833 protein-coding genes, 3 tRNA genes, 2 other RNA genes, 11 pseudogenes and 1 riboswitch (2 of these 850 running past the window's edge) are annotated in these 922,746 nt (G+C 64.5%); of the genes and pseudogenes, 499 read left to right on the forward strand and 350 right to left on the reverse strand.

The genetic code is table 11. The features are described 5' to 3' along the window. From QX034_RS18625 to QX034_RS18635, 3 genes are all read left to right on the forward strand, one after another. Positions 1-816 carry the 3' portion of an SMP-30/gluconolactonase/LRE family protein gene (locus QX034_RS18625; protein ID WP_315701058.1) on the forward strand. Its footprint begins 111 nt before the window's first position, so only the last 816 of its 927 coding nucleotides appear in the window; its start codon lies beyond the left edge, outside the window; it ends in the stop codon at positions 814-816. Positions 817-931: 115 nt separating this feature from the next. Next, positions 932-1,525, forward strand: a complete 594-nt coding sequence (locus QX034_RS18630) for a GNAT family protein (RefSeq protein ID WP_315701057.1) — start codon at positions 932-934, stop codon at positions 1,523-1,525. A gap of 69 nt (positions 1,526-1,594) precedes the next feature. Next, on the forward strand, positions 1,595-3,229 hold the full coding sequence (locus QX034_RS18635; RefSeq protein WP_315701056.1) for a GMC family oxidoreductase: 1,635 nt from the start codon (positions 1,595-1,597) through the stop codon (positions 3,227-3,229). A 25-nt stretch (positions 3,230-3,254) separates the two neighbouring features. On the opposite strand, the gene QX034_RS18640 is transcribed toward QX034_RS18635, so the two are convergent. Further along, positions 3,255-4,937, reverse strand: a complete 1,683-nt coding sequence (locus tag QX034_RS18640) for a PAS domain-containing methyl-accepting chemotaxis protein (RefSeq protein WP_315728520.1) — start codon at positions 4,935-4,937, stop codon at positions 3,255-3,257. Between the two features lie 212 nt (positions 4,938-5,149). Here QX034_RS18640 and QX034_RS18645 point away from each other — a divergent pair, with 212 nt between their 5' ends. The 8 genes from QX034_RS18645 (at position 5,150) to argC (ending at position 15,410) form a co-directional block, all read left to right on the forward strand. Further along, the gene (locus QX034_RS18645; RefSeq protein WP_315701054.1) at positions 5,150-6,355 is read left to right on the forward strand and encodes a PAS domain S-box protein; all 1,206 of its coding nucleotides are present in this window, start codon (positions 5,150-5,152) and stop codon (positions 6,353-6,355) included. Between the two features lie 223 nt (positions 6,356-6,578). After that, positions 6,579-8,705: a phosphocholine-specific phospholipase C gene (locus tag QX034_RS18650; RefSeq protein WP_315728518.1), complete on the forward strand. Its 2,127-nt coding sequence runs from the start codon at positions 6,579-6,581 to the stop codon at positions 8,703-8,705. A gap of 397 nt (positions 8,706-9,102) precedes the next feature. After that, positions 9,103-10,335 (forward strand): branched-chain amino acid ABC transporter substrate-binding protein, encoded by a 1,233-nt coding sequence (locus QX034_RS18655; RefSeq protein WP_316195664.1) that lies wholly within the window; start codon positions 9,103-9,105, stop codon positions 10,333-10,335. A gap of 136 nt (positions 10,336-10,471) precedes the next feature. Beyond that, positions 10,472-11,419 (forward strand): branched-chain amino acid ABC transporter permease, encoded by a 948-nt coding sequence (locus QX034_RS18660; RefSeq protein WP_315701050.1) that lies wholly within the window; start codon positions 10,472-10,474, stop codon positions 11,417-11,419. Further along, positions 11,416-12,720, forward strand: coding sequence for a branched-chain amino acid ABC transporter permease (locus QX034_RS18665; protein ID WP_315701049.1), 1,305 nt, complete (start codon positions 11,416-11,418; stop codon positions 12,718-12,720). The genes QX034_RS18660 and QX034_RS18665 overlap by 4 nt, the downstream gene beginning before the upstream one ends. Further along, the gene (locus QX034_RS18670; RefSeq protein WP_315728516.1) at positions 12,717-13,466 is read left to right on the forward strand and encodes an ABC transporter ATP-binding protein; all 750 of its coding nucleotides are present in this window, start codon (positions 12,717-12,719) and stop codon (positions 13,464-13,466) included. The genes QX034_RS18665 and QX034_RS18670 overlap by 4 nt, the downstream gene beginning before the upstream one ends. Then, a complete protein-coding gene (locus QX034_RS18675; RefSeq protein ID WP_315701047.1) occupies positions 13,466-14,161 on the forward strand; it encodes an ABC transporter ATP-binding protein in 696 nt (231 codons plus the stop codon). Before QX034_RS18670 ends, QX034_RS18675 begins: the two co-directional genes overlap by 1 nt. A 271-nt stretch (positions 14,162-14,432) precedes the next feature. Then, the gene (gene argC, locus QX034_RS18680; protein ID WP_315728512.1) at positions 14,433-15,410 is read left to right on the forward strand and encodes an N-acetyl-gamma-glutamyl-phosphate reductase; all 978 of its coding nucleotides are present in this window, start codon (positions 14,433-14,435) and stop codon (positions 15,408-15,410) included. A gap of 160 nt (positions 15,411-15,570) precedes the next feature. Here the strand turns inward: argC and QX034_RS18685 are convergent, their stop codons facing one another. Together QX034_RS18685 and QX034_RS18690 are read right to left on the reverse strand one after the other, a co-directional pair. Then, positions 15,571-17,076: an ATP-binding protein gene (locus QX034_RS18685; RefSeq protein ID WP_316165849.1), complete on the reverse strand. Its 1,506-nt coding sequence runs from the start codon at positions 17,074-17,076 to the stop codon at positions 15,571-15,573. 137 nt (positions 17,077-17,213) lie between these two features. Beyond that, positions 17,214-18,683 (reverse strand): annotated as a pseudogene (locus QX034_RS18690) (chloride channel protein); the annotation flags it as partial. Between the two features lie 249 nt (positions 18,684-18,932). Between QX034_RS18690 and QX034_RS18695 the strand changes: the two are divergent. The 3 genes and pseudogenes from QX034_RS18695 to QX034_RS18705 form a co-directional block, all read left to right on the forward strand. Next, positions 18,933-19,127 (forward strand): annotated as a pseudogene (locus QX034_RS18695) (ATP-dependent Clp protease adaptor ClpS); the annotation flags it as partial. A 318-nt stretch (positions 19,128-19,445) separates the two neighbouring features. After that, positions 19,446-20,696, forward strand: coding sequence for an ATP-binding protein (locus QX034_RS18700; protein ID WP_316196093.1), 1,251 nt, complete (start codon positions 19,446-19,448; stop codon positions 20,694-20,696). 12 nt (positions 20,697-20,708) lie between these two features. Next, positions 20,709-21,869: an AAA family ATPase gene (locus QX034_RS18705; RefSeq protein ID WP_315762820.1), complete on the forward strand. Its 1,161-nt coding sequence runs from the start codon at positions 20,709-20,711 to the stop codon at positions 21,867-21,869. Between the two features lie 382 nt (positions 21,870-22,251). Here QX034_RS18705 and QX034_RS18710 read toward each other — a convergent pair whose 3' ends face one another. Beyond that, positions 22,252-23,028, reverse strand: coding sequence for a hypothetical protein (locus QX034_RS18710; RefSeq protein ID WP_315762818.1), 777 nt, complete (start codon positions 23,026-23,028; stop codon positions 22,252-22,254). Between the two features lie 960 nt (positions 23,029-23,988). Then, positions 23,989-24,567, reverse strand: a complete 579-nt coding sequence (locus QX034_RS18715; RefSeq protein WP_315701042.1) for a TetR/AcrR family transcriptional regulator — start codon at positions 24,565-24,567, stop codon at positions 23,989-23,991. Between the two features lie 118 nt (positions 24,568-24,685). On the opposite strand from QX034_RS18715, the gene QX034_RS18720 reads away from it, so the two are divergent. After that, positions 24,686-25,915: an MFS transporter gene (locus tag QX034_RS18720; protein ID WP_315742771.1), complete on the forward strand. Its 1,230-nt coding sequence runs from the start codon at positions 24,686-24,688 to the stop codon at positions 25,913-25,915. 242 nt (positions 25,916-26,157) lie between these two features. Here the strand turns inward: QX034_RS18720 and QX034_RS18725 are convergent, their stop codons facing one another. Together QX034_RS18725 and QX034_RS18730 are read right to left on the reverse strand one after the other, a co-directional pair. Further along, entirely contained in the window at positions 26,158-27,000 is an 843-nt protein-coding gene (locus QX034_RS18725; RefSeq protein ID WP_315701040.1) for a MoxR family ATPase, read from the reverse strand. Between the two features lie 97 nt (positions 27,001-27,097). Continuing rightward, on the reverse strand, positions 27,098-27,343 hold the full coding sequence (locus tag QX034_RS18730; protein ID WP_315701039.1) for a GlsB/YeaQ/YmgE family stress response membrane protein: 246 nt from the start codon (positions 27,341-27,343) through the stop codon (positions 27,098-27,100). Positions 27,344-27,460: 117 nt separating this feature from the next. Here QX034_RS18730 and QX034_RS18735 point away from each other — a divergent pair, with 117 nt between their 5' ends. The 3 genes from QX034_RS18735 to sseA all read left to right on the forward strand — a co-directional run bounded on the left by QX034_RS18735 (position 27,461) and on the right by sseA (position 30,144). Continuing rightward, positions 27,461-28,636: a VWA domain-containing protein gene (locus tag QX034_RS18735; protein WP_316196095.1), complete on the forward strand. Its 1,176-nt coding sequence runs from the start codon at positions 27,461-27,463 to the stop codon at positions 28,634-28,636. 128 nt (positions 28,637-28,764) lie between these two features. Continuing rightward, positions 28,765-29,178 carry a rhodanese-like domain-containing protein gene (locus tag QX034_RS18740; RefSeq protein WP_315701038.1) on the forward strand — a complete coding sequence of 138 codons (414 nt, stop codon included), beginning with the start codon at positions 28,765-28,767 and terminating at the stop codon, positions 29,176-29,178. Positions 29,179-29,286: 108 nt separating this feature from the next. Beyond that, positions 29,287-30,144, forward strand: a complete 858-nt coding sequence (sseA, locus tag QX034_RS18745; protein ID WP_316195666.1) for a 3-mercaptopyruvate sulfurtransferase — start codon at positions 29,287-29,289, stop codon at positions 30,142-30,144. 12 nt (positions 30,145-30,156) lie between these two features. On the opposite strand, the gene QX034_RS18750 is transcribed toward sseA, so the two are convergent. After that, complete coding sequence (locus QX034_RS18750; RefSeq protein ID WP_315762814.1) at positions 30,157-31,359, reverse strand: hypothetical protein; 1,203 nt, start codon at positions 31,357-31,359, stop codon at positions 30,157-30,159. A 228-nt stretch (positions 31,360-31,587) separates the two neighbouring features. On the opposite strand from QX034_RS18750, the gene QX034_RS18755 reads away from it, so the two are divergent. After that, on the forward strand, positions 31,588-32,832 hold the full coding sequence (locus QX034_RS18755) for a L,D-transpeptidase (RefSeq protein ID WP_315730078.1): 1,245 nt from the start codon (positions 31,588-31,590) through the stop codon (positions 32,830-32,832). Positions 32,833-32,897: 65 nt separating this feature from the next. On the opposite strand, the gene QX034_RS18760 is transcribed toward QX034_RS18755, so the two are convergent. Together QX034_RS18760 and QX034_RS18765 are read right to left on the reverse strand one after the other, a co-directional pair. Then, complete coding sequence (locus tag QX034_RS18760; RefSeq protein ID WP_315701034.1) at positions 32,898-33,860, reverse strand: D-2-hydroxyacid dehydrogenase family protein; 963 nt, start codon at positions 33,858-33,860, stop codon at positions 32,898-32,900. Between the two features lie 126 nt (positions 33,861-33,986). Beyond that, positions 33,987-34,205, reverse strand: coding sequence for a hypothetical protein (locus QX034_RS18765; protein WP_315701033.1), 219 nt, complete (start codon positions 34,203-34,205; stop codon positions 33,987-33,989). Positions 34,206-34,493: 288 nt separating this feature from the next. Between QX034_RS18765 and ettA the strand changes: the two genes are divergently transcribed. After that, complete coding sequence (gene ettA / locus QX034_RS18770) at positions 34,494-36,146, forward strand: energy-dependent translational throttle protein EttA (protein ID WP_315701032.1); 1,653 nt, start codon at positions 34,494-34,496, stop codon at positions 36,144-36,146. A gap of 8 nt (positions 36,147-36,154) precedes the next feature. Next, positions 36,155-37,381, forward strand: a complete 1,227-nt coding sequence (locus QX034_RS18775) for a lytic murein transglycosylase (RefSeq protein WP_315703083.1) — start codon at positions 36,155-36,157, stop codon at positions 37,379-37,381. A 73-nt stretch (positions 37,382-37,454) separates the two neighbouring features. On the opposite strand, the gene QX034_RS18780 is transcribed toward QX034_RS18775, so the two are convergent. Continuing rightward, on the reverse strand, positions 37,455-37,739 hold the full coding sequence (locus QX034_RS18780) for a hypothetical protein (protein WP_315701031.1): 285 nt from the start codon (positions 37,737-37,739) through the stop codon (positions 37,455-37,457). Between the two features lie 219 nt (positions 37,740-37,958). Beyond that, a complete protein-coding gene (locus QX034_RS18785; RefSeq protein WP_315701030.1) occupies positions 37,959-38,285 on the reverse strand; it encodes a hypothetical protein in 327 nt (108 codons plus the stop codon). Positions 38,286-38,917: 632 nt separating this feature from the next. Here QX034_RS18785 and QX034_RS18790 point away from each other — a divergent pair. Beyond that, positions 38,918-39,196 carry a bacterioferritin-associated ferredoxin gene (locus QX034_RS18790; protein ID WP_315701029.1) on the forward strand — a complete coding sequence of 93 codons (279 nt, stop codon included), beginning with the start codon at positions 38,918-38,920 and terminating at the stop codon, positions 39,194-39,196. Between the two features lie 118 nt (positions 39,197-39,314). Further along, positions 39,315-39,797 (forward strand): bacterioferritin, encoded by a 483-nt coding sequence (bfr, locus tag QX034_RS18795; protein WP_315701028.1) that lies wholly within the window; start codon positions 39,315-39,317, stop codon positions 39,795-39,797. A 155-nt stretch (positions 39,798-39,952) separates the two neighbouring features. On the opposite strand, the gene QX034_RS18800 is transcribed toward bfr, so the two are convergent. The 3 genes and pseudogenes from QX034_RS18800 to QX034_RS18810 form a co-directional block, all read right to left on the reverse strand. Then, positions 39,953-40,306 carry a hypothetical protein gene (locus QX034_RS18800; protein WP_409977735.1) on the reverse strand — a complete coding sequence of 118 codons (354 nt, stop codon included), beginning with the start codon at positions 40,304-40,306 and terminating at the stop codon, positions 39,953-39,955. A 20-nt stretch (positions 40,307-40,326) separates the two neighbouring features. Further along, complete coding sequence (locus QX034_RS18805) at positions 40,327-41,388, reverse strand: alpha/beta fold hydrolase (RefSeq protein ID WP_315701027.1); 1,062 nt, start codon at positions 41,386-41,388, stop codon at positions 40,327-40,329. An 85-nt stretch (positions 41,389-41,473) separates the two neighbouring features. Continuing rightward, positions 41,474-41,721, reverse strand: a pseudogene (locus QX034_RS18810) (DUF2188 domain-containing protein). 119 nt (positions 41,722-41,840) lie between these two features. On the opposite strand from QX034_RS18810, the gene QX034_RS18815 reads away from it, so the two are divergent. Next, entirely contained in the window at positions 41,841-42,113 is a 273-nt protein-coding gene (locus QX034_RS18815) for a DUF2277 domain-containing protein (protein WP_315762806.1), read from the forward strand. Positions 42,114-42,146: 33 nt separating this feature from the next. On the opposite strand, the gene QX034_RS18820 is transcribed toward QX034_RS18815, so the two are convergent. Continuing rightward, entirely contained in the window at positions 42,147-42,671 is a 525-nt protein-coding gene (locus QX034_RS18820; protein WP_315701025.1) for a collagen-like protein, read from the reverse strand. Positions 42,672-42,796: 125 nt separating this feature from the next. Then, positions 42,797-43,072: a helix-turn-helix domain-containing protein gene (locus QX034_RS18825; RefSeq protein ID WP_315701024.1), complete on the reverse strand. Its 276-nt coding sequence runs from the start codon at positions 43,070-43,072 to the stop codon at positions 42,797-42,799. A 265-nt stretch (positions 43,073-43,337) separates the two neighbouring features. Between QX034_RS18825 and QX034_RS18830 the strand changes: the two genes are divergently transcribed. Both QX034_RS18830 and QX034_RS18835 read left to right on the forward strand, forming a co-directional pair. Next, complete coding sequence (locus tag QX034_RS18830) at positions 43,338-43,823, forward strand: J domain-containing protein (RefSeq protein WP_316195669.1); 486 nt, start codon at positions 43,338-43,340, stop codon at positions 43,821-43,823. A gap of 148 nt (positions 43,824-43,971) precedes the next feature. Continuing rightward, positions 43,972-44,412 (forward strand): hypothetical protein, encoded by a 441-nt coding sequence (locus QX034_RS18835; protein WP_315701022.1) that lies wholly within the window; start codon positions 43,972-43,974, stop codon positions 44,410-44,412. 647 nt (positions 44,413-45,059) lie between these two features. Here QX034_RS18835 and QX034_RS18840 read toward each other — a convergent pair. From QX034_RS18840 to QX034_RS18905, 14 genes are all read right to left on the reverse strand, one after another. Next, positions 45,060-45,275: a hypothetical protein gene (locus QX034_RS18840; protein WP_315762800.1), complete on the reverse strand. Its 216-nt coding sequence runs from the start codon at positions 45,273-45,275 to the stop codon at positions 45,060-45,062. 43 nt (positions 45,276-45,318) lie between these two features. Beyond that, positions 45,319-45,855, reverse strand: coding sequence for a mismatch-specific DNA-glycosylase (locus tag QX034_RS18845; RefSeq protein WP_315750977.1), 537 nt, complete (start codon positions 45,853-45,855; stop codon positions 45,319-45,321). Beyond that, positions 45,852-46,370, reverse strand: a complete 519-nt coding sequence (locus QX034_RS18850) for an IS1096 element passenger TnpR family protein (RefSeq protein WP_316195671.1) — start codon at positions 46,368-46,370, stop codon at positions 45,852-45,854. The genes QX034_RS18845 and QX034_RS18850 overlap by 4 nt, the downstream gene beginning before the upstream one ends. A gap of 203 nt (positions 46,371-46,573) precedes the next feature. After that, positions 46,574-46,849, reverse strand: a complete 276-nt coding sequence (locus tag QX034_RS18855; RefSeq protein ID WP_315701018.1) for a hypothetical protein — start codon at positions 46,847-46,849, stop codon at positions 46,574-46,576. 261 nt (positions 46,850-47,110) lie between these two features. After that, positions 47,111-47,410 (reverse strand): hypothetical protein, encoded by a 300-nt coding sequence (locus QX034_RS18860; protein WP_315701017.1) that lies wholly within the window; start codon positions 47,408-47,410, stop codon positions 47,111-47,113. Positions 47,411-47,541: 131 nt separating this feature from the next. Continuing rightward, complete coding sequence (locus QX034_RS18865) at positions 47,542-47,766, reverse strand: hypothetical protein (protein ID WP_315742753.1); 225 nt, start codon at positions 47,764-47,766, stop codon at positions 47,542-47,544. 138 nt (positions 47,767-47,904) lie between these two features. After that, positions 47,905-48,288: a RidA family protein gene (locus QX034_RS18870; RefSeq protein ID WP_316195672.1), complete on the reverse strand. Its 384-nt coding sequence runs from the start codon at positions 48,286-48,288 to the stop codon at positions 47,905-47,907. Between the two features lie 136 nt (positions 48,289-48,424). Next, complete coding sequence (locus QX034_RS18875) at positions 48,425-50,800, reverse strand: SIR2 family protein (protein WP_316195674.1); 2,376 nt, start codon at positions 50,798-50,800, stop codon at positions 48,425-48,427. A 385-nt stretch (positions 50,801-51,185) separates the two neighbouring features. Beyond that, positions 51,186-53,084, reverse strand: a complete 1,899-nt coding sequence (gene thiC, locus QX034_RS18880; RefSeq protein ID WP_316195675.1) for a phosphomethylpyrimidine synthase ThiC — start codon at positions 53,082-53,084, stop codon at positions 51,186-51,188. Positions 53,085-53,425: 341 nt separating this feature from the next. Then, entirely contained in the window at positions 53,426-54,034 is a 609-nt protein-coding gene (locus QX034_RS18885) for a thiamine phosphate synthase (protein ID WP_315742747.1), read from the reverse strand. Further along, positions 54,021-54,803, reverse strand: a complete 783-nt coding sequence (locus tag QX034_RS18890) for a thiazole synthase (protein ID WP_315742745.1) — start codon at positions 54,801-54,803, stop codon at positions 54,021-54,023. Before QX034_RS18890 ends, QX034_RS18885 begins: the two co-directional genes overlap by 14 nt. Before the next feature lie 328 nt (positions 54,804-55,131). Beyond that, positions 55,132-55,329: a sulfur carrier protein ThiS gene (thiS, locus tag QX034_RS18895; protein WP_315701008.1), complete on the reverse strand. Its 198-nt coding sequence runs from the start codon at positions 55,327-55,329 to the stop codon at positions 55,132-55,134. Beyond that, entirely contained in the window at positions 55,320-56,336 is a 1,017-nt protein-coding gene (locus QX034_RS18900; protein ID WP_315742744.1) for an FAD-dependent oxidoreductase, read from the reverse strand. Before QX034_RS18900 ends, thiS begins: the two co-directional genes overlap by 10 nt. Continuing rightward, a riboswitch (TPP riboswitch) is annotated at positions 56,324-56,435 on the reverse strand. (Overlaps the previous gene by 13 nt.) Before the next feature lie 71 nt (positions 56,436-56,506). After that, a complete protein-coding gene (locus QX034_RS18905; protein WP_315742743.1) occupies positions 56,507-57,439 on the reverse strand; it encodes a lytic transglycosylase domain-containing protein in 933 nt (310 codons plus the stop codon). Positions 57,440-58,082: 643 nt separating this feature from the next. On the opposite strand from QX034_RS18905, the gene QX034_RS18910 reads away from it, so the two are divergent. After that, positions 58,083-58,331, forward strand: coding sequence for a hypothetical protein (locus QX034_RS18910; RefSeq protein ID WP_315701005.1), 249 nt, complete (start codon positions 58,083-58,085; stop codon positions 58,329-58,331). A 156-nt stretch (positions 58,332-58,487) separates the two neighbouring features. Continuing rightward, complete coding sequence (locus tag QX034_RS18915) at positions 58,488-59,021, forward strand: PRC-barrel domain-containing protein (RefSeq protein WP_315728503.1); 534 nt, start codon at positions 58,488-58,490, stop codon at positions 59,019-59,021. 65 nt (positions 59,022-59,086) lie between these two features. Here QX034_RS18915 and QX034_RS18920 read toward each other — a convergent pair whose 3' ends face one another. Both QX034_RS18920 and QX034_RS18925 read right to left on the reverse strand, forming a co-directional pair. After that, positions 59,087-60,415, reverse strand: coding sequence for an ATP-binding protein (locus QX034_RS18920; RefSeq protein ID WP_316173308.1), 1,329 nt, complete (start codon positions 60,413-60,415; stop codon positions 59,087-59,089). 43 nt (positions 60,416-60,458) lie between these two features. Then, positions 60,459-61,202, reverse strand: a complete 744-nt coding sequence (locus tag QX034_RS18925) for a response regulator (protein WP_315701002.1) — start codon at positions 61,200-61,202, stop codon at positions 60,459-60,461. 284 nt (positions 61,203-61,486) lie between these two features. On the opposite strand from QX034_RS18925, the gene QX034_RS18930 reads away from it, so the two are divergent. Together QX034_RS18930 and QX034_RS18935 are read left to right on the forward strand one after the other, a co-directional pair. Next, positions 61,487-61,888, forward strand: a complete 402-nt coding sequence (locus QX034_RS18930; RefSeq protein WP_315742740.1) for a hypothetical protein — start codon at positions 61,487-61,489, stop codon at positions 61,886-61,888. A gap of 56 nt (positions 61,889-61,944) precedes the next feature. Continuing rightward, positions 61,945-62,097: a hypothetical protein gene (locus QX034_RS18935; RefSeq protein ID WP_315730110.1), complete on the forward strand. Its 153-nt coding sequence runs from the start codon at positions 61,945-61,947 to the stop codon at positions 62,095-62,097. A gap of 193 nt (positions 62,098-62,290) precedes the next feature. Here the strand turns inward: QX034_RS18935 and QX034_RS18940 are convergent, their stop codons facing one another. After that, positions 62,291-63,508, reverse strand: coding sequence for an ABC transporter substrate-binding protein (locus QX034_RS18940; protein ID WP_315701000.1), 1,218 nt, complete (start codon positions 63,506-63,508; stop codon positions 62,291-62,293). A gap of 714 nt (positions 63,509-64,222) precedes the next feature. Between QX034_RS18940 and QX034_RS18945 the strand changes: the two genes are divergently transcribed. Next, entirely contained in the window at positions 64,223-65,719 is a 1,497-nt protein-coding gene (locus QX034_RS18945) for a porin (protein WP_316195678.1), read from the forward strand. Positions 65,720-65,898: 179 nt separating this feature from the next. Here QX034_RS18945 and QX034_RS18950 read toward each other — a convergent pair whose 3' ends face one another. Beyond that, positions 65,899-67,533, reverse strand: coding sequence for a DUF4403 family protein (locus tag QX034_RS18950; RefSeq protein ID WP_315700998.1), 1,635 nt, complete (start codon positions 67,531-67,533; stop codon positions 65,899-65,901). 616 nt (positions 67,534-68,149) lie between these two features. On the opposite strand from QX034_RS18950, the gene QX034_RS18955 reads away from it, so the two are divergent. The 3 genes from QX034_RS18955 to QX034_RS18965 all read left to right on the forward strand — a co-directional run bounded on the left by QX034_RS18955 (position 68,150) and on the right by QX034_RS18965 (position 70,725). Next, positions 68,150-69,205: a glycosyltransferase family 1 protein gene (locus QX034_RS18955; protein WP_315728495.1), complete on the forward strand. Its 1,056-nt coding sequence runs from the start codon at positions 68,150-68,152 to the stop codon at positions 69,203-69,205. Between the two features lie 48 nt (positions 69,206-69,253). Further along, positions 69,254-69,943, forward strand: a complete 690-nt coding sequence (locus tag QX034_RS18960; protein WP_315700996.1) for a class I SAM-dependent methyltransferase — start codon at positions 69,254-69,256, stop codon at positions 69,941-69,943. Positions 69,944-70,089: 146 nt separating this feature from the next. Further along, the gene (locus QX034_RS18965) at positions 70,090-70,725 is read left to right on the forward strand and encodes a hypothetical protein (RefSeq protein WP_315700994.1); all 636 of its coding nucleotides are present in this window, start codon (positions 70,090-70,092) and stop codon (positions 70,723-70,725) included. A gap of 317 nt (positions 70,726-71,042) precedes the next feature. Here the strand turns inward: QX034_RS18965 and QX034_RS18970 are convergent, their stop codons facing one another. Then, entirely contained in the window at positions 71,043-72,707 is a 1,665-nt protein-coding gene (locus tag QX034_RS18970) for an aminotransferase class III-fold pyridoxal phosphate-dependent enzyme (RefSeq protein ID WP_315700993.1), read from the reverse strand. A 35-nt stretch (positions 72,708-72,742) separates the two neighbouring features. On the opposite strand from QX034_RS18970, the gene asd reads away from it, so the two are divergent. The 3 genes and pseudogenes from asd to QX034_RS18985 form a co-directional block, all read left to right on the forward strand. Next, positions 72,743-73,609: an archaetidylserine decarboxylase gene (gene asd / locus QX034_RS18975; protein WP_315742736.1), complete on the forward strand. Its 867-nt coding sequence runs from the start codon at positions 72,743-72,745 to the stop codon at positions 73,607-73,609. A gap of 136 nt (positions 73,610-73,745) precedes the next feature. Then, positions 73,746-74,744: an NUDIX hydrolase gene (locus tag QX034_RS18980; protein ID WP_315700991.1), complete on the forward strand. Its 999-nt coding sequence runs from the start codon at positions 73,746-73,748 to the stop codon at positions 74,742-74,744. Positions 74,745-74,965: 221 nt separating this feature from the next. Further along, positions 74,966-75,477, forward strand: a pseudogene (locus tag QX034_RS18985) (molybdopterin cofactor-binding domain-containing protein); the annotation flags it as partial. Positions 75,478-75,502: 25 nt separating this feature from the next. On the opposite strand, the gene QX034_RS18990 reads toward QX034_RS18985, so the two are convergent. Beyond that, positions 75,503-76,984 (reverse strand): type II and III secretion system protein family protein, encoded by a 1,482-nt coding sequence (locus tag QX034_RS18990; RefSeq protein WP_315700990.1) that lies wholly within the window; start codon positions 76,982-76,984, stop codon positions 75,503-75,505. Positions 76,985-77,361: 377 nt separating this feature from the next. Between QX034_RS18990 and QX034_RS18995 the strand changes: the two genes are divergently transcribed. The 4 genes and pseudogenes from QX034_RS18995 (at position 77,362) to QX034_RS19010 (ending at position 80,323) form a co-directional block, all read left to right on the forward strand. Beyond that, complete coding sequence (locus tag QX034_RS18995) at positions 77,362-78,288, forward strand: DUF3313 domain-containing protein (RefSeq protein WP_315767268.1); 927 nt, start codon at positions 77,362-77,364, stop codon at positions 78,286-78,288. Between the two features lie 68 nt (positions 78,289-78,356). After that, entirely contained in the window at positions 78,357-78,917 is a 561-nt protein-coding gene (locus QX034_RS19000) for a DMT family transporter (RefSeq protein ID WP_315742733.1), read from the forward strand. Then, positions 78,910-79,194, forward strand: a pseudogene (locus QX034_RS19005) (ester cyclase); the annotation flags it as partial. The gene QX034_RS19000 and the pseudogene QX034_RS19005, both read left to right, overlap by 8 nt. Positions 79,195-79,402: 208 nt before the next feature. Further along, positions 79,403-80,323, forward strand: a complete 921-nt coding sequence (locus QX034_RS19010; protein ID WP_315742732.1) for a DUF3313 domain-containing protein — start codon at positions 79,403-79,405, stop codon at positions 80,321-80,323. A 146-nt stretch (positions 80,324-80,469) separates the two neighbouring features. Here the strand turns inward: QX034_RS19010 and QX034_RS19015 are convergent, their stop codons facing one another. The 3 genes from QX034_RS19015 to QX034_RS19025 are packed head-to-tail and all read right to left on the reverse strand — an operon-like array spanning position 80,470 to position 85,260. Next, positions 80,470-82,452 carry a MacB family efflux pump subunit gene (locus QX034_RS19015; protein ID WP_316195680.1) on the reverse strand — a complete coding sequence of 661 codons (1,983 nt, stop codon included), beginning with the start codon at positions 82,450-82,452 and terminating at the stop codon, positions 80,470-80,472. A gap of 2 nt (positions 82,453-82,454) precedes the next feature. After that, positions 82,455-83,768, reverse strand: coding sequence for an efflux RND transporter periplasmic adaptor subunit (locus QX034_RS19020; protein ID WP_316195682.1), 1,314 nt, complete (start codon positions 83,766-83,768; stop codon positions 82,455-82,457). Positions 83,769-83,793: 25 nt separating this feature from the next. Further along, positions 83,794-85,260, reverse strand: coding sequence for an efflux transporter outer membrane subunit (locus QX034_RS19025; protein ID WP_315700983.1), 1,467 nt, complete (start codon positions 85,258-85,260; stop codon positions 83,794-83,796). Between the two features lie 230 nt (positions 85,261-85,490). Here QX034_RS19025 and QX034_RS19030 point away from each other — a divergent pair, with 230 nt between their 5' ends. After that, entirely contained in the window at positions 85,491-86,267 is a 777-nt protein-coding gene (locus QX034_RS19030) for a response regulator transcription factor (RefSeq protein WP_315700982.1), read from the forward strand. Next, positions 86,254-87,636 (forward strand): ATP-binding protein, encoded by a 1,383-nt coding sequence (locus tag QX034_RS19035; protein WP_315700981.1) that lies wholly within the window; start codon positions 86,254-86,256, stop codon positions 87,634-87,636. The genes QX034_RS19030 and QX034_RS19035 overlap by 14 nt, the downstream gene beginning before the upstream one ends. A 52-nt stretch (positions 87,637-87,688) precedes the next feature. Here QX034_RS19035 and QX034_RS19040 read toward each other — a convergent pair whose 3' ends face one another. After that, the gene (locus QX034_RS19040; protein WP_409977738.1) at positions 87,689-88,999 is read right to left on the reverse strand and encodes a FecR domain-containing protein; all 1,311 of its coding nucleotides are present in this window, start codon (positions 88,997-88,999) and stop codon (positions 87,689-87,691) included. Positions 89,000-89,120: 121 nt separating this feature from the next. Beyond that, positions 89,121-89,858, reverse strand: a complete 738-nt coding sequence (locus QX034_RS19045; protein WP_315700980.1) for a DUF2147 domain-containing protein — start codon at positions 89,856-89,858, stop codon at positions 89,121-89,123. Positions 89,859-90,218: 360 nt separating this feature from the next. Between QX034_RS19045 and QX034_RS19050 the strand changes: the two genes are divergently transcribed. Together QX034_RS19050 and QX034_RS19055 are read left to right on the forward strand one after the other, a co-directional pair. Continuing rightward, a complete protein-coding gene (locus QX034_RS19050) occupies positions 90,219-91,472 on the forward strand; it encodes an extensin family protein (protein WP_315700979.1) in 1,254 nt (417 codons plus the stop codon). Between the two features lie 200 nt (positions 91,473-91,672). Next, positions 91,673-91,915 (forward strand): hypothetical protein, encoded by a 243-nt coding sequence (locus tag QX034_RS19055; RefSeq protein ID WP_315728486.1) that lies wholly within the window; start codon positions 91,673-91,675, stop codon positions 91,913-91,915. A 24-nt stretch (positions 91,916-91,939) separates the two neighbouring features. On the opposite strand, the gene QX034_RS19060 is transcribed toward QX034_RS19055, so the two are convergent. Continuing rightward, complete coding sequence (locus tag QX034_RS19060) at positions 91,940-92,554, reverse strand: class I SAM-dependent methyltransferase (RefSeq protein WP_315700977.1); 615 nt, start codon at positions 92,552-92,554, stop codon at positions 91,940-91,942. A 42-nt stretch (positions 92,555-92,596) separates the two neighbouring features. After that, positions 92,597-94,942: a TonB-dependent receptor gene (locus tag QX034_RS19065; RefSeq protein ID WP_315700976.1), complete on the reverse strand. Its 2,346-nt coding sequence runs from the start codon at positions 94,940-94,942 to the stop codon at positions 92,597-92,599. A gap of 201 nt (positions 94,943-95,143) precedes the next feature. Between QX034_RS19065 and nikR the strand changes: the two genes are divergently transcribed. From nikR to QX034_RS19100, 7 genes are all read left to right on the forward strand, one after another. Next, positions 95,144-95,629: a nickel-responsive transcriptional regulator NikR gene (nikR, locus tag QX034_RS19070; RefSeq protein ID WP_315700975.1), complete on the forward strand. Its 486-nt coding sequence runs from the start codon at positions 95,144-95,146 to the stop codon at positions 95,627-95,629. A 378-nt stretch (positions 95,630-96,007) separates the two neighbouring features. Continuing rightward, positions 96,008-96,925 (forward strand): HlyD family secretion protein, encoded by a 918-nt coding sequence (locus QX034_RS19075; protein ID WP_315700974.1) that lies wholly within the window; start codon positions 96,008-96,010, stop codon positions 96,923-96,925. Beyond that, complete coding sequence (rbbA, locus tag QX034_RS19080) at positions 96,922-99,657, forward strand: ribosome-associated ATPase/putative transporter RbbA (protein WP_316191085.1); 2,736 nt, start codon at positions 96,922-96,924, stop codon at positions 99,655-99,657. Before QX034_RS19075 ends, rbbA begins: the two co-directional genes overlap by 4 nt. Before the next feature lies 1 nt (position 99,658). Continuing rightward, entirely contained in the window at positions 99,659-100,843 is a 1,185-nt protein-coding gene (locus QX034_RS19085) for an ABC transporter permease (protein ID WP_315700972.1), read from the forward strand. A gap of 62 nt (positions 100,844-100,905) precedes the next feature. Continuing rightward, a complete protein-coding gene (ppk2, locus tag QX034_RS19090) occupies positions 100,906-101,718 on the forward strand; it encodes a polyphosphate kinase 2 (protein ID WP_315700971.1) in 813 nt (270 codons plus the stop codon). 391 nt (positions 101,719-102,109) lie between these two features. Further along, positions 102,110-103,048 (forward strand): hypothetical protein, encoded by a 939-nt coding sequence (locus QX034_RS19095; RefSeq protein ID WP_315700970.1) that lies wholly within the window; start codon positions 102,110-102,112, stop codon positions 103,046-103,048. Between the two features lie 322 nt (positions 103,049-103,370). Next, a complete protein-coding gene (locus tag QX034_RS19100; protein WP_315700969.1) occupies positions 103,371-104,048 on the forward strand; it encodes an HAD hydrolase-like protein in 678 nt (225 codons plus the stop codon). Positions 104,049-105,792: 1,744 nt separating this feature from the next. Here the strand turns inward: QX034_RS19100 and QX034_RS19105 are convergent. Further along, positions 105,793-106,425 carry a TetR/AcrR family transcriptional regulator gene (locus QX034_RS19105; protein ID WP_315700968.1) on the reverse strand — a complete coding sequence of 211 codons (633 nt, stop codon included), beginning with the start codon at positions 106,423-106,425 and terminating at the stop codon, positions 105,793-105,795. Positions 106,426-106,612: 187 nt separating this feature from the next. On the opposite strand from QX034_RS19105, the gene QX034_RS19110 reads away from it, so the two are divergent. The 3 genes from QX034_RS19110 (at position 106,613) to QX034_RS19120 (ending at position 111,930) form a co-directional block, all read left to right on the forward strand. Further along, entirely contained in the window at positions 106,613-107,944 is a 1,332-nt protein-coding gene (locus QX034_RS19110) for an HlyD family secretion protein (protein WP_315700967.1), read from the forward strand. Positions 107,945-108,209: 265 nt separating this feature from the next. Beyond that, entirely contained in the window at positions 108,210-109,802 is a 1,593-nt protein-coding gene (locus tag QX034_RS19115) for a DHA2 family efflux MFS transporter permease subunit (RefSeq protein ID WP_315762763.1), read from the forward strand. 310 nt (positions 109,803-110,112) lie between these two features. Continuing rightward, positions 110,113-111,930: an ABC transporter ATP-binding protein gene (locus QX034_RS19120; RefSeq protein WP_315767044.1), complete on the forward strand. Its 1,818-nt coding sequence runs from the start codon at positions 110,113-110,115 to the stop codon at positions 111,928-111,930. A gap of 70 nt (positions 111,931-112,000) precedes the next feature. Here the strand turns inward: QX034_RS19120 and rnpB are convergent. Further along, an RNA gene (gene rnpB / locus QX034_RS19125) (RNase P RNA component class A) lies at positions 112,001-112,435 on the reverse strand. 137 nt (positions 112,436-112,572) lie between these two features. On the opposite strand from rnpB, the gene QX034_RS19130 reads away from it, so the two are divergent. Then, entirely contained in the window at positions 112,573-112,923 is a 351-nt protein-coding gene (locus tag QX034_RS19130) for a YciI family protein (RefSeq protein WP_315700964.1), read from the forward strand. A gap of 130 nt (positions 112,924-113,053) precedes the next feature. Continuing rightward, on the forward strand, positions 113,054-114,301 hold the full coding sequence (locus tag QX034_RS19135) for an RNA polymerase sigma factor (protein ID WP_315767046.1): 1,248 nt from the start codon (positions 113,054-113,056) through the stop codon (positions 114,299-114,301). Between the two features lie 4 nt (positions 114,302-114,305). On the opposite strand, the gene QX034_RS19140 is transcribed toward QX034_RS19135, so the two are convergent. Next, positions 114,306-115,148: an N-acetylmuramoyl-L-alanine amidase gene (locus QX034_RS19140; protein WP_315700963.1), complete on the reverse strand. Its 843-nt coding sequence runs from the start codon at positions 115,146-115,148 to the stop codon at positions 114,306-114,308. Positions 115,149-115,670: 522 nt separating this feature from the next. Between QX034_RS19140 and rsmH the strand changes: the two genes are divergently transcribed. From rsmH to murD, 7 genes are all read left to right on the forward strand, one after another. Then, entirely contained in the window at positions 115,671-116,666 is a 996-nt protein-coding gene (gene rsmH, locus QX034_RS19145; RefSeq protein WP_315762759.1) for a 16S rRNA (cytosine(1402)-N(4))-methyltransferase RsmH, read from the forward strand. A gap of 3 nt (positions 116,667-116,669) precedes the next feature. Further along, positions 116,670-117,065, forward strand: a complete 396-nt coding sequence (locus QX034_RS19150) for a hypothetical protein (RefSeq protein ID WP_315700961.1) — start codon at positions 116,670-116,672, stop codon at positions 117,063-117,065. Beyond that, a complete protein-coding gene (locus QX034_RS19155; protein WP_315700960.1) occupies positions 117,062-118,837 on the forward strand; it encodes a penicillin-binding protein 2 in 1,776 nt (591 codons plus the stop codon). The genes QX034_RS19150 and QX034_RS19155 overlap by 4 nt, the downstream gene beginning before the upstream one ends. A 48-nt stretch (positions 118,838-118,885) precedes the next feature. Then, positions 118,886-120,364 carry a UDP-N-acetylmuramoyl-L-alanyl-D-glutamate--2,6-diaminopimelate ligase gene (locus QX034_RS19160; RefSeq protein ID WP_315767047.1) on the forward strand — a complete coding sequence of 493 codons (1,479 nt, stop codon included), beginning with the start codon at positions 118,886-118,888 and terminating at the stop codon, positions 120,362-120,364. Next, the gene (gene murF / locus QX034_RS19165) at positions 120,361-121,740 is read left to right on the forward strand and encodes a UDP-N-acetylmuramoyl-tripeptide--D-alanyl-D-alanine ligase (protein WP_316195684.1); all 1,380 of its coding nucleotides are present in this window, start codon (positions 120,361-120,363) and stop codon (positions 121,738-121,740) included. Before QX034_RS19160 ends, murF begins: the two co-directional genes overlap by 4 nt. A 209-nt stretch (positions 121,741-121,949) precedes the next feature. Further along, positions 121,950-123,056 (forward strand): phospho-N-acetylmuramoyl-pentapeptide-transferase, encoded by a 1,107-nt coding sequence (mraY, locus tag QX034_RS19170; RefSeq protein WP_315700958.1) that lies wholly within the window; start codon positions 121,950-121,952, stop codon positions 123,054-123,056. A 1-nt stretch (position 123,057) separates the two neighbouring features. Beyond that, complete coding sequence (gene murD / locus QX034_RS19175) at positions 123,058-124,458, forward strand: UDP-N-acetylmuramoyl-L-alanine--D-glutamate ligase (protein WP_315700957.1); 1,401 nt, start codon at positions 123,058-123,060, stop codon at positions 124,456-124,458. Positions 124,459-124,711: 253 nt separating this feature from the next. On the opposite strand, the gene QX034_RS19180 is transcribed toward murD, so the two are convergent. The 4 genes from QX034_RS19180 to QX034_RS19195 form a co-directional block, all read right to left on the reverse strand. Further along, positions 124,712-125,245, reverse strand: coding sequence for a DedA family protein (locus QX034_RS19180; protein ID WP_315700956.1), 534 nt, complete (start codon positions 125,243-125,245; stop codon positions 124,712-124,714). A gap of 71 nt (positions 125,246-125,316) precedes the next feature. After that, the gene (locus QX034_RS19185) at positions 125,317-125,898 is read right to left on the reverse strand and encodes an SAM-dependent methyltransferase (RefSeq protein ID WP_315703078.1); all 582 of its coding nucleotides are present in this window, start codon (positions 125,896-125,898) and stop codon (positions 125,317-125,319) included. Between the two features lie 526 nt (positions 125,899-126,424). Then, on the reverse strand, positions 126,425-127,453 hold the full coding sequence (locus QX034_RS19190) for a glycosyltransferase family 1 protein (protein WP_316195685.1): 1,029 nt from the start codon (positions 127,451-127,453) through the stop codon (positions 126,425-126,427). 85 nt (positions 127,454-127,538) lie between these two features. Beyond that, positions 127,539-128,264: a phosphatase PAP2 family protein gene (locus QX034_RS19195; RefSeq protein ID WP_315700954.1), complete on the reverse strand. Its 726-nt coding sequence runs from the start codon at positions 128,262-128,264 to the stop codon at positions 127,539-127,541. Positions 128,265-128,521: 257 nt separating this feature from the next. Here QX034_RS19195 and QX034_RS19200 point away from each other — a divergent pair, with 257 nt between their 5' ends. The 13 genes from QX034_RS19200 to recN all read left to right on the forward strand — a co-directional run bounded on the left by QX034_RS19200 (position 128,522) and on the right by recN (position 145,797). Next, positions 128,522-129,196 carry a response regulator transcription factor gene (locus QX034_RS19200; protein ID WP_315700953.1) on the forward strand — a complete coding sequence of 225 codons (675 nt, stop codon included), beginning with the start codon at positions 128,522-128,524 and terminating at the stop codon, positions 129,194-129,196. Next, entirely contained in the window at positions 129,193-130,581 is a 1,389-nt protein-coding gene (locus tag QX034_RS19205; protein WP_316165783.1) for a HAMP domain-containing sensor histidine kinase, read from the forward strand. The genes QX034_RS19200 and QX034_RS19205 overlap by 4 nt, the downstream gene beginning before the upstream one ends. A 108-nt stretch (positions 130,582-130,689) precedes the next feature. Then, the gene (gene ftsW / locus QX034_RS19210) at positions 130,690-131,841 is read left to right on the forward strand and encodes a putative lipid II flippase FtsW (RefSeq protein ID WP_315700951.1); all 1,152 of its coding nucleotides are present in this window, start codon (positions 130,690-130,692) and stop codon (positions 131,839-131,841) included. A gap of 105 nt (positions 131,842-131,946) precedes the next feature. After that, on the forward strand, positions 131,947-133,050 hold the full coding sequence (gene murG / locus QX034_RS19215; protein ID WP_315703077.1) for an undecaprenyldiphospho-muramoylpentapeptide beta-N-acetylglucosaminyltransferase: 1,104 nt from the start codon (positions 131,947-131,949) through the stop codon (positions 133,048-133,050). Positions 133,051-133,209: 159 nt separating this feature from the next. Further along, complete coding sequence (murC, locus tag QX034_RS19220; protein ID WP_316195687.1) at positions 133,210-134,613, forward strand: UDP-N-acetylmuramate--L-alanine ligase; 1,404 nt, start codon at positions 133,210-133,212, stop codon at positions 134,611-134,613. 209 nt (positions 134,614-134,822) lie between these two features. After that, complete coding sequence (murB, locus tag QX034_RS19225; RefSeq protein WP_316189982.1) at positions 134,823-135,746, forward strand: UDP-N-acetylmuramate dehydrogenase; 924 nt, start codon at positions 134,823-134,825, stop codon at positions 135,744-135,746. Between the two features lie 67 nt (positions 135,747-135,813). Further along, on the forward strand, positions 135,814-136,803 hold the full coding sequence (locus QX034_RS19230; RefSeq protein WP_315700948.1) for a D-alanine--D-alanine ligase: 990 nt from the start codon (positions 135,814-135,816) through the stop codon (positions 136,801-136,803). A gap of 310 nt (positions 136,804-137,113) precedes the next feature. After that, positions 137,114-138,145, forward strand: a complete 1,032-nt coding sequence (locus tag QX034_RS19235) for a cell division protein FtsQ/DivIB (protein ID WP_315700947.1) — start codon at positions 137,114-137,116, stop codon at positions 138,143-138,145. Continuing rightward, a complete protein-coding gene (ftsA, locus tag QX034_RS19240) occupies positions 138,142-139,461 on the forward strand; it encodes a cell division protein FtsA (protein ID WP_315700946.1) in 1,320 nt (439 codons plus the stop codon). Before QX034_RS19235 ends, ftsA begins: the two co-directional genes overlap by 4 nt. Before the next feature lie 87 nt (positions 139,462-139,548). Further along, complete coding sequence (ftsZ, locus tag QX034_RS19245) at positions 139,549-141,372, forward strand: cell division protein FtsZ (protein ID WP_315700945.1); 1,824 nt, start codon at positions 139,549-139,551, stop codon at positions 141,370-141,372. Between the two features lie 346 nt (positions 141,373-141,718). Then, complete coding sequence (gene lpxC / locus QX034_RS19250) at positions 141,719-142,684, forward strand: UDP-3-O-acyl-N-acetylglucosamine deacetylase (RefSeq protein ID WP_315700944.1); 966 nt, start codon at positions 141,719-141,721, stop codon at positions 142,682-142,684. Positions 142,685-143,058: 374 nt separating this feature from the next. Beyond that, positions 143,059-143,943 (forward strand): outer membrane protein assembly factor BamD, encoded by an 885-nt coding sequence (locus tag QX034_RS19255; protein WP_315700943.1) that lies wholly within the window; start codon positions 143,059-143,061, stop codon positions 143,941-143,943. 183 nt (positions 143,944-144,126) lie between these two features. Further along, entirely contained in the window at positions 144,127-145,797 is a 1,671-nt protein-coding gene (gene recN / locus QX034_RS19260) for a DNA repair protein RecN (protein ID WP_315700942.1), read from the forward strand. 117 nt (positions 145,798-145,914) lie between these two features. Here the strand turns inward: recN and QX034_RS19265 are convergent, their stop codons facing one another. Further along, on the reverse strand, positions 145,915-146,202 hold the full coding sequence (locus QX034_RS19265) for a GIY-YIG nuclease family protein (protein WP_315700941.1): 288 nt from the start codon (positions 146,200-146,202) through the stop codon (positions 145,915-145,917). Between the two features lie 75 nt (positions 146,203-146,277). Between QX034_RS19265 and ligA (QX034_RS19270) the strand changes: the two genes are divergently transcribed. Continuing rightward, on the forward strand, positions 146,278-148,431 hold the full coding sequence (gene ligA / locus QX034_RS19270; protein WP_315700940.1) for an NAD-dependent DNA ligase LigA: 2,154 nt from the start codon (positions 146,278-146,280) through the stop codon (positions 148,429-148,431). 195 nt (positions 148,432-148,626) lie between these two features. On the opposite strand, the gene QX034_RS19275 is transcribed toward ligA (QX034_RS19270), so the two are convergent. From QX034_RS19275 to QX034_RS19285, 3 genes are all read right to left on the reverse strand, one after another. Continuing rightward, positions 148,627-149,907, reverse strand: coding sequence for a multidrug effflux MFS transporter (locus QX034_RS19275; RefSeq protein WP_315700939.1), 1,281 nt, complete (start codon positions 149,905-149,907; stop codon positions 148,627-148,629). 243 nt (positions 149,908-150,150) lie between these two features. Beyond that, positions 150,151-151,974, reverse strand: a complete 1,824-nt coding sequence (locus QX034_RS19280; protein ID WP_315700938.1) for an aminopeptidase P family protein — start codon at positions 151,972-151,974, stop codon at positions 150,151-150,153. 432 nt (positions 151,975-152,406) lie between these two features. Then, positions 152,407-153,321, reverse strand: coding sequence for a 50S ribosomal protein L11 methyltransferase (locus tag QX034_RS19285; protein WP_315700937.1), 915 nt, complete (start codon positions 153,319-153,321; stop codon positions 152,407-152,409). Positions 153,322-153,629: 308 nt separating this feature from the next. On the opposite strand from QX034_RS19285, the gene QX034_RS19290 reads away from it, so the two are divergent. After that, a complete protein-coding gene (locus QX034_RS19290) occupies positions 153,630-153,794 on the forward strand; it encodes a Flp family type IVb pilin (RefSeq protein WP_315700936.1) in 165 nt (54 codons plus the stop codon). A gap of 176 nt (positions 153,795-153,970) precedes the next feature. Here the strand turns inward: QX034_RS19290 and QX034_RS19295 are convergent, their stop codons facing one another. Next, positions 153,971-155,578 (reverse strand): NAD(P)/FAD-dependent oxidoreductase, encoded by a 1,608-nt coding sequence (locus QX034_RS19295; RefSeq protein ID WP_315700935.1) that lies wholly within the window; start codon positions 155,576-155,578, stop codon positions 153,971-153,973. Between the two features lie 213 nt (positions 155,579-155,791). Here QX034_RS19295 and QX034_RS19300 point away from each other — a divergent pair, with 213 nt between their 5' ends. Next, on the forward strand, positions 155,792-158,071 hold the full coding sequence (locus tag QX034_RS19300; RefSeq protein WP_315700934.1) for a fused MFS/spermidine synthase: 2,280 nt from the start codon (positions 155,792-155,794) through the stop codon (positions 158,069-158,071). A gap of 123 nt (positions 158,072-158,194) precedes the next feature. Here the strand turns inward: QX034_RS19300 and QX034_RS19305 are convergent, their stop codons facing one another. Then, positions 158,195-158,974 (reverse strand): L,D-transpeptidase, encoded by a 780-nt coding sequence (locus QX034_RS19305; RefSeq protein WP_315700933.1) that lies wholly within the window; start codon positions 158,972-158,974, stop codon positions 158,195-158,197. 276 nt (positions 158,975-159,250) lie between these two features. Here QX034_RS19305 and QX034_RS19310 point away from each other — a divergent pair, with 276 nt between their 5' ends. Continuing rightward, the gene (locus QX034_RS19310; protein WP_315700932.1) at positions 159,251-159,601 is read left to right on the forward strand and encodes a hypothetical protein; all 351 of its coding nucleotides are present in this window, start codon (positions 159,251-159,253) and stop codon (positions 159,599-159,601) included. 17 nt (positions 159,602-159,618) lie between these two features. On the opposite strand, the gene QX034_RS19315 is transcribed toward QX034_RS19310, so the two are convergent. Further along, entirely contained in the window at positions 159,619-160,380 is a 762-nt protein-coding gene (locus QX034_RS19315) for an ABC transporter permease (protein WP_315700931.1), read from the reverse strand. Further along, complete coding sequence (locus QX034_RS19320; protein ID WP_315700930.1) at positions 160,377-161,297, reverse strand: ABC transporter ATP-binding protein; 921 nt, start codon at positions 161,295-161,297, stop codon at positions 160,377-160,379. Before QX034_RS19320 ends, QX034_RS19315 begins: the two co-directional genes overlap by 4 nt. 294 nt (positions 161,298-161,591) lie before the next feature. On the opposite strand from QX034_RS19320, the gene QX034_RS19325 reads away from it, so the two are divergent. Together QX034_RS19325 and QX034_RS19330 are read left to right on the forward strand one after the other, a co-directional pair. Continuing rightward, positions 161,592-162,320, forward strand: a complete 729-nt coding sequence (locus QX034_RS19325; protein ID WP_315700929.1) for a hypothetical protein — start codon at positions 161,592-161,594, stop codon at positions 162,318-162,320. 126 nt (positions 162,321-162,446) lie between these two features. After that, a complete protein-coding gene (locus QX034_RS19330; protein WP_315700928.1) occupies positions 162,447-163,529 on the forward strand; it encodes a LysM peptidoglycan-binding domain-containing protein in 1,083 nt (360 codons plus the stop codon). Here the strand turns inward: QX034_RS19330 and QX034_RS19335 are convergent. The 6 genes from QX034_RS19335 to QX034_RS19360 all read right to left on the reverse strand — a co-directional run bounded on the left by QX034_RS19335 (position 163,481) and on the right by QX034_RS19360 (position 169,990). Beyond that, positions 163,481-164,104 (reverse strand): isoprenylcysteine carboxylmethyltransferase family protein, encoded by a 624-nt coding sequence (locus tag QX034_RS19335; RefSeq protein ID WP_315700927.1) that lies wholly within the window; start codon positions 164,102-164,104, stop codon positions 163,481-163,483. The two genes, QX034_RS19330 and QX034_RS19335, sit on opposite strands and share 49 nt — an antisense overlap. 42 nt (positions 164,105-164,146) lie before the next feature. Next, a complete protein-coding gene (locus tag QX034_RS19340; RefSeq protein ID WP_315700926.1) occupies positions 164,147-165,172 on the reverse strand; it encodes an NAD-dependent epimerase/dehydratase family protein in 1,026 nt (341 codons plus the stop codon). Then, entirely contained in the window at positions 165,173-165,724 is a 552-nt protein-coding gene (locus QX034_RS19345) for a DUF962 domain-containing protein (RefSeq protein ID WP_315700925.1), read from the reverse strand. 441 nt (positions 165,725-166,165) lie between these two features. Beyond that, positions 166,166-166,873 carry an OmpA family protein gene (locus QX034_RS19350; protein WP_315700924.1) on the reverse strand — a complete coding sequence of 236 codons (708 nt, stop codon included), beginning with the start codon at positions 166,871-166,873 and terminating at the stop codon, positions 166,166-166,168. After that, entirely contained in the window at positions 166,873-167,286 is a 414-nt protein-coding gene (locus tag QX034_RS19355) for a hypothetical protein (protein ID WP_315700923.1), read from the reverse strand. Before QX034_RS19355 ends, QX034_RS19350 begins: the two co-directional genes overlap by 1 nt. A 94-nt stretch (positions 167,287-167,380) precedes the next feature. Beyond that, positions 167,381-169,990 (reverse strand): ATP-dependent helicase, encoded by a 2,610-nt coding sequence (locus tag QX034_RS19360; protein ID WP_315700922.1) that lies wholly within the window; start codon positions 169,988-169,990, stop codon positions 167,381-167,383. A 290-nt stretch (positions 169,991-170,280) separates the two neighbouring features. Here QX034_RS19360 and QX034_RS19365 point away from each other — a divergent pair, with 290 nt between their 5' ends. After that, positions 170,281-170,454, forward strand: coding sequence for a DUF1328 domain-containing protein (locus QX034_RS19365; protein WP_315700921.1), 174 nt, complete (start codon positions 170,281-170,283; stop codon positions 170,452-170,454). Positions 170,455-170,584: 130 nt separating this feature from the next. Here QX034_RS19365 and QX034_RS19370 read toward each other — a convergent pair whose 3' ends face one another. From QX034_RS19370 to QX034_RS19385, 4 genes are all read right to left on the reverse strand, one after another. After that, complete coding sequence (locus QX034_RS19370) at positions 170,585-171,226, reverse strand: hypothetical protein (RefSeq protein ID WP_315700920.1); 642 nt, start codon at positions 171,224-171,226, stop codon at positions 170,585-170,587. Then, the gene (locus tag QX034_RS19375; protein ID WP_315700919.1) at positions 171,223-172,074 is read right to left on the reverse strand and encodes an OmpA family protein; all 852 of its coding nucleotides are present in this window, start codon (positions 172,072-172,074) and stop codon (positions 171,223-171,225) included. Before QX034_RS19375 ends, QX034_RS19370 begins: the two co-directional genes overlap by 4 nt. A 2-nt stretch (positions 172,075-172,076) precedes the next feature. Then, complete coding sequence (locus tag QX034_RS19380; RefSeq protein ID WP_315700918.1) at positions 172,077-172,838, reverse strand: MBL fold metallo-hydrolase; 762 nt, start codon at positions 172,836-172,838, stop codon at positions 172,077-172,079. A gap of 64 nt (positions 172,839-172,902) precedes the next feature. Continuing rightward, positions 172,903-173,700 carry a roadblock/LC7 domain-containing protein gene (locus QX034_RS19385; protein WP_315700917.1) on the reverse strand — a complete coding sequence of 266 codons (798 nt, stop codon included), beginning with the start codon at positions 173,698-173,700 and terminating at the stop codon, positions 172,903-172,905. A gap of 342 nt (positions 173,701-174,042) precedes the next feature. Here QX034_RS19385 and QX034_RS19390 point away from each other — a divergent pair. After that, positions 174,043-175,542 (forward strand): annotated as a pseudogene (locus QX034_RS19390) (amidase). Between the two features lie 2 nt (positions 175,543-175,544). Here the strand turns inward: QX034_RS19390 and QX034_RS19395 are convergent. Beyond that, positions 175,545-176,054, reverse strand: a complete 510-nt coding sequence (locus QX034_RS19395; protein WP_315700915.1) for a thioesterase family protein — start codon at positions 176,052-176,054, stop codon at positions 175,545-175,547. 73 nt (positions 176,055-176,127) lie between these two features. Between QX034_RS19395 and QX034_RS19400 the strand changes: the two genes are divergently transcribed. Beyond that, complete coding sequence (locus tag QX034_RS19400; RefSeq protein WP_315700914.1) at positions 176,128-177,549, forward strand: FAD-binding oxidoreductase; 1,422 nt, start codon at positions 176,128-176,130, stop codon at positions 177,547-177,549. 1 nt (position 177,550) lies between these two features. On the opposite strand, the gene QX034_RS19405 is transcribed toward QX034_RS19400, so the two are convergent. Further along, complete coding sequence (locus QX034_RS19405; RefSeq protein WP_316195689.1) at positions 177,551-179,242, reverse strand: SulP family inorganic anion transporter; 1,692 nt, start codon at positions 179,240-179,242, stop codon at positions 177,551-177,553. Between the two features lie 40 nt (positions 179,243-179,282). Further along, positions 179,283-180,200 carry a LysR family transcriptional regulator gene (locus QX034_RS19410; RefSeq protein WP_315700912.1) on the reverse strand — a complete coding sequence of 306 codons (918 nt, stop codon included), beginning with the start codon at positions 180,198-180,200 and terminating at the stop codon, positions 179,283-179,285. A gap of 102 nt (positions 180,201-180,302) precedes the next feature. Here QX034_RS19410 and QX034_RS19415 point away from each other — a divergent pair, with 102 nt between their 5' ends. Both QX034_RS19415 and QX034_RS19420 read left to right on the forward strand, forming a co-directional pair. Then, positions 180,303-180,737, forward strand: a complete 435-nt coding sequence (locus tag QX034_RS19415) for a DoxX family protein (protein ID WP_315700911.1) — start codon at positions 180,303-180,305, stop codon at positions 180,735-180,737. 37 nt (positions 180,738-180,774) lie between these two features. Further along, positions 180,775-181,587 (forward strand): class III extradiol ring-cleavage dioxygenase, encoded by an 813-nt coding sequence (locus tag QX034_RS19420; RefSeq protein WP_315700910.1) that lies wholly within the window; start codon positions 180,775-180,777, stop codon positions 181,585-181,587. Between the two features lie 90 nt (positions 181,588-181,677). Here QX034_RS19420 and QX034_RS19425 read toward each other — a convergent pair whose 3' ends face one another. After that, positions 181,678-182,172, reverse strand: coding sequence for a cytochrome family protein (locus tag QX034_RS19425; protein ID WP_315700909.1), 495 nt, complete (start codon positions 182,170-182,172; stop codon positions 181,678-181,680). A 107-nt stretch (positions 182,173-182,279) separates the two neighbouring features. Here QX034_RS19425 and QX034_RS19430 point away from each other — a divergent pair, with 107 nt between their 5' ends. From QX034_RS19430 to QX034_RS19485, 12 genes are all read left to right on the forward strand, one after another. Continuing rightward, positions 182,280-183,200, forward strand: coding sequence for a LysR substrate-binding domain-containing protein (locus tag QX034_RS19430; RefSeq protein WP_315700908.1), 921 nt, complete (start codon positions 182,280-182,282; stop codon positions 183,198-183,200). A 769-nt stretch (positions 183,201-183,969) separates the two neighbouring features. Continuing rightward, on the forward strand, positions 183,970-185,271 hold the full coding sequence (locus QX034_RS19435) for an MFS transporter (RefSeq protein ID WP_315700907.1): 1,302 nt from the start codon (positions 183,970-183,972) through the stop codon (positions 185,269-185,271). A gap of 87 nt (positions 185,272-185,358) precedes the next feature. After that, on the forward strand, positions 185,359-186,606 hold the full coding sequence (locus QX034_RS19440) for a cytochrome P450 (RefSeq protein WP_315700906.1): 1,248 nt from the start codon (positions 185,359-185,361) through the stop codon (positions 186,604-186,606). A 172-nt stretch (positions 186,607-186,778) separates the two neighbouring features. Next, positions 186,779-190,525: an AsmA family protein gene (locus QX034_RS19445; RefSeq protein ID WP_315700905.1), complete on the forward strand. Its 3,747-nt coding sequence runs from the start codon at positions 186,779-186,781 to the stop codon at positions 190,523-190,525. Between the two features lie 31 nt (positions 190,526-190,556). After that, positions 190,557-191,495, forward strand: a complete 939-nt coding sequence (locus tag QX034_RS19450) for a LysR family transcriptional regulator (RefSeq protein ID WP_315700904.1) — start codon at positions 190,557-190,559, stop codon at positions 191,493-191,495. A 122-nt stretch (positions 191,496-191,617) separates the two neighbouring features. Further along, the gene (locus tag QX034_RS19455) at positions 191,618-192,499 is read left to right on the forward strand and encodes a shikimate dehydrogenase (protein WP_315700903.1); all 882 of its coding nucleotides are present in this window, start codon (positions 191,618-191,620) and stop codon (positions 192,497-192,499) included. Positions 192,500-192,571: 72 nt separating this feature from the next. Beyond that, positions 192,572-193,711, forward strand: a complete 1,140-nt coding sequence (locus QX034_RS19460; protein WP_315700902.1) for an ABC transporter substrate-binding protein — start codon at positions 192,572-192,574, stop codon at positions 193,709-193,711. 70 nt (positions 193,712-193,781) lie between these two features. Then, complete coding sequence (locus QX034_RS19465) at positions 193,782-194,657, forward strand: branched-chain amino acid ABC transporter permease (protein WP_315700901.1); 876 nt, start codon at positions 193,782-193,784, stop codon at positions 194,655-194,657. Continuing rightward, a complete protein-coding gene (locus QX034_RS19470) occupies positions 194,654-195,652 on the forward strand; it encodes a branched-chain amino acid ABC transporter permease (RefSeq protein WP_315700900.1) in 999 nt (332 codons plus the stop codon). Before QX034_RS19465 ends, QX034_RS19470 begins: the two co-directional genes overlap by 4 nt. After that, complete coding sequence (locus QX034_RS19475) at positions 195,649-196,392, forward strand: ABC transporter ATP-binding protein (RefSeq protein ID WP_315700899.1); 744 nt, start codon at positions 195,649-195,651, stop codon at positions 196,390-196,392. Before QX034_RS19470 ends, QX034_RS19475 begins: the two co-directional genes overlap by 4 nt. 11 nt (positions 196,393-196,403) lie before the next feature. Beyond that, complete coding sequence (locus tag QX034_RS19480) at positions 196,404-197,141, forward strand: ABC transporter ATP-binding protein (RefSeq protein ID WP_315700898.1); 738 nt, start codon at positions 196,404-196,406, stop codon at positions 197,139-197,141. Then, positions 197,138-199,009 carry a bifunctional sugar phosphate isomerase/epimerase/4-hydroxyphenylpyruvate dioxygenase family protein gene (locus QX034_RS19485; protein WP_315700897.1) on the forward strand — a complete coding sequence of 624 codons (1,872 nt, stop codon included), beginning with the start codon at positions 197,138-197,140 and terminating at the stop codon, positions 199,007-199,009. The genes QX034_RS19480 and QX034_RS19485 overlap by 4 nt, the downstream gene beginning before the upstream one ends. A 2-nt stretch (positions 199,010-199,011) precedes the next feature. Here the strand turns inward: QX034_RS19485 and QX034_RS19490 are convergent, their stop codons facing one another. Continuing rightward, on the reverse strand, positions 199,012-199,935 hold the full coding sequence (locus QX034_RS19490; RefSeq protein WP_315700896.1) for a LysR family transcriptional regulator: 924 nt from the start codon (positions 199,933-199,935) through the stop codon (positions 199,012-199,014). A gap of 91 nt (positions 199,936-200,026) precedes the next feature. Between QX034_RS19490 and QX034_RS19495 the strand changes: the two genes are divergently transcribed. After that, entirely contained in the window at positions 200,027-200,818 is a 792-nt protein-coding gene (locus QX034_RS19495) for an NAD(P)H-dependent oxidoreductase (protein WP_315700895.1), read from the forward strand. Positions 200,819-200,838: 20 nt separating this feature from the next. Here the strand turns inward: QX034_RS19495 and feoB are convergent, their stop codons facing one another. The 7 genes from feoB to ssrA form a co-directional block, all read right to left on the reverse strand. Further along, positions 200,839-202,710 (reverse strand): ferrous iron transport protein B, encoded by a 1,872-nt coding sequence (feoB, locus tag QX034_RS19500; protein WP_315700894.1) that lies wholly within the window; start codon positions 202,708-202,710, stop codon positions 200,839-200,841. 18 nt (positions 202,711-202,728) lie between these two features. Further along, positions 202,729-203,004 (reverse strand): ferrous iron transport protein A, encoded by a 276-nt coding sequence (locus QX034_RS19505; protein ID WP_315700893.1) that lies wholly within the window; start codon positions 203,002-203,004, stop codon positions 202,729-202,731. Positions 203,005-203,111: 107 nt separating this feature from the next. Continuing rightward, complete coding sequence (locus tag QX034_RS19510) at positions 203,112-203,399, reverse strand: ribbon-helix-helix domain-containing protein (protein WP_315700892.1); 288 nt, start codon at positions 203,397-203,399, stop codon at positions 203,112-203,114. After that, positions 203,399-203,584: a DUF4169 family protein gene (locus QX034_RS19515; RefSeq protein ID WP_315700891.1), complete on the reverse strand. Its 186-nt coding sequence runs from the start codon at positions 203,582-203,584 to the stop codon at positions 203,399-203,401. The genes QX034_RS19510 and QX034_RS19515 overlap by 1 nt, the downstream gene beginning before the upstream one ends. 257 nt (positions 203,585-203,841) lie before the next feature. Beyond that, the gene (fumC, locus tag QX034_RS19520; protein ID WP_315700890.1) at positions 203,842-205,266 is read right to left on the reverse strand and encodes a class II fumarate hydratase; all 1,425 of its coding nucleotides are present in this window, start codon (positions 205,264-205,266) and stop codon (positions 203,842-203,844) included. A gap of 101 nt (positions 205,267-205,367) precedes the next feature. After that, positions 205,368-205,883 (reverse strand): SspB family protein, encoded by a 516-nt coding sequence (locus QX034_RS19525; protein WP_315700889.1) that lies wholly within the window; start codon positions 205,881-205,883, stop codon positions 205,368-205,370. Between the two features lie 186 nt (positions 205,884-206,069). Beyond that, positions 206,070-206,426, reverse strand: a transfer-messenger RNA (tmRNA) gene (ssrA, locus tag QX034_RS19530). Between the two features lie 95 nt (positions 206,427-206,521). Between ssrA and QX034_RS19535 the strand changes: the two genes are divergently transcribed. The 12 genes from QX034_RS19535 (at position 206,522) to QX034_RS19590 (ending at position 217,043) form a co-directional block, all read left to right on the forward strand. Beyond that, positions 206,522-207,118, forward strand: coding sequence for a chromate transporter (locus QX034_RS19535; RefSeq protein ID WP_315700888.1), 597 nt, complete (start codon positions 206,522-206,524; stop codon positions 207,116-207,118). Next, the gene (locus tag QX034_RS19540) at positions 207,115-207,648 is read left to right on the forward strand and encodes a chromate transporter (RefSeq protein WP_315700887.1); all 534 of its coding nucleotides are present in this window, start codon (positions 207,115-207,117) and stop codon (positions 207,646-207,648) included. Before QX034_RS19535 ends, QX034_RS19540 begins: the two co-directional genes overlap by 4 nt. A gap of 99 nt (positions 207,649-207,747) precedes the next feature. Then, positions 207,748-208,527, forward strand: a complete 780-nt coding sequence (locus tag QX034_RS19545) for a tripartite tricarboxylate transporter TctB family protein (protein WP_315700886.1) — start codon at positions 207,748-207,750, stop codon at positions 208,525-208,527. Between the two features lie 8 nt (positions 208,528-208,535). Further along, positions 208,536-210,047, forward strand: coding sequence for a tripartite tricarboxylate transporter permease (locus tag QX034_RS19550; RefSeq protein ID WP_315700885.1), 1,512 nt, complete (start codon positions 208,536-208,538; stop codon positions 210,045-210,047). 150 nt (positions 210,048-210,197) lie between these two features. After that, on the forward strand, positions 210,198-210,992 hold the full coding sequence (locus QX034_RS19555) for a thymidylate synthase (protein WP_315700884.1): 795 nt from the start codon (positions 210,198-210,200) through the stop codon (positions 210,990-210,992). 4 nt (positions 210,993-210,996) lie between these two features. Beyond that, complete coding sequence (locus QX034_RS19560; RefSeq protein ID WP_315700883.1) at positions 210,997-211,482, forward strand: GNAT family N-acetyltransferase; 486 nt, start codon at positions 210,997-210,999, stop codon at positions 211,480-211,482. After that, complete coding sequence (locus QX034_RS19565) at positions 211,479-211,991, forward strand: dihydrofolate reductase (protein ID WP_315700882.1); 513 nt, start codon at positions 211,479-211,481, stop codon at positions 211,989-211,991. The genes QX034_RS19560 and QX034_RS19565 overlap by 4 nt, the downstream gene beginning before the upstream one ends. A gap of 256 nt (positions 211,992-212,247) precedes the next feature. After that, entirely contained in the window at positions 212,248-213,402 is a 1,155-nt protein-coding gene (gene hflK / locus QX034_RS19570) for an FtsH protease activity modulator HflK (RefSeq protein ID WP_315700881.1), read from the forward strand. Beyond that, positions 213,399-214,325, forward strand: a complete 927-nt coding sequence (gene hflC, locus QX034_RS19575; protein ID WP_315700880.1) for a protease modulator HflC — start codon at positions 213,399-213,401, stop codon at positions 214,323-214,325. The genes hflK and hflC overlap by 4 nt, the downstream gene beginning before the upstream one ends. A gap of 122 nt (positions 214,326-214,447) precedes the next feature. Continuing rightward, positions 214,448-214,654 (forward strand): DUF2065 domain-containing protein, encoded by a 207-nt coding sequence (locus tag QX034_RS19580; RefSeq protein ID WP_315700879.1) that lies wholly within the window; start codon positions 214,448-214,450, stop codon positions 214,652-214,654. A gap of 193 nt (positions 214,655-214,847) precedes the next feature. Next, positions 214,848-216,344: a Do family serine endopeptidase gene (locus QX034_RS19585; RefSeq protein ID WP_315700878.1), complete on the forward strand. Its 1,497-nt coding sequence runs from the start codon at positions 214,848-214,850 to the stop codon at positions 216,342-216,344. Between the two features lie 489 nt (positions 216,345-216,833). Next, on the forward strand, positions 216,834-217,043 hold the full coding sequence (locus tag QX034_RS19590; RefSeq protein ID WP_315743728.1) for a hypothetical protein: 210 nt from the start codon (positions 216,834-216,836) through the stop codon (positions 217,041-217,043). A gap of 139 nt (positions 217,044-217,182) precedes the next feature. Here the strand turns inward: QX034_RS19590 and arsH are convergent, their stop codons facing one another. The 4 genes from arsH to QX034_RS19610 form a co-directional block, all read right to left on the reverse strand. Next, complete coding sequence (arsH, locus tag QX034_RS19595) at positions 217,183-217,896, reverse strand: arsenical resistance protein ArsH (protein ID WP_409977616.1); 714 nt, start codon at positions 217,894-217,896, stop codon at positions 217,183-217,185. Positions 217,897-218,072: 176 nt separating this feature from the next. Further along, positions 218,073-218,309, reverse strand: a complete 237-nt coding sequence (locus QX034_RS19600; RefSeq protein ID WP_315767298.1) for a thioredoxin family protein — start codon at positions 218,307-218,309, stop codon at positions 218,073-218,075. A gap of 12 nt (positions 218,310-218,321) precedes the next feature. Beyond that, positions 218,322-219,377 carry a permease gene (locus QX034_RS19605; protein WP_316195692.1) on the reverse strand — a complete coding sequence of 352 codons (1,056 nt, stop codon included), beginning with the start codon at positions 219,375-219,377 and terminating at the stop codon, positions 218,322-218,324. Then, positions 219,374-219,670, reverse strand: coding sequence for a metalloregulator ArsR/SmtB family transcription factor (locus QX034_RS19610; protein WP_315700875.1), 297 nt, complete (start codon positions 219,668-219,670; stop codon positions 219,374-219,376). Before QX034_RS19610 ends, QX034_RS19605 begins: the two co-directional genes overlap by 4 nt. Before the next feature lie 102 nt (positions 219,671-219,772). On the opposite strand from QX034_RS19610, the gene QX034_RS19615 reads away from it, so the two are divergent. Together QX034_RS19615 and fabF are read left to right on the forward strand one after the other, a co-directional pair. Continuing rightward, complete coding sequence (locus tag QX034_RS19615) at positions 219,773-220,303, forward strand: helix-turn-helix domain-containing protein (RefSeq protein ID WP_316195694.1); 531 nt, start codon at positions 219,773-219,775, stop codon at positions 220,301-220,303. A 12-nt stretch (positions 220,304-220,315) separates the two neighbouring features. Then, positions 220,316-221,578: a beta-ketoacyl-ACP synthase II gene (gene fabF / locus QX034_RS19620; protein WP_315743723.1), complete on the forward strand. Its 1,263-nt coding sequence runs from the start codon at positions 220,316-220,318 to the stop codon at positions 221,576-221,578. A gap of 89 nt (positions 221,579-221,667) precedes the next feature. On the opposite strand, the gene QX034_RS19625 is transcribed toward fabF, so the two are convergent. The 3 genes from QX034_RS19625 to serB form a co-directional block, all read right to left on the reverse strand. Then, positions 221,668-221,955 carry a hypothetical protein gene (locus QX034_RS19625; RefSeq protein ID WP_315700872.1) on the reverse strand — a complete coding sequence of 96 codons (288 nt, stop codon included), beginning with the start codon at positions 221,953-221,955 and terminating at the stop codon, positions 221,668-221,670. A 263-nt stretch (positions 221,956-222,218) separates the two neighbouring features. Further along, positions 222,219-222,653 carry a GNAT family N-acetyltransferase gene (locus QX034_RS19630; RefSeq protein WP_315743721.1) on the reverse strand — a complete coding sequence of 145 codons (435 nt, stop codon included), beginning with the start codon at positions 222,651-222,653 and terminating at the stop codon, positions 222,219-222,221. Positions 222,654-222,723: 70 nt separating this feature from the next. Further along, positions 222,724-223,614: a phosphoserine phosphatase SerB gene (gene serB, locus QX034_RS19635; RefSeq protein WP_315700870.1), complete on the reverse strand. Its 891-nt coding sequence runs from the start codon at positions 223,612-223,614 to the stop codon at positions 222,724-222,726. Between the two features lie 16 nt (positions 223,615-223,630). On the opposite strand from serB, the gene miaA reads away from it, so the two are divergent. The 9 genes from miaA (at position 223,631) to QX034_RS19680 (ending at position 231,572) form a co-directional block, all read left to right on the forward strand. Continuing rightward, the gene (gene miaA, locus QX034_RS19640) at positions 223,631-224,557 is read left to right on the forward strand and encodes a tRNA (adenosine(37)-N6)-dimethylallyltransferase MiaA (RefSeq protein ID WP_315700869.1); all 927 of its coding nucleotides are present in this window, start codon (positions 223,631-223,633) and stop codon (positions 224,555-224,557) included. A gap of 31 nt (positions 224,558-224,588) precedes the next feature. Beyond that, a complete protein-coding gene (locus QX034_RS19645) occupies positions 224,589-224,846 on the forward strand; it encodes a FitA-like ribbon-helix-helix domain-containing protein (RefSeq protein WP_315700868.1) in 258 nt (85 codons plus the stop codon). After that, a complete protein-coding gene (locus tag QX034_RS19650) occupies positions 224,843-225,268 on the forward strand; it encodes a PIN domain-containing protein (protein ID WP_315700867.1) in 426 nt (141 codons plus the stop codon). Before QX034_RS19645 ends, QX034_RS19650 begins: the two co-directional genes overlap by 4 nt. Before the next feature lie 496 nt (positions 225,269-225,764). Then, positions 225,765-227,534, forward strand: coding sequence for an acetolactate synthase 3 large subunit (locus QX034_RS19655; RefSeq protein WP_315700866.1), 1,770 nt, complete (start codon positions 225,765-225,767; stop codon positions 227,532-227,534). A 151-nt stretch (positions 227,535-227,685) separates the two neighbouring features. Continuing rightward, entirely contained in the window at positions 227,686-228,228 is a 543-nt protein-coding gene (gene ilvN / locus QX034_RS19660; RefSeq protein ID WP_315700865.1) for an acetolactate synthase small subunit, read from the forward strand. A gap of 3 nt (positions 228,229-228,231) precedes the next feature. Further along, positions 228,232-228,921 carry a class I SAM-dependent methyltransferase gene (locus QX034_RS19665; protein ID WP_316188633.1) on the forward strand — a complete coding sequence of 230 codons (690 nt, stop codon included), beginning with the start codon at positions 228,232-228,234 and terminating at the stop codon, positions 228,919-228,921. Positions 228,922-228,926: 5 nt separating this feature from the next. Beyond that, on the forward strand, positions 228,927-229,529 hold the full coding sequence (locus QX034_RS19670; protein ID WP_315700863.1) for a LysE family translocator: 603 nt from the start codon (positions 228,927-228,929) through the stop codon (positions 229,527-229,529). Positions 229,530-229,679: 150 nt separating this feature from the next. Continuing rightward, complete coding sequence (gene ilvC, locus QX034_RS19675; RefSeq protein WP_315700862.1) at positions 229,680-230,699, forward strand: ketol-acid reductoisomerase; 1,020 nt, start codon at positions 229,680-229,682, stop codon at positions 230,697-230,699. Between the two features lie 603 nt (positions 230,700-231,302). After that, a complete protein-coding gene (locus QX034_RS19680; protein WP_315700861.1) occupies positions 231,303-231,572 on the forward strand; it encodes a hypothetical protein in 270 nt (89 codons plus the stop codon). 23 nt (positions 231,573-231,595) lie between these two features. Here QX034_RS19680 and QX034_RS19685 read toward each other — a convergent pair whose 3' ends face one another. The 7 genes from QX034_RS19685 to QX034_RS19715 form a co-directional block, all read right to left on the reverse strand. After that, complete coding sequence (locus tag QX034_RS19685) at positions 231,596-232,864, reverse strand: MFS transporter (protein WP_316188632.1); 1,269 nt, start codon at positions 232,862-232,864, stop codon at positions 231,596-231,598. Further along, the gene (locus QX034_RS19690) at positions 232,861-233,190 is read right to left on the reverse strand and encodes a hypothetical protein (protein WP_315762695.1); all 330 of its coding nucleotides are present in this window, start codon (positions 233,188-233,190) and stop codon (positions 232,861-232,863) included. The genes QX034_RS19685 and QX034_RS19690 overlap by 4 nt, the downstream gene beginning before the upstream one ends. A gap of 1 nt (position 233,191) precedes the next feature. Then, entirely contained in the window at positions 233,192-233,755 is a 564-nt protein-coding gene (locus QX034_RS19695; protein ID WP_316188631.1) for an isochorismatase family protein, read from the reverse strand. Positions 233,756-233,799: 44 nt separating this feature from the next. Next, positions 233,800-234,255 carry a MarR family winged helix-turn-helix transcriptional regulator gene (locus QX034_RS19700; protein ID WP_315743716.1) on the reverse strand — a complete coding sequence of 152 codons (456 nt, stop codon included), beginning with the start codon at positions 234,253-234,255 and terminating at the stop codon, positions 233,800-233,802. Between the two features lie 406 nt (positions 234,256-234,661). Continuing rightward, entirely contained in the window at positions 234,662-235,897 is a 1,236-nt protein-coding gene (locus QX034_RS19705; protein WP_315700856.1) for an ABC transporter substrate-binding protein, read from the reverse strand. Positions 235,898-235,966: 69 nt separating this feature from the next. Beyond that, entirely contained in the window at positions 235,967-236,503 is a 537-nt protein-coding gene (locus QX034_RS19710) for an MFS transporter (protein WP_315762689.1), read from the reverse strand. A gap of 31 nt (positions 236,504-236,534) precedes the next feature. Continuing rightward, positions 236,535-237,413, reverse strand: coding sequence for an IclR family transcriptional regulator (locus QX034_RS19715; RefSeq protein WP_316188630.1), 879 nt, complete (start codon positions 237,411-237,413; stop codon positions 236,535-236,537). A gap of 147 nt (positions 237,414-237,560) precedes the next feature. On the opposite strand from QX034_RS19715, the gene QX034_RS19720 reads away from it, so the two are divergent. Next, on the forward strand, positions 237,561-237,956 hold the full coding sequence (locus QX034_RS19720) for a rhodanese-like domain-containing protein (RefSeq protein WP_315762685.1): 396 nt from the start codon (positions 237,561-237,563) through the stop codon (positions 237,954-237,956). Positions 237,957-237,973: 17 nt separating this feature from the next. On the opposite strand, the gene QX034_RS19725 is transcribed toward QX034_RS19720, so the two are convergent. Together QX034_RS19725 and QX034_RS19730 are read right to left on the reverse strand one after the other, a co-directional pair. Further along, positions 237,974-238,633 carry a response regulator transcription factor gene (locus QX034_RS19725; RefSeq protein WP_315762683.1) on the reverse strand — a complete coding sequence of 220 codons (660 nt, stop codon included), beginning with the start codon at positions 238,631-238,633 and terminating at the stop codon, positions 237,974-237,976. Further along, positions 238,630-240,039: a HAMP domain-containing sensor histidine kinase gene (locus tag QX034_RS19730; protein ID WP_316195699.1), complete on the reverse strand. Its 1,410-nt coding sequence runs from the start codon at positions 240,037-240,039 to the stop codon at positions 238,630-238,632. The genes QX034_RS19725 and QX034_RS19730 overlap by 4 nt, the downstream gene beginning before the upstream one ends. 224 nt (positions 240,040-240,263) lie before the next feature. Here QX034_RS19730 and QX034_RS19735 point away from each other — a divergent pair, with 224 nt between their 5' ends. Continuing rightward, positions 240,264-241,211: a DUF2380 domain-containing protein gene (locus QX034_RS19735; protein ID WP_315700850.1), complete on the forward strand. Its 948-nt coding sequence runs from the start codon at positions 240,264-240,266 to the stop codon at positions 241,209-241,211. A gap of 23 nt (positions 241,212-241,234) precedes the next feature. On the opposite strand, the gene QX034_RS19740 is transcribed toward QX034_RS19735, so the two are convergent. Continuing rightward, positions 241,235-242,797 (reverse strand): ABC transporter permease/substrate-binding protein, encoded by a 1,563-nt coding sequence (locus QX034_RS19740; protein ID WP_315700849.1) that lies wholly within the window; start codon positions 242,795-242,797, stop codon positions 241,235-241,237. After that, the gene (locus tag QX034_RS19745; protein WP_315703075.1) at positions 242,794-243,588 is read right to left on the reverse strand and encodes an ATP-binding cassette domain-containing protein; all 795 of its coding nucleotides are present in this window, start codon (positions 243,586-243,588) and stop codon (positions 242,794-242,796) included. Before QX034_RS19745 ends, QX034_RS19740 begins: the two co-directional genes overlap by 4 nt. A 167-nt stretch (positions 243,589-243,755) precedes the next feature. On the opposite strand from QX034_RS19745, the gene QX034_RS19750 reads away from it, so the two are divergent. From QX034_RS19750 to QX034_RS19770, 5 genes are all read left to right on the forward strand, one after another. Continuing rightward, positions 243,756-244,568, forward strand: a complete 813-nt coding sequence (locus QX034_RS19750; RefSeq protein ID WP_315700848.1) for an ABC transporter ATP-binding protein — start codon at positions 243,756-243,758, stop codon at positions 244,566-244,568. A 172-nt stretch (positions 244,569-244,740) separates the two neighbouring features. Next, the gene (locus tag QX034_RS19755; protein ID WP_315700847.1) at positions 244,741-245,526 is read left to right on the forward strand and encodes an ABC transporter permease; all 786 of its coding nucleotides are present in this window, start codon (positions 244,741-244,743) and stop codon (positions 245,524-245,526) included. 219 nt (positions 245,527-245,745) lie between these two features. Then, a complete protein-coding gene (locus QX034_RS19760; RefSeq protein WP_315700846.1) occupies positions 245,746-246,774 on the forward strand; it encodes an ABC transporter substrate-binding protein in 1,029 nt (342 codons plus the stop codon). Positions 246,775-246,789: 15 nt separating this feature from the next. Further along, complete coding sequence (locus QX034_RS19765; RefSeq protein WP_315728475.1) at positions 246,790-247,506, forward strand: NUDIX hydrolase; 717 nt, start codon at positions 246,790-246,792, stop codon at positions 247,504-247,506. Then, positions 247,503-248,414, forward strand: coding sequence for a polyphosphate kinase 2 family protein (locus tag QX034_RS19770; RefSeq protein WP_315700844.1), 912 nt, complete (start codon positions 247,503-247,505; stop codon positions 248,412-248,414). Before QX034_RS19765 ends, QX034_RS19770 begins: the two co-directional genes overlap by 4 nt. 122 nt (positions 248,415-248,536) lie before the next feature. Here QX034_RS19770 and QX034_RS19775 read toward each other — a convergent pair whose 3' ends face one another. Together QX034_RS19775 and QX034_RS19780 are read right to left on the reverse strand one after the other, a co-directional pair. Continuing rightward, the gene (locus QX034_RS19775; protein WP_315728473.1) at positions 248,537-251,299 is read right to left on the reverse strand and encodes an EAL domain-containing protein; all 2,763 of its coding nucleotides are present in this window, start codon (positions 251,297-251,299) and stop codon (positions 248,537-248,539) included. Between the two features lie 38 nt (positions 251,300-251,337). Continuing rightward, positions 251,338-252,651: a FecR family protein gene (locus tag QX034_RS19780; protein WP_315700842.1), complete on the reverse strand. Its 1,314-nt coding sequence runs from the start codon at positions 252,649-252,651 to the stop codon at positions 251,338-251,340. Between the two features lie 128 nt (positions 252,652-252,779). Here QX034_RS19780 and QX034_RS19785 point away from each other — a divergent pair, with 128 nt between their 5' ends. After that, on the forward strand, positions 252,780-254,582 hold the full coding sequence (locus QX034_RS19785; protein ID WP_409997636.1) for a ShlB/FhaC/HecB family hemolysin secretion/activation protein: 1,803 nt from the start codon (positions 252,780-252,782) through the stop codon (positions 254,580-254,582). 7 nt (positions 254,583-254,589) lie between these two features. Here QX034_RS19785 and QX034_RS19790 read toward each other — a convergent pair whose 3' ends face one another. Continuing rightward, positions 254,590-255,840 (reverse strand): multidrug effflux MFS transporter, encoded by a 1,251-nt coding sequence (locus QX034_RS19790; RefSeq protein ID WP_315703074.1) that lies wholly within the window; start codon positions 255,838-255,840, stop codon positions 254,590-254,592. A gap of 210 nt (positions 255,841-256,050) precedes the next feature. Here QX034_RS19790 and QX034_RS19795 point away from each other — a divergent pair, with 210 nt between their 5' ends. The 4 genes and pseudogenes from QX034_RS19795 to QX034_RS19810 all read left to right on the forward strand — a co-directional run bounded on the left by QX034_RS19795 (position 256,051) and on the right by QX034_RS19810 (position 261,122). Continuing rightward, positions 256,051-256,371, forward strand: coding sequence for a YqfO family protein (locus QX034_RS19795; RefSeq protein WP_315700840.1), 321 nt, complete (start codon positions 256,051-256,053; stop codon positions 256,369-256,371). 604 nt (positions 256,372-256,975) lie between these two features. Beyond that, positions 256,976-258,964, forward strand: coding sequence for a TonB-dependent siderophore receptor (locus QX034_RS19800; RefSeq protein WP_315703073.1), 1,989 nt, complete (start codon positions 256,976-256,978; stop codon positions 258,962-258,964). Positions 258,965-258,981: 17 nt separating this feature from the next. After that, positions 258,982-260,106: pseudogene (locus tag QX034_RS19805) on the forward strand (PepSY-associated TM helix domain-containing protein); the annotation flags it as partial. A gap of 371 nt (positions 260,107-260,477) precedes the next feature. Beyond that, positions 260,478-261,122 (forward strand): CAP domain-containing protein, encoded by a 645-nt coding sequence (locus QX034_RS19810; protein ID WP_409997637.1) that lies wholly within the window; start codon positions 260,478-260,480, stop codon positions 261,120-261,122. 45 nt (positions 261,123-261,167) lie between these two features. On the opposite strand, the pseudogene QX034_RS19815 reads toward QX034_RS19810, so the two are convergent. The 5 genes and pseudogenes from QX034_RS19815 to QX034_RS19835 all read right to left on the reverse strand — a co-directional run. Continuing rightward, positions 261,168-261,323, reverse strand: a pseudogene (locus tag QX034_RS19815) (Crp/Fnr family transcriptional regulator); the annotation flags it as partial. Between the two features lie 85 nt (positions 261,324-261,408). After that, entirely contained in the window at positions 261,409-262,485 is a 1,077-nt protein-coding gene (locus tag QX034_RS19820) for a HAMP domain-containing sensor histidine kinase (RefSeq protein ID WP_315751003.1), read from the reverse strand. Then, a complete protein-coding gene (locus QX034_RS19825; RefSeq protein WP_315751005.1) occupies positions 262,472-263,164 on the reverse strand; it encodes a response regulator transcription factor in 693 nt (230 codons plus the stop codon). The genes QX034_RS19820 and QX034_RS19825 overlap by 14 nt, the downstream gene beginning before the upstream one ends. Before the next feature lie 114 nt (positions 263,165-263,278). After that, entirely contained in the window at positions 263,279-263,752 is a 474-nt protein-coding gene (locus tag QX034_RS19830) for a hypothetical protein (RefSeq protein ID WP_315700836.1), read from the reverse strand. Positions 263,753-263,920: 168 nt separating this feature from the next. Next, positions 263,921-265,378 carry a hypothetical protein gene (locus tag QX034_RS19835; RefSeq protein ID WP_315751007.1) on the reverse strand — a complete coding sequence of 486 codons (1,458 nt, stop codon included), beginning with the start codon at positions 265,376-265,378 and terminating at the stop codon, positions 263,921-263,923. Positions 265,379-265,714: 336 nt separating this feature from the next. On the opposite strand from QX034_RS19835, the gene QX034_RS19840 reads away from it, so the two are divergent. The 7 genes from QX034_RS19840 to QX034_RS19870 all read left to right on the forward strand — a co-directional run bounded on the left by QX034_RS19840 (position 265,715) and on the right by QX034_RS19870 (position 273,061). Next, a complete protein-coding gene (locus QX034_RS19840; RefSeq protein ID WP_315743694.1) occupies positions 265,715-265,915 on the forward strand; it encodes a DUF2905 domain-containing protein in 201 nt (66 codons plus the stop codon). Positions 265,916-267,145: 1,230 nt separating this feature from the next. Beyond that, complete coding sequence (locus tag QX034_RS19845) at positions 267,146-268,720, forward strand: 2-isopropylmalate synthase (RefSeq protein WP_315751009.1); 1,575 nt, start codon at positions 267,146-267,148, stop codon at positions 268,718-268,720. Between the two features lie 388 nt (positions 268,721-269,108). Further along, a complete protein-coding gene (locus QX034_RS19850) occupies positions 269,109-270,071 on the forward strand; it encodes a TRAP transporter substrate-binding protein (RefSeq protein ID WP_315751031.1) in 963 nt (320 codons plus the stop codon). 92 nt (positions 270,072-270,163) lie between these two features. Then, positions 270,164-270,736 (forward strand): TRAP transporter small permease, encoded by a 573-nt coding sequence (locus QX034_RS19855; protein ID WP_315700832.1) that lies wholly within the window; start codon positions 270,164-270,166, stop codon positions 270,734-270,736. Beyond that, entirely contained in the window at positions 270,736-272,019 is a 1,284-nt protein-coding gene (locus tag QX034_RS19860; RefSeq protein WP_315700831.1) for a TRAP transporter large permease subunit, read from the forward strand. The genes QX034_RS19855 and QX034_RS19860 overlap by 1 nt, the downstream gene beginning before the upstream one ends. A 153-nt stretch (positions 272,020-272,172) precedes the next feature. Continuing rightward, positions 272,173-272,808: a Spy/CpxP family protein refolding chaperone gene (locus tag QX034_RS19865; protein ID WP_315700830.1), complete on the forward strand. Its 636-nt coding sequence runs from the start codon at positions 272,173-272,175 to the stop codon at positions 272,806-272,808. Positions 272,809-272,985: 177 nt separating this feature from the next. Next, positions 272,986-273,061 (forward strand) — tRNA-Lys (locus tag QX034_RS19870). Between the two features lie 455 nt (positions 273,062-273,516). Here the strand turns inward: QX034_RS19870 and QX034_RS19875 are convergent. Beyond that, on the reverse strand, positions 273,517-273,888 hold the full coding sequence (locus tag QX034_RS19875; protein ID WP_315700829.1) for a c-type cytochrome: 372 nt from the start codon (positions 273,886-273,888) through the stop codon (positions 273,517-273,519). A gap of 187 nt (positions 273,889-274,075) precedes the next feature. Between QX034_RS19875 and QX034_RS19880 the strand changes: the two genes are divergently transcribed. Beyond that, positions 274,076-275,248, forward strand: coding sequence for an FIST N-terminal domain-containing protein (locus QX034_RS19880; protein ID WP_315700828.1), 1,173 nt, complete (start codon positions 274,076-274,078; stop codon positions 275,246-275,248). Next, on the forward strand, positions 275,245-276,588 hold the full coding sequence (locus tag QX034_RS19885; protein WP_315700827.1) for a hybrid sensor histidine kinase/response regulator: 1,344 nt from the start codon (positions 275,245-275,247) through the stop codon (positions 276,586-276,588). Before QX034_RS19880 ends, QX034_RS19885 begins: the two co-directional genes overlap by 4 nt. Here the strand turns inward: QX034_RS19885 and QX034_RS19890 are convergent. The 4 genes from QX034_RS19890 to QX034_RS19905 all read right to left on the reverse strand — a co-directional run bounded on the left by QX034_RS19890 (position 276,542) and on the right by QX034_RS19905 (position 281,283). After that, positions 276,542-277,291 (reverse strand): response regulator transcription factor, encoded by a 750-nt coding sequence (locus tag QX034_RS19890; RefSeq protein ID WP_315700826.1) that lies wholly within the window; start codon positions 277,289-277,291, stop codon positions 276,542-276,544. The two genes, QX034_RS19885 and QX034_RS19890, sit on opposite strands and share 47 nt — an antisense overlap. Positions 277,292-277,479: 188 nt before the next feature. Then, the gene (locus tag QX034_RS19895; protein ID WP_315700825.1) at positions 277,480-278,169 is read right to left on the reverse strand and encodes a response regulator transcription factor; all 690 of its coding nucleotides are present in this window, start codon (positions 278,167-278,169) and stop codon (positions 277,480-277,482) included. Positions 278,170-278,226: 57 nt separating this feature from the next. Continuing rightward, positions 278,227-279,438, reverse strand: coding sequence for a c-type cytochrome (locus QX034_RS19900; protein WP_315700824.1), 1,212 nt, complete (start codon positions 279,436-279,438; stop codon positions 278,227-278,229). A gap of 153 nt (positions 279,439-279,591) precedes the next feature. Continuing rightward, positions 279,592-281,283 (reverse strand): PQQ-dependent methanol/ethanol family dehydrogenase, encoded by a 1,692-nt coding sequence (locus QX034_RS19905; protein WP_315703071.1) that lies wholly within the window; start codon positions 281,281-281,283, stop codon positions 279,592-279,594. Between the two features lie 1,066 nt (positions 281,284-282,349). Here QX034_RS19905 and QX034_RS19910 point away from each other — a divergent pair. Next, the gene (locus QX034_RS19910) at positions 282,350-283,048 is read left to right on the forward strand and encodes an AraC family transcriptional regulator (protein WP_315762655.1); all 699 of its coding nucleotides are present in this window, start codon (positions 282,350-282,352) and stop codon (positions 283,046-283,048) included. Between the two features lie 66 nt (positions 283,049-283,114). Here the strand turns inward: QX034_RS19910 and nadC are convergent, their stop codons facing one another. The 5 genes from nadC to QX034_RS19935 all read right to left on the reverse strand — a co-directional run bounded on the left by nadC (position 283,115) and on the right by QX034_RS19935 (position 288,235). Continuing rightward, entirely contained in the window at positions 283,115-283,963 is an 849-nt protein-coding gene (gene nadC, locus QX034_RS19915; protein WP_316195702.1) for a carboxylating nicotinate-nucleotide diphosphorylase, read from the reverse strand. Next, the gene (locus tag QX034_RS19920; protein WP_316188619.1) at positions 283,960-285,501 is read right to left on the reverse strand and encodes an L-aspartate oxidase; all 1,542 of its coding nucleotides are present in this window, start codon (positions 285,499-285,501) and stop codon (positions 283,960-283,962) included. The genes nadC and QX034_RS19920 overlap by 4 nt, the downstream gene beginning before the upstream one ends. Beyond that, positions 285,498-286,484 (reverse strand): quinolinate synthase NadA, encoded by a 987-nt coding sequence (nadA, locus tag QX034_RS19925; RefSeq protein ID WP_316195704.1) that lies wholly within the window; start codon positions 286,482-286,484, stop codon positions 285,498-285,500. The genes QX034_RS19920 and nadA overlap by 4 nt, the downstream gene beginning before the upstream one ends. A gap of 54 nt (positions 286,485-286,538) precedes the next feature. Continuing rightward, positions 286,539-287,489: an NrtR DNA-binding winged helix domain-containing protein gene (locus QX034_RS19930; protein ID WP_315728466.1), complete on the reverse strand. Its 951-nt coding sequence runs from the start codon at positions 287,487-287,489 to the stop codon at positions 286,539-286,541. A 326-nt stretch (positions 287,490-287,815) separates the two neighbouring features. After that, a complete protein-coding gene (locus QX034_RS19935) occupies positions 287,816-288,235 on the reverse strand; it encodes an NUDIX hydrolase (RefSeq protein ID WP_315700817.1) in 420 nt (139 codons plus the stop codon). A 513-nt stretch (positions 288,236-288,748) separates the two neighbouring features. On the opposite strand from QX034_RS19935, the gene QX034_RS19940 reads away from it, so the two are divergent. Beyond that, positions 288,749-289,027: a hypothetical protein gene (locus tag QX034_RS19940; RefSeq protein ID WP_316195706.1), complete on the forward strand. Its 279-nt coding sequence runs from the start codon at positions 288,749-288,751 to the stop codon at positions 289,025-289,027. A gap of 557 nt (positions 289,028-289,584) precedes the next feature. On the opposite strand, the gene QX034_RS19945 is transcribed toward QX034_RS19940, so the two are convergent. Both QX034_RS19945 and QX034_RS19950 read right to left on the reverse strand, forming a co-directional pair. Further along, positions 289,585-290,139 carry a DUF4142 domain-containing protein gene (locus tag QX034_RS19945; RefSeq protein WP_315700815.1) on the reverse strand — a complete coding sequence of 185 codons (555 nt, stop codon included), beginning with the start codon at positions 290,137-290,139 and terminating at the stop codon, positions 289,585-289,587. An 848-nt stretch (positions 290,140-290,987) separates the two neighbouring features. Further along, on the reverse strand, positions 290,988-291,674 hold the full coding sequence (locus tag QX034_RS19950; RefSeq protein ID WP_316195707.1) for a Crp/Fnr family transcriptional regulator: 687 nt from the start codon (positions 291,672-291,674) through the stop codon (positions 290,988-290,990). Positions 291,675-291,946: 272 nt separating this feature from the next. Here QX034_RS19950 and QX034_RS19955 point away from each other — a divergent pair, with 272 nt between their 5' ends. The 23 genes from QX034_RS19955 (at position 291,947) to QX034_RS20065 (ending at position 315,673) form a co-directional block, all read left to right on the forward strand. Next, on the forward strand, positions 291,947-292,150 hold the full coding sequence (locus tag QX034_RS19955; protein ID WP_315700813.1) for a hypothetical protein: 204 nt from the start codon (positions 291,947-291,949) through the stop codon (positions 292,148-292,150). A gap of 453 nt (positions 292,151-292,603) precedes the next feature. Next, a complete protein-coding gene (locus QX034_RS19960; RefSeq protein ID WP_410050916.1) occupies positions 292,604-293,638 on the forward strand; it encodes a HoxN/HupN/NixA family nickel/cobalt transporter in 1,035 nt (344 codons plus the stop codon). 108 nt (positions 293,639-293,746) lie between these two features. Further along, a complete protein-coding gene (locus QX034_RS19965) occupies positions 293,747-296,083 on the forward strand; it encodes a DUF1565 domain-containing protein (protein ID WP_316195709.1) in 2,337 nt (778 codons plus the stop codon). Positions 296,084-296,268: 185 nt separating this feature from the next. Then, positions 296,269-297,282, forward strand: a complete 1,014-nt coding sequence (locus QX034_RS19970; RefSeq protein ID WP_315700810.1) for a HupU protein — start codon at positions 296,269-296,271, stop codon at positions 297,280-297,282. Further along, positions 297,279-298,715 (forward strand): nickel-dependent hydrogenase large subunit, encoded by a 1,437-nt coding sequence (locus QX034_RS19975; protein ID WP_315700809.1) that lies wholly within the window; start codon positions 297,279-297,281, stop codon positions 298,713-298,715. The genes QX034_RS19970 and QX034_RS19975 overlap by 4 nt, the downstream gene beginning before the upstream one ends. Before the next feature lie 245 nt (positions 298,716-298,960). Then, the gene (locus QX034_RS19980) at positions 298,961-300,064 is read left to right on the forward strand and encodes a hydrogenase small subunit (RefSeq protein WP_315762642.1); all 1,104 of its coding nucleotides are present in this window, start codon (positions 298,961-298,963) and stop codon (positions 300,062-300,064) included. A gap of 21 nt (positions 300,065-300,085) precedes the next feature. Further along, complete coding sequence (locus QX034_RS19985) at positions 300,086-301,876, forward strand: nickel-dependent hydrogenase large subunit (RefSeq protein WP_315700807.1); 1,791 nt, start codon at positions 300,086-300,088, stop codon at positions 301,874-301,876. 15 nt (positions 301,877-301,891) lie between these two features. After that, complete coding sequence (gene cybH / locus QX034_RS19990) at positions 301,892-302,635, forward strand: Ni/Fe-hydrogenase, b-type cytochrome subunit (RefSeq protein WP_315700806.1); 744 nt, start codon at positions 301,892-301,894, stop codon at positions 302,633-302,635. Between the two features lie 10 nt (positions 302,636-302,645). Continuing rightward, positions 302,646-303,227, forward strand: a complete 582-nt coding sequence (locus QX034_RS19995; protein ID WP_315700805.1) for a HyaD/HybD family hydrogenase maturation endopeptidase — start codon at positions 302,646-302,648, stop codon at positions 303,225-303,227. 26 nt (positions 303,228-303,253) lie between these two features. Then, complete coding sequence (locus QX034_RS20000; protein WP_315700804.1) at positions 303,254-303,544, forward strand: HypC/HybG/HupF family hydrogenase formation chaperone; 291 nt, start codon at positions 303,254-303,256, stop codon at positions 303,542-303,544. 216 nt (positions 303,545-303,760) lie between these two features. Continuing rightward, positions 303,761-304,222, forward strand: a complete 462-nt coding sequence (locus QX034_RS20005) for a hydrogenase accessory protein (RefSeq protein ID WP_315700803.1) — start codon at positions 303,761-303,763, stop codon at positions 304,220-304,222. Further along, positions 304,219-305,082: a hydrogenase expression/formation protein gene (locus QX034_RS20010; RefSeq protein ID WP_315700802.1), complete on the forward strand. Its 864-nt coding sequence runs from the start codon at positions 304,219-304,221 to the stop codon at positions 305,080-305,082. Before QX034_RS20005 ends, QX034_RS20010 begins: the two co-directional genes overlap by 4 nt. After that, the gene (locus QX034_RS20015) at positions 305,079-305,288 is read left to right on the forward strand and encodes a rubredoxin (RefSeq protein ID WP_315700801.1); all 210 of its coding nucleotides are present in this window, start codon (positions 305,079-305,081) and stop codon (positions 305,286-305,288) included. Before QX034_RS20010 ends, QX034_RS20015 begins: the two co-directional genes overlap by 4 nt. Then, entirely contained in the window at positions 305,285-305,803 is a 519-nt protein-coding gene (gene hybE, locus QX034_RS20020) for a [NiFe]-hydrogenase assembly chaperone HybE (protein WP_315700800.1), read from the forward strand. The genes QX034_RS20015 and hybE overlap by 4 nt, the downstream gene beginning before the upstream one ends. Continuing rightward, positions 305,800-306,885, forward strand: coding sequence for a hydrogenase assembly protein HupF (locus QX034_RS20025; protein WP_315700799.1), 1,086 nt, complete (start codon positions 305,800-305,802; stop codon positions 306,883-306,885). Before hybE ends, QX034_RS20025 begins: the two co-directional genes overlap by 4 nt. Continuing rightward, positions 306,878-307,219: a hydrogenase maturation nickel metallochaperone HypA gene (gene hypA / locus QX034_RS20030; RefSeq protein ID WP_315700798.1), complete on the forward strand. Its 342-nt coding sequence runs from the start codon at positions 306,878-306,880 to the stop codon at positions 307,217-307,219. Before QX034_RS20025 ends, hypA begins: the two co-directional genes overlap by 8 nt. Further along, positions 307,219-308,205, forward strand: coding sequence for a hydrogenase nickel incorporation protein HypB (gene hypB, locus QX034_RS20035; protein ID WP_315700797.1), 987 nt, complete (start codon positions 307,219-307,221; stop codon positions 308,203-308,205). Before hypA ends, hypB begins: the two co-directional genes overlap by 1 nt. Before the next feature lie 2 nt (positions 308,206-308,207). Further along, on the forward strand, positions 308,208-310,463 hold the full coding sequence (gene hypF, locus QX034_RS20040; RefSeq protein WP_315700796.1) for a carbamoyltransferase HypF: 2,256 nt from the start codon (positions 308,208-308,210) through the stop codon (positions 310,461-310,463). Then, positions 310,463-310,696, forward strand: coding sequence for a HypC/HybG/HupF family hydrogenase formation chaperone (locus QX034_RS20045; RefSeq protein WP_315700795.1), 234 nt, complete (start codon positions 310,463-310,465; stop codon positions 310,694-310,696). The genes hypF and QX034_RS20045 overlap by 1 nt, the downstream gene beginning before the upstream one ends. After that, positions 310,693-311,820 carry a hydrogenase formation protein HypD gene (hypD, locus tag QX034_RS20050; protein ID WP_315700794.1) on the forward strand — a complete coding sequence of 376 codons (1,128 nt, stop codon included), beginning with the start codon at positions 310,693-310,695 and terminating at the stop codon, positions 311,818-311,820. Before QX034_RS20045 ends, hypD begins: the two co-directional genes overlap by 4 nt. Next, entirely contained in the window at positions 311,817-312,857 is a 1,041-nt protein-coding gene (gene hypE, locus QX034_RS20055) for a hydrogenase expression/formation protein HypE (RefSeq protein ID WP_315700793.1), read from the forward strand. Before hypD ends, hypE begins: the two co-directional genes overlap by 4 nt. 19 nt (positions 312,858-312,876) lie before the next feature. Then, a complete protein-coding gene (locus QX034_RS20060; RefSeq protein ID WP_315700792.1) occupies positions 312,877-314,331 on the forward strand; it encodes a sigma-54 dependent transcriptional regulator in 1,455 nt (484 codons plus the stop codon). Continuing rightward, the gene (locus QX034_RS20065) at positions 314,306-315,673 is read left to right on the forward strand and encodes an ATP-binding protein (RefSeq protein ID WP_315700791.1); all 1,368 of its coding nucleotides are present in this window, start codon (positions 314,306-314,308) and stop codon (positions 315,671-315,673) included. Before QX034_RS20060 ends, QX034_RS20065 begins: the two co-directional genes overlap by 26 nt. Before the next feature lie 15 nt (positions 315,674-315,688). Here QX034_RS20065 and QX034_RS20070 read toward each other — a convergent pair whose 3' ends face one another. Further along, positions 315,689-316,996: an MFS transporter gene (locus tag QX034_RS20070; RefSeq protein WP_315700790.1), complete on the reverse strand. Its 1,308-nt coding sequence runs from the start codon at positions 316,994-316,996 to the stop codon at positions 315,689-315,691. A gap of 163 nt (positions 316,997-317,159) precedes the next feature. Between QX034_RS20070 and cyoA the strand changes: the two genes are divergently transcribed. The 14 genes from cyoA (at position 317,160) to QX034_RS20140 (ending at position 333,851) form a co-directional block, all read left to right on the forward strand. Then, on the forward strand, positions 317,160-318,332 hold the full coding sequence (gene cyoA, locus QX034_RS20075) for a ubiquinol oxidase subunit II (protein ID WP_315700789.1): 1,173 nt from the start codon (positions 317,160-317,162) through the stop codon (positions 318,330-318,332). Between the two features lie 9 nt (positions 318,333-318,341). After that, positions 318,342-320,351: a cytochrome o ubiquinol oxidase subunit I gene (cyoB, locus tag QX034_RS20080; protein WP_315700788.1), complete on the forward strand. Its 2,010-nt coding sequence runs from the start codon at positions 318,342-318,344 to the stop codon at positions 320,349-320,351. Beyond that, positions 320,348-320,977 carry a cytochrome o ubiquinol oxidase subunit III gene (gene cyoC / locus QX034_RS20085; RefSeq protein ID WP_315700787.1) on the forward strand — a complete coding sequence of 210 codons (630 nt, stop codon included), beginning with the start codon at positions 320,348-320,350 and terminating at the stop codon, positions 320,975-320,977. The genes cyoB and cyoC (QX034_RS20085) overlap by 4 nt, the downstream gene beginning before the upstream one ends. Further along, positions 320,974-321,351, forward strand: coding sequence for a cytochrome o ubiquinol oxidase subunit IV (gene cyoD, locus QX034_RS20090; protein ID WP_315700786.1), 378 nt, complete (start codon positions 320,974-320,976; stop codon positions 321,349-321,351). Before cyoC (QX034_RS20085) ends, cyoD (QX034_RS20090) begins: the two co-directional genes overlap by 4 nt. Before the next feature lie 35 nt (positions 321,352-321,386). Then, on the forward strand, positions 321,387-322,145 hold the full coding sequence (locus QX034_RS20095; protein WP_409977544.1) for an SURF1 family protein: 759 nt from the start codon (positions 321,387-321,389) through the stop codon (positions 322,143-322,145). 92 nt (positions 322,146-322,237) lie between these two features. Next, positions 322,238-323,581 (forward strand): ATP-binding protein, encoded by a 1,344-nt coding sequence (locus QX034_RS20100; RefSeq protein WP_315700785.1) that lies wholly within the window; start codon positions 322,238-322,240, stop codon positions 323,579-323,581. Next, entirely contained in the window at positions 323,571-324,104 is a 534-nt protein-coding gene (locus QX034_RS20105) for a response regulator transcription factor (RefSeq protein WP_315700784.1), read from the forward strand. The genes QX034_RS20100 and QX034_RS20105 overlap by 11 nt, the downstream gene beginning before the upstream one ends. 299 nt (positions 324,105-324,403) lie before the next feature. Further along, complete coding sequence (locus tag QX034_RS20110; RefSeq protein ID WP_315700783.1) at positions 324,404-325,558, forward strand: glycosyltransferase; 1,155 nt, start codon at positions 324,404-324,406, stop codon at positions 325,556-325,558. 27 nt (positions 325,559-325,585) lie between these two features. Then, a complete protein-coding gene (locus QX034_RS20115) occupies positions 325,586-327,865 on the forward strand; it encodes an exopolysaccharide transport family protein (RefSeq protein ID WP_315700782.1) in 2,280 nt (759 codons plus the stop codon). Beyond that, the gene (locus QX034_RS20120; protein WP_315700781.1) at positions 327,862-329,019 is read left to right on the forward strand and encodes a glycosyltransferase family 4 protein; all 1,158 of its coding nucleotides are present in this window, start codon (positions 327,862-327,864) and stop codon (positions 329,017-329,019) included. The genes QX034_RS20115 and QX034_RS20120 overlap by 4 nt, the downstream gene beginning before the upstream one ends. After that, on the forward strand, positions 329,016-330,536 hold the full coding sequence (locus QX034_RS20125) for a lipid II flippase MurJ (RefSeq protein WP_315700780.1): 1,521 nt from the start codon (positions 329,016-329,018) through the stop codon (positions 330,534-330,536). The genes QX034_RS20120 and QX034_RS20125 overlap by 4 nt, the downstream gene beginning before the upstream one ends. Beyond that, positions 330,533-331,555, forward strand: a complete 1,023-nt coding sequence (locus QX034_RS20130; RefSeq protein WP_315700779.1) for a polysaccharide deacetylase family protein — start codon at positions 330,533-330,535, stop codon at positions 331,553-331,555. Before QX034_RS20125 ends, QX034_RS20130 begins: the two co-directional genes overlap by 4 nt. Further along, positions 331,548-332,732: a glycosyltransferase gene (locus QX034_RS20135; protein WP_315700778.1), complete on the forward strand. Its 1,185-nt coding sequence runs from the start codon at positions 331,548-331,550 to the stop codon at positions 332,730-332,732. Before QX034_RS20130 ends, QX034_RS20135 begins: the two co-directional genes overlap by 8 nt. 207 nt (positions 332,733-332,939) lie before the next feature. Further along, complete coding sequence (locus tag QX034_RS20140; RefSeq protein ID WP_315700777.1) at positions 332,940-333,851, forward strand: acyl-CoA acyltransferase; 912 nt, start codon at positions 332,940-332,942, stop codon at positions 333,849-333,851. Positions 333,852-333,916: 65 nt separating this feature from the next. Here the strand turns inward: QX034_RS20140 and QX034_RS20145 are convergent, their stop codons facing one another. Further along, positions 333,917-334,915: an adenylate/guanylate cyclase domain-containing protein gene (locus QX034_RS20145; protein WP_316195711.1), complete on the reverse strand. Its 999-nt coding sequence runs from the start codon at positions 334,913-334,915 to the stop codon at positions 333,917-333,919. Positions 334,916-335,251: 336 nt separating this feature from the next. After that, positions 335,252-336,526, reverse strand: a complete 1,275-nt coding sequence (locus QX034_RS20150) for a DUF2130 domain-containing protein (RefSeq protein WP_316195713.1) — start codon at positions 336,524-336,526, stop codon at positions 335,252-335,254. Between the two features lie 228 nt (positions 336,527-336,754). Here QX034_RS20150 and QX034_RS20155 point away from each other — a divergent pair, with 228 nt between their 5' ends. The 5 genes from QX034_RS20155 (at position 336,755) to QX034_RS20175 (ending at position 341,116) form a co-directional block, all read left to right on the forward strand. After that, the gene (locus QX034_RS20155) at positions 336,755-337,015 is read left to right on the forward strand and encodes a hypothetical protein (RefSeq protein ID WP_316184097.1); all 261 of its coding nucleotides are present in this window, start codon (positions 336,755-336,757) and stop codon (positions 337,013-337,015) included. Between the two features lie 636 nt (positions 337,016-337,651). Further along, positions 337,652-338,392 (forward strand): secretin and TonB N-terminal domain-containing protein, encoded by a 741-nt coding sequence (locus QX034_RS20160; RefSeq protein WP_316173388.1) that lies wholly within the window; start codon positions 337,652-337,654, stop codon positions 338,390-338,392. Further along, entirely contained in the window at positions 338,389-339,120 is a 732-nt protein-coding gene (locus tag QX034_RS20165) for a TonB family protein (RefSeq protein WP_315700772.1), read from the forward strand. The genes QX034_RS20160 and QX034_RS20165 overlap by 4 nt, the downstream gene beginning before the upstream one ends. 176 nt (positions 339,121-339,296) lie before the next feature. Next, the gene (locus tag QX034_RS20170; protein WP_315700771.1) at positions 339,297-339,839 is read left to right on the forward strand and encodes an RNA polymerase sigma factor; all 543 of its coding nucleotides are present in this window, start codon (positions 339,297-339,299) and stop codon (positions 339,837-339,839) included. A 278-nt stretch (positions 339,840-340,117) separates the two neighbouring features. Beyond that, on the forward strand, positions 340,118-341,116 hold the full coding sequence (locus QX034_RS20175) for a FecR family protein (protein WP_315766635.1): 999 nt from the start codon (positions 340,118-340,120) through the stop codon (positions 341,114-341,116). A 34-nt stretch (positions 341,117-341,150) separates the two neighbouring features. Here the strand turns inward: QX034_RS20175 and QX034_RS20180 are convergent, their stop codons facing one another. From QX034_RS20180 to QX034_RS20190, 3 genes are read right to left on the reverse strand one after another with little or no spacing between them, the layout of a single operon-like run. Further along, positions 341,151-341,798: an ATP-dependent Clp protease proteolytic subunit gene (locus QX034_RS20180; RefSeq protein WP_315700769.1), complete on the reverse strand. Its 648-nt coding sequence runs from the start codon at positions 341,796-341,798 to the stop codon at positions 341,151-341,153. 32 nt (positions 341,799-341,830) lie between these two features. Further along, positions 341,831-344,191, reverse strand: coding sequence for a type II secretion system secretin GspD (gspD, locus tag QX034_RS20185; protein ID WP_315700768.1), 2,361 nt, complete (start codon positions 344,189-344,191; stop codon positions 341,831-341,833). Positions 344,192-344,237: 46 nt separating this feature from the next. Continuing rightward, positions 344,238-346,241 carry a hypothetical protein gene (locus QX034_RS20190; RefSeq protein WP_315728452.1) on the reverse strand — a complete coding sequence of 668 codons (2,004 nt, stop codon included), beginning with the start codon at positions 346,239-346,241 and terminating at the stop codon, positions 344,238-344,240. A gap of 482 nt (positions 346,242-346,723) precedes the next feature. Here QX034_RS20190 and QX034_RS20195 point away from each other — a divergent pair, with 482 nt between their 5' ends. Both QX034_RS20195 and QX034_RS20200 read left to right on the forward strand, forming a co-directional pair. Continuing rightward, entirely contained in the window at positions 346,724-347,248 is a 525-nt protein-coding gene (locus QX034_RS20195) for a hypothetical protein (protein WP_315728450.1), read from the forward strand. Positions 347,249-347,680: 432 nt separating this feature from the next. After that, a complete protein-coding gene (locus QX034_RS20200) occupies positions 347,681-359,743 on the forward strand; it encodes a filamentous hemagglutinin N-terminal domain-containing protein (RefSeq protein ID WP_316195714.1) in 12,063 nt (4,020 codons plus the stop codon). A gap of 552 nt (positions 359,744-360,295) precedes the next feature. On the opposite strand, the gene QX034_RS20205 is transcribed toward QX034_RS20200, so the two are convergent. Beyond that, positions 360,296-362,131, reverse strand: coding sequence for a substrate-binding domain-containing protein (locus QX034_RS20205; protein ID WP_316195716.1), 1,836 nt, complete (start codon positions 362,129-362,131; stop codon positions 360,296-360,298). A 367-nt stretch (positions 362,132-362,498) separates the two neighbouring features. Here QX034_RS20205 and QX034_RS20210 point away from each other — a divergent pair, with 367 nt between their 5' ends. The 11 genes from QX034_RS20210 (at position 362,499) to gspM (ending at position 374,337) form a co-directional block, all read left to right on the forward strand. Continuing rightward, on the forward strand, positions 362,499-364,694 hold the full coding sequence (locus QX034_RS20210; protein ID WP_316195718.1) for a tetratricopeptide repeat protein: 2,196 nt from the start codon (positions 362,499-362,501) through the stop codon (positions 364,692-364,694). A 77-nt stretch (positions 364,695-364,771) separates the two neighbouring features. Beyond that, on the forward strand, positions 364,772-366,226 hold the full coding sequence (locus QX034_RS20215; RefSeq protein WP_316195720.1) for a tetratricopeptide repeat protein: 1,455 nt from the start codon (positions 364,772-364,774) through the stop codon (positions 366,224-366,226). A gap of 263 nt (positions 366,227-366,489) precedes the next feature. Then, positions 366,490-367,128, forward strand: a complete 639-nt coding sequence (locus QX034_RS20220) for an RNA polymerase sigma factor (RefSeq protein ID WP_315700761.1) — start codon at positions 366,490-366,492, stop codon at positions 367,126-367,128. Between the two features lie 88 nt (positions 367,129-367,216). Further along, a complete protein-coding gene (locus QX034_RS20225; protein WP_315765887.1) occupies positions 367,217-368,935 on the forward strand; it encodes a GspE/PulE family protein in 1,719 nt (572 codons plus the stop codon). 5 nt (positions 368,936-368,940) lie between these two features. Continuing rightward, complete coding sequence (locus tag QX034_RS20230) at positions 368,941-370,146, forward strand: type II secretion system F family protein (RefSeq protein ID WP_315767339.1); 1,206 nt, start codon at positions 368,941-368,943, stop codon at positions 370,144-370,146. Next, complete coding sequence (locus QX034_RS20235; protein ID WP_316195722.1) at positions 370,143-370,592, forward strand: type II secretion system protein; 450 nt, start codon at positions 370,143-370,145, stop codon at positions 370,590-370,592. The genes QX034_RS20230 and QX034_RS20235 overlap by 4 nt, the downstream gene beginning before the upstream one ends. After that, positions 370,549-371,034, forward strand: a complete 486-nt coding sequence (locus QX034_RS20240) for a type II secretion system protein (RefSeq protein ID WP_315765894.1) — start codon at positions 370,549-370,551, stop codon at positions 371,032-371,034. Before QX034_RS20235 ends, QX034_RS20240 begins: the two co-directional genes overlap by 44 nt. Further along, positions 371,031-371,783 carry a prepilin-type N-terminal cleavage/methylation domain-containing protein gene (locus QX034_RS20245; RefSeq protein WP_315765896.1) on the forward strand — a complete coding sequence of 251 codons (753 nt, stop codon included), beginning with the start codon at positions 371,031-371,033 and terminating at the stop codon, positions 371,781-371,783. Before QX034_RS20240 ends, QX034_RS20245 begins: the two co-directional genes overlap by 4 nt. After that, a complete protein-coding gene (locus tag QX034_RS20250) occupies positions 371,780-372,718 on the forward strand; it encodes a type II secretion system protein GspK (protein WP_316195724.1) in 939 nt (312 codons plus the stop codon). The genes QX034_RS20245 and QX034_RS20250 overlap by 4 nt, the downstream gene beginning before the upstream one ends. Continuing rightward, positions 372,708-373,763 (forward strand): PilN domain-containing protein, encoded by a 1,056-nt coding sequence (locus QX034_RS20255; protein ID WP_316195726.1) that lies wholly within the window; start codon positions 372,708-372,710, stop codon positions 373,761-373,763. The genes QX034_RS20250 and QX034_RS20255 overlap by 11 nt, the downstream gene beginning before the upstream one ends. Position 373,764: 1 nt before the next feature. Next, a complete protein-coding gene (gene gspM / locus QX034_RS20260) occupies positions 373,765-374,337 on the forward strand; it encodes a type II secretion system protein GspM (RefSeq protein ID WP_316195728.1) in 573 nt (190 codons plus the stop codon). Positions 374,338-374,360: 23 nt separating this feature from the next. On the opposite strand, the gene QX034_RS20265 is transcribed toward gspM, so the two are convergent. The 5 genes from QX034_RS20265 to QX034_RS20285 form a co-directional block, all read right to left on the reverse strand. Next, positions 374,361-375,317 (reverse strand): UDP-glucuronic acid decarboxylase family protein, encoded by a 957-nt coding sequence (locus QX034_RS20265; RefSeq protein ID WP_316195729.1) that lies wholly within the window; start codon positions 375,315-375,317, stop codon positions 374,361-374,363. Between the two features lies 1 nt (position 375,318). Next, positions 375,319-375,774, reverse strand: coding sequence for a hypothetical protein (locus QX034_RS20270; protein ID WP_316188603.1), 456 nt, complete (start codon positions 375,772-375,774; stop codon positions 375,319-375,321). A gap of 147 nt (positions 375,775-375,921) precedes the next feature. Then, positions 375,922-376,305, reverse strand: a complete 384-nt coding sequence (locus tag QX034_RS20275) for a VOC family protein (protein WP_315700750.1) — start codon at positions 376,303-376,305, stop codon at positions 375,922-375,924. A gap of 12 nt (positions 376,306-376,317) precedes the next feature. Further along, entirely contained in the window at positions 376,318-377,457 is a 1,140-nt protein-coding gene (locus QX034_RS20280) for an MFS transporter (protein ID WP_316184080.1), read from the reverse strand. 109 nt (positions 377,458-377,566) lie between these two features. Continuing rightward, on the reverse strand, positions 377,567-378,343 hold the full coding sequence (locus QX034_RS20285) for a DeoR/GlpR family DNA-binding transcription regulator (RefSeq protein ID WP_316195731.1): 777 nt from the start codon (positions 378,341-378,343) through the stop codon (positions 377,567-377,569). A 630-nt stretch (positions 378,344-378,973) separates the two neighbouring features. Between QX034_RS20285 and QX034_RS20290 the strand changes: the two genes are divergently transcribed. From QX034_RS20290 to QX034_RS20325, 8 genes are all read left to right on the forward strand, one after another. After that, entirely contained in the window at positions 378,974-380,074 is a 1,101-nt protein-coding gene (locus tag QX034_RS20290; RefSeq protein WP_315701243.1) for an IS4 family transposase, read from the forward strand. A gap of 401 nt (positions 380,075-380,475) precedes the next feature. Continuing rightward, complete coding sequence (locus QX034_RS20295) at positions 380,476-381,408, forward strand: 2-dehydro-3-deoxygalactonokinase (protein ID WP_316195733.1); 933 nt, start codon at positions 380,476-380,478, stop codon at positions 381,406-381,408. 2 nt (positions 381,409-381,410) lie between these two features. Then, entirely contained in the window at positions 381,411-382,046 is a 636-nt protein-coding gene (locus QX034_RS20300) for a 2-dehydro-3-deoxy-6-phosphogalactonate aldolase (protein WP_315700746.1), read from the forward strand. Positions 382,047-382,147: 101 nt separating this feature from the next. Beyond that, positions 382,148-382,819 carry a phosphatase PAP2 family protein gene (locus QX034_RS20305; RefSeq protein ID WP_316195735.1) on the forward strand — a complete coding sequence of 224 codons (672 nt, stop codon included), beginning with the start codon at positions 382,148-382,150 and terminating at the stop codon, positions 382,817-382,819. After that, a complete protein-coding gene (locus QX034_RS20310) occupies positions 382,816-383,163 on the forward strand; it encodes a DUF3147 family protein (protein ID WP_316195736.1) in 348 nt (115 codons plus the stop codon). The genes QX034_RS20305 and QX034_RS20310 overlap by 4 nt, the downstream gene beginning before the upstream one ends. Beyond that, the gene (locus QX034_RS20315; protein WP_316195738.1) at positions 383,163-383,735 is read left to right on the forward strand and encodes a hypothetical protein; all 573 of its coding nucleotides are present in this window, start codon (positions 383,163-383,165) and stop codon (positions 383,733-383,735) included. Before QX034_RS20310 ends, QX034_RS20315 begins: the two co-directional genes overlap by 1 nt. A 53-nt stretch (positions 383,736-383,788) precedes the next feature. After that, a complete protein-coding gene (locus QX034_RS20320; protein WP_315744749.1) occupies positions 383,789-384,241 on the forward strand; it encodes a MarR family winged helix-turn-helix transcriptional regulator in 453 nt (150 codons plus the stop codon). Then, the gene (locus QX034_RS20325) at positions 384,238-386,133 is read left to right on the forward strand and encodes an FUSC family protein (protein ID WP_315700741.1); all 1,896 of its coding nucleotides are present in this window, start codon (positions 384,238-384,240) and stop codon (positions 386,131-386,133) included. Before QX034_RS20320 ends, QX034_RS20325 begins: the two co-directional genes overlap by 4 nt. Here the strand turns inward: QX034_RS20325 and QX034_RS20330 are convergent. Continuing rightward, a complete protein-coding gene (locus QX034_RS20330; RefSeq protein ID WP_315700740.1) occupies positions 386,130-388,790 on the reverse strand; it encodes a flavin-containing monooxygenase in 2,661 nt (886 codons plus the stop codon). The genes QX034_RS20325 and QX034_RS20330 overlap by 4 nt on opposite strands. Positions 388,791-389,065: 275 nt before the next feature. Here QX034_RS20330 and serA point away from each other — a divergent pair, with 275 nt between their 5' ends. Further along, complete coding sequence (gene serA, locus QX034_RS20335) at positions 389,066-390,313, forward strand: phosphoglycerate dehydrogenase (RefSeq protein WP_315700739.1); 1,248 nt, start codon at positions 389,066-389,068, stop codon at positions 390,311-390,313. A 6-nt stretch (positions 390,314-390,319) separates the two neighbouring features. On the opposite strand, the gene QX034_RS20340 is transcribed toward serA, so the two are convergent. The 3 genes from QX034_RS20340 to QX034_RS20350 are packed head-to-tail and all read right to left on the reverse strand — an operon-like array spanning position 390,320 to position 392,856. Next, on the reverse strand, positions 390,320-391,081 hold the full coding sequence (locus QX034_RS20340; RefSeq protein WP_315700738.1) for an ABC transporter ATP-binding protein: 762 nt from the start codon (positions 391,079-391,081) through the stop codon (positions 390,320-390,322). Positions 391,082-391,084: 3 nt separating this feature from the next. Next, positions 391,085-391,852 (reverse strand): ABC transporter permease, encoded by a 768-nt coding sequence (locus tag QX034_RS20345; protein ID WP_315700737.1) that lies wholly within the window; start codon positions 391,850-391,852, stop codon positions 391,085-391,087. Further along, positions 391,849-392,856 carry an ABC transporter substrate-binding protein gene (locus QX034_RS20350; protein WP_315700736.1) on the reverse strand — a complete coding sequence of 336 codons (1,008 nt, stop codon included), beginning with the start codon at positions 392,854-392,856 and terminating at the stop codon, positions 391,849-391,851. Before QX034_RS20350 ends, QX034_RS20345 begins: the two co-directional genes overlap by 4 nt. A 278-nt stretch (positions 392,857-393,134) precedes the next feature. Between QX034_RS20350 and QX034_RS20355 the strand changes: the two genes are divergently transcribed. Beyond that, positions 393,135-393,614, forward strand: coding sequence for a TOBE domain-containing protein (locus QX034_RS20355; RefSeq protein ID WP_315700735.1), 480 nt, complete (start codon positions 393,135-393,137; stop codon positions 393,612-393,614). On the opposite strand, the gene QX034_RS20360 is transcribed toward QX034_RS20355, so the two are convergent. The 7 genes from QX034_RS20360 to QX034_RS20390 form a co-directional block, all read right to left on the reverse strand. After that, positions 393,523-393,945, reverse strand: a complete 423-nt coding sequence (locus QX034_RS20360; RefSeq protein WP_315700734.1) for a winged helix-turn-helix domain-containing protein — start codon at positions 393,943-393,945, stop codon at positions 393,523-393,525. The genes QX034_RS20355 and QX034_RS20360 overlap by 92 nt on opposite strands. Continuing rightward, positions 393,942-394,532: a DUF2478 domain-containing protein gene (locus QX034_RS20365; protein ID WP_315700733.1), complete on the reverse strand. Its 591-nt coding sequence runs from the start codon at positions 394,530-394,532 to the stop codon at positions 393,942-393,944. Before QX034_RS20365 ends, QX034_RS20360 begins: the two co-directional genes overlap by 4 nt. A gap of 11 nt (positions 394,533-394,543) precedes the next feature. Next, positions 394,544-395,407: a xanthine dehydrogenase gene (locus QX034_RS20370; RefSeq protein WP_315700732.1), complete on the reverse strand. Its 864-nt coding sequence runs from the start codon at positions 395,405-395,407 to the stop codon at positions 394,544-394,546. A 200-nt stretch (positions 395,408-395,607) separates the two neighbouring features. Further along, positions 395,608-396,711 (reverse strand): molybdenum ABC transporter ATP-binding protein, encoded by a 1,104-nt coding sequence (gene modC, locus QX034_RS20375; RefSeq protein ID WP_315700731.1) that lies wholly within the window; start codon positions 396,709-396,711, stop codon positions 395,608-395,610. After that, complete coding sequence (gene modB, locus QX034_RS20380; protein ID WP_315700730.1) at positions 396,708-397,391, reverse strand: molybdate ABC transporter permease subunit; 684 nt, start codon at positions 397,389-397,391, stop codon at positions 396,708-396,710. The genes modC and modB overlap by 4 nt, the downstream gene beginning before the upstream one ends. 90 nt (positions 397,392-397,481) lie before the next feature. Further along, the gene (modA, locus tag QX034_RS20385) at positions 397,482-398,252 is read right to left on the reverse strand and encodes a molybdate ABC transporter substrate-binding protein (protein WP_315728445.1); all 771 of its coding nucleotides are present in this window, start codon (positions 398,250-398,252) and stop codon (positions 397,482-397,484) included. A gap of 333 nt (positions 398,253-398,585) precedes the next feature. Further along, complete coding sequence (locus QX034_RS20390; protein ID WP_315700728.1) at positions 398,586-399,518, reverse strand: LysR family transcriptional regulator; 933 nt, start codon at positions 399,516-399,518, stop codon at positions 398,586-398,588. A 151-nt stretch (positions 399,519-399,669) separates the two neighbouring features. Between QX034_RS20390 and QX034_RS20395 the strand changes: the two genes are divergently transcribed. From QX034_RS20395 to QX034_RS20430, 8 genes are read left to right on the forward strand one after another with little or no spacing between them, the layout of a single operon-like run. Beyond that, on the forward strand, positions 399,670-400,695 hold the full coding sequence (locus tag QX034_RS20395) for a class 1 fructose-bisphosphatase (protein WP_315700727.1): 1,026 nt from the start codon (positions 399,670-399,672) through the stop codon (positions 400,693-400,695). Between the two features lie 9 nt (positions 400,696-400,704). Continuing rightward, positions 400,705-401,580: a phosphoribulokinase gene (locus QX034_RS20400; protein ID WP_315700726.1), complete on the forward strand. Its 876-nt coding sequence runs from the start codon at positions 400,705-400,707 to the stop codon at positions 401,578-401,580. Continuing rightward, entirely contained in the window at positions 401,577-403,604 is a 2,028-nt protein-coding gene (gene tkt, locus QX034_RS20405) for a transketolase (RefSeq protein ID WP_315728443.1), read from the forward strand. The genes QX034_RS20400 and tkt overlap by 4 nt, the downstream gene beginning before the upstream one ends. Positions 403,605-403,634: 30 nt before the next feature. Beyond that, the gene (gene fba, locus QX034_RS20410; protein WP_315700724.1) at positions 403,635-404,717 is read left to right on the forward strand and encodes a class II fructose-bisphosphate aldolase; all 1,083 of its coding nucleotides are present in this window, start codon (positions 403,635-403,637) and stop codon (positions 404,715-404,717) included. Between the two features lie 37 nt (positions 404,718-404,754). Then, positions 404,755-406,215, forward strand: a complete 1,461-nt coding sequence (locus QX034_RS20415) for a form I ribulose bisphosphate carboxylase large subunit (protein ID WP_315700723.1) — start codon at positions 404,755-404,757, stop codon at positions 406,213-406,215. Between the two features lie 12 nt (positions 406,216-406,227). Next, entirely contained in the window at positions 406,228-406,647 is a 420-nt protein-coding gene (locus QX034_RS20420; protein ID WP_315700722.1) for a ribulose bisphosphate carboxylase small subunit, read from the forward strand. Then, positions 406,647-407,567: a CbbX protein gene (gene cbbX, locus QX034_RS20425; RefSeq protein ID WP_315703069.1), complete on the forward strand. Its 921-nt coding sequence runs from the start codon at positions 406,647-406,649 to the stop codon at positions 407,565-407,567. The genes QX034_RS20420 and cbbX overlap by 1 nt, the downstream gene beginning before the upstream one ends. After that, the gene (locus tag QX034_RS20430) at positions 407,564-408,289 is read left to right on the forward strand and encodes an HAD-IA family hydrolase (protein ID WP_315700721.1); all 726 of its coding nucleotides are present in this window, start codon (positions 407,564-407,566) and stop codon (positions 408,287-408,289) included. The genes cbbX and QX034_RS20430 overlap by 4 nt, the downstream gene beginning before the upstream one ends. 8 nt (positions 408,290-408,297) lie before the next feature. On the opposite strand, the gene QX034_RS20435 is transcribed toward QX034_RS20430, so the two are convergent. Both QX034_RS20435 and QX034_RS20440 read right to left on the reverse strand, forming a co-directional pair. Next, positions 408,298-409,614, reverse strand: a complete 1,317-nt coding sequence (locus tag QX034_RS20435) for a DUF3422 domain-containing protein (RefSeq protein WP_315700720.1) — start codon at positions 409,612-409,614, stop codon at positions 408,298-408,300. A gap of 211 nt (positions 409,615-409,825) precedes the next feature. Next, on the reverse strand, positions 409,826-411,244 hold the full coding sequence (locus tag QX034_RS20440) for a M20 family metallopeptidase (protein ID WP_315700719.1): 1,419 nt from the start codon (positions 411,242-411,244) through the stop codon (positions 409,826-409,828). 408 nt (positions 411,245-411,652) lie between these two features. Between QX034_RS20440 and QX034_RS20445 the strand changes: the two genes are divergently transcribed. Together QX034_RS20445 and QX034_RS20450 are read left to right on the forward strand one after the other, a co-directional pair. Next, the gene (locus QX034_RS20445; RefSeq protein ID WP_315728441.1) at positions 411,653-412,435 is read left to right on the forward strand and encodes a creatininase family protein; all 783 of its coding nucleotides are present in this window, start codon (positions 411,653-411,655) and stop codon (positions 412,433-412,435) included. 108 nt (positions 412,436-412,543) lie between these two features. After that, a complete protein-coding gene (locus QX034_RS20450; protein ID WP_315700717.1) occupies positions 412,544-412,789 on the forward strand; it encodes a hypothetical protein in 246 nt (81 codons plus the stop codon). 43 nt (positions 412,790-412,832) lie between these two features. Here the strand turns inward: QX034_RS20450 and QX034_RS20455 are convergent, their stop codons facing one another. After that, positions 412,833-413,021: a hypothetical protein gene (locus QX034_RS20455; protein WP_315700716.1), complete on the reverse strand. Its 189-nt coding sequence runs from the start codon at positions 413,019-413,021 to the stop codon at positions 412,833-412,835. Positions 413,022-413,588: 567 nt separating this feature from the next. Then, on the reverse strand, positions 413,589-413,744 hold the full coding sequence (locus QX034_RS20460) for a hypothetical protein (RefSeq protein ID WP_315700715.1): 156 nt from the start codon (positions 413,742-413,744) through the stop codon (positions 413,589-413,591). A gap of 176 nt (positions 413,745-413,920) precedes the next feature. On the opposite strand from QX034_RS20460, the gene QX034_RS20465 reads away from it, so the two are divergent. From QX034_RS20465 to QX034_RS20495, 7 genes are all read left to right on the forward strand, one after another. Beyond that, positions 413,921-414,496, forward strand: coding sequence for a cytochrome c oxidase subunit 3 (locus tag QX034_RS20465; protein ID WP_315700714.1), 576 nt, complete (start codon positions 413,921-413,923; stop codon positions 414,494-414,496). 3 nt (positions 414,497-414,499) lie between these two features. Beyond that, positions 414,500-414,775 (forward strand): cytochrome C oxidase subunit IV family protein, encoded by a 276-nt coding sequence (locus tag QX034_RS20470; RefSeq protein ID WP_315700713.1) that lies wholly within the window; start codon positions 414,500-414,502, stop codon positions 414,773-414,775. A gap of 124 nt (positions 414,776-414,899) precedes the next feature. Then, positions 414,900-415,352, forward strand: coding sequence for a cytochrome c (locus tag QX034_RS20475; protein ID WP_315700712.1), 453 nt, complete (start codon positions 414,900-414,902; stop codon positions 415,350-415,352). 39 nt (positions 415,353-415,391) lie between these two features. Further along, on the forward strand, positions 415,392-416,738 hold the full coding sequence (locus tag QX034_RS20480) for a cbb3-type cytochrome c oxidase subunit I (RefSeq protein WP_315700711.1): 1,347 nt from the start codon (positions 415,392-415,394) through the stop codon (positions 416,736-416,738). A 59-nt stretch (positions 416,739-416,797) separates the two neighbouring features. Continuing rightward, entirely contained in the window at positions 416,798-417,610 is an 813-nt protein-coding gene (locus tag QX034_RS20485; protein ID WP_315700710.1) for a CbbQ/NirQ/NorQ/GpvN family protein, read from the forward strand. Positions 417,611-417,613: 3 nt separating this feature from the next. Beyond that, the gene (locus QX034_RS20490; RefSeq protein WP_315700709.1) at positions 417,614-419,527 is read left to right on the forward strand and encodes a nitric oxide reductase activation protein NorD; all 1,914 of its coding nucleotides are present in this window, start codon (positions 417,614-417,616) and stop codon (positions 419,525-419,527) included. A gap of 250 nt (positions 419,528-419,777) precedes the next feature. Further along, positions 419,778-419,966, forward strand: coding sequence for a hypothetical protein (locus QX034_RS20495; protein WP_315700708.1), 189 nt, complete (start codon positions 419,778-419,780; stop codon positions 419,964-419,966). Between the two features lie 6 nt (positions 419,967-419,972). Here the strand turns inward: QX034_RS20495 and QX034_RS20500 are convergent, their stop codons facing one another. Then, positions 419,973-420,923, reverse strand: coding sequence for a LysR family transcriptional regulator (locus QX034_RS20500; RefSeq protein ID WP_315700707.1), 951 nt, complete (start codon positions 420,921-420,923; stop codon positions 419,973-419,975). A gap of 173 nt (positions 420,924-421,096) precedes the next feature. Between QX034_RS20500 and QX034_RS20505 the strand changes: the two genes are divergently transcribed. From QX034_RS20505 to QX034_RS20540, 8 genes are all read left to right on the forward strand, one after another. Beyond that, the gene (locus tag QX034_RS20505) at positions 421,097-422,041 is read left to right on the forward strand and encodes an N-carbamoyl-D-amino-acid hydrolase (RefSeq protein ID WP_315741782.1); all 945 of its coding nucleotides are present in this window, start codon (positions 421,097-421,099) and stop codon (positions 422,039-422,041) included. Between the two features lie 22 nt (positions 422,042-422,063). After that, positions 422,064-422,885, forward strand: a complete 822-nt coding sequence (locus QX034_RS20510; protein ID WP_315741781.1) for an ABC transporter substrate-binding protein — start codon at positions 422,064-422,066, stop codon at positions 422,883-422,885. Continuing rightward, positions 422,882-423,739 carry an amino acid ABC transporter permease gene (locus tag QX034_RS20515; protein WP_315700705.1) on the forward strand — a complete coding sequence of 286 codons (858 nt, stop codon included), beginning with the start codon at positions 422,882-422,884 and terminating at the stop codon, positions 423,737-423,739. Before QX034_RS20510 ends, QX034_RS20515 begins: the two co-directional genes overlap by 4 nt. After that, positions 423,736-424,500, forward strand: a complete 765-nt coding sequence (locus QX034_RS20520; RefSeq protein WP_315700704.1) for an amino acid ABC transporter ATP-binding protein — start codon at positions 423,736-423,738, stop codon at positions 424,498-424,500. Before QX034_RS20515 ends, QX034_RS20520 begins: the two co-directional genes overlap by 4 nt. Before the next feature lie 10 nt (positions 424,501-424,510). After that, positions 424,511-425,329: an ABC transporter substrate-binding protein gene (locus QX034_RS20525; protein WP_315700703.1), complete on the forward strand. Its 819-nt coding sequence runs from the start codon at positions 424,511-424,513 to the stop codon at positions 425,327-425,329. Then, positions 425,316-426,203 (forward strand): polysaccharide deacetylase, encoded by an 888-nt coding sequence (locus QX034_RS20530; RefSeq protein ID WP_315700702.1) that lies wholly within the window; start codon positions 425,316-425,318, stop codon positions 426,201-426,203. The genes QX034_RS20525 and QX034_RS20530 overlap by 14 nt, the downstream gene beginning before the upstream one ends. 146 nt (positions 426,204-426,349) lie before the next feature. Next, positions 426,350-427,933 carry an ABC transporter substrate-binding protein gene (locus QX034_RS20535; protein ID WP_316195740.1) on the forward strand — a complete coding sequence of 528 codons (1,584 nt, stop codon included), beginning with the start codon at positions 426,350-426,352 and terminating at the stop codon, positions 427,931-427,933. Then, positions 427,930-429,300 (forward strand): amidohydrolase family protein, encoded by a 1,371-nt coding sequence (locus QX034_RS20540; RefSeq protein WP_315767354.1) that lies wholly within the window; start codon positions 427,930-427,932, stop codon positions 429,298-429,300. The genes QX034_RS20535 and QX034_RS20540 overlap by 4 nt, the downstream gene beginning before the upstream one ends. 49 nt (positions 429,301-429,349) lie before the next feature. Here QX034_RS20540 and upp read toward each other — a convergent pair whose 3' ends face one another. The 3 genes from upp to QX034_RS20555 all read right to left on the reverse strand — a co-directional run bounded on the left by upp (position 429,350) and on the right by QX034_RS20555 (position 432,553). Beyond that, complete coding sequence (upp, locus tag QX034_RS20545; RefSeq protein WP_315700699.1) at positions 429,350-429,979, reverse strand: uracil phosphoribosyltransferase; 630 nt, start codon at positions 429,977-429,979, stop codon at positions 429,350-429,352. An 83-nt stretch (positions 429,980-430,062) separates the two neighbouring features. Next, entirely contained in the window at positions 430,063-431,286 is a 1,224-nt protein-coding gene (locus tag QX034_RS20550) for a URC4/urg3 family protein (RefSeq protein ID WP_315741778.1), read from the reverse strand. 10 nt (positions 431,287-431,296) lie between these two features. Beyond that, positions 431,297-432,553, reverse strand: a complete 1,257-nt coding sequence (locus tag QX034_RS20555) for a GTP cyclohydrolase II (protein WP_315700697.1) — start codon at positions 432,551-432,553, stop codon at positions 431,297-431,299. A 316-nt stretch (positions 432,554-432,869) separates the two neighbouring features. Here QX034_RS20555 and QX034_RS20560 point away from each other — a divergent pair, with 316 nt between their 5' ends. Together QX034_RS20560 and QX034_RS20565 are read left to right on the forward strand one after the other, a co-directional pair. Continuing rightward, entirely contained in the window at positions 432,870-434,099 is a 1,230-nt protein-coding gene (locus QX034_RS20560) for an amidohydrolase family protein (RefSeq protein WP_316195741.1), read from the forward strand. Positions 434,100-434,479: 380 nt separating this feature from the next. Then, positions 434,480-435,409, forward strand: coding sequence for an N-carbamoyl-D-amino-acid hydrolase (locus QX034_RS20565; RefSeq protein WP_315700695.1), 930 nt, complete (start codon positions 434,480-434,482; stop codon positions 435,407-435,409). A 3-nt stretch (positions 435,410-435,412) separates the two neighbouring features. Here QX034_RS20565 and QX034_RS20570 read toward each other — a convergent pair whose 3' ends face one another. After that, entirely contained in the window at positions 435,413-436,072 is a 660-nt protein-coding gene (locus QX034_RS20570) for an aspartate/glutamate racemase family protein (protein WP_315741776.1), read from the reverse strand. Between the two features lie 145 nt (positions 436,073-436,217). On the opposite strand from QX034_RS20570, the gene hydA reads away from it, so the two are divergent. The 8 genes from hydA (at position 436,218) to nikE (ending at position 446,329) form a co-directional block, all read left to right on the forward strand. Further along, positions 436,218-437,687, forward strand: a complete 1,470-nt coding sequence (gene hydA, locus QX034_RS20575; protein WP_315700693.1) for a dihydropyrimidinase — start codon at positions 436,218-436,220, stop codon at positions 437,685-437,687. Positions 437,688-437,702: 15 nt separating this feature from the next. Further along, positions 437,703-438,674: an NAD(P)-dependent oxidoreductase gene (locus tag QX034_RS20580; RefSeq protein WP_316166743.1), complete on the forward strand. Its 972-nt coding sequence runs from the start codon at positions 437,703-437,705 to the stop codon at positions 438,672-438,674. Between the two features lies 1 nt (position 438,675). Continuing rightward, entirely contained in the window at positions 438,676-439,437 is a 762-nt protein-coding gene (locus tag QX034_RS20585; protein ID WP_315700691.1) for an SDR family oxidoreductase, read from the forward strand. A gap of 163 nt (positions 439,438-439,600) precedes the next feature. Next, positions 439,601-441,049 carry an NAD(P)/FAD-dependent oxidoreductase gene (locus QX034_RS20590; protein ID WP_316166949.1) on the forward strand — a complete coding sequence of 483 codons (1,449 nt, stop codon included), beginning with the start codon at positions 439,601-439,603 and terminating at the stop codon, positions 441,047-441,049. 79 nt (positions 441,050-441,128) lie between these two features. Then, positions 441,129-442,748 carry an ABC transporter substrate-binding protein gene (locus QX034_RS20595; protein ID WP_315767460.1) on the forward strand — a complete coding sequence of 540 codons (1,620 nt, stop codon included), beginning with the start codon at positions 441,129-441,131 and terminating at the stop codon, positions 442,746-442,748. Between the two features lie 22 nt (positions 442,749-442,770). Next, entirely contained in the window at positions 442,771-443,802 is a 1,032-nt protein-coding gene (locus QX034_RS20600) for an ABC transporter permease (protein ID WP_315765397.1), read from the forward strand. Continuing rightward, entirely contained in the window at positions 443,799-444,659 is an 861-nt protein-coding gene (locus QX034_RS20605) for an ABC transporter permease (protein WP_315700689.1), read from the forward strand. The genes QX034_RS20600 and QX034_RS20605 overlap by 4 nt, the downstream gene beginning before the upstream one ends. A gap of 23 nt (positions 444,660-444,682) precedes the next feature. Then, positions 444,683-446,329, forward strand: coding sequence for a nickel ABC transporter ATP-binding protein NikE (nikE, locus tag QX034_RS20610; protein ID WP_409977834.1), 1,647 nt, complete (start codon positions 444,683-444,685; stop codon positions 446,327-446,329). A gap of 122 nt (positions 446,330-446,451) precedes the next feature. Here the strand turns inward: nikE and QX034_RS20615 are convergent, their stop codons facing one another. Beyond that, complete coding sequence (locus QX034_RS20615; RefSeq protein WP_316195743.1) at positions 446,452-446,970, reverse strand: energy transducer TonB; 519 nt, start codon at positions 446,968-446,970, stop codon at positions 446,452-446,454. A 3-nt stretch (positions 446,971-446,973) separates the two neighbouring features. On the opposite strand from QX034_RS20615, the gene QX034_RS20620 reads away from it, so the two are divergent. Beyond that, positions 446,974-447,920, forward strand: a protein-coding gene (locus QX034_RS20620; protein WP_315707381.1) for an IS630 family transposase whose coding sequence is annotated in 2 segments (ribosomal slippage) — positions 446,974-447,313 and positions 447,313-447,920 — 948 coding nt in all. Because the reading frame shifts where the segments join, the coding sequence is not laid out codon by codon here. Here QX034_RS20620 and QX034_RS20625 read toward each other — a convergent pair. The 3 genes from QX034_RS20625 to QX034_RS20635 all read right to left on the reverse strand — a co-directional run bounded on the left by QX034_RS20625 (position 447,892) and on the right by QX034_RS20635 (position 450,650). Continuing rightward, the gene (locus QX034_RS20625; RefSeq protein ID WP_316195744.1) at positions 447,892-448,230 is read right to left on the reverse strand and encodes an energy transducer TonB; all 339 of its coding nucleotides are present in this window, start codon (positions 448,228-448,230) and stop codon (positions 447,892-447,894) included. The two genes, QX034_RS20620 and QX034_RS20625, sit on opposite strands and share 29 nt — an antisense overlap. 258 nt (positions 448,231-448,488) lie before the next feature. Continuing rightward, positions 448,489-449,862, reverse strand: a complete 1,374-nt coding sequence (locus QX034_RS20630) for an MFS transporter (RefSeq protein WP_315741772.1) — start codon at positions 449,860-449,862, stop codon at positions 448,489-448,491. A gap of 35 nt (positions 449,863-449,897) precedes the next feature. Further along, positions 449,898-450,650: a GntR family transcriptional regulator gene (locus QX034_RS20635; RefSeq protein WP_315700685.1), complete on the reverse strand. Its 753-nt coding sequence runs from the start codon at positions 450,648-450,650 to the stop codon at positions 449,898-449,900. A 152-nt stretch (positions 450,651-450,802) separates the two neighbouring features. Here QX034_RS20635 and QX034_RS20640 point away from each other — a divergent pair, with 152 nt between their 5' ends. Then, positions 450,803-451,999 (forward strand): mandelate racemase/muconate lactonizing enzyme family protein, encoded by a 1,197-nt coding sequence (locus QX034_RS20640; protein WP_315700684.1) that lies wholly within the window; start codon positions 450,803-450,805, stop codon positions 451,997-451,999. Positions 452,000-452,009: 10 nt separating this feature from the next. Here QX034_RS20640 and QX034_RS20645 read toward each other — a convergent pair whose 3' ends face one another. Together QX034_RS20645 and QX034_RS20650 are read right to left on the reverse strand one after the other, a co-directional pair. Then, positions 452,010-453,491 (reverse strand): mannitol dehydrogenase family protein, encoded by a 1,482-nt coding sequence (locus QX034_RS20645; protein ID WP_315700683.1) that lies wholly within the window; start codon positions 453,489-453,491, stop codon positions 452,010-452,012. 8 nt (positions 453,492-453,499) lie between these two features. After that, on the reverse strand, positions 453,500-454,510 hold the full coding sequence (locus tag QX034_RS20650) for a Zn-dependent oxidoreductase (protein WP_315700682.1): 1,011 nt from the start codon (positions 454,508-454,510) through the stop codon (positions 453,500-453,502). 176 nt (positions 454,511-454,686) lie between these two features. On the opposite strand from QX034_RS20650, the gene QX034_RS20655 reads away from it, so the two are divergent. The 23 genes from QX034_RS20655 to QX034_RS20765 all read left to right on the forward strand — a co-directional run bounded on the left by QX034_RS20655 (position 454,687) and on the right by QX034_RS20765 (position 480,311). Beyond that, positions 454,687-455,691 (forward strand): TRAP transporter substrate-binding protein, encoded by a 1,005-nt coding sequence (locus QX034_RS20655; RefSeq protein WP_315700681.1) that lies wholly within the window; start codon positions 454,687-454,689, stop codon positions 455,689-455,691. A gap of 48 nt (positions 455,692-455,739) precedes the next feature. Further along, complete coding sequence (locus tag QX034_RS20660; RefSeq protein WP_315700680.1) at positions 455,740-457,602, forward strand: TRAP transporter large permease subunit; 1,863 nt, start codon at positions 455,740-455,742, stop codon at positions 457,600-457,602. Between the two features lie 18 nt (positions 457,603-457,620). Next, entirely contained in the window at positions 457,621-458,346 is a 726-nt protein-coding gene (locus QX034_RS20665) for a GntR family transcriptional regulator (RefSeq protein ID WP_315700679.1), read from the forward strand. Between the two features lie 62 nt (positions 458,347-458,408). Next, positions 458,409-459,605 carry a mannonate dehydratase gene (gene uxuA, locus QX034_RS20670; RefSeq protein WP_315700678.1) on the forward strand — a complete coding sequence of 399 codons (1,197 nt, stop codon included), beginning with the start codon at positions 458,409-458,411 and terminating at the stop codon, positions 459,603-459,605. 92 nt (positions 459,606-459,697) lie between these two features. Further along, the gene (locus tag QX034_RS20675; RefSeq protein WP_315700677.1) at positions 459,698-460,465 is read left to right on the forward strand and encodes a glucose 1-dehydrogenase; all 768 of its coding nucleotides are present in this window, start codon (positions 459,698-459,700) and stop codon (positions 460,463-460,465) included. Positions 460,466-460,486: 21 nt separating this feature from the next. Continuing rightward, a complete protein-coding gene (locus QX034_RS20680) occupies positions 460,487-461,518 on the forward strand; it encodes an L-idonate 5-dehydrogenase (RefSeq protein ID WP_315700676.1) in 1,032 nt (343 codons plus the stop codon). Between the two features lie 11 nt (positions 461,519-461,529). Then, the gene (locus QX034_RS20685; RefSeq protein ID WP_315700675.1) at positions 461,530-462,453 is read left to right on the forward strand and encodes a sugar kinase; all 924 of its coding nucleotides are present in this window, start codon (positions 461,530-461,532) and stop codon (positions 462,451-462,453) included. After that, complete coding sequence (gene eda, locus QX034_RS20690) at positions 462,450-463,094, forward strand: bifunctional 4-hydroxy-2-oxoglutarate aldolase/2-dehydro-3-deoxy-phosphogluconate aldolase (RefSeq protein WP_315700674.1); 645 nt, start codon at positions 462,450-462,452, stop codon at positions 463,092-463,094. The genes QX034_RS20685 and eda overlap by 4 nt, the downstream gene beginning before the upstream one ends. Before the next feature lie 284 nt (positions 463,095-463,378). After that, the gene (ytfQ, locus tag QX034_RS20695; RefSeq protein ID WP_315700673.1) at positions 463,379-464,347 is read left to right on the forward strand and encodes a galactofuranose ABC transporter, galactofuranose-binding protein YtfQ; all 969 of its coding nucleotides are present in this window, start codon (positions 463,379-463,381) and stop codon (positions 464,345-464,347) included. 201 nt (positions 464,348-464,548) lie between these two features. Beyond that, positions 464,549-466,090, forward strand: coding sequence for a sugar ABC transporter ATP-binding protein (locus QX034_RS20700; RefSeq protein WP_315700672.1), 1,542 nt, complete (start codon positions 464,549-464,551; stop codon positions 466,088-466,090). Continuing rightward, complete coding sequence (locus QX034_RS20705; RefSeq protein ID WP_315700671.1) at positions 466,087-467,079, forward strand: ABC transporter permease; 993 nt, start codon at positions 466,087-466,089, stop codon at positions 467,077-467,079. Before QX034_RS20700 ends, QX034_RS20705 begins: the two co-directional genes overlap by 4 nt. Next, complete coding sequence (yjfF, locus tag QX034_RS20710; RefSeq protein WP_315700670.1) at positions 467,076-468,056, forward strand: galactofuranose ABC transporter, permease protein YjfF; 981 nt, start codon at positions 467,076-467,078, stop codon at positions 468,054-468,056. The genes QX034_RS20705 and yjfF overlap by 4 nt, the downstream gene beginning before the upstream one ends. Beyond that, positions 468,053-468,793, forward strand: a complete 741-nt coding sequence (locus tag QX034_RS20715; RefSeq protein ID WP_315700669.1) for a FadR/GntR family transcriptional regulator — start codon at positions 468,053-468,055, stop codon at positions 468,791-468,793. Before yjfF ends, QX034_RS20715 begins: the two co-directional genes overlap by 4 nt. Further along, positions 468,790-470,526, forward strand: coding sequence for an IlvD/Edd family dehydratase (locus QX034_RS20720; RefSeq protein WP_315728435.1), 1,737 nt, complete (start codon positions 468,790-468,792; stop codon positions 470,524-470,526). The genes QX034_RS20715 and QX034_RS20720 overlap by 4 nt, the downstream gene beginning before the upstream one ends. Before the next feature lie 9 nt (positions 470,527-470,535). After that, positions 470,536-471,465, forward strand: a complete 930-nt coding sequence (locus tag QX034_RS20725; RefSeq protein WP_315728433.1) for a dihydrodipicolinate synthase family protein — start codon at positions 470,536-470,538, stop codon at positions 471,463-471,465. Between the two features lie 2 nt (positions 471,466-471,467). Beyond that, positions 471,468-472,394, forward strand: coding sequence for a Gfo/Idh/MocA family oxidoreductase (locus QX034_RS20730; RefSeq protein WP_315728431.1), 927 nt, complete (start codon positions 471,468-471,470; stop codon positions 472,392-472,394). Positions 472,395-472,398: 4 nt separating this feature from the next. After that, positions 472,399-473,478 (forward strand): aldose epimerase family protein, encoded by a 1,080-nt coding sequence (locus QX034_RS20735; RefSeq protein ID WP_316195746.1) that lies wholly within the window; start codon positions 472,399-472,401, stop codon positions 473,476-473,478. Further along, positions 473,478-474,359 carry an SMP-30/gluconolactonase/LRE family protein gene (locus QX034_RS20740; protein WP_315728533.1) on the forward strand — a complete coding sequence of 294 codons (882 nt, stop codon included), beginning with the start codon at positions 473,478-473,480 and terminating at the stop codon, positions 474,357-474,359. Before QX034_RS20735 ends, QX034_RS20740 begins: the two co-directional genes overlap by 1 nt. 109 nt (positions 474,360-474,468) lie before the next feature. After that, a complete protein-coding gene (gene chvE, locus QX034_RS20745; RefSeq protein ID WP_315728427.1) occupies positions 474,469-475,539 on the forward strand; it encodes a multiple monosaccharide ABC transporter substrate-binding protein in 1,071 nt (356 codons plus the stop codon). Between the two features lie 152 nt (positions 475,540-475,691). Beyond that, positions 475,692-477,263: a multiple monosaccharide ABC transporter ATP-binding protein gene (gene mmsA, locus QX034_RS20750; protein ID WP_316195748.1), complete on the forward strand. Its 1,572-nt coding sequence runs from the start codon at positions 475,692-475,694 to the stop codon at positions 477,261-477,263. A gap of 5 nt (positions 477,264-477,268) precedes the next feature. Next, entirely contained in the window at positions 477,269-478,459 is a 1,191-nt protein-coding gene (mmsB, locus tag QX034_RS20755; RefSeq protein WP_315700662.1) for a multiple monosaccharide ABC transporter permease, read from the forward strand. Positions 478,460-478,682: 223 nt separating this feature from the next. Further along, positions 478,683-480,140, forward strand: coding sequence for a putative sulfate exporter family transporter (locus tag QX034_RS20760; RefSeq protein ID WP_315700661.1), 1,458 nt, complete (start codon positions 478,683-478,685; stop codon positions 480,138-480,140). Between the two features lie 18 nt (positions 480,141-480,158). Continuing rightward, a complete protein-coding gene (locus tag QX034_RS20765) occupies positions 480,159-480,311 on the forward strand; it encodes a hypothetical protein (RefSeq protein WP_315728425.1) in 153 nt (50 codons plus the stop codon). Between the two features lie 243 nt (positions 480,312-480,554). Here QX034_RS20765 and QX034_RS20770 read toward each other — a convergent pair whose 3' ends face one another. From QX034_RS20770 to QX034_RS20795, 6 genes are all read right to left on the reverse strand, one after another. Next, positions 480,555-482,171 carry a rhodanese-like domain-containing protein gene (locus QX034_RS20770; RefSeq protein ID WP_316195750.1) on the reverse strand — a complete coding sequence of 539 codons (1,617 nt, stop codon included), beginning with the start codon at positions 482,169-482,171 and terminating at the stop codon, positions 480,555-480,557. Beyond that, positions 482,131-482,718, reverse strand: a complete 588-nt coding sequence (locus QX034_RS20775; RefSeq protein ID WP_315700658.1) for a cysteine dioxygenase — start codon at positions 482,716-482,718, stop codon at positions 482,131-482,133. The genes QX034_RS20770 and QX034_RS20775 overlap by 41 nt, the downstream gene beginning before the upstream one ends. A 66-nt stretch (positions 482,719-482,784) precedes the next feature. Then, on the reverse strand, positions 482,785-482,937 hold the full coding sequence (locus QX034_RS20780) for a hypothetical protein (protein WP_315700657.1): 153 nt from the start codon (positions 482,935-482,937) through the stop codon (positions 482,785-482,787). 96 nt (positions 482,938-483,033) lie between these two features. Further along, the gene (locus QX034_RS20785) at positions 483,034-483,552 is read right to left on the reverse strand and encodes a hypothetical protein (RefSeq protein ID WP_316195752.1); all 519 of its coding nucleotides are present in this window, start codon (positions 483,550-483,552) and stop codon (positions 483,034-483,036) included. 2 nt (positions 483,553-483,554) lie between these two features. Beyond that, positions 483,555-483,962, reverse strand: a complete 408-nt coding sequence (locus QX034_RS20790; protein WP_315700655.1) for a hypothetical protein — start codon at positions 483,960-483,962, stop codon at positions 483,555-483,557. A 150-nt stretch (positions 483,963-484,112) separates the two neighbouring features. Beyond that, positions 484,113-484,523 (reverse strand): nuclear transport factor 2 family protein, encoded by a 411-nt coding sequence (locus QX034_RS20795; protein ID WP_315703064.1) that lies wholly within the window; start codon positions 484,521-484,523, stop codon positions 484,113-484,115. Positions 484,524-484,644: 121 nt separating this feature from the next. On the opposite strand from QX034_RS20795, the gene QX034_RS20800 reads away from it, so the two are divergent. Continuing rightward, on the forward strand, positions 484,645-486,267 hold the full coding sequence (locus tag QX034_RS20800; RefSeq protein ID WP_315700654.1) for a flavin monoamine oxidase family protein: 1,623 nt from the start codon (positions 484,645-484,647) through the stop codon (positions 486,265-486,267). A 31-nt stretch (positions 486,268-486,298) separates the two neighbouring features. Further along, the gene (locus QX034_RS20805) at positions 486,299-488,011 is read left to right on the forward strand and encodes an ATP-binding protein (RefSeq protein WP_315700653.1); all 1,713 of its coding nucleotides are present in this window, start codon (positions 486,299-486,301) and stop codon (positions 488,009-488,011) included. A gap of 7 nt (positions 488,012-488,018) precedes the next feature. Here the strand turns inward: QX034_RS20805 and QX034_RS20810 are convergent, their stop codons facing one another. Beyond that, the gene (locus tag QX034_RS20810) at positions 488,019-488,657 is read right to left on the reverse strand and encodes a glutathione S-transferase family protein (protein ID WP_315703063.1); all 639 of its coding nucleotides are present in this window, start codon (positions 488,655-488,657) and stop codon (positions 488,019-488,021) included. Positions 488,658-488,769: 112 nt separating this feature from the next. On the opposite strand from QX034_RS20810, the gene QX034_RS20815 reads away from it, so the two are divergent. Next, positions 488,770-489,219 (forward strand): Rieske (2Fe-2S) protein, encoded by a 450-nt coding sequence (locus QX034_RS20815; RefSeq protein WP_315700652.1) that lies wholly within the window; start codon positions 488,770-488,772, stop codon positions 489,217-489,219. Positions 489,220-489,447: 228 nt separating this feature from the next. On the opposite strand, the gene QX034_RS20820 is transcribed toward QX034_RS20815, so the two are convergent. From QX034_RS20820 to QX034_RS20850, 7 genes are all read right to left on the reverse strand, one after another. Beyond that, the gene (locus tag QX034_RS20820) at positions 489,448-489,693 is read right to left on the reverse strand and encodes a hypothetical protein (protein ID WP_315700651.1); all 246 of its coding nucleotides are present in this window, start codon (positions 489,691-489,693) and stop codon (positions 489,448-489,450) included. Positions 489,694-489,721: 28 nt separating this feature from the next. Beyond that, positions 489,722-490,036: a hypothetical protein gene (locus QX034_RS20825; protein WP_315700650.1), complete on the reverse strand. Its 315-nt coding sequence runs from the start codon at positions 490,034-490,036 to the stop codon at positions 489,722-489,724. Beyond that, a complete protein-coding gene (locus QX034_RS20830) occupies positions 490,033-490,767 on the reverse strand; it encodes an ankyrin repeat domain-containing protein (RefSeq protein ID WP_315703062.1) in 735 nt (244 codons plus the stop codon). Before QX034_RS20830 ends, QX034_RS20825 begins: the two co-directional genes overlap by 4 nt. A 65-nt stretch (positions 490,768-490,832) precedes the next feature. After that, positions 490,833-492,467 carry a SagB/ThcOx family dehydrogenase gene (locus QX034_RS20835; protein ID WP_315700649.1) on the reverse strand — a complete coding sequence of 545 codons (1,635 nt, stop codon included), beginning with the start codon at positions 492,465-492,467 and terminating at the stop codon, positions 490,833-490,835. 210 nt (positions 492,468-492,677) lie between these two features. Continuing rightward, positions 492,678-492,881: a hypothetical protein gene (locus QX034_RS20840; RefSeq protein WP_315700648.1), complete on the reverse strand. Its 204-nt coding sequence runs from the start codon at positions 492,879-492,881 to the stop codon at positions 492,678-492,680. 25 nt (positions 492,882-492,906) lie between these two features. Next, positions 492,907-493,869, reverse strand: a complete 963-nt coding sequence (locus QX034_RS20845) for a PDR/VanB family oxidoreductase (RefSeq protein ID WP_315700647.1) — start codon at positions 493,867-493,869, stop codon at positions 492,907-492,909. A 154-nt stretch (positions 493,870-494,023) separates the two neighbouring features. Further along, positions 494,024-495,154: a sensor histidine kinase gene (locus QX034_RS20850; RefSeq protein ID WP_315700646.1), complete on the reverse strand. Its 1,131-nt coding sequence runs from the start codon at positions 495,152-495,154 to the stop codon at positions 494,024-494,026. 337 nt (positions 495,155-495,491) lie between these two features. Between QX034_RS20850 and QX034_RS20855 the strand changes: the two genes are divergently transcribed. After that, the gene (locus QX034_RS20855; RefSeq protein WP_315700645.1) at positions 495,492-495,956 is read left to right on the forward strand and encodes a GNAT family N-acetyltransferase; all 465 of its coding nucleotides are present in this window, start codon (positions 495,492-495,494) and stop codon (positions 495,954-495,956) included. 70 nt (positions 495,957-496,026) lie between these two features. Here QX034_RS20855 and QX034_RS20860 read toward each other — a convergent pair whose 3' ends face one another. Beyond that, a complete protein-coding gene (locus tag QX034_RS20860) occupies positions 496,027-498,375 on the reverse strand; it encodes a phosphocholine-specific phospholipase C (RefSeq protein ID WP_315700644.1) in 2,349 nt (782 codons plus the stop codon). 432 nt (positions 498,376-498,807) lie between these two features. On the opposite strand from QX034_RS20860, the gene QX034_RS20865 reads away from it, so the two are divergent. Next, entirely contained in the window at positions 498,808-499,650 is an 843-nt protein-coding gene (locus QX034_RS20865) for a MurR/RpiR family transcriptional regulator (RefSeq protein ID WP_315700643.1), read from the forward strand. A gap of 19 nt (positions 499,651-499,669) precedes the next feature. Here the strand turns inward: QX034_RS20865 and QX034_RS20870 are convergent, their stop codons facing one another. The 5 genes from QX034_RS20870 to QX034_RS20890 form a co-directional block, all read right to left on the reverse strand. Then, positions 499,670-500,542, reverse strand: coding sequence for a DUF1259 domain-containing protein (locus QX034_RS20870; RefSeq protein ID WP_315806214.1), 873 nt, complete (start codon positions 500,540-500,542; stop codon positions 499,670-499,672). 50 nt (positions 500,543-500,592) lie between these two features. Next, positions 500,593-501,984, reverse strand: a complete 1,392-nt coding sequence (gene chrA / locus QX034_RS20875; protein WP_315700641.1) for a chromate efflux transporter — start codon at positions 501,982-501,984, stop codon at positions 500,593-500,595. Next, positions 501,981-502,802 carry a sulfurtransferase/chromate resistance protein gene (locus tag QX034_RS20880; protein WP_315700640.1) on the reverse strand — a complete coding sequence of 274 codons (822 nt, stop codon included), beginning with the start codon at positions 502,800-502,802 and terminating at the stop codon, positions 501,981-501,983. Before QX034_RS20880 ends, chrA begins: the two co-directional genes overlap by 4 nt. A gap of 363 nt (positions 502,803-503,165) precedes the next feature. Further along, the gene (locus QX034_RS20885; RefSeq protein ID WP_315700639.1) at positions 503,166-503,564 is read right to left on the reverse strand and encodes an EF-hand domain-containing protein; all 399 of its coding nucleotides are present in this window, start codon (positions 503,562-503,564) and stop codon (positions 503,166-503,168) included. A 200-nt stretch (positions 503,565-503,764) separates the two neighbouring features. Then, the gene (locus tag QX034_RS20890) at positions 503,765-504,493 is read right to left on the reverse strand and encodes an SDR family oxidoreductase (protein WP_315700638.1); all 729 of its coding nucleotides are present in this window, start codon (positions 504,491-504,493) and stop codon (positions 503,765-503,767) included. Between the two features lie 224 nt (positions 504,494-504,717). Between QX034_RS20890 and QX034_RS20895 the strand changes: the two genes are divergently transcribed. The 11 genes from QX034_RS20895 (at position 504,718) to QX034_RS20945 (ending at position 513,767) form a co-directional block, all read left to right on the forward strand. Further along, positions 504,718-505,065 carry a DUF2282 domain-containing protein gene (locus tag QX034_RS20895; RefSeq protein ID WP_315700637.1) on the forward strand — a complete coding sequence of 116 codons (348 nt, stop codon included), beginning with the start codon at positions 504,718-504,720 and terminating at the stop codon, positions 505,063-505,065. Between the two features lie 55 nt (positions 505,066-505,120). Beyond that, complete coding sequence (locus tag QX034_RS20900; RefSeq protein ID WP_315700636.1) at positions 505,121-506,008, forward strand: DUF692 domain-containing protein; 888 nt, start codon at positions 505,121-505,123, stop codon at positions 506,006-506,008. Continuing rightward, positions 505,992-506,780 carry a DNA-binding domain-containing protein gene (locus QX034_RS20905; protein ID WP_315700635.1) on the forward strand — a complete coding sequence of 263 codons (789 nt, stop codon included), beginning with the start codon at positions 505,992-505,994 and terminating at the stop codon, positions 506,778-506,780. The genes QX034_RS20900 and QX034_RS20905 overlap by 17 nt, the downstream gene beginning before the upstream one ends. Beyond that, positions 506,777-507,283 carry a DoxX family protein gene (locus tag QX034_RS20910; protein ID WP_315700634.1) on the forward strand — a complete coding sequence of 169 codons (507 nt, stop codon included), beginning with the start codon at positions 506,777-506,779 and terminating at the stop codon, positions 507,281-507,283. The genes QX034_RS20905 and QX034_RS20910 overlap by 4 nt, the downstream gene beginning before the upstream one ends. Further along, positions 507,273-507,905, forward strand: coding sequence for a sigma-70 family RNA polymerase sigma factor (locus QX034_RS20915; protein WP_316195754.1), 633 nt, complete (start codon positions 507,273-507,275; stop codon positions 507,903-507,905). The genes QX034_RS20910 and QX034_RS20915 overlap by 11 nt, the downstream gene beginning before the upstream one ends. Further along, complete coding sequence (locus tag QX034_RS20920; protein WP_315700632.1) at positions 507,902-508,570, forward strand: DUF1109 domain-containing protein; 669 nt, start codon at positions 507,902-507,904, stop codon at positions 508,568-508,570. The genes QX034_RS20915 and QX034_RS20920 overlap by 4 nt, the downstream gene beginning before the upstream one ends. A 154-nt stretch (positions 508,571-508,724) precedes the next feature. Next, positions 508,725-509,393, forward strand: coding sequence for a hypothetical protein (locus QX034_RS20925; RefSeq protein ID WP_315700631.1), 669 nt, complete (start codon positions 508,725-508,727; stop codon positions 509,391-509,393). Positions 509,394-510,192: 799 nt separating this feature from the next. Then, positions 510,193-510,801, forward strand: coding sequence for a nuclear transport factor 2 family protein (locus QX034_RS20930; RefSeq protein WP_315700630.1), 609 nt, complete (start codon positions 510,193-510,195; stop codon positions 510,799-510,801). A 168-nt stretch (positions 510,802-510,969) separates the two neighbouring features. After that, positions 510,970-512,013: an aromatic ring-hydroxylating dioxygenase subunit alpha gene (locus QX034_RS20935; RefSeq protein WP_315700629.1), complete on the forward strand. Its 1,044-nt coding sequence runs from the start codon at positions 510,970-510,972 to the stop codon at positions 512,011-512,013. Positions 512,014-512,018: 5 nt separating this feature from the next. After that, entirely contained in the window at positions 512,019-512,774 is a 756-nt protein-coding gene (locus QX034_RS20940; RefSeq protein WP_315700628.1) for a GntR family transcriptional regulator, read from the forward strand. A 12-nt stretch (positions 512,775-512,786) separates the two neighbouring features. Next, complete coding sequence (locus QX034_RS20945; protein WP_315700627.1) at positions 512,787-513,767, forward strand: PDR/VanB family oxidoreductase; 981 nt, start codon at positions 512,787-512,789, stop codon at positions 513,765-513,767. Between the two features lie 12 nt (positions 513,768-513,779). Here QX034_RS20945 and QX034_RS20950 read toward each other — a convergent pair whose 3' ends face one another. Further along, complete coding sequence (locus QX034_RS20950; protein WP_315700626.1) at positions 513,780-514,388, reverse strand: cupin domain-containing protein; 609 nt, start codon at positions 514,386-514,388, stop codon at positions 513,780-513,782. 170 nt (positions 514,389-514,558) lie between these two features. Between QX034_RS20950 and QX034_RS20955 the strand changes: the two genes are divergently transcribed. The 4 genes from QX034_RS20955 to QX034_RS20970 are packed head-to-tail and all read left to right on the forward strand — an operon-like array spanning position 514,559 to position 518,020. Then, entirely contained in the window at positions 514,559-515,335 is a 777-nt protein-coding gene (locus QX034_RS20955; protein WP_315700625.1) for an ABC transporter substrate-binding protein, read from the forward strand. Continuing rightward, positions 515,335-515,988, forward strand: coding sequence for an amino acid ABC transporter permease (locus QX034_RS20960; protein ID WP_315700624.1), 654 nt, complete (start codon positions 515,335-515,337; stop codon positions 515,986-515,988). The genes QX034_RS20955 and QX034_RS20960 overlap by 1 nt, the downstream gene beginning before the upstream one ends. After that, positions 515,985-516,716, forward strand: a complete 732-nt coding sequence (locus QX034_RS20965) for an amino acid ABC transporter ATP-binding protein (protein ID WP_315741741.1) — start codon at positions 515,985-515,987, stop codon at positions 516,714-516,716. Before QX034_RS20960 ends, QX034_RS20965 begins: the two co-directional genes overlap by 4 nt. 11 nt (positions 516,717-516,727) lie before the next feature. After that, a complete protein-coding gene (locus QX034_RS20970) occupies positions 516,728-518,020 on the forward strand; it encodes an FAD-binding oxidoreductase (RefSeq protein ID WP_315700623.1) in 1,293 nt (430 codons plus the stop codon). 35 nt (positions 518,021-518,055) lie between these two features. Here QX034_RS20970 and QX034_RS20975 read toward each other — a convergent pair whose 3' ends face one another. Beyond that, positions 518,056-518,910: a LysR family transcriptional regulator gene (locus QX034_RS20975; protein WP_315747796.1), complete on the reverse strand. Its 855-nt coding sequence runs from the start codon at positions 518,908-518,910 to the stop codon at positions 518,056-518,058. 105 nt (positions 518,911-519,015) lie between these two features. Between QX034_RS20975 and QX034_RS20980 the strand changes: the two genes are divergently transcribed. The 5 genes from QX034_RS20980 to hemC all read left to right on the forward strand — a co-directional run bounded on the left by QX034_RS20980 (position 519,016) and on the right by hemC (position 525,079). Then, positions 519,016-519,408, forward strand: a complete 393-nt coding sequence (locus QX034_RS20980; protein WP_315700621.1) for a tautomerase family protein — start codon at positions 519,016-519,018, stop codon at positions 519,406-519,408. A 363-nt stretch (positions 519,409-519,771) separates the two neighbouring features. After that, on the forward strand, positions 519,772-521,178 hold the full coding sequence (locus QX034_RS20985) for a bifunctional enoyl-CoA hydratase/phosphate acetyltransferase (RefSeq protein ID WP_315700620.1): 1,407 nt from the start codon (positions 519,772-519,774) through the stop codon (positions 521,176-521,178). Then, complete coding sequence (locus tag QX034_RS20990) at positions 521,178-522,359, forward strand: acetate kinase (RefSeq protein WP_315747795.1); 1,182 nt, start codon at positions 521,178-521,180, stop codon at positions 522,357-522,359. Before QX034_RS20985 ends, QX034_RS20990 begins: the two co-directional genes overlap by 1 nt. 101 nt (positions 522,360-522,460) lie before the next feature. Next, positions 522,461-524,086: a choline dehydrogenase gene (locus QX034_RS20995; protein ID WP_315700618.1), complete on the forward strand. Its 1,626-nt coding sequence runs from the start codon at positions 522,461-522,463 to the stop codon at positions 524,084-524,086. Between the two features lie 15 nt (positions 524,087-524,101). Next, complete coding sequence (hemC, locus tag QX034_RS21000; RefSeq protein ID WP_315700617.1) at positions 524,102-525,079, forward strand: hydroxymethylbilane synthase; 978 nt, start codon at positions 524,102-524,104, stop codon at positions 525,077-525,079. Positions 525,080-525,082: 3 nt separating this feature from the next. Here the strand turns inward: hemC and hemE are convergent, their stop codons facing one another. Continuing rightward, on the reverse strand, positions 525,083-526,129 hold the full coding sequence (hemE, locus tag QX034_RS21005; RefSeq protein ID WP_315700616.1) for a uroporphyrinogen decarboxylase: 1,047 nt from the start codon (positions 526,127-526,129) through the stop codon (positions 525,083-525,085). 212 nt (positions 526,130-526,341) lie between these two features. On the opposite strand from hemE, the gene QX034_RS21010 reads away from it, so the two are divergent. Both QX034_RS21010 and QX034_RS21015 read left to right on the forward strand, forming a co-directional pair. Beyond that, positions 526,342-526,590 carry a hypothetical protein gene (locus tag QX034_RS21010; RefSeq protein WP_315700615.1) on the forward strand — a complete coding sequence of 83 codons (249 nt, stop codon included), beginning with the start codon at positions 526,342-526,344 and terminating at the stop codon, positions 526,588-526,590. A gap of 192 nt (positions 526,591-526,782) precedes the next feature. Then, on the forward strand, positions 526,783-528,726 hold the full coding sequence (locus tag QX034_RS21015) for a diguanylate cyclase (protein WP_315741736.1): 1,944 nt from the start codon (positions 526,783-526,785) through the stop codon (positions 528,724-528,726). On the opposite strand, the gene QX034_RS21020 is transcribed toward QX034_RS21015, so the two are convergent. Together QX034_RS21020 and QX034_RS21025 are read right to left on the reverse strand one after the other, a co-directional pair. Continuing rightward, positions 528,723-528,956 carry a SlyX family protein gene (locus QX034_RS21020; RefSeq protein ID WP_315706836.1) on the reverse strand — a complete coding sequence of 78 codons (234 nt, stop codon included), beginning with the start codon at positions 528,954-528,956 and terminating at the stop codon, positions 528,723-528,725. The genes QX034_RS21015 and QX034_RS21020 overlap by 4 nt on opposite strands. Next, positions 528,949-529,713: a rhodanese-related sulfurtransferase gene (locus tag QX034_RS21025; protein ID WP_315765439.1), complete on the reverse strand. Its 765-nt coding sequence runs from the start codon at positions 529,711-529,713 to the stop codon at positions 528,949-528,951. The genes QX034_RS21020 and QX034_RS21025 overlap by 8 nt, the downstream gene beginning before the upstream one ends. Positions 529,714-529,844: 131 nt before the next feature. Here QX034_RS21025 and ggt point away from each other — a divergent pair, with 131 nt between their 5' ends. Together ggt and QX034_RS21035 are read left to right on the forward strand one after the other, a co-directional pair. Next, positions 529,845-531,431: a gamma-glutamyltransferase gene (gene ggt / locus QX034_RS21030; protein ID WP_315706835.1), complete on the forward strand. Its 1,587-nt coding sequence runs from the start codon at positions 529,845-529,847 to the stop codon at positions 531,429-531,431. Positions 531,432-531,594: 163 nt separating this feature from the next. After that, positions 531,595-532,068 (forward strand): FKBP-type peptidyl-prolyl cis-trans isomerase, encoded by a 474-nt coding sequence (locus tag QX034_RS21035; RefSeq protein WP_315706834.1) that lies wholly within the window; start codon positions 531,595-531,597, stop codon positions 532,066-532,068. Between the two features lie 96 nt (positions 532,069-532,164). Here QX034_RS21035 and QX034_RS21040 read toward each other — a convergent pair whose 3' ends face one another. Further along, positions 532,165-532,395, reverse strand: coding sequence for a hypothetical protein (locus tag QX034_RS21040; RefSeq protein ID WP_315706833.1), 231 nt, complete (start codon positions 532,393-532,395; stop codon positions 532,165-532,167). A 384-nt stretch (positions 532,396-532,779) separates the two neighbouring features. On the opposite strand from QX034_RS21040, the gene QX034_RS21045 reads away from it, so the two are divergent. Beyond that, positions 532,780-533,436 carry an OmpA family protein gene (locus tag QX034_RS21045; protein WP_316195757.1) on the forward strand — a complete coding sequence of 219 codons (657 nt, stop codon included), beginning with the start codon at positions 532,780-532,782 and terminating at the stop codon, positions 533,434-533,436. A 45-nt stretch (positions 533,437-533,481) separates the two neighbouring features. On the opposite strand, the gene QX034_RS21050 is transcribed toward QX034_RS21045, so the two are convergent. After that, complete coding sequence (locus QX034_RS21050) at positions 533,482-534,825, reverse strand: phospholipid carrier-dependent glycosyltransferase (RefSeq protein WP_315730106.1); 1,344 nt, start codon at positions 534,823-534,825, stop codon at positions 533,482-533,484. 153 nt (positions 534,826-534,978) lie between these two features. Between QX034_RS21050 and QX034_RS21055 the strand changes: the two genes are divergently transcribed. From QX034_RS21055 to QX034_RS21065, 3 genes are all read left to right on the forward strand, one after another. Beyond that, complete coding sequence (locus QX034_RS21055) at positions 534,979-535,656, forward strand: FecR domain-containing protein (protein WP_315728530.1); 678 nt, start codon at positions 534,979-534,981, stop codon at positions 535,654-535,656. Between the two features lie 2 nt (positions 535,657-535,658). Continuing rightward, a complete protein-coding gene (locus tag QX034_RS21060) occupies positions 535,659-536,792 on the forward strand; it encodes a hypothetical protein (protein WP_316190041.1) in 1,134 nt (377 codons plus the stop codon). A 109-nt stretch (positions 536,793-536,901) separates the two neighbouring features. Further along, on the forward strand, positions 536,902-538,344 hold the full coding sequence (locus QX034_RS21065; RefSeq protein ID WP_315728410.1) for an MATE family efflux transporter: 1,443 nt from the start codon (positions 536,902-536,904) through the stop codon (positions 538,342-538,344). Here the strand turns inward: QX034_RS21065 and QX034_RS21070 are convergent. Further along, the gene (locus QX034_RS21070) at positions 538,331-538,819 is read right to left on the reverse strand and encodes a VOC family protein (RefSeq protein ID WP_315706829.1); all 489 of its coding nucleotides are present in this window, start codon (positions 538,817-538,819) and stop codon (positions 538,331-538,333) included. The two genes, QX034_RS21065 and QX034_RS21070, sit on opposite strands and share 14 nt — an antisense overlap. 241 nt (positions 538,820-539,060) lie before the next feature. Between QX034_RS21070 and zigA the strand changes: the two genes are divergently transcribed. Continuing rightward, positions 539,061-540,266, forward strand: a complete 1,206-nt coding sequence (gene zigA / locus QX034_RS21075) for a zinc metallochaperone GTPase ZigA (RefSeq protein ID WP_315728409.1) — start codon at positions 539,061-539,063, stop codon at positions 540,264-540,266. Between the two features lie 149 nt (positions 540,267-540,415). Here zigA and QX034_RS21080 read toward each other — a convergent pair whose 3' ends face one another. Continuing rightward, positions 540,416-540,937 carry a cupin domain-containing protein gene (locus tag QX034_RS21080; protein WP_315706827.1) on the reverse strand — a complete coding sequence of 174 codons (522 nt, stop codon included), beginning with the start codon at positions 540,935-540,937 and terminating at the stop codon, positions 540,416-540,418. A gap of 134 nt (positions 540,938-541,071) precedes the next feature. On the opposite strand from QX034_RS21080, the gene QX034_RS21085 reads away from it, so the two are divergent. Together QX034_RS21085 and QX034_RS21090 are read left to right on the forward strand one after the other, a co-directional pair. Continuing rightward, positions 541,072-541,287, forward strand: a complete 216-nt coding sequence (locus QX034_RS21085) for a CsbD family protein (RefSeq protein ID WP_315706826.1) — start codon at positions 541,072-541,074, stop codon at positions 541,285-541,287. Between the two features lie 160 nt (positions 541,288-541,447). Next, positions 541,448-542,617, forward strand: a complete 1,170-nt coding sequence (locus tag QX034_RS21090) for a winged helix-turn-helix domain-containing protein (protein ID WP_315706825.1) — start codon at positions 541,448-541,450, stop codon at positions 542,615-542,617. 17 nt (positions 542,618-542,634) lie between these two features. Here QX034_RS21090 and QX034_RS21095 read toward each other — a convergent pair whose 3' ends face one another. Beyond that, positions 542,635-543,072 (reverse strand): DUF2809 domain-containing protein, encoded by a 438-nt coding sequence (locus QX034_RS21095; RefSeq protein WP_315706824.1) that lies wholly within the window; start codon positions 543,070-543,072, stop codon positions 542,635-542,637. A gap of 126 nt (positions 543,073-543,198) precedes the next feature. Here QX034_RS21095 and QX034_RS21100 point away from each other — a divergent pair, with 126 nt between their 5' ends. The 20 genes from QX034_RS21100 to QX034_RS21195 all read left to right on the forward strand — a co-directional run bounded on the left by QX034_RS21100 (position 543,199) and on the right by QX034_RS21195 (position 568,213). Next, the gene (locus tag QX034_RS21100; RefSeq protein ID WP_315706823.1) at positions 543,199-544,533 is read left to right on the forward strand and encodes an MFS transporter; all 1,335 of its coding nucleotides are present in this window, start codon (positions 543,199-543,201) and stop codon (positions 544,531-544,533) included. Positions 544,534-544,784: 251 nt separating this feature from the next. Then, positions 544,785-545,891 (forward strand): efflux RND transporter periplasmic adaptor subunit, encoded by a 1,107-nt coding sequence (locus QX034_RS21105; protein WP_315706822.1) that lies wholly within the window; start codon positions 544,785-544,787, stop codon positions 545,889-545,891. A gap of 240 nt (positions 545,892-546,131) precedes the next feature. Further along, positions 546,132-549,272 carry an efflux RND transporter permease subunit gene (locus QX034_RS21110; protein WP_315706821.1) on the forward strand — a complete coding sequence of 1,047 codons (3,141 nt, stop codon included), beginning with the start codon at positions 546,132-546,134 and terminating at the stop codon, positions 549,270-549,272. 58 nt (positions 549,273-549,330) lie between these two features. Then, positions 549,331-549,939: a TetR/AcrR family transcriptional regulator gene (locus QX034_RS21115; RefSeq protein ID WP_315706820.1), complete on the forward strand. Its 609-nt coding sequence runs from the start codon at positions 549,331-549,333 to the stop codon at positions 549,937-549,939. 100 nt (positions 549,940-550,039) lie between these two features. Beyond that, positions 550,040-550,663 (forward strand): flavin reductase family protein, encoded by a 624-nt coding sequence (locus QX034_RS21120; protein ID WP_315706819.1) that lies wholly within the window; start codon positions 550,040-550,042, stop codon positions 550,661-550,663. A 217-nt stretch (positions 550,664-550,880) separates the two neighbouring features. Further along, positions 550,881-553,157, forward strand: coding sequence for an acyl-CoA dehydrogenase (locus QX034_RS21125; RefSeq protein WP_315728407.1), 2,277 nt, complete (start codon positions 550,881-550,883; stop codon positions 553,155-553,157). Beyond that, positions 553,157-554,440: an acetyl-CoA C-acetyltransferase gene (locus QX034_RS21130; RefSeq protein ID WP_315706817.1), complete on the forward strand. Its 1,284-nt coding sequence runs from the start codon at positions 553,157-553,159 to the stop codon at positions 554,438-554,440. Before QX034_RS21125 ends, QX034_RS21130 begins: the two co-directional genes overlap by 1 nt. Before the next feature lie 2 nt (positions 554,441-554,442). Continuing rightward, the gene (locus tag QX034_RS21135) at positions 554,443-556,539 is read left to right on the forward strand and encodes a 3-hydroxyacyl-CoA dehydrogenase NAD-binding domain-containing protein (RefSeq protein WP_315706816.1); all 2,097 of its coding nucleotides are present in this window, start codon (positions 554,443-554,445) and stop codon (positions 556,537-556,539) included. Then, positions 556,536-556,967: an acyl-CoA thioesterase gene (locus QX034_RS21140; protein WP_315706815.1), complete on the forward strand. Its 432-nt coding sequence runs from the start codon at positions 556,536-556,538 to the stop codon at positions 556,965-556,967. Before QX034_RS21135 ends, QX034_RS21140 begins: the two co-directional genes overlap by 4 nt. A gap of 498 nt (positions 556,968-557,465) precedes the next feature. Further along, positions 557,466-557,708, forward strand: a complete 243-nt coding sequence (locus tag QX034_RS21145; protein ID WP_315706814.1) for a hypothetical protein — start codon at positions 557,466-557,468, stop codon at positions 557,706-557,708. 294 nt (positions 557,709-558,002) lie between these two features. Beyond that, positions 558,003-558,194 (forward strand): hypothetical protein, encoded by a 192-nt coding sequence (locus tag QX034_RS21150; protein WP_315706848.1) that lies wholly within the window; start codon positions 558,003-558,005, stop codon positions 558,192-558,194. Between the two features lie 137 nt (positions 558,195-558,331). After that, entirely contained in the window at positions 558,332-559,165 is an 834-nt protein-coding gene (locus QX034_RS21155) for a DeoR/GlpR family DNA-binding transcription regulator (protein ID WP_315706813.1), read from the forward strand. A 141-nt stretch (positions 559,166-559,306) separates the two neighbouring features. Then, positions 559,307-560,851, forward strand: coding sequence for a glycerol-3-phosphate dehydrogenase (glpD, locus tag QX034_RS21160; protein ID WP_315706812.1), 1,545 nt, complete (start codon positions 559,307-559,309; stop codon positions 560,849-560,851). After that, the gene (locus tag QX034_RS21165; RefSeq protein WP_315706811.1) at positions 560,848-561,930 is read left to right on the forward strand and encodes an ABC transporter ATP-binding protein; all 1,083 of its coding nucleotides are present in this window, start codon (positions 560,848-560,850) and stop codon (positions 561,928-561,930) included. Before glpD ends, QX034_RS21165 begins: the two co-directional genes overlap by 4 nt. Positions 561,931-561,942: 12 nt before the next feature. After that, on the forward strand, positions 561,943-563,028 hold the full coding sequence (locus tag QX034_RS21170; RefSeq protein ID WP_315706810.1) for an ABC transporter ATP-binding protein: 1,086 nt from the start codon (positions 561,943-561,945) through the stop codon (positions 563,026-563,028). Next, positions 563,028-563,933 (forward strand): sugar ABC transporter permease, encoded by a 906-nt coding sequence (locus QX034_RS21175; protein WP_315706809.1) that lies wholly within the window; start codon positions 563,028-563,030, stop codon positions 563,931-563,933. Before QX034_RS21170 ends, QX034_RS21175 begins: the two co-directional genes overlap by 1 nt. Further along, a complete protein-coding gene (locus QX034_RS21180; RefSeq protein WP_315706808.1) occupies positions 563,933-564,739 on the forward strand; it encodes a carbohydrate ABC transporter permease in 807 nt (268 codons plus the stop codon). Before QX034_RS21175 ends, QX034_RS21180 begins: the two co-directional genes overlap by 1 nt. A gap of 125 nt (positions 564,740-564,864) precedes the next feature. Next, entirely contained in the window at positions 564,865-565,194 is a 330-nt protein-coding gene (locus QX034_RS21185) for a DUF2160 domain-containing protein (RefSeq protein WP_315706807.1), read from the forward strand. Between the two features lie 141 nt (positions 565,195-565,335). Further along, complete coding sequence (locus tag QX034_RS21190; RefSeq protein WP_315706847.1) at positions 565,336-567,078, forward strand: ABC transporter substrate-binding protein; 1,743 nt, start codon at positions 565,336-565,338, stop codon at positions 567,076-567,078. 424 nt (positions 567,079-567,502) lie between these two features. Continuing rightward, positions 567,503-568,213, forward strand: coding sequence for a hypothetical protein (locus QX034_RS21195; RefSeq protein WP_315706806.1), 711 nt, complete (start codon positions 567,503-567,505; stop codon positions 568,211-568,213). On the opposite strand, the gene QX034_RS21200 is transcribed toward QX034_RS21195, so the two are convergent. Both QX034_RS21200 and QX034_RS21205 read right to left on the reverse strand, forming a co-directional pair. Further along, positions 568,210-569,019 (reverse strand): tetratricopeptide repeat protein, encoded by an 810-nt coding sequence (locus tag QX034_RS21200; RefSeq protein ID WP_315706805.1) that lies wholly within the window; start codon positions 569,017-569,019, stop codon positions 568,210-568,212. The genes QX034_RS21195 and QX034_RS21200 overlap by 4 nt on opposite strands. Before the next feature lie 126 nt (positions 569,020-569,145). Next, positions 569,146-569,538 (reverse strand): hypothetical protein, encoded by a 393-nt coding sequence (locus QX034_RS21205; protein ID WP_315706846.1) that lies wholly within the window; start codon positions 569,536-569,538, stop codon positions 569,146-569,148. Between the two features lie 847 nt (positions 569,539-570,385). Between QX034_RS21205 and exbB the strand changes: the two genes are divergently transcribed. From exbB to QX034_RS21220, 3 genes are read left to right on the forward strand one after another with little or no spacing between them, the layout of a single operon-like run. Then, positions 570,386-571,126 carry a tonB-system energizer ExbB gene (exbB, locus tag QX034_RS21210; protein ID WP_315706845.1) on the forward strand — a complete coding sequence of 247 codons (741 nt, stop codon included), beginning with the start codon at positions 570,386-570,388 and terminating at the stop codon, positions 571,124-571,126. A gap of 3 nt (positions 571,127-571,129) precedes the next feature. Then, a complete protein-coding gene (exbD, locus tag QX034_RS21215; RefSeq protein WP_315706804.1) occupies positions 571,130-571,555 on the forward strand; it encodes a TonB system transport protein ExbD in 426 nt (141 codons plus the stop codon). Then, on the forward strand, positions 571,552-572,472 hold the full coding sequence (locus QX034_RS21220; RefSeq protein WP_316195760.1) for a TonB family protein: 921 nt from the start codon (positions 571,552-571,554) through the stop codon (positions 572,470-572,472). Before exbD ends, QX034_RS21220 begins: the two co-directional genes overlap by 4 nt. Before the next feature lie 40 nt (positions 572,473-572,512). Here the strand turns inward: QX034_RS21220 and QX034_RS21225 are convergent, their stop codons facing one another. Then, positions 572,513-572,854: a hypothetical protein gene (locus tag QX034_RS21225; RefSeq protein ID WP_315706802.1), complete on the reverse strand. Its 342-nt coding sequence runs from the start codon at positions 572,852-572,854 to the stop codon at positions 572,513-572,515. Positions 572,855-572,919: 65 nt separating this feature from the next. Then, positions 572,920-573,819: a hypothetical protein gene (locus QX034_RS21230; RefSeq protein WP_315706801.1), complete on the reverse strand. Its 900-nt coding sequence runs from the start codon at positions 573,817-573,819 to the stop codon at positions 572,920-572,922. A gap of 840 nt (positions 573,820-574,659) precedes the next feature. On the opposite strand from QX034_RS21230, the gene QX034_RS21235 reads away from it, so the two are divergent. Continuing rightward, complete coding sequence (locus QX034_RS21235) at positions 574,660-575,055, forward strand: EF-hand domain-containing protein (protein ID WP_315706800.1); 396 nt, start codon at positions 574,660-574,662, stop codon at positions 575,053-575,055. 119 nt (positions 575,056-575,174) lie between these two features. Here the strand turns inward: QX034_RS21235 and QX034_RS21240 are convergent, their stop codons facing one another. Further along, positions 575,175-575,813 (reverse strand): response regulator transcription factor, encoded by a 639-nt coding sequence (locus QX034_RS21240; RefSeq protein ID WP_315706799.1) that lies wholly within the window; start codon positions 575,811-575,813, stop codon positions 575,175-575,177. Positions 575,814-576,104: 291 nt separating this feature from the next. Between QX034_RS21240 and QX034_RS21245 the strand changes: the two genes are divergently transcribed. Next, positions 576,105-578,486, forward strand: coding sequence for a TonB-dependent receptor (locus QX034_RS21245; protein WP_315706798.1), 2,382 nt, complete (start codon positions 576,105-576,107; stop codon positions 578,484-578,486). Positions 578,487-578,660: 174 nt separating this feature from the next. Here QX034_RS21245 and QX034_RS21250 read toward each other — a convergent pair whose 3' ends face one another. After that, complete coding sequence (locus QX034_RS21250) at positions 578,661-579,758, reverse strand: alkene reductase (RefSeq protein WP_315706797.1); 1,098 nt, start codon at positions 579,756-579,758, stop codon at positions 578,661-578,663. 124 nt (positions 579,759-579,882) lie between these two features. Then, on the reverse strand, positions 579,883-580,386 hold the full coding sequence (locus QX034_RS21255; protein WP_315706796.1) for a DUF1993 domain-containing protein: 504 nt from the start codon (positions 580,384-580,386) through the stop codon (positions 579,883-579,885). 324 nt (positions 580,387-580,710) lie between these two features. On the opposite strand from QX034_RS21255, the gene QX034_RS21260 reads away from it, so the two are divergent. The 5 genes from QX034_RS21260 (at position 580,711) to QX034_RS21280 (ending at position 585,595) form a co-directional block, all read left to right on the forward strand. Beyond that, a complete protein-coding gene (locus tag QX034_RS21260) occupies positions 580,711-581,733 on the forward strand; it encodes an ABC transporter substrate-binding protein (RefSeq protein WP_315706795.1) in 1,023 nt (340 codons plus the stop codon). Positions 581,734-581,772: 39 nt separating this feature from the next. Beyond that, the gene (locus QX034_RS21265; RefSeq protein ID WP_315706794.1) at positions 581,773-583,242 is read left to right on the forward strand and encodes a sugar ABC transporter ATP-binding protein; all 1,470 of its coding nucleotides are present in this window, start codon (positions 581,773-581,775) and stop codon (positions 583,240-583,242) included. A 4-nt stretch (positions 583,243-583,246) separates the two neighbouring features. Further along, positions 583,247-584,230, forward strand: a complete 984-nt coding sequence (locus QX034_RS21270; RefSeq protein WP_315706793.1) for an ABC transporter permease — start codon at positions 583,247-583,249, stop codon at positions 584,228-584,230. Then, positions 584,227-585,177, forward strand: a complete 951-nt coding sequence (locus QX034_RS21275) for an ABC transporter permease (protein WP_315706792.1) — start codon at positions 584,227-584,229, stop codon at positions 585,175-585,177. Before QX034_RS21270 ends, QX034_RS21275 begins: the two co-directional genes overlap by 4 nt. 124 nt (positions 585,178-585,301) lie before the next feature. Next, on the forward strand, positions 585,302-585,595 hold the full coding sequence (locus QX034_RS21280) for a hypothetical protein (protein ID WP_315706791.1): 294 nt from the start codon (positions 585,302-585,304) through the stop codon (positions 585,593-585,595). Between the two features lie 247 nt (positions 585,596-585,842). On the opposite strand, the gene QX034_RS21285 is transcribed toward QX034_RS21280, so the two are convergent. From QX034_RS21285 to QX034_RS21310, 6 genes are all read right to left on the reverse strand, one after another. After that, complete coding sequence (locus QX034_RS21285; protein WP_316195762.1) at positions 585,843-586,880, reverse strand: oligopeptide/dipeptide ABC transporter ATP-binding protein; 1,038 nt, start codon at positions 586,878-586,880, stop codon at positions 585,843-585,845. After that, complete coding sequence (locus QX034_RS21290) at positions 586,873-587,853, reverse strand: ABC transporter ATP-binding protein (protein WP_316195764.1); 981 nt, start codon at positions 587,851-587,853, stop codon at positions 586,873-586,875. The genes QX034_RS21285 and QX034_RS21290 overlap by 8 nt, the downstream gene beginning before the upstream one ends. Beyond that, positions 587,850-588,671, reverse strand: coding sequence for an ABC transporter permease (locus QX034_RS21295; RefSeq protein ID WP_315741715.1), 822 nt, complete (start codon positions 588,669-588,671; stop codon positions 587,850-587,852). The genes QX034_RS21290 and QX034_RS21295 overlap by 4 nt, the downstream gene beginning before the upstream one ends. Beyond that, positions 588,668-589,591: an ABC transporter permease gene (locus QX034_RS21300; protein WP_315741811.1), complete on the reverse strand. Its 924-nt coding sequence runs from the start codon at positions 589,589-589,591 to the stop codon at positions 588,668-588,670. The genes QX034_RS21295 and QX034_RS21300 overlap by 4 nt, the downstream gene beginning before the upstream one ends. Positions 589,592-589,651: 60 nt before the next feature. Next, positions 589,652-591,241: an ABC transporter substrate-binding protein gene (locus tag QX034_RS21305; protein ID WP_316195766.1), complete on the reverse strand. Its 1,590-nt coding sequence runs from the start codon at positions 591,239-591,241 to the stop codon at positions 589,652-589,654. 388 nt (positions 591,242-591,629) lie between these two features. After that, a complete protein-coding gene (locus tag QX034_RS21310; protein WP_315706843.1) occupies positions 591,630-591,818 on the reverse strand; it encodes a peptidoglycan-binding domain-containing protein in 189 nt (62 codons plus the stop codon). A 252-nt stretch (positions 591,819-592,070) separates the two neighbouring features. Here QX034_RS21310 and QX034_RS21315 point away from each other — a divergent pair, with 252 nt between their 5' ends. Together QX034_RS21315 and QX034_RS21320 are read left to right on the forward strand one after the other, a co-directional pair. Further along, a complete protein-coding gene (locus QX034_RS21315) occupies positions 592,071-592,814 on the forward strand; it encodes a hypothetical protein (RefSeq protein WP_315767397.1) in 744 nt (247 codons plus the stop codon). Continuing rightward, positions 592,762-594,135: a hypothetical protein gene (locus QX034_RS21320; RefSeq protein ID WP_316195768.1), complete on the forward strand. Its 1,374-nt coding sequence runs from the start codon at positions 592,762-592,764 to the stop codon at positions 594,133-594,135. The genes QX034_RS21315 and QX034_RS21320 overlap by 53 nt, the downstream gene beginning before the upstream one ends. Before the next feature lie 96 nt (positions 594,136-594,231). Here QX034_RS21320 and QX034_RS21325 read toward each other — a convergent pair whose 3' ends face one another. From QX034_RS21325 to pgm, 3 genes are all read right to left on the reverse strand, one after another. Beyond that, on the reverse strand, positions 594,232-595,563 hold the full coding sequence (locus QX034_RS21325) for a lytic murein transglycosylase (protein ID WP_410050909.1): 1,332 nt from the start codon (positions 595,561-595,563) through the stop codon (positions 594,232-594,234). Positions 595,564-595,715: 152 nt separating this feature from the next. Then, a complete protein-coding gene (locus QX034_RS21330; protein ID WP_315706784.1) occupies positions 595,716-597,005 on the reverse strand; it encodes an MFS transporter in 1,290 nt (429 codons plus the stop codon). 155 nt (positions 597,006-597,160) lie between these two features. Beyond that, complete coding sequence (pgm, locus tag QX034_RS21335) at positions 597,161-598,801, reverse strand: phosphoglucomutase (alpha-D-glucose-1,6-bisphosphate-dependent) (protein ID WP_316195770.1); 1,641 nt, start codon at positions 598,799-598,801, stop codon at positions 597,161-597,163. A gap of 327 nt (positions 598,802-599,128) precedes the next feature. Here pgm and QX034_RS21340 point away from each other — a divergent pair, with 327 nt between their 5' ends. Then, positions 599,129-599,980 (forward strand): hypothetical protein, encoded by an 852-nt coding sequence (locus QX034_RS21340; protein ID WP_316195772.1) that lies wholly within the window; start codon positions 599,129-599,131, stop codon positions 599,978-599,980. 180 nt (positions 599,981-600,160) lie between these two features. Here the strand turns inward: QX034_RS21340 and QX034_RS21345 are convergent, their stop codons facing one another. From QX034_RS21345 to QX034_RS21355, 3 genes are all read right to left on the reverse strand, one after another. After that, positions 600,161-600,592, reverse strand: coding sequence for a hypothetical protein (locus tag QX034_RS21345; RefSeq protein WP_315741711.1), 432 nt, complete (start codon positions 600,590-600,592; stop codon positions 600,161-600,163). Between the two features lie 612 nt (positions 600,593-601,204). Continuing rightward, on the reverse strand, positions 601,205-601,342 hold the full coding sequence (locus QX034_RS21350; protein ID WP_315706780.1) for a hypothetical protein: 138 nt from the start codon (positions 601,340-601,342) through the stop codon (positions 601,205-601,207). A gap of 1,102 nt (positions 601,343-602,444) precedes the next feature. Then, a complete protein-coding gene (locus tag QX034_RS21355) occupies positions 602,445-603,893 on the reverse strand; it encodes a short-chain fatty acyl-CoA regulator family protein (protein WP_315706779.1) in 1,449 nt (482 codons plus the stop codon). 215 nt (positions 603,894-604,108) lie between these two features. Between QX034_RS21355 and QX034_RS21360 the strand changes: the two genes are divergently transcribed. From QX034_RS21360 to QX034_RS21370, 3 genes are all read left to right on the forward strand, one after another. After that, positions 604,109-605,746, forward strand: coding sequence for an isocitrate lyase (locus QX034_RS21360; RefSeq protein ID WP_315706778.1), 1,638 nt, complete (start codon positions 604,109-604,111; stop codon positions 605,744-605,746). Between the two features lie 28 nt (positions 605,747-605,774). Continuing rightward, positions 605,775-605,987: a hypothetical protein gene (locus tag QX034_RS21365; RefSeq protein ID WP_315706777.1), complete on the forward strand. Its 213-nt coding sequence runs from the start codon at positions 605,775-605,777 to the stop codon at positions 605,985-605,987. Between the two features lie 191 nt (positions 605,988-606,178). Further along, on the forward strand, positions 606,179-606,724 hold the full coding sequence (locus QX034_RS21370; protein ID WP_315765292.1) for a hypothetical protein: 546 nt from the start codon (positions 606,179-606,181) through the stop codon (positions 606,722-606,724). Between the two features lie 5 nt (positions 606,725-606,729). Here QX034_RS21370 and QX034_RS21375 read toward each other — a convergent pair whose 3' ends face one another. After that, positions 606,730-607,620, reverse strand: coding sequence for a metallophosphoesterase (locus QX034_RS21375; RefSeq protein ID WP_316195773.1), 891 nt, complete (start codon positions 607,618-607,620; stop codon positions 606,730-606,732). A gap of 128 nt (positions 607,621-607,748) precedes the next feature. On the opposite strand from QX034_RS21375, the gene QX034_RS21380 reads away from it, so the two are divergent. The 3 genes from QX034_RS21380 to QX034_RS21390 all read left to right on the forward strand — a co-directional run bounded on the left by QX034_RS21380 (position 607,749) and on the right by QX034_RS21390 (position 610,538). Further along, positions 607,749-608,243 carry an NUDIX domain-containing protein gene (locus QX034_RS21380; protein WP_315706774.1) on the forward strand — a complete coding sequence of 165 codons (495 nt, stop codon included), beginning with the start codon at positions 607,749-607,751 and terminating at the stop codon, positions 608,241-608,243. A 76-nt stretch (positions 608,244-608,319) separates the two neighbouring features. Next, positions 608,320-609,252 carry a glycosyltransferase gene (locus QX034_RS21385; protein ID WP_315706773.1) on the forward strand — a complete coding sequence of 311 codons (933 nt, stop codon included), beginning with the start codon at positions 608,320-608,322 and terminating at the stop codon, positions 609,250-609,252. A 113-nt stretch (positions 609,253-609,365) separates the two neighbouring features. Then, positions 609,366-610,538, forward strand: a complete 1,173-nt coding sequence (locus tag QX034_RS21390) for a M20 aminoacylase family protein (protein ID WP_315706772.1) — start codon at positions 609,366-609,368, stop codon at positions 610,536-610,538. Positions 610,539-610,601: 63 nt separating this feature from the next. Here the strand turns inward: QX034_RS21390 and QX034_RS21395 are convergent, their stop codons facing one another. The 4 genes from QX034_RS21395 to QX034_RS21410 all read right to left on the reverse strand — a co-directional run bounded on the left by QX034_RS21395 (position 610,602) and on the right by QX034_RS21410 (position 615,452). After that, positions 610,602-611,678 carry an AraC family transcriptional regulator gene (locus tag QX034_RS21395; protein WP_315706771.1) on the reverse strand — a complete coding sequence of 359 codons (1,077 nt, stop codon included), beginning with the start codon at positions 611,676-611,678 and terminating at the stop codon, positions 610,602-610,604. Positions 611,679-611,839: 161 nt separating this feature from the next. Next, on the reverse strand, positions 611,840-613,246 hold the full coding sequence (gene eat, locus QX034_RS21400; RefSeq protein ID WP_315706770.1) for an ethanolamine permease: 1,407 nt from the start codon (positions 613,244-613,246) through the stop codon (positions 611,840-611,842). Then, positions 613,243-614,055 (reverse strand): ethanolamine ammonia-lyase subunit EutC, encoded by an 813-nt coding sequence (eutC, locus tag QX034_RS21405; protein WP_315706769.1) that lies wholly within the window; start codon positions 614,053-614,055, stop codon positions 613,243-613,245. Before eutC ends, eat begins: the two co-directional genes overlap by 4 nt. Next, positions 614,052-615,452: an ethanolamine ammonia-lyase subunit EutB gene (locus QX034_RS21410; protein WP_315706768.1), complete on the reverse strand. Its 1,401-nt coding sequence runs from the start codon at positions 615,450-615,452 to the stop codon at positions 614,052-614,054. Before QX034_RS21410 ends, eutC begins: the two co-directional genes overlap by 4 nt. Positions 615,453-615,852: 400 nt before the next feature. Here QX034_RS21410 and QX034_RS21415 point away from each other — a divergent pair, with 400 nt between their 5' ends. Then, positions 615,853-616,365, forward strand: a complete 513-nt coding sequence (locus QX034_RS21415; RefSeq protein WP_315706767.1) for an N-acetyltransferase — start codon at positions 615,853-615,855, stop codon at positions 616,363-616,365. Positions 616,366-616,506: 141 nt separating this feature from the next. Here QX034_RS21415 and QX034_RS21420 read toward each other — a convergent pair whose 3' ends face one another. The 6 genes from QX034_RS21420 to QX034_RS21445 all read right to left on the reverse strand — a co-directional run bounded on the left by QX034_RS21420 (position 616,507) and on the right by QX034_RS21445 (position 626,476). Next, positions 616,507-618,834 (reverse strand): TonB-dependent receptor, encoded by a 2,328-nt coding sequence (locus QX034_RS21420; RefSeq protein WP_315706841.1) that lies wholly within the window; start codon positions 618,832-618,834, stop codon positions 616,507-616,509. Between the two features lie 168 nt (positions 618,835-619,002). Next, positions 619,003-619,404 carry a hypothetical protein gene (locus QX034_RS21425; RefSeq protein WP_315706766.1) on the reverse strand — a complete coding sequence of 134 codons (402 nt, stop codon included), beginning with the start codon at positions 619,402-619,404 and terminating at the stop codon, positions 619,003-619,005. 201 nt (positions 619,405-619,605) lie between these two features. Continuing rightward, positions 619,606-621,669, reverse strand: coding sequence for a hypothetical protein (locus QX034_RS21430; protein WP_315706765.1), 2,064 nt, complete (start codon positions 621,667-621,669; stop codon positions 619,606-619,608). Between the two features lie 9 nt (positions 621,670-621,678). Then, positions 621,679-624,495: a DUF4159 domain-containing protein gene (locus tag QX034_RS21435; RefSeq protein ID WP_315706764.1), complete on the reverse strand. Its 2,817-nt coding sequence runs from the start codon at positions 624,493-624,495 to the stop codon at positions 621,679-621,681. Beyond that, positions 624,492-625,478, reverse strand: coding sequence for a DUF58 domain-containing protein (locus QX034_RS21440; RefSeq protein WP_315706763.1), 987 nt, complete (start codon positions 625,476-625,478; stop codon positions 624,492-624,494). The genes QX034_RS21435 and QX034_RS21440 overlap by 4 nt, the downstream gene beginning before the upstream one ends. After that, positions 625,478-626,476, reverse strand: coding sequence for a MoxR family ATPase (locus tag QX034_RS21445; protein ID WP_315706762.1), 999 nt, complete (start codon positions 626,474-626,476; stop codon positions 625,478-625,480). Before QX034_RS21445 ends, QX034_RS21440 begins: the two co-directional genes overlap by 1 nt. 297 nt (positions 626,477-626,773) lie before the next feature. Between QX034_RS21445 and QX034_RS21450 the strand changes: the two genes are divergently transcribed. The 5 genes from QX034_RS21450 (at position 626,774) to QX034_RS21470 (ending at position 630,784) form a co-directional block, all read left to right on the forward strand. After that, positions 626,774-627,385, forward strand: a complete 612-nt coding sequence (locus tag QX034_RS21450) for a DUF1285 domain-containing protein (RefSeq protein WP_315706761.1) — start codon at positions 626,774-626,776, stop codon at positions 627,383-627,385. Between the two features lie 8 nt (positions 627,386-627,393). Next, entirely contained in the window at positions 627,394-628,053 is a 660-nt protein-coding gene (locus QX034_RS21455; RefSeq protein WP_409977542.1) for a CoA pyrophosphatase, read from the forward strand. Further along, positions 628,050-628,313, forward strand: coding sequence for a DUF6111 family protein (locus QX034_RS21460; RefSeq protein ID WP_315706759.1), 264 nt, complete (start codon positions 628,050-628,052; stop codon positions 628,311-628,313). Before QX034_RS21455 ends, QX034_RS21460 begins: the two co-directional genes overlap by 4 nt. Beyond that, a complete protein-coding gene (locus QX034_RS21465) occupies positions 628,310-629,563 on the forward strand; it encodes a CCA tRNA nucleotidyltransferase (protein ID WP_315706758.1) in 1,254 nt (417 codons plus the stop codon). The genes QX034_RS21460 and QX034_RS21465 overlap by 4 nt, the downstream gene beginning before the upstream one ends. Positions 629,564-629,923: 360 nt before the next feature. Continuing rightward, the gene (locus QX034_RS21470) at positions 629,924-630,784 is read left to right on the forward strand and encodes an alpha/beta hydrolase (protein ID WP_315706757.1); all 861 of its coding nucleotides are present in this window, start codon (positions 629,924-629,926) and stop codon (positions 630,782-630,784) included. A gap of 137 nt (positions 630,785-630,921) precedes the next feature. On the opposite strand, the gene QX034_RS21475 is transcribed toward QX034_RS21470, so the two are convergent. The 5 genes from QX034_RS21475 to QX034_RS21495 all read right to left on the reverse strand — a co-directional run bounded on the left by QX034_RS21475 (position 630,922) and on the right by QX034_RS21495 (position 634,156). Beyond that, positions 630,922-631,653: an HAD family hydrolase gene (locus QX034_RS21475; RefSeq protein WP_315706756.1), complete on the reverse strand. Its 732-nt coding sequence runs from the start codon at positions 631,651-631,653 to the stop codon at positions 630,922-630,924. Between the two features lie 5 nt (positions 631,654-631,658). Next, positions 631,659-632,546 (reverse strand): oxygen-dependent coproporphyrinogen oxidase, encoded by an 888-nt coding sequence (hemF, locus tag QX034_RS21480; protein ID WP_315706755.1) that lies wholly within the window; start codon positions 632,544-632,546, stop codon positions 631,659-631,661. 14 nt (positions 632,547-632,560) lie between these two features. Next, entirely contained in the window at positions 632,561-632,929 is a 369-nt protein-coding gene (locus tag QX034_RS21485) for a 6-carboxytetrahydropterin synthase (RefSeq protein WP_315706754.1), read from the reverse strand. A gap of 18 nt (positions 632,930-632,947) precedes the next feature. Then, entirely contained in the window at positions 632,948-633,580 is a 633-nt protein-coding gene (gene queE, locus QX034_RS21490) for a 7-carboxy-7-deazaguanine synthase (protein ID WP_315706840.1), read from the reverse strand. Between the two features lie 108 nt (positions 633,581-633,688). Continuing rightward, positions 633,689-634,156: a tRNA (cytidine(34)-2'-O)-methyltransferase gene (locus QX034_RS21495; protein ID WP_315706839.1), complete on the reverse strand. Its 468-nt coding sequence runs from the start codon at positions 634,154-634,156 to the stop codon at positions 633,689-633,691. A 276-nt stretch (positions 634,157-634,432) separates the two neighbouring features. Between QX034_RS21495 and petA the strand changes: the two genes are divergently transcribed. The 4 genes from petA to QX034_RS21515 all read left to right on the forward strand — a co-directional run bounded on the left by petA (position 634,433) and on the right by QX034_RS21515 (position 640,279). After that, positions 634,433-634,963 (forward strand): ubiquinol-cytochrome c reductase iron-sulfur subunit, encoded by a 531-nt coding sequence (gene petA, locus QX034_RS21500; RefSeq protein ID WP_315706838.1) that lies wholly within the window; start codon positions 634,433-634,435, stop codon positions 634,961-634,963. Positions 634,964-635,028: 65 nt separating this feature from the next. Then, a complete protein-coding gene (locus QX034_RS21505; RefSeq protein WP_315706753.1) occupies positions 635,029-637,092 on the forward strand; it encodes a cytochrome c1 in 2,064 nt (687 codons plus the stop codon). 158 nt (positions 637,093-637,250) lie between these two features. Further along, complete coding sequence (locus QX034_RS21510; protein WP_315706752.1) at positions 637,251-639,449, forward strand: tetratricopeptide repeat protein; 2,199 nt, start codon at positions 637,251-637,253, stop codon at positions 639,447-639,449. 155 nt (positions 639,450-639,604) lie between these two features. After that, complete coding sequence (locus QX034_RS21515) at positions 639,605-640,279, forward strand: dienelactone hydrolase family protein (protein ID WP_315706751.1); 675 nt, start codon at positions 639,605-639,607, stop codon at positions 640,277-640,279. A gap of 189 nt (positions 640,280-640,468) precedes the next feature. Here the strand turns inward: QX034_RS21515 and QX034_RS21520 are convergent, their stop codons facing one another. Next, on the reverse strand, positions 640,469-641,722 hold the full coding sequence (locus tag QX034_RS21520) for an MFS transporter (RefSeq protein ID WP_315751020.1): 1,254 nt from the start codon (positions 641,720-641,722) through the stop codon (positions 640,469-640,471). A 928-nt stretch (positions 641,723-642,650) separates the two neighbouring features. On the opposite strand from QX034_RS21520, the gene QX034_RS21525 reads away from it, so the two are divergent. Further along, positions 642,651-643,703: a hypothetical protein gene (locus QX034_RS21525; protein ID WP_315751024.1), complete on the forward strand. Its 1,053-nt coding sequence runs from the start codon at positions 642,651-642,653 to the stop codon at positions 643,701-643,703. A gap of 58 nt (positions 643,704-643,761) precedes the next feature. On the opposite strand, the gene QX034_RS21530 is transcribed toward QX034_RS21525, so the two are convergent. Both QX034_RS21530 and QX034_RS21535 read right to left on the reverse strand, forming a co-directional pair. Further along, positions 643,762-644,955 carry a tetratricopeptide repeat protein gene (locus QX034_RS21530; protein WP_315706748.1) on the reverse strand — a complete coding sequence of 398 codons (1,194 nt, stop codon included), beginning with the start codon at positions 644,953-644,955 and terminating at the stop codon, positions 643,762-643,764. 736 nt (positions 644,956-645,691) lie between these two features. Further along, entirely contained in the window at positions 645,692-646,792 is a 1,101-nt protein-coding gene (locus QX034_RS21535; protein WP_315701243.1) for an IS4 family transposase, read from the reverse strand. Between the two features lie 770 nt (positions 646,793-647,562). Between QX034_RS21535 and QX034_RS21540 the strand changes: the two genes are divergently transcribed. Then, positions 647,563-649,728, forward strand: coding sequence for an anthranilate synthase component I (locus QX034_RS21540; RefSeq protein WP_315741692.1), 2,166 nt, complete (start codon positions 647,563-647,565; stop codon positions 649,726-649,728). 117 nt (positions 649,729-649,845) lie between these two features. Continuing rightward, on the forward strand, positions 649,846-650,385 hold the full coding sequence (locus QX034_RS21545; RefSeq protein ID WP_315706746.1) for an adenine phosphoribosyltransferase: 540 nt from the start codon (positions 649,846-649,848) through the stop codon (positions 650,383-650,385). 72 nt (positions 650,386-650,457) lie between these two features. Here the strand turns inward: QX034_RS21545 and QX034_RS21550 are convergent, their stop codons facing one another. From QX034_RS21550 to QX034_RS21590, 9 genes are all read right to left on the reverse strand, one after another. Next, on the reverse strand, positions 650,458-651,126 hold the full coding sequence (locus tag QX034_RS21550) for a hypothetical protein (RefSeq protein ID WP_315706745.1): 669 nt from the start codon (positions 651,124-651,126) through the stop codon (positions 650,458-650,460). A 56-nt stretch (positions 651,127-651,182) separates the two neighbouring features. Next, positions 651,183-651,947: a hypothetical protein gene (locus QX034_RS21555; protein ID WP_315706744.1), complete on the reverse strand. Its 765-nt coding sequence runs from the start codon at positions 651,945-651,947 to the stop codon at positions 651,183-651,185. Between the two features lie 260 nt (positions 651,948-652,207). Beyond that, positions 652,208-653,425, reverse strand: a complete 1,218-nt coding sequence (locus QX034_RS21560; RefSeq protein WP_315706743.1) for a M48 family metallopeptidase — start codon at positions 653,423-653,425, stop codon at positions 652,208-652,210. Between the two features lie 33 nt (positions 653,426-653,458). Then, positions 653,459-654,016, reverse strand: a complete 558-nt coding sequence (locus tag QX034_RS21565; protein WP_315706742.1) for a LemA family protein — start codon at positions 654,014-654,016, stop codon at positions 653,459-653,461. A gap of 206 nt (positions 654,017-654,222) precedes the next feature. Beyond that, complete coding sequence (locus tag QX034_RS21570; RefSeq protein ID WP_315706741.1) at positions 654,223-654,648, reverse strand: hypothetical protein; 426 nt, start codon at positions 654,646-654,648, stop codon at positions 654,223-654,225. A 136-nt stretch (positions 654,649-654,784) separates the two neighbouring features. Further along, positions 654,785-655,786 (reverse strand): small ribosomal subunit Rsm22 family protein, encoded by a 1,002-nt coding sequence (locus QX034_RS21575; RefSeq protein WP_315706740.1) that lies wholly within the window; start codon positions 655,784-655,786, stop codon positions 654,785-654,787. Next, entirely contained in the window at positions 655,783-659,247 is a 3,465-nt protein-coding gene (gene smc, locus QX034_RS21580) for a chromosome segregation protein SMC (protein WP_315706739.1), read from the reverse strand. Before smc ends, QX034_RS21575 begins: the two co-directional genes overlap by 4 nt. Before the next feature lie 284 nt (positions 659,248-659,531). Continuing rightward, complete coding sequence (locus QX034_RS21585) at positions 659,532-660,188, reverse strand: DsbA family protein (protein WP_315706738.1); 657 nt, start codon at positions 660,186-660,188, stop codon at positions 659,532-659,534. Positions 660,189-660,308: 120 nt separating this feature from the next. Then, a complete protein-coding gene (locus QX034_RS21590; RefSeq protein ID WP_315706737.1) occupies positions 660,309-660,788 on the reverse strand; it encodes a DUF721 domain-containing protein in 480 nt (159 codons plus the stop codon). Positions 660,789-660,913: 125 nt separating this feature from the next. Between QX034_RS21590 and QX034_RS21595 the strand changes: the two genes are divergently transcribed. The 3 genes from QX034_RS21595 (at position 660,914) to QX034_RS21605 (ending at position 663,268) form a co-directional block, all read left to right on the forward strand. Continuing rightward, positions 660,914-662,053 carry an A/G-specific adenine glycosylase gene (locus tag QX034_RS21595; protein ID WP_315706736.1) on the forward strand — a complete coding sequence of 380 codons (1,140 nt, stop codon included), beginning with the start codon at positions 660,914-660,916 and terminating at the stop codon, positions 662,051-662,053. 81 nt (positions 662,054-662,134) lie between these two features. After that, positions 662,135-662,554 carry a PaaI family thioesterase gene (locus QX034_RS21600; RefSeq protein ID WP_315706735.1) on the forward strand — a complete coding sequence of 140 codons (420 nt, stop codon included), beginning with the start codon at positions 662,135-662,137 and terminating at the stop codon, positions 662,552-662,554. A 96-nt stretch (positions 662,555-662,650) separates the two neighbouring features. Then, positions 662,651-663,268, forward strand: coding sequence for a glutathione S-transferase family protein (locus QX034_RS21605; RefSeq protein ID WP_315706734.1), 618 nt, complete (start codon positions 662,651-662,653; stop codon positions 663,266-663,268). Here the strand turns inward: QX034_RS21605 and QX034_RS21610 are convergent. After that, positions 663,265-664,188, reverse strand: coding sequence for a LysR family transcriptional regulator (locus tag QX034_RS21610; protein WP_315706733.1), 924 nt, complete (start codon positions 664,186-664,188; stop codon positions 663,265-663,267). The genes QX034_RS21605 and QX034_RS21610 overlap by 4 nt on opposite strands. Positions 664,189-664,276: 88 nt before the next feature. Between QX034_RS21610 and QX034_RS21615 the strand changes: the two genes are divergently transcribed. Next, on the forward strand, positions 664,277-664,699 hold the full coding sequence (locus QX034_RS21615; protein WP_315706732.1) for a nuclear transport factor 2 family protein: 423 nt from the start codon (positions 664,277-664,279) through the stop codon (positions 664,697-664,699). Between the two features lie 20 nt (positions 664,700-664,719). Continuing rightward, a complete protein-coding gene (locus QX034_RS21620) occupies positions 664,720-665,172 on the forward strand; it encodes a nuclear transport factor 2 family protein (protein WP_315706731.1) in 453 nt (150 codons plus the stop codon). 13 nt (positions 665,173-665,185) lie between these two features. On the opposite strand, the gene QX034_RS21625 is transcribed toward QX034_RS21620, so the two are convergent. Further along, positions 665,186-665,878 (reverse strand): glutathione S-transferase family protein, encoded by a 693-nt coding sequence (locus QX034_RS21625; protein WP_315706730.1) that lies wholly within the window; start codon positions 665,876-665,878, stop codon positions 665,186-665,188. Between the two features lie 434 nt (positions 665,879-666,312). Here QX034_RS21625 and QX034_RS21630 point away from each other — a divergent pair, with 434 nt between their 5' ends. After that, the gene (locus tag QX034_RS21630) at positions 666,313-667,311 is read left to right on the forward strand and encodes a hypothetical protein (RefSeq protein ID WP_315706729.1); all 999 of its coding nucleotides are present in this window, start codon (positions 666,313-666,315) and stop codon (positions 667,309-667,311) included. Between the two features lie 5 nt (positions 667,312-667,316). Here QX034_RS21630 and QX034_RS21635 read toward each other — a convergent pair whose 3' ends face one another. Beyond that, positions 667,317-668,450: a site-specific DNA-methyltransferase gene (locus QX034_RS21635; protein ID WP_315706728.1), complete on the reverse strand. Its 1,134-nt coding sequence runs from the start codon at positions 668,448-668,450 to the stop codon at positions 667,317-667,319. Positions 668,451-668,834: 384 nt separating this feature from the next. Here QX034_RS21635 and QX034_RS21640 point away from each other — a divergent pair, with 384 nt between their 5' ends. Further along, positions 668,835-669,749: a neutral zinc metallopeptidase gene (locus QX034_RS21640; protein WP_315706727.1), complete on the forward strand. Its 915-nt coding sequence runs from the start codon at positions 668,835-668,837 to the stop codon at positions 669,747-669,749. A gap of 37 nt (positions 669,750-669,786) precedes the next feature. After that, a complete protein-coding gene (moaB, locus tag QX034_RS21645; protein WP_315706726.1) occupies positions 669,787-670,350 on the forward strand; it encodes a molybdenum cofactor biosynthesis protein B in 564 nt (187 codons plus the stop codon). Positions 670,351-670,365: 15 nt separating this feature from the next. Here moaB and QX034_RS21650 read toward each other — a convergent pair whose 3' ends face one another. The 5 genes from QX034_RS21650 to QX034_RS21670 all read right to left on the reverse strand — a co-directional run bounded on the left by QX034_RS21650 (position 670,366) and on the right by QX034_RS21670 (position 678,132). Then, positions 670,366-671,310 (reverse strand): helix-turn-helix domain-containing GNAT family N-acetyltransferase, encoded by a 945-nt coding sequence (locus QX034_RS21650; protein WP_315706725.1) that lies wholly within the window; start codon positions 671,308-671,310, stop codon positions 670,366-670,368. Between the two features lie 66 nt (positions 671,311-671,376). Further along, positions 671,377-671,946 (reverse strand): glycosyl transferase, encoded by a 570-nt coding sequence (locus QX034_RS21655; protein WP_316195775.1) that lies wholly within the window; start codon positions 671,944-671,946, stop codon positions 671,377-671,379. A 123-nt stretch (positions 671,947-672,069) separates the two neighbouring features. Next, complete coding sequence (locus tag QX034_RS21660) at positions 672,070-673,674, reverse strand: PEP/pyruvate-binding domain-containing protein (RefSeq protein ID WP_315706723.1); 1,605 nt, start codon at positions 673,672-673,674, stop codon at positions 672,070-672,072. Between the two features lie 10 nt (positions 673,675-673,684). Next, a complete protein-coding gene (locus QX034_RS21665; protein WP_315706722.1) occupies positions 673,685-675,610 on the reverse strand; it encodes a hypothetical protein in 1,926 nt (641 codons plus the stop codon). Between the two features lie 104 nt (positions 675,611-675,714). Then, complete coding sequence (locus QX034_RS21670) at positions 675,715-678,132, reverse strand: phosphoketolase family protein (protein ID WP_315706721.1); 2,418 nt, start codon at positions 678,130-678,132, stop codon at positions 675,715-675,717. A gap of 200 nt (positions 678,133-678,332) precedes the next feature. Between QX034_RS21670 and QX034_RS21675 the strand changes: the two genes are divergently transcribed. From QX034_RS21675 to QX034_RS21690, 4 genes are all read left to right on the forward strand, one after another. After that, positions 678,333-679,505, forward strand: a complete 1,173-nt coding sequence (locus tag QX034_RS21675) for a PA0069 family radical SAM protein (RefSeq protein WP_315706720.1) — start codon at positions 678,333-678,335, stop codon at positions 679,503-679,505. Positions 679,506-679,531: 26 nt separating this feature from the next. Continuing rightward, positions 679,532-679,987, forward strand: coding sequence for a VOC family protein (locus tag QX034_RS21680; protein ID WP_315706719.1), 456 nt, complete (start codon positions 679,532-679,534; stop codon positions 679,985-679,987). Between the two features lie 73 nt (positions 679,988-680,060). After that, a complete protein-coding gene (locus QX034_RS21685) occupies positions 680,061-680,888 on the forward strand; it encodes a ribonuclease HII (RefSeq protein ID WP_315706718.1) in 828 nt (275 codons plus the stop codon). A gap of 171 nt (positions 680,889-681,059) precedes the next feature. Continuing rightward, complete coding sequence (locus QX034_RS21690; protein WP_315706717.1) at positions 681,060-682,568, forward strand: glycosyltransferase family 39 protein; 1,509 nt, start codon at positions 681,060-681,062, stop codon at positions 682,566-682,568. 30 nt (positions 682,569-682,598) lie between these two features. Here the strand turns inward: QX034_RS21690 and QX034_RS21695 are convergent, their stop codons facing one another. Continuing rightward, entirely contained in the window at positions 682,599-683,417 is an 819-nt protein-coding gene (locus QX034_RS21695; RefSeq protein WP_315706716.1) for a uracil-DNA glycosylase, read from the reverse strand. 153 nt (positions 683,418-683,570) lie between these two features. Between QX034_RS21695 and QX034_RS21700 the strand changes: the two genes are divergently transcribed. From QX034_RS21700 to QX034_RS21710, 3 genes are all read left to right on the forward strand, one after another. Then, entirely contained in the window at positions 683,571-685,229 is a 1,659-nt protein-coding gene (locus QX034_RS21700) for an electron transfer flavoprotein-ubiquinone oxidoreductase (RefSeq protein ID WP_315706715.1), read from the forward strand. A gap of 235 nt (positions 685,230-685,464) precedes the next feature. After that, a complete protein-coding gene (locus QX034_RS21705; protein WP_315728403.1) occupies positions 685,465-687,276 on the forward strand; it encodes a tetratricopeptide repeat protein in 1,812 nt (603 codons plus the stop codon). A 27-nt stretch (positions 687,277-687,303) separates the two neighbouring features. Continuing rightward, positions 687,304-688,215 (forward strand): 4-(cytidine 5'-diphospho)-2-C-methyl-D-erythritol kinase, encoded by a 912-nt coding sequence (locus QX034_RS21710; protein ID WP_315706713.1) that lies wholly within the window; start codon positions 687,304-687,306, stop codon positions 688,213-688,215. 97 nt (positions 688,216-688,312) lie between these two features. Here QX034_RS21710 and QX034_RS21715 read toward each other — a convergent pair whose 3' ends face one another. Next, positions 688,313-689,323 carry a polyprenyl synthetase family protein gene (locus QX034_RS21715; RefSeq protein ID WP_315706712.1) on the reverse strand — a complete coding sequence of 337 codons (1,011 nt, stop codon included), beginning with the start codon at positions 689,321-689,323 and terminating at the stop codon, positions 688,313-688,315. Between the two features lie 174 nt (positions 689,324-689,497). Here QX034_RS21715 and QX034_RS21720 point away from each other — a divergent pair, with 174 nt between their 5' ends. From QX034_RS21720 to QX034_RS21755, 8 genes and pseudogenes are all read left to right on the forward strand, one after another. Beyond that, positions 689,498-689,725 (forward strand): DUF2007 domain-containing protein, encoded by a 228-nt coding sequence (locus tag QX034_RS21720; protein ID WP_315706711.1) that lies wholly within the window; start codon positions 689,498-689,500, stop codon positions 689,723-689,725. Continuing rightward, positions 689,718-690,500: a tRNA1(Val) (adenine(37)-N6)-methyltransferase gene (locus QX034_RS21725; protein ID WP_315706710.1), complete on the forward strand. Its 783-nt coding sequence runs from the start codon at positions 689,718-689,720 to the stop codon at positions 690,498-690,500. Before QX034_RS21720 ends, QX034_RS21725 begins: the two co-directional genes overlap by 8 nt. A gap of 219 nt (positions 690,501-690,719) precedes the next feature. Continuing rightward, on the forward strand, positions 690,720-691,631 hold the full coding sequence (locus QX034_RS21730) for a S49 family peptidase (RefSeq protein WP_409977541.1): 912 nt from the start codon (positions 690,720-690,722) through the stop codon (positions 691,629-691,631). A 111-nt stretch (positions 691,632-691,742) separates the two neighbouring features. After that, positions 691,743-691,934, forward strand: a complete 192-nt coding sequence (locus tag QX034_RS21735) for a hypothetical protein (RefSeq protein WP_315706709.1) — start codon at positions 691,743-691,745, stop codon at positions 691,932-691,934. Between the two features lie 131 nt (positions 691,935-692,065). Continuing rightward, complete coding sequence (locus QX034_RS21740; RefSeq protein ID WP_315706708.1) at positions 692,066-693,016, forward strand: glycine--tRNA ligase subunit alpha; 951 nt, start codon at positions 692,066-692,068, stop codon at positions 693,014-693,016. A gap of 84 nt (positions 693,017-693,100) precedes the next feature. Then, positions 693,101-693,533, forward strand: a pseudogene (locus tag QX034_RS21745) (endonuclease domain-containing protein). A 3-nt stretch (positions 693,534-693,536) separates the two neighbouring features. Further along, a complete protein-coding gene (gene glyS / locus QX034_RS21750; protein ID WP_315706707.1) occupies positions 693,537-695,642 on the forward strand; it encodes a glycine--tRNA ligase subunit beta in 2,106 nt (701 codons plus the stop codon). 2 nt (positions 695,643-695,644) lie between these two features. Beyond that, positions 695,645-696,241: a class I SAM-dependent methyltransferase gene (locus tag QX034_RS21755; RefSeq protein ID WP_315706706.1), complete on the forward strand. Its 597-nt coding sequence runs from the start codon at positions 695,645-695,647 to the stop codon at positions 696,239-696,241. Between the two features lie 199 nt (positions 696,242-696,440). Here QX034_RS21755 and QX034_RS21760 read toward each other — a convergent pair whose 3' ends face one another. Beyond that, the gene (locus QX034_RS21760; RefSeq protein WP_315706705.1) at positions 696,441-696,776 is read right to left on the reverse strand and encodes a DUF1236 domain-containing protein; all 336 of its coding nucleotides are present in this window, start codon (positions 696,774-696,776) and stop codon (positions 696,441-696,443) included. Between the two features lie 237 nt (positions 696,777-697,013). Here QX034_RS21760 and QX034_RS21765 point away from each other — a divergent pair, with 237 nt between their 5' ends. The 3 genes from QX034_RS21765 (at position 697,014) to QX034_RS21775 (ending at position 702,279) form a co-directional block, all read left to right on the forward strand. Then, positions 697,014-697,169, forward strand: coding sequence for a DUF3096 domain-containing protein (locus QX034_RS21765; RefSeq protein ID WP_315706704.1), 156 nt, complete (start codon positions 697,014-697,016; stop codon positions 697,167-697,169). A 104-nt stretch (positions 697,170-697,273) separates the two neighbouring features. Next, positions 697,274-700,288, forward strand: coding sequence for a pyruvate, phosphate dikinase (gene ppdK, locus QX034_RS21770; protein WP_316195777.1), 3,015 nt, complete (start codon positions 697,274-697,276; stop codon positions 700,286-700,288). Positions 700,289-700,818: 530 nt separating this feature from the next. After that, entirely contained in the window at positions 700,819-702,279 is a 1,461-nt protein-coding gene (locus QX034_RS21775; protein WP_315706853.1) for a cell wall hydrolase, read from the forward strand. A gap of 91 nt (positions 702,280-702,370) precedes the next feature. Here the strand turns inward: QX034_RS21775 and QX034_RS21780 are convergent, their stop codons facing one another. Next, positions 702,371-704,719 carry an ABC transporter substrate-binding protein gene (locus QX034_RS21780; protein WP_315741675.1) on the reverse strand — a complete coding sequence of 783 codons (2,349 nt, stop codon included), beginning with the start codon at positions 704,717-704,719 and terminating at the stop codon, positions 702,371-702,373. A 151-nt stretch (positions 704,720-704,870) separates the two neighbouring features. Continuing rightward, positions 704,871-705,779, reverse strand: a complete 909-nt coding sequence (locus QX034_RS21785) for a hypothetical protein (RefSeq protein WP_316195779.1) — start codon at positions 705,777-705,779, stop codon at positions 704,871-704,873. 794 nt (positions 705,780-706,573) lie between these two features. On the opposite strand from QX034_RS21785, the pseudogene QX034_RS21790 reads away from it, so the two are divergent. After that, a pseudogene (locus tag QX034_RS21790) lies at positions 706,574-707,251 on the forward strand (cell wall hydrolase); the annotation flags it as partial. Positions 707,252-707,266: 15 nt separating this feature from the next. Here the strand turns inward: QX034_RS21790 and QX034_RS21795 are convergent. Continuing rightward, entirely contained in the window at positions 707,267-708,871 is a 1,605-nt protein-coding gene (locus QX034_RS21795) for an L-aspartate oxidase (RefSeq protein ID WP_315741673.1), read from the reverse strand. A 361-nt stretch (positions 708,872-709,232) separates the two neighbouring features. On the opposite strand from QX034_RS21795, the gene QX034_RS21800 reads away from it, so the two are divergent. The 5 genes from QX034_RS21800 to QX034_RS21820 all read left to right on the forward strand — a co-directional run bounded on the left by QX034_RS21800 (position 709,233) and on the right by QX034_RS21820 (position 714,665). Continuing rightward, complete coding sequence (locus QX034_RS21800) at positions 709,233-710,480, forward strand: MFS transporter (protein WP_315706857.1); 1,248 nt, start codon at positions 709,233-709,235, stop codon at positions 710,478-710,480. 63 nt (positions 710,481-710,543) lie between these two features. Beyond that, complete coding sequence (locus QX034_RS21805; protein WP_315706858.1) at positions 710,544-711,530, forward strand: MDR family oxidoreductase; 987 nt, start codon at positions 710,544-710,546, stop codon at positions 711,528-711,530. 114 nt (positions 711,531-711,644) lie between these two features. Next, positions 711,645-712,268: a hypothetical protein gene (locus QX034_RS21810; protein ID WP_315706859.1), complete on the forward strand. Its 624-nt coding sequence runs from the start codon at positions 711,645-711,647 to the stop codon at positions 712,266-712,268. Positions 712,269-712,470: 202 nt separating this feature from the next. Next, complete coding sequence (locus QX034_RS21815) at positions 712,471-712,704, forward strand: DUF6894 family protein (RefSeq protein ID WP_315706860.1); 234 nt, start codon at positions 712,471-712,473, stop codon at positions 712,702-712,704. 272 nt (positions 712,705-712,976) lie between these two features. Next, positions 712,977-714,665 carry a methyl-accepting chemotaxis protein gene (locus QX034_RS21820; protein ID WP_315706861.1) on the forward strand — a complete coding sequence of 563 codons (1,689 nt, stop codon included), beginning with the start codon at positions 712,977-712,979 and terminating at the stop codon, positions 714,663-714,665. A gap of 3 nt (positions 714,666-714,668) precedes the next feature. Here the strand turns inward: QX034_RS21820 and QX034_RS21825 are convergent, their stop codons facing one another. From QX034_RS21825 to QX034_RS21855, 7 genes are all read right to left on the reverse strand, one after another. After that, positions 714,669-717,374: a DUF2339 domain-containing protein gene (locus tag QX034_RS21825; protein WP_315706862.1), complete on the reverse strand. Its 2,706-nt coding sequence runs from the start codon at positions 717,372-717,374 to the stop codon at positions 714,669-714,671. 161 nt (positions 717,375-717,535) lie between these two features. Then, the gene (locus QX034_RS21830) at positions 717,536-718,042 is read right to left on the reverse strand and encodes a protein tyrosine phosphatase (RefSeq protein ID WP_316184006.1); all 507 of its coding nucleotides are present in this window, start codon (positions 718,040-718,042) and stop codon (positions 717,536-717,538) included. Between the two features lie 18 nt (positions 718,043-718,060). Then, on the reverse strand, positions 718,061-718,303 hold the full coding sequence (locus QX034_RS21835; RefSeq protein ID WP_315706864.1) for a hypothetical protein: 243 nt from the start codon (positions 718,301-718,303) through the stop codon (positions 718,061-718,063). Continuing rightward, on the reverse strand, positions 718,300-718,539 hold the full coding sequence (locus QX034_RS21840; protein ID WP_315706865.1) for a hypothetical protein: 240 nt from the start codon (positions 718,537-718,539) through the stop codon (positions 718,300-718,302). Before QX034_RS21840 ends, QX034_RS21835 begins: the two co-directional genes overlap by 4 nt. A 4-nt stretch (positions 718,540-718,543) precedes the next feature. Next, on the reverse strand, positions 718,544-719,158 hold the full coding sequence (locus QX034_RS21845) for an HD family hydrolase (protein WP_315765223.1): 615 nt from the start codon (positions 719,156-719,158) through the stop codon (positions 718,544-718,546). Beyond that, positions 719,155-719,796, reverse strand: a complete 642-nt coding sequence (locus tag QX034_RS21850; RefSeq protein WP_315765220.1) for a DNA-3-methyladenine glycosylase I — start codon at positions 719,794-719,796, stop codon at positions 719,155-719,157. The genes QX034_RS21845 and QX034_RS21850 overlap by 4 nt, the downstream gene beginning before the upstream one ends. Then, positions 719,793-720,674 carry a folate-binding protein gene (locus QX034_RS21855; RefSeq protein WP_315706868.1) on the reverse strand — a complete coding sequence of 294 codons (882 nt, stop codon included), beginning with the start codon at positions 720,672-720,674 and terminating at the stop codon, positions 719,793-719,795. Before QX034_RS21855 ends, QX034_RS21850 begins: the two co-directional genes overlap by 4 nt. A gap of 200 nt (positions 720,675-720,874) precedes the next feature. Between QX034_RS21855 and QX034_RS21860 the strand changes: the two genes are divergently transcribed. Beyond that, on the forward strand, positions 720,875-722,209 hold the full coding sequence (locus tag QX034_RS21860) for a dihydroorotase (protein WP_315767423.1): 1,335 nt from the start codon (positions 720,875-720,877) through the stop codon (positions 722,207-722,209). 185 nt (positions 722,210-722,394) lie between these two features. Here QX034_RS21860 and QX034_RS21865 read toward each other — a convergent pair whose 3' ends face one another. The 4 genes from QX034_RS21865 to QX034_RS21880 all read right to left on the reverse strand — a co-directional run bounded on the left by QX034_RS21865 (position 722,395) and on the right by QX034_RS21880 (position 724,324). Further along, complete coding sequence (locus tag QX034_RS21865; RefSeq protein ID WP_315706870.1) at positions 722,395-722,661, reverse strand: hypothetical protein; 267 nt, start codon at positions 722,659-722,661, stop codon at positions 722,395-722,397. Positions 722,662-722,846: 185 nt separating this feature from the next. Then, positions 722,847-723,224: a TIGR02301 family protein gene (locus QX034_RS21870; RefSeq protein WP_315706871.1), complete on the reverse strand. Its 378-nt coding sequence runs from the start codon at positions 723,222-723,224 to the stop codon at positions 722,847-722,849. Positions 723,225-723,285: 61 nt separating this feature from the next. Continuing rightward, positions 723,286-723,705 carry an NUDIX hydrolase gene (locus tag QX034_RS21875; RefSeq protein ID WP_315706872.1) on the reverse strand — a complete coding sequence of 140 codons (420 nt, stop codon included), beginning with the start codon at positions 723,703-723,705 and terminating at the stop codon, positions 723,286-723,288. 70 nt (positions 723,706-723,775) lie between these two features. After that, positions 723,776-724,324 (reverse strand): hypothetical protein, encoded by a 549-nt coding sequence (locus QX034_RS21880; protein WP_315706873.1) that lies wholly within the window; start codon positions 724,322-724,324, stop codon positions 723,776-723,778. Between the two features lie 63 nt (positions 724,325-724,387). On the opposite strand from QX034_RS21880, the gene QX034_RS21885 reads away from it, so the two are divergent. After that, on the forward strand, positions 724,388-725,158 hold the full coding sequence (locus QX034_RS21885) for an SOS response-associated peptidase (RefSeq protein ID WP_315706874.1): 771 nt from the start codon (positions 724,388-724,390) through the stop codon (positions 725,156-725,158). A gap of 101 nt (positions 725,159-725,259) precedes the next feature. Here the strand turns inward: QX034_RS21885 and QX034_RS21890 are convergent, their stop codons facing one another. The 5 genes from QX034_RS21890 to QX034_RS21910 form a co-directional block, all read right to left on the reverse strand. Continuing rightward, positions 725,260-725,841 (reverse strand): NUDIX domain-containing protein, encoded by a 582-nt coding sequence (locus QX034_RS21890; RefSeq protein ID WP_316166875.1) that lies wholly within the window; start codon positions 725,839-725,841, stop codon positions 725,260-725,262. 15 nt (positions 725,842-725,856) lie between these two features. After that, positions 725,857-726,333, reverse strand: coding sequence for a GNAT family acetyltransferase (locus QX034_RS21895; RefSeq protein WP_316188543.1), 477 nt, complete (start codon positions 726,331-726,333; stop codon positions 725,857-725,859). Between the two features lie 131 nt (positions 726,334-726,464). Next, the gene (locus QX034_RS21900; protein ID WP_316188542.1) at positions 726,465-726,893 is read right to left on the reverse strand and encodes a hypothetical protein; all 429 of its coding nucleotides are present in this window, start codon (positions 726,891-726,893) and stop codon (positions 726,465-726,467) included. A 172-nt stretch (positions 726,894-727,065) separates the two neighbouring features. Continuing rightward, positions 727,066-728,493 (reverse strand): FAD-binding oxidoreductase, encoded by a 1,428-nt coding sequence (locus QX034_RS21905; protein ID WP_315728398.1) that lies wholly within the window; start codon positions 728,491-728,493, stop codon positions 727,066-727,068. 18 nt (positions 728,494-728,511) lie between these two features. Then, positions 728,512-729,501: an L-threonylcarbamoyladenylate synthase gene (locus QX034_RS21910; protein WP_316195781.1), complete on the reverse strand. Its 990-nt coding sequence runs from the start codon at positions 729,499-729,501 to the stop codon at positions 728,512-728,514. A gap of 283 nt (positions 729,502-729,784) precedes the next feature. On the opposite strand from QX034_RS21910, the gene QX034_RS21915 reads away from it, so the two are divergent. The 3 genes from QX034_RS21915 (at position 729,785) to QX034_RS21925 (ending at position 732,248) form a co-directional block, all read left to right on the forward strand. Next, positions 729,785-729,861, forward strand: a tRNA-Pro gene (locus QX034_RS21915). A gap of 179 nt (positions 729,862-730,040) precedes the next feature. Continuing rightward, complete coding sequence (locus tag QX034_RS21920) at positions 730,041-730,505, forward strand: MarR family winged helix-turn-helix transcriptional regulator (protein ID WP_315728394.1); 465 nt, start codon at positions 730,041-730,043, stop codon at positions 730,503-730,505. Positions 730,506-730,571: 66 nt separating this feature from the next. Beyond that, positions 730,572-732,248 carry an FAD-dependent oxidoreductase gene (locus tag QX034_RS21925; RefSeq protein WP_315728392.1) on the forward strand — a complete coding sequence of 559 codons (1,677 nt, stop codon included), beginning with the start codon at positions 730,572-730,574 and terminating at the stop codon, positions 732,246-732,248. Positions 732,249-732,993: 745 nt separating this feature from the next. On the opposite strand, the gene QX034_RS21930 is transcribed toward QX034_RS21925, so the two are convergent. Continuing rightward, entirely contained in the window at positions 732,994-734,007 is a 1,014-nt protein-coding gene (locus tag QX034_RS21930; protein WP_315731443.1) for a sensor histidine kinase, read from the reverse strand. Positions 734,008-734,293: 286 nt separating this feature from the next. Between QX034_RS21930 and QX034_RS21935 the strand changes: the two genes are divergently transcribed. Genes QX034_RS21935 through QX034_RS21950 form a run of 4 tightly spaced genes read left to right on the forward strand, consistent with a single transcriptional unit; the run spans position 734,294 to position 737,850 of the window. Then, on the forward strand, positions 734,294-735,571 hold the full coding sequence (locus QX034_RS21935) for an MFS transporter (RefSeq protein WP_315728388.1): 1,278 nt from the start codon (positions 734,294-734,296) through the stop codon (positions 735,569-735,571). A gap of 11 nt (positions 735,572-735,582) precedes the next feature. Then, on the forward strand, positions 735,583-736,284 hold the full coding sequence (locus QX034_RS21940) for a dihydrofolate reductase family protein (protein ID WP_315728386.1): 702 nt from the start codon (positions 735,583-735,585) through the stop codon (positions 736,282-736,284). Between the two features lie 5 nt (positions 736,285-736,289). Next, a complete protein-coding gene (locus tag QX034_RS21945; RefSeq protein WP_315728385.1) occupies positions 736,290-737,585 on the forward strand; it encodes an NAD(P)/FAD-dependent oxidoreductase in 1,296 nt (431 codons plus the stop codon). Next, complete coding sequence (locus tag QX034_RS21950) at positions 737,578-737,850, forward strand: hypothetical protein (RefSeq protein WP_315728382.1); 273 nt, start codon at positions 737,578-737,580, stop codon at positions 737,848-737,850. The genes QX034_RS21945 and QX034_RS21950 overlap by 8 nt, the downstream gene beginning before the upstream one ends. Before the next feature lie 110 nt (positions 737,851-737,960). On the opposite strand, the gene QX034_RS21955 is transcribed toward QX034_RS21950, so the two are convergent. Both QX034_RS21955 and QX034_RS21960 read right to left on the reverse strand, forming a co-directional pair. Beyond that, the gene (locus QX034_RS21955) at positions 737,961-738,845 is read right to left on the reverse strand and encodes a hypothetical protein (protein WP_316195784.1); all 885 of its coding nucleotides are present in this window, start codon (positions 738,843-738,845) and stop codon (positions 737,961-737,963) included. 321 nt (positions 738,846-739,166) lie between these two features. After that, on the reverse strand, positions 739,167-739,622 hold the full coding sequence (locus QX034_RS21960; RefSeq protein WP_316195785.1) for a hypothetical protein: 456 nt from the start codon (positions 739,620-739,622) through the stop codon (positions 739,167-739,169). 291 nt (positions 739,623-739,913) lie between these two features. On the opposite strand from QX034_RS21960, the gene QX034_RS21965 reads away from it, so the two are divergent. Continuing rightward, complete coding sequence (locus tag QX034_RS21965) at positions 739,914-740,660, forward strand: hypothetical protein (RefSeq protein WP_315706889.1); 747 nt, start codon at positions 739,914-739,916, stop codon at positions 740,658-740,660. 595 nt (positions 740,661-741,255) lie between these two features. Here QX034_RS21965 and QX034_RS21970 read toward each other — a convergent pair. Next, positions 741,256-742,452: a PepSY-associated TM helix domain-containing protein gene (locus QX034_RS21970; protein WP_315706890.1), complete on the reverse strand. Its 1,197-nt coding sequence runs from the start codon at positions 742,450-742,452 to the stop codon at positions 741,256-741,258. 174 nt (positions 742,453-742,626) lie between these two features. Next, positions 742,627-744,711, reverse strand: a complete 2,085-nt coding sequence (locus QX034_RS21975; protein WP_315706891.1) for a TonB-dependent siderophore receptor — start codon at positions 744,709-744,711, stop codon at positions 742,627-742,629. Between the two features lie 489 nt (positions 744,712-745,200). Between QX034_RS21975 and QX034_RS21980 the strand changes: the two genes are divergently transcribed. Continuing rightward, a complete protein-coding gene (locus QX034_RS21980; protein ID WP_315706892.1) occupies positions 745,201-745,761 on the forward strand; it encodes a carboxymuconolactone decarboxylase family protein in 561 nt (186 codons plus the stop codon). Between the two features lie 24 nt (positions 745,762-745,785). Here QX034_RS21980 and QX034_RS21985 read toward each other — a convergent pair whose 3' ends face one another. Further along, on the reverse strand, positions 745,786-746,037 hold the full coding sequence (locus QX034_RS21985) for a DUF3551 domain-containing protein (RefSeq protein WP_315706893.1): 252 nt from the start codon (positions 746,035-746,037) through the stop codon (positions 745,786-745,788). A 316-nt stretch (positions 746,038-746,353) separates the two neighbouring features. Between QX034_RS21985 and QX034_RS21990 the strand changes: the two are divergent. Together QX034_RS21990 and QX034_RS21995 are read left to right on the forward strand one after the other, a co-directional pair. After that, a pseudogene (locus QX034_RS21990) lies at positions 746,354-747,492 on the forward strand (YihY/virulence factor BrkB family protein). A gap of 354 nt (positions 747,493-747,846) precedes the next feature. After that, positions 747,847-749,397, forward strand: a complete 1,551-nt coding sequence (locus tag QX034_RS21995) for an aldehyde dehydrogenase family protein (protein WP_315706895.1) — start codon at positions 747,847-747,849, stop codon at positions 749,395-749,397. Between the two features lie 54 nt (positions 749,398-749,451). Here QX034_RS21995 and QX034_RS22000 read toward each other — a convergent pair whose 3' ends face one another. The 7 genes from QX034_RS22000 to QX034_RS22030 all read right to left on the reverse strand — a co-directional run bounded on the left by QX034_RS22000 (position 749,452) and on the right by QX034_RS22030 (position 754,545). After that, positions 749,452-750,588, reverse strand: coding sequence for a hydrolase (locus QX034_RS22000; protein ID WP_315706896.1), 1,137 nt, complete (start codon positions 750,586-750,588; stop codon positions 749,452-749,454). A 238-nt stretch (positions 750,589-750,826) separates the two neighbouring features. Continuing rightward, positions 750,827-751,018, reverse strand: a complete 192-nt coding sequence (locus QX034_RS22005; protein WP_315706897.1) for a hypothetical protein — start codon at positions 751,016-751,018, stop codon at positions 750,827-750,829. Positions 751,019-751,174: 156 nt separating this feature from the next. Then, entirely contained in the window at positions 751,175-751,414 is a 240-nt protein-coding gene (locus tag QX034_RS22010; RefSeq protein WP_315706898.1) for a hypothetical protein, read from the reverse strand. A 134-nt stretch (positions 751,415-751,548) separates the two neighbouring features. Then, positions 751,549-752,169, reverse strand: a complete 621-nt coding sequence (locus tag QX034_RS22015) for a HupE/UreJ family protein (RefSeq protein WP_315706899.1) — start codon at positions 752,167-752,169, stop codon at positions 751,549-751,551. Next, positions 752,166-752,771: a HupE/UreJ family protein gene (locus QX034_RS22020; protein ID WP_315706900.1), complete on the reverse strand. Its 606-nt coding sequence runs from the start codon at positions 752,769-752,771 to the stop codon at positions 752,166-752,168. The genes QX034_RS22015 and QX034_RS22020 overlap by 4 nt, the downstream gene beginning before the upstream one ends. A gap of 14 nt (positions 752,772-752,785) precedes the next feature. After that, positions 752,786-753,760 (reverse strand): HupE/UreJ family protein, encoded by a 975-nt coding sequence (locus tag QX034_RS22025; RefSeq protein WP_409977612.1) that lies wholly within the window; start codon positions 753,758-753,760, stop codon positions 752,786-752,788. Next, positions 753,760-754,545: a peptidyl-prolyl cis-trans isomerase gene (locus QX034_RS22030; protein ID WP_409977611.1), complete on the reverse strand. Its 786-nt coding sequence runs from the start codon at positions 754,543-754,545 to the stop codon at positions 753,760-753,762. The genes QX034_RS22025 and QX034_RS22030 overlap by 1 nt, the downstream gene beginning before the upstream one ends. A 392-nt stretch (positions 754,546-754,937) precedes the next feature. On the opposite strand from QX034_RS22030, the gene QX034_RS22035 reads away from it, so the two are divergent. The 3 genes from QX034_RS22035 to QX034_RS22045 all read left to right on the forward strand — a co-directional run bounded on the left by QX034_RS22035 (position 754,938) and on the right by QX034_RS22045 (position 758,162). Further along, entirely contained in the window at positions 754,938-756,986 is a 2,049-nt protein-coding gene (locus tag QX034_RS22035; protein WP_315706903.1) for a hypothetical protein, read from the forward strand. A 161-nt stretch (positions 756,987-757,147) separates the two neighbouring features. Continuing rightward, on the forward strand, positions 757,148-757,438 hold the full coding sequence (locus QX034_RS22040) for a hypothetical protein (RefSeq protein ID WP_315706904.1): 291 nt from the start codon (positions 757,148-757,150) through the stop codon (positions 757,436-757,438). A 100-nt stretch (positions 757,439-757,538) separates the two neighbouring features. Next, the gene (locus tag QX034_RS22045; RefSeq protein WP_315706905.1) at positions 757,539-758,162 is read left to right on the forward strand and encodes a 2OG-Fe(II) oxygenase family protein; all 624 of its coding nucleotides are present in this window, start codon (positions 757,539-757,541) and stop codon (positions 758,160-758,162) included. Between the two features lie 12 nt (positions 758,163-758,174). Here the strand turns inward: QX034_RS22045 and QX034_RS22050 are convergent, their stop codons facing one another. Then, positions 758,175-760,805: a spermidine synthase gene (locus QX034_RS22050; protein ID WP_315706906.1), complete on the reverse strand. Its 2,631-nt coding sequence runs from the start codon at positions 760,803-760,805 to the stop codon at positions 758,175-758,177. Between the two features lie 169 nt (positions 760,806-760,974). On the opposite strand from QX034_RS22050, the gene pncA reads away from it, so the two are divergent. Continuing rightward, positions 760,975-761,598 carry a bifunctional nicotinamidase/pyrazinamidase gene (pncA, locus tag QX034_RS22055; protein WP_315706907.1) on the forward strand — a complete coding sequence of 208 codons (624 nt, stop codon included), beginning with the start codon at positions 760,975-760,977 and terminating at the stop codon, positions 761,596-761,598. A 15-nt stretch (positions 761,599-761,613) separates the two neighbouring features. Here pncA and QX034_RS22060 read toward each other — a convergent pair whose 3' ends face one another. From QX034_RS22060 to QX034_RS22105, 10 genes are all read right to left on the reverse strand, one after another. Beyond that, entirely contained in the window at positions 761,614-763,167 is a 1,554-nt protein-coding gene (locus QX034_RS22060) for a hydantoinase/oxoprolinase family protein (RefSeq protein WP_315706908.1), read from the reverse strand. A 3-nt stretch (positions 763,168-763,170) separates the two neighbouring features. Beyond that, a complete protein-coding gene (locus QX034_RS22065) occupies positions 763,171-764,271 on the reverse strand; it encodes a DUF917 domain-containing protein (RefSeq protein ID WP_315706909.1) in 1,101 nt (366 codons plus the stop codon). Then, positions 764,268-764,954, reverse strand: a complete 687-nt coding sequence (locus QX034_RS22070) for an AroM family protein (RefSeq protein ID WP_315706910.1) — start codon at positions 764,952-764,954, stop codon at positions 764,268-764,270. The genes QX034_RS22065 and QX034_RS22070 overlap by 4 nt, the downstream gene beginning before the upstream one ends. An 8-nt stretch (positions 764,955-764,962) precedes the next feature. Then, entirely contained in the window at positions 764,963-766,048 is a 1,086-nt protein-coding gene (locus QX034_RS22075; protein ID WP_315706911.1) for an ABC transporter ATP-binding protein, read from the reverse strand. Continuing rightward, positions 766,045-767,106 carry an extracellular solute-binding protein gene (locus QX034_RS22080; RefSeq protein WP_315706912.1) on the reverse strand — a complete coding sequence of 354 codons (1,062 nt, stop codon included), beginning with the start codon at positions 767,104-767,106 and terminating at the stop codon, positions 766,045-766,047. The genes QX034_RS22075 and QX034_RS22080 overlap by 4 nt, the downstream gene beginning before the upstream one ends. A 14-nt stretch (positions 767,107-767,120) precedes the next feature. Beyond that, positions 767,121-768,005 (reverse strand): ABC transporter permease, encoded by an 885-nt coding sequence (locus QX034_RS22085; RefSeq protein WP_315706913.1) that lies wholly within the window; start codon positions 768,003-768,005, stop codon positions 767,121-767,123. Positions 768,006-768,016: 11 nt separating this feature from the next. Continuing rightward, positions 768,017-768,892, reverse strand: a complete 876-nt coding sequence (locus QX034_RS22090) for an ABC transporter permease (protein WP_315706914.1) — start codon at positions 768,890-768,892, stop codon at positions 768,017-768,019. Beyond that, a complete protein-coding gene (locus QX034_RS22095) occupies positions 768,892-769,674 on the reverse strand; it encodes an IclR family transcriptional regulator (RefSeq protein ID WP_315728380.1) in 783 nt (260 codons plus the stop codon). The genes QX034_RS22090 and QX034_RS22095 overlap by 1 nt, the downstream gene beginning before the upstream one ends. A gap of 151 nt (positions 769,675-769,825) precedes the next feature. Further along, on the reverse strand, positions 769,826-773,374 hold the full coding sequence (locus QX034_RS22100; RefSeq protein WP_315728378.1) for a molybdopterin cofactor-binding domain-containing protein: 3,549 nt from the start codon (positions 773,372-773,374) through the stop codon (positions 769,826-769,828). After that, entirely contained in the window at positions 773,371-773,856 is a 486-nt protein-coding gene (locus tag QX034_RS22105; RefSeq protein WP_316195787.1) for a (2Fe-2S)-binding protein, read from the reverse strand. Before QX034_RS22105 ends, QX034_RS22100 begins: the two co-directional genes overlap by 4 nt. Before the next feature lie 303 nt (positions 773,857-774,159). On the opposite strand from QX034_RS22105, the gene QX034_RS22110 reads away from it, so the two are divergent. From QX034_RS22110 to QX034_RS22145, 8 genes are all read left to right on the forward strand, one after another. Then, positions 774,160-775,611, forward strand: a complete 1,452-nt coding sequence (locus QX034_RS22110) for a 6-hydroxynicotinate reductase (protein WP_315706918.1) — start codon at positions 774,160-774,162, stop codon at positions 775,609-775,611. Next, positions 775,608-776,498, forward strand: a complete 891-nt coding sequence (locus tag QX034_RS22115) for a UPF0280 family protein (protein ID WP_316195788.1) — start codon at positions 775,608-775,610, stop codon at positions 776,496-776,498. The genes QX034_RS22110 and QX034_RS22115 overlap by 4 nt, the downstream gene beginning before the upstream one ends. A gap of 39 nt (positions 776,499-776,537) precedes the next feature. After that, positions 776,538-777,122: an amino acid synthesis family protein gene (locus QX034_RS22120; protein ID WP_315706920.1), complete on the forward strand. Its 585-nt coding sequence runs from the start codon at positions 776,538-776,540 to the stop codon at positions 777,120-777,122. Between the two features lie 29 nt (positions 777,123-777,151). Continuing rightward, on the forward strand, positions 777,152-778,354 hold the full coding sequence (locus QX034_RS22125) for an ABC transporter substrate-binding protein (RefSeq protein ID WP_315706921.1): 1,203 nt from the start codon (positions 777,152-777,154) through the stop codon (positions 778,352-778,354). Positions 778,355-778,536: 182 nt separating this feature from the next. Next, entirely contained in the window at positions 778,537-780,423 is a 1,887-nt protein-coding gene (locus QX034_RS22130; RefSeq protein ID WP_316195790.1) for an ABC transporter permease, read from the forward strand. Continuing rightward, positions 780,420-781,211, forward strand: a complete 792-nt coding sequence (locus QX034_RS22135) for an ABC transporter ATP-binding protein (protein WP_315706923.1) — start codon at positions 780,420-780,422, stop codon at positions 781,209-781,211. The genes QX034_RS22130 and QX034_RS22135 overlap by 4 nt, the downstream gene beginning before the upstream one ends. Next, positions 781,208-781,912, forward strand: a complete 705-nt coding sequence (locus QX034_RS22140) for an ABC transporter ATP-binding protein (protein ID WP_315706924.1) — start codon at positions 781,208-781,210, stop codon at positions 781,910-781,912. Before QX034_RS22135 ends, QX034_RS22140 begins: the two co-directional genes overlap by 4 nt. 13 nt (positions 781,913-781,925) lie before the next feature. Beyond that, positions 781,926-782,417 (forward strand): MarR family winged helix-turn-helix transcriptional regulator, encoded by a 492-nt coding sequence (locus QX034_RS22145; protein ID WP_315706925.1) that lies wholly within the window; start codon positions 781,926-781,928, stop codon positions 782,415-782,417. 152 nt (positions 782,418-782,569) lie between these two features. Here QX034_RS22145 and QX034_RS22150 read toward each other — a convergent pair whose 3' ends face one another. After that, entirely contained in the window at positions 782,570-783,766 is a 1,197-nt protein-coding gene (locus tag QX034_RS22150) for an amidohydrolase family protein (protein ID WP_315741649.1), read from the reverse strand. A gap of 236 nt (positions 783,767-784,002) precedes the next feature. On the opposite strand from QX034_RS22150, the gene QX034_RS22155 reads away from it, so the two are divergent. The 3 genes from QX034_RS22155 (at position 784,003) to QX034_RS22165 (ending at position 786,632) form a co-directional block, all read left to right on the forward strand. After that, positions 784,003-784,884 carry an aldose 1-epimerase family protein gene (locus tag QX034_RS22155; protein WP_315766819.1) on the forward strand — a complete coding sequence of 294 codons (882 nt, stop codon included), beginning with the start codon at positions 784,003-784,005 and terminating at the stop codon, positions 784,882-784,884. A 264-nt stretch (positions 784,885-785,148) separates the two neighbouring features. After that, on the forward strand, positions 785,149-785,613 hold the full coding sequence (locus QX034_RS22160) for a hypothetical protein (protein ID WP_315706928.1): 465 nt from the start codon (positions 785,149-785,151) through the stop codon (positions 785,611-785,613). Between the two features lie 200 nt (positions 785,614-785,813). Continuing rightward, positions 785,814-786,632 carry an aldo/keto reductase gene (locus QX034_RS22165; RefSeq protein WP_315706929.1) on the forward strand — a complete coding sequence of 273 codons (819 nt, stop codon included), beginning with the start codon at positions 785,814-785,816 and terminating at the stop codon, positions 786,630-786,632. Positions 786,633-786,706: 74 nt separating this feature from the next. On the opposite strand, the gene QX034_RS22170 is transcribed toward QX034_RS22165, so the two are convergent. From QX034_RS22170 to QX034_RS22180, 3 genes are all read right to left on the reverse strand, one after another. Further along, positions 786,707-786,919 (reverse strand): hypothetical protein, encoded by a 213-nt coding sequence (locus QX034_RS22170; protein ID WP_315706930.1) that lies wholly within the window; start codon positions 786,917-786,919, stop codon positions 786,707-786,709. Between the two features lie 150 nt (positions 786,920-787,069). Continuing rightward, entirely contained in the window at positions 787,070-787,513 is a 444-nt protein-coding gene (locus QX034_RS22175; RefSeq protein ID WP_315765090.1) for a hypothetical protein, read from the reverse strand. 133 nt (positions 787,514-787,646) lie between these two features. Further along, positions 787,647-788,879, reverse strand: coding sequence for a PLP-dependent aminotransferase family protein (locus QX034_RS22180; RefSeq protein WP_315728370.1), 1,233 nt, complete (start codon positions 788,877-788,879; stop codon positions 787,647-787,649). Between the two features lie 170 nt (positions 788,880-789,049). Between QX034_RS22180 and ribB the strand changes: the two genes are divergently transcribed. The 3 genes from ribB to QX034_RS22195 all read left to right on the forward strand — a co-directional run bounded on the left by ribB (position 789,050) and on the right by QX034_RS22195 (position 792,514). Further along, positions 789,050-790,126, forward strand: a complete 1,077-nt coding sequence (gene ribB / locus QX034_RS22185) for a 3,4-dihydroxy-2-butanone-4-phosphate synthase (RefSeq protein ID WP_315706933.1) — start codon at positions 789,050-789,052, stop codon at positions 790,124-790,126. A gap of 75 nt (positions 790,127-790,201) precedes the next feature. Then, on the forward strand, positions 790,202-791,416 hold the full coding sequence (locus tag QX034_RS22190) for an acyl-CoA dehydrogenase (RefSeq protein WP_315706934.1): 1,215 nt from the start codon (positions 790,202-790,204) through the stop codon (positions 791,414-791,416). Positions 791,417-791,593: 177 nt separating this feature from the next. Further along, positions 791,594-792,514: an MBL fold metallo-hydrolase gene (locus tag QX034_RS22195; RefSeq protein ID WP_315728368.1), complete on the forward strand. Its 921-nt coding sequence runs from the start codon at positions 791,594-791,596 to the stop codon at positions 792,512-792,514. A 4-nt stretch (positions 792,515-792,518) separates the two neighbouring features. On the opposite strand, the gene QX034_RS22200 is transcribed toward QX034_RS22195, so the two are convergent. From QX034_RS22200 to QX034_RS22215, 4 genes are all read right to left on the reverse strand, one after another. Then, positions 792,519-793,376, reverse strand: coding sequence for a DUF1499 domain-containing protein (locus QX034_RS22200; protein ID WP_315706936.1), 858 nt, complete (start codon positions 793,374-793,376; stop codon positions 792,519-792,521). A gap of 129 nt (positions 793,377-793,505) precedes the next feature. Beyond that, positions 793,506-794,720: an MFS transporter gene (locus QX034_RS22205; RefSeq protein WP_315706937.1), complete on the reverse strand. Its 1,215-nt coding sequence runs from the start codon at positions 794,718-794,720 to the stop codon at positions 793,506-793,508. A gap of 148 nt (positions 794,721-794,868) precedes the next feature. Further along, the gene (locus tag QX034_RS22210; protein ID WP_315706938.1) at positions 794,869-796,071 is read right to left on the reverse strand and encodes an ABC transporter substrate-binding protein; all 1,203 of its coding nucleotides are present in this window, start codon (positions 796,069-796,071) and stop codon (positions 794,869-794,871) included. Positions 796,072-796,274: 203 nt separating this feature from the next. Next, positions 796,275-797,903 (reverse strand): fatty-acid--CoA ligase, encoded by a 1,629-nt coding sequence (locus QX034_RS22215; RefSeq protein WP_315741643.1) that lies wholly within the window; start codon positions 797,901-797,903, stop codon positions 796,275-796,277. Between the two features lie 126 nt (positions 797,904-798,029). Here QX034_RS22215 and QX034_RS22220 point away from each other — a divergent pair, with 126 nt between their 5' ends. Continuing rightward, positions 798,030-799,391, forward strand: coding sequence for an extensin family protein (locus QX034_RS22220; protein ID WP_316195793.1), 1,362 nt, complete (start codon positions 798,030-798,032; stop codon positions 799,389-799,391). A gap of 182 nt (positions 799,392-799,573) precedes the next feature. On the opposite strand, the gene QX034_RS22225 is transcribed toward QX034_RS22220, so the two are convergent. Further along, complete coding sequence (locus tag QX034_RS22225) at positions 799,574-800,254, reverse strand: L,D-transpeptidase (RefSeq protein WP_315706941.1); 681 nt, start codon at positions 800,252-800,254, stop codon at positions 799,574-799,576. Positions 800,255-800,607: 353 nt separating this feature from the next. On the opposite strand from QX034_RS22225, the gene QX034_RS22230 reads away from it, so the two are divergent. From QX034_RS22230 to QX034_RS22240, 3 genes are all read left to right on the forward strand, one after another. Further along, on the forward strand, positions 800,608-801,585 hold the full coding sequence (locus QX034_RS22230; protein ID WP_315706942.1) for a magnesium transporter CorA family protein: 978 nt from the start codon (positions 800,608-800,610) through the stop codon (positions 801,583-801,585). Between the two features lie 364 nt (positions 801,586-801,949). Further along, positions 801,950-802,186, forward strand: a complete 237-nt coding sequence (locus tag QX034_RS22235) for a hypothetical protein (protein WP_315706943.1) — start codon at positions 801,950-801,952, stop codon at positions 802,184-802,186. A 498-nt stretch (positions 802,187-802,684) separates the two neighbouring features. Then, a complete protein-coding gene (locus tag QX034_RS22240) occupies positions 802,685-803,020 on the forward strand; it encodes a hypothetical protein (RefSeq protein WP_315706944.1) in 336 nt (111 codons plus the stop codon). 139 nt (positions 803,021-803,159) lie between these two features. Here the strand turns inward: QX034_RS22240 and QX034_RS22245 are convergent, their stop codons facing one another. Together QX034_RS22245 and pdxH are read right to left on the reverse strand one after the other, a co-directional pair. Beyond that, positions 803,160-803,912, reverse strand: coding sequence for an SDR family oxidoreductase (locus QX034_RS22245; protein ID WP_315706945.1), 753 nt, complete (start codon positions 803,910-803,912; stop codon positions 803,160-803,162). A gap of 163 nt (positions 803,913-804,075) precedes the next feature. Then, positions 804,076-804,726: a pyridoxamine 5'-phosphate oxidase gene (gene pdxH, locus QX034_RS22250; protein ID WP_315706994.1), complete on the reverse strand. Its 651-nt coding sequence runs from the start codon at positions 804,724-804,726 to the stop codon at positions 804,076-804,078. Positions 804,727-804,890: 164 nt separating this feature from the next. On the opposite strand from pdxH, the gene QX034_RS22255 reads away from it, so the two are divergent. Both QX034_RS22255 and QX034_RS22260 read left to right on the forward strand, forming a co-directional pair. After that, positions 804,891-805,253: an RT0821/Lpp0805 family surface protein gene (locus QX034_RS22255; RefSeq protein WP_315706946.1), complete on the forward strand. Its 363-nt coding sequence runs from the start codon at positions 804,891-804,893 to the stop codon at positions 805,251-805,253. Positions 805,254-805,363: 110 nt separating this feature from the next. Next, entirely contained in the window at positions 805,364-806,311 is a 948-nt protein-coding gene (locus QX034_RS22260) for a DnaJ C-terminal domain-containing protein (RefSeq protein WP_315706947.1), read from the forward strand. Positions 806,312-806,775: 464 nt separating this feature from the next. Here QX034_RS22260 and QX034_RS22265 read toward each other — a convergent pair whose 3' ends face one another. After that, complete coding sequence (locus QX034_RS22265) at positions 806,776-807,546, reverse strand: anti-sigma factor (protein WP_315706948.1); 771 nt, start codon at positions 807,544-807,546, stop codon at positions 806,776-806,778. A 103-nt stretch (positions 807,547-807,649) separates the two neighbouring features. Next, complete coding sequence (locus QX034_RS22270; RefSeq protein WP_315706949.1) at positions 807,650-808,138, reverse strand: sigma-70 family RNA polymerase sigma factor; 489 nt, start codon at positions 808,136-808,138, stop codon at positions 807,650-807,652. Positions 808,139-808,336: 198 nt separating this feature from the next. Between QX034_RS22270 and fabI the strand changes: the two genes are divergently transcribed. The 4 genes from fabI (at position 808,337) to QX034_RS22290 (ending at position 812,203) form a co-directional block, all read left to right on the forward strand. After that, entirely contained in the window at positions 808,337-809,155 is an 819-nt protein-coding gene (gene fabI, locus QX034_RS22275; RefSeq protein WP_315706950.1) for an enoyl-ACP reductase FabI, read from the forward strand. 12 nt (positions 809,156-809,167) lie between these two features. Then, a complete protein-coding gene (locus tag QX034_RS22280) occupies positions 809,168-809,767 on the forward strand; it encodes a histidine phosphatase family protein (protein ID WP_315706951.1) in 600 nt (199 codons plus the stop codon). Between the two features lie 110 nt (positions 809,768-809,877). Continuing rightward, positions 809,878-810,963: a chorismate synthase gene (gene aroC / locus QX034_RS22285; protein ID WP_315741640.1), complete on the forward strand. Its 1,086-nt coding sequence runs from the start codon at positions 809,878-809,880 to the stop codon at positions 810,961-810,963. A 58-nt stretch (positions 810,964-811,021) separates the two neighbouring features. Beyond that, positions 811,022-812,203, forward strand: coding sequence for an adenylate/guanylate cyclase domain-containing protein (locus QX034_RS22290; RefSeq protein WP_315706953.1), 1,182 nt, complete (start codon positions 811,022-811,024; stop codon positions 812,201-812,203). A 3-nt stretch (positions 812,204-812,206) separates the two neighbouring features. On the opposite strand, the gene clpS is transcribed toward QX034_RS22290, so the two are convergent. Beyond that, a complete protein-coding gene (gene clpS / locus QX034_RS22295; RefSeq protein ID WP_315765078.1) occupies positions 812,207-812,524 on the reverse strand; it encodes an ATP-dependent Clp protease adapter ClpS in 318 nt (105 codons plus the stop codon). Between the two features lie 213 nt (positions 812,525-812,737). Between clpS and QX034_RS22300 the strand changes: the two genes are divergently transcribed. Further along, complete coding sequence (locus tag QX034_RS22300; protein WP_315706955.1) at positions 812,738-813,598, forward strand: DUF1194 domain-containing protein; 861 nt, start codon at positions 812,738-812,740, stop codon at positions 813,596-813,598. 352 nt (positions 813,599-813,950) lie between these two features. Here QX034_RS22300 and QX034_RS22305 read toward each other — a convergent pair whose 3' ends face one another. Continuing rightward, positions 813,951-814,106 (reverse strand): hypothetical protein, encoded by a 156-nt coding sequence (locus QX034_RS22305; protein WP_315751265.1) that lies wholly within the window; start codon positions 814,104-814,106, stop codon positions 813,951-813,953. Between the two features lie 51 nt (positions 814,107-814,157). Between QX034_RS22305 and QX034_RS22310 the strand changes: the two genes are divergently transcribed. After that, positions 814,158-814,535: a septal ring lytic transglycosylase RlpA family protein gene (locus tag QX034_RS22310; protein WP_315706956.1), complete on the forward strand. Its 378-nt coding sequence runs from the start codon at positions 814,158-814,160 to the stop codon at positions 814,533-814,535. A 27-nt stretch (positions 814,536-814,562) separates the two neighbouring features. On the opposite strand, the gene QX034_RS22315 is transcribed toward QX034_RS22310, so the two are convergent. The 8 genes from QX034_RS22315 to QX034_RS22350 form a co-directional block, all read right to left on the reverse strand. Continuing rightward, a complete protein-coding gene (locus QX034_RS22315) occupies positions 814,563-815,801 on the reverse strand; it encodes a class I SAM-dependent RNA methyltransferase (protein WP_315767441.1) in 1,239 nt (412 codons plus the stop codon). Then, positions 815,794-816,531, reverse strand: coding sequence for a TlyA family RNA methyltransferase (locus QX034_RS22320; protein ID WP_315741636.1), 738 nt, complete (start codon positions 816,529-816,531; stop codon positions 815,794-815,796). The genes QX034_RS22315 and QX034_RS22320 overlap by 8 nt, the downstream gene beginning before the upstream one ends. Before the next feature lie 315 nt (positions 816,532-816,846). Continuing rightward, positions 816,847-817,407 (reverse strand): nucleoside 2-deoxyribosyltransferase, encoded by a 561-nt coding sequence (locus QX034_RS22325; protein WP_315706959.1) that lies wholly within the window; start codon positions 817,405-817,407, stop codon positions 816,847-816,849. A 30-nt stretch (positions 817,408-817,437) separates the two neighbouring features. Beyond that, a complete protein-coding gene (gene dxs / locus QX034_RS22330; protein ID WP_315706960.1) occupies positions 817,438-819,363 on the reverse strand; it encodes a 1-deoxy-D-xylulose-5-phosphate synthase in 1,926 nt (641 codons plus the stop codon). A 379-nt stretch (positions 819,364-819,742) separates the two neighbouring features. Beyond that, positions 819,743-821,050 (reverse strand): hypothetical protein, encoded by a 1,308-nt coding sequence (locus tag QX034_RS22335; RefSeq protein ID WP_315766827.1) that lies wholly within the window; start codon positions 821,048-821,050, stop codon positions 819,743-819,745. Positions 821,051-821,368: 318 nt separating this feature from the next. Next, positions 821,369-821,620, reverse strand: a complete 252-nt coding sequence (locus QX034_RS22340) for an exodeoxyribonuclease VII small subunit (RefSeq protein WP_315706962.1) — start codon at positions 821,618-821,620, stop codon at positions 821,369-821,371. 124 nt (positions 821,621-821,744) lie between these two features. Further along, positions 821,745-822,674, reverse strand: coding sequence for a histone deacetylase family protein (locus tag QX034_RS22345; RefSeq protein ID WP_315706963.1), 930 nt, complete (start codon positions 822,672-822,674; stop codon positions 821,745-821,747). A 98-nt stretch (positions 822,675-822,772) separates the two neighbouring features. Then, positions 822,773-824,434, reverse strand: coding sequence for a bifunctional metallophosphatase/5'-nucleotidase (locus tag QX034_RS22350; RefSeq protein ID WP_316195796.1), 1,662 nt, complete (start codon positions 824,432-824,434; stop codon positions 822,773-822,775). Positions 824,435-824,547: 113 nt separating this feature from the next. On the opposite strand from QX034_RS22350, the gene bla reads away from it, so the two are divergent. Continuing rightward, complete coding sequence (gene bla / locus QX034_RS22355) at positions 824,548-825,432, forward strand: subclass B3 metallo-beta-lactamase (RefSeq protein ID WP_315706965.1); 885 nt, start codon at positions 824,548-824,550, stop codon at positions 825,430-825,432. 54 nt (positions 825,433-825,486) lie between these two features. Here bla and QX034_RS22360 read toward each other — a convergent pair whose 3' ends face one another. Both QX034_RS22360 and QX034_RS22365 read right to left on the reverse strand, forming a co-directional pair. Next, a complete protein-coding gene (locus QX034_RS22360) occupies positions 825,487-826,248 on the reverse strand; it encodes a crotonase/enoyl-CoA hydratase family protein (protein WP_315706966.1) in 762 nt (253 codons plus the stop codon). Positions 826,249-826,435: 187 nt separating this feature from the next. Further along, entirely contained in the window at positions 826,436-826,915 is a 480-nt protein-coding gene (locus QX034_RS22365) for a hypothetical protein (protein WP_315706967.1), read from the reverse strand. Positions 826,916-827,116: 201 nt separating this feature from the next. Between QX034_RS22365 and QX034_RS22370 the strand changes: the two genes are divergently transcribed. Beyond that, complete coding sequence (locus QX034_RS22370) at positions 827,117-827,896, forward strand: thioredoxin family protein (RefSeq protein WP_315741631.1); 780 nt, start codon at positions 827,117-827,119, stop codon at positions 827,894-827,896. Positions 827,897-828,094: 198 nt separating this feature from the next. Here the strand turns inward: QX034_RS22370 and QX034_RS22375 are convergent, their stop codons facing one another. Further along, positions 828,095-828,316: a hypothetical protein gene (locus QX034_RS22375; protein WP_316168301.1), complete on the reverse strand. Its 222-nt coding sequence runs from the start codon at positions 828,314-828,316 to the stop codon at positions 828,095-828,097. On the opposite strand from QX034_RS22375, the gene QX034_RS22380 reads away from it, so the two are divergent. Both QX034_RS22380 and QX034_RS22385 read left to right on the forward strand, forming a co-directional pair. After that, on the forward strand, positions 828,291-828,434 hold the full coding sequence (locus tag QX034_RS22380; RefSeq protein WP_315741629.1) for a hypothetical protein: 144 nt from the start codon (positions 828,291-828,293) through the stop codon (positions 828,432-828,434). The two genes, QX034_RS22375 and QX034_RS22380, sit on opposite strands and share 26 nt — an antisense overlap. Before the next feature lie 12 nt (positions 828,435-828,446). Further along, on the forward strand, positions 828,447-828,569 hold the full coding sequence (locus tag QX034_RS22385; protein WP_315741628.1) for a hypothetical protein: 123 nt from the start codon (positions 828,447-828,449) through the stop codon (positions 828,567-828,569). Between the two features lie 194 nt (positions 828,570-828,763). Here QX034_RS22385 and QX034_RS22390 read toward each other — a convergent pair whose 3' ends face one another. Next, the gene (locus QX034_RS22390; RefSeq protein ID WP_316195797.1) at positions 828,764-829,201 is read right to left on the reverse strand and encodes a hypothetical protein; all 438 of its coding nucleotides are present in this window, start codon (positions 829,199-829,201) and stop codon (positions 828,764-828,766) included. Positions 829,202-829,205: 4 nt separating this feature from the next. After that, entirely contained in the window at positions 829,206-829,529 is a 324-nt protein-coding gene (locus QX034_RS22395; RefSeq protein WP_316173512.1) for a DUF2147 domain-containing protein, read from the reverse strand. 28 nt (positions 829,530-829,557) lie between these two features. Between QX034_RS22395 and QX034_RS22400 the strand changes: the two genes are divergently transcribed. Further along, on the forward strand, positions 829,558-830,319 hold the full coding sequence (locus QX034_RS22400) for a TetR/AcrR family transcriptional regulator (RefSeq protein ID WP_316195798.1): 762 nt from the start codon (positions 829,558-829,560) through the stop codon (positions 830,317-830,319). A gap of 89 nt (positions 830,320-830,408) precedes the next feature. Here the strand turns inward: QX034_RS22400 and QX034_RS22405 are convergent, their stop codons facing one another. Continuing rightward, positions 830,409-831,089: a spermidine synthase gene (locus QX034_RS22405; protein ID WP_315706974.1), complete on the reverse strand. Its 681-nt coding sequence runs from the start codon at positions 831,087-831,089 to the stop codon at positions 830,409-830,411. A gap of 432 nt (positions 831,090-831,521) precedes the next feature. On the opposite strand from QX034_RS22405, the gene QX034_RS22410 reads away from it, so the two are divergent. After that, the gene (locus QX034_RS22410; protein ID WP_316195799.1) at positions 831,522-831,926 is read left to right on the forward strand and encodes a nuclear transport factor 2 family protein; all 405 of its coding nucleotides are present in this window, start codon (positions 831,522-831,524) and stop codon (positions 831,924-831,926) included. Positions 831,927-832,033: 107 nt separating this feature from the next. Continuing rightward, positions 832,034-832,252 (forward strand): hypothetical protein, encoded by a 219-nt coding sequence (locus tag QX034_RS22415; RefSeq protein WP_316195801.1) that lies wholly within the window; start codon positions 832,034-832,036, stop codon positions 832,250-832,252. A 190-nt stretch (positions 832,253-832,442) separates the two neighbouring features. On the opposite strand, the gene QX034_RS22420 is transcribed toward QX034_RS22415, so the two are convergent. Then, a complete protein-coding gene (locus tag QX034_RS22420) occupies positions 832,443-833,018 on the reverse strand; it encodes a hypothetical protein (RefSeq protein ID WP_316195803.1) in 576 nt (191 codons plus the stop codon). Between the two features lie 137 nt (positions 833,019-833,155). Between QX034_RS22420 and QX034_RS22425 the strand changes: the two genes are divergently transcribed. Further along, positions 833,156-833,389 carry a hypothetical protein gene (locus QX034_RS22425; RefSeq protein WP_316195805.1) on the forward strand — a complete coding sequence of 78 codons (234 nt, stop codon included), beginning with the start codon at positions 833,156-833,158 and terminating at the stop codon, positions 833,387-833,389. Between the two features lie 169 nt (positions 833,390-833,558). On the opposite strand, the gene QX034_RS22430 is transcribed toward QX034_RS22425, so the two are convergent. After that, positions 833,559-834,053 carry a hypothetical protein gene (locus tag QX034_RS22430; RefSeq protein ID WP_316195806.1) on the reverse strand — a complete coding sequence of 165 codons (495 nt, stop codon included), beginning with the start codon at positions 834,051-834,053 and terminating at the stop codon, positions 833,559-833,561. 942 nt (positions 834,054-834,995) lie between these two features. On the opposite strand from QX034_RS22430, the gene QX034_RS22435 reads away from it, so the two are divergent. From QX034_RS22435 to QX034_RS22450, 4 genes are read left to right on the forward strand one after another with little or no spacing between them, the layout of a single operon-like run. Then, positions 834,996-835,601, forward strand: a complete 606-nt coding sequence (locus QX034_RS22435) for a hypothetical protein (RefSeq protein ID WP_316195808.1) — start codon at positions 834,996-834,998, stop codon at positions 835,599-835,601. Then, positions 835,598-835,831, forward strand: coding sequence for a type II toxin-antitoxin system HicB family antitoxin (locus tag QX034_RS22440; protein ID WP_316195809.1), 234 nt, complete (start codon positions 835,598-835,600; stop codon positions 835,829-835,831). The genes QX034_RS22435 and QX034_RS22440 overlap by 4 nt, the downstream gene beginning before the upstream one ends. A 49-nt stretch (positions 835,832-835,880) precedes the next feature. Further along, entirely contained in the window at positions 835,881-836,075 is a 195-nt protein-coding gene (locus QX034_RS22445) for a hypothetical protein (RefSeq protein ID WP_315741617.1), read from the forward strand. Positions 836,076-836,120: 45 nt separating this feature from the next. Beyond that, on the forward strand, positions 836,121-836,429 hold the full coding sequence (locus tag QX034_RS22450; RefSeq protein ID WP_316195811.1) for a hypothetical protein: 309 nt from the start codon (positions 836,121-836,123) through the stop codon (positions 836,427-836,429). Positions 836,430-837,193: 764 nt separating this feature from the next. On the opposite strand, the gene QX034_RS22455 is transcribed toward QX034_RS22450, so the two are convergent. Beyond that, a complete protein-coding gene (locus QX034_RS22455) occupies positions 837,194-838,972 on the reverse strand; it encodes an acyl-CoA dehydrogenase (protein ID WP_316195813.1) in 1,779 nt (592 codons plus the stop codon). A gap of 283 nt (positions 838,973-839,255) precedes the next feature. Here QX034_RS22455 and QX034_RS22460 point away from each other — a divergent pair. The 6 genes from QX034_RS22460 to QX034_RS22485 all read left to right on the forward strand — a co-directional run bounded on the left by QX034_RS22460 (position 839,256) and on the right by QX034_RS22485 (position 845,144). Continuing rightward, a tRNA-Gln gene (locus tag QX034_RS22460) sits at positions 839,256-839,330 on the forward strand. 48 nt (positions 839,331-839,378) lie between these two features. After that, entirely contained in the window at positions 839,379-839,624 is a 246-nt protein-coding gene (locus QX034_RS22465) for a hypothetical protein (protein ID WP_315765057.1), read from the forward strand. 149 nt (positions 839,625-839,773) lie between these two features. Continuing rightward, complete coding sequence (locus QX034_RS22470; RefSeq protein ID WP_315706983.1) at positions 839,774-840,535, forward strand: SDR family oxidoreductase; 762 nt, start codon at positions 839,774-839,776, stop codon at positions 840,533-840,535. Between the two features lie 35 nt (positions 840,536-840,570). Further along, entirely contained in the window at positions 840,571-841,407 is an 837-nt protein-coding gene (locus tag QX034_RS22475; RefSeq protein ID WP_315706984.1) for an enoyl-CoA hydratase family protein, read from the forward strand. A gap of 87 nt (positions 841,408-841,494) precedes the next feature. Further along, positions 841,495-843,843: a bifunctional salicylyl-CoA 5-hydroxylase/oxidoreductase gene (locus QX034_RS22480; protein WP_316167835.1), complete on the forward strand. Its 2,349-nt coding sequence runs from the start codon at positions 841,495-841,497 to the stop codon at positions 843,841-843,843. 53 nt (positions 843,844-843,896) lie between these two features. Continuing rightward, positions 843,897-845,144 carry a flavin-dependent oxidoreductase gene (locus tag QX034_RS22485; protein WP_315741613.1) on the forward strand — a complete coding sequence of 416 codons (1,248 nt, stop codon included), beginning with the start codon at positions 843,897-843,899 and terminating at the stop codon, positions 845,142-845,144. A gap of 9 nt (positions 845,145-845,153) precedes the next feature. Here QX034_RS22485 and QX034_RS22490 read toward each other — a convergent pair whose 3' ends face one another. Together QX034_RS22490 and QX034_RS22495 are read right to left on the reverse strand one after the other, a co-directional pair. Further along, the gene (locus QX034_RS22490) at positions 845,154-845,609 is read right to left on the reverse strand and encodes a cupin domain-containing protein (protein ID WP_315741612.1); all 456 of its coding nucleotides are present in this window, start codon (positions 845,607-845,609) and stop codon (positions 845,154-845,156) included. A 17-nt stretch (positions 845,610-845,626) separates the two neighbouring features. Beyond that, on the reverse strand, positions 845,627-846,799 hold the full coding sequence (locus QX034_RS22495; RefSeq protein ID WP_315706988.1) for an ABC transporter substrate-binding protein: 1,173 nt from the start codon (positions 846,797-846,799) through the stop codon (positions 845,627-845,629). A 291-nt stretch (positions 846,800-847,090) separates the two neighbouring features. Between QX034_RS22495 and QX034_RS22500 the strand changes: the two genes are divergently transcribed. The 5 genes from QX034_RS22500 (at position 847,091) to QX034_RS22520 (ending at position 850,973) form a co-directional block, all read left to right on the forward strand. Then, complete coding sequence (locus QX034_RS22500) at positions 847,091-847,585, forward strand: MarR family transcriptional regulator (RefSeq protein WP_315706989.1); 495 nt, start codon at positions 847,091-847,093, stop codon at positions 847,583-847,585. 1 nt (position 847,586) lies between these two features. Continuing rightward, a complete protein-coding gene (locus QX034_RS22505) occupies positions 847,587-848,411 on the forward strand; it encodes an alpha/beta hydrolase (RefSeq protein WP_315706990.1) in 825 nt (274 codons plus the stop codon). 117 nt (positions 848,412-848,528) lie between these two features. Further along, positions 848,529-850,226 (forward strand): benzoate-CoA ligase family protein, encoded by a 1,698-nt coding sequence (locus QX034_RS22510; RefSeq protein WP_315741610.1) that lies wholly within the window; start codon positions 848,529-848,531, stop codon positions 850,224-850,226. A gap of 15 nt (positions 850,227-850,241) precedes the next feature. After that, entirely contained in the window at positions 850,242-850,688 is a 447-nt protein-coding gene (locus QX034_RS22515) for a RidA family protein (protein ID WP_315706992.1), read from the forward strand. Positions 850,689-850,733: 45 nt separating this feature from the next. After that, the gene (locus QX034_RS22520) at positions 850,734-850,973 is read left to right on the forward strand and encodes a hypothetical protein (protein WP_315706993.1); all 240 of its coding nucleotides are present in this window, start codon (positions 850,734-850,736) and stop codon (positions 850,971-850,973) included. Between the two features lie 1,014 nt (positions 850,974-851,987). On the opposite strand, the gene QX034_RS22525 is transcribed toward QX034_RS22520, so the two are convergent. Beyond that, positions 851,988-853,349 carry a vWA domain-containing protein gene (locus QX034_RS22525; RefSeq protein WP_315741609.1) on the reverse strand — a complete coding sequence of 454 codons (1,362 nt, stop codon included), beginning with the start codon at positions 853,347-853,349 and terminating at the stop codon, positions 851,988-851,990. A 6-nt stretch (positions 853,350-853,355) separates the two neighbouring features. Continuing rightward, on the reverse strand, positions 853,356-854,324 hold the full coding sequence (locus QX034_RS22530; protein WP_410050908.1) for an AAA family ATPase: 969 nt from the start codon (positions 854,322-854,324) through the stop codon (positions 853,356-853,358). Between the two features lie 253 nt (positions 854,325-854,577). Between QX034_RS22530 and QX034_RS22535 the strand changes: the two genes are divergently transcribed. The 11 genes from QX034_RS22535 to QX034_RS22585 all read left to right on the forward strand — a co-directional run bounded on the left by QX034_RS22535 (position 854,578) and on the right by QX034_RS22585 (position 865,152). Then, a complete protein-coding gene (locus QX034_RS22535; RefSeq protein ID WP_315707102.1) occupies positions 854,578-854,997 on the forward strand; it encodes a TspO/MBR family protein in 420 nt (139 codons plus the stop codon). A 310-nt stretch (positions 854,998-855,307) separates the two neighbouring features. Continuing rightward, complete coding sequence (locus QX034_RS22540; RefSeq protein WP_315764982.1) at positions 855,308-856,207, forward strand: LysR substrate-binding domain-containing protein; 900 nt, start codon at positions 855,308-855,310, stop codon at positions 856,205-856,207. 326 nt (positions 856,208-856,533) lie between these two features. Beyond that, positions 856,534-857,907: an MFS transporter gene (locus tag QX034_RS22545; protein WP_315707091.1), complete on the forward strand. Its 1,374-nt coding sequence runs from the start codon at positions 856,534-856,536 to the stop codon at positions 857,905-857,907. A gap of 44 nt (positions 857,908-857,951) precedes the next feature. Next, on the forward strand, positions 857,952-858,977 hold the full coding sequence (locus QX034_RS22550; RefSeq protein ID WP_315707090.1) for an amidohydrolase family protein: 1,026 nt from the start codon (positions 857,952-857,954) through the stop codon (positions 858,975-858,977). Positions 858,978-858,993: 16 nt separating this feature from the next. Beyond that, on the forward strand, positions 858,994-859,689 hold the full coding sequence (gene ligK / locus QX034_RS22555; RefSeq protein WP_315707089.1) for a 4-carboxy-4-hydroxy-2-oxoadipate aldolase/oxaloacetate decarboxylase: 696 nt from the start codon (positions 858,994-858,996) through the stop codon (positions 859,687-859,689). A gap of 5 nt (positions 859,690-859,694) precedes the next feature. Next, positions 859,695-860,633 (forward strand): DUF1932 domain-containing protein, encoded by a 939-nt coding sequence (locus QX034_RS22560; protein ID WP_315707088.1) that lies wholly within the window; start codon positions 859,695-859,697, stop codon positions 860,631-860,633. Between the two features lie 8 nt (positions 860,634-860,641). Beyond that, positions 860,642-861,556: an amidohydrolase family protein gene (locus tag QX034_RS22565; protein WP_315707087.1), complete on the forward strand. Its 915-nt coding sequence runs from the start codon at positions 860,642-860,644 to the stop codon at positions 861,554-861,556. A gap of 29 nt (positions 861,557-861,585) precedes the next feature. Further along, complete coding sequence (ligA, locus tag QX034_RS22570; RefSeq protein ID WP_315707086.1) at positions 861,586-861,975, forward strand: protocatechuate 4,5-dioxygenase subunit alpha; 390 nt, start codon at positions 861,586-861,588, stop codon at positions 861,973-861,975. Further along, positions 861,975-862,838, forward strand: a complete 864-nt coding sequence (locus QX034_RS22575; protein ID WP_315707085.1) for a class III extradiol dioxygenase subunit beta — start codon at positions 861,975-861,977, stop codon at positions 862,836-862,838. The genes ligA (QX034_RS22570) and QX034_RS22575 overlap by 1 nt, the downstream gene beginning before the upstream one ends. Before the next feature lies 1 nt (position 862,839). Next, on the forward strand, positions 862,840-863,799 hold the full coding sequence (locus tag QX034_RS22580; protein ID WP_315707084.1) for a Gfo/Idh/MocA family oxidoreductase: 960 nt from the start codon (positions 862,840-862,842) through the stop codon (positions 863,797-863,799). A 444-nt stretch (positions 863,800-864,243) separates the two neighbouring features. Beyond that, positions 864,244-865,152 carry an MBL fold metallo-hydrolase gene (locus QX034_RS22585; RefSeq protein ID WP_315707083.1) on the forward strand — a complete coding sequence of 303 codons (909 nt, stop codon included), beginning with the start codon at positions 864,244-864,246 and terminating at the stop codon, positions 865,150-865,152. Between the two features lie 241 nt (positions 865,153-865,393). Here the strand turns inward: QX034_RS22585 and QX034_RS22590 are convergent, their stop codons facing one another. Then, entirely contained in the window at positions 865,394-865,774 is a 381-nt protein-coding gene (locus tag QX034_RS22590) for a helix-turn-helix domain-containing protein (RefSeq protein ID WP_315707101.1), read from the reverse strand. A gap of 105 nt (positions 865,775-865,879) precedes the next feature. Here QX034_RS22590 and QX034_RS22595 point away from each other — a divergent pair, with 105 nt between their 5' ends. Then, positions 865,880-866,998, forward strand: coding sequence for an NADH:flavin oxidoreductase (locus tag QX034_RS22595; RefSeq protein ID WP_315707082.1), 1,119 nt, complete (start codon positions 865,880-865,882; stop codon positions 866,996-866,998). 118 nt (positions 866,999-867,116) lie between these two features. Here QX034_RS22595 and QX034_RS22600 read toward each other — a convergent pair whose 3' ends face one another. Then, positions 867,117-868,022 carry a helix-turn-helix domain-containing protein gene (locus QX034_RS22600; RefSeq protein WP_315707081.1) on the reverse strand — a complete coding sequence of 302 codons (906 nt, stop codon included), beginning with the start codon at positions 868,020-868,022 and terminating at the stop codon, positions 867,117-867,119. Between the two features lie 62 nt (positions 868,023-868,084). On the opposite strand from QX034_RS22600, the gene pobA reads away from it, so the two are divergent. The 8 genes from pobA to QX034_RS22640 all read left to right on the forward strand — a co-directional run bounded on the left by pobA (position 868,085) and on the right by QX034_RS22640 (position 878,178). After that, positions 868,085-869,257, forward strand: coding sequence for a 4-hydroxybenzoate 3-monooxygenase (pobA, locus tag QX034_RS22605; protein WP_315707080.1), 1,173 nt, complete (start codon positions 868,085-868,087; stop codon positions 869,255-869,257). Positions 869,258-869,527: 270 nt separating this feature from the next. Then, positions 869,528-871,147: a tannase/feruloyl esterase family alpha/beta hydrolase gene (locus QX034_RS22610; RefSeq protein WP_409977540.1), complete on the forward strand. Its 1,620-nt coding sequence runs from the start codon at positions 869,528-869,530 to the stop codon at positions 871,145-871,147. Between the two features lie 166 nt (positions 871,148-871,313). Then, a complete protein-coding gene (locus QX034_RS22615) occupies positions 871,314-872,342 on the forward strand; it encodes a LacI family DNA-binding transcriptional regulator (RefSeq protein WP_315707079.1) in 1,029 nt (342 codons plus the stop codon). 129 nt (positions 872,343-872,471) lie between these two features. Next, complete coding sequence (gene xylB, locus QX034_RS22620; RefSeq protein WP_315707078.1) at positions 872,472-873,929, forward strand: xylulokinase; 1,458 nt, start codon at positions 872,472-872,474, stop codon at positions 873,927-873,929. Continuing rightward, positions 873,926-875,248, forward strand: coding sequence for a xylose isomerase (gene xylA, locus QX034_RS22625; protein ID WP_315741600.1), 1,323 nt, complete (start codon positions 873,926-873,928; stop codon positions 875,246-875,248). Before xylB ends, xylA begins: the two co-directional genes overlap by 4 nt. Before the next feature lie 69 nt (positions 875,249-875,317). Next, positions 875,318-876,079 carry an ATP-binding cassette domain-containing protein gene (locus QX034_RS22630; protein ID WP_315707076.1) on the forward strand — a complete coding sequence of 254 codons (762 nt, stop codon included), beginning with the start codon at positions 875,318-875,320 and terminating at the stop codon, positions 876,077-876,079. Then, the gene (locus tag QX034_RS22635) at positions 876,079-877,161 is read left to right on the forward strand and encodes an ABC transporter permease (protein ID WP_315707075.1); all 1,083 of its coding nucleotides are present in this window, start codon (positions 876,079-876,081) and stop codon (positions 877,159-877,161) included. Before QX034_RS22630 ends, QX034_RS22635 begins: the two co-directional genes overlap by 1 nt. 81 nt (positions 877,162-877,242) lie before the next feature. Next, complete coding sequence (locus QX034_RS22640) at positions 877,243-878,178, forward strand: sugar-binding protein (RefSeq protein ID WP_315707074.1); 936 nt, start codon at positions 877,243-877,245, stop codon at positions 878,176-878,178. 218 nt (positions 878,179-878,396) lie between these two features. Here QX034_RS22640 and QX034_RS22645 read toward each other — a convergent pair whose 3' ends face one another. Further along, positions 878,397-879,077: a hypothetical protein gene (locus QX034_RS22645; RefSeq protein ID WP_316195816.1), complete on the reverse strand. Its 681-nt coding sequence runs from the start codon at positions 879,075-879,077 to the stop codon at positions 878,397-878,399. Positions 879,078-879,384: 307 nt separating this feature from the next. On the opposite strand from QX034_RS22645, the gene QX034_RS22650 reads away from it, so the two are divergent. Continuing rightward, a complete protein-coding gene (locus QX034_RS22650) occupies positions 879,385-880,302 on the forward strand; it encodes a PaaI family thioesterase (protein WP_315741597.1) in 918 nt (305 codons plus the stop codon). A gap of 55 nt (positions 880,303-880,357) precedes the next feature. Here QX034_RS22650 and QX034_RS22655 read toward each other — a convergent pair whose 3' ends face one another. Further along, positions 880,358-881,788: an amidohydrolase gene (locus QX034_RS22655; protein WP_316195817.1), complete on the reverse strand. Its 1,431-nt coding sequence runs from the start codon at positions 881,786-881,788 to the stop codon at positions 880,358-880,360. Between the two features lie 6 nt (positions 881,789-881,794). On the opposite strand from QX034_RS22655, the gene QX034_RS22660 reads away from it, so the two are divergent. The 4 genes from QX034_RS22660 to QX034_RS22675 all read left to right on the forward strand — a co-directional run bounded on the left by QX034_RS22660 (position 881,795) and on the right by QX034_RS22675 (position 885,062). Beyond that, positions 881,795-881,926: a hypothetical protein gene (locus QX034_RS22660; RefSeq protein ID WP_316195819.1), complete on the forward strand. Its 132-nt coding sequence runs from the start codon at positions 881,795-881,797 to the stop codon at positions 881,924-881,926. Between the two features lie 752 nt (positions 881,927-882,678). Continuing rightward, positions 882,679-883,137 carry a hypothetical protein gene (locus QX034_RS22665; RefSeq protein ID WP_315769274.1) on the forward strand — a complete coding sequence of 153 codons (459 nt, stop codon included), beginning with the start codon at positions 882,679-882,681 and terminating at the stop codon, positions 883,135-883,137. 17 nt (positions 883,138-883,154) lie between these two features. Next, a complete protein-coding gene (locus QX034_RS22670; RefSeq protein ID WP_315769272.1) occupies positions 883,155-884,267 on the forward strand; it encodes an alpha/beta hydrolase family protein in 1,113 nt (370 codons plus the stop codon). 417 nt (positions 884,268-884,684) lie between these two features. After that, the gene (locus tag QX034_RS22675; protein WP_315769271.1) at positions 884,685-885,062 is read left to right on the forward strand and encodes a tautomerase family protein; all 378 of its coding nucleotides are present in this window, start codon (positions 884,685-884,687) and stop codon (positions 885,060-885,062) included. Positions 885,063-885,081: 19 nt separating this feature from the next. On the opposite strand, the gene QX034_RS22680 is transcribed toward QX034_RS22675, so the two are convergent. Continuing rightward, positions 885,082-886,014 carry a LysR family transcriptional regulator gene (locus QX034_RS22680; RefSeq protein ID WP_315741593.1) on the reverse strand — a complete coding sequence of 311 codons (933 nt, stop codon included), beginning with the start codon at positions 886,012-886,014 and terminating at the stop codon, positions 885,082-885,084. Positions 886,015-886,137: 123 nt separating this feature from the next. Here QX034_RS22680 and QX034_RS22685 point away from each other — a divergent pair, with 123 nt between their 5' ends. Together QX034_RS22685 and QX034_RS22690 are read left to right on the forward strand one after the other, a co-directional pair. Next, the gene (locus QX034_RS22685; RefSeq protein WP_315765451.1) at positions 886,138-886,491 is read left to right on the forward strand and encodes a protocatechuate 4,5-dioxygenase subunit alpha; all 354 of its coding nucleotides are present in this window, start codon (positions 886,138-886,140) and stop codon (positions 886,489-886,491) included. 9 nt (positions 886,492-886,500) lie between these two features. Then, positions 886,501-887,337 (forward strand): class III extradiol dioxygenase family protein, encoded by an 837-nt coding sequence (locus tag QX034_RS22690; RefSeq protein WP_315765452.1) that lies wholly within the window; start codon positions 886,501-886,503, stop codon positions 887,335-887,337. Positions 887,338-887,520: 183 nt separating this feature from the next. Here the strand turns inward: QX034_RS22690 and QX034_RS22695 are convergent, their stop codons facing one another. The 4 genes from QX034_RS22695 to QX034_RS22710 form a co-directional block, all read right to left on the reverse strand. Next, a complete protein-coding gene (locus QX034_RS22695; RefSeq protein ID WP_316195821.1) occupies positions 887,521-888,228 on the reverse strand; it encodes a PadR family transcriptional regulator in 708 nt (235 codons plus the stop codon). A 180-nt stretch (positions 888,229-888,408) separates the two neighbouring features. Further along, a complete protein-coding gene (locus tag QX034_RS22700; protein ID WP_316167875.1) occupies positions 888,409-891,486 on the reverse strand; it encodes an efflux RND transporter permease subunit in 3,078 nt (1,025 codons plus the stop codon). A 42-nt stretch (positions 891,487-891,528) separates the two neighbouring features. Then, positions 891,529-892,644 carry an efflux RND transporter periplasmic adaptor subunit gene (locus QX034_RS22705; protein WP_315707062.1) on the reverse strand — a complete coding sequence of 372 codons (1,116 nt, stop codon included), beginning with the start codon at positions 892,642-892,644 and terminating at the stop codon, positions 891,529-891,531. Next, positions 892,641-894,173 (reverse strand): efflux transporter outer membrane subunit, encoded by a 1,533-nt coding sequence (locus tag QX034_RS22710; RefSeq protein ID WP_315707061.1) that lies wholly within the window; start codon positions 894,171-894,173, stop codon positions 892,641-892,643. The genes QX034_RS22705 and QX034_RS22710 overlap by 4 nt, the downstream gene beginning before the upstream one ends. Positions 894,174-894,300: 127 nt before the next feature. On the opposite strand from QX034_RS22710, the gene QX034_RS22715 reads away from it, so the two are divergent. Then, entirely contained in the window at positions 894,301-895,008 is a 708-nt protein-coding gene (locus QX034_RS22715) for a TetR/AcrR family transcriptional regulator (protein WP_315707060.1), read from the forward strand. Between the two features lie 70 nt (positions 895,009-895,078). Here the strand turns inward: QX034_RS22715 and QX034_RS22720 are convergent, their stop codons facing one another. Together QX034_RS22720 and dctA are read right to left on the reverse strand one after the other, a co-directional pair. Then, complete coding sequence (locus QX034_RS22720; protein ID WP_315707059.1) at positions 895,079-895,996, reverse strand: PepSY-associated TM helix domain-containing protein; 918 nt, start codon at positions 895,994-895,996, stop codon at positions 895,079-895,081. A 268-nt stretch (positions 895,997-896,264) separates the two neighbouring features. Beyond that, positions 896,265-897,578, reverse strand: coding sequence for a C4-dicarboxylate transporter DctA (dctA, locus tag QX034_RS22725; protein ID WP_315707058.1), 1,314 nt, complete (start codon positions 897,576-897,578; stop codon positions 896,265-896,267). Between the two features lie 497 nt (positions 897,579-898,075). On the opposite strand from dctA, the gene QX034_RS22730 reads away from it, so the two are divergent. Both QX034_RS22730 and QX034_RS22735 read left to right on the forward strand, forming a co-directional pair. After that, positions 898,076-899,863, forward strand: a complete 1,788-nt coding sequence (locus QX034_RS22730) for a chloride channel protein (protein WP_315707057.1) — start codon at positions 898,076-898,078, stop codon at positions 899,861-899,863. A gap of 86 nt (positions 899,864-899,949) precedes the next feature. Beyond that, positions 899,950-901,281: a sorbosone dehydrogenase family protein gene (locus tag QX034_RS22735; protein ID WP_315707099.1), complete on the forward strand. Its 1,332-nt coding sequence runs from the start codon at positions 899,950-899,952 to the stop codon at positions 901,279-901,281. 12 nt (positions 901,282-901,293) lie between these two features. On the opposite strand, the gene QX034_RS22740 is transcribed toward QX034_RS22735, so the two are convergent. From QX034_RS22740 to QX034_RS22755, 4 genes are read right to left on the reverse strand one after another with little or no spacing between them, the layout of a single operon-like run. Continuing rightward, complete coding sequence (locus QX034_RS22740) at positions 901,294-902,067, reverse strand: anti-sigma factor (protein WP_315707056.1); 774 nt, start codon at positions 902,065-902,067, stop codon at positions 901,294-901,296. Beyond that, positions 902,064-902,588, reverse strand: coding sequence for a sigma-70 family RNA polymerase sigma factor (locus tag QX034_RS22745; protein ID WP_315707055.1), 525 nt, complete (start codon positions 902,586-902,588; stop codon positions 902,064-902,066). The genes QX034_RS22740 and QX034_RS22745 overlap by 4 nt, the downstream gene beginning before the upstream one ends. 28 nt (positions 902,589-902,616) lie before the next feature. Next, entirely contained in the window at positions 902,617-904,071 is a 1,455-nt protein-coding gene (locus QX034_RS22750) for a YncE family protein (protein ID WP_315806661.1), read from the reverse strand. Between the two features lie 9 nt (positions 904,072-904,080). Next, entirely contained in the window at positions 904,081-904,572 is a 492-nt protein-coding gene (locus QX034_RS22755) for a DUF305 domain-containing protein (protein WP_315741586.1), read from the reverse strand. Positions 904,573-904,916: 344 nt separating this feature from the next. Here QX034_RS22755 and QX034_RS22760 point away from each other — a divergent pair, with 344 nt between their 5' ends. The 4 genes from QX034_RS22760 to cyoD (QX034_RS22775) all read left to right on the forward strand — a co-directional run bounded on the left by QX034_RS22760 (position 904,917) and on the right by cyoD (QX034_RS22775) (position 906,855). After that, a complete protein-coding gene (locus tag QX034_RS22760; RefSeq protein WP_315806662.1) occupies positions 904,917-905,297 on the forward strand; it encodes a hypothetical protein in 381 nt (126 codons plus the stop codon). After that, positions 905,249-905,746, forward strand: coding sequence for a cytochrome ubiquinol oxidase subunit II (locus QX034_RS22765; protein WP_315707051.1), 498 nt, complete (start codon positions 905,249-905,251; stop codon positions 905,744-905,746). Before QX034_RS22760 ends, QX034_RS22765 begins: the two co-directional genes overlap by 49 nt. Before the next feature lie 66 nt (positions 905,747-905,812). Continuing rightward, the gene (cyoC, locus tag QX034_RS22770; RefSeq protein WP_315707050.1) at positions 905,813-906,460 is read left to right on the forward strand and encodes a cytochrome o ubiquinol oxidase subunit III; all 648 of its coding nucleotides are present in this window, start codon (positions 905,813-905,815) and stop codon (positions 906,458-906,460) included. Continuing rightward, positions 906,457-906,855: a cytochrome o ubiquinol oxidase subunit IV gene (gene cyoD / locus QX034_RS22775; protein ID WP_315741583.1), complete on the forward strand. Its 399-nt coding sequence runs from the start codon at positions 906,457-906,459 to the stop codon at positions 906,853-906,855. Before cyoC (QX034_RS22770) ends, cyoD (QX034_RS22775) begins: the two co-directional genes overlap by 4 nt. A 9-nt stretch (positions 906,856-906,864) precedes the next feature. On the opposite strand, the gene QX034_RS22780 is transcribed toward cyoD (QX034_RS22775), so the two are convergent. Continuing rightward, on the reverse strand, positions 906,865-907,632 hold the full coding sequence (locus tag QX034_RS22780; RefSeq protein WP_315764947.1) for a thermonuclease family protein: 768 nt from the start codon (positions 907,630-907,632) through the stop codon (positions 906,865-906,867). A 344-nt stretch (positions 907,633-907,976) separates the two neighbouring features. Here QX034_RS22780 and QX034_RS22785 point away from each other — a divergent pair, with 344 nt between their 5' ends. From QX034_RS22785 to QX034_RS22795, 3 genes are read left to right on the forward strand one after another with little or no spacing between them, the layout of a single operon-like run. After that, positions 907,977-908,744: a gluconate 2-dehydrogenase subunit 3 family protein gene (locus QX034_RS22785; protein ID WP_315707047.1), complete on the forward strand. Its 768-nt coding sequence runs from the start codon at positions 907,977-907,979 to the stop codon at positions 908,742-908,744. A gap of 1 nt (position 908,745) precedes the next feature. Continuing rightward, positions 908,746-910,506 carry a GMC family oxidoreductase gene (locus QX034_RS22790; protein ID WP_315741581.1) on the forward strand — a complete coding sequence of 587 codons (1,761 nt, stop codon included), beginning with the start codon at positions 908,746-908,748 and terminating at the stop codon, positions 910,504-910,506. Positions 910,507-910,521: 15 nt separating this feature from the next. Continuing rightward, a complete protein-coding gene (locus QX034_RS22795) occupies positions 910,522-911,775 on the forward strand; it encodes a cytochrome c (protein ID WP_315764941.1) in 1,254 nt (417 codons plus the stop codon). Between the two features lie 89 nt (positions 911,776-911,864). Here the strand turns inward: QX034_RS22795 and QX034_RS22800 are convergent, their stop codons facing one another. Beyond that, positions 911,865-912,437, reverse strand: a complete 573-nt coding sequence (locus tag QX034_RS22800) for a hydrolase (RefSeq protein WP_315764938.1) — start codon at positions 912,435-912,437, stop codon at positions 911,865-911,867. 96 nt (positions 912,438-912,533) lie between these two features. Here QX034_RS22800 and QX034_RS22805 point away from each other — a divergent pair, with 96 nt between their 5' ends. From QX034_RS22805 to QX034_RS22815, 3 genes are all read left to right on the forward strand, one after another. Further along, positions 912,534-913,145, forward strand: coding sequence for a helix-turn-helix domain-containing protein (locus QX034_RS22805; protein WP_315707043.1), 612 nt, complete (start codon positions 912,534-912,536; stop codon positions 913,143-913,145). A 64-nt stretch (positions 913,146-913,209) separates the two neighbouring features. Next, on the forward strand, positions 913,210-914,262 hold the full coding sequence (locus QX034_RS22810) for a S1C family serine protease (RefSeq protein ID WP_315707042.1): 1,053 nt from the start codon (positions 913,210-913,212) through the stop codon (positions 914,260-914,262). 94 nt (positions 914,263-914,356) lie between these two features. Beyond that, positions 914,357-915,046, forward strand: coding sequence for an isochorismatase family cysteine hydrolase (locus QX034_RS22815; protein ID WP_316195824.1), 690 nt, complete (start codon positions 914,357-914,359; stop codon positions 915,044-915,046). Between the two features lie 25 nt (positions 915,047-915,071). Here QX034_RS22815 and QX034_RS22820 read toward each other — a convergent pair whose 3' ends face one another. The 3 genes from QX034_RS22820 to QX034_RS22830 all read right to left on the reverse strand — a co-directional run bounded on the left by QX034_RS22820 (position 915,072) and on the right by QX034_RS22830 (position 916,759). After that, complete coding sequence (locus QX034_RS22820) at positions 915,072-915,686, reverse strand: TlpA family protein disulfide reductase (protein ID WP_315707040.1); 615 nt, start codon at positions 915,684-915,686, stop codon at positions 915,072-915,074. Then, positions 915,679-916,152, reverse strand: a complete 474-nt coding sequence (locus QX034_RS22825) for a DsrE family protein (protein WP_316195825.1) — start codon at positions 916,150-916,152, stop codon at positions 915,679-915,681. The genes QX034_RS22820 and QX034_RS22825 overlap by 8 nt, the downstream gene beginning before the upstream one ends. Positions 916,153-916,324: 172 nt before the next feature. After that, positions 916,325-916,759 carry a DoxX family protein gene (locus QX034_RS22830; protein ID WP_316167897.1) on the reverse strand — a complete coding sequence of 145 codons (435 nt, stop codon included), beginning with the start codon at positions 916,757-916,759 and terminating at the stop codon, positions 916,325-916,327. A 107-nt stretch (positions 916,760-916,866) separates the two neighbouring features. Between QX034_RS22830 and QX034_RS22835 the strand changes: the two genes are divergently transcribed. Beyond that, positions 916,867-917,841 (forward strand): LysR family transcriptional regulator, encoded by a 975-nt coding sequence (locus QX034_RS22835; RefSeq protein WP_315769254.1) that lies wholly within the window; start codon positions 916,867-916,869, stop codon positions 917,839-917,841. 3 nt (positions 917,842-917,844) lie between these two features. Here QX034_RS22835 and soxA read toward each other — a convergent pair whose 3' ends face one another. The 6 genes in view from soxA to QX034_RS22865 are tightly spaced (at most 54 nt apart) and all read right to left on the reverse strand, a layout consistent with a single transcriptional unit that may run on beyond the window. Beyond that, complete coding sequence (soxA, locus tag QX034_RS22840; protein WP_410050907.1) at positions 917,845-918,624, reverse strand: sulfur oxidation c-type cytochrome SoxA; 780 nt, start codon at positions 918,622-918,624, stop codon at positions 917,845-917,847. Next, on the reverse strand, positions 918,621-918,938 hold the full coding sequence (soxZ, locus tag QX034_RS22845; protein WP_315707036.1) for a thiosulfate oxidation carrier complex protein SoxZ: 318 nt from the start codon (positions 918,936-918,938) through the stop codon (positions 918,621-918,623). The genes soxA and soxZ overlap by 4 nt, the downstream gene beginning before the upstream one ends. After that, positions 918,938-919,426 carry a SoxY-related AACIE arm protein gene (locus QX034_RS22850; protein ID WP_316195827.1) on the reverse strand — a complete coding sequence of 163 codons (489 nt, stop codon included), beginning with the start codon at positions 919,424-919,426 and terminating at the stop codon, positions 918,938-918,940. Before QX034_RS22850 ends, soxZ begins: the two co-directional genes overlap by 1 nt. Positions 919,427-919,432: 6 nt before the next feature. Further along, positions 919,433-919,825 carry a sulfur oxidation c-type cytochrome SoxX gene (soxX, locus tag QX034_RS22855; protein WP_315707097.1) on the reverse strand — a complete coding sequence of 131 codons (393 nt, stop codon included), beginning with the start codon at positions 919,823-919,825 and terminating at the stop codon, positions 919,433-919,435. A 43-nt stretch (positions 919,826-919,868) separates the two neighbouring features. After that, positions 919,869-921,152 carry an NAD(P)/FAD-dependent oxidoreductase gene (locus tag QX034_RS22860; RefSeq protein WP_315707034.1) on the reverse strand — a complete coding sequence of 428 codons (1,284 nt, stop codon included), beginning with the start codon at positions 921,150-921,152 and terminating at the stop codon, positions 919,869-919,871. Positions 921,153-921,206: 54 nt separating this feature from the next. Beyond that, positions 921,207-922,746: the 3' portion of a xanthine dehydrogenase family protein molybdopterin-binding subunit gene (locus QX034_RS22865; RefSeq protein WP_315707033.1), read on the reverse strand. It continues 644 nt past the right edge of the window; 1,540 of the gene's 2,184 nt are visible here — the last part of the coding sequence; its start codon lies beyond the right edge, outside the window — the gene reads right to left on this strand; its stop codon occupies positions 921,207-921,209.

Consider the following 922,746-nt stretch of genomic DNA (forward strand, 5'->3'; position numbering starts at 1 on the left):
GTTTGGCCCGACGGCCGCAAGGAGGTGGTGGCGCAGATTCCCGGCGGTCCGAACGGCGCTGCGCTCGGTCCCGATGGCAAGATCTATATCTGCAACAATGGCGGCTTCTCCTGGATTCCGACGCGCAATACCGTCATGCCCGGGCCACAGCCGGAGGATTATCTCGGCGGCTCGATCCAGCGCGTCGACCTGCAGAGCGGCACGATCGAGACCGTCGTCACCAGATGCGGCGAGCATGCGTTGCGCGGGCCGAACGACCTGGTGTTCGACCGGCATGGCGGCTTGTGGTTCTCCGATCTCGGCAAGCGTCGCGCGCGCGACATGGATCTCGGCGCCGTCTACTATCTCAAGCCGGGGATGACCGAGATCGTCGAGGTGGTGCACGGCATGCTGCCGGCCAACGGCATCGGCCTGTCCCCGGACGAAAACACGGTCTATGTCGCGGAGACGCCGACCGCGCGGCTCTGGGCGTATGAGCTCTCCGAGCCGGGCACGCTGAAGCCGCGCGACGTGATCTACCGCGGCGAACGCGGCAAGCCGATCGCGGGACTGGGCGGCTATCAGATGTTCGATTCGCTCGCGGTGGAGGCGTGCGGCAATGTCTGCGTCGCGACTCTGGTGAGCGGCTGCATCAGCGTGATCGCGCCGGACGGCACCATCGTCGAGCAGGTGCCGACCGGCGATCGTGTCACGACCAACATCGCCTTTGGCGGGCCGGGACTGAAGACGGCCTATATCACGCTGTCCGGCAAGGGCGAGCTCGTCGCCATGGACTGGTCGAGGCCCGGATTGCCGCTGAATTTTTTGAACAAGTGACGAGGGCGTGGTAGTCCCGCCGTCATTGCGAGCGAAGCGAAGCAATCCAGCGCCCGAGCAGGATGGCACCGGATTGCTTCGTCGCTTGCGCTCCTCGCAATGACGGAAGTCAGCAATGCCGTTCCTCAATCCCATCACCCTCCGCGGCCAACACGCCAGCCTCCAACCGCTCTCGCCCGCGCATCACGACGCGCTCGTCGAGGCGGTGAAGGACGGCGAGCTGTGGAAGCTTTGGTACACGTCGGTGCCATCGCCCGAGACCATGGCCAAGGAGATCGAGCGCCGGCTGGGCCTGCAGGCGGCAGGCACCATGCTGCCCTTCACCGTATTCGACGCCGAGGGCCGCATCTCGGGTATGACCACCTACATGAATGTCGATGCGACCAATCGCCGGGTCGAGATCGGCTCGACCTGGTATGCGAAGCGTGTGCAGCGCAGCGCGCTGAATACGCAGTGCAAACGCCTGCTTCTCGCACATGCATTCGAGGCGCTCGATTGCATCGCGGTGGAGTTCCGCACCCATTTCTTCAACCACCAGAGCCGGCGCGCGATCGAGCGGCTCGGCGCCAAGCAGGACGGCGTCCTGCGCAGCCATCAGGTTGCGCCGAACGGCACGTTGCGCGATACCGTGGTCTTCAGCATCATCGCCTCCGAATGGCCGACCGTGAAAGCCCATCTCGACCATCAGCTGCATGACAAGCTGCGCTGATCGCGCTAAGGCGCGAGGTGCGCGCATGATGTGTTCGTGCGGCAGATGATGAGTGAACAGAAGATCAAGATGGATACATTCGACTATGTGATCGTGGGCGCCGGATCGGCCGGCTGCGTGCTCGCCAATCGTCTGAGCGAGGATCCGTCGGTAACGGTGTGTGTGCTGGAGGCGGGGCCACGCGACTGGCACCCTTACATTCATGTGCCGGCCGGCTTCATCAAGACCTTCTACATGAAGAGCATCAATTGGGGCTATCAGCAGGAGCCCGGGCCCTATACCGCCGGTCGCAGCATCTACGCTCCGCGCGGCAAGACGCTGGGCGGCTCCTCCTCGATCAACGGCCATATCTATAATCGCGGCCAGCACCAGGACTTCGACACCTGGGCGCAGATGGGCAATCGCGGCTGGAGCTATGCCGACGTGCTGCCTTACTTCAAACGCATGGAGCGGCGGATCGGGGTCGGCGAAGCCGAATATCGCGGCCGTGACGGCAACCTGACGGTCACCACCATGGAGTGGAAAGACCGATTGTGCGAGGCCTTCATGGATGGCGCGGTCTCGCTCGGCATTCCGCGCAACCCCGATTACAACGGCGCCATCCAGGAGGGCGTCTCCTACGTCCAGCGCACGATCCAGAACGGCCGCCGCGTGTCGTCGGCGACCGCGTTCCTGCGTCCGGCCAGCCGCCGGCCGAATGTCGAGATCCGCACGCATGCGCATGCGACCGGCGTCATCCTCGAAGGTAAGCGCGCCGCCGGCGTGCGTTACAGTCGCGGTGGTCGCGGCGGCGTGCCAATGGAGGTGCGCGCGCGCAAAGAGGTGATCCTCTCCGGCGGCGCCTACAACTCGCCGCAACTGCTGCAGCTGTCCGGCATCGGCGCACCGGATTTGTTGCGTGAGCGCGGCATCGAAGTCCGCCACGCGCTTTCAAGCGTCGGCGAAGGCCTGCAGGACCATTACGCGCCGCGCACGGTGGCGCGGGTCAAGAACATCAAGACCATCAACGAACTGGCGCGCGGTCTCAACCTCTGGGGCGAGGCGCTGAAATGGGCGGTGACACGGCGCGGCATCCTGTCGCTGTCTCCGACCATGGTCTACTGCTTCTGGCACTCAGGCGAGACCGCCGAGAGCTCCGACCTGCAACTGACCTTCACGCCCGCAAGCTACAAGGAGGGCGTGCAGGGTCAGCTGGAGGACGAGCCGGGCATGACGGTTGCCTCCTGGCAGCAGCGCCCCGAGAGCCGGGGCTATGTGCGGTTGCGCTCGGCCGATCCGTTCGATCCGCCGGTCATTCAGACCAATTATCTCGCGGCCGAGCTCGATCGCCGCGTCGTCGTCGCGGGCATGAAGCTCGCGCGACGGCTGCTGGCGTCGGCGCCGCTTGCGCCGTATTTTGCTTATGAGGATTTCCCCGGCCCCAAGGTGCAGAGCGACGACGAGTTTCTCGCCGCCGCCACGCAGCGCGCCACCACGACGTTCCATCCTGGCTGCAGCTGCCGGATGGGACCGGCCGACTCGACCTGGGCCGTGGTCGACGATCGCCTGCGCGTGCACGGGCTCGATGGTCTGCGCGTGGTCGATGCCTCGGTGATGCCGCGCATGATCTCGGCCAACCTCAATGCCTCGACCATGATGATAGCCGACAAGGCCGGCGATCTGATCCTGGGCAAGGGCACTGTCGCCGCGGAGCTTGGCGCTTAACGACGCCGGCAGGCAGGCTTGGTCCTTACGCGTTGGCGCGTGCGGCGATTGCCTGGGCTTCCGCAGCGGCTCTTTGCATGCTGGACGACATCTCGCCGGTCACCGTGCTCTGCTCTTCGATCGCGGCCGCCGTCGAGGTGACGTATTCGCTGACGTTCTGGATTTCCGTCTTGATCGCGTTCAAGGCGCTCACGACCTCGCTCGAGATCCCGGTCAGGCCGCCGATCTCCGCACCGATCTTGTCGGTGGCCGCCTTGGCCTGATTGGCCAGGTTCTTGACCTCCGAGGCCACCACGGCAAAGCCGCGTCCGGCATCGCCGGCGCGCGCCGATTCGATCGTGGCGTTGAGCGCCAGCAGGTTGATCTGTCCGGTGATGTCGCTGATGATCTCGACGATCCCGCTCATCGCCTGTGCAGCGTCGCTCAGGCGCTTGGCCTGCGAGTCGGCCGATGCAACGCGCTCCACCGCACCCATCGCGGTCTCGCGCGACTTCGTCATAGCTTCGGAGATCTCGCGGACGGAGGCGTTCAGCTCCTCGGCGCCTGCTGCGACCGATTCCATCATGCCGCGGACGCGCTCATTGCCCATCCGCACCAGCACCTGCTTGGTGACGTCGCTCGCGTATTTCACCACCTTGAACGGCTTGCCGTTGAGATCGAGGATCGGGTTATAGGACGCCTGAATCCAGACCTCGCGCCCGCCCTTGCCGATGCGCTTGTACTCGTTGGCCTGATATTCGCCGCGGTTCAGCGAGGCCCAGAACTCGCGATAGGCGGCGCTGCCGCGCTCGTCCGGATCGACGAACATCGAGTGGTGGCGGCCCTTGATCTCGGCGAGTGTGTAGCCGAGCGCGTGAAGGAAATTATCGTTGGCCGTGATGATGGTGCCGTCGAGATTGAATTCGATCACGGCCTGCGACTTGCTGATCGCCGCGATCTGACCGGCGAGATCGGCATTGCGGAGCTTCTGCTCGGTCACTTCGGTCGCGAACTTGACCACCTTGAAGGGCTGGTTCTGCTCGTTGAAGATCGGATTATAGGAGGCCTGGATCCATACTTCTTTACCGCCTTTGCCGATGCGCTTGTATTCGGCCGCCTGGTATTCGCCGCGGTTCAGCGCCGCCCAGAACTCGCGATAGGCGGCGCTGTCGCGCTCGCGCGGATCGACGAACATGCTGTGATGCTTGCCCTGGATCTCGGGCAGGGTGTAGCCGAGCGCTTTCAGGAAGTTGTCGTTGGCGGTCACGACGGTACCGTCGAGATTGAATTCGATCACCGCCTGCGACCGGCCGATCGCCGCCACCTGCGCCGCATAATCGAGGTTCTGCAGGCGAACGCTGGCATCGGACCACTCGACCACCGTCCCGGCGCGGGTTCCGTCCGGATGCTTCAGCGGCGTCGCGACGAGGTCAAAGACCCGGTTGCCGATCTTGATCGTTGCGCGGTGCTCGGAATTGAGCGCCTGGAGCATGCGCCTTTGGCGTGCCGGCTCCTTGTGGAAACCGTCGATGTTGGTTCCGATCAGTCTGTCGACGCTGAAATTCGGCAACTGCTTCTGCAGGTCAGCTTCGGCTTCGCGCAACAGCGTCTTCACCGCCTCGTTCATGTAGACGATGTTGAGCTTGTCGTCTGCGACCATGACCTTGGCACTGATCGCGCTCGCGGCCAGGGAGGCCAGCACCTCGCTTTGGTTCTTGCGGCCAAACATGAATATCTCCAATCGACCGAGTTCGAAAATACCGGCGGTCTGAGTCGTCCACATCTCCGCGAGATCGCATTGCTGGCGGTCCGGAGATGCAGGGAACGCTTCGTCGCGCGCGTTCGAACTTTCAAAATATCCGGGAAATTCCGGGGTTATCTCAATCTATCAGCTCGGCAGTAAGATTTGGTTAGGCAGTTTTCTGCAGCTCGGTTGGAATTGTGCACGGATGCCCGGCGTCGGAGATCCGACAATCACTCGGAATCGTACTAGCTTGTGTTGAATCAAATTTTCAGCGATTGCGCGCGTTAAATTGCGCGGCCAATCCAGGAGCGCCTCCGTCTCACTCCATGCCAGAGAAAGATCTTGCCGAAATCATCCAGATGCCGAGGGTGTTTCTCGACAGCCTAGGCATCGGCATTTCCGTGACGGATGTCGAGGAAGGCCGTATTCGCTTCGCCAACGCGGAGTATTGTCGCATCGTCGGCTATACGTTCGATCAGTTGAGGACGGACCGGATCTGCTTTCTCGAACTGACCCATCCCGATGATCGGGAGCGGAACCGCCTCCAGCATGCCCGCCTTCTCGCCGGCGAGATCGATCTGTACCAGATCGACGAGCGCTACCTTCGCAAGGATGGAAGCCTGGTATGGGCCCGCGTGACCGCCAGTCCGATACGCGACGTCGACGGCAGCATCCGATGGTATTGCGCTGTCGTCGAAGACATCACGGAAAAGAAGATCCTGGAAGGCCAGCTTGCGGCGGCCGAAAAACTGGCCGGCCTCGAGACGTTCAACCTCGTCGTCGAGGCCGAAGGGCGATCGCCCGGGGCTTCGATGTCGTCATCTCCAAGTCTGGCGGATATGATGCGACACGTTCACCCGGACGACAGGGACGCGCTGGAGAAGGTGCTTCGTCGGGCGATCGTGAAGCGGACCGGCTACACGCAGGAATACCGGATTGTCGCCGATAGCGGTGCCATCCGCTGGGTTCGCGCCATCGGGACGTGCGTCTACAGCCCGTCGGAAGCATGCACGCACCTCGTCGGCTCGACGATCGACATCACCGAAACCAGGGCAGGCGGCGAAGCGAACACGCCGGAGCCGATCCGCAAGATCCTGGATCACATCGAGAAGCACTGGAACCAGAAGATTTCGATCGAGCAGCTCGCAGCTCAGTACGGGATCAGCCCGCGCGCGGTTTATCAATATTTTTCCGCGCACGGCGCCTCCCTGGGAGAGAAGATCAAGCAGAACCGGATGCAGCATGCGCGCCGCATGCTCTGCAATCCCGATCCGGGCGAAACGGTGACATCGATCGCGCTGAAGTGCGGGTTCAACAATCCCGGTCATTTCGCCAAGGAGTACCGGAAGATGTTTGGCGAGACACCGTCGGAAACGCTGCGACCATTGCCGCCGCTCCAATAGCGACCGCGAACATCATCCCAGGGCGGCCTCTCGTGACGCAAGCGGCCAACTGTCTGCAGCCTCGTTCAGGGCGCGGGGCTCGCGTGCTGTTGCGCGTGCGGTCAATCGACGCGCCTCTGCTCGACCAGTTCGCGCTCCCGCCACACATCTTTAATCGTTCGGTCACGCAGCTGTTACCGGGCGCCCCTAATCGAGCCGACGCATCACTTTGGGGAGTGAATAGATGTCGAATGACAAGCGTCATGATCGTCGTGAATTCTTGCGCCTGCTGGGCGCGTCGGCCGCTACGGCCGCGCTGACTCAGAGCATCGAGCGGGCGCATGCGATTCCGGCCTTCAACCGTCAAGGCACCATCGAGGACGTCAAGCACATCGTGGTTCTCATGCAGGAGAACCGGGCGTTCGATCATTATTTCGGCAGCATGCGCGGCGTCCGCGGCTTCAACGATCCGCGTGCGGTGAAGCTGCCGAACGGCAATCCGGTCTGGCAGCAGCCGAACGGCAACACCAGCGTGATGCCGTTCCGCGTCGACAATGCGGCCAACACTTACGTCGAAGACGTGGCCCACGGCTGGAACGACGGCCAGAGGGCCTGGAATCACGGCAACTATGACCAGTGGCTCCCGAACAAGGGGACCACGACCATGACCTATATGAACCGTCAGGATCTGCCCTGGCACTACGCGCTGGCTGATGCCTTCACCGTCTGCGATTCGTATTTCTGCTCGGTGATGGGGCCGACCGATCCGAACCGCTATTACATGTGGACCGGCTGGGACGGCAATGACGGCAAGAACGGCGGCCCGGTCATCACCAACGCGGAAGCCGGCTACGATTGGTCGACCTTCCCTGAACTGTTGGAAAAGGCTGGGATCTCCTGGAAGATCTATCAGGATATCGGCGTCGGCCTGACCGCTTCCGGCTATTGGGGCTGGACCGAAAATCCCTGGATCGGCAATTACGGCGACAACTCGCTGCTCTATTTCCACCAGTACCAGAACTCGCAGCCCGGCAGCCCGCTCTATGAGAAGGCGCTGCGCGGCACCAACATCGCCAATGGCGGCAACTTCGAGAACCTGTTCGACATTCTGCGCAACGATGTCAGGAACGGCACGCTGCCGCAGGTGTCGTGGATCGCGGCGCCGGAGGCCTTCAGCGAGCACCCGAACTGGCTGCCCGGCCCCGGGGCCTGGTACGTATCGAAGGTGCTGGACATCCTGACCTCCAATCCGGAGCTCTGGAGCAAAACCGTTCTGCTGATCAATTATGACGAGGGCGGCGGTTTCTTCGACCACGTGGTCGGGCCTTATCCGGCGCCGTCCAAGGCGTATGGCCAGTCGACGGTGGACACCAGCACCGATCTGTTCGCCGGCGACGGCAGTCATGTCCCGGGTCCGTACGGGCTTGGCGTCCGCGTGCCGATGCTGGCCGTCTCGCCTTGGTCGCGCGGCGGCTTCGTCTGCTCGCAAGTGTTCGACCACACTTCGGTGATCCAGTTCATCGAGAAACGCTTCCATCGCACGGCGCCCGGCCTGTTCGAGAAGAACGTCCCGGCATGGCGTCGCGCGGTCTGCGGCGACCTCACCTCGGCCTTCAACTTCCGTTCGCCGAACGAAGGTTTGCCGCCGCTGCCGCCGACGGTTGCGCCGCCCGCCAGCGACGTCACCACCGGCACCCGCTATGATAACTATCATCCGGTCCCGCCGGCCAAGCAGGTGATGCCGGTGCAGGAGCAGGGCGTCCGTCCCGCCCGGCCGCTGCCCTATAATCTTCAGGTCGACGGCTCTGCCAATCTCGCGCAGAAGAGGTTCGCGATCCGCTTCGCCAATCCGGGCGATGCCGGCGTCTGCTTCCACGTGCGTTCGGGTAACAGCAATCTGGGTCCGTGGAGCTACACGGTCGAGCAGGACAAATCGCTGAACGATGTCTGGGATCTTGCCGGCACTGCCGGTCAGTATGATCTCTCGGTCTACGGGCCGAACGGCTTCTTCCGCAGCTTCAAGGGCGGCGGTTTGGGGGCCAATGTCGCCAACGTCGACATCGATTCGTTGGATTTCTCCAATGAGGACGCCGACAACGACGTGTACGGTCTCGGTCTGATCCTGACCAACAAGGGCGCGATCTGCACCGTGACGCTCGTCGATAACTACACCGGCAGGAGCCGGACGCACCGGCTGCGCCATGGCGAGAAGTTTGAGACCATGGTCCATGTGCACAACAACAACGGCTGGTACGACCTGACGGTGACGACCGATACCGATGCCGGCTTCAGGTGGCAGCTCGCCGGTCACGTCGAGAACGGCCGGAGCACGACCAGCGATCCCGCGATGGGCAAGATCGCGGCGACCTGACATTTGGTTCGGCAGCCATCGAGGAACGCCCGGGCGGAAGTCCGGGCGTTCCGCTTTTTGAAACTGACGCTGCCGATCCTACCCGGCAATCGTCCGCGTCCAGCATGCGGACGCGTTCGGTTGGCGCGGCAGGTGCCGGATCGCAGTTGCCTGTCGTGTGCGGCTCACGGAATTTCCAGCACGCGAGATAACGGCGCCATCGGCCGAGGCGACAGTGGCCGAGAGGCAGCGGCTCTCGCGCTTCGCCGTTAAATATCGCGAGACATTCTGAAGCAGGCGCACAGCTTGCGTCGCAGCAGGACTTGTCAACGCGGTTTCGTTCCCGCAGTATGACCGCAATTGTGCCGTGCGAGAGGCACCAATGCCAAGCGATCATGTCAGTGAGGAAACGAAGAAGATGCTGAAGATGACGAGGGTCATCGCCTTGACCCTGCCGATGCTGTGTGGAACCGCCTACGCGGAGGATACGGTCAAGATCGGCTATATCGATCCGCTCTCCGGTGGCGGTGCCAGCGTTGGCGAAGGCGGACTGAAGACGTTCCAGTTTCTCGCCGACGAGATCAACGCCAAGGGCGGCATTCTCGGCCGCAAGGTCGAGATCCTGCCGCTCGACAACAAGACCAACCCACAGGAAAGCCTGGCCCAGGCGCAGAAGGCGATCGACGCCGGTGCCCACTACATCACCCAGGGCAACGGCTCCTCGGTCGGCGCGGCGCTGGAGGATTTCGTCGCCAAGAACAACACGCGAAATCCCGGCAAGGAAGTGCTCTACTTCAACTATGCCGCGGTCGATCCGAGCATGACCAACGAGAAGTGCAGCTTCTGGCATTTCCGTTGGGATGCGAACTCCGACATCAAGATGGAAGCGCTCACCAACTACATGAAGGGCATTCCGTCCATCAAGAAGGTCTATTTGATCAACCAGGACTATTCGTTCGGTCAGTCGGTCCGCACCGAGGCGCGCAAGATGTTGGCCGCCAAGCGCCCCGACGTCCAGATCGTCGGCGACGAGCTGCATCCGCTGCTCAAGATCACCGACTTTTCGCCCTACATCGCCAAGATCAAGGCGTCCGGCGCCGACAGCGTCGTGTCCGGCAATTGGGGCCAGGACATCGCGCTGCTGCTCAAGGCCGCGGCCGATGCGGGCCTCAAGGTCAACTGGTACACCTACTATGCCGGCGGCGCCGGCGGCCCGACCGCGATCAAGCAGACGGGGCTCGACCATCAGGTGTTCCAAATCACCGAGGGCTTTGCGAACTCGGGCGATCAGGCCGCGATGGATTTCGAAAAGGCGTTCCGCGCCAAGACCGGCCTGTCGCTGTGGTATCCGCGCGCAGTCAACGAGATGCGCATGTTCAAGGCTGCGGCCGAAAAGGCCAATTCGCTCGACCCGGTGAAGGTCGCGGCCGCGCTCGAGGACATGAAGTTCGACGTTCTCGATGGCGGCAGCGGCGTGATGCGCAAGGACGACCATCAGTTCTTCCAGCCGATCTACATCTCCTCCTTCGGCAGCCGCAGCGAGAAGGAGCCGTTCGACGAGGAGAATACCGGCTGGGGCTGGCGCCTAGTGGCGAAGGTCGACACGCCGCAGACGATGTTGCCCACCACCTGCAAGATGGCGCGGCCCTGATGCGTGCCCGGCGCCTGTTCCGGATGGCCGGAGCAGGCGCCGAGATTTGCGCCGCCGTCCTGCCCGCGGGGCCGGGCGGGGCCGCTTTCAATTCTGCTGCTCCGCGCTTAGCGGAGCGAATGCTTATGGATGAATCGTGCTCGAGTTGATCGTGATTTCGACGCTCAACGGCGTCCTGTTTGGGATGCTGTTGTTCCTGTTGTCCAGCGGGCTGACTGTGATCTTCAGCATGATGGGCGTCTTGAACTTCGCCCATGCCAGCTTCTACATGCTGGGCGCATTCTTCGGTTATCAGCTCACGGTCTGGATCGGCTTCTGGCCGGCCCTGGTGCTCGCGCCTTTGCTGGTGGGCGCGGTCGGCATGGCGGTCGAGCGCTACGGCCTGCGCAACGCCCATAAGCATGGCCACGTCGCGGAATTGCTGCTGACCTTCGGTCTTGCCTTCGCCATCGAGGAAATCGTCTCGATGATCTGGGGCAAGAGTCCGGTGGATTATCGCGTGCCGGCGGCGCTGGATTTCCCGGCGTTTACGATCTTCTCCACCAACTATCCCGCCTACAAGCTCTTCATGCTCGCGGTCTCGATCGCGATCTTCGTCGCACTCCTGGTCGTGCTCAAGCGCACCCGGGTCGGGCTGATCGTGCAGGCGGCGCTGACGCATCCCCACATGGTCGGGCATCTCGGCCACAATGTCGGGCGTGTCTTCATGCTGGTGTTCGGGGTCGGCAGCGCATTGGCCGGGCTGGCCGGCGTCATTGCCGGGCCGGCGCTGGTGACGCAATCGGACATGGCGGCCTTGCTGGGGCCGATCCTGTTCGTCGTCATCGTGTTCGGCGGCCTCGGCTCGCTGCCCGGCGCCTTCATCGCCTCGCTCTTCATCGGGCTGGTGCAGACCTTTGCGGTCGCGCTCAACGGCTCGCTCTCGAGCGCGTTCGGGCCGCTCGATCCGGGCGTCGGCCCCTCGGTCCTCACCGACATCTGGAATGTCACGATCGCTCAGATCGCCCCGGTCCTGCCCTATGTGCTGTTGGTGGTGATCCTGATCGTGCGTCCCATGGGCCTGCTCGGAACCCGCGAAACATGACCTCGACCGTGACCTCAGCTCCGCCCATCGCCGCAACCCCATCCACCCAGAGCCTGCGCTTCTATGGCATCTGGGTGATCGGCGGCCTCGCGCTCGTCGTGCTGCCGCTGATCTTCTCCTCGGGCGGCTCGCTCACCTCCTTCAGCCTGATCGGCATCGCGATCATCTTCGCGCTGTCCTACAACATCCTGCTCGGCGAGACCGGGCTGTTGTCGTTCGGCCATGCCGTGCATTACGGGCTCGGCGCCTTCGCTGCCGTCCACGTCATGAATGCGGTCACCAGCTATGGCTGGCCGATCCCGCTGCCGCTGATTCCGCTGGCCGGCGGGCTTGGCGGGCTCTGCTTTGCGCTTCTGATCGGCTGGGTGATGACGCGGCGCGCCGGCACCGTGTTTGCGATGATCTCGCTCGGCATCGGCGAATTGGTCGCATCGTCCTCGCTGATTCTGCGCAGCGTGTTCGGGGGCGAATCCGGCATCACCACTGATCGCACGGCGCTGCCGCATGTGTTCGGCTGGAGTTTCGGGCCGCAGATCCAGGTCTACTATCTCATCGCCGCCTGGCTGTTGATCTCGGCGATCGCGATGTATGCGCTGACGCGCACGCCGCTCGGCCGCATCTGCAATGCGGTGCGCGACAATCCCGGCCGCGTCGAGTTCATCGGCTACGATCCGCACGTCGTGCGCTATCTCGCCTTCGGCTTTGCCGGGTTCTTCGCCGGCATTGCCGGTAGCCTTGCCGCCATCAATTTCGAGATCGCGAACTCCGCCTATCTCGGCGCGGTGCAGTCGGGCCTGGTGCTGTTTGCGACCTTCATCGGCGGCACCTCCTATTTCTTCGGTCCGATCGTCGGCGCCATTCTCGTGACCTACCTGCAGCTTGGGCTGACCAACCTCACCAGCGTGTGGCAGCTCTATTTCGGCATCATCTTCATCGGCATCGTGATGTTCGCGCCGAACGGCATCGCCGGCCTCCTGATGATGCACCGGCCGCTGATCCGGGCGCGGTCGCTTGGGCTGGTGATCCCGTCCTACCTGGTCGCGGCGCTGCCGACCCTGGCGCTCGCCTGCGGCGTCATCCTCTCGATCGAGACGGTGGCCCGCTATAGTGCGACCGCAAGCGAGGGCAGCATCATCAACCTGTTCGGCATCGCTTTCGATGCGACCAAGCCCGCGACCTGGGCGGTGGCTGCCGTCCTGGTCGTCGGCGGCGGCATCGCGGCGCGCATCACCTGGCGGCGGATTGCGGAAGCCTGGGACCGTGCCACCACTGTTGCCCGTGACCGGGGGGTTCTCGCGTGACCGCAGCCATCGAAGTCCGTGCCGTCGAAAAGCGCTTCGGCAATGTCAGCATCATCCACGACCTCAATCTGAGCGTCGCGCAAGGCGAGCGGCACGCCATCATCGGCCCCAACGGCGCCGGCAAGTCCACGACGTTCAACCTGATCAGCGGCTACATCAAGCCGACCTCGGGCGAGATCCGGCTGAACGGCGACCTCATCTCCGGCCTGCGGCCGTTCGAGATCAACCGGCGCGGCCTGTCGCGTTCGTTCCAGGTCACCAACGTCTTCGCGCGCATGAGCGTGTGGGAGAACGTCCGCTGCGCCGTGCTGTGGGCCACCGGCCATCGCTATGCCTTCTGGAAGAATGTCGACGATCTGCCGGAGGTGCGCCAGCGAACCGCCGAGATCCTGGAGGACATTCATCTGAGCCATCGCCGCGACGTGCCGGCGGGCCTTTTGACCTATGCCGAGCAGCGCGAACTGGAGATCGGCATCACCATCGCCGGCGGCGCCAATGTCATCATCCTGGACGAGCCGACCGCGGGCATGAGCCATGCCGAGACCGAGCGCGCGGTGGCGCTGATCCGCCGGCTCACGGAAGGGCGCACGCTCGTCATCGTCGAGCACGACATGAGCGTGGTGTTCGGCCTGGCCGACCGCATCTCGGTCCTGGTCTATGGCCGCATCATCGCCTCCGGCACGCCGGAGGAGATCCGCGGCAATCCCAAGGTCAAGGAAGCCTATCTCGGGCAGGAGGCGAACTGATGCTCGAGGTCAGGGACCTGCACGCCTATTACGGCAAGAGCCACATCCTGCAGGGCGTCGACATGTCGATTGCGGCCGGCGAGGTCGTGAGCCTGCTCGGCCGCAACGGCGTCGGCCGCTCCACCACGGTGAAGGCGATCATGGGCGAGGTGCCGCCGCAGGGCGCCATCCGCTTCAAGGGCAAGGATATCGCGGGCCTGCCGAGCTACAAGATCGCGCGGCTCGGGCTCGGCTACGTGCCGGAGCATCGCGACATCTTCCCCGGGCTCACGGTGCGGCAGAATCTCCTGCTCGGCATCAAGGACACCCGCCGTCCCGGCAAGTGGCGGTTGGAGCAGATGCTGGAGATGTTTCCCAATCTCGCGGCGCGCGCCGACACTGCGGCCGGCGTGTTGTCCGGCGGCGAAAAGCAGATGCTGACGACCTGCCGGACGCTGATGGGCGACCCCGACCTGATCATGATCGACGAGCCGACCGAAGGCTTGGCGCCGCTGATCGTGCAGCAGGTCGGCGATCTGATCGCGCATATCGCCAAGGCAGGCGTGGCGATCCTCCTGGTCGAGCAGAAGCTGTCGATCGCGCTGCGGATCTCGCACCGGGTCTACATCATGGGCCACGGCCGCATCGTGTTCGAAGGCACGCCCGAGGCGCTCCGCGCCAACGACGCCGTCCGCAAGGAGTGGCTGGAGGTCTAGCAGGCTGCTGAGAAACTCTCGCTGCTGCGCAAGCTGCCGCTGCAATCACCTCCACCCGATCCGCTCGGACCGGCAACTGACGGAGCAATCCGCTGGTTTGTCAGCCTGGCGATGGATGTGCCGTTCAGCAAGAATCGCGACCGGTTCGCTTGACATGCCCGGCGACCCGCGCAACTGGCTGGTGTTCGTGGAACGCCAGCCTGGCCTGAGCCACCCTGCCGGCTGCGCGAGTTCGCTAAACTTGTCGCTCACTCAGCAGTAGGACACCACCATGAGCATTCGCGTCGGCATTGTCGGGATCAGCGGTTTTGGCGGCGGCGAGGCGATGCGCTTGGTCGCGAGCCATCCGTCTTTCGAGCTGATCTACGCCGCGGGCGAGGGCAGCGCCGGCAGCCGGTTGGTGGACCGCTTCCCCGGTGTGCCGGCCAAGCTGGCCGAGCTGGTGATCGAGAAGTGGGACCCTGCGAGCCTGCCGAAGCTCGACGTGCTGTTCGCGTCGCTGCCCACGGGCGCCTCGGCCGAGGCGCTGGCGCGCGTCCCGAAGGACGTGAAGATCGTCGACATCGGCGGCGACCACCGCTACGTCGAGGGTTGGGCGTACGGCCTGGCCGACGTCTGGCCAGCCCAGATCGAGGGCCAGATCCGCGTTGCCAACCCCGGCTGCTTCCCCGCGGCGACGCTGAACGCGCTGGCGCCGCTGCTGGTCAACAAGCTGATCGAGCCTGGCAACATCGTGATCGACGTCAAGACCGGCATCTCCGGTGCCGGTCGGGGTGGTGCCGACAGCAAGTTCGGCTACGCCGAGAGCAACGAGAACTTGCAGCCCTACGGTTTGCTCAAGCACGTCCACATGCCCGAGATTGCCAAGACGATCGAGCGGCTGAGCGGTGGCAGCGCGGCCGGGCTGGTGTTCACGCCACACTTGGTGCCGATGACCCGCGGCGTACTCGCCACCATTTACTGCCGCGGCAGCGCCACCACGGGCCAGTGCCTGGACGCGGCTAGGGGCTTCTACGCCGGGCGGGCGTTCGTCCGCGTGACCGACAAGCCGCCGCAGACCAAATGGGCTACCGGCTCGAACCTCGCCTTCGTCAGCTATGCGGCGGATCCAGAGCGCAACTTGGTGATCGCGATGGGCGTGGTCGACAATCTCGGCAAGGGAGCGGCCGGTCAGGCGGTGCAGAATGCGAACCTGATCTGCGGCCTGCCAGAAACCGCGGGACTGGACGGCGCACCTGTTTGGCCATGAAATTTTGCGCTCATGAAGCGCCTCGCTTCACCCACGCCTGTAGCGCCTGGCGTCACATGTGAAAGCATGGTCCGCCGCAAATTTGCGGCGGCTATCTTATGGCGGCTTGTTGCGCCTCTGAAAGAGATGAGATGATGCGATTCCTTCCTCGCATCATGATCTAAGAGCCGCAGCCTTGCTCGGCCGGCATCTCCTCGGCGTTGGGATCGGCCGGCGCGGTGGCCCAGGCGAGCTCGACCAGCGTCACGGTGCGCCGTCCGGCGCCGTCGAGCTGGCAGACGATGAGGCCCTGGTCCTCCATGTAGGTCAGCAGGCGCTGCGCGCGGCGCAGCGAATGCGAGCCATAGGCCCGTGCGATCGCGGCATCGCTCGGGCACGGCCGGCCTTCCTTCGCCGCACGCGCGATCATCATGAACACGCCCTGCATGTCCTCCGGCAGCAGCGAGGCGCGTAGCGAGACATCCTGCCAGGCCTCGTCCTCCGCCACATCGGCGCCGAGGCCGGCGCGGGCGCGCGCCAGCATGCGGCGGAAGTCGCTCAAGTCGGGCACGTCGGTGCCGAGACCCTCGATGCGGCAGCGGACCACGAATTCCTGATACAGCACGCCGACGGCGCGAAAGCCCGCCTCGGGCTCCGCGAGCAGCGCGACCAGGACGCGGTCGACGCGCGCGCGCCGCTCGGCGATCTCCTCGGCGCTGAGCGGCTGAATGGCCGGCTCAGGCGCCGCCTCCAGCGCGGCGGATTTCGCCGCCATCAGCTGCTCCAGCAGGTCGGGCGCCGGCGTGCGGCGCTGCGGCCGGGTGGTGTCCGGCGGCGGCGCGGCCAGGATGATGGCGCGTGCGTCTTCGAGGCTCGCTTCCGGCAGCGGCAACAGCCGCGGCGTCGCATTGCGCGGCTTGGTCTCGGTCGCACCGATGCGCAGGGCCAGCGGCCGGCGCGAGAGGGCAGGGCCGAGCGCCATGAAGTGCCCGCGCTCGAGGTCGCGAAAGGCCTCCGCCTGCCGCCGCTCCATGCCGAGCAGATCGGCCGCGCGCGCCATGTCGATGTCGAGGAAGGTGCGCCCCATCAGGAAGTTCGAGGCTTCCGCAGCGACGTTCTTGGCGAGCTTCGCCAGCCGCTGCGTGGCGATCACGCCGGCGAGCCCGCGCTTGCGGCCGCGGCACATCAGGTTGGTCATCGCCGACAGCGACTGTTTGCGCGCTTCGTCCGAGACTTCGCCGGCCACCGCCGGGGCGAACAGCTGCGCCTCGTCCACCACCACCAGCATCGGATACCAATGGTCGCGCCCGACATCGAACAGCCCGTTCAGGAACGCAGCCGCGCGCCGCATCTGGTTCTCGGCGTCCAGCCCTTCGAGATTGAGCACGGTGGAGACGCGATGGATGCGCGCGCGTTCGCCCGCGACTTCCAGGCCGCGCTCGGTCTGCTCCTCGCCATCGATGACGAGATGGCCGAACCGTTCCGCCAGCGTGACGAAATCGCCCTCGGGATCGATGATCGTCTGCTGCACCCAGGGTGCGCTCTGCTCCAACAGGCGCCGCAGCAGATGCGACTTGCCGGAGCCCGAATTGCCTTGCACCAGCAGGCGCGTCGCCAGCAGTTCCTCGAGGTCGACAGACGCAGGGCCCCCTGCCATCGTCTGCCCCATCTCGATCGCTACCGTCATGTGCCCCGACTCAAGACCAGCCTCGAAGAGAGAGGCGGTTAGCAAGCCGCAGCCGCCGCGTCGAGCGGCGAGGGCGGGTTGTCCCGCGTTCCACATGCGGGTGTGGATTCTTTGATCGATCGGGACGGCGCGCCCGATCACTCCACCGCGGCCGGGCGGGCGAACGAGGTGAAATAGGCCACCCTTGTCTCCTCCGCGGCCCGCCAGGTGCGGCGGATGTGCAGCAGGTCCTTGCGCGCAACCAGCCCGACGAGCTGCATCGTGGCGGGATCGACGATCGGCACCCGGCCGACGCCTTCGGCTGCCATGCGATCGGCGAGCTGGGACACGGTCTCGTCGGCATATCCCAAGATCATGGCATCGCCCGACAAGCGATCGGCGAGGGTGACCTCGCCGGCGGGCGCTTCCGTGCGCCAGCGCAGGATGTCGGCCCGGCTCACCATGCCGACGATGCGGCCGTCCTCGGTCCGGATCGGATAGGATTTGTGGCGCGGCTCCTCGGTCGAGAAGAAATCGATCGCCTCTTCCAGGCGCATCTCGGCCGGAAGCGTGTCGACATCGCGCACCATGACGTCGCCGGCGCGCAGCAGCTCGAACGGATCGATGGCGTATTCACGCACGATGTGCTGGCCGCGCCGCGCGATCTTCTCGGTCAGGATCGATCGCTTGAGCATCAGGACGGTGATGGCGTAGCTCGTGCCGATCGCGATCAGCAACGGCATGAGCAAAGAGAGATTGCCGGTCAGCTCGACCGCGAACAGCACGCCGGTCAAGGGCGAGCGCATGGTGCCGCCCATCATGGCGGCCATGCCGACCAGCGCCCAGGCGCTGGCATCGCCGGGCAGGTATTGCCCTTCGAGCCAGCCCAGGCATCCGCCGAAGATGAGCAGGGGCGCCAATACGCCACCGGAGGTGCCGGAGGCCAGCGCGACGATCCAGATCGTCGATTTGACGATGAGGATGAGCGCGACCTCCTTGGCCGTCACATGGTTTGCGAGCAGGTCGCCGATCACGTCATAGCCGACCGCCAGCGCCCTCGGCTCGATCAGACCGCCGAGCCCGACGGCAAGCCCGCCGAGCGCCGGCCACCACATCCAGTGGATCGGCAGCGCGCCGAACAGATCCTCGGCCTTGTAGAGCAGCCCGGTCAGCAGGCCCGATTGCAGTCCAGCGACGAGACCCACGCCGACGCAGATCAGCGGGACCCAGCCTGAGAGGTTCAGACTCCCGGAAAATGCGAACAACGGCCCGGAGCCGAGCACGTAAGGACGCAACACGGCCGAGAGTGCGCATGCCGTGAGCACCGGAATCAGGCTGCGCGGCTTCCATTCGAACAGCAGCAGCTCCACCGCCAGCAGCACGGCGGCGATCGGCGTGCCGAAAATCGCGGTCATGCCGGCGGTCGCGCCGGCCACCAGCAAGGTCTTGCGTTCGTTGGCGCTGAGGCTGAAGCACTGTGCAAACAGCGAGCCGATGGCGCCGCCCGTCATGATAATCGGCCCCTCGGCGCCGAACGGCCCGCCCGAGCCGATCGAGATGGCGGAGGAGAGCGGCTTCAGGACGGCCACCTTCGGCGACATGCGGCTCTCGCCGATCAGGATCGCTTCGCCCCGTCATGGTGCTGTGAGTTCGCGAACGGGTGTGTCTGCTGTTCGGAGCATCGTTCACGGCTAGCCGAAGTAACGCCGATGCAGGTGCGACAAAGCAACGCAAGCTGCAGTGTGACGCGGAGGGGACTAACCCGCGCGTTGATCGCTGCAATCCCTGAGCTCCCTGCGCGGGCTCTCTTGCAGTCGTGCGCGAGGGCGCGTAATCAGAACATTTGAGGTTGCAATTTCAATCACGGATTTTTTTTGATGCGTGATAGTCCGGTCGGGATCAGCGATCTGCAGATCATTTTCCACGATGACGACGAGACTCCGTTCGAGTTCGTCGTCGATCTCCTTCGTTCCGTCTTTGGGCGCTCGGAGATCGAGGCTGCTGCTTTTGCAGCGAGCGTCGGTCAGCTCGGCAGAGCGGTATGCGGCACCTATCCCACGGCTGTCGCCGAAGCGATGCTGCAGGCGGCCCGGCAGCGAATTGAGGCGGCACGCCATCCGTTGCTGGTGACCACGATGGCTTTCGGCGCAACGGCTGAAGATGGCGAGCCTCGCTGCGCGCTGTGTGGCGGCAGCGGTGAGGCGCAGCAGGATTCCTTCAAGGGAGAGCGTGGTTTCATTTGTGCGCCGTGCGCTCTGGCTGCCAGCACGCATCTGTCCCATGCCTTGCCGAGCGGGAAGTTCAAATATGCTCACGAAGCGATCGCCTGGCATTTTGCCGGACGGCAGCAGGATGAGATCGTCACGACATCGCGACAGTTTCCAGGGCATATGCGCGCCGACGTCCAGATCGCGTTCGACAAACTGTTTTCGGCGTCGCGGCTGCGCTTCTTCGGGCTCTATGACCAGTATCGCTATGAGACGCTCGGCTACGCGACCTTGATGAAGGAGAACCAGTATCCGGTCGCGATCGCGGCGGCGCAATTTCAGGAGGTCGATGTCGGCGAGGATGCGCCGATCAGGTGCCTCAACAATGGCTTGTGGTTGGGCCGCGAGGACGATTGCCCCTACGCGGTCGTGCTGTCGTTCCACCGCGAATACAGCCGGGAGCTCGGCATCTGCGTCGAAATCGCCGTTCCGGTCGGAGAGGACGGCCTCGATCTGGTGCAACGTTGTTTCGCAGAGCTGGAGGCGGCGATTGCGGCGGCGCGATCGTATCGTGGCAAGGTGCTGTCGCTCGAAGCCGAGGCCAACTACCGCGGCCGTGCCAAGGGCATCCTGGTTCACCGGCTGCCGCAGGTCCGGCGCGAAGAGGTGGTTCTGCCCACGCAGACATTAGATCTGCTCGATCGCAACGTAATCAGCTTCGTCGAGAGCCGGGACGCACTGCGAAAGCTCGGGCAGTCGACGCGCAAGGGCATTCTGCTGTATGGACCGCCGGGCACCGGCAAGACGCATACGATCCGCTACCTTGCGGCCAACCTTCCCGGTCACACGACGCTGATCATCACGGCCGATCAGATGGGGCTGCTGTCGCACTACATGGCGTTGGCGCGTCTGTTGCAGCCGGCCATGGTGGTGATCGAGGACGTGGATCTGATTGCGCGCAATCGCGAGTCCCTGGATGGCGGTTGCGAGGAACCCCTGCTCAATGCCCTGCTCAACGAGATGGATGGGCTCAAGGACAATGCGGACATCCTGTTCGTGCTGACGACCAATCGGCCCGAGCAGCTCGAAGCCGCGCTTGCCGGGCGACCCGGCCGGATCGACCAGGCCATAGAAGTGCCGCTACCTGACGAGATCGGTCGCGAGAGGCTGGTGCGCCTCTATGGCGGTGGACTGACGCTGGCGAACACCATTGTGGCGGAGGCCGTCGCCCGCACCGCGGGGACCAGCGCCGCCTTCATCAAAGAGCTGATGCGCCGGACCGCGCAATCGAGCGTCACGCGCTGCGACGGCGGTGTCGTGGCCTCGGAGGACCTTTCGGAGGCGCTGGACGATATGCTGTTCACGGGCGGCCGGCTGAATGCGACGCTGCTCGGGGGAGCGGGCGGCAGGCCGCGAGCTTCGCGCGAGGCTTAGGACGACCCCGTCATGCCGCTCTCAGCCGTGCATATCGAGAACTACCGCTCGGTGCGTCATCTCTGGCTGCCGGTCGAGCAGCTGACCATCTTCGTCGGTGCCAACGGCGTCGGTAAGACCAACCTGTACAAGGCGCTGGCGCTGCTGCGTGCCGCCGCCGAGGGCAATATCACGCGTGCCATTGCTGAGGAGGGCGGCCTCGAATCCGTGCTCTGGGCCGGCCGGCGCAGGCATGGCAAGCCGATGCGGCTGGTGCTCAAGGCGCAGTTCGACGAACTCGAATATGGCCTCGAAATCGGGCTGCCGCATTCCTATGAGATCGAACTCGGCCTGTCGCAGCCCACCGAGGCAGCGTTCGGGCTGGAGCCACTGGTCAAGACCGAGCGCGTCGTCGTTCGCCATGGCCGCCGCGACGCCGTGATGATGGAGCGCAAGGGGCCGATGGTCATGCTGCGCAACGACAACGGCGAACGGGAAACTCACAAATCCGCGGTGCTGGCGTCGGAAACCGCGCTCGCCTCCTTCCGCGACGCGGCCCGCTATCCGGAACTCGAAGCGATCAGGCGCGAGATGCTGGAATGGCGACTCTATCACGATTTCCGCACCGACGCCGCCTCGCTGATCCGCCAGCCGTGCCATGCCATCACCACGCCGACGCTTTCAGCCGATGGACGTGATCTCGCGGCGGTGCTGGCGACCTTGTCGGTCATTCGCCAGGACACGACCGACCTCGATGCCGCGATCGATGATGCCTTCCCTAGGGCGAGGCTTCGTGCATGGGCCAAAGGCAGCTGGTGCCGGTTCAGCCTGACCTTCCCGGACATGCCGCGGCCGTTCCAGGCTCATGAATTGTCGGACGGGACACTCAAATATCTCTGCCTGCTCGGTGCGCTGATGGGTTATCGGCTGCCGCCGCTGATCGCGCTGAACGAGCCGGAGGCGAGCCTGCACCCCTCGCTGCTCGCGCCGCTCGCCCGCCTGATCGCGCGCGCTGCAGGCCGCGCACGCATCTGGATCGTCACGCATTCCGAAGATCTCGCGCGTCATCTGCAGGAGGAGACCGGCAAGCAGGCTCGCCGCGTCATCAAGTCCACGGGCGCTACGGGGATCGAGGGGCTGAAGCTCTCGGGCGAATATACCGACGACGAGGAGGAGGAAGGGGAAGAAGAATGACCGCCCCTGCGTTCAGCCCGGCTGGTCCGCCGCCTCCTTCGGGGCAGCTGAGCTCTCCCGGATTCACTTCGAGGAGCTCGGCAGCATCGGCGCAGCGCTGACCGAGATGCTGCAGCACTTCCGCGGCGCCGGGCGGAGCTGAATGCGGATCATGGCCCGGGTGCGGACGGTCCGTATGCAAGCCGAGCCCTGATGCTGGAGATGCCTCTGCTGTCGCTCGCGTTGGGAGCCCGAAGCAAGGGGCAGGGAGCGTCCCGCGCGTCCCTCGACAGAGTCTGCAAATGACCCGAGCGGACGTCCGGCAGATTTTCCATTACGAAAATTTCACGACAGCCTCATTCTCGAAACGTTGCAATGGGCGTTTCGCCGGGAATGATGGCGACTACTCGCCGACTCCTCCCTCCCGCTCATTGAAGGATCTAATCAAATCGGCGTCGGGGAAGTGCGGCAGCTTATGAAGCTCTTTACGCTCCCGCTGTAGTTTCATGAGCCGCTCGACATGGTGGGGGATGATATTCGCCTTCAAATAATTGTCGTCGAACGGCTTAAAAACGCGCGTCTCCTGATCCATCTGCCCAGGCCGCTGCGCATCGGTTACCATGCGGAACAATAAATCGACTTCCCGCACCTCATCCAACAACGAACACATGATCTTGTAGAGCGTGGTCAGCGCGTCGAGAGACACCAAAATCTGATAGCTCTTTTTCGCGTCATCGACGAACGTACCTATGCCCTGTGCATGGTCGTAAATGTAGTGATGGATGATAGCATTTCGGTAAGCTCGGCATTGCAGAACTTCCGCGAAAGAATCGTTGATGCAGCTTTTGGCTTTGTCATCCAGCAAGGTCGAGCGTTCCATACACTCGCGCAGCAAGGCAAGTTTTGCCTTCAGGCTCAAAGCGTTGTTGGTTGCGATTTGCAGCCAGAACGGTGTTTTAGAAAACAGGATGTGAGAGCCGATAAAATCGATCTGCGCTTCAATTTGATTCGACCTCAAAGCGATTGCGCCAATTTCAGCTAATTGCTCGGGCGAATAAGCCTTCTTCGGGTCGAACTCGAATTTTTGCGGCCGCAAACCGAGTTCGGTCGGCGGTATACGTTTCATGCGCTCCTGGCCGGTTGGAAGGGCCTTTTTCCTTAATTTCTTTTTCTGCGCCATGTCACGCACCCTAGCGCGGCTTGGATTCCGGATCCTGCGCCGCAGCATTGAGGTTGCTCATAATGGTGTTGAGTTGATGAGTAAGGAATGCAACGCCGTCGATCTTCAATGATCCTAACGGAAACCAGAATGCATGCAAGGAACGCCCACTTGCCTACGTGAAGTAATAATGACAGCGACGATCACCTGCTTGGCCTGCCGGCTTATAGCCCAAGGCAGAATGATGCGCTCGTCGCTCGGGATTTAGATTGTTGCGGGAGCATGGAGCGGGAAAGTCAGGTCGACATGCCGCACGCGTGAAGCGAGAAAAGCCTCTTGCAAGGCGTGCTCCAAAACAAGAAGTTCGCCAGCGATTTCAACCTGACTCGGCCTGTCCAGTCCTTCTGCGAAAAATTTTTCTGTTTCGTTTTTTCAGAAATTGTGGTTCTCTATGTGCATCCCGCCTCGAGCAAGGGGCGCTTCGCGATCGTCACGAACGTTGGGTGCGGGATGCGGTGGGCGTGTCGGGCTGCAGCGTGTTCATTCACGCCGACGAACAGCGCGATACGCACGGTCAAGCCGCGTGGTCCTGGCGCCCCGGTGCTGGCGCTAAGTTCGCGATGATGCGTTTGGCGCGTCACGGACGACAGGGGCAAGAAAGCCGGTCCCTGGGGAGAGCGCGGAGTAAGCCGTAAAGCCATCGCGCAGGGAAGGCCGGGATGTTTCGGCCAAACCTGTGGTGACTGCCGCCTGCTTTTCTTTCTGCAGGCGGGCCATGGGGGCGGCGAGCTCCCGGCCTTCCCTGCTCCCTCTCGATTTCGAAAGGGGCAAACTGGCAGCATCACTCGGGCACAACGTGCCGCGAGAACGAGATGGCATGTTTGGAACGGTCGTCCAACAAGCTCACCATCATTCGGGGGACGCGTTCGGTGCGCCGGAATGGCAACGGAGAGAGCTTCTCGACGTCGGCGCAGGCCCAGGTCAGTCAGCGGGCTTGGCTGCCGCGGGCAGCGACCGCAGCCGCGCCAGCAGTTGACGGCAATAGGCCGGCGTCAGCGCGCAGTCGTCAAACAGGATGTGATAGACGATCGGGGCCACCACGTGGTCGATCACCTCTTCGATGTCGAACGGCTGTTCGCCGCGCGCCTTCGCCCGTGCCACGATGGTTGCGAGATGCGCGCGCGTGAAGCTGCAGCATTGCGCGGGAAAGCTTTCGCCCGAGGCCGACAGCACGTCGCGCAACAGGGATTGTCCGACCGGCGAGGACATTTCCTCCGCATATTGCTCGATGAAGGCGCGCAGGTCGGTCGCGACCGCGCCGGTGTCCTCGGGATCGCAGGCCGGACGCAGCCGTTCGACCGCGACGTCCGCCAGCAAGGCGGGCAGGTCGCCCCAGCGCCGGTAGATGGTCGATGGGGTCACGCCGGCCTCGGTGGCGATCTGCGGCACCGTCAGCGCCTCGCGGTCGGTCGTCGCGCTCAGGCGCTTCACCGCCTCGTGCACGGCCGCTTGGATGCGCGCGCTGCGGCCGCCAACCCGGACACGTTCTTTGACCGCCACCATCCTGCTCCGTGCAGCCTTGCCATGCGAAAAGCGAAGCCGATCTTAAAGCAAATAATTTGCTTTAGCGTACGGGTTCACCTATCCTTAAAGCAATATATTGGCTTTAGGAGGTCCCATGCAAGGTGGTCCGGCCCCAGCGGTGGCTCCAGCAGTGGAGGTATCCGCGACGCTCAAACCTGCGGCCCGGGCGTTTTCGCTGGCCGCGATGACCCCATACAGCTTTGCCGGCGCGATGCTGATCGGGGCCAGCAGCAGCGCGGTGACGCCGCTGTACCGGCTCTATCAGCAATCGATGCAGCTGACGCCGTTCTGGATCACGGTCGTCTTCGCAAGCTATGTCGTGAGTCTGCTCGCCGCGCTGCTGACCGTCGGCGGGCTGTCCGACTATGTCGGGCGACGGCCGGTCATTTTCGTGGCGCTGCTCCTGAACGCCGCGGCGATGCTGATCTTCGCCGAGGCCGGCGGCCTGTGGCAGCTTATTGCGGCGCGCATGGTCCAGGGGCTGTCGGTCGGCATCGGCACCACGGCGTTTGGCGCGGCCATCCTCGATACCAGCCGGATGCGCGGTCCGTTGCTGAACAGCGTCACCGCCTTTCTGGGTCTGACGGCCGGAGCACTCGGGACGGTGGCACTGATGATGTTCGTTCCCGATCCGCTGCATGCCGTCTATTACGTGCTGCTGGGCCTTACGCTGCTCCTGCTCCTGCTGCTCCGGTTCATGCCGGAGAGTTGCTCGCCCAAGGACGGCGCGCTGGCCTCGCTGCGTCCGCATGTGGCCGTCCCCCCGCAGTCGAAGCCGGTTCTTGCGCGGTTGACGCCGGCCAATGTGGCGGCTTGGTCGCTCGGCGGGTTCTATCTGTCGCTGATGCCGACCGTGGTCGCGACGGCGATGCACGTCAACGCGCCCTGGGTCGGCGGCCTCGTGGTCTCAGCATTGATGCTGACGGCAGCCGTTGCGGTCGCGGCGTTCCGGAACTGGCCGGCGCGCCGGCTGATCCTGAGCGGCACCAGCATGGTCCCCGTCGGAGTCGCGGTCTCGATGCTTGGGATTGGGCAGCAGCAGGTGGCGGCGCTGTTCGCCGGCACCATGATCGCGGGTGTAGGCTTCGGTGCGACGTTCTCTGGGACGCTCCGCACATTGCTGCCGACGGCTCACGCCCACGAGCGCGCCGGGCTGCTCTCGGCGTTCTACCTGCAGTCCTATCTGGCGTTTGCCATCCCCGCTGTTGCCGCCGGGCTCGCGGTGCCGTGGATCGGGCTGTCGATGGTGGCCTATGTCTATGGTGCCGTCATCATCGTGCTGACGGTGATCTCGTGGGTGGCGTCACTGCTTGTGGAGCGCTGAAGATTGGCGATGGTGGTGTAGGATGGGTTGAGCGAAGCGATACCCACCTCCATCGTGCAGATCTATCGGTGGGTTTCGCTACGCTCAACCCACCCTGCGGACCTACGATCTACGGACCTGCGATCCCTGCGTTCGTTATTGCGAGCAAAGCGAAGCAATCCAGAGTCGCAAGGAAAGTCTGGATTGCTTCGTCGCCTTCGGCGACTCGCGATGACGGCCGTAGTTGTCGCCCCGTCGAGGTCTCACACTTCTCGCCGGCTGAGGAACGCCAGCCGCTCGAACAGATGCACGTCCTGCTCGTTCTTGAGCAGTGCACCGTGCAGTGGCGGGATCAGCTTGCGTGGGTCGCGCTCGCGCAGCTGCTCCGGGCCGATGTCCTCGTTGAGAAGCAGCTTCAACCAGTCCAGCAGCTCGGAGGTCGAAGGCTTCTTCTTCAGGCCGGGAACGTCACGCACCTCGAAGAAGATGCGCAGGGCTTCCTCGACCAGGCGCTTCTTGATGTTGGGGAAGTGCACGTCGACGATGCGCTCCATCGTGGGCGCATCGGGGAACTTGATGTAGTGGAAGAAGCAGCGGCGCAGGAAGGCGTCGGGCAGCTCCTTCTCGTTGTTCGAGGTGATGATGACGATCGGGCGCAGCTTCGCCTTGATCGTCTCGCCGGTCTCGTAGACGAAGAACTCCATCCGGTCGAGCTCGAGCAGCAGGTCGTTGGGGAATTCGATGTCGGCCTTGTCGACCTCGTCGATCAGGAGGACAGGGCGTTTCTCCGCGGTGAAGGCTTCCCACAGCTTGCCGCGCTTGATGTAGTTCTTGATGTCGGAGACGCGGCTGTCGCCGAGCTGGCTGTCGCGCAGCCGCGACACCGCGTCATATTCGTAAAGGCCCTGCTGCGCCTTGGTGGTCGACTTGATATGCCAGGTGAGCAGCGGCGCACCGATCGCTTTCGCCACTTCCTCGGCCAGCACGGTCTTTCCGGTGCCCGGCTCGCCCTTCACCAGCAGCGGCCGTTCGAGCACGATCGCCGCGTTGACGGCCACTTTCAGGTCATCGGTGGCGACGTAATCCTGGGTACCGGTAAATTTCATCGAGCGTTGCCTGTCTTGTTACTTGCGTTGAGTGGCTACGCGACCGTTCCGCCGCGCGCTGTGCTGGCGGTATCGCTGCCATTGCTGACCGATTTAATCAAGCGCGCCGGATCAGCGAGAGGATCACGAGCACGATCACGGCGCCGATCGTGGCGTCGAGGATGGCCCCGAGCGTGCCGCTGGCGAGCGCAATATGCAGCGCCGGCAGCAGGTAGCTTGCGACCAGGGCGCCGATGATGCCGATCACGATATTGCCGATCAGCCCGAAGCCGGCGCCGCGCACGATCAGGCCGGCCAGCCAGCCGGCGATGGCGCCGATGATGATTGCCGCGATAAGACTCATAGGAAGCCCCCATTCAGAACTCTGTTCCAGCGATTGTAGAGCAAAAAGGCGACCGGTCCAGTGCTGCAGGTTTCCGCAGCCCTTGACGTGTCAGCGGAGGCGGGCAATCTAAGAGCCATGTTCCTGCAATTCTTCACAGCACTGCGCGAGGCGCAGGTCCCGGTCTCCTTGCGTGAATATCTCACGCTGATGGAGGCGATCGACGCCGATCTGGCCGAGCAGTCGGTCGAGAATTTTTATTACTTGTCGCGCGCCGCGCTGGTGAAGGACGAGCGCAATCTCGACAAGTTCGACCGCGTGTTCGGCACCGTGTTCAAAGGTTTGGAGAGCCTTCTGGATGCGATGGAGAAGGCCGAAATCCCCGAGGAATGGCTGAAGAAGCTCGCCGAGAAATACCTCACCGAAGAGGAGAAGCAGCAGATCGAGGCCATGGGCTGGGACAAGCTCATGGAAACCTTGCGCAAGCGTCTCGAGGAGCAGAAGGAGCGGCATCAGGGCGGCAGCAAGTGGATCGGCACCGCCGGGACCTCGCCGTTCGGTGCGTATGGCTATAACCCCGAAGGGGTCCGGATCGGCCAGGAAAAGAACCGCAACAATCGCGCCGTGAAGGTGTGGGATCGCCGCGAGTTCAAGGACCTCGACGGCAATGTCGAGCTCGGCATCCGCAACATCAAGGTGGCGCTGCGCCGCTTGCGCAAATTCGCCCGCACCGGTGCGCCGGACGAGCTCGATCTCGACACCACCATTCGCGAGACCGCGAACCACGGCTATCTCGACGTGCATATGCGGCCCGAGCGCCGCAACGCCGTGAAGGTCCTGGTGTTCTTCGATATCGGCGGTTCGATGGACTCTCACGTCGAGCAGGTCGAGGAGCTGTTCTCCGCGGCGAAGAGCGAATTCAAGCACATGGAATATTTCTACTTCCACAACTGCCTTTACGAGGGCGTATGGAAGCAGAACAGGCGGCGCTTCACCGATCGCACGCCGACCTGGGACGTGCTGCACAAATATCCGCACGACTACAAGGTCGTGTTCGTCGGCGATGCCTCGATGTCGCCTTACGAGATCATGGTGCCCGGCGGCTCGGTCGAGCATGTCAACGAGGAGCCGGGCTCGGTGTGGCTCGATCGCATCGTCCGCACCTATCCGCATGCGGTCTGGCTCAATCCGGTGGCGCAGAAGCATTGGGACTATTCGGAATCCACCACGCTCATCCGCCGCATCTTCTCCGACCGGATGTATCCGATCACGATCGAAGGGCTGGAGGCGGCGATGAGGGAGCTGGTGCGCTAATTCAATCCGGTCATTCCGGGGCGCGGCGAAGCCGCGAACCCGGAATCTCGAGATTGTTTCATTAGCTCCAGATTCCGGGTTCGGTCCTGGCGGACCGCCCCGGAACGACGGAGCAGGGAGGTCCAAGAATGGCCCAGAGCATCACCCGCGGCATCAAGGCGCTACTCGATGAGGCCAATGCCGAGATCAAGACGCTGTCGGCTGCGGAGGCGATCGAGGCCGCCACGCGCGACGACGTCGTGATCGTCGACATCAGGGATCCGCGCGAGATCGAGCGCGAGGGGCGCATCCCCGGCGCCTTCTCCTGCACGCGCGGCATGCTGGAATTCTGGATCGATCCGCAGAGCCCTTACGCCAAGCCGATCTTTCAGCAGGACAAGACCTTCATCTTCCACTGCGCCGGTGGCTTACGTTCCGCGCTGGCGGCCAAGACCGCGCAGGATATGGGGCTGAAGCCGGTCGCCCATATCGGCGGCGGCTTCGCCGCATGGCGCGAGGCGGGCGGGCCGGTGGAGAGATGGGAGCCGAAGAAGAAGGATTGATGACATCTGTCACACGCGGGCTTGACCTGCGTGTCCATCATTTTCACAGGATGGACGGCCGGATCGGATCCGGTCATGACGATCGAAAGCGATGCTGGAGTCTCGCAAATGACCACACCCGACGATCCTCTCGTCTCAACGGAATGGCTTGCCGCGCATCTCGGCGATCCCAAGGTGAAAGTCCTCGACTCCACCTTCAAGATGCCGGGCGTGCTGCCGCTGCCGAAGGACGATTACCTGAAGGCGCATATCCCGGGCGCGGTGTTTTTCGATGTCGACGAGGTCGCCGATCATTCGAGCTCGCTGCCGCATATGTTTCCGAGTGCCGAGCAGTTCGGCCGCGACGTCGGTCGTCTTGGAATCAGCAATGACGACACGGTCGTGATCTATGATGCCGGTGGTTGGGTTGCGGGCCCGCGCGCCTGGTGGATGTTCCTGTCGTTCGGCCACCGCGATGTGCGCGTGCTCGACGGCGGCCTGAAGAAGTGGCTGGCGGAGGGCCGTCCGGTCGAGAGCGGTGCGGTCACGCCGAAGCCTGAGAGCTTCACCGCGACGTTCGATCAGGCTCGCGTGCGCAAGATCGAGCAGATGGTGGCAAACCTCGCAAGCCAGGCCGAGCAAGTGATCGACGCCCGGCAGGCGCCGCGTTTTGCAGGAGCAGTGCCTGAGCCGCGGCCGGGCCTGCGTTCGGGTCACATCCCCGGCAGCCGCAATCTGCCCTATGCCGAATTGTTCGATGCCGCGACCGGCATGATGAAGCCGCTCGATCAGCTGCGCCAGGCATTCGCCACGGCCGGTGTCGATCTGGCGAAGCCGATCGTCACCTCCTGCGGCTCGGGCGTGTCGGCGGCGGTGCTGACGCTCGCGCTGTACCGGCTCGGTCTCCGCGACACCGCGCTCTATGACGGCTCATGGTCGGAATGGGGGCTCGACGCCGGCCCGCCGGTCGCGACCGGACCGGCCTGATGCAAGCGCCTGCTATCGCCTTCGTGGCATGGCGGGCTGTTGCCCAAACCCAGGCTGTTGCCCAAAGGCGGCTTGCTGACCAAAGGCGGCTTGCTGACCAAAGGCGGCTTGTTGACCAAAGGTCGCCTGCGGGCCGAACGGATTGGCAGCTTGCTGCTGCTGGGCAATCGCGGCCTCCTGCGCCGCGCGCGCCCGCTGCGCGAGGCGGCGCTGCTGTTGGACGCGCCGTGCCGCCAGCCGCTCCCGTTCCTTGGCGATCCGTCTCTTCGCGACGCTGCGGCGCAACTGCACGCTCGCGACCTTCACCGATGCCTTCTTCTCGCTATCCGCCGCGTGCCTGTCGCTGGGTGTGGACTGCTCCGCGAGTGCCGCGAGCTTCAGTGCGATCGGATCCGACGTCTTCCTCTCGGGCTCTGCCGCGGCAGATACAGGTGATGTCGCCGTCGCGCTGCTTGCCGGCTCGGCGCTCGCAGCCGGTTGGGCGGCGGGTGACGTTGCGTCGGGCTGAGAGCGGACGGCCTCGGTTACGATTGGTGTTGCGTCGGCGCTCTGCGCGGCCGGTACAACGGCGGATTTGGCAGTTTCCGGCGGGGCCGGATCGGGAACCGTCGGGACGCTGCGGGTGGCCTCGGAAGCACTGGTTTCGACGCTCGCGATGTCGGCCCGAGCCTCAGCTGGCGGAGATGCCGGCTGGTCGGCGGTCGCCGCTACCGTCTCCGGAGGTGTTGTGACCGGAGCGGCGTCGGTGGCCTGCTTGGGCGAGTTGCTGGGATCGGCAGCAGCGGGGCGGTTGGCGGGTGCCACAACGCCGACGGTATCTTCTGCCGACTTGGGTGCCAGTTCGGTCACCGTCGTCGGGGCAGCCATCGGATCGGCCGGTTTCGGCTCGACCTGCAACATGGCCAGAACCGGCGGATCTGGCTGCGGCAGCAAGGTGCCGAAGCCTGTCGCAGGTGCCGCCCGCCATGTCGCATTGCTGGCGAATTGCTCGTGGGCCGCCCGCAGCAGCGCGGCGGCGCCGAGGCCGAAGACGAGAAGCGACAGCGAGCAGATGATCGCGGCGAGCAGAAAACGAAAGCCGGGAAGCATGGATGACGAACTCTCGCCTCGGCAATCGGGCCGATGCCATCGAGTCAGCGGGAACGCGGTGATCACAGGGATGGCCGCGTTCGCGATCGGGCAGCCATTGCTGCCGGGTCGCGAATCAGGCTGCAATCAGATTACCGCAGGCGACTTGTTTGGCTTGTTAATTCGAAGGCCCAGAATGCCATCGTAGGCGCTGGAAGCGATTTTTTGGCGGCGTGAGACTTCCGTGCAACGACGGAAACCGATCACAAATTGCCGAAATGGGGCAGGGTTGGTCGAAATTGTCTTGAATGCGCCGCTATCTTCGGCCATTTGGCGGATAACAATCCCGGTCGGCTTGGGGATTTTGCAAGGGCAATGATGATCAGACAGATCCTGACGATTTGCGCTGTCGCGGCGGCGGCGGGCGCGACGGCGGTTTCGCATGCCGAGGCACAGCAGGTCTATCAGACCGCACCCGGCGCCTACTCTCCGGCCCCAACTCCCTATCCGGTGGACGCGCGCGGCGCGGGGCCTGATTTCGATGCGACCGACGACGAAGCCAATGCGAACGGAGCTGCATTGCCGCCGCCTGGACCGGTGCTGTCGCCGGACGATCCGCGATATGGCCGACCGGCGAATGCGCCCGCCTATAGCAACGTCCCGACCGGACCGATTCTTTCCCCCGATGATCCGCGCTACGGCCGCCCTGCCAACGCGCCGGTCTATGGCGCTGCGCCCACCGGTCCGGTGATGTCGCCTGACGATCCGCGCTATGGCCGGCCGGCCGGACCTCCGCCCGTGATCTATGCCGACCGTCCGGCGTCTCCGCAGCCCTATGGTGGCGTGTATGGCAACAGTGCGCCCAATGGCGACGGCTCTGCACCGCGGCCGCCCGAGGGTGTCGGTGCCGCCGTCACTGGTGCTACGCAGCCGCCCGCCGGCGCAACGCCAGACAATCGCCCGATGACCGTCGCGGCCCTGCCGCCTGAGGAGCAGCCGGACGCGGCTCCCGCCGAGCTGCCGCCGAACCTGCGTCGGCAGGAGGTCGATTTCGTCACCAAGGAGCCGCCGGGCACCATCGTCGTCGATACGCCGCACACTTACCTCTACCTGGTCCTCGGCAATGGGCGGGCGATGCGCTACGGCGTCCGCGTCGGTCGTGACGGTTTCACCTGGACCGGCGTGCAAAAGATCTCGCGCAAGAAGGAATGGCCGGATTGGTATCCGCCGAGCGAGATGATCGAACGCCAGCCTTATCTTCCGCGCTTCATGGCTGGCGGTCCGGGTAATCCGCTTGGCGCACGTGCGATGTATCTCGGCTCGACCGTTTATCGCATCCACGGCACCAACCAGCCGTCGACCATCGGTAAGTTCGTTTCCTCCGGCTGCATCGGCATGCTGAACGACGACGTTTCCGACCTGTTCGACCGCGTCAAGGTCGGCACCCGCGTGGTCGTGCTGCCGGGCGGTCCGCCGCCGGGCGGAGCCAACACGGCGACCGCCTCGGCCGCGCCGGTGCCGGGCTCTACGGCCGCCACTCCTGTGCAGGCCCAGGCGGCTGTTCCCGGCACGCAGCCAGCCACGATGCAGCCGCTGCCCCCGGCAGTGACGATTCGCTGAGCCAAACTCTCCTGAAATAAAAACAGCCTCCCGGTCGGGAGGCTGTTTTTATTTGTGGGAGCGGTTCACGCCAGCCGGCGCGGCGGCTCGCCGCCCTTGAGCCAGGTATCGATGCAGTCGACCATCTGGCCATAATGAGCCCGGAAGCTTTCCTCGGTCACGTAGCCGAGATGCGGTGTCAGCACCACGTTGTCGAGCTTGCGGAGCGGGTGCTCGACCGGCAGCGGCTCGACAGAGAAGGTGTCGAGCGCGGCTCCCGCGATCCTCTTTTGCTGCAAGGCCTGGAGCAACGCGGTTTCATCCACGATCGGCCCGCGCGCACTGTTGACGAGATAGGCGGTCGGTTTCATCCGCGCGATATCGGCAGCGCTCAACAGCCCGCGCGAGCGCTCGCTCAGGACCACATGGATGGTAATGATGTCGGCCGTGGCAAAGAGCTCGTCCTTGCTCGCGTAGCCGACCCCGGCTTCGGCGCAGCGCTCGGGCGTCAGGTTCGGACTCCAGGCGATCACCTTCATCCCGAATGCCTTGGCGAGGCTTGCCACCTTGGTGCCGAGCTTGCCGAGCCCGATCACGCCCAGCGTCTTACCTTCGATCTCGGTGCCGCCGAGCTTCTGCCAGGGCTCCCCGGCATGCATGCGCGCATTCTCCTGCCCGATCTTGCGCGTCAGCTCCAGGATCAGACCCATGGTCAATGGCGCGGTCGGATCGCGGCCATATTGGGTACCGCAGACGATCACGCCGCGCGCTTTCGCGGCGTCCATGTTGATGGCTGCATTGCGCATCCCTGAGGTAATCAGGAGTTTCAGTTTCGGCAGAGCCTCGATCAGCGGACGGGGAAAGGGCGTCCGCTCCCGCATCGCGCAGACGACGTCGACGTCCGCGAGCGCACTGGCCGCCGCCTGTTCGGAGGCGAAAGGATGTACGAAGGTGGTTACGTCGAGGCGGTCGCCGAGTTTTGGCCAGTCAGCCAGGGACAGGGCTGTATCGTAATAGTCATCAAGGATCGCACAGCGCAGCCGCGTCATCGGCAAAGGTCCATTCATGGCGTGGAACAGCGACGGGAAACGTCGCGGGATGGACGCGATGGTCGCGCGCGGAGGAACGCTGCGCAAGGACCCCAGCTTCAAAAGCCGGTGCGGGACGACGGGAAATCAGTCCAGATCGGCCTTCAGGCGGAAGGCTGCGGTGTTGCCGTATTTCGCGTGCCACGCTGGCCCCGGCCCGCGCATATAGTGCAGTTCCGGCCGATAGGGGCTGAAAGCCTGGGCGAAAAAGGCGCGCCAGAAGCTCTTGATCTCGGCGACTATGCCGGATGGTTCAACGGGTTTGACCCGCCCAGAGGGCAGGGAGGTTGACGTAAGGGTCGCCATGACGGGCTCTCGCTGTTGTCACTCTCGGCTTTTCGCCGTTGGACGCGCATTAGCGCGCCGGAAGCGAGTTTCCCGCCCAGTTGATTAAAAGATGGTTTCAATTGTCGTGATCGACCGCACACATGGTTATGATCCCGTAGTCATCCGTGGTGCGCGGAGGCTTGGCGCTGGCATTCTCCGATCTTTGCCCGGTCCGAACACCGGCTCGCCGGGTTGCCCTTTGGGTGCGGCGCAGTTACATCAGCGGCAACAATTTTCCGTAAATCCGGTGGTTTCCAAGGACACGCGATGGCGCGCCAATTCGTCTATTTCATGCAGGGTCTGTCCAAGACCTATCCGGGCAACCGCAAGGTGCTCGATAACATCCACCTGTCATTCTACCCGGATGCCAAGATTGGCGTGCTCGGCGTCAACGGCGCCGGCAAGTCGACCCTGCTGCGGATCATGGCCGGCATCGACAAGGATTATACGGGTGAAGCCTGGGTCGCCGAAGGTGCGCGCGTCGGCTATCTCGAGCAGGAGCCGCAGCTCGATCCGAAGTTGAGCGTCCGCGAGAATGTGATGCGGGGCGTCGCCAAGCAGAAAGCGATCCTCGACCGTTACAACGAACTCGCGGTCAATTATTCGGACGAGACCGCCGACGAGATGACCAAGCTTCAGGACGAGATCGAGGCCCATGGCCTGTGGGATCTCGACAGCAAGGTCGACCAGGCCATGGACGCGTTGCGTTGTCCGCCGGACGATGCCGACGTCACAAAGCTCTCCGGCGGCGAGCGCCGTCGCGTCGCGCTCTGCCGACTGCTGCTCGATCAGCCTGAACTGCTGCTGCTGGACGAGCCGACCAACCATCTCGATGCGGAGTCCGTGTCCTGGCTCGAAGGGCATCTGCGCAACTACCCGGGTGCGATCCTGATCGTCACCCACGATCGCTACTTCCTCGACAACGTCACCAGCTGGATCCTGGAGCTCGACCGCGGCAAGGGCATCCCCTACGAGGGAAATTATTCGTCCTGGCTGGTGCAGAAGCAGAAGCGGCTGGAGCAGGAGGGCCGCGAGGAAGCGGCGCATCAGCGCACGCTGGCGCGCGAGCAGGAGTGGATCGCGGCTTCGCCGAAGGCTCGTCAGGCCAAATCCAAGGCCCGCTATCAGCGCTACGAGGACCTGCTGAAGAAGGCGAGCGAGAAACAAAGCCAGACTGCGCAGATCATCATTCCCGTCGCGGAGCGACTGGGCAACAACGTCATCGATTTTGAAGGCTTGACCAAGAGTTTCGGCGATCGGCTCCTGATCGACAATCTCACCTTCAAGCTGCCGCCCGGCGGCATCGTCGGTGTGATCGGACCTAACGGTGCCGGCAAGACCACGCTGTTCCGGATGATTACCGGACAGGAGAAGCCCGATGCGGGCACGATCACGATCGGCGAATCCGTGCATCTCGGCTATGTCGACCAGTCGCGCGATGCGCTCGACGGCAGCAAGACCGTCTGGGAAGAGATCTCCGGCGGCAATGAGCTGATCCTGCTCGGCAAGCGCGAAGTCAATTCGCGCGGCTATTGTTCGGCGTTCAACTTCAAAGGGGCGGACCAGCAGAAGAAGGTCGGCTCGCTATCGGGCGGTGAGCGCAACCGTGTGCACCTTGCCAAGATGCTGAAGTCAGGCGCCAACGTGCTGCTGCTCGACGAGCCCACGAACGATCTCGATGTCGACACGCTGCGAGCGCTCGAAGAAGCGCTGGAGGATTTCGCCGGCTGCGCCGTGATCATCAGCCACGATCGCTGGTTCCTCGACCGTATCGCCACGCACATGTTGGCGTTCGAAGGCGACAGTCACGTCGAATGGTTCGAAGGCAACTTCCAGGACTATGAGAAGGACAAGATGCGCCGGCTGGGCCAGGACAGCGTCATCCCGCATCGGCTGAAGTACAAGAAGTTGACGCGGTGACGGATCTCATGAGGGGCGTGGCGCTCGTTGCGATAGCCATCGCCGCCTTATGTTGTGCGCCACCATCACGCGCCGCCGATGCGGCCTTCACACAATTCGTTGCCTTGCTGTGGCCGGAAGCCAAAGAGCAGGGCGTCTCCCGCGCGACCTTCGAGGCCGAGACGCGCGGGCTTGAGCCCGACTACAAGCTGCCGGATCTGCTGCTGCCTGGTCGTCCGGCGACGGGCGCTCCAGCCCAGGCCGAGTTCGTGCAGGTCCCGGCCGACTATATCAAGGAAGCTGGGATCGCACGGCTTGCGGCGTATGGCCAAAAGCTGATGCAACAATATCGTCCGGCGCTGTCCGAAATCGAACGGCGCTTCGGCGTGCCGGCGCCGTTCGTTCTGGCGATCTGGGGCCGGGAGACCGATTTCGGCCGGTACAAGTTGCCCTATGACGCGCTGCGCGTGCTGGCGACGCAGGCCTATGTCGGTCGCCGCAAGGACCAGTATCGCACCGAATTCATCCTGGCGCTGAAGATGCTCAGCGATCATGTCGTGACGCGCCAGGATTTGCGGGCATCCTGGGGCGGTGCCGTCGGCCTCACGCAGTTCCTGCCATCGGAATATTTCAAGCATGGCGTCGATCTCGACGGTGACGGCAAGGTCGATCTCTGGCACTCGGTACCCGACGCGCTTGCGTCGGCAGCGCAGCAGCTTGTCAACAAGGGCTGGCAGAGCGGGTTGCGCTGGGCCTATGAGGTGAAAGCGCCGGCCAATGTCGACTGTACGATGGGCGTGCCTGAGGTGAAGAAGCCAATCGGCGAGTGGCTGCGCGCCGGCTTCGTCCCCGTGCGCGGGCAGAGGCTCAGCACGGCTGAGAAGGCGCAGCCAGCCTCATTGTTGCAGCCTGAAGGCATCTATGGCCCGGCCTTCCTGACCACGGCGAACTACTTCGTGATCAAGGAGTATAACTTCTCCGATCTGTACGTGCTGTTCGTCGGCCATCTCGCCGACCGCATGACGAGCCCGCTGCCATTTGCGACGCCTTGGGCGGCCTCCGAACAATTGCGCACGAAGGATGTCGAGGCCATGCAGAAGGGCCTGACTCGGGTGGGTCTCTACAAAGACAAGCTCGACGGTAAGGCGGGCATGCAGACCCGCGCCGCGCTCGGCGCGTTTCAGAAATCTGCAGGTCTGAAAGTGGACTGCTGGCCGAGTGAAGCAGTGCTGCAGGCGATCGATGCGGCTCGCTGAGCGCAGATAGCAGCAGATAGCAAAAGCCCGGCCGTCGAGGCCGGGCTTTGCGTGTTATCGAACAGAATAGCGATCAGTAGCAGACGCGAACCGGGCGGACCACCCAGCCGTAACCGTCCCAATAGCGCTCACGGCGCCAATAGCACGGCGGGGGAGCCGGGGGCGGGGCTTCTTCGACGTAGACCGGGCCGCCATAGGCCGGGCGGCTTGAGGCGATCGCACCGCCGAGCAGCGCACCGCCGATCAGGCCGGCCGCAACGCCCGCACCGACGTCGCCAGCCTTGGCGGCGGGTGCAGACACGGCCATCGAGCCTGCGATTGTGGCAACCGCCACCAGGGCGGTCAGGATCTTCTTCATCTTCCGCGATCTCCTCGAGGAGGCGCCCGATCCGGACGCCGGGTTAGGGTGACAGACACACGATCAGGGGCGGCAGCTCGCAAGGAAACACGCGAATCTGTCAACCCTCCGTAAACTTTGTCCGTTCAGGTGCGCTGGAAAAGCGGTTTTTTCTGGTCATCCCGCGCGCCGAAGGCCGAAGTTCCAGTGGACCTTCAGCGATTTAATGAAGGTGAACCGCTATTCGCACACCCTGACGCGACGGACCCGCCAGCCATAGCCGTCCCAGAACCGCTGCCGCTGCCAGTAGCAGGCATAGCCGGGATCCGCGACATAGGCCGGGCCGCCGTAATAATAGGGGCCTGGCGCGTAATAATAGCCGGGGCCGTAGCCGTACCCATAGTAGGGACCGCCGCCAGCAATGGCGCCGCCGATCAGGGCACCACCAATAAGGCCGGCGGCGACGCCTGCAGCAACCCGACCGCCCCCCGCTTCGGCTGGGGCAGGTGCCATGGCCGATGCGGCCAGCGCGGCGGTGGCGACGAGGGCCGTGAGTGTCTTCTTCATGACCGTACCTTTCTCACAGGGTCTTCGCGGCGAAAAGACCTTTCGGCGCGAAAAATTTCACACTCCGCTTGAATATTCAATGAACGGGCAGCCTCCATAGGACGACTCGACAGGAGAAATGGTTCGATTTTCGTATCGCAAATGACCCGGAATGAAGCATGACCAGCGCCATAGGCCTGATTGTCGCAGTCGGAATGACCTCGGTGTTCTTCTACCTGCTCCTGACGACCCCGGCGGATCGGCAAGGATTCCGAGGACGATCGAGAGGCGATACTTCCGGCCCAGACGGAGGCAGTTCCTCCGATCATCGCGACAGCTTCAACTCGGCAGGTTGGTCGGGTCATTCCGCGACCGACAGCATGGGTAATCCGCTCGATAGCGGGGGCTCGGACGGCGGTAGCGATGGCGGCGGGGGAGATGGCGGCGGTGGCGGTGATTGAAGGCCCGCCCTTCCGAGGGCTACCGGGCCATGTCTTCACTGACCGGGTTTGATCTGCAGCAACAGGTCTCACTTGGATTCGTTCTAGGTTGAACAGGCAGTTTGGAATCGCTTCAAAAGACCTGTTTTGCCTTTGCGCCGCCCGGCGCGGATCACTATCGATGATGGAGCATCTCGGAAGGCTAGACGGTTCATGATTGTCTGCTCCTGCAACGTCCTCAGCGACCACGACATCCGCCAGGCGGTGGAAACGGCGGAGGAACTGCCACGCAACCCCAAGCAGCTTTACGGCTGTCTCGGATGCAGCGCGGAGTGCGGCCGGTGTGCCCGTACGATCAAGACCATCATCGACGACGCGTTGGGCCCCTGCGCACGTGCCTGCCAGGCTGGCTGCCTGCACCGCCAGGATCATGCCCACGCCGAGACTCCCGCCGAAGACGTCCAGAGCCGGTTTGCGCTGGCTGCCTGCTAACCCCCCCTCACCCAAGCATCCGTCGTGGTTGTCCCTGGCGGAGGCATGATCGGAGTCGTCTCGGCTCGGCGAACCTGTTATTGACCGAGCCGCGGTGTCTAATTTTCGGAGCACATCAATGCAGGGCGACCCCAAGGTCATCGAATATCTCAACAAGGGACTGCGGAGCGAGCTGACGGCCATCAATCAATATTGGCTGCATTACCGTTTGTTGCAGAACTGGGGTCTGCTCGAGATGGCCAAGGTGTGGCGCAAGGAATCGATCGAGGAGATGAACCACGCGGACCGCTTCACCGACCGCATCATCTTTCTGGATGGCTTTCCGAACATGCAGGTGCTGGACCCGTTGCGGATCGGCCAGAACGTCAAAGAGATCATCGAGTGCGATCTCGCGGCCGAAGTTTCGGCGCGCTTGCTTTATCAGGAAGCCGCAACGTATTGCCATGGCGTCAAGGACTACGTCACGCGCGACCTGTTCGAAGACCTGATGAAGGACGAAGAACACCACATCGACTTCCTCGAGACGCAGCTCGACCTGATCAATCGGATCGGCCTCGAGCTTTACACGCAGAAACACGTCGGCGGTCTCGAATCTTCGTAGTCCTGCTCGTGCTCCGCGTCCGAAGTTCGCATTTAAATCGAGGCACTCTCGCTGGCGAACTTCGGATCGTAGAGAGCACCAGCAAGTGATTGAAAGCCGGCTCCGGACAGATCGCCGTGCCGGCTCGTTACGTGATGGTGCTGCGCTCGGCCCTCTTACACGGCGTCGGCCGGAACGAAGCAGCTGATGACGATGCTGCCGCGGTGGTGGACGTACCACACCACGGCCTCACCGACGGGATTGCCGCGGTCGCGGATGACGGCATGCGCGGGAACCTGCATCCATTGCCCCTCGATCGGAACCCAATAGCTGCCGTCGCGCACTTGGTAGTCCGTCCGATGGCCATCGGAGATGTCGCAGCAGGGGACACCATTCGGCGCGATCACGCTCTTGAACCATGCGCGGATATCCGGCGGCACGTTCTCGAACTGGCCGTTGTCGAAAGCGAAGGCTGCCGTTGCGAAGGCCGCCAGACATGTCAGCATCGCGACCTGCGGGAGTCTTGGCATGGCAGCCTCCGTGGAACACGTCACTCCGCCCGCCGCGGCGCCGTCGCGAGCAGCTCGCGCAGCGGCTCGAGATAGAATTTCGCCGAGCCCGTCGTCAGATGGCCTCGCGTCTCCGTGGAAGCCGGGATCAGGTAGACCCTGCCGTTCTTGACCCGCTTCATAGCCTCAGCGGTGACGCCGGTCTCCGGCGGATTGCGCTCGTCATCGGCTGAGTTGATCAGGAGTACGCGCGCCTCGATCTTCTCGAGGTCCGCCGACGGATTGTAGTCGTGCGAGGACTCCCACTGGTAGATGAAGTCGTTGGCATCGGCCGGCATCGGCGCGGCAAGGCGCGCATCGACCATCTTGTCGGCCTTGGCGGCGGTCGGAGCCTGCGCCTGATAGGCCAGCGTGCCGCCGGCCGACGCGATGCCGTAGGCCACGACGGCGTATTTCATCATGCGCGGCTGGCTCGTGTAGTTGCCGCCATTGTAGTCCGGATCGTTACGGATCGTGTCCAGCATGATCCGGCGCAGCATCCAGTTGCGCGCCGCCATCTCGGTCGGCTGTGAAGCCATCGGCGCCAGCGCATCCATGAAATCAGGGTAGCGCGTGCCCCAGATCCAGCTGTGCATGCCGCCCATCGAATTGCCGATCACGAGCCTGAGATGCTTGATGCCCAGTCCTTCGGTCACCAGCCGGTATTGCGCGTCGACCATGTCGGCATAGTCGTAAGCGGGGAACTTTGTCTTCAGCCCGTCGGACGGCTTGGACGATTTGCCGTGGCCGATGCTGTCGGGAAGAATGATGTAGTATTTTGTGGCGTCGAGCGGCTGGTCCTTGCCGAACAGCTCGCCGGCAAAGGCAGGTGACAGCATGCTTGCCGCCGAGCCGCCGGTGCCATGCAACACCAGCACCGGTTGGCCGCTGGGCTCGCCGACGGTCACATAATGTAGCCGCAGCTCCGGCAGGCGCTCGCCGGTGTGGAACTTGAAATCCTTGACGACGAAGTCGCCTTGCTTGGGTGCCGGATAGTCGCTCGCCAGTGCCGCTATCGAGCTCAGCAGCAGCGCCGCAATAGCGGCGATGACTGATCGTGTCATGTTCGTCTCCCCCGGATGGACGCGCTCTGATGGCGGGCCTTGGTCGCAGATTAGCACGGAACCATCCGGCAGCCGAAAGGGCGATTCACGGCTTGTCCTCGATCTCGGTCTCGGGGCGATCGCCGCCGGAGGCCGTCTCGGTGTGCCATTTTCCATCGGCCGTCTCGTATTCGATCGCCTCGGTACGGCCCGGCGTGCGCTGTTCCTCAGCGGCGCGCTTGTGGCGGCGGCGAGCGCTTCGGCATGGGACGGAAAACTCTCCGAAAAAGCGCCGTCCACCGTGTAGGCCCAACCGCCATCATGCTGAACGATCCGATAGGTCACGTGTGTCATTCATGCCTCGCTTTGTCGACGTCGATTGCCGCAGGTGAAACGGCCGTCATTCTAGGCCAAGATAAGCGCGAGGCGATGTCTTTCGAGACCGGGAACCCCTATCCGAGCGGAGAAACGGGATGTGCCGCAACATCAAGACGCTGTTCAATTTCGAGCCGCCGGCGACGGAGGATGAGATCCACGCCTCCGCGCTGCAATTCGTGCGTAAGCTGTCCGGCTTCAACAAGCCGTCGCAGGCCAACGAAGCGGCGTTCGAACGGGCGGTGCAGGAGGTCTCCGAGGCGGCGCGGCGGCTGCTTACCTCGCTGCACACCCAGGCGCCGACGCGCGATCGCACGATCGAAGCGGCCAAGGCCAAGGAGCGCTCGCGGGCGAGATTTGCCGGCCGCTGAAACAGCACGATCGGCGCGCGGCGTGCGACAGCGTCAGAACGCCTCGTCGGGCTTATGCTTCTTGTGCTTCTTCTTTTTCTTGTCTTTTTTCTTCTTGTGATGGTGCGCGTCGTCGAGATGCGGATCGTCGTCCTCGAAGGCGTCGTCCAGCGCATCGTCGTGTTCGACGGCGGCAAAGATGTCGCGCACCGCAAGCTGGGTGGCGTCGCGCTCATGCGCCTCGCGCTCGCGCGTCCGCTTGTACTCTTCATACGCCTCGAAGAGCTGATGCAGCCAGGGCATGATCTGATCGATCGTCGGCAGGGTGCCGGGCGGACCCTGCTCGCCGCGGGGCCCTTGCGGACCCGGGGCGCCGGCCGGACCCTGCGGACCGATCGGGCCCGGTTTGCCGGCTTCTCCCCGCGGTCCTTGCGGCCCCGGCTTGCCCTGTGGACCGGGCTTGCCGTCCGGCCCCGGCTTGCCGCGCTGGCCGTCCGCTCCGCGTCGTCCCGGCTGCCCCTGTGGTCCTCGCGGACCCGCAGGTCCCTGATGCCCTCGACTCGCCGGATTTCGCGCCACGCGTACAACTCCTGATTCGCACGCGAATCTAGCAGACGCGCGACGAGACCAGCAATTATACGCGCCGGCCTTGCCCGATCGATCAACATCAAACGATGGCCGGCGCCGCGCTGTAAGCCCTGTGCTTACGTCCCATAGGCCGGCACGTCGACGCCATCAGCCGCATAGATCCGGATCTTGTTGCGCAAGGTGCGGACCGGCATCCCAAGCAGCCTGGCAGCATGGGTCCGGTTGCCGTGGCAGCGCGCGAGCGTCTGCACGATCAGCTCGCGCTCGACCTCCGAGAGCGGCATTCCGATCAGGAGCGGAACGACCTCGTTGGCGGGGCGCGCCGCCGCCGCGATCGAGCCAGGCTCGATGATGAATGGGCTTGCGGCATAGGGTGTGAACTCGCGTGACATGTAAACCTCCGGATTGAAGTCCCGCCTAAGTTGTATGTGGAGTCGAGACTCAACTAGCACCTGCCCGTAAACAAACTGGTCCGACAAAGTTAACGAGACCTTAACGAGGACTACCATTGCGGGTATTGGCGTGGGAAATCGCCAAAATGCCATTCTTTCGCGAGATCTCCGACCCATTTCGGCGCGGAATGTGGCGAAATGCAAAATTAACGGCCGCGCCAGCCGATGCTTGGCAGCCCGGCAACCGCGCGCCAGTGTGGCCGCCATGGCCGCGACCACCACGATATCCGCCGCATCGCTCAGAGCCGGGCTCGAACGGCTGCTGCAAGCGCCCGAGATCGATTGGCAAGAGGCGGCCGAGCTCGTCTCCGAGATTGCGCGGGACAGCTCCGAACTGGCCTTGCGCCAGGCGGCTGGCCAGGCGCTGTCGATCGTGCGCGCGGCGGCGATGTCCCTCGCTGACCATGCCACGCAAGAGGCGGCGCGCCGGCGCCTGCTCGTCGTGCTCGACGTGCTGGTCGAATTGACCACGCCGCGGTTCGGCCGGCGCGGCACCCAGCCGAAGCCGCTCAGCCCCGACCAGCGCGCCCGCAAGCTGTTGGGCCTGCCGATCGACGGCCCGCTGTCCAGCGCCGAGATCCGCGGCGCCTTTCGCCGTGCCGCCAAGCTGATGCATCCGGATACAGGCGGCAGCGCGGAGGCGTTTCGCGAGCTCGCGGCCGCGCAGGATGCGCTGATGAAAGCTCGCTGAGGTTGTATTTTGCCTCGCGGTCTCCGTCATGGGCGTCTACGCCAGGCGCCACATGTACTTCGCCGTGCCAGGAGCTAAATTCGGCCCTACCGATTCGATTGGTCTCACCGCGGCATCTCCCGTTCGACACCCACTGGAGCGTTTTTCAATGACCATTGCGTCCTTCCTTCGCACTGCGCTGGTGGCACTCACGACTGCCGCCGCCGCCGTGCTGCCCACCACGGCGCATGCGGATGGCGGCTTCATCACGCTGACCATCTACAAGGCCGGATGGATCATCGGCGGCTCCGGCGGCAGCGGCGTTCTGAACTTCCACGGCCGCGCCTATCCGCTTTCGACCGGCGGCCTCGACTACGGCCTGGTGTTCGGCGGCTCGCGCACCGTGCTGCGTGGTCGCGTCAGCAACATCTACCGTCCGTCGGACGTCGAGGGTGTCTATGGCGCGGCCGGCGCCGGCCTTGCGGTCGGCCGCGGCGTGCGCGGCATCGTGCTCACCAACCAGAAGGGCGCGGTGCTGGAGCTCTCCGGCGAGCAGGTCGGCCTGCTGGCCAATGTCGATCTGTCGGGGCTTGCGATTACGCTGCGGTAGACGGCGGGTCTTTCGACCGAACAAGCTGTCGTCACCCGCGAAAGCGGGTGATCCAGCATTCCAGAGACGCTTGTCGTCATCCAAGTCGTCTCGGCGTACGGGATCGGCGGGCAAGGTGGGCGCTGACAGCTGAGGGGCCGGCTTGCGGCCTGCCACGTGCTCCGTCGTGTCGAGCGAAGCGACATCGCTCACGCCGGTGCATGACACGTCTGGCGACATCCCGAACTCCCCCTCCAAACAGCCTGGCGCGGCTTCGCAGTCTCGCGGCGCATGACGCCCGAGTGATGCGGCAGTCAGTCCCTCCTGAAAATCGAGAGGGCGCAGGGAAGGCCGGATGCTTGGCCAGCACCCATGGCCCGCCTGCGAAAAAAATGCAGGCGGCAGGTACCACAGGTACGGCCGAACAACCGGCCTTCCCTGCGCGAAGGCTTTACGGCTTATACGTGATCTCCTCGGGGACCGGCTTTCTTGCCCCCGTTGCGACAATGCGCGGAGCGCGCATTGCGCTGGCATCAGCACCGGGATGCCAGGACCACACGACTTCACCGTCCGCGAAACGCCGGCGTTCGTCCAACGCGGCGCTCACGGCCATCGCAGCCCGCCTCCGCGTATCGTGACGACGCGTACGCCCTCTGCATGGAGGTGGGTCAGGCGTAGGAAAGCACAATTTCTGAAAAACGGAAGTAGAATATTTTTTGCCCGGCGGCTTTACATCGCGCGACGCGTTGAAAGTGCGGACGAAATTCGCCTGTCGGCGCGAGGATTTTCGGTGCGATTTTCCGGCTTTCCGCGAGGCCGTCGTGAGGCCATCGCGCATCGATTTGCCCGGCGGGCACAGGACCTGCCCAATCCATCGCCGTCATTGCGCGCGCGCTCGCTGTGCGTCCCGGAACGAGAGGAGAGCAGCTAAGCGCTCGCCACATGCGCCGCCAGTTCCAGCCACGGCTGAAGCGTCCAGGCGCCCGACGCGGCGCCGGAGGGGGAGGCAAGCACGAAGATGTCGGGGAAGTCAGCCGCCGGCGGCTGCCGGCCGAGTGCGATCCGGGTCGTCGGCCGGCCATAGAACAGGCTTGCAGCCTTCTTGCTGGTGAAGGCGAGCGTGCGCGGCCGATAGCGCCGCATCTTCTCGATCAGACCGGCGACATCGACGCCGGCCTGCAGCGCGACATGGTCCATGCCGGCGCCGTGCTTGCAGAGATCGGTGAAGCCGATGCCGAGCTTCAGTAGCTCGGGAAACTCATGCGGCTGATACAGCCGCGGCGTCAGCCCTGTCGCGTGCAGGGTGCGCCAAAAGCGGTTGCCGGGATGCGCGTAATAATGGCCAGTCGCGGCCGACCGCTCGCTCGCCGCCGTGCCGACGAAGACGAGGCGCAGGTTCGGTGCGAGCTGGTCGGGCAGGCGGTGCCGCCTGTCCGCGCCGGCATGCCCAGGCGCTTCTTTCAAGATTTTCCGATCTTGATGATTTCGCCGGTGCGCGGATTGATCGCACGGGGCGGCCCATCCTCGTCGTCATCATCCTCGTCCGGCCCGGGATATTGCTCGGGCGCCTTGCCCTTGGCCGCAACCACGCGCGGATAGCGCAGCTTCGGCTGCTTCGTCCCGGTGGCCTTCAGCGTGATCCGGAACAGCCAGTCGTCGCCATAATCGAACAGGAACAGCAGCGTATGGCCGATCTCCGGGAAAGCCTGCGCGATCCGCGTCTTCTCGACGCCGAGCACTCCGGCGGCGGCCTCGCCGATATCGGCAAACAGCTCATATTGCGGATGGACGACCTTGATCTTCGACAGCGTCAATCCGGTGTAGAAGCCGAAGGCGTGGTCGAAGTCGAAACCGAACGCCTGCACGATCGCTTCGGCCAGCCTATACAGCGACTTGGTCGGATCGATTTCGATGTCCCGATAGACCGAGCGCCCGCCGTCGAGCGCGGCGCGGAGGATGAACGTCTCGGTCTGAGCCATGCCGGTCTCCCCGGGCGAGCGGCAGCAGCACGCCCGCGACCAGCATATACGGCCGCGACCGTCCAAGCGAGGCCGGGAGCCGGCGTCGAACGCGATTGTCCCCCGTCACATGGCCCGCGGCAGAACTGTCAGCGCTCCGCCCATGGATCGGCGACCGCCATGTGGCGGCCGCCGTGGCACGGAGGCATACGCCGGGCCGGACCTTACAGGGTGCAGCGGCGCTCGTCGCGCAGCTTGAGCTGGATGGCGTTGGCTTCGCCGAAGGTCGCAACCGGCTGGCTCACGACCTTGTAGGTCGACGGCCATTCGACCGGCTTGGACTGCAAGTTGGTATTCCAGATCTGGCAGATGCCGGTGTTATCCCAGCGGATCACGTAATAGCCGGCCACGGGCGCAGCATGCCGAGGCGCGGCGAGTGCGGGCACGACGGAAGCGGCAGCAATACCGGTGGCGGCAACGAGAGCGGTCAAGCGACGCATCGGAAATCTCCCCTAACGAACAGAACCCCAGCCGCCACGGCCGACAACGCGCGCGACGACGCCGATCCGCGCCTGCGGATGGGCGATGGACTCCTGCGACAAAAGCGCGCTGCTGGCAAGGTGGCAGCGTGACCGCTCACAGCGATGTCAGGGGAGGGGCAGTGCGGCGACGCCGCAATGTGGGGCAAGATCAGAGGCGTGCTTCTCGGTCGTGCCAGATGCGCGTGATCAGGATGTCCTGCATTGAACCGATCCTTAGTCTCACTCGGGGTCGTCGTAGCAGATGTCGTGGGTCGTGATCCACTGCGTGCAGTTGCCGTTCGCGTCCCAGCCAATGCATTCCTTTCGGAAGTTGCACGGATGGATGTTGAAGCCCTGGCCGAACTGGCCCTTCTCCAGCACGGCAACTGGATCGATCTCGACCCCTCCGCCGATCGTCGCGGTCATCGGGCCGAAGGATCGGACCCGTTCAACGAATTGTCGCACGGGTTTGCCGGTGGCATCGAGCAGGAACCGTCCGTCGGGTGAGATGGTCAGGGTTTCGCGCTTTTGATTCGACATCCGTTAGTCTCCGGCTGGGAGGAACTGTCTGGCACCAGGACTGTCGTGCGTCGGGCCTATGGAGTGCTGACTGGTCCGGTTCGCAGGCGGGCCATACGAGCACGTCTCGTGACGTTCAGACGATGAAGGCCTCAACACGTTATCGACGGCGAAGACCCCGTGCAGTCGCAGGTCGGTGACGGCGGCTCGCCGTCGGGGTATGTGCAGGTCTTGCTGACGCAGCCCATGCCCTCACAGCAGCAGGTGACCGTGTAGCTGCCCTTGCCGCGCAAGCGGTGGATCAGCATGTAGCCGTGAGATGTCGGGCGGACGTCGATCTCGACTTCGATCCCCTGGCCCAGCGAGCGAACCTCCATCCCATCCTCCCACGGTTTGTCAGATTGGGAAAAAGGCTACCACAGCCTGTGGATGTCGTTGCGTTGACATGTATCAAATCTAAGAGAACGTCGGCGCCCTCAGCCGCTGCCGGGTCGTTCGCCGTGACACCGGAGCTATCATTTCCGAAGCGCGGCGATGCCCTCGATCTCGATCAGCATCTTCGGATCGGGCAGCGCGGCGACGACGCAGGTGGTGCGTGCCGGATAGGGCGCCGGGCCGAACGCCTCGGCATAGAGCCTGTTCATGGTCGCGACGTCGGCGGCGCGGGTCAGCAGCACGTTGACCTTGACGAGCCCGCGCATCGTGGCGCCGCCTTCGCTGAGCACGCGGGTGAAGTTGGTCACGACATTGGCGAACTGCGCCTCGAAGCCGTCGGGCAGGTTGCCATCAGCGTCGAAGCCGGGAATGCCGGAGATGAAGAGGAGATCGCCGATCCGGGTGCCGAACGACAGCGGCGGGGCTTTGATGTGGAGTGGAGCGGCGATGTGGTGGACGGGCATATCTGGTCCTTCCATCGAGGGAGGTAGCTCGACGTCTATGCGCGGATGTCATAGCCCATTATGAGCTCGTACTTAAGTAAGCGCGAAAGCTAGCGGTCCCTCAGGGTGGCCACTGCGGGTGAATTCTTGGTCGCTATTATGATCTCGGAACGCTCCGCAGTGGCTTCGATCTAGCCGAAATATGTCCCTGAATTTCGTTGGCAAGTATCATCAAGCTGCTGTCGTGTGAAAAGAAATGTCGCGATGTTTCAATGAGCTTATTCAGCTTATCGATCTGCTTTCTATCAAAAGTACCGCCATTTCTGACGTAGTATTGGACGCCACCGAATAGCGTCATGTAGGGATGGATCACGATACGATTCATGCCGCCTTCTTTAGCGATCGCCTCGGTGAGTACCGTGAACGCTTCATCGAAGCCTGTTTTGAATCTGGTTGGATTGTGTTTCATCTCCTCAAAGAGGATTTTGCCGAGTGTTGTGAGTGGAAGTGGGTGCCGTTCGACTTGTACGGCATGCTTAGCGTGCGAGATAGCTTGGTTCAGTAACTTTGAAGGATCGGAATCGGTTGCCGTTAAGAATCGATCCAGCTTCATCAGTGCGAATTGTTCCCAGTAACGAGAATTCCAGCTCCAGAATCTCTTCATCGCCAGAAAGAAGGCTTCTGATTGTGTCGGAAGAAATTGAGAGAGTACTTCGTCGTAGTCGAACAGACGTCCCGCTAGGCGAGCTTCGGGGGTTCGTTTCATGATGGTGCTGCGGTTAACGTACGCGACTAGCTGGGCTCCTATGGCACTGTAAATTTCCAACATCAGCCCTTCGTCCAGGCTACACATTTGCCTAAGGATGCGTTGTCCTAGTATCGGATTGACGGGGACAACATAGTCCTTTGTGTGGTGATCGAAAAATGTCAGAGGGAGAATATCTCGCACGCTAAGTTGGTTCTGTAATTCTTGGGCGGGAAATGAAGCGTTCAGCACTTGATAGGCTAGGCCTGGTTTGTAGCAGTAGCTGGCCAGCGCGCATGCAAGATATCGTTGCAGTCGGTTGTTGTCGGCCCCAGTAATCAAAGACTCGACGATGCGCTCAACTGGCCGAAAGTCGTTCATTATTCGACATACGGCTATCGCAATAGAATCGTTTGTCAATTCATTCGCTAGAGCATCTAGGTTTTTGGGGTCATAACTCGAGCTTGTTAGGCCGTAATCGTGCATTTTGACGATAAGCGCCCGAGCCTCAGCTGAGTCGAATGGAGCGAATTCCATTTGGAATACGCCATTTCCAGCAAGTATTTGACGTACGTGCTGCATTCGGTATGAGCGTTCCGTTGCAACAATTAAGAAGTCACTTCTGTGTATCTGCCGGTAAAGTTCGACTATTGCTGAAGCGTGGTCGGCGAAATTGTCACAAGAAATTACGAACGGAGAGGTGAAGCTGTTGAATACTTTTGCGCTTAGAGAAATATCGGGCGTCGATAGATTGTGGTAGTCGAATATGTGGATACCTTGTCCTGCGAGATCGTAGAGGCACCTAGCCAATATTGTAGTCTTGCCTCCACCGGCGTTGTCGCTGGCGACTAGGAAATTTACGGACCAATCTTTGGCATCGATCCGTTGCCGAATTTCGCTCTTAAGTCTGGTGGTGCTTGAGCGCGAGATGTCGCGTGCCAGCGCAATATCTGAAAAGCTGGGCTCGCGTCCCACATAAAACCCGAGATCGGCGTTCTCTTGCGCTTGATGAGCGATGACGTATGAGAAGTCTCGCGAAAATAGCGCGAGGTCCTTCCTGCTAACGGCGCCGCCGAAATGCTCTGTTGTCAAGCTGAATGTTGCGCCAGCAGGGAGTGGGCGTGATGGAAAGGCCTCCTCCAGCTCTTTTAAGAATTCTTGGAGTGAGCCGGGGTAGAGGTTGAGCCCGTGGCGGTCACAGTCACGCAGGGTGCCGTCGTCGGGGTATGGTTCGATCAGGAATGAAGGGCCCCGATCTCGCCTAACGCTATTCTTGCTGCGTCCCGCCAAAAAGTATTCGAGATCTGGTTCTTCAAGACTTGTTCCTGCGATGATGAAGGGCTGAGTTGCTATTGTTTGGGCTAGTACATTTATCCAAGCGCTTCCAGGCCCCATGCTGTTGGCGTAGTCAGCCAAAGAGAAGACATATCCATCGCCGGGCTTTCTTGCCCATCCGTGGACGTGAATAATTTTGAGCAAGTTGACATCGTCGGAATTCACGTAGGGAGATTTGTGCGTCAGTGATTCGATAATTTGTTGGGAACCGTTTACTGTGTAAGCATTCTCAAGTGCGTCGTCGATATTTAGAGTGTAGATTCGACTCCAGATGAATGTGGTCAGCCTCTTGCAGGTCTCGCCTGCCGTGCAGTTCGAGAATCTTTCAGTTAGTTTTTCTTCAATTTCATCTTCGCTCAGTTGGGCGTAGGCGCGGGCTAGTGATGAACTCGCGCGCAAATTCTTCATTTTAACTAATTCTTTTCGAAGTGTGTCGCCGCCAGGTAGATCCATGCCAAATCTATCCTGGCTATCCAGGCTGACTCCTGCTCCCAAAAAAAGCGAATATTTCCCTTGAAGTAGAGTCTCTCGGACGCTTGGGAGTAGTTTAGAATCGAGGGGCGTGGTCGGGCGTCCTTCATCCCGGCTGGGCGGATTGGTGTGTCGGTAGTTTTAAGGCCGTTGTGCAAGTAGATGTGGGAGCAATCCCAATGATGATAATCTACGGATTGCGAATGTGCTTTGATGTGAGGCGCAAGACTTTAATACGTTGGCTCGCAATTAGTTTGGGTTGATGCTACTATAGATCGAAACGATGTAAAGAGTTCTCCAGGAAGAAAGGCCGGGCAATCGGCCCGGCCTCTTGCTGGATGTGCTTGTCCTCTCAAATGGCAAACCCTTACAACGCCTTGTTGCTCTCCTTCACCTTGTCCGCGTCGAGGTAGACGCTCGACCCCATTTCCTTGAACTTGGCGCTCATCTGCGCCATGCCGTCTTCGATGGTGCCTGAGATGCTCAGACCCACGCTCGCCGGATCGTTCAAGGTCGCCGCATAGTCGCGCACGTCCTGGGTGATCTTCATCGAGCAGAATTTCGGCCCGCACATCGAGCAGAAATGCGCGACCTTGTGGGCTTCCTTGGGCAGGGTCTCGTCGTGGAAGCTTTTGGCGGTGTCGGGATCGAGGCCGAGGTTGAACTGGTCGGTCCAGCGGAATTCGAACCGGGCGCGGGACAGCGCGTCGTCGCGGAGCTGCGCGGCCGGGTGGCCCTTGGCGAGATCGGCGGCGTGGGCGGCGATCTTGTAGGTGATGACGCCGGTCTTGACGTCGTTGCGGTCGGGCAGGCCGAGATGCTCCTTCGGCGTGACGTAGCAGAGCATCGCGCAGCCGAACCAGCCGATCATGGCGGCGCCGATGCCGGAGGTGATGTGGTCGTAGCCCGGCGCGATGTCCGTGGTCAGCGGCCCGAGCGTATAGAACGGCGCCTCGCCGCATTCCTTGAGCTGCTTGTCCATGTTGATCTTGATCTTGTGCATCGGCACGTGGCCGGGGCCCTCGATCATGACCTGGCAGCCCTTGTCCCAGGCGATCTTGGTGAGCTCGCCAAGCGTCTCCAGCTCCGCGAACTGCGCGCGGTCGTTGGCGTCCGCGATCGAGCCCGGACGCAGGCCGTCGCCGAGCGAGAACGAGACGTCATACTTGCGCATGAGGTCGCAGATCTCGTCGAAATGGGTGTAGAGGAAGCTCTCCTTGTGATGCGCCAGGCACCACTTAGCCATGATCGAGCCGCCGCGGCTGACGATGCCGGTGACACGGCTGGCGGTGAGGTGGATGTATTGCAGGCGCACGCCGGCATGGATGGTGAAGTAGTCGACGCCCTGCTCGCACTGCTCGATCAGGGTGTCCTTGTAGAGCTCCCAGGTCAGCTTCACCGGATCGCCTTCGCACTTCTCCAGCGCCTGGTAGATCGGCACGGTGCCGATCGGCACCGGCGCGTTGCGCAGGATCCATTCGCGGGTGGTGTGGATGTTGCGGCCCGTCGAGAGGTCCATCACGGTGTCTGCGCCCCAGCGGATCGCCCACACCATCTTGTCCACTTCCTCTTCCACGGACGAAGTCACCGCCGAGTTGCCGATATTGGCGTTGATCTTAGTGAGGAAGTTGCGGCCGATGATCATCGGCTCCAGCTCGGCGTGGTTGATGTTGCAGGGGATGATGGCGCGGCCGCGCGCGATCTCGTCGCGGACGAATTCCGGGGTGATGAAGGCGGGCACGGAGGCGCCGAAGCTCTCGCCGTCGGCGAGCGCGGCCTCGGCGCGCTCGAGCTGCTGCTTGCGGCCGAGATTCTCGCGCTCGGCGACGTAGATCATCTCCTTGGTGATGATGCCGGCGCGGGCGAATTCGAGCTGCGTCACCTTGTGGCCGGGAAGGCCGCGCAGCGGCTTGTGATAGGCGGAGAAGGCTTTCGCTGCATGCGTGGCGCCGACATTGCCGTTGTCCTCCGGCTTGATGACGCGGCCCTCATATTCCTCGACGCCGCCGCGCTCGCGCACCCAGGCCTGGCGGTTGCGCGGCAGGCCCGCGTTGACGTCGATGGTGACGTTGGGATCGGTGTAGGGACCGGAGGTGTCGTAGACCGGCAGGTTCGGCTCGGCGGCGGCATCGGAGAGGATGATCTCGCGCAGCGGCACCCGCAGCTCGGGCGCCGTATCAGGCGTCGCATAGATCTTGCGCGAGGAGGGCAGGGGACCGGTGGTGACGGCGGGAACGGTCGTATCGGGGTTGGAGCGGACGTTCATGGAGTCCTCCTTCTCTCAATTGTTGTTGTTCCGGGGCGCGAAGACGCGAGTCCGGAATCCAGAGGTGTTGATGGATTGAAGCGAGATGTCAGCGCGAAATGCGGTGCGCCCCCCTCCCCCTTGCGGGGAGGGGTTGGGGGTGGGGGTATCAGGAAGGCGGTGCCTACGATTGAGCGCTCTTCTGGAATGCAAAGTGCCGAGGGGTTTGGTCGCAACACCGACAGTTTTTGCGTGGACCCCCACCCCCGCCCCCTCCCCGCAAGGGGGAGGGGAGGACACCGTGTTCGCGGCTGGCTGCCGCCAGCACTCACTCTCAGACGCATTCGCAATATCAGCGCGCATCATGCCAGCTCCGCGGTGGCTTCGAGCCAGGCGCGCACGCGCGCATCTGGATCGGCGTTCTGCGTGACGTCACTGACGACGGCGATGGAATCGGCACCGGCGGCGAAGATATCTGCGGCCTGCTCCAGCTTGATGCCGCCGATCGCGACCAGCGGAATGCTGCCGGCGCGCTGTTTCCATTCGGTGATCTTCGGGATGCCCTGCGGCGCGAAGCGCATCGCCTTCAAGGTGGTCGGGAAGATCGGGCCGAGCGCGATGTAGTCCGGCTTGGCGGCGAGCGCGGTCGCAAGCTCCGCATCGTCATGGGTGGAGAGGCCGAGCGTCAGCCCGGCCTCCTTGATCGCCGCGACATCGGCATCGACCAGATCCTCCTGGCCGAGATGGACATGCGCAGCGCCGGCGACGATCGCGGCGCGCCAGTAGTCGTTAACCACGAGCTTGGTGTTGCTGCCCTTGGTGATGGCGAGCGCGTCGGTGACGATCTGCAGCGCCTCGCCGTCGTTGAGGTCCTTGGCGCGCAGCTGCACCGTGCCGACGCCCAATTGGGTCAGGCGCTCGACCCAGGCGAGCGAGTCGACGACCGGATAGAATTTATCAGGATACGGCATGCCAGAACGGGGTCCCAACGACAGGGGTGGAGGGCGAGGCGAAATCGCGGGCGTCCATCAGCCCGGCCTCGTAGGCGGTGCGGCCGGCCTCGCAGCCGAGCCTGAAGGCGCGCGCCATCGCGATCGGATCGGCGGCCTTGGCGACCGCGGTGTTGAGCAGCACGGCGTCATAGCCGAGCTCGAGCGCGTGCGCCGCGTGGCTCGGTGCGCCCAGCCCGGCATCGACCACCAGCGTGATGTCGGGCAGGCGGTCGCGCATGAGTTTCAGGGCGTCGCGGTTGATGATGCCTTTCGCGCTGCCGATCGGCGCCGCCCACGGCATCACCACCTTGCAGCCGGCATCGACCAGCCGCATCGCGACGGAGAGGTCCTCGGTGCAATAGGGGAAGACCTCGAAGCCCTCCTTGACCAGGATGTTCGCCGCTTCGACCAGGCCGACCACGTCGGGCTGCAAGGTGTCGTTATCGGCGATCACCTCGAGCTTGATCCAGGAGGTGCCGAACAATTCGCGCGCCAGCTTGGCCGTGGTCACCGCCTCGCGCACGCTGCGGCAGCCGGCGGTGTTCGGCAGCACCGTCACATTCAACTCGCGGATCAGCTTCCAGAACGCATCGCCCGACTTGCCGCCGGCGGATTCACGCCGCAGCGACACCGTGACGATCTCGGCGCCGGAGGCGCGGATCGCCTCCTGCATGATCGCCGGCGAGGGATACAGCGCGGTGCCGATCAGGAGGCGCGAGGCGAAGGTCTTGTCGTAGAAACTGGGCATCAGCGGTCTCTGTCATTCCAGACTGTGTTCGCAACGGAAGCCGTCATCCCTGCGAAGGCGGGGATCCAGTATTCCAGAGACGGTTCGGTCAAATCGATCGGCCGCGGCGTACTGGATCGCCTGGTCAAGCCGAGCGACGACGATAGAGCGGGTGGCGCGTTCTTTCTCTCCATGTCGTCCCGGCGCAGGCCGGGACCCATACCGCGTGATTTCGCGATCGGGCAGAGTGGCAGATATCGAGCGCTCCTACGACGGCCGGTGGCTATGGGTCCCCGCTTTCGCGGGGACGACAGTGAAGTATGTGGCGTGAGCGAGCGACACATGATGATCACCCTCCCTGCCGCGGCGTGATGATCTCGATCTCGTCGCCGGCCTTCACAGGCGTCTCCGCCCAGCGGCTCTTCGGCACGACGTCGTAGTTCAGCGCGATCGCGAAATGCGTGCCTTCGTAGTCGAGCTCGGAGAGCAGCGCGGCGACCGAGGTCGAGGAGATGTCGCGCGCCTCGCCGTTGACGGTCACGCGCATCGCATCACCTCATTGTCGATCTGGCCGCGCGCGACATAATTGAGCGTGAGTTCGGCCAGCGCCGGCGCGATCAGGAAGCCGTGGCGATAGAGCCCGTTGACGCGGATCTCGTGCTCGCCCTTCACCGTGATGCGCGGCAGATTGTCCGGATAGGCGGGACGCAGGCCCGAGCCGAATTCCAGGATGCGCGCTTCGCCGAAAGCGGGGTGCACCGAATAGGCGGCGCCGAGCAGCTCCAGCGCCGAGCGTAAGCTGACGCCGGTGTCCTCGGCTTCCAGCGAGGTCGCGCCCAGCATGAACAGATTGTCGGCGCGCGGGATCAGGTACAGCGGCCAGCGCGGATGCATCAGCCTGATCGGGCGGGCGAGTTGCACCTCCGAGGTCTCGATCAGGATCATCTCGCCCTTGACGCCGCGCAGCTCCGGCTCGGTGTCGCGGGCTTCGAGGCCGCGGCAGTCGATCACCAAGCCATCGAGGTCGTCGGCGGTGACGTCGCTGTTGAACAGAATCGTGCCGCCGGCCGCGATGATGCGCTCGTGCAGCTTCGGCAATACGCGGCGCGGCTCGACATGGCCTTCGGTGGGATAGAACAGGCCCTCGCGGAAGCGGCCTTCCAGCGACGGTTCGAGTTCGGCGAGCTGCGCGGCATCGAGCCGCCGATAGCCGGAAGTGCGGCGGGCGAAGCGCTCATAGTCGGAGCGGTCGCGCGGATGGGCGATCACCAGCGAGCCGTTGAACGGGGTGTCCGGCAGTTCGCGCCGCCACAGCTCCAGCGAGGCGAGCCCGAGGCGGCTGATCACCGGCTCTGAAATCTCGCTCTCGCAATAGGGCGCCAGCATGCCGCCGGCCCAATGGCTGGTGGAGAGCATCAAATCGGCGTCGCTGCGCTCATGCAGGGTGACGGCATGGCCGGCCTTGGCGAAGAGCAAAGCCTGCCAGGCACCGGCAATGCCCGCGCCGATGATGGATACGGGGGACTCCCCGCGTGGAGATTTGGTCTGCTGCATCCCTGTCCCTTCGCCGGCATGACCCGGATCAGGTTCAAAGGGTCACCGCATCTCGCTGCGGTATCTCAGCTCCCCCTCGGAGCTCCCCTCGGAACGGCGCTAATGTAGACCGATCGCCGCGTCTGTCAACGGACTGTCATGCTCGCGGGAACCGGCTATGCCCGGCGAGGCTATCTCGCCGCGGTCCCGGCGTGCTTGGCCAGTTTGGCCGGCATGGCCTGGGCGACATGCTTCAGGCCCGCGAGCTTCGGGGTGATATCGAGCGGCGCGTGGACGCGCTCGGGCCTGCCGATGGCGGACGCCTCGGCGAAGCGTTGGCGCTTGGCCACCTCGTAGTAGCCCTTGGCGAAATAATGCACGGCGCGGTCGTGATCGCCATTGGCGGCGCGATAGGCGCCGGCCAGGTATTTCACGCCATAGGTCAGGTTGGTGTTGGGATCGTGCAGGCCCTGCGCATCGCCGGCGTAGCCGAGCCCGCGCGCGGTGCCGAGCTTGATCTGCATCAGCCCGATGCAGCCGCAGCTGCCGACCAGATCCTTCCGGTATTTGCTCTCGCGCACGATCACCCGATGCACCAGCGCTTCCGGCACATTGTTGGCCTTGGCGTGGATCGCGACCAGCGCGTCGATCTGCGGATGGCCGGTGTTCATGTGCTTCGGCTCTGCCTCGGCCGCCTTTTTGTCGGCATCCGGGCTCGCGGCGGCATCGTCAGGTCGTTCGGTGGCGCTGGCGTCCGCCGTTTGCGGCTGGCTGCTCGCCTCGGAGGCTGGCGCGTCGGCCGTCTCGGTTGCGCTCGCCAGCGGCACGGATGAAGGGTCGGTGGTGCTGACGGCCTCGATGGCTTCCGCCTCCCGCGCCGTCTTGGTCACCGCGGTCGGCATTTTGCGCAGCGCGGCGGCGGACGTCTTGCTCTGAGCCTTGCCGGTCTTGGTCTGAGTTTTGGCACCGGCCAGCTTCGCCGCGGCCGAGCTGCCGGTCTTTCCCGCGTCACTGTTGCCCGGCTTGGCGGCGGCTTCGGTGGAGGCATCTTCAGCCGCGGTGACCGGCGCAGCGCCCGCGAGCACAAGGCCTGCGAGCCAGGCCGACAGCACGAGACGTTTCATCGTTTCAGGATCCCCCGGGAACCAGGCGTGCGAAGCAACCCCCGCCCGCGCGCATACATGATTTACGCACCGTAAATGGCGCGTTCGCCGGGCAAGAATATGGCGAAAATCGGACTTACATTGCCGTGGCAGGCATGCATGGGTGGCCATTTACCCGAATTCTCGCCGGCGATGGGTTGGTGGACGCCGTCCAGGGACCTGCACGCGATGACGCCGTTCGTCGCCTACGCTGAGACTGCCGCTCACCCCGCAGGCGGCCTATTGCCGCTCTGGGTCGGGCGGGGCCTCTACGCGCTGCTCCTGGTCTTGCCGCATCTGCTCGCGCAGCCACCTGTGTTGGGCCGTTCCCGCTGCTGGTGGCGCTGTGGGCCGATCTGCACGGCGGCTTCGTCTTCGGCCTGCTCGTCGCCGATTTCGGCGCGAAACCATTCCAAACTGTTAGTTGAGGAAATTAGTTCCGCTACAGATCAGTTCCATCAAATAAAGTCGATCAGGCGAGGCGAGGTGTCGCACGCGTGCCGAAACGTCGTGAAAAAGCCGCGGTCCGGCCGTATGCTTCATGACAAGCAGATGAGTTGGACAGCCAAGCTTACTCACTCGAGCTTACTCATCAAAAAATCTTGAAACCGAGAGGGAGCGCGCCATGGCCCGCATGTCATCCGCCGATCTGTCGAATGGCTTTCTCCGCTCAACTCTTGCCGCGTTTGTCGCGGAGCTGCCGCATAACAACCCCTGCGCCCAATGTGGCAAGCCGATCGCTCTGCCCGAATGGGTGGAGAGCAGGGAGAACGGTACGGCCTATCTTTGGTACTGCAGCGCATGTGATTACCACTTCGAGGCGTTCGCATTTTCTCCCGATGCTGATTACGGCCACGGCGCGCTTGCGGCCTGATACGACCGGCGTGCGGTGCTCATTCCGATTGCGGCGTTCGCGCCATATCGCGGTGCACGATGGACGGCGCCGCCAATTGCGAAATCGTGGTTCCCGCGGAACGCTGACAGGCTCTTGCAGTTCTCTCGTCACCATTCACCGAGAGGGAGACATCCGATGGTGACGAAGACTGTTTTGACCGGCCTTGCCGGCTCACTGCTGCTTGCAAGCGCAGCATTCGCTGCAGAGACCTCAACCACCAGCACGACAACGACGGTTCGCGGCGATACCACCGCAGCGTCTTACAAGGGCGACTGGCGTGCCTCGAAGCTCTCTGGCGTCAAGGTCTACAACAACAACAACGAGAATATCGGTTCGATCGATGATCTGCTGACCGACAAGAACGGGCAGATCAAGGCGGTCGTCATCGGCGTCGGCGGCTTCCTCGGCATGGGCGAGCACCTCGTTGCGATCCCGTTCGACCAGGTGAAGTTCTCCGAGCAGCCGGTCGCCGCGAATACGGCCTCCAATGCACCGGCTTCGGGCTCCAACTCGGCAGCCCCGCCGGCTTCGACCACCACGACGGGCGCCGCCACGGGCTCTTCGTCTTCGAGCACCTCGCGCGCGAGCCGCTGGTATCCGGACCACGCGATGGTCAACGCGACCAAGGATCAGCTCAAGCAGATGCCCCAGTTCAAGTACTCGGAGTAAGCGGGTCCGGGTGATCTCGGCTGTGTCATGACAAGAGCGCGCTCGGCCTGTCCGGGCGCGCTTTACTATGCCGCGGGACGCAGCCGCGGCGCCTGGCGGAGGGGGAGGCGAATGCGGGCGATCAGCCCGTGCGGCTCGCGATCGTGCAATGATAGGTCCCCGCCATGCGCCGCAACGATCGATTTTGCGATCGACAGCCCCAATCCGAAGCCGGTGGCCTCATCCATGTTGCGGGCCTGGTCGCCGCGCACGAACGGCTCCAGCATCTGCGGCTTATGCGCATCCGAAATGCCGGGGCCGTCGTCCTCGACATCGATGGTCAAGACATCCGGCGCGACCGTGAGGCGGATGACGGTCTCGGTTCCGAACTTGACCGCATTGTCGACCAGGTTGGTGACGGTGCGCAGCAAATCGTCGGGCCGTACGGTTGCCATCGCATGCGCGGGACCGACATAGCAGACCTTGTGTCCCATGTCGGTGAATTGATCGGCCACGAGCTGCAGGATGCTGGCGACCTCGACCAGGGTCATCGGTTCGAGCTTGCGGCCGTGACGCAGGAACGACAGCACCGAACCGAGCATCGCATGCATCTGGTTGAGATCGGCGAGCATGCGGCCGCGCTGGATCTCGTCCTCGACGAATTCGCAGCGCAGCCGCATGCGCGTCAGCGGCGTGCGCAGATCGTGACTGATGGCGGCCAGCATCTTGGTGCGATCGTCGATCAGGGTGGTGATGCGCTCGCGCATGCGATTGAGGGCGCGCGCCAGGGAGCGGATCTCCTCCGGCCCGCGCTCGGGCAACAGCGGCGCGTCGCCGTCGAGGCTGAAGCTTTCGGCCGCCCTCGCAAACGAGGTCAGAGGGGCGGTCAACGCACGCGCCGCCCACAGGCCGAGCATGGTGATGCTGATCAGCGCGAACATCACCGTGGTGAACCACGGACCGCCCCAGAACGGTGGGCGGTGCGAACGGTTGCCGAATCTTGCGGAGATCATGCTGCCGTCGGGAAAGACGACGATCTCGCCCGGCCTCTCGCCCTCTGGCGGCAATGGGAAAAACTGGTAGCTCGGCCCGAGCGCCCGAAACCCGTGGTACACTGGCCGCGGCGCTTCGCCGCTCGGCAGCGGCCCTGAATAGCTCTTGATGTCGAAGTCCGGAAAGGCCCGGGTGATGTCGGCCATGACCCTCGGCCGGTCGGATGCGGGCGCGTGAGCGAGAATCCGAACCACGGTGGTGAGCTGCGACGGTCCGAATTCGCTGTCCGGCTCACGCTGCTCCGCGCGGTGGAACACGAAGACGGCGGTGATGATGACGTGCAGCGCGATGATCGAGGCCGCCACCAGTGCCGTGATTTGGCTGCGGATTCCTACGAGCCTGAGAGAGCGAAACAACCTCATCGCGCGCGTTTGCCGGTTGCCGTCATCCGCACTCCTGCGAAGGTCAGTGGCTCTGTGTGGTCGTTGTCAGCACCTCGACCACGGGAGTGAACATGTAGCCGCCGGAGCGCACGGTCTTGATCATGGTCGCTTCCTGCGGGTCCGGCTCGATCTTGCGGCGGATGCGGCTGACCAGCACGTCGATCGACCGCTCGAACGAACCTGCGCTGCGGCCTTGCGTCAGGTCGAGGAGGCTGTCGCGCGACAGCACCCGGCCGGGCCGCTCGCAGAAGGTGCGCAACAGGTCGAACTCGGCGCTGGTCATCGCGACGCGGGCGCCTTCGGGGTTGCGCAATTCACGCAGGCGGAAGTCGATCTTCCAGCCGAGGAAGGTCAGCGCGCTTGCGCCTTCCGTCGTGCTCGCGGTCATCGCCGCCGCCTGACGGCGCAGCACCGCGTTAATGCGGGCCAGCAGTTCGCGCGGATTGAAGGGCTTGGGCAGATAGTCGTCGGCGCCCATCTCCAGGCCGAGGATGCGGTCGACGTCCTCGCCGCGTGCGGTCAGCATGATGATCGGCACCTGCGATTCCGCACGCAGCTTGCGGCACAGCGTCAAGCCGTCTTCGCCCGGCAGCATCACATCGAGGATCAGCAGATCGACGCGGTGGTCGCCCATGATCTTCGTCATCTCGCGGCCGTCGGTCGCGGTGGTCACGTTGCAGGAGTTGTTGCGCAGATATTTCGCGATCAGCGTCCGCGTCTCGCGGTCGTCCTCGACGACAAGGATATGGGGTGGTGTCTGGGCCATAAGCTCAGCATTGACCTAAGATTGGGACGGTTTGCGAAGAATTTTGTTTCGGAATATTTCCATCCAGTGCACTGAAACAGCAGGACAATCCCTGCACATCAGCTGGCAGATGAGGCGGCGCGCGTCAATCCGACCGTGGTGGAGATCCGGAAGGCACGTTCACACTCAGACATGATGGTTAGCGGCCATCCTGGGCGAGCGCAGCCCCTCCACCTGCATGATGCTACCGACGGCACGTCGAAACGCCGATTATAGAGGCTCGCTGCAGGCAATCGGACCTCGTCATGCCGACAATCCGGCCGCTTCACGCCGATGATCTCGATGCGCTCTACCGCATCTCGCTTGCGACCGGCTTGGCAGGCCAGGATGCCTCGCAGCTCTATGCCGATCCGAGGCTGATGGGTCACATCTATTCCGCTCACTATGCGGTGCTTGAGCCGCGGCTTGCCCTGGTCGTTGAAGATCCGGACGGCGTCGCCGGTTTCGCAGTCGGCACGGCCGATACGATCGAGTGGGAAGACAGGCTCGAAACGCTCTGGTGGCCCGCGCTCCGCAAGCAATACGCATTCCCCGTTGAAGAGGATCCGGCGCGCTGGAGCCATGATCAGCAACGGATCGTCATGATTCACCACCTACACCTGCGCTCGCCTCGGTCGCCGCCAATTTCCCCGCGCATCTGCATCTGAACCTGCTGCCGCGGCTGCGGGGACGCGGTCTCGGCAAGAAGCTCTTTGATCAATGGCTGACTACCCTCGATGGCCAGCGAGCGGCGGCAACGCATGTCGCGGTGAATGGCGCCAACTCCGGCGCACTGCGCTTCTGGGAGAAAATGGGTTTTCGCGGCCTGCCACTCGGCGAGCCGGCGGGGCGCACCATCTGGATGGGGCGGTCGTAGTTCGGAGGGAGTCCGCCGATGCGCTGGTCCCGCTCATCGAACAGTTCTGCTGTTCGCTGAGCGGCATGACGCGGGACGATTGAAGCCGGATCGCCGGCCGCCCGCCGGAGGCGGGCGTCCAAAGCTCACCGAGACGAGGCTGCCAGATGTTGGGATCTGGCAGCTCAAGGTTAGGCTGGCGGAGCCGACCCCGTCAGTTCGTCTTCACCAGCGGACAGCCGCCCTTGTCGAGCGGGCGGAAGGCCTCGTCGCCGGGCACGGTCGCGATCAGCTTGTAGAGATCCCACTCGCTCTTGGACTCCGAGGGCTTCTTGACCTCGAACAGATACATGTCGTGCACCATGCGGCCGTCGATGCGGATCTTGCCGTTCTTGGCGAAGAAGTCGTTGACCGGGGTCGCCCGCATCTGCGCCATCACCTTGGGCGCCTCGTCGGTGCCGATCGCCTCGATCGCCTTGAGATAATGCATCGTCGCCGAATACAGCCCGGCCTGGATCATGGTCGGCATATGCCCGACGCGTTCGTTGAAGCGCTTGGAGAAGGCTCGGGTCTCGTCGTTCATGTCCCAATAGAAGCCGTCGGTGACGATGAGCCCCTGGGTGGCATTGATGCCGAGCGAATGGGTGTCGGTGATCTCCTGCAGCAGCGCGATCATCTTCTGGCCGCCTTGCGTGAGCCCGAACTCGGAAGCCTGTTTCAGCGCATTGGTGGTATCGCCGCCGGCATTGGCGAGCGCGACCACCTTGGCTTTCGACGCTTGCGCCTGCAGCAGGAAGGAGGAGAAATCGGAATTGTTGAGGGGATGGCGGACATCGCCGAGCACCGTGCCGCCGTTCTCCTTGACGACGTTGGCCGCGTCCCGCTGCAGCGCCTGGCCGAAGGCGTAGTCCGCGGTGATGAAAAACCAGGTGTCCTCGCCACGCTTGACCATCGCCTTGCCGGCGACGTTCGAGAGCGCATAAGTGTCGTAGGTCCAATGCACCGTGTTGGGCGAGCACTGCTTGCCGGTGATGTCGGAGGAGCCGCCGCCGGAATTGATGTTGATCTTGTTCTTCTCACGCGTGAGCGCCGAGATCGGCAGCGCGACCGAGGAGGTCGGCACATCGAAGATGGCGTCCACTTTTTCGTTGTCATACCAGTTGCGGGCGATGTTGACGCCGACGTCCGGCTTGTTCTGGTGGTCGGCGGCGACCACGACGATCGGCTTGCCTCTGACCTTGGCGCCGTAATCCTCCACCGCCATCTGCACCGCCGCGAGCGAGCCCTTGCCGGTGGCATCGGCATAAAGGCTCGACATGTCCGTGAGCACGCCGATCTTGACGACATCGTCGGAAATGGTCTGCGCCGTGGCAGGCGCGCACAAGGCTGCAAGCGCAAGAATAGCGATGACGGCTTGGGCCGCGGATTTCATGCTTCTCTCCCTGATGTGCTCTTCTTGAACGTTTTGGCGAGCGCATGGAGTTTTACCCGGCCTTCAGGCTCTGTGCAAAGCCAAATGGCCCGCGACACGCTGGCTATCCGCCTGAAAACGGCGATGGCATTGGCCGGACTACCCTGTCCTTCCCGCCAGAGGAGAGCAGCCGAGAGTCCCGCCGCGTACGGGGGGCGTTCGCGATGCGTACACGCCCGAGCGCTTCTCGGGGGCGTGCGCCGGCTGAGCGTTCGTTGTGTGACGGCGTGTTCGCGAATGCCTCGGGTGCCCCGATCGCACGCACTCGTCCGCGAATCTGACACGGTCCGGTTGCGGACGATATCGTTTGTCTACAAATGAATTGTCATCTTTTTTAGTTCTGTGATTTTATAAGTGTTATTAGTTGACGAATTGCTCGCGTGATTTGCGAGTTCATGTGCCGACCTTCCATCAGCGGTAGTGAAGCATGCGCGTTCGCATGTCCTTCTTGCGTGGAGTGCGTGCATGTTTCCGTTTTCGCGATTTGTTGATCGCCATGTTTCAGACGTAACCGGTTCGTCATTTTATATGATGACCGTCATCGGATACTACGACGACATTTCGCGCGGGTGTCGTCCGAAACCAAGTGGAGGGCAGGCGCGAAAATTTCGCTGAGCAAGAGGCTGCCGCGCGGGGGTTCGCGCGCGCCGCCGGTCAAGTTGGAGATTTTCTCAAATGAAAACGATTCGGGGCCTGCTTCTCGGTTCGGGAGCAGTGATGATGGCGTCCGTGGGGGCTCACGCCGCCGATCTTCCGTTGAAGGCCAAGGCGGTCGAATATGTGAAGGTTTGTTCGCTTTACGGTGCGGGGTTCTATTACATTCCCGGCACCGACACCTGCATCAAGCTGGGCGGTTACCTGCGCGCCGAAACCGCGTTTTGGACCAACAGCAATTATGGCGGCGCCTATAATGGCGTGGCCGGCGCCGACAACCGCCTGAGCAACCGTTACCAGGCTCGTTCGCGCGAAGACTTCAACATCGACACCCGGACCGCGACGGAATACGGCGTCGTTCGGACGTATTTCGATGCCGTGCTCACCTGGACTTCAGGCACCACCAGCGGTGCGGGCGGCGGTGCGACCTCCTACAGCGGCGACGCCATCTCTGGCGGCACGCTCGGCGTCTACTACGCCTTCATCCAGTTCGCCGGATTCACGATGGGTAAGGCGGTGTCGCAGTTCGACGCGCCCTGGACCAACTATCCCGGCAACAATTTCGACGGTCTGGTGGGCGGCGGCGGCACCGTCAATGGCGTCAACCAGTTCACCTATACCGCCGATTTCGGCCAGGGCATCACGGCTGCGATCTCGCTGGAGGACCAGGCTCAGTTCTCCACCAGCAACCTCTGGAACACTGCCGGCATCACCGCCGCCGGGGTCCTGAGCGGAACGTACGGGACGAGCAGCTTCGGCGGCAATGTGGCGCCGGACATCATCGGCATGGTGCGGGTCGACCAGGCCTGGGGCCTGTTTCAGGCCTCGTTCGCGGCGCATGACAACCACGCCGCTTACAATGGTGCGACCGAGGTCACGGGGCACCCCGAGGACAAATGGGGGTGGGCCGCACAGCTGGCGCTGTCGATCAAGAACATCCCGACCGGCCCCGGCGACACTGTGAACATCCAGGGCGTCTATACCGATGGCGCAAGCCGTTACAACTTCCAGAGCCTCGCCGCGACCTCCTATGCGATGTATGGCGGCACCGGCATGGCCAATGCCTATCAGAGCATCGGCTTCGCCGGCGTTGCGGATGCGGTGTTCGCGCCTGGACGCGGTCTCTCCACGGTGCAGACCTGGGGCATGCGCGGCGCCTATAGCCACAATTGGGATCCGCACTGGAATACGGCGCTTTACGGCGCTTATGCCCAGGTGCGTTATGGCAGCACCGGCTCTGCTCTGATCTGCGCCGGCATTGCCGCGAGCGGCGTGTTGTCCGCCGGTTCGACCTGCAACCCGGACTTCAACCTGGCTCAGATCGGCTTGATCACGCGCTGGACCCCGGTCAAGAACCTGACCTTCTCGGCCGACGTGACCTACAGCCGTCTCGACCAGAAGTATTCGGGTACGGCGATCGCACCGACGGTGGCGAGCGTTGCCAAGCCGGCGGCCACCTATGAGCTCAAGGACCAGGACACCGTGAGCTTGCTGCTCCGCGCTCAGCGGAATTGGTGAAGTTGATCTGTTAAACCTCCAACACACCACGGACCTCCGGCGATGCCCCGCCGGAGGTTTGTGTTTTTGGGGCCTCGCGTTGCAGCGGCCGATCGCGACTCTTTCCTTGGTGATCGAATTCCTGCGTGATCAACGCAAGTCGCGGCTTGCACATGATGAGAGGCGATGCTGTCGCGGGCCTATAGCGCCGGCAGCGCGTTGACGCGAACGGTCATCGTACCCTCCGCCGAGGCGATGACGCGAAGCACGGTCGCGTCGAAGGCAATGTCGGTCAAAGCAAGATTGTTGATGTCGGTATCGATCCGGATACCGTTATCGTTCTTCTGGAACTCGGCGATCGATGCGCCGATCCGCTCGCGCAGATTGTCCGCGAAGGGCTTCAAGTCGATCACGGATTTCTGCAGCAGCGCGTCCTGGAGATATGGCACCGCGGCGCGGGCGGCCGCGCCCAGCAGCCCGAATGCGGCATCCGATTCGACGGCGAGCTGCAGGTCGGCCAACTGCAAGGTCTGCCGCGCCTGGTTGACGAGCGGGCGGCCCCAGATATGCAGGGTGGCGTCGGCACCGAGGCCGAAGAAGCTCGTCTTCTCCTTGGCCCGGACCTGCAGCGAGATCAGCAGCCGATTGCCGGACGGGATCACGCTCGCATGCTTGACCGTGACGGCGACCTGACCCGAGCCGTCCTCGGGAAAGGTGCGGCCCGACAGCTGGCTGTCGACCAGCTTGGTCAGTTCGGTGAAGGGTACGTCGATCGGCACCGCGACGTTGACGCCGCCCGATGTCGGCGGGATCACGGTGAGCTTGTCCGGGAAGGGGCAGTCGGGCCTGGTCTCGGTCGGCGTCACGCGCGTTTCAGCCTCGATGCCGATCACGGTGGTCACCGTATTGGCGTCGATCGCAGGCTGCGCCGCCAGCGCCCGCGTCGGCTTGATCTCCAGCCAGACCGTGGGCAGCCCGACGGCAGAGCCCTGCAGCGGCACCGAGCGGCAGGCCCTGGTCCATTGCGCCTGTGCGCTGCGCATCAGGGTCTGATCCTTGCGGATGCGCTCGCCGAGCTGGTTGAGCTGCTCACCAACGGTCTTGTCGATCACCGGCTTGACCTGGGCCGGAACGTTGACGCGGGCGCCGGCGACCGACAGCGTGGTGTCGCCGAGGTTGACCTGGGCGCCGAAATTCGGCTCCAGGAACCATGCCGCCGCGAGCCGCGGCCGCATCGTGATGATGACATTGCCCTTGATCTCGGCCGTCGCGTTGAGATTCTTGATGTTGATGGCGCCGACCTTGCTGGCGGCGTCGGCGCCGAGCAGGCTGCCGATGGCGTCGGTGACCGCGCCGGTCGCTTTCCCCGACAGCGTTCCCGTCACATTGAGTTTGCCGGTCAAAGGCGTCGCCAGCGACAGCGTGTCCTGCGCGCCGGCTACGGCGATCGCCCCGCGTGATGCGGTCCAACCGATGTCGGCATTCTGCAGCAGTTGAGACGCCGGATTGTCGGCTTTGCCGGCGAAGCTGCGCGGGGTGGCCTTTTCCGCGACGTCGCGGATCGCGCTCAAGGAGATCGACACCGGCGCCATGATGATCGAACTCTTCGTCATCGGCGGCAGCGGCGGCAGCGCGACGATCGGTGGCGTCGGCGTCGTGCCGCCCCCCGAAATCAGCTCGATGGCGATGACGCCGAGCAGAACCAGCGCAGTGGCCGCCGCCGTGCCGATCAGGATGAGGTTCAGCCGGCCTGGGCCGCGCGGCGGCCGCGGCGATTTCGGCGCGAGCGGATGCGGCTTGGCCTGCCAATCGGGGCGCGACGTCGGAAGCTTCATGTCGGTCTCAACACTTAACGAGAAATCATGATCGGCCCCGATCGGGCTGCCGGCGCCGCATCGTGCGGAACCGGCGGCGAGGTCATCGGCCGAACCAGCAAGTCTATAGGGGAGGGGACCGCGGCGCCAGATCGGCCAAAAATGCCGTGGGGCGGTCGGCCATGAAGGGCAGGCCTTCCGAACATGTCGACACATATGGCAACAGATGACGAGAGCGCCGGATCGAGGCGTGCGTCACGACCGCCATTGCGCTGGTATCACTCTTCGGGTCGGCGGGGGGCTACGCGGGGATCGCTCGAGCTAACAACTAACAGGAAGATACGAGCATCGGGGCCATGAATGAATTGGTCATAGGAGGCCGTCGAAGTTCATCGCCCACGCGTCGTGCGGATTGCCGGGACTCTGGCCATTTAGCGCGGCAGAGAGGATTGGAGCGGGATCGTCGCCGGTCGCGCGCTCCAGTCCGGCCATTTGGTCTTTATGACGGTTTCGCGACGCGTCGCGTCGCGTTGGACCGCAAAAAGAATCTTCAACAGTTCGATGACGTCACACGTTTGAAATATCAATGTCGGATTTTGCAGCCGTTAAGAATCGATGCAGCTTATCCGGATCGCTCATGCGGATTTTAATCGCGACCGATGCCTGGCACCCGCAGGTGAACGGTGTCGTACGGACCTTGACGTCGCTGGCCCGCGCGGCAAGCGGGCTTGGTGCCGAGATCACGTTCCTGACACCGGAGGGGTTCCCGTCGTTCCAGGTGCCGACCTATCCGGGCTTGCGGCTCGCCATCACCAACCGCCGCGAGATCGCCAGGCGGATCGAACAGGCCGCGCCCGAGGCGATCCACATCGCCACCGAAGGCACGATCGGCTGGGCCGTGCGCAGCTACTGCCTGCGCAACAAGCTCGCCTTCACCACCTCCTACACGACGCGCTTTCCCGAATATGTCTCGGTGCGCACCGGCATTCCCGATGCAGTCGGCTATTGGGTGATGCGCCGCTTCCACGATGCGGCGGCGATGACCATGGTCGCGACCAACTCGCTGAAGCAGGATCTGGCCGCGCGCGGCTTCAAGCGGCTCGGCTTCTGGACCCGCGGCGTCGACACCAACCTGTTCAATCCGGATGAGCCGGCCAAGCTCGATCTGCCGCGCCCGGTGTTCATGACCGTCGGACGCGTCGCGGTCGAAAAGAACCTCGAGGCGTTCCTGTCGCTCGATCTGCCGGGCTCGAAGGTCGTGATCGGCAACGGCCCGCAGAAGGACGAGCTGGCACGCCGTTTCCCGGCGGCACATTTCCTCGGCGAGAAGACCGGCAAGGATCTCACCTCGCATATGGCGGCCGCCGACGTCTTCGTGTTCCCGAGCCTCACCGATACCTTCGGCGTGGTGCAATTGGAGTCGCTCGCCTGCGGCACGCCGGTGGCGGCCTTTCCGGTGACCGGTCCGCTGGACGTGATCGCGGACAACCCGATCGGCGCCATCGACAACGATCTGCACGCCGCGTGCATGCGTGCGCTGACCATGTCGCGGCAGACCTGCCGGGCGTTCGCGCTCGAACGCTCCTGGGAAAACAGCGCGCGCCAATTCATCGGCAATCTGGCCGTGCTGCAGCCGAACCGGGCGCCGCGGCCGGCGCCCGTCGTCGCGGCACAGAGCGCGGTGCGCGGCTGACAGAACTTCGCGTCCACAAACCACGTCTAAAGTAAGCGAGATCTAACGATGGCAGAAACCATGAAGCTTGACGGTGCACGGGAGCTGGACTTCGACCGCCAGTCGGTCGAACAGGCCTATGACCGCTGGGCTCCGATCTACGACCTCGTGTTCGGGGGGGTGTTCGAGAAGGGCCGCAAAGCCGCGATATCAGCCACCAACAAGATGGGCGGCCGCGTGCTGGAAGTCGGTGTCGGCACCGGCATCTCGCTGCCGCTCTACGCGCCCAATGTCCGCGTCTTCGGTACCGATATCTCGGAAGCCATGCTGGCCAAGGCCAAGCGCCGCGTCGCCGAGCAGCGGCTGAAGACCGTCGAGGGGCTGGCGGTGATGGATGCCGAGCATCTCGAATTCCCCGACAACTCCTTCGACGTTGTGATGGCGCAATATGTCGTCACCGCCGTGCCGAACCCGGAAGCCGCACTGGACGAGTTCGCCCGCGTGCTCCGCCCCGGCGGCGAGCTGGTCATCCTGACCCGCGTCAGCGCCGACGACGGCCTGCGCCGCGTCATCGAGCAGGCGCTGCAGCCGGTGGTGCGCCGGCTCGGCTTCCGCACCGCCGAGTTCGCCTGGTCGCGCTATACCAAGTGGCTGTCGGGCGCGAAGGACATGGAGCTCGTCGAGCGTCGCCTGATCCCGCCGCTCGGGCACTTCTCGCTGGTGCGCTTCCGCAAGGTCGAGCTCGCTGCCGCCGCGTAACCGCGCGGCAGCTCCCCCCTCAGGGCGCTTTTGCCTCCCTTTTCCCTCGCGTGTTGTTGCGTCTGGCTATGTGACATTATGATGATGTCACATGATTTACACCGAATCTCTGTATTGGACGTGCAACTCACTCTTAGGAGCCACCGATGATCAAGAATTTCCTGGAGCAGCTGCGGATCCAGCGCTGGGATGACCACCGCTACTATCATCACAGCCGCATCAACCAGAGTCTGCACTTCGTCAGCGCCATCAGCTTCATGGTTGCTTACGTCATGATGTGGTTCGATCCGCTGGTGTCGGCCCTGATCGGCTGGCTCGTCTCCATGACCTCGCGCCAGGCCGGGCATTTCTTCTTCGAGCCGAAGGGCTATGACCACGTCAACCAGGCGACCCACGAGCACAAGGAAGAGATCAAGGTCGGCTACAACCTGCAGCGCAAGGTGGTGCTGATGTCGATCTGGGCCGCGGCGCCGGTCGTGCTCTACCTGCAGCCGAGCTTTTTCGGCCTGCTCTCGCCCTGGACCTCGGCGATCGACTTCGCCCGCGAGACCGGCAAGCTGTGGCTTGTGATCGGCATCGGCGGCCTGCTGTTCCGCACCGTGCATCTGTTCTTCATCCGCGATGTCGAGACCGGCCTCGTCTGGATGACCAAGATCATCACCGATCCCTTCAACGACTTCATGCTCTATCACAAGGCGCCGCTGGCGCTGCTCCGCGGCGAGCTGATCGATCCCGGCGTGCACCTGATGGAAGAGCATGGCCTCGAGGAACAGCACGCCTGAGCGGCTTCCGGTTCTGGATTAAGATGATGCCCGGGCTGGTCCCGGGCATTGTCGCTTTTGGTACTCGCCTTGATCCGGTGTCGTTGCCCCAGCGCAAGTGCGCTCCCTCCCCCCTTGCGGGGAGGGTTGGGGTGGGTGTCCTCAACGGCAGTCCTTGGGGGCTCCTCCCACCCCCGACCCCTCAGAGCGAGCTTCGCTCGTCTCGACCCCGCAAGGGGGGGAGCAGAGCGCAGGGCGCCGAAGCGACGAACTTCTTAAACGCAGACGGCCGGGACGAGACCCGGCCGCAAGACGACGATGACGTGAGAGGAGCGCCCTTACCGCCCGAAGGCGTGGCCGAGCATCTCTCTCAGGATCTTGCGCTTGATCGCTTTGTTGGTCAGCGAGCCGTCGTTCCACCACCATTGGTCCTGCTTCATCTTCTCCGCCGCGGCGACGAAGCGTTTGGAAACTTCGGCAAAGTCGGCGTCGGTGTAGTTGAGGCTGAAGATGAAGCGGCCGGTGCCGACCCAGCTCAGGGCCAGGCCCTCGGCGCGGAGGTAATATTGCAGCATCCAGTTGTAACGCGAGGGGGTCGTGTACTCCACCATCCAGATCGACTGCAAATTGGAGACGTGGACCGGCAGGTCGCGCGCCTTCAGCATGTCGTTGAGCTGTTTGGCGCGACCGTTCCAGGTCTCGTCGAGGCCGTTGTAGATCGCCGAGAAGTTCGGGCTTTTCAGCCGGCTCAGGAACTCGTCCATCGCCGTCATGACGTAAGGATGCGAGTTGAAGGTGCCGCGGGCAAAGCAGATGTCGGCCGGTGCGTCGTCGCGGAAGCGCCGCATGAACCTGGACTTGCCGCAGACGACACCGATCGGCAGGCCGCCGCCGAGGCTCTTGCCGTAGGTGACCATGTCGGCGGGGACGCCGAAATATTCCTGGCAGCCGCCCGGCGCGAGCCGGAAGCCCAGAAACACCTCGTCGAAGATCAAGATGATACCGCGCTCGGTGCAGACCTCGCGCAGCTTCTTCAGCCATTCGGTGTAGGCCTCGCGGTCGAAGCCGCCCTTGCGCGAGGAATCGACCAGCGCGGAATCGCCGGGCGCGTTGCCGTTCGGATGCAGCCCCTGCAGCGGATTGACCAGCACGCAGGCGATGTCGCGCCGCGTCCGCAGCACATGCAGCGTCCGCTCCGACATCTCCGCCAGCGTATAGGTCTCATGCGGCGCGATCGGATTGCCGACGCCGGGCTGCACATCGCCCCACCAGCCGTGATAGGCACCGGCGAAGCGCACCAGATGCGTCCGGCCGGTGTGATAGCGGGCGAGCCGCACCGCCTGCATCACGGCTTCGGTCCCGGACATGTGGAACGAGACCTCGTCCATGCCGGACAGTTCGAGCAGCCGCTTCACATTCTCGGCCACGACCGGGTGATAGAAGCCGAGCACCGGACCCAAGGTCTGCGCGCGCTTGTCGGCGTTGGCGATGCATTCCTTGTAGAAATCATAGCCGAAGATGTTGACGCCGTAGGACCCGGCCAGATCGTAGAAGACATTGCCATCGAGGTCGGTCAAAGTGACGCCCGACGAAGCCTGCATGAAGGAGCCGGCGCCGAGATGTTCCTTGACCAGCCGGCTGTATTGGAACGGCACCCGGTAGACTTGCGTGAACTGCAGGTCGGAGATGCCGGCGGCCGCCTCGGACGTCAGGGCCCGGCTCTTGGCGAATTTTTCCTGGAACTGGGCGCCGAGCCGGAAGAATCCGTCCTGCCGCCTGGTCGCGACATCGCCCGGCGCGCCGTCCGAACGGAAGAAATCGTCGATCTCGAATTCGTAGCGCGGGATCAGTTTCGAGATCCGGCGCGACATCTTGGAATGCCCGGCGAGCGAGCGGTGCTTGGCCCGTGATAATTCGATGCGGGCCTTGACCTTCGGGGCGACAGCGGCTGTGACAGCAACCGCGCCGGCCGCGAGCGACAACAGAGGAATCGAGTTTTCCATGTCCACAAGCGCTACCCAGTCCTGCTGACAGATTCATGACAGTCAAGAGCCTGATCTCCACCTTCACCCAGCAGGAAGACCTCAACTTCCTGCTGACCAATCGCGTCCCGCGGGCGGCGCTGACCCGCTTCATGGGCTGGTTCAGCAAGATCGAGAACCCGCTGGTTGCGGATGCCTCGATCGCCCTGTGGAAGCTGTTCTCCGATCTCGACCTCTCGGAGGCCAGGCAGACGCAGTTCAAGAGCCTGCACGACTGTTTCACCCGGGAGTTGAAGCCTGGTCTGCGGCCGTTCGATCCGGATCCCGCCATCGTGACGAGCCCTTCCGACGGCATCATCGGCGCCCATGGCACGATCGAGGACGGGCAACTGTATCAGATCAAGGGCGCGCCGTATTCGCTGGCCGAGCTTGTCGCCGATCCCGCGGTGGTTGAAACCCACCGCAACGGCCGCTTCGTGACCCTGCGGCTGACCTCGAGCATGTATCACCGCTTTCATGCGCCCTACGACATGACGCTCGAGCACGTCAGCCTGATCCACGGCGACACCTGGAATGTCAATCCGATCGCCTTGAAGCGGGTCGAGCGGCTGTTCTGCAAGAACGAGCGCGCCGTCATCCGCACCCATCTCGCCACCGGCGAGCCGTTCACCATCGTGCCCGTCGCGGCGATCCTGGTCGCGAGCATCCGCCTGCATGCGCTGGGACGCGTCCTGAATGCGCAGACCGAACGTCCGCTGACATATTCCTGCGCCACGTCCGTGCGTAAAGGCGACGAACTCGGCTGGTTCGAGCACGGCTCGACCATCATCCTGCTCGCGCCGCAGGATTTCGAATTCTGCGGCGAGGTGCAGGAAGGGGCGCGGATCAAGGCCGGCGAGAAGCTGTGGCGCCGGCGCGCCTGAGAGCGGCGAATGCAAACGGTGCGGCGGCAAAACCTCGATTTCGCCGTTCACCGTCGCTATATCGTTTGCCTTAATCGACGAATCGCAGCGGGCGTTCCAAACCTGCGGATGCGAAACTGAAGATCTGGGAGACGCGATGGCGAGAGCGCCGGTCATGGCGGCGGGCGGCATTGTGCTGCGGCGGGAGCAACCGCCGCGGATCGCGGTCGTACGCCTGCGCAAGCGCGACGAATGGGTTTTGCCGAAGGGCAAGCTCGATGAGGGCGAGACTCCGCGCGAGGCTGCCAAGCGCGAGGTGCTGGAAGAAACCGGCCACAATGTCACGGTGCACGAGTTCCTCGGCACCTTGGTTTACGACACCGGCGCGCGCGCCAAGATCGTGCATTACTGGCGCATGGAAGCGAGCGGCGCACCGGCCCGCGCGTTGATGGACGATGTCCGCGCGGTCGATTGGCTGCCGCTCGACGCCGCGGTGGAGCGGCTGTCGCGTGACCATGAGAAGACGTTTCTGGAGAATGTCGGTCCGTATGCGCTGGCAGGGCTGATCCGCAAGACCAAGGACAAGGTCGCCGCCACGAGCAAGCCTGCGGCGGCCGTGGCCAAGCCGGCCGCGAAGGCTGCGCCGGCGAGCAAGCCCGTTGCAACACGCAAGCGCCGCGGCCGGGTCGCTGAGGAGCCGGCACAGCCGCTGCCGGAAGTTGCGGCTGCCCCTGCGGAGCCACCGAGTTTGCTGGCCGCTGATGCGGCCTTCGCGCAGATCGCCGCTGACATCATCGAAGCCGGGCGCTCGGCGGTCGCGGAGGAGGCTCCGATGGCGAGCGCCGAAGCAACACCGGCTGCGACGGCAGATGCAGGAGCCGAGCCGCCAGAAACCGCGACGTCCATGCTGGACGATGTCGATCGGGTCGAGGCCGTGGCTGCCGAGATCAAGTCGATGATCCCCGACGTAAGGCCGTCATCAAGGCCGTCGAACGATGCCATCGATCCAGGATTCCCGGAGCAGGATAGGGGGTCTGCCGGCGGCCAATCCGATGATGGTGCGGGTGATGACTCCGACGATCCGCGCGATCCCGACGATCCGCCACGCCCGACCTTGGCGCAGAAGATGCGTGCCTGGCTCGGACGCGCGGCCTGAGACGAGGCCGCTCGTTTTTTCCAAAGTGCGCTGCATTTTTCCAAATGGCACGCCTGCGCCAGGCTGTTGCCAGTTGGCGAAGAACTTCCTCTCTCTCATCCCTGGTTAAGGTGAGCTGTCGTTTTGCGGCGGTCGAGACATGCCCGGAGAGGCACCGGTCTGCCGCCGCCACTCCGGAGAGATGTGGATGAGCTCGCCTCCGCCGCCCCCCATGCTGCACCATCGTTGCGATCGCGGATCGCAACCGCAGCTTGGCCATGGCGGACGTGATGCGGCACGGCGGGCTGGAGCGCATCGAGAAGGAGCGCGGCTCGGATTTCGAACGGGTCCATAAGCACGCCCACAACGCCCACTCGGCGGTATTCGCGGAAGTGAAGGTCGCCGAGGAGCTCGGCGTCATCAGGGTGACGCGGGTGGTGAGCGCGGTCGCGGCCGGATGCATCATCAACACCAAGAGCGCGGCGAGCTAGATCATGGGCGGCGTAGTTTGGGGCATCGGCATGGCCCTGCACGAAGAGGCGTCGATCGACCACCGCTTCGGCCGCGTCATGAATGCCACATCAAGGTGATCTTCGTCGACGAGCCCGATAGCGCCATCAACCGGATGGGCATCAAGGGCGTCGGCGAGATCGGCATCGTCGGCGTGGCAGCGGCGATCGCGAACGCGGTCTACCACGCGACGGGAAAGCGCGTGCGCGACCTGCCGATCACGCTGGATAAGCTCGCGGGCTGATCGTGCGCGGATTCCGGCACGCGGATCAGTCGATGATGAAACCGATGGCGCTGCCGCGGGATTCGCTTGGAGGCGGGCTGCCCTTGGTGCCGTAAATGCGGTTAATGGCGCCAATGAGATTGGCGTTTGAATCGCGTTCCGTAACGAAGCCGTCGTCGGGCCGCGAGAGGTCTCGCGGGGCCACCGCGCGGACGATATAGGGGGTCACAAGAACCATCAGCTCGGTTTCGTTGTTGACGAAGTCTTGGCTTCGAAACAGCGCGCCGAGAACAGGCACCTGCGCCAGTCCAGGCAGGCCGTTGACGGCTCGCTTGGTCTGATTCTGTATCAGTCCGGCGATGGCCATCGCGCCGCCGGAAGGAATCTCGAGTGTGCTTTCGGCCCGGCGCGTCTTGATGGACGGGACAGTCAGCGAGTTGGTCGTCGTCGAGCTTACCGCTTGGGAGAGCGTTATCGCGTTGTCATTCGAGGTCTCTGAGACCTCGGTCATGAGATGCATGCTGATGCGTCCTCCTGACAGGACCACCGGCGTGAAATTCAGCGAGATCCCAAACTTCTTGTAGCTGATCTGGGTCGTGCAGACATGCGTGGTCGGGTCGCATGAATAGCCGGCCGGAACCGGGAACTCGCCGCCGGAAGTGAAGGTCGCCGACTCTCCCGATATCGCCGTGAGCGTCGGCTCTGCCAGGGTGCGCACGACTCCGGTGCTTTCCATCGCCCTCAAGGTCGCGGTCGTTCCTCCCGCGGAAAGCGTCACGTTGTTGCCCGACACCAGGTTTTGTCCGTATGCGGTGAACGGATTCGAGTTGGTGAGGCTCACGGCGGTCGTGCCTGAACTCAGGCTCGAGCTGAGATCGATTCCAAGCTGTTTGACGATCGACCGCGAGACCTCCGCGACCGTGACCTTCAAGGTGACCTGATCACGGCCTTGGACGGCGATGGAATTCATGACTTTGTCCGACGAGCCCACGAGGCGAGCGGCAATGTCGTTTGCTTGTTGCGCTTCGATCGGGCTTGCAACCACACCGGTCAGGACGACGCCGTCGCCGAGACCGTCGATTTGGATATTGGAATGGGGCAAGAGCTGTCTCAGGGCCGCACGAGCACCGTTCAGGTCACGCTTCACGGCGATGTCGTAGGCGACCATCTGGTCGCCGCTCGCGTCGAAAAACACCACGCTGGTTTGGCCGATCGTCGCGCCGATGATGTAGGCGCGCCTTGCCGAGCGCACCACCGCATTCGCGATCTTGGGATCGGCGACCAGGACATCCTTGGCGTCGCGCGGCAGATCCACCACGATCGATTGACCGACGCCGAGTGATAGGAAACGCGGGTTGGATTGATGCGCCGCCGGCCCAGCCTGCGCGGGGGGCGAATGATCGGCTCCTGCCATGGCCTCTCCAAGGCGCGAGAGGACGACCGAGACAAGGAGGATTGAGAGCCATCGACGCAATGGTCGTGGCGAGAACCGTCCGACGCTGTTCACCGGGTATCCTTTCGACGCCATTCCGAAAACTCAACGGATCAACGCAGGCATTGCGCGACGCGTGCTTGAACGGGAGAGCGCATCGGGTCTGGCGCGGGAAAAAGGAAACGAAACAAATCTGGCACTCACGGGAGGGTCCGGAAACGGAAATCCGCCTCCCGTTACTTGCCGATGCTCCAACGAACTAAGTGAAAAGAATGGGAATAATAGGCGCCTGTCGTTATGGCTGCGCCTGCAAGCTGCGATGGCGCCGCATCGGTGGCGGCGAGCTGGCTGCAATAATTCATTACGCTTCGTAATATTTCTTAATCTCGTCGCTCCCATGTATTCACTATTGCTCACATAGATGTCGTGCGTCCGCGTGTCACGCGCGCAACGATGAGAGTGGGGGTAGCCGGATGCGTGGGGAAGACGTCGTGTCGCAGCCGGCGGCCGCGGTCGGCATTTGCGTGGCTGCCCGTCTGGCGCGCATTGCGACGCATGGCGCGGGCTTCATCGGTCTCGGCCTTGCGATCATGTTGTGCGGCTGCGCAACAGCGCCGATCACCCAGAGCGGCGCGCTTGCCTCCTATCAGGATCTCGCGCCGTCAAACGGCGTGCTGGCGAAGTCGTTGCTCCGCATTGACAAGGACGCCGTGCTGGCCGCGAAGACGGTCCGCATCTCGCCTGCCGCATTCTCGCCGACCGCCGCACCTGCGTTGTCGGACGAGCAGCGCAAGCTGGTCGCCAACGCGGTGAACCGGGCGCTTTGCATGGACTTGAGCGAACGTTTCAAGATCGTGGGGCCGGGTGAGCCGGCCGATCTGACGACGCGTGCCGTTGTCACGCAGGCATCGCCGACCGACAAGGTGGCTGCCGGCGCCTCGAAGGTGGTTTCGGTGGTCCCGAGTGTGCTCGGTGTGCCGGCGCCGGTGCCGAGGCTGCCGATCGGGCTCGGCAGCCTCACGATCGAGGCCGAGGCGCTGGACCAGACCGGCCGGCAGCAGGCTGCGATGGTCTGGGCGCGCGGCGCCGATTCCTTCACCAACTCGCCGACCGTATCGAGTGCCGGCGACGCTTACGAGCTCGCGGTCGCGTTCGGCGGCGACTTCGGTCAGCTGCTGGTGACGGGCGAGACGCCGTTCGGCAAGCCGCCGAAATTGCCGTCATTCGATAAGATGGGCTCCTCGCTCGGCGGCAAGCCGAAATATGCCGCCTGCGAGATGTTCGGTCGTGATCCCGGCCTCGTCGGCCTGGTGGCCAACCGGCTTGGCGCGCCGCCGGAATGGTCCGACAAGGGCGCGCCTCCCGAGCAGCAAGCAACCGAGACCGCATCACGACAATAAAGCAGTTTAATCGTAAGCTCGGCTCATTGGACGCGTAACATCGTCCGGTCGGGAATGGGCTTTCATTCGTGCTGTACGATCTGGCGGCGTTCGCCGCTGCGTTCAGTATTGCGCTGAGCAATTTGATTGCTCCCAGCGCCGTACGTCATCTCGGTCCCGTCGTCTTCAACGGCTGTCGGCTTGCGGCGGCGTTGGCCGTCGTACTTGGCCTCGTTGCGATCCGTGGCCGCTGGGTCTGGCCGCCGGCGGACCAGATCGTGCTGCTCGCTGCCTCCGGCACGCTCGGCATCGTGATCGCGGATTCCTGCTTTTATGCCGCGCTGGCGCGGCTGGGCCCGCGGCGGAGCGCGGTGGTCTACACCAGCTGGGCGGCCTTCGCGACGATTCTGGGTTACCTCGTGCTCGGCGAGAGAGTGTCGCTCATCAAGGCTGGCGGCATGGGCCTTGTCGTGGGCGGGATCGTGCTGGCCGTCATGTATCGACAGTCTGCCGCAGCGGATGCGGCTGACGGCAGCAAGGGAATCTCAATCTCAGGCGTGTTGTTCGGGCTGGCCGCAGCGCTGTGCGCGGCCGGCGCCGTCCTGATCGCGCGACCGGTCATGGCCGCCAGCGTCGATCCGCCACAATGACCGGCTGATCGGGCTGTCAGGCTATCGCGAAATGCTGGAGCAGGATTTTCGCGAGATACCCGACCTTCATTTCAATATCGATCTGTTGATCTCGGATCGGCCTCATATCGCGAGCCGGCTGCGGTTCGAATGCGCGCCGAAAGGAGAATTCTTAGGCCTTCCGGTCGACGGAAAGAAAGTCTCGTTCGCCGAAAATGTATTCTATCTGTTTCGTGAGGCCAGGATCTGGCGGGTCTGGTCGGTCGTCGACAAAGCAGCAATCGAGGCTCAGTTGTAGCAAAAGCGTGTTCAAAGCGGAAAAAGCGCGCAACGCGCCGGCAGAGTGACGGCGACGGCGCGGCAGGAGGAGAAGCGAACTAAGCGCCTCAACACTTCGTTACGCCGCGCAATATTCTTAATCACGCCGCTCCCATGTACTCACTATTTTTCACACAGAGATCGCGCGCTTGCGTGTAAGACGCGCAATGTGATGTTGGGGCAGCCGGATGCGTGATGAAGACGTCGAGCGGCAGTCTGCCACCGCAGTCGGTATTGGCAAGGCCTCCGCTTCGGTACGCAACAGGGGGTGTCTCGTCAGTTTCGCTCTCGCCCTCATATTATGCGGCTGCGCAACTGCTCCGATGACGCAGAGCGGCACGCTCGCCTCCTATCAGGAGCTGGCGCCGTCGAACGGCGTGCTCGCGAAGTCGCTGCTCCATGTCAACAAGGATAGCGTGCTCGCCGCGAAAACCATCCGCGTGTCGCGGGCGATCTTTCCGCAAAACGCAGCGCCCGCATTGTCGGACGAGCAGCGCAGGCTCGTTGCCAATGCCGTCGACCGCGCGCTGTGCGTTGATTTGAGCGAACGTTTCGTCGTGGTGGCGCACGGCGAGCCGGCCGATCTGACCACCCACGCCGTGATCACGCAGGCGACCCCGACGGACAGGATAGCGGCGGGAGCATCGAAAGTGGTTTCGGTGGTGCCCGCGGCGCTCGGTGTCGCGGCGCCCGTCCCGGTGCCGCGGTTGCCGATCGGACTCGGTAGCCTGACCATCGAGGCCGAAGCGCTCGATCACGCCGGCAAGCAGCAGGCCGCGATGGTCTGGGCGCGCGGCGCCAACTCCTTCACCAACTCCCCGACGCTGTCGACCGCCGGCGATGCCTACGAACTCGCCGTCGCCTTTGGCGACGATTTCGGCCAGATGCTGGTGACGGGCACGACGCCGTTCGGCAAGCTGCCGCAGCTGCCGTCGCTGGACAAGATCGGATCGTCACTCGGCGGCAAGCCGAAATACGCAGCCTGCGACGCGTTCGGTCGCGATCCCGGCGTCATCGGACTGGTGGCCAACCGCCTGGGCGCGCCACCGGAATGGGCCGACAAGGGCGCGCCGGCCGACCAGCAGGTCACGGAGACCGCGTCGCGGTGATGCCGCCGCAGACAAGTCGCTCCCGGAGCTTTGCAAGTCGCATCAACATCGTCATTGCGAGGAGCCGGAGGCGACGAAGCAATCCAGACCATCAAGGTCCGCGGATTTCTGAGCTCTTGAAGGACATCATCCTGCTCTCGCCGCAACTACTCTCTTGCCAATGCGGTCGCCGGATCGAGCTGCGAGGCGCTGCGGGCCGGCATGTAGCCGAAGCCGATCCCGATCGCCATCGAGCTCGCGGCTGCGCCGACCATGGCGAGCGGCGAATAGATCAGGCGGAAGCCGACATCGAAGGCGTTGAAGACCGTGCCGAAGAGCAGCGCGGCGGCGATGCCGAGCGAGCCGCCGAGCAGGCAGATCAACACCGCCTCGATCAGGAACTGCATCAGGATGTCGCTGCGGCGGGCGCCGACCGCCATGCGCACGCCGATCTCGCCGACGCGCTCGGAGACCGAAACCAGCATGATGTTCATCACGCCGATGCCGCCGACCAGAAGCGAGATCACGGCGATGGCGGCGACCAGGAGCGTCAGCACCTGCGCGGTGCTCTGAATGGTCTGGCGGATGTCGTCGGTGTTGAGGATGAAGAAGTCCTTGGTGTTGTGGCGCGCCGTCAGCAGCGAGGTGACGGCGCGCTCGGCAGCGTCCATCGGCGTGGTTTCGGCGACGCGAATGCTGATCGAGCGCAAGATCTGATTGCCGAGGAAGCGCGCCTCCACCGTGGTATAGGGCAGGTAGACGGTCGGGTTGGCGCTGGAGCCGAAGCCACCCTGCTGCTGCTTGGTGACGCCGACCACCCGGCAGGGCACCTTGCCGATCAGGATCACGCTGCCGAGCGGACTGACGTCGGGATCAGGAAACAGCGCCTTGCGTGCATTGTCGTCGATGACGGCATCCTGGGCGTAGGAGCGCACGGTATCATGATCGAAGAAGCTGCCGTCAGCGAGCTTGGTGCCCTTGACTTGAAAATAATCTTCGCTGACGCCGCTGACCTGCGCGCTGACCTCAATCGCGCCGAAGCGCAGCGTGCTGGTGGTCGAGACCGTCGGCGAGATCGCGTCGACATAGGTCTCTTGCGCGAGCACACGCGCATCCGCCAGCACCAAGGTCCTGATCTTGCCGGAGCGGGTGTCGCCGAAATCCTTGCCCGGAAACACCTCGAGCGTGTTGGTGCCGAGGCTGTTGATGTTTTCCAGCACGCGTTCCTGCGAGCCGAGCCCGAGCGCCAGCACGCAAACCACCGAGGCGACACCGATGATGATGCCGAGCATGGTCAGGAAGGCGCGCAGCCGGTGCGCGTTCATCGCCAGCAGCGCCATTCGCGCGGCTTCGCGGAAGCGGTCGAGCCGGGCGTGCCAGGAACCTGACGTCGCATCGCCTGATGCGGCGGTCTCCTGCGCGGCTATGTCGGACGCGCGCGAGACAGCCATCCCTGTGCGTTCCGTATTGGCGCGATCGGACAGGATGCGGCCGTCCTGAAGCTCGATGATGCGGCGGGCGCGACGGGCGACGCCCGGATCATGCGTCACGATGATCACGGTGCGGCCGGTGGCGCTGATCTCGTCGAGGATCCGCAGGACCTCCTCGCCGCTGCTGCTGTCGAGCGCGCCGGTCGGCTCATCCGCCAGGATGACGTCGGGGTCGTTGACCAGCGCGCGCGCGATCGAGACGCGCTGCTGCTGGCCGCCGGAGAGCTGGCCCGGCCGGTGTTCGACCCGGCCGCCCATGCCGAGCCGCTCGAGCAGCCCCACCGCCTTGCGGCGACGGGCGCTCGGCGACAGTCCGGCATAGACCGCAGGCACCTCGGCATTGTCGGCGGCCGTGAGCTCGCCGAGCAGATGGTAGCGCTGGAAAATGAAGCCGAAATGCTCGCGGCGCAGCTCCGCCAGTTCGTCCGGATCGAGCGAGTTCATCTCGCGTCCTGCGATCCGGTAGCTGCCCGAACTCGGCCGGTCGAGACAGCCGAGGATGTTCATCAAGGTCGATTTGCCGGAGCCGGAAGCGCCGATGATCGCCACCATCTCGCCGCGCGAGATGGTGATGTCGATCTCGCGCAGGGCATAGACCGTGTTCTCGCCGGAGGCATAGACACGGCTGACCTTCTCGATCGCGATGAGAGGCTCGGCCATGCCTATGGCCCTCCCGGCGGGGGCATGGTCGTCTTCTTCGGCGTCGTGTCCTCGACCGCGCCGGTCACGACGCGCTCGCCCTCACGCAGGCCCGACTGCACCTCGGCCGTGATCTTGTTGTTGAGGCCGATTCTGACCGCGCGCTTCTCGACATTGCCGTTGTTGCCGACGACGCGGACGGAATAGCTGCCGTCCGGACCGGCACGGCCGAGCGCGGATGCGGGCATAGTCAGTACGCGATGCGCTTCGCCGAGCAGGATGTGCACCTCGGCCGTCATGTAGGTCATCAGCTTGCCGTCGGTATTTCCGATGTCGAAGACGCCGATGTAGTAGATCGCCGACGAGCTGGTTGACGATGAGGAGGAGGACGAGGAGCTGCTGCTCGAGGATGTCGTGGTGCTCGACGACGAGAAGCTCGAGTCGCTCTTGATCGATTCCGGGGCCGGCTCGATATGGTGGAGTGTTGCCTCGAAGCGGTGATCGGGATCGCCGAGGATGGTGAAGTAGACCTTCTGTCCCGGCTTCACCTTGACGACGTCGGCTTCGGAAATCTCGGTCCGTACGGTCATGGTGTCGACCTGGCCGAGGACCACGATGGTCGGCGCCGACTGCACCGCGTTGACGGTCTGTCCCTCCTGGGTCACGATCGCCAGCACGGTGCCGTCGATCGGCGCGGTGATGCGGGTGTAGCCGAGATTGACCTTCGCCGTCTCGATCGCGACCTCGGCCTCGACGATCTGCGCATCGAGCTGCGCGATCTGGGCTTCGGTCTGCTTCTTGGTCGCCTCGGCGGAATCATAATCGGCGCGGGACGAAGCCTTCTGCGCCAGCGTGGTCTGCTGTCGCACCAGGTTGGCTTCGGCGAGCGCCAATGTCGCCACCTTCTCATCGCGCTGGGCGCGGACGTTGCGCAGGGCGGCCTCATTGGTGCGCAGCGTGTATTGCTGGGTCAGCGAGTCGATCTGGCCGATCAGGTCGCCGGCCTTGACGCTCTGGCCGAGCTGGACGTTCAGCTTCACCAGCCGGCCGGAGGCTTGGGCGCCGACGGCGACCAGCTTCACGGGCTTCAACGTGCCGGTCGCAAGCACCGTCTGCTCGACATTCCCGATCGTGACCGACGCGGTGGTAAGCTTGGAGGCGGTGTTGTCCGGCCATCTGGCGCGGGCAAACAGGCCGGCAGAGGCGACCGCGCCGGCAACGAGGACCCATAACAGCCAGCGGCGCGGCTGACGCGGCTTTGGCTGCGACGGCTTGCCGGGATCTTGCGGCTGCGCCGCCTCGATCGGACGCGGCGGATTGGCAAAGGGAGCGTTCATGCGGTCAGCCTCTCACAGCGGCTCATCAGCGGCTCTGACTCAGATGCGGGCCGGTGCCGACATCGACGACCTCCGGCTTGCGGACGTCGATCTCACCGTCCCAGCCGCCGCCAAGCGCCTTGGCGAGCGCGACATAATACTTCGCGACGTTGGCGCGGCTGGCGAGCAGGCTGTCTTCGGCGGAGAATTGCGAGCGCTCGGCATCGAGCACGTCGAGAAAGGTGTTCGATCCGGTCTCGTAGAGCGCGCGGGACAATCGCGCCGCCTCGCCATAGCGCTTGGCCGAATCGGCGAGGCTTACAATGCGCCGCCGTTCCTGGCTCAGATTCACGATCGCGTTCTCGACGTCTTCGAGGGCGCTCAACACCGCGCTGCGCCAGGCGACGTGATACTCATCGCGCTGGGCTTGCGCGATCTCGACCGCGGCCTGCAGCTTGCCGCCGTTGAAAATAGGAACGCTCACGCTCGGCCCGATCGACCAGCCGATGGTCGACGTCTTGCCGAGGTCGCCGAGCTTCAGCGCCGTGGTGGAGACCGAGCCGCTCAGGCTGACATCGGGATAGAGCGCGGCCTCGGCCTGGCCGATCTTGGCGGTGTATTGCGCGAGCTGGCGCTCGGCCTTGCGCACGTCGGGGCGCAGCGTCAGCACGTCGGCGGGGATGCCCTTCGGCAGCGGCAGGGTTGGCGCGGGGATCGGCGCGGTTTTGGCGAGCGACGCCGCGAGCGCGGTCGGGTCGCGCCCGAGCAGTACGCCGAGCCGATGCACCTGCTGCTGATAGGAGGCCTCATAGGTCGGGATCGTAGCTTCGGTGCTGGCGGCGAGCGCGTTGGCCTTCTCGCTGTCGACCGCGGAGGCCGAGCCGGCGGCGAGCTTGCGCTCGGTCAGCGCCGCGGTTTGCCGCTGCGAGGCGGCGGTCCGGCGCGCAAGCGCCGCGCGGGCCTGATAGCCGCGCGCGTCGATGTAATAGGACGCGACGTCGCCGACCAAGGTGAGCAGCGTCGCGCGCAGATCGTCGTCGGCGGCATCGACGCCGTACGTTGCCGCTTCGACGGCGCGACGGTTGGCGCCGAACAGATCGAGCTCCCAGCTCGCATCGAAGCCGGCCTGGTATTGGCCATAAGTCGCCGGACTGACGTCGAAGCCGCCGGTCGAACTCGCTGCCGTGCGGTTCTCGGTCGCAGAGCCGGAGCCCGTGATGGTCGGAAACAGCGCGCCCACGGCTTGCTGCCGCGTCGCGCGCGCCTCGCGGATGCGGGCCTTCGCCGCAGCGACATCGAGATTGCCGTTGACGGCTTCCGCGATCAGGTCGTCCAGCAACGGGTCCTTCAGATTGCGCCACCAACGCGCCAGCGCCGCCGGTTTCGGCCGCGTGTGGCGATCGCCGCTCCAGGCGGTCGGCAGCGTGAGCGCAGGCGTTACATAATCGGGACCAACGGCGCAGCCGGCGAGCGGCAGGGTGGCGAAACACAACAGGAGGAGAGGAGCCTTCACGTTCGACAATTTTGCTGCGCTTTTCGAAGATGGCCGCGCCGGCCAATCAGCCTTGCTGCGAAGACATCCCTGTGATCGGTTCGATGAGGCCGCACGATAGGCGCAGTGCCGATTGCGCTGGATTAAGAGGTGTCAAGAAATGTTTCCGCGTTAACAATTCAACTTGTTTTCGCCATGTTTGGCTGGGCTTCGCACTATTCTTTGCGACGGAAATCGACCATGTTACGCCCATGATGTCGTCACATAACGCGACCGCGGCTGCTGCGGATGTGGCCCTGCCGGGCAGTGCGCGCATCCTCTGCGTGGAGGACGATCGGGAGATCGCCAGCCTTCTGACCGAGGTGCTGCAGGATCACGGTTTCTCGCCACGCTTCGTCACTTCCGCCGCTGCGATGAGCGACGTCCTGCAGCGGGAGCCGGTCGATCTCATCATGCTCGACCTGATGCTGCCCGACGAGGACGGCATGAGCATTTGTCGGCGATTGCGCCAGACCTCGCGCGTTCCGATCATCATGGTCACCGCCAAGGGCGAGGACATCGACCGCATCCTCGGGCTCGAGCTCGGTGCCGACGACTATGTCGTCAAGCCATTCAATCCGCGTGAGCTGGTGGCGCGCATTCGCGCGCTGCTGCGCCGCGCCCAGGGCTATCCCGGCGCGGCAGGCGCACGCCGCTTGCCGCCGATGTCGTTCGACGGCTGGCGCATCGAGCCGGTGGCGCGCTCGCTGGTGGACCCCGACGGCGTCAAGATCACGCTGACCAGCGCGGAGTTCGACATCCTGCTCGCGTTTTGTCGCAATGCCGGGCGGGTGATGTCGCGCGAGCAGCTGATCGAGCTGGCGCATGGCGGCCAGGCCGGGCCGGTCGAGCGCAGCATCGACGTGCATATCAGCCGCATCCGGCAGAAGATGGAGCCGGGCGCGAAGAGCTGGACCATGATCAAGACCGTCCGACTGGGCGGTTATGTCTTCACGCCACGAGTCGAGACGATCGATGATGGAATTTAAACGGTTGCGATTGCCGTTCGGCATCACCACCCAGATCGTCGCGCTCGCCTCGCTGTCGGTGCTGCTCGGCGTGGCGCTGGTGATCGCGGCGGTGATGCTGATCTTCGATCCGCCGGACGAGCAGGAATCGCCGGCCTATGGCATCGTCCGCGTCGCCGACATTACCCATTTCATTCGGGCGGCGAAGGATGCGGGTGCCGTCGAGAGCGTGCTCTCGGGGGCGCGCGCCTCCGGGATCAACGTCTCGCTCGCGCCGTTGGCCGCGCTCACGCCGGTCGGGCGCGGCGATAAGCAAGGACCCTGGACCTCGCAGCTGGCGCGGCGCCAGCTTGCCGCGCAGCGTGACATCGGCGTCCTCAGCGGCGTGCGCTATGCCGACGGACCGCCGACGCAGGTCGTCGTCCAGGTCGACGCGGAGCGGGCGCTGGTGTTCGAGGACATTCCCCGCCCGCGCATCTGGCCGCTGCTCCTGAAGCCCACGGTGGGGGCTCTGATCATCACCGTGTTGATGGCGCTGTTGCTCTCGATCTATGTGGCGCGGGCGATCATCCAGCCGTTGTCGGCGGTGGCCGGCGCGGCCGCAGCCTTCGGCCGTTCGCCGGATGCGCATGTGCGCCTCACCGACCGCGGGCCGCGCGAGATCGTGCAGGTCAGCGAGGCCCTGAACGAGATGCGGGCGCGCATCCGCGCCCTGCTGGACGATCGGACGCGGATGCTGGCTGCGATCAGCCACGATCTGCGCACGCCGCTGACCCGGCTCCGGCTGCGCTCCGAACGCATCGCTCAGCTCGAGCTGCGCAACGCGATGTTACGCGACATCGATCAGGTCAGCCGCATGCTGGACGAGACGCTCGATTACCTGCGCGACGATTCCAAGGCCGAGCAGCTGTCGCGGATCGAGCTATCAAGCCTGCTCGAAACGATCTGCTGCGACTTCTCCGACGTCGGCCATGCCGTATCCTATGGCGGACCGGATCGGCTGGTCTGTGAATGCCGGCCGCGGGCGCTGGCGCGCGCGGTGACCAATGTGGTCGAGAACGCCGTGAAACACGGGACCGAAGTCGTCGTCAGTCTGGCCGCGTCGGCTGATGGCGTGATTGCGATCGAGGTCGCCGATGACGGCCCGGGCATTCCGCCGGCGTTGCAGGCGCGGGCGCTGGAGCCGTTCGTCAAGCTCGATCAGGCGCGCTCCGCCAGTGGCAGCGGCTTCGGCCTGGGCCTCTCGATCGCGCACGAGATCCTGAAGAAGCACGACGGCAGCATCGCGCTGATGCCGAACGAGCCGAGGGGATTGCGGGTCCGGCTGTCCCTGCCGTTGCGCGTGGCTGCACCCGTTGCGGCAGCCGACCGACCGGCAAAGGTCGCTTGATCCGAAAATTCGAACCGGCGCGGCCGAGATCGGATGCTCCGGTCCTGCAGTCTCATCGCGGCTCCAGCTGACGGCCGTCCTTCGGCGCCGGACGCCGGCGCTGTTGTGCCGGCCGCGGTGGCAAAGCCGGCCGCTGCAGCCGCGGTGCGAGCCGTTGCGCGGCCCCGGGCCGCACTTGCGCAGGAGGCGGAGGCAAGGTGGTCGCGGCCGGGCGTGCCACATCATTTGGATTTGGCTGCTGCGGCTGACGCTGGCCCTGCCGGCCCGGCAGCGTCGGCGGTTGCGGTTGAGCTGGCTGCTGATGCTGCCCGCCTTGTGGATGATCCAGCCGGCCGCCGCGGCGATCGGGCTGCGGCAGCTGCTTCTGCTGCGGCTGGCCCTGTCGGCTGTTCGGCGCGACGGGCGGCTGTCCACCCGGACGGTTGTTGTTCTGGCCGGGCGTTGGAGTCGGCCGCTGCGGTGCTTGCGGCGCGTTGCGGTTCGGCGCGAGGCCGGGATTGGCTCTGCGGAAGGCGCGCTGTTCGGTCACGATCTGGCGGCCGACGCTTTGCGTCGTATGCACCTGCCGTACGATGCCTTGGTCGCGCTGGATCTCGCGCGCGGCGATCACCATCGGCACAGCGGCAAAGCGCGCGCCGGCCGCGCCAGGCCGGATCGAGAAGCCGCTCGCCGCCGTCGTCAGCGCGCCCAGCCGTGCGCCGTTACGGTCGTTCACCTCGATGTGCCCGACGCGTCCATCCGCGTCCGGATAGAGCTTGATCGCGACGTTGTTAGCGGCCCCGCTTGCGGCCGAGATGGTTTTGGGCACGTCGACCACGCCGGTGGTGCCGCGAATGCCGAGCGTTGCGGTCGGTGTGTCGATCTTCATGTCGCCGGTCCTCGCCACCGCGGCGGCGACGAAGGCGACCGTGCCGCGGCCGATATTGAATACGGCGCTATTCTGCTTGCCGCCGTCCTTATAGACGTAGTTGTCGATCGCGATCTTGGCATTGGCCGACAGGTGAAACGTGGTGCCATCGTCGAAGGTGATGCCGAGCGAGGAGGAGGCCGAGGTCTGCACGACGTCGTTGAGGAAGATGTCGTCGCGCAGCTTGAGTGGCCGCGAATCCTTGTTGCGGATCACCGTGACGGTGCCGGTGAGCGCGGCGACATTGCCGATCGGCTCGGAGATGGCGGGCGCTGCCGCGCTATCAGCGGATGGCGGCGTCACCGGCTGTTGTGCCGGCTGCGCCTGTGCGATCTGCGTGCCGCCCGGTGCTGTCGCGCTTGCCGCCGGTGGCAGCGACGGGGCCGCACCAGCGGGGGCGCCGATCAGCACGGCGGCGACCAGCCAGGTTGCGAAGGCAAGCCGAAAAACGATCACGATCAAGTCCGCGGGAGGAGGTGAAGGGAGACTCGCGCGGATTTCAGCGGCACATGGCTGAATGCGTGATGAATGCGAAAGGCCCGGCAGTCCGGCGCCTTCTCCTAATGGCGAAGATCGCTTAGCTGATGCGCTTCCAGGTCTGGCCGCCGCAGAACAGGCCGCCGAACGCGCAGCCCTGGACCCTCAGCGTATTCGGCCCCTTCAGCGCGATGGTCGAGTCGTAATTGCCGCCGCCGTCGGGATCATGGATGCGGCCGACCCATTTGTTCTCCTTTGGCTTCATGTTGATGAGAACCTTCTCGCCGCTCTTCTCGGCGAAGCCGCAGAGATTGGCGCCGCAGGGCTCGATCCGCACATTGCCTTTGTTGTCCTCGGTCGCCCATAGGCCGGTCGGAGAGTTCTGCCCAGGCGAAAGCGCGGCGGCTGAAGCAGCCGGCGCGGTGACCGCGGGCGCGACAGGTGCCGCGGTGCTGGTTGCGACCGGGGCCGATGTCGAGGCGGCCGTCGCGGGCGTAACGGCCGGAGGGACCGCAGTCGCTGCGACCGGCGCGGGCGTCGCCGGAGCAGGGGCGGTGGCCGGTGGATTCATCGGAGCGGCCGGAGCGGTAAGCGTGGCCGCTGCGCTCGGTGCAGAGGCAGGAGTCGTGCGCGGCGCATCGTCGTCATCGGCGCTCCTGCCGCCGGATGTCAGGCCCTGCAGATCGATTCCGGAAATCTGCAGGCAGGACAGTGACTGACAGTTGCGCGGCGCGGTGACGCGGATCGTGTGGCCGTCAACATCGAAGGCGATCGAACTGCCGGCATGAGCGGCCTGGCTGGCCAGCACGAGCACAGCGGCAATACAGACGGATTTCATGGAGGGCTCCTCGGCGGCATCGACAAGCCGACCCTAGGCGCCCGCAGGAGCATGCTCTGTGACGGGCGTCACAGCAGCTCTGCGAAGCTGAAACAGATCAAGTTTTCTTGTTCAGAGCAGGCCGAGCACGATGGCGGCGACGAATGCAAACGCGAAATAGGCGGCGACCATGCTCAGCCGACCGGCTACGGTCATCGGAATGGCTCCGTTTTCGCGATCAACTCTGCGAGCACCGGATCATAGCGGATCAGAGGCGGCAAAAAGGACAGCCGCATTGCCACTTCCGTCGCTGTGCGGGGCACGCGGTATCAATGCACGGCATTGACAAGTCCTTAAGCAAATTGCCGCAAATCTCTGCGTATGACGCGCGGAGTTCGTTTGTATCTCGTCGGCTCCATCGTCCTTGTCACGCTTGCGGGTTGCGGCCGTGGATTTTTCCAGGAGCGCGAACCGTGGCGTGCCGAGGCCGAGATCGCCTGCCTGAAATCCGGTGCGGTGAAGGAAAGCGCCGAGATCGTGCGCATCGAGCCGATCTCCGGGCCCGGGATTTGTGGCGCGGACTATCCGCTGAAGGTGGCCGCGCTCGGCGACAGCGCGAGCTCATACGGCTTTGCCGACGAGGATTTGCGTCCGCCGGCTCCGATCGGCAATCAGCCGCGCTGGCCGATCAATCAGCAACAGAGCTCGCCGCCGCCGACCTATTCGCCGTCGTCCTATCCGGCGCCGCAGCCCTATCCCGCGCGGCCGCCTTATCCGCAGCAGTCGTCATATCCGCAGTCGTCCTATCAACCGCCGGCCGCCTATCCAGCCGACACAGTGCGGCAACCCTCTTACGCGGCGCCGAGCGGCCCGCTGTCGCTCAACCCGCCCGGCACGGCGCCCGGTGAGGACGACATCAATTTGCCGCCGGAAGGCACGCCGGGCGGATCCTATCCGCCGTCTGCGGCCGCGCCGCTGCGGCCCTATGGCCAGCAGTCCGATGCGCCGCCCCGGCTCGGGCCATCGCGCGGCGATCCTGTCGCGGCGGTCGGACCCGTCGCGGTGAAGCCGACCGCGACCTTGGCGTGCCCGATCGTCTCGGTGCTCGACCGCTGGATTGCCGAGACGGTGCAGCCGGCGGCGATGCGCTGGTTCGGCAATCGCGTCGTCGAGATCAAGCAGATCTCTGCCTATTCCTGCCGTGGCATGAACGGCAATTCGCACGCCCATATCTCCGAGCATGCCTTCGGCAATGCGCTCGACATCGCCGCGTTCACGCTCGCCGACGGCCGGCGGATCACGGTGAAGGACGGCTGGCATGGCTTGCCGGAGGAGCAGGGCTTTCTGCGCGATGTGCAGGGCGGCGCCTGCCGGGAATTCACCACCGTGCTCGCGCCGGGATCGAACGTCTATCATTACGATCACATCCATGTCGATCTGATGCGCCGTGCCAGCCGCCGTCTGATTTGCGAGCCTGCAGCGATCTCGGGCGAAGTGGTCGCCGCGCGCGCCCAGCAGCGCCGCTTTGGCTATGGGGTGCGCGATCCCGATCTCACGAGCTCCATCTCGAGCCGCAAGGAGGCGCGCTCGAAGCGGGAGAGGATCAACGAGGAAGACGAATTCCGGGACGAATGAGCCGCGAGGATTGAGCCGCTGTCGCACAGGCGCGATCCCACCCGCACGACGTCCTGGTTTGAGGCAGAGCGCTGCGGTTCGGCGAGCCTGCTAACCACTCGTTTACCAGATCAGAGGTCCGCCTTTGGCCGACACTAGACCTGCCACAGTCGCCAGGAACAAGGCGCGCGGGATCGTGTTGCCGGGGGTTGGAGGCGCATATGGCAGTGTATCGCATCGAGGCGCTGGGCTCGGGCTTCGCGGTCGGCGGCGAGGAGGGCGCCGTCTTGCTGTGCAGGACCATGAGGGCCGCGCGTCGGATCGTGGCCGACGCCGTGCGCCTGGAGCGAACACCGCGGCGTCCGATTCCTTCGCGCGCATCGCCCGCCTGCGACGAGGCTGGCGCCGAATTCGTCGACGTTGCCGAGCTGGATGATGCGGACCTGATGTGGCGTACCGCGTGAGGAACGGCGTCTTTTGCTGCGAGCTTACTTCAGCCGAAAGCGGCTGAACTGGAACTGCTGGACCGCGCCCCATGGCGTGTGATGTGCCTCGCTGCAGCTGTCGAGCAGCTCGAAAGCCGGCCCGAGCGTGCCGGCGAGACTGGCAGCGTCATAGCGCTGCACCGGAAGCCCGCTGCATTTCTCCGGACCATCAAGTGCAAAGGTGCCGATGACGATCTGTCCGCCAGGCATCACCGCTCGGCGCAGGTTCTCGATATAGGCGCGGCGATCGCGCTCCTCGGTGAGAAAATGAAACGCCGCGCGGTCGTGCCAGATGTCGTACTGCCGCTGCGGCGTCCATGTGGTGACGTCGGCCGCGATCCAGTCCACCTCCGCGGCGCGCTCGCCGATCCGCGCCCGCGCCACCTCGAGCGCCGCGGCGGAAATGTCGAGCACTGTCACTGCGCGGAACCCGGCGGCGAGCAGCGCGTCGACCAGCCGCGAAGCGCCACCCCCGATATCGATGATACGCGAAGCCGGCGTCGCGTTCGCATCGTGGATCAGGCGCAGCGATGTCGCAGGGTCATCCTGATACCAGCTGACGTCGGTCTCGGCCTTTGTGGTGTAGACGTTCTGCCAATGTGATGTGCGGTCGGACATGGGCTGCGTCAGGTTGAGGGGCGAGGTGCAGAGTAGCACGCTTCAAAACGTCCCCGCCACGGTCACCCGAAACGCCAGCGGCTCGACCGGATGCAGCACCCGGTCCATGACCCCGTTCTGGCACACCGCTGTGGGCACAGTGCTCGTCGGCGCCCCGTAGCAGGCCTTGTAGAGCTGGTCGGTCGGGAGCAGCGAGCCGTAACCGTAGGAGATCTGGTTGGCCTTGCTGTTCAACAGATTCAGCACGTCGAGCTGGATGCGCCAGCCATTGGCGTCGCGAAAGCCGATGCGGCCGTTGAAGATGCTGGTCGCGGTCGAGCGGAAGTAATTGTCCTCGGTCAGCGGCGTGGAGCCGAGATAGCGCCAGCGCAAGGTGCCGAACCAGCCGGTCTTCTCGCCGAGCGTGATGCCGGCGGAAGCCACCATCGCCGGCGCGTTCGGGATGTAGTTGCCGGGCGCGTTGCCGAGCTGGGCTTCCGGGTAACCGGCGAGCGAAGCATAGGTCGCAGCCTGCGCGCTGTCATAACCGACGAACCGGGCATGGGTCATGGCGAGATCGGCGTCGACATCGATCCAGGAGGCCGGGCGGTAATGGTTGGTGAGCTCGAAGCCATAGCGCCGGCTCGGCCGGCTGGCCTCGGTATCTCCGGCATCGCCCGAGAACAGGATCTCGGAATCCTGGTCGAGCATGAACAGGCTCAGCGACGAATCGAGCCCCGGGATGACCCGTGTGCGGACGCCGACCTCCGCGCCCTTGGTGCGGACCAGCAGCGGCGAGGAGGCGAGCTTGTTGGTCGGATCGGCCGGATCCTCGGTCGTGGTGGCGCCGCGCGCGTCGTTGCTATGCATGCCATAGCCTGCACCGACGAAGAACTCGGTCTTGTTGAAGGGTCCGATGGTCATGCGGAATTTCGGGCTGCCGATCCCGGCGCCGGCATTCCCGGTGTTGTTGCCGTTGAACAGCGAATAGACGTGTGCCTGGTAGGCGTCGCCGCGATAACCGACAGTGGTGCGCAGCCAATCGGTCCATTTGACCGTGTTCTCGACATAGATCCCGATCGAGCCTTCGCCGACCTTGTCGCTGCGGACGTTCGAGAGGAACGCGCGCTGGGCCGTGTAGCTGAGGGCGAGCGCGATATCGTCGTAACGCGTCTGTACGCCGAATGTGGTCTGCATCGGCAATCCATTGAGGCTGCCGTCGAGCGTGCGCGAGGCGTTGGCGCCGAGCATGAGCCGGTCGTCGTGCTGGTGGAACTGGTCGCCGGCCTGCTGATCGCGAAGATAGTAGGTGAAGTTGTTGTAGAGATCGAGCTGGCTCTTCACGGCGTAGGCGTTCGCCTTCCACGAGCCAGCATCGTCGGTCCCTGCCATGCGGGTCGACAGCGCGAAGCGGTTGGTCTTGCCGCCGTCGGTCGGGTCTCCCGAATCGTAGCGGCCGAGCAGGCCAGAGGTGATCGCACGTTCCGGCACCTGGTCGGTCGAGGTCCAGCGGTTGGCATAGGCCATGCCGGTGATCGAGAGGCCATCGGTCGCCGTGCCCTGGGTGTAGCGCACCAGGCTGTTGAGCTTCTGCATGTCGTCGGGCGTCGTCCACGGCCCGTCGTAATGCGCCGCTTCGCCCGCGATCAGAAGATTGCCGTTGCCGACCTTGGTCGAATCCATGCCGAAGAAGCGGCGATAGTCGAAGCTGCCGGCCGTGACCTGCGCGATCGCCTTCGGCACGCTGTCGATCAGGCCGATATGCACGCTGCCGGCGGACGCGAAATCGCCCTCGTCGGCGTAATAGGGGCCCTTGCGCACGTCGATCCGGCCGATCGTCTCCGGCATCAGCCAATTGAGGTCGGCATAGCCCTGGCCGTGCGCGTGGGTGCGCATGTTGACCGGCACGTCGTCGACATAGAGGGCGAGGTCGGTGCCATGGTCCAGATTATAGCCGCGCAAAAAATACTGATTGGCTTTGCCTTCGCCGGAATGCTGGGTCACGATCAGTCCGGGCACGGCTTCCAGCACTTCGCCCGGCCGCGACACAGGGCGCGCATTGATCTCCTCGCCTGAGATCACCACCTCGCTCGCCATGCTCTGCACAGGGGTAGGGCCTGAAGCGACGTTGGGCGCACCGGAGGGACCGCCGGCCGTCGGCTGCGGCGTGGGTGCCGTCGCCGCGGTGCTGCGGGTGCCGCTGGATTGCAGTCGCCGCGCCTCGCGCTTGATCTGGGGTTTCGGCCTGGCACTGTGCGCAGGCGCCTCGACATTCACCGCCGGCAGCGTGGCTGCAGCGGCTGACGGCTTGTCGGCCGTTGGCACCGTCGCCGTTTGTGCACATGCCACTCCGACCTGCTGGGCGATTGACAATGCCAGCAGACCGGCCCCCATCCCACGCAAACGCATTCCGTAACCGAGCCCCACCGTCCGATGCGGGCATGCATCGTCATTCGCCGCAGACGTTTGACTGGCCTGCGGCGAGGTCGCTTGGATCGCCCGCTTGTCGAATGTTAAACAACGCTAAGGTGACGCTGGTATGATGTCAACGTGGAAAGATCATACTCAGGCGGGTGGAAAACGCGCTTCAGTGCGCCCGGGAGACGATGCATGCAACGCCTGACGATCACGATCGACCACGACCTCTTGGCCGAAGTCGACGACTTCATGGCGCAGCGTGGCTATGCCAACCGGTCGGAAGCGTTCCGCGACCTGTTGCGCGGTGGGCTGGAGCGCGCCAACACCGAGAGCAGCGACAGCCGCAACTGCATCGCCACCTTGAGCTATGTCTATGATCACGCGGCGCGCGAACTGCCGAAGCGGCTGACGCAGGAGGCGCACGATCACTCCGGCCTCGCCCAGGCGACCTTGCACGTGCATATCGATCACGAGAGCTGCCTCGAAGTGACGGTGCTGAAAGGCAAGAGCACCGAAGTGAAGGCCTTCGCCGATCACGTCATCGCCGAGCGCGGCGTGCGCCACGGCCATGTCGCGATGATGCCGATCGAGGCTTCGCATTCTCATCCTCACGGGCACGGCCACGCGCATGAGCATGGCCACAGCCACGCCCATGGCGGGAAGGGCGGCAGGAAGTAGCACGCCTCAGCTCAGTCTCTATCGCAATGAGGAACTTGGACGCCGGCTGATCCGGCGCCAACATCTGCGCGTGCGTCGGCCGGAGCGACTGCCAGACCGGTCCGGTTTTGATCCAGCGCAACAACGCCGGGATCAATAGCTTCCATAGTTTCAACAATTGGATTTTCGGCCGGATCGTATCGGCCAGCGATATTCGACCTCGTTTCGTGAGAAGGTTTTCGCATTCGGAAGAGGCTCATAATGCGTTCTCGTCTATGCGGCACGCTGTTGGCGGCTTTCGTGAGCGCCGCGGTCCTATCGCTTGCACCATCTACGACCTGCTGTTCGGGAGTTGACTGGTTCGCCTCTGCCGCAGCGCGCCCCCAGCCGGTACGCAACATGATCGCACGGCTCCGCGGCAAGAAGATGCCGGCCGGCATCGTGCAGACCAACGGACGCATCGAGGCGACCCAGGTCGATGTCTCTGCCAAATACGCGGGGCGGCTGGCCGATGTCACCGTCGAGGAAGGCTCCAGCGTCAAGGCGGGGCAGGTCGTCGGGCGTGTTTCGTCTCCGGAAGTCGAGGCCCAGCTGAAGGCGGCGCTATCCGACGTTGACCGGGCCAAGCAGACCTTGACCCAGGCCGAGGCGGAGATCGCTTCGCGCCAGAGTTCGCTGGACTATGCCAAGACCGAGTTCGACCGCGGCGGCGAATTGATCAAGACCGGCGCCATCACCCAGAAGGACCTGGATCAGCGCCGTCGCAACTATGAATCGGCGGACGCATCGCTCAAGGCGATGCTCGCGCAACGGGACCAGGCGCTGTCTGCCATCCGCAAGGCGCAAGCCGAGGTCGAACGTATCCAGTCGATACTGCAGGACCTTGTGCTCGTCTCTCCGCGGATCGGACGGGTGCAGTATCTGCTCTTGCGCAGCGGTGAAATGGTCGCCGCCGGCGCCCCGGTCCTCACCGTCCTCGATTTGACCGACGTCTATATGACGATCTTCCTGCCGGCCGACGCGGCCGCCAAACTCGAGCTGGGAGGCGAAGCCCGCATCATCCTGGACGCCGCTCCACAGTTCGTGATTCCCGCGACGGTGAGCTTCGTTGCCGCCGACGCGCAGTTCACGCCGAAAACCGTCGAGACCAAGGACGAGCGCGAAAAGCTGATGTTCCGCGTCAAGCTGAAGATCGATCCGAAGATGCTGCTGGAGCATATCAGCAAGGTGAAGACCGGTGTGCGCGGCATGGGCATCGTGCGCACGGATAGCGAGACGCCCTGGCCGGCAGATCTTCAGGTCTCGCGGCCCAAATGACCGAGGCCGTCGCCAGACTCGTGAACGTATCGCACCGATACGGCGCCACGATCGCGGTGAACGACATCACCGTCGCGATCCCCCAGCGCGCGATGGTCGGACTCATCGGCCCTGACGGCGTCGGCAAATCGACCCTGCTGGCCCTCATTTCCGGCGTGCGCAGGATCCAGTCCGGCGCAGTCTCGGTGTTCGGCGGCGACATGGCCGACCAGCGGCATCTCACCAGCATACGGCAACGCATCGCCTATATGCCGCAGGGGCTCGGTCGCAATCTGTACCCCACCCTCAGCGTGTTCGAGAACATCGATTTCTTCGGACGCCTGTTCGGACAAAGCGAGCCTGAGCGGCGGGCGCGCATCACCGAACTGCTCGGCGCCACGGGCATGAGCCCCTTCGAGGCGCGTCCTGCCGGCAAGCTGTCAGGGGGCATGAAGCAGAAGCTCAGCCTCTGCTGCGCGCTGGTCAACGATCCCGATCTGCTCATTCTCGATGAGCCGACCACCGGCGTCGATCCGCTGTCCCGCGGCCAGTTCTGGGATCTCATCAACACCATCCGCGGGCGGCGACCGCAGATGAGCGTCGTCGTGGCGACCGCGTATATGGACGAGGCGCAGGGCTTCGATTGGCTGGTGGCGATGGACGACGGCAGGATCATCGCCGAAGACACTCCGCAGCAGCTGCTCGCCAGGGCCGGCGAGAGCAGCCTCGACGACGCCTTCATCCGCCTGCTGCCGGAAGCCAAGCGCGTCGGATACGAGAAGGTCGTGGTGCGTCCGCGCGTCGCGCCGCTGGACGAGACCCCGGCGATCGAGGCCGAAGGACTGACGCGGCGGTTCGGCGACTTCGTCGCGGTCGATCATGTCGACTTCCGCATCGGCCGCGGCGAGATCTTCGGCTTCCTCGGCTCGAACGGGTGCGGCAAGTCGACGACGATGAAGATGCTGACCGGCCTGTTGCCGGCATCGGAAGGCCGCGCGACGCTGTTCGGCAGCCCGATGGGCGCCAACGACATGGAGATGCGGCGTAATGTCGGCTACATGTCGCAGGCGTTCTCGCTCTACGGTGAGCTCACCGTCCGGCAGAATCTCGAACTGCACGCGCAACTCTACCGTCTGCCGGCTGACAAGGCCGCGGCTCGGATCGCGCTGCTGCTGGAGCGCTATGATCTTCGCGGCGTCGCCGACAGCAGGCCCGAGAGCCTGCCGCTCGGCCTGAAGCAGCGGTTGCAGCTCGCCGTCGCCGTGCTGCACGAGCCGCCGCTGCTCATTCTGGACGAGCCGACCTCGGGCGTCGATCCGATCGCGCGCGACGCCTTCTGGCGGACGCTGATCGATCTCTCGCGCGATGACGGCGTGACGATCTTCCTGTCGACGCATTTCTCGAACGAGGCCGAGCGCTGCGACCGCATCTCGCTGATGCATGCAGGCAAGGTGTTGGCGGTCGGCACACCGAAGGAACTGGTTGCCGCGCGCGGCAGCAGCTCGATCGAGGACGCCTTCGTCGGCTACCTCGCCGATGCCGCTGGTATCGACCGTTCCAAGAAGGTCGAGCCTCCGCAGCAGAGCGCGACGGCGGCTGCGGCCGGCCCGCCGACGCCGATGCACGCCTTCAATCCCGGCCGGCTCTGGGCCTATGCGCGGCGTGAGACGCTGGAATTGCTCCGCGATCCGATCCGCCTTGCGTTCGCGGTGCTGGGTCCGGTCCTGCTCATGCTGGCGTTCGGCTACGGCATTTCCTTCGACATCGAAAACCTGCAGATGGCGGCGTTCGACCAGGACGACACGCCGCAGAGCCGGCAGTTGCTCGACGGCTTCAACGGCTCGCGCTATTTCTCGGTTCAGCCGCCGATCCGATCTGCCGAGGAGGCCGACCAGCGCCTGCGCAGCGGCAACACGCAAATCGTGGTCGAAGTGCCCGCGGGGTTCGGGCGCGACCTCTTGAACAAGCGGCAACCCGAAGTCGACGCCCGCATCGACGGCGCCATGACGTTCCGCGGCCAGACCGCGGTGAACTACGTCAACGGCGTCATCCGCAAGGAAGGGGATGAGCTGACCTCCAGACGCGCGGCCAAGACCACGGCCTGGAGCGATGACAACATCGAATTGCGCTTCCGCTACAATCAGGCGTTCCTCAGCGTCAACGCCATGGTGCCGGGCGTCCTGATGCTGCTGCTGTGCCTGATCCCGGCGATCATGTCGGCGATCGCCGTGGTGCGCGAGAAGGAGACCGGTTCGATCGCCAATTTCCGCTCGACGCCCATCACGCGGCTCGAATTCCTGCTCGGCAAGCAGCTTCCCTACGTGGCGATCTCGCTCGTGAGCTTCGTCGCGCTGATGTTGCTGGCGGTGTTCGTCTTCGACGTGCCGCCGAAGGGGCCGCTCCTCGTCCTGCTGCTCAGCACGGTCATCTATGTGATCGCGACCACCGGATTTGGGCAGCTGGTGTCGTCATTCACGCAGACGCAGGTCGCGGCGGTGTTCGCCACCGCGATCCTGTCGATGGTGCCGGCCGTCAACCTGTCCGGCCTGCTCGCCCCGGTGTCGTCGTTGTCGGGAACGGCCAAGCTGATGGGCCTTACCTTTCCTTCCGCATGGTACCAGCCGATCGCGGTCGGCGTGTTCGCGAAAGATCTCGGCATGGCGGATCTGTGGCCCGATATCGTCGCCATCACCGTCATCGCGGTCGCGTTCCTGCTGCTGTCGCTGCTGTTCCTTCGCAAGCAGGAGGCGTGATATGGCCGCATCCTCCGACACGCCAGCCTCGCCCCTCGTCAAAGCCAAGCCGCTAACGCTCGTCGATCATGTCGTCAACACCCTCAGGCTGGTGGTGAAGGAGCTTCGCAGCATCCGCGCCGACCCGACCATGCTGGTGCTCGTGGTCTACGCCTTCAGCATCTCGGTGAACACGGTCGCGACCGGCGCCGTGACCGATGCCACTCACATGTCGGTCGGCATCGTCGACGAGGACGGCTCCTCGCTTTCGCGCCAGATCGCCGAGGCGTTGCTGCCGCCGACCTTCCAGCCCGCGGTCCAGATCCGCGCCACCGAGATCGACGCCAAGATGAATCATGGTGACCTCCTCTTCGTGGTCGAGATCCCCCCGAACTTCGAGGCGGATCTTCGGGCGCAGCACAAGACGTCGCTGCAGATCAACATCGACGCCACGGTGGTGGCGCAGGCCGGCAACGGCGCCAACTACCTCAAGACCGCGATCAGCAACGAGATCCGGAGCTTTCTCTCAGGGCGTCCGGGCGCGAAGTCGGCGCCGATCAATCTCGTCGTACGGACCGATTTCAACCCCAATCTCATCACCTCGTGGTTCTCGGCCATGACCCAGGTGATCAATCAGATCACGCTGCTTACGGTCATTCTCACCGGCGCCGCACTCATTCGCGAACGCGAGCAGGGCACGGTGGAGCATCTTCTCGTGATGCCGGTGGTGCCGGCCGAGATCATGCTCGCCAAGATGCTCGCCAACGGTCTCGTCATCCTGGTCGCCGCGATGCTGTCGCTGCAGTTCGTGGTCCATTGGTGGATCGGCTCGCCGATCGCGGGGTCGCGGTTGCTGTTTCTGCTCGGCGCGGCGGAATACGCGCTGGTGGTTGCGGCGCTGGGCATCCTGCTCGGCACGCTCGCGACCACGATGGGACAGTTCGGTCTGCTCGCGATGCCGGTCCTGATGGTCACGCAGCTGTTGTCCGGCAGCAGCACGCCCATGGAGAGCATGCCGGTCTGGCTGCAATACCTGGTGCAGACGGTCAGCCCGACGCCTCATTTCGTCGCTTTCGGGCAGGCGGTTCTGTTTCGGGGCGCCGATCTTTCCCTGGTGTGGCAGCCGCTGGTGGCGATGCTCCTGATCGGCAGCGTCTATTTCGTATTCGCTCTCAGTCGTTTCCGCCGCGTCATTTTCGGAAGCTGAAAGGCCCGACGCGTCGCGACGAAAGGAAGACAGGTCCGGCGACAATTTTCGGAGAGATGGCGATGGCAAGACGGCAGACGGACATCCAGGCGCCGACGAAGATGAAGCGGAAGGCCTATGAAACGGCGCTGCGCAAGCTTCAGATCGAGCTGTGCTATCTGCAGGATTGGATCAAGCTCAAGGGGCTGCGCGTCATCATCGTGTTCGAGGGCCGCGACGCCGCCGGCAAGGGCGGTGCCATCAAGGCGATCACGGAGCGTGTCAGTCCGCGGGTGTTTCGGGTCGTCGCGCTTCCGGCCCCATCGGACCGGGAGAAGACGCAGCTGTTCATGCAACGTTACATCGAGCACTTTCCCGCCGCCGGCGAGATCGTGATCTTCGACCGCAGCTGGTATAACCGCGCCGGCGTGGAGTACGTCATGGGCTTCTGCACGTCCACGGAGCACGACCGGTTTCTCGCGCTCTGCCCCGCAGTGGAGAAGTACATCACCGACGGCGGCATCATTCTCATCAAGCTGTGGCTCGAGGTTGGCATGAGGGAGCAGGAGCGCCGCTTCATGGCCCGGATCGACGATCCGTTGCGGCAGTGGAAGCTGAGCCCGATGGACCTCGAATCGTACCGGCGATGGTATGACTATTCGCGGGCGCGCGACCAGATGCTCAAGGCCACGCATTCGATGCATGCGCCGTGGCACGTCGTCCACTCCGACGACAAGAAGAGCGCACGCCTCAATTGCATTTCACATATCCTGAATTCGATTCCGTTCAGTCGCGTGAAGCACGACAAGGTCAAGCTGCCGAAGCGCACGACCAAGGGCCGGTACGACGATCAGGCGTCCCTGCGCGATCTGGGGTTCGGTGCCGAGCCCGGCTGAAAGCCGGACACCGTCACGCGCAGAGACGCCAACGTTGTGCGCATCATGATGCGGATGAGCGCGCCGATTCCAGGGCATCGACCTTTCATCCGGCGCAGGATGAGAGCCCAACCGGAGCCCGAGCCGTCACGAGCCAGATCGCTGCATTCGGCTTCACTCCATCAGCTCTCCATCGTACGCCACCCAGACGCGTGATTTGCATATCTCACGATGGAAGGATCTATTAACTACGTCTTGCGGTATCATGATAGAACACACGTAAAGATTGCTTTTCTCCTCCATTTTTGAGTATCACCGTACCGGTTAGAAAGAGCGAGATTGCGCGCGCTCTCCGGAGCGTGATTGCGCAGAATATCAATTTTAACGTGTTTAGTTAAATAGAAGCAACCAGATGAATGTGCCTGCCCTCGTGATTGCAGCAGGCGTCGGCGCAGCGTTCTTCGCTGCGGGCTGCAGGTGGTACTACCAGCCCGACGTGATCAACCCGGCTGTTCTGAAGAGCACCTTCTCGACAGAACACATGAGAGCTCGCGCGGCGGTTCGACGGGTGCTGATCGATCCGGATTCTGCGCAATTCAACGGATTGCGTTCGGTCGAGGCGGATGCTGCGAAATACGTTTGTGGTGCGGTCAAAGCACGCGACAAAGACGGAAGCTTCGCCGATGTCGCCTTTGCCTATGCCGTGTCGCTCGACTTTGCCTACATCGACGATGACGGACGGCTGACGCACCAGCGCTCTTCGTTCAGACCCTGCCCGGCGACCGCGGAGGAAAAGGCAGGCAAGCCGGATGTGGCGATATCACCCGGAGCGATGTCGATGGTGAAGGCCGTCCAGAAGATCACTCCTCCCAAGGCTGATCCTTCGACGCTATCGACCCTGGCAACGCTGGCCCCCTCAGCCGGCGGCACGTCGAGTGGCGATACCATGGAGCAGCAGATCGGCCAGCTGGCTGGACGGACGGCAATGGCCGCGGACCAGGTGACTGGGCAGCAGCCGCATTCGACCGAGCAGGCCGGCGGCGGCAACGCCGTTGACTGGCGAGTCGATCAGCCTCCGCTCGCTTGGCCCACTTTCCCGTCGGCCCATCCTTTGGCCAAGCCGACCCGGAAGCGGACCACGTCCGAGGCACTGGCTTTGGCGGAAGATGTCGAGGATCGCTGGCACCGATCGGAGGCCGCCAGAGATACGACCAAGCGGCCTTCAGCGGAAGAAATCCATGAAGCCTGCAGAGCCTTGCTTACGATCGATACCTTGGACACGGAATATCGAAAGGCATGGGCGTCCTTTGTGCGACTTCAAGGAATGCATCGACAGATAGCCGCGAATTGAATCCGCACTCCCGCCATCCTGGCCCAAAACAACTAGGGAAGCGCGGGGGGCACTCTCATCGCCCACAGGCTCGGAATGTCGAGCCAGCCTGGGAGGAGCCCGGACGCTTCCGACGCCAGCTTGCAGTTGCGTCGACTGCCGCATCGGCCACCGAGATGGTAGCTTGTAGCCCTCATGAGCGAAGCGACATGCGGGGGCAGAGTCCCGGATCTTGCTTCCTTCATCAGGGCTACGCCGCTGGTCCAAAACGGACACTTTCCCCCGACGCCGGCGCGGATCAAATAGCCGTTTACCGGTCTCTGGCTGATCGCTATCTTCGGTCATGTCCGCGACCCACGCCGTTCTTCTAGACCTCGACGGTACTCTGATCGATTCGCAGCCCGGCATTGTCGCAAGCTGCCTGGCTGCGCTGCGCGCGCTCGGCCACGAGCCGGACGAAGCGCTCGATGTGAAGCGCTTCATTGGACCGCCGCTTCAGGACGTCATGCAGGTCTTGCTGCAGTCCTATGGAGATGATCGGGTTGACGAGGCGGTGCTCGCCTTTCGTCAGCACTACGGCGAAAGCGGTCTGCTCGGCAGCGAGTCGTATCCGGGAATTGGCCGTGCCCTTCAGCAATTGCGAGAAGTCGGATTGCGTCTCCTTCTGGCGACGTCAAAGCGCGAAGCTTTCGCGCGTCGCATCCTGCAGCACCTGGAATTGGCTGCATGCTTCGACGGCATCTACGGCTCGGTGCCGAGCGGAGAGCTGGATCATAAGCCGGAGCTGCTCGCGCACATCCTATCCGAACAGAGGATTCCGGCCTCGCGCTGCCTGATGATCGGAGACCGCCGCTACGACATCGCCGGCGCTCATGCAGTCGGGATGCGCAGCCTCGGTGTGCTTTGGGGGTATGGCAGCCGAGACGAGCTTGAAACCGCCGGAGCGGACCGGCTGGTGGAACAGGCCTCGGATCTGCCTTCCGCCGTTCTGTCAATGCTGACTAAGCATAGCCCTGGCTAAGGCCGGTTCTGACCTGCTGAATGACGACGAGCATCGATGCTCAGCGGCGTGACCATGGAATTTGGCGGCTGGCTTCCACGTCTCCCCCTGGAAAGCCGAAGGTGTTTGACGAGGTCTCACTGTTCACAGGCCGCCCTGATCGACGTGAACAGCGAGTAGCCCGCATGAGCGCAGCGACATGCGAGGTCAAAGTCCCGGATATCGCTTCGCTCATCCAGGCTACACGGCTGAGCAAGCCTCATGACCGATAGCCGGGGCATGTCGAAGCGGTTTTGCTGCGCGAGGTGCTTGGCGCCTAACCTAAGCTGATACGATTTTTGAGGTCCGGCTTCCGGACGAGAAGGGGTATCAGCCACGATACACATCGCTGCGCGGCGTCTAGTGCGTCAATTGATGAAGCGTAGGTCGCATCGGAATAGAACTGAACGGGCGTCCATCGGCCGCCATCTTCAACGTCCCGTCTGAATTCCTCAAATCCGTAGCTGCGGTCTGCCCTGCAGAAGAAATCCACGCACCTGTCGTGCTCCGAATTCTCGACGCTGACGAAGACCGTCCACGAGCTATCGATACGTCTCGACATCGGCTTCTCTCGTCTTTTTCCAAACCCGCCGCTGCGCGCCTCATAGGCCGCCCAACAGGTGAGATCAACCGCCGGCTTTGTAGTCTTTCATCTGTAGACGGACGAGAACCATGTGAAGTGACCGCAAATGTCTCCCTGCCGAAGACGCCCGCGACGTGAGAGCGATAGGTCCGCAATCACCGATGGTGGGTCGGATGGCCCTCGACAGCGGATAGCCCCGCGGCCCCCGGTGCGCACCTTCGAGGAGATGGCGGTCGAGCAGAGCGTCGATCCCGCCAGCCGAAATCGCGCGAAGGCCGCAGAGTCGCGTCCCAAAACGCGTGCGCCGAAACGCGAAGTTCGCCAGCAGTTTCAACGCGACTCCGCCTGTCCAGTCCTTCCGCTAAAAATATTCATATTTCTCTTTTTCAGAAATTGTGCTTGTCTATGGCCATCCCGCCTCATGCAAGGGGCGTACGCGCGGTCGTCACGATACGTGGAGTGCGGGAATGCGGTGGACGTCTCGAGCTGCAGCGTGATCTTTCACGCCGACGAACGGCCCGATGCGTACGGTCAAGTCGTGTGGTCCTGGCATCCCGGTGCTGATGCCTGCGCAATGCGCTTCGCGCATTGTCGCGACGCGATGATGCTTCGCATCACGCGGACAGGGGCAAGAAAGCCGGTCCCTGAGGAGAGCACGAAGCAGCCGTTAAGACCATCGCGCGGGGAAGGCCGGGATGTCTCGGCCGATCCTGTGGTGACTGCCGCCTGCTTTTCTTTCTGCAGGCGGGCCATGGGGGCGGCGAGCTCCCGGCCTTCCCTGCACCCTCTGCCTTTTCGAGGGTGATCGATCTGCAAGGCTCGGGCGCATGAGCGTCGCGAGAAGGAGAGCGCGTGTCTGTTGACGTCCACGATGCCCGTGGCGCAATCCCCGGCGTCATTGTCCGCCGCAGGGTCTCGCCTTCGGCTTACCCGAGGGCAGGCTCCAGCGGACGGTCTCGTACTCCGCGCTCCGCCGGCTCAATCACTGCGGTCCCTAGAGTACGTCGTCGTCCGGTCACGTCTTCGCCAAGGCCTCGACGAGGCTACAGGTTCATGGCACGCCGAAGCGTCAGCGAAGGCGGCAAGCCGAACGACGACAGCGAGGTAACCGAGCGGCAGCGCCCACGCCGCTCTGTCCGGCCGCTACCCTTTCACTCCATACGCCGCCAGGAACATCCTGACGGCGCTGGCGACCACTTCGCGGATGCGTTCGGAGGAGGGCGCCGGCGCGGCCTGGAAGATGAAGGGCAGGAACAGGGTGGCCTGGCACATCAGCTGGAATTGCGAGGCGGCAAGCTGGCAGTCGTCAATGGCGAGCTCGCCGGCTTTCACACGGCCGTCGAGATAGGCGGCGAGGCGGTTGATGGTGCCCTCCAGCACGCGGTCGTAATAGCGCCGGCCGACATCCGGCATCCGCTCGGCGATCGCCATCACCGTGCGGATGGCCGAGCCGCCGCCGGGGCGGCAGATCAGCGCGAGGTACGCCTCGCCGAAGCCGGCGAGATTGGCGGAAACGTCGCGCGAAAGGTCGAACCTGAACAAAAGAGAGGTGCGCGTCTCCTCCTCGACGATGGCCTGGAACAGCGCGTATTTGTCGGTGAAATAGACATAGAGCGTGCCCTTGGACACGCCGGCGGAACGCGCGATCTCCCCCATGCTGGCGCCGTCGAACCCGAGATCCATGAACACCTTGCGGGCGCCTTCGAGGATCTGGCGCCGCTTCGAGGTCTCTTCCTCGCCATGGGCCTGGACGGTGTCTGGGTGGGCTTCAATCATTGGTTCAGCGTCTTGGCAAAGATTCTGTCGGACGAAAAGGTCAGGGAAGGATGTGACCGCCTAGTTTGCACGTGCGAATGGATATATTGACCGAACCGTTCGGTCAATGCTATTGATTGGCAACGGGCCGGATGCCGGCCCAGGTGATGGTTTCGTGATCGCTCATGCGATCGTTCAGGGGTGTCTTATGGCCGTAGCGAGAGATCAGGCCGCACGAGTGCGCCGTCCGGAGCCGGAGGAGGCGACGGGCTCGGCCGCGCGCGAGAGCGCCGGGCTGGGTGAACAGCTGCGCGGCCATGTCGGTGACGAGGCCAAGCGCCGCGGACTGGAGACCTCGAACGAGGCGCCCGCCGGCACCCCGCCGGCAGCCACTCCGCCCGCCGACGAGCCGCCCGCAGCCACGGAAGCCGCCGCATCGGCGCCGCCGAAATCCGGCAAGCGCAAGCGGGTGATGATGGGCGTCGGCCTTCTGCTCGCGCTGGCGGCCGCCGGATATGGCGTGCATTATTATCTGGTCGGCCGCTTCTTTGTTTCGACCGACGACGCCTATGTCCGCGCCAACAACACCATGCTGGGAGCGCGCGTGTCCGGCCACATCGTCGAGATCCTGCCGCGCGACAACGCGGTGGTGAGGAAGGGCGACGTGATCTTCCGGATCGATGACGGCGATTACCGGATCGCCGTCGATGCCGCCCGTACCAAGATCGGAACGCAGGAGGCGACGATCGCCCGCATCGGCCGCCAGGTCGCGGCCCAGCAGAGCGCGGTCGAGCAGGCGCAGGCCAATCTTGCCTCGGCGGAAGCCGGGCAGAAGCGGGCCGATCTCGACTATGATCGCCAGCAGGCGCTGAGCACCAAGGGTTTCGCCTCGCACGCGGTCTTCGAACAGTCCGAGGCCGCCCGCGCCCAGGGTGTGGCGGCAGTGAAGGCGGCAGTGGCCGCCTACGATGCCGCGCGCGACAATGTCGAGGTGACCAAGGCACAGCAGGTCGAGGCGCAGGCGCAGCTTGCGGAATTGAAGACGTCGCTGGCGAAAGCCGAGCGCGATCTCGATTTCGCGACTGTGCGCGCGCCGGTCGACGGCACCTTCTCCAACCGTCTGGTCAACACCGGTGATTTCGTCGCGGTCGGCCAGCGGCTCGGCAATGTCGTGCCGCTCGAGGACGTCTATATCGACGCCAATTTCAAGGAGACGCAGCTAAGGCGCATCCGTCCCGGCCAGCCGGTGACGATCAAGGTCGATGCCTACGGCTCGCGCAAGTTCAAGGGCACGGTCGACAGCATCTCGCCGGCCGCCGGCTCGGTGTTCACGCTGCTGCCGCCGGACAATGCGACCGGCAATTTCACCAAGATCGTGCAGCGGCTGCCGGTGCGCATCCGCGTGCCGAAGGCGGTGGCGCGGCAGAATCTCCTGCGCGCGGGCATGTCTGTCTACGTCACCGTCGACAGCACGGATGGAGCCAAGGATGCCGACAGCGAGGAGGACCTGGACTCGCCGATGATGATCCATCCGCAGTGACGCGGCCGCTTTCGACTCATGGTCACGACGCGTTCGAACGCGCATGACTGATTTCTTGTGAGATGCTGCAGCATCGGAAGTGAGCTCCCTCCCCCCTTTGCGGGGGAGGGTTGGGAAGGGGGGTACTCCAAGCGAGACTGCAGTTGTGGACCCCCACCCCCGACCCCTCAGAGCGAGCTTTGCTCGTCTTGGCCCCGCAAGGGGGAGGGGAGCAGAGCGGAAGATGCGGCGGCGTTGAGGTTCCTCTCGACAACCGAACACACCCATGGCCAACGCGACGACAGCCAACCCAACCATGATCGAAGCGCCGGGCGCCGCGTCCGACTACGTGGCGCCGCGACGGTTGTTCGCGTTCCTGATCATGGTGTTCGGGATGTTCATGTCGATCCTGGACATCCAGATCGTCTCGGCTTCGCTGACGGAGATCCAGGCCGGGCTGTCTGCGAGCTCGAGCGAAGTCTCCTGGGTGCAGACCGCCTATCTGATCGCGGAAGTGATCGCGATTCCGCTGTCCGGCTTCTTGTCGCGCGCGTTCGGCACGCGGCTGCTGTTTGCGATCTCGGCGGCCGGCTTCACCCTGTCGAGCTTTTTGTGCGGCTTCGCCTCCAGCATCGAAGAGATGATCCTGTGGCGTGCGCTGCAGGGCTTCCTCGGCGCCGGCATGATCCCGACCGTGTTCGCCTCGGCCTATACGGTGTTTCCGCGTTCGAAATTCTACATCGTCGGTCCCATCATCGGCCTGGTCGCGACCTTGGCGCCGACCATAGGTCCGACCATCGGCGGTTACATCACCGATGCGATGTCCTGGCATTGGCTGTTCTTCATCAACATCCCGCCGGGCATCCTCATCACAATCGGCGTCCTGGCGCTGGTCGATTTCGACGAGCCGCATTTCGAGTTGCTCGACCATTTCGACTGGTGGGGCCTCTTGTTCATGGGCGGCTTCCTCGGCTCGCTCGAATATGTGCTGGAGGAGGGGCCGCAATATGAATGGATCCAGGACACCAGTGTCGCCGTCTGCGCCGCGATCTGTATCGTCTCGGCAGTGGCGTTTTTCTGGCGCGTGCTGACGGCGCGGGTGCCGATCGTCGACCTCTACGCGTTCGGCAATCGCAATTTCGCGGTCGGCTGCCTGCTGCAGTTCTGCATCGGCATCGGGCTCTATGGGCTCACCTACATCTATCCGCGCTATCTCGCGGAAGTGCGCGGCTACAGCGCGATGATGATCGGCGAGACGATGTTCGTCTCCGGCGTCACCATGTTCCTGATGGCGCCGATCGTGGGGCGGCTGATGCAGCGCTTCGACATGCGCTACATCATCGCCTTCGGCCTCGTCGTGTTCGCGATGGGCTCCTATCAGATGACCGGCATCACCCGCGACTACGATTTCTGGGAGCTGTTCCTGCCGCAGGTCTTGCGCGGCATCGGCATGATGTGCGCGATGGTGCCGACCAACAATATTGCGCTCGGCACGCTGCCGCCGGAGCGCGTCAAGAACGCCTCCGGCCTGTTCAACCTGATGCGCAATCTCGGCGGCGCGGTCGGGCTCGCCGTCATCAACGAGGTGCTGAACGACCGCACCGACCTGCACATCAGCCGGCTGCATGACCGCGTCACCTGGGGCAATGCCGCCGCGGTCGAGACCTTGAACATGCTGCAGCAGCGGCTGCAGGGCATGGGCGATTCCACCGTGATGGCGATGAAGCAGCTGTCGCAGATCGTGCATCGCCAGGCCGTGGTGATGGGCTATGGCGATGCGTTTTTCATGCTGACCCTGTTCTATATCGGCCTCAGCCTGACCGTGATGCTGTTGAACAAGCCGAGCTCGCCGATGGCCGCTGTGGGCGGGGATCACTGACTGCGCACGCGCATGTGATGCATGCGTGTTGCCAAATCATACCGCCGCGTATATAGAACGATCATTGTCGCTCGAACCGGGGAGATTTGCATGGATATGTCGCATCTGCAGATCACATGCCCGCGTCCGAAGCTTGCGCCGGGGTCCCGCTCTTTTCGTTGAGCGCTGCCGACACCCGCTACGACTGCTAGCGCGGTCGCCGCACTTCCCACTAAGTCACTGATATTACGCCTGACGCTTGCGCGGCCTGCCGCGCGCGCTGGCATTGAACTGGAGCCGATCCGCGCGACACGCGTGGCCGGATGATGCCATGACCATTGAAGTCACTAAGTCGAAAGCCAAGGAGCGACCCGCCGCCATCCGCGTCGTGATGCCGTTCGTATTCCGGCACTGGCTGAAGCAGCCAGGCATGACGCTCGGCATCGGCGCGGCTTTGCTCGCCGCCACCGTCGCCGACCTGTTCATGCCGGTGTTCTCCGGCAAGCTGGTCGACGCACTGACGCTCGGCCCGGCCGATGCGGCCGCGCGCGATGCCGCGCTGACGGCGTTCGGCGCGATCGTCGCACTCGGCTTCGTGTCGATCGTGCTGCGGCTTGCCGGGCTGCAGCTGATCGTGCCCTTCACCTTGCGCCTCATGTCGGATGTGGCGCGCGACGCCTTCGTGCGCGTGCAGCGCTTCTCGACCGATTGGCACGCCAACAGCTTCGCCGGCTCGACCGTGCGCAAGATCACCCGCGGCATGTGGGCGCTCGATCTCTACAACGACACCATCCTGCTGGCGCTGTTGCCGTCGCTCGCGGTGCTGCTGGGTTCGATGGTGCTGCTCGGCCTGCATTGGACGTCGCTGGGGGCGGTGATCGCGCTTGGCGCCGTGCTGTATGTCACGATGACGGTCGTGTTCTCGACCCGCTACATCGCGCCGGCTGCGCGCGTCTCCAACGCCTGGGACACCAAGGTCGGCGGCACGTTGGCCGATGCGATCAGCTGCAACGCGGTGGTGAAGTCGTTCGGCGCCGAAGCGCGAGAGGATGTCAGGCTGGCCCGGGTGATCAGCCGCTGGCGCAAGCGCGTCAATCGCACCTGGCTGCGCTACAACACCACGGCTGCCGTGCAGCTGTTCGTGCTGCTGTGCTTGCGTGCCTCGGTGATCGGCGGCTCGGTGCTGCTGTGGATCGCGGGCCACGCCTCGCCGGGCGACGTCACCTACGTGCTCACCAGCTACTACGTGATCCACGCTTACCTGCGCGATGTCGGAATGCACATCAACAACCTGCAGCGCGCGGTCAACGACATGGACGAGCTGGTGGCGATTCATGACGAGCCGATCGGCATCGTCGATGCCGCGGCTGCCAGGCCGATCCGGGTCACGGGCGGGCATATCGTGTTCGACGAGGTCACGTTCCACTATGGCGGCCATCGTGCGCCGCTGTATGAGCGGCTGTCGGTCGACATTCGTCCCGGCGAGCGTGTCGGGCTGGTCGGCCGGTCTGGCTCCGGCAAGACCACTTTCGTCAAGCTGCTGCAGCGACTGTACGACGTCAGCGGCGGGCGGATCCTGATCGATGGTCAGGATATCGCACTCGCGACGCAGGAGTCGCTGCGCAGCCAGATCGCGATCGTGCAGCAGGAGCCGATCCTGTTTCACCGCTCGCTGGCCGAGAACATCGCCTATGCCCGTCCCGGGGCGAGCCAAGCGGCGATCGAGCAGGCGGCGAAGCTCGCCAACGCGCATGACTTTATCATGCGGCTGCCCAAGGATTACGGCACCCTGGTCGGCGAGCGCGGCGTGAAACTGTCCGGCGGCGAGCGGCAGCGCGTGGCGCTGGCGCGCGCCTTCCTGGCGGACGCGCCGGTCTTGATCCTGGACGAGGCGACCTCGAGCCTGGATTCGGAATCGGAGGCGCTGATCCAGGAAGCGATGGAACGGCTGATGAAGGGACGAACCGCGATCGTGATCGCGCACCGGCTTGCCACCGTGCGCAGCCTTGATCGGATCCTGGTGTTCGACCGCGGCAGGATCGTCGAGCAGGGCAATCATGCTGCGCTGGTCGGACGGCCGGACGGGCTCTATCGCGGACTGTTCGAGCGGCAGGCCATCGAGATCGGCAAGCTCGAAGCGGCTGTATGAGAGGCGGCTATATGAACAGATTGGAAATGGCGAGGGGTCCGGCGCTTATCGCGCCGAACCCCTCATTGAACATATCAGCCGGCCTGTAAGCCGGGTTTTGTAGGGCACCGTCGCATTTGCATGCGGCGATACGTGACGGCCATTCCTCTGGGATCGCGCTTGCGCGCGACCTCGGGCAACCTACCCGGACGGCGAGCCTGACATCGCTCCCACGGGCGTTATCGCTTGCGCGAAGGGCCCGCGTTGCCGTCCCTATTCGGTCTTGCTCCCGGTGGGGTTTACCATGCCGGTTCCGTTACCGGACCCGCGGTGCGCTCTTACCGCACCTTTTCACCCTTACCGCGCCGAAGCCCGGATGGGCGAAGGCGAGGCGGTTCGTTCTCTGTGGCACTGTCCCTGGGGTCGCCCCCGCCGGACGTTATCCGGCACCGCATGTCGATGGAGCCCGGACTTTCCTCCCCGGCGGCCTTTCGGCACCTGCCGGAGCGGCCGTCCGGCCGACTGACCCGCTCTGCATGGGGGTTTGCGCGCCGCCCGTCAAGTCGCCAGCTTTCGTCCAGAATATTTTATCCTGCGTTGTCGTTTCCAGCGTTGGCCGTTCGACAGGATGTCGGCAATCCAGCCGATCACAAGGAGCAAGCCATGCAGTATCTGCTGATGATCTATCAGAACGAGGTCGAATATGCGAAGCGGGATCCGGCCGAAGCCGAGAAGACGCTCGCCGAATATCAGGCCTTCACCCAGTCCATCATCCAGAACGGCAACTTCAAGGCCGGTGACCGGCTGCGGCCGACGACGACCGCGACCACCGTGCGCGTTCGCGATGGCAAGATCCTGACCACCGACGGTCCGTTTGCCGAGACCCGCGAGCAGCTCGGCGGCTACTACCTGATCGAGGCCAAGGATCTCGATGAGGCAATCGGCATCGCCGCTCGGATTCCCAGTGCGCGTTTCGGTTCGATCGAGGTCCGGCCGATCTGGGTGTATAATTAGCCAGCTCTCTCCGTCGTCATTCCGGCTGCGCCGTTAGCTGCAGACCCGGAATCCATGCTCCCGATCGTGGTTATGGGTTCCAGGCTCGTCCTTTGGACGCCGGAATGACGAATGCTGAAGGCGTACGCGTATGACTCCAGCAGCTTTTGAAAAGATATTCCGCGACGAGTCCGGCCGTGCGCTCGCGACGCTGATCCGGCTGGTCGGCGATTTCGATCTCGCCGAGGACGCCTTGCAGGATGCATTCGCCGCGGCGATCGAGAATTGGCGCGGCGGCGAACTGCCAGCCAATCCGCGGGCATGGCTGGTCAATGTCGGCCGCAACAAGGCGATCGATCGCATCCGTCGCAGAAACGTCTTCCGCGACAAGCAGCAGCAATTGGTGCTCGCGATTGAGCTCGATGCGGCAGCAGTCGAGGAGCTGGCCGATCCGCAGCAGATCGACGACGACATGCTGCGACTGATCTTCACCTGCTGCCACCCGTCTTTCGCGCCCGAAGTCCAGATCGCGCTCACCCTACGCACGGTCTGTGGGCTGACGACCGGCGAGGTCGCGCGGGCGTTCCTGGTCGGCGAGGAGGCGATGGCGCAGCGGCTGGTCCGTGCCAAGCAGAAGATCCGGCTGGCCGGCATTCCCTATGAGGTGCCTGGGCGCGAGGCGCTGGAGGAGCGCCTCAACGGCGTGCTCGCCGTCATCTATCTCGTGTTCACCGAAGGATATGTTGCGACCTCGGGTGACGATTTGATGCGGCCCAGTCTCGCGCGCGAGGCGATCCGGCTCGCAGGTCTGCTCGATTGTCTGTTGCCGGCGAGGGGCGAGATCAAGGGGCTGTTGGCCTTGATGCTGTTGCATGATGCGCGCCGGGCGGGGCGTGCGACCTCGTCGGGCGATATCGTGTTGCTGGAGGAACAAGATCGGAGCCTTTGGGATCGCGGGCAGATCGAGGAGGGCTTGCAGCTGGTCGATGAGGCTCTCAATATCAAGGGCCGGCCACATGCCTATCTCGTACAGGCTGCGATTGCCGCGCTTCACGCCCGCGCGCCCAGTTACGACGCGACGGATTGGCCGCAGATCGCAGGCCTCTACGAGGTGTTGCTGCGCATCGCGCCGTCGCCGGTCGTCGAGCTCAACCATGCGGCGGCGGTTTCGATGGTCGACGGACCGGCGCGAGCGCTGGCGCTGGTCGACGCTCTCGCCGCGCGCGGTGGATTGAAGGATTACGACCTTGTGCCCGCCGTTCGCGCCGACTTGTTGCGTCGCCTGAACCGGCGGGACGAGGCGCGCGGCGCTTATCTCGCCGCGTCCGCCGCCACGCAACTTGCGCCGCTCAAGCGGCTTTATGCGCGCCGGCTCGCCGAGCTGAGTGCAGAGGATTGATTCGTCACCGCGCCACGACCTCGGTCGGCAGGCTCGTCAGCAGGGCGCCCAGGGTCAGCAATGTCGAATGGTCGGCGATGCCATCGACACGTTCGGGACGGAAATGGCGTTGGAACGCCGTCACCACTTCCAGGGTCGGGCCGTCGAACTTGCCGCTGATCGGCACGCCGTAGCCATATTTGGCGAGGGCCTTCTGCAGGTCGCGCACGTCGTCGCCGATGCTCCCGAGCTTGAGCGATGCGCCGCGCGTGATCGGTGCCGGCTGCACCCAGTGCCCGACGCCGGAATTGGCCAGCGAATGCCATGGGAATTTCTCGCCGGGGTCCTTCTTCCGCGCAGGCGCGACGTCGGAATGGCCAAGCACGCGATGCGGCGGAATGTTCCGGCGCAGCATGATGCCGCGGCAAAGCGCGATCACGGCCGCGATCTGCCGTGACGGAAAATCCGGGTAGCCCCATTCATGGCCGCGGTTGGCGATCTCGATGCCGATCGAGCAGGAATTGATATCCTCCTCGCCGGCCCAGGACGCGACGCCAGCGTGCCAGGCACGCTTGGCTTCCGGCACGGACTGGATGATCCGGCCGTCTTCCAGCACGATGTAATGTGCGGAAACGTCGGTGCCGGCCGTGCACAGTTTGGTGATCGCAGCCTCCACATCGGGCATCCCGGTGTAGTGCAACAGGATCATATCGGGTTGGCGGATGTCGTTGCGCTCGCCAAAATTAGGCGAGGGGACGACATCGGAGGCAATCGACGAATCCGGCGTGAACGGTTCCACACCTTCGCTGCCCTTTGGAATCGGCAGTGCCGGCTTTGAATCGGACTTGTCGGGTGGGGCAGGCGGCATGGAGCGACTCAAAGCAAGATTTCGGCGGACGGCCATAGCTCAAATCCGATGGAGCCTGCCACTATTCCTTTGCATGCACCACTCGCGATCGAACTTGCATGCATGGCCTGCGCCAAGCCGGCAATGCCGTCCGCGCATTGACAATCGGCATTGACAATCCCGTGGCTCGATGCAGTCCGCCTCAAATCCGCCCGAGATCGTCAACGGTTTCTTAACGCTAACGGTCGTTACTCAGGGGTGATGGGCCGATCAGGTCGAAAGGTCGGCAAGTGGCAATGATTGACGTTCCTGCACGCGAAGGAAGGATAGTTCGAGGTGTGGGGAACACCGGATTCCGGGCGATTGGACCTCATTCGCGCGTGCGTGGCCTTTCGAAGGTCGCAGGCGTGGCGGGGATGCCGCTCGGTGCACGGCGCTGCCTGGCAGCTTGACGCGTGGACTTGGCGCGAGGATCGAGGGCGCGATGAACTCGCTGCCGACCAATGGCTGTATGTCTCGCCGCTTCCTGACCGGAGCCGGCCGATGAGCGCGGCTGGCCAGCGCCATATCTCCGTGCTCGGGCCCGAGGCGGTCGAGATGCTGTCGCCGCGCGAGGGGGGCGTCTATGTCGACGCCACCTTCGGGGCCGGTGGCTACAGCCGGCTGCTTTTGTCGGTGGCGGGAACCGAAGTGATCGGCATCGATCGCGACCGTACCGCGATTGCCGGTGGTGCTGCGCTGGTCGGAGAAGCCGCGGGGCGGCTGACGCTGGTCGAAGGCCGCTTTTCGCAGCTCGCCGAGATCTGTGCGGCGCAAGGGCGCGATGCCGTTGACGGCATCGTCATGGATGTCGGCGTCTCCTCGATGCAGCTCGATGAGGCGGGGCGCGGCTTCTCGTTCCGGTCCGATGGCCCACTCGACATGCGCATGGGCAGTGACGGGCCGACTGCGGCGGATGTCGTCGCGCGCGGCTCGGAGCGCGACCTCGCAGACGTCATCTACATCTTCGGCGAGGAGCGGCATTCGCGCGCCGTGGCCCGTGCCATCGTGGCCGCGCGCAAGGACCAGCCGATCACGACGACCCGGCAGCTCGCCGACATTGTCGCGCGCGTGGTGCGCAGCAAGCCCGGCGAGATTCATCCGGCGACGCGAACCTTTCAGGCGCTTCGTATCTTGGTCAATGAGGAGCTCGACGAACTGCAGCTCGCGCTGTCGGCTGCCGAGCGCGTGCTGAAGCCTGGCGGCCGGCTTGCCGTGGTCTCGTTCCATTCGCTGGAAGACCGGATCGTCAAGACTTTCCTGGCCGAGCGCAGCAAGACCGGCGGCGGCTCGCGGCATCTGCCGGAAGTCGCGCAGATCGCGCCGAGCTTTCACCTGCTCACGCGCCGCCCCATGACGCCGGGGGACGCCGAGATCTCCGCCAATCCGCGGGCGCGCTCGGCGAAGCTGCGCGCCGCCGAGCGCACCGCTGCGCCCGCCCATCGCGCGGCGGATCTGCCGTCTTGGCCGCGGCTCGCCGACGTGATGAGGGGAGGCTGAGCCATGCGTCTCATCCACCTGCTCGTGATCGGCGCGCTGATCTTCGCTGCGGCCTATGTCTACCGGATCAAGATGGATTCGACGGCGCGGGTCGAACGCGTGCTGCAGCTGCGCGCCGAGATCCGCGAGCAGCGCGAGGCCATCGCGGTGCTGCGGGCCGAATGGGCCAAGCTCGATGCGCCGCTTCGGCTGCAAGGGCTGGTCGAGCGGCATCTGCCGCTCAAGCCGCTCAACGCGAACCAATATGACAACCTGAAAAACCTTCCCGAGCGGCCGCCGAGGTTCGCCCGGCCGAACAATCCGGACCCGATCGGCTCCATGATCGATGCGATCGACTCCGCCAATCAGGACGACCCCGCCGTGACGAGTTCGGTGCCTCATCCGGAGGACCAGCAATGACCAATCCAGCAAACCGTGCTCTGGTGCCGCAGGGGCGGGTCAACAAGGAGCGGACGAAGGAGCCCTGGCATCAGCGGCTGGTGCGCACGCTGCTTTACGGACGCAATGTCGATCGCGCGGCGAAGGCCCGCGCACGCGTTGGTCTTGCCATGATCGCCTTCGCCGCGGTCTATGCTATCATCGGCGGACGACTCGTGATGTTTGCGCTCGGTGCCGATGGTCCGAATTCGCGCCGCGCCGCGCAGCAGGACGCAGTCGCCACCGCGAGGCCCGACATTGTCGACCGCAACGGCGAGGTGCTGGCGACCGACGTCAAGACGCCGAGCCTGTTCGGCGAGCCGCGTCGGCTGATCGACAAGGACGAGGCGATCGAGCTTCTGACCGCGACCTTGCCCGATCTCGACACCGCCGAGGTGCGCGACCGGCTGTCGTCCAAGAAGGGGTTTGTCTGGCTCAAGCGCGAGATCACGCCCCAGCAGCAATTCGAGATTCACAAGCTGGGCATTCCCGGCATCGGCTTCCTGCGCGAGAACAAGCGCGTCTATCCGACCGGCAACGAGGTCGCCCATGTGATCGGCCTCGTCAACATCGACAATCAGGGCATCGCCGGAATGGAGAAATGGCTGGACAATCAGGGCCTGGCCGACCTTCATCGCGCGGGCTTCGCGACCGACCGGCTGCAGCGTCCGATCGAATTGTCCGTCGATCTGCGCGTCGAGCACGCGTTGCGCGATGAGTTGCTCAAGGCGAAGGACAAGTTCCATGCCAAGGCAGCCTCCGGCATTGTCGCCAACGTGAACACCGGCGAGATCGTCGCGATGGTGTCGCTGCCGGATTTCGATCCGAATAGTCCGAAGGAGGCGCACGACCCAGACCGCATCAACCGCCTGACCACCGGCGTCTATGAAATGGGCTCGACTTTCAAGGCCTTTACGCTGGCGATGGCGCTCGATACCGGAAAATACGGCCTGGATTCGATGTGGGATGCGCGCGGGCCGCTGCATTACGGCAAGTTCACGATCCATGACGACGAGCCGAAGGGTCGCTTCCTCAGCATGAAGGAGGTGTTCTATTTCTCCTCCAACGTCGGTGCGGCGCGCATCGCGCTGTCGCAAGGCGTGGACGCGCATAAGGCGTTCCTGCGCAAGATGGGACAGCTCGACCGCCTGCGCACCGAGCTGCCCGAGAGCGCGTCGCCGCTCGTTCCAAAGCGCTGGGGCGACTTGAACACGATCACGATCGCCTTCGGTCACGGTATGGCGGTGGCGCCGTTGCAGGCCGTGATGGGCGTGAGTGCGCTCGCCAATGGCGGGCTGCTGATTCCGCCGACCTTCCTGAAGCGCAGCGAGGAAGAGGCGCGCGCGATCGCCAAGCGCGTGATCAAGCCGGAGACCTCGGAGAAGATGCGCTACCTGATGCGCCTGAACGCCGAGGTGGGCACCGCGCGCAAGGCCGACGTCAAGGGCTATTATATCGGCGGCAAGACCGGCACCGCGGAGAAGGTCATCAACGGCCGCTATGCCAAGAAAAAGGTGCTGACCGCCTTCACCGCCATCATCCCGGCCGACAAGCCGCGCTATCAGCTTTTGATCATGCTCGACGAGCCGCAGCCGCTGAAGGAGACTTACGGCTTCATCACCTCCGGCTGGAACGCGGTGCCGACGGCCGGCAACGTGATTTCCCGGATCGGGCCGCTGCTCGGCATCGAGCCGCGGTTCGATCTGCCGCCGTCCGACCGTCAAATTCTTGCGGCATCGCGGCTGACGCAGTAAGCCTGACTTGAAGGCGCCGCAGGTTCCGCGGCGCTGCATGGGATGACGATGAAACTTGGCGACCTCCTGGGTGACGAGACGCGGCTCGATCCGCGCGTCGCTGCGACCGATGTCACCGGGCTTGCCGTCGACAGCCGCGTGGTCAAGCCGGGAAATCTGTTTTTCGCGCTGGCCGGCGCCAAGACGGATGGTGCGCGCTTCGTCGACGCGGCCGTCGCTGCCGGCGCCGTCGCTGTCGCGGGCGAGCATGCGCCCTCCGGCGAGCTTGCCGTTCCGTTTGTCGTGCTGCCGAATGCGCGGCGTGCGCTGGCGCTGGCCGCCGCGCGCTTCTTTCCCGCGCAACCGTCCACGATCGCAGCTGTCACCGGCACCAGCGGCAAGACCTCGGTTGCCGCCTTCACGCGGCAGATCTGGCAGCGGCTCGGCCATTCCTCAGCGAGTATCGGCACCATCGGCCTCGTCTCGGACAAACGTACGGTCTATGGCTCGTTGACGACGCCCGATCCGATCGCACTGCATCGTCAGCTCGATGAGATCGCGCACGGTGGTGTCACCCATCTCGCTTTCGAGGCGTCGTCGCACGGGCTCGATCAATATCGGCTCGACGGCGTGCGCATCGCGGCCGGCGGCTTCACCAACCTGTCCCGCGATCATATGGACTACCATCCTGACGTCGCGCATTACCTCAATGCCAAGCTCCGCCTGTTCCGGGATCTGATTCCGACCGGCGGCGCCGCGGTGATCTCGGCCGACCACGACTGCTCGCAACAGGTGATCGACGCGGCGAAAGCCCGTGGTCTGCGCGTGATGACGGTGGGCGCCAAGGGCGACGGGGCGGGCGAGGGCATCCGGCTGGTGAGTGCTGCGATCGAAGGTTTCGCGCAAGCACTTGCGATCGAGCATCGCGGCCGCATTCATAACATCCGCCTTCCGCTGGTCGGCGCTTTCCAGATCGAGAATGCGCTGGTTGCCGCCGGGCTTGCGATCGGCACTGGCAGTGATGCTGATGCCGTGTTCGACGCGCTCACCACTCTTGAAGGCGCCAAAGGCCGGCTCGAACTGGTCGGCGAACGTAACGGCGCGCCGATTTTCATCGACTATGCGCACAAGCCCGACGCGCTGGCGAAGGCGCTGCAGGCGCTGCGGCCCTACGCGAAGCGCAGGCTGGTCGTCGTATTCGGCGCCGGCGGCGACCGCGATACTGGCAAGCGGCCATTGATGGGCGCGATCGCGACCGAGAATGCTGACAGCATCATCGTCACCGACGACAATCCGCGCAGCGAAGATCCCGCGGCAATCCGCGCGGCGATCCTGGCGAAAGCTACGGAAGCGCGCGAGATCGGCGATCGTGCCGAGGCAATCCGCGTGGCGGTCGACGGACTTGAACAGGGTGATGCGCTCGTCGTCGCCGGCAAGGGCCACGAGACCGGCCAGATCATCGGCGACAAGGTTCTGCACTTCAGCGATCACGAAGCGGTCGCCGAAGCGTTGGCAAGCCTCGGAACCCAAGCATCGAGGACGATATGACGAAGGCGCCGTTGTGGACCGTGGCCGAAGTGGCGCGCGCGCTGAATCTGGCCGGCGATTTCCCGGATACGCCGATCGATTTCGTCACCCAGGACAGCCGCGCCGTGAAGCCCGGCAGCCTGTTCGTGGCCTTGAGCGGCACGCCGAGCGGCGGCTTCATCTCGAGCTTTGCCTCGAGCCGCGACGGCTGGGAGTTTGCGGCGAATGCGCAACAGGCCGGTGCCGTCGCGATGATCGTGCCGCACGCCATCGACGGCATCAGCGTGCCGCAGCTGATCGTATCAGACACATTGATCGATGGATTGTGGCGGCTCGCACGCGCTGCGCGTGCCCGCTTTTCTGGACCGGTGATCGGGCTGACCGGCAGCGCCGGCAAGACCTCGACCAAGGAATTCATCGCCGCCTATCCGAACGCGTCGGCAAGTCCGTCCAGCTTCAATAATTTCTGGGGCGTGCCGCTGACGCTTTGCAACGCCGATCCGAGTGCGTCGGTGTGGGTGGTCGAGATGGGCATGAACCAGCGGGACGAGATCGCGCGGCTGACCGAGCTGACCCGGCCGACCGTCGCGCTCGTCGTCAATGTCCAGCCGGTGCATCTGGAGAAACTCGGCAGCCTGGAGGCGATCCGCAAGGAGAAGGTCTCGATTGCGCGCGGCCTTTCTGACGACGGGATTTTGGTGCTGCCCGCGCAGCTGTCCGCGCCGGAATGGAGCGGCAAGATGGTCCGCTTCGGCAAGGGCGGCGAGGTGCGTGAACTCTCGCATGCCCCGCGGGGCGAGAGTTGGGACGTCAGTGCAGAGGTGTGCGGCCGCAATGTTCAATTCACGCTCACCCCAGGTGCGCCGCATCGGGTGCAGAATGCCTTGGCCGCGCTTGCGTCAGTTGCGGCCGCCGGCCTCGACCCGGCGCGGCTTGCCGAAGAGCTCGGTGATGTCGGCATCATGACCGGGCGCGGCGTCGAGCAGACTGCCGGCGGCGTGGTGCTGATCGACGACAGTTTCAACGGCAATCCGGCGAGCATGGCCGCGGCATTGGACAGCCTGCAGGCGCGTCCCGTCGGTGGACGGCGGATCGCGGTGATCGGCGACATGCTGGAACTTGGCGCGGAAGCCCGGGCCTATCACGAAGGGCTGCTCCGCCATCTCACCGGCATCGACGGAGTCTACTGTGTGGGCCCTCTCATGCGCCACCTGTTCGAGATCCTGCCGGAGGACAAGCGGTTCGGCTGCCATGATGACCCGGTGACGCTCGATCCTGCGTCGGTTGCGGCGCTTCTGAAGCGCGGCGACGTCGTTGTCATCAAGGGCAGCAAGAAGATATTCTGGGTGAACAAGTTCGTTCCACGGCTTGCCGCGGCATTGCAAGCATCAGTCTGAGATCGGAGGGACTCGAAATAGGGCGAGATCGCGGCGCGTGCGCGTTGCTCTTCCCTTGCGTGAGCGGGGCAGGTATGCCCGCACAGGCACGAGCTGATTGCGACGATTCGCACGGAGGCCTCGTTCGTGGTTAAAGATTCCCCCAAACGTGGATTCGCGATAAGCGCCGCGGACCGGGCGGCCTCGGCGGGACGGCACAGGCGGACTGTATGTTTTACTGGTTGATCGACCTCACCAACACTTTCCCGAGCCTCGGGATGTTCCGCACCGCCCTGAACGTCTTCCGGTACATCACTTTCCGGACCGGCGGCGCGGTTGTGACCGGTGCACTGTTCGTGTTCCTGTTCGGACCCTGGATCATCGACCATCTCAGGCTGCGACAGGGCAAGGGCCAGCCGATCCGCACCGACGGTCCGCAGTCGCACATCATTTCCAAGAAGGGCACGCCCACCATGGGCGGGCTGATGATCCTGTCGGGGCTCGTGGTCTCGACGGTATTATGGGCCAACCCGCTCAACCCCTATGTCTGGATCGTGCTGGCGGTCACGCTCGGTTTCGGCTTCGTCGGTTTCTATGACGATTATCTGAAGGTGACCAAGCAGTCGCATTCGGGCTTCGCCGGCCGTTTCCGATTGTTGATCGAGGGGGCCATCGCGCTGGTAGCCTGCTATGCGCTGGTCCGGCTCGGTCGCGATCCGTCCTCAACCGGGCTCGCCATTCCCTTCTTCAAGGATCTAGTCATCAAGTTCGGCTGGTTCTACGTGCTCTTCGGCGCCTTCGTCATCGTGGGCGCCGGCAACTCGGTGAACCTCACTGACGGGCTCGATGGTCTTGCCATCGTGCCGGTGATGATCGCATCCGCCAGCTTCGGCCTGATCGCCTATCTCGCCGGCAATGCCGTGTTTTCCGAATATCTGCAGATCCATTATGTCGCCGGCACCGGCGAGCTCGCGGTGCTCTGCGGTGCGGTGCTCGGCGCGGGCCTGGGATTTCTCTGGTTCAACGCGCCGCCGGCCTCGATCTTCATGGGCGATACCGGCTCGCTTGCGCTGGGCGGGATGCTCGGGGCGGTCGCGGTCGCGGTGAAGCACGAGATCGTGCTGGCGGTGATCGGTGGGCTTTTCGTCCTGGAGGCGGTGTCGGTGATCGTGCAGGTGGTCTCGTTCAAGCTGACCGGCAAGCGCGTGTTCAAGATGGCGCCCATCCATCATCATTTCGAGCAGCTTGGCTGGACCGAGCCGCAGGTCGTGATCCGCTTCTGGATCATCTCGGTAATGCTGGCGCTCGTCGGCCTGTCCACGCTGAAGCTGCGCTAACATGATCCCCGTCACTTCCTTCGCCGGAAAAACGGTCGCCGTGTTCGGTCTCGGCGGCTCCGGGCTTGCGTCCTGTCACGCGCTGCGCGCCGGCGGCGCCGAAGTGATCGCTGGCGATGACGGCGCGGACCGGCTCGCAGAGGCCGCCAAAGCGGGCTTCGCCACCGCCGATTTGCGCAGCGTCTCCTGGGCGAATTTCGCCGCGCTGGTGCTCGCACCCGGTATCCCGCTCACCCATCCGGCGCCGCATTGGAGCGTGCTGAAAGCGCGTGAAGCCGGCATCGAGGTGATCGGCGATATCGAGCTGTTCTGCCGCGAGCGCAAGCGCCATGCGCCGGATGCGCCGTTCGTCGCCATCACCGGTACCAACGGCAAATCGACCACGACGGCGCTGATCGCGCATCTGATGCGGGTTGCCGGCTACGACACGCAGATGGGCGGCAATATCGGCACTGCCATCCTGTCGCTGGAGCCGCCCCGGATGGGCCGCGTGCATGTCATCGAGATGTCGTCCTATCAGATCGACCTGACGCCCTCGCTCGACCCGACCGTCGGTATTCTCATCAATGTCAGTGAGGATCACATCGACCGTCACGGCACGATCGAGAACTACGCCGCGGTGAAGGAGCGCCTGGTTGCGGGAGTGACATCGCAGGGCACAGCGATCGTCGGCGTGGATGACGGTTTCTCGCGCGCTGTCGCGGACCGGCTCGATCAGGCCGGCAAGCGCGTCGTGCGTGTCTCCGTGAAGAACCCGCTGCCTGACGGCATCTATGTCGAACGCGAGACAATCCTGCGCGCCGCGGGCGGTGCCCGCAACGAGGTCGCGCGGATCGGCGGCATCGGCTCGCTGCGGGGCCTGCACAACGCGCAGAATGCCGCTTGCGCAGCGGCCTGCGCACTCGCGCTCGGCGTGCGCGAGGATGTGTTGCAACAGGGCCTGCGCAGCTTCCCGGGCCTTGCGCATCGCATGGAGCAGGTCGGGCGTCGCGGTAATGTGCTGTTCGTCAACGACTCCAAGGGCACCAATGCCGATGCGGCCGCGCATGCGCTCTCGTCCTTCGCCGACATCTTCTGGATCGCCGGCGGCAAGCCCAAGGCTGGCGGCATCACCAGCCTCACCGGTTTGTTCCCGCGCATCCGAAAAGCCTATCTGATCGGGGAGGCCGCCGAGGAGTTCGCGAAGACACTTGGCCACGAGGTGCCGCATGCGATGTCCGGCACACTCGATGTTGCGGTGGCGCAGGCCGCCGCCGATGCCGAAGCCTCTGGGCTCAGGGATGCCGTGGTATTGCTGTCGCCGGCCTGCGCCTCGTTCGATCAGTTCCGCAATTTCGAGATCCGCGGGGCCAAGTTCCGCGAGCTGGTCCAGGCGCTGCCGGGCGTCACACCGGTGGTGTGAGGCCGCGGATACACTTTTCCACTGCATTTGCCCGTAACGACGGTCCATTGAGCAATTGGACTGCGATTCGACGGGGGCGCTCTTCGGTCTATGGGAGGCCAGCCGACTTCGGTGGCGGACCAGCCTTTGCGAGGAGCCGTGAATGACTGAACAGGGATCGTTGCTTGCGTATGCCCCTGAATCTCAGGGGGCAGGCCGGTCCTGCCACACTGCTCATGACGAATAGAGGTCAATGTCGTTGAGGCACTGCATTTCACTTGGTCATACTTCTGTGGAGCCGCAATCCCAAGAGGATCGTCATCTCAAGTCCGATGAGGGCGATCGAAGCCCAAAAGCCGACATTGACCGGATCATGATTGCTGCCGCGCAGGGCGTATCCGAGCGTCAGGAATGGCGTATTCCACAACAGGATGCCGAGGGCGGTCGCTGCGGTGAAGGAAGCAGGCCGGAGCTTCAGCACGCCGGCCGGCAACGCGAGATAGACACGTGCCACGGGTACGGTCTGCCCCATCAGAGTGACCCAGAACCGGTTTCGGCGATAAGCGCAGGCGAGGCGTCCATAGGCGCGCGAGCTGAGAAAGGCATACTTTCCAAATCGCGCGACAGCCGCCTCGACGCGTTCCTCTCCCAGGACGCGGCCAATCCCGTACCAGCCGATGGAGCTGACAAGAGAGCCGGTCGCCGTGGCCAGGATTGTCATGACGAGGCAGGCTCCGTCGGACGCCGTCATGCCAAGCAGCATTAGCGTGACATAGGATGGGATCATCGGCGCGAATTTTTCTGCCATGGCGATGCAGAACGCCCCCAGGAGCCCGGAGTTTAGGAAGAGCGCGACGGCGTATGAGTCTTGCATCCATATCAACCCGTCGTGACCTGGCGACGCACGATCCGATAAACGGATGCCGGAGGAAAGTTTCGGAATGTCGTGCCGATACAGGTCGCATGAAGGCCCAGCTCGTCGAGGGTAGCGTCTGATACCGAGCAGCGCGGACCGTAAGTGAAGAGAAAGAACGCTCCCTCCGGCCGTAGATAGCCGAACGCTCCCTTGAGGATTGCCGCGATCTTTTGCTGCGGCATGTTCAGGAATCCCAGTCCGCTCACGATCGCGCCGACTGGCGCCCCCTCATATAGCGGCTGCTTGTCCAGCCATGCGGCATCCATCCACAGGACACGTGCGTGGGGAAACCGCATCTGGAGCATACGTGCGAAATCAGAGCCGTATTCGACCAGCGTCAGGTCCCCTTGCCGGACGCCGCGCTCCAGCAGCACATAAGTGAAGGCCCCGGTTCCTGGACCAAGCTCGAGAACGGGACCGGTCTTTGCCGAGATTTCCCTTGTGATCAGCAATGCGAGGGCGCGACCTGAGGGAGCGACGGCCGCGACGCTCCGCGGATTGCGAAGCCACTCTCGAAAGAACGGAAACACGTCAGCGATCGACATGCGCAATCCCCATGGCCATGACGTGTGATACGGCGTGAGTGCCGCACATTATTTTTGAGAGCATTGCGAAAACCCGAGTTGTGGTGAAAATCAAAGTACGGCGCCCGGTCCATGCTTGTGGGGGCGCCGTTTGAGCAATGTCTCATGCGTGCATGTCGGCGGTCTGTCGTGCGCCGATCTTCAAGCGTTTTTTCCCATTCGTAGAATTCTCTGCATGGCTGTTGCCGTGAAGAAATCTTCGTAGGGATTCCCGGATGCCGCGCGAAGTCCGGTGGAGCACGAAGTTCGCCGATGCATATGACGGATAGGAAGACATGGCCGAGACGGTGCCGCACGAACGCACACGTCCTGATAAGGCCGCGCAACAGGCCGCGGTCCTGGCTCGTCGGATTTAAGAGCGGTAATTGAATCGCGGGTTTGTTGGTACTCGTAGGTTTCCTTAGCTTGTGAAAGCTGCTTGCTGAGATGGTGCTCGGACTTCGGATTGCCGGGACTATCGGCGCTATACAGTTCGCGACAGCGGCAGTTAGTCTGTGATGCTACGGAATTCTTCTTTCTGCGATGCGGCCAGGTTGTCGAGGAACTGGCGGGCGCTCTCGCGCCAACGGAAAGTTTCTGCATGCGCCCGCGCTTTCCATCGGGGAATCTCCAAGGCCGATAGACAAGCGCGCCTGAGATCCTGATCGAGCACGCCGGCGCCGGATGTGCCGACGACATCGTGCGGGCCGGCCACCGGAAAGGCCGCCACTGGGAGTCCGCTGGACATTGCTTCGAGCAGCACGAGGCCGAAGGTGTCGGTGAGGCTCGGGAAAACGAAGACGTCGGCGCCTGCATAGACACGTGCCAGGTCGTTGCCGGACCGGCGACCTAGGAAGATCGCGTGGGGATAGGCGACCTCGAGCGCGCGCCGGGCCGGCCCGTCGCCGACCACCACTTTCGTTCCCGGAAGGTCGAGGCCCAGGAAGGCGGGCAGGTTCTTTTCGATCGCGAGCCGGCCTACGTAAAGGAAAACGGGGCCAGGCAACCCGAGACACGCACCCGGTCGTTGACGAAACTGATCGTGGTCGACCCCGCGCGACCATAGCATTAGCCGTTCAAATCCGCGGCACCTCAGATCGTTTTCGATGGATCTCGTTGCCACGAACGTGGCGGCGCCCGCATTGTGAAAGCGCCGTAGCAGAGCGTACGTCCAGCGGGGTGGGATGCGAGTCCGTTTGGCCACGTAGGCCGGGAAGTTGGTATGATAGCTTGTCGTGAAGGGGATGCCCCCCCGAAGACAATGAAGACGCACCGCGAGGCCAAGGGGGCCTTCGGTCGCCAGATGTACAAAGTCGAATGGCTCTGCCTCGACCAGCCGACCTGCCGTCGAGGCTCCGACCAGGGAAAGTCGGATCTCGGGATAAATAGGAAGGCCGATTGTTCTGAAGTTCTGCGGCGTCAAGAAGCGGAACGATGCACCGAACGCTGACGCCGCCGATGCCAGATTTTCCAACGTGCGGACTACGCCGTTGATTTGCGGGTGCCAAGCATCCGTCGCCACCACGACCTTGGTCATGACGCTCTCCGCTCCGCCCCTGCTGTCACATCCGGAGAATCTCGGCCGGTTGGACGATGTCCGAAGCATCGGTCAACGCGAGTCATCATTGCCCGAACCAAATGACGGTCAGCGGATAGCCGGTTACAAAAGCAAAGAACGCGCCGGCAATGACGTCGGTTGGATAGTGGTGGCCCGAGGCGACCCGAGCCCAGGCCATGGCCACCAGCACTCCCGCGCCATAGGCGGCCGAGCCTGGATCGACGTAGAAGGTCGGTACGAGAGTCGCCGTAAGTGTCATGATGTGGCCACTCGGGAAGGAGTGCTCGTCGAGCACGTCCAGTAGAGACGGCACATTGCGGTCGATCTTATAGGGGCGCTGACGGCCGACCCGTCGCTTGAAAGACGGATAGAACGCATGCAGCGTGGCAACGGTGCAGATCGCGATGGCGATAACGTGGAGCGCGCCTTTCCCGAGCCGCGCGAAGACAAAGATCAGAACGATGACATAGATACCGCCGTTCCCCAAGCGACTGAAAGTGATCGCTGAGAATCGAATCGGGCTCGGTCGGGCGCAGATGGAGACCAGCCGAACGAGCGCGAGGTCGATCTGAGCCAATCGGGCAAGGCCCGCCTCGGCGATGTGATGGACGGTCTCATTAGGTCTGGATGTCCATCTTTTTGGGCTCGTTGCTGTCGTTGTCAGGACGGCTTGGCCCCGCGGTTGCGGCTCGTCGACCGGCAGATCAAGGCCGCCAACCGCCCCCGTCTGCCGAATATCCACGGTTGTCGTGTGCTCGACGTTGGGACTGCACGTTTCTTTGGAGAACATTGTGAAAGCCCAATTCTCGGAAAACCCACTACTCGGGAAAGACCCATCGCGCGCGGCGCCTGATTGATTGGCTGTTTGCAACCGCTGTATTGAGCCGTGTATCGTGCGTGCATGTCGGCAGTCTGTCGTGTGTCCATCCACCGGGTATTTCTGGAGAAATCGCGTTTGCGGAGGTTCTTGCAAGGTTGACGCCATGAAGGTGCTCTAGAAAGGCTCCGCGTGAGGCGACCGGGCTTTGAGGTTTAGGAAATTCCCTGATGCGGGTGCTGTTGGTCGAGGATGAGCCCGAGATGGTGTCGGCGCTACGCGCCGCTCTCATGCGCCATGACATGATCGTGGATCACGCCCCCAGCCTCTTTGAGGCCGAGGAGATCGCCGCAGCGTGCAGTTATGACGTCTTGGTTCTGGACCGTCAGTTGCCGGATGGAGATGGCCTGACGTTGATCCCGAAGTTGCGCGCCCAGGGTAACGTTGTGCCAGTGCTTGTCCTCACGGTTCGAGGTGATCTTGCTGACCGTGTCGCAGGGCTCGACCGGGGGGCGGACGATTATCTGGCCAAGCCGTTCGCCTTCGAGGAGTTCCTGGCCCGACTTCGTGCGCTCCTGCGTCGGCCTGCGAACGTGCAATCCGATGTCTTTCGGGTCGGACGCCTGTCGTTTGATTTCATGAACCGTGAGGCCAGCATCGAGGGCCGCGTCATCGACCTGACGCGGCGCGAAATCCTGGTTCTGGAAGCGCTGCTCCGCCGCATGGGACGCATGGTGCCGCGATCATCGTTGATGGACGCTGTGTTCGCGCTGGACGACGAGGTTCAACCCAATGCGCTCGATACCCAGGTGTCGCGACTACGCCGCAAGCTTGCGGATGCTGACAGTGGCGTGATCATCAACGGAGTGCGCGGCGTCGGCTATCTCTTGCGGGAGATGTCATGAACTGGTGGCATCCCCGTTCGCTGAAATGGCAGCTTGTCGTGCGCCTTGCCGTGATGCAGGCGGCGATGCTGGGACTACTTGGCGTGCTCGTTCTCGTCGTCCTCGGCGCGATGTGGCGAAGCGGGGTCCTGGGGGACGACTATGAAGGTACCGCGATCGACGTCCTCACCGAGGCCGTGGGACGCAACGCCGATGGTGAATTGGTCCTGCGCCCGACGTCCGATCTCGCCCGTCTACGGTCGGAGAATGCCGATCTCTGGTTTATCGTGCGCGACGGTCAGGGGCATCGGCTGTCGGAAGGAATCGTGCCGGCAGACTTGGCCCAGATCGCCAATGCACTCGATCAGATCGGTGAAGCTCGCCTGGGGCAGGGGCGCGGAGAGGCCGTTCCGCCGGCGGCTATCGTGAGATGGGTTGATACGGCCGCAGGCAAGGTCCAGATGCTGACGGCGGCGAAGGGCCGCGTTTCGGTGCGCAAGGTCATCGCCACCGCGCAGCCCTTGTTTCTCAACGTCGTCTTGCCGATCATCGGGCTTATGACGCTTGCGACTCTCCTCGTAACCCCGTTCGTGGTCCGACGCGCCATGGCTGGATTGGGGCGAGCGGCCGACGAGGCGAAACGAATCGATATCGATCGCAGCGGCGTGCGATTAACCATGGATGACGTCCCGATCGAGGTCGTCTCCCTCGTGAGAGCTGTCAATGATGCCCTCGGTCGTCTCGACAAGGGATATGAGGGGCATAAGCGCTTCCTTGCTGACGCTGCCCATGAGCTTCGAACCCCGATTGCGATCCTGACGGCGCGCGTATCCTCGCTTCCGCCCGGCCCCGAGAAGATACGCCTGCTTGAAGACACTACCCGGCTCACCGTCTTGACCGGGCAACTCCTCGACCTTCAGCGCCTCGATCAACAAGGCCTGCAGTCTGCCCCGGTGGATCTCGTCGGTGTCGCTGAGCGTGTCGTCCTCGACTTGGCGCCGCTCGCCTTCGCTGCCGGCTATGAGATGACCTTTGAAGCGGAGATCGAGCATGTCATGGTCGAGGGAGACCAGACCGCGCTGGACCGGGCCCTGACCAACCTCGTGCAGAACGCCATCGACCACGGGGGCCGGGGTGGCACGATCACGGTCCGTGTGGCTCGTGCTGGATGGATCGAGGTTTGCGACGAAGGAAATGGCATTCCTTCTACCGATCACCATCAGGTCTTCGAGCCGTTTTACCGCCTCAGACAAGGTGGCCGCGGTGCAGGCCTCGGTCTCGATCTCGTCCAAAAGATCATGCGCCTCCATGGCGGTCATGCCGAAATTGTCGTCGGGCCGTCCAAGGGTGCTTGTCTGAGAATGGTGTTTCCGTGGGCCGATGCCGCACTCAACGCTGGGACATAGAGGGAGGGCGACGCGCCTGCTTGCCACCCGACGTAAGGAATTTCCTTAACCTTTCGGAAACCATCATGGGCGACCAATGAGGGCCGCCTTTGGCCGAAGGGACCACCCATGCTCTCCCGTGAAGAACGCAATCCGCTGTCGGACTGGTGGTGGACGGTGGATCGACCGCTGCTCGGTGCGATCATCGGGCTGATGCTGTGCGGGGTCATCCTGTCGCTGGCCGCAAGTCCTCCGGTCGCGACCCGCATCGGGCTCGATCCGTTCCATTTCTTCAATCGGCACGTGCTGTTCCTGCTGCCGTCCTTCGTCGTGCTGATCGGCGTCTCCTTCCTGTCGCCGCGGCAGATCCGGCGCAGCGCGCTGGTCATCCTGCTGATCAGCCTTGCGCTGATCGTGGTGACGCTGGCGATCGGACCCGAAGTGAAGGGATCGCGCCGATGGATCACGCTGCTCGGCGTCAACATCCAGGCCTCCGAAGCGGCCAAGCCGGCCTTCGTCGTGGTCGCGGCCTGGCTGTTCTCGGAATCGGCGCGGCGGCCGGATATGCCGGCCACCTCGATCGCGCTGGTGCTGCTGCTGACGCTGGTTTCACTTTTGGTCATGGAGCCGGACTTCGGCCAGACCATGCTGGTCCTGATGGTGTGGGGCGCACTGTTCTTCATCGCGGGCATGCGGATGATCTGGGTCGCCGGCCTTGCCGGCGCCGCCGCCGCCGGGCTGTTCGGCGCTTATCTGTTCGTCCCGCATGTCGCCGGCCGCATCAAGCGCTTCATGAACCCGGCTTCCGGCGACACCTTCCAGGTCGACACCGCAATGGAAGCATTTTCGAACGGCGGCTGGTTCGGGCTTGGGCCGGGTGAAGGCATCGCCAAGCGCAGCCTGCCCGACAGTCATACCGACTTCGTGTTCGCGGTCGCGGCCGAGGAGTTCGGCATCGTGCTGTGCCTCGCCCTGGTCGCATTGTTCGCATTCATTGTCATTCGCACGCTGTCGCGCGCCTATGCGACCGAGGATGGCTTTGCGCGCTTTGGCGCCTCGGGGCTTGCGATCCTGATGGGCGTGCAGGCGGCGATCAACATCTCGGTCAATCTGCAACTGATTCCGGCCAAGGGCATGACCCTGCCGTTCATTTCTTATGGCGGCTCGTCGATGGTCTCGCTGGCCTATGGGGTCGGCATGATGCTGGCGCTGACGCGACAGCGGCCGCGCATGGAGATCGAGGCCACCGACGCCGCCGGGGCTGCGCGCAGCTACGCCTAGCCGGCGCCCTGCGAGCGAAGCCATGCAGTGCAAGCCCTGAGCTCCCGGATTTGCTTCGTCGCTCCGCGCCTCGCAATGGCGACTCTTTGTGTGTAAAGAGGGGCCATCATGACCACTGCGCCTCTCATCCTGCTGGCCGCCGGCGGCACCGGCGGCCATCTGTTTCCCGCCGAAGCGCTCGGCGTCGAATTGATCAAGCGCGGCCTTCGCGTCCGCCTCGTCACCGACATGCGCGCGCAGCGCTATAGCGGCCTGTTCACCAAGGACATGATCGACGTGGTGCCGAGCGAGACGGTGCGCGGCCGCTCGCCGCTGGCGTTGGCGCGCACCGCGTTGATGCTGGGGACCGGAACGCTCGCGGCGTTCAGGCTGATGCGCCGCCTGAAGCCAGTGGCCGTGGTGGGCTTCGGCGGTTATCCGACGGTGCCGCCGCTCGTCGCGGCACGGCTCGCCGGGGTGCCCGGCATCATCCACGACGCCAATGCGGTGCTCGGCCGCGCCAACCGCCTGCTGTCCTCTTACGTCAAAGCGATCGCAACCTCGCTGCCCGGCGTGCTCGATCGCGATCCGGCACTTGCGCCCAAGACCACCACCGTCGGCACGCCGATGCGGCCGGCGATCCTGGAAGCGGCGGCAGTCGGCTACACCGCGCCGGCGGCATCCGGACCGTTTCGGCTGCTCGTCGTCGGCGGCAGCCAGGGCGCGCGGGTGATGAGCGACATCGTCCCCGGCGCGATCGAGCGGCTGGAGCCGGCGCTCTGGGGACGGCTGGTGCTGACCCAGCAGGTCCGGCCGGAGGATATGGCGCGGGTGCGGGCGGTCTATGACAGGCTTAAGATCCAAGCCGAACTCGCGCCGTTCTTCACCGATCTGCCGGCGCGGCTCGCTGCCAATCACCTGGTGATCTCGCGCTCGGGCGCCGGCACCGTGGCCGAGCTCGCCGCTATCGGCCGGCCTGCGATCCTGGTGCCGTTGCCCGGCGCGATCGATCAGGACCAGTTCGCCAATGCCGGGGTGTTGTCGCAGGCGGGGGGCGCGATGCGTATCGTGCAGACCGAGTTCACGCCGGACCGCCTGGCCTCGGAAATCTCGGCGCTCGCAGCCGAGCCGGCGCGCTTGGCTGCCATGGCGCAGGCGGCGCGCGGGGCCGGACGGCTCGATGCGGCGGAACGGCTGGCCGATCTGGTGGTCAAAATCGCCGGAATTTAGGCCCGCGGCACTGAAATATTCCCTTGTCACGCCCCGCGAAGGCGGGGCATCCAGTGTTTCGACGTGGCTGATTTGGTCTGCTTGGCAGACCGCCGCCCGGACATTCAATCGTCCGCCGGTGCGGCGATGACGCAAGGACGATGACGCAAGGACTTGGCCATGAGACTGCCGCGCGAGATCGGACCCATTCACTTCGTCGGGATCGGCGGCATCGGCATGAGCGGCATCGCCGAGGTGCTCTGCAATCTCGGCTATACGGTGCAGGGCTCGGATGCGGCCGACAACGCCAATGTCGCGCGGCTGCGGGAGAAGGGCATCACCGTCAACGTCGGCCACAAGGCGGAGAACATCGCCGGCGCTGACGTGGTCGTGGTTTCGACCGCGATCAAGCGCGACAATCCGGAATTGATGGCGGCGCGCGCACAGCGCATCCCGGTGGTACGGCGCGCGGAAATGCTGGCGGAACTGATGCGGCTGAAGAGCTGCGTCGCGATCGCCGGCACCCACGGCAAGACCACGACCACCTCGATGGTCGCGGCGCTGCTCGATGCCGGCGGCCTCGATCCGACCGTGATCAATGGCGGCATCATCAACGCCTACGGCACCAATGCGCGACTTGGCGCGGGCGACTGGATGGTGGTCGAGGCCGACGAAAGCGACGGCACCTTCCTGAAGCTGCCCGCCGATGTCGCGATCGTCACCAATGTCGATCCTGAGCATCTCGATCACTTCAAGACCTTCGACGCGGTGCAGGACGCGTTCCGCGCCTTCGTCGAGAACGTGCCGTTCTATGGCTTTGCGGTGATGTGCATCGATCATCCGGTGGTGCAGGCTCTCGTCGGCAAGATCGAGGACCGCCGCATCATCACCTACGGCCAGAACCCGCAGGCCGATGCGCGGCTGGTCGATCTGACGCCGGCAAGCGGCGGCTCGCGATTCACGGTCGTCTTCCGCGATCGCAAGACCGGGGCGACCCACGAAATCTCCGACATCGAGCTGCCGATGCCGGGCCGTCACAACGCCTCGAACGCGACCGCCGCGATCGCAGTCGCCCATCAGCTCGGCATCTCCGATGAAGCCATCCGCAAGGCGATCGCCGGCTTCGGCGGCGTCAAGCGCCGTTTTACCCGGACCGGCGAGTGGAACGGTGTCACCGTCATTGACGATTACGGCCATCATCCGGTGGAGATCGCCGCGGTACTCAAGGCGGCGCGCGAATCCACCAGCGGCCGGATCATCGCGGTGGTGCAGCCGCACCGCTACACCCGCCTGCAATCGCTGTTCGAGGAGTTCTGCACCTGCTTCAACGACGCCGATGCCGTCGTGGTCGCCGAGGTCTATCCGGCCGGCGAGGCGCCGATCGAGGGCATCAACCGCGATCACTTCGTGCTCGGCCTGCGCGCACATGGCCATCGCGATGTGGTGCCGCTGCCGAAGCCCGCCGATCTCGCCGGCATCGTCAAGAGCTTGGCGAAGACAGGCGATCTCGTCGTCTGCTTGGGAGCCGGCAACATCACGCAGTGGGCCTACGCGCTGCCCGGCGAATTGAAGGCTCTGGGGTAAATAAATATGAGCGTGGTGAGCTCCGAACTCACGGCAAGGCAAACTACTCTGTTCTCTCCCCCCTTGTGGGGGAGAGCTAGAGAGGGGGGTGTCACAAACGCAGGTGCTTGTGGCTTACCCCCCTCCCTGACCCTCCCCCACAAGGGGGGAGGGAACGGAGAGAGCGTGCCGGGCCTGACCCGATCGGGTTGCGTACTAAGAGGCGGGCATTGACCCTTCCCGACATCACGCCCGAGCTGAAAGCCGCCATGCCGCAGCTCCGCGGCCGGCTGCTCGCCAACGAGCCGCTGGCGCCGCTCACCTGGTTTCGTGTCGGCGGACCGGCGCAGGTGCTGTTCACGCCGGCCGACGCCGGCGACCTCGCCTACTTTCTGAAACACCTGCCGGCCGAGCTGCCTGTCTATGTGATCGGCGTCGGCTCCAACCTGATCGTACGCGACGGCGGCGTCCCCGGGGTGGTGATCCGGCTCGCAGCCCGCGCGTTCGGAGATGTCAAAACCGAGGGCGACATCGTCACCGCGGGCACGGCAGCGCTGGACAAGCGTGTTGCCGAGGCGGCGGCCGCCGCCAATCTGTCCGGGCTCGAGTTCCTGTTCGGCATTCCCGGCACGATCGGCGGCGCGCTACGCATGAATGCCGGCGCCAATGGCGGCGAGACCAAGGACGTTTTGGTCGAGGCGACGGCGCTGGACCGCCAGGGCAACGCCCATCGCTTCAGCAATGCCGACATGAAGTTCAGCTATCGGTCGAGCGGCACGGATCCGGCGCTGATCTTCACGTCGGCGCGCTTCCGCGGCAAGCCTGCCGCGCCCGAGGCGATCCGCGCCCGGATGGCGGAGGTGCAGGCCCATCGCGAGACCGCGCAGCCGATCCGCGAGAAGACCGGCGGCTCGACCTTCAAGAATCCACCCGGCCACAGCGCCTGGAAGCTGATCGATGCGGCCGGCTGCCGAGGCCTCAAGGTCGGCGGCGCGCAGGTCTCCGAAATGCACTGCAACTTCCTGATCAATACCGGCACCGCAACCGGCCACGATATCGAGGCGCTCGGCGAGACCGTGCGTGAGCGGGTGAAGGCGAGTTCGGGAATTGAATTGCAGTGGGAGATCAAGCGCATTGGAATCAACGCGAGCTAATTCGCCTGCTTGAAGAATTGTCATGGCGTCTGAGAGCCCAGCCTGAGATCAACCCGGGAACGTATTGATGCGCATCACGATTCTGTTCGGCGGCTCCAACAAGGAGCGGCTCGTCTCGGTGGCGAGCGCGCAGGCGCTGCACGTAGCGCTCCCCGAGGCTGATCTCTGGTTCTGGGACGCCGACGATACGGTGCATGAGGCCAGTAGCAAGGCGCTGACCTTCCACACCAAGCCGTTCGAAGAGCCGTTCAAGGCCGATGGCGGGAAACTCGGCGGCCTCGCCGAGGCGCTCGACCGCGCCAAGGCCGAAGATCGCGTGCTGGTGCTCGGTCTACATGGCGGTCGCGCCGAGAACGGCGAGCTTCAAGTCATGTGCGAGATGCGGGGTATCCCGTTTACGGGCTCGGGCTCGGCGTCATCGCATCTCGCCTTCGACAAGATCGCGGCCAAACGCTTCGCCGTGCTCGGCGGCGTCCGCGCCGCGGAAGGCGTGGTGCTCGACGATGCGGAAGCTGCGCTGGCGAGGTATGGCAGGCTGATCGCCAAACCGGTGAAGGACGGCTCGAGCTATGGGTTGATCTTCGTCAACGCGAAGCAGGATCTCGTCGCGGTCCGCACCGCGGCCGAAGCCGAGGATTATCTGATCGAGCCATTCGTCTCCGGTGCCGAAGCAACCTGCGCCGTGCTCGAGCAGCTCGACGGCTCGCTGATCGCGCTGCCGCCGATCGAGATCGTGCCGGCGGAAGGTGCCTTCAATTATTTTGCGAAATACCTCGCCAAGACCACGCAGGAGATCTGTCCAGGCCGTTTCAGTCCCGATGTCACGGCGGCGATCCAGGCCGAGGCGATCAAGGCGCACCGCGCATTGTCCTGCGGGGGATATTCGCGGACCGACTTCATCGTCTCGGCCGATGGCCCGGTCTATCTCGAGACCAATACCTTGCCGGGGCTCACCGCCGCCTCGCTCTATCCGAAAGCGCTGAACGCGCAGGGGATTGCCTTCGTGGAATTCCTGCATCAGCAGATTGCGCTCGCCGAGCGTCGCGTCCGCAAGTAGCGGCGGTCGTTTGACCGGGGGAACCCGCCCGGGTTCCGGCCCGCGAGTTCCAACGGTCCGTAAAATACTTAAGAATCCGGCTCAAGGTGCTCATAAATCGGAGAAAAAATACGTCTCCCCGGATCGGCTTTACCTTTTGTTTACCAGGACGTCCGAAGGTTAACGCTGGCGATCCAGCGGTGCTCGGCCGCCGGTCCGCGCTGTCGTGACGATCTGCATGGCGATCGAGATCAGCGCTCCGGCCGGTTCGAGCCGCGAGGGTCGGGGCCCGCAACGTATCTGTGGGCATAACAGTTGATGAGCTCGTGCAATGGATGGTGCAGGACGCCTCGCTCGATCGCAGAGGCCTCAAGCTGACCTGAAGGCCGCTGCCCTTGGCGCGGCGATCTTGCTGCGCGAGTATCTGTCCGCCCAGTTCATCCGCCTCAAATCTGCGCGCCGGTCCGCGCACATTGCTGCCAACTCAGCGAGGCCCGTTCCGCTCGCGCCGCTGGTCGAGCGCGAGGCGCCGCCGCGCATCGTGGAGCTGGTCGAACGCTATCTGCCCCGCCGTGTCGGTTCCACCATGACGGTGGCGTTGCTGTTCGGCAGCGTCTGGCTCGGCATCGTCAAGGGCGGACACGCCGAGGAGTTCAGCACCGCCTTCAGCGATGCGCGCAACGCGCTCGCCAATTCGGTCGGCTTCCGCATCACCGCGGTCGCGATCAACGGCCGCAAGCAATTGACCCAGGACGAGGTGCTCGCGGTGGGCGGCGTGACCGGCCGTTCCTCGCTGTTGTTCCTGGATGCCGCCGCCGTGCGTGACCGGCTCAAGTCCAATCCCTGGATCGCCGATGCGACCGTGCAGAAATTCTTTCCGAACCAGCTGCGGATCGACATCGTCGAGCGCAAGGCGTTCGCCTTGTGGCAGGAGAACGGGCGGCTGTCCGTCATCGCCGATGACGGCGCCGTGCTCGAACCCTATGTGTCGCGCCCGTTCCTGACCCTGCCGCTCGTGGTCGGCAAGGGCGCCGAGAGTCATGCCCGCGATTTCCTGGCGCTGCTTGCGCGCTACCCGCAGGTGCGCGCGGTGACCAAGGCGGCCGTCTTCGTCGGCGAGCGCCGCTGGAACCTGCGCACCAAGGACGGGCTCGACATCCGCCTGCCGGAGTACGACGTCGGCAATGCGCTGGCCGCGCTCTCCCAGCTGGATCAGGAGGATCATCTGTTCTCGCGCGATATCGTCGCGATCGACATGCGCCTGCCGGACCGGCTCATGGTGCAATTGTCCGATGATGCGGCGAAGGCGCGCGAAGAGCTGTTCAAGGACAAGAAGTCCAAGAAGAAAGCCGGTGACGCATGACCGGCTTCGATCGCCAGACCCCGAAGACCCGTCCGATGTCGCAGAAGCGGACTGCGCTGGTGGCCTCGCTCGACGTCGGCACCAGCAAGATCGCCTGCATGATCGCACGGCTCAGGCCGGCGCCGCCGAGCGACGCGCTGCGGGGCCGCAGTCATGCGGTGGAACTGATCGGCTACAGCCAGATCCAGTCCCGCGGCGTCAAGGCGGGCGCCGTCGTCGATCCGGTCGCGTGCGAGCAGGCGGTGCGTCAGGCGGTGGCGCTTGCCGAACGCATGGCGAAGGTGAGAGTCGAATCCGTGTTGTTGCCGGTGGCGGGTGGCCGGCTCATGGGGCACCTGATCGAAGCGACGTCCGACATTCGCGGCGGCGCCGTGACCCAGGCCGATGTCAGCCGGGTGACCTCGACCGGCATGCATCATGCGACGGGCGAGGGCCGTGCAGTGCTGCACGCGCTGCCCGTCGGCTACACGCTGGATGGCGTGAAGGGCATCCGTGATCCCAGGGGCATGCTGGCGCGCCAGTTCGGCGTCGACATGAATGTCGTGACCAGCGATGCCACGGTCGCCAAGAACCTGATGCTGGTTGTCGAGCGCTGCCATCTCAATGTCGAGGCCATGGCTGCGAGCCCGTATGTTGCCGGATTGTCGGTCTTGACCGATGACGAGGCCGATCTCGGCGCGGCCGTGGTCGAAATGGGCGCGGGCACCACGACGATCGCGATCTTTTCCGGCGGTCGATTCATCCACGCCTCCGGATTTGCGCTCGGCGGGTACCACGTGACCATGGATCTTGCGCGCGGACTATCAGCGTGCATTGCGGATGCCGAGCGAATCAAGACGTTATATGGCACGGTGCTGACCGGCGGGTCTGACGCGCGTGAGTTGATGTCTGTTCCGACGGCCGGGGACAATGAGCGGGATCTCCCGCAGATCGTGTCCCGCGCCACCATCGCGAATATTGTCAGGCACCGCGCCGAGGAGATTTTTGAAATGGTCCGGGACCGGCTGAAGGATTCTCCCTTTGCGGCAGAGCCCAAGGCCCGTGTCGTTCTGAGCGGCGGGGCTTCGCAACTGACCGGCCTTGTCGAACTCGGCAGTCGGATTCTCGGCCGCCCCGTGCGGGTCGGCCGTCCGCTCGGCTTTGGCCGCCTGCCGAACGAAGCCAAGAACGCCGCCTTTGCTGTGCCCACCGGGCTCCTGGTCTATCCGCAATACGCGCACCTCGAACATGTCGAACCGCGGCATACGCGGCAGCTTGGAACAGGGACCGACGGCTATTTCGGAAAGGTCGGACGATGGCTACGCGAGGGCTTCTGATGAATTTTTTCCGCCCCATGCGATTTTCACCAACACCCGCGGCCGGCGGCCGTGGCGAACCCACGCGCGCGTGATCGAGAGGCAACCATGGCACTCACTATTACACCTCCTGATATCCATGAGCTGAAGCCGCGGATTACTGTGTTCGGCGTCGGTGGCGCGGGCGGCAACGCCGTCAACAACATGATCACCGCAGGCCTGCAGGGTGTCGACTTCGTCGTCGCCAACACCGATGCCCAGGCACTGACGATGTCGAAGGCGCAGCGCATCATCCAGATGGGCACGCAGGTGACGCAAGGGTTGGGCGCCGGTTCGCAGCCCGATGTCGGCGCGGCTGCCGCACAAGAGGTGATCGACGAGATCCGCGACCACCTTTCTGGCGCCAACATGGTGTTCGTCACCGCCGGCATGGGGGGCGGAACGGGCACCGGCGCAGCACCGGTGATCGCCAAGACCGCGCGCGAAATGGGCATCCTCACCGTGGGCGTCGTCACCAAGCCGTTCCACTTCGAAGGCCAGCGCCGCATGCGCACGGCGGAATCGGGCATCGGGGAACTGCACAAGGTCGTCGATACGCTGCTGATCATCCCGAACCAGAATCTGTTCCGGGTGGCCAACGAGAAGACCACCTTCGCCGACGCCTTCGCGATGGCCGACCAGGTGCTCTATTCGGGCGTGGCCTGCATCACCGACCTGATGGTCAAGGAAGGCCTGATCAACCTCGACTTCGCCGACGTCAGAGCGGTGATGAGGGAGATGGGCAAGGCGATGATGGGCACTGGCGAAGCCTCCGGCGAGAAGCGCGCGCTCACCGCCGCCGAAGCTGCGATCGCCAACCCCTTGATCGACGATTCCTCGATGAAGGGCGCCAGGGGGCTCTTGATCTCGATCACCGGCGGCAAGGACCTCACCTTGTTCGAGGTGGACGAGGCCGCGACCCGCATCCGCGAGGAGGTTGACCAGGACGCCAACATCATCGTCGGCGCCACCTTCGACGAATCGCTCGACGGGCTGATTCGGGTCTCCGTGGTCGCGACCGGCATCGAGCAGGCGCAGTTCAACCGCGGCGTGGCGCCGCCTTCTGCGCCGGTGCAGCCAGCCGTCGCGCCGGCTCCGTCGGTTGCGATGGGCGCCCCGGAGAGCCGGCTCGCCGATCTCACGGCGCGGTTGCGCGCCGACAATCAGCGCCTCGCCGATCGCGCGGCCAAGCTCGAAGCCCAGGCGGCGCAGATGGCGCCCGCAGCCCCGGCACCGGTCGCGCCGGCGCCTCGCCCGGCACCGAATCTCGAACGCGATACGCTGGCGGCCGTTGCCGCGGCGATGGCGAGCGAGCCCGCCGCCGCGGCTCCTGTACATCCGGCCTCCTACGGTGACGTGACCGTGCGTCCGATCGCTCAGAAGCCGTCGCTATTCCCGGAGCCCGAGACCATGCGCGCCGCACCGGTGGAACCGGCGGCGCCTCCGGAGACCTTCATCCCGCAGGCCGCCGAACGGTTGCCGGTCCGGGCCCCGCGGATGCCGAAATTCGAGGACCTGCCGATGCCGGCCCAGGCCGAGATTCGCCAGGCGCGGGGTGACGAGGCCGACGAGCATCCGCAGAAGTCCCGGATGTCGCTGTTGCAGCGGCTGGCCAATGTCGGTCTCGGCCGTCGCGATGAGGAGAGCGAGGCTCCGGTCGCTGGCCGTGGGGCAGGACCGGCCATGCCGGTGATGCCGCCGCTGCCCGAGCGCAAGCCGCAGCAGCGCACGGTGGCCCAGCAGGTCGCAGCCCACGAGCCGGTTTCGGAATATGCTCGTCGTCCGGCGCCGCAAGGTCTGGACATTCACGGCCGCCCCGCACCTGTGTCGCCGGCGCCACAGGGCGACGATCATTTGGATATCCCGGCCTTCCTCCGCCGGCAGGCAACCTGAGAATTGTTACAGCCCTGGCTGTGGAAAAGAGGCCCGGCTCGCAAGAGCCGGGCCTCTTCGCTTGGAGGGACCGAACACTCGGCGTCGTTCAAGCGGCTGATTTTAAATGATTAATTATTCTTTCGGTGCTGTGATAGGGGCCATGGAGGGTAAAGGGCGCGTTCCAATTTGGTTAAGCCTTGGCGCGAATACGGCGGAGATAGGGTAACAATCCGTAAAGAAGCGTGAGTTGGCGCCCTTCGGAGCCCGTGATTAAGGTTTGGCGTGACTTGGGGAATACCTGACATTGAGTCGGCGCGAAGTAGCTGCCAGCCCGGTGTTAAGGTGGGGTCTTGGGCGATAGTCGATGAAATTCAGCCGGCAAACCACGCTTCGTTCGCAGGCCACCGTCACCGGTGTTGGTGTCCATTCCGGGGCGCCCGTGAGCTTGACTGTTGGGCCTGCGCCGATCGATGCAGGCCTTGTTTTTGTCCGCACCGGTCTCGATGGCGCCGACCGAGAGGTGAGGGCCACCGCTGGCTCGGTGATCGCCACCGAATTTGCAACGGTCCTCGGCGACTCCGAAGGTCCGCTGGTTTCCACCGCTGAACATGTGCTGGCCGCGCTGCGCGGCATGGGCGTCGACAACGCCACCATCGAGATCGACGGTCCCGAAGTTCCGATCATGGACGGCTCGGCAGCGCCCTTCGTTGCGGCGATCGAGCAGGCGGGCGTTGTTTCGCAGTCGGCGGCACGCCGCTTCATCCAGGTCCTCAAGCCGGTGCAGGTCGCGATCGGCGCTTGTTCCGGCGAGCTCCGTCCGAATGCGACCGGATTCCGGGTCGAGGTTGAGATCGACTTCACCAATCCGGTGATCGGCCGCCAAGCCTACCAATTCGATCTCAATCCGGAGCGTTTCCGCCGCGAGATCGCCCGCGCCCGCACCTTCGGCTGCATGAGCGACGTAGCGAAGCTCTGGAGCGCCGGCTTCGCGCTGGGGTCGTCCTTCGAGAACACCGTCGTGTTCGATGAGGAGCGGCTCCTGAACCCAGAAGGGCTGCGCTACGCCGATGAATGCGCCCGTCACAAGGTGCTGGATGCCCTCGGCGACCTCGCACTCGCTGGCCTGCCGCTGCTTGGGACTTACCGTTCGGTGCGCGGGGGCCATAAGCTCAATCACGCGGTGCTGACCGCGCTGCTTGCCGACCGCACGGCCTGGCGGGTGGTCGAAGGCGAGCCGGCGGTGCGGCGTCCGCGCGTTGCGACCGAGGTCGCGGTGGGTGGAATGGTCGGCGGCATGATCGCTCCGGCTTACGGCCCGGACGTGTCCTGACGGGACGCCTCGATTCGCGGCTTGGCAGAGCCGGCTCACCCGAGTGAGTCTCTGATGACTGCTCGTTTCGCCCGGCGAGTCCTCCACGGGATTTTCGTTGCCGATGATTGCCGGGCGCGAGCGGGCTGCCGGGAGCGCCAAACTTCATAGGCTTTCCAGGGCTTTGCCAGGTAACCATGTGGACGGGTGCGTCCCGATGCCGCCTTAATCCGGGCGAAATGCCTGCCTATGCGGTTGGTTAACAAGGGCGTTTCGGCTAAAGAGGCGATGGCTGCACGGCAGGCGCCTGGACAAGCCCTGACCGGCGTTCATGATCGTAAAGTTCATGACGCGCGGCACACACCGGATCACAGGCGTCAGGTTCTGAGAAGCTCATGTCGACACAGCGTCTTCCGCACGAACTCTGCACCCCATTAGCCGGCCGCATCAGGCTGGCTGCATCGCTGATTGTGCTCGCACTGCCCTTGAGCGGATGCGGCACCGGCGGACTGTGGGACAAGTTCCTGGCCAAGGACGACACCTTCGTCGATGAGCCGGCGGACAAGCTCTATAATCAGGGCTTGTACATGATGAACGAGAAGAAGGATCCCAAGGGCGCGGTCAAGAAGTTCGAGGAAGTCGACCGTGAGCATCCTTATTCCGACTGGGCCCGCAAATCGCTTTTGATGTCCGCCTATGCCTCGTATCAGGCCGGCGATTATGATGGCTGCATCGGTTCGGCGACGCGCTACGTAACGCTGCATCCGGGCAGCCCGGACGCGGCCTATGCGCAATATCTGATCGCGGCCTCGCATTACGACCAGATCCCGGACATCAGCCGAGATCAGGGGCGCACCGAAAAGGCGATCGCAGCGCTGGACGAGGTGGTTCGCAAATATCCGACCTCCGAATATGCGGTCAGCGCCAAGGCCAAGCTGGAGGGCGCGCGTGACCAGCTCGCCGGCAAGGAAATGGATATCGGCCGCTACTATATGCAAAAGCGCGACTACACGGCGGCCATCAACCGGTTCAAGACCGTGGTTACGCAATATCAGACCACCCGTCACGTCGAGGAAGCGCTGTTTCGGCTGACCGAGGCCTACATGGCGATCGGCATCGTCGGCGAGGCGCAGACCGCGGCTGCCGTGCTCGGGCACAATTTTCCGGACAGCAAATGGTACAAAGACGCCTATGATCTCGTGAAGAACGGCGGCGTGGAGCCGGAAGAGAACAAAGGCTCCTACATCTCCAAGGCCTTCAAGAAGCTGGGCCTGGGCTGAACCCGGCGCGTCTCGATCGAGACGCTGCGTATTGGGCGCCCCTCCGGCCGCTCGCGGGCGAGGCTGAATGCGAGAGCGCCGTCCGGCCTCCGCGGAGGTGTGTTCTTGTTTTGTTCTACGAATCCTGCTAGCATTTGAGTCGATCGCTTCAGGGCTCTCGCCCTCAACGAGGACTCAACTGCCATGCTGGCGCGTTTGTCGATCCGTGACATTGTTCTGATCGAGCGGCTTGATATCGAGTTTTCGCAAGGGCTTGCGGTGCTGACCGGAGAGACCGGCGCCGGCAAGTCGATCCTGCTCGACGCCTTTGCGCTGGCGCTGGGTGGTCGAGGCGATGCGAGCCTCGTCCGCCAGGGCGCCGAACAGGGCCAGGTGACGGCCGTGTTCGAGGTGGCCAAGAACCATCCTGCAGCGAAGATATTGGCGGATAACGGCCTTGAGGACGACGGCGAGATGATCCTGCGCCGCGTCCAGTTCGGTGACGGCCGGACCCGGGCCTTCATCAACGACCAGTCCGTCAGCGTGCAGACCCTGAAGGCGGTCGGCGCGGCGCTGGTCGAGATCCATGGCCAGCACGACGAGCGGGCGCTGGTCGATGCCGCCACCCACCGCCGCCTGCTCGACGCCTTTGCAGGGCTGGAGAAAGACGTCGCGGCGGTCGAACTGCTTTGGGCGGCCCGGCGCAGCGCGGGCGCGGCGCTGGAGGCACATCGCGCCGGCATGGAGCGTGCCGCCCGCGAGGCCGATTATCTGCGCCATGCCTCGGACGAACTGAGGGCGTTGGCGCCAAAAGACGGCGAGGAGACCCAGCTTGCCGCGCGCCGCACCGCGATGATGCAGGGCGAGAAGATCGCTTCCGATCTGCGCGACGCCCAGGAAGCTGTCGGTGGCAACCAGTCGCCGATCGCCAGTCTTTCGGCTGCCGTGCGGCGCTTGGAGCGGCGGGCCGGCAGCTCGCCGGCCCTGATCGAGCCGGCCGTGAAGGCCATCGATGCCGCAATCAACGCGCTGGAGGAGGCTGACCAGCATCTGACGGCTGCGCTTGCCGCGACGGACTTCGATCCGCTGGAGCTGGAGCGCATCGAAGAGCGGCTGTTCGCGCTGCGTGCGGCTTCGCGCAAATACTCCACGCCGGTCGATGGTCTTGCGGCGCTCGCGGCGAAATATGCCGCCGACGTCGTGCTGATCGATGCCGGCGCCGAGCAGCTGAAGAAGCTGGAAGCCGCAGCCGCCGATGCCGGTTCGCGCTACGCCGCAGCGGCTGCAAAACTCTCGGCGGCGCGCAGCAAGGTTGCCGAGAAGCTCAATAGGGCCGTCAACGCCGAGCTCGCGCCGCTCAAGCTCGAACGCGCCAAGTTCATGACCCAGGTCGAGGCCGATGCCGAGATGCCGGGACCGCAGGGGATCGATCGCGTCGAGTTCTGGGTGCAAACCAATCCGGGCACCAGGCCAGGGCCGATGATGAAAGTGGCATCGGGCGGCGAGCTGTCGCGGTTCCTGCTGGCGTTGAAGGTGGTGCTGTCCGATCGCGGCTCGGCGCCGACCCTGGTGTTCGACGAGATCGATACCGGAGTGGGCGGCGCGGTGGCCGATGCGATCGGCGCCCGCCTGGCGCGGCTGGCCGGCCAAGTCCAGGTGATGGCGGTGACCCACGCGCCGCAGGTCGCAGCCCGTGCCGACCAGCATCTGTTGATCTCCAAAGCTGCGCTCGACAAGGGCAAGCGCGTTGCCACGCGCGTCAATGCCCTGCCGGCCGAGCACCGCCGCGAGGAGATCGCGCGCATGCTCGCCGGCGCCGAGATTACCGCCGAGGCCCGCGCCGCGGCGGCACGGTTGCTCGAGATGGCGGCTTAATTGCTGCTCAGTCGATGGTGCGACTTGCTACGTCATTCCGGGGCGATGCGAAGCATCGAACCCGGAATCTCGAGATTCCGGATTCGGTCCTGCGAACCGCTCCGGAATGACGGTTCTTTAACGGCAGATCGTCTCGTATAGGTCTTTCCACTCCGGATTGCCGGCCTCGATCAACTTCACCTTCCAGTCCCGCTTCCACTTCTTCAGCTCTTTCTCCCTGGCAATCGTGGAGATCGGATCCTCGTAGATCTCGAACCAAACGAGCCGTGTGATATTGTACCTAGACGTAAATCCCGGTACGGCCTTCTGCTGGTGTTCATAAACTCTGCGCACAAGGTCGTTGGTGACGCCGACATAGATTGCCCCATCCTTTCGGCTCGCGAAAATGTACACAGAGTAGGCCATAGGATCATGCCCATCATCTCTAGATTCCGGGTTCGATGCTTCGCATCGCCCCGGAATGACGGACTGTAGTAAGCAATGGCCAGAGCAGCAAAAGCAAGGAAGCCCGTCGACGTCGCCGATCTCACCAAGGCGCAGGCCAAGGTGGAATGGAAGCGGCTCGCGCTGGAGCTCGCGACCCACGACCGGCTCTACTATCAGGAAGACGCGCCGAAGATCTCGGATGCCGAGTATGACGCGCTGCGTCAGCGCTTCAACGCGATCGAAAAGCGTTTCCCGGAATTCGTTACGCCCGAATCGCCGTCGCAGAAGGTCGGCGCCGCGCCGTCCGGCCGCTTCAAGAAGGTGCGTCATGCGGTGCCGATGCTGTCGCTCGACAACGCCTTTGCCGAGGAGGACGTGCGCGACTTCGTCGGCCGCATCGTTCGCTTTCTGAAGCTCGCGGACGACAAGATCGACTTCTCCGCCGAGCCGAAGATCGATGGCCTCTCGATGTCCCTGCGCTATGAGGGCGGCGAACTCGTCACTGCGGCGACACGCGGCGATGGTGCGGAAGGCGAGGACGTCACCGCCAACATCCGCACACTCAAGGATGTGCCGCACAAGCTGCATGGCCGAAAGATCCCCGAGATCTGCGAGGTGCGCGGCGAGGTCTACATGACCAAGCAGGCGTTCCTGGCGCTGAACGAGCGGCAGAAGGCGGCAGGCGACACGGTGTTCGCCAATCCGCGCAATTCGGCCGCTGGGTCATTGCGGCAGAAAGACCCTGCCATCACGGCGTCGCGCCCCTTGGGGTTCTTCGCCTATGCCTGGGGCGAGATGAGCGCGGGCGCAATGCCTGCGGACACGCAGAGCGGCATGATCAAATGGTTCGAGCATTGCGGCTTTACGACCAATCCGCTGACACGGCTGTGTCATTCGGTCGAGGAACTGCTCGCGTTCCATCGTTCGATCGAGGAGCAGCGCGCTGAGCTCGACTACGACATCGACGGCGTGGTCTACAAGGTTGACCGCATCGATTGGCAGGAGCGGCTCGGCTTCGTGTCGCGCACGCCGCGCTGGGGCATCGCGCACAAGTTTCCGGCCGAACGCGCCATGACGGTGCTGAAGGACATCGAGATCCAGGTCGGCCGCACCGGCTCGTTCACGCCGGTCGGCAAGCTGGAGCCGGTCGGGGTCGGTGGCGTCATCGTGCAGAACGTCACCCTGCACAATGAGGACTACATCAAGGGCATCGGCAACAAGGGCGAGGTGTTGCGCGAGGGGCGCGATATCAGGATCGGCGACACGGTCGTGATCCAGCGCGCCGGCGACGTCATCCCGCAGGTGGTGGACGTCATCATCGACAAACGCCCGAAGGACGCCAAGGAATTCCATTTCCCGAAGAAGTGCCCGTGTCCCTTGCATACCGATGTGGTGCGCGAGGAGACTGCGACTGGTGAAGAAGGTTCGCGCGCGCGCTGCACCGGCGAGTTCGCCTGTCCGTTCCAGAAGATCCAGCATCTGCTGCTGTTCGTCTCGCGGCGCGCCTTCGACATCGACGGCCTCGGCGAGAAGCAGATCGAGTATTTCTTCGCGCAAGGCTGGGTGAAGGAGCCGGCCGAGATTTTCACCCTTGCCGCCCGCAACGCGAAACTGAAGCTGGAAGAGATCGAGGGGTACGGCGAGACCTCGGTGCGCAATCTGTTCAACGCGATCGAGGCGCGCCGCAACATCCCGCTCGAGCGCTTCATCTACGCGCTCGGCATGCGCCATGTCGGCGAGACCACGGCTTTGGCGCTGGCCCGCGGCTATGGCTCGTGGGAGGCCTTCCACGAAGCCTGCCTGAAGGTCGCTCACGGCGACGAGGAGGCGATCGCCGAGATGGATGCGCTGGACCAGATCGGCGATACCGTGATCAAGAGCATCGCCGCCTATTTCGGCGAGAGTCACAACCGCGGCATCGTCGAGCGCCTGACCGGGCAGGTCACGATCCAGGATGCGGAGAAGCCGAAGCGCAATTCGGCGATCGCCGGCAAGACCGTGGTGTTCACCGGCTCGCTGGAGAAGATGACGCGCGACGAGGCCAAAGCCACAGCCGAGCGACTTGGTGCGAAGGCGGCAAGCTCGGTGTCGAAGAAGACCGACTATGTGGTGGCGGGGCCCGGCGCCGGCTCGAAGCTCGCGGAAGCCGAGAAGCACGGCGTGCGGGTCTTGACCGAGGACGAGTGGCTGAAGCTGATCGGGGAGTAGCGTTTGTTGCTTTCGCCATCGTGGCCGACCCACGTTCCACGCTCCGCTGTCGTTACCCGCGAAGGCGGGTGACCCAGTATCCCAGAGCCAGTGATTGTTCAACTGATAGACCGCGGCGTACTGGATGCCCCGCCTGCGCGGGGCATGCCGACCTTGTGCTCGGGCGTGCAGCTTCGCTCGGATGACGAAGCGCCCTCACATCACGCCGGCCTCATCCTCTTCTGCTTCCTTGATCATCTCCTCGCTCACGGTCGCGTTGCCGCGCGGCACCAGGAAGATCATGCTGCCGGCGCAGGCGAACGACATCGCAAGGATGGCGGATGTCAGCGGTCGGGTCGTGGTGAAATGTCCGCCGAGATAGGCGCCAAACTGCGACACCAAGGCGCCGATTCCCATCTGCAGAAACCCCATGGCGCCCGATGCGGTGCCGGCCGCGCTCGGGCGCACGCTGATCGCGCCCGCCGCCGAGTTGGCCATGACCATCGCATTCGCAAACATCACCAGCATCTGGGTGCCGAACAGCATGACGGGGACCTGATTGAGGCCGAGCAGGCTCCAGCACACATTCAAGGAGCTGCCCGCAAGCTGTAGCGCTAGTCCGAACCAGATCAGCCTGTCGAGCGAATGTCGCGGCGAGAAGCGGACGCAGAACAGGTTGCCGACGAAATACGCAAAGCCGGTGGTCGCAAACCAGGCGCCATATTCGGCGCTCGAGCGTCCCATCTGGATCTCGACGATGTAGGGGCCGCCGCCGGCGAAGGTGAAGATGATCTGCGATGCCAGCACTTGGCACAGCATATAGCCGACGAAAGCGCGGCTCTTGAGCAGCACGACAACGTCGCCGCGGAAGCTGGCTCCTTCGGTGCGGGTCCGCCGGGTTTCCGGCAGCGCCAGCGTCACCGCGACCGCGATCGCGACCGACAGCGCCGCCACGACGTAGAAGATGGCGTGCCAGCCTAGCGCCGTCTCGATCAGGCCGCCGGTCAGCGGCGAGAGCATCTGCGCGATCATCATGACCGCGACGACCAGGCTGATCATGGCGCCGATGCGCTCGCGCGGATAGAGGTCGCGGATGATGGCGCGGCTGATCACCATGCCGCTCGCTCCGCCCAGGGCCTGCAGGAAGCGGGCGACGATCAGTTGCGGCAGGGTTTGCGCGAGGATGCAGCCGAGGCTTGCGACGATCGACAGCGCAAGGCCGGCCAACATCACCGGGCGGCGGCCGTAGCGGTCCGACAGCGGTCCTAACAGCAGCTGTGATAGCGCGATACCGACCATGTAGCAGGATACGGTCATCTGCACCACGGAGGCATCGCGGCCGAAGGTGGTGGCCAGCATTGGCAGCGCCGGAACCAGCAGATATAGCGAGATCGGCGCGAGCCCGGTCATCACGACCAACAGGACCAGCAGCAGGCGCGAATTCGCGACGCCGGCTTGCGCCGCAGCCTCGGCCGGCTTGCTGATCATTCCGTGCATTGCGGTGGCGCTCAGGTCGTTGCGAACGCGGCCGACTGTAGCGAGCTGCCACTTCGCCGAAATGGCTGTTTCGGCATACGCCTATGCCGCCAGCGGGACTGTTATCATCGCACGCGCAAGGATGTTGCAGGCGGTGATGCAAAACACGGCAGCTACAACCTCATCATTCCGGGTTCGAGACCTTTGGCCTCGTCCCGGAATGAGGGCGTGCTGATGCGCGTCCCGAAAGGACATCCCTTGCGGCTACAGCGCCGCGGTGACCGCATCGATCCAGCGCTGATCGGCCTCGTCCAACGCGTCGCGGACGGCGTTTCTGACCCGCGCATGATACGCATCGAGCCAAGCGCGCTCGTCCTCGCTCAACATCGCGGTGTCGATCAGGCGCCGATCGATCGGCGCGAGCGTCAGCGCCTCGAAGCCGTTCATCGGCTTCTCGGCTCCGGCAATGTCCTTTGCGACGACCAGCTCCAGATTCTCGATCCGGATGCCGAAGCCGTCGGTCTTGTAGTATCCGGGCTCGTTGGAGAGGATCATGCCGCGCTTCAGCGCGGTCGTGCCGAGCTTGGAGATCCGCGCCGGCCCCTCATGCACCGAGAGATAGCTGCCGACCCCATGGCCGGTGCCGTGCTCGAAATCGAGCCCGGCCTGCCAGAGGAACTGCCGCGCCAGACTGTCGAGCTGCGCGCCGGTGGCGCCATCGGGAAAGATCGCGCGGGCGATCGCGAGATGCCCGCGCAGCACGCGGGTGAAGCGGTCGCGCATTTCGTCGGTCGGGATGCCGATCGCGATGGTGCGGGTGACGTCGGTGGTGCCGTCCTGATATTGCGCGCCGGAATCGATCAGCAGCAGATCGCCGGGCATGATGCGCCGGTTGGTCTTGCGGGTGACGCGGTAATGCACGATCGCGCCGTTCGGACCGGTGCCGGCGATGGTCGGAAACGAGACGTCCTTGAGCGCACCGGTGTCGCGGCGAAACGTCTCCAGCGCTTCCACTGCGTCGATCTCGGTCAGGCTGCCCTTGGGGGCCTCGCGGTCGATCCAGGCCAGGAAGCGGGCCAGCGCGATCGCATCGCGACGGTGAGCGCGCCTTGTTCCCTCGATCTCGGTCGCGTTCTTGGCGGCCTTGAGCAGGCTGACGGGATCGGGACCTCGCACCGGCTTGCCGCCGGCGGTCTGGATCAGCCGGGTGAGCGCGTCGGCCGCGGTCGCGCTGTCCAGCGCAATCGTGGCACCGGATTGGGCGAGCTTGGTCAGGCTCGGCCCCAGGGCATCGGGCTCGACGACATCGGCGGACTGTTCGAGATGGTCGCGGGTGAGGTTGGAGAGTTTGCGGTGGTCGATGAAGATCGTCGGCCGGCCGGTCTTCGGCACCAGCGCATAGGACAACGGCAGCGGCGTATGCGCTACGTCGGCGCCACGGATGTTGAGGGCCCAGGCGACGTTGTGCGCGTCCGAGAGCACCAGCGCCTCGACGCCGAGCTTGTCGATCTCCTGGCGGATCCGCGCGAGCTTGCCGGCCTCGCTCTCGCCGGAAAATTCCGCTGCATGGATCGCGACCGGCGCCAACGGCGGCTGCGGCCGCTCGGTCCAGATCGTATCGACCGGATTGCTGTCGACCGCGACCAGTTCGGCTCCGGCCTTGGCGCAGGCCGCCGCCAGCCGTTCTGCCGCAGCGCTTGTGTGCAGCCAGGGATCGAAGCCGAACCGGTCGCCCGGCTGCAAATGGGCGGAAAGCCAGGTCTCCAGCGGTGGCTCGATCAGCGGTTCGACGGTCCACGCCTTGCCGTCGACCTGCTTGGCGGCCTGCAAGGTGTAGCGGCCGTCGACGAAAACCGCCGCCTTATGTGGCAGCACGACTGCCGCACCTGCCGATCCGGTGAAGCCGGTTAGCCAAGCCAGCCGCTCCTCGGAGCCCGGAACATATTCGTTCTGCTGCTGGTCGGCGCGCGGAACGATGAAGCCCGTCAGCTTGCGCTTGGCGAGTTCCTCGCGCAGCGCGGACAGGCGTGCGGTGAGAGCGACCCCGGCTTCGGGGTCCTCGAATGTCTGGAAGTGAGCTTCGAACATCGTCCGTCAGTCTACGGTCGCGCACGCGCATCCGCAATCAACCTTCCCCACCCGTCGTGTGCAGCGCATGAAGAATCTCCTTGCATTCGCCTGTGCAAAACGATTTGCTGTCTTACGCTAGTCATCCGAAAGAGATGCTGCGGGGAAACATAAAGACGTTGCGACGAAGGTCGAATGACCACGCTGTAGCGCCTTCAAGGAGTGCCTCAACTCAGCGGCGAGGGGACGCACGATGCCTGCCTTTACCTTCGAGAAGTTATCGACTCCCGCACCGGGAGGACCGGTAGAAGCGCCCGCCGAGAAGCAACGCAGTACGCTGGTTCAGCTGGTCAATCGTTTGGTGGCGCCACGCGTCAGACGCGATCAGCCAGCAAGAGATGAATCTTCCACTCGTCCGATCTCGAAGTAGTCGCCGCGCCGGCCGGCTCCGGCTCATCCCCGATCAGGCGTTTCCCCGACATATCGCAGCAGCAAGCTGCTCCAGCCTTCGATACGCCATTCGCGCACCGGCACCAGTCCGCGTGCGCGATAGGCTGCGACCACCCCGCGCGCCTGCGGGGTCAACAGGCCGGATAGGATGACGTGGGCGGAGGGCGCCAGGTGGCGCCGCATCGGACCTGCCAGCTGCCGCAGCGGGTTGGCGAGGATGTTCGCCATCACCAGGTCGAAAGGGCCCCGGCGGCCGAAGTCGGGTGCGGAGAAGCCCGTGGCGCCGATGACCTGCACCAGCGGTGCCACACCGTTGATCCGGGCATTGTCACGGGCGACCGCAACCGAGGCCGGGTCGATATCGCTGGCCAGGATGGCTTGGCGGCGCGCCTTGGCCGCGGCGATCGCGAGCACGCCAGTCCCGGTGCCAAGGTCGAGCACACGGCGGGGCTGATACGACTTCAACAGATGATCGAGCAGCAGCAGGCAGCCGCGGGTCGTGCCGTGATGGCCGGTACCGAAGGCGAGCGCCGCCTCGATCTCGATCCCGAGCTTGTTCGGCGGTACCCGGGCGCGGTCATGGCTGCCATGGACGATGAAGCGGCCAGCAGGCACCGGCACCAGATCGTCGAGGCTGGCCTTGACCCAATCCTTGGCCTCCACCACGTCGAAAGCGACGGTTTGGGCAATGTGCTGGCCAGCCGCTGCCGCGATGAGCTCGCGAACCAGCTCGCGATCCGGCTCTTCGGCGAAATGCACCGCGACATCCCAGTGTCCGTCCGGCCGCTCGAAAGAGGCCACGGCGGCATCGCTTTCGAAGAATATCTCGGTCAGGACGTCGACGGCACGACGGCCCGCACTCTCGTCGGGCAAGGTGAAGCTGGCGCGATAAGTGGCTGGGGTGGGAGATAGGGGCATCACGGGATCCGCAGGCAATTGGCCGCCGTGGTGAAGCGTTTTGGGCACCAAAGCAAGCGGGATCGGAAGCCGCATACGGAGTGGCTTCGGTTGCGAACTTCGGAATCCTGGAGCACCCGCCAATTTCCCGCACGGCTCACGACGGCGGAGCGCGGGCCGCTCGGCATGGTCGGAAATCACCGGGAAATTGCGTGGAATGTTCGGGAAAGTTGGATGATCCCCGTTTAAGCGATTTTAGCTTCCTGCGGGTATTGTTCCATCACGATCCCGACCAGCTCTGATCCAACGACAGGGGGAGTAAGGTGAGCATGAAATCAATGATTTTTAAGTTTTTGCGCAACGAATCCGGTGCCACTGCCATCGAATATGGCCTGATCGCGGCTGGCATCTCGCTCGCGATCATCGCGGCCGTCAATGGGCTCGGCACGTCGCTGGGCAGCAAGTTCGACTCGATCAACACGTCGCTGAAATAATCTTTTCGGCGCGGAATGCTTGGGCCGGGCGCTTGCGCTCGGCCTTTTTGTTTGTCACCGCGCGCAAGCGGGATCGCGGGGCGAACCTGTCCACCGCAGAAGCAGGCCTTTTCCACGACCTATCCCCAGACTTGTCCAACGCTCATCCACAGCCTCGTTCACGAGCTATTAGCCACTTACCCCCAGGCGAACAGCGCCCGATGGTCGGCCAGGATGGCCTGCGCGGCGTTGTGGCCGGGCGCACCGGTTACGCCGCCGCCAGGGTGGCTGCCGGAGCCGCAGTGATAGAGCCCCTTGAGCGGAGAGCGGTAATCGGCATGGCCAAGCATGGGCCGGGCCGAGAACAGCTGGTTGAGGCTGAGCGCGCCGTGGAAGATGTCGCCGCCGAGCAGCCCGAACTGCCGTTCCAGATCGAGCGGCGAGAGAATCTGGCGCCCGAGCACGGTCGAGGCGAAGCCGGGCGCGTAGCGGTCGACGGTCGCGATCATGAGATCGGCAACCTCGTCGCGATGATCATCCCAGGAACGGCCCTCCGGCAGCTCCGGGGCGACATGCTGGCAGAACAGGCTCGCCACGTGCTGGCCGGTCGGCGCCAGGCTGTCGTCGAGCGTGGAGGGGATCAGCATCTCGACCACCGGCTCGCGGCTCCAGCCATGCTCGCGCGCATCGCGATAGGCCCGGTCCATATAGGCGAGGCTCGGAGCGAGGATGATGCCGGCCGAAAGGTGGTCGCCATCGCCGGGGAGCACTGTGAAAGAGGGCAGGCGGCTCAGCGCCAGATTCATGCGGAAGGTGCCGGATCCGTTGCGCCAGTGCTTGATGCGCGCAAGGAAGTCGTCGGGCAGCGCATCGGCGGGGACCAGCTGCGTGTAGAGCAGCTTGGGGTTCACATTCGCGACGACATATTTGGCGCGGATGGTCCTGCCATCCTCCAGCACCACGCCCACGGCACGGTCGCGCTCGACGATGACTTCGCGCACGCCGGTATCGAGTTCGATCAGCGCGCCAAGGTCGCGCAACGCACGCGCCATGGCTTGCGTGATCGCGCCCATGCCGCCGATCGCGTGGCCCCATGCGCCCTTCTTGCCGTTCACTTCGCCAAAGGCATGATGCAGCATGACATAGGCCGAGCCTGCCGCGTACGGGCTTGCGTAATTGCCGACGATGGCGTCGAAGCCGAACAGCGCCTTTACCAGGTCATTCTCGAAGACCTCGTCGAGCATCTCGCCCGCCGAGCGGGTGAAGAGATCGAGCAGGTCGCGCTGCTGCTCCAGCGTCAGCGCGCGCAGCGCGTTGGCCGTAGTCAGCGCATTGACGGTCTCGCGCATGGCGGCGAGGCCAAGGCCTTCCACCAGGTTCGGCGGAGCGCGCAGCACGAAGGCGCGCAGGACGTCCGCGATCGCCTCGAGCCTGTACGAAAACGAGCCGATCGCCTCAGCATCATGCGCGCTCAACTTGGCAACCGAGGCGAGCGTGCGGCCCTCTCCCGTCAACAGATAGCGGCCATCGGGGGCGGGGAGGAAATTCTGCGCCCGCCGCTCGACGATCTTGAGCCCCCGCTCGTGCAGCTTGAGATCGGCGATGACGCGCGGATTGAGCAGGCTTACCGTGTAGGCGGCGACCGAATTGCGAAAGCCCGGGTGAAATTCCTCGGTCACGGCGGCCCCGCCGACAACCTTGCGCCGCTCCACGACATGCACCCGCAAGCCCGCCATCGCGAGATAGGCGGCGCAGGTCAGGCCGTTATGGCCGGCCCCGATGACGACGACGTCGGTTTCGTTCATGTCCGCTTCAAAAAGCCCTGATTAAAGAAGCACGGTTACGGCGACCGGAACCGGTTGTCCGGGACCGTGCTCTCGCGCCGCTGCGGCATGCCGTCAAGCGAAAGTGTGCTGCCGGCGCTGTCGCCTTACTGGCCTTCCATCCGCTATGTGTTGCCGGGACGTTGCGGACGGGCCATCCGCACCGACCTTGGCCGGATCACCGCCGGAGTTTCCATGACCTCAGTCGCGTCGTCCGTCGCCCATCAGCCCTCTGCCGCGCGGAATAGCCTGATCCTGGTGGTCTATACCGCCGCGATCTTCGTCAGCGCGCTGCTGTTATTCTCGGTGCAGCCGCTGTTCACCAAGATGGTGTTGCCGCGGCTCGGCGGCTCGCCTGCGGTGTGGTCGGTCGCCATGGTGTTCTTCCAGGCGCTGCTGCTCGCCGGCTATGCCTATGCGCATTTCCTGATGCAGCTTCGCAGCCGGGTGGTGCCGGTGGTCGTGCATCTCGTGCTGCTCATGGTGGCGATCCTGACCCTGCCGCTGTCGATCGCAAGCAGCTGGGGCGATCCGCCGACCTCGGGCTACGCGCTGTGGCTGCTCGGGCTGTTCGTGGTCTCGATCGGATTGCCGTTCTTCGCGCTGGCGGCCAACAACCCGCTGTTGCAAGCCTGGTTCGTGCGAACAGGCCATCCGGCCGCGCCCGACCCCTATTTTCTCTACGCGTCGTCTAACATCGGCAGCTTCCTGGCGCTGTTGTCCTATCCGTTCGTGATCGAGCCGATCTTCACCTTGCGCACGCAGAACCTGATCTGGACGGCCGGCTATGGCGTGCTGATCGTGCTGATTGCCGCGTGCGGGGCCTTGCTGTTGCGCGCGCCGGTGCAGACCGCCGTCCAGCTGGAGGCGGAGGGGAGCGATCTGCCGCCGCCGAGCTGGCTGTTGCGCGGGCGCTGGATCTTCCTGGCCGCGGTACCCTCAGGCCTTCTGATTGCGGTCACCGCGCATATCTCGACCGACGTCGCGGCGGCGCCGCTGCTCTGGGTGCTGCCGCTGTCGCTCTATCTGCTGACCTGGGTGCTGGTGTTCCAGTCGCGCCCGCTGCTGCCGCACAAATGGATGCTGGCGCTGCAGCCGCTGGCGATCGCCGGCGTCGTCGTGCTGCTGGCGGTCGGCGGCGAGCAGAACCTGTTGCTGACGCTCGGCGGTCATCAGCTCTGCTTCTTCCTGATCGCGATGGCCTGTCATGGCGAGCTGGCACGCACGCGCCCCGCGGCGAAATATCTGACCGGCTTCTATGTGGCGCTGTCGTTCGGCGGCATGGTCGGCGGTCTGTTCGCCGGGCTCATCGCGCCGTTCACATTCTCCTGGGTCGCCGAATACCCGATCCTGCTCGCGCTCGCGGCGCTATGCCGGCCGGCGGAGAAGGGCGAGCGACTCCCGCTCGTGACCCGCTGGTACTGGCTGGTGTTGGCGGTGCTTGCACTGGCGCTGATGGTGCCGGCGGAGATGACGAGCAAGGTCACGGGCTATCTGGAGGAGCATCGCGTTTGGGTGGTGGGATCGGTCGGGGTGCTGGCGGCGCTGCTCGCGATTTTGCTCAATGCCGACCGCTGGAAGATCTTTGCGACCGTGGTCGCTGCGCTGGTGCTGATCCGGCTTTATCCGGCGGATGACGGGCGGATCGAGACTGTCCGCAGCTTCTTCGGTGTGCACAAGATCGTGGTCACGGCGAACGGCCAATATCACGTGCTGATGCACGGCACGACCATTCACGGCGCGCAGAAATATCAGAACGACGACGGCTCGCCGGTCGCCGGACGCCCCGAGCCGATCACCTACTATCACAAGGACGGTGGCATCGGCCGCGCCATCACCGCCATTCGTGAACGCAAGGGTGCGCCGCTCAGGGTTGCCGTCATTGGGGTTGGCGCCGGCACGCTGACTTGCGCGGCCGAGCCCGGCGAGAGCTGGAAATTCTTCGAGATCGACCAGACCATGGTGGATACGGCGAGCGACCCGAAATATTTCAGCTATGTCAGGAATTGCGCGCCCGACTTCAAGCCGGTGATCGGCGATGCCAGGCTGACCTTCGCCAAGGAACCGGACGGCATCTATGACCTCATCATCGTGGACGCCTATTCATCGGATGCGATCCCGATTCACCTTGCGACCGAAGAGGCAATGGCGATCTACAAGGCGAAGCTCGCGCCGCAGGGCGCTGTCGTCATGCACGTGTCGAACCGCCACCTCGAACTCGAAAGCGTCGTCGTCGGCATTGCCGATGCCAACGATCTGAAGAGCTGGGTCTATGACGAGGATTCCGGCCGCGACGACGAATACATCTTCCCCACCGATGTCGTGGTGTCGGCGCGGGAGGAGGCCGATGTGGGCAAGCTCGCCTCGTCGGACAAGTGGACCGAGACCGAGCCGACCGAGGGCGAGCGGGTGTGGACTGACGACTATTCGAACATTCTCGGCGCGGTCTACCGCCGGCTCAGGGATGGCGACTAGCCGCGGAGCGTCGGCGTCGTCGCGTTTCCGCTCCTTCGCCGATCGAACCTTCTTTTTAGTGGGCTAAAAAACATGAACGGCGGGCTTTAGGGCCGCCTTTCATGTGTCGATGTCAGGACCAGCTCAGTCCCGATATGTGCCGCCGTAGTAGTAGTCCCGCGGCTGATAATAACGCTGGGGCTGCTGATAAGCCGGAGCGTTGTTGCCGTAATACTGGGGCTGCGGCTGCGGATAAGCCTGCGCATCGTAGACCCGACGGGTTACCCCACGCGGCGCGGGATAGCGCGCACCGTGGTCGCTGCCGTCGGCCGGGTAGATGTAGCCGTCGTCGGGCCGCTGCTGCGGCACGATCTGGCGACCTGGAAGCAATTGCGGCTGCGGCGTCAGCACCACCGGCTGGCCGGCGTCCTCATATTGTTGCGTGTCGCGGCGCGCCAGCGCAGTGCCTCGGTGCGGATTGCGCGCCAGCGCCACCGCAGCGGAGCCGGTCAAGGTCACGGTGGTGTTGAGGACGCCGTCCCTTTGGACGAGATCGTAGAGCGTGGTGGCATTGGCCTTCGACAGTCGCACGCAGCCATGCGAAGCAGGCGTGCCGAGGCGGCCTTCCGAATCCGTGCCATGGATCGCGTGCCCGATCTTGGTGAAGAAGATCGAGTGCGGCATCGGCGCGTCGTCGAATTCCTTGGAGTAGTGGTCCTCTTCCATGCGGAAGGCGCGGAAGGTGCCGCTCGGCGTTTCGCGCGAGGGAATGCCGGTCGAGACCGGCCAGTGATAGCGCTCCACGCCGTCGACCGCGACCGTCATCATCTGGTTGTTCTTATCGACGGTGATGTCGACCTTTGCCAACGCAGGCGTGCCGGTCAGCAGAATCAATCCGGCAAGCGCAAAAAGGGTGGTACGCATGTGACCTCTGGCCTCCGGGCCTTTGCAGTTCTAGTCCCCACCGAGCTCGTGTCCCTCGGCCTGCAATATGTCGGAAATTGCATATTTGTTCCAGCCTCAGGACCCTCTCATCCTTAATGGCCCGCGCGGCGCAAGCAAGTCGTGGGCGCGGCGGCGCGAGTGACATTTTCGCGAGTCGGCGTTCACCAGCACTGCGGCCGTCATATGCCTGCAACCATTTGGCCGGATCTGCGTTATATTGATCCTTCCCCGTCCACCTTCCGAAGCAGGATGACAATGCAAAAAGACAGAGCCAGGACGGCGACGGTCCGCGACCGCTCGCCGCAACGTCTGACGGGTGCCCTCGCGGCGCTCGCTCTTGCCGCCCTTGCAGCTGCGTGGCTGTCGTTGCCACCCCTCGCCCATGCCCAGGGCATCGTGGGCGGAGCGCGGGAGGGTTCCTACGAAGGCAATCGGATCGGCGGCCCGGTGGGCGGCGTCGTCGGCGGCGCGGTCGGCGCCGGTGTAGGCGGGGCGGTTGGTGCGGTCGAGGGCGTGTTCGGCGTCCCACACCGCTCCTATTACCACCGGCACTACCGCTGCCGCGGTTATCGCGACCGTTATGGCCGCTTCCACTGCTATCGCTGAGATCGGGCTGTCGCGGCTCAGCGCTTGAGCCGGTAACCGGTCTTGAAGATCCACCACACCAGCGCCATGCAGATGGCGAGGAAGGTCAGCGTCATGACGATGCTGACGACGACGTTGACGTCGGCGATCTCGTAGAAGCTCCAGCGGAAGCCGGAGATCAGATAGACCACCGGATTGAGCAGGGCGATCGAGCGCCAGGTCGGCGGCAGCATGTTGACGGAGTAGAAGCTGCCGCCGAGGAAGGTCAGCGGCGTCACCACCAGCATCGGGATCATCTGCAGCTTCTCGAAGCCATCCGCCCAGATGCCGATAATGAAGCCGAACAGGCTGAAGGTGACGGCGGTCAGCACCAGGAAGATCAGCATCCACACCGGATGATGAATCTGCAGCGGTACGAACAGGGCGGCGGTCGCCAGGATGATCAGGCCGAGAATGATCGATTTGGTGGCGGCCGCGCCGACATAGCCGAGCACGATCTCGAAATGGGAGATCGGCGCGGAGAGGATCTCATAGATCGTGCCGATGAATTTCGGGAAGTAGATCCCGAACGAGGCATTGGCGATGCTCTGCGTCAGCACCGACAGCATCACCAGCCCTGGCACGATGAAGGTGCCATAGCTCACGCCTTCGACATGGCTGATGCGCGAGCCGATCGCAGCCCCGAACACCACGAAATAGAGCGAGGTGGATACCACCGGCGAGACGATGCTCTGCAGGAGCGTGCGCCAGGTGCGCGCCATCTCGAACTTGTAGATCGCGCCGATTGCCCGGAAATTCATTGCCGCACCAAACTGACGAAAATGTCCTCGAGCGACGATTGCTCGGTCTCGAGATCGACGAAACGGATGCCGGCGGTCCTGAGATCGCCGAGCAGGCTGGTGATGCCGGTGCGCTCGCCCTTCGCATCGTAATCATAGCTCAAGCGCCAGCCGTCGTCGGACAGCGCGAGCTGGTAGGCGCTCAAAGCGTTCGGCACGGCATCGATCTTGTGCTGCAGATACAGCGTCAGGCGCTTCTGGCCGAGCTTCTGCATCAGATCGGCCTTGTCCTCGACCAGGATGATCTCGCCCTTGTTGATGACGCCGACGCGGTCCGCCATCTCCTCGGCTTCCTCGATGTAATGCGTGGTCAGGATGATGGTGACGCCGTTGGCGCGGAGTTCGCGCACGACATCCCACATGCCCTTGCGCAGCTCGACGTCGACGCCTGCGGTCGGCTCGTCCAGGAACAGCACCTGCGGCTCGTGCGCGAGCGCCTTGGCGATCATCACGCGCCGCTTCATCCCGCCCGACAGCGTGATGATCTTGGAGTCCTTCTTGTCCCACAGCGAGAGGTCCTTCAGGATCTTCTCGACCAGCGCCGGATCCTTCGGCTTGCCGAACAGGCCGCGGCTGAAGCTGACGGTTCCCCAAACGCTCTCGAACGAATCGGTGTGCAACTCCTGCGGCACCAGCCCGATCTGCGAACGGGCGGCCCGATAATCGCTGATGATATCGTGGCCGCCGACCGTGACCTTGCCGGCGCTCGGATTGGCGATGCCGCAGATGATGCTGATCAGCGTGGTCTTGCCCGCCCCGTTGGGGCCGAGCAGCGCAAAGATTTCGCCGCGCTGGATCTCGAGATCGATCTTCTTCAGCGCGGTGAAGCCGGATGCGTAGGTCTTCGTCAGACCTGAAACGGAAATGACAGGGGCCATAAGATGGGGCTGGATTGGGAGGGGACGGCAGGCAAACGGGCGGCGGTCGGGCAACTGCCGAAGGGCAGGCGACAGATAGGAAGGCAGCGGGTCGCACGCAATCGCGAGCCGCCGCGCAATTCGGTCGCTTTCGGGGTTTTTTAAAGGCTGAAAGCGATGATGTGTTGCAAGTGCGACACGATTCGGCGGTAACATGGCTTGGCAGGTTCGTCCGTGTTGCGTCTGCGAGCGTTGCGGGACTACGGTCGCGCCGTCGCGACATTTTATTCGCCTTATTCGCCGCGGAGGCCATCGATGACGCTACGAAGCCGCACCATGGGAACGGGTGCTGGGATTGTTCCGGTTGTCCGCTGGTTGAGCGCGGGTGCGCTTGCGTTGCTGTTGCTGCTGCCGCTCGGCGGCGTCTCGGCGCGGGCTGCGCCGACGGCGCCCGTGAATCCGGCCAGCACGACCCACGTCTATCTGCTGCGCGGCGTGCTCAACATCTTCTCGCTCGGGCTCGACGACATCGCCGCCAAGCTGGAATCCCAGGGCATCCCCGTGACCGTCGCCAATTTCGTGTCCTGGTCCTCGCTGGCCGACGAGGCGGCGGCGGGTTACCGTTCCGGCCGGATCAAGACGGTCATCCTGGTCGGGCACTCCTCAGGTGCCACGGCGCTGCCGGACATGATCGCCAAGCTTGGCCAGCTCGGCGTGCCGGTGAAGCTGGCGATCGGGCTAGATTCGGTATTCAAGACCAAGCTGGCCGCGGGCAATGCCGAGCGGTACATCAACTTCTACATCGCCAATGGTGCCGGCGAGCCGGTCCGCCGTGACGATGGTTTCCGGGGCAAGCTGGAAAATGTCGACGTCGAAGCGGTGCCTGGCGTCGGCCACATCACGATCGATAAGAACCTGATCATGCAGCAGAAGGTGATCGGGGCGATCGATTCGGTGGTGTTCAGCGGCAAGGGTGGGCGGCCCCAGCCCACGACCGTCGGTCGTCCGCAGCGCGCGGCGAGCGCGGTCGGCGCCCGCAACTGAGGTATTGGGCTGTTCCGTTCGGGCCTGGGGCCCGGGCGCGCCTCAAATTGTGCTGATTCCAGGGCGACAAGCGGCGGCGCAAGGCGATACCATTCGCCCTGCGTTTAATGTTGCAGGACGGCGCCCATGATCGGTCTGGGACGACCAACTTCCAAGAATTCCGTGAAGCTTCGCGCCTGCAAGGCGGCCATTTGGCTGGTCGGGGCATTGCTGCTCGCCGATGTCGCAGCGCTCACGCCGACGGCATGCCTCGCCGGTCCGGCCTCTCCCGTGGCGACCGGCGGCAAGCCGGCCGCACGCGCGGCCGTTGCGGCGGCACCTGCGGCCGTCGTCCCCGCCGACACCGCGCCGGCGGCCCCGCAATTCCCGCCGAAGGTCTATCTGTTTCGCGGCGCCCTGGGGCCGATCTTCTCCACCGGCATGGATCGTCTGGCCGAAAAGATCGAAAAGGCCGGCTTCTGGGCCAGCGTCTACGAATTCACGCTGTGCGATTTCATCGCTCTTCAGGTCGCCAAGAGCTACCGTGCCGAGCCCGCCCCGATCGTCCTGATCGGCCACTCGATGGGCGGCCTGTGCAGCGTGCGGATCGCGATCGCACTGCAGGAGGAGCATATTCCGGTCAGCCTGGTGGTGACGATCGATCCCGCGCATGCGACCAAGGACGTGCCGCCCAACGTGGAGCGCTTCTTCAACATCTTCCTGTCGGACAATGTGCTGGGTGGCGGCGATGTGAAGCCGCAGTCGGGCTATCACGGCCATTATGCGAGCTACGACATGAAGGATCATGACGAGGTCACGCATATCAACATCGACAAGATGAATGATGTCCACGCGCAGCTGGTCAACATGATCAGCCAGCTCAATCAGATCTCGGCGACGGCGGACCCCGATCCCGTGCCGCTGCGCTACCTGGTGCCGCCCAGCGTGTCGGTGGAGCTATGGGATAGCGGCACTCCGCTGACGGTACGGCCGGGCGACACGTTGGAGCAGATTGCGACGAATTATGGTCTGCCGCTGTGGGCAGTGCAGCAGGCCAATCCCGGAGCGGGCGGCACGCCGCTGGTTCCGGGCGAGCGCATCGTGATCCCGCGGCATCTTTTGCCGACCCCAATCAGTGCGGCGCAGGGCCAGCAGGGCGCCGACGCGGCGCCCGCTCCGGCTCAGCCGGCCGGCAAGAATGGGATGATCATCGGCACCCGGCGGCGATAGGCCGTGTAATCCGGGCCGAGCTCGGCGGAGAGGAAGACCTCTTCCATCTTGGCCTTCAGGCTCATGCCGAGCGAGATCAGGATCGCCCCCAGGATCGCGGAGATCGTGCCGACCGCGATACCCGTCGCCAGCATGCCGAGGATGAGCCCGGTATAGATCGGGTGGCGTACCATGCCGTAAGGCCCGGTATCGATGACCTTATGGCCTTCCTTGTGGGTGATCGCGTTCGACCAGAAGCGGCCGAGATGGATCCGCGCCCACCAGGTGAAGGCGATCCCTGCCAAGGTGACGATTGTCAGCAGGTAGACGCCCGTCGTGCCGGGGTTCCAGATCGGCTTCTCGCCGAGCACGCGCGACGTCCACGGCGTGAACAGGATGCCGCCGGCCACGATCAGGATGTGGTAGCGGCTCGCATGCAGCGTGGCGACATGCTTACGGGTCTGGCCCGACCAGAACGAGGCACCGACCCAGCTCGCCAGCCAGATCAGCCAGATGGTGGCAAGCAGGGAGGTCGGCCAAGTGGTGGTCCACCCGCTGAACGCGAACGTAATGACGTGGCTGAACTCGCCGGACATGTCCTGAAACCGTTATTTCGATTTAGATGCGGCCGCTCTTACCTATTCGGCCGCCGTACGAAAAGGGTGTTGTTTGACCTCGAGTCCGCTGCCTTGTTCGGCGGCGAGCAGGAAGGCGATGGTCTCCCGCAAGGTCGGTTCGATCGGGCGGGGCGTATAGCCGAGTTCCCGCCGGGCGCGGTCGATCGACAGGTCCGAGGCATAAAGCGCGATCCGTACGCCTTCGGCGGTGCCGGAGGGGGCGCGCCGCGTCACCTGATCGGAGATGAATTCCAGCAGCCATGCGGAGACTTCGGCGAGCTTGCCCGGCACCGGGATCGCCAGATGCTTGCGACCGCTGATCGCCGCGACCAGGTCGAGAATCCGGCTGAGCCGCAGGCTTTCGCCGCCGAACACGTAGCGGCCGCCGATCCTGCCGCGTTCCATCGCCAGGATCAGGCCTGCGGCGACGTCGCGGACATCGACCAGATTGACGATGAAGTCGAGATAGAGCTGGACCCGGCTGTCGAGGAAATGGCGCAGCATCTGCGAGGGCGGGGTCAGGTTGCTGTCATGCGGTCCGATCGGCATGGTCGGCGTGCCGATCACGACCGGGAATCCCTCGGCTGCGGCCTGCATCGCGCGCTGTTCGGCGAGCGCCTTGGAGCGCGTATAGGCGCCCGGCATGGCCGCGGCGGGCGGCGCGGTCAGGGCGGTCGCGGCGCCCTGGGTGCCCGGATAGTCGAACAGGATCGATTCGGTCGAGCAGTGCAGGAACCGCCGCACATTGGCATTGCGCGCGGCCGCCAGCACGGTTTCCGTGCCGATACAGTTGACGCGGTGGAAATCCTCGCGATCGGGCATCCACATCCCGGGCAGGCCGGCGAGGTGGTAAACCTGATCGACGCCGTTGACGGCCTCGCGCACGGCGGCCGCATCGAGCACCGAGCCCTCGAGATACTGGACTTCGGCGGTCATATGCGTGGGGCAACGGATATCGAGCACGCGCACGTCCACGTTCCGCGCGACGAGGGCGGAGACGAGGTGGTGTCCGATGAAGCCGCTACCGCCGGTGACGAGGACTTTCATTTAGGAATGTGAGTGCTGATCGCCTTGAAGCCGGTCCGATGCGCTCTGATCCGCTGACCAGGTGGGCGCGATGAGGTCTGCCACGGAAGGTCGGAAACCAAACGCCATGTACAATTTCGCCATCACAAACATCGGTCCGAGAAACAGATGGGCCGGGTGGTCCAGCAGCGAAGGATTGTTCCGCTCGAAGACCTTGTGACCGACCGTCTGGGACACGAAACCAAGGATCACAAGTCCGGCAAACAGGATCCATAGGGCCGTTCCGTGGACGTGATCCGCAATCATCATGGCCACAGCAAGGAGCAGGACCGCGAAGGCGAGAATGCCGGCGCCGAGCGCAGCATCGAGCAGGAGCCAGTAGGCGAAAACCGGCAGCGCCAGCACGGCGCCGAGGCTGATTCTCAAGCCCAACACATCGAAATGCCACAGGCTGAGTGGCAGGACGGCACCCGTGAACAGGAGAAGGATGCCGCAGACATGCATCAGGGCGTTGCGGGGATCTCGGTGGTACTCGACGTAATCGATCATCTGGCGTCGGAACAAGGCGTTCATGTCGGACTCGCTCGTCAATGATGACATCGATGCCGCGCAATCGACGGCCGCAAAGATGGGCCTATACCATCAAGAGGCAACATCGACAAACCGCGAATCGCCGCTCCTCAACCGGCTATTTTGTCGCGCTGGCCTCTGGTGCAGACCGGCGAATGCGGGTTCCAGGTCCGGTGCGGCATGTCTGAGGCTGAAGGACATGCCGAGTCCCGGCTCCAGTGCATGCTCCGGCCAACGCAGAGATGGTAGCAAATCCCTGATTTCAGTACGATTTTGAAGCTGCGGATTCGGGAGCCGGACTCCTGCTGCGGGCGGGAAACCCGGGTCCACCGCGACATGAACACGGCATTTTACCGATGGTCTTGTTTCAACTGCGTTTCAATTCTCGCATCGCACAGAAATCGTCGCGCAGTCCGTGTGCCAGCTTCAAGAGCGCGTCGCGAATTATCTGCGATGGCTTCGCAGCCCGTCAGTCTTGGCGCTCTTTCCAGCCTTGGTGCCGCCCTTCGCATCATTCTTGGGCTCGGCAGGGACCGCCGGCGCTGTGTTTTCTTCAGCCTTGGCGATCGTGATGATCTGGATCTGCTGGTTGACCGGCGCGGTCGGACGCGTCGGATCGAGCAACTGCTCCTCGCCGAGCCCGATCGATTGCAGTCGCTTGGCGGAAATCTTGAAGGTGTTGACGAGGATGTCGCGAATGGCGTCTGCCCGGCGCTGGCTCAAGATCACGTTGGCCTCGCGCTTGCCGTTCGCCTCGACGTGGCCGACGATCAGGAAGTTGTAGGGCAGCAGCGAGGAATGCACCATCGCGTCCGCAATGCGCCCCACGGTCTGGTAGGATTCCGGCTTCACGATCGGCGTGTCGACGTCGAAGGCGATATCCACATTGAACGTCGGCAGGTTCATCAATTCAGGCGCGATCGGCGGCCGCTTTTGTGGCGGCGGCTCGTTGCGGCCGCGCGATTTCGAGCGGTCCTGGGTCTGCTGCTTGAGGGCGGGCAGGTCCAGTGTCGGGGCCGCGTCCAGATGATCGAGCTGGCCGATGATGGCGTCGCGCGTCGCCTCCTGCGCGCGTGCAGGCAGGCTCCACGCCGCGCAGATCAGCAGCAGGATCACGACCGCGCCGAACGCAGCTTTCGCGGTCTGACGCATCAGCGATACCCCGCGTCCCCGATGGCCTGCTGACAGCGGGCGTTGACGCCGTTGCTGGTCACCAGACAGGGAACAGACTTGCTGGTTTCCTTGGTCGAGCCCCCGCACAGCTTGACGATTTCGCGTTGGCAGGCATTGGCGACGGCCACCCGTGCGCCGATCCGCTTTTGAATGGCGTCGAAGGCGCTCGGATAGGTCGCGCTGCATTGGGCAGAGAGGACGTCGCGGTTGCGCGACAGGCACTCCTTCAGACGCGAGGCATCGAGGTTGACGCCTCGGCAATTGGTGGTGATGTCGGCCGCGCAGTTCGCCGCGATCATTGCGGCTGCATCGCCAAAGCTCATCGTCTCGGCCGCCGCAAGCGACGGCACGACGAGTGCTGCGATGAGTGGAATGATGCCTCCCCGGACCATGGCCGCATCTCATACGATGGCGGCCGCCACGGTCAAGGCCCAACAAGGGCGAAGTTGTGCGTCCATGCGGCAGGACGCTGCACAATGTGTCTCGTCACGCCCGCTGCACGAAACTGTCGACGACCTTCTTCTCGCCGGCCTTGTCGAAGGCGATGGTCAGCTTGTTGCCGTCGATCTTCACCACATGGCCATAGCCGAATTTCTGGTGGAAGACGCGGTCGTCCAGGGCGAATTCCGAGGTCGTGCCCGTGGATTTCGCCACCAGTTCGCCCTCGATCGTCAGCGGACCGCGCCGGTTGCGTGACGAGAAGCCGCCGCCGAACGGATCGCGGCCGCCGAAGGGGGACTGGCTTTCCTCGAAGCCGCCGCGCTCCTGACTTTGCGCCTGACCCGGGCCGCGTCCGCTTGGGCCGCGATTGCGGGCCTGGGCGCGCTGCCAGCCCGGCGTCGCATAGGTCGAGCCGAACGCCTCGACATTGTCGAAGCGCGACGGCCCGTAGCCGCCGGCGCCGCCCCAGCCCGAGCCGCCCTTCGATTCGGTGATCTCGACGCTCGCCGCCGGCAGTTCGTCGAGGAAGCGCGAGGGGATGGTCGTGGTCCAGGTGCCGTGGATGCGGCGGTTGGTGGCGAAATAGATCTTGGCGCGGCGGCGCGCGCGCGTCAGCCCGACATGGGCGAGGCGGCGCTCCTCTTCCAGGCCGGCGCGGCCCTGTTCGTCGAGCGTGCGCTGGCTCGGAAACAGCCCTTCCTCCCAGCCCGGCAGGAAGACGTTCTCGAATTCCAGCCCCTTGGCCGAATGCAGCGTCATCAGCGACACCGCTTGTTCGTCGGCGGCACCCTCGCGGTCCATCACCAGCGAGATGTGCTCGAGGAAGCCGTGCAGGTTCTCGAACTCCTCCATCGAGCGGACGAGTTCTTTCAAGTTGTCGAGCCGCCCTGCGGCATCGGCCGAACGGTCCTTCTGCCACATCTCGGTATAGCCGCTCTCGTCGAGCACGATCTCGGCGAGCTGGGTGTGCGGCGTGACCTCGCTCTGCTTGCGCCAGCGGTCGAACTGCAGGAGGAGCCCACGTAAGCTTCCGCGCGCTTTCGGCTTCAGCTCGTCGGTCTCGACCACGGCGCGCGCTGCCTCGAACAGCGGGATGCGGCGCTTGCGCGCATGGTCGTGCAGCATCTGCACGGTGGCATCGCCGAGCCCGCGCTTCGGCACGTTGACGATGCGTTCGAAGGCGAGGTCGTCGGCGGGCGAATTGATCACGCGCAGGTAAGCCAACGCGTCGCGGATTTCGGAACGTTCGTAGAAGCGCGGGCCGCCGATCACCCGATAGGGCAGGCCGAGGGTGACGAAGCGGTCTTCGAACTCGCGCATTTGATAGGAGGCGCGGACCAGGATGGCGATCTCGTTGAGATGCTCGCCCTTGCGCTGCAGATCCTCGATCTCCTCGCCGATCGCGCGGGCCTCCTCTTCGGAGTCCCAGGCGCCGGTGACCGTCACCTTCTCGCCCTCGGCATCTTCGGTGCGCAGGGTCTTGCCGAGCCGGCCTTCATTATGGGTGATCAGATGCGAAGCGGCGGCGAGGATATGGCCGGTCGAGCGATAGTTGCGCTCCAGCCGAATGACCTTCGCACCGGGGAAATCGTGATCGAAGCGCAGGATGTTGTCGACCTCGGCGCCACGCCAGCCATAGATCGACTGATCGTCGTCGCCGACGCAGCAGATGTTCTTGGGGGGCGTGGGAGACTGCGCGGCATCGTCATTCCGGGGCGCGCCGCCAGGTGCGAACCCGGAATCTCGAGATGAGTCCCCATCAGTTCGAGATTCCGGGCTCGGCTCTTCGAGCCGCCCCGGAATGACGGAGGATGGGGTGACTGCGCGTGACTGACTCGGCGCCTGCGCCAGCAGCCGCAGCCAGAGATATTGCGCGACGTTGGTGTCCTGATATTCGTCGACCAGGATGAACTTGAAGCGGGTCTGATACTGCCGCAGCACGTCCGGGTTCTCGCGAAACAGCCGGATGTTCTCGAGCAGCAGATCGCCGAAATCGGCGGCGTTGAGGATCTTCAGCCGCTCCTGATAGCTCGCATACAGCTTGCCGCCCTTGCCGTTGCCGAACACGGCGGCCTCGCCGGAGGGCACCTGCGACGGCATCAGGCCGCGGTTCTTCCAGCCGTCGATCAGGCCGGCCAGCATGCGCGCGGGCCAGCGCTTGTCGTCGATGTTCTCGGCCTGCAACAGCTGCTTCAACAGCCGGATCTGGTCATCGACATCGAGCACGGTGAAATTGGATTTCAGCTGCACCAGTTCCGCATGGCTGCGCAGGATGCGGCCGGCGATCGAGTGGAAGGTGCCGAGCCAGGGCATGCCTTCGACCGCCTGGCCGAGCATGTCAGCAAGGCGCGCCTTCATCTCGCGCGCCGCCTTGTTGGTGAAGGTCACGGAGAGGATTTCGCTCGGACGCGCCCGGCCCTGACTCAGGATATGCGCGATGCGCGTGGTGAGGACGCGCGTCTTTCCGGTGCCCGCTCCGGCGAGCACCAGCACCGGCCCGTCCAGCGTCTCCACCGCCTCGCGCTGCTCCGGATTGAGCCCTGCGAGATAGCGCGGGCCGCCGGTTGCAGCCGCACGGGCGCGCGCCGCGATGCCGCCGGCGAGCGGCTGGTGGTCGGGCGCGGGAAAATGGCTCAGCTTATTCGGCTCGGTCATCAGCGAATCAATCTCATCTCCACGATGGCACCGCGGAGCGTCAAAGGGGAGCCTCATAGCAGGGATTGATGGCCATATGGGGCCGCCTGTCCCCGTTTTACAGACCTAAATGCGCCCGCCGATGCGGGGATTGCGCCTGCTACCGCCGATTCGTTCCAGTGACCGGCGAATTTTAGCCGTTTCCGGGCCCGGAACCATTGTTCCAGGGGCGGATTGTCCTGGCAACGCCACAGCGTCGGAGCGCTCCGGCCGCAATTGGAAAGACAGCTTCGAGAGATAGAGGTCGCGTCATGTTAGGCTGGGTTGTCACCTTCCTGGTCATCGCATTGATCGCTGGCATTCTCGGCTTTGGCGGCGTCGCCGGAGCGTCGATCGAGATCGCCAAGATCATCTTCTTCATCGCCGTCGTGCTGTTCCTGGTGTCCGCCGTGGTCGGCGTGGCCCGCGGACGCAGCCGCGTGTAGTCCGGCCTCATCCCTGACAGTGAGGTCGCGTCAAGGGCGCAGTGCCTCGGCGGAGGTGCTGCGCTCTTTGCTTTGAGTTGATGACGTGGTCCCGTTCGCTCGCGCTGCGCGCAAGCGCTGCTGGCGAACCTCAGGCGGGCATGAGTGCCAGCTCGATCTTCGTCACCGCCGGATCGAGCGCCACCGAGGCGAGCCGCGAATCGTTTGACAGGGCGGTCAGCGTCAGCTTCTGGTCCTGCACGCGGAAAATCCGGCACAGCGTCGTGGCATCGGAGGAATCGCGCAGCATGACCGAGAGCGGCGCGGCGCCATGCGCCTCTGCGATCTTCTCCGCCACCAGCGCCATCCGTGTCGCCGCGGCCGCGAGCCGCTCCTGGTGACGTGCGGCGGAATTGGCCGCGAGCGGCAATCCCTCCTCATTGGTCAGCAGGACCGTCTCGAAACGTCCGACCTCGGCGATCTTGTCGAGCAGCGGCACCAGCTCGCGACGCTCGCCGGCTTCGCTCGCAAGCTGCGCCAAGTCTAGCGAGATGCGCTCACGTTCGACCAGCGGGGCCAGCACGTCCTGGATCGTATTTCGCAGATTTGCATCCTGCTCCGTCACCTTCTGCCGGCTCTGCTCGCGCAGCTGGTCGAGGCTGGCGGCCTGAAGCTGCACCTGCCGGCGCAGAAGGTCGCGCGCCGTTGCACCCTTGCGGGCGCCGAACAGATAGCCCGCGCTCAGTAATAGAATAGCGGCGCCGAGGCCGCTCGCGATGGCAAAGATCGTCATGGTTTTTTCGCTGCCGCCTCAGGTCGGCCGCACTCCTCAACCCCGGCCATGCGCAGGATGGCGCTGCGCTCGCTTGCAGAGCCCGTGCCGCGGCCGCTCGGGGCTTCGCCCGCTCCGGCGGCACGAACCGCGATCTGTTTGGCCGGAACTCCGACGCGCTTGAGCTCGCCCGCGATCGCCTTGGCACGGGCATAGCTGAGCAGCAGATTGTAGTCCTCGGTGCCGGTCGTGTCGGAATGGCCTTCGATCAGCACCGTCGCCTCACCATGCCGCGGCAGCCAGCGGTGCAGCACCTCCAGCGATCGCCGCATGTCGCTCGGGTCCGGCCGGCTACTGTTGCGATCGAAGGCGATCGTCAGCGGCTGGAAACATTCCGTCGGCGTCGGCTTCGGGGCAGGCGGCTCGGTCACACTGAGCGTCGTCTTTGCCTCCGGCACGACAACCGGCGCTGGAGGCGTTTCTGGCGCAACCTGAGCGGCCACCGTCGCAGGTGCGGGACGCGCTTCCGCCGGTTGCGGCGGCCGAGGCGGCTCCGGAGGTCGAATGTCCTGCTGCGCGACCGGCTGGCGTTCAGCCGGCGGATTGACCCGCGGCCGCGGCGGCTCGGCCGGCACTGTTGCCACGGTGGCTGTGCGGAGCTGCGCGCTGAAGCTCTGCAGCGAGAGCTCTGCCGACGCCATCGCGATCATCGTGCCGGCGATCGCAAAGGCGATTGCGAGCCAGGCGGGGGCGTCCTCGCCGGCGACCGCACACGGATCGATGCCGCCGGCGTCGTGCCGGGGAAACGGCACGCGCTGGGTCAGCCTTTCAGGTGGTGGCGGGCCGGCAATGGAAGGCGGAGCCAGCATCTTCAGCCAACAGGAATCTTGAATTTCGGCGTGATCAGGTCGATGCCGCATTCGAGCTGCGCACACCAGTCGATGAACTGCCGGCTCATCGCTGCGGTGGGGAACAGCGCGCCGTGCTGCGGGGCGATGATCTCGATATCGAGCGGCCGGACCATGTCTGCCCAGGCCTTCATCACCTTGTTGGACGCGATGAAGCGCCGATGGAATCCTTCCATGTACTGCACATGCGCCTGGAAATCGCGGACCACCCTGTAGTCCGTTCCCAAGGAGGCGCCGAGGTCGCCGGAGTAGAGGATCTTCGAGATCGGATCGTAGAGCTGGAAGTTGCCTTCGCTGTGCAGGAAATGCGCGGGCAGCGCATACAGCTTGCTGCCGGCGAGATCGAACACCATGCCCTCGTCCGGGATCGGCTTCATCCGGTCGAGGACCATGTGGTCGAAGCAGAAATGCGAAACGAACCGGGTCCAGATCGAGGAGATATAGGCGTCGGCATCGGTGGTCATCAGCCAGCCGTTGATCGCCGCGACGATGTCCGGGTCCTGGTGCGACAGGAACAGATATTTCAGCTTGCCGCCGGAGAGCTGGCTGAAAGTCTCCGACAACACCTTGGCGTAGACCTTGTGGCCGCCGGGATCGAGAATCATGCCGACCCCGTCGTGAATGATCAGATGCTGGTTGGTCTGCACCGCGAGATCGCCCGCGGCGAAGTCTTCCAGCAGGATGTTCTTGTGAACGCCGTCGTCGTACAGGACGGTATTGGGCATGAACGCGTACTCCGCGCCGGTGCCGCCATGTGAAGCACGCGCCGGCCTGACTGATGTGACCGGCTTAGAGCACCTTCTGCAGCGAGCGGACTGCCTCGCGCATGTCGAAGAAGGTGAGCCCCAGTTTGCTGTTCTCGTTGGTCAATGCCAGCAGCAGGGCGCCGCGGCCGGCACTGACGAGAACGGCATAGCCGGACTCGCCGCGGATGATCACCTCCTGCAGATGGCTGCGGCCGAGCTCCATCGAAGCGCGTCCGCCAAGGCTGAGAAGCGTCGCGGTCATGCCGGCGACGCGGCTCTCTTCCATGTCGGCTGCGAGCACGCTGGCGATCATCAATCCATCTTCCGAGATCAGCGCGCACGCCTCGACCCCGAAGGAGTCGCTTTGCAGCTTGCGCAGAACGCGGTTGATTTCATCGAGCCGTGACATCGGCTTCTCCTCGACAATACGGGGGGAAAACATGGATTGAAATTGACTCTTGGCCATATCGTCGTGCTCGATTGTTGGCGTGGAATTGTCCGGAGCTGTGGCTGCCGGCAGCGGCGCTGCTGTGTCGTCGGCGTCCGATCGGGGGCCGTCGCTTGCGGCGGCGCGCGCCTCGATGGTCTCGACCGCGTCATCGAGGGCGCGCTGTTCGGCCTTGATCCGGGCCTTCGAGACCGGAGGCGTCATTGAATTGAGCTGGGAGATCAACGCGGCCCGCGCCGATTGATAGAACTCGGCCCGGCGCGCGGGATTGGCGTCCGGCAAGCTGTCCATCGCGCGCGACAATAGGATGAAGTAGTCGGCCGTCGTCACGCGATTGACGAACGGTTCCTCTTCCGAGCCTTGCGACCTCCGTAAGAGGTTTGCGATGCCCACAGCTACTCTCATCCTACTCAACGCAACACAACTGATCGGCAGCGTAACTTGTGTCTCACCTCGGCCCGAATGATCTGAATCAAATCACAATAAGATCACAATCTTCCCGGGATACCCTCCGTGGTAAGAGTTCACCGATTTGCGGGAGGAGTCGTCGCAGGTGATTTGCAGGTGCGACTCAAACCGGTCCGGTGATACGACGGACTGCAGGCAATCTTCGCAAAGTACGCATCGCATCGCCGCGTCTGTGCCGCTGCCGCGGCTGCCCCATGGGCAGCGGCCGCAATGTTAGCCGACGCTGGCGGGGACGACGAACCAAGACGATGATGAGGGGGAGGCCACGTGAAGTTCACGGAATATGTGCAGCGCGATGCCGTCGCGCTCGCCGAATGCGTCGACCGCGGCGAAACCTCGGCGGCAGAACTTCTGCAGATCGCATTGGCGCAGAGCGAGCGGGCGCAGCCGCGAACGAACGCGATTTGCCTGATGATGGCGGGCTAGGCGCGAGCCCAGTTCGCAAATCCGTCCAAGGGACCGTTTACGGGCGTTCCCTTTCTGATCAAGGATGCCGCGCAGGATTATGCGGGCCTGCCGACCAGCTATGGCAGCAAGGCGCTGTCGGGCCTCGTCGCCGCCGAGCATGCCCATGTGGTCCGGCGCTATCTCGAAGCGGGCTTCGTGATCTTCGGCAAGACCAACCTGCCGGAGCTGGCGCTGAAGGGCGTATCGGATAGCCGCCTGTTCGGGCGGACCTGCAATCCCTGGAATGGCGATCACACGCCGGGCGGCTCCAGCGGTGGCGCCGCGGCGGCGGTCGCCTCCGGCGTGGTGCCGATGGCGGCCGGCAGCGATGGCGGCGGCTCGATCCGCATTCCCGCCGCCTGCTGCGGCCTGTTCGGCCTGAAGCCGTCGCGCGGCTTGGTCTCGGCCGGGCCGGCGTTCGGCGAATATTGGTATGGTGCGGCAAGCGAAGGCGTGATCTCGCGCAGCGTGCGCGACACCGCGGCGGCGCTCGACGTCATCGCCGGAGCCGAGCCCGGCGATCCGTTTCTCGTCGCAGAGCCCGGCGTCGTCTTCGCACAGGCGATGAGCCGCGAGCCCGGCCGCCTGCGCATCGGCTTCACGGCGGCCTCGCCGATCGGCACCGCGGTTCACGCGGAGGCGAAGGCGGCGGTCGAGAATGCAGCGAAGCTCCTGAGCAATCTCGGCCACGAGGTCGAAGAAGCCTCGCCCGATATCGATGGCGCAGCGCTCGCGAAATCCTTCCTGCACATCTACTTCGGCCAGGTCGCAGCCCTCGTGGCCGATGCGCGCGCCAAAGGCGCAAAGCGTCAGGATTTCGAGCTGCTGACGCGGGTGCTGGCCACGCTCGGCGGCGCGATTTCCGCCGGCGCGCTGACCACGCAGCTGTTGAAGTGGAACGAGTTCGCGCGGGCGCTGGCGCGCTTCCATCAGCGTTACGACCTGTTGTTGACGCCGACGCTCGCGCATCCGCCGGTCCGGCACGGCCAGGGCGATCCGAGCGCGGCAGAGCAGACGCTGCTCGATTGGCTCGATCGCATCGGGCTGCTCGGATTGCTCGGCCGCGCCGGCCTGCTCGACGGCACCATCGACAAGATCGCGCGCGACAGCCTGCAATATGTGCCGTTCACGCAGCTCGCCAATCTCACCGGCACGCCGGCGATGAGCGTGCCCCTGCACTGGACGGCCGATGGCCTGCCGCTCGGCGTGCAGTTCGTCGGCCGGCTCGGCGACGAGACACGGCTGCTGCAGCTCGCGCATCAGCTCGAACAGGCGCAGCCCTGGTTCGACAAGCTGCCGGCCTGGGTCACGCAGGCATAGCGCTATGTCTTGACCGGCATGCCGATGGCGCGGCCGAGCCCGTCAGGGCGCGGCAGCGCCGCGTGCTGGCGTGCCACCTCCTGGATGCGCGCCTGGATGTCGTCGGGAAACGGCGCGACCTTGCGCTTGCTCATGTCGATATGGACGGACATGTTCTCCGAGGTGGCTGAGAGCCAGCCTTCGCCGGCGTGGCGCAGCTCTTCGAAGGTGTGCAGGCGCTTTTCGTCGGCGGCGATCAGCCACACCGCGATCTGCACGGGATCGCCCAGGTGGATCTCGCGCAAATAGCGCACGTGGCATTCCGCGGTGAAGGTCGAGCCCTGCCGGTCGTTCATATAGGCCGGGCCGATGCCGAGCGCAGCCCAGAGTTGATCGATGGCGCGGTCGAACATCACGTTGTAATAGGCCATGTTGAGATGGCCGTTGTAGTCGATCCATTGCGGCTCGATCTGCATCACCGAGGACAGGAACGGCCCGGTCCCTCGCGTGGTGGGCACTGCATTATCGCTCATCGGCTCTTCCGTTTGCTCCCTTGACCCCTGTGTCGTCCTTTGTCACGGTCCGCCGCAAATCGCGGAGGAAACAGTGGCGACGACGATCCCCCATCACGACCTGAAACGGCCCGAGCCGCAAGCGCTGAAGAACGCGCTGGACGCTCTTGCCGCGCGCTTCGGCAACCGCCTCATCACCTCGCAGGCCGTGCGCGAGCAGCATGGCCATACCACGACCTGGCTGCCGACGCAGCCGCCGGACGGCGTGGTGCTGGCGCAGGAGACCGCCGACATCCAGGACGTGGTGCGGATTTGCGCAAGCCATGGCGTGCCGATCATCCCGTTCGGCACCGGCACCTCGCTCGAGGGCCAGGTCAATGCACCTGCGGGGGGCATCTGCATCGATCTGCGCGACATGAACAAGGTGCTGGAGGTCCATGCCGAGGATCTCGACTGCGTGATCCAACCCGGCGTCACCCGCAAGGCGCTGAACGAATATTTGCGCGACCAGGGCCTGTTCTTTCCGATCGATCCCGGCGCCGATGCCTCGCTCGGCGGCATGGCCTCCACGCGCGCGTCGGGCACCAATGCGGTGCGCTACGGCACCATCCGCGAGAACGTGCTGGCGCTGAAAGTGGTGCGCGGCGACGGCGAGATCATCAAGACCGGCACGCGCGCCAAGAAATCCGCCGCCGGCTACGATCTGACTCACCTCTTCATCGGCGCCGAAGGCACCCTCGGCATCATCGCCGAGCTGACCATTCGCCTGCGCGGAATTCCGGAGACGATCGCGGCCGCGGCTTGCTCCTTCGAGACCGTGCGCGGCGCCTGCCAGGCCACGATCCTGGCGATCCAGACCGGCATTCCGGTGGCACGCATCGAACTTCTGAACGCCGCGCAGGTGAAGGCCTGCAACGCCTATTCGAAGCTGAGCCTGCCGGAAACGCCGCTCTTGCTGCTCGAATTCCACGGCAGCGAGGCCGAGGTGGCGGAGCAGTCGCGGAATTTCGGCGAGATCGCGCGCGAATGCGGTGGCGGCGAGTTCACCTGGACCACCAGGCCGGAGGATCGCACCAGGCTGTGGCAGGCGCGGCACGACGCCTATTGGTCGGTGAAGGCGATCCGGCCCGGCGCCGGCGTGGTGGCGACCGACGTCTGCGTGCCGATCTCGCGGCTGGCCGACTGCGTCACCGAGACCGAAGAGGATCTCAAGCGCCTCAATTTGACCTCGCCGATCGTCGGCCATGTCGGCGACGGCAATTTCCACTGCTCCTTGATGTGCGATGTCGACGACGCCGAGGAGATGGCGCGCGGCGAGGAGTTCATGCATCGCCTGGTGGAGCGCGCGCAAGGCATGGGCGGCACCTGCACAGGCGAGCACGGCATCGGCCAAGGCAAGCAGAAATATCTGGAGGCCGAGCTCGGGCCCGAGGCGCTGGACACGATGCGCGCGCTGAAGCAGGCGCTCGATCCGCAGAACATCTTCAACCCCGGCAAGATCATGCCGGCGGCATAGATCAGCCGCCCGGCGGCGCGAGCGCGCGCACGGCTTCATCGACGCTGTGGAACATGTGATCGCGCGGCAGCACGTCGTACAGGCCGAAGCGTTCGAACGCGTCCTGGGCGCGCAACGATTCCAGCCGCGCCACCGCGAAGCTGACGCCCTGTCGGTTGCACAGCTTGATCAGCTCCAGCAGCGCCTGTGCCGCCGTGAAGTCGATCTCGGGAATGCTGCTCGCTTCCAGCACCAGCAGCCGCGGCTGTTGGTTCTGCAGCAGATGCTGAACACCGGCGCGGAACGTCGTCGCATTCAGGAAGCTGAGCGGCGCCTGGAAGCCAACCACCGCTACGTCGGCCGACCTTTCGCCCTTGATGCTCGGATGCGCCGGCCACCAGATCGTCGTGCCCGGGACGCGTTCGAACCGGACGAGGTGCGCGCGCGTCGTGCTCCAGATGCCGTGCAACAGCGACAAGCCGATGCCGAGCGCCACGCCCTGTTCGATCGGCAGCACGACGATGGCAGCCGCGGTCGCGAGGATCAGCAGGAACTCGCCTTTCGACTGCCGGTAGATGCGCAGGATCTGCGACAGGCGGATGATGCGCAGCGCGATGAACAGGAGCACGCCGCCGAGCGCAGCCTCGGGCACATGGGCGAGCAGCCGCGCACCGAAGCCGATCAGCGCCAGCACGAGCGCGGCTGCGACCAGGCCGGACAATTGCGAGCGGCCGCCGGTTTCGGCGACGATGCCGGTGCGCGGTGGGCTTGCATTGACGGGAAAGGCGCCGATCAGGCCGGCCAGCAGGCTGCCCGCGGCGGCGCCGATGAAATCGCGATCGATGTCGGCCGGCTGGTCTGAGTCGGACGGAAACGCGCGCGAGGTCGCCGCGGACTGCACCATCACGACAATGGTGATCAGAAAGCTAAGCGGCACCAGCTTCGCCCATTGCTCGGGAGCGATCTCCGGAATTTTCGGCGTTGGCAGATTGCCGGACAGCGCGCCGACCACGTGCACGCCCTTGTCCTCCAGATGCGCCACGATCACCAGCAGGGTGGCGGCCATCAGCGCGATCAGCGCGCCGGGAATCCGCACGCTGATCATCTCCGATGTCGTGACGATGGCGACCACCCCGAAGCCGATCGTCATCGTGAACGGGTTGGCGTCCGTGACGTGCCGGGCCAGCACGGCGATGCGTTCGAGCGTCGGCCCGGCGGGCGAGGGGACGCCGAGCACCCCGGGCAGCTGCGAGACGATGATGTGGATCGCGATGCCCGCGAGAAAGCCGACGGTGACCGGCACGGAGAGCAGATCGGCGATGCCGCCGAGCTTGAACGCGCCGGCGCAGGCCAGCATCAGCCCGACCAGCAGCGCGAGCGCAGCCGCCAGCGCGAAATAATCCAGCGTGCCGCTCGTTGCGAGCAGCGCAAGGCCGCCGGCGAAGATCGGCGTGATGGTGGAATCCGCGCCGCACGACAGATAGCGGTTGGCGCCGAACAATGCGAAGCCGAGCGATCCTGCGATGAAGGCGAAGAAGCCGATCTCGGGCGCGAAGCCGCCGAGCCGGCTGGTCGCCATCTGCTCGGGGATCGCGATCGCCGCCAGGGTGAGCCCGGCGACGAGGTCGGCGGGCAGGGCGCTCAAGCTCCAGCCCCGCAGCGAGCGCAGCAGCGGCCAGCGTTTGTTGCCTGCGTTCGATGTTTGTCGGATCACGGTCACCTCCTGTCGTGCCACACAAGAGCGATTCATCGGGTCAGGCAAGCCCGTGATCCCATGGCGGCTCCGGCGCGAAGGCGGCGGCGATGAAGTCGATAAAGGCGCGGACCTTGGCCGAGGGCGAGCGATCCGGCAGGTACACGGCATAGACCGCAAGCAGATCGGAGGCCGGCAGCTCCAGCGTGATCGGCACCAGCCGTCCCTCACGGAGCGCGTCGGCGACGATGAAGGTCGGCTGATAGATGATGCCCTGGCCGGCGAGCGCGGCCGCCAGCAGCGCATCGCCATTGTTGGCGCGCAGATTGCCGGTGATGGAGATGTCGACACTCCTGGAGGTGCCCATGCGCCAGCGTCCTGCGCCTGCCTGCGCCAGGGTGTAGCCGAGGCAGTTGTGACCTGCGAGCTCCGCGGTCGTGCGCGGGGTCCCATGGGCTGCGAGATAGGATGGCGCGGCGCAGACCTCCATGCGGCAGGGCGCCAGCCGCCGCGCGACCAGGCTGGAATCGCGCAAGGTCCCGATGCGGATCGCCAGATCCCAGCCCTCCTCGGTGAGGTCGACCAGGCGGTCGTTAAGACCGAGTTCGACCGTGACGCCGGGATAGTGCCGGGCGAATTCGGCGAGCCGCGGCGCGATCTGACGGATACCGAAGGCGAGCGGCACGTTGAGGCGGAGCAGCCCGCGCGGCTCGATCCGATCGGCCGAGACCGCCGCCTCGGCCGCCTCGAAATCGCCGAGCACGCGTTCGGCGAGCTCCAGATAGCGCCGGCCATCATCGGTGATGGCGAGCCGGCGCGTGGTGCGATGAAACAGCTTGGTGCCGAGCCGGCTTTCCAGCGCCGCCAGATGCTTGGTCACCATGGTCTGCGACATCCCGAGCGCCCGGGCGGCGGCCGAGAGGCTGCCGCTCCCGGCGATCTTGGACATCACTTCGAGCCCGGTCAGGCGGTCGAGCATTCACTTCACTCTATTGGTGTGAACTATCTTTCCCGGATACCAGATTATCGCCCCTCGGGAAATGATCCATATCTTTGCGAGCGATTCCTACTGGAGGCTGAGATGATCGATTCCCGCACCGCACCCTATGCCGCGCTTCTGCTTCGCCTGACCCTGGGCGGACTGTTCCTGGCCCACGCCAGCCTGAAACTGTTCGTGTTCACCCCGGCCGGGACGGCCAAATTCTTCGGCAGCATCGGCCTGCCGGCGGAGCTCGCTTACCTCGTCATCGCCGCCGAGATCCTGGCCGGCATCGCGCTCATTCTCGGTCTCTACACCCGCTGGGCGGCGCTCGCCGCGGTGCCGATCCTGCTCGGCGCCATCTTCACCGTGCATGGCGCGGCCGGTTTCTTCTTCAACAATCCGAGGGGCGGCTGGGAATATCCGGCGTTCTGGGCCGTGGCGCTGATCGTGCAGGCGCTGCTCGGTGATGGTGCCTTCGCGTTGCGTGCGCCGCGCGCGAACCTTGCCAGCGGCGCGCTGCGCAGCGCACATTGACGGCTTGCGAGCCCGCTCCATTAGCCGAGGGTTGAACATGACACTGCCGAGCCTGTTCGTGTCGCACGGGTCGCCGATGCTGCCGCTGACAGACGCGCCAGCGCGGCAGTTTCTGATCGATCTGGGCCGCAGCCTGCCGCGGCCCAAGGCCATCCTGGTGATCTCGGCACATTGGGAGACGGCCGAGCCCGAGGTGAACGCGGTCGCCGTGAACGACACCATCTACGACTTCTACGGCTTCCCGCGTGCGCTCTATGAGCTGCGCTATCCCGCGCCCGGCGCGCCGGAGCTCGCACAAGACATCGCGGCACGGCTCAAGAGCGCCGGCTTCGCGGCATCGATCGACCGCAGCCGCGGTCTCGATCACGGCGCCTGGGTGCCGCTGCTTCTGATGTATCCGGAGGCCGATATTCCGGTGCTGCAGCTCTCGATCCAGACCGAGCGCGGGCCGCAGCACCATCTCGCGCTCGGCCGGGCGCTGGCGCCGCTCAGTGAGCAGGGCGTACTGATCATCGGCAGCGGCAGCTTCACCCACAATCTCGCCGAGTTCCGGATACGGCGGCCCGAGCTGAACGCTCCGGCGCTGCCCTGGGTCGATGCCTTCGCCGATTGGGTGCATGAGGCGGCGATCGCCGGTCGCATCGCGGATCTGCTCGACTATCGCCAGCTCGCGCCATATGCCCGCAACAACCATCCGACCGAGGAGCACTTCCTGCCGCTGTTTGCCGCGCTCGGGGCGGCCGGCGAGGGGGCGCGCGTCGAGCGGCTGCACAACAGTGCCAATTACGGCGTGCTGCGCATGGACGTGTACGCGTTCCATGCGGCGAATGAGACTGCCGCGGCCGCGTGATCGGGCCTGCAGGGGGCACGCTCCGCTCTGCCCAACCCTGCGCGTCTTGTACGAAAGCTCGCAGGTCAGGCGGTCACGATTCCGATCGAGTCACTGTGACCTCGGACCGAAATCCTGGTCGTCCAGGGCCGCATCCTGCGGGACCTTGATTGCGACGACGCCACGATTGAGGGCCTGGTGGCAGGAGTTGCAGCCAGAGGTCAGGTCGGCATAGGCCTTGTCGAATGCGGCCATGTCTTTCGCCTTCACCGCCGCTGCAAGTTCGGCGAACGGCTGCTGCGTGACAGCACTGACCATGTCGGGAAGCGAATTGTTCTCGACGGTCGGATGGGCGCGCCCCAGGCGATTGAAGGCGCCCCTGAGGTTGCCGAGCTCATAGGCGCCGAACTCCCAATTTCCCTCGTGAGCCGCGATCCATAGCCTGATGTGACGCGGCTGGATGGTCGCGATCATGAGATCGCTGACGCTCGGAACGTACGATACCGGCTCGTCCGCCGCGCCGGCCCGCAAGTCCAGCGCCGTTCCGAGATACACGAGCGTAGCGACGCTTGCCGCACCGGCGGAGGCAAGGACGCGAAAAACCATCGACCGTCTGCGCATGAGTGATGTCTCCAGATCTGACCGGAACCTACAGACGATTGATGATCAGCTCCAATCGTAGTATTTTTTGGACATAATAAGGAATTCTGATCATGAATATCTCCCTCAAGCAGCTGCGTTATTTCGATGCGGTCGCGCGTTTGTCGCATTTCGGCAGGGCTGCCGAACGGTGCGCGGTGACACAGCCGGCGCTCTCGATGCAGATCCAGGAGCTGGAGCAGACGCTCGGCGTGCAGCTTCTGGAGCGCAGCCGGAAGGGCGTGATCCTGACCGAGGCGGGCCGCGAGATCGCCGCGCGCGCCGAACGCGTGCTCGCCAGTGTGCGCGACATCATCGACACCGCGCACTGTCACCGCGGCGTGCTCGCCGGCACGCTGCATCTCGGTGTCATCCCGACGCTCGCGCCTTACGTGCTGCCGGTCGCACTGCCCTTGATCCGCAGAAGCTTTCCCGATCTGGACCTGCATTTGCGCGAGACCCAGACACAAACCCTGATCGCGCAGTTGCTCGACGGCGGGCTCGATCTGTTGCTGCTGGCGCTGCCGGTCGATCACCCCGATATCGAAACCATTCGCCTGTTTACCGATCGCTTCCTGCTGGCGCTGCCGAAATCGCGGGAGATTTCGACCAATCGCGTGCGCGCGACGCCCGAGCTGTTGCAGCAGGACCGGCTGCTGCTGTTGGAGGAGGGGCACTGTCTGCGCGACCAGGCGCTGTCGTTCTGCAACCTGCGCCGCGTCGACAACATCGACACCTTCGGCGCCTCGAATCTCTCGACCATCGTGCAGATGGTCTCGAACGGGCTCGGCATGACCTTGCTGCCCGAGCTCTCGGTCGACGTCGAATGCCGCCGCGGCGACATCAAGCTGATGCGCTTCTCCGATCCGGAGCCGAAGCGCGTGGTCGGACTCGCCTTCCGCAAGACCTCACCGCGCAAGGAGGACTTTGCCGCGCTCGGCAAGCTGATCGCGCAGGCCGCCACACGTCAGATCCGCGAGATGGCGGCGGTGTGAGTGATGTGTGACTGCCCGTCGTGCCAACGTGTCGCGGCCAATTTCGCTTGCGGCGTCGGGCAAATCACAACGATGATCCGTGCGTCCTGCACTCGATAAGAGGGCGTTTCGCGATCGTCACGAACGTTGAGCGCGGGATGCGGTGGACGTGATGTCATTGCAGCGCATCTCATGCGCGGACGAACGATGTCATCACGTACGGTCAAGTCGCGCGGTCCTGATACCCCGACGCTGGTATCCCGCGCAACGCGCGAAAGCGCGTTGTCGCGGTCGCGACGAGGCTTCGCCTCGCGCGGTTACGGTGGCCAAAAAGCCCGGTGCACCGAGGAGAACGCGAAGCAGCCGTTAAAGCCATCGCGCAGGGAAGGCCGGATCATCCGGCTGAGCCTGTGGTTCCTGCCCCGTGCATTTTTATCGCACGGGGGCCGCGGGTATCAGTCGATGCCCGGCCTTCCCTGCACCCTCTTTCTTGAAGAGGGTCACCGAATGAGCAAAGCTCGGACGCAAATCGCGCCGCGGGACTATGAACGCATGCCGCTTCCGTCATTGCGAGCGAAGCGAAGCAATCCAGAACCCAGTGAAGATTTTGGCGACGATTCTGGATTCCTTCGGAGCTCACGCTCATCGCAATGACGCCGCGAGCGCGTTGCAAACAAACATGGCCGTCTTGACCTCCGACGTAAGTGACATCAGCCGCTCCAACCCACAAAGTCCTTGACCCGTTCGCGCACAAATGATGCGAAGAGTGACCAGGGAGAGAAACGACACAATGCGACTGCCCTTCTTCTATGGCTGGGTCGTCGTCGCCGTGACCTTCGTCACGATGGCGATCGGCGTCAATGCACGAACCGCCTTCTCGCTGTTCTTCCCGCCGATCCTGTCCGAATTCGGCTGGGAGCGCGGTATCACCGCCGGCGCGTTCTCCTTCGGTTTCGTGATATCGGGAATCGTCAGTCCCTTGATCGGCCGGCTGATGGACCGCACCGGCCCGCGCGCGGTGATGGAGCTGGGCGTGGCGCTGATGGCCGGCGGGCTGTTGCTGGCCCCACTGACGTCGCAGCCCTGGCATCTCTACGTCACCATAGGCGTCATGGTCGGCGCCGGCAGCGTCTGCCTCGGTTATTCCGGGCAATCGCTGTTCCTGCCGAACTGGTTCATCCGCCGGCGCGGCCTTGCGATCGGCGTTGCCTTTGCAGGCGTCGGCATCGGCTCGGTCACGCTGCTCCCCTGGGTGCAGCATATGATTGCCGAAACCGGCTGGCGCACCGCCTGCACCGCCATGGGCCTCCTCGTGCTGATCGTGCTCGCGCCGATCAATCTGCTCCTGCGCAAAAAGCCGGACGAGCTCGGCCTGCGGCCCGATGGCGATGCCGTCCCATTGGCTTCGGCGGCGAAGCCGGTCTCCAACATCGTCGATCCTGCCTGGGCCGCCGTCGATTGGACCTTGCCGCGCGCGCTGCGCACGATGAGGTTCTGGTGGCTTGCGATCGGCTATTTCTTTGGCCTGTACATCTGGTACGCGGTCCAGGTCCACCAGACCAAATATCTGCTCGAGATCGGCTTCAGCCCGAACGTCGCGGTGTGGGCGCTCGGTGCGGTCAGCCTGCTCGGCATTCCCGGCCAGATCGCACTCGGTCATGTGTCGGATCGGATCGGGCGCGAGGCCGTCTGGGTCTTGAGCTGTGTCGGCTTTGCCATCTGCTTCGCCGCCCTGATCGCGCTCAAGGCTTCGCCGACCCTGCTGCTGGTCTATGTCATGGTGGCGAGCCAGGGCGTGCTCGGCTACGGCATCACCTCGGTGATGGGCGCCGTGGTCCTGGAGATCTTTCAAGGACCGCATTTCGGGGCGATCTTCGGCACGATCATGCTGATCGGCCTGTGCGGCGGCGCGGCAGGCCCCTGGGTCACCGGCGTGCTCTACGATCTCACGGCGAGCTACACGGCCGGTTTTGCGATCGCGATCGCTGCGTGTCTCGTCTCGGCGGTCGCAGTGTGGTGTGCCGCGCCGCGGAAAGTCCGCGCGGTCGCCGGCCAATTGCACCGGCTGAAGCCGGCCACCGAGGTCCCATGATGGATTTAGGTGATCAGGATTTCGCTTGCCATGCCCCTCTCCAGATGAGCTAATCGGCCAAAACGAAAAATCAGGAGAGGAACGACCATGAACGAGCATGTCCAGGCCGAGACTGTCCAGGCGAAGCCGGCCGCGCCGCTGTTCAATCCGTTGTCGCCGCAGTTCATCCGCGATCCCTATCCTTTCTATCAGCAGCTGCGCGAAACTGACCCGATGCATGTGACGCCGTTCGGCGCCTTCCTCGCGAGCCGCCATGCGGAATCGAGCCTCGTCCTGCGCGACAAGCGTTTCGGCAAGGACTTCGTCCCCCGCAGCATCCGCCGCTACGGCCCGAAGATCATGGACGAGCCGATTTTCCGCAGTATGAGCCTGTGGATGCTGCAGCAGGATCCGCCCGATCACACGCGCCTGCGCAACCTCGTCGTGAAAGCGTTCACGGCGCGGCGGGTGGAGGACATGCGCCCGCGGATCCAGCAGATCGTCGACCAGACGCTCGACGAGGTGATCCCGCGCGGGAACATGGACCTGATCGAGGATTTCGCGTTCCGCCTTCCGGTGACCGTGATCTGCGAGATGCTCGGAATTCCGGAGGAGCACTGCGAAGCTTTCTATAAGAGTTCGCGCGAAGGCGGACGCCTGCTCGATCCGGTGCCGCTCTCGCCGGCCGAGATCGCGGAGGGCAATGCCGGCAACGCGGTCTCGAAGGCCTATTTCCAGCAGCTGTTCGAGTTGCGGCGACGCCAGCCCGGCGACGATCTGACAACGCAGCTGCTGCAGGCCGAGGAAGACGGCGCCAAGCTCAGCCATGAGGAACTGACCGCGAATATCATCCTGTTGTTCGGCGCCGGACATGAGACCACCGTCAACCTGATCGGCAATGGCCTGCTCGCGCTCTATCGCAATCCGGATCAGCTGGCGCTGTTGAAGGCGCGCCCGGAGCTGATCACCAATGCGATCGAGGAGTTCCTGCGCTACGACTCCTCGGTGCAACTGACCGGCCGCGTCGCGCTGGAGGATATCGAGGATCTCGGCGGCAAGCGCATCCCCAAGGGCGAGACCGTGCTGTGCCTGCTCGGCTCAGCCAATCGCGACCCGGCCGTCTATCCCGACCGCCCGGAACAACTCGATATCGCCCGGCCCAATGTGAAACCCTTGTCGTTCGGCGGCGGCATCCATCATTGCCTCGGCGCGCAGCTCGCCCGCATCGAAGCGGAGGTGGCGATCGGAACGCTGCTGCGCCGGCTGCCGGAGCTGAAGCTGGACGATCCGGACAATCCGGATTGGCGGCCGACCTTCGTGCTGCGCGGCCTGAAACGGCTGCCGGCCCATTGGTAACCATTTCGCTAACGGCGGTTGTGCGGCGCAGGCCATTTATCGCATGATGCTGTGACTTCGCCGCACTTCGTCCTATATGATGTGGCGCTCCGGCATCGATATCTGGTGGGGCGGCGCCGCACCGCGGGTTTGAGGGTTAGGCGCCGGAGCGTTGTCCTTTGAGGGAGACCCCGTGCAGACGACCCTGCTCGGATTGGCGATTGCCTTCATCCTTGCGCTCCTGGCTGCGCTGATTGGGCCTTATTTCGTCGATTGGAACCAGTTCCGGCCGCAGTTCGAGGCCGAAGCCAGTCAGGTGATCGGGGTGCCTGTGCGGGTCGCGGGCGCGCTCGATGCGCGCCTGTTGCCGACGCCGACCTTGCGGCTGCGCCAGGTTACGTTCGGCGGGGCGAATGATCTCGGCAAGCTGCGCGCCGACAAGCTCGATGTCGAGTTCAGCCTCGGCGACCTGATGCGGGGAGAATGGCGCGCCAATGAGCTCACGGTCAGCGGCATGGCCGCCGATCTCGGGCTCGATCCGAAGGGCCGCGTCGATCTGGCGGGCGGAGGCGGCCGGTTCAATCTGGCTGCGCTGTCGATCGATCGTCTGAACCTGACCGGCCGCGTCGCGCTGCATGACGCGGTCAGCCACTCGACGCTCGAGCTCACCGACATCGTGTTTTCCGGCGATGTCCGCTCGCTTGCCGGCTCGCTGCGCGGCGACGGCGCGGTTTCGGTTCTCGGCGTGCGCTATCCGTTCCGCGTGTCCTCTAGCCAGGACAAGGATTCCAGCGGCCTGCGCGTGCATCTCAACATCGATCCGGGCGAGCGTCCGGTGGCCGCCGATGTCGAGGGCCTGATCAGCTTTGCCAACCGCTCGCCGCGCTTTGCCGGTGCGCTGACCTTGTCCTCGCCGCCGCCCAAAGGACAGTCCAAGGAACAAGGCAAGGCCAAGCCGGTCGATGCCAAGGACCAAGCCATCGGCGATGCGCCCTGGCGGATGACGGCCAAGGTGGCAGCCGATTCTTCGGTCGCCAAACTGGACCAGATCGAGTTCAGCTTCGGCCGGGAGGAGCGGGCGCTGAAATTTGCCGGCAACGGCGATGTGCGCTTTGGCGCGGCACCGCTGCTGCGCGCCGCATTATCGGCGCGCCGGCTCGATGCCGACCGGTTGCTTGGCATCGACGGCAATACGGATCGCAAGGCGACCGTTCCGGCACAGGCGCTGCCGGAGCTGCGCAACTGGCTGGCGCGGCTGCCGACCTTGCCGCTGCCTGCGGACATCCAGATTTCGACCGAACAGATCACACTCGCCGGACGTCCGGTGCAGGATTTTTCAGCGAGGCTGCACAACGAGCCTGCGTCATGGAGCCTGGAACAGGTCGATCTCAAGGCGCCCGGCGCAACCCATCTGACGTTCAGGACAGCGGGGGCGTCGGCCGCTTCGACGTCGAGTGTTTCTGGCGCACTCGATCTCGATTCGGCTGATCCCGACGCGCTGGTCGCCTGGCTGCAGGGCCGCACCGAGACCAGCTATCGCAGCCAACGGCCGCTACGCTTGCGTGGCAATGTCAATATCGGGTCCGACCGTGTCGCTATCGAAAGTCTGAAGGCCGAGATGGACAGCGGGGCGGTCGAGGGCCGGATGGCACTGATCACCCCGTCCAGCGGCGCAGGATCGCGCTTCGAGGCGGCGTTGAAGGGCGAGCGGCTCGACGTCGATGCCGCCACGGCGCTGGCCCGCTCGCTCGCCGGATCATCGGGGCAGTGGCCTGACGAAGCGAGCATCGCGATCGACGTTGGACGCGCGACATGGAGCGGCCAGGACTTTCGTCCGTTCACAGCCAAAGCGTCGTACGGGCCGAAGAGCATCACGGTCGATCAGGTCAAGTTCAGCCAGGGAGGGGTGACCAGCGAGGGATCGGGCCGGTTCGACCGCACGGACGCAACCGGACGGCTCAGCCTGACCACGAACGCGGCGTCGCTCCACGACATCACGGCTCTGCTGCAGCCATTTGCGCCGAACCTGGCTGCGCAACTCGAGAAGGCCGCGGTTCAACCAGGGCCGGCGCGGTTCAAGCTTGCGCTTGATCTTGCCAGGGATCCGGCGAGCGCCGATCGCGCGCAGGCCAAAGCCGTGCTCGACCTTGAAGCTCCGCAAATCAAAGGGACGACGACGCTGACCGCAAAGCCGGCGGCCTCGGCGCTGCGCAATTTCGATCTAGATGCGATCAGCCGCACCGATGTCGGGTTGGATGCGAAGATCTCGGCGGAGCAGGGCAACCTGTTGCTCGCTTTGCTTGGCGTGAATCGCATCGCCGCGGCGGGCAGCGGCCCGGCCGTGCTCGATGCCGACATCAAGGGCAATTGGCGCGCGCCCTTGCGCGTCACCGCGAAGATCGCAGGCGTGGGTCTCGACGGGGATGTGCAGGGCACGCTCGAGACCACGTCCGGGTCCTGGTCCTTGCCCGCGGCCGATTTGCTCAAGGCTAATCTGAACCTGCGGGTCCGTAATGCGAACCTGGCGCCGCTCGCCGGATTCGGCGCGCAGGCTGCGGCGGCGCAGAACGCGCGGCTGTTCGCTCGCGTCGGTTTGGTCGCTGGCCGGCTCAGCCTGGACGACATCGATGGCCTCATCGGCGGAGCACGGCTGCGCGGGCGCCTCGCGCTCACGCTCGACGACGACAGGCAGATCGACGGCGAGCTTGGGCTGGACGCGCTGAACCTGCCGCAGATGTTCGCGCTTGTGGTCGGTGCGACCGGCCATGATGCCGCCGAGCCGCTCGGTCCGGGGTTCTTGAAGGGGTGGAGAGGTCGGGTGTCATTCCAGGCGCTCAGCGCTGCGCTGCCGGGCGGTGGCGAATTGCGCCCGATTGGCGGCACGATCAAGAGCGATGGGCAGAGCCTGACGGTCGAGAATTTGAAGGGGCGGCTTGGCGGCGGCGACGTCGCGGCGACGCTCGATGCACGGCCGAATGCCAATGGATTGGCGCTGAGCGGCCGCCTGGAGCTGTCGAACGTGGATGGCAACGCGTTGCACTACCGCAGCTTGGCGATGCCCGCCGGCCGCATCTCCGCGCAGATGGCGCTTGCGAGCGAGGGGCGCAGCGTGCAGGCGCTGACCAGCGCCTTTGCCGGCAACGGCACCGTCACGCTGGATGGTGTTTCGATTCCGGGTCTCGATCCACGCGCCTTCGATGTGGCGCTGCGTGCCTTCGACGCCGGCCAGATCACCGACGATGTGAAGCTTCGGCAGATCGTGGAGCCGCTGCTGACCACGGGATCGCTGGCGGTGGCGTCCGCGCAGATTCCGTTCGTCATCCGCGATGGGCGGCTGCGCGTCAGTGCGACGACTTTGGACGCCAAGGACGCGCGCGCGATCGTCTCCGGCGGTTATGATATCCCGGCCGATCAGGCGGATATTCGCGCCAGCCTGATCACGACGACGATCGGCAACGAGAGCAGCCGCCCGGAAATCCAGCTGTTCGTGGTCGGGACGCCCGACGGGCTGCAGCGCAGTGTCGATGTCACCTCGCTGTCGTCCTGGCTTGCGGTGCGCGCCATCGATCGCGAGACGCGGCGGTTGGATGCGATCGCGCGGGGCGAGCCGCCGCCGTCCTATCCCTCGTCCACCGCCTCCCTGCCGTCGCCCTCGGGGGCCGGGAGCGCACCGCCAAGCCTGACCGATGTGCCGGTGCCTGGACGCGATCCGCGCCGCACAAGGCCGGGTGGGCCCCGCCAGCAACCACCGCCGCAGCCGCCGCTGTCCGGTCCTCCGCCCGGATCGCCGCCGCTTCCGGTGCCGCCGGTGGCAGCGAACCAGCAGGTCGCCCCCTTGCCGCCGCCGGTTGAGGTTAAGCCCCCGCCGGGAGCCCTGCCGCCTAGGCCCAAGCCGATGCTGCGCCCGCCGCTGGTGCTGACGCCGCCTGGCAGTCCTTGATCTCGGTGCATCTCGGGGAGCATCCGCGCCGATGATGACGTTGCGTCAAGTGGAGGTCATTCGGGCCGTGATGGTGACCGGCACCATCAACGGCGCGGCGAAGCTGTTGAAGGTGTCGGCGCCGGGCGTCAGCCGACTCGTGAAATACACCGAACGCTCGCTCGGCATTCGTTTCTTTCAACGCCAGAACGGCCGGTACTTTCCGACCCCCGAGGCGCAGAACATCTTCGAGCAGATCAACAGCGTCTACGAGAAGGTCGATGATCTCAGCTACATCATCTCTAACATTGGCCGCGGCGCGCTCTCGGAATTGCGTGTCGGCTCGGTGCCAAGCATCGCGCAGGTGATGGTGCCGCGCGCCATCGAGCGCGTGCGCCGGCGCTATCCCGATCTCGGCATCGACATCAATATCCTCAAGATCGAGGAAGCGATCGATTATCTGATGCTCGGCAAGGGCGAATGCGTAGCGATGAGCTACCGGCTCGACCACTCCGGGCTTGATTTCCTGCCGCTCGCCTCCGGCGAATTGTTCTGCATCGTGCCGCCGGGGCACGAACTCGCCGGCCGCAAGCAGGTCTCCGCCGCCGAGATGACGCGCTATCCGCTGATCGGCATCGATCCCAACGATCCTTACGGCCGGATCATGGCCGAGATCTTCGAGCGCAACAAACTCGACTACAACATCTCGATCAAGGCTCGCTTCGGCACCACCGTGTGCGCGCTGGTAAAGGCAGGGCTCGGCATCGCCATCATAGACCAGTTCACGGTGGCCCACGGCGGCTATCCCGGCATCGAGCTTCTGAAGATCGCCGAGCCGACCCGGTTCGACACCTATGTCGCGGTCAAGCGCGGCGCCCCGCTATCGCTCTATGCGGAATACTTCATCGATGGCCTGCGCGCGGAGATGCGCGCGCTGGAGCCGGGACGACGTCAGGTGGCAAGGGCCAGCGCGGCCGGCCGCAAAAGATAACATCATGTTAGGTTCGGCGGATATTTGGGTAATTGTGTTAGCTGGCGAAAACATTATCGTCCGCATCTGATTTCACCGTCCTTACGGAGCCGCGACAGCTCCAACCGGAGACGACGACCATCGTGCCAGATATTTCCGCATCCGGAGGCCGCAAATTCCTGACCGGGTTGCTCGGTGCCCCGATCGCGCACTCGGCTTCACCCGCGATGCACGAGACGGCTGCCGCGGCGCTCGGGGTCCGCTGTCACTACCAGCTCATCGAGGTCGCCGGCGCCGACCGTGCCGAGCTTGCGATCCTGCTCGAAGGTGTCAGGCGGCTTGGCTTTGCCGGTGTCAACGTCACCTATCCCTACAAGGAGGCGGTCGTCGACCTGCTCGACGAGCTCGCGCCCAAGGCAGCCGCGATGCGCGCCGTCAATACCGTCGTGGTGCGTGATGGGCGGCTGATCGGCCATAATACCGACACGACGGGCTTTGCGCGTGCAGTGGCGCCCCTTGTTGCGGGTTCGGGCAACGGCGTCGTGGCATTGATCGGCGCTGGCGGCGTTGGCAAGGCGATCGCGTTTGCACTTGCGAACGTTGATGTCGCGGGCTTGCGCATCTTCGATACCGAGCGGGCGCGAGCAGAGAGGCTCGCCAGCGTGCTGCCTTCCGGGAAAGGCATCGTGGTAGCCGACAGCATCGAGCAGGCGGTGCAGGGCGCTGTGGGGATCGTGAATGGAACTCCGATCGGGATGCTGCCGAACCGCGGCACGCCGATACCCGACGCGCTGCTGCATGACGGTTTATGGGTGGCGGACGCAGTGTACTCGCCGCTCTGGACGCCTCTCTTGAAGGCGGCCAAAGCCAAGGGCGCGCGGGTCCTGCTTGGACGCGAGCTTGCGATCTATCAGGCGGCCGACGCGTTCGAGCTGTTCACTGGGCTTACGCCTTCGACCGACGTCATGGGGCGAGCTTTCGACGACCACATGGCGGAGAGATATCCGGCGGTTGACGCCGCCTGAGCAAACCGGCCAATACGAGCCGGAACATCGAATTCAAGAAACGCAAGAAGAGTAGAAACGAGGAGGAGACGCGTGCGATCGTTCATTTTGGCGAGCTTTTGCTCGGCTGTATTGCTGTCCGGCTCTGCGTGCGCACAGTCCGGGGCACCCATCAAGATTGCTGATGTTGCCGAGCTGTCGGGCGGTGGCGCCACCGTCGGTAACAATTGGAAGAATGGCATCGATCTGGCCGTCGAGGAGATCAATGCCAAGGGCGGTATTCTCGGGCGCAAGATCGAGGTCAGCCACGCCGATTCCCAGTCCAACCCGGGCGTGGCGCGCGCGCAGGTACAGAAGGCGCTCGACGCCGAGCCTTACGTCCTGCTCGGGCCGGGCTATTCCGGCTCCGTCAAGGTCACCGCCCCGCTCGCTGCCGAAGCGGGCATCACTCAGATCATGGGCGGCGAGGCGGCCGAACTGACGCAGGCCGGCAATAAGTTTCTGTTTCGCACATCCTTCGGTCAGCAGTCGTCGATGCCGAAGGTGGCCAAGTACATCAATGATGAGTTGAAGGCGAAGTCGGTGGCGGTCGTCTGGGTGAACAACGATTTTGGCCGCGGCGGACGCGACGTCATCACCAAGGAGTTCAATCGCCTCGGCATCAAGGTCGTCGCGGACCTGTCGACCGAGGCAGGCCAGGCGGACTTCGCAGCCGATGTCAGCAAGATCAAGGCCGCAGCCCCGGACGCCGTCTTCATCTATGTCAACGAAGAGGAAAGCGCGCGCATCCTCAAGGAGATCAAGCGCCAGGGCGTGACGGCGCCGCTGATCGGCGAGACCACGCTGGTTGGGCAGAAGGTCATCGAGCTCGCCGGCGATGCCGCCAATGGCGCCCGCGGCCATGTCGGCCTGACCACCGACGCGCCGGTCGAGGCCATCAAGGCGTTCCGGGACCGCTTCGTGAAGAAGTACAACTACGTGCCCGATCACAACGGCCTCAAGGGCTATCTCGCGGTCTACATGATCAAGGCGACCACCGAGAAGATGGGCAAGGTCGATTCCAAGGCGTTCGCGGATACCCTGCACGGATTGACCATCAAGACGTCTGACGAGCCGAACATCCTGATGGATGTGACCTTCGATCAGAACGGCGATATCGACCGGCAGGGCTTTCTGGTCGAAGTGGTCGACGGCAAGCAAGTCGTGGAGCAGGTGTTGCCAAAGCTCAACTGAGGCGAACGGGCGGCCGGTGGCGCCGGTCGGGATGTCGGGCGCCGCCTCACCCAAGGCTCACGGGGAAACCATGTCCAATCTGCTCGATCTGATCGTGGCGGGTCTCGCCACCGGCGCAATCTACGCGCTGATCGCGGTCGGCTTCACGCTGCTGTGGCAGACTTCACAGACCATCAACTTCGCCCAGGGCGAGTTCGTGATGCTGCCGGCGTTCCTGATGCTCGCGGTCATGCATCTCGGTGCGCCGTTCTGGCTCGCGGTCCTCGTCGGCATTCTGCTGTCTGCGCTGCTGCTCGGGCTCGCCTTCAAGATGCTCCTGGTCGATCCGATGCTGCGGCATGGCGTGCTGCCGCTGGCGATCGCGACGATGGCCTTGGCGATCGGGATCAAGGAAGCGGTGAAGCAGTTCTTCAGCGCTGAGGCGTCCCCGTTCCCGTCGATCGTGCCGGTGGATGATATTGTCCTGCTCGGCCGATCGGTCTCGCTGCAAAGCCTCGGCGTGCTCGCGGTCGCGGTTCTCGCCGTGTTCGGCTTGACGATGCTGTTGAATCGTACCTCACTCGGTCACCAGATGCAGGCGGCCGCGCAGAATCCGACGGTGGCACGTATCATCGGCGTGCCGGTCGAGCGCATGATCCTGCTGACGTTTCTGATCAATGCGGTGCTGGTGGCACTCGCATCGCTGCTAATAACGCCGATCTACCTCGCCAAGTTCTCGAGCGGCGAGGTGCTGGGGCAGGCGGCGTTCGTCGCAGCCATCGTCGGTGGCTTCAACCAGGTGCGCGGCGCGATCGCGGGCGGCCTGTTGATCGGTGTGGTCGACAATCTCGCCGCAGCCTATGTGTCGACGCAATACCGCGCCGCGGTCCCGATGGTGCTGTTGATCCTGGTGATCCTGTTCCGACCGCAGGGGTTGCTCGGACGCGCAGAGGAGCGCACCGTATGAGCACGAACGGTAAAGTGCTTCGCATCGCCATCGGCCTCGCCGTGATCGCGGGCCTGATCATCGTCCCGATGAACTTCAACCGCTATGGACTGTTCATCCTGAGCCAATGGGCCGTCATGACCGTCGCGGCCATGGGGCTCAACCTCACGCTGGGGTATGCCGGACAGGTGTCTTTGGCGCAGGGCGCCTTCGTCGGCATCGGCGCCTATGGTGCCGCGATCCTGACTACGCATGGCTGGCCGCTGGCTGCTGCGCTGGGCGTGGTCGTCCTGCTGTGCTTCGCCGTTGGCTGGCTGCTCGGCTATCCCGCATTGCGCGTCCAGCATCATTATCTGGCCTTTGTCACGCTCGCCTTCTCGACGCTGATGTTCCTGGTGTTCCGCAATGAGAGCTGGCTGACGAACGGCATCTACGGCATCAGCAACATTCCACGGCCGGAGATCTTCGGCTTTGCGACCCGCAAGCCTTTGCCGTTCTACTATCTCTGTCTCGGCTCGCTAGGTCTCGTCACGCTTGCAATGTGGTGGCTGATCCGCTCCCCCTGGGGGCGAGCCTTCATGGCCTTGCGCGAGAACCCGATCCGTGCGCAATCGCTTGGCGTCGATACCCGGCGCTACACCTTGATGGCTTTCGCGATCGGTTCGGTGCTCGGCGGCGTTGCCGGCGTGCTCTATGCGCCGCTGACACAGTACATCGATCCGGTGCCGTTCAACCTGCAGCTCTCGCTCGATCTCCTCATGATGGTGATCGTGGGCGGCTCCGGCTTCCTGTTCGGTCCGTTCCTGGGGGCCATGATCGCGGTGCTGCTGCCGGAATGGCTGCGCGTGGTTGAAGGTTATTATTTGATGCTCTATGCGGCAGCGGTGATCCTGCTGCTGATCTACTCGCCCACCGGTATCCTCGGCATCCTCGATCGCTATCTCAGCGCACGCCGTACCCAGGCGGCATCGACGCTGCGTGCCGCTGCGCAGTCCAAGCTGGAGGCGGTGCGATGACCGCGGTTCTGGACGTTCGCGAGGTGAAGAAGAGCTTTGGCGGTATCACAGCGGTGAACGGCGTCAGCTTCGACGTGCAGGAAGGGGAGATTCTCGGCTTGATCGGTCCCAACGGCTGCGGCAAGTCGACCCTGTTTAACTGCATCCTCGGTCAGCTCGTGCCGAGTTCGGGCGAGGTCCGCGTCGACGGCAAGGTCGTCACCGGGCAGCGGCCGTCCGAGCTGAACCGTCTCGGTGTCAGCCGGACCTTCCAGTTGCTGCAGGTGTTCCCGAAACTCTCGGTGCGGGACAATCTCATCCTCGCCGGCCAGGAGCATCGCGGCAGCATGCTGTCCCGCCTGTTCGGCCCGTCGGACGCCGGACTCACCGCAACTGCCGAGCAGATGATCGGCTTTTTCAAGCTCGAGCATCTCGCCAATGAGCCGGCCGGCGGCCTGTCCTATGGACAGCAGAAGCTGCTGGATGCGGCGATGGCCTTCATGGGCGGCCCTCGGCTGGTGTTACTCGATGAACCCGCCGGTGGCGTCAACCCGACAATGCTCGGCGATCTGAAGGAACGGCTGATCGCGATCAATCGCGAGCGGCGCGCGACCTTCGTGGTGATCGAGCACAACATGGAATTCGTGATGTCGCTGTGCTCGCGCGTCATGGTGATGGCGGAAGGCAGGGTGCTTGCGATCGGCAAACCCGACGAGATTCGTGCGAACCCTGCCGTGATCGAAGCCTATCTCGGACACTGATGGAGGCGGTCGTGAGCGACACCATCCTCGACGTTCAGAACCTCGTCGGCGGCTACGGCAAGATGACGATCCTGAACGGCACCAGCTTCTCGGTGCCGGCGGGCTCGATCACCACGGTCATCGGTCCCAACGGCGCCGGCAAGTCGACCGTATTCAAGGCGATCTTCGGCTTGCTCAAGCTGCGCGAGGGCAAGGTGATCTTCAAGGGGTGCGATGTCACCGGGCAGAGCCAGCGCGCGCTGCTCGCTGCCGGCGTCTGCTACATCCCGCAGGGACGCAACATCTTCGGCGAACTGTCGGTCCGCCACAATATCGAGCTTGGCGGCGTGGCCGCTCCTCGCGATATCGACATCGCCGCCCGGGTCGAGACCGCGCTCGATATCTTTCCGGTGTTGCGGAAGAAGGCGGAGCGGCAAGCCTCGACCCTGTCCGGCGGAGAACAGAAACAGCTCGAGATCGTGCGCGGCCTCTTGCTCGAGCCGCAGCTCGTGCTGATCGACGAGCCGTCGATCGGACTGTCGCCTCTGATGGTGCAGCAGACCTTCGATATCCTCAAGCAGCTGCGCGATCGCGGCGTCTCCGTGCTCCTGATCGAGCAGAATGCGCGCTCCGCGCTGGAGATCTCCGACTACGGCATTGTACTGGAGCTTGGTCGTACCCGGCTCATCGACAAGGCAGACCGCGTGCTGTCCGATCCGCGGATCGGACAGCTGTTCCTGGGCGGCGCCATGGAGGAGACCGCAGCATGAGCAAGCGTTCGATCGCGACCGTCTCGCTGAGTGGTGCCCTGGACGAGAAGTTGCGGGCCATCGCAGCGGCGGGCTTCGAAGCGGTCGAGATTTTCGAAAGCGACCTCGTGTCGTTCGGCGCCAGTCCGCGCGACATCGGCCAGATGTGCCGTGACCTCGGTCTGGCGATCTGCGCTTATCAGCCATTTCGCGATTTCGAAGGCATGCCCGAGCCGCAGCGTGCGCGCAACTTCGTTCGCGCCGAGCGCAAGTTCGACTTGATGCAGGAGCTGGGTACGGATCTGCTCCTGATCTGCAGCAATGTGTCTCCGGCTTCGCTTGGCGGCATCGATCGCGCCGCAGAGGACCTGCGTGAGCTCGGCGAGCGGGCGGCGCGCCGCAATCTGCGGGTCGGTTACGAGGCGCTGGCCTGGGGCCGGCATGTCAGCGATTATCGCGATGCATGGGAGATCGTGCGCCGTGCCGACCACAAAGCGATCGGCGTCATTCTCGACAGTTTCCATGCCCTGGCGCCGGCACTGCCGATCAACGCGATCCGCGCGATTCCCGCCGACAAGATCTTTCTGGTGCAGCTCGCCGATGCGCCGCGGCTCGAACTCGACGTCTTGTCCTGGAGCCGGCACTTCCGCAGCTTTCCGGGGCAGGGTGATCTGCCGGTGCTGGACTTCATGGAAGCGGTGGCTGCAACCGGCTATGCCGGACCTCTGTCGCTCGAGATATTCAACGACCAGTTCCGCGCCGGGTCGGCCGCGCGCACTGCCATAGATGGCATGCGCTCGCTCTTGCTGCTGGACGATGCGCTCGCTGCGCGAACGCCAGCGGCATCTTATGAGCGGCTCGCTCCCAGAGTGACGGCCAGGGGCATCGGCTTCATCGAGTTTGCGGTCAGTCCGGATAACGCGGGCGGGCTCGCCGAGCTGTTCGCCCAGCTCGGCTTCCGGAAGACCGGCCGTCATCGCAGCAAGGCGGTGGAACGGTGGTCGCAGGGCAGCGTCGATCTCGTCATCAATTGCGAGCCGGCGAGCTTTGCCCATTCGCATTATGTAACGCATGGTCCCGGCGTCTGCGCCATCGCGCTCGATGTCGACAGTGCCGAGCGGGCCATGGTGCGGGCGCAAGCGTTGAAGACGCGCACCTTCTCCCAGCCGGTCGGGCCGGGCGAGCTGGAAATTCCGGCCATCCACGGCGTGGGAGGCAGCCTCTTGTATTTCCTCGACACTCACGGAAAGCATTGGGACGTGGATTTCGAGGCCGTGGCCAACGACGACAGCGCGGCGCGCCTCCAGGCGGTCGATCACATCGCCCAATCGATGGCTTATGACGAGATGCTGTCATGGCTGCTGTTCTATGCCGGAATCATCGACCTCAAACGCTTGCCACAGATGGAAATCGCCGACCCAAGAGGTCTCGTGCAAAGCCAGGCCATCGTCAATGACGACCGCAGCCTGCGCTTCATCCTCAACGGTTCGGCAGCGAGGCGCACGCTGCCGTCGCGCTTCATCTCGGAGTTCTTCGGCTCCGGCGTCCAGCACATCGCATTTTCCACGGAGGACATCTTTGCCGCGGTTGCGGAGATGCGGGCCCGCGGTGCCGGCTTTCTCGACATTCCCGACAACTATTATGATGATCTCGAAGCCAGATATGATTTCGACGCCGGCACCTTGGCGGCCCTGCGCGCCAATAAGATCCTCTACGATCGCGAGGGCGACGGCGAATTCTTCCAGGTCTATACCCACATCTTCCAGGAGCGCTTCTTCTTTGAAATCGTGCAGCGGCGAAACTATCAAGGGTTCGGCGCGCCGAATGCTTCGATCCGGCTCGCCGCGCAGGCGCGCGAGGTCCGGCCGGAATCGATGCCGCGCATGTAGGGTCAGCGTTCTCTGCGGATACCCGGCAGGCGGCCGATCTCGTCAGCGAGATAGTCGATTGCCAGTCTGACGCGCGCGATGCCGGCGCGCTCCGGCACGATCAGCATGTTGAGCGGCACTGAAGACAGCCGGTAGTCGGGCAGGATCGCGGTCAGGCGCCCGGCCGCGAGGAGGTCGTGGACCAGCCAGTGGTGTGCGGCCGCGATGCCGCGTCCGGCCAGCAACGCTTCGCGCACGGCAAGGCCGTGATTGGCACGGAAGCGTCCCATGAACGGCACGTCATGATGCCGGCCATCGGCCGTCTGGAGCGTCAGAAGGTCGCTGCCCGCGACGTTCGTCATGCGGATGCCTTCATGGCCGATCAGGTCCTGGGGCACCCGCGGCGTGCCGTGCCTGTCCAGATAGTCGGGGGAGGCGACCATCAGGCGGTGCGAGTGACCGAGCCCGCGCAGCTTCATCGCGCTATCGGCGAGTGGGGCGAGGCGCAGCGCGATGTCGACGCCCTCGCGCACCAGGTCGATCCGCTCATCCGTCAGGCTGAGATCGATCGCGATCTCCGGATAGCGATCCTGGAAGGCAAAGACGAGCCGGGTGATGTGCAGGATGCCGAAGGCTGCCGTGCAGGAGATCCGGATCATGCCTGCAGCGGCGCCGCGTCTCCCGCGCGCTTCGTCGCCGGCCTCCTCAATCAGCCGCAGGATCTGGATGCAGTTCGCGTAATAGCGGCTGCCCTCGTCGGTCAGCATTACCCGGCGCGTGGTGCGGCTGAGCAGCGGCACGCCAATGGCGTCTTCCAACTCGTGCAGGTGGCGCGTGATCGTGGACTGCCCGACGCCGAACTCGCGGGCCACAGCCGACAGGCTGCCGCGTTCGGCCACCCGCACGAAGCTGCGCATATGCGCGAAGCTGACGTCAGACTTATCCATATTACGGCATTATATTATCGATATGCGCCATATAGTGGATAAATGTATGCGGGTCTATGTCATGGCTCGGTTCCACCGAAGGATCGATGCCATGAATGTCCTGCTCGTTTTCGCCCACCCAGAACCTCGCTCGCTGAATGGCGCCTTGCGCGACGCCGCCGTAGCTGAACTCAAGGCCCAGGGCCACGAGGTCAGGATCTCGGATCTCTATGCCATGGGTTGGAAAGGCGCCGCCGATCGCGCCGATTTTCCGCAACTCGCGCCGGACGCCAGGCTGAACGTCGCCGCTGCGTCCGGCGAGGCGTTCGCGGCACATAGGTTGACGGACGACGTCAGGGCGGAACAGGAGAAGCTGCTGTGGGCCGATGCCGTGATCCTGCAGTTTCCGCTGTGGTGGTTTACGATGCCCGCGATCCTGAAAGGCTGGGTCGATCGCGTCTATTCCTACGGCTTCACCTACGGTGTTGGCGAGCATAGCGATAAGCGGTGGGGCAACCGCTACGGCGAGGGTGTGTTCGCCGGCAAGCGCGCGATGCTCATTGTGACCACCGGCGGATGGGAGGAGCACTATTCAGCGCGCGGCATCAACGGTCCGATCGAGGATCTGCTGTTCCCGATCAACCACGGCATCCTGTTCTATCCCGGATTCGACGTGCTGCCGGCCTTCGTGGCGCATCGGGTCAATCGGCTCGATGAGGCGGGCTTCGCCGCGATCGCGGAGCGGCTTCGTGAGCGGATGCGTACGCTGTTCACCGCGACGCCAATTCCGTACCGGCGGCAGAACCACGGCGACTACCTGATCCCCACCATGCAGCTGCGCTCCGAACTCGGCGATCGAGCTGCGCACGGCTTCGCGCTGCACGTGGACGATGCCGCGGAGTGACGGCTGTCATGGGCGCGGGACTAACCCGCGCCCATCGCGACGGCGATGTGGTAGGTGGCAAAGCTCGCGGCATAGGCGAGTGCCAGCATGTAGCCGAAGGTGATGGCCATCCAGCGCCAGCTGCCGGTCTCGCGGCGGATGACTGCCAGCGTTGAGGCGCATTGCGGCGCGAAGATGTACCAAGCGAGCAGCGACAAAGCGGTGGCGAGGCTCCATTTGGCCGCCAGCACCTGACCGATCTGTTCGGCGGCCTCTTTGCCGCCTTCGATGGCATAGACGGTGCCGAGCGCTGCGACGGCGACCTCGCGGGCTGCCATGCCCGGGACCAGGGCGACGGCGATTTGCCAGTTGAAGCCGATCGGCGACAGCAACGGCGCGATGGCCTGCCCGATCATGGCAGCAAGGCTGTAATTGATCGCGGGCTCGGTCGCGCCCGTCGGCGGCTGCGGGAAGGATGCCAGAAACCAGATCAGCACCATCATCGCGAAGATCGTGGTGCCGGCGCGCTGCAGGAACATCTTGGCCCGGGTATAGACGCCGATCGCAATGCTGCGCAGCCGCGGCATCTTGTAATCGGGCAGTTCCAGCATGAACGGCGCGGGCTGGTAGTCGCGCATCATGAAGAACTTGATCAGGAAGGACATCAAAAGCGCGCTGACGATGCCGGCGGCGTAGAGCCCGAACATCACGAGGCCCTGCAGATTGGCGAAGCCCCAGACCTGCGTTGGCGGGATGAAGGCCGAGATGATCAGCGTATAGACCGGAATGCGCGCCGAGCAGGTCATCAACGGCGCGATCAGGATCGTGGTCAGCCGGTCGCGGCGGTTGTCGATCACGCGCGTCGCCATGATGCCGGGAATGGCGCAGGCGAAGCTCGACAGCAGTGGAATGAAGGCACGGCCGTGCAGCCCCGCGCCGCCCATGATGCGGTCCATCAGGAAGGCGGCGCGCGCCATGTAGCCGAAATCTTCCAATAGCAGGATGAACAGGAAGATGATGACGATCTGCGGCAGGAAGACGATGACGCTGCCGACACCGGAGATCACGCCGTTCTGCAGAAAGCTTTGCAGAAGTCCTTCGGGCAGTTGGTCATGGACGAGCTGGCCGGCGGCATCGAAGGCCGCGGATAACAGCTGCATCAAGGGCTGTGCCCAGGCGAATACTGCCTGAAACATCACGAACAGGATCAGCAGCAGGATGAAGAGGCCGCCGACCGGGTGCAGGACGACCGCGTCGATCCGCCCCGTCCAGGTGTCCGGCCGCTCCGGCAGGGTCACGGCGGAGGCGATGATGCGATCGGCTTCGCGCTGCGTGGCGCGGAGTTCCGACACGGTCAGCGGACACCAGGTATTCTGACGGTCGGGGGAGGGGCTTTGCGCCAGCAGTTCATCCGTCAGCTGGAGCAGGTCGGCAGTGCCGCCCTTGCGCACGGCAATCGAGGTGACGACAGGCACGCCGAGCGCCTCGGAGAGCTTGGGCACGTCGACGGTGACGCCGCGGCGCTTGGCGATGTCGAACATGTTGAGCACCAGCGCCAGCGGCCGGCCGGTGCTCTTCAGCTCGAGCAGAAGCCGGATCGTCAACCGTAGGTTGGTAGAGTCGGCAACGCACAACACCAGGTCGGGCAATATCTCGCCCGTGGCGCGTCCAAGCACGAAATCGCGGGTGATTTCCTCGTCCGGGCTACGCCCGCGCAGCGAATAGGTGCCCGGGAGGTCGACCACGGAGACTTGGCGCCCTTGCGGGGTCACGAAGGCGCCTTCCTTCCGCTCGACCGTGACGCCGGGATAGTTGGCGACCTTCTGGCGGCTTCCGGTCAGAGCGTTGAACAGCGAGGTCTTGCCGCTGTTGGGGGTGCCCACCAGGGCGACATGCATCAACGCACTTTCCATCGACCGGCGCCCCTGGCGCTATGCCACGATAATGGCCATCGCCTCGCGTCGGCGGACAGCAACGGTGATGTTGTCGACCCGAACTGCGATCGGATCACGTCCGACGATGCCTTCGTGCAGGATTTCCACCCGAGCGCCCTCGACGAAGCCGAGCTCGATCAGGCGGCTTTCGAGTTCAACTTCGGGTAGGGACGAGCTGGTCCCGCTCGCCGCCAGGTGTTGGATCGTTCCGGTATAGCCGCGCCGCGCCAAGCCAAGTGGCAGGTGCTGCCGATCATCGCAGATTTCGCTCATAACCTGTATTTTCAATCGCAACGCACAAGGTCAAGCGCCGCGTGCACGACGCCACTGCACCTTAGAGCGATTTTAAACAGGACCGAGCGAGCGGCTTCTGATCTGGCTCAAGCAGCCGGGGCGGAGGCCGGATGCCGGCTCTCGGCCGACGGCTTCGGCTCGGCCGCAGATGAAGCGGCTGCGCGGTTCTTGAAGTGATCGAGCACGAACAGCCGGATGGCCGACGACAGGTTGCCCTGCTGACGGTTGCTGTCGATCTCTCCCACCAGTTCGGAGAGCGTCATGTTACGCAATCCGGATATCTCCTTCATGCCGTTCCAGAACGCCTCCTCGAGGCTGACGCTGGTCTTGTGACCCGCGACGACAATTGAACGTTTTACGACCGGCGACTTCATCACGCGTCCTCGCCATTGATGCGATGTTGATCCAATAACTCGTTCGCACGCTTTTCGCGTTGCGCGTCGGCTGTGCGCTCGGCCTTCGTTCTGCCGAAGCTTGCGCGATTGGCGTCGGCCACCTTGCCGACCTGATCGCGTGCCATGCGCTTCTTGAAACGCTTCAAATTGATCACCTCTCCCATGCTCGCTCCATCATTACAGAGATCGCAGAGCGCGACAGTCATAACGAAAGGCATGACCTGCCGCGCATCGCGCAGTCGGCTCAACCGTCAGGTAGACCATCATGCCATCGCCCTCATACTGCCAGACTTCCGATCCCGCTTTGCGAAAGATGAACATAGTTGTGTCCGCGCACGCAGCAGAACTAGCTAGTTGACACTATCCTTTACGAGTTAACGGCAACAAATGCATTAGCCCCCGTAGTACTACGGAACTACCTTTATGATCGTCCAGGCCTGGTCATCTTTTCGGGCTGGACGAGCCGATCGAATTCCTCGTCTGACACGAAGCCCAGCCGTGTTGCCTCCTCCTTCAAGGTTGTTCCGTGCTGATGCGCCGCCTTGGCCACCTTTGCGGCGTTGTCGTAGCCGATCTTTGGCGCGAGGGCGGTGACCAGCATCAGCGATCGCTCCATCAGTTCAAAGATCCGCTTCTCGTCGGCGCGAATGCCTGTCACGCAATGTTCGGTAAACGAACGGGCGGCATCACCCAGCAGTTGAATGGAGCTGATCATGCAATGCGCCATGAGCGGCTTGTAGACGTTTAATTCGAAGTGCCCCTGGCTGCCGGCGACCGTGATCGCGGTGTGGTTGCCGAACACCTGACAGCACACCATGGTCATCGCTTCGCATTGTGTAGGGTTGACCTTGCCCGGCATGATTGAGGAGCCCGGTTCGTTTTCCGGCAGGATTAGTTCACCCAGACCTGAGCGCGGTCCGGATCCTAACAAGCGAATGTCGTTTGCGATCTTAAAGAGACCAGTTGCTGCGGAATTGAGTGCGCCATGCACGAATACGTAGGCGTCGTTCGATGCCAGCGCCTCGAATTTGTTTACAGCACTGACAAAGGCGAGTCCGGTAATCCCAGCAACATGCCTAGCAAATAGTTCTGCAAATCGCGGATCTGCATTGAGGCCGGTGCCGACGGCGGTGCCGCCCTGGGCGAGCGGGAAAAGGTCGCTTGCAGCCGTTCGAATCCGAGCGATGCCGCTTTCGACCTGCGCAGCGTAGCCGGAAAACTCTTGGCCGAGCGTCAAAGGCGTGGCGTCCTGGGTGTGAGTACGTCCGATCTTGACGATGTCGGCGAAGGCTTCTTGCTTGGCACGCAACGCAGCAAGGAGTTCGGTCAGGGCCGGGATCAGGTGGCCAAAGATCGCGCGAGCCGCAGCGATGTGCATCGCCGTCGGGAACGAGTCGTTCGATGACTGGCTCATATTGACGTGGTCGTTCGGGTGAACCGGCGCCTTGGCGCCGCGTTCGCCGCCAAGCAGCTCGTTGGCGCGGTTGGCGATGACCTCATTCAGGTTCATGTTGGTCTGGGTGCCGGAGCCGGTCTGCCAAACGACCAGCGGAAAGTGGTCGTCGAGCTTGCCCTCGGTGACCTCTTCGGCGGCCCGTGCGATCGCCTCGGCGAGCTTCCGATCGAGAAGGCCAAGCTCGAGGTTGGTCCGGGCAGCGGCCAATTTGACGACGGCCAGCGCACGGACGATCTGCATCGGCATCCGGTCCTGGCCAATGCGGAAATTCTGCCGCGAGCGTTCGGTCTGTGCGCCCCAATAGCGGTCTGCCGGCACCTCGATCGGGCCGAAACTGTCCGTCTCTGTGCGAGTGGACGGGGGATGGGGGGATTCAGCTGATGGCGCCATGAAACATGCCCTTGGTCGCGAACCGGCGCCGGCCGGTTCAAGCATGCTTCAATTAACTGAAATCGTGGCCGTTCCGCGGGACCTATTTTTGCGGATACGGCCTATTTCTTGCGGAAACGATCCAGCCGCACGACCTCCGCACCCTCGCTCGGCGGCTCGGGCTTCTCCGGCTCGGACGCCGCTGCCGGAGCAGGGGCGACAGTCGCGGAGGCGGCAGGGGATGCCGGCAATGTCGTGCCGGACGTCGTCTCGGCCCCCGTTTCGGACGGCTCGAATTGCAGGCCGAACTGCACCGAAGGGTCGAAGAAGCTCTTGATGGCGTGGAAGGGGACGACCAGCCGCTCCGGAATGCCGCCGAACGACAGGCCGACCTCGAAGCGGTCCTCGGTGACCTCGAGATCCCAGAACTGGTGCTGCAGGATGATCGTCATCTCGTCCGGATACTGGGCGAGCAGCCGTGGCGACAGCTTCACCCCTTCGGCCTTCGAGAGGAAAGTGATGAAGAAATGGTGCTCGCCGGGAAGGCCATGCGCGGCAGCATCGCTCAACACCCGGCGCAGTACGCCGCGCAGGGCGTCGCGTGCCAACACGTCGTAACGAATATGATCCGTCGCCATGATCGGTCCTGTATTCTGATGGTGCCGAGAGCCGGCCTGCGCCTAAGGGGACCGACTCGGGATTTTTGCCATCGTAACCCGACGGGCGGCAGAGGTCAGCATCCATCCCATGCCCGCGGTCACATGATCAGGTGAGAAATGAGAGCGGAGATCCCGACAGAAAAGGCCGGATCGCCGCAAGGAAGAAGTGGAGGCTTCTGTTGCCAGGTGCCTCCGGACCCCGCCTAGCGGAGCTTAACCCGCTAGGACTTTAAAGTGGTCTTTCAAACTGCGTTACGCAGCCTGAGCAACCGGAGCAAAGTTGTCGTTGGCAACTATTGCAGTAGCCCGATAACGGCGGAACAATACCGGGAAAAAGCTCGCCCTTTACGCCCTCGTCGATCCTATTTCGCCCCCGCCGAAACCCGCCGGAAATGGCGGGCTTGGGTGGAGGCGCCGGGTACCGCCCCCGGGTCCGAATGGTTTATTTCGACGGCGATTTATTTCCATAGCCGGCAAGCCGGCACCCCCAATATAGGGGGAGGGCGGTGAGAATGACAGTGCCCTTGGGGCCGCATTGGCGGACAAAAATGTGGGCGATCGCGGGAACAGATCGATTTGGATTGGTCCAGCCGACGAAGCGGCCCTAGATTGGCCGTATGTCGTCCCAAGCCGTGCCGGCGGCTCCTGCCGCACCGGATATCCACAACTCTCCGCCCAGTCTGGCTGTGCTCTTTATCGCATTTGCGAAGATGTCCCTGTCGGGCTTCGGCGGCGTCCTCGTGTTCGCCCGCCGTGCCATCGTCGAGGAACATCGCTGGATGACTGCGGAGGAGTTCAACGAGACCTTCGCGCTGTGTCATTTCCTGCCCGGGCCGAACATCGTCAATCTTTCCCTGGTGTTCGGCTCGAGGTTTCGAGGCATCGCCGGCGGAGTGGCCGCCTTTGCCGGGCTGGTCGGTCCGCCGATGCTGCTGGTCACGGCTTTGGCCGCCATCTACAGCCATTTCGGTCAGGTCGACGGCCTGAGGCGCGTGCTCGCCGGGGTCTCCTGCGCGGCGGTGGGCCTGCTCGTCTCCGCCGTGTTCCGGATGATGTTGCCGCTCTTGAAAAAACGTGACGTGCTGGGTCTGCTCGTGATGGGGGCGGTCTTCGCCGCGATCGGGCTGTCGCGGCTACCGCTGCCGGCCGTGCTGTTGGTCGCCATCCCGGTCAGCCTTGCGATCACCTATGCCAAGATCCGGTGGGCCAGATGAGTGATGACGGCAATCCGCTGTTCCAGCTGTTCTGGACCTTTGCCCTGATCTCGCTGTTCGCGGTCGGTGGGGCCAACGCCGCGATTCCGGAGATGCACCGCATCGCCGTCGACGTCCGGCATTGGATGACCGACAAACAGTTCGCCGATGCGTTTGCGATCTCGCAGATGTCGCCGGGCCCTAACGTCCTTATTGTCACCTTGATCGGCTATGTGGTCGCTGGTGTCACTGGCGCCGTCGTCGCTACGGTCGCAATGTGCGGGCCGACTGCCGCGCTCGCCTATGTCGTCAGCCGATGGCTCTCCCATTCGCGCAATGCGCGCTGGCCTGCGATCCTGCAGGCGGCCCTGGTGCCGCTCTCGATCGGACTGATGGCCGCAAGCGCATTGGTTCTGGCGCAGACCTCCGACCGGACCTGGACAGCCGTCTCGATCACGATCGCCGCGGCGCTCGTTGCCTCCCTGACACGTCTCAATCCGGTGTGGCTGCTTGTCGCCGGCGGTTGCCTGGGTTTCGCTGGCCTTCTCTAGGGAAAGCGATTACGCAGTACGAAGTGGCTCCTCGCCGAGCCCAACCGACGAACAAGAAGATTTTCGGCCACAAAGGCCGACCGGGGAGGAACATCGGACATGGCCGAAACAACGGGCCATCTGCCGGGTGGAGCAACTGCGGCATCGTCCGCGCGCAACCTGACCGGCGCCCTGGTCATTCTGCTGCTCGCCTTCGCGCCGCAGCTTGTCGAATTGCTGATCGCGCTGGCTGGATTGATCGTGCCTCTGTCCGGGCGCGGCCCGTTGCAGGTCCTCTCCGCCCATTCGGGCGCGCTCACGCAAGCAATTCCGACATTGGTGCAGCAAGCGGCCGGAGGGAGCAGGATTGCGCTGTCGTCCGATATGCTGCTGGCGGTGATCTACACCACTCCGCTGCTCGCCCTCGCGCTGTTCACGCGGCTCGCCCGGATTCGCGCGCCGCAGGACTATTATGGCGGCGTGGCGCTGATGGCCCTCGCCTTGTTTGCGTTGTGGGCCTCGAGCGACCTGCAGGGCATGCGCGGCTTTTCATTTGGCCCGGGGACCGCGCCGCGCATGCTGGGCGTGCTGCTGTTGGGGCTGGGCGCCGTGGTCGCTACCATCGGTGTGATCGCCGACGGCCCGGATATCATGCCGTATCACTGGCGCGGCCCTCTGTTCGTGTTCTTGGCCATTCTGACCTTTGCTGTCGCTATTCGTCCTTTGGGACTGGTGATCGCCGGGCTCGCCAGCTTTCTGATCTCCGCACTCGGCAGTTCGGAGACACGCTGGGGTGAGACGCTGGTCGTGGGCATCGCGCTCACCATCGGCTGTGCGCTGCTGTTCCCCTATGTGCTGGGGCTGCCGATGCCGCTGGTTCCGCGTTTCCTGGTGCCGTGAGGGCTTGAATGCTGGAGCTGTTCACGAACCTCGGGCACGGTTTCGCAGTCGCCGTCAGCCCGCTCAATCTGCTGCTCTGCCTGATCGGTGCGCTGGTCGGCACTTTGGTCGGCGTGCTGCCCGGCATCGGCACCATCGCCACGGTGGCGATGCTGCTGCCGATCACCTTCGGGCTGCCGCCGGTCGGCGCGCTGATCATGCTCGCCGGCATCTATTACGGGGCGCAATATGGCGGCTCGACGACCTCGATCCTGGTGAACATCCCGGGTGAGGCGACCTCCGTCGTCACCACGCTCGACGGGTTCCAGATGGCCAAGCAGGGGCGCGCGGGACCTGCGCTGTCGATTGCCGCGATCGGCTCGTTCATTGCCGGCTGTGCTGCGACCGTGCTGATCGCCGTACTCGGCGCCCCGCTGACGTCGATTGCGCTGGCTTTCGGCCCGGCTGAATATTTTTCGCTGATGGTGCTCGGCCTGATCTTCGCCGTGGTGCTCGCCAAGGGCAGTGTTCTCAAGGCGGTCGCGATGATCGCGCTCGGACTGCTGCTCTCGATGGTCGGCTCCGACATCGAGACCGGGGCCTCGCGCATGGCCTTCAACATTCCGGAGCTCGCCGACGGGCTCGGCTTCGCCACCGTCGCGATGGGCGTGTTCGGCTTTGCCGAGATCATTCGCAACCTCGATGCTGGTGCGGAGGGGGATCGCGAACTGGTGCAGCAGAAGATCACCGGCCTGATGCCGACGCGGAAGGACCTGATCGAATCCGCGCCGGCAATCTTTCGCGGCACCGTGCTGGGCTCGATTCTCGGCATCCTGCCCGGCGGAGGCGCGGTGATCGCGTCCTTTGCCGCCTACACTTTCGAGAAGAAGATTGCGCGCGATCCGTCGCGCTTCGGCCGCGGCGCCATCGCAGGCGTTGCGGCGCCGGAGAGCGCCAACAATGCGGCAGCGCAGACCTCCTTCATTCCGCTGCTCACGCTCGGCATTCCCCCGAATGCGGTGATGGCTCTGATGGTCGGTGCGATGACCATCCATGGCATCGTGCCGGGACCGCAGGTGATGCAGAAGCAGCCGGACCTGGTCTGGGGCATGATCGCCTCGATGTGGATCGGCAATCTGATGCTGATCATCATCAACCTGCCGCTGGTCGGGATCTGGGTGCGGCTGTTGCGGGTGCCCTACCGGCTGATGTTTCCCTCCATCGTGGTGTTCTGCGTGATCGGCATCTACTCGATCAACAATGCGCCCGTGGACGTCATCCTGGCCGGTGCCTTCGGTCTGTTCGGCTACTGGCTGATCAAGCACGATTTCGAGCCGGCGCCGCTGCTGCTCGGCATGGTGCTCGGGCCGTTGATGGAGGAGAACCTGCGCCGGGCGCTCTTGATCTCGCGCGGCGACTGGTCGGTGTTTCTCACCCGCCCGCTCTCGGCCTCGCTTCTGGTGGTAGCCGCCGTGCTCCTGGTGCTGGCGGTGTTGCCGATCCTGCGCCGCAAGCGCGACGAGGTGTTCGTGGAATCCTGACGAAAGCTGGCGGTTGTGGGTTCCGTCGCCGGACTTGCGGGCTGGTGCCGATGCTTTCCGGTGTATATTTGCTGGGGAGAGCGGCGAGTCGCGGCTGTCGGTCCGGCACCGGCTCCGCTACACCTGCGCCTTTGAAAGCGGCATCCGGCCATGCACCAATATCACGACCTGCTTGAACGCATCCTCGCCGATGGCGCGGAGAAGCATGACCGCACCGGCACCGGCACGCTGTCGGTGTTCGGCCACCAGATGCGCTTCAATCTTGCGGCCGGCTTTCCGCTGCTGACCACCAAGCGCCTGCCGCTGAAGGCGATCGTGCACGAGCTCCTGTGGTTCCTCAAGGGCGACACCAACATCAAATATCTGCACGATCACGGCGTCACCATCTGGGACGAGTGGGCCGATGCCAATGGCGATCTCGGCCCGGTCTATGGCTATCAGTGGCGGTCATGGCCGACCCCTGACGGCGGTCATATCGATCAGATCACCGATGTGATCGACATGATCAAGCGCAACCCGGATTCGCGGCGCCTGATCGTCACCGCCTGGAATCCGGCCGATGTCGGCAAGATGGCGTTGCCGCCGTGCCATTGCCTGTTCCAGTTCTACGTGGTGAACGGGAAGCTGTCGTGCCAGCTCTATCAGCGCTCGGCCGACGTCTTCCTCGGTGTGCCGTTCAACATCGCCTCCTATGCGCTGTTGACGCTGATGGTGGCGCAGGTCACGGGCTTGAAGCCGGGCGAGTTCGTGCACTCCTTCGGCGACGTGCACCTCTATTCCAACCACATCGAGCAGGCCCGTCTGCAGCTCACCCGCGCGCCGCGTCCGCTTCCGGTGATCAAGCTCAATCCGGACGTGAACGACCTCTTCGCCTTCACTTACGAGGACTTCACGCTGGAGGGCTACGACCCGCATCCGCACATCAAGGCCGAAGTGGCGGTGTGAGGGCATGACGCTTCTGATCCGCCGCGCCAGGCCGGGCGACGCTGCAACGGTGTTCGCTCTCGTCAAGGAATTGGCTGACTACGAGAAGCTGTCGCACGAGGTCGAGGCGACAGAGTCTGACATCGCCGAGGCGCTGTTTGGCGAGAGCCCGCGTCTGTTCTGCGAGATCGCCGAATGGAACGGCGAGGTCGCGGGTTTTGCGGTGTGGTTCATGAATTTCTCCACCTTCGCAGGCCGCCACGGCATCTATCTCGAGGACCTCTATGTGCGGCCGGCATTCCGCCGCAACCGCATCGGCCAGGCGCTGCTCGGCTATCTCGCGCTGGAATGCGTCGCGCGCGGCTGGGCGCGGCTGCAATGGTCGGTGCTCGATTGGAACGCGCCGTCGATCACGTTCTACAAATCGCTCGGGGCCGAGCTGATGGACGACTGGACGCTCTGCAAGGTGACGGGACCCGCACTAAGCAAGCTCGCCGAGCGCGCGCCATGATCGAGATCGTGCTCATCGTCGCCATGGCCGACAACGGTGTCATCGGCGCGGCCGGCGCGATCCCGTGGCGGCAGAAGAGCGACATGCTCCGCTTCAAGGGGATGACGATGGGGCGGCCGATCGTGATGGGCCGCAAGACGTTTACCTCGTTTCCGCGCCGGCCGCTGCCGGGGCGGACCAACATCGTCGTCACCCGTGATCCAGATTTTCGCGCCCCGGGCGCCGTCGTCACCCATTCGGTCGCGGAGGCGCTGAGCATCGCCCGCGGCGATGCGCTGCGGCGTTCAGCCGCGGAGATCGCGGTCATTGGGGGCGCCGAGATCTATGTGCAAACGATGCCGCACGCAGACCGGCTTGAGATCACCGAAGTGCATATGAGCCCGACCGGCGACACTGTTTTTCCCTCGATCGAGCGTTCGCAATGGAAGGAAGTCGCGCGCGAAACCCACCCCTCGGGCCCGGACGATCAAGCCGCATTTTCCTATGTGACTTACCGCCGCAAGCGGTAAGCTGATTGCGCGCGCGCCGCATCGCGAGTGGCTGTCAAGATAATCCGTTAAGGATGAACTTGCGCCGCTTGAGGGCGCGCGACCGACCGTCAGGCCGCGGCAAAGCAACGCTGTGCCTCTGTTTACATTGACAAAAGCCGGTTCGGGCTTAGCTGGAGCGCTACATTGTAAGGGGCTTGGCCGTCCCTTATAAAGCCCGCCGACGTTGCGAGGCTGGCTGCCTCAGGCGCCATCCGCCTCTCGAAGGAGATCATCGATGCCGTGGAAGAATCAGGGCGGAGGCCCTTGGGGTCAGGGTCCGAAGGGGCCCTGGGGCTCCGGACCGCAACCGGGCGGTCCAAGGCCCCCCGACCTGGAGGATCTCCTGCGGCGTGGCCAGGACCGCCTGCAGCAGATGCTGCCGGGCGGACAGTTCGGCAGCGTCGGCGTCGCGCTGATCGTGTTCGGCGCGATCGCGATCTGGCTGTTGTCGGGCTTCTATCGCGTGCAGTCGGAGGAGCTCGGCGTCGTGCTGCGCTTCGGCAAATATGTCCGCGATGAGCAGCCCGGGCTCCGTTATCACCTGCCGTACCCGATCGAAACCGTCTATCTGCCGAAGGCGCTGCGCGTGAACACGATCGCGATCGGGGTGACCCTTGGCGACGATGCGGGACGACGCAATCGCGGCGGTCGCGACGTGCCGGAAGAAAGCCTGATGCTGACCGGCGACGAGAACATCGTCGACGTCGATTTCACCGTGCTGTGGCGCATCAAGCCGAAGGGCGCGGCGGATTTCCTGTTCAACATCCAGAACCCCGAAGGCACCGTGAAGGCGGTGGCCGAAAGCGCGATGCGCGAGGTGGTCGGTCGCTCCAACATCCAGCCGATCCTGACCGGTGCCCGCACCCAGATCGAGCAGAACGTGCAGGAACTGATGCAGAAGACGCTCGACAATTACGGCTCGGGCATCCAGGTGACGCAGGTGCAGATGCAGAAGGTCGATCCGCCGGCGCAGGTGATCGCGGCGTTCCGCGACGTACAGGCGGCGCGCGCCGATCTCGAAAAGGCGCAGAACGAGGCCCAGACCTACGCCAACAAGGTCGTCCCCGACGCTCGTGGTCGCGGCGCGCAGATCGTGCAGAACGCCGAGGGCTACCAGCAGCAGGCGATTGCCGAAGCCAAGGGCCAGAGCGCGCGTTTTCTCAAGGTCTATGAGGAATACAAGAAGGCGCCCGACGTGACCCGCGAACGCATCTATCTCGAAACCATGGAGCGCGTGCTCGGCGGGGCCGACAAGCTCGTGCTCGACAGCGGCCAGGGCCCCGTGCCGCTGCTGCCGCTCGGCGATCTTGCGCCGCGTCGGCAAGGCGTAACCGGCGCGCTCGGCGCGACCACCGGATCGAGCACTTCGCAGAGCGGAGGCGTCCGATGAGGTCTCCCGTTGCAGGAATCGTCACGCTGGTGGCGGTGCTCGTGCTTGCGATCATCGGCTACAGCTCGGTCTTCACCGTGCAACAGACCGAGCAGGCGCTGGTGGTGCGGTTCGGCAAGCCGGTCGACGTCGCGACCGAGCCCGGCCTGCACTTCAAGGCGCCGTTCGTTGACACGGTCATCTCGATCGACAAGCGTATCCTCGACCTGGAGAACCCTTCTCAGGAGGTGATCGCTTCGGATCAGAAGCGGCTTGTGGTCGACGCCTTCGCGCGCTACCGGATCAAGAACCCGCTGCAGTTCTACCAGACCGTCGGCTCGATCCAGACCGGCAATCTGCAGCTCGGAACGCTGCTCAACGCGGCCCTGCGCCGCGTGCTCGGCGAAGTGACCTTCATCCAGGTCGTACGCGACGAGCGCGAAGCGCTGATGCGCAAGATTCGCGACCAGCTCGACCACGAGGCCGACGCCTACGGCATCGAAGTGGTCGACGTCCGTATCCGCCGTGCCGACCTGCCCGACGCCAACAGCCAGGCGGTCTATGACCGCATGAACAGCGAGCGTCAACGTGAAGCGGCCGAGTTCCGCGCGCTCGGCGGCCAGAAGGCGCAGGAGATCAGGTCGAAGGCCGACCGTGAGGCGACCGTGATCGTGGCGGAGGCCAATTCCCAGGCCGAGCAGATTCGCGGCACCGGCGATGCCGAGCGCAACCGGCTGTTCGCCGAAGCCTACGGCAACGACCCGGATTTCTTCGCCTTCTATCGCTCGATGACGGCCTATGAGAACGGGCTCAAGCCGGGCGAGACCCGCTTCCTGCTGCGGCCGGATTCGGACTTCTTCCGCTACTTCGCCAACCCCGCCGGCAAGCCGGCTACCGGGACTGCTGCGCCGGCAAACACGGCCACACAACCCGGCAAGCCGTGATCGCGGGGCGGGTCCATCAGAGTTGACGGGGGCGAGGCGTCGTTGCTTCGCCCCCAAAGCTCACGGAAAGCCCAGAGAAGACCGACACGGGGCTAACAAGGTTAAAGGGAGGTTCCAATCCGATGAGGTCCTTTGCGTTTTCCGATTTCCTCATCGGATTGGGAATCCTGTTCGTGCTCGAAGGCCTGATGTTCGCAGCCAGCCCGGAGTGGATGCGCAAGGCCATGAAGAGCGCGATGACCACGCCGGACAATATCCTGCGTATGGTCGGAATCGGCTCGGCGCTGGCCGGGCTGATCCTGATCTGGGTGGTCCGGCGGCCGATCTGATCGGCATCTGAAGCGCTCCCGGATTAGGAACGTTGGCGCATCCACGCCATTGTGACGCGCGACAGGCCCCGTTTTGCCGTATTAGGTTGTCTTCAATGAGGAATCCGCCGCGCTCGCCCGCGGCGCTTGCGCCGTCGCCCGCTTCGGGCGCACTGTAGTCTTTCGTATTTCGCCCTTTTGGAGATCCGCCCCTATGATACCCACCCTTGCTTTCAGCCAGCGCCTGCGCCCGATCCTGACCGCCGCCTGTGTTGCGGTGGCCGGCGCGCTGGTGTCGGCACCGGCGCAGGCGCGGGGGCCCGAGGGCATCGCCGATGTCGCCGAAAAGGTGATCGACGCCGTCGTCAACATCTCGACCTCGCAGACCGTCGAGGTCAAGGGTGGGAGCGAGGGCAAGGGCGCAGTTCCGCAATTGCCGCCCGGCTCGCCCTTCGAGGAGTTCTTCGATGACTTCTTCAAGAACCGGCGCGGTCCCGGCGGCAAGGGCGGCGGTGACCTGACGCCGCGGCGGACCAATTCGCTCGGCTCCGGCTTCATCATCGACGAGTCCGGTATCGTGGTGACCAACAATCACGTCATCGCCGACGCCGACGAGATCAACGTCATCATGAACGACGGCACCAAGATCAAGGCCGATATCGTCGGCATCGACAAGAAGACCGACCTCGCGGTGCTGAAGTTCAAGCCGCCGCGGCCGCTGACCGTGGTCAAGTTCGGCGATTCCGACAAGCTCAGGCTCGGCGACTGGGTGGTCGCGATCGGCAACCCCTTCAGCCTCGGTGGCACGGTGACGGCGGGCATCGTCTCGGCCAAGAACCGCGACATCTCCTCCGGTCCCTATGACAGCTACATCCAGACCGACGCGGCCATCAACCGCGGCAATTCCGGCGGTCCGCTGTTCAACCTCGATGGCGAGGTGATCGGCGTCAACACCTTGATCATCTCGCCGTCCGGCGGCTCGATCGGCATCGGCTTCGCCGTGCCGTCGAAGACGGTGGCGGGCGTGGTCGATCAGCTTCGCCAGTTCGGCGAGCTGCGCCGTGGCTGGCTCGGCGTGCGCATCCAGGGCGTCACGGACGAGATCGCCGAGAGCCTCAACATCAAGCCCGCACGCGGCGCGCTCGTCGCTGGCGTCGACGACAAGGGCCCGGCCAAGCCGGCCGGCATCGAGCCCGGCGACGTCGTCGTCAAGTTCGACGGTCACGACATCAAGGAGCCGAAGGACTTGTCGCGCATCGTCGCCGACACCGCGGTCGGCAAGGAGGTCGACGTCGTCATCATCCGCAAGGGCCAGGAGGAGACCCGCAAGGTCACGCTGGGCCGACTCGAGGATCCCGACAAGGCGCAGCCGGCCGCGATCAAGAAGGATGAGCCGGTCGATAAGCCGGTGACGCAAAAGGCGCTCGGCCTCGATCTCGCCGCGCTCTCGAAGGACCTGCGCACGCGCTACAAGATCAAGGACAGCGTCAAGGGCGTCGTCATCACCGGCGTCGACGCCAGCTCGGACGCCGCCGACAAGCGGCTCTCCGCCGGTGACGTCATCGTCGAGGTGGCGCAGGAGGCGGTGACATCCGGCGCCGACATCAAGAAGCGTGTCGATCAGCTGAAGAAGGACGGCAAGAAATCGGTGCTGCTGCTCGTCGCCAACGCCGACGGCGAGCTCCGCTTCGTCGCGGTGAGTTTGCAGTAGCAACGCCTCGTCGCGCTGCGCGGCCAGCTTCCATGGAAAGCCGCGAGCTCTCTATGGGGGCCGCCAGCATTCCTATAGAAGACGGTGTCGTCCCCGCGAACGCGGGGACCCATACGCCGTGACCGACGAAATTGGCAGGCTGGCTGCCATCTCGCGAACATCGAAATCCTGTGGTTATGGGTCCCCGCGTTCGCGGGGACGACCAGCGTATTTCAGGTGAGCACCGCACCCACCATCTCTGACCAGATTCACATCTCAAACAGCGTCGGACACGACATCGCATTCCCGCGGCGGATCACGCCCGAGTTCTGCGAACGACATGCCCTTTCGAAAATCGAGAGGGCGCGGGGAATGCCGGGTGAAGGCCTCACCCATGGCCCGCCTGCAGAAAAAAAGCAGGCGGCAGTCACCACAGGTGCAGCCGATCAACCGGCATTCCCCGCGCGGCGGTTTTAACGCATATATCGCGATCTCCTCGGTGTGCCGGGCTTGTTAGCCACCGTCGTCAGCAGGATCATCACCTGCGAACTTAGCGCCAGCGTCGGGGCGCCGGGACCACGCGACTTCACGTCCGCATCCGCCTCGTTCGTCCGCGTGAAGATCACGCGCCAAGGCGGTCACGTCCACCGCATCCCCGCCTCACGTGTCGTGACGATCGCGCGCAACGTCCCTCTGCTCGAGGCGGGATGGATGGAGTAGAGCTCAATTTCTGGAAAAGCGAAAGAAATTTATTTTGTCGCCGCCGGACTGGACAGGGCAAATCAGATTGAAATCCCTGCTGAAATTGGCTTTTAGGCGCGACCCGTTTTCGGCCGCGCGACTCAAATCGCCACGCGGATCAAATGGAGGTTTGATTGACCCGCCTTGACAGTTCTTCCGCACTTTCCTTGCGCTCGGAATAGCGATCGACCAGATAGTCGGCCCGGTCGCGTGTCAGAAGCGTGAACTTGGTCAGCTCTTCCATCACGTCGACGAGGCGGTCGTAATAGGCCGACGGCTTCATGCGATCGGCACCGTCGAATTCCATGAAGGCTTTGGGGACCGACGACTGGTTCGGGATGGTGATCAGGCGCATCCAGCGACCGAGCACGCGCAGCTGATTGACCGCGTTGAACGACTGCGAACCGCCGCTGACCTGCATGACGGCGAGTGTCTTCCCTTGCGTCGGTCGCACGGCTCCGAGCGACAGAGGGATCCAGTCGATCTGGGTTTTCATCACGCCAGTCATTGCGCCGTGCCGCTCGGGCGAGCACCAGACCATGCCTTCGCACCAGGTCACGAGATCCAGCAACTCCCGAACCTTCGGATGATCGGGCTCGGCGTCATCCACCAATGGCAGTCCGCGTGGGTTGAAGGTCCGTGTCGCCGCGCCGTAGCGAGCCAGGATCCGCGCGGCTTCTTCGGTCAGGAGCCGACTGAACGAGCGCTGCCGAAGCGATCCATACAGCAGCAGGATACGCGGAGGATGCGAGGATCGCTGGGGCTCCAGGAGCTTCGCCTGATCGATCGGTCGGAAAGAGGCTTCGTCCAACTGTGGCGTCGTGTCAGGCAACCCGGCTTCCTCCGGTATCGGTCAGCGATAGGCCATACTCTTTCGAACGATCCCCGGCGGCGTGGTCGAGGAGGTCCATGTCCCATTTGGACGTTCGGATCACCGGCGGGCCTTTTTGCGAACGTTAGAACAGGAACAACTAATCGAAGCAAGGTTGCATGAAGAACGCGCTGCCATTACGCCCCCAGCCATTTCGCCATGTCTTGGGGCTTCGGCAGGCCGCCGGCATGAACAACCTTGCCGTCGATCACGACACCCGGGGTTGAGGCGATCCCGAACTTCGCAATCTCGGCGAAGTCCGTCACCTTTTCGAGCTCGATGTCGATGCCGAGCCTCTTTGCTTCGGCCGAAGCCATTTCGGCGGTCTGGACGCAGCGCTTGCAACCGGAGCCCAGAATTTTCACGTTCTTCATGGGTTTGTCCTTTCAGGAGAACAGGGCGTTGAAGAGATAGCCGACTGCGACGATGCCGGTGGCGACGACGCCGACAAAGACGGCGATCAGCCGCAGCTTCAGCACTTTGCGCAGGATGAGCATTTCGGGGAACGAAAGCGCGATCACGCTCATCATGAACGCGAGCACGGTCCCGAGCGCCGCGCCCTTTCCAAGCAGCGCTTCCACCACCGGAATGATCCCCGCGGCATTCGAGTACATGGGCACGCCGATCAGCACGACTGCCGGCACGGACCACCACCGCCCCTTGCCCATGATCGAGGCGAGCAGATCGTTCGGGACATAGCCGTGAATGAACGCGCCGGCGGCGATGCCGACAACGATCCAGAGCCAGACACGTCCGACGATGTCGCGCACCGCCTCGAGGCCGGCCTGAATTCGGTCGACGACCGTTTGAGCATCCGGCGGCAGATCCGTTTCGCCGGCACGCACGTTGCGGACCCAATCCTCGAGCCAGCCTTCGAGGTGGAGGTGTCCGATGATCCATCCTGCAACGATCGCGACGGCCAGACCAAAACCAAGATAGATCGCGGCCACCTTCCAGCCGACGAGCGCGAACAACAGGCCGAGCGCGACCTCATTCACCATGGGTGCGGAAATCAGGAACGAGAAGGTGACGCCGAGCGGCACGCCAGCCGACACGAAGCCGACGAACAGCGGGACGGCCGAGCAGGAGCAGAACGGGGTGAAAACGCCGAGGATTGCGGCAGCAACATTGCCGAGGCCCTGGCGCTCGCCGGCAAGCAGCGCGCGCGTGCGCTCCGGTGAAAAGAAGCTGCGCACGACACCCATGCCGAAAACGACCAGCGTCAGCAGCATCAGGACTTTTGGCGCGTCGAACACGAAGAAGCGCGCCGCTTCGTCCAGATGACTGCCGGGCGTGATCGGCAGCGACGAAACGACCCGCGCCGAGAAGTCTTCCAATTGCCAGTAGATCGCGAACCAGAGGCCGATCGCCGCCACCGTCCCCGCGGCCCACATCAGCGATGAAGCCGTGCGCACCGGCTCAGCCGAAAGCTCAATCCTCATGCTGCCCTCCTTGCCGGCTCCGGGACGGTCGCCATGACCGCGGCGAGGATCGCGCGCTCGTCCGGCGTCAATTCGGGGCTGAGGTGGTATCGAACCCACTGTGCGTCGCGCCGATCGATCACGAGACCGACGGCTTTCAGGGCGGACATATGCCGGCTCATGCGCGACTGACTCGCGCCGAGCCTGGTCATGAGCTCGCAGACACAGTGCTCGCCGCCATCCCACAGGATGCGCAGCGCGGCGAGGCGGGTCGGTTCGGCAAGGGCAGCCAGAATTGAAACGGTGTTCAACATTCATCAAGAATATGCGCTAATGCGCATTTGCGCAATAGCGCATATTAGATCCATTCTCGTAACTAACTTGCAAAATGAAAGTTACTCGGCTAAGGTTCGTGCATGCAGCCGAAGGAGTTCAAACTTGCGGAATGTCCGGCCGCACGCGCAGCCGAGTGCGTGGGCGAGTGGTGGAGCATTCTGATTTTGCGCGACGCCTTCCAGGGATTCACGCGCTTCGACGAGTTTCAGACCAGTCTGGGCATCGCCTCCAACATCCTGTCACGGCGCCTTGCGCATCTGACCGACGCCGGCTTGTTCGAGCGACGGCTCTACAACGAACATCCGCCCCGGTACGAGTACGTCCTTACCGCCAAGGGCAGAGACTTCTTCCCAGTCGTGGTGGCGATGTTCGCGTGGGGAAACAAGCACCTGGCCCCCGAAGGCAAATCGGTCGTGCTGGCCGATCGCAAAACCGGACGCACGCTCGATCCGATCGTGGCGGACGCCCACAGCAAGACGCCGATCACGCCGGCGAATGCCGTGCTGCTCCCCGGTCCACGCGCAAGCACAGGCATGCGCAGTCGTCTTGCCTCGATCAGGGCGCTGCGCGCGGACGCGTCGTCATCGCCAACGTCGTCTTCGCCAACATAGTAGGGAAACAGCATGCGTCGGATCGTCGTCACCGGCTTGGGTGTGGTGTCCCCTTTGGGATGCGGTGTCGAACTCGCGTGGTCGCGCCTCCTCGCCGGCCGATCAGGGCTTCGCTCGTTGCCTGCCTGGGCCGCGGCGCTGCCGGCTAAGGTCGCCGGGATCGTACCCAGCAAGGTTGAGGATGCCGAAGGCGGCTTCGACGCCGACCGTGCGATCCCGCCCAAGGACCAGCGCAGGATGGATCGGTTCATACTTTTCGCGTTGGCCGCTGCCGCCGAGGCGATCGCACAGGCCGGGTGGGCTCCCGCTGACGCGCACGCGGCCGAGCGAACGGCGACGATCATCGCTTCGGGCATCGGTGGATTTCCGGCTATCGCCGAGGCAGTCAGGACGACCGAGCAGCGGGGCGTACACAGGTTATCGCCGTTCACCGTACCGTCGTTCCTGCCCAATCTCGCCTCTGGTCATGTCAGCATTCGGCATGGATTCAAGGGGCCCATCGGAACGCCGGTGACGGCGTGCGCGGCGGGCGTGCAGGCGATTGGAGACGCCGCACGCCTGATCCGATCAGGCGAAGCCGACATCGCGGTGTGCGGTGGCGCAGAAGCATGCATCCACCCGGTCAGCCTGGGAGGCTTCGCCGCCGCTCGTGCACTATCGACCCACTTCAACGACGCACCAGAGCGCGCGTCGCGGCCGTTCGACAAGGATCGGGATGGCTTCGTCATGGGGGAAGGCGCGGGCATCCTGGTGATCGAGGATTTGGCGAGCGCTCAGGCGCGCGGAGCCGAGCCGATCGCCGAGATCGTTGGCTACGGCACGACGGCTGACGCTTTTCACATCACGTCCGGGCCCGAGGATGGCGAAGGCGCGCGTCGGGCGATGGAGTTCGCACTGCGGCAAGCTGGGCTCGCGCCGGCGGATGTCCAGCATCTCAATGCCCATTCGACCTCGACGCCGTCCGGCGATAGCAGCGAACTTGAAGCGATCAAGTCGGTGTTCGGACGTGACGGGCGCATTGCCGTGAGCGCCACCAAATCGGCGACCGGCCATCTGCTTGGGGCTGCCGGCGGAGTGGAATCGATCTACACCGTTCTGGCGCTGCGCGATCAGGTCGCGCCTCCGACCCGTAATCTTGATACGCCCGACGCGGCGGCCGAAGGCGTGGATATCGTCGGCGGCGAAGCTCGGCCCATGAGAATGGACCATGCGATCTCGAATGGGTTCGGCTTTGGTGGGGTCAACGCCAGCATCGTGTTCCGGCGCTGGTCGTGACCATTTCACTCCTTACCGCCGATCTGAAGTCCATGATTCGCGTGTGGCGAAATCGATACACGGACTTCAGATCGAGAAGCAGGTGTTGATTAGTTGCGTGCGGCGCCGACCGTGGTGACGGTTGCAGCCGCGGCGCTGCGGTGATGCGGCGTGAGCACCGAAAGCTGGACAGGGGTGGCCGGCATGTTGGCGCGGGTCAGCGTCGCAACGGGGGCCTGCTCGTCGGCGGCAGAGGCACCGACTACGGTGAGCTGGAGCGGCGTGGCCGGAAACGACGAGACGTCGTAGGTGGGGAGTTCGGCTGCAACTGCGGCAGCGCCGTGCAGGACAGCGAAAGCAACGAGTGCGCCGGGGAGGAGATGTTTGGCGAAGGTCATGGAAGCTGGTCCTATGGTTGGCGATTGGTCGATCGCGTGATCCGCAATCGCATTCCGCCTTCCTTGGCCGCTCCCTAAACGTGCATCCCTTCTAACTCATAAGAGCTCTTTTGACAACGATTTTTTTGCAGTGCAGCAAAAGGCAGTTTGGTACCTGTTCAATTCGATCGGCCAATGACGCGATTGCAAGCCGTGATCATTGTCGCTCGATTCACTCCATTAACCACGCGGGATCCGCGCGTGCGATCCGGTTACGGTGGAGCTCAAGGCCGAAGCCTCTTGCGCATCATCACGTGGGAGATGCCTGCTTCGTCGAAGACCGCTCCTTCTTCGATGTATCCAAGCTGCTTATAAAACTCACGTGCCGTGAATTGCGCGGCTAGGATGATTTCCTGGGCGCCGTCGCGGGAAGCCGCGGCCGCGGCGAACTCCATCAACTCTCGTCCAATCCCTTTTTTCCGTGAATGTGCCGATACCGCCATCCTGCCGATCTGCGCCGTGCGTTCATGGCGCACAATGCGCAGCGTTCCAATGACGTGGCCGTCAGAAAGTGCCGCAAGATGAGTGGCGGCCTTGTCGTTCTCATCGACTTCAAGGTCTTCGGGGACACCTTGTTCAATGACGGACACTTGCCGTCGCAAGGCATATACCGCGGACATGAGCTGATCAGTGGCCCGAATCTTGACTATCGTGGTCAATGCCAGCTCCTGTGACTTGGGAGCACGCTCCGTCTTGGCGAGCGGCCAGTTCACATCCCACGTCGGCTGATCAATCCACGAATTCGTCGCGCTTGTAGCCTTGCGCGTAGAGCAGCGCGGTGAGGTCGCCATGGTCGATGCGCGCGCTCGCCGCCGCCGAGACTGCGGGCTTGGCGTGATAGGCAACGCCGAGGCCGGCCGCCTCGATCATGCCGAGATCGTTGGCGCCGTCGCCCACCGCCAGCGTGTCGATCTCGTCGAGATCGAACGACTCGCGCAGTTCGAGCAGGGTGGCGAGCTTGGCGGCGCGGCCAATGATGGGCTCGCGCACTTCGCCAGCGAACTTGCCGCCGTCGATCACCAGCTCATTGGCGCGGTTCTCCTGGAAGCCGAGCTTGGCTGCGATCGCGTTGGTGAACAAGGTGAAGCCGCCCGAGATCAGGCAGGTATAGGCACCGTGCGCGCGCATCGTCATCACGAGCTCGCGGCCGCCCGGCGTCGCCACGATCCGTTTCTTCAGCACCTCGTCGACCACGCTGACCGGCAAGTCTTTCAGCAGTGCGACGCGTTCGCGCAGCGCCGGCTCGAAGGCGATCTCGCCGCGCATCGCGCGTTCGGTGATGGCGGCGACGCGTGGCTTCAGCCCGGCGAAATCGGCGAGCTCGTCGATGCATTCCTGGCCGATCATGGTGGAATCCATGTCGGCGAGAAAAAGCTTCTTGCGCCGGAACGCGGCAGGCTGCACGACGATGTCGATCGGCATGTCGCCGCGCAGGTCGCGCAGGCGAGCCTCGATCGCGTGAACCTCGCCCTCACCGCCGAACGGGATATCGATGGCGACCTCGTCGAACAGCCATTGCGGGGTGCCAGGCGAGGGCAGGACGGCGAGGAAGGCCTCGACAATCGTGGTATCGAGTGCCGGATCGGCCGGATTGCAGATGAAGGTGGCGACGAGAGACATCTAGGGTTTTCTTGAGGTGACTTCGGAGACTGACAACAAAGCCGTGCTTATCGCAGGCCCGACCGCCAGCGGCAAGTCGGCGCTCGCGCTCGAGCTTGCGGAAAAAAACGGCGGCGTCGTCATCAACACCGATTCGATGCAGGTCTATCGCGACCTCCGCGTCTTGACGGCGAGGCCGACGCGCGAGGAAGAAGCGCGCGTGCCGCATCGGCTGTATGGCCATGTCGATGCCAGCGTGAACTATTCGGCCGGACTTTATGTCGCGGATGCCGCAAAGGTGCTGGACGAGGCGCGCGGCGCGGGGCGGCGGCCGATCTTCGTCGGCGGCACCGGCCTCTATTTCAAGGCATTGACGCGCGGTTTGTCGCAGGTGCCGCCGGTGCCCGAGCAGATCCGTGACGCCGTGCGCGCGCGGCTCGATCGCGATGGCGTCGAGGCGCTGCACGCGGAACTGGCGCGGCGCGATCCCGAAGCGGCCGAACGGCTGAAACCGCGCGATCGCACCCGCATTGCCCGCGCGCTCGAAGTGATCGAGGCCACCGGCCGGCCGCTGGCCGACTGGCATGATCAGGCCCAGCCGCCGCTCTTGCGGGAAGGTGAGTATCAAGCGTTGTTCCTGGCGCCCGAGCGCGACGCGCTCTATGCGCGGATCGATGCACGGTTCGACATCATGCTGAAGGCGGGCGCGATCGCGGAGGTCGAGGCTTTGGCTGCGCGTGGCCTCGATCCGCTGTTGCCGGCGATGAAGGCGCATGGCGTGCCGGCGCTGATCCGTTACCTGAAGGGAGAGCTGACGCTGGAGGAGGCCGCGGCGATCGGCAAGGCCGACACCCGTCATTATGCCAAGCGCCAATTCACCTGGTTCCGGCACCAGCTGCCGGAGTTCCAGTGGATGACGCCGGAAGAGGCGAGGGTCTCTGTCTCGGCATTGATGATGAGATGATATCGTGATATCATCTACGTCTGAGGTTCGAATGGCCGATATCCTGATCCGCAAAGTGGACGAGGCGACGAAGGAGCTGCTGCGGCTTCGCGCCGAACGGCGCGGCAAGAGCCTGGAAGCTGACCTGCGCGAGACGCTCGAAAAGCTGGCCCGCGAGGAAGCGGAATCCCCTGATGACGCAGAGCCGTTTGGCAAGTGGCTCTTTGCGATTTCGAGACCAGGTGTCGACCTTGACGAGGCGCTTGAGCTGATTCGGTCAGCGCCTGTTCGGCCAGTTTCGTTCGAATGATCCTCCTGGACACCAACGTCATCTCGGAGGTGCTGAAACTGGCGCCGGCACCACAAGTCATCGGCTGGCTCGACGCAAATTTTTCGAACACTGCTATTTCAAGCATTACGATCTTCGAGCTTGGCGCCGGGCTGGCGTGGCTGAGTGACGGACGGCGAAAAGACAAGCTTCAGAACGCTATCGGCAGGGCGATCCGCCGCTTCGGAACGCGCGTATACGCGTTCGACGCTGCTGCCGCCCAATCGGCCGCACTGCTGTTGGCGCAGGCGCGTGCGCAAGGACATGCACTGCACCAAGTTCCAAAGAAGCTCGCGGACCTTCAGATCGCCGGCATCGCATCGGCCTATGGACTTCAGCTTGCTACACGTAACGTCGGCGACTTCGACGGATTGGGACTGGGGTTGATCAATCCTTGGGAGTGATCGGCGATCGGTGCTGCCCGATGGTGGCGCGATCCCTTGTCCTTCCGGGAGCGCGGAACGCCAACCCGAGACCTAGACGTCTGAGCAGGCTGTCGGTTCGGCCAACCACCGGGAGCAGCAATCTCAAGAGTCGGGTTCGACGGTGGCGCGTCGCCCTGGGGTGACAGCTGACTAAATTCCCTCTCGCCGAACCGCTCAAACCGCGTTAACCTGACAAAATCGCGCGGGTAGCCCTGCTTCGCCTTGACATTGAGGCATCTCGGGCTATGTTCGCGCAACCTTTGGGAAGTCCGCTCGGCATCATGCGCAACTTTATTACCATTCTCCTTATCGCCGTCGTATCCAGGCGCACCGCCGGGGATGGCTAGCGGCCATCTGAAATCCGAGCGGTGCGCAGGGCCTCCAGGGGCCCTTTTTTATTGCCCGAACGACCACGAAGCCGACCGACCACCAGGATACCTCGAAAGCCGTACAAGACAGCGATCCGGAGCCAGCCATGACCGACAAGAGCCACGATCCGAACCAGATGACCGGCGCCGCCATGATCGTGCGCGCGCTCATCGATCACGGCGTGCAGCACATCTTCGGCTATCCCGGCGGCGCGGTGCTTCCGATCTATGACGAGATCTTCCAGCAGAGCGAGGTCCAGCACATCCTGGTCCGCCACGAGCAGGGCGCCGGCCACGCGGCCGAAGGCTATGCGCGCTCGACCGGCAAGCCCGGCGTGGTGCTGGTGACCTCCGGCCCCGGCGCCACCAACATGGTGACGCCGCTGGCGGATGCGTTGATGGATTCGATTCCGTTGGTCTGCATCACCGGGCAGGTGCCCACGCATCTGATCGGCAACGACGCGTTCCAGGAATGCGACACGGTCGGCATCACGAGGCCCTGCACCAAGCACAATTGGCTGGTCCGCAACGTCAACGATCTCGCCAAGGTCCTGCACGAGGCGTTCTATGTCGCGACCTCAGGCCGGCCGGGGCCGGTCGTCGTCGACGTGCCGAAGGACGTGCAGTTCGCCACCGGCACCTATCATCCGCCGCGCAAGTCCGACGTTCACGTCTCCTACGCACCGCGCCTCAAGGGCGATGCGATGCAGATCAGGAAGGCGGTGGCGCTGCTCGCCTCGGCCAAGCGCCCGATCATCTATTCCGGCGGCGGCGTCATCAATTCGGGGCCGGAAGCCTCGAAGCTGCTGCGCGAGCTGGTCGAAGTCACCGGCGTTCCGATCACCTCGACGCTGATGGGACTCGGCGCTTATCCCGCGTCGGGCAAGAACTGGCTCGGCATGCTCGGCATGCATGGCACCTACGAGGCCAACATGGCGATGCATGATTGCGACGTCATGCTGTGCGTCGGTGCGCGCTTCGACGACCGCATCACCGGCCGCACCGACGCGTTCTCGCCGGGCTCGAAGAAGATCCACATCGACATCGATCCGTCCTCGATCAACAAGAACATCCGCGTCGACGTCCCGATCATCGGCGATTGCGGCGACGTGCTCGGCGATATCCTGCAGGTGTTCAAGGCGGAAGCGAAGAAGCCCGACATCAAGGAGTGGTGGGGCGAGATCGCCGCCTGGCGCGCGCGCAACTCGCTGGCCTACAGGGCCAACCGCGAGGTCATCATGCCGCAATATGCGATCCAGCGGCTGTTCGAGCTGACGCGCGGGCGCGACACCTACATCACCACCGAGGTCGGACAGCACCAGATGTGGGCGGCGCAGTTCTACGGCTTCGAGGAGCCGCACCGCTGGATGACGTCGGGCGGTCTCGGGACCATGGGCTACGGCCTGCCGGCCGCGATCGGCGTGCAGGTCGCCCATCCCGACAGCCTCGTCATCGACATCGGAGGCGACGCCTCGGTGCAGATGACGATGCAGGAGATGTCGACCGCCGTGCAGTTCGATCTGCCGGTCAAGATCTTCATCCTCAACAACAGCTACATGGGCATGGTGCGGCAGTGGCAGCAGCTGCTGCACGGCAACCGGCTGTCGCATTCCTACTCCGAGGCGCTGCCGGATTTCGTCAAGCTCGCGGAAGCCTATGGCGGCGTCGGGCTGCAGGTCTCTAAGCCTGCCGATCTCGACGGTGCCATCAAGGAGATGATCTCGGTCAAGAAGCCGGTGCTGTTCGACTGCCGCGTCGCCGCGCTGGAAAACTGCTTCCCGATGATCCCCTCCGGCAAGGCGCATAACGAGATGATCCTGCCCACGGAAGCCTCCGATCCGGCCGCCTTTTTCGCCAGCGGCAAGGCGCTGGTGTGAGGGGCACATTCATGAGGGCATTCGGCCTGCCACAAATACTGTCGTCATGCCCGGGCTTGACTCGGGCATCCAGGAAAGCGCGCCTTCTCTATTAAGACGTGGATGGCCGGGACAAGCCCGGCCATGACGGACGCGAGACACGGGGACAATCATGACACAGCCCGCATCGGCCTATTTCATCGAAGACCGTCAGGATCCGAACGAGACGCACACGCTGGCGATCCTGGTGCAGAACGAGCCCGGCGTGCTGGCGCGCGTCATCGGCCTGTTCTCGGGCCGCGGCTACAACATCGAGAGCCTCACCGTCTCCGAGACCGAGAGCCAGAAGCATCTCTCGCGCATCACTATCGTCACCACCGGCACGCCGATGGTGATCGAGCAGATCAAGCACCAGCTCGATCGCATGATCCCGGTCTACCGCGTCGTCGACATGACGCTGTCGGGCCGCGCCATCGAGCGCGAGCTTGCGATGGTCAAGGTGCACGGCACGGGCGATGCCCGCGTCGAGGCGCTGCGGCTCGCGGATGCGTTCCGGGCCCGGGTGATCGACGCCACCACCGAAAGCTTCGTGTTCGAGATCACCGGCAACACCGGCAAGATCAATCAGTTCATCGACCTGATGCGCCCGCTCGGGCTGGTCGAGGTGTCGCGGACGGGTGTGGCTGCGATCGGGCGGGGACCTGAGGGGATGTGAACCATGCTGGCGCGCGACTGGTACTATAACGAGGGAAGCCGGATCGGTCTGGACCATGCTGTCGCCTCGATCTACGGATCGGCCGACGATGCCGACCTGCGCGCCCGCGCGGCGCTGACGATGCTCGGGGTCAAGCCCGGCTGGCGCGTGGCCGATATCGGGTGCGGCAACGGCGTGCTCGCCTGCGAGGCTGCGCTGATGGGGGCCGAGGTCGACGCCATCGATATTTCGCCTGCGATGCTGGCGCTGGCCAAGCTCTACGCCCGCGACCGGCGTGCAACTGTGCGGCCGCAATCCGCGGGTTTGCTCTCGTTCGCTTATGCGCCGGAAAGCTACGATCTGATCGTCAGCGAGTTCACGCTGCATCACCTGCCCGATTTCTGGAAGGCGGTGGCGCTGTCGCGGATCTTCGCCGCGCTGAAGCCCGGCGCCAATTTCTACCTGCGCGACATCGTCTATGTCAGCGCGCCCGATGGTGCCGAGCGCTCGGTCGAGCAATGGGCCGATTTCAACATCAAGAACCATGATTTCTCGCGCGACAGCGTCATCGCGCATATGCGCGACGAGAACTCGACCTTCGCCTGGGTGATGGAGCGGCTGCTGATAGAAGCCGGCTTCAGGCTCGTGTCTGCCGACTATCACGCGCCGCTGCACGGGACCTATCTCTTGCAGAAGCCAGTGGGGCAGGGCTGAGCGCCATGTCGCAACAATTGCTGTTTGCCTTCGTGATCTTCGCGCTGGTGATGTTCTTCACGCCGGGGCCGAACAACGTCATGCTGTTGTCCTCCGGGGTCACGTTCGGCTTTCGCCGCACGGTGCCGCACATGGCGGGCATCACTTTCGGCTTCGCCTTTATGGTTGCCGCGGTCGGCTTCGGGCTCGGCACCGTGTTCATCGCCTATCCCGTGCTGCAGACCATCCTGAAATATCTTGGCGCCGCCTATCTGATCTACCTCGCCATCGCGATCGCGCTGTCAGGGCGGGTCGAGGCGGGCGCGAGCAGTTCGCGCGGTCCCATGACATTCTGGGGCGCGGCGATCTTCCAATGGGTCAATGCCAAGGGCTGGGTGATGGTGATCGGCACCATCACGGCCTACGCCGCGATCGCGCGCTTTCCGTTCAACATCCTGATCCAGACCGCGATCAGCCTCGCCATGGGCATCGGCTCGACCATCACCTGGACCCTGTTCGGGACTGCGCTGCGGCCGCTCTTGAGCTCCGAACGTGCCGTGCGGGCCTTCAACATCGTCATGGCCGTGCTGCTGCTTGCCTCGCTCTACCCCGTGTTCATGGACGCATGAGGGGCGCCTCCACCATGCGAGATCGGGGTTTCCAAGCCGGCCCAAAATGCTCTAGACACGGGCCGGATTTCGTCCGGGCGCAGCCGCCCGTGCCTCACCCAAGCGTCTGACTTTCCAGCCAATTCCGGCCATCTCAAAGAGGAAACGACAATGCGTGTTTACTACGATCGCGACGCCGATCTGAACCTGATCAAGGGCAAGAAGGTCGTCATCGTCGGCTATGGCAGCCAGGGCCACGCCCATGCGCTGAACCTGAAGGATTCCGGCGTCAAGGAGGTCGCGATCGCGCTGCGCAAGGGCTCCGCATCGGCCAAGAAGGCGGAAGCCGCCGGCTTCAAGGTGATGGAAGTCGCCGAGGCCGCCAAATGGGCCGACCTCGTCATGATGCTGACCCCGGACGAGCTGCAAGGCGACATCTATCGCGAGCACCTGCACGACAACATGAAGAAGGGCGCCGCGCTCGTCTTCGCCCACGGCCTCAACGTGCACTTCAATCTTCTTGATCCACGGGCGGATCTCGACGTGCTGATGATCGCGCCGAAGGGCCCCGGCCACACCGTGCGTTCGGAATATCAGCGCGGCGGCGGCGTGCCCTGCCTGATCGCGATCGCCAAGGATTCCTCCGGCAACGCGCATGATCTCGGCCTGTCCTATGCGTCGGCGATCGGCGGCGGCCGCGCCGGCATCATCGAGACCACGTTCAAGGAGGAATGCGAGACCGACCTGTTCGGCGAGCAGGCCGTGCTCTGCGGCGGCCTGGTCGAGCTGATCAAGGCCGGCTACGAGACGCTGACCGAGGCCGGCTACGCGCCGGAGATGGCGTATTTCGAGTGCCTGCACGAGGTGAAGCTGATCGTCGACCTGATCTATGAAGGTGGCATCGCCAACATGAACTACTCGATCTCCAACACCGCCGAATACGGCGAATATGTCACGGGACCGCGCATCGTCACGGCCGAGACCAAGAAGGAGATGAAGAAGGTGCTCGACGACATCCAGTCCGGCCGCTTCGCGCGCGACTGGATGCTGGAGAACAAGGTCAACCAGACCTCGTTCAAGGCGACCCGCGCCAAGCTCGCTCAGCACCCGATCGAGGAAGTCGGCGCTCGCCTCCGCGACATGATGCCCTGGATCAAGAAGGGCGCGCTGGTCGACAAGAGCAAGAACTAAGCTCGCGGGCGCCAGATCGCCTGGACGCGCTTTCAGGCGGGCGATGCTGACCTCGATGGCCGGGCAGAGTGCGTTGTCGCTCTTGCCCGGCCATCTGCGTTTTGCGGACCGAACTAACCGTCGCCGGATCGAAGCTCCGTAGAAACCCGGGCTAATGGAGACGGAAAATTAAGCCGGGCGGGCTAGCTTTGTTTTCGATGTCGGATGCAGTGCTTCACGTGATGTGTCAGCCGCCGACGATACGGGCTGTGAGGCGTTCCGAAAGCTGAGGCGGCCAAGGATTGGGAGCTGATCCGCAATCTTCGCAAGGCTTGCTCGATGGCGCGCTCTGTCGGCAAACCGCCTGCAGGAACAAGCAGCAAGCCCGGCTTCTTCATCTTCTTCCTTGATCGGAATATCGCCCGCTCCAGATCGGAGCTTGATAGAATTGTGCTTTAATGCACATTCTTGTGTCGGTCGGGTGCGCCCGAGACGCGGGCGTGTTTGTTTTGTATCGGGCGCCGGGCAGAAGGTGTTTCGGGACGTCGACCATCATCACGCCGGCTTCAGATGGCCAGCTGCTTGCGGTCTCGGCGTGCGTCTGATTCCGGGAGGCCAATCCTGATGGCGACGATCGGCAAGACGCCGGCGGAGTTGACCCGGCTGGTCGAGGACGCGATCCGCAGCGAGCCGGGATGCGAGACCGCGCAGGTTCGTGCGGTGACGCTGCTGCCGCATGTCCGCGAGGGGCGCAATTGGCAGATTCCGCAGGTCGTGCTCGGGGACAGCCTGATCAGCGATGTCGATCGCGCCGTGCTGAGCGTGCAGCGCCGGCTGGGGCGCGAGTTTCATCTGATCGCGGACGAGTCCGATCGTGAGGAAGCCCAACGCTGAGATTGCTGGAGCGACGCAGGCGGTCAGCGTCGCACGTGGCCGCCGCGCAACATGTCCTCGTGCGGCAGATGATCGCGTCGCATCATGGTGGTGACGGCGACGATCGCGGCGGCGAAGCCGGATGCCGCGCCGACGCCGAGCGCCCAGCGTGGCCCGAACTGGTCCGCGATCCAGCCGACGATCGGCGCCCCGATCGGGGTGCCGCCGAGGGCGACACCGACGCGGAGCGCCATCACCCGCCCGCGCATCGCGGGTGCGGTCGAAAGTTGCATCAGGCTGTTGGTGGTGTTGGTGAAGGTCAGCGCGGCCAGGCCGATCAGCACCAGGGCGGCTGCGAACATCCAGTAGGTCGGCGCGAGCGCGGCGAAGCTGCAGCCCAGCCCGAACAGCAGGGCGCCGACGAGCAGCGCGGCGAAGTTCGGCCGCGCCCGCGCAGCGCCTAGCAGAGCTCCCGCGACGGTGCCGACCGCCGTCACCGATGACAGCAAACCATAGCCGCGGGCATCGGCATGGAATACCCGGGTCGCCATGGTCGCGATGAAGATCTGGAAGTTCAGGCCGAAGGTGCCGATCAGGAACAGCATGATCAGGACCGCCTTGAGGTCGGCGCGCGACCACACATAGCGCAGGCCGCCGGTCAGCCTGCTCCCGAGGCTACCCTGGTCGCGAGGGGCGCGGGCATGGCTGCGCAGTTCGGAACTGCGCAGCAGAGACAGCGAAGCCAGCACGGCGGCGAAGGAGGCGCCGTTGATCAGGAAGGCCCAGCCGGTGCCGGCGGCTGCAATGACGATGCCTGCGATCGCCGGTCCGATCATGCGGGCGGCGTTGAACGAGGTCGAATTGAGCGCCACCGCGTTGGGCAGGTCGGCATCGCCGACCAGTTCGCCGACGAAGGTCTGGCGCACTGGCGCATCGAAGGCGGCCGCGCAGCCGAACAGGAAGGCGAAGCCGTAGACATGCCACAGCTGGACCACGCCGCCGACGGTGAGCAGGCCGAGCGCGAGCGCCAATGCGCCCATCGTCGCCTGTGTCGCCATCAGGAGCTTGCGCTGGTTGAAGTGATCGGCGGCGTAGCCGGTCCAGGGCAATAGCAGAAGCTGCGGTCCGAACTGCAGCGCCATCACGATGCCGACCGCCGAAGCGTTGCGGTCGGTGAGCTGGACCAGCACCAGCCAGCTTTGCGCGGTCCGCTGCATCCAGGTGCCGACATTGGAGATGAAGGCGCCGGCGGCCCAGACGCGATAGTTGCGGCTGCGCAGCGAACGGAACATGTCCGCCGCAGCGCGCCTCATGGGCGCTCCCGCAGATCGCCGCCGTGGAGGGAGCCGAAGTGCCGCGCCGCATAGAGAGCCATCACCAGCATGCCGAAGCCCAGCGCAAGCGCGTCAGCCGTATGCCGCAGTCCGAAATCGCCGACCCGGTAGACCAGCAGATAGAAGACGACAAGGTTGAGAAAACCCCAGAGCACGTTCAGCGTCGAGGTGGAGAGGCCGCGTCCTGGCGGCGATGCGAACGGCGTCTGGAACGGCATGCCCGTCACGCCGCTGACGAAGTGCGGCACGGCATTGCTGAGGAAGGCGCCGCCGAAGAAATAGGAAACCAGATGCAGCAAGGTCATGTCAGGCCGTCCTCGTGTTCAGGAGTCCAATGATCTCTCGGGTCGTCCCGGTCTCGCCCAGTCGCGGAAAGACCCGCGTCGTGCTGTACTCGTGCGCTTCGGGGCGTGTGTCGGTCATGGCATCGAGGGCGAGCGTGACGTTGAAGCCCTGCTCATAGGCCTGCCGCGCGGTCGACTCCACGCCGGTGCCGGTGGCGACACCGGCCACCACGACCTGCGTGACATTGCGTGCCTTCAGCTGCCGTTCGAGATCGGTGCTCGCGAAGGCGCCCCATGTGCGCTTGGTCACCACGATATCGTTCGGTTGCCGGTTCAGCTCGGGGAGGAGTTCGGTCCATCCTTCCGGGAGTGCATCGATACGGCGCGGCTGCTCGGTGCGGCCTGGTGCACTTCCGGCGACGTTGATGAGCACGACCGGGAGGGCACGTGCGCGGAACGCATCGGCCAGCACACGGGCGTGCTCCACGATCTCATTGATTGGATGAACGCAGGGAAGTCCGACGAGGCCCTTCTGCAGATCGACGACGATGAGAGCGGTGTTGGAATCGAGCGTCGTGAGCGCCATGGTGTGTCCTTCAATTGCCGCGCCTCGATTGCGCGCAAGCGCCATCAGTCGTCGATCAGCCGCTTGAGTAGCGCGATGGCTGCGCGCAGCTGCTCCTGTTCCTCAGCGGAGAGGCGCTGGTCGATCGTGCGTGACAGCCAGTCCTGCCGCGCCGCGCGTCCCTCTCTGATCCTGTCCAGGCACTGGTCCGTCAGTGCGATGATGGTCTGCCGTCCGTCACTTGGGTCCGGCGCGCCCTTCACCAGACCCGCTGCCTCGAGCGCAGCGACGATCGGACCCATCGACTGGGCGCGCATGCCCTCGGCGCGCGCGAGTTGCGACGCCGTCGCCGGGCCGTCCTTTTCGAGCCGCAGCAGCACGGCGATCTGCGAGACCGTCAGGTCGCCGACATTGGCCTGCTCACGCAGCCTGCGTTTCAATTTGCCGATCAGCCCGCGCAGCTCGGCTGCAAGCGCCGAGGCGCGCGGGGCGGGGACGGCATCCCCTGGGGCGCGGTTCATGGGGGGCAGCAAATAGGCTACCGGAGTCAAATTGTACAGTTAGACTTGTAAGTTTAGCTTAACAAATACGTGAACGTTACCGCAGCGCGGCGGCAAGAACTTCCAGGCTTAGGAATGTCGCGGGGCAGAACGCCCGCTGAGCGCGAGGCGAGGGAATGCGGAAGGGGACGACCTCTCGACCGTCCCTTCCGCAGCAAGGCTATCGCATATGGGACGAACTCGACCGACGATCTCTTCTGCGGCCGTCCTTCGAGACGCTCGCCTGCGGCGAGCTCCTCAGGACGAGGGCCCATTTTGCGGCCGATAGACCCTCATGGTGAGGGCGCGGCGAAGCCGCGCATCTCGAACCATGAGGCCCGAGGCGCCACGGCCATATGCCGTGGCCCTGCTTCCGCAGCGGCTCGCTCTACTCCGGCGCTTCGTCGGTGATGATGCCGCCGATGTTCTGCCAGCGCTCGCCGTCGAACTGGATCATCTGCAGCTGCTTGTTGACGCGATAGTCGGTTGGCGAGGTCGAGATGGTGATGCCCGGCAGCAGCAGGTCGAGCTGGACGTGGTCGAGATGCGTGGCCTGCTTCAACACGTTCTCGCGGGTGAGATCGTCACCGCACTGCTTCAGCACCTGAACCAGAAGCTCGGCGGTGATGTAGCCGTAGACGTTGAAGTTCGAGCCCTTGTCGCCGTCGGGATAATACTTCGCCATGAAGTCGAGATAGCGCTGCACGCCGGGATCGTTCTTGAACGTCTGCTCGAGCGGGTCCTTGACGTAGTTGACGCTGATCAGACCCTTGGCGTTCTCCGGCCCCGCCGGCTTCAGCGTGGCGGTCAAGGAGTTGGCATTGATGTCGACGATGTGCACCGGATGCCAGCCGAGCTCGGCGACCTTCTTGATGGCTTGGGCCGCCTGCTTCGGGGTCGAGGCGCTGAACAACAGGTCCGCGCCGGCATCCTTCAGCTTGAGGATCTGCGAGTCGATGGTGGGCTCGGTGATCTCATAGGAGGTCTCGGCGACGATCATCTTGGCGGCCTTGTCGCCGAGCCCCGCCTTCAGTCCCGCGAGATAGTCCTTGCCGAGATCGTCGTTCTGATAGAGCACGCCGATCTTGGCGTTGGGATAGGTCTTCAGAATGTACTGGCCGTAGATGCGGCCTTCGACCAGGTAGGAGGGATTGAAGCCCATCGTCCAGGGAAAGTGCTTGGGATCAGTGAAGCGCGCGGCACCGGTGGCCGCAAACAGCTGCGGCACCTTCTTGCCGTTCAGATATTTCTGCACCGCGACATTCGGCGCGGTGCCGATGATCTGGAACGTCAGCAGCACCTCGTCGCCTTCGACCAGCCGGCGCACCTGCTCGACCGTCTTCGGCGGCGAATAGGCATCGTCGTACTGGATCAGGTTGATCTTGCGGCCGTTCACGCCACCCTGGTCGTTGATCATCTTGATATAGGCGGCTTGCGCCTTGGCGATCGTCGCATAGGCCGACGCAGGGCCGCTCGCCGGGATGGTCTGGCCGACCTTGATCTCGGTGTCGCTGGCGCCGGTGTCGTATGTCTTCTCCGCGGCCGCAGACGAACAGAACGTGGCCCAGACAAGTGCGCTGGCAGTGATCAGGTTTGCAAGGCTGATCCTAAGGCTGATCCTCATGAGGTGTCTCCCTTCTTCTTGTATTTGTTTCGGGCCTTGATGCCGGCTTCGCCAACGTGCAGCCCAGCGCTACGACTGAAGTGCCGGCACGCCGCTGCCGACAGCTGCGCGCTCGCGCCGCGCAAAGCGCCTGAGGTCGTCCTTCGGATTGATGATGACCATCGCCAGCGCGCCGCCGGCGACGATCAGCAGGCCCGCAAACATGAAGCCGTCGCGAAAGCCCTGGGCCGGATTGGCGCCGATATCGACGATATGGCCCATCAGCCAGGGCGCGATCAGGCCGGCCAGCGTGAAGGTGCCGTTGCAGATGCCGAGCATGGCGCCGCGCTGCTGCACCGGGCTGATCTCCCCGATCAGGGGCGGTCCCAGCGCATAGGTGACGCTGCCAACGGCGAAGGCGACCATCACCAGAGGAATCTGCACGAGCTCGCCGGTCGATTTCGACAGCAGCATCATCGTTAAGCCCGCCAGCATCACGCAGCAGCAGGTGAGCACGCCACGCGAGATGCGGCTGGAGACGCCGCGGGCGAGCAGCCGTTGCGACAAGGGCGCGGCGACGATGGTCGCGATGTCGAGAACCTTCAATCCTTCAAGCGGCCCGCTCACCTCGGCCTCCTGGTCCGGCGTGTCCTGCCGCTCATTTCCTGAGTTTTGCGTCCTGCGCGGCGAGCGCCGGCTCCCGCTCCTTCATCTGGGCGCGGATGCTGGCAGCGAGTGCATGGATGCGCGGACCGATCTCGCCCTCGAGCTGCCCGGGCTGCAGGCGGAAGGCGGGAATGCCGCAATTGATCGAGTAGCATCGCGTCGTGTTGGCGGCCTGAAACAGCGGCACCGCCACGGCGTGGATCGCGGCCATGTATTCGCCGAAGCAGGTGCAGAAGCCGCGCTCGGCGCATTGCGCGATGCCGGCGCGATAGGCGTCACGGTAGGCCGACCATTGCTCCGCGTCGGACGCATCGAGCTGCTGTTCGAGCCGTGCGGCATCGCGCGCCGGCAGCAGGGATGCGGCGGCGCGGCCCATCGCGGTGCCGACGACCGGGATCGGCATGCCGATATCGGGCACATGCGGCCCGACATCGCCCGAGCGGGCCGTCTCGACATAGATCATGGAGGTGCCGTCGAGCAGCCCGATCGAGACGGTGCCGCGCACGCTCTGCGCCACCTCCTGCATCAGGGGCCGCGCGCTCTGGCGGAAAGGCATGTCGGCGAGCAACGGGTGGGCGATCCGCAGCGCGCGGATGCCGACGCGATACCGGGCGCGGTCGGCGTCGTAGTCGAGATAGCCGAGCTCGGCCAGCGTGTGCGTCAGCCGCGCCACCGTGGGGCGCGGGATGCCGGTGCGTGCGGCGATCTCCATGTTGCCGAGCACGGGTGCCCCCGCCTTGAACGCCTCCAGCACCATCAGCCCTTTGGCGAGCGTGGTGGCAAAGGCGGCGTCGCCGGCGCTGTCGGCGAGCATGGCATCGACGGGGAGGGGGCGAACGGCACTCGGCCGGGGATCGGTGAGGGTAGACATGTCCATATGAATGGGACATTTCACATCATCTGTCTACATAGCTGATAAGAATTATCATATATGTCCATTATATGGACATAAGCTAGTTTTGACGACCGACGCCGCAGATCGCGGGCATAATCTCCGCTCATCTCTGGAGGTCCCGAAATGTCAACGACGGTCAAGCAGATGCTGGAGGCGGCTAATGCCGCAGTCCCCAAGATCACACCTGGCGAAGCGCAGGCGATGATCGCCAAGGGCAACACGCTCGTGGTCGATGTGCGCGATGCGCCGGAGGTCGAGAAGAGCGGCAAGGTTGCCGGCGCGGTGCACGTGTCGCGCGGCATGCTGGAATTCCGCGCCGATTCCGACTCGCCTTATCACGACAAGAACTTTGCCAAGGACAAGACCGTGATCCTCTACTGCGCCTCCGGCGGCCGCTCGGCGCTCTCGGGCAAGACGCTGAAGGATCTCGGCTACGACAAGGTCTACAACGTCGGCGCGTTCAAGGACTGGGCCGAGAGTGGCGGTGCGATCGAGAAGCCGATCGAGCCCGGCATGTAGTTCGCTGCAGCTTGAGGTCAGGCCGGCGGCAGGGGCTGCGAGAGCAGGCCTTGCCGGAGCGCGAGCCTGACGAGCTCGATGTCCGTTCCGACGCCGAGCTTGTCCTTGATGATCGAATGCAGATTGGCGACCGTCTTCGGACTGAGATGAAGCGCGTTTGCGATCTCGTCCGTGGTCCGTTCCGCGAGCAGCATCTGCAGCACTTCGAACTCGCGCGCCGTCAACACGTCGGCGGCCGAAGTCTCGCCCGCGAGCCTGCCCAGCGCGAGCTCATGAGAGATGTCCGGGCTGACGGCCACGCGTCCGGCGAGCACGTCGCGCGCCGCCTGCACCAGCGCTTCCGGCGGGCTGCTTTTGGTCACATAGCCCTTGGCGCCGGCACGGATGGCCTGCACGGCAAAGCCGGCATTCTCATGCATGGTGAACACCAGGATCCTGGCATCGCGGTCCCATTGCCGGATGCGGCGGATCGCTTCGATGCCGCCGACCTCCCGCATGCTGAGATCCATGATGACGAGATCCGGCTTCGCTTCCTTGAACAGCCGGTAGGCTTCCGCACCGTCGGAGGCTTCGGCGATCACCCGCAAGCCCGGCTGTTTCTGCAGCACCGACCGGTAGCCTTCGCGCACCACCGCATGATCGTCGACCAGCAGGATGGTTGCCTCGGAGGTGCTCACGCGGCGCACTCCGCGGCCGCGCGCTGGAAGGGCAGGCTGCGCGCGGCGAAGGGGATGATGGCTAGCAGGCGCGTGCCGCCGCCCGGCCTCGACTCGAAATTCAATTGCCCGCCCAGCGCCGTCACGCGTTCGCGCATGCCGAGCAGCCCCATTCCCGGCTTGCCGGGCTGATCGGTCGCGCGGCCGTCATCCTCGACGATGAGCTCGATCGTTGCAGCCGCGTCGCCTGGTCCCTGCAATATCAGCTGCAGCAGCACCCGCTTGGCGTCGGCGTGCCTTGCCGCGTTGGTCAGCGCCTCCTGCGCGATGCGATAGAGGTTCAGGCCGATCGTGCTGGGCAAGCTGTCGACAGCCCTCGAAACGCTGATCTCGAAGCGAGTCCGCCCGCATTGGCGCCTGCTCCATCCCGCGACCAGGCCTTCGAGGCTCGCGGCCAATCCGAGTTCGTCGATGTCGGGCGGACGCAGCCGGAACAGCGCGCCGCGCAGTGTGGTCATCATGTCGGTCGCGGTTCGCGCGATGCTGTCGCATTCGGATCGCAGCTCGGGACAGGTCTGCGCCGCGCTCTGGCCGGCCGCCGAAGCCAGCGCGCGGATGGCGGCGAGCGACTGGCCGAACTCGTCGTGGAGCTCGCGGGCGAGATGGCGGCGCTCGTCGTCCTGCAATGCGATCAGCCGCCGCGTCAGCTCATTGCGCTCTGCGATGGCCGCCGTGAGGTTTTCAACCAGCTGGTTGAAGGCGTCGCGGATCGCCGACAGCTCGGCAAGATCGAACGGTGGCAGCCGTGTCGCCAGGTCGCCCGCGGCGATCCGCTCGATCCCTGCACGGATCAGCTGCGTCGGCCGTAGCGCCCGCGCCAGCGCCGCATAGGTCAGCAGGCAGAGCAGCACGAGCGCACCCGCGAGCACGGGCAGCAGCCGACTGAGGTCGCGCCATGCCTCCGCGGTCACGATGGAGGGATCGATCCAGGCTACGGCCTCGCCGACCCGCCGGTCGCGCGATAGCACAGGTCTTGCGGTCTCCTGTCCCGGATCGAAGATCGTGCGATGCAAGACGGCAAAGGCGCGCGGCGGATCGGCCGCGGTTTGCGCTCCGCCGCAGAACTGCTGAACCATCTGGCCGTTGCCTGCGCGGTAGGCGATGCACAGGCCCGGCCTCATCACCGGGGCGGCGATGCTGTCGAGGTCGGGAAAGGTCGACGGCGGATTGTTGACCCAATGCGTCTTGCTGAGCTGCAATTGCAGCGTCCTGGCCGTGATGTCGGCAATGTCGCCGAGCTCAGTGCGAACGGACCGGTCGATGTCATACAGGACGACTGCGGAGATTGCTGCAAAGCACAGCGCCGAGACGGCCGATATCCGCAAGGTCAGGCGGTATTTCAGATCGCTGTTGGCGAAGGTCCACATCGTCGAGGCCTCGCGCGTGGGGCTTGCTTCACGGCATGCGCCGCCGTGGCATTTAACGGCAGAAACGATGCGGCGAAAAGGACGGCCGGGCGCAGCGACCTGACGTCGTGAAATTTTCCCGCTCCCGACCGGGATGCGCGCCGTTTCGGGCCGCGGACCGCGCCCCTAGCTTGCCGATGCTTCTCGCCTCTGCCCGGCGGACCAGCAATTCGGAAGGAGCTCTCATGATCAGCCATTCACGCCTGCTGCGCCATCTCGCGATTGCGAGCCTGATATTTGCACCGGGCTTCCGCCCGGCCGGGGCGGAGCCGCAGTCCGCTCCTGTTCCGGCCGTCGTGGTGGGAGATTTCAGCTATCTCGATACATCCGGCGAGCCGACCGATCAGAGCGCCGTCCATCAGCGGCGGCTGCAGGCCTTCATCGCCGCACTCCACCGCGACGTTGCCGCCGACCAGCGCCTCCATTTGCGCGATCCGTCCTGTGCACCGTCCTGTCTTTCCGCCGACACCTCGCCGGACCAGCTTCGTCGCATCGCTCGCGAGGCCGGAGCCCAGGTCGTCGTCATCGGCAGTATTCAGAAGATGAGCACGCTGGTGCAGTGGGCCCGCGCCGCCGCGATCGATGTCGCATCCAACCGCGTGATCTTCGAGAAGCTGTTCACGTTCCGCGGCGACAACGACGAGGCGTGGGAGCGGGCCGAGACCTTCGTCTCCCGTGAGATCCGCGATGCGGTTGCCACTGCGCCAGCACCGCTCCGGCTTGCGCTGCTGCCGTTCACGCTGGAGGACACCAGCGCTGCGGCCGGGGCAGTCGCCGAGACGGAGTCCGATCTCAAGGGCCTGACTGACGCGACCGAAGCCGTTCGCCAGCTCCTCGATCGATCCGGCCGCTATCGGCTCGTCGAGGTGAATGCTGCGGCAAAGCCGCAGAACGGCTGCGCTGACTGCGAACTGCGGCTCGCCCAGGAGCTGGGTGCGGACCAGTCGCTGATCGGCGTGGTCGGGCGGATCAGCCGCACCGAATACACGATCCGCTTCCAGCTCCGCGATGCCAAGACTGGAGCCGTCATCGCCACGGGCGACAGCGGGCTTCGCATGGGCGCCAACTATTCCTGGGGGCGCGGCGCGGTGCGTCTGGTGCAGGAGCGCTTGCTTGGCGATGAGATAAGATGACCGCGCCTGCCGCAGCCATCGCGCTATTTCGTCCGCGCCACTTTGTCCCACAGCCAGCGCGCTACGGCCTCGGGCGAGGAGTTCGCGTCGCTGCCGGAGGCGCGCAGGTTGGCCTCGCGCATCGTGGCGATGTCGATCCTGCCGAGCAGAGGCAGCAGCGCCTTCTGCAGGGCCTGATCGGAAGCGCGCTTCGGCGATAGCAGCATGATCGCGTCGTAGGGCGGAATGGCGTGCCTGACGTCATCGAGCACGACGAGGTCGTATTTCTTGATCAGCCCGTCGCTGGTGTAGCCCGCGATCACGTCGACCTCGCCGGAAGCTGCCGCCGCATACATGAAGTCCGGCTGCATCTGGCGCTGGGCGCGAAATGCAAGGCCGTAGGCCTTTTGCAGCCCGGCCCATTCCGGCCGCGAGAAGAACTCGTAGTCCCCCGCAATGGTCATGGTGCCGGCATGGCTTGCGAGATCTGCGATCGTATGAATATGAAGCGCCTCCGCACGCGCCCTCGGCATCACCAGCGCATAGGCGTTCTCGAAACCGAGCTCGCCGAGCAGGGTCACGCGCTCGCGCGCAAGCTCGTTCTTCAGGGCCTCGAGCAAGGCGTCGCGCGACAGCTGCTCGCTGTGGTGGAACTGATTGGCCCACAGCGTGCCGGAATAGTCGACGTAGACGTCGATGTCGCCGCTCCGGAGCGCCTCGTAGATCACGCTGGAGCCGAGCCCGGCGCGCGTCGTCGCCGGCAGTCGAGCTGCCTGCAGCCGCTCGCTGATCAGGGCCGCCAGCACATATTGTTCGGTGAAGGTCTTCGCGCCGACGACATAGCGCGCGCCCGATCCGGCCAGCGCCGGCACAAGGCTGGCTGCGACCAGCGCCGCAATGCCGGCACTGCCCAGGCTCGCGCGGATGCGGCTGCCATTGCGCAGGCCGGTCTCGATCAGCGCCAGCAACTGATCGACCGCGAGCGCCAGCGCCGCGGCTGCGACGCAGCCGAACACGACCAGCACCCAGTTCTGCGTCTGCAGCCCGGCGAAAATATAGTTGCCGAGGCTGGTCTGTCCGATCGGCGTCGACAGCGTTGCGGTCCCGATCACCCACACGGCCGATGTCCGGATGCCGGCCATGATGACGGGCAGCGCGAGCGGCAGCTCCACCATGACGAGCGATTGCCGCGCGGTCATGCCGACGCCCTTCGCTGCTTCGAGGAGGGCCGGCTCGATGCCGTTGAGGCCGGTGATGGTGTTGCGCAGCACCGGCAGCATCGAATACAGCGCAAGCGCTAGTACCGCGGGTAGAAAGCCGAAGGCGGAGAAGCCGACGCCAAGCCACCGAATCGCGAGCGCGCCGAGCGCAAGCAGCAGCGGATAGAACAGCGCGAGCAGCGCCAGTCCCGGCACGGTCTGCACCACGCTGGCGGCGCCGAGCAGCAGGCCGCGCGGCAGCGGCCGGTTGCGGACGATCAGCGCCAGCGGAAAGCTGACGACGAGCCCGAGCGCCAGTGCTGCGATGCTGACCCGCAGATGACTGCCGAGATAGTCCGCAAGATGCGACGACGCTTGAATGATGCGGGGATCGGACAGCAAGTTCATGCGGTGCCGCGCTCCGCGAGCTGCCTTTGCAGCCGCTCGGCCTGTCGGCGCGGCGTCTGCAGCAGCTCCGTCACGTAGGGCTCAGGGTTGGCGGCCAACTCGGCCGGCGTGCCGGTTGCGACCAGTCGACCGGCGTGCATCACGGCGATGCGGTCGGCCAAAAGAATTGCTTCCGTCATGTCATGGGTGATCATGACCGTGGTGAGCTCGAGCCGATCGTGCAGAGCGCGATAGTCGTCGCCAAGCGCGTCGCGCGTCAACGGATCGAGCGCGCCGAACGGCTCGTCCATCAGCACGATGCGAGGGCGCGCGGCGAGCGCGCGCGCCACGCCGACACGCTGGCGCTGGCCGCCGGAGAGCTCATGCGGGAAGCGGTCGCGATAGGCGGCGCGATCGAGCCTCACCAGGTCGAGCAATTCGTCGACACGCGCCGAGATGTCCGGGGGCGAGGTGCCGAGCAATCGCGGCGTGATGCCGATATTGGCGGCGACGCTCATATGCGGAAACAGTCCGCCGCTCTGAAACACGATGCCGATGCGCCGCCGCAAGGTGACCGGATCGAGGCGGCTGATATCCTCGCCTGCGATTCGGATCTCGCCGGAATCCGCCTCGATCAGCCGGTTGGTCAGCCGGAGCAGCGTGGTCTTGCCGGAGCCTGAGGTGCCGACGATGGCGAGGAATTCGCCGTCCGCGATGCCAAGCGAGACGTCCTTGACCGCATGCACGCGCTCACCGTTGCCGGCAAAACTTTTGGAGACATGGCTGTAGGTGATCAGCGGCGTCTGCTGCATCGGCCGTTCGAGCTCAGGTTGGAGCAGCAACTCACGTCTTCACTCTCTCGTTGACGGCTGGGCACGATCTTGCGGCGCACCCCGCCCTGCCTAGCACGTCCTGCGGCCGCGTTGAACTTCGCCGCTCAAGACGCTAAGCCATCATCCGCAATTGGGAGGACGATAAGGTGACGCAGGCAAGGACCGCGGCCGTCGCGCTGGCGGAGACGACGGTGGCGTTCCGTCTCGCCGGCGGACGGGTCTATACCGCGGTGGACAAGGCGGATCTGAACGTCGGCGACGGCGAGTTCGTGGCCATCGTCGGGCCGACCGGCTGTGGCAAGTCCACGCTGCTCAACGTCGCCGCGGGGCTGCTGAAGCCCGCGGGCGGCGCGGTACGGATCTTCGACCGGCCGCTCGCCGGACTCAACCGCGACGCGGGTTATCTGTTTCAGGCCGATGCGCTGTTTCCCTGGAAAACCGCGCTGGAGAATGTGGCGATCGGCCTGGAAACAGCGGGCACGCCGCGCGCCGAGGCGCACGAGCGGGCACAGGCCTGGCTGGCGTCGGTCGGTCTTGCAAGCTTCGGCAATCGCTATCCGCACATACTTTCCGGTGGCCAGCGCAAGCGCGTCGGCCTCGCCCAGGTCCTGATCCGCGATCCCAAGATCATCCTGATGGACGAGCCGTTCGGTCCGCTGGATGCGCAGACCCGGCAGATCATGGGCAATCTCCTGCTCGAGCTCTGGAGCGCCGACCGCAAGGCGGTGCTGTTCGTCACTCATGATCTCGAAGAGGCGATCGCGCTGGCCGACCGCGTCGTCATCATGTCGGCAGGACCGGCATCGCGGATCATCGGCGACTGGCGGGTCGAGCTGCCGCGCCCGCGCGACATTTTCGAGGTGCGGCTCCGCCACGAGTTCCATGAGCTGCATCGCGAGATCTGGCACATGCTGAAGGCGGAGGTCGAGAAGACTTACAAGCAGGCAGAGGCGGTGTGATGGTGTCCTCGTCGATCTCGACTGTCCGCCAAGCGCTGGGGCCGAACTCCCCTCCCCGTTGCGGGGAGGGGGTAGGGGGGACCTCACGCACAGCTGTCCTCGTGGACCCCCCACCCCAACCCTCCCCCGCAAGCGGGGAGGGAGCGCACCGAGCAAGTGGTGGAGTCCTTTGATGTCGCGTCTCGGTCTGCTCGCGCTGCAACTGCTCGTCGCCGTCGTGATCATCGCGCTGTGGCAGCTGTTCTCCACCGTGCCGGTGTTCGGCCGCATCCTGCTGCCGCCGTTCTTCTTCTCCAATCCGCTCGACGTCTTCGCGCAGGTGATCGATTGGTTCGCGACCGGCGCGATCTGGAAGCATCTTGCGATCACGCTGTGGGAATCGATCCTGGCCTTCGTGATCGGCTCGCTCGGTGGCGTGCTGGTCGGTTTCTGGTTCGCGCGCAAGCCGCTGGTCGCGGCCGTGTTCGATCCTTACGTGAAGATGGCCAATGCGCTGCCGCGCGTGGTGCTGGCACCGATCTTCACGCTGTGGCTCGGCCTCGGCATCTGGTCCAAGGTCGCGCTCGGCGTCACGTTGGTGTTCTTCATCGTCTTCTTCAACGTCTACCAGGGCGTCAAGGAAGTCTCGACCGTGGTGCGCGACAACGGCCGCATGCTCGGCATGAACGAGCGGCAATTGATGCGCCACGTCTATTGGCCCTCGGCGCTGTCGTGGATGTTCTCCTCGCTGCACACCTCGGTCGGCTTTGCCGTGGTCGGCGCGGTGGTCGGCGAATATCTCGGCTCCGCAGCCGGGCTCGGTTATCTGATCCAGCAGGCCGAGGGCGTGTTCGACGTGGCTGGCGTGTTCGCCGGCATGTTCGTGCTGTCGGCGTTCGTGATCCTGATCGACATCGGCGTCACGCTGGTCGAGCGCCGGCTCCTGGTGTGGCGGCCGGAGCGGGTGGAGGAACGGTGATGCGCGAAGCTAAGGACGACACATTCGGCGTCGTCCCGGCGCAAGCTGGGACCCATACCGCGGAATTCATCGTGGGACGATGCTGGCCGACGACCATGCGACCCACGCCAGCCGGTGGTTATGGATCCCCGCGTTCGAGGGGATGACGTTATGTTTGGTGCGACGGTGTCGATCCAGGCCCGCCGCTTTGGGCTCGAGACAATCTGAACGGAGGAAACAATGAAAACCATCATCGGCCGACTCGCGGGCTCGCTGCTCGCCTTGACCCTGACCACCGGCCTCGCGAGCGCCGCGAGCAAGGTGACGATCGCCGTCGGCGGCGGTGCCTGCTTGTGCTATCTGCCGACCGTGCTGGCCAAGCAGCTCGGGGAATATGACAAAGCGGGGCTCGCGGTCGAACTGGTCGATCTCAAGGGCGGCTCGGATGCGCTGAAAGCCGTGCTCGGCGGCAGCGCCGACGTCGTCTCCGGCTATTTCGATCATTGCGTGAACCTCGCTGCCAAGAAGCAGGAGCTGCAATCCTTCGTGGTCTATGACCGCTATCCCGGCCTGGTGCTGGTGGTGGCTCCCGGCCACAGCAAGGAGATCAATTCGATCAAGGATCTCGCCGGCAAGAAGGTCGGCGTCAGCGCGCCGGGCTCCTCGACCGACTTCTTCCTGAAATATCTGTTGAAGAAGAACGGGGTCGATCCCACCGCGACGGCCGTGATCGGCGTCGGTCTCGGCGCCACTGCGGTCGCCGCGATGGAGCAGGGGCAGATCGATGCCGCCGTGATGCTCGATCCCTCGGTGACCGTGCTGCAGGGCAGCCATCCGGACCTGAAGATCCTGAGCGACACCCGCACCCAGCATGATACGCTCGACGTGTTCGGCGGCGAATATCCGGGCGGCGCGCTGTATTCGACGGCGACCTGGGTGGCCGCACATCCGACCGAAACGCAGGCGCTGACCAACGCCATGTTGGCGACGCTCGCCTGGATCCATTCGCATACGCCGGAAGAGATCATGGCGAAGATGCCTGCCGAGATCGTCGGCAAGGACAAGGCGCTTTATCTGGCCGCGCTGAAGAACACGATTCCAATGTATTCGGAGACCGGCAAGATGGACCCGAAGGGCGCGGACGCCGTGCTCGCCGTGTTCAGCGTCGGCTCGCCTGAGGTTGCCAAGGCCAATGTCGACGTCAGCAAGACCTTCACCAATGCGTTCGTCGAGAAGGCGAAGGGCGCCACGGCTGCGAGCCCCAAATAGAAAGCAGGGCTGTGCATGAGCGATGTCGTCATCCATCGCGTGACCGCGCTCGACTTGAAGGTCGAGCCGTGGGACTGGCCGTTCGCACGCGAGCGGCGCGCCGACATCGACGCTCATTTTGAGCAGCGGCAGCGCGCGATACCCGCGCTATTCAACGGCCGCGTGCTGCTCGGGCGCGACCCCGTTTTCGCGGATGGGCGGCTATCGGCGAGCTATTTCGAGACCGACTTCGCCAACCTGCTCGCCTGGCGCGATTGGGGCTTTCCGGATCGCTCCGTGTTCAACGGGTTTGGCATGGGCGCGCTGCGCGCGGCCGACGGCGCCTTCGTGCTCGGCGTGATGGGCGGGCAAACCGCCAATGCCGGCCGCATCTATTTTCCGGCCGGCACGCCCGATCCCGAGGACGTCAGCGACGGCAGCCTCGATCTCGCGGCCAATGTGGCGCGCGAGGTCGAGGAGGAAACGGGGCTGTTGCCGTCGGATTATCGGGGCAGCGCCCATTGGGATTGCGTCGTCACCGGCGCAACCATTGCGATGATGCGTATGCTCGACGTCGAAAGCCCGGGCGGTCAACTGCAAAGCCGCATCGAGGCCAATCTCGCCGGGCAGGCCGAGCCGGAACTCTCCGCGATCGTGTTGGTTCGATCGAGGGACGATCTGACGGCGACGATGCCGCGCTTCGTCACCGCCTTTCTCGAAGCGCAATTTCACCACGGCGAAACCATCTCATGAGCAAGACAACGACGCCCTCGCTCGACCGGTTCATCTCGCCGTTCCGTGTCGATGGGGCCGAGCGATTTCACCTGAAGTCGCACAAGACCAGTGCCAAGGGCGGCATCGACAAGGAGGAAGGCGAGGCGATCATCGAGCAGAACCGCAAGCGGCTGTCCGATTTTCAGGACAAGCTCTACGCCCAGGACCGCTGGTCACTGCTCTTGATCTTTCAGGGCATGGACGCCTCCGGCAAGGACAGCGCGATCAAGAGCATCTTCGAGGGCGTCAATCCGCAGGGCTGCGAGGTGACATCGTTCAAGCAGCCGACCTCGAAGGAGCTGGATCACGATTTCATGTGGCGCAGCTTTCTTGCGCTGCCCGAGCGCGGCCGCATCGGCATCTTCAATCGCTCCTATTACGAGGAGTGCCTGGTGACGCGGGTGCATCCCGAATTGCTGAAGGCGGAGAAGCTGCCGCCCAGGCTCGTCACCAAGAACATCTGGCGCGAGCGCTTCGAGGATATTTCCGCGTTCGAGCGGTACCTCACCCGCAACGGCACCGTGGTGCTGAAGTTCTTCCTCAACGTCTCCAAGGAGGAGCAGCGCCAGCGTTTCCTCGACCGGCTGGATCAGCCGGCGAAGAACTGGAAGTTCTCGATGAACGATATCAGCGAGCGGACGCGCTGGCAGCGCTACCAGGCCGTCTATCAGGAGATCGTGCGCCACACATCGACGTCCTTTGCGCCCTGGTATGTGGTCCCGGCGGATCATAAATGGTTCGCGCGGGTGGTGATCGGCTCGGCGATCGTGGCGGCGCTCGAGAGTCTCGATCTGCGCTATCCGCGCGCCGATCCCGCTTCGCTCAAGGAGTTCAAGGCGGTCCGTAAGGCGTTGGAAGCGGAAGCGAAGGGGCGGAAGAAGGCGTAACGACGATTAGCGAGACGTTAAGGTGGGCAAAGGCGCGTCAGCGACGTGCCCACCATGATCTCTGGTTTCTATCTCGGTGGGCACGCTGCGCTTTGCCCACCCTACAAATCGCCGGCAAGACCTCACGCCGCGCCGCGCTGGTCCTCTGTGGGGCTCTCGCCGACATGCTTCGCCAGGAATTGACGTTCGAAATCGGCGGCCGGCATCGGTTTGCCGAAGAAATAGCCCTGTCCGTGTTCGCAGCCGAGCCGCAACAACAGGTCGGCGGTGGCCTGGTTCTCGATGCCTTCAGCGATCACCGCGAGCCCCAATTGACGGCTGAGGCTGACGGTCGAGCCGACGATCGCCGCATCGTCGCTGTCGGTCAGGATATCGAGCACGAAGGAACGATCGATCTTGAGGCCGTCGAGACGGAATTTCTTCAGGTAGCTCAGGCTGGCGTAGCCGGTGCCGAAATCGTCGAACACGATGCTGATGCCGAGGGCCTTGAGGCGCCTGAAAATGTCGAGCGCGCGCGGCTCGTCATGCAGCAGGATGTCCTCGGTCACCTCGAGTTCGAGCAGCGCCGGCGAGAGGCCGATTTCGTGCAGGAGCTTGCCGACGGTGGCGGCGAGATCGCCAGCGTGCAGCTGCGAGGGCGAGAGGTTGATGCCGACACGGACGGGGGTGCCGGCGAGCTCCCATTGCCGCGCCTGCCGGCATGCCGTCACCAGCACCCAGCCCGCGACCGCCTCGGACAGCGCCGATGTGTTGACCACGGGAATGAAGACGCCGGGCGGCACGAGGCCACGGGTCGGATGGCGCCAGCGGATCAGCGCTTCCGCTCCGATCGGGCGTCCGTCGAGCAGGTTCACCTGCGGCTGGTAGAACAGTTCGAACTCGTTGCGTTCGACCGCGAGCGCAAGCTCGGCCTCCAAGGTGAGGCGCGTCTCGAGCTCGCTGCGGATCGTCTCCTCGAAGATCACATGACTGCCGCGCCGCACGGACTTGGCGCGGCAGAACGCGAGATGGCTGTTGCCCAAGAGCTCGTCTGCGGTGCGTCCGCCTTCGGGATGGACTGCGACGCCGATGCTCACCTTGACGTGGTGCTGGCGCGGCCCGGCCTGCAGCGGCAGGTCGAATAGACGGGCAACATGTTCGGCAAGCTCCGCGACCGTGCCGCCGACCGCCGCGCAGGGAACTGCAATGGCGAACTCATCGCCGCTCAAGCGAGCGACAATGCCGGTGTCGCCGATCTCGGCCGTCAGCCGCTCGGCTACGCCCTTCAGCACGAGGTCGCCATAGGCGTGACCGAGCGTGTCGTTGATCTGATGGAAGCCGTCGAGCCCGATCACGAGCAGCGCAATATCGCGGTCGCGGGCGTCCGCGGCGCTGAGCATGGCGTTGATCCTGGCCTGCAGCGTGATGCGGTTGAACAGCCCGGTGAGCGCGTCGTGCTCGGCGAGATAGCGGATGCGCTCGGCCTCGCGCTTGCGGACGGAGATGTCGCGCAGGATCGTGCCATATTGCAGCCCGTCCGGCCCGTGCCAGGCGGAGACGCTGGCCTCGGCGGGAAACGATTCGCCGTCCTTGCGGCGCGCCTCGAATTCCACCACCGATCCGCTTGCCGCAGGTGTCTGGGCTTGCGCGGCATCTCGCGTGGTGAACAGCTCAATGCCCACGGCCGGATCGGCGCAAAGCATCCGCAACGGCTGGCCGACCATCTCCGCCGGCTGATAACCGAAGATCGCCGTGGCGCCCGGATTCCACAGCGTGATCAGTCCATCCCGATCGGTGCAGACGAGTCCGTCGCCAAGCGACATCGCGATCCGCTGGAAACGGTTCTCGGCGACCCGGCGGAGCAGGCCGCGGAAGTCGATCTCATCGAGCGCGATCGTCGCGAGGTAGACGACGACGGCGATCTGCAGCAGCGAGCTGTCGACGATGAGGGCGTACCGCACATGTAGCCACAGCGCGACGGCTTCGATCGAGATCGCTGTCCCAACCAGGAACAAGGCGCGCCATCCGGCGGCGAGCCGGCGCCAGGTCAGCATCATGAGCGTAAGGATGACGGCAAGACCCGCGAGCGTGACGGCAGACGAAGTTGCCCGCAGGGTCCGCCCCTGCAGTATCGACTCCGCCGCGAGCGCCTGCAACAGCGGGCCGGACACGATCTTTCCGTTGGGCACGCTGAAGCGATCGCCAAGCTCGAGCGCGGTGCCGCCGATGATCACCTTCTTGCCTCTGAGCTGCGCCAGCGTTGCCGGGTCGCCATCGATCACGTCGGCATAGGACACCCTCAGCACCGAGGCGGGAGCGATGCCGAAATCGATCAAAAATGAGCTGTCGCTGGCGAAACTCTGTCCGGTCAAGGCTGCGGCCATCGAGGGCACGAAGTTGCCGTCGAGCTTTTCGCCAAACCTGTACCGCCGGACGCGGCCGTCGGGCGATACCGTGACGTTGACCAAGACCGGCCAGGCATTGGCCTCGAATTGCGGCAAGGGGCGATTGATATGAAGGGCCGTCGGGTCATTCGCCGCCGGCTGTTTGAAGGTCGGCAGGAGCACCGACCCATCCGCCTCCCGCAACGCTTCACTGAAAGCCAGATCGGAGAGAGGATTCGACGGCGCACTGAAGTCGACATCGAAGGCGATGTCCTGGGCGCCGGCGCGGACGAGCTGATGCAACAGTTCGGCGTGCAATGTGCGAGGCCAAGGCCAGGCGCCGATGCGTGTGATCGAGCGCGCGTCGATCGCGACGATGGCAATCTCTCCGCTCGCCTGGCGTTGGTCCCATGCGAGCCGGAGGTCGTCCAGGCCGTTGCGCAGCACCTCGTGCCAGCCGGACAGGCCGACCGTCACGAGTGCGATCAGCACCAGAATATGCGGCCGCAAATGCTTCAGCATCCTCCCCTGGTCCCCATTCGCGCGCGTCGCGCCTTCAGTTAGCTCTTGTTGTGCCCGGAAGCGTGACCGTTGCCGTTGCCCTGCGCACCGCTGTTTCCGTGGCCGGAATTGTTGCCGCTATTTCCATTGGCGTTCGCGTTGTCGTTGGCATTGCCGCCGGCGTTGTTGCTGGCATTGCCGCTGCCGCCGGCATTGCCGCCGCCATTGTTCGCAGCGGCGTTGCCGTTTCCATTGCCGCCGTTGCCATTGCCGCCATTGCCATTGCCACCATTGCCACCATTGCCGTTGCCGGCATTGCCGTTGCCGACGCCGATCAGTCCGCTGGACGAGCCGACCGCGGTCGTCACGGCCGTCGCGATCGAAGCGTCTCCGGTTGCGCTGGTGCTGGCGTTGCTGGCGCTGGTGCTGCTGCTGTTGCCGGGGTTGCTCACTCTCGTTTTGGCGTCGCTCCAGACCGTATCGTTTCGCGATGCGCTACGAACCCCGGGTTTGGTCTCGCCGTGGGCGAGCCCATGCGTGGCCTGGTGCACATTCAACTTCACCTCGCCGATGGTGGTCGAAATCCGCACCACGTTCGGCTTCGCGAGGCCCGCGGCCTTGCCGGCTTGCGACGCCAGCGGCGCGGCGGCAGAGTTGATCACGGAACCGCCGGTCGCGTTGAGCGCGTGGATGATTTGCCCCTTGGCCGTGTCACGTGGTGCCTGCAGGCCGCCTTTCGGGACCGGGACGCGCTCGATGCTCGAGGCGCGCGGGCGACCCTGCTCGATCGGGCTGAAAGCGCCGGAGCCGCTCAGGCTCAATCCGGTCTTGCCATTGGCGAACGCAGTCGCGGTCTGACCGGGCAGCACCTGCGCGATCTGGCCGGACTTGAAATCCGCGACCTCGACCTGGCCGCGGCTGACTTCGACGCGTGTGCTGTTGGCACTGATGGTGACGCTGAAATGCGTGCCCTTCACCACGGCAGCCAGATAGGGCGTCTCGACCTCGAAATGTTTGACGTTGCGCTTCTCGACGTCGAGCAGGATGGAGCCGGCGCGCTGCAGAATGGTGGTCGCCATGCCGTCCTTGGCTTCGGTCGGCAGGCCAATGACCGAGTTCGGCGCGATCAGAATGGTCTCCGCGCCGCGTGTCAGCAGTACGCGGCCATTGCGGCCGGTGCGGATCGTATCGCCGGGATTGAGCACGTCGTCACGGCCGAGCGAAACCTGTGCTGCGCCTTGCGTGCTGACCCATACGTCACCGGAGGATTTGCTCACCGACCAGACCTCGCCATCGGCCGCCCAGGCGGCTCCAGTCGAGCCGGCGATGAGCGCGGCCGTCACGATCCGTTTCAGGCTGCGGATTCCCAGCATGGTGGCCTCTCGCGTTGGTTGCCGAGGCCGCAAACTAACGGAAATGTTTCAAGAGACCCTTGAGCGATGCTTCGGTCTTTCAGCGCCGCCTTAACCGTTCGTTGACCATAAGAAGTTAAGAAAAAATTATGCGGTCTTCGGGCGTTCCGGTACTCACGATATCTATTCCCTTTATCGATGCTGGCGCTCCACCGCCGATTGCCCTCAGCCGGAGACGAACTCGCACACTGATTGTGGCGGTTGTTCTTGCTGCCGCAGGTAGCGCGACGGCGCAAGCGGACCCTGCCAGCGCCCCTGCGTTCGATCCGCGGCAGACCGAGAAGTTCTTCGAGGACCTGCAGTCGCGACCGGCACCGGCACCGCCGGCAAGGCCACGCCTTACGACTGCGCCGCAGCCGGAGGTGCAGGGCAAGGGACGACCGCTGTTCGTGCTGCGCGGCGTCGTGCTCCACGGTGCAGCAACTCTCGGTCGCGATCAGCTGGCCGCCGCCTACCAGCCTTATCTCGGCAAGCCGGTATCGCAGGATGATCTGGCCGCGATCGCGGCTGCCATCACCGGGCAATATCGCGCGGCCGGATTTCATCTCAGCCGCGCCATCGTGCCGCCGCAGGACATCACGGGCGGCCGGGTCCGCGTCGAGGTGATCGAGGGCAGCATCACCGAGGTGAGCCTGAAAGGCGCCGGCGCCGAGGAGTTCGGCGTGCGGCCGCTGCTCGATCCCGTGCTGGCCGAGCAGCCGTCGCGCCTTTCGACACTGGAACGCCAGTTGCTGCTGATCAACAGCCGCGGCGGCGTGCGCATTGCGGATTCCGCTCTGGAGGAGATCGGCGGCACGACCGGACGCTTCCGTCTGGTGCTCGAACTGAAGACCTGGCACGTCTATGGCTTCGTCGGCCTCGATAATCTCGGCTCATCCACGGTCGGCCCGTGGCAGAGCTACGCCACCGCCGCCTTCAACTCCTATCTGCTGCCGGGCGATACGCTCGCAGTGAACCTGTCGACCACGCCGGGCGATCCGCGCCAGCTCAGCTTCGGACGGCTGTCCTATGACGCTCCCGTCGGCACTGACGGCGCCCGTGTCGGCGCCTCCGCGCTCTATAGCGAGGTGCGGCCCGGCGACATTCGCCGGATCTACAACGACGACACCACGACCGAGACATTCGAGGTGCATGGCAGCATCGCGCCGATCCAGTCGCAGCAGTCCTCGTTGATCCTCACCGCAGCCGTGGCGTTCAGCAACGTATCTGAGCGGGACGTGTTCGGGACGATCTACCAGGATCGTATCCGCTTCCTCACGCTGACCTCGGACTATCGCTGGGGTGATCGGTTCGGCGGCGACAGCTACCTGGCCGTGAGCTATCGCCAAGGCCTCGATATTCTTGGCGCGACACCGTCCGGCGATCCGATGGCCTCGCGCGACGGTGCCTCGCCCAGCTTCTCCGTGCTCAATGCGTGGTTCACGCGCTACCAGACCCTGTCCGATGCCTGGTCGATCAAGATCGCCGGCGCCGGCCAGCTGGCCTCGGGGCCGCTCTATAACTCGCAGCAATTCTATCTCGGCGGTTTCGCCTTCGGCCGCGGCTATGGCAGCGCGGAGATCAGCGGCGACAATGCGCTTGCCGGAACGTTCGAGCTGCGCTTCGACCAGAAGCTGAACTGGGCCTATCTGTCCGGCTATCAGCTCTACAGCTTCGCCGACGCCGGTCTGGTCTGGAACGACGGCTACCGGCCCTCGGACGGCGCCGCGTTGACCTCGGTGGGCGCCGGCGTACGCCTCACCTTTCCGAACGAATGGCGCGCCGATCTGGGCGTCGCGTTCCCGCTCTCCTATCGCGCCCCCTCCAACGAGACACGCAGCGCGCGCTTCCTGCTGACGCTGTCGAGCGCGCTGAAGCTCTGTCCGCAGCGCGGCCAGGGGCCGTGCCTCTAGCTTGTGGCTAAACTGCGCCTGGCTGGTGCGAATGGAACAGCCGGCCCTTCTCCGTGATCAGCACGATCACAAGCGCGGTCGCGCTGCAGGCCAGGAAGCCGGTCGCGAACGGGAGGGGCGTGCCGTCGAACGCCTGGCCGACGATGGCGCCGGCTCCCATGCCGAGCAGTGTCGTGATTGAGCCATAGAGCGAGGAGGCGGTGCCGGCATTGGCACGCTGCGGCTCCATCGCCAGCGCCGTGAAGTTCGCGAATATCAAACCCGAAGCGAACATCATGCCGGCCGACACGGCCATGAATAGCGGTAGGGACAGCATGTTCAGACACGCCGCGGCGAACGTCACGATCGCCGTAGCGAAGCTGCCGAGCAGTGCGCAATGCGAAATCATCCGCATGCCGAGCCGGCCGACCAGCCGCGCATTGAGAAAGCCCGCGATTGCGATCGACGCCGCGATGGCAGCAAAAGCGAGCGGGAAATAACGGCCGAGATGATAGATCCCGGTGAACAGCTGCTGCGAGGAGAAGACGTAGCCGAGCAGCGCACCGAAGACGCCGCTGGCAGCGAGCGCATAGCCGAGCGTCTGGCGATTGGTCAGGGTCTTGCGGAACGCGTCGAGAATTTCGCCGGCCGAGAACGGCTTGCGCTCGGAGGGCGGCAGCGTTTCGGGCAGCCGCGCCATGGTCCAGACCAGCGCCACCAGCCCGTACACCGTCAGCACGATGAAGATGCCGCGCCATTGCGTGAGCAGCATCACCGCCTGGCCGAACGACGGCGCCACCACGGGCACCGCGATGAACACCATCATCGCGAGCGAGACGACGCTCGCCATGCGCCGCCCGGCATAGCAGTCGCGCACGATCGACGTCGCGATCACCCGCGTTGCAGCGGTGCCGAGACCTTCCAGCACGCGCGCCAGCAGCAGCATCTCGAAGGAGTGTGCGGTGATCGCGAGCACGCTGGCGCAGGAATACAGCACCATGCCGCCGAGCAGCACAGGACGGCGGCCGAAACTGTCCGACAATGGGCCGATGGCGAATTGCCCAGCGCCGAAGCCGACCATGAATGCCGAGAGCACCAGCTGCAGCCGGTTGGCCATATCGATATCGAATGCCGCGCCGATATTCGGCAGCGCCGGCAGCATCATGTCCATGGCCAGCGGGTTCAGCGACATGATGGTCGCGATCACGATGACGAATTCGGCGAACCCCATCGGCCGGTGTCGGACGACGACGAGGGTGTCGGCATTGGTGTCGGCCAAGTCGAGAGCCTTCCAGGTGTGCATGCTTGGGATGCAAGCGATTTTGATTGGCTTTGCTGCGTCGCACAACCCACGTTTCGGAATGGCAGGTCAACGAGCTCAGCCCCAGATCGACTGGCATGATCGTGAGCGCGGCAGCATTTGGCGCAAATCGCGTCGTTTCGATTACCATGATAACGGGCGCGTGATCGCGGCTTCGAGGGCCTGGAGATGAAGAGCTACAAGATCGTCGTTTACGTGCCTGAGGCGCAGGGCGAGGCGGTCCGGGCCGCGATGGGTGAGGCCGGCGCCGGGCGCATCGGCAATTATGATTACTGCTCCTTTACCGTGAAGGGCACCGGCCGGTTCCGGCCGCTTGCCGGAGCCAACCCGACGATCGGCGCGCTCGGACGGCTGGAGACGGTGGAGGAAGAGCGCATCGAGACCGTCTGCGCCGAGGATCGGCTGCGCGGTGTGTTGAGAGCGATCCGGGCCGCGCATCCTTATGAGGAGCCCGCGATCGACGTCTACCCGATCGAATTGATCGATTAGTTGATCATCCTCCAAGCACCATCTGTTCAGGCGCTTCGCCGATCGCTTGCGCCGCTGCCGCTTTCGATACCGGCTGGACTGAGCGATCGCGTTTTTGCTCTAGTTTGTAAGTTGTCGACGAACGGCGGTCGCAATTAGCCCGCGATCTTTAGCCGTTCTAATCTGGATGGATTCCAGCGGGCAGGTTCCGAAAATCCGTTGATGCGCTGTGAGCGCAGCGGCAACGTACTACCGAGAAATTTCGGGGGACGTTATGTCAGGCGTTGGGTTCAACGCGCCCGCGTATAGCGGCGCGCGAGCGTATTGTTGTTGTTTGCTGACGAGTGTCTGTTTGCTTCCGTTCATCATGCAAACCTCGGCTGCCGCTCCGGCGCAGACGGCGGCCGATGCGCACACGTTGCCGCCTGTCACCGTCGATTCGCCCGCGCTGCGCGTCCGCCAGGCGCGCCGTCCAAAGCGCGGGGCCGGTGCTGCGGCCAACACCGCACGTCAGCGCGCGGCCGGGGCGATGCACGTCCCGGCGCAGGCCGCTCGGTCGTCGTCTGCATTCGAGCGCGGTACCGATCCGGTCCGCGGCTTCGTACCCACCGTGAGCTCGGCCGCGATGAAATCCGATACGCCGATCCTGGAAACGCCGCAGTCGGTCTCCGTCGTCAGCCGCGATCAGCTCGATGCGCGCGGGGTCACGACCCTGGTGGAAGGTCTGCAATATGTCGCAGGCCTTGCCGTGCAGACCGGCGGCACCGATCCTCGCTTCGAGAACGTCCAGATCCGCGGCTTCGACATCAACGGCTACGGCAATTATCGCGACGGCCTGCGTGAGGTCGGCGATCCCAACTACTTCTCGCTCTTTCGCACCGAGCCCTATGGGCTGGAGCGCATCGACGTGATCAAGGGACCGAGCTCGGTCATGTACGGGCAGGGCGCGCCGGGCGGTCTCGTCGACAGCATCAGCAAACGTCCGCCGGACAAGGCCTTCGGTGAGGTCGTCGGCCTGTTCGGCAATTACGATCGCTACCAGGGCGCGTTCGATGTCGGTGGTCCCGTCACCAAGGACGGCTCGCTGCTCTATCGCGTCACCGGGGTGTTCCGCGATGCGGATGCCCCGATTGCGCATTTCTCCAACGATGTGAAGGACAATCGGACGTATATCGCGCCGGCGGTGACCTGGAAGCCGACCAGCGACACCACGCTGACGATCCTCGCCGACTACACCAAGGATCTCACAGGCAGTGCGTTTCCGCTGTCGGTGTTTCATGTCACCTCGGCCGGGATCGCCGGCGTGAAGGCGCTGCCGATCTTTCTCGGCGATCCCAGCTACAATGGATTCGCGCAGGAACAGGAGCGGGTCGGCTATCAGTTCGAGCACCGCTTCAGCAACAACCTGGTTTTCGAGTCGAAATCCCGCTATGGGCACTCCGATCTCGACTATCGCTATCTGACCTTCCTGGCCAATCCGCTCGATACGCTGACCTCCTTCTCGCGGCGCGCCAATCGCATCGATGTGACCAGCGATTCCTTTTCGACCGACAATCACCTCGTCGCCAAGCTCGGCACCGGACCGTTCCAGCATACGCTGGTGTCCGGCCTCGATTACCAGATGCTGAGCCTGACGGACCGGACCTACACGGCGACGGCCGGCGTGCCGGCGCTCAACAGCCTCAATCCGGTCTACGGTCAGGCAATTCCTTTTCCGACGACACTTTACTCGGGATCGGCGGACCAGAAGATCGACCAGGTCGGGGTCTATCTGCAGGATCAGATCAGGATCCGGAACTGGATCCTGACGCTCGGTGGCCGGTTCGATGTGGCGGAACAGGACACGCTCAGCCTCGTGACCAACGGCGTGGCGACAAGCACGCGTACGAAGACGCAGGACACTGCTTTCACCAAGCGCGGCGCCATCGCCTATGAGTTCGATGGCGGGCTGGTTCCTTACTACAGCTATTCGGAATCCTTCCTGCCGACGCCCGGCACCGACTTCAATGGCTCGCCGTTCAAGCCCACGACCGCGCAGCAGCATGAGGTCGGCGTCAAGTTTCAGCCGTCGCGCAGGCTGTTGGTCACGGCAGCGGCCTATGACCTGACCCGGCAGAACTCATTGACGACGGACCCCAGCCATATCGGGTTCTCCGTGCAACTTGGCGAGGTGAATTCTCGCGGCTTCGAACTTGAGGCGGTGGCTGAGCTCATTCCGGGTCTCAACGCTATCGCGACCTTCACCAGCCAGGATGTCAAGGTGACCCAGAGCTCCACCGCGGCCGAGATCGGCAAGGTGCCGACCTTGGTGCCGGCCAACATGGCCTCCGTCTATCTGGACTACACGTTCCAGAGCGGCGTCCTCGCCAATTGGGGATTGGGCGGGGGCTTCCGTTACAACGGCGAGACCTTCGCCAACACCACGAATACGATCGTCAACGAGGGCTACGTCGTGTTCGACGCAGGCCTCCATTATCGTCAGCCGAAAGGCATCAATCTGGCTTTGAACGTGAAGAATATCGCTGACCGCGTGACGACCGCCTGCACGACGTCCGGCGGCTGCCAATACACCAGCCCGCGCACCATCACCGGCACCATCAGCTATCGCTGGTAATCGAAGGGCAAGCAGGCATGGCACGCGCGCGCACCGTCCGCATATGGTCGTTCGTCCACACCTGGACGTCGCTCGTCAGCATGCTGTTCCTGCTGATGCTGTGCATCACCGGACTGCCGCTGATCTTTCATGACGAGATCGACGACCTGCTCGAACGGGAGATCGCGGCGCCGGAAATGCCGGCGACCACGCCACGCGTCTCGCTGGACCAGGTGATCGCAGTGGCACAGGCGCGCTTTCCCGGACAATACGTGCTGTTTGCGAACCTGAAGCAGAGCGAACCGCTGGTGACCGTCGCGCTGTCGCCGACCCCGGTCCCTGCGCCGGGCGCGTTTCATCGCATCACCGTCGATGCCCGCTCCGCGGCGGTACTAGGCGAGGAGGTGCCGCATCTGGACCTGATGGACATCGTGCTGAGCGTCCACCGGGACATGTTCACCGGGCTGCCCGGCGAACTGTTCCTGGGGGCGATGGGACTTCTCTTCGTGCTGTCGCTGATCTCCGGCCTCGTGCTCTATGGGCCGTTCATGCGGAAGCTGGATTTCGGCACCATTCGCAGCCGGGCCTCGCCGCGGCTGACGTGGCTCGACGGCCACAATCTGCTCGGCATCCTCGCCGTGAGCTGGATGCTTGCGGTCGGATTGACCGGCATCGTCAACACGCTGGCGACGCCGCTGTTCGACCTCTGGCGGGCGCAGCTGCTTCCGAGCCTGCTCTCCCCTTATCAGGGCAGGCCGGTCGCGAAGGCCGCATCGGTCGAAGCGGCCTTGGCCAAGGCGAGAACGCTGTTTCCGGACCGGTCGATCACCTCCGTGACCTTGCCGACTGCAGCCCGCTTTGGCAGCCCGCAGCATCTGATCGTCTGGACCAAGGGCAGCACGCCATTGTCGGCGCGGATGTTGCGGCCGGTGCTGGTCGAGGCGGAGAACGCGGAGCGTATCGTCGCGCCGGCGATGCCGTGGTATCTGCAGGCGCTTCAGCTGTCGCGTCCTTTGCATTTCGGCGACTATGGCGGCTTGCCGCTGAAGATCGTCTGGGCGCTGCTCGACCTGATCGCCATCGTCGTGCTTGGCAGCGGACTTTATCTTTGGGCGGCGCGGACGCGCATCGTGCAGGGTCGACGGGCGCCGCCGGTTACGGCCCGCGGCCGCGAGGGGCGCCTTGCCGTGAAGCAGGATGCGGGCCGCACAGCGGCGCTGCGGCACCTCGGACATCGGCGTCCCCAGCAGGTGTTTCGTGCGCCGCTGATGGTTGCCCTGGCCGCCACGCTTGGCTTGGTGTCGGCACTGTTCGGCGATGGCCTCTGGGACGGCCTGTCGTGGCTGGCGCTGTCCGTTCCCGTGATCCTGGGCTTGATCTACGGCCTGCGGGCGGCAGCGGGACGCTGAGACGGCGCACGTGGGCCGGACTTTGCGATCAGCGAAAAGGTCTGTATAGCCGCTCCTCGAGAGGGGGACGTGCCGTTGTCGGGCCGGGCCTGCCTTGTTGTCCAAGTGGGGGCATTCAATCGATGATGTTCCGTGCATGGAACGCGGCCGTGACCGCGCTGATTCTCGCCGTGTCGATCCATACGGCCATCGCGGCCGATAGCTCGCCGGCCGAGCAGATCTCCGAGTTCCGCCTGAAGCATGGCGAGGTTCGCGTGGCGCGGGATGCCACGCTCGACCGCATCGCCGCCGAGCAGGCGCGGGCGATGGCCGAGAAGGACGATCTGAGCCACGAGGTGCTCGGCCCGTTCACGCGCCGTGTCGCCCCGTCGAAGGCCGGCCGCGCGGCGGAGAACATCGCCTATGGTTATGAGACCTTCGACAAGACGCTCGGGCAGTGGATCAATTCGCCGCCGCATCGCAAGAATCTGCTTCTGCACAACGCGACCAAGGTCGGCATCGCCAGCGCCAGGAATGCCAGCGGCAAGCGCACCTATTGGGCGATGGTCATCGCCGGCGATTACGAGACCAAGCCGCCGGTCAAGAAGAACGACAAGGGCAAGCCCGACAAGAACAAGAACGACAAGGGCAAGCCGGCCGTCGTCGCGCAGGCGAAGTCGACCGGCAAATCCGAGACCAAGACTGAAACCAAGTCCGAAGCGGCCCACAAATGGGGCGCCTCGCCGAAAGAGTGCCATCTCAATATCAAGCTGCTGGGCCTGTGCATCTGACGCCTGACGTCCCGTGAGTTGGCGGCGTGGCAGGCTGGGATCGCCTCACAGCGGCGGCTTGTTCAGGTGCAGGTAGCCCGGTTCGAATTCGCCTAGCCCGGCGAGCTTCGGCCAGTTGTGGATCGTCAGCGTGCCGGCGCGGAAATCGACGGTCCGGCTCGCGCGCAACTCGGCCAGCGTCCGGTTCACGGTGGCGATCGCGTTTTCTGCACGATGCTGCCGAGACTAACACGGATCGTATTTGTCTCAATCACGCGCGGATATCAAATCTCGTCTGATCCCTGGGCTAGAGCGCGGATGGCGGCGGAAATCTGAGCTCGACGATCAGCCCGGGAGCATTGTCGTGCAGCGCGATGCCGGCACCATGCAGCTGCGCGACCGCCGCCGCGAGGCTCAAGCCCAGTCCATTTCCCGGCGTGTAGCGGCTGCGCTCCAGCCGGTAGAAGCGCTTGAACACCTGGTCGTACTGGTCTGCGGGGATGCCGGGGCCATTGTCGGCGATGGCGATCGCCGCGCCGCCATTCTTCGTCGCGCAGGTTACGGTCACCTGGCCGTGCGCGCGGCCGTGCTTGATGGCGTTGTCGACGAGATTGGCGATGGCATCGAACAGCAGGTCGCGGTCGCCGGTGACCTTCACCTCGCGCTCGCCCGCAAGGCTGAGACGGGTCGCAACCTGCTCGGCCGCGGCATCGTAGAGCTCGACGACTTCGCCCGCGATGTCGACCAGGTTCAGCTCGCGGAATGCGCCCTTGCGCGCTCTGCTCTCGATCTCGGAGATCCGGGTGATGGAGGCGAACATGCCGAGCACGGCATCGAGGTCGGCGATAGTGTCGCCGATCAGCGCCGCGTCGGCTTCGCTATTGCGCGGGGCATGATAGGCTTTCTCGAGCCGTCCGCGCATGCGCGTGAGCGGTGTGCGCAGGTCGTGCGCGACGTTGTCACCGACCTGCTTGACCTCGCTCATCAATGTCTCGATACGGTCGAGCATCTGATTGAGGTTCTCCGCGACACGGTCCCATTCGTCATAGCTGCCGCGGAGGGGGATACGCTGGTCGAGGCCGGAGAGCATGATGGCGCGGCTGGTGGCATTGATCTGCTCGATTCGTCCGACCGTCCGCCGCGTTACCAGCACGGCGGCGACGATAGCCAGCACGAGGACCAGCACCGCGACCGCGATCAGGGCCAGCACAATCGTCTCCGTGAAGCCGTCATGATCGCCGAGGTCGCCGACCCGGCTGCGCACATAGGCCAGGGTTCCGAAATAGACATAGGCGATCATCGCGCCGACGATCAGGCCGAAGATCCCGATCGCGATCAGCGCCAGGCGAAACGTCGATGAGCGGAGTGTCTTAGCCAGGAGCACTGAGGCGATACCCGATGCCGCGGATGGTGTGGATCAGCGGATAGGCTTGGGCATCGTCGACCTTGCGTCTGATCCGACCGACATAGACGTCGATGATGTTGGTGGACGGATCGAAATGCAGGTCCCAGACATGCCGCAGCAGCATCGCGCGGGAAACGACGCGGCCCTCGTTGCGGACGAGGTATTCAAGCAACTGGAATTCGCGCGGCAACAGCGGGATCTTCTTGCCGCCCCGGCTGGCGCTGCGCGAGATCAGGTCGATGGCGAGATCGCCGACGCGCAGGATCGTCTCCTTGGCGATCGTTTCGCTGCGGCGTCCGAGCGCCTCCAGGCGCGCCAGCAGCTCGACGAACGAGAACGGCTTCACCAGATAGTCGTCGCCGCCGGCGCGCAGACCGCGGACGCGCTCGTCGACCTCACCGAGCGCGGAGATGATCAGGAAGGGCGCGGCGATGCCATCCTCGCGCAGCTGCCGCATCACCGTGATGCCGTCGGTATCGGGCAGCATGCGGTCGATGGTGATGACGGCATAGTCGCGTTCGCTGCCGCACCTGAGCGCCTCGAGGCCGGTCCCGGCAAGATCGACCTCGTAGCCGGATTTCGTGAGCGCGTCAGCAAGCTGCCCGGAGGTCTCCGAATCGTCCTCGACGACGAGAATGCGGCGGTGACCTCCCGTCATGGCTCAACTCCGCGGTGGCGGCGGAACGCGAGTGCTCCGATTGGCGAAGTTCGCATCATATCGCGGCGAATTCGTGCGAGCGTCGCAAATTGAGAGCACTAGCAATCATTTGATCTAGTACCAATATTCGCCGCACGCATTGAACCACTGCCAGCCCCAGGGTGTCCACCTGCGGTGCCAGCAGCCGTCGTAATAGCCATAGCCGGCATAGATGAACGGCCCGCCGAAGAAGGCGAAGCGGCGATGATGGTGGAAGAAGAAGGCGTGGCGGCCGCCGAAGTGCCCGCCGTGCCAGCCGGCGCCGGCGAAGCGCGGTCCGAACGCCGCATGCGCGCCGATGGGTCCACCGGCGAAGCCCGCGCCGCCGAAGCGAGCGCCACCGAAAGACCCTCCAAAATGAGGCCCGCCCATGCCGCCCATGCCGCCCATGTGCATACCGCCGCCACCGAAATGTCCGCCACCGCCGCCAAAGCCGCCATGTCCGCCACCGCCAAAGCCACCGCCGCCGCGCGCGAGCACGGGTGAAGCAACTGTCAGCGAAGCGGCGAGCGCCGCCGTGACGAGGCCGGTGAGAAGCCTGTTGGTCATCGGAAGATCCTCCATGCCATTGCGCGAGCGTCTCGCTGCGGGATGAGGACCAGATGAAGCGACGGCAGCCTCTCCTTCAACTTACAAATGCGCCAGTTTCTGACGCCGAAGTCAGAATGCGCCACTCTCGACTCCGTCTCGCCGTCTTTGCGGCAGGTCCATGGCCGGTCACGATCTCGAACGTAGCAGCACGGCGCTGGCGGGCGGCATGTGGATCAGCGTCGTCTGCGCGGTGATGGGCACCATCGTCTGATTGTGTGGCGACCAGCTGCCGTCGGCAGACACGATGGCGTTGTTGAGCGTCTGCCCGCTGGTCGCGGCGAGGGCCGCGCCGGTCAGCCAGAACGACTCCAGCGTCGAGGCGCTCTGACCGAGCGTCAGCTGCGCATCGACCGCAGTCTCGGCTTCCTTGTTGATCATCACCACGTTGACGCCGCCATCCTCGCGCAGCGTGCCGTAGGCATTGACGCGAAGATGCGGAGAGCCTTCGATAACGCCGCGAACGCTGGTGCCTTGCGCGCCCAGAGCGAACAGCAGCAGGCCATCATAGACAGGCCTCACCTCGACGACCCCGCCATTGTCGTCGGCGATCGGCGTATAGCCAGGGCCGTGGCCTCCGCCGTGCAGGTTGACGCCGTTGCAGCCGTTCAGCGCACACTGGAACATGAAATCGATGACCCAGAGCGCGGTGCCATACGCGTTGGAGATGTGGGGCGCGCCGCCGTTGAAGAAGGAATTGCACTCCGCCATGCGCCAGCCCAGCGGCAGGTTGTTGTCGCGGACCGCCTGGCTGATGTGTCGGAGTTCGCCGGCCAGAGCAGGGTCGTCCCGCAGCAGCAGGTCGAGCGTGGAGCCTGGGTCGCGGCCATCGGCACGGTAATAGTGCTGGGTCACCAGGCTGATCTGCGCGGCGGCGTCACGCGCGAAGGGTAGGGCGAATTCGGTCGCGAAGGAGGCGGCTGCAGGGCCCGCAAGGCGGGCCGACGGAGCAGCAGCTGTGATCGCCTCGGCCATCGCGCGCCACTCGGACAGGAAATCATCATAGCGCCAGCTCATGGGACGATAGCCGTTGTGCGCATAGAGGTCCGGCTCGTTGCCGATCTCGAACGCGAGCAACTGATCCCCGAGAACCCGGGCGGCATAGGCGGCTTCGGCCGCGGCGAGCGCGGTGGTGTTGTTGGCGAGGTTGATGCCATAGATCACCTGCCAGCCGGTTTGTTTGGCAAACGCGGCGAGCGCGTCGACCATCGCCGGCTGAATCGGCATCAGCCCTGGGATCGCGCCGAGCCAGACGCAGCGATCCACCGCATTGGCCCCGATGCGCAGGACGCCCGGACCGAGCAGCCGGCAAAGTCTGAGCAGGGCGCCATTATCCGCCGTGAACATCGGTTGCCCGAGCTTGTCCTTCTCGTAGCTCAGGCCGACGAAACGGCTGGTCAGCGTTACGCCGGGCTTATCGCGGTCGAGCCGGACGCTGACATTTGCACGGACGGTGCTACCGAGTGATGTGGACGCGGCCAGAGAGGCGGCATTGCTGCGGCCGGGAGTGTAGCCGAGCCAACCGCCGATGCCGATCGTCGAAAGGAGTGCGATGACTTTGCGGCGCGGTATGGTGCGATCGGACATAGAGCTCTCCTTGATCGCGTGTGCGCAGCCGACGCGGCTTGCGACATGGCGGCTCAGGACCCGATGGTAAGGTCTTAGGCTCGAACTTCCGCCTTTTATCCGATAGCCCTGAGCTGTCGGGTATTGATAGGGGAGAGCACCGCGCATCCGGATCGCCGGCCGCGGCTCGGCTCGCTCGCCATTGGCGCCCATTCTTTAACGTCCGAAGACGGCAATGGCCGGCTCATGCAGGTGGAAAGATCGGCCGGGGTTCACAGATGACACGTGTTGGTCCGAGATGGTCTCGGTTCGCCCGAAGCAGGATCCGGCATCTCGCGGGCGACATGGAGAACACCGATGTCTCGCGCGCTCATCCTCTTCGGCCTTGCGCTGGTCGTGGTCGGCCTGCTGTGGCCCTACATCGGCAAGCTCGGCCTCGGTAGGCTTCCCGGCGACATCGTCGTCGAGCGGCCGGGCTTCTCGTTCTATTTTCCCCTGATGACGTCGTTGCTCTTCAGCGTCGTCATCAGCATCGTGCTCTGGCTGGTCAACCGATAGGAGACGGGCCTGCCTGGCGGGCAAATCACCGTGAGGTTTCGCCGCGCCTGGCTGGCGCTGCGGGACGGGAGGCGGCTGAAAGGCGTTGCGCCAAACGGGAGATTTCGTGAACGCAATCAAGGCCGACTCGGCTGTCCAGACGACTCGTGAAAAATATTCAGCTTTCGTTTTTCAGAAATTCTGCTTTCCTGAAGCCAGCCCGCCTCATGGAAGGGGCGTACGCGTCGTCACGATACGTGGAAGCGGGTTGCGATGGACGTGAAGGCTGCGCCGGACGAGCGCAGGCCGGCACGGACGGCGAAGTCGTGCGGTCCTGATACCCCGACGCTGGTATCACGCGCTGATGCGCAAGCATCATGCGCAATGGTGGCCAACAAGCCCGGCGCACCAGGGAGACCACGTATAAGCCGTAAAGCCATTCGCGCGGGGAAGGCCGGGATGTCTTGGCCGAACCTGTGGTTCCTGCCCCGTGCATTCTTCACTGCACGGGGGCCATGGGGGCGGCAAGCTCCCGGCCTTCCCTGCGCCCTCCGTTTTCGAGGGAGCGTTGCCGAGCATGACCCGGGCACGCCGTGCCGCGGGACGGTGAAGATGTGTTTGATTGGACGTAGGAGGAGTGCGATGCCGAAGCCACAACGCTCGGTGTCATCATCCGCGAAAGCGGATGATCCAGTATCCCAGAGGCTTCGTTCTAGGATGCAGTTGGTGCCCTACAATCAGCCGGCCTCCTGCTCGCAAATGGCTCGGGCTCGGGGCGCTATCCCGGCTCACTTTACCGTCTCTGGGATACTGGGTCACCCGCCTTCGCGGGTAACGACGGGGAGCGGGGCTCCCAATACGTCACCCATTCTGACCCTTATTCGGCGTTGCGGTGGTCGGGTTTTCTCGGCTAAAAAGACGCCAGAGGACGCGTCGGCAACCAAGCATCAATGGTTTTGCCGCACGCTGTTGGTGTTCTCGAAGGGTCTGGCAATGCTGATTCGCGGCGCAAGGATTGGAGCATGCGACGGAGCGGTTTCCGCACCGACGATTGCTGCCGCGCCGCTGCTGCCCACCCGTGGCGCCCATGGCCCCCTTGGCCCGACCCTTTCGCTTGGGCTCCTGCTTCTTAGCCGCCCCTGAGGGCCGGCTGGGCGCGATGCGCCTGGGCACTCAGGGGTTCGCGCGAGATCACGAAAACCCTCCAGCGCCGTCAAGATAAGCGCACCAGCGAACAAGGAACTTAAATCCATGTCCACCGCACCGAAGTCCGACAAGGACCGCGTCATCATTTTCGATACCACCCTGCGCGACGGCGAGCAGTGCCCCGGCGCCACCATGACCTTCGAGGAGAAGCTCAACATCGCAGCGCTCCTGGACGGCATGGGCGTCGACGTGATCGAGGCCGGCTTCCCGATCGCCTCGGACGGCGACTTCGAGGCGGTCAACGAGATCGCCAAGCGCACCCAGAACGCGGTGGTCTGCGGCCTGTCGCGGGCCGGCGCCAAGGACATCGACCGCTGCGCGGAGGCGATCCGCCCCGCCAGGCGCGGCCGCATCCACACCTTCCTGTCCACCTCGCCCGTGCACATGAAGTACAAGCTGCAGATGGACGCGCAGCAGGTCTATGAGCTGGTGATCTCCTCGGTGACGCGCGCGCGCAACCACACCGATGACGTCGAGTGGTCGTCGGAGGACGGCACCCGCACCGAGTTCGACTTCCTGTGCCGCTGCGTCGAGGCCGCGATCAAGGCCGGCGCCACCACGATCAATATCCCGGATACGGTCGGCTATGCCGTGCCGGAGGAATATTACGACCTGTTCAAGCGCGTGCGCGAGACCGTGCCGAACTCCGACAAGGCGGTGTTCTCGGTACACTGTCACAACGATCTCGGCATGGCGGTGGCGAACTCGATGGCCGGCGTGCGCGCCGGTGCGCGGCAGATCGAATGCACCATCAACGGCATCGGCGAACGCGCCGGCAATGCGGCGCTGGAAGAAGTCGTGATGGCGATGCGGGTGCGCAACGACAAGCTGCCGTTCTGGAACAACATCGACGCCACCCAGCTGACCCATGCCTCGAAGGTGGTGTCGGCGGCGACGTCGTTCCCGGTGCAGTACAACAAGGCGATCGTCGGCCGTAATGCGTTCGCGCATGAGAGCGGCATCCATCAGGACGGCATGCTGAAGAACGCGCAGACCTACGAGATCATGCTGCCGGAGACGGTCGGCGTGAAGCAGACCTCGCTGGTGATGGGCAAGCACTCCGGCCGCCACGCCTTCATCCACAAGCTGGAGGAGATGGGCCACAAGCTGTCCGGCAACCAGCTGGAAGACGCCTTCGTCCGCTTCAAGGCGCTGGCCGATCGCAAGAAGCAGATCTACGACGAGGATCTGGACGCGCTGATCGACGAAGGCATGGTGCATGCCCATGACCGCATCAAGCTGGTGTCCTTGAGCGTGATCGCCGGCACCCGCGGTCCGCAACGCGCCACCATGAAGCTCGATGTCGACGGCGAGACCCGCATCGAGGAGACCGAGGGCAACGGCCCCGTGGATGCGGTGTTCAACTGCATCAAGGCGCTGGTGCCGCATGAAGCCAAGCTGGAGCTCTATCAGGTGCATGCGGTGACCGAGGGCACCGATGCGCAGGCCGAGGTGTCGGTGCGGCTGTCGCAGGACGGCCGCTCGATGACGGCGCGCGCCGCCGATCCCGATACGCTGGTCGCGTCTGCCAAGGCCTATCTCGGTGCGCTCAACAAGCTGGTGATGAAGCGCCAGCGCGATGTGACGCAGGCCAACGCGGCGGCTGCGGCGAGCAGATAGAGCGGCGGTCGGCCCACGATGCCGGACCGCCTCACATTCCGTCATTCCGGGGCGAGGCCGTCAGGCCTCCAACCCGGAATCTCGAGATTGTCTTGCGAGGGCGCCCGCTACGTCGAGATTCCGGGTTCAGCCGCTGGCGCTGCTGCCCCGGAATGACGGAAGGACAAGGACGACAACGCGGTGCGCAATTTTGCGCTGCAGCGACAGATTCCGGTAGCTCCTCCTAACGGGCAATGGCTTTCCGTCGGCCTTATGGCTATTGATGCCTTGGCATACAAGCGGGAGCTGCGTTGCACGGCTCCCCGGAAAATTCGGGAGGCATGCTTTGCGTGATCTGACACGTCGTCACTTGCTCGTCTCCGCCGCGTCGCTCGCGGCGGCCGCCAAGATCGGCCCGGCTGCGGCCGCAGATGAGCCCATCGTCATCAAGTTCAGCCACGTCGTGGCGTCCGACACGCCGAAGGGCAAGGCCGCCGACAAGTTCAAGGAGCTGGCCGAGAAATACACCAACGGCCGGGTCAAGGTCGAAGTCTATCCGAATTCGACGCTCTACAAGGACAAGGAAGAGCTGGAGGCGCTGCAACTCGGCGCCGTGCAGATGCTGGCGCCGTCGAACTCCAAGTTCGGCCCGATCGGGATCAAGCAGTTCGAGGTGTTCGATCTGCCCTATATCCTTCCCGACCTGAAGAGCCTGCGCAAGGTGACCGACGGCCCGCTCGGCGGCAGGCTGCTCAAGCTGCTGGATTCCAAGGGCATGAGCGGCCTTGCCTATTGGGACAACGGCTTCAAGCAGATGACCGCCAACAAGAAGCTGATCACGCCCGCCGACTACAAGGGCCTGAAATTCCGCATCCAGTCGTCGAAGGTACTGGAGGCGCAGTTCCGGGCGCTCGGCGCAATCCCGCAGGTGATGGCGTTCTCGGACGTGTACCAGGCGCTGCAGACCGGCGTGGTCGACGGCCAGGAGAACACCTGGTCCAACATCTACACCCAGAAAATGCACGAGGTGCAGAAATACGCCACCGTCACCAATCACGGCTACATCGGCTACGTCGTGGTCGTGAACAAGAAGTTCTGGGATGGCATGCCGCCGGATGTTCGCTCCGCCTGCGAGAAGGCGATGAAGGAGGCGACCGACTTCGGCAACAGCCAGTCGGCCAAGGAGAACGACGAGGCGCTGGAGGAGATCAAGAAGGCCGGCAAGACCGAGATCGTGACGCTGACGCCCGAGCAGGACGAGGCGATGCGTAAGGCGATGATGCCGGTCTACAAGGAGGTCGCCTCGCGGGTCAGCCAGTCGCTGATCGACGAATTCTTCAAGGAGACCGGCCGCAGCCCGATGAACGGCTGAATGGGAATAGCCGAGACTTTCCGCGGCGGCGCGCCGCGGAAAACGTCTGATCGGGCGCTGATGGGCGCCGTCCGGTCGCTTGGGGACCTCTGATGCTGCTACGTATTCTCGACCGGCTCGAGGAGATCATCATCGCCAGCCTGATGGGCGCCGCGACCCTGATCACCTTCATTACGGTTGCGCATCGCTTCCTGGTCGATGTGCCGTTTCTCTACCCTTACCTGTTCCAGATCGATCTCTCCTGGTCGCAGGAACTCTGCATCTACATGTTCATCTGGATGGCCAAGTTCGGCGCCGCCTACGGCGTGCGCACCGGCATCCATGTCGGCGTCGACGTCTTGATCAACCGCCTCAACGACCGCTGGCGCAAATGGGTGATCCTGTTCGGCCTGCTCGGTGGCGCGGTGTTTACCGCCGTCGTCGGCACCATGGGCGCGAAGTTCGTCATCGAGCTGATGCACACCGACCAGACTTCACCCGATCTCGAGATCCCAAGCTGGATCGTCTATGCCTGCATCCCGCTCGGCTCCTACCTGATGTGTTTCCGCTTCATGCAGGTGATGTGGACGTACTTCTGGACCGACGACCTGCCGCATCACGACGCGTCCCATGTCGACGACATCGAGGTCAGTCCCAAGGCGCCGATCGCGCTCGGAGAGGCCTGATGAGTGCGGCGCTGATCTTCGGACTGCTGTTTGCCCTGATGCTGACGGGCATGCCGATCTCGATCTCGCTCGGCCTCACCGTGCTCACCTTCCTGTTCACGATGACGGAAGTGCCGATCGAGAGCGTCGGTCTGAAATTGTTCTCCGGCCTCGACAATTTCGGGATCATGGCGATCCCGTTCTTCATCCTGGCCGGCACGTTCCTGACCCGCGGCGGCGTCGCGCGGCGGATGATCGCGTTCACGACCTCGCTGGTCGGGCATCTGCCGGGCGGTCTTGGCCTTGCGGGTGTCGCTGCCTGCGCGATGTTCGCGGCGATCTCCGGCTCGAGCGTGGCGACCGTGGTCGCGATCGGCTCGATCATGATGCCGGCGATGGTCGATTACGGCTATCCCCGCCGCTTCGGCGTCGGCGTGATCTCGACCTCCGGTGCGCTCGGCATCCTGGTGCCGCCCTCGATCATCCTGGTGCTCTACGGCGTCTCCACCAACACCTCGATCGGCGCGCTGTTCATGGCGGGCATCGTGCCCGGCGTCATTCTCGCCTTGATGTTAGCCGCGGTCACCTGGTTCGTCGCCTATCGCAACGGCTATCCGCGGATGAAGCGGGCGACGCTGAGCCAGCAGTTTACGGCCTTCCGCGAGAGCCTGTGGGGGCTGCTGCTGATCGCCATCGTGCTCGGCGGCATCTATGGCGGCGTCTTCACGCCCACCGAGGCGGCCGCGGTCGCCGCGGTCTACGCCTTCTTCATCACCGTCTTCGTCTACAAGGAGCTGAAGCTCACCGAGGTTCCGAAGGTGTTGCTGCAGGCCGCCAGCATGAGCTCCATGCTGCTCTACATCATCACCAACGCGGTGCTGTTCTCGTTCCTGATGACGCATGAGCAGATTCCGCAGGCGATGGCGGCGTGGATCGTCGACAAGCACTTCTCGATCTGGATGTTCTTGCTCGTGGTCAACGTCATCCTGTTGCTTGCCGGCAATGTGATGGACCCGTCATCGATCCTCTTGATCATGGCGCCGATCCTGTTTCCGCTGGCGACCAAGCTCGGCGTGCATCCCGTGCATCTCGGCGTGCTGATGATCGTCAATACCGAGGTCGGCCTCTGTCATCCTCCGGTCGGGCTCAATCTCTACATCGCTTCCAGCATCGCCAAGATGGGCATCAGCGAGATCACCATCGCGGTGCTGCCTTGGCTGCTGGCGATGCTGGCCTTCCTCGGACTGATTACTTACGTGCCGGAAATCTCGCTGTGGTTGCCGAAAGCGCTCGGCATGATCTGAACGGTATCGCAATGATCTGAAACAAATCGCCAAGATTTCGCTTTGCTGACAGGTGGTTACATCGGCGTAATGCGGACGACTCTATCCAAACTGTAAGTTGATCGCGCCCGGACAGGCGCTCATGCTGCGGCAGCCTTTCCAACGGAGGTTCGCATGAAAAGGTTCACTCTTGCCGCAGTCGCCGTGCTCGCCATCGCGGGCTCCACGGCTGTTTACGCTCAGCGCTCGTGGTTTGCCGATCACATGCACCACATGCGAATGAGTCCTGAAGACCGTGCCGCGTTCCTGGACGCGCGGATCGCTGCCGTCCATGCCGGGCTGAAGCTGACGCCCGACCAGGAGAAATCGTGGCCGCCGGTCGAGAGCGCCGTGCGCGACTTGGTCAAGCTGCGCTTCGATCGTGCCAATGCCCGCATGAAGGCGGCCGACGACAATCAGGATGGGCAGAAGGCGGACGATCCGGTGGCCCGCCTGCGCGAGCGCGCCGACACGATGGCCGCGACCGCCGAGGCCATGAAGAAGATCGCCGATGCGGCCGACCCGCTCTACAAGACCCTGGACGATGGCCAGAAGCGCCGGCTGTCGATACTCACCCATCATGCCGACCGGTTCGGTCCGGAGGGGTGGCGCCATCATTGGCGGGAGCGAGGCGAGGGGGACGGTCCGGGCTTTGGCGAGCGCCGCTTCGGCATGGGGCCGATGCCGCACATGGGAGCGATGGACCACATGGGTCCTCCCATGGAGCATATGGGACGTCTGGATGAAGAGGGCGACTCCGGACGGCTCTGAACGGGGGGCGCCGATGGGCCGTTCGCCCTCAGCGAGCCGGGCTATATTGGGAAAACCGCCGGTAGCGGCCGGTTTTCCTGGTGTGGAAAGGCAAAAAATCGCCTTCTCTTGCTGGACATCCGGGAATCGCTTTGCTAAACGACCGGCTCTTGCGAAGGCCTTCCGGACGCAAGCTCCGGGCGCATAGCTCAGTTGGTAGAGCAGCTGACTCTTAATCAGCGGGTCCTAGGTTCGAGCCCTAGTGCGCCCACCAAGGTTTTCAATAGCTTAGGTGTCTCTCGCCGTCGCCATCCGTGAAGAACGGATAAGTGAGCGATCGGGAGTCGGTTTTCGGACATTGGTGAATTTGGGATTGCAGGCTCTGTAGGGCCTCCTCGGAAGCCTGCATTTGCAGCTTGAGATTCCCCTTCACCGGCGAGATGTTTTTCCAGCACGCATTTCCGCACAAACGCTCGGACCTGAGGGCGACGCGGTCAACTCGTCCTCACTACCGTCGGTCACAATCCGCCGCGTCCTCGCATGGCCGAGGACTTGGCTGGCCGCAATTCCGGTCGCTCTTTGGCACGCAGGCGTAGGCCGTCCTGCGGTCAAGCCGGCTTCTTAACGGACGACTTTCGTATTTCGGCTTTGGTCAGTTCGCAGAAGCGTGGGCACTCGGCGAAGAACCTCGATGCGATCGGCGATGAGAATGCGACGCCGCAAGCCCCGCTATCTCAACGTCGACAGATAGGCGACGATGTCGGCCCGCTCCTTCCCGTCCGCCAGCCCCTTGAAGTACATCTTGACGCCGTGGACGTCCCCGCGCGGATCGGCGATGTAGGCATCCAACGCCGCGGCGGTCCAAGGTGTCTTGTTGTTCTTCATGCCTTCGGAATAGGCATAGTCCGGTACGGCCGCCGGCTGGCGTCCGACGATATTCCAGAGGCTCGGACCGACCTTGTTGATCCCGATCTCGGAGGAGTGGCAGTTCTGGCAGATGCGCTGAAAGATGCTCTTTCCTGCGACAGGGTCGCCATCCAGCGCCCCGGCGCTGGACGCAAGACTTGCGAAAACAACGATAAGAACGACGCGGCGGAGCATGCGAATCTCTTCCTCTCGACCCGGAGCGAGCGGACAAGCCTCACGGCTACGCCGCTCAGTAGATCGGCGCAGATGATTGGACAAAAGCCAGGCTCAAGTCCTTGTTCTGGATCAAGCCGCGTAGTTGCCGTTGCTGCTCAATTGCCCTAATCTTAAAAAAAACAACGAATACTATGGGAGGTGCCTGGTGGGAGATGCCGATCCTCGGCCTGCACGCCCGTCTGGTGTGATCGCTGCAAAGTCGAAGGCTGCAACGGAGAAAGCTGCGGCGGCTGACATCTGCGACCAATTAGCGGCCGACGGCTTGGCCATGGTGCTGGTCTTCCTGTCGCCCCACTATGATCCGAACGAATTCATCGCGGAGGTGACGACGCGTCTTACAGGCATCCCGGTGTATGGCTGTACGACAGCGGGAGAGCTCTCGCCGGATGGCTGGGAAGACAACAGCGTCGTTGCTCTCGCCTTTGCCGCAGACGATTTCACCGTGTTCGCGCAGCCCATCTTCGGGTTATCGGGCTTTCGCGTCGATGAAGGGCGTCGCCTCGGCAACCAGTTGAGGCAGGAATTGTTTCGGCATGGTGGTCGTGACGACGAAGGCGTGTTCGGACTAGTTTTGATCGACGGCATGTGCCAGCGGGAAGAGGCGATCATGTCGGCGATTTATGCGTCGCTTGACAATATTCCTCTGGTTGGCGGGTCGGCTGGCGATGGCCTGCGCTTTGAGCGCACCTGGGTTTTCCACGATGGCAAAGCTCATACCGACATGGCGGTGTTGATCTTGATCAGGACGTCTTTGCCGTTCCGGTTGTTCAAGTGCGACAATTTCGAGCCGACCTCGGTCAAGATGGTGGTGACGGAAGCCGATCTCGAACAGCGTATCGTCAAGCAGCTTAACGCCGAGCCGGCGGCGGAGGAATATTGCCGCGCGGTCGGTATCGCGGATTCCGAGCTAGACCCGTTTCTGTTTGCAGCCCATCCGGTCCTGGTGCGTGTCGGCGGCTCTTATTTCGCGCGCTCGATTCAGCGCGTGAGCCCTGACGGCTCGCTCCGATTCTTTTGCGCGATCGACGAAGGAATGGTGCTGACGGCCGCGAGGTCGCGCAACTCGGTGGCCGCCGCACGCGAGATGCTGGCTGAGGTCCGCGACGAGATTGGCGAAGTCTCGATCTTCATCGGCTTCGAGTGCATTCTCAGGCGTCTCGACGCGGAGCAGCATCAGTTCGCCCGGGAAATGTCCGAACTCTATCGCGACAACCGGATCGTCGGATTCCATACCTATGGCGAGCAGTACGGTTCCATGCACGTCAATCAGACGCTGACGGGTGTCGCGATCGGCATACGGGCAGGGGCGGAGCGATGACGGCGTCCGGCTCGCTGGAACACCTGCAGCGCGAAGCGGCCAAGCTAAGGAAGATCAACGCTGCGCTGATGTCCCGGGTCGAACGCTCGATGGACCAGCAGTTCAACGCGTTCTCGCTGTTCGAAACGGCGATCGCGCTCGATCAGCAGGTCCGCGAACGGACGCGGCAGTTGCGGGATGCGCTGCATTCGATCGAAACGGCCAACAAGGACCTCTACCGGGCCAAGCAGCAGGCCGAAGCGGCCAGCTCGCTGAAATCATCGGTTCTCATCTCGGTGACACATGACCTGCTCCAGCCGCTGAATGCCGCGCGCCTGACGCTGTCGGCCCTGGCGGACGAGGTCCAGTCCGAGCGCGGAACGACCATGGTCGGGCAGATCGACCACTCGCTAGCCATGCTCGAGGATCTGCTGCGATCTCTGCTCGAAATTGCCAAGCTGGATGCCGGCGCCTTGCGCCCGGATCTCCGGCCCGTTCTGCTCACCACCTTGTTCGAGCCGCTCGAACGCGAATTCGCTCCGATCGCTGCGAAACGCGGACTGACGTTGCGCATCTGTCCGTCCTCGGTTGCCGTCGTCTCAGACGCCATGATGTTGCGGCGTATTTTGCAGAACCTGCTGGCCAATGCCCTGCGCTACACTAGGCGCGGTGGCGTGGTCATGGGCTGTCGGCCGGGGGCCAGCCGTGTTCGTATCGAGGTCCACGATACCGGCCCGGGCATTCCCAAACCGCAGCAGGAGGCGATCTTCCTCGAATTCCAGCGCGGTCGGCCGAGCGCCGAGGATCAGGCCGGCTTTGGACTCGGCCTCTCCATTGTCCGGCGGTTCGCCAAAGCATTGAATCACGAGGTCCGGTTGGCCTCACGGGGCGGCTACGGATCCACTTTCACGCTCGAACTCGACCGGGCAGACCCAGCAGCGGTCCTGCCGGACTCGCATCCGTCGAATGACGTCGACCATGAATATGGCGGGCTCGAAGGTGCCAAGATCCTGCTGATCGAAAACGACCTGGCGAGCGCCGAGGCCATGGTCAGTCTGCTGGAGAAATGGGGCTGCGACGTCGTGGCCACCGTGTCGTTGAAGGACGCATTGCAGCGCTTGAGCGCGCTCGGCGCGGTCCCTGAGACAATCATTGCCGATCTCCATCTGGACGGCAACGAGAGCGGACTTGCCGCGGTGTGGAGCATCCGGCAACTCATCGGCGACGTTCCGGCCATGATCGTGACCGCAGATTATTCGGAAGCTGCGGCCCAAGAAGCCAGCCTTTACGGGCTCGAGGTTCTGACCAAGCCGGTCAGGCCGGCGGAGCTTCGCGCTCTGTTGTCGTTTCTGCTGTCATGAGCGTCTCGGTGTCTTCTCCGCGGGCGTGGATCGGCGCGCGGCTACGCGTCTCGCCGATCAGATTCACGAAATCGATCCTTTCCATTTCGATGATCGCCTTGGTCCGGCTCATGACTTGGAGCTTTCGCAGGATCTCCGACACGTGGCCCTTCACCGTGGTCTCGCAAATCCTCAGTTCGTAGGCGATCTGCTTGTTCTGTAGTCCGCAGCGGATCATGTCGAGCACCCGTAGCTGCTGCGGCGTCAACTCATGAAGACGCTTCAGCAGATCTCGAGCAGGAAGCTTGACCCGCCGCGCACTTGCAGGACCGACTGCGCCGGCCTGAACGTGAGCCTCGCCGCGAAGGACGCTCCGGATCGCATCAGCCAGTTGCTCCTTCGATGTCGATTTCGAGATGTAGCCGGCAACTCCCAGAGAGAGGACATGGGCGACAAGCCGCGGGTCCTGATGCGCTGAAACCACGAGGACCGGAGTCCGCGGCGCGGTCTTGCGGATGCGAAGAAGGCCGGATAATCCGCTCGTGCCGGGAATCGAGAGGTCGAGCAGGATCAGGTCAAATCCCGGCGCGGATGACAGAAGATCGGTGGCGATGTCGATGGACGTCGCCTCGGACAGCTCGGCATCCGGCAGGGTGATGCGTATTGCGTTCTCCAACGCCTCGCGAAAGAGTGGATGATCCTCGACCATCAGCAATCGAGCCACTGCCTGTCACTCCCCGTCCTGATCGAAGATCCCGTCTTTCTGGTGTGGCGGATCCTACATTTGCAAATGTAGCTTGTGGCAAACGGATACGATTGTCAAAGCCGGGACACCCGCGGTTCTGTTCTGTCCAGATCGATCATCGCGCTCCATCGACATCGCGACGTCCGTGGTCTGTTTCCGCGGCGTGACTACTGCTGCTTTCCGCGGACCGCGGTCCTCGATCCCGGGCGGCCTGTCTGAAGGCGCAGTTCGATCTTGCCGATTTCGATCACGGCCTTGTTGCGGCTGAACAGCCGGAGTTTTCGCAGGATTTCGGTAATGTGCGCCTTGATGGTCGATTCCGAAAGCCGCAATTCGGTGGCGATTTCGCGATTCTGGAAGCCCCGCCTGATCAAGTCCAGAACACGGAGCTGCTGTGGCGTCAGCTGTTCAAGGCGGGCCTGTAACGCGCGCGCGGAGCGATCGCCGTCCCGTTCGGCCGTGGGCAAGAAGTCCTTTGGAACGGAGATCGAACCGCTGAGCACGCGTTCGATCGAGGAGGTCAGCTCGCGCTTCGAGGTTGACTTCGGCAGATAGCCGGCAGCGCCAAGCGAGAGCGCCTCCCGCACGATATTCTGATCCTCGTCACTCGACACGATCGCGACCGGAAGCCGCGGATGGCTTGCGCGCAGCCGCAGGAAGCCAGCGAAGCCAACCGCATCGGGCAGCGTCAGGTCGAGCAGCGCCAGATCAATTCCGGGGTCGGAGGCGAGGACGTGAAGTGCATCGGCGATCGAGACGGCCTCGAAGATCTCCGCCTCCGGATGCGCAAGGCGCACGGCGTTGCCGAGAGCCTCGCGAAACAGCGGATGATCGTCGATGATCAGAAAGCGCGTCATTCCCGACCTCGGTCGTATCGCCGGCAGACTTCGGGCGACCGGCGGCACCCGCCTGCTTCAATTCGTCGTTTCCGGCGACTGCACAGTCAGCAGGAACGTATAGATGCTCTCGAACTGGTCGTCGGTAAAGACCTCCTTCCATGCCGGCATGCCTTTGGACGGGCGGCCTTCATGCACCGTGGTCCAGAATTTATCGCGCATGTCCTCGCCGTAGCGAATGCGCAGCCGTCGCAAGTCGATCCGGCGCTCCGCCTGCACGGCATCAGGGCCATGACAATGTGCGCAGGTCCCGTTGAAGATCTCTTTGCCGAGCGTCATCGTCTCGGCCCTGGGATCGGTCGCATTGGATTCCGAAACCCTGATCACCGAGGCCTCAGCTGCCGGCTCCTGGACGGGGGAAGCAGGACCCGCAAGCGAGGCCAGCTTGATCGGGCTCGGCACAGCGCCGAGCCTGATCGGCGGATCGCCCGGCAGCCCGTATTTGATAGCCAATTCGGCAATTCGTGGTCCGAGCTGCGCCAAGGCAGCGTCAATCTGATCGCGCAATTGCGTGGAGGTTCTGGCGAACCCGATCGCAACATCCCAGGACAGGCCGGCGCCTTCGACCGGCTGGATCCGGAAGCGACTTTCGTAGGCCGTCTTGTTCAGCCAGCCTGCAATCGGCGCCCAGATGAAAGCGACGTCGGCATTGCCCTGGGCGAGAGCTGTCATGCCCTCGTCCGGCGTCAGCACGGTGATCTTCTTGATGTCGTCGCGCTCGGCCAGCAGATTTTGCGGTGTGGTCTGGTATTGCACCGCGACGCGCTTGCCTCGGAGGTCGTCGATGCTGCTGACCACAAATGTTCCTCGGCTGACGAGCGCATAGGTCTCGGTCGTAATCTTCTGCGAGAAGATCACCGTTGGTCCCATGAAATCCGACGACAGCGGTAGGCCTATCATGGCGTCGCACTGTTTGCCCAGCAGCGTCACGCGTACAGTTCGCTTGCCGAAATAGGATTTGTACCAGTCGTAAGTGACGGGGCGGCCGAGCTGCTGCGACAGGGCCTGGCCGACCTCGAGATAAAATCCCGGCTGCGATGGATCGTCGCTCGAGAACGGGAGATTGGTCGGATCCGCGCATAGCCGCAGCGGGGCCGCCTGGTTTGCCAATCCGGCGACCGACGATGCCAGCAGGGTGGAGACCGTCAATACGGCGAGAGACGTCGCACGTGCTGACAATTCGGCGGCGGCCTGCCAATTCGAGCCGGTTTGACGACGATTCAGGCGCATCCTCGATCCCTCGATCTTGTCATCTTGTTTGTTGTTTGTCCGGGCCGGCTCGGTCCTCGCGGCCGCGCCATGCTCTTTCGCTTCGTGCGGATTGACTGGGCGGTGCGCGTGTCCCGGTTCCAGGGACACGCGCTTCTGTCGTGGCCGCCGCGGTTATTGGACCGCGAAGACGAACAATGCGCCGCCCTCGGGAGCCGCGTTCGTTATCTTTTTGCCGATCTCGCCCAGGAACGCCGGGATCGACGCGGTGCGTCCGACAACGACGGCGACGTACTGCTTGCCGTCGACCGAGTAGGTCACCGGACCGGCGCCAATGCCGGAGCCGAGATTGCGCTTCCACAGGATCTTTCCGGATTTGGCATCGATGGCGCGGAAATCACCGTGCAGATTGCCGGAGAAGACCAAGCCGCCTGCGGTGCTGAGTGTGCCTCCGTTGAAGGGAAGGTCTTCCTGGATGGACCAGACCTTTTTGTTGTTCACGGGATCCCAGGCGATGAGCTGACCGAGGAAGCCGCCCGGACCTTCCTTGGTAGGGAATTCAGCACCGAGATAGAACACGCCGCGCTTGTACGAGACGTCGCTGACCGCCCAGTCCATGCAGACATTGTTGGCCGGGATATAGACGAGGCCGGTCTGCGGATTGTACGACATCGGCTGCCAGTTCTTGCCGCCGATCAGGTTCGGACAAACGTCCTTGACGGGATGTCCTGGGCCCGGCCGCTTGTCCGGGTCCTCGACCGCGCGCAAGGTCGAAATGTCCCATTTCTGCGCCCAGTTGGCGAAGACGTATTTCTCGGCCGAGATCACCTTGCCGGTTTCGCGGTTTGCCACGAAGAAGAAGCCGTTGCGGTCGGCCTTCATCAGGGTCGGAACCGACGCGCCGCCGATCTTCAGGTCGGCAAGGATGGCCTCGTTGACGCCGTCATAATCCCAGGCGTCGGCAGGGGTGGTCTGGATGTGCCACTTGATCTTGCCGGTGTTCGGATCGAGCGCCAGCGTGGACGCGGTATACAGATTGGTCAGCTTGCCGAAATCACCATTGCCGGTCGAGCGCACGGCGGTGTTCCAGGGACCGGGATTGCTGGTGCCCCAATAGACCGTGTCGCTCTTCGGATCATAGGAGCCGACCAGCCACGCCGCCCCGCCGCCGTGCAGGCTGGTGTCGCCTTTCCAGGTCTCGCTGCCGGGCTCGCCGGGAGCAGGGACGGTGTAGGTCTGCCACAGCGCCTTGCCGGAGTTGATGTCGAAGGCCTGCAGCGACCCGCGCACGCCATACTCGCCGCCGCCGAAGCCGGTGATGACCTTGTCGCGCACGACCAGCGGCGGTGATGTGATGACCGAACCCTGCTTGTAGTCGACCACCTTCGACGTCCAGAGTTCCTTGCCGGTTGCGGCATCGAGCGCGGTCAGCTTGCCGTCGAGCCGTCCGACGAACAGCTTGCCGTCGGCGTAGGAGATGCCGCGGTTGTTGACGTCGCAGCAGGCGTATTGCAGCACGTCATCCGGAATGTCCGGCTCATAGGTCCATTTGCGCGCGCCGGTGGCGGCGTCGAGCGCATAGACGTATTTCGGGCCCCAGGAGGTTGATACATAGAGCGTGTTGCCGATCACGATCGGCGAGGCTTCGTTCGAGCGCAGCGAGGCGAGCGAAAACGAATAGACCAGTGACAGCTTGCTTGCGTTCCCGGTGTTGATCTCCTTGAGCGGGCTGAACCGGGTGTTGCTGTAATCATGACCCGCCATTGCCCAGGCCCCGGGCTCGCTGGCGGCCTTCAGCGCCGAATCATTGGCGCGGACACCTGCGGTGCCGGTCACAAGCAGGCCGACGACCGAGATGCCAGCCAAGAATCTCCTGTTCGTGAAATTCATCAGTTCCCTCCGCGTTTGTCTTTGTTGTGGTCGCGTAGCGCGCGCCGCGCCGAGCCCCGATGTGCAGTCGCGCTGCAAACATCGGGGTGAATTACACCACCACCTCTTCCGGGCTCTCATAGGCGGAAGGTAGTAGGCCGACGCGCGGGCGTTGAACGCCGATTCACGCGCTGTTTCCGGGGCTTGCCGGGATTTTTGATGTCCAGAGCTGCGCGCCGAGGCTCATCCGATCCGTCGGCAGACCTCGATTGTAGGCTCCGGCCGGTTGGAGTTGGAGCTCAGCCCTTCCCCTTGGAAGCGCTTAAGATCGCAGAGTTCGAGTCGGGCATGCACGAGATCGCGCGCGCATTTGTTGCTGCCGGCAGCCCCCTGCTGGCGATTCGCAGGCGCTTCGAGAGTCTCGTCGCGGCATTTGGTCTGGAGGCCTGTCGAGGGGGTGTCGCGCGGCGGAAGATCCCGCGTCCGCCGCTCTCGCCTGGTGCTTGATGCCCGCCATATCGACCGGGGCCGGAGTATGCCCGCACGCGTGATGAGCCGAAGCTTGGCTTCGCTGGCTTGTCTCGATTCTGCTGTGCGATCACTTTCGACCCTTGCCGCCGCATGGCGAGCTATTGCTGTTAACGCAAGCCGGGGCAACTCGCAGCAATGCGGCCAAAGTCCCCGCGACAGGATTGCGTACTTACCGAGTGCGACGGGAGAACCGATCGTGATCGCTTGTCCTTCTCTGCAATTCGGCGTGCGGCCAGTGCCGACCGATGACGCGCAGCTCGTATCTCATTATTCCGGAGGAACTGATGCCAATTCGACTTGCACCCAAACTTCTGGCCGAGTTCGTCGGCACCTTCGCATTCGTGTTTATCGGCGCCGGTACCGCCGCGGTGGTCGGTGACGCTCGTCGGAGACGGTCCAGCGAGAATTCGGAAGTTGGCCTGGCGTGAGAGTCGAGACTGTTCAAGCGCTGAAGCTATCGCCGTTTGAGTATCGGTTTCGGGCGCCTTGCCATCTCCTGATCGCGGCAGAGCTTGCGGAGCGAGATGGCGGAGTGACTTTCGTCGAAGGTCTGCCTCGCTCGACCCAACGCATTTTCACTCGAAAATTGACCTTTGTTCCTGCCGGACACGACTTCCGGGGCTCGCAGCAGCCGCGTGCATTGACCCGTATCGCGTGCTTCTACATCGATCCGGACGGATCTCTTGCCGATCCTGCGCTACGCTTCAGCGAGATCGAGTTCAGACCCCGTTTGTTCTTCCATGATCGGGACCTCTGGGAGACTGCTATCAAATTCAAGTTTCAGATCGAAAGACCCGGCCTGATGCACCGACAATATGGCGAGGCGCTTTCGATCCTGCTCGCGCACGAACTCGTTCGCTTCAACGGCAATGCCCGCCGGGGCGGAGGACCTTTCGACAGAGGCGGGTTGGCGGGATGGCAGCAGCGGCGCGTGACCGAGTACATCGAGGAGCATCTGGCTGAGGACATCGGGCTCGCAACCTTGGCTGAGCTGGCGCAGCTAAGTCCGTATCATTTCTGTCGCTCGTTCAAGAGGTCATTCGGCATTCCGCCACATCGATATCACGCGGTTCGCCGCATCGAACGGGCGAAACTGCTGTTGGCGAACCGCGACATGTCGATCACCGCGATTGCGATGGCGCTCGGTTTCAGCGAAACCAGCACCTTCACGACAGCCTTTCACCGGCTTGCTGGGCAGAGGCCGAGCAGTTACCGTCATCAACTCAATTAGAACAAAACAGAATCTTCCACCGGTCGCTTGGTGATCATCTCGACGCGCGGAATAGCCGCTCCCGTCTCAAAGGTGGTCCAGCCCGATATCCAGCGCGGCGGCGGAATGCGTGATCCAGCCGGCCGAGATCAGGTCGACGCCGGTTGCGGCGATCGCGGGCGCCGTGGCCGCAGTGATACGCCCTGAGGCTTCGGTGATCACCGTGCCGTGCGCCATGGCAACCGCGTGCTTGAGATCCTCGACCGTCATGTTGTCGAGCAGCACCGCATCGATGCCGAGTGCCAGCGCCTCCTCGAGTTGTGCCAGATTGTCGACCTCGACCTCGATCTTGACGAGATGGCCGACATGGGCCTTTGCGCGCGCGATGGCGGCGCGGATGCCACCGGCAAGCGCGATGTGATTGTCCTTGATCAGGACGGCATCGTCGAGCCCAAAGCGATGATTGCTGCCGCCACCGGCGCGCACCGCGTATTTTTCCAGGGCGCGTAAGCCTGGCGTGGTCTTGCGGGTGCAGACGATCTGCGCTCGCGTATCCTTCACGGCCGCCACAAGGGAGGCGGTCGCAGTCGCGACCCCGCTCAAACGGCAGAGGAAGTTGAGCGCGGTGCGCTCGCCGGTCAGGAGCGCACGCGCTGGACCATCGATGGTCGCGATCGTCTCGCCGGGCGCAACTGCGCTTCCGTCGGGGCGCTCCACCTCTATCCGGACGGCCGGTGAGATCATTTGAAACGCGCAGCGCGCCACCTCGAGGCCGGCAATGACCCCGTTCTGACGCGCCCTGAGTGCGAGCGAACCGCGCTGCTCGACAGGGACGATCGCGTCCGTGGTGATGTCGCCGGTGCGCCCGAGATCCTCCAGCAGAGCTGTGCGCACCAGCGGTTCGTAAAGCAAGGGTGAGAGCGGGGCGAGAGTCATGGCAGGACGCTCCTGAGCGGGCGCTCGGCCTCGGCGATGTCGCGTGCAGCGCCGAGCGCTTGTGAAAGCGTGAGGGGGGACGATTCCGCAGCTGGCAGCGGCTCGGGAAAATCGTTGCGAAAATGTGCGCCGCGACTCTCTTGGCGATTGTAGGCCGCGACCGCGATCATCAGCCCGACCAGGGCGGGATCGGCCGCGGCGCTGGAGCCTTTCGCCGTCGGGAGGAGATTACGAAGCGCGTCTGCCATTGATTGGCGATCACGCAGGACGCCGAGCGCTTTTGACAGCAGCGGCCGAACCGCGGACGGGTCCGATGTGGGCGGAAGCGCGACCGCTCCACTCGACTTGCCAGTGCGGCCGGGCGCTCCGGCGACGCTCTCGGCAACCCATTGCGCGCAGACGATCGCTTCCATCAGCGAGTTGCTCGCGAGCCGGTTGGCGCCGTGCAGCCCGGTGCGGCTCGCTTCGCCGCAAGCCCAAAGGCCCTCGACCGAGCTGCGGCCCACATGGTCAACGGCGATGCCGCCCATGTGGTAGTGCACAGCGGGCCGCACCGGGATCGGATCGGCGGCCGGGTCGATGCCCGCCATTCGGCAGAAGCTGCTGATTACAGGGTAGCGTGCAGCAAAATCCTTGCCTGGCTTCGTGCGCGTGTCGAGGAACACGCGATGTCCTTGCGCGCGATGGCGCCAGACTGCTCGCGCCACGACGTCGCGTGGCGCAAGTTCGTCCTCCATGAAGCGCGATCCCGTTTCGTCGATCAGGATCGCGCCATCGCCGCGGATCGCTTCGGTCAAAAGCGGCATCGGCCGCGATGGCCCGTCAAAAGCGGTGGGGTGAAACTGTACGAATTCGAGGTCGGACAGTGCAGCGCCGGCACGGGCAGCAAGCGCGAGACCCTGGCCGAAGCAGCCGGCTGGATTGGTGCTGTCGAGGAACAGGCCACCGATGCCGCCTGTCGCGATGACCACGCGCGCGGTGGCGAGGATCACCGGGCCGTCAGGACCAGCGGCGATTACGCCCCGGATCGCGTTGTCCTCGACGATCAGCCTGCGCGCCTCGAATCTCTCCAGCAGCGTGATCGACGGGCAGTGGCGCGCGGCGGCGATCAGCGCGCGCATGATTTCGCGGCCGGTACCGTCGCCGGTCGCGTGCACGATCCGCTTACGGCTGTGCGCGGCTTCAAGGCCCAATCGCCAGCTACCCTCGTCAGCCCCACGATCGAACGCGACTCCGAGCTGCGCCAGGCGATCGACTGCGGTCGGCGCCTCCCTCACGATGCGGGCCGCGGCTGCCTCGTTGCACAGCCCTGCACCCGCGGCGATCGTGTCCTGCAGATGCAGGGCAGGGGAATCGTCCTTACCCACCGCTGCGGCGAGACCGCCTTGCGCCCACATGCTCGAGGCCTCGGCCCCGAGCGGCGACTTCGAGAGGAGCACGACGGGCTCGGGGGCGAGCTGCAACGCGGTCATCAGGCCGGCGGCACCTCCGCCGATGATCACGGGCTGCCCGGTCAGTCCTGAAATGTCGATGCTCATATCGCCAGCATCCTTTCCACCGAACGCCGGGCGCGATCGACCATTCCCGGATCGATGGTGACCTCATGCGCATTGGCTTCGAGCGCGTGGCGGATGTTCTTCAGCGTGATCCGCTTCATGTGCGGGCACAGATTGCACGGCCGGATGAATTCGATGTCGGGATGCAGCACGGCGACATTGTCGCTCATCGAGCATTCAGTCAGCAGCACCACGCGCGAAGGCCGCTCTCTGCCGACGAAGTTCGACATCGCGGCCGTTGAACCCGAGAAGTCAGCCACATCCACCACCTCCGGTGGACACTCCGGATGCGCCAGGACCGTGATGCCGGGATGGCTCTCGCGAAGCGCACGGACGTCGTCGGCGCTGAACCGCTCATGAACCTCGCAGTGACCCTTCCACGCCGTGATCTTCACCTTGGTCTGCGTGGCGACGTTGCGAGCGAGATATTCGTCCGGCAGCATGATGACGTGCTCGGTGCCGAGCGACTCGACGACGGCGAGCGCATTGCCGGATGTGCAGCAGATATCGGATTCCGCCTTCACCGCGGTCGAGGTGTTGACGTAGGCGACGACGGGCGCATCCGGATAGTGCTCGCGCATCAGCCGCACGTCCTGCGCGGTGATGGAATCCGCCAGCGAACAGCCGGCTTCGAGGTCGGGGATCAGCACCGTCTTCTCGGGATTGAGCAGCTTGGCTGTCTCGGCCATGAAGTGCACGCCCGCGAGCACGATGATGTCGGCGTCGACCTTGGTCGCCTCACGCGCGAGCAACAGGCTGTCGCCGACGATATCGGCCACGCCGTGGAAAATCTCCGGCGTCTGGTAATTGTGCGCGAGCACCACCGCGTTGCGCTTGCGCTTCAGTTCGAGGATGGCCTCGATATCCTCGGCGAAGGTCGCCCATTCGGGCGGCGGGATCACGCGTTTGACACGGTCATAAAGCGGCGCAGTGCGCGCAAGCGCATCCGATCGAAGTGAGGCCATTTATACTCTCCATGAGCATAACATGGCTTATACTTATCCTGAGCATAACCGAAGTCAAGAGCGGGACAGCGGGAGCTTGGTTCCGATCACGGCCCGTTCGGCGAGCACACCCTGGCGGAAGCGAAACAGCTTGGCCGGACGGCCGATCGTGTCCGCGGCAATTGCGCCAGTCTCTTCAACGAGTTCCTGCTGCTCGATGAGGCGGCGGAAATTCTGCTTGTGAACCAGCCGCCCTGCGAGCGCCTCAACGCTGCGTTGCAGCTGCAGCAGGGTGAACTCCGCCGGCATCAGCTCGAACACCACGGGGCGATATTTGATCTTGGCGCGGAGACGGGCGATGCCGGTGGCGAGGATGCGGCGGTGGTCGGCGGTCATGGCGCGGCCGGGCACCGCCGGCTCGCCGTGCCCCTTGTCGCGCACGGCCTCGGCGATCAGCGAAGTTTCGTAGAGCAACTCATAACGCTGCAGCGCCAGCTCTTCATTCCAGTCGCGGCCGTCAAGGCCGAAGGTGATGGCAGCGCGGCGCCATCGCTCCTTCTGAAGCCCCGGATTGGCCTCGGCTTTGGCCCAGCCACGCAGCTTCGGCGCGATGGTCTTTGCGATCAGCGCGGGCGGTCCGGCGCGATGGTCCTCCCAAGGGAAATAGTCGTACCAGGACGACCATCGCGCCTCGGACCCCTCGCGGATCAGTTCCTCGCGGGTGAGACCGAGATAGCTGATCGAAATGCGATGCGGCGCTTCGGGGTCTCCGGAGCGGCCGCGATCGGCGAAAGTATAGAGTTGCTCGACGTAGCCGAGCGGATGGCCGGTCTGGGCTTCGACCCAGGCGCGCAGGCCCATCTGCAGCGAGCGATGCGCGAACTGAAACGGACCGCTCGGCAACGCGCCGGCGTTCGCGATCGTCATGATCTTGGGATTTCCCTCGGTCACCGCGACCAGCACGGCCACCAGGTCCGCGGTGATCGCATCCAAAGCCGTGACGGTCTTCTGCGGCCCCTTACCCACCTTCTGTCCGATCCGTTGACGCGTGCTCCGATTCCGAAGTCGTACCGTCGAAGTAGCAGGAGCCACATGTCTCGCCAAGCGGTCTGGCAAGCTGCGGCCGCCGGGCCGGAGCCCGCGCGATCCGTTCTCGAAATTGCCAAAGCGTCAACCGAGGTCGAATCCGCCGAAGGCATCGAGCGGGCCGCCGTTGCGGTCGAGAGCGAGATGCGCAAGCGACTCCGCGCGTCTTTGTGCTCTTCGTCACACCGCCGACCTGCGCAGGTTGCCGGGCGGCTCGCGACCGGTGCTTCCAGGAGGCGCGGGTGAGGGCTTTACTCAGCAGCGAATCAGTGCCGCTTCGTCTGCTTGCGCGCGAAGCTCTCGATCAGCTCCCGCAGCTTTGCTTGGCGGATACGGCGCGCGGCCTTGGCTGCCGGAAGCCAGATCACCTTGCGTTGCCCGCGCTCGGGCCAGCGCGTGTGCTGCTTCCTCACCTCGAGCGGAAACAGTTGGACCTCGCAGGTGATCTTTCGCTTGCCCTTGCGCTTGCGATGCTTGAACTGCCCGACCGCCCTGCGGCTGATCTTGCCGCGCAGGCCGGCCTCCTCATAGGCTTCGACCGCAGCGGTCCGGTGCGGACGCTTGCGCGCGATGGGCCAGCCTTTTGGCACGGACCAGCGCCGTTTCCCGCGAGTCGTGATCAGGAGGATGCTGAGCTCCATGTCCTCGATCCGGAACGGCAAGGCGGCCACTTGCTTGTTCTTCATCAAGACCCCCGTTTTGAGCTGAACCAGCGCGCGATCCCTTGGTTTCCTGGTCCAGGCCTTCCGGACCTCATACGCAATAACACTCGGAAAAGGCAACCCGGTCCAAGTCCGGGGGGCAAATTCAAAAGTCCAAGTACAGAAATCCGATTCCGACAGTCTTCAAGTCCGACCGTGAGCATCCGGAAGGTCAGGCGCAAGGCCGGGCGTTTCAGCCGCGAGGCCGCCGCAGCGTCGAGCTGAACAGAGGTTGCTCTGATTCGTGCCGGACAAGCAAACGGTGCCCGATGGTGTCGGTACTCCCTTGCGACGCAGCCCGCGATGTGCGACGAGCAGGCGCTCAAACACCCGCATGCTGCGCGAACCTGCGGCGGCCGGTCGCATCCTTCACACGTGTCGCCTGTCATGAGGGGGCCACAAAATCATGGCATCAGGCCGCGCATCGGCCGCTGCGTCACGCCATCTTTCCCGCGAGCGTGACAGCAGCCGAGAGCTTAACATATTTGATATTGCGGCTTGCCGATCCGGATTAACTTGCGAAGCCTGGGTACGGAGCTGATGATGCACGACCCGTACGAAAATCCCGGCACACACAAGAGCGACAAGCGCTCGGATCAACATGCTGCGGCCAGCGGTTTCCAAACCGCGCGGCGGCTCGAAGCCTCGCCCGCGCTGCAGCCGAATCGTGAGCCATCCGATTCATCTGGCCCAGGCGCGAATCATGACGTTCCGGTTGCCGCCGATCACGCTGGCGCGGAGAAGGTGCAACTCGTGGTGCCGACGATGTGGCGCTGAACGGCGCCAGTTCGTTCTCTTGCGGCCATTTGAAGTTTCAATCAGCCAGTCCGCTCTGACCGCCCACATGGCAGACTAGCCGAGCGCGAACAGCGCCTGGCCAAATGCAAGAGCGCGAGCTTCGTTCTCTGTAGGCGTTGTCATCCAGCGCCGCGCGCGCTGCAAGGCCACTCGCAATCTTCATTCGCACGGCCTCTCCCATTTCCTCCCCACCGTCGAAAGGTCAGGAGCAACCCGCGCCGTACGAAGCGATCGCTGCAGCGGGTTTGCCTGGATGCGACAGGGATCGCTGCCGGAGATAAACGATAGGGGCAGCCGAGTAGCCGCGGCCAAGGTGTTGAACTCTTCCGATCAACTCACGCTCCAAATGCGAATGCCGGTCCGCTGCAGTGGAGATGGCGCAAATCTGGTGCGAGTGCGAATACAGCGGCGGTGGCGGGGCGCCGCTGCCACAGCGCGGAATCGCGGCCCGGGGTCCACCACGGCGCGGTTCGCTCACACGAAGAAAAACGCCGACGGAATGCGCCGGCATTTTTCTTCGATCACGTTGAGGCCGTCTATTTTCTGGACTGGCCTACGCTCGGCGCCTTGTTCAGCTCCTGCGCCATGTCCAGGTGCTGGCGCAGCGTCGGCAGGGTCTTGCCGGCCCAATCCTTCAGTTCGGCGTTGTCGCCGCCCTTGGCATAGCGCTCGAACAGCGAGACCGCATCCTTATGGGCACTGACCTGGTCCGAGGCGAAATCCGAGCTGAAGTCCTTGCCGCTTTCGCCCTTGAGCTTGTCGAGCTTGCTCTGATGGGAGTTGTCGAGCGCGGTCGGCAGCTCCGCCTTGACCTTGCCGGAGGTGACCATGCTCTTGAGCCCGCTGCTGGTCTTGGTGTGATCGGTCACCATCTGGCGAGCGAAGGTTTTCTCCTGCGCGGTGCCCTTCTCCTCCCCAAGCTTGCTCGATTCGATCTCGAACATGTCGCTGATCGCGACTTCCTTGACGAAGTCGGCGGTGGCTGGCGCAACGCCAAGTGCGGAGTTGACGCTGGTCTTTTCACCGACCGATTGAGCAAGCGCCGGGCCTGCGAGCAGCATGCAGCCCGCAACAATCATCAAGCGTTTCATGATGTCGTTCCTCTGGGTTTCACCGCGGGTCCACTGAAGTTTCACTGGCCGCGACCTGCACAACCAAACCGGGGCCCGGAACGTTTGTTCCCAATTCGGAGAGCCTGCCGCTTGTCACCTGTTTCGGCCGCTTGGCCGATCGTCACCGCACGTCGGCCGCCGCGGCGCCACCCTGCCGCCGAACCTGTCGCTTACGCGGCGGCGCCGTGCACGGCTTGGGATCTTGCGTCGCTAGCGACAGGGTGAAATAGGCAATCGTGGCCTCGATACCCTTTTCGATCGGGATCGTCGGTTGCCAGCCCAATACATGCTTCGCCGCGTCGATCGTGGGTTTGCGGCGTTAGGGGGCGTCCACGGTCAGGGCCTTCGTCCTGCCAAAGCACGGCCAGCTTGCCGTCGGGGTGGTTTGGGAAGGCGGAGCCTGGGACGCCAGGCGCGCATTGCCACCGTCGTTGGTCAGCGGACTTCGGATACCTGGCGCCCAACTCTACTCGCTTCAGCGGGGGAGGGCCGCGGCGGCCGCACCGCAGATCGAGGCGATCGACATCAGTACCCCAGATCTGAACGAACTTGGTTGCCGGATGCGACAGCTCGACCTTGTCATTTCGGTCGATACCATGGTGGCCGCATCTGGCGGGGGCACTTGGCATCGACACTTGGATCCTGCTTCATTCGGATTGCGATTGGCGCTGGCCGACGACGGGCGAGCACACTTATTGGTATCCGAGCGCGCGTCTGTTTCATCAGGACGCCACCGGCGACTGGAAGGGCGTTTTCGGACGAGTGCGCGCCGCGACGCAAGAACGCTCGACGCGGTGATCGCCGCGATCAGGACCTTGACGGCGCAGTCAGGCGCGCAGTTCGGTGATGGCCGGAAGGAAGTCCTTTGTTGTCGGCAGTGGCGGCTTGCGCAAGCCGAGATAGTCCGGCTGGAATCCGGCCAAGCGGGCAAGGCCGCCCCAATCCGTGATCTCGATGGTTCGGGACGTCCATTGCAGCAGGCGGCGCCGCCGCAATTCCTGAATGGTCCTGTTGGCATGGACTGCAGAGATGGCGCAGGTGGCCGCAAGATCGGTCTGGGTGAAGGGAGACAGGAAGCGAAAGTCCCGAGCCTGGCCGACGGCTTGCAGTCGCACCGTCAACTCGCAGAGCAGATGGGCGACGCGCGCCAATGCATCCCGCGTTGCGAGGTTGCAGATCCAGTTCCGCAAGCACCAGACATCTGTCAGCATCAGCAATGACAGCGCACGCGCCAGCCGCGCCGACGACTCGTTCACCTCGCGAAAAAAGCGGTGGGGGACAAAGGCGACCACCACCGGTCCGAATGCGGTCAGATCGAATTGAAGCTGAGGAGCGGAGATGGATTGAAGGTCCGGGACATCGCCTGGGACGTGGAGCGAAGTGATCTGCTGCTGACTCTCCCCGTCGGCGGTCCAGCAGAGATAGCCCTGCAGCAAAAGAGAGCAGGTCGACGGCAGGTCGCCCTTGCGCGCGACGATGTCGCGCGATCCGAAATGGCCGATCGTGGCGGGCATCTTGGCAAGGAGATCGAGGTCATCTGGAGAGAGTTCTACGAGGCTTGCGAGTCGGTCGGCGAATTTTGTGAATGGAAACCCACTTTGCATACTCTGACCTGTTCGTATGATTTCCTGCCTGGCAAATGCTACAGGGTAAGTCGGTTTCGTCTTTAACCTTTGTTAGAAGCGGTCAGCTGCCACAGCGGAACTCCGCAACGTCGCCGGCGCGAACGTAGCTGGAACATCGCGCTACTGCATGCGTTGCATCGCCATCGCGGGAGGAGAGGAACATGGCTGTCGCTGAATACGCGATCGTATCGGTTCGGGATCAATGGGGCGTGCTGCACGACGGCGAGATCAAAGGGGAATATGCCACCAAGGAAGCTGCGTTCGAAACTGCCGCCGCAGCCGCCTCGCTTGCGATACGCCAGGGCCATGCGGTCCGTCTGAGCGTGCCGGGTCGGGAAGCGGGTGAATCCGCACTCGGGCGTTAGCCCGAACTATCGGCTGCACCTCGCGCAGGGTTTCCATGAATGAGCCGTCGCGTCGAGGACGGGGCTACGAGCGTTCGCTGCAGGGACCTTCAATCCACCGCACGATCGTTGCACGTGTCCAAGCTGTCTTTCCGTGACCGCCGGCTCTAGCGCCTCCGATTCGCTGCATCGTTCGAGCGAGCCGTCTCGACACACGCGAGCAGAACCACCCCCGCGGCTTCTCCAACAGCTTTCCACTCCGGCGGACAGCAGCTTACCAGCCCGGACGGCCATCATTCGGGCGGCCGGCATTGAATCATCACGATATTTTGCCGCACGCGCACAGTTGCGGATTGGCGCGAGCTTTGCTTTAGCGACAGTATGACGATTTCTCCAAAACATCATTCGCAGTCCCGTCGATGGCTCCTCCGCTTGGGGCTCCCCCGTTTCTGGCTCCGTAGCGGCGCGGCTTCGCTGCTGGTGGCCGGACTCGCGGTTGCGAACGGGCTGGCTTGGATTTGGGCTTTTCTGCTCTACGGGGACAATCCCGCGATCGTCGGGCCGGCCCTGCTGGCCTGGCTGTTGGGCTTCCGCCATGCGGTCGATGCGGACCACATTGCCGCGATCGACAACGTGGTCAGGAAGCTGATGCATGACGGCCAGGCACCCCGTGCCGCGGGCCTGTATTTTGCGCTCGGCCATTCCACCGTCGTGGTTGCGGCCACGGTGGCGTTGGCGAGCGCCGTGGCGATCGGCCTCGCAGACAGCGAGAGTCTGCTCCGATCGTTCGGCAGCGTGGTCGGCACCTCGGTATCGGCGGCATTTCTGCTGCTGATCGCCATCGCCAATCTTGTCGTGCTGTTCGGCCTTTGGCGGAAGTTGCGGGCACGTGGCCGCTCCGAGCCGAGGGCGCAGGATGTGAGTTCTGCGATCCGGGCCAACGGATTTCTGGTTCGCTTGCTGGGTCCCGTGTTGCGGATGGTGAGCCGCAGTTGGCATATGTACCCGCTCGGTTTCGTCTTCGGTCTCGGCTTCGACACCGCAACCGAGATCGGCCTGTTGAGTATGTCGGCGACCGAGGCCGCGCGCGGGGCGCCGTTGGTGCATGTCCTCGTCTTCCCGGCGCTGTTCGCCGCAGCGATGGCAACGGTCGACACGGCCGACAGCATGGTGATGACCGAGGCCTACCGCTGGGCGCAGACCGATCCCGATCGCAGGCTGCGCTACAACCTGCTGATCACCGGAGCTTCGGTCGTGATCGCGTTGCTGATCGGCAGCGTCGAGGTGTTCAGCCTGCTCGCGCCGCGGCTGGGCCTTGTCGGCGGGACATGGGAGGCAATCGCGGTTCTGAATACCAATCTCGCCAATCTCGGTATCGTCGCGATCGGCCTCTTTGCCATGGCTTGGATCGGAGCGGTTGTGATCTCCCGACGCGCGAGCGCTGTAGCGGCTTGCCGCATCGACGACAAGCCGGGCGCCGGCGACTGTCTCACGGCAGAGCCAGTGTAAGCCCAGGGCCTTCGGCAAGCCCAGGGCATTGTTCGTCTGCGCATCGCGTCACGAGCCATTCGAAGCGGGTCCCAGAGGAGGCCCGCGAATCCATATTGACGAGGATCAATGATCGTTTCGAGTTCGCCCCGAGTATTGATAAGGCGATCCGAATCGGTTCTTTCGAGGCCACGACATGAGAAGCCGTGGCCGCTATGGATTCATGAAATGAGAAGAACGGTACAGAATCTTCACGCATTTTTAGTGGCGGCATTTGCGGCAGTTTTCGCGGTCGTCGGGACAGCCTGGGCCGCGCCTCAGTCGGACAAGGTCTGGTATGTCGATCAGAACGGTGCAGCGCCGGGCGATGGGCGGAGCTGGAAGGCGGCATTCGCATCTTTGCAGGATGCCTTATCCGCAGCCGCGACGGGTGATGAGATCTGGGTGGCGGCCGGCACTTACTATCCGGATGTCAGCGACGTATCGAAGTCCTTTGTGCTGAAGCAAGGCGTCGCTCTGTACGGCGGCTTCGCCGGCAAGGAGACGTCGCAGGGCGAGCGAGATTTTCGAAAGAACCTGACAACACTCAGCGGCAACATCGGCAAAGGCGACAAGACCAAGAACAGCAGAACCGTCGTGGTGGGCGCCGATGGAGCGATCCTCGACGGCTTCACGGTCTCGGATGCCTACGCAACGGATACCGCCCGCATGCACCTCGTGCCCGACGACATTCTCAAGGGCAACATGGTCGCCGGCGGCGGCATGCGCAACTTCATGACGAGTCCGATCGTTCGAAACGCCGTCTTCAAGAACAATTATTCTCCGAAGGGCGGTGGCGTCTACAACGTCCACAAACCCGGCGCGGACCAAGCGACATTCATCAATGTCGATTTCATCGATAATGTCGCCGAGCTTCGTGGCGGCGGCGTGAGCAACGATCTCGGCGCCATGCCGCACTTCGTCAACTGCCGGTTCATCGGCAATAAGAGCATGGACAAGGGCGGCGGTCTCTATAACGATTTTGCCGCCTCGCCGCTGCTGTTCAACGTTCTCTTCAAGGACAACTCCGCGATCACCGCCGGAGCGATCGGCAACGACGGCGGATCGGCGCCATTGCTCGTCAACGTGACCATTGCCGGGAACAAAGCGAGCAGCGAGTTGGGGCCGGACCTTTATCAGGGGACGGGTAGGAACAGCAATCCCATCCTCGTCAACAGCATGGTCGACAACATCTATAACTGGCACGAGGATGTGGTCGCGGAAATCGGCTCAGTCGCACCGCGCGGCAAGACCATCGCGCTTCGCGCGTTCTTGTCCATCAGCAACTTGAAAGGGGAGTTGCAGCCGAACGATCTGCAGTCCGCCCCGCGATCTGGGCGCGGCTATCGCGCAGGCTGGGACGGCTCCATCCTGCTCAAAAACGGTCTGATCGAAAAACTGGTCGCGCTTTACGAAAAGAACAATGGCGCGGTCGAATATCGCGACGAATATACGCGGCCGAGCATCAGCCGCGAGGCGGTTTCGGGGACGGCCATTTATGTGGTCCCGCGATCTTCGGCGAAGACGAAGGATGGACGTTCCTGGGCGACTGCGTTGACCGATCTTCAGGCGGCAGTCGAGCTGGCGTCCGTCTCGAAACTTCCGGTCTGGATCAAGGCAGGCACATACCGTCCGACCAAGCGGGATGGCCGGATCGCGGCCTTCATCCTGTATGACGGCGTGAAGCTCTATGGCGGCTTTGCAGGCTCTGAAACGACCTTGGAGCAACGTTCCACGTCTGGGCGGCAGACGGTGCTGACTGCGAAGGCTGCGGGGGGAGGCTATCGCTATCCGCATGTGCTCTACGGTGCCGACGACGTCGTGCTGGATCGGCTGACGGTGCGCGATGGCAATGCGACCGGTTTCACCTACAACGGCAAGGGTGGAGGCCTGCTCGCCTACCACGCTGGAAAGACCTTCCGGCCTCACGACAATCCGATCGGCTTCACGATGACGATCCAGAACTGCCGGTTTGAGGACAACGTGGCCTTGGAGGGCGGTGCGATCTATACTTTCGGCAAGGCCACCTTGTCGATCTCCGACACGACCTTCCAGCGCAATCGTGCAAGCTATGGCGGCGCCGTCGTCGATCGCGAAGGCTCGAAGGCCACGCACCGGAAGTCATTGTTCTTGGACAACCGGGCCGCGCAAGACGGCGGAGCGACCTATGAGGACTATGGTTCGCACGTTGCGTTCGATCAGTCCGAGTTCAAGGCAAATCGGGCGCGGCACGACGGCGGCGCAATCTACCTGCTCAGCCGCGCCTCGCAATTGGAGGCAACGGTTGTCTCCATCAAACAGAGCCGGTTCGTCGGAAACAGAGCGGCGCAAGGAGCAAGCATCTACAACCTTGACGACAGTACCTTAACCATTGATCAATCCGAATATTCGGCCGGATCAATTCATAATCCGTCTTCGGCGAAGTAATCGGCCACCGCGGGGCCTGTCGGATCACTTCCTGCAGTTGCGGGGAGTGGCCCGCCCTGGCATTGACGCGGGCAGGGACCGGTCCGGAGGTCCCCCTCAGTGTTTCGCCAGCGGCGCTGGCGTTCGCGCGAGAGCCGCGTTAAACGTGGGCGGCGCTCCATTGGTGGAGCCGAAGGACGCTCGATATGGTCGCGAAGCGGACTGCCAGGATGCTCTGGCTGCAGGGAGCGAGCTGCGGCGGATGCACCATGTCGATCCTGGAGAGCGGCGCCTCTGGCTGGTTCGACGAACTCCGGCAGTCCGGTCTCGAATTGTTGTGGCATCCTTCGGTCAGCGAGCAGACCGGCGAGGAAGTGCTGGACCTCTTGGAAGCCGTGCGCGACGGACGTGAACGGCTCGATCTGCTGGTGCTCGAAGGTTCGGTGGCGCGCGGGCCCAACCTGACCGGCCGCTTCAACATGCTCGCCGGGACCAACCGCTCGATCTTTCACTGGATCTCGGAGCTCGCGCCGCTGGCCGATTATGTGGTCGCGGTCGGTAGCTGCGCCGCCTATGGCGGGATTCCGGCCGCCGGCTCCAATCCGACCGACGCGGTCGGGCTGCAGTTCGAGGGCACGGACAGCGGCGGCGCGCTCGGCGCTGGATTCAAGTCGAGGCGAGGGTTGCCGGTCATCAATATCGCGGGATGCGCGCCGCATCCGGGCTGGATCATGGAAACCCTGTTGGCACTCAGTACGGGTGATCTCGCAGGTTCCGATCTCGACGGATATGGCCGGCCGAAATTCATCGCCAACCATCTGGCGCATCATGGCTGCTCCCGCAACGAATTCTATGAGTTCAAGGCGAGCGCCGAGGCGATGTCGGAGCGCGGCTGCCTGATGGAGCATCTCGGCTGCCGCGCAACGCAGGCGGTCGGCGACTGCAATCAGCGCTCTTGGAACGGCGGTGGCTCCTGCACCAAGGGCGGCTATGCCTGTATCGCCTGCACCTCACCGGGTTTCGAGACGGCGCAGAATTATCTGGAGACGGCAAAGCTCGCCGGCATACCTGTGGGGCTGCCGACCGACATGCCGAAGGCGTGGTTCGTGGCGCTGGCGGCGCTGTCGAAATCCGCAACTCCGCGGCGGGTGCGGGTGAACGCGACGTCGGACCACGTCGTGGTGCCGCCGAGCCGGACCAGCGGCAAACGCGCGCCATGACCCGGATCACGGTCGGTCCGTTCAATCGCGTCGAGGGTGACCTCGAGGTTCGGCTCGACATCGCGGACGGGCGCGTGGCGCGGGCCGAGGTGACGGCCCCGCTCTATCGCGGTTTCGAACAGATCCTGGAGGGACGTCCGCCGCTCGACGCGCTGGTGATTGCGCCGCGCATCTGCGGCATCTGCTCGGTCTCGCAGTCGATTGCCGCAGCAAGCGCTTTGCGGGCTGCAATGGCGCTCGAGGCGGCGCCCAACGGCCTGCTCGCGACCAATATTGCGCATGCAGCCGAGAATGCGGCCGATCATCTGACGCATTTCTATGTGTTCTTCATGCCGGACTTTGCGCGTGAAGCCTATGCCGCGCAAGCGTGGCACGCTGCGGCAGTAGAGCGCTTCAAGGCGACGCACGGCAGCGCGGCGCGCGAGGCGCTGCCCGCCCGCGCGCGGCTGTTGGAGATCATGGGCGTGATCGCCGGCAAATGGCCGCACAGCCTGGCCTTCCAGCCGGGCGGCACGACACGCGCGATCGAGCTTGGCGAGCGCATCCGGCTGACCGCGATCGCCGCGGCGTTTCGCGGCTTTCTCGAGCGCGTGGTGTTCGCCGACACGCTGGAGAATGTGCTGGCCATCTCCAGCCCCAGCGAACTCGATCGCTGGCGCGCAGGCCGTAGCGGTGATTTCGCGCATTTCCTGCGGATTGCCGATGGGCTTGCGCTCGCCGATCTCGGCAACGGCATCGGGCGCCTGATGAGCTTTGGTGCCTATCATCATGAGGGCACATATTTCAGCGCGGGCGTCCTCAGCTCGTCAGCGCTGGTTGGAGCGCTGCCGCTCGATCAGATCACCGAAGATGTCTCGCACGCCTGGATGCGCGACACATCGCCAGATCCGGCGGAGAGCTCGAGCGTGCCTGATGCCGACAGGCCGGACGCCTATAGCTGGTGCAAGGCGCCGCGGCTTGCCGGCCAGCCAGTCGAGGTCGGTGCGCTGGCGCGACAGGCCGTCGATGGTCAAACGCTGATCGCAGCGCTGGTCGCCGAGAGCGGCAGCAATGTCCGCAACCGTGTCGTTGCACGCCTGATTGAGACGGCGCGTCTGGCGATCGCGATCGAGACTTGGATCAAGGCGCTGCGCCTCAACGAGCCATTCTGCGTCAGCGCCCGCGAGATCCCGGATGGTTGCTGTACCGGTCTGGTCGAAGCGGCGCGTGGCAGTCTTGGCCACTGGCTTGCGGTCCGCGACGGTCAGATCGCGCGCTATCAGATCATCGCGCCGACTAGCTGGAACTTCTCGCCGCGCGATGCGGATGGTGTGGCCGGACCGCTCGAGCAGGCGCTGGTCGGGACGGAAGTCGGCGCGGCCGGTGCGCGCGCCGTGACGATTCAGCACGTGGTGCGCTCGTTCGATCCCTGCATGGTGTGCACCGCGCATTGACGTTGCTGCATCGCGAGGCGTCGATCAGGGCGCCGGAAACTTCGTTATCGACTGTAAAGTCCGTTGTTTCCGCTTTCTCTTGATCTCGCGCCCATACGCTCACGCCCGAAACTGCAGCACGTTTTCAACTGCTTGGAATCATTCTGATTTTAAATAGCAGCCAATCCTGGCCTGCTTCTTGCTGTCCGCCTTCGAACGATCGCGACCAGTTTCGGTCGCCAACGCGATTATTCCAGGGAGGGCTCATGGGCGCGGCAACGGAAACCTTTTACAGCGTGATCAGGCGTCAGGGCATTACGCGACGCAGCTTTCATAAGTTCTGCAGTCTGACGGCAACGAGCCTTGGACTCGGCCCGCTCGCGGCAAGCCGCATTGCGAACGCGCTGGAAACCAAGCCGCGGCTTCCCGTGATCTGGATGCATGGGCTCGAATGCACCTGCTGCTCGGAGAGCTTCATCCGTTCCGCGCATCCGCTGGTGAAGGATGCCGTGCTGTCGATGATCTCGCTCGACTATGACGACACGATTATGGCGGCCGCCGGCCATCAGGCCGAAGAGATTCTCGAAGAGACTCGCGCCAAGTACAAAGGTCAATATGTGCTCGCGGTCGAAGGCAACCCGCCGCTCAACGAAGGTGGCATGTTCTGCATCGACGGCGGCAAGCCGTTCGTCGAGAAGCTGAAGATGATGGCGGAAGATGCCATGGCCATCATCGCCTGGGGCGCCTGCGCCTCGTGGGGCTGCGTGCAGGCCGCAAAACCCAATCCCACCCAAGCCACCCCGATCGATAAGGTCATCACCAACAAGCCGATCATCAAGGTGCCGGGCTGTCCGCCGATTGCGGAAGTGATGACCGGCGTCATCACGTTCATCACGACCTTCGGCAGGCTGCCCGAGCTCGACCGCCAGGGGCGGCCGAAGATGTTCTATTCGCAGCGCATCCACGACAAGTGCTACCGCCGACCGCATTTCGATGCCGGCCAGTTCGTTGAGGAATGGGACGACGAGAACGCTCGCAAGGGCTTCTGCCTCTACAAGATGGGCTGCAAGGGCCCGACCACCTACAACGCCTGTTCGACGGTACGCTGGAACGGCGGCGTTTCGTTCCCGATCCAATCCGGCCATGGCTGCATCGGCTGCTCGGAGGACGGTTTCTGGGACAAGGGCTCGTTCTACGATCGCCTGACCACGATCAATCAGTTCGGCATCGAGCACAATGCGGACCAGGTCGGCATGGTTGCGGCCGGCGCGGTTGGCGTTGCGGTTGCCGCGCATGCGGCGGCCACAGCGGTGAAGCGGCTCGCGGGCAAGCGCGAGGACACCAAAGAAAACGCCGGCCAGGACAACTAATTCTCTTCAGGGTAGGTAACGATGGGCATTCAGACACCCAATGGGTTCAATCTCGACAATTCCGGCAAGCGGATCGTTGTCGATCCCTTGACCCGGATCGAGGGGCATCTCCGCGTCGAGGTCAACGTCGACTCCGACAACGTGATCCGCAACGCGGTTTCGACCGGCACGATGTGGCGCGGCATCGAGACCATCCTGCGCAACCGCGATCCGCGCGACGCCTGGGCCTTCACCGAGCGGATCTGCGGCGTCTGCACCGGAACCCATGCGCTGACTTCGGTGCGCGCGGTCGAGAACGCGCTCGGCATCTCGATCCCCGAGAACGCCAACTCGATCCGCAACATCATGCAGCTCTGCCTGCAGGTGCATGACCACCTCGTGCATTTCTATCATCTGCACGCGCTCGACTGGGTCGACGTGGTCTCCGCGCTGAAGGCGGACCCGAAGGCGACCTCGGCGCTGGCGCAGTCGATTTCCGATTGGCCGCTGTCTTCGCCCGGCTATTTCAAGGACCTGCAGATCCGCCTGACCAAGTTCGTCGAGTCCGGTCAGCTGGGTCCGTTCAAGAACGCCTATTGGGGCCATGCGGCCTACAAGCTGCCGCCCGAAGCCAACCTGATGGCGGTGGCGCATTATCTGGAAGCGCTCGACTTCCAGAAGGAGATCGTCAAGGTCCACACCATCTATGGCGGCAAGAATCCGCATCCGAACTGGTTGGTCGGGGGCGTGCCCTGCGCGATCAATGTCGACGGCACCGGCGCGGTCGGCGCCATCAACATGGAGCGGCTGAACCTCGTCTCCTCCATCATCGACCGCTGCATCGAGTTCACCGAGCAGGTCTATCTGCCGGATGTCGCCGCGATCGGCTCGTTCTACAAGGACTGGCTCTATGGCGGCGGGCTCTCGGGCAAGAGCGTGATGGCCTATGGCGACATCCCGGAAAACGCCAACGACTATTCGGCCAAGAACCTCAAGCTGCCGCGTGGCGTCATTCTCAATGGCAATCTCAACGAGGTGCTGCCGATCGACCACGCCGATCCCGAGCAGATCCAGGAGTTCGTGACCCACTCCTGGTACAAATACCCTGACGAGACCAAGGGCCTCCATCCCTGGGATGGCGTCACCGAGCCCAACTACCAGCTCGGGCCGAACGCCAAGGGCACCAAGACCGACATCAAGGAGCTCGACGAAGGCGGCAAATATTCCTGGATCAAGGCGCCGCGTTGGCGCGGCAATGCGGTCGAGGTCGGGCCGCTCGCGCGCTACATCGTCGGCTATGCCCAAGGCAAGCCGGAGTTTAAGGAGCCGACCGAGAAGTTCTTGAAGGATCTGAACCTGCCGGTCACGGCGCTGTTCTCGACGCTCGGCCGCACAGCGGCGCGCGCGCTGGAGTGCCAATGGGCGGCGCGGCAGATGCGCTATTTCCAGGACAAGCTGGTGGGTCGCATCAAGGCCGGCGATTCCTCGACCGCCAATGTCGACAAGTGGAAGCCGGAGAGCTGGCCGAAGGAAGCCAAGGGCTTCGGCTTCACCGAGGCGCCGCGCGGCGCGCTCGCGCACTGGATCAAGATCAAGGATACCAAGATCGACAACTACCAGTGCGTGGTGCCGACCACCTGGAACGGCTCGCCGCGCGATCCCAAGGGCAATATCGGCGCCTTCGAAGCATCGCTGATGGATACGCCGATGGCGGATCCCGAGAAGCCGTTGGAGATTCTCCGCACGATCCATTCCTTCGATCCGTGCCTGGCATGCTCGACCCATGTGATGAGTCCGGACGGCCAGGAGCTGGCCACCGTCAAGGTGCGATAACGTGGGAGCGGTGCCATGATGGATGCAGTTGCACGTCCGGCGGAGTCCGAACAGAACCTTGCCGCGATCGCGGCCGACGCTGCCGGTGAGCATGCGATCGGCCGCCCCACTGTCTATGTCTATGAAGCGCCGGTGCGCATCTGCCATTGGGTGAACGCTCTCGCGATCGTCGTGCTGATGGTCACCGGCTATTTGATCGGAACGCCGTTGCCCTCGGTCGGCGGCGAGGCTTCGGCTCATTTCGTGATGGGCTATATCCGCTTCACGCATTTCGCGGCGGGGCAGGTGCTGGCGGTGTTCTTCCTCGCCCGCATCCTGTGGGCCTTTGTCGGCAATCATCACTCCCGGCAGATCTTCTACTTGCCGGTCCACCGCCTGCAGTTCTGGAAGGAAGTGCTGCACGAGATCCGCTGGTACGCGTTCCTGGAGCGCGAGCCGAAAATGTATGTCGGCCACAATCCGCTGGCGCAGACCGCGATGTTCACGGGCTTCACGCTGTTCGTGGCCTTCATGATCATCACCGGCTTTGCGCTCTATTCGGAAGGCACGGGCATCGACAGCTGGCAGCACAAGCTGTTCGGCTGGGTATTTGTGATCTGGCCGAACAGCCAGGATGTCCACACTTGGCACCATCTCGGCATGTGGGCGCTCGTCATGTTCGTGACGGTGCATATCTACGCCGCGATCCGCGAAGACATCATGTCGCGCCAGAGCATCGTCTCGTCGATGATCTCCGGCGAGCGGCAATTCCGCAAATAAGGGCTTCGATATGAGTGAGGCCAGGCAGGAGCGGATCCTGGTGCTGGGGATCGGCAATATCCTCTGGGCGGATGAAGGCTTCGGCGTGCGGGTGGTGGAGGAATTCCACCGCCGCTACGCCGTTCCCGACAACGTCACCATTCTCGATGGCGGCACCCAGGGTCTCTATCTCGTGAACTATGTCGAGGAGGCCGACAGTCTCATCGTGTTCGATGCGATCGATTACGGTCTTACGCCGGGTGAATTGAAGCTGGTCCGCGACGACGAGGTGCCGCGCTTCACCGGTGCCAAGAAGATGAGCCTGCATCAGACCGGATTTCAGGAGGTCCTGAGCGCGGCCGACCTGCTCGGCCGCTATCCGAAGCGTCTGGCCTTGATCGGCTGCCAGCCGCTCGACCTGGAAGATTGGGGCGGGCCGCTGACGGAGCCGGTGCGGGCGCAGATCGAGCCGGCGATCCAGCTCGCCTGCGAGTTGCTGGCGCAGTGGGGCGCGCCGGCGGTCGCGCGCACTGAGCCGCTTGTGCCGGCCGAGCGGCTGCTCGCGAACGATATCGACCATCAGAATTACGAGATGCGGGCGCGCTCGGCTTGAGTCGCTCGCCGTTGGAGAACATAGCGATGTGCCTGGGCCTGCCGATGACCATTGTCGAGACTGACGGCACGTCGGCGCTCTGCCGCTACGCCGATGAGCTGCGGCGGGTCTCGGTGCTGCTGCTGTCCGATCCGCCGGTCGGCGCGAAGGTGCTGGTCTATCTGGACAATGCCGTCCGCCTGCTCGGCGACGAAGAGGCCCGCTTGATCGGCGACGCCATCGAGGGGCTGCAGGCGGCGCTCAATGGCGAGGATTGCGACCGCTTCTTCGCCGATCTGGTCGATCGCGAGCCGGAATTGCCCGAGCATCTGCGATAGCTGGCCGTCAGCCGGTAACTTAGTGTCCGATATGGAAATTATCTTTCCAGTCCGATACGGAAATCTGCTTTCCGGCTGGCAAGGTTTGAGACGGATCAATAGAAATTATTCTCATTTTCAATAGGTTAGAGCGTCCGTCGCGATCGGGCCGCTCTGGCACATCGATTGCTAACCCGCTGGGGAGGCAACGAGAAACTGGACAGGAAGGAGCGCCGAATGGAGTTTCAGGAGCGCGGTCGCGCGCATGGGCGGAGTGGGCTCGGGCGAGGCGGGCTGCCCGAAGTCGATGGCGCGAATATTGATGAATTTCTTGCCGCAACCGATCGGGCTGGGAGCGTCGCGGTCCTGTTGTCCGCGGGCGATCCGGCGCGCTTCCCCGAAGCGCTCGACGTTGCCATCGTGCTCCCCGAACTGATCACGGCGTTTCAGGGCCGGCTGCAAGGAGCCGTCATCGCGCGCGACGCGGAGGCTGCGCTGGGCGAGCGCTTTGGCGTGCGGGTGCAACCGAGCCTGATCTTCTGCCGCGGCGGCGCGACGCTCGGTCTGATCGCCAAGATTCAGGACTGGTCCGTTTATGTCGAGCGCATCTCGCGGTTGATCGACCGGCCGACATCCGGCGTGGCGACCGTCGTCGCCAGCATCATTCCCACCCACAGCGCGCAAGGTGCCGAGCGATGAAAGCAGGTTTCTGGATTGCCCCGGAAGGGGCCGAGCAGCCGGTCAACATCTTTCCGATCGGGGAAGAGAGCCTGGATGCGACGCATAAGGGCCTGACCGCAGCGGGGGCGCTCGCGAAGCTTGCGACCTTGGATAGCGCCGAGCTTGCACGCAGCTGCCCGAACGCGATCACGCTGCTGTCGCAGGTCGCCGAAAGCCTTGCGCGCCAGACCAGCGATGCACCGACCCAGTTGTTCCGGCTCGCAGGCCTCAACGATCTGGAACGGCAGCTGATCGACGACGTGCTGGGCGAGGGCGAGGTGGCCGGTCTGGTCGCTTTGCCCGACGGATCGCTGGCGCAGATCCAGGAATCGGTGCTGGCCGGAGTCTGGCGCGTGCGCTTTGAGGCGGATGGCCAGCTCGACTACATCGAGATCGGCCCGGTGCCGGAAATCGTGACCCGCGCGGCGGCCGATCTGACCGCGCCGGATTTTCAGATCGGGACGCCGCCCGAGGGCATCATGAATGCGCTGCCGGTGCTTGCCGAAATCCATGAGCGTGCGCTCGCCTGGAAGCCCGGCATGCGCACGCAGACCATCAATTTTACGCTGCTGCCGATGAGCCCGGCCGACATGGGTTTTCTGCAGGACACGTTGAAGAACGGGCCGATCCAGCTGGTGTCGCGCGGTTACGGGACCTGCCGCGTGCTGGCGACCGGGGTGCGCAATGTGTGGTCTGTGCAATTCTTCAACGCGATGGACACGATCATCCTCGACACGCTGGAGGTTGGCGGCGTGCCGGTGGTGGCGCTTGCGGCTGACGAGGATTTCGAGGATTCGGCCGAGCGGCTGAAGGAGATCATCGAGGCCTATTTCACATGAGCGGCTTCGAGAATTTCGGCATTCCCAGCGGCCTCGCCGACGACGTCAGCATGGAATGCGGCATCTGCTGGACCCACTATGATCCGGCGCAGGGCGATGCGGTGGCGCAGATTCCCGCCGGCACGCCATTCTCAGCCTTGCCGGAGGACTGGCGCTGTCCGACCTGCGACGCGCCGAAATCGAAATTCATGGCGGTCGAGTCATGAGCGCGGTCGCGGTACAGCCAGGGTGGGCTCCCCTTGACGATCCGGTCGCATGGGGCGAACGCCTTGCTGCAGCCTATCGCGACATCGGCGCGCGCAGCATGCGCGAGCTGCCGATCTATCACGATGCGCTCGATGTGGAGGCGATCGGATTCCAGCGGATACAAGACAACATTGTCGGCATCATCGTCACGCCCTGGTTCTTGAATGTGGTCACGCCTGCTGACGGGCTCGCCGTGGATCCTCCCGGCACAGTCCTGCAGATAAGCTTTCCCGCAGGCACGATCCCGTTCACGGTCAGTGAAATCCCGCCGCTGGGGCTCATCGCGAGCTGTTCGCTGTTCTCGCCGATGTTCGAGTTCGCCGATATGGACGCGGCACGTGCCGCGGCGCATGCGGCGCTGGTCGAATTGATGATGAGCAGTGACGAGCGGTCGCCGGCCGCCGTCGAGCCGAAAGCGAGCGCGATCGACCGCCGCGCCTTTCTCCGTGGCACGTTGACGGAGCGGCGTCCGTGAGCCTGGGTGTCCGCGATCAGATCGATCTGACGCTGTCGATCGCCGACGGCCGGATCGCCGCGGTCGACATCGGGCCGAGAACGCGCCCGCCTTTGGGCCGGCTTTTCGCAGCCAAGCCCGCGGAAATCGCCTTGGCGGCGTTGCCGCGTTTGTTTTCATTGTGTGCTGCCGCGCATCAGGTGGCATTTCTCTCCGCGCTGGACGCAGCACAAGGACACGATCTCGCCCCGCCGGCGCGCCAACGCCGCCTCAACGCCGTCCTCGCCGAGCGGCTTGCCGAACTGCTGCGCGGTTTGCTGATGGAATGTCTCGCGCAGGACCGGCGTATGGCCGCGGCGGTCCGTACGCTGCTGCAGGCAGCGTCGTCTCTCGTCGTGGAAACGGCAGATGGCGCTCGCGTCGAAACCTTGTCACAGATCAAGAGCGGGCTGGCGGCGCTCGGCTTATGCTTTGAGCCGGAGGGGATCGTTCCGGGACGTCCGCTGGCATCGATCATGACGGCCGCCCATAGCCGGGAATGGAACCAGGACATGCCCGCGGATCGAGGCTACTTGTCGGCGGACAACGATCTCGGCGTCGTGACGCGTCTGCTGGACGAAGGCGCTTCGTTCGCCGAGCATCCCGATCTTGAGGGAAGCGTGCCCGAAACCGGGGTCTGGGCCCGCTACGCTCGGAGTGCCTGTGTTGCTTCGCACGGGACGCTGGTGGAACGGCTGCAGGCCAAGGTCTCCGAAATCGTCCTACTCCTGCGTTGGCTGGAGGACGGGCAGGGCGATGATGAGACATTCGAGCGCGGTAGCATCGAGAACTATGCGCTCGGCGTCGGGCGTGGCGCCGCGGCGGTCGAATGCGCCCGAGGCCGACTCTATCACGCCGTCGAACTCGACGATGCCGGCCGGCTTGTTCACTGCGAATTCCTGGCGCCGACCGAATGGAATTTCCATCCGCGCGGGCCAGTGGTGAGGCGTTTGACCGGTGCCATGATCTCCACCTGCGGCCGCAACACCGTCGAAGCGCTGGTCAGCGCCTTCGACGCGTGCGTCGGCGTTCGCCTCGACATCAGGGAGCTGGCCGATGCATGAGATGGCCCTGTGCCAAGGCATCGTTGAGATCGTCGAGCAGGAGGCGCGCAAAGGCGCGTTCTCGAAGGTCAAGACGGTGTGGCTCGAAATCGGGGCGCTCAGTCATGTCGCGCCGGAGGCATTGCGTTTCTGCTTCGAAGCGGTCACTGCGCGGACGGTGGCGCAAGGTGCCGCGCTCGAGATCATCGCGCAGCCTGGAACTGCTTGGTGTCTCAACTGCTCGCAAAGCGTCGAGATCGCCCAGCGCTATGAACCGTGCCCGTCCTGCGGCAGCTATCAGCTGCAGGTCACTGGCGGCGAAGACATGCGGGTCAGGGAATTGGAGGTCGAGTGATGTGCACGGTTTGCGGCTGCAGTGAGGGCAAGGCTTCCATCGAGGCCGGAGATGACCGGCACCATCATCACGGCGATCATGATCATTCCCATGGCCACCATCACCATGGTGATCATGTACATGATCACGACCACGACCATGGTGATCACGGCCACCATCACCACCACGGGCACGGCCATCATCACCATGATCACGCTCACGATGACCATCATCATCATGACCACAGCGATGCCGACCGTATCGACTGCGCCGCCAATCCGGCCGGTCAGGAGATCGCGGGTCTCTCCTCATCGCGCATCATTCAGATCGAGCGCGACATTCTCGGCAAGAACAACGGCATCGCTTCCGATAATCGCGCCCGCTTTGCCGCCGACGAGGTACTCGCCTTCAATTTCGTTTCCAGCCCGGGGGCGGGCAAGACCACGCTGCTGGTCCGCGCGGTCTCCGAGCTGAAGCAGAGCCGGCCCGTTGCCGTCATCGAAGGCGATCAGCAGACCTCCAACGATGCCGAGCGCATCCGTGCGACCGGCGTGCCGGCAGTCCAGGTCAATACCGGCAAGGGCTGTCATCTTGATGCGGCAATGGTGGATGAGGCCTATCGCAAGCTGCCGTCTTTGCGCGGCGGCATCCTGTTCATCGAGAATGTGGGCAATCTGGTGTGCCCGGCGGCCTTCGACCTCGGGGAGGCCTGCAAGGTCGTGGTGTTCTCGACGACCGAGGGCGAGGACAAGCCGCTGAAGTACCCCGATATGTTCGCGGCCTCCGCGCTGATGCTGATCAACAAGATCGATCTCGCGCCGGCGGTCGATTTCGATCTGGCGCAGACGATCGAATATGCCCGCCGCGTCAATCCGAAGATCGAGGTGTTGACGATCTCGGCGCGCACCGGCGAAGGCTTTGCCACCTTCTACGCCTGGATCAGGAAGCAGTCGGAAAAGGCCAGGGCAAACATCGAGGCACGCGCCCTGAGCGCAGTTACGGGCTGATCATGAACGGCGGCGCCCAGGCACAGCATGGCACCAGGCTGCGGCTGCGCGTTCGCGGCGCCGTGCAGGGCGTCGGCTTTCGTCCCTATGTCTATGGATTGGCGAAGCACTACCGGCTCGGCGGCTTCGTCGCCAATGATCCGCAGGGAGTCCTGATCGAGGTCGAGGGCGACAACGCTGCCGATTTCGTCGAAGCCTTGCCGCGCCAGACGCCGCCTTTGGCGCGCATCGACGACATCTCGGTGGAGCGCGTCGCGCCTGCCGCAAGCGATGCCTTCCAAATTCGCGAGAGCGGACGCGGACAGATCGCGACACGGATCGCGCCGGACGCCGCGACTTGTCCGCAATGCTTGGCCGAACTGTTCGACCCCAAGAGCCGCTTCCACCTCTATCCGTTCGTGACCTGCACCGACTGCGGTCCGCGCTTCACCATTGCCGAACGGCTGCCCTACGACCGCGCCACCACGGCGATGAAGCGGTTTCCGTTGTGCGAGGCCTGCGCTGCCGAATACGAGAATCCAGCCGGCCGGCGCTTTCACGCCGAGGCGATCTCATGCCCGTGCTGCGGGCCGCAACTCAGCCACGGCCTCGACGAGATTGCCGCAGCGCTTGAGGAGGGCCGCATCGTCGCGATTAAGGGGCTCGGCGGGTATCAGCTGCTCTGCGATGCGCGCAACGAAGCGACGGTGGGGCAACTGAGATCACGCAAGCAGCGCGACCAGAAGCCATTCGCCGTGATGGTGGCAGTAGCGGATGCGGCGGTCGCGTTCGCCGAGGTCGATGCAACCGAGCGGGCTTTGCTTCAATCCGTCGCACGACCGATCGTGCTGCTGAAGTCGCGTCACGCTGTGGCGCCATCGATCGCGCCGGGGCTCGATAGAATTGGAGTGATGCTGCCGGTGGCGCCGCTGCATCATCTGATCTTCCATGCGCTCGCCCTGCGCGACGCGCCGGGTGAAGTGGCGCATTGGGCGCTCGTCTGCACCAGCGCCAACCTCAGCGGCGATCCGCTCCTGATCGACAACATGGAGGCTGAACAGCGGCTTGCCGGCATCGCCGATCTGGTCGTGACCCATGACCGCGCCGTCGTGACCCGCGCCGACGATTCCGTGCTGTCGGTGGTGGCGGGGCGGCCGCAATTCATCCGCCGCGCGCGTGGCTATGTGCCCGAGCCGATCCGGCTTGCGCGCAAGGTGCCGCCGATCCTGGCGGTGGGCGGGCATTTCAAAACGACCGTGACCTTGACGCGTGGCGACGAGGCCTTCGTCTCCCAGCACATCGGCGACCTCGATACTGCAGCGGCTATCCGCTTTTTCGAAGAGACGATCGATCATCAGACCCGCGTTCTCGACGTCGAGCCGGTGGCGATCGCGCATGATCTGCATCCCGACATGGCTTCGACGCGCTTTGCCGAGGCCAGCGGGCGGCCGACAATGGCTGTACAGCATCACCACGCCCATGCCGCGTCCGTGCTGGCCGAACATGGTCACGTTGGGCCTGCGCTTGCACTGGTGCTGGACGGCTACGGCTATGGTTCGGACGGCGGCAATTGGGGCGGCGAGCTGCTGCTCTGTGACGGCGCAGGCTTTCGCCGCATCGGCCATCTGGCCCCGCTGAAAATGCCGGGCGGCGATCGCGCAGCACGGGAGCCCTGGCGGATGGCGGCGGCGCTGTTGCATGGACTCGGACGGGGCAACGAGATCCCGCGCCGGTTTTCCGCTCACCTGCAGGCGAAATATCTGCTGCCATTGCTCGAACGGGCCGATGTGCCGGTGACGACCAGCGCCGGACGGCTCTTCGATGCGGCGGCCGGGCTGCTCGGTGTTTGTGCCGTGCAGAGCTACGAGGGCGAAGCGGCGATGAAGCTCGAAGCGCTGGTACGCAAAGCCTCGGTGCTCGATGGCGGCTGGGAGATTCGCAACCGTGTGCTGTCGCTGAGGCCCTTGTTTGAACGCCTGCTCGCTGACGGCGATGCGGTCGAAGCCGCCGGCCTCTTCCACGGCACCTTCGCTGCCGCTTGCGTTGATTGGGTTGTTGGCGCTGCGCGTTGGCTGAACGTCTCCGACATCGTGTTGAGCGGCGGCTGTTTCCTGAATGCTCACCTGGTGGAGCAGATCGAGCATGGCTGCCGCGCCGCCAGATTGAATCCGCTGCGGCCACGCCAGCTGCCGCCCAATGACGGTGGTTTAAGTCTGGGGCAGGCCTGGGTCGCCGCGCTCACGCTTGCCCCGCAATCGCATCTTGGAGGATCGACCTGATGTGCCTTGCCATTCCCGCTGAGGTGATCAAGCTCTTGCCCGACGACATGGCGATCGTCTCGATCGACGGCGTCAGCAAAGAGGTCTCGGTCGCGCTGGTCGAGGACCTCGCGGTCGGCGACTACGTCATCCTCCATGTCGGCTATGCGCTGGCCAAGATCGATCCGGCGGAAGCTCAAGAGACGCTCAATCTGCTCCGGCAGTTCGGCGAACAGGCGGAGGCGCAGCCATGAAATATGCCGACGAGTTTCGCGACAAGGAGATTGCAACAGGACTGGCGCGCGCGATCCGTGCCAAGGCGGACCCGCAGAGGTCTTACCGCTTCATGGAGTTCTGCGGCGGCCACACCCATGCGATCGCGCGCTACGGTCTCGAGGACATGCTGCCCGCCAATGTCCGCATGATCCATGGCCCCGGCTGCCCGGTTTGCGTGCTGCCGGCGGGACGCATCGACATGGCGATCCAGCTTGCCGAGCGGCCCGAGGTCATTCTTTGCGTCTACGGCGATCTGATGCGGGTGCCCGGCTCGCGCGGCACCTCGCTGCTACGGGCGAAAGCGCGTGGCGCCGACATCCGCATGGTCTATTCGACCCTCGATGCGATCAGGATCGCAGAAGACAATCCGGCCCGCGAAATCGTGTTCTTCGCCATCGGCTTCGAGACTACGACGCCGCCGACCGCAGTCATGCTCAAGCTCGCTGCGAAGAAGGATCTGCCGAACTTCAGCGTGTTCTGCAATCACGTGCTGACCCCGCCGGCGATGCGCGCGATCCTGGATAGCGAGAATCCGGTCGAGATCGACGGCTTCGTTGGCCCGGCGCATGTGTCGACCGTGATCGGCACCGCGCCTTATGCGCCATTCGCCGAGGAGGATGGCAAGCCGGTGGTGATCGCGGGTTTCGAGCCGCTTGACATGATGCAGGCGATCCTGATGCTGGTCGAGCAGGTCAATGACGGCCGCCACGAGGTGGAGAACCAATATCGCCGCGCCGTGGCTCGCGACGGCAATCCGCGGGCCAAGGCCGATGTGGCTGAGATCTTCGCGCTGCGTGATTCGTTCGAATGGCGGGGCTTGGGATCGATCCCGCATAGCGGACTCAAGTTGAGCCCGGCCTTCGCGCGCTTCGACGCCGAGCTGCGCTTTGCGATGGGCGAGAAGATCGTCGCCGACAATCCCGCCTGCGAGTGCCCGGCGATTCTGCGCGGGCTGAAGAAGCCGGTCGACTGCAAGCTGTTCGGCTCCGCCTGCACGCCGGAAACCCCGATCGGTTCCTGCATGGTGTCGTCGGAGGGCGCGTGTGCTGCGCATTGGACTTATGGCCGCTTCCGGGACCACCAGCGGAGGCTCGCATCATGAGCGCCCCGCAGCGCCGACTCGATCTCAGGAACGGCTGTGTCGACCTGTCGCATGGCGCCGGTGGACGGGCGATGGGACAGCTCATCTCCGGCATCTTTCATGAGGCATTCGGCAATGAATGGCTGGCGCGAGGCAACGATCAGTCGGCCTTCGACGTGCGGCCCGGGCGCATGGTGATGACCACTGACGGCTACGTGGTGTCGCCCTTGTTCTTTCCCGGCGGCAATATCGGCTCGCTCGCGGTGCATGGTACGGTCAACGACATCGCGATGGCGGGTGCGAAGCCGCTTTATCTCTCGGCGAGCTTCATCATCGAGGAAGGCTTCGGCCTTTCCGATCTGAAGCGAATTGCCGATGCGATGGGCGAGGCGGCGCGGTCCGCCGGCATTGCCATCATCACCGGCGATACCAAGGTGGTCGAGCGCGGCAAGGCCGACGGTCTCTTCATCTCCACTGCGGGCGTCGGCGTGCTGCCCGATGGTCTCGATCTGTCCGCGGACAAGGCGCGCCCGGGCGATCGCGTGCTGCTGTCGGGCAGCCTCGGCGATCACGGCGTCGCCATCATGTCGAAACGCCAGAACCTCGCTTTCGAAACCGAGATCGTGTCCGATTCTGCGGCACTGCACGACCTCGTCGATGTCATGGTCGCGGCGGGAGGGCAGGGCATCCGGTTGATGCGCGATCCCACTCGTGGTGGGCTTGCGGCGACTATGAACGAGATTGCCCAGCAATCGCGGCTTGGCTTCCGCTTGCAGGAGGAAGCTATCCCGGTGAAGCCGGCCGTGGCCGCCGCCTGCGAACTGCTCGGGCTTGATCCGTTGCATATCGCCAACGAAGGTAAGCTGGTCGCGGTGGTCGCGCCGGAAGTGGCGGCGTCCGTCCTGGCTGCCATGAGAGCGCATCCGCTCGGTCGCGATGCTGCCGATGTCGGTGAGGCGGTGGCTGACGACCACCGCTTCGTCCAGATGGCGACGAGCTTTGGCGGCGGGCGGATTGTCGACTGGCTGTCTGGCGAGCAGTTGCCAAGGATTTGTTGAGCAGGGATCTGTTGAGGCGATGAGCGTGCAGGGGACGATACTGATCGTCGACGACGAGGTTCGCTCGCAGGAGGCGCTGCGACGGGTCCTCAATCAGGATTTCGAGGTGCTCTGCGCCGGCAGCACGGCAGATGCCGAGAAGCTGCTCGAAGGCGAGATCGTGCACGCCGTGATCTGCGACCAGCGCATGCCGCAGGAATCCGGCGTCAGCTTCCTCAAGCGTGTTCGCGAGTTGTGGCCCGATCCGGTCCGGATGATCATCTCCGGCTATTCGGATTCGGAAGACATCATTGCCGGCCTGAACGAGGCCGGCATCTATCAATACATCACCAAGCCCTGGCAGCCGGAGCGACTGATCGAGATCGTCCGCGAGGCCGTCCAGCTCTATCGGCTGCAGAAGGAGACCGAGACCGCCGGCGTCGACGTCAAGGCGCGGCCTGCGCATGTCAAGAAGGTGGTCTCGGTCAAGCGCGGCGCCGCCAAGCAGCTCTATGATTTCGAGCGCATCCTGCACGCGCCTGACAGTCCCATGCGCGGCGTGATCGAGCTCGGCCGGCGCGCGGCGGATTACGACATCTCGGTGCTGATCACCGGCGAGTCCGGAACCGGCAAGGAGCTCCTGGCGCGCGCCATCCACTATGGCTCCGCGCGCGCAACCAAGGCCTTTGTGATCCAGAATTGCGGTGCTCTGCCGGACGAACTGCTGGAGAGCGAATTGTTCGGCTGCAAGAAGGGTGCGTTCACCGGCGCTTATCAGGATCGTATCGGCCTGTTCGAGGTCGCCGATGGCGGCACCATCTTCCTCGATGAGATCGGGGAGACCTCGCCCGCCTTTCAGGTGAAGCTGCTGCGCGTGCTGCAGGAGAGCGAGATCAGGCCATTAGGCGCGCAGCGGGTGCGCAAGGTCGATGTCCGCGTCGTCGCCGCCACCAATCGCGATCTGGAAGCCGAGGTCGAGGCTGGCCGCTTCCGTCGTGATCTTTACTACCGGCTTGCGGCGTTTCCCGTGCATATGCCGGCGCTGCGCGACCGCCCCATGGACATTCCGTTGATTGCCGAAGGGGTCCTGTCGGCAGTCAAGACCTCGTTCAACCGGCCGCATCTGCGCTTCGTGTCATCGGTGCTGGAGGAGTTCTCCAGATATCACTGGCCCGGCAATGTGCGCGAGCTGCAGAATGAGATCCAGCGCATGGCCGTGTTGGCCGATGCCGACGAGCTGCGCTGTCCGCCCTTCGCCGGACGCCGCAGCGCGCGCCGTGTAGCTTCGGCGGCCAATGGCAAGCTCAACGGCTCAGCGACCCTCAAGGACAAGGTGGAAGATCTCGAAAAGACGGTCATCGTCAGCTATCTTGAGAAATACGAGGGGAATATCAGCCGGGTCGCGAACGAGCTCGGCCTGTCGCGCGTGGGCTTACGCAATAAATTGTCCCGATATGATTTGAGAAAAAATGGCAAAGGCCACGTCCTCTCCTGAGATGCCGGGGTCAGAAACCCTGTTGAAGCTGATCGCCGGCCGTGGCTCGCTTGAGTTCGACAGCGAGCGCGAAGGGGTGTGGATCGAAGTGATCCGCAAGATGGACGAGGTCTATTCCGATCTCCTCCGCTACGAGGTCGATCTCGAGCACAAGAACGCCGAGCTCGAAGAGGCGCAGGCCTTCGTCACCAATGTGATCGAATCGGTGTCCGACATCCTGGTGGTCTGCGATGCCGGCGGCACGGTGCAGCAGGCAAATTCAGCGTTTCAGCAGACCACTGGCCGCGCCATGCAGGAGATCGTCGGCGGCAACGTCGCCGATGTGATCGATGCCGGCGACAGGACCAAGCTGCCGCCGCTGCTGAAGCCGCGCGGTGCGGCGGAGGTGGTCGACAGCGAGCTGCGCTTCCTCAACGAGCAGGGCAGTTCCGATCTGTTCGCCATCAACAGCTCGCCCCGGCATGATCATCGCGGCCGCTTTATCGGCGTCGTGCTGACCGGTCGCCCGATCGGCGAGCTCCGCCGCGCTTATGAGGCGCTCCACAAGGCGCATCGGGAACTCCAGCGGGCGCAGCGCCAGCTGGTCGAGCAGGAGAAGATGGCGAGCCTCGGCCGGCTCGTCGCCGGCGTCGCGCATGAGCTGAACAATCCGATCAGCTTCGTCTACGGCAACATCCATACCTTGATGCGCTATCGGACGGCGCTCGTCACCTATCTCGATGCGATTCACGAGCAGCCGATCGCTCCCGAGGTTGCCCAGCTGAAGAGCGAGCTTCGCATCGATGCCATCCTGGAGGATTTCGGCTCGCTGATTGAGGGCACCCTGGAGGGCGCAGTCCGCATCAGCGAAATCGTCAAGAACCTGCGCCGGCTGTCATTTTCCAAGATCGGCGAGGTCGAGCGGGTCAACATCGAGCGGCTTATCAATACCGCAGTGCTGTGGGCGGTTCGGACCAAGCAGCGGCATCTGGATGTCCAGATCGAGGTCGGGCCGGATCTCTGGATCTCGGGCAATGAAGGCCAGTTGCATCAGGTGATCGTCAACCTGGTCGAGAACGCGATCCATGCGATGCGTACGACGGAGGTGCCGCGGCTCATAGTATCGGCCCAGCGCGAGGGCAATGAGATCCTGTTCAGGGTCTCCGACAACGGCCCCGGCATCGACCAGGATCACTTGAGCCACGTCTTCGAGCCGTTCTTCACCACCAAGCGGGTCGGCGAGGGAACGGGCCTCGGGCTCTGGATCAGCTATGGCATCGTGCGCGAGCACGGCGGCGAACTCATTGCCGGCAACGCGCCCGAGGGCGGCGCAACGTTTTCCTTCGCATTGCCCGCGGCCTGATGACCGATCGCCGCTCTAACGCTGGATCTGCTGCGGCCCGCTGAGCCACAGCGCGAGCACGGTCCAGATCGCGCCGGACAGCAGATAGGCGCCGGCCGACATCAGCCCGAAATTGGCAGCCAGCAGCAGCGCCGCGAGCGGGGCAAATCCCGCGCCGAACAGCCAGGCAAGATCGGAAGTCAGCGCCGAGGCGGTGTAGCGATAGGCGCGGGCGAAGTTGGAGGCGATCGCGCCTGAGGATTGCCCGAACGACAGCCCGAGCAGGACGAAGCCGAGCACCATGTAGGTCGTCTCGCCGATTGCGCCGGCGTCGAGCAGTTGTGGGGCAAAGCCGGAGAACACGGCGATTGCAATCGCCGAGCCCATCAGCAGCGGCTTGCGTCCGATCCGGTCGGCCAAGAGGCCGGAGGCCACGATCGCGATCACGCCAAACACTGCGCCGACGGTCTCGATCACGAGGAAGCGCGTCGGGCTCTCCCGCGTGAACAGGAACACCCAGGAAAGCGGAAACACCGTCACCATATGAAACAGCGCGAAGCTCGCCAGCGGTGCGAATGCGCCGATGACGATGTTGCGGCCCTCGTGACGAATGGTGTTGGAGATGCGGGCCGGCTGCAGCTCACGGCTCTCGAACAGCTCGGCATATTCAGGCGTCGCCACCATGCGCAGCCGGGCAAACAGCGCGACCACGTTGATCGCGAAGGCCACGAAGAACGGATAGCGCCAGCCCCAGTCGAAGAAGTCCGCGGCGGACAGATAGCCGGCGAAGAACGCAAACAGCGTGCTGGCGACGATCAGGCCGAGCGGTGCGCCGAGCTGCGGGATCATCGCATACCAGCCGCGCTGGTTTTCCGGCGCGTTCATGGCGAGCAGCGAGGCCATGCCATCCCAGCTGCCGCCCCAGGACAGACCCTGGCCGATGCGCGCCAGTGCCAGCAGCCAGATCGCCGAGGCGCCGATCGTGTAATAGCTCGGCAGGAAGGCGATCGCGACCGTCGAGGTCCCGAGCAGGACCAGCGCGGTGATCAGCTTGGCATTCTTGCCGTGGCGGCGGTCGATCGCCATAAAGATCACGCTGCCGAAGGGGCGGGCGATGAAGGCGAGCGCAAATAGCGCGAAAGAATAAAGGGTCTGGTGCAAATCGTCGGCGAACGGAAACACCAGCCGCGGGAACACGATCACCGAGGCGATGGCATAGACGAAGAAGTCAAAGAATTCGGACGTGCGCCCGATGATGACGCCGATGGCGATCTCGCCCGGATGGGCTTCGTGGCCGTGGGAAGCGCCGGGGATCGCATCAGCCGTTGCCGCCGCATGTGTCATCACGATTCCAGTCTACCTTAAGTGATCCTGTCGGGCCTTGAGCCCTGCTTGTGTTTGGCCGCGCTGCCGCGGGCTCGGTATTGGACAAATTGTCCAATGTTGGATGCGCTGCAGCATCGCTACCTCTCCGCCGGAAAAAATCCGTCGCTTGATGGGGTTAAGCGTGCGTCATCTGAAACTCTTGGCTTTATTGCCGCTTGGTCTCGCTCTTGGCGGGTGTGATTTCGTGGTCCTGTCGCCGGCTGGCGACGTGGCCGCGCAACAGCGCGACCTCGTTGTTATCGCCACCGTCCTGATGCTGTTGATCGTGGTGCCCGTCATGGTGGCGACCGCCGTGATCGCCTGGCGCTACCGGCAGTCGAATACGTCGGCTACGTACACGCCGGAGTGGGATCACTCCACTCAACTCGAGTTGATGATCTGGGCGGCGCCGCTTCTGATCATCATCTGCCTTGGCGCCGTGACCTGGATGGGCACGCATCTGCTCGATCCCTACCGGACGCTCGGGCGCATCGCCTCGGATCGTCCGGCGAGCCCGGACAACAGGCCGCTGGAGGTCGATGTCGTCGCGCTCGACTGGAAGTGGCTGTTCATCTACCCGGAATATGGCGTCGCCAGCCTCAACGAGCTTGCCGCACCCGTCAACCGGCCGCTCGATTTCAAGATCACGGCCTCTTCGGTGATGAACTCATTCTACATTCCCGCGCTCGCCGGCCAGATCTACGCGATGCCGGGCATGCAGACGCGGCTGAACGCGGTGATCAATGCGCCCGGCAGCTATCGCGGCTTCTCCGCCAACTATTCCGGCGCCGGCTTCTCGCACATGCGCTTCACCTTCCAGGCGCTGGCCGATGCCGATTTTGACAAATGGATCGCCAAAGCGAAGTCGGCCAACAGCCGGCTCGGCCGGCAGGAGTATCTCGCGCTTGAGCGCCCCAGCGAGAACGAGCCGGTCCGCTTCTACGCGCCGGTGGACGAGGAGCTGTTCCCGGCGATCCTCAACATGTGCGTCGAGACCGGCAAGATGTGCACCAGTGAGATGATGGCGATCGACGCCAAGGGCGGCATGGGCCTTGCCGGCATCCGGAACACGCTGCCGCTGACCTACGACAAGTTCGCCGCGCGCGGCGCCGTGTTCGGTCCCGAGCCCAGCTATATCACGGGCGGGGTCTGTCTGCCCGGCGACCAGATCAGCCGGATGTCGGACGCCTCGATCATCGTTCCCGCGCCGCGCGATGCGACGCCGTTGCGCGGCAGCGGATTGGCGCGTCCCGGTTTCGCGTTGAAGTCTTCGACCTCCTTCATCTTCGGCCGCAGCTCCAGATCGGATTCGTGAGATAGAGCCATGTTTGACACCCACGATCTCACCAGGCTGATCTTCGGACGGCTCACGCTGGAGTCGCTGCCGCTGCACGAGCCGATCATCGTCGGCACCTTCGCGGTGGTCGCGCTCGGCGGCATCGCGCTGCTCGGCGCCATCACCTATTTCCGGCTCTGGGCCTATCTGTGGCGCGAATGGTTCACCAGCGTCGACCATAAGCGCATCGGTATCATGTACATGGTGCTCGGCATCGTCATGCTGCTGCGCGGCTTTGCAGATGCGCTGATGATGCGCATGCAGCAGGCGATGGCCTTCAACGGCTCGGACGGTTTCCTGCCGGCCCATCACTACGATCAGGTCTTCACGGCGCATGGCGTCATCATGATCTTCTTCGTGGCGATGCCGCTGGTCACCGGGCTGATGAACTTCGTGGTGCCGCTGCAGATCGGGGCCCGCGACGTGTCGTTCCCGTTCCTGAACAATTTCAGCTTCTGGATGACGGTCGGCGGCGCGGTGCTGGTGATGGCCTCGCTGTTCATCGGCGAGTTCGCGCGCACCGGCTGGCTCGCTTATCCGCCGCTGTCGAATCTTGCCTATAGTCCAGACGTCGGCGTCGATTACTACATCTGGGGGCTGCAGGTGGCGGGCGTCGGCACGACGCTGTCGGGCATCAACCTGATCTGCACCGTCGTGAAGATGCGTGCGCCCGGCATGACCATGATGAAGATGCCGGTGTTCACCTGGACCTCGCTCTGCACCAACGTGCTGATCGTCGCCTCCTTCCCGGTCTTGACCGCGGTTCTCGCGCTGCTGTCGCTGGACCGCTACGTCGGCACCAATTTCTTCACCAACGATTTCGGTGGCGATCCGATGATGTACGTGAACCTCATCTGGATCTGGGGCCATCCGGAGGTCTACATCCTCGTGCTGCCGGTCTTCGGCGTGTTCTCTGAGGTGACCGCGACCTTCTCCGGCAAACGCCTGTTCGGCTACACCTCGATGGTCTACGCCAGCGTCGTCATCACCGTCCTGTCCTACCTGGTGTGGCTGCACCATTTCTTCACGATGGGCTCGGGGGCGAGCGTCAACTCGTTCTTCGGCATCACCACCATGATCATCTCGATCCCGACGGGGGCGAAGATGTTCAATTGGCTGTTCACGATGTACCGGGGGCGAATCCGCTTCGAACTGCCGATGATGTGGACGGTCGCCTTCATGCTGACCTTCGTGATCGGCGGCATGACCGGCGTGCTGCTCGCGGTGCCGCCGGCGGACTTCGTGCTGCACAACAGCCTGTTTCTGATCGCGCATTTCCACAACGTGATCATCGGCGGCGTGGTGTTCGGCGTGTTTGCCGCCATCGCCTACTGGTTCCCGAAGGCGTTCGGCTTCAAGCTGGATCCGTTCTGGGGCAAGATGTCGTTCTGGTTCTGGGTGGTCGGCTTCTACTTCGCCTTCATGCCGCTCTATGTGCTGGGGCTGATGGGCGTGACGCGGCGGCTGCGCGTGTTCGATGATCCGTCGTTGCAGATCTGGTTCGTCATCGCCGGCATCGGTGCGCTTTTGATCGCCTGCGGCATCGGCTGCTTCCTGGTCCAGATCGCGGTCAGCATTCTCCGCCGCAAGGAGCTTGCTGACGTCACCGGCGATCCCTGGGACGCCCGCACCTTGGAGTGGGCGACCTCCTCGCCGCCGCCGGCCTACAACTTCGCCTTCACGCCCATGGTGCATGACAACGATGCCTGGTGGGACATGAAGCGTCGCGGCTACGCGCGGCCCTTGGCCGGCTTCAAGGCGATCCACATGCCGAGCAACACCGGCACTGGCGTGATCCTGGCGGGGCTTGCGACCGCGATGGCGTTCGGCTTGATCTGGTACATCTGGTGGCTGGCGGCGGTGAGCTTCGTTGCGCTGCTTGCGGTCGCGATCCGCCACACCTTCAACTATCATCAGAGTTTCCATATCGCCGCCGACGAGGTCGTGCGCACCGAGCGTGCACGGACCGAGCTGCTCGCGGCAGGAGGGAAGGCATGACCATTGCGATGGGATCGATGAAGGCCGGCGAGCCGGTCTTCTACGTCGTCGACGAGCACGAGCATCCGGAAGGCCACAGCACCATGCTGGGCTTCTGGATCTATCTGATGAGCGACTGCCTCATCTTCGCGATGCTGTTCGCCGTCTATGGCGTGCTCGGCGGCAAATATGCCGCGGGCCCGGCGCCGAAGGATCTGTTCGACCTGTCGCTGGTCGCGGTCAACACCACGTTCCTGCTGCTGTCGTCGCTCACCTATGGTCTTGCCATGCTCGCCATGGGACAGTCGCGCGCCGGCGCGATGCAGGCTTGGCTGGTGGTGACCGGCCTGTTCGGTCTCGGCTTCCTCGGCATCGAGCTGTCCGAGTTCGCGCACATGATCCATGAAGGCGCGACGCCCCAGCGCAGCGCCTTCCTGTCGTCATTCTTCACCCTGGTTGGCACCCACGGCCTGCACGTCACCTTTGGCCTGATCTGGCTGGTGACCCTGATGGTGCAGGTCCGGACCCATGGTCTGATCGAGGCCAACCGCCGCCGGCTGTTCTGCCTGAGCATGTTCTGGCACTTCCTCGACGTCATCTGGATCGGCGTCTTCACCGTCGTCTATCTCATGGGAATGCTGCGATGAGCACGGATGTCCACGCCCAAGCCCACATCCACGGCGCGGATGCCGGGGACCACAGCCACGGCACCCGGTCCGATCTGTGGATCGGCTTTGCAGCTTCGGTCGTCCTGACCGCGCTGCCGTTCTGGCTGGTGATGAGCGGAACGCTCGACAAGCAGGTGGCTGCGCTCGTCATCATGGCGCTGGCGGCTGTGCAGGTCGTGGTCCATATGGTCTACTTCCTGCACATGAACTCGCGCGCGGAAGGCGGCTGGACCATGATGGCGCTGATCTTCACGATCATCGTGGTGGTGATCGCCCTGAGCGGTTCATTGTGGGTCATGCACCATTTGACCACCAACATGATGCCCGTACACGAGATGAGCCCATCGCCGTGACAGAGCCTCCCACGGAGGGGGCCGAGCACGAGGGGATCGATTGTGAGCGCCGCAACGCGCGCCGGCTGTCGTCCCTGTTGCTCGGGCTCGCGTGGGGCGTTTGCGTTGCGGTGCTGCTGGCGCTCGGTGTCTGGCAGCTGGAGCGGCGCGTCTGGAAGCTCGATCTCATCGACCGGGTCGAACAGCGCGTCCATGCCGCGGCGGTGCCAATGCCCGGCCTGGCATCGTGGTCGGCAGTCAATCGCAGTGAGGACGAATACCGCCGGGTTATCGCCAGCGGCCGCTTCCTGAATGATCGCGAGACGTTGGTGCAGGCCCTGACCGTCGAGGGCCCGGGCTATTGGGTCGTCACACCTCTCGAGACAACCGATCACACGATCGTGCTGATCAACCGGGGCTTCGTCCCAGTAGACCGTCGCAATCCCGCGACGCGAGCGGAAGGGAACCCGATGGAACCCGTCGCGGTGACCGGGCTGCTGCGGATCTCGGAACCGGGCGGGGGCTTCCTGCGCAAGAATGATCCGGCTACCAACCGCTGGTATTCACGTGACGTCGGGGCGATCGCGGCGGCGCGGGGCCTGCCGCAGGTTGCGCCGTTCTTCATCGACGCCGATGCGACCCCAAATCCGGGCGGTTGGCCGCGGGGCGGCTTGACCGTGATCTCCTTTCCGAACAATCACCTGGTCTACGCGCTGACCTGGTTTAGCTTGGCAACCATGCTGGCGGGGGCTGGACTGCACCGCCTTGTCCAGTTGCGCCGGTCGCCCGGCCGCCGTCCGCAGGAGGCAACTTAGCGGCAATGCCGCCGGGACAAGCTGAAGGTCTTCTGATAGGCCAAGCTTTGAGGTTGATGCGCAGTCGACACGATGAGATCTCGGGACTTGCCATGAGGAACGAAGCCGCGACCTTGCCGGTCGCAGCCAATGCCACCGAGGCGCTCGGTTCGCCGCTGCCGGCCGCGGATACGACCAACCGCAAGAACATGGCGCTGCTGATTCAGCTGCGCTGGACCGCGGTGGCCGGACAGATCGCCACCATCACGTTCGTCACCTGGTGGTTCGATATCAGCTTGCCGCTTGCACCGATGGCGGCCGTGATCTGCGCGCTGATTGCGTTGAATGTGATCAGCGAGACCTGGCTCAGATACCGTGACGACGTCAACAACCGCGATCTCCTGATCGCGCTGATGCTCGACGTCGTGGCGTTGACGGCCGAACTGCATCTGGCCGGCGGCGCCTCCAATCCGTTCACCTGCCTCTATCTGCTTCAGGTGACACTCGGCGCAGTGCTGCTCGACGCACGTTCGAGCTGGTCTCTGGTCGCGCTGACATGCGTCAGCTTCATCTGGCTCGTCGTCTCCTATCGGCCGTTGCAGCTGCCGCACCACAGCGCCAGCGAGGTCTTCAGCCTGTATGTCACAGGCACCTTCGTCGGCTTCGTGCTCGACGCCGTTCTGCTCGTCGTATTCGTGACCCGTATCAACCGGAACCTCCGCGAGCGCGATGCCAAGCTTGCCGCCTTGCGCCAACATGCCGCCGAGCAGGATCACATCATCCGGATGGGCCTGCTGGCCTCGGGCGCGGCGCACGAACTCGGCACGCCGCTCGCCTCGCTGTCCGTGATTCTGAACGACTGGCGGCGTATGCCGGCGATCGCCTCCGATCCCGCGATCGCGGACGATTTCGCCGAGATGGAAGCCTCGGTGCAGCGCTGCAAATCCATCGTCACGGACATCCTGGTATCGGCCGGGCAGGCGCGCGGCGAGGGATCTGCGCCGACCACGCTGAAGCGCTTTCTCGCCGCCCTGGTCGACGAGTGGCGCACCGCGCGCTCGGCCCGCAATCTGATCTTCCGGAACGAGTTTGGCGATGACCTCGCGATCGTCTCCGACGTCGCGCTGAAGCAGGCGATCGTGAACGTGCTTGACAACGCCTACGAAGTTTCGCGCGATTGGGTAGAGCTTGTCGTCGAACGTGACGGCGACATGCTGCTTCTGAGCATCAGCGACCGCGGCCCCGGCTTCGACCGTGCCATTCTCGCGCAACTCGGCCGGCCGTATCAAAGCAGCAAAGGACGGCCGGGCGGCGGTCTCGGCCTGTTCCTGGTGGTCAACGTGATCCGCAAGCTTGGCGGTGTCGTTTCGGCCTGGAACCATCGGGGGCGTGGCGCGACGGTGCGATTGTCATTGCCGCTGTCGATGCTTGCGATTGGAGAATGCGGTGGAGAGTGACCGATCCCTGCTCATCGTCGAGGACGACGAGGGTTTTGCGCGCACTTTGAAGCGCTCCTTCGAGCGGCGCGGCTACGACGTCGTGGTTGCCGTGTCTTGCGATGAAGTCGGCGAGATCCTGAAAGTGAAGTCGCCCGGTTACGCCGTGGTCGATCTCAAGCTCGGCGGCGCATCGGGCCTCGTCTGCGTCGAGACGTTGCATGCGCATGATCCGCAGATGCTGATCGTCGTGCTGACCGGCTATGCCAGCATAGCTACGGCCGTGGAAGCCATCAAGCTCGGGGCCTGCCATTACCTGGCAAAACCGTCCAATACCGATGACATCGAGGACGCGTTTCGCAAGGCGCAGGGCAATCCGCAGGTCGCGCTCGCCGACCGGTCGACCTCGATCAAAACGCTGGAATGGGAGCGGATCCATCAGACCCTGATCGAGACCGACTTCAACATCTCGGAGACCGCGCGGCGGCTCGGCATGCATCGCCGTACCTTGGCCCGCAAGCTCGAGAAGCGGCAGGTCAGGTAGGCGCCCGTCTGACGACCAGGGCTGCGGATCTGATCCAGGCAATGGCCTGTTAATCTAAAAATTCTACGATCAGCACGTGTGCCAGAACAGGACCCGCGCGTATCTGTGCTCGGTGCACGCAAAGATGTTCCGGCATGACGCGGACTTTCCTGCGCGTGTCCTTTCCGCTTCCTTACCTGTTAACCCAAAAACAGCGGGCGTGAAGCGAACAGCGATTAACTAGGAATTTAGGATCGGGTTGTGCGCGTCGATACCTCCCTTAAGGGTTTCATTAAATTGCCCTGGACTCGGAGGTCCCGATGCGCGTCGCTATAGTTCACGATTGGCTGTACGTCCTGGGCGGCGCCGAGCAGGTCCTGCGCGAAATCCTGCGCTGCTATCCGAATGCGGACGTCTTCACGCTGTTCGATCTTCTTCGTCCCGAAGACCGGCGCAAGCTGGGGTTCGAGACGTCCCACACCAGCTTCCTGCAGAAGATGCCGTTTCTGCACAAGCGCCACCGCTCCTATCTGCCGCTGATGCCGCTTGCGATCGAGCAGTTCGACCTGTCGAGCTACGATCTCGTCATTTCGAGCAGTTGCGCCGTCGCCAAGGGCGTGCTCACCGGACCGGAGCAGCTGCATGTCGCCTATGTGCATTCGCCGATGCGATATGCCTGGGATCTGCAGCACGTCTATCTGAACGAAAGCGGCTACGCGACCGGCCTGAAAGGCGCGATGGCGCGCATGCTCCTGCACCGGATGCGGATCTGGGACGCACGCACCGCGCATGGTCCCGATGCGATCTTCACGAATTCGCAATTCGTCGCCCGCCGGATCAAGAAGATCTATGGGCGCGAGGCCAAGGTGATCTATCCGCCGGTATCGCTGGCCAATCGCGATGTCATCCTTCCCGTGGGCAATCACTTCCTAGCCGCCAGCCGGCTCGTCCCCTACAAGCGCATCGAGCCGATCGTGCACGCCTTCAACGGGCTGCCGGATCTGGAGCTGATCGTCGCCGGCGACGGCCCGGAAGCTGATCGGCTCAAGGCGATTGCCGGGCCGAACATCAAGTTCGTCGGCTTTGTCCCCGACAAACAGCTGCGTGACCTGATGGCGACCGCGCGGGCATTCGTGTTCGCGGCGGAGGAGGATTTCGGCATCGTTCTCGTCGAGGCGCAGTCCGAAGGCGCGCCCGTGCTGGCTTTAGGCCGCGGCGGCGCGCGCGAGTCGATCCTGGCCGGCGGACCGCGGCCGACCGGAATGTTCTTCGAGGCGGCCGATCCGCAGTCGATCGCCGCATGCGTGCTGTCGTTCGTCGCCAAGGAACGGTCGATCTCGCGGCTCGACTGTCGCCAGCGGGCGGCCTTCTTCTCTGCCGAGCGGTTCCGCAGCCAGTTCGTTGCGGCCGTGAACGAAGAGTTCGAACGCCTGCATGGGGGGGATCAGAGCCAGGCAGCGCGGCTGATCGCGTAACGGGACCGTTGGGGTGAGACCAGGAAGATGAGCCACGCGAGCAGATCCGATAGCCTGGCCGGCCTTGCGATTGCCGGCACGGTGTGGCGTCGCCGCCGCGTGTTCGGCGCGGTGTTCGCCGCCATTCTGGGCTTGGCCGTGCTCGCGCTGGTCTTGTTGCCGGTGCGCTATCTCGGCACTGCATCCGTCATCGTCGCCGAGCAGGAACCTGGCGCGGCCGCCAATGCCTCTTCGGCGTGGGCCCAGAAGGTCGGCGATCCCGCCGATATGGAGAGCCAGCTGCTCGTCATTCGTTCGCCCCGGCTGTTGCGGCTGGTGATGAGCACCCCGGGCGTCATTCCGGCGGTGGTCGAGGAGTGCGAGCGCGGACGGCTGCTGGGTGGCGCGGGCAGCTGCGACAAGCTCAAGACCGATGCGGGCGCCTTCATCGAGCATGTCGACGGTCGCTTCAGTGTCGCATCCGCCGGCCGCTCCCGCGTGATCAATATCTCGTATCAGTCGGGCATTCCCGAAGTGGCGCAGACGCTGGCCAATGCACTGACCCAGGCGTTTCTCGACGACCAGCGCAACGAAGGCGCCAACAGTCGCGAGGTCGCAAGCTCCTGGATCTGGCGGGAGCTGAAACAGCTCGATCAGCAGCTGCGCGCTGCCGACGAGAAGATCCAGCAGTTCCGCCGCACCAAGGGGCTGATGCGCGGCGCCAATGCGCCGATCTCGTCGGAGCGGCTCACCAGCATCGGCCAGCAGCTTTCGCAGGCGGAAGCCGCGCGGGCCGAAGCCGCTGCGCGGCTGCAGGAGATCAAGTCGGAGCAGGAGCGGGGGCCGACTGATGCGCCCTCGGTACTGTCGAGCCGAACCATTGCGGATTTGAAGCAGCAGCTGACGGCAGTCAGCGCGCAGCTCGCCAGCGCGGCGACGATGCTCGGCCCGAAGCATCCCTCGATGCTGGCGCTGAGCCGCGAGCAGGCGATGATCCAGCAGCGGCTGGTCGAGGAGATGCAAAACATCGCCGCAAGCGCCAAGAAGGCCTATGACGCGAACGATGCCCTGGTGAATTCGCTCAAGACGCAGATGGATGCGGCGAAGGCGGAGGCCGGCTCGGCCACGCTCGACGAAGCCTCGATCGAGAGCATGGTGCGCGACACCGAGATCAAGCGCCAGCAATATGCCGAGCTGTACAAGAAGGCGAGCGAGCTCGAGACCGAGCGGCGGGTCCTGCAAGGCAGCACCCGGCTGGTGAGTCTGGCCGAACTGCCGAACAAGCCGTTCTTTCCCAAGAAGATCCCATTCCTGGCCGCAGGCACCACGCTGGCGCTGATCTTCGGCATCGGCGCCACCATGCTGGCCGATAAGCTCAGCCGTTCCGCGACGGGCGAGGCCGCGCCCCAATCTGCGCAGCCGGTCGCGCCTCAGCCGATGCCACCGTCCGCGCCTGCCGTCGCCGAGATCGAGCAGGCGCCGGCGCTGGCGCCACAAAGTGTGGAGCAAACGCCCGATCCGCCCATCGCGGAGGTCCCAAGGTCGCAGCTGCCGAAGATCGCCGATGTACCGATCCTGGCCTGCCTGCCACGGCTCAAGACATTGCGGCAGCTGTCGGCGGTCGGCGCCATTCTCCAGGATTACCGCAACCTCGCCCTTCCGCAGGTACTGCGGCTGGCGTCGGAAGACGCCGAGTTTCAGGCCGGTATGCGTGCGCTGGTCCAGGCGCTTGGCCTCGTCGAATCCGGGCCGACACGGCGCATCGTGGTGACGTCGGCGGGGGACGGCGAGGGCAAGACGACCTGCGTATTGTCGCTCGCCGAGCATCTGGCCGCCGCGGGCCGCCGCGTCCTGATGGTCGAGTGCGAGCCCGTCCATCCTGATTTTGCGCAGGTGTTATCGCTGCCGGCGAGTCCCGGATTGTCCGGCGTACTGTCCGGCGCGGCAGCGGTGAGCCAGGCAGTGATCAGGACGGACCGTCCCAACCTGCACGTGCTGCCGTTCGGCGAGAGAACCGGGCGGGTCGCCAGTGTGCTGTTCGGAGCGAAGATTGCCGAGCTGTTGTCCGGACTGGGTGACTACGATGCGGTGCTGATCGACAGTCCGCTGCCTGCGCTCGAGAGCTTGTGTCTCTCTAAGATTGATAACCTGCTGCTATGCGTCAGGAGCGATCGCTCCGTCATCGAGCCGGTGATCTCCGCGATCACCCGTGTCAAATTGCTGGGGGCCGACGACCTCGCCATCGTCGTCACGATGACCGACGCAGAACACGGTGGTCGGCCGCAACCGGCGTTCACGGCAACAGACGCCTATGCCAGGGCAGGGTGATGTCAAGCGCGCGCGTGCTGTTTGTTGATCACACCGGCCAGATCGGCGGCGCCGAGCTGATCCTGCTCGACGTCGTCGCGGGCCGGCAGAACTCATCCGCCTTTCTGTTCGAGGACGGACCGCTGAGCGCGGCGCTGGCCGGACGCGGTCTGAAGCTCATCATCTCGCAGCATGGCCGCGGCCTGTCGCGCTTCCGCCGTGATAGCTCAGCATTGGCGGCGCTGCCGCTGCTCGGCCGGCTCGCGGCGATCGTGGTCGAGATCGCGAAAGCGGCGCGCGGCCACGATCTCGTCTATGCCAATTCGCAGAAGGCATTCGTGCTGGCGGCGCTCGCCAGTGTCGTGGCGCGGCGGCCGCTGATCTGGCATCTGCACGACATCATCAGCCCGGCACATTTCGGCGCCGCGCAGCGGCGCATGCAAGTCCTCCTTGCAAACCGGTGTGCACTGAAGGTGATCGTTCCATCCGACGCGGCGGCCGCGGCTTTCATCGCCGCCGGCGGGCGGCGCAGCCTCGTCGAGGTCGTACCCAATGGGCTTGCCTTGCAGCGGGAGCAGACCCTGCGCTGCGACCTCCGACAGGCGCTCGGCCTGCCGGAGGGGCCGCTCGTCGGTGTGTTCAGCCGGCTCGCGCCCTGGAAAGGCCAGCACGTCCTGCTCGAAGCGCTCGCGGCGCTTCCAGGTGTCGGCTGTATCGTGGTCGGCGATGCGCTGTTCGGCGAGCAGGACTATGCGGCGCAGCTGCAGCAGATGGTGGCCGAGCTCGGCTTGGCCGGGCGCGTGCATTTCCTCGGCCATCGCAGCGACGTGCCGAAACTGATGCAGGCGGTCGACGCGATGGTGCATCCCTCGATCGATCCCGAGCCGTTCGGCCGTACCCTGGTCGAAGCGATGCTGTCGGGCGTGCCGGTGATCGCGACCGATGCCGGCGCGGCTCCTGACATCCTGGAGCGCGGTCGCGCTGGAACCTTGATCCCGCCGGCCAATCCGCGCGCGCTGGCGGCCGCGATCGCCGCCGTATTGGCAAGGCCGGATCAGCTCGCAACCCAGCTGGAATATGCTGCGCAGCGCGCGCGTGCCGAATACAGCCTGGCGCGCATGTGCGAGGCGATCGGGCTTCTGATCGCCAAGGCGCAGGCCGGAGCTGCCGCGTGAGTGCGCATCAGCATTCGCTGCGGCGCTTCAGTGCACTGCTGATCAGCGGCGCGCTGGCGAGCAAACTGCTCGGCTTCGCGCGCGAAGTGATGATGGCGCATGTGCTCGGCGCCTCGCTGATCGCCGACGGCTTCCGCTCCGCCACGACCGCCGTGCTGATCCCGATCGCTTTCCTGCAGAACGAAAGTGTGCCCGCGATCATGATCCCGATGCATCGCGCGGCGCTGCAGGGCGACAACCCGTCGCGCAGCCTCGGCGCGCTGACGATCGTGATCGGAGCGCTATCCACGCTGGTGATGCTGATCGTGCTCTTGCTCGGCGAGATATGGGTCGATACCATCGTCGGCGGATTTTCGCGCGAGGGCCGCGACCTGACCTTGCATTTCGTGCGGATGATGGCGTTCAGCATGCCGGCCTCCGCCGTGCTCAATGTGCTCGCAGCCGGCGAGATCGCGCTTGGTCGTACGCGCCTCACCAATATCCGCGCCAGCCTGTTGAACCTCGCCGTGCTCGCCGGCATCGCGCTTTTGATGCTCACCGGCGACGCCTACGTCCTGGCCTGTTCCTTCACCTTGGCCTTCAACGCGCTGGCGCTGTGGGGCCTGATCACGCTGTGGCGCGAGGGCGTGCTCGGCTTCTCCGGCCTGACAGTCCCGATCATTTTTGCCAAGGCCACTGATTTCTTCCGCAGGCTACGCGTCCTTCTGGCGCTACCGCTCGCCGAGCAGGGCAATGTCTGGATCGAGCGGCTGACCGCCTCCCGCCTCACGACCGGCGCAGTGGCCTCGCTCGATTACGCCCGCTCATTGACCGAAAGCGCGCTGCTGCTCATCAGCCAGCCGCTCGGCATGGCGGTCCTGTCGCATCATGCGCCTCAGGATCCGCGCAGCCAGTTGGATACGCTGCTGCGGCCGCTGTTGGCGTTGACCTTGCCCGCCTCGGCGTTCCTCCTGATGTTCGCGACCGATATCGTGCGCCTGATCTATTTCCGCGGTGCCTTCGGCGACGAGGCCCTGCTGCTGACCTCGCACGCGCTGAAGGGCATCGCCTGCGGTGTCTGGGCGGCGACGCTCGGCTGGATCCTGATCCGCCTGCTCAACGGCGCGGGCCGCAACGGCGCGGCCGCGCTGATCATCGTGTCGGGCTACGCGGTCAATATGGGCTTCAACCTCCTGATCCCGATGGTCGAGACCTCGCCCGCGTCGGGCATGCAACTACTCGGCATCGGCGAGGCGCTGCGCAGTCTCGTCCTTCTGCTCGGCGTCGTGGTCGTGCTCGGCGAGCGGCGGAAGGTGCTGACATCGATCGGCCTCGCGCTTGTGCCGACTTTGTTGATGGCGGTGCTGGGTCAGTTCATCCAGGATGCCATTGCCGGCCTGCTGCCGCGCTTAATCGCCGGCGGGTTTGCCTATCTCCTCTGTCTCGCTTTCGCCGTGGGCTTGCTGATGCCGGCGCAATTCAGCGCGGCATTCAATCAGGTCCGCAGATCATTCAAGGTGAGGGGAGAGCTGAGTTGAGCCTGGCCGCACTCGCTGTCGCAAAAGCCATGATGGGAACCAAAGCCTTCGTCCTGCCGTTCGCCAAGGCCTATGATCGCGTGCTGGGCCGCCGCGGATGTTTTTTCACCTTTCACCGCGCCGCGCCGTCTGCGCTCTGGGAGCGGCTGCCGAACCGCGACTTCCATATCGACCTCGATTTTCTCGATCGGTTCCTGACACATCTGCGCCGCGACGGCTGGGACGTGGTGACGATGAGCGAAGCGCTGCGCCGCGCGGCGGACGCAACTGATCGCAGCCGTTACGTCAATTTCTCGATCGACGATTGCTATCGCGACACATACGAATGGGTGCTGCCGCTGTTTCGTCGGCACGCGGTGCCGGTGACGCTGTTCGTGAGCACTGGGATTCCCGACGGCACGCTGCCGCTGTGGACGGCCGGTCTGGAGGATGTGCTGCTCCACCACGACGGCGTGCGGGTCGATGACGGGGTGGTCGAACTGACGACGTCCGAGCAGCGCCGCGCAGCCTTTGCGTTGATAGCCGCGTCCTGGGATGGTCCCGAGGCCGGCCGCCACTATGCTGCGTTCTGTGCGGCGAACGACATCGATATGACCACGATGCACTGGAAGCACGCGATCTCCTGGGACATGCTGCAGGAGTTGGCCACGGATCCTTTGGCGGAGATCGGGGCTCACACCGTCACGCATGCGCGGGTTTCGGATCTCTCGCCGCAAGCGGCCTTCGACGAGCTGGTGCAGTCGCGCCGCCGTTTGAACGAACGGCTCGGGATCGATGTGCAGCACTTCGCATTTCCCTATGGCCGTGCAGCCGATTGCGGTGCGCGCGATTTTGCGCTCGCCCGGCAGGCCGGATTCAGCAGCGCCGCGACCACGCGCAAGGGCCTGGTTCGTCACGGCCAGGATCCGTTCTCGCTGCCTCGCAACACCATCAATGGCGCGCATCGTGATCTTGCGGTCATGGAGATGCATCTGACCGGCCTCAGCGGCACGGCGGCGAGGATCATTGGCCGTGTCTAATCGGATGCCCATACGGATCGTGTCGATCGCGCATCCGGCCGCAAGCAGCGAGGCCGGCTTCCTGCGTTACCGCTCGCTCGCAGCCAGGACCAACATCGATCTGCATCTGGTAATGCCGGCGGTCTGGAAGGAGTTCGGCCGCACCATCGTCGCCGAGCCACCGCGTGCGGAGGGCTTCTCCATTCATGTGCTGCCGATTCGTTTGCCGCAGGCCGGGCCGATGAAATGGTATCTGCACTTCTATCCGGCACTGCGGCACCTGCTGTCCGAGATCGATCCCGACGTGATCCATCTCTGGGAGGAGCCGTGGAGCGTCGTCGCGCTGCAGGCGCAGCTGCTGCGGCGGCGTGCGGCTGTCGTGCTCGAGGTCGATCAGAATATCCTCAAGCGGCTGCCGCCGCCGTTCGAGACCATCCGCGGATTTGTGCTGGGCCGGACCGATCACATCCTGTCGCGCAGCCCCGATGCGACCGAGGTGGTTCGCGCGTGCGGCTATACGGGCCCAGTGACGCCGATCGGCTATGGCGTGGATCTGGCGACCTTCGTGCCCAGCGCCGAGCCGGTCAGCACGCCGCGCACCCGGCCGCTGACGATCGGCTATGTCGGCAGGCTGGTTGAGGAAAAGGGACTCGACGATGCGCTGGACGCGATTGCGCAGGCCACATCGCCGGTCCTCCTTAACATCATGGGCGAGGGGCCCGATGAAGTCCGCTTGCGCCGGCGCGCGAAAGCCTTGGGGCTTGGCGATTGCGTGACGTTCCGCGGCTGGGGCTCGCCGCAGAAGGTCGCCGCGTTCCTACAGGAGCTCGATGCGTTGGTGCTGCTGACCCGCACCACCAAGGCAGTGCGCGAGCAGTTCGGGCGGGTGATCATCGAGGCGCAGGCTTGCGGCATTCCGGTGATCGGGTCGAGCGGTGGTGCGATTCCGGATGTGGTCCGCGAGGGCGGCTGGATCGTGCCGGAGCGTGATCCCGAAAGCCTGCGGCAACTGCTCGACAGGCTGGCCGCCGATCCCGCCGTGCTGCGGGCAAAGGCGAGTGCCGCGCGTGCCAATGTGCTGGCGCGATTCACCTATGACGCCGTAGCGACGGCGATCGAAGCGGCCTGCCGCGCCGCCGCCAGCGATAGGGCCGCCGCGCGGCTGAAGCCGACACAGCTGCTCGGCGTCGGCAGCTAGCCCGATGGCCGGCATCTTTCCGCTGCGCGAACTACGCGGTGGTCAGTCTGTTGCCGCACAGCTCAAAATACGAGGGCCTCACGCAGCGATCGATTAACGTAAAGGCGAGCCTAGGGAACCGGTTGCTCGCGCAGCACGGCATCTTTGATTAGAATTGCTGACAATGCCGTGTTCGAGGTGAGCCCGTGGAGACCTGAGCGTCGCTGAATGCAATTCGGTCGTGAAGCAGACAATTCCAATGCAGCGCAGCCCGTGACGGCAACTCGCCCGGGCGTTCGCGTGCGTGAGATCGGCGAGGCCGATCTGGCGGCGATCGCCGCGCTGTTGAACCGTGGCTTTCCGCATTGCTCGCAGCAATATTGGCTGCGAGGCCTGCAGCGGCACGCAACGCGCCCGCGTCCGCACGGCTATCCGGCATTCGGATACTGTCTCGAACAGGACGGAGCCGCGGTCGGCGTGATCCTGCTGTTGTTCTCCGAGGTGCTCGCGGGATCTGAGACCGTCGTCCGCTGCAATGTCTCGAGCTGGTATGTCGAGCCTGAGTTTCGCGCCTTCAGCTCGCTCCTGGTGAGGGCCGCCACCCGCGACAAGCGTGTGACCTATTTCAACATCACGCCGGCGCCGCACACTTGGCCGCAGGTCGAGGCGCAGGGATTCTCGGTCTATTGCCGCGGCCAGATCTACGCGGCGCTCGCACTGTCGAAGCCGGTGTCGCGGGCGACGGTGCGGCCGCTCGCTGCAGGCGAGAGCGCCGGCCTTTCCGACTATGAGGTCGACTTGCTGCGGCGGCATGAAGAGTTCGGCTGCCTCAGCCTCGTCGTGCAGGATGGCAACAACTATCATCCTTTCGTGTTTCAAAAGCACTTGGTCAGGAATCGCGTGCCGGTGTTCCGGCTGCTCTATTGCCGCGATATTGGTGATCTCATCCGCTTCGCCGGCAATCTCGGCCGCTTCCTGGTCCGCCGCGGCGGTCTCCTCGTGCGCTTCGATTCGAACGCGCCGGTGCCGGGCCTGATCGGCTGGTACTCGGAACAGCGAGGCCGCAAGTACGCCAAGGGCCCGCATCCGCCGCGGCTCGGCGACCTCGCCTTCACCGAAGCTGCGCTGTTCGATAGTTGACGCGGCTCGATCGGATCGGCCCGCCAGTGGTTCGATACGAGTCTTAAAGTCGCGGGTGCCCTCTCTCACAAGGCCGCGGCGCGCGTATCGGTCTTAGCCTCTGCCAGCGCACACAGGTCGATGGCCTGTTCCTTGCCGCGCAGCCGGATCAGGCCCAGCGACCGCGCTGCAATTCCCGGCGGAAGCGTCAGGCCATCGAGAAGCTCGGCCGAGGCAATCACCGTTTCACCGCGCTCGCGGCAGGCGTCGACCAGGCGCGCCGTGGTGTTGAGCGCATCGCCCGACAAAGCGATCTCCTTCTTGATCGATCCCATTTCGCCGACCACCACCTGTCCGCAATTCAGGGCGGCGCGCATCTGCGCCGTGATTCCGAACTCGCGCTCATAGTCCGCTTTGTGCGCAGCCAGCCGCGCGAGCGCGGCGAAGCAGGCGCGCACGCATGCCGCGTCCTTCAGCCCTTGGGCGAGCGGCCAGGTGGCGATCAGCTCGTCGCCGACATATTTGTAGATCCGGCCGTGGTGCAGCACGATCGGCCCGCTGAGATCGGTCACGAGGCGATTGAGCAGCCGATGAAAGTCGACTTCGCCCAGTCGTTCGGCCGCTGCGGTCGAGTTCTTCATGTCCATGATCAGGAACACGCGCTGCTCGACCTTTGGACGATGATAGCGTCCGGTTACGAAGGACAGCAGCACGTTCTGGCCCAGAAGACCGCTCACCTCGAACAGGAAGCTGACTACGAAGGTGGCGGCAAAGCAGAACAGGACGTCATCGCCGGAGATACTGATCGGCCGGGCCGGCGGATGGTTGGGAATCAGCAGCTGCCCGATAGCCATGGCCACCAGGAAGACCACGAGATAGACCAGGGAGCGCACGGCGACGATGACCATGAACGACGTGCGCGCAAGCCGCGAGCCGGGCGCCTGCAGGACGAAGAAGCTGAGCCAGCTCACGGCGGTGCCTATGAGCACGCCGGTCACGGCGCCCCGGATCAGCCCATGAAGGCCCGCGCCGGCGGCAATCGACGTCGCATATCCGTATGGCGCCCCGATCGCTGCTGCGATCATGACGTAGCTCAGTAGCGTTGGGGCGAGGAGACGGAGGCGCTCGTCGACAACCATGACGGACAGGAACCGGGACGACCGTGATCGGCCGATCCTAGCAGACCAGCATGCGCACGAACGAGAAAAGATTTGCACCGGCGGATGGGCGGGGGCTCGAACGATCGTTCGCCGCTGGGTCAATTGCAGATCGTGCAGAGTAGGCAAGGGCGAGTTTACCGCCCGGTGCCGACCACATGCGATGGAACAAGCGCCGTGCCCGCCATCATGCGTTGATCGGTGGTGGGGACGCGCTACGCGCTTTGCCCACCCTACGCGCCGTTACAACCGATCAGGCGTGCTTTATTCCGCGGCCTCGCCGTTTGCCTCAATGAGGAGAACGTCCAGGCTCTCGATCTCCTGCATGGCGCGTCCGGCGATGCCTTGAAGATCGCCATAGAGTCCCGCGGTCGAGTCGAGCACGCCCCGGAGCTGCTCTTCGCGCTTGGCCCATAGCCGCATCATGGTCTTGCGCTCGCGGTCGAGATCGGACTGCATCTCGGTGAAGCGCTCGACGATCGCATCGATGCGGTGACGGAACCTAGGGCCGGTGAGATAGACATAGACCAGCTCCATCTTGCTCTGCTGGCCTTCCTGCGCGAGCCGGCTGCTCGCCAAGTCGATCAGCGACTGGCGTAACGCCAGCGACAGCGGAATCGCGAAGCGCGGCTCCGCCACCCAGACCCCGTCGATCAGGTCGAATCCGTCGACGCCTTTGGGCAACGCCGTGGAGACGATCATCGCGATATCCGCTTTGGCGGCGCGCTGATCGTCGCGCAGCTTGGCAAGCCAACCGTCGCTCCAATTCTTGGTGCGCTTGGATTCCCACAGGATCGCGCCGCAGGCCTGGCCGTTCGGCCCGACCACCCGGTGCACTACGTCGCCGCCGAATTCGCCTTTCGGCACCGGCTCGATCAGGTCGCGGGGAAAGCGCGCGCGCAGCTGCGACTCCAACGCGATCTCCAGGGTCTCGCCCTGCAGCTGCTGCGAGCCCTGTTCGGCCTTGCGGCGCAGCTCTTCGATCTGGCGCTGCATGCCGGCGATCTGCGTCTCCTTCTCCGCGACCTTGGCCTTCAACGCGTCCTCGGCTTCGAGCCGGGCCTTGTCGCGCACGGCCGTGAGACTCTCCTGGACTTTCTTCTCGACCGTGAGCTCGATCTCGCGCCTGGCTTCGTCGAGCTCGCGCTGTTTGCGAAGCATCTCGGCCTGGGCCTTCTGGGCCTCGGCGAGCTTGGCATCCTGGTTGGAGAGAACCTGCTGCAGTTCGGCGAGCTTCTGATCGCGGGCGCCGATCTCGTCCGCCAGCGCCTGCCGTGCCTTCGTGGCTTCGGCCTGCGCGATCGCCCCACGCTCGGCCTTCAGCCGGCTTGCGACCTGCTCTTCGATCGCAGCCTTTGCCTTGGCAAGCTCATCCTGCGCCTTCTTGATGATCTGCTCGCGACGGCCGAAATCGGCCTCCTTGGCGGCGAGCTGGGCCTGGAACCTGCGGCGCGTCTCCTCGATCAGCGGGGCGGCGAGCTGCTCGGTCAGATGGATCTCGGTGCGACAGTTCGGGCAGACGATCTGGGGATCGGGCACGTTGCGAATCCTGCAGTGATGGCGCGGTGAGTCTACCGCGCTCGCTCGCGCGCTTTAACCCATGTCCAGCCCGAATTCTCAATGAGCTGTGGACGATAGGGAGGTATTCGACGGCAGAGGCCGCTCGTTCCGCCCGAACCTGACTGGCACCCCGCTTGCTGCTGTCGGCGCTGGGGTCACGGAGTGGTCCGTGATCTGTGCCAATGCCGGACAATCGAGGTCAATGTGATGATGCCCTTGCTCCGTTCCGAAACAATCGATCGACAGCCGTCTAATGGGGTCACGCGCGTCCGCGGTCTCATCGACAGTCTCAGGGTCAATCTCGACACCATGACTGCCGACATCGAGGCCGAGGAGCGGCAATGCCAGATCTCGGACGTGGCCCATGTCAGCTATCCGACGCTCGCAAAGTCGTTGCGTGCGCGGCGTGACAATCTGGAAGCGACGATCAATCTTCTCTCCGAAACACTCACGCATTTCGAGCGATGATCGTCGGGCGGAGCGCGCAGGCTCCGAGCCCGTATCCAGCGTGGCGGCATAGACTGCTTCAGCAGCGAAGCTCTGTTGCCTCTCGCCGATAGGACGGCCGTCGGCGTATGCCGAGCCGTCTCCGCTTCCTCCACTAGCGAGGTTGCGGGTAAGACCGATCGGAGCGGGCGCAGGTGTATTCCGGGTGGCGCATTCATCTGTATTGCGCCACCGCGTATTCGGCGGAACGAGCGAACTGGGATCGACGGAGCATATGTCGCTCCGCCCTTGGCGAAAGGTATTCTGATTTCTTATTTTCAGAAATAATGATTGTTGGGGGCAGCCCCCTCGAATGAAAAGAGACGTCGGCATCGTCATGAAGTCACTGCCGAGCCAAGGTTTTCAACCTTCAGAAGCTTCTTAAATGGAACTCACTTGGAACGGGTGGTTAGACGGCTGTCACATTTGAGCGATACCACAGCGCAAGCCGACCCCGCGGTTCACGCGCTGCCGGCTCTTCCGATCTCAAGTCGTGCATAATGAAGAGCTGAATGGCGTCTCGCTGTCATGACCGAATGCACCCGACATGCGAAGGCCTGCATCACCGCTCTGCCATTGACTTCGAGCCGACTCGGAGAAAGCCTCGCGATGCGGTGCGTGCGCAACGCAGGTCACTGCGTCCCACGTTCGCCGTTCGGCGCACGCAAGAGCTGGCTGGCTGCGATGCTGGGATCGATCCTGGTCATCGGGATCGCCGCTGCAGCAGCAGAGGATGGGCCCCGGTCCAGCCAGGTGGCGATCGCCTTTCATATCCCTGCGCAACCGCTGGCGAACGCCTTGCAGGTCTATGGGGAAAAAGCCGGCGTACAGGTGCTGTATGAAAGCCATTCCGCAGTCGGTCGCACGTCAGCCGCTGTCGAGGGCAACTACACGCCGGCAGAAGCGCTTGCGACGCTCTTGAGCGGGACCGACCTGAAGGTTCAGTATGCCCGACCGAACGCCGTCACGCTCGCTCTGCGCGACGCGCCGTCCGGGGCTGCTTTGATGAGCGTGCCGGCAGCAACGGAGCTGTCCTTGGGCACGCTTCGCGTGCGCGCGACGGAAGAAGCAGACGATGCCGGCCGGCTGCGCGATTACAGCGAGGGCCTGCAGGCCGACATTCAGAAAGTGCTGCAAAAGAATTCGGAGACGCGCGGCGGCAATTATCGCGCGACGCTCGATCTGTGGATTGATCCGCTGCGCACCGTTCAGCGGGTCGCGCTGGTCCGCTCAACCGGCAGTGAGGGCCGCGACGCTGCAGTGGAGGCGGCGCTACGAGGCCTCACCGTCAGCCGACCGACACCGGCGCACGCAGCACAGCCGGTGCGGGTCGTCATCGTCGTGAGGTCGATGCAATGAAGGGCGAGGCCGGCGGCGGACAGGAGCGGGCTCCCGCGCTGTGGGCGACGAGTCCTTTCGTCGCGGCCGCGTCTCAAGAATCCTGGACCCAAAGCGAAGCGCTCCGGCTGGTGCTGGTTCCGACGGTCGTCACCTTGCTCTATGTCGGCGGCATCTATTGGATCCGCTCGCAACTGTCGGCGGAGACGTCCGCACGGGAGCGAAGTGCGATGGTGCAGGTCCAATTGCTGCCCCGGCCGGCGCCGGCGTCGATTCCCGTTGCCGCAACGGAGCTACCTTCGGCCGGCCACGTTGCGAGCCGCGTCGATAGCCCGATCAACGATGCGGACGCCGCCACAGTTGATCTCGCCGCATTGACGCCGATGACTCCGTCGCTGCCGACCGAGCGACCCGCGTCGGGCGCGGTTGCCTTGCCGGCGCCGCTGGAAGCTCCGCCGAACGGAGCCACGGCGCGCTTCCAGCAGGCCTTGCTGCGTCACGTTGCGCGCTACCAGCGCTATCCCAGGGCTGCTCGCTCGGCGCGGCTGCGCGGCGCGGTGGATGTGCTGTTTTCGATGCGCCGGGATGGCACGCTGCTCGGCGTCTGGGTGAAGACCAGTTCGGGTCAAGCCGTGCTCGACAAGGAAGCGATGGACGCCATCCGCCGGGCGCAGCCGCTGCCGCCGATTCCACCGGAATTGCCCGACCTGCTCAATGAGCGGATCACGCTCGAGTTCGATCCGTCATGATCCGGCGACCGCAGCTCACGGAGGGAACGGAGGGGCCTGCCCGGCCTGTGTTTCCACACGCGCTGGACTCGCGTCATAAATGTGTCGCCCAGCGCCGCTACCTCCAGGGGCGCTGCGGACATGGCTCGCGCGCACGAGCGAGCCGGGCTTGAGCTGGCCTTGGGGGGCGGCGGAACGTGGCTGACGTCAATCGTATCCGGCTGCGGGGGCAGCTCGTCGAGAATTACGATAGCTTGATCAGGAGGCTGACGCGGTGCCTCGGATCCGCCGACTTCGCCTATGAGGCGTTGCACGAAACATTTTTGCGGCTCGAGCGGGTGACCGACGGCGTGACGGTGCGCAGCCCCGCCGACTATATCTTTCGCATCGCCGTCAACATCGCCAATGACCGCCGCAAGGCGCAGAATTACCGGGTCAGCAGCTCGGAGATCGACGCGCTGTTGGATTTTTGTGACGAGGAGCCAGATCCGGCGCGGGTGGTCGAGGCACGCTCGGAGGTCGATGCCTTGAAACGCGCTCTCGCCGAATTGCCGACGCGGGCGCGCGAGGTGCTGCAGAGCATCGCGATCGACGGGGAGCCGGCGCGCGAGGTCGCCACGCGGCTTGGAGTCAGCCCGCGCACCATCGACAATGATCTGAGGCTGGCGCTCAAGCACTGCGCAACGTCGCTGGACTACACCCTGGTTCGCCGGCTCGGCGGTCCGCGGCCTCGCTCTTGACACGCATGAAACGGACGCGATGAGAGGCCCGCAGGCCGGAACGACCGGGTATTTCGGTAAGCAGAAGTGGCATTTCCGTCATGGCCGGCTGAAATTTGTTGGTTTCGGCAGTTTTTTTCTGCGGGATAGCGAGGCTCCAGTCGTCTATCGGGTAAGAGCTCGATCGCGCCGGATGCGATGGACGCGTGTTGCGGCGTCCGGCGCAGAACTTTTCCCATGGCGGGATTGCCAAGCGGGCCGAGCTTGGAGCTGGCGGAATTGGATATGAGCGATCGATTGTGACCGTGCCGACGTGGACGCCCGAATTCGATCCGTTACTGGACGAGGCTCTCGATTGGGTCATTCGTCTGAAGACGGGCGCGCCGCTTCGGTCCGATCTGGACGCTCTACGGCACTGGCGCGAGCAAAGTGCAGCGCATGATGAGGCGTTCAAGACAGCGGCGCGCTTGTTTCGCCAGGCGGGCGTTGCTGCGCGCGAGCTCGCCCACGAGCAGGAGGACCAGCGGGCGACGAGGGCGCCTCGCGGGGCCTCGTCACCGCAATTGCCGTCGCGTAGCGTGACGCGTCGCCTGGTCCTCAGCGGCTCGATCGCCGCGGCGGCCGCCTACATGGTCGTGCACCCGCCATTCGGCCTCTGGCCTTCGATCAGCGAGTTCTCGGCCGATTACCGCACCACCAAGGGCGAGCATCGCAAAGTGATGCTGACGCCCGACATCGCGCTCGAACTCAGCACGCAGACCAGCGTTGCGTTGCGGCCTGCGCCGGACCAACTCCGCATCGAGTTGATCGCCGGAGAGGCATCAGTCACAGCGCGGCTCGCGTCGCAGAAACCGGTCGAGCTTGTCGCCGCGGGCGGGCGCGTCAGCGCATCCCAAGCGGATTTCAATGCACGATGCCTGGATGGCGTCGTCGCGGTCACCTGCCTCGACGGCAGCGTTGCCGTCGCGCAGGACGGCCGCGTGGTTCAGCTGCGGGCATCCGAGCAGGTGAGCTATTCGGCAGCAGGTCTGCAGGCCGTCATACCGGTCGACACGGCCCAGGTGTCGGCGTGGCGAACCGGGTTGCTGATCTTTCGCGATCGGCCGCTCGCCAGCGTGGTGGAGGAGGTGAATCGCTATCGCTCCGGCAAGATCATCATCACGAATGACGATCTCAAGCGCCGCCTCGTGAACGGCACGTTCCAGCTCGATCGGCTCGACAATTTCGTCGCCCAGGTGGAGCAGTTGTTTGGCGCCAGCGCGGTCTCGCTGCCGGGTGGGGTGGTGCTGTTGAGTTGAGCGGGCGAGCATGACCCGTTAGCCGCCACAACAGCTACGGTTCATCGGCGCGATGCGGTGCACGTACCAGCCATCGCCGGGCCGGTCCTGCCGGTTTGCTGGCCGAAACGGGCGGAGCAGGCTGCTCCACGCGGTCCGTCATGATTGCTCCCATGGAGCGGAGGTCGTCCGGCGAGAGCCATGCGATGGCATCGGGCCGCGTGACGATCATGCGGCCGACGATGCGGGGCGGGACGCCGAACAGGCCGGCAATACGCGCCATCGCCAAGGTCGCCGCTTCGGTTTGTGCGCTCTGGTGGCCCAATCTGTCGGAGACGCCGTGAACCCCGATGGCGGCACCGAAGCTTGCAAATTTTTCAACTCCGGCCGCGAACACGATGAAGCAGGCCGACGCGCAGCGGGCTCCGCTCACCACCACGGTCGGCAGCTTGGCTCTACGAATGAGTTCGGCGAGCTTGATCCCCTCGGCGAGGCTGCCTCCCGGCGAGTCGAGCCGGATCGCCATCACCAGCCGCCCGTCGTCATTCGCGGTCTTGATCAGCGCCTCGGTCCCGTCGGCGTCGCCTTCCTCGATGTCTCCGCGGAGGGCGATGATCGTGGCGTTATCCTCCGTCCGCACCCCGGTCAGTTCGGCTGCTGCGACCGTGCCGGCTGCAACCGCCGCCCCCAGAATGCCCAGCATGGACCTGCGCAGATACATCGGCGCGTGCTTTGCTATCTGCGTGGGCCCGCTGCTGTCGCGTTTGCTCCGAAGCTCGATGGATTTCGACGCATCGTATCCAACCGCTCGCGGAATTCTTCCGCGACCACTTGGGCATCCTGGCTGTTGCGGATCAGCTTGGTGGTGACGAACACGATGATCTCGGAGCGGCTCTTGATGTCGGTTTTTTGGCTCAGCAGGTCGCCGAGATATCTGATCTGGGCGAGCCCCGGAATGCCTTCCACGGTCCGCTCGTCATCCTCCTTGATCAGGCCCCCGAGCAGCACGGTCTGGCCGCTGCTCGTGCCGATGGTCGAATGGATGCGCCGCTGCGAGATCGTCGGCGTGAGGTTTTGCGCACTGATCCCGGCGGGGTTGACCACGTTGGAGATCTCCTGCTCGATCTCCAGATCGATCGCTCCGTTCGGATGCACATGTGGCAGGACCTTGAGGATGATGCCGGTGTTGTGCAGCGTGATCGTGTTGACCACCGTGTTCGAGCTCGACAATACGGTGGCTGTGCCGGTCGAGATCGGAACCTGATTGCCGACCTCGAGAATGGCCGGCTGGTTGTCTGCGACCACGAGAGAGGGGGCCGACAGCACCTTGACGGTGGTCAAGGTCGACAATGCGTTCAGGATCAGCTTGGGATTTGCTTCGGCCCCGAGCAGGAGATTGAAGCCGGGCAGCACCCGCGCGAGCAGGGCGGATTGCGTCGCTGACTGTGCCGCGTTGAACAGGCCGACCGAGCCTTTATCGGTCCCGAGGCCAGCGTTCGCGCTGGTGAGATAGGCCTGCACGCCATATTGCAACTGATCGGTCAGCGTGACTTCGGCGACCATGGCATCGACCGCCACCTGAAGCCTTGGCCGGTCGAGCGATTCCAATGCCCGTTCGATCACGCGATAGTCCTCCTGATTGGAGTAGATCATGACCGAATTGGTGGTGGTGTCGGCCGTGATCCGGACGTTCTGGAACAGCCCGCGTGGCATTGCGCCGGTGCCTGAGCTGCCGAGCCCGTTCGCGTCATCCTGCTGTGCGTCCTTGCGGTCGCCAAAACTGTCAAAGGCGGCCTGGATCGGCGTGCTGCCCTTGCCCGGCGTGCCGGAGCTGTCGGCGGCTGTCGTCCCGCTGTTGCCTTGATTGCTCAGCGTTCCGCTCCCGAGCGAGTCGATGCGCGAGGTGGCCGCCGTCTGTCCCGGAGCGGTTGGGCTTTGTTGGCTGCTGTCTGGGCTGCCTTGCCCGGAACGGCCGACGAACATCTCGTTGAGAATTCGGGCAATGGCGCGTGCATTGCCGAACCGCAATCCATAGGTTCGCACCGTGGTGCCGCTGAGATCGGAGCGATCCAGCCGTTGCACCCACTGGGTCGCGCGTTCGAGCACCTTGCTGTTGCGGCTCACGGCCAGTACGGCGTTCATCCGCGACACCGGCTGGAATTTGATCACGCCCTGGCCTTGGCCGCCTTCTGCTGTATCGAATACCTTGTCGAGCTCGCGGATCATGGTCTCGGGCGCGGTCGATTTCAGCGGATAAAGCGCCACCGACTGATTGCGTAGCCATTCGACATCGAGCGTTGCGATTACGCCGAGGACCGCTTGGCGTTCGGACGTGGTGCCCTGGATCAGAAGCAGGTTGCGGGCCTGGTCGGCGCGCACTGCGCCAGGCCGTGACAGGAAGCTCTCCGCCGTCTTGGCGGTCGAGGCCGCGGACACGTAGCGCAGCGGCACGATCGACACGCCAAAGCCTGGTTGTCCCGTGCCGAAGCTCGCGGGACCGGCACCCGACGCCTCGGGCAATGGCACGATGCGGATCAGGTTGTCCTCGCGCAGCAGGGCGACGTTCGTCATCCGCAGGACACTCTCGAACACCGGCAGCACGTCCTTGCGCGGGATGGCCTGCGCGGAAGCGAGCGTGATCACGCCCTGGACGCGCGGATCGATCACGTAGTTCAGCCCGAGGCTGTCGCCCAGCACGGACTTCGCGACCGACTGGATGTCGGCATTCTCGAAATTCAGCTCGACCTCGCCGGCCTTGTTCGGGAGATCGCCGTCGAGCGCGGTCGCGAGGCGCGTTGATCCCGTCGCTTCCCGGAGCAAGGACGGGGTAGCGGGATTTTGCTCGATGCCCGGGTACATCATCGGCTGGATCGGACGGGACGCCGCTGCAGCACCCGGTTGGACATTGACCGGACCGTTCCAGCGGGCACGAAGATCGGCATCGCGGATCGGATCCGTCACCTGGTCACGCGCCGGCAGATCGATGCTCTTGTCGATCATGCAGCCACCCAGCAGGCCGCCGATTGCGAGCCAGGCGCCGGCCAGGGCGCCGAGCGAGGCGATGCGCCCTCGGTGGGACTGTTCGATGAAGGGCACGGCTGCTCTCCCCTGTAATGCGCGGTCCAGACCGGCATCGCTGTGGTCATTGCGCATCGCGCGCCGCTTTCCACGGACGATCCGCAGGTCCCAGGCTCTGTCCGGCAAGGTCCTCGACCTCGTTGATCAACGTCTCGGCGCGGGTGACGAGCCTGCCCGCATAAGCAGGGTCGATTGCGACGTGCGCAAATGCGGCACCGTCGAGCAGCGTTTTCATCTCCAGAGCCAGCGCATCGCGCCGCGTTTGGACAGCGCCAATGGCGCCGAGATAGCGTTCGTAGAAGAGATCGCTGCCTCTGATGGCCTGCGTCGCGAGCGCCAGGCCGGCCCGGCCAAGCGGCCCGAATGGCGCGTTCAAATTCCAGTAGGCCCGGGCCAGCCCGGCGTAGACGTCGCGGGACCTGGCTATCTCCGGCGGCAGCGCCTGGCTTTCAAGTGCGTCGGCGAGCACGACGCCGTCATGGACGTAAGCATCATCGAGCCCGAGCAAAGCAAGCAGTGTGGGTCGCAGATCGGCAGGATACGAGACAATGTCGGTTTGTCCGAGCTTCGCAACGCCGGGCCCGACGAGGCCGAACCAGCCGCCGCCGTCGGCTTGCTGGAGGTCCCCGGCGACCCAGGGAGCCCGAGGGTTGATCGCGACACAAGCAGGAGAGGCAGCGCAATCATCATGACTGTTCGTGGTGCGATACACATAGTTCGTATCGCCGAACATGAGGAAACTCGGCGTCCGCTTCGGGCTCGCCGTGATCATGTGCATCAGTTGCATCTGTGCGCGGTCGGCGAGCTGGGCCGCGAGCCTGTCGGTCTTCGTCGTTACCGGATTCAAAGCCGTGAGCTTGCCGACGTCCTGCTCGAGGGTGCGGGTCAGTGGATCGGTCGGCCGCGGGTTGCCCTGGATGTAGAAGGCGGGTGTACTGCTGCGCTGGATATCGAAGCTGGTCACATTGCGGCGCTGGGAGGCGACCAGTCGATCGATCGCGACATCGATTGCGCCGATAGGTCCGTAGCCGCACGGCGCGTGAGAGCTGTCGCATGTCGGTGTTTGCGGTGGTCCGCCGGTGAAGCGGTCATTGCCGGTCGAAATGACGACAAACAGCGTGTTGCTCTTCGTGATTCCGCGCTTGGCGAGTCTGTCCACGAGCGATCCGAACGCAGCATCGTAATCGGCAAGCCTTATCAGATAGTCCGGCTCACCGGGGCCAGAGCCACGCGGGTCGCCGTCTTTGTGAGCATCACCGATTGCGACATAGACTACCTGCACGCCGGCTTCGAGCATCGCCACGGCGTAGCCGAGCGACTGGGCTGCCGTTGGATTCGAGCCGGGAAAACCGGCATGGCCGGCGTGATCCGCAATCACCCTGCCGTCGAGCCCCTTCACCGGGCCGTCGGGTGATATCGCTGGTTGCACATGACGATTGCCGAGCAATCCGCTAAAGCCGATATAGCCGTTGGGTTCGTCAGGCAGCACATCGGGTCGTGCGTGGCCATCAGCGCAAATTTGGCTGTTGCGCGCACAATGGATGGCGATGCCGAGGAGATCCGCCTCGGCGCTGGCGGGATCGCGGGCAGCGGCCTCTGCTTCCGAGCTCCCCAGTACGTTCGCGACCTCAGCGTCCAGCGCCTGAAGCGTGAGGCCGGTCACTGCGAACGCGCCTACGTCGCAGCCCGCTCGGGTGAAGGGAACCCACGGCGCCGCCGCCATCTTGCCGCTGTCGGCCAGCATCAGCGGCTTGCCGTCGCCTCCGCTTGCTGTCCAGTAGCCGAAGGCCGGTGAGAAATCGACGCTGCCGTCGCTGCGAAAGCTGCCGTAACTGTCGCCGATGGAAACGCCCATGCGGTCGCCAAGCAGTCCAGTCAGGACGGCCAGGACATCAGGAGCCCGCTGTGACGGCGGCGCAGTCGGGCGATTGCTGCCGATGGTTCCGTTGCTGGCGAGAAACGCACGCAAGCGCGGCATCTGTTCGAGATCCGAGGGGACGAGCGGTTCGTCGCGAGAAAGATGCACATTGTCGAGCTGGATCTGCACCACGCGCGTGATCGTTCCCATCCGCGCGTGCAGTTCGCAGGCCGCGAGCGCTTGCCCAAGACCCAATGTGCATCCCACGACCGCGAGCGAGGCGAACGTCACACCTCCGCGCAGTAAGGATGCGAGACCGGCCGAGAGGCCGGCGGAAGTGCGACGCGAACGCATGACGCGATGGGTCTTTGATGGATGTGTCTTTGATGATTGTCTTGGTGCCGATCGTGGACTGCAACGTCAGCAAGCCGCTTTCGCTGAAGCATGCGGAGTGTGTTCGAATTCGATGACGTCGTTGTAACGACGATGAGCTCATCTCGCGCATAGCGAGAATGCTTAGTTGTGATTCGCCTTCATCGATTTGACGCAAACAGCCTTGGTTCGCTCGGAACCTCCGCAGATTGGTTTGCAAGACCTGCAATTTGCAGGACTTGCAAGACGTCGTCGCCTGACGCAGGTTATGCTCGCATGTTCGGATGACGCTCATATCGACGGGCGGTGGGAGAATAGGCATGGTCGGGCTGACGACACGCAAGCATGCTGCCGGCGGTCGGCTTTTTATCTCCGTCACCCTGGTCCTCGGCATCGCGCTGATCGCGATCGCTCCACTCGCTGCCGGCGAGGAGGTTGCCATCCGTAATCCCGTTGAACTGCAGCCGTTGCAGCAATTGACGGCCACGCATCAGCGTCCGCTATTCTCACCGTCCCGGCGACCGCCACCGAAGGTGGCGACCCCAGTTGTGGTGCGGCAAGAGGCAGCGCCGCCGGCGCCGCCGCCCAGCCTGGTTGTGCTTGGCATCGTCAGCGAGAACGGGGAGGGCCGTGCGATGATCCGTGCGGCCGATAGACGTCCGGCCGACAAGGTTGTCCGCGTGCGGACCGGTGACGACATCGGCGGCTGGAAGGTCGACAAGGTCGAGTCGCGGCGGATCGTGCTGACCCAGGGCGAGCGCTCAGTCGACTTCGTCCTGTTTGGGGCTGCTGAAAAAGGCATCAAGTCGGCGGATGCGACGGCGAGAGCGCGGCGCGATCGCTAGTCGCGGCGAATATGACGGTCCGATCAGCGAGGCCGGTACGCTTTCGATCTGAACTGCCTGAGGAGAGGCTGCCGCAAGCGCGCAAGCGAGCTCCAGATCGGCAGCGTTCAACTCCGCGTTCTCTCGATGTTCGCGTTCATGTCGCGGCTCCTGCTCCTGGCTGAACTCAATCAATATAGCCGAAAATTTTTGTCGCCGGGGCTGCGTGTTAGGGGTCTGCAGACAGTCTTAGAGATGAGGAGAGGCGCATCCCCGAGTCGTCGGGCGCGTTCGCTTGGGTGCAGGCGGGCGTCGCGGCGGTTTGGGGAGGGCTGATCGCTCGACCTGCTTACGTTGATCTGATGACGCAGCCTGTCGATTGCGTCACAGGCCGGCTGCCGCCGGCCGATGCGCCTGTGGGTCTGATTTGTTGTCGCTTCGAAAGGCCCCCGCATGCCTGCGCATTTCTGGACCCGCTTCGCTTCACGTCGTGCCTTGCTGCTCGTCGGCGTGAGTACGATTGCGATCGCGATTGCGGCGAGTTCGGCAGTGAGCGCGCGTCCGTTGGGAGGCGCCGGGCCGGTGTCGTCGGCGACCGCCGCCGCAGCAGCCGCGGCCGCAGCGGCGGCGCAACAGGCCCAGCAGGCAGCGCAGAACAGTCAGCAATCGATGACGCGGGCGTTGAGTGCGATCCAGGCCATGCAGGCGGCGCAGAGCGCGGCTCGCGCTGCTGCTGCGGCGGCGCAGGGGGCCATCCCAAGCGGGTTGGCAGCCGGCGGGCTGGTGCCGGACAGTGGCCTTGCCGCTCCGGGCGTCGCCAACCCCGTCACCACCTGGGTCGGCGCGAATACCCCGACCCAGAGCAAAGGCAACGGCCAGACCACGGTCACCATCGACCAGACCCAGTCGCAGGCGCTGTTGAATTGGCAGAGTTTCAACGTATCGCGCGATACCACGGTCGTGTTCAACCAGCAGGGCCACCGCGATTGGTCGGCGCTGAACAGGATCGCGTCGGGGATCGCGCCGAGCCAGATCCAGGGTGCGATCAAGGCGGATGGCGCCGTCTACATCATCAACCAGAACGGCATCATCTTCACCGGCACCAGCCAGATCAATGTGCATACGCTGGTCGCATCGACGCTCGACCTGTCGGCCAATCTCAGCGGCAACAATTATCAGCAGTATCTCCAGAGCGGGTTGTTTTCGGACACCATTCCGTCCGACTTCAACAATCAGGTTGCAGGAGCCGCAGTGTTCTCGCAGGGGAGCGGCGGCACGGTCGTGGTTCAGGCCGGCGCGCGGATCGACACCACCGGAAGTCTGAGCTCCGGTGGCGATGGCGGTTATGTGGCGCTGCTCGGCGCCGGCGGCGTCAGCAACGCCGGCGCGATCACCACGCAAAACGGCCAGATCATTCTGGCTGCGGGCGCTCAGATCACGCTGATGACGCCGCTGTCGAGCCTAGTCGGCGTCAAGACTGCACAGCAGGTGCGCGTCGAGGGCAGCACCACGCCCGTCGCCAATGCCGCCAACGGCCTCTTGATCTCCAATGATGGCGCGGTCACGCTGGCCGGCGGGCAGATCGACCAGCTCGGCGCCATCGTATCGACCACCAGCACCACGCGCACCGGCTCGATCCTGCTCAGCACGGTCACCAGCGGCATCACGGCCACCACCGGGAATATCGTGCTCGGTGCCGACAGCTTGACCGCGATCCTGCCCGACGAGAGCAGCGGCACGCTGCCGACATCGACCCTCACATCCCCCACCAATGCGAACGGCGCCAATAACGCGGATTATTTCAAGACCGTGCTGCAGCCGCAGCTCACGATCCAAGCTTTGGGCGGCGTCGATGTCCAGGGCCACGGTTCGGGCCTCGGCGGCGCCTTCATCAAGGCGCCAAGCGCGACGTTGACCATCAGCGGCGACGGTACCAGTGGCAGCGTTCTGCTCGAGGCCGGCAGCGCCGTGGATGTCTCCGGCATCGCCGGTGTGACCCTGCCGATGTCGGTCAACCAGATCGACATCCTGGTGACCCAGGCCGAGGTGGCCGACACGCCGCTGGCCGCCGCCCTGATTGGCAAGACCGTGAGCATCGATGCGCGGTTGACCGGCACCCGCGCCGACGGCCTGCAATGGGTGGGATCCCCGCTGCTCAATGCGTCCGGCTATGTCGGCCTGATTCCGCAAAGCATCGACCAGATCCTGACGGTGGGCGGCAGCTTTACCTCGTCGGCCAAGAACGTCGTGCAGATGCCGGGCTCGAGCGTCAACGTCTCCGGCGGCTATGTGCAATATGCCGGCGGCGTCATCACCACGACGCGATTGCTCGGCTCCAACGGGCGGCTCTACGATATCGGCAGTGCCGATCCGAACCTGTCATACACGGTTTATACGGGCTTCACGGTCGATCATTCGCGCTGGGGCGTTACGGAGACCTATGCGGGGCTGGCCGGCAGCGGGGCGCATTACGAACGCAGCTACGTCGCGGGCGCCAATGGCGGTGCGATCAATGTGACGGCGCAGGCGCCGATCCTCGCCGGCGACATCGTGGCTACCGTGATCGCCGGAAGCCGCCAGCGCGCCCTGGCCGGATCGTCGAATGTCGCCGCTGCCGACAAGATGCCGAGCGGTGCCTCGCTGGGCCTCACCTTGACCCCCGCCGGTGCCACTGCATACGACGTGTCGCTGGAATCGCAGGCCAATGCTGGCGCCGATCCCTATGGCCTTGCGGGGGTGAGCTTTGCGACCGCCGCGACATGGTCGCCGACCTTGGCGAACGGCATGTTGCCGATCTTTACCGATTCGCTGTCGAACCTGTCGCTTGGCTCGATCTCGATCAAGGGCGCTCACACGCTGAGCATGGAGACGGGGGCGACCCTGTCCGTGCGCGCGGGCGGCAGCATCACGCTGGATAACGTGGCCACCATCGATGGCACGTTGTCGGCGCCCGCCGGCAGCATCAGGCTCACCGGCTTCACTTATCCCGTCAACCGGCCGCAGACGCCGCCAGTCGCTGCGGTCGTGATCGGCTCCCGGGCCGTGCTCGACGTGCACGGGCTCTGGGTCAACGACAGCGGCCTGTCGGGCGACGAGGTGCAGGGCGCCGGCTTCGTCAATGGGGGCAGCGTCAGCATCAGCACGCTCGCCGCCAGCAATGGGCCGTCGACCGGCACCGGCGTGTTCACCGACGCGACGCAGAGCATCGTGTTGGCAGCGGGCAGCATCATCGACGTGTCCGGCGGCGGCTATGTCGGGACTACGGGCAAACTGAAGACCGGATCCGATGCGCTGCCGGTCGGCAAAGGCGGTAGCCTGTCTCTCGTGACCTATGCCGGCGGTTTCAACGGTTCGATTGTGACCCCGGGTTCAGGGACCGGCGGCAACAATAGTTTCAACGTTCGTCCCCAGGGAGCCGACGGGACTTCGAGCCCGGCGAACTTCGCGAGCGTGGTGCTCGGCAGTACGATCTATGCCGACGGGCTCGACGGCGGCGGCACGCTGACCCTGCAGGTGCCGACCGTGACCGTCGATGGCAAGGCCACGCAGGCGACGTCCTACGTGTCGAGCAAGACCGCAGCCGCATTGGCCGGCACCGGCGCGTCCGCAGTAGCGAGCTACGCGGTTTCGGATGCGCATGCCGGCGAACTGGTGCTGCCGAATTCGTTCTTCACCAGCGGCTTCTCACAGGTCGTCGTCAATGGTGCCGATGGCGGCGCCAAAGTGACGTCCGGCACGCATGTGACCCCGCGCCAGATCAACGCGATCGTGAACGGCAACCTGCTCGCGGCGCCGACAGGGGCGCTGGTACGCAACTATGCTTCGGTTGGGCTGCTGCCTGATGGCTGGCGCAAGCCGGCCGGCCTGACGCTGGCCTCGGCCAATGCGGGCGTTCTGCTCGATGTTGGCGCGAGCATCGAGGCAGACCCGCAGGCCGTCGTGGCGCTGAGCGCGACAACGACGGCCGACATCCGCGGCAGCGTCATCGCATCGGGCGGCACCATCAACGTGTCGGGCGGTGACATCCTGATCGGCTCGACGGCGCTGCTCGATGTGAGCGGCACCTTCGTGCCCAATCCCAAGGTCGTGGCCTATTCCACTGGAACTGTGCTCGACGGCGGCACCGTTACGCTGACCGCAACGGTCAATGCCACGATCGGCACCACTGGCAGCATCATCGCGCAGTCCGGTGCGCAGTTCGATCTGCGGGGATCTGCGGTTTCCGCTGCGAGCGGGCTGGTCCGCTTCTCGCCACGCGATAGCGGGCAGGATGCCTGGAGCAATGGCGGCAGCCTGCAGCTTAGCGGCAACAAAATCTACTTCGCCAGCGTGGTCGACGCGGCCGGCGGCGCGCCGCAGGCCACAGGCGGCAGCTTGAGCGTCGCGGTCGGGTCTGGTTCGCTCGTGATCGAGCCGGCCGGCATCGTCGCCGCAAACCTGCCGGCGCTCGGCGCAGGCCCGGCGGGCGCCTTCATCGGCGCCGACACCCTGAATAACAGCGGCTTCGATTCCGTCACGCTCTCCGCGAATCGCAGCATCGCATTCGGCGGCTCGGTCGATGTGTCCGTGCCCGGCGCGCTGACGCTGATCGCCGGCAATGGACATGTCGTTCTGCTGCCGAATAGCGGCGGGTTGCTGCCTGCGGGAGTGAGTGATGCGGCCGCGTATACCGCGCCGAGTTGCGGCACGACGGCATGCATCCCCAGCGTCGGCGGTACGACGGTCAATCTGAAGGCGAGCTATGCCCGTTTGGTTGGGATTTCGCGGGTAGATGGAATGCTCACGGCGCCGTCGCTTGCCGACGGCACATTGAACGTCTCGGCCAAATGGATCGATCTGCAACGTTCGATCGCGCTGGACAACGTCGCAAACGCAAATTTCGTGAGCAGCAGCGCCATTCGGCTACTGTCCTCCGATTACGGCTTCGTCGGAACCAACCAAATCGTCAATGCCGGCGCGCTGGTCACGTCGGGCAATCTGACCCTGCAGGCAACGGAGATCTATCCGGTCACCGGGACACAGTTCTTGCTGGTCTCCACGGGTACGGTCGACTCCGCGAGCACGCTGACCATCCTGCCGAACGGTCAAGCCACGGCGCCGCTGTCCGCCGGAGGCGGGGTGGTGCTGAGCGCGAAGACAATCAATCAGGACGGCACGCTTTGGGCGCCGCTCGGCACAATGATCGTAGGCACGCCGACCACAATGCCTGCGGCAATTGCGGCGCTGTTCGACGGTACCGGCACCAAGCCGCAATTCGTGACCACCGACACCGTCACACTGGGCAAGGGTAGCCTCACCTCGGTCTCCGCCGCCGGACTCGATATCCCCTATGGCATCACGGTCGACGACACCACCTGGTACTACGGCGTGCCTACGAGCATCGGCGGCAATGTCCTGCCGCCGATCCTGACCGCGCCGCCGAGCAAGTCGATCAGCCTGTTCGGCAACAACGTGACCACGCAGTCCGGCGCGGTGCTCGACCTCAGCGGTGGGGGCGACATCTACGCGACCGAATTCGTCGCCGGCAATGGCGGTTCCCGCAACGTGCTGACGTCATATCAGCAGAACGTGTCCACCGGCGCCACTTCACCAACCTATTCTGACGGGCGTCAGGTCTACGCCCTGGTCCCGACCTATGAAGCGCCGGTCGGCGCCTATGATCCGACTTTCGCGCAATATCCCTATTATTCCGGCGTCACCGTGACGCCGGGCTCGAATTTCAATACGGCCGGTAACAGTCCGAACGCGATCGCTCCGGGGCAAACCGTGACCATCGCCGGCGGCAGCGGCATCGCCGCCGGCACCTATGTGCTGCTGCCCGGCATGTATGCGACTTTGCCCGGCGCCTATCGCGTCGTCCAGGTGGCGAGCAATGTCAGCTCCAGCACGACCAAGAGCGCGACGAGCGCCGACGGCTCGCAATATGTCGTCGGCAAGCTTGGCAACGCGCTCACTGGCGCGAGCTCGTCGCAATCGGCGCTGTTCCAGGTGCAGTCGAAGTCGGTCTGGTCGAAATATTCTCGCATCGACGTCACCTCCGGCACCACGTTCTTCCGCAACCAGGCGATCGCCGTCGGCCAGACCCCGCCGCCGCTGCCGATCGACGGCGGCACCTTGGTGCTCGGAGCCGTCAAGTCGCTGAACCTTGCAGGCACCAACCTGTTCGGCCCCGGCACCAGCGATCTGGCGCCAGGCCTGGTCGGCAGCGGCGGCCAGGTGCAGATCGGCGGCAGCAACATCGTGATCCTGGCGTCCGACCAGGCGCTCCCGCTTGCGGACTGCCTGGCCGGCAGCGCGCCGGGCTGCACGGGATCGGCGAATTATCTCGTGCTCGACGCCGACCAGATCAGCAATCTCGGCGCGAGCTCGGTCCTGATCGGCGGCACCGCATCGATCGTGGGCGGCGTCCAGAACATCACCGCGACCGCGCTCAATCTCGAGGTCAAGACCGACGCGGCGCACGCCCTGACCGGGCCGGAGCTGATCCTGGTTTCGCTGGCCCAGATCCCCGGCGTCACGTCCGGCAATGGCCTCACCGTCGATGCCGGCAGCGTGATTCAAGCCAAAGGCGCTGTGCCCGGCGGCACCAGTCGCGACATTTCGTTCGGCACCAATCCGGTGGCGACGAAAGACGGCGCTGGCAACGTAACTTACACTGCCGGCGTCAGTGGCGACGGCGCGATGCTGCGGGTCTCCAACGGCAAGCTGGTGAATGTGACCCGGACCTACCTGCCGGGACAATATGGCGGTCCGGGCCCGCTGCCGCCCGCCGCATCGCCTCAAGGCAAGTTCTCGATCGGGGTCGGTGCGGTGATCGATGGCGGCAACGCGCTGACGCTGGACACCAGCGGCGGCGGCGCGCTCGACGCGACGGCTTCGCTGAAGGCCAAGAACTACGAGATCGCCGGCTCCGTCATCAACATCGGCAATGGCACGTCCGGCATCTCGCTGAACCCGGCCGTGCTCGCCAACTTCAACGGTGCCAGCACGGTCCGGCTGCGCAGCGCGACCGTGATCAATCTCGTCGATTCCGGCAATCTGATCGTCGGCGCCGATCCTGCAAACCCCATCAATACCCTGATCTTCGATAGTGCCGGCCTGATCAGCCAGGGCGGGCAGACCACCGTCAATGCGACCAACATTCGCCTCGCCAACAGCCGCGGCGTCACGGCGACCGGCAGCGCGGGCAGCGGCAGCCTGACGCTGAGTGCCGGCGATACCCTGACGGAGGATGTCGGCGCCAAGACGATCGGCGGCGTCAGCCAGGTCGTCCTCAAGGCCGGCCGGGCGATCGCGTTCAGCGGCACCGGCAGCCTCAATGCCGGCGCTGCGAACATGCAGCTTTCGGCCCCGGTGCTCCTGGTCAACAGCGGCGCGACCCAGTCCATCACCACCACGGGCGCCGTCAACCTGATGACAGGGGCGGGGACCGCGCCTGCCGCCGTCGCCAGCAATATCGGCGGCGCCCTCTCCATCACCGCCGCATCGATCCTCGATACCGCGAAGATCCAGGCGCTATCCGGCAATGTCAGCCTGATCGCGACCGCGGGCGACGTCGAGCTCGGCAACGGAGCTTCGATCCGTGCGTCCGGCTCCGAGGTCACGGTGCTCGACATCGTCAAGGATGCGCCGGGCGGCAAGGTCCGGCTGGTGTCGAGCACCGGCAACGTGCTGATCGACAACGGGGCGAGCGTCGACGTCTCAGGCGTGGGCATCGGCTTTGCCGGGTCGCTGACCATGCAGGCCCCAGGCGTTGTCAGGCTGGCCGGCTCGCTGGACGGGCACGCCGCCTTCAAGGATCTCGGCGGCGACTTCACGCTTAAGGCCGGCACGCTCGAGGCCGGCAGCGTGCTGCCGACGAGCTTCACCGGCAGCGTCGCGGTGACCTTGCAACAGGGCGACATCGTGATCGGCAATGTTGCCGGTACGCGGGCGTTGGCCCTGAACGCCGGGCAGATCATGCTCGATGCCGAGAACGGCAGCGTGCAGGTCTATGGCAGCGGTGACGCCGGCAACCCCGCCAACCAGCTCACGGTGCTCGATGCCAGCGGCCTCAACGGCCAGATCTCGCTCTACGGCTCCAACGGCGTGAGCATCGGGGCCGGGACGCGGCTGACTGCGGCCTGGGTCGCAGATGATCCGAACAATCCGAACTACGCCAAAGGCAGCTCGCTGCTGGTGCAGAATGGCGGCATCATCAAGCTCGGCACCTCGGGTACGCCGGCGGCAGACGGCTCGCTGAATTCGACCTATGGCTATGAGAACGTGACATCCTCGGGCGCGATTTCGGTCGCCGCCAACACCACGTTGGATGTCAGCGGCGGCCCCGGTGGCGCCAACATCTCGAACACCGGCGGGCAGGTGATCCTGCGCGCACCGATCCTGGCCGGCGGCGGCTTCAATGCGCAATTCCACGGCACCATCGCCACCAGCGCGGGTGCCAGCGGCCAGCCGAGCGGCGGCGGGCTGGTGCTCGATGCCTATGCGGTGTGGAGCACCACGGACGGATGCTCGCTGATTGCAGCCGGCTGCGGCTCCATCACCACGGTCGCCCAGTACAACGCGCTGAGCGCGGCGCAAAAAGCGCAGATGGACCAGCATTTCGACGGCATCATCGATCCCGCCGGCTTCTTCAATGGGGCGGGTACGCAGGTCGTCACTCCGACCGCCGTGACCGGCTCGACGGGCATCTATCCGACCTCGTATTATAACGCTGCGACCGGGAATGCGACCGCGGCCGCGGGCGCCTATCTGGCGCATCTGGATTTCTATCAGAACACGCTGGTCAAGTTCGTCCAGCAGACCAGCCTGACCGGCTATGACCTGTCCGGTGCGACGATCAGGACGACGGCGCCCGGCGCGGCGGCGCAGAGCCTGACGCCGGGCTCGACCTTGCACCTGCGGCCCGAGATCGCCCTCGTCAATCCGTCGACGGCCGTCAACGGCGGCAACATTACGGTCGCCAGCAACTGGAATCTCGGCGGCATGGTGCCGACGAGTGCGAGCGTCCCGACGTCGAGCCGAAATGTGCCGCTGACGAGCTACACTCCGGCCTATCGCTCCACCGTGAGCGGCTTTGCCGGCGATGCCGGCACGCTGGCGCTGCGCGCCGCCAACAACGTCGCCATCAATGCCACCATCAGCGACGGCTTCTACGAGCCGTTCGACGGCTTCAGCAAGAATGCCGCAACGAGCTACAGACTGGTCGCCAACCTGATCGCCAACAATCCGGCGCAGACCTCGGTTTCCGGTGCGGTCGTCAGAGACCTCAACACCACCTCAGCGGCGAGCCTGATGTCGATCACGCAGGGGACCAACAACGGCTCGTTCTCCTACGACTTCGTCGCCGGCGCTGTGCTCGGCACCACGCCTTCGGCCAATCCCAATGCCGTGGTGGCGATCTCCGATCCGGCGTCCGCCAGCAACACCACCGGCAGCGTGCTGATCAATGGGCATACGACCTATCTGGATGCGGCGGTCTCTGGCACACAAATCTATATCCCCACGCTGGTCCGGACCGGCACCGGATCGATCGACATGACCGCAGCCGACAACGTTGCCTTCATCGACCAGGCGGCGCCCGGCGCCGTCTATACGGCGGGCGCAAGGGTCGTGACGCCGGCTGGCTACACCGTGCCTGCGGCCGGTGTTTTCTACAAGACCACTCCGAACGGCCTCGTCGGCCTGCCGGCCTGGTCGAGCGGCGGCGGCGCGGTGACGGTGACGGCCGGCGGCTCGATCATCGGCATCGAGACCCCCACCGATAACTCCACCGGCAGCCAGTACGGCATCCCGAATGGGCCGACCGGCGAGTTCTGGAGTTCGTGGTACATCCATTACGGCTTGTCGAACGGAACGGCGACGCCATTTACGAACACCGTCAATTGCCCCGCCCCCAAGAACTGCCAGACGGCCGCCTGGATCAATTTCAACACCTTCTTCCAGGGCTTCGGCGCGCTCGGCGGCGGCAACATCACGCTGACGTCGGGCGCCGACATCGTCGATGTCGGCGCCTCCTTGCCGGAAACCCTGGTGGTCAGCGGCGGCACCGGCGCCCGCGATGCCAGCGGCAATTTGATCGGCCCTGTGGCTACCTATTATGGCGGCGGCAATCTGGTGGTGAAGGCCGGCCGCGACCTCCTGAGCAGCGACTTCCTGGTCGGCCGCGGTACCGGCATGATCCAGGTCGGCGGTTCGGTCCAGGTCGATCCGTCGAATCCGATCACCCAACAACAGACGATGTTGTCGCAGGTGGCGCCATTGCCGGGGTCGAGCATCATCATCCCCGCCGTCGTCGGACAAATCCCGCTGCCGCTGCTGCTGGCGGTGCAGGACGGCTTTGTGACCGTCACCGCGCGTGGATCGATCACTCTCGGTGGGGTCTATGATCCCGCATCCCTTCCGTCTGATGGCGACGTGCGCACGCCGTTGGGCTTCTGGCCCAACGGCAGTGGGGCGTTGGCACCGGGCTGGGGCAATCTTTTCACCACGTTCGGTCCCGGCAGCGGTATCGCACTGGCGAGCACTGCCGGCAACGTGACCGCCCTGACCATCGATACGACGACCCAGAATAACGTGGGTGGTCTATTCTATCACACCCTCACGTCATTTAGCTCGAATGGAGCAAGAATAGGATTGTCGCTGCCAGCCACGCTCGACGTGGTATCGCTGCAGGGCAATGTCGATCTCAGCGGCGCAACCGCGGCCAACCTGGTCCCGATTCCGACCCGAAGCGGCAGCGATACCGGCACTCTTAGTATCGTCGCGGCACAGTCGATTTTTCTTGGGCCTTCGCTCAACATGCCGGACCTCGTCACGACGTCGACCCAGGTGGTCGGCAACAGTCAAGTCAGCCTCTCCAGCTACATCAGCCCGCTCGGGCTGGTGCTGCCCAGCTTGACCGAGGCGCTGCACGCCAACGATCCGCAGCCGGTGATCATCGCCGCAGGGCAGGATATCTACGCGGTCAACCCCGCCACGACCGTCCCCACGAACATGACGCTGATCAAGCCGGCGCGGATCGAGGCTGGCAACAACATCTACGCGGCCACGGCTACGGGAAACGTGGTGGCGACAACGGGCAGTGGTCCGCAGATCACAGGCTTCCAATTTACCGGCCAGAATAACAATGCCGGCGACATCACCAGCATCGTCGCCGGCAACGATCTGGTCGGTGGCAACTACCTGCTCTATGGTCCCGGCACCCTCCTGCTGCAGGCTGGACGTGACCTCGGTCCCTTCACAACAAATGGGCAAGGCGTCCTCACGGTCGGCGACGGCAGCGCACTGACAGCGGCGAACAACGGAAGCACTCTTGCGACCGTCAAGCACTATCTCCCATCGCAGGGCGCCGAGCTCGATATCCTGTTCGGCGTCAAGCCGGGTATCGACTATGCGGCAGCGATCGCGCAGTACGTCGATCCGGCCCGGGCCGGCAGCGGCGGCATCGATTTCCTCGCCGACATCGCGGCCGCGCTGGGCCAGTCGCGTGACCAGGCCCGGACCACTTTCCAGGGCTTGTCGGCGACGCGGCAGCATCTGCTGGTCGACCGCGCGTTGCTGGATCTGCTGATCCGGGTCGGCAAGGACGCCAAGGATCCGGCCAGCCAGTATGCTGGAAAGTACGCGCGCGCCTATGCTGCCATTTCGACCCTGTTCCCCGCCGCTCTCGGCTACACCGACAACGCTACGGGCGGCGCCAATGGCGCGGCGGCGAAGGTCGCAACCGGCAAGATGAACGTCGCCTCGTCGGTGCTGGAGACCCAGAAGGGCGGCGACGTCAACATCATCGGCCCCGGCGGCGGCATTACCGTCGGCCACAGCTCCACCGACGTGCTGTCGCCGAGCCAGGAGGGCATCCTGACGCTCGGCGGCGGCAACATTCGCATCTTCACCGACGATTCCGTCGCGGTGAACCAGAGCCGCATCATGACACAGGAGGGCGGCGACATCGGCGTGTTCGTCGCCAATGGCGACATCAGCGCCGGCTCCGGGCCGAAGACTTACGCCTCGAGCCCGGCCGTCGGCGAGATCTGCACCATGGACGGCTATTGCTACGTCAATCCGCAGGGCCTGGTCACCGGCGCCGGCATCGCCGCGCTGCTGACCCTGCCGGGCCAGGATCCGAGCAAGAGCAACGTCACTTTGGTGGCGCCGCACGGCACCATCGACCTCGGCTCCGCGGGCCTGCGCGGCACCAGCGTCACCCTGGCCGCGCTGACCGTGCTCAACAGCTTCAATGTCCAGGCGACCTCGGTCACCGGCCTCAGCTTCACGCCGCCGCCAAACACGGCGGCATTGACCTCGGCCTCCAACGCGACCGCGGCGACCCAGCAGGCCGCACCGGTGACGCAGCCGCAGTCCAACGACCGGCCGTCGATCATCATGGTCGAGGTGGTCGGCTATGGCGGCGGAAGCGGCGGCGCCAGCCTCGATACCCAGCCTCCGGCCGGAGGCACTGCGAGCAAGCCGGCCGACAAGGACGATGGGCGCCGACGCGGACAGCCGCAGCCGTGAAGCACGATGCGGCAGCCTTATGAGTCGGCCGCACTTAGGCTACGCAGTCGCATCTGCTTGTATCCGTGACGTCAGCGCGCTCCCTGTCCCTCTGAAGCGGCGGCCAACGCATCGGAGAGAGCGGCGCGATCCGGCGACGACGCGCGGATCACGCCGCCGTCCCACGTGATGACCCATCACGGGTGATGACGTGTGGCAACCGTCGACCTGACTGCCGGCTGCATTGCTGCGATCGCGCTGGCGCCAGCTTACTGCTGGGCTTGCAGATGCTGGCTCTGGACCGCCCACGCCCGGGCCGGATCGGGCTCGCGGAGCCTGTTGTCGCGGATGACCGGAGCCACGTCCGATCGTATTACGGATTAGCTGCGCTCGAGGGGAACCGGGCTGTAGGCCGGCACCTGGACCTTCCGACTTCTTTTCTGTCCAGCGCGGTCTCGCCCGTATTTGGAGATTAAGAGAAAAACCGGGCGCCTCGGATGAGACGCCCGGTCGCTGTCGTCAGAGCTGAGATGCCGGATCAGGCGCAGTCATCCGATCCTGCATCGTCACGCATCACGGATTGGCGCCGCCGGTGACACCGGTGCAACCGTCCGCGCTGCCGCCCGAGGCGAGGGCGAGGGCGACGCCCGTGCCCGGGGTCAGATAGACGGCCTGGACAGCAGTCAGCCACTGCTTATTCAGCGGCGAGAAGCTGTTGTTGTTCAGGATGTTTTTGACGTTCACATCGCTTGTTGGATACTGATAGTACCAGTTCAGGAAGTTCAGCAGGTTCTGGCCATTGGTCGCGTTGCCATAGCAGCTGTAGGTCGCCATGAACGTGGTGCCCGAGAGCGGATAGGCACCGGTCTGGTTGGTGAGCGGCAGAACCGAGAGGCCGGCCACCGCGACGCCGCCATGGAGCGGTTCGGTCGACGCGAAGTTGATGCCGTAGACGTTCCAGTTCGCCCAGGTCGACGTAGCTGACGGAGGCGTCAGGCGGGTGTCACCCCAGGCAAGGTCCACCGCCGCCGGCGTCGGCGGGATGAAGGTCAGCGTGGTCGCCGCAGTGGCCGGAGTGGTCACGCCTGCGATACGCTGGGCCTCGTTCTGCACCGATGCCGCATACGGCGCGTTGGTTGCGATCGCATAGGGCTTGACGAAGTCGCCGCTGACATAGCCGATGCGGCCCGCCTGCGCCGCGGCCGTGCCGACCGCGGCCTGAACGCCGCCGCTGCCGCTGCTGCCGGCCCAGGCGCCAGCGACGGTCGATGCTGCGTTCCACGGGCCGTTGCCACGGGCCGCGGCGATGTTGGAGATCAGGTTCGAGAAGCTGGTGCTCGGCAGGTTCGCAGCACCGAAGATGGACTTGTACTTGTAGGTGTCGGTCGGGTCGATCAGCGGGCAGACCGCCTTCAGGTAGTTGGTGATGATGAAGCTGGTGCCGCTGCCGTCCGAGCGGTACGCCACCGAGATCGGCAGCGAGGCGCTGGCGTAGGGCTGCGCGGTCCCGACGCCGTTGCCGACGTTGGTGTAGTTGAACGCTTGGTTCACAACGGTGCCCGTGCTGGAAAGCGTCGGGATGGTGGCGACGCTGTTCCAGTCGGTGACCAGGCCCGAGAAGATCGCGCAGAGCTGGGCGCTCGAGAGCTGGATCGCGCCGCCGGTCACGATGGCGCCGCCGGACTTGATCTGCGAGTTGATCTGGAACGAGGTGCTGTTGACGTTGACCGGGATCGCGACCGGAACCTCGAACGCCGGCAACTGGACCGGGTTGCCCCAGGCAGCCACGTTGAAGCTCACCGGGCTGCTGCTTCCGACGGCGACCTGGGTGGTCGCAGTGGCGCCGCCGCTGGCCCAATTGGCCGACGGAGTGAAGCTGAACGCCGCCGTGGTCAGCGCCGCAAGGGTCGAGGCCAGCGGCGAGTCGGACAGGCCGACGTCGACGCGCGGATAGGGATAGCTGCCGAAATTGGCCGAGTTGAGCGTGTCGACGTAAGGCGGCTGGGCGGCCGGGAACGGCGTCGCGACGACGGAGCCCGCGGTCACGTTGCCGCTGTACCACTGCGACGGAGTGTTGCTGATATAGCCGCGGAAGCCGTTGCCCGAACCGACGCCGGCATACATGCCCTGGACGGTGGTGTCGACGCCGGCACAAGCCGCCGGCAGCAGACCCGGGGTCGGGCCGGCCGCATTGAAGCTCGCCGAGAAGCTGAAGCCGTCATTGCCGACCGTCGCGCCGGTGTAGCAGTCGAAGATCTGGCGGAACGCTTCGGAGGCGAGCGTGCTGCCGCCGAAGTAGAGGCCGTTGGTCGCTTGCGCGTTGGCCGGCTGAACGGCCGAGAGCATGGCAGCGGCCGACAGCACCAGCGCCGACGACGTGCCGAGCAGATACTTGGTAGTCGATTGCATGTTCATCTCACTCATCTCGAGGGTTGTAACCATCGGCGCTGCGGCGTCACTCCGTCGTCATGAGATCGACAAGTAAACATCAGGATGTCTGATGTATTATTTGTCGTTTTTTGATAGGCCTAATAGATATATCTAAAATAGGCCTAAGTATCTCCTGCACCGAAGGAATGTTTCCGTTCGTCGATGATTGGCTAACGTCTCATAGACAACTCGAAGATGAGATTCGCGCAGAGAATATTTCTAGCCTTATTTTGAAAAAGCTCTTGGCAATACCGCGTGACGTGATCTATGGAAACGCGGCGCGATCGTGTTGCTTAGTCGTGCATATGCAACCTTTGCACGAGTGGCGGTGAGGCGGGGCTTCCACATGGAAGACAATTCGAGCGGGCGACTTGCGATTCGCGTGGAGCATGGCGGTCATGCGTTGTTGGCCCGCCCGCTGTCGTATGGCGGTCATCATTCGGGGCCTTCGGGCAATGTGAGGCGTGCGCAGGAGCTGCATCAGCAGGGCATCGCGCATGCACGGGAGGAGCGCTGGCGCCAGGCGCTACGCGCATTCAATGAAGCGGTGCGGCTTGCGCCCGATCAGCCCGGCTTCAACTACTGCAAGGGTGTGGCGCTGTGCCGGTTCGATCGCTTCGACGATGCGCGGCACGCCTTCATGGCGGAGCTGCAGGTGACGCCGACGCATGCGCCGACGCTGGCTGAGATCGGCACCTGTCTTGCGCGGACCGGCCGCCCGCGCGAGGGCATTCCCTATCTGCAGGAAGGCTTGCGGCTGCTGCCGAACATGCCGCTGGCGCAATACAGCCTCGGCCTTGCGCTGCTCACCGAGAACCGGCGCAAGGAGGCGCTGGAGGCGCTCGATCAGGCCGTTGCCCTCGATGCCGGCTACGCCGAGGCCTATCGGACCCGCGGCCTCGCTCATGTGATGGACGGTCAGTTCGACAAGGCGGTCGAGGACCTGCAGGCCGCATCGACCATCGACAGCCAGAACTACAAGGCCATGCTCGAGCTCGGCATGAACTTCGGCGCGGCGGAGCGTCACCAGCAGGCTGCGCGGCTGTTCGAGCTCGCCGCCGAGAGCGCGCCGAACGTCGCGTTGCCGCAATATCTCTACGGCCACTTCCTGATCAATCAGCGCCAGTTCGAGCGCGGGCTCAGCTATGTCGACCGCGCGCTTGCGCTCGATCCGCTGCAGGCCGAGCATCACATCGCGCGCGGCTTCGGTTTCTTTGGCCAGGGCCGGGTGGAGGACGCCGTCGCAGCCTTTCGGCGTGCCGGCGAGCTCGATCCGGCAAATGCGGCGGTCGCGGGTACGGTCTTGTTTGCGCTCCAGCACAAGCCGGGTGTGACCCGCGAGGAGCTGTTGCGCGAGCACAAGCGCTGGGCCGCGCTGTACCGTCCCAGCATGCCGAACGACCGGCTGGCGTTTGCCAACCCGCCGGATCCGGCCCGCAAGCTGCGGCTCGGTCTGGTCTCGGCGGACCTGCATCGGCACGCGGTGTCGTTCCTCACCCTGCGCGCCTTCGAGCAGCTCGCCGCGCTCGGCTATGAGATTTTCTGCTACAAGACCGACAGCAAGAGTCAGGATGACGATTTCAGCGAGCGCTACAAGGCGATATCGCTCGCCTGGCGCGACGTGTCGAGCATCGACGATGCGGCGCTCGCGCGACAGGTCGCCGAGGATGGCGTCGATATCCTGTTCGATCTTGCCGGTCACACCGCCGGCAACCGTCTGTCCCTGTTCGCTGCTCGTGCCGCGCCGATCCAGCTCGGCTGGGCCGGCTATGTCGGCACGGTCGGGCTCGATACCTATGACGGCCTGATCGCCGATCCCGTGGAGATTCCGCCGGAGCATGATGCGGGCTATGTCGAGCGGGCGATCCGGCTGCCGGATTGCTACGTCTGCTACCAGCCGCCGACCAGCGCGCCCGATGTGGCGTCGCTGCCGAGCGAGACGAGCGCGTGTTTCACCTTCGGTTGCTTCAATCGTCCGGCCAAGCTCAACGCCGAGGTGGGCAAGGCGTGGGCGCGCATTCTCGCCGAGGTACCGGATTCGCGCATCCTGATGGTCTATGGCGGTCTCGGCGAGGCCTCTACGCGCGAGGCCGTCTACGCCGTGCTGGAGCGCGGCGGCCTTTCGCGCGAGCGCGTCGAACTCGTCGGGGAGAGCGAGCAGGCCAAGCTGCTCGAAGCCTATGGCAAGGTCGATCTGGCGCTCGATCCGTTTCCTTATTCGGCCGGCGTCACCACGCTCGAAGCCATGTGGATGGGCGTGCCGACCGTGACCTTCGCCGGCGACACTTTCGCCGGTCGTCACTCGGCCACGCATCTGACTGCCGCGGGCCTCGGCCAGTTCAGCACCTCGAGCGTCGACGATTATGTCGCGCTTGCCGTCGAATGGGCGCGACGGCGCGGTGATCTGGCGGAGCTTCGCCGCTCTCTGCGCGAACGGGTGGCGGCGTCGCCGCTCTGCGACGCGCCGCGCTTTGCCGACAATCTGTCGAGCGCCCTGATGCAGCTCTGGACCGAGTGGTGCGCCGCGCGCAGCGCCGCCTGACGCCGGCCTCTGAAGCTTCGTTTGGGGGCGCACGGCTGCTGAACTGTTTGTGAGGCGGGCACGGAAGGGACGTGGTGATGGCGGGAGCGGAGACCTCTGAGGCGCAGGCATCGAGAGCCGCGGCGGCCATGCTGAAGCAGGCCTCGACCGAGCGCCAGGCCGAATTCGCGCAAGCCGTGTTGGACCGCGCTTTCGCGCTGTTCCGCAACGGTCAGCTCGACAGTGCGGATGTGCTGCTCGAAACCATGGAGCAGGAGCCCGTGGTCCGGCAGCGGGTCATGCACCTGCGCGGTGTGATCGCTCTGTATCGCGGCGAGGACGAGAACGCGCTCGATTTCCTGGAAGAGGCGATCAGGCTTGAACCCGCCGACGCGGACGCGCACGCCAATCTCGGCGGGCTGCTGTTGAAGTCGGGGCAATATCCGCAGGCGCTGGCGGCCTATGCCGCTGCCTTGACGCTGCAGCCGGATAACGCCGCGGCGCGGCTCGGCCTGCCGCGCGCCTTGGCCGGCTCCGACCTGCCCGATCTTGCCTTCGCCGCCTTTCGCGACGGACTCACGGCCTCGCCCGAACCGGCCGAGGCGCCTGCGGCTGCGGCGCTGGCAGAATTGCTCGACGCGCATGGCGGGCGCGAAGATGCCAAGGCGCTGTTGGACGAGATGCTGGCGCGCCATCCAGACCATGAGGCGTTGCTTCGGATCGCGCACGAACTTGCCGAACCGGCCGATGGCGCCGAAGAGGCTGCAGGCGCCGTGGATATGGCCGCCAACGCCGACCGGGGGACCGATCCGGTGACGGCCGTAGCGCTGCGGATGACTGCGACGCCGCGTGTCGCCAGCGCCACGCTGTGCGAGGCGCTGTTCATGGAAGGCTGCCGCCACCATCGCGGCGGTGATATCGCGCGTTCGAGGCGGTTCTTCGAGCGCATTCTCGAGATCGATCCGGCTCACGTCAACGCGCTGTGCAATCTCGGATCGATCACCCTGGCGCGCGGCGACGTCGCGCGAGCGCAGACCTTGTTGCAATCTGCCGTAACCCTGGCGCCCGGGCTCGCGCCGGCGCGGATCGCTTTCGCCGATGCCTTGATGGCCGGCGGCAGGTTCGAGCAGGCGGGGGCTCATTATCGCAAAGCATTGGAGCTCCTTCCCGACAGCGACTTGGCGCACGCGCAATATGCGATGGCGCTGCGGCAGCTCGGTGATCTCGAGGGCGCGATGACGCATTTTCTCGCGGCGACCAGGATCAATCAGCAGCAGTCGCCGCGGTTCTACGAAGCCCTGGGCCGGACCTGTGCCGCGCGCGGCAATTCGCAAGGGGCCGAGATCAGCCTGAAGCACGCGCTCGTGCTCGATCGAAGGTGCGTGAGCGCCCATCATGCGCTTGGCGAGTTGTATCTGGGGCTTGGCCGGCCGGCCGACGCGGAAGCCGCGTTTCGCGCCGCGCTCGCTCTCGATCCGAGCGATACCGAGGCGCAAAGCGGTGTGGAACGCGCGCGCTCTGTACACACGTGCGAGGCGAGCGGAGCGCCGTAACATGCGTGTAGTTCGCGCAACTAATGCAGGGCCTGCGAGTGCCGTCTTGCGACGAGGCGTGGGGCCTGTGTCTGTTGTGGCCGTACAGTCCAGTCGATCGCGCGATGCATCACTCATCGTGCGTTGTATGTGTTGGCGGTCGCGAGCATCGCGCGATGTCGCTTCCGCGGTTGAGTTCATTGCTATGTCATCAACTTTGGTTATGAACAGCGCGGCTGAACTCAAGCGAGTAGAACGCTGCGGCCGGGGATGGGGTCCCAGCTATGAGCGACACCAATCGAGCGGCGTTGCTCAGCCTTCTCGTCGCGAGCTACGACGATCTCAGATCGCGCTTGGTGCGACGTGCCGGTTCTGCGGAGCTGGCGGACGAGGCGCTTCAGGATACATTCCTGCGCCTTTCGAACGCGACGGGAATAGGACCGGTCCGCGATCTGAAGGCGTATCTGTTTCGGGTTGCGCTGAGCATCGTCAGCAATCGGCGCGTCGCGGAACGTCGTCGTCGCACCGTATCGGAAGGCGATGCAGTGTTCGAGATGGTGGACGACAAGCCGGGACCCGATCGGGTGATCGAGGCGCGTTCCGAGATCGGCGCACTGAAGCGGGTGATTTCGGAAATGCCGCCCCGCCGCCGCGAGATGTTCATGGCGACCTTTGTCGACGAAGTGCCGTTGCGGGAAACGGCGCTGCGCTTCGGCGTCAGCGTCCGGACCGTGCAGGTGGAGCTCAAACAGGCGTTGGTCCATTGCGCGGCGCGCCTCGAACGGACGACGCAGGACTCGCCGCCGCTCCGGCCCCGGAATCACGTCTATCAGCAAGGTCGCGCGCTCCGTGCAGTGTACTGGACCCGGACAGTTGCTATCGGCGATCAGTCGTGCGCGGCAACGCCGGACGAGCCGTTGTGAATTTGCGCGCCTCGGCTGGGAATCCTCGCCCGGATGTCCTGGCCGGAAGGTGCCGGCACGCCCGTTGGGGCCATGAGGTCGGACGCGCATGAGCTTGGCTGCGCAGAAGAGAAAGCTTGCAATGCCGCGGCCGCTGCCGGCCGATTTCATGACGCATCTCGCCGCGCGAGGTGCGTTGCGCGACGGGCAGGGCGCTGCGGTCGCGCGGGCGTCCCGTCAAGGCGATGGGCTCTCCGGGCCGCCCGATTGGAGTGCGTTGACCAAGCTCACGGCATCGACGCTGGCCGATGAGCTCGCAAGCTTCTACGGTTGCAGCCGGGTGAAGCGCGACGATCTCACGCAGAACCGTTTTGCCGGCGGCGACATGTCGATGCGCTTCCTGAAGGAAGGCCGGTTGTTTCCTTATGAGAGTGCAGGCGGCGCGTTCAAGCTGGCCGTGGCCGCGCCGATCGACGACGAAACGCTGCGATCGATCGAAATCGCGTTGCGCGAGCCAGTGGTGTTGGCGGTGGCCACCGCCGACGATATCGATGCGGCGCTGTCGCTGCAACTCGAGGCGGAGCAGAGCCAGGCTGCGCCGCAGGCCAGCTCGCATGCGGGCGAGGACGACCTCGACAACCTTCGCGACCTCGCGCGCGGCGCGCCGGTCGTGCGCGCGCTGGACGATCTGTTTCGAATGGCGGCCGAGCAGCGCGCGACCGATCTGCACATCGAGCCCAACGGCGAAGGCCTGCAGGTGCGCCTGCGGGTCGATGGCATGCTCAAGAACGTCCCGGCGCCGCCGATGAGCATGGCCAAGGGCATCCTGTCGCGTCTGAAGATCCTGGCCGGCCTCAACATTATCGAACGCCGTTTGGCCCAGGACGGCCGGGCGCATATCGCGGTCGGCGGCACCGAGATCGATCTGCGCGTCGCCACCATGCCGACCATGCACGGGGAGTGCGCCGTGATCCGCCTGCTGCGCAAGGGCTCGGGCCTCGCCGCGCTGAACCAGATCGGGCTCAGCCCCCGCGACGAAGCCATCCTGCGCAAGGCGTTGCTCGCGCCTTATGGCATGGTCATCGTGACCGGGCCGACCGGCTCCGGCAAGACCACCACGCTCGCCGCGTCGCTCGCCGTCATCAACGAGCCGACGCGCAAGATCCTGACCATCGAGGATCCGGTCGAATACCAGATCCCCGGCATCAACCAGACCCAGGTCCATCCTGCGATCGGACTGACTTTTGCATCGGCGCTGCGTTCGTTCATGCGGCTCGATCCCGACGTCATCATGGTCGGCGAAATGCGGGATTCCGAAACCGCGCATATCGGCGTGCATGCCGCGCTTACCGGGCATCTGGTGCTGACGACATTGCACACCAACACCGCAGCCGGCGCGATCACGCGGCTGATCGACATGGGAATCGAAAGTTTTCTGTTGGCCTCCTGTGCGCGGGTGATCGTGGCGCAGCGCCTGGTGCGCATCCTCTGCGACCATTGCAAGGAGGCCTGTCGCCTGACGGCTGCAGAGATCGCCGCCGACGAGCGTTATGCCGCGCTCGGCATCGAACCGGGGGAGACCGTCTGCCGGCCGAAGGGCTGCGAGTGGTGCGGCTTCACCGGCTTTCGCGGCCGCAAGGGCGTGTTCGAGATCATGGAGATCGGCCCCGCGCTGCGGCGTGCAATCGGTCCGAAGACGGACGCCAGCGATCTCGAAGCCGCGGCGCGTCGCGAAGGCATGACGACGATGACGCAGGACGGCATCATCAAGCTCCGCGCCGGGCAGACCACGCTCGACGAGATCTTTCGCCTCACCACGAGCCTGTAGCGGTCATGCCCCATTATCGCTACCGCGCGCTGACCCGGGCCGGAGAGATCATCCTCGGCGACGTCGAGGCGCCCTCGCGCGAGGAGGTGCTGCGGCGGATCGAGTATCTCGGCCACCTTCCGGTCGAGGCGGAAATCGCCGGCGGCGGCGTGACACGAACCAATATCGTCAGCCGAGGATCGCTCGGCGGTCGCGAGCTGACGACGTTCCTGCGGCTGCTTGCGCTCCTGCTGCGGTCCGGATTGAATCTCGAAGCCTCGCTGCAGACGCTGGAGGACGATACCAACAAGTCGGTGGCGCGCTTTGCGGGCGGCCTTCGCTCCGCCGTGTCCGGCGGCGACGGCTTTGCCGAGGCGCTGGAGCGGCAGGCCGCGCTGCTCGAGCCGATGTATATCGCCATGGTCCGGGCCGGCGAGGCGTCGGGCAAGCTCGAAATCGTCCTGCGCGCGATCGTCGAGGACCGGACCCGGCGCGAGCAGATGTCGCAACGGATCACCACCGCGGTCCGCTATCCGCTGTTCCTGGTCGGAGCGGCGATCGTGATCCTGTTCTTCTTCCTGCTTTACGTGGTGCCGCAGTTCGAGCCCATCTTCAGCGAGATGCAGGGCCATTTGAATGCGGGGGCGGCATTCGCGCTCACCGCCTCGACCTGGTTGCGCGCCCATCTCGACCTGCTGCTCGGCGTCGGCACCGGCGTGCTGCTGGTCGGCTGGCTCGTCCTGCGGCAGCCGGCGGCGCGAGCGCGACTGATGGCCACGTTCACGGCACTGCCGGGAATTGCCGGGCTGATGCACGATCGGCGCGCCGCGCGCTTCATCGGCACGCTCGGGCTCCTGGTGGAGAACGGCGTGGCGCTGCCGGCCGCGCTCAAGATCCTGCGCGACGTCGTGAGCGAGCCCGATTATGTCGCCGCGGTCGAGCAGGTGCATGAGCAGGTCCGCAACGGCCGCCGCTTCATCGAGGCGCTGGCCGACAGCGACCTGGTGCCGCCGCTGGCCGTGCGCATGCTCCGCGTCGGCGACGAGACCGGCGACCTTTCGGCGATCGCGCAGCACGCATCGCAGTTCTACGAGCAGCGGCTCGCCATCGGTCTCGATCGCATGATGGGTGCGATCGGCCCGGTCACCATCATCCTGGTCAGTATCGGCATCGGCTCGTTGATCGTCTCCATCATGAGCGCTTTGCTGAGCATCACCGAGCTCGCCAAATGACGGACGCCATCGAGACAGATCCGCGGGCCGGCTCGACCTTGATCGAGATGATGGCGGTGATGGTGATCATCGCCATGCTGGCCTCGCTGGTCGGCGTGCTGCTGCCGGGCACCGGCCGCGGCCGGCTGAAGGCGCTCACATTGCAGACGGCCGCGATGATGCGGCGTGAGCGTCTCGTGGCGGTGCTCACCGGAAGCAGCCGCCGCATCTCGCTCGATACGAGCGCGCGTACGCTCGTCGGAGACAGCGGGGTGATCGCGATTCCGCGCGACGTGGTGGTCGATGTGGTCGGCGTGGACGAAACGTGGGCGGGACGGCAGGCGGTGGTGCGGTTCGAGCCGGATGGCGCTTCGACCGGCGCCGCGGTCAAATTCTCCTGGGACAAGGTGCGTTATGAGGTCGATGTCTCCTGGTACAACGGCCGCGTCGCGGTCGATCTTCAATGAACGCCGCGCCGCTCGCGCAGGGTTCACGCTGATCGAGGCGCTGGTGGCGATGACGCTGCTGCTCGCCTTCGTCTCCGTGCTGGGGCCTCAGCTGTTCCACGCGCGCCGCATTGCCGATCGCATCGACGGGCGGATCGCGGCGCAGGCGCTGCTGCGCTCCCTGCTCGACGCGCCGCCGGACCGTGCCGCGCTTTCGCGGGGACCTCGCGACGGCGAAACCGGCGGCATGCGCTGGCGCATCACCGCGGAGCCGATGTTCATCGACGCCATGATCCCGCCGAAGGCTGAGTTGGTCCCGGCCAAGACCGCGAAGCCGGACGCACCCGTCGAGAAGCGCCCGAACTGGATCGCCTATCACCTGACCGCGACAGTGTTCTGGGCGCCGGGGCGAACGGTCACTGCCGACACATTGCAGCTGGGCCTGCCTGGGGAAGATCAATGATCATCCTCCGGCTTCCCGCGCGCCGCCAAGCCGAGCACGGCTTTACCCTGATCGAAGTGCTGGCGGCGCTTGCCATCGGGGCGGCGGTGATCGCGGGCGTGGCGGCGTTGATCCACAATGTCGCGCTCAACTTCGATCGGGGCACCGGCCTTGCGGGCAAAGCGGATCAGCTGCTGCTGGCGGCGGAGCGGATCGGCGCGGATCTGGGGTCGGCGCGCCAGCTTCCGCGCGGGCGCGACGCCAAGGCGGGCGTGGCCTTTGTCGGCGAGCCGGGGCAGCTGAGGTTCATCGCTGCGGGTGGGGTTGCTGCCGGACCGCAAGGTGAGGAGGTGGTCAGTCTCACGGTCGAGGATGTCGAGGGGACTGCTCATCTGATCCGACGCCGCGCGCCGTGGTCCGGGCCGCGTACGCTGTTCGAGAGCCTGGCCCTACGCGACCCGATCGATCTGATCGAAGGCAATGTCGATATCGCTTTCGCGTTTGGCAGCTTCGGAGCCGACGGCAATCTGATCTGGAGCGACAGCTGGCGCAGCCAGCCGCTGCTGCCTCGGCTGGTTCGGCTCACGATCCGGGATCGGGCCAGCGGCGCCGAGCTGCTTCCGGGTCTTGCGTTCCGGCTGCGCTCCGACGCGCCGCTTGGCTGCGCCCAGGCCGACGCGAGCGCCGATTGCCTGAAGGTAGGCGCGCCGGCGCAGGCTGCGCCAAAGCAGGATCGACCAAGGACTGAGCCGGCTGGAGCACGTGGATGAGTGCGCGGGACCGCGAGCGCGGAATGGTCCTGTTCGCCGTGCTGTGGGCGATTGCGTTCTGCTCGGTGCTGGTGATGGCGACGTCGATGACCTTCCGCAGCCTTGCCGGGATAGTGGCGATCGACCGCGACCGCGTCCAGGCCGATGCGCTGCTCAGCGCCGGGCTGGAGGTCGCGGCCGGCATGTCCGCTGCGGTCAAGGATGCGCCGCTCACCGCGCGCAGTACCGTCGTGACCTTGCCGACTGGGGAGGTGCGTGTGAGTGTCGACGACGAGACCGGCCGCATCGATATCGGCCGGGCGCCTGCCGACGTGCTGGCTTCGCTGCTGCGCCATGTCGGCGCCGATGATGACGAGGCCGACGCTCTGGCGAAGGCCATCGTGGCGCTGCGCGATCAGGATCACGCTGCGCCGCCCGCAGACGGCGCGCAGCGCCAGCGGTCGGTGGCTGACAAGAAGCCCGAGCAGCCTACCGCTCCACAAGCGCAGTCGCCGTTCAGCGACATCCGGCAGCTCGCCGCGGTGCCCGGCATACGGCTGGAATGGATCACGGCGATGGCGCCCTTGATCACCGTCTATGGCAGCGAGGCTGTGAACCCCTTGACCGCCCCAGTCGCGGTGATCAGGGCGCTGCCGTTCTTTGAGGAAGCCCGCATGGAGAGCTTTCTTGCGATGCGCGGGACGCTGCTGGTGGATGGCGAGCGGCTCGGCTTTCTGCTTGGCCGCACTCAGCAATATCTGAAGGTTCAGCAGAGATCGGTGATCTCGGTCGATCTCGCGGCGCGCACCACCGACGGATATTCGGTCAAAGCGAGGGCTTTCATCGTCCTGCTCAAGGGTGACAAACAGCCCTACCGTGTTCTGGCCTGGAATCCCGGCGGACGGCGCGTTGTGCGAGACGCCGCGATGGTGTCGGGGGATACCGATGGACCTTGAGGCGATCGCAAAGGCCTGGATCGATCATCTCGCGCGGCTCTGGCTTGGCTGGCGCGACCGGCGCCGCGCCCGCAACTGGCTCAAGCTTCGTCAGGACGATGACGATCTGATCGTGCGGCAGAGCGACGGGACGCAGCAGACCTGGCCCGGCGCCTTGTCGCCGGGAGCCGCCCTTCCGGGCGAGCTTGCGCGCTCGGCGCAGCGCGCTTTCGTGATGCTGGAGCTCGGCAGCGAGGAGATCGTCTCGCGCCGCATGAGCGTGCCTGCGCAGGCCCGCGAGTTGTTGCCCGGCATCGTCCGCAACCAGATCGAACGGCTCTCGCCCTGGCGCGCAACCCAGGCCTGTTACGGCTTCGATGTCCAGGATAGTGCCGAGCCAAATCACCTCGATGTCCGGGTTCTGATCACGCCGCGCGCGGTCGTGGATGATGCACGTCATCGCATGGCGGCACTGGGCCTGCACGTCGACGCGGTCGTCGCCGGCGGAGCATCGGCGGGAGCAGCCAACGGCATCACGCTGTGGTCGCGGCTTGCGGATGCCGACGGTACACGCCTGATCCGGCTGCGCTGGATCATCGGCGGTGCGATGGCCGCGGCAGTTGGCCTCGCTGTGGTCCTGAATGTCTGGGCGTTCATGGCGGCCGCGGCGGCTGATGCCGAGAGCGGCGAGATCGTCGCAGAGATCGCCAGACTGCAGCGCCAGGTCAAAGGCACTTACTCGCCGCAGTCGATCGCATCGCTGCCGGCCGCCGAACGGGCATGGGCGCTGAAGGAGACCTCGCTGGTGTCGGCGATCGTGATCGAGGCGCTGTCGCGGGTGTTGCCCGACAGCGCCTATCTGACCGAGCTGAACATCGACGGTTCGACGGTGCGGATCGCCGGTATTGCCACGGACGCGCCCGCGCTGATCGCGCCGCTCGAACAATCAGGCCAGTTCAAGGACGTTCATTTCTACGCACCGACCACGCGCAGCGCCGATGGCGCCCGTTTCATCTTTCACATCGAGGCGCGCGTCGAGCCGCATCCGACGATGGCCGGAGGCTGACATGCCGAAGCTGAACCTCAAGCTGAAGCTTGACCTCAACCGCGAGCAGCTGCTTGCGGCCGGCGCCTTCGGCGCGCTGCTGCTGATCTGCATGCTCACCACTGCCAACGCGCTGCAGACCTGGATCGCAGCGGCGCAAAGCCTTGGCGAGCGCCGCGATCAGCTCGCGAGCCTGCAGTCGCGAGTCGGCGCGACGGTCAAGCAGCGCAAGTCGCAAGCCATGGCGGCGCCTGCGCTCGCCTTTCTCGACGCGCCGACCGGCGGGCTCGCAGCGGCGCAATTCCAGGCCTATCTGTCGCAGCTGATCGCGGATCAGAAGGCGGTCCTGGTTTCATCGGGGATTCAGGCCGCCGAGCGCGACGACAAGAGCGATGCGATCAAGCTCCAGCTCGCACTGACGGCGACGATCCCTGCGCTGCAGGAGCTGCTGTACCGGCTGGAGAGCGGAATGCCCTATGTGTTCGTGGATTCGCTTCTGATGCAGCTCGGTGGCTCGACCGAGCGCAACGCGGCCGATCCGGTGTTGAAGGTCACGCTGACAGTGCATGCGTTCTGGCGCCGCCCGAGCGCTTGAGCGGCGCGCCGCAACCGCCGCACTTACTCTGCCGCTTCGGCCGCCGTGTTCACCAGGCGCCGGAAATAGGCGATGGTCTTCTGCAGGCCCTCGTCGAGCTGGACGCGTGGCATCCAGTCGAGCACGGTGCGGGCCAGCGAAATGTCGGGCCGGCGCTGGCGCGGGTCGTCCGCTGGCAGCGGCTTGAAGATCAGCGAGCTGCACGATCCCGTCAGCGCGATCACCCGCTCGGCCAGCTCGCGGATGGTGAACTCGTTGGGATTGCCGATATTGATCGGGCCGGTGAAGTCGTCCGGCGTGTCCATGGTCCGGATCATGCCCTCGATCAGATCGTCGACGTAGCAGAAGCTGCGCGTCTGGTGGCCGTCGCCATAGATGGTGATGTCCTCGCCGCGCAGGGCCTGCACGATGAAATTCGACACCACCCGACCATCGTTCGGATGCATTCGCGGCCCGTAGGTGTTGAAGATCCTGACGACCTTGATGCGCAAGCCGTGCTGGCGCCAGTAATCGAAAAACAAGGTCTCGGCGCAGCGTTTGCCTTCGTCGTAACAGGAGCGGATCCCGATCGGATTGACGCGGCCCCAATAGCTTTCGGGCTGCGGGTGGATTTCCGGGTCGCCATAGACCTCGGAGGTCGAGGCCTGCAGGATCTTTGCCTTTACGCGCTTGGCGAGGCCGAGCATGTTGATCGCGCCGTGGACGCTGGTCTTGGTCGTCTGCACCGGATCGAACTGATAGTGGACCGGCGAGGCCGGGCAGGCGAGATTATAGATCTGGTCGACCTCGACATAGAGCGGGAACGTCACGTCGTGACGCATCACCTCGAAATACGGATTGCCGATCAGATGCGCGATGTTGGCCCGGCGGCCGGTGAAGTAGTTGTCGACGCAGAGCACGTCGTCGCCGCGATCGAGCAGGCGTTCGCACAGATGCGAGCCGAGAAATCCGGCGCCGCCGGTCACCAGCACCCGGGCCACGTCAGTCCTTCCTTATGATCGGAGCCGCAGCGGAATCCGTAGGCCAGGCCCACGGCCGCGGCGTGGTCGGAACGAAACCCGCGATATGCGAGCAATCGCCGCTCTGGGAGCCGAACACGGTCCACTGCGTCACCTTCCAGAGCGTCCGTCGGCGCAGGTTCGCGCCGGCGATGACGCAATTGTTCCAGGGCGCGACAACGAACTGGATGTCGTAACAGCCGGCGGGCAGGTTCGAGACCGTTGCAAGCCGGGACGGCGCAAGCGGCTCGGCGAGCTGGTCGGGGCCCCACTGCCGCACATGACAGGGCGAGACATAGAGGTGCTGCAGATGGACGGGCGATGCGTTGACGATGGAGAATTCGGCCGCCTGCACGCACGACGACGTTGCTGATAGCGACGTGATCGCCGCGACCGATGCCCAGACAAGCGCGCGACACGCCGCGAGCCGGATGCGCATCCCATGTCGTCGGCCTATCATCGCTGCACTGTCCCGCTGCCTTGTTGGACAGCAGTAGCAGCCTGCCATTGCAGATTTGTGGCACCTACAACGTGTGCAGGAATTTCAAACAACTGTCATCGCGTGAAATCGCCGATGTCGGCGCTGCTACGCCGTGACCTCGACGCGGCTTCCGTCAGGCATGGCGATCACCGCCTCGTAGAAGCCGTCGCCGGTCGTGCGTGGCGCCGAGACGAGGACGCCATCGACCGCGCAACGTTCAGCGAGCGCATCGACGTCAGCCGCACTGCCGAGCGCAACGGCGACGTGATCCCAACCGATGCAGTCAGACGCATTCGCACCGGCAAGCCACGGGCCGGTCATGAGTTCGATCCGCGTGCCGCCACCGGGCAGCGTGGCGAAGCGCGAGACGAAGCCGGCGCGGCGCGTGCTATGATATGCCGGGCTCACGGTTGCATGGAAGTAGCGTTGCCAGAACGCTGCTGCGGCGTCGAGATCGCTGGTCCAGAGCGCGACATGGGCGAGATGCATTGGGAGGTCCGTTCAGTTCTGTTCCGCGCCGGCGCGATGCGCCGACAGCGTCACGATGCCGAGCAGCGCGGCCAGCATCCAGAATGCCGCCTGCAGGCTGACGAACTCGGCGACGAAGCCGATCGCTGCGGGTCCTAACAGAACGCCGGAATAGCCCGTCGTGGTGACCGCTGCGACGGCGAGGCTGACCGGCATGGCGTCCTGCGTGCCTGCCTTACGGAACAGGATCGGGACGAGGTTGGATGCGCCGAGGCCGATCAACAGAAAGCCGGTGATGGCGACGGCGGCAAAGGGAATGGTGAGCAGGACGACGAAGCCCGCGATTGCGATCAGGCTGCCCCAGAACAGGGTGGCGCGGTCGCCGGTGCGGCTCACGATGGCATCGCCGCCGAGCCGGCCAGCCGTCATGGCGATCGAGAACAGCATGTAGCCGAGGCCGGCTTGCGCCTTGGGCAGGTGGTCCGCAGCCGTGAGCAGCAGCGCGCCCCAGTCGAGCATGGCGCCTTCGACCAGAAACATGATGCCGGCCAAGGCGGCCAGCAGCACCACGAAGCCATGTGGGAGAACGAAGAGCGGTCCGGCCTCGGGCGGCCGCGCGCGCAGGAGCCGCGGCGTGGTGAGCCCCATGGCTAGGCCCATGAGGCTCGAGCAGACGAGGGTGCTGATCAGCGCATCGGCCCCCATGGCCAGCAATAGCGTCATCATGCCGGCTCCGACGAAGCCGCCGATGCTGAACTGGGCGTGAAAGCCCGACATCAGCGGCCGTCCTTCGGCACGCTCGACTTCGATCGCATGAACGTTCACCGCGACGTCGAGCGAGCCCAGCGAGGCGCCGAACGCGAACAACGCGGCTCCCAGCATTGCCGGCGTGCCTGCAAATGCCAGCAGGGGCAGGATGATCGCGAGCCCGAAGCCGCCTGCGACGATGATCGGCTTGCTGCCAAGGCGGCTCGTCAGCACGCCCGTCAGCAGCATTGCGGCGACCGCGCCGATGCCGAGGCAAAGCAGAAGCAGGCCGAGCGTCGCATCATCGACCGCGAGCCGCTGCTTGGCGAACGGCACCAGCGGTGCCCAGCAAGCGATGCCGAACCCGGCGACGAAGAACCCGAGCCGTGTCGCGAGCTTGGCCGCGCACTGAACAGAAGACGACATGATGAACTCTCAGGCTAGGGCGCAGGGCGCTCGTCCCGCAAGTGGGGACAGGTGAGCGACGAGCAGGTGCGATCCGCGTTCATCGGGCCGCATGATGGTTTGGCTGTCGTCATGCCGGTGGACCGGCTTTGAGAATGGAGGCGCCGGCCTTCGTAAGGGCCTTGAGCTGAGCGGTGGGCGCGTCATGCTCCACGACGAGGTGTGCGATGTCCTTGATCGCGGCGACGCGATGCGGTGCGCGGGTCTCGAGCTTGTCCGTGGTGGCCAGCACGAGAGTCTCTCGACTGACCGAGAGCAGCGTGCGCTTGAATACCGCGTCGGCAGTGTCGATCGCACTGATCCCGCTCTTGGCTGACACCGCACAGGCGCCGAGAAACAGCCGGTCGACGTTCATCTGCCCGATCGTGAGAACCGCACCGGCATCGACACTGCCGCCGATCACCGGATCGACGGCGCCGCCGATCATGATGAGCTTCAGGTCCTGGCGTTGCAGCACCGCAGTTGCGATGTCGATCGAATTGGTCGCAATCGTGAGCTCGGCATCCTCGGGCAGGAATTCGGTCAGCGCCAGATTGGTGCTGCCGCTGTCGAGAAAAATGAATTCGCCGGTCCTGATCGCCGTAGCCGCAGCACGCGCCAGCGCTTGCTTGCGCTCACGATCTGCGCCGATGCGAGCCGCCATCGGCAACCATCCCGGCGTGATCGGCAGCGCCCCGCCATAGACGCGGCGACAAAGTCCTTCGGCCGCCAGCGCCCGCAGATCGCGCCGGATCGCGTCCTCGGAGACGTCGAATTCGGCCGCCAGCGCTGCTGCAATGACCGATTGTCCCTGTGCCAGGCGTTCGCCGATCAGGTCCCGCCGCGCCATCGGAATTTCGTCTGACATGGCCGAGACCCTATCATGCAAAAACAAGAATAACAACGTGCATAAACATGCAGACATCCGAAGGTCAGCGCGGATCGTCCTTGCCGGCCTTCGCCGGATCTCCCTGCGTGCCTTGAATATCGATGCGTCAAAAAGCCAAATTTGCTTGAGCTTCCAGGCGGATCACCCCAGTCCAGATGCTCTGCGAAAAATATTTTGATTTCTATTTTTCAGAAATCGTGGTTGTCTAGGGCATCCCGCCTCGATGAAGAGGGACGTGCGCATCGTCGCGATACGTGGAGGCGGGGAGCGGTGGCCGCGAGAGTGTCAGGCGCTGTTGCGCAAGACGACTGACGCTGTTGCGGACGGCCAAGCCGCGTGGTCCTGACACCCCGACGCTGGTGTCCTCGCGCTGATGCGTCTGCATCATGCGCGGATATGGTGGCCAACAAGCCCGGTGCACCAGGGAGAGCGCGGAGCAACCGTTAAACCCATCGCGCAGGGAATGCCGGATCGTTCGGCTGGACCTGTGGTACCTGCCGCCTGCATTTTTTTCGCAGGCGGGCCATGGGTTGCGGCCAGCGCCCGGCATTCCCCATAGGCGTTAAGTTTATGCTTGAGTGTTGGAATCCGCCGTGATTCGAACAGGGGATGGCAGACGAATCGCTCCTGAACGAGGACTGGACGAGAGTGGTTGCGCAGCTGGGCGGGGCTGCGCAGCTCGAGAAAACTGCGCGCCAGACGAAGGCCTTCGCGCGTCGGCGGCAGATTCCAGATGCGGTGACGTTACTTCGGCTGATGCTGGCCTATTGTTTGGGTGAAAGAGGGCTGAGATCGACAGCCGCATGGGCGGCTTCTGTTGGCCTTGCCGACCTCACCAGCGTGGCGTTGTTCTATCGGCTGCGTCAATGTGGTGATTGGTTTGCGGTGCTGGTGGAGGGCTTGCTCGCTGCGGCAGCTCCGAAGGCGAGCCAAGGCCGCCTGATCCGCATCATCGATGCGACGACAGTGCCTCAGGCGGGACCGGCTGCGCGCAAGAACAGTGAGCTTTGGCGCGTTCATAGCGCATTTGATCTGCCCTATGAGCGCTTTGGTCACTTCGAGCTGACAGATCAGCAAGAGGGCGAAACGTTTGACCGGATACCAGTGGTCAAGAACGAGATCCGCATTGCTGACCGCGCTTATCTGCAACCTGACCGCATTGCGGCCGTCCGCGAAGCCGGGGCCGACGTTTTGATCCGAGCGGGCTGGAAGAACGCACGTTGGCTTGACGCCAAAGGCCTTCCGTTCGATCTGATGGCCCAATTGCGTGCCGCGAAGGCGCGCGGACTGGTCGATCGGGAGATTTGGATCAAGCGCAAGGGCGGCGCGCCTCTGGCTATGCGTCTGGTCGCAATCAAGAAGCCCACCGGTGCGGCTGCTGCTTCTCGGCGTAAAGCCCGGCAAGACGCAAAAGATGAAAACCGCATCATCTCCAAAGAAACTTTGGAGGCTGCGGATTGGGTCATTCTGATCACGTCGCTCGCGCGGGACGAGTTCTCCACCAAAGATGTGCTTGCGCTCTATCGATTGCGATGGCGGATCGAGCTTGGGTTCAAGCGACTGAAGAGTCTGATTGGCCTCAAGACGCCGCCAGGAACCGATCCGCGCTCTGCCAAGCCCTACCTGCTGGCCCACCTCCTGATCATCCTGTTGCTCGAGCCGCTTGCCAGCGACTTCGAGGACTCTCCCCACTGGACGCAGGCCGCTTAACGACGCCTGGCGCTTGGCGGGTCCTGCAGCAGCTCGTTGCATCCTTGCTGCAAGCAATCATTCCACAACCAACCATCCGTTGCTTGCGCCGCAGAAAACGCGCGTTGGGGCGCCACCTTCGCGAGCCTCCTCGAAAACGCAAGTATCAATCGATGCTCGCGCTACCTTAACGCCTATGCGGCATTCCCTGCGCCTCTTTGCTTTCGGAGGCGGCTCACGATCCATAATTCGGGCGCGAACGCGCCGCGAAGGCGAGGAGGCGCGCCTTGCTCGTCCCGGTCCGGGCGGAACTGGCGTGACCGATGCTGCGGATCGTCGGCGTTCGGTCGCTTGACCTTTTGTCGAAATGGGGCTGGATGCGAGATGGATTTACCGGTGCAGGCGCGCGTGAGGAGAAGTGAGTGAGCGCAAAGTCAGTGGACGCCAAGCCCGCCTTTGTTGCTGTCGATTGGGGCACGTCGAGCTTTCGCGGCTGGCTGATATCGGCAGCAGGAGACGTGCTTGCCGAAAGCCGCGGGCCCGAAGGCATGTTGCATTGTGCGGCGACCGGTTTCGCGCCGGTGCTGCGCGATCATTGCGCCAAGCTCGGCGCGCCCGACGATCTGCCGGTGTTGATTTGCGGCATGGCCGGCGCCAAGCAGGGCTGGGTCGAGGCGCCATATGTGCGGACGCCGACCCGGCTCGACAGCCTGCATGAAGGAGCGGTTCATGTCGAGGCTGGTGGTGACATCCGCATCCTGCCTGGGCTCGCCCAGGCGCGAGCTGATCAGCCGGATGTCATGCGTGGCGAGGAAACGCAGCTACTCGGCGTCACCGAGCCCGATTTCACCGGGCTGGTCTGCATTCCCGGCACGCACAGCAAGTGGATCGCGATCGAAGCCGGCCGCGTGGGCGAATTCACGACCTACATGACGGGAGAGCTGTTTGCGGTGATCTCACAGCACAGCATCCTCGCCCATGCGGTCGAGCCGTCGGCTGCGCCAGCAGCGGAGAGCACGGCGTTTCGCGACGCGCTTGCCGCCGCGCAAGTCTCTCCGAGCGGATTGACCACGTCGCTGTTTCGGCTACGGGCCGCGCAGCTGCTCGGCTTCGCGCAGCGCGCCGACGGGGCTGCGACCCTGTCCGGTCTCCTGATCGGCACGGAACTCGCCGATGCGTCCCGACGTTTCCGCGGCGAGCGGGCCGTGCGTCTGATTGGCGCCGGCGCGCTCGGCCTGCTCTATCAGCAGGCTCTTGCGCAGGCCGGCTTTGCCGTCACCGTCGTCGATGCCGAGCAGGCCTCGCGGCAAGGCCTTGCCAAGGCCGCTTTGCAGATTTGGGGAGCTCAGTTCTGAACATGACGCAGTCGGTATCCTGGCCCAAGGTGAAACGTTCGCTGGTCGCGATCCTACGCGGCATCAAGCCGGAGGAAGCGGAGGCAATCGTCGGTGTGCTGATCGAGAGCGGCTTCGAGCTGATCGAGGTCCCGCTGAACTCGCCCGATCCCTTCGTGTCCATCGAGCGCCTGTGCAAGCGCTTCGGCAGCGACGTGTTCATCGGCGCCGGCACCGTGCTCAGCGCTGCCGATTGCGCGCGCCTCGCTGATGTCGGCGGCCGCTTGATGGTCAGCCCCAATGTCGATCCCGATGTGCTGGCGACGGCGGGCGCGCGGGGCCTGGTGACCATGCCCGGCGTGTTCTCGCCGACGGAAGCCTTTCTGGCGCTGCGCTCCGGCGCATCCGCGCTGAAGTTTTTTCCGGCGTCCGTACTCGGGCCTTCGGGTATCTCGGCGCAGCTCGCCGTGCTTCCGAAGGGCGTGGTGGTCGGCGCCGTCGGCGGTGTGTCGGACAAGAATCTTTCCGATTATGCCGCGGCGGGAGTTCGCGCCTTCGGCCTGGGATCAAGTCTCTACAAGCCGGGCATGACGGCCGCGCAGGTGCGCGATACCGCGCTTGCCTCCGTGCGCGCCTATGATGCCGCAATGGCGCGATGAGCAGGGCGAACCGAGCGGGAGCAGCGGAACCCGTGTGACGGTTTTGTGAAACTTATTTGACACGGGGGCGTTGGAACGGAACCCTTTCATAAAGCTCCAGGATGCCCGTGTTCGACGCGTTGGAGAAGGTGACGCATTCGCCGCTTGCTGGCATGTTCGAGAAAGCTCATCCGAAGCCGCTGGTGAGGGTGCAGCCGACGAAACCCGATATCGCCATCGCCGATGCAATCGCACATCACGCAAGGCCCGCACCTGAAAAGCTCGGGCGCGCTCTCTCCTGGGGCGCAGACGAGCATGTGCTGCTTGCACTGGCTGCTCTGGGCTGGGTTGCTACACGCGGTCAGGAGAAATCGGTGCGCCGCGTGGCCGATCACATGCTGCTGCTGACGGCCGCCGCGTCGGTGCTGCCGCATCTCCTCAAGAGGTACATCGATCAAACCCGCCCCGACCGCGAGACCCTGCTCGGTCATATCAACGGGATTTCCTATTCCGGCAAACGCGAGGACGCCTTCCCCTCCGGCCACGCCTTGCACATGGGAGCGGTCGCCTCCGCGGCAGGCCTGCTGCCCTTGCGCCCGCGTGCGCTCATTCGCAGCGTTGCCGTTGGCCTGTCGCTGACACGGGTGCTCATCCTGGCGCATTGGGCCAGCGACGTCGTCGCAGGCTTCGTCATGGGCGTGGCGCTCGACCGCATTCTCCGCCTGGTGACCGGATGTCCGGCGCAGCTCTCACTGGCGCCTGTTCGCGACAAGAAGCCGGAGGGGCGTTCATGACCGAATATCTGCTTCGCTTCGTCCTCGGCGGCCTCGTGGTCTCCGCTTTCGCCGTGCTTGGCGACGTGCTGCGTCCAAAGACTTTTGCCGGCCTGTTCAGCGCGGCGCCGTCGGTGGCGCTGGCGACACTTGGCATCGCGATCGCCGTCCATGGCGCCGAATATGCCGCCATCCAGAGCCGTTCGATGATGTTTGGTGCCATCGCGCTCGCGATCTACAGCATCGTTGTCTGCCAACTCCTGATGCGGGCGCGCATGCGCGCACTGTCCGCGACCCTGCTTGCGCTCACGGTCTGGCTGATCGCGGCGCTCGGCCTGCAGGCGCTGTTTCCGGGAGGTGCCTGATGCGGGTCGGGTTCTCACTATCTTCGCTGAAGGAGGGGCGCTGGTACGAACATCTGGTCCGCTTCGCACTCGGCGGCGCCGTGACCGTGGTGGCCGGATTGATCGCGCGCGGCTTCGGTCCCGCGCTCGGCGGCCTGTTCTTGGCTCTGCCCGCGATCTTCTGCGCCAGCGCCACGCTGATCGAGGGGCACGAGAAACGGCGCAAGCGCGAGGCCGGCCTCGGTGGGACCAGGCGCGGGCAAGAGGCTGCGGCCCTGGATTCGGTCGGCGCCGCGCTTGGCAGTCTTGGCCTGCTGGCCTTTGCAGCTTGTTTTCTGCTGCTGGTCCGTCACAGCATTCCCGCCGCCTTCATTGCAGCCTCCGCTGCATGGCTCGGGGTTTCGGTCGGTGTCTGGTGGGGCCGCCAACAGTGGCGGGCAGCACTTCGCCGACGCGCGACGGAGACCGCGAGCCCCGAACGGATCCGTCCGTCCGGTAAGTCGCTGTCGCATGCCGGAGCGTCGCGGCGAGGTCGATGGCTGCGGGCAGAGACGCGTTCAGGGCGGCGTGGGAAGCAGGGCAGCGTTGCGTGATTTTGTGAGAAAATAGATTGAATTCAAACAATTTTACTTCAAGTAATTACCCAATGCAAGGCTCCGCTTCAAATGCCCGTCTGCGCTTCGGTTTTGCCCTGGTCGGCCTCGGCCGCCGTTGGCGGCGCGCGCTCGACGCGCGAATGGCCGCGCTCGGCCTGTCGGATGCCGCCTGGCCGCCGCTGGTGCATTTGGATCGGGCCGGCGATGGCATCACCCAGAACGAACTCGCGGTCCGTTGCGGCATCGACGGATCGACTTTGGTGCGCCTGCTCGACATTCTCGGCGAGCAGGGGCTGGTCGAGCGGCGTGTGTCGCCGACCGACCGTCGCGCGCGGCTCATCTTTCTCACCGCAAAGGGGCGGCGCGCGCTGACGTCGGTCTATCGCGTCCTGCACCAGGCGGAGGTCGCGATGCTGAAGGATGTCGACGACGAGCACCTGCAGGCGACGCTCGAGGTCTTCGCGCGGATCGAGCACCGGCTGGCAAAGGAAGACAAGCCATGACGATCCAAGCGCTCGCGCGCCTCGGCTTCGAGCCGCCGAAGCTCGCCTTCGCCTTGCGCACGGCGATTGCTGCCTCGCTCGGGCTTCTGCTGGCCTGGCTACTCGGGCTCGAACATCCGCAGTGGTCTGCGATGACGGTGTGGGCGGCGTCGCAGCCGCTGCGTGGCCACCTCCTGGAAAAAAGCGCTGCACGGTTCGCCGGCACCATCGTCGGCGCGCTGTTCGGCATGGGCCTGGTGCTGATGTCGCGTGGAGAGCCCTGGGTGCTCGTGATCGGCATCGCCGCGTGGATCGGCCTCTGCGCCTTCATCGGCAATCTGGTTCGCGGCTACGCGTCCTACGCCGCGATGCTGTCCGGTTATTCCGCTGCGATGGTGGCGCTGCTCGATGCCGCCCATCCCGAACATGTGCTGGCATTGGGGATCGACCGGGTGCTCACGGTCGCGGTCGGTATCGTGGCGGCCTTGATCGTAGGCCTGCTGTTCGCAGCTGCCGGCGACGACGTCACGGTGATCGAAAAGGCGCGCAGTCTGAGCGCCCGTATTGTTGGCGATCTCGTCGCGCGATTGCATGGGGCTCCGGTTTCGGAGAACGAGCAGCGGTCGATCCTCTCGGACATTGCCGCCCTGGAAGGCACGCTCGATCTGCACAGTGCCGGCTCGCGCCAGGGGCGCCGGCTGGTCAAGAAGATTCGGGCGCTGCTGGCCGCGCAGGTGGCGGCTGTGCTGTGGCTGCGATCGGATGTGGCCCCAGCGATTATGCTATCCGACCAAATCCTCGAGGGAGCCGAACGGTGCGCGACATCGGATCCGGAGCGGGCGCTTGAATTGCTGCGTCAGGCCATCGGCGCGGCAGATCCGAGGGATGATCTCACGACGGTGCTGGACGAACTGGCGGCCGCAACCTGCGACCTTGGTGACCTCGAAGGCGATTCCGCCGCCGAACTCGATCTGCATCGCGATTGGCTGCTGGCGCGTCGCGCCATGCTGCGGGCCATGATCGGACTGCTTGCGACCGGCGCCATCTGGCTTGCGACCGGCTGGGACATGGGCGGCTTCATGATGCTGGGCACCGCGATCATGCTGTCGATCTTCTCGACCTTCGAGAACCCGGCATCGATGCTGCGCCATGTCCTGGTCGGACAATTGCTCGGTACTGCGTTCGCCCTGATCTGCCGCTGGCTGGTCTGGCCGCTCGCGAACGGCCCGCTCGAGCTGGTCGTGGCCATGATGCCCTTCATTCTGCTCGGCGCGCCCTTGTTTGCGCACCGGCTGACGCAGCGCATGGCGTTCGACTACAATATGGTGCTGCTCTTGATGTTGCAGCCGGCCTGGCCGCAGACGATGACGCTCGAACATTCGCTGATGGCAAGCCTTGCCGTCATCATCGGTCCTGCTGTTGGCCTGGTCGCGTTCCAGCTGATTTATCCCATCGACAGCCGCGGGCGCTACGAGGCCGTCCGCACCGCCATGATCGACGATCTGGAGCACCTTGCGGCAAGCGCGCTTCGGTCGACACGGCGACGGAGATGGCGCGCGCTGCTGCATCATCGCATTCTGCTGGCGACTTATTGGGGCGAGCGCGCCTCATTGCCGGCGTCGCGGCTGGCCGAGGATGCGCTGGCGCTGCTCTGCGTCGCAGAGGCAATCGAGCATCTTGCCGACTTTGCGATCGTCGCCTCCTCGCAGGGGCTCCAGCGGCGACTGACTGCAACGTTGAAGCGCCTGCACCGGGTGGGCGCGGACCCCGCACGCGCGGCGCGGGCCTTACTCGCTGCCGCGCGAGGGTTATCCGTGGAGACCTCCGGCACCGCGCAGGTTCTGGCGCAAGCGGCCGGCAAGCTCATCGAGCGGCCCGCAGCTTTTCGCAAGCTGCGGGCTGCCACTGATTAGCTGGCCGCGGCATGGATCTCCGGCGGCGCGCTGACGGCTTCATCATGCGATCGCGCGAACACCTGCAGAGCCTCGGCCATCTGCATGCGCCCGCTGACGCCGGTGATGATGACGTCGACCATCGTGAACGACGAATGGAAGTGACCATGCGCCTTCAGCTGGCTGACCGGAACGCCGGCAGCCGCCAAGGCCTCGGCATAAGCAATGCCTTCGTCGCGCAACGGATCGAACTCGCAGGTGACGATATAGGCCGGCGGCAGGTCGGCGAGCTTGCCGCGCAGGGGCGAGACGCGCGGATCGGTGCGGTCGGCCGGCGAGCAATAGATGTCCCAGAACCAGTACATCAGCGAGCGGGTCAGGAAGTAGCCGGTCGCGTTCTCGGTATAAGAGGGGCGATCGAAGCTGCAGTCGGTGACCGGACAAATAAGCAGCTGCCCGCCGATAGCAGGTCCGCCACGGTCGCGCGCGAGCTGGCAGGTGGCGGCAGCGATGTTGCCGCCCGCGCTCCAGCCCGCGACCAGCACCGGGCCGTTGCGGCCGCCGAGTTCGGCCGCATGGTCGGCGACCCAGCGCGTCGCCGCGTAGCCGTCTTCCGCTGCGGCCGGGAAACGGTGCTCCGGCGCGTGGCGGTAGTCCACGCTGACGAAGATCATGTTGGAGCGGCGGCACATGTCGCGGCAGAACGGATCATCGGATTGCTCGTCACCAAGCACCCAGCCGCCGCCATGGAAATAGACCACGATCGGATGTGGTCCCGGTGTTGCCGGGCGATACAGCCGATAGCGCAGGGGACCATCGGCGCCTTGCAAGGTGCCGTCCTTGACTTCACCGACCGGCCGGCCCGGCGGCCGCGTTGTATTGAACTGCGCGACGAACTCGCGCGCGCCTTGCGCGCCCATGGATTCGATCGGCGGCAGGTTCATCTCGGCGAGCATGTTCAACACCAGCCGCACGTCCGGCTGCAGCCGCACGATTTCGCCGTCGTTACATTGCGTGGCGCCGTTCGGTCCGCTCAGCTTGAAGCCGAGCATGCCGCGGCTGACAATTTCGTTGCAGATGCTGCGGTAGGGACCGACGCCGCCTGTATAAGGCATCACGCCCTGCGGTTTGCCCGGCACGTTGGCGCCCGTATACCAGGTGTTGGCCAGGCGATGCAGCGTCAGCATCGCGCAGTCGGCCATGTGTCGCGCCCAACCGGCCTGCGCGGTCTCGGTCGCTTCCATGGCAGTGAAGCCGGACTCGCGCATCGCGATCAGCCGATCGACCACCCAGTCGACATGCTGCTCGATCGAGACCGCCATATTGGAGAGCACCGACGGGCTGCCCGGCCCGGTGATCAGGAACAGATTGGGGAAGCCGGTAACGGTCAGGCCGAGATAAGTCTCGGGACCGTGGGCCCAGAGGTCGGACAACGATTTGCCGCCGCGTCCCATGATCGGATGCACCGCCCTGATCGCGCCGGTCATCGCATCGAAGCCGGTTGCGAACACGATGATGTCGATATCGAAGCTGCGCTTCTCCGTCTTGATGCCGTTCGCGGTGATCGCCGTGATCGGCTCCTGGCGCAGGTTGACCAAGGTGACATTCGGCCGGTTGAACGTGGCGTAGTAGTTGGTGTCGAGGCAGGGCCGCTTGGCGCCGAACGGATGATCGTGTGGGGTCAATGCCGCCGCGGTGTCGGGATTCTTGACGATCTCGTGGATCTTCTCGCGGATCAGATCGGCGAGCAGTGCATTGCCGTCGGGGTCGACGCCCTGATCCGCCCAGAGCTGAGTCAGCATGCCGACGAGATCGCCTGCCGCCCACAGCGTCTCGAACCGCGCGCGGCGTTCGGCCTCGTTCATCTGCCAGCTATATTCGGTCGCGGGCGGCAACGGCACGCCGGCGAGCGACCACCGCGCCTGTTCGCGGAAGGTGGCGCGATCCTGCGCCAATTGGGCGGCGCGATCCTGCGGCACCGGGCCGTTATGTGCTGGAAGCGCGAAGTTCGGTGTGCGCTGAAATACGATCAGCTGCGCGGCCTGCTCGGCGATCACGGGTATCGACTGGATCCCGGACGATCCCGTGCCGATGACGGCAACGCGCTTGCCGGCGAATGTCACCTCGTCTTTCGGCCAGCGGCTGGTGAAGTGGATCTCACCCTTGAAGTCCTGGACGCCATCGATCTCCGGCGGCTTCGGCTGCGACAGGCAGCCGGTCGCCATGATGTAATGGCGGCAGGATACGGCAGGTCCCTTGTCGGTGGTCAGCAGCCAGCGCTCGCTGGTTTCGTCCCAATTTGCCGCGATGACCTTGGTGCCGAAACGGATATCGCGCCTCAGATCGTAGCGGTCGGCGACGAAGCCGAGATAACGCAGGATCTCAGGCTGGGTGGCGTATTTCTCCGACCAATGCCAAGCGCTGTCGAGCTCTGGGTCGAAAGTGTAGCTGTAGTCGACCGTCTGGATGTCGCAGCGCGCGCCGGGATAGCGGTTCCAATACCAAGTGCCCCCGACGTCATCGGCAGTGTCCAGCGCCAGAACCGAAAAACCGGCCTTGCGCAGGCGGTACAGCGCATAGAGGCCGGCGAATCCCGCGCCGACCACCGCAACATCGACCTGTTGCGTCTCGCTGGAGCCCGATTGTGGAGCACTTGCCGTGACCGTTGCGTCTGACATGCGATTCCTCCCGATGATTTTATGGTTGAGACAGGAGGCTAGTTCTGCGCGCGAGATTTGTCATCATGCCAGAAAGCAATCTATGATTGCTGCGCTGCGGTCACATCAGGACGGTGCTGATCTTGCATTGCCGGTGAAAATCCGGCGCGCTGTAGACAACGGCTTGAGAAAGCGACAGAAAGCGCCTTGCGGCAGCGCCGTCCGTGAAGTTTAACGCTTGGCGGGTGTCAGAACCGCTACACTGTCGCAAACCGAAGACTGATTCAGGTACGCCCATGCCGCTATCGCTGCCGAAACAAAAAATTCGTGTCCTGCTCCTGGAGGGCGTGAACGACTCCGCCGTTCGCATGTTCGAGGCCAACGGCTATACCGAGGTGGACCGGCTGCCCAAGGCGCTCGGCGCGGCCGAACTGAAGCGGATGCTGTCCGGCGTGCACATGCTCGGCATTCGCTCGCGGACCCATCTGACCGCCGAAGTGCTGGAGGCTGCCGATCGCCTGATGGTGGTCGGCTGCTTTTCCGTCGGGACCAACCAGGTCGATCTCGACGCGGCGAAGCGGCTCGGCATTCCCGTGTTCAATGCGCCGTATTCGAACACGCGCAGCGTCGCGGAACTCACCATCGCCGAAGTCGTGATGCTGTTCCGCCGCATCTTCCCGCGTTCAGTCTCGGCGCATGCTGGCGGCTGGGACAAGTCGGCGGCGGGCAGCCGTGAGGTCCGCGGCAAGACGCTCGGCATCGTCGGCTACGGCAATATCGGTTCGCAACTATCGAACCTCGCCGAGGCGATGGGCATGCGCGTGATCTTTCACGATCTCACCGACAAGCTTCGTCATGGCAACACCGAGCCGGTCGAGAGCCTCGACGAGCTGTTGGCCATGAGCGATGTGGTCACGCTGCATGTGCCGGAGACGCCGGCCACCGCGAACATGATCGGCGAGCGGCAGATCAGGCACATGAAGGATGGCGCCTATCTGATCAACAATTCGCGCGGTACGGTGGTGGATATCGAGGCGCTTGCAAGCGCGCTGCGCGAAGGCAAGCTCGCCGGTGCCGCGGTCGACGTCTTCCCGGTTGAGCCGGCCTCGAACGCCGATCCATTCGTCTCGCCGCTGCAGGGTCTGCCCAACGTGATCCTCACGCCTCACATCGGTGGTTCCACCGAGGAAGCGCAGGACCGGATCGGCGGCGAGGTCGCGCGCAAGCTGATCGACTATTCCGACGTCGGCTCGACCTTTGGTGCGGTGAATTTTCCGCAGGTGCAGCTGCCGGCGCGCCCGACGGGCACGCGTTTCATCCACGTCCATCGCAACGTGCCGGGCGTGCTCCGCCAGATCAACGAAGCCGTGTCTCGCCACAACATCAATATCCTGGCGCAATATCTGCAGACCGATCCGGAAGTCGGCTATGTCGTGCTGGAAACCGACGTGGTCGGCGGGGAGGGCGAGGCACTGCTCGCCGAGCTGCGGGCGGTCGACGGCACGATCCGGGTGCGTGTGTTGTACGATCACGACCGGCCGTAAGCCGTCCTATCCTTCGGCGGCATATGTAAGGGATCTCTGGCGTCGCGGCGGCCCAGTCCGGAGCAGGGCTTGTTCGACGCCTGGCGTGCGCAACAGCTTCGCCGCGGATTCGAACATCAACGCCTCGTCGTCGCAGGGATGGTTGAGCAGTTCTGCGACGATCCGTCCGGGGCGAGGCGACAGCACAACGATGCGATCGGCGAGACGTACGGCCTCGGCGACGTCGTGAGTGACCAGCAGGGCAGCGATGCCGGCCGTGTCGACCTCGTTTCGGATCAGCCGCTGCATATCTCGCCGCAGGCCAACATCGAGCGCCGAGAACGGCTCGTCCAACAATAACAGATCCGGCGCCACGGCAAGCGCACGCGCGAGGCCAACGCGTTGACGCATGCCGCCGGATAATGCGTGCGGTCGCTTGGCGAGGTCGGCAGTCTCCAGCCCCAGCCGAAGCAGGATGCGAGTCGCGGCGGTTTCCCGCGCGCTCCTCGCCATTCCAGCGGCTTTCAGGCCGAAGCCCGCATTTTCGAGCGCGGTCATCCACCCCGCAAGACGCGCATCTTGGAACACGAACGCGCTGCGCCGGAAGCTGTTGCCGACGGTCCCGGCGCTTGGATGGAGCACGCCGGCTGCAAGCCGCAGCAGCGTGGTTTTGCCGCAACCGGACGGGCCAAGTACGGCAACGAATTCGCCGGATCGCACTGTAAGCGTCAGGCTGTGGATCACGGCTACGTCGGCAAAGTGCATGGCGAGGTTCTCGATCCGGAGCATGCGTCAGCCTGCCTCGAAGCTGGGCGCACGCCGTGTCGCCGCCCACAGACGGAGCGGAGCAACCAATGCGAAGTCGCAGGCCAGCACCAGCAGCATCACGAGAATGATCCAGGCCATCGTTTCCGCCAGGTCGAGATGGGCGCGGGCGGTCGCCAGCCGGCCACCAATCCCCGTCCCGCTCCCCATCACCTCCGACATGATGCAGACCTTCCAGGCGAAGCCGAGCGCGGTTGCAGCTGCCGGCACAAGATGGTCGAGCAGTTGCGGCAAGTCGATGTCGATCCATGTCTGCCGGCGCGATGCGTGATAGAGCCGCGCCATTTCGGCAAGGCCCGGATCGCGCGCATCGAGCCCTTGCAAGGCCGAGAGGAAGAGAACCGGGAAAATCGTGATCGCGACCGTGAAGGCCGGCATGAAGCCCGACGCCCCGAACCAGAGAAAGGCGAGCACGAGCCAGGCGACCGGTGGAACGCCGAGAAAGGCTGTCGTAACCGGCCTCAGTGCAAAGCGGAGACGTCGCGATGCTGCCGCGATAGCGGCGAGACCCGTGCCGAGAACGCAGCCGCAGCTCCAACCGGTCAGCGACTGCACGGCCGTGAGCTTCAAGGCCGCGCTAACCTCTCCGCTTTCGGTCAGAGTCAGCAGCTTCCATGCTGCATCCGAAGGTCGAGGCAGCACCAGCGGACCGAATGCACGGGACCCGAACTCCCACGCCACCCACACGGTCGCGAGCCCGGCCGTTCCCCACAGGATGCGTCCCGGAATGGTCACGGTGCCAGATAAAAATCGTCGCCCGGCAGCTTGCCTGCCAGCGCGTCGGGCGCAAGATCGAGGATGGCTTGGTAGAACCGGGTGAGTTCGGTACGTGCGGCTTCCGCCGGAACGATGCTCATGTTGAAATGCTCCAGCGCCTTCTCGAAGATCATCGGGCGCATCTGCATCTTGGCCTCGGCCAGGGCTGCGGCCTCGCTGCGGTTCGCCAGGACCCAATCCTTCGCCTGCGGCAGGCTCTTGCGCAGCGCATTGATCAGCTCCGGCGAATCGTCGAGCAGGCTGGCATGCACGGCGACACCGACCATGGGAATGCCAGTCGTAGCGCCATTCTTGGCGCCGTGCTTGGTCCAGACCTGTTGCAGGCTGATGGCGCGATGAAGCGTGCGGCCCTGTTGAGCGGCCATCATGATCGCGGCGGTGGCTGGCGGCTCCGACAGGATCGCGGCCGTGGCGCGCCCCGCCGCCAGCATTTGTGCCGCCTCCATCCCGGTCTGCACATAAGACAATTTGAGGTCCTCGTCCGGGTCGAGGCCCTCCATCTTGGCACAGGCGCGGAAGACCAGATCCGGCATGTCGTTCCGGAAAAAGCCGAGCACCGGCTGCCCGGCGAGATCGGCGAAGCTCTTGATCCTCTCGTCTTCGGCGACCACCGTGAGGTGCCCCATGCCGAGCAGGCACAACAGCTTCAACGGCATGCCGCGATTGGCGAGGTTGGCGGGTACATGGGTCGGCGTGGAGAACAGTTTGGTATGGCCGCTGACGACAGCGGCGCGCAGATCGTCGGTGTCCCGCCAGAGTCGGAACGTTGCTTCAGGTGCCGCCGATGACAATGCGCCGGAGGCGAGCGCCCGCACCAGCGTAATGGTGGCGCCCGTCGGCGCCCCCAGGATCTCAAGGCCGGGCACCACCTTGGCGAGGCTGCGTCCAAGCGGCAGGGCGGCCAGCGCCGCACCGGCAACGAGGCTGCGACGGGAGAGGAGAGGGAGCGCGGAATGACTCATGGCAGAACTCCGCAAGTTATATCCATGTCAATATAGCATGAGCCGCGCGAAACGGGACGCTGGCGTATTGTCCGGCACATGCCGTGGCGGTGCTCATGGAGCAATCGTCATGCCAGCTGTATTATGGGCGAAACAGCTCAGGAAGCCGCCTGGCCGCTGTCGCCTTCGGGACAGGCCTGTTGATTTGCCTACAGCCTGACAATGCGGCAGAGTGCGTCGATGATATCGCGTTCTGGCTTTGCCTCTGAGAACGACGGCCTCGCGCTGTCGAGATGATGATGACCGGTCAACCGTTGCCTGTGGCGGCTGCTTCCACTGTTCTGAGCACGACAGTGCCGGCGCGGGTGCTGCGACACGACCCACAATACGGGATGTCGACGCTGTTCTTTGCCGACGGCGAGTTGCGGGTGCCGATGGTCGATGCGCCGGTCGACGCGGGTGTGTCGGTGACGATCGAAGCGCGCGACGTCTCGATCGCGTTGTCGCGTCCGATGGACGTTTCCATTACCAACCGCCTGCCCGGGAAAATCGAGGAGATCCTGCCGCTGGAGGCGCCTTACGTCCGAGTCACGCTTGGTCTCGGCGCAACGCGGCTACACGCGTTGGTGACCCTGGAATCGGTCGAGCGCCTGGCGCTCGAGGCCGGCCTGTCGGCCTGGGCGATGATCAAGAGCGTCGCGATCGGACCCGGCGCGGTTCGGCCTTCGGAGCTGCCTCGGCCACGCCGTTGGCCCGCTTCTGATAGTCCGGATCAGTAGCCTTCTGCAGCTCGCCGAGCGCGGCCGTCGTCGCCGTGCGCGTGCGCCGCTCCATCGAGCGGTACAGCGCGATCAGCCGCTCGCCGAACGGCGTGATTTCTGCTCCGCCGCCGCGCCGTCCAGGATGGGTCTCGAACACCGGGGTCTCGAAGGTGCGGTTGAGCGCATCAACCATCAGCCAGCATTTGCGGTAGGAGATGCCGCTTGCGCGCGCTGCCCCGAGAATCGAGCGCTCTCTCCTGATCGTCTCAATCAACAGAAGATCCTCCGGCGTGAGGCGGCCGCCATTGCCGAAATTGATCGTCAGTTCGATCTGTGCCGCGTCCTTCATCCGGTGCCGATCCAGTCGTTGACCGGCCTGATCATGTCACGTGCGTAGGAGGCTGTCACCACCCGGCCCGACCACCCCTCGAGCCAACCGGGGCGCTGTGCGATCTCGGCCTGGACGCATTGGCCAAACTCGCCAGCGAAGTTCCGCCATTCGCTCATCAAGGCCGGCGATACCGATGTGATGATCGGCACCCCCGCGGCAATTGCGGTGCCGAAGGCATCGCTCAGGCCGCGCCCCATCGCCTCCTGCTTGCCGAACTTGCTCAGGATCACGATGTCGGTGCCGCGTGCGATCTGCTCCTGGACCGCGGCGCAGGCGAGCGCAAGTCCTTCGGGGGCGAGACTGCAAGCCTGTGAGCCGGGGCCGAGATCCTGCGAGATCGAGAACACACGGTCGTCATCGAGGCTGCGCAGGACCATGGATTTGCACGGATGGTCATGGTCGGCTGCGCTCTCGACCACGCCGACGACCCGCAGGCCGGTTGCAGAAAGACGCGCCGCGAAGTCGTGCAGCATGCCCTGGATGACTGCGGAGGCGGCACCCTGCAGCGCCACGATCTGACACGTTGCGATCTCGGCAATACCCATGGCAATTCTCCTCATGCGTTGGCGGAGACGCGGCCCGCCTTCCGGTCGGTCTGCATAATGGCGGTGATCGCGGCGATCGCGCTGGTGCCGATGGCATGGCCGCGCTCGTCGATGCCGCTCCAGGATGCGTGCCGACCGCGCGGATCGATCTCCAGCAGCTTGACATCTGCCGGCACGCGCGAGCCGTCACGAGCAATGCCCCGGAGCGCACCGTCCAGCGGCGCAAACACGGGCACTCCGCCGAGCGAGCCGAGCTGAAGTCCCTTGTAGACGCGGGTCCCGATATCGACCGGCGTGTGCCAGATGCCCTCATGATCCGAATAGACGAAGCGTTCGCGGCCGGCACCGCCGAGGCTGCGCGCCTTTCCGTCCGCAAGTTGCGTCGTGCCGTGTGAAATGATCGCCCCCGTTGCGCATGGGTGGGTTTCGATCGCGACGTCGCAGTTGAAGCCGACCGCAAAGTGCGGTCCGATGCCGACTGCGACGCGGGCGACGCCGCGCAGGTCCGGCGTTATGAGGCGCTTCTGCATGCGACCGTCGACGATCACTGCGGGATAGCGGAAGGCGATGATGTCAGTGAGATGCATCTCGGTGACGGCAACGCGGTCGGGCTCCCGATGAATCCGGACGATGTCGGCGACCCCCTCGGCACGCTCACCGACAATGCCTGCGAGTTCGCGACGTTCGCCGAACAAGACGTCGTGAAACGCCATGCCGCGGCGGATCACCGGGGGAAAGGGGTCGTGACACATCACCACCGCAAACCGTGCGTCATTGAGCTTGGTCGCGACGGCGGAGGCGATTTCGTTTGTGCCAAGCACAAGCGCGAGGGGTCTTGGTGCGTTGGGGTGCCAGGTGACGGCGGCGGGCTTCATAGGGAGACCTCGTGTTGCGAGATCCTTCATAGCAAGCACCGCGCCAACGGTCGGGAGCGATCTTAAGTATTTGGATTGTCATCAGAAACGGCTGGTCTGGTGTTTTCTCGAGAGTTCAAGCTGTATTGTCTCGTATATAACAACGCATCCTATATTGTCGCGGATATAACAGCGATATGATCGTTTGGATTTGCGGCGCGTCAGACGGACGGCTGTTCGCGGCGTACCAGCGCGACACCTTTGACTTGAGCGTAGACTTCGAGTCCCACCGCGAGATCGAGCTCTTTCCAGGAGCGTTGGGTGACGCGCGAGAGCAGACGTGCGCCGCTGCCGTCGAGGCCGAGGCCGAGCAGCGCGGTCACCCGGTGGTCCGACTGGCTGCGGATGCTCAGGATCTTGGCGCGGAGCACATTGACGATCGTGCTCCGGCTGGGCTGCTCGCGGGCCAGGCTGACGTCGTCGGCCAGGATCCGCAGACGACGATGGTCGCCAATCCGCAGGGGCTCGGCGGGTAAGAGGAATTGGCCGCCGGGCACTGCCAGCGTCGTCATGCCATCGGCTTCGTCTTGGGCGACCACCGTTGCATCGAGGCTGACTGCAGCATCGCGCGATACTGCGAGCGGCAACGCCAGATCAGCCTGCAGGTCGGTGAGCAATCCTGCCGCAATCACACGGCCGCTTTTCATCAGTACCAGCTGATCCGCGAGCCGTTCGACCTCCGCCATATCATGGCTGATATAGAGGATCGGCAGGTCGAGCGCGCCGTGCAGCCGCTCCAGATAGGGCAGGATCTCGTCTTTGGTCATCTGATCGAGTGCCGAGAGCGGCTCGTCCATCAGCAGGAGCTTGGGCTGGCTGAGCAATGCGCGGCCGATCGCGACGCGCTGCCGTTCGCCTCCGGACAGGTTGCGCGGTGAGCGGTCCAAGTGCCGGTCGATCCCGAGCAGCGCCACGACCTCGTCGAAGGCGATCGCGCCGGGATCTGTTTTCGCGGGACGGCCGTACGTCAGGTTGCGGCGGACCGAGAGGTGTGGAAACAGATTGGCTTCCTGGAACACGTAGCCGATCGGACGCTGGTAAACCGGACGGAAGGATTTTTCGTCCTGCCACACATCGCCGGCAACCGAACAGAACCCGGCCTTCATGCGGTTCAGACCCGCGATACAGCGCATCACCGCGGACTTGCCGCAGCCCGACGGACCGAAGATGGCGATCACACCGCGCGCCGGCAGCTCGAATTGGGCGTTCAGTTCGAAGCTTCCAAGGAGCCCGCGAAAATCGACCTTGATGGTGTTGGACGTCATGATGCTAATCGGCTGACCTTCTTCTCGATCAGCATCATGGCGAGGATCACGCAAAAGGAGAAGATCACCATGCCGAGCGCGAGCACCGAGGCCTCGGTCCATTGCGACGTCTCGACATAATCGTAGATCGCGACCGACAGCACCTTCGTCTTGCCGGGGATGTTGCCGCCGATCATCAAGACCACCCCGAACTCGCCGACCGTGTGGGCGAAGCCCAGAATGGCGCCGGTGAGGAAGCCTGGGCTTGCGAGCGGCACCGCGACGGTCCAGAACGCCCGCCAGGGCGAGGCCCGCAAGGTTGCCGCAGCTTCGATGGGCTTATCGCCCATCGCCTCGAACGCGTTGCGGATCGGTTGCACGACAAACGGCATCGAGAACAGCACGGAGCCGATCACCAGCCCTGGGAATGTGAAGGCCAGCGTACGGGCCCCCCATAGCGCCGCAAGCATGCCGCCAGGACCATTCGGCCCCAGCGCCACGAGGAGATAGAATCCGAGCACAGTCGGCGGCAGGACGAGCGGGATCGCCACCAGCGCGGCGATAGCTTCCTTCCACCAGCGTTTCGAGCGCGCGAGCCACCAGGCGATGGGCGTTCCCACGATCATCAGAATGACAGTCGTGAGCGAGGCAAGCTCCAGCGTCAGCCGGACCGGCTGCCAGATATCGCCGGAGAGAGTCATGACGCGCTCAAGCCCAGGGTCTTCCGCTCTCCAACGGGGGCGGCCAACTCTGTGGCCGACATGCGCAGGCGATCAGTATACATCCAACTCCTACGAACCCGACTTCGGATCCAGAGCATAGCCGTATTTCTCGACTACTGCGCGAGCCTCCGGGCTCCTCAGGAAGGTGAGGAACGCGGTGGCGGCTTCGTTACCGGCGGAGGTTTTCAAGAGCACGGCGTCCTGGCGAATCTCCGTATACAGATTTTGCGGCACCAGCCAGCGCGAGCCGCCGGCATTGGGCATCAGCTGCGACAGGGCGACGAAGCCGATCTCGGCATTGCCGGTGTCCACGAACTGAAAGGCCTGCGAGATCGTATTGCCCATCACGATCTTGGGCTGCACCGTGTCGTAGAGTTTGAGCGCCTTCAGGGTCTCGACCGCGGCGGCCCCATAGGGGGCGGCCGTGGGATTGGCGATCGAGAGCTTGTTGAACGCGCCTGCCTTCAGCGTCTCCTCGCCTTTCACGGCATTCGGATCCTTGCTCCAAAGCACGAGCTTGCCGATCGCATAGGTGAAACGGCTGTCCGGCACGCCGAGACCTTCGGCGACCAGTTTTTTCGGCCGTTCATCGTCGGCGGACAGCAGGAGGGCGAAGGGCGCGTTCTCCTTGATCTGGGTGTAGAACTGACCCGACGCGCCGAAGCTCAGCACGACCTCATGGCCGGTCTTGGCCTTGAACAGCGCCGCGATCTCCTTCGCCGGCTCGGTGAAATTGGCGGCAACCGCGACATTGGCGCTGCCGGCAAAGGCGGCCGCGCTGGTGAACAGCCATGTCGTGGCGCAAAGGGCGGCGACCAGTACCGAACGGATCAGTTTCATCACATTAACCTCATTCATCGCGCCGGTCCGGCGCCGCACCCGACAGTTGCCTGCCGCGGCTCGATCGCCTCCGGGCTTCAATGTCTCGAAGCCGACGCTGCCATCGGCGACCCGAAGAGCGGTGCAAGTGCCGTTCCATTGTCGGGGGAGCGTCCAGCTTGATCAGCAGTGAAGCTATATCACTATGTATATACCACGGTAAATGGGATGCGGCGTCATCGTCAACCGCCCTCGGCGGTCGGTGCGCCAGCGGGCGATGTGGACCGTAGCCGCTGGCGCGTCCGCGCCTGTCGGATATCCGACAATCAGGCGGACGAAGCTTTTTGCGAGTGGTCAGGGCTTGGCGGCATCGGGCAAATAGCGCGCACCCTCCCGGCCAAGGAAATCGAGCATGGCCTGGGCGGGGGGCAACAAGAGCTTGTCGGCCCGCCGGATGGCGTGCCACTGGCGAATGATCGGCAGCCCCGGGATTTTCAGCGCGACCAACCGGCCCTCTTCGAGCTCGTGGGAGACCGTATGCTGCGAGATGAAGGCGACGCCGAGGCCTGCGATCACGGCCTGCTTGATGGTTTCGTTGCTGTCCATCTCCATGCTGGTCTTCGGCTGCAATCTGTTCTTCCGGAAAAAGTCCTCCATCAGCATGCGCGTGCCGGAGCCGATCTCGCGAGTGATGAAGACTTCGCTGGCGAGATCGGCTGCAGTAATCCGCCGCTTCTTCGCGAGCCAGTGGTTGGCGGATGCGATCACGACGTGCGGATGCTTGCCGAGCGGCCGCATGTCGACCTGAAGGTCGGCGGGCGGACGTCCCATGATCGCAATGTCGAGATCGTAGCCGCGCAGCGCCTCGCGGATCGTGTCGCGGTTGCCCACTCGCAGCGACACGTCGATCTTCGGGAAGCGGCGGGAGAATTCGGCGATTGCGAACGGCACGAAATATTTTGCGGTGCTGACCGCGCCGATCGACACCCGTCCGCCGCTGCGGCCGGCGATCATCTCGAGCTCCTGCTCGCAATCGAGCAGCGCAGCCTCGACGCGTTCGGTCAAGGCGAGCACGCTGCGCCCGGCATCCGTCAGGACCATGCCGTCGGCGGTGCGTTGGATCAGCGGCAGGCCGGCAAGCTCCTGCAGGTTGCGAATCTGCAGGGTCACCGCGGGCTGGGTCAGGTGAAGCCGGCCGGCCGCGGAGGTCACGGAACCGGAGGTCTGAACCGCGGCGAGCGCACGCAGCTGCCGGATCGTCAGGTCGCGCGAAAATCGCTTCGCCATGTTCTCCCACCATAAAAAATTCTTTTGTTATTCCAAAGATAAAGAAATTTCACTAATTATGCAATTCGCGGCTTGATAGGCGGACGGCGATGCCGAGACGCCGCAAGCGTCAAGCCCGAACAACGATGGCTGACGGCACGGGAGGGGCTTTATGGACCGACATCTGACATTGCAGGCACATCTTGCGGCGCAAGGCGCGGAGGCCTCCTGCGCCGCCGTCATCGTGGCGCTGGCTGGAGCGGCGCGCGATCTCTCTCGGCTGATCGCCATCGCGCCATTGTCCGAAGGGAATGGCGGTGTAGCGGGAACCAATTCCGACGGCGACAGCCAGAAGCCGCTCGATCTGATCGCCGATGGACTCATGCGTGAAGCTCTCCGGAACGCACCGGTGGCCGGCATCCTGTCCGAAGAGGTCGATGCGCCGGAAACGCTCGATGCGGCGGCGCCGCTTTGTGTCGCGATCGATCCGCTCGACGGCTCGGCCAACATCGAGAACAACATCTCGGTCGGTACGATCTTCTCGATCAGGCCACGAGGCCGCGATGTCGTTTCGAGCTTCTTCGAGCCGGGCACTGTCCAGCTCGCGGCGGGGTTCTTCATCTATGGACCGCAGACATCGCTGGTGCTCGCAATCGACGGGCGGGTCGATCTGTTCGTGTTCCATCCGTCATTGCGGGAGTTCGTGCTCGCGAAGACCGGCTTGCGGATTCCTCAGGACTCGCCGGAATTCGCGATCAACGCATCGAACAAGCGGCATTGGAATGGTGCGGTGCGCGATTACGTGGACGAATGCCTGTCCGGCGCAGCCGGTCCGCGCGGCCGCGACTTCAACATGCGCTGGGTCGCATCACTGGTCGCGGAAGCCTATCGCATCCTGATGCGCGGCGGAGTGTTCCTCTATCCGGCCGATGCTCGTCCCGCCTATCGCGAAGGCCGCCTGCGGCTGGTCTACGAAGCGCATCCGATGGCGCTGATCATGGAGTGGGCGGGCGGCGCGGCGTCCAACGGGCGATCACGCGTTCTCGAACTCTCGGCGCGCTCGCCGCACCAGCGTGCACCGTTGATGATGGGCGATTCCCGCGCGGTGCGCGATATCGACATCCTGCATGAAGGTGTCGAACCCTTGTTCGAAAGCAGCGACGCGCCTCTGTTCGCGCGCCGCGGCCTGTTCCTCTGAGGGGCCGCCATGTCACGTCGTCATCCCATCATCTCGATCACCGGCTCATCCGGCGCAGGGACCACATCGGTCAAGAAGACGTTCGAGAACATCTTTCGTCGTGAGAATGTCAAAGCTGCCTACATCGAAGGCGACGCCTTCCATCGCTATGACCGCGAGGAAATGCGGCGCAAGATGGTCGAGGAGCAGGAACGCGGCAACAAGCATTTCAGCCACTTCAGCCCCGATACCAATCTGTTCGAGGAACTGGAACGGACGTTTCGCGATTACTCCGAATCCGGCACCGGCATGACCCGCCATTATGTCCATGATGACGAGGAGGCGAGCCTTTATGGGGGAAAGCCAGGAACCTTCACGGACTGGACGCAGCTGCCGGGCGATTCCGATCTGCTATTCTACGAAGGACTCCACGGCGCCGTCGTCACCGAGAAGGTGAACATCGCCAAATATGCCGATCTGAAGATCGGCGTTGTCCCGGTGATGAATCTGGAATGGATCCAGAAGCTGCATCGCGACCGCGCCTCGCGCGGCTATTCCACTGAAGCGGTGACCGACACGATCCTGCGGCGCATGCCGGACTATGTGAACTACATCATTCCGCAGTTCTCGGAGACCGACATCAATTTTCAGCGCGTACCGACGGTCGATACGTCGAACCCCTTCATCGCGCGCTGGATCCCGACGCCGGACGAATCGATGGTGGTCATCCGCCTGAAGAACCCGCGCGGCATCGACTTTCCCTATCTGCTCTCGATGATCCCGCAGAGCTTCATGTCGCGTGCCAATTCGATCGTGATCCACGGCGCGAAGCTCGATCTTGCGATGCAGCTGATTCTCACGCCGATGATCCTGCAACTGATGGAACGAAAGAGGCGCACGCTATGACCGCAATCGCCCTGCAAACCGTGGCCGCGAAGCCGGAGATCGGCCACGCCGAGATGGCGAACGCAATCCGCTTTCTCGCGATCGACGCCGTCGAGAAGGCGAAATCGGGACACCCTGGCATGCCGATGGGCATGGCCGACGTCGCCACCGTGCTTTTTCGAGAGTTCCTGAGATTCGATCCCACCGATCCGGCCTGGCCAGATCGCGACCGTTTCGTGCTGTCGGCAGGGCACGGCTCGATGCTGCTCTATGCGCTGTTGCACCTGACGGGCTACGAGGCCGTTACGCTGGACGAGCTGAAATCTTTTCGCCAGTGGGGCGCCAAGACGCCGGGACATCCCGAGTATGGCCATACGCCGGGCGTTGAGACCACGACCGGGCCTCTCGGTCAGGGCATTGCGACCGCGGTCGGCATGGCGCTTGCCGAGCGCATGATGAATGCGCGGTATGGCGACGACCTGGTCGATCACTACACCTATGTGATCGCGGGCGATGGCTGCCTGATGGAAGGCATCAGCCACGAGGCGATCTCGCTTGCGGGGCATCTCAAGCTCAGCCGCCTGATCGTGCTGTTCGACGACAATCATATCTCGATCGACGGCTCGACTTCGCTGTCCTGCTCGGATGATCAGTTGGCGCGCTTTGCGGCGTCAGGCTGGGCGACGTGCCGGATTGATGGTCACGATCCAAGTGCGATTTCCAATGCGATTGCGCAGGCGCGGCAAAGTGATCGTCCGAGCCTGATTGCCTGCCGTACCACCATCGGTTTCGGCTCGCCGGGACGACAGGGGTCGGAGAAGGCGCATGGCGCGCCGCTCGGCGCGGAAGAGGTCGAGAAAACGCGGGCTGCGTTGAACTGGCCGCACCCTCCGTTCCAGATTCCGGGCGAAATTCTGGCGAACTGGCGCGCGGCTGGTGCGCGCGGGCGGATCGAACGCCAGGCCTGGAAGGAGCGTGCGCGGCGGCTGTGCGCGGGCGACCGTTCGCCCTGTCACGACGCGCTGAACAAGAAGTTGCCGGCGACCTATGCCGAGCGGATGTCCAGCCTGCTGGCGCAACTGACGACCGAACAGCCGAAGATCGCGACGCGCCAGGCTTCGCAGGTCACCATCGATGCCATCGCGGAAGCGCTGCCCAATCTGCTGGGCGGCTCGGCCGACCTGACCCATTCCAACTTGACCAAAGCGAAGACGCAGAGGCCGGTCACACCCGAGGCAATGGACGGCAACTACATCCACTACGGCGTGCGTGAGCATGCGATGGCGGCTGCGATGAATGGCATTGCGCTGCACGGAGGCTTCATTCCCTACGGCGGTACGTTCCTGGCGTTCGCCGATTATAGCCGGCCGGCGATCCGGCTGGCGGCGCTGATGGGCATCCGCGTCATTCATGTGATGACGCATGACTCGATCGGCCTCGGCGAGGATGGGCCGACGCACCAGCCGGTGGAGCACCTGGCGGCATTGCGCGCCATTCCCAACCTGCTGGTGTTCCGGCCGGCCGATGCTGTCGAGACGGCAGAGGCCTGGGATTGCGCGCTGCGGACCGAGACCGCACCGTCCGTGCTTTGTCTCTCGCGCCAGGCGCTGCCTCCGTTCCGGACCGAGCCATCCGACCTTAATCGCGTCGCGCTCGGTGCCTATGTCGTGGATGAGCCGGAGGGCGGGCGCGACGTCACGCTGATCGCGACCGGCTCCGAAGTTGCCATCGCACGTGACGCGGCCAAGCTGCTTGCCGCCGACAGCGTGCGCGCTGCGGTGGTCTCAGCGCCCTGTTTCGAACTGTTCCGGCAGCAGCCTGCCGCCTATCGCGCCGATGTTCTCGGGGAGGCGCCGCGGATCGGCATTGAAGCTGCGATCGAAGGCGATTGGACGCGCTGGCTCGGCGACAGCGGCGAGTTCGTCGGCATGCAAGGGTTCGGCGCATCGGCGCCGGCCGAGGTGCTCTACCGCGAGTTCGGCATCACGCCCGCGGCGGTAGCCGACGCCGCCTTGCGCTGCATCATCCGCGCGCGTGCATCTTAAGCAATCAGACAACAGGGACGGAGACAGATCATGGCGCGGATCACTTTGAGGCAGCTATTGGATCATGCGGCCGAGCGCGGCTACGGCGTGCCGGCCTTCAACATCAACAATATGGAGCAGGGGCTTGCGATCATGGAGGCTGCTGCGGCCGTCGATGCGCCCGTCATCATCCAGGCTTCGCGCGGCGCGCGCTCCTATGCCGGCGACATCATGCTGTCGAAGATGATCGATGCCTTGGAGGAGATGTATCCGCAGATCCCGCTGTGCCTGCATCAGGACCACGGCAACGACGAGGCCACCTGCGCCACGGCGATCAAGCACGGCTTCACCTCGGTGATGATGGACGGCTCGCTCAAGGCGGACGCCAAGACCGCGGCTGACTACGACTACAATGTCGATATCACGCGGCGCGTGGTCGAGATGGCGCACTGGGTCGGCGCTTCCGTCGAGGGCGAACTCGGCGTGCTCGGCTCGCTCGAGCATGGCGGCGGCGAGCAGGAGGACGGCCACGGCGTTGAGGGCAAGGTCAGCCACGACCAGCTGCTGACCGATCCCGTGCAGGCCGTCGACTTCGTCCGCGCCACCAAGGTCGACGCGCTCGCGATTGCGATGGGCACATCGCATGGCGCTTACAAATTCTCGCGCAAGCCGGACGGCGACATTCTCGCGATGCATGTGATCGAAGAGATCCATCGGCGGCTGCCGAATACGCATCTGGTTATGCACGGCTCGTCTTCGGTCCCGCAGGCGCTGCAGGACATGTTCAATGCGTTCGGCGGCGAGATGCCGCAGACCTGGGGCGTGCCGGTGGAAGAGATCGTCCGCGGCATCCGCCACGGTGTGCGCAAGGTCAACATCGATACCGACTGCCGGCTCGCCATGACCGCAATATTCCGAAAGGTGGCGTCGCAGTCGAAGAGCGAATTCGATCCGCGCAAATTCCTGAAGCCGGCGATGGATTCGATGCGGGAGCTGTGCCGCGAGCGGTTCGAGCAGTTCGGTGCTGCCGGAAACGCATCCCGGATCAAGGTCGTCCCGCTGGCGGAGATGGCCAGGCGTTATCGCTCAGGCGCGCTCGATCCACGCATCGGGGGAATGACAGAGGCTGCGTGAGCAGCGGACCAGCATGCAGAAACACGAGGAGGAACACATGAACGACCAGTCGATCACGGTGCGCGGTAAGGATCGTTACAAGTCCGGCGTCATGGAATACAAGCGCATGGGCTATTGGGAGCCGTCCTACCAGCCCAAGGACACCGACGTCATCGCGCTGTTCCGCGTCACCCCGCAGGATGGCGTCGACCCGACCGAGGCCTGTGCTGCGGTTGCGGGCGAATCCTCCACCGCGACCTGGACCGTGGTGTGGACCGACCGGCTCACCGCTGCCGAAAAGTATCGTGCGAAATGCTATCGGGTCGAGCCGGTCCCGAATTCGCCGGGCAGCTATTTCGCCTATATCGCCTACGATCTGGACCTGTTCGAGCCGGGCTCGATCGCCAATCTCACCGCCTCGATCATCGGCAACGTGTTCGGCTTCAAGCCGCTGAAGGCGCTGCGGCTCGAGGACATGCGGCTGCCGATCGCCTATGTTAAGACCTTCCAGGGCCCGGCCACCGGAATCGTGGTCGAACGCGAGCGGCTCGATAAGTTTGGCCGGCCGCTGCTCGGCGCCACGGTGAAGCCGAAGCTCGGCCTTTCCGGCCGCAATTACGGCCGCGTCGTCTATGAGGCGTTGAAGGGCGGCCTCGACTTCACCAAGGACGATGAGAACATCAACTCGCAGCCCTTCATGCATTGGCGCGAGCGCTTCCAATATTGCATGGAGGCGGTGAACAAGGCCCAGGCTGCGACCGGTGAGGTCAAGGGCACCTATCTCAACATCACCGCGGCGACGATGGAAGACATGTATGAACGCGCCGAGTTCGCCAAGGAACTCGGCTCGGTCGTCGTCATGATCGATCTCGTGATCGGCTACACCGCGATCCAGTCGATGGCGAAGTGGGCGCGCAGGAACGACATGATCCTGCACCTGCACCGCGCCGGCCATTCCACCTACACGCGGCAGCGCTCGCATGGCGTCTCGTTCCGCGTGATCGCCAAGTGGATGCGGCTCGCCGGCGTCGACCACATCCATGCCGGCACCGTGGTCGGCAAGCTCGAGGGCGATCCCAACACGACCCGCGGCTACTACGACATCTGCCGCGAGGATTTCAATCCGATGCGGCTCGAGCACGGCGTGTTCTTCGACCAGAATTGGGCGAGCCTCAACAAGATGATGCCGGTCGCCTCCGGCGGCATCCATGCCGGCCAGATGCACCAGCTGCTCGATCTGCTCGGCGAGGATGTCGTGTTGCAGTTCGGCGGCGGCACCATCGGCCATCCGCGCGGCATCGCCGCCGGCGCGACCGCCAACCGCGTCGCATTGGAAGCGATGATCCTGGCCCGTAACGAAGGGCGGGACTACGTGCACGAAGGCCCGGAGATCCTGGCCAAGGCAGCGCAAAGCTGCACGCCGCTGCGCGAGGCGCTCGAGGTCTGGAAGGACGTCACCTTCAACTATGAATCGACCGATACGCCGGATTTTGTGCCGAGCGTCACGGCTGCGGTCTGAGAGGAGATCACAATGCGCGTCACCCAGGGCTGCTTCTCTTTCCTTCCCGATCTGACCGACGAGCAGATCACGGCGCAGGTCCAATACTGTCTCGACAAGGGATGGGCGGTGAACATCGAGTTCACCGACGACCCGCATCCACGCAACATCTATTGGGAAATGTGGGGGCTGCCGATGTTCGATCTGCGCGATGCGGCCGGCATCATGCGCGAGCTTGCCGATTGTCGGAAGATCTATGGCGACCGCTATATCCGCATCTCCGGCTTCGATTCCAGCCACGGCTGGGAATCCGTGCGTATTTCCTTCATTGTCAACCGGCCACAGCATGAGCCGGGCTTCCGGCTCGACCGGCAAGAAGCCGCCGGGCGCAACGTACGCTATGCCACGCATGCATATGCGACCGGGCGGCCCGAGGGCGAACGGTACTCATGATGCAGACCACGCAGGCGAACGCGGCCCAGGCGACGCCGGTCGACACCATCGACCTGCGTCGCGAATTCGAGGACGTCGACATCGCGCCGGTGCTCGAACAGCTCGATCGCGACTTGGTCGGGCTGGCGCCGGTCAAGACACGGATCCGCGAGATCGCCTCGCTGCTTCTGATGGAACGCATTCGGCAGAAAATGGGGCTTGCGACCACCTTCCCGACCTTGCACATGTCGTTCACCGGAAATCCCGGCACCGGCAAGACGACTGTGGCGCTGCGCATGGCCGGCATCCTGCACCGGCTCGGCTTCGTTCGCCGCGGCCACGTCATCAGCGTGACGCGCGACGACCTGGTCGGGCAGTATATCGGCCACACCGCGCCGAAGACCAAGGAGGTGCTGAAGAAGGCGATGGGCGGCGTCCTGTTCATCGACGAGGCCTATTACCTCTATCGGCCGGAGAACGAGCGCGATTACGGCCAGGAGGCGATCGAAATCCTGCTGCAGATCATGGAACAGCAGCGCGAGGATCTCGTGGTCATTCTCGCCGGCTATGCCGACCGGATGGAGAAGTTCTTCCAGTCCAATCCCGGCTTCCGCTCTCGCATCGCGCATCACATCGACTTTCCCGACTATTCCGAACCGGAACTCCTCACCATCGCCGAGCTGATGCTGGAAGGACAGAACTATCGTTTCACCCCCGAGGCTCGCGTGGCGTTCGAGAAATATATCGCGGTGCGCAGGACGCAGCCGCTGTTCTCCAATGCGCGCTCGATCCGCAACGCACTGGATCGCGTCCGCCTCCGGCAGGCCAACCGGCTGGTGTCGCGGCTCGACCGGGTGCTGACCTCGAATGACGTCATGTCGATCGAGGCGGCGGATGTGCTGGCGAGCCGGGTGTTTCGCAACGCGGAGCAGCAAGCATGAACCTCGCGCTGGCGACGGCGACCACGCCGCTCGACGAGATCCGATATCGGCTGACTGAAGCTTCCGCGCTGATCTTTGACGTCGACGGCACCTTGGCCGAGACCGAGGAGCTGCATCGCGAGGCCTTCAACGAGGCTTTCGTGCAGCTTGGCCTCGACTGGCATTGGGGACCACGCATCTACAAGGAGCTGCTGCAGGTGGCCGGCGGCAAGGAGCGCATCCGCGCTTTCGACCAGATGCGGCGGTCCGGTCCACCTTTGACCGATGCCGTGGTCGCCGAGTTGCATGGTGTGAAGACCGCGCGCTTCGCTGCCCTGATGGCGGAGAAGGGCTGTCCGTTGCGGCCTGGAGTTCGGCCGCTGCTCGATGCGGCGCTGGCGCGCGGGCAAACGCTGGCGATTGCGACCACCACGACGCGCGCCAATCTCGACGCATTGCTCGCGCCGGCGCTGAGCCAGGCCTGGGAAGCCAGGTTTGCCGCGGTCGTTGCGGCCGACGATGTCGCGCGCAAGAAGCCGGCGCCTGATGTCTACCTCGAGGTGTTGTCGCAGCTCGACCTCTCGGGAGAACGCTGCTTGGCCATCGAAGATTCCGGCAACGGCCTTCTCGCCGCAAGGCGTGCCGGCATTCCGGTGCTGATCACCCGCAGCCGCTATTTCAGCGATGACGATTTCGACGGCGCGCTTGCTGTTGTCGACGATCTCACCGAACTCGCCATTTGATCGCTTGGTCATAACGGCTCGTTGATATGTTCGCGGCGGATGTGGCGCACCCGCAGCCAGATCGTCAGCGCGGCCAGCGGCACGAACACGGCAATGGCATAGCCCGGTTCGAAATGCAGCGTGCCGGTCTCATGCGCGGCCTTCACGAGATAGGAGAACAGTCCGGTCAAATAGTATGTGATGGCCGCGACCGAAAGACCTTCGACCGTGGTCTGCAGCCGCAGCTGCAGCCGGGTCCGCGCGTTCATCGACTTCAGCAGTTCCTGGTTCTGTTGCTCGAGCTCGACGTCCACGCGTGTGCGCAGCAGATTGGCGGCGCGCGCCAGCCGCAGCGACAGCGCGGCTTGCCTCGCTTCAGCCGTCATGCAGGTCCGGATCGCCGGCGCCATGCGCCGCGCCAGGAACGATGACCAGGTCGGAAAACCCGGCATCTTGCGTTCGCCGATGCTGTCAAGGCGCTGCGTGACGATCTCGTCATAGGCGCGGCTCGCGCCGAAGCGGAACAGGCTCGCGGCGGCACCCGCCTCGACCTCGGCGGCGAGGGCGGTCAACTCGTCGAGCATCTGATTGTTGTCGGACAGGTCAGTGGCGCTGCGCATCCGTTCGGTGACCTCGGCAAGGCGCTTTTCCGCCGCGTTGATCGAGGGCGCCAGCCGTTGCGCCTCGGGCAGGCCGAGCAGCGCGAGCGTCCGATAGGTTTCGATGTCGAGGAGATGCTGGACGGTGCTACCGATCCGCGCCGGACTCATGCCGCGATCGAGCAGCAGGATGCGCACGTAGCCTTCCGGATTGGCCTGGAAGTCGGTGGCGTAGATGCCGGTGCCGTCGGCGATCTCGGCCATGGCGAGACTGACGGAATCGAACATCGCAAGCAGGCTGCTGCTGGCGTCGTCATCGGGCAGCACGTTGAGATCGACCGCGACCAGCAGCGGTCCCGGCTGCGGCACCAGCCGCATCGGCGCGGCAAGCGAAGCAGCCGACGGATGAAAGGCGCCGGCATTCGGGTCGACCGGCACTTCCCAGGTATAGGTCGTGAATTCGGAATGCTGCTCCCAGCGCAGCACGGTGCCGCCGAGCGAAACCCGGAAATGCTTGTCCTGCGGCAGCGGTGGCGGCACGCCGCGCGATCTGCACAATTCGATCAGCTGGGTGCGATCGGCGAGCGCCCGCGGACCGGACGTGTCGAAGCCGAAATGCAGGATGCGGGCCGGCACCGTCACGGGATGCGACGGCCGGGCATGAACCTCGCCGAGAATTGCGGTCCGCAGCGCATGCGGCGCCAGACGCGCCTCCTCGCTGTCTCCGATCAAGACGATATCGCTCATGCCGATCAGCCCACAGATCGCCGTTTCCGCCAGCTATCAACGCATATTCGTCGACGCAAGTCGACATGGAGTTGGCGACGACATGGTGACTGCGCGACGACGACGCGCGCGTGACAGAGCCGGGCGGAGCTTACGGAGACACGGGATGGAAACTTTGCTTCCATCGGTCAGCTCCCGTGCCTCCTTACCATCAAGCGATGGACACCTTTTCTCAAGCGATGGACATCGTCAGCGGCGGCTCGACCTTGTCCGGCAATGGACTGACATAGGGCGTCCGCGCCGTGCGCTGCTTCAAGTCGGCCTTGGCGGCTTCGATCAGCTCAGGTTCGTTCAGCGCCTTGACGCCGAGCGCCGCCATCGCCTTGGCGGCCTGCACCATGGCCTTGTGCGCGGCCGGCGACTTGCCCTGCGCCACCACCTGCCAGGTGTGGAACGGCGTGCCGATCGCGACCGTCGGCGCATGCACCTGGACGGTCGGCACCACCCAACTGACATCGCCGACGTCGGTGGAGCCGATCTGCGGATTGCGCTTGGTATCGAGCGGCACCAGGAAATCCGCAAGCGGCCGGTCGCTCGGCTCCATGCCGATGCTGTAATAGACCGAAGAGATGTCCTTGTCGGTCAGCGTCGCCTGGATCTGGCGCGCGAAATCCTGGTCGGTTTCGTCGAAGCGCGGCGGCCCGAGCTCTTCCATGATCCTGTAGAGCGCCTGCTCCAGCGGCGCATTCGGCAGGATGTTGGAGACGGCCGAGATGATCTTCATCTCGACCTTGGTCTCGGTCATCAATGCCGCGCCTTGCGCGATCTTGTGCACGCGCTCGACCAGCTCGTTCATCCCAGGCAGATCGCGGGCGCGGATCGAATAGCGCACCCGCGCATGCGCCTGCACCACGTTCGGCGCGATGCCGCCGGTGTCGAGCAGCGCGTAATGCACGCGGGCATCGCTCGGCATGTGCTCGCGCATGTAGTTGACGCCGACATTCATCAGCTCGACCGCGTCGAGTGCGCTGCGGCCGAGATGCGGCGAAGCAGCTGCGTGCGAGGTGCGCCCGGTGAAGATGAAATCGGCGCGGGTGTTGGCGAGCGATGGCGTCATCACCACTTCCCAGAAGCTCGATGGATGCCAGGTGAGCGCGATATCGGCATCTTTGAAAGCGCCCGAGCGCACCATAAACGCTTTCGCGGCGCCGCCTTCCTCGGCCGGGCAGCCGTAATAGCGCACGCGCCCCGGCACCTTGTTGGCGGCGAGCCAATCCTTGACGGCGGTGGCGGCAAGCAACGCGGCGGAGCCAAGCAGGTTGTGGCCGCAGCCATGGCCGTGGCCGCCGGTCTCGACCGGCCGGTGTTCGGCGACGCCAGCCTCCTGGCTCAAGCCGGGCAGGGCGTCGTACTCGCCGAGAAACGCGATCACCGGGCCGCCTTCGCCCCATTCGCCCATCAGCGCAGTCGGAATCCCGGCGACATTCTCGGTGATGCGAAAGCCCTGGTGGCGCAGCTCGGTGAGGTGCTCGGCGGCGGAGCGCGCCTCGGTGTAGCAGACTTCCGGCATGCCCCAAACCCTGTCGCTGAGTTCGATGAAGCGGGGCTTGATTGCGTCGACGTCACGCCAGATGTCGCTACGGTTGTCCATCTTAGGTCCCTGAAGTGTGATGTTGGTTGGGATGCTGCATGGTTATCAGCTTCGCTTTCCCGCGCCTAGCACGCTCGCCGTTAGCAGCCATGCGCGGCATCATGAGACCGCCTCTGTGTGCTCGAATCTGAGTGCACGTTGTGCATTGTACTGGGCAACATGCCGCCTTCTGCAGCGCAACGGCGCTGACCGTGATGTCAGGCCGCCTCTCTCCCAGTCGAGGCTCGTTTTCTGGAACTGCTCGGGGGTCTCCTGCGCTTGCAAAAGACGTGAGGACCGCCGCCTTGGCGGCGCGATAGCTCTTCGACGATTCGGCGCATCGTATATAACGATGGGCAACGAAGGCCGGTGAGGGGCGACGAAGGCGCGTACCGACCGTATTCCGCAATCCGACCAGTCGAGCACGCCATGACCGAAATTGCCTGGAACAGAATGTCTGCCGAGCGCCTGCGGGCGCTGGCCACAGCGGACGCAATCGTCCTGCTGCCGGTCGGATCGACCGAGCAGCATGGGCCGCATCTGCCGACCGGCGTCGACGATTTCCTCTGCAGCGAGGTCTGCCGGCGCGTTGCGGCGCAGCTTGCGCCGGACTGTCCGGTCGTAGTCGCGCCGACGCTGTGGTGCGGTCTTGCCGACCATCACGTCGCGTTCGGCGGCACCTTCAGCCTGAGCCTTGCGACCTATTATGCCGTACTCAAGGATCTCTGCCGATCGATCCTCAATGCCGGCTTTCGCCGCATCGTCATCGTCAATGGTCATGGCGGCAACATCCAGGCGCTGGCGACCTTCACCGGCGAGCTGACGCGCGAGCTGAATGCGCCGATCGCAACGGTGACTTATTTCATGGAAGGACGCGAGGGGATGCGTGGCCTTTTGGAGGACCAGGACGGCGTGATGCACGCCTGCGAGGCCGAGACATCGATGATGATGGCGGTTCATCCTGCCCTCGTCGACGCGGGCCGGCTCGGTGAAGCGCATGGGCCGAAATTCGACATCATGGGCTCCCTGGTGCCCGAGCTGAAGATGTTCCGCTCCTTTGCCGAGCTCACGCCATCCGGCGTGGCCGGGGATGCGCGCAAGGCCTCCGCCGAAAAGGGCAGGCAGCTGCTCGATGCCTGCACCGCCGCGCTTGCTGCGCGTCTCAGGGCAGGGGAGCCATGGGCGCCGGCTCGCCAGGGGATAAGACAGTGAGTTCTGCTGTGGCGACGATCTCGTGGGGAGCGCCGACGCGGTTGCGGGAATAGGCCGGCGGGAACGATTGCGGCCGCGGTCCGTTCTTGCTCGAAGGAGCGCTGCCTCATGCGAGCAGGATCGATTGCAGCCATCGCGGCAATGTTGGTCATTCTGGCCGGTGCGGTGGCCTTCGCCTATCTCGGGCTGACGACGCCGGGTGAGCCGATGCCGACCCAGGGCTGGATCGCGCTCACGCTCGGTGTCGTGTTCTCGTTGATCGTGGGCATCGGACTGATGGCGCTGGTATTTTATAGCAGCCGCCATGGCTACGACGAGCAGGCGCAGTACAGGCCCGAGAACCGCCGCGACTAGGCTGATAGCCGCTGACGCGGTATCAGGCGGTTCGGTCGCGCGGTCACACCGGCCGCGGCGGATGTTCGGTGCGCGGGTGGCGTTCGTGCAGCAGTCTCGCCAGATCATGGCGCAGTTCGTTGCGATCGCGCATCGCGGTCTCGAACAGCGCTTCCTGAATGTCCCGCGGCATGTCGCCCCAGACGCTGATCGCGGCCTGGCCGAGCAACTGGGCGAATCTTGTTTCGTCCATGTGGCACCTCCGAGGCTCTTACGTCCGGGCACCATAAATGTTCCCAATACCGGAAGTTCCTGTTGATGGGCGAGCAAGACCCCTCTCGCGGCGCCGTGCGCCCGAGTTGATCAGGAGGTTCACCCTGCTCGCATGCGAGAGGGTGCAGGGAATGCCGGGTGAAGGCCTCACCCATGGCCCGCCTGCAGAAAAGAAAGCAGGCGGCAGTTACCACAGGTGCAGCCGATCAACCGGCATTCCCTGCGCGATGGTTTTAACGCTTATACGTGATCTCCCCGGGGACCGGCTTGATTGCCCCCGCTGCGCATGACGCTTTCGCGTCAGCACGACCTCAGCACCGGGAGGTCAGGACCACACGATTTCACGTCCGCATCGGCGTTGTTCGTCGGCGCGATCAGATCACGCTGCAACTCCAACACGGCCATCGCATCCCCGCCTCACGTGTCGTGACGATCGGCCGAAACGTCCCTCTGCTCGAGGCGGGATGCACGGAATGATCGTCGTGATTTGCCCGACGCGGCAAGAGAAAACCTCTGCGGCAGATTGGCACGACGGGCAATCCCGCGATCATTGCGTGGTGAACAGCACGACCGCAATCGCGACCGAGAGCGCGACGGCGGAGACGGTGCCGGTCGTCGACAGCACGCCGATGCGCCGGAGAGCTGCTGCAAAGACGATGATGATGGGTGTGACCGTGATGAGCCCCCATTGCGCTTCGCTCATGACTCCGTCCGCCGTTCCTTGATCCGTTGCTGCGGCTCTTATCGCATCTCTCTGCGCGGCAATTTGCGCCCCAGCAACGATCCGGACCGTTCGCTGCCGTCCCCGTGTTTGTGCTCCGACAAAGAGGCGCCTCGCCACGAGCGCTAGCCTCCTGGCGTCGGGAAGCGGAGAGAGCGATGTCGGCGGTTGACTGCGAACTGGAACAAGAGAGCTGGGGGGGCTTCGACGGGCTGCCCGGCGATCCCATGATGTGGGTGCTGATCGGCAGCGAGCTCGTCGCCTTCGGCCTTTTGCTCGGCGCGTTCGCGGTCGCGCATGTCGTCAATCCCGCATCGTTCGCGTCCGGGCAGGCGGTGCTCGACGTCCGCTTGGCGGGACTCAACACGATCGTGCTGGTCACGAGCGGCTGGGCCGCGGCGCGGGGAACCGCAGCCGCGGGTGCGGCCAGGCCGGGCCGTTCGCGTCGCTTCTTGTTGCTGGCGATGGCGCTTGGCGCCGCCTTCATCGCCATCAAGCTCACCGAATATCGCGGTGAGATCGCCGGCGGCGCTGTGCTGGATAGCGGTCCGTTCTTTACGTTGTACTTCCTGCTGACCGGCTTTCACTTGCTGCATGTGTTGCTCGGCATCGTCATCATCGCCGTCGTCTGCCGCCGCGCGCAGCCCACGCACGTCGAGACCGCGACTGCGTTCTGGCACATGGTCGACCTAGTCTGGGTCGTCATGTTCCCAATGCTCTATCTGGTGCGGTGAGCCATGTTCCATCTCGATCGGCTGGATGTCGCCTGGATCATGCTGCTCGGCCTCGCGGTCGCAACCATCGCGATCTTCTCGAGCGCCGGCGACGCGCTGCTTGGCAATACGGGCAATGCGCTCGTGCTGACCCTGGCCGCGATCAAGGGCCGCAAGATCATCCTCGACTATCTCGATCTGCGTGCAGCACCGGCGCTGTGGCGCGGCCTGATCACGACCTGGGTCGTCGCGGTGACGGCGTTCGCCTGGGCGACAGCTGCGCTGCGCACCTTCATCTGAGAGACTTCCATCTGAGAGGCTTCCCACGCCATCGCCGCGCTGATTGCGCCGCGACAAAGAACCGGCCGGGCGCGTCGGTAGACTGCTTCAGCACCTCGACTCCTCCAACCGGAAAGGACGTGTCATGGCTGAACGCCTGACCAAGTCGGCCGCCAGAAACGTGTTCTATGGCGGTTCGGCCTTCTTCTTCGTGATCTTTCTCGCGCTCACGGCGCACAGCCATTACTACATGGTCACGACCTCGACCAACGCCTCGACGCTGACCGCCTCCGTCGCGCGGGGCAAGCATGTGTGGGAGAGGAATTCCTGCATCAACTGTCACACGCTGCTGGGCGAGGGCGCCTATTTCGCGCCGGAGGTCGGCAATGTCTGGGACCGTTGGGGCGGCAGGGAGGACCCTGCGGCCGCGCGCGAGATGCTGAAATCCTGGATGCAGTCTCAGCCTTCCGGCGCGCCGGGCCGCCGGCAGATGCCGCAGTTCAATCTCTCCGACCAGGAGCTGAACGATCTCGCCGACTTCCTGCAATGGACCGACAGCATCAAGCGCCAGGACTGGCCGCCGAACAAGGCGGGTTGAGTCGGATCCCGTCCTCCCTCCACACAGAGAGCCTCATCGATGAAATACGAAACCCAGAAGGTCGCGATGCTGTATTTCTACGGCGCGCTGACGCTTTTCCTCGCCCAGGTCGCGTTCGGCGTGCTGGCCGGCACCATCTATGTGCTGCCGAATACGCTGTCGGTGATCCTGCCGTTCAACATCGTGCGCATGATCCACACCAACGCGCTGATCGTGTGGTCGCTGATCGGCTTCATGGGCGCGACCTATTTCCTGCTGCCCGAGGAAACCGAGACCGAGCTGTACAGCCCGCTGCTGGCGAAGATCCAGTTCTGGCTGTTCTTCGGCGCCGCGGGCGCCGCCGTGGTCGGCTATCTCTTCCATGTCCACGAGGGGCGCGAATTCCTCGAGCAGCCGTTCCCGATCAAGATCGGCATCGTCGTGGTCTGCCTGATGTTCCTGTTCAACGTCACGATGACGGCGCTGAAGGGACGCAAGACGACGGTGACCAACATCCTGCTGTTCGGCCTGTGGGGCGTTGCGATCTTCTTCCTGTTCGCCTTCTACAACCCGGCCAATCTCGCGGTCGACAAGATGTACTGGTGGTACATCGTCCATCTCTGGGTCGAGGGCGTCTGGGAGCTGATCATGGCCTCGGTGCTGGCCTTCCTGATGATCAAGCTGAACGGCATCGATCGCGAGGTGGTCGAGAAGTGGCTCTACGTCATCATCGGGCTGGCGCTGTTCTCCGGCATCCTCGGCACCGGTCACCACTTCTACTGGATCGGCGCTCCCGGCTATTGGCAATGGATCGGCTCCCTGTTCTCGACGCTCGAGGTCGCGCCCTTCTTCACCATGGTGATCTTCACCGTGCAGATGACCTTGAAGGCGGGGCGCAGGCATCCGAACCGGGCGGCGCTGCTCTGGTCGGTCGGCTGCTCGGTGATGGCCTTCCTCGGCGCCGGCGTCTGGGGCTTCCTGCACACCCTGTCGAGCGTGAACTACTACACCCATGGCACCCAGATCACCGCCGCCCATGGCCATCTCGCCTTCTTCGGCGCCTATGTGATGCTCAACCTCGCGGTCGTGGCCTACGCGGTGCCGCAGCTGAGGCAGCGCGCGCCCTATAATCAGTGGCTCTCGATCGCGAGCTTCTGGATCATGTGCACGGCGATGATGGTGATGACCTTCGCGCTTACCTTTGCCGGCATCATCCAGGTGCATCTGCAGCGCGTGCTCGGCCAGAGCTACATGGACGTGCAGGATCAGCTTGCGATGTTCTACTGGGTCCGGCTTGGCTCCGGCGTGTTCGTCGCGATCTCGGCCTTGATGTTCGTCTGGGCCGTACTGGTGCCGGGCCGCGCCAAGCAGCCGGCGATCTCCGGCGCGCTGCAGCCGGCCGAATGACAAGCGGCAGGCGGCCGCATTGCCGCGGCCGCCTGTATCCCCGATCGCGGAGAATGATGATGAAAGCCGCCCTTCACGCCGTCGAAGCCTCGACGCTCGACCTCCCGGCCTACACGCCGAGCGGCAATGAATGTGCATTGTTCGAACACGCCTGGCGGCATCGGCTGCCGGTGCTGTTGAAGGGCCCGACCGGCTGCGGCAAGACCCGCTTCGTCGGCCATATGGCGGCGCGGCTCGGCCTGCCGCTGCATACGGTGGCCTGCCACGACGATCTCACGGCCGCCGATCTCACCGGCCGCTATCTGCTGAAGGGCGGCGACACGGTCTGGACCGATGGACCATTGACCCGGGCGGTGCGCGAAGGCGGCATCTGCTATCTCGATGAGGTCGTGGAGGCGCGCAAGGACGTGACTGTCGTGCTGCATCCCCTGACCGACGACCGCCGCATCCTGCCGCTGGAGCGCACCGGTGAGGAACTGGTCGCGCCTGACGGCTTCATGCTGGTGGTCTCCTACAATCCCGGTTACCAGAGCCTGCACAAGGCGCTGAAGCCATCGACGCGGCAGCGCTTCATCGCGATCGAGTTCGGCTTCCTGCCGGCCGACCAGGAGATTGCGGTAGTGGCGTCGGAGAGCGGGCTGGCGCCTGAGCGGGTGCGGCCGCTGGTTGCGCTTGCTCATCGCCTCCGCGCCCTGCAGGGGCACGACCTGGAGGAGGGGGTCTCGACCCGGCTGCTGGTCTATTGCGCGACGCTGGTGGCGGCGGGAACGTCGGTGAAAGAAGCGGTGCTCGCGGGCATGATCGAGCCGCTGACCGACGATGCCGAGGTCAAGATGGCGCTGCGCGAGGTTGCTCATGCGGTGATTGGGTGAGCCATGCTCGACTTCCTCGAACTGGAGGAGACGGTCGGACGGGCCTGGCACCGCCTCGTCGGCGCGACTGCAAGCTATCCGGTTCACGCCGAGCATGCGGTGGCGCTCGCCGACATCCAGGGCCAGATCGCGGTGATGTTCCGCGCGCTCGGCGGCGAGACGGGCGTGCAGATCGCGCCAGCCAAGGCGCGCAAATCCGGCCACCGACTCGGCTGGCGTCAGCGCATCGGGCTGGGTGACGAATGTCTCGATCAGCCCGGGCGCGACGGCGCCACCATATTTCTTCCGGAGTGCATCGCGCTGTTTCCGGACGCTGATCTCAACGCGATGCTGTATCGCTGGCTCGCTGCGTGGTTTGCGACCGGGCCGTCGCCTGGCCTCGATGCGCTTGATCCGCTGCAGCGTGATCTCTCGACGCTGCGGCGGGCCTGCGGGATCACGGCGCTGGTCATTGCGCGTTTTCCAGGGCTCGCCACGCCGTATGCGCGACTCGCTCAGGCGATGGCGGTTGCGCGGCCGCGTCGGCCGCTGCCTCGCGTCGAACAGGAGGTCGAACACATCGTGATGGCGCTGCTCAGCAGCGGCGGTTCGTCCGAGCGCGCGCTGTGGGACGCCGCAATGCGGTCGCGCGAATTGCCTGGCCGCGCGCCGCCCGGCTATCAGGCGATGTTGCCCTGTCCGCTGTGGGGCGATTGCTGGTCCCGCGAGGCCGTCCCTGTGCAGGCCGACGATGACGATCTCCTCGCACCGAGCGAGGAGGCCACAGCACCGGACCCGCGCAAGCGCTTCGCCACGCGCGAGCGCGACGATGCGGCCAAGCGCGATCCCTTCATCCTCAATCGCTTCGAGAAGATCATGGCCATGGCGGAGATGGTCAATGTCGATCGTCCGTCCGACGACAGCGAAGACGAGGACGCGCGCAAGGCGGCCGATGACCTCGATGAACTCGCGATCTCCAGGTGCAAGGGCAAGCCGGCCACCAAGCTGAAATTCGATCTCGACCTGCCGCCCGAGGCTGTCGATCCCTCCCGGCTCGCCAGCGGCCGGCTCTATCCGGAATGGAACTATCGCAGCGGCAACTACATGGCCGATCATTGCCGCGTGGTCGCCGGCGATGCGCCGGAGACCGGCGAGAGCTGGATGCCGGATGATGCCATGCGCCGCCGCATCCGCCAGGTACGGCGGAGATTTGAGGCGCTCAGGCCGCGACACGAGGTGATGCGCGCCCAGGACGACGGCCATGATCTCGACCTCGATGCGCTGGTCCGCGCACGCTGCGATCTGCGGGCCGGAAGCGGCGCGCTGGATCGGGTGCATCTGGCGATGCGTCCCCAGGGACACGATCTCGCCGTCACCCTGCTGGTCGACGTCTCGCTGTCGACGGATGCCTGGGTCGATGGCTATCGCGTGCTCGACGTCGAGAAGGAGGCGCTGCTGGTGCTGGCCCATGGACTTGCGGCCTGCGGCGACACCAACAGCATTCTCACCTTCACCTCGCGCCGGCGCGACTGGGTGCGTGTCGAAACCGTCAAGGGATTCGGCGAGCCGATGAGTGCGCAGGTCGAGCGGCGAATCGGCGCGCTGCGGCCCGGCTATTACACCCGGATCGGTGCCGCCGTGCGTCACGCCGCGGCGGAACTGTCAGGGCAGCCGCAGCGCAAGCGCCTGCTGCTGGTTCTGACCGACGGCAAGCCGAACGACGTCGATCATTATGAAGGCCGCTTCGCCGTCGAAGACACGCGCAAGGCGGTGCAGGAGGCGCGGCGGCAGGGTGTCTCGGTGTTCGGCGTGACCATCGATGCAGCGGCGCAATCCTATTTTCCGACGCTGTTCGGCCGCGGCGGCTACGCGATCGTCGGCAATATCCGCCGGCTGCCGGCGGCGCTGCCCGCGATCTATCGCCAGGTCGCGCATTGACGGCTCGCTGTGCTTGACATCCAGAAGTCGCTTTGCGGTCATTTACAGGCAGAGAGTGAGTCGCATCTAGCTCGGTTGTGTAGAACGCTTCTCCGCTTGCCCCTGCCGGCAGACTCACCTTAGATCGAGGTCGTTCAAAGCGCTGCCACCGCGTCCCCTCAACTCAATCGACGTCTGCAACGAAATGCCCAAGCCTGCTCAAGAGAAATCTGTCCAAGAGAAATCGGCTCAAGACAAGTCTTCCAAGGATATGTCGAAGGATCTGTCGCAGGGCGGCTACGCCGTCGTTGTCGATGGCCAGGTCAAGACCGAATTCAAGACCAAGGAAGGCGCCCAGAACGGCGCAAGGGACCTGAAGCGGCGCTTCCCGATGCTGCAGATCAAAGTCTATGACGTGGCGACCCGCCAGGAACAGGAGATCGAGCTGGCGAGGGGGTGAGCCCGGTCAAACGCGGCCGGATTCCAGTCTCGGCTGCGCCGAGGACTGGTATGCAGTCTCTGTGGATGTGCAGCCGGTCAATGTCCGGCTGGCGTTGCGCACCTCGCTGCGGAAGGTCTTGGCGAGGTTCGACAGCGGCTTGGCTTCCGACCACAACATATAGGCCGACACAGGCGTTTTCGGCGTGAAGGGACGGACCACGAGATCGTGGCCGCCCTGCTGCGGCGAGAACGGATCGACCACCGCAGCGCCGACGCCAGTCGCGGCGAGCACGCAAGCCGTGTTGCAGTAGCGCACCTCGACGCTGGGCTGGAACGTTGCACCGGCTTGGGCAAAACTTTCGCGCACGGCTTCACCGAGCCGCGTGCCGCGTTCGAGCCCGATCAGCGGAAAGCCGGCAAGATCGGCTGCCGAGATCATCAGCCGCTCCGCCAAAGGATGCTTCGGCGGCAGCACGCAGACCATTTCACCGGTATGCACCACCTCATGGGCGATGCCCGGATGATCGGATAGCCCGAGCGCGAATCCGAGCTCGGCGACATTGCCGAGCACGCCGTCGATGATTCCCTCATAACGCCGCACGTCGAAGAACACGCGCGTCTGCGGGCGCCGGCGCAGGAAGCCCGACAGCGTCGGCGGGATGATGCTGTAGGCGAGTGGCGGCGTCGCCACGATCGAGAGATGGCCGGTGCGCTGTTCGCGCAGATCGCGGACGCGGTTCTCCAGCCGCGCATGCAACGTGAAGATCGCCTCGCTCTCCTCATAGAGCGCCATCGCCTCGGCGGTCGGGAACAGCCGGTTGTTGATGCGCTCGAACAGCGTGAAGCCGGCCTGGGCTTCCATCGCCTTCAACGCGTTGCTGATCGCAGGCTGCGACAGCGCGAGCTCCTCGGCGGCGGCGACGGTGGTGCGGTGGCGAATGACCGCACGCAGGATTTCGAGCTGGCGCAGGTTCATGGGATGAACGCCTTATAAGCTGTCGTTATGGTCGCGGGCAAAATATCATAGCGCGAGGCTTTCGTGGCCCGTTGCAAAACTTGCGCCGCTTCCGCGTAATCGCCCCTCTCGCATTGCGCCAAGGGCAAGGCTGTGCCGCCTTGGAATTCAGCAATGCGCACAGATCGGAGGCAATGTTGAGTCGTATTGTCCGCGCCGCCGCTGCCCAGATGGGGCCGACCCAACGGGCCGATTCCCGCGCGCACACGCTGGCGCGCATGATCGCGCTGCTGGAGCAGGCCGCCGGCCAAGGCGCACGGCTCGTGGTGTTCCCGGAGCTGGCCTTCACCACCTTCTTCCCGCGCTGGCTCCTGGAAGACGATGCGCTCGATACGCATTTCGAGCGCAGCATGCCGAATGCGGATGTGCAATTCTTGTTCGACCGCGCCCGTACGCTCGGCGTCGGCTTTTATGTCGGCTACGCCGAACTGACCGCCGAGGGCCGGCGCTTCAATTCCTCCATCCTGGTCGATCGCGAAGGGCAGATCATCAGCAAGTACCGCAAGGTGCATCTGCCGGGCTCGGTCGAGCCGCGGCCGGGCGCCAAGTATCAGCAGCTCGAGAAGCGCTATTTCGGTTATGGCGATCTCGGCTTTCCCGCCGTGCGCACTGGAGCCGATTGGGGCCGCGCCATCATCGGCATGATGATCTGCAACGATCGTCGTTGGCCGGAATCCTGGCGCGTGCTCGGAATGCAAGGCGTCGAACTCGTCTGCATCGGCTACAACTCCGCGGCCTATGATCCGAACGGCGGCAACACCGAGGATGCATCGCTGCGCACCTTCCACTCGACGCTGGTCGCACAGGCCAACGCCTATATGAACGCGACCTGGGCCATCGCCGTGGCCAAGGCAGGCGACGAGGACGGCTCCGGGCTGATCGGCGGCTCCTGCATCGTCGATCCCAACGGGCGGATCGTTGCGCAAGCGACATCGCTCGCCGACGAGGTGATCGTGGCCGACATCGATCTCGATCTTTGCCGGCAGGGCAAGGAGAAGATGTTCAACTTCGCGGCGCATCGCCGGCCCGAGCAGTACCGCGTCATCGCCGAACGCGCCGGCGCAGTCGAGCCGGCCTAGCGTTGGCGAGGGGAGGGACATGATGCGTCGTTGGTTCGGCATCTGTGTGATGGGGCTGGCTTCACTGATATCGGCCGCGGCGGCGGAATTCCCGGCCGAGATCAAACAGTCCGGCACGTTGCGGCTGACGGTCAATTCGACCTACGCGCCGATGGAATATCGCGATCCCGCGACCAACGAGCTGAAGGGGCTCGACATCGATCTCGCCAATGAGTTGGCCAAGCGGCTCAAGCTGAAGATCGTCTGGAGCGAGACGGCGTTCGCGGAATTGATCCCCTCGCTGCAGACGAAGCGCGCCGATTTCATCATCTCAGGGATTTCCGATCGCGCGTCGCGCCGCGGGACCGCCGATTTCGTCGACTATCTCGTCACCGGCCCACAATTCTTCGTGCTCACCGAGAGCGAGGCCAAGATCGCGGCCGATCTCTGCGGCAAGAAGATCGGCACCACGCGCTCGACCAGTTTTCCGGCCGAGATCGAGAAGTGGAGCAAGGCGGTTTGCGAGGCGGCCGGCAAGCCGGCGGCGCAATATGTGCCCGGCGAGAACTCGATCGACGTGCGCAACCAGCTGAAGCAGGGCCGCATCGACGCCGCGGTGCAGGGCAGCGAGACCTTGCCCTATGCGCAGTCGCAGGAGGCCGGCAAGTATCGCATCGTCGGCGAGCCGATCGCGTACGGTTATCAGGGCATCATGGTCCGCAAGGACGACGGCGCGTTGCGCGATGTGGTGACCGAGCAGCTCAAGGCGATGATCGCCGACGGCAGCTACAAGGCGATCCTCGACACATGGGGCCTCGGCGCCAATGCGGTGCGCGAGCCGATGCTGAACGCGGCGCCGCAATGAAACGCGCCGACGCGCTGGCCGACGGCTTCCCCGATCTTACTTCGTTGCCGGTGGCCCGGCAGGCGCATTGGGGCCGCTGGATCACGGCTGCCGTGATCCTCGTCGTGCTGGTGGCGATCGGCCGTGCCTTTGCGCGCGGGCAGATCGAATGGTCCTATGTCAACCGTTTCCTGACCGCGCCGGTGATCCTGCACGGCATCGTCAACACGATGATCATGGCGGTGCTGGCGATGGCGCTCGGCATCGCACTCGGCGTCATCGTCGCGATCATGCGGCTGTCGCCCAACCCGGTGCTGAAGGCGGTCGCCGCGGGATATACGTGGCTGTTCCGCGGCACGCCGCTGATCCTGCAACTGCTGCTGTGGTTCAACCTGGCGCTGGTGTTTCCGACCATCGGCATTCCCGGGCTCTGGAGCGCGCGTGCCGTCGACGTGATGACGCCGTTCCTTGCCGCATTGCTAGGGCTCGGCATCAACCAGGGCGCCTACACGTCGGAGGTGATGCGCGCCGGGCTGCTGTCGGTCGACATCGGACAATATGAGGCGGCGCAGGCGATCGGCATGGGCCGCCTGCAGGCGCTGCGCCGGATCATCCTGCCGCAGGCGATGCGCGTCGTGCTCCCGCCGCTTGGCAACGAGTTCATTGGGCTCGTCAAGGCGACTTCGCTTGCCAGCGTGATCCAATATCCGGAAGTGCTGCACTCGGCGGAGAACATCTACTACGCCAATTCGCGTGTGATCGAGCTCTTGATCGTCGCCGGCCTCTGGTATCTGCTTGTGGTCTCCATCCTCACCCCGCTGCAGATGCTGCTGGAACGGCGCTTCGCCCGCGGCATCGTCCAGGTGGCGCGATGAACACGCCGTTGGTCGCGATCCGCAAGGTCAGCAAGCAGTTCGGCGACTTCCAGGCGCTGAAGCAGGTCTCGCTGGACGTCTGGGCCGGCGAGGTCGTGTGCCTGATCGGCAAGTCCGGCTCGGGCAAGACCACGCTGCTCCGCTGCGTCAATCAGCTGACGGCGATCGATAGCGGCGGCATCTGGCTGGACGGCGAGTTGCTCGGCTGTCGCGAGGATGCTGGTAAACTGCATCGTCTGAACGACCGGGAGATCGGGCGGCAGCGGCTGAAATGCGGCATGGTGTTCCAGCGCTTCAACCTGTTTCCGCATATGACCGCGCTCGAGAACGTCATCGAAGGGCCGGTGCAGGTGCAGCGGCGGAAGGCGGCCGAAGCGAAGCTCGAAGCGATGGAGCTGCTCCGCCGCGTCGGGCTTGCCGAGAAGGCCACATCGTATCCCTCGCAACTCTCGGGCGGCCAGCAGCAGCGTGTCGCGATCGCGCGGGCGCTGGCGATGCGGCCTCAACTCGTGCTGTTCGACGAACCGACCTCGGCGCTCGATCCGGAACTGGTCGGCGAAGTGCTCGCCGTCATGAAGGAGCTTGCGACGTCGGGCATGACTATGCTGGTGGTGACGCACGAGCTCGGCTTCGCGCGCGAGGTGGCCGATCGCGTCGTCTACATGGACCAGGGCGCGATCGTGGAGGCTGGTCCGGCCAAGGACGTGCTCAATGCGCCGCGCGAGGCGCGCACCCGCGCCTTCCTGGCTGCGGAAGTGTGAAGGGGGATCGATGCGACTGACTATGTTTGCCCTGACCGCGTTGCTTGGCGCTGTCGTCACCGGCCCGGCGCTGTCGGCAGAGTTGCCGGCCGAGATCAAGCAGAATGGCCTTCGGATCGCGGTGGTGCCGAACTATCCGCCGATGGAATTCAAGGATCCCGCTACATCAACGCTGACCGGATTCGACGTCGACCTCGGCGAGGCGCTGGCCAGGAAGCTCGGCGTCAAGGCGGTCTGGCAGGAGACCAGCTTCGATCAGCTGATGCCGGGACTCGCGACCCAGCGTTTCGATATCATTCTCTCGGGGATGACGGACACCAAGAGCCGGCAGGATTCTGCGACCTTCATCGATTATCTGCGCAGCGGCCCTCGCTTCTTTGTGCAGGCGTCGCGCGGCGACGAGTTCAAGGACGCACAGGCGCTGTGCGGCAAGAAGGTCGGTGCCAGCAGGCGCACAAAGTTTCCCGAAGAGATCGCAGCCTGGAGCGCAAAGAATTGTGGCTCGAGTCCGATCCAATTCGTCGGCACCGAAGGCTCTGCCGATGCGCGCACGCAGCTGCGGCAGGGCCGTATCGACGCCGCGGTGCAGGGCAACGAGACCTTGCCCTACATCATGGACCAGGAGCCGAACGCCTATGTGCCGGTGGGCGAGATGATCGCGATCCAATATACGGGGCTTGCCACGCCGGTAAAGGCCGCGGAGTTGCGCGAGGCACTGCAGGGCGCGCTGGAGGAGCTGATCACCGAGGGCAGCTACAAGGCGTTGTTGGCGAAATGGAAGTTGAGCGGCAACGGGATCGAGAAGGTGGTGATCAATGCTGGACAGTAAGGCGCTTCGAAGCATCCCGCTCATCCCCGCCAACACGGCGCCGGCGGCCCCGGACTATCCCTGGCCGAAGCCGTTCACCTCGGCGATGTTCCTGTCGTTCGATGTCGATGCCGAGGCCGCCTGGACCTCGAAGGACCCGGCGCATGCGGCGCGGTTGGTCACGATGAGTTATGGCGGCTACGAGGCGCGGGTCGGCACGCCGAAGCTCCTGGAACTGCTCGGCGAGCTCGATCTGAAGGCGACCTTCTTCGTCACCGGCTGGTCGGTCGACGCACACCCGGCGATGGCGGAAGCCATCCTCAAGGCCGGCCACGAGATCGGCCATCACGGCTATCATCATCTGCTGCCGGATCCCGGCGATCCCTACCTCGAAGAGGAATTGGAGAAGGGGTTCGAGGCGATCAAGCGACGGCTCGGTGTCACACCGATCGGCTATCGCGCGCCGTTCGGGGAATTCACGGAAGAGCTGCGCGTCGCACTGATGCGCCATGGCATCGTCTACACGTCCTCGTTCCGCGATGATGTCAGGCCGTACCGCCATCGCCTCGCCGACGGCAGGCCCGGTACGATCGAAATTCCGGTCACCGCAAGCTATGACGACTGGATGCACGGGCTCTCGGCGCGGTTCTCGCCGCGCTCGATCTTCCCGAAGGAGCACGTGCTCTCGATGTGGAAGGACGAACTCGACGAGGTCAGGGAGTGGGGCGCGATGGTCACGACCGTGCTGCATCCGCAGGTCTCCGGCCGTCCGATGCGCTTCCGGCTGCTGCGCGAATTCCTCAGCTACGCCAAGTCCTGCAAGGACGTCTGGATCACGACGGGGGCTGAGATCGCGGCGAATTACCGGCACCACGAGGCGGCCGGGCAGCGGTAGTTCCTCATGGTGAGGAGGTGCGTTAGCGCCGTCTCGAACCATGAGGGCGATGTCGGACCTCATTCCTTCGAGACGCTTGCTTACGCAAGCCCCTCAGGATGAGGGGAAGAAGTCGTTTTCGATGTAGCGGTGTCAAAAGGATGTCCATGCGCATTTCCCGCCGTTCGCTGCTTGGCGCTGCCGCCACGCTTCCCGCGCTGTCGATGCCGGGACTCGTTCGCGCCGAGGCGCAGACCACCTTGCGCTTCATTCCGGTGATCGATCTCGCCTTCCTCGATCCGATCTTCTCGACAGCGCAGGTCACGCGCAATCACGGCTTCATGGTCTACGACACGCTCTATGGCATGGATGCCGCGCTCGACGTGTCGCCGCAGATGGTGGCCGGTCATGCCGTCTCCAACGACGGCAAGCAGTGGGATCTGACCTTGCGCGAGGGCTTGGTCTGGCATGACGGCGAGAAGGTGCTGGCGCGCGACTGCGTCGCCAGCATCAAGCGCTGGGCCGCGCGCGATGGCTTCGGCGCCGAGCTGATCGCGGCGACGGATGAGCTCTCCGCGTTCGACGACAAGACCATCCGCTTCCGGCTGAAGCGGCCGTTTCCGCTGTTGCCGCAGGCGCTCGGCAAAGCCGCGGTACAGCCAGCCTTCATGATGCCCGAACGCCTCGCGAGCCAGGACCCGATGAAGCCGCTCACCGAGGTGGTCGGCAGCGGGCCGTTCCGCTTCGTGAGGGACGAGCGCGTGCAGGGCATCCGCAACGTCTACGCCAAATTCGAGCACTATCGGCCGCGCAGCGACGGCAAGCCGAATTGGACCGCCGGTCCGAAGATCGTGTACTACGACCGCGTGGTGTGGTCGACGATGCCCGATGCCGGCACCGCAGCCGCGGCTTTGCGCACCGGCGAACAGGACTGGCAGGAGACGACCCCACACGATCTTCTTCCGGTGCTGAAGGCCGAGGAGGACATCGTTGTCCGCGTCCTCGATCCGCGCGGCTATGCCTGCATGATGCGTGTCAACCACTTGCATCCGCCGTTCAACAATCCGGCGATCCGCCGCGCGCTGTTGGGGGCGATCGATCAGGCCGCCTTCATGACCGCGGTCGCCGGCAGCGATCCTGCCTATCAGTCCACGCCGATCGGCTTCTTCGCGCCTGGCACCTCGATGGCGAGCGACATCGGCCTCGATGTGTTCCGCGGCCCGCGTAGCATGGAGAAGGTGAAAGCGGACCTGAAGGCCGCCGGCTACGGTGGCGAGAAGGTCGTGCTGCTGGTGCCCGCGAATTCGCAGGCGCAGCGGCCGCTCGGCGAGGTGGCGGCCGACATGATGCGGCGCGCCGGCATGAATGTGGAGTATGTCGCGCTGGATTTCGCTGCCGTCTTGCAGCGCCAGCTGAAGAAGGATCCGATCGAGCAGGGCGGCTGGAGTGCCGCGGTCGGCAATTGGCAGGGCATCGACTGGCTCAATCCGGCCGGGAACACCAATCTGCGCGGCGAGGGCGCGGTGGCCGGCTGGTACAGAAGCGAGAAGATGGGCGCGCTGCGTAGCCAGTGGCTGGCGGCGCCCGATCTTGCCGAGCAGCAGCGCATCTGCCGCGAGATCCAGGCGCTGGCATTCGAGGAGATCCCGTATTATCCGATCGGTCTCTACAAGCAGCCGACGGCGTACCGCAAGAGCATCACCGGTGTTCTCGACGGCACCGCGGTGTTCTGGAATGTGAGGCCCGCATGAGCACGGCGATCTTCGGCAGCTATGTGCTGACGCGCGACGCGGGCGCGCAGAAGGTGCTGCGCGACCATTGGGTGCTGATCGAGGGCAGGCGTGTCGTGGCGATCACGCCAGACAAGCCGGCCGCCGATGAGGTGTTCGACCGCCCCGGCCGCTTCGTGCTGCCGGGCCTGTTGAACCTGCACAACCACATCTTCAGCGAGGCGATCGCGCGGACGTTGACGGAAGACGGCAACGGCCGCCGCAACAACAAGAGCATCGTCTACACGGTGCTGCTGCCGCTCTCCAAGCGCGGCGCCGAGATCCTCTCGGCTGAGGAACGGCGCGCGGTCGGACGTATGGGCATGCTGCAACTGTTGAAAGGTGGGGCGACCACGGTGATGGAGCCGTCGCGCAACACGATCCCCGAGCTGTTCGATGCGGCAGAGGAGATGGGGATCCGGTTCTATGGTGCGCCCTATCTGTTCTCGACCGGCGATGCCAAGGCCGGCGCCGACGGTATCGTGCATTATGCCGGCGACGACGGCGAGGCCGACATGGCGACCTGGAACGCGCTGTATCAGCGCTGGCATGGGCAGGCGCAGGGTCGCATTCGCCTGGCGATGAGCCCGCACGCGACCGACACCTGCGGCCCCGATCTGCTGCGCGCCGCGGCGGCGCGTGCGCGCGAACTGAATGTGCCGATCACGATCCATATGGCGCAGAGTCAGGGTGAAGTCGCCACCATTGCCGCGCGCTATGATGGCCGCACCCCGGCGGAATATCTCGACTGGCTCGGCGTGCTCGGTGACGACCTGCTCGCCGCGCACTGCCACGCCTCGACGGATGCGGACCTTGCGCTGATGGCGGCGCGCGGCACCGGCGTCCTGAACTGTCCGCGGGTGTTCGCGCGCGCCGGGGTCACTGCCGCCTTTGGCCGCTTCGCCGCCCATGGCGTGCGTACCGCCATCGGCACCGACGGCTACAACATGGACCTGCTCGGTGAGCTCAACGCGGCGTCGCTGATCTCCAAGGTTGCGCTGGGCAACGCGGAGACCGCGAGCGCACCGGAACTGATCGATGCGGTCACTGCGACCGCCGCCGCCATGATCAAGCGCGACGATCTCGGCGTGATCGCGCCGGGCGCCACTGCCGATCTCACCGTCGTTGACATGACGCATCCGCATCTCCAGCCATTGCACGATCCCCGCCGCGGCCTGATCGCGCTCGCCAACCGCGCCAACATCGATCAGGTCATGGTCGACGGCCGGCTGCTGATCCACGACGGCCGTTATCTGCATGGCGATGAGGCGGCCATCACTTCGGCCGGCGCTGCTGCGATCGAGAAGATCTGGGCGCTGCCGGAGGCGCAGGCGGCGTTCGCGGGATAAATTCGGGCCGCGGAGCGATACGTCTCGACATCCAGAGATGCCGGCCGTCTCACCGCGTGCCGTAGGCCCGGTCGCCGGCATCGCCGAGGCCGGGCACGATGAAGGCGTTGTCGTCGAGGCCGTCGTCGATCGCAGCGGTCCATAGCGGCACGTCCGGGTGCAGGCCGCGCACCCGCTCGACACCTTCGGGCGCTGCGATCATGCAGACCATGCGGATGTCCTTGGCGCCGCGTTCCTTCAGCCGATCGATGGCGGCGACCGCTGAATTGCCGGTTGCGAGCACCGGCGAGACCACGACGGCCAGCCGCTCGCCGAGGTCAGACGGCGCCTTGAAGAAATATTCGACCGCGACGAAGGTCTGCGGCTCGCGATAGAGCCCGATATGGGCGACGCGCGCCGTCGGCACCAGATCGAGCATGCCGTCGACGAAGGTGACCCCGGCGCGCAGCACCGGCACGAAGACGAGTTTCTTCCCGGCGATCTTGGCCGATTGCATGCGCGCCAGCGGCGTCTCGACTTCGACCTCGGTGAGCGGCAGGTCGCGCGTCACCTCGTAGCAGAGGAGCATGCCGATCTCCTTCAACAACTCGCGGAATGACTTGGTCGAGATCGACTTGTCGCGGATCAGCGTCAGCTTGTGCTGGACCAGCGGATGATCGACGACCGTGACGCCTTGCATGACCTTCGTGCTCCTGTGTCTCCTGTAACCTCTCCCCGCAGGCGGGGAGAGGGAGCGCACCGCGCCCCGATGCGCGATCCTAACTAGAACACCGTGCCGTCACTGATCACCTTGAGCGGCGGCGAACCGTCGGGGCGACACTCGAAGGCGAGCTTGCGTCCTGCGGCCCAGCTGCCGCCTTCGAGAATCTTGGCGAGTGGCAGGCTCTCGGCATCTTGCCCCATGCGCTGTCGGATGACGATTGCAAGCCGGTCGAGCAGGGCGACGGTAAGCGCTCGCCACTCGACCACCAGCGCGGAGTCGACCGCATGTGCGCGCGTCGCGTCGTTCCCGTCGCGCAATACCAGCACGCCGCCGTCAACGAACAGTCCGCCGTTGCGATATTCGGCGAGCCCGGTGAGGCCGTCGATGTCGGTCACGGTGAAGCCCGCGCGCTGCAGCGGCTCAATCAGCGAATAGGTCAACCATTGCGACAGCTTGTGCAGCGGCACCAACTCGCTCGTCCTATCCTCGGTTTTGAGCGCTGGATGGCGCCAACAATCGCCGAGCGCGACGCCATCGAGCGTGATGCGCGACGGCCAGATCGGTCCGAGCTGAACCAGCACCTCGGCGAGGATCGCGGGCGCGGCGATGCGGCCGCTCTCCGCGCGCGCGGCGAGATGGTCGAACAAGCCGCCGGGCCGGGCGCTGTCTTTCCTCGCGAAGACGTCGGGCTTGCCGCCGATCAGGCCGCCGAGCCGGCGTAACAGGTCGGTCCGTCCTTCAAGTCCGAGCAGCGAATTCTCGGCACTGACCTGGAAGCCGCGTTCGAGATCCGCGACGGTGATCTGCGCAAGCCTTGAAGCGTCTGCGCGCAGGGGAGCTGTGACCTGATCCGAGAATGCGCCGTGCGCGAACATGTCGAGGCTGGCGAGCGCCAGTCCCTCGGACCGGCCGACGCGGGTGCCGCTCACCGCATCATGATAGCGCCATGCGGCGCCGGCGCCGGCATCGAGCAGTACGCTGACGATGGCGAGATCGAATTCCGCCCGCGCCCGCGCCGCCGCATCGGGCCAGCTCACCTTGTCGGCGACCGCTGCCCAGCGATCCTGGCCTGCGATCACGAAATGCCGCCAGCGCGAATGGAACGGCACGTCGCCGCTCGGATAGGCCTTGTGGGTCACCGCGAGCACAAGCTCCGCGACCGCATCGAGCCTGGTCAGATCGATACGGAAATGCGGCAGCTTGTCCTCAAGGCCGAGAGCAAGCAGCCGGTGCGCCCGCTCGCGCACCGCCCGGGCCGACAAGAGGGAGGAGGCATCGACCATCTTGGTTTGCTCAGTACTTCTCGAGTGGGCGCCCGACCGTATCTCCGAGCTCCTGCGGCTTCTGTGGTTCGAGCGAAAAATAGCCCGCCGCCTTCTTGGCCGCGATCTCGACATGGGCGTCGGCCGGAATCAGTTCGTCCGGGATCGGCACGCGTTCGACGATCTCGACGCCCTGGCCCGTCAATGCATCATGCTTCATGTCGCTCATCGAGATGAAGCGGTCGATACGCGTGATGCCGAGCCAGTGGATCACGTCGGGCATCAGTTGCTGGAAGCGCGCATCCTGCACGCCGGCGACGCATTCGGTGCGCTCGAAATAGGCGGCCGCGGCATCGCCATCCTCCTGGCGCTTGCGCGCATTGTAGACCAGGAACTTGGTGACCTCGCCGAGCGCGCGGCCTTCCTTGCGGTTATAGACGATGATGCCGAGACCGCCGGTCTGGCCGGCGCGCACGCATTCCTCGATGCCGTGAATGAGATAGGGGCGGCAGGTGCAGATATCCGAGCCGAATACGTCGGAGCCGTTGCATTCGTCGTGGACGCGGCAGGTGATCCTGGTCTTGCCATCGTTCAGCTTGTCGACATCGCCGAACAGATACACGGTGGTGCCGCCGATCGGCGGCAGGAATACCTGCAGGTCCGGCCGCGTCACCAGCTCCGGATACATGCCGCCGGTCTGCTCGAACAGGCCGCGGCGCAGATTGGTCTCGCTGGTGCCGAACCGCGCTGCGACGCCGGGTAGGTACCACACCGGATCGATCGCGATCTTCACCACGGAGACGCTGCCGTTGGCGTGCACGACATCGCCGTCTGTCGTGATGCGTTTTGCCGCCAGCGCTGCGTGAAGCTCCGGCAGGTCGAGCCGCGCCTTGGTCACCGCGATCGTCGGCCTGATATCGATGCCTTCGGCGATCTCGGCGCCGAAATTCTCCGCGACCAGATGCCCCCATGGATCGAGCGCGACGATCTTGGCGGGATCGCGCCATTGCGCGAACGGCCCGATGCTCGCGGCCGGATGGGTGTTGGTGAGGTCGGGGCGGCGGATCGGATCGAGTGCGCCGGAGGAGACCGCGAGCGCCCGATAGACCGTGTAGGAGCCGCCATGGCTGCCGATCACGTTGCGGTCCTGCGGACGCGAGACGGTGCCGATGATTGGCCCGCGTTCGCGCGCGCTCGGGGCGCCCCATTGGAGTGGGAAATTGTGCTTGGCGCCCGGAACCGGATGCGAGGTCAGGCGGATATGGTCAGTGCGGTTGGAGCGCGTCATCTCAGAGTAACCCCATCAGAGCCACCCCCAAAACGGCAACGGCCCGCCGAGATGACGGGCCTGACCGAAAAGAGCTGTTAGTTTCCATGCATCAATATAGCATGTTCCCGGCCCAAAACAAGGGTTCCGGGATGCTGCTCCTGCGAACGCCGCGAGCGCCTTGTTTGTAGGCAAATGGTTACGTGGATGCCGACAGTTCGTTTCATCATGTTGACACATCCGCTTTCGCGATACGCTTTCCAGCTGGCGGTGGCACGGCCCTTGCCTTTGGTGGGCTCTGCGGCCAGCAGGGGCCGCACCCTCGGGGAATGACGTGTTGGACCTGATCATTCGCAATGCTTCGCTGTGGTGCGAGGGCGAGACCCGCTGCACTGACATCGGCATCGGCGATGGCAAGATCGTCGCGATCGATGCGGCGCTGCAGGCCGGCGCGCGCGAGCGTGACGCCGAAACCTGCCTCGTCGTGCCCGGCCTGATCGAGACGCACATCCATCTCGACAAGACCTGCATTCTCGACCGCTGCCGGATTGCGGAAGGCACCGTCGCCGAAGCCGTGCGCGAGACCGCCGCGGCCAAGCGCAACTTCACCACCGAGGATGTCTACGCCAGGGCGAAGCAGACGGTCGAGCGCTGCATCAGTCATGGCACGATGCGCATGCGCACCCATGTCGAGCTCGATCCCGGCATCGGCATGATCGGCTATGATGCCATCGAGCAGCTCAAGCGCGATTACGCCTGGGCCATGGATATCGAGCTCTGTGTCTTCCCGCAGGAAGGGCTGACGAACTATCCGGGGACCGAGGAGCTGCTGATCGAAGGGCTGCGGCGCGGCGCGCGCACGCTCGGAGCCGCACCGTATTTCGACACCGATCCCGCGGCGCAGATCGATCGCATCTTCGCCATCGCCCGCGAGTTCGATGTCGACATCGACATGCATCTCGATCTCGCCGAGACGCTCGACCGCATGCAGATCGAATATGTCTGCCGCAAGACCGAAGAGTATGGCTGGGGTGGGCGCGTTGCGGTCGGCCATGTCACGCAGCTGTCGCTGCTGCCGCCGGAGCGCTTCAACGCGATCGCGATGCAGCTCGCCAATGCCGGCGTCGCCGTCACCGTGCTGCCGTCGACCGATCTGCACCTGATGGGACGACGGCAGGATCATGCGATTCCCCGCGGCGTGGTGCCGCTCGAGCCGCTCCGCGCCGCCGGCGTCACCTGCTCGATCTCGACCAACAATGTGCTGAATCCGTTCACGCCTTACGGCGACGGCTCGCTCATCCGCATGGCCAACCTCTATGCCAATGTCTGCCATGTCTCGCGTCCCGATCATCTCGCCGGCTGCCTCGACATGATCACAAGCGATGCCGCGCGGCTGATGCGGCTTGGCGACTACGGCGTCAAGCTCGGCGCGCCGGCCGATCTCGTCTGCATCGACGCGCGCAGCCCGACCGAGGCGATCGCAACGCTTGCGCAGCCGCTGTGGGGATTGAAGCGCGGCCGGCCCTCGTTCACGCGCCCGCGGCCGATGCTGCATGGACCGGGGTGATGCGGGCGGGCGACGATGAGATGATTGCTCGTCATTCACCGTCATTGCGAGGAGCGCAGCGACGAGGCAATCCAGAATCCCCGTGCAGCCCTGGATTGCTTCGCTTCGCTCGCAATGACGGATACCGAAGCGTAGGGTGGGCAAAGGCGCGTTGCAACGATGTCTCGACATTCGCAAGTGGACGAAGCGCCGTGCCCACCGTCGGGCGCCGCGCGATATCGCGGTGGGCACGCTTCCGCCGACGCCCTTCGGGCTATGGCGGACAAGTCGCTTTGCCCACCCTACGACGTCAGGTGTCATCGCGAGCGCGGCGATCCGGACTCTCTCCTCGTCTGGATCGCTCGTAATGACGTTGGAGTTTTCGACCAAGGAGTGACACCATGCGCGTGATCAATGTTGCCGCCGCCCAGATGGGGCCGATCCAAAGGGCCGACAGCCGCGAGGTCGTGGTCGCGCGGATGATCGCGCTGATGGACGAGGCCAAAGCCAAAGGCGCCGATCTCATCGTCTATCCGGAGTTGGCGCTGACCACCTTTTTTCCGCGCTGGTATATGGAGGATCAGGCCGAGGTCGACACCTGGTTCGAGCGCGCCATGCCGAATGCGGCCGTGCAGCCGCTGTTCGATCGCGCCAGGCAGCACCGGATGGCGATGAACTTCGGCTATGCCGAGCTGACGCCGGACGGCCATCACTACAACACGGCGATCCTGACCGATCGCGACAGCAACATCGTCGGCAAATATCGCAAGGTGCATCTGCCGGGTCACGAGGAGTACGATCCGACGCGCAGCCACCAGCACCTGGAGAAGCGCTATTTCGAGCCGGGCGATCTCGGCTTTCCGGTGTGGCGCAATCTCGGCGGCATCATCGGCATGGCGGTGTGCAACGACCGCCGCTGGCCCGAGACCTATCGCGTGATGGGCCTGCAGGGCGTCGAGATGGTGCTGATTGGTTACAACACGCCGTCGGTCAACTCGCAGAAGAATGCCGAGGGACCGGAACAGCGGCTGTTCCATAATCGTCTCTCGGTGCAATCAGGCGCGTATCAGAACTCCTGCTGGGTGGTCGCGGTCGCCAAAGCCGGCGTGGAGGACGGTCATCCGCTGATCGGCGGCAGTCTGATTGTCGATCCGGACGGCGGGATCGTCGCTGAAGCGACGACCGAAGGCGATGAGGTGCTGGTCGCGCGTTGCGATCTCGACGCGACCAAGTTCGGCAAGGAGACGATCTTCGATTTTGCGAGCCACCGCCGCATCGAGCATTACGGCCTGATCACCAGCCGCACCGGTGCGATTCCCCCGGAGGAGTGAAGATCAGTGCGCGAACGCCACCGCGCCGAGCGCCATGGTGACAGCCGCCTGAGTCGGGTCGATCACGGGAATGCCGAGCGCATCTTCCAGGCCCTTGCGATGGCGCGCCATGCCGGCGCAGCCCATCACGATCGCGCCGGCGCCATCCTGCTCCTTCAGCGCGCGGCCGACCGCGATCATCCTGGCCAGCGTGCCTTCGCCAGAAGCGGTCTCGGCCACCGTCATGTCGAGCGGCCGCTCGGCGGCGAGCCGGTCCATCAGCCCCATCTGGCGGAGATAGCGTAGATGTCGCCGGATCGAGCGCTGGGCGATCGCGATCACGCCAAAACTGTCGGCGCGGGTCAGTGCGGTCAGCACGCCGCATTCGGCGATGCCGAGCACCGGCCGCGCCGTCGCCTCGCGGCAGACATGCAGGCCGGGATCGCTGTAGCAGGCGATCACGAAGGCGCTCGACGCGTTGTCGGTTTCGACGAACCGCCGCAGCGGCATGGTCACGCTGTCGGCGTCCTTCTGGCTTTCGATTCCGTACGGGCCTTCCTTCAGGGTCTCGCAGACGATCTCCGGTCCGTCGGCAAACATCAGTGGCTTCAGTGCCTCGGCGAGGCCGTCGGTGACTATCTGATTGGAGTTCGGATTGATCACCGTGATGCGCGGGTGGGACATGGGAGCTTCCTGCTTGAGACGTGTTGACGCAGCGTGAAACGCAATCACTATGCCACGTGGCGCATGCGATCGTCATGCGCCGGGCGCAACGGCGCGCCGCGACATCAGCGGTGTTCCATTGGGCAGAACTGATAAGGGGACCGCCATGACCGAGCCAGCCTATGAGTTGATGATCCGGGGAGGGCGCGTCGCCACGACGACCGACATATTCGAGGCCGACGTCGCCATTGCGGGCGAGAGCATCGTCGCGATCGGCCGTGGCCTTGGTCCGGCCAAGTGCGAGATCGATGCGCGGGGCAAGTTGGTATTGCCTGGCGGAGTCGACAGCCATTGCCATATCGAGCAGCTATCGGCAGCCGGCATCGTCAATGCCGATACGTTCGAGAGCGCGACCACTTCGGCCGCCTTTGGCGGCACGACCTCGGTGATCTCCTTTGCCGCCCAGCATATCGGCATGAAACTGCCGCAGGTGTTGGAGGAGTATCATGCGCTCGCGCGCAAAGGTGCCGTGATCGACTACGCCTTCCACATGATCGTCGCGGACCCGACCAAGGAGACGCTGGAGCACGATCTGCCCGCGCTGATCAAGCTGGGGCACGGTTCGATCAAGATCTTCATGACCTATGATCTCCTGAAGATCGACGATGAGCCGTTGCTCGATATTTTGGTTGCGGCGCGCGAGGGCGGCGCGATGCTGTGCGCGCATGCCGAGAACCACGGCATCATCTCGTGGATGGTGAAGCGGCTGCTGGCGCGCGGCTATACCCATCCGAAATACCACGCCATCAGCCACGCGCGCTTCTCCGAAGCGGAAGCTTTCAACCGCCTGATCGGGATGGCTGCGCTGATCGACCAGCCGATCATGATCTTCCACGTCTCGACCGCCGAGGGCGCCAAGGTCATCCGCGACGCGCGCGGCCAGGGGCTGAAGGTGTTCGCCGAGACCTGCCCGCAATACCTGTTCCTCACGGCCGATGATCTCGACAAGCCCGGCGTCGAGGGCGCGAAATGGATGTGCAGCCCGCCGCCGCGCCGCGCCTCCGACCAAGATGCGCTGTGGCAGGCGCTCTCGCTCGGCGACCTGCAGACCATCTCTTCCGACCATGCGCCCTATCGCTTCGATGAGACCGGCAAGCTGCGCGCCGGCCCCAACCCGAACTTCAAGCAGATCGCCAACGGCCTGCCGGGGCTGGAGCTGCGGCTGCCGCTGCTGTTCGACGCGATGGTGTCGAAGGGCCGGCTCGGCCTCAACAAGTTCGTCGAGCTGACCGCGACGGCGCCGGCCAAGATCTACAATCTGCATCCGAAGAAAGGCGCGATCGCGATCGGCGCCGACGCCGACATCGCGATCTGGGATCCGGAGAAGCGTGTCACGATCAGCGACGCGATGATGCACGATCGCGCCGGCTACACGCCGTTCGCCGGCCGCTCCGTGCAGGGCTGGCCGGTGACGGTGCTGTCGCGCGGCCGCGTCATCGTCGAGGACGGCAAGTTGTCGGCGCAGGCCGGCTCAGGCCGCTTCCTGGCCCGCAGCGGCGGCGAGGCAGCGAAGCCGACCGGACGCCTGGTGGCAGACATGGACCCCGAGCAGAATTTTGGCGCGCGGCTGCTGTAGGCTGGACGGAGCGCCATGCACGTCCTGATCTTCGGCGGGTGCGGCTTTGTCGGACTCAATGTCGCGCAAGCGCTGCTCGCGCGCGGCCATCAGGTGACCTTGTTCGACCACGCCGATCTGCCGAACGCCGCGCAGCGTGCCTTTGCGGTCTATGGCAAACAGCTTTGCGTGCTGCAGGGGGATGTAACCAATCATCAGGCCGTTGCCGCCGCGATCGCATCTGGTTGCGATACCCTGGTGCTGGGCGCGGCGATCACGGCCGGTGTCGAGCGCGACGCGGCCGAGCCGGAGCGTATTCTTGCGGTCAACCTGCTGGCGCAGGTGCCCATGCTGCAGGCCGCGCGCCGCGCCAACGTGAAGCGTGTCATCAACCTGTCCTCCGCCGCAGCCTATGGCGCCAGCGGACAGCGCTTTCAGTTCCTGGATGAGACAACGCCTTGCGATCCGGTGTCATTGTATTCCATCACCAAGTTCGCCTCCGAACGCGTCGCCGCGCGCCTGGGCGATCTCTGGCAGACCGATGTGATCAGCGTGCGGCTATCAGCCGTGTTCGGGCCGTTCGAGCGCGCAGGTGGCGTGCGCGATACGCCATCGCCGCAGGCCCTGATCCTCGGTTGCCTTGCGCGTGGCGAGCCGGCGCTCTTGAGCGACGCTGGCGCAAGGGACTGGGTCTATGCGCTCGATGTCGCGGACGCGATTGCGCTGCTGCTGGAGGCGGCTAAGCCGCAGTACACGCTCTACAACATCTCCAGCGGCGTAACCTATACCGTGGAAGCGTGGGGCGACCGCTTTGCTGACCTGCGGCCGGGCTTCGTCTGCCGGCTGGCTGAACAAGGCGAGAGGCCCACAATCGCCGTGCATGGGCCGGCGCGTGCGCCGTTGTCGACGGCGCGACTGGCTGATGAGTTCGGCTGGCGTGCCCAATTCAGCTGCCTGGACTCGGCGGCGCATCTGAGCCGCTGGTTCGATGAGTACCTTGGAGCATAGCATGAGACTCGCGGGAAGGACCGTCATCATCACCGGCGGCGGCTCGGGCATCGGCCGCGCCAGCGCGGTCGCGTTCACGCGCGAGGGCGCCTTCGTTGCCCTTGTGGACCGCGACGCGGCAGGCGCTGAGGCAACGCTGGCGCAGCTGCAGGAGGCTGGCGGCGAGGGCAGCATTCATATCGGCGACGTCGGCGAAATCGATTTTGCCACGACGACGGTCGAAAGCGTGGCCGCAGGCCGCGGCCGGCTCGATGTGCTGCTGTGTGCGGCTGGCTTCTCCTGCGGCGGCACCATCGTCACGACCGCCCCTGCGGATTGGGATGCGGTGTTCCGCGCCAATGTCGGCGGCACCTGGTTGTGGGCCAAGGCCGCGGTGCCGGTCATGCAGCGCCAGCAGAAGGGGGCGATCATCACGCTGGCCTCGCAGCTGGCGATTGCCGGCGGCAAAGGCAACAGCGCCTATATCGCCGCCAAGGGCGCGATCATCAGCCTGACCCGCACCATGGCGGTCGATTTCGCGACCGACGGCATTCGCGTCAATGCGATCGCCCCGGGAGCTATCGATACGCCGATGCTTCGCCGCAGCTTCGCGCGCCATGCCGATCCGGACGTCGTGCGCGACGCCTCGCGCCAGCGCCACGCGATGAAGCGCTTCGGTGAGGCCGAGGAGGTCGCTTCCGCCGTGCTTTACCTCGCCAGCGATGAAGCCTCTTTCGTGACCGGCGTGGTGCTGCCGGTCGATGGCGGCTGGCTCGTGGCCTGAGGCTTCGGTCTATAAGTCCGGTGAATAGTCCCCAGCAAATTGAGATTTCTGCCGCTGAAGATGCTTTGCTAGGCTGCGCCGGCCGGATCAGGAATGCATGGAGCGGGCGTGGGCGAGATCGATCGTGTCGGGCGCGACACTGCAACGCGTCCCGGTGCGCGCCATGAATGACGGGCTCGCCGCGCTTGCCGCTCAGGTCCGGCGCGATCTCGACAGGATCGCCCACCCCAAGATGCCTTGGCTGAAGCCGGTGCCTGGTCCCGACGGTCGCCCCGCGCTGGACGTGCTGATCGTTGGCGGTGGCCAGTCGGGCCTTGCGACGGCCTTCGGGCTCATGCGCTCGCAGGTCACCAACATCATGGTGCTGGACAAAGCGGAGCAGGGGCGCGAGGGGCCGTGGCTGACCTATGCGCGTATGCCGCGCCTGCGCTCGCCCAAAGATTTTACCGGTCCGGATCTCGACATTCCCAGCCTCACCTATCAGTCCTGGCACGAGGCGAAATTCGGCGAACAGAGCTGGCGCGATCTTGATCTCATTCCGCGCGAATATTGGGCAGAGTATCTCGCGTGGTATCGGAGCGTGCTCGACCTTCCGGTGCGCAACGGCTGCGAGGCGATCGATATCGCACCCGCCGCCAATGGCTTGTTGCAGGCGAGCGTTCGGAGCCGCGCCGGCGAAGAGGCGCTCTATGCGCGCAAGATCGTACTTGCCACTGGCCAGGAGGGGATGGGCGATTGGAGCATTCCGGCGCCGTTGCGCCATCTCCCTGCTACGCGCTGCGTCCACTCCGCTGCCGCGATCGATTTCGAGGCGCTGCGCGGCAAGCGTGTTGCCGTCATCGGCGCCGGCGCCTCGGCCTTCGACAATGCGGCGACGGCACTGGAAGCAGGCGCAGAGCGCGTCGATCTGCTCTGCCGCCGCGCCGAGATCCAGCTGGTGCAGCCCTATCGCTGGCTGACCTTCCGCGGATTCTTGCGGCACTTCTCCGAGCTCGACGATGCCTGGCGCTGGCGTTTCATGCGGGCAGTCCTGGAGCTGCGCGAGGGCTTTCCGCAGCACACCTACGACCGCTGCGCGCGCCATGCGGCCTTCCGTCTGCATGAGGGAGTGCCGGTCGAGGCAGCACGGGAGACGCCCGACGGCGTCGTGTTGCAAACGCCGCGCGGCGAGATCGTTTGTGATTTCGTCGTCAGCGCGACCGGCATCGCGACGGATTTCGCCGGCCGTGCCGAGCTGAAGCGCTTCGCGCACAACATCGCGCGCTGGGGCGACCGCTACACGCCGCCGGCCGAAGAGCGCAACGCGCGGCTTGGCGCATTCCCCTATCTCGCCGACGACTACGCGCTGTGCGAGCGAACATTCGGGGAAACGCCGTGGATCGCCAACATCCACGTGTTCGCGATCGCCTCCACCATGAGCTTCGGCGCGTCCGGCTCGTCGATCAACGCGATGACGACGGCGGTGCCGAAGCTGGTGCATGGGCTGACGCGGGGGCTGTTCCGCGCTGACCTCGACAAGCACTGGGCGGCATTCCAGGCCTATGACGTGCCGCAGGCGGTGGTGCGGCGCGAGCCGGCGAGTGGATCTTCGAAGTGTCCTGCTGGCACATGATTTGCTGCTTTTCGGACTCTCGCAGACCGAGACACGGCCGGGCCGTTGGGCCCAGACAGATGAGGCGAAGGGCATGAGCATGAGCTTTTCGATTTCCAAACGGATATTGGTCGCGGCAGCAGCATTGCTTGCGGTGGCACCAGCCGTGCCAGGCGCACATGCGCAGAGTCGCGCCGAGACGCTGCGCTATGTCACTGGCGCCACCGTCAACACGCTCGATCCCAACATTCCGGGCTCGACCCGCGAGGCCTTCGCGCTCTCGATGAGCAGCTATGACCGGCTGGTGTCGTTCGGCCGCAAGCAGCTCAATGGCAAATGGGTGTTCGATCTCGACACCATTTCCGGCGAGCTCGCGGAGTCCTACAAGGTCAGTCCGGATGGCCTGAAGATCACCTTCAAGCTGCGCCCCGATGCCAAATTCCAGGACGGTTCACCCGTCACCGCCGAGGACGTGAAATGGTCGCTCGACCGCTGCGTCAGCGCGCCGATCCTCGGCAAGGCGCAGCTGCTCACGGGCTCACTGACGTCCCCCGATCAGTTCAAGGTGATCGATCCCCTGACGTTCGAAGTGACCTTGCCGAAGCCGGACAAGCTCGCGCTGCCGAACCTCGCCACGGTCTATCCGATCATCATCAACTCCAAGCTCGCGAAGGCGCATGCGACTGCCGACGATCCGTGGGCGCTGAACTGGACCAAGGAGAATGCCGCGGGCAGCGGCGCCTATATCGTCGAGACCTTCAAGCCAGGCGAGCAGGTGATCGCCAAGCGTAACGAGGCCTGGAATCGTGGCACGCCGGACAAGCCGGCCGGGTTCAAGCGACTGATCATCCAGTCGGTGCCGGAGCCCGCCACACGCGCCAATCTGGTCGAGCGCGGCGATGCCGACCTTGTCATCGATCTGCAGGCGAGCGATGTGCAAGCGTTGGAAGGGAAGGGCAAGCTGAAGGTGATCTCGACGCCGCAGTACAATGCGGTGAACTTCATTTCGATGAACAACAAGATTCCGCCGTTCGACAATGTCAACGTGCGGCGCGCGATCGCCTATGCGTTGCCCTATGACGATATGTTCAAGGCGACGCTGTTCGGCCGTGGCGCGCCGCTGTTTGGCGCGACCTGGGCTGATGGCAAGCCGCCGAGCGGCGCCTATCCGATCCCGCAGCCGGTCAAGCTCGATCTCGACAAGGCGAAGGCCTATCTCAAGGACGCCGGCATGCCGGACGGCTTCTCCACGACGTTCAGCTTCAATGTCGGCCAGGCGGCGACCGCCGAGCCGATGGCGGCGCTGGTCAAGGAATCCTTGGCCAAGATCGGCATCAAGGTCGACATCCAGAAGCTGCCGGACGCGCAGATGTCGACCGCGATCAACGAGAAGAAGCTGCCGTTCTTCACGGAAGGAATCGTCGCCTGGTTGCCGTCGACCGACTATTTCTACCGCAACTTCTACACCGGCAATCAGCGCTGGAACTATTCCTCCACCGACAATGCGGAGTTGGAGAAGATCGCGCAGGCCGCGCGCTTCGAGCCCGATAGGGAGAAGTACGAGGAGGAGGGCAGGGCGCTCAATGCCATCCATTTCGACCAGATGTTCCAGATTCCGATCTGGCAGGCGGCGCAGGATGCGGTGATGCAGCCGAACGTCGAGGGGTATGTCTACCAGTTCACGCGGCAGGTGGATTACCGCAATCTCAGCCGCAAGTAGGCGAGCGAGAACAGCGCGAAGCATGGGCACGATCGGCGCAACTCTGATCCGGGCGGGGCGGCGGTTCATCTCGTCGATGCCGGCGCTGTTCGGCGTGCTGGTCTTCACCTTCCTCTTGATGCGGGTGCTGCCCGGCGATCCCGCCGTGTTCTTCGCATCCGGGCCCAATGCCGGCAAGGAGGAGATCGACGTGATCCGCAAGCAACTCGGGCTCGACAAGCCGTTGCCGAACCAGCTGGCGATCTATCTCTACGACGTCGGCCGCGGCAATCTCGGGCGCTCGATGATGACCGGGCAGCCGGTCGCCAAGGACCTGCGCGAACGTCTGCCGGCCTCGCTCGAATTGACACTGGCGGCACTGCTCATTGCGCTGGTGTCGGCGGTGCCGCTCGGCGTGATCGCCGCACTTCGACCGGGCTCGCTGGTCGACCATGGCGCGCGGCTGTTCTGCTCGCTCGGTGTCTGCGTGCCGACCTTCGTGTCCGGCCTGCTCCTCATCTACGTATTCTACTATTTGCTCGGCCTCGCGCCGGACCCGACCGGCCGCGTCGACATCTTCACCACGCTGCCGCCGTCGCGCACCGGCTTCCTGATCGTCGACTTCCTGCTCGCCGGCGATCTCGAAGGCTGGTGGGCGGCGGTGCGGCAATTGATGCTGCCGGCCTTCACCATGGCGCTGTTCGTGATCGCGCCGCTGGCGCGCATCACCCGCGCCTCGATGCTGGTCTCGCTCGGCAGCGACTTCGTCCGCACCGCGCGCTCGGTCGGACTGTCCGGGTGGCGCATCGTCGTCACCTATGCGCTGCGCAACGCCATCCTGCCGGTCATTACCATCGCCGGCATCGTCTTCTCCACCATGTTAGGCGCCAACGTGCTGGTCGAGAAGGTGTTCTCCTGGCCGGGCGTCGCCTCCTACGCGCTCGATGCGCTGCTCGTCTCCGACTACGCGCCGGTGCAGGGTTTCGTGCTGCTGATGGCCACGATCTTCGTCATCGTGAATCTGCTCGTCGATGTGCTCTACGGCATCGCCGATCCCCGGGCGACGGTTGCATGAGCACGATGGAAACATCCTCGACGCTCCGTCACACCTCCTGGGTGTTGCGCGGCAATCCGGTGACCGCCGTCGCCGCTTGCGGCGCGCTGCTGCTGGCGATCGTCGCCATCCTTGCGCCCTGGCTCGCGCCTTATGATCCCATTGCGTCGGATGTGCCGCAGGCCTTGCAGGCGCCGAGCGCGGCGCATTGGGCCGGCACCGACCAACTCGGCCGCGACGTCTTCAGCCGCCTGGTCATCGCCACGCGCCTGGATCTGGCGATCGCGGTGAGCGCCGTCGCGGTCTCCTTTGCGATCGGCTCGGTGATCGGTGCGCTGTGCGGCTATGCCGGCGGCCGGCTCGACAAGGCGATCGGCCGCTTCGTCGATGTCTTGATGGCCTTTCCGCTGTTCGTGCTGGCGATGGCGATGGTCGCTGCCCTCGGCAACCGCGTCGAGAACATCGTGATCGCAACCGCGATCATCAACCTACCGTTCTACATCCGCTTCGCCCGCGCCGAGGTCAACATCCGCCGCAATTTGGGCTGGGTCGAGGCCGCGCGCGCTAGCGGCGAAGGCCACGTTGCGGTGGTGTTGCGCTTCCTGCTGCCGAATGTGCTGCCGGCGATGGCCGTCCAGATCTCGCTCAATCTCGGCTGGGCCATCCTCAATGCCGCCGGCCTTTCGTTCATCGGTCTTGGCGTCAAGCCGCCTACACCGGAATGGGGCATCATGGTCGCCGAAGGCGCGCGCTTCATCTCGACAGGGCGTTGGTGGCTGGTGGCGTGTCCGGGTTTTGCACTGATGCTGACGGTGCTGTGCTTCAACCTGCTCGGCGACGGCTTGCGCGACATCCTCGATCCGAGGATGAGAACGTGATAGCATTGGGAAACACCGCGCCGCTGCTCGAGGTCGAGAACCTCAAGGTGACCTTCTCCACCCGTCGCGGCATCGTCGAGGCCGTGCGCGGCGTGTCGCTGTCACTGCAGCCGGGCGAGATGCTGGGCCTGGTTGGCGAGAGCGGCTCCGGCAAGTCGGTCACCGGCTTTGCCATCACCCATCTGCTCGACAAGGCCGGCCGGATCACCGACGGCTTGATACGCTTCAAGGGCCAGGACATCACCCGCGCCGGCGGCGCCGATCTGCGCAGCCTGCACGGCGCCGCGATGGCGATGATCTTCCAGAATCCGCGCGCGGCGCTGAACCCGATCCGCGCCATTGGCGAGCAGATCGCCGACGCCATCCTCGCGCATCGCCGTATCTCGGCGAAGGAAGCGCGCGGCGAGGCCTTGAAGCTGTTGCGCGCCGTGCAGATCCGCGAGCCCGAGCGGCGCATCAATGCCTATCCGCACGAGCTGTCAGGCGGCATGTGCCAGCGCGTGATGATCGCGATCGCGATCTCCTGCAATCCGCAGCTTCTGATCGCCGACGAGCCGACCACCGGCCTCGACGTCACCACGCAGAAGGTGGTGATGGATTTGCTTGCGACCATCGCCGCTGAGCGCGGCATGGCGACCATCTTGATCACGCACGATCTTGGCCTCGCTGCGCGCTACTGCCGCCGAGCCGTGGTGATGGAGCAGGGACGGCTGGTCGAAGAAGCCGAGCCGCTGGCGCTGTTTCAGCGGCCGCAGCATCCGTACACGAAGCGCCTGGTCGCGGCCTCACCGACCGCATCCTCGCGGGTGGAGGACCTGGTGCCGGATGGCGCGCCGGTGCCGCTGGTTCAAGTGAGCGAACTGCCGCCTCCACCGCATGGCACGCCGCTGCTGCTCGACGTCAAGCGCATTGGTAAGCACTTCGACGACGGCACGCTCGGCGTCGCCGATTTCTCGATGACGATGCGTCCCGGTGAGAGCATCGGTCTGGTCGGCGAATCCGGCTCCGGCAAGAGCACGACCTCGCGCATGATCTGCCGGCTGATCGATCCGAGCGCGGGCGAGATCCTGTTCGACGGCCAGGCGATCGGCCAGATTCCGGCGCGCGACTTTCACCGCTCTGAATTCCGCAAGGACATCCAGATCGTCTTTCAGGATCCGAACGACAGCCTCAATCCGCGCTACACCGCGTTCGATTGTATCGCGCATCCTTTGACCCGGCTGATGGCGATGCGATCGGGCGATGCGTTGCGCCGCCGCGTCGAGGAATGTGCCGATCGCGTCGGTCTGCCGAGGGAGCTCTTGTCGCGCTTTCCGCACCAGCTGTCCGGAGGGCAGAAGGCGCGCGTCGGCATTGCGCGGGCGATCGCCTGCAAGCCGCGGCTCCTGGTCCTGGACGAGCCGACCGCCGCGCTCGACGTCTCGGTGCAGGCGGTGGTGCTGCAGCTTCTGAACAGGCTGCGCCGCGAGGACAATCTCGCCTTCCTGTTCGTCAGCCACGACCTCAACGTGGTCCGCATGATGTGCGACCGCACCATCGTGCTGCGCGCAGGCCAGATCGTCGAGCAGGGCGAGAGCCGGGCACTGTTCGCGAATCCGCAGACCGACTACACCCGCGAGCTGGTCGAGGCCGTGCCGCATATCCAGCAGGCAGAATTGGCACCGGCTTAGTGATATGTTTAGTACCACCGTCATTGCGAGCGAAGCGAAGCAATCCAGACTGCCGCCGCGGAAACAGCCTGGATTGCCTCGGCGCAAGGGCGCCTCGCAATGACGATAAGGCTGGCAATAAACTAACAGCCCCGGCAGACGCCGCTCACCTTTCGCCTGGTTTCCTCGTCGTTCCAGATGCTTTTCGGACTGAACACGATTTCTGCCGTGAGCTTCATCGGGACCTTCACTTCGGATGGCGGCTTAGGAAAGGGTTGGAGCTTCCTGAGCCAGGCGAGCGTGTCGTCATTCGTGGCTTTGGGGCCGGAGCTCTTCGTGATTCTCGCGTCCAGAAGCGTGCCATCACGATCGATCGAAAATTCGACGATCGAGTGCGCGTCGTTCAGCTTCTGCGTATCATCGGGCAGCTTCAGCGGATGCGCCTGGAGATAATGAAGGATATCCCCGCGGAATGCGATCTCCGGGCCGGAGGTACTGGACGTCATGGTCCACTTCAGATCGACGAAGCCGACGCGCGTCTGCGCAAAAAATGTGAACGGTATCCTGACTCTTAGAGCGGTTTGCGATCGGGTTGAATCGCGAGGGATTCCCAAATCGGTTCGGCTCTGATTCAATTTGCTTGCAGCAACGGAGGCAGGCAAAGAATGGCAGGATCGTGCTCGGTCGATCTTCGGAAGCGGGTTGTCGCGGCAGTTAAAGGTGGCATGTCGCGGCGGCAAGCTGCGGCCCATTACCAAGTGGGCGCATCAAGCGCGATCCGGTGGGTCGCGCTTGAGGAAGAAACTGGCGATATAGCGCCGAAGAAGCTTGGCGGCGATCAGCGTTCGAAGGCGATTGAGGCGCAAGCCGATATCATTCTGGCGCTGGTTGCTGATAAGCCCGACATGACACTGGAGGAGTTGAAGGCGGCCCTCTCCGCCAAAGGACATAGCTTCAGCGTGTCAGCCTTGCACCGCTTCTTCGCTCGTCGAAACATCACGTTTAAAAAAAGACAGCGCATGCCGCAGAGCAGGAGCGGCCGGATGTCCTGAGCAAGCGGAAGGACTGGGCAAGCAAGCAGGCCGAGTTGAGCGCTACCAAGCTTATCTTCATCGACGAGACCTGGGCTTCGACCAATATGGCTCGAACCCGCGGCCGCGCCCTTCGCGGCGAACGCCTGCGGGCTTCAATTCCACATGGTCATTGGAAGACGACGACCTTCGTCGCTGGCCTGCGCCAGTCGGGACTGATGGCGCCAATGGTGATCGATGGCCCGATCAACGGTGACGCCTTCCAAGCCTATGTCGATCATGTTCTCGTTCCCGAATTGAAGCAGGACGACATCGTCGTGATGGACAATCTCAGCAGCCACAAAGGTGCAGGCGTGCGAGCGGCGATCGAGGCCGCTGGAGCGAAACTGCTCTATCTTCCGCCGTATAGTCCCGACTTCAACCCGATCGAAAACGCCTTCTCCAAGCTGAAAGCGCTACTTCGAGCCGCCGCGGAACGAACTGTTGATGGTTTATGGAACGCCATCGGACGCTGCCTAGACTGCTTCGAACCGGCCGAATGCGCCAACTACTTCAAAGCCGCAGGATATGACCTAACTTGATCGAAAAACGCTCTAAGGGGACCTGAACGTCGGCAGGAACCTCCGGAAACGCGGACATTCGGCGGAGGCCGGCGAGGACGTTCTGATCGTCTTGCGGCACCCCCGAGCTGCGGGCGATATCGGCACCCAAGAGCTTGCCGTTCCGGTCGATCGTGAGGATGACGTCGATGTCCGCGGGCCGGCCCTTAAGCTCGTTGCGAAATTCCTGGGAGTTTTCCAAGAGGTAGCGGGCCAGCCGCTGCCTGTAAGTGGCTTCGTCCGCACCAGCGGTCGTGAGGCTGGACAACCAAATGAAGAAAATGGCTGCCAAACGTCGCATCGCTAACACTGCCCCTCGGAACGCAGTGTAACCTTCGCTGCTGCCGGCGTCGCGCATTTTCTGGTGAGGCCGTCTCCTTCGCGACTTTGCGGATCGCAGAGAAAGCAGGGCGGGCAAAGCGACTTGTCCGCCATAGCCCGAAGGGCGTCGGCGGAAGCGTGGCCGCCCGGTTTGTTGTCGAACTCGCGGCGGTGGGGACGGCGCTGCGCGCCGTTACCCACCCTACAGGTCCCTACACTGCAAATCCGCTCAATCCGCCTCGTAGCCGTAGACCTCCGGCAGGATGAAGATCGCAGCCAGCAGTCCGATCAGCGGGAAAATGGCGACGAACAGCGTCGCGTTGGCCTGGCCGATCGCGGTGAACAGCATCGGGAACAGGAAGATCGCCAGGAACGAGGGCAGCTTCACGAACATGTAGGCGAAGCCGCTGGCGGTGCCGCGATAGCGCGGCCGCGCCACCATGGTCGGGATCGTCATGCAGTTCGAGGCATCCCAATAATGGCCCCACAGCATGCCGGCCGCTGCAAACGGCAGGATGTATTTGTGGTCGGTGTAGAGCGCGGCGGCGGCGACCAGCAGCGACACCAGCACGATGCCGAAGCCGGCGATGCCGATGCCGCGATGGCCGATCTTCGGCGTCAACAGCGGTCCGACCCAGCCCGAGATTGCAGCAAAGCTGAACAGCGCCATGGTGACGAGATTGTTGCCGAGCACGCTGGACACGCCGACCATCGCAAACAGCACCGGCAGATAAAAGGCGAAGGTGGAGAACTCGCTGCCCTGCGCGAAGCAGGCGATCCAGCCGTAGATCGTGGCGCGCCAGCGGATCGGGTCCTTGCGCAAATCGGCGAGGAAATCCCAGGTGCTCGGCTTCTCGACGGCGACGTCGTGGTTCGGCAGCATCGCCAGATCGTCGTTATACATCTGCTGCGCGACCGCCTTGGCCTCCTTGAAGCGGCCATGCTGCACCAGCCACACGGCGGTCTCCGGCACGTCGTGGCGCAGGAACAGGATGATCAGGGCCGGCACGGCGCCGAGCCCCAGCGTGACGCGCCACAGTGTTTCGTGGTTGAGCTCGATCACCAGGAAGATCGCGATCACGCCGAGGGTCAAGACTTCGCCGACGGCGAACATGAACTGCCAGCGATTGCCCATCACCTCGCGCTGGCCCTTGGCCATCGATTCCATGATGTAGGTGTAGCCGGTCGAGATGTCGCTGCCGAGCGGCACGCCGAGCAGGAAGCGGATGACGATCAGCCAGGTCATGCTGGGCACGAAAGCCTGCGCCAGCGCCAGCACCACGAACATGGTCATGGTGCCCAGGAACATCCAGCGGCGGCCGATCTTGTCGGAGAGCCAGCCGCCGAGCAGGGCGCCGATCAGCGCGCCGCCTTGCGTGCCGGCCGCGGCGAGTCCGAGCTCGAGCGGACCGGGGTTATATTGCTCCTTGATGAAGATCAGCACGAAGGCGATGGAATAGAGATCCCACGCCTCGACCAGGATCGAGGCCATCATCAGCCAGCCGACCCGGTTGCCCTTGGGGCTGTAGTTCTGAATGAGATAGCGGACTGCGCTATCGATCTCCGCCCGCTGCGGGACCTCGGTCGTGGCTGCGGTACTCATAACTGGTCCTTCCTTGTTGTTATTGGTCTGAAAGCTCAAGCGACCGGCAGCGGCTCGATGCTGCAGTCGAGCAGGCCGGGATCGATCCCCGCCTCCATTTCTTCGAACATCTGATCCATGAACGCGATCAGCGTATCGCTCGCCTTCACCGCTCCGGCGGCGCGCTGGCTGGCCACGGCACTGAGGATCGCCAAATGGCGGTCGATCGTGCCGCTCAGGTCGTGATCCGGCAGCAGGCGGTGATAGATGTAGCCGATGCGGCGATAGATCGTGTGCAGCGGGCGCATGGTGTGCACCAGGAAAGGCTCGCCGCTCGCGGCAAGGATGAGCCCGTCGATGCGGCGGTCGAGCTGGTTGAACTCGTCGATCGTCAGCGTGTTCCGGCGCTCGCTCAGCACGCGCGCGATGTGCTGCATCTGGTTGCGGTGCGAAAGGCCGGCCCGTTCGGCCGCCAGCCGCACGACGAAGCGCTCCATGTCGCGGCGCAGGCCGAGCAGCAGGCGCTCGCGGGCGAGATCGATCGGCGCGATCTGCAGCCCATGGCGTGGCCGGATGATGATCAGCGTATCGGCGGCGAGGCTGTTGACGGCGGCATGCACCGGTGTGCGGCCGAAGCCGGTCACGCTTTGCAGCTCCTGCACGGTGAGAAACCGGCCGGGCTTCAGCGTGCAATTCACCAGGAGCTCTTCGATCCTGAGATAGGCGGCCTCGAACAGATTGCCCGCGCCGCGCGATGGCGCCGCGTCGTCGGCATCCGGTTTTACGAGAGCGCTTTTGCGGCGCGCCATCTGTGGTGTCCTCGGCATTTCCTCTGGCCACTTCTTCCTCGGGGCCCGGTGATCAGCAATAAACATATTGTGATATATTACAAGGGGGCGTATGCCTGGGCCGCGCATGTAACACATGCAAGACAGAACCGGTCATTGGGAGGACGGCAGCCGTGAAGATCACCGCGATCGAGACCTTGCGGACAGAGGAATTCGCCAATGTCATCTGGGTCCGCGTCCACACCGATGCCGGCGTGATCGGGCTCGGTGAGACGTTTTACGGCGCGGGCGCGGTCGAGGCCCAGATCCATGACACCTTTGCCGGTCGGCTGCTCGGGCGCGATCCGCTGCGGATCGAAGCCATCCACCGCGATATGCTCAATCTGCCGATGGCGCAGTCTTCGACCGGCGTCGAGTATCGCGCGGCGTCTGCGATCGACATCGCGCTCTGGGATCTGTTCGGCAAGGTCTGCGGCCAGCCGGTGCACCAGATGCTGGGTGGGCTCTGCCGCGACAAGCAGCGCATCTACAACACCTGCGCCGGCACCCGCTACGTGCGCTCGACCAATATCAGCCCGGTATCGAACTGGAGCCTGGAGACGCAAAGTCCTTACGAGGACCTCGACGCATTCATGAACCGCGCCGACCAGCTGGCCGAGAGCCTGCTCGAGAGCGGAATCTCTGCGATGAAGATCTGGCCGTTCGATCCGGCGGCACAGGAGAACCAGGGCCTCTACATCACCGCGGCGCAGATGAAGGTGGCGGTCGCGCCGTTCGAGAAGATCAGGAAGGCCGTCGGCGACAGGATGGAGATCATGGTGGAATTCCACAGCTTGTGGAATCTGCCGACCGCCAAGCAGATCGCGCGCGTGCTCGAGGATTACCAGCCGACCTGGTACGAGGATCCGATCCGGATGAACTCGCCGCAGGCGCTCGCCGAATACGCCCGCTCCACCCATGTCTGGGTCACCGCCAGCGAGACGCTCGGCTCGCGCTACCCGTACAAGGACATGCTCGATCGCGATGCCGCGCATGTGGTGATGGCCGATCTGTGCTGGACCGGCGGGCTCACGGAAGGGCGCAAGATCGCGGCCATGGCCGAGACCTATCACCGCCCCTTTGCGCCGCACGATTGCATCGGCCCGGTCGGCTTCATTGCCGCGGTGCACATGTCGTTCAGCCAGCCCAACACGCTGATTCAGGAATCGGTGCGAGCCTTTTACAAGGGCTGGTACAACGAGCTTGTCACCACCATGCCCGTGATCAAGGATGGCTATGTCTATCCGATGGAAGGGCCGGGGCTCGGCGTCGATCTCTTGCCGGCCGTGTTCGACCGCTCCGACCTGACCGTCCGCCGCAGCCAGGTATGAAGGCGCGGGATCAGCGTGTTGCCCGGCGGGTCTGCTCGACCGTCGTGCGGGTCCCGTTTCGCAAAAGACTTTCCAGCGCCGTCATCACCGCCGTCGTAAAGCGCGCATCGGCTGGCAGGTCGCTGCCGAAGATCGAGGTCAGGGACAGCAGCGTGGGAGCAAGGCGGCCGGCGACTGGACCGGCGTCGTCGGCGAGCGCACGCAGTCGCCCTGCCAGAGGGTCGCGCAGCTCGATCGGTGCGCCCTGCTCGTCGGTGCCGCTGACGTAGCGCATCCATGCCGCAACGGCGAGAGCCAGGCGCGTGATCGGCTGGTCCCGCGCCAGCCGGTCGCGGATGGTGTCGAGCAGGCGCTGCGGCAGCTTCAGCGAACCGTCCATCGCGATCTGCATGGTTCGGTGCTTCAGCGCGGGATTGCGGAAGCGCGCCAGCAGCGCCGTCCGATAGGCGGCGATGTCGAAGCCGCCGAGCGTCGGCAAGGTCGGTGTGACTTCGTCACGCATCATGTCCTCGACGAGTCCGGCGAGATCGGGCTTAGCCATGGCCGCAGCGACTGTGGGACATCCCATGAGATAACCGAGATAGGCGAGCGTCGAATGTGCACCGTTCAGGAGCCTGAGCTTCATCAGTTCGAACGGCGCAACGTCGCGCACGAACTGGGCGCCGCTACGGTCCCATGCGGGACGGTCGCCGCCGAAATCGTCCTCGATAACCCATTGACTGAACGGCTCGGTCACGATCGGCCAGGCATCGTCGAGGCCGAGCGCAGCGCGGACCTCGTTGCGATCGGTCTCGGTGGTGGCCGGCACGATGCGATCGACCATGGTCGAGGGGAAGCGGACTTCGCCCGCGATCCATGTGGCGAGATCGCGGTCGACCAGTTCGGCAAAGGCGATGACGAGGCCGCGCAGCGTGTGGCCGTTGGTCGGAAGATTGTCGCAGGCCAGCACCACGTAGGGCGGCAGTCCCTGCTGCCGCCTCAGGCGCAATCCGCCGACGATGACGCCGAGCGTGCTGCGAGGATGCGTGAGGTTGAGGCTATCGTGACGGATATCGGGATCATCGGCGCGTAGCGCACCTGTCGCCGGATCATGGCTGTAGCCCTTTTCGGTCACGGTGGTCGAGACGATGCGCACGGCGGGATCGGCGAGACGCGCGAGCAAGCCCGCGGGATTTTCAGGCGCGACAGCAACGTCGGTGAGCGCGCCGATGACGCGACGCCGATGGCCGGCGCCGTCGCTGGCACTGACGCTGTAGAGCCCGCCTTGCGGCCGCAGCGCATCGCGGGCGTCCGGCGAGCGCAGCGAGACGCCGAGGATGCCCCAGCGCGGATCGTCCTTGAGCAGCGCATCCGTATAGACGGCCTGGTGACCGCGATGGAAGGCACCTAGTCCGAGATGGACGATCCCGGTTGCGACCGTCGTGCGGTCGTAGTCCGGCCGGAGGATGCCGGCAGGCAGCCGGTCGAGCGTGGCGAGGCTGAGGCGGTCCATGTGGTACGTCAGAAGATGAGCTGCACTTTGCAGCATTCGGTCTGATTGTGCTCGAACGTGTCGAACGCGGTGGCGTAAGCATCGAGCCCATAGCGATGGGTGATCAGACGCTCGGGTTGCAGGGTGCCGCTGGCGAACCAGTCGATCACCTTGGCAAACTTGCCGCTGTTGAGCCTGGAGGCGTGGATCGCAAGCTCCTTGGCCGTGACCTTCTGCTGCACGATCGTCGACGGCTCGGCCGAGAAGCCGAGCAGGCCGATCCGCGCCGCGGGCGAGGCGATCTCGATCGCCTCAGTGAGAATGGCGGGATGGCAGGCGGCATCGATGATCAGCGTCGGCGGCAAGGATGCAGCGGCGAGCGCTGCAGGCAGGGCGGTCTGTGCGGTGTTGATGACGCGGTCGGCGCCGTTGTGTCGCGCAGCTTCGAGCCTTGCGTCGATGCGGTCGGTGACGATCAGTTCCTTCACGCCATAGACGCGCTTGAGCACCTGGATCACGGTCAGCCCGATGGGGCCCGCGCCATAGACCAGCGCCACGTCGGAAGCGAAGACGCGGGTATGGTCGGTGATGTTGGCGGCGATCGAGAACGGCTCGACCAGCGGCGCCTTGTCGTCGTCGACGCTGTCCGGCAGCAGATGCACGTTAGCGGCTGGCACGCAGGTATATTCGGAGAAGCCGCCGTCGCGGTGGACGCCGAGCACGGCGAGATGCGCGCAGACATTGGGCCGGCCGACCGAGCAGGGATAGCAGTTGCCGCAGGCGACCACGGGATCGATCACGGCGCGGACGCCGAGCCGTGCGGTGACGCTGTCGCCGAGCTTGTCGATGCGGCCGAAGAATTCGTGGCCGATCACGCGCGGATAGCGCGCGAACGGATTGCTGCCGTGGAGGATGTGGATGTCGGAGCCGCAGATGCCGGCGCGTTCGACCTTGATGCGGACCTCGCCGCTCGCGGGCTCGGGGATGGCGCGCGTTTCGATCGACAGGCGGCCGGGCCGCTCCACCACCAGGCTCTTCACGCGTTTCTCCCATCCCTTGCGCGCTCATCTCGACTGTGAGCTGAAGTCGTATAGCAATGCTAAAACTTGGATACAAGTTATGTATTGAAACGTTATTTGGTATCCATTATAGGGCTTGGGTATAGGAATGACATACAAAAAGGCCCCGTAGTGGGCCGGCAGGGGAGGGTTTGCCAATGTCCATGTCTCGTCGCAGCTTCGTCGGCACCACGCTCGCGGGGGCTTCAGTCCTGGCGCTCGGGCGCGCCCAAGCTCAATCCGCCAAGTACCGCCTGCGTTACGGCACGGCCTTCCCCGCAAGTCATCCCGGCGTCATCCGCATCATCGAAGCCGCTGAGATCATCAAGAAGCAGACCAGTGGCCTGGTCGATCTGCAAGTCTATCCGAACAGCCAGCTCGGCAGCGAGCCCGACATGTTCTCGCAGGCGCGCACCGGAGCGCTCGACTTCATGTCGACCTCGGGCGTGAACCAGACCATCGTTCCGATCGGCGGCATCAACGCGGTCGCTTTCGCTTTCGAGAGCTATGACCAGGTCTGGTCGGCGATGGACGGCGATCTCGGTAACCATGTGCGTGGCGAGTTCGCCAAGGTCGGCCTGCACGTGCTGCCGAAATGCCTCGACAACGGCTATCGCAACATCACCTCCGGCGCCAAGCCGATTACGTCCCCCGATGATCTCAAGGGCTTCAAGATCCGCGTGCCTGGCAATCCGCTGTGGGTGACGCTGTTCAGGACGCTCGGTGCGGCGCCGACGCCGATCAATTTCGGCGAGCTCTATGCTGCGCTGCAGACTCACATCGTCGATGGCCAGGAAAATCCGCTGGCCCTGATCCAGAGCGCCAAGCTCTACGAGGTGCAGAAATACATCGCGCTGTCCGGCCATATCTGGGACGGCCACTACATCTTCGCCAACGCCACGCGCTGGAGCAGCCTGCCCGCCGACGTCAGGGAGACGGTCACGGCGGCGCTGTCGGATGCGGCCATCAAGGAGCGGCAGGACATTCAGAGCTTCAACGAGAAGGTGCAGACCGAGATGCAGGGCGCCGGCGTTGTCTTCAACAAGGTCGACACCAAGCCGTTCCGCGACGCACTGCGGACCGCTGGCTTCTACACCGAATGGAAGACGAAGTTCGGCGCCGAGGCCTGGGGCCTTCTCGAACAGTCGGCTGGCCAGCTTTGAGCCTGATGCTGCGTCCGCGAGTCGGAGCAAACCTGCGGGGAGGATGGAATGGCCGTTGACATCACGGCGACGACCTCTGTGCCGTCGCATGGCGCATTCGCGCGGTTCGACCAGCTGCTCGGCCGTACGGTCGAGGCGTTGGCCGCCGCCCTCGTGGTCGCCGAATTGGTCCTGCTGGGTGCAGCGACGATGGCCCGCTACGTCTTCAACGCACCGCTGATCTGGTCCGACGAGCTCGCCACCGTGCTGTTCGTGTGGCTGGCAATGCTCGGCGCCGTGGTCGCGCTCCGCCGTACCGAGCACATGCGGCTGACCGCCTTCGTGCGTAACCTGTCCCCTGCTTGGCGGGCGCGCACCGATGCGCTCGGCCTGATGCTCGTCTGCACGGTTCTGGTCGCGCTGATGGTGCCGTGCTGGGATCACCTCGAGAGCCACATAATCAGCCAGATGCCGGTGCTCGAGATCAGCGAGGGCTATCGCGAGGCCGCGATGCTGGCCGGCGTGCTCCTGATGTTGCTGACCGCAGTCGACCGTCTGATCCAGCAAGCGAGCCTGTTGCAGATCGTCGGTGCGCTGGCCGTGGTGCTGGCCGGGGCTGGCGCGCTCCATGCGGCGGCCCACGTGCTCGAGGATCTCGGCAACTACAATCTCCTGATCTTCTTCTTTGCGCTCGTCGCGGCAGCGATGGCGATCGGCACACCGATCGCCTTCACCTTCCTGCTCGCAACCGTCGCCTATCTGCATTTCAGCACGACGGTGCCGGTCTTGATCGTGCCCGGCCGCGTCAGCGAAGGGATGTCGCACATGGTGCTGCTGGCCGTGCCGATGTTCGTGCTGCTGGGCGCTTTGGTCGAGATCGCGGGGCTGGCGCGGGCCATGATCGCGTTCCTGGTCTCGCTGATCGGCCATCTGCGGGGCGGCCTGCAATATGTACTGCTCGGCGCGATGTATCTGGTCTCCGGCATTTCCGGCGCCAAGGCGGCCGACATGGCGGCGGTTGCGCCCGCGCTGTTTCCGGAGATGAAGCAGCGCGGCAGTCCGGAAGGCGACCTTGTGTCGCTCCTGTCGGCGTCGGCCGTGATGTCGGAGACGATCCCGCCCTCGATCGTGCTGATCACGGTCGGATCAGTCACCGGCGTGTCGATTGCGGCGCTGTTCACCGGCGGACTCCTTCCGGCGGTGGTTGGCCTCATCGCGCTCTCCGTCGTGGTCTTCATGCAGACCCGCAAGGAGGACATGAGCGGGGCGCAGCGCTTCGACGCCAAGACGCGATTGCGTCTGTTCGCGATCGCCATCCCCGGCCTGGGGCTTCCGATCGTGATCCGCTCGGCGGTCGTCGAGGGCGTCGCCACCGCGACCGAGGTCGCAGCCATCGGCGTCATCTACACGGTGCTGGTCGGCATCTTCTTCTATCGCCAGTTCGACTGGAAGCGCGTCTATCCGATCCTGGTCGATACGGCCTCGCTGTCCGGCGCGATCCTGCTGGTCGTGGGGGCCGCGACCGGCATGGCCTGGGCGCTGACCCAGTCCGGCTTCTCGCAGCAGCTCGTTGACATGATGGTGGCCGTGCCCGGCGGCCGCTGGGGCTTCCTCTTGATCTCGGCGCTCGCCTTCGTGGTGCTCGGCAGCGTGCTCGAGGGCGTGCCGGCGGTGGTGCTGTTCGGGCCACTGTTGTTCCCGATCGCGCGCATGATGGGCGTGCACGAGGTGCACTATGCCGTCATCGCGGTGTTCGCGATGGGGCTCGGCTTGTTCACGCCGCCTTTCGGCGTCGGCTTCTATCTCGCCTGCGCGGTCGGCCGCGCTTCGCCCGACGACGTCATTCGCCGCGTCTGGCCGCATCTCGCCGCGCTCGTGATCGCGCTGCTCCTCATCGTGTTCCTGCCGTGGATCTCGATCGGCTTCCTGTGAATCGGATAGACTGGCGCGATGGATGACGATTTGCCACGGCTGACGAGGATGGATGGCAAGGCCGGACGGCGGCTCGCCGATCAGGTCTATGAGCGGCTCTTGGACGACATCGTCTCGGGCGCGCTGCCGCCGGGGACACCGATGGCCGAGCTCGATCTGTGCGAGCGGCTCGGCGTCAGCCGGACGCCGGTCCGTGAGGCGCTGATCAAGCTTGCCGACGTGGATCTCGTGCGCATTTATCCGCAGAGCGGTAGCGTGGTCGCGCCGGTCTCGCGCGAGGCGTTCAGCGAGGCCCAGTTCATTCGCGAGCACCTGGAATGTGCGCTGGTGTCGGAAGCCGTGCGCTACATCGATGCGACGTCGCTGCGTGAATTGAACGAGTTGATCGAACGGCAGCAGGCGGCCGCCACGCCGGCGGAGTTCTATGCCCATGACGAGGCGTTCCATCAGACCATCGCCCGCACCAGCCGCCACCCGCATGTCTGGCAGGTGATCCGGCAGACCAAGATCCATTTCGATCGGGTGCGACATCTGACCTTGCAGGAGGACGCCGGCCACATTCCGCTCCTGATCGCGCAGCATCAGGAGATCCTGGATGGGCTCGCCGCCTGCAACGAGGCCCAGGCCGTGGCGGCGATGCGCCGTCATCTGCGAGAGGTGTTCCGTCGCGCCGACGGCATCTTTGCACGGCAGGAGGAGACGGCGCAGGGCGAGCCGCGCACGCGAGCGCGGCGCCGACGCTGATGCCGCGAAGCGAGTTGCTCGTCGTGGCGCGGTGACATGCAGTTTTCAGAAAGGTGGACGACATGGAACAGACGTGGCGCTGGTTCGGACCCGATGATCCGATCAGCCTGCCGCAGGTCCGTCAGGCCGGCGCGACCGGCATCGTGACGGCGCTGCATCACATTCCTTATGGCGTGGTGTGGAGCGCGGACGAGATCGTCAAGCGCATCGGCATGATCGAGGCGGATTCGTCGCTCCGGCTGCGCTGGAGCGTGGTCGAGAGCCTGCCAGTGGCGGAAGCGATCAAGCTTGGCGAGGGCGATCTCGCGCCGCTGTTCGACAATTACCGGCTGTCGCTGCGCAATCTCGCCGCCTGTGGCGTGACCACCGTCTGCTACAATTTCATGGCCGTGCTGGACTGGACGCGCACGGAGCTCGCCTTTCGGCTTCCCGGAGGCGCAACCGCGTTGCGCTTCGATGCCGATCGGTTCGCAGCGTTCGATTGCTACATCCTGGAGCGGCCAGGCGCCGAGGCGGAGTTCTCCTCCGACGTGCTCGACCGCGCCCGGGCCTGGATGGCCCAGGCCTCGGAATCCGACAAGCACCGTCTGCTTGCGACCATCATGGCGGGATTGCCCGGGGCGTTCGATCGCTACGATGTGCCCGGCTTGCGCCGCATGCTCCAGCGCTATCGCGATATCGGTCATGCCGAGCTGCGCGCCAACTATGCGCGCTTCCTGCGTGAGGTGGTGCCGGCGGCGGAGGAGTGTGGCGTCAGCCTCTGCGTCCATCCCGACGATCCGCCGCGCGATCTGTTCGGACTGCCGCGCGTGGTGTCGAATGCCGAAGATCTGCAGTTCATCGTGGATGCCTGTCCGTCGCGGGCCAACGGCATCACCTTCTGCACCGGCGCGCTTGGGGCTGGCGGCCAGAACAACGTGCCGGCGCTGGCCGAGCGGTTCGCGCCGCATATCCGTTTCGTCCATTTGCGCAACGTCACCAAGATGCTCGATGGCTCCTTCATGGAGGCGGAACATCTGCGCGGCGACGTCAACATGGTTTCAGTGGTGACGACGCTGTTGAAAGAGCAAGCCCGTCGCAACGCTGAGGGCGAGCCGGACTGGCGGATTCCGTTCCGGCCCGACCACGGCCACGAACTTGCCGACGACATTGGCCGCGGCACCCATCCCGGCTATCCGCTGGTCGGCCGGCTCAAGGGCCTTGCCGAGATACGCGGTGTCATGACGGCGATTGCCGCCATCAACCGGCTGCCCGTCTGACGGAAACCGGGCGGCGCGCTGAACGGCGGCTTGTCAGCGCTCGTTCCGTGATTGAGGATGCCTGTCCGAATTTTTTCACATGAGTTGAACCGATGTTGACCTCGCTCTTCGATCTCACCGGCCGCACCGCCCTTGTGACGGGTTCCTCCCGTGGCCTCGGCCGTGCCATTGCCGAAGGCTTTGCACGCGCCGGCGCGCGGCTTGTCATCAACGGCACCGATCCGGCGCGCACGGACGCGGCTGCCGCGGAGTTTCGTGCCACCGGTCATCAGGCGGAGGCGTCTGCCTTCGATGTGACCGACGAAGCCGCCGTGATCGGGGCGTTCGAGCGGCTCGATGCCGCCGGCATTGCGATCGACATCCTCGTCAACAATGCCGGCATTCAGCATCGCAAGCCGCTGCTGGAGTTCACCTCAAGCGAATGGCGCAGGGTGATCGAGACCAATCTCACCAGCGCCTTCATTATCGGCCGCGAGGCGGCGAAACGCATGATCCCGCGCGGCCGCGGCAAAATCATCAATATCGGCTCGCTTGCGAGCGAGCTTGCGCGGCCCACCGTCGGGCCCTATACGGCGGCGAAGGGCGGCATCCGCAATCTCACCCGGGCGATGGCGGTGGAATGGGCGCAGCACGGCGTCCAGGCCAATGCGATCGGTCCGGGCTACATGCTGACCGACATGAACCAGGCTCTGATGCAAAATCCTGATTTCAACAGCTGGCTGATGTCGCGCATACCCTCCAAGCGCTGGGGAAGACCTGACGAGCTGGTAGGCGCAGCCATCTTCCTCGCCTCCGAGGCGTCGGCTTATGTCAACGGCCAGACCATCTATGTCGATGGCGGCATGCTCGCCGCGATGTAATTGGGAAGCGGAGAGAGGCTCATGCGCGCCGTCGTCATTCACGCGCCGAAGGATTTGCGGATCGACTCGTTTCCGGACTCGGCGCCCGCTGCAGGTCAAGTGCGCGTGCAGATCGCCAACGGCGGCATCTGCGGCTCCGATCTGCATTACTATCATCACGGCGGCTTCGGCACCGTCCGGATTCAACAGCCGATGGCGCTGGGCCACGAGATTGCAGGCGTGGTTGCCGCGGTGGGCGCGGGCGCAACTGAGCTTGCGGAAGGGATGCGCGTCGCCGTCAATCCGAGCCTGCCTTGCGGCTACTGCGCCTATTGCCGCGAGGGGCTGCGCAACCAGTGCCTCGATATGCGCTTCATGGGCAGCGCGATGCGTAATCCCCATGTGCAGGGTGGCTTCCGTGAATTCGTCACGGTCGAGGCCTCGCAGGTGGTTCCGATCGCCCCGACATTGTCGCTCGCGGAAGCCGCCATGGCAGAGCCGTTGTCGGTCTGTCTGCACGCCGCGCATCAGTCCGGATCGCTGCTCGGCAAGCGCGTGCTGGTGACCGGCTGCGGGCCGATCGGCGCGCTGTCGGTTCTGGTCGCGCGTTACGGCGGCGCGGCGGAGATCGTGGTCACCGATATCGCCGATGCGCCGCTCGCGTTCGCCAAAAAGCTCGGCGCAAGTCACGCGCTCAATGTCGCACATGAGCCCGCTGCGCTTGAGCCGTGGCGCGCCGGCAAGGGGACGTTCGACGTGCTGTTCGAGGCCTCCGGCAATCAGGCCGCGCTCCGTAGCGCGCTGGACGTGATGCGGCCCGGCGGCGTGATCGTGCAGCTCGGGCTCGGCGGCGAGATGACCTTGCCGCTGAATACGCTGGTCACCAAGGAACTGCAGTTGCGCGGCACCTTCCGCTTCGACCGCGAATTCGTGCTGGCGCTCAAGCTGATGGGCGAGGGCCTGATCGATGTGAAGCCGCTGATCACGGCGTCGCTGCCGTTCGAGCAGGCGGTTGCAGCGTTCGAGCTCGCCAGCGACCGCGCGCAATCCATGAAGGTTCAGCTCACCTTTTGACGGGTGTTTCGATGAAAATCGCCTGCATCGGCGAGTGCATGGTGGAATTCGCGCAGGCCGACGGCGATCTGTTCCGGCGCGGCTTCGGCGGCGATACACTCAACACCGCGCTCTATCTCTCGCGTCTCGGGATCGACACCTCCTATGTGACGGCGCTCGGCGACGATCCCCTGAGCGAGATGATGCTGGCGGCCTGGCGCGCCGAGGGCATCAAGACCGACGAGGTGATGTGCATCTCCGGCCGCGTGCCCGGGCTCTACATGATCGAGCGCGACGCCAAGGGCGAGCGCAGTTTCCTGTATTGGCGCGACCGCGCGCCGGCGCGGGAGCTCTTCGATCGGGCCGACGATGCGATGCTCGACCGGCTCGCCGGCTTCGATTGGCTCTATTTCTCCGGCATCAGCCTGTCCCTGTATGGCGAGACCGGCAGGGCCAGGCTGCGGGAGCTCTTGGTCGCCACGCGCGAGCGCGGCGGCCGGGTCGCGTTCGACGGCAACTATCGCCCGCGCGGCTGGGCCGACAAGCAAGCCGCGCAGCGGGCGTTCGATGCCATCCTGCCGTTGGTCGATCTCGCGCTGCCGACGCTGGAAGACGAGCAGATGCTGTTCGGCGATGCGACAGCCGACGCCTGCATGGAACGGTTGAAGGCGATCGGCGTCAGCGAGATCGTCGTCAAGCGCGGTCCGCTTGGATGCCTGATCCATGCCGGCGGCAAGAGAACCGAGGTTCCGCCGCATCAGGTGGTGCAGCCGATCGACACGACTGCGGCCGGCGACTCCTTCAATGCGGGCTATCTCGCCGCCCGCATCAGCGGCGCTTCACCCGGCGATGCGGCCCATGCCGGGCACCGGCTGGCGGCTGCGGTCATCATGGCGCCAGGCGCGGTGATCCCGCGTGCGGCGATGCCGCAGCGTATTTTCGAAAGAGAGCAATGATGAGCATGCAGGACAAGCGCGCGAAGCTCGACGCGATCTTTGCGCTGGCACCGGTGATCCCGGTCATCACCATCGAGGACGCCAAACAGGCCGTGCCGCTCGCACGCGCCCTGGTCAAAGGCGGACTGCGCGCGATCGAGATCACGCTGCGTACCCAAGCCGGTCTCGATGCGGCACGCGCGATCATCGCCGAAGTGCCGGAGGCCTCGGTCGGCATCGGCACCGTGCTGACATCAGCCGACTATGAACGCGCGGCAAAGCTTGGCGCTGCTTTCGCGATCAGTCCCGGCCTGTCGATCGAACTGTTGGAAGCAGCGGCGCAGGGCACGCTGCCGTTCGCGCCGGGCATCCAGACCCCGTCGGATCTGATCGCCTGCGTCACCAGAGGCTATGAGCTGGTGAAATTCTTCCCCGCGGTGCCGGCCGGTGGATTGGCTGCGCTCGATGCGCTCACCGGCCCGTTCCCGACCGTCCGCTTCTGTCCGACCGGCGGCATCAACGCCGGTAACGCCGCGCAATGGCTCGCGCACAAGAAGGTCGTCGCGATCGGCGGTTCCTGGGTGGCACCTGCGGCCGACATCAAGGCAGGTGCGTGGGATGCGATCGAGAGCCGCGCGCGGGCCGCCGCCGCGCTGCGATAGAGCTGTCATGATCCTCAGACTGAAGCCGCTGGCGGTGTCGTGCCGCCAGCAATCTTGCCAAGATTACGGAAACTTCTAAAACTTACGGTTGGTGTTCCGAAGGGCCGCCAGCCAGGCATCCCCCTCTCTTCCGCAAAACGTCTAATAGTCAAATAATATGACTAGTCAGAGTGCCGCTTCCGTGAAATAACGGCCGCGCTGGCCACGAGGCCGGCCGGAAAGGTGCAACAGCACCTGCGACGCGGGATCGAACCCGCCGGATCGTTATTGGGAGAACGCGCCATATGACTCTTAAAGCCCTTCTTCTTGCGGCCTCCGCTACCGCCGCTTTGATGTTCGCGCAGCCGGCGAGCGCCGCCCAGCTCACCATTGGTTTCTCCCAGATCGGATCGGAATCCGGCTGGCGCGCGGCAGAAACCTCGGTTTCCAAGCAGGAGGCGGCCAAGCGGCAGGTCAATCTGAAGATCGCCGACGCGCAGCAGAAGCAGGAGAACCAGATCAAGGCGATCCGCTCGTTCATCGCGCAAGGCGTGGATGCGATCTTCCTTGCTCCCGTGGTCGCGAGCGGCTGGGACGCCGTGCTGAAGGAAGCCAAGGAAGCCAAGATCCCGGTCGTGCTGCTCGACCGCGACATCGATCCCTCGGGGAAGGATCTGTATCTCACCGCCGTCACCTCCGACAGCGTGCATGAGGGCGAAGTTGCCGGCGAGTGGCTCGCCAAGACCGTCGGCGAGAAGGCCTGCAACGTCGTCGAGCTGCAGGGCACGGTCGGCGCCAGTGTCGCCACCAATCGCAAGAAGGGCTTCGACACCGTCGTCGCCAAGCATCCGAACCTGAAGGTGGTGCGCAGCCAGACCGGCGACTTCACCCGCGCCAAGGGCAAGGAGGTGATGGAGAGCTTCATCAAGGCCGAAAACGGCGGCAAGTCGATCTGCGCGGTCTATGCGCATAATGACGACATGATGGTCGGCGCGATCCAGGCGATGAAGGAAGCGGGTCTCAAGCCCGGCAAGGACATCCTCACCATCTCGATCGACGCTGTGCCGGACATCTTCAAAGCGATGGCCGCCGGTGAAGCCAACGCCACGGTCGAGCTGACGCCGAACATGGCCGGACCCGCGCTCGATGCGATCGTTGCCTACAAGGACAAGGGCACCACGCCGCCGAAGTGGATCCAGACCGAGTCCAAGCTCTACACCGCGGCGGACGATCCGCAAAAGGTCTACGACAGCAAGAAGGGCCTCGGCTACTGAGCCGAGAGCTCTGATGGACGTATCACCGTCGTCCTGGCGAAAGCCAGGACCCATAACCACAGACGCTGGCGAGGCGCGCGGTATTGGCCATGTGCCTAATTGAATCGGTCCGCGGTATGGGTCCCGGCTTTCGCCGGGACGACGCAAATACATCGCGCGGCGTCCGTACATGGTGCGGACGCCGGCGTGGTTGACCTTGCGATGCAAACAAATATCGGTCCCATATCGCCGCTGCTTGAAGTGCGCGGACTTGCCAAGAGTTTTGGCACGCTGAAGGCCTTGCAGGAGGTCGATTTCACGTTGCGCGAAGGCGAAATCCACGCGCTGCTCGGCGAGAACGGCGCCGGCAAGTCGACGCTGATCAAGGTTGTCACCGGCGTGTTCGCGTGTGACGCCGGCGTCGTCAGGTTGTCAGGAGTGGAGATCGCGCCGCGCTCGGCCAAGGCCGCGCTCGACGCCGGGATCGCCACGGTCTATCAGGAAGTGAATTTGCTGCCGAACCTGTCGGTGGCGCAAAACCTCTATCTCGGGCGGCAGCCGACGCGCTTCGGCGTGGTGCGCGAGGCCGAGATGCGGCGGCGCGCCAAGGCGCTGCTCAACGGTTTCGGCCTCGATATCGATGTCGGCGCGCCGCTGTCGAGCTATTCGGTCGCGATCCAGCACGTCACCGCGATCGCGCGCGCCGTCGACCTGTCGGCGCGCGTGCTGATCCTGGACGAGCCGACCGCGAGCCTCGACCGTCACGAGGTCGAGATCCTGTTCAAGGTGATGCGCCAGCTTGCGGCTGGTGGCATCGGCATCATCTTCGTCAGCCATTTCCTCGACCAGGTCTATGAGATCTGCGACCGCATCACGGTCTTGCGCAACGGCCGCCTGATCGGTGAGCGCGAAACCGCCGCGCTGCCGCGGCTGGACCTGATCCGGATGATGTTGGGGCGCGAGCTCGCCGAGACCACGGAGACGCGCGCAGCCGAACAATCAGCCAACGCGGGCGAGGTCTGCGCCGGCTTCAAGGGGTACGGTAAGCAGGGGTATGTCGCGCCGTTCGATCTGGATCTGCGTCGCGGCGAGGTCGTCGGCCTCGCCGGCCTGCTCGGTTCCGGGCGCACCGAGACCGCGCGGCTGATCTTCGGCGCCGAGCGCGCCGATACTGGCGAAGCTAATGTCGATGGCAAGCCGGTGCGGCTGAATTCGCCGCGCGATGCCGCGCGCCTCGGCTTCGGCTATTGTCCGGAAGAGCGCAAGACCGAGGGCATCGTCGCCGACCTCACCGTGCGCGAGAACATCGTGCTGGCGTTGCAGGCGCGGCGCGGCCTGCATCGGCCGCTGTCCCGCCGCGAGCAGGACGAAATCGCGATGCGCTTCATCCGTCTGCTCGACATCCGCCCCCCGGACCCGGAGCGACCGATCGGGCTGCTCTCCGGCGGCAATCAGCAGAAGGCGCTGCTGGCGCGCTGGCTCGCCACCGAGCCGCGGCTGTTGCTGCTGGACGAGCCGACCCGCGGCATCGATGTCGGCGCCCATGCCGAGATCATCCGCCTGGTGCGTGAGCTCTGCGACCAGGGCCTCTCGCTGCTCGTCATCTCCTCCGAGCTCGACGAGATCGTCACCTATTCGAACCGCGTCGTGGTGTTGCGCGACCGCGCCCATGTCGAGGAATTGAAGGGCGAGGCGATCGAAGTCTCCAGCATCCTGGCCGCGATCGCCGCCGATGCTGCCTCAGCGCAAGAGGCGGTGTCATGACGCTCCGCCTGCCGCGCCGTGGCCTTGCGCAAGTGCTCGCGCTGCTCGTGATCCTGCTGGTCGATCGTGCGGTGTCGCCGCAATTCTTCAACCTGCATCTGCAGGACGGACGGCTGTTCGGTTCGGTCATCGACGTGCTCAACCGCGGCACGCCGGTGGCGCTGCTTTCGCTCGGCATGGTGCTGGTGATCGCAACCGGCGGCATCGACCTGTCGGTCGGCGCGGTCATGGCGATTGCCGGTGCCACGGCGGCGAGTCTCGCCGATAGCCATTCGTTGCCGGTCGTGCTCGGGGCGGCGCTCGGCGTCGGCCTGCTCTGCGGCCTCTGGAACGGAATCCTTGTTGCGGTGCTGCGCATTCAGCCGATCGTCGCCACGCTGATCCTGATGGTGGCGGGGCGCGGCATCGCGCAGCTGATCACGGAAGGCCGCATCGTCACCTTTACCTCGCCAGATCTGGTCTGGTTCGGCAATGGCGCCGTGCTCGGGCTGCCAGCGCCGGTCGCCATCGCGATCGGCATGCTGCTGCTGACCGCCGGCGTCGTGCGCGGCTCTGCGCTCGGGCTTCTGATCGAGGCGACCGGCGGCAATGCCCGCGCGAGCGAACTCTCGGGCGTAGGCACCCGCGCCATGATCCTCTCGGTCTATGTCTGGTGCGGCATCTGCGCCGCGCTCGCCGGCGTGATCGCGGCCGCCGACATCATGGGCGCGGACGCCAACAATGCCGGGCTTTGGCTCGAGCTCGATGCGATCCTTGCGGTGGTGATCGGGGGGACCTCGCTGTTCGGCGGGCGTTTCAGCCTGATCCTCGCCGTCGCCGGCGCGCTGATCATTCAGGCGATGAACACCGGCATCCTGTTGTCGGGCTATCCGCCGGAGCTCAACCTGCTGGTCAAGGCCGTCGTGGTGCTGACCGTCCTGCTCGTGCAATCGCCGCGGCTCGGCGAGTGGTCCGGATTCGTTGCGCGCTGGCGGAGCAGCAAGCCATGAAACGCCTGTCCCCGATCGCCGTCACCGCGCTAGTGCTCGTCGCCGGCTTCGCCCTTTGCGCGCTGCAGTTTCCGAACATCGCCTCGACCCGCGTGGTCGCCAATCTCCTCACCGACAACGCCTTCCTCGGCATCGTCGCAACCGGCATGACCTTCGTGATCATCTCCGGCGGCATCGACCTGTCGGTCGGCTCGGTGATCGGCTTCACCACCGTGTTCGTGGCGCTCGCGATCGAGCGCTGGGGCATTCCGCCTTATCTGGCGTTCGCCATGGTCCTGTTGCTCTGCGCGTTGTTCGGCGCTGCGATGGGGGCCATCATCCATGTCTTCGACCTGCCGCCCTTCATCGTCACCTTGGCCGGCATGTTCCTGGCGCGCGGCGTAAGCTTCCTGCTTTCGACCGAATCGATCCCGATCACGGCGCCGATCTATTCCACCGTCTCCGACTTCGCGATCCACCTTCCTGGCGGCGGGCGGCTGACCGCGATCGCCATGGCGATGCTGCTGGTGCTGATCGCGGGCGCGCTGTTGCTGCATCTCACGCGGTTCGGCGCCAATGTCTACGCCCTCGGCGGCAGCCGCGCCACCACGGCGCTGATGGGCATCCAGGTGGGGGCGATGACGGTGCGCATCTACATGCTCTCCAGCGTACTCGCGGGTCTCGCCGGAATCGTCTTCTCCTTCTATACTGCGGCCGGCTACTCACTCTCCGCTGTCGGCGTCGAGCTCGACACCATCGCCGCGGTGGTGATCGGCGGCACGCTGCTCACCGGTGGACAGGGCTCGGTGATCGGCACCTTTTTAGGGGTACTGATCCAGGGCATGATCCAGACCTACATCAATTTTGACGGCACGCTTTCGAGCTGGTGGACCAAGATCGCGACCGGCGTGCTGCTGTTCGCCTTCATTGCACTGCAGCAGGGCTTGATGGCGCTCTCGCGCAGCTCGGCGGCCAAGACGGTGAGGGGCCACGCATGACCTCGAGCATCGTCGTCATCCCGACCCGGCGGGCGCATTCCAACCACGCGGAAGTCGCGCGCAGCATCGGCATCGACATCATCGCCGGGCGCTATTCTGAAGGCACGCGGCTGCCGGGCGATGCCGAGCTGATCGCGATGTTCGGGGTGTCGCGACCGGTGCTCCGCGAAGCCGTGAAGACACTGGTCGCCAAGGGCCTGCTCTCGACCAAGGCCCGCGTCGGCACCGTCGTGCGCGGGCGGGCGGACTGGAACATGTTCGATCCCGACGTGCTGGCCTGGCATCTGGACGCCGGCATTGGCCGGCGCTTCCTTTCCGACCTCGCCGAGATCCGCCTTGCCGTCGAGCCGCGCGCGGCGGCACTTGCGGCGGAACGTCGCACTGAGAACGACCTGTCGGAGATGCGCAAGGCGATGGAGTGGATGCGAAGCGAGCCGTCCACCTCGATCGCTTTTGCGGAAGCCGATCTCAGCCTGCACGTTGCGGTCGCCAACGCCGCCGGCAATCCCTTCATGCGCTCGATCGGCGCCGTCATCGAGGCGGCGCTACGTGCCTCCTTCGTGCTGAGCGCGCCGGTGGAGAGCGCCGATCGCGAGACGGTTCTGATCTGGCACCAGAGCATCGTCGATGCCATCGCCGCGCGGGATGCCGAGGCGGCGTCGGCGGCAATGATCGAAGTCATTCACAACGGCCGGCGGCGCCACGCGCAGTCGGTCGAACAGGCGAATCAGAAATGAGCAACGACACACCCAAGAAACCGCTGCGCAGTCAGGCGTGGTTTGGCCGCCAGGACAAGATGGGCTTCTATTATCGCTCGTTCCTGAAGAACAGCGGCACGCCGCAGGACCGCTTCGAGGGGCGGCCGGTGATCGGCATCTGCAACACCTGGTCGGAGCTCACGCCGTGCAACGCGCATTTTCGCGTGATTGCAGATCACGTGCGGCAGGGCGTGCTCGATGCCGGCGGCTATCCGTTGGAGTTTCCGGTCTCCTCGCTCGGCGAGGTGACGATGCGCCCGACTGCGATGCTGTTCCGCAATCTCGCCTCGATGGACGTGGAGGAGGCGATCCGCGCCCATCCGCTCGACGGCGTCGTGCTCCTGATGGGCTGCGACAAGACCACGCCGGCGCTGTTGATGGGCGCTGCCTCCGCCGACCTGCCGACCATCGGCGTCTCCGGCGGGCCGCAGCTGCGCGGCGTCTATCGCGGCCAGATCATCGGCTCCGGCACCAACATCATCTCGATGAGCGAGCAGCTGCGCGCTGGCGAGATCACCTTGGCGGAGTTCCACGAGGCCGAGGCGGCGATGAACCGCTCCGCCGGCAGCTGCATGACCATGGGCACCGCCTCGACCATGGCCTCGATGGTCGAGGCGCTTGGCATCGGCCTGCCGGAGAATGCCGCCATTCCTGCTGCCGACGCGCGGCGCAACCTGCTGGCACGCATGGCCGGCCGGCGGATCGTCGAAATGGTCGGCGAGGACCTCAAGCCATCGGACATCCTGACCCGTGCCGCTTTCGAGAACGCGATCCGGACCTTGGCTGCGATCGGCGGCTCGACCAATGCGGTGGTGCATCTGCTCGCCATCGCCGGCCGCCTCGGCGTAGAGCTCTCGCTCGATGATTTCGACCGGCTCTGCCGCGACGTGCACTGCCTGGTCGACCTGATGCCGTCCGGCCGCTTCCTGATGGAAGATTTCTACTACGCCGGCGGCCTGCCAGCGGTGCTGCGCGCGCTCGGCGAGCGCGGGCTGCTGCACAAGGATGCGCGCACCGTCAACGGCAAGACGCTGTGGGAGAATGTGGCCTCCGCGCCGAACTGGAATTCCGAAGTGATCACGCCGTTCGAGACGCCGTTCAAGACCGAGGCCGGCATCGCGATCCTCACCGGCAATCTCGCGCCCAATGGTGCCGTGATCAAACCATCGGCCGCCTCGCCGGAGCTGATGCGCCATACCGGCCGCGCCGTCGTGTTCGAGAGCGTCGAGGAAATGCACGACGCGGTCGATGACGAGAGCCTCGACATCGACGCCTCCTGCATCATGGTGCTGAAGAATTGCGGGCCGAAGGGGTATCCGGGCATGGCCGAGGTCGGCAACATGCCGCTGCCGGCCAAGCTGTTGCGCCAGGGCGTGCGCGACATGATCCGCATCTCGGATGCCCGCATGTCCGGCACCGCCTATGGCACCGTGGTGCTGCATGTCGCCCCGGAAGCCACCGTCGGCGGTCCGCTGGCACTGGTGAAGAACGGCGACATGATCACGCTCGACGTCGCCGCGCGCGCGCTGCATCTGCATGTCAGTGACGAGGAGCTCGCGACGCGCCGTGCCGCCTGGACTCCACCGAAGCCGCATGCGGCGCGCGGCTATCAGAAGCTCTACATCGATCACGTGTTGCAGGCCGATCGCGGCGTCGATTTCGATTTCCTGGTCGGCCACAGCGGCTCGCCCGTGCCGCGCGACAATCACTAGAGGTGTTGCATGACCGCATCCGCCACCCCGCGCTATAAAGGCGTCTTCCCGGTCGCGCCGACCGTGTTCGATGCCGACGGACGCCTCGACATCGAAGGCCAGAAGCGCGCGATCGACTTCATGATCGATGCCGGCTCGCACGGCATCTGCATCCTCGCCAATTTCTCCGAGCAGTTCGTGCTGACCGATGACGAGCGCGACGCGGTGATGACGGCGGTGCTGGAGCATGTCGCGGGGCGTGTGCCTGTCATCGTCACGACCACCCATTTCTCGACCTTCGTCTGCGCCGAGCGCTCGCGCCGGGCGCAGGAGCTCGGGGCCGCGATGGTGATGGTGATGCCGCCCTATCATGGCGCGACCTTTCGCGTGCCGGAGGCCGCGATCTACGATTTCTACAAGGGCGTGTCGGACGTGATCTCGATTCCGATCATGGTGCAGGATGCGCCGGTCGCGGGTACGCCGCTGTCGGTCGCCTTCCTTGCCCGCATGGCCAAGGAAATCGAGAACCTCGCTTATTTCAAGGTCGAGGTGCCGCGCGCTGCCGAGAAGCTGCGCGCGCTGATCGAGGCCGGCGGCGCGGCGATCGAAGGCCCGTGGGACGGCGAGGAGGCGATCACCCTGATGGCCGATCTCGACGCCGGCGCGACCGGCGCGATGACCGGCGGCGGCTATCCCGATGGCATCCGCCAGATCACCGATCCTTACTTTGCGGGCGAACGCGACAAGGCCGTCGATGCCTATCAACGCTGGTTGCCGCTGATCAATTACGAGAACCGGCAGTGCGGGCTTGCCGCCTGCAAGGCGTTGATGAAGGAGGGCGGCGTCATCAGGCATGACACGCTGCGCAGCCCCCAGCCGGCGATGCATCCGGCCACTCGCGCCGGCCTGATCGAGCTTGCGCGCCGGCTCGATCCGGTCGTGCTGCGCTGGGGACGCTGAGCATGGGCGAGCTTCGAGTGGCCATTGTCGGCTTCGGCAAGATCGCGCGCGATCAGCATGTGCCGGCGATCGCCGCCACCGATGGCGTGACGCTCGCGGCGGTCGCGAGCCGCAATGCCTCGCTGCCGGGCCTGCCGCATTTCAGCACGATCGAGGATCTGTTGCGCGAGGGACCCGAGATCGATGCGGTGGCGCTCTGCACGCCGCCGCAGGTCCGCCGCGCGCAAGCGGTCGCCGCGCTGCAGGCCGGCAAACATGTGATGCTGGAGAAGCCGCCGGGCGCGGCGGTGAGCGAGCTCGATCCGTTGATCGCGCTCGCCGCCGAGCAGAAGCGCACGCTGTTTGCGACCTGGCATTCCCGCTATGCGCCGGCCGTCGAGCCCGCGCGCGAATGGCTGGCCTCGCGCGAGATCCGCAACGTCAAGATCGAATGGAAGGAAGACGTGCGCGTCTGGCATCCGGGCCAGGGTTGGATCTGGGAGCCCGGCGGGCTCGGGGTGTTCGATCCCGGCATCAATGCGCTCTCCATCCTTACGCGGATATTGCCCGAGCCGGTATTCGTCACCGCGGCCGATTTGTCGTTCCCGTCCAATCGCGCGGCACCGATCGCGGCAACCCTTGAACTCACCGATACCAACGCGCTGCCGATCATAGCCGAATTCGATTTCCGCCAGACCGGCCCGCAGAGCTGGGACATCATCGTCGACACCGACGACGGGTCATTGAAGCTGTCGAAAGGTGGCGCCAGGCTGGTGGCGGGCGACGAGGTGCTGGTGGACGAGAAGGAGGCCGAATATCCCGGACTCTATCGTCGCTTCGTCGAACTGACCGCGCGCGGCGCGATCGACGTCGATCTGGTGCCGTTGCGGCTGGTGGCCGACGCGTTCCTGCTCGGCAGCCGCCGCCTCGTCGAGCCGTTCGAGGATTGACCGCATGACAGGCGCACGGATCAGCGAGGATGTGTTCGGCACCCTGCCTGACGGGCGCGCGGTGGATCGCGTCACGCTGCGCGGCGCGCAGGGCTTCGAGGCGCGGATCATCACCTATGGGGCCGCGCTGCAGGCGCTCGTCGTGCCTGACGCCAATGGCGTTTGCGACGACGTCCTGCTCGGCCATGATGATATCCAGGGCTATCTCGCGCATCGCCAGTTTTTCGGCGCCACCGTCGGCCGCTACGCCAACCGCATCGCCAACGCGCGCTTCGTGCTCGATGGCCAGACCATCCGGCTCAACCCCAATGACGGGCCGCATGCGCTGCATGGCGGACCGGACGGCTTCGATCGCCGGCTGTGGCAAATCACCAAGGTCGAGGAAGGCGCCCAGCCGGCGGTGACTTTGCTTTATGTCAGCGCCGACGGTGAAGAGAACTATCCTGGGCGGCTCGACATTCGCGTCACCTATCGCCTGACCGGGCCGAGCGAGCTGTCGGTGGAGTTCGTGGCCAAGACCAGCCGTCCGACCATCGTCAACCTGACCAATCATAGTTTCTTCAATCTCGACGGCGTGTCGGCGCAGACGGATATCCTCGGCCATCGGTTATCGGTCGCCGCGGATCATTTTCTCGCGATCGACGAGAGCGCGATCCCGCTGCCCGGGCCGCCGCGCCCCGTCGCCGGCACGCCGTTCGACTTCCGCGAAGCGACCGCCATCGGGGCACGCATCCGCGCAGCCGATCTGCAGCTTCGCAGCGGGCGTGGCTATGACCACAATTACTGTCTGCGCGATGCCGGCGGCCTGCGACTCGCCGCGCGATTGGAAGCGCCACGCTGCGGCCGCGTCATGGAGCTCCTGACCAACCAGCCCGGACTGCAGGTCTATTCCGGCAACTACCTCGACGGCGCCAAAGGCGGCAAGGGGCGGCTGCATCGCCAGTCCGATGCGATCTGCCTGGAGCCGCAGAACTGGCCCGACGCGCCCAACCGGGCGGATTTTCCGAGCCCGCGGCTTTCGCCGGATCAGACCTACAAGCACACCATTGTATATCGCTTCTCCACCACGGGGGTCCGCGCATGATGGAGCAGGTGCCGACGTCCGTGCTCCACGCCGAGCGCTGCCACCTCGGCGAGGGGCCGACCTATGATCCCTTGACCGACATTGCGTGGTGGTTCGACATCCGCGAAGGCCTGCTGTTCGAGGCGACACTGAGCAGCGGTGAGGTGCGGCGCCATGTGCTGGGCAAGATGGCCAGCGCGCTGGGGCGGATCGATGCCGCGCGCCAGCTGATCGTCGCCGAGGACGGGCTCTATATCCGCGACGTCACCAATGGCGCGCTCTCGCTCTATCTGTCGCTGGAAGCGGATAATCCGGCGACGCGCTCCAACGATTCCCGGGTCCACCCCTCGGGTACGTTCTGGATCGGCACCATGGGCCGCAAGGCGGAGCGCGAGCTGGGCGCGATCTACGCGCTCCATCGCGGCGAGATCGTCCGGCTGTTTCCGAACATCACGATTCCCAACGCGATCTGTTTCAGCGCCGACGGCGCGATCGGCTATTTCACCGACAGTGCCGAGAACGTGCTCTATCGCGTCGAACTCAATCCCGACACCGGCCTGCCGCGCAGCACGCCGACGGTATTGGTCCGGCATCGCGGCGGTGGCGATCTGGACGGTGCGGTGGTCGATGCGGAGGGCAGGATCTGGAATGCGCGCTGGGGCGCCGGCTGTGTCGACGTCTACAGCCCGCAAGGCGTGCACCTGCGCTGCGTCAAGGTGCCGGCGAGCCAAGCCAGCTGCCCGGCCTTCGTTGGCGCCGATCTGTCGCGCCTGCTGGTGACTTCTGCCTGGCAGGACATGGATGAGGCCGCGAAGGCGGCCGATCCCGAGCACGGGCGAACCTTTCTGCTGGAGGTCGGCGCGCGCGGTCGCGCCGAGCCCGACGTCAGGCTCTCGAGCTAAGAGGAGGATCGTTCAGCAAGGCGAGTGGGTGCTACCGAACTATCCAGGAACCGCGATCGCGGATCGCAGGTTTGTTTGTTCAACGTCGAAAAGACAAAGGGAGTGAGACATGTTGAGAGTAAAGACCATCATGGCTGCGGCGCTCGCCGGCCTCGGCGCGATCGCGCTGTCCGGCGCAGCCATGGCGCAGAGCAAGCCGACCATCGGCATCGCCATGCCGACCAAATCGTCCGCGCGTTGGATCGATGACGGCAACAACATGGTGAAGGTGCTGAAGGAGCGCGGCTACAACACCGACCTGCAATATGCCGAGGACGACATCCCGAACCAGCTCTCGCAGGTCGAGAACATGGTCACCAAGGGATCCAAGGTGCTGGTGATCGCCGCGATCGACGGCACCACGCTGTCCGACGTGCTGAAGCAGGCCAAGGCGGCCGGCATCACCGTGATCGCCTATGATCGCCTGATCCGCGATACGCCGAATGTCGATTACTACGCGACCTTCGACAACTTCCAGGTCGGCGTGCTGCAGGCGCAATCGATCGTCGACAAGCTCGGCTTGAAGGACGGCAAGGGGCCGTTCAACATCGAGCTGTTCGGCGGTTCGCCCGACGACAACAACGCCTATTTCTTCTACAACGGCGCGATGTCGGTGCTGAAACCCTATATCGACTCCGGCAAGCTGGTCGTCGCCTCGGGCCAGATGGGCATGGACAAGGTCGCGACGCTCCGCTGGGACGGCGCCACCGCGCAGGCCCGCATGGACAACCTGCTCAGCGCCTATTACGGCAACAAGCGTCTCGACGCCGTGCTGTCGCCCTATGACGGCATCTCGATCGGCATCATCTCGTCCGTGAAGGGCGTCGGCTATGGCAGCGGCAACCAGCCGATGCCGATCATCTCCGGCCAGGATGCCGAGGTGCCGTCGGTCAAGGCGATCCTGCGCGGCGACCAATACTCGACCATCTTCAAGGACACCCGCGACCTCGCCAAGGTGACCGCCGACATGGTCGATGCCGTGCTGAACGGCAAGCAGGTGCAGGTCAACGACACCAAGACCTACAACAACGGCGTCAAGGTCGTGCCCGCCTATCTGCTCAAGCCGGTGGTGGTCGACAAGAGCAATTGGGAGAAGGTCCTGGTCGGCAGCGGCTACTACACGAAGTCGCAGGTCGAGTGATGCTTCCTTCGATTCCCTCTTCCCGCTTGCGGGGAGAGGGGGCAGGGTGAGGGGGAGGCGCCGCGAACGCGAATGGTTGGGTTCGCAGCGGCTCCCGTTCATCCGTCCCCGCAGGCGGGGAGAGATGAGGTCAAGGACAGGGACACAAGGCGATGACGGCAATCCTGGAGATGCGCAGCGTCAGCAAGAGCTTTGGCAATGTGCAGGCGCTGCGCGACGTTAGCTTTACGGTCGAGGCGGGCGAGATCCACGCCCTCGTCGGCGAGAATGGCGCCGGCAAGTCGACCCTGATGAAGGTGCTGAGCGGCGTGTATCCGCACGGCCGCTATGAGGGCCAGATCATTTTTGAGGGCGAGGAGCGGCGGTTCCGCGACATCAATGATTCCGAGGCGCTCGGCATCATCATCATCCATCAGGAACTCGCGCTGATCCCGCTGATGTCGATTGCCGAGAACATCTTCTTGTCGCATGCACCGTCACGCCTGGGTGTCATCGATCGAGACGAGGTGTACCGGCGCAGCCGGGAGCTGCTGGCGCAGGTGGGCCTGAAGGAATCGCCGGATACGCTGATCACCGATCTCGGCGTCGGCAAGCAGCAACTGGTCGAGATCGCCAAGGCGCTGTCCAAGCGGGTCAAGCTGTTGATCCTGGACGAGCCGACGGCGAGCCTGAACGAAGCCGACAGCCAGGCGCTGCTCGATCGGCTCATCACCTTCCGCGAGCAGGGGATTGCCTCGATCCTGATCACGCACAAGCTGAACGAGGTCGCCCGTGTCGCCGATCGCATCACGGTGCTGCGCGACGGACGGACCGTCGACAGCATCGATTGCCACGCCGAGCCGGTCCTGGAGGACCGGATCATCAAGAGCATGGTCAATCGCGATATGGCGCACCGTTTCCCGGAGCGCCAGCCGAAGATCGGAGAGCCCGTCTTCAAGGTCGAGAACTGGTCCGTCTATCATCCGCAGCATCACGACCGCCAGGTGATCAAGAACGTGAATTTCGCGGTGCGCCGCGGCGAGATCGTCGGCATCGCCGGCCTGATGGGGGCCGGCCGCACCGAATTCGCCATGAGCCTGTTCGGCCGCTCCTGGGGCACCCACATCACCGGCCGCGTCCGGCTCGAGGGACACGATGTCGATCTCTCCAGCGTGCCGGCCGCGATCGATGCAGGCCTCGCCTACGTCACCGAGGACCGCAAGCAGCTCGGCCTGATCCTGGCCGACGACGTCCGCAAGAACATCACCTTGGCGAGCTTGGATCAGGTCGCGCCGAAGGGGGTGATCGACGACATCGCGGAACTCAAGGCCGCCGCCGGCTATCGCGGGCGCATGCGCATCCGCTGTTCCGATGTCTATCAGGAGACGGGCCAGCTCTCGGGCGGCAATCAGCAGAAGGTCGTGCTGTCGAAATGGCTGATGACCGACCCCAAGGTGTTGATCTTGGACGAGCCGACGCGAGGCATCGACGTCGGTGCAAAATACGAGATTTATTGTATCATCAACGAACTGGCCGAGGCGGGTCGCGGCGTGGTGGTGATCTCGTCGGAAATGCCGGAACTGCTCGGCATCTGCGACCGGATCTGCGTCATGAACGACGGCGCCTTTGTCGGCGAGTTTCCGGGCCATGAGGCGACGCAGGAGAAGATCATGCGTGCTATCATGCGCAACGAAGCCATTAACAATCAACAGGACGGCCGCCTCGTGGAGCGGGTGGGAGGATAACGATCATGACCGACAAGACGGTTTCGCTTCCCGAGGAGCGGCCGCACGGCGGCTTCCTGAAGAACAATCTGCGCAGCTACGGCATGATGCTGTCGTTGGCTGCAATCATGCTGTTCTTCCAATTCATGACCGACGGCACGTTGCTGCAGCCGCTCAACCTGACCAACCTGGTGCTGCAGAACAGCTACATCGTCATCATGGCGCTGGGCATGCTGCTGGTCATCGTCACCGGGCATATCGATCTGTCGGTCGGATCGGTCGCAGGTTTCGTCGGCGCGGTCGCCGCCGTGCTGATGGTCCGCTACCACGTCGATTTTCCGCTCGCCATTCTGGCCTGTCTCGTGGTCGGGGCTGCGATCGGCGCGGCGCAGGGCTATTGGGTGGCCTATTTCGGCATTCCCTCCTTCATCGTCACGCTGGCGGGCATGCTGGTGTTCAAGGGCCTGGCGCTGGCGCTGCTGCAGGGGCAGTCGGTCGGACCGTTCCCAGGAACCTTCCAGAAACTGTCCTCCGGCTTCATCCCGGAAATGTTCCCGAGCGCGGCGCATCTCTATCCGACCTCGCTCGCGATCGGCGGACTGCTCACCTTGGCGTTGGTCTATGCCAGCGTGAAGGGGCGCTCGCGTGAGCAGGCGCATGGCATCGAGGTCGAGCCTTACGCCTTCTTCGCTGCGAAGAACCTCGTCCTGGCGGCGGTGATCCTGTACTTCACCTTCCTGATCGCCTCGCATCGCGGTTTGCCCAACGTGCTCGTGATCATGACCGTGCTGATCGCGCTCTACGGCTTCATGACGCGGCGAACGGTGGTGGGCCGGCAGATCTATGCGGTCGGCGGCAACGCCAAGGCGGCCAAGCTCTCGGGCATCAAGGCCGAGCGGCTGGTGTTCATGACCTTCGTCAACATGGGGGTACTGGCGGCGCTGGCCGGCTTGGTGTTCGCCGCGCGTCTCAACACCGCGACTCCGAAGGCCGGCCTCGGCTTCGAACTCGACGTGATCGCGGCCTGCTTCATCGGCGGCGCGTCGGCCTATGGCGGCGTCGGTCGCGTCGGCGGTGCGGTGATCGGCGCCATGATCATGGGCGTGATGAACAATGGCATGTCGATCCTCGGCATCGGCATTGACTACCAGCAGGTGATCAAGGGCCTGGTGTTGCTGGGCGCGGTCTGCATCGACGTCTACAACCAGCGCCGTTAGCGTGGCTCCAAGGCCGTTGCGTGGCGCAGCCGCGCCCGCAACAGGCACCGCACAGGAACGTTCTCCTACTCCGGGGGACTTCGGCGCGGTGTTTGTGCTCCAGATAAGACGAAGAAAAAAATTCTATAAGATTGCCTGTTTGCCCCGACATGGTTTCATAACGCGCGGATTGCAGCGGCTGAGCCGCGCTGGGCGCTGAGGGGATTTTATGTCGGATATTGCGGTGAGACCCGCCACAGGGGTCGTCTCCAAGGGAAGCTTGACGGAGGACTGGCTGGCGCTCGTGATCGGCGTGCTGGTCTTCGCACTCGCTCTGTTCAGCCTCGCCGGCACCGATCTGCTCGGCTGGGCGGTGACGACGTCGGTCTATACCGACATCGGCAAGGCGCTGGCACCGGTCGCCAAGGGCTATGCGGCGCTCGGCGGTCTCGGTGCGCTGATTGCGACCTTTGCATCGCTGCTGGTCGTACTCACAGCCGGGGTTGCGGCGCTGGGCGGCGACGTCAAGCGTTTCGCGCTCGCTTTCACCGTCGTATTCGCGATCGCCTATGCGAGCTGGATCGTCGGCAGCTATGCCTATGTTGCGGCAGTTACGCCGGCGGAGCAGCAGAAATTCGGCATTGCCTGGTCGCTGAAGCTGACCAATGAGGGCGGCTTCGTCGTCGCGCTGCTGTCGGGCCTGGTGATCGCCAATTTCTTCCCGCGTTTTGCCGAGTGGCTGAAGGAGGCGATCCGCCCCGAACTCTACATCAAGATCGCGATCGTGATCCTCGGCGCCACCATCGCGGTCACCGCAGCGGGCCGGCTCAACCTCGCGTCCTCGGTCCTGCTGCGCGGCGTCGCCGCCATCATCGAGGCCTATCTGATCTATTGGTCGGTGGTGTATTTCGTCGCCCGCAGATTCTTCGGCTTCAGCCGCGAATGGTCGGTGCCGCTCGCATCGGGCATCTCGATCTGCGGCGTGGCCGCGGCGATCGCCACCGGCGGCGCCATCCGCGCGCGCCCCTCGGTGCCGATTTTGGTCTCCTCGCTGGTTGTCGTGTTCGCGGTGGTGGAGATCCTGATCCTGCCGTTCCTGGCGCAGACCTTGCTGTGGCAGGAGCCGCTGGTCGCCGGCGCCTGGATGGGCCTTGCGATCAAGACCGATGGCGCGGCGGTGGCCGGCGGCGGCATCACGGAATCGCTGATCATGGCCAAGGCGGCTGCCGAAGGCATCAAATATCAGCCGGGCTGGATTCTCGCGACCACCGCCACCGTGAAGGTGTTCATCGACATCTTCATCGGCATCTGGGCCTTCATCCTCGGCTATATCTGGACCAACTACATCACCCCTCGCGCCGACAAGGCAAAGACCTCCGAGATCTGGGAGCGATTCCCGAAATTCATTCTCGGCTTCGTGGTCGTGTTCGCAATCTCGCTCTGGCTTGCGGTCGGCACCACGCCCGAGATCGCGAAGGCGCTGCCTGCGGCGGCGGGCGAGGCCAATGTGTTCCGGGTGATCTTCTTCATCCTGACCTTCTTCTCGATCGGCGTGCTGTCGGATTTCCGCAAGCTCTGGCAGGACGGTTTCGGCAAGCTCGCCGCGGTCTATGTGGTCAGCCTGTTCGGCTTCGTGATCTGGGTCGGCTTACTGATTTCCTGGCTGTTCTTCAGCGGCATCAAGCCGCCGCTCGCCAGCTGAGTTCGAGGAGAAGTGGCCATGTCAGTCAATGATCTGAATGCGCAGAACAACAATGGGGCCGAGCCGCTGCTGCCGATCGAGAAGAAGCTGATCGGCTACAGCCTCGGCATCGGCATCGTGCTGTTGGTGATCCTGGTCGCGATCAATCACCTGTATCCGGCACAGCTTTGACAAGCGCGTAGTTCAACCGATCGAGTCATTTGCGAGGCGCCGAATGCGACAAAGCAATCCAGGCTGCTTTCCTGGCCCTGGATTGCTTCGCTTCGCTCGCAATGACGATGTCGAGATCGTGCCTTGAAGTAGATGCGTAGGGTGGGCAAAGGCGCGAATGCGCCGTGCCCACGTTGTGCTCGCTGGTCTCGAAGCGTGGGCACTCTTCGCTTTGCTCACCCTAAGATTCTACGGATCTCGCTGCTACACCACGTGGAAATTCGACACCGAGTCATTGGCGAGCTGTGCCACCAGCTGCAGCTCCCAGTCGATATAGGCCTGCATCGCCGCTGACGCGTTGTCGGTGCCTTCATAGGGACGCTTGTAGACGTCGTTTGCATCCGAGATCCACGACGGCCGATCGCGATCGAGCTCACGGCCGGATGCGGTCCAGGCGCGCGTGCCGCCGCTGAGCACGCGGAACTGGCGTTTCGTCGCCGTTCGTGCGTCGGCCAGCGCAAAGGCGGCCTCGGCTCCATCCTCACTGGTGAGCACGATTCCGCCGTCACCCGGCAGCTTCGCGATGTCCTCGGCAAAGCGGGACGCCAGCACGAAATGCGCGCCGGGAATGTGGCCGGCCTTATAGGTCGGGCTGCGGGTGAGATCGACGATGGTCCAGGCGGAGGGATCGGCGGCAAGCTCATCGGCGCTGATCGCCGCCTCGCCGATATCGGGAAGGCGCGGCCGACGTGGCGGACGAACGCCGGCGTCGTCTGCCGCGATGACATCGGGACCGACGATCGACGCATCCCATCCCATCTGCACCAGCCAGGATGCCGTCATCCGGGCGCGCACGCCGTCATCATCGAACAGCACCAGGCGGGCACCACGTACGCCGACCCATTCGTCGAGGGCCTGCACCAGCTGGCCGCCTGGCGCGGAGACGAAGCCATCTGGATGCGAGGCGGCATATTCCTCGGGCGTGCGAACATCCAGGCAATACAGCGTGCGCTGGCCAGCTTCTGCGCGCAGCCGCTCGAATGCCGTGCGATCGAGGCTCTTGACCCCGACCCGCTCGGCCCAGGCCTTCGCATCCTCCAACGCCGCGGCGTAGCTCGCCTGCGGCCGCTCCAGAAACCGCGCGGTCTTGCCGCGCTCGACCTGATGGCCGGCCAGGGTCCATCCGATGGTGCCGTTGCGCAGCGCGTAGATTCGGTTCGGCAGCCCTGCGTTGATCAGCGACTGGGTGCCGACGATCGAGCGCGTGCGCCCGGCGCAGTTGACGATGATCGTGGTGTCGGATGACGGCGCGATCTCGCGTGCGCGATAGGCGAGCTCGCCGCCGGGCACGCTGATCCCGCGCGGAATGCTCATGGTGCGGTATTCCTCGAAGCGGCGGGCATCGAGCACGACGAGGTTGGACTCCGTCTCGATCAGCGCCTTGGCCTCGTCGGCCGAAAGGGACGGCGTATGCCTGACAGCCTCCACCAATTCGCCAAAGGCCTTGCTCGGCACATTGACGTCGCGGAATACTTCGCCGACCCGCGCGTAGCCGGCAAGCCCGCCGTCGAGGATCGCGACGTCCGTATAGCCGAGCGCCTTGATCCGCGGCACCGCGCGCGCGGCATAGCCTTCACCACCGTCATAGACGACGACAGGGGCGGAGAGCCTCGGCACCAGGTCGAGAATCCGCAGCTCGATCTGCGACAGCGGCAGCGAGACCGCAAAGAACGGGTGCGACAGCGAGTAGGGGCCTTCCTCGCGCACATCGAGCAGCGCAACTTCGTCGCCTGCGCGCCAGCGCCGGCGCAGCTCGGTCGGCGATAACAGCGCTGTCCGTTCAGGCAGGGTGACCGGGCCAGAGGTTTGGTACAGTGTCATTCGAATATCCGGAAATGAAATCGCGGGCAGCGCCAGTCTCCGCGTCGTACACCGCGCGGCGGATACGACCGATATTGCCGCCATAGACGTGTATGCTGATCGAGGACGCGTCCGACAGGCCATTCGAGATCGCGTGGATATCGCCGATTGCAGGCGATACCGCGGCGACTTGGCCGGCCGTCAGCCGTTCGGGTGCGCCGGCACGGAGCGAGCCGTCAGGCTGCTGTTGGTAACGCACCGAAATCTCTTCTCCCCGCAGCACCCCGACCAGGCCCCAGACGCGATGATCATGGATCGGCGTGCCCTGGCCCGGGCCCCAGACAAAGCTCACAATCGAGAAGCGGTCAAGCGGGTCCGCGTAGAGCAGATGCTGCCGATAATGGTCGCCTGCCGTACTCGCGGAGACCTCGGGAAGCCAGTCATCGTGCCGGATCAGGTCTTCCAGCCTTGGCGCCAGCTGCGCGAGGATCGTGGCTTCGCTGGTTTCGTTCTGCAAAAGGCGCGCCGTGTCGACGACGAAGGTGCGCAACCTCGTAATGTCACTCATCCCAAACCTGTTCGTCCCTGAGTGACCTGAGGATCTGACCACGCGACGCAGTCACGGTCCTCCGGCTCACACGTGAGGGCCGAGCATTGCGATGTAGAAGAGATCCTCGGCCGACAGCTGCGCTGGCATGCCCGGATGTCTCGCGGTCTGCCGCCCTTGCGGGCCGTGCGTCGGAATGAGGCGATAGATCCAGTGACCGAACCACGAGACGTAGCGCACGAGGACCTCCACGCAAGCTTCGGCATCCCGTTTGGATAGCACGAGGCTGCTGCCGTCGAACATAGCCAAATCCGCGCTCGCGCAAGTTTGGCAGGATCATGCCTGCTGGAGTGCGTCCTCAGCTGATTCATTTTGCGTCACGCGCGTTGCGCATCGGTTCGCTTCCGCTGTCTCCTCGGCACGATCCGCGCCTGTCGGCTGCAGCCGCTCCCGCCAATGCGTCCTGAAGGCCAGCCACGACGCGGTGTCCTGGAAGGCGACTTCGGCGAACCATTCGACGGTGAGCGCGCCGCTGGGCCACAAGCGTTCCTGGTCGTGCCAGCAGACGACGGGCCAGCGCGGATTGCGGTAGGCGCGGCCCGAGGCGTCGTGCAGCGACGGGCGGCCGAGGTGATCGATGAGCCAATTCATCACCTCGGGCAGGAAGGTCGCGGCGAAGGAGACGCCGTGGCGACCGATCCGCTGCGGCATCCGCATCACGCGCTGGTCGATGATCGCAAACGCCGGCGGCACCGCGCCGGAGTTGAATTGCCGGATCATCAGCAGGCGGAAGCCGGACTCGCCCAGTTCAGCAGGCTCGGCCTGAATGGCGCTCGGTTGCAGCGGAGCCGTCATGTTCATACCAGTGCTCCCTTTGCCTGCCTGAGCATGTCATCGGATGTCAGCAGCGCGCCGTCGCGCACGACGATCGCGTCGAACTCCCGCATGAAAGCCGCACACACGGCCAGCGCGGCCGCTTCCTCGCGCGGATCGCCGCCCCATTTGCAGGAGATCGCCACGTCGCGGTCGCCGATCGCGCTCTGCAGCGCGGGCGTTGCTGCAAGCTCGGCGGCCGCGTCCTTGAATCGCAGGTCGAAGCCGGCGTCCTCGCCGTCGAGCGTGCAGGGCAGATAGCCGGCCGTTTCGAACGGGGCATAAGCATCGTCGAGCATCAACGCGAATGGCAGGCGATCGATCGCCTGCTGCAGCGCCTTGCGCGCCGGAACGTCAGCGCGTTTCAGATAGGCCGTCAGTGCACGCGCCATCGCATTCCTCCCTCGCGATCTGCACGCTGCCTTCCACAGTGCGCAAACCACCCCAGCGCGGAACCGGACATTGGCCGACATCCGACGCACGACATTCGACAAACCGGTGAATACGGCCGGTTGTATCGTGCAAATCAAATTTCGTGCCAGTTAGTGGATGCTGCGGCCGTGCTCGGTCTGGTCGTCCACGCTCGCGGCGAATTGGGCAATCGCGCTGGATTGGTGATGGACCATGCGCCAGGCTCCGTCGACGCGCCGGAAATAATTGGTGGCTGCGAGCGGCGCACCGTCGACGAGTTCGATGCAGACGACGCGGCCGTGGTCGCCATCGACGATCGCATAGGGGTCCGCGCAGACGATTTGCGGCCGCGCGGCATTCTTCAGGATCTCGCGCCAGCTGCCGATCACGCCGGCGCGGCCGACGATCGCCGGCCAGCCCGGGTGAATGCAGGAGATCGTCTCCTGATCGGACCAGACCGCGGCGAGCGCGACAAAGTCGCCGGCCGCGAAGGCTACGTAGAAGGCCGCATTGGCGGCGATGATCTCGCTGGCGTCGCTCATATCCATGGCCTGGGCCAAGGTGGTGCGGAAATCAAGCAGCAATTGGACGGACGCGCGCCCGTCGGGCATTGCGCGAATCTTGCAAGGCCGTCCTTGCAACGCATCATGCGAGGTCTTGACCATGCTCGAAACGGCCATTGTCGGGGGTGGATTGTGCGGATTGGCACTGGCGCGCAGCCTGCAGCAAAGGGGAACGACGTTCGCGTTGTTCGAAGCCCGACACAGGCTTGGCGGACGGATCCTGTCGGTCGCGGCCGGCTCCGGGCTGGCGCTCGACCTCGGCCCGACCTGGTTCTGGCCGGAGACGCAGCCGCTGCTCACGAGCCTGATCGGCGAACTCGGGCTGGTCCATTTCCCTCAGCATGATGACGGCACGGTGCTGCACCTGACCGACGCCGACAAGGCGGCCCAGCAGATCAGCGGGCCGCCAATCCATCAGGGCGCGCAGCGGGTGCAGGGCGGCATGGCCAGCCTGGTCGCCGCGCTGGCGCGCGAGCTGCCGCAGGAGCAAATCCATCTCGGCTATGAGCTGACGCGCATCGTCGATTGCGCGACCCACGTCCGGCTCGTCTTCGCGACCGCGACCGAGTCCGTCGCCATCGATGCCAAGCGGGCAGTCCTGGCCGTGCCGCCGCGTCTCTTGGCCGACCGCGTCAGCTTTTCGCCGGAGCTCGACGAGGCGACGTCGGAGGCGATGCACAATGCCGCGACCTGGATGGCGGCGCAGGCCAAGGTACTGATTGCCTATGACCGCGCACATTGGCGCGACAAGGGCCATTCCGGCAACGCGTTCGTCAGCCATGAACAGGCGGTGGTCGGCGAGATCTTCGACGCCTGCGATGCCGACGGAGCCAAGGCCGCGCTCGGAGGCTTCCTGGCATTCTCACCGGAGCTGCGCGAGACCTTCACAGTCGGGCTTCCGATGCTGATGGCGAGCCAGATGGTGCAGCTGTTCGGATCGGCACTCGACGATGGTGAGCAGCATTATCAGGACTGGGCGAGCGAGCGCTTCACCTGCAGCGCTGCTGACCGTTCCGATCCGCCTGGCGAGCACATCGAGATCGCCAATCCGATGCTGCGCAGGGCGCTGTGGGACGGCCGGCTGCATCTCGGCTCCGCCGAGACCGCAAGTCACGCGGCCGGCTATCTCGAGGGCGCAGTCAACGCCGCCAGGCGGATCGAGCGTGCGCTGGCGCGGAGCAACTCCGCGACGGAAGGCAGCACGGCGCGCCCGCAGATCGCGATCGATTCCGGTTTGTCAGGCAATGCCGCAAGTCTGGCCTGGTTCGCCTCCTGGGTGATCGCGCAGCGCGATCCTGCTTTCGATGATTACCGGCAACGGCTCACGCGCAGCCTCGCCGCGCAGCAGCGCGAGCAGCTGACGCAGCTGGCTGTTCTGGGCGTCATGGAATCCGTATTCGCCGCTGCACTCAAGGTGCTGGAGGCGCTGAGCTTCGACATGCGCGACGTCGCGGTCGAGCGTGGCCGGTCCGCCCTGACGCCGGAGGTGCAGAAGCCGTTCCGCGACTTCATGCAGTCGCTGCTCGACGATGCCGTCGCCTTCAATCGTACCTCCTGCGCGCTGTCGAACTTCCCGCACGAGCACAAGCCCTCGAAGGACTACGTGCAGGCCATTCTGCGCGACATCGCCGCCGCCTGGCAGGAATTCTCGCTCGCGGCCAATCGGTTGCTGCTGATGAAGGCGGAGGCGGCGGCGCGCCAGCCGAGCGGCGTAGCGTCGTGAGCATGACCCGAACTGACAGGTATGATGTCGCATGAAGCTGCAGATCGAACGGCCCTTCATCGAAACGATGGCCGCGGCGTTTCCGCATCTTGCACCGCTCAAGGAGCAATTGCGGTTCGGGGACAAGGTCGAGGTCGACTTTGCGCAGCTTGCGAGCGCTGAAGTCGACGCGCTGCGCGCGTCCTATCAGCAGGCCGGACCCGAGTTCCACGCCCGCGCCGCCCATCTCGCGACCCTGCAACGCGCCCTCGCCGATACCGGAACGCGCTTCGCAGAGAATGAGCTCGAATCCGTGTTGCCGGCGATCGCCCGCTATCTGATCGCGGACGCGATCCGCGGCTGGATGTTCACCGCCAATGTCGCGAGCCGGCCGCTGCCCTATGTGGTCACTCGGCTCGACTATACGGCGCCATCGAACGACGAGGCGGGCCGCGTCTTTATCGAGCTGAAGGCGAACGCCAAGGGCGCGATCACGACCGCCACGTTGCGGATTTCCGCCGGCGACATCGTCGGCAGGACGGTTGCGGAGATCTTCGCCGCCAAGGGCTTCCTGAAGGAAACGCCCGAGCTGATTGCGGCCTATGACGAGACCACCGAGAGCTATTTCGCTTGGCGCGGCCGCTACGGCGCGCAATTTTCCGGCCGCGGCACCGGCTTCTTCGCCGACGATCCGAACTCGTCGCATCGCGACATCGACTGGTCGCGCAAGGACGTGATCGTGCTGTCGTCCGGCGGCGGCGCGGCGCGGCTGGTCAACGACGAAGGCATTCTGACGGAGCGGGCCCTGACCTTGGAAGTCACCGGAGACATCCTCGGGCAATATCTGCGGAAAGCGGCCAAGAGCAACATCTATGAAGCCGAGGAGGAGGTCGAGCAATCCCGCGCCGCGATTCCGAAGGGCCTGTTCTGCCGCATTCCGGTGCATCCCTACATGCTCATGTTCCATCTCGAACTGCACCACTACATCTGGGTGCACGCCGATGACATGGAGCCTTATGCCTACCAGCCCGACCTGAAGCAGAAGCTGGTGCTTCCGGAGGAGCAGACCGACCTGATCGACATCCTCACGGCCGAGATGGATCTGCTGATGGACGACATCGTCGCCGGCAAATCCGGAGGCACCACGGTGCTGTGTGCGGGCCCGCCCGGCGTCGGTAAGACGCTGACGGCGGAAGTCTATGCCGAGATCATCGGCCGGCCGCTGTACCGGGTGCATTCCGGGCAGCTCGGTCTCAACGTCGCCGCGATGGAGAATGCGCTGAAGGAGGCGCTGACCCGTGCGCAGCGCTGGGGCGCGGTGATGCTGATCGACGAGGCCGACGTCTACATCAAGCGCCGCGAGGACGACATGACCATGAACGCGGTCGTCGGCGTGTTCCTGCGCGTGCTCGAATATTTCAATGGGCTTCTGTTCCTGACCACCAACCGCATCGACGACATCGACGAGGCCATCGTGTCGCGCTGCATCGCGCTGATCAAGTTCACCTCCCCGGACGCCGAGGCGCGCCGCCGCATCTGGCAGGTCATGAGCGAGCAGTTCGGCCTCAAGGTCGAGATCGCGCTGGTCGATGTCCTGGTCGAGACGTTTCCGGGCGCTTCCGGGCGCGACATCAAGGGCCTGGCGAAACTGGTCGCCAAATATTGCCACCACAAAGGCGTTCGGCCGACGATCGAGGTGTTCCGGCGCTGCGCGATCTTCCGCGGCATCGATCTCGGCGACGACGTGGCGCTTGCGGCGGAGTAGGCGCGGTCTACACGGCCTGCCCGAGCGTGGCCGGATTGTAGCCCTCCTCGCGTAGGACTTGCTGAACGACGGGGCGCGCGAGCATCCGCTTGTAATGCGCGGCGAGGTTTGCGGGCAGGGTAATGCCGGTCTTGTCGGCCCAGAATTCGACATAGAACAGGATCGGATCGGCGACGGTGAAGGCGTCGCCCAGATAGGGGCGCTCATCGAGCATCTTGTTCAAGACCGCAAAGCCCTTGATCACGATATTGCGGCCGAGTGCTCGCACCGATTCCTGATCGGCTTCATTGCGGCTGAAGGTAGGGGTGGCGAAGATGCGTGCGAAGCCATGGCCGTGCACCGTGCCGGCGATGTAGCTCATGGCCTCGATCAGCCGGGTTTCGGTCTCGACATCGGCAGGCCAAAGCTTGCCGCACCGTCGCGTCCGCCCGAGCCAATAGGCGATCGCGGGGACCTCGGTGAGCACGCTGCCGTCATCGCGAACCAGAGCGGGGATCGTCGATTTCGGATTGATCGCGACATAGTCCGGCTTGAAATTGTCGCCGGCAGGCAGGTTGACGATGTAGGCCTCGAACACCTCTTCCAGCTCTTCGAGGATGATGTGGATGCCGGTCGAGCACGAGCCCGGCGTCATGTAGAATTTCATGATGGCCATCATTGTCCCCATACCGGATGGCGCACCGGCGCGCCCACCCGGCATGCTTCATGCAAGGATCGGTGCAGTTGTCTCTGTCGTGAGGATTGTGAGAGGGCGAGCCATGACACCCCGCGAACCGGATGTCTTCGTTATTTGTTCCGCGAGGAGCATCGCGCCCGGTGACGCCAAGGCCTTCAGCCTGTCGCGCATCGGCGACAATGGTGAGGCGCGGCCGTTCCCGATCGTGATCGTCCATACGGCCGCTGGTGGCTTCGTCGGTTACGTCAATTCCTGCCCGCATGAGGGCAAGTGGCTCAACATCGGCAGCGGCCAGTTCTTCAATGACGACCGTAGCCTGCTGAAATGCGGCCGCCACGGCGCGACGTTCGAGATCGAGAGCGGCGCCGCTATCGACGGTCCGTGCAAGGGGGAGAGTCTCGAGCCCATCGCGCTTGCAGTGGTGGACGGTGATGTCTGCCTGTGCGGCGTCACGCTGGTCGAGGACGACGGAATTCCGGATCCGTTCGAGGAGCTGGACGATACCATGGAAATCATGATCCATCCGGATTAGTCAACCATTGATGCTGCTGTTGTGGGGCGCCCTTCGAGACGCCGCGCTTTGCGCGGCTCCTCGGGCAAGGTCTTGAATTGGCGGCATGCTAGATCCGTAGGATGGGCAAAGCGAAGCGTGCCCAGCGTAAGCAGCAAACAGATCATTGGCGGGCACGGCGCATTCGCGCCTTTGCCCGCCCTACGCATCTCCAGGTCATGGCGCGCGATATCGACGGTCCCAACTCCGCTAAAACCCGTCCTCCTTCTTTCCCCATGGGTGGCTGCCTGGAACCAGCGGGGCCTTGATGCCGGCCTTCTCGACGTCGGCGACCGTCTTGAAATAGGTGGCTTCGTGCACCAGGGTCCCGGTCTTGGTCGTGATTGCGACATAGCGCGCGACCATATCCGTCTCGCAGAGATACCCCCCGCCCGGATCGGCGGTGCTGCGCAGATTGCCGTCCCAATCCACGAAAAAGCCTGCGGGCTCCGACATTCACCTTATCTCCTATCTTGGGCTGAGCTCAGGGCTCGCTATCATCGGACACGAGGCTGCTGAACGCCGCCGCGACGATCGCTTGGCAGTTCAGCAGCCGTTGATATTCGGCCTTGCCGACCACGACGGTGTCAGCCGGTTCGTCCGTGGTTGGCGTTGCCGCCTGCACCGCCTCGAACAGCGCCTTTTCCAGCTGATAGATTCGTTCGCTGGCGCGCTCGAGATACGGCACCGGGTTGGCCCGCACGTTGGCTTCGTGCAGCGCGTTGAGGCTCAAGAGCTTGCGGAAGCGCCGCTCGGTCTGGCGCAGCTTGAGGCCGAAATCGTGTTCGATGATGCTCATGCGCTCGCCTCGCGCAGGGGGGCAGCGCCTGCTTGCCTCGCGCGGCGCAGCAGCTGCAGGCATTCGAGCGAGGCGGCCATATCGAGTGCCGTGAAACCATCGAGCGTCTCGGTGCCGGTGGCGGCGCCCTTGGCCAACAGGTGTGCGACCACGCCGGCCTTGCCGGATGATGATGCATACATCAGCGCGGTCGCGCCATTGTCGTTGCGGTTGTCGATATCGATGCCCGCCTCGACCAACACATCGATGGCGTCGAGATGGCTGCCGACGCAGGCGAGCCACAACGCGTTGTTGCCGTCGGCATTGGTCGCTGCGATCGCGGCGCCTGCCGCGAGCAGTTCGCGCGTCATGGCCACGTCGCCGAGATGCGCCGCCTTCATCAGCGGCGTCGTGCGGTTGGCGATGGTCGCGTTCACGTCCTGCCCGGGGAAGCCATGGTCTGCGAGCCAGCGCGCCAGCGGCTCGCTGATAGTCACTGCGCGGCCGGCAGGGCTTTGCAGCCGCCAGGCCTCGAAGCCGCCATCGAGGCTGTAGACCTCGGTAAAGCCGAGGTCGGAGAAGGTCTGGGCATATTCCTGGCTGGCGTTGCCGTGATAGCAGTAGATCAGGACGGGTGTGCGCTTAGCCGTCGTTGTGATCAACTCCGACAGGTTGCGCTGGGTGAGATGCTGTGCGCCGTCGATGTGGGCCTGTGCGAATGAGGCCGCATCGCGGACGTCGAAGCGCAGCACGTCGCCGCGCTGCAAGAGCTCCGCTGCGAACCCGACGTCGATGCGTTGAAAGGGAATGCGCGGTCTCATGACAGAACTCCCGCTTCGTTGCGCATGCGGCCGGGATAGGCGGCGAGCGTTGTGATGCGACTGTCGGTCAAGGGCTGGCCGACGGTGAAGTGATAGATCGTCTGGAATTCTTGCGTCGTGATGCCCAGCATCTCGTGCACGGAATCGTCGAAGAAGCAGCCGATGCCGGTGCCGCGCAGGCCCGCCGCTTCGGCCTGCAGATACAGCACCTGGCCGAGCAGCCCGGCTTCCCAATGCAGTTGGCGGTAGCGCCAGGGATTGGCGCGCACGAGGCCTTCGAACTCGGCGAGCATGGCCAGCGCAAAGCAGCTGTCGCCGGCGATCGCCTGGTGGCAGCTTGCGGTGCGGATCACGCCGCGGCAGTCGGTCGGCAGCAGCCGGAACAGCGGAAGATGCGCGGGAGCGCCGTCGACGCGCCGCCAGTCGAAATCGGCGCGTAGCGCTCGGCGCAGCGCATGCTCGGCATCGGCACGCCTCGGCAGCGCATAGACGCCAGGCGCGACGCCCTCGACCCGATGCACGAATAGGATCGGATGCAGCCGGGGCGTGAAGCGCCAGAGATCCCACGGCAGCGTCGGCCGTGGCAGCAGCGCATCGAGGAGGTGATAGAACTGATCGCCGCGCATGGTGAACCTGGCATCGAAGCGCTGTGCGCTGCGGCGCCCGAGGATGATCTCGGCCGCACGTGCGTCCGACGTAGTGTGGAGAGGCGGGCAGGGCGGCGAGGCCTCGGCGTCGCCGTGACCTTCGCCTGTCGTCGCTGCACTGACCTCCGTGATCACCGGCCAGCGATAAAGCGGATGGGGATCGAGCCGGTTGGCTTGCCCACTCCACTGGTCCGCCGCCGCGTGAGCCTCGGGCGCGGCAGGCGGAGCACCAGCCGCATCACGCGGCTCGATCGCGAGCAACAACTCGGCATCTTCCGCTTCGACGCCGGAAAAATCCGAAGCGCGATCGAGTCCCATCGATGCAGCCAGCGCTCGACTGTCGGCATCTTCGACCACACGGCTGCGCCAGCCCAGCGCCGCGGCGGCGTAGGCGATGGCGCCGAGCGCGTGGCCGACGTCGAGCTGGCAATAGCGGAAGGCGCGCTCGCCGTATTTCCAGGCTTCGCGCCAATGGATCGACGAGAGGCCAAGCCAGAGGCGTGACGGTCCTTGCGATGGCGCCGTGCGTCTGCAGCGCTGCTCGAGTACGTGATCGCGGCTCACATAGTGATGGAGTCCGTCAGCGAGACCGCCGACGTTCTCCGCGATGACATAGGCCTCGGTCGGATGCAGATTGCCGCTGGAGGGATTGCAGCGCAGCGCCCAGCGATCGGGGGCGAACTCTTTCCAGGCAGCCAGCCCGAACGAGAGTTCGAGCAGCAAAGCGATGTTGTCGATCGTGAGCGGCGCAGATGGCGTGCCCGCCTCATGGAGCTGCGCGAACGTGGTCGCCAGCCGATCCGAGGTCAGCGGCAGCGCGATGCGTGCGGCGTCGGCGAACTCGCGGAATGGATTGGGCTGTGCGTCCCAATCCAACGTCTCGGGGCCGGCGGCATAGGCTTTGAGGCTATGCTTGGTGCGGACGTGATAGCTCAAGGTGAGCTCGGCGTCCGTCGCAGGCCTTGGAGCAATGGAAGTCGGCACGCAATATTCCTCTCGCAGAGCGGGCGCGCACAGCGCCCGCTCACGGTTGGTGGCCGTAGTCCGGCCGTCTCCGATGTAGCAAGTTCTATTCCCGATTCCGCCGAGGGCCATGGGGCAGAACGGGAGCGCGAATCCGTCTGCGGGCGGGATCAGGATTGTTCGATTCCGGACAGAGCTATGCGCTCTGTCCGATTCAGAACATCGTAATCTTCATTGCGTCACGACAGGCTCGGAGCGTTCCCGCAATGTCAGGGCTTCGACCTTGGCCTTGATCGAGAGCCATGTCCGGTGCGCTTCCAGCTTGTGGCCGATCTTGAAGCTCGATGCCATCTGGTCCGCAAAGGCGGCGCCATCGCTGCCATATTGCTCGGCGATGATCCAGGCGGTCCGCCAATGATCGGCCTCGGAGGTCACAACAGCGCTCCCGTGTCCGGCCTTGTTACAAATCCAACACCAGCGTGTCGCCCTTCGCGCGCGAGACGCAAGGCAGGAAATAGCCCTGCGCGCGTTGCTCGGACGACAGCCGCTTGTCGCGATGATCGATCTCGCCTTCCAGCACCTTGGTCTTGCAGGTGCCGCACATGCCTTGCTCGCACGAGGTCTGGATCTTGACGCCGCTTTCTTCCAGGAAGGCCGTAACTGTCTTGTCGCCGGGGATCTTGAAGGTCGCGCCGGTCGAGGCGATCTTGACCTCGAACACCTTGTCGAGCAGGGCCGCCGCTGCCTTGGCGGTGAAACGCTCGACATGGATGCGCTCCTCGGCGAAGCCCTTCTGCTTGGCGAGCGCGATGATGGGATCCTGCCACCAATCCACCCCGCAGATGAACAGCTGCGTATCCTCGGGGCGATCTGCGAGCACGGTCGTGGGCTTCAGGAGCTGGTTGTCCTCGCTGGATTCCTTGTAAAACGTGGTGTTCTCGGCGAAGGACGACGCTTCGATGGTGCTGCGGAACGAATCCGGCGACATCAGCGCGAATACATAATGCAGCTCGAACGGGATGTTCTTCGCCTTCAAAGCGTCGGCAATGCTGAGCATCGGCGTCACGCCGATGCCGCGGGCAAGCAGCAACGCGCGCGTCGTGGTTTTCGGCACCTTCAGACGGTTGCGCGGACGGCTGACCTGTAGCTTGTCGCCTTCCTGGATGTCGAGATGCAGCGCCTTGGAGCCGCCGCGGCTGTTGGCATCCTTCCACACGCCGATGCAGTAGCGGTTGCGCTCGGATGAGCTATTCCAGAGCGAGTATTGCCGGATCAGCCCGTTCGGCAGGGTGACGTCGATATGGCTGCCCGGGGTGAACCCCGGCAGCGGCTGATCGTCTGCAGGGACCAGTTCGAACGAGGCCATGTTGTAGGCTTCGATGGCCTTCCTGGCCACGACGACTGTGTGCAGGGCGTCTGTCATTGCTCCACTCCATCAAACCAACCTGCTGATGAGGCGATGCAAGGAGGGGGCCAAGCGGAGGACGATTGGAGAGCGAGCCGCGACGCGCGTCGAGACCGCCTTGAGATTGGGCAGAGGAGCGGATCAGCTGGTCCGACGTATCGGGGGCAACTGCTCAGCGCAACGCTGCGCGCTGCAGGGTCAAGGTCGCCGAGAGACCTTCGGGCTGCCAATCATAGCTGATCGTTCCGCCCAGGCTGGTGATCGTGGCCTGGAGCAGGCGCATGCCGAAGCCGGTCGATGCGGGTTCACCGACCGCGGGGCCGCCGGTCTCGTTCCAGACCACGCGAACGAGATGATCGTCCGCGGACCAGTCGATGGATATCTTCCCGCTGTCCTGGCTCAAAGCCCCGTACTTCACGGCGTTCGTCGCCATCTCGTGGAAGATCAATGCGAGGTCGTTGATGGCGCGCTCGCCGACCACGAGCGTCGGCCCATGCGGCACGGGCGTCTCGTTGTGATAGGGCAGCAGGATGCGCTGGATGAGTTCATCGAAGGTGACGCCTTGGGCTTGATCATCTCCGAAGGATCGCCGCACCAGCGCATTGGCAACCGACAGCGCGCGAAAGCGCCCCGACAGATTGGTCTCGAGCTCATCCTTGGTGCTGGCGGCCCGCGCGGTCATGCGGACCAGTCCCTCTGCGATCGCGAAGAAATTCTTGACCCGATGGCTCATCTCGTGTGTGAGCATTTCCTGCTTTGCAAGCGCGGCCTGTAGCCGCTGCTCGCCTTGCACCATGCGCAGCGCCAGACCTGCGAAAGCCGCCAGCTCCGTCATGATGCGGGCATGGCCTTGGTGGAAGTGCCCAGGGGTCTCCGATACGATCCAGAGAGTGCCGATCTGAGCGCCGTTTTCGATCTTGAGCGGAACCAGCAGGACTTCCGGGACGGTGATGTCGGCATCCCGGATCCAATCATAGGCCAGCTCCGGCCGCGCCATCAGGATCGGACCGCCGACATCGAGGCAGACGCCGCACGGGCTGAAATTGCGCGGCGTCGTGGCCCCTTCGAACACGGCCAGCGTACCCGATAGGCCGAACCAGCGGAATTGATCTGTATCCTCTTCCAGAATGCTGATCCCGGCGGATTGCGCTGCGCAGATGTCCCTGGCGAGTTCGACCAGATGGGTCATCACGGCATCCGGCGGCCCGGACATATGCCGTGCCAGTTCGTGGACGGCCAACTTCTCGCGCAGGTAATCTGGAGGCGGCGAGACGCGGTTCGCCAGCTCGTCGGTGATGAACACGCGAGCCACTGCTTCTGGCAGCGGAGAGTGAGAAGCCACGCGGCATACCCCCGTTATGCTGCGATTATGGCAGCTATTTCTCGCGGGGGCCACCCGGAAGAGGAGAACTGTCTTGCCGGATCCGCGCGACACTGGACCGCAGAAGGCCACAAGAGCCGGTCTCGGTAATTGAATGTGTGGAATGGTAATGAGTTATGGCAATGCCGGTCGTTATCCTCAAGGTCGCGGCGTGCTTTTGTCGAACCATGTCCTGGTCCACAGATCGTCAATGGTGCTCTCTATGCAAAGTTCCGAAAGCTTCCTCCCGCCCAGCACCCCGCCGAGCGCGATACGCCCGATGACCGAGCGTGACGTGCCGGAGCTGCTTCGGCTCATGCATGCGATCGTCAGCTTCGAGCGCGGTCAGGATTTCAATCTTACCGAAGCGGAGTTGCTTCGCCGCGGCTTCGGGGAGCGGCCCGAATTCGGCGCTTATGTCGCGGATGCAGGCGGAGGGGCTCTCGCGGGCATGGCGGTGCACTACGAGATCCCGTTCATGCATACGCTGCGACCGCTGCTGATGCTGAAGTGGCTCTACGTCGATCCGCAGTGGCGAGGCGCTCGCGTCGGCCAAAGGCTGCTGCGGCAGATGGCGAGGCACGCCCGCGCGACGGGGCATGAGCGCTTCTGCTGGTTCGTGCTGAACGACAACGCAGCTGCTCAGTCGTTCTATCGCGGCCTCGGCGCGACCGAGGACCCGGAGTGGCGACGCTGGATCATGCCGGCCGAAGCTGTGAGCCGGCTGGCGGAAGGCGTGGAATGACGGCCAGCATGAAATGAAAGAGGCGCCGGCGCGGGCGCCTCAGTCGCTGTGATGATTGCGCTGCTAAAGCTTAGAAACGATCGGTCAGCGCCATGCCGGGGTCGCTCACCGACGCGCGGCCGGTCTCCACATGGCCGGCGACGCGACGATAGAAGCTATCGTCGGTTTCGCAGGTGATGACGAAGTCATACCACAAGCCGGTCTTGCGCAGATTCCAGTACAGTTCCTTGGGACGGCCGTGGACTTCGACTTCCCACGAAGTGCCGGGACCGCCGAGGCCGGGGCCGGGGAAGAAGACCGGCTGACCGAAGCCGAAGCCGGGCGCGCGGAAGTCCGGCGCCCACCGGAAACCAGGCACCTGGCCGAAGCCCACAGGATGGAAGTCGGGACGCGGACCGAAGCCCGGGCACATCGGCTGATCCGCGGCGGCGACCGAAGCGCGGACGCCGAGCAGCGGCCCATAGATCGCGTTGGACTTCACCGTGAACTCCACCTCGCCGTGGCTGTGGCCGTCGTTGCGGAATTGCACGTGCAGACCACCGTCGTGGACGTTGTAGCCGACGAAGATCTCGGGGTTCGGCGCGTTCTTCTGCGCGACCTTGCTGAGGTCGCCCTTGAACTGGCGATGGAAGCCGTTGGGGCCGAGCACCCAGAGATCATAGAGGCCGTCGGCGCCCACCGTCCATTCGTCGTTCAGCATCTTGCCCGCCTCGACCGTGTAGCGGCGCGGGATCAGATCGAGGTGCAGCTTGTCGTAGACGTGGAACACGGCGCCTGCAAAGCCGGTGTTGGCGAACAGCAGCTTGACTTTGTTGTTGCCGGCATCGACCTGCGCGGTGGCGTGCAGGATGTAGGGCAGCGCGCGGGAATAACGCACGCCGGTCTCCTGGAACAGCGGCTGCGGCGTCGCCGGCGCGACGGGGGCCGGCAGCGTCTTCTGATGCGCATCCGAAGCTTGCCAGTTGCTCTGGTCGGGCAGCTCCGGGAAGCTCGGATCGTTCGGGCTCGCGAAATCGAAGGCGGAGGTGAGATCGCCAGAGATGGCGCGGTGCCAGGGGCTGATGGCGTCGACCTTGATGCCGAAGCGCTGCTCGAGGAAACGTCCGATCGAGGTGTGGTCGAACACCTGCGAGTTGACCCAACCCCCCTTGCTCCACGGCGACACCACATACATCGGCACGCGCGCGGAGAGACCCCACGGCCGGATGTTGCCGCTGATGGTGTCGGCGCTGTTCAGGACGTTGCCGACGGTGTTGGAGAAATACTCGCCATCGAGCGGCAGCGTGGCCTTGCCCATCAGGTTGTTGTTGATGTCATAGGACGGCACCGCCGGCGCGGGCAGGTGATCGAAGAAGCCGTCATTCTCGTCGAAGGTGAGGAAGAAGACGGTCTGGCTCCAGACCTCGGGGTTGGCGGTCAGGGCTTCCAGCACCTGGTCGGTGAAATTGCCGGCGCGCGTCGGGCTGCCGCCGCCGGGATGTTCGGAGTTGGCCTGCGTCGGCAGGATCCACGAGACCTGCGGCAGGGTGCCGGCCATCACGTCGGCCTTCAGCCGGTCCAGATAGTCCGGGCCGCCGGTCAGGCCGTGGACGTAGTTGGGATCGCCGGGCTGGGCATGGCGGAAGCTGGAGAACGCCAGACAGCCGTGCATGGCGCCGGTCCAATTGTCGTTCATGTCCTGATAGATGTGCCAGCTGACGCCGGCCTTGTTCAGCAGGTCGGGAAGGGTGTCCCAGGCGAAGTCGCTGCCGACATATTTGTAGTTCGGCTGGGGCTGCGGCAGGCCGTCCACCCAGGTGTGAGGGTTGGGCCAGCAGCGCAGGTTGTTGGGCTCGGAATCGTTGGTCGTGCAGTTGATGCCCTGCGCGCGCAGCGCCGGATTGAAGTTGGAGCCCGACCAGAACACGATCCGGTTGGGGTCGGTGCCGGTGGTGACGGAGGCGTGATAGGCGTCGCACAGCGTGAACGCCTCGGCGAGCGCAAACTGGAACGGGATGTCGTCGCGGCCGAAATAGCCCATCGCGTAGGGAGTCTTGTACTTGGGCCAGTAGCCCATCTTGCCTTGATTCCACGCGGGCTGGCTGTCGCCGAAGGAGTGCGGGGTGCCGTAGCCCACCAGCGCGTTCGAGGTCGAGGAATCGCGGTGATAGGGCGGGATCTCACGGGTGCCGTCGGACTGGAACCACACCGGCTTGCCGCTTTCGAGCGGGATCGGGAAGCGATCGCCGAAACCGCGCACGCCGCGCATCGTACCGAAATAGTGGTCGAACGAGCGGTTCTCCTGCATCAGGATCACGATGTGCTTGACGTCCATGATGGTGCCGGTCCGGCGCCGCGCCGGAATGGCCAGCGCCTGGCGGATGCTGGCAAAGGCAGCCGCCGCGGTGGCGCCCGCCAGAAAATTACGACGTGTAGTCATCCTGTATCGCCCTTCCCTGGGTTGAAACGGTTCGAAACGACGGATCGCGGTGTGCGCGCGTGTGGCGCACTGCGCGTCAGCGGGACGGGGCGTAGCAGCGGGAGTTGACGTGGGTGTGAATTTTTTATTTCTATGAGAATTTGCTATGAGATTTTCTCAGTATCGGGTATTCATAGGGAATTCGCAGGGTGGCAGGAGGAATAGAATGATCGCATCCGTGCGCGACCGGCCGGTGACATCGTCAGACAGGAGAGCGAGCCTTCGCGCGCGGACCGGAGCACAGCGCAGGTCGCGCCGGACACATCCGGCAAACAAGCAGCCATTGACATCACAACCGGCACTGCACTTCGCTCCGGATGATCTACCAAACGGATTCTCACGTGGTACGCGGGGGCGCGGGTGACACTTCCGACCTTGAATGCAGGACCGTCCGTGAACGGTGTCCTCTCCCGCGTGCGTGAATTGCAGACCGACCTTCCGCCGAAGGCGAGGCAGATCGCCGAGCTGATCATCGCGCAGTCCGAATCCTTCATCCACATGTCGATCACCGACGTCGCCGAGACATGTGGCGTCAGCGAAGGCACCATCGTCTCCTTTTGTCGTCGGGTCGGTGTACGCGGGTTTCAGGAGCTGAAGATCCTGCTGGCGCGGGATCTGATCGAGCCGGTGCGCCTGATCCAAGAGGATCTGCATCGTGGTGACGATCCGGCCACCGTCACCGACCACATCTTTGCCGCGCATGCCGCGTCGCTGCATGAGACGCGCCGCCTGCTCTCGATGGAATCCTTGGCGAAGGCGGCGAGCCTGCTGAGGGAAGCGCAGCGGATCGAAATCTACGGCATCGGAAGCTCGGCGCCGATTGCGCAGGATCTCTCCTACCGCCTGCTGCAACTCGGCCTTGCCGCGAGCGCCGTCGTCGATTCCCACGTTCAGGCGGTCAGTGCCGGGATGACCGGCCCGGCCATCACCACGGTCACCGTGTCTCACTCGGGCAGTACGGTCGAGACCGTGCTGGCGACGCGGCTGGCGCGCGAGGCGGGTGCCCGCACCATCGGCATCACGCGGCTCGGCAAGTCGCCGCTCGCCGCGCATTGCGACGTTCTGCTCTATACGGTCGCCAACGAAACCCGATATCGGCCGGAGGCCATGAGCAGCCGAGTCGCGCAGCTCGCCATCATCGACACCCTGGTCAGCTGCTGCGCCCTGACCGACACCGAGCGCTCCGTCGACCGGCTGCAGCACGCCGCGCGGATTCTGTCCGAGAAGCGGTTTTGAACGGCTGCAGCCGCTCCGATCAGTTCTGTGCGACCGCTGTTTTGTCGAGCGCCGCGCGCACGGCTCGCGCCAGTTTCTGCGCGTCGTCATTGGCCCAGAAATGGATGAAGAACATGCGCGGCTGCTCGTCCAGCATATGGCTGTGGATCGCGGTCACCTCGATATCGCCCTCGCGCAAGCTGCGGATCAGCGGATTGACCTCGTCGCCCGTCACCAGGAAGTCGCCGGTGATGGCCGCCTTGCCGTTGCCGGTCGGCTGAAAATTGATGCCGTTGGCGCCGCCCATCGCCGCGCTGACCGTCATGCCGCCCTCGGTGGCCGCTTGCCGGCGCGGGATGCCGAACTGGTAGACGCCGCCGACCGCCTTGCCTTTGGCGTGCATGGTCTCGTCGAGCTTTGCGGTGTCGAGATCAAGCGCCGGTGCGGCGCTGGCCGTCGTGGCCGGCGGCTCGAACGGGGTCTTGCTTCCGGTCGACAGCGCCTCGCGGATCGCCGCCGCCATCTTCTCGGGATCGCCGTGGCCGGCGACATGCATGTAGAACGTGGCGGGCGAGGATCGCAGCAGGTGGTTGTGGATGGCCGTGATGTCCAATCCGCTGCCGAGGAGCTTGGTCATGACGGGCGTGATCTCGGTATCGAGCAGAACGACATCGCCCATCACCATCGCTTCACCATGCATCGGTGCGAAGGCGACCCAGCCACCGAGCGCGAGAGCCGGTTTGATCTCGACGCCATCGAGGGTGACGTGCAGGTCGGATCGCGGCAGCCCGTAACGGTGGACCTCTCCGCTGACGCTGGCGCTCTTCCCGAGGGCTGCATCCACCTTCTTCCAATCGATCGACTGAGCGGCGGCGCCGGGCAGAAGCGCGGCAACGGCCAAAGCGGCGATCATTCTCGTTATCGTCATCATGTTTCACTCCCGATCCTTGTCAGCCCCTTTCGTCAGATGACACCCGCGAAGCGGAGCAGGATGCCGGTGATGCATGAAGCGGCGAGGACGACGAGCATCCCCGCGTTGAAGCGGAAGATCGCAATTGCGGCCGCGACCGAAAGCGCGAGCGCCGGCAGGTCGACGCTGCGTAGCACCGGCGCATCGAAGGCCAGACCGAAGCTCTGGATCGCAACGGTCTGCCGGAACAGCGTATGCAGCGCGAACCATATCGAGAGGTTCAGGATCACCCCGACCACCGCGGCCGTGATCGCCGACAGCGCGCCTGCGAGCGCCTTGTTGCCGCGCAAGGCTTCGATGTAGGGCGCGCCGACGAAGATCCAGAGAAAGCACGGCGTGAAGGTGACCCAGGTCGCGAGCAGGCCGCCGAGCGTGCCGGCGAGGATCGGTGACAATCCGCTGGCTTCGCGCAGCGCTGCCATGAAGCCCACGAACTGGACCACCATGATCAGCGGACCGGGCGTGGTCTCCGCCATGCCCAGGCCGTCGAGCATCTCGCGCGGCTGGACCCAATGATAGTATTCGGCGGCCTGCTGCGCGACGTAGGCGAGAACCGCGTAGGCGCCGCCGAACGTCACCAGCGCCATCTTGCTGAAGAAGATCGCGATCTGGCTGAACACGTCGTTGGGCCCGAGGCCGATGAGGAGCGCGAACACCGGAATGAGCCAGAGCGCGAGCCACACGGCCCCGACGCGCAGCGTCCTGGCCGGATTCGGCCTGATGTGATCGGGCACGGCTTCGCCGAGCATGCTGTCGATCGCGGCGGAGCTCTTCCCGCCGTGCTCGACGGGCGCGAACTCCGTCCTGCCGAGCCGCGCGCCGGCAAAGCCGATGGCGGCAGCGGCGATGACGATCACCGGAAATGGCGCAGCGAAGAAGAAGATGGCGACGAAAGCGATCGCCGCGAGGCCGATCATCACCGGGTTGCGCAGCGCCCGCTTGCCGACGCGCACCACTGCCTGGATGACGATGGCGAGCACCGCCGCCTTGAGCCCGAAGAAGAGAGCTTCGACGAAACCGACATTGCCATAGGCCGCATAGATGTAGCTCAGGCCCATGATCGCGAAGATGCCGGGCAGGATGAACAGGCCGCCCGCCACGATGCCGCCGACGGTCCGATGCAGCAGCCAGCCGATATAGGTGGCGAGCTGCTGCGCCTCCGGACCGGGCAGCAGCATGCAGTAGTTGAGCGCATGCAGGAAACGCGCTTCCGAAATCCAGTTCTTCTCTTCGACCAGGATCCGGTGCATCACGGCGATCTGACCGGCCGGCCCGCCGAAGCTGAGGATCGCTACGCGAATCCAGACCACGAGCGCTTCGGTGAAGGCGATCCCGTGAGCTTGGGCCTGCGGGGCGGCCTTTCGGTTTGCCGCGACATCGGTCATGGCATCGCCTTGTTGGTCGGCCAGTTGTGCGTCTCCTTGGTCGCGTCTCGGCACCAGCGATAGAACGCATCATAGAGGAGCAGGCCGGCATTCAGCTGCGCGAGATCGTCGTCGAACATCCGGGAGAGCCCGAGCGAGGCGGCGAGCAGCCCCGGCGCTTCCGGACAGAGCTCGAGCCGCGCAGTGTCCGCCGCGCGGACTATGGTGGCGAGACGTTCAAGGGCTGGCGTCGTCAGGCCGAATTCCTTCACCATGATATCGAAGGTGCAGAGCCCGCCGCGATGGCTCCAGAACACGTTCTCGATGTCGAAGGGCGTCGCCTCGAAGCGCTCGGCAACGGCAGCGACCTCGGACGAGGCCACGAACAGGAAGACGGCGGCAGGGTCGACGAAGCGCCGGATCAGCCAGGGGCATGCGATGCGATCGATCTTGGGGCGCGCGCGTGTGACCCAGACGGTGCGGCCGTGCTCGTCCCGTTTGGGAATCTTTGCGATCGGGACGGTCGGGTGCTCGGCCTGGACCCAGCCGGCATGGCCGCCTTCCAGGATCTCGGCGGCGACGCCCGCGTAGCGCAGCCATGCGGCTGTGCCCTCGCTGAGCTTTTGGCCCCTCTCGCAGATGACGACGACGGAGTGCCCAGCAAGGCTTGGAGCCCACGATTGAACGTCGAGGTGCGAGTGCCGGCTCGCACCCGGGATCAGCCGCGGGTGTGCAGCAAAATCCTCGTCGGTGCGGACATCGATCAGCGCCGGCGCGTTGGACGTGCCGATCAGCCGGGACAGTTTTTCCGATGAGATGGAGGTATATGAAGTAGACATGCTGCGCCCTTTCAAAAATCAGGACGCGATACTTGGGCATGTCGCCTCGCGGGGAGATCGCAATCCCCGTGGGCCTCATCAAATCGCCTTCGGCCGTCACTGTCAATGCAGTCCGGGCCGATGACGATGTCTTGAGGGATGCGGTTCCACACGACAGGAGCCGCGGATTGAAACCGCCTGCTTCACATAGGTGAAGCGACGTCCATCACCGTCGGACAGGTGCGCGAACGATGATGGGTTCGCTTTCACCATCGGGCGCGAAGATAAAGCTGCGCCCGTCTGCTGAGCTCTTGCTGGCGCTTCCCGCGTTTCAAATGCGCCGTGCTCGGTGTTCCGGCTGCCTGGAGCGCCGACGCAAGCCGATCACTTGGTTCCGTGGATGAAGGCTTCCATCTCTTCCGGCGTGAGCTTGCCGTCCTTGTTGGTGTCCATGGCCTTGAAGATTCGTTCGTGAGCTGCCTGGAACTCCTGCAGCGAGAGGGTGCCGTCGCTGTCGGTGTCCATCAGGGCAAACATCACCCGCATGATGAGAGGTCGTGCCATCGCGCCGCGCCCCATCATGCCGCGCCCCATCATCTGTCCCATCATGCCGCCGCCCATCATGCTTCCGGGCCCCATCATCCCTCCGCCGTCCTGGCCCATGGCGGGCGATTGCGTTTGCTGACCCGGTGGGGGTGTCGTCTGGCTCTGGGCCAAGGCGCCGGCGGTGCCGCACGCCAGTATGAGAGCAGATGTCGTCAGTCCGAGGATGTGCCGGTACATTGAAGCCTCCCTCAAAGGGTGATCACGGTCCGATAATTCCATCCAAGTGGGATTGATCCTATCACGTTCCGTCAAGCGGCGCTCTGGGGTCATCGGCGATCGAGCGCTCCGCGTCCGATTTTCGGCCGCCGCGCCACACAAGTCGCCCAGTCCATCTGCATTCGGGGCGTCTGCCAACGCCTTTCGTAGGAAGACTGCCGTTAGAGGTCGAAATTCGTGGGCATCATCACGACATCGCGAATGGTCATGCCGCGCGGCCGCGTCAGCATGAACATCACGACCTCGGCGACTTCGCCGGCCTCGAGCAGGCTTCCCTGGTCCTTCGCTTCCCGCAGCTTCTCGGCCGGCCAGTCCGCGAGCAGGGCGGTGATGACGGGACCGGGCGAGATCGAGCCGACGCGAATGCCGTGCTTGAAGACCTGGCGCCGGACCGTCTGGACGAAGCAGTTGATGGCCCATTTGGACGAAGCATAGACCGGCTCCCAGGGCGTCGGAAAATGCGCCGCCAGCGAGCTTGTGACGATGATGTCGCCGGTCCGGCGCGCGATCATATGCGGCAGCACGTCGTGCACGTTCTTCATCACGACGTTGACGTTCAGGTTCAGCATCCGGTCGATCGCCGCGCTGTCGGCATCGACCAGGTCGCCGCCGACATAGGTTCCGGCATTGGCATGAAAGATGTCGAGCTGACCGGCCTTCTCCAGGACTCTCGGCAGCAGCGTCGCGCAATCCTTCGCGTCGAGCAGGTCGATGACGAGCGGGATCGCCGCATCGCCATGCTTGGCGCACAGCGCGCTCAGCGCCGCTTCGTCGCGGTCGATCATCACCACGCGCGCGCCTGCAGCCAACATCGCCTCGGTACTGGCCAGCCCGATGCCCGAGGCAGCCCCGGTCACGGCGGCAACCTTGCCTTCCAGTTCTCTCGCCATACGTTTCCGTCCCTTTCCGGTCATCAATAGACCTTGTGCAGTATAGCAGCACCGCAAGGCGCTGTCGGGAGCCGCACTGCCGGCGTCTTGGATGCGGTCGGGCGATGTCTCGCAACAGGCACGTAACCTTTTGGCGCGTGCAGCGAACCACTGAGCAGGCGTGCCGATGGCCGCCAGATCACCTGCATATCCGCAGGCTGAACCCGGAAAATGGAGGAACACGCATGTCCAATCGCACGCTGTCCGCACTCATCGTCAGCGCATTTGCGGTCGCCGCCGGCACGCTCGCCGTCACGTCCGCTTCCGCCGAGATGATGCCCAAGGGCGACATGGAAAAGATGATGAAGGCCAAGCAGGCCGAGACCATGAAGGCGATGAAGGACGGCAAGATGGAGAAGTGCTTCGGCGTTGCGCTCAAGGGACAGAACGACTGTTTTGCCGGGGCTGGCACGACGTGCGCGGGAACGAGCACGGCGGACTATCAGGGCAATGCGTTCAAGCTCGAGCCGAAAGGTACCTGTACGACGATGCAGACGCCGAAGGGGCCGGGAAGCCTCGCCCCGAAGGCCTGAGACGCAGCGGGCGGGCTGTGCGCGGCCCGCCTCATCTCTCGATCGGAGTCTGCACGTGTCACGCTCGCAATTCCAGGCGACTGGCCAGATACCTGCCCGCGGAGGCGTCGGTCTGAAGGCCGAGCATTACCGCGGCATCGTCGAAACCTGGCCCGACATCGGCTTCTTCGAAGTCCATGCCGAGAATTACATGGGCGCCGGCGGCCCGCCGCACCGCTATCTCACGGCGATTCGCGAGCGCTATCCGCTGTCGCTTCACGGCGTCGGACTATCGATCGGCGCCGATCGCCCGCTGGATCGCGCGCATCTCAGCCGGCTTCGGCACCTGATCGATCGCTACGAGCCGGGGCTGTTTTCGGAGCATCTGGCCTGGTCGTCGCACGACGCCGCCTTCTTCAATGACCTGCTTCCGGTCCCCTATACGACAGAGACCATGATCCGCATCTGCGCCCATATCGACGAGGTGCAGAGCGCGCTTGGTCGCCGCATGCTGCTCGAAAATCCCTCGACCTATGTCGCGTTCGCCGAGAGCAACTGGTCAGAACCCGCCTTCATTGCCGAAATCGCGCGCCGCACCGGCTGCGGACTGCTGCTCGACGTCAACAACGTTCATGTCGCGGCGACCAATCAGCAGTGGGATCCGCTTGCGTATCTCGACGCCTATCCGCTCACGCAGGTGATGCAGATTCATCTCGCCGGACATGCGCGCGAAGTCGACGAGAACGGGCAGCCGCTGCTCATCGACACGCATGACCGTCCGGTCGACGACATCGTCTGGGCGCTGTACGCACGCGCCGTGCGGTCGACCGGCGCGGTGCCGACGCTGATCGAGTGGGACGCCGATGTGCCGCCATGGCCTGTGCTCGCCGCACAAGCCAGCCGCGCCGAGGCGCTCATGCTTCTCCCTGCGACGGAGGTGGCCTGTGATGCCGCCGCTTGCTGAACGTCTCGACGGCTTTGCGCGCGCGCTGCTCGATCCCGAGCAGCCGGTGCCGGCCGGTCTGGTCGGACCGGACGGCAGGCCGAGCCGGCGACGGTTCGGCGTCTATCGCAACAACGTCGTGGTCGGCTTGACGCACACGCTGAAGGACGCCTATCCGGCGGTGCATCGCATCGTCGGGGCGGAGTTCTTCCAGGCCATGGCGCACCACTATCTGGTCTCCGAGCCGCCGTGCTCTCCGATCCTGCTCGACTATGGCGCCGGCTTTCCCGCCTTCATCAGCGGCTTCGCACCGGCCTCGATACTGCCGTATCTGGCCGATGTCGCACGGCTCGAGCGCGCCTGGATCGAGGCCTACCATGCGGCCGAGGCGGAGCCGATCGCGCCCGCAGCCTTCGCCGCCATCGCGCCGGCCGATCTGCCGGCACTTCGCCTGCGCTTTCACCCGTCGCTGCGGCTCATCGATTCCCGCTTTCCCGTGCTCACGATCTGGCAGATGAATGCGGCCGGAGGTATTCCTGGCTCTGTGGATATTGACGGAGGAGGAGAGGCGGTTCTGATCGTCCGTCCCGACGCCGATGTGGTGGTCCGCTCGATCCCGCCGGGCAGCTTCGATTTCGTCCAGGCGGTCGTGGTCGGCAAATCGATGCTGGCTGCGCTGCAAGGCGCGCTGCGCGCCGATCCCGGTTTCAACCTCGCCGGCACGCTCCACGACCTGATCCAGAGCGGAGCCGCGATCGGCTTCGACCTCGAGCCGATGGCGGGAACAGCATGAGCGCGGCCGCAACCAGCCCGGCGCTCGCGCTCCTCGTGCAGGAGGCTACGGATCGGCTCGCCCGCCTGGCCTGGATCGCGGCCCCGCCGGTGCTGCGCGTTGCGCTGGCGGTCCCGTTCTTCAGATCCGGCCTGACCAAATGGGACGGAGTCCTGTCGCTGTCGCCGGCCGCGATCTATCTGTTTGAGGATGAGTTTAAGCTGCACCTGTTCGGGCGCGCCTACGACTTTCCGTGGCCTGCCGCATTTGCGTATTTCGATGGCGTCGCCGAGATCGTGTTGCCCGTGCTGCTGATGGCCGGGCTCGCAACCCGGATCAGTGCGCTTATGCTGCTTGTCATGACCGCAATCATCCAGCTCGTCGTCCCTGAAGGCTGGGCCAATTTTCATCTGCCCTGGGCTGCAATGATCCTGGCGATCATCGCCTTGGGACCGGGGCCTCTCAGTCTCGATCATCTCGTCGCATCGTTCCGCCGGAAGGCCGAGGCGCTGGATGAGCAGTGACCCGAATGGTCCCGCGCCGCGGCTGAGGCTCGTCACCGCGGATGATCGCATGGGCGTCGAGGTCAAGCCCGGGCGGCGTGCGCTCGATTGGGCGATCCTGATGGCGCATGCCCAGGACGGCGATCGCGTGGCGTATCAGCGACTGCTGCAGGAGATCTCGCCCTATCTGCGCTCGCTTGCCGCCCGGCGCTGCAACGACCGCAGCGACATCGAGGACGCGGTGCAGGACGTCCTGTTGACCATTCATTCGATCCGGCACACCTATGATCCGACAAGGCCTTTCGCGCCATGGCTGGTGACCATCGCAAACCGCCGCCTGATCGACCGGATGCGACGACAGATCCGTCAGCGCGGGCGCGAGATCGCGCTGACGCCGGAGCATGAGGTCGCTGCCGAGCCCGAGACCGGCGTGGAGGCAACGCCCGATCGCCGCGAGCTCGAGCGTGCGATCGATATTCTCCCGCCGGCGCAGCAACAGGCCGTGCGGCTGCTCAAGCTGAAGGAGCTGTCGCTCAAGGAGGCCTCGGCGGCGACCGGAATGTCCACGACCTCACTGAAGGTGAATATGCACCGCGCTCTGAAGAGCCTTCAGAAGCTGCTCATGCCGCGGGACGAGCCATGATCAAGACGACCGATCTGATCGACTCTCTTGCGACCGACATGCGGCCGGTGAAACGGCTGCGACCGCCGCTGCTGCGCGCGTGCGGCTGGCTGCTCGGGGCGGCCGCCGTCGTGGCGCTGCTTGCAGTCAATCAGGGGATCCGACCTGACCTGGCTCAGCGTCTGCACGATACGCCCTTTGTCATGAGCCTCGCCGGCTCGATCCTGACCGGCGTGCTGGCCGTCATCGCGGCGTTTCTGGTCAGCCTTCCCGACCGCTCACGATTGTGGATGCTTCTGCCGCTGCCCGCCCTCGTGCTTTGGCTGTCCAACATCGGTTATCAGTGCCTCACGGACTGGGTCTCGATCGGCCCCGACGGAATGAGCCCGGGAGAAGCCGCGAGGTGTTTCACGACGCTCCTGGTGACGAGCCTGCCGCTGTCGCTCGCCTTGCTCGTGATGCTGCGTTATGCCGCCCGGCTTCGTCCGACGATGGTCGCCCTTATGGGAAGCCTTGCCGTATCCGCGATCACCTCGACTGCCCTGGCCCTGTTCCATACCATCGATGCCACGGTGATGATCCTGATGTGGAATCTGGGAACGGCGGCCCTGCTAATGGGGGCGGCCGCTCTGTTCGGCCGGCGGATGTTTCTCTGGGTCGCGCCGCGCGCGTTCGCTCAGGATTGAGGTCGCGCGCGGCGCGACCCGCTCTGGCCGGGCAGGTGGCGAGCGTAACCTTTGCCGCGGCCGCAGCGAATAGACAGCGGGCTTCGGCGCGGACAAGCCCCATTCCGGACATGCATCGCACATCGACATTCACTGCCGCCAGGAGAGTGGGATAATGCAACGATCGAAGAACTTGACCTTGTGGGCCGGCGCGGCGCTCATGCTGGCGGCAGTCGCGCCGTTCGGTGCGAGCGTCGCGGCTGATGCAAGCCATCTGACATTCGCCACGCATGCTGCGTTCTTCTCGGCAGAGACGAAGCAGCCCAAGCCGCTCGATCCTCATGCCTTCGTCGCCGATGCCGCGGCGCCGGCCGCTGTCGGACCGCAGAACATTTCGCATGTTGCTGGTTTTCGGCCGGCCTTCATCGATCAGGATCCGAAGACCGCCGCGGTCTCCAATGCGAAGGGGGAACCGATCGGATTCACGCTCGGTGACTGGCTTGCGGCGAGCGGCACCGTGATCCTCACGCCGGTGGCCGGAGGCAAGGTCGAGATTTCACTCAGCTTCGACCATCTGAAGCCGGGCGGCCATTACAGCCTGTTCGAGAACCACTTCGATCAGAAGCCCATCGGCTTCACCCCGCTCGACGGGACCGCGAAGACCAGCGACTTCGTCGCCGCCGCCGATGGCACTGCGAAACTGACGATCGCCGCCCCGCAGCCGCTGACGCACGACAACGCGGTGCTGCTGGTCTATCACAGCGACGGGACGGCGCATGGCGCGCAACGTGGCGAGATCGGCATCGCCGCCCATCATCAGTTGATTGCCAGGATTCCGGAATAGCAGGCGGGATACGGGCACCTCGTCGCAAATTCGTCGAGGTTAGTCCGAGATGTTATCTGCGAGCGTCAGCGCCGCTGGCGCTCGCCCGTAGGGCGCCTCAGTCGCGATGGCGCTTAGACCGGAGGCGGAGGGCAAGGCTGATGCCGCTGATTTCGCCTGCGCCAAACGACGAAGTTCGCAAGCAACTTCAAGGTGGGCGCTCAGTCCGGTCCTGCGGCGAGAAAGATTTTGATTGCTGTTTTTCAGAAATCGTGCTTATCTCTTTGCATCCCGCCTCGTGCAGAGGGACGTACGCGTCGTCACGATACGTGGAGGTGGGCTGCGGTGGACGCGACGCCTGTGCCCGACGAGCGCAGGCCGGCGCGGACGGCGAAGTCGTGTGGTCCTGGCCTCTCGACGCTGAGGTCTGCGCAACGCGCTGAAGGCGCGTTGTCGCAAATGGGGGCAAGAAAGCCCGATCCCCAGGGAGAGCACGAAGGACACCGTTAAAACCATGCGCGCGGGGAAGGCCGGGAGGTCTCGGCCGAACCTGTGGTGACTGCCGCCTGCTTTTCTTTCTGCAGGCGGGCCATGGGGGCGGCGAGCTCCCGGCCTTCCCCGCTCCCTCTCGATTTTCGAAAGGGACATGACCGCCGCATCGCCCGGGCATGACGTGCTGCGGGGTGCAAACGGCTGTTTTCACCTCGGCTGCTTCGACATGGATGGTGGACATCCATGGTCAGCATTTGGACACGTCAGCTTTGCCGCGATCGCAAGATACATGTATTCAGCAGCCGAAAACGAACGAGGAAACGTCGCCATGACCCAGACCGCCGCCGAGATCGAAGACATCAGGCAGATCCGCGAATTGCTGCAGAACTGGGCGATCTGGCGCGATGCCGGCGATTGGGAGCGCTTCCGCACGGTCTGGCATCCCGACGGGCGCATGATGGCGACCTGGACGCAAGGCACCGGCGATGAGTTCATCGAGATCAGCAAGCAGGCCTGGGCCAAGGGCGTCAACATCCTGCATTTCCTGGGCGGCATCTCGGTCGATCTTTCAGGTCCCCGTGCGATCAGCCAGACCAAGATGACGATCTCGCAGCGCGCCGAGGTCGAGGGCGTGTTGTGCGACGTGCTCTGCACCGGGCGCTTTTATGATTTTATCGAGAAGCGCGATGGCAAATGGGGCATCGTGCTGCGCCAGCCGATCTACGAGAAGGACCGCATGGACCCGGTGACACCGGGCGCCGTGCCGGCGCTCGATCGCGCGCTGCTCGAGCAGTTTCCGGTCGGCTACCGCCATCTCGCCTATCTGCAGACCCGGATCGGTTACGCGGTGAAGCGGGATATGCCGGGACTGAAGGGGCCCGAGGTCGAGGCGCTCTACGCGCGTGGCGCCGCTTGGCTCAGAGGCGAGGGGCTCTGAGCCGAAAGCTGTCACGTTGCGGTTTCTTATTACCGTTTTTCGTCGCGACTAGGCCGTACATGTATACATGACGCCCGTTGGTAACGCCTGATTTGCCAGGTCTTGCCTTCAATTGTGGAGTTATTGTATACATACGGCATCCAATAAGGACGACGCGAGGAAATCCCCATGGCCGCCTCCTTTCCCATGAATGCCTGGTACGCTGCCGCCTGGGACGCCGAGGTGAAGCCGGCGCTGCTGCCGCGCACGATCTGCGGCAAACACGTCGTGATGTACCGCAAGGCCGACGGCACGGTGACCGCGTTGGAGGATGCCTGCTGGCACCGCCTGGTGCCGCTGTCCAAGGGCCGGCTCGAAGGCGACACCGTCGTCTGCGGCTATCACGGCCTGAAGTTCAACCCGCAGGGCCGCTGCACCTTCATGCCCTCGCAGGAAACCATCAACCCATCGGCCTGCGTGCGCGCCTATCCGGCTGTCGAGCGGCACCGCTTCATCTGGCTGTGGATGGGCGATCCTGCCTTGGCCGATCCCGCCACCATCCCGGACATGCACTGGAATCATGATCCGGCCTGGGCGGGCGACGGCAAGACCATCCATGTCAAATGCGACTATCGTCTCGTGGTCGACAATCTGATGGACCTCACGCACGAGACCTTCGTGCACGGCTCTTCGATCGGCAATGATGCCGTGGCCGAGGCGCCGTTTGACGTCACCCATGGCGAGCGCACCGCGACCGTGACCCGCTGGATGCGCGGCATCGAGCCGCCGCCGTTCTGGGCCAAGCAGCTCGGCAAGCCGGGCCTTGTCGACCGCTGGCAGATCATCCGCTTCGAGGCGCCGTGCACGGTGGCCATCGATGTCGGCGTCGCGCCGACCGGCACCGGCGCGCCGGAGGGGGACCGCTCGCAGGGCGTCAACGGCATGGTGCTCAACACCATCACGCCGGAGACCGAACGCAGCTGTCATTATTTTTGGGCGTTCGTCCGCAACTACCGCCTCTCCGAGCAGCGGCTGACCACCGAGATCCGCGAGGGCGTCTCCGGCATCTTCCGCGAGGACGAAGTGATCCTGGAGGCACAGCAGCGCGCGATGGATGAGAATCCCGGCCGGGTGTTCTACAATCTCAACATCGATGCGGGAGCGATGTGGTCGCGGCGGATCATCGACCGCCTGATCGCGCGCGAAACGCCGTTGAGGGAAGCTGCGGAGTAATCACCATGACCGAGCGTGACGCCGACCGTTCCGTTTCACAGACCGTGCGGGCGCAGCTCGCCTTGCGTGATCTGATCCTTTCCGGATCGTTGCGGCCCGGTGAGCGCATCAGCGAACTGCAGGCGGTGGAGGCGACCGGTGCATCACGGACGCCGGTGCGCATGGCATTGGTGCGGCTGGAGGAGGAGGGGCTGCTGGAGGCGATCCCCTCCGGCGGGTTCATGGTGAAATCCTTCTCCGAGCGCGACATCCTCGATTCCATCGAGCTGCGCGGCACCCTCGAAGGACTGGCGGCGCGGCTCGCGGCCGAGCGCGGCGTCTCCGTGCGCGATCTCGTGCCTTTGCGCGAGTGCCTGGCGCAGATCGATGAGCTGGTGGCGCAGGACCCGATCTCGATCGAGTCGTTTTCATCCTATGTGGCCCTGAACGCGCGCTTCCACGCGCTGCTCGCCGAGCTCTCGCGCAGCCCGCCGGTGATCCGCCAGGTCGATCGCGCCTGCGCCCTGCCTTTCGCCTCGCCGAGTGGCTTCGTGATGGCGCAATCGGCGCTGCCGGAGGCGCATTTGATCCTCCTGCTGGCGCAGGATCACCATCGCATCGTGCTCGATGCAATCGAGAACCGCGAGGGTGCGCGGGCTGAAGGCATCATGCGCGAGCACGCCCGGCTCGCCGCCCGCAATCTGCGGGCCGCGCTGAAGACGCGCAGCCATTTCGATCTGGTCCCGGCCTCGGTGCTGATCAAGGCGCCGAACGCGAGCTGACAGGAGCCAAGCATGCGGTTTGAAGACAATTGGGAGTCCGCCACGCTGGTCGCGATCCGCGACCTGACACCGGGCATCCGCGAATTCACCCTGCGGCCAGATCGTTACGCCTGCGCGCCCTATCCGCTCGGCAGCCACATCAAGACCGGCGTTCTCGTCGAGGGCCAGCCGGATGTGCGCTCCTATTCGCTGGTCGGCGAAGCCGATCCGGCCGGCTATCGTATCGCGGTCCGGCTCGCCGAGGATTCGCGCGGCGGCTCGCGTTATCTGTGGTCGCTGAAGCCGGGCGCCCGGCTGCAGGTGACGAGTCCGACCTCATTGCTGCAGGTCGACTGGCAGCGTCAGCACTATTGTCTGGTTGCCGGCGGCATCGGCATCACGCCGCTGGTCGGCGTCGCGCAGGCGCTCTTGCGCAAGACGCCGAACGTCTCGCTGCATTATGCGGTGCGGTCGCGCGAGGACGCGGCCTATGCCGAGGAGCTATCCGACGTGCTCGGCGAGCGCGTCGTGCTTTATCCTGCAAATGAAGGCAGGCGGCTCGATCTCGCACAGCTGTTTGCCTCGCTTCCATCCGATGCCGCGGTGCTGTTTTGCGGTCCGATGCGTATGCTGGAGACGGCACGCAGCGCCTGGGCGGCGAGCGGCCGGGCATCGACCGATCTCAGCTACGAGACCTTCGGCTCCTCGGGCCGGTTTGCGGCCGAGCCGTTCCGCGTCCGCCTGAGCGGCAGCGGCGAGGAGATCGATGTGCCGCGTGACCGCTCGATGCTGGACGTCCTGAACGCGGCTGGTCACGAGATCATGGCCGATTGCCGGCGCGGCGAGTGCGGCGTCTGTGCGGTCGACGTGGTCGCGGTCGACGGCGAGCTCGATCATCGCGACGTGTTCTTCAGCGAGCATCAGAAGCAGGAGAGCCGCAAGCTGTGCGCCTGCGTCTCGCGCGCCCATGGTGTGGTCACGATCGATACGCTGGAGCGCGCCGACGCGATCTGAGGCTGATCGGTGTCAGGTCACCGAGTTCACCCACAACACCACCGCCTTGGCCCGCTTGGCGGGATTGCTGAACCGGTGCGGGCGGCGGCTCGCGAAGCGAAAGCTGTCGCCGCTCCTCAGCGTCCAGGTCTCGTCATCGACGGTCAGCGTCATCTCGCCTTCGAGCACGAGCCCGGCCTCTTCGCCGTCATGGGTGTACAGCTCATCGCCGGTCGAGCCGCCGGGCTCCATGTGCACCAGAAACAAATTGAGCTTGCCGTCGGTGCCGGTCGGGTGCAGCAGCTGCTTTGAAATGCCGCTGCGCCAGAGTTTCAGCTCCGCGCGTTCGGTGGCGCGCGTGACGATCCCGGCCGACGCCTCCGCGCCGCCGGTGCCATCGCCGAACAGCGCGGCGATCCCGACGCCGAGCACATCGGCCAGCGTCGCCAGTACCCGTAATGACGGCGAGGACAGGCCGCGCTCGACCTGGCTGAGGAAGCCGACCGAGAGCGCGCTGCGGCTTGCGACTGCCTCCAGCGACAAATTGGCGCCGTGCCGCAGCTCGCGCAGCCGCTGCCCGACTGCCACGTCCATTGCCGGCTCGGCCTGCTTTGCTTTCGCTCTGGATGCCTGTTTGCCCATTCCCGCGTCGTTACCCGGTTCTTTCAGCCTTTTTCATTTGCATGAAAACCGCTTGCCAAGTCCAGCACAAGATGATCAAATTTTCATATAGGTGAAAATGGCCCTGACGATATGCACGCCCTTTCCGAGCGCGCCATCGCAATAGACCCGGGCCAGGAGGAGGCGGAGCCATGCTCGTCAAGCGTTTCACGCAGTTGGTACTGGGAACGTTGCTTCTCGCCAGCCCTGCAACAAGCATTCCGGCTGCGGCGGAGCAGGTGCTCAAGGTCGGCAGCACGCCGACCGGCATTCCCTTCACCTTTCTCGACACCAAGACCAACTCGATCCAGGGCGTGATGGTCGATCTGATCACCGAGGTCGGCAAGGATGCGGGTTTTTCCGTACAGATCGAGCCGATGCAGTTCTCGGCGCTGATCGCTTCGCTCACCTCGAACAAAATCGACATCATCGCGGCTGCGATGTTCATCACCCCGGCCCGCAAGGAGGTGATCGACTTTTCCGACCCGATCTACACTTATGGCGAGGGTTTGGTGGTGCCGAAGAACGACACCAAGGATTACATCGGCCAGGATGATTTCAAGGGCCAGGCGGTCGGCGCGCAGGTCGGCACCGCCTTCGTCGATGCGTTGAAGAAGTCGGGACAGTTCAGCGAGGTGAAGGCCTACGATACGATCCCGGATATTCTGCGCGACGTGAATGCGGGACGGCTGAAGGCCGGCTTCGCCGATTATCCGATCCTCGCCTACAATCTGAAGCAGGGCGCGTTCTCCGATGTTCGCATCGTCGAGAGCTACAAGCCAACGATCATCGGCTCGGTGGGCATCGGGATGCGCAAGGGCGATTCTGAGCTGCTGGGCAGGATCAACACCTCGCTCGCGAAGCTGAAAGCCAACGGCACGATCGCGAAGATCCTCGACAAATGGGGCCTGAAGGCGCAGGCGCTCTGATGGAGAAGTTTGCGCGCGACGCTGCCGAGTTCCTGCCGATCCTGATGCACGGCGTCGCGCTGACGGTCATCGTCACGCTGGGGTCGTTGCTTCTATCGACGCTTCTCGGCCTAGTCTGGGCCATGATGCGGGTCTCGGGCGTCAGCGCATTGGCCTGGCTGAGTGCCGCCTTCATCAACGTGATCCGCGGCATTCCGATCATTGTGCTCCTGTTCTACCTCTATTTCGTGATGCCAGATCTCGGCGTGTCTTTGACGGCCCTGCAGGCCGCTATCATCGGGCTGGGCGTCGCTTATTCGGCCTATCAGGCTGAGAATTTCCGCGCCGGCATCGCTGCGGTCGACAAGGGACAGATCGAGGCGGCGCAGGCGATCGGCATGGGCTGGTGGCTCACCATGCGCCGGGTGATATTGCCGCAGGCGGTGCGCATCGTGCTGCCGCCCTACGGCAACGTCATGATCATGATGCTGAAGGATTCCTCGCAGGCCTCGACCATCACGGTTGCCGAGCTCGCGTTGCAAGGCAAGCTGATCGCGTCCTCGACCTTCAAGAATACCAGCGTGTTCACGCTGGTGGCGTTGATGTATCTGACCATGAGCATTCCGCTGATCCTTCTGGTGCGTCACTTCGAAAAGCGGGCGAGCCACCGATGATCGAGCTCACGGAGGTTCACAAGCGTTTCGGGCGCAACGAGGTGTTGAAGGGGATCTCGATCGCGGTCGAAAAGGGCGAGGTGGTCTGCATCATCGGCCCGTCGGGCTCGGGCAAATCGACCATTCTCCGCTGCATCAACGGTCTGGAGAGCTATGACCGCGGCGACATTCGCGTCGAAGGCTTGCGGGTCGACCGCGCCGCCGCCTCCATCATTGCCGTCCGGACCCAGGTTTCGATGGTGTTTCAACGCTTCAACCTGTTCCCGCATCGCACGGCGCTGGAGAACGTGATCGAAGGGCCGGTGTTCGTGAAGAAAGAGCCGCGCGCGCAAGCCATCGAGCGTGGTCGTACGCTGCTGGCGCAGGTCGGGCTGGTGGACAAGGCCGACGCGCATCCGCCGCAGCTTTCCGGTGGCCAGCAGCAGCGCGTTGCGATCGCCCGCGCGCTCGCGATGCAGCCGAAGGCGATCCTGTTCGACGAGCCGACCTCAGCGCTGGATCCGGAACTCGTCGGCGAGGTGCTGTCGGTAATGCGCAAGCTCGCCGATGACGGCATGACCATGGTCGTCGTGACCCATGAGATGGGCTTTGCCCGCGAGGTCGCCGACCGCGTCTTGTTCATCGACGGTGGTGTCATCGTGGAGCAGGGGACGGCGAGGAGCCTGCTCAACCAGCCGCAGCATCCGCGCACACAGGATTTTCTGCGTCGCGTGCTGCATCCTTTGTAAGAGATCACTCGATGGCCACACCCGTGCGGCTTCCTCTGCCCCCGAGCCTTTATGCCGACACCGCGGTCCCGCCGGTGGCCTCACCGCCGCTTGAAGCAGACAAACACGTCCCGGTCGCGATCATCGGCGGCGGCTTCACCGGGCTCTCGACCGCGCTGCATCTGGCCGAGCAGGGCATCGAGGCCACCGTGCTGGAAGCCCAGGAGCCCGGCTGGGGCGCGTCCGGCAACAATGGTGGGCAGATCAATCCAGGCCTGAAGCACGACCCCGACAAGATCGAAGCCGATTTCGGGCCTGAGTTGGGGCGGCGCATGGTCGATTTCGCCTATGGCACCACCAATTTCACCCTGGATCTGATCCGACGCTATCAGATCCCCTGCGAGGCGCGCCAGAACGGCACTCTGCGCGCCGCTTACAACGAGGCGGCCGCGGTCGGCATCCGGACCACCGCCGAGCAGTGCATCGGCCGCGGGATGCCGGTGAAGCTTCTGAACCGCGATGAGGTGCGCGCGATGACCGGCACGGATCGCTATCTCTGCGCGATGTTGGATGTGCGCGGTGGCGACCTGCATCCGTTGAGCTATGCGCGTGGGCTCGCGCGCGCCGCGATCTCGGCGGGAGCTTCCGTCCATGGCGAGACGCGGGCGCTGTCACTCTCCCGCGACGGCGGCCGTTGGCGTATCACCACGCCGCGCGCGACCGTGCATGCAGACAAGGTGCTGCTTGCGACCAACGGCTTCACCGACGATCTCTGGCCAGGCCTGGGCCGCACCATCGTGCCGGTGTTCTCCTCGATCGCAGCGACCGAGCCGCTGCCCGACGAGATCGCGCGCGCGATCATGCCCACGCGCTCGGTGCTTTACGAGAGCGGCCACATCACCGTCTATTACAGGATGGACCAGCGTCACCGTCTGCTGATGGGCGGCCGCGGTCCGATGCGCTGGATCAAGAGTCCAACCGATATCTCCTACCTGATCCACTATGCGGAGCGGCTGTGGCCGCAGCTGAAGGGCGTCGTCTGGACTCATGGCTGGAACAGTCGGCTCGCGATCACGGCCGACCACTATCCGCACGTGCATGAGCCGGCCGACAATCTCCTGGTCTCGCTGGGATGCAATGGCCGCGGCGTCGCCTTGTCGACTGCGATGGGCGCGCAGCTCGCGCGGCGGCTGATCGGTGGTGCCAAGGCCGACATCGACATGCCGATCATGGGCATCAAGCCGATGCCGTTTCACGCGTTGTGGCCGGTTGCGGTGACCGCAACGGTGCTGGCGGGCCGGCTGCGAGATCGGCTTGGCGTGTGAACGACTGACGTCGGCGCCGGGCAGCCAGCCTCGCTCTAACCCACGCTGGCGCGCAGCGTTGCGGCCAGGGTCTTCAGCGAGGCGCGAGCCCATGCATCGGCGATCTTCGCATGCATGACGACGTCACGCGCCGGCAACACCGGCAGGCCAAGTTGTGCGCCCACCTCGATTGTGCCGCGCGGAGCCACCCGCCGGCCTAGTGCCGCAACCGCGAGCCCGGCCGCCACCGCGGCGCCAATGGTGCCGATGCCACCACCCACAAACACCTCGCGCCAGGGAATTCGGGCGGCCTTCAGGGCGCCGACAGCCAGGCTCCGCACGCTGCAGGGTTCGGCCTGTGTCGCCAGCGGCAGCGGCTCGCCGGATTGATGAGTGAAGTCCGGGGCGGCGAACCAACCGAATGCTTCCTTGATGATGGCCTCGCCGCCCCGTCGGCGGTTGTCGTGCCGGAACACGATCGCCGCATCGACGAGGCCCCTGTCGAACTCCGCGAGCACCTCGCGCGAGGCCGCGATGCGGATTTCAAGCACCAGGCCGGGTTCTGTGCGCTTCATTCGTCGTAGCAGCAACGGCAGATCAGCGCCGACGATGTGATCGCTGATTCCGATGGTCAGGCGACGGCGTGACTCGGCCCGGAACGATTGCAGCGCGGCCTGGTGCGCCGCGATGAGCGTCCGTGCCGGCTCCAGGAACGCGTTGCCATCCGCTGATAGCTGGACGTTGCGCGGTGTCCGCTCGAGCAGCCTGCGGCCAAGCTCTTGCTCGAGCCGCCTGATCTTGAGACTGACTGCCGATTGTGCGGTTTCCAGCGCCTCCGCCGCGCGCGTGAAGCTTTTCAGATCGGCGGCCAAAACGAACGCCTGCACCGCTTCGATATCCAAGGCCTTCATGCCTGTACCATTTGAAATGAATATCACTCATATACCATAGCATAGCATTTTTAAATGATAGGGCAGCCGCTATCTTCGATCTGTCCAAACATTCGGGAGCCAGCCATGCCTTTCACACGCGTCTCACTTCGGTCCGGTAAGTCGACGGCCTATCGACACGCCATCCTCGAGGGCATTTACCGCGCGCAACGGATGGTCTTTGACGTGCCCGAGGATGACCGATTCATGGTGGTGAACGAGCATGATGGTCCCGACTTCTGGTACGGCGCCGATTATCTTGGCATTCACCGCAGTGACGATCTGGTCATGATTCAGATGACGGTCAGCAATACGCGCCCGCTTGCCAAGAAGAAGGCGCTCTATCGCGAGATCGTCGCACAGCTGAGCCAAGATCCCGGGCTGCGTCCGGAGGACATCTTCATCAATCTTGTCGAAGTCGTGCCGGAGAACTGGTCATTCGGTAACGGTCTCGCGCAGTATGCGTCAGAAAAGGCCTGATGATTTGGTTAGGGAGTAGCGCCTACTTGCGGCAACCTTTCATTGTCCATCGTTGGGTGCTGTCATCGTGCGACCGACGGGCTTTTGCCCGTCGGTTTGCCGGGCTGCTTGCGCGCCGAGGCGCCCTTTTGCCCCCCGGTTCAATTGTCATCGTTTCGTCACTTGCATCCCGTGACTTGCGTGGCATTCGTTGATGCACCGCAAGGTAATATCCGGCGTACGACGTAGCTTCATACCGGCTTCCGAGGCGGGCGTCGCCATGGACGCTTCGACCTTGGGGCGTCGATATGTTTCGCAGGCAATGCGGGTCGACGGGGCGCAGACCAAGCTGAAGCAACTGTGCACTGAAGGAGAGAGCGCGGCATGATCCGCGAGAACAAGCTGTATGACGAAATGAAGGTGGGTGATACCGCCTCAATCACGCGTGTCTGTACCGCCAACGACCTCTATATCTTTGCGCACGCTTCGGGGAATTTGAACCCGCTGCATCTGCCGGAGCAGAATGGCACGACGTATTCGGATGCCGTTGCACCATCGATGTGGGTCGGCGCGCTGGTGTCGGCCGTCCTCGGCAACATCCTGCCAGGCGCCGGAACGCTCTACAAAGCTCAGAGCTTCACCTTTACCAGCCGTGTCCACATCGGAGACGAGTTGCATGTCGGCGTCACCGTGCGCGAGAAGCTGCCCGATCGTTGTATCCGATTGGATACGACCATTACTCATCGGAACGGTGATCTCGTGGCTGAAGGCGTTGCCGAAGTGCTGGCGCCAGCCCGAAAAATTTGCTGGGACGACAGTTCCGTGCCTGAGTGCCCGATCCAGCGGCATCGGCATTTTGATCGTCTGCTGAAGGCCTGCGAAGGGCTGCCGCCGCTTGTCACGGCTGTCGTCGTGCCTGAAGACAAGAGCTCGCTCGGGGGCGCGATGCTGGCGGCCGAGCATGGCCTGATCCGTCCCATTCTGGTCGGGGCGGCAGCCATCATCTCTGAGGTCGCCAAGGAGATCGGCGTCGACCTGACCGGTGTGGAAATCATCGACGTGAGGGGCGATGATGCGGCCGCGGCCGCGGCCGTGGCGCTGGTGCGGGCCGGGAAGGTAGATGCGCTGATGAAGGGGCACCTGCATACAGATGCGCTTCTGCATCACGTGGTCAAGCACGACGGCGGCTTGCGTACCAGCCGACGCCTCAGCCACGCCTTCGTGATGGACGTGCCGGGGCTCGATCACGTGCTGATCGTCTCGGACGCGGCCATCAATATCACGCCGGATCTGGCGGCCAAGGTCGACATCACCCAGAACGCGATCGACATGGCGCTCGCGCTCGGCATCGACAAGCCGAAGGTCGGCGTGCTCTCCGCGATTGAGACCGTCAACCCGCAAATTCCATCGACACTCGACGCCGCCGCGCTCGCGAAGATGGCGGATCGCGGTCAGATTCGCGGCGCGGTGGTCGATGGGCCGCTCGCGATGGACAACGCCATAGATGTCACCGCTGCCCAGACGAAGGGGATATCTTCGCTCGTTGCCGGCCACGCCGATATTTTGATCGTGCCGAACCTGGAAGCCGGGAACATGCTCGCCAAGGAACTCGTTTTCGTCGCTCAGGCGGAAGCCGCCGGGCTGGCGCTCGGTGCGACCGTTCCGATCATCTTGACCAGTCGCGCCGACGGCGAGAAGGCGCGGCTTGCGTCCTGCGCCATCGCGGCGCTGTATAAAGCGTGGAAGGATGGCGGTCAGGCGCGGGTTCACATCGATGAGGCGGCTCAATAGTGCAGCACATCCTCACTCTGAATTCAGGTTCGTCCTCGATCAAATTCGCGCTGTTCGAGACGGATGCCGAAATCGCCCAGCGCCTTGAAGGCCAGATCGACGGCCTTGGCACTGCGGGCCCTTATTTGAAGGCGAAGCAGGGCGCTGAGACGGTCGCAGACCAGCAGGTCGATGCAACCAAGGCGGCCGACCATGAAGCTGCGCTTGATCTCATATTGTCGCTTCTGGGCAAGGTGATCGGTAAGACCGCGATCGAGGCGGTCGGACATCGCGTCGTGCACGGCGGGATCGAGTTCTCCGAATCCATCGTGCTCGACGTCGCCAACATCGAGAAGCTGGCAAAACTCATTCCGCTGGCGCCGCTGCACCAGCCGCACAATCTGTCCGGAGTCCACGCCGCCCACAAGGCGTTTCCCGACGCACTTCAGGTGGCCTGCTTCGATACCGCCTTCCATCGCTCGCATCCGTGGGTCAACGACGTCTATGCTCTGCCGCGTGAGTTCTATGACGAGGGCATCCGACGCTACGGCTTTCACGGCCTGTCCTACGAATTCATCGTCGAGCGAATGAAAGAGATCGCGCCGCTCTATGAGCAGGGGCGGGTGGTCGTCATGCATCTCGGGAACGGTGCTTCGATGTGTGCCATTCGCGATGGCCAGAGCGTCGGCTCGACCATGGGATTCACCGCGCTGGACGGATTGCCGATGGGCACCCGTTGCGGCCAGCTCGACCCTGGCGTCGTGCTCTATCTGCTGCAGGAAAAGGGAATGACGGCCGAGCAGATCACAGACCTGCTCTACAAGCATTCGGGGCTGAAAGGCCTGTCTGGTCTTTCGCAGGACATGCGCGAATTGGAGGCGGCCGGCAGCCGCGAGGCGGCGGAGGCGATCGACTATTTCGTCTTTCGCATCCGGCGCGAGCTCGGTTCGATGGCGGCGATCCTCTCGGGCCTTGATGCCGTCGTGTTCTGCGGCGGCATCGGCGAGCATGCCTGGCGTATTCGCGAGCGCCTGTGTCAGGGCTTCGAATGGCTCGGTATCGAACTCGACGATATCAGGAACCGGGCCGGCGAGTCCGTGATCTCGTCGGATCGCTCGCGCGCCCGCGTCTTCGTCATCAACACCAATGAGGAGATGATGATTGCGCGCCATACCGCGCGACTGTTGGCCGCAAGCCGGTAGCCCGAGCCCATCGCAGAGGACGGCTGTCCGAATTGCCCTTGCCTGCGCCGCCGATTTGGTATCTGCAGGACAGGATAAGAACAGGATAGCTCGGGGGAAACATGAGCAGCCATATGGCGTCGCAGCAGGCGGATTTGGAGTTCGACTACGTCGTGGTCGGTGCGGGGTCGGCCGGCTGCGTGCTAGCAAACAGGCTGAGCGCCGACGGCAAGCACAAGGTGTTGCTGTTGGAAGCAGGTCCCAAGGACACCAATATCTGGATCCATGTGCCGCTCGGCTACGGCAAGCTGTTCAAGGACAAGACGGTCAACTGGATGTACCAGACCGAGCCCGAGCCTGGATTGGATGGCCGCTCGGTATTCCAGCCGCGCGGCAAGGTGCTCGGCGGCTCCAGTTCGATCAACGGACTGCTCTACGTTCGCGGCCAGCATGAGGATTACAATCGGTGGCGTCAGCGGGGCAATGTCGGCTGGGGCTATGACGACGTGCTGCCTTATTTCAAGCGGGCGGAAAATCAGCAGCGCGGCGCCGACGATTACCACGCGGTCAGCGGACCGCTTCCGGTGTCGGATTGGCGGCACGACGACCCGCTCTCGGAGGCCTTCGTGAAGGCGGCTGTCGAGGCCGGCCTTCCCTACAACACCGATTTCAACGGCGCGACCCAGGAGGGCGCAGGCTTCTTCCAGACCACGACGCTCCGCGGCCGGCGTGCCAGCAGCGCCTTCTGCTATCTGCGTCCGGCGAAGCGTCGGGCCAACCTGCACATCGAGACCGATGCGCTGGCGCAGCGCATCGTTTTCGAAGGCCGCCGTGCCCGTGCGGTCGAATTCCGCCAGCATGGGCGTGTGCGCACCGCGCGCGCCCGCAGGGAAATCCTGGTTGCCAGCGGTGCCTACAATTCGCCGCAGCTCCTGCAACTGTCCGGCGTCGGTCCGGCCGAGCTCCTGAAGCGCCATGGCATTGATATCGTGCTCGACGCGCCCGGCGTCGGCAACGATCTGCAGGACCATATGCAGGTGCGGATCGTCATGCGCTGCAGTCAGCGGATCACGCTGAACGATATCGTCCACCATCCGCTACGCCGGGTGCTGGCCGGCGCTCACTATGTCGCGTTCCGAAAAGGACCGCTGACGATCGCGGCCGGCACCGCAGGTGCCTTCTTCAAGACCGATCCGCGGCTCGCGAGCCCCGACATCCAGATCCATTTCATCCCGTTTTCGACGGATAAAATGGGTGAACAGCTGCATACCTATTCGGGCTTCACCGCCTCCGTCTGCCAGTTGCGGCCCGAAAGCCGCGGCTCGCTCAAGATCAGGAGCGCCGATCCGGCCGCGCCGCCGGAGATCCGCATCAATTATCTGGCCAGCGAAACCGATCGGCGGGCCAATGTCGACGGCCTCCGCATCCTGCGGAAGATCCTGGCCGCGCCGGCGCTGCAGCCCTATGTGACCGATGAGGCCTATCCGGGATCGAAAGTGATTGCCGACGAGGACATCCTGGCCTATTGCCGGCAGACCGGGAGCACGATCTATCATCCGACCTCGACATGCCGGATGGGGAATGATGCGCTGGCCGTGGTCGATGAGCGCTTGCGGGTGCGCGGCATCGAAGGTCTGCGCGTCGTCGACGCTTCGATCATGCCCGATCTGGTCTCGGGTAATACCAACGCGCCGGTGATCATGATTGCGGAAAAGGCCTCCGACATGATCTTGCAGGATGCGCACTGAGCAGGAAGTAGAGTTGTGACTCGTTTTCGGATCGGCACACGCAAGAGCACCATGGCCTTGGCCCAGACCGAGGAGATCGCGCGCCGGCTGAGCGCCGCGATCCCCTCGCTCGACATCGAGATCGTCAGGTTCGAGACGACGGGGGATACCGACCAGACCAGCAAGCTGTTGACCCATGGCGGCAAAGGTGGCGCCTTCGTGGCCGAGATCCGCCGCGCGATGCTTACCGGTGAGTTGCATGCGGCCATGCATTCGCTGAAAGATATGCCGGGCAATGAGGAAACGCCGGCACTGGTTGTCGCCGCGCTGCTCTCGCGGGACCCGCCCGGCGACGTGCTGGTGCTACGGCAGGGGCTGTCGCTGGACGATTTCCGCCGCGAGGGCGGCAGGGGCTTCAAGATCGGCACCAACGCGGTACGGCGCGCGGCCTATGCGCGGCGGCTGCTTCCAAACGCGGACGTGATCCATTTTCGCGGCGCCGCCGACACCCGCATCCGCAAGCTCGATGGTGGCGAGCTGCAGCGTTTGCCCGACGGGGGCGCCGTCGGACCGGCGGACGCACTGATCATGGCCCGGTCCGGACTCGAGCGGGTCGGCCTTGCGGATCGTGCGTCCTACGATTTTCCGATTGCCGACATGCTGCCCGCAGTGGGGCAGGGCATTGTTGCGGTGGAATGCGCGGCTTCCGATTGGGAGACGCGGCGCATTCTGTCGACCATCGACGACCCGGTTGCGCGTGGCTGTGCGGACGCCGAGCGTGAAGTTCTGTGGGTCTTGAACGGTCACTGCAATTCGCCGATCGCCGGATTTGCGACGATCGCCGGCATGCAGATGACGCTGACCGCCTCCGTGCTCGACGAAGCCGGTGACCGCTTCATCGAGGCGCAGCGCACAGGGCCGGCCGATCGTCCCCGCGAGCTTGGCCGCGCGGTCGGGCTCGAACTGCTGGCTCAGGGCGCGGCCGAGCTGATCGAGCGCAGCCGGCCGCGTTAACAGTCAGCCGCGATAGGCGCGCACGCGCGCGAGCATCTGTTCGACATGCGCGATCGGCGTTTCCGGCAGGATGCCGTGGCCGAGATTGAAGATGTGCCGTCCTTGCGCGTAGTTCGCCAGCACATCGTCGACGGCCTGATCGAGCGCTGCGCCGCCGGTGATCAGCGCCAGCGGATCGAGGTTGCCTTGCACCGCGACCTTGCTCTGGACTCGGTCGCGGATCAGGTTCGGCTCTGCTGTCCAGTCGATGCTGACGGCGTCGACGCCGGTTGTTGCCACGTAGTCCGGCAGCAGTGCGCCCGCGCCGCGCGGAAATCCGATGATTTTGGCGTGTGGCCGCGCCTTGCGCACGCCCTCGACGATGCGTCGGGTTGGTTCGATCGACCACCGCGCGAATTGGCGCGGCGAAAGCACGCCGGCCCAGGTGTCGAAGATTTGCAGCGCCTCGGCGCCGGCCTCCAATTGCTTCAGCAAATAGGCAATCGAGGCCTCGACCAGCACGTCGATGATCCTGCTGAAGGCCTCAGGATGCCGATAGGCGAGCAGGCGCGCCGGCGCCTGGTCGGGCGTGCCCTGGCCCGCAACCATGTAAGTCGCAACCGTCCATGGCGCGCCGCAGAAGCCGATCAGTGCGGTCTCCGGCGCCAGCTGGCCGCGGACGCGGCGTAGCGCTTCGAACACCGGCTCGAGCTTGGAAAAATCGGCTTCCGTCGCCAGCGTCGCGATCTTCTCCGGCGTGTCCAGCGGGTCGAGGCGCGGACCTTCGCCGACTTCGAACCGCACGCTGCGGCTGAGCGCATGTGGGATGACCAGGATGTCGGAAAAGATGATTGCTGCGTCCAGCCCGAAGCGGCGGATCGGCTGCAAGGTCACTTCGGCCGCAAGCTCGGGCGAAAAGCACAGGTCGAGGAAAGCGCCGGCCTTGGCGCGAACCTCGCGGTATTCCGGCAGATAGCGGCCGGCCTGTCGCATCATCCAGATCGGCGGCACAGCCTGTCGCTGACCGGAGAGCACGGCGATAAAGGGCTTGTTCGTCTCGGTCTGGGTCAAGCTTGAGGCTCCGCAATCATCGGGAACGATTGACCGCTGTGATACATGGGGATGCGGTTCCGGCCAAGGTCAATCCGGCATCCGGACGTGGGCTCGATGCGGCGTTCGTGAGCGATCCCTGTGCCCGTGCAGAGCCCGCGAAATCCGGTCGGAACGCCGGTTTTCCCCCTGCGTTGTCTCACTCAGATTATCGAGCTCAAAGGGAGATGATCATGGCTGAGAAGTTCGATCCCGCCCCGCACGACAAGCATGCCGACGATCCGCGTGAAGCGGCACGGCGCGATCGCGAGACGACGACGCAACTCGACAACGGTTTGATGGACACGTTTCCCGCATCCGATCCGGTCAGCGCGCAACAGCCGTCGGTCGTCACCAAGAGGGGGCGCAGCGTCGATGACGAAAGCGCGGATGCGCACGCCCCATCTTTGTGGGACAAGTTCCGATCCGTCTTCGTGCGCTGAGGTATCGGAAAACGCCGTGCGCCAAAACGTCGCGGCATCCGAGTCCTGACTGGTGCCACGACCCGTAAATATACGGCGATAACAGTAGTCATACGGGAATGTACCCGTCATCCGACCTCGCCGTTCGGCGTCCATTTCAGAGATAAATAAGATGTGCGTGGGATTTTTCCTCGATCTGGAGAGTCCCGCGGAATGGATGTTGTCGCGCATAACCGACTGAGCCGCCTGCCTATGTGGGCGGCTGTCTTTGTCCTGTCTGTTTGCGCAGCCATCGTCGTTTTGAGCGGCGGGAGCGAATGGGCCTCTCGCGACAACACGCTCCGGAGCGCCGAAGTTGAGCTCGGCAATCTGACACGCTCGCTTGCGCAACATGCCGAGGATACGATTGAACTCGCTGAAGCAACCATCCGCGGCGCCGTGAGCGCGCTCGAGACAGACGATGGAAGCATCACGACGGTTTTGCGGCTACAAGCCATTCTCACGAGCGGTAGATCCAGCCTGGGCCGGATCCGGGGCGTTTTTGCCTATGATGAGAATGGGCGCTGTCTCGCGGCGACCGAGGACGTCGCTCTTTCGAACGTCAACAATGCCGACCGCGATTACTTCGGTTACCATCGAAAATCGGCGGACCGCTCGCTCCTGATCGGCGGGCCCGTGCAGAGCAAGTCCGGCCACCAATCGGTGATCAGCTTGTCGCGCCGGTGGAATCATCCTGACGGCCGCTTTGCGGGCGTGGTGCTTGCCACGATCGAGGTCGACTATTTTTCCGATTTCTACCATCAGTTCGATGTCGGCCCGCACGGGACCATCAGCTTGATGCGCCGCGACGGAACGATCCTCGCGCATAGCGTCGATCTGGTGGCCGATGCGGCACCGCAGCCACTCGCCGATGACATTCCCTTTTATCCGAGCTCCGGAAACCTGCATGTGCAGTTCCTGCAGGATGACTCCGAGCGGATCGGCTTCTACCAGCGCGGGCAGCGCTATCCATTCCTGCTGCTCGTGACACGGACGCAGGAGGATGTACTGGCAGAATGGAAAAGGCATTCATTCGTTCGGATCGCGGTCATCGTTGGCCTCGTCCTCCTGATATTGGGAATCGGCCTTTTCCTGGTGCGATTGATACTCCAAGGACGGCGCTTGGCGTCGGCATTGGTTTCTAGCGAAAAGAATTTCCGCCTGCTCGCCGAGGATTCGAGCGATATCGTCGCTCGGATCGGGCCGGACGATCGCATCCGCTACATCTCGCCGTCGGTGGTCCGGGTGCTTGGCTGGAGGCCGGCGCAACTGCTTGGCAAGCGTGCGCTCGCCGGCATCCATCCGCTCGACGCCTCGCCGATCGAAGAGATCATCCTCTCGATCAAGCGCGGTGAAACGGAAGAGGCGCGCGCAACCTATCGTACCCGGCGGCGCGACAAATCGGAGATCTGGGTCGAGACCACATTGAGCGCAAGCCGCAACGATGACGGCTCGCTCGATGGCTTTGTAGCGATCACGCGCGATGTCACCCAGCAGATGACGCTGCAGGGCAAGCTCGAAACCTTGGCAGTCGTGGACGGCCTCACTGGCCTCGCCAATCGCCGCCGTTTCGACGAACGGCTGCTCGAGGAATGGAGCCGCGCCTATCGCGAGAAGACCTCGCTGGGGCTCCTGATGATCGACCTCGACCATTTCAAGGCCTTCAACGATACCTATGGGCATCAGGCCGGTGACGAATGCCTGCACACCGTGGCTGTCGTTCTCGCCGGGGAAGTGCAACGGACCTCCGATCTTGCCGCGCGCTATGGCGGCGAGGAATTTGCGATTCTGCTGCCAAACACCGATGCGGCCGGCTGCGCGCGCATCGGCGAGCGGATTCGCCGCGCGATCCGCGAGAGGGCCATCGCGCATCGGGGTAACGCCCCATTCGGCATCGTGACGGCGAGTATCGGCGGTGCCGTGTGCCGGCCGGGCAGCGAGCGTTCGCTGGAGCGTGCATCGTTGATCGAGGCGGCCGATCGCTCGCTCTATGCGGCGAAGGATGGCGGCCGCGACCGCGTCATCATGGCGGGCGAGTTGATCCCATTGGCGCCGAGCCTAGCCCCTGACGGCGACACCAGCCTAGGCGAACGCACGGGTGTTCGCGCCAGACCCTAATAGTGTGGCGGCGGCTCGTTGGTAGGCCCTTCCGCACCTGCCTGGGCTTCATCGAGCCGCTCACCGAGTGCGGCAATCTGCCGCTTCAGCGCCTCGATCTCGCGCCATTGCATCATGACGGTCTGATTCAGCGTCTCGATCGTGTCGTCCTGGAACATCACGCGCGCTTCCAGCGCGTCGATGCGCTCGCTCAACTCCTTGGTCGCATTCAGCTCTCCGGCTTCACTCATCACCCGCGCCCTCCTGCTGGCGACGTTCGGAATGTTCTCGCAGGCCGTGACCGAGCGCGACGCGTTCATCGAATACGAAGCACTCGCCGCGCCAGCGGCTTTCCCCCTGGGGGATCTGTTCCAGATATTTGAGGATGCCGCCTTTGAGATGGTAGACCTCGGCAAAGCCGCGCGCGAGCAGCAGCGAACTCGCCTTCTCGCAGCGGATGCCGCCGGTGCAGAACATCGCGATCCGCTTATGCTTGGCGGGATCGAGATGGGCGGCCGCGAAATCCTTGAACTGGCCGAAGCTCTTGATGGCGGGATCGACGGCGCCTTCGAAGGTGCCCATCGCCACTTCGAACGCGTTCCGGGTGTCGAGCACGAAAACGTCGGGCGATGATGTCAGCGCGTTCCAATCGGCGGGATCGACATAGGTCCCGACCTGCCGGGTCGGATCGGCCGCGGGATCGCCTAACGTCACGATCTCCTTTTTCATCCGCACCTTCAGCCGCTGGAACGGCATGGCACGCGCGGTCGAGAATTTCAGTTCGAGGTTGTCCAGCCGCCCGCCGAACAGCGGTCCATCGCAGAATTCCCGCATCAGGGCGTCGATGCCGTCGGGGCTGCCGGCCAAGGTCCCGTTGATCCCTTCCTGCGCCAGCAGCAGGCTGCCCCTCACTCCCAGCCGGCCGCACAGCGCCAGCAGCGGCGCACGGAGTGCCCTGAAATCCGGCAGTGCGGTGAACTGATAGAAGGCTGCGACCTTGAAAGCCATGCCGCCGTTTACCAGCAGAACTGCCATCGGAAAAGCTGGTATCCCAGCCATTGCCCAGGCGGGACAGAATATGTCATGACGGCGGCCAGCGCGGGCTCCTTTGCCCTTCTAGCAGAACGCAGCGAGCAAGAATGAGAAGCTTCCACTTCCCCGGTCGATCCACGGTTCACGCCCTCAACGCCATGGTTGCAACGTCGCATCCGCAGGCCGCCTTGGCCGCGATCGAGGTGCTGCGGGCCGGCGGCACTGCGGCAGATGCGGCCGTGGCAGCTGCCGCGCTGCTCGCGGTGATCGAGCCGCAATCGACCGGCATCGGCGGCGATTGTTTCGCGCTGGTGCAGCCGAAGGGCGATGGCAGGATCACGGCCTATAACGGCTCCGGCCGGGCTCCGATGGCAGCCAATGTCGAGTGGTATCTGGAGCGCAAGATCCACTCGGTGCCGCTCACGTCGGCGCACGCGGTGTCGGTCCCCGGCGCGGTCGATGCCTGGCATCGCATCCTGCAGGATCACGGCCGGCTGGGGCTCGACCGGCTGCTGCAGCCGGCGATTCGTGCGGCAGAAGAAGGCTATGTGGTGGCGCCGCGCATCGCCTTCGACTGGAAGAACCAGTTCGAGAAGCTGAAGAACGGCACCAACACCGAACGGTATCTGTTGCCGCATGGCAAGCCCGCGGTCGCTGGCGATGTGATCCGCCAGCCGGAACTCGGGCAGACCCTGCGTGCGATTGCCAAGGACGGGCCGCGGGCCTTCTACACCGGTCCGATCGCGGACGACATCGTCGAGACGCTGCGCGGCATCGGCGGCCTCCACACCCTGGAGGATTTCGCCAACCACAGGACCGAGGTGACCTCGCCGATCGGCACCATGTACAAGGATTACGACGTCTGGCAGTGCCCGCCGAACGGCCCGGGCATCACCATGCTGGTGATGCTCAACATCCTGTCGCGTTTCGACCTCACCAAGGTTGCGCCGCTCTCGGTCGAACGCATGCATCTCGAAGCCGAGGCAGCGCGCATCGCCTATATGATCCGCGAGCAGCATGTGGCTGATCCGGCGCATATGACGGTCGACGTCGCCGCGATCCTCGCCCGCGAATTCGCCGACGAGTATATCGGCCGTATCAGCATGGACCGTCTGCTCGATCTGCCGAACGTGGCACCGCCGATGAATCCGGATACGGTCTACATCACCGTCGTCGACCGCGACCGCAACGTCTGCTCCTTCATCAATTCGATCGCGCATTCCTTCGGCTCGGCGATCGTCTCCAACAAGACCGGCGTGCTGTTGCAGAACCGCGCCGGCGGTTTCCGCATCCAGGTCGGTCATCCCAACTGCATCGGGCCCGGCAAGCGGCCGCTGCACACGATCATCCCGGCGCTGGTGACGAAAAACGGCCGCGCCCAGATGTCCTATGGCGTGATGGGTGGCCAGTATCAGCCGACCGGCCAGACCCACGTGCTGACCAACATCCTCGACTTTGGCTGCGACGTGCAGGAGGCCATCGATATGGCGCGCGGCCTGCACTACGAGGGCGTCTATCAGCTCGAGGACGGCATTCCGGCCGATGTCGTCGAGGGCTTGCAGAAGATCGGTCACAAGACCACCAAGCTGGTTGCGCCGCTCGGCGGCGGCCAGGCGGTCTGGATCGATTGGGACAAGGGCACGCTCACCGGCGGCTCCGATCCGCGCAAGGACGGCTGCGCGCTGGGCTATTGAGCCGGCTTGAGCGTCATCGCCGCGCGCGCAGCGAAACGATCCAGAGCCTCCGTGCGGTGCTGGATCTGCTTCGCGGCGCAGGCGGAGCGGGATGTGAGCGGCTGGAAACAGGCGCCGCTTTGCGTTAAACAGCGGTCCCTCGAACAAGCCAAGACGGTGACCGATGCGGCGTCCGAAGTTTACGAAGCTTGCGATCACGGCGGCGGCAATTGCGCTGGCCGCCTTGTCCGCGTCTGTCCCGACCTCTGCGTCGGCGCAGAGTGCTGCTCCTCAGACCAAAGGAAAGATCATGACCACGCCCTCCGGACTCGAGATCATCGACATCAAGGAGGGCACAGGACCCTCGCCGAAACCGGGGCAGATCTGCGTGATGCATTACACGGGCTGGCTTTATGAGAACGGCCAGAAGGGCAAGAAGTTCGACTCCTCCGTCGACCGCAACGAGCCGTTCGAATTCCCGATCGGCATGAAGCGCGTGATTGCCGGTTGGGACGAAGGCGTCGCCACGATGAAGGTGGGCGGCAAGCGCACGCTGATCATTCCGCCGCAACTCGGCTATGGCGCACGCGGCGCCGGCGGCGTGATCCCGCCGAACGCGACACTGATGTTCGACGTCGAATTGCTGGGCGTGAAGTAGTCCAAAGCCGCGCCGCCTCGGGTCGGGCGGCGCGGCAGCAAGACCACGGCCGGCGGGTCGTTCGGCATGCCCACGATGCCGAGATGATGTCCCTCATCAAGGTTTGGGCTTGTCGGAAATGCTGCCGGTTGCGGCGTCTGCCTTGCAGGCCGCCCGGCCGGGTTCCGCAGCTTGACATTTGTAGACCCGCCCGGTGAGGCGGTCGACCAGCCAGGCCGTGTCGTCTGCCGGACTCTCAAGGCCGACATAGCGACTGCCCAGGGCCGAGATCAATGTCGACAGCAGGATCGCCGCGGCGATCAAGCCGGCGCCGATCAGGATCGACATGGAACTGGAGCCAGCCTGATCCGAATTGCCCGTGCGGTAGTTTTGATAGTCACGCCGGCGCGGAGAATTGAACACGTCGTCTGCTTTTCTGGTCGTTTCTTGCTGTGGTTGATCGTCGTCGCGCGCTGAAGCCTATCCTGTGATCGAACAACCGCGTAGAGCGGTCTCTGGCCGTTTTCTTGTCCGCAGGCCGGCAGCCTCACGACTGCTTTGCGGCCGGCGCGCAGCAACGCAACTCACTGGCGTTTCAACCTGAGAACGTTCTGCGCGGGCGGCATGTTCCTCGTCCTCTGCGATGTGATCTCCGTCACATCGGTGCGTTTGAACCGGTCCTATCGTTCCGCCATCCAATTGCTGTCAGGCGCGATTTCGAGGATGACGAAGATGACACGTTTCATTGCACGCTTTGGACTGCATGCGATTGCGCTCGGTGCCGCGTTCTCGGTCGGGGGCGGTCTCGCGCTGGCGGGCGAGGGGACCGTTTCGGCGGAGCAGATCCTGAACGCACTGAAGCCGAAGCCGGTCACGCGCGGCCTTTCAGCCGGCGCGCAAGCGACGACGCCGCAGCCCGACCCGGCACAGCAAGCCAAGGAGGCGAGCTTTATCGACAGCGTGCGCAACCGCAACACCCGCTCGCTGTCGCTTGGCGAACGCGCGCAACTCGCCGAGCTTGCGGCGAGCAGGCCGAAGATCGATCTGGAGATTCAGTTCGACTACAACTCGGCGCAGATCAGCAAAGCAGCGATGCCGGCGGTGCAGGAGCTTGGAAAGGCGCTGTCCGATCCGAGCCTGAAGGGCGCGACCTTCGTCGTCGCCGGTCACACCGACGGCATCGGCGGCGACAGTTTCAATCAGGACCTGTCCGAGCGTCGTGCAGACACCATCAGGCGTTATCTGGTCGATAGATTCGGCATCGTGGGCAAAGATCTCGTCACGGTCGGCTATGGCAGGACCAAGTTGAAGGATCCCGCCAATCCGGCTGCCGCCGTCAACCGTCGTGTCCAGGTGATCAACATGGAGACCAAGACCGCCACGAAATGACGGCTTGCGCGCGCCGTCTGCAATTAGCGGCGCGCTAGCAAAGTTTCAGATCCAGCTCTGAAACAGCATCAGGCGGTTGAAGGTCTGCATCGAGGTGCCGATGAAGGCGGCGCTGATCGGCAGCATCGCCACGAAGCCGGCGGCGACGAGAGCCACATAGAGCCACAAGACCCAGGGCCTGCGCGACTTCGCCAGAGCATAAGGCAGCGCCAGGCTCGCGAGCGTCGCTGATGGCAGGTAGTAGTAGAGAAAGCTCAGTGCGCGCGGCAGCAGGGCCCAGGGCAGGTAGCAGCCCAGATAAAACGCGACGATCAGGAACGGCCCGGCTCGGCGCGCCATCACGACGTCACGCATGCACACGAGCAGCGCCAGCAGCGCCGGCCACAGCACCACGGGATTGCCGAGAAACACCACCGCGGCGATGTGCTGATCATCGGTCTTGTCGAACAGGAACCACACCGGCCGCAGCAGCAGTGGCCAGCTCGGCCAGGCGCTCATATAGGTGTGGCCCGCGATCGCGGTCGTGATGTTGTCGGCGAAGATGCGACGCTGCGCCTCGAGGATGTCGGCGACCGAAAGGCCATAGAGCGGGATGAAGGTCGCGAAGTAGCAAGCGGCGGGAATGACCAGGAAGCAAAGCGCAATCTGATAGGATTTCAGGTTTGCCCAAAGCTCGGGCCGGTACCAGTCGTCCTCGCGCGGCTCGGCAAACGATGTTCGCCAATGCTGCAGCAGTCGGACCAGCGCAACGATGCCGAGCACGGCGACGAGCGGAAACGCGCCGCTCCACTTGCAGGCGGCGGCCAATCCGAAGCCTGCGCCCGCAAGCGCGAAGGCGGCTTGCGGGCTGCGCCGCCTGTAGCCATGCAGGAACGCCGCGATCGCGAGCAGGCTCAAGGCCAGCGCGTAGATGTCGAGCATCGCGGTACGCGCCTGCACATACAGCATCTGATTGAAGACGGCGATCAGGGCTGCAGCGAGCGCGGGGGCTTGCGCGGCAAAGAGGGTAAGTCCGCAGAGGTAGATAGCCACCACCGCAAGCGCGCCGAACAGCGTCCCCGGGTAGCGCCAGGCGAACGCATTGTCACCGAAGCTGCGGATCGAGAGCGCGATCAATTCCTTGGCGAGCGGCGGATGCATCGGGTTGAGCTGCGGCGTAGCCGGCATGAGGCCGAGCATCTGCCGCGCCGCTGGCACGTAGTGCAACTCGTCGAAGACGAATTTCTCCGGTGCGGACAGGCCGATCAGGAGCGCGACATGAGTGCTTACGAAAATAGCGAACGCAATCGCCGCGCACCGAGGAGCCGAGAGGCTCGGCTGAGTTGAAGGGCGCTGAGGCGTGCGAGCACGTCCGGTCGCGACCGAGTCAGGGGCAACTTTTGTGTCCATCGCCTTGAACTGAGTTCGAGCCTGGCGCCACTAACAAGCTACGCGGATGAATCGCCGCTGTTGCGCTTCGACAACATCGCAGCTCGCGGTTTTCGGTTACGATCATAGAGGCAATCCATTGGTATTGAAATGCGTTCGCGTCACCTCATTCTGATGATCGGTTTTTCCTGTATCGCTGCACCGCTTGCAGCGAGCCCTGCATGCGCCGAGACCCGAATCGGGGAGGCCGCCGTCATCCAGAATCAGGTGTTGCGCATTGCAGGTGCTGCAATGAGCCCGATCAATGTCGGCGACCAGGTGGTCCGCGACGAGACGGTGCGGACCGGCAACGAGAGCGCCGCACGTCTTGTGATGATCGACAGTACCAATCTGTCGCTCGGTCCCAATGCGACGCTGACGCTCGATCGGACCGTCTTCAACGGCGAGACGAGCTATCGCGACATTGCCATCCGGCTCGGCACCGGCGTCTTCCGTTTCGTGACCGGTCATTCCGAGAAGGCGGCCTACAAGATCAATACGCAACTTGCGACGATCGGCGTGCGCGGCACCATTCTCGACATCAAGTCGCAGCGCGGCCAGACCATGGTGGTGCTGCAAGAGGGCGCCTCCACCGTCTGTACGCTTACCTTCCAGTGCATCCAGCTGACCCAGCCCGGCGATACCGCGATCGTCATTGCAACGGGCGGAGGCAAGAGCACGATCAAGAAGACCAATAATCCGCCCTGGAGCTTCGCTGCGAGTTGCGCGTCCACGGCGGGACTGTGCACCGTGACGGATCTTGCCAGCAACACGCCGGGCCAGGATTTCACCGGCATCTTGTGCGGGCGCTGATCATGGCGAGATTTGCGTACAGATCCGCAGCATTCCTCATATTCGCCACGGCATTGGCCGTTGCCGTGACCCTGCTGCAGGGAGCGCCCGCGGCCGCCCAGGGCTGCTCCGGCACGGCGACCTCCAGTCTCGTCGCCGCGGCATGCCCGACGTCCAGCCCCAGCCCGAGCCCGAGCTCATCACCTTCGCCGACTCCAACGTCGACCCCGACACCGAATCCTTCGCCGAGCCCGACGCCGACCGGCTCGGATTCCAGTGGACGTTCGATCAATAGCCTTGCCGATCAACGCTTCAACCAGATGATCACCAACCGCGTGCTCGGCACCGTGTTGCTCGGTGTCAACGAGCAGGTCAATTGCAGCGACTGTGTCAGCGCGTTCGGTTCGGCCGGCTCGTTCTCAGCCGGCATTCACGGCCGCAAGACGCTGACCAACAATTTGTCGCTGCTCGCCGGCCTCGCCTACACGCAATACAATGAAGGCGGCTATCACGTCGCCAGTGCGCCGATCGGCGCGTTCGCCTTGCGCTATGATTTCACCGATTGGGGCTCGTCGCGGCCGTTCTTCGACGTCGGCACCGTCCTGACGCCCTACGAGAAGCTACGCTACGGCCGCAGCTATACGACGAGCCTCGGCACGGTGACGCTGGACAGCAGCACCACAGCCTCGAACTACGCCATCTACGGCCGTGCCGGCTGGATCAACCGGATCTCGCCGCGAGACGAACTCGCCGCCTCGGTCGAACTCTGGCAGCTCTGGCAGCATATCTCCGGCTATCGCGATCCCGCGGTGATCTTCAACCCGTTCGACGCACAGGTCGCCGGTGGCACCGACCGCACCAGCCTGGTCAAGCTCGGCGGGCAGTGGACGCATCTGTTCGGCGCCAGCCTCGAGGCCAATCTCAACGGCGGCTATGTGCAGTCCTTCGCCACCCGCTCCGGCATCGTCGCGACCGTGACCGGCAACGGCACGGTGACACCGACCATGGGCAACCAGGGCTGGTTCGAATATGGCGGCCGTCTCGGTTTTCGCCTCGCCCAGGGCTGGGTTGCCGATCTCTTCGTCAACGGAACGCTGGGACCGCAGCCGGTCGGCAACACCATCCATGGCGGTGTCGGCCTGCGGGTCAATTACTGAGCCCGCTCAAGATTTCATGACCCGTATGCGCTTGTGCCGGCAATCGCTCGGCTATATTGAATGATGAGTATCATCTAATAACCCTGGCCGGGGCGAGGGACGTGAAGCGATGGATATTGACGCCCCCACCACTGCGTCTCGGCCCGGTGTCGCCGAAGCGGCGCGTCCCGTAAGCGGCGCCGCGCGCCAGCCCGCCTCCAACGCCGAGAGGACCCGGGCGGCGCTCCTGACCGGCCCGGTGCTGCCGACGCTGTTCAAGCTGGCGTTGCCGACCATGACGGTGCTGCTGGCGCAGACCGCGGTGAACGTCGCCGAGGCCTATTATGTCGGCTTCCTCGGCACCGACGCGCTGGCGGGCGTTGCGATGGTGTTTCCGCTCTTCATGCTGATGACGATGATGTCGAACGGCGGCATCGGCAGCGGCGTCTCCTCGGCGGTCGCGCGTGCGATCGGGGCTGGTCGGAAGGCGGATGCTGATGCCATCGTGTTTCACGCCATCGTGCTCTCGGTCGTGGCGGGTGCGCTCTTTTCGATCGGCACCGCGCTCGGAGGCCCGGCGCTGTACCACGCGCTCGGCGGACGCGCCGGCGCGCTGGACGCGGCGCTGAAATATTCCAATTACCTGTTCGCGGGCGCGATACCGGTCTGGATCGTCAACCTGCAGGCGGCGGCGCTGCGCGGTTCGGGCAATGTCCGGGTGCCGGCGCTGGTGACCCTGATCGGCGCTGGCGTAATGATCCCGCTGTCGCCGCTCCTGATCTTCGGTCTTGGCCCGATGCCTGGCCTCGGCATCGGCGGCGCCGGCATTGCCTTCGGACTATACTATGCCGGAGCAATGCTGGTCCTGGTGCGCTATATGGCCTCAGGGCGTTCCAGCCTGCATTGCCGCATCGCGCCGCTGCAGTGGCGGCTGTTCGCCGATATCCTCAAGGTTGGACTTCCGACCTCGGCCAGCGCCGTGCTGGTGAACCTCACCGTGATCCTGGTGACCTCCGCGGCCGGCCGCTTCGGCACTTCGGAACTTGCCGCCTACGGCATCGCATCGCGGCTCGACTACATCATGATCCCGATCCTGTTCGGGCTCTGCACCGCGACGCTGACCATGGTCGGCATCAATATCGGCGCCGGCCACGGTGCGCGCGCCCGGCATATCGCAAGGCTCAGCGCGCTGGTCGGCGCCGGTTTCGTCGGTGCGATCGGCTGTGGCGTTGCGCTGTATCCGCCGCTCTGGCTGACGCTGTTCAGCCATGAGCCGGATGTGTTGCGCGAAGGCGCCATCTATCTCCGCTTCGTCGCACCGGCCTATGCCGCGCTCGGCTTTGGCTTCGTGCTGGCCTTTGCCGGACAGGGCGCCGGTCACGTGCTGTGGCCGTTCCTCGCCTCGGTGGTGCGTATCCTGATCGCGGCCGGAGGCGGCTGGCTTGTCGTCGCGCAGTTCGGCGGCGGCATGGCGGCGCTTGCCGCCATGGTGATGCTCTCGCTGCTGGCCTACGCCGCGATCTGCAGCCCGGTGTTGATGTCAGGCCATATCTGGCGCCTTACGCCGCGCTGACGCCTTCATAGGCGCGGCGCAGCACGTCGAGGTCGAGCTTGACCATCTTCATCATCGCCGCCATCGCCCGCTGCGCAGCGGCGCGATCGGGCCCGCCAAGATAGCGCATCATCGCATTGGGCACGATCTGCCAGCGCATGCCCCAGCGGTCCTTGAGCCAGCCGCATTGCACCGGCGCACCGCCGTCGGCGCAGAGCGCATCCCAAAGACGGTCGACCTCGGCCTGGTCCTCGCAGCCGATCTTGAACGACACCGCGTCCGTGTGCTCGACCTTCATCCCGCCGTTGAGCGCCATGAAGCGCTGGCCGGCCAGCGTGAACTCGACCACCAGCACCGCACCCGCCGAGCCCGAGGGGTTGTCCATCGGGCCGCGCATCACCGTCTCGATCCGCGACTCCGGAAGCAGCGAGACGTAGAAATTGGCGGCCTCCTCAGCGTCGCCATTGAACCACAGGCAGGGGACGATCTTGGACATCCATTTTCCTTTCGGGCTTTGCGATGCCCGGAGGACGAACGAGAAGCTACCGGGCCGACAGCGCAGGACATGAAAAGCGCAGAACTTGGTCCGGACGCCGCAGCCATCAAGTCGGGGTGAAGCGTCTCCTGCAGCAACGCCTTGACAGGGAGTGCCGCTCAAGAGATGTTATGTTATAACGTAACATATGCAGCCATGCGACACCCGCGACCGATCCCGTTGAAGAGGCTCTTCGATCTCCATGCGCAGACTCCCCGTCACCGTCTTGTCCGGCTTCCTAGGGGCTGGGAAGACCACTTTGCTGAACCACATCCTGAACAATCGTCGCGGCCTAAAAGTCGCGGTGATCGTCAACGACATGAGCGAGGTGAACATCGATGCGGACCTCGTTCGCGATGGCGGTGCCAACCTGTCGCGGACGGATGAGAAACTGGTCGAGATGAGCAATGGCTGCATCTGCTGCACGCTACGCGACGATCTTCTCAAGGAGGTGCGCTCGTTGGCCGAGAGCGGCCGGTTCGACTACCTCCTGATCGAATCCACCGGCATCGCCGAACCGCTCCCGGTGGCAGCGACCTTCGATTTCCGCGACGAGCACGGCGGGAGCCTTTCCGACATCGCGCAACTCGACACGATGGTCACCGTGGTCGATGCCGTGAACCTGCTGAAGGATTATTCCTCCTCGGATTTTCTCGCCCATCGCGGCGAGGCGCTCGAAGGCGACGACCGGGCGCTGGTCGATCTTCTCGTCGAGCAGATCGAGTTCGCCGACGTCATCGTGCTCAACAAGACCGACGACGCGACGCCCGACCAGCGCGATGCTGCGCGCAAGATCATCCGCGCGCTCAATCCGCGTGCCGACCTCATCGAGACCAATCATGGCGTGGTGCCCTTCGATCGCGTACTGGCGACCGGTCGCTTCGATTTCGAGAAGGCCCAGCAGCATCCGCTCTGGTACGACGAACTGTACGGCTTTGCCGATCACGTGCCGGAGACCGATGCCTATGGCGTGGCCAGCTTCGTCTACCGCGCCCGTCGCCCTTTCGTTCCCGAGAAGTTCGATCGCTTCATCAAGCAATCTTGGCCGGGTGTCATTCGCGCCAAAGGCCATTTCTGGCTGGCGACGCGGCCGCAATGGCTCGGCGAAGTCAGCCAGGCAGGCGCCCTGGTACGCACCCATGCGCTCGGCTTCTGGTGGGCCGCTGTGCCGTCCAAGCTTTGGCCGCAGGATCCGGCTTGGCGTTCACGGTTGCTCGAACGTTGGGACGACATCTATGGCGACCGCAGGCAGGAGATCGTCTTCATCGGCACCAACATGGACGAGGCGGCCCTGCGCGCGCGCCTCGATGATTGCCTGCTGCCGGGTCAGCCGTCGATGGATGTTGCGACATGGGCCAAGCTGTCGGACCCGTTTCCGGATTGGCGCCGCGCCGGCCAGCCGGCCTAGCACCGCCGAACGGCCTGTTCACATGCCACTTGCATAAACGCCGTCGCCTACGGCTTTGCGAGGGCGCCCTGGGGCGCGCCAGACGTGCCTCAGGGCGATCTCACCCGGGCAGAGCACCAGCCCAGGATCAACAGCCACTCGACCGGGCGCTACGGCTTCCCTTCAGAGGGATCCCGGTGCACGGGATCGACCCACAGCACGGTCTCCGGTTTTTCGACCGGTTCGATGTCGATGTTGACGGCGATCGCCTCGCCGTCCGAGCGCACCAGCACGCATTCCAGCACCTCGTCCGGGCTGGCGTTGATCTCCTGGTGCGGCACGTAAGGCGGCACGAAGATGAAATCGCCGGGGCCGGCTTCGGCGGTGAACTGCAGCTTCTCGCCCCAGCGCATCCGCGCCTTGCCCTTCACGACATAGATGATGCTTTCCAGATGGCCGTGATGATGCGCGCCGGTCTTGGCGTCGGGTTTGATCGTCACCGTGCCGGCCCACAATTTCTGCGCGCCGACGCGGGCGAAATTGATCGCGGCCTTGCGGTCCATGCCGGCGGTCGACGGCACGTTGGGATCGAGCTGATCGCCGGGAATGACGCGGATGCCATCGTGCTTCCAGCGCTCGTCAGCGTGATCGTGAGAATGGCCGTGTGCGTCGTGATGGTGAGAACCGGACATGGATGCTTTTCTTCTTGGATGGAACTACGCGCAGCTTAACGAAAAGGCCGCGGCAACGCCACAAAGGTTCCGCGAACCTTTTGGCATGGCCGGCGTTGTCTGTGGGAGAGCAACACAACGGAGGAGAAATGACCATGGGTGCCACCACTGACAAGATCAAAGGCGCAACCAACGAGGCTGTCGGCAAGGCCAAGCAGGGCATCGGCGAGGCGGTCGGCTCGGATCGCATGCAGGGCGAAGGTGCCATGCAGGAAGTGAAGGGCAAGGGCCAGAAGGCGGTAGGCGACGCCAAGCAGGCCACCAAGGACGCTGCGAACAGCGCGGCTTCAACGGTCAACAAGAATCTCTAAGCGAGGTTCACTCGACGGCTTTGTAATGTGCGCGCGTCGAGAGACCGGCTCCCTCATCCCGGGGGAGCCGGTCTTTTTTCGTCCGTCGGGACGCGGCGAGGTCACGCCCCAGTGATCGCCGGCTGCCCATGCCGGTACGAATCCCGCTACAATCGGTGCGATGGCGCGCGCGATTCCCTCAGTTCATCTGACACAGGTTCAGGCAAGACGCATTTGGCTGCGGGCACAACGGCTGGATGAGGAGACGCCCTTCGGTGCTGGCCCGGAAGCCGTCGCGGCGGCGGTGGCCCATCTCGGTTATGTCCAGATCGACACCATCAACGTCATCGAGCGCTGCCATCATCACATCCTGTTCACGCGCATTCCTGCCTATCGCCGCGCCGATCTCCGCCAGGCCCAGAGCGTCGACAAGAGCGTTTTCGAATACTGGACGCATGCGCTGGCCTATGTGCCGATGCATGATTTCCGCTTCTTCCTGCCGGCGATGCGGCTGCATCGCCGCGATGGCCATCGCTGGCTCAATTCCGTCAAGCCGGAGGACATGCGCAAGGTGATGCGGTTGATCCGCCAGGGCGCGTTGACGATCCGCGACATCGAAGACGATGTCCTGACCGAAAAGGAACATCTGTGGGCGAGCCGCAAGCCGTCGAAGCGCGCGTTGCAGCTCGGCTTCTACCAGGGCACGCTCACGATCTCCGGCCGTGAGGGCATGCTCAAGACCTATGATCTGACCAGCCGGCATTTCGGTTGGGACAAGCCGCCCAAGCCCGCAACCCAGGCTGAGATCACAGCCTATCTGCTCGACCGTGCGCTGCGTGCGCAAGGCGTCGTCAGTCTCGACTCGGCCTGTCATCTCGATGCGCCGGCCAAGCCAGGAGTCCGGCGCTTGATCGAGGCGCGGCAGCGGCGCGGGGAACTTGTGCCGGTCGATATCGAAGGGGCTGGAAAGCTGCAGCATTGGGCCCGGCCGGAGATGCTCGATCGCATCGGCGAACTTGGCTCGGACCGTGTGCATATCCTGTCGCCGTTCGATCCTCTGATCATCCAGCGCAAGCGCACCGAGCTGTTCTTCGACTATGCGCACCGCTTCGAGGCTTATGTACCGAAGGAGAAGCGGCAGTTCGGCTATTTCGCGCTGCCCGTCCTGGTCGGCGAGGACATCGTTGCGGCGCTCGATCTGAAGACCGACCGGCAGAAGCGGAAGCTGTTGATGCAGAAATGGAGCTGGGTCGGGTCCGGCAAAGCGGCACGGGGTGAAGCGCGGAAAGCGCTGAAGCGGCGCATCGAGGAGGAATTGCACCGGTTCGAGCGGTTTCAACTGAGGGATTGATCCGGCGGCGCTACGGCTCAATTGCCGTCATTGCGAGAGGCATCAGCGCAAACCTTCAGATCTACCGCCGCGCCCAGCGCGATCCCCACCGCATAGGCCACGATATTCCATACCGAGAAGATCCTTCCGAGCAGCAGGGCGCCGGCGAGCGTCAGGCGGAAGCTGTCGAGCCAGGGCGTATGCACGAGGCGGATCAGCTCGACCAGGATCGCGACCGTCAGCGCGATGCCCACCAGTCGCGACCGCGACAGGCGAGGCGCCGTTGCGGCGAGCAGGAAGTACACCATCGTGGCCCACAGGGCCGAGCCGCCATACTTGACGATGAAGACGGGCAGGCCGAACCCGCGGCCGTAGAAGCGCAAGCCGAGGCCGAGCGCGATCACCGTCAGCGCCAGCGCAAGGGCCACGATGGCGCGGCGCGCGGCTGCGGCGCGGGGCACGGGCAGCACGCTCATGTGCGGGGCAACTCGCAGCGCTCCGTCGATGATGGCTGATATATGCACAATTCCAATTGACTTGCCTCCGCCGATGCTGAAAACCCGATCCCAACAGAACGACAAGAGTAGTCCGGGAGAAGCGCCATGAGCCTGTCCGCCACTTCATCTGCCGCGCGCGATCGCGCCGGCGACATCGAGACCTCGACCATCCGCGCCATCTCCTGGCGGCTGATCCCGTTCCTGGTGCTCGCCTATTTCTTCTCCTATCTCGACCGCGTCAATCTCGGCTTCGCGGCGCTCACGATGAACGCGGAGCTGAAGTTCACGCCGCTGATCTTCGCCTGGGGCGCCGGCATCTTCTTCATCGGCTATTTCATCTTCGAGGTGCCGAGCAACCTGGCGCTGGAGAAGTTCGGCGCCAGCCGCTGGATCGCCCGCATCATGGTGACCTGGGGCATCATCTCGGCGCTGATGGCCATGGTCTCCGGCGCCACCAGCTTCTATATCCTGCGCTTCCTGCTCGGTGTGGCCGAAGCCGGCTTCTTTCCGGGCATCATCCTCTATCTGACCTATTGGTATCCGGCGCAGTATCGCGCCCGTTTCCTCGCGGCCTTCGCCGTGGCCGTGCCGGTGTCGACCGTGATCGGCGCGCCGATCTCGGGCCTGCTGCTCGGGCTGGACGGTGTCATGGGCCTGCAGGGCTGGCAGTGGCTGTTCATCCTGGAAGGCGTCCCGTCCGTGCTGCTGGGCGTGGTCACCTGGTTCTATCTCACCGATAGACCTGAGCATGCGGACTGGCTCTCGTCCGAGCAGAAGGCGTGGCTCGCGGCACGCCTGGACGCCGAGATCGCCGCCAAGCAGGCGACCCATCAGATGACGCTCGGTGAGGCGCTGTCCTCGCCCAAGGTGATCATGCTGAGCCTGATCTATTTCGGCTTCGTTGGCGCGCTCTATGGCATGCAGTTCTGGCTGCCGCAGATCGTGAAGGCGTTCGGCCTCACCAACGCGCAGACCGGCTTCGTCACCGCGATCCCCTATCTGTTCGGCACCGTGGCGATGATCCTGTGGGCGCGGCATTCGGATGCGAGCCGCGAGCGCGTTTTCCATGTCGGCGCGCCGCTGATGCTGATCGCGGTCGCGCTCGCGCTTTCCAGCTATATCACCGATCCCACCGTCACCATGATCGTGCTGACGGTGGCCGCGATCGGCGTGTTCTGCGTGTTCGGCGTGTTCTGGACGTTACCGACCGCGTGGCTGTCGGGCACGGCTGCCGCCGGCGCGATCGCGCTGATCAATTCAATCGGCAATCTCGCGGGGTTCGGCGGCCCGTATCTGATCGGCTGGATCAAGGATTCCACCGGCTCGACCGCCAACGGCCTGCTGGCGCTTGCCGTGCTGCCCTTGGTCGCGGGCGTGCTCACCTTCCTTGGCGGGCATGAGAGCAAGGTCGAGTTTGCGGGGCAGAGCCCGGCAGAGTGAAGGCCAGTCGCTCGTCTTTCCGAGGCGGCCTCCAAGTGACCGAACCCGGAATTTCGCCGTTGCGACCATCTGGCAAACAAGCTGGAAATCCCGGGGGCGAGCGTGTCACGCGCGCTCCAGAAAGGGCGCTGCACCCCAAAGCCCCCTGCGGCAACATGTCTTAACATTCACGAAGTCATGATCACTGATGATTATTGACATTCGTCAGTCAACATTCGACACTCCGTGCAACTGCAACATGGGAGTGTCGGATGCTGTTCCGATCCTTTTTGCTCAGCGATTCCAAGCTCTTGACCGGCGCTGCGCTGGCCGTCGGCGCGATTGCCCTGGCCGGCTGCAACGATACCGTCGCCCAGAAGGCCGAGCCGATCCGGCCGGTGCTGGTCGCGACCGTGCATTACGAGGCCGAGACGCCCGAGCGCAGCTTCGTCGGTACCGTCAAGCCGCGGATCGAAGCCGATATCGGCTTCCGCGTCGCCGGCAAGGTGGCGAAGCGCCTGGTTGAGGTCGGCCAGACCGTCGACGTGGGGCAGCCGCTCGCCGTCCTCGACGAGGTCGACCTGAAGCTACAGGCCGAGCAGGCGGAAGCCGAACGCCGCGCCGCCACCGGCGTGCTGGCCCAGGCTGCCGCGGCCGAGACCCGCGCCAGGGAACTGCGCGCCAGGGGCTGGACCACGGACGCGCAGATGGACCAGGCGCGGGCGTCAGCCGACGAAGCGCGCGCCCGGCTCAACCGCGCCGAGCGCTCGGTCGAGCTGACCAAGAACTCGCTGTCCTACGCCACGCTCGAATCGGACGCCCGCGGCGTGGTCACGGCGACCATGATCGAGCCCGGCGTGGTCGTTGCGGCCGGCCAGGCCGCGGTCCGGGTCGCGCGCTTTGCCGAGAAGGAAGCGGTCGTGGCGATCCCCGAGACGCTGCTGGAGCGTGCCAAGACCGGTACGGCCAGCGTGACCTTGTGGTCGGGCCCCGACAAGAAATACGCGGCGCGCCTGCGCGAGATCGCGCCTGCGGCCGACGCCGCCACGCGCACTTATCTCGCCAAATTCTCGCTGCCCGATGCCGACGACAATGTCTCGCTCGGCATGACCGCAACGCTCACGCTCGCCGATGCCGCCACCACGCGCGTGGCGCGGCTGCCGCTGTCGGCACTGTTCAGCGAGGGCAGGGAGCCGTCGCTCTACGTCGTCAACGACAAGGGCGAGATCAGCCTGACGCCGGTCACGGTGAAATCCTACGACAGCAAGGATGTGCTGGTCACCGGCGGCGTCGAGGAGGGCGCGAAAGTGGTCGCGCTCGGCGTGCAGAAGATCGACCCCGCCCAGAAGGTGCGGGTGGTGTCGGCGCTGTCGTTCTAATTCGCGGTCGTTCCGGGGCGATGCGGAGCATCGAACCCGGACCTCTAGATTCCGGGTTCGCCTCTGCGAGGCGTCCCGGAATGACGGAGATAACAACTTTCGTCATTGCGAGGAGCCGAAGGCGACGAAGCAATCCAGACTATATCTGAGGAAAGATTCTGGATTGCTTCGCTTCGCTCGCAATGACGAACCAAATCGGCAATCGCAAGTGACCAAGCGGATCATCTCTCGGAGCGTGCCATGAAGCGGTTCAATCTCTCGGCCTGGGCGGTCAGCCATCCGCCGCTGGTGCTGTTCTTGATCCTCGCGCTCGGCGTGATGGGTTTCTTCTCCTATCAGAAGCTCGGCCGCGCCGAGGACCCGTTCTTTACGGTGAAGGTGGTCAATGTCTCCGTGATGTGGCCGGGCGCCACGGCCGCCGAGATGCAGAGCCAGGTCGCCGATCCGATCGAGAAGAAGCTGCAGGAGCTGCCCTATTTCGAGAAGGTGCAGACCTATTCGAAGCCGTCGTTCGCGGCGATGCAGGTGACCTTCCGCGACTCCACGCCGCCGAAGGACGTGCCGCATCTGTTCTATCTGCTGCGCAAGAAGCTCGACGACGTCGCCGGCCAGTTGCCGTCGGGCATTCTCGGGCCGTTCGTCAACGACGAGTTCTCCGATGTCGATTCCATCCTGTTCATGATGACCGGCGATGGCGCCGATTATGCGCAGTTGAAGAAGGTCGCCGAAGGCCTGCGTCAGCGGCTGCTGAAGGTCAACGGCGTCAACAAAGTCAATCTCTACGGCACCCAGGACGAGCGCATCTATGTCGAGTTCAGCCACGCCAAGCTCGCCACGCTCGGCATCACGCCCCAGGCCTTGTTCGACTCGCTCGCCAAGCAGAACAATGTGACACCGGCCGGCACGGTCGAGACCTCGGCGCAGCGGGTGCCGCTGCGCGTCACCGGTGCGCTCGACGGCGCCAAGGCGGTGGCCGAGACGCCGGTGGAAAGCAACGGTCGCGTGTTCCGGCTCGGCGACATCGCAACCGTGACCCACGGCTATGTCGATCCGCCGAGCTTCAAGGTGAGCCAGGAGGGCAAGCCGGCGCTCGGCATCGGCGTCGTCACCGCCAAGGGCGCCAACATCCTCGAGCTCGGGAAGGATGTGCATGCCGCGACCGACGATTTCATGAAAGCGGTGCCGCAGGGCATCGAACTCAAGCAGATCGCCGATCAGCCCAACGTGGTCGAGCACGCCGTCGGCGAGTTCGTGCATTCCTTCGTCGAGGCGCTGGTCATCGTGCTGTTCGTCTCGTTCCTGGCGCTCGGCTGGCGCACCGGGATCGTCGTGGCACTGTCGGTACCGCTGGTGCTCGGAATCGTCTTCATCGTCATGAACGCGATCGGGCTCGACCTGCACCGCATTTCTCTTGGTGCCCTCATTATCGCACTCGGACTTCTGGTCGATGACGCCATCATCGCGGTCGAGATGATGGTGGTGAAGATGGAGCAGGGCTGGGACCGGATCCGCGCGGCGTCCTTCGCCTGGGAATCAACCGCTTTCCCGATGTTGACCGGCACCCTGGTGACGGCCGCAGGCTTCCTGCCGATCGGTTTCGCCAATTCGGCGGTCGGCGAATATACCGGCAGCATCTTCTGGATCGTCGCCATCGCGCTGATCGCTTCCTGGTTCGTGGCGGTGATCTTCACCCCCTACATCGGCGTGAAGCTTCTGCCCGACATGAAGGCGCATCACGGTCACGACGAGCACGCCATCTACGACACCCGCATGTATCGCGGTTTGCGCCGTATCGTGCGCTGGTGCGTCGAGCATCGCATCACCACGGTCGCGGCGACCGTCGGCGTCTTCGTCGCCGCGATCGTCGCGTTCGGCCATGTGCAGCAGCAGTTTTTCCCGCTGTCCGAGCGGCCCGAGCTGTTCCTGCAACTGCGGCTGCCGGAGGGCACGGCCTTCAACGTCACCGAAAAGGCGGCGAAGAAGGCGGAAGCGCTGCTGAAGGACGACAAGGACATCGCGACCTACACCGCCTATGTCGGCCAGGGCTCGCCGCGCTTCTGGCTCGGTCTCAACCCGCAGCTGCCGAACGAGGCCTTCGCCGAGATCGTGATCGTCGCCAAGGATGTCGCCGCACGCGAGCGCATCAAGGCGAAGATCGAGAACGCCGCCGCCGATGGCGCGATCAACGAAGCGCGCGTCCGCGTCGACCGCTTCAATTTCGGTCCGCCGGTGGGCTTCCCCGTGCAGTTCCGCGTGATCGGCCCCGACACCGCCAAGGTGCGCGACATCGCCTATCAGGTGCGCGACGTGATGCGGCAGAATCCGAATGTGAGGGATCCGCAGCTCGACTGGAACGAGCAGTCGCCGTACCTCAAGCTGGTCGTCGACCAGGATCGCGCCCGGGCGCTCGGGCTGACGCCGCAGGACGTCTCGCAGTCGCTGGCGATGCTGATCTCGGGCTTGCAGGTCACGACCATCCGCGACGGCATCGAGAAGGTCGGCGTCATTGCCCGCGCGGTCCCGTCGGAGCGGCTCGACCTTGCCCATGTCGGCGACCTCACCATCACCTCGCGCAACGGCCTGGCCGTGCCGCTGCAGCAGATCGCCAAGATCGAGTATTCACATGAGGAGCCGATCCTGTGGCGACGCAACCGCGACATGGCGATCACCGTGCGCTCCGACGTCGCCGACGGCGTGCAGGCGCCTGATGTCACCAACCAGATCTGGCCGAAGCTTGCCGATATCCGCGCGCATCTCGAGCCGGCCTACCGGATCGAGATCGGCGGCGCGGTCGAGGAATCGCAGAAGGGCAATGCCTCGATCTTCGCGCTATTCCCGCTGATGGTCGCCGTGATGCTGACGCTTCTGATGATCCAGCTGCAGAGCTTCTCGCGCCTGATCCTGGTGTTCCTGACCGCGCCGCTCGGCATCGTCGGCGCTTCGCTCGGCCTCAACGTCGCCAACGCGCCGTTCGGCTTCGTCGCGCTGCTCGGCCTGATCGCGCTCGCCGGCATGATCATGCGCAACACGGTCATCCTGGTCGATCAGATCGAGACCGACGTCGCCCATGGCTTGACCCGCAAGGAGGCGATCATCGAGGCCACGGTGCGCCGGGCCCGGCCGGTGGTGCTGACCGCGCTGGCTGCGATCCTCGCCATGATCCCGCTGTCGCGCTCGGCCTTCTGGGGACCGATGGCGATCACCATCATGGGCGGGTTGTTCGTCGCAACCTTCCTCACGCTCTTGTACTTGCCAGGGTTGTATGCTCTCTGGTTCCGCAAGAGCCTCGATCAGCGTGGGACGGACGCTGAAACTGATCCTGCGGCGCAGCATGAGCGGCATGCGGATGAGACCATTCCGCTCGCCGAGGCTGCTGAATAAATCCCGCTGAATGGATCGCGCTGAAAATCGCGTTGGACAGAGGAGAATGATGGCGAGCATGGCGCTGGTTTCCGACCATATCGAGCCCGATACGCGCGAGCGGATTCTCGTGGTGGCGGAGCGGCTGTTCCGGCAGATCGGCTACCAGAAGACCACCGTGGCCGACATCGCCAAGGAGCTCCACATGAGCCCGGCGAATGTCTATCGCTTCTTCGATTCCAAGAAGGCGATCCATCACGGTGTCGCGCGAACGCTGATGGGCCAGGTCGAGGTGGCGGCGGAGGAGATTGCGGCGCGTCCCGGACCGGCGGTGCCGCGCCTTCGTGAACTGCTCGCCACCATCCATATCATGAATACCGAGCGCTATGTCGGCGACGCCAAGTTGCACGAGATGGTTGCGGTCGCCATGGAGGAGAGCTGGGAGGTCTGCGAGGCGCATATGCTTCTGATCACGGAGATTATCGGCCGGGTGATCGGGCAGGGCGCGGCATCGGGCGAGTTCGAGGCGGTCGATCTGCCGCTCTCGGCCCAGTGCGTCACCACCGCGATGCTGCGATTCTTCCACCCGCAGATGATCGCTCAATGCGAGCGGAAGCCTGGACCGACCATCGATCAAATGATCGATTTCGTGCTGGTCGGGCTTGGTTCAAGGAAGGTTGCGAGCTAGTTTCCCGTCATTGCGAGCGAAGCGAAGCAATCCAGGGCCGCAAGGAAGCGCTGGATTGCTTCGTCGCTTGCGCTCCTCGCAATGACGGAAGGGTGAAGGCGTGACCGAGCAGGACTTGCATTTCTACGAACCGAAGAACGGCCACGGCCTCAAGCACGATCCCTTCAACGCCATCATCGCGCCGCGTCCGATCGGTTGGATCTCCTCGCGCGACAAGAGCGGCAACGTCAATCTCGCGCCTTACAGCTTTTTCAACGCCTTCAATTACACCCCGCCGATCGTCGGCTTCTCCTCCACCAACTGGAAGGACTCGGTCGCCAATATCCAGGACACCGGCGAATTCGTCTGGAATCTGGTCACCCGCGACCTGGCCGAACGCATGAACGCGACCGCCGCGCATGTCGCTCGCGACGTCGATGAATTCAAGCTGGCCGGCCTCACCCCCGTACCCTGCAAGTTCGTGAATGTGCCGCGGGTCGGCGAGAGCCCGGTGGCGTTCGAGTGCAAGGTCTCCCAGATCATCCAGCTGCAGGGCGCCGACGGCACCAAGGCCAATGCCTGGCTCACGCTCGGCGAAGTGGTCGGCGTCACGATCGACAGGTCGCTGATCAAGGACGGCGTCTACCAGACCGCGCTCGCGCATCCGATCGTGCGCGCCGGCCGCCGCGGCGACTATTTCGAGATCACGCCGGAGGCGATGTTCGAGATGGCGCGGCCGGATTGAGGCGCTATTCTAGCGCCTGGACCTGCTCTGCGGCGACCGGAACCGCATTGTTCGCTCGCCGTTGATCGGGGGCGCGCGTAACTCACTCGATTCTCATGCGAAAGTGTCAGCTGAGAACTGTCACCTGAATCGCCGGGTGTTGGGCTAAGATGGCGTCGCTCCGGCGCCGGCGCTACCTTCGTCGAAAGAGCGTTCGAGGACAAAACCGTTCGAGGACATGGCTATGAATTCGTTCCGCCGCGATTTCATCACCAAGCCGATCTTCTCCTGGGCCCGCGGTGTCCTGCCGTCGATGTCGGCGACCGAGCGCGAGGCGCTGGAGGCGGGCGATGTCTGGTGGGATGCCGAGCTGTTCACCGGCAACCCCGATTGGACCAAGCTGCTCGCTGTCCCGCCGGCGATCTTGACCGAGGAGGAGCGCGCCTTCCTGGATGGCGAGGTCGACGAGCTCTGCAGAATGCTCGACGACTGGAAGATCAATTGGGAATGGCGCGATCTGCCGCGCGAGGTCTGGGACTTCGTCAAGCGCAAGAAGTTCTTCGGCATGATCATTCCGAAGGAATTCGGCGGGCTCGGCTTCTCGCCCTATGCGCATTCGGAAGTCGTGCGCAAATTGTCCTCACGCTCGATTGCGGCAGCCGTGACTGTGATGGTGCCGAACTCGCTCGGGCCGGGCGAACTCTTGATGCGCTTCGGCACCCGCGAGCAACAGGAGCGGTGGCTGCCGCGACTGGCGGATGGGCGTGACATTCCCTGCTTCGGACTGACCAGCCCGGAGGCCGGCTCGGATGCGGCGGCGATGGTCGATAGCGGCGTCATCTGCAAGGGCGAGTTCGAAGGGCGCGAGGTGATCGGCCTCAGGCTCAACTGGCACAAGCGCTACATCACGCTCGGCCCGGTCGCGACGCTGCTCGGGCTCGCCTTCAAGGCCTATGATCCCGATCACCTCGTGGGCCACCAGGACGAACTCGGCATCACGGTGGCGCTGATCCCGACCCATCTGCCCGGCGTCCGCATCGGCCGCCGTCATCTGCCGTCGATGCAGGTGTTTCAGAACGGTCCGAACTGGGGCGAGGACGTCTTCATCCCGCTGGACTACATCATCGGCGGCAAGGCGCGGCTTGGGCAGGGTTGGCAGATGCTGATGACGGCGCTGGCTGCCGGGCGCGGCATCTCCTTGCCGTCACTGTCGGCCGCGGGTGCGGCGTTCGCCGCCCGCGCCACCGGCGCCTATGCGCGCATCCGCGAGCAGTTCAACATCCCGATCGGCAAGTTCGAAGGCATCGAGGAGCCGCTGGCGCGGATCGCCGCGACGGCTTACCTGCTCGACGCGGCGCGCCGGCTCACCTGTGCCGCGCTCAACGCCGGGCATCATCCTGCCGTGATCTCCGGCATCATGAAGCTGCACGCGACCGAGCGGATGCGGATCGCGATCGACGATGCGATGGACATTCATGGCGGCAAGGCAGTGATCGACGGACCGCAGAACTATCTCGGCAGCATCTATCGCGCCGTGCCGGTCGGCATCACGGTCGAAGGCGCCAATATTCTCACCCGCAACCTGATCGTGTTCGGGCAGGGCGCCATCCGCGCGCATCCTTATCTCTTGCAGGAGATGAATGCGCTTGCGGATAGCGACCGCAAAACCGGGCTCGACGCCTTCGACACCGCGTTCTGGAAGCATGTCGGCCACAGTATCACGACACTGTTTCGTGCCTGGGGCCGCAGCTGGACCTTTGGGATCTTTGCACCGGCGCCCGAAGCGGGGAGTGCGACCGGGCATTATCGCCGGCTCTCGCGCTATGCGGCGGCCTTCGCGCTCTGCGCCGACGTGGCGCTGCTCACGCTGGGCGGCGCCTTGAAGCGCAAGGAGATGTTGTCGGCGCGCTTTGGCGACATCCTTTCCGAGCTCTATTTATTATCTGCCGCACTGAAGCGCTGGCAGGATGAAGGCCGTCAAGCCGAAGACCTGCCGCTGCTCGAATGGTGCATGGCATCGGGCTGCAGGACGATCGAGAACCGTTTCGCCGAGATCATCGCCAATCTGCCGAACCGGTTTGTGGCAGGGCTTCTGAAATTCGCGGTGCAGCCGTTCGGCTCGCGCGTGCTCGGGCCCTCTGATCGCATCGTTCATCAGTGCGCGCAGATCCTGCTCGCGCCATCAGCAGCGCGCGACCGGCTGACGCCTGACCTCGCCGAGGTCGATGATGACGGGCCGGTGGCGCGACTGGAGAAGGCGCTGCGGCTTGTCGTCGCCGCCGAGGACATCGTGAAGCGGCTGCGCGCCGCGCGGCTGCGCGATCCCGCCGAAGCGGTGAAGAAGGGCGTCATTACGCAGAGTGATGCAGACCGGCTTATCGCGGCCCACGAGGCGGCGGCCAAAGTGATCGAGGTCGACGATTTCGCAGCCGAGGCGCTGTCGCCGATCGCCGGCAAACCGGCCGATGTGCATCAATTCTTTCAGCAGCTCGGCGAACAGAGGGCGGCAAGCTGATGGCACGCGCGGTCTACATCATCGACGGCAGCAGGACGCCGTTCCTGAAGGCGCGTTCCGGGCCGGGGCCCTTCACGCCGGTCGATCTCGCCGTGCAATGCGGCCGGCCGCTGCTCGCGCGCCAACCCTTCGCGCCAGATCGCTTCGACCAGGTGATCCTCGGCTGCGTCAATGTGATCGCCGACGAGATGAACCCGGCTCGTGTCGCTGCGCTCCGGCTCGGGATGGGCGAGCGGATGGTCGCCTTCACCATGCAAATCAATTGCGGCTCGGGCATGCAATCGATCGACACCGCCTACCGCTATATCCGCGAGGGCCACGCCGATCTGATCCTCGCCGGCGGCGCCGAAGCGTTGAGCCATGCGCCGCTGGTCTGGCCGCAGCAGGGCGTGCGCTGGTTCGCGGGGCTTGCCACCGCAAAGACACTGGCCGCCAAGATCGCGGCCGCGTTGAGAGTGAGGCCCAGCTACTTCAAGCCGGTCATCGGGCTGGAGCGCGGGCTCACCGATCCCGTCACCGAGCTCAACATGGGGCAGACCGCGGAAAAGGTCGGCCATCTGTTCGGGATCACCCGGGCGCAGGCGGACGAGTATGCGGCCGAGAGCCACCGACGGCTTGCCCGCGCCCAGGCCGAGGGCTGGCTGAAGGGCGAGGTCGAGACCGCGTTCGCGCGCGACGGCAAGTTCTATGATCACGATGACGGCGTGCGGCCGGACTCGACGGCGGAGTCGCTGGCGAAATTGCGTCCGGTGTTCGAACGTCCCTGGGGCCAGGTGACCGCGGGCAATTCCTCGCAGATCACCGATGGCGCGTCCTGGGTGATCCTGGCCTCGGAAGATGCGGTGGCGAAGCACGGGTTGTCGCCGAAAGCCGTCATTCTCGACAGCCAGTGGTCGGCGCTCGATCCCTCGATCATGGGCCTTGGTCCGGTGCTGTCGGCCACCGCGCTGCTGAAGCGCAACAATTTCGCTTTGCAGGATGTCGAGACCTGGGAGCTGAACGAAGCCTTCGCCGCGCAGGTGCTTGGCTGTCTCGCTGCCTGGCAAGACGAGCGGTTCTGCCGCGAGGTGCTCGGCCTCGACGGCGCGGCCGGATCGATCGATCGCGCCAGGCTCAACGTCGATGGTGGTGCGATCAGTCTCGGTCACCCCGTCGGCACGTCGGGCAACCGGATCGTGCTGCATCTGGTCAATGCGATGAAGCGGCTCGGCACGCGGCGCGGCGTTGCCACCGAATGTATTGGCGGTGGGCTCGGTGGTGCCATGCTGATCGAGGCGGTGTGATCATGAAATCGCAAATCATGGATGTCCTCAGTGATCGCGTGCGCGAGCTTGGGCCGGTGGCTGATGCGGCAGGCCCGTACAAGAACTTCAAGCTGACACGCGATGAGGACGGCATCGCCTGGCTGCTGTTCGACCGGCCCGGGACCAGTGCCAACACCTTGTCTGCGGACGTTCTCGAGGAGTTCGATCGCGTCCTCGCCGAGCTGGAAGCGCACCGGCCGTCCGGGCTCGTCATCCGCTCTGCGAAAGCGTCCGGGTTCATTGCCGGCGCCGACGTCAATGCTTTCCGCGGCGCGAGCGATGCGCGCGCGGTCGGCACCGAGATGCTGCGCGCGCATGCGGTGGTCGACCGGTTGGAGGCGCTGCGCGTCCCGACGGTCGCCGTGATCCACGGCTTCTGTCTCGGCGGCGGGCTCGAAGTGGCGCTTGCCTGTCAGTCACGGATCGCGATCGAGGGAGCCCGCTTCGGTTTCCCCGAGGTGATGCTGGGCCTGCACCCGGGCCTCGGCGGCACCGCGCGCTTTACGCAAGCGGTCAATCCGGTGCAGGCGATGAGCCTGATGCTGACCGGCAAGACCATCGATGCGCGCCGCGCCAAATCGCTCGGACTGGTGGATGCGGTGACGCAGGAGCGCCATGTCCGCGGCGCGGTGAAGGATGCCGTGTTCGGGCGGCTGAAGCGCGCCAAGCCCGGCATGCTGAACGCGCTGCTCAATGCCGGCCCGGTGCGCGGGCTGCTCGCCAATCGCATGCGGAGCGAAGCGGAGAAGAGCGCGCCGCGCGAGCATTATCCTGCGCCTTACGCGCTGATCGATTTGTGGGAACGGCATGGTGGCGACAAGGTCGCGATGCTGCGGGCGGAGCAGACCTCGTTCGCCGGCCTGATGGTGACGCCGACCGCGCAGAACCTGATCCGCGTCTTCTTCCTGCGCGAGCAGATGAAGAAGAGCGCCGGCACCGGCAGCCAGGTCCAGCATGTCCACGTGATCGGTGCCGGCGCGATGGGCGGCGATATCGCGGCCTGGTGCGCCAATCAGGGCTTGCGCGTCACGCTCGCCGACATGAAGCCGGAGCCGATCGCAGGCGCGATCAAGCGCGCCGCCGATCTGTTCAATAAGATCATCCGAACAGGCCCCGAAGTGCGCGATGCGCTCGACCGGCTGATCCCGGACATGGCGGGCGAAGGTGTGCGCAACGCCGACTTGGTTATCGAGGCGGTGCCGGAGAAGCTCGAGCTCAAGCAGAAAGTCTACGCCGCGATCGAGCCTCGCATGAAGGGCGATGCGATCCTTGCCACCAATACGTCGAGCATTCCGCTTCAGGATCTGCGCACCAGCCTGCTGCGGCCGGAACGGCTATTGGGGCTGCACTTCTTCAATCCCGTGTCGCGGCTGCAGCTCGTCGAGGTGATCCATCACGAGGGCACCGATCAGGCGTTGTTCAGCCGTGCACTCGCCTTTGTCGGCGCGATCGATCGGTTGCCGCTACCGGTGAAGAGCTCGCCCGGCTTTCTCGTCAATCGCGCGCTGACGCCCTACATGCTGGAAGCGATGGTGCTCCTGGATGAGAAGATCGACCAGACCGTCATCGATGCCGCCGCGCGCAGGTTCGGCATGCCGATGGGACCGATCGAGCTCGCCGACCAGGTCGGGCTCGACATCTGCCTCGACGTCGGCGACATGCTGCGTACCAAATTCGGCGACGCGCTGCCGCCGACGCCGGCGTGGCTGCGCGAGAAGGTGGCGAGAGGCGAGCTCGGCCGCAAGACCGGCAAAGGCTTCTATAGTTGGCGAGACGGCAAGCCTCAGCGCATCGCGAGCCAACCGACGGAGCGCAAGCCCTCGCAAGAGATGATCGATCGCCTGATCCTGCCGATCTCCAATGTCTGCGTTGCTGCCCTGCGTGAGGGCATTGTGGATAATGCTGATAGTGTGGATGGAGCGATGATCTTCGGCACAGGTTATGCTCCGTTTCGCGGTGGCCCCTTGAATTATGCGCGCACGCGCGGCATCGAGGATGTCGTGACCACCTTGCGCAGCCTCGCGCAGAAATTCGGTGATCGGTTCACCCCCGATACCGGTTGGGAGACTTTCAGGTGACCGAAGCTTCTGTTCATGCCGCATTCACCACATCGAGCGAGCCGGGTGGCGATCTCTGCATTCGCACGCTTGCGATGCCGGCCGATACCAACGCCAATGGCGATATTTTCGGTGGCTGGCTGTTGAGCCAGATGGATGTCGGCGGCGGCGTGTTCGCTTCCAAGGTCGCGAGATCGCGTACGGTCACGGTGGCGATCGAAGCGATGAATTTTCGTAAAGCTGTCTATGTCGGCGATCTGGTCTCCGTGTATGCCAACCTCGTTCGGCTCGGCCGCACGTCGATGACGGTGCATCTCGAAGCCTGGGTGCTGCGACGCAAAGAGGAGCAGCCGATCCTTGTGACCGACGGTAATTTTACTTACGTCTCGATCGACGATGATGGTCGTCCGCAGATGATCAAACGGGACGGCGCGGCGGCGGCCAGCTAGATAGGCCCAGGAGCGCGTGCAGTTGGACGTATGCAGTTGTTAGCATAATCGTTCTGCTTCTCGCGCTATAGCGAGCCGCTTCTGCTAGGAATTTGCAGGCATGTGGCGGGGTTGAACGCATTGGCATCAGGCGCAATCGATGCGGCCGATCCCGGTGAGCCGATCACTCGGCAAGAATTGCCGTGCGTATTGCGACGGTACTTTTAGCCGCAGCCCGCTACGTTTGTCTGTTCAAGGCGCGAGGTCTTCGTTAGTCATCTTAGCGTAGCGCCATTCGGGTGACGTATTGCGCACCAGTGGTTGTGTAGCTACTATCATGATGATTTGTGGTGTGTAGTCGTGACTTGCTGCTCCAGCAGGACAGAGATTGACGCATCAAGACAACGGCGTCGTCCAGTTCATGACGGTGGCTCGCCATCCGACGAGGCTTCGGCCTCCGCTAAGCGAATACGATGGCGAGCAGCAATGCGACGGGAGTTATGATTGGTGGAGTTGGATATGTCCGATGTTGACGACAGGTTGACTTTGGAAGTTCTTAAAAGGCTTCAGCAGCGGCTTCATCGTGCCGAGAACAAGATTGATGATTATGAGATCGAGCTGAACCTATTTCGAGAGCAGCAGATTTCAGTGCTTCGAGATCTGCACCAGATTTATGAGTTGCTCGGCCAGCACCACGAAAGCTTGATCCATGCGCGCGGGCCATCGAAGCCGACGCTGGTGTCGCGCGATGAATCCCGATGAGAGTGCTCTCCATTGGTTCGACAAGGGCGTGCGTTCGAGCTTATGGGCTGGCCTCGCCGGCGGGTAGAAGCAAAGGACGCCGGTGACCTGCAGGACTGTGGCGGGCGTCGTTGCTGTGCTGGGATCAGCGCCGCCCACCAATAAGGAAGCATGACCAGCCGTGCGGCGAATTTGAAGTTCCGATCAAATCCGCCGGGCCGTCTTCATCGGAACACCGGGGTGCGGCACCTGGTCCCTGGAACTCCTGCCGTCATCCTCCGTTATAGGCCCGGACTTAAGCTGAAGGACTGGGTAATGTCGGACACCTACATCATCGAGGTCAGCAATCAGGCGGCAGGGATCGTCGTGCGCGACTGCGGTGGCTATCGTTTCTTTGCTGCGTCGCATCGCTTCAACCCACTCGAGGGCCAGGTATTTCGCAATGCGCGCGAGGCGGAGCGCGCGGCGATGCGGCTCGTCAACGGTGAATTGTCAGCGGCGGCGTAAGCACGGCAGGCTCTGGACAAAGAGCATGCGGCGGTTCCGGCTGTCATCTCCCGTGAGTGGCGGCCGCTTCGAGGGCTCGGGCGGATTGACGCTTGCGAGAATCCGCCGCACCATGGCGCTCTATCAAGAGGCGTGCCATGGCCCTGCTTTCTCAACGTCAGACCGAGATCCTCAATCTGGCGCGGTCTTCGGGCCGTGTCATGGTCGAAGATCTCGCCCGCCGCTTCGAAGTCTCTGCACAAACCATCCGCAAGGACCTGAACGATCTCTGCGAGCAGCGCGCGCTGACCCGTATCCATGGCGGCGCCATCATCGCCTCCGGCGTTGAGAACCTGGCCTACGAAGCGCGCCGGTTCGTCGCAGCCGAGGAGAAGAAGGCGATTGGAGCGGCGGCTGCGGCGCGAATCCCGAACGGGTGCTCGCTGTTCATCAACATCGGCACCACGACGGAGGAGGTCGCGAGCGCGCTCTCGGCGCACCAGGACCTGCTCGTCATCACCAACAATCTGAACGTCGCGATGCTGCTCTATCGCCATCCGCGCATCGAGGTGATCGTCGCCGGCGGCACAGTGCGCCGTTCCGATGGCGGCGTGGTCGGGTCGACGGCGACGCAACTGATCGGCCAGTTCAAGGTCGACTACGCGATCATCGGCGCCTCAGCGATCGATGAGGAAGGCGCGCTGCTCGACTTCGACTATCGCGAAGTGCAGGTGGCGCAGGCCATCATCGCCAACGCGCGTAGCGTGATGCTGGTGGCCGACTCCACCAAGCTTCATCGTTCCGCGCCGGTGCGTATCGCGCATCTCAGCCAGATCCAGACCTTCGTTACTGATCGTCCTCTGCCCGATGGGCTCGCCGGCCTGTGTCACAGCCGCGGCATCCAGGTCGTCACGGCGATGCCCACTGCCGATTTGGAGGACGGTGGCGATGTGCCCGAGGCTTCAACTTCAACGATACTTCGCCGGGCCTGAGGACACGTTCGCCAGCCCATTTTGCTGCGGCGCATTCGCGACATTCCTGTGAAATTCGGTTTGCTTTCACTTTCGTTTGTGTTTATCTCGCAAACGAAAGCGAAATCGCCGGAGTGAAGGCGATTGCCGGGGGAACGTCGGTTGGAGCGGATTTACGACCTCGCCATTATCGGAGGCGGCGTGAACGGTTGCGGCATCGCCCGCGATGCGGCCGGACGCGGCAATTCGGTATTTTTGTGCGAGATGAATGACCTGGCCAGCGGGACCTCGTCCTGGTCAACCAAGCTGGTGCATGGCGGCCTGCGCTATCTCGAATATTACGAGTTTCGGTTGGTGCGCGAGGCGCTGATCGAGCGCGAAGTTCTCTGGCGGATCGCGCCTCACATCATCAGCCCGCTGCGCTTCGTTCTGCCGCATCACGCGGGCCTGCGGCCGGCTTGGCTGCTGCGCCTCGGGCTTTTCCTTTACGACCATCTCGGCGGCCGCAAGCTGCTGCCGCCGACGCGCTCGGTCGATCTGCGCAGCGACGAGGTCGGCAAGCCGCTGCTTGCGGGGCGATATTCACGCGCCTTCGAATATTCGGATTGCTTCGTTGACGACGCCCGTCTCGTGGTCCTGACCGCGCGCGACGCCGCCGACCGCGGCGCCGTCATCCGCACCCGCACCCGCGCGACCGAGATCCGGCAGACCGGCGGCGTCTGGCAACTGACCGTCGTGAATACCGAGACCGGCGAGCGCGAAACCATCCGCGCCCGTGCGCTCGTGAATGCCGGCGGCCCCTGGGTCGAGGAGGTGCTGGCGCGCGGCGCCGGCGTGAATGCCAAGGCCAAGGTCCGCCTGGTGCAGGGCTCGCACATCGTCGTGCCGAAGCTCTATGACCACGATCGGGCCTACATCTTCCAGAATGCCGATGGCCGCATCGTCTTCGCGATTCCCTACCAGCAGGATTTCACGCTGATCGGCACTACCGATCGCGACTATCACGGCGATCCGGCCAAGGTGAAGGCGACGGAGGAGGAAATCCGTTATCTCTGCGCGGCGGTCGGCGAGTATCTCGCCAAGCCGGTCCGCCCCGAAGACGTGGTGTGGACCTATTCCGGCGTGCGCCCGCTCTATGACGACGGCGCGTCCGAGGCCAAAGCCGCGACGCGCGACTATGTGTTTGAGCTCGACACGCCCGACGGACTGCCGCTGTTGTCGATCTATGGCGGCAAGATCACGACCTATCGGCGGCTCTCCGAGGAGGCGCTGGAGCGCCTGTCGCCATATTTGAAAGGCGGCAAGGCGGGCGCGGGCTGGACGGGCCAGTCGCCCTTGCCCGGCGGTGAGATGGTGGTTTCCGGCGTGCCGGCCCTGGCTGCGGAGTTGCGCAAGGCCTATCCGTTCCTGGCCGAGGCGCATGCGCGCCGGCTTGCCCATGCCTACGGAACGCGCGCTGCAAAAATGCTCGGCAACGCTGCCGCAGCTTCCGATCTCGGCCAGGATTTCGGCGCGACCTTGACGGAGCGCGAAGTCAGGTACCTGATGGCGGAAGAGTGGGCATGCACGGCCGAGGACATCGTGTGGCGTCGATCGAAGCTTGGTTTGCGGATGTCGCCGCAGGAGATCGCGGCGCTCGATCATTGGATCGAGGCCAACCGCGCCTCCGTTGTCGCGCCCGCGCGTGAGGCGGGAGGACGCGCATGAGCGTGACGCTCGACCAGGTCACGCGCGTCGTCGATGGTCTTCCGACCATTCGCGATGTGTCGTTGACGCTGCAGCGCGGCACCTTGAGCGTGCTGCTCGGCCCGACCTTATCGGGCAAGACCTCGATCATGCGGCTGCTTGCCGGGCTCGACAAGCCGACCACCGGTCGCGTGCTGGTCGACGGCAAGGACGTCACCGGCGCCGACGTGCGGCAGCGTTCGGTCGCGATGGTCTATCAGCAGTTCATCAACTATCCGTCGCTGACGGTCTATGAGAACATCGCTTCGCCCCTGCGGGTGCAGGGCAAGCCGCGCGACCAGATCGAAAAGCGCGTCGCGGAGGCGGCGAAGCTGTTGCGGCTCGAGCCTTATCTGCAGCGCACGCCGCTGCAACTCTCCGGCGGTCAGCAGCAGCGCACGGCAATCGCCCGCGCGCTGGTGAAGGGCGCCGACCTCGTGCTGCTCGACGAGCCCCTGGCCAATTTGGACTACAAATTGCGCGAGGAGCTGCGCGCGGAGTTGCCGCGCATCTTCGAGGCCTCGGGCGCGATCTTCGTCTATGCCACCACCGAGCCGTCGGAGGCGTTGCTGCTCGGCGGCCGTACCATCTGCATGTGGGAGGGCAAGGCGCTGCAGGTCGGTGAGACCGCCAGCGTCTACCGCCGCCCGGACACGTTGCGGGTGGGGCAGGTGTTCTCCGATCCGCCGATGAACATCGTCGGCATCGTGAAGCGCGGCGACCAGGTGCATTATGACGGCGACGTTGCTGCGCCGGCGACCGGGCTCTATGCCGGTCTGGCCGACGGGACCTATCGTGTCGGTTTTCGGCCGCATCAGCTCGGGTTGACCAAGAGCGGCGCCAGCCACGGCCGCCACGCTTTCCCGGCGACCGTCTCGGTCACCGAGATCACGGGCTCCGAGAGCTTCGTCCATTTGTCCCGCAACGGCGTGAACTGGGTCGCGGTATTGCACGGCGTGCACGAATACGAACCCGGCGAGGCGCTGGACGCCGTGCTCGACCCCGGCAATATCTTTGTCTTTGATGCCGCCGACCGGCTGGTCGCGGCCCCCAGCGCCTGAGGGAGATGCCGAATGGCCCGCATTGACCTCGTCGACCTCGCCCATGCCTACAACGGCAACGTTGCCGACACCGAAAGCTACGCGCTGAAACCGGTGACGATGACTTGGCGCCAGGGTGGCGCCTATGCGCTGCTCGGCCCCAGCGGCTGCGGCAAGACCACGCTGCTCAACCTGATATCTGGCATTCTGACGCCCTCGCGCGGCAAGATCCTGTTTGACGGGACCGACATCACGCAGCGATCGACCCGTGAGCGCAACATCGCGCAGGTGTTCCAGTTCCCGGTGATCTACGACACCATGACGGTCGGCCAGAATCTCGCATTTCCGCTGAAGAACCGCGGCGTGCCGAGAGCCGAGATCGACAAGCGCGTTGCCGAGATCGCTCATCTCTTGGATCTGACGCAGGATCTCGACCGCAAGGCGACGCGGCTCACGGCGGATGCCAAGCAGAAGATCTCGCTCGGGCGGGGCCTCGTCCGCTCCGACGTCGCCGCCGTGCTGTTTGACGAGCCGCTCACGGTGATCGACCCCGAGCTGAAGTGGCAGCTGCGCTCCAAGCTGAAGGCGCTGCATCGGGAACTCGATCTCACCATGATCTACGTCACCCATGACCAGACCGAGGCGCTGACCTTCGCCGACACGGTCGTGGTGATGCATGACGGCCGCGTCGTGCAGAGCGGCACGCCGGCCGAACTGTTCGAAAAGCCCGCGCACACCTTCGTCGGCTACTTCATCGGCTCGCCCGGCATGAACATCTTGGCGGCTGAGGTCAAAGGGCACGAGGCGCGCATCGACGGTCACACCCTGACGCTGTCGCGCAGCTATGACGCGCTGGCTGCGGCCGGGAAGATCGAGGTCGGCGTGCGTCCCGAATTCGTCGAGGTGGCCGAGCCCGGGCCCGGGCTTCTCGCCGCCAACCTCGAGCGGATCGACGATCTCGGACGTATCCGCTTCGCCCGCGTGCGGGTCGGTGACGTGAAGTTCGCCGCGCGCGTGCCGGCCGGCTTCTCGCCGTCGGGTTCGTCCGTCGGGCTGAAGTTCGATCCGTCGCATGTGCACGTCTACGCCGACAGCCGTCTGGTCGAGGGAGTCGCCTGATGGAGAAGACCATCAACAACAAGGCCTGGCTCCTGGTGTTGCCGGTGTTCCTGCTGGTGGCGTTCTCCGCCATCATCCCGCTGATGACGGTGGTGAATTATTCGCTGCAGGATACCTTCGGCAACAACCAGTTCTTCTGGAACGGCGTCGGCTGGTTCAAGGAGTTGCTCGATCCCTCGACCGATCTCGGCGGCCGCTTCCTCGCCTCGCTCTGGCGCAACCTCATCTTCTCTGCCGTGGTGCTCGCGATCGAGGTGCCGCTCGGCATCGTGGTGGCGCTCTCGATGCCGCGCGCCGGCTGGACCGTCGCTTTCTGCCTGGTGATGCTCGCGCTGCCGCTGCTGATTCCGTGGAACGTGGTCGGCACCATCTGGCAGATCTTCGGCCGCTCGGATATCGGCCTGCTCGGCTACGTGCTGAACCGGATCGGCATCGACTACAACTACGTCTCAAACGACTTCGACGCCTGGGCAACCGTTATCGTCATGGACGTCTGGCATTGGACCAGCCTGGTGGCGCTGCTCTGCTACGCCGGCCTGAAGTCGATTCCGGATGCTTATTACCAGGCGGCGCAGATCGACGGCGCCTCGCGCTGGGCGGTGTTCACCGCGATCCAGCTGCCGAAGATGCATCGGGTGCTCCTGATCGCGGTGCTGCTCCGCTTCATGGACAGCTTCATGATCTACACTGAGCCGTTCGTGGTGACCGGTGGCGGACCCGGCAATTCCACCACCTTCATCTCGATCGAACTCGTCAAGATCGCGCTTGGCCAGTTCGACCTCGGCAAGGCGGCGGCACTGTCGCTGGTCTACAACCTGATCATCCTGATCGTCTGCTGGGTGTTCTACACGATCATGACCAATGCCGGCGCCGATCGCCGGCCGGCGAAGAAGGGAGGCGCGTGATGCATTCGATTCCGGGCCGCCGCATCATCATGTCGGTCTTCCTGGTCTTTCTGCTGTTGCCGATCTACTGGCTCGTCAACATGAGCTTCAAGACCAATGCCGAGATCGTCTCGACCATGACGCTGTGGCCGCATCAGCCGACGATCGCGAATTACAAGCTCATCTTCACCGACGAGAGCTGGTATTCCGGCTACATCAATTCCTTGAAATACGTCATCCTCAACACGGTGATCTCGATCGCCGTGGCGCTGCCGGCGGCTTACGCCTTCTCGCGCTACCGCTTCCTTGGCGACAAGCATCTGTTCTTCTGGCTGTTGTCCAACCGGATGGCGCCGGCCGCGGTCTATGCGCTGCCGTTCTTCAACCTGTATTCCGCGATCGGCCTGTTCGATACGCCGTGGGCGGTGGCGCTGGCGCACTGCATCTTCAATGTCCCGCTCGCGGTCTGGATCCTCGAAGGCTTCGTGTCCTCGGTGCCGCGAGAGATCGACGAGACCGCCTTCCTCGACGGCTATTCATTTCCGCGCTTCTTCGTGAAGATCCTGGTGCCGCTGATCGCAAGCGGCATCGGGGTGGCCGCCTTCTTCTGCTTCATGTTCTCCTGGGTCGAGCTCCTGCTGGCGCGCACGCTGACCTCGGTCAACGCCAAGCCGATCTCGGCGGTGATGACGCGCACGGTCTCCGCCGCCGGCATGGATTGGGGCCTGCTCGCCGCCGCCGGCGTGCTCACCATCATCCCCGGCGCGCTCGTGATCTGGTTCGTCCGCAACTACATCGCGCGCGGTTTCGCGCTAGGTCGGGTGTGACCATGAACTGGCAAGCCCGCCGAAATGAATTCGGTGCGCTCCCTCGCCGGGGAGGGGAGTGGACCATCCTCGGTGAGAGAGCGTCCAGTTCCTCTCCGTCAATTGTTGCCTGGAGGCATTGAGCCATGGACAGCATCGCCTGGATGGCCTGGACGCTGCCGACCGCGATCTTTTTCGTGGTCCTCGCCTGCATGCTCGGCGTTATGACCTGGCTCGCTGCCGCCTATCCCGAGGCCGAGCGTGTCGGGGTCTTAAGGATCCCGACCACGCGCGGTGACCGCCTGTTCATTTCGCTGATCCTGGCCGCCGTCATCCACCTCGCGTGGATCGGCCTGGTCGGCACCGATACGATTGCGACCTTGCCGATCGGCGAGGATGGCATCGAGGTTTCGGGCCTGTGGCTCGCAACCGTCATTTCACTTGCGTCAGCCTTTGCGATCTTCCGCACGGTCTGAGGCAGGCGAAAAAGAGCAGATCCGGGGGCAACCCGGGCCTGGAGAAGTCTGTCGCTGCAACGGAGGAACACCATGCGATATCTGCCGGAAGGAAAGGGGCCTGCGACGAGGGTTAAGGCTCTCAAGGTCAAGGCCTTGATGATGAGCAGCGCGCTCGCGCTGTTGGCGGCATCCGCCGTAGTTACTGGACCTGCCTATGCGGACGAAGCGGCCGCAAAGAAATGGATCGATTCCGAATTCCAGCCGTCCACGCTCTCCAAGGACGACCAGATGAAGGAAATGGAGTGGTTCATCAAGGCCGCTCAACCCTACAAGGGCATGGAGATCAATATCGTCTCCGAGACCCTGACCACGCACGAATATGAATCCAAGACGCTGGCCAAGGCGTTCGAGGAGATCACGGGCATCAAGGTCAAGCACGACATCATCCAGGAGGGTGACGTCGTCGAGAAGATCCAGACCCAGATGCAGTCCGGCAAGAACCTCTATGACGGCTGGATCAACGATTCCGACTTCATCGGCACGCATTTCCGTTACGGCCAGGCGGTCGACCTGACGGACTGGATGGCGAAGGAAGCGAAGGACGTCACCGATCCCTATCTCGACGTCAACGACTTCATCGGCAAGTCGTTCACCACTGCTCCGAACGGCCATCTCTATCAGCTGCCGGACCAGCAGTTCGCGAACCTCTATTGGTTCCGCTACGACTGGTTCACCAACCCGGAGTACAAGGCCAAGTTCAAGGCCAAGTACGGCTATGATCTCGGCGTGCCCGTGAACTGGTCGGCCTATGAGGACATCGCCGACTTCTTCACCAACGACATCAAGGAGATCAACGGCGTCAAGGTCTATGGCCACATGGACTATGGCAAGAAGGACCCCTCGCTCGGCTGGCGCTTCACCGACGCCTGGCTGTCGATGGCCGGCAACGGCGACAAGGGCCTTCCGAACGGCCTGCCGGTCGACGAATGGGGCATCCGCATGGAAGGCTGCCGTCCGGTCGGCTCCTCGGTCGAGCGCGGTGGTGACGTCAACGGACCGGCTGCGGTCTATTCGATCGTCAAATATCTCGACTGGCTGAAGAAGTACGCTCCGCCGCAGGCGCAGGGTATGACCTTCTCGGAGTCGGGTCCGGTGCCGGCGCAGGGCAACATCGCCCAGCAGATCTTCTGGTACACCGCCTTCACCGCCGACATGGTGAAGCCGGGTCTGGCCGTCATGAACGCCGACGGCACGCCGAAATGGCGCATGGCCCCGTCGCCGCATGGCGCGTATTGGAAGGACGGCATGAAGCTCGGCTATCAGGACGTCGGCTCGCTGACGCTGCTGAAGTCGACCCCGGTCGACCGCCGAAAGGCAGCCTGGCTCTATCAGCAGTTCATCGTGTCGAAGACGGTGAGCTTGAAGAAGAGCCATGTCGGCCTCACCTTCATCCGTGAATCCGACATCTGGGACAAGTCGTTCACGGAGCGTGCGCCGAAGCTCGGCGGCCTGATCGAGTTCTACCGCTCGCCGGCGCGCGTGCAGTGGACCCCGACCGGCAACAACGTGCCTGACTATCCGAAGCTCGCGCAGCTCTGGTGGCAGAACATCGGTGATGCGGCCTCCGGAGCCAAGACGCCGCAACAGGCGATGGACTCGCTCGCTGCGGCTCAGGACTCCGTGCTCGAACGCCTGGAGAAATCCAAGGTGCAGGGCGACTGCGGTCCGAAGCTGAACAAGAAGGAGAGCGCCGAGTACTGGTTCAACAAGTCGGCGAAGGACGGCAACATCGCGCCGCAGCGCAAGCTCGCCAACGAGAAGCCGAAGGGCGAAACGATCGATTACGACACCCTGATCAAGTCGTGGCCGGCGACTCCCCCGAAGCGCGCCGAGGCGAAGTGACGGCCGCAGGCCGTCAGGTCGTCCACACTCACGGTCGTCGCCCGGCTTGACCGGGCGATCCAGTACGCCGCGGCGGCCGCGAGAGCCGCTACCGTCTCGGAGTACTGGATGCCCCGCCTGCGCTGGGCATGACGGAGGAGAAAGAATACGAAAGGCCGGGAGCGATCCCGGCCTTTTGCATTGCTCTGTCCTTCGTCATTGCGAGGAGCGGAAGCGACGAAGCAATCCAGATCTTTGGCTGCGCAAGACTGGATTGCTTCGCTTCGCTCGCAATGACGGTTACTATTCGGGCGTGCTCGCCGCATCGCCTTAGAGCATGATCCGGAAAAGTGGAAACCGGTTTTCCGAAAAGATCATGCTCAATCAAACAGATGAGATCATGATGCGGCTCCTTCTAACCGCATGATGATCTAAGGAGCTTGCCATGCGCATGATTTTCCGCTGCGATCCTGCGCTGGAGCCGTATCTGCCGCGACCTGTGCCGGCGCGCACGATGCTGCCGGACTGGCTGCGGCGGATGCCGGCGTCGGCGCATTCCGATCTGCATGGTCGCGACATCCGCACCGTCAAGCAGTGCCCGCCCTTCGTCGATGCGATGGCCCACGGCGTGATGATCCTGCTGCCCTGCGACGTCAATGTCGAACGCGGTACATTCTCCTGGGACTGGGAGATTCCGGAGCCTGCGACCGAAGGGCATCCCCGCGCGCCGCTCAGCTTTCACGTCGCCGCGCAATTTGCCGGCGCTCCGTTTGCGCAAGGCGAACGCTCGGCGATCAAGTTCAACAGCTTCTGGACCATCGAATGTCCCGACGGCTGGTCGCTGTTTGCAACTCATCCCGTCAACCGCGACGATCTGCCGTTCCGCACCGTGACCGGGCTCGTCGATGCCGACCGCTTCCATGATGGCGGCATCAATTTTCCGGCGCTGTGGACGGCGCTCGATTTTTGCGGCGTGCTTGCGAAAGGAACGCCGGTCGCACAATGTTTTCCGGTGCCGCGGGAAACCATCGAACTTGCGTTCGAGCCGTTCGACCCGGCACATGGCGCAGCGTATTCCAAGACCGTCGCGGAGGTGCTGGCTGCGCCGAACGTCTACCGCAAGCGGTTTCGCGCTCGCCGGGGCCGGCTAGTCTAACCAGCTAAAGCGAGCCGCAAGGCGGCCTCGTCGAGCCAGAGCCGGCCGTGCGACGCCGAGGTCAGGGCCATGGCGATCGATCCGAACATTTCAGGCCTGAGATGATAGGCCTGTCGATAGGCCTGCATCGCGGTATCGCGGTCGCCGCTTTCCTGCAGCACGATGCCGAGATTGAGTGCGGCCTCGGCGAAATCGGGTTTGAGCGCGAGCGCCTTCCTGTAGGCTGCGGCCGCGCCGAGGTGGTCGCGCTGGTCCTGGCGAACCAGGCCGAGATCGAACCAAGTCGAGGCGGGAGCGTCATCGGATGCGGCACGCTCGAGATGCGATCTTGCGGATGCAAGATCGCCATCCTCGAAGGCCAGCCGCCCGAGCCGCGCGGCGGCTTCGCCGTGCTGCGGAACCACTTTGAGGATGGCCTGCCAGGCTTCGCGCGCCTGGGCGCGGTAACCCGCTTGGTCGAGGATGCGCGCCTTCTCGACGAAGGCTTCCCGCTGCGGGGCCAGCGCCAGCGCGCGGTCGACATGGTCGAGCGCGGCAGCGAAATCCTTGTCGGCACGCGCGATGCGCGCGGCAAGCAGTTGCGCGGCGGCGTTGTCGGGGCGTTGCGCCAGGCTCGCCGCCAAATGGGGGCGGGCGGGTGCAATGTCGTGCAGCGCATACAGCACCGCGGCCAAGAGATGGCTCAGCCTCGGTTCGCCGGGCGTACGTTTCAGCTCCTGCTCGCAGAGCCGGCGCGCCTCGCCGGCGCGTCCCGCGTTGAAAGCGGCCGCGGCGCGGCGCACGATGTCTTCAGTCGTCGATCCCATGCGGGGACGTTATCGCGTTCCGCGGCGTGCGCCAACGAGAAGCCGAACAGGTACGACCTTCCCGACGCAACGACAGGCGCGGCGATCTTGATGCGCGGCTTCTGGCCGAACTGCTGATCGAGCCGCTCACGTCATGCTGCCGGGGAGGAAGCAGCGGATCTCCACGTGAAGCCACTTGTCGAGCTCCCGATAGTAGATGGGCCAGACCATCGTCCGCCCCGACCGGTTCGGCTCGGTGATGACGGCGTCCTCCGGAACGTCCCACCATTGCCCTTCGATCCGCACGCGATAATGACCCGCCGTCATATCCCAATCGACATCCGACAGCGCCGTTCCGTCTGCGTCGGAACAGCAGGGCCCTTTGCGCGAACGAAGACTTTCGAACCAGCTTTTCAATGGAGAGTTGGCATAGCGGCCGTCGAGATCTCGAGCCGCGGCGAGATGCAGAGAAGGCGCATTTGTGATCAGGGCGACGGTCCCGGCAAACAGCAGCAGGCTCGCGCGATAGCTGTTACGCATTGAAGCAAAGAGCGCCCGTCGTGCGAGGCCTGCAGTCCCATCAGGAAATTTGTGATGTGCGGAGAGATCGGTCGGTGTTGATTTGGAAGGTTTTCTGCGCATCACAAGGGGCCTTGCTGTTTGGGATTGCGAGAAAGTTTCCTCGACGTCTGTGGCGGAAGTTCGTGATTGTTGCACGAAAGCGCGAACTACATCGGATCGCGACGAAAAAGTCGACGGTGATATCCGTCGAAGGATAATCATCATGGAGCGGGCATGGAGATATCCCGAGATGATGTAGTAATGTTCTACTGATTTTGATCGATTAGTTCACTTGCCAGGTGAAGCTGACGCACTCTCTCAGATGGAGCGTCAAGGCTGTCAGCTCGCACGAAGCGCTCGGAATGCTGGCCGACTTTGAACGAGTGCCAGAGTTGGCCGTGTCCCGTCGGCGACGGAATGCGCTTCGATTCCGAAGTTCGCAAACCAGGTAGCCGCCGTTGGACACGGACTTCTGAGTCCAGGCCCTGGTCCCGAAGCAGATCGGGAATTTTTCCCGTTTGAAACGGGAAATCTTTCCAGGCAAGACCGCCTTGAACTGGTCGAGAACAGTGCGCAATCTCGCGCCAGGCGAGGCAACACAAGATGATAGCCAGATCCCATTGGAACTGGGCATCCGCCGCGACGTCGAACGGCTTGGCCGCGCCTGGAGGACAACATGAGTGATGCGCAGCTTCCACCGCGCAGATTGGTTGCATCCCGGTTTGTCGGCGCCTTTACCGCGGCGTTGCTCGGGCTCATGCCCGCGGCCGTCCTGGCTGAGGAGGCGGGGGCGCCGCCAGCGCCGGTTGCGGGCGTAGGCCTGGTCATGCCGCTACCCCAGGGGCTGTCGCCCTGGAGCATGTTCATGCAGGCCGATATCGTCGTGAAGGCGGTGATGATTGGGCTTGCGCTGGCGTCGGTGGCGACGTGGACCGTGCTGGTCGTCAAGCTGATCCAGCTGCGCAGCGTGCGCGGCGAGGCACGGCGCGCGCTGTCGGTCGTCATTGCCGCCCGCTCCTTGATGGACGCGATTCGCCAGCTCGGTGAGCAGAGCAGTGTCACCGGCCGCTTTCTTAGCATGGCGGATGACGAGATCGAGAAGTCGCGCGGCCTGCCCGCCGATGGCATCAAGGAACGCGTCAGCTGGCAGTTCGAGCGGATCGAGGCGGCGGCTGTGCAGCGCATCGGCCGCGGCATCGGCCTCCTTGCTACGGTCGGCGCGGTCGCGCCGTTCGTCGGGCTGTTCGGGACGGTCTGGGGCATCATGAACAGCTTCATCGGCATCTCGCAGGCGCATACGACCAACCTCGCGGTCGTGGCGCCCGGCATCGCCGAAGCGTTGCTCGCCACCGCCTTCGGTCTTGCCGCAGCGATCCCGGCGGTCGTGATCTACAACGTGTTCGCGCGCGCCACCGGCACGTATCGGGCGGTGCTGGCCGATTCCTCGGTTGCCATTATGCGCCTGTTGAGCCGCGATCTCGATCGCCAGGCAATGCCGCTCGATGTGAGGCGGGGCTTGCGTGCGGCGGATGCGCCTACTCTGTCGATCGCCGATAGCGCGGAGTGAGCCATGGCGATCCGGCTTGCCAAGCGCGACGACGAGTTTGCGGAGACGCACGAGATCAACGTGACGCCGTTCATCGACGTCATGCTGGTGCTGCTCATCATCTTCATGGTCGCGGCGCCCCTTGCGACGGTCGACATTCCGGTCAACCTGCCGTCGGCCTCGGCCGAGCCCGCGGCGCGCCCCGACAAGCCGATCTTCGTCACTTTCAGGGCGGATCACTCGCTCGCGGTCGATGATGGCACGGTCGCACGCGACGAGCTTGCCGCCGCGCTCGATGCCGCAACGAATTCCGATCGCAATCAGCGCGTGCTGCTGCGGGCCGACCAGGCGCTGTCCTATGGCGAGGTGATGGATGTGATGAACCTGCTGCGCAATGCGGGCTACACCAAGGTCGCGCTCGTTGCGGTGGAAAATCGGGGCAGCCCGTGAGCGTGCTGACGGTCGATCCGTATCAGCCGGAGCAGGGCCGGGACACGGCATTGTGGACGGTGAGCGCGCTGGTGGTGGCGGCGCTCCATGTCGGGCTGGCCGCGGCCTATCTGCTGCTCAAGCCCGTGCCGGACGGGCGCGCGGAAGCACCTGCCATCGACGTCGCTTTCGTGCCGGCAGCCGCTCCGCCGGCTGTTGCCGCGCCGGACGCCCCACAGGCCGCGCCGACTCCGCCGGTTGAGCAATCGGCGCTCGAGGCGCCACAGGTCGAGCCGCAAGTTGAACCGGTCGTCCCGCCGGATGCCCTCACTGCGCCCGCACCGGCACCAGCCGAACCGCAGGAGAAGGTCGAACTGCCGCCTGAGCCTTCGCCGCCGCTCGCGTTGACCACGCCGGAGCCGCCGCGCACGGAGGACGCCATTGTCGCTCCGCCTCCGCCGCCCAAGCCTGTCGAGGCGAAGCCGGAGCAGCACAAGCCGGTGACGCCACATGAGCGCGCGGAGCGCAAGCCGGAAGACAAGCACGATAAGCCCGAGCACAAGACGGCGCGTGCGAAGCCTGCAGCCGAAGCGAGCAAGCCGACCCGGATGGCCGCCGCGCCCAATCCCGGTGCGCAGAGCGAAGGCGCACGGGCCGGGCAGGCGTCCTGGAACAGCGAAGTGGTGGCGCAAATCCGCCGTTACGCGGCTTATCCGGCCGATGGCGGGGGAGCGAGCGGCACGGTGATGGTCAGCGTCGTCATCGATCATGGCGGTCGGCTGCGGTCGCACCGGCTGGCCGGCAGCTCCGGCTCACCGGCGTTGGATCGCGCGGCGCTGGCTATTGTCGAACGCGCGCAGCCGTATCCGCCTTTTGCACCCGGCATGACCGAGGCGCAGGTTACGCGCACTGTTCCGCTGCATCTGCGCCCGCGCTGAGTGGCGTCACCACTTAGCGATCACGGGCTCATACGTCCCGTTACTTCGTGCAATCGGCCAGATCCGTATCGCGCACCACGAACTGCGTGCCTTCCTTGAGGTCGATATTCTTGGCGATGCAGATACGGCCGTTCTTGTCGGCGAGCCTGATGTCGTAACGCCCAGACTTGACGCCGACCAGCGTCATGCGTTCGTTGTGATCGACCTCGCCTTCGTCGTCGTTCTTGCACTGGTCCGGTCCCCAGCTCTTCGAGCCGACCGGCGCGAGCTGCATCTTCACTACGGTCTGCCCGGTGCGGTTGAGGAAACGTGGGCCGTCGTCGGTCCATGCGGCCGAGTTCGCGAGGACAAGCAGAACGCTGATGACGAAAGTCCGGTGCATGGGACGTCTCCTTGTGGTGCGGGATCGGACGAGCTCAGCGCCGTCGCGATGGAGGGGAGGGATGCCTAGAAATCTTTGCCGATGCTGGTCTTGAGCGCGAGGCCGCGCGATGCGTTGGTCAGTCCGTAGCCGATGCCGAAGCTGAGTTCGAAGCCCTTGAACCTGGTGTCGGCGACGGCATAGAGCGTCTGCATCTGCTGATGCCACGGCAGGACGGTGCCGATCGGCCCCAAGTTCGAGAAATGCTCGATCCCGACCGTCCATCTGTCGTTGAGGCGCTTGACGAAGCGAATCGAGGGCTCGAACGCCGAACCGGCGCCATCGATGCCGAACGTCATGTTGGCGTTGAAGATGAGCTGGTAGTCGTTCGGCAGGTTCACGCCGATGATCGGCGTGAACATCTGGGCGACGCGCGGATTGGCTTCCTGCACGAACCGCGGCGCGTTCGGATTGCCGGCGGCCGCCTTGTTCGCAACCCACAGGTCCGGCGTCAATCCGCCCTGCGGCGAGAGGATGGTCCGCGAGACGAGGCCCAGGAATACGGTGCGCTCCAGCCGATCGCCCTGAATGAGAGTCTGGCGGATCGTCACGCCGCCGGATTGGAAGGAATAGCCGGGGATGCCGTTGTCCATGCCGCCCATGGTCATCGGCACGTTGGCGCGCGCGAAGGCGTAAGGCGATGTGAGCGCAATCTCGTACCATTCGGTCGGCGAATAGCCGATTTCGGTTTCGCCTGTCAGTGCGTGCTGAGGTACGCGCTGTCCTCCCGCCTGCGCCGGCGGATTGAAGGTGGTGACGTAGCCGAAGCGCTGCTCGACCTGGAAATGTCCGGGCGAGGCGGGATCGTTGCCCTGGATCTCCTCGGCACTCACGCTGCAAGGCGACGCGAAAAGGGCGACGACGATCAGCCGTCGCAGAAGTTGTATCTGCGGACCAGACGGTTCTTTGCCGATGATCGACCGCATTGCCCTCGCGCTCCCCTCATCGACGGAGCTAATGAGTGCGCAGGGCGAAAAAATGCGTCGGCCTCGGCTGAAAGGTGACCCAATCGAGGAACTACAAACAATCGACGCCGCATTTTACTAAAGATGTGCCGCGATCGGCGTCGATAGGGAGCTTTTGGCAAGGTTGTAGGGGTATTTTGACCGAGGAACATGGCAGGTCCCTGTCACCCGCACGCTGGCCGATATGAGCGAATGTGGCAGCCTGCCAACATATTCCAGCCCAAGACGGATGGCAGACGTCACCTCCGCCACCCGGCAAGTCTTGGTTGATGCGAGGCATTCGATTGTTGGAAGATCCCGTCCGCGCGCGGCGCGGCTGCCGTGAACGGGGCCTGCGAACCGCGGCAGTGGCTATGGCAATGTCGATGATCGTCTCCGGCCATGCCTTTGCTGATAATCTGCAGCGGGTGCGACCAGGCCCGGTCGGTATACATTCGTCCCATCGCAGCACGGTGGCGCGCTCTTGCGCTTCGCATCCTGTCATGCGATGTCGACATGGCGCTGTCGGTGTAGCAAAGCCGACACGGGCTGACGTCCATGACCGTCCCGGCTCCTATTTCCTTCATGGTCCCCGCTTCTGATCTTCGGCCGCAAGTGCAAATCTACCTGATCGTCCCGCCACGGCCGGGCATTCGTCCTTGAAGATCCGGGACATCTGGCATATGCGAAGACTTGTTAGCTCGCGCGGATCGCGTGGCTGAAGGGAAGCGCTCTGCCTCTTCCTTGCGCACGTGGAACGCGAATTTGATCATTTCACCCCCGCGCAGAGCTGATCGCGGTGGGACCAAGAGGGCACATTCGATGAATTGGAAAAAGGCGATCACGGCAGCCGGCTTGTGCGCGGCGGCAATTTTCGGCACGATGACCATTGCAACCGGCGCATCGGCAGCCTCCAGCTTCCTGAAGTCCATCGATCCCGATAATGACGGAACCGTCGATGTCAACGAAGCCAAGGCGGCGGCCTCGCTGCTGTTCGACCGGTTGGACCGCGACCACGATGGCACGCTGGATCGCAAGGAACTGCACGGCCGGGTGTCGGCGAAGGATTTTGCCGCGGCTGATCCGGACAACGACGGCACCCTGACCAAGGACGAGTTCCTCGCCCTGGTCGTGAAGCGCTTCAAGACCGCCGACCCGGACAATGACGGCACGCTCGATGCGAAAGAGCTGAAATCGGTCGCGCGCCTGCTGAAGTGAGGCGTCCGATCAGGGTGATCGGCGCAACCACATGGTTTTGAACATTAAAGTGCGATGCGCTTCGGTCGGAAGCCGTCGCATTTTGCTTGCCGGCAGGAGCACCTGCGGTCGGCGGGGCATCAGCCGAATTTCTGACGCGTGATCTCGACGGCGAGACGGATCAGATCGGAGAGGCCGCGCGCGCCGAGCTTGCGTCGAAGCCGAAAAGTAAGGTTGACGACGGTCTTGTAGCTGATCCCGAGATGATCGGCGATGGCTTGGTAAGGCCTGCCTTCTGCAAGCAGGCGGACGACTTGTTGTTCCCGCGGAGTCAGGGCAGCAAAGCGATCGTTCTCGGTTTCCGCGCGAACCAGCGCGACCCTCCTCGCTAGCTCCAGATCCATATAGCGCTGCCCCGAGCGGACGTGCTCGACGGCTTTGGCCAGTTCTTCCGGCGGCGCGTCCTTGGCAAGGTAGCCGGTCGCGCCGGCCGCGATCGCGGCCCTGACGATGCGCGGATCGAGATGCATGCTGAATACGAGAATGGCCGGTCGGGTGGCATGAGATCGGAGACGCTCGATCAGTGCGAGCCCTCCGAATTCTTCGCCATGCAACCGGAGGTCGATGACGACGACGTTGGGCTGGCGATCGAGAAAGGTCTGGTAGGCGGTTGCAGAGTCGTTGGCGTGAAGGACGGTGGTGACGCCGGCTTGCTCGAGCAGGAGGCGGCAAGCGGCGATGACGATCGGATGATCGTCGACAAGAAGAACTTTGCTCATCGGTGAGAAAGGTGTGGCCAAGACGCATCAGCGGGAAACGATTTATATCGGGTGCCGCGAATGGCGCGATCCTAAGGCGATGCAGCGGCCCTTTAGGCCGGGATCGCAGCCCCTTTCTTGGCGGCGGGAAAAATGTCCCTGGAGGTCGGGGAAAAATCCCTATTGAAGCGGTCGGAACCCGTCTCTAGCAATGTTAATGCATGTAAACACGTAGTTCGACTGATTTGTTCGAAGCTCGGGGCGCCGGGCAGCCGCGGACGGGAATCGTCGAAGATTGAAGTGGGGGACGTCTTGACCAAGCTTGGAGCGCTGAAGCGTGCGCTGCTGTTGACCTGCACGATGCTACCTGGGGCTGCGTTCGCGCAGCAGACCTTGCAGACCATTGAAGTCGTCGGCGTGGCGCCGGTGCCAGGGGGCGGAGAGATCGACAAGGAAAAAGTCCCGTCGAACGTTCAGACGATCGATGCGCACGACCTCGATCATACCAAGACGCCGACGCTGCTGGACGGCATGCTGCAGTCGTTGCCCGGCGTCTCCTTGAGCGATCAGTCCGGCAATCCGTTCCAGCGCAATCTCGACTATCGCGGCTTCACTGCCTCTCCGGTGCCGGGCACGCCGCAGGGCATCGCGGTCTACCAGAACGGCACCCGGATCAACGAAGCCTTCGGCGACGTCGTCAACTGGGATCTGCTCCCCGAGGTCGCGATCGCGCGCATGACCTTGATGCCGAACAACCCGCTGTTCGGCCTGAACGCGACCGGCGGCGCGTTGTCGATCGAGATGAAGAACGGCTTCACCTACCACGGCACCGAGGCGCAGCTGTTCGGCGGCTCCTTCGGTCGCATTTCGGGGAGTGCGCAATCCGGCTATCAGGACGGAAACTTTTCGGCCTATGTCGCCGCCGACAGCACCTACGATCGGGGCTGGCGCGACTATTCGTCATCGTCCCAGATCAGGCGCATGTATGTCGATCTGGGCGCGCGCGGCGACCAGACCGAATTCCACGTCTCCTTCACGGGTGCCGACAACAAGCTCGGCTCGGTGGCGGCGACGCCGATCGAGATGCTGAACCAGCGCTGGTCGAGCGTCTACACCTGGCCGCAGAGCACCCATCTGCAACTGGTCTTCCTGCAGGCCAACGCGAAATGGACGCCGACGGATACGTTCACCGTGCAGGCCAACTCCTATTTCCGCGCCTATCGTTCCGCCCATGTCGACGGTAATGGTACCGATGCGCAGGCTTGCGATGACAACGGCGCGTTCGCCGGCCAGCTCTGTATCGGGGATGGCGCCACGCCGCTCAACCAGAATATGGCGGTTCTCAACACATTGGCCGGCAACACCGCGCTCGGCGAGATCGATCGCAACTGGACGCGCTCGAACAGCTATGGCGGCTCGTTGCAGGCGACGTCGACCAATCAGCTGTTCGAGCATGATAATCACTTCGTCGTCGGCACCAGCGTCGATCATGGCCGGACGCGCTTCCAGGCCAATTCCGAGCTTGGCACGGTCGATCCCAACACTCTTTTCGTGAATGGGACCGGCGTCTACATCGATCAGCCTGCAGCCGACCTGACGCCGGTCAACCTCACCGCCAAGAACACCTATGTCGGTGTTTACGCCACCAACACCTTCGACATCACCTCACAGCTGTCGTTCACCGCCGGCGGCCGCTTCAACTTCGCGCAGATCAATTTGCAGGACGAGACCGGCCTCAATCCGCTGCTCACCAGCCGCAACAACTATTCGCGGTTCAATCCGGTGGTCGGCCTGACTTATCGGGTAACGCCCAATCTCACGGCCTATGCAGGATATTCGGAGGCCAACCGCGCGCCGACGCCGCTCGAGCTCGGCTGCTCCGATCCTGCCACGCCGTGCCAGATCGACAACTTCCTGATTGCCGATCCGCCGCTCAAGCAGGTGGTGTCGCATACGGTCGAGGGCGGGTTGCGCGGTGAGTGGTCGGGCGGCGCCGTTGCCGTCGAGCCGCTGCCGAGCAAGGCGCCGGCCAAGGCCATCGACAATGGCTGGCGGCTGCGCTGGGGCGTGAGCCTGTTCCGCACCCAGAACAGCGACGACATCATCAACATCGCGAGCTTGGCGGTCCCGAATTTCGGTTACTTCGCCAACGCCGGCACCACCTTGCGCCAGGGCGTCGAAGCCAAGGTCGATCTGGCCTGGAATCGCTGGACGGCTTACGCCAACTACACCTTCGTCGACGCGACCTTCCGGAGCAGTTTTATTGCCAACGACCCGAACACGCAGACGACGGTCGACGTGCTGCCGGGCAGCCACATCCCTGCGGTCCCGGCCCATCGCCTCAAGCTCGGTGCGGAATATGCCGTGACCGACGCCTGGAAGATCGGCGGAGATCTCAACTATATTGGCAGCCAATATCTGCTGCGCGACGACTCCAACATCTATCCCAAGGTGCCGGCCTATTGGGTGGTCAACCTGCACACGTCCTATCAGGTGACGAAGAACGTGGAAGTGTTCGGGCTGGTGCAGAACCTGTTCAACAAGCATTATTATTCGGCCGGAACCGTGTTCAGTCCCGCAGGCTTCAACAACTCGACGCCCGGCGGTGCCAACATCCTCAGCTTCAACGATCCGCGCAGCATGCTGCCGGGCGCGCCTCTCGCGGTCTATGCCGGCATCAAGGCGACGTTCTGAGAAAACGGACTGACACGGATCCCAAGGCGCATCTGCGCCGCCACGGCCGCCTCCACCGTGGCAAAAAGGCCGGGAGCGATCCCGGCCTTTTTCTTCGTCATTGCGAGGAGCAGGTCTCTCGCACCTGGATTGCTTCGCTTGCGCTTCGCAATGACGGTGAGAGAGCCTTCCCGATTATTCCGCCGCCTGCGATTGCTTCAGCGTCGGATAATCGATGTAGCCCTTGGCGCCGCCGCCATAGAACGTGGACTTGTCGAACTCGTTGAGCGGCGCACCGGCCTTGAGCCGCTCGACCAGGTCCGGGTTGGAGATGAACAGCTTGCCGAACGCGATCAGGTCGGCCGCATTGGCATCCAGCACCTTGTTGGCGAGCGCGAGGTCATAGCCGTTGTTGGCCATGTAGGCGCCCTTGAAGCGCTTGCGCAAGGATGCGTAGTCGAACGGCGCGATGTCGCGCGGACCGCCGGTCGCGCCCTCGATGACGTGGATATAGACGAGATTCAGCGCGTTGAGTTGATCGACGATGTAGTCGAACAGCGGCTGCGGATTGGAATCGGAGACGTCGTTGGCGGGCGTCACCGGAGAGATGCGGATGCCGGTCTTGTCGGCGCCGATCGCATCTGAGACGACTTTGGAGACTTCGAGCATCAGTCGGGCGCGGTTCTCGATCGAGCCGCCGTAGGCATCGGTGCGCTTGTTGGCGCCGTCCTTCGCGAACTGGTCGAGCAGATAGCCGTTGGCACCATGAATCTCGACGCCGTCGAAGCCGGCCTCGATCGCATTCAGCGCCGCCTGCTTGTAGCTCTCGATGATGCCGGGGATTTCCGACAGTTCGAGCGCACGCGGCGCGGAGACGTCGGTGAAGGCGCCGCCGACAAAGGTCTTGGTCTTCGCCTGTATCGCCGAGGGCGCGACCGGCGCGCCGCCATTCGGCTGCAGCGAGACGTGCGAGATGCGGCCGACATGCCAGAGCTGGATGAAGATGCGGCCGCCGTCGGCGTGCACGCGGTCGGTGACCTTGCGCCAGCCCTCGACCTGCGCCTTGGAATAGATGCCGGGCGTGTCCTGGTAGCCCTGGCCCTGCTGCGAGATCTGGCTGGCTTCGGTGATCAGAAGCCCGGCGGAGGCGCGTTGACCGTAATATTCGGCCGCCAAGGGGCTCGGCACCATGCCTTCGACAGCGCGATTGCGGGTCAATGGCGCCATCACGACGCGGTTGGCCAGCGTGATCGGCCCAAGCTTGAAGGGCTCAAACAGTTTCGACGTGCTCATGTGATCTCCGGATGATGGACTATGAGGGACAATTGTGCGTTGCCGCGTAAGGCACAATTGGACGAGCCATTCGCGTTACGCAGAGGAGGGCCGCGATCGGTAGCCGCGGGCCTCACCGCATCGGTCAGTTCATGCCCAGGAAATCCCGCTTGCCGATCTCGACGCCGTTGTGGCGCAGGATTCCGTGCGCGATTGCGGCATGGAAATAGAAGTTCGGAAACGAGACGCGGTTGATGAAGTCCTGGCCCTTCAGTGTCGTCGTGACGTTCGGCGCGCTCGGGAAAGTGACGTCCTTGGCCTCGCCGCCCTCGAATTGCGCCGGCTTGAAGGTCTTCAGATAGTCGATGGTCTTCGACAGGCGTTGGTGGAGCTCGGCGAAGCTTGTTTCGGTGTCCGGGGTGCTGGGCACTTCGCTATGGGAGAGCCGCGCGCATCCTTTGGCAGCGAAATCGCAGGCGAGCTGGATCTGGCGCGTGAACGGCAGCATGTCCGGGTAAAGTCGCGCGTTCAGCAGCACCTCGGGCTGGATTTTTTTGGCCTCGCAATGGGCTTCTGCCTTGGCAAGCAGGCCGGTGAGGCTGGTGAGGATCTGCAGATAGGCGGGAACGGTCGAATCGTAGAAAGACATGTGATGCTCTCGTTAAGAGGAGACGTCGCAAGACGCCGCCCTCGGAGATGGGGTTGCCTCCAAGAGAATGCAACTGCATCTTTTTCTATTTTGCGGATCCCGCGCGATCCGCTGCATGGCCCGTGGGGTGGGCTGAGTGGCTTGTCCGCGGATCACTCATCGCATCCTCGGTTGGGCTGCGAGGCCGGGAGTTGTCACACCGATCACGCAGGACACATGTCTGCTTGTCGAACTGCGAACGCGGCGATATCGTCGGGTGCGACTTGTGAGAAAAATCAAAAAGGTCTCGGCCAGAAGAAGTGGCCGTGCAGGGAAGGGAAACGCATGATGTCCGGCATCAGGATCGTGGCTGTTTGCGCCGTTGCTAGCGCAATGGTCACCGGCTCGGCGCTCGCTGACACGAGCGGAAAGAAGATTGCATTTTCAAACAACTATGCGGGCAATTCCTGGCGCCAGGCGATGCTCAAGAGCTATGACATCGTCACCAAGAAGGCGGTCGCCGACAAGATCGTCGCCGCCGCCGATGTCTTCACCACCGCCGACAAGGAGGTGCCCACCCAGGCGGCGCAGATCCAAAATCTCATCCTGCAGGGATATGACGCGATCGTCATCGATGCGGCTTCGCCGGATGCGCTGAACGGCGCCGTCAAGCAGGCCTGCGATGCCGGCATCATCGTCGTGTCGTTCGACGGCATCGTCACCGAGCCCTGCGCCTACCGGGTCGTCGTGGATTTCAAGGCGATGGGGAAGCAGGAAGTCGAGGAGATGGCCAAGTTCCAGCCCAAGGGCGGCAATCTGCTCGAGATTCGCGGCCTTGCCGGGACCTCGATCGACGACGCCATCCACACCGGCATCCTTGAAGGGATCAAGGCGCATCCGGAGTTCAAGATCGTGAGTTCGGTGACCGGCGACTGGGATCAGACCACGGCCCAGAAGGCCGTTGCCACCGTTCTGCCTTCGCTGCCGGACATCGTCGGCGTGGTCGATCAGGGCGGCGACGGCTATGGCGCGGCGCAGGCCTTCGCAGCCGCCGGCAAGCCGCGCCCCACCATCATCATGGGCAACCGGCAGGACGAGTTGCAGTGGTGGAAGGAGCAGAAGGCCAAGGACGGCTATAAGTCCTGGTCCGCCTCGATCGCGCCCGGTGTATCGACGCTGGCATTCTGGGTCGCGCAGCAGGTGCTGGACGGCAACAAGACCATCCCCCACGATCTGCTGGTGCCTTATCTTGCGTTCACGCAGGACAATTTCGAGGCCGAATTGCCCAACATCCCGAAGGGGGGCGTCGCCAGCCACGAATACACGCAAGCGGAATCGATCGCGGCCATCAAAGCCAACATGAAGTAACGGCTGAAGCGGCGGGCGGTTCGCGAAACGCAGGATGGAATGACGGTCACCGGTCCGAAGCTCGTCAAGCTGGACGGCGTCGAAAAGTATTTCGGCGCCGTCCGCGCGCTGGGTGGCGTCGATCTCGCGCTCGACCAGGGCGAATGCCTCGGGTTGGTCGGGCACAATGGTGCAGGCAAATCGACCCTGATGCATGTCCTAGCGGGCACCGCCGTTGCAGATCGCGGGCAGCTGGCGATCCTGGGCGAGGAGCCCACGGGCTATTCGCCCGGGCTGGCGAAGAAGCTCGGGGTCCGCTGCGTCTTCCAGGAGCTTTCGCTCTGCCCCAACCTGACGGTCGCCGAGAACACCCGCGTCTTCCATCCTTCGTTGACCGGCTTCAACTGGCGTCGCAAGGCCGGTCGGCTGATCCTCGAGAAGCTCGACGCCATTTTCCCGGCGCACGGCGTCAGTGCCTCTGACCTGGTACAGGACCTTCCGATCGGGCGGCGTCAAATGGTCGAGGTCGCGCGCGCCTTCACCGCGACCGACGAGCCGGTGCGGCTGATCATCCTCGACGAGCCGACGTCGTCACTCGATGTCCACACCGCGGGGCAACTGCTCGCCTTTATGCGCCGTGCCGTCGCCGAGGGTGTGAGCTTCATCTTCATTTCGCACCTGCTGGGCGAGGTGCTCGAGAATTGCGATCGCATCGTGGTGATGCGCGATGGCCGGACGGTTGCCGACGCCGCCGCGACGACGTTCGATCGCGACGGGTTGGTCGCGGCCATGGGCGACGTCGAGATTCACGGCCGCGAGGCGCGGAGCGGCAACGGGCGTGTCCGCGGCCGGTCGCCCCTCCGCGTCCGCGCCCGCCCCAAGCGACAGAGCGGCATTGCCGAGCTCGTTGCGCATGAGGGCGAGATCATCGGCCTTGCCGGCCTCGCCGGCCATGGCCAGACGGACCTGCTGCTCGGCGTATATTCGGCTGCAACGCGTGCTCAGGCGGGCACGGAGGTCACGGCCAGCGTGGCCTTTGTCGCCGGGGATCGCCAGGCGGACGGTGTGTTCCCGCTCTGGTCGATTGCCGAGAATATCGGGGTGCGTTCCCTCGCCAGCCTACGCCAGGGCCTCTTGATTTCGCCGCGGCGCGAGGACGAACTGGCCAACGTCTGGCGCGACAAGATCGGAATCCGGACGCCCGACGTTCACCACAACATTCTCTCGCTGTCCGGCGGCAATCAGCAGAAGGCGCTGTTCGCCCGCGCGCTCGGTTCGGACGCGCGCATCGTGCTGATGGACGATCCGATGCGTGGCGTCGACGTCGGCACCAAGCTTGAGGTCTACGATCTGATCCGCGAAGAGGCGGACCGGGGGCGGACTTTCCTCTGGTACACGACCGAAACCGACGAATTGAAGCAATGCGACCATGTCTATGTCTTTCGCAACGGCGCGATCGTCGCCGACCTGACCAGCGACGAGGTGACCGAGCAGAAGGTCATCCAGTCCTCCTTCGCGGAGGCGAACTGAGGCCATGAGCGGAGCAAGCGTCGTAGCGAAGGAGGCCGCGCGCGTCCTCGGGAGCGGTAGCACACCGCGGCTCCTGCGGGCATTGCTGCCCGCATTGTCGCTCGCGCTGGTGCTGCTGGCGATCAGCTACCTCAATCCGCGTGCGATCAGCTATTTCGGCTTCACGCTGATGCTCAACCTTGCGGTCCCGATCGCGCTTGCGACGATCGCGCAGATGTTCGTCATCGCCGGTAACGAACTGGACCTGTCGATCGGCGCCTTCGTCGGCTTTGTCGGCTGCGTCACCGCGACGTGGCTGCGCGACGCCCCCCTGATGGGAGTTCTCGTGCTGCTTGGCTGCATTGCGACCTATGCAGGACTTGGAGCATTGATCTATCTGCGCAATCTGCCCTCGATCGTGGTGACGCTCGGCATGAGCTTCGTCTGGCAGGGGCTTGCCATCCTGGTGCTGCCGAAGCCCGGTGGCAAAGCGCCTGACTGGCTGCTCGCCATCATGAGCGTCAAGCCGCCTCTCGTCCCGTTTCCGATCCTGGCCGCGGCTCTGATCGCCGCGCTCGCTTATGTCGGCCTGATGCGGACATCCTACGGCGCCATCCTGCGCGGCTCCGGCGGCAACGCGGTCGCGATCGGCCGCGCCGGCTGGTCGCTGCTGAAGGCCAAGATGGCACTGTTCGCATGCACTGGCCTGTTCGGCGTGCTGTCGGGGCTCGCGCTGATCGGCATCACCACCTCGGCCGATGCAAATATCGGCAACGGCTACACGCTGCTGTCGATTGCCGGAGTCATCCTCGGCGGCGGCGAATTCGTCGGCGGCCGGGTCTCGCCGATCGGCGCTGTCATCGGCGCGCTCACCCTGGCGCTTGCCGCGTCCCCGCTGCTCACCTTCATGCATATCCCGCCGGATTGGCAGGTCGCCGCCAACGGCGCCATTCTGATTGTCGTGCTCGCCGCGCGCGTCCTGATCAGCCGAAGGGAGGCGGAGCGATGAAGGGGACGCTCACCAGAGCTTTCGCCAGACCCTGGATCTGGTCGTTCGCCGGAGCGCTCGCGGTTTGGCTGGCGGCCGTCGTCTTCACCGGCGGCTATGGCGCCGGCGGCATGCTGACCGCGGCGCTCTCGCTCGCCGTGTTCACGGTCATCGTGGGCGTCGGCCAGATGTTTGTCATCACGCTTGGCCCTGGGAATGTCGATCTATCGTTGCCGGCCAATATCGGGCTTGCCAGCGCGGTGGCGATGACGGTGATGGCCGGCGACGACGGCCGCATCGCTCTCGGGCTTGCCGCCGCGCTGGCGTGTGGTCTGGCGATCGGAACGGCCAACTATCTGCTGATCTGGGCCTTGCGGATTCCGCCGATCATCGCGACGCTGTCCGCCAGCTTCGTCATCCAGTCGATCGACATCAGCTATGGCCGCGGGCTGCAGATCAAGCCGCCGCCGGGCTTTGCGGATTTCACCAACATCCAGCTCTTCGGGATTCCGATCCTGGCTGGTCTCACCGTGCTGTTCACGATCGCCGCGGGGCTTGCGCTGCAGCGCACGGTGTTCGGCCGCTCCGTGCTGGCGATCGGACAGAACATGCGAGCCGCGCGGCTGGCTGGTATCAGCGTCAACCGGGTGCGCTTTGCCGCCTATGCGCTGTCAGGAATGCTGGGCGGCATCGACGGCGCGCTGCTGGCCGGCTATTTCCGCGGCGCCAACGTCGATATCGGTAACGAATATCTCTTGGCCTCGATCGCGGTCGTCGTGATCGGCGGCACCTCCGTCGCCGGCGGCAAGGCCAATGTCCCCGGCCTCTGGGGTGCGGCGCTGTTCCTGGTGCTGCTGCTCACAATGCTCAACACCTTCGGCGTCAGCGCCGGCGTCCGCCTGGTGCTGACTGGTCTCGTGATCGTGGCGGTCATCACCGCGGCGGGCGGGGCGGAAGCGGCACGGTGAATGTTTGTCCAAGGCCTCCCGGACAGGTGTGCTGCGGCTTTCTGAAGCATGACACGAGCTGGCGCATGTGCTGATAACGTCGCAGACGACGGCTATCGGCAGCCAAGTGAAGAGGCGCGAGAGTATGCTCTGGAAAAAACTTCAGCAGTTAGTCGTACTCTTGTTCGCTATCTTCTTAGGCTTTTATGGAGCATATAATCTGCTGGAATGGTACTCAACCGGTGAGCACTGGGCTAACTTCAGAAGCAGGGGTGATCCAAACAACTACACGCGCATAACGTTCGCAGATCACCCGTTGAATTTGGCCAGTTTAATCGCGATCGACGCGGCTTTCGTGGCGGGGGCATGCTGGGCGGGCATTGTCTTGATCCGGTTGGTGCGGTCGATGTTTCAGGGCGTCACAGATAAAACGCAATGACCGTACTTGGCGTTCTGCGACATCTGTCGATGCCCGCGTTGTCCTGCTCTTCACCGGTAGGGCGGACATCGCGCGTTTACGAATGCGCGGCGCTGTCTAGCGCGTTCTGCATCGCCTTGATCGCGGCTCTGTTGGCCCATGACCTCGTTGACCTTTGTCGACATCGACTGCGAATCGCAGGGCAAAATTCCAAGTTATCGAACAGGCATGTTGGGGATGGACCGCAGTAGAAGACACGCCGTCAGCTCTAGGGATGTCCACTGACTGTCACGGCCGACGCCGTCTGCTCCGCAATCTCGTCGGCTCGCCAGCACCGGACCGTATGTCCATCGGGACGCGTCTCAAGCGGTGGGCCAGGCTCGCGATGGCACGCGGCCTCCGCGTAAAGACAGCGCGGGCTGAACGCACATCCATCCGGAGGATTGAGGGGATTGGGAAGCTCGCCCTTTGTCGTTGTGAGCGGTGCGCGACGGAACGGATCGGGAATGGCGCCGATAAGCGTTCGCGTATAGGGGTGTGCCGGCCGTTCGAAGATGTCGCGCCAGTCGCCGGTCTCCACCATGCGTCCGAGATACATGACGGCGACCCTGTCGCTCATATGCTCGACCACGCCGAGGTCATGGCTGATCATGATATAGGAGAGGCCGAGGGTCTCCTTCAATTCCAGCAGCAGGTTGATGATCTGGGCGCGGATCGAGACATCGAGCGCTGATACGGGTTCGTCGCAGATGACGATCCTGGGATTGAGGATCAGCGCGCGCGCAATGCCGATACGCTGGCGCTGGCCGCCGGAGAATTCATGCGGATAGCGGTCGGCCTGTTCGGGCCGCAAGCCGACATGCCGCAACATCGTCGCAACGCGATCCTCGATCTCGCTTGCGGCGGTCACGCCATGCACGCGCAACGGGCCTGCAAGCGTGCGACGAACGGTCTGGCGTGGATTGAGCGAAGCGTAGGGATCCTGAAAGACCATTTGCACGATCCGGGCCAACGTCCTTCGCTCGCGGGAGCGCCGGCCGGCCACGACCTGTCCGTCCACCACGATACGGCCGCGCGTAGGCCGCAGCAGACCAAGCATTGAAAGTGCGACGGTCGACTTGCCGGAGCCGGACTCGCCGACCAGGCTGAGGCATTCGCCTCGCTTCAGCTTGAGATCGACACCGTCGACGGCACGCAACAGCCGCCGGCCGCGGCCCAGCAACCCGCCCCCCACGGGAAAATGAACCGCAAGATCCTCGACGCTGAGAATGACGTCGTCGTCCGGCCTTTGCTGGGGGTCATGCATGGTGATGACACCTGACCAGACCGCCGGCCTCCAGCAGCGACGTCTCCGGCGCGCAGGTCCGGCAGATATCGGTCGCTTGGGCACAGCGCGGATTGAACCGGCACCCGTCGGGGAAGCTCGTGATGGCCGGGACCACGCCCGCGATTTCCTTGAGCCGCGTCCGGCCAAGCGCAGCGCGACTGCCCAGCCGCGGCAGCGAGTCGATCAGGCCTTGCGTATAGGGGTGGGAGGGCGTCCGGAAAATGTCCGCCGAGCCGCGCTCCTCGACGATGCGGCCAGCATACATGACGGCAACGCGGCGACACACATTGGCGACCAGGCCGAGATCGTGGCTGATCATCAGGATCGCCGTTCCTTTCTCGGCGCATAAAGTCCGCATCAGCTCGATGATCTCAGCCTGCACGGTGACGTCGAGCGCGGTCGTGGGCTCGTCGGCGATCAGAAGATCCGGGCCGCATGCGAGTGCGATGGCGATCATCACGCGCTGGCGCATGCCGCCCGAAAGCTGGTGCGGGTAATCCTTCGCGCGTCGCTCGGGCGCGGGGATGCGGACGCTCGCCAGCGCCTCGACCGCCAGCTCGTTGGCGTCCCGCCAGCTCTTGCCCTTGTGCAGCACGAACATTTCGGCAATCTGCCGGCCGACCGGTGAGACCGGGTTCAGCGCCGTCATCGGCTCCTGGAAGATCATGGCGATGCGATTGCCGCGCAGCGCCCGTTGCGCGGCGGCTGGAAGTCTCTGGATTTCTCGCCCGTCAAAGCGGATGACGCCGCCGCCGATCGACAAGGGGGGGCGCAACAGGCCGATCAAAGCGAGCGCCGTGATGCTCTTGCCGCAGCCGGATTCGCCGACAAGGCCGAACGTCTCGCCGCGGTCGATGCGGAACGAAACACCCTCCACGGCAGGAGACTGGCTCGCCCCTTGGTCGAGATCGATGCGCAGGTCCTCGATGTCGATCAGCGGCGCGCCCGTCATGTCCGCCGGCTCCGCGATTGTGGATCGAGAATGTCGCGCAGGCCATCGCCGAGCAGGTTCAGGCCGAGCACCGTCAGGAAGATGGCGAGGCCCGGAAAGACCGAGAGCCAAGGCGCCGTCGTGATCTGGTCGCGGGCTTCTGACAACATGCTGCCCCAGCTTGGGTAGGGCGGGCGGACGCCGAGGCCGAGGAATGAAAGCGAGGCTTCGGACAGCACCGCGCTGCCCATGCCGAGCGTGCCGATGACGATGATGGGTCCCAGCATGTTCGGGAGCAGTTGCGTGATCATGATGCGCAAATCCCCGTAGCCGAGCACGGTTGCAGCCTGCACATAGCCCTGGCTCTTGAGCGAGAGCGCGGACGCCCGTGCGATCCGGCAGGTGAACGACCAGTTGGTCAGCCCGAGCGCGATCAGCAGGCTGGTCAGGCCGGGTCCAAGCACCGCCATGATGGCGAGCGCGAAGATCAGCGAGGGGATCGCGAGCATGAGATTGGTCAGGCCGTTGACGACATCGTCCCACCAGCCGCCCCAATAGCCGGCGCTCAGGCCCAGTCCCACGCCGATGACGCTGTTGATCAGCTGCGAGACGATGCCGACCGTCAGCGAGACACGCGCGCCGTACACGACGCGGGAATAGATGTCGCGGCCCTGGCCGTCGGTCCCGAACCACCAGAGCCAGCTCGGGGCCTCTTCCGCATTCATCAGGTTGGCGTCCAGGACCGGGTCCGTGTGCGCCAGCCAGGGCGCGAGCAGGCCGACGAGGACCGCAAGGGTGAACAACGCCCCGCCGATGATGAGATTGGCGCGGAGCTTCATGCGTATCTGATCCTGGGATCGATCACGCCATAGAGCAGGTCGATCAGCAAGTTGATCGCGAGGAAGAACAGCACCACCACCAGAATAGAGCCCTGGACAGCCGGAATGTCGCGCTGCAGGACGCTGTCGACGAGCAGCGAGCCGATGCCCGGCCACGAGAACAATTTCTCGACGACGACCGCCTGTCCCATCAACGCGCCGAATTGCAGGCTGGTCGTCGTGAGAATCAGGACAAGCGCGTTGCGCATCACGTGCCACTTCACGACCCGGGTCTCGCTCATGCCCTTCGAGCGCGCGGTGCGGACAAAATCGGCGGTCATGATCTCGAGGACCGCAGCGCGCGTTGTCCGGGCCAGCAGCGCCATCGGCGAGACGCCGAGGGTCATTGCCGGCAAGATCAGATATTTGAGGCCGCCGTCGCCATAGCCAAAACTCGGCAGCCAGCCGAACTTCAACGCGAACAGGTACATCAGCAGCAGCCCGAGCCAGAATTTGGCCATCGAAAGCCCCGACACCGCCAGGACCATCGCGGCCGTGTCGACGAGACTGCCCGGCCGCAAGGCCGCGACGAAGCCGAGCGGCACGCCGACGACGGTCGCAAACGCCATGGCTGCGAATATCAGTTTCAGCGTCGGCCCCATCCGCTTTGCGATCATGGTCGTGACCGGCTCGTGCGTCCGGAACGAGGTTCCGAGATCACCGGCCGCGAGACCGGCGATGTAGCCGCCGAAGCGGATATAGACGGGCTGGTCGAGGCCGAGCTGTTTCTTCATGCGCGCCTCGACCTGCGGATCGCCGTCGTCGCTCATCGTCGAGACGATGCTGCCGGGAACGACGCTGAACAGCGCAAAGACCAGCAGCGCGACAGCGAGCACGGTCGGAATGGCTTGCAGGATTCGGCGGATCAGGAAGGAGAGCATCGACATTTTTCCTGCCTCCCTCCATCGTTGGTTGCGCTGGAGGGAGCGCGTGAGCGCGGGTCACTTCGCGGGCGAGGTCTCGTCGACCCAGAGCTCCTCGACGTTCTGATGCGTCAACTCCGTCGGATTCAACTGAATCCCCTTGAGCCACGGCTGCACGGCCATGACCGCTTTGTTGTAGTTGAAGAACCAGATCGGCGCCTCGTCATAGAGCAGGGCATTGGCCTTTTGCAGCAGTTCGGTGCGCTTCGCGGAATCGTCGGTCTGCCCGGCTTCATCGAGCAGCTTGTCAAAGTCGGCATTTTTGAAGCTCATGTAGTTGCAGGCCGATGGCGGCGTCGAGGAGTGGAAGCATTTGAGCGCGGCCTGGGGATCCGGGCCGGTCGGCTGCGAATAGATGAAGGCCTGGTAGTCGCCGGTGCGAACGACCTCCGCCAGCACCGCGGTCTCGACCTGCTTGACCTTCACCTTGATACCCACCTTGTCGAGCATCGGGATGACGGCCGTGACGATCGGCAAGCCCCAGCTTTCATTCTGGCTGGTGGTCCATTCGAATTCAAAGCCCGTGGGATAGCCCGCGTCGGCGAGCAGCTGCTTGGCCTTGGCGGGGTCGTAGGCATAGGGCTTCATGGTCTTATCGTAGAGAGGAGAGGTCAGCGGCAGCCAGCTGGTGGCGCGATAGGCCTTGCCCTTGACCAGCTTGTTGATGATCAGGTCCGTATCGATCGCATAGTTGATCGCCTGCCGGACGCGCTTGTCAGCGAACGGCTTGAATGCAGGATTCATGCCCATGTAGCGCGTGAAGACCTCGGCGACCTCGACGATGGTGCCCTTGAGATCGGGGTCGGCCTGATAGGCGACATACTGTGCGGGCCCCAGCACCGAGGTATCGATCTCCTTGTTGCGGAAGGCGACATCGCGTGCCGCGGCCTCGCCCATGATCGACACGATGACGCGGTCGGCGTAGGGCTTGCCCGGCTTGTAGAACCGGTCCCATCGCTCGAGGACGATGCGCGATCCCGGCACGTGCTCGACGAACTTGAATGGTCCAAGGCCGATCGGATGCTGGATGAAGTCCTCCTTGGCGCCCTCGTCGGCGGGATAGATCGACGTGAGCGCGGTGAAGAAGTAGAAGCCCGGATCGACTTTCTCGGTCAGCTTCATTTCGAGCGTGAAGTCGTCGATCTTCCTCAGGCCCGAGATCTCCTTGGCTTGCCCTTTCTCGACCGCGGCCGCGCCTTCGATGATGCGGACGAAACGCGCGCCGGGATAGGCCTTGCTGCCGTCCATGATGCGCGTGTAGGACCAGATGATGTCGTCGGCCGTCATCTTCCGGCCATTGTGGAAATAAGCGTCGTCGCGCAGCTTGAAGATGTGAACGAGACCGCCATCCGAGACGGTGTCCTCCTTGGCCAGCTCCAAGACCGGCCTGCCTTCAGCGGAATTCCAGATGTAGAGCGACCGATGCAGAGCTTTGGCATAGATCTCGTCCTGGGCGCGCTGGGTCGTATGAATGTCCATGCTGGTGAAGCTTGAGCCGTAGGGCGCCGTCATCCGGATGGTCCCGCCCCGGTGCGGTGTCTGGGCCTCCGCCATGACCGAGAGTGCCAGTCCCAAACCGGCCACAATCGCGATCCTCTTGAGCATCATCTCTTCCCCAACGCTGCAGGAACACTCCGATCAGGAGTTGACCACTCGCAGCGCATCTGGCGCAAGGGGGACGTTCTGAATTCGTCGAGCCAGAGTTCTGGCAAGAGCGGCTCAGCATATAAAAAGCGCTCGGTGCACAAATGACCGTCGCTGGTCCTCGCCGGTGCAACGAGCTCATCGCTCGCTGGTCATGGGAATATTCCTGTCTTGAGTGAAGCTTGTCTTGGATGAAGCTTGCGACTTCTCGTCTCAGGACAGGATACTTTGTTGCTCATCTTTCCGGCACTGCTGCCGCGTTCAGTCCCTTGGCCCCTTCTGCGACATCGAGCAAAGTCCGCGTTCGTGCTGCTCTTATGGGACGAGCATGGCGCGTTCTTGAGCGCGCCGTCTAGCGCGTCGCCGTAGCGGCAGGCGCGGCTTGCGCCCGCGGCGTGCCGCGCATGCGGGCCAACAGCTCCGCGGTCGGCCAGGAATCCGCCGGCAGGCCGTACTTCACCTGCACCGCCTTGATCGCGGTGCGGCTCTGCTGTCCGAGCACGCCATCGACCTTGCCGACAAGGCCAGTGATTGAACTCAGCCGCTTCGCTGAACACTGAGCATTCGTTGATCTAAATCAACAGCAAGGAGCTTGGAGTTTTGCAATCTTAAATTGTGTAGGGGCGCTACACGGAAAATGTACGGCGCTGCTGCCTCGACGCTGGCAACACTCTTTTCCAACTGCACGCTTTCGCCCTTGTCGCCTCGGAATTCTTGTCGCTGACGAGTCCCGTTCAAGAGATGCGTGAACCGTGTGCCAGGGGCGCCGCCGCTTAAGAACGGGAGCCGATCGATGTCGCTGCCAAAATTCTTCTCCAAACAGTTCCGCGAAGAGATGCTTTGCCATCCCGTCTGGCTGCCGGGCGAAGGCATAGTGCCGGGCGATATCGGCGTGATGCGCGACGGCATCTTCATGCGTGAGGGCAACTTCTCTGATTATACGGCGGTCACGGCGAACATCGTCGAGGAGGAAATCCCAGTCTCTTCCAAGAGCAAGTTCTCGGTCGGCGTCACCGTCTCGCTCGGGCTCGGCGCCGAGGCGAAGATTGACCCGAATGCGAAGATCGGTGGCAAGCTCAGCATCAGGCGCGGCGGTGGCGTGGTGCTGCACATCCCCAATCAGCGCCGGCGCTATATCAGCAACCTGCGCGAGGTACTACGCGCGCTCCCGTGGGGCGGCAAGGATTTCGGCGAAGATACCGTACTGGTTTCGGAGGTCCGGTTGGCAAAGGCGATCGCGCTGGTGCTGTCAGAGACCGGTGACACCAGCGTCGATCTCACCGGCAAGGCGGTGGCACTGCAAGCGCTGGATATCGCCGACGCCTCGATCTCGTTCGGTGCGACTTCGGCTGCGTCCTACACGACCTCGATAGGCGATCCGCAGGGCCAGGCCTTCTATCCCTACGGCCTGCTCCTCTACAAGGCGCGTACCGGCTTTTTTCAGGACGGCAAGGTCGTGCCACTCGAAGCGGCGCCCGGGACAGATGCCGACATGGCACCGTTCGAGGAGGTCTCGCCCTATGACGAAGAGCTTTGAGCCGGCGCTCCAATATGCGGGCGCGGCGGCCGAGGCGCTGATCGCCGGTTACGACCGCTCCAGCGGAAGTTGGGCCTTTCCGCGCTTGGGCCCGTTCTGGGATGCGGTCGCCGAGGTGCATCGACGCGGACAGCGCGGTTTTGGGCGGCGCATCGCGATCCTTGATTCGGCGTTCGACCTTTCGGCGCCCGTGCTCGCGCACGATGCGGCGGCGTGCCTGCCCAACCGCTCTGGCGCCGACCTGTCGCACGGCACTGCGGTCGCGCTGCTGGTGCGCACCGTCGCCCCCGAAGCCACGCTCGACCTCTATGCGATCGGCGGTCCTGGCGGGCCGGATCGTCACGCCGTTCGCTCCGCGCTGCGCAAGGTCGCCGCCTCAGACGCGACGGTGTTGTGCATGAGCTTCGGGGTGCCCGTGCCCATCGCTGACGTCACGCTGGTGGCCGACGCGCGGCGGTTGCTAGCAGCTCGGCCGCGGCAATGCCCCATACCCTCAGGCTGCCTGTGCGAGGCGGTCGGGTCTGTGGGGGATCGCGCGGTGTTCGCCGCGGTCGGGAATGACGCCGGCAGCCTGTTCTGCCCGGCCATGGCGCAAGCCGCCAGCGCGATCGGCTTCCAGCTCGAACGGCGCATCCCCGATCCCGAGCGCGGCGAGAGCGCCTGGGCGTCCCCGCCGAGCGGCTACAGCCAGTCGGACGCCGCCGACTACACGCTGATTCAGCCCGAGGGCGCGCTCGGTAGCAGCTTCGCAACACCCCTCATCGCTGGGGCCGCGGCCTTGCAGGAGGATTCCGCGGCGATTGCGTCAATGCAGAGAGCGTGTCACCTGGGAGCAGTGGCCGACATGTTGCTCGCTGCCTATCGTTCGAAGCGCCTCACCGACCCCGCTGAACTGGCGCCCGCGCTTGCGTTATACAAGGAGGCCCTCGCCACGTTTCCGCATCAGGCGGTTCTACGGGACGGCGCGCATTGGTGCGTAGGGTGTGCGCTGTACGGCGGTACGCTTTTCGTCAATGCAGGCTTGGCGCATCTCGAAGCGGACGATCTATCGAGCGCCGAGTCGCTTCTCCGGATCGCACGTCATATTGCGCCGCGTAGTGCGGACGCTGCCGCCAACCTGGCGACTTGTCTGATGCTACGCGCCGAAGCGATGGCCCACCGTGCCGGCATGCCGCTCTTGCGCGAGGCGGTTGCCGCTTTTGACGAGGCAATCGGGCTGCGCCCCGGCTATCGCGGCTACGACGCCGCGCGGGCACGTGCGACGGCGATGCTAGCGTCGTATGGCGGTCCTGAAAACCCTCCGCCCGCCATCTTGCCGTGAATGTCGAGGATATTGTCGGTGACACGATCCCTACCGCCGCGGCGCTGCCGGTCGATCTGAACGATAGGAGCCGCAGAGGCGGCTCATGCGTTGGTTCTAGCGCGTTGCGGTGGCGGAGGCAGGCGCGGCTTGCGCCCGCGGCGTGCCGCGCATGCGGGCCAACAGCTCCGCGGTCGGCCAGGAATCCGCCGGCAGGCCGTACTTCACCTGCATCGCCTTGATCGCGATGCGGCTCTGCTGTCCGAGCACGCCATCGACCTTGCCGACATCGTAGCCGGCGCGGACCAGGAGCTGCTGCAATTCCTTGATCTCGTTGAACGGCAGTTGCGCCACCGGCCCCGTAGCCTTTCGCATCGGCGGCGCGCCGGCGATGCGGGTGGCGAGATAGGCCGCCGTGGTCGAGTAGATCAGCGAGTTGTTCCACTCGGTGTAGGCGCCGAAATTTGCGTAGGCCAGGAAGGCCGGGCCGTTCCGCCCCATCGGCAGCAGCACCGAGGCTTCGAGCGCATCGTTCGGCAGCGGTCGCCCATCGGGATAGGTGATGCCGAGGCTATTCCATTTGCTGCGCGGCGCCTTGACGGTGAGGTCGGCCTGGTCCCAGGGGAAGCTCTGCGGCACCCTGATCTCTTCGAGCCAGGGTTCGCCGCGACGCCATTTCAGCCCCGTCGCGATGTAGTTCGCGGTCGAGCCGATCACATCGGGCGCGCTGCGCAACAGGTTGCGCCTTCCGTCGCCGTCATAGTCCACCGCGTAAGTGACGTAATGCGTCGGCAGGAACTGCGTCTGGCCGAGCTCACCGGCCCAGGAGCCGATCATCTCGGACGGCGACAGATCGCCGCGGTCGATGATCTTCAGCGCGGCGATGGTCTCGTTCTGGAAGCGCTCGGACCGGCGGCAGTCATAGGCCAGCGACACCAGCGAGGGCAGCACCGGGAGCTTGCCCATGTTGGCGCCGAAGTCGCTCTCCAGGCCCCAGAACGCGGCGATCACCGCCGGCGGCACGCCATACTCCTTCTCGGCGCGGGCGAAGGCGGCGGCATAGGTGCGGATGTGCTGCTGGCCGTTCTGCATCCGGTAGTTCGCCGCCATGCGGCCGGCGAATTCGGTGAACAGCTGGCCGAACACGCGCTGGCCGCGGTCGCGGTTGACGATGCCCTGGTCGTAAGTGAGATAGGGCGAGGCTTCCGCGATCGCCCGCTGCGACACGCCCTCGGCGACCGCGCGCTGCTTCAGCTCAGCGAGGAATTGAGCGAAGCTCTGGCCGTTATGGCAGGCCGCCGCGCGCGGCGAGGGCGCTGCGGCACGATGTACGGCCGCGGCGGCCGGGCCAGGAGCCGGGGCGAATTGCGCCGATGCTGCGAAGGGCAGGGCGAGCGATGCTGCGACGGCGGTGAACATGGCTCGCAGAGCGGACGAGAAGCTTCGCATTCGGTCTCACTGATCGCAGGTTAGTCCTTGTGAAACCACAGATATCCGAACCGCGGCGAAAAGGGAAATCGCAAAAGGCGGGCCGCAAAGTCCATGGGCCGCCTGTCTCGCCGACAGGAGGCCCCCTTGGGGTCGGCAAATCGCCGCCTGTCTCATCGCGCCAGCGGCCGACGCGCAGTCTCCGGCGCCAGTGCGATGAAGGGCAGGCCGACGAGATAGATCAGCGACAGCACGGAGATCGCCAGTGGGAAGCTGCCGGTCGCGGCCGCGAGCATGCCGATCAGGGTCGGGCCGGCCGCGCCGAGGATGCGGCCCAGGCTGAACGCGAAGCCTGAGCCTGCGCCGCGCAGCATCGACGGGAACATCTCCGGCAGCCAGATCGTGAACAGGCCGAACACGCCATTGGTGAAGAAGCCGAGCACCGGCAGAGCGATAAAGAAGAGCGTCAGGCTGTCGAGACGGGCGATCGCGACTTCGTAGGCGACGACCACCGAGATCAGCGCACCGACGAAGAACAGCACGGCCGTCTTGCGGCGGCTGCCGAGGCGCTCGGTGATGGCGGGCATCAGCAGGCAGCCGAGCAGGGTGCCGACATTGGTGACGAGACCGGCGACGGCTCCCATGGCCTGCGCATGCGCGTGTGTGGCGCCGGCCGATGTCAGCTTGGTGATGATGACAGTGGGTGCCCAGAAATTCGAGGACCATAGGCCGAAGATGATGCAGGCCATCATCATCGCCGCGGCCCAGGTCGTCTGCGCCTGGCCGGGCGCGAACAGCGCCGTGACGGATTGCTGGCTCGGGTCGAGCGGTCGCGAGCGCTGCGGTTCGGGGACGTTGAAGCGCAGATAGGCAATCAGCAGAGCCGGCAGGATGCCGAGGAGGAACATGCCGCGCCAACCCAGCGTTCCGGCCGCCCCGAGCGCGACCAGTGCCGCCAGGAACAATCCCGTTGGCGTCGCCGTATGCAGCCAGCCCGCGTACCGCACGCGGGTCTCTTCCGGCACGGATTCATGCAGCAGCGGCGTGCCGGCGGCCCATTCCCCGCCGATGCCGAAGCCGGCGATGAAGCGGAAGATCGCGAACATCACGATGCCGGTGGAGAGGCCGCATAATGCGGTGAACAGCGAATAGACCAGCACCGTCCAGCACATGATGCGGACGCGACCGTAGCGGTCGGCAGCCCAGCCCCACACCATCGAGCAGGCCCAGCCCAGCATGAAGATCGAGAACAGGATGCCGCCATACAGTCCGATATTGGCAGGGCTCACGGCGATCCCGCTGGCCGGCAGCAGTTCGCTCAGCGCGGCGACCAGGACATAGCCGTAGATCGAGGAATCGAAGCCGTCGAGCATCCATCCGAGCCATGTGACCCAGAAGATCTTGCGGGGCGAAACGGCAGATGGTGCCGTAGCCGCAGACGCGGCGACGCCGGTGATGGTCATGTCTCCTCCCTGGAGCACTTTGTTGTTTGTGGGAGGAGTATGACCGGCTTTACGCGGCGCGACACCCGTCGCAAATGGAATGGAGCGTGGCGAATAGCGAATGGGGCGCAGCGAATTGGAAGAGAGTTCTTCCCTGACGCGCTACTCCCCCTTTTTCACCCCACCTGCGCCAGTGCGGCCTGTGCGTCCTCTTGAATCCGCTTCAGATGCGCGGCGTCGCGAAAGCTTTCGGCGTAGAGCTTGTTGACGTCCTCGGTGCCCGACGGGCGGGCGGCGAACCAGCCATAGTCGGTCTCGACCTTGATGCCGCCGAAGGACTGCCCGTTGCCCGGCGCCTTGGTATGCACCATGCGCACCGGATCGCCGGCGAGCTCCGTCAGGTTGAGCTTGTCCGGCGTCAGCGCCTTCAGCGCGGCCTTCTGCGGCGGCGTGGCCGGCACATCGATCCGCTCATAGACGGGCGCGCCGAGTTCAGCCGTTAGTTCCTTGTAGAGCTCGCTCGGGTCGCGGCCACGCTTGGCCATGATCTCGGCGGCGAGCAGGCCGAGGATGATGCCGTCCTTGTCGGTGGTCCACACCGTGCCGTCGCGCTTGAGGAACGAGGCACCGGCGCTTTCCTCGCCGGCGAAGCCGAACGATCCGGAGCCCAAGCCCTCCACGAACCATTTGAAGCCGACCGGCGTCTCGACCAGCTTGCGGTTCAGCTTGCGCGCGACGCGGTCGATGATCGAGGAGGAGACGACGGTCTTGCCGATCGCCGCGTCGGCGCGCCAGTTCGGCCGATGCGTGAACAGGTAGGCGATCGCGGTCGCGAGGTAATGGTTCGGGTTCATCAGCCCGCCCGTGCGGGTGACGATGCCATGGCGGTCGGCGTCGGTATCGTTGGCGAAGGCGACGTCGAACTTCTCGCGCATGCCGATCAGGCTCGCCATCGCGTAGGGCGAGGAGCAGTCCATCCGGATCTTGCCGTCCCAATCCACGGTCATGAAACGGAAGGTCGGATCGACCAGATCGTTCACGATCTCGGCGTTGATCCCGTATCGCGCGATGATCGGCTGCCAGAAATGCACGGCGGCGCCGCCGAGCGGATCGATGCCGATCCTGATGCCGGCCGATTTGATCGCGGCGAGATCGACGACATTGGCGAGGTCCTCGACATAGGGCGTGACGTAGTCGTGCAAGTGCACCGAGCGCTGCTTGCGGGCCTGCGCATAGGTGATCCGGGAAATGCCGGCGAGCTCGTTGGCCAGATAGATATTGGCCTGCCGCTCGATCTCAGCCGTCGCGTCCGTGTCGGCCGGACCGCCATGCGGCGGATTGTATTTGTAGCCGCCATCCTCGGGCGGATTGTGCGACGGCGTGATGACGACGCCGTCGGCGAGATGCTCGGTGCGCCCCTTGTTGTAGGAGATGATCGCGTGCGAGACGACAGGCGTCGGCGTGTAGCCGCCATTGGCATCGATCATCACGTCGACGCCGTTGGCGGCGAACACTTCCAGTGCGCTCGCCAGCGCCGGCTCGGCCAGCGCATGGGTGTCGATGCCGATGAAGAGGGGGCCGTCCAGGCCTTGCTGGCGACGGTAGTCGCAGATCGCTTGGGTGGTGGCGAGGATGTGGTCCTCGTTGAAGCCGGTCTTCAGCGACGAGCCACGGTGACCCGAGGTGCCGAAGGCAACGCGCTGGGTGGGCTCGGTGGGATCGGGCTTGAGCGCGTAATAGGCCGTGATCAGCCTCGGAATGTTGGCAAGCGCGGCGCTGGTGGCGGGCTTGCCGGCGGCGGGGTCAATCTTCGGCATCGAACGTCCTTCGCAAGTTCGAAACGGCTGCAGCGGCACTTGGTTCCGCTGACGTTCTGGTAGCGCAGCGAAACAAGGCCGCGCCGTCACGTCATATGCGTGAGCTCATGAGATTACCATGGCTGGCGGCGTCCATTCGATCAACGGAAAACCACCGTGACGCGTCCGTCCGCTGTGCCATGAGGCATCATTAACCACGCCGCCGTACGGCGCCGGCCGCATAAGCCTGGACTTAACGCTTGGTCGAAAAGATTGGGGGCGTAACGCAACACGCGCGCAACGGGACCGGGTGCGTCAACAATTGGGGAGCAGCAAATGAGAGCGCTTATGATAGGCGCCCTGGCCTTGACAGTCGCTGGCTGCAGCCATTCAGCTCCGCAGCAATCCGCTGCGCCATGCGTCAATCTGAATGGCACGGCCTGTGCGCCGGAGCCGCCTGCAGGCCAGCTTGCGGGTGTGGAGCAGGGCACACAGCATCGTTCAGCCGCAGCCCGCCATGCTCCGTCTTCCAACCGCCGTGTTGCTCGACACCGGCCAGCCGTTCATCGCACGATCAAGCCCAAGGTCGCCCATGCGAGCCCGGCCGCGGAGGTTGCCAAGCCGATATCGGCCGCGACGGCCGCACCCGCTCCCCAGGTCGCCGTCCAGCCATCGCAGCCAGCCCAGCCGCAGCCAGCCCAGCCGCAGCCAGCCCAGCCGCAGTCAGCACAGCCACAGCCAGCACAGCCGAGGCAGAGCGGTAGCGGTGAAGCACGCGCGGCCGGCATTGCCAGTCCCGACAAGGTTCAGGAGCAGGTGACGGTTGCGACAGCGCTTGCCGAGCGCATGACCGCGATTGCCTCGGCAACCGCATCGGCCCAGGCGGATGACAAGACGAAGGGACGGCTTGTCGCCGTGCTGCTGGCAGGACCAACCGTCAAGGCGGTCTCGGAGCTGCGCGGCAAGGTGATCGCGATCGATGATCGCTACGTCGCCTCGAACGGGCGGATCACGACGGCCATCGCTGCGGCCGGCGCTCCGGAGGTGCTCGTGCTGGAAGGCCAGTCGACGGCCATCAGCCGGCTGACCAGTGGCGAAGTCGCCGCCGCCGTCGTCGCGCTGGTCACGCCCGAGGTCGCGGAAGCGTTTCCCAAGATCGCGGGTTTGACGTTGTTCGAGGTCCCGCTGCCCACCCGCTAGGCGTGATCACCCCGCGCGGCGTCACGTTGCGCTCGCGCTCGCCGGCTGCGGCAGCGCGACGCCTTGGACGGCGGCAAGGCCGTTCGGGAAGGATGCGGCCGATGCTGGCCGCCTCGAGCGAGTCGCCGCGCGAGACGAGCCGGAAAGTATGAAGCTGTGGTCGGAGGCGCGCGACGCCGTTCAGGCGGCTTTCTTGGAAGCCTTTTTTGTGCCCGTCTTCGTCGTCGGTTTCTTGGCTGCCTTCTTGGCCACCTTGTTGGCGACCTTGGCATCGGCTTGCGACTCAGGGGCCTTCCGGCTCGGCTTCTCCGCCTTCTTCCCGGCGACCTTTTCAGTGGCTTTGGGCAACTCGGCGGCGGCAGCCTGGCGCATGGCGCGGGCATAGGAGTCGGCGGCATTGTCGGCCGAGAGCAGGAGCCGGCGTGCGGCCGAATTGGCCTGCTCGATGACCTCCCGCGCCAGCATCTTGTAACGTTCCTTGGCGTCCTTGTCCTTGGCCTTGACGGCCATGCCGCTGAAGCGGTCGCGCCGCTTCTTCGCCGCCGCCAGAATGGTCTTGTTCTGTTGTTTGGCCAGCTGCCGGATCACGGCATCCAGGTCGGCATCCGCCATAGTCTTCCTCAATCGTCCCTAGGAATCACAAAACACGCGTCATCACGAATCAGCCGAATTCAACGGCTGAAAGCGCGCGGGACTATGCAGTTCTGTCTCCCGATTGGCAATCGGGGGAGGGCCGTGCCGTCCGAGATGGTAAAGCAGCTGTCAGCGGACGCGATCCGCAGTCTGTTCGATGGCGTGCTTGTAAGGAAGCAAGTGCCGTGCGCGCACCGCGCGTTGAGGGGGGGGGCTCGCGGGTCGTCGCCGGCACAGGCCCGGCCGTGCGTGACGTCGCGGACAGGTGAACCTCGGCCGGCTTTGCGCGGGCTGCGTCATCCGTTTTCCCTCATCTATGGGTCCGGGAAGCGGACCGCGGCGAAGAAACGCCGCGCTGGGCTCGATTCGAGCTTGCGGCTCTGGATCATTCTCGACGGATACATCAGGACATGATGGGCCGATCGCTTTATCTCGACGATCATGCGCCTAAAAAACTCATTATACCTGCATTTTCAGTCGGATCACCTCTGTCCAGTCCTGCTGCGATTAGATTTCTTATTTTTAGAAATTGTGGTTCCCTGTGTCCATCACGCCGTGCAGCCGCAAGCAGGTGGTAGATTGGTTGACTGACTACCTTCTTGCTTCTTGCGCCGAGTTGTATTCACCTGCCTTAAAAGGGAGAATGACTGTGCGGTGGTTGACGTTGATCGGCTTTGCGTTGGCTCTGGCGTCGGCAGCGCTCTCATCGAAATAGCCCATCAGCGCCATTGCGTATATCGCTCCCGAATAGCCGCAGCTTCAGTTTGGATATTCAGTTGTTCGAGTCGTCGTATCCGCTAAAATAGCCGGTATCTGTCCACGATGGCACTTTTGGCGCTCGGTGGCTCGTTTAGGACCATTGCGCCTAGTGAAACGTTTCGTGCAGCTCGATTTTGCTTTTCACGGCACTTCGTTTTGCTTTCAAGACGAACCACCTCGGCGCAGGAAACATTGCTCGTTCCAGCAAAATTGGTGATCACCTCGGCATGCCTCGGCCGGGCGCAGCTGTTGCGGTCGATCTGCTCGCGCCTAAAAACTAATTTTGCTCGGGATTTCAATCCGATCACCCCTGTCCAGTCTCTAACTGAAAAATATTCCTGTTTCTATTTTTCAGAAATTGTGTTTGTCTATGCGCATCCCGCCTCGATCAAGAGGGGCGTTTCGCGATCGTCACAAACGTTGGGTGCGGGATGCGGTGGGCGTGTCGGGCTGCAGCGTGATCTCATCATGCCGACGAACAGTCCGATGTGCACGGTCAAGCCGCGTGGTCCTGGCATCCCGGTGCTGATGCCAAGTTCGCGCCGACGTTTGCGCGGGCGACAGGGGCAAGAACGCCGGTCCCTGGGGAGAGCGCGGAGTAAGCCGTAAAGCCATCGCGCAGGGAAGGCCGGGATGTCTCGGCCGAACCTGTGGTTCCTGCCCCGTGCTTTTCATTCGCACGGGGGCCATGGGGGCGGCGAGCTCCCGGCCTTCCCTGCGCCCTCGATATTGAAGAGGGCGAAACGAATAGCAAAGCTCGGACGCAGATGCGCCGCGAGAAGATCGAACTCGTCTGCATCAGAGGCAAGGGTGTAGGTGTTACGATGATTGTCGAGCCTTGCTCGTCATGGATCGCGAGGACGAAGCCGCAATCACAGCGTCGTCCCGGGCGTAGACCCGGGACCCATAACCACAAATGGTGTTGGTGTGCGAGAGCTCACCGCGCCTCTGCCACGAACGCATCCTGTGGGTATGGGTCCCCGCGTTCGCGGGGACGACACCGAGTTCTGCGTTACGTGCATTCGGCTTCTCTGCGCACCGAGCCTCGGACCGAGAGGGTGTGATGCAGCGCTCACAACTCCCGTGCATTGCTGAACGCGAACGAGCTGACGCGTCGCGTCGTCTCGTCCAGGATCAAGGTGCGCGTGATCGGCGGCTCGGCCCGCTGGCTGCAGTTCTCGCGCTCGCAGAGCCGGCAGTTGACGCCGATCGGCGTGCCCTCGGTCTTTTCGAGATCCGTGCCGGCGGCATAGACCAGCTTCGCGGCATGGCGGATCTCGCATCCCAGGCCGATCGCAAAGCGCGGTTGCGGATGGGGATGCGGCGCGACCGGGCGCCGGACCATCTGCGCGATCGAGAAATAGCGGGTGCCGTCCGGCAGCTCGATCACCTGCTTGAGCAGCCGGTCCGGCGTGTCGAATGTCGAATGCACGTTCCACAGCGGGCAGGTGCCGCCGAATTTCGAGAACGGGAACGTGCCCGAGGAGAAACGCTTGGAGACGTTGCCGGCGTTGTCCACGCGCAGCATGAAGAAGGGAATGCCGCGCGCGTTCGGCCGCGACAGCGTGGTCAGGCGGTGGCAGACCTGCTCGAACCCGGTCAGGAAGCGCTGCGCCAGCACGTTGATGTCGTAGCTGAGCTGCTCGGCCGCGGCGAGAAAGGCGGGGTAGGGCATCATGACCGCGGCGGCGTAGTAGTTCGCGAGCGTGATGCGGTAGAGCCGGCGCGCGGTGTCGTCGAGGCTGCCGGCACGGCCGACGATGGCCTGGATCTGCTGGCCGCATTCGGCCATGCCGAGCTGGAAGGCGAGCTGGAAGGTGCGGCCGGGGGAATCGATCAGCTCGGAAATCAGCAGCTGGCGGCGGTGGCGGTCGAAGCGCCGCAAGGTCTCGCGCATGACGTCGACCGGCATGATGCGGCTGACGATGCCGTGTTTCTCGCGCAGCCGCGCGGCGAGCGCGGCATAGAGACCCTCGGCCGGGACATTCAGTTCGTCGCGCAACGTCTCCGCCGCCTGCTCGAGCTCGGCGAAGTAGTTGCGGTTGGCCTCGATCAGGTCGCGCACGCGCTCGATCGGGTTGGCCTCGAAGCGGGCGCCGCCCTCGTTGCGATCGGCCATCTGCGCCGCCACCAGGGTCTCGCCGCGCCGCGCCTCGGTATAGGCGGCATAGAGCCGCTGCAGCGCATGGGTCACGCCCGGGCACAGCTCGGCGAGATCGCGCAGCTCCTGCTTCGGCAGGTCGATCTGCCGGAACAGCGGATCGGAGAAGATCTCGTTCAGCTCGGCGAAGAAGCGGTCCTCGTCGGCGGTGGCGAGGTCGCGGAGGTCGAGGTCGTAGGTTTCGGCCAGCCGCAGCAGGATCTGCGCCGTGACCGGGCGCTGGTTGCGCTCGATCAGGTTGACATAGCTCGGCGAGATACCGAGCCCTTCGGCGATCTGGGTCTGCGACAGGCCCAATTGCTGGCGGATCCGCCGAAAGCGGGGCCCAACGAACAGTTTCTTCCCGGATTCAGCTGCCATCGTCCGTCCCGAATGTCAGTCTTGCTGACCTATATTGTGACAAAATTTACAAAATGACATTTGTTACAAGTGGTGATGTTACATGACATCACCATTCGAATACAAGCCATCTATACGAACTTCCTGGATTCGCGTTTAGCTCTGGTCACGTATTTCGCGATGCACTGTCAAGAATGTCGAGAGTGCAAACGGTCGTAACGAAGAGGATCAAGCACATGAATTACCAGCCGCGCGGCATCAATGACCAAGCTGTCCAGGGCCCGATCTCCTATCTGAGCGAGGTCGCAGCCGCCGAGGCGCTGCTCAAGACCCAGCCGACCTGGAACGGCGTCACCGCCGAGGCCGTGGCGCGCATGCGTCTGCAGAACCGCTTCAAGACCGGTCTCGACGTCGCCCGCTACACCGCGGCGCTGATGCGCGCCGACATGGCGGCCTATGACAAAGATCCCACCAAGTACACCCAATCGCTCGGGTGCTGGCATGGCTTCATCGCGCAGCAGAAGCTGATCTCGGTCAAGAAGCACTTCGGCACGACCGATCGGCGCTATATGTATCTGTCCGGCTGGATGATCGCCGCGCTTCGATCGGAATTCGGGCCGCTGCCCGATCAGTCGATGCATGAGAAGACCGCCGTGCCGGCCCTGATCGAGGAGCTCTATACCTTCCTGCGTCAGGCCGACTCGCGCGAACTCAACGACATCTTCCGCAGCCTCGATGCGGCCCGCAAGGCCGGCGACAAGGCGAAGGAAGCGGCGCTGATCGAGAAGATCGACAATTTCCAGACCCATGTCGTCCCCGTCATCGCCGACATCGACGCCGGCTTCGGCAATGCCGAGGCGACCTACCTGCTCGCCAAGAAGATGATCGAGGCGGGCGCCTGCGCCCTGCAGATCGAGAACCAGGTCTCCGACGAGAAGCAGTGCGGTCACCAGGACGGCAAGGTCACCGTGCCGCACGAGGTGTTCCTGGCCAAGATCCGCGCCTGCCGTCACGCCTTCCTCGAACTCGGCGTCGAAGACGGCATCGTCGTGACCCGCACCGACTCGCTCGGCGCCGGCCTCACGCAGCAGATCGCGGTCAGCCACAAGCCCGGCGACCTCGGCGACCAGTACAACAGCTTCCTGGATTGCGAGGACGTGACGCCGGAGACGGCCCGCAACGGCGACGTCATCATCAACCGGAACGGCAAGATGATGCGTCCGAAGCGGCTGGCCTCCAACCTCTACCAGTTCCGTCCCGGCACCGGTGAGGACCGCTGCGTGCTCGACTGCATCACCTCGTTGCAGAACGGCGCCGACCTCTTGTGGATCGAGACCGAGAAGCCGCATATCGAGCAGATCGCCAAGATGGTCGATCGCATTCGCGAGGTCGTGCCGAACGCGAAGCTCGCCTACAACAACTCGCCGTCCTTCAACTGGACCCTCAACTTCCGTTGGCAGGTCTACGACGCGATGAAGGAAGCCGGCAAGGACGTCAGCCAGTACAACCGTGCCGAGCTGATGAAGGCGGAGTACGACAACACGCCGCTGGCGATCGAGGCCGACGAGCGCATCCGCACCTTCCAGGCGGATTCGGCCAAGCGCGCCGGCATCTTCCATCACCTGATCACGCTGCCGACCTATCACACGGCCGCGCTGTCGACCGACAATCTGTCTCGCGAATATTTCGGTGAGCAGGGCATGCTGGGCTACGTGAAGAACGTGCAGCGCGCGGAGATCCGTCAGGGCATCGCCTGCGTCAAGCACCAGAACATGGCCGGCTCCGACATCGGCGACGACCACAAGGAGTACTTCGCCGGCGAAGCCGCTCTGAAGGCGGGCGGCGCCCACAACACGATGAACCAGTTCGGCTAGCAATCCGTTCGGCTACAGGAGACTGACAATGACCAAAGGCAGCAATTTCTGGGTGATTGGCGGCGAGTTCGGCTCGATGAACTTCCACAAGCTCGTGGAAGGGTCGGCCCAGGTCAAAGGCCCTTTCAAGACGCGCAAGGAAGCCGAGGACTGCTGGCGCGAGGTGTCGGAAGAGCACCGCCACAAGGCCGGCGTGCGGTTCTCGATCGTCGAGGAACCGCAGCGCGCCCCCGCCGCTTGATCGGCGTCGGGTATCTGCATCAAGTTAAGCCCAAGGACGGGGCGGTCTCATCCGGTGAACGCCGGGCGGGGCCGCCCACGTCCATTTCGATACATGTAAGTGCTTGGAAATAATAAGCGTTTGCGCAAATTCGCGTAGCTGCTAGGCTGCCGGGCAGAGAGCCTTTGAAAGCCGGAGCTGCGAAGCCAGTCATGTCCCAGGTGCCCGATAGTGGTCACGAAGCCCGTCCCGTGCGGCTGCGCGAGGCGCTGCGGCAGGCGCGGATCGAGGCCGCCGACCGCACCGGCGTCGTGGTCGACCTGCGCGACGCGGAGGTGGCGCGGCTGGAGATCCTGAACGAGGCACTCGACCCGCTGTTCGAACAGGTCCCGGGCGACATCGATCTGTTCGATCGCGGCATCAGCCAAGGCGAGACGCCGCGGCTGTGGATCGACGTGGTCGCCCATGTCGCGATGGGCCGCGACAAGCGGCAGTATCGCTTCGTGCAGGACACCCGCAACGGCCGCATCGTGATCGCGGAATCGCATGAGGCGGCGGCGATCGTTCGGGCGGTGACCGACTACGTCGCCCGGCGCATGGTCGAGCGCGAGCGCGCCTTCAGCCTGCCGCGCGAGCCTGCACCGATCGCGGAGGCGCCGCGCCGGCGCCGCGGAGTCTGGCTGTTCCTGCTCGGCTTCCTGCTCGGCGGACTGGCGCTGTTCGGTCTTGCGCTGCTCGCCTCGCTGCAGCTGATCTGATCGCTTCAGAACAGCCGGACCTGCCGGATCTCGCGCACGCGCAGCGCGTCGTTGATCCCGCGCACCGTCATGTCGCAGCGCCAGTGATTACCCTCGCGCGCGATGGCGAAGAGGTTGTAGGCCGCGGCCGGATAATGCCCATGCGCGATGCTCGAGGCCGAGGGCACGCCGACCACGGGGATCTGGTGCTCGGGCCCGTCGATCCAGACCGTCGAATGGACATGGTCGTGGCCGTGCAGGATCAGCTCGACGCCGTGGCGCTTCAGCAGCGCGATCAGATCGGCGGCGTCCGTCAGCCACTTCATGCGGTTGGTCGAGCGCAGCGGATGATGCACCAGCAGCACCCGGAACACCTGCTCGGTCGACAGTGTCTCCAGTAGCCGCTCCAGTGCGGCCAGTTGTTCGGGTCCAATCCGCCCGGTGGCCATGAAGGGCGCCGTGGGCACGGCGGACGACAGGCTGATCAGCGCCAGCGGCCCCCGCCGGCGCAGGGAAGGAAAGCTGGGCGGGCCGACGGCATTCTCGTCGCCGCAGAAATAGTCGGCGAAGCTCTTGGCAAAGTGCAGCCGGGTCTGGCGCACATAGGCGTCATGATTGCCGGGGATCGCGGTGACGCGATCCGGCGGCCCGATTGTTTTGAGCCAGGCCAGCGCCAGCGGAAACTCCGCCTCCATGGCGAAATTGACGAGGTCGCCGGTGACCGCGATCTGGTTCGGCGTCTGCGTGTGCAGGTCCGAGACCAGCACGTCGAGCACGTCGCGGCGGTGATATTTGTAGCGGTTGCGTGTCCAGTTGATGTAGCCGAGCGCGCGCTTGCCGGCGAGCTCGATCAAGCGCGGCCGCGGCAGCGGCGAAAGATGCGGGTCGGAAAGATGCGCCAGCGTGAACGCCGCCATGATCGGTCTGCCTGTCGACGATCGGCACCGGGGCGCCGCGATCGTGAGGTGGTGTCCGGAAGGTCACGGCTCTATTGGCAAGCCTGCGGCGCCGGTGCAAGGATAACCGGCAAACCCTGGATGCGGCGGTGACAAGTCCAAACAATTTGCGCACTCGGCTCGAGCCCTGGTTGCGGCACGTGTTCCACCTGTATTGGCGCTTTGCCCGCGGCATGACGCTCGGTGTCCGCGCGGTCGTGCTCGACGCGGACAATCGGGTCTTCATGGTCCGGCACAGCTATGTCTCCGGCTGGCATCTGCCGGGCGGCGGCGTCGAAGTCGGCGAGACCTTTGCCGAGGCGCTGGAGCGGGAGCTGCTCGAGGAGGGACGGATTGCCCTCGCCGGCGAGCCTGTCCTGCACGGCATCTTCCTCAACAGTCACGTTTCGCGGCGCGACCATGTCGCGGTGTTCATCGTTAAGGATTTCACCCAGGATCGGCTGCCCGAGCCCAACCACGAGATCGTCGAGACCGGCTTTTTTTCCATTGACGGCCTGCCGGAGGGTACCACGCTCGGCACGCTGTCGCGCATCCGCGAGGTGCTACACGGCGTTAAGATCATTCCGACCTGGCGCCCGGGATAAACGCGGTGGCCAATCCGCCGTTATGACTTTTTGCACCGAAATGGCTGCAGGCTCTCCCACCAGGGGAGTTGGGCCAATGATACCACCATCGTTACGGGTCGCCGTGCTGGTGCCCTGCTACAATGAGGCGGCGGCTGTGGCCTCCGTGGTCAAGGGATTCAAGCAGGCGCTGCCCACGGCGACCGTTTACGTCTACGACAACAATTCGAAGGACCGTACCATCGACATCGCGCGCGAGGCGGGGGCCGAGGTGCGCAGCGAGCGGCGGCAGGGCAAGGGCCACGTGGTCCGCCGCATGTTCGCCGACGTCGATGCTGACATCTACGTGCTGGTCGACGGCGATGCCACCTACGATGCGCCGAGTGCGCCGCGGATGATCGAGCGCCTCGTCAGCGAACATCTCGACATGGTGGTCGGCTTGCGGGTGGACCAGGAGCAGGCGGCCTACCGAATGGGTCACCGTACCGGCAACTGGATGCTGACGCGGTTCCTGGCCGAGGTGTTCGGCCAGGCGTTCAAGGATATCCTGTCGGGCTATCGCGTGTTCTCGCGCCGGTTCGTCAAATCCTTCCCCGTCCTGTCCGACGGCTTCGAGATCGAGACCGAGCTCAGCGTGCATGCGCTGGAGCTGGCGCTGCCGGTCGCGGAAATCGCAACGCCCTATTACGCGCGCCCCGAAGGCTCCGTCTCGAAGCTGAACACCTGGCGGGATGGCTTCCGGATCCTCGGCACGATCCTCAAACTCTACCGCTCGGAGAAGCCTTTACGCTTTTTCGGCGTCATCGGGATCTTCTTCGCGCTGATCTCCATCGGTTTCGCGATCCCTGTGTTCGTCACCTATCTCGAGACCGGGCTCGTTCCACGGCTGCCGACGGCCGTGCTGTCCATGGGCCTGATGATCATGGCGCTGCTGTCGGCCTCGTCGGGCCTGGTGCTGGATACGGTCACGCGCGGCCGGCGCGAGATGAAACTGCTCGCCTATCTGTCACAATCGCCCGTCGTAGGCTGACCTCTCGTGTGAGGTGCTGCCAATGCGAGGCGGAAGCTTGTGTCCGGCCGCCTCTGCGGTCATGGTTCGGGCTGGTCTTTCGCTCACTCCCCACAACGAGAACACCGATCCACATGCCCATTCTCAATAGCATCGCCGCACTCGCCGACGACATGGCCGCCTGGCGCCACGATTTCCACGAGCATCCCGAGTTGCAATACGAGGTGCATCGCACGGCGGGTATCGTCGCCGAGCGCCTGCGTGAATTCGGCTGTGACGAGGTGGTCACCGGCATCGGGCGCACTGGCGTCGTCGGCATCATCCGCGGCCGCAAGGCGACGTCCGGGCGGACCATTGGCCTCCGCGCCGACATGGACGCGCTGCCGATCGAGGAGACCTCGGGCGTGCCCTACGCCTCGAAGACTCCCGGCTTGATGCACGCCTGCGGCCATGACGGCCACACCGCGATGTTGCTCGGCGCCGCCAAACATCTCGCCGAGACGCGCAACTTCGACGGCACCGCGGTGGTGATCTTCCAGCCGGCCGAGGAGGGCGGCGCCGGCGGCAAGGCTATGGTGGATGACGGCCTGATGACCCGCTGGGGCATCCAGGAGGTCTACGGCTTGCACAACATGCCCGGCCTGCCTGAGGGGCATTTTGCACTCCGGCCGGGCGCTCTGCTCGCCTCGTCAGATGATTTGGAGATCACCGTGCACGGCAAGGGCGGTCATGCCGGCGCCGGTCCTCACAAAGCGGTCGATAGCGTGCTGATCGGCGCGCACATCATCACGGCATTGCAGTCGATCGTGTCGCGCAACGTTGACCCGATCAAATCGGCTGTCATCTCGATCTGCGTCTTCGAGGCCGGCAAGGCCCTGAACGTCATTCCCGAGACGGTCGAGCTGAAGGGCACCGTGCGCACGCTCGATCCCGAGGTTCGCGATCTCGTCGAGCGCCGGATCGCCGAGGTCGCCGACAGCGTCGCCCGCGCCTATGGCGGCTCGGCGACGACGAAATACACGAGGCTCTATCCGGTGACGATGAACCATGCGCGCGAGGCCCAGATCGCGGCCGAAGTCGCACGCGACGTGGTTGGGGCCGACCGGGTCGACGACAAGACGATGCCGCTGATGGGCGGCGAGGATTTCGCCTTCATGCTGGAGGCGCGGCCCGGCGCCTTCGTCTTCCTCGGCATGGGCGACGGCAAGGATTGCCATCACCCGGCCTACCGCTTCAACGACAATATTCTCGGCCATGGCGCCTCCTATTGGGTGCGGTTGGTCGAGAAGACGATGCCGGTGGGCTGACGCCGGCGCCTGGACGCGCTGATCGCTGGCAACCGCGATCAGCGGCTGGCGTTCGCTGCGGTGCTACGTGCGGGACATCAGCTGCGGTGTAGCCGCCGGTCGGGACAGCCGGCGCCACTGGCGCGGGCTGCAGCCGGTCCAGCGGGAGAATGCGCGGGAGAAGGCCGACGCTTCCGAATAGCCGAGAAGGAACGCGACGTCGCCGAGCGGCAGATGCGCCTGGCGCAGATAATGGCGGGCGAGATCGAGGCGCGTCGCCTCGATGAGTTCGGAGAACGTGGCGCCGAGATCGCCAAGGCGACGCTGCAGCGTCCAGGACGTCGTGGACAGCGCGTCGGCGATCTGCTCGAGGTGAATGGTGCCGGCAGATAGCCGGCGCCGGATCTCGCCGCGGACCAGATCCAGGAACGCCGGCGTGCCACGCGAGCCGGCGACATCAGCAAGGTCGGTCGTCAGCCGCTGCAGGCGGGACAAGTCGGCATGCGGCATGGCCCGGTCCAGGCCGCGGTCTCGAAACACCAGTGCGTTGGTGCCCTGCGACCACTCCACTTCGGCGTCGAAGGCCGCCTCATGGTCGCGCCACGCGGTGGGCCGTGCATGTTCGAACAATACGATCTCCGGTGCCCAGCCCGACGGAAGACAGGCCCGGAAGACGTTCGCGAACATGCCCATGGTGAGTTCGGCATCCTGCCGGCGGTCGACGATCGAGCCATCGAGAATGCGATATTCGAGCCTGAGAAAACCGTCACGGCGCGCGAGCCTGGTCTCGGTCGCCTGCTGGTGCCATGGAAACCACAGCGCGAGGTGTTCGATCGCGGAGCCGAGAGTCGGTGCGGCGAGCGCGATCTCGCCGATCAGCCCAAGCATATGAGGCTGGTAACGCTGACCGAACCGAAGGCCGAAATTGTCATTGCCGGTCTCGCGCGCCGCCTCTTCCATCATGGCCACGTAATCGGCGAGGTCGAGTGCACTGTGCTTGCGCCCAAGGCAGGTGGGATCGATGCCGACACGCTCGAATACGGCCTCGGGTCTGCCTCCCGTTTGGACGATGAAATCAGCAACACCGGTTGCCGCTGCTGCCAGAATGTTCCGGCTGCGATCCGTTGGACCGCGCTGTTCGATCTCGAAGCCGTTGGACATGGAAGGTCCTCGCCTTGAGGATGTATCATCTAACTCCTGCAGTCACGAGTTATGCAAGTCGTATGCCTGTCTGCCGTCCAACTCCAGCCGGCCGCTCGATCGCGAGGTGCGATCACACGGAAAGGCAATGGAGTTGGCGGCCGATCATCCTCCGGATCGGTTCAATCGACCAGGGCGCGGGCTTCGTTCAGTGCGACGTCGAGCAGACTGTCGCTGGTCGCGGTGCTGCGCTGGCCGGCGGTCAGCCGATAGAGCAGCAGGCCGGCGGCAAAGAGCACCACGAAGACCGCGAACACCTGCAGATTGAACCAGATCATGGTGAGCAGCGAGAGCGTGGCCGTCACCAGCGCGATTGCGGGCAACACGGGATAGAGCGGCGCGTTGAACGGCCGCACCAGGTTCGGTTCGGAGGCGCGCAGACGGAACAGCGCCGCCATGCTCATGATGTACATCACGAGCGCACCGAACACGCTCATGGTCACGATATTGGCGGTCAGCGTCTGACCGGCGAACTGGATCAACTCATCGGAATAGATCGCGGCGATGCCGACCACGCCGCCGGCCAGGATGGCCCAATGCGGCGTGCGGCAGGTCGGATGCAGCGCGGCGAGTTTCGCCGGCAGGAAGCCGGCCCGCGACAGCGCGAAGATCTGCCGCGAATAGCCCATGATGATGCCGTGGAACGAGGCGATCAGGCCGAACAGGCCGATCCACACCAGCATGTGCAGCCAGCCCGAATTCTCGCCGACCACGATCTTCATCGCCTGCGGCAGCGGATCATTGATGTTTGAGAGCTTCGACCAGTCGCCGACGCCGCCCGCCAAGATCATGGTGCCGAAGGCGAGCACGACCAGGGTCAGGATGCCGGCAATGTAGGCGAGCGGAATGGTCCTGGTCGGATTCTTGGTCTCTTCCGCGGCCATGGCGGCGCCCTCGATGGCCAGGAAGAACCAGATCGCGAACGGGATCGCCGCGATGATGCCGCCGACGCTCGTCAGCGAGAAGGAGTTTTCTCCGGCCCAGCCATTCGCGGCGAAATTGGCGAAGGAGAAGCCGGGTGATACCACGCCCATGAATACGAAAAGTTCGATGATCGCCAGGATCGTGACGAAGAGCTCGAAGGTGGCCGCGATCGTCACACCGGCGATGTTGAGCGCCATGAAGACCAGATAGGCGCCGAGTGCGGCCGTCTTCGGGGACAGCGCCGGAAACTGGACGTTGAGATAGGCACCGATCGCGAGCGCGATGGCGGGGGGCGCGAACACGAACTCGATCAATGTCGCAAAGCCGGCAACGAAGCCGCCGAGCGGACCGAAGGCGCGGTACGAATAGGCGAAGGGGCCGCCCGCATGCGGGATCGCGGTGGTGAGTTCAGTGAAGGAGAAGATGAACGTGGTGTACATCACCGCAATGAAGATCGTGGTGATGAGGAAGCCGAGCGTGCCGGCCTTGTCCCAGCCATAGCTCCAGCCGAAATACTCGCCGGAGATCACGAGCCCGACCGCGATTCCCCACAGATGGAGTCCGGTCAGGCTCTTCGAAAGCGTCGGTTGCGTCTCTTCACTCATGTCCACTCTCTCCTGTCGTTTTTGCGATCGGTGACCTCGTGCGAAATGTCGCGGGGCGCCGCCTCCGGCAGCCCGGTCGGCGCGGCCGTGTCGAGCGCGGCGTCCGGCGCCGCCTCCTTGAGCGCGATCCCGGTTAAGCCGCGCCGCAGCGCCTCGTGCGCGAGCCAAGCGAGCTTGTCGGCGGCGCGGTCGGGCGCGAGCCCATGGCCGTGGATGTTCGAGATGCAGTTGCGCGCGCTGTCGCGCAGTCCCGGCGTCGGATTGAATGTGAGATAGATGCCGAGGGAATCGGCGGCCGATAGGCCCGGGCGCTCGCCGATCAGAACGGCAACCAGGCGCGCGCCCATCGTGGCGCCGACCTCGTCGCCCAGTGCAACACGTGCTTGCGAGGCCAGCACGACGGGCCCGATCGCAAGTCCAACGAGCCGCTTTTCGGTTGCGATCACCGCCGCCGCCGCATGGCTTTCGATCGCATCGGCCGACAGGCCGTCGGCAATGACGAACACGAGATCGAACGGGCCGGACGGCAGCTTCGCGGCCTCGCCCTCCGCGAGGCGGCGCCCGAGGTCGGGGCGGCGCAGATAGCTCGCGCGGTCGGCCGCCGCACTCGCGACCCGGATCACCTCGCGCGGCTGGAGCGTGGCCGCGATGCTCGCGAAATTCACTCGTCCCCACACGGCGTCACGTGCGAGTGCATGCGCCATCTGGAATTCCAGCTTCGCCTGGGTCGGAAGCCCGTCGCCGCAACGGCCGAGCGCAACACGGGCGCGCGTCATCCGGCGCAGCATGTCGAGCGCGTCGTCCCTCATGCCCGCGCTCCATGGCCGATCAGCCGGGCCACGGCCGGCGCGCTGCCGGACAGCGGCGGCAGGCGGCCGCTGGCGTCGAGCAGGCCCATCCGTGCCAGCCAGGCTTCGAACTCCGGCGCCGGGCGGCGGCCGAGCAGATGGCGCAGCCGCATCACGTCGTGATGCGACAGGCTCTGATAGTTGAGCATGATGTCGTCGGCGCCGGGCACCGCGATCAGGAAGTTGACGTTCGCCGCCGCGAGCAGCAGCGCCAGATCGTCCATGTCGTCCTGATCGGCCTCGGCGTGATTGGTGTAGCAGACGTCGCAGCCCATGGGCACGCCGAGCAGTTTGGCGCAGAAATGATCCTCAAGGCCCGCGCGCGTGATCTCCTTCGCGTCGTAGAGATATTCCGGCCCGATGAAGCCGACGACCGTGTTGACCAGCAGCGGCGAGAAGGCGCGCGCCACCGCGTAGGCGCGCGCCTCGACCGTCTGCTGATCGATGCCGTGATGGGCATCGGCCGACAGGGCGGCGCCCTGGCCGGTCTCGAAATACATTACGTTGTCGCCGATCGTGCCGCGCTTGAGGGACAAGGCCGCCTGCTGCGCTTCCGCCAGCACAGCGAGGTTCACGCCGAAGCCGGCGTTGGCGGCCTCGGTGCCGGCGATGGACTGGAACACGAGATCGAGCGGCGCGCCCTGTTCGATCGCACGGATCGAGGTCGTGACGTGACTGAGCACGCAGGATTGCGTCGGCACTTCGAATTTGAGCCTGAGCTCGTCCAGCATGGTGAGCAGTCTCATGCAGGCCTCGACGTTGTCCGTCGCCGGGTTGATGCCGATCACGGCATCACCCATGCCGAACAACAGCCCGTCGAGCGTGCCGGCTGCGATCGCGAGCGGATCGTCGGTAGGATCATTGGGCTGCAAGCGAGACGACAGCCGTCCGGGCAGGCCGATGGTGGAGCGGAAGCGCGTCACCACCCGGCATTTGGCGGCGATGGCGACGAGGTCGCCGTTGCCGCACAGTTTGGATACGGCGGCCACCATCTCCGGCGTGAGGCCGGGGGCGAGCGCGGCAAGCCGGTCGGCATCCGCTTCCCACGACATCAGCCACTCGCGCAACTCGCCGACGGTCAGCGAGGCGATGGGCGCGAAGGCGGCGGCATCATGGCTGTCGAAGATGAGACGCGTGACTTCGTCGGTCTCATAGGGCACCAGCGGCTCGTCCAGGAAGCGTCGCAGCGGCACGTCGGCCAGCGCCATGCGCGCCGCCACCCGCCGCGCTGCGCTGTCGGCCGCAATACCCGCGAGCTCATCGCCGGAGCGGCGCGGTGACGCGCAGCCCAGCAGCGTCTTGAGATCGTCGAACACATGGGTTTCGCCACCATGGCGCGACCGGAACGCACCCGCCATCTTCGACCTGCCGCTCGTGCTGCGTCTGAGCGGTCCCGACGGCCGCAATGACGGCCGCAACGCTCATGACCTGGTGCAGGCTAAAGGATACCGACCCCGAAAACTTGACATCTCAGCACAATTTCATGCCACGCTCCTTCTGTGCCCATAATTTCAGCATCGGGTGGTCGCGGTTGGATGTCGCGTGTGGGCTGCGCTCCAGGTGTCTGGGTGGGAAATTCGTGTTTCGCAGAGGAGGGAGCAGATTCCGAGCCGACGTCGTGCTGACGGCTATGGGCGCCTTTCCCGGCGTTCCAATTCGATCTTCGCATCCCGGCCCGGCAACCTTGCTCGTAAACTTCGGAATCGAGGGAGCACGACTTCAAATTCGTTGAACGAGGTGCTATCCCGCGTCCGAATCATGAGTGATCTGTCCATTACGATTGCACCCGAAAAGCCGTCCGACGCGCAGGTGATCGAGCGGCTGCATGAGCGGACCTTTGGGCCGGGCCGTTTCGTGCTCAGCGCCTACCGGCTGCGCGAGCATGTCGACCATCTGCTCGACCTGTCCTTTACCGCCCATATCGGCACCTTGCTGGCCGGCTCGGTGCGGCAGCTTCCGATCTGCATCGGCGATACCAAGGCGCTGCTCCTTGGACCGCTGACGGTCGAGCCGCCGTTCCGCAAGCACGGCATCGGCGGCCGCCTGATGGAGCGGGCGCTGGCGGATGCCAAAGCCAAAGGGCACCGCCTGGTGATCTTGGTCGGCGATGCCCCGTATTACGCGCGCTTCGGTTTCAAGCAGATCGAGAAGGGGCGGGCGGTCATGCCCGGCCCGGTCGACCCCAAGCGCCTGCTGGTGAACGAACTCGTCGCCGGCGCGTTCGACGGCGTCTCCGGTGCGATCCGTCCCGACTGGGATTTCGCGCGCTGACTGCCTCGCAAGAGGCGACGAGACTTGCCGGTTTGAAGGCGGCTTAATCCGCGTGTCTCGTCATTGCGAGCGAAGCTTCCTCGCAATGACGAAGACCAATGGATTGCGCAGGCTTGCCGCGCAATCCACGCAAGTTGGTGATCAGAACTTCAGGTTCGCGAACGCCTTGACCCCGAGGCCGGGCATCAGCACCTGGTCCTTGGTGTAGGACACCGAGTTGCGGATCTGCTCGTTCAACAGGTTGTCGCCGACCAGGCCGACCAGCATCTCGCGTGCGCCGAACATGTTCGGGTCGAGCTTGGTCTTGTAGCTCACCTCGGCCCGCAGAAGATTGTAGCCGGGCGTCGGCGTCTCTGCGATCGGGGCGATGTCGTTCTGCGCGAAAGCGTGCAGCAGGTTGATGCGCGTCAGCCAATGGTCGTTGCGCCAGAACAGGCCGCCGCCGACGCGTAGCGGTGGAATCCGCGGCACGTTGGTCCCGTCGGAAAACGTGGCACGCACCACGTCGAACTGGTTCTCGATGCCCCAGATGCCGGTATAAAGCGGCCCGATATCGAGCTGGCTCTGGAATTCGCCGCCCCGGAAGATGGCGTTGCGCTGCGAATAGATCGCCTGGTTGAGCGTGGCATCGGGCGCGCCGCAGGAGGCGAAATCGTCGTTGCACATCACCCCGGTCAGCCGGCGGTAGATGAAATTGTTGAACTGCGTGTAGTAGGCGGTGACCTCGAACCGGAACGGACCGGTTGCCTTGCGCAGGCCGACCTCGACCGTCTTGGCGGTCTCGATGGTCAGGTTGGGATTGCCGATATCGAAGGTTGCGGTGGCGTCATGCCCGCCGCGGGAGAACAATTCCGCCGGCTTCGGCGCGCGCTCGACATATTGCGCGGTGATGCTCGCCACCAGATCGCCCGGCAGGTCCTGCAGCAGGCCAACGCTCGCGCTCTTCGGCGTGAACGACCGGCTGCGGGCGATGTTGCTCTGCGGATTGCCGTCCGGCAGATAGCCTGCGGGGAAGTCCGGCGTCGATCCCTGCAGCTCGACATGCTCGATGCGCCCGGCGATCTGCGCCTTGGTCGTCGGCGAGAAGGTCAGCTCGTTGAACACATAGGCAGCGCCGCGGTTGTTGGTGTTCGGACCGAACAGGCCGTTGAAGGTCGAGCCGGGATTGTCCGGGCTCGGCGCATCCAGCTCCTGATGGCCGGCCTGCACCCCGATCGCCGTGGTCAGGCTGGCGAAGCGCACATTGAACGGGGCGAGCTGCAGCTCGACCCGCGCCTCCTCCTCGCGATTGCTGAAGGTCTGCCGCACGCCATCGCTGGTCGGAACGGCGGGATCGGCAAGCCCGAGCTCGTTGTGGCGATAGTTGGTGGCGCCGAGCCAGAACCTGACGGCGTCGATCGCCGCCGCATCGGGCCGGTATTCGCCCTTGGCCGTGATCTTGGTCTGATGGGCGTCGATGCGGGTGTTGTTCGCGGCACCGTCGATGCCGGGGATGTGGTAGAGCGCATCGGTCTGCGTCAGCGCGGCACCGACATAACCGCCGTCGAAGAAATAGCTGCCGCCGAGCGACACGCCGTCGTTGCGCAGTGACGAATTCGGCTGGCGACCGTTCACAGGCAGGTTCGGGTTGAAGCGGTAGGGATAGCCAGGAATGGCGTAGTCATCGGCCTTGCGGCCGTAGGCATCGGCGTGGATTGCGTAATTGCCGCCGCCTGCATCGATCAGCACGCCGCCTTCGGCGCCGCGATTGACCGAGTTGAACGAGGTGCGCGTCTCCGCCGTCACGCATGGCGCGCCGTCGATCGCAGGGGCTTTCGCCGGCAGGCCATAAGTCTGGAACGCCGCCGCGGGACAGACCGGCAGCGCCTGCGGAATCCGGTTGTTGGTGGCGCTCACGACGCCGCCGATCGAGGTCGAGCCGTAGCGCAGCGCCGCCGGGCCGCGCACCACCTCGACCTGATCGGTCGATAGCGGATCGATCGGCACGAAGTGATCCTCGCCGAGATCGGAGGCGCCGCCGGCGCCGGTCCCGTTCTCGACGATGCCGACCCGGTTGACATCGAGGCCGCGAATGATCGGCCGGCTGGACGCGCCGGGCGCGAAGCTCGAGCCGGTGATGCCGGGCTTGGAGAACAGGAGGTCGCCGAGGGTCGCAGCGCCGGAGCGCTGGATCTCGTCCTTCGGCACCACGGTGACAGTGGCGAACTGATCGGTGACGATCGGCAGCACGCCTTGTTGTGGGGCGGCTGGTGACGCGGTCTGCGCCTGCTGCGCCGGCGTGGACTGCCGGCTCGGCGTGCCGCGTGCGACATGCGTCGGGTTGGCATGCGGAACGACCGGCCTGCGTGCCCGGATCGGGCTCGGCGCAGTCACCGTGACCGCGGGCAATTCGGCTGCTGGTTTGCTGTCCTCGGCCAGCGCGGGGGCGCCGAGCACGCACACCATGGCTGCGATGCTGCAGCCCGACATCATTCGTTTAGAAAACATGATTTCCAAGTCCTGACCCCTAAGTCAGGCGGCCCAGATCTCCTTCGATCGAACGGGCGCGCCTGCCGTCGACACGCGACGGACCAATTCCAACGAGCTGAGGATCCGGGCGCACCCGCCAGGATCGTTTGCGTCTCAAACGGCGGACGGTCAGGAGAGAGGAGGCGCGCGGGGCTGGAAGGGGAGCTCGATGGCTGCGAGTTCAACGACATCGGCGAGCAGCGCGACGCCGCGATGGAACGCCACAGCCTGCGGCGGTGCGAGCACCGGCGGTGGCGACAGCAGTAGCGTCTGCGCCATCGCCATGACGGCGCAGATCGCGCAGGCGTCAGCCGGCTGCTGATCGCGATCCTGCTTGCTCGGGCTCTGCTCGGTCGTGAGCCTCTGCGCGCCGCTTGCGACACCATCCCCGTTCAGGGCTGCGACGATGGAGGCCGGCGGCGTCTGCGCAGGAGGCCAATGGTTGTGCCCGAACGCGAGCGCGATCTGCACCGCGAGCGCCATGAGCGCCAGCAGGGAGCCCGCCCTGATGTTCGTGCGAAACCAGGTCATCTGAATCAGTTGAACCAACGCCCCTGTTCGGCTGGAGCGAGCCAGCCGATGTTATAGTGTAACATCGCAGGGACGGTTCGAGAGTGTCAATCAGTCGGCTGACGCGGCAGACAAAATCAGCAACGTTGTGACCTTCACGCCACGACGCTGGTGCCGGCTCATCAGATGATCCATGCGGCAAAATGATCGCGGGGCGTGCGATCAGCGGCCCTCGCGTAGCCAGGTTGCGGCGAAGGCGCCGAGCAGGAGCAGCAGGCCGATCAGGCCGGCAAACATCGGCAGCACACCGACGCCCTTCACGATGCTGGCGTCGCGCATGCGCACGCCCATCCAGCCGTCGCCGCTGAACAAGGTGGACGAGCGCACCGGCACGATGCGCGGGATCTCCACGCCGGACCCGTCCGCGATCCGCTTGGCGTCGCCGCCGGTCGCTTGCGTCAGCGGCTTCAAGGTCTCCGTGGTCGAGGTGACCTCGGAGAATTCCTTCGGGTTGGTCGGGCCGACATTGATTAGCGCCTTCAAGGTGCCGTCGGTCGCCTGCCACAGGCCGAGTTCGTTGGCCGGCAGGCTGGCGCGCCATTCGCCGGGCTCGCCCTGGCTCAAGGTCAGTTCGCGGGCAGCGCCGGACGGCGAGGTCACCGTGACCGGCGACACCGTGTCCGCCATGGTCTGCCTGACGACGACGAGATCGTGGCCTTCCACCTTGAGCCGAAGCGCTTCCTCATCGAGGTCTGGCTGTTTCATCAGCCAATGCGACATGCGCCGGAGCAGGTCGAGATGTGGTCCGCCGCCCTCGTAGCCACGCGCCCACAGCCAGATATGGTCGGACAGCAGCAGTGCGACACGACCTTCGCCGAACCGCGACAGGAACAGCAGCGGCTTGCCATCGGGACCGGTCATCACCGGCGGGTTGACCGCGTTGCGGGTGTCGACGGTGCGGAAGAAGCGGCTCCAATGCGGCGGTTCGGCGTCCGAGCCTTCCAGCCCGCGCGTGACCGGGTGGCGTTTGCCGATCTCCGAGAGATGCGCATAGAACGGCTTCTCGGTGACCCCGACCGGCTCAGCCGGCAACACCGAGTCCAGAGGCGTGCGCCAGATGCTGGTGTTGGAAGCGTAGTCCGGACCCGCCGATACCAGCACCGCGCCGCCATTGCGCACATATTGCGCGATGTTCTCGAAATAGCCGATCGGCAGCACGCCCTGGCGCGCATAGCGGTCGAAGATGATCAGCTGGAATTCGTTGATCTTCTGCTGGAACAGCTCGCGGGTCGGAAAGGCGATCAGCGACAATTCGTTGATCGGCGTCCCGTCCTGCTTCTCCGGCGGCCGCAGAATCGTGAAGTGGACGAGGTCGACGCTGGCGTCGGACTTCAGGAGGTTGCGCCAAGTGCGCTCGCCGGAATGCGGCTCGCCCGAGACCAGCAGCACGCGCAGCTTGTCGCGCACACCGTCGATCGAGACGACGGCGCGGTTGTTGACCGGCGTCAGCTCGCCTTCGAGCGGGGAGGCCTCGATCTCGACGATGTTGGCCCCTTCATGCTTGATGTCGACATCGACCTTTCCGCTTTGGCCGCTCGTCATGGAGCGTTCGCTGATCACCTCGCCGTCGCGCCGGATCACTACCTTGGCGCGCTCGCCGCTGACGCCCTGATCGTCGAGGCGGAAGCTGATGGTCTGCGGTTGGCCGACGATGCCGAAGCGCGGGGCTGCGGTGATGGCGATGCGCCGGTCGCGCTCCGCCTTCTGTCCGGTGATCAGCGCCTGTACCGGGGCCTGGAAGCCGAGCGCCGCCGCATTGGCAGGGATGTCGTGCACGCGGCCGTCGGTGATCAGGAAGGCACCCGCCACGCGCTCGACTGGCACGTCGGACAGCGCCGAGGTGAGCGCGCCGAACAGATGGGTGCCGTCGGTCTCGCCGTCGGCCTGTCCGGCCTCGACCACGCGCACCTCAAGTCCCTTGATCTTCTTCAGCGCGTTGACCAGCGCCTCCTGCGCCTGCGCGGTCTGTTTGTTGCGGTCGCCGAAATTCTGACTCGGGCTCTTGTCGACGACGACGGCGGCGACCGACGTCAACGGCTCGCGGTCCTCGCGCGTGAATTGCGGGTTGGCGAGCGCCAACGCGATCAGAGCCAGCGCCGCGATGCGGACCCAGGCACCGCGCGCACGGCCGATCAGCAGCAGCGCTGTGATGACCACGATGGCGCCGATCGCAAGCCACAATACGATCGACGGGACGAGGGGCGTGAACGCGATGCCGTAATTCATAGCGAAGCCTTACTGCCCCAGCCGCTCGATCAGCGCTGGCGCATGCACCTGGTCGGCCTTGTAGTTGCCGGTCAGGGTGTACATCACGATATTGACCCCGGCGCGGAAGGCGAATTCGCGCTGGCGCGGTTCGCCCGGCACCAGCGGCAGCATGGCCTGGCCGTCGGGCCGGATCGCCCAGGCGCCCGCAAGATCGTTTGAAGTGATGATGATCGGGGACACGCCGTCGCCGCCGCGCGCCGGGCGCGCCGCACTCTCGTCCTCGTCCTCCTTGGGCAGCGCTTCGACCCAGGTCTGGCCGTTGGTGTAGCGCCCCGGAAAGTCGCGCAGCAGGTAGAACGTTTTGGTCAGCACATGCTCGCGCGGCACCGGCTCGAGTTCGGGCACATCCAGCGAGGAGAGGATCTCACGCAGCGCCTGCATGCCGGGAGTTTGCGAGCCGTTGTCGCCGGGCGGCGCCTCGACGGCGTCGCGGGTGTCGAAGATCACGGTGCCGCCCTGCTTCATGTAGGCGTCGATCTTGTTGATCGCGTCCTGCGGCGGCTTTGGCGCGCCCGGCACGATCGGCCAGTAGATCAGCGGAAAGAACGCGAGTTCGTCGTGGGCGGGATCGACGCCGACAGGATCGCCGGCTTCCAGCGCGGTGCGCTGAGCCAGGAACAGGGTGAGTCCCGTCATGCCGGCCTTGACGATCGAATCGACGTCGGCATTGCCGGTCACGACATAAGCGAGCCGGGTCTGCGACACCGCGCGCATCGCGAACTCGTCGCTGGCGGCGTCAGCGCGCGCGGGCGAGGGGACGCCGATCGCGAGTATGGCACCGGTGGCGAGCAGCGCGACGGCGACGGCCGCCGGCGCGGCGCGCCGTCGCACCAGCGCTGCCAAGCCGCCGCCCAGCAACGCCACGATGACAGCGTCGATCAGGAACAGGAGCAACGCGGTCGAGAGCAGGATGCCCCTCAGATCGCGCGGCTCGGCGTTGGTGTAGCTCGCGCGGCGTGCCGTGAGGCTCGACGTATCAAGCGGCAGGATCCGATCGGCGGCGGCAAGCGTATTCACGGCAGTGGGTCCTTCGGCAGGGCCGTAGAAGCCAGGTGGATGGTCCAGCGAGGCGCGGTCCTGGAAGTTCGCGGGCAGCGGTTTGGCGGTCGAAGGCGGCGGCCCGAACGCGCCGAAGCCGTCGAGCACGTGGAGCGGGGCAAGCGTCGCTTTGGCCGTCTCGCCGGCCGGACCTGCACCAGGTGTGCCGGTGTAGCCGGACATGTCGACGATCCGTCGCAGCATCTCGACCATCGCGCCCGACATGGGCAGATCCGACCAGCGCATGTCGGCGCTGACGTGGAACAGCGCGATCACACCCTTGCCGCGGTGTTCGCCGGTGACCAGAGGTGTGCCGTCTTCCAGCGAGGCCCAGCTCTTGGTCGCCAGCACCGCGTCCGGCTCGGCCAGCACCTGCCGGCTGACCGTGACATCCTTCGGGACAGCGAGGCCGGCGAACGGGCCGTCGGCGGCGAAGGCGGCGAGATGCTGCGGCTTCTCCCATGTCAGGCTGCCGCCGAGCGTGCGGCCGCCGCGGCGCAGCTTGACCGGCACGAGGTCGTCGTCGCCCTGCGCCAGCCGCGGCCCGGCGAAGCGGACGAGGACGCCGCCGTTCTCGATCCAGCCGGTGAGCCGGTCGCGCAGTTCCGGCGACAGGGTGCCGACGTCCGCCATCACGATCATCGGCACTTTCTGGTCGAGAAACTGGCTGATCACCTGCTGTGGCGCGCCGCGGTCGCCAAGCCTGAGGTCGGCGAAGGGCGCCAGTGCGCGCGTCAAATAGAAAGTCGGCGCGAGCAGCGGCTGCGCCGTGTCGCTGGTCGAGCCCGACACGATGCCGACTGCACGCCGGCGCCAGCGTTTGTCGAGCAACTGCACGGCGCCGGCGGAGCGTTCGCCCGCGATCTCCAGGCGCGTAATGTCGTTGCGCAGTTCGACCGGCAGGTCGAAGCTCGCTTCGGTGTCGTGCGCACCCGGGGAGAAGCTGAACTGGGCGTCGCCGACCGGCGAGCCCTTGGCGTCGAGCGCGCGAACGATGCCGCCGGGCACGCTCAGATCCGCGCGCAGCACCTTCACCGTCATCTTGGCGGCGGCATTCTCGGCGTCGGCCAGCGCCAGCGGCGACAGGGTGCCGCCTTCGAAGACCGTGAGCGGACGTTCGCCGATGGTCTTGCCGAGACCCGCGACGAACTCGCCGCCGCGGCCGGGGTCGACGCCGTCCGACAGCCAGACAATCTCGGCGTCGCCGGTCGCTTTCAGGAAGCGATCGAGCATCGGCAGCGCGTCGGCACGCTCGGCGGTGAACGGCTTGGGCGCAATCTGCCGCAGCGCGACGCGCGCAGCTCCGGCCGGCATCAGCGTGATGTCACGCGCAGGCTCCGACAGCGGCACCAGCGCGACGCCGCGGCGGTCCGCATCGGCATTGGCGATCGTCTCGTCGGCGGTCCTGAGGCGGGCGTCCCAGCTCGCCGCGGCGCTCCAGCTGTCGTCGATCAGCAGCACCAACGGCGCCTTGCTGCCCGCGGCCTGGTTGCGCGGATTCCAGATGGGACCTGCGGCTGCGAAGATGACGAGCGCGGCTGCGATCAGCCGCAGCAAGGTCAGCCACCAGGGTGAGCGCGAGGGCGTCTCCTCTCGCGGTGTGATATCGAACAACAGCCGCGTCGGCGGAAACTCGATGCGCCGCGGCCGCGGCGGCATCAGCCTGAGCAGCCACCAGAGCACCGGCAGGCTGACCAGTCCGATCAGCAGCAGCGGTTCGGTAAAAGAGAGCGGCAGACCCATCATGCGCCAAATCCTGATGCGCCAAATTCTGATGCGCCAGGTCCCAATGCGCTATGTCCGGCTTTGATGTTGCCACGGATGCCGCCTTTGCTGGTGGTCATCCCGGCGTGCAGGAAAAGCAGCAGCTCAGCCGCCGAACGGCTGGTCGTGTGCGTGCTGAACAGCCAGTCGAGTTTGCCGGTCTCGGCGCGGATCTCCTCACGATGCAGTGCGACGCGGGCGACATAGTCCTCGGCCCAGCGCTCGGCGCGGCCCGCAATGATCATCTGCCCGCCTTCGGGCTCGACGAATTCGACGCGGCCGGAATAGGGGAAGCTCTCCTCGGCGGGGTCGACCACCTGCACCATCGTGCCATGCGCCCCGGAGGCGGAAAGGCCCGCCAGCATGGTCTTGATCTCTCCGATCGGCGACCAGAAATCGGATAGCACGACGATCTCGGCGAGCGCCGAGGGGACGAAGGAGGGTGGCAGGCTCGGCCGGTCCGTCTCGTCGTGCAGCATCGCCTGCGCGATCCGGTCGATCACGCTGCGGCTGGCAGTCGGATTCATCAGGCCGGGAATGCCGACCCGTTCGCCGCCGGCGACGAGCAGCTCGGCGAGCGCAAAGGTCACGATCAATGCGCGCTCGAGCTTGCTGTCGCGCGCGTCCTTCGAGGCAAAGCTCATCGATGGCGAGCGGTCGGGCCAGATCCACACGGTGTGCGCGGCTTCCCATTCCTGCTCGCGGACATAGAGATGATCGTCACGCGCCGAGCGCCGCCAGTCGACGCGCTGCGACGGTTCGCCCGAGACGAAGCGGCGATATTGCCAGAAACTCTCGCCGGGACCCGACCGGCGGCGCCCATGCAGGCCATGGATGACGTTGGCGGCGATCTGGCGGGCCTCCAGCACCAGCCGCGGCAACGATGCGGAAAGCGTGCGACTTTCGCCATCGGCACGCCGGATTGCGACGATCTCCTTGTCGGCGTGCTCTCGCGTTGCGGCCATCAACCGATCCGGCTTTTGAGTTGCCGGATCACGTCCGGAATGGTGCGCCCTTCGGCGCGCGCCGGGAAGGTCAGCGCCATGCGGTGCTTCAGCACGGGCTCGGCCAAATCGAGCACGTCGTCGATCGAGGGCGCAAGGCGGCCGTCGAGCAGCGCGCGGGCGCGCACTGCGAGCATCAGGGACTGGCTGGCGCGCGGGCCCGGGCCCCAGGCGATCAGCTTGCCCGCTTCGCCCGCATCCGGTCCCGGACGCGCCGAGCGGACCAGCGACAGAATCGCTTCCACCACGGAATCACCGACCGGCAGGCGGCGCACCAGCCGTTGCGCCGCGATCAGCGCGTCCGCCGTCATGGCAGTTTTGGCCGCGGCCTCCTCGGCGCCGGTGGTCTCGAACAGAATACGCCGTTCGGCATCGCGGTCGGGGTATTCCACGTCGATTTCCATCAGGAAGCGGTCGAGCTGGGCTTCGGGCAGCGGATAGGTGCCTTCCTGCTCCAGCGGGTTTTGCGTCGCCAGCACGTGGAAGGGCTTGGGCAGATCATGGCGGGCGCCCGCAACCGTGATGTGCTGCTCCTGCATGGCCTGCAGCAGCGCCGACTGGGTGCGCGGGCTGGCGCGGTTGATCTCGTCCGCCATCAGAAGCTGCGCAAACACGGGCCCTGCGATGAAGCGGAAGGAGCGTTTGCCGGCCGAGCTTTCGTCCAGCACTTCGGCGCCCAGAATGTCCGACGGCATCAGGTCCGGGGTGAACTGGATGCGCTTGGCGTCGAGCCCGAGCGTCACGCCCAACGTCTCGACCAGCTTGGTCTTGGCAAGGCCGGGAACGCCGATCAGCAGGGCGTGGCCGCCCGAGAGGATCGTCACCAGGGTGTTTTCCACCACTTTGTCCTGGCCGAAGATGACGGCGGAGATGGCGTCCTTCGCCGCGCGAATCTGCCCCGACACCTGTTCGGCCGACCGGACGATCGCATCTTCGAGCTTCTCGGCACTCTCAGCCATTCCCGCTTCTCCTCTGCCCCGCAGCCTTTAAGTCCCTGACCGCCGATCCGCTCCATTTTTCCAATGAAACCGCGGCCAGATTGCGCGAAGGCTCTGTATTCGTTGAGTTAAACTATCCCCATCTTATCGGCATTCTGGGGTATCGAGCGCATCACGATATGGCGACCTCTGGTCAGGGCGCCCGCATCCGGAACTTTTACCAGTCGTTCTGCGATGACGATTTGCACCAAGACAATTTGCACCAAGATAATCTGCACCAATCGTGCCAAGGCCGATAGCGCAACCTCAGAGGAAACAATGGCGAACCAAGGGCAGAGCACGGATGCCGGGACCGGTCCAGGCCTCGATCGTCTGACCGCCGCCGCCAGCACGGCGAGCGCCTCCGGAAAGCTGCCGCCGGTGCATCTGTGGAATCCGCCATTTTGCGGCGATCTCGACATCCGAATCGGCTCGGACGGTAGCTGGAGCTATATGGGCACGCCGATCGGCCGGCCTGCGCTGGTGCGCCTGTTTTCGACAATTCTCAAGCGCGAGGGCGACAAATATTTCCTTGTCACGCCGGTGGAGAAGGTCGGCATCCGCGTCGACGATGCGCCCTTCATGGCCGTAGAAATGCGGGTCGAACCAGGCCAAGGCGGCCGGCTGCTGCATTTTCGCACCAATGTTGATGATTGGGTGGCCTGCGATGCGGCGCATCGCCTGCGGTTCGAGCCGGGCGAGGGCGGCGGGCTCACCCCCTATCTGCACGTTCGCGCCGGGCTCTGGGCCAAAGTCACGCGGCCGCTCTACTATGAGCTGGTTGACATGGGTGAGGAGCGGATGATCGATGGTCGGGCGGTGTTTGGGTTGGAGTCGGGCGGCGACTTCTTCCCGATGGCGGATGCGGAAGAGGTGAGGGCCGCAGGTTGACCGAGGCCATGGTGAGGAATGGGGCGGCCGTGCTCAGCTCAGCCGATTTTTTTGAGCGTGGCCGGCAGCGACTGCGGTTCGATGTGCCGCCCGCGCTGCTTGATCCGAACATCATTCCCGAGAGCGGGGATTCCGGCACCGATCGCATGCTCGAGATCATCGCGCGCGAGCAGCCGATTCGTCCCGCCGCCGTGCTGATTCCGGTGGTCGAGCATCCCGAGCCGACCGTGCTCCTGACCCAGCGCTCCGCGCATCTGTCCAACCATGCCGGGCAGATCGCCTTTCCCGGCGGCAAGATCGACGTGACCGACGCCTCGCCGCTCGATGCCGCCTTGCGCGAGGCCGAGGAGGAGGTCGGGCTCGACCGCGGCTTCGTCGATCCGATCGGCTATCTCGATGTCTACGGCACCGCTTTCGGCTTCCGTATCCTGCCGACTTTGGCGCGGGTGCGGCCCGGATTTGCGCTCAAGATCAACCAGGGCGAGGTCGACGACGCCTTCGAGGTGCCGCTGTCGTTCCTCATGAACCCTGCCAATCATCAGCTGCATGCGAAGGAATTCCGCGGCATGGAGCGGACCTATTACGCAATGCCGTTTGCCGAGCGCTATATCTGGGGCGCGACGGCCGGGATCCTGCGGCTGTTGTATGAGCGGATCTATCTCTCATGATCCGATCCATTCTGACGGAAATCGGGATCTTCCTCATTCCTTTTGCCGTCTACGCGCTGTTTCTGTTGGCGACCCGCTCCGGCTTGTTCGTGCCGGCCGCCTGGCCGCTCGCCCTGATCGCGAAGCTCACGGTGGCAGCGCTCGTGCTGGTGATCGTGAGCCTCGTTTTGCTCGCTCAGTTCTCCGGCGCGCCGCCGAACTCCACCTACACGCCGGCGCATATCGAGCACGGCAAACTCGTTCCCGGAGTTGAGCGATGACCGACGCGCAGATGCTGGATGCGCCCTGGCTCAGATCCGGTCCGGCTGCCCGCGTGCTGGCGCTCCTGAACTGCGACGGCGAGGAGGCGCGCGTGGTCGGCGGCGCCGTGCGCAACGCGCTGCTCGGCATTCCCATCGGCGACGTCGACATCGCCACCACGGCGCTTCCGGCCGAGGTGGTCCGTCGCGCGAAGGTCGCCGCGATCAAGAGCGTGCCGACCGGCATCGACCACGGCACGGTGACGCTGGTGCTCGAGGGCCATCCGTTCGAGGTGACGACCTTGCGCCTGGACACGGAGACCTTCGGTCGCAAGGCCAAGGTCGAGTTCGGCCGCGACTGGGTCGGCGACGCGCATCGGCGCGATTTCACCATGAACGCGCTGTCGGTGACCGCCGACGGCCTTGTGCACGATTATGTCGGCGGTCTCGCCGACATCGCCGTGCGCAGGGTTCGCTTCATCGGCGATCCGGCCCAGCGCATCGCCGAGGACTATTTGCGCATCCTGCGCTTCTTCCGCATCCATGCCGCCTTCGGCCATGGCGAGCCCGACCGCGAGGGCTATCTCGCCTGTATTGCCGCCCGTGCCGGCCTGGTCACGCTATCGGCCGAGCGAGTGCGCATGGAGATGCTGAAGCTTCTGGTCGCCGACGGCGCGGCCGGCGCGCTGACCGCGATGGTGGATGCCGGCCTCTTGACCTCGATCCTCGGCGGCGTCGCCTATCTCGGTCCGTTCGCCGCAATGGTCGCCGCGGAGCGCGAGCTTGGCCTTTCGCCGAACCCGATCCGCCGGCTCGCCGCGCTCGCGGTCGCCGTCACGGAGGACGCGCGCCGCCTCGGCACGCGGCTGAAGCTCTCCAATGCCGAGACCAAGGCGCTGGATTCGATGGGACATCGCTGGTGGCGGCTCGCCTCGGCCGACGAGGCGCGGGCGCGGCGGCTGCTCTATCGGCTCGGCGAGACCAATTATCGCGACCGGCTGCTGCTTGGCTGGGCGCGGGCCGGGCGCGACCGCGACGCGCCACGCTGGCGCGATCTCGCGCTTCTGCCGCAGCGGTTCTCGCCGCCGAAATTTCCGCTCAAAGCCGCCGACTTCATCGCCCGCGGCATCGCCGAAGGCCCGCTGCTCGGTCACGTGCTGACGCTGGCCGAGGATGCTTGGCTCGCCGCGGATTTTCCGCTCGATGCGCCGCGCCTGCACGCGATCGCCGACCAGGCTGCAGCACGCATCCACCGCGACGGGCGGTCGTGAACGCCTGCCGACGCGGCGCCTGTGAGATCGAACTGCATTGCGACCGCGTCTGGAAGGACATCATCCGATCGCTCGAAGCTGCGCACACCGGGCTGGCGTCCTCCCCGGAGGCCGCATTCGACTAAAGCTTGAGCAAGTTGCCGATCAGTTACGGCAGGATCTCCTGCCGTAGCGCGCCCTGTAACCGGCGCGGCTGGTTGAGGAAGCGTGTCCTGCGGATGTCAATAGAACACGAACGCGATCAGCCGCGGCTTGGTCGGTGGTTGCGCGTCGAAGGTCCAGCCCCGTTTACCCGCGACGTAATCGCGTTGGGGGCCGACGCCGGAGCAAACTCCTGCGACCGCTCCAGGAGTGACGCACATGCCCGACACCATTGCCACCAACCCACAGCCGCTGCCCTGCGCAGACATCGTTGCGACCGACCGCGGCCATCACCTCTATGTTCGTGATTGGGGTTCAGGGCCTCCAGTGGTGCTGCTTGGCGGCTGGGCCACCGAAAGCTCCATCTGGGGCGCGACGATGACGGTCTTGAACGATCGCGGCTTTCGCACCCTCGCCTATGATCGTCGCGGTCACGGCCGCTCCACCGATCCCGGCAACTACACCTACGATGCGCTGGCCGATGATCTTGCCTGCGTGCTGAGCTGTCGCGAGCTGCGTGATGTCGTGCTCGTCGCGCACTCCGGCGCGGCGGGCGAGGCGATCCGCTACGCGACGCGCCATGGCCGGCAGCGTCTGGCGCGATTGGTGCTGGTCGGAGCCACGGGGCCGTGCATGCGGCGCCAGCCGGATAATCCGCTCGGCTTTCCCGATGACGTCGTCGACGCCATCGCACATCAGCTCGCGACCGATCTGCCGGGCTGGATCGATGCCAATGCCGAGCCCTTTGCCCCCGGAGCCACCCGCCGCACACTGGATTGGATCGCGGCGATGATCATGAATACCTCGCGCCGTTCGGCGCTCGGCTTTCAGCGCGAGATCGTCAATGCCGATCTGAGGGCCGAGGTGGCGGCACTTGATCTGCCGGTTACAATGATCCACGGCGACCGGGACGCCTCGGCGCCGCTCGAGCTGACGGCGCGCCGTTATGCCGAGCTCATCCCTGGCGCCGAACTGATCGTCTACCCGGACGTCGCCCACGGCGTGATGGTGACGCATGCTCAGCGTCTGGCAGAGGACATCGCGCGGATCGGTCGCACGCATCACGCGCCGGAACGCTAGTTCGCCGCGGTCCGGACCGGGGTGCCCTTGGCGACTGAGAGGCGGCGGTCCCAGTTCTGGACGCGCGACCACCAGGAGGGCTTGGCTTCGACAGGTTGCGGCGCGCTGGGCGCTCCAAAGGTGGCCGGGTCGTTCGTTCAGGCGTCCGGCACCAGTTCGGTCAGTGAGCGGATGATGCGGTCGGGTTTGACATCGGAGCCTTCCGGGAGGCCGTCGCCGTGGACGTCGATCCAGATCGCGTAGATGCCGAGCTTCTGGGGAGCTGTGATCTCCCATTCCAGATTGTCGCCGACCATCCAGGTGTCCTGCGGCGCAACGCCGAGCGCCTCCATCGCATGCCGATAGGCGCGCTCCTCCGGCTTGCCGAAGCCATGCTCGCCTTCGATCTGGATGTGGTCGAAACGGTGCGCCAGCGCAAAGCGTTCGATCTTGGCGCGCTGCATGTCGGCGGCGCCGTTCGTCACCAGCGCCAGCCTGACGCCGCGCGCCTTCAACTCGTCGATCGCCTCATGCGCGCCGGGGAACACGAACATCTGCTCCTCGCGATAGGCCGTGAAGCGGTCGCCGATGCGCACGGCGAGGTCATCTGGCAACACGCGACCGCTGGATGCGGCCAGCGCGGCAAAGCCGCCCTTCACCACGAGCTGCCGCGCCTCGATCAGCTTCAGCCGCCACTCGGCGCCGGCATTCGACCAGAATTGGCGCGCGGCACCGGTGATGGCCGCCGCGACGACCTGCGGCTCGTAGGGCGCGATCTCGCCGGCAAACTCGGTGGCGATGATGGTCCAGGCGAGCTCGGGCTTGCCATAAGCCGACAGGATGGTGTCATCCATGTCGATCAGCATGGCGCGGGGCAGGGCAGGGATCATCGGGCTCAGGGCCATTTCACCGCGGGCGGCATCGACGACAGGATGGACTCGACATTGCCGCCGGTCTTGAGCCCGAAGGTGGTGCCGCGATCATAGAGCAGGTTGAACTCGACGTAGCGGCCGCGGCGGATCAGCTGCTCCTCGCGATCGGCCTCCGTCCAGGGCGCCCCGAAATTGCGCCGGACCAGGTCGGGATAGACAGCAAGGAACGCGCGGCCGACATCCTGGGTAAAGGCGAAATCCGCCTCCCAGTCGCCGGAATCGTGGTGGTCGTAAAAGATGCCGCCGATGCCGCGCGGCTCCTTCCGGTGCGGCAGATAGAAATACTCGTCGCACCACTTCTTGTATTTGTCGTAAGGCGCCACTGCGTGATGCGCATCGCAGGCCCGTTTCATCGCCGCATGGAAGGCGATCGTATCAGGATCGTCCTGATTGCGCCGCCGGTCGAGCACGGGCGTGAGGTCGGCCCCACCGCCGAACCATGCCTTCGTGGTCACGACGAAGCGGGTGTTCATGTGCACCGCCGGCACATTCGGATTCCACATATGCGCGATCAGCGAGATGCCGGATGCCCAGAACCGCGGGTCTTCGGATGCGCCGGGAATCTGGCTGCGGAATTCGGGGGCGAATTCGCCGTGCACGGTCGAGCAATGCACGCCGACCTTCTCGAACAGCCGGCCATGCATGATGCCCATCACGCCGCCGCCGCCCTTGGCGCCGGAATGGTCGGTGCGCTCCCACGGCGTGCGCACGAAACGGCCGGGACTACCGGGATAAAGCTCCGCCGGCGCCTCGTCCTCGAGCCGTTCGAAGGCGGCACAGATGTCGTCGCGCAGACGCTCGAACCAGGCCCGCGCGCGTGCCTTGTGATCCTCGATTGCGGCTGTATCCATCGGCTGTCCCCGGTCTACGATTGCGGTCCGAAATAGGTGCAGGTCTCGTGGCAGCTGTCACGATGGACGCTGACCTTGGTGACCTCTCCAATATGCTGGACCCGTTCGTAGATGAAACGCGACAGGTTCTCGAGCGTCGGCAGCCCGATCGCCTCGATCTTGTTGAGGAACTTGTGGTCGAGCATCTTCTGGATCTCGGCGAGGCTCTGCGTCAGTACGCCGAAATCGACCACCATGCCGGTGTCCGGATTGGTCGTGTTGCCGCGTACGGTCACCTCGACGCGAAAGGAATGGCCGTGGATCTCCTGGCTCGCTTCGCCGAGCGTGGTGATCGGCAGCGTGTGCGCGGCCTCGAAGGTGAACGATTTGGTCAATTCCCACATCGTGAAGGTCTAAATCCTCTATCTGATCCCGATCATCTTGTGCGTCTGCAGGCTGAGCCGCCACTGCGGATGCGTCAGGCAGTATTCGGTTGCGCGCGCGGTGTTCTCGGCCGCCTCAGGCCCGTCCATCGGCTGCAGCGAAAAGCGCTCGAAGGCCAGCGTCTCGAAGTCCTCAGGCCGTGCGCCCGCTTGCGGATACACCAGCTTCAATTCGTGGCCGTGACGAAGCTTCAGCTCGGCGCCGGCCTTGGGGCTGACGCAGATCCAGTCGATGCCCTCGGGCGGAAGCAGCGTGCCGTTGGTCTCGAGCCCGACCGCAAAACCGCGCGCGTGCAGGGCCTCGATCAGCGCCGCATCGACCTGCAGCAGCGGCTCGCCGCCGGTCAGGATCGTATAGCGGTTGGCCTCGCCCCCTGTCCATTGCCCCGCGATGGTATCGGCGAGCTCCTCGGCCGTGGCATAGCGCCCGCCCAGGGTGCCGTCGGTGCCGACGAAATCGGTGTCGCAGAACCGGCAGATGGCGTCGGTGCGGTCCTGCTCCCGGCCGCTCCACAGGTTGCAACCGGCAAAACGGCAGAACACGGCGGCGCGGCCGGCATGGGCGCCTTCGCCCTGCAGGGTCATGAAGATTTCTTTCACCGCGTAGCTCACCGTCGTCAGGTCTCCTCGAGCTTCCAGCGCCATGTGGTTGTCACCTCTGCCCGCGTGCGGGAAGAGGGAGCTTGGCAATCGCTTGCGACAATGCTCAGCGCGGGCCGGTCACGACTCGGCGCCCGCCCCGTGCCTCGTCTGCCGCAGCGCCTCGCCGATTGCCATGGCAGCGGCCATGGCCACATTGAGCGAGCGCAATCCCGGCTGGAGCGGGATCAGGAGCCGCGCGTCCGCCGCCTCGCTGACCGCTTCCGGAACACCGGCGCTTTCGCGTCCGAACAGCAGGATATCGTTCGGCCGATAGGCGAAATCCAGGTAGGAGGTTGCACCCTTGGTCGTGAACAGCAACAGGCGATGACCGCTCTCGGTCCGCCAGGCGTCGAAAGCCGCCCACGAGTCGTGTCGCAGCCACGTCACGCGGTCCAGATAGTCCATTCCCGCGCGGCGGAAAAGCCGGTCGGAGACCGGAAATCCGGCCGGTTCGATGATATGTGCGGCCACACCGAGGCAGGCGCACAGCCGCAGAATCGTGCCCGTATTCTGCGGAATGTCCGGCTGATAGAGCGCGATCTGCATGCAAACGAGTCTCAGGGCTTTAAGGAAAATGGTGCCGAAAATCCGCTTGTCCCGGCGGATGTGGTGCATGGCGCACGAACCGGCCGATAGCGGGCTTGCGCTCGTATCGCAAGGGTGCCAATAGATCGATTCTGGACGGGGTGTTCCACCAGGGGCGGTGGAGCGCGCCCATTTCTGCCGCCGCGGGGGTCGCGGGCGCCGGCAGGCATCTCCCGGTCACGTGGTGGACGTCGAACGGGGCGGTTCCTCCGGCTGCAACGATAAGAAAGGGTTGGAATCGTGACAGCGTCTACTGTGGATCACCCGACACGCCGGGACTTCCTGTTCGTCGCCACCGGAGCGGTGGCCGCCGTCGGGGGAGTGGCCACGCTCTGGCCTTTTATTGCCCAGATGAACCCCGATGCCTCGACCATCGCCGCCGGCGCCCCGATCGAGGTGGATCTCGCCCCGATCGCCGAAGGTCAGGACATCAAGGTGTTCTGGCGCGGCAAGCCGATCTACATCTCCCACCGCACCAAGAAGCAGGTCGAGGAGGTGCAAGCGGTGCCGCTGTCGAGCCTGCCCGATCCCGCCACCGACCAGTCCCGCACCAAGGCGGGCCACGAGCAGTGGCTGGTCGTGATCGGCATCTGCACCCATCTCGGCTGCATTCCGATCGCGCATGAGGGCAATTACGACGGCTTCTTCTGCCCCTGCCATGGCTCCCAGTACGACGCCTCCGGCCGCATCCGCCAGGGGCCGGCCCCGGCGAACCTGCCCGTTCCGCCCTACCAGTTCGTTTCCGACACCAAGATCCAGATCGGCTGATCGGGCGTTTGCCCGAGCGGCCCAGCGCTGATCATGCCAAGATAATATTTCTTCAGGAACGCATCATGAGTGGACCTTCCGACTACCAGCCGAGCCATCCTGCCGTGAAATGGCTGGAACAGCGACTTCCCATCATCAGCCTGGTCCACTCATCCTTCATCGCCTATCCGACGCCGCGCAACCTGAACTACTGGTGGACGTTCGGCGCGATCCTGTCGGTGATGCTGGGTCTGCAGATCGTCACCGGCGTCATCCTGGCGATGCACTACACGCCGAACGCCGATCTCGCCTTCCGCTCGGTCGAATTGATCGTGCGCGACGTGAACTACGGCTGGCTGCTGCGCAACATGCACGCCGCCGGCGCCTCGATGTTCTTCTTCGCCGTCTACATCCACATGTTCCGCGGCCTCTATTACGGGTCGTACAAGGCGCCGCGCGAAGTGTTGTGGATCCTCGGCGTCATCATCTACCTCCTGATGATGGCGACCGGCTTCATGGGCTACGTGCTGCCGTGGGGCCAGATGAGCTTCTGGGGCGCCACCGTCATCACCAATCTGTTTTCGGCCGTGCCCTATTTCGGCGAGAGCATCGTGACCCTGCTGTGGGGTGGCTATTCGGTCGGCAACCCGACGCTGAACCGCTTCTTCTCGCTGCACTACCTGTTGCCGTTCCTGATCGCCGGCGTCGTGGTGCTGCACGTCTGGGCGCTGCACGTGGTCGGCCAGAACAACCCGGCCGGCGTCGAGCCGAAGACCGAGAAGGACATGGTGCCGTTCACGCCCTATGCGACGATCAAGGACTTCTTCGGCGTCGCCTGCTTCCTGATCTTCTATTCCTGGTTCATCTTCTACATGCCGAACTATCTCGGCGACGCCGACAACTACATCCCGGCCAATCCGGGCGTGACGCCGGCCCACATCGTGCCCGAATGGTATTACCTGCCGTTCTACGCGATCCTGCGCTCGATCCCGAACAAGCTGGCCGGCGTCATCGCGATGTTCTCGGCGATCATCGTGCTGGTGTTCCTGCCCTGGCTCGATTCCGCCAAGACCCGCTCCAACAAGTACCGGCCGCTGGGCAAGCAGTTCTTCTGGATCTTCGTGATCGTGTGCGTGCTGCTCGGCTATCTCGGCGCCCAGCCGCCGGAGGGCATCTATGTGATCGCCGGCCGCATCCTCACGTTCCTGTACTTCGCCTACTTCCTGATCGTGCTGCCGCTGCTTGCCCGCATCGAGAAGCCGCGTCCGCTGCCGAACTCGATCGCCGACGACGTGCTGGCCAAGTCCGGCCGCGTGCCGATGGTCTCGACGGTGATCGCGCTGTTCGTCGCCGCCACGCTGTTCGCGGGCTCGATTGGCCAGGCCCGTGCCGCGGAGGAGGGCACCCCGCCGTCGCTGAAATGGTCGTTCGCCGGTCCTTTCGGGACCTATGACCGCGGTGCGCTGCAGCGCGGATTGAAGGTCTACAAGGAAGTCTGCTCGAACTGCCACTCGCTGTCCTATGTGGCGTTCCGCAATCTGGCTGAGGACGGTGGACCTGGTTACACGGCGGCGCAGGCCGCGGCCTTCGCCGCCGAGTACAAGATCAAGGACGGCCCCAACGACGCCGGCGACATGTTCGAGCGTCCGGGCCGGGTCGCCGACTATTTCCCCTCGCCGTTCCCGAACGAGCAGGCGGCGCGTGCGGCCAATGGCGGCGCGGCCCCGCCGGACCTGTCGCTGATCGCCAAGGCCCGCTCCTATGAGCGCGGCTTCCCCTGGTTCATCTTCGACTTCTTCACCCAGTTCCAGGAGCAGGGGCCGAACTACATCGACGCGCTGCTGCAGGGCTTCGAGGCTAATCCGCCGGCCGGCTTCTCGCTTCCCGATGGCTCGTACTACAACAAGTACTTCCCGGGGCACGCGATCAAGATGCCGCCGCCGCTGTCCGACGGCCAGGTGACGTTCGACGACGGCTCGCCGGCCACCGTGCAGCAATACGCCCACGACGTCGCGACCTTCCTGATGTGGGCGGCGGAGCCGCACATGGAAGCGCGCAAGAAGCTCGGCTATCAGGTCTTCGTGTTCCTGATCATCTTCGCCGGCCTGATGTACTTCACCAAGAAGAGGGTCTGGGCCGCCGCGCATTGATGCGATCGGACGAGCTTGATGCGATCTGAAAAAGCCCCTTCGGGGGCTTTTTTGTTGTCGCGTCATTTCCTCTCCCGCGACAGGCGGGCTTGGGAGCTAGCCAGAATCCGCGCGAGTCAGATAGATCTGGATGATCCAGCTCGCTCGGCTTATCGGAAATGAAGACCGTCTCCCTTACCGTCTCGCAGGTTTTCGATATCGCCCTGAAGGCCTATGCCGCAGGCAAGCTCGGCCAGGCGGAGAAGACCTGCCTCAAGATCCTGTCGGCCGATCCTGCCTCCGCCATCACCCTCAACCTGCTGGGCGTGATCCACATGGCGCGCGGGCGCAACCAGCAGGCGCTCGTGCATTACGACCGTGCGTTGGCGCTGCGGCCCGACTTCGTCGAAGCCTGGAGCAATCGCGGCGCGCTGTTGAAGGCGACGGGGCGGCTTAAGGATGCCCTGGAGAGCTTTGATCGCGCGCTCGCCCTGCGCGCCGATCATGTCAGCGTGCTCAACAACCGCGCCGCCGTCCTCCAGGAGCTCGGGCGGCTCGATGAGGCGCTGGCCGATTACGACCGCGCGCTGGCGCTGCAGGGCGACTATCCCGAGGCACTGAACAATCGTGGCGTCGTGCTGCAGGCCCTGGGCCGCCAAGCCGAGGCGCTGGAGAGCTATGGCCAAGCGCTTGCGCTTCGCCCCGCTTTTGTCGAGGCGCTGGTCAATCGCGGCATGGCCCACAGTGCGCTGGCGCGGTTCGAGGAGGCCGTGGTGGATTACGATGGCGTGCTTGCGCTGCAGCCCAGGCACGTCGATGCACTCAACAACCGCGCGATCGCGCTGCGCCGGCTCGGCCGGCTCGAGGAGGCGCTCGCAAGCCATCAGGCCGCGCTGGCCTTGCGCGCGAACGATCCGAACGCGCTGGTCGAGCGCGGGCTCACGCTGCATGACCTCAAGCGCCCGGACGAGGCGTTGGCGAGCTACGATCGGGCGATCGCGCTCGATTCCGGCCATGCCGAGGCCTACGTGAATCGCGGCGCCTTGCTGCACGAGCTGGGGCGTCTGGATGAGGCCCTGCAAAGCTTCGAGCGCGCGCTCGTCTTGCAACCGAACAATGTCCAGGCGCTGACCAATCGCGGCGTCGTCCTCCACGATCTCGCGCGCTATGGCGAGGCGCTGGCGGACCACGATCAGGCGGTCATCATGCAGCCGGACGATGCGGCCGCTCTCAACAACCGCGGCGTGACTCTGCACAGGCTGCGGCGGCTGGAGGAGGCGCTGGCCAGCCAGGACCAGGCGATCTCGGCGCGGCCGGACTACGCCGAGGCTCACGCCAATCGCGGCATCATTCTGTCCGATCTCAAACGCTTCGACGAGGCGCTGGCGAGCTACGATCGCGCGCTGGCGCTGCGGCCGGATTACGCGGATGCGCGCTTCCTGAAGGGTCTCGCCAGTCTCGTCACCGGCGACCTCGCCGGCGGATGGGCCGGCTATGAGTGGCGGCACCAGGCGCCGGTCGCGCGGCTGACGCCGCGGGCGCTGCCGCAGCCGTCATGGCGCGGCGAAGATCTTACGGGCAAGACGATCCTGCTGCACAGCGAGCAGGGGTTCGGCGACTCCGTCCAGTTCTGCCGCTACGTGCCTCTGGTCGCGGCGCGCGGCGCGCGCGTCGTGCTGGAGGTCGAACGGCCGCTCTCTCGCTTGATGCAGACGCTTGCGGGCAGCAGCCAGGTCATCGCCAAGGGCGATCCGATTCCCGATGTCGATCTCCGCTGCCCGCTGCCGAGCCTGCCGCTGGCATTCGGGACCGGGCTGGAGACGATCCCGGCCGACGGAGCTTATCTGTGCGCGCCCGACAATGCCGCGGCGGAGTGGGCGACGCTGCTTGGCAACGGGCGCCCTCTGAGGATCGGGCTCGCCTGGGCCGGCAATCCCAACCATGTCCGCGATCGCGAACGATCGATGGAGCTCCGCCACCTGCTGCCGCTCTCAGGAATCGATGCGAGCTTCGTGAGCCTGCAGAAGCAGTTGCGCGACGGCGAGGCGGAGCTGCTGGCGCAGAGCGGAATTCTCGATGTCAGCGACAGGCTGGGGGATTTCGCCGATACGGCGGCGCTGATCTCCCAGCTCGACCTGGTCATCTCGGTCGACACCGGCGTTGCGCATCTCGCAGGCGCCCTCGGCAAGCCGGTCTGGATCATGCTGACCCACGCGCCGGATTGGCGCTGGCTGCTCGACCGGGACGACAGTCCCTGGTATCGGACCGCGCGCCTGTTCCGGCAGAGCGACAGCCGCGACTGGGACGACGTGATCGCGCGGGTGCGCACGGCGCTCGGCGAACTCAGAGCCCGCAAGGCAAGGATCGCAGCTGCGTGATGATCGGCCGTTGTCGGCCCGTCACATGTGTCCGCTACCCGCCACCTATTGCGGCCGGTCACGATCCGGCGAAGGCCAGTTGCCTGACCTTCGCGCAGCGGCCACAATGGCCATCAATCCCACTTGAACAACAAACCTCACGACGGAGGACATCCATGGGCACCCTCATCACCTTCAAGCGCCCCGACGGCAAGGACGCGAGCGGCTATCTGGCCAACGCAGCCGGCGGCAACGCGCCCGGCGTGGTCGTGATCCAGGAATGGTGGGGCCTGCAGGAGCAGATCAAGGGCATGTGCGACCGCTTTGCGCTGGCCGGCTTCGATGCGCTGGCTCCCGATCTCTACAAGGGCAAGGTGGTGCCCTATCACGACACGGACGCCGCAGGCCGCGAGATGAACTCGCTCGACTTCATGGATGCCACCACGCAGACGGTGCGCGGCGCCGCACAATATCTGTCGCGCACCGGCGCCAAGGTGGGATTGACCGGCTTCTGCCTCGGCGGCGCCGTCACCATCATCGGCGCCACCAAGATCCCGGAACTTGCTGCCGGCGTCGTGTTCTACGGCATCCCGCCGGAGCAGGCGGCCAAGCCCGCCGACGTGAAGATTCCGCTGCAGGCGCATTTCGCCAACAAGGACGATTGGTGCACGCCGGCGCTGGTCGACGGCTTCGAGAAGGCGATGAAGGATGCCGGCAAATCTCTCGAGCTCTATCGCTACGATGCCGAGCATGCCTTCGTGAACGAGCAGCGCGCCTCGGTGCACGACCGCGAGGCCGCCGAGCTCGCCTGGGGCCGCGCGACCGCGTTCTTCCATAAGCATCTGGGGTGAGGCAGTCACGGTTTGTGTAGTTGGCGTGGCAATTTCAACTGTCGTCCCGGCCTTGAGCCGAGACGACACCAATTGTGTGGCGAATGGCGCAGCCCAATGCTCTGCCGTCGTCCTCGCGAAAGCGAGGACCCATAACCACCGGCTTTCGTGAGGACGGGAGCTCTTGGCTCCACAAGGACGCGAGCTACTTCACGCCGCGCGAGATTGCGACATCCTCTGCTCCGCGCGCCTCGGCCGATCCGTCACGACCGACACGCCCCAGATCACGAGCCCCGCGAGCGCCAGCGCGGCGCCGACCCATCCCGTCGCGGGGAAGCCGAAGCCTGCTGAGAGTGCGAGACCGGCGAGCCACGGACCGAGCGCATTGGCCGTGTTGAACGCGGAGTGATTGAGTGCGGCCGCCAAGGTCTGCGCATCCTCCGCGACATCCATCAAGCGGGTCTGCAGGATGGTTCCGAGGCCCCCGCCGCAGCCGATCAGGAACACGACGAGCGCCAACGTCCAGACGTTGCCGGTCGCGAACGGATAGAGGGCGAGCGCCGCCGCGCTCCAGACCAGGGTCGCGCCCGCCGCCCGCATGACGCCGCGATCCGCGGCCCAGGCGCAGGCGAGATTGCCGATCGTCATGCCGAAGCCGAACACCGTCAGCATCACCGGGATCATGGACGGCGGCGCGTGCGTGACCTCGAGCAAGGTCGATGCGAGATAGGTGTACACCGCGAACATGCCGCCGAAGCCGATCGCGCCGGTGGCCAGCGTCAGCCACACCTGGCCGCGCCTGAGCGCGCCAAGCTCGCGCAGCGGGCTCGCGCCTTTCAGCGGCGCGCCATAGGGCGCGTAGAGCCGCACCAAAGTCGCCGTCAACAGGGCGAGGAGCGCGGCGAAGCCGAAGCTCCAGCGCCAGCCGATGAATTGGCCGATCAGATTGGCGAGCGGCACGCCGACCATCGTCGCGACCGTCAGTCCGGCAAGAACGCGCGAGACCGCTTGGCTGCGGCGTTCGCGCGGGACCAGCGATGCCGCTACCAGCGCGGCGACGCCGAAATACGCTCCATGCGGCAGACCGGCCAGAAAGCGGAAAGCCACCAGGAAACCATAGGTCGGTGCAAGCGCGGAGAGCCCGTTGCCGATTGCGAACAGCAGCATCAGCAGCACGAGCAATGTTCGCCGTGCCAACCGTGCCGCGAGCACCGCGATCACAGGCGCGCCGACGACCACGCCCAGGGCATAGGCGCTGATGACATGGCCTGCGGTGGTGGCCCCGATGCCGAGATCGGGCGCGAAATACGGCACCAGGCTCATGGCGGCGAACTCGGTGGTGCCGATGGCGAAGCCGCCGATCGCGAGTGCCAGCAGCACCAGGCCCGGATGATGATGTTTCGAGCCGGCCGCAGTACTCGATGGGGCGTGATCAAAGGACGAGGGATCGGCGATCTGGTTCATGTCCGAGCGTGTCGATCTGGGTGGAAGGCAGTCGAGGTAGGCAGGGGCGGAGAAAGGCGGGGCGTCGCGGCGCGAAACAGCCGGGTATCCTCCCAGTCACCCGGCGGTGAAGCAGCACCGACGCGTCGATGTTGATATTGCATTGCAATAGTAGGCGACCTACCCCGGTAGGGGGAGACCCGGGAGGGGGCGCCAGATATGCGCGACAGGCAGGTCCCACAGGGGCTCGGCGGGAAAGAGGAATAAGACCCTCTCCCGGCACCACGCAGGATGGCGATGTGCGCATCCCTCTTGGCGCCGTTGTGCGGAAGTCCGGGAATCGACGCGGGCGTGGCGAATGGTCAGCGGCCCGTTACGTCACTCCGCGGGCTCCTCGCCAGCGATCTTGCGGAGTTCATTCCCGGTAGAGGCGTTGTCCCCAGGCTGGCCTTTACCCGCTCGCGATCCTGCGGGGCGGCGACCGAGCCGCTTGGCCTGCGCCTCGAGGAAGCAATCGAGCAGCGTCTGCTGCTTCTGAAGCGCATGCGACACAGGAGGCTGTTTGCCGCGGGCCATGATGAATTCTTGGTAGCGGAAGATGGTTAATTATTCTTTGCGCTCCTATCGCAAATTGGCAACAGTGTTGCGCAGATATCTCCCTATTTCCGGTGTTTGCCATCTCGTGAAGCAACTAGCAGTGTGTGCTCGGCCATAGTTGCATGCGCGCAACATGAGGTTGTCGTACGCTCTCTACAGCCGATGGCTGTATCGGACGCATGCCGTGCTGCATTCGATTCGGAGCCTGCGGCCTGACTGATTCGGGCGGAGGGCGCTCAGCGCCTGCCGGATGTGGGCACTGCCAATCCTATGCTCGAAGCTCCAAATCGCCTCGTTTGTACGGCGAATACAATCTAAGATAGTATTTTTGGCGCGGCAACGGAGGGGCGGAATGAGCGTCGCATTCGCGCTGGCGGGCCTGGGCGGGCTGAATGCACATGGCGCCGGCTTTCTCGACACCGCCCGCGCCTGGGGTGTGACGCCGGATCTGGTGACGGCGACCTCCGGCCAGATCCTGGTGCTGGCGGAATGGCTGCAGGGTCACGACTTACGCGCGCTGCTCGTCTCGCCCGAGGCCGAGAACAATCCGGTCGCTCAGGCCCGCACCGTTCTGTTCGGTTATCCCGGCGTCTTCAGGCCGGCCTATGCCGAGGCCTTGTTCCGCTTGGCGGCGGTGCCGGATTGGAGCGAAGGCCTGCTGAACGTGGTCGCCGATCGCCTGGTTCCGGCGCAGCAATATGTGCCGGTGCGCTCGGATGACGAGCTTGCCCATGTCGCGACGGTGCTGAACGAGAGCGCGACCGGCGTGGTGTTCAACACCTACGATCCGCGGTCGGGCGTCGGCCTGCTTTACGGCAACGACGTCGCGCGCAGGCTGTTGCCCGAGCAGAAATCGATTCCCAACACGCGCGCCGCCGCGGCGCTGCATTCGGCGGCCAAGCGCGACCTGCGTTATGCGTCCGACGTCGTGCAGGAACGCAAGATCCTCCCGATCACGGTTGGGGCGATCAAATCGGCGCTGTGGCTTTCGCTTTACGGCTTCAAGAACCTGCCAGGCGGACAGATGGACGGCGCCTATCATCGCGCCTGCATCGTCTCCGAGTTGCACGGCTTCGAGCGCATCTTCGCGGTCCGGCCGCTGGCGAATGGCTGGCAGGGACAGGCGCCGGCCAACTGGTTCGAGGTGCAGGACTGGACGTACGAGATGTGGTTCTCGGTCGGCTACAAGGCCGAGGTCGACACGCTCAAGCGCATCAACGACCTGATCGCTTCAGGCGCTCTCACCGATCCGAAATATAAGCCGGTCGAGCTGATCGAGATCCAGCCGGCAACGCCGGCCGGCTATTTCAACTACTTCGTCGAGCGCGGCGAAGTCTACGAGAACGCGGTGCAGGCGACGGAGCTGAAGTTCAAGGAGCATGGGCTGACGAAGCCGGGGACGTGACCAAACGGCGCCTCAGATCCGGCTGCGGTCTTGCCTGATGCAGCAGCAGGAGCAAGACCTATCGCCTCGTCGGATCTGAGACTTCCGGGGCGCTTCCCAGCTTGTGCTCGGACGCCTTTTCTCGATTGGCGCGAGCTTCGGCATAATTGGGATCGAGTCTGATTGCCTCATCGAAGTCAGCGATGGCGCGATCGAGATTTCCCTTATGCTCAAAGGCAAGGCCACGGTTGTTGTAGGCCTGCACATATTTTGGATCGAGCCTGATTGCCGCGTCGAAGTCGGCAATCGCGCGGTCATGATCGCCCTTGTCGTCGTAGGCGACGCCCCGGACATTGTAGGCGCGGACGTAGCTTGGATCGATCTTGATCGCTTCGCTCAGGTCCGCGATGGCGCGTTCGTAATCCTTCTTTTCGTAGAACTCGAGGCTACGATTATAATAGTGGATTTTCGTGGATTTGGAATCAAGGCCGATTGCCGTTGTGAAATCGTCTATGGCGCGGTCGTGCTCGTTCTGGTGCCGATAGATGAGACCACGATGCTGATAGGCCAGCGCGTCGCTCGGATCACGTTTGATACTTTCACTAAAGTCTGCGAGAGCATGATCGTCATCTCCCTTGCCTTCATAGGCGAGGGCGCGATCGTAGTAAGATCTGACGTACTGAGGGGCAAGCTCGATCGCTTTTCCGAAGTCTTCAATTGCGCGATCATAGTCTTTTTTGGCGAGGTGCGAGAGGCCGCGACTGTGATATGCTTGGGCATGCCGCGGGTTTAACTCAAGTGTGCGATTGAAGTTACTGATAGCTCGGTCGTAATCATTCTTGAAATTGTAAATGAGGCCACGGTGATAGTAAGCAAGGGCATATTTTGGGTTTAGCCTGATTGCCTCGTCATAGTCGGAAATCGCTCGATCGTAATCAGCTATAGCAGAATACGCGAATCCCCGGTTGTTGAAACTCGGCGCGAAATCCGGATCGAGCCGGATCGCCTCGCTGAGGTCAGCGATGGCCCGATCGTAGTCCTTCTTCTCGAAGTAGGCATTGCCGCGGTTGAAATAGCCCTGGGTCTGATCCTTTCCGGACCATCGGCCGGATTGGATCGCCCATGTGCAGCCCTCGATCCGCAAATCTGGCGAGAAGGCGGAGGCTAGGCACCAGGCGATTTGTCGTTCGGTCTGCGCACCGGCAGGGGCGGTTTGCGCTCCTGCAACGATCGCGGCTCCCAACAGGGCGAACGAAAACTGTTGCAACTTCACCGGCGCTCCACAGGTCCGCAGCAACGGAACAATACAATGGGCGCGGCCTGAGCCACAATTCTGAAGTCTTGCCGGCAAGAGGAGTCGCGATCTGTGTTGGCTGGATGTCCTGAAACGCCAAATTCATCAGCCGCATCAAGCTGATTTGGGCTGTCCAGTCTTCGCCGCGAAAATATTCTTGTTTCTTGTTTTCAGAAATTGTGCTTATGTCGGCGCGTCCCGCCTCGGCACGAGGGGCGTATCGCGATCGTCACGACACGCGGGGTGGGATGCGGTGGGCGCTCTGGGCCGCAGCATGATCTCATCATGCGGACGAACAGCCCGAGGCGCACGGCGAAGTCGTACGGTCCTGGCCTCCCGACGCTGAGGTCTGCGCAACGCGCTGAAGGCGCGTTGTCGCAAACGGGGGCAAGAAAGCCCGGTCCCCGGGGAGAGTACGTATAACCCGTCAGACCATCGCGCAGGGAAGGCCGGGATGTCTCGGCCGAACCTGTGGTACCTGCCGCCTGCATTTTTTTCGCAGGCGGGCCATGGGGGCGGCGAGCTCCCGGCCTTCCCCATAGGCGTTAAGGTAGCGCGAGCATCGATTGATACTTGCGTTTTCGAGGAGGCTCGCGAAGGTGGCGCCCCAACGCGCGTTTTCTGCGGCGCAAGCAACGGATGGTTGGTTGTGGAATGATTGCTTGCAGCAAGGATGCAACGAGCTGCTGCAGGACCCGCCAAGCGCCAGGCGTCGTTAAGCGGCCTGCGTCCAGTGGGGAGAGTCCTCGAAGTCGCTGGCAAGCGGCTCGAGCAACAGGATGATCAGGAGGTGGGCCAGCAGGTAGGGCTTGGCAGAGCGCGGATCGGTTCCTGGCGGCGTCTTGAGGCCAATCAGACTCTTCAGTCGCTTGAACCCAAGCTCGATCCGCCATCGCAATCGATAGAGCGCAAGCACATCTTTGGTGGAGAACTCGTCCCGCGCGAGCGACGTGATCAGAATGACCCAATCCGCAGCCTCCAAAGTTTCTTTGGAGATGATGCGGTTTTCATCTTTTGCGTCTTGCCGGGCTTTACGCCGAGAAGCAGCAGCCGCACCGGTGGGCTTCTTGATTGCGACCAGACGCATAGCCAGAGGCGCGCCGCCCTTGCGCTTGATCCAAATCTCCCGATCGACCAGTCCGCGCGCCTTCGCGGCACGCAATTGGGCCATCAGATCGAACGGAAGGCCTTTGGCGTCAAGCCAACGTGCGTTCTTCCAGCCCGCTCGGATCAAAACGTCGGCCCCGGCTTCGCGGACGGCCGCAATGCGGTCAGGTTGCAGATAAGCGCGGTCAGCAATGCGGATCTCGTTCTTGACCACTGGTATCCGGTCAAACGTTTCGCCCTCTTGCTGATCTGTCAGCTCGAAGTGACCAAAGCGCTCATAGGGCAGATCAAATGCGCTATGAACGCGCCAAAGCTCACTGTTCTTGCGCGCAGCCGGTCCCGCCTGAGGCACTGTCGTCGCATCGATGATGCGGATCAGGCGGCCTTGGCTCGCCTTCGGAGCTGCCGCAGCGAGCAAGCCCTCCACCAGCACCGCAAACCAATCACCACATTGACGCAGCCGATAGAACAACGCCACGCTGGTGAGGTCGGCAAGGCCAACAGAAGCCGCCCATGCGGCTGTCGATCTCAGCCCTCTTTCACCCAAACAATAGGCCAGCATCAGCCGAAGTAACGTCACCGCATCTGGAATCTGCCGCCGACGCGCGAAGGCCTTCGTCTGGCGCGCAGTTTTCTCGAGCTGCGCAGCCCCGCCCAGCTGCGCAACCACTCTCGTCCAGTCCTCGTTCAGGAGCGATTCGTCTGCCATCCCCTGTTCGAATCACGGCGGATTCCAACACTCAAGCATAAACTTAACGCCTATGCGGCCTTCCCTGCGCCCTCGCCTTTGAGAGGGCGATGTCGATGATCATCACTCGGGCATCAGGTGTCGCGAGAATGCTGCTGCATGTCCCATGCTCATCATCATCCCGGGTCTCGCTTTCAGCTCGGCCGAGGATAGGCTCCAGCGAGGATCCACTACGCCGCGCCACTCGGAGTGGAGCGCCAGCACCTTCCAGAGGAGGGGCTGCGGGAGCAGTTCAGCTCGCAATCTCGGTGGCCGAATGGTGGAGCGGAATCCAACGATGGTTTGCGACCTTCGAGACAGCGGTATCGCCGCGGATGCGCCCTCTCCCCTTGTGGGGGAGGGCATGTCGGACCGATCGGAAAACTCGGTCGGGTGAGGGGTATGCCTCCGCGAGCGCTGTTTGCGGAGAGAGACCCCTCACCCAACCGAGTGCCTGGATGGGCCGGAGATGCCCTCTCCCACAAGGGGAGAGGGTGCTGTATCGCGCAGGCGCTTGCAGCAGCTTGCTAAGGTTGATCGCCCTTGACCTCCGTCCCCTGTCATGGTCTGGTCCCGCCCATGAGCACCGTCCTCCGCCCAGCCCGTCTCTGGTGGCGCACCTTGTAACAAGGTGGCCGTTGCGATTTCCTGACATTCAATCGCTTGAGGCCGCCACCCGGCGGCGGCTCTTCCGTTTGTCCTGTGTGGCGTTCCCTCGGCAAGTTTCGTAAGAGGACGCCAAGAGGACCCCCATGAACAGGACCGTTTTTTCCCTGCCGGCCTTGAGCGAGTACCGCACCCGCGGCGGGCTTGCGATCACGCGCGCCACCGAACAGTTTTCCGGCGGCGCCAGCCGTCTTGACGACCTCATCGACCTGCTGGATCGGCGCCGCGGGGTGGTGCTGTCGTCCGGGACCACCGTCCCCGGGCGGTATGACAGTTTCGACCTCGGCTTTGCCGATCCGCCGCTGGCACTGGAGACGACGGGGACGAATTTCGCCCTGCAGGCGTTGAACCGCCGCGGCGAGGTGCTGATCGCCTTTCTCGGCGCGACCCTGCGCGACTCCGCGGTCGTCATCACCGAGCACACCCCGGCACGGCTGGCGGGACATATCGTTCGCGGCCCAGCACCGGTCGAGGAAGACCAGCGCACCCGCCGCGCCAGCGTGATGTCGCTGGTGCGGGCGCTGATCGCGGCGTTCTCCGCCAGTGACGACCCGCTGCTCGGGCTGTTCGGCGCCTTCGCCTACGATCTCGTGTTCCAGATCGAGGACCTCGTCCAGAAGCGGCCGCGCGCGCAGGATCAGCGCGACATCGTGCTTTACGTGCCGGATCGCCTCCTGGCCTACGACCGCGCCACCGGTCGCGGCGTGATCCTCACTTACGACTTCGCCTGGAACGGCCAGTCGACAGCCGGCCTGCCGCGCGAGACCGATGCCAGCGTCTACCTGAAGGAGCCGCGCCAGGGCTTTGCCGACCACGCGCCCGGCGAATACCAGGCGACTGTGGAATTGGCCCGCGCAGCGTTCGCCCGCGGCGACCTGTTCGAGGCGGTGCCGGGCCAGCTGTTCGGCGAGCCCTGCGAACGCTCGCCGGCCGAAGTTTTCCAACGCCTCTGCCGCATCAACCCGTCGCCCTATGGCGCGCTGATGAATCTCGGGCAGGGCGAATTCCTGGTCTCGGCCTCGCCGGAAATGTTCGTGCGCTCCGACGGCCGCCGGGTCGAGACCTGCCCGATTTCCGGCACCATCGCCCGCGGCCGCGATGCCATCGGCGATGCCGAGCAGATCCGCCAGCTCCTGAACTCGGAGAAGGACGAGTTCGAGCTCAACATGTGCACCGACGTCGACCGCAACGACAAGGCGCGCATCTGCGTGCCCGGCACCATCAAGGTGCTGGCGCGGCGGCAGATCGAAACCTATTCGAAGCTGTTCCACACCGTCGACCACGTCGAGGGCATGCTGCGGCCGGGCTTCGATGCGCTGGATGCCTTTTTGACCCATGCCTGGGCGGTGACCGTGACCGGTGCGCCGAAGCTGTGGGCGATGCAGTTCGTCGAGGACCATGAGCGCTCGCCGCGCCGCTGGTATGCCGGCGCGATCGGCGTGGTCAATTTCGACGGCTCGATCAACACCGGGCTGACCATCCGCACCATCCGGATGAAGGATGGGCTCGCCGAAGTGCGGGTCGGCGCTACCTGCCTGTTCGACTCCGATCCGGCAGCGGAGGATCGCGAATGCCAGGTCAAGGCCGCCGCGCTGTTCCAGGCGCTGCGCGGCGACCCGCCCAAGCCGCTGTCGTCGACGGCGCCGGACGCCACCGGCTCGGGCAAGCAGGTGCTGCTGATCGATCATGACGACAGCTTCGTGCATATGCTGGCCGACTATTTCCGCCAGGTCGGCGCCAGCGTCACCGTGGTCCGCCATGTGCACGCGCTGAAGATGTTGAAGGAGCGGAGCTGGGATCTGGTGGTGCTGTCGCCCGGCCCGGGCCGGCCCGAGGACTTCAAGATATCCAAGACCATCGATGCCGCGCTGGACAGGAAGCTGCCGATCTTCGGCGTCTGCCTGGGGCTTCAAGCGATGGGCGAGTATTTCGGCGGGCGTCTTGGTCAGCTCAGCCAGCCCGCGCACGGCCGGCCCTCGCGGGTGCAGGTGCGCGGCGGGCGGCTGATGCAGGGTCTGCCGAATGAGATCGTGATCGGCCGCTACCACTCGCTCTTCGTCGAGCGCGAGGGCATGCCCGATGTCCTCACCGTCACCGCCTCGACCGAGGACGGGGTGGCGATGGCGATCGAGCATAAGAGCCTGCCCGTCGGTGGCGTGCAATTCCACCCGGAATCGCTGATGTCGCTCGGCGACGAGGTCGGCTTGAAGATCGTGGAGAATGCGTTCCGGCTCAATCGGCCGGGGAATTGATCAATGCCGTCATTGCGAGGAGCGAAGCGACGAAGCAATCCAGTTCTTCTCTCGCGGCCCTGGATTGCTTCGCTTCGCTCGCAATGACGGCAAACACACAGAGTGGATGAGAGCACGATGACGTTCGATCTGGACATCAAGAACACGGTCCGCACCATTCCGGACTATCCGAAGCCCGGAATCCTGTTCCGCGACATCACCACGCTGCTGGCGGATGCGCGCGCGTTCCGCCGCGCGGTGGACGAGCTGGTACACCCTTGGGCCGGCTCCAAGATCGACAAGGTCGCCGGCATCGAGGCGCGCGGCTTCATTCTGGGCGGCGCGGTGGCGCACCAGCTTTCGGCCGGCTTCGTGCCGATCCGGAAGAAGGGCAAGCTGCCGCACAAGACCGTCAGCATGTCCTACGCGCTGGAATACGGCACCGACGAGATGGAGATGCATGTCGATGCGGTGCAGCCGGGCGAGCGGGTGATCCTGGTCGACGATCTGATCGCGACCGGCGGCACGGCAGAGGGCGCGGTGAAACTGCTCAAGCAGATCGGCGCCACGGTGGTGGCGGCCTGTTTCATCATCGACCTGCCGGATCTCGGCGGCGCCGCCAAGTTGCGCGCGATGGACGTGCCGGTTCGCACCCTGATCTCGTTCGAGGGGCATTGAGCGCGGCGGAATGGGGCTCGTCGGACGGAGCTTGGGGGACTTGGTGGGGGACTTGGGCGGACCAGGATCCGCTCACGACCGCTGCATCAGCAGCCCCATTTCGATCTCCCGCAGCGCGTAGTAGTTGCGCCGGATCCACTGATAGAGCTCGGTCGAGGAATCCCGTTCCTGGCGCAGATAGCCGGTAAAGGAGAAGGAGTACCGGTCGATATAGGTCTTGAGGAACAGCGGCAGGGCGGGAATGCGCAGCATGCGGCTATGGCTGAATTGCTGGGGCAACTCTTCACGCAGGACGTGCGCGTTCTCGACGACGATCAGCTGGGAGCTGGGAATTTGGCGTCGCAACTCGTCATAGGCGCGCATCGAGACCCGGTCGCCTTCGGCGCAGAACAGAACGATCGGGACGACATTTCGCCGTGCCGCTTCCTTCAAAAAGCCGATCTCCTCGGACATCTTGAAGAACTCGCCGTAGGAATAGTAGCCGAGGTCGATGACCTTGGCGATCCCGTCGTTCAGGATCACCTGGTCCATCAGCTGGATCTTGCCGTAGGTGTCCTCGATCTCCGCGGTCTCGGTGACCGCAGGCAGAAAATCGACCAGCGAGGGCTCGCGAACCGAGATGTCGAAGGCAAGCACCTGCCCGTTCTTGAGCAGCAGGAATTCGCTCAAAAGGCGCGCAAGCAGCGTCTTGCCGATCTGGGGTCGGGGCGAGCAGACGATGTAGACGGGCGTCGCGGGCATTTGACCTATATCAGGTCAAACGCGCCTCCGATAAAGCCCCCTCGTTTGCGGAGCTGTCATTTTTCCCCTGCGGGCCGCACCGCCGCGACCGGCTTGGTCGACCCGACGATGTCGGTCAGCTTGATCCGGTCGTACTCGCTCCAGACGTTGGCGAGCCAATGCCGGACATAGCCGCGCAGCACGAAGGAGTAGTTGGCCGCCTCGTCATGCGGGCCCTTGTTGGCGACGAATTTCAGGAACGGGACCGAGGCCACCTCGACCTGCTCGTAGGCCATTTCGTTGAGCTTCGGAATGGTGAGTTCGGTCGCATCCTTGATGCGGTTGAAATAGGACGCGTAGGTCGACTGGTCCCACTCGAAGAAGCTCGTGTTGTTGATGAAGTTCTTCACCAGGAAGTACTTTGCGCCGACCATGTAGCTTGCGGTTTCGGCGATTTCGTCGAGCGAGGCGATCGACGAGCCCAGGATGTGGAACACCGCGAAGGTGATCTGGCCGGAGCGGGCCGCGTCGAGGAAGCCGATGTCGCGCAGTGCCGCCAGGGTTGGGGACATCAGGCCGGCGCGGACGTCGATCACGGTCACCGATGGCGCCACCGCGCTCAAGGTGTCGAAGATCTTCATCTGGTCCGAGGTCGCGTTCATGTCGACGATCTCGGTGATCTCCGGGTGAAAGCGCTTCAGCGTTCCGCGGGGATGCTCGGTGTCGAACGCCCGGGTGGGGACGTTATTGGCACTGAAATAATCGAGCAAGGTGCGCGAAACCGTGGTCTTGCCGACCCCGCCTTTGTCCGCACCCACCACAACAACTGCCGGTTTCGCCATGGAATGTCCCTGAAATCTGGGCCGGCGGAGGCCGGCGCTTTGCATTCTGCGTTGTGCGCGACCATGGCAGAAACAACGGAGAATTCAAATTCATTGAAGCGAGGCGTCCGTGAAATTTCCCCATCTGCAGGTGAAGGTGGAGGATGAAGCGGGAAGTCTGCCCGTCTTATGGCCACGCGGCGATGATGGCTGCGAGCGGTTGGCGAAAATGCGTGTACGATCAAGGGTATCGGCAGGCGAATCGATGTGACAGTGAGATGTCAGCGGCGGCCCCAGGGTCCGCTCGCCGGCTCGTCCCACGGACCTCGCGGCGCATCCTGTGCTGGTTGTTCGGACGCGGGCGAGTTGGTTGTACCGTCGGCCGTGCCCCATGGGCCGGAGCGGGGCGGCGCAGGTGGCGCATCGGCATCGGGCGGCTCGGTCGCCGACGGCTGCTCCGCTTCGGAGGGCAGCGCGAGCGGACCGGGGTCGTGGCCGCCGGCGAACTTCACCAGCGCCTGGATGCGCGATTCGACCGAGGGGTGGGTGGCGAACAGGTCGGCGAAGCCTTCGCGGGGATTGTCGACGCACAGCTCCATCACCGCCGAAGTCGCACCCGGCAGTTCGCCGCGGCCCTCGATCTTGCGCAGCGCGGAGATCATCGCGTCCGGATTCTTGGTCAGTTCGACCGAACCGGCGTCCGCCAGATATTCGCGCGTGCGCGACAGCGCGAGCTTGACCACTTGTGACAACAGCCAGGCAAGCAGGATCAGAATCACCGCGATGATGATGACGACGACCGCGGCACCGCCCGACCCTTTGCGATCCGACGAGGAGGACGAGGATGATGAGGAGGAGGACGAGGAACTCCAGGAGCCGCCGCCTCCGCTCCAGCTCAGATTGGTAAAGAGGCGGAAGAACAGTTCACCCAGGAAGCCGACCACGCCGGCGATGATGACCGCGACGACCATCATCTGCACATCGCCGTTGCGGATATGGGTGAGCTCGTGACCGAGCACGGCCTCGATCTCCTGATCGTTCAGGGCGTTCAAAAGCCCCGTGGTCACGGTCACCGCATATTGCTTCTGGTTGAGGCCGGTTGCGAAGGCGTTCAGCGCCTCGCTGTCCATGATCTTCAGCTTCGGCATCGGAATGCCGCGCGAGATACAGAGATTTTCCAAAAGATTGTAGAGCCGCGGCTGCTCCTGCCGGGTCACCGCTTCCCCGCCGGTGACGGCATCGATGATCGATTGGTGGAAGAAATAGGCGATGACGATCCACGCCGCGGCGCCGAGCGTGGCCCAGGGCAGGGCCTTGATCAGGTCGAAGAGTGCTGCCCGCAGGTAATAGGCAAGATTGCCGTCGCTGCTGATCATGACCTCCGCGACCAGCGCGCCGGCATAGACCAGCACGTAGATCAGGAGAAACAGGCCGCCGAGCAGCAGCGTCGAACGGAACTTGTTCGATGCGATGTGGGTGTAAAGACCGTAGGCGGCCATGCGACGCGGCCTGTCATCGTGGATGGCGTGAGCTTAAAACTTCACGCTGGGCGCAGCCTCGACCTCGGTGCGGCTGGCGCCCAGGTCGAAGAACTCCTTGCGGGTGAAGCCGAACGTAGCGGCGAACAGTACGGCCGGCATCTGCTGGATGCTGGTGTTGTATTCCTGTACCGCGTTGTTGAAGAAGCGGCGGCTGGCGGCGATCTTGTTCTCGATGTCGGACAACTCGCTCGCGAGCTGCTGGAAATTGGCGTTGGCCTTGAGATCGGGATAGGCCTCGGATAATGCGATCAGCCGGCCCAGCGCGCCGCTGAGCTGGTTTTCCGCCGCAGAGACCTGCGCAGGGCCCTGCGCGGACATCGCGGCATTGCGGGCCTTGATCACCTCGTCGAGCGTGCCGCGCTCATGGGCGGCATAGCCCTTTACAGTCTCGACCAGATTTGGGATCAGGTCGTGGCGCTGCTTCAGCTGGACGTCGATGTCGGCGAAGGCCTGGTTGACGCGCTGGCTGAGCGCCACCAGCCGATTGTAGGCACCGAGGACGAACAGCACGAGAATGACGATGATGCCGAGGACGATCCAGCCGGACATGAAAGGCTCCGAGGAAGAAGGGAAGAGGGCGCTCGGCACAGACTAGCCGATGCCGCCAGGCGACGGGAGGTCCGCCAGATCCGGCGTGCATTGGTCGTCAAAGTCGATCCGGACGTTCAATGCCTCAGCGTCGACTGCTTTGGCCGATCTCAAATCCGGACCGGGGTTCCCGTCGCCGAAACCGCCAGGTCCGAGATGGGCGGAGTTCAATACGGGCGCGCGATGTGCCAGGCCTGCGACGGATCGTTGCCGTTGACCTCGCCCGGCGCGCCATCCAGTTGCGAGGTGTACAGCGGGCGATAGCGATAGGCCCACATCTTCTTGCCGTCGCTGCGGGTGATCACGGTGAAATCGCCGGTGGCGACCGCGTTGTCCGGCGCGACCAACGGCGGCCGTTTTTCGGCGCACTTCGCGTCGCAGGTCGAGGCGGTCCCGGTGGTGTCGTGCGCAAACGTGTAGAGCGTCATGCCCTTGAGGTCGACGAGGATCGGACCGTTCTTGCCGATGATGGCCTTGGCCGGCGGACCCTCCTGTTTCGGGGCCGGGGGCGGAGCCGAGGCCTCGTGGCTACCAGCAAAGGCCGTGTCCGCCGTGGCCAACAGAGCCGCAGCTATCATCATCGTCCGAAGCATTCCAAGGGTCCCCGTTTGAGCGGCAAAAGAAAACGTCGGTTGCAGGGCGACACTAGCATGCGCGAATTAGTTGCAGGTTTCGGAAACCCGGAGAATTGATCGTCGAACAGCACCTGTCGTTAACCAACTGCCGCGCTTACGACGGGAGTTGCGGCAGGCTTCCAGGCTCGACAGCGTCGCCCCAATCCCAGCGGCGCGCGGCGGCGAAGGCGCTCTTGTCCCGGCGCGGAATGGTGACGATCCGCGCTGCGCCGTCGGCGCAGCAGAGCTTGGCCGTGACTGCCACCTTGCTCAGAGTCGGCTCCGCCAGCACGCGCGCGGACGGCGAATGCGGGACAGGCCCTCGCGTCAGCGCCACGTAGCTGAACTTCTCATCCTCATAGGGGAGCTCGACATCCTTGACCTGCTTGTGGGCGCGCGAGCGCGACAGGCGCTGGACGAAATGACACCAGTCCGGCGATATGAGCGGACAGGCATGGTCATGCGGACAGGGCGCGACCACGTGGGCCCCCGCGGCGATCAACTGCGCGCGCGCCGCGACGATCCGCTGGTAACCGGCGGGCGTGCCGGGCTCGACGAGCAACAGCGTATCGCGTGTCTTCTTCCACAGCGCTGCGATCAGTGCGCCTCGCTCCGCTTCGGGCACCTCGCCGATCATGTAGCTCGCGACCACGAGATCGGCAGGCGTCGCAGCTCCGAGCTGCGTGCGCGCGGGCCCGAGCGCGTATTCGAGGCGGTTCAGGCCGTCGCTACTGTCGGCAAGCTCCAGCGCAAGCGCCCGCAATGCCGGGTTGGCGTCGAATGCGTAGAACGATGCCAGCGATGCAATCGCCTCGGCTGCGGCAAAGCTCGCCGTGCCCGGTCCGGCGCCGGCATCGAGCAGCGATGTCGGTGCAAAGTCCGGCCTTGCCCGCATGAGCGCATTCAAACAGGCTGCAATGGCGGCGTAGGTCGCGGGCATCCGCACCACGGCATAGGCTACCGCATCGGCTTCGCTGGCGATGGCGCCGGAGGTGCCGCCGCTGCGGTAGGTTTGCGAAATCCGGGCAGCACGCGCCGCGGCATCCTGACGCGACAGGCCGTGCAGCTTCGCTTCCAGCGCGGCTCTCAGCGCGGCGGGGAGATCCGGCGGGATCACGCCACCTGCTGGTCGAGGATCTTCACGGCCTCATCGAGGGCGACCGACACCAGTTGCGACACGCCGCGCTCGGCCATAGTGACGCCGAACAGCCGGTTCATGCGCGCCATCGTGATCGGGTTATGCGTGATGATGATGAAGCGGGTCTCGGTCGAGTTCTTCATCTCGTGCAGCAGGTTGCAGAAGCGTTCGACGTTGTGGTCGTCGAGCGGCGCGTCGACCTCGTCCAGCACGCAGATCGGCGAAGGGTTGGTCAAGAACACCGCGAAGATCAGCGCCATCGCCGTCAGCGCCTGCTCGCCGCCCGAGAGCAGCGAGAGCGATTGCGGCTTCTTGCCCGGCGGCTTGGCGATGATCTCGAGCCCGGCCTCCAGCGGATCGTCGCTCTCGACCAGGTGCAAGGCGGCTTCGCCGCCGCCGAACAGCTCGGTGAACAGCCGCTTGAAGTGGGTGTTGACGCTCTCGAACGAGGCCTGCAGGCGCTCGCGCGCCTCCTTATTCAGGCTCTGGATGCCTTGGCGCAGCCGCTTGATCGCTTCGACCAGATCGTCGCGCTCAGTGGTGAGCGCGGTGTGCTGGCCCTCGACCTCGGTCAGCTCTTCCTCGGCGCGCAGGTTGACGGCGCCGAGCCGCTCACGGTCCCGGCGCAGCTTGTCGAGGCTGTCCTCGATCTCATGGAGCGGCGGCAATTGCGTGTCCGGCCCGATCTCGGCCAGCGCGGCCACCGCCTGCGGCTCGACTTCGAGCATGTCGTGGATTTCGCGCTCGACATCGGCCACGCGTCGTTTGGCGCTTTCGAGCCGCTCCTCGGCCCGGGCCGTGGCCTCGCGGGCACGCGACAGCGATTCCAGCGAAGCCTTGGCGGCACGGTCGGTGTCGCCCATCTCGGTCTCGGCTGCGGCGAGTGCATCGGCCGCGACCTGGCGCTCTCCTTCCGCGATGCCGATCTCGTCGATCAGCGCGCTGCGCTTCTCGGCAAAAACCGTCGGCGCGTTCTCGAGCTCGGCGCGCTCCTCCCGCACCTCGGCGATGCGCTCCTCGATGGTCGCCATCTGCGAGCCGGCGCCGTGAATGCGGCCCAGCCAGTCGTTGCGCTCCTTGATGATCGCCTGCACGCGGCGGTCGGCGAGCTCGGCCTCGCGGGCCAGCGCCTGCGCCTCCGCGCGCACCTGGGCGGCAGCGCGTCGCTTGGCCTCGATCTCGGCGCGCACGGCCGACAGCCTGCCTTCGGCATCCGTGTTCGGCGGCAATTCCTCGATGGCTTCGATCGCGCTCTGATGCGCAGCAGCGACCTCCTCGCGGTCCAACGCGAGACGGCTCTGCGCCTCGGTCAGTGCGGACTTGCGCGCCGCGTGACGATTGATCTCGCGCTCGGCATTGGCATGGCGCTCCCGCGCTGCGTTGACTTCGCGCTGGGCCGCGCGCCAGGCCTCGCGCGCAGCGCTTTCGGCGGCGCCGGCAGCTTGCACCTCGCGCTCGGCGGCCTCCAGCTCCTGGCGCCTGTTCGCTGCGTCAACGCGGGCCTGCTCGAGATCCGCCTCGATGTCGATCAGGCGCGCGCGCTCGGCAAGCCGGCGGGCAGCGCCGGTCGGAGCATGCGCAGCCGCGATGAAGCCGTCCCAGCGCCAGACGTCGCCCTCCGGCGACACCAGCCGCTGGCCGGTCTTGAGTTGCGAGACGAGCTGGCCGCCGCGCTCGCGCGGCACCACGCCGATCTGCGCCAAGCGCCGCGCCAATTCCGGCGGCGCCTGGACGTGGGCTGCGAGCGGCTCGACGCCGTCGGGAAGCGCGGGATCGCTGCCTTCCGCGCCGGCGATGGTCCAGCGCATCGGCGCAGACGGATCGACCGGCGCGTCGAGATCGTCGCCAAGCACGGCGCCGAAGGCCTTCTCGTACCCCTTGGCGACGGTCACGCCGTCGATGATCGGGGGCCACAAATTCTTGGTCTCGCTGTTGACCATCTTCGAGATGGTGCGAGCCTCGGTTTCGAGCCGCTGAACGCGCTTGTCGGCTTCTGCGAGTGGCGCGCGCGACGCCTCGAGCTTCTGGCGGGCGGCTGCCTGCGCGGCTTCGCTGGCTTGGGCTGCCCCTTCCGATACGGCGACGGCTTCTTCGGCGGCTTCGAGCGTGGCGGCGAGAGTATCGAGGTCGCCGAGATGGGCGGTCTCCTGCACCAACCGCTGTTCGTCGGCCTGGACCGAGGCGATCTCCTGGTCGAGCCGCGCCAGCCGGTCGCGATGGCTGCGCACATTGGCCTCAAGCTGATTGCGCTTGGCGGTGAGATCGGCCAGCTGCGTGGTCAGCTCGGTGAACTGCCGCTCGGTCTCGGTCAGGCTGGCTTCGGCCTCGGCAACCCGTTCGTCGACGCCGCTGCGCATCTCGACGCGCGCTTTGATCTCTTCCTTCAGCTCGGCGTCTTCGGTCTCCAGGCGCTGCAGCGCCACCCGGGCATCCTGGGTCTGCTGCTGCTCGCGGGCGACGTCTGCGGTCAACTGCATCAGGCGGCGATCGAGCTCGCTTGCGCGCTCCTTGGCGCGCTGCTCCTCACGGTCGAGGATGTCGCGGGCGCTCTTCAGCCGCTGCAACGTCGCAGCGGCGCGGGCCTCGGCATCGCGGAGCGCAGGAAGCTGCGAGGCACGGATTGCCTGGACGCGGGCGGATTCGGCCTGCTCGCGGGTGCGTTCGGCCATTTCGCGCACGCTAACGTCATGCACCTGCGCGGCATCATTGAGGTCGGCATGGGCCCCCATCCAGCGCAGGTGATAGAGCGTGGCTTCGGCCTTGCGGACCTTGGCGGCCACCTCGCGAAAACGGATGGCTTGGCGGGCCTGCTTCTTGAGGCCTTCCATCTGACCGGAGAGCTGGCCGATGACGTCCTCGACGCGGGTGAGGTTGCTCTCGGCCGCCTTCAGGCGCAGCTCGGCCTCGTGCCGGCGCGCATGGAGGCCGGCGACACCGGCAGCATCTTCCAGCACGCGGCGGCGCTGTTCGGGCTTGGCCTGGATGATCTCGCCGATCTTGCCTTGGTGGACGAGGGCCGGCGAGCGGGCGCCGGTCGCGGCATCTGCAAACAGGATCTGCACGTCGCGGGCGCGCACGTCGCGGCCGTTGATGCGATAGACCGAGCCGGCCTCGCGCTCGATCCGGCGCGAGATTTCCAGAATGTCCCGGTCGTTCACGGCGGCGGGTGCGGTGCGATCGGCATTGTCGATCGTCATCACCACTTCGGCGTGGTTACGCGCGGGCCGTGTGTTCGAGCCGGAGAAAATCACCGCGTCCATGTCGGCCGCGCGCAGCGATTTGTGCGAGGTCTCGCCCATTGCCCAGCGCAGCGCTTCGACCAGATTCGACTTGCCGCAGCCGTTCGGTCCGACCACGCCGGTAAGGCCCGGCTCGATCACGAAGTCCGTGGGTTCGACGAACGTCTTGAACCCGTGGAGACGAAGACGCGTGAGTTTCATGCACAGATTCTCTGTTGGCGGGAGACGAATCTCCCTGCCGTGACAATACCATAGAAGGCAATGTCAATGTGGCCCGAGTCGCTTCATGCGCCTCTTGAGGGCGGGACAATGGCGATGGCCGGGCACAAGGGCAACCCGCAGGCCCTGCTTTTCCAAGGCTTTCTGGACGCAAGCTTGGCCCGGGCGAAATCGCCGCGAGCCGGAATGTCTCGGCTCTTCAGAGCCTTGCCGCCGCAATCGATGCGGCCGCGAGAACCATTGGCGGGAATCCCTGGAGAGAAAGATCAGCTCTTGAGGAGCGGGTTGATCTTCTTCTCGAACTCCTCGATCGAGGTCTCGCCCTTGATCTTCTCGCCATTGATGAAGAAGGTCGGCGTCGAATCGACTTTGAGAACTTCGCTGGCGTATTTCTGGTCGGCCGCGATCTTGTCGAGCAAAGTCTGGTCCTTCAGACAAGCCTCGACCTGCTGCTGGCTCAGGCCGGCCTGCTTGCCGATCCGGGTCAGCGTCTCCGTGGTGTTCTTCACGACCCAGTCGTTCTGGGAGCGGAACAGCATATCGGTCACGGCGAAATATTTCTGCGCGTCGCCATTGGCGATGCAGCGGGTCAGCATCGAGCCCGCCGCGGCTTTGATGTCGAGCGGGAATTCGCGGAAGATGTAGCGGATCTTGCCGGTATCGATGTATTCCGCCTTCAGCTTCGGGAACACCTCCTTATTGAAGGCGGCGCAGTGCGGGCAGGTCATCGAGGCATATTCGGTGATGGTCACGGCGGCGTCGGCCGGGCCGAGCACCATGTCCGGCAGCGACACCGGCTTGGCGACGTCAGCGGCGCTCTGCGCCATCGCCCCCGAAATCAGCCGCAGCGGCGAGAATCCCGCAAGTGCGGCGAGACCGGTCAGGGACAAAGCGGCAGTGAAGGCGCGGCGGGTGATGATCAAGGCTCTGCTCCGGACTGGCGCATCTTTGCGCACGAGATACTCTAAAGACGCGGCATGTCGCTAGCTTGAAACCGCTCGACTGGCAATGCCGGCGGGTGAGGACCGATCAGTCGGCCGGCGTCAATTTCGCTTGATGGCGGCGCCGAGCCGGGCGAGCGCGTCACGGAGCGCATCGTCCTCGATTGCCGACAGGCTCTCCGCCACTTTCGCGACCGCCGTCGGATCCGGCGGGGGCGGCCGGCGCGGCCGCGGGCGCCGCGACAACGGTCCCTGGCGCAACGCCAGCTTGCCGACCGCATGCCAGCCGAAGAAGCGGTTGACCCGCTCCAGGATCACATCGGACGAATGCTGGATCTCGAGCGCCATCGGCCCCTCGACCTTGAGCACGAGAGTCGCCGGTTCCTGCGGCTGTCCTTCCACGGGTCGCGGCCATTGCATTTTCAGGGGCTCGGCGTGCAGCGCGACCTCGGGTCCCGCGATCTCGGCCCAGCGGGTGACAAGCTCGCGGGCGGCGAAGCCCTGCTTGGCATAGGCGGCCGAAAATAGGTCCCCCAGCATGACGGACAGAGGCTTGGCGCTGAGTCGTCCGGGCCTGGACATCGTCTACTTTTGCATCGTCGCAGCCTCGGAAACTGCCGCGCGTAAGAAGAAAACCGTGGATGCGTGCAACAAGCACGGATCATGACGGGAGACTGTTTCGTCTGACGTACTAGATTGCAGGCACGATGTCATCCGCCCTTCGCTCCCAACGGAAATCGCCCGAGGCTGATCCTCGGGATGGCCGCCCGGTGCGGCTGCTCGCCTGGTACGACCGCCATCGCCGCCGGCTGCCCTGGCGGGCGCCTGCTGGGGAGCGCGCCGATCCCTACCGGGTCTGGCTGTCGGAGATCATGCTGCAGCAGACCACGGTCAAGGCGGTCGGGCCATATTTCGAGAAGTTTCTGATCCGATGGCCGGATGTGACGGCGCTCGGCAGCGCAGCGCTCGATGATGTCCTGAGAATGTGGGCCGGGCTTGGCTATTACTCGCGCGCGCGCAACCTGCATGCCTGCGCGGTGGCCGTGGTGCGCGATCATGGCGGCGTGTTTCCGGACACCGAGGAGGGCCTGCGCGCGCTGCCGGGGATCGGGCCCTATACCGCGGCGGCCATTGCGGCGATCGCGTTCGATCGCCGCACCATGCCCGTCGACGGCAATATCGAGCGCGTGGTGTCCCGCCTGTTTGCGGTCGAAGAGACACTTCCGCAGGCCAAGCCGCGGATTCAGCAATTGGCCGCGGGCCTGCTTAGCCCGTCCCTGGCCGGCGACGCGGAGACGCGCGCGGGCGACGCGAAGACGCGCGCCGGGGATAGCGCCCAGGCGCTGATGGATCTGGGGGCCTCGATCTGCACGCCGAAAAAGCCGGCTTGCGCCCTGTGCCCGTTCAGCGAGGATTGCGCGGCTCGCTTGCGCGGCGATCAGGAGACCTTTCCGCGCAAGGCGCCGAAGAAGAGCGGCGCGCTGCGGCGCGGCGCGGCCTTCGTCGTGACCCGGGGCGACGAGCTTCTGGTGCGCTCGCGGCCAGAGAAAGGTCTGCTTGGCGGCATGACCGAGGTGCCCGGCTCGGAGTGGCTGACCGGTCAGGATGATAAATCCGCGCTGGCGCAGGCGCCGCAGCTTGCCGGCTTGTCGCGCTGGCATCGCAAAGCCGGCGTCGTCACCCATGTCTTCACGCATTTTCCGTTGGAACTGGTGGTCTACACGGCGACGGCGCGTGCCCGCACGCGTGCGCCATCCGGCATGCGCTGGGTGCCGATCGCGACCCTCGCGGACGAGGCGTTGCCGAACGTGATGCGCAAGGTGGTCGCCCACGGGCTCGGCGATTGAAGCTTGCATCTGGTCGGGCTGCTGACAGCGCGGTGGCAACAGCGCCAGCTTAGTGAGGGCGCGTGAAAGGGAGACGCGCTCATGATCCAGACCGCACTCGATGACATCCCAGCCCCGCCATCCGCGAAGCTGTTAGGCTGGCGTCTGTTGGATGCGCAGCCCGCCGCAGGCTGGATCCGGGTCGGCTTCGACGGCAAGCACGAGTTCTGCAATCCGGCCGGATTCATCCAGGGCGGCATCCTGTCGGCGATGCTCGACGACACCATGGGCCCGGCCGTATTCGCGATGACGGATGGCCGCCTCTATACGGCAACCGTCACCATGACGGTCAATTTCATGACTCCCGCCGAACCCGGGCCGATCACCGGCGAAGCGCGGGTGACGCAGCTCGGCAAGACGATTGCCTTCATGGAGGGCCGGCTCGCGCGGGCCGATGGTACGCTGATTGCGACCGCAACCGCCAGCGCGCGACTGATCGCGAGCGCGCGAGCGTTGCGCTGACAACGATTAAGGTCATGGAGCTGCCGCTCCCGCCCATTCAGGATGGACGTGAGAGCACAGCCCCGCTAGGCTGGCGGTCCACCGATCAGGATCGCCATGCTCAAGCTCTATTACACACCCGGCACTTGCGCGCTCGCCTCGCATATCGCGCTGGCTGAAGCCGGCGCGGACTACGCGCTGCAGAAGGTCGATTTCAAGGCCAACCAGCAGAACAGCCCGGACTATCTTAAGATCAACCCGAAGGGGCGGGTGCCCGTGCTGGTCACCGACCGCGGTGTCCTGACCGAGACGCCGGCGCTGCTCGCCTACATCGCGCAGAGCTTCCCGCGGGCCAAGCTCGCGCCGGTGGACGATGCCTTTGCGTTCGCCGAGGTGCAGTCGTTCAACTCCTACCTGTGCTCGACCGTTCATGTCGCGCATGCGCATCGGGTACGCGGCTCGCGCTGGGCCAGCGAGGAAACCTCCTTCGCCGACATGAAGCGCAAAGTCCCTGAAACCGTCGGTGGCTGCTTCGCGATGATCGAGCGCGCCATGTTCAGGGGGCCGTGGGTGATGGGCGAGCAGTATACGATCTGCGACCCCTATCTGTTTACGATCGCGCAATGGCTCGAAGGGGACGGCGTCGACATCAAAGCGTTCCCAGGCATCGCTGATCATTTCACTCGCATGTCGGAGCGGCCGGCCGTGAAGAAGGCGCTGGCCGAACAGCGCTAGACGGAACCGCGCTTGCCGTGATCGAGCTCGCGCGCGGTCTCCAGCATCAGCTTGCGCAGCCAGATCGAGCCCGGGTCGACCTGCGCCCGGGTCGGATAGAACATGTATTGCTCATCGATGCCGGGATCGAGCGGCGGTGAGATCGTCAATAGCGACAATGATCTCGTCAGTGCGGCGATCAGGCGTCGTGGCACGAAGGCGACCAGATCGGTGCGGGCCACGACATGGAGCGCCTCGAAATAGCTCGGCACGACCAGCGCAATCCGCCGCTCGATGCCTTTCTCCTGCAGCCAGATATCGATCAGGTCCTCATTCCGGCCGCGCAGCACGACGGCGACGTGGCGGGCCTTCAGGAAGGCGTCGCATTGCTTCAGTTTTGCGCCCACCGGATGGCCGCGACGGACCGCCAGCGCGTCGCTGTCGGTATAAAGCAGCTGGCGGTGAAAGCCTTTGAAGGCGTTGCCGATCGAGATCACCATGTCGATGGTGCGGGCGAATTCAGCGTGGAAGATCGCAGGTCCCCGCCATGGCACCACGTCGATGCGGATGTTGGGTGCGGCTTGCGTCACCTTCGCCATCAGCATCGGCATCAGCAGTTCGACCGCGAGATCCGGCATCATCAGCCGGAACTGGCGTTCGCTGCTCGCCGCGTCGAACGCATCCGACTTGAACAGGCCGCGCACCTGATCCAGCGTCTGTGCCAGAGGTGCGCGCAAGGCAAGCGCCCGCGGCGTCAATTCCATTCGCGCACCGGTGCGCACCAGCAGCGGATCGCCGAACAGATCACGCAGCCGCTGCAGCGCGTGGCTGGTGGCCGGTTGCGACAAGCCGATCCGGAGAGCGGCGCGGCTCACGCTGGCCTCGCGCAGCAGCGCATCCAGCGCGATCAGCAGGTTGAGATCGAGCGCAGTCAAATTCATCAGGCGAATAGATATCATATCGCCTATCGATTGGAAGAATGAGAAGCGCTGCGGCAGCATCCGGCTCCATCCATCAGGAGGACTCGTCATGACCGTCGCCGCCAACAAGCAGTTGCTGCAAGATCTCTTTGCCGACATCACTGCCGGCAACCGCCAACGGTTTGTGGACCATATCGCCGACGACGTGACGATGCAGATCACGGGACACTATTCCTGGTCGCAGACGTTCAGGGGCAAGGAAGCGCTCGTGCGGGATCTCTACGACTATCTCGCGACCATTCTGGCTCACCGGCGAACCATCCCGCTGCGCTTCTACGCAGACGGCGATTACGTCATCGTCGAAGCCAGGGGCGAGATGCGCACCAAGGCCGGTATTCCCTACAACAACGATTATTGCCTGATCTACCGGCTGCAGAGCGGGCGGATCATCGAAATCAGGGAGTACTGCGACTCCGCGCTGACCGAAGCCGTGCTCGGCCCGTTTCCGGCATCGATGAAACAGCGCGGCTGATAAATGGCAGGAGGACGCCGATGACGACGATTGAAAACGATCGCACCGAGAACAAGAAGATCGTTCAGGGCGTGTTCGATGAACTGGCCAAGGGCAATTCGAAGCCCTTGCTGGATCGTCTTGCTGACGATTTCCGCTTCGTGATCATGGGGACCGGATCATGGTCGCGCAGCTTCGACGGCAAGGCCGTCGTGCTCACCGAGCTGTTTGCTCCGCTGCGGGAGAGGATTGCGGGCCGGATCGCCACGATCCCGGTCCGGCTGATCGCGGAAGGCGATCTCGTTGTCGTCGAGGCGCGCGGCCGCAACACGACAACGGAGGGCAGGGCCTATGACAATACTTACTGCAATGTCATCAGGCTCGAGGCAGGGCAGTTCAAGGAATGGATCGAATATTGCGACACCCTGTTGGTCGAAAACGTGCTGGGGCCTCCCCCGATGGCCCCGTCGCATCCGGCCGCGAAGTGCGGGTGATGCGCGCCCGTCCTCACGCCACCTTGGTCTTGAGATGGCCGAACATGATGTTGCGGGCATCCTCGTCCAGTTCGGCTTTGAAGATGAACTTGTCCTTCAAGGCGAGCGCACGCTGTGCGGCCGGACGGCTCGTGACTTCGTCGACCAGACGCTTGAGGTTGGGATATTTCGTCAGCGCGTCGTCGCCGAACGCGAACGGCGCCATGCGGGCCCAACCCCACAGCGCCATGTCGACGATCGTATAGGTGTCCCCGACGATGTAGCGGCGCGTCGCCAGGCGATCGTCGATGATCTTGTAGTGGCGGTGCCCTTCATATTGATAGCGATTATGGGCGTAGTCGTGGTCCTGATCCTTGGGCGCGAAGTGCTTGAAATGGACCGCTTGACCAGAGTAGGGGCCGACGCCGGTCGCGACGAACATCAGCCATGAGAGCAGCTCAGCCCGATTCGCCGGCGTATCGGCAGGCAGGAACTTGCCGGTCTTCTCGGCGAGATAGAGCAGGATCGCGTTGCTGTCGAACACGACGACCCCGTCATCATCGATCGCAGGCACCTTTCCATTCGGATTGATTTGCAGGAACTCCGGCTTGAACTGGTCGCCTTTGCGGGTGTCGATGGCGATGGGCTCGTAAGCCAAGCCGGACTCTTCGAGGAACAGCGCGACCTTGGTCGGATTGGGCGAACCGTTGAAGTAGAATTTGAGCATTGGTGTTTCCCCTGGAGTGTTACTTGCGGCGTTGTGCACGGCGCGCTGCAGATAGACATCTCACGTAGACATTAACGGCGTGGGATCGCCGACCAAGTCGGAATGGATTTTTGTTGGTCCGGGCGGGTCCGAATGAGTTGTCTTGTCTCGGTGCACAGCATTTATCGCATTGCTGCTATTCGCGACGCGGATGGCCGGAACGAGCTCCATCACGTGCCCCGGCATGCCGCGGTTCGACGAATGGTGCAAATCGGCTCCGTTTTGGTGCGTATGCCAAGTGTTGCCGCGACAAAACAGCGCGACAAAATTAGAAACCATCAAAACGAGACCGTGATCCCAACATTCTTTCGACAAATGGAACCTGCGCAGCCTTATTGCGAACGAAGTCCTCGACGAAACGGCGCTGGGGGTTGCACTGAATCGTCGGAGGTCTGATGACGAATCGAGCGACGAGTCTGGTGCCGTGTCTCGCGGCGACCATGTTGGCCAGCGCGGCACTGGTGACGCTCCAGTTCCAACCGGCGTGGAGTGCTGATGACTGCCTGGCGAAGCCGAAGGAAGGCGTTGCAGGAAAGCATTGGTATTACCGGATCGACCGTGCGACGAAGCGTCAGTGTTGGTATTTGCGCGATGATGACCGCGGGCAGGGCGCGTCTCTCGCAGCGCGAAAAACTGCTGCGCAAGATGAACGCGCGAAGCTCTCCTCCGCGACGGCGAATGCGCATGCTGAATATGAGACGCAGGCCAGCTCCGGTAACGATGATGTGAAGCTTGCGCCCTCGCCTGAGTCGGCGAAACCTTCCGGAATGGTCCCATCAGGTGCGGCTCCGGTCGCGGATGCCGGACCGACACAGGGCGCCGCAGACGGCAGCGCCGCGCCGGCCGAAACGTCGACGATCGCGACCCGGTGGCCCGAGCAGACCTCCACCACGCTGCAGGCCCCCGCCGATCCGGTGCAGACTGCGCCGTCCTACAAGCTCGCCGCAGCTTCTGCACCTGCCATTCCTGCTGACGCAAGCGCATCTCCGGCGACGCCTGAGCCGGTGCGCGTGAGCGACACGACCTCTTCTTTCTCCGCCGCGCTGAGCACGGACGACGCCTCTCGGACCCAGTTGTTTGCTTTCCTCAGCGCGATCGCGCTGACCGGCTTTGCCACCAGTGTGCTGTTTGCGCGGGCGCGCGCCCGGCGCCGCATCCAGCTTGCGCCAGCGCAGATGCGGCGCAGCGCGCATTGGCCGGTTGAACCGGAGCTCGATCGGATGCAGCTGGCGCCGATGGATGATTACCCCTCGCTGCCGCAGCCGCGCGATCTCGAACAGCCGCGTCGATCCCGATTGTCGGTGGTCCCGCAGGACGACGTCCACTACGAGGAGCAATATCAGGTCGAAGATCTGCTAGCGCGGTACTCAGGACAGAACCGCCGGAGATCTTAGCCCGTTCAGCTTGCGGCCAGTTCGGAGCGAATTTCGGCGCGTAATTCGTCGATCAGTTTCAACCCGCTCTTGGTCTCGACATGCCAGAAGGTCCAGCCGTTGCACGCGGGCAGGCCTTGCGCCACCGCGCCGATGCGATGGATCGAGCCGACTTTATCGCCGAGCATGATGGCGCCATCGGCGCGCACCAGCGCACCGTACCGACGCTTGGCATCGACGAGCTTCGTCCCCGGCGGGATCATCCCGCGTTCGATCAACTCGGAGAACGCGACGCGCGGTGCCTCGCGCGCAGTCATGAACGGGGCCAGCGTCGCCTCGGGCAGCGGTTCGATTGCCGCGATGCGCGCCTCGGCGGCTTTGGCATAGGTGCGGTCGCGTTCGAAGCCGACGTAGCGGCGGCCGAGGCGTTTTGCCACAGCTCCGGTGGTGCCGGTGCCGTTGAACGGGTCGATCACGAGATCGCCGGGTCTTGAGGACGAGAGCAGCACCCGCGCCAGCAAGCCTTCCGGCTTCTGGGTGGGATGGATCTTCTTGCCGTCTTCGTCCTTCAGCCGCTCATCGCCGGTGCACAGCGGAATCAGCCAGTCGGAGCGCGCCTGCACGTCTTCATTGGCCGCCTTCAGCGCCTCGTAGTTGAACGTGTAACCTTTGGCCTTCTCGTCGCGCGCCGCCCAGATCATGGTTTCGTGCGCATTGGTGAAGCGACGGCCACGGAAGTTCGGCATCGGATTGGATTTGCGCCAGACGATGTCGTTCAGGATCCAGAAGCCGAGATCCTGCATGATGGCGCCGACGCGGAAGATGTTGTGATAGGAGCCGATCACCCACAAGGTCGCGCTCGGCTTCATCAGCCGCCGGGCGGCGAGCAGCCAGGCGCGGGTGAAATCGTCGTAGGCGGCAAAGGACGAGAACTTGTCCCAATCGTCGTTGACCGCATCGACATGCGATTCGTCAGGACGCTTGAGCTCGCCCTTGAGCTGCAGATTGTAGGGCGGATCGGCGAACACCAGGTCGACCGATGAGGCCGGCAATTTCGACATCTCGGCGACGCAGTCGCCGACGATGATGCTCGAGCTCTCGAGAGTCTCAAATTTGGTGCGGGGCGCCCTTGCAGACGCCCCGCGACGCGACACAACCATGACTCAAGAACTCTGACTCAGGCGACGCTGTCGGCGACGCGGGACCTAACAACCGACTGGCGCTACCTTGATCGCGCAAAGTAAAAATCGGCTTAACCGGGAAAATTTTTCGCATCATTGCGCGTTGATTCATCACGCGCCGTCCGATGTGCCGCGTGCAGGTGGCATCGGTCCAAGCTCGCTAAGCTGACGATCTGTCGACGGTTTATCCCGACGGCGTGCCGCGTTGCCGTCGCGTGCATGGGCAATCGCGGCGTGATTTGTCGGGCCGGCGCTAGGAAAAACTTGCCGGCCGGGTTATTGATTAACGGAGTGGAAATTCTACCTGTCTGCGGCGTTAGGTATTGCGTTTGCCCGCGTTGGATCAATCGAGGAAAGGCCGCCATGCGTTACGATGATTTTCGCCGCAGCGACGACGTTGAGGATCGTCGCGACGAAGGCGGAATGGGTGGCGGTATGGGTCTGCCGATGGGCGGTGGCGGGCTCGGCATCGGCACCATCATCGTACTCGGCCTGATCGGTTATGCCTTCGGCATCGATCCGCGAATCCTGATCGGTGGCGCCGAGATGGTCAGCCACAGCGGGCAGAGCTATCAGGCCGACCGTCGCTCGCCCGGCAAGACCGGCGCGCCGAAGGACGAGATGGGTGACATGGTCTCCGCGATTCTCGGCGAGATCGACGACCGCTGGAGCGAGATTTTCCAGGCCAGTGGCCAGAGCTACACCGGACCGAAGGTCGTGCTGTTTCGCAACGCCACCAATGGCGGGCGCTGCGGCATGGCGCAGTCGGCAATGGGGCCGTTCTATTGTCCGCCGGATCGCCAGATTTTCCTCGATACCAATTTCTTCCGCCAGGTCGAGACGCGCTTCCACGGTTGTTCAGGCAATGCCTGCAAGTTCACCGCGGCCTATATCATCGCGCATGAGGCCGGCCATCACATCCAGAACCTGCTCGGCATCCTGCCGCGGGTGACTCGGCTGCAGCAGCAGTCGGGCAGCAAGGCCGACGCCAATGCGCTGCAGGTGAAGGTCGAACTGCAAGCGGATTGCCTGTCGGGCGTCTGGGCCAATCGCGAGCAGAAGAAGCGTCCCGGCTATCTCGAAGAGGGCGATATCGACGCGGCGCTGACGACCGCTTCGGCTATCGGCGACGATACGCTGCAGCGGCAGGCGACGGGCCGCGTGGTGCCGGACTCGTTCACCCACGGTTCGGCGGCACAGCGCAAGCGTTGGTTCATGACCGGCTTCCAGCAGGGCACGGTGAAAGCCTGCGATACTTTCGGCGCAAATTCGCTGTGATGCGGGTCGGCGCCTGGAGTTGATGAAGGAGGTGACGATGTCATCGGCCGGTGAAGCCAAGCAGTTCATTCCGCTCAACATCGCGGTGCTGACCGTTTCCGATACGCGCTCGCTTGCCGACGACAAATCCGGCACGACGCTGAGCGATCGATTGACCACGGCCGGCCATAAGCTCGCGGCGCGTGAGATCGTCACCGACGATGTCGAGGCGATCCGTGCCGTGGTGAGGCGGTGGATCGCCGATCCCGGCGTCGACGTCGTCATTACCACCGGCGGCACCGGCTTCACCGGTCGCGACGTGACGCCGGAGGCCATCGAGCCGTTGTTCGAGAAACGGATGGACGGCTTCTCGATCGCCTTTCACATGCTGAGCCATGCCAAGATCGGCACCTCGACGATCCAGAGCCGCGCAACGGCGGGCGTTGCCGGCGCGACCTACATCTTCTGCCTGCCTGGGTCGCCCGGCGCGTGCCGCGATGCCTGGGACGGCATCCTGGCCGCGCAGCTCGATTATCGTACGCGCCCCTGCAACTTCGTCGAGATCATGCCGCGGCTCGATGAGCATCTGCGCCGGCCGAAGGCGCAGGGCGCCACGGTGTAGAGCGCGCCTCGTCGACTATAGCTTCAGCTCCCAGGTCTCGCCCATGAGATCGACGCCGAATGAACGATGCGGCTCTTCGGCGACGAGCTGGAAGCCCGCGCGCCGGTAGATGTCGCGTGCGGCAGTGAGGATGCTCTGCGTCCACAGCACGATGGTCCGGTAGTTCTTCTCGCGTGCGAAGCGGATGCACTGCTCGACCAGGGCGCGGCCGACACCGAGCCCGCGGGCCTTTTTCTCGACCAGCAGCAAGCGCAGCTTTGCGACATCATCCGTGCCCTTGACCAGAAAGATCGAACCCACCGGCTCGCCGTCGATCTCCGCGATCCAGCAATGCTCCCATTCAGCGTCGAAGGCGCGCAGGAATTGCGCGGTGATCTCCGCGACCAAGGCTTCGAATGAGATGTCCCAGCCATATTCGTCGGCATAGACGGCGCCATGGCGTGAGACCACCCAGCCGATATCGCCAGGACGATGGCTGCGGAGGAGAAAGGCCGACCGGGGCATCGCCCTCGGTTCAAGGACATCTTCGATTGTCGCCATCGCCTGCACCAGGCGGTCGCGGTCCCGCCCGGTGAGTTCGTCCAGCATCGCCGCGATCTCGCTCTGCGAACTACGGTCGAGCTTGGCGAAGCTCTGACGTCCCTTTGCGGTCAGGCCGAGCGCCTGCTGTCGTCGGTCCGATGGCAATGGCGTACGGATGATCAATCCCTTCTCGTCGAAGCTCTGGACGATGCGACTGAGATAGCCGGGATCGAGGTCGAGAGTGGCGGCGATCTCCTTGGCGGAGAGACCCTCGCCTTGAGCGAGTTCGTAGAGCACCCGCGCCTCGGAGAGCGAGAAGGGACTCTTCAGCAGGTGCTGGTCGAGCACCCCGAGCTTTTTTGTATAGAAGCGGTTGAAAGCCCGAACGGCGGAGACATGGCTGTCGGACTGCTGACCGTGGGGTGATGGATTGAGCATGGCGCACCTCGATACTTGCCATTGTCAATCGATTGATTGACTTTGGCAAGCATCTTGAGGGCCGCGCTAGATCATGACCATTCGGCTACGCAACAGGGTGCGCGAACGGCCGATCTGACGCAAAAGGCGGGTTTCCGCCCGACGGGCATTCGGGGCGTGGCCGCCGAGCTGCCGGTAATGGTCGCGTGCGATCAATAGCCCCTGGTCGCCGAGCGGACCGACCAGGGTGCGTGCGATCGCCCGAAGCCGGTCGCGAAAGCTGATCTCCGCATAGGGCGAGCGGGCGTAACGGAACACGCCGGCGCGGGGACGTCCAGACGCCGCCACGCTCTGGACGAACTGCACGGTCTCGTCGACCCAGCCGGGATCGAGCACGGCGCCGACCGGGAGAAACATCAGCCATGGCGCCTTGGCCTGGGCGGCGCCAGCGGCCAGCGCGGCCGCATGCGAGCCTTCGAATTTCATGAAGTTGCAGCCGGCAACGTCGGCGACCCGCTCGATCACGCTGGTGTCGGATGAGCGATCGACCAGGAGTACGTCGGTGATGACACCGGCTGCTGCGCCGGGGACCAGCGCGGACAACGTCGCCACCGCGGGCTGCTCCGCACCGTCAGTGGGAATGATCACACTCAACATGTCGCAGGCATTTGTTATCTAAGCGGCCACTGCGAACGTTGTTAGCATCTTGTCACAATCAAAACAGCCCTTTCGCTGCAGAATTTTGCGGCAGATGCTCAGGCGCGTCGCGTCGGATCGCGCTCACGCCGAATGACGTTTCAGCTCGTCTTGATCATCACTGCGCCAGCGCGCAATCTCTGCGAGTTCGGCTTCCGGACGGGTGGCGACGACCTCGCGCCGGCCGAGATAGATATCGCCCCGATCACCATCGATGGTGATCCAGTCCCCGCCGACGATCTGCGCTGCGCCAAGGCGCGCGCGGTCAGCCTCGGGCTCGGTCGTCAGGGCGCCGCAGCCGACGATGCACGGCTTTCCGAGCTGGCGGGCCACCAGTGCAGCGTGCGAGGTGCGCGCGCCGACCGACGTGACGATGCCGGCGGCCACCGCAAAGCCCGCGACATCGGCGGTCGATGTATCCGGCCGCATCAGGATGACGGGTTCGCCGCCGGCGGCGAGCCGCTCTGCATTCTCGGCATCGAACGCGGCTCGCCCCGCCGCGATCCCACCGGAGGCGCCGATGCCGGTCAGGACCGGTTCGCCCGCGGCGGCGAGCCGGGTCTCGACCAGTGCAGCGAGATCGACGTCGGCGAGCCGCGCGAGCGCCTCACGCGGCGTGATCAGGCCCTCCGATACGAGATCGATCGCGATCCGCAGCGCTGCACGCGGCGTGCGCTTGGCGGCGCGCGTTTGCAGGATCCAGAGCTTGCCGTCCTCGACCGTGAACTCGACGTCCTGCACGTCGCAGAACGCCTGCTCGAGCCGCTCCAGTATCGCGCCGAGTTCGGTCGTCAGGTTCGGTAGTGCGCGTGCGATGGTCTCCTCGGTGTCGGGCGTGCGGCGGCCGGAGACGACGTCCTCGCCCTGGGCGTCCAGCACCAGATCGATCATCGGCTTGCGCGCACCGGCCGAGGGATCGCGCGAGAACGCGACACCGGCACCGGAGGCGAAGCCGCCATTCCCGAACACCATCGCCTGAACCGTGACCGCCGTGCCGCGCAGATGGTCGAGGTTCTGCAGCTTGCGATAGGTCCGCGCGCGCTCGCTCATCCAGGACTGATAGACGGCGCGTGCGGCTGCCTCGAGTTGCGCGGCGGCGTCTTCCAGCCAGCCGTCGCTGCCGACCTCGACCAGCGCCTGTTCGTCGGTCGCGAGCCGCTCCATTGCGGCACTGTCGAGCTCGCGATCGCTGGCGACGTCTTCGCGCGCGATGAGTTCGGCAAGCTGAGCCGCGAGCGGTGCCGGATCGAGACCGAGCACCGCCTCCGCATAGCTCTCAATGAAGCGGCGGCGGCAATCCCATGCAAGCCGCGGCCGCCCGGTGGTGCGGATCAAGCCACGCACCGCAGCCGACGTGCAGCCGACATTGAGCACGGTGTCGAGCATGCCCGGCATCGAGCGGGCTGCGCCGGAGCGCACCGAAACGAGCAGGGGACGGCGATGGTCGCCGAAGATCTTGCCGGTCGAGTGTTCGAGATAGGCTACGCCGTCCTTCAAACCGTCACGTAGATCATGTTCGGCCTGTGTCTTCCCGGCGATGATGTCGGCACAGAGCTCCACGGGAAGCACGAAGGCGGGTGGCACCGGCAGGCCAAGCGCGGCCATCCGCGCCAGATTGGCGGCTTTGGCGCCGACGATGTCGGCCGGGCGCTGTTCGGTCGCGGTGCCGCCGATGCGGACGATAGACATGGGCTCATCCTTACGCAGAGAGATCGGTCATGATGTGCTGACGCAGAAGATGGCCGAAACCGGCGAGGCGATCGGTCGAGCGCTCGATCGCGCGCGCCAGTTCCAGGAGCGAGAGCGAGGTCGCCACGTCGAAGCCGCCGATGAAGACCAGGGCGGTGATCGTCCGCTCCTGCGCGTCTGCCGCATGTTCGGTATCCATCAGGCGGACCACCGCGGCGAGCGCATCTTCGGCATCGGCCTGGCGGCCCTCGGGCACTTCGACTGCTGCGGCGAGGCCGCTGGCCGCAGCCTCGATCGCGGCAATGGCAACGCCGCAGAGATCGCACAGCGCCCCGAGCGGTTTGCCGCCGATGCAGGCCGGCGCCAGCGAGGCGATGAAGGCCGCCTGCTCCAATTCGTCGATCGCCTCCTCGACGCGGTCGACCAACTGGCCGACCAGCGGCTTGGCGTTGAGCCGTGCGACCTCGTGCCGGGCTTCGATCGCGATGCGATCGGCCTTCTGTTCGATCCGGCCGGCGCGCATCGCGAGCAGTTTGCCGTCTGCGGGGCGTCCGGCTTGCAGTGCGGAGAGGTGACGGGCGAGGCCGCCGGCGATGTCGTGGGCGAGCCCAAGCTGCCGCATGACGATGGTCAGCAGGGCGCTATCGGCGCGGTCGAGATGGCGCACCAGATCGGCCTCGATCTGATCGCGGACCAGCCGTACCGAGCGTCCTGCCAAGAGCCCCTCGGTCGAGGCGCGTAGCGCCGCTTTCAGAAAATCGATCGCAGCGTTGCGGCCGAGCGCTTGGTCCAGCCGCTCGCCGAAGCCGATCCGATTGGGGGCGGCATTGCGCACGGCAGCTGCCAGCAGGTCATTGCCGCCGAGCTGGAGAAAGGCGCGATGGCCGACCCGATTGCGCGCAGCCCAATCGAGGATGCGCGCGGCATCGTCCTTGGCGACCCAGCTGCGCAGCAGCTTGCGGGCCTTGTTCCAATCGATCAGGAACACCAGCGCGGCGCCGAGTGCGGCGAGGAAGTCATCGCGTGCTTTGGCGCTGTCGCCGTCGAACTGGCCGGTCACGAGAAAGAAAGCGTTCTCTTCACCAAGACCTGCGGCGTCGTGGCGATCGAGTCCGCTCCAATGCGCGGCAAAGGCATCGAACAGCTGGATGAAGAATTTCGCCCGCACCAGATGCACGTCGGTGTAGGTCACGGTGACCGCGTTATTCCGGACCGAGATCACCATGACATGGGCGTCGGTGGTGCCGATATCGTTCTGGATCAGGAGGCGATCGCCGGAGCGGGTAGCCATCGTGTCCAGGCCCGGGTGATCGAATTTCAGGGCGTGCGTGGCGTTGAGCCCGCGCATGAAGGCCGCGACCGCCGGGCGATCCGCTTCGGTGAGGCCATAGACATGGGCGCCGTCAAGCAGTTCCTCTGCACAGTCGGCAGCCATCCGGTTCAGCGTCTTGTGCAGATCCATCACCAGGAGGTGTAGGCTGTCGGCGCTTTCCTGCGCCTTGGTGAGCCGTGCCACGCGCGCGAATTCGACGTCGTTGCCGCCCTCGAGCAGGCCTGCGCCACGGATGGCGGCGAGCCGCTTCTCGGCGGCGTCACCCTCGGTGGGACGGCCGCCGGCCACGGCGCGGATCATCGCGCGCGCGTCGTCTTCGATATGCCTGATCAATTGCGGTAGCCCTGGCGCCGCCAAGCGTCCCTCCGCAGTCCGATGGGCGCCGCCGATCAAGGTGGAGAGATCGGCCGATGTGATCCCTGCGGCCCGGCTTTCGGCCGACAGATCCGTCAGCCGCCGCTCGGGCGCTCGCGCATGCTGGCTCGCAGCCTGCAGCGCGCTCAGGCGCACCTTGATGCGGTCGTTGGCGGCAAGACCATCCGCAATCAGTTGCGGCAGCAGAATGTCGGCCTGGCCGAGCTCTTTGATGATCTGCGATTTCATGGCGGCGTCTGGTCAGAGACTGATGGTGCCAGTCTGCCTGACCGGGCCGGCCGGCTGTTGCGCTAGATCATTCATCCAGCCGTCACATTGGCGCGCCCCGCCGATCAATCTCCTGCTTCCTGCGGCGTGAGACCGCCGGCACTGTTCGGCCACACCCAGTCGCGGATCTCCGGCATGTCCTCGCCGTGCTGGCGGATGTAGCGGGCGTGCTCGATCAGGGCGTCCCGGAACTTTTGCTTCACATGGGCGGCCGAGATGCAGAGCCCCGGCACGCGCTCGATCGCTTCGATCGCAAGATGAAAGCGGTCGAGCTCGTTCAGCACCACCATGTCGAACGGCGTGGTCGTGGTGCCCTCTTCGATGAAGCCGCGCACGTGCATGCCGTCATGGTTGGTGCGGTTGTAGGTCAGCCGGTGAATGAGATGCGGATAGCCATGATAGGCGAAGATCACCGGCCTATCGATCGTGAACATGCTGTCGAAATCGCGGTCGCTGAGGCCATGCGGATGCTGGTCCTTCGGCTGCAGCGTCATCAGATCGACGACATTGACGACGCGGATGTTCAAATTCGGCAGCGCCTTGCGCAAGAGGTCGACAGCGGCGAGCGTCTCCAACGTAGGGATGTCGCCGGCGCAGGCCATCACGACGTCGGGCTCCTGGTCGGCGGGCCCGGTGCCGGCCCACGGCCAGATGCCGATGCCGGCTTCGCAATGCGTGGCGGCTTCCTTCATGGTCAGCCATTGCGGCGATGGCTGCTTGCCGGCGACGATCACGTTGATGCGGTCATAGGTGCGCAAGCAGTGGTCGGCGATCCATAGCAGCGTATTCGCATCCGGCGGGAAGTAGGTGCGGACGATGTCGGCCTTCTTGTTGGAGACGAGATCGATGAAACCGGGGTCCTGATGGCTGAAGCCGTTATGGTCCTGGCGCCAGACATGCGAGGTCAGGAGGTAGTTCAGCGATGCGATCGGCCGCCGCCAGGGCAGGGCGCGCGAGACCTTCAGCCACTTGGCATGCTGGTTGAACATGGAATCCACGATGTGGATGAAGGCCTCGTAGCAGGAGAACAAGCCGTGGCGGCCGGTGAGCAGATAGCCTTCGAGCCAGCCCTGGCAGAGATGCTCGCTCAACACTTCCATGACGCGGCCATCATGGGCGAGGTGCACGTCGTAAGGCTCGATCCCTTCCATCCAGACCCGGTCGGTGGCGTCGAACACCGCATCGAGCCGGTTGGACGCGGTCTCGTCGGGACCCATGATGCGGAAGTTTCTGTTGTCCGCATTCAGCTTGACGACCTCACGCAGGAACTTGCCGAGCTCGCGAGTGGCCTCGGCGATGACGGCGCCGGGTGAGGACACCTCCACCGCGAAGGCGTGATAGTCCGGCAGTTTCAGCTCGCGCTTGAGGAGTCCGCCATTGGCGTGCGGATTGGCGCCCATCCGGCGCGGACCATGCGGTGCCAACGCCTGCAGCTCCGGCATCAGTCGGCCGTCGCCGTCGAACAGCTTCTCCGGCTCATAGCTCTTCATCCAGGATTCGAGCAAAGCGAGGTGCTCGGGTTTGCCGCGGGGATTGGCGATCGGCACCTGATGCGCGCGCCAGAAGCCCTCGACCTTCAGGCCATCGACCTCCTTTGGCCCGGTCCAGCCCTTGGGGCTACGCAGCACGATCATGGGCCATTTGGGCCGGCGCACATTCGCATCCTGCTGGCGAGCGCTCTGCTGGATCGAGCGAATGCTCGCGAGTGCGACATCGAGCGCGTCGGCCATCGCGCGGTGCATGGCTTCCGGTTCATCGCCCTCGACGAATAATGGCTCGTAGCCATAACCCTCGAATAGCTGCCGGACCTCGGTATCGCTCATGCGGCCGAGCACGGTCGGATTGGCGATCTTGTAGCCGTTGAGATGCAGGATCGGCAGCACCGCGCCGTCATGTGCGGGGTTCAGGAATTTGTTGGAGTGCCAGGAGGTGGCCAACGGCCCGGTCTCGGCCTCGCCATCGCCGACCACGCAGGCGACGATCAGGTCGGGATTGTCGAAGGCTGCGCCATAGGCATGCACCAGCGCGTAGCCGAGCTCGCCGCCCTCGTGGATCGACCCCGGCGTCTCCGGCGCCGCGTGGCTCGGGATGCCGCCGGGGAAGGAGAACTGCCGGAACAGCTTGCGCATGCCGTCCACGTCGCGCGTGATGTCCGGGTAGATCTCGCTGTAGGTGCCTTCCAGATAGGTGTTCGCCACCATGCCCGGGCCGCCATGGCCTGGGCCGCAGATATAGATCACGTCGACGTCCTGCGCGCGGATCGCCCGGTTCAGATGCGCATAGATGAAGTTCAGTCCCGGCGTGGTGCCCCAATGACCGAGCAGCCGCGGCTTGATGTGGTCAGGACGCAGAGGTTCGCGCAGCAGCGGATTGTCGAGCAGGTAGATCTGCCCCACCGAAAGATAGTTGGCCGCACGCCAGTAGCGATCGAGCAGCTCCAGATCGCTGGCCAGCTTGTTCTGCTCTGTGGGGGTGATTTGCATGGGACCTCGCTGACCCGTTCCGTTCAAGGTAGGCGCACGGAAAGAGTGACGGCGAACCCGGCTCGTTCCATCCGGTCGGTAGGATAGAACGGGATTGTGATAGCGAGCTTGCGCTGGCGCAGACCTCGACCATTGGCATTCTTGTTCTTTGTTTGTACTTTTGTTCTTGCTTTGTTCGTAATGTCTGCTATCTCTTGGCCATGAGCCGAGCATCTTCACATGCCCTCAAGCACCCGCCGGTCAAGGCGCCCTCCGAGCCGGCGGGTGCACCTCCAAGTTCTGCTGATTTTCCCGAGCTCGCTGTCGCCATCGACCAGGGCCGGCGACGCGGCCGGGGTGCACAATCCAACGCCAGCGGCCGCTATGAGGCTGAGGCGCGGGTCGCCTTCGACGACGGCTGGCAGAGTCTGGAGGAGTTACCGCCCTTCAAGACTACGGTCGCGACCGACACCTCACGCAAGGTTATCACCCGCAACGATTCGCCCGATATCGGGTTCGATCGCTCGATCAATCCCTATCGGGGCTGCGAGCATGGTTGCGTCTATTGTTTTGCCCGGCCGACCCATGCCTTTCTCGGCCTGTCGCCGGGGCTCGATTTCGAGTCCAAGCTGTTCGCCAAGCCGGACGCGCCGGCGCTGTTGGAGAAGGAGCTTTCCGCGCCGGGCTACGAACCTCGGATGATCGCGATCGGCACCAATACCGATCCATATCAGCCGATCGAGCGCGAGCGGAAGATCATGCGCGGCATCCTCGAGGTGCTGGAGCGGGTTGGCCATCCCGTCGGGATCGTGACCAAGTCGGCGCTAGTTGTGCGTGACGCCGACATCCTGGCGCGGATGGCCAAGAAGAACCTCGCCAAGGTGGCGATTTCAGTGACGACGCTCGACCCGAAGCTGGCGCGAACCATGGAGCCGCGCGCTTCGACGCCGTCGAAACGGCTGGAGGCGCTGCAGGCCTTGTCCAAGGCCGGCATCCCCACCACGGTGATGGTCGCACCGGTGATCCCTGCGCTCAACGACAGTGAGATCGAGCGCATTCTCGATGCGGCCGCCCATGCCGGCGTCAAGGAAGCCGCCTATGTTTTGCTTCGGCTGCCGCTTGAGGTGCGCGACCTGTTCCGGGAATGGCTGCTCGAGCATTACCCGGACCGCTATCGCCACGTCTTCACTCTGATCCGGGATATGCGCGGTGGCCGCGATTACGACTCGCAATGGGGTACCCGGATGAAGGGTACCGGACCGATGGCCTGGATGATCGGGCGCCGCTTCGAGATTGCCTGTGAAAGACTGGGGCTGAACAAGCGCCGGTCGAAGCTCACCACCGACCATTTCGTGCGCCCGAAGGGGGGCGGGCAGCAGCTCAGCCTGTTCTAGGAAACGTCAGTTGCAGGGAGAGTACAATGAGCGCAGGCCTGTTGCCATCGACGCCGCGGCTCACCGTCATCACGCTGGGCGTCGCTGACATGCGCGCCAGCATTTCGTTTTACGAGGCGCTGGGTTTTGCCCGAAAATTTCGGGCAACCGGCGAGGCGGTGGCGTTCTTCGACACAGGCAGCAGCGTGCTCGGACTCTATCCCTGGGACGATCTCGCGCGGGAGGCGGGTCTGTCGGGGAAATCCCGTCCGGAGACGTTTCGTGGCCTGACATTGGCGTGGAATTGCAGGTCGATCGAGGAGGTCGATCGAGCCTTGCAGCTCGCGTTGTCAATCGGAGCCACGCTGCTGAAGCCAGCGCAGAGCACCGATTATGGCGGTTACGCCGGGTATTTTGCCGATCCCGACGGGCATGTTTGGGAGGTGGTCGTCGCGCCCGGAATCGAGGTCGGTCCGGACCAACGGGTCCATCTTCCAGATTAGAGGCGGAGGATAGCGGGAATTTCGGCCGAGTTCCCGGTTGCGTGATTCGGCCGGCTTAAGCACGATCGCGGTCATGATTCGGGATCCAGCCAAAAAGCCTGCCAAGCCTGCGAAAGCCGGGAAGGGCGCCGCCAGGACCGCCGCTAAGACCGCATCCAAGGCGGGCGACGTCGCGTTGGCGAAGCCCGCCAAAGGCGTCATTGCGGTGGCGCTGCCGAGCTTTCGTCGCGAGCGCGCGTTGCGGAAGCAGGGGATCTGGCCGGTCGCCGGCTGCGACGAGGCCGGACGGGGGCCGCTCGCAGGTCCGGTCGTTGCTGCGGCCGTGGTGCTCGACCCCAAGCGGATCCCCAAGGGCCTGGACGATTCGAAACGGCTCACGGCCGAGCAGCGCGAGGTGCTGTTCGAGAAGATCTGCAAGACCTCGGCCTTTGCAGTGGCCTTCGCCTCACCTCAGCGGATCGATCGCGACAACATCCTGCGGGCCTCGCTGTGGGCGCTCTCGCGCGCCGTCGGTGCGCTGCCGGAGCCGCCGAAGCATGTTTTCGTGGACGGTCGTGACAAGATCGAGGTCGACTGCAATTGCGAGGCTGTGATCGGCGGCGATGGCCTGGTGATGTCGATCGCGGCCGCGTCCATCGTCGCCAAGGTGACCCGCGACCGGCTGATGTGCGCGCTGGCGCAGGATTGTCCGGGTTATGGCTTCGAGCAGCACAAGGGCTACGCCGTCCCGGAGCATTTGGCCGCGCTCGACCGCCTCGGACCCTCGGTCCATCATCGCAGCCTGTTCGCGCCGGTAGTGGCCGCGCGCCGGAAACACCAGCCTTGGACGGTGATGCCCGAGCCTGACCTGTTTGCCGAGACGGCAGTGGTCACATCGGCGGAAGTTGCAGTTGGCTTGTAATGCCGATTGCCTCAGCGGGGCCGCGGTCTTAATAATTTTGGCGTCCAACCAGCACCAAGCGTCACTCCTCGCTACGGGCCGCCGCCCACCTCGGCCTCGCGGTTTCGACCGCCAGATCGACCTAGACGGCTCCAAGTGAACGAGAGACGATCGCCAGCGATCCAGCCTCCCATGCGTTTCACATCCCTGGTCGTCGAACTGATTCGCGCCCGGCCGCGGCTGGTCGTGGTGATCGTGCTGTTGTGCCAGGCGCTGTTGTGGCTGGCGGTCGCGGTCTTGTTCTACCGCAGCCCTCCCGGCAATCTCGCGACGGTCCTCGCCTTCGGCCGGGAATATCAGGTCGGCACCGATCTCGGGCCGCCGCTGTCGTTCTGGCTGGCCGATATCGCCTATCGGCTGGTGGGTAATCACATGATCGGCGTGTACCTGTTGGCGGCGCTCTCGTCGGCGGTGACCTTGTGGGCCGTCTTTGCGCTCGGACGCGCGATCGTTGGAAGCCAGCACGCCGTGCTCGCAGTCCTTCTGACGATGACGGTGACCGCGTTCGGTGCGCCGACACTGGATTTCGGCCCAGACGTTCTCACCCGCCCGCTCTGGGCGCTGCTGCTGCTGCATACTTGGCAGATCCTGGGACAGAACCGGCGCAATGCCTGGTTCGCCTGGTCGATCGAGGCCGGATTGTTGCTGCTGACGACCTCGGCGGCCTTCGGCTTGCTGTTGTTGATCGTCGGCTTTGTCGTGTCCAGCGCGCGAGGGCGGCGCATCCTGAGATCGTTCGATCCCCTGTTTGCTCTGCTGGTCGTGCTGGTCCTGGCGCTGCCTTACCTGATCTTCGTCGTTCGCGCCGATACCGTCACCTGGCCCGCATTGCCTGTGCTGGCCGAACTCGGCGAACGCGCAGTGCTGTGGCTTTGGCTGCTTGGCGGCCTCCTGCTCGCCATGGCGGCGATCTGGCTGCTGGTTGTTCTCAATGCGAGCTGGGTCAGCGGCGATGAGACCGATGCGCCGATCATCTATCGGCCTGCGCTCGTGCCGCTTGCACGGGACTTCGTCTATTGCTTTGCGCTCGCGCCTCCGCTCACCTTCAGCCTGCTGTCGGGCCTGTTCGGCCGTGACACGGTGATCACCGGTCCCGGCGTCACCCTGTTGATGTCGGGACTGGCCGTCGTGGTTGCGTCTGGCGAGGTGATCCGCCTGCACCGACAGCGGCTGTTGCGCGCGGTATGGGCCGCCGCAATCGCCGCACCGGCGGTGCTCGTGGTCGGTACGACCCTGGTGCTGCCCTGGACCGGCGGCAGCGAGCTTCGGACGGCGATGCCGAGACGGCAGATCGCGCAGTTCTTCGTCGAGAGTTTCACTCGCCGTACCAATCAGCCTTTGCGCGTGGTCGCCGGCGATCCCGAACTTGCGGGCCTGATCGCGCTCGGCCACGGCCGGCCGCATCTGTTCCTGGATGCGACGCCGCAGCGGACGCCGTGGGAGAGCTTCGCCAAGTTCAATGAGACCGGGGGCATCGTCGTCTGGCGCGCTGCAGACACGGTCGGCACGCCGCCCCCCGAGATCGCGCAACGTTTCCCCGGCATCGTGCCGGAGGTGCCGCGCTCTTTCGATTGGCTGATCAACGGCCGTCAGCCGTTATTGCGGATCGGCTGGGCGATCGTGCGCCCGAAGGGGAAGTAGACGAGGAACGCGGGGGGGGGGGGCGCGGCCTTAAATCGCCAGCACCTTCTCGATGGCGCGCAGATCCTGCCAGGACAATCGCTTATAGGACGGCGAGCGCAACAGATAGGCGGGGTGGAAGGTCGCGATCGCGCGGATTACCCGCTTGCCGGTGTCATATTCGATCCAACGCCCGCGCGTGCGCATGATGCCCTCGCGGGTGCCGAGAATGGCCTGCGTCGAGGGATTGCCGAGCGTGACCAGCACGTCAGGGTCGACCAGTTCGATCTGGCGCTTGATAAAGGGCAGGCAGATCTGCGTCTCCTGCGGCGTCGGCGTCCGGTTGCCCGGTGGCCGCCAGGGGATGACATTGGCGATGTAGACCTTGGTGCGGTCGAGCCCGATGGCGCCGATCATGCGGTCCAGGAGCTTGCCGGAACGCCCGACAAAGGGCAGCCCCTCGATGTCCTCGTCGCGGCCCGGCGCCTCGCCGACGAACATGATGCGGGCCTGCGGGTTGCCGTCGGCGAAGACCAAACGCGTCGCGGTGTTCTTCAGCGCACAGCCGTCGAAGGTTTCGAGCAGGGCGCGGAGTGCCTCCAGGGTCGGGGCGGTGCGCGCCGCTTCCCGCGCCGAGGCGATCGCGGCATCCGGCGGAGGTGGCGGTTCGCCGCGCGGCGGAATAACCGCGGGCGCTGCGCGGAAGGGTTGCGGCGGCGGCGCGTCGCGGGCTACAGGAGCGCTGGCCATGGGCGCAGGCTCGGGCTCGGCCAGCCGGTTGACCGGCGCGTCGTCCAGCGCGCAGTCGACGCCGGCCTCCGAATAGAAGGCGAGCAGTTGCCTGATGTTGGGGAGGGGCTCGGGTGTCATGGGAATGGTCAGTCGAGGCCAGCATACGCCGCATCCGCCCCTGACGGAATGCATTTCCGTGGTTGTCCTTCCCGGAAAAATCGGAAACAAGAGGGCGAATACCCCTTAAACCCAGGGAAGAAACGCTCGCAAAAGGGCTGAGACCGAAAAAACATGAGCATCGAAGAATTACCTCCGCGCGAATCCATGGAGTTCGACGTCGTCATCGTCGGCGCAGGCCCCTCGGGGCTCTCGGCCGCGATCCGGCTCAAGCAGATCAATGCCGACCTCAACATCGTCGTCGTTGAGAAAGGCTCCGAGGTCGGCGCGCACATCCTGTCCGGTGCCGTCATCGATCCGACCGCGCTCGACAAGCTCATTCCGGATTGGCGCACGGACGATGACTGTCCGCTGAAGACCCAGGTCAAGGTCGACAAGTTCTTCTGGATGACCGAGAGCAGTGCGATCTCGCTGCCGGCCTTCATGATGCCGCCGCTGATGGACAATCATCATTGCTACATCGGCTCGCTCGGCAATGTCTGCCGCTGGCTTTCGCGCAAGGCCGAAGCGCTTGGGGTCGAGATCTATCCGGGCTTTGCCGCCACCGAAGTGCTCTATGATGAACACGGTGCCGTGCGCGGCATCGCCACCGGCGACATGGGCATCGCCAAGGACGGCTCGTTGAAGGCGTCCTTCACCCGCGGCATGGAACTGCTCGGCAAGTACACCCTGTTTGCCGAAGGCGCGCGCGGCAGCCTGTCCAAGCAGCTGATCGCGAAGTTTGCGCTCGACGCCAACAGCGAGCCTGCGAAATTCGGTATCGGTCTGAAGGAGGTCTGGCAGATCGATCCGGCCAAGCATCAGAAAGGCCTGATCCAGCATTCCTTCGGCTGGCCGCTCGACACCAGGACCGGCGGCGGCTCGTTCCTTTATCACTACGACGACAATCTGGTCGCGGTCGGCTTCGTCGTGCACTTGAACTACAGCGATCCCTACCTCTCGCCGTTCGAAGAGTTCCAGCGCTTCAAGACGCACCCTGCCATTCGTGCGGTGTTCGAAGGCGGCAAGCGGCTGGCCTATGGTGCCCGCGCGATCACCGAAGGCGGCTATCAGTCGGTGCCGCGGCTGTCCTTTGCCGGCGGCGTGCTGATCGGCTGCGCGGCCGGCTTCGTCAACGTGCCGCGCATCAAGGGCGTGCACAATGCGATGGGCAGCGCCATGCTGGCGGCCGAGCATGTCAGCGCCGCGATCGCGGCGGGGCGTGCCAATGACGAGTTGGGCGAATACGAGAACGCCTGGCGCGGCTCTCCGGTCGGCCAGGATCTCTACAAGGTTCGCAACGTCAAGCCGCTGTGGTCGAAGTTCGGCACCGTGATCGGCGTCGTGCTCGGCGGCCTCGACATGTGGTGCAACACGCTCGGCTTCTCGCTATTCGGCACCCAGTCGCATGGCAAGCCCGATCGCGCCACGCTCGATCCCGCCAGGGCGCACAAGCCGATTCCGGCGGCCAAGCCCGACGGCAAGCTGACCTTTGACCGCCTGTCATCGGTGTTCCTCTCCAACACCAATCATGAGGAAGACCAGCCGGTGCACCTGAAGGTGGCCGACATGGCGCTCCAGAAGAGTTCGGAACGCGACGTCTATGCCGGGCCGTCGGGCCGCTATTGCCCGGCCGGGGTTTACGAATGGGTCGAGGAGGGCGCGAGCTCGCGCTTCGTCATCAACGCCCAGAACTGCGTCCACTGTAAGACCTGCGACATCAAGGATCCGAACGGCAACATCACCTGGGTTCCGCCGGAGGGCGGCGGCGGCCCGAACTACGAGGCGATGTAATGCACGATTGCGTGAGCCGGCTGTCGAATCCCCGACCGCCGGTCACGATACGGCCATAGTAAACGCGTTTCAGGCAGCCACTTTGCCCGTCCCACGGAGGGCTGTTCGATCGAAACGCCCGGCCGTCCTTGCGGTTGGCCGCCAAACGCGGCATTGTCGGCGCTTCGGAGAGCTGCCGATTTGGGTCGTGTCCGCAACGATCTCTCGTGATTTCCACCAACCAGAGCGAACCGTGATGTCATCAACTCGTCGCAACCGCTGGACTGCCGTCGCCCTTGCCGCATTGCTGCTTCCGGTTGCAGCCGCGGCGCAGACGCCGGATCGTCCGAGCGACAGCGCCGCGCAGTTTCCGACCAGCCACGACCTGAAATCGCTCACCACCTCCGGCAGCTATCTCGCCGCGCGCCATGCCAGCGTCGAGCGCGATGCGGCCTCCGCGGCGGCCTTCTATCGCTCCGCGCTGCGCAGCGATCCGAAGAACAACGAACTGCTCGACCGCGCGTTCATCTCATCGGTCGCCGATGGCGACATCGATGAAGCGGTCAAGCTCGCCGAGCGCATCCTGACCGTCGACAAGTCCAACAAGATCGCGCGCCTCGTCGTCGGCGTGCAGGACATCAAGCAGAAGAAATACGCGGCCGCGCAGGCCAACATCAACCAGTCGGTGCGCGGTCCGATCACCGATCTCGTCGCCACGCTGCTGTCCGCCTGGGCGGCCTATGGCGCGGGCGATACCAAGACGGCGGTCGCGAATATCGACAAGCTCGCTGGTCCCGAATGGTATCCGATCTTCAAGGACCTGCATGCGGGCATGATCTATGAGCTCGCCGGCAAGGAGAAGGACGCCGGTGCGCGCTTCGAGCGCGCCTATAAGCTCGACGATTCGATGCTGCGGATCACCGAGGCCTATGCGCATTGGCTCTCGCGCAACAAGGACGCCGCTTCTGCGACCGCCATCTATGAGGCGTTTGACAAGAAGCTCGCGCGGCATCCGCTGGTGATGGAAGGTCTGCGCGAGACCAAGGCCGGCAAGAAGCTGCCGCCGCTGGTGGATTCGGCGCAGGCCGGTGCGGCCGAGGCGCTCTATGGAATCGGCGCGACGCTGACCCGCCGCGGCGGCGAGGATCTCGCGCTGGTCTATCTGCAGCTCGCGCTGCATCTGCAGCCGAACCACCCGCTGGCGCTGCTGTCGCTCGCGGATCTCTACGAGACCGTGAAGAAGCCGCAGATGGCGATCAAGGTCTATGAGCGGGTGCCGGCGTCGTCGCCCTTGAAGCGCAATGCGCAGATCCAGCTTGCGACCGATCTCGACCAGGCCGACCGCAGCGACGAGGCGATCAAGATCCTGAAGGACGTGATCGCGCAGGATTCGAAGGACCTCGAAGCCATCATGGCGCTCGGCAATATCGAGCGTGGCCGCAAGAAGTTCGCCGACTGCGCCCAGACCTATTCGCTCGGCATCGACTCGCTGCCGCCGAACAACGACAAGGCCAACAGCATCTATTACTACTATCGCGGCATCTGCGAGGAGCGTTCCAAGCAGTGGCCCAAGGCTGAGGCCGATATGCGCAAGGCGCTGGAGCTGCAGCCCGATCAGCCGCATGTCCTCAACTATCTCGGCTATTCCTGGATCGACCAGGGCACCAACCTCGACGAAGGCATGAAGATGATCAAGCATGCCGTCGAGCAGCGGCCCGACGACGGCTACATCGTCGACTCGCTCGGCTGGGCCTATTACCGCCTCGGCAATTACGAGGAGGCGGTGAAGAACCTCGAGCGTGCGATCGATCTGAAGCCGGAAGATCCGACCATCAACGATCACCTCGGCGATGCCTATTGGCGTATCGGTCGCAAGCTGGAAGCCAAGTTCCAGTGGGCACATGCGCGCGACCTCAAGCCCGAGCCGGACGACCTGCCGAAGATCGAGGCCAAGATCCAGAACGGCCTGCCGGACGAGCCTACGCCGGCAGCGGCTTCCGCCGACAATAAGGACGCCGCTGTTGACAAGAAGAAGGACGACGGCAAGGAAGACGGCAAGGGCGGCTGAGAGCCGCAGCTTGGGGGCTTTCCGCCGATGCCGGCGTCCGGGACAGAGTGCAGCGCAGACTGGCTCAGCGATCAGGCGCGCGCCAAGGTCAATCTGACCTTGCGCGTGGTCGGTCGTCGTGCCGACGGCTATCATGACCTCGAAAGCATCGTGGCGTTTGCAGATTGCGCCGATCAGCTGGGTCTGGCGCCGGGCCCGGAATTGGCCCTGACCGCGGCCGGGCCGCTGGCCGCAGCCTGCGGTGAGACCTCGGACAACCTGGTGCTGAAGGCCGCGCGGCTGTTGTTGGATGCGGTTCCTGATCTGAAGTTCGGTGCGTTCACGCTGGAGAAGGTGTTGCCGGTCGCGGCCGGGATCGGCGGCGGCTCAGCTGACGCGGCGGCGGCGCTGCGGCTGCTGGCGCGGTTGAACGGTCTTGCGCTCGACGATCCCAGGCTCGTGGCGGTGGCCCTGAAGACCGGAGCCGACGTGCCGGTGTGCCTGGCATCGCAGGCCTGCGACATGACCGGTGTCGGTGAGAAGCTGCTGCCGCTCGATATTCCGGTCCTGCCGTGCGTGATGGTCAATCCGCGCGTGCCGGTGGCGACCAAGGACGTGTTCCAGGCGCTGGGGCTGAGGCCGGGAGATCTGCGGGTCGGTGTCACCGATGTGGTGACCGCGCCGGCATGGCCGGAAGCGGGGGCCTCGATAACCGATTGGGTCCATGCCCTCGAGCGGGTGCCGAATGATCTCGAGCAGCCAGCGCTCAAAGTGCAGCCCGTCATCGCCGACGTGCTGGCGACCCTCGGGACCTGCGCAGGCGCGCTGCTGGTGCGGATGTCGGGCTCGGGTGCGACCTGCTTTGCCATCTTCGGCGATGCTGCCGAAGCGCAAACCGCCGGACGGCGGATCGGCACCGACCACCCGGAGTGGTGGGTGCATGCGGGGACGCTGAGTTAAGTAACGCTCGTCATTGCGAGAGCGCTAGCGACGAAGCAATCCAGAATCTTCAGGTCGGCTCTGGATTGCGTCGCTTCGCTCGCAATGACGGAAACTGCTAATGCGACCTCGCCAGGCAGAACGCGACTACTTGTTCCAGCGCGGTCTTCATGGGCGAGGCCGGGAATAGCGCCAGCGCATCGACCGCCATGGCGCCGTAGTGCTGGGCGCGGCTGATGGTGTCCTCCAGGGCGCGATGCTTGTTCATCAGCCCGATCGCGTGATCGAGATCGGCATCGCCGATCTCGCCGCGCTCCAGCGCGCGGATCCAGAAGGCGCGCTCGCTGTCGCTGCCACGGCGGAACGCCAGCACCACGGGCAGCGTGATCTTGCCCTCGCGGAAATCGTCGCCGATGTTCTTGCCGAGCTTTGCCGACTTGCCGCCATAGTCGAGCACGTCATCAACGAGCTGGAAGGCGATGCCGAGATTCATGCCGACCGACCGGCAGGCGGTCTGCTCGGCCTTGGGCCGGTTGGCCAGCACCGGACCGACTTCGCAGGCGGCTGCGAACAGTTCCGCGGTCTTGCCGCGGATCACGGCGAGATATTCGTCCTCGGTGGTCGCGGTGTTCTTGGCGGCCGCGAGCTGCATCACCTCGCCCTCGGCGATGGTGGCGGCCGCAGCGGAGAGAATGTCGAGCGCGCGCAGCGAGCCGACCTCGACCATCATGCGGAAGGCCTGGCCGAGCAGGAAGTCGCCGACCAGCACGCTCGCCTCGTTGCCCCACAGCATGCGCGCGGACAATTTGCCGCGGCGCATTTCGCTCTCATCGACGACGTCGTCGTGCAGCAACGTCGCGGTGTGCATGAATTCGACGGCGGCGGCGAGCTTGATGTGGCCGTCGCCGGTGTATCCGGCGAGGTTGGCCATGGCGAGCGTCAGCATCGGCCGCAGTCGCTTGCCGCCGGAAGAGATCAGATGGTTGGCGACCTCCGGGATCATCGTCACGTCCGATCCGGTCCGCGAAAGAATCGTGGCGTTGACCCGTTCCATGTCGGCGGCAACCAGCGCGACAAGCCCGTCGATCGAAGCGCTCGATGGGCTCTCGAAAGGTACAATCACCGCCACGCTGGTCTCCGCTCTTGCCAATCTAGTGTCCCGGCTCTGACATTCGTATCATGTTGCGGCGAATGCTTATACGAATGCCGGAGCCGGGACATGAGCTGCACAATAGAAACTGCGGCGCGGCGCGGCAAGGCTTGACACGGAACCTTGACCGGGCCGGACAGGGAGGCAGGACGCTTGCGGGAATTGGTTCGAACCAACGACATCGTGCTGGTTTCGGCGATCGAGGCGCTGCTGCAGGGCGCCAATATCGATCACCTGGTGCTGGACCAGAACATGAGCGTCATCGAGGGCTCGCTCGGCATCCTGCCGCGGCGAATCCTGGTGCATGAGGACGACAATGTTCAGGCCCGCCGGCTGCTGACCGAGGCTGGTCTTGCACATGAGTTGCGCCCTGATGAATGAGGCCGCCGCCTTTTCCGAGGATGCCTTTCTCGGCGGGCGGTTGCGGCTGCGCCAGCCGATTTCAGGTCATCGCGCCGGGCATGATGCGATCCTGCTCGCGGCGGCCACGGCCGTGCGCCCGGACGACCGTGTGGTCGATCTCGGCGCAGGCGTCGGCGCGGCGGGTCTTGCCGTAGCGGCGCGGGTCGGCGGGCTCGCGTTGACGCTGGTCGAGATCGATCCCGATCTCGCAGCTCTCGCGCGCCACAATGCCGCGGCCAATGCGATTCCGGCTGATGTCATCGTGTGCGATGTGACCGGCGAAGCGAGCGCCCTTGCCGGCGCAGGGCTTGCGCCTGACAGCTTCGATGTCGTGCTGATGAATCCACCGTTCCATGATGCCGGCCGGCACCGGGCATCGCCCGATCCTGCACGCTCCCTAGCACATATGGCCGAGCCTGCAACTTTAGGTGCATGGATTCACGCGGCCCGGCGGATGTTGAAATCCGGCGGCGCGCTCACCCTGATCTGGCGGGCCGATGGGGTGGGCGAGGTGTTGGCGGCACTGTCACGCGGCTTCGGCAGCCTGGTGCTGCTGCCAGTTCATGGCGATGTGAGGAAGCCTGCGATCCGGATCCTGGTGCGCGCCATCAAGGGTGGACGCGCGCCGCTTCAGATCCTGGCTGGTATTGCGCTGAACCCATCCCCGGGCCAGCCAAATGCTGTGATCGAGGCCGCGATGGCGGGGCAGGGCACGTTGCCGCTTGCCCCCATGAATCGCAAGGCGAACGCTTGAGGTAGGCTCGGCGTTATTGCGGCAGCGTTTCCGAGCGGCGCTCGGGGACCGCGGTGAAGCGGATGGCGGTGAGGAGCGTCCCGAGCAGCAGCACCAGCAAATAAATCTTCATATGTTCCTCCGCCGCCCCTGCATCTGCTAACCACGCGATTACATCGCGCGTTCCAGCCGTTTGGATGGCAGCGGCGCGATAAAAAATGGTTAATTCGAGGTAAGTCGATGGTGGACAATTTGACCCAAGCCGACAGCACGCCCACCTTGTTCGAGCGTTGGAAGGCGATGCTGCCGGCGAGGCTCCGGGGGGCGCCTGTCGTCCCTGTCGTCCGCCTGTCGGGTGTGATCGGCGCGGTGACCCCGCTGCGGCCGGGACTGACGCTTGCCGGCGTCGCCAAGATGCTGGAGCGGGCATTCTCGATGCGCAACGCCAAGGCGGTGGCGCTCGTGATCAATTCTCCCGGCGGCTCGCCGGTGCAGTCCCGCCAGATCTACTTGCGCATCCGCCAACTCGCGGCGGAGAAGAAGCTGCCTGTGCTGGTGTTCGTCGAGGATGTCGCCGCCTCCGGCGGCTACATGATCGCCTGCGCCGGCGATGAGATCTTCTGCGATCCGTCGTCGATCCTGGGTTCGATCGGGGTGGTCGGCGGTTCGTTCGGTGTTCATGAGTTGATCAAGAAGATCGGGATCGAGCGCCGGCTCTATACGGCCGGCGAGCACAAGGCGATGCTCGATCCGTTCCTGCCTGAAAACCCGGATGACGTGGCGCGGCTGAAGAAGATCCAGCGCGAGATCCACGCGCTGTTCATCTCGCTGGTGAAGGAAAGCCGTGGCATCCGTCTGAAAGGTCCGGACGACGTGCTGTTCACCGGCGAATATTGGGCCGGCGACAGCGCCATTCAGCTCGGGCTCGCCGATGCGGTCGGCGATCTGCGCGCGACCTTGCGAACCCGGTTCGGCGAAGAGGTCGTAACGCCCGTCGTGGTGCCGCCGGGAGGTATGCTGAGCGGGCTGCTCGGCCGCCGTTCGCCGGGAGCCGGCAGTCTGGCGGGAGCGCTCGGCGGCTGGAGCGGCCTTGCCGAGGAAGTGATCTCAGCGGTCGAAACACGCGCGATTTGGGCCAGATTCGGGCTGTAAACACGCGCCATCCGCGCCATTTGGTCCCAGCGATCCCAATTGCCTGGGGAACCCGGATCGGCGAATATATCAGTGGGGGTGGCTCTCCTCACGAGGATGAAGGAACGACCGATGCCGCCGTTTGTCGCCGTTGCTGGTGTGCTGGGCGGGCTTGCCATGGTCCGCTGGGCCTATAAGACCGCACAAAGGATCAATCGGGAGCTGGAAGAGGTCCGGCTGTCGCGCATGGCGGAAACCGCGCATGCCGGCGAAATCAAGACGCTGCGCCGCGACCCCGTCACCGGCGCCTACCGGCCGGGCTGAGGCTCGCCGTAAGCCTTGCAGTAACCCTTGCAAATGGCGGCGCTAGTCGCCGCCATTGCCTTGATTCCTGGCCCACCCGCCGATACGGTCCGCGCGCTTTTCCCCGCTTTGCGCAAAGACTGATACCGACGATGGATTCGCTGCCCCTGCACATGCGCCCGGAACGCTCGTTCCAGGGCTTCATCCTGGCCCTGCAACGGTTCTGGGCCGAGCAGGGCTGCGTCATCCTGCAGCCCTACGACATGGAGATGGGGGCCGGCACCTTCCATCCCGCCACCACTCTTCGCGCGCTCGGGCCGAAGCCGTGGAATGCGGCCTATGTGCAGCCGTCACGGCGGCCGAAGGACGGCCGGTACGGCGAAAACCCGAACCGGATGCAGCATTATTACCAGTTCCAGGTGATCATGAAGCCGTCGCCGCCAAACCTTCAGGAGCTGTACCTGAAGTCGCTCGGAGCGATCGGCATCGACGCCGCCGTGCACGACATCCGCTTCGTCGAGGACGATTGGGAAAGCCCGACGCTCGGCGCCTGGGGCCTCGGCTGGGAGTGCTGGTGCGACGGCATGGAAGTGTCGCAGTTCACCTATTTCCAGCAGGTCGCCGGCTTCGAATGCGCGCCGGTCGCGGGCGAACTCACCTACGGGCTCGAGCGTCTGGCGATGTATGTGCAGGGCGTCGACCGCGTCTACGATCTCAACTTCAACGGCCGCGACGGCGACGCAAAGGTCACCTATGGCGACGTCTTCCTGCAGGCCGAGCAGGAATATTCGCGGCACAATTTCGAATATGCCGACACCGCGATGCTGTTCGAGCAGTTTCGGATGGCCGAGGACGCCTGCAAGAAATATCTCGCCGCCGGCTGGCAAGACAATTCAAAGCTGGGCAATCGCAAGGAACACCTGATGGCGCTGCCGGCCTATGACCAGTGCATCAAGGCCAGCCACGTATTCAACCTCCTGGATGCGCGCGGCGTCATCTCCGTCACCGAGCGCCAGAGCTACATCCTACGCGTCCGCGAACTCGCCAAGGCCTGCGGCGAAGCCTGGCTGCACACGGAGGCTGGCGGGGTGGGGGCCGGTTAAGACGAACTCGGCCGATGGCGGTTCACCCTCCCCTGGAGGGGGAGGGTCGCTCGCGGAGCGAGCGGGGTGGGGTGAAGGTGCTAGGTGGGCAAACGGCCGATCAGCGATTTCAAAACGGCGAACCGCGAAAAGGCTGCGCGAAAATACGACGGCCGCTGAGGACATTCTTTGGCGGCACCTGCGACGCCTCGATATCGATGGGAGGCATTTCAGGAGACAGGTCATCATCGGTCCGTATGTTGCGGACTCCGCTTGCCTGGTCCTGCGTCTCATCATCGAAGTGGACGGCTCGCAGCACGGAGACCATACGAACATCCAACGCGACGAAGTCCGTACGCATTGGCTCAACTCGGAAGGCTTTCGTGTTTTGCGATTTTGGAACAACGACGTTATGACCAGGACTGAGGCGGTGCTCGAAGCCATTTACGCGGAGATCGCGGTCACCCCACCCCGCCTGCCTTCGGCAGGCGACCCTCCCCCTCCAGGGGAGGGTGGTTCTTCGTGCAGAGAGATTTGAGACATGCCCGATCTCCTTCTTGAACTGTTCTCCGAAGAAATCCCCGCGCGCATGCAGGCGAAGGCGGCCGAGGATCTGCGCCGCATGGTGACGGACAAGCTCGTCGCCGAGGGGCTCGTCTATGAGGGCGCCAAGGCGTTTGCGACGCCGCGGCGGCTGGCGCTGACCGTGCACGGCATCCCCGCGCGGCAGGCCGATCTGAAGGACGAGCGCAAGGGCCCGCGCGTCGGCGGACCTGAGGCCGCGATCCAGGGCTTTCTGAAAGCCACCGGTCTGTCCTCGATCGAGGAAGCCACCGTCCAGCGCGATCCGAAGAAGGGCGATTTCTACGTCGCGCTGATCGAGAAGCCGGGCCGCGCCACGCTCGATGTGCTCGCCGAGATGCTGCCGGTGATCGTGCGCACCTTCCCCTGGCCGAAATCGATGCGCTGGGGCAAGCGCTCGGAACGGCCCGGCGCGCTGAACTGGGTGCGGCCGCTGCACGCGATCGCCGCCACGTTCGGCCTCGAGACCGAGGAGCCCGATGTCGTCACTTTCGCGGTGGACGGCATCGAAGCCGGGCAGACGACGTTCGGCCATCGCTTCATGGCGCCTGCGCCGATCTCCGTGCGCCGCTTCGAGGATTATGAGGCCAAGCTGCTCGATGCCAAGGTCGTGCTCGATCCTGACAGGCGCAAGGACACCATCGTCACCGACGCCAAGCAGCTTGCCTTTGCGCAAGGCTACGAGCTGGTTGAAGATCCGGCGCTGCTCGACGAGGTGTCGGGCCTGGTCGAATGGCCGGTGGTGCTGATGGGCTCGTTCGATCCGGACTTCCTGTCGGTCCCCGGCGAGGTGATCCGCGCCACCATCCGCAACAACCAGAAATGCTTCGTGGTGCGTGATCCCAAGACAGGGGGCCTCGCGCCGAAATTCATCCTCACCGCCAATATCGAGGCCAGCGACGGCGGCAAGACCATCATCGCCGGCAACGAGCGCGTGATCCGCGCGCGGCTGAGCGATGCCAAGTTCTTCTACGAGACCGACCTGAAGACGCGGCTGGAAGATCGCCTGCCGAAATTCGAGCAGATCGTGTTCCACGAGAAGCTCGGCACCCAGGCCGAGCGGATCAAGCGGATCGAGCGCCTCGCCGCCGAGATCGCGCCGCTCGTTGGCGCTGACGTCGAGACAACCAAACGTGCCGCCAAGCTCGCCAAGGCCGATCTCCTGACCGAGGTCGTCGGCGAATTCCCGGAAGTGCAGGGCCTGATGGGCAAGTACTACGCGCTGGCGCAGGGCGAAGACGCATCGGTCGCCGCCGCCTGCGAGGAGCACTACAAGCCTCAGGGCCCGAACGATCGCGTGCCGACCGATCCGGTCTCGGTCGCGGTTGCGCTCGCCGACAAGCTCGACACGCTGGTGGGCTTCTGGGCGATCGACGAGAAGCCGACCGGCTCGAAGGACCCGTATGCATTGCGTCGCGCGGCGTTGGGTGTGATCAGGCTGATTACTGATAACACGCTACGATTGTCACTGCTGCAGGTCGCGAAGTCTGCACTGTCGGGGCTGCAGGGCAAAGGCACCGGCGATCCGGAAAAGCTCGCAGCCGACCTGCTCTCCTTCTTCGCCGACCGCCTCAAGGTGCAGCTGCGCGAGCAGGGCGCGCGGCATGATCTCGTCGATGCCGTCTTTGCGCTCGGTGGCCAGGACGATCTTCTGATGGTGGTCCGCCGCGTCGAGGCGCTCGGCAAGTTCCTCGATACCGATGACGGCAAGAACCTGCTCGCCGGCACCAAGCGTGCGTCCAACATCCTCGCCATCGAGGAGAAGAAGGACAAGCGCAAGTTCGAGGGCGCGCCTGATGCGTCGCTGTACAAGCTCGACGAGGAGAAGGCGCTGGCGAAGGCGATCGGCGAAGTGACCGTGGACGCGAATGCAGCGGTGGCCAGGGAAGACTTCGCCGCGGCCATGACCGCCATGGCCAAGCTGCGGCCTGCGGTCGATGCGTTCTTCGACAAGGTCAAGGTCAATGACGACGATCCAAAAATCCGCGAGAACCGCCTGAAGCTCTTGAACGAGATCCGCAGCGCGACGCGCGCCGTGGCGGATTTCTCCAAGATCGAGGGCTAACGATGGCTGATCCGCAGACGCTCGCAGCGTATGACCAGGCTGCGGCGGCGTTTGCCGCCGATTGGCATACGCAGCCGGCGCCCGAGGATCTGCAGGACATCGTCAGGCGCTTCTTCATCAAGGGCGGCCGCACCGTGGACATCGGCTGCGGCAGCGGCCGCGAGGTCGCTTGGCTCGAGGCCAATGGCTATCCGGCACAGGGCTTCGACGCTTCGGAGGGCCTGCTAGCCGAAGCTCGCGCGCGCTATCCGCAGCTGGTCTTCGATCGCAGCGAACTGCCGGAGTTGCCAGGCATTGCGGACGCCAGCTTCGAGAACGTGCTGTGCGAGACCGTGATCATGCATCTCGACCGCGCCTTGGTGGCGCCTTCGGTGCGGCGCATGTTGGCGATCGCAAGGCCCGGCGGCACCCTGTATCTGAGCTGGCGTGTCACCAAGGGCGATGATGTCCGTGACGGGCAGGGACGCCTCTACGCTGCGGTCGACGTTGCCTCGGTGCGCGCCGAGCTGTCGGCCGCTGTCCTGCTGCTCGATGAGGAGGTGGTCAGTCCGTCGTCAGGCAAGACCATCCATCGGCTGGTTGCAAGAAAGCCCGACTGAACCGCGCAGGCCTTCCGACAGGTCATCCAACGAAAGAGCCCCGCCCGGCGGGGGGAACCGGGCAGGGCCTTCACATCCGGCCACTTGCGGGGGCGTCGGCGACCGAATGCAGCTCATGAGCATGACCAGGAAAGTGGGGATTGCTTCCCGTCCTGACAAGGCCGTTCAAGCCCTTGCGCAGATCATGCTCGGTTCAAGCCTATTCGACGACTTGAATGATCCGCCGTGTGCGCGGCTCGACCAGTACGGTTTCACCGTTCACCACCGTGTAGCGGTACCGCGCTGCGCCGAAGCTCGGCGGCACGTCATAATAAGTTACGCCGGTGTCCGGCAGGACGCCGCCAACAACCACGCGATCCGGAATCACATAGTTGGGAACGCGTTCGCGCACCACATATTCGCGGAACGCCGGGCGCTGTTCCACGGCAATCGCCGGCGCATCGTCGTCGACGACCACGCCGTAGGATTGCGCCTGCGCCGCCACCGGCGTCACGACCGCAGCCATCAGGGCCGCGACGATGAGATGGTTTCGCATGGGACCGAACTCCTTGCATTTCGTGAAGCCGGCACGCGGCCGGCACACGCTTCCCAATGCAGCTCTCCGCGCATCGTTCCGCCGAGGCGCGCTTCGATCGGATTTTTGAGCAATTTCAGCGGGCGCGGGAACCAATGTTCCCGGAGGAGTCTTCTATTCCGCCACGATGAGCGAGGATAAAGTCCGAGCCGCTCGAATCGTCCCGCCCGTCAAATCTGCAAAAGCCAGAGTCTTTCGATGACCCTCACCGTCGCCCACGTGTCGCCGATCATGTCTCTCGTTGCCGGAGTGTTGATCCTGATCATGCCACGCCTTCTCAACTTCATCGTCGCGATCTTCCTCATCCTCAACGGCCTGATCGGGCTTGGCCTGTTGAAGTGGATTCACCTCTAAATCGCCTAAACGCCGGATTCCGGAACCCTTTCGCTTGCGCCTGCGCCCCCAAAGTGGTGTAAGGCGCGCGATTTCTCCTCCTTACTTGCGGATCGAAGCACCTCATGGCTAAAGCGGTAGCGAAGTCGAAGAAAGTCGCAGCGAAATCAAGGGCTTCTAAGCAGCCCAAGGCGAAGGCCGCCGCGCTCGCACCGCCACGCAAGGCGCTCAAGTCGGCTGCTGCCAAGCCGGTCGCGAAGGCGCCCGCCAAGGCCGTAGCTAAGGCTGCTCCCAAGTCTGCGCTGAAGTCTGCACCGAAGGGGGCTCCGAAGCCCGCTGCAAAGGTCGCTCCGAAGACGGCGCCCAAAACTGCATCCAAGCCCGCGTCGAAGACTGCACCAAAGGCAGCGTCGAAGCCGGTCGCGAAGCCAGCGGCCAAGAGCGCTGCGAGCGCGATCAAGCCGAACAAGTGGGTCTATACCTTCGGCGACGGCAAGGCCGAGGGCAAAGCGAGCCTGCGCGATCTGTTGGGCGGCAAGGGCGCCAATCTCGCCGAGATGGCCAATCTCGGCCTTCCGGTGCCCCCCGGCTTCACCATTCCGACCTCGGTCTGCACCTATTTCTACGCCAACGACAAGAGCTACCCGAAGGAGCTCGTGTCGCAGGTCGAGAAGGCGCTCGATTATGTCGGCAAGCTGACCGGCAAGAAATTCGGTGATGCCGCGAATCCGCTGCTGGTCTCGGTGCGCTCCGGTGCACGCGCCTCGATGCCGGGCATGATGGACACCGTGCTCAACCTCGGCCTCAACGACGAGACCGTCGAGGCCCTGGCTTCGCTGTCCGGCGATCGCCGCTTCGCTTACGACAGCTATCGTCGTTTCATCACGATGTATTCCGACGTGGTGCTCGGGTTCGAGCATCATCACTTCGAGGACATCCTCGATACCTACAAGGACAGCAAGGGCTACACGCTCGATACCGACCTGACTTCGGAAGACTGGGAGCACTTGGTCGGCAAATACAAGGAAGCGGTCGCGCACGAGACCGGCAAGGATTTCCCGCAGGATCCGCACGACCAGCTCTGGGGCGCAATCGGCGCGGTGTTCTCATCCTGGATGAATGCGCGCGCGGTGACCTATCGCAAGCTGCACGACATTCCGGAATCCTGGGGCACAGCGGTCAACGTGCAGGCCATGGTGTTCGGCAACATGGGCGACACTTCGGCGACCGGCGTCGCCTTCACCCGTAATCCGTCCACCGGCGAGGCCAAGCTCTACGGCGAATTCCTGATCAACGCGCAGGGCGAGGACGTGGTGGCGGGCATTCGCACGCCGCAGGAAATCACCGAGGAAGCGCGGCGCGAGGCGGGTTCGGACAAGCCGTCGATGGAAACGGCGATGCCGGATGCCTTCGCGGAGCTGACGCGGATCTACACGCTGCTGGAGCAGCATTACCGCGACATGCAGGACATGGAGTTCACGGTCGAGCGCGGCAAGCTTTGGATGCTGCAGACCCGTGGCGGCAAGCGCACGGCGCGCGCCGCGCTGCGCATCGCCGTCGAGCTCGCCAATGAGGGGCTGATCTCCAAGAGCGATGCGGTGCTGCGCGTCGAGCCGGCTTCGCTGGACCAGCTGCTGCACCCGACCATCGATCCCACGGCCAAGCGCGACGTGATCGCGACCGGCCTGCCGGCCTCGCCCGGCGCGGCTTCGGGCGAGATCGTGTTCTCGTCGGAAGAAGCGGCCAAGCTGCAGGCCGACGGCCACAAGGTGATCCTGGTCCGCATCGAGACCTCACCTGAGGACATCCACGGCATGCACGCGGCCGAGGGCATCTTGACCACGCGCGGCGGCATGACGTCGCATGCGGCGGTGGTCGCGCGCGGCATGGGCAAGCCCTGCGTCTCCGGCTGCGGCAACATCCGCGTCGATTACGGCCGCGGCACCATGAGCATCGGTTCGCGCACCTTCAAGACCGGCGACATCATCACCATCGACGGCTCGCTCGGGCAGGTGCTTGCCGGCCGGATGCCGATGATCGAGCCGGAGCTGTCGGGCGAGTTCGGCACGCTGATGGGCTGGGCTGATGCAGTCCGCAAGCTCGGCGTGCGGGTCAACGCCGATACGCCGGACGATGCCCGCACTGCGATCAAGTTCGGTGCCGAGGGCATCGGGCTTTGCCGCACCGAGCACATGTTCTTCGAAGAGACCCGCATCCGCACCGTGCGCGAGATGATCCTCGCCGAAGACGAGCAGGAGCGCCGCGCCGCGCTGGCCAAGCTCCTGCCGATGCAGCGCGCCGACTTCGTCGAGCTGTTCGAGATCATGAAGGGCTTGCCGGTCACGGTGCGCCTGCTCGATCCGCCGCTGCACGAGTTCCTGCCGCACACGCAAGCCGAGGTCGAGGAAGTCGCGCGCGCGATGAACACCGATCCGCGCCGGCTCGCCGATCGCGCCCGCGAGCTCGCGGAGTTCAACCCGATGCTCGGCTTCCGCGGCTGTCGTCTCGCGATCGCCTATCCGGAGATCGCGGAAATGCAGGCGCGCGCCATCTTCGAGGCGGCGGTCGAGGCCGAGAAGCGCACGGGCGAGGCCGTCGGCCTTGAAGTCATGGTCCCGCTGATTGCGACCAAGGCCGAGTTCGATCTGGTCAAGGCGCGCATCGATGCCATGGCTAAGGAAGTCATGCGCGAGACCGGGGCCGAGCTCGAATACCAGGTCGGCACCATGATCGAGCTGCCGCGCGCGGCGCTGATGGCGGGCGAGGTTGCCAAAGCTGCCGAGTTCTTCTCCTTCGGCACCAACGACCTCACCCAGACCACCTTCGGCATCAGCCGCGACGACGCTGCGAGCTTCCTCGGCACCTACATCGCCAAGGGCATTCTCGAAATCGATCCGTTCATCTCGATCGATCGCACCGGCGTCGGCGAACTGGTCAAGATCGGCGTCGAGCGCGGCCGAGCGACTCGCCCGGCGTTGAAGGTCGGCATCTGCGGCGAGCATGGCGGCGATCCCGCCTCCGTCGAGTTCTGCCATCAGATCGGCATGAACTACGTGTCGTGCTCGCCCTATCGCGTGCCTATCGCGCGTCTGGCTGCCGCGCAGGCCGCGCTCGGCAAGGAGATCGCGAGCCAGGCGTAAGGATCGTTGCAGGGAGTTTGGAAAAGGCCGGCATAACTTGCCGGCCTTTTTTCATGCCGGCCTGTGGAACTTGCGAGATGTTCCTCTTAGCCGCGTCGTTCCGCGGCAATGCCGTGCGACAAAATCGCGCAGCGATTTGGCGCGAGATGTGTCCGAGGCGGAATCCCGCAGTTCTCATGGGCGCAATGCGCGCTGTCGTTCGTCACGGGTCTGCGCGAATGGTTCCATCACTGTGTTCGCGCATCGCCCCGAAAATGACGCCGCAATTCAAGCAAGCGCGCTGTGCTGCGCGCTTCCCGCAGCAATTTATTCACCACGCGCGTTGACCTCGAATTTACTGTTTTCGTCGCCGCCCTGTTTACCAAGCTATTCGATTGCTCCGGTCGGCATGACATGCCGACTTGCGTGTCTCATGACTGCAACGCGCTTTAACGCCTCAGCAACCTAAACCGATTACGAAGGGAAACGATCGAATTGCACGGACGCACCGTGTTCGATCGAAACCAGTAAGCGTTGCGTTGAGCGTATCGATGTTAGTTTTGCGTCCCGGTCCGAAGGGCGCGCGATTTGCGTCCTTCGGACTCGGTCTCTGCGTCTTCGCATTGATGCCGACGGAGACCGGTTACCAAGACATCGCATCACTGCTTGCCCGGCAGCCCGGCGTTGCCGAGCGCTGGCAGAAGCGCGTGTTCTCCGCAGCCGCTTCCATTCAGCTCGCGACCTACAGCTTCAGCCGGCCGATCGGCACGTCCGTGCCGCAGAGCGCGATGGTCCGGCTCGCAAGCTTCGTCAATCGCGACGCGGACGTCACCGGCGCGGTGCCGCGCAATCCGGTGCTGCAGGCGCCGCCGCGGTATCAAGCGTCGGATTTCCCGACCGTCGATCGTACCTTGAAGGGCGACCGTCTGGTGGTCACGCCGCCGACAGTGCCGGCTGACAAGACTGAACAGCCCACCCCCGCAGAGTCCGCGTCGCCGCCCGGGCAGCCGGCCAACTCCAATTCCTCGGTGTTCGGCGCAAAGACGGCAGAGGCGCCGACGGATATGCCAGTCGCCTCGCGCGCGCCGCTCGATCCGGAACTGCAGGAGGCGTTGCGCGCGCCGCCGCTCGAGCAGTATAGCGCGCCGTCCTCGTCGCAATCGACGAACGAAGCGAAGCTGTCGACTGGTTCGCCCGAAGACAGCGCGGTGTCCTACGACGGCCTCGATATCAAGACGACCAGTCTCTATTTCGGCACGAGTTCGCTCGGCGGCACGGCGGGCAGCATCGAAAGCTGGGAGCCCGGTGAGGCGCCGCTGATCGTGCTGCCGGATCCCGATTTGAAGCCGATGGCGGCACTGCCGCCTTCGTCGAACGATGCGACAGCGCCTTCCGAAAGTGGCGAGAGCATCGCGCCTAAGGGCGAGGTCAACGCCGACAATCAGCGCGCCAAGACGCCGGCCGAGCGGCTCGGCCTGTTCGATGAAAAGGCGCGCGCGAAATCCGAGAAATGCCTGGCCGAAGCGGTCTATTTCGAATCACGCGGCGAAGCGGTGCGCGGCCAGATCGCGGTGGCGCAAGTCGTGCTGAACCGTGCCTTCTCCGGCTATTATCCGACCACGGTCTGCGGCGTGGTGTATCAGAACAAGTACCGGCACTATGCCTGTCAGTTCACCTTTGCCTGTGACGGTACGCCCGACGTCATCCGCGAACCCGACATGTGGGAGCGCGCCAGGAAGATCGCCAAAGCCATGCTCGACGGCCTGATCTGGCTTCCCGAGGTCGGCAAGTCAACGCACTACCATGCTTACTGGGTGCGCCCGTCCTGGGTGTCCGAAATGAAGCGGATGTACAAGTTCGGCGTCCACACCTTCTACCGGCCGAAGGCCTGGGGCGACGGCAGCGATGCCCCAAGCTGGGGATCGCCGGCGCAGACCGCGGCGATCTCCGAGGAGCTTGCGGAAGAGGCCAAGAGCGAAGCCGAGATCAATCCGAACTGGACGCGGCGCTGATCTCGGCACAGGCTTCTGACGGTTGATCTAAGTCCTGCAACGTCCCCTGCATTCGGGTGCGATGCGGACGTCGATGCCGGGCGGAGCCGAATTAGTGATGCGTCGCGTTCCACTCGAGAAAGCGGCGGTACAACTCGGGCTGACGCGACTGGTCAGGCGGCGTTGCGGCCGGCGGCTTCGCGGCGACGGGAATGCGCGGGGACGGTGCGGCGGCCGTGACCGGCTTCGACGATCTGATGGTGGTCGGAGCGGTCGCCGCGGGTCCGGAAATCGTCCCATCGAGCCATTCCTGCGCGACCCGCAACCTGGTCCATCCGGCCACCGGCGCACGCGGCGCCATCTCCCGCCATTTTGGATGGAAGGGAGGCCGCTGCAGCTCCGACATCCGCGAGAACAGCGACTTGACCAGCAGCGACAGCCGGCGATAGCGGTCGCTTCCCGGCTGCCAATTATACGACGCCAGGATCGCTTCAGCCGCGATCGTTTCGACCGGCTCGGATCTGGAGATCAGGTTGGGGTAGTCGTCCGCGTCGAGCCGAGAAGGAAGATACTCCTCGCGCAAAGGCTTGTCGTAGCCGACCGGAACGAAATGCAGATTGGTATCCGTGACCTGGCTGAGCCAGGGAACCGGCTTGCCGTCGACCGCAATGATCGCGTCGATCTCGCCCTTGCGCAACATCTCGAGCGCGATGCGCGGCTCGATATAGAGCAGGTGTGGCTTGATCTGGAGCCGCTCGAACACGTTGATCGCGGTCACGAAAGTGCTGCCATCCGGGAGGTCGACGGCAACGGTCTTGCCGTCGAGGTCCTTCATGGTGCGGATCGATCGCGGCGCCAGAACATGCATTTCCTCGTTGAACATCTTGGTGACATAGACCAGCTGATTGCGGATGTTGCTCGCGAAGCCCTTGCGTTCGAGATAATATAAAGTGTCCTTGCGCACAATTCCCGCGTCGACTCCCTTGAGCATCAGGATATCGGCCACCGCCTGAACCGAACCGCTGCCGAGGATCGGCATGACCCGCAGGTTGATCCCGTCGTTGAGCACCGAGGCGACGTCGGCGCCCATCTGGGAATAGGTGCTGCCATAAGAGCCGGTCATCAGGCTCACCGTATTTATGTTGAGCTGACCTGCAAGGTCCCGCTTGGCCGACGCATAGCGGAAGATCGCCTTGAACGAATCGCTGACGGCGCCCGGGTCGATTCCGCTGCGCACCGGTCCGAACCGTTCCCAGTGACCGCCGACGAAACGCTTCATCTGCATCTGCTCGATCGGCGCGTGGTCGCTGGCGCTGGTATTGGCGACGATCCCGGGAATCAGCATCGGAAGCTGCGTCCCTTTCAAGGAACGCGCCTGCTTCATGATATTGTCGCGGGAGAAGTCGTCGCCGCAATTATGCAGGACGGCAACCATCAGGTTGGCGAGCGCGTAGCCCACGATTCCGAGGCTGTTGATCTTGCTGACTGAAGGCGCATAGCGGTCCATGAACGCGGACCACTCGGCGTAGCCGGGATCGCCGCCCTGCACACCGCCCTCGTACAGGATCGTGGCGGAAAGTAGTCCTTCCGCGTTCTGCAGGCCTGCAGGCTGCAGCACGGTGGCGATCGAATCCGAAATCGTCGGGATGATGTGCTCGGGTTTCCAGCCGAGCTCGGCGAGGCGGCGGATCGCGAGCACCGTGAATTTCGGGGTGCTGACGTCGATCAGGATGTTGGCGCCGGCGGCCTTCAGCTTCGCGATCTGCAGATTGATGTCGGTATCGGTGACCGTGTAAGCCGCTTCAGCGACGATCGGCAGCTTGCCGCCGAGCCCGTCCTTCAAGCCCTTGAGATAGTCCTTGCCGAACTCGTCATCCTGATACAGCACACCGATGCGCGCGTCACCGGTATGTTGCTCGAGCAGATATTGCGCGTGGATATGAGCTTCGATCTGGTAGCTGGGCTGCGCTCCCATGGTCCAAGGATAGTCGCGAGGCTGATCCCAGATCGAAGCGCCGGAGCCGACGAACAATTGCGGTATTTTGTTCGCGTTGAGATAAGGCCGCACGGCCGCGCTGGTCGCTGTTCCTACGCTCGCAAAGATGACGTCGACCTTATCTTCCTCCACGAGCCGTCGTGTTAGTTCCACCGTCTTCTGCGGATTATAGCCGTCGTCATAGGAGATGAAGGTGATCTTGCGGCCCCTGATCCCGCCCTCGGCATTCACCTTCTCGAAATAGGCCGAGATGACCTTACCCACGATACCGTAGGCGGCCGCCGGCCCGGTGTAAGGCGTCGTATTGCCGATCCGGATCTCGCCCTCGGCAGCACGCGCCAGGCCTGGCACGGCGACAAGCACGAGGAGCAACGCCACGGTCGGAGAACACGCCGCGCAAAGCAATCGCGGATCCCAGGACGCCGACGACCGGGCCCGCCGCAACAATCGATCAAACATTCCCATCACGACCTCATCACGCAATAAAACACTTTGCAGGGACGCGCATCGCCCGCACGACTCAATCGACCATTGTTCAGCGGTCCGCGGGCCGTCGCAGATGCGGCGCAACGACCGGCATCAGACCGCGCTGGATCACTCGGTCTCGAAGCTCGGGTCACTCGAGGTGCCGCCGGGCCTCGAGTGACCGGAGTTCGGCGGCTCTCGCGTACCAAGCGCGGGCCTGGGCCGGATCGGGCGCGACGCCAACGGTTTTCAGCTTGGACAAGACCGCGGCGTCATAGGTATTGGCCAGCATCAGTGATGCTTCGGCGTCGCCTTCCGCGACATGCGCCAGGATCAGACGGGCACTCGCAATGTCGCCTGCGCCGATGAGATCGCGTCCGCGCTTCAGCATTTCTCTGATCTCGTCCTTGGTCAGCGTAGACGCGGCCGACGGTGCAGGGCTCCCGGTCGCGATCGTGCGAGACGCTTTCGGCGGAATTGACTGTGGGGGCTCGCCCCCGTCCGGAGCCGGCTTGACGATCTGGACCGTCGCTACGACCGAATCGGCCCGTCCGATCGCGTGCGCCGCGGCCTCCGCCGATGCTTGTCCGTCAGATGCTTGGCCGGCATAGGACTTCGATTTCCCCACCAGCCCGAAGCTTTGGGGAGACGGTGAAGCGGTGGCGTCGGAATTCGCAACTGCTTCAATCTTCGGAACCTGCATGATGCTTACAGCAAGGAACGTGAGGCACGAAAGTACAGTCGCAGCGACACCGAACCGGAAAACAGAACTGAATTCGAGTCGTTCGGGCGGAGGCGGAGGCATCACGACCGGATCGAGTGCGCGGATCCGCCGGGATCGGTCCGCCTCTACGGGCGTCAACGGTATCTCCGCATCGTCGACCGCTGAAGCGGTTTGCCACCACGGCGGGGGCAGATCGGTGGTCGCATCCTCATCCGGCGCAGAAGTCGCGTGCGCGAGGCTGTCGAACAAAGCGGCAGGCTTTGCCGGGGGCCAACGTTCGCTCAGCGCATCAGCCGCGGCGATCCGCGATCCGCCACTCCGCAATGCAGAACTCATCCCAACTACTCCTGCGGACCTGCGCCATCACGCCGCCCGCGTCCTTCCTTGGACCCTTTGCCGCCATTTCGCTCGGCGACTCGCCTTGCAGGCCGACCGCGACACCGACGATCGCTTCTATGGCTATGCCAAGCGATGAATCGCGATCTCCTGCTGCCGTGACGTTCTATTCCCTTCGTCATCAGGACGGACAGAAACACGTGCTACTACTTGGGCACCGCTAAATTCCGACCATCTCTTTTTCTTATTTGTACAGGTTCTGCGGTTCTTTTGCCGAAATCATGGCGAGCCTGTACAGCTATTCCGCTACTGCTGGTAAATGTCGCCGGCACGGTGCATCTCCCAAAGGTCGCTTGAAAGTAGTTGCGCGCGTGAAGGGTGTGCTCGATCCGTGCGGCGGGCCGGCCGCACCATCCGCGTCAGCTGCTGATCTGTTCGACGAAATGGCCCCGTCCACCTCATCTAGCGAGGTCCGCCTGGATCGCGCGCGTCATGATGACGAGGACCGGCGCAACGGCACGGCCAATTTGTTCGACGAGCGAACGCGGATCAATTGGATGTTCACGACGGAGACAGGGCGCACTAATTAGGTCGCGCCTTGTCCCCAAATGCCAGCAAGGCGGCAAAAAACAACGAGTCGAATGTCTATATCGACCGGCGAGGGCCGCTTCGCCACGATCACCGTCATTCCGGGGCAAGGCCGCAAGCCTTGAACCTGGAATCTCGAACCTGTCTTGCGTTCGGTCTCAACATCTCGAGATTCCGGTTCAACTGCCAACGCGCAGCCGCGTCGCCCCGACTTGAAGCCGATGGCGGCGTTGCCGCCAGCCTCGAACGATGCGGCAGCGCGTTCCGAAAGCGGCGAGAGCATCGCGCATATGGGCGAGATCAACGCCGACAATCAGCACGCCAAGACGCCGGCCGAGCGGCTCGGCCTGTTCGATGAGAAGGCGCGCGCGAAGTCCGAGAAATGCCTTGCCGAAGCGGTCTATTTCGAATCATGCCGTGAAGCGGTGCGCGGCCAGATCGCGGTGGCACAGGTCGTGCTGAACCGTGCCTTCTCCGGCTACTATCCGACCACGGTCTGCGGCGTGGTGTACCAGAATAAGTATCGGCACTACGCCTGTCAGTTCACCTTTGCCTGCGACGGCACGCCTGATGTCATTCGTGAACCCGACATGTGGGAGCGCGCCAGGAAGATCGCCAAAGCCATGCTCAACGGCCTGATCTGGCTGCCCGAGGTCGGCAAGTCGACGCACTACCACGCGTATTGGGTGCGTCCGTCCTGGGTCTCCGAAATGAAGCGGATGTACAGGTTCGGCGTCCACACCTTCTACCGGCCGAAGGCCTGGGGTGACGGCAGCGATGCCCCGAGCTGGGGCACGCCGGCGCAGACCGCGGCGATTTCCGAGGAGCTTGCGGAAGAGGCCAAGAGCGAAGCCGAGATCAATCCGAACTGGACGCGGCGATAGCTTATCGATCGACTGCTACGCGCTCAGCGTTCGCGGGTTGCGGGTCGGCGGATTGGCGGCAATCTCCGCCGCCACCTGTCGCGCCGCTGCGAGGGTGGTCATCGTGCGCTGGGCCGCAGCCGGGTTGTCGGCCGGATGGTCGGCGCGATAATGCGCGCCGCGGCTCTCGCGTCGGCTCCACGCGCTCGCGGCAATCAGGAGCGCCGCCGTTGCCATGTTGCGCAGTGCCAGGTTTGGCGTTTCTTGTTCGAGCTTGGCGGTCGTCAGCACGGCTTCCGCAAGTCGCTCCTCGTCGCGGACGACTCCGACCTGCGCGGTCATGGTCTCGCGGAGCGCCTTCTCTGCAAAGGGCGGCAATGGTCCGTTCGACTCCGTGATTGCGACGTTGCCGAGAGCAGGTGGGGGCGCCGTCATCTGGCCTCCAATGTCTTCGGCAACCCGCGAGGTCAGCACTACGGTTTCGAGCAGCGCGTGACCGGCAAGACAGTTGGCGCCGTGAATGCCGGTCGCGGCGACTTCGCCGGCTGCCCACAGGCCGTCGAGCGAGCTGCGACCGCGTGCATCGACCGCGATGCCGCCGATATGGAAATGTGCCGCCGGAGACACCGGAATCGGTTGGCGGGTCGGGTCGATGCCCGCTGCACGGCAGCTCGCATCAAGCATCGGATAGGCGCTCCCGACATCGTCGTCGAGCACCTCCCGCGCGTCGAGAAAGGCGCCGCGGCCGGCGGCGATTTCGGCCAGAACGCCACGCGCGACGATGTCGCGCGGCGCGAGGTCGGCGAGCGGATGGCGCGGTAGCATGAACCGCTGTCCGCGGCGGTTGACCAGGATGGCGCCCGCGCCGCGCAAGGCCTCCGTGATCGCAGGCACCGGATCGCGGCCGACCATCATCGCCGTGGGATGAAACTGCACGAACTCCGGATCGGCAATCACGGCGCCCGCGCGCGCGGCGATCGCAAGGCCTGCGCCATTGGCGAGCGGCGCGTTCGTCGTCGCCGCGTAGAGACGGCCGATGCCGCCGGTCGCCAGCACGACCTTGCGCGCGGCCAGGATAGCGGGCGGGGCTGCGGCGTCATCGCATCTGCGCAACTGCAAGCCGGCGACGGCATCGCCATCCATCACCAGCGCTTCTGCCGCATAGCCGTCAACGACGCGGATCGACGGCGTGTTGCGGACCGCCTGCATCAGCGTGGTCAGCATCGTGTGTCCGGTCCTGTCGCCATCGATCGGGACAAGGCGCCGGACCGGCGCGGAGGCCACGCGGACGTGCCCCTGTCGGTCATCGCGGTTGCGATCGAAGCTGATGCCGAAATGGCGCAACTCGTCGATCCGCAGCTCCGCTTCGCGCGCAAACCCGAGCGTCGTCTCTGTGTCGGCCAGGCCGCCGCCGGCAGCGATCACATCGGCCGTGAAGGCCTCCGGACTGTCGACTCTGCCGGGGGCCACGGGGCCGCCTGTCACCCACAAAGAGGAGGCTTGCTCGGCAAAGCGCTGGGCTGAAACCAGGGTCACCGGCCGCGGCGCCAGCTTCAGCGCGCAGAGCAGGCCGGCTATGCCCGCGCCAACGATGACGACGTCACCATTGCTCTCGATCCGATGATGAGCCCGACCATCCATGGGAAACCGCTTCGCCTATCGCCACCTGCGCAGCTTGCGCCAGGCTCGCCATGATTAGGCAGCGCGGGTTACGCTTTCTTCAGAAACAAGCGTCGCTGTTTAAGCGTGTTTGGCGACAAAACGCGGCTTTCCTGAAGGTCGCTCGCGCTACCGGCGAGGATCGCCTCGGAGGTTCGCGTAGGCGGACAGTTTTGAGGTATTATGGTGCATCAAGCGCGCCAAACCGCTCCGATCCGACCGGACTGACCTCACGGTGCGGCATCGAAAATATTAATTGGCCCTTGCCAGGCTTTCCATGCAAATGCATTAACTCGGCGGCGTCGCGGCCGTGACTTGCGACCAGCAGCAGAGGAAACGCATCATGTCGGTCCAGGCAACAGAGCTGGGTTCGCCCTCAACCGCCTCCAATTGGCGCACGCCGCTGGTCATCATCGTCTGTGGCTGCGCCATCGCACTGTTGAGCTTCGGTCCCCGCTCCAGCTTCGGCTTCTTCGTGCAGCCGATGAGCCGCGATTTCTCCTGGGGCAGGGACGTGTTTGGCCTGGCAATCGCCGTGCAGAACCTGCTGTGGGGGCTCGGCCAGCCGCTTGCCGGCGCTATCGCGGACCGGTTCGGCGTGCTGCGCGTGATGTGCGTCGGCGCGCTGCTCTATGCCGGCGGGCTGGTGCTGATGCGCTATGCGGCGACGCCGCTGTCGCTGGACATCGGCGCCGGCGTGCTGGTCGGCTTCGGTTTGTCGGGCTGCTCGTTCAACCTGGTGCTTTCGGCCTTCAGCAAGCTGCTTCCGCCGGAACGTCGCAGCCTCGCGCTCGGGGCCGGCACGGCGGCGGGGTCGCTCGGGCAATTCCTGTTCGCGCCGTTCGGTGTCGCGATGATCGGCCAGTTCGGCTGGCAGACCGCGCTGATGGTGTTTGCCGCGCTGATGCTCCTGATCGTGCCGCTATCGCTTGCGATCTCGACGCCGCCGGCGGCGGAGCCGAAGCCGACGGACGCCGAGCAGCAATCTTTCACGACGGCGCTGATGGAAGCCTTCGGACACCGTTCCTACGTGCTCCTGGTGCTCGGCTTTTTTACCTGCGGTTTCCAGCTCGCCTTCATCACGGTGCATCTGCCGGCGTTTCTGGTCGATCGCGGGCTGTCGGCGCAGGTCGGCGGCTGGGTGATCGCAGCGATCGGCCTGTTCAACATCATCGGTTCGCTCAGCGTCGGCTGGCTGCAGAACCGGCTGCCCAAGCGCTACATTCTGTCCTTCATCTATTTCACCCGCGCGCTTGCGACGCTGGCCTTCATCTCGTTTCCGGTCACCGCATTCACGGCGATCGCCTTCGGCGCCGTCTCCGGGCTCGCCTGGCTGTCGACGGTGCCGCCGACCTCGACGCTGGTCGCGATCATGTTCGGCACCCGCTGGTTGGCAACGCTGTATGGCTTTGCCTTCGTCAGCCACCAGGTGGGCGGCTTCCTCGGCGTCTGGCTCGGCGGCATCGTGTTCGAACGTTTCGGCTCCTACACCCCGATCTGGTGGCTCTCGATCCTGTTCGGCGTGCTCTCCGCCCTGATCAACCTGCCGATCGTGGAAAAACCGGTCGCCCGGCCGGTGCCGGCGACCTGATTGCGCCGGCTGTCCGATCCGCTAAAGATACCGCAAATCTTACAGGGATCGGGAGCGCGGACCGTGGCGATGTTCAAGGCGATCAGGATCGACAAAGCGGATAAAGGCACGACGGCTGCCTTGACCCAGTTCGACGAAGCCGAACTGATGGACGGCGACGTCACGGTTCGGGTCGAATGGTCGACCCTGAACTATAAGGATGGACTGGCGCTGACCGGCAAGGCTCCGGTGGTCCGGCGTTTTCCGATGATCGCCGGCATCGATTTTGCCGGCACAGTCGAGCAGTCGTCGCATCCGCAATGGAAGCCCGGAGATCGGGTGATCTGCACCGGCTGGGGCATGGGTGAGACCCATCTCGGCGCCTATGCAGAAAAGGCCCGCGTCAAAGGCGATTGGCTGGTGGCGCTTCCTGACGGCCTTTCGGCGCGCGAGGCCATGGCGATCGGGACCGCGGGTTTCACGGCCATGCTGGCCGTGATCGCGTTGGAAAAGCACGATTTGACTCCGGATCGTGGCCCGGTGGTGGTCACCGGAGCGGCCGGTGGGGTCGGCTCGGTCGCGATCGCCGTCCTGGCCAAGCTCGGCTATCATGTCATCGCCTCGACCGGCCGATCGGCGGAAGCGGATTATCTCAAGAGCCTCGGGGCCGCCGAGGTAATCGACCGCAACGAGCTGTCCGCCCCGGCCAAGCCGCTAGGCAAGGAGCGCTGGGCGGGCGGCATCGACAGCGTCGGCTCGAACACGCTGGCCAACCTGCTTTCGATGACGAAATATGGTGGGGTGATCGCGGCGTGCGGGCTGGCGGCCGGCATGGACCTCCCGACCTCGGTGGCGCCCTTCATCCTGCGCGGGGTCTCCCTTGTTGGCATCGATTCGGTGATGTGCCCTCAGCTCGCCAGACAGGCTGCCTGGAAGCGGTTGGCCAGCGATCTGGACCGGAGAAAACTCGCTGAAATCACTCACGAAATCGGCTTCGACCAAGTCATCGAAGCGGGGGCACGGATTCTGGCGGGCCAAATTCGGGGCCGTCTAGTGGTAAAAATATCCTGAGGACGTTCAGACTTTGCCAACCAAGCTGCTCCAATGTTGCCACGGTTGGTATGGTAAGCATCGGGTAAAAGTATTATCGCCTGCTCGCTGCATGGTTAGGGTCGGAGTTTCAGCATGCTTGCGCGTCTTATCCTGGGGACCGTTACCGCCGGTGCCATGATCGCGCCCGCAATCGGGGGATCGATGACCGCCGATGAGGCCCGCAAATTTGTGGCCGGCAAGGTGTTCGCCTTTACCTGTGTCGATGGCACGCGCGGCGCGGGCCGCATCCTAGACGACATGGGGGCTGCGGGTGCGGTGCAGTTTGCCGGCTCCGGTCCGGTCCGCCATATCCGCCTGCCCGGCAACACGTTGCAGATCCGCGGCCAGAACGTCTGCGCCTCGCTGAAGGGCCTGCCGTTCGAGCCCTGCTTCAACCTCGACAAAAAAGACGATCGCAGTTTCCGCGGCTCCGTGTCCGGACTCGGCTTTGCTTACTGCGACTTTCAGCACCAAGGCGGCGCCACCATGTTGATGGCGCGCGCGGTGGCGCGCCCGCATGCGCGTAGCACGCGTACTGTCGGCGCGGCCGATAGCTCGCAGGTGACCGCACGGGTCGAGACGCCGCGCGTCGAAAGCAGCAAGATCGAGCCGATCAGGTCCGAGGCGATGAAGCCGGAGCCGGTCAGGGCCAACAGCGCGGCACCGTCCGACAGCAAGTCGGAGGGCGCTCCCGAATTGCGCCGGTCGACAGAGTAATAGCTTCGTCTCGCGGCAACTCCCGACATCTGCAATGCGCGCCTCAGCCGATGGCTGCGGGCAGCAATGTTTCGCAACAAATCTCCTGCTCGCAAAGCGGTTTGAATGATTGCGCCGTAGTCCCACGGCCCCCTAGATTCATGTCCCGATAGCAACTCTCGGTTAGTTTGGGTCGAGGGGGGCCATGTGAAAAGGGGCGTTGATGTCGCTTTATTTCTTCCGCATCAGTCACGGTCGTTTTGCGGGCGCGGCTGATCAGCCTTACGAATTCGCCAATCGCGAGTCGGCGTGGAACGAGTTGACGGCGGTCTGCGCCGACCTGATCGGCGGCATCTCGCGTACCCTTCGGGAAGATGCGGAGTGGCGGATGGAATTGCTCGACGAAGCCAAGCAGCCGGTGTTTCGAATTCGCTTGGTCGCGGAGTCCATCGGATAGAGCATGATCCGGAGTCTGATTTAGTCCCTCGCGCCGCTGTGCCGCGTCAGCCATGACCACTCCCCCCGATACCGGCGATCTCATCAGTATCGGAGTGTTGTCCGTAGTAGAGCGGAGTTTCCGGTTAAGGAACCCTTTGCGGAACTGCATCAATGTGGCGATCGGAATTTCCGATCGGATCATTTCGCATTCGAGTGCAGTTCGCGCCGCCTACGCGCATGCGCCGTTGTCGCAGCTCGCAGGCTGATTGCACTCCCTGGTGGGGACATCACATGGCCACTCTGTCCATTCGTGCCAAGATCATTGCCGTCATCGTCTTCATGCTCGCAACGACGTCGGGCCTCGGCCTTCTTGCCGTGTACAGCATGCGCGCGATCAATGCGCACACCGTCGACATCGCGGAGAACTGGCTGCCGAGCGTACGCACCATCGGCCAGCTGCGCGCCGATATTAACCTGTTGCGCATTGCGCTCCGCGCCCAGGTGATGTCGGAAACGGAAGAAGCCAAGCAGGCAGCTGACAAGCGGCTCGCGGGCATCTTCGAGGCGATCGCAAACGATCGCAAGAAATACGAGCCTTTGATCACGTCGCCGGAAGAGCGAGCGATCTACGACAATTGGTTGCAGGCCTGGGACAAGTATGTCGTCGGTGTACGGCAGGTCATGGACGAGTCGCACAAGAGCGTTGGCAGAATCCCGCATGAGGCGACCGAGCTTCTGGACAAGCAGGTCGCCGTGATCGCGCGTGCGGCCGACAATTACTTCGTGCAAGATATCCAGCTCAACGACAAGGGGGCGGAACAGGCGACGCAGGCGGCTGCCGAGGGCTATGCCAGAGCTTTCTGGCTGGTGCTGATGATCATCGGCGCCGCCATGATTGCCGGCATCGCGGTCGGAATCTCGCTGGTGCGCAGCGTGTCGCAGGGCATCGCCTCGATCATCACGCCGATGCAGGCGCTGGGGGCTGGCGACTTGAGCGCCGAGGTTCCGCATCGTGGCGAAACGACCGAAATCGGCGCGATGGCCGACACGTTGCAGGTCTTCAAGGAGGCGCTGATCGCGAAGAAAGCCGCGGACGAGGCTGCTGCGCATGATACCGAAGCCAAGATCGAGCGTGGCCGCCGGGTCGACAACATCACGCGCCAGTTCGAAGCCACGATCGGCGACATCGTCAACACGGTGTCATCGGCCTCGACCGAGCTCGAGCACTCCGCAGCCTCGCTGTCGTCGACCGCAAACCGCTCGCAGCAGATCTCGACGATGGTCGCTGCGGCCTCGGAGGAAGCCTCCACCAACGTTCAGTCCGTCGCATCGGCCACCGAAGAGCTCTCCTCGTCGATCACCGAGATCAGCCGTCAGGTACAGGACTCCGCGCGCATGGCCCTCGAGGCTGTCGAGCAGGCGCGGATGACCAACGACCGGGTCGGCGAGTTGACCAAGGCCGCCGCTCGCATCGGCGATGTGGTCGAACTGATCAACACGATCGCAGGGCAAACCAACCTGCTGGCGCTGAATGCGACGATCGAGGCGGCGCGGGCCGGCGAAGCCGGCAAGGGCTTTGCGGTGGTTGCCACCGAAGTGAAGGCCCTTGCCGAGCAGACCGCCAGGGCGACCGACGAGATCGGCCAGCAGGTCTCGGGCATCCAGGCGGCGACACAGGAATCGGTCGGCGCCATCAAGGCGATCTCAGGCACGATCGAGAAGCTCTCGGAGATCTCGTCCGCGATCGCCGCCGCCGTCGAAGAGCAGGGGGCCGCAACGCAGGAGATCTCGCGCAACGTTCAGCAGGCGGCGCAGGGCACGGAGCTGGTGTCGTCGAATGTCGTCGACGTGCAGCGCGGCGCGACGGAGACCGGCAGCGCCTCCTCGCAGGTGCTGGGCGCGGCGAAGTCGCTCGCGCAGGACAGCGACCGCCTCAAGCGCGAGGTGGCGCAGTTCCTGCAGTCCGTCCGCGCGGCGTGAGATTTATTGGCTCGGCGCGGCTGCTTCCGGCAGCCGCTTGCGGAACAGGATCTTCTGATACAGCCAGCCGATCGCGACGAGGACGAGGCCGAGGCAGATGAACGACAGCGCGCGGTAGACGCCCGTCAGCGTGGACATGTCGATCAGGAAGGCCTTGGCGATCGTCAGCGCGATCACCACGGCCGAGGCGAGCCGCGCGCGCTGCGACTGAATCAGGATGCCGACCCCGAGCAGAACCACGCCGAAGCCGAGCCATGCGATCGAATAGGTGTATTGCTCGGCTCCGCTGGTCGCGCCCTCGGCCAGGTCGGGGCCGTGATAGAGCCTGCGGATTTCCAGACTGACGTAACTCAACGCAAGGATCAGCGCGCCGGCGGCCAGGCTGTTGGCGTAGACGACTGGGCGTCGGCCTGCGACGGCGTAGGACAACAGCAGCATCAGGATTGCCGGAAACGCATAGGCGAGCAGCAGCAGATTGAGGATGCGGCCTTTGATCTCGACATCCGAGATCATCGGGTTTTCCAGCAGCAACAGCCCGAACACGCTGCCGAGCACGGCGAAGACGGTCAACAGCACCGCGCCCGCATCATGGATGACGCTCCCGCTGCGCAGGCGCAGCCGTTCGAGGCCGATGGCGAGCGCGAGCGCGACGCAGACATCGAGGCCGGCTTCCGCGAGCGAGGGCACCGCCAGCATGTCGCCGCCATTGATGGCGTGGCGGATCTCCAGGAAGGCGAGCAGGACCGTGAACAGGATCGCGGCTGCCTCGACCGCACGCAGCGGCGCATCGTCGCCGCGCGGCCGCATCTGGGAGCTCGCCGCCCAGAATGACGCCGCCGGCAAGCCATAGCCCCACAACAGCCAGTTGAAGATCGGCGTGGTGCCGACATCGTCACCGACGATCCGCGGCTCATAGCCGATCCGCAGCAGCACGAGGCCGGCGAAGACAGCAGAGAGGGTGCGCAGGAACGGGATCGGCCGCTGCGTGGCGATCCAGGCGGTGCCCAGCGACATCAGCGCGAGCGCGATCGTCAACCAGCCCTTCTCCAGGGCGAAGGTCAGTGCGAGCGCCAGCGCGCCGAGTGCGCCGGTCGCAAACAGCGCGACCGAGACGTTCAGCCCTGGCCTGGGCTCGCGGCGCGACAGGGCTTCGGTTGCGGCAGCAAAGGCTGCGGCCAGCAGCACCGCAAGGATCGCGAACGGGATCGAGCGGTCGAGATGGGCGATGCGCGCGTAAAGCGCAACGAGGAGCGCCACGGGCGTGAAGACGCCGGCGCCCGACCAGATGATGGGTACGATGGCATGACGGCTTCGGCCCTGCGCGAGGAAGCCGGTTGCGCCGAAACCGGCGGCAAAGATGGCCGCAATCGTGAGATGCAAGGCGACGGATTCGCCGGTCGGGCTCGATCCCATGCCGGGCAGGGCGCCGCCCGGCAACACCAGCATGTCGGGATTGTCGCGCACCGCCCATTCCGCAAACACGATGAAGACCATCGCCGCCGCCGCGCCGATGGCACCGCTTGCGGCAGGCGCCCGCCAGGCGACCATCAGGGTGCCCGCGACCAGCGCCGCGAAGGCGATCAGCGCCACGCCGTCATGCAGGCTGGCTAGCACGATCAGCATCGCGCCCAACAAATAGATCGCCAGCGATGCCGAGGAGATCGGCTCGAACTCGTCGCCGGCGGCGTCGGGGCCGAACATGAAGCCACAGACGACGATCAGGGCTGCCAATGCGAAGCCCACGACGACGTGGAAGACGTGCGGTGCCACCATCGACAGCCCGCAATCCAGGCAGGGCAAGGTCCACAGGAAGGCGAGCACGATCGTGGTGATCGCGAGCCAGCGCCACAGCCGGATGCGCGCCAGCGCGAAGGCGGCAGCGGTGACGACCGCCAGATAGATGTAGAGGGCCCAGTAGTTCGGCTCGTCCGACGAGACCAGCACGGGGGTGACGAAGGCGCCGGCAATGCCGAGTCCGGCGAGCGCCGGCCCGTGCAGCAGGGCCGTTGCCAAGGTGCCCAGCGCAACGATCCCGAGCAGCATGAAGGCGGTTGCGGGAGCGAGAAAATCGTAGAGCGCGTAGGCCGCATAGACCGTGGCGAATGCCACCGCCGTCCCCGCCGCGGTCAGGATCGCCGGGATGTTGGCGATGGGTAGCGGCGCGATCTGCGACAGGCTCTCCTTGCGCCGCGCCCATTCGCCGGAACCGAGCAGCGCCAGCGCGAACAGCCCGCCCAGGGTTACGCGCACGGCAGGGCCGACCAGGCCGGCCTCGATCGAATAGCGCACCAGGAAGAAGCCGCCGAGTGCGAGCGCAAGCCCGCCGATCCACACCACCCAGCGCGTGCCGATCCGTTCCTCGAAGCCCTGGGCAGCCGGCTGCGGCGCGGCTGAGGGAAGTGGCGGGGGCAGGTGCCGCGCTTCGTCGCTGGTCTCCCCTGGGCCAGCAGCGGCGCTTGTGCTGGCGATCTCGGGCTGGTCGGGCGGGAGCGCGGCGGACTCTTCCGCTTCCAGCGAGGCCTCTGGCTCCTGCGCGGGCGTGAGCGGCGGTGGCACCGCCACCAATGTCGTGGCTTCGGCTCCCGCTCCTGCCTCCAGGCGATCCAGCCGTGCGCGCAAGCGTGCGGCTTCTCCTGCAGCCTTGCGGGCAAAGACCAGCGCGCCGATCGCGATCAGGAGCGCAATCCAGTCTAGCGGCCAGTCGAACATGCTGCGTCTCGAACTCGGTGCCGGGGTCCGGCGGTTGCCGCAAAGGTCAACCGCACCGCGTCATTCCCCAGCTGGCCGGACCGCGGCCAATGGAGCAGATGGCAGGTTCCCGTAAGTCTCGATCCCGCTGGCAAAAGTTCAAACCGCCCGCATCGATCCGCTCAGTCGAGCTCGATCCGGAACGGCCGGCCTTCGGTCGACATCGCGCCCGGGCCGATCGCGTCGATGGCGCGGATCATGCGTCCTTCCCGCCCCAGCGCCGCGTCGGCAAGGCTGACGATCAGGCGGTTCGGTGCGGCGATGGGCGAAGCCGCGCGGATGGCCTTTGCGATCGCGAACTCATCGCGGTGCGGATTGAGCGCGCAGGCGGCCGCGAAGGCGCTGGCGGTCGAGCGGCTGATGCCGGCATAGCAATGCACCACCAGCGGCGCCTTGCGGTCCCAACCGCGGACGAAGTCGAGAACCTGCGCCACGTGGTGTTCGCAGGGCGCGACGAAGCCCTCGATCTCCTCGGTGATGTCGTCCACCGAAACCTTGAGGTGATTGTGCGGCAGGATGGCCTCGGGCGTCAGCACCTGGTCGACATTGGCCATGATCGTCAGCACGTGGCTGGCGCGCGTGCGGCGGACGGTGTCGGGCAGGGCGGCGAGAGAGCAGACGTGGATCATCCCGAAAAGATGTCGCGTTCAGGGTTGTCGATGTCGCTTGAGCTGGCGCAGCTGCTGGCGGGCGAGGGAGGCGTTGCCCTCGATCTCGGCATTCAGCCGCTCGAGACGATCGAAGAGACGTTCGCGCCGGGCCGGCGTGGGCTGGGACGGGGCCTCGACGGGCTTCTCGGCCCAGGGGCGGCGGATGAACAGGGCAAGGATCCACACCATGGCCGCGACTGCCAACGGCATGCTCAAAGCATAGATCTGACCGACCGTCATCGGAGGCCTCCCAGAAGCCACTGTGCACCTAAATGTAGGAGCAAACCCGCCGCAAAGCAAACCGGGGCCGAAACGTAGACCAGGGTGGGGTCGGTGCTCTGGGGCAGGAACCCATAGATCTCCTGGCCGATCGGGACGAAGACTCCGACGGAGATGATCGCGGTCGCCAAGGTATTGGCCCAGTTCGCAAGCAGCTTCAGCCGCTCATTGCGGCGTTCGTCCGGCGTCAGCGGCATCGCATCAGGTCCCTAGAACGGCATTGAAGCGCGTCAGGAAGCGTTTCTCGGCCTTCGAGGCGCTCCACGGCGTCAGGTAGTCGACGCGTGTCGCTTCGGGCAGGTCGGGATCGCGGCCGAACAGCCGCTTGGCCTCGCTCTCGGAGAAGCCCGCAAGCTCCGTGGCCTCGAGATAGGCGGCGCCGCGATCGGCGGCCTTGATCTGCCTCTCGATGTCAGGAGCGAGCTCCGCCGGCAGGCCGAAGCGGATGTGGATCGCGCCCAGCAAGCGTTTCTCGACCGTCTTGTAGTCCGCTCCCAGCACCGCCTTGAACGGCGAGATCATGTCGCCGATGACATATTCCGGTGCGTCATGCAGGAGGGCGGCGAGCCGCAGCCGGTCGTCGATGTTCGGATTGCGCGCGCGCATCACGGCCTCCACCAGTAGCGTGTGTTGCGCCACCGAGAAGATGTGCGCCCCGCGCGTCTGGCCGTTCCAGCGCGCCACGCGCGCGAGCCCATGGGCGATGTCGGCGATCTCGATGTCGAGCGGGGAGGGGTCGATCAGATCGAGCCTGCGGCCCGACAGCATGCGCTGCCAGACGCGGGTCTGGCCGGGTGAAGCCTTCTTGACGCTCATAGGGCTTTGGGGTGCGGGGCTTTGAGGCGCGGAGTGCGGCGTTTGCCGCTGCAGGTCTCGTGGCAGAAGCAGGTGACGAGATGATCGTTGACCATGCCGGTCGCCTGCATGAACGCGTAGACGATCGTGGGCCCGACGAATTTGAAGCCGCGGGTCGATAGTTCCTTGGAGATCTTGATCGAGAGCGGGGTCGAGGCCGGCACGCTCGCGGTGGTCTTGAACTCGTTCACCTTGGGCCGGCCGTCGACGAAGTCCCACAGGAATTTCGAGAAGCCCTCGCCTTGCTCCTGGATCTTGAGCCAAGCCTTGGCGCTCAGAATCGTGCCCTCGACCTTGGCGCGGTTGCGGACGATGCCGGCATCGTTCATCAGCGCGTGGATCTTCTTGTCGGTGTAGCGGGCGATCTTCTCCGGTTGGAAATCGTCGAAGGCGCGACGGAAATTGTCGCGCTTGCGCAGGATCGTGATCCAGGACAGCCCGGCCTGGAAGCCGTCCAGGATCAGCTTTTCATAGAGCGCGCGATCGTCATATTCCGGCACGCCCCATTCGGAGTCGTGATAGGCGACGTAAAACGGATCGTCGCCCGGCCAAGGACATCGCCTCAGACCATCAGGATGAAGGCGCGCAGATCTGCTCATGCCACGGTTTGCTTCGGTGCGCCCTGTAGCGCCTCGAGATCGACCACCCGCAGGGCGAGACCGCCCGCGGTCAGCGGCGTGCCGGTCTCGATCGCCTCGGTCGTGCGGTCGATGCGCAGCAGCGCGATACCCGCCTGCGCCGCCGCCGAGCCCATCGTGCCGACCGTCTTGTCGCCCGCGACCACTGGCGTGCCCGGTTCCGGCGCGGGTCCCTCTAGCGTCACCTGAGCCGCGCGGGTGCGCGTGGTGCCGCGATGATGCATGCGGCTGACGACCTCCTGGCCGACATAGCAGCCCTTGCCGATATCGACGCCGTTCAGGCGGTCCATGTTGGTCTCATGCGGGAAGGCATCGCCATAGGCGAAGTCGAGGCCGCCCTGAGGGACGCTGTGAGCGATCCGTTGGGCATCATAGGCGCCGACATCGGCGATCTCGGCGCCTAGCTCGGCGGCCACGCGCGGCAGCTCGTCCTGCGGCGCGATCGCGCGCCAGCCGAGTTCGGGCCGTCGCGGGTCGGCAAAGCTCAACTCCGGCCGAGCTGCGGGCGTGCCGCCCCAGGCCGCGACGACGCCGAGCCGATCGGACAGGTTTTCGATGCTGATCTTGGCGCGCAGCTTGTACAAGTTGAGCTTGTCGGTCAGCGCCTGGGCCAGTGCCCGCGGGCAGTCGAGCAGGAAGCGCTCGCCAGCCTCGGAGGGCATCTCGGCGATCAGGAAATCGACGATGATCTTGCCCTGCGGCGTCAGCAGGGCGCCGAACCGCGCCTCGCCAGGATGGAGCTTGGTGACATCGGTGGTGACAAGGCCGTTCAGGAACTTGCGTGCGTCGGCGCCGCTGACCTGGACCACGCCCCGGTCGGGGAGAAAGGTCGCTTTCATTCTGCAAAAACCTCTTGCGACACGCCGCACCGAAACGTAAGCCGCCCTGGCACAAACCACAAGGCGGAAACGGTGTCGCAGGGTGGCTTCATTCTCAAGATGAAGTTGAACTGCCTGCAGCAGACTAGCAAATGGGCAGGCGTGTAGCATGATCGCTTGCTGCGCCAAGCCGTGTGGAGAATGAAATCCTACGAGGGATCATGAGCCAGCGCTTCGACCTCATTCTGAAATCCGGCACCGTCGTCAATCAGGACGGCGAGGGCGTGCGCGACGTCGGTATCACCGGCGGCCGGATCGCCGAGATCGGCGCGCTCGGCGGGGCCTCGGCTGCCGAGGTGATCGACTGCAAGGGTCTGCATATCCTGCCCGGCGTCATCGACACCCAGGTGCATTTCCGTGAGCCTGGGCTCACGCATAAGGAAGATCTCGAGACGGGCTCGCGCAGCGCCGTGATGGGCGGCGTCACCGCAGTGTTTGAGATGCCGAACACCAATCCGCTGACGGTGACCGAGCGGGCCTTCACGGAGAAGGTGAGCGCCGGCCGGCATCGCATGCATTGCGATTTCGCCTTCTTCATCGGCGGCACCCGCGAGAATGTCGAGCAGCTTCCGGTGCTGGAGCGCGCCGAAGGCTGCGCCGGGGTGAAGGTGTTCGTCGGCTCGTCCACCGGCTCGCTGCTGGTCGAGGACGACGACAGCCTGCGTCGCATCTTCCAGGTGATCCGCCGCCGCGCGGCCTTCCACGCCGAGGACGAATACCGCCTGAACGATCGCAAGAGCCTGCGCGTCGAGGACGATCCGCGTTCACATCCGGTGTGGCGCGACGAAGAGGCGGCGCTGCTGGCGACGCAGCGGCTGGTCACCCTCGCGCACGAGACGGGAAAGCGCATCCATGTGCTGCACGTCTCGACCAAGCAGGAGATCGCGTTTTTGCGCGACCATAAGGATGTCGCTTCGGTGGAGGCGACGCCGCATCATCTGACGCTCGCCGCGCCCGAATGTTACGAGCGGCTCGGCACCCACGCTCAAATGAACCCACCGGTCCGTTCGGCCGATCATCGCGACGCGATCTGGTGGGGCGTCGAGCAGGGCATCGTGGACATTCTGGGCTCCGACCACGCGCCGCATACGCTGGAGGAGAAGGCGAAGACCTATCCCGCCTCGCCGTCCGGCATGACCGGCGTGCAGACGCTGGTGCCGATCATGCTCGACCACGTCAATGCCGGGCGGCTCTCGCTGCAGCGTTTCGTCGATCTCACCAGCGCCGGCCCCGCGCGGCTCTACGACATCGCCTGCAAGGGCCGGATCGCCGCGGGCTACGACGCCGATCTCACCATCGTCGATTTGAAGCGCAGCGAGACCATCACCAACAAATGGGTCGCTTCGCGCGCCGGCTGGACCCCTTACGACGGCCTGCGCGTGACCGGCTGGCCGGTCGGCACCGTCGTCCGCGGCAGGCGGGTGATGTGGCAGGGCGAGCTGTTGACGCCTGCGACCGGCGAGCCGGTGCGGTTCCTGGAGACGCTGAAGCCCTGATCAAGAATCGTAGGGTGGGCAAAGGCGCGCGACGATGTTTTCGCGTTCGCGGTGACGGAAAGCGCCGTGCGCCTGCCGTGCCGGAAGGTGGTGGGCACGCTTCGCTTTGCCCACCCTACAAGACTGGCGTCTCTGGAATACCGGCGTGTCCGGTCATGCCGGACGACGATAGCGGAGTGCTGCGGCTACTGCGTCGCGCGCGACAGCGAGAACTCGCCGTGGCGCACCCGGGTCGACAGCGCTTCCACGAAGGTCGCGACGGCGTCCTCCCCATAGGTGCCGACCAGCTCGGCCAAGGCGGCGAACAGGCTCGCCTGGGCCAGGCAATCGCCGTCGACGCCATCATGGCGCGCTTCCGCCCAGGCCTCGTTGAGATAGCTGAGCGCGGCCTGCTTCTGCTCGTGATCGGGCAGGACGGCGTGGACGGTGCTGAAGGGTACGGAATGGCTCATGAAGACTGTCGGTCGGACTGTTGGCGCGATTCTCCGGGCGGGCGCGCCGGACCCGAGCTGTTTACCACGGCCAGGGCGCGCGCCTAGGCAGTTCTTTAGGAAAGGTTAACGGGATCGCATAATCGCGTGGATGGTCTGACCACGATGCGCTGCCACGGGCGCGGCGAACAGAGTGTTCGACTGGATCAGTTGGCGTAGCGCGCCGTGAGGTCGCGCGAGATCTTCGCGCCCTCGTCGATATAGCGGCGGATCGCCACCATCGCTGCCGGCGTGCAGGTGCGATAGGTCTGCTGGAAGCCGTTATAGCCGCGGTTGAAGCCCGCGATCATGCGGGTGCGGCGGTCGCCTGAGGGCGTTTCGGCATCGATCAGCGCCTGCATCTGGTTGCGCCATTTGGCGCCCTCATTGGCGCCGCAGATGCCGCGGAGGTAATGCAGGGCGCCGAGGATTTCGGCGAGCCGCTGCAGGTCGCCGTCGAACGGGGCAGCCGCCTGCTGTGCGCGCGCAGGCGCCGCGGCGCACGCCGCAATGACGAGAAGGACGGCCAGGAGACGTTTCGACATCAGGGGTCCGTGATAGGCCTTCGCAAGGTGCGGAGGCAAGGCGGAACAGGTCGCGCTGACCTTACAGTAGCCGTTGAGACGCCGCGACGATCTCGGGCAGGCCCGCGGTCAGCGTCAGGCCGCCGAGCGCATCCGGTGCCAGCCATTGGAAATCATCCAGCTCGGCGTTGAGCCGTACCTCGCCGGCGCGCCAGCGCGCGGCAAAGGGCAGGATCACGAAATGGCCGCCGCCGGTGGTCTCGGGCAGCACCTCGCGCCAGCCGGCGAGGGCGACGATGTCGATCGACAGAGCGGTTTCCTCCTCGACCTCGCGGCGCAAGGCCACATGGAGCGGCTCGCCAAACTCGACGCGGCCGCCGGGCAGGGTGTAGACCCCCTTGGCAGGGGCGCGTGCGCGCCGGACCAGCAGCAGCTTGTTCGCGCGAAAGATGGCGGCACTAACCGCGAGCTGGGGATGGTTCGGCGTGGCGGTCGGGGACATCGCGGCGAGGCTCCGGAGTGACGGTACCGCCATCTTACGTCAGGCTTGCAGCGGTCCAAATCCGCTTCGATCAGAAGCTCGCCATGATGGCGTCGACGGCATCGACCTCGTCGATCTCGCCCTCGTCGGGAACAGGATCCGGTTCGAGGTCGCCATTGATCAAGCCGCCGGCCTCTGCGATCAAGGGTTTGACCCAGCCTGTGGCCTGGGTGGCCAGCCTGGCGCGGGTCGCATCCTGCTTGGCGTCGCGCATCGCCGTTCCGACAGCGAGCAGGATGTCGGTCATGGTTTTGGTGATGTGATCGAATCGTTCGCGAATCGAAGGATCGGCCGTTTCATAGGCCTCGATGACGAGATCGCGGGCCTTGAAATTGGTCGCGGTGAAATGCTCTGCATAACTGAGCGGCTTCCATGCCAGAAAATCTTCGGCGCATTCCGGCATGTCCGGGATCATTTCCAGCAGCATCACCGCTTCGTTGAAATGATTGAGGTAGTCGGTTGCGAGCCCGGTGCGTGGGTTGATGTTGGCGGCGCGCAGCATTGCGGCACGATCAACGGTGCCCGTCACTTGCTCGTTCGTGCGATCGGTCTGCACGGGTGGTAGGGCCGCTGTGCTCATCCGCTGCAGTGTTGGCGTTTGGAGTTAAAAGGTCCTGAACGGTCAAATAATTTGAGTGGGATTATGTGCGGACGTTTCGTCATTACTTCACCACCCGCAGCATTGCGGCAGATGTTCGGTTACGAGGAGCTGCCGAACTTCCCGCCGCGCCACAACATCGCACCGACGCAACCCATTCCCGTTATCATCCTCGATAACGGCGCGCGACATTTTCGCTTGATGCGCTGGGGCTTGGTTCCGGCCTGGGTCAAGGATCCCCGTAATTTCACGTTGCTGATCAACGCACGCGGCGAGACCGTGCGCGAGAAGCCCGCGTTCAAGAACGCACTGAAGCGGCGGCGGTGCTTGGTTCCCGCCGACGGCTATTATGAATGGCAGAGCGCGGATGGCCGCAAGCGGCCGTTCTTCATCCATCGTCGCGACGGTGCGCCGATGGGGTTTGCGGCTCTCGCCGAGACCTGGGCCGGGCCCAATGGCGAGGAGGTCGACACGGTGGCGATCGTCACTGCAGCTGCAAGCGCCGAACTCGCCGGTTTGCACCATCGCGTACCCGTCACCATCAGTCCGGCCGATTTTACATTATGGCTGGACTGCAATGCTCATGATGTCGACGAGGCGATGCAGCTGCTCGGGCCGCCGGAGGACGGCGTGTTCAGCTGGTACGAGGTCTCGACACGCGTCAACTCCGTCGCCAATGACGACGCGCAATTGATCCTGCCGATCACGGACGAAGAGCGCGCGGCGCAGGAGGCGCCGAAAAAAGCCCCGAAGAAGGCGGTTGCGCGAAAGGCGCCAGCGCCGCCTCAGGACGACGGGCAGGGCAGTTTGTTTTGAATTCGCTCCTCGCCCGGCGAAAGCGCAGGCCCATGATCACTGGCGTCAATCGTTGCGCGCCAGTGTTGGCCGGGATGCCCGATCGAATCGCGCGATCCGCTCTAGACGAAAATCTTCAGCGCCGCATGTTGCAGCAGCATGATGGTCTTGGCATCGACGATGCGCCCATTGGAGATCATTGCCAGGGCATCTTCAATCAATAGTTGTAAAACTTCGATCTCCTCGCCTTCATGCGCGAGGCCGCCCCCGGCGCTGACGCGCATTTGCGGCTCATATTCGGCGACGAAGAAATGGATCTTCTCGGTCACCGCGCCCGGGCTCATGAAGGCCTCGAACACGAACTTGACGTCATGCAGGCGGTAGCCGGTCTCTTCTTCCGTCTCCAGGCGGATGCGCTCTTCCGGCGTGGCGTCGTCGAGCAGTCCGGCGGCGGCCTCGATCAGGAGATCGTCGTGGCCGTTGACAAAAGCCGGATAGCGGAACTGCTTGACCAGGATGACGCTGCGCTTTTGCAGATTATAAGGCAGGATCGCCGCCGCATTGCCGCGATCGTAGACCTCGCGCTGCTGGGTCTGCCAGCTGCCGTCGTCGCGTCGCCACGCCAGCTTGGTGTTGGTCAGCTTACCGTAGCTCTGCGAGAGCACGCGGACGTCTTCGACGCGGATGCGATCGGAAATGCTCATCGGGATTCCGGAAGGTTACGGTGTCGCCTCGCGACCGTCGAGCCATTTGGCATAGATGACGCGATCCTGCTCAGAATAATCCAGCTTTTCGTAGAACGCCTGCACCTTGCTGTTGTCCGAGCGCACCATCAGCATCAGCTTGGCGACGCCGCGCTGGCGCAGCCAGTCCTCCGCCGCGTTCATGATGCTACGGCCGTGGTCGCGGCCGCGGTGATCGGGATCGACGCTGACGTAATAGACCCAGCCGCGATGGCCGTCATGGCCGACCATGACCGAGGCGACAATCGTGTTGCCGTCGCGGCCGAGCAGGATGGTGGCGTTGTCGCCGCTGCGCGCCAGTGCGATGTCGGAGGCCGGATCGTTCCACGGCCTTGTCAGCCCGCAGCGCTCCCACAAGGCGATCACGGTCGGCACGTCATCGTCGCCGATGGGCGCGATGGCAAGGCTTTGATTGTCAAGGTTTTGGATGTCAGGACTTTGGACGATATCCATTTCGGAACTCTTGATGTCGCAGAATCGAAAGCGCGTGTTTAGCTGGTGGTTCCAATCCGTATACTCAACTTGCCGAAAATTTCGGCAGGCGCCAATTCAGTCCCATCGAACTCCCCCAGCCTTATTGCCGATTAGATCGGCCCAAACCGTCTATTGAACTCTGCGATCGCCCTCACGACGTCCCCTCGCCGCGCCAGCTGCCGCGTGCGCCCGATCGGTCCATCAAACATCATAATAATCTGGTCGACCTGGGGGTGAGATCGTGCATCTGTCACCCACTTCAGCCCACCTACCGTGACTGCGGTACACTCTCGACTGTCGATTGCCAACTGGATTGCCCGAAAAATGTCCTTAGCTTCGTCGATCGAAAGCTCCATTGATTGGATTAGTTCAGGCCCGCCAGGCCCTACACATCTCAAATCGAGCTTCGCCTTTGGCACACGAAAATACAACGCGTCACTAAGTTCAATAACTTCGTATGAGGTAAGACCGGACAAGTATCCACCAACTGTTCGGATAAGAGCTTGCAGGAAACGATCAACTGCGTCGCCAATCTTCATGAGTTTTCCGGATTGTCATCTTGGTAAGACCAGCGCGTCAGCACGACCAAGTAAGTCTATCGCGTTTGGTATGGAGCTTCTGATGATTGCCTCGAAGACAGGGTGTTCCTTCACAACCTCTTAGCGCGCGTGTCTGACAGATTTCTGTCAGGTCACGGCCGCGTCGCTTCGGCTACAGCACCTTCCCCGGATTCATGATGCCGAGCGGATCGAGCATCGCCTTCAGCGAGCGCATCAGCGCGATCGCGGTCTTGTCCTTCACGTCGGGCAATTCGTCGCGCTTGAGCACGCCGATGCCGTGCTCGGCCGAGATCGAGCCGCCCATGCGCAGCACGATCTCGAATACAACCGCATTCACCTCGTGCCAGCGCGCCAGATATTGGCTCGTATCGGCGCCGACCGGTTGGCTGACATTGTAGTGGATGTTGCCGTCGCCGAGATGGCCGAATGGCACCGGGCGCGCGCCCGGAATCAGCTTCACCACCGCCTCGTTGGCCTCGGCAATGAACGCGGGCACCGCCGCGACCGGCACCGAGATGTCGTGCTTGATCGAGCCGCCCTCGGGCTTCTGTGCCGCCGAGATGTCCTCGCGCAGCTTCCAGAACGCCATGCGCTGCGCCAGGCTGTCGGCGATCGCGGCGTCGTCGACGATGCCGTCCTCGAGGCCCTTTTCGAGGATCGTCTCCAGCGTGGCGCGGGCGTCGTCGCGTGCCGACGACAGCTCCATCAGCACATACCAGGAATGCTTCGAGGATAGCGGATCGCGATTGCCGGCGGCATGCCGGATCGAGAAATCGAGCGCGATCGCCGCGATCAGCTCGAAGCTCGTCAGCGCGCCGGCCGCCTCGCTCTGCGCGATGGACAGCAGCTTGAGCGCATCGGCCGGCGATTTCAGCCCGACAAAGGCGGTCTCGATCGCGCGCGGCTTCGGAAACAGTTTCAGGCTGGCCGCGGTGATGATGCCGAGCGTGCCTTCGGCGCCAATGAAGAGGTTGCGCAAATCGTAGCCCGTATTGTCCTTCTTCAACTTCGACAGCGCATTGAGCACGCGGCCGTCCGCGAGCACCACTTCGAGCCCGAGCGCCATTTCGCGCGCCACGCCATAGGCGAGCGCAGCGGTGCCGCCGGCATTGGTGGAGAGATTGCCGCCGATGGTGCAGCTGCCTTCGGCGCCGAGCGAGAGCGGAAACAGCCGGTCGACCTCGGCCGCCTTCTGCTGCGCCACCTGCAGCACCACGCCGGCCTCGCAGGTCATGGTGTTGGAGGCGGTGTCGATCTCGCGGATCTTGTCCAGGCGCTTCAAGGACACCACCACCTCGCCGTGATGCGGTGTCTGGCCGCCGACGAGCCCGGTGTTGCCGCCCTGCGGCACCAGCGCGATCCGATGCTCGCTGGCAAGTTTGCAGATCGCCGCGACCTCGGCTGTGGATCCCGGCCGCAGCACCAGCGGCGAGCGGCCGTGGAACAGATTTCGCTCCTCGGTGACGTAGGGCGCGATGTCGCTCGCCTCGGTCAGCGCCTGGCGCTCGCCGACGATGGCGGCGAATTTCGCGATCAGGTCGGGCGGCAATGGCGGCACGGCGGGCTGGCTGATGTTCATCGTGTCTTGCTTCCAGTGTTATCTCGGTGCGGCGGCGCGGCGCAGCCGGTCGTTGATGGCCTCGCCGAGTCCCTCATGCGGGATCGGCATCACGGCGATGGCGCGCGCATCCTTGGCGTCGAGCGCGCGAAGATAGCCGAAAAGATGCGTCGCTGCCTCCGCCAGGTCGCCGGTGGGGGACAGGTTCAGCACGGCCGCCGCGCGGTCCGCGCCATGCAGGGTTTGGGAGCCGAACGCGAGCAGCGCCTCGCCCGGGGCAAGCGATGTCGCTTCGAGCCGCACCGCGGCGCGCGGCGCGTAATGCGAGGCCAGCATGCCCGGTGCGGATGGCGCGGCCGCCTCGGCCGATGGCCGGGCGAGCCTTTCGCCGAGCACGGCCTCGATCGCCTCGGTCGGCACACCGCCGGGCCGCAACAGGCTGGGCTGCTCGAAACAGCCGACGATGGTGGATTCGACCCCGACATGCACCGGGCCGCCATCCAGAATCAGGTCGATCCGGCCGGTCAGGTCGGCCTGCACATGGGCGGCCGTGGTCGGCGACACATGGCCGGAGATGTTGGCGGATGGCGCCACCACCGGTCCGCCGAAAGCGGCGAGCAGGGTGTGGGCGAGGGGGTGCGCCGGCACCCGGATCGCGACCGTATCGAGGCCGGCCGTCGCGAGCTCCGCGACCGCACAGTCCGCGGTCTTCGGCAGGACCAGGGTCAGCGGCCCCGGCCAGAACGCCGCAGCCAGCTTTTCCGCGGTCGCATCGAATCGGCCGATCCGCCGCGCAGCCGCAAGGTCGGCGACATGGGCGATCAGCGGGTTGAAGGCCGGCCGGCCCTTGGCCGCATAGAGCCTTGCGATCGCGCCGGCATTGGCGGCATCGGCGCCGAGCCCATAGACGGTCTCGGTCGGGAACGCGACCAGCCCGCCGCGGGCCAGCGTCGCCGCGGCCGCATCAATCCCGGCCGGATCGGCCGGCAGGACTTCGGTTTTGGAGGCGATTGTCTCGGGTACGGACATGAATGGCAGCGATCAGCGTGATTTTTGCGGTTTCGGTTCAGCTCCCTGATCGGGAGAGCTCGATCGGCCTCCGGCGTGGTTCGCGGGAGCCAATCGGGGTGGGTGGGCTCGGTTTCCGGCCGGACCGTACTCTCTCGCCGCGTCGCCTCCAATGGCCTTGCGGCAAAGCCTCGTTGCGGCAAGGGCTTAACTCGCCGCTGGCGGGAGATGATTTCCTTCAGATTTCGTTGCGCCTGTGCCTTGCGGAGGGCGAAACCCGACGCTATAAGCCGGCTTCCCAAGTCGGAGCGTGGCTCAGCCCGGTAGAGCACTGCGTTCGGGACGCAGGGGTCGCAGGTTCGAATCCTGCCGCTCCGACCATTTCCCGACCATCGTCAATTCCGGCGACGACTCCCTTCCAATCGATGCTGGACGCAGGTTAAGGCCATCAGGTTAGCCTTTCACTTGCGCTTGCTGCCGCATCACTCTTGAGGCGCTTCAGTGGGCGGTCAGGAGCTTGTGCATTGCATGCGCGATCCTCAGCCAGGCGGGTTCGTCCGATGACCAGGGCCTCAGGAACCGCGTGGCGGCATGCCAATGTCGGCCGGCTGCTCAACAATGCGGTGCGCCGTTTCGAAGCGCGCGTCCTTGAGCTCATGAGCGCGAGCGGCCACGGCCAGACGCGGATCGCGCATGTCAATCTCACCCGAAATCTCGACGTGGAGGGGACGCGGCTGACGGAGCTGGCCCGGCGGGCTTCGATGAGCAAGCAGGCGATGGGTGAGCTGGTCGATCAGTGCATGGCGCTGGGGCTTGTTGAGCGGCTTGCCGACCCGAGCGACCGGCGCGCCCGTATCGTCCGGTTCACGCCCGCGGGCCTGGTTTGGCTGGATGCATTCCGCGATGCGGTTGATGTCGCCGAGCGCGAGATGCGCGCCGCACTCGGCGAGGCAGCCATGGATGCCATTCTCAACGGGCTCGCGGCCTATGGCACCGAGTTCGACACGCTCGAGGAGGAGAAATAGTCAGGTAACTTGACTATCTGGCTGAGCGCCTTACCCTGAATAAATGTCGTTCGGGGGAGAAGCATCTTGGAGACAGGTCTGACCGCCTCCGTCCTGATTGTGGGTGGCGGCCCTTGCGGGCTCATGCTGGCGAACGAGCTCGGCCAACGCGGCGTGTCGGCCGTCCTGATCGATGAGAAGCCCGGGACAGCCTTCAATCCGCAGGCCAATGCGACCCAGGCCCGGTCGATGGAGCATTATCGGCGGCTGGGCTTCGCCGACGAGATCAGGCGCGCCGGCTTGCCCGCCGACTATCCGACCGACGTCGCCTACTTCACCCGTTACACCGGTTACGAGTTGGCACGCTTCCAGCTGCCGTCCTCAAGTCGCGCGACCGAGCTCGTCAAAGGCCTGTCGGGCTCATGGAGCGCCGCCGAACTGCCGCATCGCGTGTCGCAGAAGTTTGTGGAGGCCATCCTGCGGGCGCATGCCGAGCGGCTTTCTGGAATCAGGCTTCATTACGCGCACCGGCTGATCAGTTATGTCGAGCGCGACGACGGCATCATCGGCGAGATCGAGTGCCTGGACGATGGCCGCCGCTTTCAGGTCCGCGCCGACTTCCTGGTCGGGGCCGACGGTCCGCGCTCGATGGTGCGGCAGTCGCTCGGGATTTCCTACGGCGGGATGACAGGAATCCAACGCGACTTCATGGGCGGCCGCATGCTGGCGGTCTATCTGCGTTCTCAGGACTTCTACAAAAGCGTCCCGCATGCCAAGGCGTGGATGTACAACTGCTTCAATCGCGACCGCCGCGCCTTCATGGCCTCGGTGAACGGGCACGACGAATTCGCCTTCCACACCCAGCTCCGGCTCGGAGAGGACGAGAGCGCGATCACCGTGAATGACGCGAAGGCCGCGTTTCAACGCGCCTGCGGGGCGCCGGTCGCATGCGAGGTGCTCTCGTTTCTCACTTGGACCGCAGGTCATGCCTTGGTTGCGGAGGGCATGCAGCGCGGGCGCGTCTTTCTCGGCGGCGACGCGGCGCATCTGTTCACGCCGACCGGCGGCCTCGGCTACAACACCGCGATCGAGGATGCCGTCAATCTCGGCTGGAAGCTCGCCAGCGTCGTCAACGGCGTGAGCCCGCCTGCGCTGCTCGACAGCTACGCGTGCGAACGCCGTCCAGTGGCGCTGCGCAACACCGATCATGCGCGCCGGTTTGCCGACTCGCTCGGCCTGTTTGCCGCCGCACCGGAGATCGAGGACGGCACGGACGCGGGCGAGCGGGCCAGGCGCACCGCGGGTGCCTATCTCGACCAGCATGCACGCGCCGAGTTCAACATTCCCGGCATCACCTTTGGCGGACGTTACGATGGTTCGCCGATCATCGTCTCCGACGGCAGCCTGCCGCCGCCGGACTCCGCCAATGTTTATGTGCCGAGCGCCTGTCCCGGCGGTCGCGCGCCGCACGTCTGGCTGGAGCAGGGCGCGTCGCTGTACGATCTATTCGGCTTTGAATGGACGCTGCTGCAGTTCGGTGACGTCCTATCCGACCCAGACAGGTTGATGGATCCTGCACGCGCGCTCGGTGCCGATCTGAAGATCGTCTCATTGCCACGAGGCTTGCGCGATCTCTATGAGGCGGATCTTGCCTTGATACGTCCCGATCAGATCGTGGCCTGGCGCGGCAGCGCATCGCAGGCCGATATGTTCGGGCGGGTGCTGGCGCGCGCGCTCGGGCACCCAGCTCACGATCACAGGTAGTCGTGTAGGCGAACGATCCGCCGCGCATCTCGGCGCGCGGTCCAGCCCGCGATGCTCGACGATAAATCGTCCGCGGCACAATAGATCGCCGGAGCTTCACCTAGAGGCGGCGCGACGGCGCTTCCTTGAGGTCGCGCTTGAGCTGCCAAGCCTGTCTTGGGAGCGCTGTAGAGAACTTCAGCCTGAACTTTATGCCCTCCTGGCCGCGTTTGCTCGGTTTGGTCGCGACGGAAGCGGGATGGCCGTCCCCCAAAATAGCGTGCTCGTCGCCACAAAATTATGTTTCGTTTTTTCAGAAATCATGTTATATCTCATCCGTCCCGCCTCATCGAAGGGGCGTACGCGTCGTCACGAACGTGGAGGCGGGATGCGGTGGCCGTGGTGAGCTGCGCGATGACGAGCGCAGCTTGTCGCGGACGGCCAAGCCGTGTGGTCCTGACACCCCGACGCTGGTGTTAAGCTTGCGACGACGCTGACGCGTCGCGCTGGTGATGGTGGCCAGAAAGCCCGGTGCACCAGGGAGATCACGGAGCATCCGTAAAGCCACCGCGCAGGGAAGGCCGGATCATCCGGCTGACCTGTGGTGACTGCCGCCTGCTTTTTTTCTGCAGGCGGGCCACGGGCCTCAGCCGAGGTCCGGCCTTCCCTGTGCCCTCATTGCAAGAGGGCGGACCTGCCGCAAAGCTCGGGCGCATCTGCGCTGCGAGGCCGCGTCGGCGCGTGGATCGTGGTGTCTAATGGTCGCTCAGCGTTGTTGAACCGTCTGCAATGCGAATTCGATGACATGGCGTATGCCGCGCTCATCGAACGATGTCTCGATCCGTCCGGATAAGGGCTTGAGGCATTGGACGATCAGCTTGGTGCCGAATCCTTTTCTCCGGGGATCGGGAGCCGCGCTCGAAACGGCCGTTGCCGTTTCGCTCCAGCGAAGCACGGCCTTCCCGTCCTGGGCCTGCCAGCTGACATGGACCGTTCCTTCCGGCGTCGCCAGCGCGCCATGCTTCACGGCATTGGTGACGAGTTCGTGCACGATCAACACCAGATAGCGAGCGACGTCCGGCGAAACGCTGACCTCGGGACCTTTGAGCAGGTATCGGTCGGACCCGTAAGGCGCGAATTCGTATTTGAGGATCGCATCGATAAAGGCCGCGTGCGCCTGCTGGTTGAGCACGAGGTCATTGGCGTATTTGATCGCCCTGATCCGGCCAAGGATCGCGTCTGCCGCTTCCGGTTGATCGATCAGCGCTTGCTGCACCACGGTCTGGATCACCGCAAAGGTGTTGCGGCCCCGGTGTTCGAGCTCACGCGCGACCAGCTCGTGCTCCTGCTGGCTCGCCCTCATTCGCAGCATGATGAGGCGGCTGTAATGGGTGAACACGAGCAGAAGGGAAACCGAGACCGCCCACGCGAGGAGCGGCCAGGACAGCTTGTCCGCAGTGAATGCGAACCTGGGCGTCATGAACGCCCAGCATGCGATGAGTGTCGATGCGATCGCGGCGCCGAAGGCAGCGGGCGCGCCGGCCAAGAGACCCGTCAGCAGGATTGCCGGGAAATAGGTCGCGAAAGGAACTTCGGTCCCGAGCCAGGGGACCAGCAGGCGAAGCACCGTGGCCGATAATACACAAGCGGCGGCAACGGTCGCGGCTCGCCACGACAGGGGGCGGGTCTCATCGGCAAACCTGATGATCTTGTCGAGGACGGCCTGTTGGTCTCTCCGGGGGCCTCCCGGCGTGCTCTGTCGGGAGAGAGAAGCCGCCAAGCCGACCACACAAAGACCGACTGGAGCTATCGATGATTGCGGCACGAGCATCACCCCATGCGGCCAGAGCCGTAGCCGGCCTTGCGGCATACTGAATATAATGCTTCGAGAGTGTCAACGTTTGCGCGCGCCGACCCGGCAGGCGATGGGGATCGTGCCGCGACGCTGCCCGCTGGAACCCCGCCGTGCCACATGGGTTTCAAGTCGTTCAGGTCTGAACAATTGCCGCCTGGAGCAGGCCAGCGGAGAGCCGGAATTGGCGTTGGACATCGCAGGGGAAAAGCCGTTGAGCGTCCAGCGTGCCGCATTTGCCGCCACCGTCGGCAACATGCTCGAGTTCTACGATTTCATCACCTACAGCTTCTTCGCGGTCGAGATCGGCCACGCCTTCTTTCCCGCCCATACCGCCTATGGCAGTCTGATGCTGTCGCTCGCGACCTTCGGCGCCGGCTTCGTCACCCGGCCGATCGGCGGCATCGTGCTCGGCATCTATTCGGATCGGGTCGGCCGGCGGCCTGCGATGCTGCTCAGCTTCGCGCTGATGGGCGTGGCGATCCTCACGATCGCGCTCACGCCGTCCTATGCCGCGATCGGCCTCGCGGCGCCGGTCATCGTCATCCTCGCCCGCATGGTGCAGGGCTTTGCGCTCGGCGGTGAGGTCGGGCCGACCACGGCCTATCTGTTGGAGATTGCCGCGCCCGAGCGCCGCGCCCTGGTGGTTGCGTGGCAGCCGACGAGCCAGGAGATCGCCGCGACCGCGGGCGCCCTGGTCGGCGTCATCCTGAGCGCCGCGATGTCGCCGGAGGCGCTGGACGCCTATGGCTGGCGGATCGCGTTCCTGATCGGCGCTGCGTGCCTGCCCTTTGGACTGTGGATGCGGCGGAGCCTGCCGGAAACCATCCGTCGCGGCGAGGATGGATCGAAGGAGATCACGAAGTCGGGTCACCTTGCGCTGTCGCGCCGGCATCTCCGCCTGATCGTGCTGGCGCTGATGATCCTGGCGAGCGGGACGATCTCGACCTACGTCACCCAGTACATGACGACCTATGCCAAGACCACGCTGAACGTCGCCGCGAACCTCGCCTTTGCCGTCTCGGTCGTCAGCAACGGCCTGCAGATCCTGGGCGCGATCCTGGGCGGGTGGCTGGCCGATCGCCATGGTCGCAAGCCCGTGATGATCTGGCCGCAGCTGGTCGTGCTGGTGCTGACCTATCCGATCTTTCTTTGGATCGTGCGTGCCCCCGGCGTCGCCTCCTTGTTGTTCGGCTTCGGCGTGCTGTCGCTGATCGGGTCGCTGCCCTACACAGCGTTCTATGCGAGTTTCACCGAAGCGTTGCCGCAGGAAATCCGCGGCGGCGTGTTCGCCACCATCTATGCCGTCGCAATCGCGACTTTCGGCGGCACCGCGCAGCTCGTGGTGACCTGGCTGCTCCATGTCTCCGGCGATCCGCTGGCGCCGTCCTGGTATCTGTTGTTGGCTGCAGCCGCAGGGCTGGTCGCAATGAGCCTGATCCCTGAGACCGCACCCGCCAAGGTCGGCCTCACGAGAATTGAACCGCATTGAACGAGGATGGCATGAAGCCGCATGTGATCTGCCTGATGGCTGCAAGCGTCGATGGACGCGCGCTTCCGAGCCGCTGGCGTCCAAAGGGGGCGGCCGGCGATCTGTTCGAGCGCGTGCATGATCAGCTCGATGGCGACGCATGGCTGATCGGCCGCGTCACCGGACAGGAGTTCGCCAAGGGCAAGCCCTATCCGGCCACAACGGATCAAGTCTTTCCGCGGACCGCCTGGCTGCCCCGGCGCGACGCCGACGCCTATGGCGTCGTGCTCGATGCCAGCGGCAAGATTGCCTGGGGCCGCTCTGACATTGGCGGCGATCCCATCGTGGTGGTGCTCACCGAGGCGGTATCGGATGCGCATCTGGCCGGCCTGCGCAGCGAGGGCGTGTCCTACATCTTCGCCGGACGCACGCAGATCGATCTCGCACTCGCGCTTGAATGTCTCAATCGCGACCTCGGCGTGAAGCGGCTGCTGCTGGAAGGTGGCGGCGGAGCCAATGGCGCTTTCCTGCGCGCCGGGCTGGTCGATGAGCTGAACCTGATCATCTGTCCGGCGGTCGACGGCGCCAAGGGCGCACCGAGTGTGTTCGATTCGACCGAAGCGGAGGCCGATCAACGCGCGCCCGTTACCGAGATGACGCTGGAGAGCAGCCAGCTGCTGGACGGCGGTGCCATCTTGCTGCGATATGAGATCCAGAACGAGGCCTCACGGTAACCTTCATGGCGCGACCGCAGTCTGGGAATATCATCGTCATCGGCGCCGGCGCTGCCGGGTTGATGGCTGCCCGCGAGCTTGCGCGTGCCGGCAGGCGGGTGACGATCCTGGAAGCGCGCGACCGCTGCGGTGGGCGCATTAATCCGCTTGCTGCCGCAAGCTTCGGATACAGAGCTGACGGCGGTGCCGAATTCGTCCACGGCGAAGCGCCGGTGACGCGCGCTCTGTTGCGCGAGGCTGGGCTTTCCCTGGCGCCGGTTCAGGGACAGCGCTGGACAGCTCAAGCCGGACAACTCCATCTGGAGTCATTTGACGATACCGACGATGCCGCGCTTCAGCAGGCATTACGCGATGTGACGGACGATATGCCGATCGCCGAATTCCTGCGGCGATATTTTGCCGGCGCGCAACATGAGCAGCTTCGGCACGCGATCCGGCGCATGGTCGAGGGCTACGACGCGGCCGATCCGGAACGGGCGAGCACGCTGGCCCTTCGTGACGAGTGGATGGGCGGTGAACAAAGCCGGCAGGCGCGGCGCATCGGTGGCGGCTATGGCGCGCTGATCGACTTCTTGACGGCGGAATGCCGCAAACACCAGGTCGCACTGCATCTTGCCTCCGCCGCGGTCGCGATCGAAGCGGGTGATGGAGGCGTTTCGGTCCGCTGCGCCAACGGCGATGCCCACCAAGCTGATGCCGTCGTCCTGACCGTACCGCCGCCTCTCTTGAACCGGATCGCGCTGCCGCTGCCGGAGCGAGAGAAGGTGCTCGCGGCGGCCGACATCGGCTTCGGCAACGTCATCAAGCTCCTGCTGCGCTTCGACAGACGCTGGTGGCTCGATCAGCACGAGGATATTGCGGATCTCACCTTTCTGATTTCAGAAGCGGAGATCCCGGTGTGGTGGACGCAGCACCCTGCAGATGCGCCTGTGCTCACGGGGTGGCTCGCCGGCCCGAAGACCGCAGCGATGGCTCATCTCGATGAGGGCGGCTTGATCGATGCCGGGCTTGCCTCGCTCGCCGCGATCTTCGGCCGCGACCCAAAGCAGTTGAAGCGGATATTGGTGGCCGCGCGGGTGATCGACTGGGGGCGTGATCCGCACGCCGGCGGCGCCTATTCCTATGCGACGCCGGCAACGCGCGCGGCGCAGGCGCGGCTCTCGCACCTCGACGGCCGGCCGGTGTTCTTTTCCGGCGAAGCGCTCTATCAGGGGCGGGACATGGGGACCGTCGAGGCGGCGCTGGCGAGCGGGTTGGAGACGGCGCGGGCCATTGTTGGGACAGGAGATCGAGGTGACTGAGCTGGAAAAGGCCGAGCATTTCCTCGAGGTGCTGAAGTCGGCGCAAGCGGCTGCACCGCAGCCGGCGCTACAGCTTCTGAACGGCCTGATCGGCATGGCCAAAAGCGCCGGCGGCGACCAGGAATTCGAGATCGATGAAGCGCGCTCCAGCGCGTTCATGTCGATCTGCGAGGTCGGCAAGGCGTTGCATCGCGGCCTGCCCACGAGCCCGCTTTGGGACCATGCGCTGGCGGCGACCGAACGCTGGGTAAGCCTGGTCAGATGAAACAGCGAAGCTCCGCCGAACGCAGGGCTGCTTTGGGCGGAGCTCGGATCGTTGCCGCTGAAGCCCGGCATGTCAGCCGAGCTTGCTTTGGGGCTTTAGGGCCGTATCGGCTACGAGGCAATCCCTCCCAACATGTCGCGCCGGCGGCCGAAGCGATGGTTGGCATGGAGCATCCAGCCGGAGATCGGTAAGCCGTCACGGTGGCGTCCGCCGCTTTCGGCGCCCGCCCAGGCGGCCACCGCACCGAGCAGCAGCGCTGTCGCAGCCGAGAAGGCGAGGATGACGGTGCCGGCACGTGCCCGGCCGATCGCGGTTTTGGACTCCGCGATGATGCTGTCGACCCGGCGCTCCGCGTCCGGTCCCGCGAGCCCCGTGGTGGCGGTCACGAGCTGGACGAGATAGGTGCGATCGTCCGAGCTGACGCCAGAATGGCTCGACGAGGTCAGCAGGATGCGCCCGGCTTCGGCACGCGCGGGTGCAAGTTCAGCCGTCGGCGGTCGCCGTGGCGAGCGGAACAAATGGTCCAGCTCGGAGCTGAGAACCGACGGTTCGGTGGTCGCAGACGGTTGTCGCCACGCGTTCGGACGGTTCGCCGCGGAGGTAAGAGCTGCGGCAAGCGCCGCGCCGAGCACGACCGCGAGGGCCCATGAGGCGACACCGTGAAGGCCGTCACGCCGCTCGGTATCGTCACCCCGGGGCGCTTCATAGGGCGTACGAACCCGGCCCGCCATGTAGCCGCCGCAGCCGAAGCTGATCAGCGATTGCAGAACCAGATAGATGCCCGACAGCAGCCAGAGCGCGACCGATGCGGCGCGCCAGGTGGGCGCCGCCGAGCTGACGCCGAGACCGACGGTCGCGGCAAAGGTGATGAGAATGGACGAGACCGCAGCGGCGGTCAGGGCTCCCGCCACGATCGGCGTCCATTGCAGGATCCAGCTGTCCGGAGCTGGGCGAGCGGGCGGCGCCGTCTCCGGCGAGATTGCTTCGATGGTCATGGCCGCCGCGCCTCAGCGAAGACCGAAGAAAGACAGGATCGCCATGATGACCACGATGAGGCCTATCAAATAGATCAGTCCGTCCATGTCGTCCTCCTCCTCGAGACGGGTTCGGTTCCTATAAGTAAGGTCGGACCACAAGGTTCCGGATTTGATAGCGCTCTGAAGCGCAGTGCACGTCGTCTGCGATGGACGTGCCGCCGGGGCGCCCGCGCGGATTGCTACAATGCACAATTGCGCAGAGCGGCGTGGCGCTCCCGCGCCAAGATCGACATGGACAAAACTGATAGACGGGGCTGCACCGACCACGATGGTGGAAGGTCATCCCTTCTTGCTGTGCTGCTCCATGTAGGCCTTGGTATGGTGGTGCGCCGTGCCATCGCTGTCGCGGTATTCCCGTTGCTTCAGCGCGCTGTCGTCGTCCGATCCTTGCGCGCGACCTCCGCTCCGGCCGCCGCCGTTTCCATCACCGGAATGCCGGGCTGCACGATGATCGCCATGCTCACGGCGTTCTGCCGTGTCCCGCCCCACGATCTTGCTGAACAAGCCGCCGGGATCATAGACCAGCGCCAGATTTCGCTCCTCGAACTCGGTGAAGAACTCGTCCCACGAGATCTCGACCAGATTGCCGTGCTCGGAGTTCGGCGCGTTCGGGAACATGATGCGGATGATGCCGACATCGTCGCCCTTGTGCGTGCGATCGACGGCTGCCGGCTTCCCGCCTTGTCGTTCGGCCCATTGGCGGATCGCTTTGTGATCGGTGGTGACTTCGGCCATGGGGGATCCTCCGCCTGTTTGCGTCTGAGGTGGTGAATGTCCGTGATGGCGCGATGTTCCTGCCGGCACATGCCTGTCGCGAAAAAGCACCGCGATTGTGCCGGCGGTAATTGCCGGCGCAAAGGATCGTCCGCAGCTGCTAGTGGCGTCTTCCATATGTCCGATCGCCGCCACACGTCGGTGACGACGACGGGAATCCATGGGTTCCATGCCGGCTTGCCGGTTTATTCTTGTTAGGTATGTATCATTGTGGTTGCATAGGAATCGGCTCGTGTAACACGGGGGGATTTTATGGATGGAGCTCTAGGAACCGTCGAGCGCTGCCTCGCAGACGAGCTTACAGATCACGCAGTCGCAAGCATTGGCTCTGCGGCCTATTTCGCGGATCCGTTTCCGCACATCGTCTTTCGCGATTTTTTTCCCGCTGCGTTCTACCGCGAGATGGTTCGCTCTTTTCCCACCACCGGCTACGAGCCCATCACCGCGACCGGCACAAGGGTGGCGCTCCGGCTCTATGGCAATCATCTGGAGAAGATATCGCCCGAGCTACGGTCCATGTGGACTGCCGTCTCGCAGATGCTGACCTCCGAAGCGGTCGCGCGGGCGATCACTCTCATGCTCAAGGACGGACTCGAGGTCCGCGCCAAGGGCGACAAGGTCCGTCCTGAGGAGCTCGATTTGATTGCGAAGCCGGTCATCTACCGGGACAACGACGGATATCGCATCAAGCCGCATCCCGATACGCGTAAGAAGGTGGTGACGATGCAGCTCTATTGTCCGGCTGATGCCAGTCAGGAAGTGCTCGGCACCACGCTTTATCGATCCTCGCTGAAGGGGCTCTTGCACGTCGGCTCGTATTGTCTCGAGCCGGTCAAGACGATTCCATTCCTGCCGAACATCGGCTACGCCTTCGTCGTCTTGAAAGCCTATCATTCGCTGCTCGGGATGAGTTGGCACGGGCGGCCCCCCATCGCCACCGCCCGGCCGCGGATGTCGATCCTGAACACGTTCTATCGAAGTGAAACCGAAGGATTCTGAGCCGTCACTGGGGCGCGCGACGCAGCACAACCTCCGCTAATCTTATCGTGCTCGGCTTCCCGCCGAGCGCGGCTCGAACGCCGATCTGCAAGCGTCGCTCAGATATGCCTTGCGCTGTCGCAGGCAGTCTTCGACCCTGCCAGCATCAGGGATCTCGCCGCTGCAGTACCGGAACGCGTCCGAGGTGCATGCCGCCCGTTGCTCGGGCGTGCCTCGATTGTCCGCACGATCGTCTTGAGCCATTGCAGCCGGTCCGCAGACCCAGGCGACCAGGATGGTCGCGGCGACGCTGAATTTCAGCAGGCGCAGCTCGTCCTTTCCTCGTTTCGCTGGGGACCGCCGACCTGCCAAAACCAGGTTCGCGGCTATGTCGTGGGAATCGCAACCTTTGAACCGCGGCATGGCGAACTCGGTCTTGGCAAGTCGAGGAGCGTGGAGTGAAATATACCGTATCGTTTAATACGAGGAGCGCCGTAGGAAGTCAACCTGCGAGGAGCGGGCAAGTATTCTCGACCGCGTTCGATCAGTTGCGGCTGTGTGCCAGTGAGCACGTTCGCTGGAACGCGAGAAAGTGCTGGCAGCCTGCTCGCGCTGTTCATTCACCCGTAACGAGGCTCGGGGTGGGCGTGCGTCGTCTCAGGTGCCGGTGACGCCGGCGCGACAGGTAGAGCAGGACGCCGGTGACGAGGAACAATGGCATCAGGGCCGCGGCAAACATGAACAGCAGTTTACCCGGCCAGCCGAGGATGCTGCCGCGGTGAATATCGAGCACGCGGGCCAGAATCCGCTCGCCGGTCGTCTTGTCGGCATAGCGTTCGGAGGCGACGATTTGGCCGGTTGTTGCATCGATGCGGAATTCGTCGCGTGCACCGTCGAGTCCGTCGTGGTGCCATGATCGGACGCGGATGACCGTGCCCGCGCCCGATGGCAGGATCAGTTGCGCCGTGACGAAGCCGTTCGGCTGCGCGCGCAGCAAGGCCTCCCACGCGCGATCGAGGTTCAGTGGCGCCTCCGGCTTAGCGGCACTGGCGTTCGCATCGGTCGCGCGCGATGTGCGGGACGGTTTGGAGGCGATGGCCGCAGAAGCCGTCTCAGGTCGCGACAGCAGCCAGGTTGCGCCGGCTTTGTACCATTCGAACGAGTACCACAGGCCTGTCAACGCGATCACCAGATAGATCGGCAGGAGCCAGGTGCCGATCACCGCGTGCAGCGACCAATGCAGGCCGCGTCCGCTCAAGGCCAGGTTGGGCTTGAGCCACATCTTGACGCTCGTGACGCGATGCGGCCAGCGCAGCACCAGCCCCGAGATCATAAGGGCGATCAGGCCGAGCACGGTAACGCCGGTGATCTGCCGGCCATAGCCGTTGCCGTCGCCGGGGATCAGTAGCCAGCGGTGCAGTCGGCGCACGGTGGCAAAGAAATCTGCCCCCATGGGCACGCCGAGCACATGGGCATCATATGGATCGACATAGACCGAGGAGGGCCGCGCTCTGCTTTCGCTGCGTGGAAATCGGACGAGCACTGCGGCCGCCGGGTTGTTCGGGATCGTCAGGCCCGACACCCTGCCGAAGCCATGCTCCGCCTGCAGCCGCGCTAACAACTCGTCCGGTGCGAGCTTCGCTGCGGCGCGCGCTTCGACCTTCATCAGCGAGCGGTTGAGGCTCGCCTGAATCTCATCCTCGAAGCTCATGATCGCGCCGGTGATCCCGATCACCGTCAGCACCAGCGAGAACACCAGACCAATGACCGAATGCAACTCCAGCAGCGCGGCCTTGACGAAAGACTTGACCATGTACGTCGGAATCTGCGGGCGTGGCGATGTCGAGATCAGGAAATGTTCTGCAGGCGCAGATGGTCGCCAGCGGCTGAACCATAGCGACGCGTCCTTCGACCCGCCACCCAATCCGGTACCATCCAGTTTGTAATAGCTCTAGCTTGACAGCCCGTGCGCATGTTCCGCGATGCCTCAGAATTTCACTGTCGCCGAGAGCGACACGCGTCGTGCATCGCCCATCGCGACGGTCAGGATGCTGTTGGCCGACGGATAGTAGACGGTGTCGAACAAGTTCTTGACGTTGAGCTGATAGATCAGCGGCAGGTTTTGATATCTGGTCTCGTAGGTCGCGAAGATGTCGGCGACCACATAGGACGGCAGCACAAAGCTGTTGGCGGCATCGCCCGGCCGGTCGCCGACATAGCGCGCGCCGGCGCCGAGCCGCAGCCGGCCGGGCAGGGCGGTTCCGAAATCGTAGACCAGATACAGCGAAGCCGTGTTGAGGGCGACGTTCTGCAGCTTGTTGCCCGCATAGGTCGGATCGTCGATCACGCGCGCATCGGTATAGCCGTAGCTGCCGATCATGCTCCAATGGTCGGATAGCTTGCCGGTGGCGTCCACCTCGACCCCGCGTGAGCGGACCTTGCCCGCGGCGCTGTACTCGGTGAGACCGGTCGCCGTGTTGAGCTGGGAAACCAGCACGTTTCTCTTGTCGATGTCATAGATGGCCACTGTGCCGGAGAGGCGTTGGTCGATATCGAATTTGAGTCCGGTCTCCCACGATGTGCCCTCTTCAGGAGCGACGTTGGAGCCGATCACGACGCCCCCCGTCAGCGGAGCGATCGTCGAGCTGGGCTTGAGCGATTGAGTATAGCTTGCGTAGAGCGAAAGTTGCTCGTTGAGCTTGAGGATCGCGCCGCCGAGCGGCAGGGCCTTGTCGCCGGCCAGATTGGTATTGGTCACGAATGGCCGGCCTTTGCCGGCCAGTTGTTCGTAGTCCATGTACCTGACGCCTGCGACCAAGGCGAGCCGCTCGGTCAGATGCAGCGTGTCCTGCAGGAATAGCGAGTATTGGCCGAGCTTGTCGGTTTGGTCGCTGTCGCTGGCGGAAACCGTCGTGCCAGGCTGAACCAGGCCGTAAGTCGGATTGTAGAAGTTGAAGCTCGCTGTCGCCTGCCGGATCATATCTTGCCGATAGATCGTGCGATACTGCGCATCACCTCCAACCAGGATGTCGTTGCGCAGGCCGCCGAGCCAAAAGCCGCCCTGCAGGTAGGACGTCCCGTAGCTCACCCTGGAGAGCGCGCCAGAGGTGCCGTCATCGCTGCGCTTCTCGACTCCGGTCCTGGCGTCAACCGAGGTGATCCGGAGCTGGTTCGCGTTGTAGGTCTCGGTGTTGTAGCTGTACGCCGCTGTGACCTTCCAGTCTTCGCTGAGTTTCTGCTCGACCGAGGCCTGGATCAGCTCGGAGCGGCCCCACATGTTGTTGAAGGGCTCGTCGAGGCGGCGGGTTGCCGGAATGGCGAGCGGCGCCTTCGTCGTCGAATCGAACGCTGTGCCGCGGTCGAACGGGTAGATGAATTCGCGATGCTCGTAGTTGAGCTGCACCGTGGTGCTGTCGCCGTACCAGGCCAGCGAAGGTGCCACCAGCATCTCGCGGTGCCGTCCGAAATTGCGCCAATAATCCTCGCTGACGCCATAGCCGATGAAGCGATAGGCGAGGCCACCATTGCCGATCGGGCCGGTGATGTCCATGGTGCCGTCCGCGCCCGTGCGGCTGTTGGCGTAGGCTGATCCGAGCAGGGTGATCGAGCCGTGCTGGTAAAGCTCCGGGCGCTTGCTGATCGTGTTCACGATGCCCCCGGGATCCATGATGCCGTAGAGCAGCGAAGCCGGTCCTTTCAGCACCTCGACGCTTTCGACTGCGGCATTCAGGCTGCGGCCCTGCACCAGCGGCATGCCGTTGCGCATGATCGAGCCGTCGCGGTTGTCGCCGAAGCCGCGGCGTATCACCGCGTCCTGGGTGCCGGCCAGCGTGTTCGTCTGGGTAATGCCACTGACGTTGATGAGCGCGTCATCGAGGTTGCGCGGCAGCTGGTCCTTGAGCACCTGCTCGGGAACGACATTGACTGCTTGCGAGGTGTCGAGTGGCGAGGCGCCGCTGCGCAAGGTCGTCGCGCTGGGCATCGCGCGATAGCCGAGTTTGGCTTCGGTGAGCGCTGCGGCTGCAGCGGCAGCGCGCTCGGAGCGCGTTGGCTCGGCGCGAGCCGGTGGCACGGTGTGCCCCGGCGTCGCAGCCGCTCCGACCTGGCGCGGAGAATCTGCAGTTGTTCGTATCATCTTCCGCTTTGGCGCCGGGGCATCCACCGTCACCGCCGGCAGTGTCGATTGCGCGTTGGCGCTTGAGGTTGGAGAGAGGATATCGGCCAACAATGCGACGGTGCCGGCCACGGCATTCAGTCGCTTGCCGACTCGATCGCATGGGGCGCCAAGCCGGCAATCAGTTCGTCTCGTCACTTCAATTCACTTCCACGTCCACCAAGGCTACCAGGTGCCTCTATCAGTCACCGCGGCTCATGAGAATGTCGCGTGGACTTGAATTGCTCTAAGAGAGACGTGAAGGTCGTTGCATCGATGTTGAGCAGGCGCCGCCGTGCCGGACTTCGGCTCGCCGGCCTCGCGCGCTGCGATCACACGCGTCACGGGAACTTCACTTGATTGCGTGCGCAATTGCAGTCAGCGTTACGACATCAACAGGAGAGCGACATGCGTTTGCCGATTGTCAGCCCGGATGAACTGAGCGACGAACAGAAGCCCCTCTACGAGGATATGAAGAAGGGCATGCGGGATCACTTCAAAGGGTTCGTCAACCTCCGCGCCGATGGCGCATTGCTCGGGCCGTGGAATCCGTGGCTCCGCGAGCCGAAGTTCGGCAAGCCGGTCTGGGAGCTGGTGAAGGCGATGGTCGCAGCGCCATCGTTGCCGGCGGCCGTGCGGGAAGTCGCGATACTCGTGACAGGGGCACACTTCCGCTCGGCGTATGAGCTTTATGCCCACGTTCTCGTCGCCGAGCAGCGCGGATTGACGGACGAGAAGCTGTCAACGATCGTTGCGGGCCAGCGGCCGGTCGACCTGACCAAGCAGGAAGCCGTTGCCTATGATGTCGCCTCGGCCCTGGTCAATGGCGGCGTGCTGCCTGAACTGACCTACCGCGCGGCGGTCGAACAGTTCGGAACGCATGGTGCGGCCGAACTGTCTTATCTCGTCGGAGTCTATTGCATGGTCTCCGTCACGTTGAACACGTTCGACGTGCCGGTCCCCGACTGACGCCGCGCGAGGAGCCGTGGCTCATCAGCGATAATAGCCACGATACGGGCCGCGCTGGCGGGCGTAGGCATGTGCAGGATTGATGCCGCAATAGGCATCGGTTCCGGATGCGGACGCCTGACACTGCTGGTAGGTGGAGAATTGGCAGTTGCCGGGATAGCCCCAGATGCGGCCCTGCAGGCAATAGCGGGCCTGTCCGGCGTCGGCTGGCGACAGCGAGGCGAAGCCCGCGACCAGCGCGAGCGTGGAGAGGGTGGCAAGCAACAGACGGCGCATGGAGTGTCTCCACAGAGGGTGAATATGATGGCCTTTCAACGCGGTGTGCCTCGTCGCCGTTCCTCCCGCCGCGATAGCTTGGGATCTGTTGTGATTGGGCGGTGATCACTTGGCGATTGCACTGCGATCCAATTTGCCGATCTCATTTGGCGGTGGTCGGTCGGCGGCACTGACTCCGCCATGACAGGCGGGTGGTGCCGACAACGGTTTAGTGTCGCTTACGCCTGGTTCAGTTCATCCGTGTGCCGCTCTACGTGGCGTGCGGGAACAATCCAGGATGGGTCCGGTTGCTTCACGCATAAGCACGGACAATCACATGTTCCGACGGTCCAAATCTTCCGGCGCGAGTGAAGTCGCCGCGCAACCCATTCGCTTTCCGGGTACCGGCAGCGTGCTGGCGTTGCTGGGTCTTGCGGTCCTGGTCCAGTATCTCGGTCAGCGCCAGACCGATCGCGGACGCTCCGGCCGGGGACAGGAGCTCGGCCAGGGATATGGCCAAGGATCCGGCCAAGAATCCAACCAAGAACTCGGCCATGGCCGGTTGGCCAATTCGCCGTCGGAGATCCCGCCGCGCGGATGGAAAGACGTTCTTGTCCGGCTCTACGAGGACGTCAGCGAGCACCGCGTCCTCGCCTTCGCCGCGGGCATGACGTTTTACAGCCTGCTCGCCATCTTTCCCGGCCTGGCTGCGCTGGTCGCGATCTATGGGCTGTTTGCCGATCCCGCGAGCATCGCTGCGCATCTGGGGCAGATGAACGGCATATTGCCGGGCGGGGCGATCGAGATCGCGCGCGACCAGCTGACACGGGTCGCATCGAAGGGATCGCAGGCGCTCAGCATTACGTTCGTCGTGAGTCTCGCGATTTCCCTGTGGAGCGCCAACGCGGCGATGAAGTCGCTGTTCGACGCTCTCAATGTCGTTTATGGCGAGCGCGAGCGGCGTGGCTTCATCAAGCTGAATGCGATCTCGCTTCTGTTCACGGCGGGTGCCATCCTGTTCGCGATCATCGCGCTCGGTGCGATCGTGGTGGTCCCGATTGTCTTGAATTACGTCGGGCAGTCGAGCGCCGCTGATAGTCTGCTTCGCATCGGACGCTGGCCCGCGATCTTCGTCTGCGTCGCGCTGGCACTGGCGCTGATCTACCGCTATGGCCCGGACCGGGAACGGCCGAAATGGCGCTGGATCAGCTGGGGCAGCTCGCTCGCGGGGGCGCTGTGGCTCGTGGCCTCGGTGCTGTTCTCCTGGTACACGGCGAGTTTCGGCAGCTACAATGCCACCTACGGCTCGCTGGGCGCCGTGGTCGGCTTCATGACATGGCTCTGGATCTCCGCCACCGTGATCCTGGTCGGGGCCGAACTGGATGCGGAGCTGGAGCGTCAGACACCACCACCGGTGCGGCCAAGCCGATCGGCACGCGCGGCGCCGTGGCCGATACGATCGGAGCTGCGAGCTGATCCGGCCGAGCTCGTCTTCGCATTGAAGTCGTCTGACCAGAAAACTCAGGAGCCTGGAGTGCGGTGGTCAGACCGAGCGTCCGCAGAGTCTCGGGCCGCGGCGCCAGCGGTAGGAAGACGCCGCGTCGGCCATCGGTCGCTGCCTTGGCGAGCAGCGCCCGCCAGATCGAGGCGATATCCGGGTTGCGCCTCGCTCGTCGCGGAGGGTGCCTAGATGTAGAACTCGGACGCGCCCGAGATCGATGCCGCGCGTGCAAGGTGGTCGCGCCAAGGCGCGATCTGATCTATCAACCTGGTCGATAGAGCCTTCCGCCGCGCCTCAACGGCCAGGTGAAGCGACCAGGAGTTCTCGCGATGTCCCCCATTCCTGACATGCATCCGAACCTTGCATCCGAAGCCGCCGCCCTGCTGACGGCCCTCGGTATCGCAGCCGACAGCATCACAAGCGGTACGCTTGCCGCGCATTCACCGATCACTGGCGAGATCCTTGGCCATGTGCGCGAGAGCAGCGCCGCCGAGGTCGGGCTCGGGATCGAGAAGGCGCATGCGGCCTTCCTGCGCTGGCGCCTGGTGCCGGCACCGCAGCGAGGCGAACTCGTGCGCCTGTTTGGCGAGGAGTTGCGTGCCCACAAGGCTGAACTCGGCCGGCTGGTCTCGATCGAGGCCGGCAAGATCGTGTCCGAAGGCCTTGGCGAGGTCCAGGAGATGATCGACATCTGCGACTTCGCCGTTGGCCTGTCGCGCCAGCTCTATGGTCTCACCATCGCGACCGAGCGCGCCGAGCACCGGATGATGGAAACTTGGCATCCGCTCGGGGTGACCGGCATCATCTCGGCATTCAATTTTCCGGTGGCGGTCTGGGCTTGGAATGCGGCGCTGGCGCTGGTCTGCGGCAACAGTGTCGTCTGGAAGCCGTCGGAGAAGACGCCTCTCACGGCGCTTGCGACCGACGCCTTGCTGGCGCGGGCGATTGTCCGATATCGGCGCGAGGGCGGACAGGCACCGGACGGGCTCAGCGCCGTGCTGCTCGGTGGCCGTAAGGTCGGCGAGATGCTGGTCGATCATGCCCGTGTGCCGCTGGTCTCCGCCACGGGCTCCACGGCGATGGGGCGCGTTGTCGGCGCGCGCCTGGCTGGCCGTTTCGCCCGGGCCATCCTGGAGCTCGGCGGCAACAATGCCGCGATCGTGACGCCGTCCGCCGACCTCGACCTGACCTTGCGCGCGGTCGCGTTCGCCGCGATGGGCACAGCCGGACAGCGCTGCACGACGCTGCGCCGGCTGTTCGTGCATGCGGACGTTTACGACCAGCTTTTGCCGCAGCTTAAGCAGGCCTATGCGTCGGTGACGATCGGCAATCCCTTGGAGGTGGACACGCTGGTCGGGCCGCTGATCGATGCCAGGGCCTATCAGGCGATGCAGACGGCGCTTGCTGCCGCGCAAGACCACGGCGGTGCCGTGGTCGGCGGCGAGCGCGTCATGGTTGGCGGCTGCGAACAGGCCTATTACGTGCGGCCCGCATTGGTGGAGATGGCGGCGCAGGCCGAGCCGGTGATGCAGGAGACCTTTGCGCCGATTCTCTATGCGATCCCGTATCGCGATCTCGGCGCGGCGATCGAGATGCACAACGCGGCGCCACAGGGCCTGTCTTCCTCGATCTTCACCAACGATCTGCGCGAGGCCGAGCTGTTTCTGTCCGCATCCGGCTCCGATTGCGGCATCGCCAATGTGAATATCGGCCCGTCCGGAGCGGAGATCGGTGGCGCCTTCGGCGGCGAGAAGGAGACCGGCGGCGGCCGCGAATCCGGCTCGGATGCGTGGAAGGCCTATATGCGCCGCGCCACCAACACCGTGAACTACGGCCGCACCTTGCCGCTCGCACAGGGCGTGAGGTTCGATATCGGGTGAGTTCGGCGCATAGACGGAAGGACGGGCGCCCCGGTCGCTTGCGCCGCCGGGCCATCAGTTCTGGGGAGATAGATCGATTCCAGCGAACGCGGCGCGAAATCCGGGATCGGCCCACAATTCACGCATCGCCTTGTGCATGCCACCCTCGGACAAATGGATGGCATCGACGAAATTGTCCGGATCGTCGTCGATCGGCGAGTGAGCGAGATCGAACAGCGGGATGCCCAGGCGAGCGAGCCACGCCCTGGTCTTCTCGCTTTCGAAGTCTCGCCAGGTGCCGGCTTGCGAATGGTAGGACTCGTCGTGGTCCAGCAGGTCGACCCCGGCACGGATCAGGGGCAGTTGCACGGCAATGAGCCTGATCCCGCGCTCGCGTGCGATTTCGGCAAGCTGCGCGATCGGCGTCTGCAGGCGCGCGGACATTGCGGCGCCGGCCGGGACCGAGCTCGCGAAGAAATCGGCCGAGCGATAGTGCTGATGGGCGGAGTCGATATGTCCTGCCGAATAGACATAGGAACCGTCGCTGCGAAATCCCTCCTCGGCGCGGACGCTTTCGGGGCCGATGAAATTCGTCGGAGCGCTGCGATAAGCCTCGAACGGGACACGATTGGCTGCGGCGTTGCGGAGGAATGTGCCGAGACTCGCCATTGCATAACGGAACGGACGGTCGTGGATCATCGTCCGCGTCGTCGCGAACCAGCGCTCCCATCGCTCGGTGAACAGGAAGTAGTCGAGCTCCAGGATCGCAACGCGTGGCCGGGACTCGCGGGTTGCCCGGTCGAAGACGTCCAGGAGCTGATCGGTGGTCCAGGCGGTGAACGACAGGTTGTAGAAGCGCGCGGGCCGGAACATCTCGGCGCGGAAGCCCCCGGCGCGCGAGCTGCCGAAACACATGATCTCGGGCTGCTGCTCTGCGACCCGGGCGAGCTTGAAGGCGGCATTGTAGCGCAGGTCGACCGGCAGGATAACGGCATCCGGATTGCGGGTCTGGATCGCTGCGAGTTGGGCCGGTGTCGCGAGCGCATGGAATGGATGCGCCACCCAGATCAGCGCCACCGAGAGCGGCAGAACGAGGATGAGGAACAGGACGGTGATCACCACGATATAGCGCCGAACGATGGTCGCGTCGGATCGGACAAGGGGCGTCGTGGCCGCATCGTCGGTGCGCTCGCGGGCGTCGTTCGATCTCATCAGAACCAATATCCTCGGTCCGCTGGGACGCGCAGCTTACGGCGATTCCGGCGGGCGACAAGAGCTCCGCGCGGCGCGCTCACCGGAGCCGGGCGAGGTGAACCCGATGGATTACGCCTTCTTCCGGCAGCAATGATGCTGGAACTGCTTTGGAGATTCGTGCGTTGCGCTCTGACGAAGGCGTCAAGGAGGTCGGTAATAGCCGCAGCAAGGTCGAGCGGCGGCGTTCGCGGTGAACTCAGTGCGGCCGCTTTGGCGGCTGCAGCGATCCTTTGGTCCAGCCGATCGCCTTCGGTGAGTACAGCGGATCGGGACCGTCGCAGGTCGGACAGATCAGCTCCGGCTCTCCGTCGTTCTGCTCGCGCGTGGCGAGCGGCCTGCCGCAGGTCGGACACGGCTTGCGTTGTGGCGGCTCCGGTGGCTTGGCCAAGGTGCGATCTCCCCATCGGGTATCGAGCGTAGGCGAGAGCGGCTCCGTTGTGGAATCACTTATGTGAGTATCCGCGGTGCCGGTCCTTGCAGCCGCCACAGCTGCCGGCTCGGTAGTATTGGACTGCCGTTCGGGTCCTCTGAGTCCGAACCGCGATCATGTCACGTCTTTATCGCAGTCCGGGCATGTGTCTCCGATGGAAGCCAGTACGTCTTCGACAGCAGCGATCGCCACTTCTTTAGAGATTCCCGGTGGCATCTCGTCGCAGGCCATGATGCGTGCGCGCGCACGGGTGTGCGGATCGGCGCGATCCTGCATCCAGCCATGCGTCTCGCATTCACGGATGGCGCCGGCCTCCAGCAACACCGTGATCGCCCAACGCTCCAAACTCTTCATCGCAGAGCGCTTACGATAGGCATCTGCACCTCGCTCCGAAGAGAATCTGCCGTGCCCCTCTGCTGTTCCTCCTCCGCACAGGGCAGGGATTCCCAATTGCAGGCTCCGCTCAGCGCGGGACGGAGCGACCGGTCTTACGAGGCGAAGGCGAGGCCCGCCATCATCAGTCCGATTGCAGCGATCCAGCCGCCCAGCGCCCGGAGCGCGATACCGCGCCAGGCTTTCGAACTGTCGGCGAGCGGTCCACGGAAGGCGAGCGTCAGCGCCATGATCAGGGTGATCGCGGCATAGCCGGCGCAGGCCAGGCCGGACGCAAACAGCAGCCGATCCGTCTTGGGGGCGAGGTCGCTGGCATTGGCCGCACCGCGCAGCACGGCCATCGCGAAGGCCATCACGCACAGCAGGATGGTCGGCACGCGTGCAGCAGCGGCCAGCAGCAGGCCGAGCACGACCGCAATAACGGCGTCAACCGCGGGATTGGCAGCGATCGCTCCGATTCTTTCGCCGAGCGCGAGGCCTGCCAGCAGCCCGATCGGAAACACCAGCACGAGCCAGCGCCCGCGCAGTGCACCTAGCGATCCCGCGAGCAGGCCTATGGCGAGCCAAAGCAAGACGTCCTGCAGGTCGGTAAGAGGGTGCAGCGCGCCGGCATAGAAATCGCCCAGCCGAATCGCGACGATATGGGCGTCCGCCGCCTGCGCCTGCGCGAGCAACAAGGCGGGTGCGATCAGGCCGGGCTTGAGAGCGCGCCTCATGCGAAGGCTCCGAGGCTATGAACGAGAAAATAGCCGCCGAGCAACGCGATGACGGCGCCAAGGCCCTGCACTACGCGCTCGCCGGCCGGCCAGCGCGTCAACGTGCCGATCACGATGCCGCAGAGATGCAACAGGCCGGTGGCGACAACGAAGCCGATGCCATAGGCAAGCGGGTTGGCGGAGCCGGGCAGCTCGGCGCCATGGGCGTGCCCGTGAAACACCGCGAACACTGCGACGACGGCCGCCGCAGCAGCAAATGGCAGCTTCAGCCGCAGCGCGACGACACCGCCAAGCACCAGCGCCGAGAGCGCGATCACGACCTCGGGCATCGGCAGCGCTACATGCATGATGCCGAGCACGCCGCCGAGGGCCATCACCAGCGGGAAGGTGATCGGCAGCACCCAGATGGCGGGCGCGCCGAGCTGCGCGCCCCAGATGCCGACTGCGACCATGGCGATCAGGTGATCGGCGCCGGTCAGCGGGTGCAGCAGTCCGGCGGCAAGGCCGCCGCCGACATCGGCCTGCTCATGCGCCAGCGCGGGTTGGGTGAGGAGAGCGGCAGCCGCGGCGAGCGGCAGCGTGCGGAGATGTCGCAGTGACATGATTCGATCGCGGGTCATGTGGAAAGGACGATGAGGAGGCGGCCGATGAACCAGAACATCGCGACCGATCCGATGGCATAGGCGGGCAGCGCCTCGCCCCAGTTCGGCAGCACCGCATTCAGCCGGCGGTGCGCCCAGATCAGCGCAAGCACCAGGAGCACGAAGGCGAGCTGGCCGATCTCGACGCCGATGTTGAAGAAGAGAAGCGCCGGTGGCAACAGGCGGCGCTCGAGCCCGAGGCCGGCGAGCGCGCTCGCAAAGCCGATGCCGTGCACGAGGCCGAAGGTGAAGGCGACCGCCCATGGGTAGCGCGCGGTCAGGCCGATCTCGCCCCGCTGCTGCTTGATGATCTCGACGCCGACAAAGACGATGCTCAATGCAATGCAGGCGTTGAGCGGGCGTTCCGGCACGCCGATCACGCCAAAGGCAGCGGCGGCGAGCGAGGCAGAGTGGCCGACGGTGAAGGCCGTGATCGTCTTCACCAGGCGCCAGCCGCCCTTCACGATCCAGATCAGGCCGAGCACGAACAGCAGATGGTCGGCGCCGAGCAGGATGTGATCGATGCCGTAATTGATATAGGTCTTGGCCAGCTCGAGCCAGGTGTCGAGCGTCGGCGCGTCGGTGCCGAGCACCGTGACCACCGGGTTCGCCGTCGAGATCGTGTAGCTGCGCGGCTCGCCTTTGAGCGGAATGATCTTGATCAGCGCCGCCGACATGTCGGCGCCGAGATTGCCGATCGTGATCTGGCCGACCAGCCCCTTCTCACCGCAGTTCAATTCGGGCAGGCGCAAGAAACAGTGGGAGGGGACCTTGAGGTCGACATGGTCGGCGCCGGCGGTCGGCTCCATCGTCCAGAGCCCGATGAAGGCGCCGGGCCGGACTTCGCGGAATTCGAGCACGCCCAGCGACGCTTCATGGGCGAAGAGCGCGCGAGGAACGGTCAGGGCCGTGAGAAGCAGCAGCGCGATCCGCAGATACCGAAGGCTGATCACGGCTCGTACCGCACTTTGTAGTTGGCCCTGAGCCGGGTCACCGCCTCCCACGCCTGCTTGCGCGTCTCTTCGGTGTGCCACATCTTCGCAGCATCGTCGCGGACATCGTCGAGTTTCGCCGGCGTGCCGGGCTCGCGCGAATCCAGCCGCACGACATGCCAGCCGTCCTTCGACTGCAAGAGGCTCCACTCGCCGAGCGACAGTTTCTGGAGCCCGTCGCTGAAGCTCTGGCCGAACGCGCCGGCAAGGCTGGCGACCGGGCGGCCGAGGATCGCGCGGGTCTGATCGCGCAGCTCTTCGGATTCGCGCTGTGCGCGGATGTCCTCGAGCTGTCGTTGCGCAATAGCCTGATCGGTCGCGGGCGTCAGGTAGAAGCCGACGCGCTCGGGCGCGTCGAAGCGGGCGTGGTTCTCGGCGAACCAGGCCTGCAACTGCCCTTCGGTCGGCTGCGGCACGCGGACCTGGTCGAAGATCAGAAGTTGCAGCTTGAACGCGACGCGATCACGGATCATCTCGTCACCGCGATCGACGCCGAGAGCCTTGCCCTCGCGATAAAGGATTTCACTGGCGACCCAGGCGTCGACCATCTTCTGAATGTCGGCGTCGCTGGGCTTGCGCTCCTTGTCCTCGTCGAAATTGTCGATGAAGGACTGGCGCATCGCCTTGGTGACGACGATGACCTTATCGTCCTTCGCAGGCGGGTGAAGAACCCTATCCCCCGCGAAGATCAGGCCGCCCAGCACTGCGAAATGCAGCAGCGGCTCGCGAGCGAGTTTCTGCATTGCTGCGTAGAACGTCGAGCGTGTGCTGCGCGCGATTCGCTCATCTTGCTTGCTGCTGCTGTGATCGGAGGGAACGGCAGAGGTGATATCAAAAGTGTGTGTCGCGTTCGACATCGCTGGCGAGGCCATACTTCTTACAATTCCGCGAGGGAGCAAGTGCGGCGCGTATATGCAACGGGCAAGTCGCTGTTGTCACCCGACAATCGGCGCTGTCATAAAAATTTCGCAAGCCCGTTCGGCGGTGCATTTCTCCACGAAGGCGGTCTTCCTAATAAAACCTTCAACAAACTGTCTCGGAGATTTGATTTGGTCCGGCCCGCGAAGAATTGGCGCGCCGCGTCTGCGTGGGCGCTTTCGTTTTGCACTCGTGAAAATACTGTAGGGGCGACTACATGGTTCCATCTTCCAGGAAGATCCTGCTGACAGCGGCCTCGGTCTCGCTGGCCTTGACGCAGGGTGCCAGCGCCGATGAGCGCTGGGGCGAAAAGCATGAAGGGCACAGGGGCAATCCCTATGTTGCCGGCGATATGCACAACCACAATACCTGCACCGACGGTTCGGTGGCGGCCGGCTACTCGATCGATCGTTCAGTCGGCACCGGCACGGCCGCCGCGGGCGGCAACAACTTCAACCTCGACTGGTTCACGCTCGGCAACCACGGCGGTTCGGGCAACCGCGACTGTCGCTTCAGCGATACCAGCGCGAACATCCCGGGCGAAACCACGACCACCTGGAGCCAGACGCTCGGCCAGACCATCGACGGTATCACCATCACCAGTCTGAAGGGCACGCCGAACGGCAGCGGCACCGGTCAAACGATGTGGCGCTGGCAGTCGATCAAGGAGGTCGAGTATCCGATCATCGTCAACCGCACCTCGATGTACGACAAGGTGCTGGTCGAAGGCCTGGAGTGGATCGTTCCCGGTCATGAGCACACCGACGTCGCGGTGATCGCGGGCCAGAATCCGCGCGGCTACGGCAATGCCGACAAGATGGCCGAGTTCGAATACCGCTATGATCGTGCGGACACCGACGCAATCGGCCCTGTCGACGCCAGCAATAAATCGATCTGGAGCGGCAAGGACAACGTCAACAATTCCGGTACTGCCGGACACGGCAAGGCCATCGCCGGCATTCAGTGGTTGCAGGCGAACTACCCGCTGACCTCCTATGCGGTTCCGACGCATACCGAGCGCCAGGGGCCGTTCAATCCGAACAGCTCGGCCGGCTACAACATCGAGCACTTCCGCGACTTCAACAATGCGGGCCCGACGGTGGCGTTCGGCATCGAATCGCCTGGCCATATGGCGCAAGGCGGTCTGAAGGGCGGCTCGGGATCCTACGGCACCGGCGCAGTCGGCGGCGGCACCTACGGCATGGCCGGCGTCTACACGGCCAAGGTCGGCGGTCTCTGGGATGGCATGCTCGGCGAAGGCCGCAACACGTTCGTCTATGTGAGCTCCGACTGGCACAATCGCGGCGCCTTCGGTGCGCGCGACGCTGCGACGACGTCGGACTTCATTCCGGGCGAGTACACCAAGCTCTACGTGCCGAACACGGAGAACTTCCGTGCACAGTCGATCATCGACGGCATGCGCTCGGGCAATTCCTACTCGGTCAATGGCGACATCATCGGACCTGACCTGAAGTTCCGCGCCAAGGGCGAGTGGGATTTCAACTGGAAGACGATGGGTGAAACGCTCCAAGTGTATCCCGGCGAAAAGATCGTCGTCGAGATGCAGCTGACGATCCCGGCCAAGAACAACAGCCCCTACAGCTTCAACAACCCGCTGTTGGCGCAGGTCGGCATCAACCAGCCGCTGAATCAGCCGTCGCTCGATCACGTCGACCTGATCACCAGCGACATCACCGGTGTGATCCAGCCGGGTGCTCCGGGCTACGCGGTGGCGAACGCCGGCGGCACCGCCGGTGCGGCGATCGTCTACAATGCTTCGGCCAAGATCGCCAAGCAGATCAATGCCACCACGATGAAGAGTCAGAAGCTGAAGGACGGGTCCACCCGGCTGAGCTTCACGACGACCTTCACCGCGACCAAGACGCCGTTCTACATCCGTGCACGCGGCACCAACATCCCGGTTGCGACGCCGAACGTCACGGACAGCGCCGGCAACCCGCTGCTCGACGTCAACAATACCAACGTCAGCTGCACGGATGCGGCCTGTCCGGCGCATCTCGACGTCGTCAACGGCGTCAAGAAGGTGACCTACGACGTCCAGGCCTACTCCAATCTCTGGTTCTACGCGAACCCGATCTTCGTCCGGCCCTTCGGCTCGCCGAAGCTTCTGGTCGAGAAGAATGCCGAGCTCGCGCGTAAGTTGGCCGGAGATCACCACCACCATAACGACTGGGATCATTGGGGGCATTCGGGTCAATGGGGTGACTGGGCCTCGAACGACCGGGACGACAACGACCGAGACTGAGTTCTAGAGCGTCGGATCCGGCGGGGCATCGTTGCCGGTGCCTCGCCGGATAGATGGTTTCACTTCCTGCGCCGGATTTGCGTCCGGCGCTTCTCTTTGGAGAGCGTGTCTTGCGAGAGCGTCCCGATATTGTTTGGAGAATACTTGCCGGTATCGTCTTTATGGCCGTCGGCGCAACAGCCTCGGCAGAGGAAGAGCCGACGCGAGAGGCCTGCGACGCGGCCGTATCGGAAGCTCGCGTGCTGGCCGAGACGTTCCCTGCCGAGGATGTGTCGCGCTATTTCGCCGAGCGGCACCTGCATCAGGCGCTGGTCGAGGCCGGCAATGGCGAGTTCGACGATTGCCTGGAGGCGGCCGAACGGGCCACCGTGGAGCTGCGCGAACGCCGCCACAGCCTGAAGCCCGGCGAGCGCCTCAACGTGCTGCAGGCGAACGAAATACCGCCGCGCTGAGAGCAAGGCATCGATGTGCGGCCGGGCTGCGCTGTCATTCGGGTGTCATGCTCCTGCGCACATTGTCCGCCCGAGTTCAATCCGCCGGACGCCTTGAATCATGGATCAGATCGAGCCGCTTTTTCCGATTCCCTTGATGCGCTCGCCCGGTCTGTTGAGTGCGGAGCTGAAGGACGCTGCCGTGGCGGCCATCCGCGGCGCCAAGATCGAGACCAATCTGCGGTCCGGGCAGCTGTTCCACACGCAAGTCGCCGATCCCAGTAACAACAACCTGTTTCAGACCATCGCGGAGCTGGCGGTTCCGAAGCTGGTCGACTTTGGCGAGCTGTTGTTCGGCGAGAAGCTGAAATGGACCGTCAAGGAGATGTGGACCAACATGCTGGAGACGGGCGGCAACCAGACTTTGCACGCCCATGCCAACAGCTTCATCTCCGGCATCTTCTATCTGACGCCGTCGCATCCAGCCAGCAATACAGTGTTCGTGCGGCCGCCCGGCGGCTATGACTTCTCCTTCCGGCATCATACGCGGAGTGCGGCAGTCGGTCCGTACAACGCCGGCAAATACATGGTGCCGGAGGTCGAGGCGGGCGACCTCGTGCTGTTTCCGAGCTATCTCTATCACGAGGTGCCGCGAAACCAGGGCGACCAGCGGATCACGATCGCCTTCAACGCCATTCCCGATCATCTCGATTGCTGGGGCTATCGGGTCACCTTTGCGCCATAAACCAATGAGCGCTTAGCGGCCGAACTCACGTGCCAGCAGCTCGCGCGCATCGCTGCGCGCCGGCGCAGCCGCGGCGATCGCCTGCAGCAGGTGCTGTGCTGCAACTCGGTCGGAGCCCAGCAATGACCTGGCCATGCCGATCAGCGGTCCATAGGCCGGATCGAATTCAGGGCTGAGGCGGAGCGCCGCCAGGAGACCCGGCGACGCGGCCTCGATCAATGCCTTGCCACGCGGGTCTCCGGGCAGGGCGGCCCCGGCCTCCAGGAAACGATCGCGGGCGCGCCAATAGGCGCGCAGCCTCTCGCCAAGGTCATCGCGCTGCGACTCCGCGAGCAACTCGGCGGGATCGGGCTGGATGGTTCTGATCACCGAGAGCAGCAGCGACCAGGGCGGCGCCGTCAATGCGACGACATTTCGGCGCGCATCAAAGGTCACGAAGGGATAGTCGTCGGTATTGTGCGGACCTTCGCCCGCAAAGGCGGTAAGCGCGTGCGGTCCGCCGACATACTGTCCGAGCAGATCGATCGGCGTCTCGAAGCCGAGCGGCTCCAGCACGGTGCGATGGCTGGGATCGCGCAGTCGCGCAGCTACCGCGGCGAGATCGAGATCACCCGCACCGGTCGGACCGATCAAGGCCAGCATCGGTGTGCGAACGCTGTAATGATTGAGCCAGGCCGATCCGTTCGGATAGATCGCCAGGAAGCTTCTGATGATCGCGCGCAAGGACGGCAGGTCGAGCTGATAGAGCGGCAGCCACTGGCAGAAGATGCCGCCCTGCGCGAGCCGGCGTTTGACAGCTGCAAAATGCTCGGTCGTGTAGAGCGCGCCGCTGCCATCGAGCGCCGGGTGAAACAGGTCGGCGACGATGACGTCATAACTGCGGTTGTCCGCAACAACATAGCGGCGTGCATCCGCGACCGTGATCGGCGGCATGCGATCGTCCGCCGCCGGATTGGCAAAGTAGGGCAACAGCTCCACCACTTCGCGCGACAGCTCGACGCCGTGGACGTTGACGCCCGGCATATGCGCAGCCCCTATCACCGTGGCGCCGGTCCCGATGCCGAGAAACAGCGCGCTGCGCGGCGCCCGATGCAGAAGCAGCGGCAACGTCGCCTGGCGATAATCGGAACGGCTCGAACTGGTGCCGCCCATCCGGAAATGGCCGTTGATTTCGAGATAGCGCGTGCCGGAGGCATCATCGACCACGCTTGCGGTGGCCATCGGTCCTTCGCGCATCGCGAGCAGCGAACCGCCCGCGGGAACGCGTGTGAGCAGCGGTGTCGGACGGAGCCCCAGCACCAGCGCGGCGAGGACGGGCGCTGCCGACCACGCCAGTGCCATCCGACGCGGCGGCAGGAGCAGGAGATAGCCGAGCGCGACGGGGAGCAGCGCCGTCCATGCGCCGAGCCCGGGAATCAGGATTTGTGCGGCAACCAGTGGCGCCAACGCCGCCCCGATGCTGTTGATGCCGACCGCCCATCCGAGCGACCCGCGCTGATCGCGCGCATGCTGGGCCAACTGCCCGAACAGCGCGCCCATCGCGGCTGCAGGCAGCAGGAACAGCGCCATCGCCACGGCAAGCTCACCGATGATCCCCAACTCACGCGCTAATTCCGCGATGTACGGGATTGCCGGAATGAGGAACGCCGTGACCAGACAGGCGAACGACGTTAATCCCAGCAGCCGGCCGTCACCGCCGTCGCGCGCGCCGCCGGCCATGCGCTGCCAGATCAGTCCGCCTCCCGCGGCGCCCAGCAGATAGGCCGCAAGCAGGCCGGCAAATGTATAGACCGTATCCTCGAGTACCTGGGCCGCGAGGCGCACCACCAGCACCTCGAATGCGATGCCGAGAAAGCCGGTCGCAAACAGCGTCAGCATGAGCCGCAGATCGCCGATGTTCCGGGGCTGTGTTTGTGCGTCTTTGGGCTCGACCGGCTGTGCGACTCGAGTCAGCGCAAGCACGCCGAATGCACAGAGCAGATTGATGCCGGCGAGAGATAGAAGCGTGCCGGAGAAGCCGACCGTAGGGATCAGCAGGAAGGTGGCGGCCAACGTGCCCGCAACGGCGCCAGCGGTGTTGGCACCGTAGACGCCGGCGCTGACGCGCGGATTGCCCTGCAACTCGCGCGTGATCCGTTCCAGGGCGGCGAGCGTGCCGCCCATCGCGACCGTTGCAGGCAACAGCGCGAGGGTTGGAAGGGCGAAGCTTGCAGCCCACAACAGGGCTGGCGCCGGCTCCGTGCCGAGCAGGGGGGCCAGCGCGCGGCCCGCAGCGGGCAACAGCCAGATTGCGACGACGCCCCACAGCCCGATGACGATTTCGAGTGCGGCATAGGCCAGGGCCGGCGAGCGCGTGCGCCGGATCAGGCCATCCAGCACGAAGGCGCCGAGCGCGAGGCCAGCAAAAAAGCCAGCGATCGCGCCGAGCACGGCCATCATCTCCGTGCCGAGGGCGAGGCTGAGCTGCCGCGTCCACACGATCTCGTAACCGAGCCCGGCAAAGCCCGAAGCAGCGACGATCGGGAGTAGGGCCCAGCTTGCCAGGGCTCCGCGCCTCTCAGATGCCGCAAGACTAAGCCCGGTTGCTTTGAAAGCTTGCGAAGCTGCCGAATTGCGATCGGTATCAGATGAGACGGTCGTCATGAGCGTGCTTGGGAACCTCACAGCGGCACGCTGCAACCCGCTGCGTATCCCGTGCGTCCGTGTCTTATGGGCGCGCCATTTGACAGAAATATTAAACGGCCGCTTGCGGTTGGCTCCTCCGCTCGCCATGCTTGGATATCGACAATAATCAGTGCAGGTTGCGGAGATCATGCAGATACGCCCGAGCGAGGATTTGCTGCTCGTCATCGACATCCAGAATGATTTCTGTCCGGGAGGGGCTTTGGCCGTCGGCGATGGCGATGCCGTGGTGCCCATCGTCAATCGCATCGCTCAGCAATTCGATCACGTGGCGCTGACCCAGGATTGGCACCCGGCAGGCCACGGCTCGTTTGCCTCGAGCCATCCCGGTGCCGCGCCATTCGAGACGACCGCCATGCCTTATGGTCCGCAGACGTTGTGGCCGGATCACTGTGTGCAGGGCACGCCGGGCGCCGCGTTCCACGCCAGGCTCGACACCGATAGAGCGCAGCTGATCATCCGCAAGGGCTTTCGTCGCGCGATCGATTCCTATTCGGCATTTTTCGAGAACGACAAGATCACCCCGACGGGCCTCGCCGGCTACTTGCGCGAGCGCGGACTCGCGCGCGTGTTTCTGGCCGGGCTCGCCACCGATTTCTGTGTGCACTATTCGGCGATGGATGCACGGCGGCTCGGCTTCGAGGCCGTCGTGATCGACGCCGGCTGCCGGGCAATCGATCTCGGTGGCTCGTTGGCGCGCGCCTATGCCGAGATGGGCGAGGCCGGGGTGCTGCGGATTGCCGATCTTGCCTGATCGAGAAGCGACGGCTTACGCCGCCGCATCGACATTCGGATCGGCGATCGCGCCGGCAACGCGCACACGCACGCGCAGCGCATTGCCAGGGAGATAGGCGATCGGCATGTCCTCGACATCGACCGTCTTCAGGCTCTCGCGCGCGGCGCCGGCCTGCACCGCGCGATCCTCGGCGATGCCGCGTGCCGCCGCAATCGCCTCCTCGCGGGAGAGATCGCGGAATACCTGGTCGGCCTCGCCGCTGACTTGCGCAATCGCCGCGCCCACCGCATTGGCGCAGTCGCCGTGCGGCACCCGCACAATCTCGGAAATGCCGGGCAGCCGATCGGGGACCAGGAAAGCGCCGCCGCCGACCGCGAGCAGCGGCACATCGCCGGCCTCGGTTTTCATGCGGTCGATGTCGTCGGCGAGCTTGCGATGGGCATCGGCGAGCGCGGCCTCGATCAGACCCCTGCCCAGCTGCGCGACGCGCGTGCGGTCGCCGATGTCGACGAGGCCTGCTGCAACCGCGATATCGGTGGCAGTGAGCCTGCCGCCGCCAAACACCAGCGCGTCCTCCGTCAGCCGGTAGCCGACACTGAGCGGGCCGACGCGGACCGGATCCTCATCCACATGGCTGCCGCCACCAAGGCCGATCGAGAGCAGGTCGGGCATGCGGAACAGCGTTCGGACGCCGCCGACCTCGACCACCGCATTGGCTTCGCGGGGAAAGCCGTGGCGCAACTGGCCGATGTCGCTGGTCGTACCGCCGACATCGACCACCATTGCATCGTCGAGGCCCGAGAGATAGGCCGCGCCGCGCATCGAATTCGTGGCGCCTGAGGCGAAGCTCATCACCGGAAAAGCCGTTGCGATCTCCGCCTGCATCACGGTGCCGTCGTTCTGGGTCAGGAACAGCGGCGCATCGATGCCGGAATCGGCTATCGCCTTGCGAAAGGCGGCCACGGTCGTCACCGCGAGATCGTGAAGCGCGGCATTCAAGAGCGCGGCGTTCTCGCGCTCGAGCAGACCGATGCGGCCGAGATCGTGCGACAAGGTGACCGCGACGTCCGGACAGATCTCGGCGAATATCTCGCGCGCGGTGGTCTCGCAGCTCGGATCGAGCGGCGAGAAGGACGAACTCACCGCGACCGAGCGCAGCCCCCGGTCCTTGACCTTCCGTGCAGCAGCCTTCAATCCGGCGACATCGAGCGGCATGAAGGGGCGGCCGTCATAGTCGTGGCCGCCTTCAAGCATGAACACTTCGCCACTCACCAGGGCGGCGAGATCGGCCGGCCAGTCGCAGAAGGGAGGCAGAGAGGCGGAGGCGGGCATGCCGATGCGGACCGCGCCGATCTTCTGCACGTGCCGACGCTGCACGACCGCATTGATGAAATGCGTGGTGCCGATCACCACCGCATCGACCGGCACCGCTGCCGCGGGCTTCGTGCGCAGCAGCTTCAGCGCGGCGAGAATGCCCGAGGTGACGTCGGCGGTGGTCGGGCATTTGACGGAATGAACCACCTTGTCGTCCGCAATCAGGACGGCGTCGGTGTTGGTGCCACCGACATCGATACCAATACGCTTCATCAATCAAACTCCGGGGGGCGCAAACAGCGACCTAAAATCGAGATCATAACCAAAGGCGCGCGGGCCGACGAATTCGAGCCCGCGAGGGCTGGTCAGCACCGCGGGCGCGGGCAGCGCCACCACGGTGACGCGCTGGCCGTAGCGGACCGTCTCAGTGCCGATGCCGTGGCCATTGACGCTGTCGAGCACGCAGATCAGGTCCGGCGACATCGCGATCGCCTCGCCATCGCGCCAGGCGACGATCCATTCGTTCTGGAACGACAGCTTCAGCTTGGTGCCGCGATCGGCATCACTGCCCTCCACGACCGCGCTGCCACGCAAAAAACCTTCGGTGGTACGGCGCGCCACGTCGACGATCTTGCCGGTGAACAGCCTCTGGCCGCCCTCGCAGGCAAGGACCGCCGCGATGGGATCTTCGTGACGATGATTGGCCTCTTGCACCGCTTGGCCGATGCGGATCGCCTTCGTGGTGGTGAAATGAATGCCCCAATCCTTGACCTCGCGCCCGGTGCGCGGCGCCTTGCTGGTGGAGGCGATCGAGCCCATTTCGACGCAGATCTTGCGGCTCGCCCGCTCCATCCACTTCCAGCTCGGGACCTTGGTGACGACGGCCTCGATGCCGCGGGGATCGTAGAGCGTGCAGGGGTAGGGGCGCAGGTCGCCGATTGCAACCGACGTCATCTGCGCCTCTGGGAAGGCGCGGCCCATGCAGTCGGCGTCGACCACAGGAATGCCGAGATGAGCCGCGGCCATCAGCGCCTGCACGCCGTTGCCGCCGCCGATCTCGACCGACATCACCGCACGGAACTTGATATTGTTGATCTCCTCCTGCATCCGCACCGCGCGCGCGATGCTGCGGCTGTCGGCGAGCCGCTCCTGGCCGACCAGCGGCGCGCCCATGTTGGAGACCACCGCGACCCAGTCATCATCATCGAGATCGAGCGGCGACATCAGCTGCACGCGATGGCCTTCGGCATAGAGCCGGCGCAGATTGAGCAAGCCAAGGTAAGGACTGCCGCCGCCGCCGGTGCCGAGAATCCACGCGCCGACCGCCAGCGCCTCGATCTCTTCGAGGCTGATCGTCTTCCGTTCGGCCGCGCTCACGAGATCAGCTCCTCGATAACTCGTGCGGCCGCCGCGATCGACAGGATCACCGGTCCCGGATAGTGCTGACGCACCCGCGCCTTGTTGGCGCTGCTGTAGCTCATGCAGTCGAGCACCACGAGATCGGGCTGTCTGCTCGCCATCTCTTGCGCGGCCGCGTCGACCGCCGCATCGTCCGAGCCGGGCTGCAGCGTAACGCCGACCACCTCGACGCCTTCGCGCTGCCATTTGCCGGCGATCAGCGCGGTCTGCTCCGGCAGTGGCGAGAACACGCCAAGCCGGCCCTTCGGCAGCACGGCTTCGACCATCCGATGCAGCACCGCGGAGGGCAGGATCACCAGGCCATCCGGCGCAAGGTTGGGGAATTTGCCGGTGCAGGCCAGCATCGTCACATCGATGCCCTCCTGTTTGAAGCGTGCGAGCTGCGCGTTGGCGCGACCTTCGACCGCCTTTTTGCTGATACGGACATTGTCGCCATTGGGCAGCAGCGTGAACAGCGAGTCGGCGCCATCAACCGGCGGGATCGCATCGATCTCCTCGCGGCTCATGCCATCGAGCGCACCGCGCAATTCGATCGCAATCCCTGGCGACAACACGGCGGCGATCTCCGCCTGCACCGAGGGCCGGGGGCTCTGTCCGATCACCACGACGCCCATGCGCCGGTGTTGAAGTGGCATGTTCATGTTCAGAACTAATCCTTGAGGATGACGAGATCGGCAGGCGTCCAACCCAGCGTGACCGGAGCGCCGGGTGCATAAAGCTGCGCTGCGCCCGCATTGGGCTGCTGCGCCAGGACGCGATGGCCGCTCTCGAGCGCAATGCGATAGAGCACGGCGCCGCCGAGGAAATTGGTGCTCTCGACCGTGCCGTTCGCCGCTGCGCCTTTGACTGATCCCGTCGCATCGTTTTGCGGAGCGATGCGGATCTTCTCCGGCCGCAGCGCCACCGACAGCACGCCGCCATCAGCGGCGGGGGCGTCGGGTAGTATCAGCACCAGGCCGTTGCCGGCCGCAATCCCGGCTTTATCGCCGATCGAGACGCACGGGCCGCGAAAGATATTGGTGTCCCCGATGAAGTCGGCGACGAAGCGCGTCTGCGGGCGATCATAGATCTCGACCGGCGTGCCGACCTGTTCGACCCGGCCCGCATTCATCACGGCGATGCGATCGGACATGGCCAGCGCCTCTTCCTGGTCGTGGGTCACGAAGACGAGCGTCAGTCCCAGGCTCTTCTGCAGCTGCTTGAGCTCGAACTGCATCTGCTGGCGCAGCTTCTTGTCGAGCGCGCCGAGCGGCTCGTCGCAAAGGAGCACGCGCGGCTCAATCACGATGGCGCGGGCCAATGCCACGCGCTGCTGCTGGCCGCCGGACAGCTGCGCCGGCCGGCGATCCTCCATGCCGGAGAGTTCAACCATGGCCAATGCGGCCTTCACCTTGGTCGCGATCGTCGCTTTGTCGACCTTGCGCATGCGCAGGCCGAAGGCGACGTTCTCGGCGACGGTCCGGTGCGGGAACAGCGCATAATTCTGGAACACCATCGCCATGTCGCGCTTGTGCGCAGGCATGTAGGTGATGTCCGTGCCGTCGACGCGAATTTCGCCCGAGCTCGGGGTGTCGAAACCGGCGATCATGCGCAAGGTGGTGGTTTTGCCGCAGCCGGACGGGCCGAGCAGCGAGAAGAATTCGCCCGCCCTGATATCCATCGCGACCGCATCGACGGCGCGGACGCCGCCGTCGTAGACCTTGCTGACCTCGGCGATCTCGATGGCCGCGCTCATGCCCGGAAGATCCGGTTGACGCGGCTGTCGATCGCATCCTTCTGGGCGTTGTACCATTTCCAGTCGACCTGGATCAGCTTGGAAACCTTCTCCGGCGTGGTCAGGAGCTTGGCGTCGTATTTGGCCTCCAGCTTCACCTTCTTGTTCGCGGGCGAATACCAGACGGTCTCGGCAAGCCGCTTCTGTACCTCGGGCCGCAGCATGTAGTTGACGTAGGCGTTGGCGAGCTCCTTCATCTTGCTGCCGGGCGTGATCGTCAGCACCTGCTCCAGCGATAGCACGCCTTCGTTCGGCGTGATGAAATCAATCGGCTGGTTCTGCCCGTCGTAGCGGTAGATGCCGGAATCGTGGATGACGCCGAGACCGACTTCGCCCGACAGGAAGAGCTTCTCCATCGCGCCGGTGAAGTCGACCAGCTTGATCGGCTTCAGCTTTTCCAGTGCCGTATAGGCGGCATCGAGATCGGTCTGCCCCTTGCCATAGAGCGTGCCGCACATCATCAGGAAGGCCTGCCCGAGGCTGTTGACCGGGATCACATACCCGCCGCGGACGCCGTTATACTTCGCGTCCCACAATTCCTTCCAGGAGGTGATGGGACCGTAGCCCTTATCGGTGCGCATTCCGAGCCCGATGGCGCTGGTGAAGATGCAGATTCCGGCGATCTTGTCGCTCACGGCATAGGGGTAGACATCGGCAATGTTCGGCACCAGCTTCGGATCGATCTTGGGTTCGACCAGGCCCATCTCGACCGCGGCCCACTGCTCGTTGGAGTTGGTATGCAGGACGTCATAGATCGGCGCAGAGCGCGAGCTCGCCTGCAGCTTCGGCAGGAACGGCAGCGCCGTGTCGGTCCTCAGCTTGCATTTGAATTCCTTCTCGAACGCCGGTCCGATCTCGGCGCTCATCACGTCGCCCCATTTGCCGCCCCATCCGGTGATGTTGAGCACCGGCTCCTCGGCGCGCGCGACGTAGGGCGCGGCGAGGAGGCCTGCGCCGAGCGAAGCGCCGGCGGCGAGCAGATGGCGACGGCTGAGATGCGGGCGCGATGAGGGCGTCATGTCCAAGATCTCCGTTACAGTTTGACGGTGGAGCGCAGGCCGACGGTACGGTCGAGCGCGATAACGACGAAGAAGGCGAGCAGGATGGAGACAACTGAGGCGGCGCCGATGGTGCCGTCAAGGTCGAACTTCAGATAGTTGAACAGCGTGATCGGCAGCGTCTCGTTGCCTGGCGACACCAGGAACAGCGAGACCGGAAACTGATCGAACGAGACGATGAAGGCGAAGATCGCGCCCGCGAGCACGCCCGGCTTGACCAGCGGCAACGTCACTTCAAAGAACGTGCGCGCTGGGCTCGCGCCGAGATTCTGCGCGGCTTCCTCCAGCCTGATATCGAAATTATGCAGCACGGCGAGCGTGGTGCGGACGACGTAAGGGATAGTGACCAGCGTGTGGCCGGCGACGAGGCCCCAGAGCGGCCGGCCGACATCGAGCAGCACATAGGCCTGGAAGAGGGCGAGGCCGGTGAGGATCGCCGGCAGCATCAAGGGAGACAGCATGGTGGCGATGATGACCCGCGCTCCCGGAATATTGCCGCGCGCGATCGCGAGCGCGGCAGAGGCGCCGAGTACAGTGGCCGCCACGGTCGTCAAGACCGCAACTTCCAGGCTGAAGATCAGCGCGTGCATGAAGTCGCGTGCCGAGAAGAACTTCTCGAACCAGCGCAGCGAGATGCCGACGGGCGGAAACTGGATGAATGGCGTGGGATTGAGCGCGAACACGAAGACGATCGCGATCGGCGCCAGCAGGAACACCAGGACCGCGATGTTGGCCGCAAGATAGATGGTGCGGCCGGTGCGCCGTGGGACAGGCCGACGGCTCGATGCCCGAACCGCGGGGCTCGCGGTCGCGAGTCCCTGTTGCGCCATGGTCCGCGAGGGCGTCACTGATGTCGTCATCCATCACCCTCTTACTGCAGCTCGCGCTGACCGGAGAACAGTCCAAGCATATGGTTGTAGGCGATGACGAGCATGAACGAGATCACGAGCAGCATCATGCCGAGGGCCGCGGCAAAGCCGATGTTGAAGTTCGCCGAAATCTGCTGATAGATCAGGATCGGCAAGGTCATGATCTGGAAGCCGCCGAGCAGGATCGGCGTCACATAGGCGCTGATCGCGAGCGCGAACACCAGGAGCGAGCCTGCGAGAACGCCGGGCAGGCTCAATGGCAAGGTCACCTCGAGAAAAGCGCGCAAAGGGCTGGCACCGAGATTTTCCGCCGCCTGTTCGAGCCGCTCGTCGATGCGGCCGATCACGCCGGTCAGGGTCAGCACCATGAACGGCACATAGATGTGGACCAGTCCGATGATGATGCCGGTCTCATTATACATCAGTTGCAGCGGCTTTCCGATGAGGCCGAATGAGAGCAGGATCTGATTGATCACGCCCTTGTCGGACAGCAACGTCATCCAGGCGAAGGTGCGCACCACGATTCCTGTCAGCATCGGTGCCAGCACCGCCATCAACAGCAGGGCATGCCCGGTCCGGCTCTTGATCCGCGCCATCCAATGCGCCAGCGGATAGCCGATCACGAGCGCGATCAAGGTGGTCCAGAGTCCGATCCGGATCGTGGTCCAGACCACGTCGAGATAATAGCTGTCCTCGACGATCCGCGCGTAATGCTTGGTCGTCCAGGCCACGTGAGGCATCACCACCGGATTGCCGGTGAGCAGGCTCATCACGGCCATGAGCCCGATCGGCAGAAAGAAGAACAGCGCGAACAGAAGCGCACTCGGCAGGATCAATAGCGCGAGGCCGTTGATGGGGGGCCCGGCGGTGCGGCGCATCAGGATGCCAATCCGGCGCGGCGCTCCAGGGGCTGTCCGAGCGGATCGCCGGTCAGGCGCCGCAACTTCTCGGCCATGGCGGCAAGCTCGCGGCGGACGATGGCGCGCTCGATTTCCGTCGTTGCCTGGACCGAGTAGGAGATTGCGATACCGATCAGCTCGCGGGTATCGCCGCTCGCCAGCGCGAAGCCCTGCGAGCCCACGCCCTCGATCGCCTCGTCGGCGGCATCGGAGACGCCGGTGCGGCGGATTTCGTTCAGGCGAGCCATCAGCTGTTCGAAATTCTGCGGCGAGTTCGCCGGCACTTTCGGATAATCGAGCGGCACCCGGGCGCGGATCTCGGGGTCCGACAACCGCGCCAGCATCGCGCGGCCGTTCGAGGTGATGATTGCGGGTGTTCGCTGCCCCGGCGGATTGACGACACGCAGCGGATTCGATCCCGGCACGATGCGCAGGACCACCTGCTGGTAGCCGTCGAGCACCGCGATGTAGCCGGTGTGGCCGGTGCGCGCGCAGACCTCGCGGAGCTCGCTCTCCGCCGTGGCGATCAGATCGTCATGGGCGCGGTGCAACCGTCCCAGCTCGAAGGTCAGCAAGCCCGGCCGGTAGCGGCGGCTGATCGGGTCCTGCTCCAGCAATCCGCAGTCCCGCAACGACCGGAGCAGCCGCGAGGTCGAGCTCTTGGGCTTACCGGTCAGCGCCTGGACGTCGGCGAAGGAGAGGTTCGGCCGCTTGGTGGAGAAGCAGCGCAGGATGTCGATAGCGGAGGTGAGGGCGCTCATGGTTGGATCCATTCAGTTCCAAATTCCGGAACGTGGTGCCGAATTCTAGGATTGAGGTAATGCGATCCGCAAGACGAAATATCCAGCAACGGGTGATGCACGATTGCGCAAGCCGCTGAACAACGTCCGCGTGTGGCGTGCGAGGGGCCGGTCAGGGCGGTCGGGTGGACCGGATCCGGCTGATCGTCGCAGCGATGTCCTGCCAGGCCGGCTTGTCGGGCGCGAATTGGCGGCGGAGATAGGAGACAAGATCGGCCAACTGTGCGTCGCTGAGATGCGCGCCGAATGCGGGCATGTAGCCGAGATCGGATGAAGCGGGCTTGGTGATGCCGTGCAGGATCACCTGGATCAGATTGTCGGGCGTTGCACCGTGCAGATTGCTGTTCAGTGACAGCGACGGACGGCTGCCGAATAGCGCCAGGCCACCGACCTCGTGACAGACCGCGCAGGCGCCGAGATAGAGCCGTGCCGCAGGGGAGGAAGCGGGGGTGACCTTGGTTTCGGCCTCGAGCTTCTCGGCGCGCTGCTGGAGTGTGGCGGTCCCGGGTTGCGCCTCCTGGAATGAGGCGAGATAGATCGCCATGGCGCGGATGTCAGCGTCGGGAACGCCGGTCAAATCCTTGACGATCGGGGCCATCGGTCCGGCCGCCACACCATGGAAGCGCGACTGACCGGTGCGCAAATACGCGTAAAGCTCGTCCTCGGTCCACGGGATCGGCGCTGCGGACAGCGAGGTGAGCGCCGGCGCCTCCCAACCCTCGGCAAAGCCGCCGGCAAGATAGGCGTTGCGCTGCTCGGCGCCGAGCGCGTTGCGCGGCGAATGGCAGGCGCTGCAATGGCCGAGGCTCTCGACCAGATAGAAGCCGCGATTCCACTGTTCGGATTTGGTCGGATCGGGCTTGAACGTGGCCGTGTCGTGGAACAGCGCGTTCCAGCCGGCGACCAAGGGGCGCAGATTGAAGGGAAAGCGCAGTTCGTTCTCGCGTGCCTGCTGATGTATCGGCGCCTGTGCCATGAGATAGGCGTAGAGCGCCTGCAGATCGGCCTCGCTGGTCCGGGCGTAATGGGTGTAGGGGAAGGCGGGATAGAGCTGCCGGCCGTCCCGGTGCACACCTTCGCGCATCGCGCGCTCGAAAGCCGGATAGGACCAGGCACCGATGCCAGTCTCGGTATCGGGCGTGATGTTGGTGGTGAAGATGGTGCCGAACGGCGTCTCCAAACCGCGGCCGCCCGCATTGACGATTCCGCCGTCTGCGGTGTGGCAGACCGCGCAATTGCCGAGCGCCGCCAGTTGCTCGCCGCGCGCGATCGTCGCGGCCGAATAAACCGACGGATCGGGCGGTGCGATCGGAGCGATGGCGCGCCAGGGCATGGCCGCGGCGACGATGCTCACCGCCGCCGCACAGGTCGCGGCTATGCTTGCAACGAGCCCAGTGCGTTTGGCGAACGGCTTGGTCCAGATGGGACGTGATTTGTCTGCAGTGGGGCCGGCCAACGATTGACTTGCCGGCGTCTCCGCCGGCGCACCGCGCAGCCCTTGCAGGATGCGCTCCGGCGTGAACGGCGGGTCGCGGAACCGCACGCCGGTCGCATCAAAGATCGCGTTGGCGATCGCAGCTGCGCTCGGCACCGAGGCGGATTCGCCGACGCCGAGTGGCGGCTGATCCGGCCGCGGCAGCATCAACACGTCGATCTCAGGCACGTCGGGGAAGGTGATGATCGGATAAGCGCCCCATTCCCGCGCCGCCACGCGGCCGCGCGCGAACGGCACTTCCTCCATCAGTGCCCGGCTGGTCGATTGGATGACGTTGCCTTCGATCTGATGGCGTACGCCATCCGGATTGATCATCAACCCGGAGTCCTGTCCGGCGACGACGCGGGTGACGCTGACATCGCCGGTCGCGGTATTGACGGCGACGTCCGCGATCCATGCCGACCAGGCTGCGCCGTAGCCCGGAAATTTGCTGTGCACGTAGAGCGCATAGGCAAAGCCGCGTCCGCGCACGACATCGTTTTCAGGCGTCTTCTCTTCCCGTGCCGGCCGCGGCACCCAGCCGGCGCGCTCGGCCACCGCGTTGACCAGCTCTCTGGCGCGCTCGTCCTTCAGATAGCGCAGCCGGTATTCGATGGGGTCGGCGCCGGCTTCCGCCGCGAGCTCGTCGATATAGGATTCATGCGCGAAGGTGTTCGGCAATGCCGAGACGCCGCGAAACCAGGAGGCGCGCACGATCGGCGGCATGTCATGCGCGGTGACGCGCATATGGTCATAATCATAGGGTGGGATCGCGGTGCGGTCGCCCATCTCCGACACGATGGCGTCGGGAGAGACACGGCCGGTCAGCAGCAGCGCCAGCGTCGGGGCGCCGTTCGAGGGATAGCGCGTGGCGAAGTCGTAGGCCGCGACCGAACCGTCGGCGGTGAGGCCGCCGCTGACGTCCATCAGCTGCGCCGTACCTTTGGGCTCCCAGAGATGCTCCTGCTCGCGCGTGAGCTGCACGCGCACCGGCCGACCCACCGCGCGAGAGAGCAGGAGCGCATCGGCGCTGACGTCATCGGCGCAGTTGCGTCCGTAGCAACCGGCCGCCTCGAGCCTGATCACCTCGATGTCGTGCTCCGGCCGCTCGATCAGCCGCGCGAGATCGCTGCGCAAAATGTGTGGGTTCTGGGTGCCGGAGTAGACCTGGACGTGATCCTTGCGATAGTCGGCGACCGCGCAGGATGGCCCGATCGAGCCATGCATCTGATAGGGCCAGAGATAGGTCCGCCGGATCGGCTTCGCCGCAGCGTCGATCGCGCTCTCGACGTCGCCCTTGTCGAGCAGCTTGCGCGGCCGCGAGGGATTGGCGCGCAGCGCGGTTTCGACGTCGCAGAGATCGCGCAAAGCGGGTGTTGGCTTCCAGCTGACCTTCAGCTTTTCAGCGGCGAGAGCCGCATTCTCCTCGCGCTCGGCGACGACGCCGACGAAGTCACCGATCACAACGACATCGATCAGTCCCGGGACGTCGCGGACCGAGTCTCGGTCCACGGCCTGCAGGCTGGTGCCGACGAATGGCCCCGCATCGACGCCGGCGTAGGGCGGCCGGATTACACGGCCATGCAGCATGCCGGGGACGCGCACATCGTGCACATAGGTCAGTTCGCCGGTCGCTTTTGCCGGCAGATCGACGCGCGGCATCGATTTGCCGACGATATTGTAAGCGCCGGCGAGTTTCACCGGCGTGTCATCGGTGAGTTCGAGCCGGATCGTCTCGTCGCCGATCAATTCGCCATAGCTGAGCGTGCGGTTGTTGGGGCCGCGGATCAGGCCATCCTCGACCGCGAGATGATCGACAGCGATGCCGAGCCGTTCGGCGGCGCGCGCCAGCAGGAAATGGCGCGCCTGCGCCGCCGCCTTGCGCAGCGGTACGGCCGTGATCTGGATGGTTTCGCTGGCGATCGTCGCGCCTTGATTGGGCACCCGAGTGGTATCGCCGAGCACCACGACCACGCGCGCAAAGGAGACATCGAGCTCCTCGGCGACGATCTGTCCGAGCGCGGTGCGGATCCCGGTGCCGAGATCCACGTGACCATTATAGGCCGTGACCTCACCGGCGGCCGTGATCCGGATGAAGGTTTCGGACCCATCGCCACCAGCGGCCGAGCGCACCACCGACAGGAAGCCGGCGAGCGCGCCTTTCACGTCTGATCCGCTCTTCGTCATCGATCCAGCGCCTCGAGCGCATAACCGGCGGCGCGCATCGCAGCGCGCATGATCTCGACATGGGCACCGCAGCGGCAGAGATTATAGCGGAGCGCCTCGCGGATCTCGTCTTCCGAGGGCTGCGGGTTGACGGCGAGCAGCGCCTTCGCTGTCATGATCATGCCGTTGAGGCAATAGCCGCATTGCGCAGCCTGCTCGGCGATGAACGCCTGCTGCACGACGTCGGGGTGCTCACGCGAGCCGAGTCCTTCCAGCGTCGTGACGGTGCGGCCGACGCAGCCTTCGACGGGAATCACGCAGGAACGTGCCGCCCGGCCGTCGATCAATACGGTGCAGGCGCCGCATTCGCCGAGACCACAGCCATATTTCGGGCCGTTCAGCGCAAGGTCGTTGCGCAGCACGTAGAGCAAGGGCGTATCGGGCGCGGCCGCGACATCATGCGCTTGGCCGTTGACGGTCAGGCGGAGCGTGACTGGCGTCATCCCTTCGGTCTCAACATCTGCTATCGTTAACAAAGGTTGCGGCGCGGCTCATCTGCCGAGCGTATCGTTTGTATACTAACATGCAAGGGGCGCGTTTCGCACTGCAGCGTGTGCACGATTTCTCGTCATTGGGCGAGGCAAACTGATCGTTTATCCGGCAAAGCGGTTTTTGCGTTGCGGCGGCGCTTGACAGTCGGTCGCTGCGAACATCATCATTCGTATACGAACGAATTTGCCGCGGCAGCTTCGTTCGGTCACGTGACGATATCGCGTGACGACCATGGCTTCGATTGGGCTTTTCGCATGACGATTGAGACGGCGAGCGAGAGTGCTGGCGACAAGATTCGCTGCGATGCCTGCCCGGTGATGTGTTACATCAAGCCGGGCGCGGCGGGCGCCTGCGACCGCTACGCCAATCAGGATGGCGTGCTGGTGCGCGTCGATCCGCATATCCTCTTGGAACGCACGATGTCGCATGGGGGACGGCTAGTGCCGTTTCAGGCGAGCGGCGACTGGGACGGCAAGATCGTGCATCAGCCGGAACTGTTCGTGACCGCGATCGGCGCCGGAACCACCTATCCCGACTACAAGCCGGCGCCGTTCATCGTTTCCTCGGAAGTCGATGGTGTCGACATGGTCACCGTGGTGACCGAGGGCATTTTCAGCTATTGCGGCGTGAAGGTGAAGATCGACACCGACCGCTATCTCGGGCCTGAGGCCGCGACGGTGCGTGTCGATGGCGAGGCGATCGGCCATGTCACGACCAGCGAATATGGCTCGCAGATGCTCTCGCTTGGCGGTGTGCATCATCTGACCGGCGGTTCGAAGAAAGAGGGGCGTGTCACCTGTGACGCGCTGATGGACCTCAGCAACCGCAAGCCGGTCGAACTGGTCATCGACGGCGGTGCCGCGGTCGTGGTGCAGGCGGGCGCTCCGCCGGTCGTCAACGGCGTCAAGGAGGAGCGCATGCGGGTCGGCTGCGGCTCGGCCACGATTGGGATGTTCGCCAAGCAGTGGCAGGGCAAGGTCGACGAGGTTGTCGTGGTCGATGACCACATCACCGGCGTCTTGTCCGAGCATCAAGCCGGCAAGCTGCTCGATATTCCCGGAACGGGAATCAAGATGAAGGGTCGGCGCTCGACGCCGGGCCGCTATTTCCAGGTGGCCCATCCCGGCACCGGCTGGGGCGGCACCGATATTTCCGATCCGCTGTCGATCCTCGGGCCGTTCGATCCGAAGACCGCGCGCCCAGGCACGACCATGCTGATGGTCTCCACGACCGGCGAGCATGCGGGTTATTACGTGTTGGATGACGCGCTGAGGCCGGTCGAACAGGAGATGCCGCCAGACCTTAAATTCTCTGTCGAGCGCATTCAGGAGAATTGCGAGCCGGCGCTCTGCACCGTCCTGTTCATGGCCGGCGCCGGCGGTTCGCTGCGGGCTGGCGTGACTGACAATCCGGTCCGGCTGACGCGCTCGGTCAAGGACGCCCTGACGCGCGTGACCTCGGGCGGCGCGCCGGTCTATGTCTGGCCGGGCGGCGGCATCACCTTCATGGTCGATGTCACGCAGATGCCGGCTGGCGCGTTCGGCTACGTACCGACCCCGGCGATCGTGGCGCCCATCGAATTCACGTTGAAGCTGTCCGATTATGCGGCGCTTGGCGGCCACATGGACTATGTGCAGTCGCTGGCCTCAATGAAAGATGTCTCGAAGGATATCCGTCACTTGCCCTGGCCGGTACGGAGCGCATGATGAGACGGCCACAGATCGCATTGCTGCCCGACGGTTGCCGGCTGCATCTGCAGGATGGGCCGATCGATCTGATCATCGGGGCCGACGGTGACCAGGCCGAGATCGGCCGCGCTTATCAGGCCGCCGTGCTGCGCTTCACTGGCCTGCTCGACGAGCTCTGCACGGAATTGCCGGAGCTGCGCCAGGCTGCCGATCCTGTCTGCTGCAGGCTGCGCGGTGTCGTCGCCCGCCGTATGTACCATGCCGTTGCGCCTTACGCTGCGAACCATTTCATCACGCCGATGGCGGCGGTGGCAGGCTCTGTGGCCGAGGAGATCCTCGGTGCGATGCTTGGCGCTGCAAAAGTTTCGCGTGCCTATGTCAACAATGGCGGTGACATCGCGCTGCATCTTCTGGACCCCGCGTGCTTCAGCGTCGGTCTGATGGACCGCCCGGATAGTCATGGCGTCCTGCGGGCGATGACCATTCGTGCCGACGATGCCAGCCGTGGCGTCGCGACGTCCGGCCGCCACGGCCGCAGCTTCTCGCTCGGCATTGCCGATGCGGTCACCGTGCTGGCGCGCACCGCCGCGCAGGCCGATGCCGCGGCCACCATCGTTGCGAATGCGGTCGATCTGCCCGGTCATCCCGCGGTCGTCCGTCGGCCCGCCAATGAGCTGCAGCCGGAGTCCGATCTCGATCACCGTCTCGTCACATGCGAGGTCGGCGCGCTCTGTAATGATGAGATTGCCGCTGCGCTTGCGCACGGCGAGGCCATGGCGCGACAATTGCTGGCAGCCGGGTTGATCGAAGGCGCGGTGCTGCAACTCGGCGGCGAGATGCGCCAGGTCGGTGCGCGGCCGATCGACATCGGCCGTCCGGACCGGTTGCAGGCGGCCGCGGCGTAAGGTTTGATACATGTGGGTTCAGAGGCAGGGTAGCGAACGATGAGTGCCGTCATCCGCAAGATCGTCACCGTAGTCGAGGAGGTCCATCTTGAGATGGGGAAGACGGTTTCGCCGCCGACCCGTCGCGCGGCCGCCGTGGCCGTCATCGAGAACCCGTTTGCCGGGCGTTATGTCGAGGATCTTTCGCCCTTGATCGCGATCGGTGAGGAACTCGGCGAACTGCTGGCGAAAAAGGCGGTTGCCGCGCTCGGCATCGAGGGGGCCTCGGCTCATAGCTATGGCAAAGCCGCTGCGGTCGGTGCCGACGGCGAGTTGGAGCATGCGGCCGCGATCTTGCATCCGAAGATGGGCGCGCCGGTGCGCAAGGTGCTCGGCAAGGGCGCGGCCCTGATTCCGTCGTCCAAGAAGCGCGGCGGGGTCGGCTGCACGCTCGATATTCCGCTCGGGCACAAGGACGCCGCCTTCGTGCGCAGTCATTTCGATGGCATGGAAGTGCAGATCAACGACGCGCCGCGTGCCAACGAGATCATGGTCGCATTGGCGGTGACCGACAGCGGCCGTCCGTTGCCGCGGGTCGGCGGTCTCACGGTCGCCGAGATCAAGGGTGACGACGGGTTGCGTTAATTTCCAAGTTAACAGTTGGAGGCTGAAGGATGCGACGGAGATTTCTGCTTGCGGCGGGCCTGGCCATCGCCGCGGCCGGCACGGCCAGGACGGCCCTTGCCGAGGACGTGATCAAGATCGGCGAGATCAACAGCTATTCGCTGCTGCCGGCCTTCACCGAACCCTATCGCAAGGGCTGGCAGCTCGCCGTCGAGGAAATCAATGCTAGCGGCGGCATCAACGGCAAGAAGCTCGTCGTCGTCTCGAAGGACGACAGCGGCAAGCCGGCGGACGCGCAAACGGCGGCCAACGAGTTGGTGTCGAGCGAGAATGTCGCGATGCTGGCGGGCACCTTCCTCTCCAATATCGGTCTCGCCGTCAGCGACTTCGCCAACCAGAAGAAGGTGTTCTTCCTGGCGGCCGAACCTTTGACCGACGCCATCACCTGGTCGAAGGGCAACCGCTACACGTTCCGCCTGCGGCCGTCGAACTACATGCAGGCGGCCATGCTGGTGGAGGAGGCTGCCAAGCTTCCGGCCAAGCGCTGGGCAACGATTGCGCCGAACTACGAATATGGCCAGTCGGCGGTTGCCGTGTTCAAGAAGCTGCTCTCGGAGAAGCGCCCTGACATCCAGTGGGTGGACGAGCAGTGGCCGCCGCAGGGCAAGATCGACGCGGGTCCGGTGGTGCAGGCGGTGGCTGCGGCCAATCCGGAAGCCATCCTCAACGTCACCTTCGGTGCCGACCTCGTCAAGCTGGTCCGCGAGGGCAACACCCGCGGCCTGTTCAAGGATCGCAAGGTGGTGAGCTTCCTGACCGGCGAACCGGAATATCTCGATCCGCTGAAGGACGAGACGCCGGAGGGCTGGATCGTCACCGGCTATCCCTGGTACAGCATCAAGACGCCGGAACATGATGCGTTCCTGAAGGCGTATCAGGCCAAGTACAACGATTATCCGCGGCTCGGCTCGATCGTCGGCTACGAGACCATCAAGTCGGCGGCGGCGATCCTGAAGAAGGCCGGCTCGACCGATGCGGACAAGCTGGTGGCTGCGGCCGAAGGGCTCTCGGTGCCATCGCCCTTCGGCGAGATCACCTTCCGCAAGATCGATCACCAGTCCACCTTGGGCGCCTTCGTCGGCAAGACGGCGGTGAAGGACGGCAAGGGGATTATGGTCGACACCGCCTATCGCAAGGGCTCGGACTATCTGCCGCCCGATGCGGAAGTCGCGAAGCTCCGGCCGAAGGAGTGAGCGGACCGAGCTCGGTCGTTCGGGCAAAGCGGTGGCCTCATGGTTCGAGGCGCGCGGCGTCGCCGCGCTCCTCACCATGAGGGTTTGAGAGCCTATTTCGTTGATCCTCATCCTGAGGAGGCGCGAAGCGCCGTCTCGAAGGATGAGGCCCGGACTTTAAGATTTCCTGACGCGGACCGCTCATGGCCTTCTACATCGTCCAGTTCCTGACCGGCCTTGCCAGCGCGGCCTCGCTGTTCCTGGTGGCGTCGGGACTGTCGATCATCTTCGGTGTCACGCGCATCGTGAACTTCGCGCATGGCGCCTTCTATATGCTCGGCGCCTACGTCGCCTTCACGCTGACCGAGCATTGGTCCGGCGCGCTCGGCTTCTGGGGCGCTATCGTCGCGGCCGCGCTGGTGGTCGCGGCCGTCGGCGTCGTCGTCGAGATCATCCTGCTCCGCCGCATTTATCACGCGCCGGAATTGTTCCAGCTGCTGGCGACGTTCGGACTTACTTTGATGGTCGAGGACCTCGTGGTCCTGATCTGGGGACCGGACGATCTGTTGGGGCGGCGCGCGCCCGGCCTGAAAGGCGCGGTCGATTTCTTCGGTCAGAATATCCCGAGCTATGACCTGTTCCTGATCGTGCTGGGGCCGGTCGTCCTTGGCGCGCTCTGGCTTTTGTTCCAGCGCACCCGCTGGGGCATCCTGGTGCGCGCGGCCACGCAGGATCGCGACATGGTGGCAGCGCTCGGCGTCAATCAGAAATGGCTGTTCACCAGCGTGTTCGCGGTCGGCGTCTTTCTCGCGGCGCTTGGCGGCGCGCTGCAGATCCCGCGCGACGCGGTGCATCACGCGATGGATCTGCGCATCATCGTCGAGGTGTTCGTCGTCGTCGTGATCGGCGGGCTCGGCAGCATCATTGGCGCGTTCGTGGCCGCCGTGCTGGTCTCCGAGCTCAATGCCTTCGGCATCCTGATTTTCCCGACCATCTCGCTGATCCTGGTGTTCCTGGTCATGGCGGTGGTGCTGGTGGTGCGGCCCTGGGGCCTGTTCGGCAAGAAGGAAGCCCCCGCGCGCCGCACACCGGGGCTCACCGTCATTCCCTGGCATCCGTTGACCCCGGTCGAGCGGCTGGTTGCGCTGGCTGCGCTCGCGCTTCTCGCGCTGCTCCCCTTCGTCGGCGGCAACTACCTGCTGACGGTCGGTGCCGAGGTCGCGATCTTCGTGATCTTTGCCGCCAGCCTGCATTTCTTGATGGCGGTCGGCGGGCTCGCTTCGTTCGGCCATGCCGCCTATTTCGGGCTCGGCGCCTATGGCGTCGCCTTTCTGGCCAAGATGGCGGGATTGCCGATGGTCGCGTGTCTGCTGCTGGGGCCGTTGCTCGGAGCGATGGGCGCGATCGTGTTCGGCGCGTTCGCGGTGCAGCTCTCGGGTGTCTATTTCGCGATGCTGACGCTCGCATTCGCCCAGATCGTCTGGTCGATCGCATTTCAGTGGGTGGCCGTGACCGGCGGCGACAACGGCATTTTGGGCCTCTGGCCGGAGAAATGGGCTGCCTCGCCGTCGCACTTCTATTGGCTGGCGCTCGGCGTCGCTGCGCTGGTGGTGAGCGTGCTCAGGCTGATCACCTTCTCGCCGTTCGGCTACGCGCTGCGCGCGATGCGCGACTCGCCGCTGCGTAGCGAGGCGATCGGGATCAACGGCAAGCTGATCCAATGGACCGCGTTCGTCGTCGCGGGCACCACGGCCGGCGTTGGCGGTGCGCTGTTCGCCTATCTCAAGGGCAGCGTCTTCCCCGACAACATGGGCATCTCATTGTCGGTCGATGCGCTGGTGATGGTGCTGCTCGGCGGCGTCGAGACTGTGGCCGGCCCGATCTTCGGTGCCATCGTCTACAAGGCGCTCAACATCTGGCTGGTCAGCCAGACCGACTTGTCCAAGCTCGTGCTCGGCATCTTCATCGTGCTGATCGTCGTCGTCTTCCCGAAGGGCATCGTCGGCATGTTCGAAAGCCTTGCCTATCGGCGACGCAGGGCGGCCTCGCAGTCACCGGTGCTTGCGGCCAAGATGGAGAGCGCGCAATGAGCCTCGGCGTTGCATTGCTCTCGGTCGAGGGCCTGACCAAATCCTATGGCGGCATTCACGCCGTCCGCGGCGTCTCCTTCATGCTGCAGGCCGGCGAGATCCTGGCGCTGATCGGCCCGAATGGGGCGGGCAAGAGCACCTGCTTCGACATGCTGAATGGGCAGAACGTGCCGGACTCCGGACGCATTTGCGTGATGGGTGAGGACACCACCGGCCGCAAGCCACGCGAGGTGTGGCGGCTCGGGGTCGGCCGCACCTTCCAGATCACCGCGACCTATCCGACCATGACGGTGCGTGAGAACATCCAGGTCGCGCTGGTGTCGTATCATCATCGTTTGTTCGACTTCTGGAGCCCGATGGCTTCGATCGATCGCGGCGAGGCCGACCGGCTGCTCGATCTCGTCGGCATGGCCGGCTATGCGGAACGGCCCTGCGGCGAACTCGCCTATGGCGACCTCAAGCGGCTCGAGCTTGCGATCGCGCTTGCCAACCACCCGAAGCTGCTGTTGATGGACGAGCCGACTGCCGGCATGGCGCCGCGCGAGCGGGTCGAGCTGATGCGGCTGACCGCGAAGATCGCGCGCGAGCAGTCGATCGGCGTGCTGTTTACCGAGCATGACATGGACGTCGTATTCGAGCACGCCGATCGCATCCTGGTGCTCAACCGCGGCACCTTGATTGCGCAAGGCTCGCCGGCGGAGGTGCGCGGCAACCGCGAGGTACAGGCGATCTATCTCGGCGAAGGCCTGCTTTACGATGCGCGCCACCGCGAGGGGGCCTCGGCATGAAGCTCGGCGTCTCCAATCTGAATAGCCACTACGGTCCGGCGCATATCCTGTTCGACATCGGGCTTGAGGTCGGAGAGGGCGAGGTGGTGGCGCTGCTCGGTCGCAACGGCGCCGGCAAGTCGACGACCTTCCGCTCGATCGTCGGCCTGGTCGAGCTGCGCGAGGGGCAGATCATCTTCGAGGGCAATGATATCTCGAAGGCACCGACGCACGAGATCGTGCGCGCAGGTCTCGGCTACGTTCCAGAGGAGCGGCGCATCTTCACCGACCTCTCGGTCGAGGAAAATCTCGAAGTCGGCCGCCAGAAGCAGCGGCCGAATGCGCCATATTGGACCCGCGAGAAGCTCTATCAATTGTTTCCCAATCTCGGCGAAATGAAAAACCGTCCGGGCGGGCGCATGAGCGGCGGCGAGCAGCAAATGCTGACGATCGCCCGCACGTTGATGGGCAATCCTTCGCTGGTGCTGCTGGACGAGCCGTCCGAGGGCCTGTCGCCCAAGATCGTCGAGCAGATGGTGGACGCGATCCTCACCATGAAGAAGGCCGGGGTCTCGATGATCGTGTCCGAGCAGAACCTGCATTTTGCGCGGCTGATCTCCGATCGCGCCTATATCATCGAGCGCGGCCGCATCTGCTTCTCCGGCACCATGGCCGAGCTTGACGCGCGGCCCGACATCCGCGACGCGCATCTGTCGATCTGAGGTAAGAAATCAAATGGCAAAGAGCGCCGCGCCGAAACGACCAGGTAAGGCTTCGACGAAGGTTCTACCTAAGACTGTGGCAAAGTCATCCCGCACGCCGTACGTCCTGGACGAGCAGATCGGCTTCATCCTGCGCCAAGTCTGGCAGCGCCACACCATGATCTTCGCGCGCGACATCGGCACCAATTTGACGCCTACGCAATGGGCGGCGCTGTCGAAGCTCGCCGAGACCGGACCATGCTCGCAGAACCAGCTCGGGCGGCTGACCGCGATGGACGTTGCTACCATCAAGGGCGTGATCGACCGCCTGACCGCGCGCGGCCTCACCGAGACCACGCGCGATCCGCAGGACGGCCGGCGACTTTTGGTGAGCCTCACCCGTGCCGGCCAGCAGCTCGCGGACAAGACCGCGCCGCTCGCGCTGGCAATCTCCAGGGAAACACTGGCGCCGCTCGACCCCAAGGAGCGCGAGACGCTGCTTTCGCTGCTGAACAAGTTGCGCTGAGTCCGTTGCGCCGTCATTGCGAGCGAAGCAATCCAGAGTCCGGTTAGAAATCCGGATTGCTTCGTCGCTTACGCTCCTCGCAATGACGTTGCTCACATCGGGATTTCCGGGTTCGCGCGCGCCCCGGAATGACGGTGCGCGGCGCCGAAGAACTACTTCGCCACGATCTCCGGCACCTTTTCCGCCGGCGGGGTGTTGCGGCTGCGCTGGGTGCGGACGATGCCGTCGATGATGGTCATCCCGACGCCCGGCAGGTCGCCGAGCTGCACGCTGTCGAGCAGCGTCTTGGCCGGCGAGTGCTGTGCCTTATCGAGCAGGACGAAGTCGGCGGAGCGGCCGACCTCGATCAGCCCGCAATCCAGCGCGCGCATCCGCGCCGTGTTGCCGGTGGCGAAGCAGAACGCGATCTCCGCCGGCACCTCGCCCAGCGAGGACAGCATCGAAATCATGCGCAAGATGCCGAGCGGCTGCACGCCGGAGCCGGCCGGCGCATCGGTGCCGAGGATGATCCGGGCGAGGTCGCCCATTTCGCGCGCGGTACGCAGGGTGTACAGCGCCGAGCGCTCGTTGCCGTTATGCACGAGTTCGAGCCCGCGCTTGCAGCCCTCGCAGATGCAGCGGATCTGATCGTCGGGGAGGGCAGTGTGTCCGCCGTTGATGTGGCCGACCACGTCGGTATCGGCCTCCAGCACGACGTCCTTGTCGATCAGGCCCGAGCCCGGGATCGAGGGCCCGCCAGTATGGATCGTGCTCTGGATGCCGTATTTGCGGGCCCAGCCGACCATCTTGCGCGCGGTCGGGCCGTCCTTGACGCCGCCGAGGCCGACCTCGCCGAGCAGCTTGACGCCGGCCGCCGCAAGCTCCTTGAAATCGTCCTCGACCATCTCGCATTCGATCACCGGCGCACCGGCATGCACCTTCACGCCGCCCGGACGCAGCGTCCAGAACGCGCGCTGCGCAAAGATCGCCATCGCCTTCAGCCCGACCACGTCGCGCGGCCGTCCCGGCATATGCACTTCGCCCGCCGAGATCATCGTCGTGACGCCGCCATGGAGATAGGAATCGATCCAGTTGATCTGGTTCTGCCGCGGCGTCCAATCGCCGGCCACCGGGTGCACATGGCTGTCGATCAGGCCCGGCGCCACCGTGGTGCCGTGCGCATCGACGATCGTCGTGGCGCCTTCGGTGTCCACGTCCTTGAAGCGGCCGACCGCGGTGATCTTGCCGCTCTCAGCAACGATGGTGTCGGCGTCCAGAATGGGCCGCTCCAGCGCGCCCGACAGCATCAAGCCGATATTGCGGATCACCAGCTTGCTGGGGCCGGTGACTTGCGGCGCGTCATGGGCCATCGAACGTTCCTTTCCTCACGAAAGCGGTTGTCTCGGACTCTGCGCCGGGGCGCGGCGCAGCATCAAGCCGGATTGTTCATTCGTACACGAATGAACGTGACCGGCAAGCGGCCGTGCTGCATGAAGAATCGGCGCAGCCCGCCTGTCGGCGCGGCAATTCGTATGGTGCCGCTGGACGGCATTTGCGCGATCCGGCATCAACAGCCGAGACTGGTCATCATGGTGCGGGTAGGGACATGACGGACGACATTCAGACCATCAGTGCGGGCGGCCTCACGGCCAGCATCAAGGCCGATGGCGCCGAGCTGTGCTCGCTGAAGACACCGGAAGGGCTGGAACTGCTCTGGCAGGCCGGGCCGGCCTGGCCGCGTCATGCCCCCTGGCTGTTTCCCATCGTGGGCCGGCTGAAGGGTGACGAGCTGCATCACCGGGGCCGGACCTATCCGATGACCCAGCACGGCTTTGCCCGCGATCTTCGTTTCGCCTGGCGGGAGCGCGAGGCCAGTTCCTGCTCGCTGCTGCTGACCGACAGCGAGACGACGCGAGCGCGCTATCCATTCGCCTTCCGCCTGGCCGTGAGCTACCGGATCGAGGCCGCTAGCCTCGACATCGCCGTCACAATCGAAAATCCCGGCGCCGAGGTGTTGCCGGCCTCGTTCGGCGCCCATCCCGCGTTCAATTGGCCGCTTTCCCCGGAGGCGCCGAAAGACAGCTACCGGCTGATCTTCGCGCAGGATGAGTTGGCCCCGATCCGCCGCCTGGCCGGCGGGCTGACGCGTGTCGCGCCCCAACCCTCACCGGTCCAAGGCCGGGTGCTGCCGCTGCGGGAAGCCCTGTTCGCCGAGGATGCCGTCATCCTGGATCGGGTCGGTAGCCGCTCGCTCCGCTATGCCGGAGACCGCGAACCGGCAATCGGCATCGCCTGGGAGGGCTTCCGCGAGCTCGGCATCTGGTCGAAACCATCCGGCGCACCGTTCCTCTGTGTCGAGCCGTGGCGGGGCTGTGCCAGCCCGGTCGATTTCGACGGCGAATTCGTCGATAAGCCCGGTCTCATGCATATCGCGCCTGGTGCGGCGGAGAGCTTGCGGCTTCGCATCGCGCTCTGCAGCGCGATCTGACGTCCTGTGAGCATCGCGACGACCGTGGGTTAACCCTGATTTTTAATCGCCGTCTGGAAATGGCCGGGGCGCAACTTAGATGAGTTGCGCAGCGGGGCCGTACTGATCGAGGGCGTCCAGAGGGGCCGGCCATCCGGGGGGACTGAGCTGTTACTTGAACAACAGGCTCGGCAGGACCCCATCAGCACGTATGAGTGGCTGCTGCGGTGATCTGATTTCGCGGGGCGGGGCGCGTATTGCGGTACGCGTATTCAGGAGGAAGCGATGGTCCTGAAAATGTTTGCGGTTGTTGCAGGCGTCGCGCTGTTCGCCGGGACGGCGGCGTTGGCGGGCGAGTACCGCCCGGACGATTTCTTGCAGCTCGAACTCTCGAAGGCGGTGCTGTCGCCGACGCCGCTCGGCCCCGAGGCGCATTTCGAGCCGGTTCCGATCGAGGCCAAGGGTGATCACACGGTAGTCGCGGCACAGCCCGACACCAAGGCCGATGTGCCGCGCGCGATTGCCACGCGGCGGATTCACGTAGCCAAATCCCACGACAAGTCCCATGACAAGTCGCTTGCCGCCTCACGCCGTGCCTCGGCCGAGCCGGCGGTAACGCGGCCGCGCGGTGCGGCTCGCGCCCGGCTTGCCCACCGTCGCGGCAACCCATTTGATGCAGAAGCGATGGACACCCGGATCCAGACTTGGCCGTGCAGGCCCGGCAACGGCGCCATCTGCAACTGGAGGTGAGGGCGCATCCCCTGGAAGTGGCTCCGTGATGCCGATTGGAACCCCCTCGCATCATCTTGATTGCTATCTGCTGCACGAGCGCTTGATCTCTCAATCCGCTCGCAGGCAGATTGATCTGCACCCGCCAACACGTTGATTATCCAGCCAGTCGTCATCGCTTGCGCTTTGCACGTTCGGCGCTGCGCTTCCCGAGGGCCTCCATGGACAGCATTGAAACTCAGGGCATCCGCCTGCCGCGGCTTGGGCTCGGCACCTACCGCATGCAGGGCACCGTGTGCCGCGAGGCGGTCGAGAGCGCGCTCGCGCTCGGCTACCGCCATATCGACACCGCCGAGATGTACGCCAATGAGGATGCGGTCGGGGCTGCGCTGGCTGCGGCGGGGGTGCCCCGCCAGGAATTGCACGTCACCACCAAGGTCTGGCCGGAGAACCTCGCACCGGATTCGATCCGCCGTGCGTTCGACACCAGCCTGAAGAAGCTGCGCCTCGATTTCGTCGACCTCTATCTCATCCACTGGCCGGCCCCCGGCATGGATCTTCCGGCCGCGCTCGAGACGCTGATGTCACTGAAGGAGCAGGGACGCACCCGCGCCATCGGCGTCGCCAATTTTACCGTCGCGCTGCTCAAGCAGGCGGTCGAGCAGGTCAAGGCTCCGATCGCCTGCAATCAGATCGAGTATCACGTGATGCTCGATCAGAGTAAGGTCATGCGCTACATGGCCGAGCGCTCGATCCCCTTGGTCGCCTATTGCCCGCTGGCGCAGGGCCGCGCCGCGTCGAACGAGACCCTGATCGCGATCGGCAGGAAACACAATGCAGGTGCGGCTCAGGTTGCGCTGAAATGGCTGTTGGATCAGAAGGGGGTAGCCGCGATTCCGAAGGCTGCGCGCAAGGAGAGCCAAACAGCCAATCTCGACGCCCTCAAGCTTCAACTGGACGATGAGGATCGCAAGACCATCGCCGCGCTGCCCAAGGATCAGCGCTTCGTGAATCCTGGCTTCGCGCCGGAGTGGGACTGAATAGAATAAGTCCGAGGGTTTGCGCGCAAGAGAATGGCCCCTGCAAGGGGCCATTCTGGTTTCGGCGCTCGCGATCAGTAGCCGTGGCGGTGCCTGATGACCACGGTGCGGTCGTGGTGGTGGTAGAACGGCCGATGCCACTCGCGGTGCACGCGGTATTCGGCACGCGCGCCGTCCCAGTGATGACGATGACCGCGCTTGATGACCACGGTCTCCGCGCTGGCAAGTGACGGCAGCGCGATCACCATCGCGCCCAGAGCGGCAAGAGCCAAGCCAAGCTTTTTCATGTCGTCCTCCTCCTCAAGCTTTGGTGGACGATAAACTTCGCGTGTGGAGGAAACGTTCCGCTGGAACTAACAGCAAATTCCTGAACGCTTGTTCAGGCCGAGTGCGGTATTGCTTTAGCTGACGGAAGCCGGCGCGACTTGGTGCGGCGCCTACTCGCACTTGCGCAAGGACGGCGTGGGCTTGCCATTGGCAACGAAGCGGCCGTCGCGGATCGTGTAGCTGCCGTCAGTACTGCGATTGAAGATGGAGCGGATGCTGCCGTCGGCCTCCTTCGTGACGCCGTTCTCGCGCGTCTGCCGATAGCGCGGCATCGTGATCGACAGCACCAGCGTGTGATCGGGTTCGATCCGGGCGCCCGTAACCTCGTTGTTGTCGGAGGAGTCGAGATCCCGCCGGTAGATCAGGTGTCCCTCCGATGTGGCTTCGTAAGAAATCGTACTGCCTTGACCTTGTCTGGGCGGCTTTGCGCAATCGACCGCCCAGGTCCCGAGCAGCCCCCAATCGCGCGCGACCTCGACCGCAGTTTCCGCCGCGACGGGCGGCGCGAAACAGATCAGCAACACTGCGGCGGAGAGCGGTCGGGGATGCAACACGGGCAATCTGCTTCGTAGTGAGGTGAGCGACGAGAGCCAACGTAACGTGCCACGCCAACAGTGCAATGCCTCCGCCTCCGTTCCCGGATCCGACTTCGGTCGGACGCATTGCTGCAAGCGCTGTTGATCGCCTCTAGAGGCGCGTCTTATCCATATTTGCTGATCGGATTGGCACGCCGAACTCCTGGCGGCAGACCTCGGCAAGAATGGCCACGCCGTCGCGGATCTCCTGGTGCGAGGGGCTGGCAAAGCACAGCCGCAGCCGGCTTCCGGCATGAACCGGATCGGTCGACCATTCCGGTCCCGGATTGATCGCGACGCCTGCCTTCAGGGCCGCTTGGGCGAGCCTCATGGCATCGACCTGGTCCGGCAGCTTGACCCAGAGGAAGATGCCGCCGTGCGGCGCTGCGAATTCGGCCGCCGTGCCGAATTCTGCGTTCAGCGCGTCCATCAGGGTTTCCAGCTTGGCGCGCAGGCCACGGACGAGCCCTGGCACGTGGCTGTCGAAATGCGCCGTGCAGTATTCCGCGAGCAGCATCTGCTCCAGCGCGCCCGAGCCGGCGTCGGTCTTCAAGGCCAGCATGATCGACATGAGCTGCCAGGGTGCGACCACGAAGCCGACCCGCAGCGCCGGAGCGACGGATTTCGAGAACGAGCCGATATGAATGACGCCACCATGCTCGGCGAGCGCGTGGATCGCGCGCGGCCGCTGGCCGTCCCAGGTGAGATCGGCGTAGCAGTCGTCCTCGAAGATCGGGACACCATGTTGTTCTGACAGGCGCAGCAGCTCGAGCCGCCGGCTCTCCGGCATGACGGTGCCGGTCGGGTTCTGAACGGTCGGAATGGTATAGATATATTTCGGCCGGATACTGCGGGCCTTGAGCCCGGCGAGCGCCGCTGCCAGCGCGTCCATCCGCATGCCGTGCTGATCGAGCGGGATCCCCACCGCCTCGACGCCGAGCCTGGCGAGCCGGGTCAATGTGCCTTGATAATTGTCCCGCTCGACGATCACGGTATCTCCGCGTGCAAGCAGCGCCTGGTTGATGAGATCGAGCGCCTGCAGTGAGCCCGAAACCATCATGATGTCGTCGGCGCTGCAGGAGATCGCAGCGTCCCGCCGGAGCTTCTCGGCAAGGAAGGCGCGCAGGGGCCGATATCCCTGGGGGCCGTGCCCGAGCCCGTAGGTGGCAAGCCCGCGGCCCTCGCGTACGAGAACGGCGTCCGCCGCTGCGCGGAAATCCTCGACCGGGACGCCATCCGGATCGTTGTTGCCGCCGACAAAGCTGTATTTTGCAAGGCCGTTCCAGCGTGCCGCAGGTGCCGGCAGGCCGGCGGGCAGCAGGGGAGAAAAATCGAATAAGGCCATGTGCGGCGCCTCCCTTGTTCTTGTTTGCCGCCGATCCTAAACAACTCCGCGAAGATTGTCCCGACATGGACGTCGATGCGCGCGTTTCGCATGGCGGAAGCCCTGCCAACAGGCCTCTGGCGCCCCCCGGCGAACCCGGCTAAAGCACCGGGAACCAAGTGAGATCTGTGATGGCCGATTCAATCCAGGAAGTTTTGCAGGCGTTCGCCAGGGGCGAGCTCGTGGTCGTGACTGACGACGATGATCGCGAGGGCGAGGGGGATCTGATCGTCGCGGCGTCGTTCTGCACGTCGGAGAAGATGGCGTTCATCATCCGCCACACCTCCGGCATCGTCTGCGCCCCGATCACCACCGAAGAGGCGCGGCGGCTGCGGCTCGACCCGATGGTGGCGTACAATGATTCCGCGCACACAACCGCCTTTACCGTCTCGATCGACTACAAGCCGGACGGCGGTACCGGCATCTCGGCCGAAGAGCGCGCCTCCTGCTGCCGCGCGTTGGCCAATCCGAACGCGGGCGCCAATGACTTCGCGCGTCCCGGGCACATCTTTCCCTTGATCGCGCGTGATGGCGGCGTGCTGCTGCGCTCGGGCCATACCGAGGCGGCCGTCGATCTCTGCAAGCTCGCAGGGCTGCCGCCGGTCGGCGTCATCTCCGAGTTGATGAATGACGACGGCACCGTGATGAAGGGCGAGCAGGTCGTCCGCTTTGCCGCCGCCCACAAGCTCAAGCACGTCACCATCGCCGATCTGATTGCCTATCGGCAGGCGCGCGAGAAGCTGATCGAGCGGGTCTCGACCTTCACCACCGACAGCCCGATCGGGCCCTTGCAGGGCTATGCCTATCGCTCGCCATTCGACCCGATCATGCACGCAGCCTTCGTGTATAACGGGATCGGCGACGGCAGGAACGTGCTGACCCGGCTGCACAAGCCGAACATCGTCAAGGATCTCATCACCGGTCCGCAGCGGGTCCAGGAGGTGCTGCAGCACTTCAAGAAGGCCGGGCGCGGCGTGCTGGTGTATTTGCGCGACGGAGCGGCCGGCGTGCCCGTCGAGCCGGTCGGCGAGATGCAAACGGCGGAGGCGGATCGTCATCGCCAGTGGCGCGAGGTCGGCGTCGGTGCACAGATCCTGCGCGATCTCGGCATCACCTCGATCCGGAACCTCACCTCGTCGGTGCACGACTACAAAGGCTTGTCCGGATTTGGCATCGAGATCGTCGCCAACGAACGCCTTGAAGGCTGAAACCCGACGATTTAACCTCCATAACTGCCAAGATTAACTGCCAAGATACGCAGTCATGACGCGAAAGGATTTTTCATGAGCGTGCGCCCCCAGGCGAAGGACAAGCCGTCCCAGGCCGGCTTCCAATGGGATGATCCGTTCATGCTGGACGATCAGCTCACCGAAGACGAGCGCATGGTGCGCGACACCGCGCGCGCTTATGCGCAGGACAAGCTGTTGCCGCGCGTGACCAAGGCCTATCTCGAGGAGAAGACCGATCGCGAGATCTTCAACGAGATGGGAGAACTGGGGCTGATCGGCATTACGCTCCCGGAGGAATATGGCTGCGCCAATGCGAGCTACGTCGCTTACGGCCTGGTCGCGCGCGAGATTGAACGGGTCGATTCCGGCTACCGCTCGATGAACTCGGTGCAGTCCTCGCTGGTGATGTACCCGATCTACGCCTATGGCGACGAAAACCAGCGCAAGACATATCTGCCGAAGCTCGCGAGCGGCGAATGGGTCGGCTGTTTCGGCCTGACGGAGCCGGATGCGGGCTCCGATCCCGGTGGCATGAAGACCCGCGCCGAGAAGGTTTCGGACGGCTACCGGCTGACCGGCAGCAAGATGTGGATCTCGAACGCGCCGATCGCCGACGTCTTCGTGGTCTGGGCCAAGTCGGCCGCCCATGACAACCAGATCCGCGGCTTCATTCTCGAGAAGGGCATGAAGGGGCTGTCGGCGCCGAAGATCGGCGGCAAGCTCAGCTTGCGGGCCTCGATCACCGGCGAGATCGTGATGGACGGCGTGGTGGTGCCGGAGAGCGCGCTGCTGCCGAACGTCTCCGGACTGAAGGGGCCGTTCGGCTGTTTGAACCGCGCCCGCTACGGCATCTCCTGGGGCGTGCTCGGTGCGGCCGAGGACTGCATGCACCGCGCCCGGCAATACACGCTCGATCGCAAGCAGTTCGGCCGGCCGCTCGCCGCCACCCAGCTCGTGCAGAAGAAGCTCGCGGACATGGAGACCGAGATCGCGCTCGGCCTGCAGGCCTCGCTCCGCGTCGGCCGGCTGATGGACGAGGGCAAGATGGCCCCGGAGATGATCTCGATCGTCAAGCGCAACAATTGCGGCAAGGCGCTGGACATCGCGCGCATGTCGCGCGACATGCACGGCGGCAACGGCATCCAGATCGAATATCACGTGATGCGCCACACCGCGAACCTCGAGACGGTGAACACCTACGAGGGCACGCATGACGTGCACGCGCTGATCCTGGGCCGCGCCATCACCGGCATCCAGGCATTCGGGTAGGTTGTCGCTATCGCTCCGTTGCTCTTGCTGTCATCGCCCGGCTTGATCGGGCGATCCAGTAAACACCGGCATATCGAGTCTCATGCACGCCGCGGCGTACGGGATATCCCGCTTTCGCGGGATATGACGAGCCGAGAGCGGAGCGCCCGTTTGCCCCTCGCGTAAGAAGGTGCTGCAATGGCCGAGGACGACGTCCCATTCAACCGTAATTTCCCGCTCCAGCCAGGGGTGGTGGAAGAGGTTCGTCCCGGCATCCGCCGCGTCCTCTGCAACAATCCGAGCCCGTTCACCTTCACCGGCACGGTCAGTTACATCGTGGGCAAGGGCAAGGTCGCGATCATCGATCCCGGTCCCGACAACGAGGCCCATGCGGCGGCGCTGCTGAATGCCGTGCGCGGCGAGACCGTCACGCACATCCTCGTCACCCACACCCATCGCGACCACTCGCCGAACACCGGCCGGCTGAAGGCTGCGACCGGTGCAACGGTTTATGCCGAAGGGCCGCACCGGGCCTCGCGGCCGCGCTATGAGAGCGAGAAGCACAGCCCGGAATCCGGCGCCGACCGCGACTTCGATCCGGATGTACGGGTTGCCCAGGGCGACGTCATCGAAGGTGACGGCTGGCGGCTGGAGGCCGTTGCCACGCCCGGCCACACTGCCAATCATCTCGCTTTTGCCTGGCCTGAGCGAGGTGCGAGCTTCGTCGGCGATCACGTGATGGGCTGGTCGACCTCGATCGTCGCGCCGCCGGATGGTTCCATGGTCGACTACATGGCCTCGCTGGAGCGGCTCGCGGCGCGGCCGGAGGAACTTTATTTCTCAGGTCATGGCCCCGAAATTCCCGAGGCTCCGCGCTACGTCCGGTTCCTGATCCGGCATCGCCAGGCCCGTGAGGCCTCGATCCTGCATCGACTCGGCAAGAGCGAGGCCGACATTCCGAGCATCGTGCGCGCCAGCTATATCGGCATCGATCCGCGGCTGACGACCGCGGCCGGCTATTCAGTGCTCGCGCATCTGGAGGACCTCGTCGCTCGCGGCGTGGTTGCCACGGAAGGCGATCCGGTGATTGGCGGGACGTATCGGTTGGCGAACGATTAGCTCGTCACTTCTTCACCGTCTTCGCCGGCAGCTTGGCAGGCGGCGGCGGGATCACCTTCTTGACCGGCTTCTGCGCCTCGGCGTCGCCGGCCGTGTTGAGATCCTCGATGAATTTCGTCACCCGCGCTGCGTTGCTGCCGAGGTCGGAATCGAAATAGCGTGAGGCCGAGCGGATATCGATCCGGGCATCTTCGCCGTCGGGTTGCACGCGAATGGAGATGTCTTCACGGAAGCCCATGATCGGGGTGCGCGCGATCGCCTCGATCCGCCCGATTCGGCGCGGCGGCTGCGGCGCCCGCTCGTCGACGATGAACCATTTGCGGCGGGTGACCAGCTTCAGCACGATCGCGTAGGCGCGCTCAGGCGACAGTTCGAGCTGCACCGGCTCGATATCGGGATAGGCCTTCTGCTGCTGCTCGGCCGCATAGAGCCCGGCATAGACCGCGGTGTTGGTGCCGTCACCACTGCGCAGAGGCGCGAGCGCCTCGAAGCGCGGGGGATCGATCGGGTCGGTGGTGATGTCGTAGATCTTCGGCAGCTTGCGGTATTGCAGAGTGAGGTAGGCGGGATAGGCGAGCACGGCCGCGTCGATCAGGAAGGCGAGCAGGATGCGTCCCATGCCGCGGCTGCCGTTCTGCCAGATGGCCACGAACGCGGCGAGCCCGACCAGGATCGAGAGCACCGCAAGCCCCAGTGCACCGAAGAAGGTCGCGAGCGCCGGCTTCATCTCGAGGAAGTCGAAGCGGACAATGAGGATCGAGACGAACACAGCCACCACCGAGAACACCGCGAGATTGCGGGTCCAGGTCGCCAGGCTGGAGACGGGCTCCGACAGATAGGGAGCGTGAAATCTGCGGGCCATCTGGGCTCTGGGCTGTTGCGTCGTGACGAAGGCGCTTCGACTGGTGTGAGACCACGTGGATCGGGTAAATTCAAGGGGGCATCAATCCGGCAGGAACTCCTGGCGGGCTGCGGTTGATCCGTACCGCGCTCAGGCGTGCCGGCCGATGCCGGGTTTCAGCGCGGTGAGCATGATCACGATCGTTGCCGCCGAGAATGCCGCACCTGCGGCAAACGTCGCCTGTGGACCGAAGGCGTGCCAGAGCCATCCCGCCAGCAGGCTTGCAACCAGCAGCGCGCCGCCCGTGACCAGATTGAAGATCCCGAAGGCGGTGCCCCGCAGATCGAGCGGCGCAGTGTCGGCGACCAGCGCCGAGAGCAAGCCTTGTGTCAATCCGAGATAGAGGCCCCAAAGTGCGACGCCTGCGGCAGTGCCGGTCAGGCCGGGCGCGAACGCCAATGTGAGGTCCGCCCCGGTGAGTACGACCAGTCCGCAGATCAGCAGGTTGCTCCGCCCGATTCGGTCGGAGAGCACGCCGACCGGCATCGCGACCGCGGCGTAGATCAGGTTCATCAGCACATAGACGAGCGGGATCATCGCGAGGGGCAGGCCGTCGGCCTGCGCCTTCAGCACCAGGAATGCCTCGCTGAAGCGGGCCAGCGCGAATACGGCGCCGGTGGCGACCACGATCCAGTAGAGGTGCGACAGCCGTCGCAGCTCCTCGCGGCGGATCGGCGACCGGCGATGCGGCTGTTCGACGCTCATGCTGGGCTCCCGAACGCCGGCGACGATCAACAGCACCGCGAGTGCAGCCGGCACCGCCGACCACCAGAACACGGCGCGGAAGTCGTCGGTATAAAGCGCCATCAGGGCGACCGCGATCAGGGGACCGGCAACGGCACCGGTCGTATCCAGCGCCTGGCGTAGTCCATAGCTCGCTCCCCGGATCGTTGCGGGAGTGACGTCGGCGATCAGCGCGTCGCGGGGAGCCTCGCGGATGCCCTTGCCGATGCGGTCGACGATTCGTGCCGCCAGCACCTGCCAGGCTGTGCTGGCCAGCGGGAACACGGGTTTGGTCGCGGCGGCAAGTCCGTAGCCGAGCCCAACCAGCAGCTTGCGCTTGCCGATCCAGTCCGACAGCGCGCCCGAGAAGACTTTGGTGATGGCAGCGGTCGCCTCCGCGACGCCCTCGATCAGTCCGACGATCACCGTGCTGGCGCCCATCGTCGTGACCAGAAACGCCGGCAACAGCGCGTGGATCAGCTCGGAGGAGATGTCCATCAGCAACGACACCAGCCCGAGCATCAGCACAGTGGTGGGGACGTCGCGCCAGGTCGCGGGGGCAGGCTGCTTTGCGTTCGTCATCACGGCCTTCTATCGCAACGACAGCCCAGGACGTTGCGCCACGTCAACGCGGTGTTCCGCAAATCATTGCGGCCTCCGATCGCTCGTCGCGAAGGGAGGCCGCCATGACTCGATAGAATTGGCTCGACGAAATTGAGCGCGTATCAGCTCAGTGCTTGACCAGCGGGCAGGCACTGTCGGAAAGCTTGCCGAACGCTTCTTCGCCCGACATGGTCTGCACGATCTTGTAGTAGTCCCACGGATATTTGGATTCCTCCGGCTTCTTGACCTGCATGACGTACATATCGTGCTCCATCAGGCCATCGGCGCGGATCTTGCCGTTGTCCGTGAACATGTCGTCGATCTTGATCTTGCGCAGCTGGTCCATCACCTTGTCGGAATCGGTGGTGCCGGCGGCCTTGACGGCGTTGAGATAGGTCAGGGTGGCCGAGTAATAGGCCGCCTGGTTCATGGTGGGCTCGCGCTTGGTCTTCTCGTAATAGCGCTTGGCGAATGCCCGGGTCTTGTCGTTGAGGTCCCAATACCAGCCGGTGGTGAGATAGAGACCCTGTGCGGTCTTCAGTCCCAGGCTGTGGATGTCGCTGATGAAGGCGAGCAGTGCGGCCGGTTTCATGGTGCTCGCGATGCCGAATTCGTCGGCCGCCTTGATCGAATTGGTGAAGTCGTTGCCGGCATTGGCGAGGCCGAGCACCTGCGCGCCCGAGTTCTGCGCCTGCAGCAGATAGCTCGAGAAGTCCGAGGTCGACAGCGGCACGCGCACCTCGCCCACCACCTTGCCGCCGGCTGCCTCGACCACCTTCGAGGCAGCTTCCTTCAACTGATAGCCGAACGCATAGTCCGCGGTCAGGAAGAACCAGCTCTTGCCGCCCTGTTTCACCATGGTCTTGGCCGTGCCATTGGCCAGCGCAGTCGTGTCATAGGCGTAGTGGACGGTGTAGGGCGTGCAGTCCTTGCCGGTCAGCGAGGCGCCGGCCGCGCCGATCGCGATGAACGGAATCTTCTTCTCCTTGGCGACGTTGTTCATGGCGAGGCTGACGCCGGTATTGGAGCCGCCAAGGATCATGGTCACGCCATCGCGGTCGGCCCATTCGCGGAATTTCTGCGCGCCGATGTCGGGCTTGTTCTGATGGTCGGTCTCCATGAACTCGATCTTGTTGCCGAGCACGCTGCCGCCGAAATCTTCGATCGCCATCTTGGCGGCCTCGACTCCGCCGGGGCCGATGACGTCGGCATAGAGTCCCGACATGTCGTCGATGTCGCCGATGACGACCTTGTTGCCGGCGGCATGAGCCGCGGTTGCCGCGAGCGAGGCGCTCACGAGCCAGGGCAAGAGACGGACGAATTTGGTCATATTGGCGTTTCCTTCCCGATTTTTATCGTTGAATGGCCGGGAACTTAGAAAGCCCCGCCGGCCACTCCTATTCGTCTTTCGTCGTGCATCCGGACGATATGGAACCGACGCTGATACGGTTATACCGGTGAACGCGTCGGCGCATCTCGGAGGCACGGCCTCTTCCGGGAGAGGCCGTGCCTGATACTCAGCACGTCGGAACGCTACGCCGCCGCGTTCGGGAAGCGGTAGCTCTTGAACTGATCGCGCAGCGCCGTCTTCAGGATCTTGCCGGTCGCCGTATGCGGAATGCCGTCGACGAAGGCGACGTCATCCGGCATCCACCATTTGGCGATCTTGCCGTCCATATATTTCAGGATGTCCTCGCGCGTGGCCTGCTGGCCCTGCTTGAGCTGGATGATCAGGAGCGGCCGCTCGTCCCATTTCGGGTGCCACACGCCGATCACCGCGGCCTCGGCCACGGCGGGATGGCCGACCGCGAGGTTCTCCAATTCGATCGACGAGATCCATTCGCCGCCGGACTTGATCACGTCCTTGGAGCGGTCGGTGATGCGCATGTAGCCGTGTGGATCGACGGTGGCGACGTCGCCGGTGTCGAAGAAGCCCTCGTCGTCCAGGATATTGCTGTCGACGTGGTAATAGGCCTTGGCGACCGCGGGACCCGATACTTTGAGGCGGCCGAAGGTCTTGCCGTCCCAGGGCAGCTCCTGGCCCGCATCGTCGGTGATCTTCATTTCGACGCCGAACGGAGGAAAGCCCTGCGTCTGCAGCACGTCGAGCCTGGCATCGCCCTCGGCGGCGAGGAACGGCGGCTTCAGCGTGGCGAGCGTGCCGATCGGGCTCATCTCGGTCATGCCCCAGGCATGGCGCACCCCGATGCCCATGCCGAGGAAGGTCTCGATCATCGAGCGCGGCATGGCCGAGCCGCCGCACACCACCATCTTCAGATGCGGCAGCTTCAAATTGTTCGCCTGCATGTGCTGCAGCAGCATCAGCCACACGGTCGGCACGCCCGCGGTGTAGGTCACCTTCTCGGTGTCGAGCAGCTCATAGACCGAGGCGCCGTCTAGCTTCGGGCCTGGCATTACCAGCTTGGTGCCCATCGAGGGCGCCGAGAAGGCGATGCCCCAGCTGTTGGCATGGAACAAGGGAACCACCGGCAGCATTGTATCTGCAGCCGAGGTGCCGAGCGAATCTCTCGAATTGGCCATCAAGGCATGCAGCACGTTGGAACGATGCGAATACAACACGCCCTTGGGATCGCCGGTGGTGCCGGATGTGTAGCACATCGCGGCCGCGGTGTTCTCGTCGAAGGTTTTCCAGGCGAAGTCGCCGTCGCCTTGCGCGATCCAGTCTTCATAGGCGACCGCGTTCTTCAGCGAGGTCTGCGGCATGTGTGCCGCATCGGTCAGCACGACGTAGCGCTGCACGCTCGTAAGCTTGTCGGCGATCTTTTCCAGGATCGGCACGAAGGTCAGATCGGTCATCACGATGCGGTCCTGCGCATGATTGATGATCCAGGCGATCTGCTCCGGGAACAGGCGCGGATTGACGGTGTGGCAAATCGCGCCGATGCCCATGATGCCGTACCAGGCTTCGAGATGGCGCGCGGTGTTCCAGGCGATGGTGGCGACGCGGTCGCCGAGCTTGATGCCGTCGCGCGTCAACATCTGTGAGACCTTGAGGGACCGGTCGTGGATTTGTCGGTAAGTCGTGCGAACGATGGGGCCTTCGACCGACCGCGTCACCACCTCCTGCGTGCCGTGAATCGTGGCGGCATGCTCGATGATCCGGTGACAGAGCAGGGGCCAGTCTTGCATCAAACCAAGCATCAGGTCGTTCCTCCAGGCGGTATTCGCTTGTTGCAGCGAGATATTTTGAAAGGTTCCCCGGAGTTTAGCGCGCGCCGGGCGCAGCGCAAATGGGCTTGTGGACGCAGCAATGCCGCAGGCTCGTCCATGGTTATCGCAGTGGCGTTCGCGTCTCTGATCGGGCTCGCGGCGCTGCCTCCCGCCGCCGCCAAATCCCGTCATGCGGACAAAGCGCGCCATGTCACGCCGCCGGTTCATCTGGCCAAGGTGCCGCTGCCGCAGCCGCGTCCGGCCGATGCCCCGCAACGGGATCAGGCCAAAGCTACCCCGGCGTCCGAACCGGCCAAATCCGGATCAGCCAAGACTGAGCCGGCCAAGGAGGAGGCGAAGGCGCCCGTTCCCCCGCCACCTTCGGCCTGTCGGGTTGCCCTGACCGAGGACATCGCGATTGCGCCGTCGGTTCCGGCGATCCACGGGCCTGGCGAGTGCGGCGGCGACGATCTGGTGCGGCTGGAGGCGATCGTGCTGCCGGACAAGAAACGCGTCGCGCTGACGCCGGCCGCGACGATGCGCTGCACGATGGCGACCGAGCTCGCAAACTGGGTCCGCAACGATGTGGCGCCGGAAGTGGCGAAGCTTGGCAGCGAGGTCGCCGCGCTCGACAATTTCGACGCCTATCAATGCCGCGGCCGCAACGGCAAATCCGGCGCGCCGCTCTCCGAGCACGGCCGTGCCAATGCCATCGACGTCCATGGGTTCAAGCTGGCCGACGGCCGCATGATCGAGCTCACCGATCGCACCGAGCCGCGCGAACTGCGCGAGAGCCTGCTGCATTCGGCCTGCACGCGCTTCACCACGGTCCTCGGTCCGGACTCCGATTGGTATCACGAGAACCACATCCACCTAGATCTGATGCAGCGGCACAACGACTATCGGATCTGCCAATGGGATGTGCTCGATCCCATGCCCAAGGTCGCACCGCTGCTGCCGGAAGAACGGCCGCAAGAGGCGCCGCCGCGCGCGGTTGCAGACGCCGGGCAGGGCGGTAACGGCGCCAAGGCTAGGTCCGGCGCCAGCGTGGGAGAGGCCGTCGGAGAGGCCAAGACTGCAAGCGGGAAGACCAGCCCGGACAAACCCCGCGACCAACAGACGGCCGGTAACGGAGTTCAACGACAACAAGCCTCTCCCGAAGCCAACGCCGACAAGTCGGCGGCGCCGAAGCTGACCTCGCCCGCACGCGGTGCCGAGCAGACGACCGGCAGCACGGGCGGGAGCGAGAAATCGATGAACAAGCCTTCGGTTGATTCGGAGCCGCGCAGTGAGGCCATTGCCGATATGGGCCGCCAGGCCAAGCCGCCGGCGCCCGATAAAGCGTCAGCCGAAAAGGTCTCGACGAACAAGGTTGCCATCGAGAAGACAGGGCGCAGAAAACTGGCTGCCGACCGGGCCGTACCGAGCAAACACCGCCGCCGGGCGCGTATCTGGAATCCGTTCGCGTCGTTCTTTTGATGTCACCCGCGGAAGGCGGTCGCCCGCTTTGCAGCAACCGGCTGCAAACCGGGTTCGCCCCGATGCTCCACACGTAGCCGGAGGCTGAAAAACAAAAAGCGCCGGAACGACCGGCGCTTTCGCAAGGATGGTGTACGCGTTTCTGTGCTTTGATTGGAAGCTTGTTTCTGCCGTCAGGCCGCTTACTGCATCGCGACCGTGTTGCCGCCGCCCTGCAGAGCCATTTGCGAGTTGAACGGCGAGTCGCCCTTGTGCGGCTCCAGCACCACCACGATGGTGCCGACCTTGACGCGGTTGTAAAGGTCGATCGCGTCCTCGTTGGTGAGGCGGATGCAGCCCGAGGAGATCGAGGCGCCGATATATTCCGGCTGGTTGGTGCCGTGGATGCGGAACAGCGTGTCCTTGCCGTTGGAATAAAGATACATAGCGCGCGAGCCCATCGGATTGTCCGGTCCGGGCGGCACAAAGGTCGGCACGCCGAGCCGCTCGATCTCGCCCTTGGTGGGATGCCAAGCCGGCCACTCGGTCATGGCGCCGACCTTGGCGATGCCCGACCAAGCCATGGCCTCTTCGCCGACGGTGATGCCGTAGCGGATCGCCTTGCCGTTATCGAGTACGTAATAGAGGTAATGATTGTCCGAATCGACGACGATCGAGCCCGGCGCTTCCTTGCGGTGATATTCCACGATGGCGCGCCGGAACGGCTCGGCGACCGGTGTGTTGGTGTAGCGGATCTTGGACAAGAGTTCCTTGTCCTTCGGCTTGAAGGCCTGTGCGTTGGTCGCCTCGTAGGTGGTGGCCTGCATGCAACCCGACAGCATCAGGCCCACGGCCAGAAGTCCGAATTTCACCTTCAGCGACATGGTAAATTTCCAGTTAAAGTTTGGGTTGCGCAAGCCCAGGTCGACGCAGCCCCAACGCGACGATTCCGTTGCTCATCATTATCGACAAATCGCATCACAATTCCAGCGCTGGCATGCCGATCGGACGTTGCAGCGCCGCTGTTGTTGCCTTTTTGCCGCAACATTTTCAGGGATGGCGGTGCCAGCTGTGCCGTCCTGGGCACGACCGTTCACAGTCTGAACGATTTTGCTCCAAACCGACCGCAATCACGTTGCGAAAAAGCCGATGGACCGGTCGGCAAGGCTGCGTCACAAGGCAGCAGCTCGAATCACGTTAGAAGCCCTTCAAAGGCCTTGTTTTTCTGGAGACCCGGATGTTCTCGGTGTTTGTTCCTGGCGAATCCGCGCTGAAGAAGGCGGCGATTGGGGATCTCGCGGCGCTGCCGGAGAACGCGGTCTGGATCGATCTGGTCAACCCGACCGGGGCCGAGGACAGGGCGGTGGAAAAGCTCGCGGGGATCGCGGTGCCGACCCGCGAGGACATGCAGGAGATCGAAATCTCCAGCCGGCTCTATATCGAGAGCGGCGCGCGCTACATGACCGCCACGTTGATGTGTCATTCGGACAGCGACATGCCGCGGACCACGGCCGTGACCTTCATCCTGTCGGCCCATCGCCTGGTCACGGTCCGTTACGATCAGCCCAAGCCGTTCGCGGTGGTGGAGGCCAAGCTTGCCCGCGGCTGCCCGTCGACGATCACGGGTGAAATGATCATGATGGAGCTGCTCGACGCGGTGATCGACCGCTGCGCCGATATCCTTGAGCGGATCGGAGCCGATATCGACCAAGTCTCGCACGACATCTTCGAGCCGCATGCCGAGCGGCACGGCCATGCCAAGCAATATTCGCAGATCCTCATCGCCATCGGCCGCAAGGGCGACCTGACTTCGAAGGTGCGCGAGAGCCTGGTCTCGATCGGCCGCCTCGTCACCTTCCTGTCCGCCGCGGTCGAGGGCGTCAAATGGTCGAAGGACATGCGCGAGCAACTCAAGACCATGCAGCGCGACGTCGCCTCGCTGACCGACCATGCATCCTATCTCGCCAGCAAGATCACATTCGTGCTCGACGCCATGCTCGGCGTCGTCAATCTCGAGCAGAACAACATCATCAAGTTGTTCTCGGTGATGGCGGTGGTGTTGATGCCGCCGACCTTGATTGCATCGATCTACGGCATGAACTTCAAGGTGATGCCGGAACTCGATTGGGTGCACGGCTATCCGATGGCGCTGATCATGATGTTGATCGCGGCGGTCGTCCCGTACTACATCTTCAAATTGAAGAAATGGCTATGAGCCCGGCAGAAATTGCCGCGAAGAGTTGGCATCAAAGCTAAGCGCCAAATTGATTGGTGCCCAATGCGCCTTATTCACGCCGGTTTTTCGCAACTAGGATTCACGATCGCTTCACACAGGTCGCATGAGCCCATGCAAATTCGCCTGCGCAGGCATGCCTGCAATCGCTGATCCAAATGCATGCAGCTGCAAAGCCGCCTCAATTCCTCAGGTAAAATTTGAGCGGTACGCTGAACCTTTGAAAGAAACTTCTCTGCGATAAGCCATGCATGAGCACGGCCGTGATGACGCATGCGCGTCTCCTCTGGAGCCCCGCTCACGAGCACGAAGGCGCGGTCACCGCGCCTTAGCCAAGAGGCAGGCAATGATTGAGAAACGCGTAACGGCATCGAACAACGTGGTCGAGCTTGCGGCCTATCAGCGTGGCCGTACCGGCGCGTTTGCCAGCTACGCGTTGTCGCCCCGATCATGCCGCTTTTGCGGCGCCGAACTGGAAGATGGCGAGCGCGAGGAGGAATGCTCCTCCGCGCTCAACGTCGAGACCGCACGCCTGCGCTGGCGCGCCGCCCAGATTTTGCGCGGCTTGGTGTGCGAGGGGTAGATTCTCCCACGCACTTATCGGCACTTCAAATTCAAGGCCGTACGCGATCAACAAGTTTACTGCTGCATCGCTGACGCCGAACTCGCAAACCCGACCTGCGGCCATATGACGCGAAGTTCGGGACCACGGCTGTAACGGTCCAGTATGACAGCCAAGGTATGACGGCCCAAATGTGACCGTCCAAATCAGTCACGTTGCCGTCGCCGAACCGTCTGTGCGGTCGCCGCTACCCCTTCCGTGACCAGGCCATTGTCGGCGAACGGCGCCAGCCGTGCCTCCACGTCGTCCAGCATCGCGGCGACCTCATGTGGCAAAGCGTCCCATCGCGGATGTTCATCCGCCGTTCAATCCGCTGGAGGATAGGATACGACGGAGCATGGAGCGAGTCGTCGCCGATCAGGCTTCGGCGCCACGTCCCCAGCCCAAATCGGGAATAGAGGAACTATTATCCGCGACCGCGGTTTTGGTCGCGGGGCGAATACCACATCGGAGAAGACTTTGGACAAGAAGATCGCCGGACTTTTGGGTGCCGCGGCTGCACTCGGCACATTTGCGTCATCCCAGGCTGCACCGCTGCAGGTCCCGGCCGACGCGCTGCGCGCAAACTCCTATGCCGAACTGCTGGAGCCGATCCCGAATGCCGGCGCCATCCTCCAGGCGATGGACCGCGAACAGGGGGCTGTATCGGACGAAGCACAGGTGATGGAGGTGCAGTATGGCCGCTATTATCATCACCACCATCATCACTGGCGTCGCCCGGTGATCGTGGTGAGGCCGCCGCGCTACCGCCACCACCACCATCATCACCATCACCACCATTTCCGTCGGTACTGATACGGACGAGGTCGTGCAGCGGCGCCGGAGCATACGCTCCGGCGCCGTTCGTTTGCGCGCAGGTTTCGGTCTGGTTGGCCAGGCGAGGGTGCAAGCGGGCGAGGCGATCGCCCGTCTCCGGTTCGAGGGCGGTCAGCCCTCACACATGCTGTCCGCCATTGATGTGGATCTCGGCGCCGTTCACGTAGGAGCTCGTCTCGGTGCAGAGGACGTAAACGATCTTCGCCACCTCGTCGGGGGTGCCGAGCCGATGCATCGGGATCTGCTCGGCGACGATCTTCTCGGTGCCCGGCGACAGGATCGAGGTGTCGATCTCGCCCGGGGCGATCGAGTTGACGCGCACGCCGACACGGCCGAAATCGGATGCCATCTCGCGCGTCAGCGCGGCGAGTGCGGCCTTCGAGGTCGCGTAGGCGGCGCCGGCGAATGGGTGCACCCGCGAGCCGGCGATCGAGGTGACATTGACGACCGAGCCTTTGACCGCCTTCAACTCCTCGATCAGTCCGCGCGCCATCATGATCGGCGCGAAGAAGTTGACACGGAAAACGTGATTCCAGGTGTCGAGATCGGTGTCGACGGTGCCGAGCCGCGCGCCGCCGGGCCCCTTCGGCGAGATCGCGGCATTGTTGACCAGCGCATGCAACTCGCCGGTATCGAGCCGGTGTTTGATCTCGGCGATCGCGCGCAAGGTGTCGTCGGGATCGGCAAGGTCGACCTGGATGTGATCCTCGGGTCCTGCCCCCCATGGACATTCCTCCGGAAAGGGGTGCCGCGAGCAGGTGATGACCCGCCAGCCGGCCGAGGAGAATCGAATCACGGTGGCGTGGCCGATGCCGCGGCTTGCGCCCGTCAGGAGCATCGTGCGCCGCGGCTGGTTGGATGAGGGAGCCATGGTACTTTCTTTCGTCTTTCCGCGTCGTCATGCCCGGGCTTGAGCACGCCTGCGGGACCGCAGTCCCTTCGGCGTGGCGGAGGCGCAGTCATCTGCGCCTTGGTGTTCGTGTCTAAGACGTGGATGGCCGGGCTTGATGGTCGGTCCGGCCATGACGTTGCGGCTACGGATACATCCTTACCTTCGTCCATCCCTGGTCCGGCGCATCGCGGCGGAATTCGATCCGGTCGTGCAGGCGAAATGGACGGTCGTGCCAGAATTCCATCCGCAGCGGCGTGATGCGCCAGCCGCTCCAGCCGGGTGGGCGCGGCACGTCGCCGATGATGTATTGCGTGGCGACCTTGGCGATGGCCTGCTCGAACGCGAAGCGGCTCTCCAGCGGTTCCGACTGCTTGCTGGCCCATGCGCCGAGCTGCGCCTGCTTCGGGCGGGTGGCGAAATAGGCATCCGCTTCCTCGTCCGTCACCGGTACGACGGGGCCCCGGATCCGCACCTGCCGGCGCAGCGACTTCCAGTGAAACAGTAAAGCCGCCTTAGGGTTTGCGGCGAGTTCGCGGCCTTTCTGGCTGGCCTTGTGGCTGTAGAACACGAAGCCGGCTTCATCATAGCCCTTCATCAGGACCATGCGGACATCCGGCAGGCCGGTGTCGTCGACGGTGGCGAGCGCCATCGCGTTGGGATCGTTCGGCTCGCTTTTGGCGGCCTCGGCAAACCACCCGGCAAACAGCGCAAATGGCTCGCCCGCCTGCGTGAAATCGGCGGAGTGACCCGATGTTAAGGTTGTCTGGTGTTTGATGGTCGTGGGGTCGGTCATGGAGGGGAGTCCGAGTTTTGCGTTCACTCGCGGCCAAGAGCGCGCAGTGCCGGTCTGTTCCGGCCCTATATAGGGCATCGGTGCGGTTTGGCCTATCGACGATCGGCTCCGCCGGTACCGCGCTTACACTGATTCTGATCGGGCTCTCCGCCGGCGGCTGCGCCATGTCTCGCCCCGAGACCGCATTCGCCAGGATGGAGGAGGCTCCCGTCACGGGATCGATCAGCGCGCCGGCGGCGGTCGAGCCGACCGACGGCGATCTGGCGTTTGCCCGCAATGCCGCCTCGGACGTGCTGACCAAGGGGGACAAGGATTCCAGCCAGCCCTGGCATAATCCGCAGACCGGGGCCCGTGGCTCGGTGACGCCGATCGCCAAGGTCTACACCAGTGATGACGGCCGGACTTGCCGCGATTTCCTGGCAAGCTATGTCAACGGCAGGACGGAGCGCTGGCTGCAGGGGTCCGCCTGCCGGATCGAACGCGGCCGCTGGCGCATCCAGAGCCTGAAGCTCTGGCAGCAAAGTTAGCTCATCTACGGGAACCCGTTGCAAAAATACAACGGAAACCCCAGATGAAATGCAAAGCGGGCGGGGAGCCCATAGGTTAGTATCTGATTTTCTGTAAGGAGACGTGACGGATGCGCGACCCCTATGAGGTCTTGGGGGTGCCGCGGAGCGCCAGCGCTGCGGCCATCAAGAGCGCTTATCGTAAGCTCGCCAAGAAGCACCATCCCGACAGCAACAAGAACGATCCGAAGGCGTCGGCCAAATTTTCCGAGATCAATACCGCGAACGAGATCCTCGGGGATGAGGAGAAGCGCAAGCAGTTCGACCGGGGCGAGATCGATGCCGAAGGCAAGCCGCGCTTCCAGGGCTTTCCGGGCGGTGGAGCCGGGCGGGCCGGACCGGGCGGCTTCGAGAGCTACAGCTTCCGCGGCGGCGGTGGGCCTGGCGGCGGTGCGGGCGGCTTCGAGGACATTCTCAACAGCATGTTCGGCGGCGCCCCGCGCGGTGCGCGCGCCGGCGGCAGTCCGTTTGAGTTCGAACCCGGTGGCGTAGGCCTCGACCTTGACCTCAACGTCGCGATGACCGTGACGCTGGAGGAAGCGGTCAATGGCGGCGAGAAGCGGGTGCGGCTGCCCTCGGGGCGCGAACTGAACGTCAAGATTCCGGCCGGTGTTGCCGCCGGCCAGCAGATCCGGCTCAAGGGGCAGGGCGAGACAGTGCCGGGCCATAAGCCGGGCGACCTTCTGATCTCGATCCAGATCGCGCCGCATCCGTATTTCAAGGTCGAAGGCAGCGACATCCGGCTCGATCTGCCGATCACGCTGTACGAAGCGGTGCTCGGGGCCAAGGTGCGGGTGCCGACGCTGGGCAGCGCGGTCGAATTGTCGATCCCGAAGAATACGTCGAGCGGACGGACCTTCCGCCTCAAGGGCAAGGGCCTGCCGAAGAGCGGCGGAAGCGGCGACCTGTTCGTCACGACCCGCATCATGCTCCCCGACGGCAACGATGCGGATCTCGAGGCCCTGATGACCAAGTGGCGCGATCGCCACCCCTACAACCCGCGTAGCAATCTTTCGTAACACTGGTCGCGGTGCCTGGATGCAGACGCCGCGGCCGCGACGTCTTCGTCAATCAAATGAGATCACCTGCGGGTGCCGCTTTGCTGCGGCGTTCCGCGCGCGTGCCAGCGCACGCGGAACGGTGACAAGGCGATATTGCGAGGGGCAAAAAAAGTGCGGCCTCGAGAGGGGGACCAGCGCGGTGCAAAACCCCAATCGAGGCCGCTGACGCGTCGATCGGCGGATCGAACGCTCCTCATTTTTTCGTGAGTATTCGGTACGATATTGAGACGCGTCGGTGGCCTCATTCCAGATTTTCGATGACCGAATTTGGACGCGACCTTCGCGTGTCATCCTGCTGTCTTAGTACGCCGATCCCTCCACTTCAGCGATCGCAAGTACGATGCGGGGCAACTGCTTCTCGGAAGCGTCGGAATCGCGAATCGCGATCTCGCTTATCGCGTGTGGATGATAGCTCATGCGCGCTATCCGCCACTGCGTTCGGCTTGATCGTAAACCGCGCGTGCAACCTCTGTTAGACGTCCACGATCATTGCCGCCGATTACGACATAGCCGACGCCGCGGTCAGCCCAGGACAGTGCGCCGTTAGTGCCCTCGCGGGTGTAGCGCATCTGTGTCGCGTCGGTTGTCGTCCTGGTTGCATAGATGGTGAAACGTTCGCCGGAGGCGCTTTCATACATCAGGAACGACGCAGGTCCGGATGGCCCCGGCAGCAGCCGTCCGCCGACCAGTTTCAACCCGCTGGATTCGAGCTCCGGCGCATGCACCGTCCGCCCGCAGCGGCGGGTCAGCCATTGCTGCAGATGCGCCTTCTCGTCGCCGGGTACTTCGACCGGATGGCGGACCTCGACCACATACAGCCGGTGCGCTTCGAGTGCATCGCCGGTGAACGCCTGGAACGCGGAGGGCGACGCCGTGACGTCATGCGCGATCCAGCCGGTCGCGCCACCCATGGCAAAAGCGGCAAAGCTTGCGGCGATTGCACCATACAGCCATTTGCGTGGCGGCCGCTGCAGTCGCTCCAGTTCGAGCCGCGGCGGCACCGGCTCGTTGGCCACCGCATCGTAGCGCGCATGCAGCGCATCCGCGACGGCGCGCCACGACTGCACCCGCTCGGCGTCCTCCGGATGTGTCGCGAGCCAGGCTTCGACGTCGCCACGGCGTTCCGTCGGCAGCTCGCCATCGACATAGGCATGCAGCTCGTCTTCCGTGATGGGAATCTTCGGATCGGTCATTGTCGTCGTCTCACTTCAGTCGAAGGCGTGGCGATCTTGCAGCCCGGGGCGATCGGCTCCAGGCTGGCCACAGCGATGGCGTCGGCAGTCAGCAGCGCGGCCGTCATTTGATCCTCCGCAGCGCCGGACGTTCGCCATCCAGCACCGCGCGCACATGGCCTCGGGCGCGGGCCAGCCGCGACATCACGGTGCCGATCGGAACCCCCTGGATTTCGGCGACCTCGCGATAGCTCAGTCCCTCCAGCACCACGAGCACGAGCGCGGCGCGCTGTTCCTCGACCAGGGTCGACAGCGCGCGTTCGATGTCGCGGCCTTCCGCCTCGGTGCCGCTGGCGTCCGGATTATCGTCTTGCAAGGGCAGGAAATATGGCCGCCGCGCCAGCGAGCGGCGCCGGTTCTTGTTGAGGTTGGTCAGGATGGTGTAGAGCCAGCTTCTGATGTCGCCGCCGAGAAACAGCCGTTCGGCGCGCAGCGCGCGCACCAGCGTATCCTGCACCAGGTCGTCGGCGGCATCTGCGTCGCGGGCCAGCGCGCGGGCGTAACGGCGCAGCGCCGGTATCATCGCTTCCACACTCTGGCGAAACGGGCTCATCGCAAAGATCTCTCGGCTGTCGTACCTGCGGCACAGCCTTCGATCGTGCCGCGCCCCAGCCAGCATAACCCCGGCATGACGGGCCTATTCCGACCGGCAGATCGGGGCAGGACTATGCCGCCGAGCCTTCGAAAGGGGCTATACCGGGCCAAACCGGTGGTGTACGTCCACTGCTTAACCAATTCGATGAGAAGCCGGATGCCGCAAAATTCAGGTCTGATGCAGGGCAAGCGCGGGGTTGTTCTCGGCGTCGCCAATAACCGCTCGATCGCCTGGGGAATCGCCAAAGCGGCGCGCGCGGCGGGCGCGGAGATCGCGCTGACCTACCAGGGGGACGCCTTGAAGAAGCGGGTCGAGCCCTTGGCGCAGGAGCTCGGCGCTCTCATGCTCGGCCATTGCGACGTTACCGATGCCGCCACGATCGATGCGGTGTTCGACGTGGTGAAGGAGAAATGGGGCAAGATCGATTTCGTCGTGCACGCGATCGCCTTCTCCGACAAGGACCAGCTCGACGGCCGCTACATCGAGACCACGGCCGACAATTTCTCCAAGACCATGCTGATCAGCTGCTACTCGCTGACTGCGATCGCCCAGCGCGCCGAGAAGCTGATGACCGACGGCGGCTCGATCATCACGCTGACCTATTACGGCGCCGAGAAGTGGATGCCGCATTACAACGTGATGGGCGTCGCCAAGGCGGCGCTGGAGGCGAGCGTGCGCTATCTTGCCGTGGATCTCGGCGAGAAGAACATACGCGTCAACGCGATCTCGGCCGGCCCGATCAAGACGCTGGCCTTCGCGGGCATCGCGGATTCCCGCTACCTGCTGAAGTGGAACGAGGTCAACGCGCCGCTCCGTCGCAACGTGACGATCGAGGAGGTGGGTGACAGCGCGCTCTATTTCCTCTCGGATCTCGCCCGCGGCGTCACCGGCGAGGTGCATTATGTCGATGCCGGCTACAACGTGCTGGGCATGAAGCGTCCGGACGCGCCGGACATGTCGCTCGCAAAGGACTGACGTCAAGCCGCAATGCCTGCGCCGACGATCTACTACATCCGCCACGGCGAGACGGAATGGAATGCGCTGGGCCGGCTGCAGGGCACGCAGGACATTCCGCTGAACGATCTTGGCCGGGTGCAGGCGGTTCAGGCCGGCAATATCCTCAGCGAGCTCGCCGGGCGGAATGGCCACGAACTCGCGAGGCTGCCCTTCGTGGCGAGCCCGCTGGGCCGGGCCAGGGCGACCATGGAGCTGGTGCGCCGGACGCTGCAGCTTCCCCCGGAAGACTATGCGCTCGATCCGCGGCTGCGCGAGATCGGCTACGGCAAATGGGAAGGCTTCACGCTGCCGGAGATGGAGGCTGCGGATCCCGTCTTCTACGCCCAGCGGCTGACCGAGAAATGGACCCTGGCGCCCGAGGGCGGCGAGACCTATGCTGATGTCGAGCAGCGGGTGCGGCAATGGTACGATACGCTTGACGCCGATACCGTCGCGGTTGCGCACGGCGGCACGGCGCGGGCGCTGATGGTGGCGCTCGGCTTCGCGACGCCGCAGCGCGCGGTCGATCTGCCGATCCAGCAGGGCGCGGTCTATGTGTTCGGCCCGGACGGGTTCGAGAAGTTTAGTTAGTTCATGTCATTCCGGGGCGATGCGCAGCATCGAACCCGGAATCTCGAGGTTCCCGGTCTGGTCCTTCGGACCATCCCGGAACGACGGTTTGCTGATTGGTAGATCCGCTCATGTCCTTCAACACCTTCGGCCACATGTTCCGCGTCACCACCTTCGGCGAGAGCCATGGGGTGGCGATCGGCTGCGTCGTCGACGGCTGCCCGCCGCGCATTCCGCTGACCGCTGAGGAGATCCAGCACGATCTCGACCGCCGCCGTCCGGGCCAGTCGCGTTTCACGACCCAGCGCCAGGAGCCGGACCAGGTGAAGATCCTGTCCGGCGTGATGGTTCATCCCGAAACCGGTGTGCAGGTGACCACCGGCACGCCGATTGCGCTGCTGATCGAGAACACCGACCAGCGCTCGAAGGACTATTCCGAGATCAAGGACAAGTTTCGACCGGGCCACGCCGACTTCACCTACGAAGCCAAATACGGCCTGCGCGATTATCGGGGCGGCGGCCGCTCCTCGGCGCGCGAGACGGCGACGCGCGTCGCGGCCGGTGCGATCGCCCGCAAGATCCTGCCCGATGTGAAGGTGCGCGGCGCGCTGGTGCAGATGGGCCCGCACAAGATCGACCGTGCCAAATGGGATTGGGACGAGGTCGCGCGCAATCCGTTCTTCTGCCCCGACAAGGACAAGGCGGCGTTCTTCGAAGATTATCTCGACGGCATCAGGAAGAGCGGCTCCTCGATCGGCGCAGTTCTGGAAATCGTTGCCGAAGGCGTGCCGGCCGGCCTGGGCGCGCCACTCTACGGCAAGCTCGATGCCGACCTCGCGGCGGCGATGATGAGCATCAATGCCGTCAAGGGCGTCGAGATCGGCGCCGGCTTTGCCGCGGCCGAACTCACGGGCGAGGAGAATGCCGACGAGATGCGCTCCGGCAATGACGGCACGCGCTTTCTGTCCAACCATGCCGGCGGCGTCCTCGGCGGCATCGCCACGGGGCAGCCGATCGTGGTGCGCTTTGCGGTGAAGCCGACCTCGTCGATCCTCAACCCCCGCCGCACCGTCGATCGCCAGGGCAACGAGACCGAGATCCTGACCAAGGGCCGGCACGACCCCTGCGTCGGCATCCGCGCGGTGCCGGTGGGCGAAGCGATGATGGCCTGCGTGCTCGCCGACCATCTGCTGCGTCATCGTGGCCAGGTCGGATAGCTGCTCGCGCAGCGACGGCCGTTTGCCGGCAGCTTGTCGCTCGCTTAATGTTCGGCGCATGGACGTATCCAAACTACAGGACATCAAGGACTGGCTGATCGATGGCGCGCACACTTCCGTGACGCCCGAGCAGATGATGTCTGCCTTCTGCGAACGCATGGTGGCTCTGGGCGTGCCGCTATGGCGGACCGGCATCTTCGTCCGCACCCTGCACCCAGAGATTCTCGGCCGCAATCTGATCTGGCGCCCGGGTGCGGAGGTCCAAGTCGGCAGCGTCGACTTCAGCTTCCTGGAATCGCCGATGTTCAGGACGAGCCCGCTCTCGGCGGTGTTCGAGCGCAGCGGCGAATTCAGGATGGATCCGACCTCTCCCGATGCGGAGCGATTTCCTCTTCTGCTGGACCTGCGCGCCGAAGGCGGGACCGACTATATCGCCCTGCCTCTGGCGTTCCACGATGGCTCGGTGAACGCGTCGAGCTGGACCACCAGATGCCCGGGCGGTTTCACCGACGTGCACATGCAGGCGATCCGCGCGGTACTTCCGGCGCTCGCGCGCAACATCGAGATTGTGACACTGCAGCGGACCGCCGCGATGCTGCTCGACACCTATGTCGGTAACCGCGCCGGCGAGCGCATTCTCGGCGGCCAGATCCGTCGTGGCCACGCCGATACGATGCATGCGGCGATCTGGCTGTCGGACCTGCGTGGCTTCACGTCGCTGTCCGACCGGCTGCCGGCCGAGACCGTCGTCGAGATCCTCAATCATTATTTCGATTGCCAGGTCGCCGCGATCGGAGAGCAGGGCGGCGAGGTGCTGAAGTTCATGGGCGATGGTCTGCTCGCGGTGTTTCCGATCGCCGAGCGGGACGGCGATCCTGCGGAGGTCTGCGCTCGCGTGCTTGCCGCCGCGCGTGCCTCGCGCGCAAGCGTCGCCGCGCTCGAATACTCAGTCGGAGATACGATCGAGCGCTTCCGCTTCGGCGTGGCGCTGCACGTCGGCAAATTGCTCTACGGCAATATCGGCGGCGGCAACCGTCTCGATTTTACTTGCATCGGTCCGGCGGTGAACCTCGCTGCACGCCTGGAAAAGCTCACCTCGCGGCTGAAGCGCACCATCGTGGCCTCGGAGACGTTCGCCGGGGTGTCCGGTGAAGACTGGATCGAGCTCGGCGCATTTCCGATCGCTGGCTTCTCGACCGAGCAAAAAGTGTTCGGATTGCGCGAGGAGGCCGCAGCTTAGCTGTTATTCCTCCGGCTCGGTGGTGAACAGCAGCGGATAGCCTTTCGCACGGCCGGCGTCGGTGGCGCGCGTCGCCTTGGTCTCGGCCACGTCCTTGGTGAAGACGGCGACCACGCAGACGCCGCGCTGGTGCGCCGTGATCATCACCTTGTAGGCCTCGTCCTCGGTCATGCGGAATTCCGCCTTCAGCACCGAGACGACGAACTCACGGGGCGTGAAGTCGTCATTGACCAGGATCACCTTGTAGAGACGCGGGCGCTCGACCTTGGTCCGAACCCTGGTCCTGACCTTCGTCTCCGGCTTGGTGACAGCGTCATTCATTCCAGCGGCACCCATCCTGGTGAAAGGACCGGTCGACCATACAGTTTCCGACTCGGCCGGGGAACTACGGGGTTGCAGGTCAGCCCGGCATGCCTGCTTTATTGCCGGCATCCGGTATGACAGAGCTAACTCGAATGTGAATGGGGCCGCTCGTTCCCACCTTGCCGTCGGCGGATTGCATGTCACCATCCCTCCATACGATTGGAGGGCGGCATGCGCTGGTGGATTTCGATCGGAACCCTGTGCGTCATGGGCGTGCTGGACTGGGGGGACGTCGTACAGGTCAGCGCGGCCCCCAGGGCGCAGCCGACCCAGCAACCGCAGCAACTGAATGAGAAAGAAGCGGGCAGCGTCGACGTTGAACTCATTCTTGCGGTCGATGTCTCCTATTCGATGGACCTCGATGAGCTCGCGATCCAGCGCGAAGGCTACGCCCAGGCGATCGCCTCGAAGGAATTCCTGCAGGCGCTGAAGAACGGTCCGAACGGACGCATTGCCATCACCTATTTCGAATGGGCGGCCTCCGGCGACCAGAAGATCATCATTCCCTGGCGCTTGATCGAGGGGCCGGAGAGCGCGGATGCCGTATCAGCGGAGATCATGAAGACGCCGATCCGCCGCGCCTCGCGCACGTCGATCTCGGGGGCGATCAATTTCGCGATGCCGCTGTTCGATGAAGATCCCTATCGGGGATTGCGGCGGGTCATCGACATTTCCGGCGACGGGCCCAACAACAGCGGCGGGCCGGTCACGATCGCGCGCGATGAAGCTGTTTCCAAAGGCATCGTGATCAACGGCTTGCCCGTCATGGTGAAGGAGCCGTCCTTCTCGACGATGGATATCGAGAATCTCGATCTGTACTACAAGGACTGTGTCACCGGCGGCACGGGCTCCTTCGTGATACCGATCAAGAGCCGGGAAGAATTCAAAGAGGCGATCCGCACCAAGCTGTTGATGGAAGTCGCCGGTCGTATACCCGAGCGCCACATCGTGCCGGTCGCCGACGAGCCGAGGGAGCCACGGGTGTCCTGCACCATCGGCGAGAAGATCTGGCAGGACAGGTGGGGGCGGTAGGGGGTCCCCGGCGGAGCTCATGTCAAGGCCGCTTCTGCCACGAACTCGCGGGTGAGCGCCGCGGCCATCGCGCGATCCGGACGTGCGGAAGCTGCGCGCGAGCGCTGGCTCAGCCTTTGGCCCGGAACATGTCACATCAAAGACACACCCAAGGCTAAAAACCGTAGGTTGTGCGGCGGTTCTGTTCTCGTGCCACGATGCTGCCCTGATCTGTTGGCGACCTTGGCCTCGCTGGGGCGGAGGCGCATAGAACATGCGTACTATCGACCGTGACGACAGGAACTTTGGGGTCAACTGTGGCCCAGTGCATGATCTGGAAGGGCGCGATGCGGCTTTCCGAAAGAGATCATGTTCAGTCGACCATCTCGAGCGCGATAGCGGTTCGACCCGATCCGATCGCGCTCCAGCCGGCCGGGCGCCGGATCTCGCTCGCGGCCAGGTCGGCCGCAAGCTGACGCAGGCGGCAGCCGTCGGTCTGCTTGCAGTCTCCCTTGCAGCGTGCGCGCAATCATCGGTCGTCAGCAGGCAGGCGGGGCTTGCTGCTCCCCCCAGGCAGGCCATGCTCGAGCCGCCGCACCGGGAGGTTCGCCACGTTGCCCGGGCTTCGATCGTGCGCCTCCGCGAGCCGGAGAAGCGCACCGTCGTCGCCGCGCCCGGCGGCTTACGCGGCGTTGCGAGCTTCTATACGGAGGAACAGCAGACCGCGAGCGGCGAGAGATTCGATCCGCATGAGCTGACGGCGGCGCATCCCAGCCTGCCGTTCGGCACGCGCCTGCAGGTCACCAACGTCACCACCGGAAAGTCGGTGGTCGTGCGCGTCAATGATCGCGGCCCGTTCGTGAAGGGACGGGTGGTCGACGTGTCCTACTCGGCGGCCGAAGCGCTCGGCATGACCCATTCCGGCGTCGCCAATGTGAAGCTCGACGTGGTGCGGTGAAGCGCCTGGGGCGAGGAGCCCGCGCGCTCAACGCACCAGTCGCGCCACCAGCTCGACGTGCGGCGTATGGCGGAACTGATCGACCGGCATCACGGTCTCGAGCCTGTAGCCGCCGTCGATCAATAGCCTGACGTCGCGCGCGAACGTGGTGACGTTGCAGGACACGGCAACCACCACAGGGACCTTGCTTGCCGCTAGCTGCTTCGCCTGGGCCTGCGCGCCCTGGCGCGGCGGATCGAACACGACGGCGTCGAAATCGCGCAGCTCCTGCGGCATCAGGGGGCGGCGGAACAGGTCCCGTGTCTCGGCTTTGATCGGCTTCAAGCCGGGCGTATTCGCCGACGCTTTCTGCAGCGACATCACCGCAGCGGCATCGCTGTCGAGTGCGGTGACCCGCGCGGTCGACGCCAGCCGCAGCGCGAACGGTCCGACGCCGCAAAACAGGTCAGCGACGTGTTTGGCGCGGCCGATCCGCTCGCCCACCAGCTTCGCCAGGGTCTCTTCGCCGGCCACGGTCGCCTGCAGGAACGAGCCCGGCGGCAGCGTCACCTGCGCCGCGCCGATGCTGATGACCGGTGCATTGCGCATCAGCACCAGTTCGCCATGACGCGTCAGCCGCGCCAGCCGGTGCTGCTCGGCGACGACAGACAGCGCCGTGATCCGCGGCGACGGCAGTGGACCGGAGCCGCGGATGTCGACGTCGAGGCCGTTATTGGTGGCGGTGGCCTGGATGTCGAGCGGCTTGCCGGTCGGCTTGAGCGCTTCGGTCAAGGCCCATGCGGCTTCCAACGCGCCATCGAGGCCAGGATCAAGGATGGGGCAGCGATCGATCGGGATGATGTCGTGGCTGTTGGCGGCCGAGAAGCCGACCCTCAGCACCTCGTGCGTGCCCATCCGCGCATGGAAGGTGGCGCGGCGGCGGCCGGCGCCGTGCGCGTCGACCAAAGCTCCGACGTCGCAATCGACCTTGGCGGCCCTCAACGTCTCGACCACGAGATTGCGCTTCCAAGCCTGATACGCATCCACCTGCCAATGCTGGATGGCGCAGCCGCCACAGACGCCGAAATGTGGGCAGAAGGGGGTGATCCGCTCGGGGCTCGGGGTCTCCACGGCGAGCAGCTTGCGCCGGTCGGGATGGCCGGGGATATCGGCGGCTTCGACCGTTTCGCCTCCCAACGTATAGGGCACGTAAAGCGCTTCACCGTCGGTGAGCGAGACGCCATCGCCGCGATGGCCGACATGATCGATCAGGAGCCGCTCAACCATGGCGCCGCGCTCCAAGGAAGAATTCGGCATTGCCGTCGCCGCCGGTGATCGGCGAAGGAAACACCTCGATCCCGGTGCAGCCGAGCGAGGCGGCGAAGGCGGCGATATCGTCGCAGACCTCTTGGTGTACGGCCGGATCGCGGATGATGCCGCCCTTGCCATGGGCGCCCTTGGCCTCGAATTGCGGCTTGATCAGCGCGAGCAGGCTCATCGGCGAGGCCGCAAGCGACAGCGCGACCGGCAAGACCAGCTTCAGCGAGATGAAGCTGACGTCGATCACGACCACGTCGGGCCGCTGCGGCAGCCGCTTGCCTTCGAAAGAGCGGATGTCGGTCGTCTCCATCGAGACGATCCGCGGATGCTCCCGCAGCGACGGATGTAGCTGATCGCGGCCGACGTCGATGGCGAACACCAGCGCCGCGCCGTTCGCGAGCAAGACCTCGGTGAAGCCGCCGGTCGAGGCGCCGACGTCGAGGCAGACGTGATCCTCGATTTCGATCGGGTAACGCTCCAGCGCGCCGGCGAGCTTCACGCCGCCACGCGAGACGTAAGGATGCGCCGGCTCGGCCTGCAGATCAGCATCGAGCGGAATGGTTTCGGAGGCCTTCGCGACCTGCTTGGCGTTGGCGAAGACGAGGCCGGCCTCGATCGCGGCCTGCGCCCGTGCGCGGCTCTCGAACAGGCCGCGTTCGACCAAGAGGAGATCAGCGCGTTTGCGAGGAGGGGGCATGAGTTGATCGGTCGGCTTTTATGAGTTGTGAAGCTCGCGCACCAAATTCGCTGTCGTCCCGGGCAAGCACCGACGCGCATCGCGCGTCGATGCGCCGACCCGGGACCCATAACCACAGGACGCAGTTGACGGGAAGGGATCTAACCACTCGTCTGCCACAAACAACGTCCTGTGGTTATGGGTCCCTGCGTTCGCAGGGACGACAGCAGGAATCGTGAAGAGCATGATGCCCTACAGTGAGATGCGTTGGTGGGCAAAGGCGCGTGGCTTCCGGCGTTCCCTAGGTCGTATCGCAATTGACGCCTCGCGCCCACCCTACGGATCCGTGCCCAGCAGCCGCTCGGCTGCCAGCTTGACGCAAATCTCGAACGCCGCGAGATCGTGCCAGACATCCTCCGGCGGTTCGCGCGGCGTCACCAGCGGAAAGCCATGCAGGTCGAGCGCGTGGATCATCATCAGATTGTCGCTGAGCCCGAAATCTTCAACCGCCAGGCCTTCGATATCCGTCAGCAAGCTGCCTTGCGTCATCACGGTCGTGAAGCGCTGCGCGCGCTCGGCGTAGACGGAGGGATCGTTGGAATAGCCGAGGCAGAGCTTGCCACGGCCTGCCATGTAGCCGAGCTCATAGACGGTGCCGGCATCGGCGCCAGGGCCGCGAAACGGAGTGAGATTGGCGATGATGGCGTCGGCCTGATGCATCATCGCCGCGTTGCCGTGGAAGATATCGAGCGAGATCGTGGCCGATGCCAGATCGACTGTGTTGTCGAGCGGATAGAGGCCGAAGAGGCCGTGGCGGGCGCAAATTCCGACCTTCTGGCGCCCGACCTCGACTGCATCCGGCAGGAACACGTCGGGACCTGCCAGATAGATCTTCATGGATCACCCAAAGCCGCGCTGCGACAGCGCTCAGGCGAGCTTGACGACCTCGGCCTTGTAGTCCTTGCCGAGCGCCTCGAACACCTTGCGCACGATGCCCTTGGCGTCGAGCCCGGCGTGGGCATACATCGCCGCCGGCGTATCGTGATCAAGGAATTCGTCCGGCAGCACCATGGAGCGCATCTTCAGCCCGCCGTCGAGCATGCCTTGATCGGACAGGAACTGCATCACATGCGAGCCGAAACCGCCGATCGAGCCTTCCTCGATCGTGATCAGGATCTCATGGTCGCGGGCGAGCTTGAGGACCAGCTCCTCGTCGAGCGGCTTCATGAAGCGCGCATCCGCGATCGATGCCGATAGTCCGAGGGCGGCGAGTTCGTCGGCCGCCTTCTCACATTCGGCCAGACGGGTGCCGAACGAGAGCAGCGCAATCTGCTTGCCCTGTCGGATCATGCGGCCCTTGCCGATCTCCAGGGGAACGCCGAACTCCGGCATCTCGACGCCGCGGCCTTCGCCGCGCGGATAGCGCACCGCGCTCGGGCGATCGTTGATCGCGACCTGGGTCGCCACCATGTGCACGAGTTCGGCTTCGTCGCTGGCGGCCATGATCACCATGTTCGGCAGGCAGCCGAGATAGGCGTTGTCGAACGAGCCGGCATGGGTGGCACCGTCGGCGCCGACCAGGCCGGCGCGGTCGATGGCAAAGCGGACCGGCAGGCTCTGGATCGCGACGTCGTGCACGATCTGGTCGTAGCCGCGCTGCAGGAAGGTCGAGTAGATCGCGCAGAACGGTTTGTAGCCTTCAGCCGCAAGACCTGCGGCGAAGGTCACCGCATGCTGCTCGGCGATACCGACGTCGAATGTGCGCTTCGGGAACGCCTTGGCGAAGATGTCGATGCCGGTGCCGGAGGGCATCGCGGCGGTGATGCCGACGACCTTGTCGTCCTTCTCTGCTTCTTTCACCAGGCTCTGGCCAAACACGTTCTGATAGGCCGGCGCGTTCGGCTTGGCCTTCGCCTGGGTGCCGGTGGCGACGTCGAACTTGACCACGGCGTGATATTTGTCGGCGGAGGCCTCCGCCGGCGGATAGCCCTTGCCCTTCTGGGTAACGACGTGGACCAGGATCGGCCCGGTCTCCATGTCGCGGACGTTCTTCAGCACCGGCAGCAGGTGATCGAGATTATGGCCGTCGATCGGGCCGACGTAATAGAAGCCGAGCTCCTCGAACAGTGTGCCGCCGTCCATCATGAAGCCGCGGGAATATTCCTCGACGCGGTTGGCGCGGTTGGCCAGCACCTTCGGCAGGTGCTTGTTGATCTGCTTCGCCGCCTCGCGCAGCGTGCGGTAGGTCTTGCCAGAATAGAGCCGCGACAGATAGGCGGACATGGCGCCGACGGGCGGCGCAATCGACATGTCGTTGTCGTTGAGGATCACGATCAGGCGCGAGTTCATGGCGCCGGCATTGTTCATGGCCTCGTAGGCCATGCCGGCGGACATCGCGCCGTCGCCGATCACGGCAATCACGTTGTTCTTGCCGCCGGAGAGGTCGCGGGCGACCGCCATGCCGAGGCCCGCCGAAATCGAGGTGGAGGAGTGCGCCGCACCGAACGGATCGTAGTCGCTCTCGGCGCGCTTGGTGAAGCCGGAGAGGCCGCCGCCCGTGCGCAGGGTGCGGATGCGGTCGCGGCGGCCGGTCAGGATCTTGTGCGGATAGGCCTGATGGCCGACGTCCCAGATCAGGCGATCGCGCGGGGTATCGAAAACATAATGGATGGCCGTGGTCAGCTCGACCACGCCGAGGCCGGCACCGAAATGGCCGCCCGTCACCGAAACCGCGTCGATCGTCTCCTGACGCAACTCGTCCGCCACCTGCCGGAGCTGCTCCACCTTGAGCCGACGCAGATCGTCCGGTGTCTTGATGGTATCGAGAAGCGGCGTTTTACTAAATGTGGTCACGGCGATATTCCAATTTTGCAGGTCGGGTTCAAGGGCCGACGTGAGACGGGTTCATCGTAGCAGGCGGCGACACCAAGTCGGATCCAGGACGTCGAATCCAGGTCTCATCCGCGCGGGCCGAAGCCGCGGAACAAGCCTAACCGCGCTTCGGATCCCTCTATGTGATGCAAATCACTCTTGGCGGCGTCATTGTCCTCGTCATTTCGCCAAGTCGCGTTCAGCTCATTTTCTCGTGGTTTTTCAGGCAGTTACTTCCGCCATCCCAGCATGGACGGGGCCTCCAAAAGCCCACAGTTCCGAACCCCTTTACACCAAAGTGCGTCTTAAAGCCAAGCCAGCGGAATATGGCAAGCCCCTCATCGGGTCCTTCCGGCAACACCTAACCCCGGCGGCGTGCGGTGGGTTCCACGTAGCTGCCCAAATCGGCGGCAGCAGGCGGTTCGGACGCGCCGGGCGGGTCCAACACCACCCAGCTGCTGTCGCGGGTCTTGGCGTCGTTTGTCGTGACGACCGCAAGGGCTGCCTCAGGATGAGCCATGCGCTCGCGGAGCGGGACCGGGCCGCAGACGATCATGAAGAAATCGTAGGCGTGGGGCCGTTCGTTGGCCATCACGAACTGGAAGTGCACCCGGAAGAACTGCCAGCGGAACAGCTTGTAGTGGTCCGGCTTGATGATCTCCCGGAAGCGCACCGACACGATGGTCGGATTGCGTCGTTCGGCGCTCAGCTTGATGCCGTGGGCGGCGATCGGATCGAACAGGAAGAAGTTCATCACGTCCTTGCGCGCCTGGCAGTCGATCCAGTCGACCTGCGGCGTGACCGCAAGTTCGGCAAGATGGGCGCGGAAGTCGGCGGCGGCCTTATGGAAGCCGACGATCGGGAAATTACCGCCGAGCGTCAGCAGCATCAGCCGGGCTCTGCCGCGGCCGAGGGCGGGATCGAGCTTCAATGCGCGGGCCAGGATCTCGGCGGCCAGGAACGAGCCGGAGCTGTGGCCGACGATGACGATCTCGTCGGCATCGCTGTTACGCGCCACCTCGGTCAGGTATTGCGCGAAACGGTCGATGCGCCGATCCCATTCGGGACGGCCGCGATGGGCGTATTGCCAAGTCCAGATCGTGTCGCAGAGCAGGTAGAGCACGTAGGTCTGGTTTTCGAAGTAGCGCAGCGCGCCCCACAGCAGGGCGAAGAAAACGGCTGCGCCTGCGGTGAAACTGAGGGGAGAGGGCACGCCGAGCGCGCCCAACCCCTTGCCGAAGACGAAGCCGACCGCCGCCGCGCCCAGCGCTTCCAGCAGCAGGATGATGTGCGGCCAGGTGATGAAGGTCGCAAACCGCCAGTTCGCTCGCCAGAACCGCGCGATGGTGCCGCGGAACATCAGCCGCCAATAGATCCACACCGCCTCCAGCACGATGCGCCAAATCGGCGCGGTGAGGTCGTTCTGAATGAAATCCTCGAAGCGCAGGAAGTCATAGGCGGTGCGGGTCTGCCAGGTCTCGCCCTTGGTCTCGATCGACCAGGAGGCAATGTCGCCATCGGAGCTGGAATGCGGCCGGCTGATCGTCGCGTTGACCCCGTAGAGGCGGCCGAACTTGCGCAGCTCGGTCCGGAACATGCGGTAATATTGCGCAAGCCCGCGCGGGTCGTAGCCCTGCACATAAATGATATGGCGGTTCTGCACGCGCACGCGGGTTTGCAATCCCTTGAATGAACTGGATGAGGACGGGGTCGAAAGCGTCGCTGGTATGGGCCGGCGTTCCAACTTCGCGCGGCTGCCCCGGGCAAACGGCCTGGCGGTCTCCTCCTCGCCGTGGACTATAGCAGCCCGGTCCGCCCTCCAGGACAGATTTGCGAAAGTTTTGGGCTGCTATGCACGATCGAGAGGCGGCTGTCCCGCGGTGAATGCGCGCAGCCCGAAGTGGTCAATCATTCGCAGTTGAAATGCGGCACGGCCGATGCGGCCGGCCCGGAGTGCCCATCTCGCCCTAACGAGAGGGGCTGGAACTCACTGAACGTCGAGCGGCTCGACGCCGACCGGTTGGCCGTTGGCGTCGGTGGTGATCTTCTCGACCCGCGCTTCGGCCTGCCGCAGCAGCTCCTCGCAGCGCCGCTTCAAGGCCTCACCCCGTTCATAGATGGCCACCGACTCCTCCAGCGGCACCTTGCCCTCCTCGAGCCGCTTGACGATCGATTCCAACTCTTCGATCGCGCGCTCGAACGACAGTGTCTTGACGTCGGGGAGGGTGTTGTCTGCCATACCGGGTTCCTGCGATTAGCGCTCCGCGGCCGGGATTCGACCGGGGCCGGCTTTTACACCCCGCCGCCGGTCATGTCAGGCCCCCGGCGGGCCGTGGAACCTGCGGATCGAAGGAAGCTGGGGATCATGCCCCGGTCAGTGCCGCGACATGGGCGGCGACCGATTCCTTCAGGCCCTGCAGATCGTAGCCGCCCTCCAGCACCGAGACCACGCGGCCGCCTGCGGTCTTGTCGGCAAGGTCCATCAGCTTGCGGGTGACCCAGCCGAAATCCTCGGCGCGCAGATTGAGCGAGGCCAGCGGATCGCGGTAATGCGCGTCGAAACCTGCGGAGATGAGGATTAGTTCGGGGCTGAACTTGGTGAGCTGCGGCAGGATCAGGTTCTCGAAGGCCGAGCGGAATTCGAGGCTGCCGTCCTCCGAGGCCAGCGGCGCGTTCACGATGGTATCATGGTCGCCGCGCTCGCTGCGGGCCCCGGTGCCGGGAAACAGCGGCATCTGATGCGTCGAGCAGTACATCACGCTCTTGTCGGCCCAGAAGATGTCCTGGGTGCCGTTGCCGTGGTGGACGTCGAAATCGACGATGGCCGCGCGCTCGATGCCGAACTGGCGCTGCGCATAGCGCGCGGCAATCGCGACATTGTCGAAGAAACAGAAGCCCATCGGCTTGCCGATCTCGGCGTGGTGGCCGGGCGGACGCACCGCGACAAACGCGTTGCGGTGGCTGCCGGACATCACGGCGCTGGTCGCGGCGACCGCGCCGCCGACGCCGCGCATCACCGCTTCCCAGGTGCCGGGTGACATCGACGTGTCGCCGTCGAGATAGATCACACCCGAGGTCGGCGCGACGTGCCTCAGCTCGGTGACATAGTGCTCCTGGTGGCACAGCAGCACCAGGTCGAGATCGCCCTCCGGCGCTTCGTCGCGGTCGAGCAGCGCGAAGCGCTCCTCGGTCAGCGCCTCCTCGACGGCGCGCAGCCGGTCGGCGCGCTCCGGATGTCCCGATGGCGTGGCGTGATCGAGGCAGGCGGGATGGGAGAGATACAGCGTGGACATACGGGACCCAGGCCCTCGCGCGTTGCGGTTGAAACCCCTAATCTAGGCGCTGGCGGCAGGCTCGGGAAGAGCCGGGAGCGCTGAGGGACGGGTTTCCCTCATGGCGCCCGGTTGCTGATCCGGTCCCGCGCGGGCGGCGTCAGCGGGCTGTTGTCCTTCAGATAGGCGAACAGCGCCTCGTCGTCATACCGGCCGGTCAGCGCCTCGCGCCCGCGTTTGAACGCGGTAAAATTGTCGCCGCCGAGCGCGAGATAGGTGTTGATGGTCACGCGATACGATACCGCGGGATCGATCGGCGTGCCGCCCAGCCTCATCGAGGCCGCATCGATCCGTTCGCCATCGGGCTTGGCCGGATCGAAGGCGTAGGAAAATCCCCTCGACACCTGCAGGATGCGCGGCCGCTTCGGATCGTGCCATTGCTGCTCCAAGGCCGCCTTGATGTCGGCGCCCGTCAGCGTCACCGTCACCAGCTGGTTGCGGAAGGGCTGGCTGGCGAACACCTCGGCATAGGTCACCGGGCCACCGTCCGCGCGTCTGACAAGGTCGGTGCGGATGCCGCCGGGATTGGTCATCGCGAGCACGGCGCCGCCCTTGTCGGCCGCCGCCGTGGCAGCGAGCTGCGCGTCGGCCACGACGTCGCCGAGCACGCTTTCGCCCGATGCATTCGGCAGCCGCGACAAGCTCTCGGTGATGATGCCTGCGGGCCGGTTGGCGATCGGGCTCGCGACCTTGTCGTAAGCCTCGATCAGCGCGGTCTGTTCGGAATCCTTGGGCAAGGTGTTCCGCACGATCACATTGTCGGCCTTGGCGCTGATCACGTCGCGCGTCGCCGGGTCGAGCTTGACGTCGATCGCGGTCACCAGCGTGCCGAACTTGTCGCCCGAGGTCACCAGCCGGCCGTCGATCTCGCAGACATAGGCCTGGTGGGTATGGCCGGAGATGACGAGGTCGACCGCCCGGTCGAGCTTCTTGACGATCGCGACGATCGGGCCCGAGATGCCCGGGCATTCATTGTAGCCGCCGCTGGGCCAGCCGCCCTCGTGGATCAGCACCACGATCGCTTCCACGCCCTTGGCCTTCAATTCAGGAACCAGCGCATTCACGGTCTCCGCCTCGTCGCGAAAATCCAATCCGGCCGCCGCGGCCGGCGAGATGATCTCGGACGTCCCCTTCAAGGTCAGGCCGATGAAGGCGACCGGAATGCCCTCGAACGTCCTGATCTCGTAGGGCGGAAATACGGTCTTGCCGGTCTCCGTCACGACCGTCGAAGCGGCGAGATAATGGAAGTCCGCGCCGCGGAACGGATGCGGGCCCTGGCAGCCGTCTTTCGGATGACAGCCGCCGTTCTGCATCCTGAGCAACTCGTCCTTGCCCTCGTCGAATTCGTGGTTACCGACCGAGGCGATCGCGAGCCCCATCAGCGACAGCGATTCGATCGTCGGCTCGTCGTGAAACATGGCCGACAGGAACGGGCTCGCGCCGATCAGATCGCCCGCGGCGACGAAGATGCTGTTGGCGTGGTTGCCGCGCAGCTGCTTCACCAGGCTCGCCATCTGCTCGGCCCCGCCGGCGGGGACGAGCGTGGTCTTGGTCGGGTCGGTGGGATCGCTGATCCGGATGCCCGATGCGGGCGGCTTCAGATTGCCGTGAAAATCGTTGATCGCAAGAATGCGCAGGTCGACCGGCAGACCGCGCTCGGCGCGGGCGGGTGCGAAGCTGATCAGGAGACAGGCGAGGATCGCGCAGCAGCGAAATGTCATGGCGGACTCATAAAGCGGGGAGGCGACACTGTCACGAAGGCGGCTGCGATTGCGTGGCGTTCGCCGTGATGACATAACGAGAGTCAATCAAAGCAAGAAATCGGGAGGTTTCGATGAAAAGGTTGATGGTCGTGGTCGCGGGCATGCTGCTTGCCACCCAGGCCGCAGCGCAGTCGCTGCCGGACTTCATGCGCGACATGATCAAGCACTGGAACACTCCGACCGAGCCGTTCAAGGTCATCGATAACATCTATTACGTCGGCACCGACGGGCTGGCCTCCTATCTCGTGACCACGCCGCAGGGGCACATCCTGATCGACACCGCGATGCCGGAGGCCACCGGGCAGATCGAGGGCAGCATCGCCAAGCTCGGCTTCAAGGTCGCCGATATCAAATACATCATCAACACCCACGCTCATATCGATCACACCGGCGGCCTTGCGCAGATCAAGCAGGAATCCGGCGCGCAGATGGTGGCCGGCGCAAAGGACCAGCCGCTGCTCGAAGGCGGCTATTATCCCGGCCGCGAGGAAGAGAAGCATCTGATGTTTCCGCCGGTGAAGGTCGATCGCGCCGTGCACGAGGGCGATACCATACAGCTCGGCGGCGTCACGCTGACGGCGCACGAAACTCCCGGACACTCGCCCGGCTGCACCAGCTGGACCACGACCGTGAAGGACGGCGAGGCGACACGCAGCGTGATCTTCTTCTGCAGCGCGACGGTGGCGCTGAACCGCCTGGTCGGACGACCGACCTATCCCGGCATCATCGACGACTACAAGAAGACCTTTGCGTGGTCGAAGACCGTGCATCCCGATATCCTGCTGGCGCCGCATCCCGAGATGTACGACATGGCCGGCAAGCGCGCGAAGATCGCCGCGGGCGCGCCGAACCCGTTCGTCAAGCCGGGCGAGTTCAACGCCTATCTCGACAAGCTGGAGACGCAGTTCGCCGACGGCCTCGCCAAGCAGACGGCCGCGGCGGGGGCGGCGAAGTAGGTCGGTCGTCGATGCTGATGGCGTTCTTGGCGTCAGGCTCCGGGCGGCCCGGCCTCAAAGCTTCTTCCGCTCCAGGAACGCCTTGAAGGCGGCCACGGCTTCCTGCGAGCTCATCCGCTCGCCGAAAATATGCGCCTCCTGGTCGATGCGGCGGGTCAGCTCGTCCGGCGGGGTGCGGATGAGCTTGCGCGAGATCGCCACCGCTTCCGCCGGCAGCCGGCAGATCTCGCGCGCGACCTTGTGCGCCTCGACCTCGGTGTGACCCGGCGCCACCACCGTATTGACGAAGCCGGCAATGTGGGCTTCCGCCGCCGTCATGGTTCGTCCCATCACCAGCATGGCGAAAGCGCGCTGATAGCCCATGGTCTGCGGCATCAACAGGCTGGAGGCGCCTTCCGGCACGAGACCGAGCCGCAGGAACGGCGTCGAGAAGGTCGCCGCCGTCGAGGCCAGCACATAGTCGCAGTGAAACAGCATCGTCGTGCCGATGCCGATCGCGACCCCGTCGACGGCGGCGATGATCGGCTTCACGTTATGCGCCAGCGAATACAGGAACTTCACCATGTTGGAAGTGCGCACCGCCTCGCTATTGACGGTGCCGGCATGCAGGAATTCCTCCAGATCGTTACCGGAGGTGAAGACGCCGGAGCCGCCGGTGATCACCAGGCAGCGGATGTTCGGATTGTTCTGCGCGGTGTCGATCGCATCCGTCATGCCGCGATACATGGCTTGCGTGATCGCGTTCTTCTTCTCCGGGCGGCGGAGCTTGATCACCCGCGCCTCGCCCTCGTCGGTGACGATCAGATGGTCGGTCATGTCAGTCCTGCCTTGCACCGGCGGCGTGCGCCGCCACCTGCGCCTGAGTCTTTCCGATCTTCAGCCTACATCATTCGTGCGACAGGCCAAGCGGCGTGCGGGCCTTTGCCGCGGGCCGGGACTTCAATCGGAGCGGCAAATGGCTGTGCGTGGTTAAGAGCCGCTTGCAGCTGCAGCGCAGGGTCGCTCAACATCCCCGGCAGATGCTGGGCACGCCGTATCTCAGCAACCGGTCGTTCTCCTTGACGGTCTGGCGCTCCAGCTTCGCGCGCTGCCGTTTCGACAGATGCCGCCATTGGCGAGCATAGCCAAGGCGCGGCGAATAGACCGGCTGCGTCGAGTTCAAAGGCGCCACGCTCGGCACCGGGACCGGCGCCAGGTTGGGCTGCGGGAGCGGCGGAATCCGCGCCGCATTGCCGATGCCCGAGGGATCACGCACCGAGCCGTTGAGCCCGTTGATGTTGGCCGGTCCGAGCGGAATCCCGCTGGTCCCGGAGTCCTGGGCGTGCGCGGGGCCGCAGAGCAGGAATGACGCCGCAAGGCCGGCCAGCGACGCGCGATGCAGGACGGTTCGGAACGCGGAGGCCGCGGGCGGGCGGGTCATCGAGGCGGGGCTTTCAAAAAGGGCAAGCTGATCAACGCGCGAGACCACCGCCAGTTCCGGCAATGGCGAAGCCTTCGCGGTGCCGTGCGCGGCGCATCACAGCCGCCGGGCAGCGATGTCGGCAAGAAATGGCGCCACACTTGTTACTCCCGCCGTTCGATCGTCCGGTGTCAGAACCATCTCACGACGAACCGCGCGAAGACGCAAATGAATTGCATGTCAGCCGCGTCAGCGGCACCGCGCTTACACCAGGAGGATCGAGCCATGACTGCAACAGCCGAGACCGGACGGATAGGCGCAGAGCCCACGATGAAGCGGCCGGCGATCGTATCGGCGCAAGCCTGGGAGGCGGCGCGCCTTGAGCTGCTCGCGAAGGAGAAGGCCCAGACGCGGGCGCGTGACGCGCTGGCCGCCGAGCGGCGGCGCATGCCGTGGATGGCGGTGGAGAAGGATTATGTGTTCGAGGGGCCGGCGGGCAGGGTCAGCCTGCGCGAGTTGTTCGCCGGCCGGCATCAGCTCATCGTCTACCGCGCCTTCTTCGAGCCGGGCGTGTTCGGCTGGCCCGACCATGCCTGCCGCGGCTGCTCCATGGTGGCCGACCAGGTCGCCCATCTCGCTCATCTGAATGCCCGCGACACCACGCTCGTCTTCGCCTCGCGGGCGCCACAGGCCGACATTGCCAGGCTGAAGGCGAAGATGGGCTGGACCATGCCGTGGGTCACCATCACCGACAGCTTCGATGTCGATTTCGGCGTCGACCAGTGGCACGGCACCAACGTGTTCTTCCGCGACGGTGACCGCGTCTTCCGCACCTATTTCATCAACAGTCGCGGCGACGAGCAGATGGGCGGCACCTGGAACTATCTCGACATCACGCCGCTCGGCCGCCAGGAGGTCTGGGAGGATTCGCCGGAAGGCTATCCGCAGACGCCGACCTACAAATGGTGGAATTGGCACGACAGCTATGTCGAAGGCGCCGCACCGGACAAGCGGTGGGTCGAGGTGTCCGACGCCGGCGAAGCGGCGTTCCGCAAGCGGGGCTGATGCTCTCAGCTCCGCGTTCGCAGCTTTCTGCAGCGATCGCGGCGACGACCGGTGAGGAGCGCGACGATGAGGAGTGGCGGCGGGCCGCGCACAGGCACGCCACTCCTCCGCTGTCGGCCCGGGCAAACGCCTCGGCGTCGTCGAAGCGCCGACCCGGGACTTCGACTACGGCGCCGTTGGCCGCTACCGGAAGGCCACTCAGGCGGTGACGCTCTGGCTCGACGTCGCGCTTGCGCCGCTGCTGGCGCCGCTGGCCGTGCCGCCGTTGGTGGTTCCTTGCGCGTTGTAGGTCTGGGCGCCCTTGCTGCTGTTGCCGCCAGAGCTGGCGGCCGCGCTCTTGGTCACTTCGGACGAACCGTCGGAATAGGTGATGGTCGTGGTGGTGACGCCGTCGATGGTGATCGAGACCTCGCTGACCACCGTTTTGCTCGACGACGAGCCGCCGCTGCCCGAGGAGCTGCTGGAGGAACTGCTGGACGCGCTGCTGGTCGCGTCGGCGTCGGAGGACGATGCGGCCTGCGATGTCGCGGAAGTCTGAGACGTCGCGGACGTGGATTGCGTGGAGGTGGCGGCCTGGGTCGTGGCGGCCGCGGTGAGTGAATTGACGGAGCTGATCGACATGGGACTCTCGCGTGAAGAAGGATCGGTGTGGGTCATGCCGGATGGCGATTGACCCGCTCCTTCAACGCGGATGTTCCTCAGAGCTGGCGTCACGAGTTGTGTCTGATCGTGTCGCTGGGAGCGTCCTTAACGAAGCCTTAAGGCGCGCAAGATTGGCCGTGCCATTTTTCTGCGCGCAAGACGGCGAGGTCGGCCTCCGACGCCGTCGTCGCGCCGACAGCGAGCCCGTGACCCGCCACCGAAGTTTCATCGAGCCACGGTGAGAGGCGGGTAGGGTGCAGCCTTCCGCGGGCCGGATATCTGCAGATATGCAGATGCGAGCAGCCACGCGCCCATCGTGAGACAGTAGATCTTGATCGCGATCTCGATGAGCTCGTCGACGGTAAGCTCGTAGACGAGGCCCGAGTTGAAGCCGTAGGCGAACGCATAGAGTCCGAGGAAAACCAAGCCGGAACCGGCAGCCGCCATCGCAATCGCGCTGAGGCGCTTATCGAACCTTGCCAGCACCGCGGCGAGGAGGGAGGTGATTGCTATCCAGAAGTCCGGAATCGGAAACGACATGAACCAACTGCGGTAGCCCGGCACGAGCTCGATGACAGGAACGGCACCGGAGAAAACCGCTCCCCAGTAGGCGCAGATGCCGGCGGCTGTGAAGCAGAGGGAGGCTTTCAGAAGACGGCTCATCGCGTCACTTCACCCGGACCCAGGTTTCCGTCTGGCAGATCAAGCCAGCCAACGTGCAGCCCTTCAGCTCGAGCTTGGCGGCACTGAGCATCAGAAAGTGTCCCGTGTAGCTCTTGCCATCCAGCGGATTGTAAAGTGTGCCGGTCCAGGTGTTCGGGCTGTTCTCCATCAGGCCCGTAATCATCGTGAGACCGACGAGCGGCTGCTGCCTCAGCGAGGCATCAGGGTTCAGCTTGTCCTGCCATGCCTTGCCTGTCTCGGGATCGATGGGCTCTCGCAGCCAGACGATCTGCCCGCAATCCATGTCGCCGCAGGATTTGAACGTCACATGAGTAGATCCGTCTTCGGTCAACCAGGTGCCGGTCAGGCGTTCGCCTGCCGGCGCCGGTTGCGAGATCGCGATTGATAGTGCGGCCGCGATGCACAATGCGTTTGCTGTTGACACAACTCACCTCAATATGGACATTGTCCATATTGAATACCCTTCGAATATGGACGCTGTCAATATGCGGAATGCCAAAACGGTTCAAAAGGCCTATCATCACGGCAACCTTGCGCAGGTGTTGCTGGACGCCTCGCAGAAGCTGTTGGACGAGGGCGGCATCGACGCGGTCACGGTGCGTGCGGTGGCGCGGGAGGCCGGTGTCGCGCATTCGGCGCCGGCCAACCATTTCAAGGACCGGGACGCATTACTTGGGGCGCTAGCCGCCCGGATCTTCGAGGAGCTGGTCAGGCAAGTAAAAAAGGCGCTCGCCGGCGCGCCGTCTTCGTCGCGGGAGGGGCTGCATGCCGTCGCCAAAGTGATCGTCGGCTATGCGCTCCAGCATCCGAACCGTTACCGGCTGCTGTGGCGCAGCGACAATTTCGCATCCGACAGATCGGCTGCGGAAGCTGCCGGCACGGTACTCTACGATCTCGTCAAATCGATCCTGAGTGCCGATGCCGCGACGGCCAAGGCGAGCATCGATTCACAGGTAATTGCCGCCTGGTCCCTCATTCATGGCTATGTGAGTCTCAGACTGGAGGGCACGATCGTCGATGCTCGCGACGAACGTTCAGGAAAATCGCGCGCGACGGCGATCGTCGACGTCCTGATCGAGGGGCTTGGTCGGACATAGGGCACGATCCGAGCATCGCGGACGTGAGTTGCGTGGCAGTGGCGGACTGGGACCTGACGGCCGCGTTGAACGGGAACATCGCCGCCGCGCTATTTTGCCGGCCGGGTTGCGATCCAGATCACGTGACGCGCACCGCCGCCGGTACCGGTGGCGCGGATCTTGACCTCCTCGGCGACGAAGCCGGCCTTGCGCAAACGCGCGGTGAACTTGTCGTTCGGGTTCGACGACCACACCGCCAGCACGCCACCCGGGCGCAAGGCGCCGAATGCGGCCCGCAGGCCCGCCATGTCGTAGAGCGCATCGTTGGAGGTCCGGGTCAGGCCCTCCGGACCATTGTCGACGTCGAGCAGGATCGCGTCATACGTGCCGCGCCCGGCGGCGATCATCGAACGGACGTCGGCCTCGCGGATGGTGACGCGCGGATCGTCCAGGCTGCCACCGGATAGCTCGGCCATCGGCCCGCGCGCCCAGGCGATCACCGCCGGCACCAGTTCGGCGACGGTGACGCGCGCCTGCGGCCCGAGCACCTTCAGCGCCGCCCGCAGCGTGAAGCCCATGCCGAGCCCGCCGATCAAGAGGTGCGGCGCCGGTCGCTCCTTGATCCGGAAACAGCTCAGCGTCGCCAGCGCCTCTTCCGACCCGAACAGCCGGCTGCTCATCAATTCGTTCTGGCCGAGCTTGATGCTGAACTCCTTGCCGCGCTGCATGAGGCGCAGCTGTTCACCGCCGCCCGGCACGTCCGCGGTGTCGATCAGTTTCCAGGGTATCACGGGCGTCTCTCGTCGGTTTCGATGGCGCTGCTCGGCGACGAGCGGCACGGATTGCATGGTGGCAGCTGTTGCCCGGCGAGAGATTCGCCGGTTGCCCGCCTGCTTACCATACCTCGCGCGCCCAGGACCAAACGTCCGTCGCCGGGCCAGGGGCGGTGTTCATTCGAGAGGGCTGCAGGCTTCGCGATTGAAGCCGGCGATACGGGATGCCCGGATGAACAACGGTGCTGGTATTTTCGTGTGGCATCTTTGCCTCCTTGCACACGTACTGATTAGTTCGGCTGTCCTCGCAGGTCCTGGAGCAGTCTCGTCGCATCGCATCCTGTTAGGTCCGATAGGCTTACGTAGTTAAACTGCGAGTCCATCGGGAGTTCGATTGCAAATACAGCCTTAGGTCGATAAGGTCGTCGTGCTGAACCTTGGGAGGGGTCAATGGGAAATCGCGAGATCGTCCTTGAGCAGGTCAGGCGCGCATATGCAGCGCGCGACAGGGGAGCGTTGGACGATTTGATGGCTGAATTCCATTCGGAGGCGGTTTTCACCCTGGCCGGGGACGAGGGATGCGAGGGCGTCGCGGGAAGCGCGTGCGGGGTACCGCAGGTGAGGGAGCGCATGGCTCAACTCATCGACACGTTCCAGTTCAGGGAGCGGCGGGTCCTGACCGAACTTGTGGATGGGGACCGGGTAGCCGTGCATTCTCGCGTGACCGTGCGGTGCGCTCCCAAGAACGTCGAACAGGAGACCGAGATCCTGGACCTGTTCCGGCTGCGCGATGGAAAGGTCATCGAGCTGATCGAATTTGCTGACACTGCCGTCGCTGCGAAGATGCTGGCGTAGCGGCCGGGAGCTTCCGGACCTCCGCCGTTGCATCGTGGATGGAGGCTCTCCCAAACGATGCAAATATGGGATGCTCAATCTCCGATAACGAGTCGGAGAGCTGTCGCATGGCAACTGTGTTCGTCGAGGCCCGTCCCAAAGGCCGGCCGGAGGGAAGTCCGATCGCCGACTACGTCGTGGAAGACCACGCCGACCACGTGCTCGCGACCTGCGGCACCCAGCACGAGGCCATAGCATGGGCCAAGGCCAACGGCCATTCGCCTCACGTCGCCCGGGTCCGGCATTTGAACGACAAGAAGCGGCCGGACCTCTGGCGCGCGGTGTGATTGCGTCGTGACGTCACCACCGTTGCAGTGAGTAGGGCGGATCAGCGAAGCGTAATCCGCCAGCACTCGGCATGAGCGGAAAGGCGGCGGGTTACGCCTTCGGCTAAGCCGCCCTACGCTACGCTGAGTAGTCCCTCTACGCGCCTTATGATTCTGAATAGGGCTTGCCGAGATTTACCAAGCGGCCTGATCACTGCGGAATCTTCAATTCTTCCATCTGCTGTCCTCGCTCGGCTTCCCATCTCTCGAGCCGGAGCATGTCAAAGGTCCAGACATAGCCGAATGTCCGTTGGAGTCGACTTAGCGGAACGCAATGATCCTTTGATATTCCACGAGCACGGACTTCCTCGTTTTGAGCTAACAGATCGATTAGGCGCTTGACAGGTGGTTCGTCTCTTTCGATGCGCAGTCGTTCCGTGCGGGCTCTTTTTAAATTCTGAGGTACAGGTTCCCAACCGGCAAGCTTTGAGCTCAACTCTGTGAACCTTCGAGCTAGTGCTTCGTGAGCACGCGCTTTTCGATTGAAGCGAAATACCTGATCAAAAGTAGCGGCTGCTGCGACGATCCCAGTGAGCCATTTTGCAATCGTCGTGCCTGCCCCTCCTGAAATCAACGAGAAGAAGCTTGCCGTGCCCGTCAGTGCCGTCGCAACCCGAGTTAAATTGTAACAACCATCGTAGAAGGCTTGCATTTTGGCATGATACCGGCGGCTTCGTTCTACTGCGAAGCAAGTGTCGTAGTAGCCGTCCTCGGACCAGTCGCTCAATCGTCGTCCTTTCGTGGTGGCTTATTCCAATCTGTCGTGCGGTGGATTCGACCACTGTCCGTATCTTTGCGAACCTGATCGTCTGATGGCTTCGGACGATCCTGCGGGCGTTGCGGCTGGGGCCGATCAGGCCCTTGATGGTCTCGTTTGTCGTCGCTCATGATTTCTTCTTGCCTTTTCGTGGTGGTCGCATCCAATCGGTTGATTTTGCAGTTCTGCGCCGCGCTGTCTTCGCCGTCTTCTTAACGGCCCTTTTGACTGCAGTCTTCTTCGTCTTTTTGGTGATCGTTTTTCCGGTGTTCTTGACCTTCTTTGCCATATGGTCCTCGGGCCGAGATGGAGATTTTGGATCAGTGCGTTCTGTTACGTAAAGCGCAAGTCTTAGCCGTGGTTCTCCACACAAAGAGCTTTACCGGTGCGCGTGTGTAGGAACTAGGGCTAACTCGGTGCAAGATTGCTGGATACCAATCTGCTGATTCGCCCATTTGCTGAGAGACTTTCGGAAGCGTGCCCGCGTGGCAGGTTCTGGAGAAGGTGATTCTATGTCTGGCTTATCGAGCGTTCGACAATCTTGGCGAGTCCTTTCAATCTGCTCTGATATCTTAGTGGACTTGTTGCACGGTTGTCTTTTGCGTTGAGGAATTCGTCAGGTTCCGGCGCGTAAGAAATTCCATATACCGATTCTAGCTTTGCCCTGTAGCTGCCCCAGGCAGCGTCGCTGCCGTGCACTACGCAATTTCTTATGCTTGCCAGAACATCAATGTAGTTTCGATCGTGAGCCGGCAAGCTTCTGAACGGATTCTTCGATCCCATTCCTAGCCAGCCGTCGGCTTTGCCGATTAAGTCTCCCATTGATCTAAAATCAAAGTACTTATTGCCCCTTCGAACAATGAATGATGCTAGGCCAACGGTGACGTGCGACACGCCTGATATGGATTCTTCGGAGATGAAGTGCGATGAATCGTGGTTTAGTCCTGCGACTATTCGATCTTCGGCGTACCGCTCCCATATCCCGTGTATTTCAACTGCAGTCATCGCAGACATCCAGCGGACTAACAAGTAGTCGAGCTTGGCTTGTTCGGCGTTTTCGATGCGATCTATTGCCGTCTTTAGGCTCTTCTGAGCACGTTGGCGGAGTTTATGTAGGTCGATTTTCCGTGGCATGTTGCTAGATCAGCTCAAAATGGCGCAGCGAGCGGGTAGTGAACGCGAGGGTGGGTCAAGTGGGCGATCAAAATAAAGCTAGATTCTGCAATGGTGGGCGTGTGCGCAGGGTGATTTAGTGTAAGAATAGCACGCTAAAGTAGTTTGTCGTCAAGCGTTGTTGGATGCAGGAGGTGGTAACTTGTCAGGCAAATCACCTCCGTGCTGCAAAGTCCTGTCAAGCCCTGCTGAAAAACGTAAATCACTTCGCGTTTCCCCCCAAATCAGTTTTGTCGTGTGCCCGTTCCGTTCCGGCGGAGGGGCGCGTCGCGATCGCCACGGAAGTTGGCTACGGAATGCGATGGGCGCGGCGGCGCGCAGCGGAGTGATCACTTCGCCGACGAACGCGCTGACGCGGAGCTGGGATGTCTCAGGCCGGACCTGTGGTGACCGCCGCCTGCGCTTTTGTTGCGCTCGGGCCATGAGGGCGGCGAGCTCCCGGCCTTCGCTGCGCCCTCCTTGAGAGGCGGTGCGAGCTGTGGCGCGCGAGCCATTTCGCCTATGATTAGGCTCGGCGCATCGGTCGGCAATCGACGTGCTTCGGTTGTAAGAAATTGCTGGGTAGCGCGTGTGTCGCGCTGTCGCACCGGCAGTCCCGTCCGTGGGTGCGCCCTGGCACGAGGCTTGCCTACCCGGACGCGGACGGCGCTCCGCGGATCGCTCCCTCCGTCGTCGATCAGCTCCCCGCGTTGGCGGCCGTTTGAGGATGCGCGCCTGGAGCAGAGCGCCATGGGAGCACGGCCATGTCCGAGCCAAACATTGTCTGAGGCAAACATGTCTGAGCCAAACACTAGGGAGTTCTGGCGCGGCACGATCGTCGATTGGCTCGCCAGCAATGCAGGTCTCAGGAAAGAACGCATCGACCTTGCGCGGAAATTCACCCAGGAGCCGTACAATTTGAGCGTCGTCAGGGTCTTGACCATGATGGATGAGCTCGTTGCGCTTCATAACGAGCTGAACGGCGCTCATTTGGTCCTCTCGCAGAACTGGCGGCTGGCGCATCGGCGCGACACCGTCGGCGACTTCATCGGCGCGTTCGTTCAGATCGTGGCGCCTGGCGAGGCCGCTTCCCCTCAGATCGCTGGGATCCCTGGCGCGTCGGCATCCGGCCAAATGTCGGAAACCGGACAGCGCAAAATGCACAATCAGCGTCTCGAGGCGCTGAGAGCCAATCCGGGTGGCGACTGGAGGCCGGTGGACCTCGAAATCATCGCGTCCCAGCACGCAATCAAGTTTCGCAAGACCACCGGCACGCACGAGGTCTTCCTGCATCCCTCGGTCCCCGATTGCGTCACCGTTCCGCTCACGAAGCAGCTCAGGGCTCCGCATATCCGGGCTTTCGTTGCGATGATCGACCATATGGATGAGGCCGGGCGATGATCGACCCAACTGCCTATGTCTACGATGTGACGACGCTCGCGGCCGAGGATGGCGGCGGTTGTCTCGTCACCTTTCCCGACATACCTGGCGTGATCGGCATCGGCGAGAACCGGCAAGAGGCCGTGGCGGACGGTCAGCAGGCGTTGCTTGCCTGCCTCGATGCGTTCAAGGCCGTCGATCGTGATCCGCCGGCCCCCTCGACGGTCCGGCGCGTGGCGCCGCTGGCGTGATTCTTGATTGATGTCCGGGACGCGACCGCTCGAACACTGTGGGACGAACATGCCATTGAATGAGGACGCCATCCAGGCCGGCAAATGCTACAAGACGAAGATCGCGGAGAGCTACAAGGTGATTTCGATCACGCGCGGCATCGTCACCTATCAGACGCTGACCTCTCCCTTGCGCATCAATACCGGCATCAAGGCGTTCGCCGACGCCGTCTATAAGGAGATCAGCTGCCCGGGGCAGGGCTAGCTGCGCGGCTCCGGTGATCACGGTCGTTGTCGCGCCGGAGGTCGGATGAAACTCGAAGAGCGCGAACATGGCGTGCTGGCGTTCGTCGATGAGGATGGCCGCATCTGGGCCCAATGCGCCAGGCCATCTCCGAATCCGGCCGATACGGATTATGTGATCGAAGGTCCCCTGAGCGGCTTCATCTATGAAGACGGCACGTTCACCGCGGACAGCGAGCAGGCGTTTCGCGCCTGGCTCGACGACCGCCTGATGAGCGACGACATCTTCTACGTAAGGGACGAGGAGACCGCCTTGAACCTGGCGAAACGCATCGCGCTGGCGGCGCGCCAGATCCTGAAGGATCGGCCGTGCTGACCGATGATCAGCCCAGGCCGGAATGATGCTGCAAACGCTCCATCGCCGCCTGTCGGGCAAACCACCTGGCTTTCGCAAAGCCCTGTCAACTCCTTCGGAAAAACATAAATCGCTTCGCGTTTGCCCCAAATCAGTTTTATCGTGTGCCCGTTCTGTTCCGCCGGAGGGGCGTATCGCGATCGTCACGGACGTTGGCAACGGAATGCGATGGACGCGGCGGCGCGCAGCGGAGTGATGACTTCGCCGACGAACGCGCTGGCGCGGACGGCGAAATCGTGTGGTCCTGGCATCCCGGTGCTGATGCCAAGCCGGCGTGCGACGAGCGCGCAGGCGATGGGGGCAAGACAGCCGGTCCCCAAGGAGATCACGTATAAGTCGTAACACCATCGCGCAGGGAAGGCCGGGATGTCTCAGGCCGAACCTGTGGTTCCTGCCCCGTGCATTTTTGTTCGCACGGGGGCCATGGGGGCGGCGAGCTCCCGGCCTTCCCTGCGCCCTCCACTTCATGAGGGCGATGCGAGATGCAAAGCTCGGACGCGTTGGCGTCGCGAGGAAGCGGGCGCATGTCGCAACATTGCTGTTTGAGATGTGAAACGGAAGCGGTCTGATGAACGGCTGCGCGCCTCAAGCTCCGCCGTCATGGCCGGGCTTGTCCCGGCCATCCACGTCGTGCCGCGCGGGACCGAAGGCGTGGATGCCCGGGTCAAGCCCGGGCATGACGTTCCTCATTTGGGGCGCGTCAAGTGGCGCGAGCGCGTCCGTCCTCACCCCACCAGCACGGCGTCCGCCGCCATCACGCTGTCGGCGGCGTCGGTGACGGTCTTTTCCAAGGACGGCCCCTGCACGGCGAAGGTCTCGGCGAAGAAGCGGGCGAGGGCGACGTGACGGGCGCCATCGGCTTCACCCTCAGAGCGCGCGGCGAGCGCCTCGTTGGCCAGCATGCAGCCGCCGAGCGCTGAGCCGAACAGCCGCAGATAGGGCGTGGCGCCGGCCAGCGCGTCGTTCGGGTTCGATGCCAGCTTCTCCAGCAGCCAGCGGCTGGAGCGGTCGAGCGACCCCAGCGCGTCGCGCAGCTTCGCGCCCGTGGTGCCGAAAGCCGGATCGTTGGAGGCCTCGACGCGGCGGACGATGTCGGTGAGCTCGTCGAGCAGCTTGAACACCGAGGCGCCGCCATTGGCGCCGAGCTTGCGGGTGACGAGGTCGATCGCCTGGATGCCGTTGGTGCCCTCATAGATCGCGGTGATGCGGGCGTCGCGATAATGCTGCGCGGCGCCGGTCTCCTCGATGAAGCCCATGCCGCCATGCACCTGCACGCCGAGATAGGCGACCTCGTTGCCGATGTCGGTGGAGAACGCCTTGGCGATCGGCGTTAGCAGCGCGCCGCGCGCGGCGGCCTCGTTGCGCACGCTTGCGTCCTTGGCGCGCGTGGCGACGTCGAGCGCGACCGCGGTGGCGTAGCAGATCGAGCGCGAGGCGGCGGTGAGCGCGCGCATCTGCAGCAGCATGCGCTTGACGTCGGGATGCACGATGATCGGGTCGGAGCCGGTGCCCTTGCTGCCGATCGCGCGGCCTTGTTTGCGCTCCTGCGCATAGCTGAGCGCCTGCTGATAGGCGCGATCGGCGACGCCGACGCCCTCGAGGCCGACGCCGAGCCGGGCCTGGTTCATCATCGTGAACATGCAGCGCATGCCGGCATTCTCTTCGCCGATCAGATAGCCGATCGCGCCGCCATGATCGCCCATGGTCATGGTGCAGGTGGGGGAGGCGTGCATGCCGAGCTTGTGCTCGATGCCGGAGGGATAGATGTCGTTGCGGGCGCCCAGCGAGCCGTCGGCGTTGACCAGGAATTTGGGGATCAGGAACAGCGAGATTCCCTTGGTGCCGGCCGGCGCATCGGGCAGCCGCGCGAGCACGAAATGCACGATGTTGTCGGTCATGTCGTGATCGCCATAGGTGATGAAGATCTTGCTGCCGGTGATGCGGTAGCTGCCGTCGGCGGCGCGCTCGGCGCGGGTGCGGAGCGCACCGACGTCGGAGCCGGCCTGCGGCTCCGTGAGCTGCATGGTGCCGGTCCACTCGCCGGAGATCAGCTTGGCGAGATAAATCCGCTTCAACTCCTCGCTGCCATGGGCATCGAGCGCCTCGATGGCCGACAGCGTCAGCAGCGGGCAGAGGCCGAAGGCGACGTTGGAGGCGCTCCAGATTTCGGTGCAGGCGGCGTTGATGGCGAGCGGCAGGCCCTGGCCGCCGAACGCTTCCGGGCCGGAGACCGCATTCCAGCCAGCCTCGGTCCAGCGCTTGTAGGCGTCCGGCCAGCCCGGCGCGGTCGTCACCTTGCCGTCGGCCAGCTTGACGCCGTTGCGGTCGCCGACCTTGTTCAGCGGCGCCAGCACGTCGGAGGCGAACTTGCCGGCTTCCTCCAGCACGGCTGTGGTGATGTCGGGGTCGAAATCGCCGTAATGGCCGGCCTCGACGGCCGCTTTGAGCCCGGCGCCGTGGTTGAGGGCGAGCAGGATGTCGTTGATCGGCGCGCGGTAGGTCATGACGCTTCCTCGAATGGAGATTGGGATTTGGCGCCGTCTTCCCATGAAACCGCCCAAGCCTCAACTTTTTCGCGCGCTTTGCGAAGGCGCTGGGATCGCGGTTTGGGAGATCGGCGCAAGGCATTCAGAAGCTTGATGAATCCGCATCCGCCGCGGATCGGGGCGGAGGCCCCCAAAATTCCCGCCGGCAGCCGGTTGAAAACCCGGACCCGGCTCTGTAGACCACCGGGCGGAAGCCGGAATCGGCAAGGCGGCGAGGCCGCCTTTGTCCCGGTTTGTCTGGTGGGGCGTAGCCAAGCGGTAAGGCAGCGGATTTTGATTCCGCCATTCGGAGGTTCGATCCCTCCCGCCCCAGCCAGTTCGCCGATCTCGGGAACGATCGGCCGTCGCTGCTCGTTAATCCTTCATGATGACGAGCATCTCCAAGGACACCCGCGACATCCGCTCCGGCGCCTACGACCCCATCAACAAGGATGGCTTGCCGCAAGGCCACCAGGTGAAGGACGCGACCACGCCGCGCCAGCGCGAGCAATGGGGCGCCGATGTGCGCGCCGAGCCGCTGCCGGGCACCGAGCCGGTGTTGCCGGAAGGGTTGCTCCGCGAACGGCGCGATCCGCTCAATCGACGCACCGGCCGGCGCGCAACGGATTAGGCGCGCTGCGGCCAAGGCGGATCGATCGGCGGGTGGTTTTAGCGGCGCGGCGAACCGCGTTTGCCCTCGCGCAGCGGCCGTGTTGCAAATATTTGAAGGTTAAAATATCGTCCCGCATCGAATGGTCGGCAGATGCGAGGAGGACGCGCATGTCGGGTTTGCCTGTTTCGGCCCATGCGCTGGTCACCGGCGGTGGCCGCGGCATCGGTCGCGAGATCGCGCGTGTCCTGAAGCAGGCCGGCGCCACCGTCACGATCGTCGGTCGCAATGCCGCAACTTTAGAAGAGGCGGTCGCGGGTGGCTGCGCCGATCATGCCGCGGTGGCTGATGTCGCCGACCAGGCGGCGCTGAACGCCGCGGTGGCGGGCGCCGCGGCACGGCAGCCGATCGATATTTTGATCGCGAATGCGGGCAGCGCGGAATCCGCGCCGTTCGTGAAGTCGGATGCGGCGCTGTTTCGTCGCATGATCGACGTCAATCTCATGGGCGTTGTGCATGCCGTGCAGGCGGTGCTGCCCGCGATGAAGGAGAGGCCTTACGGCCGCATCGTCACGGTGGCTTCGACCGCCGGACTGAAAGGCTACGCTTACGTCACCGCGTACGCGGCGGCCAAGCACGCGGTGATCGGCCTGACCCGGTCGCTGGCACTTGAGCTCGCAGCGACAGGCGTCACCGTCAACGCGGTCTGCCCGGGCTTCACCGACACCGATCTCGTGGCCGGCAGCATCGAGACCATCATGAAAAAGACCGGCCGCAGCCGCGAGCAGGCCGCCGCCGAGCTCGCCAGGCACAATCCGCAAGGACGCCTCGTCACGCCGCAGGAGGTCGCCGACACCGTGTTGTGGCTCTGTGGCGAGCACGCCAGCGCGATCACCGGCCAGGCGATTGCGGTGGCCGGCGGCGAGATTTGAAGCGGGTCGAGGGATAGGAAGCAGAGGGAGTATTCATGATGAGACCGGCCAATCCCGTCACCGTGCCGTTGGCGGACTACAAGCCGAGCCATTTCCTGCTGACGGTGACGGACCGGGTCGCGACCGTGACGCTGAACCGTCCCGAGCGGAAGAACCCGCTGACCTTCGAGAGCTATCGCGAACTGACCGACTTCTTTCGTGCCTGCGCGTTCGACGATGAAGTGAAGGCGATCGTGGTGACCGGCGCCGGCGGCAATTTCTCCTCCGGCGGCGACGTGTTCGAGATCATCGGCCCGCTGGTGCAGATGGATACCAAGGGGTTGACCGCTTTTACCCGCATGACCGGCGATCTGGTCAAGGCGATGCGAGCCTGTCCGCAGCCGATCTTAGCTGCCGTCGAGGGAATCTGCGCCGGCGCCGGCGCGATCGTCGCGATGGCGTCGGACATCAGGCTTGCCGCCGCGAGCGCCAAGGTGGCTTTCCTGTTCAACAAGGTCGGGCTCGCCGGCTGCGACATGGGCGCTTGCGCGATCCTGCCGCGCATCATCGGCCAGTCGCGCGCCGCCGAGCTGCTCTACACCGGGCGCTTCATGAGCGCGGAAGAGGGCGAACGCTGGGGCTTTTTCAGCCGCCTCGTCGCGCCGAGCGAGGTGCTGTCCCAGGCTGAGGCGATGGCGCGCGAGATCGCGCATGGGCCGACCTTTGCCAATACCATGACGAAGCGCATGCTGGCGATGGAATGGGCGATGTCGGTGGAGGAGGCGATCGAAGCGGAGGCAGTTGCCCAGGCGTTGTGCATGACCACAGAGGATTTCAAGCGCGCCTTCGAAGCGTTCGCCGCCAAGACCAAGCCGGTATTTCAAGGCAATTGACGGTGCCGAGTGGGCGGGGGACTTGTCAGAATATATTTTAGGTTTAAAATAATTCGAGGTTGGCTCGGCATCGGTCGGGAGGCATGAATGAAGATCGCGATCATCGGCGGTGGACCGGCTGGTCTCTATGCGGCGATCCTGCTCAAGAAGCAGCGCCCGAGTGCCGACATCGCGGTCTACGAACGCAACCGCGCCGATGACACCTTCGGTTTCGGCGTGGTGTTTTCCGACGCGACGCTCGACAATTTCGAGAAATACGATCTGCCGAGCTACCGTCGCATCACCGAGGAATTCGCCTATTGGGACGATATCGCTGTCCACTTCCGCGGCACCGTGCATCGCGTCGGCGGCAATGGCTTTTGCGGCTGCTCGCGCCGGACTTTGCTGACGATCCTGCAGGAGCGCGCACGCGAACTCGGCGTTGTCATCCATTTCGAGGTTGAGATCGATGATGAGGCGCGGTTTGCCGATGCGGATCTCATCATCCTCGCCGACGGCATCAACAGCCGTTTCCGCGAGAAATATTTCGACCACTTCCAGCCCGAGGTCGATCTCCGCAGCAACAAGTTCGCCTGGATGGGGTCGACCAAGCCGCTCGATGCCTTCACCTTCATTTTCCAGGAGACCGAATGGGGCCCGTTCATCGCGCACGCTTATCAGTACGAAGCGGGCCGTTCGACCTGGATTTTCGAGACCGATCCTGAGACGTTCGTGCGCGCCGGGCTCACCGGCCTTGATGAGCGGCAGTCTGCCGATCGGATGAAGGAGATCTTCGGCTGGTTCCTGGGCGATCACCCGCTCCTGACCAACCGTTCGATGTGGCGCAATTTCCCGATGATCCGCAACAAGCGCTGGGTCAAGGGCAACATGGTGCTGCTCGGCGATGCCAAGGCCAGCGCGCATTTCTCGATCGGTTCGGGTACCAAGCTCGCGATGGAGGACGCGATCGCGCTGGCGGATGCCATGCAACATGCGCCTGATGTCATGGCTGCGCTCGATGTCTATGAGCACGGACGGCGCGAGGAGGTCGAGAAGACCCAGCATGCCGCCGACGTTTCGCTGGTCTGGTTCGAGCACGTCGACCGGTTCTGGGATTTCGATCCGGTGCAGTTCGCCTTCGGCGTGATGACGCGCTCCAAGGCGATCACCTATGACAATCTGACACTACGTGCGCCTGATTTCGTCGCCGAGGTCGACAAGGCGTTCGCTCGCCAGGTTCGCGCCAAGGGTTTTGACGTCGATGTCGGAAAGCCGGCGGCGCCGATGTTTCAGCCGCTGCGTCTGCGCGAGATGACGCTGGCGAACCGTGCGGTGGTCTCGCCGATGTGCATGTATTCGGCGGCTGAGGGTGTGCCGGGCGACTTTCATCTTGTGCATTACGGCTCGCGCGCAATCGGTGGCGCCGGATTGATCTTCACAGAGATGACCTGCGTCGGCCGCGACGCGCGGATCACGCCCGGCTGCGCCGGCTTGTGGAACGATGAGCAGGAAGCGGCGTGGAAGCGGATCGTCGATTTCGTCCACGCCAATTCGCACGCGAAATTTGCGCTGCAGCTTGGCCATGCTGGCCGCAAGGGCGCGACCAAGCTGATGTGGGACGGCATCGATCGGCCGCTGGAAGAGGGCGGCTGGGAAGTGGTGTCGGCATCGCCATTGCCCTATTTCCCGGACAGCCAGGTGCCGCGCGAACTCGACCGCGCGGCGATGGATCGAATCAAGGCCGAGTTCGTCGCGGCGACCGAGCGCGGCGCGGCCTGCGGCTTCGACATGCTGGAGCTGCATTGCGCCCATGGCTATCTGCTCGCGAGCTTCATCTCGCCGCTGACAAACAAGCGGACCGGCGCGTATGGCGGCTCGCTGGAGAACCGGCTGCGCTTCCCGCTCGAAGTCTTCAGCGCGATGCGCGCCGCCTGGCCGGCGCATAAGCCGATGTCGGTGCGCCTCTCCGCCACCGACTGGGCCGAGGGCGGCATCACAGGCGATGATGCGGTGCTGATCGCGCGGGCCTTTGCCGAGGCGGGCGTCGATCTCGTCGACGTCTCCACGGGGCAGACCGTGCGCGACGCTCAGCCAGTCTATGGCCGCATGTTCCAGACTCCGTTCTCCGATCAGGTCCGCAACGAGGCGCGCGTCGCCACCATGTGCGTCGGCAACATCACCACGGCCGACCAGGTCAATACGATCCTCGCCGCCGGCCGCGCTGACCTCGTCGCGCTCGGACGGCCGCATCTGGTCGATCCGTCCTTCACCATCAAGGCTGCTGCCTGGTACGGCGCGGAGGTGTTCTGCCCGCCGCAATATCTGCCGGGCAAAGAGCAGATCTTCCGCAACAGCGTGCGCGAGCGGCAGGATTTCGAGGACCTGAAAATTAAGGCTAAGCCGAAGACCCGGGCCGAGCTGAAATTGGCGGCGACGAAGCCGCTTGCGGCGGAGTAAGCCGCCGTGCCACGCTGGTGCCGGCGAGGTCTTGTGCGAGTGGAGTAGAGGCGATGAAGGCGATCATCGTGGGCGGCGGTATCGGCGGACTGACCACCGCGTTGATGTTGCGGGCGCGCGGCATCGATTGCGAGCTGTTCGAACAGGCCGATGCGATCCGTGAGCTTGGCGTCGGCATCAACACTTTGCCGCATGCGATCCGCGAACTGGCCCAGCTCGGGTTGCTCGATCGGCTCGACCAGGCCGCCATCCGCACTTACGAGCTGTTCTACTTGACCCGTCACGGCCAGCAGGTCTGGCACGAAAAGCGCGGGCTCGACGCCGGCCATGACGTGCCGCAATTCTCGATCCACCGCGGCCGGCTGCAGGGTGTCATCCATCAGGCGGTGCTGGAGCGGCTCGGACCGGAGAAGGTTCACACCGGCTGCCGACTTGGATCCTTCACCGAGGATGAGGGCGGGGTGGCCGCCTATTTCTTCGACCGCTCCGGTGCTCATGTTCATACCGCGCGGGGCGATATTCTGATCGGCGCCGACGGCATCCATTCCAAGGTGCGGCAGACCTTGTTCCCGAACGAAGGCCCGCCGTGCTGGAACGGGCTGATGCTGTGGCGCGGCGCGACCGACTGGCCGGTGTTCCTGACCGGGCAGTCGATGATCATCGCCGGCGGGCTCAACGCCAAGGCCGTGATCTATCCGATCGCGGAAGGCTCGAGCCCGGCCACGCGGCTCACCAACTGGGCGGTCTTGGTGCGCATCGGCGATGCCAACACCGCGCCGCCGCGCCGCGAGGACTGGTCGCGGCTCGGCCGGGCCGACGAACTGATGCCGCATGTCGCGGGCTTCCATATTCCCCAGCTCGATTTCGGCGCGCTGGTGCGCGCGACGCCGGAGTTCTGGGAATATCCCTGCTGCGACCGCGATCCCTTGCCCTATTGGAGCAGTGGCCGGGTGACGCTGCTCGGTGACGCCGCCCATCCGATGTATCCGGTCGGATCGAATGGCGCCTCGCAGGCCATCCTCGATGCACGCGCCTTGGCCGATGCGCTGGCGCAGGCCGAGCATCCGCGCCAGGCGCTGATGGCCTATCAGCAGAAACGGCTGCCGATGACCGCCGATATCGTCGCCTCGAATCGCCGCGGCGGCCCGGAGGGGGTGATCGATGCGGTCGAGCAGCTCGCACCGCAAGGCTTCAGCGACGTCGACACCATTCTCAACTACGAAGCCCGCGAGGCGATCGTGCGCGGCTATGCCGCCCGGGCCGGCTTTGCCGCGCGCATGCTGACGCGGCAAGCCTCTTGATCCCTCCGCTTATTGCGGAGGGGGCGGCAGGAAGTGGATGTTGTATTCGGCCGCAAGCTTGACGACATCATCCGGGTTCTGCTCGCGCATGTTGTGGATGGCCCAGAACAGGTCGTACAGCCGCCGCGTCGGCGACACCCAGAACAGGGTCTTCGCGGTCTGACCTGACTTGTTGAAGATGCCATGTGGTTTGCCCATCGGCAGCCGCACTGTATCGCCGGCCGTCGCATATTCGTCGGCGCCGTCGAGCATGAAGTCGAGCCGACCTTCCAGGATGTAGAGATATTCGTCCTGGTCCGGATGGACGTGCGGCGGCACGAAGGTGCCGTTCGGAAACGTCGCGTGCCAGGAGAAGCTGTGCTCGGTGCGGTTCTTCGGCACATAGGTCTGGCCCAGGATGCTCCAGGAAATGCCCTGGATGCCTTCATTGGCGCGGGTGATGCCGGCGATTTCCGGATGGCTCATATGTTTCGCTCCCTTTGTTACTTGGCTGGGCAGTCTTTGGCGTAACGATCGCCGTAATTCTCGAATACCTTCTGCACGATCTCGGTCTGGAATTTTCCGTCCGGACGCTTGGCGACCTTGGTCAGGTAGAAGTCCTGGATCGGATAGCCGTTGCTGTTGAACTTGAAGTTGCCGCGCAGCGAGGTGAAGTCGGCCTTCTTCAAGGCTGCGGACACGGCGTCCTTGTTGCCGAGATCGCCGCCGACGGCCTTCACCGCGCTGTCGATCAGAAGCGCTGTGTCATAGGCCTGCATCGCGTAGGTGCCGGGCACGCTGTGATAGGCTGCCTCGTAACCTGCCACGAACTTCTTGTTCTGGGGATTGTCGAGATTGGGCGCCCAATCGGCGCCGCCGAACATGCCGACCGCGGCGTCCTGCTGCGCCGGCAGAGTCGATTCATCCACTGTGAACGCCGACAGCACCGGGATGCTCTCTGCGAGGCCGGCCTGCTTGTACTGCTTGACGAGATTGACGCCCATGCCGCCTGGCATGAAGGTGAACACGGCATCGGGCTTCTGCGAGGAGATCTTGGACAGCTCCGGCTGGAAGTCGAGCGTGTTCAGCGGCACGTAGGACTCTTCGACGATCTCGCCCTTATAGTCGAGCTTGAAGCCGGCAACCGAGTCGCGGCCGGCCTGATAGTTCGGCACCAGGAGATAGACCCGCTTGTAACCGCGGTCCTGCGCGACCTTGCCCAGGACCTCATGCACCTGATCGTTCTGGTAGGAGGTGACATAGAAGAACGGGCTGCACTCCTTGCCAGCGTAGCTCGATGGTCCTGCGTTCGGGCTGATCAGGAAGGTCTTGTTCTCGATGACCGGACGGTGGATCGCCTGCAGCATGTTGGAGAAGATCGGGCCGACCACGAAGTCGACCTTGTCGCGCTCGAGCAGGCCCTTCGCCTTGGTAATGGCCGCATCCGGCTTCAGTTCGTCGTCGGCGACGATGACCTCGACGTCCTTGCCGCCCATCTTGCCGCCGAGATCCTTGACCGCGAGGTTGAACCCATCACGGACCTGCTGGCCCAGTGCGGCGGCAGGTCCCGACAGCGTCACGATGACGCCGATCTTGATCTTGTCGGCCGCGATGGCCGGCTGCGCAATCAGCGCGGTGGCAACGCCAAAACTGGCCAGCTTCAGAAACGCTTTCATGACAACTCCCCCGGATTCAGACATTCGACACGGTGCTGTTGCACTCGGCCAGGCAAATGCTTCCACCTCAAGCCTAGTCCGATGCAGCCCTTCGCCGCAAGCAAGACGCAGCGCCTAGAGGCGGGCGACGCAGACATGCAAGCAACGCGCCAATTACTTGAAGCCTAAAGGAATTGCAGACGAGATATGGTATTCGATGTCGAACGCACGTTTTCCCTTGCGCCATCGATGCGCGGAAGGCCAGAATGATTCTCCGCTTACAACTTTCGATTTCACGCCGATGATGCTGACATGACCCTTGATGCCGAAACCAAGGCTGTCGAAATGCCCGAGGACCACGCCGAGGAGCTGCGGCTGTGGCTGCGACTCCTGACGTGCACCAACCTGATCGAGGGCGAGATCCGCAGCCGGCTGCGCGAGCGCTTCGACGTGACCCTGCCGCGCTTTGACCTGATGGCGCAGCTCGACAAGGCGCCCGACGGCATGACGCTGTCGGACGTGTCGAAGCGCATGATGGTATCGAACGGCAACGTGACCGGGCTGGTCGAGCGCCTGGTGGACTCCGGCCATCTCGACCGCCGGACCTCGGATACCGACCGCCGGGTTCAGGTGATCCGGCTGACCAAGCTCGGCCGGGCCGAATTCCGCAAGATGGCAGCCGAGCACGAAACCTGGATCGCCGATATCTTCGGCGAACTGACCGAAAAGGACGTGCGCGACCTGATGCGGCTGCTGGCGAAGACCAAGGGGTCGGCGCAGAAAGCCGTGCAGCGGCGGGAAGCATGACGTGAGCAGTGCAGGCGCAATCGACTACGAAGCCGAGTACAACAATCGCGCGCGGGTGCCGGAAAACCCGCAGCTGATGGCGGGGTGGGCGAGGGATGCTGCCGCCTACCGCGAGCAGAACGCGCCGCGCCGGATGACTTACGGTCCCGGGCCGCGCCATATCGTCGATCTGTTCGAAGCTGGGGGCGACGGTCCGATCGTCGTGTTCATTCACGGCGGCTACTGGCAGGCGCTCGACGGCTCCTCCTTCAGTCACTGTGCGCGCGGCCTGAATGCGCACGGCGTCACGTTGGCGGTGCCGACCTACGATTTGTGTCCGCAGGTTTCGGTCGCTGCGATCATCGACGAGATGCGCGAGGCGATGCGCGCGCTCGGCGGGCTCGGACGCCCGCTCGTCGTCAGCGGGCATTCTGCCGGCGGGCATTTGGCTGCCTGCATGCTCGCAACCGACTGGCCCGCACGCGACGCTGCGCTGCCGAAGGATCTGGTGATCGCCGCCTACAGCATTTCCGGCCTGTTCGAGCTCGAGCCGCTGGTCGGGACCTCTATCAACAAGGCGCTCGGGCTCGACGCTGCGGCTGCGCGCGCGGCGAGCCCCTTGTTCTGGATGCCGCCGACAACTGGCAGCCTCGATGCCGTGGTCGGTGCCGAGGAGAGCGCGGAATATCTGCGCCAGAGCCGGACCATCGTCGAGCGCTGGGGGGCGGCCGGCGCTGCGACGCGTTTCGGCACCGTACCCAGCGCTAATCATTTCACCGCGATCGCACCGCTCGCCGATCCCGCCTCCGCCATGGTGTTGCGGCTGAAGACGTTGGCCGGGCGCTGACCGCCTAAAGAACGTGCGCGCACTGCACAATGTTCGGCTCTTGCGTCCAAATGTTTTAAGCCTAAAATGTTTAGGACTGAAACGTGCCGGGCGTCCCTTGAACGAGAGGAGCGTGCGATGGCCAGTGCCGCCAAAGCCCAGATGCCGGAAAGCTTGAACTCCAAGGCCGCGACGGCCCATACGGATACGTTCGCGCGGGACAATCTGCCACCGCGCGAGCTGTGGCCCGAGTTCGTATTCGCGCGCCCCGAGTTGCAGTATCCGCCGCGACTGAACTGCGTGACGCATTTCCTCGACCGCTGGGTCGAGGAGGGGCGGGGGGATGCGCCCTGCATCATCAGCCCTGAAATCAGTTACAGCTATGGCGATCTGCAGGCGCTGGTGAACAGGATCGCGAACGCGCTGGTGAACAAGCTCGGGCTGGTCACCGGCGGTCGCGTGCTGCTGCGCTCCGCGAACAACCCGATGATGGTGGCGACTTATCTTGCGGTCATCAAGGCCGGCGGCATCGTGGTCGCCACCATGCCGCTGCTCCGCGCCAAGGAGCTCGCTTATCCGATTCAGAAGGCGCAGATTGCGCTGGCGCTGTGCGACGGCAAGCTGGCCGATGAAATGGAAAAAGCCAAAGAGAGCGCGCCGGCGCTGCAGCGCGTGGTCTATTGGGGCACCGGGCGGGCGGATTCGCTGGAGGCGCTGATCGCCGATCAGAGCGCGGAGTTCGCCGCCGTCGATACCGCCTCGGATGATCTCTGCCTGATCGCCTTCACGTCGGGCACGACCGGCGATCCGAAGGGCACGATGCATTTTCACCGCGACATGCTCGCGGTCTGCGACGGCTATGCGCGCAACGTGCTGCGGGCGCGCCAGGAGGACCGCTTCATCGGCTCGGCGCCGCTCGCCTTCACCTTCGGCTTCGGCGGCGTGCTGTTTCCGATGCATATCGGTGCGTCCTACGTGGTGCTGGAAAAGACCTCGCCCGACGATCTGCTCGCCGCGATCGAGCGTTACAAGGCGACCGTCTGCTTCACCGCGCCGACCGCCTATCGCGCCATGCTGGGCAAGCTCGCCGGCCGCGACGTCGCGTCTCTGCGCAAATGCGTCTCGGCCGGAGAGACCTTGCCGAAGGCGACGTTCGACGCCTGGTTCAAGACAACCGGATTGAAGCTGATGGATGGCATCGGATCCACCGAGATGCTGCACATCTTCATCAGTGCGGTCGAGGACGAGATTCGGCCCGGCGCGACCGGCAAGCCGGTGCCGGGCTATGAGGCGAAGATCGTCGACGACGAGGGGCGCGACGTGCCGCCGGGCACCATGGGACGGCTCGCCGTGCGTGGCCCGACCGGCTGCCGCTATCTCGCCGACGAGCGCCAGCGCAAATATGTCCAGAACGGCTGGAACATCACCGGCGATACCTACCTGATGGATGAGGACGGCTACTTCTGGTACCAGTCGCGCTCCGATGACATGATCGTGTCGGCTGGCTACAACATCGCGGGCCCCGACGTCGAGGCGGCACTGCTCAGTCATCCGGCGGTTGCCGAGTGCGGCGTGGTCGGCGCGCCGGACGAAGCCCGCGGGATGGTCGTGAAAGCCTATGTCGTGCTGGCACCGGGCGGCGTCGGCAATGATGCGCTGGTCGCCGAGCTTCAGGAGCATGTCAAACGCGAGATCGCGCCTTACAAATATCCGCGCGCAATCGAGTTCGTGCCCCATCTGCCGAAGACCGAGACCGGCAAACTGAAGCGCTTTGCGCTGAGACAGATTGCGCAAACTCAAGCCGAGAACCAGGCCTCGCCCGGCGCGGCCGCATAACAGGGAGAGACGTTCGTGAGCACGCCGAAAGCACCCACACTTGCGCTTACGAAGCCGCAAGGGGCCAATGGTCCGCGGGTGCTGCAGCCGAGCGGCTGGCCGATGCCGAAGGGTTACGCCAACGGAATGACCGCCGAGGGGCGCCTCGTCGTCACCGGCGGCGTGATCGGCTGGGATCAACACGAACGGCTGCCGGACGGCTTCCTGGCGCAGGCGCGGCAGACGCTGTCGAACATCGCAGCCATTCTGGCCGAGGGCGATGCACGGCCGGAACACCTGGTACGGCTGACCTGGTACGTCGTCGACATGGACGAATATCTCGCGAACCTGAGGGAGCTCGGGGCTGCCTATCGCGAGATCTTCGGCAGCCATTATCCGGCGATGGCACTGGTCCAGGTGGTGCGGCTGGTGGAGCCGGCCGCGCGGCTGGAGATCGAAGCCACTGCCGTCGTCCCGCACTGATGGTGGGAGCCCTTTCGGGGCGCGCCACCAATTAGGAACGACTGCGTGGTTCGTGCCTTCTCCGATATGGCACGTTTGATCTGCAACGATTTCCGCGACCCCGCCGCCGCTGAGGCCTATGAGATCGCGCTGGACTATCTCTGGCGCACCGGCGTCGTGCGCAACGAGTTCGAGACCTACCGGTTTCTGGCCTGTCAGATCTCGCAGATGATCGACCATGGCCAGACCAACAAGCTCCGGATGGCCAACAAGGCGATTTCCGAATATGAGCGGCGCTTCGGCTGAAGCTGCATGCACTGGAGCGGCCGGTCCTGATCGGCCCAGGCGACGTCCGGCAAGATCGCGACCGCCCGGCGTCCACGGTCGGGCTGCAAGCTGATCCGAAGGCATACATCTGCGTCCTCGCGGCATGGCCTGCCCGAGTTTTGTGTGATCGCGACCCTCCGAAAATCGAGAGGGCGCAGGGAAGGCCGGGCATCGGCTGATGCCCGTGGCCCCCGTGCGTGAGAAAAGCACGGGGCAGGAACCACAGGTTCAGCCGGAGTGCTCCGGCCTTCCCTGCGCGATGGCTTACGGCTTATACGTGATCTCCTCGGCGCGCCGGGCTGTTTGGCCACCGTGTCGCGACGACGCGCAAAGCGCGTCGCGCTGGATACCAGCGTCGGGGTATCAGGACCACACGATTTCGCCGTCCGCGTTTGTGCCAGTCGTCGGCTGTCACTCACACGTCCACCGCATCCCGCACTCCACGTATCGTGACGACGCGTACGCCCCTCTTCGATGAGGCGGGATGCGCGAGATCATCGTCGTGATTTGCCCGACGCGGCAAGCCCGGCGCGCTGCGACACGTTAACGCGACGGGCAGTCACACAAGGGATCACAGTACGTCGGGGGGCACTTGGGGTGGGCTGCTAGCCGAAGCCAAACAAACAACAGATGTCGTCCCGGCGAACGCCGGGACCCATACCGCGGAATCTCTTTTAGGCCCGCGTGGCTGAGATGAAGCGCTGCAACATCGCACGGTGAGTATGGGTCTCGGCTCAAGGCCGGCACGACAGCGGAGATATTATCGGCTTCTGTTCACTTCACGCCCGACTCGCGCTCGTGCCGGACGATGCCTCGCGTTGCGGGAAGTTCGTTTGACTAGGACGGGGGTTGATCACATAGCACGGTGCCTCATCGCCGTCATTGCGAGGAGCGGAGCGACGAAGCAATCCAGAATCTTGCCTGCAGGGCTGGATTGCTTCGCTTCGCTCGCAATGACGGATGCTGCAAGCGAACAAATTTGCGCAAGGCGACCTAACGGTACGTCGCGACGATGTCGCTGACGGCGCGCTCGAGCTGTTGGGCCGTGGCACATTGGCGCACGACGTTGCAGAAGGTTTGGTAGCGCGGCATCTCGGAATCGCCCCAGCCCCAGGTCATGCGCCCTTCCGGATTGAGCCAGACCACGCGCTTGGCGCGTTCGGCGATGCGCTTCAAGATGTCGGCGCGCGGATCGAGATTGTTGCTGCGGGCGTCACCAAGCACGATCACCGTGGTCTGCGGCGTCACCGAGGCCATGAACGCCTTCTCGAAATCGGCGAGCGAGGTGCCATAGTCGGAAGAGCCGAAGCCGACCTTGCTCATGATCTCGGCCATCGCTTCCTCGGCCGGCTTGCCATCGAGGATTTCGCTGACCTCGATCAGGTGGCCGGAGAAGGCGAAAGAGCGCACGTCGCTCACCACCTCATGCAGGCTGTGGATCAGCAGCAGGAAGAAGTCGGAGACGCGGGCCACTGAACCCGACACGTCGCAGAGCGCGACGATCTTGGGCTTGTCGCGATGGCGGCGTTTCCAGGCGGTGAGGAACGGAACGCCGCCCCAGGCCGCATTACGGCGGAGCGTTCGGCGCACGTCGAGATGGCCGCGGCGTTGCCGCTTGCGCGGCTTCGAATAGCGCTCGCGCAGGCGACGCGCGATCTGCCGGATCAGGGCCCGCATCTCCGCGATCTGGCGCGGTTCGATCCGGGACAGCGGCGCATTGCGCAGCACGTCATGCCGCAGGTTCTCCGCTTCCTCACGGCCGTAAAGCGCGAGCGCCTGCGCCACCGTCTCTCGCACGGTCTCGCGCAGGGCTTCGGTCGCGTCCTGCAGCCGCTCGGCCAGCGCCGGATTCTGCTCAGCGAGCGCGTCCAGATCATCGCGCAGCCGCTGGATCCCCATCAGGTCGAGCATGCGGCTGGAGAACAGGCCGCGCTGGGTGAAGTAGCGAATCCCGGACAGGCCGGCCGCGGCCGAGGCGTTGGCGAGCGCCGCCGACATTTCGGCGCGGTCTTGCGACAGCAGCATCTGGGCCAACGATCCCAGGGCCTGGCTTGTTGCCTCGTCAGCGCCTGCTGAAGGCTGCGGGATTGCATCTAGGCTCTTGTCGTTCGCTTGACCCTGGCTCTCCGGCTGCGATGGCTGAGGCTCGGCAAAGAACAGATCGAAACAGGCGCCGAGCGCCTTCTTCTCGTCCTCGCTCTTGGCGAGCGTCAGCAGCAGGCAGTCGCGTAGCACCGCGCGATCGGCAAGGCCGACGCTCGCGACAGCCCGCATCGCATCGATGCTCTCGGCGGGCGAGACGTGCACGCCGGCGCCGCGCGCGGCGCGAAAGAAGCGATGCAGGTTCTCCTGCATCGGATTTTAGAACGCGTGCTGGCGCTGGGCCTTGGCGACGAAGTTCGTCACCTGCGGCAGCGCCACCTCGATGTCGGACTCGTATTTCAGCAGCACGTTGAGCGTGTCCTTCACCATCTCGTGGCCGAGTTCGGCGGCCTGCAGCAGCACCAGCACCCGCGCCCAGTCGATGGCCTCGCTGACCGACGGCTGCTTCTTCAGGTCCAGCGTCCGGATGTCGTGGATGAAGGCGACGAGCTGGCGGCGCAATGTCTGCGAAATGCCCGGCACGCGGCTCTCGACGATGCGTTCCTCGAGCCTCTGTTCGGGGAAACCGATATGCAGATGCAGGCAGCGCCGCTTCAGGGCGTCGCCGAGATTGCGTTCGCTGTTCGAGGTCAGGATCACGGTCGGCGGCGCGGCCGCGGCGACAGTGCCGAGCTCGGGGATGGTGACCTGGAAGTCGGACAAGATTTCGAGCAGCAGCGATTCGAACTCGGCGTCGGACTTGTCGATCTCGTCGATCAGGAGCACGCAGCCTTCAGGCTGCAGCAGGGCCTGCAACAGCGGCCGCGGCTCGACGAATTCCTTGGAAAAGAACACGTCGCCAAAGCTATGCAGCTGGTCGAGCGCAGCAGGCAGGGTTTGCGCGCCGCCCAGCACCTCGCCGAGCTTGTCCTTCAGGATCTGGGTGTAGAGCAGCTGCTTGGCGTATTTCCACTCGTAGAGCGCCTTGGCCTCGTCCAGGCCCTCATAGCATTGCAGCCGGATCATCTTCAGGCCACGCCAGGCGGCGATCGCCTTGGCCAGCTCGGTCTTGCCGACGCCGGCGGGGCCCTCGACCAGGATCGGCTTCTCGATGGCCTGGCTGAGGTAGACGGCGGTCGCGATCTGGCGGTTGGCGATATAGCCCTGGGCGGCGAGGCCGGATTCGACGGCTTCGATCGAGGCGACGGCGTGGGAGGCGGGCCGGGGATCAGCCAGGGAATTAACCAAGGAATGCGCTCCGATCTTACGGGCGAAGCGGCGATCTCTGCGTTTCCGGCCCATGGAATTGCCGACCGCAAGCCGTGGTATTAATGCCCTGGCATGACCGGTCTTTGTGTTATCTCCTGGCTACGCGCCTCGGGCTGGAATGTCCAGCGCACGCGGGGCGCGGGTGCCGGATGTCGCATCACGCCGAGTGGAACATCACGTCGAGTGGAATATGAAACGATCCATCCTGCCTCTCATCGTCCTGTTGGTCCTCGTGGTCGGGGGAGGGTGGATCATCGGCGCGTCCAACCTGCCGGGCCCCTGGTACGGCTCGTTGGACAAGCCGCCGTTCACGCCGCCGAACCGGTTGTTTCCGGTCGCCTGGACCGTGCTCTATGTGCTGATCGCGATCGCAGGCTGGCGGACCTACGAGCGGGTCGGCAGCGGCGTCGTCATGCAGGTCTGGTGGGCGCAACTGCTCCTCAACTTCGCCTGGTCGCCGATCTTCTTCACCGCGCATCTGATGTGGGTGGCGCTCGGCGTGATCGTGGCGATGTTCGCGCTGATCGTCGCGTTCATCGTGATGTCGTGGCGGGAGGATCGGATCGCGGCGCTGTTGTTCGTGCCCTACGCCCTGTGGGTGGCATTTGCGTCGGTGCTGAATGCGTCGCTGAACGTGATGAATTTGAGATGAGGGACAATCTGCAGCCGCGATGCGTAGGGTGGGCAAAGGCGCGCAGCGCCGTGCCCACCGGCTTTCGGAATGCAGAACGAAGGTGGGCACGCTTCGCTTTGCCCACCCTACGAACTCATAACCCGCTGTCGTCCCAGCGAACGCCGGGACCCATACTGCTGATAGTCAATGGCTGGAAAAGGCTCGGGGTCGTCCTTCTTAGTCGACAACGGGCGCCGGGGGCTATGGGTCCCCGCTTTCGCGGGGACGACAGTTCGGGGCGTCGCCCGCAGCTGTGCGAGATCACGCCTGATGTCCGGGCCTCACTCCCATGAACCTCAGGCAGCTCGAATATTTCGTGCAGGTTGCCGAGCTCGGCTCGTTCAGCAAGGCGGCTTCCGTGCTCGAGGTGGCGCAGCCGGCGCTGTCGCGGCAGGTGCGCGCGTTGGAGTCCGAATTGAAGCAGCAGCTGTTCGCGCGCAACGGCCGCGGCGTCGCGCTGACCGAGGCGGGCAAGCGGCTGTTCGATCACAGTGTCGCGGTGCTGCAACTGGTCTCGCATGCCCGTGAGGATCTCGGCGCCAGCCGCGATGCGCCAGTCGGGCGGGTGACGATCGGGCTGCCGCCGAGCATCGCCCGGCAACTGACGCTGCCCTTGATCGATCGCTTCAAGCGCGAATTTCCGGCTGCGCGCCTTGCGGTGGTCGAGGGGCTGTCGACCCACATCGTCGAGTGGGTGACGACCGGCCGGATCGATGTCGGCATGGTCTATAATCCGGAGGCGCAGCCGGGCATCGAGATCACGCCGGTGCTGCAGGAGGCGCTCGCGCTGGTCAGCCACGCGCCGAAGGGCAAGCGCCGCGTCAGCGCGCCGCTGCCGATGAAGGAGCTGTCGCGCCATCCGCTGATCGTGCCGGAGCGGGTGCATGCGATGCGCCGGCTGCTGGAGACGCAGGCCGCACTCGCCGGCGTCAAGCTCGACATCGCCTGGGAGGTGTCGAGCGTGCCTTCGATCATCGATCTCGTCTGCGCCGGCTACGGCCATGCGGTGCTGACGCCGAGCGGGGTCGCCGCCTCCGGCCGGGCCGGCGAGCTCGCGATCCGGCCGCTGACAGATCCGACGCCGACCAGCGTGCTCTGCCTGGTCACCTCCGCGCACAAGCGCCCGACGCCGCTCGCCCAAAGCACCATGAAGCTCGCCTCGGCGCTGATCCGCAAGCTGCCGCGGTAGCCGCCGGATCTGGCTCGGCTTGGAAGGCGCCACCCGCCCCTGGAGGGCAGGGCGGTTGCATATGGCGTCAAGCAGAGGAGGGGCCTCATGGTTCGAGACGCGTGGCTTTGCCGGCCTTGCCTTGGATTGGAGCCATTCCAATTCCAGTATGGCTTGTGGAAATATTATACCATTTTGGAATATCTGATATAGGCGCCCGGCGCTGGCGCCGGCTTCCGCGCTGCGTCACATACCCCGGTAATCACACATCCGGGCGGAGCCGCCGCGACCTGCGCTCGCCGGATCGAAGAAATTTTTCGAAATCAATCCCAAGGAAGCGCACGACGATGCCTGCGACCAGCCGAGTCGATGTTCAAACCTTTCTCGACGAGCACCCGTTCTCGCCGTTCCAGTGGCTGATCTTCGGCCTGTGCTTCGTGATCGTGCTGCTGGACGGTTTCGACACCGCGGCGATCGGCTTCATCGCCCCGTCGCTGCTCAAGGAGTGGGGCGTCGAGAAGTCGGCGCTCGGCCCGGTGCTCAGCGCCGCGCTGTTCGGACTCGCCGCCGGCGCGCTGTTCTCGGGGCCGCTCGCCGACCGTCTCGGCCGCAAGGTCGTCCTGGTCGGCTCGGTGCTCGTGTTCAGCATCGCCTGCCTCGCCTCCGCCTTTGCGACCAATCTGACCGAGCTCACCGTCCTGCGTTGCGTCACCGGCATCGGCCTTGGCGCCGCGATGCCCAACGCGGTGACGCTGCTGAGCGAATATTGTCCGCAGCGGCTGCGCGCCACCATGACCAACCTGATGTTCTGCGGCTTTCCGCTCGGCGCCGCCTTCGGCGGCTTCCTCGCGGCCTGGATGATCCCGCAATGGGGCTGGCGCAGCGTGCTGCTGCTCGGCGGCGTCACGCCGCTGATCCTGACCGTGGGGCTGGTCGTGATCCTGCCGGAATCGGTCCACTATCTGTTGTCGCGCGGCGCCTCCGTCGAGCGCGTCCGCAACGTGATGCGGAAGATCTCGGAGGCGGCATCAAAGGTCAGCCAGTTCGTGATGCTGGAGCCGGAGCATGCCGAGGTGACCAAGCGGGTCAATGCCAGCGGCATCGGCATGGTGTTGTCGCCGGTGCTGCGCGCGGGCTCGCTGATGCTGTGGATCGCCTATTTCATGGGGCTCGTGATCTTCTACGCGCTGATCAACTGGATGCCGATCCTGTTCAAGGATGCCGGCCTCAATCCGCAGACCGCGACCCTGATCTCGGCGCTGTTCCCGCTCGGCGGGGTCGGCGCGGTGTTCTTCGGCTGGCTGATGGACCGCTTCAACGCCAATCTCATCATCGCCGTGGGCTATGCCCTGACCGCGGTCTCGATCTTCTTCATCGGCCAGGCAGCGGGCCAGGTTGGCCTGCTGATGGCCGCGGTGTTCCTGGCCGGCGTGCTGATGAATACGGCGCAGTCCTCGATGCCGGCGCTGGCGGCGGCGTTCTATCCGACGCAAGGGCGCGCCACCGGCGTGTCCTGGATGCTCGGCATCGGCCGGTTCGGCGGCATCGCCGGTTCCTTCCTGGTCGCCGAGATGACGGCGCGGCAGCTCTCCTTCAGCCAGATTTTCGCGGTGATGGCCATTCCCGGCGCCATCGCGGCGGTCGCGCTTGTGGTAAAGCAGTTCGTGGGACCGGGACGGTCGAGCGACAAGGGGATCGGCGCTGCGGTCGCAGCCCATTGAAACGGCGCGCCTGCCACGCGTTAAAAGGTTAGGGAGAGACTGACGTGATCATCGACGTGCACGGCCATTACACCACGGCTCCGAAGGCGCTGGAGGAGTGGCGCAACCGGCAGATCGCGGGCATCAAGGACCCGTCCGTTGCGCCTAAGGTCAGCGAGCTCAAGATCAGCGACGACGAGCTGCGCGAGAGCATCGAGGCCAACCAGCTGAAGAAGATGAAGGAGCGCGGCAGCGATCTCACCATCTTCTCGCCGCGGGCGAGCTTCATGGCGCATCATATCGGCGACTTCCAGGTGTCCTCGACCTGGGCCGCGATCTGCAACGAGCTGTGCTATCGCGTCAGCAAGCTGTTCCCGGACAATTTCATCGGCGCGGCGATGCTGCCGCAATCGCCGGGCGTGGATCCCAAGACCTGCATTCCCGAGCTGGAGAAGTGCATCAAGGAGTACGGCTTCGTCGGCATCAACCTGAACCCCGATCCCTCGGGCGGGCATTGGACCTCGCCGCCGCTGTCGGACCGGCACTGGTATCCGATCTATGAGAAGATGGTCGAATTGGACATCCCCGCGATGATCCATGTCTCGACCAGCTGCAACGCCTGCTTCCACACCACCGGCGCGCATTACCTGAACGCCGACACCACCGCGTTCATGCAGTGCCTGACGTCGGACCTGTTCAAGGACTTCCCGACCTTGAAGTTCCTGATTCCGCATGGTGGCGGCGCGGTGCCGTATCACTGGGGCCGCTTCCGCGGCCTCGCCCAGGAGCTGAAGAAGCCGCTGCTGAAGGATCACCTGCTCAACAACATCTTCTTCGACACCTGCGTCTATCATCAGCCCGGCATCGACCTGCTCACGGGCGTGATCCCGGTCGACAACATCCTGTTCGCCTCGGAGATGATCGGGGCGGTCAGGGGCATCGATCCCGAGACCGGCTTCTATTACGACGACACCAAGCGCTATATCGAGGGCGCGAAGCTCACGGCCGAGCAGCGCCACCAGATCTACGAAGGCAATGCGCGGCGGGTGTTCCCGCGGCTCGACGCCGCGTTGAAGGCCAAAGGCAAGTAAGTTAGGGACCGCGGATATGAGCACTCCCATGAACAATCTCGGCATCGTCAAGAAGACCATCACCCGCGCCGACAAGGCGGCGGTGGAGAAGCTGTCGCAGTTCGGCGTCGCCACCATCCACGAGGCGATGGGCCGCGTCGGCCTGATGCAATGCTACATGCGGCCGATCTATCCCACCGCCAAGATGTGCGGCACGGCGGTGACCGTGCTGCTGCAGCCCGGCGACAATTGGATGCTGCATGTGGCGGCCGAGCAGATCCAGCCCGGCGACGTCGTGGTCGCGGCCTGCACGGTCGAGAACACCGACGGCTTCTTCGGCGATCTCTTGGCGACCAGCTTCCGCGCCCGCGGCGCCAAGGGCCTCGTGATCGACGGCGGCGTGCGTGACGTGGCAGATCTCACCGAGATGCAGTTCCCGGTGTTCTCGCGGGCGATCTCGGCGCGCGGCACCGTCAAGGCGACGCTCGGTTCGGTCAACATCCCGGTGGTCTGCGCCGGCGTCGCGGTCAATCCTGGCGACGTGATCGTCGCTGATGTCGACGGCATCGTGGTGGTGCCGGCCGCGGTGGCGCATCAGGCGGCGGATGCCGCCGCTGCGCGCGAGGCCAACGAGGCCGACAAGCGCGAGAAGCTCGCCTCCGGCGTGCTCGGGCTCGACATGTACAAGATGCGCGAGCCGCTGGCGAAGGCGGGACTCAAATATATCGATTGAGCACCATGACCAGCGCCTCCAACCCGAGTCCTTCAAACCGATGGCATGTGGGGATCGTCGGTTACGGCGAGGTCGGCAAGATCCTCGCCGAGGACCTGCGCAAGGACGGCGTGCGCGTCTCGGCCTATGACGTCAAGCTGCGCGACGAGCGCGGGAATGCCATGCGCGAGCACGCCGCGCGCATCGGTGTGACGCTGGCGGCCTCGCACGCCGAGCTGGCGGCGCAAGCCGATTTCATCGTCTCGGCGGTGACCGCGAGCCAGGCGGTGCCGGTGGCGCAGGCTTGCGCCGATACGGTGAAGCAGGGGGCCTGGTTCCTCGACTTCAACTCGGCCTCGCCCGGCGCCAAGCAGCGCGCGGCCGTGCTGATCGACGGCTCCGGCGGGCGTTATGTCGAGGGTGCGGTGATGACCTCGGTGCCGCCCTATCGTATCAAGGTGCCGCTGCTGCTCGGCGGCCCCGGCGCGCGCGAGCTGGCACCGCTGCTCAACGATCTCGGCTTCGCCGCCAAGCCCGCTAGCGACAAGCTCGGGGTTGCCTCGGCCACCAAGATGTGCCGCAGCATCATGATCAAGGGATTGGAAGCCATGGTCATCGAAAGCTTCACCACCGCACGCGCCTACGGCGTCGAGGATGCGGTGCTGGCCTCGCTCCAGGAGACGTTTCCCGGCATCGACTGGGAGAAGCAGGGCGCCTATTTCTTCCAGCGCGTGATCGAGCACGGCCGCCGTCGTGCCGAGGAGGTGAGGGAGGTCGCGGAGACCGTGCGCGAGGCCGGGCTGACGCCGTGGTCGGCGCAGGGCACCGCCGAGCGTCAGGCCTGGGTCGCCGATCTCGCCGACGAAGGCCTGTTCGGCGAACGCGGCACGAAAGAGTTCGCCCGCAGCCCCGACTGGCGTACCGAGGCCGACCGCATTCTCACAGACATCAAGTCCAAGGAGTAATGGACGTTATGGAGTTTCAGAAAACCCCGGGTTGGCTGGACTGGTACCAAGGTCCGTCGAAGCCGCATTTTAAGGTGCCGGCAGGCGCGGTCGATGCACATTGCCACGTGTTCGGCCCCGGCGCGGAATTTCCCTATGCGCCCGAGCGCAAATATACGCCGTGCGATGCTTCCAAGCATCAGCTCTACGCGTTGCGCGACCACCTCGGCTTCGAGCGTAACGTCGTGGTGCAGGCGACCTGCCACGGCGCCGACAACCGCGCCATGGTCGATGCGCTCGTGCATGCCAACGGCAAGGCGCGCGGCGTCGCCACGGTCAAGCGCAGCGTCACCGACGACGAGCTGAAGGCGATGCACGAGGCCGGCGTGCGCGGCGTCCGCTTCAACTTCGTCAAGCGGCTGGTCGATTTCACGCCCAAGGACGAGCTCAATGAGATCGCCGGGCGCATCAGTAAGCTCGGCTGGCATGTCGTGATCTATTTCGAGGCGGTCGATCTGCCGGAGCTGTGGGACTTCTTCACCGCGCTGCCGACCACCGTCGTGGTCGACCACATGGGACGCCCTGACGTCACCAAGCCGGTCGATGGTCCGGAGTTCGAGCTGTTCGTGAAATTCATGCGCGAGCACCAGAATGTCTGGTCCAAGGTGAGCTGCCCGGAGCGGCTGTCGGTGAAGGGACCGCCGGCGCTGGACGGCGAACAGAACGCCTATCGCGACGTGGTGCCGTTCGCGAAACGCATCGTCGAGACCTTCCCGGATCGCGTGTTGTGGGGCACCGACTGGCCGCATCCGAATTTGAAGGGTCACATGCCCGACGATGGCCTGCTGGTCGATTTCATTCCGCATATCGCGGTGACGCCGGAGCTGCAGAAGAAGCTCCTGGTCGACAACCCGATGCGGCTCTATTGGCCCGAAGAATCCTAGCGCGAAGAATCCTAACGAGGAGACGATCGATGTCGCTCGACAAACCCTATACCGACGTTCCCGGCACGACCATCTTCGACGCCGACATGTCGCGGATGGGCTATCACCTCAATCAGTTCTGCATGTCCTTGATGAAGGCGGACAACCGCGCCCGCTTCAAGGCCAATGAGCGCGCCTATCTCGACGAATGGCCGATGACGGAAGAGCAGAAGCAGGCGGTGCTGGATCGCGATCTCAACCGCTGCATTGCGCTCGGCGGCAACATCTACTTCCTTGCCAAGATCGGCGCCACCGACGGCAAGAGCTTCCAGCAGATGGCCGGCAGCATGACCGGCATGACCGAAGACCAATACCGCGACATGATGGTGAAGGGCGGTCGCTCGATCGAAGGCAATCGCTACACCAAGGAGAAGAAGTGATGGCCCATATCTCGGCTAGCGTCTACACCTCGCACGTGCCGGCGATCGGCGCAGCGCTCGACCTCGGCAAGACCGGCGAGGACTATTGGAAGCCGGTGTTCCAGGGCTACGACTTCACCAAGCAATGGGAGAAGGAGCAGAAGCCGGACGTCGTGTTCCTGGTCTTCAACGATCACGCCACCGCCTTCAGCCTGGAGATGATCCCGACCTTCGCGATCGGCACCGCCGCGGAATACCAGCCGGCCGACGAGGGCTGGGGTCCGCGTCCGGTGCCGAAGGTGATGGGCCATCCGAAGCTCGCGGCGCACATCGCGCAGTCGGTGATCCAGGACGATTTCGATCTCACCATCGTCAACAAGATGGATGTCGATCACGGCCTCACCGTGCCGCTCAGTCTGGTGTTCGGGCAGGTCGATGCCTGGCCGTGCCCGGTGATCCCGTTCGCCGTCAATGTCGTGCAATATCCGGTGCCGTCGGGGCGCCGCTGCTTCATGCTCGGCAAGGCGATCCGCAAGGCGATCGAGACCTATGACGAGCCGCTCAACGTGCAGATCTGGGGCACCGGCGGCATGAGCCATCAGCTGCAGGGCCCGCGCGCCGGCCTGATCAACCGTGAATGGGACAACAAGTTCCTGGACCGGCTGATCAGCGATCCCGAGGGGCTCTCGAAGGTGCCGCACATCGAATATGTTCGCGAGGCCGGCAGCGAGGGCATCGAGCTCGTGATGTGGCTGATCGCGCGCGGCGCCATGAGCGATGTCAGCGACACCAACAAGGGCAAGGCGCCGACCGTGCGCCACCGTTTCTATCATGTGCCGGCGAGCAACACCGCTGTCGGCCATCTGATCCTGGAGAACAACTGATATGGCCAAGACGATCAAGGTCGCGCTGGCCGGCGCCGGTGCGTTCGGCATCAAGCACCTCGACGGCATCAAGAACATCGCCGATGTCGAGGTGGTCTCCCTGGTCGGTCGCCGGTTCGACCAGACCAAGGAAGTCGCCGACAAATACGGCATCAAGCATGTCGCGACCGAACTGGCCGACAGCCTGAAGCTGCCGGAGGTCGACGCCGTGATCCTCTGCACGCCGACCCAGATGCATGCGGCGCAGGCGATCGAATGCATGAAGGCCGGCAAGCATGTGCAGGTCGAAATTCCGCTGGCGGACTCGCTGAAGGACGCCCAGGCGGTGGTCGAGTTGCAGAAGAAGTCCGGGCTGGTCGCGATGTGCGGGCACACCCGGCGCTTCAACCCCAGCCATCAATGGGTGCACAAGAAGATCAAGGCCGGCGAATTCCACATCCAGCAGATGGATGTGCAGACCTACTTCTTCCGCCGCACCAACATGAACGCGCTCGGCCAGCCGCGCAGCTGGACCGATCATCTGCTCTGGCATCATGCCGCGCACACGGTCGATCTGTTCGCCTATCAGGCGGGGGCGCCGATCGTGAAGGCCAATGCGGTGCAGGGGCCGATCAACCCGACGCTCGGCATTGCCATGGACATGTCGATCCAGCTCAAGGCCGCCAACGGCGCGATCTGCACGCTGTCGCTGTCCTTCAACAATGACGGCCCGCTCGGCACCTTCTTCCGCTACATCGGCGACACCGGCACCTACATTGCCCGCTACGATGATCTCGTGAACGGCAAGGAGGAGAAGATCGACGTTTCCAAGGTCGATGTCTCCATGAACGGCATCGAGCTGCAGGACCGCGAGTTCTTCGCCGCCATCCGCGAAGGCCGCGAGCCGAACGCGAGCGTGGCCCAGGTGCTGCCGTGCTATCAGGTGCTGCACGATCTCGACGAGCAGCTCGCGCAGGGCTGAGCTGTCAATGGCATGAGGTCATCGCGCTGTTCCGGCGCTGGAAGTGCGCTCCCTCCCCCCTTGCGGGGGGAGGGTTGGGGAGGGAGGTACCGCAGGCATCGCTGGTTGTGGCTCACCCCCACCCCCCCTCCCCGCAAGGGGGAGGGGAGAAGAACGGACTCGCTGCGACGGTGATGATCCTCAGACCATCCTGGTATGTAACTACGTAGGGTGGGCAAAGCGTAAGCGTGCCCACCATTTTTCGTGATGACGCGAGACAGCAGGCGCGCGCCGCTGACAGCCGCACCTTCGTCCATTTTACGCCATCTGTCGCTTCGACCCGGGCGGTTCCGGCTGCGCCGACAACAACAAGATCGGACGATGTGGAGGAAGTGAATGCGAATCGCCTCGGCGGTGTTGACCGTCTTGACGCTTGTGTCCGCTCCGATCGTGAGGGCGGAGCCAATGAAAGTCACCCTGCTCGGTACGGGCACTCCGACCCCGCGAGCGAGCAGTTTCAGTGCGGCGACGTTGATCGAGGCTGGTCCCGAAAAGCTGTTGTTCGATTTCGGCCGCGGTTCAACGATCAGGCTCTTTCAGAAGCGCGTCCCTCTGGGGGCTATTACCGCGCACTTCATCACGCACCTGCACTCCGATCACGTGGTCGGCCTCCCGGACATGTGGCTGAGCGGTTGGATCGGCACCCCCTGGGCCTCGCGCAAATCTCCCATGATCGTTTTCGGCCCCAAGGGGACCGTGGCGATGACCGAGAACCTGACCAAAGCTTTCGCCGAGGACATCCGGATTCGGGAGGATGACGAGCATCTTCCTCCGGAGGGCGTCGCCTTCGCGGCCAAGGATATCGAGCCGGGACTGGTCTACGACAAGAACGGCGTCAGGGTAACGGCGATCGAGGTCAACCACGGAGAGAAGATCAAGCCCTCGTTCGGCTATGTGGTCGAGTACGATGGCAAAAAGGTCGTTCTTTCCGGGGACACCAAATATGATGAGCGGGTCGCGAATGCCGCAAAGGGCGCCGACCTCCTCATTCATGAGGTGGCCGTGATCGAGCCGGAACTGTCGAAGAGCTATCCGTCCTATCGCGACATCGAGGCTCACCACTCTTCACCGGAGGAGGCCGGCAAGATATTCTCGATGGCCGGCCCGAAGCTTGCGATTTACTCGCACATCGTGTTCGCAACCTTGAAGCCGGTGCAGGACGTCCCCGAGGACATGCTGATCGCCCGCACCCGAACGACGTATCGCGGCCCGCTCATTATCGGCCACGATCTTGATTCGTTTACGATCGACGATGCCGTGCACGCTTTCGGTCCCAAGGACCAGCCGATCGAGCCGCTGCTCGCGGACAAGTAGCCGGACTATGCGAGCAGGACGCACAGACATCGTGGGGTCGCGAAGCATAGGCGTGCTACCGCAATGTCGGGTCGTTGCGAGGAGTCAACGGGTCCGCGCAAAGCGCGGCTGACGGCGGCTCTGCAACAAAGCAATCTAGACTTCCTCTGGGGCTCTGGATTGCTTCGCTGCGCTCGCAATGACGGACTAAAATTAGTTGCGTATCTTGCTCGGTAAGCTGCGCGTGACAGCCGCTTCGCGCTCAGCGCCCGCTCCGCGCCAGGCGCCGATCGAACGCCTGCCGTGCCGTCTCGACCTCCGGCAGCTTGGCGATGGTCCAGGCATAGAGCGCGCGAAACGGCGGCTGCAGGGTGCGCCCGAGCGGCGTGATCTCGTACTGGACTGCCACAGGCGAGTCCGCGATCACTTGGCGCGACACCAGGCCGTTGCGCTCCAGCCGGCGCAGGCATTGGGTGAGCGCCTTCTGGGTGACGCCCTCGAGTTGCTTCTTGATGGCGTTGAACCGCAACGGTCCCGCATCGAGCACCGCCAGCACCATCATCGACCATTTGTCGGCGATCTGGTCGATCAGCACGCGGCTCGGACACTCCGACGAGAAGTGCTGCGGCTTGCAGTTCAGCATCATGCGTGGTGTCCTCGCGTATACCTGAGCGACTTGGAGTGCCTTATTGACAGAAGGTTTACGAAGTATACTTGGTTCGCTCCGTTTTCAATGGAGCTCTTTCGAATGTCCGACCTCGATACCAGCGTTCTGTTTCGGCCCTTTCGTCTGAAAACGCTGGAGCTGAAGAACCGCATCGTCATGGCGCCGATGACGCGCAACGCGGCGCCGAACGGGATCCCGGGCGACGCCAATGTCGCCTATTACCGCCGTCGCGCCGAGGGCGAAGTCGGGCTGATCCTCTCCGAAGGCACCGTGGTCGATCGTCCGGCCTCCAGGAATGAGCCGGGCATCCCCTTCTTCCATGGCGAGGCGGCTCTCGCGGGCTGGCAGCGCGTCGCTGCCGCCGTTCATGCTGCGGGCGGCCGCATGGGTCCGCAGATCTGGCACACCGGCTCGACCAAGGGCATGAGCGGCTGGCAGCCGGACGCGCCGGTGGAAAGCCCATCCGGACTGTTCGCGCCGGACAAGCCGCGCGGCCAGGCGATGACCGAACAGGACATCGCCGACACCGTTGCGGCCTTCGCGAAGGCCGCCGCTGATGCCAAGCGCGTCGGGTTCGATACGGTCGAGATTCACGGCGCGCACGGCTATCTGATCGACGAGTTCTTCTGGTCCGGCACCAACAAGCGCGAGGACCGCTATGGTGGCGCGACGATCAAGGAGCGGTCGCGCTTTGCCGGTGAGGTCGTGGCCGCCATTCGTGCCGCCGTCGGCCCCGATTTTCCGATCATCCTGCGCGTCAGTCAGTGGAAGCAGCAGGACTATGCCGCGCGCCTCGCTGAGACGCCGGAGCGTATGGCGGACTGGCTGCAGCCGTTGGTCGATGCGGGCGTCGATATCCTGCACTGCTCGCAGCGCCGCTTCTGGGAGCCGGAGTTTCCGGAGATCGATGGCGAGAAGGGCCTGAACTTCGCCGGCTGGGCCAAGAAGATCACGGGGGCCGCCACCATCAGCGTCGGCTCGGTCGGCCTCTCCGGCGACTTCTTCGGCGCCTTCGCGGGTAAGCCGTCCACGACCGCCGATCTCGACAATCTGCTCGAGCGGATGGCGCGCAACGAGTTCGATCTCATCGCGGTCGGCCGCGCCCTGATCAGCGATGCCGGATGGGTCGCCAAGATCAAGTCCGGCGACAAGGCGGACCTCAAGGGGTTCGATGCGGCGGATCTGAGGGAGCTGGCCTGAACGGCAAGTCTGGGTGGTGGGCCAGTTCGGCCCGCCCCCTTCGTTCAATCGCGATTGGTCGCGCTGCGGCCAACGCTCGGGGGTGCAAGCGGACCGCGGAGATGGAGTTCGCTGGGGCTCACCCGCCTTTCACCACCTTCTCGCGAAAGCTCCGCGGTGAAAGTCCCGTCGCGCCGGCAAACACCCGGCTGAAATAGGCGGGGTCGTTGAAGCCGAGTTCATACGCGATCGTCGACACCGAGAGGTTGGTGTAGACCAGATTGCGCCGCGCCTCGCGCACGATGCGCTCCTGGATCAGCTCGGAGGCGGCATGTCCGGTTGCCGCCTTCGTCAGCCGGCTGAGATGGGTGGCCGTGATCGAAAGCGCTTTGGCGTAATCTGCCACCGACCAGTGATCGAGAAAGTGCCGCTCCAAGAGAGTCTCGAAGCGCCTGAACAGGTCCGTGCTTCCCGCGCTGTGCGTGGTGCTCTCATCGGCCAGCTCACGTGCAACGAGCCCGAGGAGCGCTGCCGACAGCGCGCGCAACATGTGCGCGCGTGCGAAATGCCGCGCGCTATATTCTTTGTAGATCTGGCGCATCAGGTCGCGCATCTGCGTTGAGGCCCGGATCACGGTGGAGTCCGCAAGCGCACGTCGCAGGCCTTCCGCCGGGGTCAGCGCCTCGTCGAGCATCTCCACCGCAATGGTCAGCACAAAGCCCTGCATGCCCGGCGTGAAGGAGAAGCCGTGGACGTGGCCGCTCGGAACATTGACGGCCCGCATCGCCTTCAATGGATGGGCGCGGCCGTCCAACGTGGCCTGCCCATTGCCTTTCTCGACCAAGAGGATTTGATGCAGCCGCGCATGCCGGTGGGGGGCGAACTCCCATTCATGCAGCTGCGAACGTGCGGCAATGGTTTCGCAATGCACAACGTCCGGCAGGTCGCCGGCTTCGCCGAACAGGTTATAGGTGCGGATCGAGGCCGGATGGGGCAGCCGACGGGTCATGTTCGATTTGTACAAGACAAAGCGAGTTTGATCCATTCAATCCAGCGAAAAACTGGATCAATTTGTCCAAGAGCAAACAACAGCAGCAGGAGGAGACAATGAAGGTCCAGGTGTGCATCATCGGCGGCGGGCCGTCCGGCCTCATGCTGTCGCAGCTTCTGCATCTGCAGGGCATCGACACCATCGTCCTCGAGAAATCCAGCCGCGAGCACGTGCTGTCGCGCATTCGCGCCGGCGTGCTCGAGCACGGCTTTGCCAAGCTGATGCGCGAGGCGCAATGCGGCGAGCGGATGGACCGGGAGGGCGAGATCCATCACGGCTTCTTCATCGCTCACGACGGGATGCTCGACCGCGTCGACCTGCACAAATATTCGGGCGGCAATTCGGTGATGGTGTATGGCCAGACCGAGCTGACCCGCGATCTCTATGAGGCGCGCGACCGGCTCGGCGGCAAGGTTGTGCACAATGCCGCCGACGTGACGCCGCATGACATCGCCTCCGACCACCCCTACGTGACCTATCGCGTCGGCGACGAGACCATTCGGGTCGACTGCGATTACATCATCGGCGCCGACGGGTTCCATGGCGTCAGCCGCAAGTCGATCCCGAAGGACAAGCTGACCGAATATGAGCGGGTCTATCCGTTCGGGTGGCTCGGCGTGCTGTCCCGCACCAAGCCGGTGTCGCCGGAGTTGATCTATGCCAAGCATGAGCGCGGCTTCGCGCTGTGCTCGCTGCGCTCCCAGGTGCTGAGCCGCTACTACATTCAGGTGCCGCTCTCCGACACGGTCGAAGGCTGGAGCGACGATGCGTTCTGGGAGGAGCTGAAGCGCCGCCTGCCGCCGGAAGTGGCCGCAAAGCTGATCACCGGGCCGTCGATCGAGAAGAGCATCGCGCCGTTGCGCAGCTTCGTCGCCGAGCCGATGCGCTATGGCCGCCTCTTCCTGGCCGGCGATGCCGCCCATATCGTGCCGCCCACCGGTGCGCGCGGTTTGAACTCGGCCGCCTCCGACATCTACTACCTCTATCACGCGCTGGTCGATCACTACAAAAAGGGCGACGACAAGGGCATCGACGGCTATTCTCAGCGGGCCCTAGCGCGGATCTGGAAGGCGCAACGCTTCTCCTGGTGGATGACGATGCTGTTGCATCGCTTCCCCGACCGTCTGCCCTACGACGACAAGCTGCAGGACACCGACGTCGCCTATCTCTTCTCCTCGGAAGCGGCGCAACGATCGCTGGCGGAGAATTATGTCGGTCTGCCGTTCTGAGTTTGTGCTTCGAACGCTAAATCTCTAAATTGCTGATGCTGGCCTCATGGTTCGAGAGGCGTCGCGAATGCGACGCCCCTCGCCATGAGGTTTGGCATGTCGACGAAGTCCCATCCTGAGAAGCCCGCCGAACGTGGGTCGTCCCAAGGATGGGCAAGATATCACTGCCACTGCGAGCCAGTGACAAATGCCCGACGATCGATCGGACAAACAGGGGAAGGAAACGAGATGATACGGATGAGCGCGCCGCGCGCATGCGGCGCAGCATTGATGCTGTCTGTGGCGGTCTCACCGGTGAAGGCCGATGGTTTCGTCGGCGATGCGGCTGCGACCTGCAGCGGGCTTGCTGCTCCGGCACAGGGATCTGTGCATATCGACTCCGCGTCCATGCAAGCGCCGTCGACGTTGTCGGTGGCAGAGAAGGCCGGCTCGCCTGCGGCGCGCATCTCTCCAGCCAATCCCGCCTTCTGCAAGGTGCTCGGTCACATTGCCCCGCGCGACGCCAATGCGCCGCCAATCAAGTTCGAGGTCAATCTGCCTGCCGATTGGAACGGGCGCTCGCTGCAATATGGCGGCGGCGGCTTCAACGGGGTGCTGATCTCGGGCCTTGGCCTGCCGCCTGCCTATCCGTTTGACAAGTCCTCCCCACTGGCGCGAGGCTTTGTCACCTACGGCACCGATTCCGGTCACGAGGCCAAGCCGGGTGAGCCGCCGCAGACCTTTGCGCTCAACGACGAAGCCTTCGAGAATTTCGCGCACGCCGCCTACAAGAAGGTGCGGGACGCTGCCGTCGATCTAATGCAGCGGGCCTACGGCAAGCGGCCTACCAAGATGTACTTCATGGGCTCCTCGGAAGGCGGCCGCGAGGCGCTGACCATGGCGCAGCGTTATCCCGACGATTTCGACGGCATCTTCGCGCGCGTGCCCGTGATCAACTGGGTCGGCCTGCAACATGCGGGAACGCGCAGCGGCCTGGTGACCATGGGGGAGGGCTGGATCAACCCGGCTCAGGTGAAGCTCGTTGCCGCAGCCGTGCTGAAGGCCTGCGACAAGGCGGACGGCGCGGAAGACGGACTGGTCGCGAACGCGGTGGCCTGCAAGGCAAGCTTCAAGCCCGAGACCCTGCGCTGCGCCGTGGGGCAGAGCGGAGACCAATGCCTCAACGACGCGCAGATCAAGGCCATCGACACGCTGCATGACGTCTACCAGTTTCCGTTCGCGCTCGCCAATGGTCTCGACGACTATCCCGGCTGGGGCGTTTCGGGCGAGGGCACACCGCCTGCGGCCTCGGCCGGCGGTTGGATGGCGTGGTGGCTCGGGACGGCGGCACCGACGCAGCCACCGACCCCGGCGAACGGCATCGCCTGGATCTTCGGCGCCGGCGGCATGCAATATGTCTTCGCCCGCGATCCTAAGCTGGATGTGACCACCTACAGACCGGAGGATCACAAGGCGCGGCTGCTCGAAGTCTCCAGCCTGATGGACTCCACCAATCCAGATATCAGTGCCTTCCGCGCGCATGGCGGCAAGCTCATCATGCTCGAGCACATGGCGGATTATGCGCAGAGCCCTTACGCCGGCATCCGCTATTTCGAGAGCGTGGAACGAAAGCTGGGAAAGGCCGAGACCGCGGAGTTCGCCCGACTCTATACCGCGCCGGGCGTCGATCATGTCGGCAGCGGTGCGCCGGCCAATGTCGACATGCTGAGCGTGCTGGTCGATTGGGTCGAGAACGGCAAGGCGCCGGATAACCTCGAAGTGGTCGAACAGAAGATCGAGGCGCCGGCCTTTGCCACCACGCGCGGCCTGCCGCTATGCCGCTGGCCGGCGTGGCCGCACTACACGTCCGGTCCGACCGAAGCAGCGAGCAGCTTTAGCTGCGCGCCCTAAACGGGCTGCAACCAAAGCAATCAAGAGCGATCGATTGAAAGGCGCGGTGGGGCTCCCACCGCGCCTTTTCCTTTGGTCGCTGCTCGGCGGCTGCGTTCGCGCGAACCTCAAAAATGAGTTGCGTACCTCAAATTTCTGGATAAGGTCATCAACCAGAGGGAGAGGCATGAACGCGCCGCTGACATTGCGGGACATTGCGCGGCAGGCAGGGGTCAGCTTGGCCACCGTCGATCGCGTGCTGCACAACCGACCGGGGGTCCGGCCCGACACGGTGCGACGGGTGCGCGACGCCATGGAACGCAGCGCGTTCCACCCCCATGCTGCGGCTTCCGAACTCGCACGGGCCCGCGCCCGGCGCTTTGCCCTCGTGATGCCGTCCGGCGCCAACCTCTTCATGCAGCAGATTTTGTCGCATCTCGGCGAGATGACCGGCTGGGTGGCGGCGCGGCGCTTGACCATCGATACCGTCCTGACCGACGTGTTCGATCCCGCGGTGCTGGCCGCAAAGCTCGAGAGCCTGATCGGGCAGGTCGACGGCGTCGCCCTGGTCGCGCTCGACCATCCGAGTGTGCGCGCGGCGGTCAACGATCTGGTCGATTCCGGCGTCAAGGTGGTGACGCTGGTGTCGGACGTGCCGTCGTCGCGGCGGCATCATTATGTCGGGATCGACAACATCGCCGCGGGCCGCACCGCCGGTGCGCTGGTCGGCCGCTTCATCGGCGGACGCAAGGGCCGCGTCGCCATCGTCGCGGGATCGCAGGGGCTGCGCGACCATGCCGAGCGCATCTTCGGCTTCAGCCAAGTCATGGCATCGGAATTTTTGCAACTCGAAGTATTGCCGGTCGTTGAGGGGCATGATGACGATGACCGCTCAGAACGCATCACGACGAGGCTGCTGAAGGAGTATCCCGATATGATCGGCCTGTACAATGTCGGGGCCGGCACGCCGGGCGTGGCAAAGGCGCTGGCCGATTCCGGGCGAGCCGGCGAGGTGGTGTTCGTCGGCCATGACGTCACCATCGTGACGCGGCGGCTGCTGTTAAACGGCGTGATGGACGCCGCGATCTCGCAAAACCCCGGCCATGAGGCGCGGTCGGCGTTGCGCGTGCTGCTCGCGCTGGCGCGCGGCGAACCGATCTTGAGCGAACAGGAGAAGATCCGCATCGACATCGTGATGCGGGACAATCTGCCGTGAACCGTTGAGGCCCGCGGCCACTTCGGTCGCGCCAAGCGGGGCAGGGCAGGCGAGAAAAAGGCAGGCGAGAAAGTCGAGGCAAGGCGACAGAGATCGCCGGTGACGAACGGATGGCGTGGGAGGAGTTGCGTGTATCTCGGATTGGACGTCGGCACATCCGGCGTGAAAGCCGTGCTGGAGGACGAGACGGGCGCGCTGGTCGCCACCGCCTCGCGGCCGCTTGCGCTGTCACATCCGAAGCCGCTGTGGTCCGAGCAGAATCCGGAAAGCTGGGTCGATGCCGCAATCGGTGCTGTCGACGATCTCGTGCGCGCGCATCCGCGCGAGACGGCAGCGGTGCGCGGCATCGGATTGTCCGGACAGATGCACGGGGCGACGTTGCTTGGCGCCGATGGTCATCCGCTGCGGCCGGCCATTCTCTGGAATGATGGCCGCTCACACGCCGAATGCGCCGAGCTCGAGCGGCGCTGTCCCGAGCTGCACGCCATCGCCGGCAATCTCGCAATGCCCGGCTTCACCGCGCCCAAGCTGTTGTGGGTCGCGCATCACGAGCCGGAGGTCTTTGCAAGAGTAGCGAAGGTGCTGCTGCCGAAGGCCTATGTGCGCTATCGCTTGAGCGGTGAAATGGTCGAGGACATGTCGGACGCGGCCGGCACGCTGTGGCTCGATGTCGGTCATCGCCGCTGGTCGGAAACGCTTCTCGCCGCGACCGGCCTCGATCTCAGTCATATGCCGCGGCTGGTCGAAGGCAACGAGCCCTGCGCGGTGCTTTCTCCTGATCTGGCGCGGCGCTGGGGCATGAGCTCTGGCGTGGTCATCGCCGGCGGCGCCGGGGACAACGCGGCGAGCGCGATCGGCCTCGGCGCGATCGCGCCCGGTGATGCGTTCCTCTCGCTCGGGACTTCGGGCGTGCTGTTCCGTGTCACCGATCGCTTCGCTCCGGCACCGGCTTTGGCGGTACATGCTTTCTGCCACGCGCTCGCCGGGCTCTGGCACCAGATGGGCGTGATGCTGTCGGCCGCGGCGTCGCTGGGCTGGCTCGCGCGTATTCTGGATAGCTCCGAGGCCGATCTTCTGGCGCCGCTCGGCGACGCCGTCACGCGGCCGAGCCAAGTACAGTTCCTGCCCTATCTCGATGGCGAGCGGACCCCGCACAATGACGCGACTGCCGCAGGTGCCTTCGTCGGCCTGCGTAGCGCGGCCGGACGAAACGAGCTGGTGCAGGCGGTGCTCGAAGGCGTTGCCTTTGCGGCGCGCGACATGCTGGTGGCGCTCGGCGACGGCGGACGGCCGATCACGGAGCTGGATTTCGTCGGCGGCGGCTCGCGCTCGCCGCTGTGGGCGCAGATCGCCGCCGATGTGCTCGGCGTGGTCGTGCACCGGGTCGAGGAGGGCGAGGTCGGCGCCGCGGTGGGCGCTGCGCGGCTCGGCCGCCTCGCTGCAACCGGCGCTGATCCCGCCGAGGTCTGCCGACGACCCCTGCGGCTGGCAAGCTACGTCCCGCGCGCGCCGCTCGTTGCCGCCTATGACGACGCCTATGCGCAATGGCGCAAGCTTTATCCTGCCTTGAAGGAGTGTGCCTCGTGAACGTCTCTACTCCATTCTTTCAGACCGGCACGACGGTCTCCTATGGGGGCGCGGATGCGCGCAGTCCGCTGGCGTTCCGCTGGTACGACAAGGACCGTCTGGTCGGCGGCAAGCGCCTGGAAGACCAGCTGCGCTTTGCCGTCTGCTACTGGCATTCGTTCTGCTGGCCGGGCAGCGATCCGTTCGGCGGCGAAACATTCCTGCGACCCTGGCAGCATGGCGATGACGCGATGGCGATGGCGCGCGCCAAGGCCGATGTCGCCTTCGAGCTGTTCCGCCTGCTCGACGTGCCGTTCTTCACGTTCCACGATGTCGATGCGGCGCCGGAAGGGGCGACGCTCAAGGAGTCCGTCGCAAACCTGAACGCGATCGCCGATCTGTTCGAGCAGAAGATGGCGTCCGCCAAGGTGCGACTGCTGTGGGGCACCGCCAACCTGTTCTCGCATCGCCGCTACATGGCGGGCGCCGCGACCAATCCGGATCCGGAGGTCTTCACCTATGCCGCCGGCCAGGTGCGCGCCGCCCTCGAAGTCACGCACCGGCTCGGCGGACAGAACTACGTGCTGTGGGGCGGCCGCGAGGGCTATGAGACTCTGCTCAACACCGACATGAAGCGCGAGCTCGACCAGCTCGGCCGCTTCGTCTCACTGGTCGTCGAGCACAAGCACAAGGTCGGATTCAAGGGGCCGATCCTGATCGAGCCGAAGCCGAAGGAGCCGACCAAGCATCAATACGATTTCGACGTCGCGACCTGCTACGGCTTCCTGGAACGTTACGATCTGCTCGACGACGTCAAGCTCAACATCGAGCAGAACCACGCCATCCTCGCCGGCCACTCGTTCCAGCACGAGATCGCGCTGGCGCAGGCGCTGGGCGTGTTCGGCTCGATCGACATCAACCGCGGCGACGACCTGTTGGGCTGGGACACGGACCAGTTCGCGATGAACGTTCCCGAACTTGCGCTTGCGTTCCACGAGATCATCAAAGGCGGCGGCTTCACCACCGGCGGGCTCAATTTCGACGCCAAGATCAGGCGGCAATCGATCGACCCCGACGATCTGATCCACGCCCATGTCGGCTCGATGGATGCCTGCGCGCGCGCGTTCCTGGCGGCTGCCGATATGCTCGATGCCGGCGCGCTGACCGCCCCGCTCGCTGAGCGTTACGCCGGTTGGCAGAGCGAGGAGGGGTGCGCCATTCTCACCGGCCAGCGCTCGCTCGCCGATCTGGCCGATCGCGCTGTTGGCTCGGGCCTTGATCCGAAGCCGCGCTCAGGCCGGCAGGAATATCTGGAAGGTGTGGTGAACCGTTACGTCTGACGAACAGAACGACAGCCGAACGGCTGCAATAGACAAACAAAACAACAAATAATCCATGGGAGGACCGCCATGAACACGGCGGCGACCGGGCAACCGGTTCTGGAGCTGAAGGGAATCGGCAAGCAGTTCGGCGCGATCCGCGCGCTGCAGGGCGTTGATCTCGACGTCCGTCCCGGCGAAGTCGTCGGACTGATGGGCGATAACGGCGCCGGCAAGTCGACCCTGGTGCGGATCATCGCCGGCAATTTTCCACCGAGCCACGGCGATATCCATTTCGACGGCAAGCGCGTGCATTTCTACCGGCCGGTGGATTCGCGCAGCGTCGGCATCGAGGTCGTCTATCAGGACCTCGCACTCGCCGACAATCTCACCGCCGCCGCGAACGTCTTTCTCGGCCGCGAGCTGAAGCGCAAATTCGGCCCGCTCGCGCTGCTCGACCACAAGGCGATGGAGGCGCGCGCGCTGGAGCTGTTTCGCGAACTGCGCTCGGAGACGCGGCCGCATGATCTCGTCAAGGACATGTCGGGCGGCCAGCGCCAGGCGGTGGCGATCGCGCGCACCCGCCTGTCGAATGCCAAGCTCGTCATGATGGACGAGCCGACCGCGGCGATCTCGGTACGGCAGGTCGAGCAGGTGCTGAGCCTGATCCACCGGCTGAAGGAGCAGGGCATCGCCGTGATGCTGATCTCGCACCGCATGCCCGACATCTTCGCGGTGTGCGACCGCGTCGTTGTGATGCGCCGCGGCGAGAAGAGGGCCGACAAGCCGATCGCCGACACCAGTCCCGAAGAAATCACCGCGCTGATCACCGGCGCCAAGGAGGCTGCGTGATGTCCGTGCCATCAGATGCCCAGATCTCCTTCACCAATATCGGTCCCGTCAGGTGGTGGCACCGCGGCCTGTTCGCCTCGCAGACCGCCTATGTCACCCTGGCGCTGCTGATCCTCATCGTGGTGATGAATTTCGCCAGCCCGTATTTCTTCACCGAGGGCAATCTGCAGAACGTCGCCAAGAACTTCTCGTTCATCGCGATCGCGACCCTCGGCATCACCTTCGTCATCATTACCGGCGGCATCGACCTCTCGGTCGGTTCGATGATGTGCTTTGCCGCGATGATCACCTCGATGGTGATGACGGCGCTGTCCACTCCGGGCGAGCCGCTCGCGTCGTGGTTCGTGCATCTCGCCGCCGACGGCAAGACGGTGGTCGCCAATGTGCCGGGGCTGATCCTGCTGATCTCGGTATTGTGCGGGCTTGCGGTGTCGCTGATCGTCGGCCTCATCAACGGCGTCTGCATCGCGATCCTCGGCCTGTCGCCGTTCGTCACCACGCTCGGCATGCTCTCGATCGTGCGCGGACTGGGATACGTGATCTCGAACGGCAAGGGCAGCTTCCCGGGCGGCCCGGACGCGGACTATTTCTACGCGCTCACCCAAGGCGACGTGTACGGCCTGCCGATCCCCTTCATCTATCTCATGGTGCTCGCAGCGCTGATGGGGCTGGTGCTGCACCACACGAGCTTCGGTCGCCACGTATTTGCGATCGGCGGCAATGAGAAGGCGGCTGAGCTCACCGGCGTCGCGGTGCGGCGGGTCAAGATCGAGGTCTATGTGATCGGCGCGCTGGCGGCCGGGCTGCAGGGCATCATCATCTCCGGCTGGCTGGGCTCGGCGCCGGCGAACATGGCAACCTCCTACGAGCTCAACGTGATCGCCGCCGCCGTCATCGGCGGTGCCAATCTCGCCGGCGGCATCGGCGGGCCGCTCGGCGCTATCGTCGGCTGCGTACTGCTCGAAGTGATCCGCAACGGGCTCGTGCTCGCGCAGGTCAGCTCGTACTGGCAGCAGGCCTTGGTCGGCGTGATCATCATCGCTGCGGTGCTGGTCGATCGCCTGCGCTCGCGGCTGCTGTGACCCCAATACTGGCCGGGATGTGAATGTCAGTCTATCCGCGCCCGGCCAGACAATCACAGGGATAGACATGGAGGGAAGGCTATGAGGAAACTGCTCTATGCGGCTGCAGCGCTCGCAGTCATGCTGGCCCCGGCGCATGCGGAAACAAAATACCGCTTCGTGATCGTGCCGAAGGCCATGAACAATCCGTTCTTCGACGTCGCCCGCGACGGTTGCGAGAAGCGCGCCAAGGAGCTTGGCAATGTCGAGTGTATTTACAAGGGGCCGGTCGAGCACGAGCCCGCGACCCAGGCCCAGATCATCCAAGACTTCATCACCCAGAAGGTGGATGGTCTCGCGATCTCGGTGGCCGATGTCGCCGCGATGACCAAGTCGATCGACGAAGCGACCGCGGCGGGCATTCCCGTCATCACCTTCGATTCCGATGCGCCGGGGTCCAAGCGCATCGCCTATATCGGCACCAACAACAAGGATTTCGGTGTCGCGCTCGGCAAGCAGCTGCTGCAGCTGAAGCCGGAAGGCGGTAAATACGCCATGGTCTCCGGCGGTCCCGGCGCCAAGAACCTTGCGGAGCGTGTCGACGGCGTGCGCGAAGCCTTGAAGGGCTCCAAGTGGGGCGAGGTCGCGGGTTCTCCGACCTTCTGCAACGACGATCCGGCGCTCGCGGTCCAGCAGATGACCGATCTTCGCACGGCCACGCCTGATCTTGCGGCGATCATTCCGGTCGGCGGCTGGCCGATGTTCGCGCCGGAGGGTTACAAGGCCTTCGTCAACCAGAACCGCAAGGACATCAATGCCGGCAAGCTGACGCTCGTGGTCGCGGATACGCTGAAGATGCAGCTCGAATTGCTGCGCGACGGCTATTCCAACGCGCTCACGGGACAGCGGCCGTTCGAGATGGGCGAGAAGGCGATGGACACGCTGCTGGCGATCAAGAAAGGCCAGAAGGTGCCGGAGATCATCTACACCGGCCTCGACCTCGTGACCAAGGACAACGTCGCGCAGCTCTTACACTGAATATTGTTCTAACGCGTTTTCTTTGGGCGAACCGGTAACCACTTCGCTTGAAAACGCTTTGGTTCCTCCCGGGGAAAACTGGCGGCCCTCGCTTCGGCTTTGGTCGATGCTTGGGTCGCCTCTTTTTCTGATGGGCCAGCCGAACCAACCAAGGCTCGTGCTAGACCGCGCGGAGGTGCGCGGCAGGGGGGCAATGAGTCCGGACCAAGACTCAAAGCTCAATTGCGGCCCGCGGGCACCAGGCCAGGCCACTGCGCCAGGAATGGCTGCGAGAGTTGCGGCCCGGTTTCGGGAGCGCGCATTGCCCGTCTGACACGATGAGTCCTGTGAGGCCGGCCGATCGAGCTGGTCGCGTCGCGGGCTATTTCGATACGCGCGATCTGCTGGCGCATGTCGCCGGTGCTCGCGCGCAGTTCGTCGATGCCGATCTGATTGTTCGCCGCAGTCGCCTGGAGGCTGCCCAGCTGGCCCGCAGTGTCTTCCTGTGCCGTGCGCAGGCGGATCGTCAGGCGCTTCAGCATCGCGATATTGGATTCGATCTTATCGGCGGTGTCGCGGCGGCGCACCTCGCTCTCGTCGGCGGCCGTGCGCAGCGTGGCGAGGCCGGTCTCGGCACCGCTGAGGCTGGCGCGGAGCTGGAGGAGCTCTCCGGAGGTGTCGTCTTGACGCTCGCGCAGCTTGGCCGTCTCGGCCTTGAGTTCGCGGAGTTCCGACGTCAGGGCGGCAACGCGCGTCTCGAGGGTGGGCGCCTCGTCGCGTGCGAAGGAGAAATCCTTGGCTCCGCCGGTGCTCCACCACACTGCTCCAGCGCTCACGGCGAGTGCCAGACTCATGACGATTCGTGATGAGGCCGCACCGCGGCTCGGCGGAAGCTGCGGCGTCTTGGCGGGTTTGCGCATCGACAGGTCTCCGGGATTCGATTGAGAGCATTATGATCAAATTAAGGTTGCCAATGTTCTAAGCGTGCCCGGCCAGCGGAGCATTTTCTCCACATAGATTTGCGGAAGAGCACGTGCTTTGCAGCGCAGCTACAGAGACGTAGCTCGGCGGATATTGCGGGGGTAAATCACTGCCAGAGGTTGAGTTTTCTGTTCGAATAGCCGACGGCTCGTTGAAGGCGGGCGCGGCGAGCTGATGCTGGTGTGCCCATTCCGGGCTCCCGGAAAAAACTCGCACCTCCTCCGGATCATGTTCTAAAATCCGACCATGACCGACACCCCGACTCCTGCCGTACCGTCGGCTTTCGACGAGCTCGCCGAGGCGATCAGGCATCGCCGCTCGGTCTACGGCCATATCAGCGGCCTCAGGATGGACCGCTTCGCGCCCGGCGAAGCCTGGTCGACCCTGCCTTATCGTCCGGTGTTCGTCGGTGACAGCGACACCGGCGTGATCCATGGCGGCGTCGTCACCGCGATGCTCGACGAGAGCTGCGGCATGGCGGTTCAGCTCGCGCTGGACGGCACGCGCGCGATCGCCACGCTGGATCTGCGCATCGATTATCAAAAGCCGGCAACGCCGGGGCTCGACATCAAGGCGCATGCCGTTTGCTTTCGCGTCACGCGCTCGATCGCCTTCGTACGTGCAACGGCCTATCAGGGGGAGGAGAGCGCGCCGGTTGCCACCGCGACCGCCTGTTTCATGATCGGCGCCAACCGCACCAACATGCTTACCGACCGGCCGGCCTTCACCGGCGCGCCGCCGCCGCTCGAGGCGCCCGAGGATGCGACAGGGCCGTTCGCCACCAGCCCGTTCGCGCGCTGCCTCGGCATCCGTCTCGCCGAGAACGAGACGCTCATCATGCCGTTCTCGCAGCAGATCATAGGCAATCCCGTGCTGCCTGCGATCCATGGCGGCATGACCGGCGCGTTCCTCGAGACAGCTGCGATCGTCACGGTGATGCGCGAGCTCGATACCGCCGCGCTACCAAAGCCGATCGACCTGACCATCAACTATCTTCGCTCGGGGCGGGCGCTCGACAGCGTTGCGTCAGCGTCGATCGTCAAGCAAGGCCGCCGCGTGGTCGCCTTCGAGGCCCGGTCCTGGCAGGACGATCCGGCCAAGCCGATCGCAACCGCATTCGGCCATTTCATGCTGCGGCAGACGCCGGGACAGGATCAGGACTGACGACATCCGCCTCAGGCACCAGGGCGCAGGCTGGAAGTGCCCGTCGGGTTTGCCGTTATTTGACCGGCAGGACCCGTCCTTCCTGGACGGTGCCCCAGACCGGAATGTCCTTGATCTTCGCTGGATCAACGGTCAGCGGGCTTTCGCCGAGGATCGTGAAATTGGCGAGCTTGCCCGGGACGATGCTTCCAACTTCATTTTCCAGTCGCAGCGCGTAGGCGGCTTCGAGCGTGACCGCCTTGAGCGCGGACAGGCGGCTAATGCGCTGATCTGGCCCTGCCACGCGGCCGGATACGGTGGTCCGGTTGACGGCGCAGTGCATCAGGAACAGTGGCTGGCCGGGGGCCATGGGCATGTCCGAGTGGAGGGAATAGGAGATGCCGGCCCGTTCGACGTCGCCGAGGCGGACCATGTTGTCGGCCCGCTCGGGACCGAGCCCTTCCTTGGCGTACACATCCGCCAGTGCGGTCACGTAATAGGGGTTGCCGCTGACGATGGCGCCGAGCCGCTTGATCCGCTCGATCTGATCCTGCTGTGAAATCGCGAAGTGGACTGCGACGGTACGGTGGTCATAACGCGGATGACGGCGCATGTTGGCCTCGAGATTGTCGAGGACCAAGTCCAGGCCTGCGTCGCCCGTCGCATGGATGTGGATCTGATAGCCGGCCTCCCAGTAGACCTGGAACGCCCTGGCGAAGAGCTTGGGATCCATGATCCATTGGCCGGGATGCCGATCGAGATAGGGTTCGCGGACCTGCATGGCCAGGGAATAGACAGCGCCGTCGGCGAACAGCTTGATCGCCCTGGGTATCATGACAGTCATGCCCTGGCCCCAGCCGAGCACCTTCTCTGTCTCGCTGATGGCGGTGTCCGGGAAGGCCGCAATGATCGACTTCCCATCAGGGATGAAGTAGAAGCGGAAGGGACTTTCCGGTCGGGATAGGACCGCATTCTGGGCATCCTGCATCCGCTTCGAGTACAGGCCGCCGGGTTCGCAGGCGAGAGTGACGCCGTTGGCGTGGTAATACCGCATGACGAATTCGAGTCCGTGCTGAACCCGTTCGGGAGTCGCAATGGCCGGAAGCAGCTTGGGGACGACCCCGAACATGCCGCCTTCCCAGAAGTGACCTTCGTCCAGATTGGATTGTTTCTGGGCTTCCGTTGACATGGCTCCGACGAACGCCGCATCGATGCCATAGGTTTCCAGCGCCTTGGTGTTCACGATGAACTCGTGGGCGGACCGGTGCCAGACGATGATGGGCCGCGTGCCGCTGAGCTTGTCGAGATCCGAGCGGGTCAGATCACCGTGGAAGCTGGGATCATAGCCCCAGGTGACCAGCAGCTCGTTCGGGTCCTTCAGCTTTGCATTCGCTTCCGCAAGCCTCTTGCGATAGTCCTCGCGGTTCTTCGCTGCCGGTATGGTTCCGGAAGGCAGCACCCAGTCTTCGATGGCGATGATCTCCGACATCATCGTCAGGCCGGTCAAAAGCGGATGGTCGTGCTGAGCGAGGAAGCCGGGCGCAATCACTTTGTCGGCGAATGTGTCGTCGATGATGTAGGGCTGGCCACCGGCCGCGGCTTTCAGTTCCTCGAGCGAGCCGACCGCGAGAATACGGTCGCCTAGCACTGCGACGGCGGTTGCCGCCGGCCGAACCGGGTCAAGGGTAATGATCTCCTTGGCGCGAAAGATCGTAGCCACCGGCAGCTTTTTCGGATCGAGCTGATCGAGCATATCCTGAAAGGATGCTGTCTCGGCCAGTGCCGCACCGGATCCAACCGCCTCACATAACAGAGCTCCGGTCGTCATCGTCGCCGCAGATTTCAGGATCTGCCGGCGTGACGACAACGAGATCGTCCGAAGTCCCTCGGCAAATGCCGAATTGCACATGATGCACATGGCGATTTGACCTTCTGGGCTGCTGCAAGTCGGGGGCGAGTGACGCTCGAACTATGCCCCGCCTCTGCGAAGCAGGAGATTGATCCATCTCAAAGGCACCTCGGTTGGGGAACTGTCGTCAGGCGCCTAGCTGCTGCCCCGCCCGTAGCCTGCGTCCGTCGTGCACTGCATGCAGTGCGTCTCAGCGTATCGGTGGCGCGAATACTGTGCTATAAGTGCGTTGATCGTAACTTTAGCCGGCAGCGATACTACGCACTGTTGTCGCCGTGACAAGGCTGAGACTTCTCGAGGGCATCGATGGCCTCGACCTGAAGGGAAAGAAGCCGCGAGACCGATATCACATCCGATGTTCTGCCGGAACCGGACATGGTTGCGGCAATCGGATTGTTCTTGCTGTCCAATGGCGGACAAATCGAGTTTCCCTATGGCAGATCAATCGGTCTCGGCAACCATTGGCGGACTTAGGCTGGAGGGGGCCGATGCCAGAAGACACATCGCTTCTTGATAAACGACAGAGCGCCTTGCTTGCGGAAATCGTGACGGACGAGAAGCGCTACCTTCGCTTTGCAAGATCAAACTATTTCTCGGCGCAAGGATTACTCTGGGCCTCGCTGATTGCTGGGAGTCTAGCCGCGCTTTTTGGGCTCGTTCCATCATTGTCCGACGAGGTCGAGAAATGGCAGCTGGGTTTGGTTTCAGCGTTATCCGTGGCATTCACCACCTTCAGTCGCCAGGTGGGATTTCAGCAAAAGGCGAATTGGCACTATCGGAAAGCGGATGGACTCCGGGCATTGAGGAGGCGGCTCCAATACGAACTTCCAGCCTCGCCAACAGCAGATAACATAGCCGCCGTCTCAAATTCACTGTCGACGATGGATTTGCAGATGTCCAAGGAGTGGGAGGACATGAAGTCGGAGCCAGCGGCAGAGAAGCCCTAAAGCAAACAAGTTGATTGGTGAAGAAGATCCTGAAGCGACATATGAGGATGAAGGGGCTGTCGTTGTGGCTGATCTTGCTTGCGACGTTCAACGTCGCGCACGCCGATGACACCGCCTTCAAGGTTGGTGTCACTACGCGCGATGTCAGACCGGCCGAGCCTTACGACTGGCGAGGGGCCAAGACGCACGTCCTCCGTGCGATGATCTGGTATCCGGCCGAGGCCGATGTGCAAGAGGAGCCGCAATGGATCGGCCCGCCTTTCGTTCCATACTTCAGCGCCGGGCGGGCTGCCCCTGACGCGGTGCCTGCGGCCGGGTTGAAGCGTCCGCTCATTTTGCTCTCTCACGGCGCCGGCGGGACCGCGGCGGGGATCGGCTGGCTCGGCACGGCGCTCGCCGCCCACGGCTTTATCGCGGTCGCAGTCGATCATCCCGGCAACAACGCCCGGGAGAATACCGTCGACGGCTTTTCGCTGTGGTGGCTGAGGGCCGTCGATCTCAGCGTGACTCTTGATGCTATGCTCGATGATAAGACCTTTGGCAGTCGGATCGATCCCGCTCGCATCGGCGCCGCCGGTCATTCCGCCGGCGGCTACACTGTCATCGCGATCGGGGGCGGCATCACCGATCCGGCGGAGTTCCAGGCGTTCTGTCGCTCGCCGCGCGCCGACGAATCGTGCAAGCCGCCGCCGGAATCGTCCGACCTGCAAAAAAGAAGGTTGGTGCGCCTGAACTCGGATCCCGAATTCCGCCAACGCTACGCCGGTGCCACCCGATCCTATCGCGATGAACGTATTCGTGCCGCCTTCGTCATGGCACCGGGGCTGGTGCCGATGTTCACGCCGGAGAGCCTCGGTCGGATCTCGCTTCCAGTTGCGATCATCAGCGGCGATGCCGACGAGATCGTGCCGCCGGCATCCAATGCCTCGGCTCTCGCCAAAGAGATCCCACATGCGACGCTGAAGCTCGTCCCGCACGCCGGCCACTATGTGTTCTTTGGCACGTGCACCCTGGCGGGACGCGTGATGCTCCGAGCTGCCTGCCGCGACCCGGAGGGTGTCGACCGCGAGGCGGTCCACGCCGAAACGGTGCGATCGGCGATCGATTTCTTCACGGCGCATCTACGCTGAGCGTGGAAGCCAAATTCTCTTCCATTAGCCGTGCACCGCACTTCTGAACGCCGCCGACAGCGCCGCCAACGCATGGCCCCGTCCGTCCTTCGCTCGCGTGTGAAGCAGCACCGGCAGGCGCGGCAGATCGGCCAGCCCGAGCTTGGGCCTGACATCGACAGCGCCGAACGGTAACGTCTGCGGAGCCAGGGCAGCAAACGCCGAGCCCCGCCATGACGGCCGCGGCCTCGCGTTGTCCGCATGGCGTCAGCCGCGAGCGTGAAGCTGCCAGGCTCGGCGATACGGACGAAAACCCGGACGGCATCCAGGTCGAGGGGCGGTTCAGTCATCTTGAAGCGTTATCACTGAAATCAATATCGATAACGTACCAAAATAGTCGGCATCCGACTAACGTGCGGGAACAAGAAAGGACCCGCGATGCCGCTCATTCACATCTCTCTCCGTGCCGGCAAGCCGGACGCCTACCGGCAGGCGATCTTCGACAGCCTTTACCGCGCGATGCGCGATGCGCTTGATGTGCCTGAAGACGATCAGTTCATGACGATCACCGAGCATGAGCCTGCGAACTTTCGCTACGGCTCGGCCTTCGGCGTCGCCCGCAGCGACGATCTCGTGTTCATCCGGATCACTGTGCTCGACACCCGCACCGTGGAGCAGAAGAAAGCCCTGTTCCGGCGCATCGCGGAACTGCTTGGTGAAAGCCCCGGCATTCGGCCGGAGGATGTATTCGTGAACGTTCTCGACGCTCCAACAGAGAACTGGTCTGTCGGTCACGGACTTGTCCAATTCGCGTGAGGTCGTTCAGGGCGCGCGTTCACGCCATCGCCGGCATGTACTCCGCGGCGGCCGCAAGGCACGGCGCCACCACGAGCTCGAGCTGCTGGCGAAGCCAGCGATGCATCGGGTCGTCCTGATGACGCAAGTGCCAGACCATGTACATCGGCATGTCGGGGCATGCGACCGGCACCGGCGCCACGGCGAGCCCGCGCAGCAGATGCGCACGCAAAAGGCTCGGTAGTGTCGCGATCATCCGGCTGCCGCGCAGGAACGGCCCGATGCCGCCGAAGCCGGGCACTTGTGCGACGAAGCGCCTGACGATGCCTTGCTCGGCGAGCACGTCGTCGATATCGAGGCGGCGCTGCGGCTCGTACAGCACGGTGACGTGATCCGCAGCGAGATAGTCCTCCAGCGTCGTGGGCGCCTCGCGCTGTGTGGCGTCGTAAAACACGCGGTAGATATCCGTAAATAGCCGCTTCTGCAGAATGTCGCTGCCCGCCGGCGGCCGCGGCGTGATGATCAGCTCGCAGTGCTCCTCGCGCAGCAGCTCCGGCGCCGGTGCGCCCGAGCGGATCACGCGCAGCCGCAGGCCCGGCGCCTGCGCGCGCACATAGCGCAGGAAGGACGGCAGCAGGAGATCGCGCTGCAGATCGTTGGCCGCGATCGTCACCGCTTGCGAAATCCTGGCCGGGTCGAACACCGATGCATGGGAGAAACTTCTGAGGTCGTCGAGCAGAGCGCGGGCGCGAACGGCCAGCAATTGCGCATGCGCCGTCGGCACGATGCCGCGGCCGGATTTGACGAACAGCGGATCGCCGGTGATCGCGCGCAGCTTGTCGAGCAGGTGGCTCACGGCGGACTGAGTAACGCCGAGCCGCAGCGCGGCACGCGTCACCGAGCCTTCCTCGATCACGGCAAGCAGCAGCTGCAGCAGATGGCCGTCAAGGTCCAAATGATCGAATTGGCTCATGGATCAGATCGAAGGCGGCGCCTTTATTCCGGGAGGTAGCGTCGGAATAGTGCAGGGATGAGCGGCGCGGCGTTTGATCCAGCTCAAATCGCGCGTGCCACCATGCGATCAAGGGAGAGGACGATGCCCACACCGAGCGCCCGGCAGCCCGTGCCCGGCACCACCATCTTCGACGGCGAGCAGGCTCGCAAAGGCTATGCGCTGAACAAGATGTGCTACTCGTTCAACGAGGCCGCCAACCGCCACGCCTTTGTCGAAGACGAAGACGGCTATTGCGCCAAATACGGCCTGAACGCGCAGCAGCGCGAGGCGATCAGGAGCCGCAACGTGCTTCAGCTGATCGAGGCCGGCGGCAATGCATATTACCTCGCCAAGTTCGCCGGTATTTTCGGGCTCGACATGCAGGACATAGGCGCGCAGCAGACCGGTCTCACCAAGGAACAGTTCAAGGCCAAGCTCTTGGCGGCAAGGGGATAGGGGGCTCATATGGCCAAGATCGTAGGATGCATCACCACCTCGCACGTGCCTGCCATTGGCGGTGCGATCGCCAAGGGTCTGCAACAGGATCCCTATTGGAAGCCGTTCTTCGACGGCTTTCCGCACGTGCGCGAATGGCTCGGCAAGGTGAAGCCGGATGTCGTCGTGCTCGTGTATAACGACCACGGGCTGAACTTCTTTCTGGACAAGATGCCGACCTTTGCGGTCGGCGCCGCCGATGAATACCGCAACGCCGACGAAGGCTGGGGCATTCCGCAAACCGCCCCGTTCAGGGGCGATTCCGAACTGTCCTGGCATCTGATCGAGCATCTGGTGGCGGAGGATTTCGACCTCACGACCTGCCAGGAGATGGTGGTCGATCACGCCTTCACGTTGCCGATGGCGCTGTGCTGGCCGGACCAGAAATGGCCGGTGCGCGTCGTGCCGGTCGTGGTCAACACGGTGCAGGCGCCGCTGCCGTCGGCGGCGCGCTGCTACAAGCTCGGGCAGGCGCTGGCGCGGGCGATCGAGTCCTGGCCTGGGGATGAGCGCGTCGTCATCATGGGTACCGGCGGGCTGTCGCATCAGCTCGACGGCGAGCGCGCCGGCTTCATCAACAAGGATTTCGACCTGAAGTTCATGGACAGCATGGTCAACGATCCGGCCTGGGCGACGAAATATTCGACCACCGAGCTGGTCGAGCTGTCCGGCACGCAAGGCGTCGAACTGCTGAACTGGATGGTCGCGCGCGGCGCGTTGCCCGAGAAGGTGCGCAAGGAGCATGCGAACTACCACATCCCGATCTCGAATACCGCGACCGGACTGATGGTGCTGGAGCCCGCGTGACGTTCTTCCTCTTCCCGCCTGCGGCACGGCCACGGCGTATGAGGACTTAAGCTTATGGTCATCTGTCTCCGCGTCGTCATGCCCGGGACAAGCCCGGGCATGACGAGTAACTAATTGATATGCTTGTTTATGAGGGAGGCGAGCGCACCCATTGCCTCGGACCGATGTGGCCCGAGCGCTAGACTAGATCGCCTGGTCGCCGCCGCCTTCCGTCTCGCCCTCGATCTCGGCGAGGGCGCGGTTGAGGATGTCGCTGACGCGCTTGGTCTCGTCCTCGCTCCAGCCGGAAGCATGGAAGGCGAGCGCCATCTTCAGGGTCTGCATGGCCTGGAAGACTTGTTCCGGCGGCCGCATGCCGCCCATGGTCCGCGCCATGATGCGCAAACGGCTCAACAGGCCTTCGATCGCCGCGGCGTCATCCTTCAAGACTTGCCGCCCGGCCTCGGTGATTGCGAACAGCTTCTTGCCGCCCTCGCTCGGCGTCGCTTCGATCTGGCCGAGATCTTCGAGCAGGCTGAGGATCGGATAGACCGATCCGGGGCTCGGCGAATAGGCACCGCCGACGAGCTGCTCGACCGCCTTGATCAGGTCGTAGCCGTGGCGCGGCTTCTGGCCGATCAGCCAGAGCAGGAGGGCGCGCAGATCGCCGGGTCCGAAGAAGCGCCCGCCGCCGCCGCGGCCGAACTCCTCGCGCGGACCACGGCCGCCGCGTCCAAAGAAGCCAGGGCCGCGATGTCGGCCAGCGCCGGGGCCGCGCTCGCCGAGCCTCGCTTCGTCGGCGCCGTGGTGACAGCCGTGACCATGTCGGCCCTGGTACTCCCAGCCTCGGTCGTCGCGCTCGTCATGTCGGCTGCCGTACCGGAAACCCCAGTGATGGCGATGATGTCTCATGTGAGATAGCCTCCGTTATACACAAACGATATATCGTTTAACGGCTTCATTTGTCAATGCCATCGGAGAGGATTTGCCGAGAGATACTCCAAGTCTTTGAAGTAAATGACAAAATAAAATGGGCGCCTGCTGGGCGCCCCTTTTGATGCTGGTTGGATCAGGTCGTCCGCAAAGCGCCGCTTAATGCGTCGCGCCCGCTGGCAGAGCCTCGGCATGGGCCTCGGTGTGCGCGCCGCGCCGGGCGATCAGTGCGTAGGCGACCGGCACCACGAACAGTGTGAACAGGGTGCCGATGGCGAGTCCGGTCGCGATGACGAGGCCCATATTGTAGCGCGACACTGCGCCGGCCCCGCTCGCCGTGATCAGCGGGATCACGCCGAGCACCATCGCCGCCGTTGTCATCAGGATCGGCCGCAGCCGGATCGACGCGGCCTCGATGATGGCCTCGTTGCGATCCTTGCCTGCTGCGCGCAGCTCGTTGGCGACCTCGACCATCAGGATGCCGTGCTTGCTCACCAGCCCCATCAGCGTCACCAGGCCGACCTGGGTGTAGATGTTGATGCTGGCGCCGCCGATGCCGAGGCTGATGAACATCAGCGCGCCCGCCAGCGACATCGGCACCGAGACCAGGATGATCACGGGATCGACGAAGCTGTTGAACAGGGCAGCCAGCGCCAGGAAAATGATGATCAGCGCGAACACGAAGGTGGTAACGAAGCCGCCGGATTCCTGCTCGAGCTGCCGCGACGCCCCGCCATAGTCGATCGAGTAGCCCACCGGCAGCGACTTCGCGAGACCCTTCAAGGTCGCCAGCGCGTCGCCCATCGCAACACCGGGCATCGCCACGCCGGAGATCGTTGCCGCGTTGATCTGCTGGAAGTGGTTTCGCGATTCCGGAATGGTCTTGTGTTCGAGATGCGCGACCGTCGAGAGCGGCACCATCGAATTGTCGCTGGCGCGGATGTAGTAGTTGAGCAGCTGATCGGTGGTGAGGCGGTCGTTCTGCTTCACCTGCGCGATCACCTTGTAGGAGCGGCCGTCCAGGCTGAAGTAGTCAATGTAATTGCCGCCCAGCATGGTGGCGAGCGCACCGCCGAGATCGCTCATCTTCAGGCCGAGATCGGCGGCTTTTTCGCGGTCGAACACGACCGTGGTCTGCGGCTTGTCGATCTTGAGGTCGTTGTCGAGGAAGATGAACTGGCCGCTCGCCAGCGCCTTGGCCATGAAGTCGCGTGCGACATCGTTGAGCTCGTCGAACGAGCCGGTGGTGCCGATGACGAACTGGATCGGCAGGCCGTTGCTGCCGGGCAGGGGCGCCGGCTGGAACGCGACCGAGCGGGTGCCGGCAATGGTGTTGAGCAGCTGCTGGAACTCCGGCTGCAAGGTCTTGGTGGTCGCCGTGCGCTGATCCCATGGCTTGAGCACCCAGCCGCCAATCACCTGGGTGGAGGTATCGATCTGGAAGACGGTCTTGGTTTCGGGGCGATTGGCGATGAGATCATTCAGCTGCTGATCGTAGAACAGGCGCTGCTCCAGCGTCGCCGATGGAGAGGCGTAAGTCAGAGAGAGCACGACGCCCTGATCCTCATCGGGCGCGAGCTCGCTGGTCGAACTCGAATAGAGCCAGGGGATCATGGCGAGCAGCAGCAGGGCAAACACGGCCACCACCGGCTTCATCCGGAACATCGCCTCGAGACGACGGCGATAGGCGCCGGCGAGCCATTCCATCACGTGATCGATGGCGCGCACCAGGCGGGCTTCGAGATTGGTCGCGTCACGCTCGGTCCGCCGCAACAGCCAGGCGCAATTCATCGGCGACAGCGTCAATGCGATCACCGCCGAGACCGTCACGGCGCCGGCCAGCGTGAACGCGAACTCGGTGAACAGCGCGCCGGTCAGGCCGCCCTGGAAGCCGACCGGGACATAGACGGCGATCAGCACCACGGTCATGGCGATGATCGGGCTCGCCAGGGCGCGCGCCGATTGGATCGCGGCCTCGACCGGCGTTTCGCCCTCGTCGATCAGGCGGTGCACGCTTTCCACCACGATGATGGCGTCGTCGACCACGAGGCCGATCGCGAGCACCAAAGCGAGCAGGGTGAGCAGGTTGATGGAAAAGCCCATCAAGAGCATCAGCGCGAAGGTGCCGATCAGGGACAGCGGGATCGCAATGATCGGGATCAGCACCGAGCGCCACGAGCCGAGGAACAGGAAGACCACGACGATGACGATGCCGATGGCTTCCGCCAACGTATGGACCACTTCACTGATCGAAGAGTTCACGAAATCGGTGGAGTCGTAGATGATCTCGCTGTTGATGCCATTCGGCAGCTGCTTCTGCAGGTCCGGAAACACCGCCTTCACGCCGTTGACGACGTCGAGCAGGTTGGCGGTCGGCGCCACCTGGATGCCGATATAGACGGCCGTCTTGCCGTTGAAGCGGGTGGCGGAATCATAATCATCATTGCCGAGCGTGACGCGGGCAACGTCCTGCAAACGGATGATGGCGCCGTTGACCTGCTTGACCACGAGATTGCGGTATTGCTCCAGCGAATGCAGATTGGTCGCTGCGGCGAGATCGACCTGCACCAGCCGGCCCCGCGTCGTTCCGAGACCGGAGATGTAGTCGTTGCCCGACAGCGCGGCTGAGACGTCGCTCGCGGTCAGGCCATAGGCGGCGAGCTTGTCCGGATCGAGCCAGGCGCGCAGCGCGAATTTCTTGGCGCCGAGCAGCTCGGCGGTCTGCACACCCGCGACCGACTGCAGCTTGGGCTGCACCACGCGGGTCAGGTAGTCGGTGACCTGGTTCGGCGCCAGCACGTCGCTGGCAAATCCGATATACATCGCGTCGATGGTCTGGCCGACCTTCAACGTCAATGTCGGCTGCTGCGTGCCGGAGGGCAGCTGGTTGAGCACCGAGTTCACCTTGGCGTTGATCTCGGTCATCGCCTTGCCGGAGTCGTAGTTCAGCCGCAGGTTCACGGTGATGGTGCTGGCGCCGGTCACGCTGGTCGACGTCATGTAGTCGATGCCGTTGGCCTGGGCGATCGCGTTTTCGAGCGGCGTGGTGATGAAGCCGGCGATGATGTCGGAATCCGCGCCAGCATAGGTGGTCGAGACCGTGACGATGGCGTTCTGGGTACGCGGATATTGCAGGATGGGCAGCGTCGTCATCGAGCGCAGCCCGAGCACGACGATCAGGGCGCTGACCACGAGCGCCAGCACGGGCCGGCGGATGAAGATGTCAGTAAAGCGCATAACGGGGGCTCTCAATCCGTCGCTTGGGAGACGATGCCGGTCTTATTGATCGACGATATCAGGCGCGGTCTCCGCGACCGGCACGTGGGAATTGTCGACCTTGACCGGACTGCCGTTGCGCAGCTTGAGCTGACCCGCGATCACCACCGTCTCGCCCGCTTTCACGCCTTCGGTCACGACGATGTGGTCACCTTTGGCCGGCTTGGTCTTGACGAACATCTGCCGCGCGATGCCCTGGCCGTCCTTCAGATTGTCGACGACATAGACGAGATCGCCATAGGGGTTGTTGACGACAGCAGTCAGCGGCACGGTGACGAGCTGTTCCGGTTTGCCGACGGCAATCTCGACCTTGGCGAACATGCCGGGCAGCAGGCGGGCGGGGTCGTTGTGTAACGTCGCGCGCACCTGCACATTGCGGCTGGTCGAATCCACTTTCGAGTTGATGGCGCTGATCTGTCCGGTGAAGCGCTCACCGGGATAAGCATCGACCTTCGTCGTGACATCCTCGCCGATCTTGATGACTTCGAGCGCCTGCTGCGGCAGGTAGAAATCGACATAGATCGGGTCGAGGCTCTGCAGCGTGACGATGCTGGTGCCGGCGCTCAGATACTGCCCGAGGTCGACGGCGCGAATGCCGAGCCGGCCGGCGAAGGGAGCTTTCAGCGTCTTCTGCTCCACGATCGCCTTCTGCTGCTCGACCAGCGCCTGGGCATTCTTCAGATTTGCCTTGTCGCTGTCGAGCGTCGCCTGGCTCACCGCGCTGAACTTGATCTGCTCTTGGTCGCGCTTGAGCACGATCGCGTAATTCTCGGCGGTCGCCTCCAGCGACTGCAGCTTGGCGATGTCGTCGGTCGCGACGAGCTGCAACAGCGGCTGGCCTGCTGCGACCGTATCACCGGAGTTGAACTGGATGTTCTGCACGATGCCGGAGGCTTGTAGCGCAAGATCCGCGCCGTTGACGGCGCGCAGGGATCCGACGGCGGTCAAGGAGGACTGCCAGGGCGCCGTGGCGGCGACGACAGTGGAGACGGTTTGCGGTGGGTTGGCCATGGCACCAATCGCCTTCTTGATCATGACGCCTTTGAAGACCTGGAAGCCGTAGAGGCCGCCGAACAAGAGGCCCATCACGGCGAGCATGATTGTCATGCGTTTGATCATCGCATTGCTTCCTGGGAATTGCGGTCGGGACCTGAGAAATAGCCGGGGTTTGCGCGCGGCACGGAATCCGGCGTCTGATCGTTGCGTTTCCACCAGCCGCCGCCGAGCGACTGGAACAGCGCCGCGGTGTCGGTGAAGCGCGTCGCCTGGGCCTTGATTCGGGTCACGCGCGCGTTGAGATAGTTCTGTTGGGCGGTGATGACGTTGGCGTAAGGAATCGCACCGGTCTTGAACTGCTCGATCGACATCGCAAGGCTGTCGGCGGTGGCTTTCTCCGCGGCGGCATCGGCCTTCAGCGCCTCGGCGTCGTATTGGACGGCACGCAGTGAGTCCGCGACGTTCTGGAACGCGGTGATCACAGTGCTCTTGTACAACGACAGATCCTGCTCGAAGGTCGCGACATCCGCTTCCTTGGTGTGATAGAGCGTGCCGCCGTCGAACAGCTTCTGCGTGACGCTCGAGGCCGCGCTCCAGACGATCGTGGTCGGCGTGAACAGCCGCTCCGGCGCGTTCGCGCCGTAGCTGCCGGACAGTGTGACCTGCGGCAAGAGGTCGGCGACACCGACGCCGACCGTGGCGGTCGCCTTGTGCAGCGTCGACTCGGCCTGGCGGATATCGGGTCGCTGCCGGACCAGCGAGGAGGGCAGCGAGACCGGAAGCCGGCCGGGCAGACGCAACTCGGCGAGGGTCACGTGCTCGCCGCGGTCCTGGCTCGGCAGCCGACCGAGATAGGCCATCAGCTGATTGCGCTGCTGGGCCAATTGTTTCTGCAGCGGCGCCAGCGTGGCTTTGGCCTGCGCCAGCGTCGATTCCTGCGACAGCACGTCGGCCTTGGTCACCGCACCGACATCGAACTGGCGCTGGATGCGGGTCAGCTGATCGGTCTCGGCCTTGATGATGTCTTCCGTCGCGGCGATCTGATCGCGCAGAGATGCGTCGGTGATCGCTGATGTCACCACATTGGCGGTCAGCGCCAGATAAGTCGCTTCGAGCGTGAAGGCCTGGTAGTCGGCTTGCGCCTGAAGCGATTCGACTTGGCGTCGCGTGCCGCCCCAGAGATCGAGCGTGTAGGATACGCTGACCGAGGCGTTGTAGAGGGTGTAGTTGGATGTCTGACCCGGCCACGCGCCCTGCTGTGTGGTCGAGCTCTGATCATGTTCCGCCGACCCGGTGGCCGAAATCTGCGGAAACAGTGATCCCTGCTGCGACAACGCGTTTTCGCGCGCCGCGCGCAGTGCGAACTGGGCGGCCCGAACGTCCGGATGATTGCGAATGGCTTCTTCGACAAAGGCATTGATTTGTCGGGAGCGAAGCAGCGTCCACCAATGCCCGGGCAGATCGGCGCCCGGCGCAAAGCCCTGCGCGTTGCCGCCCGGCGTCGCCGCGCTTGCTGTCGTCGGCAGACGACGCTCGCTGACATAGCCGGTGACATCGGGCGCCGCCGGTGCAACGAAGTCCGGACCGACTGCGCATGACGCCAGCAGCATCCCAGGCAGCAGGATGCCGGCCGAGCGGCCGCATCTGCGCATGCGGTCGGTGCGCCATACCACACAGGGTTGAGGTGGAGCAGTCATAAAACTAAACCGTTTTGTTTCTGTTGCGGCAACATGCGTTGTGGCCTAAGTGGAGTCAAGTCACAAGGGTGCCAGGAGGAACATGCCCACATCCAAGCTCCAAGCAGCAGCCTCGCAACGCGTGGCGGACGAGCCCGATACCGTCGAGACGACACGCGCCGATCGCAAGCACCGCCAGATTCTCGACAGCGCGCGCACGCTGTTTCTCGCGCATGGATTCGATCCGACCAGTGTGGATGCGATCGCGCGCCACGCGCGCGTTTCGAAAGCGACGCTCTACTCGCACTTTCAGGACAAGGAGACATTGCTGCTTGCGCTTGTCGAGGACGAGTGCCGGAACGTCGGCGGACCCTTGTGGAAGCCCCATGACGGCCCGATCGAACTGGAGAAGGAGCTGCGTGCGATCGCGCGAAGCTTCCTGTCCTTCTTCATGGACGGCCGGGGCCTGGCGATGCACCGACTGATCATGTCCTGCGCGTCACGATATCCCGAGATTGCCGATGTCTTCATGAAGGTTGGCCCGGACCGCTGCGATGCAGAGGTTGCGGCCTTCTTGCGCGCGGCGCAGGCGCAAGGCCTGTTGCACATTCCCGACATCGCGCTCGCCGCGATGCAGTTTCTGTCACTCATCCAGGGCCGGCTGATTCTGAAATGGTCGCTGTCAATGCAGTCGCCGAGCCCCGCCGAATACCGCATGCTGGTCGATGGAGGCATCAAGGTCTTTCTTGCAGCCTATAGAGCGGCTGATCGCAAGCCGCATGCGTGCGCCACCCGAACACGGCGGCAATGAACGCCGCCCCTTAACTAATGGCTGATTCGCAAAGCCAGCGCATCCGGGTTCGCCCGGAGCGCTGTTCGCGTCAGGTGATGGACGATGCGATCGCTGATCGTACAGGCAGATCGCGCTGACGATTCGGCCGCCGCAGCCGGCGGCGGCTCCAGATCAGGACACCGGTGACGAGCAGGGCGAGCAGCGCCAGCGAGATCAACAGGTTGGCGGCGCTGCCGATCAGCGACCAATTGCCTTCGTGCAACAGCCGTGGCCAGTTGCGCGGCAGGGCTGTCATGCCGTCCGCGGTCACGGCGTAGTTGCGCAATTCATCGCCTTCGATGACTCGCGCCATAATCCGTCCGCCGCGGTTGCCGATCGAGTTGACCGCTGCGAGATCATGGTCTCGGGCGACGATCGCAACGGCCTCCGGCAGAGAGATGCGTGTGCCCGGCGCCGCTGCGCCGCCGCTCTGGAACGTCAGCCCGAACGCCATGCACAGGCCGGTGAGCGGACTCAGCAGGATCAGCGGCAGGGTGAACCAGGCGATGCCCTTGTGCCAGCCGGACAGCGTTTTGCGCAGCCTCGGCAGTCCCATCAAGATGCCGATCAGCATCACGATGGCCATGGCGGCGGTGGAAGCGATCACCAGCCAGGACATCGCGATCAGATGCTCGTGCATCATGCGCGCCCATCTGAACAGGCTCGACGTCATCGGCTTCGACGTCAAGCCGCCGTTGGTCAGATCGATTTCGGCGCCCGGGGTGCCCTGCAAGGTCAGATGCTGTGCCGCTGCGTCGATGGTGATGCCGCGCGCCTTGCCGTCAGGATCATACTGCCGGATCAGGTCGATCACGCGTGTCGCATCGATCGCTTGCGGTTTCACCGCTGCGACCTGGACCATCGGCTCGAATGACAGGATCAGGCCGGTCGTAATGATCAGGAGCAGTGGCACTGCGAACGTCAGGCTGATCCAGCGGTGCAGCTTGAGCAGAAATTGCTTGTTCATCGTCGTCTCCCGAAGGATCGTCGCCATCCTGCGACGCGATCGTGCTGCCCTGCTGCGCGCTTCCTCCCCGCCTGTTTGTGTAGCCGCCGTTTCTGTTCGTGTCTGTTAGTTGTGACCGGCTGGCACAGCGACTCGATTGCTGTGCCACAGAACTAGTGGAGCGACGGCGGCTGGAGAAGAACAAAGATATTAATTTTGCGTCATGCGCCGCTTGATCTGCATCATGTCCGATGCAGTTGCGATCCGTCCTATTAAGCGAGAACGATTCTCAATTCGTCGCAGCCGGCACCTCGCCGGCGTTGAGCACCCGCTTGAGGCGCTCGTGATCGAGCGCATTCTCCCAGCGCGCGATGACCACGGTGGCGACCGCATTGCCGATCAGGTTGGTCGGCGTCAGGCCCTGCGACATCAGCCGGTGGATGCCGAGCACCAGCGCGACGCTCGCAACCGGTATCGTGCCGGTGGCGGCGAGCGTTGCGGCGAGCACGACGAAGGCGGCGCCAGCGATGCCGGCAGCGCCCTTGGATGTGACCAGCAGGATGATCAACAGGCCGATCTGGTGCTCGATATCAAGATGCGTGTTGGTGGCCTGCGCCAGGAACACGGCTGCCGTCGCGAGGTAGAGGCAGGTGCCGTCGAGATTGAATGAATAGCCGGTCGGGATCACGAGTCCGACGATGCTGCGTTCGCAGCCCAATGCTTCCATCTTGGCGAGCATGCGCGGCAGCACGGTCTCGGACGAGGTGGTGGCGATGCAGACCAGGATCTCGTCCCTGATGTAGCGGATCAGCTTCCACAGGCTGAAGCCGGAGAGAGCGGCGATCGGCCCGAGCACGACCGCGATGAAGAGGATGCAGGTCACGTAGAAGCCACCGAGCAGGCGGCCGAGGGAGGAAAGTGATCCGAGTCCGAACTTGCCGACGGTGAAGGCGATCGCGCCGAAGGCGCCGAGCGGGGCCGCCCACATCACGATCCGTACGATGCCGAAGATCATCTGTCCGCCGACGTCGATCACGTCGGTGACGACCTTGGCGCGCTCGCCGAGCCAGATCAGCGCGAAGCCGCAGAGAACGGAGATGAACAGCACCTGCAGGATGTTGCCTTCGGCGAAGGCGCCGACGAAGCTGTGCGGAATGATGTTGAGCAGGAACGGCACCAGGCCGACCGCCGCCGTCTGCTTCACATAGGGCTCGACCACGCTGGCGTTTATGGTGGCGGGGTCGATATTCATGCCGGCGCCGGGCTGCCACAGGTTCACCGCTGCAAGCCCGATGATCAATGCGAAGGTCGTGATCACCTCGAAATAGATCAGCGCCTTGACAGCGACGCGGCCGACCCTGGCCATGTCGGCCATATGCGCGATGCCGTTGACCACGGTGCAGAAGATGATCGGCGCGATCAGCATCCGGATCGCCTTGATGAAGGCATCGCCCAGCGGCTGCATCTGAGCCCCGAGCTCGGGCCTGACAGCGCCGAGCACGATGCCGGCGGCCATCGCGATCAGCACCTGGATCCACAGCTCCTTCCACCAGGCGCGGCGCGGACTGCTTTTGCTCTCGGCAGCCAGGGTCGATGCGGTCATCACCAGTTCTCGTCAGGGTTTGCTTGTCGCCATGCGCCGACACCGCGCTGCGGGTGGGCCAGCCTTCATTAAAGCTTCGGGCAGGGGCGTCAAATCCGATGCACGATCCGGCCGAGGGACGCCGGTTCCGAAAGCGGAGGGCAGCCGGCAAGCGTGGCGGCGCCGGGAAAGGACAATGGAACGAGCCCCGTGCGTTACGGTTGGCATTGCAGCGGAGACGCTCGTTTGCGAGTCTCAGGTGTAAGTTTTGGGGGTGAACCTTGGGCCCCGGTCGCGCCGCATGTCGAGAATGATACAATCACAGGGACATTCCGCTTTTTTAAAGGTCGCTGAGATTGTGTTTTGGAGCGAAAGTCTTTCCTACCGTCCGGATGGTGGTCGGGCGTCTTGATCGCGCGATAACCTTTGCGGGATGAAGAAGGAATTCGTGCTTGTTCGCTGGAAAATAGCGGGTTATGGCCTCAGATGAGGCCGATCCATAGAATAAATGGCTGCTCGTGCTGTCGACATTCGCACACATCATCGATCGCAAGGGGCCTAACCGGTTTGTGACCAGGCTGCGCGCGCTGCTGCGCAGCAACGAGTTTTACCTGATTCCGTTGGCGCTGGTGATCGGGGTTGCGACGGGGGCCACCGTGACGGTGATCACTCTGCTCGCGCAGTTTGCCCATGTGTTCATCTTCGGCATTCCGATCGACGTCCGCCTGAGCGCCAACTCCTGGGTCAATCCCGTGATTGCAGTGATTGCGCCTGCCTGCGGCGGCTTGGTGCTCGGTATCATGGAATGGCTGCGCCGGCGCTGGAAGCTCGGCGCCGCCGTCGACCCGGTCGAGGCCAACGCGCTGCGTGGCGGACGGCTGTCCATGCGCGACAGCGTGGTGGTGACCGGCCAGACGCTGGTCTCCAATGGCTCCGGCGCATCTGTCGGCCTCGAGGCCGGCTACGCCCAGATCGGCGCCGGCCTAGCGTCGCTGCTTGGACAATATCTGACGCTCCGGCGCAATGACATGCGCCTGATTGTCGGCTGTGGCGCGGCGGCTGCGATCGCCGCGGCCTTCGGCGCGCCGATCACCGGCGCCTTCTATGCCTGCGAGCTGATCGTCGGCGTCTATGCCGTCGGCAGCGCGGCGCCGATCCTGGCCGCTTCGCTATCCGGCGCACTGACCTCGCAATATCTCGCCGGCGCACCCTATTCGTTGGAGATCGCCAAGGTTGGCTCGGTCGGGCTCGAGCAATATCTGGCCTTCATCGTGCTGGCCCTGATCGTCAGCGGCATCGGCATCGTCGTGATGCGCTCCTCGCCGGCGGTCGAACGGTTGTTCGTACGGATTCCGGTCTGGCTGAGGCCCGCGATCGGCGGCGTCTGCGTCGGCGCGATGGCGATCGTCACGCCGCAGGTGTTGGCGGCCGGTCACGGCGCCATGCTACTCGACCTGCATCGCGAGATGGCGGCCGGCATGATCGCCACCATCATCGTGCTCAAGCTCGCGGCCTGCCTGATCTCGCTGGCCTCCGGCTTTCGCGGCGGCCTGTTCTTCGCCTCGCTGTTCATCGGCAGCCTGCTCGGCAAATTGTTCGCCGCGCTGCTCGCCATCGTCCTTCCAAGCTTCGCCGTCGATCCCATGGTGGCGATGCTGACCGGCATGGCGACGCTGGGCGTGGCGATCGTCGGCGGTCCGCTGACCATGTCGTTCCTGGTGCTGGAGATGACGCGCAGCGTCGACGTCACCGCGGTGGTTTTGGCCGCCTGCATCGTCACCAGCATCTGCGTCCGCTTCATGTTCGGGCATTCGTTCTCGACTTGGCGCCTGCATCTGCGCGGCGAGACCATCCGCAGCGCCAACGATGTCGGCTGGCTGCGCAACCTGACGGTCGAGCGCCTGATGCGCACCGACGTCGCCAAATGTCCGACCTCCACCACGATCGCGGCTGCGCGGCGCGAATTCGTGCTCGGCTCGCGCCAGGCGATCATTGTCGTCAACAACAGTGACGATTATTGCGGGCTGGTGTCGTTGCCGGACCTGTTCTCCGGGGAGCTTGATTCGATCGCGGACGACATCCAGGTGGTCGAACTCGCCAAATATATCGATGTCGCGTTGCTGCCCGAAATGAATGTCAAGACCGCGATGAAGATCTTCGACGACGAGGGCGCAGAGGTGCTCGCGGTGCTGGAATCCGAGAACAGCCGCAAGGTGATCGGATTCCTCACCGAATCCTTCGCGCGCCGCCGCTATGTCGAGGAGATCGACCAGGCGACGCGTGGCGTGCTGGGTGCGCTGTCGTAAGGGCGTCACGCGCGCAATATGTGATCTCGTCAGCAGGAACATTGGCGGCAACCGCGGCTTGAGGGGCGATGACGCGCAACGACGATATGGTGGGATGTGTTCGGGCTTTGGTTGCAGCGGCAGTTGCCGGGCTGACGATCGCCGCAGCCGCAGCCGAGCCCGCCGTGCTCAAGGGCAAGGATGCGTTCGGCAGCTGGCAGAACGATGTACCCGGCACCATCCGCCTGATCCGCCCCGAGGACCTGCCAAAGCCCGGCGCCACGCCATCGGCTGCCAATGTTTCGCGCGTGGTGGCGCGGCCGGCTTCTGCCACACCGCAGGCCCCGGAAGGATTCAAAGTCGCGCTGTTCGCCGAAGGTCTGAGTGGACCGCGCATCATGCGCGTGGCGCCCAACGGGGATGTCTTCGTCGCCGAGACGCGTGCGAACCGTATCCGCGTGCTGCGCCCGAGCGACGACGGATCGAAGCCGGCTTCCAGCGAGATCTTCGCCGACAGGCTCAATCACCCGTTCGGCATCGCATTCTTTCCAGCAAAGGACCCGCAATGGGTTTACGTCGCCAACACCGGCAGTGTGGTGCGCTTTCCCTATCACGCGGGCGACATGAAGGCCTCCGGCGCGCCGGAGACGGTGGTTGCCAATCTGCCGGCCGGTTATGGCCATTCCACCCGTGACATCGTGTTCACGCCGGACGGCAAGCGCATGCTGGTGTCGGTCGGCTCCGTCGGCAATGCAGGGGAAGGGATGGGCGAGCCGCCGGGCGGCCTCGCGGCATGGAGCAGCGCGCATACGCTCGGCGCCGCCTGGGGCGAAGAGACCAACCGCGCCGCCGTCCTTGCCTTCGATCCGGACGGCAAGAATCAGACGCTTTACGCCGCTGGCATCCGCAACTGCGTCGGCCTCGCGATCCAGCCCGCGACCGGCGCGCCCTGGTGCTCGACCAATGAGCGCGACGGGCTCGGCGACAATCTCGTGCCTGATTATGTGACCAGCGTGAAGGAGGGCGGGTTCTACGGCTGGCCCTGGTACTATATCGGCGACAATCTGGACACGCGGCATGAGGGGGCGCGGCCCGATCTGAAGGGCAAGATCACCGTTCCCGACGTGCTGCTACAGGCGCACTCGGCCTCGCTCGGCCTGACCTTCTACGACGCCAGCCTGTTTCCCCCCGACTATCGCGGCGATGCCTTTGCCGCCGAGCACGGCTCCTGGAACAGGTCCAAGCGCACCGGCTACAAGGTGATCCGCATCCGCCTGAAGGATGGCAAGCCGACCGGTGAATATGAGGATTTCGTCACCGGCTTTGTCATCAATGACCGCGAGGTCTGGGGCAGGCCGGTCGGCGTCGCGGTCGCGCGCGACGGCAGCCTTTTGATCTCCGAGGACGGCAACGGCACGATCTGGCGCGTGAGCCGCTGATCCTGATCACGCTCAAATCTCGCGCGCCTGTTTGCGTACCTCGTTTGCGATCGGGCGCAAGGATTCGGCCGGCGCCTGGCCGACCAGGCTATAGCCGATGCCGGCATCGGCCCAGACCAGGCCGCCGACATCGCCCCTCGATTGCGCCATCATCGGCGCGTTCTGATCGGTCTTGTTCATCGGCCGCGTCAGCATCACCAGCCTGTCGCCATGGTCATCGTCGTACATGAACATCGCGGCGGGGCCATGCGACGTCGGGACCAGACGTCCGCCCATCAGCCGGTAACCCGCAGCGGCGAGGTCCGGCACCTTCACCGGCTGGTGCAGACGGTCGGAGACCCATCGCGTCAGTTGCGCGGTGTCGGAGGCGCGAAGCTCCACCGGACGCAGATGGTCGGGCGCATAGACGTGATAGGAATCGGTGGCCTCCTGCGCGAGCGCGATCAGCCCGCCAGGGGCAGGCTGCAGCGAGTTGCGCGCCACCCAGCCGCCGATGCCGCCGATGCACAGCAGCAGTACCGCGGCGGCGGCCCATTGCAGTGGCAAGCGGCGGCGCCGGCGCGCTTCGATCATGCGCGCGAGATTGAGCGTGGCGGGCAGCGGCTCGTCGGCCACTGGCGCCAGCGCCGCGCGCAGCCGTTCGCGCTGGTCGGCATAGCCGAGAATGCGCTTGGCGATGTCGGGGTGGTCCTCCAGATAGGCTGCGACCTCGGCGCGCCGTTCCGGCGCAAGCGCATGATCGACATAGGCGTGGAGGTCATCTTCCGCGATCGGACGCTGGTTCATTTCACGCTCCGAAGTGGCACGACATTGCCGGACAGAGACGCCGTTCCCTCGATCTCCCGCTGCAGCCGCTCCCGCGCGCGCGACAGCCGCGACATCACGGTGCCGACGGGGATGTTGAGGACCTTGGCAGCCTCGGCATAGGACAGATCCTCCACCGCAACCAACAGTAGTACCGCGCGCTGATCGTCCGGCAGGTTGGCGAGCTTGTTGAGCACGTCCTGGTACATCAGGTTCTGATCCTGCGTGGCTGCGGCGCCGAACTCGCCCTCAAGCGTCTCTTCAAGCGCAATATGGACCCCTCGCGTCTTCGTTTGGCGGAAGCGATCGATCGCGAGATGATGCAGGATCGTGAACAACCACGAGCGGACCTCGCCATCGCGCCGTTGCGACCAGCGGCTGATGGCCCGCTCCAGGCAGTCCTGCACCAGATCGTCGGCGCTGGCGCGGTCGCGCATCAGCGCCCTGGCGTAGCGGCGGAGCGCCGGGATCAGCGGCTCGACCTCTCGTAGCATCTGTTCCATCGAACTCAGCTCCGCCGCCTTGATCCGCTCACTCGGCCTGGATCTGCACCACGGCGCCCGGCGTCGCCGGCTCGCCCGATGCGATCACCAGATAGCGCCGCTCGGCACCCCGCGGCTGCGCCACGATCTGGCGGATCGGACCGGCCGCATTCACGATCGCCGATCCCGCCGGATTTGTCATGAAGGAAGACAGCGGTTGCAGCGATCCAGTGCCGTCGGCGCGCTCGGCGAGCGCCAACACGTATTTCTGCTTCGGCTGCAGCCCCGTCACCGAAGCCTGCAGGATCTGGATCAGGCCCTGATCGAACAGCGACACGCTGGTTGGTCCGCTGCCCTCCTTGACGCGCTCCTTCGGCGCGAGCGTCAGATGCGCGACCTGACCGGCGACGCCGATCGGCTGCAGATTCTGGCGATCGTCCGCATTTGGTGCGGCGTTGGAGACATAGGCGATGGCCTGTGGCGCCTGTCCGATCGGGACGTTCGCGATCACCGTGTTGGTCGCGGTGTCGATCGCCGCGAGCGCGTCGGCATTTTCCAGCCCGACATAGATGCGACTGCCGTCGCCGGACGGCCACACGCCATGCGGCAGATTGCCGACCGGGATGGTCGCGACTTGCGAGAAGTCATCGGTGCGGAACACCTTGACCTGGTTCAGCCCGCCGACGGTGACATAGGCGAACGTGCCCTTGGGCGTATGGGCGAAGTTGACGTGGTTGGTGATCGGACCGGTGTCGATGGTCTTGAGCAGGTTGAACGGCGGCTTGGCATCGAACACTTGGGTGCGGCCGACATCCTTGAGCGTGAACCAGACCTGGTTGCCGTCCGGCGTCGCGGCGATGTTCGGGCAGAACGGGCTCTCCTGTTTCACCTTGGCGACGATCTTGTGCTCGGCGACCGAGATCACCGCCGTCTCCGGGGTGAAGGACGAGCAGACATAGCCGTATTTGCCGTCAGGTGAGAAGATCTGCATGCCGGGACCGTTCGCCGTCTTGATACGCGCCTTCTCCTCGAACGTCTTGGCGTCGATCACGGAGACGTAGTCCTCGCCGCGAACGGTGACCCAGACCTCGCATCCGTCGGGCGTGTAGAACGCTTCGTGCGGGGAGCGCCCGACATAAGTGATGTGCTTGACCGCGTTGGTCGCCGTGTCGATGAAGGTCACGGAATTGGAGCCGATCGACACCACCGCGAGCGTGCGGTGATCGGGTGCATAGCCCATGCCGTGCACGAGCACCTGGCCCTTGTAGAGCGGGCTGAAATTACCAGGCTGCGGATCGCCCAGTTTGATGACGCCGAGCAGCTTGTTGTCGACGGGATCGGTCACGGAGACCGTGTTGGAGAACTGTTCCGCGGCATAGACGCGGTCGTGATGGCTGATCGGAACCTCGGACGCGGCGAGGGTGCCAGGGGCTTGTCCGGCCCACGCGGCGGGACACAGCGCCAGTACGGTGCCGGCCAGAAAGACGGTCTTCAGGGCGTTCATGATGGACTCCTATTTCATGTCTGGCGACATGGTCATTGGCATGCCGTTATGGTGGCCGGAGGAAGCGGTGGGGATTGAGGCAGGCGCCGGTTGGGTGGGCGCTGGCGTTGCGGTGGTCACGGCTTCGCCGATCGCAAGCTTCATGGCGTCGATTTCCTGCAACTGATCGACGATGATCTCCTGCGCGATGCGCCTGAGCTGCTCGTTCTTGCCATAACGCAACTCGATCACCGCCATGTCGATTGCGCCCTGGTGATGCGGGATCATCATCGCGGTGAAGTCCCGATCGATGTCGCCGGATGGCTTGGCCGCCATATCGTTCATCATCTTGGTCATGGCGGCGTCATTTTCGTCGAGGAATGCGCGTTCTTCGGTCGAGGCGGCGATCGCGTGGCCGGGATGCGCTTCATGCGCAAAGACGAGGGGAGGCAGCGCAAATGCGATCAGCACGCGCGCGGCAAAGATGGCCTTGGCAGAAGTTGGTCTGAGACAACGCCACATGGATCAGCTCCAGGACGGCTTCAGGTGGACCGGCGCGGACCGCGCGCTGCGGGGGCATGCCAGATGCGGAACGGGGTGGGGCATCTCAAACTCCATGTCGGATGGCACGGATGATGACGCTGGCGGTCCGCTTCTATTCCGTCCGTCACGCCATTTTTCCGCGGCTATCGTCCGAGCGGAGGTGCGGCCGGGGGCGCAACCGGAAGATTGCAGCAGGCTCAAACGGATAGAGCGGGCGGCAGCCCCTCCCGGGAGCGGCCAGTCAGTCGATGACAAGGCGCATAGGAACCAGCCGTGCGCCACAACGTTTGTCGCCAGGGGCCGCCGTGGGAATTGACGGGCGCATGAACATCTTTGATCCGCAAGGACCGATCGCCGCGGCCGAAAAGACCCTCCTGATCGACTCGGTCGCGATCATGCTCGCGATCATCATCCCGACGATCATTGCGATCTTCGTGTTCGCCTTCTGGTATCGCGCGTCCAATGCCAGGGCGAGCTACATGCCGAACTTTGCCTATTCGGGCCGCATCGAGATGGTGGTCTGGTTCATCCCGACGCCCACCATCATCCTGCTCGGTGGCGTTGCCTGGATCGGTTCGCATGAGCTCGATCCCGGCAAACCGGTGCCCGGCACCGGCGTGCCGATCCGTATCCAGGTTGTCTCGCTCGATTGGAAATGGCTGTTATCTATCCGGATCAGCGGATCGCAACCGTCAATCACCTGACCGTGCCTGTCGGGGCACCGCTGCGCTTCGAGCTCACGTCGGGAAGCGTCATGACCGCCTTCTTCATCCCGCAGCTCGGCAGCATGATCTACACCATGAACGGCATGGTCACGCGGCTCGAGCTGCGTGCGGACGAGGAGGGGACCTACAAGGGCCTGGCTGCGCAATTCAGCGGCGACGGCTTTCCCGAGATGATGTTCGACACCCAGGTGATGTCGCAGGTGGCGTTCGACGACTGGGCTCAGTCGACGGCGCGTAGTACCGAGGTGCTCGACGAGACCGCCTACAAGAAGCTTGCACAGCAATCGATCGAGAAGACGAAGACCTATCGCCTCGATGATCCCGAATTGTTCGGCAAGATCGCAACCCAGAAGATTGCTCCGGCACCAGGACCGCAGATGAGCGCGAACGAGGTGAGGCCGGAGGGCGGAGCCCGCAATGTCAGGTGAGCTTGTTCAGATCCCGCTATCTCGCCCGTTTTCTGCATTTCGGCGCGGCTGGGCAGGAGATGCATCATGGCGATGACGGCAACTGCGGCGGTCAGCGTTGGAGCCAATGCCGACCCGCATCAGTTGCGCGTCACCGAGCATGGAGGGCCGGCACCGAAGCGGATCGTGACCGGATTCGGCTTCTGGATATTCCTGCTCTCCGACATCGTGATGTTCTCCTGCTTCTTCGCCAGCTACGCGGTGCTGGTGGGGCAGACGGCCGGCGGTCCCGGCGGAGCGGAGCTGTTCGACCAGAGAAGCGTCGCGATCGAAACCATCTTGCTGCTGCTGTCGAGCTTCACCTGCGGCATGGCGAGCATCGCCGCCGACATGCGCAACGCGCTGTGGTTTCAGATCGCGATGGCGGTGACCGCCGTGCTCGGTGCCGGCTTCCTGTTGCTCGAGGCACGCGAGTTCACAAATCTGGTGGCGCACGGCAACGGTCCGAGCCGCAGCGCCTTTCTGACCGCCTTCTTCACGCTGGTGGGCTGCCATGGCCTGCACGTCAGCGCCGGCATCCTCTGGCTCTTGACCATGATGGCCCAGGTGGTCGCCAAAGGATTCCGCGCCGACATCCAGCGCCGCATCCTCTGCTTTGCGCTGTTCTGGCACGCGCTGGACATCATCTGGGTCGCCGTCTTTTCCGTCGTCTATCTCATGGGGACCGCGGCATGAGCGAGCATTTGGACTACGAGCCCCTCGGCCATCACGGCGACCTCGCACCGGGTGAAGAGGAGCCCATGAGCTTAGGCTCGCGCCTGCTCGGCTATGTCGTCGGCCTCGCGCTTGCGCTGTTACTCACCGCCACGTCGTTCTTCATTGCCAATACGGACCTGGTCTGGCAGCCGTCGATACCGGTTGCGTTGATCGTGCTCGCGATCGCACAGATGGGCGTGCACCTCGTGTTCTTCCTGCACATCACGACCGGGCCCGACAACACCAACAACGTGCTCGCGCTGGCGTTCGGGCTCCTGATCGTGTTTCTGGTCGTCGGCGGCTCGTTCTGGATCATGTCGCATCTGAACCACAACATGATGCCGATGGATCAGCTGATGCAGATGCAAAGATAGGGACTGAGTTTACTTGCTCTTTGGCGCCCTGCAGTTGAAGGCACGCCGGAAGCCGGCAGCGCGGGCGTCATCCTCCGAGCAGAACCAGCGATCGGGCTCGGCCAGAGCGGGATAGCTCGGGCACCCCTGCAGATGGTAGACGCCGACATTGCCGGTGAACCGTGCCCGCACCGCGAACTTGGCCTTGATGCTGCAGCCCGGCGGCATGGCCGGCGCGTCCGGAAACAGCACGGCACGAATCTCGCGGTCGCGGTCGGCGCGGCAGGAGGCGCCGAGCAGCGGGCCGTCCTTCTTGTCGCTGCGGAATTCGCTTGGGGCAACGAAGCAGCCCTTCCAGATGCCGCGCCAGCCGTCCTTGGCTGTGGCCACGTCGTCCTTGACGTGAACCTTCGCCGCCGGTTCGGCACTGACGGCGAAGCCAGCGCGCGCGATCTGCTGGTTGAGGCTCACGGCATCACTCTCGATGAAGCAGGCGCCGATGCGACGGCCCTTGCGCGCCTTATCCGGACCGAGATCATCGCAGCGCACGGGGCGGCCGCCGATCAGCTTGGCGAGTTGGTCCCGCGCCTCGATGCCGCAGGTCCATGAATCAGCGTGATCGTCGATGCAGAGCTGGTCGAATTCAGGCGCATCAACGCCGTCGAGCCGAAACACGGTGTTCCCAAGCTGGATGGTGTCTCCATCTTTCACGATGGCGCTTGCGGCCGCTGCCGGGCCGCTCGCTTCGAGCAAAATAAAAATCAACGAAAATGCAAAAAGCCGGCTCGGCGCGCGCATGCCTTCCCCCTTGGTCCATGCCGGTCACACGCTAGCACATCAGAGCGTCGCAGAACCAATCGCTGCGTCATGACGGTTGCATCGGCACCGAGGGAGCGAGTGCGTTTCGAATCTCGGGTCATAGTTGCGCGAGTAGCCCCGAAATCCGGAACTGAGTGGGCAAGCGGGCACGCATGTGTGCGCCACGTTAGGCGCGCGGCGTTGGAGCGCAGAGCGCCATGAGCGAATTGCATTCGGTTCGCAACGGATTTGTTTACGAATCTGTCTAAAGAAAGCGGCACGACCGGACCATCCATCGAGGCCCGGCGGGGGGTTAAATGATGCAAACCGACGATCGTTCGTTGATGCGCGCAAAGTTTGCGCCGCCGGCGGAGAAGCCGAAACACGCCGGCATGTCACGCCGGAGCCTGCTCGCAACGGCTGCGTTGCTGATTACGACATCCGGGGCGACCGCCAAGGTCGTCACCAAGGTGCTGCCCTGGCGGCCGAACGAAGTCTATCCGGTGACGCCGGTGGTGCCCGGCGGCTGGCTGTTCTTCACCGCGGATGAAGCCGCTGTCGTCGACGCCATCGTCGACCGCCTGATTCCGACCGACGAACTCGGGCCTGGCGCCAAGGATGCGGGCGTTACCACCTTCATCGACCGTCAGCTGACCGGCCCCTATGGCGGTCATGACTGGCTCTATATGCAGGGACCGTTCTCGTCCAATCCGCTGCCGACGCAGGGCCTGCAATCGCCGCTCACGCCGCGCCAGCAATATCGCCAGGGGCTTGCAGCGCTCGCGGCCTATTGCAAGGCGAACTACGCAGGTCGCGGTTTCATCGACCTCACCAATGAGGAGAAGGAGAAGCTGCTCTCCGGTATGGAAAAGGGCGATGTGAAGTTCGAGGGCTTCTCCAGCCGCATGCTGTTCAGCACCGTTTATGCCAATACCATGGAAGGCTTCTTCGCCGATCCGATCTATGGCGGCAACAAGGACATGGCGGGCTGGAAGCTGATCGGCTTCCCCGGTGTCCGCTACGACTATCGCGATGTGATCGACAATCCGAACAAACCGTACACGCTGCCTCCGGTCAGCATGCAGGGCCGTCAGGCCTGGGGAGAACGCTGACATGGCCCGCCGTCTTCCACACAAGGACGTTGTCATCGTCGGTCTCGGCTGGACCGGATCGATCTTGGCGCTCGAGCTCGCCCGCTCCGGCCTCAATGTCGTCGCCATCGAGCGCGGCCCCTGGCGCGACACTGCCACCGACTTCAACATCGGCACCGCACCGGATGAGCTGCGCTACGCCGTCCGTCACGACATCTTCCTGCGCCCGCGGCAGGAAACACTGACCATGCGCAACAACTCGTCGCAGACCGCGCTGCCGATTCGGCGCTGGGGCAGCTTCCTGCCGGGCAATGGCGTCGGCGGCGCCGGCTCGCACTGGAACGGCCACACCTGGCGCTTCCTCCCCGATGATTTCCGCATCCGCAGCCACATGATCGAGCGCTACGGCGAGAAGATCATGCCAGAGGGGCACCAGATTCAGGACTGGCCGATGAGCTACGATGAGCTCGAGCCGTTCTATGACAGGTTCGAATATACGCTTGGCATCTCGGGCAAGGCCGGCAATCTCAAGGGCGCGGTCCAGCCCGGCGGCAATCCGTTCGAGGGTGTGCGCACCCGCGAATATCCGACGCCCCCGCTGAAGCAGGGCTATGCCCAGGACCTGTTCACGAAGGCGGCGAGCGGGATGGGCCTGCATCCGTTCCCGCGTCCGTCCGCGAACATCTCGACCGCCTACACCAATCCGTATGGCTGCAGCATGGCGCCTTGCACCTATTGCGGCTTCTGCGAGCGCTTCGGCTGCGCCAACTACTCGAAATCATCGCCGCAGACCTGCGTGCTGCCGGCGCTGGTGCGCGAGCCGAACTTCGAGGCGCGTACCGAATGCGAGGTGATGAAGGTCAACCTCAGCGGCGACGGCAAGACGGCCAAGGGCGTCACCTATGTCGATGCCAATGGCCAGGAGTGGGAGCAGCCCGCCGATCTGGTGTTGCTCTGCGCCTACGGCCTGTTCAACGTGCGGCTGCTGCTGCTGTCCGGCATCGGCAAGCCCTATGACGCGGCGAGCGGCGAGGGCGTGGTCGGCCGAAACTACGCTTATCAGACCGGCTCCGGCTCAACGGCGTTCTTCGAGAACGTCAACTTCAACCCGTTCGCTGCCGCCGGCTCGCTCGGCGCGGCGATCGACGACTACAACAGCGACAATTTTGATCACGGCCCGCATGGCTTCGTCGGTGGCGCCAACATCACCTGTGGCTACACCAACGGCCGTCCGATCATGTACCACCCGACACCGCGCGGCACCCCGACCTGGGGCTCCGCCTGGAAGAAGGCGGTGCGCGAGACCTATCAGCGGGTCGTCAGCCTCGGCGCGCAGGGCAGCGTGATGAGCTACCGCGCCAACTATCTCGATCTCGATCCGACCTACAAGGATCAGTTCGGCCGGCCACTGATGCGCATGACGTTCGACTTCCAGCCGAACGAGATCAAGATGGCCAATTGGATGGCCGAGCGATGCGACGAGATCGCCAAGGCGATGGGAGCCAAGACGACGCAGGTCAACCACCTGCGCACGCCGTGGAACGTTGTGCCCTATCAGAGCACGCATAACACCGGCGGCGCGGTGGCGGGCGCCGATCCCAAGACCAGCGTGCTGAACCGCTACCTGCAGTCCTGGGACGTGCCGAACGTGTTCGTCATGGGCGCCTGCACGTTCCCGCAGAACGCGGGCTACAACCCGACCGGCACCGTCGGCGCGCTGACCTATTGGGCGCTCGATGCCATCCAGAACAAATATCTGAAATCGCCTGGGGCACTGGTGTAGCAAATGAGCTCGATCGTGAAGCAACAACATGCAGGCCGTTTCAGCCGCCTGCGCCCATGGCTTGCTTTGGCCATGCTGGCGTTTCCAAGCGCTGTGCTCGCGGACCCTGATAATTCCGTCGAGCTTGCGCGCGGCAAGGCGCTGGTCACGGCCGGCGACTGCGTCGCCTGCCATACTGCGCCGGGCGGGGTGCCGTTCGCGGGCGGGCTCGCGTTGCAGACGCCGTTCGGCGCCATCATGACGCCGAACATCACGCCCGATAATCCGACCGGCATCGGCAGTTGGACTGCCGACGATTTTGCGCACGCCATGCACGAGGGCAAACGCCCGAACGGAACGCGGCTCTATCCGGCGTTTCCCTACACCGCCTACACCAAGGTGACGCGGGCGGATTCGGATGCGATCTTCGCCTATTTGCGCTCGCTGGAGCCGGTGTCGAACAGCGTCAACCGCAGCACGCTGCCGTTCCCGTTCAATATCCGCAGCTCGATGGCGGTCTGGAACGGGCTGTTCTTCACGCCCGGCGAGTTCAAGCCCGATCCGACCAAGTCGGAGGAGTACAATCGCGGCGCCTATCTGGTCGACGGCCTCGGCCATTGCGGTGCTTGCCACACTCCCTTGAACGCTTTCGGCGCCAACAAGGCTGACCGTTATCTGCAGGGCGGCGTGGTCGACAATTGGACCGCGCCCAACATCACCAACGATGCGCAGGCGGGGCTCGGCAAGTGGTCGGTCGATGAGGTCGTGCAATATCTGAAGACCGGGCAGGCGCGCGGTGTGATCGCCTCGGGGCCGATGAAGGATGTGGTCGAGAACTCGACCGCCAAGATGCCGGACGCCGACCTGAAGGCCATGGCGGTGTATCTCAAGGAGCGCGGCGCGGTCGGCCCGTCGGCCCCGAGCCCGCTGGCGGCGAGCGACAGCCGGATGAAGGTGGGCGAGGCGATTTTCATCGACACCTGCGCGGCCTGTCACGTCCGCAGTGGCGATGGCATTCCGCACGTCTTCCCGAAGCTCGCGGGCGCCACGATCGCGACCCAGGAGGATCCGGCCTCGCTGGTCCATATCGTGGTCACCGGCGGCCAGGCGGCGGCGACGGATACGCATCCGACCGCTCCCACCATGCCCTCGTTCGGCTATCGGCTGAGCGATGAGCAGATCGCAGCCGTCGTCACCTATGTCCGTAACAGCTGGGGCAATGCGGCTTCGCCGGTGACGGCCGATACGGTCAAGGGCATTCGCGCCAAAGTGACCGGCGCGGCGGACTGATCCGCTACGCCGCGCGTAACGATCGATCCATCACGGCGAACGAGATCGCCGTGATGGATTTTTTATTTGGAGGCGCCGCCGCGGGCCACTCAGGCCGCCGCAAAGGCGAGATCATCGCTCCGGGTGACGCGCGAGATGCGCGGGAAGATATGGCGCACGGCCAGCTGATGCAGCTCTGCCGACACGCTGGTGCAGAGATCTTCCGGGATGACGACAGCATAGCCGTGCTCCCAGGCCAGGCGCGCCGTGGACTCCACGCCGAAATTGGTCGCGATGCCGCCAAGCACGATCGTCTTCACGCCTCGGCGGCGCAGCTGCAGATCGAGCTCAGTGCCGTAGAACGCGCCCCATTGTCGTTTGACGATGGTGACGTCTCCCGCCTGCTTGAGATCATCGACCAATGTGCCCCAGTTTTCCGGCAGGCCGCCTTCAGGCCGGGCCATCGGCTGATCGACCGGCTGCGACGGTGCGTCGGCGAAATCGTGTGCAAAGTCCACGCTGACCAGCACGACCGCTGATCCGGCGCTGCGGAAGCGACGGGCCACTTCGCGGCCGCGTTGCGCGACCTCCGTGCCGGGACGGGGAGCGAGGGGCAGGCCGACGATGCCGTTCTGAAGATCGATCAAGACCAGTGCGGTGGTTTGGGGATCGAGCGTGATCATGAGGCACGGCTTTCAGTTCACCCGGCGATCGAAGGAGGTGACCGCCGGGGCGGATAGGCTATATTTGAGGAGCCCCTCAAATAGGGATAGTTGAGGATGTCCTCGCAAAAGTCAAGAGAGGTCCCAGCGGCCGCTCAGCCCACGCGACAGCGGGGCCATTTGCGCGTCGCCGCCATCTTGGACGCCGCAACCGCGCTATTCGCGGCGCGGGATTACGACGCCGTGACCATGACCGAGATCGCGGCGCGCTCGGCGACTGCGATCGGTTCGCTCTACCGCTTCTTTCCGACCAAGGAGCTGCTGGCCGATGCGCTGCTCGCGCGCTATGGCGAGCGCCTCGAAGCCGAGCTGGCTGAATTGGCCGAGCGGGCAGGTCGCCTTTCCGCGGCGGAGTTGGCGGCCGGCATCTGCGACACGATCGAGGCGCGCGCAATCGAACGCTCCGCAGCGGTGACCTTGGTGGAGGCGCGCAGCAACACCGGTGCTCAGCGCGCCCGCATCCGCACGCTGATGCTGGACCGCCTGCGCTCGATCGTCAGCGCTGCCAATCCTGAGCTGTCGATCGGAGATTTGGAGGTGAGGGCGAAGGTGCTGCTCGGTCTCGTCAAGGTGATCACCATCAATGCCGAATGGGCCGACGACGATGTGCGCGCCGAAACCCGACGGCTGATCGAGGTGTATATCGCTGCACGCATCATGCGGTCGTGACCGAACTGTGCTCTTGCGCTGTCTCGGCTTGCTACCCATCTGACGTGGCGAAGGAAATTTCGCCATGTTGGACTTTACCTCTGATTTTCCCGGCGACGGCGTGTCACCGGCGCAAGCGTCTGACGCGTCGCCCGCCAACGATCAGGCGCTGCTGGACGCCTATTCAAACGCCGTCATCGATGTCACCGAGCGTGTCGGCCCTGCGGTCGTGCGCGTCGAGACCGGGCCCAAAGCAGGGACGACTGCCGGCAGTCGCGGCGAGCGCGGTGGGCTTGGCTCGGGCATCGTGATCTCGCCTGATGGTCTCGTGCTGACCAACAGCCATGTGGTCGGCAACTCCAAGGTCATCCGGCTGCGAGACACCGAAGGTGTGGTCACCGATGCGCAGGTGCTCGGGGTCGATCCCGACACGGACCTTGCGCTGTTGCGTGCCAACCATGCGCGTGACCTCCGCTATGCGGCACTCGGCAATTCCAAGAAGCTCCGCCGCGGCCAGCTCGTGGTCGCGATCGGCAATCCGCTCGGCTTCGAATCGACGGTGACCGCGGGCGTCGTCTCGGCGCTGGGCCGCTCGATCCGCTCGGTCTCGGGGCGCATGATCGAGGATGTGATCCAGACCGACGCCGCGCTCAACCCCGGCAATTCGGGCGGCGCGCTGGTGTCGTCTGCGGCCGAGGTGATCGGCATCAACACCGCCATCATCTCCGGCGCCCAGGGCATCTGCTTTGCAGTCGCCAGCAACACCGCGCAGTTCGTGCTGTCGGAGATCATCCGCCACGGCTACGTGCGCCGCGCCTATATCGGCGTCTCCGGGCAGACCGCGCCAATCCCGCGCCGGCATGCGGTGCTGGCTGGTGTCGAGAACAAGATGGGCGCGCTCTTGATGCAGATCGAGCCGGACAGTCCGGCGGCCCGCGCCGGCCTCTTGCCGGGGGACGTTGTGATCAAGCTCGACGGCGTCGAGATCAACGGCGTCGACGACCTGATCCGCGTGCTCGACCGTGATCGCATCGGCCGGACCTTGGCGATGGACGTGCTGCGGCTCGGACGGCTGCGCGGCATCGACATCCACCCCGTCGAGCGCAAGCCGGCCGCGCGGCAGCCGCTCGCCTCGTGATGTCTCCTTGCGGACGTGGTGATTGCCACGCGATGGCATGGCGCTTGCTTCGTTGAGGCCTTATTCTCTCGCTCTCGCAGGGGGATTTTCGGCCATGACGGATTACGCGCCATCAGCCACGGCAACTGTTATCGCCGAGCCGGAGCCGATCAATCTCGACTGGCCGAAGACCGCCCTTCTAATCATCGACATGCAGCGCGACTTCATGGAGCCCGGCGGCTTCGGCGAGACGCTCGGCAATGACGTTTCCCTACTTGGCCGTGCGGTGCGGCCGATCGCCGAGGTGCTCGATGCCGCCCGCAACATGGGCATGCTGGTCATTCATACGCGCGAGGGCCATCTGCCCGATCTCTCCGATGCGCCGCCGGCCAAGGTCGAGCGCGGCGCGCCATCCCTGCGCATCGGCGACCCTGGCCCGATGGGCCGCATTCTCATTCGCGGCGAGCCGGGTCACGACATCATTCCCGAGCTCTATCCGTTTCCGGGAGAAGTCGTGATCGACAAGCCGGGCAAGGGCGCGTTCTACGCCACCGAGCTCGGCGACGTGTTGAAGCAGCACGAAATCCGCAATCTCCTGGTATGCGGCGTGACCACCGAGGTCTGCGTCAACACCACCGTGCGCGAGGCCAATGACCGCGGCTATCGCTGCGTCGTCGTCGCGGACGGTTGCGCCTCGTACTTCCCCGAATTTCACGACATGGGCCTGAAGATGATCAAGGCCCAGGGCGGCATCTTCGGCTGGGTCGCGGAGTCCGGCGACGTTCTGCACGCGATGACGTCCTGATCGCGATGGCTTCGGAGCTGCGATCTCAAGCCGGCTGATCGAGATAGTAGCGGAGCAGGGCCTGACCGGGTGCCGACAGCCATTCCGGAGCACCCGTGATGTAGCCCTCGATCAGACCGCCGGTCCCGATCAGATAGGTGATCGGCATCGCCGTCAGCACGAAAGTGGATGCGTCGGGATTGGCCGGATCTGTTGCCGACGCATCCGGGTCGGCAAAGGAGAGGCGGGGCATTGCGACCTCCTGGGCATAGCGTCGGATGGTCCTGAAGTCGCGCTGGTCGGTGCAGACGGCCCAGACGTCGAGCCGCGGCAACTGCATGTGGTCGAGCTTGGCGAGCATCGGCAGATCGGTCTTGCAGGCCGCGCACCACGTCGCCCACAGATTGACGAGCGTGACGTGTCCCGGTTTCGGCGCGAGCACCATGGCCTTGCCGTTCAGGTCCTGAAGCCGGAGGGGCGCAAGAGGCTTGCGGGGCCGGACGATGATGAACTGGCTGCGCGCGGTGCCGAACACCGGCGGGTTCGGCTCCTCCGCGCGCACGCGCCCGGCGAGCAGCAGGGCGAGGCCGATCCCGGCGCCGTCCAGCAGCAGCTGCCGCCGTGCCCGGCCCATCGCCAGCGATGCGAGCTGATCAGCCATGGATGTAGGCCCAGCCCTTCATCTGCAGTTCGGCGACGCGGCCGATTCCGAATGGCACCAGCTGCGCGCCTTCGATCAGCTGGATGGTCATGTTCTCCTTGGCCTCCGCAATCGCTTTCGATGATGCGCACATGCTGAAGGCGATGTTGGGATACATCTGGCGCACGGCCGCCAGCGGCTCCTTGAACTGCGACTTGTCGGCGCGAAACACGTCGATGCCTGAGCCATTGGCGACGACCTCGATCGGCAGTCTCTGTCGCTTGCTGGCAAAATGCTTGGAAAGATTGGCGGAGTAGCTGATGGCGTGCCCCATCACATGCGGATCGTTGCTGTCGATCAAGATGACGATCCCAGAGCCTGCGCGACGAGGAGCGAGGACGGGGACGGTTGGCGCTGCTGTCCCGATCGCCGCCGGTGCTCCGGCCAGGAAGCCGCGTCGTGAAAGATCGCTTGTCGGGTCACTCATCGAAACGGGTCTCGTCGTGAGAAATGGCCGACGATGACGGGTCGTCGTCGGCACGCCTTGGCGCGGAGATCTTGAGATCATGATGCGATCAGAAAGAATCGCATCATGATCTCATCTCTTTGATTGAGCGTGATTTTTTCGCAAACCGGTTTCCACTTTTCCGGATCATGCTCTAGCTTCGCGGTTGAACGGGCGCCTTGCGGCTGCGTCCCCACAGTACGAACAGCGACAGCCCGAGCAACACCAGATTGAGCGGCGTGACTGCAGCTTCGCCCCGCGAGACGTGGAAGACGATCGCAAAGCACTGCAAGGTCGCGCAGCCCAAGGCTGCGAGCACCGTGAGCCCAGGCATGATGCGGGTCAGGGCGGGCAGCAGGATGCCAATGCCGCCGGCCAGATCGATCAAACCCATCACTCGCACGAAGCTCTCGGAGTGATCGCCGGCCCACGGGATCATCGCCGCAAGCTGTGGAATCGGCGTCAGCAGCTTCATCAGACCGGCTGAGCCGAACAGCAGAAAGATCAGGGTTTGGGCGATCCACAGGCCGATGCGCAAAGCAAGGGAAGGCTGGACCGGGGTAAGATCGGTGGTCGCGGTGGTGGACATGATCGGTCTCCAGAAGGGATTGCAATGTTGGACCAAGATTGATGATTTCTTCTGGTTTAATCATTATGCTAACGGTTGAGTGATCGTTTCCTATTGGTTGATGATAGATGGATACACTGGTCAGCATCCGGGTGTTCTGCCAAGTCGTCGAGCTCAAGAGCTTTGCGGCGGCCGCCGACCGACTGGGACTGTCACCGGCGATGGCTTCCAAGCATGTGATGCAGCTCGAACGACGGCTGTCGACGCGGCTGCTCAACCGGACCAGCCGGCGCGTCGGCCTGACCGAAGCGGGCATGGTCTATTTCGAGCAAGTCCGTCAGATGCTGGACTCGCTCGACGAGGTCGAAGCGGTCGTGAGCAGGGCCACCGTGATTCCGCGTGGGAGCCTGAAGCTGAGTGCTCCCGTGTGGTTCGCCAATCCGCATTTCGCGCGTGCGCTTGCGGAGTATCGCTCGCTCCATCCAGAGGTTCAGCTTGATATCGATCTGAGCGGCCGATTGGTGAACCTGATCGATGAAGGATTCGACCTTGCCCTACGGGTGACGCCTTCACTCGATGAAGGCCTGATCGCCCGACCGCTGACCAAGATCATCATGCAGTTCGTTGCCTCGCCGCACTATCTCGAGTCTGCGGGCCGTCCGAAGGCGCCGGCCGACCTTGGTCACCACGCCTTTCTGAAATATGCGTATTATCCCGTGCGCGAGATCACGTTGCCTGGCCCTGACGGCGAGGTGACGCTCGCACTCAAGGACGTGCTGCTCAGCGGCAACGAGACCCTGCTGCATCACGCCGCCGTGGCGGGCATGGGGGTTGCCGTGCTGCCAATCTGGCTGATTGCCGACGATCTCGCAGCCGGGCGGCTTGAGCCGGTGCTGCCGGAATGGACCACGATCGAGGCACAATTGTATGCGGTCTATCCAAGTCGGAAATATCTCTCGGCGAAGGTGCGGACCTTCATCGATTTCATTGCCGCTGATCCGCGCCTGAAACAGGCTGCCGCAGTCTCATCCGCCACGCGGCCAGCAGACGTCATGATGGCGAAGCGGCGCCCGGTGATCAGCAAAGGCAAGAGACGGGCCTGATGCTCACGGCCGCACGGCCGGGGTCTCCAGCGTCATGCCGTGGGCGCGCGACATCAGGTAGAGTTCGAGCGCGACCATCTCGTCCGAGCCGAAGTCGAAGGCTTGCGCGCGCACGCCGGTCATGCAGCCGCGGATGCGCCGGGCGAGCGAGCCCATCGCCTGCCATTCCAGCCGGTAGATCGGATAGCCGGTCGGCTGTCCTTGCGTGATCGCGGCGCCTGCAAGGTGCTTGTCCCAATTGTCGTCGTGGCAATTGGCGCAGGCGAGATTGAGCTGGCCCTCGCGCTGCACGAACAGATCATGGCCCTTGGCGATATAAGGCTCGAGGGCGGGATCGTCGCCTGTCGTGATCGGCAGCCCGCGCGATTGCCGCGCGACATAGGCTGTCAATGCGAGCAGCTCATGACTCTCGGCTGGAAACGGGGGCGCCTGCTGGTGATCCCGGCGGCAGAGATTGATGCGGCTTTCCAGGTCGACGGGATGCTGAAGTTTGGAGTCGAAGGCGGGATAGCGCGTGGCCACGCCTTGCATGCTGGACGCAGCGTCGCCGTGACAATCGGCGCAGGCCTTGCCGGCATCGCCTTGCTTGGCGGTCCATAGCGTTTCGCCTTCGAGGACCGCGAGCATGCCGGGATTGGCGGTGTCGTCATCCTGCATCTTCTTCGTGTCCGAAGACATGAAGCTGGCGCCCGAGCGTCGCTCGGCCGACGGGATCTCCGTCGCCAGCGCCGGCAGGGTGCCGAGCAAAGCGAAGGCGAGAACCGCAGCGCGCAGCCGCATCATTCCACCGTGATTGCGGCGGCGGCATTGGCGACGAAGCCGTTGTCGCCGATCCATTCGAATTCGAACTTGCCGCTCTCCGTCGCGACCGTGAAGAATGACAGGAAGGGATTGGCTGCGATCGCCGGAAACAGATCGGCACGAAAGATCTCGGCGCCGTTGAAGCGGCAGGTGAAGCTGGTGATGATGTCGCGCGGAATCATCTCGCCGGCGGCCGTGCGGCGGTAGCCCGGCTCCATGATGTGGCTCATCAGGGTCTTGATCTCGATGACTGCGCCGCGCTTGGCTTTCGGGGGCACATTGACCAGGGCTGCCATCACGGCACCTCCTCGGTGCAGGCGGCGAGCGTCACGATCACGTCCACGCTCGTCGACCAGAACGAACCGTCCGACAATTTGGCGATCGCGACCACCTTCTGGCTGTCGGCGAGCCGAATGCGGGTTGTGACCTGCGGGCGGCCCGCCCGCGGCGTCAGATAGAAATTGCCGATGTTCGGCTGCGGGTTCTTCTCGTTGAAAACGTGAATGCTCGTGACGTGGTCCGCATCCGTCATCGGATGGTCGACGCTGACCGTCATCGGCACGGTGTTGCCGTTTTCGACCAATGGCGGGATCTCGAGCTTGACCTTGCCCTGCTGGACGCTCGCTTCGCCGACCAGGTTGCGGATCGCCGAGTTTAGCATCGCCGGCGTTGCCTCGGCGCGACGGGCAGTGACGATCGGCAAGCCGCCGCACAGCGCCGCCGTTCCTGCAAACTGCAGGACGTGACGACGTGAAACTTGTGACGTTATGGCCATCCGGTTCATATGGTCTCAGTCGCGCAAGGTTGCGAGATAGGCGACAATGTCTTCGATCTGTTCCGCATCGAGAATCGGCTTGCCTTGCCAATTCCGGCCGACCCGTGTCAGCCCGTCCATGCGATAATAGGACGGCATGATGGTGTCCGGATTGAATTTGGACGCATCGACCAGGCGCAGCCGCAGCTGCGGAATCGTCCAGCGGCCGCCGGCGCCCGCGAGATTGGGCGCGAGATCGCCCTGAAAGCGCAGTTCCGGGAACGGACCGGAATGACAGAGGATGCAGGTGGTCGTGCGGTCCACCACCAGCGCGCGCCCGCGTGCCGCATCGCCCGGCCGTCCGGTCAGCGACTCGGCAATTCCGTCGCCGGTGATCGTGGCGGACGTGCGCGTCTGCGCAGACGCCATATGGGACAGCGCGGCTGCCAGCACGACGATCGCAACCAACCGCCTAACCAAACGCATCACCCGTTAAGGTCTTGAACCAGGTCTCGGCCGTTGCGGCCTCCTTGGCGCGCATCTCGCGTGGCGCATCGAGCGGGCTGGTGCGGCTGCCTTCGACCTCGGCGAAGATCTCGCCCTTGGGCTGATAGACGCCGGCCAGCGAGAACCCGTAGCCGGGCGCGACAATGTTGTAGCAGATGCCGGTCAGCGTCGGCGTCTCCGGCGCCTTGCTCGCGAGATGCGCGACGATGGCTGCGGCGCAAGCTTTGCCCTGCGCCTGCGCCGCCGCCGCCGATTTCGGGATACCGCCGCCGAGGCAGGCATCGCCGATCACATGAATGTCGGGGACGAGCTTCGATGCAAACGTCACGGGATCGATCGGACACCAGCCGGTGTGATCGGCCGCGCCGGCAAGTGCGGCAATGCGGCCGGCCTTCTGCGGCGGGATGATGTTCGCCACTTGCGGATTGTAGTTGCCGAACTCGGTGACGATGGTACCGGCCGTAACGTCGACGGCGGTGACGCGTCCGCCCTGCGACAGCGAGATGCGCTCGATCATGCCGCCATAGAGCTGATCCCAGGCCTGCTCGAACAGCTTCTGCTGCGAGAACGTGTCCTTGGCATCGAGGATCAGCACCTTCGATCGCTGCTTGTTGGCCTTGAGATAATGCGCGATCAGGCTGGCGCGCTCGTATGGCGCGGGCGGGCAGCGCATGGGATTGGCGGGCACCGCGATCACGACGGTGCCGCCATCCTCCATCGCCTCGATCTGCCGCCGCAGCAAGAGTGTCTGCTCGCCGGCTTTGTAGGCATGCGGCATCCTGGCCGACGCTGTCTCGTCATAGCCTTGCAACGCCGTGAAATCGAGATCGATGCCGGGCGAGAGCACCAGACGGTCGTAGCTGAGCGCGCTGCCGTCGGCGAGCGTCACCCTGTGCGCGTGTGCATCGACCGTGGTCGCCGCCTGCACGATCACCCGCACGCCTTCATTTGCGATCTTGTCGTAGGTGAACTGCTGTGCGGTGATGTCGCGCAGGCTGGCGATCACCTCGTTGCTCAGGGGGCAGGAGGTGAAGGTCGGGTTGGCCTCGACCAGCGTCACGTCGAGATTCGGATTCGCCCAGCGCAGCGTCCGCGCGCAGCTGGCGCCGCCAAAGCCGCCGCCGATCACGACGACATGCGCCGAGGCTTTCGCCCTCAACACGTGGGGATAAGCAACGGCGCTCGTGGTCACGGCCATTCCGGCTACGACCTGCCTGCGCGTCAGCGCCTGTTTCGGATCATTCGGCATGAGGCCAGCATATCACGGCGGCGGCATCGAGCGTGAGGCCGCCGCCGGCTCGTATCAGGCGAAGCTGATGTTCTGGTCGCGGAGCGGCACCGAGCGGATGCGTTTGCCAGTGGCAGCGAAATAGGCGTTCAGCACCGCCGGAGCAGCGACGCTGATGGTGGGCTCGCCGACCCCGCCCCAGAAACCGCCGCTCGGCATCAGGATCGACTCCACCTTCGGCATCTCGTTGATGCGCATCGAATTGTAGCTGTCGAAGTTGGTCTGCTCGATGCGGCCGTCCTTCACGGTGCAGCCGCCATAGAAGAGACCGCTCAGACCATAGACGAAGGAGCCCGCGATCTGCCGCTCCACCTGCGCCGGATTGACGATGTAGCCAGGGTCGGTCGACGCCACGATCCGATGCACCTTTATTTTGGTGCCGTCCGTGACCGAGATCTCGGCGGCGGCCGCGACATAGCTGCCATAGGAATGCAATTGGGCGAGGCCGCGATAGACGCCCTGCGGCGCTTCCGTGCCCCAGCCGATCTTGTCCGCAACCGCCTCCAGCACCGCGAGGTGCTTCGGATGGTCCTTCATCAGTTTGCGCCGGAACTCGAGTGGGTCCTGGCCGACCGCATTGGCGAGTTCGTCCATGAAGCATTCCAGATAGATCGCGTTCTGGTTCACGTTCACGCCGCGCCAGAAGCCCGGGATGATGTGCGGATTGCGCATGGAATGCTCGATCAGCAGGTTCGGCACCGAATAGCCAATCATCGCATCGCCCGAGGCATTGAACCCGGCAAAGGTCGCTGGGTCCTTGCCGTTCACCAGCGCGTCGGGGCGCAGGCTGTACAGGATCGACTGGCCGGAGATCCGGATATGCAGCGCGGTGAGGTTGTCGTCGGCATCGAAGCCGCCGGTCAGCTTGCACTGGGTGATCGGATGATAGCGGCCGTGCGTCATGTCTTCCTCGCGCGACCAGAGCAGCTTGATCGGCGTCCCCGGCATTTGCTTCGCGATCAGCACGGCCTGACGGACATAGTCGGTCTGACCACGCCGGCCGAAGCCGGTGCCGAGCATGATCTTGTGCACCTCGCATTTGTCGGCCGGCAAGCCGGTCGCCTCCAGCACCGCGGCGAATGCCGCTTCGCCGTTCTGCGTGCCGCACCACACTTCGCATTTGTCGGCCGTGTAAAGCGCGGTCGCGTTCATCGGCTCCATATTGGCGTGGTTCTGATAGGGATAGTTGTAGACGGCCTCGACCTTCTTGACCGCGCCGGCGAGCGCGGCCTTCACCTCGCCGTTCTCGTTGCCGACATAGGCCGGACCGGAGGCGAGACCTTCGGCGAGCCATTGCGCGATCGAGGCGGAGGACACCTTGGCGTTCGGGCCTTCGTCCCAGACGATCGGCAGCGCATCGAGCGCCGTCTTCGCATGCCACCAGGTGTCGGCGATCACGGCCACCGCGGTGCCGTCGACGGCGACCACCTTCTTGACGCCCTTCATGCCGGCGATCTTGGCCTCGTCGTAGCTCTTCAGCTTGCCTCCGGTGACCGGGCAATCCTTGATCGCGGCATTCAGCATGCCGGGCAGCTTGACGTCGATGCCGTAGGTC

This window comes from Bradyrhizobium sp. SZCCHNR3119, from assembly GCF_032487775.1.
GTDB lineage: Bacteria > Pseudomonadota > Alphaproteobacteria > Rhizobiales > Xanthobacteraceae > Bradyrhizobium.

Coding starts and splice junctions, on each gene's coding strand:
- QX034_RS18630 (WP_315701057.1), top strand. CDS start 932: ATGCCGTTCCTCAATCCCATCACCCTCCGCGGCCAACACGCCAGCCTC.
- QX034_RS18635 (WP_315701056.1), top strand. CDS start 1,595: ATGGATACATTCGACTATGTGATCGTGGGCGCCGGATCGGCCGGCTGC.
- QX034_RS18640 (WP_315728520.1), bottom strand. CDS start 4,937: ATGTTTGGCCGCAAGAACCAAAGCGAGGTGCTGGCCTCCCTGGCCGCG.
- QX034_RS18650 (WP_315728518.1), top strand. CDS start 6,579: ATGTCGAATGACAAGCGTCATGATCGTCGTGAATTCTTGCGCCTGCTG.
- QX034_RS18655 (WP_316195664.1), top strand. CDS start 9,103: ATGCTGAAGATGACGAGGGTCATCGCCTTGACCCTGCCGATGCTGTGT.
- QX034_RS18665 (WP_315701049.1), top strand. CDS start 11,416: ATGACCTCGACCGTGACCTCAGCTCCGCCCATCGCCGCAACCCCATCC.
- QX034_RS18675 (WP_315701047.1), top strand. CDS start 13,466: ATGCTCGAGGTCAGGGACCTGCACGCCTATTACGGCAAGAGCCACATC.
- argC (WP_315728512.1), top strand. CDS start 14,433: ATGAGCATTCGCGTCGGCATTGTCGGGATCAGCGGTTTTGGCGGCGGC.
- QX034_RS18685 (WP_316165849.1), bottom strand. CDS start 17,076: ATGACGGTAGCGATCGAGATGGGGCAGACGATGGCAGGGGGCCCTGCG.
- QX034_RS18700 (WP_316196093.1), top strand. CDS start 19,446: ATGCGCGCCGACGTCCAGATCGCGTTCGACAAACTGTTTTCGGCGTCG.
- QX034_RS18705 (WP_315762820.1), top strand. CDS start 20,709: ATGCCGCTCTCAGCCGTGCATATCGAGAACTACCGCTCGGTGCGTCAT.
- QX034_RS18710 (WP_315762818.1), bottom strand. CDS start 23,028: ATGGCGCAGAAAAAGAAATTAAGGAAAAAGGCCCTTCCAACCGGCCAG.
- QX034_RS18720 (WP_315742771.1), top strand. CDS start 24,686: ATGCAAGGTGGTCCGGCCCCAGCGGTGGCTCCAGCAGTGGAGGTATCC.
- QX034_RS18725 (WP_315701040.1), bottom strand. CDS start 27,000: ATGAAATTTACCGGTACCCAGGATTACGTCGCCACCGATGACCTGAAA.
- QX034_RS18730 (WP_315701039.1), bottom strand. CDS start 27,343: ATGAGTCTTATCGCGGCAATCATCATCGGCGCCATCGCCGGCTGGCTG.
- QX034_RS18735 (WP_316196095.1), top strand. CDS start 27,461: ATGTTCCTGCAATTCTTCACAGCACTGCGCGAGGCGCAGGTCCCGGTC.
- QX034_RS18740 (WP_315701038.1), top strand. CDS start 28,765: ATGGCCCAGAGCATCACCCGCGGCATCAAGGCGCTACTCGATGAGGCC.
- sseA (WP_316195666.1), top strand. CDS start 29,287: ATGACCACACCCGACGATCCTCTCGTCTCAACGGAATGGCTTGCCGCG.
- QX034_RS18755 (WP_315730078.1), top strand. CDS start 31,588: ATGATGATCAGACAGATCCTGACGATTTGCGCTGTCGCGGCGGCGGCG.
- QX034_RS18760 (WP_315701034.1), bottom strand. CDS start 33,860: ATGACGCGGCTGCGCTGTGCGATCCTTGATGACTATTACGATACAGCC.
- QX034_RS18765 (WP_315701033.1), bottom strand. CDS start 34,205: ATGGCGACCCTTACGTCAACCTCCCTGCCCTCTGGGCGGGTCAAACCC.
- ettA (WP_315701032.1), top strand. CDS start 34,494: ATGGCGCGCCAATTCGTCTATTTCATGCAGGGTCTGTCCAAGACCTAT.
- QX034_RS18775 (WP_315703083.1), top strand. CDS start 36,155: ATGAGGGGCGTGGCGCTCGTTGCGATAGCCATCGCCGCCTTATGTTGT.
- QX034_RS18780 (WP_315701031.1), bottom strand. CDS start 37,739: ATGAAGAAGATCCTGACCGCCCTGGTGGCGGTTGCCACAATCGCAGGC.
- QX034_RS18785 (WP_315701030.1), bottom strand. CDS start 38,285: ATGAAGAAGACACTCACGGCCCTCGTCGCCACCGCCGCGCTGGCCGCA.
- QX034_RS18790 (WP_315701029.1), top strand. CDS start 38,918: ATGATTGTCTGCTCCTGCAACGTCCTCAGCGACCACGACATCCGCCAG.
- bfr (WP_315701028.1), top strand. CDS start 39,315: ATGCAGGGCGACCCCAAGGTCATCGAATATCTCAACAAGGGACTGCGG.
- QX034_RS18800 (WP_409977735.1), bottom strand. CDS start 40,306: ATGCCAAGACTCCCGCAGGTCGCGATGCTGACATGTCTGGCGGCCTTC.
- QX034_RS18805 (WP_315701027.1), bottom strand. CDS start 41,388: ATGACACGATCAGTCATCGCCGCTATTGCGGCGCTGCTGCTGAGCTCG.
- QX034_RS18815 (WP_315762806.1), top strand. CDS start 41,841: ATGTGCCGCAACATCAAGACGCTGTTCAATTTCGAGCCGCCGGCGACG.
- QX034_RS18825 (WP_315701024.1), bottom strand. CDS start 43,072: ATGTCACGCGAGTTCACACCCTATGCCGCAAGCCCATTCATCATCGAG.
- QX034_RS18830 (WP_316195669.1), top strand. CDS start 43,338: ATGGCCGCGACCACCACGATATCCGCCGCATCGCTCAGAGCCGGGCTC.
- QX034_RS18835 (WP_315701022.1), top strand. CDS start 43,972: ATGACCATTGCGTCCTTCCTTCGCACTGCGCTGGTGGCACTCACGACT.
- QX034_RS18840 (WP_315762800.1), bottom strand. CDS start 45,275: ATGACGGCGATGGATTGGGCAGGTCCTGTGCCCGCCGGGCAAATCGAT.
- QX034_RS18850 (WP_316195671.1), bottom strand. CDS start 46,370: ATGGCTCAGACCGAGACGTTCATCCTCCGCGCCGCGCTCGACGGCGGG.
- QX034_RS18855 (WP_315701018.1), bottom strand. CDS start 46,849: ATGCGTCGCTTGACCGCTCTCGTTGCCGCCACCGGTATTGCTGCCGCT.
- QX034_RS18860 (WP_315701017.1), bottom strand. CDS start 47,410: ATGTCGAATCAAAAGCGCGAAACCCTGACCATCTCACCCGACGGACGG.
- QX034_RS18865 (WP_315742753.1), bottom strand. CDS start 47,766: ATGGAGGTTCGCTCGCTGGGCCAGGGGATCGAAGTCGAGATCGACGTC.
- QX034_RS18870 (WP_316195672.1), bottom strand. CDS start 48,288: ATGCCCGTCCACCACATCGCCGCTCCACTCCACATCAAAGCCCCGCCG.
- QX034_RS18875 (WP_316195674.1), bottom strand. CDS start 50,800: ATGGATCTACCTGGCGGCGACACACTTCGAAAAGAATTAGTTAAAATG.
- thiC (WP_316195675.1), bottom strand. CDS start 53,084: ATGAACGTCCGCTCCAACCCCGATACGACCGTTCCCGCCGTCACCACC.
- QX034_RS18885 (WP_315742747.1), bottom strand. CDS start 54,034: ATGCCGTATCCTGATAAATTCTATCCGGTCGTCGACTCGCTCGCCTGG.
- QX034_RS18890 (WP_315742745.1), bottom strand. CDS start 54,803: ATGCCCAGTTTCTACGACAAGACCTTCGCCTCGCGCCTCCTGATCGGC.
- thiS (WP_315701008.1), bottom strand. CDS start 55,329: ATGCGCGTGACCGTCAACGGCGAGGCGCGCGACATCTCCTCGACCTCG.
- QX034_RS18900 (WP_315742744.1), bottom strand. CDS start 56,336: ATGCAGCAGACCAAATCTCCACGCGGGGAGTCCCCCGTATCCATCATC.
- QX034_RS18905 (WP_315742743.1), bottom strand. CDS start 57,439: ATGAAACGTCTCGTGCTGTCGGCCTGGCTCGCAGGCCTTGTGCTCGCG.
- QX034_RS18910 (WP_315701005.1), top strand. CDS start 58,083: ATGGCCCGCATGTCATCCGCCGATCTGTCGAATGGCTTTCTCCGCTCA.
- QX034_RS18915 (WP_315728503.1), top strand. CDS start 58,488: ATGGTGACGAAGACTGTTTTGACCGGCCTTGCCGGCTCACTGCTGCTT.
- QX034_RS18920 (WP_316173308.1), bottom strand. CDS start 60,415: ATGAGGTTGTTTCGCTCTCTCAGGCTCGTAGGAATCCGCAGCCAAATC.
- QX034_RS18925 (WP_315701002.1), bottom strand. CDS start 61,202: ATGGCCCAGACACCACCCCATATCCTTGTCGTCGAGGACGACCGCGAG.
- QX034_RS18930 (WP_315742740.1), top strand. CDS start 61,487: ATGCCGACAATCCGGCCGCTTCACGCCGATGATCTCGATGCGCTCTAC.
- QX034_RS18940 (WP_315701000.1), bottom strand. CDS start 63,508: ATGAAATCCGCGGCCCAAGCCGTCATCGCTATTCTTGCGCTTGCAGCC.
- QX034_RS18945 (WP_316195678.1), top strand. CDS start 64,223: ATGAAAACGATTCGGGGCCTGCTTCTCGGTTCGGGAGCAGTGATGATG.
- QX034_RS18950 (WP_315700998.1), bottom strand. CDS start 67,533: ATGAAGCTTCCGACGTCGCGCCCCGATTGGCAGGCCAAGCCGCATCCG.
- QX034_RS18955 (WP_315728495.1), top strand. CDS start 68,150: ATGCGGATTTTAATCGCGACCGATGCCTGGCACCCGCAGGTGAACGGT.
- QX034_RS18960 (WP_315700996.1), top strand. CDS start 69,254: ATGGCAGAAACCATGAAGCTTGACGGTGCACGGGAGCTGGACTTCGAC.
- QX034_RS18965 (WP_315700994.1), top strand. CDS start 70,090: ATGATCAAGAATTTCCTGGAGCAGCTGCGGATCCAGCGCTGGGATGAC.
- QX034_RS18970 (WP_315700993.1), bottom strand. CDS start 72,707: ATGGAAAACTCGATTCCTCTGTTGTCGCTCGCGGCCGGCGCGGTTGCT.
- asd (WP_315742736.1), top strand. CDS start 72,743: ATGACAGTCAAGAGCCTGATCTCCACCTTCACCCAGCAGGAAGACCTC.
- QX034_RS18980 (WP_315700991.1), top strand. CDS start 73,746: ATGGCGAGAGCGCCGGTCATGGCGGCGGGCGGCATTGTGCTGCGGCGG.
- QX034_RS18990 (WP_315700990.1), bottom strand. CDS start 76,984: ATGGCGTCGAAAGGATACCCGGTGAACAGCGTCGGACGGTTCTCGCCA.
- QX034_RS18995 (WP_315767268.1), top strand. CDS start 77,362: ATGCGTGGGGAAGACGTCGTGTCGCAGCCGGCGGCCGCGGTCGGCATT.
- QX034_RS19010 (WP_315742732.1), top strand. CDS start 79,403: ATGCGTGATGAAGACGTCGAGCGGCAGTCTGCCACCGCAGTCGGTATT.
- QX034_RS19015 (WP_316195680.1), bottom strand. CDS start 82,452: ATGGCCGAGCCTCTCATCGCGATCGAGAAGGTCAGCCGTGTCTATGCC.
- QX034_RS19020 (WP_316195682.1), bottom strand. CDS start 83,768: ATGAACGCTCCCTTTGCCAATCCGCCGCGTCCGATCGAGGCGGCGCAG.
- QX034_RS19030 (WP_315700982.1), top strand. CDS start 85,491: ATGATGTCGTCACATAACGCGACCGCGGCTGCTGCGGATGTGGCCCTG.
- QX034_RS19035 (WP_315700981.1), top strand. CDS start 86,254: ATGATGGAATTTAAACGGTTGCGATTGCCGTTCGGCATCACCACCCAG.
- QX034_RS19045 (WP_315700980.1), bottom strand. CDS start 89,858: ATGAAATCCGTCTGTATTGCCGCTGTGCTCGTGCTGGCCAGCCAGGCC.
- QX034_RS19050 (WP_315700979.1), top strand. CDS start 90,219: ATGACGCGCGGAGTTCGTTTGTATCTCGTCGGCTCCATCGTCCTTGTC.
- QX034_RS19055 (WP_315728486.1), top strand. CDS start 91,673: ATGGCAGTGTATCGCATCGAGGCGCTGGGCTCGGGCTTCGCGGTCGGC.
- QX034_RS19060 (WP_315700977.1), bottom strand. CDS start 92,554: ATGTCCGACCGCACATCACATTGGCAGAACGTCTACACCACAAAGGCC.
- QX034_RS19065 (WP_315700976.1), bottom strand. CDS start 94,942: ATGCGTTTGCGTGGGATGGGGGCCGGTCTGCTGGCATTGTCAATCGCC.
- nikR (WP_315700975.1), top strand. CDS start 95,144: ATGCAACGCCTGACGATCACGATCGACCACGACCTCTTGGCCGAAGTC.
- QX034_RS19075 (WP_315700974.1), top strand. CDS start 96,008: ATGATCGCACGGCTCCGCGGCAAGAAGATGCCGGCCGGCATCGTGCAG.
- rbbA (WP_316191085.1), top strand. CDS start 96,922: ATGACCGAGGCCGTCGCCAGACTCGTGAACGTATCGCACCGATACGGC.
- QX034_RS19085 (WP_315700972.1), top strand. CDS start 99,659: ATGGCCGCATCCTCCGACACGCCAGCCTCGCCCCTCGTCAAAGCCAAG.
- ppk2 (WP_315700971.1), top strand. CDS start 100,906: ATGGCAAGACGGCAGACGGACATCCAGGCGCCGACGAAGATGAAGCGG.
- QX034_RS19095 (WP_315700970.1), top strand. CDS start 102,110: ATGAATGTGCCTGCCCTCGTGATTGCAGCAGGCGTCGGCGCAGCGTTC.
- QX034_RS19100 (WP_315700969.1), top strand. CDS start 103,371: ATGTCCGCGACCCACGCCGTTCTTCTAGACCTCGACGGTACTCTGATC.
- QX034_RS19105 (WP_315700968.1), bottom strand. CDS start 106,425: ATGATTGAAGCCCACCCAGACACCGTCCAGGCCCATGGCGAGGAAGAG.
- QX034_RS19110 (WP_315700967.1), top strand. CDS start 106,613: ATGGCCGTAGCGAGAGATCAGGCCGCACGAGTGCGCCGTCCGGAGCCG.
- QX034_RS19115 (WP_315762763.1), top strand. CDS start 108,210: ATGGCCAACGCGACGACAGCCAACCCAACCATGATCGAAGCGCCGGGC.
- QX034_RS19120 (WP_315767044.1), top strand. CDS start 110,113: ATGACCATTGAAGTCACTAAGTCGAAAGCCAAGGAGCGACCCGCCGCC.
- QX034_RS19130 (WP_315700964.1), top strand. CDS start 112,573: ATGCAGTATCTGCTGATGATCTATCAGAACGAGGTCGAATATGCGAAG.
- QX034_RS19135 (WP_315767046.1), top strand. CDS start 113,054: ATGACTCCAGCAGCTTTTGAAAAGATATTCCGCGACGAGTCCGGCCGT.
- QX034_RS19140 (WP_315700963.1), bottom strand. CDS start 115,148: ATGCCGCCTGCCCCACCCGACAAGTCCGATTCAAAGCCGGCACTGCCG.
- rsmH (WP_315762759.1), top strand. CDS start 115,671: ATGAGCGCGGCTGGCCAGCGCCATATCTCCGTGCTCGGGCCCGAGGCG.
- QX034_RS19150 (WP_315700961.1), top strand. CDS start 116,670: ATGCGTCTCATCCACCTGCTCGTGATCGGCGCGCTGATCTTCGCTGCG.
- QX034_RS19155 (WP_315700960.1), top strand. CDS start 117,062: ATGACCAATCCAGCAAACCGTGCTCTGGTGCCGCAGGGGCGGGTCAAC.
- QX034_RS19160 (WP_315767047.1), top strand. CDS start 118,886: ATGAAACTTGGCGACCTCCTGGGTGACGAGACGCGGCTCGATCCGCGC.
- murF (WP_316195684.1), top strand. CDS start 120,361: ATGACGAAGGCGCCGTTGTGGACCGTGGCCGAAGTGGCGCGCGCGCTG.
- mraY (WP_315700958.1), top strand. CDS start 121,950: ATGTTTTACTGGTTGATCGACCTCACCAACACTTTCCCGAGCCTCGGG.
- murD (WP_315700957.1), top strand. CDS start 123,058: ATGATCCCCGTCACTTCCTTCGCCGGAAAAACGGTCGCCGTGTTCGGT.
- QX034_RS19180 (WP_315700956.1), bottom strand. CDS start 125,245: ATGGCAGAAAAATTCGCGCCGATGATCCCATCCTATGTCACGCTAATG.
- QX034_RS19185 (WP_315703078.1), bottom strand. CDS start 125,898: ATGTCGATCGCTGACGTGTTTCCGTTCTTTCGAGAGTGGCTTCGCAAT.
- QX034_RS19190 (WP_316195685.1), bottom strand. CDS start 127,453: ATGACCAAGGTCGTGGTGGCGACGGATGCTTGGCACCCGCAAATCAAC.
- QX034_RS19195 (WP_315700954.1), bottom strand. CDS start 128,264: ATGTTCTCCAAAGAAACGTGCAGTCCCAACGTCGAGCACACGACAACC.
- QX034_RS19200 (WP_315700953.1), top strand. CDS start 128,522: ATGCGGGTGCTGTTGGTCGAGGATGAGCCCGAGATGGTGTCGGCGCTA.
- QX034_RS19205 (WP_316165783.1), top strand. CDS start 129,193: ATGAACTGGTGGCATCCCCGTTCGCTGAAATGGCAGCTTGTCGTGCGC.
- ftsW (WP_315700951.1), top strand. CDS start 130,690: ATGCTCTCCCGTGAAGAACGCAATCCGCTGTCGGACTGGTGGTGGACG.
- murC (WP_316195687.1), top strand. CDS start 133,210: ATGAGACTGCCGCGCGAGATCGGACCCATTCACTTCGTCGGGATCGGC.
- QX034_RS19230 (WP_315700948.1), top strand. CDS start 135,814: ATGCGCATCACGATTCTGTTCGGCGGCTCCAACAAGGAGCGGCTCGTC.
- QX034_RS19235 (WP_315700947.1), top strand. CDS start 137,114: ATGGATGGTGCAGGACGCCTCGCTCGATCGCAGAGGCCTCAAGCTGAC.
- ftsA (WP_315700946.1), top strand. CDS start 138,142: ATGACCGGCTTCGATCGCCAGACCCCGAAGACCCGTCCGATGTCGCAG.
- ftsZ (WP_315700945.1), top strand. CDS start 139,549: ATGGCACTCACTATTACACCTCCTGATATCCATGAGCTGAAGCCGCGG.
- lpxC (WP_315700944.1), top strand. CDS start 141,719: ATGAAATTCAGCCGGCAAACCACGCTTCGTTCGCAGGCCACCGTCACC.
- QX034_RS19255 (WP_315700943.1), top strand. CDS start 143,059: ATGTCGACACAGCGTCTTCCGCACGAACTCTGCACCCCATTAGCCGGC.
- recN (WP_315700942.1), top strand. CDS start 144,127: ATGCTGGCGCGTTTGTCGATCCGTGACATTGTTCTGATCGAGCGGCTT.
- QX034_RS19265 (WP_315700941.1), bottom strand. CDS start 146,202: ATGGCCTACTCTGTGTACATTTTCGCGAGCCGAAAGGATGGGGCAATC.
- ligA (WP_315700940.1), top strand. CDS start 146,278: ATGGCCAGAGCAGCAAAAGCAAGGAAGCCCGTCGACGTCGCCGATCTC.
- QX034_RS19275 (WP_315700939.1), bottom strand. CDS start 149,907: ATGCACGGAATGATCAGCAAGCCGGCCGAGGCTGCGGCGCAAGCCGGC.
- QX034_RS19280 (WP_315700938.1), bottom strand. CDS start 151,974: ATGTTCGAAGCTCACTTCCAGACATTCGAGGACCCCGAAGCCGGGGTC.
- QX034_RS19285 (WP_315700937.1), bottom strand. CDS start 153,321: ATGCCCCTATCTCCCACCCCAGCCACTTATCGCGCCAGCTTCACCTTG.
- QX034_RS19290 (WP_315700936.1), top strand. CDS start 153,630: ATGAAATCAATGATTTTTAAGTTTTTGCGCAACGAATCCGGTGCCACT.
- QX034_RS19295 (WP_315700935.1), bottom strand. CDS start 155,578: ATGAACGAAACCGACGTCGTCGTCATCGGGGCCGGCCATAACGGCCTG.
- QX034_RS19300 (WP_315700934.1), top strand. CDS start 155,792: ATGACCTCAGTCGCGTCGTCCGTCGCCCATCAGCCCTCTGCCGCGCGG.
- QX034_RS19305 (WP_315700933.1), bottom strand. CDS start 158,974: ATGCGTACCACCCTTTTTGCGCTTGCCGGATTGATTCTGCTGACCGGC.
- QX034_RS19310 (WP_315700932.1), top strand. CDS start 159,251: ATGCAAAAAGACAGAGCCAGGACGGCGACGGTCCGCGACCGCTCGCCG.
- QX034_RS19315 (WP_315700931.1), bottom strand. CDS start 160,380: ATGAATTTCCGGGCAATCGGCGCGATCTACAAGTTCGAGATGGCGCGC.
- QX034_RS19320 (WP_315700930.1), bottom strand. CDS start 161,297: ATGGCCCCTGTCATTTCCGTTTCAGGTCTGACGAAGACCTACGCATCC.
- QX034_RS19325 (WP_315700929.1), top strand. CDS start 161,592: ATGACGCTACGAAGCCGCACCATGGGAACGGGTGCTGGGATTGTTCCG.
- QX034_RS19330 (WP_315700928.1), top strand. CDS start 162,447: ATGATCGGTCTGGGACGACCAACTTCCAAGAATTCCGTGAAGCTTCGC.
- QX034_RS19335 (WP_315700927.1), bottom strand. CDS start 164,104: ATGTCCGGCGAGTTCAGCCACGTCATTACGTTCGCGTTCAGCGGGTGG.
- QX034_RS19340 (WP_315700926.1), bottom strand. CDS start 165,172: ATGAAAGTCCTCGTCACCGGCGGTAGCGGCTTCATCGGACACCACCTC.
- QX034_RS19345 (WP_315700925.1), bottom strand. CDS start 165,724: ATGAACGCCTTGTTCCGACGCCAGATGATCGATTACGTCGAGTACCAC.
- QX034_RS19350 (WP_315700924.1), bottom strand. CDS start 166,873: ATGCGTCAGACCGCGAAAGCTGCGTTCGGCGCGGTCGTGATCCTGCTG.
- QX034_RS19355 (WP_315700923.1), bottom strand. CDS start 167,286: ATGGTCCGGGGAGGCATCATTCCACTCATCGCAGCACTCGTCGTGCCG.
- QX034_RS19360 (WP_315700922.1), bottom strand. CDS start 169,990: ATGACCGAGCCGAATAAGCTGAGCCATTTTCCCGCGCCCGACCACCAG.
- QX034_RS19365 (WP_315700921.1), top strand. CDS start 170,281: ATGTTAGGCTGGGTTGTCACCTTCCTGGTCATCGCATTGATCGCTGGC.
- QX034_RS19370 (WP_315700920.1), bottom strand. CDS start 171,226: ATGACGATCTTTGCCATCGCGAGCGGCCTCGGCGCCGCTATTCTATTA.
- QX034_RS19375 (WP_315700919.1), bottom strand. CDS start 172,074: ATGCTGGCTCCGCCTTCCATTGCCGGCCCGCCACCACCTGAAAGGCTG.
- QX034_RS19380 (WP_315700918.1), bottom strand. CDS start 172,838: ATGCCCAATACCGTCCTGTACGACGACGGCGTTCACAAGAACATCCTG.
- QX034_RS19395 (WP_315700915.1), bottom strand. CDS start 176,054: ATGAGCGATAATGCAGTGCCCACCACGCGAGGGACCGGGCCGTTCCTG.
- QX034_RS19410 (WP_315700912.1), bottom strand. CDS start 180,200: ATGCTCGACCGCCTGACCGGGCTCGAAGTGATGTCCAAGATCGCCGGG.
- QX034_RS19415 (WP_315700911.1), top strand. CDS start 180,303: ATGATCGATTCCCGCACCGCACCCTATGCCGCGCTTCTGCTTCGCCTG.
- QX034_RS19420 (WP_315700910.1), top strand. CDS start 180,775: ATGACACTGCCGAGCCTGTTCGTGTCGCACGGGTCGCCGATGCTGCCG.
- QX034_RS19425 (WP_315700909.1), bottom strand. CDS start 182,172: ATGGTTTTTCGCGTCCTTGCCTCCGCCGGTGCGGCAAGCGTCGCTACG.
- QX034_RS19430 (WP_315700908.1), top strand. CDS start 182,280: ATGAATATCTCCCTCAAGCAGCTGCGTTATTTCGATGCGGTCGCGCGT.
- QX034_RS19435 (WP_315700907.1), top strand. CDS start 183,970: ATGCGACTGCCCTTCTTCTATGGCTGGGTCGTCGTCGCCGTGACCTTC.
- QX034_RS19440 (WP_315700906.1), top strand. CDS start 185,359: ATGAACGAGCATGTCCAGGCCGAGACTGTCCAGGCGAAGCCGGCCGCG.
- QX034_RS19450 (WP_315700904.1), top strand. CDS start 190,557: ATGATGACGTTGCGTCAAGTGGAGGTCATTCGGGCCGTGATGGTGACC.
- QX034_RS19465 (WP_315700901.1), top strand. CDS start 193,782: ATGTCCAATCTGCTCGATCTGATCGTGGCGGGTCTCGCCACCGGCGCA.
- QX034_RS19470 (WP_315700900.1), top strand. CDS start 194,654: ATGAGCACGAACGGTAAAGTGCTTCGCATCGCCATCGGCCTCGCCGTG.
- QX034_RS19475 (WP_315700899.1), top strand. CDS start 195,649: ATGACCGCGGTTCTGGACGTTCGCGAGGTGAAGAAGAGCTTTGGCGGT.
- QX034_RS19485 (WP_315700897.1), top strand. CDS start 197,138: ATGAGCAAGCGTTCGATCGCGACCGTCTCGCTGAGTGGTGCCCTGGAC.
- QX034_RS19490 (WP_315700896.1), bottom strand. CDS start 199,935: ATGGATAAGTCTGACGTCAGCTTCGCGCATATGCGCAGCTTCGTGCGG.
- QX034_RS19495 (WP_315700895.1), top strand. CDS start 200,027: ATGAATGTCCTGCTCGTTTTCGCCCACCCAGAACCTCGCTCGCTGAAT.
- feoB (WP_315700894.1), bottom strand. CDS start 202,710: ATGGAAAGTGCGTTGATGCATGTCGCCCTGGTGGGCACCCCCAACAGC.
- QX034_RS19505 (WP_315700893.1), bottom strand. CDS start 203,004: ATGAGCGAAATCTGCGATGATCGGCAGCACCTGCCACTTGGCTTGGCG.
- QX034_RS19510 (WP_315700892.1), bottom strand. CDS start 203,399: ATGAAGTCGCCGGTCGTAAAACGTTCAATTGTCGTCGCGGGTCACAAG.
- QX034_RS19515 (WP_315700891.1), bottom strand. CDS start 203,584: ATGGGAGAGGTGATCAATTTGAAGCGTTTCAAGAAGCGCATGGCACGC.
- fumC (WP_315700890.1), bottom strand. CDS start 205,266: ATGGCGCCATCAGCTGAATCCCCCCATCCCCCGTCCACTCGCACAGAG.
- QX034_RS19525 (WP_315700889.1), bottom strand. CDS start 205,883: ATGGCGACGGATCATATTCGTTACGACGTGTTGGCACGCGACGCCCTG.
- QX034_RS19535 (WP_315700888.1), top strand. CDS start 206,522: ATGTCGTCCCAAGCCGTGCCGGCGGCTCCTGCCGCACCGGATATCCAC.
- QX034_RS19540 (WP_315700887.1), top strand. CDS start 207,115: ATGAGTGATGACGGCAATCCGCTGTTCCAGCTGTTCTGGACCTTTGCC.
- QX034_RS19545 (WP_315700886.1), top strand. CDS start 207,748: ATGGCCGAAACAACGGGCCATCTGCCGGGTGGAGCAACTGCGGCATCG.
- QX034_RS19550 (WP_315700885.1), top strand. CDS start 208,536: ATGCTGGAGCTGTTCACGAACCTCGGGCACGGTTTCGCAGTCGCCGTC.
- QX034_RS19555 (WP_315700884.1), top strand. CDS start 210,198: ATGCACCAATATCACGACCTGCTTGAACGCATCCTCGCCGATGGCGCG.
- QX034_RS19560 (WP_315700883.1), top strand. CDS start 210,997: ATGACGCTTCTGATCCGCCGCGCCAGGCCGGGCGACGCTGCAACGGTG.
- QX034_RS19565 (WP_315700882.1), top strand. CDS start 211,479: ATGATCGAGATCGTGCTCATCGTCGCCATGGCCGACAACGGTGTCATC.
- hflK (WP_315700881.1), top strand. CDS start 212,248: ATGCCGTGGAAGAATCAGGGCGGAGGCCCTTGGGGTCAGGGTCCGAAG.
- hflC (WP_315700880.1), top strand. CDS start 213,399: ATGAGGTCTCCCGTTGCAGGAATCGTCACGCTGGTGGCGGTGCTCGTG.
- QX034_RS19580 (WP_315700879.1), top strand. CDS start 214,448: ATGAGGTCCTTTGCGTTTTCCGATTTCCTCATCGGATTGGGAATCCTG.
- QX034_RS19585 (WP_315700878.1), top strand. CDS start 214,848: ATGATACCCACCCTTGCTTTCAGCCAGCGCCTGCGCCCGATCCTGACC.
- QX034_RS19600 (WP_315767298.1), bottom strand. CDS start 218,309: ATGAAGAACGTGAAAATTCTGGGCTCCGGTTGCAAGCGCTGCGTCCAG.
- QX034_RS19605 (WP_316195692.1), bottom strand. CDS start 219,377: ATGAGGATTGAGCTTTCGGCTGAGCCGGTGCGCACGGCTTCATCGCTG.
- QX034_RS19610 (WP_315700875.1), bottom strand. CDS start 219,670: ATGTTGAACACCGTTTCAATTCTGGCTGCCCTTGCCGAACCGACCCGC.
- QX034_RS19615 (WP_316195694.1), top strand. CDS start 219,773: ATGCAGCCGAAGGAGTTCAAACTTGCGGAATGTCCGGCCGCACGCGCA.
- fabF (WP_315743723.1), top strand. CDS start 220,316: ATGCGTCGGATCGTCGTCACCGGCTTGGGTGTGGTGTCCCCTTTGGGA.
- QX034_RS19625 (WP_315700872.1), bottom strand. CDS start 221,955: ATGACCTTCGCCAAACATCTCCTCCCCGGCGCACTCGTTGCTTTCGCT.
- serB (WP_315700870.1), bottom strand. CDS start 223,614: ATGTCTCTCGTCGCCACCTTCATCTGCAATCCGGCCGATCCGGCACTC.
- QX034_RS19645 (WP_315700868.1), top strand. CDS start 224,589: ATGGCCGATATCCTGATCCGCAAAGTGGACGAGGCGACGAAGGAGCTG.
- QX034_RS19650 (WP_315700867.1), top strand. CDS start 224,843: ATGATCCTCCTGGACACCAACGTCATCTCGGAGGTGCTGAAACTGGCG.
- QX034_RS19655 (WP_315700866.1), top strand. CDS start 225,765: ATGACCGACAAGAGCCACGATCCGAACCAGATGACCGGCGCCGCCATG.
- ilvN (WP_315700865.1), top strand. CDS start 227,686: ATGACACAGCCCGCATCGGCCTATTTCATCGAAGACCGTCAGGATCCG.
- QX034_RS19665 (WP_316188633.1), top strand. CDS start 228,232: ATGCTGGCGCGCGACTGGTACTATAACGAGGGAAGCCGGATCGGTCTG.
- QX034_RS19670 (WP_315700863.1), top strand. CDS start 228,927: ATGTCGCAACAATTGCTGTTTGCCTTCGTGATCTTCGCGCTGGTGATG.
- ilvC (WP_315700862.1), top strand. CDS start 229,680: ATGCGTGTTTACTACGATCGCGACGCCGATCTGAACCTGATCAAGGGC.
- QX034_RS19680 (WP_315700861.1), top strand. CDS start 231,303: ATGGCGACGATCGGCAAGACGCCGGCGGAGTTGACCCGGCTGGTCGAG.
- QX034_RS19685 (WP_316188632.1), bottom strand. CDS start 232,864: ATGAGGCGCGCTGCGGCGGACATGTTCCGTTCGCTGCGCAGCCGCAAC.
- QX034_RS19690 (WP_315762695.1), bottom strand. CDS start 233,190: ATGACCTTGCTGCATCTGGTTTCCTATTTCTTCGGCGGCGCCTTCCTC.
- QX034_RS19695 (WP_316188631.1), bottom strand. CDS start 233,755: ATGGCGCTCACGACGCTCGATTCCAACACCGCTCTCATCGTCGTCGAT.
- QX034_RS19700 (WP_315743716.1), bottom strand. CDS start 234,255: ATGAACCGCGCCCCAGGGGATGCCGTCCCCGCCCCGCGCGCCTCGGCG.
- QX034_RS19705 (WP_315700856.1), bottom strand. CDS start 235,897: ATGAGGATCAGCCTTAGGATCAGCCTTGCAAACCTGATCACTGCCAGC.
- QX034_RS19715 (WP_316188630.1), bottom strand. CDS start 237,413: ATGTCTACCCTCACCGATCCCCGGCCGAGTGCCGTTCGCCCCCTCCCC.
- QX034_RS19720 (WP_315762685.1), top strand. CDS start 237,561: ATGTCAACGACGGTCAAGCAGATGCTGGAGGCGGCTAATGCCGCAGTC.
- QX034_RS19730 (WP_316195699.1), bottom strand. CDS start 240,039: ATGTGGACCTTCGCCAACAGCGATCTGAAATACCGCCTGACCTTGCGG.
- QX034_RS19735 (WP_315700850.1), top strand. CDS start 240,264: ATGATCAGCCATTCACGCCTGCTGCGCCATCTCGCGATTGCGAGCCTG.
- QX034_RS19740 (WP_315700849.1), bottom strand. CDS start 242,797: ATGAACTTGCTGTCCGATCCCCGCATCATTCAAGCGTCGTCGCATCTT.
- QX034_RS19745 (WP_315703075.1), bottom strand. CDS start 243,588: ATGCAGCAGACGCCGCTGATCACCTACAGCCATGTCTCCAAAAGTTTT.
- QX034_RS19755 (WP_315700847.1), top strand. CDS start 244,741: ATGTCGCGTCTCGGTCTGCTCGCGCTGCAACTGCTCGTCGCCGTCGTG.
- QX034_RS19760 (WP_315700846.1), top strand. CDS start 245,746: ATGAAAACCATCATCGGCCGACTCGCGGGCTCGCTGCTCGCCTTGACC.
- QX034_RS19765 (WP_315728475.1), top strand. CDS start 246,790: ATGAGCGATGTCGTCATCCATCGCGTGACCGCGCTCGACTTGAAGGTC.
- QX034_RS19770 (WP_315700844.1), top strand. CDS start 247,503: ATGAGCAAGACAACGACGCCCTCGCTCGACCGGTTCATCTCGCCGTTC.
- QX034_RS19775 (WP_315728473.1), bottom strand. CDS start 251,299: ATGCTGAAGCATTTGCGGCCGCATATTCTGGTGCTGATCGCACTCGTG.
- QX034_RS19780 (WP_315700842.1), bottom strand. CDS start 252,651: ATGCTGGGAATCCGCAGCCTGAAACGGATCGTGACGGCCGCGCTCATC.
- QX034_RS19785 (WP_409997636.1), top strand. CDS start 252,780: ATGCGGTCTTCGGGCGTTCCGGTACTCACGATATCTATTCCCTTTATC.
- QX034_RS19795 (WP_315700840.1), top strand. CDS start 256,051: ATGAAGAGCTACAAGATCGTCGTTTACGTGCCTGAGGCGCAGGGCGAG.
- QX034_RS19800 (WP_315703073.1), top strand. CDS start 256,976: ATGAAATCCGATACGCCGATCCTGGAAACGCCGCAGTCGGTCTCCGTC.
- QX034_RS19810 (WP_409997637.1), top strand. CDS start 260,478: ATGTTCCGTGCATGGAACGCGGCCGTGACCGCGCTGATTCTCGCCGTG.
- QX034_RS19825 (WP_315751005.1), bottom strand. CDS start 263,164: ATGACGGGAGGTCACCGCCGCATTCTCGTCGTCGAGGACGATTCGGAG.
- QX034_RS19830 (WP_315700836.1), bottom strand. CDS start 263,752: ATGACCAACAGGCTTCTCACCGGCCTCGTCACGGCGGCGCTCGCCGCT.
- QX034_RS19835 (WP_315751007.1), bottom strand. CDS start 265,378: ATGTCCGATCGCACCATACCGCGCCGCAAAGTCATCGCACTCCTTTCG.
- QX034_RS19840 (WP_315743694.1), top strand. CDS start 265,715: ATGTCTCGCGCGCTCATCCTCTTCGGCCTTGCGCTGGTCGTGGTCGGC.
- QX034_RS19845 (WP_315751009.1), top strand. CDS start 267,146: ATGTCCACCGCACCGAAGTCCGACAAGGACCGCGTCATCATTTTCGAT.
- QX034_RS19855 (WP_315700832.1), top strand. CDS start 270,164: ATGCTGCTACGTATTCTCGACCGGCTCGAGGAGATCATCATCGCCAGC.
- QX034_RS19860 (WP_315700831.1), top strand. CDS start 270,736: ATGAGTGCGGCGCTGATCTTCGGACTGCTGTTTGCCCTGATGCTGACG.
- QX034_RS19865 (WP_315700830.1), top strand. CDS start 272,173: ATGAAAAGGTTCACTCTTGCCGCAGTCGCCGTGCTCGCCATCGCGGGC.
- QX034_RS19875 (WP_315700829.1), bottom strand. CDS start 273,888: ATGCTCCGCCGCGTCGTTCTTATCGTTGTTTTCGCAAGTCTTGCGTCC.
- QX034_RS19885 (WP_315700827.1), top strand. CDS start 275,245: ATGACGGCGTCCGGCTCGCTGGAACACCTGCAGCGCGAAGCGGCCAAG.
- QX034_RS19895 (WP_315700825.1), bottom strand. CDS start 278,169: ATGACGCGCTTTCTGATCATCGACGATCATCCGCTGTTTCGCGAGGCT.
- QX034_RS19900 (WP_315700824.1), bottom strand. CDS start 279,438: ATGCGCCTGAATCGTCGTCAAACCGGCTCGAATTGGCAGGCCGCCGCC.
- nadC (WP_316195702.1), bottom strand. CDS start 283,963: ATGACTCTCGCCCCGCTCTCACCCTTGCTTTACGAACCGCTGGTGCGC.
- QX034_RS19920 (WP_316188619.1), bottom strand. CDS start 285,501: ATGAGCATCGACATTTCAGGACTGACCGGGCAGCCCGTGATCATCGGC.
- nadA (WP_316195704.1), bottom strand. CDS start 286,484: ATGGCCTCACTTCGATCGGATGCGCTTGCGCGCACTGCGCCGCTTTAT.
- QX034_RS19935 (WP_315700817.1), bottom strand. CDS start 288,235: ATGAAGAACAAGCAAGTGGCCGCCTTGCCGTTCCGGATCGAGGACATG.
- QX034_RS19945 (WP_315700815.1), bottom strand. CDS start 290,139: ATGAAACGCTTGATGATTGTTGCGGGCTGCATGCTGCTCGCAGGCCCG.
- QX034_RS19950 (WP_316195707.1), bottom strand. CDS start 291,674: ATGCCCGCCACGATCGGCCATTTCGGATCGCGCGACATCGTCGCGCGC.
- QX034_RS19955 (WP_315700813.1), top strand. CDS start 291,947: ATGGCTGTCGCTGAATACGCGATCGTATCGGTTCGGGATCAATGGGGC.
- QX034_RS19965 (WP_316195709.1), top strand. CDS start 293,747: ATGATCGTTTCGAGTTCGCCCCGAGTATTGATAAGGCGATCCGAATCG.
- QX034_RS19970 (WP_315700810.1), top strand. CDS start 296,269: ATGGTCGCGAAGCGGACTGCCAGGATGCTCTGGCTGCAGGGAGCGAGC.
- QX034_RS19975 (WP_315700809.1), top strand. CDS start 297,279: ATGACCCGGATCACGGTCGGTCCGTTCAATCGCGTCGAGGGTGACCTC.
- QX034_RS19980 (WP_315762642.1), top strand. CDS start 298,961: ATGGGCGCGGCAACGGAAACCTTTTACAGCGTGATCAGGCGTCAGGGC.
- QX034_RS19985 (WP_315700807.1), top strand. CDS start 300,086: ATGGGCATTCAGACACCCAATGGGTTCAATCTCGACAATTCCGGCAAG.
- cybH (WP_315700806.1), top strand. CDS start 301,892: ATGATGGATGCAGTTGCACGTCCGGCGGAGTCCGAACAGAACCTTGCC.
- QX034_RS19995 (WP_315700805.1), top strand. CDS start 302,646: ATGAGTGAGGCCAGGCAGGAGCGGATCCTGGTGCTGGGGATCGGCAAT.
- QX034_RS20000 (WP_315700804.1), top strand. CDS start 303,254: ATGTGCCTGGGCCTGCCGATGACCATTGTCGAGACTGACGGCACGTCG.
- QX034_RS20005 (WP_315700803.1), top strand. CDS start 303,761: ATGGAGTTTCAGGAGCGCGGTCGCGCGCATGGGCGGAGTGGGCTCGGG.
- QX034_RS20010 (WP_315700802.1), top strand. CDS start 304,219: ATGAAAGCAGGTTTCTGGATTGCCCCGGAAGGGGCCGAGCAGCCGGTC.
- QX034_RS20015 (WP_315700801.1), top strand. CDS start 305,079: ATGAGCGGCTTCGAGAATTTCGGCATTCCCAGCGGCCTCGCCGACGAC.
- hybE (WP_315700800.1), top strand. CDS start 305,285: ATGAGCGCGGTCGCGGTACAGCCAGGGTGGGCTCCCCTTGACGATCCG.
- hypA (WP_315700798.1), top strand. CDS start 306,878: ATGCATGAGATGGCCCTGTGCCAAGGCATCGTTGAGATCGTCGAGCAG.
- hypB (WP_315700797.1), top strand. CDS start 307,219: ATGTGCACGGTTTGCGGCTGCAGTGAGGGCAAGGCTTCCATCGAGGCC.
- hypF (WP_315700796.1), top strand. CDS start 308,208: ATGAACGGCGGCGCCCAGGCACAGCATGGCACCAGGCTGCGGCTGCGC.
- QX034_RS20045 (WP_315700795.1), top strand. CDS start 310,463: ATGTGCCTTGCCATTCCCGCTGAGGTGATCAAGCTCTTGCCCGACGAC.
- hypD (WP_315700794.1), top strand. CDS start 310,693: ATGAAATATGCCGACGAGTTTCGCGACAAGGAGATTGCAACAGGACTG.
- hypE (WP_315700793.1), top strand. CDS start 311,817: ATGAGCGCCCCGCAGCGCCGACTCGATCTCAGGAACGGCTGTGTCGAC.
- QX034_RS20060 (WP_315700792.1), top strand. CDS start 312,877: ATGAGCGTGCAGGGGACGATACTGATCGTCGACGACGAGGTTCGCTCG.
- QX034_RS20065 (WP_315700791.1), top strand. CDS start 314,306: ATGGCAAAGGCCACGTCCTCTCCTGAGATGCCGGGGTCAGAAACCCTG.
- QX034_RS20070 (WP_315700790.1), bottom strand. CDS start 316,996: ATGACACATGCGGCGGCAACGGCTGATGCGATCCCCGGCGCTTCCCAC.
- cyoB (WP_315700788.1), top strand. CDS start 318,342: ATGTTTGACACCCACGATCTCACCAGGCTGATCTTCGGACGGCTCACG.
- cyoC (WP_315700787.1), top strand. CDS start 320,348: ATGACCATTGCGATGGGATCGATGAAGGCCGGCGAGCCGGTCTTCTAC.
- cyoD (WP_315700786.1), top strand. CDS start 320,974: ATGAGCACGGATGTCCACGCCCAAGCCCACATCCACGGCGCGGATGCC.
- QX034_RS20100 (WP_315700785.1), top strand. CDS start 322,238: ATGAGGAACGAAGCCGCGACCTTGCCGGTCGCAGCCAATGCCACCGAG.
- QX034_RS20110 (WP_315700783.1), top strand. CDS start 324,404: ATGCGCGTCGCTATAGTTCACGATTGGCTGTACGTCCTGGGCGGCGCC.
- QX034_RS20115 (WP_315700782.1), top strand. CDS start 325,586: ATGAGCCACGCGAGCAGATCCGATAGCCTGGCCGGCCTTGCGATTGCC.
- QX034_RS20140 (WP_315700777.1), top strand. CDS start 332,940: ATGCAATTCGGTCGTGAAGCAGACAATTCCAATGCAGCGCAGCCCGTG.
- QX034_RS20145 (WP_316195711.1), bottom strand. CDS start 334,915: ATGATCGCAGCAGCGATCGGGGCGCCATACGGATATGCGACGTCGATT.
- QX034_RS20155 (WP_316184097.1), top strand. CDS start 336,755: ATGATGCCCTTGCTCCGTTCCGAAACAATCGATCGACAGCCGTCTAAT.
- QX034_RS20165 (WP_315700772.1), top strand. CDS start 338,389: ATGAAGGGCGAGGCCGGCGGCGGACAGGAGCGGGCTCCCGCGCTGTGG.
- QX034_RS20180 (WP_315700769.1), bottom strand. CDS start 341,798: ATGCTGGGCATTCTGGGGGCGGCGGTTGCAGCCGGCACGGTCGCAGCA.
- QX034_RS20190 (WP_315728452.1), bottom strand. CDS start 346,241: ATGGGAACGATCACGCGCGTGGTGCAGATCCAGCTCGACAATGTGCAT.
- QX034_RS20195 (WP_315728450.1), top strand. CDS start 346,724: ATGGTCGGGCTGACGACACGCAAGCATGCTGCCGGCGGTCGGCTTTTT.
- QX034_RS20200 (WP_316195714.1), top strand. CDS start 347,681: ATGCCTGCGCATTTCTGGACCCGCTTCGCTTCACGTCGTGCCTTGCTG.
- QX034_RS20205 (WP_316195716.1), bottom strand. CDS start 362,131: ATGCAATCGACTACCAAGTATCTGCTCGGCACGTCGTCGGCGCTGGTG.
- QX034_RS20210 (WP_316195718.1), top strand. CDS start 362,499: ATGGAAGACAATTCGAGCGGGCGACTTGCGATTCGCGTGGAGCATGGC.
- QX034_RS20215 (WP_316195720.1), top strand. CDS start 364,772: ATGGCGGGAGCGGAGACCTCTGAGGCGCAGGCATCGAGAGCCGCGGCG.
- QX034_RS20220 (WP_315700761.1), top strand. CDS start 366,490: ATGAGCGACACCAATCGAGCGGCGTTGCTCAGCCTTCTCGTCGCGAGC.
- QX034_RS20225 (WP_315765887.1), top strand. CDS start 367,217: ATGAGCTTGGCTGCGCAGAAGAGAAAGCTTGCAATGCCGCGGCCGCTG.
- QX034_RS20230 (WP_315767339.1), top strand. CDS start 368,941: ATGCCCCATTATCGCTACCGCGCGCTGACCCGGGCCGGAGAGATCATC.
- QX034_RS20235 (WP_316195722.1), top strand. CDS start 370,143: ATGACGGACGCCATCGAGACAGATCCGCGGGCCGGCTCGACCTTGATC.
- QX034_RS20240 (WP_315765894.1), top strand. CDS start 370,549: ATGTCTCCTGGTACAACGGCCGCGTCGCGGTCGATCTTCAATGAACGC.
- QX034_RS20245 (WP_315765896.1), top strand. CDS start 371,031: ATGATCATCCTCCGGCTTCCCGCGCGCCGCCAAGCCGAGCACGGCTTT.
- QX034_RS20250 (WP_316195724.1), top strand. CDS start 371,780: ATGAGTGCGCGGGACCGCGAGCGCGGAATGGTCCTGTTCGCCGTGCTG.
- QX034_RS20255 (WP_316195726.1), top strand. CDS start 372,708: ATGGACCTTGAGGCGATCGCAAAGGCCTGGATCGATCATCTCGCGCGG.
- gspM (WP_316195728.1), top strand. CDS start 373,765: ATGCCGAAGCTGAACCTCAAGCTGAAGCTTGACCTCAACCGCGAGCAG.
- QX034_RS20270 (WP_316188603.1), bottom strand. CDS start 375,774: ATGCGCATCCGGCTCGCGGCGTGTCGCGCGCTTGTCTGGGCATCGGTC.
- QX034_RS20275 (WP_315700750.1), bottom strand. CDS start 376,305: ATGCATCTCGCCCATGTCGCGCTCTGGACCAGCGATCTCGACGCCGCA.
- QX034_RS20280 (WP_316184080.1), bottom strand. CDS start 377,457: ATGTCGTCTTCTGTTCAGTGCGCGGCCAAGCTCGCGACACGGCTCGGG.
- QX034_RS20285 (WP_316195731.1), bottom strand. CDS start 378,343: ATGTCAGACGAAATTCCGATGGCGCGGCGGGACCTGATCGGCGAACGC.
- QX034_RS20290 (WP_315701243.1), top strand. CDS start 378,974: ATGGCAGACGAATCGCTCCTGAACGAGGACTGGACGAGAGTGGTTGCG.
- QX034_RS20300 (WP_315700746.1), top strand. CDS start 381,411: ATGACGCAGTCGGTATCCTGGCCCAAGGTGAAACGTTCGCTGGTCGCG.
- QX034_RS20305 (WP_316195735.1), top strand. CDS start 382,148: ATGCCCGTGTTCGACGCGTTGGAGAAGGTGACGCATTCGCCGCTTGCT.
- QX034_RS20310 (WP_316195736.1), top strand. CDS start 382,816: ATGACCGAATATCTGCTTCGCTTCGTCCTCGGCGGCCTCGTGGTCTCC.
- QX034_RS20315 (WP_316195738.1), top strand. CDS start 383,163: ATGCGGGTCGGGTTCTCACTATCTTCGCTGAAGGAGGGGCGCTGGTAC.
- QX034_RS20320 (WP_315744749.1), top strand. CDS start 383,789: ATGCAAGGCTCCGCTTCAAATGCCCGTCTGCGCTTCGGTTTTGCCCTG.
- QX034_RS20325 (WP_315700741.1), top strand. CDS start 384,238: ATGACGATCCAAGCGCTCGCGCGCCTCGGCTTCGAGCCGCCGAAGCTC.
- QX034_RS20330 (WP_315700740.1), bottom strand. CDS start 388,790: ATGTCAGACGCAACGGTCACGGCAAGTGCTCCACAATCGGGCTCCAGC.
- serA (WP_315700739.1), top strand. CDS start 389,066: ATGCCGCTATCGCTGCCGAAACAAAAAATTCGTGTCCTGCTCCTGGAG.
- QX034_RS20340 (WP_315700738.1), bottom strand. CDS start 391,081: ATGCTCCGGATCGAGAACCTCGCCATGCACTTTGCCGACGTAGCCGTG.
- QX034_RS20350 (WP_315700736.1), bottom strand. CDS start 392,856: ATGAGTCATTCCGCGCTCCCTCTCCTCTCCCGTCGCAGCCTCGTTGCC.
- QX034_RS20355 (WP_315700735.1), top strand. CDS start 393,135: ATGACCGGTCAACCGTTGCCTGTGGCGGCTGCTTCCACTGTTCTGAGC.
- QX034_RS20360 (WP_315700734.1), bottom strand. CDS start 393,945: ATGAAGGACGCGGCACAGATCGAACTGACGATCAATTTCGGCAATGGC.
- QX034_RS20365 (WP_315700733.1), bottom strand. CDS start 394,532: ATGGGTATTGCCGAGATCGCAACGTGTCAGATCGTGGCGCTGCAGGGT.
- QX034_RS20370 (WP_315700732.1), bottom strand. CDS start 395,407: ATGAAGCCCGCCGCCGTCACCTGGCACCCCAACGCACCAAGACCCCTC.
- modC (WP_315700731.1), bottom strand. CDS start 396,711: ATGACGTCCAACACCATCAAGGTCGATTTTCGCGGGCTCCTTGGAAGC.
- modB (WP_315700730.1), bottom strand. CDS start 397,391: ATGACTCTCTCCGGCGATATCTGGCAGCCGGTCCGGCTGACGCTGGAG.
- modA (WP_315728445.1), bottom strand. CDS start 398,252: ATGAAACTGATCCGTTCGGTACTGGTCGCCGCCCTTTGCGCCACGACA.
- QX034_RS20390 (WP_315700728.1), bottom strand. CDS start 399,518: ATGGCGAAGCGATTTTCGCGCGACCTGACGATCCGGCAGCTGCGTGCG.
- QX034_RS20395 (WP_315700727.1), top strand. CDS start 399,670: ATGGACCGACATCTGACATTGCAGGCACATCTTGCGGCGCAAGGCGCG.
- QX034_RS20400 (WP_315700726.1), top strand. CDS start 400,705: ATGTCACGTCGTCATCCCATCATCTCGATCACCGGCTCATCCGGCGCA.
- tkt (WP_315728443.1), top strand. CDS start 401,577: ATGACCGCAATCGCCCTGCAAACCGTGGCCGCGAAGCCGGAGATCGGC.
- fba (WP_315700724.1), top strand. CDS start 403,635: ATGGCGCGGATCACTTTGAGGCAGCTATTGGATCATGCGGCCGAGCGC.
- QX034_RS20415 (WP_315700723.1), top strand. CDS start 404,755: ATGAACGACCAGTCGATCACGGTGCGCGGTAAGGATCGTTACAAGTCC.
- QX034_RS20420 (WP_315700722.1), top strand. CDS start 406,228: ATGCGCGTCACCCAGGGCTGCTTCTCTTTCCTTCCCGATCTGACCGAC.
- cbbX (WP_315703069.1), top strand. CDS start 406,647: ATGCAGACCACGCAGGCGAACGCGGCCCAGGCGACGCCGGTCGACACC.
- QX034_RS20430 (WP_315700721.1), top strand. CDS start 407,564: ATGAACCTCGCGCTGGCGACGGCGACCACGCCGCTCGACGAGATCCGA.
- QX034_RS20435 (WP_315700720.1), bottom strand. CDS start 409,614: ATGAGCGATATCGTCTTGATCGGAGACAGCGAGGAGGCGCGTCTGGCG.
- QX034_RS20440 (WP_315700719.1), bottom strand. CDS start 411,244: ATGGACAACCGTAGCGACATCTGGCGTGACGTCGACGCAATCAAGCCC.
- QX034_RS20445 (WP_315728441.1), top strand. CDS start 411,653: ATGACCGAAATTGCCTGGAACAGAATGTCTGCCGAGCGCCTGCGGGCG.
- QX034_RS20450 (WP_315700717.1), top strand. CDS start 412,544: ATGCGAGCAGGATCGATTGCAGCCATCGCGGCAATGTTGGTCATTCTG.
- QX034_RS20455 (WP_315700716.1), bottom strand. CDS start 413,021: ATGGACGAAACAAGATTCGCCCAGTTGCTCGGCCAGGCCGCGATCAGC.
- QX034_RS20460 (WP_315700715.1), bottom strand. CDS start 413,744: ATGAGCGAAGCGCAATGGGGGCTCATCACGGTCACACCCATCATCATC.
- QX034_RS20465 (WP_315700714.1), top strand. CDS start 413,921: ATGTCGGCGGTTGACTGCGAACTGGAACAAGAGAGCTGGGGGGGCTTC.
- QX034_RS20470 (WP_315700713.1), top strand. CDS start 414,500: ATGTTCCATCTCGATCGGCTGGATGTCGCCTGGATCATGCTGCTCGGC.
- QX034_RS20475 (WP_315700712.1), top strand. CDS start 414,900: ATGGCTGAACGCCTGACCAAGTCGGCCGCCAGAAACGTGTTCTATGGC.
- QX034_RS20480 (WP_315700711.1), top strand. CDS start 415,392: ATGAAATACGAAACCCAGAAGGTCGCGATGCTGTATTTCTACGGCGCG.
- QX034_RS20485 (WP_315700710.1), top strand. CDS start 416,798: ATGAAAGCCGCCCTTCACGCCGTCGAAGCCTCGACGCTCGACCTCCCG.
- QX034_RS20490 (WP_315700709.1), top strand. CDS start 417,614: ATGCTCGACTTCCTCGAACTGGAGGAGACGGTCGGACGGGCCTGGCAC.
- QX034_RS20495 (WP_315700708.1), top strand. CDS start 419,778: ATGTCGAAGGATCTGTCGCAGGGCGGCTACGCCGTCGTTGTCGATGGC.
- QX034_RS20500 (WP_315700707.1), bottom strand. CDS start 420,923: ATGAACCTGCGCCAGCTCGAAATCCTGCGTGCGGTCATTCGCCACCGC.
- QX034_RS20505 (WP_315741782.1), top strand. CDS start 421,097: ATGTTGAGTCGTATTGTCCGCGCCGCCGCTGCCCAGATGGGGCCGACC.
- QX034_RS20510 (WP_315741781.1), top strand. CDS start 422,064: ATGCGTCGTTGGTTCGGCATCTGTGTGATGGGGCTGGCTTCACTGATA.
- QX034_RS20515 (WP_315700705.1), top strand. CDS start 422,882: ATGAAACGCGCCGACGCGCTGGCCGACGGCTTCCCCGATCTTACTTCG.
- QX034_RS20520 (WP_315700704.1), top strand. CDS start 423,736: ATGAACACGCCGTTGGTCGCGATCCGCAAGGTCAGCAAGCAGTTCGGC.
- QX034_RS20525 (WP_315700703.1), top strand. CDS start 424,511: ATGCGACTGACTATGTTTGCCCTGACCGCGTTGCTTGGCGCTGTCGTC.
- QX034_RS20530 (WP_315700702.1), top strand. CDS start 425,316: ATGCTGGACAGTAAGGCGCTTCGAAGCATCCCGCTCATCCCCGCCAAC.
- QX034_RS20535 (WP_316195740.1), top strand. CDS start 426,350: ATGCGCATTTCCCGCCGTTCGCTGCTTGGCGCTGCCGCCACGCTTCCC.
- QX034_RS20540 (WP_315767354.1), top strand. CDS start 427,930: ATGAGCACGGCGATCTTCGGCAGCTATGTGCTGACGCGCGACGCGGGC.
- upp (WP_315700699.1), bottom strand. CDS start 429,979: ATGCAAGGCGTCACGGTCGTCGATCATCCGCTGGTCCAGCACAAGCTG.
- QX034_RS20550 (WP_315741778.1), bottom strand. CDS start 431,286: ATGGTCGATGCCTCCTCCCTCTTGTCGGCCCGGGCGGTGCGCGAGCGG.
- QX034_RS20555 (WP_315700697.1), bottom strand. CDS start 432,553: ATGACGCGCTCCAACCGCACTGACCATATCCGCCTGACCTCGCATCCG.
- QX034_RS20565 (WP_315700695.1), top strand. CDS start 434,480: ATGCGCGTGATCAATGTTGCCGCCGCCCAGATGGGGCCGATCCAAAGG.
- QX034_RS20570 (WP_315741776.1), bottom strand. CDS start 436,072: ATGTCCCACCCGCGCATCACGGTGATCAATCCGAACTCCAATCAGATA.
- hydA (WP_315700693.1), top strand. CDS start 436,218: ATGACCGAGCCAGCCTATGAGTTGATGATCCGGGGAGGGCGCGTCGCC.
- QX034_RS20580 (WP_316166743.1), top strand. CDS start 437,703: ATGCACGTCCTGATCTTCGGCGGGTGCGGCTTTGTCGGACTCAATGTC.
- QX034_RS20585 (WP_315700691.1), top strand. CDS start 438,676: ATGAGACTCGCGGGAAGGACCGTCATCATCACCGGCGGCGGCTCGGGC.
- QX034_RS20590 (WP_316166949.1), top strand. CDS start 439,601: ATGAATGACGGGCTCGCCGCGCTTGCCGCTCAGGTCCGGCGCGATCTC.
- QX034_RS20595 (WP_315767460.1), top strand. CDS start 441,129: ATGAGCTTTTCGATTTCCAAACGGATATTGGTCGCGGCAGCAGCATTG.
- QX034_RS20600 (WP_315765397.1), top strand. CDS start 442,771: ATGGGCACGATCGGCGCAACTCTGATCCGGGCGGGGCGGCGGTTCATC.
- QX034_RS20605 (WP_315700689.1), top strand. CDS start 443,799: ATGAGCACGATGGAAACATCCTCGACGCTCCGTCACACCTCCTGGGTG.
- QX034_RS20630 (WP_315741772.1), bottom strand. CDS start 449,862: ATGAGTACCGCAGCCACGACCGAGGTCCCGCAGCGGGCGGAGATCGAT.
- QX034_RS20635 (WP_315700685.1), bottom strand. CDS start 450,650: ATGGCGCGCCGCAAAAGCGCTCTCGTAAAACCGGATGCCGACGACGCG.
- QX034_RS20645 (WP_315700683.1), bottom strand. CDS start 453,491: ATGGACCGCCTCAGCCTCGCCACGCTCGACCGGCTGCCTGCCGGCATC.
- QX034_RS20655 (WP_315700681.1), top strand. CDS start 454,687: ATGTCCATGTCTCGTCGCAGCTTCGTCGGCACCACGCTCGCGGGGGCT.
- QX034_RS20660 (WP_315700680.1), top strand. CDS start 455,740: ATGGCCGTTGACATCACGGCGACGACCTCTGTGCCGTCGCATGGCGCA.
- QX034_RS20665 (WP_315700679.1), top strand. CDS start 457,621: ATGGATGACGATTTGCCACGGCTGACGAGGATGGATGGCAAGGCCGGA.
- uxuA (WP_315700678.1), top strand. CDS start 458,409: ATGGAACAGACGTGGCGCTGGTTCGGACCCGATGATCCGATCAGCCTG.
- QX034_RS20675 (WP_315700677.1), top strand. CDS start 459,698: ATGTTGACCTCGCTCTTCGATCTCACCGGCCGCACCGCCCTTGTGACG.
- QX034_RS20680 (WP_315700676.1), top strand. CDS start 460,487: ATGCGCGCCGTCGTCATTCACGCGCCGAAGGATTTGCGGATCGACTCG.
- QX034_RS20685 (WP_315700675.1), top strand. CDS start 461,530: ATGAAAATCGCCTGCATCGGCGAGTGCATGGTGGAATTCGCGCAGGCC.
- eda (WP_315700674.1), top strand. CDS start 462,450: ATGATGAGCATGCAGGACAAGCGCGCGAAGCTCGACGCGATCTTTGCG.
- ytfQ (WP_315700673.1), top strand. CDS start 463,379: ATGACTCTTAAAGCCCTTCTTCTTGCGGCCTCCGCTACCGCCGCTTTG.
- QX034_RS20700 (WP_315700672.1), top strand. CDS start 464,549: ATGCAAACAAATATCGGTCCCATATCGCCGCTGCTTGAAGTGCGCGGA.
- QX034_RS20705 (WP_315700671.1), top strand. CDS start 466,087: ATGACGCTCCGCCTGCCGCGCCGTGGCCTTGCGCAAGTGCTCGCGCTG.
- yjfF (WP_315700670.1), top strand. CDS start 467,076: ATGAAACGCCTGTCCCCGATCGCCGTCACCGCGCTAGTGCTCGTCGCC.
- QX034_RS20715 (WP_315700669.1), top strand. CDS start 468,053: ATGACCTCGAGCATCGTCGTCATCCCGACCCGGCGGGCGCATTCCAAC.
- QX034_RS20720 (WP_315728435.1), top strand. CDS start 468,790: ATGAGCAACGACACACCCAAGAAACCGCTGCGCAGTCAGGCGTGGTTT.
- QX034_RS20725 (WP_315728433.1), top strand. CDS start 470,536: ATGACCGCATCCGCCACCCCGCGCTATAAAGGCGTCTTCCCGGTCGCG.
- QX034_RS20730 (WP_315728431.1), top strand. CDS start 471,468: ATGGGCGAGCTTCGAGTGGCCATTGTCGGCTTCGGCAAGATCGCGCGC.
- QX034_RS20735 (WP_316195746.1), top strand. CDS start 472,399: ATGACAGGCGCACGGATCAGCGAGGATGTGTTCGGCACCCTGCCTGAC.
- QX034_RS20740 (WP_315728533.1), top strand. CDS start 473,478: ATGGAGCAGGTGCCGACGTCCGTGCTCCACGCCGAGCGCTGCCACCTC.
- chvE (WP_315728427.1), top strand. CDS start 474,469: ATGTTGAGAGTAAAGACCATCATGGCTGCGGCGCTCGCCGGCCTCGGC.
- mmsA (WP_316195748.1), top strand. CDS start 475,692: ATGACGGCAATCCTGGAGATGCGCAGCGTCAGCAAGAGCTTTGGCAAT.
- mmsB (WP_315700662.1), top strand. CDS start 477,269: ATGACCGACAAGACGGTTTCGCTTCCCGAGGAGCGGCCGCACGGCGGC.
- QX034_RS20765 (WP_315728425.1), top strand. CDS start 480,159: ATGTCAGTCAATGATCTGAATGCGCAGAACAACAATGGGGCCGAGCCG.
- QX034_RS20770 (WP_316195750.1), bottom strand. CDS start 482,171: ATGACACTGTACCAAACCTCTGGCCCGGTCACCCTGCCTGAACGGACA.
- QX034_RS20775 (WP_315700658.1), bottom strand. CDS start 482,718: ATGAGTGACATTACGAGGTTGCGCACCTTCGTCGTCGACACGGCGCGC.
- QX034_RS20785 (WP_316195752.1), bottom strand. CDS start 483,552: ATGACGGCTCCGCTGCAACCGAGCGCCATTCAGGCCGAGCCTGCTGAA.
- QX034_RS20790 (WP_315700655.1), bottom strand. CDS start 483,962: ATGGCGCGTGCACTGACGGCCTATCTGAAACGCGCTGACGTTCCGGCG.
- QX034_RS20795 (WP_315703064.1), bottom strand. CDS start 484,523: ATGAGCGACGCCAGCGAGATCATCGCCGCCAATGCGGCCTTCTACGTA.
- QX034_RS20800 (WP_315700654.1), top strand. CDS start 484,645: ATGCTCGAAACGGCCATTGTCGGGGGTGGATTGTGCGGATTGGCACTG.
- QX034_RS20805 (WP_315700653.1), top strand. CDS start 486,299: ATGAAGCTGCAGATCGAACGGCCCTTCATCGAAACGATGGCCGCGGCG.
- QX034_RS20810 (WP_315703063.1), bottom strand. CDS start 488,657: ATGAAATTCTACATGACGCCGGGCTCGTGCTCGACCGGCATCCACATC.
- QX034_RS20815 (WP_315700652.1), top strand. CDS start 488,770: ATGACACCCCGCGAACCGGATGTCTTCGTTATTTGTTCCGCGAGGAGC.
- QX034_RS20820 (WP_315700651.1), bottom strand. CDS start 489,693: ATGTCGGAGCCCGCAGGCTTTTTCGTGGATTGGGACGGCAATCTGCGC.
- QX034_RS20825 (WP_315700650.1), bottom strand. CDS start 490,036: ATGAGCATCATCGAACACGATTTCGGCCTCAAGCTGCGCCAGACCGAG.
- QX034_RS20845 (WP_315700647.1), bottom strand. CDS start 493,869: ATGACAGACGCCCTGCACACAGTCGTCGTGGCCAGGAAGGCCATCGAA.
- QX034_RS20855 (WP_315700645.1), top strand. CDS start 495,492: ATGACCGAGCGTGACGTGCCGGAGCTGCTTCGGCTCATGCATGCGATC.
- QX034_RS20860 (WP_315700644.1), bottom strand. CDS start 498,375: ATGACTACACGTCGTAATTTTCTGGCGGGCGCCACCGCGGCGGCTGCC.
- QX034_RS20870 (WP_315806214.1), bottom strand. CDS start 500,542: ATGATCGCCGCTTTGGCCGTTGCCGCGCTTCTGCCCGGCGCCGCCGCT.
- chrA (WP_315700641.1), bottom strand. CDS start 501,984: ATGACCGATGTCGCGGCAAACCGAAAGGCCGCCCCGCAGGCCCAAGCT.
- QX034_RS20880 (WP_315700640.1), bottom strand. CDS start 502,802: ATGTCTACTTCATATACCTCCATCTCATCGGAAAAACTGTCCCGGCTG.
- QX034_RS20885 (WP_315700639.1), bottom strand. CDS start 503,564: ATGTACCGGCACATCCTCGGACTGACGACATCTGCTCTCATACTGGCG.
- QX034_RS20890 (WP_315700638.1), bottom strand. CDS start 504,493: ATGGCGAGAGAACTGGAAGGCAAGGTTGCCGCCGTGACCGGGGCTGCC.
- QX034_RS20895 (WP_315700637.1), top strand. CDS start 504,718: ATGTCCAATCGCACGCTGTCCGCACTCATCGTCAGCGCATTTGCGGTC.
- QX034_RS20905 (WP_315700635.1), top strand. CDS start 505,992: ATGCCGCCGCTTGCTGAACGTCTCGACGGCTTTGCGCGCGCGCTGCTC.
- QX034_RS20910 (WP_315700634.1), top strand. CDS start 506,777: ATGAGCGCGGCCGCAACCAGCCCGGCGCTCGCGCTCCTCGTGCAGGAG.
- QX034_RS20915 (WP_316195754.1), top strand. CDS start 507,273: ATGAGCAGTGACCCGAATGGTCCCGCGCCGCGGCTGAGGCTCGTCACC.
- QX034_RS20920 (WP_315700632.1), top strand. CDS start 507,902: ATGATCAAGACGACCGATCTGATCGACTCTCTTGCGACCGACATGCGG.
- QX034_RS20925 (WP_315700631.1), top strand. CDS start 508,725: ATGCAACGATCGAAGAACTTGACCTTGTGGGCCGGCGCGGCGCTCATG.
- QX034_RS20930 (WP_315700630.1), top strand. CDS start 510,193: ATGACCCAGACCGCCGCCGAGATCGAAGACATCAGGCAGATCCGCGAA.
- QX034_RS20935 (WP_315700629.1), top strand. CDS start 510,970: ATGGCCGCCTCCTTTCCCATGAATGCCTGGTACGCTGCCGCCTGGGAC.
- QX034_RS20940 (WP_315700628.1), top strand. CDS start 512,019: ATGACCGAGCGTGACGCCGACCGTTCCGTTTCACAGACCGTGCGGGCG.
- QX034_RS20945 (WP_315700627.1), top strand. CDS start 512,787: ATGCGGTTTGAAGACAATTGGGAGTCCGCCACGCTGGTCGCGATCCGC.
- QX034_RS20950 (WP_315700626.1), bottom strand. CDS start 514,388: ATGGGCAAACAGGCATCCAGAGCGAAAGCAAAGCAGGCCGAGCCGGCA.
- QX034_RS20955 (WP_315700625.1), top strand. CDS start 514,559: ATGCTCGTCAAGCGTTTCACGCAGTTGGTACTGGGAACGTTGCTTCTC.
- QX034_RS20960 (WP_315700624.1), top strand. CDS start 515,335: ATGGAGAAGTTTGCGCGCGACGCTGCCGAGTTCCTGCCGATCCTGATG.
- QX034_RS20965 (WP_315741741.1), top strand. CDS start 515,985: ATGATCGAGCTCACGGAGGTTCACAAGCGTTTCGGGCGCAACGAGGTG.
- QX034_RS20970 (WP_315700623.1), top strand. CDS start 516,728: ATGGCCACACCCGTGCGGCTTCCTCTGCCCCCGAGCCTTTATGCCGAC.
- QX034_RS20975 (WP_315747796.1), bottom strand. CDS start 518,910: ATGAAGGCCTTGGATATCGAAGCGGTGCAGGCGTTCGTTTTGGCCGCC.
- QX034_RS20980 (WP_315700621.1), top strand. CDS start 519,016: ATGCCTTTCACACGCGTCTCACTTCGGTCCGGTAAGTCGACGGCCTAT.
- QX034_RS20985 (WP_315700620.1), top strand. CDS start 519,772: ATGATCCGCGAGAACAAGCTGTATGACGAAATGAAGGTGGGTGATACC.
- QX034_RS20995 (WP_315700618.1), top strand. CDS start 522,461: ATGAGCAGCCATATGGCGTCGCAGCAGGCGGATTTGGAGTTCGACTAC.
- QX034_RS21010 (WP_315700615.1), top strand. CDS start 526,342: ATGGCTGAGAAGTTCGATCCCGCCCCGCACGACAAGCATGCCGACGAT.
- QX034_RS21015 (WP_315741736.1), top strand. CDS start 526,783: ATGGATGTTGTCGCGCATAACCGACTGAGCCGCCTGCCTATGTGGGCG.
- QX034_RS21020 (WP_315706836.1), bottom strand. CDS start 528,956: ATGAGTGAAGCCGGAGAGCTGAATGCGACCAAGGAGTTGAGCGAGCGC.
- QX034_RS21025 (WP_315765439.1), bottom strand. CDS start 529,713: ATGGCTTTCAAGGTCGCAGCCTTCTATCAGTTCACCGCACTGCCGGAT.
- ggt (WP_315706835.1), top strand. CDS start 529,845: ATGAGAAGCTTCCACTTCCCCGGTCGATCCACGGTTCACGCCCTCAAC.
- QX034_RS21035 (WP_315706834.1), top strand. CDS start 531,595: ATGCGGCGTCCGAAGTTTACGAAGCTTGCGATCACGGCGGCGGCAATT.
- QX034_RS21040 (WP_315706833.1), bottom strand. CDS start 532,395: ATGTCGATCCTGATCGGCGCCGGCTTGATCGCCGCGGCGATCCTGCTG.
- QX034_RS21045 (WP_316195757.1), top strand. CDS start 532,780: ATGACACGTTTCATTGCACGCTTTGGACTGCATGCGATTGCGCTCGGT.
- QX034_RS21050 (WP_315730106.1), bottom strand. CDS start 534,825: ATGGACACAAAAGTTGCCCCTGACTCGGTCGCGACCGGACGTGCTCGC.
- QX034_RS21055 (WP_315728530.1), top strand. CDS start 534,979: ATGATCGGTTTTTCCTGTATCGCTGCACCGCTTGCAGCGAGCCCTGCA.
- QX034_RS21060 (WP_316190041.1), top strand. CDS start 535,659: ATGGCGAGATTTGCGTACAGATCCGCAGCATTCCTCATATTCGCCACG.
- QX034_RS21065 (WP_315728410.1), top strand. CDS start 536,902: ATGGATATTGACGCCCCCACCACTGCGTCTCGGCCCGGTGTCGCCGAA.
- QX034_RS21070 (WP_315706829.1), bottom strand. CDS start 538,819: ATGTCCAAGATCGTCCCCTGCCTGTGGTTCAATGGCGACGCTGAGGAG.
- zigA (WP_315728409.1), top strand. CDS start 539,061: ATGCGCAGACTCCCCGTCACCGTCTTGTCCGGCTTCCTAGGGGCTGGG.
- QX034_RS21080 (WP_315706827.1), bottom strand. CDS start 540,937: ATGTCCGGTTCTCACCATCACGACGCACACGGCCATTCTCACGATCAC.
- QX034_RS21085 (WP_315706826.1), top strand. CDS start 541,072: ATGGGTGCCACCACTGACAAGATCAAAGGCGCAACCAACGAGGCTGTC.
- QX034_RS21090 (WP_315706825.1), top strand. CDS start 541,448: ATGGCGCGCGCGATTCCCTCAGTTCATCTGACACAGGTTCAGGCAAGA.
- QX034_RS21095 (WP_315706824.1), bottom strand. CDS start 543,072: ATGAGCGTGCTGCCCGTGCCCCGCGCCGCAGCCGCGCGCCGCGCCATC.
- QX034_RS21100 (WP_315706823.1), top strand. CDS start 543,199: ATGAGCCTGTCCGCCACTTCATCTGCCGCGCGCGATCGCGCCGGCGAC.
- QX034_RS21105 (WP_315706822.1), top strand. CDS start 544,785: ATGCTGTTCCGATCCTTTTTGCTCAGCGATTCCAAGCTCTTGACCGGC.
- QX034_RS21110 (WP_315706821.1), top strand. CDS start 546,132: ATGAAGCGGTTCAATCTCTCGGCCTGGGCGGTCAGCCATCCGCCGCTG.
- QX034_RS21115 (WP_315706820.1), top strand. CDS start 549,331: ATGGCGCTGGTTTCCGACCATATCGAGCCCGATACGCGCGAGCGGATT.
- QX034_RS21125 (WP_315728407.1), top strand. CDS start 550,881: ATGGCTATGAATTCGTTCCGCCGCGATTTCATCACCAAGCCGATCTTC.
- QX034_RS21130 (WP_315706817.1), top strand. CDS start 553,157: ATGGCACGCGCGGTCTACATCATCGACGGCAGCAGGACGCCGTTCCTG.
- QX034_RS21135 (WP_315706816.1), top strand. CDS start 554,443: ATGAAATCGCAAATCATGGATGTCCTCAGTGATCGCGTGCGCGAGCTT.
- QX034_RS21145 (WP_315706814.1), top strand. CDS start 557,466: ATGTCCGATGTTGACGACAGGTTGACTTTGGAAGTTCTTAAAAGGCTT.
- QX034_RS21150 (WP_315706848.1), top strand. CDS start 558,003: ATGTCGGACACCTACATCATCGAGGTCAGCAATCAGGCGGCAGGGATC.
- QX034_RS21155 (WP_315706813.1), top strand. CDS start 558,332: ATGGCCCTGCTTTCTCAACGTCAGACCGAGATCCTCAATCTGGCGCGG.
- QX034_RS21165 (WP_315706811.1), top strand. CDS start 560,848: ATGAGCGTGACGCTCGACCAGGTCACGCGCGTCGTCGATGGTCTTCCG.
- QX034_RS21170 (WP_315706810.1), top strand. CDS start 561,943: ATGGCCCGCATTGACCTCGTCGACCTCGCCCATGCCTACAACGGCAAC.
- QX034_RS21175 (WP_315706809.1), top strand. CDS start 563,028: ATGGAGAAGACCATCAACAACAAGGCCTGGCTCCTGGTGTTGCCGGTG.
- QX034_RS21180 (WP_315706808.1), top strand. CDS start 563,933: ATGCATTCGATTCCGGGCCGCCGCATCATCATGTCGGTCTTCCTGGTC.
- QX034_RS21185 (WP_315706807.1), top strand. CDS start 564,865: ATGGACAGCATCGCCTGGATGGCCTGGACGCTGCCGACCGCGATCTTT.
- QX034_RS21190 (WP_315706847.1), top strand. CDS start 565,336: ATGAGCAGCGCGCTCGCGCTGTTGGCGGCATCCGCCGTAGTTACTGGA.
- QX034_RS21195 (WP_315706806.1), top strand. CDS start 567,503: ATGCGCATGATTTTCCGCTGCGATCCTGCGCTGGAGCCGTATCTGCCG.
- QX034_RS21200 (WP_315706805.1), bottom strand. CDS start 569,019: ATGGGATCGACGACTGAAGACATCGTGCGCCGCGCCGCGGCCGCTTTC.
- QX034_RS21205 (WP_315706846.1), bottom strand. CDS start 569,538: ATGCGTAACAGCTATCGCGCGAGCCTGCTGCTGTTTGCCGGGACCGTC.
- exbB (WP_315706845.1), top strand. CDS start 570,386: ATGCCGCTACCCCAGGGGCTGTCGCCCTGGAGCATGTTCATGCAGGCC.
- exbD (WP_315706804.1), top strand. CDS start 571,130: ATGGCGATCCGGCTTGCCAAGCGCGACGACGAGTTTGCGGAGACGCAC.
- QX034_RS21225 (WP_315706802.1), bottom strand. CDS start 572,854: ATGCACCGGACTTTCGTCATCAGCGTTCTGCTTGTCCTCGCGAACTCG.
- QX034_RS21230 (WP_315706801.1), bottom strand. CDS start 573,819: ATGCGGTCGATCATCGGCAAAGAACCGTCTGGTCCGCAGATACAACTT.
- QX034_RS21235 (WP_315706800.1), top strand. CDS start 574,660: ATGAATTGGAAAAAGGCGATCACGGCAGCCGGCTTGTGCGCGGCGGCA.
- QX034_RS21240 (WP_315706799.1), bottom strand. CDS start 575,813: ATGAGCAAAGTTCTTCTTGTCGACGATCATCCGATCGTCATCGCCGCT.
- QX034_RS21250 (WP_315706797.1), bottom strand. CDS start 579,758: ATGAGCACGTCGAAACTGTTTGAGCCCTTCAAGCTTGGGCCGATCACG.
- QX034_RS21255 (WP_315706796.1), bottom strand. CDS start 580,386: ATGTCTTTCTACGATTCGACCGTTCCCGCCTATCTGCAGATCCTCACC.
- QX034_RS21260 (WP_315706795.1), top strand. CDS start 580,711: ATGATGTCCGGCATCAGGATCGTGGCTGTTTGCGCCGTTGCTAGCGCA.
- QX034_RS21265 (WP_315706794.1), top strand. CDS start 581,773: ATGACGGTCACCGGTCCGAAGCTCGTCAAGCTGGACGGCGTCGAAAAG.
- QX034_RS21270 (WP_315706793.1), top strand. CDS start 583,247: ATGAGCGGAGCAAGCGTCGTAGCGAAGGAGGCCGCGCGCGTCCTCGGG.
- QX034_RS21275 (WP_315706792.1), top strand. CDS start 584,227: ATGAAGGGGACGCTCACCAGAGCTTTCGCCAGACCCTGGATCTGGTCG.
- QX034_RS21280 (WP_315706791.1), top strand. CDS start 585,302: ATGCTCTGGAAAAAACTTCAGCAGTTAGTCGTACTCTTGTTCGCTATC.
- QX034_RS21285 (WP_316195762.1), bottom strand. CDS start 586,880: ATGCATGACCCCCAGCAAAGGCCGGACGACGACGTCATTCTCAGCGTC.
- QX034_RS21290 (WP_316195764.1), bottom strand. CDS start 587,853: ATGACGGGCGCGCCGCTGATCGACATCGAGGACCTGCGCATCGATCTC.
- QX034_RS21295 (WP_315741715.1), bottom strand. CDS start 588,671: ATGAAGCTCCGCGCCAATCTCATCATCGGCGGGGCGTTGTTCACCCTT.
- QX034_RS21300 (WP_315741811.1), bottom strand. CDS start 589,591: ATGCTCTCCTTCCTGATCCGCCGAATCCTGCAAGCCATTCCGACCGTG.
- QX034_RS21305 (WP_316195766.1), bottom strand. CDS start 591,241: ATGATGCTCAAGAGGATCGCGATTGTGGCCGGTTTGGGACTGGCACTC.
- QX034_RS21315 (WP_315767397.1), top strand. CDS start 592,071: ATGTCGCTGCCAAAATTCTTCTCCAAACAGTTCCGCGAAGAGATGCTT.
- QX034_RS21320 (WP_316195768.1), top strand. CDS start 592,762: ATGCCGACATGGCACCGTTCGAGGAGGTCTCGCCCTATGACGAAGAGC.
- QX034_RS21325 (WP_410050909.1), bottom strand. CDS start 595,563: ATGCGAAGCTTCTCGTCCGCTCTGCGAGCCATGTTCACCGCCGTCGCA.
- QX034_RS21330 (WP_315706784.1), bottom strand. CDS start 597,005: ATGACCATCACCGGCGTCGCCGCGTCTGCGGCTACGGCACCATCTGCC.
- pgm (WP_316195770.1), bottom strand. CDS start 598,801: ATGCCGAAGATTGACCCCGCCGCCGGCAAGCCCGCCACCAGCGCCGCG.
- QX034_RS21340 (WP_316195772.1), top strand. CDS start 599,129: ATGATAGGCGCCCTGGCCTTGACAGTCGCTGGCTGCAGCCATTCAGCT.
- QX034_RS21345 (WP_315741711.1), bottom strand. CDS start 600,592: ATGGCGGATGCCGACCTGGATGCCGTGATCCGGCAGCTGGCCAAACAA.
- QX034_RS21350 (WP_315706780.1), bottom strand. CDS start 601,342: ATGGCGCTGATGGGCTATTTCGATGAGAGCGCTGCCGACGCCAGAGCC.
- QX034_RS21355 (WP_315706779.1), bottom strand. CDS start 603,893: ATGGCAGCTGAATCCGGGAAGAAACTGTTCGTTGGGCCCCGCTTTCGG.
- QX034_RS21360 (WP_315706778.1), top strand. CDS start 604,109: ATGAATTACCAGCCGCGCGGCATCAATGACCAAGCTGTCCAGGGCCCG.
- QX034_RS21365 (WP_315706777.1), top strand. CDS start 605,775: ATGACCAAAGGCAGCAATTTCTGGGTGATTGGCGGCGAGTTCGGCTCG.
- QX034_RS21370 (WP_315765292.1), top strand. CDS start 606,179: ATGTCCCAGGTGCCCGATAGTGGTCACGAAGCCCGTCCCGTGCGGCTG.
- QX034_RS21375 (WP_316195773.1), bottom strand. CDS start 607,620: ATGGCGGCGTTCACGCTGGCGCATCTTTCCGACCCGCATCTTTCGCCG.
- QX034_RS21385 (WP_315706773.1), top strand. CDS start 608,320: ATGATACCACCATCGTTACGGGTCGCCGTGCTGGTGCCCTGCTACAAT.
- QX034_RS21390 (WP_315706772.1), top strand. CDS start 609,366: ATGCCCATTCTCAATAGCATCGCCGCACTCGCCGACGACATGGCCGCC.
- QX034_RS21395 (WP_315706771.1), bottom strand. CDS start 611,678: ATGTCCAACGGCTTCGAGATCGAACAGCGCGGTCCAACGGATCGCAGC.
- eat (WP_315706770.1), bottom strand. CDS start 613,246: ATGAGTGAAGAGACGCAACCGACGCTTTCGAAGAGCCTGACCGGACTC.
- eutC (WP_315706769.1), bottom strand. CDS start 614,055: ATGAGGGACGACGCGCTCGACATGCTGCGCCGGATGACGCGCGCCCGT.
- QX034_RS21410 (WP_315706768.1), bottom strand. CDS start 615,452: ATGGCGGGTGCGTTCCGGTCGCGCCATGGTGGCGAAACCCATGTGTTC.
- QX034_RS21415 (WP_315706767.1), top strand. CDS start 615,853: ATGAGTGATCTGTCCATTACGATTGCACCCGAAAAGCCGTCCGACGCG.
- QX034_RS21420 (WP_315706841.1), bottom strand. CDS start 618,834: ATGTCGGGCTGCAGCATCGCAGCCATGGTGTGCGTGCTCGGCGCCCCC.
- QX034_RS21425 (WP_315706766.1), bottom strand. CDS start 619,404: ATGACCTGGTTTCGCACGAACATCAGGGCGGGCTCCCTGCTGGCGCTC.
- QX034_RS21430 (WP_315706765.1), bottom strand. CDS start 621,669: ATGAATTACGGCATCGCGTTCACGCCCCTCGTCCCGTCGATCGTATTG.
- QX034_RS21435 (WP_315706764.1), bottom strand. CDS start 624,495: ATGATGGGTCTGCCGCTCTCTTTTACCGAACCGCTGCTGCTGATCGGA.
- QX034_RS21440 (WP_315706763.1), bottom strand. CDS start 625,478: ATGGCCGCAACGCGAGAGCACGCCGACAAGGAGATCGTCGCAATCCGG.
- QX034_RS21445 (WP_315706762.1), bottom strand. CDS start 626,476: ATGGCTGAGAGTGCCGAGAAGCTCGAAGATGCGATCGTCCGGTCGGCC.
- QX034_RS21450 (WP_315706761.1), top strand. CDS start 626,774: ATGGCGAACCAAGGGCAGAGCACGGATGCCGGGACCGGTCCAGGCCTC.
- QX034_RS21455 (WP_409977542.1), top strand. CDS start 627,394: ATGGTGAGGAATGGGGCGGCCGTGCTCAGCTCAGCCGATTTTTTTGAG.
- QX034_RS21460 (WP_315706759.1), top strand. CDS start 628,050: ATGATCCGATCCATTCTGACGGAAATCGGGATCTTCCTCATTCCTTTT.
- QX034_RS21465 (WP_315706758.1), top strand. CDS start 628,310: ATGACCGACGCGCAGATGCTGGATGCGCCCTGGCTCAGATCCGGTCCG.
- QX034_RS21470 (WP_315706757.1), top strand. CDS start 629,924: ATGCCCGACACCATTGCCACCAACCCACAGCCGCTGCCCTGCGCAGAC.
- QX034_RS21475 (WP_315706756.1), bottom strand. CDS start 631,653: ATGATCCCTGCCCTGCCCCGCGCCATGCTGATCGACATGGATGACACC.
- hemF (WP_315706755.1), bottom strand. CDS start 632,546: ATGGATACAGCCGCAATCGAGGATCACAAGGCACGCGCGCGGGCCTGG.
- QX034_RS21485 (WP_315706754.1), bottom strand. CDS start 632,929: ATGTGGGAATTGACCAAATCGTTCACCTTCGAGGCCGCGCACACGCTG.
- QX034_RS21495 (WP_315706839.1), bottom strand. CDS start 634,156: ATGCAGATCGCGCTCTATCAGCCGGACATTCCGCAGAATACGGGCACG.
- QX034_RS21505 (WP_315706753.1), top strand. CDS start 635,029: ATGAGTGGACCTTCCGACTACCAGCCGAGCCATCCTGCCGTGAAATGG.
- QX034_RS21510 (WP_315706752.1), top strand. CDS start 637,251: ATGAAGACCGTCTCCCTTACCGTCTCGCAGGTTTTCGATATCGCCCTG.
- QX034_RS21515 (WP_315706751.1), top strand. CDS start 639,605: ATGGGCACCCTCATCACCTTCAAGCGCCCCGACGGCAAGGACGCGAGC.
- QX034_RS21520 (WP_315751020.1), bottom strand. CDS start 641,722: ATGAACCAGATCGCCGATCCCTCGTCCTTTGATCACGCCCCATCGAGT.
- QX034_RS21525 (WP_315751024.1), top strand. CDS start 642,651: ATGAGCGTCGCATTCGCGCTGGCGGGCCTGGGCGGGCTGAATGCACAT.
- QX034_RS21535 (WP_315701243.1), bottom strand. CDS start 646,792: ATGGCAGACGAATCGCTCCTGAACGAGGACTGGACGAGAGTGGTTGCG.
- QX034_RS21540 (WP_315741692.1), top strand. CDS start 647,563: ATGAACAGGACCGTTTTTTCCCTGCCGGCCTTGAGCGAGTACCGCACC.
- QX034_RS21545 (WP_315706746.1), top strand. CDS start 649,846: ATGACGTTCGATCTGGACATCAAGAACACGGTCCGCACCATTCCGGAC.
- QX034_RS21550 (WP_315706745.1), bottom strand. CDS start 651,126: ATGCCCGCGACGCCCGTCTACATCGTCTGCTCGCCCCGACCCCAGATC.
- QX034_RS21555 (WP_315706744.1), bottom strand. CDS start 651,947: ATGGCGAAACCGGCAGTTGTTGTGGTGGGTGCGGACAAAGGCGGGGTC.
- QX034_RS21560 (WP_315706743.1), bottom strand. CDS start 653,425: ATGGCCGCCTACGGTCTTTACACCCACATCGCATCGAACAAGTTCCGT.
- QX034_RS21565 (WP_315706742.1), bottom strand. CDS start 654,016: ATGTCCGGCTGGATCGTCCTCGGCATCATCGTCATTCTCGTGCTGTTC.
- QX034_RS21570 (WP_315706741.1), bottom strand. CDS start 654,648: ATGCTTCGGACGATGATGATAGCTGCGGCTCTGTTGGCCACGGCGGAC.
- smc (WP_315706739.1), bottom strand. CDS start 659,247: ATGAAACTCACGCGTCTTCGTCTCCACGGGTTCAAGACGTTCGTCGAA.
- QX034_RS21590 (WP_315706737.1), bottom strand. CDS start 660,788: ATGTCCAGGCCCGGACGACTCAGCGCCAAGCCTCTGTCCGTCATGCTG.
- QX034_RS21595 (WP_315706736.1), top strand. CDS start 660,914: ATGTCATCCGCCCTTCGCTCCCAACGGAAATCGCCCGAGGCTGATCCT.
- QX034_RS21600 (WP_315706735.1), top strand. CDS start 662,135: ATGATCCAGACCGCACTCGATGACATCCCAGCCCCGCCATCCGCGAAG.
- QX034_RS21605 (WP_315706734.1), top strand. CDS start 662,651: ATGCTCAAGCTCTATTACACACCCGGCACTTGCGCGCTCGCCTCGCAT.
- QX034_RS21610 (WP_315706733.1), bottom strand. CDS start 664,188: ATGAATTTGACTGCGCTCGATCTCAACCTGCTGATCGCGCTGGATGCG.
- QX034_RS21615 (WP_315706732.1), top strand. CDS start 664,277: ATGACCGTCGCCGCCAACAAGCAGTTGCTGCAAGATCTCTTTGCCGAC.
- QX034_RS21620 (WP_315706731.1), top strand. CDS start 664,720: ATGACGACGATTGAAAACGATCGCACCGAGAACAAGAAGATCGTTCAG.
- QX034_RS21625 (WP_315706730.1), bottom strand. CDS start 665,878: ATGCTCAAATTCTACTTCAACGGTTCGCCCAATCCGACCAAGGTCGCG.
- QX034_RS21630 (WP_315706729.1), top strand. CDS start 666,313: ATGACGAATCGAGCGACGAGTCTGGTGCCGTGTCTCGCGGCGACCATG.
- QX034_RS21635 (WP_315706728.1), bottom strand. CDS start 668,450: ATGGTTGTGTCGCGTCGCGGGGCGTCTGCAAGGGCGCCCCGCACCAAA.
- QX034_RS21640 (WP_315706727.1), top strand. CDS start 668,835: ATGCGTTACGATGATTTTCGCCGCAGCGACGACGTTGAGGATCGTCGC.
- moaB (WP_315706726.1), top strand. CDS start 669,787: ATGTCATCGGCCGGTGAAGCCAAGCAGTTCATTCCGCTCAACATCGCG.
- QX034_RS21650 (WP_315706725.1), bottom strand. CDS start 671,310: ATGCTCAATCCATCACCCCACGGTCAGCAGTCCGACAGCCATGTCTCC.
- QX034_RS21655 (WP_316195775.1), bottom strand. CDS start 671,946: ATGTTGAGTGTGATCATTCCCACTGACGGTGCGGAGCAGCCCGCGGTG.
- QX034_RS21660 (WP_315706723.1), bottom strand. CDS start 673,674: ATGTCTATCGTCCGCATCGGCGGCACCGCGACCGAACAGCGCCCGGCC.
- QX034_RS21665 (WP_315706722.1), bottom strand. CDS start 675,610: ATGAAATCGCAGATCATCAAAGAGCTCGGCCAGGCCGACATTCTGCTG.
- QX034_RS21670 (WP_315706721.1), bottom strand. CDS start 678,132: ATGCAAATCACCCCCACAGAGCAGAACAAGCTGGCCAGCGATCTGGAG.
- QX034_RS21675 (WP_315706720.1), top strand. CDS start 678,333: ATGAGCCGAGCATCTTCACATGCCCTCAAGCACCCGCCGGTCAAGGCG.
- QX034_RS21680 (WP_315706719.1), top strand. CDS start 679,532: ATGAGCGCAGGCCTGTTGCCATCGACGCCGCGGCTCACCGTCATCACG.
- QX034_RS21685 (WP_315706718.1), top strand. CDS start 680,061: ATGATTCGGGATCCAGCCAAAAAGCCTGCCAAGCCTGCGAAAGCCGGG.
- QX034_RS21690 (WP_315706717.1), top strand. CDS start 681,060: ATGCGTTTCACATCCCTGGTCGTCGAACTGATTCGCGCCCGGCCGCGG.
- QX034_RS21695 (WP_315706716.1), bottom strand. CDS start 683,417: ATGACACCCGAGCCCCTCCCCAACATCAGGCAACTGCTCGCCTTCTAT.
- QX034_RS21700 (WP_315706715.1), top strand. CDS start 683,571: ATGAGCATCGAAGAATTACCTCCGCGCGAATCCATGGAGTTCGACGTC.
- QX034_RS21705 (WP_315728403.1), top strand. CDS start 685,465: ATGTCATCAACTCGTCGCAACCGCTGGACTGCCGTCGCCCTTGCCGCA.
- QX034_RS21710 (WP_315706713.1), top strand. CDS start 687,304: ATGCCGGCGTCCGGGACAGAGTGCAGCGCAGACTGGCTCAGCGATCAG.
- QX034_RS21725 (WP_315706710.1), top strand. CDS start 689,718: ATGAATGAGGCCGCCGCCTTTTCCGAGGATGCCTTTCTCGGCGGGCGG.
- QX034_RS21730 (WP_409977541.1), top strand. CDS start 690,720: ATGGTGGACAATTTGACCCAAGCCGACAGCACGCCCACCTTGTTCGAG.
- QX034_RS21735 (WP_315706709.1), top strand. CDS start 691,743: ATGCCGCCGTTTGTCGCCGTTGCTGGTGTGCTGGGCGGGCTTGCCATG.
- QX034_RS21740 (WP_315706708.1), top strand. CDS start 692,066: ATGGATTCGCTGCCCCTGCACATGCGCCCGGAACGCTCGTTCCAGGGC.
- glyS (WP_315706707.1), top strand. CDS start 693,537: ATGCCCGATCTCCTTCTTGAACTGTTCTCCGAAGAAATCCCCGCGCGC.
- QX034_RS21755 (WP_315706706.1), top strand. CDS start 695,645: ATGGCTGATCCGCAGACGCTCGCAGCGTATGACCAGGCTGCGGCGGCG.
- QX034_RS21760 (WP_315706705.1), bottom strand. CDS start 696,776: ATGCGAAACCATCTCATCGTCGCGGCCCTGATGGCTGCGGTCGTGACG.
- QX034_RS21765 (WP_315706704.1), top strand. CDS start 697,014: ATGACCCTCACCGTCGCCCACGTGTCGCCGATCATGTCTCTCGTTGCC.
- ppdK (WP_316195777.1), top strand. CDS start 697,274: ATGGCTAAAGCGGTAGCGAAGTCGAAGAAAGTCGCAGCGAAATCAAGG.
- QX034_RS21775 (WP_315706853.1), top strand. CDS start 700,819: ATGTTAGTTTTGCGTCCCGGTCCGAAGGGCGCGCGATTTGCGTCCTTC.
- QX034_RS21780 (WP_315741675.1), bottom strand. CDS start 704,719: ATGGGAATGTTTGATCGATTGTTGCGGCGGGCCCGGTCGTCGGCGTCC.
- QX034_RS21785 (WP_316195779.1), bottom strand. CDS start 705,779: ATGAGTTCTGCATTGCGGAGTGGCGGATCGCGGATCGCCGCGGCTGAT.
- QX034_RS21795 (WP_315741673.1), bottom strand. CDS start 708,871: ATGGATGGTCGGGCTCATCATCGGATCGAGAGCAATGGTGACGTCGTC.
- QX034_RS21800 (WP_315706857.1), top strand. CDS start 709,233: ATGTCGGTCCAGGCAACAGAGCTGGGTTCGCCCTCAACCGCCTCCAAT.
- QX034_RS21810 (WP_315706859.1), top strand. CDS start 711,645: ATGCTTGCGCGTCTTATCCTGGGGACCGTTACCGCCGGTGCCATGATC.
- QX034_RS21815 (WP_315706860.1), top strand. CDS start 712,471: ATGTCGCTTTATTTCTTCCGCATCAGTCACGGTCGTTTTGCGGGCGCG.
- QX034_RS21820 (WP_315706861.1), top strand. CDS start 712,977: ATGGCCACTCTGTCCATTCGTGCCAAGATCATTGCCGTCATCGTCTTC.
- QX034_RS21825 (WP_315706862.1), bottom strand. CDS start 717,374: ATGTTCGACTGGCCGCTAGACTGGATTGCGCTCCTGATCGCGATCGGC.
- QX034_RS21830 (WP_316184006.1), bottom strand. CDS start 718,042: ATGATCCACGTCTGCTCTCTCGCCGCCCTGCCCGACACCGTCCGCCGC.
- QX034_RS21835 (WP_315706864.1), bottom strand. CDS start 718,303: ATGACGGTCGGTCAGATCTATGCTTTGAGCATGCCGTTGGCAGTCGCG.
- QX034_RS21840 (WP_315706865.1), bottom strand. CDS start 718,539: ATGCCGCTGACGCCGGACGAACGCCGCAATGAGCGGCTGAAGCTGCTT.
- QX034_RS21845 (WP_315765223.1), bottom strand. CDS start 719,158: ATGAGCGTCAAGAAGGCTTCACCCGGCCAGACCCGCGTCTGGCAGCGC.
- QX034_RS21850 (WP_315765220.1), bottom strand. CDS start 719,796: ATGAGCAGATCTGCGCGCCTTCATCCTGATGGTCTGAGGCGATGTCCT.
- QX034_RS21855 (WP_315706868.1), bottom strand. CDS start 720,674: ATGAAAGCGACCTTTCTCCCCGACCGGGGCGTGGTCCAGGTCAGCGGC.
- QX034_RS21860 (WP_315767423.1), top strand. CDS start 720,875: ATGAGCCAGCGCTTCGACCTCATTCTGAAATCCGGCACCGTCGTCAAT.
- QX034_RS21865 (WP_315706870.1), bottom strand. CDS start 722,661: ATGAGCCATTCCGTACCCTTCAGCACCGTCCACGCCGTCCTGCCCGAT.
- QX034_RS21870 (WP_315706871.1), bottom strand. CDS start 723,224: ATGTCGAAACGTCTCCTGGCCGTCCTTCTCGTCATTGCGGCGTGCGCC.
- QX034_RS21875 (WP_315706872.1), bottom strand. CDS start 723,705: ATGTCCCCGACCGCCACGCCGAACCATCCCCAGCTCGCGGTTAGTGCC.
- QX034_RS21880 (WP_315706873.1), bottom strand. CDS start 724,324: ATGAGCACAGCGGCCCTACCACCCGTGCAGACCGATCGCACGAACGAG.
- QX034_RS21885 (WP_315706874.1), top strand. CDS start 724,388: ATGTGCGGACGTTTCGTCATTACTTCACCACCCGCAGCATTGCGGCAG.
- QX034_RS21890 (WP_316166875.1), bottom strand. CDS start 725,841: ATGAGCATTTCCGATCGCATCCGCGTCGAAGACGTCCGCGTGCTCTCG.
- QX034_RS21895 (WP_316188543.1), bottom strand. CDS start 726,333: ATGGATATCGTCCAAAGTCCTGACATCCAAAACCTTGACAATCAAAGC.
- QX034_RS21900 (WP_316188542.1), bottom strand. CDS start 726,893: ATGAAGATTGGCGACGCAGTTGATCGTTTCCTGCAAGCTCTTATCCGA.
- QX034_RS21905 (WP_315728398.1), bottom strand. CDS start 728,493: ATGAACATCAGCCAGCCCGCCGTGCCGCCATTGCCGCCCGACCTGATC.
- QX034_RS21910 (WP_316195781.1), bottom strand. CDS start 729,501: ATGTCCGTACCCGAGACAATCGCCTCCAAAACCGAAGTCCTGCCGGCC.
- QX034_RS21920 (WP_315728394.1), top strand. CDS start 730,041: ATGACCAGGGCCTCAGGAACCGCGTGGCGGCATGCCAATGTCGGCCGG.
- QX034_RS21940 (WP_315728386.1), top strand. CDS start 735,583: ATGAAGCCGCATGTGATCTGCCTGATGGCTGCAAGCGTCGATGGACGC.
- QX034_RS21945 (WP_315728385.1), top strand. CDS start 736,290: ATGGCGCGACCGCAGTCTGGGAATATCATCGTCATCGGCGCCGGCGCT.
- QX034_RS21955 (WP_316195784.1), bottom strand. CDS start 738,845: ATGACCATCGAAGCAATCTCGCCGGAGACGGCGCCGCCCGCTCGCCCA.
- QX034_RS21960 (WP_316195785.1), bottom strand. CDS start 739,622: ATGGCCGAAGTCACCACCGATCACAAAGCGATCCGCCAATGGGCCGAA.
- QX034_RS21965 (WP_315706889.1), top strand. CDS start 739,914: ATGGATGGAGCTCTAGGAACCGTCGAGCGCTGCCTCGCAGACGAGCTT.
- QX034_RS21970 (WP_315706890.1), bottom strand. CDS start 742,452: ATGGTCAAGTCTTTCGTCAAGGCCGCGCTGCTGGAGTTGCATTCGGTC.
- QX034_RS21980 (WP_315706892.1), top strand. CDS start 745,201: ATGCGTTTGCCGATTGTCAGCCCGGATGAACTGAGCGACGAACAGAAG.
- QX034_RS21985 (WP_315706893.1), bottom strand. CDS start 746,037: ATGCGCCGTCTGTTGCTTGCCACCCTCTCCACGCTCGCGCTGGTCGCG.
- QX034_RS21995 (WP_315706895.1), top strand. CDS start 747,847: ATGTCCCCCATTCCTGACATGCATCCGAACCTTGCATCCGAAGCCGCC.
- QX034_RS22000 (WP_315706896.1), bottom strand. CDS start 750,588: ATGAGATCGAACGACGCCCGCGAGCGCACCGACGATGCGGCCACGACG.
- QX034_RS22010 (WP_315706898.1), bottom strand. CDS start 751,414: ATGAAGAGTTTGGAGCGTTGGGCGATCACGGTGTTGCTGGAGGCCGGC.
- QX034_RS22015 (WP_315706899.1), bottom strand. CDS start 752,169: ATGAGGCGCGCTCTCAAGCCCGGCCTGATCGCACCCGCCTTGTTGCTC.
- QX034_RS22020 (WP_315706900.1), bottom strand. CDS start 752,771: ATGTCACTGCGACATCTCCGCACGCTGCCGCTCGCCGCGGCTGCCGCT.
- QX034_RS22030 (WP_409977611.1), bottom strand. CDS start 754,545: ATGCAGAAACTCGCTCGCGAGCCGCTGCTGCATTTCGCAGTGCTGGGC.
- QX034_RS22035 (WP_315706903.1), top strand. CDS start 754,938: ATGGTTCCATCTTCCAGGAAGATCCTGCTGACAGCGGCCTCGGTCTCG.
- QX034_RS22040 (WP_315706904.1), top strand. CDS start 757,148: ATGGCCGTCGGCGCAACAGCCTCGGCAGAGGAAGAGCCGACGCGAGAG.
- QX034_RS22045 (WP_315706905.1), top strand. CDS start 757,539: ATGGATCAGATCGAGCCGCTTTTTCCGATTCCCTTGATGCGCTCGCCC.
- QX034_RS22050 (WP_315706906.1), bottom strand. CDS start 760,805: ATGACGACCGTCTCATCTGATACCGATCGCAATTCGGCAGCTTCGCAA.
- pncA (WP_315706907.1), top strand. CDS start 760,975: ATGCAGATACGCCCGAGCGAGGATTTGCTGCTCGTCATCGACATCCAG.
- QX034_RS22060 (WP_315706908.1), bottom strand. CDS start 763,167: ATGAAGCGTATTGGTATCGATGTCGGTGGCACCAACACCGACGCCGTC.
- QX034_RS22070 (WP_315706910.1), bottom strand. CDS start 764,954: ATGAACATGCCACTTCAACACCGGCGCATGGGCGTCGTGGTGATCGGA.
- QX034_RS22075 (WP_315706911.1), bottom strand. CDS start 766,048: ATGAGCGCGGCCATCGAGATCGCCGAGGTCAGCAAGGTCTACGACGGC.
- QX034_RS22080 (WP_315706912.1), bottom strand. CDS start 767,106: ATGACGCCCTCATCGCGCCCGCATCTCAGCCGTCGCCATCTGCTCGCC.
- QX034_RS22085 (WP_315706913.1), bottom strand. CDS start 768,005: ATGACGACATCAGTGACGCCCTCGCGGACCATGGCGCAACAGGGACTC.
- QX034_RS22090 (WP_315706914.1), bottom strand. CDS start 768,892: ATGCGCCGCACCGCCGGGCCCCCCATCAACGGCCTCGCGCTATTGATC.
- QX034_RS22095 (WP_315728380.1), bottom strand. CDS start 769,674: ATGAGCGCCCTCACCTCCGCTATCGACATCCTGCGCTGCTTCTCCACC.
- QX034_RS22100 (WP_315728378.1), bottom strand. CDS start 773,374: ATGACGAAGAGCGGATCAGACGTGAAAGGCGCGCTCGCCGGCTTCCTG.
- QX034_RS22105 (WP_316195787.1), bottom strand. CDS start 773,856: ATGACGCCAGTCACGCTCCGCCTGACCGTCAACGGCCAAGCGCATGAT.
- QX034_RS22110 (WP_315706918.1), top strand. CDS start 774,160: ATGACGATTGAGACGGCGAGCGAGAGTGCTGGCGACAAGATTCGCTGC.
- QX034_RS22115 (WP_316195788.1), top strand. CDS start 775,608: ATGATGAGACGGCCACAGATCGCATTGCTGCCCGACGGTTGCCGGCTG.
- QX034_RS22120 (WP_315706920.1), top strand. CDS start 776,538: ATGAGTGCCGTCATCCGCAAGATCGTCACCGTAGTCGAGGAGGTCCAT.
- QX034_RS22125 (WP_315706921.1), top strand. CDS start 777,152: ATGCGACGGAGATTTCTGCTTGCGGCGGGCCTGGCCATCGCCGCGGCC.
- QX034_RS22130 (WP_316195790.1), top strand. CDS start 778,537: ATGGCCTTCTACATCGTCCAGTTCCTGACCGGCCTTGCCAGCGCGGCC.
- QX034_RS22135 (WP_315706923.1), top strand. CDS start 780,420: ATGAGCCTCGGCGTTGCATTGCTCTCGGTCGAGGGCCTGACCAAATCC.
- QX034_RS22140 (WP_315706924.1), top strand. CDS start 781,208: ATGAAGCTCGGCGTCTCCAATCTGAATAGCCACTACGGTCCGGCGCAT.
- QX034_RS22145 (WP_315706925.1), top strand. CDS start 781,926: ATGGCAAAGAGCGCCGCGCCGAAACGACCAGGTAAGGCTTCGACGAAG.
- QX034_RS22150 (WP_315741649.1), bottom strand. CDS start 783,766: ATGGCCCATGACGCGCCGCAAGTCACCGGCCCCAGCAAGCTGGTGATC.
- QX034_RS22155 (WP_315766819.1), top strand. CDS start 784,003: ATGACGGACGACATTCAGACCATCAGTGCGGGCGGCCTCACGGCCAGC.
- QX034_RS22160 (WP_315706928.1), top strand. CDS start 785,149: ATGGTCCTGAAAATGTTTGCGGTTGTTGCAGGCGTCGCGCTGTTCGCC.
- QX034_RS22165 (WP_315706929.1), top strand. CDS start 785,814: ATGGACAGCATTGAAACTCAGGGCATCCGCCTGCCGCGGCTTGGGCTC.
- QX034_RS22170 (WP_315706930.1), bottom strand. CDS start 786,919: ATGAAAAAGCTTGGCTTGGCTCTTGCCGCTCTGGGCGCGATGGTGATC.
- QX034_RS22180 (WP_315728370.1), bottom strand. CDS start 788,879: ATGGCCTTATTCGATTTTTCTCCCCTGCTGCCCGCCGGCCTGCCGGCA.
- ribB (WP_315706933.1), top strand. CDS start 789,050: ATGGCCGATTCAATCCAGGAAGTTTTGCAGGCGTTCGCCAGGGGCGAG.
- QX034_RS22190 (WP_315706934.1), top strand. CDS start 790,202: ATGAGCGTGCGCCCCCAGGCGAAGGACAAGCCGTCCCAGGCCGGCTTC.
- QX034_RS22195 (WP_315728368.1), top strand. CDS start 791,594: ATGGCCGAGGACGACGTCCCATTCAACCGTAATTTCCCGCTCCAGCCA.
- QX034_RS22200 (WP_315706936.1), bottom strand. CDS start 793,376: ATGGCCCGCAGATTTCACGCTCCCTATCTGTCGGAGCCCGTCTCCAGC.
- QX034_RS22205 (WP_315706937.1), bottom strand. CDS start 794,720: ATGACGAACGCAAAGCAGCCTGCCCCCGCGACCTGGCGCGACGTCCCC.
- QX034_RS22210 (WP_315706938.1), bottom strand. CDS start 796,071: ATGACCAAATTCGTCCGTCTCTTGCCCTGGCTCGTGAGCGCCTCGCTC.
- QX034_RS22215 (WP_315741643.1), bottom strand. CDS start 797,903: ATGCTTGGTTTGATGCAAGACTGGCCCCTGCTCTGTCACCGGATCATC.
- QX034_RS22220 (WP_316195793.1), top strand. CDS start 798,030: ATGGTTATCGCAGTGGCGTTCGCGTCTCTGATCGGGCTCGCGGCGCTG.
- QX034_RS22225 (WP_315706941.1), bottom strand. CDS start 800,254: ATGTCGCTGAAGGTGAAATTCGGACTTCTGGCCGTGGGCCTGATGCTG.
- QX034_RS22230 (WP_315706942.1), top strand. CDS start 800,608: ATGTTCTCGGTGTTTGTTCCTGGCGAATCCGCGCTGAAGAAGGCGGCG.
- QX034_RS22235 (WP_315706943.1), top strand. CDS start 801,950: ATGATTGAGAAACGCGTAACGGCATCGAACAACGTGGTCGAGCTTGCG.
- QX034_RS22245 (WP_315706945.1), bottom strand. CDS start 803,912: ATGGCTCCCTCATCCAACCAGCCGCGGCGCACGATGCTCCTGACGGGC.
- pdxH (WP_315706994.1), bottom strand. CDS start 804,726: ATGACCGACCCCACGACCATCAAACACCAGACAACCTTAACATCGGGT.
- QX034_RS22255 (WP_315706946.1), top strand. CDS start 804,891: ATGTCTCGCCCCGAGACCGCATTCGCCAGGATGGAGGAGGCTCCCGTC.
- QX034_RS22260 (WP_315706947.1), top strand. CDS start 805,364: ATGCGCGACCCCTATGAGGTCTTGGGGGTGCCGCGGAGCGCCAGCGCT.
- QX034_RS22265 (WP_315706948.1), bottom strand. CDS start 807,546: ATGACCGATCCGAAGATTCCCATCACGGAAGACGAGCTGCATGCCTAT.
- QX034_RS22270 (WP_315706949.1), bottom strand. CDS start 808,138: ATGAGCCCGTTTCGCCAGAGTGTGGAAGCGATGATACCGGCGCTGCGC.
- fabI (WP_315706950.1), top strand. CDS start 808,337: ATGCCGCAAAATTCAGGTCTGATGCAGGGCAAGCGCGGGGTTGTTCTC.
- QX034_RS22280 (WP_315706951.1), top strand. CDS start 809,168: ATGCCTGCGCCGACGATCTACTACATCCGCCACGGCGAGACGGAATGG.
- aroC (WP_315741640.1), top strand. CDS start 809,878: ATGTCCTTCAACACCTTCGGCCACATGTTCCGCGTCACCACCTTCGGC.
- QX034_RS22290 (WP_315706953.1), top strand. CDS start 811,022: ATGGACGTATCCAAACTACAGGACATCAAGGACTGGCTGATCGATGGC.
- clpS (WP_315765078.1), bottom strand. CDS start 812,524: ATGAATGACGCTGTCACCAAGCCGGAGACGAAGGTCAGGACCAGGGTT.
- QX034_RS22300 (WP_315706955.1), top strand. CDS start 812,738: ATGCGCTGGTGGATTTCGATCGGAACCCTGTGCGTCATGGGCGTGCTG.
- QX034_RS22310 (WP_315706956.1), top strand. CDS start 814,158: ATGCTCGAGCCGCCGCACCGGGAGGTTCGCCACGTTGCCCGGGCTTCG.
- QX034_RS22315 (WP_315767441.1), bottom strand. CDS start 815,801: ATGGTTGAGCGGCTCCTGATCGATCATGTCGGCCATCGCGGCGATGGC.
- QX034_RS22320 (WP_315741636.1), bottom strand. CDS start 816,531: ATGCCCCCTCCTCGCAAACGCGCTGATCTCCTCTTGGTCGAACGCGGC.
- QX034_RS22325 (WP_315706959.1), bottom strand. CDS start 817,407: ATGAAGATCTATCTGGCAGGTCCCGACGTGTTCCTGCCGGATGCAGTC.
- QX034_RS22340 (WP_315706962.1), bottom strand. CDS start 821,620: ATGGCAGACAACACCCTCCCCGACGTCAAGACACTGTCGTTCGAGCGC.
- QX034_RS22345 (WP_315706963.1), bottom strand. CDS start 822,674: ATGTCCACGCTGTATCTCTCCCATCCCGCCTGCCTCGATCACGCCACG.
- QX034_RS22350 (WP_316195796.1), bottom strand. CDS start 824,434: ATGACATTTCGCTGCTGCGCGATCCTCGCCTGTCTCCTGATCAGCTTC.
- bla (WP_315706965.1), top strand. CDS start 824,548: ATGAAAAGGTTGATGGTCGTGGTCGCGGGCATGCTGCTTGCCACCCAG.
- QX034_RS22360 (WP_315706966.1), bottom strand. CDS start 826,248: ATGACCGACCATCTGATCGTCACCGACGAGGGCGAGGCGCGGGTGATC.
- QX034_RS22370 (WP_315741631.1), top strand. CDS start 827,117: ATGACTGCAACAGCCGAGACCGGACGGATAGGCGCAGAGCCCACGATG.
- QX034_RS22380 (WP_315741629.1), top strand. CDS start 828,291: ATGGTGATCGAGACCTCGCTGACCACCGTTTTGCTCGACGACGAGCCG.
- QX034_RS22390 (WP_316195797.1), bottom strand. CDS start 829,201: ATGAGCCGTCTTCTGAAAGCCTCCCTCTGCTTCACAGCCGCCGGCATC.
- QX034_RS22410 (WP_316195799.1), top strand. CDS start 831,522: ATGGGAAATCGCGAGATCGTCCTTGAGCAGGTCAGGCGCGCATATGCA.
- QX034_RS22415 (WP_316195801.1), top strand. CDS start 832,034: ATGGCAACTGTGTTCGTCGAGGCCCGTCCCAAAGGCCGGCCGGAGGGA.
- QX034_RS22425 (WP_316195805.1), top strand. CDS start 833,156: ATGGTCTCGTTTGTCGTCGCTCATGATTTCTTCTTGCCTTTTCGTGGT.
- QX034_RS22430 (WP_316195806.1), bottom strand. CDS start 834,053: ATGACTGCAGTTGAAATACACGGGATATGGGAGCGGTACGCCGAAGAT.
- QX034_RS22435 (WP_316195808.1), top strand. CDS start 834,996: ATGTCTGAGCCAAACACTAGGGAGTTCTGGCGCGGCACGATCGTCGAT.
- QX034_RS22440 (WP_316195809.1), top strand. CDS start 835,598: ATGATCGACCCAACTGCCTATGTCTACGATGTGACGACGCTCGCGGCC.
- QX034_RS22445 (WP_315741617.1), top strand. CDS start 835,881: ATGCCATTGAATGAGGACGCCATCCAGGCCGGCAAATGCTACAAGACG.
- QX034_RS22450 (WP_316195811.1), top strand. CDS start 836,121: ATGAAACTCGAAGAGCGCGAACATGGCGTGCTGGCGTTCGTCGATGAG.
- QX034_RS22455 (WP_316195813.1), bottom strand. CDS start 838,972: ATGACCTACCGCGCGCCGATCAACGACATCCTGCTCGCCCTCAACCAC.
- QX034_RS22465 (WP_315765057.1), top strand. CDS start 839,379: ATGATGACGAGCATCTCCAAGGACACCCGCGACATCCGCTCCGGCGCC.
- QX034_RS22470 (WP_315706983.1), top strand. CDS start 839,774: ATGTCGGGTTTGCCTGTTTCGGCCCATGCGCTGGTCACCGGCGGTGGC.
- QX034_RS22475 (WP_315706984.1), top strand. CDS start 840,571: ATGATGAGACCGGCCAATCCCGTCACCGTGCCGTTGGCGGACTACAAG.
- QX034_RS22480 (WP_316167835.1), top strand. CDS start 841,495: ATGAAGATCGCGATCATCGGCGGTGGACCGGCTGGTCTCTATGCGGCG.
- QX034_RS22485 (WP_315741613.1), top strand. CDS start 843,897: ATGAAGGCGATCATCGTGGGCGGCGGTATCGGCGGACTGACCACCGCG.
- QX034_RS22490 (WP_315741612.1), bottom strand. CDS start 845,609: ATGAGCCATCCGGAAATCGCCGGCATCACCCGCGCCAATGAAGGCATC.
- QX034_RS22495 (WP_315706988.1), bottom strand. CDS start 846,799: ATGAAAGCGTTTCTGAAGCTGGCCAGTTTTGGCGTTGCCACCGCGCTG.
- QX034_RS22500 (WP_315706989.1), top strand. CDS start 847,091: ATGACCCTTGATGCCGAAACCAAGGCTGTCGAAATGCCCGAGGACCAC.
- QX034_RS22510 (WP_315741610.1), top strand. CDS start 848,529: ATGGCCAGTGCCGCCAAAGCCCAGATGCCGGAAAGCTTGAACTCCAAG.
- QX034_RS22525 (WP_315741609.1), bottom strand. CDS start 853,349: ATGCAGGAGAACCTGCATCGCTTCTTTCGCGCCGCGCGCGGCGCCGGC.
- QX034_RS22540 (WP_315764982.1), top strand. CDS start 855,308: ATGAACCTCAGGCAGCTCGAATATTTCGTGCAGGTTGCCGAGCTCGGC.
- QX034_RS22545 (WP_315707091.1), top strand. CDS start 856,534: ATGCCTGCGACCAGCCGAGTCGATGTTCAAACCTTTCTCGACGAGCAC.
- ligK (WP_315707089.1), top strand. CDS start 858,994: ATGAGCACTCCCATGAACAATCTCGGCATCGTCAAGAAGACCATCACC.
- QX034_RS22560 (WP_315707088.1), top strand. CDS start 859,695: ATGACCAGCGCCTCCAACCCGAGTCCTTCAAACCGATGGCATGTGGGG.
- QX034_RS22565 (WP_315707087.1), top strand. CDS start 860,642: ATGGAGTTTCAGAAAACCCCGGGTTGGCTGGACTGGTACCAAGGTCCG.
- ligA (WP_315707086.1), top strand. CDS start 861,586: ATGTCGCTCGACAAACCCTATACCGACGTTCCCGGCACGACCATCTTC.
- QX034_RS22575 (WP_315707085.1), top strand. CDS start 861,975: ATGGCCCATATCTCGGCTAGCGTCTACACCTCGCACGTGCCGGCGATC.
- QX034_RS22580 (WP_315707084.1), top strand. CDS start 862,840: ATGGCCAAGACGATCAAGGTCGCGCTGGCCGGCGCCGGTGCGTTCGGC.
- QX034_RS22585 (WP_315707083.1), top strand. CDS start 864,244: ATGAAAGTCACCCTGCTCGGTACGGGCACTCCGACCCCGCGAGCGAGC.
- QX034_RS22590 (WP_315707101.1), bottom strand. CDS start 865,774: ATGCTGAACTGCAAGCCGCAGCACTTCTCGTCGGAGTGTCCGAGCCGC.
- QX034_RS22595 (WP_315707082.1), top strand. CDS start 865,880: ATGTCCGACCTCGATACCAGCGTTCTGTTTCGGCCCTTTCGTCTGAAA.
- QX034_RS22600 (WP_315707081.1), bottom strand. CDS start 868,022: ATGGATCAAACTCGCTTTGTCTTGTACAAATCGAACATGACCCGTCGG.
- pobA (WP_315707080.1), top strand. CDS start 868,085: ATGAAGGTCCAGGTGTGCATCATCGGCGGCGGGCCGTCCGGCCTCATG.
- QX034_RS22610 (WP_409977540.1), top strand. CDS start 869,528: ATGCTGTCTGTGGCGGTCTCACCGGTGAAGGCCGATGGTTTCGTCGGC.
- QX034_RS22615 (WP_315707079.1), top strand. CDS start 871,314: ATGAACGCGCCGCTGACATTGCGGGACATTGCGCGGCAGGCAGGGGTC.
- QX034_RS22630 (WP_315707076.1), top strand. CDS start 875,318: ATGAACACGGCGGCGACCGGGCAACCGGTTCTGGAGCTGAAGGGAATC.
- QX034_RS22635 (WP_315707075.1), top strand. CDS start 876,079: ATGTCCGTGCCATCAGATGCCCAGATCTCCTTCACCAATATCGGTCCC.
- QX034_RS22640 (WP_315707074.1), top strand. CDS start 877,243: ATGAGGAAACTGCTCTATGCGGCTGCAGCGCTCGCAGTCATGCTGGCC.
- QX034_RS22645 (WP_316195816.1), bottom strand. CDS start 879,077: ATGCGCAAACCCGCCAAGACGCCGCAGCTTCCGCCGAGCCGCGGTGCG.
- QX034_RS22650 (WP_315741597.1), top strand. CDS start 879,385: ATGACCGACACCCCGACTCCTGCCGTACCGTCGGCTTTCGACGAGCTC.
- QX034_RS22660 (WP_316195819.1), top strand. CDS start 881,795: ATGGTCGTGCTGAGCGAGGAAGCCGGGCGCAATCACTTTGTCGGCGAA.
- QX034_RS22665 (WP_315769274.1), top strand. CDS start 882,679: ATGCCAGAAGACACATCGCTTCTTGATAAACGACAGAGCGCCTTGCTT.
- QX034_RS22675 (WP_315769271.1), top strand. CDS start 884,685: ATGCCGCTCATTCACATCTCTCTCCGTGCCGGCAAGCCGGACGCCTAC.
- QX034_RS22680 (WP_315741593.1), bottom strand. CDS start 886,014: ATGAGCCAATTCGATCATTTGGACCTTGACGGCCATCTGCTGCAGCTG.
- QX034_RS22685 (WP_315765451.1), top strand. CDS start 886,138: ATGCCCACACCGAGCGCCCGGCAGCCCGTGCCCGGCACCACCATCTTC.
- QX034_RS22690 (WP_315765452.1), top strand. CDS start 886,501: ATGGCCAAGATCGTAGGATGCATCACCACCTCGCACGTGCCTGCCATT.
- QX034_RS22695 (WP_316195821.1), bottom strand. CDS start 888,228: ATGAGACATCATCGCCATCACTGGGGTTTCCGGTACGGCAGCCGACAT.
- QX034_RS22700 (WP_316167875.1), bottom strand. CDS start 891,486: ATGCGCTTTACTGACATCTTCATCCGCCGGCCCGTGCTGGCGCTCGTG.
- QX034_RS22705 (WP_315707062.1), bottom strand. CDS start 892,644: ATGATCAAACGCATGACAATCATGCTCGCCGTGATGGGCCTCTTGTTC.
- QX034_RS22710 (WP_315707061.1), bottom strand. CDS start 894,173: ATGCGCAGATGCGGCCGCTCGGCCGGCATCCTGCTGCCTGGGATGCTG.
- QX034_RS22715 (WP_315707060.1), top strand. CDS start 894,301: ATGCCCACATCCAAGCTCCAAGCAGCAGCCTCGCAACGCGTGGCGGAC.
- QX034_RS22720 (WP_315707059.1), bottom strand. CDS start 895,996: ATGAACAAGCAATTTCTGCTCAAGCTGCACCGCTGGATCAGCCTGACG.
- dctA (WP_315707058.1), bottom strand. CDS start 897,578: ATGACCGCATCGACCCTGGCTGCCGAGAGCAAAAGCAGTCCGCGCCGC.
- QX034_RS22735 (WP_315707099.1), top strand. CDS start 899,950: ATGGTGGGATGTGTTCGGGCTTTGGTTGCAGCGGCAGTTGCCGGGCTG.
- QX034_RS22740 (WP_315707056.1), bottom strand. CDS start 902,067: ATGAACCAGCGTCCGATCGCGGAAGATGACCTCCACGCCTATGTCGAT.
- QX034_RS22745 (WP_315707055.1), bottom strand. CDS start 902,588: ATGGAACAGATGCTACGAGAGGTCGAGCCGCTGATCCCGGCGCTCCGC.
- QX034_RS22750 (WP_315806661.1), bottom strand. CDS start 904,071: ATGAACGCCCTGAAGACCGTCTTTCTGGCCGGCACCGTACTGGCGCTG.
- QX034_RS22755 (WP_315741586.1), bottom strand. CDS start 904,572: ATGTGGCGTTGTCTCAGACCAACTTCTGCCAAGGCCATCTTTGCCGCG.
- QX034_RS22760 (WP_315806662.1), top strand. CDS start 904,917: ATGAACATCTTTGATCCGCAAGGACCGATCGCCGCGGCCGAAAAGACC.
- QX034_RS22765 (WP_315707051.1), top strand. CDS start 905,249: ATGGCTGTTATCTATCCGGATCAGCGGATCGCAACCGTCAATCACCTG.
- cyoC (WP_315707050.1), top strand. CDS start 905,813: ATGGCGATGACGGCAACTGCGGCGGTCAGCGTTGGAGCCAATGCCGAC.
- cyoD (WP_315741583.1), top strand. CDS start 906,457: ATGAGCGAGCATTTGGACTACGAGCCCCTCGGCCATCACGGCGACCTC.
- QX034_RS22780 (WP_315764947.1), bottom strand. CDS start 907,632: ATGCGCGCGCCGAGCCGGCTTTTTGCATTTTCGTTGATTTTTATTTTG.
- QX034_RS22785 (WP_315707047.1), top strand. CDS start 907,977: ATGCGCGCAAAGTTTGCGCCGCCGGCGGAGAAGCCGAAACACGCCGGC.
- QX034_RS22790 (WP_315741581.1), top strand. CDS start 908,746: ATGGCCCGCCGTCTTCCACACAAGGACGTTGTCATCGTCGGTCTCGGC.
- QX034_RS22800 (WP_315764938.1), bottom strand. CDS start 912,437: ATGATCACGCTCGATCCCCAAACCACCGCACTGGTCTTGATCGATCTT.
- QX034_RS22805 (WP_315707043.1), top strand. CDS start 912,534: ATGTCCTCGCAAAAGTCAAGAGAGGTCCCAGCGGCCGCTCAGCCCACG.
- QX034_RS22810 (WP_315707042.1), top strand. CDS start 913,210: ATGTTGGACTTTACCTCTGATTTTCCCGGCGACGGCGTGTCACCGGCG.
- QX034_RS22815 (WP_316195824.1), top strand. CDS start 914,357: ATGACGGATTACGCGCCATCAGCCACGGCAACTGTTATCGCCGAGCCG.
- QX034_RS22820 (WP_315707040.1), bottom strand. CDS start 915,686: ATGGCTGATCAGCTCGCATCGCTGGCGATGGGCCGGGCACGGCGGCAG.
- QX034_RS22825 (WP_316195825.1), bottom strand. CDS start 916,152: ATGAGTGACCCGACAAGCGATCTTTCACGACGCGGCTTCCTGGCCGGA.
- QX034_RS22830 (WP_316167897.1), bottom strand. CDS start 916,759: ATGTCCACCACCGCGACCACCGATCTTACCCCGGTCCAGCCTTCCCTT.
- QX034_RS22835 (WP_315769254.1), top strand. CDS start 916,867: ATGGATACACTGGTCAGCATCCGGGTGTTCTGCCAAGTCGTCGAGCTC.
- soxA (WP_410050907.1), bottom strand. CDS start 918,624: ATGATGCGGCTGCGCGCTGCGGTTCTCGCCTTCGCTTTGCTCGGCACC.
- soxZ (WP_315707036.1), bottom strand. CDS start 918,938: ATGGCAGCCCTGGTCAATGTGCCCCCGAAAGCCAAGCGCGGCGCAGTC.
- QX034_RS22850 (WP_316195827.1), bottom strand. CDS start 919,426: ATGAACCGGATGGCCATAACGTCACAAGTTTCACGTCGTCACGTCCTG.
- soxX (WP_315707097.1), bottom strand. CDS start 919,825: ATGGCGTCTGCGCAGACGCGCACGTCCGCCACGATCACCGGCGACGGA.
- QX034_RS22860 (WP_315707034.1), bottom strand. CDS start 921,152: ATGCCGAATGATCCGAAACAGGCGCTGACGCGCAGGCAGGTCGTAGCC.